Source organism: Mycolicibacterium cosmeticum (genome assembly GCF_000613185.1).
Classification (GTDB): Bacteria; Actinomycetota; Actinomycetes; order Mycobacteriales; family Mycobacteriaceae; genus Mycobacterium; species Mycobacterium cosmeticum.
In genome coordinates this window covers 1-913,489 of record NZ_CCBB010000001.1, presented here as the reverse complement: position 1 = coordinate 913,489, position 913,489 = coordinate 1, and the positions used below count along the sequence as shown (strand labels likewise).

Genomic DNA, 913,489 nt, shown 5'->3' with positions numbered 1-913,489 from the left:
TCGCTGGAGCAGTTGCTGGTGTTGTTGCCGCCCTACGTCTCGCAAATCCAGACCTACGCCCCGACCAACAATCCGACGGGCCTGCCTGCCGGTGATTTCTCACTGGGGCTGGGTGATCCGCCGTCGTGCACCGTCGGGTTCCTGCCGCCGTCGGCGTGGCGATCGCCGGCCGACACCACGGTCATCGACACACCGGACAACATCTACTGCAAGCTGCCGCAAGACTCGCCGATCGCGGTTCGCGGCGCGCGGAACTATCCGTGTATGGCGCATCCCGGCAAGCGGGCCCCCACGGTCGAACTCTGCGACGACCCGAACGGCTACCAGCCGCTGGCCCAACGTCAGCATGCGCTGGGTCCGTATCCACTGGATCCCAACCTGATCTCGCAAGGGGTGCCGCCGGACTCCCGGGTGTTGCCCGATGCCAACATCTTCGGGCCGCTGCAGGGCACACCGCTGCCGCCCGGTGTGGACGCGCCGCCGCCGGCGGCGGCACCGGAACCCCAACCACCTGCCAGTTTCCCCGGTATGCCGCCGGGCCCGTTGCTGCCGGGGCAGCCGCTGTACACGACCCCGCCCGTGGTCGGCCAGTTGCCGCCCCCGGAGCCCGATCCGGCTGCGGTGCCGCTGCCGCCCGCCGATCTGCCGCAGTCGACCGAGATCCCACATCTACCCGATACCGGGTTGACCGGACCGTCCGATGGTGCCGCGCCGGCCGCGCCGAGTGCCTTCCACGACGGGCCGGCGCCCGGTCCGTCGGTGGCGATCGCGAAGTACGATCCGCGCACCGGGCAGTACATGGGTCCGGACGGGCACCTCTACCAGCAGACCGATCTGGCCAAGACTGCCACGTCCTGGCAGGAGCTGATGCCGACATGACCCGGGTCAACCGCCGCTCGACGGCCGATCATGGAGGGGGAGAATGAGAGTCGCGCGTGCGGCCGCCGTGATCGGTGCGGTCCTGGTGTCGACGTCGGTCACCGTCGCTCCGCCTGCGGCCGCGATGTTCTTGGGTAACTACGCGCTGACCATCCCGGACCGGAGGGACTTCCACACCTGGATCTGGTCGGCCCTGACGCCCTGCCAGAATCCCCAGGGCGATCGCATCCCGGATTGCGTCAACATCGTCACGCTGCCGCAGCCGGTCGCCAAGGCGGTGTACACCCATGCCGACGCCTATCTGGTCGACGGCCGCTACACGATGACGATCGATGATCCCTTCGGGTTGCGGTGCGGAGACATCTATTACGGACCGACGGTGCCCACCCACGACGTCTACTCCTGGGACGCAACGACATTGGCCGGTGAGATGGTGTCGACCTTCGACGCCGGCTGTGACGGTGCTCCCGGGGGAACGCTGACCTATCCGTTCAACCTGACGAGGATGTGACGATGCGCCCCGTCCCGACCGCCGCGATATCCACCGCGGCCGCGCTGCTGCTGACCCTCGGCATCGCGGATGCCACACCGGCGGTGGCCGACGACGATCCGCCGCCGCCATTGCATCACGTGCAGTACACCGTCACCGCGAATGCGCCCTTCTACGTGCACATCTATTACCGGGACACCGACCCGCCGACGTGGTCGGACTACAGCCACAACCCGTATGAGTTCAGCCCACGCGTGGAAGCCGATGTGGCACCGGACAAGCCGTGGGTTTTCGACGCGATGCTGACCGATCCCCAGTTGTGGGCCATGGTCGCGGTGCAGAGCGGCGAGTCACCGAATCTGCCGGTGCCGACCATCAATTGCACGTTGGCCGTCGATGGCGCGGTGCTCAAGTCGAACAGCGGAGCCAAGGGCGCGCTGTGCTCGTTGCGGAACTGGTAGGCGCGACGTGTCAGGCGTCGCCGCGCCGCCAGCGGGTGTCCCCGTTCATGCTCACGCAGCTGAGGAACAGTCCGTCGGGGGCTTGCGCGACGGAGTCGTTCTCGTTGATGCACAGGCTGTTCTCCTCGCGGATGCCGACCATCGGGGGAGAGCGGAACCAGCGCGGCTCGTAACGTCGCGGCGAACCGCAGAAAAGCAGCCTGCCCCAACCGTTGCGGGCGTCGACGCCGAAGACGTAGTACGAGGTGTTGTCGCACGGCGCGCCGAGGATCGCGTTCGGATTGATCCCCGGTACGCAGTACGGATCGTTGCACGTCTGCGGACCGGCATTCGCCGTCGGAGCCACCGCTACGCCGGCGGCGATCAGGGCAGTGGTTGCCAGCACCGTCACTCGCACACCGTCTACTTTCGCACAAACGGAAACGAAACTCTCTCCTTTGGAGAAGAATGTTCCGAGGACATGTGCGGTCCGGACCAGAGGAGCTCGATCGATGTTGGGCAGTAAAGTCGCCGCGGTCGCCGTGATGTGGGCATGCGTGACAGGCACTGCGCTCGCCGGCGCGGTGCCTGCCGGGGCGGCGCCGGAGTGGGGCATCAACGGAACCTTCGCGACGTCGTCCAATGGTGAATGGGCGCAGGTGAATCAGCGTTACGAAGATCAGCCGTCGGTACGCAGCACCTGGACCGTCTCGACGCAGTGCACGTCGCCCACCGACTGTGTCGGAACGGTCACCAGCGACGCCGGCTGGACCGCCCCGATCTACACCACCAATGGGTTGTGGTACGTCAAGCGGGCGGTGCCCAACTGGCGATTCTGCGCCGACGGCGTTCCGGTGGAAGGACTGCAGATCTACAAGATCTACCCGGTGGGCGCCGACGGGCATGTGGACGTCGGAGCCCAGGAGTACACCGGCCAGGACAAGACCGTCGGCCCGAGCGGTTCGTGCGGCCGCAACCAGTGGCCGGTCGTCGAGATGCCCTTCTACATGAAGCGGATCTGACTGTCGGCGGCCAACGCCTTGCGTACCGGCAGCAGAAAGCGCCGGGCGTACCCCTCGGGTCCACCGGTGGTGTCCAGGGCCAGCACCCCGCCGGGGATGAGGATGAACGAATGAATGGTTCGCGCAACATGTTCGGCGAACTGGGCGCGCAGCTCGTCGGGTAGGTCACCGGGCCGGATCACCGAGTACACGAAGCCGCGGGCCAGATCCATCGCCCGCGAATTCTCGGCGATCAGGTAGGGCGTGAGCAGTTCGGGGTTGACGCGCAGCACCGTGGTGAACGCGGGGTGGTCGCGCAGCAGCCGGTACGCCGCGGCGAATCCGTGCACCAGGCGGTCGTCGGCGTCCTGGTAGCCGTCGATCACGGACTGGATCCCGGCGAAATAGCGCGCCAACTCGGTTTCGACCAGCGCGGCGATCAGCGCGTCCTTGCCGTTGAAGTACAGGTACAGCGTGGCCCGGCCGATTTTGGCGGTCCGCGCGATCTGCTCCATGGAGTACTTGCGCAGCCCGGTGGTGGAGGCCAGCTCGAGCGCGGCGTCCAGGATCCGGCGCCGGGTTGCGCCGGATTCGGCGCCGGGGGACGTCACGGCGTCCATTATCCCCCGGGGGATGAGCTCCGATCGGCCGGTGGCGAGCCGGGCTATCCGGCCGGGGTGAAGGTGATGTTCAGTTCCGTCAGGCCGCGCAGCACGAAGGTCGGCTCGTAGCTGAAAGTCCGGCCGCCGACCGGACCGTGCGCGTCGGTGTCGACGGCGATATCGGCCATCCGGTCCAGGATCCGCTCCAGCGAGACGCGGCCTTCCACCCGGGCCAGCGGCCCGCCCGGGCAGGAGTGCACGCCGCGGCCGAACGCCATGTGCTCGCGGACGTTCTTGCGGTCCAGGCGGAATTCGTGCGGGTGGTCGAATCGCCGCGGGTCCCGGTTGACCGCCCCGGGCAGCACCATGACCATGCCGCCGGCCGGGATCTGCACGTCACCGATCCGGGTCGTGCGCCGGGCGAGCCGGAAGTCGCATTTGACCGGGCTTTCCAGGCGCAGCGATTCCTCCACGAAGGTCGGGATGAGGGTCCGGTCCTTGCGCAGTTTGTCGGCCACCTCGGGGTGCTCGGCCAGCACCCGCATGGCGGCGCTGAGCAGTTTGGTGGTGGTCTCCTGCCCGGCGGCGAACAGGAACGTCGCCGAGCGGACGACGTCGATCACCTCGGGCACCGAGCCATCGGGATAGAGCGCGGTGGCCAGCGACGTGAGCACGTCATCGCGCGGTGCCGCGCGCCGCTCCTGCAGATAGGCGACGAACTTGTCGTCGAGGAACTGCAGCGGGTTCTCGGCGACGACCTCGCCTTCCAGGGAGCCCACGCGTGCACCGGGCCGGTCGGCGCCGAGCACGGTGCGGAACTCCCGGTGGTCCTCTTCGGGCACGCCGAGCAGGTCGGCGATCACCAACAGCGAGAACGGTTTTGCGTATTCGGCGAGGAACTCACAACGGCCGTTGGACAGGAACTCGTCGAGCTGGTTGTCGGCAAGTCGCCACATGAAGTCCTCGTTCTCCTTCAACCGGCTCGGGGTGAGCAGTCGGTTGAGCAGGGAGCGGGCCTTGGTGTGGTCGGGCGGGTCCATGGTGACCATGTGCTCGAACATCGGCAGCAGATGCCGATGCGCCTCCAGCTGTTCGGAGATGTCGTCGCCTTCCGGGGTGAACGGTAACGGCGGGAAGGGGCCGCCGACGGCGATCGCGTTGGAGAAGTTTTCGGTGTCCTTGTAGACGGCGACGGCCTCCTCGTACCCGGTGACGGCGATGACGCCCCACGGCGGTACCTCCAGCACCGGATTGCGCTCCCGGAGGTAGTCGAAGTACGGGTATGGGTCCGGGACCAGCGACTGATCGGTGAGGAAATCCAGCGTGGCGTAATCGGTCGTCATCTTCGGTGCTCCCGGGGCTGGGTGGGATTGGCCAAACGCGTTACCGCAAAGTGCTGTGCACCTGCTTAGCATGGGCATAGAGTCGTGGTCAAGATCACCGCGTGCACGGGTCGCTACCATCGGGGCACGCGAGCACACACTGGGGAGAGCATGACGACATCGCGCAGGATCGGGGCGCCGGACGCCAAGAATCGCGGCGTCCTGCTCGATGCTGCCGAGGTGCTGATGCTCGAAGACGGCTACGCCGCTGTCACCTCGCGCCGCGTCGCCGACAAGGCCGGTCTCAAACCGCAGTTGGTGCACTACTACTTCCGCACCATGGACGACTTGTTCCTGGCGGTGTTCCGCCGCCGCGCCGAGGAGGGGCTCGCGGTGCAGGCCGCCGCCCTGCAGTCCGCGCAACCACTGTGGGCGCTGTGGCGATTCGGCACCGACCCGGCGGCCACCCGGCTGACGATGGAGTTCATGGGCCTGGCCAACCATCGCAAGGCGCTGCGCGCCGAGATCGGTTATTTCGCCGAACGTTTCCGCGAGGATCAGCGCATCGCGGTGACGGCGGCGCTGGATCGCTACGGGGTGGACACCTCCGAGGTGCCGCCGGTGGTGTGGACGGTGTTCGCCACCAGCCTGTCCCGGGTGCTGGTGATGGAGCAGGAGCTGGGCATGTCGGCGGGGCACGCCGAGACGCTGGACTTCGTGGAGCGCTGGCTGCGCTGGCTCGAAGGTGAGCCGCAGCCGCTGGAGATTCCGCTGCCCGACGGCCGGCTGTTGCGGATCCAGGACGGGGTGTCCGAGGTGGTCGCGACCGCGCCGTAGCGGCGCGGCTACGCGGCGGCGAAATAGACTCCCAGCAACGAGGCGAAGAGCCCGACCAGCCAACCGACCATGGTGGCGCGCAGCCAAGTGGGGGCGTGGCGCACCTCCATGAAATGCCAGATCACCAGAAAAGCCTTCACCATTGCCATGGTCAGCACGATCACCGTGATCGGCGCATTCAGCCGATGCGCCGCGCCACCGTCGCGAGCGGTGAGCCAGGACGCCAGGGTGACGGCGGTGAGCACCGCCCACACCGTCGTCAGCGGGTTGCGCAGGTAGGACAGCACGGTCACCTCATCAGATAGAGCAAGGCGAACAGGATCAACCACAGCACGTCGACCATGTGCCAGTAGGTGGCACCGGTCTCCACGAACGAAAGCCTCGGTTGTGCAAGCAGATTGCGGATGACGAAGCCCAGGATCACCAGGCCCAACAGCACGTGGCACAGGTGCAGGCCCGTCATCACGAAATAGAACATGAAGAACGCGTTCGTTCCCGGTGTCAGGCCGGCGGTGATCTCCGGCACGTACTCCAACAGCTTCAGCAGGGGAAAGGCGGCGCCGAACGCCCACCCCACGCCGAGCAGTCGGGCCGCGTCCCGCGCCCGGCCGGTGCGGGCGGCCGCGACACCCAGCGCCACGAACAGTGAACTGGTCAGCAACATGATCGTGTTCACCGCGCCCACAACCACATTCAGCCGGGCCTGAGCGGCCAAGAACACGGCGTGCTCCTGGGCGCGGAAATACATGTAGCCCACGAAATAGCCGCCGAAGATGAGCAGGTCACCGATGACGAAGAACCACATGCTCCCTTCGCCGGGGAGGTGACCGGCCGCCTGTGACCTACGTGAATCGGCGGCGACGGCACGGGTCATGTGTTCGCCGTCCTGCGGAGTTGGGGCAGCGGTTCCGACGTTGCCCGCCAGGCATTTTCGAGCTCGTCGTCCGGTTGTGCCCGGATGGAGCGGTAGATGCACACATAGACGACGATTTGCCAGGGCACGTAGACGACCATCGCGAACCAGAACGTCATCAGACCGTTCCAGGCGAACGGGCCCGATTTGGCGATCCAGACGGGTGCGGCCATCAGTTCGGAGACATACTGCCAAACGGTGTAGTAGCCAAGCCATTTCGGCAGAATGCTGTTCTCGTCCAGGATGATCGCCAGGCCGAAGGCCATCCACATGACACAGAAGCAGCCCAACGAACCGATGAACGCCAGATAGCCGAAGTCGTAGAGCATGGCCAGGACCGACGGGTCGTAGCCGGCGCGGAACGCCCCCAGTCCGAAACAGAACATCGGGAACAACATGCCGACGATCACCCCGGTCATGGAGCCGACCATGAGCGTGTACCGGAACACCGGGCTGACCGACATCCGCTTGATCTGGATCAGGTACATCGCGTTGGACACCGGCGCCAAACCGAAGCAGAGCGTCAGGATCACACATGCGGTCAGCAGCGTGTGGGACTGCATGAACTGGATGATCTGTGGGGCGGAACTGCTGGGGGAGCGCGGCGGCATCATCCAGCTGAGCGGGACGAACACGATGCCGAAGAGGGTGAAGAAGGCGGGCACGCTCCAGAAGGCGATCCACTGGTCGAGCTTCTTGGGTGCTGTCATGCCAGCGCCGCCAGTTCACTGCCCTGGCGACCCACGGTGCGCAGCAAGACCAGGAACATCACCACGATATAGACGGCAAAAACGGTGAGCCGCAAGGTGAATGACATGAATCCGTCCCAGGCCAGCGGACCCGACGTGGTCAGGATCGAGAAGGCGCTCGGGAGCACGAGCACCGCGACGGCGATGTTGAAATGTGCCACCCAGCGCGGAAAGACCGGGTCGGGGCGGCGGTCGAGGTAGATGCTCAGGGCCAGACAGATGTTCTGCACGGCGATGGTGCCGACCGGGACGATGAAGAAGAACCAGGCCATGTCGTTGAGCAGACTGATCAGTTGGGGGTCACGGTCGGGCCGGAACGCGGCCATGCCCCAGCAGTAGTCGGCGAGGATGAACGCCGTCGTACCCACGCCGACGCAGATGACGTAGGCGTAGGTGAACACGCTGCTGGAGGTGGTGGTGCGCGACATCTGCACGGCCGTGACGGCGAACAGCGGAACCAGCGACCCCGCGATCAGATTGCACAGGATCACGACGCCGAGGATGCCGGTGTTGTTGTCCCGGAAGAACGCCGCCACCTGCTCCGGCGTCAGTGCCGGTGACAGCGGCGGCGTGAACGGCGGGAACAGCAGGTAGGCGAGGACGAACAGCGCCGCGGCCGGCGGTGCCGTCCACAACAGGATGCGTTGGCCCCTCGTATGACCAGGCCCTGTACTGGTGGACGCATTCATCGGCACGTGCCTCCAAGGTGATAGCCGTTCGGCTACCATGCTCGGACACTAGCCGATCGGCTACTTCGTCACAAGGGTGCGGCTACCTGCCCTTGTCGAACACCTTGTCCGCGGCCGCCCAATGTTCGTCGGACACCCACAGTTTCGCGAAGGCCGCGACCGCATCGGTGGTCGTCGTCCCGTTGATCACCCGCTTGATCTCGCCGCCGGGCCGGCGGGCCAACAGCTGGGCCGTGGTCCGCCAGTGCGCGGCGAACTCGGTGCGCGGCACCACCTCGTCGATCAGCCCGATCCGGTGGGCATCGTCGGCACGCAGCACCCGGCCGGTGCCGGCCAACAGCAGAGCGCGGCCGCGGCCGACCAGTGCGCCGAGGCGTTCGGCCCCACCCCAGGCCGGCATGATCGCCAGCGACACCTGGTTGAACCCGATCTTGATGTCGTCGGCGGCGATCCGGATATCGGCGGCCACCGCGAACTCGGCACCCCCGCCGAGCGCGTGACCGTTGAGTGCGGCCACCACCGGTCCCGGGAAGCCGGCGATCCGATCGCAGATGGTGCGCATGCGCCAGGCCATTGCGGCGGCCTCCGACTCCGTGCGCAGCGCGGCCAGTTCCTTGAGGTCGCCGCCCGAGACGAAGGCCTTGTCGCCCGCGCCGGTGATCACCAGCGCCCGCGCACCCTCGGCTCCGTCGAGTGCCTTGCCGAGTTCGTCCATCGTGTCCAGCGATATGGCATTGCGTGCGTGCGGGCGGTCGATGGTGACGACCGCCAATCCGTCCTCGATCTCGAGGTCGACCATCAAGCATTCTCCAGATTCGATATTGGCATTCTCGGGAGGTGAGAATAGCATCACCAGGGTGCGTGCCATCCCCGGTGACCTGACCAAACGGTACGTGGCGGAAGGCTGGTGGCGGCCCGAAACCCTCGGCCGGATGCTGGCCGACGGCCTGGCGGCCGGCCCCGATGTCGGCTTCTGTGTGCACTCGGAGATCCGGCCGTACGCGGGCACCTTCGGCGATGTCGAACAGCGGGCCAGGCGGTTGGCGGCCGGTTTGCGCGATCGCGGGGTGGGTCCCGGTGACGTGGTGGTGCTGCAGTTGCCGAACTGGATGGAGGCCGCGGTCGCGTTCTGGGCGTCGGCGTTCCTCGGTGCGGTGACCGTGCCGGTGGTGCATTTCTACGGTCGCAGGGAGCTGGGGCACATCATCGCCACGGTCAAGCCGAAGGTCTACCTGTCCACCGCACAGTTCGGCCGGATGTCATTCCAGCCCGACCTGTGCCGCGGCATCCCGATCGTCGGTCTGGTGGGGGCCGATGAACGCTTGCGTGAAGAGCATGGGCTCAGCGGCTTCGACGACCTGCTCGCCGAGGCGCCGCTGGCCGAGACGCTGCCCACCGACCCCGCCGCCCCGGCCCTGATCGCCTTCACCTCGGGAACCACGAAGGAGCCCAAGGGAGTGGTGCACAGCCATCAGACACTGGGCTTCGAGACGCGGCAGCTACTGGACAACTACCCGCCCGACCGGGGCCGTCAGCTGACCGCGACGCCGGTCGGTCACTTCATCGGGATGCTCGGCGCCTTCCTCATCCCCGTGCTGGAGGGCGCGCCGATCGACCTGTGCGACGTGTGGGATCCGGGGAAGGTGCTGGACCTGATCGAGCGCGAGGGCCTGTCCATCGGCGGCGGCCCGCCGTATTTCGTCACCAGTTTGATGGACCATCCGCGGTTCACGAAGGAGCATCTGGCGAGGTTCACGTCGGTGGGCCTCGGCGGCTCGACGGTACCCGCCGCCGTCACCCGGCGGCTGGCCGATCACGGACTGTTCGTCTACCGGTCCTACGGGAGCACCGAGCACCCGTCCATCACCGGCTCGGGCGTCACCGCGCCCGAGGACAAGAGGCTGTACACCGACGGCAATGTCCGTCCCGGCGTGGAGATCCGGCTCGGACCCGACGGCGAGATCTTCAGCAGGGGACCCGATCTGTGCCTGGGTTACACCGACGATGCGCTGACCGCGAAGTGCTTCGACGACGACGGCTGGTACCGCACCGGCGATATCGGTGTGCTCGACGAAGACGGCTACCTGACGATCACCGACCGGACGGCCGACCTGATCATCCGCGGCGGCGAGAACATCAGCGCTCTGGAAGTGGAAGAGGTGCTGCTGGGCATGCCGCAGATCGCCGAGGCGGCGGTGGTCGCCGCCCCCGACACGCGGCTGGGCGAGCGGGTGGCCGCCGTGCTGAGACTGCGCAGCGGCCACGCGATGCCCACCCTCGACGAGGTCAGGACCCATTTCGGACGGGCCGGGGTGGCGCGGCAGAAGTGGCCGGAGGAGCTGCACGAGGTGCCCGAGGGTGAGGACTATCCGCGCACCGCCAGCGGCAAGGTGCAGAAGTTCCGCATCCGGCAGGCGGTCCGGCAGGCGGCTGTCACCTCGTCCTGAGGGCATTGCGGCATCCGGTTCGTGAGAATATGATTCTCACGAACCGAAAAGGAGCATCTCATGGGACAACTGTCGCATCGGGTCGACATTCCGTTTCCGCTGTTCGATGCGGACAACCATCTCTACGAGCCGCCGGAGGCGATGACCAAGTTCCTGCCGAAGGATTACGCGGACGTCGTCCAGTACGTCGAGGTGAACGGCCGGACCAAGATCGCGCTGCGCGGGGTGATTAGCAATTACATCCCCAATCCCACGTTCTCGGTGGTCGCCAAGCCGGGTGCCTGGGAGGAGTACTTCAAGTTCGGCAACCCCGACGGCAAGAGCAAGCGCGAACTGTTCGGCGAACCGATGAAGGCCATTCCGGCGTTCTTCGAGCCGGAGCCGCGCATCAAGGTGATGGACGAACTCGGCGTCGACCGCAGCCTGATGTTCCCGACCTTGGCCAGTCTCATCGAGGAGCGGCTGTCCGACGATCCGGTCGCCATCCACGTCCTCATCCACTCGCTGAACCAGTGGCTCGATGAGGTGTGGGGCTTCAACTACCAGAACCGCATCTTCACGACGCCGGTCATCACGCTGCCGATCGTCGAGAAGGCGATCGAGGAACTGGAGTGGTGCGTCAAGCGCGGCGCCCGCGCCATCCTGATCCGGCCCGCCCCGGTGCCCGGCTTCCGCGGTCCGCGTTCGTTCGCGCTGCCCGAATTCGACCCGTTCTGGGAGCGCGTCGTGTACCACGACGTGTTCGTCGGCATGCACTCCTCGGACAGCGGCTACTCGCGTTACACCTCCGAGTGGGACGGCCAGGCGCAGGAGATGCTGCCGTTCCAGACCAACGCGATGTCGATCCTCAACGAGTGGCGTCCCATCCAGGATGCGGTCGCCTCCTGGGTGATCCACGGCGCGCTGTTCCGGCACCCGAAGCTCAAGGTCGGCATCGTCGAGGCCGGCTCGAAATGGATGTTCCCCCTGCTGGATTCGATGGCCGAGGTGTACAAGAAGGCCCCGGAGGCCTTCCTGGGCAACCCGATCGAGGAGATCAAGAACCGCATCTACGTCAGCCCCTTCTACGAAGAGGGCATCGACGACCTGATCAACCTGATCGGGGTGGACCAGGTGCTCTACGGGTCGGACTGGCCGCACCCCGAGGGGCTCGCCGAGCCGACGCACTATGTCACCGCCCTCGAGCATCTCTCGGTCGAGGATCAGGCCAAGATCATGGGTGGCAACCTCGGGCGTCTCGTCACCACCTAGATGAGCTGGCAGACCATCCCCGAGATGGTCCTGGGCGCTGCGGACCGATTCGGCGACGCCGAAGCCGTCGTCTACGGTCCGCAGCGCTTGTCCTTCGCCGACCTGGCGGACCGCATCCGCCTGGCGTCGGGTGCATTCCACGAATTCGGTATCGCCCGAGGGGACCGGGTGGCGGTGTGGGCGCCCAACTCCGCCGAGTGGATCATCGCGGCCTTCGGCATCATGACCGCCGGTGGCGTGCTGGTTCCCGTCAACACCCGATTCAAGGCCGACGAAGCCGCCGACGTGGTGGCCCGCAGCGGCGCCAAAGCGGTGCTCGTCCAAAAGGGGTTCCTGGGGCAGGATTTCGAGTTGCCCGGGGTACCGCACATCGATCTGCGATCGGACTTCCTCGGCAGTGGTGCGCCCTTCGAACACCCTGGGTTGTCGGGCGACGACGTGTGCGATGTCATCTACACCTCCGGCACCACCGGACGGCCCAAGGGCGCCATGATGTGCCACCGCCAGACGCTGCGGATGTACGAGGAATGGGCGACCCTGGCCGACCTGCGCCGCGGTGATCGCTATCTGATGATCAATCCGTACTTCCACACCTTCGGCCTCAAGGCCGGTCTGGTCGCCGCCTTCCTGCGCGGTGCCACCATGGTGCCCGTCGCGGTATTCGACATCGACGCGGTGGTGGAACTCGTTGAGCGCGAACGCATCACCATGCTCCCAGGGCCGCCCACGCTGTATCACTCGCTGCTGGGCGTTGCCGACAAATCCCGGTTGGCGACGTTGCGGGCCGCCGTCACGGGGGCCGCGGACATCCCGGTGGAACTGGTCCGGCGTATCCGCGACGAGCTGCCGTTCCGGAGCCTGATGACCGGGTACGGGCTGACCGAGGCCGGCAACGTCACGCTGTCGCGGCCGGGCGACAGCCCCGAAGAGGTCGCCACCACCGCCGGGGTGCCGTGCCGGGACGTCGAGGTGCGCGTCGCCGCCGACGGCGAGGTGCTGGTGCGCGGCTACGGCGTGATGCGCGGGTATCTCGACGATCCTGCCGCCACCGCGGAGGCGATCGACGCCGACGGGTGGCTGCACACCGGCGATCTGGGCGAGTTCACCGAGTCGGGCCGGCTGCGCATCGTCGGGCGCAAGAAGGACATGTTCATCGTCGGCGGCTTCAACGCCTATCCGGCCGAGATCGAGGGCTTCCTGATGGAACACCCCGCCGTGGCGCAGGTGGCGGTCGTCGGCGTGCCCGACGAGCGGATGGGTCAGGTGGGCAAGGCGTTCGTGGTGCGTCATGGCGCCGGGGTCGCTGCCACTGAATTGATCGACTGGAGCCGGGAACGGATGGCCGGGTATAAGGTGCCGCGGTACGTAGAGTTCTTGGAGGAATTGCCGCTGAACGCCACCGGGAAGGTGATGAAGGACCGACTTCCGGGCGTGTGAGAGCGCCACCAAGCTGAGCGGCCGCACAGCATGTAAATAGCGTTTCCGCTGGAAAAGGCTTATTTTCCGGGCCTCTGCAATGAGGTATCGTCGGGTCAATAGTCGAAATTGATAATGCCATTCTCACTGGCGCAGGAGGACATGATGGCCATCCGTAAGCGCCGGGCAGCGTTGCCCGACGCGGAGCCGGAACGCGGCGCGCAGGACGCGCTCGCGCTATCCGCCGAGGAAGCCGAGGCCGAAGCCGCCGAAGCCGAAGCGGTTGCCGCCGCCGCGCGGGCCCGGGCCAAGGCGATCAGACTGCGCCGCGAGGCCGAGGCCGAAGCGCAGGCGCGCAAGGCGGCCGACACATCGGAGACTCCGGAGGAGTCGACCACTCCTGCGGCGACCGGGGAAGCCGAGTCGGCCGCCGCCGAACCGCAGGCGCCGGAGGGCGCCGGCCGCCGCCGACTCGCCGCGATCGTCAAGCCGGCGGCGGCGGTCCTGGCCATCGTCGTCATCGTCGGGCTCGCCGGCACCAGCGGGTGGATGGTCTGGAAACACCGGGACGCGCAGCACCAGCGGCAGCTCACCGCCGATTTCACGGCGGCCGCCCGGCAAGGCGTGGTCTCGTTGATGTCGCTCGATTTCAACAGCGCCAAGGCGGACGTGCAGCGCATCCTGGACAACTCCACCGGGCAGTTCCGGCAGGACTTCGAGAGTCAGGCCGGCGAGTTCGCCAAGGTGGCCGAATCGTCCAAGGTGGTCACGCAGGCCAACGTCTCCGCGGCCGCGGTCAAGACGATGACCGAGGACGCGGCCGACGTATTGGTGGTGGCCAATTCGACGATCACCAATGCCCAAGGCGCCAAACAGAATCCACGGAACTGGCGACTGATCGTGAGCATGGCTCGGGACGGGGGCCAGATCAAGATGGCGAAAGTCGAGTTCGCGCCGTGACCGTCAAACATGACGAGGCCCTTGTCGAATCGCACGTCGAACTCGACGATGCGAACGTGGTCGAACTCGAGGACACCGCCGCCGACGGGGCCGACGCCGTCCCGTTCGACGCACCGGAGGCAGCCGGCCCCACACGCCCGGCCGGCCCGGTGCGCCGAGTCCTGCGGGCGCTGGGCCGGCACTGGTTCGCGCTGGCGCTGGCCGTGGCGCTGGTGGCGTCGGCCGGCGCCACGGCATGGATCTATGTCAACCAGTACCGGCCCGATCGGCAGACCGACGCCGAGGCGGCCGCGTCGGCCATCAAGGCGGCCTCCGATGGCACGGTCGCGTTGCTGTCCTATGCACCGGACACGCTCGACAAGGATTTCTCCACTGCCAAGACGCATCTGACCGGCGACTTCCTGAACTACTACACCCAGTTCACCGAGCAGATCGTCACCCCCGCGGCCAAGAAGAAGTCGGTGAAGACCTCGGCGGCAATCGTCAATTCGGCGGTCATGGAGCTGCATCCCGGCTCGGCGGTCGTCCTGCTGTTCCTGAACCAGACCACCACCAGTGCCGAGAATCCGGACGGTTCGTTCTCCACCAGCAGCGTGAAGGTCGGACTGACCAAGGTGGACGGCAACTGGTTGATCGCATCGTTCGATCCGGTCTAGGCCCCGGTCCGAGCCGCCGCGGTATCGTCTCCGATGTGCCGTCCCTGTCCGCCGACCTGGTGCTCTCCGGCGGGGGTGTCAAGGGTGTCGGACTCGTCGGTGCCGTGGTGGCCCTGCTGGATGCCGGCTACGCCGTGCAGCGGGTGTCCGGAACATCGGCCGGATCGATAGTCGGAGCCATCGTCGCGGCGGGCTCCCGGCCGGGCTCCGCACTCACCGGCGCCGAGGTCAAAGACCTTGCGCTGCAACTGGATTACCACAAATTCCGTGACCCGGTGCCGGCGCAGCGGCTGCCGTTGGTCGGCAGCTCGGTGGCGGTGCTCCTGGGCGACGGCATGTACAAGGGTGACTACGCCCGCGACTGGGTGCGCAGGCAGCTGCGCGACCTGGGTGTCGAGACCTTCGGTGACCTGACCATCGACGATGACGAGCTGCCACCCGAACAGCGCTACAAGCTCGTCGTGACCGTCGCCGATGTCACCACCGGGCAGCTGGTGCGGCTGCCCTGGGACTACCGGCGGGTGTACGGCCTGGACCCCGACGAGCAGAGCGTGGCCGACGCGGTGCGCGCCTCGATGTCCATCCCGTTCTATTTCCGACCGGTGAAGCTGACCGGTGCCGCCGGACGCACCTCGACGCTGCTCGACGGCGGCCTGCTGTCCAACTTTCCGGTCGATTCGCTGGACCGCACCGACGGCAGGGCGCCGCGCTGGCCGAGCTTCGGCATCACACTGCTGCCCAACCTGCCCGACGGCATCGACAAGGTGCTGCCGGACTGGGGTTTGTTGCGCCGGCTCGGGCCGCCCCGGCTGCTCGACGATGTGATCACGACGGTGCTGGTCGGCCGCGATCAGGCCTACCTCAACCAGCCGTGGGTGAGTGCGCGGACCATCCGGGTCGATTCGACCGAGGTCGGTTTCCTCGACTTCGACATCACCGATGCGCAGGTCGAGGCGCTGTATGCCGAAGGGTACGGCGCGGCGCGGGCGTTTCTCGCCGACTGGGACTGGGATGACTACCTGCGCCGGTTCCGCGCTGTCAATCCCCTAGGGTGACGGGGACGGGCGTCGGGCCCATGGCGGTGCGCGGGGCACGAAGGACGACGAAAGGACGGTGTCGTGAGCGGGACGGCACATCGGCTGCGGGTGATGGCGGGGCGTGACCCCCATGAACAGCATCGCGTCGCCACCCCGCTGGAACTGCTCTTCGACCTCACCTTCGTCGTCGGCTTCGGCACCGCTGCTTCGCAATTCGCGCACGCGCTGACGGCCGACCACGTGTTTCCCGGTCTGATCTCGTTCCTGTTCGCGACGTTCGCGATCTGCTGGGCCTGGATCAACTTCACCTGGTTCGCCTCGGCCTATGACACCGACGACTGGATGTACCGGGTCACCACCATGGTGCAGATGGTCGGCGTGGTGATCCTGACGCTGGGCATCCCCGACGTGTTCGCGTCGATCGAGCACGGCGAGCACGTCGACAACGCGGTGCTGGTGGCCGGTTACGTGGTCATGCGGGTCGGCCTGATCGCGCAATGGTTACGCGCGGCGGCCCAGGATGCTCCCCGGCGGAGGGCCTGCCTGACCTACGCGACCTTGCTGGGTGTGGTCCAAATCGGTTGGATCGCACAAATTTTCACCCACACGTCGCTGCCGGTGACGGCGGCGTGGGTCGGTCTGATGTTGGTGCTGGAGATGGCGGTGCCGGTGGTGGCCGAACGCTGGGGCGGGGGCACGCCGTGGCATGCCCACCACATCTCCGAGCGCTATGGGCTGATGGCGATCATCGCGCTCGGCGAGGGGGTGGTCGGCACCGTTGCCACGCTATCGGCGGTGGTTCAGGAACAGGGCTGGAGTGTCGACGCCATCCTGGTCACGGTCGCCGGAATCGGCCTGACGTTCGGCATGTGGTGGGTGTTCTTCACGGTGCCGACGGGGGACCTGCTGCACGCGCACCGTGAGCAGTCCTTCTGGTTCGGCTATCTGCCCATCTTCCTGTTCGGGTCGATCGTGGCCACCGGCGCCGGGCTTCATGTCGCCGCCTACTACTTGGAGGGGAACTCGAAACTGGGATCGGTGGGAACGGTGTTCTCGGTGGTGATCCCGGTCGGGCTGTTCGTGTGCCTGGTGTTCCTCATCTACTCGATCCTGGTGCGGCAGATCGACTGGTTCCACCTGCTGTTGCTCGTGCTCACCGCGGCGGTGTTGGTGGGATCGGTCCTGCTGGCACTGGGCGGGGTGTCGATGGCGCTGTGCCTGCTGGTCGCCACCGCCGCTCCGATGGTCTCGGTGGTCGGCTACGAACTGGTCGGTCACCGGCACATGGCCGACGCGATGGAGCGCCGCCTGGTGGCTTAACGCGAGGCGGGGTGCGCGTCGAACGTCTCCAGGAGTGAGCGCTCCTGCTCTTCGCGCATCAGCCTGCGCGCCTTCTTGCGGGTGATGAGGATGCCGATGACGGCCAGCACCCACACGGCGTACTGCAGCGTCCACGCCAGGTGGAACGAGTCGAAGGAATAACCGCCGGCGGCGTCGAGGATCCAGCCCATGGCCTGCATGAGCATCAGCGAGGCCAGGAAACCGCCCATGTTCACCATGCCCTGCGCGGTGCCCAGCGTGGCGCTCGGATTGAAGGTGCGGGCGAAATCGAAGCCCACCATGGAACCCGGTCCACCGACCGAGATGATCACGATGAGCACCACCAGCAGCCACAACGGCGCGGGTCCGGGCAGCGCCAGCACGACGGTCCAGATGGCGGCATTGCTGCCGATGATGCCGAGCACCATCCAGGAACGACGGTGTGGATAGCGGCCGGTGAAGATGCCCAGCACGACGCCCGCGCTGATGGCGGTGACGACGGAGATGGTCAACAGGGTGCCGGCGACCGCGCGGGACTGGTGTTGCGCCACCGTCACATACGGCACCCCCCACATCAGGGCGAAGACGGTCACCGAGAACTGGGTGCCCATGTGGGTGAAGAACCCGAGCCTGGTGCCGGGACGCATCCACACCGTGCGCACGCTGATCAGCGTGTCGCGCACGCTCATGGTCTCCGTGGTGGCCACTGGGCCGTTCGGGGTGTTCTGCACGATGACCACCGTGAGCACCAACGCCAGCACGCTGAGGGCGGTCACCGACAGATAGGCCGATGTCCAACCGGCCACACCGAGCAGCGAGAGGAACGGCACCGCCGAGAGCACCTGGCCGAGCTGCCCGGATATGCCGGTGAGTTGGGTGAGCAACGGGATCTGCCGGGCCGGGAACCAGTGCGGCACCAGGCGCAGCACCGAGATGAAGGTGATGGCATCTCCGAGGCCCACCACCGCACGGGCCGCCAACGCCAGCGGCAGCGAATCGGTGACCGCGATGGCCAGTTGGCCCGCGGCCATCACCGTCGCACCGGAGGCGATCAGGACCTTCGAGCCGAACCGATCCAGCAGCACACCGGCCGGAACCTGGGCGCCCGCGTAGACGATGACCTGCAGGACGACGAAGGCGGACAGCACGCTGGGCGTGGCGTGGAAACGATCGGCCGCCTCCAACCCGGACACCCCGAGGGTGGTGCGGTTGAGCACCGCGACGATATAGGCGAGTAACCCGGTGGCCCAGACGATCCAGGGACGCACGTGGGCAGCCTCTCTTCGCAGAACGGGAAATGATTTGTCCTGTCATATTCTCGCAAATTGATAGGACGAATCGCCAGCGAATATTTGCGTGAATTTGCTCACCGCCGCATGTTTGCCTTTGCTGCACGCTGGCTGAGTTCGGTTGAATTGTCCCGTAGGCAACATTTGCAATCGGATATGTGCAGTTGAACTATGCGATACGGACATACTGCCGGTGTGGCGAGGTGGCGCCGGGGAATTCGCTCGCAACCGCAAAACCCGCGCTAAAGTGTGGCCATGAACGGTTGCACCAGTGAGCGGGTGCACGACGTTGCCTGACTACCGTTTGGGTGAGCTCGCCCGCATCTCCGGAGTGACCACCCGCAACATCCGCGCCTACCGCGAGCGTGGGTTGCTCGACGCGCCGCGGCGGGACGGCCGGGCTGCCATCTACGACGATCATCACCTGCGGCAGTTACAGACGATCAACCAACTGCTGCGGCGGGGCTTCACCTCCGCGCACATCGCCGAGTTCTTCGAGGTGGTGCGCGCCGGTGGTGACCTCGCCGGGTTCCTCGGCCTGCGGCACCAGACCGTCATCGGCGATCTGGCCGCCGACGATGCCGCGGCACTGGTGCGCGTGGGGCTGCTGCGCGGGTCCGCAGGCGAGCTGGTGTGGGTGAATCCGGTGATCGGCGCCATCGTCGCGCGCGCCGGGGACCGCAGCGGGCAGGTGCGGTTCATGGTCCGGTTGATCGACGCGGTCGACGACGACCTGCGGCACGCGGCCGCCGAGGCGGCGACCCTGGTCGACGAGGTGGAGAGCAGCGGCGGCCGCGACGAGGATCGCCGGCGGCTGGGCCGGCTGGCGGTCACCGGCCGGCTCGACGACATCGTCGGGCAGCGCATCGGCCCCTGACGTCACAGCCTGGTGTTGGCGGGGTCGCCGCCGAACCGCTGCGACAGCCATACCGGCAGGATCGCCAGCACCGTCAGCGCCGCCGCGACCACGTTGATCACCGGCGCCTGGTTGGGCCGGAACAGATTCGCGAAGATCCAGATCGGCAGCGTCTGCACGGCGGGGCCTGCGGTGAAGGTGGTCACCACGATCTCGTCGAAGCTCAGCGCGAACGCCAGGATGGCGCCGGCCACCAGCGCGCCCCGCATCATCGGCAAGGTGACGTACCGGAACGTCTGCCATGACGAGGCACCCAGATCCGCCGATGCGTCCTCGAGGTGGGTGCCCAGTCGCCGCAACCGCGCCTGGGTGTTGTTGAAGACGATGACGATGCAGAAGGTGGCATGCCCGATGATCACCGTCGCCATGCCGAGGGTGATGCCGAGCGCCGAGGTGAAGGTGGCGTTCAGCGCGATGCCGGTGACGATCCCGGGCAGCGTGATGGGCAGCACGACAAGGAAACTCACCGCCTGCCTGCCGAAGAACCGGTAGCGCTGCACGGCGAATGCGGCCATGGTGCCCAGCAGCAGCGCGATGGCGGTGGCCGCCAGCCCGACCACCACCGAGTTGGCCAGCGCCTGCCACATGCCGGCACTGTTGGCGGCATCGGCCCACCAGCGCAGGGTGAAACCGGTGGGCGGGAAGGCGAAGGTGCGTGATGCGTTGAAGGCGTTGACCACCACCAGGAGCAGTGGCGCGTAGAGGAAGATCAGGACCACCGCCGCCCAGCACCGCAGCACCCACCGGGTCCGTTGTGAGCGCACTAGACGTTCTCCAATGCGCCGGTGCGCCGCATCGCCAGCAGATAGGCCACGATGGCGGCGAGGGGGATGAGCGACAGTGCCGCGGCCAGCGGCTGATTGTTCGCGGTGACCAGCTGCCCGTAGATCAGGTTGCCCAGCATCTGTGTCTTGCCGCCGACGATCGTCACCGCGATGTAGTCACCCAGCGACAGCGAGAAGGTGAAGATCGAGCCCGCGGCGATGCCGGGAAACACCAACGGCGCCATCACCGTCCGCAGCGTGGTCGCATCGGAGGCGCCCAGATCAGCGCTCGCGTCGACCAGCGCGTCGGGCACCCGCTCGAACGCCGCGAACACTGGAATCACCATGTAGGGCAACCACAGATAACTCAGCGTGATCACCGTGGCGATCAACCCGTAGCCCGGGGTGCCGCCGGCCACCCAGGCCAGCGGCCCCTCCGGGGACAGCAGCATGCGCCAGGCGTAGGCCTTGACCAGATAGCTGGCCCACAGCGGCGTCGTCACCGCGACCAGCAGCGCCAGCCGGACCCGGGGCGAGGCGACTTTCGCCATGAACAACGCCAGCGGCACCGCCAACACGATGCAGATCACCGTCACCGCGAGGGCGATGCCCAGCGTGCGCACGGTGACCACTCGGAACACCGCATCGGTGAACACCCGCACCAGATTGTCGGTGGTGACCGTTCGGGTGACCGCCCCGGTGAAACTGTCCGTGCTCCACAGCGCCGAGACCAGCAGCACCGCAAGCGATCCCAGGTAGGCGATGACCAGCCAGGCCAGTGGCGGGATGAGCAGCAGCGCGAGACCTAGCCCCCGTCGCTTCGCTCGCCCCGGTCCCAATCCCCGTCGGGTGGTGCCTGTGCGCGGCGCCATCACCCCTTGATCTGCTGCCACTTGTCGACCCACTGATCGTAGGTCGTGCAGTTGTCCCCGCTGCCGTCGACGCACTTCTTCTGCGGTGTCGTCCAATAGTGGATCTGGTCGGCGTATTTCGCGTCGGTGGCGTGGAAGATGCTGCAGAAGTCGCGCTGCGTCGTGTGTTCACACGCCTTGGTCTGCGCCGGTGCCTCGCCGAAGTACTCGGCGACCTGAGCGTTGACCTCCGGCGAGGTGATCCAGTTCATCCACTTGTACATACAGTTCGGATGCGCGGCCTTGGCCGACACCATCCAGGTGTCCGACCAGCCGGTGGCACCCTCCTTGGGCAGGATGGTGTTCACCTGCACCTTGTTGTCGGCGCCGATGGTGTTCGCGATGACCTGCCAGGTGGTGCCGATCACCGAGGTGCCGGACTCGAAGGCCTGCACCTCCTTGGTGTAATCCGACCAGTACTCGCCGATGTTCTCGCGCTGGGCCTTCAGCAGATCCGTTGCGGCATCCAGCTGTTCGGCGGTCAGCGCGTAGGGGTTCTTGATGCCCAGTTCGGGTTTCGTCTTCGACAGGTACAGCGCCGCGTCGGCGATGTAGATGGGGGAGTCGTAGGCCGTCACCCGGCCCTTGTACTTGGCGCTGTCGGTGAACACCGCGCCCCAGGAGTCCGGCGCGTCCTTGACGACGGCGATGTTGTACATCAACAGGTTGGCGCCCCAACCGTGCGGGATGCCATACATCTTGCCGTCCACCGAATTCCACGGCTTGTCCTTGAGGAACGGCGAGATGGTCGCGTAGTTGGGCACCAGCTCCGTGTTGACCGGCGCCACGTCACCGCCGTAGATCAGGCGCAGCGACGCGTCCCCGGACGCCGACACACCGTCGTACTGGCCGGTGCGCATCAGCTGCACCATCTCGTCGGAGGTGTTGCCCACCTTCACGTTGGTCTTACAGCCGGTCTCCTTCTCGAACGGGGTGACCCAGTCCACCGCCTTGTCGTTGGAGCCGTTCTCGGCGTAACCGGCCCAGGCGATCAGGTTGAGCTGACCTTCCCCGTCGCCGACGGCCGTCGGCGCCTCGATCTTCGGCGGTGCCTGCCCGGTGGGACCGCCCCCGGAACCACTCGAGCAGCCGGCGATCAGCGCGACGGTTGCGGCGAGCACCAACCCGGTGCGGATGACGGTGCGTGACATCTTCGGTCTCCTCAGGAGTTCAGGTGGTGGACGGCGGAATCCGGGAAGGACAGCACGACGGGCGAGCCGTGGGCCAAGCCGGCGGGGAGGGAGCTCGCGGCGGTGAGCACCGTCGCGGTGATGGCCACCCCCTGGGCGGCGGTGGAGGTCACCCTGGTCAGCGGGCCGGCGTAGATGATCTCGGCCACGGTGGCCTCGACGATCCGGCTCGGGGCGGCGGGCGCCTCACCCGAGGCGTGCACCGCGATGCGCTCGGGTCGCACGGCAAACGTGCCGGTGCGGCCGAGCAGCGCCTGCGCCGCGTCGCCGTCGAACACGTTGGCGGTGCCGACGAAATCGGCGACGAACCGGTTGGCCGGGGTCTCGTACACCTCACGGGCGGCACCGACCTGTTCGATCCGGCCGGCGTTGAACACCGCCAACCGATCGCAGAGGGTGAGGGCTTCGTCCTGGTCATGGGTGACGATGACGAACGTAATCCCGACGTCGCGCTGGATGGCCTTCAGTTCGACCTGCATCTGCTCACGCAGCTTGAGGTCCAGTGCCCCCAGCGGCTCGTCGAGCAACAGCACGCGGGGGCGACCGACGAGGGCACGCGCCAGCGCGACGCGCTGGCGTTGACCGCCGGACAGCTGCGCGGGCCGGCGCGCCGCGTGCTCGGCCAGCCGCACCATGTCCAGGGCGTCGGCCGTGCGCCGGCGCCGCTGTGCCTTCTCGACACCACGCACCTTCAGCCCGTACTCGACGTTCTGCGCGACCGTCATGTGCGGAAACAGGGCATAGTCCTGGAACACCGTGTTGACGTCCCGGCGCTGGGCGGGGACGCCGGTGACATCGGTGCCGCCCAGCTTGATGTGGCCCGCCGTCGGTTGTTCGAAGCCGGCGATCATCCGCAGGACGGTGGTCTTGCCCGATCCGGACGGTCCGAGGATGGCGAACAGCTCGCCGTCGGCGACCGCGAGATCGGCGCCCTCGACGGCGACGACGTCGTGCTGGCGGCCCGGGAACACCTTGCGCACGCCGATCAGCTCGATGCGTGGCTCGCCCGCGCTACTGATCCCGGCGTGCTCGGCGAGTCCGGATAACGGTGCGGGCATGGTCGCGATCGTATGGATTCGCCGGTCTAAGCGCAGCGTAAGTGCGGATTTCGTGCCAGGACCGGCCCGTGGGCACGGTTTTCACCGGCCGGGGGAACTGATGCCGGTGTGGCCGGTGGCGTTGACGAGGTTGCCGAGACTGCTGTCATATTGTGAGGTCCGTGCCACTTTGCCGCCGGGATCTGCTCAGATGCGCGGCCGCGGCGCCCGCCGTTCTCGGGATGGCGGCCACTGGCGTCACTGCCGCACCGCCGGCCGCCGCCGCGCCGCTGGGCGTGCTGCTGGACTACGCGGCCGGGGTGATCCCGGCCGACGACATCCGGGCATCCGGGGCGATCGGCGCCATCCGCTACGTCTCGGATCGGCGCCCCGGCGGCCAGTGGATGTTGGGCAAGCCGATCCAGCTGGCCGAGGCCCGCGATCTGTACCGGGCCGGGCTGAAGATCGTGTCCTGTTATCAGTACGGCAAAGCGGACACCGCGGACTGGCTGGGTGGCCGGAGTGCCGGTGTCGCGCATGCCAGACGCGGCTGGGAACTGCACACCGCTGCCGGCGGGCCGGTCGGCGCGCCGGTGTACGCGTCGATCGACGACGACCCCAGCTACGAGCAGTACAAGCAGCAGGTCGCCCCGTATCTGCGCGGCTGGGAGGCGTTGCTGGGGCACCAGCGCACCGGCGTCTACGCGAATTCCAAGACCATCGAGTGGGCGGTCCAGGACGGCTTGGGCTCCTATTTCTGGCAGCACAATTGGGGCTCGCCGGGCCGGGTGGCGCACCCCGCGGCGCATCTGCATCAGGTGGAGATCGACGCGCGTTCGGTGGGCGGCGTCGGGGTCGACGTCAACCACGCCCTGAAGCCGTCGTTCGGGCAGTGGGACTAAAACCTTACCGATCAGTAATAAAAGCCAGCAAACTTTTTTCGTTCGCGAGCGGTCCTTGTTGGACACTTTTGGTCAAACTGTCGATGTCGCCCACGGACGTGCGAGTCGCCCGAAATCTACATAACGATTTGATAACAATGCTGCCTTGATCTGGGAAGTTATGGCTACTCGACCGTAACCACCTGCCAACAGGACATTTGTCCCGCAAGACTTTGGCGACCACGCGGAGCGGCGTTATCGCAACCGTTGTTACCCGAGCGTAGAACTCGCTAGTAACCATTTGAGGGCGGAAAATCACCCTAGCTCTTATGACACTCTTAGTACGGCTGGACTGCACTGCTGGACCGTGCCCGGGGGTCGCACCACGGTGATTCGTCACCGGGGCGTGACCCCGCACGATGCCAGCGGAACGGCACCGGCCGGAGAGCTTGTGGAGATTCAGTGCCGAATCGCCGGGCCCGCAGCCCGCGGGCACATCCGGATCCGCCGCGACGGCGCGGCGTCACCGGCACCATCAGCCAGACGCGTGAACACATCAGTACCGAGGGAGATGGCAAGACGTGACGATCAACGAACACGACAGGGTGGCGGCCAACGGTAAGAGTGGCCTCGGGGGAGCTCCACTGTCGGGTGCGCACGCGCTCGTCGACCTGCTGAACGCCGGCGAGCCCTATGCCGTCGCATTCGGCGGCCAGGGCGCTTCCTGGCTGGAGAGCCTGGAAGAACTGGTCAGCTCGGCCGGCATCGAATCGGAACTGAGCGAGCTGGTCACCGAGGCGGCCATGATGTTGGAGCCGGTGGCCCGCGAACTCGTCGTGGTCCGCCCGATCGGTTTCGAGCCGCTGCAGTGGGTGCGCGCGCTGGCCGCCGAGGAGCCGCTGCCCGCCGCCAAACAGCTCACCACCGCCGCCATCTCCGGGCCGGGCATCCTGCTCACCCAGATCGCCGCCATCCGCGCGCTGACCCGGCAGGGCCTCGACCTCTACGGCACCCCGCCGGTCGCCATGGCCGGCCACTCCCAGGGCATCCTCGGCGTCGAATCGCTGAAGGCCAAGGGCGCCCGCGATGCCGAACTGCTGGCGCTGCTGCAGCTGATCGGTGCCGCCGGCTCGCTGATGTCGCGCCGCCGCGGCATGGTGGGCCGCGGCGACAAGTCGCCGATGGTGTCGGTGACCAACGTCGACCCCGACCGCATCGCCGAACTGCTCGAAGAGTTCTCCCAGGACGTGCGCACCGTGCTGCCGCCGGTCCTGTCCATCCGCAACGGCCGCCGCGCCGTCGTCATCACCGGCACCCCCGAACAGCTGGGCCGGTTCGAGCTGTACTGCTCCAAGATCACCGAGAAGGAAGAGGCCGAGCGCAAGAACAAGCTGCGCGGCGGTGCGGTGTTCTCACCCGTCTTCAACCCGGTGCAGGTCGAGGTGGGCTTCCACACGCCGCGGTTGGCCGACGGCGTCGCGCTCGTCGACAGCTGGGCGGCCAAGGTCGGCATCGACGCCGAGCTCGCCCACGAGATGACCGAATCCATCTTCGTCAAGCCCATCGACTGGGTCAGCGACGTCGAGGGCCTGGCGCGGGCCGGCGCCCGCTGGATCATCGACCTCGGCCCGGCCGACACCGTCACCCGCCTGACCGCTCCCGTGATCCGCGGTCTGGGCATCGGCATCGTCCCGGCCGCCACCCGCGCCGGGCAGCGCAGCCTGTTCACCGTCGGTGCGGTGCCCGAGGTTCCGGCCCCGTGGACCAGCTACGCCCCGTCGACCGTCACGCTGCCCGACGGCTCGGTGAAGCTGTCCACCAAGTTCACCCGCCTCACCGGCCGCTCGCCGATCCTGCTGGCCGGGATGACCCCGACCACGGTCGACGCCAAGATCGTCGCCGCGGCGGCCAACGCCGGCCACTGGGCCGAGCTGGCCGGCGGTGGTCAGGTCACCGAGGAGATCTTCGAGAACCGGATCGCCGAGCTGACCCAGCTGCTGGAGCCCGGCCGCGCCATCCAGTTCAACTCGCTGTTCCTGGATCCCTATTTGTGGAAGCTGCAGCTGGGCGGTCGCCGCCTGGTGCAGCGCGCCCGCCAGGCCGGCGCGCCGATCGACGGTGTGATCGTCACCGCCGGCATCCCGGAACTGGACGAGGCCGTCGCGCTGATCGACGAACTCAACGGCATCGGGATCACCCACGTGGTGTTCAAGCCCGGCACCGTCGACCAGATCAAGTCGGTCATCAAGATCGCCGCCGAGGTGCCCGGCAAGGACGTCATCGCCCATATCGAGGGCGGCCGCGCCGGCGGTCACCACTCGTGGGAGGACCTCGACGACCTGCTGCTGGCGACCTACGCCGATCTGCGCAAGCTGTCCAACATCACCATCTGCGTCGGTGGCGGTATCGGCACCCCGGAGCGGGCGGCGGAGTACCTGTCCGGCCGGTGGTCGCAGGAGTACGGCTTCCCGCTGATGCCGGTGGACGGCATCCTGGTGGGTACCGCCGCGATGGCCACGCTGGAGGCCACCACCTCCCCGCAGGTCAAGCAGCTGCTGGTGGACACCAACGGCACCGATATCTGGGTGGGTGCCGGAAAAGCCCAGGGCGGCATGGCTTCCGGGCGCAGCCAGCTGGGCGCCGACATCCACGAGATCGACAACACCGCCTCCCGCTGCGGCCGGTTGCTCGACGAGGTCGCCGGTGACGCCGACGCGGTCGCCGAGCGGCGCGACGAGATCATCGCCGCGATGGCCGACACCGCCAAGCCCTACTTCGGCGATGTGTCGGACATGACGTATCTGCAGTGGCTGGACCGCTACGTCGAATTGGCCATCGGTGACGGCAATTCCACCGCCGACACCAAGCGCGACGATTCGCCGTGGCTGGACATCACCTGGCGCGACCGCTTCGAAGGCATGCTCAAGCGCGCCGAGGCCCGCCTGCACCCGCAGGACTCCGGCCCGATCGAGACCCTGTTCGACTCGGGCTCCGAAGGTGCCGCCCTGCTGGAGGATCCGGCCGCCGCGCGCGCTGCGCTGCTGTCGCGCTACCCCGACGCCGAGACCATCAAGCTGCACCCGGCCGACGTGCCGTTCTTCATCACGCTGTGCAAGACGCCGGGCAAGCCGGTCAACTTCGTGCCCGTCATCGACAAGGATGTGCGGCGCTGGTGGCGCAGCGACTCCCTGTGGCAGGCCCACGACGCCCGCTACAGCGCCGACCAGGTCTGCATCATCCCGGGCACCCAGGCCGTCGCCGGGATCACCCGGGTGGACGAGCCGGTCGGTGAGCTGCTGGATCGCTTCGAGCAGGCCGCCATCGACGAGGTGCTCGCCTCCGGTGCCGACTCGGTGCCCGTGGTGTCGCGCCGGCAGGCCCGCGCCGACGTCACCGGTCCGATCGCGGTGGTGCTGGATTCGCCCGACGTACTGTGGGCCGGGCGCACCGCCATCAACCCGGTGCACCGGATCGGCGCCCCGAGCGAATGGCAGGTCAACGAGAACCGTTCCGCGGTGCACCCGTCCACCGGCTCGCGCCTGGAGCTCACCGAGGAGGGCGTCACGCTGAGCGTGCCGCTCTCGGACATCTGGATCGAGATCAAGCTGACGCTGCCGGCCGCCACGGTCAACGGCGGCATGCCGGTGGTCACCACCGAGGACGCCGCGGCCGCCATGCGGGCCGTGCTGGCCATCGCCGCCGGCGTGGACGGCGCGGAATCGCTTCCGCCGGTGAGTGACAACACGGCCACGCTGACCGTCGACTGGGATCCCGAAGAGGTCGCCGACCACACCGGTGTGACCGCCACCTTCGGCGCCCCGCTGGCCCCCGGCCTGACCCTGGTGCCCGACGCCCTGGTCGGCCACACCTGGCCGGCGGTGTTCGCCACCATCGGATCGGCCCTCACCGCCGAGGGATTCCCCGTCGTCGAGGGTCTGCTCAGCCTGGTGCACCTGGACCACGCCGCGCACCTGCTGGCCCCGATGCCCAAGACAGCGGCCGAATTGACCGTCACCGCAACGGCTTCGCCGGCCAGTGACACCGAGTACGGCCGCGTCGTGCCGGTATCGGTCACCATCGCCGATGCCGACGGCACCGTACTGGCCACCCTCGAGGAGCGGTTCGCCATCCGCGGGCGCAACGGTTCGGCCGAGCTGGCCGACCCGCCGCGCGCCGGCGGTGCGATCACAGACAACGCCACCGACACCCCGCGTCGCCGTCGGCGCGATGTCACCGTCACCGCGCCGACCGACATGAGCGCGTTCGCGGTGGTCTCCGGTGACCACAACCCGATCCACACCGACCGGGCCGCCGCCCTGCTGGCCGGGCTGAAAGGCCCGATCGTGCACGGCATGTGGCTCTCGGCCGCCGCGCAGCACGTGGTCACCGCCACCGACGGCCGGGCCACCCCGCCGGCCCGGCTGGTCGGCTGGACCTCGCGCTTCCTGGGCATGGTGTTGCCGGGCGACGAGATCGACTTCCGCGTCGACCGCGTCGGCATCGACCGCGGCGCCGAGATCATCGAGGTCACCGCGAAGGTCGCCGGCGACCTGGTGATGTCGGCGACCGCGCAGCTGGCCGCCCCGAAGACGGTGTACGCCTTCCCCGGTCAGGGCATCCAGCACAAGGGCATGGGCATGGAGGTGCGCGCCCGGTCCAAGGCCGCCCGCAAGATCTGGGATTCCGCGGACAAGTTCACCCGCGACACCCTGGGCTTCTCGGTGCTGCACGTGGTGCGGGACAACCCGACCAGCCTGATCGCCTCCGGCGTGCACTACCACCACCCCGAGGGCGTGCTCTACCTGACGCAGTTCACCCAGGTCGCCATGGCCACGGTGGCCGCGGCCCAGGTCGCCGAGATGCGTGAGCAGGGTGCGTTCGTCGAGGGCGCCATCGCCTGCGGCCACTCCGTCGGCGAATACACCGCGCTGGCCTGTGTTTCCGGTGTCTACAAGCTGGAGGCGCTGCTGGAGGTGGTGTTCCACCGTGGCAGCAAGATGCACGACATCGTGCCGCGCGACGAGAAGGGCCGGTCCAACTACCGGCTGGCCGCCATCCGGCCCTCGCAGATCGACCTCGATGACAACGACGTCACCGACTTCGTCGCTCAAATCGCGGCGAATACCGGTGAGTTCTTACAGATCGTGAACTTCAACCTGCGCGGTTCGCAGTACGCGATCGCCGGTACCGTGCGCGGTCTGGAGGCGCTGGAGGAGGAGATCGAGCGGCGCCGCGAGATCAGCGGCGGCAAGCGCTCGTTCATCCTGGTGCCCGGCATCGACGTGCCGTTCCACTCCGAGGTGCTGCGGGTCGGTGTCGCCGACTTCCGTCGCGCGCTGGAGCGGGTCATGCCCGAGGGCCAGGATCCGGCGCTGATCGTCGGCCGCTACATCCCCAACCTGGTGCCGCGGCCGTTCACCCTGGACCGCGACTTCATCCAGGAGATCCGCGATCTGGTGCCCGCCGAGCCGCTCGACGAGGTGCTCGCCGACTACGACACCTGGCGCAACGAGAAGCCGGAAGCCTTGTGCCGCAAGATCGTCATCGAGTTGCTGGCCTGGCAGTTCGCCAGCCCGGTGCGCTGGATCGAGACCCAGGACCTGCTGTTCATCGAAGAAGCAGCGGGAGGCCTCGGCGTCGAGCGGTTCGTCGAGATCGGCGTGAAGACCGCACCGACGGTCGCCGGCCTGGCCACCAACACGCTGAAGCTGCCGGAGTACTCGCACAACACCACCGAGGTGCTCAACGCCGAGCGCGACGCCGCGGTGCTGTTCGCGACGGACACCGATCCGGAGCCCGAGCCCGAGGTCGAAGAGGCTCCCGCCGCGCCGTCGGCCGAAGCCGCTCCGGCCGCCGCCCCCGCCGCTCCGGCTCCGGCCGCCGCGCCGTCCGGTGGCCCGCGCCCCGACGACATCGCCTACGACGCCGCGGATGCGACCCTGTCGCTGATCGCGCTGTCGGCGAAGATGCGGGTGGACCAGATCGAGCCGCTGGACTCCATCGAGTCGATCACCGACGGTGCGTCCTCGCGGCGTAACCAGCTGTTGGTGGACCTCGGCTCCGAGCTGAACCTGGGTGCCATCGACGGTGCCGCCGAGGCGGACCTGTCCGGGCTGAAGTCTCAGGTGACCAAGCTGGCCCGCACCTACAAGCCGTTCGGCCCGGTGCTCTCGGATGCCATCAACGATCAGCTGCGCACCGTGTTCGGCCCGTCGGGCAAGCGCCCGGCTTACATCACCGAACGCGTCACCAAGACATGGGAACTCGGACCCGGCTGGGCCAAGCACGTCACCGCCGAGGTGGCGCTGGGCACCCGTGAGGGCTCCAGTGTCCGCGGTGGCAGCCTGGGTGGCCTGCACGACGGCGCGCTGTCGGACGCCGCCTCGGTGGACAGGGTGATCGACGCCGCGGTCGCGGCAGTCGGTGCACGCAAGGGCATTTCGGTGTCGATGCCGTCCTCCGGTGCCGCCGGTGGCGGTGTGGTGGACTCCGCCGCGCTGACCGAGTTCGCCGAGCAGGTGACCGGACCCAACGGTGTGCTGGCCTCGGCCGCCCGGCTGGTGCTCTCCGAACTGGGCCTCGACAGCCCCGCACCCCAGGAGACGGTCAGCGATTCCGAGCTGATCGACCTGGTGACCGCCGAACTCGGTTCGGATTGGCCGCGTCTGGTGGCGCCGGTGTTCGACGCCCGCAAGGCCGTGGTGTTCGACGACCGGTGGGCCAGCGCCCGCGAGGATCTGGCCAAGCTGTGGCTGCTCGACGAGAGTGAGATCGACGAGGACTGGGAGCGGCTGTCGCAGCGCTTCGAGGGTGCCGGCAATGTGGTGGGTACGCAGGCCACCTGGTGGCAGGGTAAGGCCCTGGCCGCCGGCCGCAACATCCACGCCGCGCTGTACGGGCGGGCCGCCGCCGGTGCCGAGAATCCCGAGAAGGGTGGCTACGCCAACGAAGTCGCGGTGGTGACCGGTGCCTCGAAGGGCTCCATCGCCGCCTCGGTGGTGGCGCAGCTGCTCGAAGGCGGGGCGACGGTCGTCGCGACGACGTCCAAGCTCGACGACGACCGGCTGGCGTTCTACCGCACGCTGTACCGCGACCATGCCCGCTTCGGCGCCACCTTGTGGGTCGTCCCGGCGAACATGGCCTCCTACAGCGATATCGACGCCCTCGTCGAGTGGGTCGGTAACGAGCAGACCGAGAACCTCGGCCCCAAGGCGATCCACCTCAAGGACGCGCAGACCCCGACGCTGCTGTTCCCGTTCGCCGCGCCGCGCGTGGCCGGGGACCTGTCGGAGGCCGGTGCGCGCTCCGAGATGGAGATGAAGGTGCTGCTGTGGGCCGTGCAGCGGCTCATCGGTGGGCTCTCGCACCTGGGCGCCGAGCGGGACATCGCCTCGCGCCTGCACGTGGTGCTTCCGGGCTCGCCCAACCGCGGCATGTTCGGCGGTGACGGCGCCTACGGCGAGTCGAAGTCCGCGCTGGACGCCGTCGTCGCCCGCTGGAAGGCCGAATCGTCGTGGTCGCAACGGGTTTCGTTGGCACACGCGCTGATCGGCTGGACCAAGGGCACCGGGCTGATGGGCCACAACGACGCCATCGTCGGGGCGGTCGAGGAAGCCGGTGTCACCACCTACACCACCGCCGAGATGGCGTCGATGCTGCTGGCGCTGTGCGATGTCGAGTCCAAGGTGGCCGCGGCGCGTGAGCCGATCAAGGTCGACCTGACCGGTGGGCTGGGCGACGTCCAGCTGGACATGGCCGAGCTGGCCGCCAAGGCCCGCGAGGAGATGCTGTCGGAGTCCGCTTCCGACGATGACGGTGACGACGCAGACGGCACCGGCACCATCGCCGCGCTGCCGTCGCCGCCGCGCGGTTACCAGGCGGCCCCGCCGCCGGAGTGGGCCGACCTCGACATCGACCCCGCCGACATGGTGGTCATCGTCGGTGGCGCCGAGCTCGGGCCGTACGGTTCCTCGCGCACCCGTTTCGAGATGGAGGTCTCCGGGCAGCTGTCCGCCGCGGGCGTGCTGGAGCTGGCCTGGACCACCGGCCTGGTGAAGTGGGAGGACGACCCGAAGCCGGGTTGGTACGACACCGCCACCGGTGACCTGGTCGACGAGGGCGAACTGGTCGAGCGCTACCACGACGCGGTGGTGGAGCGGGTCGGCATCCGCGAGTGGGTGGACGACGGCGCGATCGACCCCGATCACGCGTCGCCGCTGCTGGTTTCGGTGTTCCTGGACAAGGACTTCACCTTCGTGGTGTCGTCGGAGGCCGATGCCCGGGCGTTCGTCGAGTTCGATCCCGAGCACACCGTCATCGCGCCGGTGCCCGACAGCTCCGACTGGCAGGTCACCCGCAAGGCCGGCACCGAGATCCGGGTGCCGCGCAAGGTGAAGCTGTCCCGGACCGTCGGCGCGCAGATCCCGACCGGATTCGATCCGCAGGTCTACGGCGTCTCGCCGGACATGGCCAGCTCCATCGACCGGTTGGCGCTGTGGAACCTGGTGACCACCGTCGACGCGTTCCTGTCGGCCGGCTTCAGCCCGGCCGAGCTGATGCGCTGGGTGCATCCCAGCCAGGTGGCCAGCACGCAGGGCACCGGCATGGGCGGCATGACCTCGATGCAGACGATGTACCACGGCAACCTGCTGGGCAGGAGCAAGCCGAACGACATCCTGCAGGAGGTGCTGCCGAACGTCTTCGCCGGCCACGTCGTGCAGAGCTACATCGGTAGCTACGGCTCGATGATCCACCCGGTCGCCGCCTGCGCGACGGCCGCGGTGTCGGTCGAGGAGGGCGTCGACAAGATCAAGCTCGGCAAGGCTGATTTCGTGGTCGCCGGTGGTTACGACGACCTGACGCTGGAGGCCATCATCGGCTTCGGTGACATGTCGGCCACCGCGGACACCGAGATGATGCGGGCCAAGGGCATCAGCGATTCGAAGTTCTCCCGGGCCAACGACCGTCGACGGCTGGGCTTCGTCGAATCACAGGGCGGCGGAACGATTCTGCTGACCCGCGGTGATCTCGCGGTCCAGATGGGTCTGCCGGTGCTGGCCGTCGTCGCCTACGCGTCGTCGTTCGGTGACGGGGTGCACACCTCGATCCCGGCCCCCGGTCTGGGCGCGCTGAGCGCCGGCCGTGGCGGGCGCGAGTCGCGGCTGGCCCGCGAGCTGGGCAAGCTCGGCGTCGGACCCGACGACATCGCGGTGGTGTCCAAGCACGACACCTCCACGCTGGCCAACGATCCCAACGAGACCGAGCTGCACGAGCGGCTCGCCGCCTCGATGGGCCGGTCCAAGGGTGCGCCGCTGTTCGTGGTCAGCCAGAAGAGCCTGACCGGGCACAGCAAGGGCGGTGCGGCGGCCTTCCAGTTGATGGGGTTGTGCCAGATCCTGCGCGACGGCGTCATCCCGCCGAACCGCAGCCTGGATTGCGTCGACGACGAACTGGACCACGCCCAGCACTTCGTCTGGGTCCGGGAAGCCCTGCACTTCGGGGACAAGTTCCCGCTCAAGGCCGGTCTGGTGACCAGCCTCGGGTTCGGGCACGTGTCCGGTCTGGTGGCGCTGGTGCATCCGCAGGCACTGATCGCGGCCCTGCCCGCCGATCAGCGCGCCGACTACCAGGAGCGGGCCAACGCCCGGGTGCTGGCCGGTCAGCGCAAGCTGGCCTCGGCGATCGCCGGTGGTCCCGCGCTGTACGAGAAGCCGGCCGACCGCCGGTTCGGTGGTGACACCGCGGAGAAGCCTCAGGAAGCGGCGATGCTGCTGGATCCCGCGGCCCGCCTCGGCGTGGACGGCCACTACTCGAAATGAGCGAAAGCGAGTCGGATAGCGTGCCGGGTATGGGCATCGTTGGGGTAGGTATCGACCTGGTTTCCATTCCGGATTTTGCGGAGCAGGTCGACCAGCCGGGCACTGTGTTCGCCGAAACCTTCACGCCGGGGGAACGGCGCGACGCCGCGGACAAGAGTTCGTCGGCGGCGCGCCACCTCGCGGCGCGGTGGGCGGCCAAGGAAGCCGTGATCAAGGCCTGGTCGGGATCACGGTTCTCCAAGCGGCCGATGCTGCCGGAGGGTATTCACCGTGATATCGAGGTCATCACGGATATGTGGGGTCGGCCGAAGGTCCGGCTGACCGGCGCCATCGCCGAGCATCTCAAGGATGTGACCATCCACTTGTCGCTCACCCACGAGGCCGACACCGCCGCGGCGGTCGCGGTGTTGGAGGCCTGATTCACCTTCCGCGAGCGGCCGTGTCTGCACAAGACACGCCGCTCGCGGTTGGCATTTCGGGGGCGCTCAGTCCTTGCGGCCGGTGACGGCGAGGCTGACGCCTAGGCCGACCATCGCCAGCCCACCGGCACCGCCGATGGCGGCGATCCGGCGTGGGGACTGCGCGAACCAGTCCCGGGCCAGCCCGGCGGCCAGCGCCCAGACGCTGTCGGAGATCACCGCGATGGCCAGGAACACCACCCCCAGCACGAGCATCTGGCTGGCTACGTGTCCGGCGGCGCGGTCGACCACCTGCGGTAGCGCCGCGACGAAGAACACGATCGTCTTGGGGTTGGTCATCCCGACGACGAAGCCGTCGGCCAGCACCCGGCAAGGCCCCAGCGTCGCCGCACCGCCGGCGAGCACTTCACCGAGGGCGTGTCGATGCCGGAAGGCTTGGACGCCAAGGTAGATCAGGTAGGCCACGCCGACGAATTTGATGATGCTGAACGCCAGCGATGACGCGTAGATGAGCGCACCGGCGCCCAGGGCCACGGCGAGGATCTGGACGTAGGCGCCCATCGCGTTACCAGCCACCGTCAACAGCGCCTGGCGTCGGCCGACCGTCAGCGCCCGCCCGACGGTGAACAGCACGCTCGGCCCGGGCACCACGATCACCAGGAATGAGATCAACCCGAACGCCAGCAGGTGACCAATCGACGGCATGCGGTGACGATACGCCGGGTGATCTGTCGGCGCACTACGCTCGACGCCATGGCTGACCTTGTCGAACGTGTACGTGACCTGCTCCCGTCGGTGCGCCGCGATTTGGAAGAGTTGGTGCGCATCGAATCGGTGTGGGCCGACCCGGCCCGCCGCGACCAGGTGCACCGCAGTGCGGACCTGACGGCGAAACTGTTGTCGGAGGCGGGTTTCGGCGATGTCCGGATCGTAGCGGCCGGGGGAGCGCCCGCCGTCATCGCGCGGCATCCCGCACCCGAGGGCGCGCCGACGGTGCTGTTGTACGCCCATCACGACGTGCAGCCCGAAGGTGACGCCGCGCAGTGGGCGTCGGCGCCGTTCGAACCCACCGAGCGCGACGGCCGGCTGTACGGGCGCGGCACCGCTGACGACAAGGCAGGGATCGCAACGCATTTGGCCGCATTCCGGGCGCACGGCGGCAACCCGCCGGTCGGTGTGACCGTGTTCGTCGAGGGCGAGGAGGAGTCCGGCTCGCCGTCGCTGGGTGCACTGCTGGACGCGCATCGTGACCTGCTGGCCGCAGACGTCATCATCATCGCCGACTCGGACAACTGGAGCACCGACATCCCGGCGCTGACGGTGTCGCTGCGGGGCCTGGCCGACTGTGTGGTCGAGGTGGCCACCCTGGACCATGGCCTGCACTCGGGGTTGTGGGGTGGCGTGGTGCCCGACGCACTGTCGGTCCTGGTGCGGCTGCTGGCCAGCCTGCACGACGACGACGGCAACGTGGCCGTCGCCGGCCTGCACGAGGCCACCGCCGCCGAGGTCGAGTTCTCCGACGAGCGGGTACGCGCCGACTCCGGTCTGCTCGACGGCGTGTCACAGATCGGCTCGGGTGCTGTGGTGCAACGACTTTGGGCCAAACCGGCGATCACCGTCATCGGCATCGACACCACGCCGATCGACAAGTCGTCGAACACCCTGATCCCGCGGGCGCGGGCCAAGGTCAGCATGCGGGTCGCGCCCGGCGGCGACGCGCGAGCGCACCTGCAGGCGCTCACTCGCCACCTCGAGGAGCACGCACCGTGGGGCGCCAAGGTGACCGTCACGCCGGGTGACGTGGGCCAGCCCTACGCCATCGATGCCACCGGCCCGGTGTACGACGCGGCCCGCGCGGCGTTCACGACGGCGTGGGGCCGTGAGCCCGTCGACATGGGCATGGGTGGGTCCATCCCGTTCATCGCCGAGTTCGCGAACGCGTTCCCGAACGCCAAGATCCTGGTGACCGGTGTGGAGGACCCCGGCACACAGGCGCACAGCATCAACGAGAGCCTGCACCTGGGCGTGCTGGAGCGGGCGGCCACGGCCGAGGCGCTGTTGCTCGGCGCGCTGGGTACGCCTTAGGCGCGTTTCCGACGTTCTGGTCGCCGTGTTGCGGGTGTGGCGACCAGAATGTCGGAAACGGGGCTATACCGAGATGTCGCGACGCAGCTTGGCGACGTGCCCGGTGGCCTTGACGTTGTATTGGGCGACCTCGATATTGCCCTTCTCGTCGACGACGAACGTCGACCGGATGACGCCCTGCACGGTCTTGCCGTACATCGTCTTCTCGCCGTAGGCGCCGTAGGCGGTGAGCACTTTGCGTTCGGGGTCGGACAGCAGCGGGAAGGTCAGTCCCTCGTTGTCGCGGAACTTGGCCAGTTTCTCCGGCTTGTCGGGGGAGATGCCGACGACATCCAGGCCTGCCTCGTTGAGTTGGGCCAGGCTGTCCCGGAAATCGCAGGCCTGCTTGGTGCAGCCCGGCGTGGATGCGGCCGGGTAGAAGTACACGATGACCTTGCGGCCCTTGAAGTCGGAGAGCTGCACCGTCTTGCCGTCGGCATCGGGGAGGCTGAACGCGGGGGCTTTGTCGCCGACGGCGAGGCGCGGGGTCTGGGGCATACCTGTTACACGTCTTTCTGATCGACCGGTGCAGCGCGGTGGGCTGCGGCTGCTCTAGGGTAAGTCGGCAAGGTTGTGAGATGAAGGCGCACATGGAGGGGCACAGTGGCCGACCGGGATCCTGACAGCATCAAGCGCGATATCGACCAGGCGCGCGATCAGCTTGCGTCGACGGTCGATCTGCTGGCCGAGCGGGCGAACCCGCAGCGTCTGGCCGACGATGCCAAGGCTCGCGTGCTGGCATTCGTGACGAAGCCCGCGGTGGTGGGTTCGGTGGTCGGCACCGTGGTGCTGGTGCTGGTGATTCGCCGCGTGCGGCGTCGCTGAGCCGGCAATTCAGCACGCCGGCTGAGCCGGCAATTCAACGCCGCCGGCTGAGCCGGCAATTCAACGCCGCCGGCGGGGGCGGAACCAGTCGACGAGGGTGAGGCGGGGCGGATTGGCGGTCATGCCGATGCGGCTACAGCTGATGACGGCCACCGTGCCGTTGCTGGGCGCGGCGTCACCGTCACCGATGGCACCCGATGCCGGCGATGCACTTCCGCTTCGCATCAGCTAATCCCTACCTTCGTCCCCCGTCGATTTGCCTCGGCGAATGAGCCTTGGCGTACAGCTAACTTCAGCGTAGCACGGCCCGAGATCCCTTGGCATGCGGTCTGAGAGCCTCTTACCTGCAATTTCGAGTCGTATGGCTAATCGGACAAGCAAGTTATGGGTGGATCCAGCACATTCTGGTGGATCGTGCGCAGATAAACCCTTGATATTGACGTCAGCGTCGACCGCAACGGTAACACCGCGCCGCCGGCCCGGCACGCCTTCCGGCTAATCGCCGATCGCGCAGTTCGAGCGCCACCCACTTTGCCGTCGGTGGGTTCGCCGGGCGGATGGGCGAAGTGAAGTGACGACATCTGCGGCGGCCTGAGGTCAGGTCAGACCCGTCCCGGCGTGGTAGCCGAAGTCGCCGATCCCGGTCAGCACGGCCACCATCACCTCGTCGGTCACCAGATTCGTCGAAAGCGGTGGTCCGGGGGCCGGCGGGGGAGGCGGCGCGGCGGGTGCCGGAGGAGCGGGATTGGGCCGGCCGACCGGCGCCGGCAGGTTGATGTTCAGCTGCGGTCCGGCGTCGAGGGGGAATGCGCAATCCGGGCCGTAGAACGCTTTGCTGAGAATGGTCCCGCTATACGCAGATGCCACCATGGTGCGCATTTGCTCGATCGTCAGGACGCAGGGCGCCGACGCGCCGGGCGGGGGAGCCACGAGCGCCGCCGGCGGCGCGGGTGGTGGTGGTGGTGGTGCGGGCGGCAATGGTGGCGGCGGTGGCGCGGGTGCCGGCGGTGGCGGCGGGGGTGGCGCCGCGGGCCGGGGCGGTGCGGAACGCGGGGCGTTCGCCGGCAATGGCGGGGCGGGCGTGGCGACCGGCGGCGCTGCACGTGTCCCGCGTGGTGGCGGGGCTGCGACCGGCGCGGCCGCCGCGACGACGGCCGGAGACGCCGGCGGGGCGGGGGCGATGCGCGTGGTGATCGGCGGCGTGGGGGCGGCCGCGACGGGCGTCGGTGCCGGCGGGCTTTCGAGGGGTTCTTGGCCGCGGATGACGACGACGGCGGCGCCCACCAACACGAGGGGGACGACGCCGCGGGACCAACGCACGCCGGGGTGTGTCACAGTGCGTCCCTCCCAGTTGGCCTGCGTTGTCGCACCCGACTCCCCGTTGACAGGGCGAATAATTGTAGCTAACGTCAATTAGTTCGCTGCTGCACGAGACATCATGGCAGACCCGCCGACGCTGCGTGGGTTTTGTCGAATTTTTGGTGCCGCGGTACCGATCCGGCCGGCAAACTCCCGTGCGCCGGGGTTTTTGATACAGAAATTTCTGTACTCTCATAGGGGTGGAAACCCTGACCCACTGCGATGCCTTGGCGCGCTTCGGGCATGCCCTGGCGGACTCCACCCGCACCCGCATCCTGCTCAGCCTCAACCGTGCGCCGAGTTATCCGTCGGACCTCGCCGACCAGATCGGTGTGACTCGGCAGATCCTGTCCAACCATCTGGCCTGCCTGCGCGGGTGCGGCCTGGTGGTGGCGGTGCCCGAGGGCAGGCGTATGCGCTACGAACTGGCCGACCCACGCATCGGGCACGCGCTGAACGACCTCATGGGACTGGTGCTGGCCGTCGACCCGGATTGCACCTGCGTGGGGTCCGACGGCCGGGAATGCGGTTGCGGGTGACCGATTCACCCACGCGGGACCGTCGCACGCTGCTGGCCCGTCGCATCCGGATCCTGGTGGCCGCGACCATCTCTTACAACGTTCTGGAGGCCGTCGTGGCGATCACCGAGGGTGCCCGCGCGTCGTCGACGGCGCTCATCGGCTTCGGGTTGGACTCGGTCGTCGAAGTCGCGTCGGCGGCAGCGGTGGCATGGCAGTTCGCCGCCCCTGATCCCGAGACGCGCGAGAGGTCCGCGTTGCGCATCATCGCGCTGTCGTTCTTCGGGTTGGCCGCCTACGTGACGGTCGACGCCGTCCAAGCCTTGCGGGGTGTGGGCCGACCCGAGCATTCCGTCGTCGGGATCGTCTTGGCGGCAACCAGTTTGGTGATCATGCCGGTGCTCTCGTATGCGCAACGCCGGGCCGGCCGCGAATTGGGCTCACGATCGGCGGTCGCCGATTCCAAGCAGACCCTGCTGTGCACCTACCTGTCGGGCGTGGTGCTCGCCGGGTTGGTGCTCAACAGCCTGCTGGGCTGGTTCTGGGCCGACCCGATCGCGGGCCTGGCGATCGCGGCGGTGGCGGTCAAGGAGGGCCGCGACGCCTGGCGCGGGGACACCTGCTGCCCGTAACGACAAAAGCCCTGCCGAAGCAGGGCTTTTGCGTGTGGTGCGCCGTCAGGGTTTCGAACCCCGGACCCGCTGATTAAGAGTCAGCTGCTCTACCAACTGAGCTAACGGCGCGCGTGTGGAACAATAACAGGCCCCACCGCGCGAGGTGAAATCCGCATGAAGGACGGGGTGCGCACGCCGTCTGAGCGCCGGTCTCAGCGGGTGCGCCGACGGCTCCCAATTCCCCTAGAATGCTGGCAAGTTGCTGCGAATGTGTGGCGGTGATGGGTGGAGTGAGGTAATGGTGCAGGTCACACCGTGGGGCGGGAAACGTCGGGGCGGAGCCCTGGCCGCCGTGTTGGTCGTGGCTGCCGCTGTCGTGCTGGCGGCCTGTTCCACCAACCAACCGGCGCCGGCACCGCAGACCATCACCGACAAGGGCACGCCGTTCGGCGACCTTCTGGTGCCCAAGCTCAACGCATCGGTGACCGACGGCGCGGTCGGGGTGACCGTCGACGCCCCGGTGACCGTCAGCGCCGAGGGCGGCGTGTTGGGCGCGGTCAGCATGGTCGACTCGTCGGGCACGGCGGTGGCGGGCAAGTTCACCCCCGACGGCTTGACGTGGGCGACGACGGACCCGCTCGACTACAACACCCGCTACACGCTGACCGCGCGCTCCCTGGGGCTCGGTGGGGAGACGAGTCGGGAGATGACCTTCGAGACGCATTCGCCCGAGAACCTCACCATGCCGTATGTGCTGCCCAACGACGGCGAGGTCGTCGGGATCGGGCAGCCGGTGGCCGTCCGGTTCGACGAGAACATCCCCGACCGCCTCGCGGCGCAGAAGGCCATCAAAGTCACCACCAAACCGCATGTCGAGGGCGCCTTTTACTGGCTGAGCAATCGCGAAGTTCGTTGGCGCCCAGCCGAATACTGGAAGCCTGGTACCGATGTCAAGGTCGAGGTGAACACCTACGGGGTGGACCTGGGCGACGGGCTGATGGGTCAGGAGAACGTGTCCACCCACTTCACCATCGGTGATCAGGTCATCGCGACCGCCGACGACGCCACCAAGACATTGACGGTGCGACGCAACGGTGACGTGGTCAAGACCATGCCGATCTCGATGGGCAAGAACAGCACACCCACCAACAACGGCACCTACATCATCGGGGACCGGTACTCCCACCTGATCATGGATTCGTCGACCTACGGCGTTCCGGTCAACTCGCCCAACGGTTATCGCACCGAGGTGGATTACGCCACGCAGATGTCCTACAGCGGCATCTACGTGCACGCCGCGCCGTGGTCGGTGGGCAGCCAGGGGTACAGCAACGTCAGCCACGGCTGCCTCAACGTCAGCACCAGCAATGCCCAGTGGTTCTACGAGAACACCAAGCGCGGCGACATCGTGGAGGTCGTCGGCACGGTCGGGTCGCCGCTGCCGGGTACCGACGGTCTGGGTGACTGGAACATCCCGTGGCCGCAGTGGAAGGCCGGCAACGCCAACGTCTGAGCGGTTACCTCCCGGGTAATCGACAATGCGCGGCCGTGCGGTGAATCTGGTTGTGTCCAGCTTCATTCCACGACAGAAAGCGCCGACCATGACCGATATCGTCTCCGCCTACCTCGACACCTGGAACGCCACCGATGCGCCGACGCGTAAGGCCCTGCTGGACCAACACTGGGCGACGGACGCCACCTATGTCGATCCGCTCGCCGAAGTCGGCGGTCACGACGGCATCTTCGCCGCGATCGACGCGGTGCACGACCAGTTCCCGGGATTCGTCTTCACCTTGGTCAGCGGCCCGGACAGTCACCACCGGCACGCCCGGTTCCAATGGGGTCTGGGACCCCGCGACGCCGAACCGGTGATCGTCGGGTTCGACGTGCTCTCCACCGACGAGGACGGTCGCATCCGGGCCGTGGTCGGCTTCCTGGACAAGGTGCCGGGCTAGACCTTGGTGAGCGAACGCTCCAGGGTGGCAAGCGATTCGCCGATGAACTCGACTCCGAATGGCGGCATCCCGCCGATCGCATCGGCGAACTCCTGCGGGGTGGCCGTCCAGTCGTAGGTCAGCGTGACGTCGGTGCCGTCGCCGTTGGGGGCCAGGTCATAGCGCCACCACCAGCCGCCCGGCACTACCTCGCCGGACTCGTCGAGTTGACCGGGCTTCCAACCGATGGTGCGGTCCGGCACGAACTCGTCGACCACGTTGTGCATGACGTAGTGGCCGCCGGCCTGTTCCAGGAACATGTTGATCACGAACACCTGCCCGGCGCCGGTGATCGGTTTCGGGTCGACGGCGTCGCGCACCCAGTCCCCGGGCTCGGTGTCGCGATGTCGGGCCGGATCGCTGAGCAAGGCGAACACCTCGCTCGGCGGTGCCGGGATGGTCCGGGTGACGACATAGCGCTGGTCGGTCATGCGAGTTCCTCTCCGTACATGCGAGCGATGTCCGGGCTGTCCAGCCAGCCCGAGTAGGTGGGCCGGGACGGCCAGCCGTCCGGCGAGTCCAGCCATTCCTCCTGGCGGCCGTAGGGCAGCAGGTCGATGAGTGCGAAGCTGTGGCTGAGTTGTTCGGTGCCGCGGCCGTTGGTGTGCCAGGTCCGGTACACCGTTTCACCGTCCCGCAGAAAGACATTCACCGCGAAGCCACCACCGGGAGGCGCGTCGACGTCGGCGCCGAAGTCCGAGCCCGCCGACGAGTACCAGGTCATCTTGTTGCCCACCTTCTTCCGGTAGGCCAGCGCCTCGTCGATGGGCCCGTTGGTCACCACGACGAAACGGGCGTCGTAGTTGTCCAGGAAGTCCAGTCTGGTGAACTGCGACGTGAAACCCGTGCAGCCGCCGCATTGCCACTCCGCGCCGTCGGTCCACATGTGGTGATAGGTGATCAACTGGGAGCGGCCGCCGAACACCTCGGCCAGGCACACCGGCCCGTCCTCCCCGGTGAGCACGTACTTGGGCATCTCGACCATCGGCAGCCGCCGACGGGCGGCCGCGATGGCATCGAGTTCGCGGGTGGCCGCCTTTTCCCGGGCGCGCAGATCGTCCAGGGCGGCACGCCAGGCTTGGTGGTCGACCACCGGAGGTTTGGCTGAAGTCGTCATGAGGGTGTTGACCCCGGTCGTCCCCGAAAGTCATCGCGCCGTGACGAAGGCGTCGACGGCCAACTGAGGCTGTCGTCCGGAGTAAGCATCACTTATGCATATAAGTGATGCTAAGCTCACCGTGTGTCATCAGTTGGTGCGCCCGTCCCGCCGGTTTCGTATGAGATGCTGCGCTGGGCGGTGAACCCGGAAGCACCCGACTTGGGCGCGGTGCGTAAACAGTCCGGGCGCTACCGGGCCGCCGTCACTCCCGCCATTGCTGACCTGGACCTCACCGTGGAATCCGGTGTGTTGGCCGACGCTGACGACGCCAGCCGCGAAATCACCCGCTTCGACGCCGAATTGGGTGAGGAGATCGCACCGTTCGCGGCGCTGCTGCTCCGTTCCGAGTCGGCGGCAAGTTCCCGTATCGAGAACCTCACCGCCTCCGCGCGCGCCATCGCAGAGGCCGAGTTGCCGGGCGCAGGATCGGGCAAGCGCAACGCGGCCGAGGTGGTCGCCAACACCCGCGCGATGACGGCGGCGATCAACCTTGCCGGGAACATCGACGCGGACGCCATCCTGGCCATGCACGGGGCGCTGATGGGCGACCATGCGCCCGCGATGGCGGGGAGATGGCGTGCCGATCAGGTGTGGATCGGCGGCGGCAACTACGGGCCGGTCGGTGCACTGTTCATCCCGCCGCGGCACGAAGCCGTACCCGCCGCGATCGATGACCTGATCGCGTTCGCCGGCCGCGATGACACCCCCGCCTTGATCCAGATCGCCATTGCGCACGCTCAATTCGAGACAATCCATCCGTTCCCGGACGGAAATGGTCGAACGGGCCGTGCCTTGGTGCAGGCCATGCTTCGCCACAGAGGGTTGACCCGCAAGGTGACGGTGCCGGTGTCGGCGGGCCTCCTCGTCGACACCGGCCGCTATTTCGATGCACTGACCGCCTACCGGGACGGCGACGCGGCACCGATCATCGAGCGAATGTCGGAAGCGTCGATCTTGGCGGTCATCAATGGTCGGCAACTGGTGGCCGACCTACGAAATGTCCGAGCCAGCTGGGAAGAACGGATCACGGCCCGCCGGGACTCCGCGGTGTGGCGCATCGCCGACCTGCTCATGCGGCGTCCGGTGGTCAATTCTGCGGTGCTGAGTGCGGAACTGGGCATCCTGGTTGGCAACGTGCCGCGGTATCTGGAGTCCCTCATCGACGCCGGTGTGCTCAAGGAATTCACCGATCGCGCACGGAACCGTGCCTGGCGGGCTCCCGAGGTACTCGCCGTCTTGGATGACTTCGCCGAGCGGGCGGGTCGGCGTGGGCGCTGAAGGGGCCGCGCCGCGAGAGCGGCGGGCGTGCCAAGGCCTCAGCGTCCCCGCGCCGCCTCCCCACGCAGCGTCATCACCGCACTGGTGACGCTGGCGGCCACCTTGCCGTCGGCGCGGACGATATCGCACGCGTAGTGGGTGATGGTCCGTCCCGCATGGGTGGGCCGGGCCGTCGCGGTCAAGGTGTCGCACCAGACGGGCCGCAGGAAGGTGGCACGAATGTCGATGCTGGTGAAGGATTCTCCGTCGCCGACGACGGTGGAGTGCGCGGTCCCGATCGCCGCGTCGGCAAGCTCGACCAGAAACCCGCCATGAACGGTGCCTTGTTGGTTGCCATGAGTCTGCGGGTCGACTTTCACTGTGATCGTTGCCGAACCGTGTTGCACTGCAGTTATTTCGAAGCCCAACAAGGTGGAGATCGCTGTCGGATAGCGCAACGGGCTGCGTTGTCCCGGCTGCAGCGTTCCCGCGACGTGGCGTTGCAGATAGTCGAGTACGGGCAGCACGGATTCACTCATGGCCGCCACGTTAGGAACACTAAGGTAGTGCAATCAAGAAATTGTCCTACACACAAGTGTCCGACCGGCTCGCCGACCAGATCCGCTCGGGCCGCCTGCCGGCCGGTACCCGGCTGCCCACGCACCGTGCCCTGGCCGCCGAGTACGGCATCGCCGTGGCCACCGCGACCAAGGTGTACCGCGCGCTGACCGATGCCGGCCTGGTGGTCGGCGAGCCGGGGCGGGGCACCTTCGTGCGTGACCTCAGCGGATACGCCGGTCTGGAGCCGCGCCGGCACAGCACCGTGGCCCGCATCGCGGATCTATCGTTCAACCAGCCGCTGGAGCCAGTCCAGGCCGACCATCTACGGCGTGCACTGCGGGACATGGCCGCCGAGGGCGACCTGCTCAGCCTGCTGCGGCAGGAACCACCGGGCGGGCGCACCCGGGAGCAGGCCACCGTCGCCACCTATCTGCTCGGGCACGGTATCGACGTGGCACCGCGCAGTGTGGTGTTGACGGCCGGCGGCCAGCAGGGCCTGGACGCCGTGCTCGGTGCGGTGGCCCCGCCCGGTTCGGTCGTGGCGGTCGACGCGCTGACCTATCCCGGACTCAAGCTGCTGGCGGCGGCCCGGCGGATCGAGCTGGCGCCCGTCCCGGTGGACACCGACGGCCCCGATCTCGACGCGCTGGCGCGGTTGTGCGCGAGTCGTCGCGTCGCGGCCATCTTCACCATGCCGACCCTGCACAACCCGCTCGGACTCGTGCTGAAAATCGCTGAGCGGCAACGGATCGCCGAGCTGGCACGTCGGCGTGACGCCGTCGTCATCGAGGACGCCACCTACGCTTTCCTCGATCCCGCTGCCCCGCAACCCATTCAGGCCCTGGCCCCGGAGCGCACGTTCTACGTCGGCGGCATGTCGAAGAGCCTGGCGCCGGGCCTGCGTTTCGGCTTCGTCGTCACCCCGGATGCCCATCGCGATGCGGTGATCCGGTCGCTGCGCGCGGCCAGCTGGGGGACCTCCACCGTCGCCGCCCGATTGGCCGCCCGCTGGATCGCCGACGGCACCATCGATGCCGTCGAGAAGCTACGCCGCGACGACGCCCGGGAGCGGCAGGCACTCGCCCGCGCCGAACTGGAGGGCCTGGATTATCACGCCCATCCCGCGTCCTACATTGGGTGGCTGCGACTGCCCGAAGAGGCCCGGATGGACGTCATCGCGCACCAACTGGCCGAGCGTGGGGTGCTGGTGTCCACCGCCGACGCCTTCTCCACCGCCAAGGCCACCCCGAACGCCCTGCGGCTGGCCTTGGCGACGCCGGGTCGTGCCGAGCTGGCGGTGGCGTTGCGGGAGGTCCGGGAGCTGGTGGCATGGTGACGAAAAAGGTCAGGGGCCCTGAAGAGGGCCCCTGACCTATCGGGGTGGCTGACGGGACTCGAACCCGCGACAGCCAGGATCACAACCTGGTGCTCTACCAACTGAACTACAGCCACCATTGCCGCGCGAGCGGCGTTGTAGATACTAGCGGTTCACTGCTCCACAACCGAATCGGTTTCTCCAGTGTCCGCCTGCGGCGGACCCAGCTCGGCCGCCACCGCGGCGATCTCGCTGGTAGACGGGCCGGGGGCGGGCACGAAGGCGGTGCTGCGGTAGTACTTCAGCTCGCGGATCGACTCGTGGATGTCAGCGAGCGCGCGGTGCGCCAGGCCCTTGGCCGGCTGCCCGAAATAGATCCGCGGGTACCAGCGGCGGCACAGTTCCTTGATGGAGCTGACGTCGATCATCCGGTAGTGCAGGTACTCGTCGAGCAGCGGCATGTCGCGTGCGATGAAGCCGCGGTCGGTGGCGATCGAGTTGCCGCACAGCGGCGCCGTTTTGGCTTGTTTGACGTGGCTGCGGATGTAGTCGAGCACCATTTTCTCGGCGGTCGCGAGATCGATGTCCGACGCCAGCACCTCTTTGTCGAGGCCGGAGCTGGCGTGCATCCGGGCGACCACGTCGACCATGCCGGACAGGGCATCCTCGTCGGCATGGATCACCACGTCGATGCCGTCGCCGAGGATGTTCAAGTCGGCGTCGGTGACCAGGGCCGCAATCTCGATGAGCCGGTCGGACTTGAGGTCCAGCCCGGTCATCTCGCAGTCGATCCAGACCAGTTCTTCACGCACAGCGATCCACAGTATTCGCACCCTCGCCAATCAGCTGCCCGCACCCACCCAAATGGGGCGCCGTTCAGTAGGGTCTGGCCATGACCTCAGAATCGACCGCAACCCCCGCACAGCAGATCGCCGCAGGTTACGCCGTTGAGGGACAAGCCCTGGAGCTGGGCACCGTGGTGGTCGACGGGGTCGCGGATCCCGCCGCTCAGGTCCGCATCCCGCTGGCCACCGTCAACCGGCACGGTCTGATCGCGGGCGCCACCGGCACCGGCAAGACGAAGTCACTGCAGGTGATGGCCGAGCAACTGTCGGCGGCCGGCGTGCCCGTGCTGATGGCCGACGTGAAGGGCGACCTGTCCGGTCTGTCGCGGCCCGGGGAGGCGGGGGACAAGACCGCCCAGCGCGCCAAGGACACCGGTGACGACGGGACACCGACGGCGTTCCCGGTGGAGTTCCTGTCGCTGGGTACCGAGGGCATCGGGGTGCCGGTGCGGGCCACCATCACCAGTTTCGGGCCCATTCTGTTGTCGAAAGTCTTGGGACTCAACGCCACCCAGGAATCCACCCTCGGGCTCATCTTTCACTGGGCCGACCAGAAGGGGCTGTCGCTGCTGGACCTGAAGGACCTGCGGGCCGTCATCCAGTACCTGACCAGCGACGAGGGCAAGCCCGAACTCAAGAACCTCGGCGCGGTGTCGCCGACCACCGCCGGGGTGATCCTGCGGGCCCTGGTGAACCTGGAGGCGGAGGGGGCCGACACCTTCTTCGGTGAACCCGAGCTGGAACCCAAGGACCTGATCCGCTTCGACGCGCAGGGGCGCGGCGTCATCTCACTGCTGGAACTGGGTGCCCAGGCGGCGCGGCCGGTGATGTTCTCCACCTTCCTGATGTGGGTGCTGGCCGACCTGTTCACTACGTTGCCCGAGGTCGGCGACGTCGACAAGCCCAAGTTGGTGTTCTTCTTCGACGAGGCGCACCTGCTGTTCGCCGACGCGTCCAAGGCGTTCCTGGAGCAGGTGGAGCAGACGGTCAAGCTGATCCGCTCCAAGGGTGTCGGCGTGTTTTTCTGCACCCAGCTGCCCACCGATGTGCCCAACGACGTGTTGTCGCAGCTGGGCGCGCGGGTGCAGCACGCCTTGCGCGCATTCACCCCCGACGACCAGAAGGCGCTGACCAAGACGGTGCGGACGTACCCGAAGACGACGGTGTACGACCTGGAGTCGGCGTTGACGTCACTCGGTATCGGCGAGGCCATCGTCACGGTGCTGTCCGAGCGCGGCGCCCCGACGCCGGTCGCCTGGACCCGGATGCGGGCGCCACGGTCGCTGATGGACACCATCGGCCCGGACGCGATCAAGGCGGCCGCCGCGGCCAGTCCGCTGCAGGCCACCTACGGGCAGACCATCGACCGCGAATCGGCCTACGAGAAGCTCAACGCCAAGCTCGCTCCACCCCCAGCCGCACCGGCCCCGGCCGATCAGCTGCCGCCGCCGGTGAGCACCGGTGGCGCCGACATCGAGGGCACCGCGACCGCCCGCAACGCCGCCGAGCCCGGCTTCTTCGAGAAGATGGTGGAGAGCCCGGCGTTCAAGAGCGCGATGCGCTCGGCCGGCACAGTGATCGGCCGCGAGATCACCCGCAGCATCTTCGGGACGGGCCGCCGGCGCCGGTAGGCGGGCCGAATGTCCACTCAGGACACGCGTGCGGTCGAACACCGTGTCCCAAGTGGACAATCGGGGCCGATCTAGTCGCCGCCGAGCTTCTTGTACACCGCGCCGACGATCGGCGTGACGATGGCGCGCGGCGCGTACCCGCTGGCCACCGACATCGCCTTGGACGTCAGCCCGGGCACGATCCGCATCTTGTTGTGCTCCAAGCCGTCCAGCGACAGCTTGGCGGTGTACTCGGTGTTGATCCACAGGAAGTCGGGGATCAGCTTCTCCACCAACGAGCGCTCGTCCGCATCCGGCAGCTCGGTGCGCACCGGACCGGGGGCCAGCAGCGTGACGTGCACGCCGGTGCCCTTGAGCTCCCCGCGCAGCGACTCGCTGAAGGTGTTCGCGAAGGCCTTGGTGGCCGCGTAGGTGGCGTTGTTCGGGATCGGCGAGTTACCCGCCGCCGAGCCGGAGATCAGGATGCCGCCGGCCTTGCGCTCGATCATCCCGGGCAGCACCGCCAGGCAAAGATCATGCACCGCAATGGCATTGAGCTGAACCTGGGCTTTCTCGCCGGCCGGGTCCAGCTTGGCCACCGGACCGAAGGTGGCGGTGCCGGCATTGGCGCACAGGATCGAGATGTTGCGGCCGGCCAGTTCCTCGCACAGCACGTCGCGGGCGGCCGGGTCGGCCAGGTCGACGGCGCGCACCTCGACGGTGACGCCGTACTTCTCGGTGAGCCGGGTGGCGAGCTCGGCCAGCACCTCGCCGCGGCGGGCGGTGATGATCAGGTGGTGGCCCCGGGAGGCCAGGTCCGCGGCGAGGGCTTCACCGATGCCCTGGGAGGCGCCGGTGACAACCGCGCGGGCGTCGGGGTGGGGTGCGGGTACAGGCATGCCGAAATCGTAAGGACTTATAGGGTGGCGGCCATGGGCAGCCCCGTGTCGGAGTCGCGCGGGGCGCGGCGTTCGCAAGTGTTGTCGTGGGTTCTGTACGACTGCGGGGCCACCGGCGTCAACGCGATCGTCGTGACCTTCGTGTTCTCCGTCTACCTGACCAGTGCCGTCGGGAAGGACCTGCCGGGGGACACCACGCCGGCGAGCTGGCTGGGCCGGGCCCTGACCATCGCCGGCGTCATCGTCGCGGTGCTGGCACCGGTCACCGGCATCTGGGTGGACGCCGCGCACCGGCGCCGCCGGGCGTTGGTCACGCTCACCGTGGCCGCGGCGGCGCTGGTCGCGTCGATGTCGCTGATCCGCTCCGACTACCACTTCCTGTGGGCCGGGCTGGCCCTGCTGGCGATGACCGCGGCGTGCAACGACCTGGCGACCGTGCCGTACAACGCGATGCTGGCGCAGCTGACGACGCCGAAGAACTCCGGCCGGGTGTCCGGTGCGGGCCTGGCCGTCGGGTACGGCGGCAGCGTGGCGTTGCTGCTCATCGTCTACCTCGGTTTCATCGCCGGTGACGGCGGGCTGCTGGGCCTGCCGACCGACGACGGCCAGAATGTCCGGGCCGCGATGGTGCTGACGGCGGTGTGGCTGCTGGTGTTCGCGCTGCCGCTGCTGCTCTCCGCGCCGGCGCCGCCCGCCGATCCCGCGCACCGCCCGGTCCGCATCGTGGCGGCCTACCGCACGCTGTGGGCAGAGGTGAAAGGGGAGTGGCGGCGGGACCGCAACGTCGTCTACTACCTGATCGCCAGCGCCGTCTTCCGCGACGGGCTCACCGGGGTGTTCACCTTCGGCGCCGTGCTCGGCGTCAACGTGTACGGCATCTCGTCGGCGACGGTGCTGCTGTTCGGCGTGGCGGCGTGCCTGGTGGCCGCCGCGGGCGCGGTGGCCGGCGGCTGGCTGGACGATCGCATCGGCGCGAAGCCGGTGATCATCGGGGCGCTGAGCCTGATGATCGTGGTGGCGCTGACGCTGATGGCGCTGTCGGGTCCGCTGGCGTTCTGGGTGTGTGGGCTGCTGCTGTGCCTGTTCGTGGGGCCGACCCTGTCGGCGGCCCGCACGCAGATGCTGCGCATCTCCAACGAGGGCAAGGAAGGCGTGGCGTTCGGTCTGTACACCATGACCGGGCGGGCGGCGACCTTCCTGGCACCCGCGTTGTTCGCGTTGTTCATCGACGTGTTCCACAGCGACCGCGCCGGCATGGGCGGGTTGTGTGTGGTGTTGATCCTCGGTCTGCTGCTGATGCTGGGGGTGCAGACCCCGCGCGGGTCAGCCGATCGGGCTGCAGATCGTCAGGCCTGATCCACTGCGCTGCTGCACCTGGGCGCCGTCGATGGTGATCGAGCAGCTGACCTGGCGCCCGACATTGATGATGCTGACGCTGGCCGAACCCTTGGCGGGTTTGGTCAGATCGACCTGCTTGCTCCACGGCAGCAGCACGTTGAACTCCGTCTGCAGCACGCCGCCGGTGTCGACGTAGGTGATGTTGATGGCGCGGCCGGACCCCGAGACGTCGTAGACGACGGTCTCGGTGGCGCCGGGGTCGGCGCCCGGTATGCCCGGTGTGGTGGACGTGGTGGGCGACGAGGACGGCGCCGGCGCCGGGACGGTGGAGGTGGTCGGCCGGCGTGTGGTGGTCGGCGCGGTGGTGGTGGTCGGTTCGGCCAGCGAGGGCACGGGGGCGACCACGGTGTCCTGCTGGGAGCTGTTCACGATCACCAGCGCGATGACCAGGCCGAGCACCACCACGATGGCGATGGCCGCCAAAAACCACAGCCAGCGGGGCGGGCGCGGGCCGTCCGGGGGCACCGGGTCGCCGGGGACCGGCGGCTGCTGGGGCGGCGCCCCGTAGGGGCCGGTCGCATACGCCGGGTCATAAGCCGGATAGGCGGGCAGCGGTTCGGTGGGCCGTGTGCCGTACGGGCCCTGACCGGCGTACGCGGGATCGGAGTAACCCGGATAACCGGGATAGCCGGGATAAGCGTCGCCGTAGCGGCCGTCAAGGCGCCGGGTCGGCTCATCGCCGCGTGGTGAATTGGTCATGCCCACCTCATGGCTGCAGGGTACCCGCGCGGCCCGGCGACGCGTCGCCGTGCGGTCACACCGCGTTGCGCACGGCAGCTACGGCGTGGCGGCCAGCGCGGCGACGGTCATCGCCCGCAAAACCGCCCGCGAGCTGTGGGTCAGCGTGGGTGCCTTGACGCTGTGCGGGGTCGAGTTGAGCAATCCGAACACGGCCTGCGATTTGAGCCGCGCGTCGGCCTCGTCGAGGGTGTCGTCGAGCCGGCGCAGCGTGTCCACCCAGATCTCCACGTACTGCCGCTGCGCCTTGCGGACCTGGCGTTTGGCCTGCGCGGGCAGGTGCGCGAGATCGCGGTCCTGGATGCGGATGAGGTCGGATTCGCCGAGCGCGAAGTCGAGGTGGAAGTCGATGAGCCCGTCGAGTGCCTGGTGGGCGTCGGCGGCCACCGCGACGACCTCGGTGGCGCCGTTGAGCAACCGGGTGCTGATCCCGACCAGGAGTTCGGTCAGCAACGCTTCCTTGTTGGGGAAGTGCCGGTAGATGGCGGGACCGCTGACACCCGCGGCGGACCCGATGTCCTCGAGCCGCACCGCCAGGTAGCCGTGCTCGGCGATGAGGCGTTCGGCGGCGGCGATCAGTTGATCGCGGCGGTCGGATTTGGCCTTGCTGCGCGGGGTTTGCGTCGTCATGCGCGGCCTCCGTCCGGTTGTAGACATTTCGGTTAGTCGTGATTAACATACCACGAGTTAGTCGTCATTAACTCAACTGAAATGGGTTCAGCGATGGCACATCGCGACGCGCACGTCGCCCTGGTGGACGAGCTGCGCACCAAATTGGCCGAGGCCGCTCTCGGCGGACCGGAGAAGTCCAGGGATCGCCATGTCAGCCGGGGCAAGCTGCTTCCCCGGGACCGCGTCGACGGCCTGCTCGACACCGGCAGTCCTTTCCTGGACATCGCGCCGCTGGCCGCGGACGGCATGTACGACGGGGACTGCCCGGGCGCGGGACTGATCGCCGGTATCGGCCGGGTGTCCGGACGCGAATGCATGATCGTGGCCAACGACGCCACGGTCAAAGGCGGCACCTACTACCCGATCACGGTCAAGAAACACCTACGCGCGCAAGAGATTGCCGCGCAGAACCGGCTGCCCTGCATCTATCTGGTGGACTCCGGCGGCGCCTTCCTGCCGCGTCAGGACGAGGTGTTCCCCGACCGCGAGCACTTCGGCCGGATCTTCTACAACCAGGCCACCATGAGCGCGCAGGGCATCCCGCAGATCGCCGCGGTGCTCGGCTCGTGCACCGCGGGCGGCGCGTACGTGCCCGCCATGAGCGACGAGGCCGTCATCGTGCGCAACCAGGGCACCATCTTCCTGGGCGGACCACCGCTGGTGAAGGCCGCCACCGGCGAGATCGTCACCGCCGAGGAACTGGGCGGCGGCGACCTGCATTCCAAGATCTCCGGTGTGACCGACCATCTGGCCCACGACGACCGCGACGCGCTGCGCATCGTGCGGCGCATCGTGTCCACCCTTGGCCCGCGCCGCGACCCACCGTGGGAGGTGGTCCCGACCGTGGACCCGGTGGCCGACCAGACCGAGCTCTATGACGTCGTACCGACCGATGCCCGGGTGCCCTATGACGTGCACGAGGTGATCACCCGCATCGTGGACGGCGGTCAGTTCGCGGAGTTCAAGGCCGACTACGGCACCACCCTGGTCACCGGTTTTGCGCGCATCCACGGTCACCCGGTGGGCATCATCGCCAACAACGGTGTGCTGTTCGGTGAATCCGCGGTCAAGGGCGCGCATTTCATCGAGCTGTGCGACAAACGCAACACCCCGCTGTTGTTCCTGCAGAACATCTCCGGGTTCATGGTGGGCCGTGCCTACGAGGCCGGCGGCATCGCCAAACACGGCGCCAAGATGGTGACCGCGGTGGCCTGCGCGCGGGTGCCCAAGCTGACCGTGGTGATCGGCGGCTCCTACGGCGCCGGAAACTACTCGATGTGCGGGCGCGCGTATTCACCACGGTTCCTGTGGATGTGGCCCAACGCCCGGATCTCGGTGATGGGCGGTGAGCAGGCCGCCTCGGTGCTGGCCACCGTGCGCGGCGAGATGACGCCGGAGGAAGAAGAGGCGTTCAAGGCGCCGATCCGGGCCCAGTACGAGGACCAGGGCAATCCGTACTACTCGACCGCACGCCTCTGGGATGATGGCGTCATCGACCCGGCCGACACCAGAACGGTTGTCGGTCTGGCACTTTCGGTTGTCGCACAGGCTCCGCTAGAGCCGGTGTCCTACGGCGTTTTCAGGATGTGATCAGATGACCGTCCAACTCTTCGATACCGTCCTGGTCGCCAACCGCGGCGAGATCGCCGTCCGGGTGATCCGCACGCTCCGCGCCATGGGGATCCGCTCGGTTGCCGTGTACAGCGACGCCGACACCGGCGCCCGGCACGTCGCCGAGGCCGACACCGCGGTCCGCATCGGCCCGGCCGCCGCCCGGCAGAGCTACCTCGACATCAACGCCATCGTCGGGGCGGCCGCCCGCACCGGCGCCCAGGCCGTGCATCCCGGCTACGGGTTCCTGGCCGAGAACGCCGATTTCGCGGCCGCGCTGCATGCGGCCGGCATCGTGTTCATCGGCCCGCCGGTGGCCGCCATCGGCACCATGGGCGACAAGATCGCCGCCAAGGCCGCGGTATCGGCGTTCGGGGTGCCGGTGGTTCCCGGCATCTCCCGGCCCGGCCTCACCGACGACGACCTGATCGCCGGTGCCCCCGAGGTGGGCTTCCCCGTGCTGGTCAAGCCGTCGGCCGGCGGCGGCGGCAAGGGCATGCGGGTGGTGCACTCGGCCGACGAACTGCCGGCCGCGCTGGTCAGCGCCCGGCGCGAGGCGGCCTCGGCGTTCGGGGACGACACCCTGTTCCTGGAGCGATTCGTGTTGCGGCCCAGGCATATCGAGGTGCAGGTGCTCGCCGACGGGCACGGCAACATCATCCACCTGGGTGAGCGGGAATGCAGCCTGCAGCGGCGGCACCAGAAGGTCATCGAGGAGGCCCCGTCGCCGCTGCTGGACGCGGCCACCCGGGCCCGCATCGGTGAGGCGGCCTGCAACACCGCCCGCAGCGTGGACTACACCGGCGCCGGCACCGTCGAGTTCATCGTCTCGGCCGACAAGCCCGACGAGTTCTTCTTCATGGAGATGAACACGCGTCTGCAGGTGGAACATCCGGTCACCGAACTGGTCACCGGCGTCGATCTGGTCGAGTTACAGGTGCGCATCGCCGCGGGTGAACAACTGCCGCTGCGGCAGGACGACGTCGCGCTCAGCGGGCACGCCATCGAGGCCCGGGTGTACGCCGAGGATCCGGCCAACGGCTTCCTGCCGACCGGCGGCACCGTTCTGGACGTGGTGGAACCTGAACGGGGGCGCGTCGATTCGGGCATCTACGCGGGCACCGTCGTCGGCAGCGACTACGACCCGATGCTCGCCAAGATCATCACGCACGCCGACGACCGGTCGGCCGCGCTGCGCGGTCTGGACCGGGCCCTGGCCCAGACCGCCGTACTGGGCGTCACCACGAACATCGACTTCCTGCGATTCCTGCTGGACGATCCGGAAGTCGTTGCCGGGCAACTAGATACCGGCCTGTTGGATCGCCGGCTGCCCGATTACACCACCACCCCGGCCACCGACGAAGAGCTCATCGCCGCCGCCGCCTACCGGTGGCTGCGGCAGTGGGCCGCCGCCGACGACAACCTGTGGTCGGTGCCGTCCGGTTGGCGCACCGGGCAGCGGGCACCGAGTGTGTTCCGGCTGCAGGCCGGTGAGCGTGTCGACCACGTGCGGATCACCGGCAGCCCCGACGCCGGTGTCGCGGCCGTCGAGGACGGCGGAACATATCCGCTGACAGCCCGATTGGACGGCCGCGAGCTCACCGTCGCCGTGGACGGCCTGCGCACCGACTACATCGTCGCGGCCGACGGTCCGCACGTCTGGCTGGCCGGGCCGCACCGCACCGTCGTGGTACACGAGGTGCGCGAGGCGGCGGTGCGCCCCGATGACGAGCACTCCGGGGACGCCGAACTGGTCAGCCCCATGCCCGGGGCGGTGGTCGCCGTCGGCGTCACCGACGGGGCCGCCGTCGCATCCGGTGCCGTCGTCGTCACCGTCGAGGCCATGAAGATGGAACACGCGCTGTCCTCGCCGGTCGACGGCGTGGTCGAACTTCTCGTCGCCGTCGGCGACCAGGTCAAGGTGGGTCAGCCGCTGGCCCGAATCACCGCCGCAACCAAGGAGACCCAACAATGAGTGATTTCCTGTCCACGGGCGGACTGCCCGACGATTACGCCCAGCTGGCCAAGACCGTCCGCGACTTCGCGCAGAGCGTCGTCGCGCCGGTGGCCGCCAAACACGATGAGGAGCACTCGTTCCCGTACGAGGTCGTCTCCGGGATGGCCGACATGGGCCTGTTCGGCCTGCCGTTCCCCGAGGAGTACGGCGGCATGGGCGGCGACTACTTCGCGCTGTGCCTGGCCCTGGAGGAACTCGGCAAGGTCGACCAGAGCGTCGCGATCACCCTGGAGGCCGGGGTGTCCCTGGGCGCGATGCCGGTGTACCGGTTCGGCAACGAGGCACAGAAGCAGGAATGGTTGCCCCTGCTGGCCAGCGGCAAGGCGCTGGGCGCCTTCGGACTGACCGAGGCCGGTGGCGGCAGCGACGCCGGGGCCACCAAGACAACGGCGAAGTTGGACGGGGCGAGCTGGATCATCAACGGCTCCAAGCAGTTCATCACCAACTCCGGCACCGATATCACCAAGCTGGTCACCGTCACCGCGGTGACGGGCGAGGGCCCCGACGGCAGGAAGGAGATCTCCTCGATCCTGGTGCCGGTGCCGACCCCGGGGTTCACCGCCGAACCCGCCTACAACAAGGTCGGCTGGAACGCCTCGGACACCCATCCGCTCAGTTTCGACGACGTCCGGGTGCCCGCCGAGAACCTGCTCGGCGACCGCGGCCGTGGCTACGCCAACTTCCTGCGCATCCTGGACGAGGGCCGCATCGCCATCGCGGCGCTGTCGGTCGGTGCGGCGCAGGGCTGCGTCGACGAGTGTGTGAAGTACGCCAAGGAGCGGGAAGCGTTCGGCGCCAAGATCGGGACGTATCAGGCCATCGCCTTCAAGATCGCCCGGATGGAGGCCCGCGCGCATGCCGCACGCACCGCCTACTACGACGCCGCGGCGTTGATGTTGTCCGGCAAGCCGTTCAAGAAGGCGGCCTCGGTGGCCAAACTGGTGTCCAGCGAGGCCGCGATGGACAATGCCCGGGACGCCACCCAGATCTTCGGTGGGTACGGCTTCATGAACGAGTATCCGGTGTCCCGGCATTACCGGGACAGCAAGATCCTCGAAATCGGTGAGGGCACAACCGAAGTGCAGCTGATGCTGATCGGGCGGGAATTGGGCTTGTGAGCAAGCGAACCGTGGAACAGCGCGGGCTGTGGTACGAGGAGTTCGAGACCGGTGTGCTGTATCTGCACCGGCCCGGGCGCACCATCACCGAGGCCGACAACGTCCTGTTCACCACCCTGACGATGAACACGCAAGCCCTGCACCTGGACGCGGCGTTCTCCGACGCGCTGCCGCCGTTCCACCAGCGGCTGGTGAACTCGATGTTCACCCTGTCCACGCTGGTCGGGTTGTCGGTCGCCCAGCTCACCCAGGGCACCATCGTGGGCAACCTCGGATTCTCCGAAATCGCCTTCCCCAAGCCGCTGTTCCACGGCGACACGCTGTACGCCGAATCCGAGGTCATCGACAAACGCGAATCCAAGAGCCGGCCGGGGGAGGGGATCGTCACCTTCGCGCACACCGGTCGCAACCAGCACGGCGACGTCGTGGCGACCGCCACGCGCCAGACCATGGTGCGCAAGAAACCGCAGGAGGCCTAGTGTCGCTCGCCAATGCCGGCCCGGGCTGGCTGTTCTGTCCGGCCGACCGTCCAGAGCGGTTCGGAAAGGCCGCTGCGGCAGCCGATATCGTCATCCTGGACCTGGAGGACGGGGTGGCCGCCCATGACCGCGCAGCCGCGCGGGAGGCGTTGATCGGCACCCCGCTGGACCCCACCCGCACGGTGGTGCGCGTCAACCCGGCGGGCACCCCCGACCACGAGCTCGATCTGGCGGCGCTGGCGCGCACCGAGTACTCGACGGTCATGCTCGCCAAGACCGAACACGCCGACCAGGTGCGGGCGCTGGCACCGCTGCAGGTGGTGGTCCTGATCGAAACCCCGCTGGGCGCGCTCAACGTCGTCGAGCTGGTGCGGCCCGAGAACACGCTGGCCGTGATGTGGGGCGCGGAGGATCTGTTCGCGGTGCTCGGCGGCACCGCCAACCGCCGGCCGGACGGCAGCTACCGTGACGTCGCCCATCACGTCCGGTCGCAGACGCTGCTGGCCGCCAAGGCCTACGGGCGGATGGCGCTGGATTCGGTGTACCTGGACATCAAGAATCTCGACGGGCTGCGGGCGGAGTGCGACGACGCCGTCGCCGTCGGCTTCGACGCGAAGGTCGCCATCCATCCCACCCAGGTGGCCGTGATCCGCGACGCCTACGCGCCGAGCGACGACGAGGTGCGGTGGGCGCGGGCGGTGCTCGACGAAGCCGGCAGGCAGCGCGGCGTGTTCCAGTACGAGGGTCTGATGGTGGACGCGCCGGTGCTGCGGCGCGCGGAACGCATCGTCGCGCTGGCACCCCGCTGAGCCGGTGCGCCCGGTCAAGACCGCCTGATCGGCGACACGCAGCCAACTCGTGACCGCCGTTCACCGTGGCCACGCCCGATCCGAGGGCATACTGGGAAGTGCCCCAGTACTGCGACGGGCAGCACGGATCGTCGCGCTGGCTCCACACCCGGGTAGCCAGCCGGCACCCCCGCACCAGGGGGATCGGGCCCACCGTCACGGCGCTGAGCACCTCGCGGACTGACGGCCGAACATGCCGTCACCTGAAGGAGGCGGTATGGCTGAGGTTTTCGAGCCCGTGCGGCTGGTGGCTGCCGACGGCTCACCCACTCCCGAGACCCGTTACCGGCGTGACCTGCCGCCGGAGACGCTGGCCTGGCTCTACGAACTGATGGTGCTGACCCGCGAGCTCGATATCGAGTTCGTGAACCTGCAGCGCCAGGGCGAGCTGGCCCTCTACGCGTCGTGCCGAGGCCAGGAGGCCGCCCAGGTGGGAGCCGCGGCCTGCCTGCGGAAGACCGATTGGCTGTTCCCGCAGTACCGCGAGCTGGGCGCGTTCCTCACCCGCGGTATCGGCCCCGCCCAGATGGGTGCGGTGTGGCGGGGATCGTGGCACGGCGGCCTGTCGTTCACCGAGAAATGCTGTGCGCCGATCTCCATCCAGATCGGCACCCACGGACTGCACGCCGTCGGTGCGGCGATGGCCGCGCAGCGCCTCGGGGAGGACTCGGTGACCATCGCCTTCATGGGTGACGGTGCCACTTCCGAGGGTGACGCCCACGAGGCGCTCAACCTGGCGGCGGTGTTCGCGGTCCCGACCATCTTCTTCATCCAGAACAACCAGTTCGCCATCTCCACTCCGGTCAGCCATCAGCACGCCGCGTCGTCGCTGGCCGAGCGGGCCGCCGGGTACGGCATGCCGGCCGTGCGGGTGGACGGCAACGACGTGTTGGCCTGTTTCGCGGTGGTGGCCGAGGCCGCACAGCGGGCGCGCAGCGGTGGCGGTCCGACGTTCGTCGAGGCGATCACCTACCGGATGGGCCCGCACACCACCTCCGACGACCCCACCCGGTATCGCACCGCGGCGGACGTCGAACAGTGGGCGGCACGCGATCCCATCACCCGCTACACGGCATACCTGCAATCGACCGGGGTGCTCACCGAACGCGTGACCGAGCGGGTCGCGGCCAAGGCGGCGCGGTTGCGCGCGGAGTTGCGCGAGGCCGTCGTCGACGCACCCGACCCCGGTATCGCGGAGGTGTTCGACGCCGTCTATCACGACATCACCCCCGAACTCGCCCGGCAACGTGACGAATTGCTCGTCGAACTGGGAAAGGAGGCCTGACATGACGCAGATCATCGAACGCCCACCCATGGGCGATTTCCCGGAGCCGCGGCCCTCGTTGCTCACCATGACGATGGCGCAGGCCATCAACCAGGGACTGCACGACGCGATGGCGGCCGACGACCGGGTGCTGGTGTTCGGCGAGGACGTCGCCACCTTGGGTGGCGTGTTCCGGGTGACCGACGGCCTGGCCGAGACCTTCGGTGCGCTGCGGTGTTTCGACACCCCGCTGGCCGAGTCGGCGATCATCGGCATCGCCATCGGGATGGCGGTGCGCGGGTTGGTGCCGGTTCCGGAGATCCAGTTCGACGGATTTTCCGCGCCGGCATTCGACCAGATGGTCAGCCATCTGGCCAAGTACCGCACCCGTACCCATGGGGATATCGACATGCCGGTCACCGTCCGCATCCCGTCGTTCGGCGGTATCGGTGCGGTGGAGCACCATTCGGAGTCCACCGAGAGCTATTGGTTGCACACCGCGGGTTTGAAGGTGGTGGTGCCGTCCACCCCGGCGGATGCGTACTGGCTGCTGCGGCAGTCCATCACCTGCCTTGACCCGGTGATCTACCTGGAGCCCAAGCGTCGGTACTGGACCCGCGGCACCGTCGACACCGAGACCCCGGTGCTGCCGTTCGGGCGGGCGGCGGTGCGTCGCAACGGTACCGACGTCACGGTGCTCACCTACGGCGGACTGGTCGACACCGCGTGCAACGCCGCCGGCATCGCCGCGGATCAGGGCGTCAGCGTCGAGGTGGTCGACCTGCGCACGCTGAATCCACTGGACTTCGAGACGGTGGCCGAGTCGGTGCGGCGCACCGGCCGCTGTGTGGTGATGCACGAGGGTCCGCGGACGCTCGGATTCGGAGCCGAACTGGCCGCCCGGATCTCCGAGGATCTGTTCTACGACCTGGAGGCACCCGTTTTGCGGGCCACCGGTTTCGACACGCCGTACCCACCGGCCCGGCTGGAGAAGTTGTGGCTGCCCGGGGTGGACCGGCTGCTGGACTGCATCGAGAAAGCGATGGCGCAGTGACGGATTCACAGCTGTTCGAGTTCCGGGTGCCCGATCTCGGGGAGGGGTTGGAGGACGCGACCATCACGGGCTGGTCGGTCGATGTGGGTGACACGGTGGAACTCAACCAGGTGCTGTGCACGCTGGAGACGAACAAGGCGGAGGTGGAGATCCCCAGCCCGTATGCGGGGCGGATCACCGAACTCGGCGGAGCGGTGGGCCAGACGCTCGCGGTCGGGGCGGTGCTGGTGCGGGTCGAGGGATCGGGCACCGGCGAGCGGAGCGACGGGAAAATAGGCACCGGCGAGCGGAGCGACGGGAGAATAGGCACCGGCGAGCGGAGCGACGGGAAATCGGGCACCGGCGAGCGGAGCGACGGGAAATCGGGCACCGGCGAGCGGAGCGACACCGGCTCGGGTCCAGTGCTGGTGGGGTACGGTGCCGACGAGCGGATGGACGGATCGCGGCGCGCCAGGGCCAAGCCGTCGACCCGGAAGTTGGCCCGCGACACCGGGGTGGACCTGACCGCGCTGACGCCGACGGGGCCGGACGGAATCGTCACCCGCGATGACGTGCTGGCCGTTTCGGCGACGTCGGAGCTGATGCCGCTCACCGGCGTGCAGGCCGAGATGGCAAAGCGAATGACCATGTCGCGCAGTAGGATTCCTGATGCCCATGCCTCGGTGGTCGCGGACGGGACGCACCTGCAGGCGCTGGCGCAGCGCTTGCGGATCACGCCGTTCGTGCTGACCCTGCGTCTGTTGACGCTGGCCCTGCAGCATCACCCACTGTTGAACTCGACTTGGGTGGACACCCCGGAAGGCCCACGGATACATCGCCATTCGTCGATTCATCTCGGCATCGGGGTGGCGACGTCGCGTGGATTGCTGGTGCCGGTGGTTGTCGATGCGCACGCCCGCACCACGCGCGCGTTGGCGGAGGAGGTCGCGCGGCTGGTCGAGGGTGCCCGCGGTGGCGGCTTGCGTCCGGCCGAACTGATGGGCTCGACGTTCACGGTGTCGAACTTCGGTGCACTCGGGCTGGACGAGGGGGTGCCGGTGATCAACTATCCGGAGGCCGCCATCCTCGGGATGGGATCGTTGAAACCGCGCGCGGTGGTGGTCGACGGTGCCGTGGTGGTCGCGCGCCCGACGATGTCGTTGACCTGCGCCTTCGACCACCGCATCGCCGATGGTGCCCAGGCGGCCGAGTTTCTCTGTGAACTACGCGATCTGATCGAGACGCCGGAGCTGGCGTTGGCCGATCTGTAGTCACCTGTTCTTCGCTGCGGCGAGCCGGCTCTGGAACTCGGGTGACTCGATGGAGCGGGCCTGCGGGGTGATCTCGATGTCGACCGCGAGCGCGTGCTGTTCGTTGTCCAGGAAGCCGGGATTTGCGGTGGCGCGCATCGATTTCTTGGTGGCCAGCACCACGTCTCGCGGTGCGCCCGCCGGTCCGGCCGCCAGCTCGCGTGCGGCGGCCACCGGGTCATCGGCCACGTCGAGTGCCAGGCCGTAGCGCACGGCCTCGTGGGCGTCGAAGCGCTTGCCGAAAAGCAATGCGGCACGAGCAATTTGGGGTCCGACGCCGCGCTGCAGCATCCACGTGGCGCCCCCGCCGGGGTGGATGCCGAGTTTCTGGAAGCGCGGGTCGAACAGCGCCGCCGGTCCGGCGATGCGGACGTCGGCTGCCAGCGCAAGATTCAGCCCGGCACCGACCGCCGCGCCGTTGACGGCGGCGATGGTCGGCAGGGTGCAGTTCGCGACCGCCAGGAAGCCGTCGTAGATCACCCGCAGACCGTCCTCGGCGGCTTCGCCCAGGGCGGTCAGGTCCGCGCCCGCGCAGAAGGCCTTGCCGGCACCGGTGACGATCACCGCATGCACTCCCGGGTCGGCCTCGACGGCCTCGACGGCGGCGCGCAGGGCCCGGGAAATGTCGGCGGTCACCGCGTTGCGGCGGTCCGGGTCGTTCACGGTGATGGTGGCGACGCGGTCGGCGATGTCGACGAGCACGAGATCGGTCATGGGCTCAGGCTACGACCGGGCTGAGCGGCGGTTTCTGTGGGGTTTCGGCAGTACTTGCCCAGCTCTGTCACAGCGTCGGCTCGCCTTCGTATCGGATCGATAACCGTCGAATCTGTCGAACGCGGAAATTACACAGATGGGACTTACCTTCAACCCTGACTCGGGCGTCAATAAGCACATGGGGAGAACATGCGTAGTAAGTCGAATCGGCTGGCCGTCAGCATCGTCGCGACGGCCGCGTTGTGCTCGCCCGCACTGGCGCTCAGCGCGTCCGCGGAGGCGCAGCCGGCGTTCAAGGCCAGCCCCGGCGTGCCCTGTGTCGGCATGGTGCAGCAGGCGGCCGCCGCGCCGCCGGCCGGCGGGCAGGGCGGCGGCGGATTGGCCGCGCCGTTCACCGGCGCCGCTGCGCAACCCGTCGTGATCCCGCCGGCCGGCGCCGCCAACGGCGTGGCGAGCACCGCGCCGGCCGCCGGCGCTGCGGGCGGTGGTGGCGGTGCTGCCGGCGGTGCAGGTGCCGCCGGCGGTGGTGGTGCCGCAGGTGGCGGCGCGGGTGCCGGTGGTGCCGGTGGTGGAGCGGTCGGCGGTGCGGGTGCTCCGGTGGGGTTGGCCGCGGGCGCGCCCGCGGCAGGTGGCGCTCCCGTCGGCGCGCCGATCATCGATGCCGCGGGAGTGCCGGTGGGTGCCCCGATCGCCGATGCCGCGGGAGTGCCGGCGGGTGCCCCGATCGCCGATGCCGCGGGAGTGCCGGCGGGAGCCCCGATCGCTGACGCCGCAGGAGTGCCGGCGGGTGCGCCGTTCGGCGGTGCCGAAGGTGCCGGTGACGCGGCCGCGGGTGCGCTGAACGGCGAGGTTTTGGAGGCGGCGGCGATTGCCGGTGCTGATCCGGTCGGCGCGCCGATCGCCGATGCTGCCGCGGTGGCGCCCCCGGCCGGCGCGGCGGGCGCGCCCGTGGCCGAGGCGATGGTGCCTGCGGCTGTTGGAGGCGATGCCGCCGCGCCGGCGGCGGCCGTCGTCGGCGGTGAGGGTGCCGGTGCCGGTGGTGGCGCCGCACCCGTGGCCGCGGTCGGGGGCGGTGAGGGTGCCGGTGGCGGTGGTGGCGCGGCCGGTGGCGGCGGCGGTGGTGCTGGTGCCGGCGGTGGTGCCGCCGGAACCGGTGGTGGTGGCGCGGCTGCCGGAGGTGCAGGTGGCGGTGGTGCCGGTGCCGGCGGAGGTGCCGGTGGTGGTGCTGCGGTGCCTGCGGCCGCTGTCGTCGAAGGCGGTGGCGGCGGTGGTGGCGGTGCCGCCGGTGGCGGTGCGGCCGGTGGTGGGGCCGCCGGTGGCGGGACCGCGGGAGCCGTTGCGGTGCCGGCCGAGGTCGCGGTGGCGGCCCCGCCCGTGGAGGTTGCGCTCCCACCGGTGGAGGTCGCGGCCCCGCCGGTCGAGGTGGCCGCTCCTGCGGTCGAGGTCGGCGGCGGTGCGCCGGGCGCCGCGGCTGCAGCCGTTCCGGCTGCTGTCGCCGCGGCCGTGCCGGGCGCCATTGCCGGCGGTGCCGCGGGTGGTGCGGTCGGGGCTGCCGGTGGTGCGGTGGCCGGTGGCGCTGCCGGCGCGGGCACCGGGGCGGCCATCGCGGCGGCTCCGTTGGCTGCGGCGGCGGCCGGTGCCGCCGGCGCGGGGGCTCCTGCGGTTGCGGTCGGTGGGGAGAGCGTGGCGGCGCCGGCGGTGGTCGGCGCACCGATCGAAGCCGCTGCGGGGGTTCCCGCGGTCGGTGGCGGCGGTGCAGCAGGCGGCGGTGCCGGTGGCGGCGGTGGTGGAGCTGCCGGTGGCGGCGGGGCAGCCGGTGGTGGTGGCGCCGGAGCGGGCGCTGAGGGCGCGGCCGCGGGCGGCGGTGGTGGTGCAGGCGGTGCCGGTGGTGCCGGTGCCGCGGGTGCCGAAGGCGCGGGCGGTGCGGGTCCTGGTGGCGCCGGCGGAGGAGGTGCCGGCGGTGCGGGCGCCGGTGGTGCGGGTGCCGGCGGAGCGGGCGGCGCTGGCGGAGCCGGTGGCGCCGGAGGTGCCGGTGGCGCGGGTGCTGGCGGCGCCGGCGCGGGCGGCGCCGGTGGTGCTGGTGCCCCGATCGTGGGTGAGATGCCGGCTGGGGCGGCCGCTCCGGCAGAGGCAGGCGCTCCGGTGCTGTTGGACTCCGGGTCGGTCGGCCCGCTGATGGCCACGACCGGACTCAACTCGGCGGTGGCTCCGGAAGCCGCGGTCGGCGCGCCGGGCGCTGGTGCGGGTACGCCGGGCGCGGGTGGCCCCGCCGCGGGTGTCGTCGACGGGGCGGCAGCGGTGACGGATGCCGCCGGTGCGGGCGGGCCGGCTGCGGCAGCGGTACAGGATGCTGCCGCGGTGGCGATTCCCGGTGGAGCGCCCGTAGTCGGCGGCGGCGAAGCAGCTGTACCCGCGGCCGCGATCGTCGGCGGTGAAGGTGCCGGCGGGGGCGGCGGGGCCGGAGGCGGCGGTGCCGGTGGCGGTGGCGCCGGCGGTGGTGCCGGCGGTGGCGGTGGTGCGGGCGCCGGTGGCGGTGGAGCTGCCGGTGGTGCCGAGGCAGGTGGTGCCGGAGGCGGCGGTGCCGGTGGCGCCGGAGCCGGTGGAGCGGGCGGCGGTGGAGCCGCCGGAGGTGCCGGCGGCGGGGCAGCCGGTGGTGGCGGTGGCGCCGCGGGCGGCGCTGGTGGTGGCGGTGCTGCCGCGGGTGGTGCCGGCGGCGGCGGTGGTGCGGCGTCGGGCGGTCTGACCACCGGCGCGGTGGGCCCCCTGATGGCCAGCACCGGAGCCCTCGGTGCCGTGCAGACGATCACGGCGCCCGCCGTCAATGCGGGCGCGGTGGGTGGCGGTGCTCCGGCCGGTGCCCTGGCGGCGCTGCCGGGAGCGATGATCGCCGGCGCGGTGCCCGGAGCCGTCGCCGGCGCCGTTCCCGGTGCGGTGGCGGGTGCGATTCCCGGCGCGATCGCGGGAGCGGTGCCCGGACTGCTGATGGCTCCCATGGCGGGGGCCGCCGGCTTGGCAGCCGATTTTGTCCCGCAGCCGTCCCTGGCTCCGCCGACCGGAACCGGTGGCCTGACGGGTTTCCTGCCGACGCCGCAGCTGACCATGCCGGCCCTCAGCGGTTTCGGAGTTCCGGTGCCGACACAGGTTTCCATGCCGACCGACCTGGTGTGCGAGGGCCTCGGCTGGTCGGCCTCGACGCCGGGGACGACCGGCAACACCGGCTTGAGCCTGATGCCCGACGCGGCCGGGATCATCCGGCACGACCGGTGGTGAGCACCGGTCAGACGTTGCGCCAGCGCAGCAGGTAGCGGTAGTACAGGCCGCGGCGGATGGACACGCCCGGCAGGATCTGCGTGGCGGTACGCCGGATCTCGCGTAACGATTCGCGGGGTTCGGCGACCACCACGCCGATGTTCCGGGTCTCGCCGTGCAGCACGCCGGCGACCCGGGCGAACGGCACCCGCAGTCCGTCGACGATCCAGTCACCGACGCTGCCGTTGGCAGCCACACCGACAACGGCGAGGGTGCCGCCCGGTGCCAACAGATCCCGTGCCTTCGTCAGCGACGCGCGCAGGTCCATGTGGTGCAGCGCGGCGACAAAGGTGATGAGCCCGAATCGTTGCGGGCCCGGATCGAACGATGCGAACGACGTTTCGGTGACGGTGACATTCGGCAGCGATGCGACGCGGGCCCGGGCTCGCCGGACCGCGGCGGCGTCGGGATCGATCGCGGTCACGGTCCGGGATACGCGCGCCAGCCGCTGGGCCAGCAGGCCCTCACCGCAGCCGACGTCGAGCACCTCCCCGGCGTGTTCGGCCGCGATCTTGACCAGCCGGCCGTGGTATGCGGCGTTGTGGTTCCAGTAATCCCTTTCAGGCACGCGCCAACCGATCCGGCGGCACCGCCGCCAGCAAGTCCCGGGTGTACTCGTGTTCGGGAGCGGCGAACAGGTCCCCGGCGGGACGGTATTCGACCGACTCACCCGCACGCAGCACCAGTACATCGTGGCTCAACCGCTCGATGATCGCCAGATCGTGTGCGATGAACAGGTAGGTCAACCCGAGGTCGCGCTGCAGGTCCCGCAACAGGTCGAGCACCTTGGCCTGCACCGACACATCCAACGACGCGGTGGCCTCGTCCAGGATCAGCAGGTCGGGCTGCACGGCCAGCGCCCGCGCGATGTTCACCCGCTGGCGTTGTCCACCGGAGAGCTCATGCGGGTAGCGGGACGCGAACGACGCCGACAACCCGACCGCGTCGAGCAGCTCCCCGACGCGGGCGGCCCGCGCCCGGCGATCGACCAGGCGATGCACCGCCAACGGCTCGGTGATCGAGACCCCCACCGGCATCCGCGGGTTCAGCGCGGCGAACGGATCCTGCATCACCAGGCTGATCCTTCGCCGCACCGCCCGCTGCCGGTCGCGCCGCACATGCAGCACATCGGTGCCGTCGAGGCGTGCACCACCGGAGTCGGGCGCCAGCTGGCCCGTGAGCGCCGCGGCCACCGTGGATTTTCCCGAACCCGATTCGCCCACCAGGCCCAGGGTGGTGCCGCGCCGGATCCGGAACGACAGATCCTTGACGGCATGCACCACCGACCTGCCGACGGGTGTGCTCACCGGAAACCGGACGTCGAGGCCGTCGACCTCCAACAGCACCTCCGCGTCGGCGGGCGCCGGTGGGGGACCGCCGCCCCCCAATACCGGTCGGGCGCTGAGCAATTCGCGGGTGTACGGCTCGCGCGGGTCGGTGAAGATGCCGTCGACGCTCGCCCGCTCGACCACCGCCCCGTCTCGCAGCACGGTGACCGTGTCCGCCACCTCACCGATGACGCCGAGGTCATGGCTGATCCACACCACCGCGGTACCGAAATCCCGCTGCAAATCCCGGACCAGCGCGATGATCTGGGCTTGTGTCGTGACATCCAGTGCGGTGGTGGGCTCGTCGGCGATCAGCAGTTCGGGATCGCAAGCCAGCGCGATGGCGATCATCACGCGCTGACGCTGCCCGCCGGAAAGCTGGTGCGGGTAGCTGCGCAACCGGTTCTGCGGTTCGGGCAGGCCGACCGCCTCGAGGAGTTCGAGCGCCCGGGCCCGGGCATGGCGGCGGGTGTGACGTTTGTGGGTCTGCACCGTCTCGATGATCTGCTGCTCCACGGTCAGCAGCGGGTTCAGCGACGTCCCGGGGTCCTGGAAGACGAAACCGATCCGGCCGCCGTGCACCTGCCGCAGCGTCCGGGCTGACGCCCCGACCAGTTCCTGTTGCCCCGCAAGCACGCTGGAGCCACTGACCACCGCCCCTGGCGCGTCGAGCAGTCCGGTGGCCGCCAGCACGGTCATCGATTTGCCCGAGCCGGACTCACCGACGATGCCGAGGGTCTGCTCGCGCGCCACCTCGAAGGACACCTGACGCACGATCTCCCGGCGGCCGATCCGGACGGCCAGGTCGTCCACGGCCAGCACTGGATCGGTCATTGTCGCCTCCTGGCCTCGATCATGGTGCGCTGTTTGGGATCCAGCACGTCGCGCAGGCCGTCGCCGAACAGGTTGAACGCCAACACGATCACGAAGATGGCCGCGCCGGGGAACACGGCCATCCACCACGCCAGCGTGACGAAGCCTTGTGAGTCGAAGATCATCCGGCCCAGTGACGGCTGCGGCGGCTGCAGGCCGAGCCCGAGGAAGGACAGGGCCGCCTCGGACAGGATCGCGAAGGCCAGCGACAAGGAGGTCTGCACGATGAGCGGGCCGGTGATGTTCGGCAGGACGTGCCGGGCCAGGATATAGCCCGAACCGGTGCCCATGGTGCGCGATACCGCGACGTAGGGTTCCACCCGCACCGACAGTGTGCTGGCCCGGGCCACCCGCGCGAAGATCGGCGTGTACACCACGCCGATCGCCAGAATCGTTGTGCCCGAACCCGGCCCGAGGATGGCGACAATGGCCAGCGCCAGGAGTAACACCGGGAACGCGAACAGCACGTCGACCACGCGCATCACCGCGGTGTCCAGCCACCCACCGCGATACCCGGCCAGCACCCCCAACGTCACCCCGACGACCGCGGCGAAGGCGACGCTGACCACCGCCACCTTCATCGAGGCCTGGACGGCAACCAGCACCCGGGACAACACATCCCGGCCCAATTCGTCGGTGCCCAGCCAGTGCGCGCCGCTGGGTGGGCGCAGCGCCTGTGGCACGTTCACGTCGTTGACGCCGTACGGCGTGATCCACGCCGCCGTCAGGGCGATGACGACGACGCCGGCCAGCACGGCGGCGCTGAGCACGGTGACGGGGTTGCCCGCCAGCAGACGCCAGGCCTTGACCCGTTGGTCGCTCATGACAGCCTGATTCGCGGATCGGCGATCGCATAGAGCAGATCGACCAGCAGGTTGACCGCCAGAAAGAGCACCGCGATCAGCAGGACGGCGCCCTGGATGACCGGGTAGTCGCGGGCCGCCACCGAGTTGTACACCAGCCGGCCCAGCCCCGGCCAGGCGAACACCACCTCCACGACGATGACCCCACCCAGGATGGTGGCCAACTGGATCCCGGTGATGGTGAGGATCGGCACCAGCGCGTTGCGGACGGTGTGACGCAGCGTCACCACCCGCGGCGGAAGGCCTTTCGAGCGCGCCGTGCGGACATAACCCATCGCCGAGACCTCCAGCACCGCCGACCGGACATAGCGGGTCATGATCGCCGCGGCCACCAGTCCGACGGTGAGTCCCGGCAGGATGACATGACGCAACCAACCACCCGGGTCGTCGAACAGTGGCCGGTACCCCGACGTCGGCAACCAGCCCAGCACCGACGAGAACAGCGAGATGAGCAGGATGCCCAGCCAGAAGTCGGGCACCGAAACCCCGAATTGACTTGTGGCCCGGACAATCGCGTCGCTGATCCGCCCCTCCCGTAACGCCGCGTAGATGCCGGCGGGCAGCGCGATCACCAGGGCCAGCACGATTCCGACGACGGCCAAGGACACCGTGGCCGGCAACCGCTCCAGCAAGACCTGCGTCACCGGGTCGCCGTTGCGGAAGCTGACGCCGAGGTTTCCGGTGGCGGCATGGCCGAGGTAACTGGCGAACTGGGCGGCCAGCGGCCGGTCCAAGCCGCTGGCCTGGCGCAGCGCCTGGTAGGCCTCCGGGGTGTAGCGGGTACCGAGCGCGATCCGGACCGGGTCTCCGGGCACCAGGTGCACCAGCGCGAACACCACGATCAGCACACCGACCAGCACCACCAGCGAGTAGGCCAACCTGCGGACCAGGAATTTGAGTACCGTCACCGATTCTCACCGCCGGCCTGCAGTACGGCGTCGCGGAACCGGATCGCCTTGTCGCGGCGCGCCTCGTAGCCACCGAGGCTGGGTGACCAGGCCTGGATGACCGCCGGGTTGTAGAGGTAGATGTAGCTCACCTCGTCGGCGATCAGGGTGGCCGCGCGCGCGTAATCGTCCTTGCGCGCTTGCCGATCGGTCTGCGTGCGGCCGGCGTCGAGCAGCGCGTCGACGCGCGGGTCGGAGAACTTCTGGGCATTGCTGGCGCCGCCGGTGTGATGCTGTGCGTAGTAGAAGTCGTCGGGGTCGATATTGCCCAGCCAGCCCATCATCAGCATGTCGAAGTGTCCACTGTTCTGTTCGTCGAGCCAGGTGGCGAAGTCCACCGTGCGGATGTTGGCGGTGATGCCCAGCGGCGCAAGGTTGTCGGCGATCACCTGGGCGGCGGTGACGGTCTGCGGGTACTCGGTGGTGACCAGCACGTCCATGGTCTTCGGCGCCGCACCGGCCTGTTGCAGCAGCCGGCGTGATTTCTCGATATCGCGGCGGTAGCGGTCGTACGGCACGAACCACGGATTCCCTTCCGGGATGGCCAGCTGGTTGGCCTGCGCCGTACCGTAACTGGTGGCCTGCACGATCGAGGGCCGGTCGATGGCGTAGGCGACCGCCTGGCGTACCCGCACGTCGTTCCACGGTGCGCGGGCCTGGTTGAGGGCGAGATACCAATAGTCGTTACTCGGCGTGACCGCGAGGTGCAGGGAGTCGTCGTTGCGCAACTGGCCGACGCGCTGAGCGGGAACCGCATCGGTCCAATCGATCTCACCGGCCTGCAACGCCGACAACGCCGTCGACGGTTCACTGATGAACCGGAACGTCACCCCGGGGATTTTCGGCGCACCGGCCCAATATCTGGCGTTGGCGCGCAACGTGATCGAATCGCCGCTCTTGCGTGCGACGAAGGCGAACGGGCCGGTGCCGACGGGGTGGGTGGCGATCTGACCGTCCTCGACGTTGCGACGCTGCACGATCGCCATGCCTTTGAAACCGCCGAGATTGGTCAGCAGGTTCGGCGTGGGGTGCGCGACGGTGATCCGCACGGTGTGCTCGTCGGGGGCGCCGATATCGGTGACGGCGCTGAGTTTGTCGGCATTGGCCAGCTTTTCGTCGATGACGCGGCGGTAGGAGTACACGACGTCGGCGGCCGTCAGCGGGCTGCCGTCATGGAATGTGACGCCGCGACGTAACCGGAACGTCCACACCAGCTGGTCCGGCGAGGTCTCCCAGGATTGGGCCAGCGCGGGACGCATGGTGAGGTCGGCGTCCGGTTCGACGAGGGTGTCGAACACGTTCTCCAGCACCTCGAACGAGAAGTACGCGCTGGTCTTCTGCGGGTCGAGTTGGTCGGGTTCACCGGCGATGGCGGCGATCAGATTACCTGCGTCCGACCCGAGGTCGACGCGTTCACCGGGCGAGCAGGCCGTCGAAGCCAGGACGATCACGGCGGTGAGCACGGCCGCAACCAGGCGCATATCCATCACTTTCCGGCAGGGCCGCGGCCCGGGCGGCCGTCGGCAGACGGGTCACTGACCTGTACCCGCATCTGCGCGCGGTTACACCTGCGGATCGATTCGGCCAGATCGCAGGTCTGTCAACCTGGTGCGAAGATGCTGTGCGACCGGTGACGCCGGTGCCGGCGGCACTAATCTGCAGGGGATGAGCACGCACGCCGACCCGGTGGACATGCGGCGTCGGCTCGAGGAGCGCTACCGGCGCCTGGCGGAGCTGCGCCAACTACGTCTCGTGGCCGCGGTCATCGCCCGGTTCACCGAGATCGACGGCGGCACTCTCGGGGCGGTCGTGTCGGTCCAGCTGTTCACCACCGTCATCCCGTTGATGATTCTGGGCTTCAGCTACCTGACCGGATTCGCCGACAACGCCAGCCCGGGCACCGTCGTCAGCCGCCAGCTCGGCCTGGTGTCCCCGATGACCGAGCATGTGCGCGCCGTGTTCGGCCGCGCCTCGGGGTTGCGGTCCAGCTGGACGTTCCTGGGCGTCGCGGGCTTTTTGGTGTGGGGCATCCCGATGTCGATGACCATCGCCGGCATCTTCGCGAAGGCTTGGCGCCGTGAGCAATTGGGGTGGCTGGCCAAGCTGGGCCGCGGCGTTCTGTGGTTCGCGCTGTATCTGGCGGTGATCATCGTCCGGGAACGGATCGCCTTCGGCGGTCACCATCACATGGGTTTGCGCACGCTGCGGTTCCTCGCGTCGCTGGTGCCGGTGTGGATCTTCTGGACCGCCACTCCCGCGCTGCTGGTGCGCGACGGCGGCCGGGGCCGCAAGTATCTGATCCTGGCCGGTATGGCCGGTGTGGTGATTGACGGCACGGTGGTGCCGCTGGCAGCGCGAATGTTCTTCCCGCCCTTGCTGGATGGCTGGGACGAGTTCGGTCCGATCGGGGTGGCGATGGCGCTGCTCACCTGGTGCGGGGTGATCGGCACCGGGTGGGTGCTGACGGCGTGCGTCGGTGCTGTGCTGTGGGAGCGCAACGCCCCGCCGGAGACGGTCCTCGCATCGGAGACCGAGGAACCCGCCGCCGCGCCCTGAGCCGGATCACTTGCCGTGTGCGCCGTGGCCGTCCTTGGCGGCGCCGTCCTGATGCGGCGGCTTCGGTGTGAGGTTCTTGACCAGGTTGTGCACGGCGTTGCGCAGGTTCGACGCGGCGTCACGCACCGGGTTGGGTGGTGCGGTCTTGGGTGTCGCGGACGGCGTGTTCGTCGACGGCGCGCTCGTGGAGACAGTAGTGGTGTCGGGCTTGTCGGTGTCGGCCTTGGTGGTGGTGCCGCGTTTGGCGGCGGGCCCGTCGTCGCGTTGAGCCGTGGCGGGTGCGAGCGCTTTGGGCGTCGTGACCGCCACCGTCTTCGGCGCCAGGGCCGTGGCGGCCGTTGTGGATGGCGTCGTCGATGGTGGTGTGGCAGCGGATTCGGGCTTCGGTATTGCCCGGCCGGTGGTGACGGGCTGCGCGGCGGCGGCCCGGACGTCGTCGACCGCGGTCACCACGGCCTGGGCGACCACCTTGGCTGCGGCGACCACCACCCCGGCGGCGGTCCTGATCCCCGCGGCCAGCGCACGGACCGGGTTGCCGGAGGCGGCGAGTTCCTGCGCCACCGTATCGGGCACCTGGAAGACGCCGGCCAGGAAGTCGTTGAAGGCCGGGAAGATCACGGCCGCAGCCACATTGATGGCGCCCACCACCGCCACCTGCAACACGCCGCGCGGCATCACCGTCGGGGTGGGGTTGGGGACGAACGGCAGATTGAGCGCGTCGAAGGTGTCCTGGCGGGCCTTCTGCAGCGCCGTGGCGATTCCGGGCAGGCCGTCCTGGACGGCGGGTAACACATTCAGCAAGCCCACAACGCCGACTTCGAACGCGTTGAGCGCCCGCTGGGCCGGGATCGCGGCGTCGGCGTCGATGGCCTTCTGCGCGGCGGCCTCGGTCGGTCCGGTGACCGAAGCGGCCGCCGCCCCGATGGCCTTGAGTACATCACCGGCCGACAGCGCGGCGAGGAAGGTTCCCGGCGCCTGCAGGGCAGTGGTCACCGCCGTCACACCGGTCTGCGCGATCAGGGGACAGATGATCGAGCAGTAGACCGTTTGGTTGTGCAGGAAGCTGGTGATCAGCCCACCGGGTGGCACGGCGGCGGCCAGTCGGACCTCGCGCACCACCGTCGGTGGTATGGACGCCACCGTGACCGGGGTGAGCGGTGCGGCCACCACCGCGGCGGCGGTGACGGCGGCCATCCCGGCCGCAGCGAAATCGGTACGCAGGCTGATGGATCGCTGCATGGGTCTGCCCCCTACTGTGTCGCGTGGATGTAGGGGACACGGTGCGCGGTGCCGATCGGTTCAATCGGCCGCGCGCATCAGTTGCAGGGTTGGCCGGCGGGTGTGTAGTACGGCACTCCATCGGGCGTGTAGCAGGGCGGCAATCCCGCGGCGACCTGGGCCGCCACGTCGTCATCGGTGGCCAGCACGGCCCCGGCCGCCACATCGCCGGCGATGTGGGTGCAACCGCCGACGCTGACGTGCCGGCCACCGACGTCGCCGCACACCTCTGCGTGTCCGGGGGCAGCGGTGACGATCGGCGCGGCCAGTAGCGCCGACGCCGCGGTCAGGCCGAGCAGATGACGTTTCACGGGACCTCTTTTCGTCAGGAGTGCGGACACGTCACGGCACCGGCGTGACGGGCGGAACCTTCCAGGTGCCGTCGATGATCGACGGTGGCGTCTCCTGCGGCCAGTACATCCGCAGCATCAAGACGAAATCACCCTTGGGGGCCGGCAGCCAGTTGGCGGTCTTGTCCGGTGCCGGCGGGTCGGCCTGGATCAGCAGGTCGACCGACCCGTCCGGGTTGGTGGTCAGATTGTCACGCTGGCTGAGGGTGTATCGGTTGAGTGGATTGTCGACGAAGAAGTAGTCCGCGTCGTACATCGTCAGCGACCAGAAACCCTTCACCGGCGGTAGCTGTCCCTTGTCGAAATGCAGCAGGTACCGGGTGGCGCCGGTGTATTTGACGCCCTGCGACGGCCCTTCGGAGGTCGGGTACACCGCGTCCTGCGGCAGGTTGGCACCCAAACCGATGGCGGTGATGTACGCGCGTTGCAGATAGTTGGTGCCGTACGACCCGGTCTTGACGGTGAACAACCAGCCGTTCGCGAAGGTGTTGTCGCCCGCCGCGACACCATCTGTGGCCCACCCCATGATGGTTTTCTGCGCGGCTTTCGGCGCCGCCGCGAGGGCCGAGGCCACCGCGGGCTCCAGCTTGGCTGCGTCGAAATCCTGGCCGGGCACGATGCCCAGCTTCGCCAGCGTCTGCACCATCGGGGCGTCCGCGGTGGCCGGGGGATTGGCCTTGAGCAAGTTGGCGAAAACGCTGAAGAAGCCGGGTCCGTCGAGCGCGTTGACCTGTTCGCGGACAGCGGTTTTGGTGTCCACGGCCGGATTCACCACGCCGGGTGTCGGCGTGTAGGACTTGCCGTACGCCGACAGCGGCACGGCGTTGATCTGGTCCTGCAGCGCGTGCACCGCCGCGTAGTCCTGCGGGGTGCCGGTGCAGTAGATGCGCCCGAGCAGCCAGACCAGTGCGGTCGGGGACTTGTATTCGGTGACTCCGGGCGGCAGCGTGCCGGTCCAGCCGGGACCGGTGATGGCGAAGGTCTGCGCCTTGCCGCCGGTGGTCCGCTTACCAGGCGCCGCGAACACGTCGGTCCAACCGTCGAGCATCGGGAGCAGGAAGTACCGGTCACCCATATCGGGGACGCTGACGATCCACGGCTCCTTGGCGACGTCGAACCAGGCTTGGGTGTAGAGGGTGTCGGCATTGGGCGCGGTGACGGCCCGGAACTGTGCGTTCGGGTATTCACGCATCCGGACGAACTGGCCCATGGGTGCCGAAGTTCCCTGCGGAGCAACGGCGTTCGTCAACGAACGACGAGTGTACTCCATGGTGACCAGGGGATAGGCGTAGGTGTACGCGTCCCGCGCCGCGGCGGCCAGGTCGGTGTCACCGGCTGCTGCGCTTGTGCTGGAAGGTGCGGAGTTGTCCTTTTGTGCGCTGCATGCTCCCACCATGGCGATGACCGCCACCAGCGCCGCGAGTCCCATCAGTTTGTTCACCGGCCCACTATGCCCGCCGGTCGGGCGCGTCGCCTTGACTTCGGCGGACAATTTTTTGATCTTTGGCGACATGGAGTTGGTCATGGCGTCGTCGCTCACCGGTTACCGGGAACTCGTCGGCGAACTCGGTGCCGATGCCGATGCGCTGTTGCGGGAGAGCGGCATCCGCCCGGAGGATGCCGGCCACACCGACGTGTTCGTGTCGCTGCGCAGTGCCGTCGACGCCGTGGAACGGGCCGCGGCGGTCACGGGCGCCGCCGATTTCGGGCGCCGGCTGGCACTCCGTCAGACCATCGACATCCTGGGCCCGGTCGGGGTGGCCGCCCGTACCGCGGCGACGGTGGCGGAGGTGTTCCTGATCTTCGACAAGTTCGTCGCCGCCTACAGTCCGGGTATCGCGATCGACGTGCGCCCCGGGTTCGTCGACTGGAAGCTGCGTCTGGATCCGCTCCCGGCGCACCCGCACACCATCGAACTGTCCCTCGGCATCATTGTCGGGGTGCTGCGCAGCTTCCTCGGCGCGGACTACGCGCCACTGGAAGTGCACATCCCGCATCGACGCCTGACGTCGCCCGCCGGCTACCGGAGCTACTTCGGCTGCCCGGTGCGCGACGAGGCGTCGGCCTCCGGATTCCGGATGGACACCGCCGATCTGGCCCGGCCGCTGGATCGAGATGCGCAGACCCATCGGTACATCACCGGATACCTCGGCGACGCCCTGGGGGAGCGCACCACGTCGGTGGCGCGCTCGGTGGCTGACCTTGCCGGGCCGATGCTGCCGTCCGGGGCGGTCACCGTCGAGTTCGTCGCACGGCAATTCGGGCTGCATCCCAAGGCATTACAACGGCGTTTGAGCGCCGAGGGAACCACGTTCGCCGCGGTGCTCGACAGCGTGCGCCGCGAGATCACGGTGCGCTACCTGCGGGACACGGAGATGAGTCTGCTGCAGTTGAGCCGCCAACTCGGCTACGCCGAGCAAGCGGTGCTGACCCGCGCGTGCCAGCGGTGGTTCGGCGCGACGCCGTTGGCCTACCGCCGCAAGCTGCGCGACCAGACGTGAACTCAGACGTCGCTGGTGAGATACCGGGTCTTGACCGGCGGGGCGGCGACCAGGTTCGGCACCTCGGTCAACTTGCCTTCGCCGGCGCGGAAGGCGCGGTAGGCCTCGTCGGCCTCCACCGACTCCCACAGTTCGTAGATCACCCAGTGGCCTTCGTCGGCCTCGTCGATCAGCACATCGGTGCGGATGTTGCCGGGGAAGGCCCGGGTGTCCTTGAGCGCGCGGCCGAACACCTCCCGCGCGGTTGCCACGGACTCGGGCTTGAACTGCAATTCGAGGATCACGGTGACCGACATGGACGTCAACATACTCGCGTCGCGTCCCGTTGGTCATGGCCGGTGCACGGTGATGACGGTGACGTCGTCCTCGGTCTCGTGCGGAGCCACCGCGGTCGAAATCCGCAACGCCGAGAGCAACGCGGCACCGCTCAGCGCCTGGGCGAGCCGGTTCACACCGTCGTCGATGGTCGCACCGCGGCGCTCGACCAAGCCGTCGGAGTACATCACCAGGCCGCGGCCGTGGTCGATGGTGAAGGTGCTCGCCGTGTAGACGGCATTGCGCACACCGATCGGTGGCGACAGTCGGATCGGGGCAAGACCGATCACCGGGCCGGTGTGAAACGGCATCAGGTGCCCGGCCGAGGCCGCCTCGACCCGGCCCGAGTCGAGTTCGATCCGGGCCACGATCACCGTGGCGAAGGCGCGCGGCATCAAGTGCACACTGAAGGCATTGAGCCGGCTCAATGCCTCGGCCGGGGGTGCACCGCCGAACAGCTGCGAGCGCAAGGCGTTTCGCAATTGGGCCATCGCGCCGGCCGCGCTCAGGCCGTGCCCCGCCACGTCCCCGACCAGCACCACCAGCCGCCCGTCCGGCAGCTGGAACGCGTCGTACCAATCACCACCCACCCGGCCGCCGGCGGCGGGCCGATAGTCGGCGGACAACTCCCAGCCCGCGACGGTCGGGATCGACGCCGGAAGCAGGCTGCGCTGCATCACCTCGGCCAGATGTAACGCGCCGCGCGTGCGTCGGTACAACTCTTCCACCAGATGGCGGCGCAGCGCCTCGGCGGACTCGATCTGGATCGGTGTCCACGGTTCGCTGCACTTGTCCACGATCTCGCGCCAGCGGTCGAACGATTTGCGCGGGCTGAGCCGAATTCCGTCACCCTGCCGCACGGCGATCGCCTTGTTGTGTGGATCGCCGCCCCAGTCCACCGACCGCACCGCCTCGTGCCGGAACCAGATGACGTGCTGACCGTCGGGCAGGTTCAGGACCAGCGCGCCGGCCGCCACCGCCGGATCCAGTTCCAGCGTGGGAAGTTCACGGGACAGGCAGTCGGTGGTGACCACCTCCCCGGCGCCGCCACGCGCCCACGCGGCCACCGCACTCACCGTCTCGGGTGGCGGAACCGTCCCGAGCACGCGGTATTTGCCACCGACGCGGACGGCCGCACCGGCGGCCGGTACCAGGTCGAGCAGGCTGGGTGAGCCGAGCAGGGCGGCCGCCACGGGTTCGTCGTCGCTGCGCGATGCGTTGGTCAACGCCGCGAGCGTCGACTGCGTCGCCAACCGCTCCCGCAGTTGGTCCTCGTCGAAGCGATCCACCAGGCGCAGCGAGAGGGTGGATCCCAGGAACTCGGCCGCCGCGCGAGCGCCGTACGGGGGCAGATGCGGGCCCGCGTAGTGGTGACACGCGATCAGGCCCCACAACTTGCCTTGTCGCAGAAGCGAAATCGACATCGACGCCTGTACACCCATGTTCTGCAGGTATTCGATGTGAATCGGTGAGACGCTGCGCAGCGTGGCGTGCGTGAGATCGACCGGGGTGCCGCTGTCGGGGTCCAACGCCGGTACGAGCGGAGCCGGCGTGTAGCCGACATCCGAAATCAGGCGCAGCCAGTTCTTCTCGTACATCGCCCTGGCCTGCGCGGGAATGTCGCTGGCCGGATAGTGCAGGCCGAGAAACGAGTTCAAGTCGTCGCGTTTGCATTCGGCGACCACCTCGCCGTTGTAGTCCTGATCGTAGCGGTAGACCATCACCCGGTCGAAGCCGGTGAGGTCACGGACCGCGCGGGCGGCGGCGTCGTACAGTTCGGCGATCGAATGGGTCCGGTTGAGTTCTTCGACCGAGTTGCGCACCGCCTGGTACGTGTTGGGGAAGGAGAACGGCCTTGCGCCGTAAGCGATTTCGAGTTCGACGAGCAACACCCCGCCCGGCTCGCGGTGCAGCAACGCGTCGAAGGCGCGTGGCCGGCCCGCCACCTCGATCTCGAGCTCCAGGGGATTGCGCTGGCGCAGGTCACCGAACACCGCGGCGGCCTGTTGGATCTGGGCCGCCTGGTCGACGCCGATCAGGGCGGCCAGGTGGTGGCCAAGCACCTCGGGCACCGGCCTGCCGAGCACGTCGGCGACGTTGGCGCTGACCTGACGGATCTCGAAGCTGGGCTCGCGGACCACCGCCAGCACCCCGCGCGGCTGGATGCTCCCGGGGATGTGGATGGGCTCGCGGGCACAGTTGTCCAGGTCGATCGGTGTCCCGACGGGCACGAGGCCGTCGGTGGCGGTGCTGCCGGTGTCGGGATGCGAGATGAGAACCCCCAGGTGGTGTGGCGTGCGATGAGCTCGAGACTGCCAGGCTCCGGCTCGCCGATCGCATCGGGCACGGAAGTTACGTTAGGCTCTCAGAGAGTCGGCGTTCTAGCTTGTTCGGTTCAGACACCAGCCCGCGAGACATTGCGCCCCGAACCAATGCTTGGCGAGGTTTTCGATGCCCGACCTTACTTCCGACCACTTCGAACGCAGCCCGTCCCCGTTCATGTGTGCCCAGACCTGGCACGACACGACGGTGGTGATCGGCTGTTCCGGTGTCGTCGACATGCTGACGGCGCCCGACTTCACCCAGGTCATCGCGACGGCCCTGGAGAAGCAGCCGACCGCGATGATCATCGACCTGACCGAGATCAGCTTCTTCGCCTCGTGCGGGATGGCCACCTTGGTGGACACGCAGAATCAGGTGCCGCCGGACGTTCCGCTCATCGTCGTCGCCGACGGACCGGTGACCCGCCGTCCGCTGGAGCTCGTCGGCCTGGCGGCCGTGCTGACGATCCGCCCGACTCTGGACGACGCGTTCGAACAGCTGCCGGCCGGTCAGGCCTGACCGCCGCGCACCAGGTTCACCAGTCGCTGGGCCGGTAATCCTTCAGGAAGCAGCCGTACAGGTCTTCGCCGGCCTCGCCGCGCACGATCGGGTCGTAGACCCGGGCCGCACCGTCGACCAGATCCAGCGGCGCGTGGAAACCCTCGTCGGCCAGCCGCAGCTTGGTGGGATGCGGACGTTCGTCGGTGATCCAGCCGGTGTCGACGGCGGTCATCAGGATGCCGTCCTGCTCCAGCATCTCCTTGGCGCTGGTGCGGGTGAGCATGTTCAGCGCGGCCTTGGCCATGTTGGTGTGCGGGTGACCCGGCCCCTTGTACTTGCGGCCGAACTGCCCTTCCATCGCCGACACGTTCACGACGTACTTGCGCCGGGCAGGGGAGGCGGCCATCGCCGGACGCAGCCGGCTCACCAGGATGAACGGGGCGGTCTGGTTGCACAGCTGCACCTCGAGCAGCTCCATCGCGTCGACCTCGTGCACGCGTTGGGTCCAGCTGTTGACCGATGCCGTGTCCGGCAACAGGCCCCCGGCATCGATCGCGACGCCGGCCGCGATGCGTTCCGGTGACGCGCTGCGCGCGGTCAGCGCCAGCTCTGCCAGCGCGTGCGGGGTCTGGTGTTCGGCCAGGCTGCCGGCCAGGGCCGCCGGGTGGGCGTCGCTGACCCGGTCGAAGCTGACCACGTCGACCTGGGCCAGTTCGGCCGGCGGGGTGCGTTCGGCCTCGACCAGCGCCGAGTACGAGCCCGGGGCCCGGCGCACCGTCTGCGCCGCGTTGTTGATCAGGATGTCCAGCGGACCCTGCGCGGCGACCGTGTCGGCCAGCGCCACCACCTGCGCCGGGTCGCGCAGGTCGATGCCGATGATCCGCAGCCGGTGCAACCAGTCGGCGCTGTCGGGCATCGCGGCGAAACGCCGCACCGCGTCGTTCGGGAAGCGCGTGGTGATGGTGGTGTGCGCGCCGTCGCGCAGCAGCCGCAGCGCGATGTACATGCCGATCTTGGCGCGGCCGCCGGTCAGCAGCGCGGTCCGGCCGGTGAGGTCGGCGCGGGCGTCGCGTTTGGCATGGCTGAACGCCGCGCATTCGGGGCAGAGCTGGTGGTAGAAGGCGTCGACGACGGTGTGGTGCTTCTTACAGATGTAGCAGGCGCGCGACCGGATCAGGGTGCCCGCGGTCGCGCCGGTGGCCGCCGAGACCAGCGGCAGACCGGCGGTCTCGTCGTCGATCCGGCCCGGGGCGCCGGTGGCGGTCGCGGCGATCACGGCCTTGTCGGCGGCGGCGACGGCCTCGCGTGCGGCGGTGCGCCGCGCCTTGCGTACCGCCTTGAAGATGCCCGCCGTCGCGCGCCGCACGGCAACCGCGTCGGGGTGCTCGGGCGGCAACGATTCGACCTCGGCCAGCACCTGCAGGCAGGTGCTCAGCTTCTCCGGATCGATCGCGGTCACCGTGAAAGGGTGCCAGCTGGCCCGAATGCGCGGCAAATCGGCGTCGAGGGCCTTCCTCACACCCGCGCGGCGACGAAACCGGCAGCTTGACCGGGGTAGGGCGGTGCCTCGTAATTGCTGTGGGCGGCGCGGTCCCTGGCACCGGCGGAGCAGATCGGGTCGCCGGCGCTGCACAGGTCGATCGTGCGGCCCGCAAACTGCCCGCTGCTGGACAGCGGAGTGCCGAACCGCGCGCCCGGATTGCCGAAGACCGCGACCGCCGCCACGTTGCCGGCCAGCCCGGGATCGAGGGCGGGCGCCGAACCGATGCTGCCGATCCGGTCACCGACCGGCGGGACACCGGCGAGCATCGACACCGCCGAGGCGCCCTGCGAGAAGCCGCCGAGCACGATTCGGGTGCCGGGGCATTGGTCGGCCATCCAGGCAATGTGGCCGCGGGCGTCGTCGGCGCCCACGCCGGTGGTCAGAAAGTTGTAGCTGGCAGGGTAATTCACCGCGTATGCGCCCAGGGTGCGGCCGCCCAGCATCGGCTGCAGCGCGGCGAACAGCGCGTCGCCGACCCGGCCCATTCCCGGCGGCTCGGCGGTGCCGCGCGCGAAGACGAGCTCGACATCGGGGCAGACGTCGGCGGCCGCCACTCCGGTGGGGCCCGCCGCGAGCACGGCGGCAGAAAGGGCTGCAGCGACGACCAGCTGAGCCGCCATGGCACGGGCATTCACGAAGTCAGGGTGACATAACCGGGATGGCCGTCTGTGCCGAAACGGATTTGTCGGACCCTCGAGCTATGTTGCGGTCACTGGGAAACGGCACCGCCATTGAACGAGATTGGTACCCCCGACAGGATTCGAACCTGCAACCTACCGGGTAGAAGCCGGCTGCGCTATCCGTTGCGCCACGGGGGCAAAGCACGGACGCACCGTAATTTACACGCCGCGGACGCCGTATCTCACCACCTGCCGCCCGCTTTGCCGGGGTGCGCCGAATCCGACGGAAAGACGTGGATGGCTCGACACCACACCAAAGACAAAGGCGACCTCGGCGTCGCCAAAGCGCACGCCGACCTCGTCGCCAAGGGGTTCGACGTGCTGTTCCCCGCCACGGAGCATGCGCCGTTCGACCTCGTCGCGCACTCGGACGGGATCTTTCACCGCATCCAGGTGAAATACCGGTCGGCGCCGTCGGGTGTCGTGAGCGTCAACCTCCGGTCCACCTGGTCCGACCGCCACGGGGTGCACAGCACACCGATCGACAAGAACTCCGTCGACACGATCTGTATCTACTGCCCGGAGACCGACCAGTGCTACTACCTCCGGCCGGCCGACCACAACGCATCCGTGACACTCCGGATCACGCCGGTCAAGAATGGTCAGCAGAAACGGATCCTCAATGCCGCCGATCACCGCGAGCTGCCCGGGACCGCCCAACATCGGGCCTCGGCCTGACGCCGGTGCGGTGCCCCAGTTACAGCTACGAAAGCCCCGTCGCGCCACCGCGGCGCGGACTAGCGTGGACGCTGCATGGCGGCCGACGGAGAGCGCCATGCAGGAGGAGTGCGCGCGATGAGCAACGTGCCGTTGGATGCGGCGGGGCTGCCCCAGAAACTGAACGGCGTCGACACACTGCTGCACCGCGGCGAGGCCAACCCACGAACCCGCTCGGGGATCATGGGCGTCGAACTGCTCGACCTCACCCCCGACTGGGAGCAGTTCCGCGCGGTGTTCGAGCAGGCTTCGCGCAAGGTGCTGCGGCTACGCCAGAAAGTGGTGATGCCGACCCTGCCGACGGCGTCCCCGCGCTGGGTGGTGGACCCCGACTTCAACCTGGACTTCCACGTGCGTCGGGTCCGCGCGCCCGAGCCCGGCACGCTCCGCCAGGTGCTCGACCTGGCCGAGGTGGCGCTGCAGACGCCGATGGACATCACTCGCCCGCTGTGGACGGCCACCCTCGTCGAGGGCCTCGCCGACGGCCGGGCCGCCACCATCCTGCACCTCAGTCACGCCGTCGCCGACGGCGTCGGCAGCGTCGAGATGTTCGCCAACATCTACACCCTGGAACGGGACACCCCGATCGGTGAGCTTGCGCCCCTGCCGATTCCGCAGGATCTGTCGTCCAACGACCTGATGAAAATGGGTATCAACCGGCTACCCATGAAGATCACCAACAGCGTGCTGGGGCTGCTCGGGGGTGCGGTGCACGCGGTCACCAATGTCGTGCGTGACCCGGCCGCCACGGTCAGCGGTGTCGTCGACTATGCGCTGTCGACCGCCCGGGTGTCCCGGCCGGTGGCCGACCATTCACCGTTGTTGCGGCGGCGCAGCCTGTCCTCCCGCAGCGAGGCCATCGACATGGTGTTCTCCGACTTCCATCGGGCGGCCAAGACTGCCGGCGGTTCCATCAACGACGCGTACCTGGCCGGTTTGTGCGGTGCGCTGCGGCACTACCACGAGGCCAAGGGCATCCCGATCGAGACGCTGCCGATGGCGGTCCCGGTGAATCTGCGCGCCGAAGACGATCCGGCCGGCGGGAACCGTTTTGCCGGAATCAATCTCGCGGCGCCGGTCGGTATCGCCGACCCCGAGCGGCGGATCAAGGCGATCCGTTCGCAGATGACCGACAAACGCGAGGAACGCGCCATGGACATGGTCGGCACCCTGGCGCCGTTCGTCAGTTTCCTGCCCGACGCGGTCCTCGAGTCGGCGGCCGGCTCGGTGGTCAACTCCGACGTGCAGGCCAGCAACGTGCCGGTGTATCCCGGCGACACCTTCATCGCGGGCGCAAAGGTGTTGCGGCACTACGGGCTCGGTCCGCTACCCGGCGTGGCGATGATGACCGTGCTGGTGTCGCGCGGCGGTTACATCACGGTCACCACCCGCTATGACCGGGCCGCCTTCGTCGACGACGAATTGTGGGCCGACTGCCTGCTGCTGGGTTTCGACGAGATCCTGGCTCTCGGTGGGGAGGGGCGCGCCGTGGCGGCATCCTTCACCGCACCGGAAACTGTGTCGCCGAACGGAAGCGCCGATAAATGACTGAGGCACGCCTGCCCGGGACCGTCGCCGAGATCGAGGCCAGCCCGCCCGGGCCCGAGGTCGGCGCGTTCTTCGATCTGGACGGCACCCTGGTGGCCGGGTTCACCGGCGTACTGATGACCCAGGACCGGCTGCGCCGCGGGCAGATGAGCGTTGGTGAGTTCATCGGCATGGTGCAGGCCGGGCTCAACCATCAGCTGGGCCGCTCGGAGTTCGAGGACCTGATCGGCAAGGGCGCGCGGATGTTGCGCGGCAACTCGTTGTCGGATCTGGACGAACTGGGGGAGCGGCTGTTCGTCCAGCACGTGCGTAACCGCATCTACCCCGAGATGCGGTCGATCATCAGGGCACACATGGCGCGTGGGCACACCGTGGTGCTGAGCTCCTCGGCGCTGACCGTGCAAGTGGAACCCGTCGCTCGCTTCCTCGGTATCGACAACGTGCTGTGCAACGAGTTCGAGGTGGACGACGACGGTCTGATCACCGGCGAGGTGAAGCAGCCGATCATCTGGGGTCCGGGTAAAGCGCATGCGGTGCAGCGCTTTTCGGCAGCCAACGGAGTGGACCTGACCAAGAGCTATTTCTACGCCGACGGCGACGAGGACGTCGCGCTGATGTACGTGGTCGGCAATCCGCGGCCCACCAACCCCGGCGGCAAACTGGCCGCCGTCGCCCTCAAGCGCGGCTGGCCGATCCTGCGATTCCGCAGCCGCAGTGGCAGCAGCCCGGTTGCGCAATTGCGCACACTGGCCGGCCTGGCCACCATCCCGACGGTGGCGGCCGGCGCGGTCGGGCTGGGATTGCTCACCCGCAACAAACGCGTGGGGGTCAATTTCTTCACCTCGAACTGGAGCAAGCTGCTGATGCTGACCACCGGCATCGAGCTCAACGTGCTGGGCGAGGAGAACCTCACCGCACAACGGCCGGCGGTGTTCATCTTCAACCACCGCAACCAGGCCGACCCCTTCATTGCCGGCAGGTTGGTCCGGGACAACTTCACCAGCGTCGGAAAAAAGGAGCTCGAGCGCAACCCGCTGATGGGTCCACTGGGCAAGGTAATGGACGCCGCGTTCATCGACCGCGACGACACCCAGGCCGCGATCGAAGGCTTGCACAAGGTCGAAGAGCTTGCGCGTAAAGGAATTTCGATCATGATCGCCCCGGAGGGCACCCGGCTGGACACCACCGAGGTCGGCCCGTTCAAGAAGGGTCCGTTCCGCATCGCGATGGCGGCGGGCATCCCGATCGTGCCGATCGTGATCCGCAATGCGGAGGTCATCGCGGCGCGGGATTCCAACACCTTCAACGCCGGCAACGTCGACGTCGCGGTGTTCCCGCCCATCTCCACCGACGACTGGACCCCGGAGAACCTGACCGAGCGAATCGCCGAGGTCCGCCAGCTCTATCTCGACACCTTGTCGGCCTGGCCGCGTGATCAGCTGCCGGAGGTTCCGCTGTACAAGCGCGCAGCCGATGCCCAGGAAGATCATTCATGACAAGGCTTTCCACCCACATCGAGGGCTTCAGCCCGACGGGTGACACGTTGGTGCTCGCCTCGGTCGGTTCGCCGGCCGAGCAGGAACTGCTCAGGGACTGGCTGGCGCAGCAGCGCCGGGAACGCCCCGAGGCCCGCGTCGAGGTGTTACACCTGCCGGACTCCGACGAACCGCCACCGACCGTGCTGGCTCAGCTGGTCGAGAAGCTGTCCGCCGACCCGGACCGGTCGGTGGTGCCGGTGCGGGTGTTCTGGGTGCCGGGCGGGCTGCCCACCCGGTCCAAGGTGGTGGCGCTCATCTCCGGCCGGGATACCTACCGCCCGCCGGAACTACTGCAGCGCCGCATCCTGCGCAAAGACGCGTCACGGGCCCGGGTGGTCGCCGGTGAGCCGGCCAAGGTGTCCGAGCTGCGTCAACAGTGGAACGACACCACCACCGCCGAGAACCCGCGTGAGTTCGCCCGCTTCGTGCTCCGGCGCGCCATCCTGGCCATCGAACGGGTGGAGCTGCGACTGCTGGGCCCGGAGTACAAATCGCCGCGCCTGGTCAAACCGGAGATGTTGGCATCGGCCCGTTTTCGGGAAGGGCTGGACAAGATTCCCGGGGCGACGGTGGAGAAGGCCGGCGAGATGCTCGACGAACTGTCCACCGGGTGGAGCCGCTTCTCGGTGGACCTCATCCCCACCTTGGGCCGGGCCATCTTCAGCCGGGGCTTCGACCCGAACATCGACTACGACCGCGACGAGATCGAGACGATGCGCCGCGCCCTTGAGATCCATCCGGCGGTCCTGCTGTTCTCGCATCGCTCCTATCTGGACGGGGTGATCGTCCCGGTCGCCATGCAGGAGAACCGGTTACCGCCGGTGCACACCTTCGCCGGGATCAACCTGTCGTTCGGGGTGATGGGCCCGCTGATGCGGCACTCGGGCGTGATCTTCCTGCGCCGCAAGCTCGACGACCCGTTGTACAAGTACGTGCTGCGGCAGTACGTCGGTTATATCGTGGAGAAACGATTCAACCTGAACTGGTCCATCGAGGGCACCCGCTCGCGGACCGGAAAGATGTTGCCGCCCAAGCTCGGTCTGCTGTCCTATGTCGCCGATGCCTACCTGGACGGCCGCAGTGAGGACATCTTGCTGCAACCGGTGTCCATCAGTTTCGACCAGCTGCACGAGACCCAGGAGTATGCGGCGTACGCCCGCGGCGGTGAGAAGACGCCGGAAGGGCTGAGCTGGCTGTACAACTTCGTCAAGGCCCAGGGCGAGCGCAATTACGGCAAGATCTATGTGCGCTTCCCCGAGGCCGTCTCGATGCGCCAGTACCTGGGGGAGCCGGGCGGCCCGATGAACGGTCGGGGCGAGCGAAGCGACGGGATGAACGGTCGGGGCGAGCGAAGCGACGGGATGAACGGCACCCCGGACGCCAAACGCCTGGCGATGCAGAAGATGGCGTTCGAGGTCGCCTGGCGCATCCAGCAGGTCACCCCGGTCAACGCCACCGGGCTGGTATCGGCGCTGCTGCTCACCACCCGCGGTGTCGCGCTGACCCTGGGGCAGCTGCACCGCACCTTCGGTGACTCGCTGGATTACCTGGAGCGCAAGGGCATTCCGATGACCAACAGTGCCCTGCGGTTGCGCACGGTCGACGGGGTGCGGGCCGCCGTGGACGCGTTGTCCGGCGGGCATCCGGTGACCCGGATCGACGGCGGCCGCGAGCCGGTGTGGCGGATCGCGCCGGAGAACGAACACGAGGCGGCCTTCTACCGCAACACCCTCATCGCGTCCTTCCTGGAAACGTCGATCATCGAATTGGCGCTGGCGCACGCAGCCCGTGCCGAATCCGATCACCTGGAGGTGTTCTGGGCGCAGACCGCGCGGTTGCGGGATCTGCTGAAGTTCGAGTTCTACTTCGCCGATTCGGCGACGTTCCGCGACAACCTGACCAAGGAGATGTCGTGGACGCAGGACTGGGAAGAGCAGATCGCCTCGGGCCGCGAGGGTATCGAGGCGCTGCTGCGGGCCAAGCGCCCGCTGCTCGGTTCGGCCATGTTGCGTCCGTTCGTGGAGGCCTACGAGATCGTCGCCGATGTGCTGCGCGACGCCCCGGCGGACATCTCCGAGAAGGAGTTGACGAAGTTGGCGCTCGGCGTCGGCCGTCAGCAGGTGGCCCAGGGCAGGGTGCGAAGCAACGAGTCGGTGTCGGCGTTGCTGTTCGCGACCGCTCGTCAGGTGGTGGCCGACCAGAACCTGCTAGGGCGGGCACCCGACCTGTCGCAGCGGCGAGCCGACTTCCTGCAGGAGCTACGGGACATCCTGACCGATATGGACACCGTGGAGGCCGGCTCCCGGGCCCAGTTCGTCGAACGCGAGAAAGCGGCCCGGCACGCCGCTGAGGCCTGAAGGCCACCCCATACGCTGGAGGGCATGACTGCCCAGCGAGGAGCCGACGGCGGACCCCGCGTGACCGCGCCACACGGTGCCGTATGGCCCGTTCTGTTCGGTGTCGCGGTGCTGGCCGGCGCCGTCGCGGCCGGGCTGGGCGGGTTGTCGCTGGCCGATGCCCTGACGGCCACCGGCCTGCCCGATCCGGGTCCGGTCACCACCTATGGCCTGCCGTTCGTCCGGGCGGCGGGGGAGATCGCCGCCGCCGTCGCCGTCGGTTCGTTCCTGCTGGCCGCGTTCCTGGTGCCGCCGCAGGCCAGCGGGGTGCTCGACGTCGCGGGGTACCGCGCCCTGCGGGCGGGCACCCTGGCGTCGGGCGTCTGGACGGTGTGCGCGGTGCTGCTGGTGCCCCTGACGGTGTCCGATATCACCGGCCAGCCGCTGCTCAGCAAGCTTGGTTTGGCCGATATCTGGTCGGTGGCCGGCCTGGTCGAGACCGCGGGGACCTGGCGGTGGACCGCCCTGTTCGCCGCGGTGGTCACCGTGGTGAGCATCCCGGTGCTGCGGTGGTCGTGGACGCCGGTGCTGTGCGCCGGGGCCGTGTTCACCCTGGTGCCGCTGGCGTTGTCCGGGCATTCCTCGGCCGGCGGCTCGCATGACCTGGCCACCAACAGCCTGTTCATCCACCTGGTCGCCGGGGTGGTGTGGGCCGGCGGGCTGTTGGCGCTGTGGGCGTTGGCGGTCCGCGGTGGCGCGCACACCGATCTGGCCGCGCGACGGTTTTCGGCGGTCGCCCTGTGGTGTTTCGTGGCGATGGGATTCTCCGGCGTCATCAACGCCTTCGTCCGGGTGCGTCCCGGCGACCTGCTACACAGCAGCTACGGCTGGCTGATCATCGGCAAGGTGGCCGCCCTGCTGGTGCTCGGGGGGCTCGGATACTGGCAACGGCGCAGTGCGGTCCGCGCGCTGGCCGTCGACCCGCAGGACCGGCGACCGTTGATCAGGCTGGCACTGGTCGAGTCGCTGGTGTTCGGTGTCACCTTCGGGATCGCCGTCGCGCTGGGCCGCACGCCGCCGCCACCGCCGCCGGTGGCCAACCCGTCGGTCACCGCGGTGGAGATCGGCTACGACCTGGCCGGCCCACCGACGGTGGCGCGCATCCTGTTCGACTGGCGGTTCGACCTGATCTTCGGCACCGCAGCCATCCTGTTCGCCGCCGTCTATGTGGCCGGGGTGATCCGGCTACGCCGACGCGGCGACGCGTGGCCCGCCGGCCGGACCATCGCCTGGCTGTGCGGCTGCGCGGTGCTGCTGTTCGCGACGTCGTCGGGGTTGGGCCGGTACATGCCGGCGATGTTCAGCATGCACATGGGCGCGCACATGCTGCTGTCGATGCTCTCGCCCGTGCTCCTGGTGCTCGGGGCTCCGGTGACGCTGGCGCTGCGCGCGCTGCCGACCGCCGGCCGTGGCGCCCCGCCGGGCATGCGGGAATGGCTGCTGGCCGCACTGCACAGCCGGGTGTCGCAGGTGCTCACCAATCCGTTCGTGGCCACGGCCTTGTTCGTCGGCGGCTTCTACGGCCTGTATTTCGGCGGCATCTTCGACGCGGTGGCCGGGATCCACGCCGCACACGTGGCGATGAACCTGCACTTCCTGCTGTCCGGCTACCTGTTCTACTGGGTCGTCATCGGGATCGATCCGACCCCGCGGCCCCTACCGGCGCTGGGCAAGCTGGGCATGGTGTTCGGCTCGCTGCCGCTGCACGCCTTCTTCGGCGTGGTGCTGATGGGCACCCAGACCGTGATGGCCGAGGGCTTCTACAAATCACTGCAGCTGGGATGGCACACCGACCTGCTCGGCGACCAGCGTCTCGGCGGCGGGATCGCCTGGTCGGCCGGTGAGGTGCCGCTGGTGCTGGTCATGCTCGCGCTGCTGATCCAGTGGCGGCGCAGCGACGACCGCACCGCCAAGCGGCTGGACCGGGCCGCCGACCGGGACGAGGACGCCGACCTGGCCGCCTACAACGCGATGCTGGCCAAGCTGGCCGAGCAGGAGTCCGGTCGAAGCTAGCCGGGCAGGCCCTGCTCCTCGGTGGGCAGCGGTGCGGGACCGGTGATCTGCGGTGCCGCGCTCATCATCGGCGGACGCACCTCGGCCGGCGCGCCGGGGGTGTTCGTGACGGTCACACCGGTTTCCATGCCCGCCGCCGAGTGCATATCCGGCGACGACAGCGTGGCGGTGCCGGCCAGAGCGGCCAGTGCCACCGCGCTGGCGGCCGCACCGATCAAGGACGCGAGAGTCAGACCCTTCATATTCGTTCCCCTATGTACTTTTGCGTCAATTTGTGTGGGCCGGGGCGGTCGGTGCCGCCTCGCGCAGGCCCTTTCTTATACAAGAAGTTATATAGGTTAACGAACGGAAAGTCCAACAACCTGCTGGGAGTTTCCGTGGTCGATCCAAAAGCCAGTGGCGCAGTGGCTTTCGATAATCCGGCGGTGGCGACTTTTTGTATGCGCAGGCCTATGTAAAAGTGGCCGAGATCACGGCGCCGGCCTCAGGAGCCGTAATTCACCGTGATGGTGCCGTCGCGGTTCACCGGAACGTGGGGCGCCGGATCCTGTTGCACGATCTTGGCGCGTTTGTCATTGCCGGCGTTGATATCCGGGCCTTTGAGGAACAACCCCGTGAAGCCCAGAGATTGCAGCAGCTGTTGCGCATCCCCGTAGAACAGATTCGTCAGATCGGGCGTCTCGATTTGGTTCGCGCGGGACACCTTGAGCGTGATCGGTGTGTCCGAGGCCACCGAGGCGCCCGCGGGCGGATCGGTGCTCGCCACCTGTCCGATGGGCAAGTTGCTGTCGGCATCGGTTCGCAAAATGGTCGTGAACCCTGCCGTGCCGAGGTTCTGCCTGGCCTGGTCCTCGGTCTGACCGGTCACATCCGGCACCTGACGCGTCGCGGGACCGGCACCGACCACGATGATGATCTCGTTGCTGGTGGCCGAATCCTGCTGCGCCGCAGGGATGGTCTCGACGACGCGGTCCTTTTCCTCGGCCTTGGACGGCTGCGACATGCGCCGGATGTTGTCGAACCCGGCGTCGTGCAGGGTGCGCACCGCCTCGTCGTACGTCAGCGACGAGACGTCGGGGATACGGCGCTGTTCGGGTCCGGTCGACACGTTCAGGGTGATATCGCTGCCCGAGGCCACCGAGGCGTCGGCGGCCGGATCGGTGTCGATCACCCGGCCGGCTTCCACCGACCCGTCCGGTTTGGTGTCCACCTGTGGGCTCAGGCCGCGGTCCTGTAGCCGGCTCACCGCCTCCTGGCGGGTCAGCCCGTGCACGTCGGGCACCCGCACCCGATTCATGGTGCCCACGACGTACACACCGGCCAGCACCAGCAGCGTCACCGCCGCGAGCGCACCGGCGATCAGCCAGCTCCGCGATGGGCCGCGGCGGTCCTGGGCCGGCAGCTGCAACGTGTGCGGGTGCGGATCGCGTACCGCGGGTGTCTCGTCGGTGTCGGGCGGCGGCTGCACCGACGCCTCCGGCGCGTCCCCGCTGCCGACCCGCAGCAGGTCGGCGTGCAGTTCGGCGGCGCTCTGGTAGCGCTTGTCGGGTTTCTTGGCCAGCGCCTTGAGCACCACGGCGTCGAGTTCGGGGGAGATGCCCGCGCGCCGTTGTGACGGCGGCACCGGCCGCTCCCGGACATGTTGGTAAGCCACCGCCAACGGTGTGTCACCGGTGAAAAGGGCTTGCCCGGTGAGCATTTCGTACAGCACGCAGCCCAGTGAGTAGACGTCGGTGCGAGCGTCGACCTCCTGGCCGCGGGCCTGCTCGGGGGAGAAGTACTGGGCGGTGCCGACGACGGCCGACGTCGCGGTCAGCCGGTCGCCGGTGGTGGCGTTCATGGCGTGCGCGATCCCGAAGTCCATCACCTTCACCGCTCCGGTCGGGGTGATCATGATGTTCGCCGGCTTGATGTCGCGGTGCACGATCCCGCGGCTGTGGCTGAACTCCAGCGCCGTGCAGACCTCGCCGATGATCGCGATCGCCCGGTGCGGGGCCATCGCGCCGTGCCGCTGGATCAGCTTGCCGACCGTCTGGCCCTCGACATACTCCATCACCAGGAACGGCAGCTTGCCGTTGGGTGTCTGCGCCTCACCGGTGTCATACACCGCCACGATCGACGGGTGGTTCAGCGCCGCGGTGTGCTTGGCCTCCCGGCGGAAGCGCTGGTAGAAGCTCGGATCGCGGACCAGGTCGGCGCGCAGGATCTTGATCGCGACGTCACGGTGCAGCCGGACGTCGCGGGCGCGGTGCACCTCGGACATCCCGCCGAAACCCAGGATCTCGCCGAGCTCGTAACGATCGGTCAGCTGCTGAGGCACCGTCATCGCGCCACCTCGTTCCCGCCGACACTGTCATAACCCACGCCATCGATCATCGCTCAACAGGCAAGCGGCGGGTCCGACACCCCGGTCAGACCCGCCGCGACCTCGTGCATCAGCCCTGCGCGGGCAGCGTCTCGGTGTCGGCCTCACTGGAGCGCCGCTTCGGCACGTACGGCACGAACTGGTAGTCACCGCGCGGATAGACCACCTGGGGCCACCAGAACCAGCGGCCCAGCATGGTGGCGATGGACGGCATCAGCAGTGACCGCACGATGAACGTGTCGATCAGCAGGCCGATCGCGATGGTCGAGCCCATCTGGGCCAGCACGATCAGCTTGCTGGCCATCATCCCGGCCATGGTGGCCGCGAACACCAGACCCGCCGACGTGACCACGCCACCGGTACCGGCCATCGACCGGATGATGCCCGTCTTGAGTCCGGCGTGGATCTCGTCTTTGAACCGGGAGACCAGCAGCAGGTTGTAGTCCGAGCCGACCGCCAACAGGATGATCACCGACATCAGCATGACCAGCCATTGCACCTGGATGCCGAACAGGTCCTGCCACAGCAGCACCGAGATGCCGAACGACGCGGCGATGGAGCTGCCGGCGGTGCCGACGATCACGAGTGCGGCCACCGCACTGCGGGTGAGGATGAGCATGATCATGAAAATCAGCGTCAGCGACGACACCACGGCGATCATCAGGTCATAGCGTGCCCCGTCGGCCATGTCCTTGTAGGTCGCCGCGACCCCGCCGAGATAGATCTTGGCGTCCGACAGCGACGACATCTTCAGGGCATCTTGGGCGGCCTTACGCTCGGAATCCACCCGGGCGATGCCCTCCACCGTGGCGGGATCGGTCTGGTGGGTGATGAACATGCGCGCCGACTTCCCGTCCGGTGACAGGAACATCTTCAGACCGCGTTCGAAATCGGGGTTCTGGAAGGCCTCCGGTGGCAGGTAGAACAGGTCGTCGTTCTTGGCGCCGTCGAAGGCCGCGCCCATGGACAGCGCGGTGTCGTTCATCGCCTGCATCTGGTCGATCAGTGCCTTCTGCGAGTTGTACGACGCCAGCGACAGGTCCCGGCTGGTCTCCATCGACGCGATCGTCTGGGGAAGCAGAGCCGTCAGCTTCGGCGCGAGGTCGGCCAGTTTGTCGGTGTTGACCTGAACCTCGCCCGTCTTGTCGGTCAGTTCGTCGATCCCGTCGAGGGCGTCGAACACCGACCGGGCAGCGGCGCACATCGGGATGTCGAAGCAGTGCGGTTCCCAGTAGAAGTAGTTCCGCAGCGGCCGGAACTGGTCGTCGAAATTGGCGATGTTGTCGCGTACCTGCTCGGTGACCTTGAGCAGTTCCTCGGATTTGGCGGCCGAGGCCTGGGTGAGCTGGGTCTGCTCGACCGACAGTGCGTACTGCTTCTTCAGGATGTCGATCGAGACGTTGGTCGCGTCGATCATCCTCAGCTGGTCTTCCAGCTGCTTGCGCTGGAACGGCAGGTTCAGGTTACTGGTCTGCCCCGAGATGCTGGTCTGGAACGGAATCGAGCTGTGCTGGATGGGGATTCCCAGCGGCCGGGTGATGTTCTGCACCATCGCGATGCCTTCGGAGTGCATCACGTTGCTGGAAATCTTGTTCAGCACCAGCATGTCCGCGGGATTGCGCATATCGTGGTCGGACTCGACCATCAGGATGTCCGGGTTCATCCTGGCTTGCGAGAAGTGCCGGTCGGCGGCCGCGAAGCCGATGTTCACCGGGGCGTCCTTGGGTAGGTAGTACTGGTCGTTGTACGCCGGCTTGTAGCCCGGGATGGCCACGATGCCGATCAGCACCACGAACAGGCTGGCGACGAAAATCGGTGCGGGCCAACGCACCACGGCGGTACCGATCTTGCGCCAGAACGTGCTCTGTGGCGGTCGTTTGGACTCGTACAGCCCGACGCGGCTGCCGAGGTAGAGCACCGCGGGACCCAGCGTCGCCGCGATCACGACCACCACCACCATGCCGATCGCCACCGGGGCGCCCATGGTGGAGAAGTACGGCAGGCGACAGAAGCTCAGGCAGTACGTCGCTCCCGCGATGGTCAGCCCGGAACCGACGATCACCGGCGCCACGGATTTGAAGGTGGCGTAGTAGGAGTCGTCGCGGTCCAGGCCCAGGCCACGGTCCTCGCGGTACCGGCCGAAGATGAAGATGCCGTAGTCGGTGGCCGCGGCGATCGCCAGCATGGTCAGGATGTTGCCCGCGAAGGTGGTCAGCCCGAACACGTTGTGGGTGGCCAACACCGACACCACACCACGCGCGGTGAGCAGGGCCAGGAAGGTCAGGAACAGCTGGATCAGCGTGGTCCTGATCGAGCGGTAGACCACCAGCAGCATGGCAGCGATCGCGACGAGGGTGATCAGCGTGATCTCGGCCAGGCTCGCGTTGCCGATGACGTGCAGGTCGTCGGTCAGGGCGGCCGGGCCGGCGACGTACGCCTGGACTCCGGGTGGGGCCTTGGTCTCCTCGATGACCTTGCGGACCGCGTCGACGCCCTCGTTGGCCAGCGTCATGCCCTGCTCGCCGGCAAGATTGATCATCACGTAAGACGCCTTGCCGTCGGCACTTTGGGCGCCGGCCGCCGTCAGCGTGTCACCCCAGAAGTCCTGGATGTGCTGGATGTGTTCGGGATCCTGCGACAACTTGTGGATGATCTCGTCGTAGTACTTGTGCGCATCAGGTCCCAGCGGCTGCTGGCCTTCGACGACGACCATGATGGTGCTGTTGGAGTTGAACTCCTTGAAGTTGCCACCCATCAGCTTCATCGCCTGCATGGATGGCGCGTCCTCGGGAGCCATCGGTGCGGCGTGCAACTCGCCGACCACCTCGAGCTGGGGTGCGATCACGTTCACCACGACGGCGATCACGATCCAGGCCAGCACGATCGGCCAGGCAAGGATGCGGATCAGGCGGGGGAAGGCGGGCCGTTTCGGCGTGCCGGTGGATTCGGTTGTGGTCGTGGTCATGCGGACTTCACCAAGCAGTAGGTCTGGGCGTTGACACCATCGGCGCTCTGCTCCTCACGGACGATGCCGTTGACGGTGACGCGGCAACCGATCGCATCGCCGCTCGATTCGCTGTCGCTGCGCGCCATCAGGTTGGCGCTGACCGTCGGCAGCGTGGTGGACAGGGTGACCGACCAGGGCAGCGGCGCACTCACCGAGTGCACGTTGGCGTCCGGGTCGAAATAGCTGATCTCGGCCGAGCTTCCCGGTGGCCCGTACACCTCGTACACCAGCACCTTCGGGTTGAACTGGACGATTTCGATACCCGCGCCGGCGTTGGCGTTCAGGTCCTGAGACCCGAACATCTTGTGCAACCGCGAGACCACCAGGCCCGAGACCGCCAGCACGATGATCAGGACCACCGGGATCCACGCCTTCTTCAGCGCGCGACCGAATGGAACTTTTTTCACCCCAACCTCTTTCACCGTTCAATCAGTCGTGTCGACGGCACCGTGTCAGCCGGATCCGGCGTGGTCCGGACTTGTTGCCGGGTCGTCGGCGGTCAGCCGGGTCAGGATGGGGCCCGCGACGCTGGCGGCCAGCGCCAGCGCGCGTTCCTCTTCCGGTGACAGGCTCGCCAGGAACTGCTGCAGGCGCTCGCGGCGCGTGCGCCGGCGATTGTCCAGCAGCGCCTGCCCCTGCTCGGTGATGGCGATCAGGCACGCGCGACCGTCGTCCGGATCGGGAACGCGTGCCACCAGGTCGGCCCGTTCCAGGCGTTGCATCAGTTGTGTCATCGACGGCTGGCTCACGCCTTCCTTGGCGGCCAGCACGGTCAGCCGGATCGGTCCCTCCCGGGACACCCGGTGCATGGCGTAGGCCGCCGAGGCGCTCAGTTCGGCGCGATCCGAGAGAAATCGCGCGGTCAGGTCCGTGGCATCGTCGAGCAACTGGCCGATGCACTCCCGTGCATGGTCGTCGGACCGGGGCGATTCCACACCGTATCTATATCACGAAGCTTATCTAATCGATAGCTGAGTCACAGGACTGAGCTGTGCATCTGCTGTCAACGGCGTGATGCACGGAGAGGATTGATGCGATGCGTGATGTAGTCGGGCGCCGGCTCAGCGCACGAGTCGCTCGGCGATATCCGCGTAGAGTTCGCCGAGCTTGACCGCGTCGTGGTGTTTCTTGGACGGGAACCAGCGGCACACGTCCACGCACAGCGACGAGATCGCCATCACGATCTCGTCGACACTGTCGACGCCGAATTCGCCGGCGCGGATGCCGCCGGCGATGATCTCGGTCAGCACCGCGGTCGCTTCGTGCCGCAGTGGCGCGATCTTGCGGTAGTGGGCGGCGGTCAGGCCGTGTAATTCGTACTGGACGACGCGGGCCTGCTTGTGATTCTCCGCGTGCCAGCGCGCGAAGGCGGCGACGACCGCGCGGAGTCGCTCGCCGAAGGCCGGGGTCGACGGATCCGCCTGTTTGAGGGCGGCCAGCAGGCTGCTGTGGCCCTCCAGTGCGATCGCGAAGAGCAACTCCTCTTTCGACCGGTAGTGCGGGTACATGGCCGTCGCGCTCATGTTGAGGCGTTTGGCGATCTGGCGGGTAGAGCTGCCGCCGTATCCCGACTCGGCGAACGCTTCGATGGCAGCCCGCCGCATGCGTTCTGCCGCAGCTGAATCCGAAGATCGGTCGATGGCCATGACGATAGGTGATCTTACACACAATTGACACCGGCGGCACCGAGGGCGCAATATTAGCGAGCGCTCATCAAATGAGCGATCGCTAATTTCTGTCGACCCGAAAGGCGCGACCATGGCCGACTTTCTCTCACGGCGCGATATCGACTTCCTGCTCCACGAGTGGCTGGATGTCACCGCGCTGACCAAGCGTGATCATTTCGCCGAACACTCCAGGGACACGTTCGACGCCGTGCTCGACCTTTCGGCCGACATCGCCGCCAAACTCTTTGCACCACACAACAAGAAGGGCGACCAGACCCAGCCCGTGGTGCGGTCCGACGGTTCGGTCGTGCTGATCGACGAGATCAAGGAAGCGCTGGATGCGTTCAGTGCCGCGGGGTTGATGGCGGGTCCGTTCGACGAGGCGATCGGTGGGATGCAGTTGCCGACGGTGGTGTCGCAGGCGGCGTTGGCCTTTGCGCGTGCGGCCAACCCGAGCACCACGGCCTATGCCTTCCTGACGATGGGCAACGCCAACCTGCTGGCCGAGTACGGTTCCCAGGAGCAGATCGACACCTGGGTGCGCCCCATGCTGGAGGGTCGCTACTTCGGCACGATGTGCCTGTCGGAACCCGAAGCCGGATCCTCCCTCGCCGACATCACCACCAGAGCGGTCCGCACACCCGACGGCACCTACCGGGTGACGGGCACCAAGATGTGGATCACCGGTGGGGACCACGAGTTGACCGAGAACATCGTGCATCTCGTGCTCGCGAAGGCGCCTGGCGGTGGTCCGGGTGTCAAAGGCATCTCCCTGTTCATCGTGCCGAAGTTCCTTCCGGACGGCACCCGCAACGACGTGGCGCTGGTGAGCCTGAACCACAAGATGGGCAACCACGCGACGACGAATGCGCTGCTGAACTTCGGCGACGGAACCCACCCGGTGGCCGGCGGCGAGGGGGCCGTCGGTTACTTGGTCGGCGAGGAGCACAAGGGTCTGGCGTACATGTTCCACATGATGAACGAGGCCCGGATGGCGGTCGGATTGCAGGCCAGCGCAACCGGTTACGCCGGATATCTGGCATCACTGGAGTACGCCAAGCAGCGCACCCAGGGCCGCCCGGTCGGGAACAAGGATGCGTCCGTGCGACCGGTGCCACTGATCGAGCACGCCGATGTCAAGCGAATGCTGCTGGCGCAGAAGTCTTATGTGGAAGGCGGGTTGGCGCTGGGACTGTACTGCGCGAACCTGGTCGACGAAGCCCGCACCGGCGCCGACGGCGAGCGTGACAGCGCGCATCTGCTTCTGGAGGTCCTGACCCCCATCGCCAAGAGTTGGCCGTCGCAGTGGTGCCTGGAGGCCAACAGCCTGGCGATCCAGGTTCATGGTGGCTATGGCTACACAACGGAATTCGACGTCGAGCAGTACTACCGGGACAACCGCCTGAACGCCATTCACGAAGGCACCCACGGCATCCACGGCCTGGACCTGCTGGGCCGAAAGGTCGTCATGCAGGACGGGGCGGGCCTGGCCCTGCTCGTCGCACGCATCGGCGAGACCATCGACAGGGCCGCGGCCACCGACTACGCCGCCACGCAGGCCGGCGCACTCCGGCGGGCCGTCCAACGCCTCCAGGAGGTCACCGCGATCCTCTGGTCGGCCGATGAGCTCGCCACCACCCTCGCCAACGCGTCGGTGTACCTGGAAGCGGTCGGTCACGTCGTGGTGGCCTGGCTGTGGTTGGAGCAGCTGCTCGTGGTGAGCGACAACCAGGGGAGTTTCTACGATGGGAAGCGTGCCGCGGCACAGTATTTCTTCACCTACGAGCTGCCCAAGGTGGGTCCGCAGTTCGATCTGCTGGCATCGCTGGACCGCGTGACCGTCGAAGCCCGGCCCGACTGGTTCTGAGTCCGCTACACCGCTCCGGCCGCGATGGCCGTGTCAGATCGCTCCGGCCGCGATGGCCGCTGGCCAACTGCCATAGGAGCTGATATCGGGCCCGGTCGCCGCCGAGGCGTCGGCGGCGAACGCGGTGCGCCAACTGCCGTCGGCGAACTCGACCTTGCCCAGCTGCATCGGCGCCGGCAGCGCGGCCAGGAACCGGCCCAGCGCCGCGGGGGACAGCAGCCAGCGGTGGCCCAGCAGCGCCGCGCCCTCGTCACCCTCGGCGACGCGGGTGACGGCGGGTTTGGCCGGCGTGGTCGGCAGCACCGTCATCCGGTACCGCGGCGCCGTCGTCAGCTCGCCGTCCCAGCGGGCGCCCAGATCCGTCAGCTGCGACACCAAGGCGCCACCGCGCAGGTGCGCGCCGAACACCACCAGCTCGGTGTGGTCGGCGACCGACAACGGCCAAACCTGCTGCGGCGCTTCGACACCCGTGGCCATCGCGGCGATATCCACCGCGACGGCGTCGTCGAACGCGCGGGCCAGCACCGTGACACCGAACTGTGCGTCCCCCGCGGTTCCGGCGGGCACCGCGACGCCGCACATGTCGAACAGATTGCAGAAATTGGTGTAGGTGCCCATCGCCGAGTTCACCCCGATCGGGTCGGCGGCCACCTGCTCCAGGCTGGGATGGAGCGGCGCGGTCGGCACCAACAACGCGTCGACCCCGTCCAGCGACCGCAGCGCCACCGTGCGCAGCCGGGCCACCTCACGGCGGTCGGTGACCAGGAGGTGCGCCGGGATGTCGCGGGCCTTGGTGATGATGTGGCGGACCGTCGGATCGAGGTCCGCGTCCGGGTGGCCGTCGATGAACTCGCCCACCGCGGCGTATCTTTCGGCCACCAGCGCACCGTCGTAGAGCAGCCGGGCCGCGGCCAGGAACGGGTCGATGTCGACGTGGACGATGCGGGCGCCGGCCTGCTCCAAGGTCTGCACCGCGGCCGCGAACGCGGCCTGCCAGGTGTCGTCGAGCGCAGGAAGCGATGATGGCACGGCCACAACGGGATTCGGCGGTGCCGCCAGCCGGGTGTCGGCGGGCCACGGCCGGTCCCCGGCCGCGGCCATCGCCGCCATCGCGGTATTCGCCAGCTCCAGGTCCCCGGCGAAAATCGTGACACAGTCATAGGATTCGCAGGCCGGCACGACACCGACGGTGCTCACCACACCGAGCGTCGGTTTGATCCCGACGATGCCCTGCAGGCCCGCCGGCACCCGGCCGGACCCCGCGGTGTCGGTGCCGATCGCGATATCGGCCTGCCCCGAGGCCACCGCGGCCGCGGAGCCCGAGCTCGAACCGCCACTGATGTAGTCGGGCCTGCGGGTGTCCGATACCGCGCCGTACGGCGAGCGCGTCCCGACCAGCCCGGTGGCGAACTGGTCCAGGTTCGTCTTGCCGACCACGACGGCACCCGCCGCGCGCAGCGCCGCGACCGCCGGGGCGTCCGCCGCGGGCCGGTAGCCGAACTGTGGGCAGGCCGCGGTGGTGGGCAGGCCGGCCGCGTCGACGTTGTCCTTGACGGCCAGTCGCAGCCCGGCCAGTGTCCCGCCGGCCGCACGGCTGGCGGCCAGGTCGGCGTCGATATCGGCATCGGGGCGTCGGCTGATCCACACGGTCATGGGCCAAACCCTAGAGCCCGGTTATCCACAGTGCCCGATTGATCCACAGGTGGCGGGGTGCCCCGGCCTCGTGACGCGGTGTCTGTCGGTGCCGGGCGGGTCAATGGGTGCACAGGCCCGCAGCGCGAGCGTCCGGTGCGGGCACCGAGGAAATGACTGAAAGGAAATGCCATGTTCGAGACACCGTTTTCCGTGGTCGGCACCGTCATCACCGATGTGGTGCCGCGCCGCGTCGGCGACCAGGAGTTCATCCGGTTCCGGGTGGCCAGCAACTCCCGCCGGCGCACCCCGGAGGGCACCTGGGAGCCCGGCAACTCGCTCTACCTCACCGTCAACTGCTGGGGCCGGGTCGCCGACGGTGTGGCCGGCGTGCTGTTCAAGGGTGATCCGGTGGTCGTCGTCGGACACATCTACACCAATGAATACGAGGACAAGGAGGGCAACCGCCGGTCCACCATCGAGGTGCGCGCCACCGCGGTCGGCCCGGACCTGACCCGGTGCCGGGTCAGGATCGACCCCGCGCGGCGGGCCGCCGAGCAGGCCGAGCAGGCCGGCCCGGATGGTGGTGACGGCACCGAAGCCGCCGACGAGGGCGTCGAGCAGCCGGGGGAGCTGCCGATCTCGGCGTAACCGCGATTTTCGCTCTTGCCTAGGATGGTCTGCGAGTTTCATCGAGACCCGCAGCCGGACGAAAGGCAAGACGACGGCAATGGCCGAATTCATCTACACGATGCGGAAGGTCCGCAAGGCGCACGGCGACAAGGTCATCCTCGACGACGTCACCTTGAACTTCCTTCCGGGCGCGAAGATCGGCGTCGTCGGTCCCAACGGGGCCGGTAAGTCGAGCGTTCTGAAGATCATGGCCGGTATCGACCAGCCCAACAACGGCGACGCCTTCCTGGCGCCGGGCGCGACGGTCGGCATCCTCATGCAGGAGCCGCATCTCGACGAGACCAAGACCGTCCGGGAGAACGTCGAAGAAGGCGTCGCCGTCAAGGCCAAGCTCAACCGGTACAACGAGGTGGCCGAGCTGATGGCCACCGACTACACCGATGAGCTCATGGAAGAGATGGGCCAGCTGCAGGAGGAACTGGACGCCGCCGACGCGTGGGATATCGACTCCCAGCTGGAGCAGGCCATGGATGCGCTGCGCTGCCCGCCGCCGGACGAGCCGGTCACCCACCTCTCCGGCGGTGAGAAGCGTCGCGTCGCGCTGTGCAAACTGCTGCTGTCCAAGCCCGACCTGCTGCTGCTCGACGAGCCCACCAACCACCTCGACGCCGAGAGCGTGCTGTGGCTCGAACAGCACCTGGCCGCCTACAAGGGCGCCATCCTGGCCGTCACCCACGACCGGTACTTCCTGGACAACGTGGCCGAGTGGATCCTCGAACTCGACCGCGGCCGCGCCTACCCGTACGAGGGCAACTACTCCACCTACCTGGAGAAGAAGGCCGAACGCCTGGAGGTGCAGGGCAAGAAGGACCAGAAGTTGCAGAAGCGGCTGAAGGAAGAGCTGGCCTGGGTCCGTTCCGGCGCCAAGGCCCGGCAGGCCAAGAACAAGGCCCGGCTCGGCCGCTACGAGGAGATGGCCGCCGAGGCGGAGAAGACCCGCAAGCTCGACTTCGAGGAAATCCAGATCCCGACCCCACCGCGACTGGGCAACCTGGTGGTCGAGGTCGAACACCTGGACAAGGGCTTCGAGGGGCGCACCCTGATCAAGGACCTGTCCTTCACCCTGCCGCGTAACGGCATCGTCGGCGTGATCGGCCCCAACGGTGTCGGTAAGACCACCCTGTTCAAGACCATCGTCGGGCTGGAGGCGCCGGACAGCGGCACCGTCAAGATCGGCGAGACGGTCAAGCTCAGCTACGTCGACCAGACCCGCGCCGGCATCGACCCGAAGAAGACGGTGTGGCAGGTCGTTTCCGACGGCCTCGACTACATCGAGGTCGGCCAGAACGAGATCCCGTCCCGCGCCTACGTGTCGGCGTTCGGGTTCAAGGGCCCCGACCAGCAGAAGCCGGCGGGCGTGCTGTCCGGTGGCGAGCGCAACCGGCTCAACCTGGCGCTCACCCTCAAGGAGGGCGGCAACCTGATCCTGCTCGACGAGCCGACCAACGACCTCGACGTCGAAACGCTGAGCTCGCTGGAGAACGCCCTCGAGCAGTTCCCGGGCTGCGCCGTGGTCATCTCTCACGACCGGTGGTTCCTGGACCGCACCTGCACGCACATCCTGGCGTGGGAGGGTGACGACGACAACGAGGCCAAGTGGTTCTGGTTCGAAGGCAACTTCGGCGCGTACGAGGAGAACAAGGTCCAGCGGCTGGGAGCCGACGCGGCGCGGCCGCACCGCGTCACGCACCGCAGGCTCACCCGCGACTGATCCGGCGGGCACGGGCTACCGGGCCGGTCGGGGAGACTAGTGTCGCTCGTGCGCGCCGCCAACGAGGGTGGCACGCCGGTGTGAGTGAGGAGCCTTCGGCATGACGGTGAATCCGGCAGCCCCACAGCAGTTGCGTCTCAGCGAGGACGCCGTGGGGCGCCTGGCGGCGGCGTATCTGGCCACCCATCACGGCCCGCACGGCGACGCGCCGTCCAGTGACGTCGCCGTCACCGTGCCGGTGGATCGGGCGATCACCGGCAAGGTGATGTCGCCGGAGTTGCTGGCCGCCCACGTCGCACTGGGCCGACGCCGGGCGCCGGGGGAGACTCTGGTGGCGGTGTACCCGTCCCAGGCGCCGGGCGAGACCTCACCCGGGTTCGCGCCGGCGCTGCAGGTGGTCACCGACCCCAGCCCGATGATGATGGACTCGGTCACGGTGATGCTGCACCGGCTCGGCGTCAACTACGTGTCGATCATGAATCCGGTGCTGCGGGTGCACCGCGGACCCGGTGGGGAGCTGCTCGACGTCGCCCCGTCCGCCGGTCCCGACGCGCCGGCCGACGGCATCGACGAGACGTGGATCCACGTCCGGCTCGCGCCGACCGCCGACCCCGCCGCGGTCGACGAGGCGGCCCGGCTGCTGCCGAGCGTCCTCGCCGACGCCCGGCAGGTCGCCGCCGACTCCTCGGCACTCAACGCCACCCTCGTCGGCCTGGCCAACGCGCTCGACGCCGACCACGCCGGCCATTTCGCCGGACCCGACCGCCGCGACGTCGCATCACTGCTGCGTTGGCTGGCCGACGGGCATTTCGTGCTGCTGGGCTATCAGCGCTGCGCCGTGCAGGGCGGCGCGGCCACCGTCGACCCGGCCAGCCGGCTCGGCGTGCTGCGCTCGCGCACCGACGTCTTCCCCGAGCTGACCGCACCCGGCGACCTGGTGGTGCTGGCGCAGGCCACCATGCCCAGCTTCCTGCGCTACGGCGCCTACCCGTACATGGTGGTCATCCGGGAGACCCCGGGCGGGGTGGTGTCCAGCCAGGCCGTCGAGCACCGGTTCGTCGGGTTGTTCACGGTGGCCGCGATGAACGCCAACGTGCTGGAGATTCCGCTGATCGCCCGCCGCGTCGACGAGGTGCTGGCCCGCACCCAGAGCGATCCCAGCCATCCCGCCCAGCTGATGCTCGACATCATCCAGACCATCCCGCGCTCGGAATTGTTCGCGCTGACCAGTGGGGAACTGCTGGACACCGCCCGGGCAGTGGTCGACCTCGGTTCGCTGCGGCGTGCGCTGCTGTTCCTGCGGGCCGACCAGCTGGGGCACTTCGTGTCCGCGCTGGTGTACCTCCCGCGGGACCGCTACACCACCGCGGTGCGGCTGGCCATCCAGGACATCCTGGTCCGCGAACTCGGCGGTGTCAGCATCGAGTACGCCGCCCGGGTCAGCGAATCACCCTGGGCGGTGGTGCATTTCACGGTCAAAATGCCCGAGGGTGGGCGACGCGCCGATATCGACACCTCGCCGCAGAACGAAACCCGGATTCAGCAGCTGCTCACCGAGGCCTCCCGGACCTGGGCGGACCGGCTGATCGGATCGGTGAAGTCCGGCGCGATCGGCCAGGGTCTGGCCGAGCACTACGCCGCGGCGTTCCCGGAGGTGTACAAGCAGGCGTTCACGCCCGCCGAAGCCATCGCCGATATTGCGATCATCGAAGAGCTGCAAGACAATTCGGTGAAGCTGGTGTTCGCCGAAGGGACCGGTGAGGACCGGGTCGCCAAGCTGACGTGGTACCTGGGCGGCCGTTCGGCCTCACTGTCGGAGCTGCTGCCCATGCTGCAGAGCATGGGCGTGGTGGTGCTCGAAGAGCGGCCCTTCACCGTCACCCGCGCCGACGGCCTGCCGGTGTGGATCTACCAGTTCAAGGTGTCCCCGCACCGGTCCATCCCGGTCGACGAGGATCCCGACACCACCGCGACGCTGTTCGCCGACGCCGTCACCGCCATCTGGCAGGGCCGGGCCGAGATCGACCGGTTCAACGAGCTGGTGTTGCGTGCCGGCCTGACCTGGCAGCAGGTCACCATCCTGCGTGGCTACGCGAAATACCTGCGCCAGGCCGGATTCCCGTACAGCCAGTCCCATATCGAGACGGTGCTCAACGACAACGCCGGCACCGCGCGTTCCCTGGTGGAACTGTTCGAAGCTCTCTTCGATCCGGCGGCCGAGCCGCCGCGCGACGCCCAGGCCGCGGCCGCCGCCGTCGCCGCCGATATCGACGCGTTGACCAGCCTGGACACCGACCGGGTGCTGCGGGCGTTCGCCAGCCTGGTGCAGGCCACCCTGCGGACCAACTACTTCGTCACCGACCCGAACTCGGCGCGCGCCCAGGACGTGGTGTCCTTCAAGCTCAATCCGGGTCTGATCTCCGAACTTCCGTTGCCGCGCCCGCGGTTCGAGATCTTCGTCTACTCGCCCCGGGTCGAGGGCGTGCACCTGCGGTTCGGTTTCGTCGCCCGCGGCGGCCTGCGGTGGTCGGATCGCCGGGAGGACTTCCGGACCGAGATCCTGGGCCTGGTCAAGGCGCAGGCCGTGAAGAACGCCGTCATCGTGCCCGTCGGCGCCAAGGGCGGATTCGTCGTCAAGCAGCCGCCCGTGCCCACCGGTGACGCCGCCACCGACCGGGACGCCCAGCGCGCCGAGGGGGTGGCCTGCTACCGGCTGTTCATCTCCGGCCTGCTCGACCTCACCGACAACGTCGAGAAGTCGACCGGAAACGTCATCACCCCAACGGGTGTGGTGCGCCGCGACGGTGACGACGCCTACCTGGTGGTCGCCGCCGACAAGGGCACCGCGACGTTCTCCGATATCGCCAACGACGTCGCCAAGTCCTACGGGTTCTGGCTGGGCGATGCGTTCGCCTCCGGCGGCTCGGTGGGTTATGACCACAAGGCGATGGGCATCACCGCCAAGGGCGCCTGGGAATCGGTCAAGCGGCACTTCCGCGAACTGGGTGTCGACACCCAGACCCAGGATTTCACCGTGGTCGGCGTCGGCGATATGAGCGGCGACGTGTTCGGCAACGGGATGTTGCTGTCCAAGCACATTCGGCTGGTCGCCGCCTTCGACCACCGGCACATCTTCCTGGACCCCAACCCCGATCCGGCCACCTCGTGGGCGGAGCGCGAGCGGATGTTCGCGCTGCCGCGGTCCAGTTGGGACGACTACGACCGCTCGTTGATCAGCGAAGGCGGCGGCGTCTACAGCCGTGAGCAGAAGTCCATCGCGATCAGCCCGCAGGTGCGCGCCGTGCTCGGTCTGGCCGACGACGTCACCGAGATGACGCCGCCCGCCCTGATGAAGGCGGTGCTGCTGGCACCGGTCGACCTGTTCTGGAACGGCGGCATCGGCACCTATGTGAAGGCCGAGACCGAATCCGACGCCGCGGTGGGCGACCGTGCCAACGACGCGGTGCGCGTCAACGGAAACCAGTTGCGGGTCAAAGTGGTCGGTGAAGGCGGCAACCTCGGCGTGACGCAGCGCGGCCGCATCGAATTCGACCTGGGTGGCGGCCGGATCAACACCGACGCCATGGACAACTCGGCCGGGGTGGACTGCTCCGACCATGAGGTGAACATCAAGATCCTGGTCGACTCGCTGGTCACCACGGGCAAGGTCAGCGCCGACGAGCGCACCGAGCTGCTGATGTCGATGACCGACGAGGTGGGCCGGCTGGTGCTGGCCGACAACAAGGACCAGAACGACCTGATGGGAACGAGCCGGGCGAACGCACCGAGCCTGCTGTCGGTGCACGCCCGGCAGATCAAGGAGCTGGTCGACGAGCGCGAGCTCAACCGTGAGCTGGAGGCGCTGCCCAACGAGAAGGAGATCCACCGCCGCGCCGAGCTCGGATTGGGTTTGACCTCACCGGAATTGGCCACCCTGATGGCGCATGTGAAGCTGGCGCTCAAGGATCAGCTGCTGGCCAGCGACCTGCCCGACCAGGAGGTGTTCGCCTCCCGGCTGCCGTCCTACTTCCCGGCCCAGCTGCGGGACCGGTTCGGTGCCGACATCCGCAATCACCAGCTGCGCCGGGAGATCGTGACCACCATGCTGGTCAACGACCTCGTCGACACCAGCGGCATCACCTACGCCTACCGGATCAGTGAGGACGTCGGCGTCGGCCCCGTCGACGCGGTGCGCAGCTACGTCGCCACCGACGCGATCTTCAAGGTCGGCGAGGTGTGGCACGCGATCCGCGCCGCCGGCGATGCCGGGGTGCCGGTCACGGTGACCGACCGGATGACACTGGATCTGCGCCGGCTCATCGACCGGGCCGGTCGCTGGCTGCTGAACTACCGCCCGCAGCCGCTGGCCGTCGGTGCGGAGATCAACCGCTTCGCCGAGAAGGTGGCCACCCTGACCCCGCGGATGTCGGAGTGGCTGCGCGGTGACGACAAGGCCATCGTGGAGAAGGACGCCGGCGAGTTCATCGCGCAGGGCGTGCCGGAGCACCTGGCCTACATGGTGGCCACCGGCCTCTACCAGTTCAGCCTGCTCGACGTCATCGACATCAGCGACATCCTGGAGCGCGACGCCGCCGAGGTGGCCGACACCTACTTCGCATTGATGGACCGTCTCGGTGCCGACGGGCTGCTCACCGCGATCTCCCGGCTACCCCGCGACGACCGCTGGCATTCGTTGGCGCGGTTGGCCATTCGCGATGACATCTACGGGTCGCTGCGCGCCCTGTGCTTCGACGTGATGGCCGTCGGTGAACCGGACGAGACCGGCGAGCAGAAGATCGAGGAGTGGGAGGTCACCAACACCTCCCGGGTGGCCCGGGCGCGCCGCACCCTCGACGAGATCTACGCCGAAGGGGAGCGGGACCTGGCCACCCTGTCGGTGGCCGCACGCCAGATCCGGAGCATGACGCGCACGAGTGGAACGGGAACCAGTGGCTAACGGGTTCGTCACGCCGGTGCCGGTGCGCTGGTCGGATATCGACATGTACCAGCACGTCAATCACGCCACCATGGTCACCATCCTGGAGGAGGCCCGCGTCCCGTTCCTCAGTGAGCCGTTCGCCGGTGACGTCCACAGCACGGGGTTGCTCATCGCCGAGGTCAAGGTGTCCTACAAAGGCCAAGTGCGCCTGACGGATTCGCCTCTGCAGGTGACCATCTGGGTGAACCGGCTGCGGGCGGTGGACTTCACCCTCGGCTACGAGGTGCGCTCAGTGCACGCCGACCCGGACTCCAAACCGGCCGTCATCGCCGAGACCCAGCTGGCGGCCTTCAGCATCGAAGAGCAGAAGCTGGTGCGCCTGGCGCCGCATCATCGCGAATACCTCGAGCGCTACCTGCGGCCAACGGCGTGACCGCCGCAGAGCGTGGCGTCTGGCTGGACGGCCCGGCACACCGCGACGACCTGGGCACCTTCGCCGAACGCACCCTGCGCCTCGACGAGGCCGCGGTGATCCGGCTGCGGCAACGGGCCGACGACCACCTCGTCGCCTGGGTGTCAACGGGTTTCGATGTGCTGGCCAGCCGGGTGGTGAGCGGCCGGGTGAATCCTGCCGACCTGTGCGTGGGCGCCGATCACCTGGTGGCCGCGTTACCCGCGATGGATGCCGCCGGCTTCGTCGAGCCGGGCTTCGCGATGGACTCGGCCTGGCGGGGGGCGCTGCCGCCGGACAGCGGGTTCGCGCACCTCGACGACGTACCGGCCCGCGCCGTGCTGGACCTGGCCGACCGCGGCGCCGAGTTGGCCAAGGAGCACGGCAGCGCGCACGGGCCGCCGGCGTCCCTGCTGGACCAGGAGGTGCTGGCCGTCAGTTCCGGGGCCACCGCCGTGGGCATTCCGATGCGTTGCGTCTTCGCCTTGACCGCAATGGGTTTCCTGCCGCCGACCGGCGGTGAGGTCAGTGCCGAGGAGATCGTGCGGGTGCGGGTGCACCCGGCTTGGCTGCGGATCGACGCCCGGTTCGGCTCGGTGTACCGCCGCATCGGCGACCCCGCGCTCGTCTTGCGCTGATCAGCGATTTGTGGAGTCGCACCCGTAATCATTACGGGTGCGGCTCCACAAATCACACCAGCCAGGCGGCCGTGTCGGGCGGCAGCAGGCCACCGGTCAGCGGTCCGCTGGCCAGCAACACCTCACCGGCCGGCAAGGTCACCGGCGCCGCACCGGTGTTGAGCACACAGCGCAACCCGCCGTCGCGAGTGAACGCGCCGTCGCGCACCCAGTGCACGCCGCCGTCGAACTCCGGTCGCCGCGAACGTAATTCGATGGCACGACGGTAGAAGTTCAGCGTCGACGACGGATCGGCGTCCTGGCGCTGCACCGTCAAACCGGCCCAGTCCGCGGGCATCGGCAGCCAGGTGTCCGGGTTGGCCGAGAACCCGAACGGCGGCGCGTCACCGGACCACGGCAGCGGCACCCGGCACCCGTCACGGCCGCGCTCGGTGCGCCCGGAGCGTTCCCACACCGGATCCTGGAGCACCTCGTCGGGCAGGTCCACCTGCGGCAGGCCGAGCTCCTCACCGTTGTAGACGAACACCGCGCCGGGCAGCGCCAGCATCACCAGCGCCATCGCCCGGGCCCGGGCCAGCCCCCGCGCGCCACCGCCGTAGCGGGTGACCTCGCGCTCCACATCGTGGTTGGACAGCGTCCAGGTCGGCACGGCACCGGCGAGATCGGCCGCGGACATCGCGTTGTCGATCGCCGCCCGCACCTCGGCGGCATCGAAATCGGCTTGCACCAACCGGAAATTGAAGCCGAGGTGCAGTTCGTCGGGCCGCAGGTATCTGGCGAACCGCTCGTTGCCGTGCACCCACACCTCCCCGACGGCCACCGACTCGGGGTAGTCGTCGAGCACCCGCCGGATGAAGCGGTGGATCTCGTGCACGCTCTCGTTGTCGAAGCGCGGATCGTCCTCTTTGTTGCGCAGCAGCGCGTTGTCGGTCAGCGACATGTCCGGCAGCCCGGGCGGCTTGGCCATCCCGTGCGCCACGTCGATGCGGAATCCGTCGACGCCGCGGTCCAGCCAGAACCGCAGCGTCTTCTCCACGTCCTCGAAGACCTCGGGGTGCTCCCAGTTGAGGTCGGGCTGGGCGCTGTCGAACAGGTGCAGGTACCACTGTCCGTCGGGCACCCGGGTCCAGGCCGGGCCGCCGAACACCGACACCCAATTGTTGGGCGGCGCGTCACCGATGCCGTCGCGGAAGATGAACCGATCCCGCCGCGACGGATCGGCCAGCGCCTCGAGGAACCAGGGGTGCGCGGAGCTGACGTGGTTGGGCACCAGATCCATGGTCACCCGGATGCCGCGGGCGTGCGCCGCGGCCAGCAGCCGGTCCAGCGCGGTCAGGTCACCGAACAGCGGGTCGATATCGCGGGGGTCGGCGACGTCATAACCGTGGTCGGCCATGGGGGAGACCATCACGGGGTTGAGCCACAGGGCGTTCACCCCGAGCGCGGACAGGTAGTCCAGCCGCTCGGTGACGCCGTCCAGGTCGCCCACGCCGTCGCCATTGCTGTCGCGGAACGACCGGGGGTAGAGCTGATAGAAGACGGCGTCGGCCCACCATTCCCGGCGAGCGAAGTGACGGATCATCAGAACGCCGAGTTGACCATCGAGTCGGCGGCCATGGTCAGGTAGTTCAGCAGCATCTGGCGGTGCGCGTCGTCCAGCGTCTGCGCGTCGATCGACGCCACCGCCGTGTGCATGCAGCGCAGCCAGGCGTCACGCTCCAGGAAGCCGATCCGGAACGGCGCATGCCGCATCCGCAGCCGCGGATGCCCGCGTTGGTCGGAGTAGGTGCGCGGCCCGCCCCAGTACTGCTCCAGGAACATCCGCAGGCGTTCCTCGGCCCCGTCGATATCGTCCTCGGGGTACAGCGGGAGCAGGATCTCGTCCTCGCGCACCAGCTCGTAGAACCGCGACACGATCTTGTCGAAGGTGTCGTGGCCGCCGATTTCGTCGTAGAACGAGCGCTCCGGTTGAGTCACGGTGACCATTGTCCAGGATCAGCCGAGGTGTGCTGCCGATAGCCGGGCTAAGCGATCCGTCACCCGATGTTCATCGGACTGACCAGCGAACACCCGCCAAATTACCGTGCGATCGCCGCCGATCCATGGTGGACTGTGCAGCGGAGGACGAATGTCGCAGCGCAAGAAAAGCCCTGCTCGACGAGCGGGCTACCGGTACCCCACGGCCGCGGTCACTCCTGTCGCTGCCCACTCACCGCAGTTCGCCGACGTCCCGCCGGCCGTTCACCCCGCCCCGGTCTGGGGCCGGCGCCGGGTGTTGCTGCTGAACTCCACCTATGAACCGTTGACGGCGCTGCCGATGCGGCGCGCGGTGATCATGCTGATGTGCGGCAAGGCCGACGTCGTGCACGACGACCCGTCCGGGCCGGTCATCCACTCCGCGACCCGGACCATCGTGGTGCCCTCGGTGATCCGGCTGCGCACCTTCGTGCGGGTGCCCTACCGGGCGCGTATCCCGATGACCCGGGCCGCGCTGATGCACCGGGACCGCTTCCGCTGCGCCTACTGCGGGCAGAAGGCCGACACCGTCGACCACGTCATCCCGCGCAGCCGCGGCGGCGAGCACTCCTGGGAGAACTGCGTCGCGGCCTGCTCGTCGTGCAACCACCGCAAGGCCGACCATTTGCTCAGCGAGCTGGGCTGGACGCTGCGGGCGGCCCCGATGCCACCCAAGGGCCAGCACTGGCGACTGCTGTCCACGGTGAAGGAACTCGACCCGGCCTGGGTCAGATACTTGGGTGAGGGCGCGGCGTGAAACGCCCTGCGATACGGTTTGCGTCGTGAGCATTGCACTGACCCATTCCCTGCTCGGCGGGGTCCCGCTGGTGGTGTTCCTGCTGCTGGCCGTCGTGACCCTGTCCCGCAAGGGCCCGCACCCGGCGACCTACAAATTGTCCGAGAAGTGGACGCACGACCCCATCCTGTGGGCGTCGGACGAGCCCGCCGATCATGGCCACGGTGGCCATGGCGGCCACGGATCGCATGTGAACGTGGGAGGTTCCGCAAGTGGCAAGTGGTGATCTGGCGACGACGGACGTGGCGGCCAAGACCGACGTCGAGCTGCCCTACGGCTACGCGCTGACCTCCAGCGGCCGGATCTCGGGTGTCACCGAGCCGGGCGAACTGTCGGTGCACTACCCGTTCCCCACCAAGGACCTCGTGGTCCTCGATGACGCGCTGAAGTACGGCGCACGGGCGGCCAAGGCCCGCTTCGCGGTGTACCTGGGGCCCCTGGGTGAGGACACCGCCGCCACCGCGCGCGAGATCCTGGGCCGGGTGCCGACCCCGGACAACGCCGTGCTGCTGGCCGTCTCGCCGGACCAGCATGTCGTCGAGGTGGTCTACGGCGCCGACCTGAAGGGCCGCGGTATCGAGACCGCCGCCCCGCTGGGGGTGTCTGCCGCCATCGCGTCGTTCAAGCAGGGCAACCTCATCGACGGCCTCATCAGCGCCGTCCGGGTCATCTCCGCCGGCGTTTCCCCGGCCTGAATTTCCTTCCGCGAGCGGCCGCGTTTGCACGCCGACACGCCGTCATGGCTGTGCAAACGGGGCCGCTCGCGTGTTCTTACCCCAGGCCCGCGGTCCTGATCGCGACGTAGCGCTCCAGGAATGCGCGCTCGTCCAGGCGTTTGCGCCGCATCCAGCTGGTCACCTCGTCATTGCACTTGCTGGCATTGCAGGCCGCGCACGCGGGCACCACATTGTCGACGGTGTAGCGACCGCCGCGGGAGATCGCCATGACGCAGTCCCGTTGCAGCGGCTTGCCCGTCGCGCCGCAATAGGCGCAGCCGTTCCATGCCGCCTTCAGCGCGGCCCACTGCTCTTCGGTGAGGTCGTTGACCGCCGCCTTGACCCGGCGGGCTCGCCGGCGCGCCGCGCGAGCTCTCCGACTGTTGGGGGCGGCCATGGCCAGAGCGTAAACACCCCCGGCGAGCGGCCCCGTTTGCACGCGATCTACGGCGTGTCGGCGTGCAAACGCGGCCGCTCGCGGAAGGGAGCTAGCTGATGTCGAAGCTCCGGGCCCGCAGCGCCCGCTCGACACCGGCCCGGCCTTCCAGCACCAGGCGGCGCAGGGCCGGCGGCAACTCGGGGTCGGCCAGGTAGGCATCGGCGGCGTCCAGTCCACCCTGGCTGACATCCCATGACGGGTACAGCCCGATCACCACCGTCTGGGCCACCTCGCTGGAACGCCGCTCCCACACCCCGCCGATGGCGGCGAAGTAGAGGTCCCGGAACGGGGTCAGCAGCTCGGTCTGGCCCGGCTGCACGATGCCGCCGACGATGGCCCGGGTGGTGATGTTGGGCAGCGTGTCGTCCTCGATGACCTGTTGCCAGGCGGCCTCTTTGACCGCCTTCTGCGGACGGGCGGCGGTCGCCGCGGCGGCGTTGCGCCTGCCGGCGGCGGTCGGGTCGCCCGCCGCCTCGGCGTCGATGAACGGCGTGGCGGTCCCGTCGGCGTCGATCGCCCCGGCCGCGGCCAGCGCGGTGACGATGCGCCAGCGCAGGTCGGTGTCGACGACCAGCCCGGCCAGGTTCACCGCGGCCGGCTCGTTGTCCAGCAGGGTGGACAGCACCGCGATGTGGTTCGGTGCGAGCACCGAGGTGCACAACGCGTTGACGAAGGCCAGCTGATGGTCCGAGCCCGGCGCGGATTCCCGCGCCCTGTCCAGCAGTGCGTCACCGAACGCGGGCCAGCCGATCTCCTTGGCCCATACCGGATCCGCATAGGCGTTCAGCGCGGTTTGGGCCTGCAGCAGAAGCCGTTGCGCGACACCGACCTCGGTCTCGGCGTGGATGCCGCTGATGACCAGCGCGACGAAGTCGCGGGCCTTCATCTCGGCCTCGCGGGTCATCTCCCAGGCCGCCGACCAGGCCAGGGTGCGGGGCAGCGGGTCGGCGAAGTCGGCGATCCGGCTCAGCACCGTGTGCAACGAGTCCGGGTCCAGCCGCACCGCGCAATAGGTCAGGTCCTCGTCGTTGACCAGGATGAACTTGCCGCGGGCGGCCCCGACCAGTTCGGCCACCTCGGTGCGCTCACCCTCGACGTCCAACTCGATCCGGTTCACCCGCACCAGCTTCCCGGTGGCGTCGTCGTCGTAGATGCCGACGGCCAGCCGGTGCACCCGGGTCTCACCGGCACCCGGCGCGGCACCGGACTGGGTGATCGCGAACCGGGTGAACCTGCCGTCGGCGTCGACGTCGAAATCCGGACGCAGCGTGTTCAGCCCGGTGGTCTTGAGCCACTGGCGGCCCCACTGTGACAGGTCGCGGCCCGACGACTTCTCCAGGGCGCCAAGCAGATCGCCGAAGGTGGCGTTGCCGAACGCATGATCGCGGAAGTAGTCGCGCAGCCCGGCGAGAAAGGCTTCCAGGCCGACATAGGCCACCAGCTGCTTGAGCACGCTGGCGCCCTTGGCGTAGGTGATGCCGTCGAAGTTGACCTCCACCGCGTGCAGGTCCGGGATGTCGGCGGCGACGGGGTGGGTGGAGGGCAGCTGGTCCTGCCGGTACGCCCAGGACTTCTCGACGTTGGCGAACGTCGTCCAGGCCTGCTTGTACTCGGTGGCCTCGGCCTGGCACAGCACCGAGGCGAAGGTCGCGAAGGACTCGTTGAGCCACAGGTCATCCCACCACTGCATGGTGACCAGGTCGCCGAACCACATGTGCGCCATCTCGTGCAGCACCGTCTCGGCGCGGCGCTCGTAGCTGTAGCGGGTCACCTTGGACCGGAAGACGTAGTCCTCCAGGAAGGTCACCGCGCCGGCGTTCTCCATGGCACCCGCATTGAACTCCGGCACGAACAGCTGGTCGTATTTGCCGAAGGCATAAGGGATTCCGAAGTTGCGGTGGTAGAAGCCGAAGCCCTGCTTGGTCTCGGTGAACAACCGCTCGGCGTCCATGTACTCGGCCAGCGAGGCTCGGCAGAAGATGCCCAGCGGGATCTCGCCGTGCTCGTCGGTGTAGACGTCGTCCCAGCGGGCGTACGGTCCGGCGATCAGGGCCACCAGGTAGGTGCTCATCTTCGGGGTGGTGGCGAAGGTGTGCACGCCGTTCTCCGACGCCACCGTCGCGCCGTTGGAGATCACCTGCCAGTGCGCGGGCGCCGTCACGGTGACGTCGAACGTCGCCTTGAGGTCGGGTTGGTCGAAGCAGGCGAACATGCGCTTGGCGTCGGCGGTCTCGAACTGGGAGTACAGGTAGACCTCGTTGTCGACGGGGTCGACGAACCGGTGCAGGCCCTCGCCGGTGTTGGAGTACCGGCAGTCGGCCTCGACCACCAGGACGTTGGTGGCCTGCACGCCGGTCAGTGCGATGCCGGTGGACTCGTCGTACCCGGACACGTCCAGGGCGACGCCGTTGAGGGTGGCGCTGTGCACCGCGTCGGCGGCGATGTCGATGAACGTCTCGGCCCCGGGCAGCGCGTCGAACGTCACCGTGGTGACGGACCGGAACGTCTTGGTCCCGACCGTCAAGTCCAGATCGATGCGGTAGTTGTCAACGGTGACCAGCGCGGCGCGCTCGGCGGCCTGGTCGCGTGTCAGATTGGGAAGTGCCACTAGATCAACCTAGTCGGAACGGCGACGCCCTGGGGACCGAAGTCCGCCCCGGGAACATCGGTCGCACGCCCGAAGTTGTGTTGGGTGGATTGTCATGCCCACGTCGAGAGGACTCATTCCCATGGCGCAAAAAGATGTCGCAGATTTCTGGTTCGATCCGCTGTGCCCGTGGGCCTGGATCACCTCCCGCTGGATCCTGGAGGTCCAGAAGGTGCGCGATATCGACATCAATTTCCACGTGATGAGCCTGGCGGTGCTCAACGAAGGGCGCGACCTGCCCGAGGAGTACCTGGAGATGATGAAGAAGGCGTGGGGGCCGGTCCGCGTCGCCATCGCGGCCGAGCAGGCCAAGGGGTCGGACATCCTGGCCCCGCTCTACACGGCGTTCGGTACCCGGATCCACAACCAGGGCATCAAGGATTTCGAGGTGGTCATCCGCGAATCGCTGGAGGAACTGGGCCTGCCCGCCGAACTGGCGGAGGCGGCCACCAGCGACAAGTTCGACGAGGCGCTGCGCAAGAGCCACCACGAGGGCATGGACCCGGTCGGGCCGGATGTCGGCACCCCGACCATCCACGTCAACAACACCGCGTTCTTCGGTCCGGTGCTGTCCCGGATCCCGCGCGGCGAAGAGGCCGGCAAGCTGTGGGACGCCTCGGTGATCTTCGCCGGCTACCCGCACTTTTGGGAGCTCAAGCGCACCCGGACCGAGTCACCCGAATTCGACTAGGCGCTGCCCGCCGTCCCACACCTTGTTCGACCGGACGGTGTCGAGCCGGTAATCGGTGACGCGGCTGTCGTAGAGCCGGGCCGCCAGGTCATGGGCTTGGCGGACCGGGTCGCTGGGGTCGTGCACGATTTCGCCTCGGCTGTTGGCGTTGCCCACGACCACGCCGACCAGATCCTGGTTCAGATACCGGGTGAGTTCCTGGAACTGTGCGATCACGCCCTGGGTCGCCCCGAGATAGCTTTCCTCGCAGGAGATCAGGACGCCGACCCGTTTGCCCATGATGCCGTCGACCACCTGTTCCTGTTGCGGTGCGCTGTTGGCGGTATAGCAGAACAGCCGGTCGAAGACCGTCTTGAGCCGGCCGGGCATGCCGTAGAAGTACAGCGGCATCGCGAAGATGATGCCGTCGGCCGGCAGCATCTTCTCCAGCAGCAACTCCTCGTACCGATCGTCCAGTGAGCAGGTGCGGTCCTCCGGGCGGCGGCACTGCCGGCAGTTGCCGAGCAGGCGTTCGACGTAGTCCTGCAGGAAGACGTGCTCGACGTCGTGACCGGTGGAGCGGGTGCCCTCGACCGCGGCGCGCGCCAGCACGTGGGAGTTTCCGTCCTCGCGCGGGCTGGCGCTGATCACCAGGGTCTGCATCATGCGGTCTCCGTCCTGTACAGGTTCTCTACCGTCGGTCAACGCCGGTGACGGCATATCTGTTTCGCCCCGTGTGCGGCGCCGCGGTGTCTTCGGATGTTCATCCGCGGTTCCCTCCGCATGCCTGGCTGTGAACTCTTTGTTCGAACTGCGCACTCCGGGCGGGGATGAGAAAGTACCTCTCATGACAGCGGCCGAACCCACCACCGACGGGTCCTATCGAGACAAGATCGCAGCAGTCGAACCCGGCGGGAACGAGTTCATCGCGGAGGCCGACCGGCACGGTAAACCCAGTCAGTTATTCTGGACGTGGACCTCGCCGAACCTCGAATTCGCCACCATCTTCGTCGGCGTGCTCGCGGTGGCCTACTACGGCATGACGTTCTGGCAGGCCGTCGCCGGCATCGTGGTGGGCACCGGGCTGGGCGCCATCGCGCACTACTTCCTGTCGGCGCGCGGACCGCTGCACGGGGTACCGCAGATGGTGTTGGGCCGGTTGCCCTTCGGGTTCAAGGGCAATGCGGTTCCCGCGGTGCTGATGTCGGTGACCGCCGGCGTCGGTTGGTTCGCCACCAACAGTGTCAGTGGTGCCTTCGCGCTGTCGACCCTGTTCCATATCGGTCCGCTGCTGGCCTTGGTGATCATCGTGGTGGTGCAGACCGCGCTGGCCTTCTTCGGGCACAACCTGGTGCAGGCGTTTGAGCGGTGGGCGTTCCCGGTGCTCGCGGTCATCTTCGTGGTCACCTCGGTGGCCATTCTGGCCAAGTCCCATCCGGGTGCGCCGGCCGTGGAAGGCGGCGTAGGCGGACTTGGTGGCTTCCTCTTGACGGTCGGTACCACGTTCGGTTACGCCGCGGGGTGGACGCCGTACGCCGCTGACTACACCCGCTACCTGCCTTCCCGGGTGAACACCAAGAGCACCGGATGGTTCGCCGCTGCAGGTCTTTTCGTGTCGTGCGTGGTGTTGGAGGTGGTCGGCGCCGCATCGGTGACCATCGGTCCGGCGCTGTCGGAGAATCCCACCGAGGCGTTCACCTCCGAGCTGAGCTCCTGGCTGGCCAAGCTCACGCTGCTGGCCATCGCGATCGGCGCGGTGGCAGCCAATGCGATCAATGTGTACTCGGGGGCCATGGCTTTCGTCACCATCGGGATCAAGCTGCCGCACCACGTGGCCCGCGCACTGGTCACGGTGTTCTTCGGGGTGGCCGGTTTCCTCATCGCCTGGTGGGCGCTGGCCGACGCCGCGGCCAGCTACGAGGCGTTCCTGTTGATCATCGCGTACTGGATCGGGCCCTGGCTGGGCGTGGTGTTCGCCGACCAGTACCTGCGCCGTGGGCAGTCGGTCGCCGGATTCCTGTACGACCGTTCGTATGCGAACTGGCCAGGGCTGTCGGCATTCCTGCTCGGACTGGTGGTGTCGGTGGTGCTGTTCTCCAACCAGGAGAAGTTCGTCGGCTTCATCGCCAAGGCGGCCCCTCAGTTGGGTGATATCACCTTCTTCGTCGGCTTCCTGATCGCCGGTGCGAGCTATCTGGTGCTGTGCCGGTCCAAGGTGGCCGCGGAGCGTGCCCTGGTATGACCCCGGAGCAGATGCTCGACGTCGCGGTCGAGGAGGCTCGAAAAGGCTTGGCCGAGGGCGGTATCCCGATCGGTGCCGCGCTGTTCAGCTCGGACGGGGCGTTGCTGGGCGCCGGGCACAACCGGCGGGTACAGAACGACGATCCGTCGGTGCATGCCGAGACCGATGCGTTCCGGGCGGCGGGCCGCCAGCGCGGCTACCGGTCCACCGTCATGGTCACCACCCTGTCACCGTGCTGGTACTGCAGCGGGCTGGTGCGGCAGTTCAACATCGGCGCGGTGGTGATCGGGGAAGCCCGTACCTTTCACGGCGGCCACGACTGGCTGGCCGAGCACGGGGTGGCGGTTACGCTGCTGGACGACGAACGATGCGTGGCGATGATGGAGGAGTTCATCACCGCCAAGCCGGAACTGTGGGCGGAGGATATCGGCGAATGAGTGCCATTGCGACGGTGGACATTTCCCGTTGGTACGCGGGCGGCCCCGACGCCGACGCGCTGGCGGCCGAGGTGGACGAGGGCCTGCAGCGGGCCGGGTTCATCGTGATCACCGGGCACGGGGTGGACCCGGCGCTGGCCGCCGGTGTCCGGGCCGCGGCCCGGGAGTTCTTCGCCCTGCCCACCGAGGTGAAGCAGCGGTATTCGGTGCCGGTCGGCGGGCACGGCTGGATCGGCCCGGGTGCGGAGGCCAACGGCTATGCCGAGGGCACCGAGACCCCGCCGGACCTGAAGGAGAGCTACAGCCTGGGCGCGGAGACCGCGACCGGTGATCCCGAGGTGGACCGGATCTGGTTCGCGCCCAATGTGTGGCCGGCCGAGGTGCCGCACCTGCAGGGCCTGGTGGCCGAGTACACCGCGCAGATGCGCAAGGTGTCCGACGACCTGTTGGCCCTGTTCGCCTACGCGCTCGGGCTGCCGGCGAATCCCTTTGCCACGCTGGCCGACCGGCCGACGTGGACGATGAACATCAACCACTACCCGCCGGTGAGCGTGGTGGGCGAGCCCGAGCCGGGGCAATTCCGGATCGGGCCGCACACCGATTTCGGCACCGTGACGGTGTTGGACCGCGAGCCGGGCGCCGGGGGACTGCAGGTGTACTCCGAGGCCGAGGGCTGGGAGGACGCCCCGTGGCAGCCCGGCGCGCTCACGGTGAACATCGGTGACCTGCTGGAGTATTGGAGCGGGCGGCGGTGGCCGTCGGGCCGGCACCGCGTGCTGCCGCCGCAACCACATGCGCCGGAAGAGGATCTGGTGTCGCTGATCTACTTCTACGAGGCCAACCACGACGCTCTGGTCACGCCGTTGAAGCCGCCGGTCGGGAAGGTCGCTGGGCTGGATCCCGTGACGTCATCGGCCTTCATCAAGGAACGCCTCGACGCCATCACCATCGGGTAGCGCGGCCTCCACGGCGTCCAGTGCCGCCAATTGTTCGGTGCTGAACTCGATTTCGCCGGCGGCCAGGTTCTGCTCCAGGTGCGCCACCGACGACGTCCCGGCGATCAGCAGGATGTTCGGGGCGTGCGCCAGCAGCCAGGCCAGCCCCACCTGGGTGCCCGTGGCGCCGATCTCGCTCGCGATCCGTTGCACCACAACGTTGTCCGCGACCTTGGGGAAGCCGGGGAACGCCGAGCCCAGCGGAAAGAACGGCACCCAGGCGATGCCCTGTTCGGCGCACAGCGCCAGTTCGTCCTCGTGCGTGCGGTTGATCAGGTTGTAGGCGTTCTGTACGCACACGATCCCTGCGGGCAGTGCGCGGCGCAGCGTGGCCAGGTCGACGTTGCTGATCCCGATGGCGCCGATCTTGCCCTCGTCGCGCAGCGTGACCAGTTCGGCCAGTTGGTCGTCCAGGTCGACGATCTGGTCGCCCTCGGCGATCAGGCCCGGCCCCAGGTCAGCCCGGCGCAGATTCACCACGGGGATCTGTTCCACCCCCAGGCCGGCCAGGTCCAGTTCGACGGCGGCGCGCAGGTCGGCCGGATGCTGGGCCAACGCCAGCGGGAGCGGTCCGGAGGTGGCGGACCGGGCGCCGACCTTGCTGACGATCACCAGGTCGTCGGCGTACGGGGACAGCGCATCCCGGATGCGCCGGTTCACCACGCCGTCGTCGTAGAAGGAGGCCGTGTCGATGTGGTTGACGCCCAGCGCGACGGCCCGGCGCAGCACCGCCACGGCGTCGTCGCGGGGGAGTTCGGGCCCGAGCCCCATGGCGCCGTACCCGATTCGCGCGACGGCGTGCCCGCCGAGGGTGCCGGTACCGCCGGGGTGTGAAGTGGTCATGCTGAGCTCCTGGAATGTCATACTGACAGCGATGCGGAGGAACCTCCGCTTTTACCGTAACAAAACGGAGGTGCCTCCGCTATGGCGGAACGGGTCGATGCCCGGCGCAACCGGGCCCGGCTGCTGACGGCCGCGGCCGCGGCCTTCGCCGCGTCCGACGGGCCGGTCTCGCTGGAGGCGATCGCCCGCGACGCCGGCGTCGGCATCGGCACGCTGTATCGGCACTTCCCGACCCGGGAGGCGCTGATCGAGGCGGTGTACTCCACCGAGCTCGCCGAGGTCGCGGCGTCGGCCGACGACCTGTTGCGGCGGCACCGCCCGGCGCCCGCGCTGCGGCAGTGGATGGACCGGTATGCCACCTTCGTCGCGGCCAAGCGCGGGATGGCCGAATCGCTGCAGGCGATGTTCGCCTCCGGTGTCGTGCAACCCAGCCAGACCAGGGACGCCATCGTCGGGGCGGTGTCGGCCCTGCTCGGTGCGGGCGCGCGGGACGGCAGCCTGCGCGACGACGTCGACCCCGACGACGTCGTCACCAGCATGTTGGGCGTCGTGCTGGCCAGCCGATCCACCCAGCAGGCGGCCCGCCTGCTCGACCTCCTGGTCGACGGTCTGGTGGTGAAACGCTGACAGGTTAGGGTTACCGCCATGCGCGTCTACCTCGGTGCCGACCACGCCGGATTCGAATTCAAGAAAACGATCATCGACCACCTGCTCAAGAGCGGCCACGAGCCGATCGACTGCGGCGCCTACGCCTACGACGCCGACGACGACTACCCGGCGTTCTGCATCGCCGCCGCCGTCAAGACCGTCGCGGACCCGGAGAGCCTCGGCATCGTGCTCGGCGGCTCGGGCAACGGCGAACAGATCGCTGCCAACAAGGTCCCCGGCGCGCGGTGTGCCCTGGCCTGGAGTGTCGAGACCGCGCAGCTGGCCCGCCAGCACAACAACGCCCAGCTGATCGGCATCGGTGGCCGCATGCACACCACCGAGGAGGCGCTGGCCATCGTCGACGCCTTCCTGTCCACCCCGTGGTCGGAAGCCGAGCGGCACCAGCGCCGGATCGACATCCTGGCCCAGTACGAGAAGGACCACATCGCGCCGCCGGTCCCCGGCGCCCCCGCCTGACCCATGGCCTGATCGATGCCAGAGGGGCACACCCTGCACCGGCTGGCCCGGCTGCACCAGAAGCGATTCGGGCGCGCACCGGTGACGGTGTCCAGCCCGCAGGGCAAGTTCGCCGACGCCGCCGCCGTGAACGGACAGGTGCTGCGCAAGGCCGACGCCTGGGGTAAACACCTGTTCCACCACTACGCCGGCGGTGCGGTGGTGCACGTGCACCTCGGGCTGTACGGCAGCTTCACCGAGTGGCCGCTGCCCCCGGAAAGGACCCAGCCGCTGCCGGTGGGCCAGGTCCGGATGCGGATGGTGGGCGCCGAGTACGGCACGGACCTGCGCGGGCCCACCGTCTGCGAGCTGATCGACGAGCCCAGCGTGGACGACGTGGTGGCCCGGCTGGGCCCGGACCCGCTGCGGTCCGATGCCGACCCAGATCTGGCATGGAAGCGAATCGCCAAGTCCCGCAGGACCATCGGCGGACTGCTGATGGACCAGACGGTGCTGGCCGGGGTCGGCAACGTGTATCGCAGCGAACTGCTGTTCCGGCATCGGATCGACCCGTACCGCCCCGGCACCCAGCTCGACGCAACCGAGTTCGGTGACATGTGGACCGATCTGGTGGCGCTGATGAAGGTCGGGGTGCGGCGCGGGAAGATCGTCGTCGTGCGCCCGGAGGACGATCACGGTGCGCCGTCGTACCGGGAGGGCCGCCCGCGCACCTACGTGTACCGCAGGGCCGGTGATCCGTGCCGGGTGTGCGGCACCACCATCCGCACCGCCGAGCTGGAGGCGCGCAACGTCTTCTGGTGCCCGAACTGCCAGTCCTGACCACCGGTCGGGCACGTCGGGGACTTTGACGGGACAATCAGTGCGTGGAACTGATCCTCGTCGTCGTCGGCGCCATCCTGGTCACCGCCATCGCCCACCGCCGCGGCTTCGAACCCGCACTGATGATCGTGGTCGTCGGCATCGCCGTATCGTTCCTGCCGGGATTCGAAGCCCCCGAACTCGATTCACACATCCTGTTGACGGTGGTGCTCCCGCCGCTGCTGTATTCGGCCGCGCTGGACTTCTCGTTCCCGACGTTCCTGCGCAACATCCGCCCGATCCTGGGTCTGGGTGTCGGCCTGGTCGTGATCAGCGCGTTCACCGTCGCCGCGGTGTCCTCCTGGTTGGCCTTGGTGCCGTTGACCTTCGGCACGGCGCTGGTGCTCGGTGCCATCGTGGCGCCGCCGGACGCCGTCACCGCCGTCGCGGTGGGCCGCAAGCTCGGCCTGCCCAAACGCGTGATGGCCATCCTCACCGGTGAGAGTCTGATCAACGACGCCGCCGCGCTGGCGTTGTTCTCGGTGGCCGTCGCGCAGGTGGCCGGCAGCCACACCTTCATCGAAAACCCGTTCCTGCTCTTCGGGTACAGCGCGGTGGTCGGGCCGCTGGTCGGCGCGGCGCTCGGCTACGTGACGCTGTGGATCCGCCGCCGGCTGGCCAACCCGGGGCTGGAGACCGTGCAGGGCCTGGTGGTGCCGTTCGCGGCCTTCATCACCGCCGAGGAACTGCACGCCTCCGGGGTGCTGGCCGTCGTGGTCGCCGGTTTCGTGGTGGGCAACGGGACCCTCGACGCGGGGTATCAGACCCGGCTGCAGGAGCGCTACGTGTGGAACTCCGTCGATGTCCTGCTGGAGGCGTTCGTCTTCGCCTATATCGGTCTGCATCTGCGGTTCGTGCTGGAGGATCTGCGCGAAGCCCACGAGTCACTGGTCGAGGTGGCGATCGCGTCCGCGATCGTGCTGGCGATCGTGCTCGCGATCCGGCCATTGTCGGTGTTCGCGATGTTCGGCCGCAACAAGCTGTTCCGGCACGTGGAGACCCGGCTCAGTGTGCCCGCACCCGAACGCGGCCGCGGCGCGCTGGGTACCCGGCGCAAGCCGCCGGGCAAATGGCGATCACGCATCGACCGCCGCACGCTGTCCTGGCAGGAGAACGTCGTGGTGTCGTGGACCGGGATGCGCGGCGTGGTCACCCTCGCCGCGGCGGCCGCGATCCCCGCGACGACCATCGAAGGTGACCCGTTTCCGGAGCGCGCCACCATCCAGGCCATCGCCTTCGTGGTGAGTGTGGGGACCCTGCTGATCCAGGGCTGGTCGCTGCCGTGGCTGATCCGGCGGCTGCAGCTGTCCCGGTTCAACGACGATCACGCCGCCGACCGGGAAGAGGAGGTCAAGGCCGAACGCGTGGTGCATGCCGCGGCCGACCGGGTGCTCGCGGAGTTCCGCGACAACCCGCCCGAGGGGATGGACCCGCAGGTGCTCGCCGAGATCCGCACGGCGATCGCCAGGCACTCGGAGGATGTCGAGGAGATGCCCGATCCCGAGGCGCCGACCAAACGCGCGAAGGTGTTCTCGGCGCTCTACCGCGACGTGCTCTCGGCGCAACGGGCGGCGCTCATCGCCGAGCGTGACGAAGGCCGGATCGAGGACGAAGCCGTGCGGGCCATGCTGGAGCGGCTGGATCTGCAGGAGGCCGGGGTGTCGTCCCGCCTGGAGAGCCGGCTCTAGCTGCCGCCGCAGCCGCCTCCGCAACCCCCGCCACCACAACTGGACCCGCTGCAACTGGACCCACTGCAGCCGGAATTGCCGCCGTCCCAGCTGCCGCTGCCGGTGTCCCAGACGCCGTCGGAGCCGTTGCCCTGGTCGAAGCCCTGCTGAAAACCCTGATCGAACCCGGCGCCGTAGCCGTTCTCGAAACCCTGTGCGCCGTAATCGACGCCGTGCATGCCGTCGAACAATGCGTCGAACAGCAGTACCGAGCCCACACCCCAGGCGCCGGCCACCAGGGCCGGTTTCCACCAGGGTTCGGAGTACCAGCCGGCGGGCACCGGGCGACCGGCGACGCGGCCGCCGGGGTAGTAGTTGGGGGTGCGCGGCGACGGCGCGGGCGAGGCCTCGATCTGCCTGCCCTCCACCGTGACGCGCCGGTCCTCGGTGACCGCACCGGCCGCCCGCTGACCGCTCAGCGATTCCAGTTCCGGTCCGGGGTCCAGGCCCATGGCAGCCCGGGCGGCGCGGACGTAATAGAGGCCTTCGATGGCGCTCTCCTTGGCCAGTGCGGCTTGGCGGGCCGTGGTGGCCTGGTCGATCTGGGACGAGGCGGCGGTGTAGCGCTCGGAGGCGTCCGCCAGGGCCTGTTTGGAGGCTTGGTCGGTGCCGGTCAGGTTGAACACCTGGCCGCCCAGGCGCTCGATGACCCGGCGGGCATCGGCCTTGGCATCGGCCAGTGTCGCGGCGCTGCGCGTTCCCGCCGCCTTCGAGGAGGTGTACACCAGTAAGCCGATGCCGGCGATGACGAACAGGATGAGGATCAGCAGGATGCCGTTCATGGCGATCAGCGTAAGCGGATCAGAAGTCGAATCCGCCGAAGTCGCCGCCGCCATCGAATCCGCCGAAGTCGCCGCCGCCATCGAATCCGCCGAAGTCGCCACCGCCATCGAAACCGCCGTCGCCGCCCCAGCTGTCGCCGCCCCAGCCGCCGTCGGCGCCCATGTCCTGGCCACCCTGGTCGAGCCCGGCCTGCTCGCCCTGTTCGAAGCCCTGCTGGAAGCCGTCACCGTAGCCGTTCTCGAAACCCTGTGCGCCGTAATCGACTCCGTGCATCCCGGAGAACAGCGCGTCGAACAGCAGCACCGAGCCCACACCCCAGGCGCCGGCGATCAGGGCCGGTTTCCACCAGGGTTCGGAGTACCAGCCGGCGGGCACCGGGCGACCGGCGACGCGGCCACCGGGGTAGTAGTTGGGGGTGCGCTGTGACGGGGTGGGGGAGGCCTCGATCTCCTTGCCGTCGAACTGGATCCGGCGATCCTCGGTGACCGCACCGGCCGAGCGTTGGCCGGTGAGCGTCTCGAGCTCGGGACCCGGATCCATGCCCATCGCGGTGCGTGCGGCCCGCACGTAGTAGAGGCCTTCGATGGCGCTCTCCTTGGCCAGCAGCGCTTGCTTGGCGGTGGTGGCCTGGTCGATCTGCGACGAGGCGGCGGTGTAGCGCTCGGACGCATCGGCCAATGCCTGCTTGGACGCGTCGTCGGAGCCGGTCAGGTTGAACACCTGGCCGCCCAGGCGCTCGATGACCCGGCGGGCATCGGCCTTGGCATCGGCCAGCGAGGCGGCGCTGCGCTGCCCGGACGCCTTCTGCGAGAAGTACACCGCAACGCCGATGGCGCCGATGACCAGGACGATGAGCACGAGAAGGACGCCGTTCATGGCTTTCAGCGTACCGACAGAAATCGCCTGGTCTCCGGCCTCGGAGCGGGTTTGCTGAGAGCGAATCTAAGGTCGGCCGGCCGGGTCGTCCACCCACCGATCGTTACGCGTCGGCGCCCGGACGTAAATGGATATCGAGCGACATCTGCGGCGGGCACAAATTCTGGCAAATTTCCGTGCGAGAGGCGCGCGATATTGTCCACAGCGAATGACTGAACGGCGCGGACGGTCGAGAACATTCACTTCGCCACCTTGATTTTGCTTGTGTCCCGGCAAGCGGACATGCGCCATATCGCAGTCGGCGCGGGCGACATTTATTTGCTCGTGAATTAATTAGCGGCAAACCGGCTGTTCAAGACCATTTGATAAGCCCGTCAAAGATATTTCGAATTCGGCGAAGTTTGCCGTCATTGGATTGGAGTGCCCAAAGGCGGGGTAACGAACATTGCACGGCGCTGTGACGAAAGACACGACAAGTAATGGGTTGGGGAGAGGGTTGGAGCAAGTGCCATGTTTGGTTCGTGGAAGTGTGTAGCAAAACCAATAGCGATAGGAGCCGCGCCGCTGTTGGCGGCCACCCTGATGGGGGCGGCGGCGCCGACCGCCCCGACGCCGACCGCGCTGCGTCAGGCGTCCTACGACGTCGCGCTCGCCGCGGCGATCGACACCTCGGCCGATGCGGTCGGTATCGCCGAGTCCCAGCTGTATTTCATGACGCCGGAGGAGGTGAACACCGCACTGGACACCATGCAGTCACTCGGTGTCACGCAGTTCCGGATGTTCGTGCCCTGGCGCGCGGTGGAACCGGCGCCGGGGGTCTATGACTGGACCAACGTGGACAAGGTGATCGACGCTGCCGAGGCTCGCGGCATGGCTGTCCTTGCCGCGGTCACCAGCACGCCGACGTGGGCATCCGACAACCAGACCTCGGCCTATGGGGCGCCGAACGATCCCGCGGACTTCGGCACCTTCATGGGCGCCCTGGCCACCCGCTACGGCGCGGGCACGGGCGACCCGGAGACCGCGCGCATCTCGGCGTACGAGATCTGGAACGAACCGCAGAGCTACGTGTTCTGGAATCCGAAGCCGGACCCCGCCGCGTACACCGAGTTGCTCAAGGCGGCGTACACGGCGATCAAGGCGGTCGACCCCAGCGGCACCGTCGTGGGTGGCGTGGTGACGGCCGGGCGGACGATCGGGGACATCAACATCAGCCCCGTCGAATTCGTCCAGGACATGTATGCCGCCGGTGCGGCCGGGTACTTCGACGCGCTGTCGTATCACCCGTACAACTACGACTGGAAGTTCGGCGACGGGGTCGGCAACCCGATTTCGGCGGAAGGTCAGTTGCAGGCCATGCGCGACCTGATGGACCAGAACGGTGACGCGGACAAGCTCATCTGGACGAGTGAGTACGGCCTCCCCACCTCGTACGTCTCGGAGGCGCAGCAGGCCGACTTCATCGACGACTTCATGGACACCTGGTCGACGCTGGACGGCGTGGGGCCGATGTTCATCTACTCGTTGGTGGACCAGAACTCGGCCTCGACCGAGGTGGAGGACACCTGGGGCCTGTTCCGTGATGACTGGACGCCCAAGCAGGCCGCCGCCGTGGTGCGGAACTGGATCGCCGAGCATGGTGGGCAGATTCCGGATCTGCAGCCGACCGATCCGGTGGTGGCGCCGGTGACGGCGCCGGTGACCGAGACGGCGACGACGACCGATCCGGCGCAGAGTTGGGCCGATTCCGTGGCCGCCGCCTGGGCCAGCTGGACGGCGTCGGTGCAGCAGGCCCTGAACCCGGACGCCGCTGCGGCGCCCACCGCTCCGGTTGCGTCGACGGCCACGGCCGACACGGCGGCGACCTCGCCCGCGGCCACGGCCACGGCCACGACGCTGTCGACGTTCAGTGCCCCGGCCGAGAGCGCCCCGGCGGATACCACCGCGACGCTGCGGATGGCGCCCGCCGAAGCAAGCCCGGCGGCTCCTGAAACCTCTACCGCAACCTCCACCGCCACAACGGAACCGACCACGGCAGCTGCCGATGTCAGCCCGGCCACCGCGGATTCGTTGCGGGCGCCACTGATCGCGGCCACCGAGGCGGAGCCCGATCAAGTTGCCACAGAGCGAGATTCGGAGACCGCGACGACGCCGCAGGCCGAGCCCACCCGAGCGACACCCGCCACTGCCGCAACCCCGGCCACCCCGGCGCAGCCCGCCACGTCGACCGGCCCGGCCACGCCGGCGACCCCGGCGACACCGGCCACCCCGGCGAGCGACGCGCGGGACGCTGCTGCGAGCCAGACGGCCACCCGGACGCAGCAGCGGGACTCGGGCACGGCGAACCGTCGCGCCGAGCACCGGGACCGCGCTGGCGCGGACCGGTCGGCCGGAACGGACGCGGGGGATCGTGCCCCGCAGCGCAGCCGGACCGCGGCTCAGCCCTGATCGCCCCGAACCTGCGGCCGCGCGATGCGTTTCGCATCGCGCGGCCGCAGCGCGGTCAGGCTGATGTCACCGCCGTAGACCTCCAGTACCCGCGGATCCATCACCCGCCGCCACAGCGGCGGACACAGCGACAGCACGAGCATCGCGACGTAGCCGCCGGGCAGCTGCGGCGCCTGTTCAGTGTCGCGCACCGCCTGGAAGCGGCGCAGCGGATGCAGATGGTGATCGGAATGCCGCTGCAGATGCAGCAGAAAGACATTCGTCATCACGGCGGTGCTGTTCCAGCAGTGCGCCGGGCGCAGTGGCTCGTATCGTCCGGACGCCAGCCGCCGCCGGCGTAAACCGTAGTGCGACACGAAGTTCATCGCCTCCAGCAGGAAAATCCCCACCACGGCTTGACCGGCCAGCCAGGGTAGATCCACCGCGCCGAACCAGACCGTCAGCCCCACCAGCATCGCGGCACTCAACAACCAGGCGTTGAGCACGTCGTTGCGCACCGACCACCTCGAGTGGCCTTTGCGGGCAAGGCGTTTGGCTTCCAGCCGCCACGCCGAACGGGTGCTGCCCGTCACCGACCGCACCGCGAACCCGTACACGTTCTCCCGGAACCGGGCACTGGCCGGATCCTCGGCGGTGGCCACCCGGACGTGGTGGCCGCGGTTGTGCTCCACGTAGAACTGCCCGTAGCAGGTCTGCGCCAGGGCCACCTTGCTGAGCCAGCGCTCGGCCCGGCCGCGCTTGTGGCCGAGTTCGTGGGCGGCATTGTTGGCGACGCCGCCCACCACGCCGGTGGCCACCATCAGGCCGAGCTTGCCGACGGGGGCGATGTGCAGCCAACCTCCGCCCGCCCACAACCAGCAGGCGAAGATCAGCGACAGGTATTGGGCGGGCAGGTACAGGTGGGTGGCCGCCCGGTAGTACCGGTCGCCCTCCAGCGCCGCCAGCGCCTCGTCCGGTGCGCGGTGCCGGGTATCGCGGCCGAGCACGTGGTCGACGATCGGCATGACCACGAAGGTCAAGACGGCGCCCGTCCACCAAAACGGTGTCCAGCCCGTCGTCCACACCAGGAGCCAGGACAGCGCGACCATGCCCGGGGTTGCCGGTACCAGCAGCCATAGATATCGCTTCGGGTCCCGCCAGTTCACGTCAGCAATCTTTTTGGGAACATCAATTCCGGGCTGCACGTGTTCCGTTGTGGGCAGCGGATGCACGGTCATCGGATACTTATATCGTGCCGTAGTTGCGTTCGCAATCGTTGCTGAAGCTGGCTGTGAAGATGCGAAATCGGTGGGACCTAGCTGCTCAAACGCCGTGTGCGCCGAGCACACAATATTCGCTCCGCGGCCGCAAAAGCCATTGTCCCCACAGTCAATAAACAGGATGGTGCCAGAATGGCGAATCTGATGCGGTGGTGGTGCACATCGCGATCGTCCTGGCACTCGGCAAACTCGATGAATGGTTCGGCCGGCGGTTGATACGGGCAGGAGACCAGAGAACCGGCCGCGTGGGCCGGTTCTCGTGGAGCGGGCGACGGGAATCGAACCCGCGTAGCTAGTTTGGAAGACTAGGGCTCTACCATTGAGCTACGCCCGCATGATCGTGCAACGCAAGACTGTACCGGCGAGGGCGCGGACAAAGCCAATTGACGGCCCAGCGTGTTGAACCCGTAGTATTCCGACCGCAGCGAAACACGGGGTGTAGCGCAGCTTGGTAGCGCATCCGCTTTGGGAGCGGAAGGCCGCAGGTTCAAATCCTGTCACCCCGACTCAGCCGATTCAGAGATCCAGCACCAGCCGATCGCCGGCCTGCTCGGCCCGGGACACGCACACCAGCATCTGGCCCAGTTCCCGCTGCTCGGCGGTGAGCAGCCGGTCGCGATGATCCACCGCTCCGGAAACCACGCGTTGCACGCAGGTACCGCAGTACCCCTGCTGGCACGAATAGGCCACGCTCGGAACGGCATTGCGCAGCGCCGCCAGTGCGCTCTGCTCCGCGCCCACGCCGACCACCGCGCCACTGCGGGCCAGTTCCAGCTCGAAGGGTGCGCCGTCGACCACCGGCGCGGCGCTGAAGCGCTCACTGTGCACCTCCACGCCCGAGTCCACCGGAATGGCCCGCAGGACGGCGTCGATCATCGGGGGTGGCCCGCACACGTACACCGCAGTGCTCGGGTCGACGTCGTCCACCAGCGCCTCCGCGGTGGGCAGCCCGTGCACGTCGTCGGTGCGCAGCTGCACCTTGTCGCCGTAGGGCAGCAGTTCGTCCAGGAACGCCAGCGCGGCCCGGCTGCGGCCCGTGTAGCACAACGTCCACGGTGTCCCTCGGCGTTCGGCCAGCCGCACCATCGGCAGGATCGGGGTGATGCCGATCCCGCCTGCGATGAAACGCAGCCGCGTCGTGCGCGACGCCGATCCGGGCACGGGCATCATGAAGGCGTTGCGCGGATCGCTCACCTCGATGTGGGCGCCGACCGTCAGGCCGTGCACTTCGATCGACCCGCCGCCGCCTTCTGGGCTGTGCCGCACGGCAATTCGGTACTCGTCGCGCCGTTGCGGGTCACCGCACAACGAGTACTGCCGGGTGAGGCCGGAGGGCAGGTGTACGTCGATGTGGGCGCCCGGATTCCAGCGTGGCAACGGGTGCTCGTCCAACGGTGTGAGCGTCAGCGCGACCACCTGGCCGTCGGCCGCGACGGTTCGCCGGTCGGCGATCCGCATCGTCGTGCGGTTCACCGCGGCCGGCAGTTCCGGGAGTTCGGCATCACCGCCGAGGCGCGTCACCACCGACAGGAAATGCGGCACGGCGGCCCCCGCGATGCGAATCAACAAATCCGGAGCCTTGGTGCGATACAGCCCGGCTGGCGGATCCCCGACGTAGGGCTTGAGCAGTGCGCGCAGCGACAGCCGGGTCATTCGGCCATGGCGCGGGCGGCGGGGGAGGCGGACAGGTAGGCGACCGCCTGCGCGGTGCTGCCCTCGTCGACCGGCGAGTAATCCCGGCGCAGCAGCTTCAGCCCCGACCGCACCAGATACGGCACCGTCGGGATCGACCCGCGCTTGCCGGACGCCCGCAGCTTCCACGCCAGCCGCAGATAGCCGAGGTTGGGCAGGGACGGATCCTCGTGCACCAGGAACTTGATGCCGCGCAGGCTCAGCCCGAAGAACACCGCGCTGACCATGATGCCCGCCGCCGCCTGCGCGAAGTAGTCCATGCCGAAGTACTTGGCGACGTTGTAGGACACGTGCCGGTGTTCCACCTCTTCGGCGCCGTGCCAGCGCAGCAGGTCGGCCATGGTGGGGTCCACCCCGAGGCTGTCCCACGAATTGTTCAGTGACCAGTGGCCGAGCACGCCGGTGAAGTGCTCGGCGGCGCTGAGCGCGTGGGTGCCCGAGGTCAGCGCCTTGCGCCGGCCCGGACCGGTGACCCGTTCCATCCGCTTGTCGTACTGACCGGCCACCCAGTCCAGCTGCTTGAGGAACGGTGTCGGATCGATGCCGTGCCGGCGGACGAACTGCACCAGCACGTCGTCATGGGTGCGGGCGTGGATCGCCTCCTGGCCGATGAAGCCGATGATCTGCTCGCGCAGCCGTTCGTCGCGCACGTACTCCAGCGCGTCGGTCAGCAACTTCGCGAACCAGCGCTCGGCCACCGGCAGGAACAGATTCAGCGTGGTCGCCGCGTGCGAGCCGTACGGGTCGCCCGGCATCCAGTGCAGGGGCGTGTTCTCCCAGGTGAACCTGGCGTCCCTGGGGCGCAGCGCCACTTCTTCGGGGGCGAATTCGTCTATCGGGCTCGGGTCGACGAGCCGCTGGTGAGTCACGACTGACCTCCTTGGGGGGTGACTGTGGCACACGGTTCCCGGCGTCGGGGGCGTTTGAACATTCCGCTGGCTATTCGGTGCGCATTCGGGCACGGATTGGTCGTATTACGGATCGCCGGGCCGTTTGCAGCCCTGCTCGGGGACGCCAAGTGTCGGGTGGCCGAGCGGGTCAACTACCCTGTTCGCGAAGCGCGCGGGCCACCGGAGACGACTTGTTTCGTCCTGGCGTGCCGTGCTGCCACCGAAGACGCAAACAGGAGTAACGCAGTGAAAAGCACGGTCGAGAAGCTGAGCCCCACCCGGGTTCGGATCAACGTCGAGGTTCCCTTCGCCGAGCTGGAGCCGGACTTCGACCGGGCCTTCAAGCAGCTGGCCCAGCAGATCCGGCTGCCCGGGTTCCGGCCCGGCAAGGCGCCGCGCAAGCTCCTGGAGGCCCGCATCGGCCGCGGTGCGGTGCTGGAGCAGGTGGTCAACGATGCGCTGCCGAGCCGCTACAGCGAGGCGGTCACCAGTGCCGAGGTGCAGCCCCTCGGGCAGCCCGAGATCGAGGTGACCAAGCTCGAGGACAACGCGGAGCTGGTGTTCACCGCCGAGGTGGACGTCCGCCCGGAGATCGAGCTGCCCGACCTCGGGGCGCTCACCTTCACCGTCGACCCGATCGAGGTCGGCGACGACGAGGTCGACACCGAACTGCAGAACCTGCGGGCCCGCTTCGGCACCCTGACCGGTGTCGACCGCCCCGCGGCCGAGGGGGACTTCGTCTCCATCGATCTGTCGGCCACCGTCGACGGCGAGGACGTGCCCGAGGCCAAGACCGAAGGGCTGTCCCACGAGATCGGCTCGGGTCAGCTCATCGAGGGCCTGGACGAGGCGATCATCGGTCTGAAGGCCGATGAGAGCAAGGTCTTCACCACCACCCTGGTCGCCGGCCCGCATGCCGGTCAGGAGGCCGAGGTGACGGTCAAGGTGAACTCCGTCAAGCAGCGCGAGCTGCCCGAGGCTGACGACGAATTCGCCCAGCTGGCAAGCGAATTCGACACCATCGACGAGCTCAAGGAAAACCTCGTCGAGCAGGTCCGCCGCGCCAAGCGCATCCAGCAGGCCGAGCAGATCCGCGACAAGGCGCTGGAGACCCTGCTCGCCGAGGTCGAGGTGCCGCTGCCCGAGGCGATCGTGCAGGCCCAGATCGACGACACCCTGCACAACGCCATCCACGGGCTGGACCACGATGAGAGCAAGTTCGAGGAGTCGCTGACCGAGCAGGGCAGCAGCCGCGAGGAGTTCGACGCCGACAACCGCAGCAACGCCGAGAAGGCCGTCAAGACGCAGTTGCTCATGGACGCCATCGCCGACAAGCTCGACATCCAGGTCGGACAGGCCGACCTGACCGAGCGGCTGGTGCTCATGTCGCGCCAGTACGGGCTGGAGCCGCAGCAGCTGCTGGGCTTCCTGCAGCAGAACAACCAGCTGCCGGCCATGTTCGCCGACGTGCGGCGCGGCCTGACCATCGCCGCGGTGGTGCACGGGGCCACGGTCACCGACACCGACGGAAACGTCATCGACACCGCCGAGTTCTTCGGACCGTCCGGCGGTGCCGAGGGTGCCGACGCCGAGGGTGAGCCGGCCGCGGACGACGCGGTGGCCGCCGACGACGCCGAGAAGGCCGAGAAGAAGGCGGCCAAGAAGGCCGAGAAGCAGGCTGACGACAAGGCTGAAGCCAAGGATGACGACAAGGCTGAAGCCAAGGATGACGACAAGGGCGACGACGCCGACGAGTGACGCTGTGAGCGAACGCGCGCCCTCTCGGGCGTGCGGTTCGCCGCGCGTTGGTTAATGTCGGTGAACGAGTACGACAACTCGAGAAAGCAGGTATCCAGCCGTGACTGACATGCGTTCTGGCGCGTCGGGGCTCAACCTCATCGACTCGGTGTATGAGCGGTTGCTCGCCGAGCGCATCATCTTCCTGGGCACCCAGGTCGATGACGACATCGCCAATCGGCTGTGCGCGCAGATTCTGCTGCTGGCCGCCGAGGACCCCACCAAGGACATCCACCTCTACATCAACTCGCCGGGTGGATCGGTGACCGCGGGGATGGCCATCTACGACACCATGGTGCTGGCGCCGTGCGATGTGGCGACCTACGCCATGGGCCTGGCCGCCTCGATGGGCGAGTTCCTGCTCGCCGCGGGCACCAAGGGCAAGCGGTACGCCCTGCCGCACGCGCGGATCATGATGCACCAGCCGTCCGCCGGCATCGGCGGTAGCGCGGCCGACATCGCGATCCAGGCCGAGCAGTTCGCGTTGACGAAGAAGGAGATGAACCGGCTCAACGCCGAGTTCACCGGCCAGACGTTGGAGCGGGTGGAAGCTGACGCCGACCGCGACCGCTGGTTCACCGCCAAGGAGGCCCTGGAGTACGGCTTCGTCGACCACATCATCACCAGCGTCAGCGTCAACGGCGACGGACCAGGAGCAGGTATCAAATGAACCCGATGCAATCGCGCTACATCCTGCCGTCGTTCATCGAGCACAGCAGTTTCGGCGTCAAAGAGTCCAACCCGTACAACAAGCTGTTCGAGGAACGCATCATCTTCCTCGGCGTGCAGGTGGACGACGCCTCGGCCAACGACATCATGGCCCAGCTGCTGGTGCTCGAGTCGCTGGATCCCGATCGCGACATCACCATGTACATCAACTCGCCCGGTGGTTCGTTCACCTCGCTGATGGCGATCTACGACACCATGCAGTACGTCCGGGCCGACATCCAGACCGTCTGCCTCGGGCAGGCCGCGTCGGCCGCGGCGGTGCTGTTGGCCGCCGGCACCCCGGGCAAGCGGCTGGCGCTGCCCAACGCCCGGGTGCTCATCCACCAGCCCGCCGTCGGCGGGGCGATCCAGGGGCAGGTGTCCGATCTGGAGATTCAGGCCGCCGAGATCGAGCGCATGCGCAGCCTGATGGACAGCACGCTGGCCCGGCACACCGGCAAGGATCCGGCCGTCATCCGCAAGGACACCGACCGCGACAAGATCCTCACCGCCGAGGAAGCCAAGGAGTACGGCATCATCGACACCGTGCTCGCCTACCGGAAGCTGTCGGCGCAGAACGCCTAGCTCACCACGAGATTGCCGTTACGGCGCGACTGTTCGAGAGAACGCGCCGTAGCGGCAATTTCGCGTTTCAGCCCGCCGCGGCGTCCGGCGACGAGCCGTCATCACCGGACGCCGGCGCCGCCCCGGCCGGCGCGGTGACCTCGCTCGTCTTCGGGCCCTTCTTGGGGCCGCCGCCATCGGATCTCGACGCGTGCTGGGCCGGGCGCTCCGGGCTTCCCAGCGACGGCCGGACCTTGGGCCGGGTCTTGACCGGCGCGGCCGGCTTCGGTTCGTCCGACGGCGCCGCGGTCTCCGGTTCGGCGTCCGTTGCCGCGGACTGCCGCGCGGCGGGCGGCTGCGGTGTTGCCGAGGGCCCCGCGTCGTCGTCCGTTGCGTCGGTGTCCACGAGCGTGACGGTGCCGGGTGTGTCCGGTTCGGCCTTGTGGCGCCGAGGCGCGACGACGGCGTCCGTGGCGGTGACGGCGTCGGGTACGTCGGCGACTGTGGCGGTGGCGGTCGGTGCCAACGGAGCCGGTGCGGCGCCGGCAGCGGTGATCGCCAGGGGCGCGGTCAGTCCGAAGATCTGGCCCAGGACGGCACCGATGGACGCCAAGGCGCCGCCCACGGCGTTCTCGATCCCGACGATCACCGAGTAGATGGTGCCCACCGCCAGCCCCGCCAGGATGCCGCCGAACAACACGGCGGGCCCGACGATCGGAGCCAGCACGGGATTGTTCATCGCGGGTGCCACCAGCGTCAGCACACCCTGGACGACGGCGTTGACAATCTGGGTGAAGGCATACGAGATGGGTCCGGACGTGGCGGTGGCCAGGGGCGTTGCCGCCGCAATCGGCGTGGTGGATGTCGTTGTCTGAATGTCGCCGGGTACCAGGGGGTCGACGAGCGCGGTGAACGCGCTCACGCGGTCGACGAGTTCGGGCACCGTGGTCGTGAACGGTTGGGGTAGGGCTGCCAGGGCAACCGCGGGCGGTGCCGAGCGAGGTGGGCTGGGCACATCCGTCACCAGCACCATGCTGGCGGCGAGCACGCACGTGCAGGCGGTGGCACCGCCGGCACCGGCAAGGGGTCTTCTCATCGTCGTTCCTTCCCTGTGGCCATGCTCTGTGACCGAAAATTGTCGGTCACGTCGATTTTTGCGGCCCAGGGACGGCGACACCGGGTTTTCAGCAATAGACGCGTCAATAACTGAACGTGGTGGCTCCATCGCCGATCCACTCCCACAACTGCACGGTGCCGCCCGCTTCGGCCCCGGCGATGAAGCTGCTCGCATCCAGGTGCTTGGACTGGATGCAGATCGGGCAGACCAGGTAGCGACCGCCGGCCTTCCGGTAGCGCTCCAGCAGGTCCGGCAGCGGCGGGCAGCCGTCACACGCGGTGCCGACGGCTACCCCGGGGACGACCAGGCGCACGGCCTCCTTGGTCAGGAACATCATGGTCGGTCGGCCCGATTCGGCGGCCCCGACGGCGACCAGGAAGGCCACCGTCACCCGCTCCGCATCCTCCAGGCCGGTGGTGAGACTGATGGCGGCTTTGTTCGTGGTGTTTGTCATGACCTGATCGTGGCCCACCCGCGGCCCGCGCACATGGGGCTTTCGCCCCATTCATCCGGGAGTCGCCAGCCCGTGCCGCAGCGCGTACATGCTGGCGCCGACGCGGTTGGACACCCCGATCTTGGCGTAGGTGCGTTCGACGTGGTTGCGCGCCGTCTTCTCGCTGATCACCAGCGCCGCGGCGATCTCCTTGTTCGACGCGCCGCGGGCGACCAGACCGAGCACGTCCACCTCGCGCGGGGTCAGCCCGTCCGGACGGACTACGGGCCGCTCGGTGCTGTGCCCGGCTGCGTGCAGCACCGCCTCGACCGCGACGGTGTCCAGCGCCCCGGCCCGGACCCGTTCGCGCAGCCGACGCGCCGCCGATGCCGCCGTCATCGCCTCGCGGTAGGGCCGCGGCTCGCAGCCCGAGCGGTAGGCGACCGCCGCGGCCAGGACCCGGTCGGGCAGCCCCAGTGCGGCGGCCGGCAGGCCGCGCGGATAGCCGGAGCCGTCCAGGCACTCGTGGTGGTTACCGGCCAGCTGGGCGACCCGGCTCAGACCACGCACCTGACTGAGGATGCGCACCGTCAGGTACGGATGCAGCCGCACCCGCTCGACTTCACCGGCCGTCAGCGGGCCGGCTTTGGACCACACCTGATTCGAGACACCGATGCGGCCGAGATCGTGCACATGGGCGGCCCGGCGGGTCAGGGCCACGGCCGCCGCGTCCAGGCCGGCCGCCGCGGCCGCGTCACCGGCCAGTTGCGCCACCGCCCGGGAATGCCCGAGGGTGAACGGACACTTGAGGTCGACAAAATCGCCCAGGGCCATCAACAGCGCGTCCAGCCCGGCGTCGTCGAGGCGTTCGTGGCGGTCGGGTGCCTGCTGCAGCACGGCCTGCCAGGCGTCGCCGGTCGCCGGGCCGGCCAGGATCGCCTCGGCGTCCGCGGTGAAAGCGTCCACCACCGCCGGATCGAACTGGCCGCCACGGCGAGCGGTGGCCATCGCGACAGCGCCGGCGACGCCGCCGATCCGGTGGTGCACCTCGGCCAGATCGGCGAGCTGCGCGACCCGCATCTGGATCGGGATGCCGTCAGCGGCCGCGCCCGCCGGCATCCCACCGCCGTCGAACCGCTCGAAGGCGTAGCCCAGCGCGGCCTGCACATCGGGTCCCAGGCCGAGCCGGTCGGCCAGCAGGGCGGCGGAGGTGCAGTGGGAGTGGATCATCCGGGACAGCTGCCCGCGGGCGTCGACGAAGAGGGTGGTCAGCACGTGCAGCCGGTGCAGCAGCGGTTCGCCGCGGGCGATGTTGCCGACCAGGAAACGCATCAGGGGCAGCCCGGCGTTGTCCACCAGGTAGCTGTCGTGGCGCACCGCGATGTCGTCGCCGAACCAGCGCGCGTATTCGTGGGAGTCGGCGTGACAGCCGATCCACATGATCAGCGTCGTGTAGTAGACGCCGTCGCGCTGGGCGCGGTCGAGGCCCAACCGGTCGGCCAGCCGGGTCGCGATCAGTGCGGAGCGCAGCATGTGTTCGCCGGGCTGTCCGAGTCCCAGGTCGACCGCGACCGACAGGGCGGCGAGCAGCTCGGCGCGGCTCGGGGACTCGGCCGGCGCAGCCATGCGCCGATTATGCCGGGTGGCGTGTGCTCGTGGGGCCACGGTGGACGATGGGAAAGCTGCTGCACATGAGGCTTCGACGGCGCCAGGCAGGGCCGTTATCTCCGCCTTTGCCGGTGATGGCGCACGGTATCGTGGAACGCGGCGAAGACACCTTCGATGACTGCGTTTCCGTTACACCGGCGACACGCCAGGGACACGGTCCGCGCGCCGACGGGTGCCGAGCCGCGAGGAGGGATATGTTCTCCTCCACGCGAACAAATACCACCCACGCGATTCGGTGTTATCGGTCGCAACGGGATGGATCGAACGGGTAGCGTCGGGTGAACACCCGGGGCAGCCCACCAAGCGGTGTTGCAACCGAAGGCCAACAGGAAGTAGGACCCACCCACATGGCGCGCATTGGAGACGGCGGTGACCTGCTGAAGTGCTCGTTCTGTGGAAAGAGCCAGAAGCAAGTCAAGAAGCTCATCGCGGGTCCCGGCGTGTACATCTGCGATGAGTGCATCGACCTGTGTAACGAGATCATCGAAGAGGAGCTTGCCGACGCCGACGACGTCAAACTCGACGAGCTGCCCAAGCCCGCCGAGATCCGTGAGTTCCTCGAGGGCTACGTCATCGGCCAGGACACCGCCAAGAAGACCCTGGCCGTGGCGGTCTACAACCACTACAAGCGCATCCAGGCTCAGGAGAAGTCGCGCGATTCCCGCGCCGAGCCGGTCGAGCTGGCGAAATCCAACATCCTGATGCTCGGGCCCACCGGTTGCGGCAAGACCTACCTGGCGCAGACCCTGGCCAAGATGCTCAATGTGCCGTTCGCGATTGCGGATGCGACGGCGCTCACGGAAGCCGGCTATGTCGGTGAGGACGTGGAGAACATCCTGCTCAAGCTGATCCAGGCTGCCGATTACGACGTCAAGCGCGCCGAGACCGGCATCATCTACATCGACGAGGTCGACAAGATCGCCCGCAAGAGCGAGAACCCGTCGATCACCCGCGACGTCTCCGGTGAGGGCGTGCAGCAGGCCTTGCTCAAGATCCTGGAAGGTACCCAGGCGTCGGTGCCCCCGCAGGGCGGCCGCAAGCATCCGCACCAGGAGTTCATCCAGATCGACACCACCAACGTGCTGTTCATCGTCGCGGGCGCGTTCGCCGGACTGGAGAAGATCGTCTCCGACCGCGTCGGCAAGCGCGGGCTGGGCTTCGGCGCCGAGGTGCACTCCAAGGCCGAGATCGACACCCAGGACCACTTCGCCGAGGTCATGCCCGAGGACCTGATCAAGTTCGGCCTGATCCCCGAGTTCATCGGCCGCCTGCCGGTGGTCGCCTCGGTGACCAACCTGGACAAGGAATCGCTGGTGCAGATCCTGTCCAAGCCGAAGAACGCGCTCGTCAAGCAGTACACCCGGCTGTTCGAGATGGACGGGGTCGAGCTGGAGATGACGCCGGAGGCGCTGGAGGCCATCGCCGATCAGGCTATCCACCGCGGCACCGGGGCCCGTGGCCTGCGCGCCATCATGGAAGAGGTCTTGCAGCCGGCGATGTACGACATCCCCAGCCGCGACGACGTCGCCAAGGTGGTCGTCACCAAGGAGACCGTGCTGGACAACGTCCTGCCGACCATCGTGCCGCGCAAGCCGTCGCGGGCCGAGCGCCGGGACAAGACCGCCTGACGCCGATCTAGCTCTTCGAACCCGACGAAATGGCTGTGTTCCACACCGGAACGCAGCCATTTCGTCGTTGTGGCCCCCGGTGCTCGACGATCACCTCGTCCACCAGTGCGGCGATCTCGGCCACCCCGTCCCGCTGGGCGAAGGCCACCTCAAGCTTGCGGGCCCGGCGCAGATAGCGGTCGTCGGCCAGGACCTCCCGGACCGCCGCGCCGACGGCGTCGGCCGACGGTGTGCCGGTGCGCAGGTTGATGCCCGCCCCCGCCCATTCGACCCGGGCGGCTACCTCGGGCTTGTCCTCGGTGTTGCCCGCGACCACCAGCGGCACGCCCGCCGCCAGCGCGCGCTGCACCGCCCCGTAGCCGCCGTTGGTCACCATCACATCGACCTTCGGAAGCAGCACGTCGTGCGGAACATATTCGGTGACAACGGTATTGGCCGGTAAGGCGATCCCGATCTGCTCCACCGGGCGACCGCCGGTGCTCACCACCACCGTGACATCCGCGTCGGCCAGTGCGGTGATGGCCGGCTCGATCAGCCGGGACAGATCGGCGTTGTCCACGGTGCCCTGGGTGACGTGCACCACCGGACGTTCCCGGTCCAAGCGATCCCACCAGGCCGGCGGCCGGAACTCGGTCGCCGGCATCGGCGTGACGGCGCCGACGAAGCGGACATTGCCGGGCAGGTCGGAGCGGGGATACTCGAACTCGGGCACGGTCGGAACGATCAGCCGGTCGGCCAGGACGCCGGAGTCGAGCACGAAGGCCGCAGGCTCGGGCAGACCCAGGACGTCGAGCATCGCGGTGAGCGAACGGTGCGCCGGCCGCAGCAGGACGCGCTGCGCCAGCAGGTTGAGGATGCGGTTGCGGGCCCGGCCGGACAACCCCGATCCCGGGAGCAGGCCCATGCCACCTGGGGCGGTATCGCGACTGCTGAGAAGCAGAGGCGTCGTCGAGTAGGCCAGCACCGGCGGCCGCTCCCGGCGGTCACCGAGCAGCATCGGCAGCACGCCGAGGAAGAAGGCGTCGGTGAGCACCGCGTCGAACGGGGTGGCGGCCAGGGCATCTGCCAATGCCGCGGCCTGGTAGGGCAGCGGCCGCACGAAGACATGCTTGATGTCGAAGTTCACCCGTTCGATCCCCGAGGTCTCGGCGCGGCCGGGCAGGTCGGCGTCCAGTGCGCTGTCGTCGAAGTCGGCGGCGGTGGGCAGTGGCAGCGGCTCGGCGCCGGTGGCCCGGATGGCGTCGGCGTGCCGGGCGGAGGTCAGCACCGTGACGCGGTCACCGCGCAGCACCAGGCCGCGGGCGACGTTGAGCAGCGGGCCGATGTGGCCGATCGGTGGGCAGGAGGCGATGAGGATCGTTGGCATGCCCTCGATGCTCGCCGCCAGCGGTACCCGGCTGCTTGGAGATTGGGTGGAGAACGGGGGGAGATTGTGTCCTGGTGGGTTATCGGACCCGGTCGGGCCGGGTGTAGACGTTCATCGACGCACCGCGCAGGAACGCCACCAGGGTCAGTCCGGCCTGTGCGGCCAGATCCACGGCCAGCGACGACGGCGCCGAGACGGCGGCCAGGATGGGGATGCCGGCCATCACCGCCTTCTGGGTCAGCTCGAAGGAGGCTCGCCCGCTGACCAGGAGTACGGTGCCCGACAACGGGATTCGACGGCTCTCCAGGGCCCAGCCGATGGCCTTGTCGACGGCGTTGTGCCGGCCGATGTCCTCGCGGACCACCAGCTCGGTGCCGTCGGTGTCGTACAGCGCGGCCCCGTGCAGGCCCCCGGTGGTGGCGAACACCTTCTGCGCCTTGCGCAGCTTGGTGGGCAGCGCGCTGAGCACCTCCGGTGCGACGGTGGTGGGATCGTCCCCGGGGGAGTGCCTGCTGATCAGCCGTACCGCGTCCAGAGACGCCTTACCGCACACCCCGCACGACGAGGTCGCGTAGAAGTTGCGGGTCAGGTCCACGTCGGGGGTCGGGACGCCGGGGGTCAGGGTCACGTCCAGCACGTTGTAGGTGTTGACGCCGTCCTCGGTCGCGCCTTGGCAGTACCGCACCGTGGCGATGTCGTCGCGGCTGGTGACGATGCCTTCGGTGAGCAGAAAGCCTTGGGCCAGTTCGATATCCGATCCCGGGGTGCGCATGGTCACCGTCAGCGGGGCGCCGTTGACCCGGATCTCCAGCGGCTCTTCGACGACGAGGGTATCCGGCCTGGTCACCACCCCGTCGGCGGTGCGGTGGCTGATCGGCCGGCGTGTCGTCACCCGACCCATGATTCCAGCCTGACGACGACAGCCTTGGACACCGGCGTGTTGGATCTGACGGCCGTATGATCCAGTGGCACCAGGGGATTGGTCTCCGGGTAGTACGCGGCGGCGTTGCCGGCCGGGGTGGAGTACGCCACGATGCGGAAGTCCTCGGCCCGCCGCTCCCGGCCTTCGAACTCCGAGATGAGGTTCACCCGGTCCCCGTCATGGAAACCGAGCGCCGCGATATCGGCCGGGTTGACGAACACCACCCGCCGGCCGCCCTTCACGCCGCGGTACCGGTCGTCCAGACCGTAGATGGTGGTGTTGTACTGGTCGTGGCTGCGCAGCGTCTGCAACACCAGCCGGCCCGGGGGCACCGGGACCCACTCCAACGGGTACACCGAGAAGTTCGCTTTGCCGGTGTGGGTGGGGAATTCGCGGGCATCGCGCGGCGGATGCGGGAGCTGGAATCCGTCCGGCTGACGCACCCGGGTGTTGTAGTCGGCGCAGCCGGGCACCACGTCGGCGATGGCGTCGCGGATCAGGTCGTAGTCGTCGTTGAACGCCTCCCACGGCACCGGGTGATCGGGGCCCAGCAGGGTGCGGGCCAGCTGGCAGACGATGGCCACCTCGCTGCGCACCTGATCGCTGGGAGGGTGCAGGTTACCGCGCGACAGATGCACCATCGACATCGAATCCTCCACCGACACCAGCTGTTTGCCGGCCCGTTGGAAGTCCTTGTCGGTGCGGCCCAGCGTCGGCAGGATCACCGCGGTGCGGCCGTGCACCAGGTGGCTGCGGTTCAACTTCGTCGAGATCTGCACCGTCAGAGCGCAATTGCGCAGCGCTGCCTCGGTGACGGCGGTGTCGGGAGTGGCGGAGACGAAGTTGCCGCCCATCCCGATGAACGTCTTGGCGCGGCCGTCGCGCATGGCCCGGATACCGTCGACGGTGTCGTGGCCGTGCTTGCGCGGGCTGGTGATGCCGAACCGGGCGTCCAGCGCGGCCAGGAACGCCTCGGGCATCTTCTCCCAGATGCCCATGGTCCGGTCGCCCTGCACGTTGGAATGCCCCCGCACCGGGCACACACCGGCGCCCGGCTTGCCGATCATGCCGCGCATCAGCAGCAGGTTGGTGGCTTCGCCGATCGTCGCGACCGCGTGCCGATGCTGGGTCAATCCCATCGCCCAGCAGATCACCGTGCGCTGCGATTGGGCGAACATCGCTGCCACCCGGCGCAATTGGGTGTCGTCGACGCCGGTGGCCTCGGCCACCACGTCCAGGTCGACGGCGCGGGTCTGGCGTTCGTAGGCGTCGAAGCCGGCACAGTGCGCGTCGACGAACGCGCGGTCCACGATGGTTCCCGGCGCGGCGTCCTCGGCCTCCAGCAGCAGCCGGCCCAGCCCCGCGAACAGCGCCATGTCCCCGCCGATGCGGATCTGGACGAACTCGTCGGCGATCGCGATGCCGTGCCCCACGACACCGCGCACCTTCTGCGGGTCCTTGAACCGCATCAACCCGGCCTCCGGCAACGGATTGACGGCAATGATCTTGGCGCCGTTGCCTTTCGCCTTCTCCAGCACGGACAACATGCGCGGATGGTTGGTGCCGGGGTTCTGCCCGGCGATGACGATCAGATCGGCATGCTCGACATCGTCGACGGTGACCGAACCCTTGCCGATGCCGATCGAGTCGACCAGCGCGGTACCCGACGACTCGTGGCACATGTTCGAACAGTCCGGCAGGTTGTTGGTGCCGAAGCTGCGCACCAGCAGTTGGTACAGGAAGGCTGCCTCATTGCTGGTACGGCCCGAGGTGTAGAACAGCGCCTCGTCGGGGGAGTCCAGGGCGGTCAGCTCGTCGGCGATCAGCCGGTAGGCCGCGTCCCAGTCGATCGGCTCGTAGTGGGTGGCGCCCGGCCGCAACACCATCGGCTCGGTCAACCGGCCCTGCTGCGACAGCCAGTACTCGGGCTTGTCGGCCAGTTCGGCCACCGAATGACGGGCGAAGAAGTCCGCCGTGACGCGTCGCTTGGTGGCTTCCTCGGCGACGGCCTTGGCGCCGTTCTCGCAGAACTCGGCCAGCTTGCGTCCGCCGTGCTCTTCGGGCCATGCGCAGCCGGGACAGTCGAAACCGTGTCGCTGATTGAGCCGGGACAGTGCGGCCAGCGTGCGGGCCGGACCCATCTGCTCCAGGCCGCGCCGCATGCTGACCATCACGGCCTTCACCCCGGCGGCCTCGTGCTTGGCGCCGGTGACCGAGACGTCGCGTTCGTCGTAGCTTGCGTCGACGTCTTCGGTACTGGTCATGCCTTCCAATCTAATCCTGTGAACCGACCGCTGGCCGACGATGCAGGCGGTCGGTATTCGGTATTTGACATGCAGTGATAGACGGCGTCTATCGTCAGACGATGGCCGGCGACGTGTTGCTGCAGCACCTGGACTACCTGCTGGCGCTGGCCGCCGAGCGGCACTTCGGCCGGGCCGCCGCGCGCTGCCACATCAGCCAGCCGACGCTGTCGGTGGCGATCCGCCGGCTGGAGCGCGATCTGGGCATCGTGATCGTGCAGCGCGGCCGTCGCTTCGAGGGTTTCACCGAGGAGGGGCAGCGGGTCGTCGCCTGGGCGCAGCGGATCATCGCCGAGCGCGACGAGATGCTCGCCGACCTCGAGCGGATGCAGGGCCGGTTGACCGTCACCGCGCGGCTCGGCGCGATTCCGACGGCGGTTCCGGCCAGTCCGTTCATCACCGCCGAGTTCCTGCACCGCAATCCGGCCGCGTCGGTGCGCATCGAGGCGCTGTCCTCGCGTGAGATCGCCCGGCGGCTGGCCGATTTCGAGATCGACGCCGGGTTGACCTACCTCGATGACGAAGCGCCGCCGGGGACCCGGTCGGTCGAGCTGTACCGGGAGCAGTACGTCCTGATCGCGTCGGTGGACCATCCGCTGGTCGGCCGGCCGGAGGTGAGCTGGGCCGACGCGGCCGGTTTGGAGCTGTGCGTGCTGACCACCACGATGCGTAATCGCCGCATCCTGGACGCGAACATGGCCGCCGAGGGTGTGCACTACCGTCCGGTCGTGGAGGCGGATTCGGTGGATGCGCTGTACGCGCACCTGACGCACGCCCGGCGGGCCACCATCGCGTCGACCGCCTGGCTGCCGCGGTTGGGTGTGCCTGCGGGTTTCGCGGCGCGGCCGATGGTCAAACACGGCCCGAGTCCGGCGATCGGGTTGGTGGTGCTCGACCGGGCCCCGGCATCCATCGTGGCGACGGCCCTCGTCGCCGTGGCCGAGGGCATCGACCTCGGCGCACGCATCGACACCGCGACCCACTTGCTCTGAGTCACGGCCCGGGGGCCGGGCGGGCCGGCATTCACGGGCCGCGCATTCCCGTACCGCCGTGGGCGTGGTCGGTGCCGGTGCCGTCGACCGGCCTCAGGAGCAGCTCGGGCCGGTGCAGATAATTGATCCGCTGTTGGCCATGGTCAAGCCAGGGCGGCGGCTGCCATTCGACCTCGCCGCGACCGTTGATCGTGGTGGTGTAGCCGCCGTCGCGGTGCACCATGCGATTGTCGGGCCCGCACGCCAACGCCATCTCGTCCACATTGGTGTTGCCGCCGTGTGCCCAATCCGCCGCCGCATGATGCACTTCGCTGCCGTAGGCACCGACGGTGCAACCCGGTTTGGTGCAGCCGCCCTCGCGCGCGATGAGCATGATCCGTTGTGCCCGTGACGCGGTACGGCGCGCCCGGAACAGGGCGAGGGCCGACCCGGTGGCCTTGTCGAACACGGCCAGATGATGGTTGGCATGGGCCGCCATCCGGATGACGTCCCTGATGGGCACCTTGGTGCCGCCGCCGGTGACGCCGATCCCGGCGCGGGATTCCAGATCCTGCAAGGTGGTCCGGATGATCACCGAGACGGGTAATCCGTTGAGCTGACCGAGTTCACCGCTCATCAGAGCGATCCGGCCGATGGCGATCAACGCGTCGTGCCGGCGCTGGGCCGGGGTTCGGTGGTCGTTGTCGATCTGCGCCTGGGTCGGGGTGCCGGAGATGCACGGTTCGTCGTCCGCCGGGTTGCACATCCCCGGCGCCGCGAACTTGGCGAAGAGCACCTCGAAGACCGCCGTCGCCTCCGGGGTCAAGTTCGCGCTGGCCGGCGTCATCGCATCGCGGCCCTGCTTGCCGATCGTGACCCCGCGCTTGCGTTCGCGCTCGGCGTCCTCGGGTACGGGTCCGTCCTGATCGAGCAGGAACAAGCGCAGCTCGGCCGTGTCCTTGAGTTCTTTGGGTCCCACGCCGGTGGCGATGCGCACCAGGTCGATCTCGAACTGCTCCCGGGTGGTGGTGTCGACGAATCCCGGCAGGCGGTCGATGACATCCCGCAGGACGTCGACGTGGCCGCCGTTGATGAGCCCGGCGGCTTGCGCGGCGGCGACGGCGGCCAGGGCCGGCTGCAGTGGCTCACCCGTCAACGACCGGCGCGGCCCCAGATCGGCGGTCTCCGCCAGACGGCGGCCGGCCTCGGCGGTGGACAGCCGCCAACGAATGCGCAGCAGCGCGTTCCAGGACTTCGCACCCAGCTCCTGCGGGGTGCCGTCGGCCTGCAGTTGCACCAGCATCCGGTGCGACTGGGCGGGCAGGCGGCAGGTGAGGACCTCGAACTCGTCCATCACGGCCAGCAACTCGGCCCGTGTCAGCGGCTGGAAGTCGCACGCCGCCAAGGCCTCGGAGGCGGCGCGTAAGGCCGCCAACGCCTGGGACGCGGTTGTCGACATGATTCGAACATACGTTCGACCACCGACAGATTCCGCGGGCGTGGGACGGGTGAAACGCAAGTGACGCCAAAGGGCAGCGTCTTTGCCAAAGTAAGGATCGCGCGGGCCTGTTACAAGCGAATCGCGTCCTTGACGCGTACGTAACAGATTTGCCATCGAAGGTTCCTACCGTGGGTCGGTCAAGCACGCGCAGCGATAGGAACTCCATTGAGTGGTAATGCCGTCCGCCTCCAGGCGATCACCAACGTCGAGGGCTACGTGCCGCCGGCCATCAGCTTCGACCCGACCGAAGCCCCGGGCGAGATCTTCGGGTCCAACGTCTTCACCAAGGCCGAGATGCAGTCCCGGCTGCCGAAATCCATCTACAAGTCCGTCGTCGCGACCATCGAGAAGGGCGCGAAGCTGGATCCGGCGATCGCCGATGCCGTCGCCGCGGCGATGAAGGACTGGGCGCTGGAGAAGGGCGCCACCCACTACGCGCACGTGTTCTACCCGATGACCGGATTGACCGCCGAGAAGCACGACAGCTTCCTGGAGCCGGTCTCCGATGGCCAGACGCTGGCCGAGTTCGCGGGCAAGACCCTGATTCAGGGTGAGCCCGACGCCTCCAGCTTCCCGTCCGGCGGCCTGCGCTCGACCTTCGAGGCCCGCGGCTACACCGGTTGGGACGTCACCAGCCCGGCCTACATCCTGGAGAACCCGAACGGCAACACGCTGTGCATCCCCACGGTGTTCGTGTCGATGACCGGTGAGGCGCTGGACTACAAGACCCCGCTGCTGCGCAGCCAGCAGGCGATGGGCACGCACGCCGAACGGATCCTGAAGCTGTTCGGGCACAAGGACTTCGACCACATCGTGTCGTTCTGCGGTCCCGAGCAGGAGTACTTCCTGGTGGACCGGCACTTCTTCCTGGCCCGTCCGGACCTGATCAACGCCGGCCGCACGCTGTTCGGTGCCAAGCCGCCCAAGGGTCAAGAGTTCGACGACCACTACTTCGGCGCCGTCCCCGAGCGCGTGCTCGGCTTCATGATGGACACCGAGCGCGAGCTGTTCAAGCTCGGCATCCCGGCCAAGACCCGGCACAACGAGGTCGCGCCCGGCCAGTTCGAGATCGCGCCGATGTTCGAGCGGGCCAACATCGCCGCCGACCACCAGCAGCTGCTGATGACCATCTTCCGCAACATCGCCAAGAAGCACGGCATGGAATGCCTGTTCCACGAGAAGCCGTTCGCCGGAGTCAACGGCTCGGGTAAGCACGTCAACTTCTCCGTGGGCAACGCGCAGTTCGGCAGCCTGCTGGTGCCGGGTGACACGCCGCACGAGAACGCCCAGTTCCTGGTTTTCTGCGCCGCCGTCATCCGCGCCGTGCACAAGTACGCAGGGCTGCTGCGGGTGTCGGTCGCCTCGGCCACCAACGACCACCGCCTCGGAGCCAACGAGGCCCCGCCCGCGATCATCTCGATCTTCCTCGGTGCCCAGCTGGCCGATGTGTTCGAGCAGATCGCCAAGGGCGCTGCTACCTCGTCGAAGGGCAAGGGCAGCATGATCATCGGCGTCGACACCCTGCCGGAACTGCCGACCGACCCGGGCGACCGCAACCGCACCAGCCCGTTCGCGTTCACCGGCAACCGGTTCGAGTTCCGGGCGCCGGGTTCGGGGCAGACCATCAACGTCCCGATGATCATCCTGAACACGATCATGGCCGATTCGCTGGACTACATGGCCACGGTGCTGGAGAAGGCCGTCGCCGACGGCACCGACTTCGACGCCGCGGTGCAGCAGCTGCTCACCGACATCATCACCGAGCACGGCGCGGTCGTGTTCAACGGTGACGGCTACTCCGACAACTGGCAGATCGAGGCCGCCGAGCGTGGCCTACCGAATCTCAAGACCACGCTGGATGCCATCCCCGAGCTGATCAAGCCCGAGGCGATCGCGGTGTTCGAGAAGTACGGCGTGTTCAACGAGCGGGAGCTGCACAGCCGCTACGAGGTGCGCTTGGAGCAGTACGCGCTGACCATCGGTGTGGAGGCCAAACTCGCCCTGGAACTGGGGACGACCGTCATCCTGCCCGCCGCGATCCGCTACCAGACCGAGCTGGCGCAGAACGTGGCGACGCTCAAGGCCGCCGGCGTCGAGCCGGATCTCACCCTGCTGGAAGGGGTTTCGAAGCCGATCGCCGAGTTGTCGGCGGGGCTGGCGACCTTGAAGGCGGCGCTGGCCGACCACTCCGCGGAGTCCGCGCTGGACGAGGCCAAGCATGCCCAGTCGGCACTGCTGCCCGCGATGGAGGCGGTGCGTGCCGCGGCCGACGCGCTGGAAGGCGTGGTGGCCGATGACCTGTGGCCGCTGCCGACGTACCAGGAGATGCTCTACATCCTGTAGGCGATTGCCGGTTTGTGCGGTTTCATCCGCGGCGCGCCGACGTCCGCGGATGGAACCGCACAAACGCGTGCACCGACTTTGTCTTAACGTATGGACATCACTACACCGGGGTGGCTACCCTTCGGACGATGAGCAGCAGCACGCCCGTCGGCATCATCGGCTTCGGATGGATGGGCCGCGTCCACGCCCAGGCCTATGCCAGGGTCCGGCACCACTACCCACTGCTGGAGCGATTCCCGGAACTGGTGGCCATCGCCGACGAGGTTCCTGGTCGTGCCGACGAGGCAGCCCGGCAGTTCGGTGCCCGGAAAGCCGAAACCGCTTGGGCCGCTGTGGTCGCCGATCCGGTGATCGAGGCCGTCAGCGTCACCGCGCCGAACTTCCTGCACCGCGAGATCGGCACCGCGGTTGTCTCGGCCGGTAAGCACCTGTGGATCGAGAAGCCGGTGGGGCTGACCAGCGCCGACGCGCTGGCGGTCGCGCAGGCCGCCGATGCCGCCGGTGTGCGCACCGCGGTCGGCTTCAACTACCGCAACGCGCCTGCGGTCGAGGCCGCCCGCGAGCTGATCGCTGCCGGTGAGCTCGGCGCGATCACGCACGCCCGCTTCTACTTCCTGTCGGACTACGCCGCCCATCCCGACGGCGCGCTCAGCTGGCGCTTCCAACGCGACCACGGCGGCAACGGGGTGTTGGGCGATCTGGCCTCGCATGCCGTGGATCTGGTGCACTACCTGCTGGGCGGCGTCGAGTCGGTGATGGGCGATACCGCCATCTTCATCCCGGACCGTCCGGTGCCCACCGGTGCGACCAGTGGGCATCAGCTGGCCTCCGGCGGGGTGCGGGACAGGGTGGAGAACGAGGACTACGTCTTCGCGCAGCTGCGGCTGAAGTCGGGCGCCCGTTGCTCGGTCGAGGCCAGTCGGGTGGCCGTCGGTGAGCAGAACGCATACGGATTCGAGATTCACGGCACGGCGGGTGTTGTCGGCTGGGACTTCCGCCGCATCGGTGAGTTGCGGGTGGGTGCCGGCTCGGTGTACCAGGATCAGCCGGTCACCACTCGCCATGTCGGACCGGGTGATGGCGAGTACGCGGCCTTCCAGCCCGGTGCGGCGATGGCCATGGGCTATGACGAACTCAAGGTCGTTGAGGCGCAACGCTTCCTGCAGTCCGTACAGGCCGGCAAGCCCGTCGGTGCGACCATCTGGGACGCGGTGGCAGCGGCACGGGTGATCGAGGCGATCACCGAGTCGGCGCGCGCTGGTTCGTGGGTGAATCCCAGCCCGCTCACCCCGTAGCGCGCAGCTGCCTGCGGATCTCGTCGGCGACCTCCAGCGTGGCGATCGCGTACCGCAGCGGGTGGATTTCGGATTCGGTGCGGCCCTGGGCGATCAGCCTGGCTGCCTCCACGGCGGCGTAGTGCAGGCCGTCGGTTTGCACGCCCGGCTTCTCGTCGTACCGCAGTACGCGGCCCGGAGCGCTCGGGTGTCCCTTGTGTCGGGTGAGCGTGAACGGGCCCGGCATGAAGAACGGTCCGTCGATGTGCAGCGTTGCCTCGCGCCCGGCGATGACGGCCGCGGTGGGGGTGTCCGACAACATGGTGGTATGCAGGACGGCCAGGTTGCCCGCCGCATCGGACAGGGTGGCGGCGATCTGGCCGTTGAGACCGGGTGCGGCATCCTGGCCGTGGGCGCGCACCGAGGTGAAGCCCGCGGAGACGAACTGGGCGAACGCGATCGGATAGGTGCCGAGGTCGAGCAGTGGGCCGCCGGCCAGGGTGGGGTCGTAGATGCGGTGCTCGGGTGTGAAGAACTCACCGTGATCGGCGAGCACGGTGCGGATCTCCCCGAGGGCGCCATCGTCGAGGAGTTGACGGATGACATCGAATTTGGGCAGGAACTTTGTCCACATTGCCTCGCCGGCAAAACGATTCGCGCGTTCGGCGGCCGCTGCGATGTCCCGCGCCCCGTCGGCGTCCACCGCGATCGGCTTCTCGACGAGCACGTGCTTGCCGGCCTCGAGTGCGGCGATGGCGTTGTCGCGATGGCTCGGGTGCGTCGTCGCGACGTAGACGATGTCGACGTCGGGATCGCCGAACAGCGCCTCGTACGTACCGTGTGCCTTCGGCACGGACCATTGCGCGGCGAAGGCTTCCGCGCGGTCGGCGCCGCGGGAGCCCACCGCCACGATGCGCTGGGTGGTGTACGACAGCAGCGACTCGGCGAAGCGGTGGGCGATCCAGCCGGGTCCCAGGATGCCCCAGCGCAGGCTGGGCGCCTCGCGTGGATCGGGGGTCCGGGGGAGCGGCAGGGCGGTTGTCATGCCTGTCAGCGTAAACGGGCAAAACGCTTTTTGTTAAGACATTAAGATGTAATACTCGGACCATGACTGTACGCGTAGGTGTGATCGGGGTCGGCGTCATGGGCGCCGACCATGCCCGCAAGCTCGCCCGGGTGATTTCCGGCTCGGACCTGGTTGCGGTCACCGATTTCAACAGCGAGGTCGCAGGCGCGGTGGCCACCGAGCTCGGTGCCCGGGTGCAGCCGGACGGGCAGGCGTTGATCGCCGACGCCGACGTGGACGCCGTGGTCATCGCGACCCGCGACGACACCCACGCCGATCTGGTGCGGGCCGCGCTGCGCGCCGGGAAACCCGTGATGTGCGAAAAGCCGTTGGCGCCAACGGCTGCGGAATGCCGCGAACTCGTCGCGGCCCAGCGCGAACTGGCGCCACCGGTCGACCTGGTGACGGTCGGTTTCATGCGCCGATTCGACCCGCCATACGTGGCGCTGCGGGAACGCGTGCGCGACGGTGCCCTTGGCGCGCCCATGATGGTGCACGGCATCAGCCGCAATGTGTCCAGCGCTCCCGGTGGCGACTCGGCGGCGTCGATCACCAACTCGGCGATCCACGAACTCGACATCATGCCGTGGCTGCTGGATTCCCCGATCGTGGAGGTCAGTTATCAGCACGGCCGCTCCTCCGAGCACTCGGGCGCCCGCCAGGACCCGCAGTTCTATCTGCTGCGCACGGCATCCGGCGTACTGGTGACCGTCGAACTCTTCCTCAATGCGCGCTACGGATATGAAACCCGCTGCGAGGTCGTGATGGAGACCGGCACCGCCGCCCTGGCGTTGCCCGCGCACATCGTCACCGACGCGGAAAGTCGTCGGGCGGTGGATTATCCGGTTGACTGGATCCCGCGGTACAGCGACGCCTATCGCATCGAATTGCAGGAGTGGGTGGACTCCGTCGTGGCCGGCCGGCCGTCGGCGTTGGCCACCGCCGAGGACGGCCTGCGCGCGGCGCTGGTTGCCGACGCCCTCATCGAGTCGATGAAGTCCGGCGGCCGGTGGGTCGAGGTCGCGGACTGAGCGCGGTCACGCGAGCGCGAGAAACAGCTTCTCCAGTTCGGCTTCGGTCATCGGGTCCGAACCGTCGGCCGTCTCACCGGCGATGCACTCCCGCAGGCCGGTCGCGACGATCTTGAAACCGGCGCGGTCCAACGCCCGCGATACCGCGGCCAACTGGGTCACCACGTCTTTGCAGTCGCGGCCCTGCTCGATCATCGAGATCACCCCGGCGAGCTGACCCTGCGCGCGGCGCAGTCGGTTCAGCACCGCAGTGATATTTTCCTGGTCACCGGTCATGGTCCACGTCCTCCACTCTCGCTCCACCGCAACAGCGTACCCGCGGGGGTATATTCCCGGCGGACGGTGCGCCGCATGTCAGATGACAGCACCGGGCGTGCCGTCGTCACGGATGACGTGCAGCCCGGCATGCTGCCAGGCCGTCATGCCACCGTGGACGTTGTAGACCGGCACGCCGACGGCCGCGAGCTGGGCCGCCGCGGCGCCGGATCTGCGGCCCGACTTACACACGGCGACGACCGGAACCGTGCTGTCGAAGGTGCCGACAGCCAGATCGCCCAGCCGAACGTGTACCGCACCCGGTGCATGGCCGGCGGCCCACTCGTCGTCCTCGCGAACGTCGAGCAGGATGGCGCCGGACTGGGCCACGACGGCGGTCGCCGCCACCGGGTCGATATCGATGACGTTCACCCCGTGTCCTGAGTTGTCGGATCGAATCATGTCGAAACCTCCTGGTGTCGTTGATTGTTTTCGTCTGAGCCCGATGCCGGGAGTGGTGTATCCCGGACCGCGGGGCGCCAGCGGACTTTGATTGGCCACCAGAACCAGGGGCCCAGGAGCGCCGCGATGGACGGGGTCATCAGCGAGCGCACGATCAGGGTGTCGAGCAGCAGCCCGATGCCGATGGTCGTGCCGCCCTGTCCCACGTTCAGCAGGTCGCCGGACGCCATGGCGCCCATGGTGAACGCGAAGACGAGTCCGGCGGCGGTCACGACGCTGCCGGTGCTGCCCATCGATCGGATGATGCCGGTCTTGATCCCGGCGCCGATCTCTTCCTTGAATCGTGAAACGAGGAGCAGGTTGTAGTCGCTGCCGACGGCCATCAGGATGATGACGGCGAATGCGAGGACGATCCAGTTCAGTTCGATCCCGATCACGCGTTCCCAGACCAGCACGGAGAGGCCGAAGGCTGCCCCGAGCGACAACACGACGGTGCCGACGATCACCAGTGACGCGACCAGCGCCCGGGTGATCACGATCATCACCAGGAAGATCAGGGTCAGCGCCGCGAACGCGGCGATCATGGTGTCGTACTTGGCGCCGGACTGGATGTCCCGATAGGTCGCGGCGGTCCCGGTGAGGGTGATCTCCGAATCGGCCAGCGACGTGCCCTTCACCGCTTCGTGTGCGGCGACGAGTTCGTCATCGACGGTCGAGATCCCTTCTTCGGTGGCCGGATCGACGTCGTGAGTGATGATCAGACGTGCGGCCTTGCCGTCGGGGGACAGGAACAGGGCAAGTCCCTTCTGGAAGTCCGGATTGGCGAAGACCTCGGGCGGGAGATAGAAGTAGTCGTCACTCTTGGAGGCGTCGAACGCCTCGCCCATCGCCGTGGCGGTGTCGGTCATCTGCTGCATTTGCTCGATCAGCCCGGCGAAGCTGCTGTGGATGGTCTGCAGCGTCTGTTGCATCGACGTTGCCGTCGAGATGATCGGCGGGAGTTGGTTGACCAGCTGCGGCACCAGCGCGTCGACATCGCCCATCCCGTTCGTCATGGCGTCCATGTCCTTCAGCAGCACGCTCATGTTGTCACTGAGGGTGGCTACGCCGTCCATGGCGTCGAACGCCGACCGCACGCCCCGGCACGCGGGGATGTTGAAGCAGTTGGGTTCCCAGTAGAAGTAATTGCGGATCGGCCGGACTTCGTCGTCGAAATCGGCAAGGTGGTCGCGCATCGTGTCGACCGACGCCTTGAGGACGTTCGCGTCCTCGACCGTGCTGTCGGCCGAGGCCGTGGTGCGATGCATGGCCTCGGAGAACTTGACCATCACATTCTGTATCCGGGTCATCGCGTCGATCATCGTGCCCAGGTTGACCGACATCAAGTCGAGGTCGCTCACTCGTTGTTTCAGGAACTGCAGATTCTGGGTGATCGGTACCGATTGCATGCTGAGCTGATAGGGAATGGAGCTGTGCGCGATCGGCGAGCCCAGCGGCCGGGTGATGCTCTGGACCATGGCAATGCCACGAACCCTGAACAGCGCCTTGGCGATTCGATCCAGGACGATCATGTCGGTGGGATTGCGCATATCGTGGTCGGATTCGACCATGAGGATGTCGGGGTTCAACCGTGCTGCGCTGAAGTGCTTCTCGGCTGCCGCGTAGCCGATGTTGGCCGGCACGTCGGCGGGAATATAGTGCCGGTCGTTGTAGCTTGTCCGGTACCCGATGACGGCGAGGACGCCGAGAATGGTGATGGCGGTCGCCACGACGAGAATCGGTTTGGGCCAGCGGACGGTAGCGGTGCCGATTCGGCGCCATCCTTTGGTCTTCATCTTTCGCTTCGGATCCAGCAAGCCGAATCTGCTTGCCAGGACCAGGATGGCAGGGGCCACGGTGAGTGCCGCCGCGACGGCGACGATCAGTGCGATTGCCGACGGATACGCCAGCGATTTGAAGTAGGCCAGGCGGGTCAGGCGTAGGCACAACATCGCGCCCGCGATGGTCAGGCCCGATCCGAGAATCACGTGTGCGACGCCGTGGAAGGCGGTGTAATAGGCCGATTCCGGGTCTTCGTCATTCTGGCGGGCCTCTTGGTAGCGGCCCATCAGAAAGATGGCGTAGTCGGTTCCGGCCGCGATGGCCAAGGCCGTCAGCAGTGGGACGGAGAAGGTCGAGAAGTCGATCACCCGGAAGTGGCCCAGCAGGGCGACGGCCCCTCGCGCGGCGCCCATCTCGATGCCGACGATGGCGAGGATGAGCAGCACCGTGCTGATCGAACGGTAGACCAGCAGCAGCATGATCGTGATCACGACCATGGTGACCACGGTCATCTTGACCATGCTCTTGTCGCCGGTCTCCAATGAGTCGGTGGTCAATGGGGCGGGACCGGTGACATAGACGTGCAATCCGGCCGGCGCCGGGGTGCGGTCGACAATGTCGCGTACGGCCTCGACCGATTCGTTGCCCAGGGTGCTGCCCTGGTCGCCGGCGAGGCTCAGCTGGACGTAAGCGGCCTTTCCGTCGGCGCTCTGCACGCCGGCCGCCGTGATCAGATCACCCCAGAAGTTCTGCACGTGCTCGACATGCTTGGTGTCGCCTTCGAGGCCGGCGATCAGTTGGTCGTAGTAGCGGTGTGCCGTCTCACCGAGCGGTTCGTCACCGGTGAGCACCACCATGGCAATGCTGTCGGAGGTGGATTCGGCGAACTTCGCGCCCATTTTCTTGGCCGCGATGACCGAGGGGGCGTCCTGTGGGGACATCGATACCGCATTGTGCTTGCTGACCGATTCGACCTGGGGGAGAAGAAGGTTCAGCCCCGCGGTGATCGCGACCCATACCAGGATCATGGGGACGGCGCCGGCGCGGATGGTGCGGGCGACGAACGGGCGTGCGGCGTGGTCGCTCATGCGGCCTTGTCCAGACAGAACGCCTGGGCATCGCGGCCGGTGGCATGGCGCTCGGCGACCACCTTGTCATTGACAAGGATGCGGCAGCCCAGCGAGGTGCTGTCGCTCTGGGCGACCACGTTCGCCAAGATCCCGGGAGCTGTGGTGACGACGTCGACCGACCAGGGCAGTGCGGTGAAGGTCGCTTCCCTGGTCTTTCCGTTGGCGTCGAGGAAGCTCACCTGGCCGCTCGTCGCCGGAGGGCCGATGACCTCATAGGTGACGCGCTTGGTGTTGAACGGCACGATGGCGTCGACACGCTCGGAGCCGGCGACGAATGGCAGATCCGAGTCGAAGAACGTGCGCAGCCGGCTCACCACAGCCGCGGCGGCCAGGAGGGTCAGCACGACCACCGCGAGCACCCAAAACCGTTGTAAGCAGCCGAACAACGGCGGCATCTTCATCAGTGGAGCCCTACCTCTCAGATGTGTGCACCGGCCCCCGGTCGATGGCGGGCTCGGGCGTGGCAAATACCCCAGGCGGTATTTCGCTGCCCACGGCAGCTTAACGCGAACCACCGATATATACCATAGGGGGTATGGTATGTTGACATAGTCACGGGATCGCGCCTGCTTCGCGAACATGGTTCGGGAGGCCGTCCGGACGCCCTCACTGCCGAAGGGCTGGAGAAGCTCTTCTCGGGCCTGGTCTGAGATGTCCTCGTCGGGGAAAGGAGTATTGCAATGTGTCGTGCTGTCACATGCCGGGTATGCGGAAAGACCACGTGGGCCGGTTGCGGGATGCACGTCGACGCGGTGCGGCGTGGGGTGCCGGCCGGTCAGTGGTGCGCCGGGCACTCGTCGGATGGACCTGCGCCGGTCCGGCGGGGTTGGTTCGGTCGACGCAAGGCTGCGAAGGGCAAAGCTTAGCCCGGATCTCGCGGCGGTTACCGGCCGTAAGGTGACCAAAGCCTCTAGTGGAAAATACGGCAGGGGGTATCGTTCGACAACTGAGCGATACCCCCTCTTGCTTGCTCCAGACCTCGGAATAAATTACCCCAGTGGGTATCTTGTATATACCCGTAGGGGTATTAACACCACCACGAGAGAGAAGGTCGCAATGATCCTCCAGCAGTACTACCTGGATTGCCTGTCCCACGCGTCATACCTGATCGGCGACGAAACCACCGGTCGCGCGGTCGTCGTCGACCCGCAGCGCGATGTGGCCGAATATGTGGCCGATGCCAGAGAACAGGGACTGACCATCGAGATGGTCATCGAGACCCACTTCCACGCCGACTTCCTGTCCGGCCACCTCGAGCTCGCCAAGGCCACCGGCGCGAAGATCGTCTACTCCTCGGTCGCCGAGACCGAATTCGAGTCCATCGGCGTCCGCGACGGTGAACGTCACTCACTCGGTGACGTCACGCTGGAGTTCCGGCACACCCCCGGACACACGCCCGAGTCGATGAGCGTGGTCGTCTACGAGCACGCCGATGATCAGGTGCCCTACGGGGTGATGACCGGCGACACGTTGTTCATCGGTGACGTGGGCCGCCCCGACCTGCTGGCCTCGATCGGCTTCACCCGCGAGGAATTGGCGGACAAGCTCTACGACTCGCTGCACAACAAGTTGATGACCTTGCCCGATTCGACGCGGGTGTACCCGGCGCACGGTGCGGGTTCGGCCTGCGGCAAAAATCTGTCGACGGACCTGTGGTCGACGATCGGCGATCAGAAAGCCACCAACTACGCGCTGCGGGCCCCCGATAAGGCGACCTTCATGAAGCTCGTCACCGAAGGACAGCCGCCAGCGCCCGGATACTTCGTCTACGACGCCATCCTCAATCGCAAGGACCGGGAACTGCTGGACGAGACCAAGATGCCCGCCGCGATGACCTATGAGCAAGCCCGTCAAGCGATCGATCGAGGAGCCGTCCTGGTCGACGGGCGCACGCCTGAGGAATTCGCGCAGGGCCACCTGCGCCAGGCGATCAATATCGGGCTCGAAGGCCGCTACGCCGAGTTCGCCGGTTCGGTACTGCGATCCGATGTCGACATCGTTCTGTTCACCGAACCCGGCCAGGAACTTGAGGGCAAGAACCGGTTGGGCCGGATCGGCTTCGACCGGGTCGTCGGTTACCTGGCCGACCCGTACCGGACGATGTTCACCCATCAGGACGATGTGGTCGTCGCGTCGCGTCTGACGGCAAAGGCATTCAACGAGCGCGCGGCCCGTATCAAGGATCTGCAGATCGTCGACGTCCGCAATCCGGGCGAGGTCGAGGGCGGGGCCATTCCGAACGCGATCCCGATTCCGGTGGGCCAGTTGCCCGCGCGGCTGGGCGAGTTGGATCCCGCCAAGCCGACGGTCGTGTACTGCGCGGGTGGCTACCGGTCGTCGGTCGCCGCCAGCCTGTTGCGGCACAACGGATTCACCGATGTGAGTGACATCCTGGGCGGGTACGGCGCCTGGGAAGAAACCGTCCAGAACGCTTGAGAACGAGGACACGCCATGACCATCTCAGCCAAACATCAGGTCGTGATTGTCGGCGGCGGAACCGCAGGCATCACCGTCGCGGCGCGGTTGCTGCGCAAGGGTTTCGCCGATGTAGCGGTCATCGAGCCGTCGGACAAGCACTACTACCAACCGCTGTGGACACTCGTCGGCGGTGGTCAGGCAAAGGCCTCGACGACCGAACGCGCCGAATCGTCGGTCATGCCCAAGGCTGCCACCTGGATCAAAAAGGCCGCAGGCGCCATCGATCCCGACGCCAACACGGTGACCTGCGTGGACGGCGCCACCTATGAATACGAGGTGCTGGTCGTCTGCCCTGGTATCCAACTCGATTGGAACCGCACCGACGGCTTGGAGGAAACCCTTGGATGCAACGGGGTCTCGTCGAACTACCGGTTCGATCTCGCGCCCCGCACCTGGGACCTGATCCGCGGCCTCCGCTCCGGAACCGCCGTGTTCACCGTGCCTTCGGGCGCCATCAAATGTGCCGGCGCTCCGCAGAAGATCGCGTACTTGGCGGCCGACCACTGGCGCTCGGAAGGTGTTCTCAAGGACATCGACATCCATCTGGTCATGCCCGGTGCCCGGCCGTTCGGGATCCCGGCGATCGCGGACAGCCTCGACAAGGTGATCGCCGACTATGGAATCACCTTGCACACCAACTCGGAAGTAACCTCGGTCGACGGCGCGGCGCAAAAGGTCGGCATCAGCAGCGTGGGGCCGGGCGGCACCGACACCATGCTGCCGTACGACATCGTGCACGCTGTGCCGCGGCAATCCGCACCCGACTGGGTGAAGCACAGTCCGCTGTCCACCGGCGACGCCATGGGTTACGTCGAGATCGACAAACACACCATGCAGCATGTGCGGTATCCGAACGTGTTCAGCCTGGGCGACGCCGGTTCGTCGCCGAATTCCAAGACCGGCGCTGCCATCCGGAAGCAGGCGCCGGTGGTGGTCGACAATATCGACGCGTATCTGAACGGACGGCCGCTGCTGGCCTCCTACGACGGCTACTCCTCGTGCCCGATCGTCACCTCGTCGCACTCGATGCTGCTCGCCGAGTTCGACTACGACCTCAACCTGGAACCCACCTTCCCGCTGCTCAACCCCACCACGCCGCACCGCGCGTACTGGTACCTCAAGAAGTACGGGCTGCCGTTCATGTACTGGAACCTGATGTTGCGGGGCGTGGCCTAGGAAAGCCGCTGGGTCACAAGGAGAGACTGCTTCATGACCATCGCCCTCGCCCTCGCCCTCGGTGCCGTCATCGGTGCGCTGTTGGGCCTGCTCGGCGGCGGAGGCTCCATCCTTGCCGTGCCGGCTTTGGTGTACGTGTTGGGACTCGATGTCCAACAGGCGATCCCGATGTCGCTGATCGTGGTCGGCACGGCCTCGGCGGTCGGGGTGTTGCCGAGGGTTCGGGCCGGCCAGGTGCAATGGCGGCTGGCCACGGTGTTCGCGCTCGCGGGCATTCCCGCCACCTTCATCGGCACCGCGATCGGCAGGCACTTGCCTCAGTCGGTGCTGATGATCGGTTTCGCCACGGTGATGGTCGTGGCCGGCATTCGCATGCTGCAGGAGAATGCCGGAACCGGCACGGCATGCCGAGTGGGCGACGGGGGCATCAACTGGCGCCGCTGCGCGCCCCGCTCGATACCGGCAGGATTCCTGGTCGGACTTCTCACCGGACTCTTCGGCGTCGGTGGGGGATTCCTGATCATCCCCGCGCTGGTGTTGATGCTCGGGGTGGAGATGTCCATCGCCGTCGGCACCTCGCTGTTGATCATCGTGGCCAATTCCGCGGCGGGCGTCCTGTCGCATCTGAGCGGCGCCGATATCGACTGGGCGATCGCGGCAGCGTTCGTCGGCACCGCGATCGCCGGGTCGTTGATCGCCGGACAGTTCGGAGCCCGACTCGACACCCGGCGCCTCCAGCGTTGGTTCGCCTACCTGGTATTCGCGGTCGCGGTGTACGTGCTGGTCGATACGCTGTTCGTGCGCTGACGGCCGATCAGAGCACCGAGTACGCCGAGTCCGCGGCGAGCTTGAGCGCCTCCCGAACCGGGAGGGCGCGGAACGACTCGGACAGGATCTCCACCCCCCACGGTCCGTCGAACCCGAGATCGCGCAACAATGCCACCAGGCCGTGCAGGTCGAAACTCCCTTCACCGCACAGCAATCGGTTGTTGACGGTGTCCTCGAACAGCGATCCCGACCACACGGCGGAAGCATCGTCCAGCTCCACCCCGAAGATCATCTCGGGCGTCAACGCCGCCCGTAGCTGATCCAGCGAGGTGCCGGCCCGGAACACATGCCACGCATCGACCAACAGCCCGACGGCGGGATGGCCCGCTGCCGCGACGATCTCCGCCCCCAGCGGGACCGTCGAGACGATGGAGAACGGCATCGTCTCCATCGCGATACGGGTGCCGTGTTCGGCCGCCTGGTCACCGAGCTCTCGTAGCGGTGCCGCCAGAGCCTCCGGGCGGCCGGTGCGCGGACCCAGCTCCGAACCGATCCTGATGAACGCCGGCTGCAGCACATCCGCGGCCTCGAACAGCAGCGCACGCACATCGTAGGAGTTGCCCAACGCGGTGCGCGGCAACCACCACCGTTCCAGCAGTTCGATCTCGATGTGCGTCAGCCCGGCCGAGTAGATCAGATCACGCAGACCGGCGAAGCCCAGTGAATCACGAACCGCGAGCAGATCATCGGTGATCAGGCCGAGCCCCACATAGCCGGAATCGGCAATGGCGGCAACCCGTTCGGCGATCGGTACCAGGCTCGTCGCGGGCATCCGCATCGGCGAGGTGTCACCGGCGCTGGTCCACGCCGTCGCGACCAACCGGGGATCGGTCATCAGCCGTTCTGCGGGAAGCCGAGGTTGATGCCGCCGTGGGAGGGGTCGAGCCAGCGGCTGGTGATGGCTTTGGCGCGGGTGAAGAAGTTGACGCCTTCGGTGCCGTGGGCGTGGCTGTCACCGAACAGGGAGGCTTTCCAGCCGCCGAAGCTGTAGTAGGCCATGGGGACGGGGATGGGGACGTTGATGCCGACCATGCCGACCTCGACTTCGTTTTGGAAGCGTCGGGCCGCGCCGCCGTCGTTGGTGAAGATGGCGGTGCCGTTGCCGTAGGGGTTGGTGTTGATCAGTTCCAGGGCTTGGTCGTAGGTCTCGACCCGCAGCACCGAGAGGACGGGGCCGAAGATTTCGTCGGTGTAGACGCTCATGTCGGGGGTGACGTTGTCCAGCAGGGTGGGGCCCAGCCAGAAACCTTCAGCACCACCGTCGGCTTGGACGGTGCGGCCGTCGACGACGACTTTGGCGCCGTCGTTTTCGCCGGCGTCGATGTAGGAGGCGACCTTGTCGCGGTGGGCTTTGGTGACCAGGGGGCCCATGTCGGAGTCTTTGGTGCCGTCCCCGATCTTCAACCCGGTGGTGCGCTCGGCGATCTTGGCGACCAGGTCGTCGGCGATGGGGCCGACGGCCACGGCGGCCGAGATGGCCATGCAGCGTTCCCCGGCGGAGCCGAATCCGGCGTTGACCATGGCGTCGGCGGCCAGGTCCAGGTCGGCGTCGGGCAGGATGACCGCGTGGTTCTTGGCCCCGCCCAGGGCCTGGACGCGCTTGCCCGCGGCGGTACCGGTGGCGTACACGTACTGGGCGATCGGGGTGGACCCGACGAAGGACACGGACTTGATCTTGGGGTTGGTGAGCAGTTCGTCGACGGCGGTCTTGTCGCCTTGGAGGACGTTGAACACGCCGTCGGGCAGTCCGGCCTCGGCCCACAGTTGGGCCAGCCACAGCGAAGCCGACGGGTCTTTTTCCGAGGGTTTGAGTACGACGGTGTTGCCGGTGGCAATCGCGATGGGGAAGAACCACATCGGGACCATGGCGGGGAAGTTGAACGGCGAGATGATCGCGACCGGGCCCAGGGGCTGGCGGATGGAGTAGACGTCGACCTTGGTGGAGGCGTTTTCGGTGAATCCGCCTTTGAGCAGGTGGGGGATGCCGCAGGCGAATTCGACGACCTCCAGGCCGCGGGACACTTCGCCGAGGGCGTCGGAGACGACCTTGCCGTGTTCGCTGGTGATGATCTCGGCCAGTTCGCCCTTGCGGGCGTTGAGCAGCTCCCTGAAATTGAAGAGCACCTGGGTGCGTTTGGCCAGCGAGGTGTCCCGCCACTCGGGGAAGGCGGCGGCGGCGTCGTCGATGACGGCGCGGGCGTCTTCGACGCTGGCCAGGGCCACCTGCCCGGTGACCTGACCGGTCGCCGGATTCGTCACCGGCGCCGTCGCACCCGAGGTGCCCTCGAAGATTCCGTTGTCGACCCAGTGAAAAATGGTGTTGGACATGGTGATTCTCGCTTCGTTGTCGAAGATGTGGGAAAAGGACGTCAGCCGTTGGTCGGCTTGATGAGCGGGCGCTGCACGCGCTTCCACTCGGCGTAGCGCTGATATGCCTGTTGTGTCGACTCCAGCGTCGACTCCTGGCTGACCGGGACGTCCCACCAGGAATGGCTGTCCGGTGCGTAGACCCGTGGATCGGTCTCGACGTAGATCACGGTGATGCGGTCGGCGGCCTTGGCCACCTTGACCGCGTCCGCGAATTCCGCTGCGGTGCCGGCCTTGATCACGTCGGCGCCCAGGCTGGCCGCGTTGGCGGCCAGGTCGACGGGCAGTGTGGCGCCGTCGAGGCGGCCACCCTCGCCGCGGTACCGGTATGCGGTGCCGAAGCGCTGCGAGCCGACCGACTCGGAAAGCCCGCCGATGGAGGCGAATCCGTGATTCTGCACCAGCACCGGGATGACCTTCACGCCTTCCTGCACGGCGGTGACGATCTCGGTGGCCATCATCAGGTAGGACCCGTCGCCCACCATGACGAACACGTCGCGTTCGGGCGCGGCCATCCGCACCCCGATACCACCGGCGATCTCATAGCCCATGCAGGAGAACCCGTACTCGACGTGGTACCCCTTGCGATCGCGCATCCGCCAGAGCTTGTGCAGGTCACCCGGCATCGACCCGGCCGCACACACCACGATGTCGTGCGGGTCGGACAGCGTGTTCACCAGGCCGATCACCTGGTTCTGGTTCAGTGCGACACCGTCTTCGGTGGCGTACGCGGCAGACACCGTGTCGTCCCATTCGGCGACCAGCTCGGCAATGCGCGCCCGGTACTCGGCACCGACCGAGTAGCCGTCGAGTGCCTGGGCCAGTCCTTCGATGGCCTCCCGCGCATCCGACACCACGCTCAGACCGCCCTGCTTCACCGAATCCAGTGATGCCACATTGATGTTGACGAACCGGACATCGGGGTTGTTGAACGCGGTGCGCGATGCCGAGGTGAAATCGCTGTAGCGGGTCCCGATGCCGATCACCACGTCGGCTTCGGACGCCAGCGCGTTGGCGGCCGTGGTGCCGGTCGAGCCGATGGCGCCGACGCTCTGTTCATGCTCGTGCAGCAGCGCACCCTTACCGGCCTGGCTCTCGCCGACCGGGATACCGGTCTGCGCACAGAACGCGGCCAGCGCATCGGAGGCGCCCGAGTAGATGACCCCACCGCCGGCGACGATCAACGGTTTCTCGGCTGACCGGATGATCTCGGCCGCGCGGGCCAGTACCGAGCGCTCTGGCAGCGGGCGGGCAACATGCCAGGTACGTTCGGCGAACAGCGATTCCGGCCAGTCGTGCGCCTCGGCCTGCACGTCCTGCGGGATCGCGATGGTGGCCGCCCCGGTTTCCACCGGGTCGGTCAGCACCCGCATCGCGCCGAGCAGGGCCGCGGGCAGCTGCTCGGGCCGCCACGCCCGGTCGAAATACCGCGACAGCGGCTTGAAGGCGTCGTTGACGGTCACATCGCCCGAGGACGGGAGCTCCAGTTCTTGCAGCACGGGGGCGCTGACCCGGGTGGCGAACGTGTCGGCGGGCAGCAGCAGCACAGGCAGCCGGTTGATGGTGGCCAGGGCGGCGCCGGTGAGCATGTTCGTCGAGCCGGGGCCCACGCTGGCGGTGACCGCCCAGGCCTGCAGCCGGTCCTTCTGCCGGGCATACGCCACGGCGCTGTGCACCATGGCCTGCTCGTTGCGGCCCAGCACGTACTTCAGGCCGGGTTCCCGCCCGGCTTCCAACGACTCGACCTCGTCCTGCAGCAGCGCCTGGCCCAAGCCCGCCACGTTGCCGTGCCCGAAGATGCCGAAGCACCCGGCGAAGAACTTGGTCCGCTCACCGTCGCGTTCCACGTACTGGTTGGCCAGGAATCGAACGGTGGCCTGTGCCACCGTGAGTCGGACCGTCGGCTCGGTATCGGCGAACTTCGCGGTGGATTTCGGTGCGGTGGAAACCATGGCTCAGGCTCCTCGTGAGGCGGTGGTGAACGGCAGCCGCGGGTCGACCGCCTGGTGTTCCCAGCTGCCACGCAGCCAGGTGTGATTGGGGTCGTCGCAGATCAGCCAGGCCCGGTCGGGACCTGATCCGGCCATCACGTTCAGGTAGTACATATGGTGGCCCGGCGCGGCGATCGACGGTCCGTGGTACCCGTGCGGAACCAGCACCACATCACCGGTGCGCACTTCCTCCAGCACCTCGATGGGGCGTTCCGGTGTGCCGTACACCCGGTGGTAGCCGAATCCCGGTGTACCGGCCGGGCTGTCGTCGATCTCGAAGTAATAGATCTCCTCCAGCTGGGTCTCGACGTCGGAGTTCTCGTCGTGTTTGTGCGCGGGATAGCTGGACCAGTTGCCACCCGGGGTGATCACCTCGCAGGCGATCAGCGAATCGGCCTCGAAGGCGGTGGCGGTGCCGAAGTTGTGCACCTGCCTGCTGCAGTTGCCCGCGCCCCGCAGCTCGACCGCGACGTCGGCGGCCGCCACCCGGCGGTTCGGGAACGACCGGCCGGCGCGTGCCCCGCAGATCGCGATCCGGCCGGAACCGGTGATCGTGTACGCCTGTTCGATGCCCACGTAGACCATGTCGGCCGGGCCGTCGAACACCGAACCGCGTGGCGACAACTCGAAGGTCTCGCCGCCGGTCTCGACCGAGCCGCCACCGGACAACGGCAGGATCATCACCTCGGTGCCACCGGTGTTCAGGGCGACCGTGCCGCCGGTGCCGAGATCGACCACATGCAAGGACGACTCGGCCCAGCCGGCGTCCTCGGGCGTGATCGCGACGGTGAACGGCGCCGCCGCGCTGTTGGCGGGGACATACAGTTCGGAGTTCATCGGACCAACTTCACTGCCGTCGAAACAGCCGCGCTGACATCGTCATCGGCAGGGTAGAGCAGGGTCCGGCCCACGATCAGGCCGCGCACCGCGGGCAGGGACAGTGCCTTCTCCCAGGACGCGAACGCCTCGTCGGGATCGGTGGGATCACCACCGAGCAGCAGCGTCGGCATGGTCGTCGATTCCATGACGCGATCCATCTCCGGCACCACCGGCAGTTTCATCCAGGTGTAGGCCGAGGTCGAACCAAGGCCCTGACTGATGTGCACCGACTTGATCACCGCGTCGGGCGACAGGTCGTTGCGGACCTTGCCGTCGACCCGGGTGGACATGAACGGTTCCAGCATGGCGATCAGCCCGCGGGCGGCCAGTTCGTCGACGGCCTGGGCGCACGACGCCAAGGTGGCGACGGTGCCCGGATCGTTGAGGTCGATGCGGCACAACATCTTTCCGCCGTTCATCTTCGCGGCGGCGGTGGACGCCGCGGTCGCGCCCGTCATCCGGTCGTCGAGCTCGAACGAGGATCCGGCCAGCCCGCCGCGGTTGAACGAGGAGAACACCACCTTGTCCCCTAACGCGCCGAGCAGCAGCAGGTCGTCGAGGATGTCGGCGGTGGCCAGCACGCCGTCCACACCCGGGTCGGCCAGGGCGGTGCGCAGCCGGTCCAGCAGATCGATCCGGTTGTTCATGGCGGTCGGGCGGGAGCCGACGGCCAAGGCGCCGCGGGCCGGGTGGTCGGCGGCGACGATCATCAGCCGGCCGTCGCCGCGGACCGTCGGCCGGGTGGTGCGCTGCTGCCAGGCCTTGGCCACCGCACCCGGATCGGCGGCGCGCAGCTCCGTGACGGCGGCGTAATCGGTGCAGACTCCAACGGTCGAAACATCAGACATTGACGGCCTCCACGGCGGTCTTCTCGGCGAGGTCGGACACCTCGGCGGCGGTGGGCATCGCGGTCGAGCATTCCAGCCGGGACGCCACGATGGCACCGGCGGCGTTGGCGTAACGCAGGGTCTTCTCCAAGGGCCAGCCGTGCAGCAGGCCGTGGATCAGGCTGCCGCCGAAGGCATCTCCGGCGCCGAGGCCGTTGACCACGTCGACCTCGTTCGGCGGCACGGTGACCGAGCTGTTGCGGGTCTTACCCAGCACACCGCGTGGTCCCTGCTTCACGATGGCCAGCTCCACGCCGAGGTCCAGCAGCGCGTCGGCGGCCTTGTGCGGGTTGGTCTCACCGACGGCGATCTCACACTCCTCGCGGTTGCCGACGGCGACCGTCACGTGTTGCAGGGCCCGCTGCACCTGCTCGGTGGCCGCGGCGGGGGAAGCCCAGAACATCGGCCGGTAGTCCAGGTCCAGCACCGTCAGCGGGCCGTGTGCGCGTGCCTCCCAGGCCGCGAAATGCGCACTGCGGCTCGGCTCTTCGGACAGCCCGGTAACCGTCGACCAGTACAGCCGCGCATCGCGGATGGCGTCCAGGTCCAGCTCGGCCGGCTGGATCTGCAGGTCGGGCGCCGACGGCTTGCGATAGAAGTACAGCGGGAAGTCGTCGGGCGGGAAGATCTCGCAGAAGGTCACCGGGGTGGGGTACTCGCCGTGGGTGGTGACGAACCGGTTGTCGACGCCGAGGCGAGCGAGTTCCTTACGGACATAGCGGCCGAACGGATCGTTGCCGACGCCGGAGATCAGGGCCGTGCGATTGCCGAGGCGGGCCGCGGCCACCGTGACGTTGGCGGCGCTGCCCCCGAGGAACTTGCCGAACGAGGTGACGTCCTCCAGCCCGAGTCCGACTTGCAGTGGGTAGACGTCGACGCCGCTGCGGCCGATGGCGATGGCGTCGAAAGCCTGGTTGACGGTAGCGGTCACAACTGACTCCCGGATGCGATGTGCGTATTGACCCCCCGGTGGCGCGAGTGCGCCCGGTGTTGACATCGACTCTGCGCTCTGGCGCCACGTCGTGTCAATACTTTGTCCGGACATTCTTACTTACAATCATTTTGCGGGTACTCTTGGCAATCACTTCCGGCAACCCCGGCCCGAACCCACGTCGATCGGAGTGAGAGTGACCCCGACATTGGCTGTCGAGCTCGATCGGTCGAGTCCGATACCGCTGTATTTCCAGGTCGCCCAGGTCTTCGAGAAAGCCATCCTCAGTGGGGAACTCAAGCCCGGAGACCGGTTCGAGAACGAACTGGCACTGGCCAGCCGGCTCAGTCTGTCCCGCCCGACCACCCGTCGAGCTATCCAGGAGCTGGTGGACAAGGGGCTGTTGGTGCGCAAGCGGGGCGTCGGCACCCAGGTGGTGCAGACCCCGGTGCACCGGCCCGTCGAGCTGACGAGTCTGTTCGACGATCTCGCGCGGGCCGGTCAGGAGCCGGCCACCAAGGTGCTCGATTATGCGGTCGGTCCGGCGTCCTCGGAGATTGCCTCCCATCTCAACCTCGAGCCGGGTGCCGAGGTGGTGATGATGCGCCGGCTGCGGACATCCGGGGGCCAGCCGCTGGCGCTGATGACCAATCATCTGCCCTCGCCGTTGGCGCCCGACCGTGAGGAACTCGAACGGGTCGGGCTGTATCAGTCCCTGCGGTCACGCGGGGTGCACATCCGGCTGGCCCGCCAGCGCATCGGCGCCAAGGCGGCCGACCGCGACGAGGCCCGGCTGCTCGACGAGAAGGCCAAGGCGCCACTGCTGGTGATGGAACGCACCGCGTTCGACGATTCGGGCCGCATTGTCGAGTACGGCAGCCATGCCTACCGGGCGTCCCGGTACTACTTCGACACCACCCTGGTGGATCGGTAACCGCCTCGCCGACAAGGGCTTCGGCTCGCCTCGCGGCTGTGACGTGCCTTCCGCACGAATGCGCAGGCGCGTATCTGGCATTTGATATGCAGTCCTAATGTCCGAACAAAGTCTTGACTTTCGGATGTGAGCGGTATTACATCATCACCGAGGCCGTGTCGCTTGCCACTGGAGTCCGGGTGGGACGAGCGCCCGCGGTGAGGTCGATAGCAAGGAGAAACGATGAGGTTCAGTCGGCTGATGGCGGTGGCCGGGGCGAGCGTGCTCGTCCTGGGGGCCAGCGCGTGTTCCAGCACCGGCGGCAAGCCCGACAGCAACGGCGGCGGCGGGATGGGGGCCGGCTCGGCCGACACGCCGCGGGCCACCATCGCGATGATCACGCACGAAGTGCCGGGCGACTCGTTCTGGGACCTGGTTCGCAAGGGCGCCGAGACGGCGGCCAAGAAGGACAACATCGAACTGCGCTACTCCAATGACCCGGAGGCCCCGAACCAGGCCAACCTGGTGCAGACCGCCGTGGACAGCGGGGTGCAGGGCATCGCGATCACCCTGGCCAAGCCGGACGCCATGAAGAGCGTCGTCGAGGCCGCCACGGCCAAGGGCATCCCGGTCGTCGCGTTCAACGCCGGTGCCGACGCCTGGCAGGCGATGGGCGTCAAGGAGTTCTTCGGGCAGGACGAGTACATCGCCGGGCAAGGCGCGGGCAAGCGGCTGGCCGCCGAGGGCGCCAAGAAGGCCATCTGTGTCATCCAGGAGCAGGGCCACGTCGGGCTCGAATCCCGCTGCGCCGGGGTGAAGAACGCCTTCCCGGCCACCGAGGTGCTCAACGTCAACGGTAAGGACATGCCTTCGGTCGAATCGACCATCACCGCCAAACTGCAGCAGGACCCCGGCGTCGACTACATCGTCACCCTCGGCGCACCGTTCGCGATGACGGCCGTGCAGTCGGTGAAGAACGCGGGCAGCAAGGCCAAGGTCGGCACCTTCGACACCAACGCCGCGCTGGTGAACGCCATCAAGGGCGGTGACGTCCAGTGGGCCGTCGACCAGCAGCCCTTCCTGCAGGGTTACCTCGCCGTCGACTCGCTGTGGCTCTACCTGAACAACGGCAACGTCCTCGGCGGCGGCCAGCCGACGCTCACCGGTCCGTCGTTCATCGACAAGACCAACATCGACGCGGTCGCCAAGTACGCCGAAGCAGGGACTCGATAACGATGACGACCCAGGCAGACCTCAACCTGGAAACCCACACCGTCGTCCGCGACGAACGGGTCAAGGAACAGAACCGGTTGCAGCGCTTGCTGATCCGCCCCGAGATGGGGGCGTTCGTCGGCGCGGTCGGTATCTTCGTCCTCTTCCTCATCGTGGCCCCGCCGTTCCGCACCCCGGAAGCGCTGGCCACCGTGCTCTACGCCAGCTCGACGATCGGCATCATGGCCGTCGGGGTCGGTGTGCTGATGATCGGCGGCGAGTTCGACCTGTCCTCGGGCGTCGCGGTCACCACCACCTCGCTGGCCGCGTCCATGCTGTCCTACAACCTGCACCTGAATCTGTGGGTGGGAGCGGCACTCTCGCTGGTCATCGCGCTCGCCGTCGGCTTCTTCAACGGCTACATGGTGATGCGGACCAAGATTCCGTCCTTCCTCATCACCTTGAGCTCGTTCTTCATGCTGACCGGTATCAACCTGGCGGTCACCAAGCTGCTGTCCGGCCAGGTCGCCACCCCCAGCGTGTCGGACATGCAGGGCTTCGACTCCGGCAAGACGGTTTTCGCGTCGTCGTTCACCATTCTCGGGGTGTCGGTGCGGGTCACCGTCCTGTGGTGGATCCTGTTCACCGCCATCGCCACCTACGTGCTGTTCCGCACCCGGGTGGGCAACTGGATCTTCGCCGTCGGCGGTAACCAGGACAGCGCCCGCGCGGTCGGTGTGCCGGTGACCAAGGTGAAGATCGGCCTGTTCATGGTCGTCAGCTTCTGCGCCTGGTTCGTCGGCATGCATCTGCTGTTCGCCTTCAACACCGTGCAATCCGGGCAGGGCATCGGCAACGAGTTCTTCTACATCATCGCCGCGGTGGTCGGTGGCTGCCTGCTCACCGGTGGGTACGGCACCGCCATCGGCACGCTGATCGGCGCGTTCATCTTCGGTATGACGAACCAGGGCATCGTGTATGCGGGCTGGAACCCGGACTGGTTCAAGTTCTTCCTGGGCGCCATGCTGTTGTTCGCGGTGATCGCCAACAACGTCGTCCGCAACTACGCAGCGAAGCGTTAGGAGATCCTCGTGACTACAGCTGCCGAGACCCCCATCGCCGAGACCCCGGCCGACGGCGGGGTGCCGCTGGTCGAACTCAAGCACGTCGGCAAGAGCTACGGAAACATCATCGCGCTCAAGGACATCAACCTGCGGGTGGGTGCCGGTGAGGTGACCGGCGTGCTCGGTGACAACGGTGCGGGCAAGTCCACGTTGATCAAGATCATCGCGGGGCTGCACAAGCCGACCGAGGGTGAACTGCTCATCGACGGCAAGCCCACCACGTTCGAATCACCCAAGGACTCGTTGAACGCCGGCATCGCGACGGTGTACCAGGATCTGGCCGTGGTCGCCCTGATGCCGGTGTGGCGCAACTTCTTCCTGGGCAATGAGCTGCGCAAGAAGGGCATCCTCAAATCGCTGGACATCTCCGCGATGCGGGCGACGACCATCTCCGAACTGCACAAGATGGGCATCGACCTGCCCGACGTGGACGCCCCGATCGGTTCGCTCTCGGGTGGCCAGCGGCAGTGTGTGGCCATCGCCCGCGCCATCTTCTTCGGCGCTCGGGTGCTGATCCTCGACGAGCCCACCGCCGCGCTGGGTGTCAAGCAATCGGGCATGGTGCTGCGCTACATCACCGCGGCCAAGGAGCAGGGTTTCGGGGTCATCTTCATCACCCACAACCCGCACCACGCGCACATGGTGGGCGATCATTTCGTGTTGCTCAACCGCGGTAGGCAGAAGCTGGACTGCACGTACGACGAGATCACGCTGGAGCATCTCACCCAGGAGATGGCCGGTGGCAACGAGCTCGAAGCGCTCAGCCACGAACTGGGCCGCCGCTGACCCCCAGCGGCTCGCCGAGGCTACGCTTTCTGGCCGGAATCACCGGGTTTTCGGTCAGAAAGCGTAGTTTCGGCGTTCCGGAACGTCCTCCCGGAGCCGAACCGCGTCCTGACCGGGTGGCACGCCGAACAGTCGGCGGTATTCGCGGTTGAACTGCGAGGGGCTGTCGTAGCCCACCCGGTGGCCCACACCGGCGATGTCACCAGGCCGGGTGACGAGCAGCGATCGGGCCTGCTGCAGCCGGATCCGCTTCTGGAACTGCACCGGGCTCATCGCCGTGACGGCCCGGAAGTGGCGGTGGAACGCCGAAGCGCTCATGCCCGCCATCCGGGCCAGATCCTCGACGCGCACCGGTTCGGCGTAGTTGTCCCGCATCCAGACGATCGCCTTGTTGACGTGGGTGAGCGTGCTGTCGGCGACACCGATCTGGCGGGCGATCGCGCCCTGCGGGCCGGTGAGCAGCCGCCACAGGATCTCCTGTTCGACGAGCGGGGCCAGCACGGCGGCGTCGGCGGGGGTATCCAGCAGCGCGACCAGCCGGGTGACCGCATCCAGCAGACCAGGATCGGCGTCGCCGGTGCCGAGCGCCGGGACGTCCGCCGAGCCCCGCGTCCACGGCCGCGGCGGTGCGTGTAACAACAGCGCCGACAGTGCCTCCGGACGCAGCACCAGCCCCATCGCCAGCGCGGGATGGCCGGGACGGGTATCGAGATAGTGACCGGTGACCGGCAGGCTCGCCGCGACCACGAGGCACTGTCCGGCGCGGTATTCGAACACCTCGTCCCCGAGCAGCAGTCGCTTGCCGCCCTGGGCCATCACGACGAGCAGCGGATCGGTCAGCGAGTAATCGGGGCTGCCGGCTCCGGCGACCTTCGACAGCAGCAGCCCGTCGATCCGCGTGTGCAGGTCGGGGCGCGCGTGTACGTCGATCAGCCGGCGGAGTTCGGATAGGGAATCCGTTGCGGGGCGCATGACTGGTAGCGAACCACGCCGATGACATGATTCGCGCGTCATCGGCAGGATTGTGCAACGACGTAAGCCGATCGGTCTACCCGCCGAGCACTTCCCCGGATGGAATGAAGAGGTCCAATTCCCGTTCAGGAGGAGAAGTTCCATGTCACTCGACCACTACGTCACCCTCGGCCGGTCCGGTCTGCGTGTCAGCCCGTTCGCGCTGGGAGCGATGACCTTTGGAGAGGATCCCGGTGCGGCGGGAACCAGCGTCGAGGAGTCCGAGCAGATCCTGTCGGCATATCTGGACCGGGGCGGCAACTTCGTCGATACGGCGAACTTCTACACCAACGGGCACTCGGAGAAGATTCTGGGTGACTTCTTCGCCCGCAGCCCCGGGCGTCGCCATCGCGTGGTGCTGGCGTCCAAGTTCTTCGCCAACCTGTACCCGGGGGATCCCAACGGCGGCGGTGCGGGCCGATCGTCGATCATCGCGCAGCTGCACGAAACCCTGCGCCGGCTCCAGACGGACTATCTCGACGTCTATTGGCTGCACAACTGGGATCGGCACACGCCCATCGAGGAGACCATGCGGACCCTCGACGACCTGGTGCGTGCCGGGACGATCCGCTACATCGGCTTCTCGAACACGCCGGCCTGGGTCACCGCGCAGGCTCAGACCATGGCCGTGCTGCGGGGCTGGACACCGTTGATCGCCCTGCAGGTGGAGTATTCGCTGTTGGCCCGCACCGTGGAGGGGGAGTTGGCACCGCTGGCGGCCGATCAGGGCATGGCGCTGGTGCCGTGGAGCCCGTTGAAGAACGGCTTCCTCTCGGGTAAGTACCGGCGTGGCAGCGAGGTGTCGGACTCGGCGCGCTCGGCGTATGTCGGCGGCCCGACTGACGACGAGTTCACCGTCATCGAGACGGTCGACGCCATCGCCGCCGAACTCGAAACAAGCGCTGCGGCAGTGGCATTGGCATGGTTACGAGCCCGCCAGGGCACCGTCGTGCCCATCATCGGGGCCCGGCGACTGGCGCATCTGGAGGCCAACCTGGCCGGTTTGGAGGTCGCTCTCACGGCGGATCAGTGCGGCCGTCTGGATCGGGTGTCCGCGCCCGCGTTGAACTATCCGGCCGACCTCAACGGGACGATGCGGGCCACCCTGCAGTTCGCCGGCACCACCGTCGACGGCCAGGATTCCGGGGTCTACCCGCCGCTGCTGGCCAGTGCGGTGCGGTACTGAGCGGGCCGGCTCAGAGGTCGAAGATCAGCAGTGAGCTGGATGCCGTCGCCACCACCGCGCCGGCGGCATCGGCTACGACGCCCTCGGCGAAGCTGACGCGGGCACCCGCCTTGACCAGGGTGCCGGTCGCCGTCAACTCGCCGATGCCGGCGCGAACCGCCTTGAGGTAGTTCACCTTGATCTCGATCGAGGTGTACCCCTTGCCCTGCGGTAGCGCGCTGTGCGCGGCGCAGCCGGTCACCGAATCGAGCAGGGTGCACACGAGCCCGCCGTGCACGGAGCCGATCGGGTTGTAGGCGGATTCGTCCGGTGTGCAGGTGAACACCACCCGTCCCGGCTCGGCGGAGACCATGGTGAAGTCCATCAGTCCGGCGATCGGCGGCGGTGACAGGGTGCCGTCGATCACCGCGTTCAGGTAGTCGACCCCGGCCATCGACAGGCCGATCGCGGTGGCCGGGGCGGGGTCGTGCCAGCTGACGGTCTTGGTGCGGCGCCGGCCCCAGCCGTCGGTGCCGGGGTCGCGGGTGGGCTCGGCGGTCATCGTTCCTCCATTCACGAGTCTGGGTTGACAAAACTATACTCAGCGAGTGAGGGTGATCTGGCAACGCGGCACACCGGCACCCGGAGGGCACCATGACTTTGCTCGACGACATCGTGAATGCCGCCGGCGGACTGGACCGTTGGCGGGCAGGCCGACAGGTGACGGGCACGCTGGAGAGCGGCGGCTCGTTGTTCGAGATGAAGAACATGCCCGGCCGGTCGAAGCGGGAGTTCGCCGTCGCCATGCGCGACGTCTGGGCGGCGGTGTGGCCGGCCGGTGACACGTCGCATGTCGAATTCACCGCGGACGGCACCGCGCTGGTTGCCGAGGACGGCACGGAGCTCGCGCGGCGGCACAACGTGCGGGATACCTTCGTCGGGCACGTCCTGGAAAGCCCGTGGAATCCGTTGCAGCGGGCGTACTTCAGCGGTTACGCGCTCTGGAACTACCTGAATCTGCCGTTCCTGCTGACGCTACCCGGGGTGCACACACACGCCATCGAGCCGATCGGCACCGGCGACCAGCGCCTCGTCGGCCTTGGCGCCACCATGCCCGCCGGGCTGCCCAGCCATTGCCGCCACCAGCAGTTCTACTTCGGCCAGGATCTGCTGCTGGCCCGGCACGGTTACCACCTCGACATCGCGGGCGGTGTCCCCGTGATCCAGTACGTCGAGGACCACGTCGACGTGAATGGACTGAAGATCCCGACGACGCGGCGTGCCTACCTGCGCGACGACCGGTGGCAACCACGGTCACAGCTGCCGCTGGTGTCGCTGCGGTTCACCGAACTACGCGTGGTTCGCCGACCTGCGCCGGATGTCCCGTGATCCCGTGATCGCGATGCCAAATCCCTGACAACCCGCTGCCTCTAGTCGCAGGAGAGCCCCATGCAGCATCTGGTACTGACCGAATTCGGAGATCCCCAGGAGTGCGTTGCGCTGGTCGACGACGCAGAGCCGGCCCCGGGGCCGGGCGACGTGGTGGTGCGGATGGAAGCCGCGGCCATCAATCCCTCGGATCTGCTGTTGATCGAGGGACGCTACCTGGCGCGCCCCGCCCTACCCGCGACCGTCGGCGCCGAGGGTGTCGGCATCGTCGAAGCGACGGGGCCGGGTGTGGACGACGCGCTCGTCGGCCGGCGGGTCATCGTCCTGCCCACCTTCAAGTACGGCACGTGGTCACAGAAAGTGGTTGCGGCCCAGAACGATGTCGTCGTGGTGCCGGGCGAGGATCCCGTGCAGTTGGCGATGTTGTCGATCAACCCGGTGACCGCCCACCTGCTCCTGGAGAGGATCACCACCGTGGGCATCGGCGACTGGGCGGGGCAGACCGCCGCCAACTCCGCGGTCGGGCTGCACGTGATCACGCTGGCCAAACGCCGTGGCATCAAGACGCTCAACGTCGTTCGGCGCGCCGACGCCGTCGACGACGTCCGCCGCGCCGGTGGAGATGTCGTATTGGTCAGCGGACCGGACCTCGCGGCAGAGATCACCGGCACACTGGGCGAGGACAAACTGCGCCTGGTGCTCGACCCGCTGGGCGGTCCGGCCTCGGCCCCGCTGACCTCCGCGCTGGAATTCGGCGGGTCCCTCGTCAGCTACGGCACCCTGACCGGTCCGCCGCAGGCTTTGACGTCGGCCGACCTGTTCCGGCGCGAAGTCCGCCACACCGGGTTCTGGCTCGGCAATTGGTACTTCCGGGCACCGGCCCGCGAAATCCGGGCCGTGTTGGGCCATTTGGCCACCCTGATGGCCGACGGCCTGCTCCGCGTCCCCGTCGAAGCGACCTACCGACTGAACGACCACCGCAAGGCCTTTCAGCACGCTCAGGCGACACAACGCGGCGGCAAGGTCCTGTTCACGTTCGACTGAGGCAGCACTGAGACAGCACCCCCACGAGAGGAACACATCTTGACCAACCCGATCCTCATCACCGGCGCCACCGGACGTCACGGTAACACCGGGGAATACCTGGTACGCCGGCTTCGCGAGGCGGGTCACCCGGTACGGATCCTGACCCGCCGGCGCAGCGAGCGGACCGAGGAACTCGCGGCGCTGGGTGCCGAGATCGCGGTGGGTGATCTGCACGATCGCCGCACCCTGGTCCCGGCCCTCGCGGATGTCGACCTGGCCTACTTCACCTATCCGATCGACGACGGCGTCGTGACGGCGGCGGCCAATTACGCTGCCGCCGTGCGAGAAGTGGGTCGCTCACCGCGCACCGTGGTGATGTCGATGGGACCCGCACGGCCGGACAGTCCGTCGAATCTGGGGCGTGCCCAATGGTTGGCCGAGCAAGTCCTGGACTGGGCCGGTCTCGATCTGCTGATTCTGCGGGTCGCGGCCTTGTTCCACGAGAACCTGCTGGTCCTGCACAGCCACTCGGTGCGCGAGCACGCAGTGATCCGCAACTCGTTCGGCACGGGGAAGATCGCGTGGATCGGCGCCGGTGACGCCGCGGAACTGGCGCTGGCCGCCCTGCTGCACCCCGAACGGTTCCCCGACACCGTGTACTTCGCCAAGGGTTCCGAGGAGTACAGCCACCTCGAGATCGCCGAGCTGCTCACCGAATCCACGGCGGGCACGGTCCATTTCGAGCCGATCAGCCGGGATCAGTGGCGCGACGATCTGCTGGCATTGTCCCGCACCCCGGGCGCCGACGCGGTCAACGCCGCGATGGCGCAGCACATTTCGGCGGTGGGCCAGATGGTGGCCGAGAGTGGCCGAGCGCTGCCGGCCGACCCGGACACCCTGAGGGAACTCACCGGTCGAGAACCGGTGACCGTGCGGGAGTTCCTGCTGGCGAACCGGGAGGCGTTTACGACGGCGTCCTAGCGCAGCGTCAACCCCGCAGCCCGGTACACCGCGTCGACCAGCGCCATGTTGGCCACCGCGTCGTCGGTGCCGAACGGCAGTGGTGTGCCGTGCGCGACGTGCGCGGTGAACGCCTCCAGCTGGTAGCTGTAGCTCGGCCGGGTGCCCAGATGCTTCACGGTGGCGCCGGCGGCCGTAGTCAGGGTGAGCCGGTCGTCCTCGGCGGGATGGATGAAGTCGTGCACGAACGCGTCGCCCTCGGTGCCGGTGATGCGCAGCGTGAATGAATAGTCCTCGGCCACCATCGAATTCGTCGACAGACCGTGGGCGCCACCCGGGAACGCGAACTCGGCGTCGCAGCGGGAGTCCACGCCGGGGGCGCGCTGCTCGGCGTGCGCCCGAACCACCGACGGCGCGCCCGCCACGCCGGGCACGTCGAGGCGGCCCAGCGTCCGCATGATGTGCACGGCATAGCAGCCCAGATCCATGACCGCCCCACCGGCCAGCTCCAGGGACCAACGCGGGTCGTCGGGACCCGGTGCCGGCATCGCCATCCGTACCTCCACGGAACGGATCTCTCCGAGCGTGCCGTCGGCGGCCAGGCCGAACGCGGTCCGCGTCACCGGGTGGAACGCGTAGTGGAAACCCTCCAGCACGGGCACACCCGTGGCTTGGGCCGCGTCGGCGACGCGCCGCGCCTCGGCGTGGTTGCGGGCGAACGGCTTTTCGCTGAGCACCGGCTTGCCCGCAGCGATGGCGGCCAGGTTCCACCGCGCGTGCAGCGCGTTGGCCAGCGGGTTGTAGACCATGTCGACTTCTGCGTCATCGATCACGTCCTGGTACGAGTCGAGGACCCGCTCCACGCCGTACTTGCCGGCGAAGGACTCGGCGCGGCCGCGGTCCCGGGCCGCCACGGCCACCAGCCGGTGACCGAGTTCGGCCGCGGGACCCACGATCGCCAACTCGGCGATCCGGGAAGCACCCAGAACGCCGATCCTCACGCGGTGACGCTGTTCAGGAATGCGACACTGGCACGGACGTCGGCAACGGGCCCGTCACCGGCAGGGGCGCCGTCCAGGATGGTGTCCTGCTCCATCACGAACCAGCCGTCGAAACCGTTGTCCCGCAACACCGAGACGATGCCCGCGATATCGACGTCTCCGGTGCCCAAAGGTGTGTACATGCCCGCCTTGACGGCGTCGGTGTAGCTGAGCTCGCCGGACTGCACCTTGGCGGCCAGCGCCGCGTCGACATCCTTGAGATGCGTGTGTGCGATCCGGCCGGGCACGGCCTTGGCCAGCTCCAGCGGGTCGGTGCCGCCGATCAGCAGATGTCCGGTGTCCAGGCAGAGCGGGATCGTCGAGCCCGCCAACACCCGGTCGACGTCCGCACGGGTCTCGACCATGGTGCCCACATGGGGATGCAACACCGCGAGCAGCCCGCGCGCCGAGACGATTTCGGCCAACCGGTCGAGATTGGACAGCAGCAACGACCACTGCGCGTCGTCCAGCACCGGCCGCGAGTCGTATCCGTCGGATCCGGTGGCCGCGGCCAGCACCACCACCCCGGCACCGGCGGCGACCAGTGAATCCAGCGGTCCGGCAAGGTCTTCGGCGGGATCGTGATCGGCATCGTGCAGGACGACGGGGACGAATCCGCCGACACAGGCCAGCCCGTGCCGGGCCAGCACCGATTGAAGTTCGGCGGTGTCGGTGGGCAGGAAGCCCTCCGGGCCGAGTTCGGTGGCGGTCAGGCCGGTGTCCCGCATCTCGGTGAGCACGCGTTCCGGGTCGAGTTGATACCCCCAGCCGGGTACCTCACAGACACCCCAGGAGATCGGCGCCCCCGCGATTTTGATCAGTGTGCTCATGCGTTGCTTACCTTCTTTTTGACCGACTCAAGGGTTACCGGGGTGCCCCGGCGCAGCGACTCGGTGGCGGCCTCGGCCAGCCACGCCACCTCGACGGCGTCTTCGACGGTGGCGCCCGCGACCGGTGCGCCCTTGACCACCTCAAGGAATCCGGCCAGCTCGGTGCGGAAGGCCTCGGTGAACCGGTCCATGAAGAAGTGGTGCGAAGGTCCGGTGGGGAACGTGTTGTCGGGGTCCACGTTTCGCAGCGGGGCGCCCTGGTCCCAGCCGGCGGCCACGCTGTCGTCGAAGCCGTGCACCTCCAGGCGGCAGTCGTACCCGCGGGCGTTGTAGCGGGCGTTGGACACCACGCCCAGCGCGCCGCCGTCGAAGCGCACCACCACCGCTGCGGTGTCCACGTCGCCGTACTCGGTGAACAGCGGATCACCCTGGACCGATCCGGTGGCGTAGACCTCGACCGCGTTCTGGCCGGTGATCCAGCGGATCACGTCGAAATCGTGCACGGCGCAATCCCGGAAGATGCCGCCGGAGCCCTTGATGTAGTCCAGCGGCGGGGGAGCCGGATCCATGGTGGTGCTGCGCACCGTGTGGATCGCGCCGAGCGATCCGTCGTCGACGGCCCGCTTGGCCGCCGCGAAGGCCGCGTCGAAGCGCCGCTGGTAACCCACCTGCACCGGTACCCCGGAACGCGCGATGGCGGCGGCCACCCGTGCGCTCTCGGCCGCGGTGGAGGCGATCGGCTTCTCGCAGAAGGTCGGGATGCCCCGCTCCACCGCGGCCAGGGTCAGCTCGGCGTGGGCCGGTGTCGCGGCAGCCACCACGACACCGTCCACGCCGGAGGCCAGCAGTTCCTCGACCGTGTCGACGGCCTTGGCGCCGTGCTTGGCGGCGACCGCGGCGGCCACGTCGGTGCGCTCGTCGGTGATCACCAACCCGTCCAAACCGTCGAGGGCAGAAAGGGTTTCGGTGTGGAACGCGCCGATGCGGCCCAACCCGATAACACCGAGGGTGGTCATGGAATTCTCCGTTCTTGCTGTTGGGTGAGGATGGTGTCGAGGTCTTGGGGACTCAGGTCGTCGGCCAGCGCGGCCAGCACGGTGTCGACCTGACTGGGTGGCGCCAGGCTGCCGATGGGCTGGTCGCTGTCCAGGTTGGTGGGGAAGGCATAACCCTCCGCGGTGGCATTGACCGCATTGCTCAGGTCCCGCGCCGGCCGCCCGGCATGCTTCATGGCCAGCAGTGCCGGGTACACGGCGCGCACCATGGCGGTGCGGTCCAGCGATTCCATGGCACGCCCGAACGGTGAGGAGATCTGCAGCAGGTTGGCCATCCGGTTGATATCTGCCGAAACATTGCTGCCGGCACCGTGATACAGGGCGGGGTTGAAGAACACCGCGTCACCCTTGCGCAGCGGCAGCTGGACGTGGTGCTCGGCGAAGAAGTCGATGAACTCCGGGCGGTAGAAGGCGATGTAGCCGGCCTCGAAGCGTTGGGAATAGGGCAGCAGCATGGTCGGCCCGCTGGCCACCGGCATATCGCAGTGGGCGACGGCGCCCTGCAGCGTCAGCGCGGGGGACAGCCGGTGCAGATGCGCCGGGTAGTCGGCCAGATGGTCGGCGTCGACGAACCCGAGGTGATAGTCGCGGTGCGGAACTTGCGCGGCGCCACCGGGATTGACGACATTGACCTGCGACGTGACCTGATAGCGCGGCCCCAGCCAGGCTTGTGACACCAGCGCCAGGGTATCCGCGGCGTAATACTGCGCGAACACGTCGGGGGCGTGCAGCGCCAGCTTCTGCGCGGCGTTCCAGATGCGGTCGTTGGCGCCGGCCTTGCCGAAGTGGTCACCGGCCGCACCGCCCGCCGCGCGTTGGGCGCTGATCAGTTCCCCGAACGCGGCGGTTGCGCGGTCCACCACGTCGTGTCCGAAGGCGCCCTCGAACACCACCACGCCGGGGCCGTCGCTCAGCACGCGGATCAGCTCGGTCTGCAGCGCGCGGCGGTCGGCGCCGGCGATCGCGTCGGCCGAATAGATCGGCACATTGCGCCGGACGTCGGCGGCGTGCGGGTACTCGGCGGGATCGGTGTCGCGCAGCACCTGGGCCCGGAAATCCGCCAAGGAGCAGTCGGATTCGGTGATCCACGCCGATGTGGTGAGTGGTGCAACCATGCCCGCCAGTCTTGCTGTGCGCTGTGCCATAATCAACGGCAAAAAGCCATCAAAAAACCATCATCACAAAGGCCGTCATGCACCGGTACAAGGTCCGTGAGATCGCTCAGCAGAGCGGGCTGAGCGAAGCGACGGTGGATCGCGTGCTCAACGACCGGCCCGGGGTGCGGGAGAACACCCGGGCCGAGGTCCTGCAGGCCATCGCCGACCTGGACAAGCAGCGGGCGCAATTGCGGCTCAACGGCCGTCGATTTCTCATCGATGTGGTGATGCAGACACCGCAGCGGTTCTCCGACGCGTTCCGGGCGGCCGTCGAGGCCGAACTGCCTGCCTTCGCCCCGGCGATGCTGCGCGCCCGCTTCCATCTGTGGGAGTCCGGCTCCACCGCCCAGATGGTCGAGGAGCTCGGCCGCATCAAGGGTAGCCACGGGGTCGTGCTCAAGGCACAGGACGAGCCCGCGGTGGCCGAGGCGGTCGACCGCCTGGTGGCCGCGGGTGTCCCGGTGGTGACCTACACGACCGACATCCCCACCAGTGCGCGCTGCGCCTACGTCGGCATCGACAATCACGGGGCGGGCGTCACCGCCGCGTACCTGATGGACCAATGGCTCGGTGCGTCCCCCTCCGGTGTGCTGATCACCCTGAGCCGGACCGTCTTTCGCGGCGAAGGGGAGCGCGAGGTGGGGTTCCGGTCCGGATTGCGCGGCACCGGCAGGGAGATCATCGAGGTGAGCGACAGTGACGGCATCGATGCCACCAACGAGCGGTTGGTGCTCGACGCGCTGGAGCGGCATCCCGCGATCGAGGCGGTGTACTCGCCCGGCGGCGGCAACACCGCGACGGTCGCGGCCTTCGACACCCTCGGCCGTCGGTGCAAGGTGTTCATCGGCCATGATCTGGACGCGGACAACCGGCGGCTGCTGCGGGACGGACGCATCTCGGTGGTGCTGCACAATGACCTGCGGGCCGACGCGCGGCAGGCCATGCGGGTGATCCTGGCCCAGCACGGCGCCCTGCCCGCCGAACCGGTCCGCCCGACGCCCATCCACGTCATCACGCCGTACAACCTGCCTGCATAAGTGGCCTGCTCAGCCACCCGCTCGGCCGTGGAATCTGATTCCGCGGCCATCACGACTACGATTCCGCGAGAAAGTAAAGACATAAGGAGAACCGTTCGATGACGCCAGAGTTGGTCCCCGGCGTGACCGTGCTGGGCAACCTGGCGATCGACATCATCGACGGGGCCCCGCCCAGTCCCGGCGGATGCGCCTCCTTCGCCGGGGTGGCGCTGGAAGCCGTCGAGGTCCTCGGGCACATCGTGGCGATGGGCGCCCCGGACGACCACGAGTTGTTCGACGAGGTCCTGGACCGGTTCGGCGATATCGTGCGGTTCCTGCCGTCGGACCGCACCAGCGGTTTCCGCCTCGACTACGACGACACCGACCACCGCCGGATGTCGGTCGATGCGATCGGCCCGGTCTGGACGGCCGCCGATATCGACACCGACGATCCCCGCACCACCTGGATCCACCTCGCCCCGCTGATGCGCACCGACTTCCCGGCCGGCACGCTGGCCCATCTGGCCGCGCGCGGGCACCGCATCGCCTATGACGGCCAGGGCCTGGTGCGGGCCGACCGGCTCGGCCCGCTCACGCTGGATCGCAACTTCTCGCCCGATCTGCTCCAGCACCTCGACATCCTCAAACTCGCCGAGGACGAGGCGGTCATCGTCGCCGACGGTGATTTCGACGCCTCGACCGCCGAGTGGCTGGGTGTCCCCGAGATCGTGGTGACCTACGGCTCGGAGGGGTGTGACATCTACAAGGACGGCACCGTGGTCCGGGTGCCCGCGGCGTGGCGCGTGCTGGGCGTGCAGACCACCGGTGCCGGCGACATGTTCACCGCCTGTTACGTCGCCAATCGGGCCGACGGCGCGGACCCGCACCGGGCCGCCGAACTGGCCAGTGAACTGGTGGCCAGGGAGTTGCAGAAGCGCGTCGAGGTCGGGTCGCCCGACCGGGTCTGAACCCGGGTGACGCCTGCTAGAGTTGACGGGTGTCAACTTCGGGTCCGGCGCGCCGGCGCCCGGCTACCGGCGGGTAGCGATGTTCTTAGAGAATGCCGTTCTCCTCGACGTGATGAACGCCACAAATCCGGCGATTGGTGCCGCTCTTCACGTCTGTGAACTGCATGTTTTTCCGCAGGTTACCCGCGTGTCGCCTGTTCGTGCTGGCAAAGCCACCCTAAGAGAAGTGCAATAATGGTTACCGGTAGTGACACCAAAAATCTTCGACGCAACGCCTCTCCTCGAAGCAGCCAGAGTTGATGGGGCGTGAAAGGCAGGGAGTCGTGGGCCAGAACGGCAACGGGGCCGCCCCGCGGCAGAAGCTGGAGAAGGTCGTCATCCGCTTTGCGGGCGACTCCGGCGACGGCATGCAGCTCACCGGTGACCGGTTCACCTCGGAAGCGGCGCTGTTCGGCAATGACCTTGCCACCCAGCCGAATTACCCCGCGGAGATCCGCGCACCACAGGGCACCCTGCCCGGTGTCTCGTCGTTCCAGATCCAGATCGCCGACTACGACATCCTCACCGCCGGTGACCGTCCCGACGTGTTGGTGGCGATGAATCCCGCCGCGCTGAAAGCCAATGTCGGTGACCTGCCGCGGGGTGGCCTGATCATCGCCAACTCCGACGAATTCACCAAGCGGAACCTGGCCAAGGTCGGCTACGAGGCAAACCCGCTGGAGACCGACGAGCTGTCCGACTACGTCGTCACCCCGGTGGCGATGACGACCCTGACCCTGGGTGCGGTCGAGGCCATCGGCGCCTCCAAGAAGGATGGCCAGCGCGCCAAGAACATGTTCGCCCTCGGCCTGCTGTCCTGGATGTACGGCCGGGAGCTGGCCCACAGCGAGGCCTTCATCCGGGAGAAGTTCTCCCGTAAGCCCGATGTCGCCGAGGCCAACGTGCTGGCGCTGAAGGCGGGCTGGAACTACGGCGAGACCACCGAGGCGTTCGGGACCACCTACGAGGTCTCCCCGGCCAAGCTCAAGACCGGCGAGTACCGCCAGATCTCCGGCAACACCGCGCTGGCGTACGGCATCGTGGCCGCCGGCCATCTCAGCGATCTGCAGGTGGTGCTCGGCACCTACCCGATCACCCCGGCGTCGGACATCCTGCACGAGCTGTCCAAGCACAAGAACTTCAATGTGCTGACCTTCCAGGCCGAGGACGAGATCGCCGGTATCGGCGCGGCGATCGGCGCGTCCTACGGCGGTGCGCTCGGCGTCACCAGCACGTCGGGGCCCGGTGTGTCACTCAAGTCGGAGGCCATGGGGCTGGCGGTGATGACCGAGCTGCCGCTGATCGTGATCGACGTGCAGCGCGGCGGCCCGTCCACCGGCCTGCCCACCAAGACCGAGCAGGCCGACCTGCTACAGGCCCTCTTCGGCCGCAACGGCGAATCACCGCTGGCGGTGCTGGCCCCGGCCACCCCGTCGGACTGCTTCGATATCGCCGTGGAGGCCGCCCGCATCGCGGTGCACTACCACACCCCGGTCATCATCCTGTCCGACGGCGCGATCGCCAACGGCTCGGAGCCGTGGCGCATCCCCGACATCGCCGGCTACCCGCCGATCAAGCACACCTTCGCCGAGGCCGGCCAGCCGTTCCAGCCCTACGCCCGTGACCCGGAGACGCTGGCCAGGCAGTTCGCCATCCCCGGCACTCCCGGCCTCGAACACCGCATCGGCGGCTTGGAGTCGGCCAACGGCTCCGGGGCCATCTCGTACGAGCCCAAGAACCACGACCTGATGGTCCGGCTGCGCCAGGCCAAGATCGACGGCATCGAGGTTCCCGACCTCGAGGTCGACGATCCGACCGGCGACGCCGAGCTGCTGATGCTCGGCTGGGGCAGCAGCTACGGGCCGATCGGCGAGGCGTGCCGGCGGGCGCGGCGCAACGGCGTCAAGGTGGCCCACGCTCAACTGCGCTACCTCAACCCGTTCCCGGCCAACCTCGAAGAGGTGCTGCGGCGCTATCCGAAGGTCGTCGTTCCGGAGATGAACCTCGGCCAGCTGGCGCTGCTGCTGCGCGGCCGGTTCCTGGTCGACGTGCAATCGGTCACCAAGGTCGAGGGCATGGCGTTCTTGGCCGACGAAGTCGAGGGCATCATCGGCGCGGCGCTGGACGGCACGTTGCGACAGAAGGAAACTGACAAGGCGAAGTTCGCACGGTTGGCGGCGGCCACCGTGGAATCTGTGGGAGCTGGAGCATGACCGACCTGATTGGCGCCGACCTGGGCCTGACCGAAGCCCTCAGCAAGACGGCCCTGGTTCCGACCACGGATCAGCCGCAGAAGGGCAAGGACTTCACCAGCGACCAGGAGGTGCGTTGGTGCCCGGGGTGCGGTGACTACGTCATCCTCAACACCATCCGCAACTTCCTGCCCGAGCTCGGTCTGCGGCGCGAGAACATCGCATTCATCAGTGGCATCGGCTGCTCCAGCCGGTTCCCGTACTACCTGGAGACCTACGGTTTCCACTCGATTCACGGTCGCGCCCCGACCATCGCCACCGGGCTGGCGCTGGCCCGCCCGGACCTGTCGGTGTGGGTGGTGACCGGCGACGGTGACTCGCTGTCGATCGGCGGCAACCACCTGATCCACGCGCTGCGCCGCAACATCAACATCACGATCCTGCTGTTCAACAACCGCATCTACGGCCTGACCAAGGGGCAGTACTCGCCGACCTCCGAGGTCGGCAAGATCACCAAGTCCACCCCGATGGGCTCGCTGGACTACCCGTTCAACCCGGTGTCGCTCGCGCTGGGCGCCGAGGCCACCTTCGTGGGCCGGGCGCTGGACTCCGATCGCGCCGGCCTGACCGAGGTGCTGCGCGCCGCCGCCAGCCACCGCGGTGCCGCGTTGGTCGAGATCATGCAGGACTGCCCGATCTTCAACGACGGATCCTTCGATGTGCTGCGCAAGGAGGGCTCCGAGGACCGGCTGATCAACCTGCATCACGGTGAGCCGATCACATTCGGTGCCGATGCCCAGTACTGCGTGGTGAAGTCGGGGTATGGCCTGGAGGTCGCCAAGACCGCCGATGTGGATGCCGACCAGATCGTGGTACACAACGCCACGATCGACGACCCGGCGTACGCGTTCGCGCTGTCGCGGCTGTCCGAGCAGAACCTCGAGCACATGGTCACGGGCATCTTCCGTCAGGTCAGCAAGCCGACCTACGACGACGCGGCCCGTCAGCAGGTTGCCGACGCGCGCGCCGCCAAGCCGGGCGACACCGCCGCGCTGCAGGCACTGCTTCGCGGCAAAGACACCTGGTCCGTCGACTAGTCACGCTAACGTCACCTAGGTGACGTCATCTCCGCCACTGGCAGCAGTTGTGTTGGCAGGCGGGGCATCCCGCCGCATGGGTCGGGACAAGGCGACGCTGGTGCTCGACGGGCGGACCTTCGTGGAACGCGTCGTCGCGGCGGTATCCCAGCGGTGCACGCCGGTGTTCGTGATCGCCGCACCCGGTCAGGCCCTTCCCGAGCTGTCGGCCGAGATCCTGCGTGACGAGGTGCGCGGTGTCGGCCCCTTGCTGGCCACCGCGCGGGGCCTGCGGGCGGCCGCGGACGCCGGAGCGGAGCGGGCGTTCGTCTGTGCCGTGGACATGCCCCATCTGTCGGCCGAGTTGATCGACATCCTGGTTGCCGAGCCGTCGGTGGCCGATGTGGTCTTGCCGTGGGATGGCCGCGACCACTACCTGGCCGGGCTGTACCGGACCCGGCTGGCCGACACGGCCGCACAACTGGTGGCGGCGGGGGAGCGCAGCATGCGCGCCCTGGTCGACGGGACCGCCGGGGTCGACACGCAACGCGTCGTGCTGGACGAGCAACGTGCGCTGGCCAACGTCAACACCGCGGCCGACCTGCCATGAACCTCGGTGAATTGCCGTCCCGCGAGGCAGCAAATTGTGAATTTGAACGCCTCCCGGCGCGAATTCGAACCGGTACGACGTTATTGGCTTTTATCTCCGATCGATAACAGAACAGATTGTTTTCTGACTGTTCACCGTCGGCTGGTGCCGTCTGCGGGTGCGATTCCGCGGGCGTGTCGAAACATGTTGCACAACAACGGAATCGGATCTCGCCATCGGTGCTGTAACTCGTGTGATTGGCCGAAAGGCTCAGCGACACAAGGCGCTAAGCTGCACTAACTTCTGTCCGCGGTTGTCGACTGGTCCATGCCACTGGCCGGCGCGGCGGCCCACCCGCCGGGCGGCTTGGAATCAGGCGCTCGCAGCACCTGAATTGCCTGCAGCGCAACATGTTCGAACGCCGCCCTGCGGCACGGGCCACTTACCGCGGCGCAACCGCGATTTGGCCGGTATCGACTCGAAAGCGTTGCAGCAAGCCATGTTTGGGGAAGTAGAGCACTGAACTGGTTCGCCGTACCGGCCAGCGAACCGCGCCCGGGTAAAACCGCAGGTCAAGCCTCATCGGCAGCTCGCGCGGCGAAAATGCCGGGACGGGCCGGCCGATCGCGTGGCCCAGCTCACAAAAACGTGGTGATATGAGTCACGAAATGGTTGAGCGCGTCGGTTTCGGGCACTCGCGTCGATCTTCCGGCTGACCTGCACAGTTGATACATAGTGAGCGTCGTGATCTTCTCGTGATCTTCTCGCGACACGTTCTAGATGTGATGTGACTTCGTCTGGATGGTTTTGTACGTTTTCCTCAACTCCCCGACCGGAGCAAATAATTTCACATCAAAACCTGCGTGTGTGCGGGGCTTCTGCGGCAAGGCCGCGGAAGCGGCCGGGGCCGATTTTCCCCGGCGAGGCGATCTCGTGCCTCCCGCTGTCGTGCCCGACCGAGAAGGCACGGCCCAAATTCCCGTCTGGGTGATCCAGGCATTCCACGCCCGCTTGTGCGCGGGCGTTCTTTTGGCGCGCGCTTGGCGAGAGGATCGAAGTTGAAGAACATCCGCACGACGTTCGGTATGGCCGCCATCGCCGGGGCGCTCGCAGTCGCGCCCGTGGCCCTGGGGGCGGGTACCGCCAATGCGGACAACGGTGTGAACTGGGATGCCGTCGCGGCCTGCGAATCGGGCGGCAACTGGGCCATCAACACCGGAAACGGCTACTACGGGGGCCTGCAGTTCACCATGGGCACCTGGCGGGCCAACGGCGGCAGCGGCTCGCCCCACCTGGCCAGCCGGGAGGAGCAGATCCGGGTCGCCAACAACGTGCTGCACTCGCAGGGCATCGGCGCATGGCCGGTGTGCGGCCGTCGCGGCTGACGCGCACGTCATATACCAAACACACGACAATGGCGCCGGGCTTTCGAGCCCGGCGCCATTGTTTTCTCACGAATACCGCCAATATCCATAGGTCACATAAGAAACCCCTAAAACTTCGGCATCGTCAGTAACAGACGATTTCCCCCACCCGAAACACGGGTAACCGCAGTGTCAGAAAGCACTTCAAACACATGCGGAACTCGTGTCACCGGTCGGGGAAGGACCGCAATGAAGAACATCGGCGTCGCTCTGCAGAAGACTTTCACCCGCATGCTGTGGGTCGTGGCCGCGACCGGTGCCTTCGCCGCCGCACCGCTGACCCTGGCGGCGACCGCCAGCGCCGACAGCGGCGTCAACTGGGACGCCATCGCCCAATGCGAGTCGGGCGGCAACTGGTCGATCAACACCGGCAACGGCGCTTCCGGGGGACTCCAGTTCAAGCAAGCCACCTGGACCGCCAACGGGGGCGTCGGCGCACCGCACCAGGCCAGTCGCGCCGAGCAGATCCGCGTCGCCGAGAACGTGCTGCGCACCCAGGGCCTCGGAGCCTGGCCGAGCTGCGGTGCCAAGGGCGCCACCCCCGCCGTCTGGACCACCCCGGCCCCCGGCGGCCAGAACCCGGCCGCCGCCGGCTGCCAAGCCATCCGGCCCGGTGCCATCCTCGGCATCTTCGACATCCGCAAGATGTGCACCGCGCTCGCCGCCTTCGGGCAGCCCCGCTGATACCCCGCCCAGGTTGGGATCGGTAGCCGCTTCTCTCACCCACGCTGTCGGAGCCATCGCATCAGCGCGTTGGCCCCCGACCAGAGGAGAGAGAAACGATGACCGCCCTACCCCTTCGATTCGGCCTGGCCGCAGCCGCCCTGATCATCTCCGCGCTGAGCGGCTGCTCGACGGTCGCCGACGTCCGCAAGATCACCGATGCGGCCACGTCGGCGGTCGAGCAGATCCAGGAGGGGACCGGGGCGCTGACCGAATCGACCGGCAGTGTGCTCACCGTGGACGGGTTGAACAAGGCGTTCGCGGCCATCTCGGCGAAGGTGGGGGCGGACCCCATGCAGGTGGTCGAGGTGACCCTGGTCCCGACGACGGTCACGGTGCAGGCCGTCGATCCGAACGCGCCCACCGAACTGAACCAGTGGACCTACACCGCCGGGCATGTCGGCGCCTCCCGGCCGGTGGACTATGACGACGATGCAGAGGCCCTGCGGCAGAACCTCTTTGCCATCACCGAGGTGCCCGCCACGGCCATCATCGCGGCGGTCGACGGCGCCGTGGCCGCCAGCGGGATCGCCGACGGCAAGGTGCAGTCGGTGATCGTCGACCGCAACCTGCCGTTCGACGACAGCTTGCGCATCCTCATCAACGTGGCGGGCGAGCGGAGCACCAAGCAGGTCCGTGCCGACAGCGCGGGGCAGATCACCGACGTCGTCTGATCCGGTTAGCGTGGCGGGATGACGCCTCGCCACGCCTTCGGTGACCTCGACCGCTTTCTCGAACTGTCCAGGGTTGCCGGCCTGGCCGTCTCGCCCGACGGCTCCCGGCTGGTCACCACGATCACCGAGATCAACGACGAACACACCGAATTCGTCACGGCGATCTGGGAGCTGGATCCGGCCGGGCACCACCCCGCCCGGCGGCTGACGCGCGGCGCCAAGGGGGAAACGGCGCCTGCCTTCACCGCCGACGGCGACCTGCTGTTCATCGCGGCACGCCCGACGCCCCGTGACGACAAGCCGCCGGCGGCGCTGTGGCGGCTGCCCGCGTCCGGCGGTGAGGCCGTCGAACTGCTGACGCTGCCCGGCGGGATCGGTGCCGTGCACACCGCGATGTCGGCCGACCGGGTCATCGTCACCGCGCCGCTGCTTCCGTCGGCGGCCACCGTGGCCGACGACGCCCGACTGCGCAAGCTACGCAAGGACAACCAGGTTTCGGCCATTCTGCACACCCGCTACCCGGTGCGGTACTGGGATCACGACCTCGGACCCGATCACCCGCACCTGCTCGATGCGGCCGACTCCCGTGACCTCACCCCGTCACCGGGTGCGGCACTGCGTGAGGCCGGGGTCGCCGTCAGCGCCGACGGCAGCTTCGTGGTGACGTCCTGGCACGCGCCAGGGCCGGGCGCCTCGATCCGCGTCTGTCTGGTCCGCGTCGATACCGCCACCGGCGCGCGGCAGGTGATCGCCGAGGACCCGGACGCCGATCTGGGTCATCCCGCCATCTCCCCGGACGGCAGCCGGCTGGCGTTCCTGCGCGAGACGGTGTCCACCCCCGATCGCGCGCCACGGATCACGTTGTGCGTCATGACGTTCGGCGAGCCGTGGGTACAGGTGGGTCAGGACTGGGATCGCTGGCCCGCCTCGGTCGGCTGGACGACCGACGGAACCGGCCTCGTCGTCACCGCCGACGACAACGGCCGATGCCCGATCTTCGCGGTGGACCCGGACGGTGGTGCCGTCACCAGACTGACCGACGACGACTACAGCTACGCCGAGGTGCACACCGCGCCCGGCGGAGTCGTCTACGCGCTGCGCCATTCGTATACCGCACCGCCCCATCCGGTGCGCATCGACGCCGACGGGCAGGTCGTGGTGTTGCCCTGCGTCGACATCCCGGAACTGCCGGGCGACGTGGAAGAGATCACCGCGACGGCACCCGATGGCGTGCGGGTACGGTCCTGGCTGGTGCTGCCGGAGACGACCGAACCGGCGCCCCTGCTGCTGTGGGTGCACGGTGGGCCGTTGGGCAGCTGGAACGCTTGGCACTGGCGGTGGAATCCGTGGCTGCTGGCCGCCGCGGGCTATGCCGTGCTGCTACCCGACCCGGCGCTGTCGACGGGGTACGGACAGGACTTCGTCCAGCGTGGCTGGGGCGCCTGGGGTGCGGCGCCCTACACGGATCTGATGGCGGCCACCGACGCGGCCTGTGCCCACCCGCGGGTGGATGCCGGACGGACGGCCGCCATGGGCGGATCCTTCGGCGGTTACATGGCCAATTGGATCGCCGGACACACCGACCGGTTCGACGCGATCGTCACGCATGCCAGCCTGTGGGCGCTGGACCAGTTCGGGCATACCACCGATGGGGCGTACTGGTGGGTGCGTGAGATGACCGAGCAGATGACGCAACACAATTCACCGCACCGGCATGTCGCCCGGATCAGCACCCCGATGCTGGTGATCCACGGCGACAAGGACTATCGAGTCCCGGTCGGTGAGGCGTTGCGGCTGTGGTACGAACTGCTCACCGAGTCGGCGCTGCCGGCCGACGACGACGGTGACAGCCCGCACCGGTTCCTGTATTTCCCCTCCGAAGGGCACTGGGTCGCCGCGCCGCAGCACACCAAGATCTGGTACCAGGTGATCCTGGCTTTCCTGGCCCGTCACGTTCTGGGTGAGGACGGACCCCTGCCGGAGACGCTCGGGTAGCTTCGGGCTCATGACCACGCAGCGGGAATTCGACCTCGTCCTCTATGGCGCCACCGGGTTCGCCGGCAAACTCACCGCGGAATACCTGGCCACGGCCGGTGCGTCGGCCCGGATCGCCCTGGCCGGCCGGTCGGCGGAAAAGGTGCGGGCGGTGCGTGACAGCCTCGGCGAGCCCGCGCATGCCTGGCCCGTCATCGAGGCCGACACGAGCGCTCCGGCCTCGCTGGCGGCGATGGCCGCGCGCACCCAGGTGGTGGTGACCACGGTCGGGCCCTACACCCGCTACGGGCTGCCGCTGGTGGCGGCCTGCGTGGAAGCCGGAACCGATTACGCCGACCTGACCGGGGAGACACCCTTCATCCGCGACAGCGCCGACCAGTTCCACAAGCAGGCCGCCGACACCGGTGCCCGCATCGTGCACTCCTGCGGATTCGACTCGATCCCTTCCGATCTCACCGTCTATGCGCTCTATCACCGCTCGCGCGAGGACGGCTCGGGCGAGCTCACCGACACCGACCTGGTGTTGCGCCGGTTCGCCGGCGGGGTCTCCGGCGGCACCGTCGCGTCGATGGTGGAGTTCTTCCGCACTGCCGCAAGCGATCCCGACATCCGGCGCGCGATGCTCGATCCCTACACGCTGAGCACCGACCGCGCCGCCGAACCCGAGCTCGGCCACCAATCGGACACACCCTGGCGCCGCGGTGTCCAGATCGCCCCGGAACTGGCGGGCATCTGGACCGGTGCGTTCGCCATGGCGGCACCCAACTCGCGAATCGTGCGCCGCAGCAACGCACTTCTCGACTGGGCGTACGGCCGGAAATTCCGGTACGCCGAGCACATGAGCACCGGCTCGTCGGTCCTGGCGCCGGTCGCGTCCGCGGTGGACACGGCGGTCAACGCCGCGGCGTTCGGCCTCGGGATGAAGTACCTCGACAAGGTGCCGTCGACGGTGCTGGAGCGGATCACCCCCAAACCGGGCAGCGGGCCCAGTGAACGGACCCGGGACAAGGGGCACTACCGCATCGAGACCTACACCACCACCAGCAGCGGTGCCCGGTACCGCGCCGTCATCGCCCAGCAGGGCGACCCCGGCTACAAGGCCACCGCGGTGCTGCTCGGCGAGAGCGGCCTGGCACTGGCGCTCGACCGGGACCGGCTCTCGGACCTGCGCGGCGTGCTCACCCCGGCCGCGGCGATGGGTGACGCGCTGCTCACCCGGTTGCCCGCCGCCGGCGTGACGTTGCAGACCACCCGGCTGAATTGAAACCGGTGAGCGCCGAACACCTGTGGGCGAGGGCCGAATACGGCTAGGGTCGACCGCGGGTGGAACTTCAACCAGCGATAAAGGTGGGGACGACATGGCCGGTCTTGATGATCTTTACGCGCAGATTCCGGTACAGGACATTGCCTCGCGGCTCGGCGCCGATGAAGGCGAGGTGAACAACGCCATCCGGACCCTGGTGCCGGCCCTGGTCGGCGGCCTGCAGCACAACGTGCAGTCCGCTGACATCGACTCGAGCCAGTTGGAGTCCGCCGTCTCCGCGCAGGGTGCCAGCGGCCTGCTCGACGGTGGGGTCAGCGTCGACCAGGTGGACCAGGCCGAGGGCGACAACATCGTGGCCAACATCTTCGGCGGTAACGACAGTGGCCAGGTCGCGGCCGCGCTGGCGGGCGGCGGCGCCGGGGGGAGCAACCTGATCAAGCAGTTGCTGCCGATCCTGGCCCCCATCGTGCTGGCCTATATCGGCAAGCAGTTCGCCCAGAAGAGCGGCCAGGGGCAGCCCGAGGCCGCGTCCTCCGGCGGTGGGCTGGGTGACGTGCTGGGCAGCATCCTCGGCGGCGCCGGCGGCGGTGGCGGCAACAACCCCCTGGGCAGCATCCTGGGCAGCGTGCTCGGCGGCGGCTCCGGCGGGCAGGGCGGCAATCAGGGGAACGTCATCGGCGACATCCTGGGTGGGCTGCTCGGCGGCAAGAAGTGATTTGTGGAGCCGCACCCGTAATGGTTACGGGTACGGCTCCACAGATCGCCGGGAACGGGGGCTTGTTCGGCCACTCGTCCGGTTTCCTTAGAATCGAGCGGTGACTGCCAGCCCTTCCTCGCGCGCCGATGCCCTGCCCAAGTCCTGGGAGCCGGGTGCGGTAGAGAGCGAGCTGTATCAGGGTTGGGTCGACGCCGGCTACTTCACCGCCGACCCGTCGAGCACCAAGCCGCCGTACTCGATCGTGCTGCCGCCCCCCAACGTGACGGGCAGCCTGCACATGGGCCACGCCCTGGACCACACCCTGATGGACGCGCTGACCCGGCGCAAGCGCATGCAGGGGTACGAGGTGCTGTGGCTGCCCGGCATGGACCACGCCGGCATCGCCACGCAGTCGGTGGTGGAAAAGCAGCTCGCCGTCGACGGCAAGACCAAAGAGGACTTCGGTCGCGAGCTGTTCATCGAGAAGGTGTGGGACTGGAAGCGTGAATCCGGCGGCACCATCGGCGGGCAGATGCGCCGGCTCGGCGACGGGGTGGACTGGAGCCGCGACCGCTTCACCATGGACGAGGGCCTGTCCCGCGCCGTCCGCACCATCTTCAAGCGGCTCTACGACGCCGGGCTGATCTACCAGGCCGAGCGGCTGGTGAACTGGTCACCGGTGCTGCGGACCGCGATCAGCGATCTCGAGGTCAAGTACGAGGACGTCGAGGGCGAGCTGGTCTCCTTCCGGTACGGCTCCATGGACGACACGCAGCCGCATATCGTGGTGGCCACCACCCGGCTGGAGACCATGCTCGGTGACACCGCCATCGCGGTGCATCCCGACGACGAGCGCTACCGCGCCCTGGTCGGCAAGACCCTGCCGCACCCCTTCCTCGATCGCGATATCGTCATCGTCGCCGACGAGCACGTCGACCCCGAATTCGGTACCGGCGCAGTCAAAGTCACGCCCGCGCACGACCCGAACGACTTCGAGATCGGCGTCCGGCACAACCTGCCGATGCCGTCGATCCTCGACATCACGGGTGCGATCACCGGCACCGGAACGCAATTCGACGGCATGGACCGGTTCGAGGCCCGGGTGGCGGTGCGCGAGGCGCTGGCCGCGCAGGGCCGCATCGTCGCCGAGAAGCGGCCCTACCTGCACAGCGTCGGGCATTCCGAGCGCAGCGGCGAACCGATCGAGCCGCGGCTGAGTCTGCAGTGGTGGGTCAAGGTCGAATCGCTGGCCAAGGCTGCCGGTGACGCGGTGCGTGGTGGTGACACCGTGATCCACCCGGCCAGCCTGGAACCGCGCTGGTTCGCCTGGGTGGACAACATGCACGACTGGTGCATCTCGCGCCAGCTGTGGTGGGGGCATCGCATCCCGATCTGGCACGGCCCCGACGGCCAGCAGGTGTGCCTGGGGCCCGACGAGACCCCGCCCGAGGGTTGGGTGCAGGACCCCGACGTGCTCGACACCTGGTTCTCCTCGGCGCTGTGGCCGTTCTCCACGATGGGCTGGCCCGAGCGCACCCCGGAGCTGGAGAAGTTCTATCCGACCAGCGTGCTGGTCACCGGCTACGACATCCTGTTCTTCTGGGTGGCCCGGATGATGATGTTCGGCACCTTCGTCGCCGGCGACGACGCGATCGGCGCCGGTTCCGTTCCGTTCCGGAATGTGTTCCTGCACGGCCTGATTCGCGACGAATTCGGTCGCAAGATGAGCAAGTCCAAGGGCAACGGCATCGACCCGCTGGACTGGGTGGAGAAGTTCGGTGCCGACGCGCTGCGCTTCACCCTTGCCCGTGGGGCCAGTCCCGGCGGTGACCTGTCCATCGGTGAGGACCACGCGCGCGCGTCCCGCAATTTCGCCACCAAGCTGTTCAACGCCACCAAGTTCGCGCTGATGAACGGCGCGGCACCGGCACCGTTGCCGGCGGCCGGTGAATTGACCGACGCCGACCGCTGGATCCTGGGCCGGCTCGACGAGGTGCGCGCCGAGGCGGACGCGGCATTCGAGAGCTACGAGTTCAGCCGTGCCTGCGAGGCGCTGTACCACTTCGCCTGGGACGAGTTCTGCGACTGGTATGTCGAGCTGGCGAAAGTCCAGATCTCACAGGGTCTTTCGCACACCACAGCAGTGCTCGCCGCGGTGCTGGACACGCTGCTCAAACTGCTGCACCCGGTGATGCCGTTCGTTACCGAGACGCTGTGGAAGACGCTCACCGGTGGTGAGTCGATCGTCGTCGCCGACTGGCCCGAGCCATCGGGCTTCGCGCCGGATGCGGTCGCCACCCGGCGCATCACCGACATGCAGAAGCTGGTCACCGAGGTGCGCCGGTTCCGCAGCGACCAGGGCCTGGCCGACCGGCAGCGGGTGCCGGCCCGGCTCAGCGGCCTGGACGCCGCCGACGTGGAATCGCAGCTGCCCGCGGTCACCGCGCTGGCCTGGCTCACCGAACCGGCCGACGGTTTCACCGCCTCGGCATCGGTCGAGGTGCGCCTGACCGAGGGCACCGTGGTGGTCGAGGTGGACACCTCCGGCACCGTCGACGTCGCCGCCGAACGGCGCCGTCTGGAAAAGGACCTGGCCGCGGCGGAGAAGGAATTGGCGCAAACCACGGGCAAACTCGGCAACGCCGAGTTCCTGGCCAAGGCGCCCGAGGCCGTCGTCGACAAGATCAAGGCCCGTCGTCAGCTGGCGCAGGAAGAGGTCGAGCGGATCACGGCGCGGCTCGCCGGGTTGCGATGAGCAATCCGGAGCCCACCCCGGACGAGATTGCGGCGCTGCTGCAGGTCGAGCACCTGCTCGACCAGCGGTGGCCGGAAACCAAGATCGAGCCGAGCACCGCGCGTGTCGAGGCGCTGCTGGAACTGCTCGGTTCGCCGCAGCGCAGCTATCCGTCGATCCACATCGCCGGCACCAACGGCAAGACGTCGGTCGCGCGGATGGTCGATGCCCTGCTGACCGCGCTGCACCGGCGCACCGGGCGGACCACCAGCCCGCACCTGCAGTCGGCCGTCGAACGCATCTCGATCGACGGAAAGCCCATCAGCCCAGCGCAATACGTCGCCACCTACCGTGAGATCGAACCGTTCGTCGAGCTCGTCGACGCGCAATCCGAAGCGGCCGGCGGGCCGAAAATGAGCAAGTTCGAGGTGCTCACCGTGATGGCATTCGCGGCCTTCGCCGATGCGCCCGTCGACGTCGCGGTGGTCGAAACCGGCCTCGGCGGCCGGTGGGATGCCACCAACGTGGTCAACGCGCCGGTCGCGGTCATCACCCCGATCGGCATGGACCACACCGAGTTCCTGGGCGACACCATCGCCCAGATCGCGGGAGAGAAGGCCGGCATCATCACCAAGCAGGCCGATGACCTGGTGCCCACCGACACGGTCGCGGTGATCGGCCGCCAGCCGGCAGAGGCGATGGAAGTGCTGCTGGCCCAAGCCGTGACGGCCGACGCCGCGGTGGCCCGGGAGGATTCGGAGTTCGCGGTGCTCGGCCGCCAGATCGCCATCGGCGGCCAGGTGCTGTCCCTGCAGGGGCTGGGCGGGACGTACGACGACATCTTCCTGCCGTTGCACGGTGAGCATCAGGCGCACAACGCCGTTCTCGCGCTGGCCGCCGTCGAGGCGTTCTTCGGAGCGGGCGCGCAACGCCAACTCGACATCGACGCCGTCCGCGCGGGATTCGCCGCCGCGGCCAGTCCCGGCCGGCTGGAGCGGGTGCGCAACGCGCCCACGGTCTTCCTGGACGCCGCGCACAATCCGGCCGGTGCCACCGCGCTGACCGCCGCGCTGGCCGAGGAGTTCGACTTCCGCTATCTCGTCGGCGTGGTGTCGGTGATGGGGGACAAGGACGTCGACGGCATCCTGACCGCACTGGAACCCGCGTTCGACCAGATCGTCGTCACGCACAACGGTTCGCCGCGCGCCATGAGCGTCGAGGAGCTCGCGCTGCGCGCGGAGGAACGGTTCGGCCCGGAGCGCGTCATCACGGCCGCGACCCTGCCCGACGCGATCGAGACGGCCATCGCGGCGGTGGAGGAGTCCAGCGGCGGCGAAGGGCTGTCCGGCAGCGGCATCGTCATCACCGGTTCGGTGGTGACGGCGGGCGCCGCGCGGACCTTGTTCGGGCGGGATCCCGCATGAGCGCCCCCGATCCGTGGAAGAGCTTCCGCGGCGTGATGGCCGGCACGCTGATCCTGGAGGCGATCGTCGTGCTGCTGGCGCTGCCGGTGGTGTCGTTCGGTACCGGCGGCCTGACGTGGGTGTCCGGCGGGTTCCTGATCGGCATGACGGTGCTGTTGGTGCTGCTGTCGGGGATCCAGGGCCGGCCGGGCGCCATCTGGATCAATTTCGGCGTGCAGCTGGTGCTCGTCGGCGGGGCGTTCATCCACTGGGGCATCGGCTTCATCGGGGTGGTGTTCGCGTTGGTCTGGGCGTTGTTGATCTTCTTGCGTGGTGAGGTCAAGCGCCGCCAGGAACGCGGCCTTTTGCCTGGTCAACGCCCCCGCGACGAGGGTGCCGCGGACTGATTTCCCGGATCGATTACCGACCGGTACGCTGTCCGCCGTGACTGAGCGCACCCTTGTTCTGATCAAGCCCGACGGCGTCCAGCGGCACCTGATCGGTGAGATTGTCAGCCGGATCGAGCGCAAGGGCCTGACGTTCGCGGCTCTGGAACTGAAGGTCGTCAGCGACGAGCTGGCTCGCCAGCATTACGCCGAGCACGACGGTAAGCCGTTCTTCGGCTCGTTGCTGGAGTTCATCACCTCCGGGCCCGTGGTGGCGGCCGTGGTCGAGGGACCGCGGGCGATCGCCGCGTTCCGCCAGATCGCCGGCGGCACCGATCCGGTGGAGAAGGCCACGCCAGGCACCATCCGTGGCGACCTGGCCCTGGTCACCCAGGACAACCTGGTCCACGGCTCGGATTCGCCGGAGTCGGCGGCCCGGGAAATCGCCCTCTGGTTCCCGGGCTTGGCAGGCGCTTAGCTCGCCGTTCGGCCGCTTCGTCAGATTCCGGCCCGCGGTATGGGATACTGGCCGTGGGAGACCGGCGCCACAACGGGGCCGGCCTCCCGGATGAAGACTTCGACGAGCGCGACCATCGCCACAAGCGGTGCGGCGCCGACCGTCCAGCCATCATTCAGCCAGGCACCGAGTGGGTTCATCCCGAACCGCTCGGGGCGAGACCATGACAAGTCCGGGGGAAGTGTCCCGGATCCATAGCGGAAGCCCTCGCGTGGCCGCGTCGAACTGACGCGCCCGGGGGCTTGAGGAGAATACGTGGCCGAAGATGCCCATACCCAAGACCTTTCCCAACCAGCGCAGCAAGAGGAACTGCCGGCGAAGCTGAGAGTCCACTCGCTGGCCCGCGTGCTGGGCACCACCAGCAAGCGCATCGTCGATGTGCTCGCCGAGCTGGACGGTCGGGCGCGCAGCCCCCACTCCACGGTCGACAAGGCCGAGGCCGAGCGCGTCCGTGACCTGCTGACCGCCGCCGAGGCTGCCGAATCCGAGCCACCGGTTCCCACCGGGTCGGTCGAGCCGGCCGAGGTGGCCGAAGCGGTCGACGTGGTGACCGCCGAGGCGGTCGAGGCCAGCGCAGCCGCAGATTCCCAGCCCGACGAGCCGCCGGTTCCCACCGGGTCGGTCGAGCCGGCCGAGGTGGCCGAGGCCGTCGAAGTGGTGACCGCCGAGCCCGAATCCCGCCTGTTGTTGGAAACCCCGCACGCGTTCGAACTCGAGGTCGCCAGCGAGCTCAGCCCGCGCGCCGAGGTCGAGCCGGCGCCCTACCTGCCGCTGTTCGTCGCACCGCAGCCGGTCGAGTTCCAGCCGCGGGTGGCCGCCGCCGACGAGAGCGACGACACCGATGAGGGCGACGACGTCGACGATGCCGACGCCGAGGCCGACGGCGAGGAAGGGCAGGCCGATCGACCGGCGGCCCGCCGGCGCCGGCGCGGACGCCGTGGCCGTGGCCGTGGCCGCGGTGAGCAGAACGCCGATGACGCCGGTGAGGACGCCGATGCCGAGGGCGGTGCGGACACCGGCGAGCAGGCCGAGGGTGACGACACCGACGACGCCGAGGACACCGACGACGAGAACGGTGACGAGGCGGGCAGCGCCGAGGGTGGCAGCCGCCGGCGGCGCCGTCGGCGCCGGCGCAAGACCGGCAACGGCGACAACGGCGATTCCGACGAGGGTTCGCCGGACGATCCGCCGAACACCGTGGTGCACGAGCGGGCGCCGCGGGAACGGTCCGGCAAGTCCGGCAAGGACCCCGACGAGATCCAGGGCATCAGCGGATCGACGCGGCTGGAGGCCAAACGGCAGCGCCGCCGGGATGGCCGTGACGCCGGTCGCCGCCGTCCGCCCATCCTGAGCGAGGCCGAGTTCCTGGCCCGTCGGGAGGCGGTCGAGCGCACGATGATCGTGCGGGACAAGATCCGTACCGAGCCGCCGCACGAGGGTGCCCGCTACACCCAGATCGCGGTGCTCGAAGACGGGGTCGTGGTCGAGCATTTCGTGACCTCGGCGGCGTCGGCATCGCTCGTCGGCAACATCTACCTGGGCATCGTGCAGAACGTGCTGCCGTCGATGGAGGCCGCGTTCGTCGACATCGGGCGGGGCCGCAACGGTGTGCTCTACGCCGGTGAGGTCAACTGGGAGGCCGCCGGCCTCGGGGGGAACAACCGAAAGATCGAGCAGGCGCTCAAACCCGGCGACTACGTCGTCGTGCAGGTCAGCAAGGACCCGGTCGGGCACAAGGGCGCCCGGCTCACCACGCAGATCTCGCTGGCCGGGCGGTACCTGGTGTACGTGCCGGGCGCGTCGTCGACCGGGATCAGCCGCAAGCTGCCCGACACCGAGCGGCAGCGGCTCAAGGAGATCCTGCGGGAGGTGGTGCCCGCCGGTGCCGGCGTGATCATCCGCACGGCATCCGAGGGCGTCAAGGAAGAGGACATCCGCGCCGACGTCGAGCGGCTGCAGAAGCGCTGGACCGAGATCGAGGCCAAGGCCACCGAGACCACCGCGAAGAAGGCCGGCGCCGCGATCGCGCTCTACGAAGAGCCCGACGTGCTGGTCAAGGTGATCCGCGACCTGTTCAACGAGGACTTCTCCGGTTTGATCGTGTCCGGCGACGAAGCCTGGAACACCATCAACGGGTACGTGAACTCGGTCGCCCCCGAACTCGTGTCGCGGATGACCAAGTACGAGCCCAACACGCCCGACGGGCCGGACGTTTTCGCGGTGCACCGCATCGACGAGCAGCTGGCCAAGGCGCTGGACCGCAAGGTGTGGCTGCCGTCGGGCGGCACCTTGGTGATCGACCGCACCGAAGCGATGACGGTCGTGGACGTCAACACCGGGAAGTTCACCGGGGCCGGCGGCAACCTGGAGCAGACGGTCACCAAGAACAACCTCGAGGCGGCCGAGGAGATCGTGCGCCAGCTGCGGCTGCGCGATATCGGCGGCATCGTGGTCATCGACTTCATCGACATGGTGCTGGAGTCCAACCGGGATCTGGTGCTGCGGCGGCTCACCGAGGCGCTGGCCCGTGACCGCACCCGGCATCAGGTGTCGGAGGTGACCTCGCTGGGCCTGGTCCAGCTGACGCGCAAGCGCTTGGGCACGGGGCTCGTCGAGGCCTTCTCGACCACGTGCACGCACTGCGCGGGCCGGGGCATCGTCTTGCATGTCGATCCGGTGGACACCGCGCAGGCGGTCGCCCGTAAGGCCGAATCCGGCGGAGGCGCCGGCGGCGGTGGCGGACGGCGCGGCAAGCGCGGCAAGAAGGGCGCCAAGCCCGAAGAGGTGCAGGTGGCGAAGGTGCCCGCGCACGCCGCCGGTGAGCACCCGATGTTCAAGGCGATGGCCGCGGCCAACGGCAAGCACGAGGATGACGAGGACGTCGAGGCCCTTCAGGTCGAGGCCGGCGAGGACGAGACCCAGACCGTCACCGAGGCCGACGACGACCTGACGGCGGCCGATGGCACCGAGGACGCCAACGGCATCGACGACGACGACGTCGAAGACGAGTTCGACGAATCCGACGAATCCGACGAGGACGAAGCCGACGTCATCGACGTCATCGATGATGACGACGACGAGGACGAAGACGACGACGAGTTCGACGAGGACTCCGATGACGAAGACTCGGATGACGAGGACTCGGACGACGAGGACTCCGACGACGAGTTCGATGACGAGGATTCCGACGACTCGGATTACGACGACGAGGACGACTCGGACGACGACACCGAGGACTCGGACGACTCCGAGGATGACGACTCGGACGACGGCACCCCGGCTGACCAGGGCATCGTCGCGCACCAGCCGGCGGCCGAGGCGGCCACCCCGGCCGGCAGGCGACCCCGTCGCCGCGCCGCGGCCCGGCCGGCAGGCCCCCCGGGCGGCGCGGTTTGACCCTGTCCACGCTGCTCACGTACCCTTGACCAGTTGTCGCGAGGCTTGCAGCCGCGAAAGCTGGCTCAGTTCGCAAACAAGACCTGCACGTGCACCTTCACCGATTGCGCGCGCCCAGAAGAACGAAGTAGAGGAAGACTAACGATGGCAGCCGATAACGCCACGTACGCAATCGTCAAGACCGGCGGCAAGCAGTACAAGGTCGCCGTCGGTGACGTGGTCAAGGTCGAGAAGATCGAGTCCGAGCCGGGTTCGTCCGTCTCGCTGCCCGTCGCCCTCGTCGTCAACGGCGCGAAGGTCACCACCTCGGCCGACGAGTTGGCCAAGGTCGCGGTCACCGGTGAGGTGCTCGAGCACACCAAGGGTCCCAAGATCCGCATCCATAAGTTCAAGAACAAGACCGGCTACCACAAGCGGCAGGGCCACCGTCAGCAGCTGACGGTCCTCAAGGTCACCGGAATCAAGTAGTAGGAGGCGAACGACATGGCACATAAGAAGGGCGCTTCCAGCTCGCGCAACGGTCGCGACTCCGCCGCCCAGCGACTCGGCGTCAAGCGGTTCGGTGGCCAGGTGGTCAAGGCCGGCGAGATCTTGGTGCGGCAGCGCGGCACCCACTTCCACCCCGGCGTGAACGTCGGCCGTGGCGGCGACGACACCCTGTTCGCCACCGCTCCCGGTGTTGTGGAGTTCGGCGCCAAGCGTGGCCGCCGCACCGTCAACATCGTGCGACCGTCGGTCCAGGAAGCCTAGTTTTTCGAGGACTTTCCGCGAAGGTGAAGCTGCTGCGAGTTCTCCAGACAGGACTCTCGGCAGCTTCACTTTTTTAGGAAGGACCTGATATGCCCCGGTTCGTCGACCGTGTGGTCATCCATGCGCAGGCCGGTAACGGCGGCAACGGCTGCGCTTCGGTGCACCGCGAGAAGTTCAAACCCCTCGGTGGGCCCGACGGTGGAAACGGGGGCCGGGGCGGCAGCATCGTCCTGGTCGTCGACCCCCAGGTCCACACGCTGCTGGACTTCCATTTCCATCCGCACGTCAGCGCGCCCTCGGGTAAGCAGGGCGCCGGCAGCAACCGCGACGGCGCGGCCGGAGACGATCTCGAGGTGCGGGTGCCCGACGGCACCGTCGTGCTCGACGAGCAGGGCCGGCTGCTGGCCGACTTGGTCGGCGCCGGAACGCGTTTCGAAGCGGCCGCCGGTGGCCGCGGCGGACTCGGCAACGCCGCGTTGGCATCCCGGGCCCGGAAGGCGCCCGGCTTCGCCCTGCTGGGGGAGAAGGGCCAGACCCGCGACCTGACGCTGGAACTCAAGACGGTGGCCGATGTCGGCCTGGTCGGGTTCCCGTCGGCCGGCAAATCCTCACTGGTGTCCGTGATTTCGGCGGCCAAGCCCAAGATCGCCGACTATCCGTTCACGACGCTGGCGCCCAATCTGGGCGTGGTGTCGGCCGGGGACCATTCCTACACCGTGGCCGATGTGCCCGGTTTGATTCCGGGCGCATCACAGGGCCGCGGCCTCGGCCTGGACTTCCTGCGCCACATCGAACGGTGCGCGGTATTGGTGCACGTGGTCGATTGCGCCACCATGGAGCCGGGTCGCGATCCCATCTCCGATATCGACGCGCTGGAAGCCGAACTGGCGGCGTATCGGCCGACGTTGCAAGGTGATACCACCCTCGGCGATCTCGCCGAGCGTCCCCGGGCCGTGGTGCTGAACAAGATCGACGTACCCGACGCCAAGGAGCTGGCCGACTTCGTCCGCGAGGAAGTGGCCCAGAAGTACGGCTGGCCGGTCTACGAGATCTCGACGGTGAGCCGGGAGGGCTTGCGCCAGTTGACGTTTGCATTGTGGGAACTGGTTGCCGCGTACCGGGCGGCGCAGCCGGAGGTGGCGCCGCGGCGCCCGATCATCCGGCCCATCCCCGTCGACGAGACCGGATTCACCGTGTCGCCGGACGGTCAGGGCGGGTTCGTCGTGCGGGGCACCCGGCCGGAGCGCTGGATCGCCCAGACCAACTTCGACAACGACGAGGCCGTCGGCTATCTGGGCGACCGGCTGGCCCGCCTCGGCGTGGAGGACGAGTTGCTCAAGCAGGGCGCGACGCCGGGGTGCGCGGTCACCATCGGTGATGTGACCTTCGACTGGGAGCCGCAGACCCCGGCCGGCGTCGACACGCACCTGTCGGGGCGGGGTACCGACATCCGCCTCGAACAGACCGAGCGGGTGGGTGCCGACGAGCGTAAGGCGGCACGGAAGGCGCGCCGGGAGAGCGGCGAATGAGCGACGCTCGCGGCGCGAATCATGACGCGGGCGACGCTCGCGGCGCGAATCATGACCGGAGCGCGTACCGCGATGCGATCCGCACCGCACGCAGCGTCGTCGTCAAGATCGGCACCACCGCGCTCACCACGCCGTCCGGGGTGTTCGACGCTTCCCGGCTGGCCAATCTCGCCGATGCCATCGAGGGCCGGATGAAGGCGGGCTCGGATGTGGTGATCGTGTCGTCGGGTGCCATCGCCGCCGGTATCGAACCGCTCGGTCTGACCAAGCGGCCGAAAGACCTGGCCACCAAGCAGGCCGCCGCCAGCGTCGGTCAGGTCGCCCTGGTCAATTCCTGGAGTGCCGCCTTCGGCCGCTACCACCGCACCGTCGGTCAGGTGCTGCTCACCGCGCACGACATCTCGATGCGGGTGCAGCACACCAACGCCCAGCGCACGCTGGACCGGCTGCGTGCCCTGCATGCGGTGGCGATCGTCAACGAGAACGACACGGTGGCCACCAACGAGATCCGGTTCGGCGACAATGACCGGCTCTCGGCGCTGGTGGCGCATCTGGTCGGGGCGGACGCGCTGATCCTGCTCTCCGATATCGACGGCCTCTACGATTCCGACCCACGCAAGGGGAATGCCCGCTTCATCCCGGAGGTCGCCGCACAAGGGGACCTCGACGGCGTGGTGGCCGGTGCCGGCAGCAGCCTGGGCACCGGGGGAATGGCGTCCAAGCTGTCTTCGGCGCTGCTGGCCGCCGATGCCGGGGTGCCGGTGCTGTTGGCCGCCGCGTCCGACGCAGCCGCCGCTCTCGACGACGCCTCGGTCGGTACGGTGTTCGCGCCGCGCCCGGAGCGGATGTCGGCCCGCAGGTTCTGGGTGCGGTATGCAGCCGAGTCGGCGGGTGCGCTGGCCCTCGACGCCGGCGCGGTGCGCGCGGTGGTCAAGCAGCGGCGGTCATTGCTGCCTGCCGGTATCACGGCGGTAACCGGCAAATTTCACGGCGGCGATGTGGTCGAGCTGCGTGGGCCGGATGCGCAAACCGTCGGCCGTGGAGTGGTGGCCTACGACGCGGCGGAATTGACCACGATGATCGGTCGATCCACCCATGATCTGCCCGCCGAACTGCGTCGGCCCGCGGTGCACGCCGATGACCTGGTGGCCACCTGACGGGTCACGATGGTGTGACTTTCGCAAATTTTTCGAGCCCCTCGTTCGGGTGTCTGCGCAGTTCGCGGGCCTGTGCTGGGTGAGGCAGACCTATCACAGCCGCGAGCTAATGTGCACGGATCGCGGAGATTAAGGTTATGCTGCCTGAAATCCAGGGTTCAGCAAAGTGAAGGCCAGGGGGCATGACGCGGCGATCGGTACTTGCAGTGGGGGCCCATCCCGACGACATCGAGCTCGGGTGCGGCGGGGCGCTGGCAAAACATGTGGCAGCGGGTGACCACGTCACGATGCTGGTCGTGACGCGCGGCGAGGTCGGACCCGGCGACACCGCGCAACGGGTGGCCGAGCAGCATCGCGCCGCCGAGGTACTGGGCGTCGACGAGTTGTTGTGGGGCGAGGGGTTCGCCGACTGCCGGGTGTCGCTGCAGGAATTCGAACTCGTGCACCTCATCGAGGACGCGATCGAAAAGGTGTCGGCCAACGTCGTGTACACGCACATGGCCAACGACAGTCACCAGGATCACCGGGTGGTGTCCCGGTGCACCATGGGTGCGGCGCGGTGGGTTTCGACGATCATGGCTTACGGCGGCCCGTCTGCGGTGGGCTTCAACCCGACCGTCTTCATGGACATCTCGGATTCACTGGACAAGAAGGTGCAGGCGCTGATGTGCCATGTATCGCAGGCCGAGGCCAGCGAGAAGGTCAGCGCGTCCTGGGTGCGCAGCACCGCCGAGCACTATGGCTTCCTGTGCCGTCGGCCGTTCGCGGAGGGTTTCGAGCCGGTCCGCCAAGTCCTCGATTTCTGAGGCGTGCCCACCTTTCTCGTCATAGGCGCCGGTACCACCGGGATCGGCGCCGCGGTACGGCTCACCGAGCTGGGCATCGACCATCTGGTGGTCGACGCAAGCGACCGCATCGGCGGGATGTCCGCCTCGGTCACCGATGACCAGGGCTTCACCTGGGATCTCGGCGGTCACGTATTGCACAGTCATTTCGCCGAATTCGATCAGGCGGTGCGGGCCAGCGGCGTCGGCATCAACCAGGTGGCCCGCAACGGGTGGGTGTGGCTCACCGGCGACGGACCGCAGAGCCTGGTGCCCACCCCGATCCAGCAGCAGCTCACCGAGCTACCCACCGACCTTCGCCCGGACGCGCCGGTGCGCGATCTCGCCGACTACTACCGCAATCACTTCGGAAGCTGGCTCTACGAGCGGTTTTTCGAGCCGTACAACCGCAAGATGTGGACGGCGCCGCTCGACCAGGTCGACCACACCTGGACGTCGTTGCGCAGTGGCAGCCACACCCCGAACGTGCCGCGGCTGGCGTTGGCGGGCAGTACCGCACCGGCACCCGCCGAGACGTTTCCCTATCCGCGGGGCGGCACGGGTGCGCTGTGGCGGGCCGTGCAGGACACCTTGATGAAGCCGGGATCGCTGCGGCTGAACACGGCGGTGGTCGGCGTGGACGGCGCCAGCCGGGTGGCGACCCTGGACGACGGTTCGGCGGTGCGCTACGACCACTGCGTGAGCACGGCGCCGATCACGACGGCGTTGAACTGGGTGGGTCAGGGCAAGCGCGCGGCCGGGCTAAGGGCCAGCCGGGTGCACGCGATCGGCCTGGGCTATCGCGGCGATCCGCCGCCCGCGCTGGCCGACAAGACGTGGCTGTACTGCCCCGACGAGCGGGTGCCGTGGTACCGCGCGACGATGCTGAGCAACTACGACCCTGGCAATGCCGGGCCGGGACGCTGGAACGTGTTGTGCGAGGTGCCGTCCTTCCCCGGTCGGGCGGACTCCGCTCAGGCTTCGATCGAGGCGGTGCAGACCTCGCTGGCCGCACTGGGAGCCGATCCCGAGTCGGTGGTCAGCCGGTTCGCGCACACCATCCCGTTCGGCTATCCGGTGCCCACGCTCGGCCGCGATGACGTGCTGCGGGCCGCCGATGCGACGCTGCGTGCCGCCGGCATCCACAGCCGCGGCCGATTCGGCGGCTGGCGTTACGAATCCTCGAATCAGGATTACGGGTACTTGCAGGGGCGCCAGGCCGTCGACAACGCGCTGACCGGCGCGGCCGAGGACGTGTACTGGCACCCCGAGCGGTTCTCCTGATTCACTCGGTCGGATCCAGGTACAGTGCACCCCAAACGATTTCGGTGAGCGCGGTGGCGAGTGCGGCGTCATAGGTCGGTGGCTGTGACGGCAGGTTCTGATGGCAGCTGCGCTCCACCATCCAGGTCAACGAGCTGGCCGTGGCCGCCACCGGCAGTGCGCGGCGGATGGAGCCGTCGGCCTGGCCCTCGGTGATGACGCGGGCCACCTGGTCGGTGATGCCGGCCAGCAGTTCGCCGTAGGTGTCCCGAACGGCCGCGTCGTAACCGGCCATCTCGTTGAGCGCGACCAGGACGGGCTGGTGGCGACGGTAGCTGGCGATGATGCCCGACATCGCGGCATGCACATCCGAGGGATCACGCCGATCCGCCACCTGCCACCACCGGCCGGCCGCCTCGGCGAGCTCGCCGAACACCTGGGTGGCCAGCCGGCGCAGCAGATGGCCCTTGTCCTCGAAATAGATGTAGAAACTGGCGCGCGAGATGCCGGCCTCGGTGGCCAGCCGGTCGACGCTCAGTTCGGTGAAGCTTGCACCGTCGGCCATCAGCCGGTCGGTGGCGTCCAACAGGTCGCGTTCGATCTGCTGGCGCCGCTCCTGGCGTTTGGCCTGCGGTTTCCGTGTCACCGACGGCATGCCCGACAGGATATCGGCTCTACGCACGCCTTGACTAGACACTGTGTCTAGATTTATCGTCACGGCCATGACTGTGTCACCGATCACACCGCCCGCGGCCGACCGCCCGTACGACCCGATCGACCTGTCCTCGCGCGCCTTCTGGGCCACCACCGCGGCCGACCGGGAGGCGTCCTTCGCGCAGCTGCGGGCGCACCGTCCGGTCAGCTGGCATCCCCCGGTCGAGGACGCGTTGATGGAAGACCCGAACGACAAGGGCTTCTGGGCGGTCACCCGGCATGCCGACATCGTCACCGTCAGCCGTGACAGCGACACCTTCCTGTCCGGCAAGGGCGTGCTGTTCGAGACGGTGCCAGAAGAACTGCTCGAGGCCTCACAGTCCTTCCTGGCCATGGATGCGCCACGGCACACGCTGATCCGCAAGGTGGTGCATTCGGCCTTCACGCCTCGGCAGGTGGCGCGGATCGAGTCCTCGATCAAACACAACGCCAAGGTCATCGTCGAGGAACTCGCGGCCGCGGGCAGCGGGGTGGACTTCGTCACGTACTGCGCCAAACAGCTGCCAGTGCGCACCCTCTCCGACATGGTCGGCATCCCCGAATCCGAACGCGACCGGGTGGCCAACGCGGCGGACGCCCTGGTGTCCTGGGCGGACCCGGTGTATCTGGCCGGCCGCAACCCGCTCGAAGTGCTATTGGAAAACCAGATGTATCTGCATCAGGTGGCCGGGGCGCTGGCGGCCGAGCGGCGCGCCAACCCGGGCAACGACCTGATCAGCGCACTGGTGCACGCCGAGGTCGACGGTGACCGGCTCACCGACTTCGAGGTGTCAGCGTTTTTCGTCCTGCTCGCCGTGGCCGGCAACGACACGACCCGCCAGACCGCCAGCCACGCGATCAAGGCGCTCACCGACTTCCCCCAGCAACGTGCCTGGCTGTTGGACGACTTCGACGACCGGATCGGCACGGCCGTCGAGGAGTTCGTGCGGTGGGCCAGTCCGGTGATGACGTTCCGGCGCACCGCCGCCGCCGACGTCGAACTGGGCGGACAGCGCATCGCCGCGGGGGAGAAGGTGGTGATGTTCTACGCGTCCGGCAACTGGGACGCCGAGGTGTTCGACCGGCCGGAGGCCCTCGACCTGGGCCGTAAGCCCAACCAGCACTTGGGTTTCGGTGGCGGAGGTCGGCATTTCTGCCTGGGCGCGCACGTCGCTCGCACCCAACTGCGGGCCCTGTTTGCCGAACTGCTCACCCAATTGCCCGATATCGCCGCCGGTGAACCCACCTACCTGGCGGGCAATTTCGTGCACGCGATCCGGGCGATGCCGTGCTCGTTCTAGGGCGCCGCGACCACCGTCGGCAGCTCGCCGGCCAATAGCGTCAGCAGCTCCGAGCAGCCGCCCTCGACCTTCACCGTTGCCTGCGCGTCACCGCGGGTGGGCCCACGGTTGACGATCGCGATCGGCATGCCCGCCGCGGCGGCGTGCCGCACGAACCGGTAGCCGGAGAACACCGTCAGCGAAGACCCGGCGACCAGCAGCGCGTCGGCCGCGTCGACCAACGAATAAGCCTCGGCCACGCGATCTTTCGGAACGCTCTCGCCGAAGTAGACGATATCGGGTTTGAGCATGCCGGCACAGCGCGGACAGTCCAGATAACGAAAACTCGAGGTATCGGCGACCACGGCGTCGGCGTCCGGTGCCACCGCGATGCCGCCCACCCGCTCGGCGCGTTCGATGAAGCCCGGATTGAGCCCTTCCAGCTCGTCGGCCAACGCGGCCCGCGACATCGTGTATCCGCACGACAGGCACACCACCTGGGCGTAGGTGCCGTGCAGGTTCACCACGCGGCGACTACCGGCCTTGGTGTGCAGCAGATCGACGTTCTGGGTGATCAGCCCCATCACCACGCCCGCCTCCTCGAGGCGGGCCAACGCGCGGTGGCCGGCATTGGGCCGGGTGTCGTCCATGTGACGCCAGCCGACGTGGTTGCGTGCCCAGTACCGCTGGCGAAAGACCGGGTCGGAGGTGAACTGGGCGATGGTCATCGGATTGCTCGGCGGCGAGTCCGGCCCGCGGTAGTCGGGGATGCCCGAATCGGTCGACATTCCCGCGCCCGTCAACACCGCCAACCGCAGTCCGGTGAGCGCAGAGACGAGTTCGGGGGCTTCCACTCCATCCAGGATAGGGATAATGGCCGGGTGGACTTCTACTCCGCCTACCGGCACGGGTACGTCCGGGTCGCCGCGTGCACGCACCACACCACCCTGGCCGACCCCGCCGCCAACGCCGACTCGGTGCTGCGGCTGGCCCGCGAATGTCACGACGACGGCGTCGGGCTGGCGGTGTTCCCGGAGCTGACCCTGTGCGGGTACTCCATCGAGGACATCCTGCTGCAGGACACGCTGCTGGACGCGGTCGAAGAGGCCGTCGCCCAGCTGGTGGCCGGCTCGGCCGAACTGCTGCCCGTACTGGTGATCGGGGCGCCGCTGCGGCACCGCAACCGCGTCTACAACACCGCGGTGGTGATCCACCGCGGCGCGATCCTCGGGGTGGTGCCCAAGTCCTATCTGCCCACCTACCGGGAGTTCTACGAGCGCCGCCAGATCGCCCCCGGTGACGACGTCACCGGAACCATCCGATTGGCGGGCCGTGATCTGCCGTTCGGGCCGGATCTGCTCTTCGCCGCGGCCGACCTGCCGGATTTCGTGTTGCACGTGGAAATCTGCGAGGACATGTGGGTGCCGGTGCCGCCCAGCGCGCACGCGGCCCTGGCCGGGGCCACGGTGCTGGCGAACCTGTCCGGCAGCCCGATCACCATCGGCCGCGCCGAGGACCGCAAGCTGATGGCGCGCTCGGCGTCGTCGCGCTGCCTGGCCGCCTACGTGTACGCCGCCGCCGGGGAAGGTGAGTCCACCACCGACCTGGCCTGGGACGGGCAGACCATGATCTACGAGAACGGGGTGCTGCTGGCCGAATCCGACCGGTTCCCCCACGGTGAGCGACGCAGCGTGGCCGATGTCGACGTCGCGTTGCTGCGCGCCGAGCGGATCCGGATGGGCACCTTCGACGACAATGCCCGCCATCATCGCGCCGCGGAGACGACGCGCCGGATCGAGTTCACCCTGGATCCGCCCACCGGTGATATCGGCTTGCGGCGCGAGGTGGAGCGGTTCCCGTTCGTTCCCTCGGATCCGCAACGCCTGCAACAGGATTGCTATGAGGCCTACAACATCCAGGTATCCGGGCTGGAGCAGCGGCTGCGTGCGCTGAACTACCCCAAGGTGGTCATCGGGGTGTCGGGGGGGCTGGATTCCACCCACGCGCTGATCGTCGCGGCCAAGGCGATGGACCGGGAGGACCGGCCGCGCAGCGACATCCTGGCTTTCACGCTGCCCGGCTATGCCACCGGCGACCGCACCAAGAGCAACGCGATCGCGCTGTCCCGCGCGTTGGGTGTGACGTTCGCCGAGATCGACATCCGCGGTGCCGCCGACGTGATGCTGGCCGAGATGGGTCACCCGTTCGCGCGCGGCGAGAAGGTGTACGACGTCACGTTCGAGAACGTGCAGGCCGGTCTGCGCACCGACTACCTGTTCCGGCTGGCCAATCAGCGCGGCGGCATCGTGCTCGGCACCGGCGACCTGTCCGAACTGGCGCTGGGCTGGTCCACCTACGGCGTCGGCGACCAGATGTCGCACTACAACGTCAACGGTGGCGTCCCGAAAACGCTGATCCAGCACCTGATCCGGTGGGTGATCTCCTCCGATCAATTCGGCGGCGAGGTCAACGAGATCCTCCAGTCGGTGCTCGACACCGAGATCACCCCGGAACTGGTGCCCACGGGCGAGGACGAGGAGATCCAGAGCAGCGAGGCCAAGGTCGGACCGTATGTCCTGCAGGACTTCTCACTGTTCCAAGCCCTGCGCTACGGCTTCGGCCCGGCCAAGATCGCCTTCCTGGCCTGGCACGCGTGGAGCGATGCCGGCCGCGGTGACTGGCCGGCCGGCATCGCGCCGCACAAACGGCCGGAGTACTCGCTCAAGGAGATCCGGCACTGGCTGACCGTGTTCTCCCAGCGCTTCTACTCGTTCAGCCAGTTCAAGCGCTCCGCATTGCCCAACGGTCCCAAGGTGTCGGCCGGCGGCGCGTTGTCCCCGCGCGGTGACTGGCGTGCCCCGTCGGACATGTCCGCCCGGATCTGGCTCGAGGAGATCGAACGGGCCGTCCCGACGGACTAGAGCCGGCCCTCGGTGCGCAGCTCCGGATGTACCCACTCCGGGGAGCGGCGCTCCTTGAAGGCGAGGAAGCCCTGGCGCGCTTCGGCGCCGCGGTAACTGGCCTTCATCCCGATCCGGTCGAACAGCCCCAGATAGTTGTCCAGGCTGGATTTCACCACCGACCGGGCGCCGGGCGCGGTCCGGCAGACCTGGGCCAGCACCTCGCGCGCCTCGTCGAGCAGGCTGTCGTGCGGGACCACCCGCGACACCATGCCCCACTCCAGCGCCTCGCCGGCGGTGAGCACGCGCCCGGTGAACATCAGGTCGCGGGTGCGCACCGGGCCGATCAAGCGGGCCAGCATCTGGCTGTAATAGGTGTCGGCGATACCGCGGAACAGCTCGGGCACCCGAAAGGTGGCGCGCTCGCTGACCACCGCCATATCGCTGCACAGCGCGATCTGCATGCCACCGCCCTGCGCCAGGCCGTTGACCGCCGACACCACCGGCTTGACCGATTGGCGCAGCGTCTCGAACGGGGTGACATCCATCGACAGCGCCGAGCCCCACGTCATCCAATCGTCGCTGCCGTCGCCACCGCCCAGGTCACCGCCCGGGGCGAACACGTCACCGGTGCCGGTGATGAGCAACCCCGCCAGCTCCGGGTCGTTCTCCACATGGCTGACGGCGTACCGGATCCCGAAATACATCGCCGGGGTCATTGCGTTGCGCGCCTCGGGCCGGTCCAGCCGCACCACCGCGAACGGGCCTTGCCGCTCGAATTTCAGGTAGGGGGTGCCGAGCCAGTCGCCTTCGGGCGGTCGCGCTGTCATGGCTGCCGACTATAACGCCAACTGTTGGCTGTTCAGTTGAGGGTCGTTTCAGCCGAGTGCGTCCTCGATGGCCTCGTCGGTCGGGGCGCAGTCACCGGCGCCCGGGACCAGGGTGGCCAGCGCCCCGGCCGCGCACGCCCTGCGCAGCGCATGCGCCGGGCCGGTGGGCCAGCCGGCGGCGAGCACACCGGCGAACACGTCCCCGGCGCCGGTGGTGTCAACCGGCTCGACCTCGGGCGCAGACACGGGTGTCTCACCGTCGGCGCTGCGATGGCTGGCGCCGCGTGACCCCAGCGTGGTCACCAGATGTGGCACTTGCCAATGCCATTGCGCTGCTTCGGTTTCGTTGACGATCACCACATCGGTGACCTCGGCCAACTCCGCCAGTGCGGCCGGGTCGGCGCCGGCGGGTGACGCGTTGAGCATGACCGTCGCACCGGCGGCGCGCGCCACCCTGGCCGCCGCCACCGCGGTGTCGATCGGAATCTCCAGCTGCAGCAGCACCACCTCGCCGGCGGTGATGATGTCGCGCAGCCGCGCCGAGTTCAGGCTCAGGTGGGCGTTCGCGCCGGGCGCCACCACGATGACGTTCTCGGCGTGCGCGTCGACGACGATGCCGGCCGTCCCGCTGGGGACCGGCAGGGTGATCACACCGGCCACGTCCACCCCGTTGCCGGCCAGGTGCGAGCGCAGCGCTTCGCCTGCCGCGTCATCGCCCACCGCCGCGATCGCGCTGACCTCGGCCCCCGCGCGCGCGGCGGCGATCGCCTGATTGCCGCCCTTGCCGCCGGGGCATTGGGTGACCGACGACGCCAACACCGTCGCACCGGGACGGGGCAGTGTCTCCACCGCGAAGATGACGTCCATGTTCACGCTGCCCACCACACACACCCGCGTCACGGCCTCACCGTAGCGCGGTGACCGACCCCACCAAGCCCGACCCGTGCATGCCCGTTACCCTGGCTAAATGAGCGTAAAAGCGTCACCGCAGGGCAGGAGCGCATCGGCCGGGGAGTCGATCGAAGTCGATCTGCGCCGGCAGGTGCATGACGCCGCGGCCGCCGCGCGCACCGCTTCCCGCGCCCTGGCGGCGCTGAGCACCGAAACCAAGAACCGGGCCCTGCATCAGGCGGCGGACACCGTGCTGGAGCACACCCACGACATCTTGGCCGCCAACGCCGCCGACCTCGAAATCGCGCGCGCCGCAGGCACTGCCGAGGCCATGCTGGATCGGCTCGCGCTCAGCCCGCAGCGCATCGACGGCATCGCCGCGGGTCTGCGCCAGGTTGCCGGCCTGCCCGACCCGATCGGCGAGGTGCTGCGCGGTTCGACGTTGCCCAATGGTTTGCAGCTGCGTCAGCAGCGCGTCCCGCTCGGTGTGGTCGGCATCGTCTACGAGGGTCGGCCCAACGTCACCGTCGACGCGTTCGGATTGACCCTGAAATCCGGTAACGCGGTGCTGCTGCGCGGCAGCTCGTCGGCCGCGCAGTCCAACACCGCCCTCGTCATGGCCCTGCGTGAGGCGCTGTACGAGTCGGGACTGCCGATGGACGCGGTGCAGCTGCTGCCCAGCGCCGACCGCGCGACCGTCACACATCTGATCCAGGCCCGTGGGCTGGTCGACGTCGTCATCCCGCGCGGTGGTGCCGGACTGATCGACGCGGTGGTACGCGACGCCACCGTGCCGACCATCGAAACCGGGGTCGGCAATTGCCACGTCTACGTCGACAAGGCCGCCGACGTCGACACGGCCGAGCGGATCCTGCTGAACTCCAAGACCCGCCGGCCCAGCGTGTGCAACTCGGCGGAGTCGCTGTTGGTGGACCGGGCGGTGGCCGACAGCGTCCTGCCCCGCCTGGTGACGGTGCTGCAGGACGCCGGTGTCACCGTCCATCTGGATCCCACCGAGGAGGAGCTGCGCGCCGAGTTCCTGTCGCTGGACATGGCGGTGGCCGTGGTCGACGGTGTGGAGGGCGCCGTGGCCCACATCAACGAGTACGGCACCGGGCACACCGAGGCCATCGTGACCACCGACCTGGCCGCCGCGCAGCGCTTCACCGAAGGGGTGGACGCCGCCGCGGTGATGGTCAACGCGTCGACCGCCTTCACCGACGGTGAGCAGTTCGGCTTCGGCGCCGAGATCGGCATCTCCACCCAGAAGTTGCACGCCCGCGGCCCGATGGGGCTGCCCGAACTGACCTCCACCAAATGGATCGTGTGGGGTGACGGTCAGACCCGTCCCGCCTGACCCCCGTCTGCCTAGGAGCAACGTGAGCGTTCCTGCCCGCCCGGCCTCGCTGTTCACCGATATCGACGACGTGGCCACCCGGCTCGCCGAGACCGGCTATCTCGCCGACAAGGCCACCGCGACGGCGGTGTTTCTCGCCGACCGGCTCGGCAAGCCACTTCTGGTGGAGGGCCCGGCCGGTGTCGGCAAGACCGAACTGGCCCGCGCCGTCGCGCAGACCACCGGCAGCGACCTCGTGCGGCTGCAGTGCTACGAGGGCGTCGACGAGGCGCGCGCGTTGTACGAGTGGAACCACGCCAAGCAGATCCTGCGCATCCAGGCCGGCCAGAACACGGCGGGCGGCGACTGGGACCAGACCAAGACCGACGTGTTCACCGAGGAATTCCTGCTGAGCCGTCCGCTGCTCACCGCGATCCGGCGCACCGATCCGACCGTGCTGCTGATCGACGAGACCGACAAGGCCGATATCGAGATCGAGGGTCTGCTGCTGGAGGTGCTGTCCGATTTCGCGGTGACGGTGCCCGAACTCGGCACCATCAAGGCCGAACGGGCACCGTTCGTGCTGCTCACCTCCAACGCCACCAGGGAGCTGTCCGAGGCGCTGAAGCGGCGCTGCCTGTTCCTGCACATCGATTTCCCCGACGCCGATCTGGAGCGGCGCATCTTGCTGTCCCGGGTGCCCGAACTGCCCGAGCGCATCGCCGCCGAACTGGTGCGCATCATCGGGGTGCTGCGCGCCATGCAGCTCAAGAAGGTGCCGTCGGTCGCCGAGACCATCGACTGGGGCCGCACGGTGCTCGCGCTGGGCATGGACACCATCGACGACGAACTCATCGCCGCGACGCTCGGTGTGGTGCTCAAGCACCAATCCGATCAGATCAAGGCGGCCGGAGAGCTGAAGCTGAACTGAGAGGCTCGACGCGATGACATCCCGACGCACCCGCCCGCCGCAGCCCTTGGCGCCGCACGGCATCCCGGGCCACCTGGTGGAGTTCGTCGAGGCGCTGCGCCGCGCGGGCATCTCGGTGGGGCCGTCGGAGACGGTGGACGCCGGCCGGGTGCTGGCCGAGCTGGGTTTGGGTGACCGGGGCGCGCTGCGGGAGGGGCTGGCGTGCGCGGTGCTGCGCCGCGCCGATCACCGCGACACCTACGACGCGATGTTCGACCTGTGGTGGCCCGCGGCGCTGGGTGACCGCACCGTTCTCGACGACGACGACGATGCCGCCGGCGGTGAGCCGCAGGGCCTGCCGCCCGAGGACATCGAGGCGATGCGCCAGGCGCTGCTCGACCTGCTGGGCCCGGACGCCGATCTGGAGAACCTGGACGACCGGTTGGCGGGGCTGGTCGCGCGCATCGTGGAGGCCTACGGCCGGTACAACTCCAGCCGGGGCCCGTCGTACTCGTCGTATCAGGCGCTCAAGGCGATGGCGCTGGACGAGCTGGAGGGCCGGCTGCTGGCCGGGTTGCTGGCGCCGTACGGCGAGGAGCCCACGCCGACACAGGAACAGATCGCCAAAGCGATTGCCCAGCAACGGATGTCGCAGCTGCGCAAGATGGTCGAATCCGAGACCAAGCGGCGCACCGCCGAGCAGCTGGGCCGCGAGCACGTGCAGATGTACGGTGTGCCGCAGCTGGCCGAGAACGTCGAGTTCCTGCGCGCCTCCGGTGAGCAGCTGCGCCAGATGCGCAAGACCGTGCAGCCGCTGGCCCGCACCCTGGCCACCCGGCTGGCGGCCAAGCGGCGCCGATCCCGGGCCGGGGAGATCGACCTGCGCAAGACGCTGCGCAAGTCGATGTCCACCGGCGGGGTGCCCATCGAGGTGGTGCTCAAGAAGCCGCATCCGGCCCGGCCCGAACTGGTGGTGCTCTGCGACGTGTCCGGTTCGGTGGCCGGCTTCAGCCACTTCACGCTGATGCTGGTCGCCGCGCTGCGCCAGCAGTTCTCCCGGGTTCGTGTCTTCGCCTTCATCGACACCACCGACGAGGTCACCGAGATGTTCGGCCCGGAGGCCGACCTGGCGGTCGCGGTGCAGCGCATCACCCGCGAGGCCGGCGTGTATACCCGCGACGGGCATTCCGACTACGGGCACGCGTTCGTGTCGTTCCTGGACGGTTTCCCCAACGTGTTGTCACCGCGCTCGTCGCTGCTGATCCTGGGCGACGGCCGGAACAACTACCGCAACCCGCAGACCGATCTGCTGGCCCGGATGGTCGGCGCGAGCCGGCACGCACATTGGCTCAACCCGGAGCCCAGGCACCTGTGGGGCAGCGGGGACTCGGCGGTGCCCCGTTACCAGGACCTCATCCCCATGCACGAGTGCCGGTCGGCCAAGCAGCTCGCGTCGGTGATCGACGGCCTCCTGCCCGTCTAATCTTCGCCCAAATGCGCATTTGGGTGGATTTGCGCGAGAGCATCCCGGCGAAACGTCGATCTCGGCGCCCGCGGACCATCGCGAACCCCTCCCGTAAGCTGGCTCTTCGTGACCAGACGCAGGCTCGGGGTGATGGGCGGGACGTTCGATCCCATCCACCACGGCCACCTGGTCGCGGCCAGCGAGGTCGCCGACCTGTTCCATCTCGACGAGGTGCTCTTCGTCCCCACCGGGCAGCCCTGGCAGAAGCGGGACCGGCACGTCACCGCGGCCGAGGACCGCTACCTGATGACGGTCATCGCGACGGCCGCCAACCCGCGGTTCTCGGTGAGCCGGGTAGACATCGACCGCGGCGGCCCCACCTACACCAAGGACACCCTGCGGGACCTGGCCGCGCTCAACCCGGACGCCGACCTGTACTTCATCACCGGCGCCGACGCGCTGGCCTCGATCCTGTCCTGGCAGAACTGGGAAGAGCTGTTCTCGCTAGCCCGCTTCGTCGGGGTCAGCCGGCCCGGTTACGAACTGGACGGCGAGCACATCGCCGCCGCGATGAAGGAACTCCCCGACGACGCGCTGAGCCTGGTGGAGGTGCCCGCCCTGGCGATCTCGTCGAGTGATTGCCGGCTGCGTGCCCGGCAGTCGCGGCCGATTTGGTACCTGGTGCCCGACGGCGTGGTGCAGTACGTATCCAAACGAGGGCTATATACAGAGGAGGCCCGCGCATGAGCGCCACTACCGAAGCGGTGGCCGCGGCCACCGTCGCCGCGCGGGCGGCCGCGGCCAAGCTCGCCGAGAACATCGTCGTCATCGACGTGTCCGGGCAACTGGTCATCACCGATCTCTTCGTCATCGCCTCGGCGTCCAATGAGCGCCAGGTGAACGCGATCGTCGACGAGGTCGAGGAGAAGATGCGGCTGGCCGGATACAAGCCGGCCCGCCGCGAGGGCACCCGCGAGGGCCGCTGGACGCTGCTCGACTACGTCGACATCGTGGTGCACATCCAGCACAGCGAGGAGCGGGAGTTCTACTCCCTGGACCGGCTGTGGCGGGATTGCCCGCAGGTGCCCGTCGATCTCGACGCCGCCGATGATGCGGAGAGTTCGCAGTGACCATCCGCCGGCTGGTCCTGCTGCGGCACGGCCAGACGGAGTGGAATGCCGGCAGCCGCATGCAGGGTCAGCTCGACACCGACCTCAGTGAACTCGGGCGTGAGCAGGCCGTCGCCGCGGCCGAGGTGCTGGCCAAGCGGCAACCGCTGATCATCGTGTCCTCGGATCTGCGTCGCGCGCTGGACACCGCCACCACGCTGGGGGACCGGTCCGGGCTGCCGGTGCACATCGACCAGCGGCTGCGCGAGACCCACTTGGGCGACTGGCAGGGCCTGACGCATCTGGAGGTGGACGCCGTGGCGCCGGGGGCCCGGGTGGCGTGGCGGGACAATGCCCGGTGGGCGCCGCACGGCGGCGAGAGCCGGGTGGACGTCGCCCAGCGCAGCCTGCCCGTGGTCGCCGAACTGCTTGAGTCCCAGCCGGAATGGGGCGCGGACGGGTCGGACCGCCCGGTCGTCCTGGTGGCGCACGGCGGGCTGATCGCGGCCCTGGCCGCCGCCCTGCTCGGCCTGCCGGTCGACAATTGGCCCGTGCTCGGCGGGATGGGCAATGCCAGCTGGGTGCAGCTGTCCGGGCATATCGTCAACGACACCATCAAGTGGCGCCTCGATGTGTGGAACGCTTCGGCGCAGGTGGCCAACGATGTCCTCTGATCCGCCCAGGCAGACACTGCTGGTGTTCTGCGACTCGCTGTCCTATTACGGACCGACGGGTGGTCTGCCCGCCGACGATCCCCGCATCTGGCCCAATATCGTTGCCGAACAACTCGGTTGGGACGTGGAGCTGATCGGCCGGATCGGCTGGACGTGCCGTGACGTGTGGTGGGCGGCCACGCAGGATCCGCGGTCGTGGGCGGCGCTGCCGCGGGCCGGGGCGGTGATCTTCGCGACCTGCGGCATGGATTCGCTGCCGTCCCCGCTGCCGACGGCCCTTCGCGAGCTCATCCGCTACGTGCGCCCGCCGTGGCTGCGGCGCTGGGCGCGGGACGGGTACGGCTGGCTGCAGCCGCGACTGTCACCGGTGGCGCGCCCGGCGCTGCCACCGCACCTGTCCGTCGAGTATCTCGAACAGACTAGGGCAGCACTGGATTTCAACCGGCCGGGGATTCCGGTGGTGGCGACGGTGCCGTCGGTGCACATCGCCGACACCTACGGGCGGTCGCACCGATGGCGTGACGCGACGGTGGCGGCGATCACCGAATGGGGTGAATCCAAGGGTGTCCCGATCGTCGACCTCAAGGCCGCCGTGGGTGAGTACGTGCTGCGCGGGCAGGGCAATCCCGACGGGATCCATTGGAACTTCGAGGCGCACGCCGCCGTCGCCGAGCTGATGCTCAAGGGACTTGCCGAAGCCGGTGCCTACCAACCTGGGGCGAGCGAAGCGACGGGGACATCGCCGGATCCGCCCGCTCGCTCATGACCGTGCAGGTGGTGACCGATTCGTCGGCCCGGCTGAGCGCAGAAGACCTGGAGCGCTGGTCGATCCGCCAGGTGCCGCTGCACGTGCTGGTCGGTGACACCGACCTGCGCGACGGGATCGACCCGATGCCCAACGATCTGCACGAGCGCAGCCAGGTGACGACGTCGGGCGCGTCACCGGCCGACCTGGCCGATGCCTACCGTCAGGCGCTGGTGGACAGCGAAGGTGACGGGGTGGTCGGGGTGCACATCTCGGCCGCCCTGTCGGGCACCTTCAGCACGGCTGCCGGTGTGGTCAGGGAGTTCGGTTCGGCGGTGCGGGTGGTGAATTCGCGCTCGGCGGCGATGGGAATCGGGTTCGTGGCGCTGGCCGCCGCGCGCGCCGCGGCCGCCGGGGCCGAATTGGACGCGGTGGAGGCCGCGGCCCGGGCCGCGGTCGCGCGCGGGCACGTGTTCATCGTCGTGCACCGGTTGGACAACCTGCGCCGCAGCGGCCGGATCGGTACCGCGGTGTCCTGGCTGGGCACCGCGTTGTCGTTGAAACCGCTGCTGCACCTCGACGTCGACGGCAGGCTGGTGCTCGCGCAGCGGATCCGCACCGTGTCGAAAGCCCATGCGGCGATGGTGGATTCGATCGCCGAGATCGTGGGGGAGCGGGGCGCGTCGATCGCCGTGCACCATGTGGACAACTACGACGACGCGGCCGAGCTCGGTGCGGCGCTGACCGCGCGGCTGCCCCAGATCGAGTCGCTCACCGTCTCCGATATGGGGCCGGTGCTGGCGGTGCACGTCGGCGGCGGTGCCGTGGGGGCCTGTGTCAGCCTCGCCGAGTGATCAACCGGCGAACCGTCCGGTGATCGGGGGCAGGTCTTTGAGCGTGGCGATGCCCGGTGCGGCGGCCACCACGGCCGGTACCGCGTTGGTCACCGGCAGCGCGGTGTAGATCATGCCCAGTCCCATGAACCCCGGTTCGGTCCAGTCCCGCGGCGGCAGGCAGTGCAGCACGGTGCGCATGTTGGGCAACCCGAAGACCTGGATGACATGGCCGTGCTCAAGGGGTTTGGGCGGGGTGACGTGGTTGCCCATGGTCCAGTTGAACCCGACGCTGACGACGTTGCGGTCACCGACCCAGCCGCGGTGGTAGCCGTACACGCTGCCCACGGTGCCCTTTGGGATCTGCATGAAGCCCAGGTCGGTGTCGTCGGTGGCCGCGGTGAAGGTGACGTCGAATGTCATCCGGTCCAGTTGCGCGCCGATGGCGTCGGCCATCATGGCGGCCGATTCGGCGAACACCTCACTCTCCACCCGCACGCTCTCGGCCAGGCCCGGGGTGTCGGGATCCTGCCCGAAGCCCATCGCCGATTGCGTGCCGGCCGACTCGTAGGTGGAGCAGTCCACCGATTCGGTGATCCGGATCTCGTCCACCCGTTCGCACGAGCCGGAGAGCACCATGCCGACCATATTCGTCATGCCGGGGTGGGCGCCGCTCCCGAAGATGGTGGAATTTCCTGTCGTGCAAGCCTTCTTGATGCGGTCGAGGTCTTCGGGGGACTGCTTACCGCCGGTGATCCAGGCCGCACTCGAGCAAACGTTGATGCCCGATTCCAGCAGCCGGACCAGTTCGTCGATATCGGGCCAGAGCGGGTTGTAACAACACGCGTCGGGCCGCAGGGCGATCAGCGCGTCGATGTCGTTGGTGGCCGTCACGCCCGTCGGCTCCGGCCAGCCGGCAAGGTCCGCGGCGTCCACGCCCACCTTGTCGGCGCCGTGCGCGTACACCCCGACCAGTTCCATGTCCGGCCTGCCGATGATGGCGTGCAACGAGCGTTTCCCGATGTTGCCGGTGGTCCACTGGATGACGCGTAACGGGCTCATGGGTGAACACTATTGCCGAAGTGTTCATGGTTGTCACGGGTTGGCGAAGTGCGATTGATCGGTGGAGGCCGTGGAGGCCGGTGTGCGATTGTTGGTGCGCTGGCGTTGACGGGAACTCGTGGACCCCGTTGAGTCCGACTTGTCAGCAGTGACGTTCTGACTACTCGCGGCAGATGTCTTGTCGCGTCGTGGGTGCGCGGTTCTTGTGCCGGTTTCAGTTGCGTTGTCGGTCTTGGTCGTCGACTTGCCCCCGGCGGTCTGATTCGCGGCCGTGGTGGCGCTTGCGGTGGTCGGGGCGGTATCCGCGCCGGTGGCCTGCGCTTTTCCGGTGCCGGTATCAGCTGACGGGGTCGTGCCCTGGGCGGCACCGGATTTAGTGCTGGTTGCAGTATCGGTACCGGTACCGGCATCGGACTTAGTGCTGGTTGCAGTAGTGGTGTCGGCATCGGATGTAGTGCTGGTCGCAGTACCGGTACCGGTACCGGAGTCGGCGGCGGTACCGGTACCGGTACCGGTACCGGTACCGGTACCGGAGTCGGCGGCTGTGGGGGCGCTGGTGCTCTCGGCATCGGTGATGGTGTCAGTGGTGGCCGACTCGTCTTCTGCGGTCGTCGATTTTGCTGTAGCTGCGGTGGTGCTTGTTGTTGCCAGGAGGCTGGTTTTGGTGCTCACCGCTGTCGCGGTGGCCTCGGCCGTGAGTGTGGTGGCTTCGGTGGAGTCTGTGGTCACGGCCGTCTCGGTTGTGGTTGCGGACGTGGTGCCGGCCTTCTGCAGGGAGCTGGCGAGGTTCTTCAATGCGGTCGCAATGGTTGTGGTGAGTGTTTTGAACCCGGTGGTGAGGCTGGCCACGCCGGCAGTCAGCTGGGTTCGGATGGAGACGGCCGCGGTGCTCAGGGCGGTGGTGATACTGGTGAGGCCCTTAGCCAGTTGGGTGAACGGGGCAGTGACGGTGGCGACGATGTTGCGGACCAGTTGGGTCAACAGCGCTTGCAAGGTAGGCGTGGAGGTGTCGGTGGCCCAGTCGGGGACGGTCTGGTTGGCGATCCATTGTTCGAGGACTTCGACCGCCAGTTTGGGGGTCCAGTCGGAGGTGAAGAGTCCGAAGTTGTCCTGGTCGACGCCGTCGCCGGTGGCGAGGTCGACCAACGAGTAGATGAAGGTCGGTCCAACGCCCTCGAGGGAGGCCCAAGCGGTGAGGAAGTCGGCGATATAGGCGGCTTGTTGGGATTGCGTGACGAGTGAGGTCGGGATGCCGTACTCGGTGGCCCAGACGAGTTTGTCGGTGTCACCGTTGGCGTCCATCAGCGCACGTAGCGCCTGTAACTCCTGATAGGGGCTGTTGGTGGTGGATGCACCGTCGGTGAAGTCACTGCTGTAGTTGTAGGGATGAAACGACAGTGCGTCGAAATATCCTTCGGCTCCGGCGGCGTACATTTCTTCGAGGAAGGTGACGGGGTTGACTGTCGACGTGCCGGAAGTGACGCCGGCCCCCAGCACTCCGCCAACGACGGTGGCGTCGGGGTCAACGGCTTTGATGGCGGTGTAGGCCGCCTTGAGCAGTTCGGTGTAGGCGGTGGCGTCCGGTGTCGGCGCCCATCCGGTCGACCCGTTGGGCTCGTTCCAGATCTCGTAGGCGGCGATCTTGGCGTCACCGTTGTTGGCGGTGGTTCCATATCGTTCGGCGAGTTCGGTGACGAAGCTGGCGTAATCGCTGGTCGATGTGGGCGCGCCGTAGGCAGAGCTGGTATCCGACGACGCCCAGGTGGGCGTGCTGGTGATCGCGGCGTCCACGGCGATCCCGGCGTCCGACAGTGCATTGAGCAGAGCGTCTGCCTGAGTCCAGTTGTACGTGTCGTCCGCAGTTTCGATGGCCGCCCAGGGCAGGAATACTCGAACCTGGGTGACGCCCATGGCTTTTAGTTCGGAGATCGCTGTGGACAGTTCTGCGGAGTCCATGAAATACAGCTGCGAGTCAGCCACCCCCGTCGTTGTCGAGGAGGTATCGATGGACGACATCAGTGCAATGTTGTAGGAGACAGTGCGGATGTGGGCCCGCGACCGGTCCGGCTGCGCCATCGCAACCACCCCGCTCGCCGGTCGCGGCACAGACGGATGCACTACCGCGAGCTCGACCACTGCGGCCAGCGTGACCGCGAGGGCAGCGGTCATCCATCGCATACCAGGCGCCCACTTTCTGGCCATAACTTTCCCCTCACGCATTCGGTCGGACCTGCAAGGCGGGTTCGGAAAGAACTGTAAACGCACTTATTGCTTTTCGAGACATAACCGACTGGTAAATCCCGGCAACAGGGTTATGGAGACGCAATCGGTAATGGACCAGAGTCGGGTAAATGCGCAGAAATATCGCCGCAATAGCAAAACAAAGGTTACCTAATTTAAAATTAGCTAGTATTCGTGACTAAGGGTGGAGCTATGCTCGAGTTGGGGTAAGAGTGCAGTTCATACCCATTAAGAGGGTTCATTCGCGTGTATGTGGAAATGTTTGCTTTCTGGCGCGAACTGTGGGAGTTGGCTACAGGCAGCAGCGCTGGGCGGCACAATCATAGCTTATCCTGCGAAGTTCTCATCTGACTCAAATGCCAAGCCCATGCTTGATATTTTGGCAAATGTTAGGAGGTATGGATTGGGGGGATTATGAGCGGTTTACCGCAGCGAAACAGATTGGGGCAATGCTATGTAGGGAGATATCGATAGCTCGTTTATCGACGAAAAATTCACCTCATACACGGGGGCGCGTTGCTGCTAGTCCTGATGGATCTGCCGCCACGCGCTCCGGCCGCGCCGACCACCACGCTGACGAGTTCGATGCGCAGCACCCGCCGGCGAGGTATCCGCCCGGAATTTCCTGGCGGCCCCATGTCGCGGTAGAGGCGTCTGTTGCCTTTGGATGTGATGACCCTGTGGTGTGCGCGTGCGTCAGGTGGCGCAAACTGAGCAACAGCCGGCCAGATATCACGTGGCCTAGCCATATGCTCGACCGCCTTGCCCTTATCGGTGTGACGCCTTGCTGCAGTCAGCCTGTCGTCGACGTAGCGACGATAGCGAATATGTTGCAGCGCTTGGCCCGTTCATCGGCCACCCAACATCGTCGAATGGATGCGTCGTGAGGACGCTGCAATGGGCGCAGGTCACCGAGGCGCCGGTGGATACGAAGTGTGAGAAGCCGTACTCGCACCACCGGCGCCGAAGTGCAGGACCGCCGTTACAGGGTCTGCGCCAACTGGCGCAGCCGGGCGTGCGTGCCGTGATAGGCGGTGGCGGCCGGCAACAACCCCTTGTCGATCTTGGTGACCGCGCTGTAGTTCACGTCGACGACATTGGCCAAGGGCGACCGGCAGAGTTGGCTACACAGTTGGTACGCATCGAGTTGGCCCAGGTGGTAGAGCTCCTGCAGCCATCGCACCATCTCGACCTGCGAGCATCGCCAGGCATCCTCGAGCGGTCGGGCGGACCCCACGGTGAGCAGGGCGTCGTCGTGTTCGAACCGCGGCCAGGCCGGTGCGCCGCCCTTGATCAGGTCGACGATCAGGCGGACGTTCATCGCGCCTTCGAGTGCGGTGCCGCAGGTTTCACCTTCCCCCTGCCGGTAATGGCCGTCGCCGACCGAGAACAGCGCGCCTTCGACGTTGACACCGAGGTACACCGTCGTGCCGGCGCGCAACTCCGGGGTGTCCATGTTCCCGCCGAAGTAGTCGGGTACCAGCGTGGTGCGGACCTCACGCAGCGCCGGCGCGACGCCGACGGTCCCCAGCATCGGCGCCAGCGGCAGCGTCATCGTGAAATCGGTTTCGTGGGCGACGAAGGTCGCCAGCGCGGCGGCCCGGTCGACCTCGTAGATCCAGGTGAGTTCGGTTAGGGGACTTTGTAATCCGGCGGTTCGGTCAGTGCCGGTGAGGGCGCCGAACAGTGGGATCGTTGTCGAGGCGGCCCAGTCCCGGGCCGGCTCCAGCGAGACGATGTGGATGGCGAGGGTGTCTCCGGGTTCGGCGCCGGTGACGTAGAAGGGGCCGGTCTGGGGGTTGAGTTCCTTGGGGTTGAGCACTTGACTCGGTTTGTCTGTTCGTGACGTGACCCGACCGGCGAACGCGTCTTCTGTCCAGAGCTGCAGTGCCGTGCCCGGTGCCACTTCGAGTGCCGGTTCGGCCCCGCCGAAGGTCCAGACGTACTGGTCCGGTGTGGGGGTGAATTCAACGATGTCCATGCAGTACCTTCGTCACGTTGGGGATGGGGGCGTCGGAGTGGTGGCGTCGGCCGGGGAGTAGCAGCGCGAATCCGGTTCCGATCACCGCCCACATGATCGCCTGGCCGACGAGTGATCCGATCCGGAAGTCGCTCAACACTTCTGCGGGAAAGCCGCCGAACACGAGCTCGCCTGTGGGTGCGGTGAGTGCGAGCGGCACCTCGTGGAAGGAGGGCAGTGCCGCCGCGATGGCGCACATCGCCAGCGCATATCCGACGAAGCTCAGCGTGGCCGAGAGCGCCGCGCCGAACTTTGCCGTGAGCCGGACCCCGATCACCACCGCGACCACGGCCAACGCCACGGAGGCGAGCACGATCACCAGGTAGGCGGTGGTCCGATCGCCGATGGTCTCCTCCAGACCGACACCGGGTGGATTGGGTGGGTAGGCCAGCGACGGCACGAGGGTGATCGAAACGAAGGCGGCGAGCGCCGACCATCCGGCGACGCCTCGCTCACTGACCGCGACGCGACGTTGCAGCAACCGCACCGCCACGGTGAAAGCCACCGCGAACAGCGCACCCATCACGATGCAGAACAGAATCGTGCCGGCGCCGGCGCCGACGTTCTGCTGGAATGCCCGGCTGAAGATCTCGTGCTCGTGCGAATGTGCGCCGCTGAGTGCCGCTTCGGCGTGCGACCGGTCCGCCTCGTAACGGATCGCCGTGTCGATGAGCGGGGTGATCATCGTTCGCGCATACCCGAATGACACCACGCCGGCCACCAGCCCCGACCCCAAGCCGATCGCTGTGTACTTCTTTTCCATGTCGAGGGGCTCTCAGTGGCAGGGGAAGCCCAGCATGTGCCGAGCGTCGTGGAAGAGCTCGTGGACATGTGTGTCGGCGCCGAAGACCGACACGGCTCCCTGGTCGTACCCGAGGAAGTAGTAGGCGATCAGAGCCAGGGTGACGGTGGTGGTCAGCCACAGGGCGGTTGCGACGACCGTGCTGTCGGGTGTCTCGACGGCGACCGATCGGGTGCCGGCGGAGGTGTGTGATGCGGTCATTGTTCGATCCTTCCGGAGCTGATTACTTCCATTGCGCAACTATTGGTTGCCACCTGGATTCTGTTGGCCTGTCGATGGTCGCGTCAACACAAGACTGGTGTTTGGCCTGTTTGGAAACCAAGTCGTAACAGCGGAAGGGGCGCTGCGTAAAAGCTGTGTTACGGCGAGCCGTTCCGATTGCGATACCCGGCCGGCTGCGATTATTTGTATTTCGGAAGTATTTGACCGACGAACCAAAGATCGGAGACCTAGCTATGCATGGCCCACACGACGTGGGGGGACGCGACGGGCTCGGGCCCATCGCCGCTGAGTTCCTCGAGCCGGGTATCCCGGACTGGCGTTACCCTTTCGAAGGCCGGATGCACGCCGTCACGGCGATGGCGATCGCCAAGGGCGCATTCAACCTCGACGAGCAGCGCCACGGTATCGAGTTGATGCGCTGGAGCGACTACACCGACTCGACCTACTATGCGCACTGGCTGTTCTCGGTGGAGAAACTGCTCAACGACAAGGGCTACATCACCCACGACGAGATCGACGCGCGGATGGCCGAGCTGGGAGCTCCCAACATGACGCCGCACCCCGCCAAGCCGGACACGCTGTCGCCCTTCGCCGAGCAGATGATCGACGTGCTGTGGAAAGGCACCCCGCACGATCTGCCGGCGGACGCCCCTCCGGCTTACGAGGTCGGTGCCTCCGTGCGCGTGCGCAATCTCCACGAGACCACGCACAATCGGCTGCCGGGGTACCTCAATCGGGCCGTCGGTGTGATCGCCAAACAGTATGGGGCCTACCACGATCCGGCTGCCAGCGCACACCGGCAGACCGACGAGCCGCACCAGCTGTACATGGTGCGTTTCACATCCACCGAGCTGTGGGGTGAGCACACCCCCGAACAGTTCGAGTTGTACGCCGATCTGTTCGAGAACTACCTCGAACCCGTTACCGACTGACCGAACCCCGAAGAGCACAAGGAGATTGACGAAAATGGACTGGTTGTCGCTATCCGATGTCGAAGCGCGGGTCAACGCGCTGGAGTCGCTGATGGTGGAGAAGGGGCTGGCTGAATCCGAGGCCGTCGATGCGGTGGTGGCGTCGTTCGAGAACGACATGGGTCCGGTCAACGGCGCCAAGGTGGTGGCGCGGGCCTGGACGGATCCGGACTACAAGGAGTGGTTGCTGCGCGATGCCACCGCCGCCATCGCGGACATGGGCTTCACCGGTTTGCAGACCGAACACATGGTGGCGGTGGAGAACACCGCGGAAAAGCACAACATCGTCGTGTGCACGTTGTGTTCGTGTTACCCGTGGACGCTGCTGGGCATCCCGCCCGCGTGGTTCAAATACCCCCAGTACCGGGCCCGAGTGGTCAAAGAACCGCGCAGCGTTCTCGCCGAGTTCGGTGTGACCCTGCCCGACGACGTCAGCATCGACGTTTGGGACAGCAGCGCCGAAATCCGTTATCTGGTGGTACCTCAGCGCCCAGCGGGCACCGAGGGCCTTTCGGTGGAAGAGCTGATTCCGTTGATCAGCAGGGACTCGATGGTAGGTACCGCACTGGTCGGCGCCGGGCCGGGGGCTTAGATGTCGACGACCCTCGATTTCACCGAATTCGACATCGAAGGCGCCGCACTGGCGTTGCCCCGGTCCAACGGCGAATTGGTCTTCGATGCCCCGTGGCAAGGCCGATTGTTCGGTTTGGTGGTGCACTTGTGTAAGACCGGCGCGTTCGAATGGGACGAGTTCAAGACCCATCTGATCGCGGTGATCGACGAGTCCGGGCTCGTCGATGTCTGTGACCCGGCCGTCTACTACCGGCAGTTCGGCGAAGCGTTCTGCCGGCTGGCGGCGCAGAAGCACTTCTTCGATGCCGATGCATTGGAGCAGCGGACGCGGGTCGAGCTCGAGCACTTGACCCACGATGACCACGGCCACGATCACGACCATGACCATCATCATTAGGAGTGTGGCGTGTCCAAGGTGACTGCATTGTCGATCAGCGTCGGTTTCTTCGGCGCGGTGTCGACATGGTTGACGGCAACGGTGTGGCCGCTGCCGGTGTGGGTGCTGTTCCTGGCCTGGGCCTCGTTCTTCTTCGTCGGATCGGGTTGGTCAGGGTTCGTGAAATCGGTGGCATGCAATTGGGCGGGTATTGTGATCGCGACACTGACGCTGTTGTCGGTGCAGTTCACCGGCAGTGCCGTGGTGCTCGCCATCGCTGTGGGAATCGGGAGTCTGGCCATGGTGCAGGCATCGCGTCTGCGCTGGATCTCCGCGGCGCCGGCCGTGGTTTTCGGGTTCGCCATGACGGTCGGCACCATCGCGGCCACGGGCAACGGGATCACCTCCGCAGGGTTGTCCAACCCGGCGCTTGTCGCGGCGACAACCGCTTTGGTGGGGGCGACGTTCGGGATCGCTTCCGAATGGGGCGCTGCGGTGGTGGCGCGGCTGATGCGATTGCCCGACGGTGGCGAGACCGCTGCGCCTGCATGATCGGTACGGCTGTCCACATGGCGGGGATATGCTGCACCCCAACGAGTATCCGATGATCAACAGCTTCAGGCAGGAGACGAAGTGCCTTCCACGACGAGCTTGGAGAGCCTTTCCGAAGTAATGTTCGGAGTCGAGCGGTGGTGGAACGGCACACTGTCGAACGCTCTTCTCGACGCGGACGTCACGAATCTGGACGGGTGGCGTGTGCTCGGGGCGCTTCGTTCCGGTGACGGACTGACCATGAGCGAGTTGTCCGCCGGGATGGCGATCGCCCCTCCCACGCTCACCAGGATCGTCGACAAGCTCGTCGACGGGGGATTCGTCTTGCGGCGCGTCGATGCGATGGACCGCCGGCGAGTTCTGGTCTATCTCTCGGCGCGCGGTAAGACCAAGGTACGCAAGCTGATTCGGCACGAGGGATGGGTCAAATCCACCTTGATCGAGGAGTTCGGCGAAGAGGCCGCGGTGGCGCTGGTGCGGGGGCTGTCCCGATTGGCGCAGCTGTCCGTGCCGGCCACGCGGTAGACGAATCCTTCTAGAAGGCAACTTTTCCTTACCAGAACCGTTGTGAAACGTCGAGGTAACATCTGCGGTCGAGCATGTATCCCGAATGGCGAACATTCGTTGGAGGTGTGGTGATGATCGAGTTCCCGCCACCGGTGCGCCGGGACACCATCGATGTCGCGTTGGTCATCCCGTTCAATGGCTCGGCGGGCATCTACGGCCCGTCGTGCATGGCGTGTGCCGAACTGGCGATCGCCGATGTCAACGACGGCTCCGGGGTGCTCGGTCGCCCGATCCGACTGATCCCGGTCGACGGCAGCAGGCCGCCCGCCCAGGTTGCGGCCGACATCTCGGCGCTGCTGAGCGTGGGCGCGATCGATGCGGTCACCGGCTGGCATATCTCGCCGGTTCGACAGGCCGTGGCTCGCGTCACCGCCGATCGGGTGCCCTACGTCTACGGTCCGCTCTACGAGGGGGGAGAGCGGACGCCAGGGCTGTTCCTGACCGGTGAGACCCCGTCCCGGCAGCTGCTACCCGCCATGGATTGGATGAAGACCGAGTACGGCATCGACAGATGGATTCTGATAGGCAACGACTACATCTGGCCGCGACAAACCGGCTTCGCCGCGCGGTTACACACACGTGCCCAGGGCAGCCCGCTGATCGACGAGATCTACCTGCCGCTGGGTACCGGTGACTTCACCGAGGCCATCCGGCAGGTGGACAGCAGCGGCGCGGCGGGTGTGCTGCTGCTCCTGGTGGGTGGTGACGGCGTGGCATTCAACCGGCAGTTCGCCTCGGCCGGTCTTGCCGCCTCGGTGCCGCGGCTGAGCCCGCATGTCGAAGAGAACATGTTGATGGCCAGTGGTAGTGAGAGCAACGGTGGATTGTTCGCCGCGGCAGGGTATTTCGAGGCCCTCAACACCACCGCAGGCGCCGAGTTCAGTAGCCGGTACTACGCGCACTTCGGTGCCGCGGCGCCCGCTCTGAACAGCATCGGTGAGTCCTGCTTCGAGGCCATCACCCTGTTGATCGCCCTCGCGGCGAGGGCGGGCTCGTTGCGCATCCCCGACATGATGGCGGCCGCTCAGGGCATGACCTATATCAGTCCCCGGGGCGAGGTCACCTTGCGCGGGAATCAGTTGGCACAAGATGTGTACGTCGCCGAAGCGATAGGCCTCGAATTCGAGATCCGCGATCGTATCTTCGCCGCCTGACGGCCCGGCGGCGAACTCTGGCGCTCAGCGCTCCGCGCGGTCGGCGTTGGCATGAATCGCGGCGCGGCAGTAAGCGGCAAAGCCCGGTAGCCCGAACGATTCGTCGTACCTGGCGACGTACCTGGGGTCACTGACGTACATGTCGCCCAGCTTGCGGTGGAACGCCGGCGGGCAGTCGTAGAACCAGCGATTCACGTGCAGGCGATGCCGCTCGGCGGCGTCCATCGCCTCGACCGAATCGGCGGGCAGTCCGGCCCGGAAGGCGTCGGCCAGCGCTTTCTCGAGGGCCTCTCCCTCGCTCTTGATCTGGATCCAGTCTTCCTTGCCGTACTGCTGCTTTCGGCGCTGGGATTCCTTCCATTCCGCGGTTTCGCCCCACTTCTGTTCGGCCTCGGCCTGATAGTCGTCGAAGCCCGCACCGAACAGCTCGCGCATGTCGTCGTCGGTCATGGGGGTGTTGGTCATCGCTTTCTCCAATGCCTGATCGATTGCCTCGACGAGGTCTTTCATCTCGTCGAGCCGTGCCATGACGCGTTCGCGCTGGCGAATCAGGTGGCTGACCGTGTCGCCCTCGTTCAGCAGGTTCGCGATCTCGTCGAGCGGAAACTCCAGTCGGCGATACACGATGATCTGTGACAAGCGCGTCAGGTCGGTCGGCGTGTACACCCGGTAGCCCGCGGCGGTGCGCCGGCCGGGGGTCAACAACCCGATCTCGTCGTAGTGGTGAAGCGTGCGGACCGTGATGCCGAAGCGCTGCGCGACCTCGCCCACGGTCAGCTCGTCCACCTGCGTCTCCCACGTCATGTCGATCAGATTGGTCCCTCACGTGGCGTGAGGGTCAAGTCATGGACTGGAGTCGATTATCTCGTCTGTTTCGTGGTGAGCCGATCGGTGCTCTGGAGTTTCCGGCGGGTTGGTTGGAGTCTCGCAGACCAGATAGATCAACGGCCGGCCGCGTTCATCGACGGTCTCGTGATGGCGGTGGAAACCGATCTTGTCCAAGACACGCAGTGACTGCTTGTTCCAGGCGCCGACTGTCGACCAAATGCGGGTTCGGCCCGTGGCGAACGCCGCGGCCATGACCGCGCGGGCAGCTTCCGTCGCATAGCCCTGTCCGTGAAACCGCTGAAGCAGTTCGTAGGCGATCTCGGGCTCATCCAGGGTGCAGCGCCCGACGATGAGCCCGCAGTAGCCCAGAGGTTCGTCGTCAGAGCGCCTGCGGATCGTCGCGAGTCCGATTCCGTTTTCGCGGGCCATCTCTCGTTGCTTGGCCATCCGACGGCGGACGCTCTCCAAGGATTCGGTCGTCCCGCCGTCACGCTCACCGAGAAGTTCGTGATTCCACTCGGCGTCGCTCGCCTCGCGCTGGTGTAGACGCAATCGTGGCGTGAGGATCGACAGCTGCATCGCGGCATAACGCATCGTCGGGGCTCCTGGCATAGCGAATGATGCCACCGTACCCACCGGCACTGCCGGGATGAGCAGAACCCTCAAGCTGGTGCGAACACCTCCACGAGGTCCCGCTTCCGACCGCGGAGGTCACCGGCGGCGATCGCCTGGTCGATGGTCAGCAGTCCGGCCGCGAGTCCCAGCACCACCATGGGCTCGGCACGAAACACCGTGTCCGGCCGCGAATCCTGGTCGAACGGTGTGACGTGTGGGCCGGCGCCGTCGACGTGCACGGTGAACGCGGTGTCGTCCACCTCGATGCCGACGGTCGGCGTCCGGACCTTCCGCCGGTGCAGCAGCGATTCGAGCGCCACGATCATCCAATGGCCCCGGAAGTTGTCGCCTCGGGGCCCGGAGATCATCAGCGGCTTGCTCCAGTTGACCAGCTCCGCGACGGCACCGCGCAGTTCACGTCCCCAGGGTGTCAACGCGTACTTGACGCCGTTGCTGTCGGAGTCGAGCCGGCGTTCGACCACACCGGCCTCTTCCAATTCACGCAGGCGTTCGGCCAGCAAGTTGGTGGCGATGCCGGGAAGGCCGGCCTGGAGCTGGCCATAGCGGGCCGGTCCGACGAGCAGCTCACGCACGATCAGCAGACTCCACCGGCTGCCGACGACGTCCAGTGCCCTGGCCAGTCCGCAGTACTGGCCGTACGAGCGGGTGCTCATCGTTCTCCGATCCGTCATAGCAATCGCTTGATTTTCGCACAGTTACTTGCAAAACTAAAGCACCGCTCGGGAGGAGTCCGATATGACGGCCGTGCAACCGGTGGGCCAACGCCCGCCATGGGTGGACGACGAGCTGTTCCCCTTCGAGAGCCACTTCGTCGACGTGGCCGGCAGCGCCGTCCATTACGTCGACGAGGGGTCGGGTCCGATATTGCTGATGTTGCACGGCAACCCGGTCTGGTCCTTCGTGTATCGCGACGTGATCGCGCGGTTACGCGGCCGCTTCCGGTGCATCGCGGTGGACTTTCCCGGGTTCGGATTATCCACCGGCGCAACCGGATACCGGTACCTGGCACGCGATCATGCCGAGTTCCTGGTGTCTTTCGTGGATCGCCTGGGCTTGTCGCACGTGACGCTGGTGGGCCACAACTGGGGCGGTCCGCTCGGTCTCTACGCCGGTCTGCGACGACCCGACCTGTTCGACCGGCTCATCCTGAGCAATACCTGGGCTTGGCCGCTCAACGGCGATCTCAGCAGCGAGGTGTTCTCCCGCGGCATGGGCGGGGCGGTGGGACGTACGCTGATCAAGCAGTTCAACCTCATGGTCGACTACTTCATCCCCATCGCCCACAAACGGCGCAAACTCACCGATGCCGAGATGGCGCAGTACCGCCACGCCACGCCCACGCCGCAGCGACGGCACGCCTGCGCGGTGCTGCCCGGTGAACTCGTCGGCGCGCGTGCGTTTTTCGCCGAGCTCGCCGACGGTCTGGGCCCGCTGCAGGAACTTCCGACGCTCATTGTGTGGGCCGACGCCGATCCCATCTTCACGGGCAAGTATCTGACCCGACTGGAGGCGACGTTCCCCAACCACACCACGACGGTGCTGGCCGGGGTCGGCCACTTCGGGCAATCGGATGCGCCAACCGAATTCAGTCATGCCATCCAGACCTGGTGGACACAAGTGGCCACCGGGACCGCCTGACGGCCAAGGAATCGCGATGCCTTTTTCCGATGCCGAAGAGCCGGCCGCACCGGGCCTACTGGCGGCCGTCACCGCCCTGCGAGCGGCCGCTCAGCGCGCCGACGCTGACGCCGTCGCCGGGCTACTGGCCACCGATGTGGTGTTCCACTCTCCGATGACCTCGCGTATCCGTTTCGAGGGCACGGAGGAAGTCACCGCGCTGCACCGCGACATCTTCGCGGCTATCGAAGGTCTGTCGACATCGGATCCGCTGACTCGTGATGACACGGCGGCATTCACGTTCACCGGCTCTGTGCGTGGGCTGCAGCTGGAGGCGATGAATGTGGTCCGGGTCGACCAACAGGGCAAGATCGTAGAGTTCACGATCTATGCCCGCCCGCTGCCCGCCCTGGCGGCACTGTTCGCGACGCTGCCGCCGCGGGTGACCACGCGTCGGCGCGGACGCGCCAGGGGTGTACTGGTGGCCACCGTGGCCACTCCGCTGAGTTTGGCGTTCCGGGTCGCCGATGTCTTTGTGCCCAAGCTCATTTAGCGGATGCTGGAGATGACCGACCTGCTGCAGGAAGTGCTCGCCGCGCACGGCGGTCTGGACCGATGGCGCTCTGTCACCGCCCTCACCGTCCACGGGACCTTCGGCGGCCTGCTGCAATCACGCTTCCCCGGCAACCGGATGACCGAGGTGACGGCACGAGTGTGCATGTCCGAGCAGCACGTGGTGTTCGAGGGCTTCCCGGACGACGGCCGCCGAGCGGTGTTCGACCGGGGTGATGTGCGTGTCGAAACCGCTGGGGGAGAGGTGATCACCGCTCGCGCGCAGGCGCGCAACGCCTTTCGCGGAGCCGGAGCTGTGCGCCGCACCGTGCGCTGGGACGCATTGGATGCCACCTACTTCGCCGGCTATGCCTGGTGGAACTACCTGACCCTGCCACTGCTGCTGACTCGCCCCGACCTCGTCGTCACCGACGTCGGACCAAAGCGAGGAGCGCACCGCCGTCGCCTCGCGGTCACCTTTCCGGCACACCTGCACACGCACTGCGCACGGCAGGTCTTCCACGTCGACGGTGCCGGCCTGATCCGTCGCCACGACTACACCGCCGAACCGGTCGGAAAGTGGGCGCGGGCGGCCCATCACTGCGACCGGCACCGCGAGTTCGGCGGACTGGTGTTCCCGACCCGCCGGCGTGTACGCCCGCGAGGCCCCGGCGGTCACTCACTGGCCGGCCCGATGCTCGTCGCGCTCGATATCGACCACGTCGAGATCGAGACGTAGACCGCGCACAGCGGCTTTGCGCACCGGCCGGTCGGTTACGATGCGCATTCGGCTGAACCCAGCGAGGCGCCGCACTCATCCGGGGAGAAGAACATGACATCGCCTTCTTCTGACGCTCATGACGAGCTCGATGAGATCGACCGGGTACTGGTCACGGCGCTTCAGAAGGACGGCCGCATCGGCTACGCGGAACTGGGCGAACTGGTCGGCCTGACCGCCGGCGGCGCACGCAAGCGATTCATGCGACTGCAAGAACGCGGGATTCTCAAGGTCGTCGGCGTCACCGATCCGCTCCGGCTCGGGTATCACAGCATGGCGATGGTGGGCATCGTCGCCGACGGCGATATCGAGGCCATCGCCACGGCGCTCAACGAGATCGACGACGTGATCTACGTGGTGCTCGCGGCCGGCCGGTACGACCTGCTGGTCGAGGTCATCGCGACCGACCAGGCAGGGCTCTTCGAAGTGATCAACCAGAAGGTGCGGGCCACCCCAGGGGTCGCCCGCGCCGAGACGTTCACCTACTACGGGATTCGGACACATCGCTTCGAGTGGGGGGTGCGCTGATCCCATTCTGGTGTTGATAAGTCATGGAAGAACCACAATCAGTGACGTATAGTGACTGAAGATCACGAGATGGTTCGAATTGATGAGTCAGGTGGGAATAGCGTGACCAGCGATCGGTGGCGCCTCGCGCGTCCCAGCGTCGAAGCCGACGAAGCCGCGCAACTGGTGGCCGAGCACTTCGGCATCCACGGCGCCGTCGTCGAACTGGGCAGCCAGCAGGACCGGAACTACCGCGTCGATCCCAGCTCCGGGGACGGGTTGCTGTTCAAGATCAACCATCCCTCGGTGCCGGCCGAGGTATTGGAGCTGCAAGCCGTGGTCTCCGACCGGCTGCGCGGGTCGGGGATCGCGACGCCGGCGGTGTTGTCCACCGTGCACGGGCAGCGATCGATCGAGGTCCATACCGCCGACGGCGCCGTGGCCCGAGCCTGCGCGTTCGAACTGGTCGCCGGGGAGGCGGTCGCCGAACCCGGGCCCATGACGGGGGTGCTCGCGGAGCAGTTGGGCGCTCTGGCCGGGCGCATCGTCGCCGCGCTCGCGAGTGTCGAGCACGCCGCCTCGCACCGAGAGCTCCAGTGGGAGCTCGGCCGCAGCCTCGACGTCGTCGAGACGCTGTCCGGTGACCTTCCGGCCGATCGCCGTGACGTCTGCCTGCGCGCGGCGCGGGACGCCGCCGCGCAGCTGGATGCATTGGCAGCGGCACTGCCGAGACAGATCATCCACGGCGACCTCACCAGTGACAACGTGCTTCGAGACCGCCAGGGCGCGCTCTGGGTGGTGGATCTCGGCGATGTCATCACATCCTGGCGCGTCGCCGAACTCGCCGTACTCGCCGCCGACGTTCTCGGGCGCACCGACAGTCTGGCCATGGCCGGCCGGGCGGTTCGTGGGTTCGTCGGCGCGGTGCCGTTGAGCGATGACGAACTCGCCGCCATCTGGCCGATGATGATCCTGCGCGGCGCGGTCTTGGCGGTGAGCGGATGGTCGCAGCTGCGCATCGACCCGGACAACGAGTACGCCCGCGAGCGTCTCGAGCACGAATGGCAGGTGTTCGAGCGGACCGTCGAATGCGATGCCGCGCAGGCGATTCCGCAACTGCGGCTGGCGGCCGGCCGGGCCCACGTTCCCGGCCACGAATATGCCGACGTCATCCCTGGACTGCGTCGAGCCACCGTGCTGGACCTGGGTGTCCGTAGCGAAGCGCTCGACCGGGGACGCTGGATCGCGCCCGGCGTGGAGCGCGAGCTGGTTCGGGAGGCGCTCTCCGGCTGCCGCGTCGCGGCGATGCGGTTCGGCGAGACCCGGCTCAGCCGTGTCTGTTTGGATGTGGGGCAATCCGCACCGGCGCGTGCCCGCTGCGTGGAACTGTGGACCCGCCCGGGAACGATTGTCAGCGCACCCTTTTCGGGAATGCTGCGGCCGGATGAATCCGGCTTGGAGCTCACCGACGACGGGGTGGTGCTGCGGATCGAGGGTGTCACGAGTCTTGCCGCCGACGGCGACGTCCGCGCCGGCCAGCCGATCGGCCGGGTAGGCCCGGACCCGGAAGGCCTCGGCCGGATCGTCCTCACCCGTCGGGTGCGCGACGCGTCCGCGGACCCGGTGTTCGCCGGGCCGGATGACGAGTACGAAACAGACGGTGCGGCAGACCCTTCGCCGGTTCTCGGAATCGCCTCCGTGCCCGACCCGCTCCTGGAGCTGCACGGAGCGCGGGAGCGCCGCGACCGCGCCATGGGCGGCGCCGCCGAGCGCTACTACACCGAGCCGCCTCAGATCGAACGCGGCTGGGGCACCAGGCTCGTCGACACCCAAGGCCGGGCCTACCTCGACATGGTCAACAACGTCACGGCCATCGGGCACTGCCACCCCCGGCTCGCGGACGCCGTCGGCAGGCAACTCCACCTGCTCAACACCAACTCGCGGTTCCTGTATCAAGCCTACGCCGACTTCTCGGAGCGGCTGGCCGCCCAATCGCCGGATCCGGCGCTGGACACCGTGATTCCGGTGAACAGCGGCTCCGAAGCGGTCGACCTCGCCCTGCGGCTCGCCCAGGTCGCCACCGGACGACGTGACGTCATCGCGGTGCGCGAGGGTTACCACGGCTGGACGATGGCGTCCGACTCGGTGAGCACATCCGCCTTCGACAACCCCAGTGCCCTGTCCTCACGACCCGACTGGGTGCACCTTGTCGACGCGCCCAACGAGTACCGCGGGCCCTTCCGCGGACAGGATGCGGGAACGCGCTACGCGGCCCAGGTTTCCGACGTCGCGTCCGAACTCGTCGCCCAGAACCGCGCCCCGGCGGCCTTCATCTGTGAACCCGTGCTCGGTAACGCCGGTGGCGTGATCCCGCCCGAGGGCTATCTGGCCGGGGCGTATGCCGCGGTGCGTCGACACGGTGGTCTGGCCATCGCCGACGAGGTGCAGGTCGGGTACGGGCGGCTCGGAAAGGCGTTCTGGGGCTCCCAATTCCAGGGCGTCATCCCCGACATCATCGCCGTCGCCAAAGCCGCGGGCAACGCCTACCCGATCGGTGCGGTCATCACCCGGCGAGAGATCGCGGACGCACTGCGCGCGGAGGGCATGTTCTTCTCGTCCGCCGCCGGGGCGCCCGCCAGCGCGGTGGCAGGCTCGACGGTGCTCGACGTGATCCGCGATGAAGGATTGCAGGCCAACGCGGATCTGGTCGGGGAGCACCTGCGGCGGCGGCTCTGCCGGCTCGCCGATCGGCACCCGCTCATCGGGACGGTGCACGGGGCGGGCCTGTACCTCGGTGTGGAACTGGTCACCGACCGCGAATCACGCACCCCCGCAACGGATGAAACCGAGTGGCTGTGTGAGCGGATCCTGGCCTACGGCATCATCTTGCAGGCCACGTCCGAACGCCAGAACGTGCTCAAGATCAAACCACCGCTCACGCTCACCCTCGACGAGGCGGACGCTTTCGTGGATGCTCTGGATCGGGTGCTGACCGAACTCCGCGACCGATGATCACAGAACCGAAAAGGACGTCGATGGACGCATTCGATACCGTCGTGGTGGGCGCCGGCGTGGCGGGCCTCACCGCGGCCAGGTTGCTCAGCCTGGCCGGCCAGCGGGTGGTGGTGCTCGAGGCGCGGGATCGGGTCGGCGGACGGTTGTGGACCGATCGCTCCGCGGGATTCTGCGTGGATCTGGGTGCGTCGTGGATTCACGGTATCGAGGGCAACCCGTTGACCGATCTGGCCGAGGCGTTCGGCATGGATGCCGTCGAGTTCACGGTGGGCGCGTTTCAACCCGACAGCCGGCCGATCGCCAACTACGACCCGGCTTTCCGGCTGCTGGATCCTGCGGCGGCACGGCGCTGGGCTGACGACGTGCACGCCGCGGACGCCGAACTCGAGCGGATTGTTGCGGTGTCGAGTGCCGAACAGAGTTATGCCGACGTGGCTGCGCAGGCGCTCGCGGCGCAGGGTTGGGATACCGAACGCGGCCAACGCGTCTGGGAGTTCTACCGTCACCGCACCGAAGAACAGTGCGGCGCGCACATCAGCGACGTCGCGGCGCACGGCCTGGACGAGGATGCGATCGTCGGGGATGAGGTGATCTTCCCGGGTGGTTATGACCAGCTGGCGATGAATCTCGCTCGCGGACTGGACATTCGGCTCGAACACCTGGTTCGGGCGGTCACCTGGTCGGAGGCCGGCGTGCGAGTCGAGACCGATTCGGCCACCTTCGAGGCGCGCACCGCGGTCATCACCGTCCCGCTCGGGGTGCTCAAGGCCGGTGCGATCGAGTTCGTGCCTGCCCTGCCGGATGTGGTTGCCGGCCCGATCGAGCGGTTGGGCATGGGCGTCTTCGTCAAGGTGTTCGTTCAGTTCCCCCGCCGATTCTGGCCCGACGGTGTGTATGCGATCCGTCAACAGGGCGCTGCCGGTGATACCTGGCATTCCTGGTATGACGTGTCCGCGGTCAGCGGGCAGCCCATGTTGTTGACCTTCGCCGGTGGACCACGCGGCAGGGAGGTGGAGGCGATGAGCGATGAACAGGTCGTCGCTTCGGTGGTGAGTTCCCTGCGGCACATCTACGGTGACAGCGTTGACGAGCCGGTCGGTTCGTGGGTGACCGGGTGGGGTAGCGATCCGCTGTCCCGCGGTTCGTATTCCTATGTGGCGGTGGGTGCCTCGCACGACGACCACGATGCGCTGGCCACCCCGGTGGCTGGGGCGGTGCATCTGGCCGGTGAGGCAACGTGGAGCACCGATCCCGCGACGGTGAACGGGGCGTTGCTGTCGGGGCATCGCGCCGCCGAACGCATCCTGGGCCGGCCGATCCCACTCGCTACGCTGCAGAATCGTTGAGGCGGATCGGTTCTCGGCGTCGAATCCTGAGCCACCTCAGATGTCGTGACTGCTGGGCCCGCCGGATCTCGGACCGTACCGCTGCTCGTAGGCCCGGTGGATGTGTGCGTTGCGCTCGCGCGAGAGCTTGTCGACGAGGGCGGGGTTCAAGCCGTGTTTGGCCAGCATATGGCGCCGCCACACCTTGTTGAGCGCGTGTGAGAAGAACACGAACGGGATGAAGATGGGCAGCGTCATGCTCACGTGCAGGTAGAGCGACATCGGGATGAACCAGATGGGTGCCAGGACCAGGACGGCCGGCACGGCCACCCTGGCCATCATGCGGACGGTCGCGCCCGGTCCCGCAAGGTCCTGAGCGACCCACTGACGCATGGAATCCGGCAGTCGCTTGCCGTAGCAGTACGCGATGTACTGCAGCGCCCCTGGCCTCGATGGGGGCACGTGTTCGCTCGACATGGTCGGATCATAACTGGCGGTATGATGGATTGCGAATTATCTCAATCCACTATCTGAAGGGCCGAGCGACGTGGCGGACAGCTTCCTGGGCGGGCCTGAGCGACCGTTGTACGAGATCAAGGCCAACCTGTTCAAGGCGCTGGCGCATCCGGCGCGCATCCGCGTGCTGGAGATCCTGTCCACGAACAGCGCCCCGACGCCGGTCAGCACGATCCTGGCCGAGAGCGACCTCGAACCGACCCTGCTCTCACAACACCTGGCCGTGCTCAAACGCCACCACGTGGTCAGCGGGCAACGCGTCGGCAATGCCGTCTACTACCAGCTCGCCCATCCGAAAGTCGCCGAGCTGTTGGTGATCGCCCGCACCTTTCTGGTGGACACCCTTGCCGCACAGCGCGATCGGCTGGACGCGGTGGGGTCCTTGCCGCCCATCGGCTCGTCGACATGATGGGCCAGCACGTTCGGCGCGCCGTCCGGATGCTGCCGCGTACCGCCGACTACGCGGGCCTGCGCACCACCTGGACGCGCGACCTCATCGCCGGGTTGACCGTCGGGGTGGTGGCACTGCCGCTGGCGTTGGCGTTCGGGATCAGTTCGGGTGTCGGCGCGGCGGCCGGCCTGGTGACGGCGGTTGTCGCCGGCGTGGTGGCCGCGGTGTTCGGCGGGTCACACGTCCAGGTGTCGGGTCCGACGGGGGCAATGGCGGTGGTGTTGGCGCCGATCGTCGCGCACTACGGGGTGGGCAGTGTCGCACTGGTCACCGTGCTGGCCGGCGTGATCGTCGTCGTCGCCGGCATGACCGGGCTGGGGCGCGCCGTGACCTTCATCCCGTGGCCGGTGATGGAGGGATTCACCCTCGGCATCGCGGTGATCATCTTCCTGCAGCAGGTGCCGGCCGCCCTCGGCCAACCGGTCCCGCAGGGCAGGCCACCACTGGCGGCCGCGGCACAGGTGGTAGCGGCGGTCGATCCCGACACTGCCGGCCCCGCACTGGTGGTGGTGCTCGTGACGGCCGCGCTCATGGTCGGGCTACCCCGGCTGCACGCGGCGCTTCCGGCCTCACTGCTGGCGGTGATCGCCGCGACCGTGCTGGCGGCGGGCTTGAGCCTGACGGTCACGCGCATCGGCGTTTTACCAGACCAGCTGCCGACTCCACACTGGCCGCACACGGACCTTGCCGCGCTGAAGACACTCGCCGGTGCGGCGCTGGCCATCGCCGCCCTGGCGGCCATCGAGTCACTGCTCTCGGCGCGGGTGGCCGCGGCGATGTCCGCGACCGGACCCTATGACCCCGATCGCGAGCTCGTGGGTCAGGGCTTGGCCTCGGTCGCCTCCGGCGTGTTCGGCGGGATGCCGGCAACCGGTGCGATCGCGCGCACCGCGGTGAACGTCCGCTCGGGTGCTCGAACCCGGGTCGCCGCCATCACACATTCGGTGCTGCTGCTGGCCGTGGTGTACCTCGCCAGCGGCCCGGTGGGCGAAATCCCCCTGGCGGCACTGGCCGCGGTGCTGATGGTGACCGCCTTGCGGATGGTCCCGTATCGCAGCGTCGTCCGGATCGTGCGGGCCAGTCGATCGAGCGCGGTCACCTTCGCGCTGACCGCTGTCGTCACGGTGTGCTTCGACCTCATCCAGGCGGTCGAGATCGGCATCGCGGTCACCGCGGTGTTCGCCCTGCGAGCCCTGGCTCGTCGCAGCAGCGTCGCGCGCGAAGAGCTCCCCGGGCCCGCCGAGCCGGGGGACGAGCGGATCGCGTTGCTCCGGCTCGACGGCGCCATGTTCTTCGGTGCGGCCGAGCGTATTTCGGCCGCGATCAGCGACGCGCGTCATCCCGAGGTCAGCGTGGTCATCATCCGGCTGTCCCAACTCGGGTTGCTCGACGCCACCGGCGCACACACCCTGGCCCAGATCACCAGGGACCTGGAAGCCCAGGGCATCACCGTGATCATCAAAGGTGTCCAACCCGAACATGAGTCGCTGTTGCGAAACGTCGGCGTCTTCGACGGTCTGCGCCACGACAACCATCTGGTCGACACGCTTGACGAGGCGATCGCCCATGCCCGCAGGCATGTGGCGGCCGAGACGCCGGGGCCGGCGTCAGGGCTCGACGAACGCCCCGCGCAGCTGCGGATCGAACACGGTCCTGGCCCGAACTGATGCGGCTGCGGCCGACACGACAAGCGCGGCGTCGGACTCGTGTCCCCTGGGGAAGGTGATCTCCGCGCTGTCGGGATCCTCGCGGTGCGCCATCAACCAGTCGTACAGCAACCAGTCCAGCGCGCACGCAACGGTGAACGGGTCGGCATCCGCGGATGCCGAGGCGGCGACGCATCTTTCGACAATCTCCCGATGCTCCCGCCGAGCGGCTTCCTTGTTCACGCCCGAGCTGTCGAACAACATCGTCGACAATGTCAACGGATACCGTTGTCCCGTCTCGGCTTTGAGCACCCACCTGCCGCCCGCCCAGGGGCGCTCGGGGTCGACCTGCTCCAGGTGGCCGTATCCGGAGATCACCCCGATCGGCGCCTCGTCGAGCTCACCGTCGAGTGGCGCGGGACCCAGCAGGTCCAGGGGGAAGCGCGCACGAATCGAGAACAGTGCGGCGGTTCCGATGATCTTGCCGGCGCGCAGATCCGGCATGACACCGGCCGCAGCGGCGGCCTGCGCATAGTCCAGGACCAGGCGGTCCAGGCATTGGTACAGGAAGGTCAGATCGAATCGATCCTGGTGCTCGGGCCGCTTGCCACCGCCGAGCAACTCGCCGAATCGGGCCGCGGCGATGATCAGCGCATCGTCGAGGGCCTCCAGATGGGTGGCGATGAGACGTTCGGGTTCGTCGTCATCGACCACCAGGTCGACCAGTGCGATCGGGGCCGCGTCGGTCGGACCGGCCCAGTAGAAACCGATCTGCCCTTCGGATTGCACGATCCGCGGTCTCATCGCGGTGCACCGGCCAGTCGACGGTTGGTGCACCTCAGCTGCCGCAGCGTGGCGGTTTCGAGTTCGCGTGCCTGGCCGGGGGTCAGCCGGTCACACACCCGTCCCCAGTGCACCGCCACCAGGTCGCCGGCGGTGACCGGTCGGTCGGCCGGAGCCTCCTCACCGATCTCCACCCGGCCGGTCGATTCTGCCCCCAGCGACAGGGCCGTTCCGTCCCACTGTAGGGCGCGCGACGCGACGATCGCGGTGGTCTCGTGTGCCGACAGCACCGTGCCCCAACTGATCCGGCAGTTGTCGAGCACCATGAGCGGATGCTCGTCCATCCCCGTACCGAGCAGCCGCGTCCACGGGTAGACGCCGAACACGTGGAACCCGTGGTCCGGTGCGGCCTCTGCGGCCAGCTCCATGTCGAGGTGGGACCAGTAATGGCCGGCCTGTGGACCGATCACCTCCAGCAGCGCACCGCAGAACGTGTGCGGCTCCACCGCGGCGCCGATCCCGCCACCCAACCAGTAGCTTTCCACCACCCGGTGATCCAACGGATCGGTGATGCCGGCCATCGTGGACAGCACCACGAGGTAGGGCCACGCACCGGTGAACTGCCGTGCCGCTCTTTCGATCTCAGCCCGTCCCGCAGTCGCCGGCGGCACCGTTCCGGGCGGGCCGCAGTAACCGAGCCGGTTGGGTGCGAAGGCATACCGCGCGAACATCTGCGCGCCGTCGGTGACCGTGGCACCGTCGGTGATCACGTCGGCGCGCCCTGCCCGATCAGCGTTGCGGCGTCCCGGTGCAGTCGGCCGAAGTTGTAGTAGGCCGCGCACGCGCCCTCCGGGGAGACCATGCAGGTGCCGATCGGTGTCTCGGGCGTGCACGCGGTGCCGAACACCTTGCACTCCCAGGGCTTGAGCACCCCCTTGAGGACCTCACCGCACTGGCACGACTTCGGGTCGGCGACGCGGATCCCCGGCAGCGCGAACCGCTGCTCGGCATCGAAGTCGGCGTAACCGTCGCTCAGGCGCAATGCACTCTGCGAGATGAAACCCAGTCCGCGCCATTCGAAATGCGGCCGCAGTGCGAAAACGTCGGCCATCAGTGCCAAGGCGGCCGGATTGCCCTCCTCGTTGACCACCCGCGAATACTGGTTCTCCACCTCGCAACGACCCTCGCGGATCTGCCGCAGCAACATCGCAATCGAAGCGAGGATGTCCAGCGGCTCGAACCCCGCCACCACCAGGGGCTTTTGGTACACGGCGGGCACGAACCGGTATGGCCGGTTACCGACGACGGTGGAGACGTGCCCGGGGCCGAGGAAGCCGGACAGGCGTAAATCCGGTGATTCCAGGATGGCCTTGATGGGCGGCACGATCGTCACGTGGTTGCAGAAGATGCTGAAGTTGGGCACTCCGAGCTCGCGCGCACGCACCGCCGTCACCGCGGTCGACGGTGCGGTGGTCTCGAAGCCGATGGCGAAGAACACGACTTCTTTGTCGGGGTTGTCGACGGCGATCTTGAGCGCGTCCAACGGTGAGTACACGAACCGGACGTCGGCGCCGTTGGCCTTGGCGTCCAACAGACTGCCATCCGAACCGGGAACACGCATCATGTCTCCGAAGCAGGTGAAGATCACCCCGGGCCGCTTGGCCAGCCAGATCGCATCGTCCACCCGGCCCATCGGAATGACACACACCGGGCAGCCGGGCCCGTGCACCAGCTCCACGTTGTCCGGCAGCAAATGCTCGATACCGTGCCGGTAGATGGTGTGGGTGTGCCCGCCGCACACCTCCATGAACTTGAAATGTTCGTCGGGGTCGGCACTTTGGGCCAGGGCCGCGATGGCGGTGAGCAGCCGGCGGGCCGCCGCGGGGTCGCGGAATTCGTCAACGAATCGCATGGTCTCTCCAGCTCAGATGATCGCGGAAGTGTCGAAGGCTTGCACTTCGTCGGAATAGGCATCGCCGAGTTTCTTGACGGCCGCCAGGGTGAGCAGCGCCTCGGTTTCGTCGATCTTGGCCATGGCGAATCCGACGTGCACCAGCACCCAGTCGTCGGGCTCGGGCAGGTCGGCTTCCAGCAGCCGCACGCTGATCACCCGACGGACACCGCTGACTTCGACTTTCGCCAGACAGTTGGCCACATCGGTGATCTCGATGATTCTCCCGGGTATCCCGAGGCACATGGTGGGTCCTTCCTCAGCAGATTCGGGGTAGGGGGTCACCGACGAGCATGTCGACGATGCGGGTGCCACCGAACCCCGTGCGCACCACGACGGTGCCGGCCGGTTCGTCGGCGATGCGGCCGATTTCCACCGCGTCGCCGCCGTTCGGTTCGCGGCGTAGAGCCGCCAGCGCGGCGTCGACCTCGTCGGGGGCGACGACGGCCAGGAACTTGCCCTCGTTGGCGACGTAGAGCGGATCGATGCCGAGCATCTCACAGGCGCCGTTGACCTCTGGACGGACCGGCAGCTGCTCTTCCTCCAACACGACCGCCAGGTCGGTCGCCTGGGCCAACTCGTTGCAGACGGTGCCCACCCCACCGCGGGTGGGGTCGCGCAGCCACCGCGTCGACGGAGCGGCCTCCAACAGCCGCTCCACCAAGCCCGACACGGCGGCGGTGTCGGAGTTGATATCGGCCTCGATGGCCAGGTCGCCGCGGGCCAGCATGACCGCCATGCCGTGGTCCCCGATGGTGCCGGAGATCAGAACCCGGTCACCGGGGCGCACCTTGTGCGGGGTCAGATCGCGGCCGGCGGGTACCAGTCCGACTCCCGCGGTGGTGATGTACAGGCCGTCGGCTGCTCCCTTGGGCACCACCTTGGTGTCCCCGGTGATGATCTGGACGTACGCATCGGCTGCGGCAGCGGCCATATCCGCGACGATGCCGCGCAACTCGGCGATGGGAAAGCCCTCTTCGATGACGAAGGCAGCACTGAGCCAGGACGGCACCGCGCCGACCATCGCCAGGTCGTTGAGGGTGCCGTGCACGGCCAGTTGCCCTATCGATCCACCCGGAAAGCGCAGCGGCTGGACCACGAACGAGTCGGTACAGAAGGCCATCCGTTGGCCGCCAGGCAGATCGATCACCGCGCCGTCGCCGAGATTGTCCAACAGGGGGTTACGGAACGCCTCGACGAACACGGCGTCGATCAGCGCCGCCGACGCCTTGCCGCCCGCACCGTGGGCAAGGGTGACGACGGTGTCGCGCAGGCGCGGCCGCCGCTTACGGAACGTCTCGATGCGTTCGATGACCTCACCTTCACCGAATGACGGTCCCGAGGACAGGTATTCGGCCACATGGTCACTCATCGTTGAATCCCCTCTTGAACGGCGGCCCACAGCTGAAATCCGAGATAGGCCTGCGCTTCCTGGATTCGGTGCACACTCTGCGATTCGACGACGAAGCACACGTCCACATCGGGATTGTCGGCGAACGCTCCGCCGTCATATCCGGCGAACCCCACGGTGTACAAGCCCCGGCCGTGCGCCTCCCGAAGGGCGAGCAACAGATCCGCGGAGTTGCCGCTGGTGGACATGGCCACCGCGATATCGCCTTCGGACGCTCGGGCGATCAACTGGCGAGCGAACACCAAGTCGAAGCCGACGTCGTTGCCCAGGGCGGTGAGTACCGCCTCGTCGGTGGCCAGCGACCACGCCGGCAACGGGCGGCCCGACGGCGGCAACGAGTACAAGGCGGCCATGGTGGCGGCATCGGTCGAACTACCGCCGTTGCCGAACGTGAACATCCGTCCACCGGCGGCGAACCGGCGGGAGATCTCGCGGGCGGCTTCGGCGATCAGCGTGGCGCCGGCCCGCACGGTCGACTGCCGTAACGCGGCACTGTCGGCGGCCTTGGCCAGAGCCGACTTGGTCAGGTCGACCATCAGCGCCTCGGCATCGGATTCGTGCGCGTCGATGAACGGGTACAGGAAGTTGGTCGCCTCGTCCAGTGGGTTGACGTCGAACGGTGAAGGGTTCATCGGTCTACTCCTCGGCTACCTTGCTGATCGCCGTTCCGGCGTGCAACACCACCAGATCGCCCGCCGACAGCGGTCCGGCCAGCAGCGCCGCCACGGTTTCGGTGCCGCGTGCGGTGCGCACGGTGGCCGTGCCGTCACCGGCGACGGTGATCACCTCGGCGAGGCGTCCTTCATCGCTGCAGGTGATGCAGACATCCTCGGTGCACTCCTGGCGGGGATCGGCCAGCAGCCCCGGGTGCTCGAAGCACACATGCGTGAGCTCCCACAAGAGGTGGTACATCAGGACGAATTCACCGGTGACGGGCAGTCGTGGATCAGGATCGCCGAGCCACAACACGTGATCGGCGGCGCCGTGCGCCGGACGGTCACCGTTGCCGATCCAGATCGAGGTGGCGCCCCACGCTTCGCAGCGGCGCATCACCGACGCCACCACGGGATCGGATGCGGAGGCGACGGCGATCACCACATCGCCGGGGCGTACCGACACCCGTACCTGAGCGAGCAGGTCGGTTCCGGTCAGGGCGACGGCGGGAAGTGCCCGCTTGCCCACGATGACGGGATGCACGAACTCCACGGCGATGTGATGCGCGTGCGGGGGAAATGCCGGGGCGATGCACCAGGCGGTGGCTCCTGCCGAGAACCGCTGCGCCAGAGTCAGTGCGGCTCGGGACAGATCGGCGGCCACCTCGGCCGACAGGGCCGGGGCGGCGGGGGCGGTCATGACACCTCCCGCTCGTCGAACACACCGTATTCGCGCATGGTCGCCAGGGTGAGCTGAGCCGACTCCTCGTCGATGCGGGTCAGGGCGAAGCCGGCGTGCAGGATGGTGTAGTCGCCGACCTGCAGATCGGGAAGGTACGCCAACGATGCGGTTTTGACCGCGTCATGGAACTGGACGTGAGCGAACCGGCCGCCTTCCGGGGCATCCCAGATTTCGGTGATCTTGCCAGGGATCCCTAAACACATCGCGGTATCCTCTCACTATTTTCGGCTGTCTCGCAGCATGTTTCGTCGGACGCGGCGAGAATCGAGACCGCCGCTTGACCGAGCGCAAGGCCGCCGTCGTTGGGCGGCACGATGCGGTGGGTCAGCACCGTGTAACCGGCTTGCTCCAGCAGCTGCCGACAGGTCCGCAGCAGCAGAACGTTCTGGAACACCCCGCCGGTCAATCCGACCGTGCGGATCGGGCCGGCGACCACGTCGACGGTGTCGACGACGGCCATGGCGACGGCGCGATGGAAGCCCGACGCCAACGCGTGCGGCTCAGAGCCGGCCCGCAGCGCCGCGACGAGCGCGGTGATCACCGGCGCCGGGTCCAGGACGCCATCGGACCCGACGGCGAACCGTAACGGTACGTCTCCGGGTGACGCGATCCCGCCTCGCCCGGCATCGGCCAGCACCTCCAGCTCGATGGCGGCCTGGCCCTCGTAGCCGATCTGTTGGCGCACCCCCAACAGTGCCGCGACGGCGTCGAACAACCGGCCCATACTGGTGGTGGGCACGCAGCCGCGCCCGGTGGCGAACTGGGTACGTAGCAAACGTAGTTCCGCGGTCGAGGCGGCCCGAACCGGCTCCAGATCCGGATCCCAGCCCAGACGGGCATGCCACAGGTGCGCCAATGCCATCCGCCACGGGTTGCGCACCGCCGCGTCACCACCGGCCATGGGGACCGCCGCCAGATGCCCGGCCCGGGCGAACCGATGCGAATCGCGGCCCAGCCGCAAGATCTCGCCACCCCAGACGGTGCCGTCGAGCCCGTAGCCGGTCCCGTCGAACGCGACACCGATGATGGGTTCACCCAACGCGCCGTGTTCGGCGAGCAACGACACCACGTGCGCATGGTGGTGCTGGACCAAGTCGAGTGGCCGGTCACCGGCGTTGTGCTCGGCCCAGTTTCGGGTGGTGTAGCGCGGATGCAGGTCGGCGGCCAGCCGGCCGGGCTGTTGTCGTATCTCGCCGAGTTGACGGACCGAGCGGGTGAATGCCTTGAGGGTCGCCACACTACCCATATCGCCGATATGCGCCGAGCAGAACGCACGGCGCCCGTCGGTGAGGCAGAAGGTGTTCTTCAGTTCACCACCGACGGCGAGCACCGCCGGTCCGTCGCGACCGAGATCGACCGGCAACGGCGCGTAGCCGCGGGATCGCCGGATCGGCAGTTCATGCCCGTCGACGACCCGCACCACCGAGTCGTCGCACGGCACGTGGATGGGCCGATCGTGATCGAGTACGGCGTCGGCGAGGGCGCTCAGCCGGGTGACCGCGTCCTCGGCGGTGTGGCAGATCGGTTCCCCGGATCGATTGGCGCTGGTGAACACGAGGGCATCGACTGGGTCGGTGCCCGCCCCGGGCACCGCGCGCAGCAGCAGGTGATGGATCGGTGCATAGGGCAACAGGAGTCCCAGCAACGGACTGCCGGGCGCGACCGCGGTGGCGGCCGGCGCATCGTCGGCGCGCCGCAGCAAGACGATGGGGCGCGCCGGGGTGGCCATCACGTCCGCCTCGGCGGCGGTGATGTGTGCGTAGCGCCGGGCGGTGTCGAGGTCGCGCACCAGAAGGGCGAAAGGTTTTCCGCTGCGGGCTTTTCGCTCGCGCAATGTCGTCACGGCGGCATCGTTGTCCGGCACGCAGGCCAGGTGATATCCGCCGATTCCCTTGATCGCCACCACGGCGCCGGCCGCCAGGGCACGCTGCGCTGCGGCGAGGGCGGCATCGGTGCCGTCGACCCGGCCGTGTGGACCGGTGAACCACAGCGACGGGCCGCAGTCCGGGCAGGCGATGGGCTGAGCGTGGAACCGCCGGGCGGTGGGATCGTGATATTCCCGCGCGCACTGGGCGCACATCGGGAAGTCGGCCATGGTGGTGGCCGGCCGGTCGTAGGGGAGACCCCGGATGATGGTGAATCGGGGGCCGCAATCGGTGCACGTGATGAACGGGTGGCGGTACCGCCGGTCGGACCGATCGAACAGTTCGGCCTCACATGCCGTGCACAACGCGACATCGGGGGGAATCGCGGTGGCGGCCGACGCGGCCCGCCGGCTGGCGATGATCCGGAACTCCCCGGCGCGGTCGGATCCGACGGGTATTTCCGTACTGGACGCGGCGTCGATGACGGCCAGCGGCGGCGCCTCGCTGCGCAGCCGGCGTTCGAACTCGGCGATCACCTCGGCGGCGCCTTGCACCTCGATGAACACTGCGGCGGAATCGTTTCCGACGAATCCCGCCAACCCGAGTTCGGTGGCGAGGCGATGCACGAAGGGCCGGAACCCGACGCCCTGCACGACACCGGTCACGGTCACCCGAACCCGGGTGACCGAGGGAATGGCAGCGCGTGTCATCGTCGCCGCCAGATGACGACCCGATTGTTGCCGGAGTCGGCGACGGCAAGCCGGTCACCGCTCAGCCATACCCCGTACGGCCAGCACAGGGTGTCATGTGTGACGGCACTCCAACGGTTCTCGCCATTGGCGGCGAAGCTGGGCTGAGCCAGGACGTGGTCGGCCGGCCGGCCGTCGCCGGGCATGCCGTCCCACAAGAGGATCCGGTTGTTCGCGGTGTCGGCGACCGCCAACCGGCCGCCCGGGATGGCGCTGCTGTCCAGGCATGCCGCGTAGGGGAAGCGCAGCCGGTCACCGCGTTGCGGTCCATACGGCCATTCCTGTGCCGTGGTGAAATCGGGCTGACCCAAGACCAGATCGGCCGGCAGGTCACCGTCGGGCAGCGGCGTCCAGCCCAGCACCCGATGGTCGCCGGCATCGGCGACCAACAACAGGTCGTCCGTGCCGGTCATACTGTGCGGCCAGCGGAATCCGTCACGGTCGACGGTGGTCCCGCGGTTCTCCTCCCGTTGGCAGCCGTCGGGCTGGCCCAGGATGGTATCGGCGGGCACGCCGGGTTCCGGTATCCCGGACGACCAGCCCAGCACCCGCCGGTTTCCGGTGTCGGCGACCCAGAACACCGATCCGATGACGGCGACCCCGAACGGCCAGTACAGCGACGACGCCGTACAGCCACCGCCGGCATTCGGGTCCACCGCTGCGGCGTCGGGCTGGCCTAGGATGACATCAGGTGGCGTGCCATCGATTTCGGGAACGCTGTTCCATACCAGGATGCGGTGGTGCCAGGCATCCGCGACCACCAACCGGCCTCGATGGATCAGTACGCCGGTGGGCAGGTTCATGCCGTTCTCCGGTCCACGGCCGCCGGCGGCACGGCCCTCCGTCTCCGCGTCCGGCTGGCCGAGCACCACATCGGCCGGTTGTTCGTCGCTGTCCGGTTTGCCGTGCCAGATCAACACCCGGTGATTACCCGAATCGGCCGCGACCAGGTGGTCGTCGTCGAAGAACACACACCGCGGGGAGTACATCCAGGCCCGGGTGGGGTTGGCGGCCGGCAGCGCCAGCCCACCGGTCGCGGGTGCGCCCAGCCATACCTCCGGGAACCACCCGCCGGTCAGTTTCCCGTCGAGCGGGGCGTCGGCGCGCGGTGCGGGTGGCGACAGGCTGGTCCGCACCGTCAGTTTGGTCGTCATGTCCCGACCCGGATCCACACCGTCCCGTTGCTCACCCGTAACGGCAGCTGCTCGAGCTGAGCTTCCGGCGCGGTCAGGCACTCGCCGGAGAGCGCGTCATAACAGAAGCCGTGCCACGGGCACATCAACGTCCCGTTCTCGGAGTCGAGCACCGCATTGTCCAAAGGCAGTGCCTCGTGCGCGCATTCGTTGACATAGCCCGACAGACGACCGTCGTGGCTCACGATGAGCACCGGGATCTCGCGTCCGGAATCCGGTGCGGTGAGCCGCATGGTCGTCAACCCGTCAGCGGTGATCGCGGCGGCGGAGCCGGCGCGGGCCCAACCATCCTCGCGCAACCGCGGGGAGTCGAACAGTGCTTCGGCAGCGATGACCGTGGTCTGGGGTTCGTTCGGCAGGACCTCCACCGCGGTGATCGACGTCGTGCCTTCCAGCAGTGCCTTCTCCACCAGATTGCGCAGGGTGACCGAGGACATCGAGCATCCGTTGCACGCCCCGGAGAGCCGTACGTACGCGGTGCCGTCGTCGATCCGCACCAGCGTGACGTCGCCGCCATGACCCTGGAGCTGCGGCCGCACTTCCTGTAACGCCTTGGCGGCCTGCGTCATCGGGTCCGGACGGACGATGTGGTGCAGGGACAACAACAGGTGGACGACGGGGTCGTCCACGAGCTCGTACAGCGCGGCCCGGGTGGCCTCGTCGGCGCGCAGCCGCCGGACGATCGTCACCAGCGCCGCACGGTGGATCTCTTCGATGGCCGCCTTGAGTTCCTCGGCGACGGCGCGGGCGGGTGCATCCAGTTGCGCCAGTCCCTTGACCGCCTCGTCGACCCGCGCGGCGAGTGCCTCGTAGCCGGATTCCAGCTGCGGTTCGGGGTGACGGGTGTGAGCCGCGGTGTCGCTGACGGTCATCATGAGCTCCCGGTCTCGGTGCTGGAAAGGACGCCTTGGCGGGCGATTTCGTCGAGAATGCCGCGTACCGTGCGCACCGAGTCGTTGTCGCCGAGTTCTTCGAACAGGAACCTGGCTTCATAGAGTTTGGCCTTGGCGTCGTCGAACATGCCGAGGTGGGCCAGCACGTTGCCCTGGTTGGCCAGAACCCGGGCCCTGCCGAGCGGGTCGGTGGCCCGATCCCGGGTTTGTAGAACGGATTCGTAGATTTCGACCGCCTCGACGAGGTTGTCCCGCTGGTGTTTGGACGGCGTGTACACCAGCGAGTTGGCGAGATTGAGCTGCACGCTGGCCCACTCCCGCAGATGGGTGTCTCGGGTGTAGACGGTCAACGCGGCGCGCAGGGATTGGGCGGCGACTCCCAACCGCAGCTGGCCGGACGCCTCGGTCATCGGCATGGTCAGGTAGGCGGTGGCAAGCCCCGAATGGGCGGCTGCCCAGATGGTCGGTGCGTCTTCACGTTTGATGAGCTGGAGCGCCGAGTGATAGTGCGGCACCGCGGCGGTCAGCAGTTCCGGCCGGTCATCGGCCTGTTCGTGTAGCGCGCCGGCCAGGTAGAGGTGCAGTTCGGCGCGTTCCACGCGCAGCCCGTCGGCAGCGTCGAGATCGGCCAGTGCCTCGGTGAGATGTGCGACGCAGCTGTCGTCGCCCTGATCGCGGTAGACGGCTGCGACGGCACCGCGGAGCAGTCCGGTCAGCGCCGGCGACACCGAACCGGCCAGACTGATGGCCTGGTTGAGCAGGGTGATCGCCCGCTCGGGTTCGTTGCGGGCCAGTGCGTGACCGGCCTGCGTCGACAGCACGGCCACCGCCAGTTCGCCGTCGGCCCCGTCGGTCGGCGGAGGCGTGTCGGTACGCCCGATGACGAATTGGATGACGTCGACCAGCGCGGCGAATTCGCCGAGAAGGCCCCGCAATTCGTCGGCGTCGACGGTGTCGGGCGCCAGGACGAAACGGTTGTACAACGCCACCGGGTCGGGTGAGTCCGCCGGGGACACCGTCAGCGCCTCGATGGCCGCGTCCCGTTGTCCGGCCGCGACGAGTTGGTGCGCACGCAACGCCGGTGGCCAGTCGGCGGGTAGCCGGCCGGCGAGCAGCGCCGTGCGGGCGTCCTCGGTGTCGGGTCCGGCAGGTATCAACAGGTAACCCAGCGGAAGTGGGAAGGCGCCGAGCGGTTGGGGACGGATCGCGATCGGACTCGCCTCGACGGGGTCGAGATGTGCGGCCTCGACGGGGTCGAGATGTGCGGCCTCGACGGGGTCGAGATGTGCTGCAGCAGTGGCATCAACCATTGAGTGGTCCTCGTATGTCGCGTTCGGCGGCCCGTTTGATCAGCCGGGCGGACAGCTCGGCGCGGACCTTGGTGGGGTGGGTGTCGATTCTTTTCCTGACGATGCCGTCGGCGAAGACCACGATGATGTCGACCGCCCATCTGCCCTTGTCCCGCACCACCACGGTCTCGACCGCCAGTGCCTCTTCGGCCGAACTGGTCTCGCGCGGCCTGGTGCGTCGCTCCTCCGGAATTTCCTCGCCGGTGTCGGGTTCGTCGACCATGCTCAGCACTTTCGCTGCTCCAGTGAGATGCGCAGTGCGCCATGGGAAGCATCCCACACCGCGGTGCGGATTCCCTGCGGAATCTCGTCGTGCAGCAGTTCGCGGACGAGGACGGCACGGTCGCCGGCCGCGGTCCGTTGCTTGAGCAGCAGGCCGCCGCTGCGCGGCCCACGCAGCGGTAGCAACCACAGCTGGCCGTCGCGCACGGTACCCGCCGCGACGTGGGCCGGAAACCGTGAGGCGGCCAGGTCCGCGGAGATCCGCAGGTAGCCGTCGGCGGTGAATTCCACCGTGACCTCGCCGTCGGATCCGGCGGGTCGCAGCGGTGCGATGAAGTCGGTCTCGATGAGCCCCAGCACCTGCCGCATGGATTCTTCGACCGGGGGTGAGAGGTCGACGCCCATCGCGACATTGGCGGCCTCGATGAGGAACACGGTGATGTCGGCCGGGCACGCGTCACCCAGCGCCCAACGGGCGAAGGCGATGGCGTGATCCCAGCGGAACGAGTGGGTGTGCAGCCCTTGCAGAGGTGGGAGTTCCTCCAATTCTGCGCCGGGAACCCGGAAGACGGTTCCCGGCGCAGAGCCGGTGGCCGAGGCGTCCACGATGACGACCCGTTGTGCGCCACGCATCTGGAAGGCGACGTCCATCCCCGCGGTTCCGCCGTCGACCAGCCGCACGCCGTCGGGCATGCCCTGTTCCCACAGATGCCGGATGAGGATGGGACCCACGCCGTCGTCGCCGCGGAGCAGGTTGCCGCAGCCCACGACGAGCACCGCACAACCCGGCGGGTCGAGGTGGGGGTCCGACGTGCCGGGTTGTGCGGCGTGATCAGGGGTGGCCGACGTCGGACTCACACCATTCCGTTGATCACGAACTTGGACAGTTCGCGACCGGTCTTTCCGTCGTAGGCGTGCACGGTGCACACCAGGCAGGAGTCGAAGCTGCGCGCGACGTGGCCCAGTTCCACCGGATCGTCCACGTCGACGATCGGCGATCCGACGAGCGCCTGCTCGATCGGTCCGAGCACCGACGCGCCGTCGCGCGGTCCGATGTTCCACGCCGTCGGGGTGACCACCTGATAGTTCTTGATCTTGTTGTCCTCGATCACGATCCAGTCCGACAGGGAGCCGCGGGCGGCCTCGGTGGAACCGAAACCCTTGCCCGACGCGTGCTCGGTGGGTTTGCTGTAGAAGCTCTCCTTGAGGTCGAGCTGGTTGAGCCATTCCCTGGTCCACTTGTAGTACTTCGGCGCCTCGTGCATGCGGGCCAACTGCCGCACGAACACACTCGGGCCCATCTTGTTGTACAGGTCGACGAACAGGGGGTCATTGTCCTGATGGGCCGCGGCGTTGGGCCCGCCCGCGGCGAGCCTCCGGGCCAGCGGGCCGGCCTCCAGCGGGATCGTCCCCAGGCCCGCGACGTCATAACGAGGGGACTTCGCCCAGCTGTACTTGCCCTGCTTGCGGGCGTCCTCCGGATCCAGTGGGATGGTCTCACCGTCGAACGGGTGCAGTGGCCGATCGCCTTGGTAGAACGAGTGTGTGACGTCCTCGCGCACACGGGCTTGGTCGAATTCACTCCACTGACCGCCGGCGAAGATCCCCGACCTGCCGATCAACGCGGCATTGCGCCCTTCGATGGTGGGATTCTCATACAGGGCGGGATCGAAGTAGGTGCCGGTGGCGATGTAGTTGCCGACACCCCGGCCGTACTTGTCCAGGCCGACATCCAGACAGAACCGGATGAAGAACCCGCAGTCGCTGTTGTGCTGCTCCTCGTTCTCGTCGACCCACTCCAGGATGTCTTCCCAGGTCTTGTTCTCCAGCCAACGATCGACCGAACATCCCAGCCATTGCTTCTCCAGCCAGTTGTCCTTCCAGTGCTCCAGGATGGCGATCGACCTGGTGACGTCGGACAAGGTCGGCGCGCACATCACACCGCCCGGCACCATGAAGCTGGAGTGCGGCCACTGTCCACCGAAAATGGCGTACACCTCAACGGGTTTGGCGGAGAGCACCACGCCGGGCTGATAGCTGGTCCCGACGTACGGGGCGAACCGGCGCACCGACTCGGCGTACAACTTCGACTTCGCGTAATTCTTGTTGGTGAGGTCGATGGCGAACAGCGCGTAGAAGTAACGCGGGATGGACTGCAGCGTCTCGGCCGCCTGGCAGATGTTGCGCACCAGCGTCGCGTTCGGCGGCATATGGGTATGCCATGCGGTGTCCAGGGCGTACGCGGACTTGTAGAGGTGGCTGCCTCCGCATATTCCGCAGATGCGCGGGCAAACGACGAGACCGGCCTGCGGGTCCTTGCCGCGCAGGATGATCTCGAAGCCACGGAACATCGCGGCTTCGGTCCATGCCGATGTCACCACCCCGTCCTCTATGGTCACGCGCACATCGAGGTCACCCTCGACACGCCCGAGGGGGCTGACGAACAAATCGAGCGCAGTCATGGCGTCCTTTCGAGACTTCGGTTCGGGGTTGGGGCTGTCAGACGACGAACATGTCTTCTTTCGACCATTGCGGTGCGGCGATGCGCGCCGCTGCGGCGTGCGCCATGTAGGTCAGGTGATCACTGCCCTCGGGCACTTCCTTGGGGATCATGCCGCTGACCTTCTGGGTCTTGAAAACGGTGCCCGGTGCGAGGTCGAAATGCGGGAACTCTGGTTCGGTGCAACCCAGGCACGGCATGCCGGCGCGGGTTTTCGACGACTGCCGGTTCCACAGGATGCGGTTGCAGGGTGAGTGCGTCATGGGGCCGCGGCAGCCGAACTCATAGAACAGGCAGCCCGTGCGCGTTCCCTCGCCGAAGGACAGCGTGGATTGCTTGTACTCGAAGAATTGCACGCGGGTGCAACCGGTTTGGGTGAAGGTCTTGAAGAACGTCTCGGGGCGGTGCAGCTCGTCGAGGCTGATGTCACCGGCCCTCCCGGTGGCCAGCGCGACGATGATCTGGGTGATCCAATCCGGGTGCGCGGGGCAGCCGGGCACGTTGATGACCGGCAAACCCATCTTGGAGGTGAAGTCCGGCCCCAGGAAGCCGCCCTTCTGGCGCTTGTGGAACTGCAGGCCGGTGGATGCCGAAGGGTTGGGCTCCATCGCCGGAATGCCGCCCCAGCAAGCACAATCACCGATGGCCACGACGATCTGAGCGGCGTTGCACAGGTCGGTGACCCAGTCCTTCATCGGGCGGTCGGCGAACATGTCCATGCGCCCGGTGCCGTTGGGTGCCTCGATGACGGTGCCCTCGAACACGAAGATGTCCAGGGGTCGCTCACCGCGGGCGCAGTCCCAGAACACTTTCTGTGCGTTGGCGCCGAGCTCGAGACCCAGCGACGGATGCCAGAGGAGGTCGAGGCCGAAGTCGACGATCAGATCGACGACATTCGGTTCCTCGGCATTGAGGAACGACATGGTGTTGCCACTGCACGCGCCTCCCTGGAACCAGAGCACGGACGCCATGGGGACTCCTCTCGAAAAAGCCTGTAGTTGACGGAGATTGAGGGCTGGGTATCGGTTCGGGATGTCGGGATCAGGCCGTCAAGATCAGGCCATCAAGATCAGGCCCTCGAGATCAGGCCGTGAGATCAAGCCGTGGAATGGCGCGCGACGGTGGGTTCTTGGGCCTTGGGGTCGAGCCGTTTGCCGAAGGCTCGGGCCACCTGGATCATGAAGCCCAGTCCGCGGGAGACGTCGGGATCCTTGGCCACCCGCATCAGCGCGAACACGCCTTTCGGGCCCCGCGGATCCGATTCCGCGGCCTGCTTGCCCTCCAGGAGCGCGTCACCGGCGAGGGCCAGGAAGTCTGCCGTCTGCGGATCGATCAGTGCGGAGTGCAGCAGTCGATCCAGTGCCGGCGTCGCGTCCACCGCGGCCGAGGTCAACCGGGTGACGGTGTCGCTGAGAGCGGCGACGTCGATCTTCGGGAGTGGCCGGTTCTGGGTGTTGGCCGCCGCCACCTGACGGACCTCGGCGAAGCTGGAGGCCACCGAATCGCCGATCACATCGGCCCGCCGGAGGAGCCCGTCGATGGCCACCACGGCCATTGCCAGCAAATCCGCATGATCGAGGATCAGCGACAGCGACGTCGCGACCTGGGGGTCGTCGAGGCGCTGGACCAATTTGTCTCCGGCCGATTCGCCGAGGAACTCCACGTCATCGATACCGATCGCCGGGGCTGCATGCACGGCCACTCGTTCCTCCTGATGCCGGTGTGTCAGTGATCACACGGTAGACCTCCGTGGGGTTGCGGCCTATCGCTTTCACGCAGCAACTATCAGAATTGCGCAGACATGTGTGCGGTGATGCGCTCAATAGCTCGCGGAAGCTTGAATGATCACCGCAGACTCTTCACAGATCTGTGTTTTTGTCTACCGTGGTTTTGTTAGGTTGCGCTGATGTCGAGGCTTGCCAGGCTGGGCTACATCGATTCGCGCCGGACCGGCGATCCGGTTCGGCGGAAGGTTCGCTCGCGCGGTGTGCCGCCCGCTCTGGCAAACTCTGAGATCTTCTACACCGAGAACGTCCGGCAGGCGGCGGCACTTCTCGGGCAGGCACTGGCGCCGGGCCGGATCACCGTGGAACCCGGAGTGTCGGGGTTTGCCGCGAGCATGCACGGGGTGCGGCTGCGCAACATCAGCATGCTGTATGTGGACCTGCACGTTCGCGCCACCGTGGAGATCCCGGTGCTGGGGGCGTACTACGGCGTGCACATGCCGATGAACGGTCGCGCCGTCTGCACGCACAACGGTCATCGGTTCGAGGCGAACACGATTCGTGCGCTGGTGACCAATCCCGGCGCACCGCTGACGATGGAACTCGACGACGACTCCCCGCAATTGCTGTTCAGGATCGAAGAGCCCGCCATGCGGGAATACCTCACCCGGTTGCGCGGCCGACGACTGTCCCACCAATTGTCGTTCGAGCCGGCGTTCGATCTGACCAGCGAAGTGGCGGTGCGGTGGCACGCCGCCGTGCAGTTGTTGCACACCGAGGTGTACCACGAGGGCTCGCTTGTGCAGCACGGCCATGGCATCAGCGGTATCGAGGAGCTCCTGATGAACAGCCTGCTCCATATCCAGCCGTCCACCTACCATGACGAATTCGTCCGCCCGGCAAAGCATGCCGTGCGGCCGGTGGTCGCCGACGCGATGAGCTATATCGACGCGCACCTGGCCGAATCGATCACGATGGAATCGATCGCACGCAGCGTGCACATGAGCGTCCGGTCGATACAGCAGGGTTTCCGTGAGGAGCTCGGTGTCTCGCCGATGACGTATGTGCGGGAGCGCCGTCTCGAGCGCGTTCATCATGAACTCGCCGACGCCCTGCCCGGTGACGGGGTCACGGTGACCGGTGTGGCAACGCGGTGGGGATTCAACCACCTGGGCAGTTTCGCCGTCGAGTACCGCAAACGGTGGGGGGTGTCCCCATCGGAAACGTTGCGCGCCTGAGGCGTGCCGCGGTGTATGGTCTGCTGAGCCCGAGGAGGCCCGATGCATGAACTCTCGATCTGCAACTCGATGGTCGGGATCGTGCGCAGGTACGCCGAGGGGCGCAGCGTCCGCACCGTGCGTGTCCGGATCGGCGCGATGCGCCAGATCGTTCCCGAAACCCTGGTCTACTGTTGGTCTCTGGTGACCGAGGCGTCCGAGCTGGCCGGCGTCGAACTGCTGGTGGAGCGGGTGCCGGCGAAGATCCGGTGTGCGGGCTGCGGCCGGGAACAAACCCTCAACGAGCCCGTGCTGCGTTGTGAGACCTGTCCGGATGCCACGCTCGATCTGGTGCAGGGCGACGAATTCTTGATCACTTCACTCGATCTGGCGGAGGTGTGAGGTCATGGGGCGATTCCATCGACACGACGACGGTACCGAGCACGAGCACGCGCACGGCGATCACCACCATCACCATCACGATGACCGCGGTTCGGCGCTGAGCCCGCACGGTGACCATTCGGGGTACGCGACCGGTGCGGAGCGGGTCATGGTGCTGGAGAACGTCTTTGCCGAGAATGACCGCGCCGCGGCCGACAACCGGCGCGATTTCACGGCGGCAGGGCTCACCGCGGTGAACGTGATGTCCTCGCCGGGGGCGGGCAAGACCACCCTGCTGGCCGAGACGTTGCGCCGGTTGCGGGGCCGGTTGCGTATCGGCGTGATCGAGGGCGACATCGAGACGAGTATCGATGCCGATCGCCTCACCGGTTTCGGTGCTTCGATCGCGCTGATCAACACCGCCGACGGATTCGGCGGTGAATGTCATCTCGACGCACCCATGGTGCGGTCGGCCATGCCCAGGCTGCCGCTTGCCGAGCTCGACCTTGTCGTCATCGAGAATGTCGGAAACCTGGTTTGCCCTGCCGAATTCGACGTGGGCTGCCATGCCGGGGTGATGGTCTACTCCGTCACCGAAGGCGAGGAGAAGCCGCTGAAGTATCCGGTGATGTTCCGGTCGGTGGAACTGGTCATCGTGAACAAGACCGACCTGCTACCACATCTCGACTACGACCTCGCCGCTTTCTACGCCAATCTCAATGCGGTGAACCCCGGTGTCGCGGTCCTGGAGACCAGCGCGCGGACCGGCGCCGGTATCGAGGCCTGGTGTGATTGGCTGCTCGCCCTGCACCAGCGGGCGTGCAGCGCAACACCGCCGGGATACTGAGGCCGGGACAGCGGCGCGACGGCTCGGCCACCCCGCGCACCACCCAGATTGGGGATGGCCGAACGGGCTCGGGGGGACATCCTCAACGACATGCTGACCGAACGCACCACGCTGGTGCAGTTTCTGATCGAAGAGCGCCGACGGCACCCCGGTGCGTCCGGCGAACTCAACCGGCTGGTGCTCGACGTTGCCCTGGCGTGCAAGGCCATCGCCAATCGCGTTGCCGTCGGTGCGCTGGGTGGAGTGCTCGGTTCGGTGGACAACGTGAACGTCCAGGGCGAGACGCAGCAGAAGCTGGATGTCCTGGCCAACGATTACTTCCTGCGGGCCACCGAGTGGAGTGGCTACGTTGCCGGCATGGTGTCCGAGGAACTCGAGCAGCCCTACCGGCTACCGGAGTGCCATCCGCGCGGGAAATACCTGTTGGTGTTCGATCCGCTGGACGGGTCGTCGAATATCGACGTCAACGTGTCGGTGGGCAGCATCTTCTCGATCCTGCGGGCACCCAACCCCGGCGTCGACCCGACCGCGGAGGACTTCCTGCAGCAGGGCAGTCGGCAGGTGTGTGCCGGCTACGCCATCTACGGACCCTCGACCATGATCGTGCTCACCGTCGGCACCGGGGTGCACGCATTCACGCTCGACCCGAGCGTGGGGGAGTTCTTCCTCACCAGGGAATCGATCAAGATTCCCTCGACGGCCAAGGAATTCGCGATCAACGCATCGAACCAGCGTTTCTGGGAACCCGCCGTGCAACGGTACGTGTCCGAGTGCCTGGCCGGCCGGTCCGGACCACGAGGCCGGGACTTCAACATGCGCTGGGTGGCGTCCCTGGTCGCCGAGACACACCGAATCCTGAGTCGGGGCGGCGTCTTCCTCTATCCGCGCGACTCCAAACAGCCGGCCAAGGCGGGTCGACTCCGGCTGCTCTACGAGGCCAACCCGATGGCGTTTCTCATCGAACAGGCCGGTGGCGTTGCGACGACTGGTCGGGAGCGGATTCTGGATGTGGTGCCCAGCGATATCCACCAACGGATCTCGCTGATCTTCGGCGCCCGCGACGAGGTCGAGCGCATCGCCGAGTATCACTGTCAGCCCTATGACCCGCCGACCACGCTTCCGCTCTACGGCACGCGGGGCCTGTTCCGGGAAGCGATCGGCTGACCACCATGTCGCGAATCCACCCCATCGTCTCCGTCACCGGCTCCTCGGGGGCCGGCACCACCTCGGTGATGCGAACCTTCCAGCAGATATTCCGGCGTGAACAGGTCGATGTCGCCTACGTGGAGGGGGACAGCTTCCACCGCTTCGACCGTGTGCAGATGAAGGCCGAGATCGCCGATGCGCACGCGCGTGGCGATCACACGTTCAGTCATTTCGGTCCCCAGTCCAACCTCTTCGAGGAACTCGAGGAGTTGTTCCGCACCTATGGCGAAACCGGGACGGGGAAGTTCCGCAGATACCTTCACGATGACGGGGAGGCGGCGCCCTACGGTCAGGAGCCGGGCACGTTCACCGCATGGGAGGAAATCCCGGAGGGTACCGACGTGCTGTTCTACGAGGGCCTGCACGGTGCGGTCGTCACCGACACCGTCAACGTCGCACGATATGCCGACCTGCGCATCGGCGTGGTGCCGGTGATCAATCTGGAGTGGATCCAGAAGCTGCACCGCGACAGGGTGGTACGGGGATACACCTCCGAGGCCGTCACCGACACCATTCTGCGTCGGATGCCCGATTATGTGAACTACATCTGCCCACAGTTCTCCCATACCGACGTCAACTTCCAACGGGTACCGGTGGTGGACACCTCGAACCCGTTCATCGCCAGGAGCATTCCCACCGCCGATGAATCGATGTTGATCATCAGGTTCCGCGACCCGCACGGTATCGACTTCCCGTACCTGCTCGACATGTTGCATGATTCGTTCATGTCGCGGCCCAACACCATCGTCTGCCCCGGCGGCAAGATGGACCTGGCCATGCAGCTGATCTTCACGCCGATGATCCTGCGGATCGTCGAGCGCCGCAAAGCGGAACTGGTCGCGCGCTAGCCCGGGGCACCGTCCCGGCGTCCGACGGTGACCAGTGGGTGAAATGCCCAGGCGCTCAAGCTAAAAAGTGCATCTGTCCATCTGTACACATGATCAGGGGAGCGTTACGCTCACCAGGCGTGGCAAGAAAGTGGTCGCCACGGATCCAACCCGATGCCCCAACCCGTTACGCGGGTTGACCATGCCAAAGTGATCGGACGGGCCGCAATGGTGAACTCCGCAGACCACCCGGTGGCCGCCGGCAGGACCGCTCGGTTCCGCGGCAACACGTCACCGGGTGACAAGGCAGCCCTGGCCGGCATGTACACGTTCATCGCGCTGCTGCATCTGGTCGGATTCGCGGTGTTGCTGGTACTGGTCGTGCCGAACAACTACCGACTCGGCGGTGACCACCCGGTGTTCACCGCCGGCGTCGGCATCCTTGCCTACACGCTCGGGTTGCGGCACGCCTTCGATGCCGACCACATCGCGGCCGTCGACAACACCACCCGAAAACTGATGGCCGACAATATCGAACGGGGCGCCGATCGCAGGCCGCTGTCGGTCGGATTCTGGTTCTCGCTCGGGCACTCGAGCATCGTCTTCACCCTGTCGCTCTTCCTCGCGCTGGGTGTGCGGGCAGTGGTCGGCCCCATCCGAGACGACGACTCGACCCTGCACACCCTCACGGCGCTGATCGGTCCTTCGGTGTCCGGCATCTTCCTCTGGGTGATCGGGATCGTGAACTTGTTCTCGCTGCTGGGCATCGTCAAGGTCTTCCGGGAACTCCGGCAGGGCCGTTACGACGAGGCCGCACTCGAACGCCGCCTCGACTCGCGGGGCTTCATGAATCGTTTTCTCGGCGGCCTGACCAAGTCGGTGACCAAACCCTGGCATATCTATCCGATCGGGGCGCTGTTCGGCCTCGGCTTCGACACTGCCACCGAGGTCGGGCTTCTCGTGCTCGCCGGCGGTGCGGCCGCGTTCAGTCTGCCGGTCTCGGCCGTCCTGGTGCTGCCGATCCTGTTCGCTGCCGGCATGTGTCTGATGGACACCACTGATGGCGTGTTCATGAACTATGCCTACGGCTGGGCGTTCGCCAAGCCGGTGCGCAAGATCTTCTACAACTTCACCGTCACCTCGATGTCGGTTGCCGTCGCGTTGATCATCGGAACGATCGAATTGGTCGGTGTGCTCGCCGATCGGCTGCGCATCGATTCCGGGCCGCTCGCGGCGATCGCGGGCATCAACCTGGACCACATCGGTTATGTCATCGTCGGTGTCTTCATCGTGACCTGGCTGCTCGCCCTGATGGTGTGGCGATTGGGCAGGATCGAACAACGCTGGCCGCAGAGTCTGGAGAGTTGACCACCGGCCCGTCAGATCAGCTGGTGAGGCTGCGCAACACGATCTCGGTGCTCAGTTGGGAGGTGAAGTGCCGCGAGCCCCGGCAACCCGCCAGTTCGGTGATGCGGAAGTCGCCACGCACGTGCCGGCGGCTGGCCCGGGCGACGGAATGGTGGCTCGCGGTACTCACGAGGGTGGTGGTGTTCGCCAGCACCAGTGGGCAGCTTCTGTCGCGCACGGTTCCGGTGATGTCGGCGGCGCGGGGGTGCCCACGGTCGATGACGACGAGGCCGGTCACGCGCTGCGGGTGGTGGGCCGCGGTCTGCCAGGCCATGTCGGCGCCGGCGCGATCACCCACGACCACCGCAGAGCGCACGTCGAACGCGTCGAACAGCCCGATGACCGCCTTGGCCGAGAGTGGCCGGTTCGCCGAAATCTGGACGGACTGGATGCGCGCCACCCGCAGCCGCTCCTGAATATCCTGGTATGAGCCGATATCCCAGGGCAACTGGCTCAACAGGACGACCGACCTGCCATCCCTTGGTCCGAGAAGGCTCACCTGAACCGGGAGTCCGTCGATCGTGTACAACCGATCGACGGACCCCGGTTCGACCACTGCGTCGGTCACGGCGAGACGTATCGTCGACCGTGCGGTTTTTGGGCGGCGTACGCGACGGTGCTGTACCCGATTCTGCGGTCGGATCCTTCGGCCCGGTCCAACCGGAAACCGGGCTCCTCGGCGGGCCGCTGCACGATGAACGAGAACGCCGTCGTCTGCCGGCCGAGGCGGGCATCGTAGGCATTCAGCCGGACGTAGTGGTTCGGGTGTGCACTGCGGCAACTGTTGACCTCGAGCAGCACGCCGGCGGCGTCCTTGAGGTCGAACATCGGTAGGCCCCACATCTCCCAGTAGACGTTCCGCGGATGCGGGTCGTCGGTGAATTCGACCGACAGCGGCCAGTTGTTCTCCAGCGCATAGTCGATCTGGGCGGTGATCTCTTCGTCGGTGAAGTCGGGCAGGTACGAGAAGGTGCCCTGGGTGATCCGCATGGTGCGCTCCGCTCTGGTTCAGGACGTCGTCGCCGTGGCGACGACATCCGGGGTATCGGTGGATTCGTAATTGAAGGTGATGTCACCCCAGGTGGCGAGTGCCATGTCGAGTGCCCGGTTGCGGGATGCGGCCTTCTTGAGGATCTCTGGACCTTCGGCGTAGTAATCGCGCCCTTCGTTGCGCGCCTTGATCATTGCTTCGAGAGCGACGCGGTTGGCCTCGGCTCCGGCCGCGATACCCATCGGATGGCCGATCGTGCCGCCACCGAACTGAAGCACCACGTCCTCGCCCAGGTAATGGATCAACTGGTGCATCTGGCCGGCGTGGATGCCGCCGGAGGCGACCGGCATGACACCGGGCATCGAGGCCCATTCCTGGTCGAAGTACAGGCCCTTGACCGGATCGGCCTTGATGGAGTCCATCCGCAGGGTGTCATAGAACCCCGCAGTCGTGTTGGGATCGCCCTCCAGCTTGCCGACGACGGTGCCGGCATGGATGTGGTCGACACCGGCCAGCCGCATCCACTTCGAGATCACCCGGAAACTCACGCCGTGGGCCTTCTGCCGGGTGTAGGTGCCGTGTCCGGCCCGGTGCAGATGGAGCAGAACACCGTTGGCGCGGGCCCATTTGGCCATCGACTGAATCGCGGTGTAACCGATGGTGAGATCGATCATCACCACCACGGAGCCGAGCTCCTTGGCGAAGTCGGCGCGTTCGTACATCTCCTCCATGGTGCCGGCGGTGATGTTGAGGTAGTGGCCCTTGATCTCACCGGTGGCAGCCTGGGCGCGGTTGACGGCCTCCATACAGAACAGGAAGCGGTCCCGCCACCGCATGAACGGCTGCGAATTGATGTTCTCGTCGTCCTTGGTGAAATCCAGCCCGCCGCGCAGCGCCTCGTACACCACCCGACCGTAGTTGCGGGCCGACAACCCGAGCTTCGGTTTGGTGGTGGCGCCCAACAGGGGACGGCCGAACTTGTTGAGGTGCTCGCGCTCCATCACGATGCCATGCGCGGGACCCTGGAATGTCTTGACGTAGTGGGTCGGAATGCGCATGTCCTCCAGCCGGAGCGCCTTCAGGGGCTTGAACCCGAACACGTTGCCGATGATCGAGCTGGTGAGATTGGCGATCGATCCCTCTTCGAAGAGGTCCAGATCGTAAGCGATCCAGGCGATCCACTGGTCCGGCTGGTTCGGGACGGCATCGACCCGATAGCACTTGGCCTGGTAGTGCTCGAAGGTGGTGAGTCTGTCGGTCCACACCACCGTCCATGTCGCGGTGCTCGATTCGCCCGCGACGGCCGCCCCGGCTTCCTCCGGCGGCACACCCTGCTGCGGTGTGATCCGGAAGGCGCACAGTACGTCCGTGTCCTTGGGAACGTAATCCGGTTGCCAATAACCCATTTCGGCGTAGGGGATGACCCCTGCATTCCATCTATCTGTCATACGGGGAATGCTGCCAGCACATCGGTGAACACGTCCATGGAGAATTGCCGTTCCATGCTCAAGTGATCGGTTGACGAACTCACCCCCGGTATCCACCTTCTTGGTGAGGCCACCGGTGAAGGCCGCACGTTACCGTGCGTGCTTCGACCAACTCACAGAAGGACACGCCAAATGACCAGCTGCCCAGAGATCGCGGCGACGATGATGGCGCCAGGAAAAGGGATTCTGGCCGCGGACGAGAGTGTGGCCACCATGTCGAAACGGCTACAGGAGAACGGCGTCGAGCCGACCGCCGAGAATCGGCGAATCTACCGCGAGTTATTGGCTTCCGCTCCCGGACTGTCGGACAGCGTGTCCGGCATCATCTTCTGCGACGAGACGCTGCGCCAAACATTCGGTGACGGAACACCTTTCCCCCTGGCCGTATCGGCGCTCGGAATCCTGCCGGGTATCAAGGTGGACACCGGCGCCAAACCCTGCCCTGGTCTGGACGGTGAGACCATCACCGAAGGGCTGGACGGACTGCCCCAGCGGCTGGCCGAATACGCGGCCATGGGTGCTGCATTCGCGAAATGGCGCGCCGTGTTCGTCATCGGGGAACACACCCCGAGCCGGGGCGCGATCCGGGCCAACGCGAACGCGCTGGCCCGTTACGCCGCAGCCTGTCAACAGGCCGGCATCGTGCCAATCGTCGAGCCGGAGGTGTTGATGGACGGCGCCCACAATCGCGGTGTCTGTCGAGACGTGACGAACGAGATCCACGCCGCGGTGCGTGCCGAGTTGGCCCTGTTGAATGTCGATCTGGCGGGCATCGTGCTCAAACCGAACATGGTCGTCGAGGGTGACCGCTATATCCGGCCGTCCACACCGGAGGAGGTCGCCGAACTGACCGTGGCGGTGCTGCGGACGTGGCCCGACCACTTGGCCGGCGTGGCATTCCTGTCCGGCGGTCAGGAACCCGAGCGGGCGACGGCAAATCTGGAAGCGATGCAGGCGCACCAGACACCGTGGCCGTTGACGTTCTCGTTCGGCCGGGCGTTGGTGTCGCCGGCGTTGTCGGCATGGCACGGGGATCCGGACCTGATCGGTGCGGGCCAGGAGGCGCTGTTGCGGCACGTCCGGGCAAACGGTGCAGCGGTGCGGATGCGGGTTGCGGTGCAGGTGAATTGACGCTGTGTCAGCGCGGGCGGTGATCATCTCGATCACCGCCCGCGCTTCGTCGTGCCGTCGATATCGGGGGCGGGCGCAGCCCGCTCACAGCTGGCGCAGACCCCACACCACCAACCCGACGAATCCCGTGACGAGTGCGATGTCGAGCCCCCGCATCAGAATCCACAGCAGCGCCCACTGCGTGGTGTTCTGCGTCCTGCGCAGTGTGGAAGATGTCGTGCCGTGGGTGATCTCGGACGTCATCGCAGCACCCACAATGGCCGTCGGGTGGGATCGATCATCTCGCGCGCCCCGTCGTCGTATCGGATGAAGACGTGACCCGGCGAGGTGGACGAGACCCGGCCCAGGCGTCCGAAGACACCGTGCGCCACCCGTACCCGGTCGCCGGCGATGAGCAACGAAGCGCAGCTGACAGGTGCGAGAGTCATGGCCTTCTCCGAATCGTCGGTGCAGAACGGGCTACCAACCATGGTGGTCCGTCCGGCGGGGCCGCGCCGCCCCCGCACAGGGGATTCGGCGGGGTATCCGCCCGGCGCCCCTAGCCCGGACTCAATCCGTCAATGCAGGAAATCTGCGGCGTTGCTCGCCAGTGACAGCAGCGGCTGTGGTGCGACACCTATCAGCACCGTCGCCGCCGCGGCCACCCACACGCCCACGACGGTGGCCGGGGTGGCTCGGGCAAGCTCCGGCGTCTGCCCTCCGGCCGGAGCGAAGAAGATCGTCAATATCACCCGGGCATAGGCGTACGCGGCGATGGCGCTGCAGGCGACGGCCACCAGTACCAGGACCCCGTTGCCCGCCGCAAGCGAAGCGGAGAAGACACCGAACTTGGCGACGAATCCACTCGTCAGTGGTACTCCCGCCGCTGCCAGGAGAAACAGTGCCAGCGCGGCGGCCGGAAGCGGTGAACGCCGGCCGAAGCCGGCCCAGTGCTCGATATCGTTGTCTTCCAGCCCATCACCACCGCGAATGAGTCCTATCACGGTGAACGCACCCACCGTACTGACGCCGTAGACGAGAACGTAGAACATGGTGGGTGCCACTCCGGTGTTCGGCGCGGTCACACCGAGCAGCACGAACCCGACGGTGGAGATCGACGAATAGGCCAGCATGCGTTTGACATCCGTCTGGGACACCATCACCACGCTGCCGAACACCATGGTCAGCACCGCCACCGCACCCAGCAGCGGGCGCCACTGGTCCATCAACCCCGGCAGGGCGACATAGAACAGCCGCAGCAGCGCCCCGAAGCCCGCGAGTTTCGTACCGGCGGCCATCAGCCCGGTGATCGGAGTCGGGGCACCCTGGTAGACATCGGGTACCCATGCGTGGAATGGCACGGCGCCGACCTTGAACAACACCCCCACGGCGACAAGGGCGGTGCCCGCCGAGGCAAGCGCGGGATCGGCGTGGCCGGCGCTGATGGCCGCGGCGATACCGGTGAGGTCGAAGGTGCCGGAACAGCCGTACAGCAGGGCGGTGCCGTACAGGAAGAATGCCGACGAGAAGGCGCCCAACAGAAAGTATTTCAGCGACGACTCCTGAGCCAGCACCCGGCGCCGGCGAGTCAGCCCACACAGCACGTACAGCGGTAGGGACAGCACCTCCAACGATACGAACATGGTCAGCAGGTCCGCGGCCGCCGGAAGCAGGAGCATCCCACTGACGGTGAACATCACCAGCGGAAAGACCTCCGTCTGCTGTATGCCGAGCGAGGTGGCGGAACGTTCCGCGGCCGAAGCGGGCGTGAGAGCGGCCGCAGGGGCGAAGGCATCCAATCGATGCCGGGCGATGGGGGCCAGCGCCAGGAGGCCGGTGATCAGGACGGCGGCTTGCAGGAACAGGGTGGGACCGTCGACGGCGACCGACCCCATGGCGGCACCGGCGCGATGTCCGGAGAGGGCGAGCACCGCGATCAGAGCGGCGGCGAGGCCGGCGGTGGCGAGCGTGCGCTGGGCGACGTAGCGGAGGTGGCGCGGCAGCAGCGCTTCGACGAAGACGCCCGCCACCGCGGCCCCGAGGACGATGAGCATCGGCGACAACGCGCCGTATTCGACGCTGGGGGACACCACGATCACCGATGCGCTCCTTCAGCCGCCGCAGAACCGCGGATCCCGGTCGGGTCCAGCGTGTGCACCACCACCGGATCGATCACCCTCAGAACGGGTTTCGGGTAGCAGCCGAGCACCAGAAGCGACGCCAACAGCGGCGCAATCACCGCGATCTCGCGAGGACGCAGATCGCGGGCTCGTGCGGCATCGGCACTCACCGGTCCGGTCATCATCCGTTGATAGGCCCACAGGATGTAGATCGCGGACAACACCAGAGCGGACGCGGCGAAGATCGCCGACACCGGGTATCGGTCGTACGACCCGATGAGGACCAGGAATTCGCTGACGAAGGGTGCCAGCCCGGGCAACGCCAAGCTGGCCAGACCGGCGAGCAGGAAGCACACTGCCAGCACCGGGGCGACGCGCCGCACTCCACCGTGGGCGGCGATGAGTTTCGTCCCGGTGCGCGACACCAGGAACCCCGCCGTGAGTACCAGCGCGGCGGTGCTGATGCCATGGTTGACCATGTACAGCGTGGCGCCGGTCTGGCCCTGGCTGGTCATCACGAAGATGCCCAGGGTGATGAAGCCGAAATGCGACAGGGACGCATAGGCGATCATCCGCATGATGTCGGTCTGGCCGATGGCCACCACTGCGCCGTACACGATCGCGACGACCGAGAGTGCGACGAGGACCGGCCGGAAATATGCTGCGGCGTCGGGGAAGAGCTGCAGGCAGTACCGCAACATCCCGAACGTTCCGACCTTGTCCACGATGGCCATCATGAGCACCGCGGTGGCGGGTTTGGCGGATGTCGCCACGTCGGGCAACCACGTGTGCAGCGGCCACATCGGTGCCTTGATCGCGAAGGCGAGCATGAATCCACAGAACAGTATTCGCTCGACGCCATGGTCACCCGCGCCGGCGGCCACCAGCTCGCGCAGATCGAAAGTGCCGTGGCCGTTTTTGGTACCGGCCGCGTACAGCCAGATCACGGCGACCAGCATGGCCAAGCCGCCGGCGAGGTTGTAGACCAGGAATCTGATCGCCGCGGCGGGCCCGCCGGTTCCCCCGAACCGGCCGACGAGGAAGTACATGGGGATCAACATCGCTTCGAAGAACACGTAGAAGAGCAGGACGTCCAGCGCGATGAAGGTGAGCACCACCATCGCCTCCACCAGGAGAACGAGTGCGACATGACCGTGCACCGACCGCCCCTGGCCATCACCGTCGTGCCACCCCGCGATCAGCAGGATCGGGATGAGACCTGTCGTGAGCACCACCATGCACAAGCCGATACCGTCCAGGCCGACGGTGTACCCGGCGCCGAAGGTCGCCATCCAGGGCTCGCCCTCGACGAACTGGTAATGTCCGCCGCCGGCATCGAAGGCGGCGACGAGCACCATGCTGACGATCAGGGTGAGCAGGGACGCACCCAAGCCCACCCAGCGGGCCGGCGTCTGGCGATCCGAGGGCACCGCCAGCACGGCGACGGCGCCGGCCACGGGTACCAGCCACAGTACGGTCAACCACGGAATGCCAGTCACCACAGCCGTACTCCCAGGATGGTGGCCAATGCCAGTGCCGCACCGCTGAACAAAACCAGCGCATAGGACCGCGCGAAGCCGTTCTGCGACAACCGCAGACGCTCGGCACACACGTGGATCAGCCCGCCGATTCGAACGGTCGCCGCCGCGGTCCCCGTCTCGACGCCGTCGGCGAGCATGGCCACCAGGCGCTGCCCGGGCCGCATGAACACGGCTTCGTTGAGCGCGTCGGCATAGAGGTCACGGCGCGCGGCCGTGGCCAGAACACCGCCGGTGCGCGCGGTATCGGCTATCGGGCGGTTCCCGTAGCGGCGATATGCGACCAGGATCCCAGCGGCTACGACCGCCAGGGTCACCGCGGTCAGTGCCCCGTCGTGGGTTCCGGGTTCGTGGGCCTGGGGCCCCAAGACCGGTGCCAGCCACCGCTGCAGGGCGCCGCCCACCACCAACAGCGCGCCCGAGGCGACCGAGCCGACGGCCAGCAGCACCATCGGCCACCACATCATCGCGGGCGCCTCGTGCGGGGAAGTACCCGGCGTCCAACGTCTTTCGCCGAAGAAGGTCATCAGCATCACCCGCGTCATGTAGAACGCGGTCAGGCCGGCGCCGAGTAGGGTGGCGCCGCCGAGGATCATGCCCCGCGCGCCACCGGCAGCGAAGGCCGCCTCGATGATCGCGTCCTTGGAGAAGAACCCGGCCAGCGGCGGAATGCCGATGATGGCAAGGTAACCCAGCCCGAAGGTGACGAAGGTGATGGGCAGAGCCCGGCGCAGGCCGCCGAACCGGCGCATGTCAACCTCGTCGTCCATGGCGTGCATCACCGACCCGGCGCCCAGGAACAGCCCGGCCTTGAAGAAGCCGTGGGTGATCAGGTGCAGGATCGCCACCGGGTAGCCGGCCGGCCCGAGACCCGCGGCAAGGACCATGTACCCGATCTGGCTCATGGTGGATGCGGCCAGCGCCTTCTTGATGTCGTCCTTCGCGCATCCGATGACCGCCCCCAGCAACAGGGTGATGGCGCCGACACAGGTGACGGCTGTCTGGGCGACGGGCGCCAGTTCGAACACGGGCCCGGACCGGATGATCAGGTACACCCCCGCGGTGACCATGGTGGCGGCGTGGATGAGCGCCGAGACGGGGGTGGGTCCTTCCATGGCGTCACCCAGCCAGGACTGCAACGGTACCTGGGCCGACTTACCGCAGGCCGCGAACAGCAGCAGCACGGCGACGACGGTCACGGTGTTGCCGCCGAGCCCGTCGGCGCCGGCGAACACGCCGTCGAAGGCGACCGTGCCGAGTTCGCCGAACATGACCAGCATCGCCAGCGCCAGCCCGACGTCACCCACCCGATTCACCACGAAGGCCTTCCTGGCGGCGGTGGCGGCGGCGGGACGGTCATCCCAGAAACCGATCAGCAGGTACGACGCCAGCCCGACCCCTTCCCAGCCGGCATACAAGACCAGGTAGTTGTCGGCGAGCACCAGCAGCAGCATCGCCGCGACGAACAGATTGAGGTAGCCGAAGAAGCGTCGCCGCCCCGGATCGCCGGCCATATAACCCACCGAATAGACGTGGATCAGCGCGCCGACCCCGGTGATCAGCAGCGCGAAGCACATCGACAACTGATCCAGCCGCAACCCCGCATCGACGTGCAAACCGTCGACCGGTAGCCACGTGTAGAGCACGTGGTGCACAGCGCGGTGGTCGGCGGGCCGTCCCGTCATGGCGAGGAACTGCCAGCCTGCCGCACCGAATGCGGTGATCGCGGTGGCGCAGCCCATGAGGTGGCCCCAGCGGTCCGCGTGCCTGCCCGTCAACAGCAGGACTGCCGCACCGGCGGCGGGCAGGGCGATCATCAACCAGATGGGATCGGCCGTCATCTCAGCCCCTGAACAGACTGGCGTCGTCGACATCGGTCGACCTGCGGGTGCGGAAGATCGACATGATGATGGCCAGCCCGACCACCACTTCACAGGCGGCCACCACCATGGTGAAGAAGGCCAGCAGCTGACCGTCCAGATTGTGGTGGATCCGGGAGAACGAGACGAGGCACAGGTTTGTGGCGTTGAGCATCAACTCCACACACATGAACACCACGACGACGTTGCGGCGCACCAGAACACCGAGAGCGCCGATGGTGAACAGCGCCGCGGACAGGTAGACGTAGTACAGCGGATTCATCGACCATCACCGTCCAGGGGGCCACCACCGTTGGGTACTCGACCGTTGCGGGGGACGCCGCCGGTGGCTGCCCATCGATCGACCCAGGCGGTGTCCCGCTGGGACATCGAGGTCACCAGGCGCAGCGGTGGTTTCGGGGCGGGTGTATCGGCTTCGTGCGGCGGGATGTTGCGTGGAGGCGTGGCGCCGGCGACGGAGCCCGCGGCCGCCGACCCGTCGGGCAGCCGGGCGGGCATGTCGACGGCATTGTGCTGCGCGTAGACGCCGGGACTGGGCAGTGGCGTTGGACGGCCGCCAGTCCTGAACCGCTCGATGGCCATCTCCCGCTGCGTTTTTCGTGTCTCGAATCGTTCGCGGTGCACCAGCACCATCGCGGCCAGCGCCGCCGTGATCATCAACGCGCCGGTCAACTCGAAAACCCAGAAGTAGCGGGTGAAGATCATCGTGGCCAAGCCGTGCAGGTTTCCGTCGGAGGCGGATCGGTCGGATTCCGTTGGCGCGGTCGGCTGTGCATGGCCGATGCTCACGACGAGGAGCAGCGTGAAGCCGGTGGCCGCCAGCAGCGACAGTGGTCGGTGTCTGCGGATGGTCTCGCGGAGAGATTCGTGACGGTCGACGCCGACCAGCATGAGGACGAACAGGAACAACATCATGACGGCGCCGGTGTACACGACCACCTGAACCACCCCGAGGAACGCCGCGTCCAACGCCACATACAGCACCGCGAGGACGAGCATCGTCATGCCGAGCAGCATTGCCGAATACACGGCGCGAGTGGCCATTACGGTACCCACCGCGCCGATGACCGCGACCGGTGCCAGAATCCAGAACATCGCTGTCTCACCGGTGGAGGTTGCGGCGAGCGCCGGGGCTGCAAGCAGGGTCATCGTGGCTCCGTTCGAGCTGCCGCAGCGCCGTCGGACTCGGACAGGTAGTAATCCCGAGCGGTGGTTTCGGGTGTCATGGGGTGTGGTGGCGCCGTCATTCCGGGTTGCAACGGTGCCAGCAGGCTGTCCTTGTCGTAGACCAGGTCGGCGCGGTTGTCATCGGCCAGTTCGAACTCACCGGTCATGGTGAGGGCCCGGGTGGGGCACGCCTCGATGCACAGGCCGCAACCGATGCAGCGCAGGTAGTTGATCTGGTAGACGCGGCCGTAACGCTCACCCGGTGAGAACCGTTGGTCCTCGGTGTTGTCGGCACCTTCCACATAGATGGCATCGGCGGGGCAGGCCCACGCACACAACTCGCAGCCGACGCATTTCTCCAGCCCGTCGGGATACCGGTTGAGCTGATGGCGACCGTGATAGCGTGCAGCGGTCGGGGGTCTTTCCTCCGGGTACTGCTCGGTCACCGGTTTCTTGAACATCGCACCGAAGGTGATCGCGAATCCGGCGACGGGATCGAATCTAGACATCGGCGTAGTCCTCGGCGGCGGTGATGTTGCGTTCCACCCGTGGGTGTTCGGCCGGCGGCTGGACGCTGCCGGCCCGGCGACGCGCCCTGCGGCTACGCCAGGTGATGATTCCGGTGACCAGGGCCAGGACCGCTACGCCTGCCGCGGCGGCCGGTGCGGGGGATTGATCCGGCCCGCCGAAGGTGGCGAGCGTGGCGACCACCAGCATCCAGAGCAGCGACGCCGGGATGAGTAGCTTCCAGCCCAACGCCATGAACTGGTCGTAGCGCAGCCGGGGAAGGGCTGCCCGCAACCAGATGAACAGGAACAGGAATCCCCAGACCTTCGCGCTGAACCACACCAGCGGGAGCCAGCCGCTGTTGGCGCCGTCGAGCATGGACATCGGCCACGGGGCCTGCCAGCCGCCCAGGAAAAGGGTGGTCGCCAATGCCGACACGGTGGTCATGTTCACGTATTCGGCGAGCATGAACATGGCGAACTTCAGCGACGAGTACTCGGTGTGGAACCCGCCGACCAATTCACCTTCGGCCTCCGGGAGATCGAAAGGGGCCCGGTTGGTTTCACCGACCATCGCCGTGACGTAGACGAGGAAGGACGGTGCCAGCAACACGGCGAACCACACCTTGTGCTGGGCGGCGACAATGCCCGACGTCGACATCGTGCCGGCCGTCACGAACACCGCCGCGAAGGACAGCGCCATGGCGATCTCGTAGGAGACCACTTGGGCGGACGATCGCAATCCGCCCAGCAGCGGATAGGTCGAGCCCGATGCCCAGCCGCCCAGGACGATGCCGTACACGCCCACCGAGGTGGTGGCCAGCACGTAGAGCACCGCCACCGGTATGTCGGTGAGCTGAAGGGGCGTGGCGTGCCCGAGAATCGACACCGTCGGGCCCATCGGGATGACGGCGAAGGCCAAGATCGCCGGGACGACAGCGATCACCGGGGCGATCAGGTAGACCGGCTTGTCCGCGCCGGCCGGCACGATGCCCTCTTTGAGCGCCAATTTGATGCCGTCCGAGAGCGACTGCAGCAGCCCGCGGGGACCCACCCGGTTCGGGCCGATACGCATCTGCATCCGCGCCAGGACCTTGCGCTCGGCCAGGATGGCCGCCAAGACGGTCAACAACAGGAAGGCGAAGACCGCGACGGCTTTCGCCGCGATGAGCCACCACGGGTCATGACCGAAGGCCGACAAGTCACCCCGCATCAGTCGGCCCGCCCGATCGTCACGGTGGCGCCGCTGGTGACGCCGAGCTGGGTGTGCACCGCGCAGCCGCGGGAGTTGGTCGGCAGCCACACCACCCGATCGGTCATCTCGGTGATGTGCACCGGCGCGGTGATCGCGCCTTTGACCGTACTGATCGACACGTGTTCTCCCTCACCGACACCGATTTCGCGGGCGGTGGTCGATGAAAGCCTGGCGATGGCCGTCCTGGCGGTACCCGCCAGATGCGGTTCGCCGTCCTGGAGCCGCCCGGCATCCAGCAGCAGCCGCCAGGTGGACAGCGTCGCCTGCCCTGCTGCCGGCGGCTGCGCATTTGCCGGGGGAGACGGCGCACGGACCGATCGATCCGACGGTGAGCTGCCCAGCAGGTCCAGTTCGAAACGGGCGGCACCATCGTCGGGAAGGTTGAGTGCAGAACCCATTTCGGTGGCGAGCGCATCCAGGACGCGAACATCGGACATCGCCCCGGAAGCGGTCATCGCGGCGGGGAAACTGCGGCGACGACCCTCCCAGTTGACGAACGTACCCGACTTCTCCTGCACCGCCGCCACCGGCAGCACCACGTCGGCTCGCTCGGTGACGGCGCTGCTGCGCAGCTCCAGGCTGACGACGAACGGCACTGCCCGCAGAGCCCGGCTCGCCGCCTCGGGATCGGGCAGATCGGCGATCTCCACCCCGGCCACGACGAGTGCGCCGAGATCACCCTTCGCCGCGCCGTCCAGGATCGCCGCCGTATCGCGCCCCGGAACGTCGGCCGGCCGGCCACCGGGCAACAACGTGGGGAACGCTCCGGCTTCCAGGGCGCCGCGTTCACCCGCCCGCCGGGGCACCCAAGCCAGTCGCGCGCCGGTGCCCTCGGCCAGGCGCACGGCGGCGGTGAGGGCGCCGGGGCTGATGCCCGCGCGTTCGCCCACCATGATGACCGCTCCCGGTTGACGCAGCAGGTCGCCGACCGGTCCGTGGTGCAGGCCGTCGAGGACCGTGGCCTCTGCTCCCGGAACGGCAGGCAGAAGCCGTCCGGAAACCTTCGCCAGGCCCGGAGAGGTGAACGGTGCGATGGAGTATACGGGTATCCCGTTGGAGCGCAACGCCTTACGCAACCGCAGCTGCAGAATCGGCGACTCGTCCTCGGGTTCGAGACCGACCAGCAGCACCACGGGCGCGGTGGACAGGTCCGCGTAGGACACCGCCATCGGCCGCCCGGCGACGTGATGGGTCAAAAACCACGTCTCCTCGGCCGAGTGGGCCCGAGCCCGGAAGTCGATGTCATTGGTGCGCAGCACCGTTCGGGCGAACTTCGCATAGGCGTAGGCATCTTCGAGCGTCAGCCGGCCACCCACCAGCAGGCCGGTCCGGCCACGCGCCCCGAGTAGGCCGGCGGCGGCGGTGGCCAGTGCCTGCGTCCACGACGTGGTGGCCAGCTCGCCGCCGGAGTCTCGGATCATCGGCTCCGTGATCCGGTCCGGGCTATCGGCGTAGGTGAACGCCCACCGCCCCTTGTCACAGTTCCATTCGTCGTTCACCGCGGGATCGTTCATCGCCACCCGGCGCAGCACCGTTCCCCTGCGGTGGTCGGTGCGTTGCGCGCAGCCGGCCGCGCAGTGCTCGCAGACACTCGGCGCCGACTGCAGATCGAACGGTCGGGCACGGAATCGGTACGAGGCCGCAGTCAGCGCGCCGACCGGGCAGACCTGCACCGTGTTGCCGGAGAAGTACGAATCGAAAGACTCTCCGTCGGCGACACCGACCTGCTGCGACGCTCCTCGTTCCATCAGGTCGATGAACTGGTCACCGGCGATCTGGTCGGCGAACCGGGTGCACCGAGCGCATTGCACGCAGCGTTCGCGGTCGAGCAGGATCTGGCTGGACAGCGCAACCGGTTTCGGGAAGGTGCGTTTGGTCTCGGTGAATCGCGACTCGGTACGGCCGGTGGACATGGCCTGGTTCTGCAGCGGGCACTCACCGCCCTTGTCGCACACCGGGCAATCCAGCGGATGATTGATCAGCAGCAGCTCCATGACGGAGCGTTGCGCCTGGGCGGCCTGTTCCGAGGTGAACTGGGTGCGCACCACCATGCCGGCGGCGACGGGGGTGGTGCACGACGTGACCAGCTTGCGTTGGCCTTCCACCTCGACGAGGCACTGCCGGCAGGCACCGGCGGGGGCCAGCAGCGGATGGTCGCAGAACCGCGGGACGCGGCGGCCGGCCATTTCGGCGGCCCTGATCACCAACGTGCCTGGCGTGACGGCGATCTCTGATCCGTCGACGGTCAGTCGCACCATATCGCCGGTGTGCGCATCTGCCGCGCGGGTGGGCTCGGTGACCGTCACCTGACCTCCTGTGGATGAGCCGCCATCGCCATCGACGCCGCGGGATCGAACGGGCATGCGCCCAAGATGACGTGCAGCCGATACTCTTCGGCAAAATGGCGCAGCGATGACAGGATCGGGCTGGTGGCCCCGTCACCGAGGGCGCAGAAGGACCGACCGTTGATGCCATTGGCGATGTCTTCGAGCGTGCCGAGGTCCGCGGATGTGGCCGTTCCGGTTTCGAGTCGCTCGTAGGTCTTCGTGAGCCAGTAGGTGCCCTCCCGGCACGGGGTGCACTTGCCACAGGACTCGTGCGCGTAGAACTGTGTCCAGCGGCGCACCGCCCGCACCACGCAGGTGGTGTCGTCGAAGAGCTGAATTGCTTTGGTACCCAACATCGATCCGGCCGAGACGACGCTCTCGTAGTCGAGTGGCACGTCGAGATGCTCGGCGGTCAACAGCGGGGTCGACGACCCGCCCGGCGTCCAGAACTTGAGGGTGTGCCCGGTGCGCATACCGCCGGCATGGCGGAGCAGCTCGCGCAGCGTGATGCCAAGGGGGGCCTCGTACTGCCCCGGTCTGGTGACGTGTCCCGACAACGAGTACAGGGTGAAACCCGGCGACTTCTCGGTGCCCATCGAGCGGAACCACTCAGCCCCATTGAGGATGATGGACGGAACCGACGCGATGGATTCGACGTTGTTCACTACCGTGGGGCAGCCGTAGAGGCCGGCCTCGGCGGGAAACGGTGGCCGCAGGCGCGGTTGGCCGCGCCGGCCCTCGAGCGAATCCAACAGCGCGGTTTCCTCCCCGCAGATGTAGGCGCCCGCACCGGCATGCACCGTCAATTCCAGGTCGAACCCGCTGCCGTGGATGTCGGATCCGAGATGGCCGGATTCGTAGGCTTCCGCGACGGCGCGCTGCAGCCGCCGGATGGCCGCAACCACCTCCCCGCGAACGTAGATGAACGCATGCCGGGCGCGGATCGCGTAGGCGGCGATGATGGCACCTTCGATCAGCAGATGAGGGGTGGCCATCATGAGGGGGACGTCCTTGCACGTTCCCGGTTCGGACTCATCGGCGTTGACCACCAGGTAATTCGGGACGGCCGAATCGTGTTTGATGAATGACCATTTGACACCGGTGGGGAATCCCGCACCGCCGCGGCCACGCAGCCCGGAACGTTTCACCGTTTCGGTGACCGCTTCCGGCCCCATCCGCAATGCTTGCTCCAGCGCCCGGTAACCGTCGTGTTCCAGGTGGGTGGGCATGGTCCACGACAAGGGATGGCCCCAATACCGGCTCAACACCGGGGTGAGCGCGGTCATCGCGGAATGTTCGGGTCGGGGCCGGGGCGGGCCGCCCGCAGGCCGGCCAGTGTCGGCTCCCCGGCCGGATGGACATCGCCGCTGTGCCGGCCGATTCCGGCCAGGGTGCGTGAGGTTTGGCGGAACGTGCACAGCGGCGCGCCCCTGGTCGGCGTGACCTGACGGCCCTCGCGCAGCGCATCGACGAGAGCCACTGCAGAGTCTGCGGATTGGTTGTCGAAGAACTCCCAGTTGACCATCACCACCGGCGCGTAATCGCAGGCCGCGTTGCACTCGACACGCTCGAGCGTGACCCGCTCGTCGGGCGTGGTCGTTCCGGCGGTCACGCCCAGGTGCTGTTGCAGCGCTTCGAGGATGGCGTCGCCGCCGAGAACGGCGCACAGGGTATTGGTGCACACACCGACGAGGTAGTCGCCGGTGGGAGAGCGCCGATACATCGAGTAGAAGGTGGCGACGGCGGTGACGTCGGCCCGGGTCAGCCCGAGCTGCTCGGCGCAGAAGCCGATACCGGCGGGGGTCAGGCAGGAATCCTCGGCCTGGACCAGGTGTAGCAACGGCAACAGCGCCGACCGTGGGTGCGGATACTTCGCGATGATCGTCGCCGCGTCGGATTCCAGCTGTGCCAACACCTCCGGCGGGTAGGCGTGCCTGCCCGGCAGGGGTTCGTCGGTGGCGGAACCGAGTTGGATGAAGGTGCTCATCTGTCGACACCGCCCATGACGGGATCGAGGCCGGCGACGGCCGCGATGACGTCGGCGATCATGCCGCCTTCACACATCGCCGCGACGGCCTGCAGGTTGGTGAACGATGGGTCGCGGAAGTGAACCCGGTAGGGGCGGGTGCCGCCGTCGCTGATGACGTGTGCGCCGAGTTCCCCGCGGGGTGACTCGATGGCGGTGTACACCTGACCGGCCGGCACCCGGATTCCCTCGGTGACCAGTTTGAAGTGGTGGATGAGGCCCTCCATGGATCCGCCCATGATGTCGGCGACATGCGTCGGCGAGGTGCCCAGTCCGTCCCCGCCCAGTGTGAGATCCGCCGGCCAGGCCAGTTTCTTGTCCGCGATCATCACCGGTCCGGGCCGGAGCCGGTCCAGGCACTGCTCGACGATCTTGAGCGACTGGTACATCTCGTCGACCCGGATCAGATACCGGGCGTAGGAGTCGCAGGCGTCGCGGGTGCAGACGTCGAACTCGTAGGTGTCGTACCCGCAGTACGGCTGTGCCCGGCGGAGGTCATGGGGCAGGCCGGTGGAGCGCAGGACCGGACCGGTCACCCCGAGGGCCAGGCAGCCGGCCATGTCCAGGTAGCCGATATCGCGGGTTCTGGCCTTCCAGATATAGCTCTCGGTGAGCAGGCCCTCCAGATCCCGGAATCCCCGTGCCAGGGTGGGCAGCAGGTCCCGAATCTGGGGGACAGCGTCATCGGGCAGGTCCATCGCGACACCGCCGGGCCGGACGTAACCGTGATTCATCCGTAGACCGGTGATGGTCTCGAACACCGCCAAGATGCGCTCGCGTTCGCGGAATCCGAAGAACATCGGCGCCATGGCACCGAGTTCCATGCCGCCGGTGGCCAGCGCCACCAGGTGCGACGAGATCCGGTTCAGCTCCATCAGCAGCACCCGGATGACGGTGGCCCGGTCCGGGATGTCGTCGGTGATCCCGAGCAGCCGTTCGACGCCCAGACAGTAGACGGTCTCGTTGAAAAACGGTGAGAGATAATCCATCCGGGTGACGTAGGTGACGCCCTGCACCCACGTGCGGTACTCCAGGTTCTTCTCGATCCCGGTGTGCAGATAGCCGATACCGCATCGGGCTTCGGTCACCATCTCACCGTCGAGGGTGAGGATGAGTCGCAGGACCCCGTGGGTGGACGGATGCTGCGGGCCCATGTTGACGACGATCTGTTCACCGGCGGCCGCGTCATCGGCCGCGGCCAGCACTTCGTCCCAGTCCTGTCCGGAAACGGTGACCACGGTGGGCGGACGGGATCTGTCGTCGGCCCGCCGGCCGGGTGCTGCGGAGCGCAGACTCATGGGCAGCACGCCCCGCGTTGGTCGGGTGGGGCGATCCGGGCACCGTGGTACTCCACGGCGATGCCGCCCAGCGGATAATCCTTGCGCTGGGGATGGCCGACCCAATCGTCGGGCATCTCGATACGGGTGAGCGCGGGATGTCCGTCGAACACGATGCCGAAGAAGTCATAGGCTTCGCGTTCATGCCAGTCACAGGTCGGGTAGACCTCGCACAGCGAGGGGATATGCGGATCGCTCTCTGGGGCAGTCACTTCGATGCAGACCCGGCGATTGTGGTGGATCGACATCAGTTGATACAGGGCACGCAACTCCTGTCCCGGCAGCTGCGGGTAATGCACTCCGGTGACCCCGGCGCAGAACTCGAAACGTAGGGCCGGATCATCGCGCATCGCCGTGGCCACGGCTATGAGGTGCCGGCGCGCCACCCGCAGGGTCAGCTGCGCGTGGTCCGTGCTGACGGATTCGACGGCCCGGGCGAACTCGGCTGAGCCGACGGCATGGGTGAGATCGGTGACCACGTCGTCGAAGTAACCCCCGTACGGGCGCTCGGCCTTGCCCCGGTTCATCGCGACACCTCCTGGCGCAGCGAGCCGGTTCCCGCCAGCGCCGCCACTTCGGCGGCGTGCACCGCCTCGGCGCGGTTCACCCCGAGGGGCATCTGCGCGATCTTCTCGTGCAGCTTGAGGATGGCGTGCAGCAGCATCTCGGGACGCGGGGGGCAGCCCGGCAGGTAGATGTCAACGGGCACCACGTGGTCGACACCCTGGACGATGGCGTAGTTGTTGAACATGCCGCCCGATGACGCGCACACGCCCATGGCGAGCACCCATTTCGGCTCGGCCATCTGGTCGTACACCTGGCGCAGCACCGGGGCCATCTTCTGGCTGACCCGGCCGGCCACGATCATCAGATCGGCCTGCCGGGGCGTGGCCGAGAACCGCTCCATGCCGAACCGCGAGATGTCCACCCGTGGCGATGCCGTGGCCATCATCTCGATGGCGCAGCAGGCCAACCCGAACGTCGCCGGCCACAGCGACCCTTTGCGGACATAGCCGGCGACCTTCTCGACGGTGGACAGCAGGATGCCGCCGGGCAGCTTCTCTTCTAGTCCCAATTCAGGCCTCCCCGCCGCCACACGTAGGCGTACGCCGCGGCCACGGTCACGGTGAACAGCGCGATCTCGGCGAACGCGAACCCGCCAAGATCGTGGAACGCCACGGCCCACGGGTACAGGAACACGATCTCGATGTCGAACACGATGAACAACATCGCCGTGAGGTAGTACCTGATCGGGAATCGTCCCGACGAACCGGTGCCGACCGGATGCACCGACTCGATACCGCACTCATAGGCGGCATTCTTGGCGCGGTTGTAGCGTTGTGGCCCGACGAATCTCGAGACGGCCAGCGATCCCAGCGCGAACGCCGCGGCGACCGCGGCCAGCACCGCCACCGGTGTGTAGAGGTTCATCGTCCTCGCTTCCCCTCGGATGTGTTGTGTCGATGGTGGTGCAGGGTGGGGATGGACAATCACCCCGAACTGGGGGAGGGACAAGGGGATTCACGCAGCATCGGTGGACCGCTACCATGCGCAGGATGACGGACCACGCGGCCAGGCTCGACTACTACACGCCGATACAGATCGCGGTGTTCAGCTCGCACCTGGACACTCGGGGGCAGGTGAGACGTGCCCTCGGCAGGTTGCCCGACGATCGACTCGGCCGCACGGCGATCCGGGAGTTCGCCACCGGTGCCGCCGTGCTCGACGAACTACGCACGACCGCGGTCGATCTGGTGGTCCTCGACGCGGAATCCGCTCCAGAAGGTGGGATCGGAATCGCCAAGCAACTCAAGGACGAACTGTTGCAATGCCCGCCCATCGTGCTCGCCATCGCGCGACCCGATGACCGGTGGCTGGCCCGGTGGTCGGGTGCGGACGCGGTGGTGCGCAGGCCGATCGACCCACTGCAACTGACCGACGTCGTTCTCCCGTTGCTGCGCCGCACGCTGCGCAACTGAACGGCCGAGGCGGGGTCAGGTGTTCGGGAAGGACCTGGCATGCGGGAAAGAGGTGGCATGTTCCCGGTGCCAGAGTGACTCGATGCGCAGGATCCTGCGGTGCTCGATCACGAGCCAGGCCGCACCGCCCGCGATGGCCAGCACGCCGACGATGCCGGCCGTGGCAATCCACTGGGTCCGCTGGTAGGCGGCTGCGGCGACCCCGGCGACCAGGGACATCACTCCCAACAGGATGGAACAGTAACCGGGCCAACTGTAGACGTCGATGAAATGCTCGCCGGTGTGCGGCAGAGTGGTGCGGAAATGGTCAGTGGGATCCTTGTAACTCGCCATGATTGCCTCCCTTGTTCTGGCTCCTCAGTCAGAGCTAGTCCGTCGGGAAACGTGGGGCATCCCCCTCATCGGTGAGGATGCGGGTTAGCCGGCCGGCACCCACCCCAGTCCACGGTGCGCGAGCAGATGCGCGATCAGCAACTCGGTCGATCCCGTCGAAGGGGACTGGGTGACGATGTGCCACGGGCGTTCCAGCGGTGCACCGGGCAGGCGGAGTTCGACCAACGTGCCGGCGTCGAGGTCGCGCTGCACCGCTTGCCGGGACACCAGTGTGACGCCGAGACCGGCGATGGCCGCCGCGACGACGGCACCTTGCGACCCGAGCACCATCTGAGGCGGCGCGATGTCGAGTTCCTCGAAGAGTGCCACGGTGGTGGCTCTGGTTCCCGAACCGGATTCGCGCAGTAGCCATGTGGTCGTCGCCGCTGCGAATCGGTGTTGCACACGCGGGTTTCCGACGACGATCAGGGTGTTGGGGCTGACGGCCCGGATCCTGACCTGGCGCAGGTCCGCCGGAGGGCGGCCGGCGACCACCATATCGACCTCGTGGCGGGCCAGCATGGGCCACAATCCCGTCCGTGATGCGACGTGCAGTTTGCATTCGACGTCGGGGTACCGGCCGGTGAAAGAGGCCAGCAGGGCGGGAATCAGCAGCTCGCCGGCCGTGGTCACCGCGGCGATCCTGATCGACCCGTGTTCTGGGTCTGCCTCCCCATGAGCCGCGCGCACGGCCTCGTCGTGGAGCCCGAGGATGGTGCGTGCGTAGTCGGCATAGCGTTTCCCGGCCGGGGTCAGCCGTACCCCGCGGCCATGTCGATCGAGAAGGGGGACACCGACTTCGGTGCTCAGGCTGCCGACCGCGGAGGAGATCGCGGATTCGGTGACGACCAGCCGTAGTGCGGCGCCGCGCACGGAGCCGGTGTTGGCCAGCTCCACGAAAGCCCGCAGCCGGGCGTTGGTCGTCACGTCGGCTCCGACGGGTTCCCGGCGGCGTCGAACACCCTGCTGGCCAACAGGTCCGGCGCTTCGATCGTGGTCAGCGCCGCGAGGTCCACCTGCTCGTAGGCACCGCCGAGCAGCCGTCTGGCGTGGCGCAGTCGCGCGCGTTCCATCGCGTTGCGGATGCTGCGCGCGTTGGCGAACCATGGTTGGTCGATACGCAAGCTCACGTACCTCTGCAGCGCTTCTCGGCCACCGGGCGAGAATCGGTAGCCGAGTTGCTCCGTCATCAGGTGGGCGATCTGTTCGAGTTCTGCGGGGGTGTAGTCCGGGAACTCGATGTGATGTGCCACCCGGCTCTGCATCCCGGGATTGGCGGAGAAGAACTGCGCCATCTTGTCGGCGTAGCCGGCCAGGATCACCACGAGATCCTCGCGGTGGTTCTCCATCACCTGTAGCAGGATTTCGATCGACTCCGCACCGTAATCCCGTTCGTTCTCGGCCTTGTACAGGTAGTACGCCTCGTCGATGAACAACACCCCGCCCATGGCACGCTTGATCACTTCCTTGGTTTTCGGCGCGGTGTGGCCGATGTACTCACCGACCAGGTCGTCGCGTGTCACGCAGACCAGGTGCCCTTTGCGCAGGTATCCGAGTTTGTGCAGCAGATCGGCCATCCGCAGGGCCACCGTCGTCTTGCCGGTCCCCGGGTTCCCGGTGAAGCACATGTGCAGTGTCGGCTGGGGTGCCGCAAGTCCGAACCGCGCCCGCATGCGGTCGACCAGCAGCAGGGCGGCGATCTCGGCGATGCGCGTCTTGACCGGTGCCAGACCGACGAGTTCGGTGTCCAGGCGCTCGAGTACCTCGTCGACGCCGGCGTCACGACGTGCCGCGGCGACGTCGATGACGGCATCGTCGCGCAAGAGCGCGGTTTCGGGTTCACCGCTCTGCGGGTCGGCCTCCTGTCGGGAGGCCGGCCGGTCGGTGAATGCGAAGCCACGACGCGGCTTTTCGGTGGTCGACTCAGTCATGTACGGCCGTGCTCGTCGTGTTGGTGTGCCATGACGGGATAGTGTCATGGCCATCCTGAACGTGTCTATTGCGAAATACCCTGTGATAGTTGACCGATGCGTTGATCGTCATAGCGGTATGGTCGCCGTGACGGTGGTGCCGGAACCGGAGCGCGATCGGATGCTCAGCCGGCCGCCGACCAGCTCGGCTCGTTCGCGCATGGACAGCAGCCCGTAACCGCTCGCCTCGCAATGACCGAGCTGGTGCTCGGCAACCTCGAAACCCCGTCCGTCATCCGATATTTCGAGTGTGGCAAGGCCGCCGTCGACCAGGAAGCTGAGCCGGGCGATCGCCGCCTTGGCATGTTTGACGACGTTCTGCAGGCCCTCCTGCGCGATCCGGTAGAGGGCGACCTCGATGTGCTCGGGAAGACGCCGGTCGCACACCTGCACTTCGATGTCCAGCTGCGGGATCGAGCGCGCCAGGCTCGACAGTCCACCGGCCAGCCCGAGGTCGTCGAGGACGGGCGGCCGCAGACCACCGATCGCGGCGCGCGCCTCCTCCAACGTCAGTCCGACGAGTTCCCTTGCCGCCTCCAACTGTTGGGACGCCTCGGCGACGTCGCCGTGCATCACCCGGGCGGCCGCATCCAGGCGATAGGACAGCGTGACGAGGCGCTGGGAGATTCCGTCGTGAATATCACCGGCCAGGCGCCGGCGTTCGGTCTCCTGCGCCTCGATGACCTGTTCGACGAAGTTCTCGTGGGCGCGCTCGCGCGCGACCAACTGCCGGTGCAGACGGGCCTGATGCAGCGCGCCGCCGATCAGCCTGCCGATCACCCGCAGCAGTTCGACGTCCCGGGGGGTGAATTCGCGGCGCTGGAACGTGTGCACCGACAACTCACCCACCAGCCCACCGGGCGCGGTCTCCATCGGCACCGAGATCATCGACGTGAACGGCGCGTCGTGCAGCACGGTGGTCGCCAGGTAACGGGGGTCCGACTCCTTGTCCTCGGTGATCACCACGGGTTGCCGATGGCTGGCCACCCAACCCGAAATGCCGAATCCCAGTGGTAGCCGGACCCTTCCGACCTCGCTGTCGTACGGGGGTGTGGCACCGGCAAGCGAAAGCGACCGGTCACCGTCGTCGAGCACATGCACCAGGCACGCATCGGTGCCGGTGGCATCGACGATGATCCGGGCGGCGGCCGCCGCGAGGGGCTCCACGCCGGGGCCCTGCGCGGTGGCCTCGATCAGTTCACGCAGCAGCGCCAACTCGCGGTCGGCGTCGACGAACTCTCGAACCGCTGTCGAGCCGGTCGCGGCATGCCCGGCGGACAACGTGCTCAACGGAAGATGCCCTCGCGCAACGCGGCCGCCACGGCACTGGTTCGATCGCCCACGCCGAGCTTGCGGTACATCGAACGCAGATGACTCTTCACCGTTTCATCGCCGATGACGAGTTTGGTGGCGATGGCCCGATTGGACAGCCCGCTGACCATGAAGGACAGAATCTCGCTCTCCCGTTGCGTCAGGCCGTGGCCTGCGCCGGGCCAGAACTCGTCACGCTGCAGGCGCGCGGCCGTGTCGACGGCGCGGGCGGCCAGCCCGGGGTCGATGGCCGTCTCACCGTTTCGCACCAACTCCAGTTGGTGCACCAACTCGTCGCTGCTGATGCTCTTCAACAGATAGCCGGACGCCCCGACGCGCATGGCTTGGAAGAGGTACTGCTCGTCGTCGTACACCGACAGCATCACGATCTTGCGTGCGGGATTACGTTGGCGCAGCGCAAGGCAAAGGTCCAGTCCGCTCGAGCCCTGCATCCGGACATCACAGAGCACCACATCGGGATCCAGGCTTTCGACGACCTGAACGGCTTGGTCGACACCGACCGCCTGACCGACCACACGTACCTTGCCCTGGAACGAGGTGAGCATGGCCTTGAGGCCTTCGATCACCATCTGGTGATCGTCGACCAGAACCACGCGGACCGGTCCCGCGCCCGCAACAATCGCCGTCGTCATGCGAACACGATAGGGACCGCCAGAGCGATCCGTCTGTCAGGTTTGCGCAAAACCGGGAAATCTAACCCGCCGAACCCCCCGACTCGGGGACACGCAGGTCAAGCGCCGATTCCTATGGTTGCCTCGACTCAAGGAGGTTGGATGGACAGGCGATCGCCCACCGTCGTCGCTTCGGTTCTGCCCGCGGATTTCTCAGATCTCGGCGAGGAGCTCCGCAACGTGGAGAAGGCCGGTGTCGACCGCGTCCAGTGGGACGTGATGGACGGCCGGTTCGTGCCGAATCTGACCTTCGGCCCCGACGTGATCGCCGCCAACCGGCCCCATGTCGCCATGGGTTTCGAGGCGCACCTCATGGTCGACGATCCCGACCCGATGTTGAACCGCTGGGTGCAGGCCGGGTGCGAGATCGTCATCGTGCACGCCGAAGCGACCCGCCATCTGCACCGAACGTTGTGCGCCATCGCGGACGCCGGGGCACGGGCCGGCGTGGCACTGAATCCTTCCACGCCGCTGGAAGCGGTGACCAATGTCGTGGACCTGATGGATCTGCTGTTGGTCATGACGGTGAGCCCCGGTTTCGGCGGTCAGCGGTACATCGCCTCGATGGAGACCAAGATCGCCGCGGCCCGCGAACTGATCGACCGCAGCGGGCGCGATATCGAACTGGAGGTGGACGGCGGGATCGGCGTATCGACCATCGGCCGGGCCGCGGCGGCTGGGGCCGACGTGTTCTGTGCCGGCTCCGCGTTGTTCACCGGGCCGGACACGATGGCCGATCGGGTCACCGCCCTGCGTGACGCCGCCCTGGGCCAGGAGCAGAACCGATGACCGGCGCCGCCACCACTCGCGACACGACCGCCATCACCGAGATCGACCAGATGGCCGTCACCACGCTCCGGTTTCTGGCGGCCGACGCGGTGCAGGCCGCCAACAGCGGACACCCCGGGCTGCCGCTGGGCACCGCCCCACTGGCCTGGACACTGTGGTCCCGCCACCTGCGCCACGATCCCGCCGACCCGGCGTGGCCCGACCGTGACCGGTTCGTCCTGTCGGCCGGACACGGTTCGGCGCTGCTGTACGCGCTGCTGCACGTCTTCGGTTACGGGGTCACGGCCACCGATCTCGCGCAGTTCCGCCAACTCGACTCTCGCACCCCCGGCCATCCCGAACACGGCCAGACACCGGGGGTGGAGACCACGACCGGCCCGCTGGGGCAGGGCATGGCCAACGCGGTCGGCATGGCGCTCGCCGAGCGGATGCTGGCGGCGCGCTGCAATATCGACGGGCACCGGGTGGTCGACCACCGCACCTGGGTGCTCGCCGGTGACGGTGACCTGATGGAGGGCATCAGCCACGAGGCCGCATCCCTTGCCGGGCGGTTGGGGCTCGGCCGGCTGACCGTCCTCTTCGACGACAACAACGTGACCATCGACGGCGCTGCCGACCTCAGCTGCGCCGACGACGCCATGGCGCGTTTCGCCGCCTACGGCTGGCACACGCTCGCGGTCGACGACGGTAACGACATCGCGGCGATCGACCGGGCGCTCACGGCGGCGCGCGACGAGGAATCCGCACCCACCTTCATCCGGGTGCGCACCACGATCGGGTTCGGGGCCCCCGGCGTCGAGGGAACGTCGAAGGCGCACGGCAGCCCCCTCGGCGTGGAGACGATCGCCGCCATGCGCTCGCGCTGGGAATGGCCGGCAACCGCATTCCATGTTCCCGACGAGGTGGCCGACCTGGTCACGGATCTCGCGGGGGCCGCTGCCGCCGTGCGCGACGAGTGGGTTCGCGATCACGACGCCTGGGCCGGCGCGCATCCGCAGCTGGCGCAGGACCATCGGCTGGGCACCATACCGGCGCCTCCGCCGGGTGCGCTCGACATGCGCACGCTGCCGGACCAGCCCGTCGCCACCCGGCAGGCATCGGGTGCCGCCCTGGTCGACCTGGCGGCCCGATACCCCGCACTGGTCGGTGGATCGGCAGACCTGGCCGCCTCGACCAACACCGCGATCCCGGGCGGTTCGGTCAGCAGCCTCGATTATGCCGGCCGGACAGTGCATTTCGGCATCCGGGAGCATGCCATGGCGGCGGCCATGAACGGCATCTCCTTGCACGGCGGGCTGCGACCGTTCGGCAGTACCTTCCTGGTGTTCGCCGACTACCTGCGGCCCGCGCTGCGGCTGTCGGCACTGATGCGCCAGCCGGTGATCTACATCTTCACCCATGACTCGGTGTACGTCGGTGAGGACGGGCCCACCCATCAGCCGGTCGAGCAGGTCGAATCGCTGCGGTTGATCCCCGGACTGACGGTGTTGCGCCCGGCGGATGCCGCCGAGACGGTGGTCGCCTGGGATATCGCCGCCCGGAACCTGTCGGGACCGACCGCCTTGATCCTGACCCGGCAGAATCTCCCGCAGCTGGGCGGCGATCTGGACGAGACGCGCAGCATCGGGGCGCGCACCGTGCGCTCGGCCGACCGACCGGACGTCGTCCTGGCCGCCAGTGGGTCAGAGGTGGTCCTGGCGCTGGACGCGGCGGAATTGCTCGGCACGCGGGGGATCGCGGCCGCGGTGATATCGGTGCTGTGGCGTGAACGATTCGCCGACGCGATGGCCGCCGACCGGTCGGTGCGGCCCGATGTGCCCGTGGTGTGGATCGAGGCCGGGGTGCCGACGGGATGGCTGGCGCTGGCCGAGGACCGCGACGATGTGGTGGGAATCGATCGGTTCGGGGAGAGCGGCCCCGGTGCGCAGGTGGCCGCGCACCTCGGCCTCACCTCGGATGCGGTGGCTGCCGCCGCGGTCGGCGCGGTCGAGCGGGCATCGGTCACCGGCTGAGGACATCGGTTGCCCGACAAGAGATTCAGAATGGTCCGCGCATCAACCGGCCGGCACCGCCCGGTGATGCTGGCGGTTGCCGGCGACAGCGCCGCCGGCAAGCGGACGCTGACCGCCGGCCTGGTGGCGGCATTGGGGCCGGACCGTTGCGCGTCCTTCTCCGCGGATGACTATCAGCGCTTCGATCGTGCCGAACGACGCGGTCTGACGGTGACGTCGGTCCATCCGGACAGCAACTACGTCGACGTGCTCGAACAGCACCTGCAGTTGCTGGCGACCGGACAACCGGTGCTCAAACCCGTGTACGACCATTCCGTCGGCCGGCGCAGCCGCCCGGAGTTGTTCGAGCCCAGGGAGTTCGTCATCGTGCACGGCGTCTTGCCGTTGTACACCAGGCTGTCGCGAGCCTGCTTCGATGTCGCGGTGTACCTGGATCCCGCGGAGGACGTTCGGCGAAGCTGGAAGGTCCGGCGCGACATCGCGGTTCGTGGATACACCGCCGAACAGGTGGACGCCGCATGGGAAGCCGACGAGGGTACGTCCGCTCAGGTGATCCGCCCGCAGCGGTCGCACGCCGATATCGTGGTGCGCTTCGCGACGATCACCGGGCGCGACGACCCGCCCGGCACCCAGCTGTCGGCCGAGGTGCTGCTGCGGCCGACCGTGAGCCAACCCGACTTGACTCAGGTTCTGCAGCCGGCCGTCACCGGCACCGCTCACCTGCGCCTCACCCGGGACACCGACGGCAGGCCGGTGGACAGCTTGCACGTACACGGGTACGCGAGTCGGGAAGAGAACGCGATTGCCGAAAAGCTGCTCTGGGAGGCACTCGGTGATCCGAATGTGCAGGTGCCGGATGCGCTGGGGGACACGGGGTGCGGGACGCGCAGCACCCCGCTGGCGATCACCCAGATGATCCTGTTGCATCACCTGTTGCGCGGTTCGCGATAGTGGGCGCATCGTGACGCCACCGCTGCGCGCGGTGATCTTCGACGTCGACGGAACGCTGGCCGACACCGAAAAGGACGGCCATCGACCGGCATTCAACCAGGCCTTCGCCGCGCACGGCCTGGAGATCGTCTGGGATGTCGAGGAGTACGGGAAGCTGTTGCACATCACCGGCGGCGACCACCGGATCGAAGCCCACCTGAAAGCCCTGGGGTACGGCGATACCCGTCGACTGGCCGACGCGGTGCATGCGACCAAGACCCGGTTGGTCCGGGAGCGGATCCTGGCCGGCGCGATCACGGCCCGCCCCGGGCTGAACGATCTGATCAGCGGATTGGTGGCCGCCGGTATCAGGATCGCGGTCGCCACGACCGGCCGCCGCGCCTGGGTCGAACCCCTGCTGGGCCAGGTGCTGCGGGACCATCCGGCCGAGGTCGTCGTGACGGGTGACGACGTGACGCACCTGAAACCGCATCCCGAGGTATACCGCACCGCGCTGCAGCGACTCGGTATGAGGCCGGAGGAGGCCTTGGCGGTCGAGGATTCGGCCGTCGGTCTGCGTGCCGCCGCGGCGGCCGGTATCGCCACGGCGGTGGTGACCAACGGTTACACGGCCGGTCAGGACTTCACCGCCGCCGCGTGCGTGCGCCCCGAGTTCGATGGTCTCGAACCGCTGTCGAGCGCGGCGTGCGTGCGCGTGCATCACGACTGGTGGTCGGCCAGGCAGAATCGCGAAGCGGTTCACCGGTGATCGATGCAGACACCCCACTGGCCGACGAGCACGATTGTCTGCTAGTGGATCTCGACGGTACCGTGCACCGCGGCGCCGAACCGGTCGAGGCGGCGGTGTCCACCCTGGCCGAGGTCACCACGCCGACGTTCTTCGTCACAAACAACGCTTCCCGCGCACCGGACGAGGTTGCCGCACGGCTGCGCGGGATGGGTTTCGCACCGACCGCGCGGCAGATCGTGACCAGCGCGCAGTGCGCGGCACGGTTGTTGGCCGCCCGTCTGGGGCCCGGCGCCCGCGTGTTCGTCGTCGGAACGCAGGCGCTGGCGGCCGAAATACGATCGGTGGGCCTTACGCCGGTAGGTGCCGGGGACGATGACGAGGGCATCGTCGCGGTGGTCCAAGGACATTCACCGCATACCGGCTGGTCCGATCTCGCCCGGGCGGCGGTGTTGATCCGTGCCGGTGCCCATTGGGTCGCCACCAATGCCGACGTGACTCTGCCGACCGAACGAGGGCTGGTGCCCGGCAACGGATCGATGGTCGCCGCCCTGCGGGCGGCCACCGATCGCGAGCCGGTGGTGGCGGGTAAGCCGCGGCCGGCGATCGTGGAACATGTGTTGGCGCGCGGCGATTTCCGGGCGCCATTGTTGATCGGCGACCGACTGGATACCGACATCGCCTGCGCCAACGCCGCCGGGGTGCCGAGCGTGCTGGTGTGCACGGGTGTGAGCCGCCCGGCCGATCTGCTCGAGGTGCCACCGCAACGACGACCCACCCATCTGGCCGCGGATCTGCGGTGCCTGACCCGGCCGGGCGCGGCCACCCGGATCGCGAGCCAGCCGTCGTGGCGGGTCGCCATCCGGGACGATGTGGTGACGGTCGCCTCGGAAGGGATTTGGCCGCGCGACGACGGACTGGTCGTCGTGCGGGCCCTGGCCTGGGCGCTGTGGCAGGCCGGCGGTGCGGGCCGCCGACCGACGATCGTCGCCGGTGACGATCGGGCCCGGCAGGCGTTGCTCGCGGCGGGTCTGTCGCCCTAGAGACGCGCCCGGGCGTGATCGGCGGTGGCGCTGTCCAGCCAGCCTCGTGTGGTCAGTGCCTGCAGGAAGTCGGCATAGCGCTCACGCAGGACGGATCCCCTGGTGGAGTTCGGCGCGACGACGGTGCGGGTGCGGACCATCGCGGCGGCAACGTCTTTCGCGCACCGGCCACCAGATGTCGCGGCAAGGATCGCCATGCCCAGCGCCGGTTCGCTCTGCTCGGGGATCTGGATGTGCCTGCCGAGCAGGTCGGCACGCAGCTGCGTCCAGTACTCGTTGCGGGTGGCCCCGCCGGTGAACGTCAGATTCTCGATCGACGGCGCACCCAGCAGGTGGATCCGGTCGTAGCACAGCCGTTCCAGGCAGGCGACGCCGAGCAGCAGTGCGGCGAACATACCCGCGTCGTCGGCAGGGGTGCCGAGGACGAACGTCTCGGCGGCGGCCGCCCGGAACGGGAACCGCTCCCCGCGGGCGAGCAGCGGGTACGCCAACGGCCCGATGGGGACGTCGGCCGCCCTGCCGGTGAGTTCACCGAGGTCGGCGCCCCCGAACCAGACCGGGATCGCACCCGCCCCGCAGTTCGAGGCGCCCCCGGGAAGCCAGGTGCCGTCGGGCCCGCGATGTGAGTACAGCGCTCCGGCCGGATCGGTGATGAGATCGTCGGAGACACCTTTGAGGACCAGCGTGGTGCCGAGAACCGAATTCCACGAGCCGGTTTCGAGGCATCCCGCACCGAGTTGCGCGGCACACCCGTCCGTCATGCCCGCCACCACCGGTGTTCCGGCGCCGACTCCGGTGGCTGCGGCGGCTTCGACGCTCACCCGGCCGAGCACGGTTCCCGGTCTGACCACCGGCGGTAGGAGCGATGGCGGAATGCCGAGGCGCGTGAAAACCTCGTGCGGCCATCGGTCCTCGCCGACGTGATAGCCGGACTTGAGCGCATTGCCGGCGTCGGTGGGCACCGGGTGACCGACGAACCGGGCGGTGATCAGGTCGGCTTGATGGCACAGTCGCGGTGCGCGGTCCGCCAATGCCGGGTTGGTCTGCAGGAGCCAGAGTAGCTTCGGCAGCGCCCACGTCGGCTGCATGTGTGTATACCCGAGCGCCCACCAGACCGGTGCGCCGACATCGTCGACGATGCGGGCCTGCTCGACCGCGCGGGCGTCGTCGTACATCAGCGCCGCGGTGCATGGGCGCCCGGCGCGGTCGACGAGCAGGATGGTCCCCGACGTGGCGGCGACGGCCAGCGCCGCCACCGATCCCGCACGCACCCCGGACATCGCGGTCCTGGTCGCGTCGGCCACGGCGGTCCACCACTGCTCGGGATCCTGTTCGTGGTGCGAGAAGCTGCGGGTGCTCGTCAGCGGTGCGGAGCCCGCGCCGGCAACGGTGCCGTCGTCGTCGACGACCAGCGCGCGCACCTGTTGGGTGCCGACGTCTATCCCGAGCCAGAGCGGTTCTCGCGCCGTTGTCGGGTCGGGTCCGGGTGCCGACGGTGGGCCGATCCTGCGTGTAGCGATGGCCGTCCCGTCGTGAGCGGTCTCCGGATGTACACCGTCGACACCGAATGATTCCGGCCGACAGTACAAATCGACGACCTCGGGCGCATCCCCCAGGTGGGGGTGTGCTCCGGTGGGTCCGCGTCATCCGGTCAGGCGATGCCGAACTCCTTGATCTTCCGGTAGATGGTGGCGCGCGACATCCCGAGCGCCTCGGCGGCGATCGCCTTACTGCCGCAGTTCTCCTGCAGGCTGCGCACGATGGCGTCGCGTTCCAGGGCCTCCATCCGGGTGAGCCGGCGCCGGGCCAGCGAGCGGCACTCCGCGGGCAGCTTGTCGATGCCGATGGTGCCGGACCGCTGCAGGGCCACCGTCTCGGCAAGAACCTTGCGCAGCTGGGCGACGTTGCCGGGCCACGGTAGCTTCGCGAGTTGGCGCATGGCCTCGGGCGCCAACTGCACGTCGGCGCCCCGGGTCAGTTCCCGTAGCAGCGCCGGGACGAGTTGCTCGAGATCCTCGATCCGGTGCCGCAGTGCGGGCACGGTGACCGTGTGGGTGAAGAACGGCAGCAGCAGCGCGTCCACCATCGGGGAGCGCTGTTCGGTGCCCATGGTCGCGGCCAGCCAACCCCGGCCCGCGCGGGTCTGCAGCACCGCCGCCAGCGGGTCCAGCGAATCATCGGGCAGCGCATCGACATTGGCGATGATCACCGCGAAATCGTCGCCGTCGGTCTCGGCTTCCACCTCGGCGATGACATCGTCGGTGGTGGGGAAGTCCTCGGCGCGCAACACCCGCACCGTGCGTGACGGATTGACATGCTGGGCGACCGCCTGACCGAGCCGTGCCCGTCCGGAGCCGCGCTCGCCTTCGATCACCACCCAATCCCGGTCGCGGCAACAGCGGTCGACCTGCTGACAACTGCGCAGCCACGAGCTGCTGCGCCCGGCGAGACGGGGGATCGCCTCCGCGGAACCCCGCCCGGCAATCGCGAAGTGGTTGTTCAAGTGAACGTGGAACACCGCGCTGCGCTGTGCATTGCGCGCCGTGATCGTCTCCGCAACAGTCATTTTCACGCTGACGCCGGTCGGCAGTGCGATGATGGCCGTCGACTGATCGCCACCGTGTGCCATCTCGGCGGCATGGTCGAGCAGCGTGCTCTGGTCGCCGGCGTCGAGCGTCCGGCGCAGATAGGGGTTCATCAGCACGACGTCGCCGCCGATGGCCAGCACGCCACCGGGATACCGGCGGGTGTGCTTGAGATACGCCTCCAAGAGTGCGGTTTCGCTCTCGTTGCGTAACGCGGTCAGCCGGTCCTCGATCTGGCTGCCGGCACTCTTGGCCAGGACGAACAACAGCGGGTCGGACTGGCGGGCCCAGCAGGTCAGGTCGACGACACCCAGCACCCGTCCGGTCACCGGATCGCGGATGGGCGACCCGGCGCAGGCCAACTGGTCCAGCGTTTCGACGTAGTGCTCACTGCCGCGGATGAAGGTGGGTGTGCCGGTTTCCAGCGTGGTGCCGATGCCATTGGTGCCCGCGAACTCCTCGGCGTAGCTGTAGCCGCGTACCAGCCGGACCTCGTCGAGCGCGCGCAGTATCGCCGGGTCGGACACCACCCGGTCGAGCACCACACCGTCGGCCGAGGTGAGGATCACGCTCACCGCCTGGGCGGCCAGATCGCTGGCGACTCGTCGCAGCACCGGCGTGGCCGCCGCCAGCAACGGTGTCTCGGGATCCGGCTCCCGCACGAAGGGCAACTCCACCCGGTCGGGATGCACGTCCAGTGCTTGCGATCGGCGCCACGAACTCAGCACATCGGGTGTGACCAGGCCGGTGTGGGCGGCGCCGCCGGCCAGGAACTCCTCCCGGGCCCGGCGCAAATCACCGGCGGTGCCGATGTTGTCGGCCATCTGCGGTACCTCGACGTCGAAGTGGGTGCCCTAGGAGAATAGACCCCGGCGCTGTGACGCGCGTCTCAAAATGAGACGCCCTGACCGTGCGCCGTCAGTGTGACCCACATCTCATAGTGAGACGGCTATGGGCGTTGTCCCGGGGTTGCATCTGTGTGCATCACCACCGCAGCCCAGCGGTGGCCCGCACACAGGAGGCGCACTTTGAGTAGGCAAAGCCTGACCAAGGCCCATGCAAAGATCACCGAGCTCTCGTGGGAACCGACGTTCGCCACACCGGCCACCCGATTCGGCACGGACTACACCTTCGAGAAAGCTCCCAAGAAGGACCCCCTCAAGCAGATCATGCGGTCCTACTTCCCGATGGAAGAGGAGAAGGACAACCGCGTGTACGGCGCCATGGACGGTGCCATCCGCGGCAACATGTTCCGGCAGGTTCAGCAGCGCTGGCTGGAATGGCAGAAGTTGTTCCTGTCGATCATCCCGTTCCCGGAGATCTCCGCGGCCCGCGCGATGCCGATGGCCATCGACGCGGTGCCCAATCCGGAGATCCACAACGGCCTGGCCGTACAGATGATCGACGAGGTTCGGCACTCCACCATCCAGATGAACCTCAAAAAGCTGTACATGAACAACTACATCGACCCCGCCGGCTTCGACATCACCGAGAAGGCGTTCGCCAACAACTACGCCGGCACCATCGGGCGCCAGTTCGGCGAGGGCTTCATCACCGGCGATGCCATCACGGCCGCCAACATCTACCTGACGGTGGTCGCCGAAACCGCCTTCACCAACACCCTTTTCGTCGCCATGCCGGACGAGGCCGCGGCCAACGGCGACTATCTGCTGCCCACCGTCTTCCACTCCGTGCAGTCCGACGAGTCGCGGCACATCTCCAACGGATACTCGATCCTGCTGATGGCGCTGGCCGACGAGCGCAACCGCCCGCTGCTGGAACGCGATCTGCGTTACGCGTGGTGGAACAACCATTGCGTGGTGGACGCTGCGATCGGCACCTTCATCGAGTACGGCACCAAGGACCGGCGCAAGGACCGGGAGAGCTACGCCGAGATGTGGCGGCGCTGGATCTACGACGACTACTACCGCAGTTACCTGCTGCCGCTGGAGAAGTACGGCCTGTCCATCCCGCACGACCTGGTCGAGGAATCGTGGAAGCGCATCGTCGACAAGCACTACGTGCACGAGGTGGCCCGGTTCTTCGCCACCGGCTGGCCGGTCAACTACTGGCGCATCGACACCATGACCGACACCGACTTCGAGTGGTTCGAGGAGAAGTACCCCGGCTGGTACGCCAAGTTCGGCCGCTGGTGGGAGGCGTACAACCGGCTGGCCTACCCGGGCCGGAACAAGCCCATCGCCTTCGAAGAGGTCGGCTACCAGTACCCGCACCGCTGCTGGACGTGCATGGTGCCGGCACTGATCCGGGAGGACATGGTCGTCGACAAGGTGGACGGCCAATGGCGGACCTACTGCTCGGAAACCTGCCACTGGACCGACGCGGTGGCGTTCCGGGGTGAGTACGAGGGGCGACCGACGCCGAATATGGGCCGGCTCACCGGGTTCCGGGAATGGGAGACCCTGCACCACGGCAAGGATCTCGCCGATATCGTCTCCGATCTCGGTTACGTCCGCGACGACGGCAAGACCTTGATCGGCCAACCGCACCTGGATCTGGACCCGAGCAAGATGTGGACGCTCGACGACGTCCGAGGCAACACCTTCAACAGCCCGAACGTGCTGCTCAACGAGATGAGCGACGACGAGCGGCAGGCGCATATCGCCGCCTACCGCGCCGGTGCTGTCACCGCCTGATCACCCCGTACTCCGGTGGGTGGCGCTCCGCCTGGTCCTGCGCCGCCCACCGGATCCCACCCGAGAACGCCAACGCCTGTGAGGAGGCACGGTGGCTGACACCCATCGCATCAGTTTCGAACCGGTGGACATCGAGATGGATGTCGCCGAGGACGAGAACATCCTGGACGCCGCGTTTCGGCAGGGCATTCACCTGATGCACGGCTGCCGCGAGGGCCGCTGCTCGGCCTGCAAGTCCTATCTGCTCGACGGCGATGTCCAGATGGACAACTATTCGACGTTCGCCTGCAACGACGCCGAGGTCGAAGAGGGCTATGTGCTGCTGTGCCGGTCGCACGCCTTCAGCGATTGCACGATCGAATTGCTGAACTTCGACGAGGACGAGCTCCTGGGCGGTGTGCCGATCCAGGATGTCCGCACGCACGTCACCGCGATCGAGCCGGTGACCCGCGACATCGTGTCGCTGCGGCTGTTGGCCGTCGAACCGGCCACCTTCGAGTTCCGAGCCGGCCAGTACGCCGACATCCACATCCCGGGCACCGATGAACACCGGTCCTTCTCCATGGCGAGCACCGCGGCCACGCCGGGACAGGTGGAGTTCCTGATCAAGAAGTACCCCGGCGGCAAGTTCTCCGGATTGCTGGACGACGGGATCAGCGTCGGTGACGAACTGACCATCACCGGGCCGTACGGGACCTCCACACTCAAGGACGGTCACATCCTGCCGGTCATCTGCATCGCCGGCGGCGCCGGGATGGCGCCGGTGCTGGCCCTGCTGCGGCACATGAGTGAGACCGCGAGCCCGCGCGCCGTGCGGTTCTACTACGGCGCCCGGACCGCGGCCGACCTCTTCTACCTCGACGAAATCGCCGAGGTAGGGGCGGGTTTGGTGGATTTCACCTTCACCGCCTGCCTGTCCGAGTCGATGGCCGGTGCGCTCCCCGACACGGTGACCGTCGAACACGGCAACGTCACCGACGTCGTCGCCCGGCACGAAGGCGATATCGCCCGATCGGAGATCTATCTGTGCGGGCCGCCTCCGATGGTCGATGCCGCCCTCGAGTTGCTCGACACCCACGCCGTGCCCAAAGACCAGGTGTTCTACGACAAGTTCACCAGCCCGATCTTCGACTGACCGGTTGCAGCCCCACAGAGAGAGAAAACCATGTCCACAGCCCCCACGCCCACCACGACGAAGCAACGCAGCTTCCCCAAGATCGAGTTCACCGACTCGGAGGCGGGGGCACTGGAGTTCCCCAGTTCGCGAAGCCGGAAGTTCACCTACTATCAGCCCGCCAAACTGCGCTCCACGATGTACGAGGACGTCACCGTCGACGTCCAGCCCGACCCGGAACGGCACCTGTCCCAGGGGTGGATCTACGGATTCGGCAACGGTCCCGGCGGTTACCCGCAGGATTGGACCGTCGCCAAATCCGCCAACTGGCATGCGTTCCTGGACCCCAACGAGGAATGGGACCAGACCATCTACCGGAACAACACCGCGGTGGTCAAGCAGGTGGAACTGTGCCTCAAGAACGCCAAGCGGGCCAAGGTGTACGACGGGTGGAACGGTGCCTGGCTGACCTTCCTGGAGCGCAACGTCGGAGCCTGGATGCACGCCGAGAACGGGTTGGCACTGCACGTCTTCACCTCCATCCAACGGTCGGCCCCGACCAACATGATCAACACCGCGGTGGCGGTCAACGCCGCCCACAAGATGCGCTTCGCGCAGGATCTGGCGCTGTTCAATCTCGACTTGTCCGAAGAGGCACCGGGTTTCGACGGCCAGGCGCACCGACAGGTCTGGCAGTCCGCCTCCGAATGGCAGCCCACCCGCGAGGTGGTCGAGCGGCTGACCGCCGTCGCGGACTGGTGCGAACTGCTGTTCGCCACCAACATCGTGTTCGAACAGCTCGTCGGCTCGCTGTTCCGCAGTGAACTGGTGATGCAGATCGCCGCGCGCAACGGCGACTACATCACCCCCACCATCGTCGGTACCGGTGAGCACGACTACGACCGCGACCTGGCCTACACCCGAAACCTCTTCCGGTTACTGGTCCGTGACGAGGAGTACGGCGAGTCCAACAAGAAGCTGTTCTCGTCCTGGCTGTCCACGTGGGTGCCGCGCTGCCTGGCGGCCGCCCGTGCGCTGCAGCCGCTGTGGTCGCAGCCGGCCGAAAAGACGATCACGTTCGCGGCCAGCCTCGGCGCCGCCGAGGAGAAGTTCACATCCCTGCTCGAGGCAATCGAGCTCGATACCCCTGAGGAGTTGGTCAAGTGAGCATGCAGTTCGGATCGGCCACCGAGTTCTCCAACAAATGCGGTGTGACACTGATGAATACGCCGATCGGCCGGGTCGTCGCCGACGTGATGGGCGCCAAGGAGGGGGTGGAGCTCACCGAGTATCCCTCCATGATCCGGGTCGACGGCGAACGGTTGCTCGACTTCGACTATGCGGAGCTCACCGATGCCCTCGGTGAGGAGTTCGACGGCTCGATCTTCGAAGAGATCAGCTCCACCCATTACGGGCGCATGGTGCACCTGGACGACAAGACGCTGCTGTTCGCCAGCCCAGAAGACGCCGCCGAGTACATCGGCTTCGACCTCACCGCGAAATAACCCCACCACCAAGGAGCCTCGATGTACACCAAGGACGGCAACTCCTACTTCATCGTCGACGGGCACGTCCACATCTGGGACGGCCGCGCGTCGAACCACAAGAACGTGCACGGAAAGCAGTTCATCGACTGCTTCTACGACTACCACCGCAACCTGTCACCGGCGGACGCGCTGTGGGACTACGACACCTACACCTATTACGGCGGTGAACGGTTGATGCGCGACCTGTTCGTCGACGGCTACGTGGACCACGCCATCTTCCAGGCCACCCTGCTCAGCGACTTCTACGTCAACGGATTCGGCCAGACCGAGGAGGCGTTCGGCCTGGCCCGCCGCCACCCCGACAAGCTGACCTACAACCACGCCTACGACCCACGGCACGGTGAGGCGGGCCTGGAGCAGCTGCGTCGCGATGCCGAGCGCATGGGCCTGCAGGGCGTCAAGCTCTACACGGCGGAATGGCACGGCGATTCCCGCGGCTACAAGCTCGACGATCCCTGGTCGCGGCGCTACCTCGAAGAGTGCATCGCGCTCGGTATCCGAAACATCCACGTACACAAGGGTCCGACGATCCGGCCCTTGGACCGGGATTCCTTCGACGTCGCGGATGTCGACAAGGTGGCCACCGACTATCTCGAGCTCAACTTCATCGTCGAGCATGTCGGACTGCCCCGGTTGGAGGACTTCTGCTGGATCGCGACCCAGGAATCGAACGTCTACGGCGGGCTGGCCGTCGCGCTCCCGTTCATCCACACCCGGCCGCGCTACTTCGCCCAGATCATCGGGGAGCTGCTCTACTGGCTGGGCGAGGACCGGATCCTGTTCGGCAGCGATTACGCCCTGTGGACCCCCAAGTGGCTGGTGGAGACGTTCGTCGACTTCGACATCCCGGAGGACATGCGGTCGGAGTATCCGTCGATCACCGTGGCGCAGAAACAGAAGATCCTCGGCTTGAACGCCGCCGCCCTCTACGGCCTGGACGTCCCCGCCCAGTTCCGCGAACAGGACAGCGCCGCCGCCATCGCCGAGGCGGTCCCGCTGTGACCGCGATGCTGGCCGCGGTCGATGCCCTGGTGTGGGCGGCACTGGACACGGTGCTCGATCCGGAACTGGACCAACCGATCACCGAGCTCGGCTTCGTCAGATCGGTGGCGATCGACGACACCGGTGTCACCGTGCACCTGCGGCTGCCCACGGCATTCTGCTCGCCGAACTTCGCCTATCTGATGGCATCGGACGCCGTGGACGCCCTGCGGCTGGTCGAGGGCATCGGGGAGGTGCGGGTGCTGCTCGACGATCACCACGACAGCGACAAGATCAATGCCGGACTGGCCGCCGATGCGGGCTACCTCGGCACGTTCGGGTCCGAGGCGGTCGAGAGCCTCGACGAGCTGCGGAAGACCTTCCAGCGCAAGGCCCACACGGCGGCCATGGAACGCTGCGTGGTCGGCGCCATCCGCGCCGGCCGCTGCACACCCGAGGACATGCACCGGTTGACGCTGCGGGACCTCCCGGACGGCGACCAGAAATCGGCGCTGCTGCGGCGGCGGTTCACCATCGGATTGAGCACCTGTGCCAACAGCCGGGTGCTGGTGGACGAGGACGGCCGGCCGCTGCGCCCCGAGCAGGCGCCGATGCGGCTGCGGTTCGCGCGGTCGGTGCGGATCTCGATCGAGGGAAACGCGCATTTCTGCCGGGGTCTGCTGGCCACCCGTTACGGCGAGAAGGACACGTCGGCAACACAATTCACCAATACCAGAACCAGGAGTCCGCGATGAAGGCAGTCCAGGTGGTCGGGTACCACACCAAACTGCAGATGACCGACGTGCCGGCCCCGACCGTCGAAGGGCCACTGGATGTGGTGGTCCGCATCGGCGGTGCGGGTGTCTGCCGCACCGACCTGCACATCCTGGAAGGCCAATGGGCCGAGAAATCGGGTGTCACGCTGCCCTACACCATCGGTCACGAGAACGCCGGGTGGGTGCACGACGTGGGTGACGCGGTGACCAACGTGGCCCCGGGGGACAAGGTGATCCTGCATCCCCTGATCACCTGCGGGCTGTGCCGGGCGTGCCGCTTCGGCAATGACGTCCACTGCGAGAACAACAAGTTCCCCGGCATCGACACCAACGGTGGGTACGCCGAGTACCTGCGCACCACCGCCCGCAGCGTGGTGCGGATCGACGAATCGCTGGAGCCTGCCGACGTGGCGGCCCTCGCCGATGCCGGCCTGACCGCCTACCACGCCGTCGCCAAGGTGGCGCGGACCACCCGGCCCGGTGATGTGTGCGTGGTGATCGGCGCCGGCGGTCTCGGGCACATCGGCATCCAAGTGCTGAAGGCGATCTCGGGTACCACCGTCGTCGTGGTCGATCGCAACCCGGCCGCGGTGGCGCTGGCCGTCGAGATCGGCGCCGACCGGGGCATCGTCGCCGACGGCACACACGTCGAGCAGATCCGTGATCTCACCGGCGGACACGGTGCCGAGGCCGTCCTGGACTTCGTCGGTGAGGGTGGCGCAACCAAGGAAGGCGTCGCCATGTTGCGCCGCGCCGGCAACTACTTCGTGGTCGGCTACGGCGAGAACATCGATGTCCCGACCATCGACATCATCTCGACCGAGATCAATTTCATCGGCAATCTGGTGGGTTCCTACAACGATCTGCAGGAGCTGATGACGCTGGCCGCCCAGGGCAAGGTCACGTTGCACACCAGCAAGTACGCGCTCGACGACTTCCAAACCGCGCTCGACGATCTCGATGCCGGCCGGGTGCGCGGCCGCGCGATTCTCGTGCCGTAACCCGGATCCGAAAGACCGACAGAAAGGAACAGGCCATGGCCAAGGAACTGCGGTACAACACCGATGCCCGTGCCCGGCTGGAGTTCGGCGTCAACGCGCTGGCCGACGCGGTCAAGGTCACGCTCGGCCCGAAAGGGCGAAATGCGGTGCTGGAGAAGCTGACCGGTCCGCCCACCATCACCAACGACGGTGTCACCATCGCCCGGGAGATCCAACTGGCCGACCCGTTCGCCAACATGGGCGCCCAGTTGGTCAAGGAGGTCGCGATGAAGACCAACGGTGTCGTCGGTGACGGCACCACCACCGCCACCGTGCTCGCCCAGGCGATGGTCCGGGAAGGGTTGCGGGCCGTCGACGCGGGAGCCAACCCCATGCGGCTGCGCAAGGGTATCGAACGCACCGTTCCGGTGGTGCTGCAGGCGCTCACCGAACAGTCCGTCCCGGTGGGCGGCGGTGACCTGCTGCGCATCGCCACCCTGGCGGCCAGCGACGACGAGACCATCGGCGAAGCGATCTTCCGGGCGGTCGAACACGTCGGTGAGGCCGGGGTGATCACCACCGAGGAGGGCGATGAGCTCGGGCTGACGGTCGACGTGGTGGACGGCATCGAGTTCGACCACGGCTACATCTCGGCGTACATGGTCACCGATCCCGAACGGATGGAAGCCGTCCTGGAGCATCCACTGATCCTGCTGACCAACCGCAAGATCACCGCGGTGCAGGACATCATGCCGGCCGTCGAAGCGGCCAAGCGCGCCGACCGCCCGCTGCTCGTGCTCGCCGAGGACGTCGACGGACCGGCCCTGCAGCTGTTGGTCGGCGGCAACATGCACCGCACCATGCAATCGGTGGTGGTCCGGGCGCCGGGTTTCGGGCATCGCCGGGTGGCCGAACTCGAGGACCTGGCCGTGGCGCTGGGCGGTCACGTCATCGCCAAGGACACCGGTATCGAATTGTCCGAAGTGCTCGGCGAACATCTCGGATCGTGTGAACGCGTCACCGTCACCGAGGAACAGACCACGATCGTCGGGGCACATGGCGCCCAGCGGTTGGTGGACGCCCGCGTCAGCCAGCTGGAAGCTCAGCGCGACCGCGCCAGGATCGACGCCGATCGCGACAACCTTGAGCTGCGGATCGCCCGGTTGACGGGGCGCGTGGCCGTGATCCGGGTCGGCGGTGCGACCAGCGTGGAGCTCAAGGAACGGATGTTGCGTGTCGAGGATGCGTTGGCGGCCACCAGAGCGGCGATGCAGGCCGGCATCGTGTCCGGCGGGGGGACGGCGCTGGCCCAGGCCCACCGTGCGCTGGCGGGGTTGCAGCTGCCCGGCGACGAAGCGGTCGGGACCCAGGTGGTCAGCCGGGCCCTGGCCGAGCCGCTGCGCTGGATCGCGCACAACGCCGGTTTCGAGGGTGACGACGTCGTCCAGATCGTGCAGGATCTTCCGCTCGGCCACGGATTCGACGCGCTGACAGGCGAATACGGCGACATGTTCGAGGCAGGGGTGATCGACCCGCTGAAGGTGACCCGTGCCGCGTTGGAGAGCGCCGCGTCCATCGCCGCCCTGCTGATCACCACCGAGACCGCGGTGGTCGAGCAGGTGATCGGTAATCCGGGAGCCATCATCGCACCCGGTTTCGGTGACCTGGCCGAGGGCATGGTCCGTCCCTCGAACATCTACTGAAAGCCGGATCCGACGTGAAAGCGCTTGTGTACCACGGCTCAGGGCAATCATCCTGGGAGTCCGCGCCGGACCCCGGGATCCGGGAACCCACCGATGCGGTGGTGCGGGTGGATGCGGTCACGATCTGCGGCACCGACCTGCACATCCTCAAGGGTGACGTGCCCGAGGTGACCCCGGGACGGATATTGGGCCACGAGGCGGTCGGCACTGTCGTCGACATCGGGCGATCGGTGACGCGGGTACGGGTCGGTGATCGGGTGCTGGTGTCGTGTGTCAGCGCCTGCGGGTCGTGCCGGTATTGCCGGGCCGCCGCGTTCGGCCAGTGCCTGGGCGGCGGCGGGTGGATCCTGGGCCACCTGATCGACGGCACGCAGGCGGAATACGTCCGGGTTCCGTTCGCGGACAACTCCACCTTCACGATTCCCGACGGAGTCGGCGACGAGCAGATGATCCTGCTGGCCGACATCCTGCCGACGGCATACGAGGTGGGCGTCCTCAACGGTCGGGTCCGGCCCGCCGATGTGGTCGCCGTCGTCGGTGCCGGGCCGATCGGTCTCGCGGCAATCCTGACCGCAAAACTGTTCAGCCCCAGGCATATCGTCGCGATCGACCGCGCCGAGAGCAGGTTCGATGCGGCGCGCAAGATCGGTGCCGACACGGTGGTCAACAATGCGATCGACGACCCCGCAGTGGTCATCGCCGAATTGACCGAGGGACTGGGCGCCGATGTGACCATGGAGGCGGTGGGCATTCCGGCCACCTTCGAACTGGCAACCGAACTGGTCAGACCCGGTGGACACGTCGCCAACATCGGGGTGCACGGTAGCTCGGTGACCCTGCATCTGGAGACGCTGTGGAGCCGGAACCTGACGATGACCACCGGTCTGGTGGATACCTACTCGACACCGACTCTGATCGAGTTGATCGCGGCCGGTCAGCTGGATACGTCGACGCTGATCACTCACCGTTTCGGACTCGACGAGTTCGAGACGGCCTATGACGTGTTCGCCCGCGCCGGGGACACCGGCGCGCTCAAGGTACTCCTGGAAGGAACACACCGGTGATCTTCATCGTGGTCAAGTTCGACGTGGCGCCGCAGCGGCGGGACGAATGGCTGTCGACCACTGCCGATTTCACCGCCGCGACCCGAGCCGAACCGGGCAACCTGTGGTTCGAATGGTCGCGCAGCGTCGCCGACGATGCGGAATACGTCCTGGTGGAGGCCTTCCGCGATCAGCAGTCCGGCATCGAGCACGTGCGATCCCAACATTTCCGCGACGGACTCGCGGCCATGCGTCCACTACTGGCCCGCACACCGCGGATCATCAACGTCGAGGTCGACGGTGACGATTGGTCGGAGATGGGCGAACTGCGGATCGAGTGAGGCGCCGGAGCCCGCCGGCGGCGTCCAGATTTGAGGGATTCCTGGCCGAAAGCGGGCAGCGCCGGGGCTATGTCGCGTCCCAGTATGGATGTCGGAGAGAGTCCGACAACCACACGACGAAGGCGCGACCATGTCAGAGATCATCGGCGGCATCGAGGTTCCCGACACCGCGGCGGTTGCCGAAGCCACCCGCATCCTGTGGGACAGCACCAGCCCACTCATCTACCATCACTCGCGCCGCGTCTTCTTCTTCGGCCAGATCCACGCGCGCCGACTGGGCATCGCACCCGATCCCGAATTGCTCTACCTGGCCGCCATGTTCCACGACACCGGTCTGGTCACCCCGTTCTCCGACGCCGAGCAGCGATTCGAGGTCGACGGGGCCGACCACGGGCGCGCATTCCTGCTCGAACGCGGTTTCTCCGCCACCGCGGCCGACACCGTATGGACCGCGATCGCGTTGCACACCACGCCGGGGATACCGGGGCGGATGGGCCCGGAGATCGCGGCAACACATCTGGGCGTGCTGACCGACGTGGTCGGTGTCGGCCTGGACGCGCTGCCCGACGGCCAGGTGGACGAGATTCTCGCCGTCCACCCGCGGGGTGATTTCAAGAACGCTTTCCTCAACGCCTACTTCGACGGTCTCAAGAACCGCCCGGAGACCACGATCGGCACCGTCAACGCCGACGTCGTCGAACATTTCATGCCCGATTTCCGGCGGGTGACCACCGTCGAGCGCATGCTGGGTTCACCCTGGCCGAGCTGACCGCGCGCCCGTCGCACCCGCGAAAACCGTTGAGAGGAAACCATATGCAGGCCATCACCATCCGCGACCGGGACGCCGGCATCGAGGGACTCACCCGCACCGAGGTGCCCTACCCGCACGCTGCCGAGAACGACGTCATCGTCCGTGTCCACGCCGCCGGCTTCACCCCGGGGGAACTCGACTGGCCGGCAACCTGGACCGACCGAGCCGGCCGGGACCGCACGCCCACGGTCCCCGGCCACGAACTGTCCGGGGTCGTCGCCCAACTCGGATACGGCACCACCGGGCTGACGGTCGGGCAGCGGGTGTTCGGCCTCGTCGACTGGTGCCGCGACGGCTCGCTGGCCGAATACACCGCCGTCGAAGCCCGCAACCTCGCACCGCTGGCCGCCGACATCGACCACACCGTGGCCGCGGCGCTGCCGATCTCGGGCCTGACGGCCTGGCAGGGGCTGTTCGTGCACGGCGGGCTGCGCACCGGCCAGACGGTCATCGTGCACGGCGCGGCCGGTGGTGTGGGATCGGTCGCCGTCCAACTGGCCCTGGAGGTGGGCGCCCGGGTCATCGGCACCGGCCGCGCCGACGACCGTGAGGTGGTGCTCGGCCTCGGTGCGCACGCCTTCGTGGATCCGGGTGCGGCCCCGTTGACCGACCTCGGCGCCGTCGACATGGTGTTCGACGTCATCGGCGGTGACATCCTGGCGCAGTCGGCGGCGCTGGTGCGCCCCGGCGGCACCGTGGTGAGTGTCGCCGAGCCACCTGCCGTCCGGCCCGAAGACGGCCGGGCGGTCTTCTTCGTCGTCGAACCGGACCGGGCACAGTTGCTCGAGCTGGCGCAGCGCGTCCGGACCGGGCGCCTGAGGCCCGTGATCGGCGCGGTGCGCCCACTCGCCGAAGCCGTCGACGCGTTCGCCCGCCGCACCCGCACGCCCGGGAAAACGATCATCCGGGTGGCCGACACCGAGGGAGAGCGGTCATGATCCGCGTGAGTCCCGCTCAGGGCGCGCTGACCGCGGTCGCCGCGTTGGTGGTCGGGTGTGCTGCTTCCGCCGCCCAACCGGCGTCGGCGTCGCCGCCGTCGGAAACGTTGGCACCCCTGCTGGAACAGGTGCTGCCCAATGTTCCCGGAAAGACCTTCACTTCGGCGACGGTGACCTTTTCACCCGCCGCCCGCGCGGTGCCGCATCGCCATGGTGACGCCTTCGTCTACGCCTATGTGCTCGAAGGAACGGTGCGCAGCCAGCTCGAAGGCCAACCGGACCGGGTGTTCCATCAAGGGGAGAGCTGGTCCGAAGCCCCAGGGGCACATCACCTTTCGACAGCGAATACCAGCTCGACCGAGCCGGCGAAACTCCTGGTCGTCTTCGTCGCCGACACCGGTCAGCCGCTCAAGGTCGACGACCCGCCCGGGTGAGGCGGTTCGCCACCGCGTGCCGTGCCGAACCGGCGGCGGTAGGCAGCGGGGCTCATCGACATACGTTTTGCGAACACCCGGCGCATGCTTTCGTAGCTGGGAAACCCGGCCCGCGTGGCCGCGTGTGTGGCGGTGTGCCCCTGGTCGAGCAGCGCCCTGGCCATGTCGAACCGGATGTTCTCCACGTACTTGGCCGGTGTGATGGAGAGTTCTTCGCGGAACAGGCGGGTCAGGTGGCGGGTGCTCACGTCGAGGTGCTTGGCGAGTTCGCCGATCGAGTGGTCGCCCTGCGGATCCGCGGTCACCAGATCGGCGATCCTGCGCAGCGCCGGCGTCCGCGGCGGCGGCCCCTGCAGGGGCGCGGAGAACTGTGACTGCCCGCCGGACCGTTGCAGATACACCACCAGGGTGCGTGCCACGTCGCGGGTGAGGTCCGCTCCATGGTCCTCCTCGACCAACGCCAGTGCCAGGTCGATGCCGGCGGTCACCCCGGCCGAGGTGTAGGTGTTGCCGTCGCGGACATAGATGGCATCGGGTTCGACATGGCACGTCGAGCACCGGCGCGAGAGTTGACCGGTGACCCGCCAGTGCGTGGTCGCCCGCTTACCGTCCAGCAGGCCGGCCGCCGCGAGGATGAAGGCGCCGGTGCAGATCGACGCGACGCGGCGGGCGCCGGGTGCCGGCAGCCGCGCGGCCGCCGCGAGTGACCGAGGCACCGGCGTCCGCGGGTAGAGATCGGAGCCGGGAACCAGGTACGTGTCGGGTGCGAGATCGACCGACACCACCCCGTCGACGGTGATGCCGAAACCCAGGTTCGACCGCACGGTGTCACCCGTCGGGGACATCAGCACGATTCGGTAGTCGGCACCGAACCGGTTGGCCTCCTTGAACACTTCGGCCGGACCCGCGACGTCGAGCAAGGTCACACCGTCATAGACGAGAATCGCGATCAGGCGTTGCGCGGGCACGGCCATGGGCACGATTATCGGCGAATCCGAACCGGTGCATCGACGGAACGGGTTTTGCCGGCAGCCGGCCGGCGCGAATACTGTCCGCATGCCGGGCACAGTCACCGTCGGGATCGCACAATGGCAGCCCCGCTGCGGCGAACCGGACCGCAACCTGCGGGATGCACTGGATTTCATCGCCACGCTGGCCGCCCGCGGATGCGCGTTGGTCGTCCTTCCCGAGCTGTGGCCGTGCGGCTATGACCCGGCGACGGTCGCGACCGACGCACCGGCAGCGGCCGAACCGCTCGATGGCGCGCGGGGGCAGGCGCTTGCCGCCGCGGCCCGCGAGCACCGGATGTGGCTGTTCGCCGGCACGGTGCCCGAGGGCGACGGCACGGACCTGTATAACACCGCGGTGGTGTACGCGCCGGACGGCCGGCTGGCGGCGGCCCACCGCAAGGTCTACCTGTACACACCGCTCGGCGAGGATCGGGTGTTCACGGCGGGGGACCGGGCCACGGTCGTGGACGTCGACGGCATCGGCGTGGTCGGTGTCAGCATCTGTTTCGACGGTGACCATCCCGACTATGCCCGCCTGCTGCACGACCGCGGCGCGCGCGTCGTGGTGGCACCGTGCGCCTACGAGACGGCAACCGAAAGCTGGTGGGACATCTTGTATCCCGCCAATGCGCTGGCCAATGGGCAATGGTGGGTGATGGCGAACCAATGCGGCGGCGCCCTGTTGGGCAAGAGCCGGATCATCGCCCCGGACGGCACGATCGTGGCGCAGGCCAGCCGAGTCGGTCCCGGCGCAGCTCCCGAACTCCTGGTCGCCACCGTCGATCTGGCCGCCGGCGTCCGCGCCGCCGAATCGGCCGCCGGCGCGCTCTGGGCGCAACCGGCACCTCCGCTGAAGCAATAGTTGCGCTTCGGCGCAGAATTTCGTACGGCTGGCCGTGGGCCGGTACGGTACCTGGGAAAGGTGCCGAGCGGAGGGGTGGGTCGTCATGGCGCGGGTGCGTAACCAGGATGCGCGACGCCACCAGCTCGTGTCGGCCGCCATCGAGGTCATCGCCCTGCGCGGAGTCGGCGGAATGCGGGCCAAGGACATCGCCGACGCGGCCGAGATCTCGCCGCGGCTGGTGGCCTACTACTACCCGGAGATCGAAGACCTCATCGACGACGTCTATCGCAGCGCGGTGGACCGGTACTACTGGCAACGGCTGGAAGCCATCAACAAACTCGACGACCCCCGCGACCGGTTGGCCAATCTCATCGAATCTGGCCTGCCGGCGGGCGCGGATGACATGCTCAACCGGGCGCTCTACGAATTGGCCGTCAATGCGGGTCGCGATCCCTCCCATGGGACACTGCTGACCCTGTTGTTCGACCGCGAGGTGTCGCTCTACGTCGCGGTGCTCGAAGCCGGCCACGCGTCGGGTCACTTCGCGCTCACCGAGCCTGTGCTGGCCATCGCCCGGAACTTCGTCGCTCTCGAGGACGCCTACGGCATGCACCTCAACGGGGGGAATTCGTCGTTGGACGTCCCCACCGCCGTCGGGCTGTTGCGGTCCTACGCACGCTCGGTCACCGGCGCCCACCTCTAGGATCCGCGCGTCCGGTCCCGCGATCGCTTGCTCGCATGCCGGCCACGGCTTGACTGCGTCGCCGCGGCCGTGCATTCTTTGCGTTCAAGCGCAGAGAATTCGTGAGAGGCGACAGGCGTGCGGGAATGTGGCGGCGGGCGGACCGGCTTCTATCACGACGAACTGTGCCTATGGCACAGCACCGGCGAAGCGGTTCTGTTCCTCCCGGTCGGTGGCTGGCTACAACCGCTGGCGGGCGCCGGACATCCCGAATCCCCGGAGTCCAAGCGCCGCCTGAAGTCGCTACTCGACGTCTCAGGGTTGACCGCCAGGCTGGCGGTCAGCAGCGCCGACCCCGCCACCGTCGACGATCTGCAGCGGGTGCACACCGACGAGTACATCCGGCGGTTCCAGGCGCTCAGTGCCGGCCGCGGCGGCGAGATCGGCCCCGAAGCGCTGTTCTCCCGAGGGGGTTTCGACATCGCTTCGCTGTCTGCGGGACTGGCCAAACAAGCCGTCCTGGACGTGCTCGACGGCAAGCACCCCAACGCCTTCGCGCTGTCGCGGCCACCGGGACATCACTGCCTGCCCGATACCGGCATGGGATTTTGCCTTTTGGCCAACATCCCCATCGCGATCGAGGCCGCCAAGGCGAGCCGCGGGCTGGGCAAGGTCGCTGTCATCGACTGGGATGTGCACCACGGCAACGGCACCCAGCACATCTACTATGAGCGTGCCGACGTGCTGACCATATCGCTGCACCAAGAGAACTGCTTTCCCGTCGACTCCGGCGCCGTGACCGAGCGCGGTGACGGTCCGGGCCGGGGCTTCAACATCAACGTTCCGCTGCCGCCGGGCTCCGGGCATGACACCTACCTGCACGCCATGCGCGCCATCGTCATCCCGGCGCTGGAGCGGTTCCGTCCCGAGCTCATCGTCGTGGCAAGCGGTTTGGATGCCAACGCCGTCGACCCTCTGGCACGACAGCTGTTGCACGCCGGGTCCTTTCGCGAGATGACACGCCTGGTTCGCCAGGCCGCCGACGGCTTGTGCGGCGGGCGACTGGTCGTGGTGCACGAGGGCGGATACGCCGAATCGACCGTACCGTTCTGCGGCCTTGCCGTCGTCGAAACGCTGTCGGGCATCCGCACCGACGTCGTCGATCCGTTCGAGCAGACGTTCATCGCCCAGCAGCCGACGGCACGGGTGCTCGAGTACCAGCGCGCCATCGTCGACGACATCGCCCGCGCACTCCACGCACCGCTCACCGCCACCAACCGAGAGGACGGCATCCACCCATGACCGACATCATCGAGGCCCAGCAGGCTCCGGCTCCCGACCCGGAGGCGAGCGACCTTGGCCGGCTGGCCCAGCGCCACCTCGTCATGAGCTTCACCCCTAAAACCGCGTACACGGACGCCCCGCCACCGGTGATGGTGCGCGGCGAGGGCAGCCACCTGTGGGACGCACACGGCCGTGAGTACGTCGACGCATTGGCCGGATTGTTCTGTGTGAATGTCGGATACAGCTTCGGGGCCGAGATCGGTGATGCGGTCCGCAACCAGATGGCCGATCTGCCGTACTACACCAATTGGGGGGTGGCTCACCCGCCGGCGGTGAAGCTGGCCGCCAAGATCGCCGAACTCGCGCCGCCCGGGTTGGATCGGGTGTACTTCACCTCCGGTGGTGGCGAATCCAACGAGGCGGCCATCAAGCTGATCAGGCAGTACCACCAGGCGCGTGGCGAATACACCAGGATCAAATTCCTGTCGCGCCGGGCCGCCTACCACGGCACGTCGATGGGCGCCCTGTCGCTCAACGGGATGACGAACCTGCGCAAGCAGTTCGAGCCGTTGATGTACGGTTCGCGGCACATCACCAACTGCAAGCGCTACAAGCGGCCCGCCGGTGAGACCGAACGGCAGTTCACCGCGTCGCTGTTGCGCGAGATCGACACCTTGATCGTCCAAGAAGGACCCGATACGGTGGCCGGGATCTTCCTCGAGCCGCTGCAGAATGCCGGTGGGTCGCTGGTTCCGCCCGCCGGATTCCACGCCGGCGTGCGCGAGCTCTGCGACCGGTACGGCATCGTGCTGGTGGCCGACGAGGTGATCTGTGGCTTCGGCCGATTGGGGGAGTGGTTCGGTTCGAGCCGGTTCGACGTCCAACCGGACATCATCACGTTCGCCAAGGGGGTGTCCTCGGCGCACGCACCGCTCGGCGGCATGATCACCAAGAGCGAGATCCTCGACGCCGTCAACGACGGGCCGGACGGAATGTATCTGCACGGCTTGACCTTCGGCGGCCATCCCGCCGCCTGTGCGGCGGGACTGGCGAATATCGCGGTGATGGAGCGCGAGGACGTGCTGGGCAACGTCAGGCGTAACGAGGCGTACTTCCGCACTGCGCTGGATGGTCTGCTCGACACGCGACTTGTCGGTGACGTCCGCGGCATCGGCTATCACTACTCGCTGGAACTGGTCACCGACAAGGACCGGTGTGCGTGGAGGGCGGCGACGAGTGCCGACGACTTCGTCTACACCATGCTGCAGCCGGCCCTGCTCGACGCCGGAATCCTCTGTCGCGCAGCGGTCGACCACGAAGGTACCCCGCTGGTCCAGTTCTCGCCGCCGTTGGTGTTCACCCGGTCGGATATCGATGATCTGGTGACCCGGATGCGCCGACTGCTCGAGGAACTTGCGGATCGGGTGTTGTGACGCGTTGACGGTTCGCCCGCACCCCACGGGATGCGGGCGAATTGTCGTGCTTACCAACAGATTTTGATAGTGCGGCGAAAGTGCTTGTATCACAACAGGCATCGGAAGAATCGATCTTCTGTGCAGGAAAAGAGTTCTTTACAGATTGCTGCGGCGGCCGCAGTGTCATACCTCACAGGGGCGGTACTGCCCGCCCGTCACATTCCGAACGAAGGTGCGATACATGGCCTCAGACAAGCCGATCGAAGTGTCGGCGGACCAGCAGACCGCTCGGGCCGCCAGCGAGACCAAACATCTGCAGAAGTCGCTGGGCCGCCTGGACATCATCTTCCTCATCGTCGCGGCGGTGGTGTCCATCGAGGTGCTCGGGCAGGTTTCCAGTTTCGGCGGGCAGACGTTCACCTGGGCGCTGGTGCTCGCGGTCTTCTTCCTGGTGCCGTACGGCCTGATCTTCGCCGAGATCGGCAGCACCTTCACCGACGAGGGCGGGGTGTACGTCTGGGTGCGCCGCGCCTTCGGCCGCCCGATGGCGGCGATCGCGTCGCTGCTGACCTGGATCACCCAACCGGTGTGGGTGGGCGGCTCGTGCACCTTCATCGCCGCCGAGGTGTGGAGCCAGTACGTCATGCCCTTCGATCACGGTTCGCTGACCGATTACCTCTTCAAGACGGTGTTCATCTGGATCACCGTGCTGGCGGCGGTGGTCAGCCTGCGCCACGGCAAGTGGATCCCCAACGCCGGAGCCATCCTGAAGATCCTGTTCCTCGCCGGTTTCCTCGTCACCGCGGCTATCTACGCCGCTCGCAACGGTCTTGCCGGCCTGGCGGCCGGTGACTTCTCCCCGACGCTGGCCGGCCTGCTCGGGGTGACACCGCTGCTGCTGTTCTCCTACCTCGGTTTCGAATCCGGCAACAGCGCCGCCGAGGAGATGAAGAAACCGGCACGGGACGTGCCGATCGCCATCGCACGGTCCTCCGCCATCGCCGCGGCCGCCTACCTGCTGCCCATCGCCGCCATCCTGCTGGTGGTGCCCGCCGACAAGATCACCGGAATCGGCGGTTTGATGGAGGCTGTCGCCACCGTCTACAGCGTCTACGGTTCGGCGGCCCCGGTCATGCTGACCCTCACCGGAATCGTCTTCACCCTGGTCCTGATGACCCAGGGTTCGGCGTGGATGATCATCAGCGACCGGATGCAGGCCATGGCCGCCGCCGACGGGGCGTTCTTCCGCGGTTTCTTCGGGCGCTTCCACCCGAAGCTGGGCACCCCGGTTCGGGTCAACCTGCTCTCCGGCGTGGTGGGCACCGTCTTCATGGTGTCCGCGATGGCGGTCAGCGGCTCCGCGGCCGCGGTGTTCGCCGTGGTGCTGTCGATCGCGGTCTCGACGTTCCTGCTCAGCTACCTGATCTCGATCCCCGCGGCGGTCCGGCTGCGCACGGCGTTCCCCGACATCGCGCGGCCGTTCAAGGTGCCGGTGTCCGACAACGGCTTCCGGGCCCTGGGTGCGCTGTGCTTCGCGTGGGTGGTGCTCGGCAGCTGGGTTGCCGTGTTTCCCGGCACCCTGGATCGCCTCTTCGGCCTGGAGTACGACTTCGAGGCAACCTGGGGTGTCAGCGCGGTCGTCTTCGAACTGTTCACCCTCGGCACGCTGGCCGCGCTGGCTGCCCTCGGGATCGTGGGCTATGTGACCGCCAAGCCGCTGCGCATGGAGGCCGCACGCAGTGAACGTCCGGCCGGGGCGGGCCGGCCCGCCGAACAGCCCCGGTAGCCTGCCGGCCTGCTGTATCGCCAAAATCGATGCAGTTGCGCGATTCTTTGTGATTTACCTGTCCTAGCCGCTCGCCAATACTCAGGTGATCGAGGACGCCACCGCGGAAACGCCGTTTGTCGAAAGTCGGTATCGCATGACTGCAGCCACGCCCACGCCCGAATCGGTCGAGCGCCGGACGATCGAACACATCCCGATCGACGAGCGGCACGGCCGCGCTCGCGACCTGTTCACGGTGTGGTTCGGCTCCAACATCATGTTGCTGACCATCATCACCGGCGCCCTGGCCACCACCGTCTTCGGCTTGCCGCTGTGGGCCGGCGCGCTCTCGGTGGTGCTGGGCAACGTCGTCGGCGCCGTGGTGATGGCGCTGCACGCCGCCCAAGGGCCGCAGATGGGGGTGCCGCAGATGCTGCAGACCCGCGCGCAGTTCGGCTCCTACGGCAGCCTGCTGGTCGTCGTCCTCGTCGTGTTCATGTATCTGGGCTTCTTCGCCTCCAACGCGGTGCTCGGCGGCCAAGCGCTGGCGAAGGTGACCGGGCTGCCGACCAGTTGGGCCATCATCGTCATCTGTGCGATCAGCGTGGTCGCGACCATGGTGGGCTACCGGCTGATCCACCGGGTGACCGCGATCCTTTCGGTCGTCGCCGGTGGCGCGCTCGTCGTCGCGTTCGTGTGGATCATCGGGGTCAACGGTGTCCCGGACGGCACGTGGCACACCGACGGTTTCTCGTGGGCCGGCTTCATGGCCACCCTGTCGGTGGCCGCGCTCTGGCAAATCGCCTATGCCCCTTATGTTTCGGACTACACCCGCTATATGCCTCGCGATACCGGTCAGCGCGCCGCGTTCTGGGGCACCTACTCCGGCTGCGTGCTGGGGTCGGTGCTGCCCATGCTGCTCGGTGTGCTGGTGGGTGCCGCACTGCCGGACGACGACACGATGGAGGGGCTGTCCACGCTGACGCACGGGGTCAGCACCGGCGTGTTCGCCATCTTCGCGATCGGCATCACGGCGACCAACGCGATGAACCTGTACTGCGGCACGTTGTCCACCATCACGGTGGGGCAGAACATCTTCCCGACGTGGAGCCCGCGGGCCGGCAGCCGCGCGGCGGTGTCGGTGGTGTTGTGCATCATCGCCCTCGTCCCGGCTCTGGTCAGTGCCGACGACTTCCTGGCCAACTACGCCAACTTCCTGGCGCTGCTGCTGTGCGTGCTCATCCCGTGGACGGCGGTCAACCTGGTCGACTATTACCTGCTGCGGCATGGCCACTACGACATAGACGCGCTGTTCGAACGCGACGGTGGCCGCTACGGCCGGTTCAACTGGGTGGCCATCGGGTGTTACTTCGCCGGCATCCTGGTGCAGATCCCGTTCCTGTCCACCACGCTGTTCACCGGTTTCGTCGCCGAAGCGATCGGGCATGTCGACATCTCGTGGATCGTCGGCCTGGTCGTCATCTGCCCCCTGTACTACGTGTTGATGTCGCCGCGGATGCGCAGCGTGGACGCCGCCGATGCCGTGCACGGGGTGGAGAGCGCCGCGTGAGCCATCCGGACTATCTGATCGTCGGCGGCGGCACGGCCGGTTGCATCGTCGCCGCCCGGCTGTCGGAGGATCCGGGCGTCACGGTGACCGTGGTGGAGCCGGGTCCGAGCGATGTCGACGAGCCGCGCGCACGCGACATCCGCCGGTGGGCCGAAATGCTGGAGGGTGAGTACGATTTCGACTACCGCAGCATCGCCCAGGAGCGCGGCAACCCGAACATCCGGCAGGCCCGCATGCATATCCTGGGCGGCTGCTCGACCGCGAACACGATGATCACCTGGCGCCCGCTCGCCGCCGATCTCGACGAATGGGTGGCACTGGGGGCCGACGGGTGGGACTCCGCGACGCTCGATCCGTACTACGACAGGATCGCCGCCCCGATCACGCCGGTCGCGGCCAAGGACCAGAACCCCTATGTCGCCGACGTCGTCGCCTCGGCGCGGCGCGCACTCGACCTGCCGGCACGGACCGCCTGGAACAGTGACCCCGATTTCGCCAGAACCGGCCGGGGCGCAGGCTTTTTCGAGATCGGTTACACGCCCGAGACGCATCTTCGTTCGTCGAGCTCGGTGCACTATCTGCACGAGGCCATCCGCACCCGGCCCAACCTGCGCGTGCTGCACGGGCTGACGGCCGTCAGGGTGCTCGTCGAGGACGGTGCGGCGGTCGGCGTGCTGGTGCGCGACGGCGGCGGAACCACCTCTGAACTGCGCGCGACGCGGGAAACGGTGCTGTGCTGCGGCGCGATCGACACCCCGAAGTTGTTGCAGCTGTCGGGGATCGGCCCCGCGCGGGTGCTCGCCGACGCCGGCGTCGAGGTGCTCGTCGACAGTCCGGGCGTGGGCGAGAACCTGATGGACCACGCCGAGGGACTGATCGTGTGGGAGGCCCGCGGGGACGTCCCGGACACCTGCGCCACCGGCTGGGACGCGGGTGCGGCCGTGCGCCTGCACGACGAGGGGCCGGCCCGGCCGGACATCCTGATGCACTTCCCGGTAGAGGCCGTCGCCGAGCACGCCGTGACCTACGGCACCGAACTCCCGGATCGCATCGTGTCGATCGCCCCGAACGTCGCCAAGCCCAAGAGCAGGGGCCGGATATGGATCACCACCGACGACCCGTCGGCGGCACCCAACATCGACTACCGCTATTTCACCGATCCCGACGGCGCCGACGAAGCCAACCTGATCGCCGGCATCCGGCTGGCGCGTCGCATCGCGGCGCAGGCGCCGATGGCGGACTGGATCGGGCGCGAGGTGTTTCCCGGTGCCGAGTTGACCACCGACGACGAACTGTCGGCACCGCTGCGGGCCACCCATCAGACCGTGTACCACGTGTCGGGCACCTGCCGCATGGGTGCGGCGAACGACCCGATGGCCGTGCTGGATTCGCGGCTGCGGGTCCGCGGTGTCGACCGGCTGCGCGTCGTCGACGCCTCGGTGTTCCCGACCATCCCGTCGGTGAACCCGGTGGGGACCATCATGACCGTCGCCGAGCGGGCCAGTGACCTCATCGCCGAGGACGCGGGCTCGGCCGACCGTCCGGTTGCGGCAGGCCGGTTGGTGTCGCGCTGATCGCGCGACACCAACCGGCCTCCGTCACAAGGCGATCCAGGTGGTCTTGAGACCGGTGTACTTGTCCAGGGCGTGCAGTGACAGGTCGCGGCCGAAGCCGGATTGCTTGAACCCGCCGAACGGTGTCTGGGCGCTGAGCGCGTCGACCGTGTTGACCGATACCGTGCCGGCCCGCAGCGCGGCCGAGACGGTGTGCGCTCGGCGCAGGTCGGTGGTCCAGACCGAGGCGGCCAGCCCGTACACGGTGTCGTTGGCCATCCGGACGGCCTCGTCCTGATCGTCGAACGTCTGCACGGCGAGCACCGGGCCGAACACCTCGTCGGTGACCAGTTCGGCGGCCGGGCCGAGGCCGGTGACGACGGTCGGGGTGATGAAACAGCCGCCGTCGACCCGCTGCCCGCCGATCCGCACCTGCCCCTCGGCGCGTGCCCGCTCGACGAACCCGAGCACGTGCTCGGTGTGGGCCTCGTCCACGATGGCGCCCTGCGCCGCCGCCGGATCCAGCGGATTGCCCGGCTGCATCTCGGCGGCGCGCGCGACCAGTTCCGAGACGAACCGGTCGGCAATCGAGTTCTGCACCAGCAGACGCGAATTCGACGAGCACACCGCGCCCTGGTTGTAGAACGCGCCGAAGAGCGCCTTGTCGACCGCCTGCTCGAGATCGGCGTCCTCGAACACCAGGTTCGGGCTCTTGCCGCCGCACTCCAGCCAGACCTGCTTGAGGTTGGAATCGGCGGCGTAGCGCAGGAATTGCTTGCCGGTGGCGGTGGACCCGGTGAAGGCCAGCACATCGACGTCGGGATGCCGACCCAGCGCGGCACCCGCGGTCTGGCCGAAGCCGGGCACCACGTTGAACACCCCGCGGGGCAGGCCGGCCTGGACGGCCAGCTCGGCCAGTCGCAGCGACGACAGTGGGGCGCGTTCGGACGGTTTGAGTACCACCGAATTCCCGGCGGCCAGGGCCGGGGCCACTTTCCACACCGCCAGGTCGAGGGGGAAGTTCCACGGTGTCACCGCGGCCACCACGCCGAGCGGCTCACGGGTGACCAGGGCCAGGTTGCCTGGCTCGGTGGGCGCGATCTCGCCGTTGATCTTGTCGATCACCTCGCCGTAGTAGGCGAAAAGCCCTGCGGCCGAAGGGACGTCGACGGTGAAGGCCTCGACGACCAGCTTGCCCATGTCCATCGAGTCCAGCAGCGCCAGTTCGACACTGTGCTCCTCGATCAGCTGCGCCAGTCGCAGCAGCACCCGTTTGCGTTCGGTGATCGAGCTGCGCGACCACTCGCCGTCCTCGAAGGCCCGACGGGCGCTGGACACGGCGCGGTCGACATCGGCATCCTGCGCCGACGCCACCGCGGCGATGACGTCCCCCGTCGCCGGGTTGATCGAGTCGAAGGTGGCGCCGGACTGCGCGGGCCAGAACTCGCCGTCGATGAAGATGCCGCCGCGCGGGCGCAACTCGGTGGCATGGCGGGTCCAGTCCGCCAGCGTCGCGGGGTGAGCATCGGCAATGGTCGTCACGTGTTCTCCTTGAGCAGACCGAACGGTGGACACAGGTGTCGAGTCCACCCTGCAACGCCGCCATGCATCTGTACAGCCGGGGTTTCCGAACCTTAGTATCGATTTTCCAGATGCGAGAGGTTTGCGATGTCCGACTACACCTTGCGCCAGCTCGAGTACTTCGTCGCCGTGGCCGAGGCCGGTAGCGTCACGCGCGCCGCGGCATCGGTACACCTGTCCCAGTCGGCGATGTCGGCCGCCCTGGCCGACCTCGAAAACGCGCTGTCGGTACAGCTTCTCGTGCGCCACCACGCGCGCGGCATCAGCCTGACGCCGGCGGGCAAGGAACTGCTGGTCGCCAGCCGCCAGCTCCTGGCGTCGGCGGCCGACCTACGCGCCGTGGCGCAGGGTCTGGGCACCTCACTCAGTGGCACCCTGTCCATCGGGTGCTTCCAAGTCGTCGCCCCGTATCTGCTGCCCGAGCTGCTCGCCGCGGTGGCCGAGAAGCTGCCGCGGCTGCATCTGCACACCACCGAAGTCGATCTCGCCGATCTCGCCGAGGGCGTCGCCAACGGCACCTTCGAACTCGGCATCGGATATGACCTGGTGGACGATCCGCGGTTGAAACGCTGGCCGTTGTTCACCCTGCCGCCCTACGTACTGCTGTCCGGGGAGCATCGCCTGGCGACCAGGGACAGCATCGATCTCGCCGAACTGGCCGACGAACCCATGGTGCTGCTGGACCTGCCGCACAGCCGCGACTACTTCCAGAGCGTGTTCGCCGCCGCCGGTGTCACACCGAACATCCGGTTCCGCTCCACCACGGTGGAGACGTGCCGGGCGCTGGTCGGCCGCGGCCTGGCCTACTGCGTGCTCAACCTGCGCGCGGCGGTGCCGACGGCCCTCGACGGTCATCCCGTCGCCGCGGTCCCGATCAGCGGTGACCCGCCCAGCCTCACCGTCATCCTGCTGGACGCCGTCGCCGCCCGGCCCACCCGGCGCGCCGGCGTCGTCGCCGAGTTGTGCCGCACCTTGTTCGCCAATCCGCCGGGAGTCTGACGCCTCCGACGTGCGAGAATCGTTTTCTCCGATGCCATACATCGGATCTATGCGCTGTACAGATGCAGTCGCCGGGCTGAACCATGGAAGACGCGTGCAAGGTAGTCGATTCCGTGGAGGTCAAGTTGTCGAGCCAAGAGGTCGAGGTTCTCGTCGTCGGGGCGGGTCAGGCGGGGATCGCGATGAGCGAACACCTCGGGGCTCATGGCGTGCCACACCTGGTCGTCGAACGCGACCGCATCGCCGAACGTTGGCGGTCGTGGCGCTGGGATTCGTTGGTGGCCAACGGCCCCGCCTGGCATGACCGCTTCCCGGGGCTCGAGTTCGACGTCCCGCCGGACGCGTTCGCGGGCAAGGAACAGGTCGCCGACTACCTGGTCGCCTACGCCGACAAGATCGACGCACCGATCCGTACCGGCGTGCAGGTGCACTCGGTCCGAAAAGTGGACGGGCGTCCCGGTTTTGATGTCGACACCTCCGACGGCAGCATCCACGCCCAATTCGTGGTGGCCGCCACCGGCGCCTTCCAGAAACCGGTCATCCCACCCGTCGTGCCCGAAACCGCCGGCGTGCACCAGATCCACTCCAGCGGCTACCACAACCCGCAGCAGCTGCCCGACGGTGCGGTCCTGGTGATCGGGGCCGGGTCGTCCGGGGTGCAGATCGCCGACGAGCTCCGGCAGTCCGGCCGCCAGGTCTACCTCGCGGTCGGCCCGCACGACCGGCCGCCCCGCCGGTACCGCGGTCGCGACTTCTGTTGGTGGCTCGGCGTTCTGGGCAAATGGGACATGTCCGCCCCGCCGCGCGGCGCCGAGCACGTGACCATCGCCGTCAGCGGCGCGCACGGCGGACACACCGTCGACTTCCGCGACCTCGCCGCCACCGGCATCACCCTGCTGGGTATGGCGGGCCCGTACCGCGACGGCGTGATGACCTTCGCCGCGGACCTGCGCGAGAACATCGAACGCGGTGACGCCAACTATCTCTCGATGCTCGACGAGGCGGACGCCTATATCGCCCGCAACGGGCTCGACCTGCCCGAGGAACCCGAAGCCAGGATTTTCGGCCCGGACCCGGAGTGCATGACCGACCCGATCGGTTCCCTGGACCTCGCGGCCGCCGGGATCACGTCCATCGTCTGGGCCGTCGGGTTCGCCTTCGACTACGGCTGGCTGCACGTCGACGCCTTCGACGAGCACGGCCGGCCACGCCACCAGCGCGGGGTGTCCACCGAACCCGGCATCTACTTCCTGGGTCTGCCATGGCAGTCACGGCGCGGATCGAGCTTCATCTGGGGTGTCTGGCACGACGCCAAATACCTCGCCGACCAGATCATGATCCAGCGCAGCTATTTGGCCTACCAGGCGCCGGCACTCGCCGATCGCTGACGGCCCAACGTGATCGAGAAAGGACTCCCGTCGATGACCGAGGCCACCCCGGCCGGGGCGACCCACCGCAGAATCCGGCCGTTCAACACCAAGGACACCTACCCGGAGCAGAACCTGGACAACGACCTGTGCCAAGCCGTGGTCGCGGGTGGAGTGGTCTATCTGCGGGGGCAGATCGGACAAGATCTGGACACCCGCGAGTCCGTGGGCATCGGCGATGTCGAGGCGCAGACCGAGAAGGCGATGGCCAATATCGCCATGCTGCTCGACGAGGCCGGCAGCAGCCTCGCCGACATCGTGAAGGTCACCGTTTATCTGGTCGACATCCGGTACCGGGAGACGGTGTACCGCGTGATGGGCCGCTGGCTCAAGGGCGTCTATCCGGTGTCGACCGGACTTGTCGTCGACGCGCTGGCCCGGCCCGAATGGCTGGTGGAGATCGACGCCACCGCCGTGCTCAGCCAGGACCGGTCATGACCTTCTCACTGGTGGTCCGCGACGGATCGGCATTCGGCATGGTGGTGTGTTCCTCCAGCCCCGCCGTCGCGTCGCGCTGCGTGCACCTGCGCGCCGGCGTGGGTGCGGTGGCGAGTCAGAACGTCACCAACCCGCGACTGGGCACCGCGGCGCTGGACGCTTTGGCGGGTGGGGCGGATGCCCGCGCGGCGCTGGACGCGACCATCGCGGCCGAGCCGCACGCCGACTACCGCCAACTCGTCGTCGTCGACGGCGCCGGCCGCACCGCAATCCACACCGGCGCCAAGGCACTGGGCATCCGGCACGAGGTCGCAACCGACAACGCCGCCGCCGCAGGCAACATGCTGGCCGATGCGGCCGTCGTCACCGCGCTCATCGAGCGGTACCAGACCTCGACCGCCCCCAGCACCGAAGGGCGCCTGCTCGACGGGTTGGCGGCCGCGCTGGCCGCCGGTGGTGAGGCCGGGCCGGTGCACTCGGCCGGCCTTCAGGTGGTCGACGACGTGCCGTGGCCGGTAACGGATTTGCGCGTCGACTGGCACGATGACCCGATCGGCGAACTGCACCGGTTGTGGGCCGTGTGGGAACCGCAGAAAGCCGACTACCGCACCCGCGGCCTGGATCCCACGGCCGCGCCGTCCTACGGAGTGCCGGGCGATTTATGACCACCGCCTTGGAGGATGCCGTCGGCTCCGCGGGCGAGCGGACACACGACCGGATGCTGGCGCTGTCCCATGACCTGCACGCCCATCCCGAAATCGCCTGGGAGGAGGTGCGTTCCTGCGCTCGGGTGGCCGGCGAACTGGCCGACGCCGGCTTCGATGTGCAGCCCCGCTTCACCGGCTTGGACACCGCCTTCCTGGCCCGCCGCGGCAGCGGGCCGCTGCACCTGGCCCTGTGCGCGGAATACGACGCGCTGCCCGGCCTGGGGCATGCCTGCGGGCACAACATCATCGCCGCCATCTCGACCGGTGCCGCGCTGGCGCTGGCGCCGTACGTCGACGACCTCGGCATCACCTTGTCGGTGCTGGGCACCCCGGCCGAGGAAGGCGGTGGCGGCAAGATCGAGATGCTCGATCGCGGCGGTTTCGCCGGAATCCACGCCGCGGCGATGGTGCATCCGGGCCCGGTGGATGTCGCGCGCGCCGAACCGTACGCCGTGTCGCACAGCCATATCCGCTACGACGGCAAATCCGCACACGCCGCGGCCTACCCGGACCGGGGCATCAACGCCGCCGACGCGTTCACCCTTGCCCAGGTCGCCATCGGGTTGCTGCGCCAACAGTTGCCGAACGACGTGCGGGTGCACGGCGTCATGACCAACGGGGGAGAAGCGCCCAACGCCATTCCGCAACGCACCGAGGGCCGCTGGTATGTCCGGGCCGGATCACTGGCCGAACTGGCGGACCTCGAGCGGCGCGTCATCCGGTGCTTCGAGGCCGGTGCCCTGGCCACCGGTTGTGAGCTGACCGTGACCCCGGAGAGCAAGCCGTATGCGGAGTTCCGCACCGATGAGGCGCTGCTGGACCGCTATGCGCGCCGTGCCGAGCAACTCGGCCGGCGGTTCAGCTCGGGCTCGGACTCGCTGATGAACCGGGCGTCGACCGATATGGGCAATGTCTCCCAACATATCTCGGCCATCCACCCGTACATCGGCATCGACTCGCTGCCGGCGGTCAACCATCAGCCCGAGTTCGCGGCCGCCGCGATCACCCCGGCCGCCGACCGTGCCGTCATCGACGGTGCCCGCGCGCTGGCGCTCACCCTGCTCGACGCGGCGTCGGATGAGGGGATCCGGCAACGGTTGCTCGCCGCGGCCGACGGAGGCCGACCGTGACGACCGGTGATCTGCGTGTCGAGCATGACCTGCTCGGCGACTATGACGTCCCCGACGCCGCCTATTACGGCGTGCACACCGCCCGCGCGCTGGAGAACTTTCCCATCACCGGAACGCCGATCTCGCGGTATCCGGAGCTCATCGTCGCGCTGGCATGCGTGAAACTGGCTGCCGCCCGGGCCAATCACCGGCTCGGGTTGCTCGGCGCCGAGGCGGCCGACGCCATCGTCGCCGCATGTGCCGAGATCAAATCCGGCAAGCTGCACGACCAGTTCGTCGTCGACGTCATCCAGGGCGGGGCAGGCACGTCGACCAACATGAACGCCAACGAGGTGATCGCCAACCGGGCGCTGGAACTGCTGGGCCACCGGCGCGGTGACTACCGGCACCTGCACCCGCTGGAGCATGTCAATCTCGGTCAGAGCACCAACGACGTGTACCCGACCGCACTCAAGGTCGCCCTCCAATTCGCCGTGCACCGGCTACAACTGGCGATGGCCGAGCTGGTGTCGGCGTTCGCCGACAAGGCCGTCGAATTCGGCGGCCACCTCAAGATGGGCCGCACCCAGCTGCAGGACGCGGTGCCGATGACGCTGGGCCAGGAGTTCGGCAGCTACGCCGTCATGGTCGGCGAGGATGGTGACCGGCTGGGCGAGGCCGTCCGGCTGATCTCGGAGATCAATCTCGGCGGCACCGCGATCGGCACCGGCCTCAACGCGCACCCCGGCTACGCCGAGGCGGTGTGCGAAGAACTATGTGCCATCACCGAACTACCGCTGGTGACGGCATCGAATCTGGTCGAGGCCACGCAGGATGTCGGTTCCTTCGTCCAGCTGTCGGGTGTGCTGAAGCGCACCGCGGTCAAACTGTCCAAGATCTGCAACGACTTACGGCTGCTGTCGTCGGGCCCGAGGGCCGGGCTCGGCGAGATCAACCTGCCGCCGGTACAGGCCGGCTCGAGCATCATGCCGGGCAAGGTCAACCCGGTGATACCGGAGGTGGTCAATCAGGTCGCGTTCGAGGTGATCGGCAACGACATCGCGGTCAGCATGGCCGCGGAGGGGGGCCAGTTGCAGCTCAACGCCTTCGAACCGATCATCGCGCACAGCCTGTTCGAATCGCTGGCCCATCTGACCGCCGCGTGTGACACCCTGCGGAGCCGGTGCGTGGTGGGCATCACGGCCAATGCCGCCCGGATGCGCGCCACGGTCGACCATTCCATCGGACTGGTCACGGCGCTCAACCCGTATATCGGGTACGAGGCGGCGACCCGGCTGGCGGCCGACGCCTTGAACTCCGACTCCGATATCGCGTCGCTGGTGCTGGACCGCGGGTTGCTCACGGCGTCGCAACTGGAGACCATCCTGGAGCCGGCCAACCTGACCCGGCCCTGGCAGGTGGCGGGTTCGGGCTAGCTCCCGTACAGGTGCAGGGCGCGGCCCGCCAACGTCGCGACGTCCCCGCTGAGCCGCACGATCGGCGGGCCACCGCGTTGGTGGATGACGTTGGCGAGTACCGCGACATAGGTGTCCGACCCCGGGTCGATCCACAGTGACACCCCGGTGAAACCGGTGTGCCCGAAACTGCCGATGGGGAAGACCAGGCCCCGTGGCTTGGACAGTTCGGTGTCGATATCCCACCCGAACCCGCGCAGATCCTGTCCCGCGATGGCAGGGTAGTTCGGCGCGAGCAGGGGATCGGTTCGCTCGGGCGACTTTTCGAGAGCTTGCCGCTCGGCGGCGCGGGCCGCGTCGAGTTGGCCGGGGGAACGGCCGGGCTGTTGCGGCGAGGTCATCAGTTCCAGTGTGGCCCGGCTGAGCGGGAAGGTGCTCGGCCGGCCGGCCAGCCGGTCGAGCAGGGCCTGGGCGTACGTACCGATGTCGGCGGCCGTCGAGAACACGCCGGCACTGCCGGCCACACCGCCCATGCGCCGTGCCGTCGGGTCGTGCACGGTCCCGCGCAGCAGGTGATCGAAGTCGGGGTTGAGGCCGGGGGTGTCGTCGTCGTGCGCGGTGGGAGCGACGCGGGCCAGCAGGTCGGTGCGCCACGCGCCGGGCGGGCACGGGCCCGCGGGATTCGCCGCCGCGTCGAAAACGATTGCCGTTCCCCGGATCCGATGCGGGCCGCAGGCTTTGGCCGCCGGGAGGTAGCGGGTGTCGGCCAACCCCAACGGCGCGAACACGTGGTCCTGGACATAGGTGTCCAGCGGTTCGCCGGTGAGCTTCTCCACGAGCGCACCGATGATCAGGAAGTTGATGTCGGAATAGTGGAATCCTTCACCGGGGCCGAACTCCAACGGTGCCGTCAGGGCCCGGCGAAGACCCTCGGCCTGGTCCGGGCCCGTCAACCCCCACGGACCCTGCCGGCTGAGATCACCGCCCGTGCCCGAGGTGTGGGTGAGCAGCATGCGCAGCGTCACCCGCGCGCGGCGGGGATCGTTGTCGGCGTTGAACGCCGGCAGATACGCCTGCACCGGATCGTCGATGCGCACCAAGCCCTTTTCGTAGAGCTGAAGCAGCGCAATGGTGGTCGACAGCGGTTTCGTCAGTGAGGCCAGGTCGAAGATCGTGTCCGCGGTCATCGGTTCGCCGGGCGCCGGGGTGCCGTCGAGTCCGGGTTCGTCGGGCAGCCTGCGCCAGCCGAAGGCTTGCCGGAAGACGACCGTGCCGGCGTGCCCGATCTGCAGTACCGCACCCGGCATCCGGTGTGCGGTGACCGCGTCGTTGACCACCCGGATGACGGGTGCGAACGGGCCGGCGGGTACCACGGTCGGCGCCGCGGGAGCCGGGACCGGCGGATCCGGCCGTTGCCGGGGCTGGCCGCACGAGGCGACCGTGACTGCGAGCGCGATGGTGGCGCAGAGGCGGGCGGCGCGGCCGGTCACTGTCTGCGCAGTCCGTCCAGGATCAGGCCGAGCATGGGTTGGGACCGGTCCGTGGGCCCGGATGCGGCCCGCCACAGGGCGCCGGTCAGTTGCAGGTAGTCGCCGGGGTCGGCGTCCGGGCGGATCGAACCGTCGCTCTTGCCGGCCTCCAGTAGCGTCGTGATGGCGCTGATGACCGGACCGTAGGACTGCTCGGCCATCGATCGATGCGCGCCGGCGCTCAGGGCATCGCCGAGCCCGTGTTTGCGCCGCATCGCTTCGACGAGGTCAATGGTCCAGTGCCGCAACGCTTCCAATGGGGTGAACCGGTCCAGCAGGGCGGGCACCGAATCGACGAGGCGTTCCACCTCGGCCTGGTAGACGGCCAGCACGAGCACTTCGCGGGTGGCGAAATTACGGTACAGCGTGCCGGGGCCGACACCGGCCCGCTGGGCGATCTGGTTCATCGAGACATCCCCGTTCTCGGCGAAGGCCGCGCTGGCGGCCTGCATGATCCGCTCCCGGTTTTCGCGCGCATCAGACCGCACCATCGACACCACCCCTTGCCATCCGGAGAACTCTCCACTACGTTATGTGGAGATCTCTCCGGAAAACTGTAGAGGAGCATCATGCGCTACATCAAGCTCGGCACCACGGGACTGGACGTGTCACCCATCGCGATCGGGGCGATGACCTACGGCGAACCCGATCGTGGGCACCCCGTCTGGTCGCTCGACGAGGCCGCCAGCCGGCCGCTCATCAAGCACGCCCTCGAGGCCGGCATCAACTTCTTCGACACCGCCAACATGTACTCCTACGGCTCCAGCGAGGAGATCCTGGGCCGCGCGCTCAAGGACTTCGCCGACCGCGACGACATCGTCATCGCCACCAAGCTCCGGCACCCCATGCGGCCGGGGCCAAACGGAAAAGGGTTGTCGCGCAAGGCGATCATGACCGAGGTCGAGCACAGCCTGCGTCGGCTGGGCACCGACTACATCGACCTGTACCAAATCCACCGCAACGACCACGACACGCCGCTGGAGGAAACCCTGGAGGCGCTGCACGATCTCGTCAAGGCCGGCAAGGTGCGCTACCTCGGCGCGTCCTCGATGCCGGCCTGGGAGTTCGCCAAGGCCCTGCACACCCAGGCACGCCACGGGTGGGCCCGGTTCGTGACCATGCAGCACCACTACAACCTGCTTGCGCGGGAGGAGGAGCGGGAGATGATCCCGCTGTGCCGCGACGAGGGCGTCGGCACGATCATCTGGAGCCCGTTGGCGCGCGGCAGACTGGCCCGCGATTGGGCGGGCGCGAAGTCGACCGCGCGCGCCGAGACCGACGGGGTGTTCGCCGATCTGCTCTACACCCCCGTGGAGGAGGCGGCGAATCGCGCGATCGTCGACGCCGTCGGTGCGATCGCGGCCGACCGGGGCATCAGTCGGGCGCAGGTCGCGCTGGCCTGGCTGCGCAGCAATCCCGTCGTCACCGCACCGCTGGTCGGGGCCAACACCACCGCGCAGATCGATGACGCGGTCGCCTCGCTGGACGTCGAGCTGACCGGCGCCGAGATCCATGCCCTGCAGCAGCCCTACACGCCGCGCTACGACTTCCAAGGCGTCTCAGACGAATCCGCGGCACAGAAGATCAGGGAGCTGGTGCCCGGGTACGCCAACACCTGATACCGGCGACGCTCCACCTAGTCTTCAGATATGTCATCAGCCGAGACCGCCGAATTGGTGACGTCCTACGCCGGACCCTTCAACGCGGCGATCCTGCGCGGGCACGCGGTCACGTCACCGCTGGGTCTGTGGTTGCTGCTGGCGCTGGCGGGACCGGCCTCCTCGGGCGCCGCCCGCAGCGAAGTGGAGGCCGTTCTGGGCACTTCGGTCGAGGATGCTGCGGCACGCGCCGCCGAACTGCTCGGCGAACCACATCCCGCGGTGACGGCGCTGGCGGCGGTCTGGGACCGCAACCTGGGTCAGGCGTTCGACGCCTGGGCGCGCACCCTGCCCGACGTCGTTGCGCGCGGCCCGATACCCAGCCAGGCTGAGGCCAACGAGTGGGCGCAGACGCATTCGCGCGGCCTGATCGACGAATTCCCGCTTCGCATAGAACGTTTGACCAGAATGCTGCTGGCGTCAGCGCTCGCCACCGATATCTCATGGCGAACGCCGCTGGACACCACCGAAGAGCTGGGCGGCGAATTCGGCGCGCTCATCAGCCGCGGCTTGACGATCCGGCACGGTACGCAGGCGGTCGTGGAAACCGATGCGGCGGGTCTGGTCGCCGTCGCCGCCCCGCACACCAGGTCGGCGCTGGAAGTACTCAGCGTCATCGCGGCCCCCGCCGTGGCGCCGGCGGACGTGCACGCCGCCGCTCATCAGGTGGCGGCGCTGCTACGCGGCGACGACCGGGCGGCACGCCGGATACCCGACGAAGACCTCGTCGCCGGTCACGCCTGGACGGTGACCGAACACCGCGAACCGCGCACCGGCGGTCCGTCGGTGCAGACCGAATGGCGAAGCCACGTGCCCGCGTGGTCGGCGAGCAGCACCCACGACCTCAAGGACGCCCCGGGTGTGGCGCCGATCGTCAGCACGCTGACCGGTTTTCTCGCCGAAGGCGACCTGCCCGCGACGTTCGGTGCGGCGCAGACCGCCGTCGCCTCCTACACGATCTCGGGATTCAAGGCCGCCGCGGTGACGGCCATCGGCCTGGTGGCCGCCGGGATGCCGACGTCGCACGAGGTGCTGGTGAAGCGAATCGAGATGCGGTTCAACCGTCCGTACGCAGTGCTGGCCTGCGCCGCGCGCGACGAGGGGCCACCCGCTTGGCGTGGGGTGCCGGTGTTCAGCGCATGGGTGGAGCGACCCGAGGAGACGGCGGCGACGGCCGTCGGAGCGCCGCGACCCGTTCCCGTCCGGACGAGCTGACCGGGTCAGCCGAAAACACCGCAGATTTGCAGAATCAGCAGAACGGCCGCCGCGACGGCCAGCAGCACGAAAACCGCGAGCGGAATCATCGACGTGATCGCGGTGACCGACACCCGCGACGGGGGAGCCGGGTGCGGGTTGTTCGACTGGGTTTCCTGACCCGCATCCGGCGGGGTGTCGCCAGGGTCCGTGCCGCCGCCGGGCAACAGGCCTGGTGTCGACGACGGTTCGGGGTCGGGCGGCAGGCCCGCCTTCGGTTGTCTGTCGGTGGCCATGGGGCCCGGTTACCCGCGTGCCGGCCCGCCAAACGGCGGGCCCCGAACTCGCACTGCAGCGGCCCCGACGCGCTGGCATGATCGCCGGATGTATCACGTCCTGCCGGCCACCCCGACCACGGTGCACTGGGGGTATTTCGACCCCGCGCTGGATCCGGTGCTCACGGTCGACTCGGGTGATCTGGTGGCCGTGGAGGCGCTCACCCACCACGCCGGTGACGCCCCGGACCTGTTGATGGACAACCAAATCCGCGCCGTCTTCGAGCAGGTCACCGATCGTGGGCCCGGCCCGCACCTGTTGACCGGCCCGATCGCGGTCACCGGGGCCCGCCCGGGTGACGTGCTGCAGGTCGACATCCTGGAGGCCACCCCGCGCCTGGCCTACGGCTCGAATCTTGCCGCGCACTGGGGTTATCTCTACGACCTCACCGCCGCCGAGCGCGTCACGATCTACGAACTGGATGCCGCCGCGCTCCGCGGACGGGCGCTGTTCGGCTACGACTGGACCACCACGCCGCTGGCCGACCAACCGGGGACCGTCGTCGAACCGGGAAGTGTCCCGCGGCAACCCGCGCTGCCCGGTGTCACCGTCCCGCTGCGCCCACACTTCGGCACCATGGGAGTGGCGCCGGCCGCCGCCGGGCGGGTGTCCTCGGTGCCGCCCGGCGATCACGGCGGAAACATCGACAATTGGCGGATCGGCGCGGGCGGCCGGATGTATTACCCCGTCCACACCGCCGGTGCCCTACTGTCGATCGGTGACCCACATGTGTCCCAAGGCGACGGCGAGATCAGCGGTACGGCGCTGGAGGCGTCGTTGAACGGGCTGCTGCGCCTGACCCTGCGCCGCGATCTGCCGTTCGCGGTCCCGGTGCTGGAGACGGCGACCGAACTGTTGATCCACGGTTTCGGCGACAACCTGGACGGCGCGATGCGGGCCGCGGCGGTCCGCGCCCTGGACATCCTGCAGCGGCTCTACGGGCTGTCCCGCGCCGACGCCTACTCGTTCATGTCGGTGGCGGTGGACTTCACCGTCACCCAGGTCGTCGATCAGCGTCAGGGTGTGCACGCCCGGATCGACAAGCGCTGCTTTCCCGGCGAATGGGGGACCGCGGCGTGAGCGCGGCGGGCGGCATCCGGCCCTTCACCTTCACCCCGGCCGACGGGGTGCCGCCGTCGGTGGCCCCGTTCGTGCATGCCACCGCCGCCGGCGAGACGCTGCACGTGACCGGGCAGATGCCCACCGATACCAGTGGATCGGTGGTGAGCCAGGACATCGCGGCCCAGACCGATCAGGTGCTGACCAATCTGCTGCGGGTCACCGAGCTGTGCGGCGGCGGGCTGGCCGACGTGGTCTCGGTGCGCGCCTATCTCACCGACTGGTCCGAGTACGACGCCTTCAACACCGCGTATGCCGCGTGGTTTCCCGACCGGCTGCCCTCGAGGACCTGCGTCGGCGTGACGGGCTTGGCGGTGGGCGCCCGCGTCGAGATCGACTGGGTGTGTTGGCGAAGCGGCGGCTGGGGCTCGCCCTAGTATTCGGGGCATGGCACTGGACTCCGCCGCGGTAGGCCGCTGGTTCGACGACTACCTGGAGGTTTTCGCCGCGGCCGTGCGCGGGGAGCGGGAGATGTCGGAGCTGCTGCGCCGGTACGCGGTGCCCCTGCTGATCACCACCGACGACGGGGTGGTGACCCTGACCTCGGCCGACGAGGTGGCCTCGGTGATCCAGGGGCAGGTCGACGGTCTGCGCGCGCAGCGGTACCACCACACCTCGCTGCTCAACGCCGAAGTGACGCTGCTCAACGCGTCCTCCGCGCTGTATCGCGGGGCCTTCGTGCGGCATGACGTCACGGGTGCCGAACTGGGCCGCGTGGCGGTGACCTATCTGGTAGCAGACGGTTCCGACGAAGTGCAGATCGCGGTACTCGCCTCGCACGGCGACTGACGCCGTTATCCACAGTGCCGGATTCATCCACAGGTGCGGCGCCTGCGGTGCCGTGACACCGAAAACTGTTGGCGGCGTTGCCTACCGTCGGCACATGGACACCGAATCACCGGCGCAGCGGCTGACCCGGCGCATCGGCGCGGCGCCCGACGTTGACCCGGCCTCCGCGCCCGAAGAAGAGGCCGACACCTCGCTGTCGCGGTGGCTGCCCGACCACCCGCCCGGCTCGGGCGACTGGATCGCCGCGCTGCGGGCCGACCCCGGCCGGGCCGGGGTCATCGCCCTGGTCGCGGTCGGCGTGCTGGCGGTGCTGGTCACGGTGTTCACCCTGCTGCGCGACCGCACGCCGCCCGTCGCCTCGGCGAATCTACCGGCGGTCCAGATGGTTTCCTCGACAAGCCCGACACCGTCGGCAACCGAGGGGCCGGTGGTGGTCAGCGTGGTCGGCCTGGTGCACAAGCCGGGATTGGTCACCCTGACCGCCGGCGCCCGGATCGCCGATGCCCTTGAGGCCGCCGGCGGCCCACTGGACGGAGCCGATCTGGTCGGATTGAACATGGCCCGCCGGATCGCCGACGGCGAACAGATCATCGTCGGCATCACCGGCCCGCCGGGCGCGCCGTCGCCGATGGGCAGTTCCGTCAGCTCGAATACCGTTGCGGCACCGGCCCAGCCGGATACCGCGCCGGCCGGGACGGCCGTCGACCTCAACACCGCGACCGCCGAGGACCTCGACGCGCTGCCGGGCGTGGGGCCGGTGACCGCCGCGGCCATCATCGCGTGGCGGGAGGCCAACGGCCGCTTCGGCAGTGTCGACCAACTGGGTGAGGTCGACGGTATCGGGCCGGCGCGCCTGGAGAAGCTGCGCAACCTGGTCCATGTGTGAGCGCCGAACGGTCACCGCTGGACCTGCGGCTGGTACCGGCCGCCCTGACCAGCTGGGCGGTCACCGCTGCCGGGATCGTCTGGCCGGTCGGAGGGGGAGCGGCGGCCGCCGCGGCGATCGTGCTGGCGCTCCTGCTGCGCCGATTCACTCGCCGGATGGCCGCACGCGAACCGGGGCGACCGCTCTTCGGGGCCGACGGAGTGGTGGCCGTGGCGATGGTCGCGGCGGCTTTCGCCCTGTCGATCGGTCTGCGGTCCCACGACGTCCGCCACCACCCGATCACCGCTCGCACCGGGACGACGGTGACGGTCACCGTGACACCCGCGGAGACGCCGCGCGTGCTGGCCGGCGGTCGGCTGCTGTTCCGGGCCGCGCTGCGGGAGCTGGCCGGCGCCCCGGCCGACGGCGCGGTGACGGTCTTCGCGCCCGCCTGGCGCGGCGGCGAGGCGACCGCGGGCCGCCCCACCACCTTCCGGGCCCGGGTGGGTCGGCCCACTCGCTCGGATCTGACTGTCGCGGTGCTCACCGCAGTGGGTGAGCCGACCGTTGGCCGTACACCCACCGTGCCGCGGCTGGCCGGTCACATCCGGTCGGCGTTCGCCGCGACCGCGCGGCTGGTGTTGCCTGTCGACCAGGCGGCGATGCTGCCCGCGCTCGTGCTGGGGGACACCTCGATGGTGCCCGCGTCGGTCGCCTCCGATTTCCGCACGGCCGGGCTGACCCATCTCACCGCGGTATCGGGCGCCAACGTGACGATCGTGTGCGGGACCGCCCTGCTCAGCGCGGCGTTGATCGGCCCGAGGTTGGCCGCGGCGCTGGCGTTCGTGGTGCTCGTCGCGTTCGTCATCGTCGTGGAGCCCTCGGCCAGCGTGCTGCGCGCGGCGGTGATGGGCGGTATCGGCTTGCTGGCCATGGTGTCGCATCGGCGCAGGCAGGCCATCCCGGTGTTGGCGTGCAGCGTCATCGCACTGATGGTCGGCGCGCCGCAACTCGCCGTCGACGTCGGGTTCGCGCTCTCGGTGGTGGCCACCGCCGCGCTGGTGTTGATCGCTCCGGTGTGGTCGCAGCGACTCACCGACCGGGGCTGGCCCCGGCCGCTGGCCGCGGCGGTCAGTGTGGCGGTGGCGGCCCAGTTGGTGACCGCCCCCTTGGTCGCCGGCATCACCGGCCGGTTCAGCGTGCTGTCGGTGCTGGCCAACCTGGCGGTCGCCGCCGTCATCCCGCCGATCACCGTCATCGGGACCGCCGCGGCGGTGCTGGCGGCCTGGTGGCCGACGGGTGCCGGGCTGCTCATCCGGTTCACCGGGCCCGAACTGTGGTGGCTGCTGCAGGTGGCCCATCGGGTCGCCGCGGTGCCGGGCGCCACCGTGCCGGTGCCCTCCGGACCGCTCGGCGTGGTGGTGGTCGCCGCCGCGGGGCTCGGCCTGGTGCTGGGCTGGCGCGTGCGCTGGGTGCGGCTGCTGGTGGCCCTCGGTGGGGTCGGACTGTTGGCATGGACCGTTTCCGGTGTTGTCGGGTCGGCGTGAAACGATCGTGGGGTGAGCGACGGACTGCACCTGGTACTCGGTGACGAGGAACTGCTCGTGGAGCGCGCCGTCGCGGAGGTGTTGCGCGGCGCCCGGAAACGCGCCGGCAGCACCGACGTGCCGGTGGACCGCCTGCGCGCCGGTGAGGTGAGCACCAGTGAGCTGGCCGAGTTGCTCAGCCCGTCGTTGTTCGCCGAGGAGCGGGTGGTGGTGTTGGAAGCGGCCGCCGAAGCCGGCAAGGATGCGGTGACGCTCATCGTTACGGCGGCGGCAGATCTCCCGCCCGGCACCATGCTGGTGGTGGTGCACTCCGGCGGCGGGCGTGCCAAGGCCATGGCCGACCAGCTCAAAAAGCTTGGTGCCCACGTGCACCCGTGCGCCAAGATCACCAAGGCCGCCGAGCGCGTCGATTTCGTCCGGCACGAATTCCGGGCGCTGAAAGCCAAGGTCGACGACGACACGGTGGCAGCGATCATCGACGCGATCGGATCGGACCTGCGTGAGCTGTCGGCGGCCTGCTCACAACTGGTGGCCGATACCGACGGCCAGATCAACGTGGCCGCGGTGCGCCGCTACCACAGCGGCAAGGCGGAGGTGAAGGGCTTCGACATCGCCGACAAGGCGGTGCTGGGCGACGTGTCCGGCGCGGCCGAGGCGCTGCGCTGGGCCATGCTCAGCGGCGAACCGCACGTCGTGTTGGCCGACGCCCTGGCCGAGGCGGTGCACACCATCGCGCGGGTCGGGCCGTTGTCCGGTGACCCGTACCGGCTCGCCGGCGAACTGGGCATGCCGCCGTGGCGGGTGCAGAAGGCGCAGAAGCAGTCGCGGCGCTGGTCGCGTGACCGCGTGGCGCAGGCGATGCGGGTGGTGGCGGCGCTCAACGCCGACGTCAAGGGCGCCGCGGCGGACGCGGACTACGCGCTGGAGCGTGCGGTGCGCCGGGTCGCCGAACTGGCGTCCGACCGGTAGAGCTGGAGACGACGAAACGCGCGCGGGCCGGTGGCCACACGCGCGTGTCGGTCGAGTTCGAGAAGAACCGTCAGATCTTGTTGACGGCCAGCGCCAGGGCGGACTTCTTGTTCGCGGCCTGGTTCTTGTGGATCACGCCCTTGCTGGCGGCCTTGTCCAGCTTGCGGTTGGTGGCGGCGAGCAGCTCGCCGGCCTTGTCCTTGTCGCCGGACTCGATGGCCTCGCGCAGCCCGCGGACAGCCGTGCGCAGCGACGACTTGACGGACTGGTTGCGCAGACGACGGCGCTCGTTGGTCTTGATGCGCTTTTCCTGCGACTTGATGTTGGCCACGCGTGTAAATCCTTCTTCAACGTCGGTTGGGTTACGAAGTCTGAGTGCCCGGCGCAGCGTTATGGCTGGGCAGCGGTTGTCCAGGTTACCAGCGGATGGCCGGATCTCCCAAAGCGAGACCGTCTGGCCTGCCGAAACTGCACATCTGGTGCAGCATTGACAACCGTGAGCCTACGAACACTGCCCAACGAATCGGTGCGGACGTCGCGCAATTCTTCCGGCGCGTCGAAACGCCAGGTCGGGATCTTCGACGGCTACAACGGCCGGGGCGGCTACGCCGAGGCCTTCGACGAGATGTTCGACGCGCAGGGCAATGTGCGCGGCCCGTACAAGGGCATCTTCGCCGAGCTGTCGCCGTCGGACGCCTCCGAATTGGAGGCGCGCACCGAGGCGCTCGGCCGGGCGTTCGTCGACCAGGGCATCACCTTCTCGCTGTCGGGTCAGGAGCGGCCCTTCCCGCTGGACCTGGTGCCGCGGGTCATCTCGGCGGCCGAGTGGACGCGGCTGGAGAAGGGCATCACCCAGCGGGTCAAGGCGCTGGAGATGTACCTCGACGACATCTACGGCGACCAGGAGATCCTGCGCGACGGGGTGATCCCACGCCGGCTCATCACCTCCTGCGAGCACTTCCACCGCGAGGCGGTCGGCATCAACCCGCCCAACGGGGTGCGCATCCACGTGGCCGGGATCGACCTGGTGCGCGACGGGCAGGGCACCTTCCGGGTGCTCGAGGACAACCTGCGCTCCCCGTCGGGGGTGTCCTACGTCATGGAGAACCGCCGCACCATGGCGCGGGTCTTCCCCAATCTGTTCGCCACCCACCGGGTGCGCGCCGTCGGTGACTACTCGTCGCATCTGCTGCGGGCCCTGCGCAAGGCCGCCGCCTCCAACGAGGCCGACCCGACGGTGGTGGTGCTCACCCCCGGCGTGTACAACTCCGCCTACTTCGAGCATTCGCTGCTGGCCCGGCAGATGGGCGTCGAACTGGTCGAGGGCCGCGATCTGTTCTGCCGTGACAACACCGTCTACATGCGCACCACCGAGGGCGAGCGGCAGGTCGACGTCATCTACCGCCGCATCGACGACGACTTCCTGGACCCCATGCAGTTCAAGCCGGACTCGGTGCTCGGTGTCGCCGGCATCCTCAACGCCGCCCGGGCCGGCAACGTCGTGATTTCCAGCGCCGTCGGCAACGGGGTCGGCGACGACAAACTGGTCTACACCTACGTGCCGACCATCATCGAGTACTACCTGGGTGAGAAGCCGCTGGTGGCCAACGTCGACACCTTCCGGTGCTGGCTGGACGAAGAGCGCGAGGAGGTGCTCGACCGGGTCGACGAGTTGGTGATCAAACCGGTCGAGGGTTCCGGCGGGTACGGCATCGTGTTCGGCCCGGACGCCTCGGCCAAGGAACTGGCCGCGATCTCCAAGAAGATCCGCGCCGACCCGCGCGGCTGGATCGCCCAGCCGGTGGTGCAGTTGTCCACCGTGCCGACCCGCATCGGGGACAAGCTGGTGCCCCGCCACGTCGACCTGCGCCCGTTCGCCGTCAACGACGGCGACGGCGTGTGGGTGCTGCCCGGCGGACTGACCCGGGTGGCGCTGCCGGAGGGCTCGCTGGTGGTGAACTCCAGCCAGGGCGGTGGCTCCAAGGACACCTGGGTGCTGGCGTCGCGCACCTCGGCCGCCGATCGGGAACTGGCCGCCGCCGAACTGGTGAAGGCGCCGCCACCGAAAACCGGCAGGGCCGCCAAGACGGCGAAACCGGACCGGGCGCCCGAGCCGAACTCACAACAGCAGCAGCAACAGAATCAGGCGGTGATGCGCTGATGCTGGCCCGCAACGCCGAGTCGCTGTACTGGATCGGCCGTTACGTCGAGCGCGCCGACGACACCGCCCGCATTCTCGACGTCACCGTGCACCAGCTGCTGGAGGATTCCAGCGTCGACCCCGACCAGGAGTCCCGAACCCTGTTGCGGGTGTTGGGAATCGAGCCACCCAAGCATGCGCTGGACGTGTGGTCGTTGACCGATCTGGTGGCGTTCAGCCGGGACACCCAGGGCGGCTGTTCGATCGTCGACTCGATCTCGGCGGCCCGGGAGAACGCCCGCGGAGCCCGCGAGGTCACCTCGACCGAGATGTGGGAGTGCCTCAACACCACCTATAACGCGCTGGCCGAACGGGAACGCGCCGCCAAACGTCTCGGTCCGCACGAATTCCTCGCCTACGTCGAGGCCCGCGCCGCGATGTTCGCCGGTCTGGCCGATTCGACGCTGTCGCGAGACGACGGCTACCGGTTCCTGTTGCTGGGCCGGGCCGTCGAACGCGTCGACATGACCGTGCGGCTGCTGCTCTCCCGGGTCGGGGACAGCGCGTCGTCGCCGGCCTGGGTGACGGTGCTGCGTTCGGCCGGCGCCCACGACACCTATCTGCGCACCTACCGCGGTGTGCTGGACGCCGGCCGGGTGGTCGAGTTCATGCTGCTGGATCGGCTGTTCCCGCGGTCGGTGTTCTATTCGTTGCGGCTGGCCGAACACAGCCTCGACGAGCTGCTCAACCGCCCGCACAACCGGGTCGGTTCGACCGTCGAGGCCCAGCGCCTGCTGGGCCGGGCCCGCAGTGAATTGGAATTCCTGCGGCCGGGCGTCCTGCTCGAATCGCTGGAGGAGCATCTGGCCGGTCTGCAGAAGACGTGCGGTGAGGTGGGTGAGGCGCTGGCGTTGCAGTTCTTCCACTCCGCGCCGTGGGTGGCGTGGACCGACGCGGGGCGCAACGGCGCCGTGGTGATCGAAGAGGGGGAAGTCTAGCGATGGGCTCGTTGCGCGGCGATGAGCCCCGAGGCGAAGAGCAGATGATGAAGAGGAGTATGTGATGTGGCGGATGCGGGTGGTGCACGCGACGGGTTATGCCTACAAGTCGCCCGTCACCGCCTCGTTCAACGAGGCCCGGTTGACGCCACGGTCGGATTCCCGGCAGAACGTCATCCTCAACCGGGTCGAGACCACCCCGGCCACCCGCTCGTATCGGTACGTCGACTACTGGGGCACCGCGGTCACCGCGTTCGATCTGCATGCACCGCACACCGAACTCGAGGTCGTCTCCTCGTCGGTGGTCGAGACCGAACCCGATGAACTGCCCGCCGAGAAGGTCACCTGGGACGAACTGGCGACCGAAGCGGTGATCGACCGATTCGACGAGGTGCTCAGCCCCACCGGGTACACCCCGGCCAGCAAGCGGGTGCATCGGGTCGGTCAGCGCATCGCCAAGGAGTACGAGCCGCAGGACGCGGTAATCGCCGCGGCGAATTGGGCGCACAGCGAATTGGATTACGTGGCGGGCACCACCGGTGTGCACTCGTCGGGCCTGGACGCGCTGCGCGAAGGCAAGGGCGTGTGCCAGGATTTCGCCCACCTGACGCTGATCCTGCTGCGCAGCATGGGCATTCCGGCGCGCTATGTGTCCGGGTATCTGCATCCCAAGCGCAAGGCCGTGGTGGGGGACACCATCGACGGCCAGAGCCACGCTTGGATCCAGGCGTGGACCGGCGGCTGGTGGAACTACGACCCCACCAACGACAACTCCATCAACGAGCAGTACGTCACGGTCGGGGTGGGCCGCGATTACGCCGACGTGACGCCGCTGAAGGGCATCTACTCCGGTGAGGGCTCGACCGACCTCGACGTGGTCGTGGAGATCACCCGGCTGGCGTGATCCCCGAGGCGCACACACCGGGATGCACCTCGACCCGGTGCAGGTCATCACCCAGTTCGATCTGGCGGCCGAAATGGGCTGCCGCCCTTGATCTCCAGTCCTCTTCCTGGCCGTGGACCAGGGCCGGGACGTAGTGGGTGAGGATCAGGATGCCCACTCCGGCGCGGGCGGCGGTGTCGGCCGCCTGCTCGACCGAGGAGTGGTAGTCGCAGATGTCACGGATGCGTTGCACCGGCATCTGTGCCACCAGGTCGGTGCGGATGACGGTGTGCACCAGCGCGCCGGCGCCGGCCGCCAAGGCGTCCAGGCCGGCGCATGGCACGGTGTCGCCGGCCAGCACCACCGACGCGCCGTCGTGCTCGACCCGGAATCCGATGGTCGGTGTCACCGGCCGGTGATCGGTGGGACCCACCAGGATTCGCACCCCGTCGTGCTCCCACACCTGGCCCTCGGTGTGCTCGTGTACCTGCACCGCGGGCGGTCCGGTGATGTCGGCGTGGTGGGCGATCCGGTAGCCGATGTCGTGCGCGAACGCCTTCAGCGTGGCCTCCACCACCTCGGCGGTGCCCGGCGGCCCGATGATCTGCAGCGGCGCCGGGTCGGGGCTGAACGTGCCGATCCAGCGGGTGATGATGACGTCGCCGAGGTCGGCGATGTGATCGCTGTGCAGGTGGGTGAGCAGCAGAGCGCTCAGCGCGGCGGCACTCGATCCCGCGGCGGTCAGCCGTTGTAGGACACCGCGGCCGCAGTCCACCAGAAAGGTCTGGGTGCCGGCCCGCACCAATGTCGATGGGCCGGCGCGGTCGGCGTCGGGAATCGGGCTGCCGGTGCCCAGCAGGGTGACCTCGATCATGGCCTCTACCTAACTCCACATCCGCCGGTTGGGGGACCGGAATCGCGAGATGCGGCAGCCTGACGCCAGGTTTCAATAACCTATTGGGAGATTGGGCTGAGATCGGGCTTTGAAGTGGTGATTCATGGCAGCTCGCGATCAGAATGTTTCTATGAGTCATTTACTGCTCCGAAACAGGGCGGCAACAGAACCTGCCTACCTTGAGATGGTCACGACGACTGTGGCGACCCAACTGCCTTCCGAATCACAGGAATTCACATGGCAACATTCATCGAACAACGGACCATCGGCGCCATCCCCGAAGAAGAACGGCACGGGCGAGCGTGGCACCTGCTCCCATTGTGGTTCTCCCTGAACGCGACGGTGATGGCCGCCACCACCGGCGCCATCGGCATCTCCGTCGGCGCCGGACTGGTGCCGACACTGATCGCGATCGTCGTCGGCAACCTCATCGGGTCGGTCTTCATGGCCTATCACTCGGCGCAGGGCCCGCAACTCGGCCTGCCCCAGATGATCCAGAGCCGAGCCCAATTCGGGTTCTTCGGCGCGGCCCTGCCCAACCTGCTGGCCATCATCATGTACATCGGCTACTTCTCCGGAGCCGGTGTCATCGGCGGCCAGGCCATCGCCAGCATCTTCGGCATGCCGACCTCCACCGGCATCATCATCTGCAACGCGCTCACCTGGTTCATCGCCTTCGCGGGGTACCGCGTCATCCACGCCTTCGACCGCGCCATGGCCGTGGTCTCGGTCATCGTGCTGGTGCTGCTCTTCGTCGCCGCGATCGGGCACTTCGGCTCGGCACCGCCGGCCGAGAGCCATCCCGGCTTCGCGAACTTCTTCCTCATCCTGTCGATCGCCGCCAGCTGGCAGATCACCTTCGCGCCCTACGTCTCGGACTACTCGCGGTACCTGCCCACCAGCCAGGGTGGGGCAAAGACCTTCTGGTACACCCTCATCGGCAGCTGCGTGGGCGCGATCACGTTCATGGCGCTGGGTGCCATCGTCGGTGTCTACGCGCTGGACAGCCTCAGCGCCGACTCGATCGTCTACCTGTCGAGCCTCTCCCCGGTCGGCGCCCCCGTCATCGCGATCATCCTGGTCCTGGGCATGATCGGGGCGAACTGCGACAACCTGTACGGGCCCTACATGGCGGGACTGTCCACCGTCACCCAGGCTGGCGGCCCGCCGCACGTCTCCCGGCTGGTGCGGGCCACGGTCACCGGCGGGTTCGCGCTGTTGGGCACCGCCATCGGCATCTTCTTGTCCGGTGACTTCCTGACCAATCTGCAGAACCTCATCATGCTGCTGCTCTACATGCTGGTGCCGTGGACGGCGATCAACCTGGTCGACTTCTACCTCATCCACCGCGGCCGCTACGACGTCGCGGAGATCGTCTCGATGCGGGGCCGCTACGGGCTGGTCAACTGGAAGGCCATCGCCACCTACGCGGTCGCCGTCCTGGCCCAGGTGCCCTTCATGAGCTGCGCCCTGTTCGTCGGGCCGGCGGCCAACGCGCTCGGCGGCGTCGACATTGCCTGGGTCGTCGGGTTGATCGTCGCCGGTGGTCTGCACTACGTGCTGAACCGCTCGGCTGCCGCCCGCGACGCCGACATCCCCGTTGCTCCGATCACCGCGGCCACCGCCGTCACCGCCTGACCCGCAGAAGGAAATCCCATGTCTTTCGACTATTCCCGGCTCGCCGCCACCTGTGCGGTGGAATCACCGGAGAACGCCATCACCCTGCCGCCGGAGGCCTACGGCAGCGACGAACTGTATGCCGCCGAGGTGGATCGCATCTTCAAGCGGGGCTGGATCCCGTTGTGCCGCATCGAGCAACTGCCGGCGCCGGGCAGTTACTACAGCATCGACATCCTCGGCACCCCGCTGGTGGTCACGCGCGACCGCAAGGACGACATCCGGGTGATGTCGCGAAACTGCACCCATCGCTGGATGGAGGTGTGCAGCGGCGCCGGTGAGGCCGGCGTGCTGCAATGCCCGTACCACCTGTGGTCCTTCGGGCTGGACGGACATCTGGCAGGTGCACCGGAGATGAAACAGTCCGCCGGCTTCGATCGGAAGGACCACGGGCTCAAGCAGTTCCGGCACGAGATCTGGAAGGGGTTCGTCTTCGTCAACTTCGACGGGCAAGCCGCACCGGTCGCCGAGCAGCTGGCCGGCCTGGCAGCGATGGTCGACCCGTACGACTTCGAGAACTACCAGATCGTCGAGCACACCGATTGGGGGGTGTGCGACTGGGACTGGAAGATCATGGTGGACAACTTCATGGAGTGTTACCACCACATGGGGCCGCACCGCGGAACCCTGGAGGACGAGTTTCCGGCCAAGCTCAGCGCCAACTTCCACGGCGGAGCCTATTTCAGCACCATGGTGTCCAAGCAAGCCGATGGTTACCCCGCCAGCGAACCCTTCCTGGCGCCGGGCGCGCCGACCCTGGCCCCCGAACAGAGCCACCAGATCCTGATCTTCATCGCTTACCCGCTGCTGCAGATCTCGCTCGGTCCCGGCTTCATGTACTGGCTCAAGACATTGCCCGTCGGTGCGGGGAAGGTCGAGATCCACCTCGACATCGCGATGTCACCGGCCGCGCTCGCCGCCCCCGACCTCGACGCCCGGCGCAGCCAGCTGGTGAAGTCCATCTGCGACATCCACCGGGAGGACCTCGACGTGTGCGCGGCCGTGCAGAAGTCGGTCCGCGCGGGGGTGACGTCCACCGGACGCCTGTCGCACCTGGAACAACCACTGTGGGAGTTCTACCGCTACCTCGGACGCGAACTCGGAATCGTCTCCCAAACCGCCGATCTGGCCTCCGCCGGCTGAAAGGACCAGAAATGACCAGCACACTCAACGGGCACGTCCAGCACACTCCCGCCACGGAGGTCGCCGAACGCCTCGGCGCCGCGGGGGTCAAGTACGCGGCCATCAGCTTCGTGGACATGCACGGCAAGCCGAAGGCCAAGATGGTTCCGCTCAACCATCTCGGGCAGGCCGCCCGCGGCTCGGAGATGTTCACCGGAGCGGCACTGGACGGCGTCCCGCAGGATGTCAATGACGACGAGGTGGCCCCCCACCCCGACCTGGGCGCAGCGATCATCGCCCCCTTCAACAAGGAGGTGGCCTGGTTCCCGGGCGATCTGTGGATCGGTGACACCCCCTTCGAAGCCTGCAGCAGGCAGATCCTCAAACGGGTCACCGCCGACGCCGCGACCCTGGGCTACACCTTCAACCTCGGCATCGAGACCGAGTTCTTCCTGCTCACCGACGACCGGGCCGGCACCCCGGCGCCGGCCAGCCTGGATGACAACCTCGACAAGCCGTGCTACGACCTGCGCGGCCTGCTGCACAACTATCCCGTCGTCGACGAGATCGTCACGGCCATGAACGAACTCGGCTGGGATGTCTATTCATTCGACCACGAGGACGGCAACGGCCAGTTCGAGACGGACTTCACCTACACCGACGCGGTGACGATGTCCGACCGGCTGGTGTTCTTCCGGATGATGGTCGGTGAGATCGCCCGCAAGCACGGCCTGTTCGCCTCGTGGATGCCCAAACCGTTCGCCGACCGCACCGGAAGTGGCGCGCACTACAACATGTCCCTGGCCGGGCTCGACGGAACCAACCTGTTCGAATCTGCCGACGATCCGCGCGGCTGCGGGCTCTCGGAACTGGGCTACCGATTCACCGCCGGAATCCTGCGGCACGCGTCGGCGATCTGCGCGGTGATCGCCCCGACCGTCAACAGCTACAAGCGACTGGTCAAGCAGGGCAGCATGTCCGGGCTGACCTGGGCACCCGTCTTCGCGTGCTACGGCGACAACAATCGCACCAACATGATGCGCATCCCCAAAGGCGGGGGACGGGTGGAGTGCCGGGCGGCCGACAGCGCCAACAACCCGTACCTCGGTGCGGCGCTGATGCTGGCGGCCGGCCTGGAGGGCATCCGGGAGGGCCTGGATCCCGGTGAGCCCAACCGGGACAACCTCTACAACGTCTCCGAACTGGAACTGGCCGCCCGCGGTATCGGGTGGCTGCCCCGCTCCCTGGGGGAGGCCATCGATGCGCTGGAGTCGGATCCGTTGGTGCGCAGGGTCTTCGGTGACACCATGTTCGAATCGTTCGTGGCCGAGAAACGTGCGGAATGGGACTCCTTCAACGCGCATGTCTCGTCCTGGGAGACCGATCGCTACCTGCGGTTCTGGTGATCATGCGGTGGGATGAACTGACGTCGACGCAACTGGCGGCGGCCGTCGCCGCCGACCCGGCCCTGGTGGCGCTCGTCCCCGTCGGCGCCACCGAGCAGCACGGGCCGCACCTGCCGGTCGGCACCGATACCGTCATCGCCACCGCGGTCGCCGAGGCGGCCGCCGGCGGTGACGGACCGTCGGTCGTCGTGCTGCCGGCGATTTCCTACGGCGCCAGCCAGTTCCACGGAACCGACTTGGCGGGCACGGTGGCGTTCTCCGGTGCCGACACCGCCGACCGGGCGTACCAGGTGGCGCGCGCCTGCCTGGATTCCGGGGTGCGCCGCATCCTGTTCGTCAACGGGCACGTCGGGAACACGGCACCGCTGTGGCTGGCCTGCGATCGCTTCCGGCGTGCTCACCCGGACGGGCGGATCGGTGTCATGCAGTGGTGGGAGCTGACACCCGAGATCGCGGCCACGGCCACCGCCGACGCCGTCGACTGGCATGCCAACGCCGCCGAGACCTCGATCATGCTGGCGCTGCGGCCCGAACTCGTCGACACCGACCGATTCGCCGAGGCCGACGATCCCGATCGCACCGACGGGCTCGTCTTCCGCTACTCGGTGGCCCAGGTGTCGACCAACGGCGTGACCGGCCATCCGTCGCGGGCTTCCAAGGAGCTCGGCCTGGCGCTGTGGCGCGATATCGTCACCGCGGCCCGGGATGTCGTCGCACGGGCCCGGGCCGAGCAACCGCCGCTGCCGTAGCGATCGGTTCTAGAATGCGTCTCGTGCCCCCTCCCGAGCGCAAGGCGCAGGTACGTGCCATCGGACGCCCGCGCGTGGGAGGGGCCTCCGAGGCCGGTGACGGCCCGCCCGCGTCGCCGCGCACGGGCATCGTGAATGCGGCGACAAAGCTGTTCTCCGAGCGGGGATATGCCCAGACCACGATGAGCGATATCGCCCGCGCCGCCGGGCTGCAGCAGTCCTCGCTGTACTACTGGTTCCGCAACAAGGAGCAGCTGCTGCAGGAGACGCTGTTGGTCAACCGGGCACCGCTGAAGTTCATCGCCGAAGTGGGTGCGGGGTCGGGGTCGCCGGCGGTCAAGCTGTACCGGCTGCTGCGCTTCGACACGATGCAACTGGCCATGTCGCCCATCGACTTCAACGAGATCCAGCGGATCGCCTACGAGCAGCGCGACGAGTTCCACCAGTTCTGGACCGATTACGAGCGGCTGCGGCAGTGGGTGGTCGACCTGATCGGTGCGGCGGTCGGCGAGGGCAAGTTCATCGACTGCGACCGCGAGGAGACCGCGGGCCTGCTGCTGAACTTCGATGAGGGCGCACAGAAGCGCACCCGGCTGCATCCGGACCGCGGCGACCGCGCCGAGGAGGCGATCCGGGTCGGGGAGCAGGTGGCGACCATCGCGGTGCGCGGCCTGCTGAAACGGCCCAGCGAAATCGGCCGCATCACGGCCCAGGCCGCGCAGTTCGATGATGCCGCCATCGCCCTGCGGGTCGGCCTGGACGCGACCGACTGAGGGCACCGGGGCTTTCGTCCTGCGGCGAACCGACCTACTCTGGTGTGATCCACATCACCAGGGGAGGTCCGGTGCGCATCTCCGACGTGCTCAAGAGCAAGGGCGCCACGGTGGCGACCATCGCCCCGGACACCGCCGTCGCGGATCTGCTGGCGGGCCTGGTCGGCCGCAATATCGGCGCCATGGTGGTGGTCGGCCCGGACGGTCCGGTCGGCATCGTGTCCGAACGCGACGTGGTGCACAAACTCCATGAGCTGGGCGCCGACCTGCTGCAGCGACCGGTCTCCGACATCATGACCAAGCATCTGGTCTACTGCTCGCCCACCGATTCGGTGGACAGCCTGAGTGCGGTGATGACCCACAACCGGGTGCGGCACATCCCGGTGCTCGACGGCGGGCGGCTGGCCGGGATCGTCAGCATCGGTGACGTCGTCAAGACGCGGATGCAGGAACTGGAATCCCAACAGGAGCAACTGCAGGCCTACATCACGCAGGGCTGAATAGGCTGGGCGGTGTGAGTGACATCGACGTCCGTCCCGCCGTCCGCGCCGATATCGGTGAGCTGTCGAGGGTGCTGGGGCGCGCCTTCTACGACGATCCGGTGATGGCCTGGATGCTGCCCGATCCGGTGGCCCGGCGGCGCAAACTGCACCGCGTTTTCGCGGCGTTGACCCGGCATCATCACCTGTCGCGCGGCGGGGTGGAGGTGGCGTCGGCGGGATCGACGAGCGGGGCGGCGTCGGCGGTGCCGACAATCGGGGCTTGCGCGCTGTGGGACCCGCCGGGTCGCTGGCAGCACACCACCGCCGAGGAGTTGCGGGCCGCACCCGGCCTGCTGCTGACCTTCGGGCGAACCCTGCGTCGGGGGCAGCAGGTCACCGAACTGATGAAGCGTCATCACCCGGAGGAACCGCACTGGTATCTCGCGGTGATCGGCAGCGATCCCACGGTCCGCGGTAGCGGTCAGGGGCAGGCGCTGATGCGCTCGCGGTTGGACCGGTGCGATGCCGAGCACGCCCCGGCGTATCTGGAATCGAGCAACCCGGCCAATATCGGCTATTACCAACGGTTCGGCTTCGAGGTGACCGGGGAGATCAATCTGCCCGACGGCGGGCCCTCGCTGTGGCCCATGTGGCGCGAGCCACGATAGGGCAGACGTGGCGGCAGCCACGATAGGGCAGATGTGGCGGCAGCCACGATAGCTCGGCGGGGTCCGGTAGAGTGCGCTTGCCGACCAGCAGGGGAATCCGGTGAGAATCCGGAGCTGACGCGCAGCGGTGTGAGGCGGTAAGCCTCGAGTCCGAATGCCTGCGGCCGGTACCGACCGTTGACGGCCCCGCGACCGGGCCCCGCATCGAAGGAAGCCGCCGTGCGCATCATCGCCGTGCTCCTGTCCCTTTCCCTTTCCCTTGCCTCCCTTGTCCTTGGCGCCTGCACCACGGTGACATCGGCGGAATCCCCGCCGGCACCGGCGGGCTCCGGCGGTCACACCAGCTACCCGCTGACGCTGGAGAACTGTGGTGTCCGTGTCACTTTCGACGGACCACCCCGCCGCGCCGTGTCGCTGTATCAGGCGTCCACCGAAATCTTGCTGTCCCTCGGGCTGGCCGATCGAATGGTGGGGACCTCGACTTGGTTCGACCCGGTGCTGCCCGGGCTGGCCGCGGACAACGCCCGGGTGCCCCGGCTCGCGGACAACGACCCGTCGTTGGAGACGGTGCTGGCCACCGAACCGGATCTGGTCACGTCGGCCAGTGCGCACACCTTCACCCCGGCCGTGGTTGCCGAACGCGCCCGCTTCGCCCAACTCGGCATCCCGACGTATCAGTCGCCGTCGGTGTGCGACGGCACCAGTGTCGACGGTGAGACCGTCACCCGCACCGAACCGCTCGGCATGGACACCCTCTTCCGTGAGATCACCGAGCTGGCAGCCATCTTCGATGTGCGGGATCGCGGTGCCCAGTTGGTGTCCCGGCTGAAGCAGCGGTTGGCCGCGGCGCCGACGGCGACCGGATTCCATCGCACGGTGGCCTTCTGGTTCTCCGGGCTGCGGACGCCGTATCTGGCGGGTTGCTGTTCGGCGCCCGGACTGTACGCACGCGAACTCGGCGTCACCAACGTGTTCGCCGACGCCCGCGAGGACTGGCCGGAGATCAGTTGGGAGGCGCTGGCCGACCGTGATCCCGACGTGCTGGTACTGGCCGACCTGAACCGGCGCCGCGTGGACGGTGACGCGCTGGAGACCAAAATCCGTTTCCTGGAATCGGATCCGGTGACCAGAAACCTGAAGGCGGTGCGCGAGAAGCACTATGTCGTGCTCACCGGATCCGAACTCGATCCCGGGATTCGGCAGGTTGACGCCGTCGAGAAACTCGCCGCCGGGTTAGCCGCGATCGGGCCGGCGCGATGATCCGCCGCGTCGCGGCGGCCCTCTGTTCGGCGCTGCTGCTGGCCGGGTGTGGACAGTCGGCGGCACCGGCGCAGCGATCGGCCGACGCCGCGGGTTATCCGCTGACCGTGCCGAACTGTGGCCGCGACGTCGTGGTCGACGCACCGCCGGCACGGGCGGTGTCGCTCAACCAGGGCTCCACCGAGATCCTGCTGTCGCTGGGACTGGCCGAGCGCATGGTGGGCACCGCGACGTGGACCGACCCGATCCGGCCGGACCTGGCCGCCGCCAATGCCCGGGTCCCGCGGTTGGCAGTGAACAAGCCGGCGCTGGAGACGGTGCTCGACACCGAACCGGATTTCGTCACCGCGTCGTTCGCCGGCACCCTCGGTCCGGGCGGTGTCGCCGACCGTGACGAGTTCGACAAACTCGGCGTTCCCACCTACCTGGCGCCGAGTGACTGTGTCGGCAAGGCGGCCGGCAGCGCGGACGGCACCCGCACCGCGCCGCTGACCATGGAACCCGTCTACGACGAAATCCGCGACCTGGCAACGATCTTCGACGTGTCTGACCGTGGGGCAGAATTGACCGCCCAACTGCGTCGGCGGATGACGGAAGCCCGCACCGTCGCCGATGTCGACATCGCCTTCTGGTTCTCCGATATCCGCGCGCCCTACATGGCCGGCTGTTGCGGAGCGCCCGGCATCATCGCGGCCACGGTCGGTGCCCGAAACGTCTTCGCCGACACCACCGACGAGTGGCCCCAGGTCAGTTGGGAGGCGGTCGCCGCCCGCGATCCCGATGTCCTGGTGCTCGCCGACCTGAGCCGGCGCACCATCGAGGGTGACTCGCTGGCCACCAAATTCCAATTCCTGGAATCGAATCCGGTGACCGCCCGGCTGACCGCCGTTCGGGAGAAGCGCTACATCGTCGTCAACGGAGCCGACCTGAACCCGTCCATCCGCACGGTCGACGGTGCCGAGAAGGTGGCGCAGCGGCTGCGTGAACTCGGATTCGCGACGGGCACGTGAGCATGCGTACGTCGGCGTTGGTCGCGCTGTGGGCCGCCGGCCTTGTGCTACTGCTGGTTTCGGCTGCCCTGGCCATCACGATCGGCCCGGCGTCGTTGTCGGTGCTCGACGTGTACCGCATCGTCGCCGAACATCTGGGCGCCGGCCCGTCCGGCGCGACCCGGCTGCAGGACGGCATCGTCTGGCAGTTGCGCCTGCCGCGGGTGGCGCTGGCCGCGATCTGCGGGGCCGGTCTGGCGTTGTGCGGGGCCATCATGCAGTCGCTGCTGCGCAACCCGCTGGCCGACCCGTTCGTGCTCGGCGTCTCCTCGGGCGCGTCCACCGGTGCGGTGCTGATCGTGGTGCTCGGCGCCGGTGCGGGTGCGGTGTCACTGTCCGCGGGAGCGTTCGCCGGCGCCCTGCTGGCCTTCGCGGTGGTGCTGGCCCTGGCCTACGCCGCCGGCGGCAGTACCGATCGGGTGGTGCTGGCCGGTGTCGCGGCCACCCAGTTGTTCTCGGCGCTCACCTCGTTCATCGTGCTGTCCTCGGCCGACGCCGAGCAGACCCGCGGCGTGTTGTTCTGGCTGCTCGGGTCGCTGGCCGGGGTGGGCTGGGCCGATGTGCTGACCTGCGGGCTGGTGGTGGCGGCCGGTTTGGTGTGCTGCCTTTCGTTCGGGCGCACGCTGGACGCCTTCGCCTTCGGCGAGGATGCCGCCGCGACCCTGGGCGTCGCCGTGCGCCGCGCCCAGACCGTGCTGTTGGTGGTGACGGCGTTGGTCACCGCGGCGCTTGTCAGTGCCGCCGGCGCGATCGGTTTCGTCGGTCTGGTGTTGCCGCACGCCGCGCGCTTCTTCGTCGGGCCGGGGCATCTGCGGCTGCTGCCGACGGTGGCCCTGTTCGGCGCGATCTTCATGGTGTGGGTGGACGCGCTGGCCCGCACCGTCTTCGCGCCGCAGGAGCTGCCCACCGGAGTGGTCACCGCGCTGCTGGGGGTGCCGGCCTTCGCGGTGATCCTGCTGCGCCGCAAGGGGGTACACCGATGAGCCTGCGGGCGCTGGAGGTGACGTGGAGCCGCTCGGGGCATGTGGTGCTCGACGGTGTCACGGTGGACCCCGAACCGGGCAGCACGCTGGGTCTGCTGGGCCCGAACGGGTCGGGGAAGTCGTCGCTGTTACGGCTGCTGGCCGGCGTGGACCGGCCGGACTCCGGTGCGGTCACCCTCGACGGCGCGGTGCTGCACCGGCTGTCGCGCCGGGCCGTGGCGCGGCGGGTGGCGATGGTCGGTCAGCATGCCGATACCGATCTGCACATCACGGTGCGCGAGGTGGTGCGGCTGGGCCGCATCCCACACGCCGGGCCGGTCGGGGGTGACCGGGACACCGACCACGCGGTGCGGGCGGCCCTGGCGGCGACCGGACTGACGGACATGGCCGGCCGGCACTGGCACACCCTGTCCGGCGGGGAGCGTCAGCGGGTGCAGATCGCCCGTGCGCTCGCGCAGCAACCCGGCGAACTCTTGCTCGACGAGCCGACCAATCACCTGGACATCGCCCATCAACTCGACATCCTCGCCTTGGTACGGGCCCTCGATGTCACGACGGTGGTCGCCCTGCACGACCTCAACCTGGCCGCGATGTTCTGCGATCACCTGGTGGTGTTATCCGATGGGCGGGTGGTGGCCGCGGGCACGCCACTGCAGGTGCTCACCGAACGGCTGGTCGCCGAGGTCTACCGGGTCGCGTGCGACATCACCGTCGTCGATGGACGCCCGTGTGTTCGGTACACCGCCCCGAGTCGGTGAGCGTGCGCCGAGATCGACGTTTGGCCGGATCGCACTCGCACAACTGCGCCCATGTGATCAAACGGGCGGATCAGGACCAGGAGAAGTCGGCGCGGAGCCGGGCGGCGACCAGCTCGAACCGGTCGCGGTCCAGGATTGCGCCCTCGCGGCGGATACCGTCCTCGGGCACGTCGAGCACCCGGTCCAGGCGCACCCAGCTGGGCCGGCCGTCGTAATCCCAGGTGCCGGTGCCGATGGCGACCCAGTCCTTGTCGTCGGCGTGGTAGTCCTGGCTGGACAGCATCAGCCCGAGCAGCACATTGCGGTCGCGGCCGACCACCAGAACGGGCCGGTCCTTGCCCCGGGTCGGGTCGTCCTCGTAGACCACCCAGGTCCACACGATCTCGCCGGGATCGGCCTGACCGTCGAGGTCGGGGGAGTAGATGATGCGCCGCGCGCGCTGCGCGGTGGGCACGCTCGCGTTGGTGACGGGTCGGCCAGCGGTGATCGCGGGGGTCTGTTGGGCCGGTGACCCGGCCAGCACGTCCAAGCCGATCTTGATGCCCTGCTGCAGCACCCGCTCCGGTGAGGGCAATTGGCGGATGAGTTTCGGCGCTTCGTTGAAGACGAGGTGTCCCGCGAGGCGCTGGAAGGTTTTCCACTGCGACGCCATGGAAACGAGGATAGGTCCTCCGATTGTGTCGGGACGGCTCACGCTCGATACGCTGGAGCCACATATCGCGCCTCGACCAGGAGAAATCCAATCAGCAATTTCGCCGACCAGACGTTCACCGCGCCGGCGCAGATACGGAACTTCTGCATCATCGCCCACATCGACCACGGCAAATCGACGCTGGCCGACCGGATGTTGCAGCTCACCGGCGTCGTCGACGACCGCTCCATGCGGGCCCAGTACCTGGACCGGATGGATATCGAGCGTGAGCGCGGCATCACCATCAAGGCCCAGAACGTGCGGCTGCCCTGGAAGGTCGGGGATGAGCAATTCGTGCTGCATCTGATCGACACCCCCGGCCACGTCGACTTCACCTATGAGGTGTCCCGGGCGTTGGAGGCCTGCGAGGGCGCGGTGCTGCTGGTCGACGCCGCCCAAGGCATCGAGGCGCAGACCCTGGCCAACCTGTACCTGGCGCTGGACCGCGACCTGACCATCATCCCGGTGCTCAACAAGATCGACCTGCCGGCCGCCGACCCGGACCGCTACGCCGGCGAGATCGCCCACATCATCGGCTGCGAACCCTCCGACGTGCTGCGGGTGTCCGGCAAGACCGGCGCCGGGGTGGCCGAGCTGCTCGACGCCGTGGTCGCGCAGGTGCCGGCCCCGACCGGCGATCCGGACGCGCCCACCCGAGCGATGATCTTCGACTCGGTGTACGACATCTACCGCGGCGTGGTCACCTACGTCCGCGTCGTGGACGGCAAGATCACCCCGCGCGAGAAGATCGCGATGATGTCCACCGGCGCCACCCACGAACTGCTCGAGGTCGGCATCGTCTCACCCGAACCCAAGGCCAGCGCCGGTCTGGGCGTCGGCGAGGTGGGCTACCTGATCACCGGGGTGAAGGACGTCCGCCAATCCAAGGTCGGGGACACCGTCACCACGGCCCGCAACGGCGCCAAGGAGGCGCTGACTGGTTACCGCGAACCCAAGCCGATGGTCTACTCGGGCCTGTACCCGGTGGACGGGTCGGATTACCCCAACCTGCGCGAAGCCCTGGACAAGCTGCAGCTCAACGACGCCGCGCTGACCTACGAGCCGGAGACCTCGGTGGCCCTGGGCTTCGGTTTCCGGTGCGGCTTCCTCGGGCTGCTGCACATGGAGATCACCCGGGAGCGGCTGGAACGCGAGTTCAATCTGGACCTGATCTCCACCTCGCCGAACGTCGTGTACCGGGTGATCAAGGAAGACAATTCCGAGCTGATCGTCACCAACCCGTCGGACTGGCCCGAGGGCAAGGTCCGCACCGTCTACGAGCCGGTGGTCAAGACGACGGTCATCGCACCGAGCGAGTTCATCGGCACCATCATGGAGCTGTGCCAGTCTCGCCGCGGTGAGTTGCAGGGCATGGACTATCTGTCCCCGGAACGCGTCGAACTGCGCTACACCATGCCGCTCGGTGAGATCATCTTCGACTTCTTCGACTCGCTGAAGTCGCGCACCCGCGGCTACGCCAGCCTGGACTACGAGGAGGCCGGCGAGCAGGAGGCCGACCTGGTCAAGGTCGACATCCTGTTGCAGGGTGAGGCCGTCGACGCATTCAGCGCCATCGTCCACAAGGACGGCGCGTCGGCCTACGGCAACAAGATGACCACCAAGCTCAAGGAGCTGATCCCGCGCCAGCAGTTCGAGGTGCCGGTGCAGGCGGCCATCGGGTCGAGAATCATTGCTCGCGAGAACATCCGGGCCATCCGTAAGGACGTGCTGTCCAAGTGCTACGGCGGTGACATCACCCGCAAGCGCAAGCTGCTGGAGAAGCAGAAGGAAGGCAAGAAGCGGATGAAGACCATCGGGCGGGTGGACGTGCCGCAGGAGGCCTTCGTCGCCGCGCTGTCCACCGACGCGAGCGCGGACAAGCCAAAGAAGTGACTCCAGCCGCACCATCGGTCACAATGACGCGGTGAACAGCGCCGCAAAACCATGCCGTAGCCTGCTGGCCCTGTCGGGCATGGCCGCCGCGGCCCTCCTGCTGACCGGATGTGTCAGCACGGTGACCGGTGTTGCGGTCCGCGACCGCAATGCGGCCCCCGCCGATGTGCCGCCGCTCAAAGAGTCCCAGCTGGATCGGGTGCTGTTGTCGGTGCGCGAGATCAACACGGTCATGGGCGCCAGCGACATGGAGATCACCAGCGAGCTGGATCAGATGACCGATCATTCCCGGGACATCTCGGATCCGGACTGTCTGGGTGCCATCTACGGCGCCGAACAACCGGTGTACGACGGCAGCGGGTGGACCTCGGTGCGCGACCAGGTGGCGCGCGAGCCGGAAGAGGACAACCAGCACTGGGCCGAACAGACGGTGGTGCTGTATCCCAGCGCGGACAAGGCACAGCGGTTCTGGGAGAAATCCGAGTCGACGTGGAAGCAGTGCGGTGGTTCGGCGGTATCGGTGGATGACGGGCAGTCCAGCTACACCTGGCAGCTCGACGATCTGGAGGTCAAAGACCAGATCATCACGCAGCGCACCATGCAGGAGGACGCCGGCGGCTGGGAATGCCAGCACGCCATGTCGTATGTCTCCAATGTGACCGTCGAGGCGTGGGCGTGCTCGTACGGAATCAACGACGAAGCGGCCGGCATCGTGCAGAAGATGATCGACAACGCCGGCAAGAAGAAGTAGGTCTGCGGCCGCACTGCCGGTGCGGGCATCAAAGGCGCTGCGCCGGGCAATATTCCGATAGCTTCTCGCTGAGCGCAACCCTGAGAGATCGCCGGGAGCGGTCGTAGCCTCACCGGGTGTCGAAAGAACTCCATCTGCTTGCCTTCGGGAACACCCGGTCCGCCGGGCCCTGGCGTCATCCCGACGCCGACAACAGCACCGCCGGGGTGCGGCGCCGACTCATCGAGCACGCGCAGACCGCCGAGGCCGGCACGTTCGACGCGCTGTTCTTCGCCGACGGGCTGAACTATGGGCCGCCGGCCACCTGGGCGTACAAGATCCCGGAGGACTTCGAGCCCCTGACGGCGACCGCCGCGCTGTCCTCGGTGACCGAACGGATCGGGTTGGTGGTCACCGGGTCGGCCACCCTGCAGGCGCCCTATCACCTTGCCCGCCAACTGCTCTCACTGGATCACCTGAGCGGGGGCCGGGCCGGCTGGAACCTGGTCACCAGTTTCGCGCGGGCCGCGGCGGACAACTTCAGCGCCCGCGGTGTGGTGGACCACGACGAACGGTACGCCGTCGCCGAAGAAGCGCTCCAGGTGGTGCGCGCGCTGTGGGACGGCTGGGGTGAAGACACCATCGTCGAAGACCGCGCCGCCGGGATCTTCCACGATGTCAACAAGATCCGGGTGACCGACCACCACGGCGCCTACTTCGACGTCAAAGGTCCGCTCGGCGCCTCCCGCTCGGTGCAGGGTCAGCCCGTCCTGTTCCAGGCCGGATCGTCGCCCACCGGAAGATCTTTCGCCGCCAAGCATGCCGAAGTGATCTTCACCAGCCACGGCAACCGAGCCCGGGCTCAGGAGTTCTACCGGCAGATCCACGCGCAGGCACGGGCGTTCGGGCGCAACCGGCCGCCGCTGATCACCCCGTCCTTCCGTTATGTCATCGGCTCCACCGAGGACGAGGCGCGGCGCGCACAGCAAGACGAATACACCTACTTCAGCCCCGAATACCAGGCCGGCTGGCTGCTGGAGGTGGAGGTCGACGTCACCGGGGCCGACCTGGACGGGCCGGTGCCGGCCTCGGCCTTCCCGGATTCGACCGAGACGCACCAGACCGCGCTGGCCGGTTACCGGGCGCTGGCCGCCGAGAGCCCGACGGTGCGGGAATTCCTGTACCGCACCGTGAACGGGTGGGGTGCGGGCGTGGTGGGGACGCCGGAACGGATCGCCGACGAGATCGAGGAATGGTTCACCGAGGGCGCCGCGGACGGTTTCGTGCTGCGCGACTCCGGGCTGCCGGGGCAGACCGAACTGTTCGTCGAGCAGGTGGTGCCGGTGTTGCGTAAACGCGGCCTGTTCCGCCACGAATACTCCGGCACCACGTTGCGGTCGCACCTCGGCCTGGAAGTGCCGGTTCGGTCGTGACCGAGCCCTTCGTCCTCGCCGGCTTCACCATGTCGACGGTGTCGCACGGCAACTTCGGGCTGTGGCGCCACCCGCAGGACCAGACGTCGCGCTACACCGAGCTGAGGTACTGGGTGGAATTGGCCCAGCTGCTCGACACCGGCGGATTCGACGCCCTGTTCATCGCCGACGCGGTCGGTCAACTGGATGTGTTCGGCGGCAATGCCGATGCCGCGCTGACGCGTGCGGTGCAGACGCCGGTCACCGATCCGCTGCTGGCCGTATCGGCCATGGCGGCGGCCACCGAACACCTCGGCTTCGGCATCACGGTGTCCACCACCTACGAGAGCCCGTACCTGCTGGCCCGGAAGTTCAGCACGCTGGACCACCTCACCGGTGGCCGCATCGGCTGGAATGTGGTGACCTCGCTGCTGGACAGCGCGGCGCGCAACATCATCGGCCGGGACCGGCAGATCCCGCACGACGAGCGCTACGCCATCGCCCAGGAATTCCTCGAAGTCACCTACAAGCTGTGGGAGGGCTCGTGGGAGCCGGGTGCGGTGCGCCGTGATCGTGACCGCGGCGTGTACACCGATGCCACCAAGGTGCACCAGATCGGGCACGAGGGCACGTACTTCAGCGTTCCCGGTGCCCACCTGGTCGAGCCCTCCCCGCAACGCACCCCGGTGCTGTTCCAGGCCGGAACTTCCCCGGCGGGACGCGAATTCGCCGCGCGCAATGCCGAGTTGGTGTTCGCCAGCGACCCCAGGCCCGACGTGTTGCGCACCAATATCGACGACATCCGACGCCGCGCCGTGGCTCACGGCAGGCGGCCGGACGCGATCAAGTTCCTCACCTCGGTCGAGATCGTGGTGGACAGCACCGATGCGGCGGCCCAGGCCAAGGTGGCCGATCTGGCACGCTTCCACGACCTGGAGGCCGGTCTGGTGCTGCTGTCGGCTCTGTCGGGTGTCGACTGGTCCGAGTACGGCGTGGACCGGCCGATCGAGCAGTTCGACACCGACGCCAGCCGATCGATCCTGGCCGCTGTGGCCGATCCGGAGGCGCGCCACCGGATCACCCTGCGCGACTACGTCGGCGGGCTGGGCGGGTTCGGCGGTGAGCTGTTCGTCGGGTCCGCCTCGACGGTGGCCGACGCACTGGAGGGTTACGCGCAACACACCGGTGTCGACGGTTTCAACATCGTCTACCACGTCACCCCGGGCAGTTTCGCCGATGTCGCCGAACATCTGATCCCGGAGCTACGGCGGCGCGGCCGGGCGCGCGAGGCGGGCGGCGCCACGACGTTGCGGCAGCGGATCTTCGGCACGGAATCCGCGTACCTGCCCGCCGATCACCCGGGCACCGCCTTCCGGCGGCAAAAAATCCCGTCGATTTGATCACTGACGTCGCGGACCACCCTGCGGCATCGTGACATTCACATCAACTCTCTGTTAACGACCTGTGCGCCAAGCGATTACGTGGCGCACAGGATGGAAGGCGGCATCATGTCGGCACCGACTCGGGTGGAGCTGGGCGGTCGCGCCCTGTCGACCGCGGAAGGGCACGGTCTGGAGCGCGGTGCGCTGGGGTTCTGGGGTGTGTTCGCCCAAGGACTGGCCGCGGCGGCGCCCAGCGTCGCGGTGGCCACCGTGCCCTTCTCACTGTTCCTCGCCGCCGGCAACGGTTCGTCGTGGGCCGTCATCGTCGGCCTGGTCATCACGGTCCTGATCGCCGCCACCATCAGTTTCCAGGCCAAACGCACCGTGTCCTCCGGCTCGCTGGGCACCTACGCCGGCAACGGGCTGGGCCCCGGCTTCGCCTACGCCGCCGGGTTCAGCCTGCTGGTCGGTTACATCGGCTTCGCGACCACCGGAACCCTGGGCGGGGTCGTCTACCTCGACGCATTCCTGGAATCCATCGGATTGGGTTCACAGGCAGCCTGGTTCCGGCTGCTGCTGGTGGTGGTCATCGTCGGGCTGGGTATCTACCTGCCGTACCGCGGCGCTGCCATCGCCGCCAGGTACGAGCTGGTCTTCGAACTTGTCGCGATCGCGTCGATCCTGGTGATCATCGTCGGGTCGTACCTCGCGTACGGGGCCCGGATCGACTGGGAGCAGTGGAATCCGGCGCACCTGGGGCACAGCACCACCTACGTCGCCGCCGTGGTGGCGGTCGGCTCCTACGCCGGCTTCGAGAGCGTCGCCTCGCTCGGCGCGGAAGCCAAGGACGCGCATCGCACCATCGGCCGCTCGCTGCTGCGGGTGGTGCTGCTGCTGGGCGTGCTGTACATCGTCGCGACCTACCCGCAGATCCTGTTCTTCGATTCCGTCGACGGGGACAAGGCGATCCTGCCGCAGCTCGCCGAGTCGGCCGGGGTCCCGTGGGTCAACCAGCTTGTCAGCGGCACCGTCGCCGTCGCCTTCATCGTCTTCGTCACCGCGGTCACCACCGCCGCCGCCCGGTCCCTGTTCACCTTCGCGCACGAGGGCGCCCTGCCGGCAGCGTTGGCCAGGGTGCACCCGAAATACAAGACGCCGTGGGTGGGCATCGTCTTCATCGGTGCGCTGGCGTTCGTCTTCTCCACGGTGGCGACGTTCAGCTCGTCCGGTCGCGTGGTGTTCGAGGTATACGGCGGCTACGTCGCCACCTGGGGCTTTTTGACCAGCTACCTGCTGGTGGTCATCGCCACGCCGATCTGGCTGTACAAGATCAGGGCGCTGACCCCGCTGCGGTTGGTGGTGTCGGTGGCCGCCACGCTGGCCCTCGGGTACGTCTTCTTCAGCAACTTCTATCCGGTCCCCGACTTCCCGTTCAACATCCTGCCGCTGATCTTCGCCGGGATCCTGCTGGCCGGTCTGGCCTGGTACTGGTACCTCAAGCGCACCAACCCCGAGGTGGCCCGCCGCGTCGGCACCATCCAGACCCTGTCGGAGGCCGAACAGCAGCGCCTGATCGACGAGGGCTTGCTCGGCGCGCCCGACGACGGTGCCACCGAGCGCGGCGATGTGAAAGAGGCTGCAACACCGTGACCCTCGTGCATGAAAGCGGTGTCGGCAGCTGGTCGACCACGGCCGTGACACCGCTGGACTTCCCGCACATCGCCGACTTCCTGGCCACCACACCGGGCATCGCCGGACGCAAGTTCGCCGCCGACTCCCGCGATGTCGCCGAGCAACTCGGCGGCGCCTTCCCCGGCGCCGTGACCGCGGTACGCGACGAGACGGGACGGGTCCGCGGGTACGCGGCGCTGCACCAGCCCCACGGTTTGCAGCCGGAACTGCTGGCCGACTTCGTCTTCGACCCGGCCACGCCCGTGCCGGTCGTCGACGGCACCGTCGGATCGGTGGTCGCCCGATTCCGCCGGGAGGCCGCCGACATCCCAGATGCGTTCCTGCGCAGCTTCATCGGCACCGACCAGCCGGCGGCCCGCACCACCCTGATCCGGCACGGCGCCACCGAGGAAGGCCGCTTCATCCGGACGCGGAAACCGCTCGACGGTGCGGACGTCGACGAGCTGGCGGCGCTGACCCTGCCCGGGTTGACCTACCTCAGCTGGCCGGAGGTGCTCGACCGAGGCCTGGCCGAACAGGTACGCCGGCTGCAGTACGAGACCTTCCTCGAGCATTTCGGCAACATGTCCAAGACGCCGGAGATCTTCGCCCAGCACATCGCCAGCCGGTCGTTCACACCGGATTTCAGCAATGCGGTGATCAACACCGACGGCGACGTGGTGGGGTACGTGCTGGGCAGCACGTACACGCACCTCGCCGGGGCCGTCGAGGAACGCAGCGCCCACACCGACTACATCGGCGTGCGCCGCGACCAGCGCCGGGCCGGCATCGGCGAATTCCTGTTGCGCAAGGTGTGGCTGGCGGCGCTGCGCCGTGGCGTCGGCATCGCCTCGCTGGGTACCGACATCAACAACGCCAGTAAGGCGCATCTGCTCTACGAGCGGCTGGGGTACGTCGCCGTCGAGCGCCAGGCCGCCTACCGCATCGACTTCCACCACATCGACCGCGAAGGGCCCACCACATGAGTTCCCCCGCACGCTATCTGCAGGCGCCGACCGCCGATCTCGACGACCTGCGGGCGCGGTTCGCGCCGGCGTTTCAGAAGATCGCCGAGGCGAACCTGGAACGTGAGCGGGAGCGCACCTTCCCGCACGAGCAGGTGCGGCTGCTCAACGATGCCGGATTCGGCACCCTGCGTATCCCGGTGCAGCACGGCGGATTCGGCGCGTCGCTGCGGCAGGTGTTCCTGCTGCTGGCCGATCTGGGGGAGGCCGACGCGAACGTCGCGCACATCTGGCGCAACCACCTGGCATTCGTGGAAGACCGGTTGAACGCACCGGTGTCGGAGACCAACGACACCTGGATCGAGCGGTTCCGGGCCGGCCAGTTCGTCGGCGGCGGCTGGACCGAGGCCAACAACGTCACGCTGACCAACCTGGTCACCACGGTGTCCGCCGAGGATGACCACTACCGGGTGACGGGTGCGAAGTTCTACGCCACGGGCAGCCTGTACGCCGACTGGCTCGACGTACTGGGCCGCGGTGACGACGGTGAGCTACTGACCGCGCTGGTACGCGCCGATGATCCCGGGGTGACGTTGGTCGACGACTGGGATGGCTTCGGTCAGCGCACCACCGCCAGCGGCACCGCGCGTTATGACGGGGTGCGGGCCGAGCGCGGCGATGTGTTCCCGGCCGCCGAACGGTTCGCCTATCAGGGCCACTTCTACCAGACGGCCATGCTGTCGGTGCTGACCGGAATCACCAGGGCGGCACTGCGGGACGGGTCGACGGCGCTGCTCGGCCGTCGACGCAACTACCCGCAGGGGCTCACCGAGGTGCCGTCCGACGATGCGCAACTGTTGGCCGTCATCGGTGAGGTGTCCGCCGACGCGTTCGCCGCCGAGGCCGCGCTGGCCAGGGCGGGGGAGGCGCTGGACCGCATCGATGCGTCCGCCGAGGACGCCAAGCGACGCCTGATCGACGCCGAGGTGGCGGTGACCCAGGCGCAGCTGGTCATCATCGCCGCCGCCCTGCGCGCCACCACCACCGTCTTCGACGCGCTCGGTGCGTCCGGGGTGTCCGAACAGCGTGGGCTGGACCGGCATTGGCGCAACGCGCGGACCCTGGCGTCGCACAATCCGCGGGTGTACAAGGCGCGCATCCTCGGCGACTATCTGATCAACGGCAAGGATCCGGTGTCCAACCTGGCCGCGCTGGGCCGCGGCGGTCAGGGCAACTAGACCACGCGCAGCACGGCCTTGCCGGCGACCTGCCGGTCCAGCAGGGCCTGGGTCGCGGCGCCGACGTTGTCCCACGAATCGCGCAGGCCGATCTGCGGGTCCAGTTCGCCGTCGGCGAGCAGGGTCAGCAGGTAGCGCAGGTCGGCTTGGAAGGGCGCCCGAACCGTGAACGGCTCCAAGCGTTTCCGGTTGCCCAGCCGGCGATGCGCCTCGAAGTCGATGGTGGTGGGCTCGTTGGACGCCATCCCGATGGACTGCACCGAGCCGCCGTCGGACACCAGGGCGAAGGCCTGCGCCAGCAGTGGGCCGCCGACATTGTCCAGCACACCGAACACCGGCTCCGTCACGCCGTCCAGACCGACGACCACCTCGGCGGCGCCCAGTTCGGTCAGGCCGTCGCCCCGGCCCGGGCTGCCCACGGCGGCCACAACATGGGCACCGGCCCGAGCGGCCAACTGGACCGCGAACCGGCCGACCCCACCCGAGGCCCCGGTGATGAGCACCCGTTGCCCGACCACCGGCCCGAGCGCCCGCAGTGCCTGCAGGGCGGTGACACCGGCGACGGGAAGGGCGGCCGCCTCCTCGAACTCCACGAATTCGGGCAGCTCGGCCACATTCGCGGTGTCCACCGCGCGCCGTTCCGCCCAACCGCCCTCACCGCCGAAGGCCACCACCCGGGTGCCGACCGGCGGTCCCGAGCCGTCGGCCGCGGCCCGGGCCACCACACCGGCGGTGTCCCAACCGGGTACCTCGCCGGGCCGGCGCATGTGGTCGATGAAATGCACCTCTCCGAAGTTCAGCGCGATGGCGTGCACGTCGATCACGGCCTGGCCGGCGGTCGGTGCGGGCTCGCCGACCTCCCCGAACCGCAGGTTGGCCGGCGCGTGCGGGTCGTAGACGATGGCTCGCATGCTGTCGCCCAACAATGCCGCCGGCGGTCGTATTCCCGCCCTCCCGCGCCGCCGAACGTTGATTGCCGCTCCAAGCAGCGGCCGGAAAATCGAGCGGTACGCAACGTTCGCGGAGATAGGTTGTCGCGGTGAGCCTGGGCGACCGTGAGCGTTGGGACGCGGCCTACCGCGACCGCGAGGTGGGCACGCCCGCTCTACCGGCCGTCTTCGCCGCGTACGAAGCGGTGTTCCCGACCGCGGGCACGGCGCTGGACGTCGCGTGCGGGCAGGGCGCGGCGGCGGTCTGGTTGGCGCGTCGTGGACTCGACGTGCTGGGCGTCGACGCCTCGGTCATCGCGATCGAGCAGGCGCGCGCCCTGGCCGCCGGGACGACGGCACGCTTTGCGGTGGCGGACCTCGACGACGGCCTGCCGCCCGGCGCGCCCGTGGATGTGCTGCTGTGTCACCGGTTTCGCGATCCCCGGCTGTACCCGGTGTTCGTCGACCGGCTGAAACCCGGAGGGCTGCTGGCGGTCTGCGTGCTCAGCGAGGTGGGTGGGTCACCCGGGACGTTCCGCGCCGCTGCCGGGGAACTGGGCCGGGCGTTCGCCGAGCTGCAGCCCATCGCGGCGGGGGAGGGTGACGGACAAGCCTGGCTGCTCGGCCGCCGCGGACCTTCGTGCTGATCTCAGCCTCGGGCAGGGACGACGCCGGTGAGGACCCGTACGACGACTTCGTCGGAGAATCGGTAGGGCTGGCCGGTGATGATGGCACCGAGACGCCTCCTCAGGCGTGAGATCTCCGACCGAACCGCAACCGTGTGCTCGGCGTTGCCGTACAACGCGACGCTGAGGTCGGTCGCGTTGACGCCGTGCCGGGGGTGCTGGGCAAGCATCCGCAGAATCTGGGCGTGACGGGGGGAAAGGGCGCGCGTCCAGGTGACATCGCCACGAACGGTGGCTCGAGGTGAGTCACCGAGGTCGAGCTCGAGTTCTATCTGCGCGTCGGCCCGGTGCGGACGCATGATCCAGCCCTGACCGAGCGGTTCCGGGACGGTCAGGCCGAGGCCGGGAACGAACGCGGCGGTGCCGGGTTCCGGCGCCGCGATGCGCCGGGGGTTATCCAAACCTCGTGCACAGGCGACCCAGCCGTGTTCGTCGACCACCAGGGCGGGGGCTGTGCCGGCGAGCAGGGCGGCGCTCTCCTCGCACAGGCGGTCGAGACTTTCGCGATGCAGCCGCCACAACGTGGCTTCGGCGAGCCGCGCCGCCGAGTGTGCCAGGCCCGCCGTCGACGGGTGCAGCGTCATCGCGGGCCCGCTGATGTCGATCACGCCGAGGACATCCCCGGAGCGCGGATCGTGGACAGGTTCGCCGATGCAATACCAGCTGTGCTGGCGGCGGGCGTAATGCTCGGCGGAGAACAGCGTCAGACCGGTGTTCTCGATGAGGGCGGTGCCGATCGCGTTGGTGCCGACGTGGTCTTCTGCCCAGCTGGCGCCCTCCACGAAGCCGAGTTGATCGGCGGTGCGGCGGATGGCTTGCGCCCCGTCGCGCCAGAGCACGACACCGTCGTCGTCGGCGATGACCACGACGAAGTCGGCGCCGGCGGCCGCCGATCCCAGGACCGCCCGCAGGTCGGGCAACACCTTGCGCAAGTCGCTTCGGCTGCGCCGGTTCTCGACCTCGGACAGGCTCACCGAGGTCGACCGCACACAGTCGTCGGGCGAAATGCCGTGTGTGCACAGCCGTTCCCAGGACCGGGCCACCAGCGGGCGCGGCTGCCGGGGTGGCCGTCGGCCGGACAGCACCGCCTCCCGGATTTCACTCAGCAGTCGAGCGTGCCGGACCAGATCGACGGATGCTCCTGTCTTGGCAGGGCGGGTCATGGTGTTCACAGTAGTGAGAACTTCCAGCAGCCTTCGACGTCAGCTGTTCAGCGGTTTGCCGAGGGCCGCCAGCACGGATTCGTGCATGGCTTCCGACAGTGTCGGATGCGCGAAGATCACGTCCGCGAGGTCGTCAGCGGTGGCTTCGAGCGACGCGGTGATCCCGAAACCCTGGATCAGCTCGGTCACGTCGGGGCCCACCAGGTGGGCACCGAGCAGGGCTCCGCTGTCGGCGTCGACGATGGTCTTCACGAAACCGTCGGCTTCCGCGATGGCCAGGGCCTTACCCGACGCCTGCAAGTCGAAGGTGCCGACCTGCAGGCGGCGCCCGGTTGCCCGCGCCTGTTCCTCCGTCATCCCGATGCTCGCCACCTGCGGGCGGGCGTACGTGCAGGCGGGCACCAGGGTGGTGTCCAGTGGCCTGGTGTGCGCAACACCTGCGATGTGCTCGACGCACAGCACCGCTTCGTGGCCGGCCTTGTGTGCCAGGCACGGGCCGCCGGCGACGTCGCCGATCGCGTAGGTGCCGAATGCCGTTGTGCGACACCATTCATCGGTGACGATCGTGCCGTTGGACACTTCGACGCCGATATCTTCGAGTCCCAGTTCTTCGATGTTGCCCTGAATTCCGGCCGCCACGAGGACCCGCTCGGCAGTCACGTTCTCCGGGCCGCCGGGGGTGTCGATGGTGAGATCGACCCCGGAGTCGTGGACCGTCGCGGCCGTCACGCGCGAGGCTGTGTGGACACCGATTCCGCGTTTCTCGAAGCGCCGCCTGACGAACTCGGATACGGCCGCATCCTCTGCGGGCATGATCCGCGGTGCCATCTCCACGATTCTGACGTCGGTGCCGAGGTCTCGGTAGAGGCTGGCGAACTCGACGCCGATGGCACCGGAGCCGACCACGACGAGCGAACGCGGCAACGCGGCCGGCTGCAACGCTTCGAAGTACGTCCAGATCCGTTCACCGTCGGGGATGAGTCCGGGAACGGTGCGCGGCCTGGCTCCGGTTGCCAGGATCACGTGATCGGCGCGGTAACGTCGGACGTCGTCCTCGGAGCTGACGTCGACGACACCCTTGCCGGCCAGCCTGGCGGTACCGGTGATGACGGTGACGGCGTTCTTGCGCATCAGATACTCGACGCCGCCGGACAGTCGTGCCGAGACGCCGCGGCTGAACTGCACGAGTTTCGCGATGTCGAATTCGACTGCCCCGACGGTGAATCCCACCTCGTGGGCGTTGGCCAGCGTATGGGCGACGTCGGCGCCGTGCAACAGCGCCTTGGTGGGAATGCAGCCCCAGTTCAGACAGATGCCGCCGAGACGGTCACGTTCGACAAGGGCGGTGTTCAGGCCGAGCTGTGCGGCCCGGATGGCGGCCACATACCCGCCGGGGCCGCCGCCGATCACCAGGACGTCGAAGTTGTCGGTCATCTGCACCTCCTAAACCAACATCAGGGCGGGGGATTCGACGTAGGCCCGCAACTGCTGCAGGAACCTCGCTCCCGTGGCGCCGTCGATGACCCGGTGATCGCACGACAAGGTCACGGTCATGACGGTCGTCGAAACGAGTTCACCGGCCACGATCGCCGGCCGCTCGGCTGCGGTTCCGACGGCCAGGATCGCACCCTGGGGCGGGTTGATGATCGCGTCGAACTCCCTGACGCCGAACATGCCCAGGTTCGACACGGTGAAGGTGCCCCCTTGGAAGTCGTCGGGCTGCAGTGTGCCGGCTTTCGCCTTCGTCACCAATGTGGCGATCTCGGAAGATATTCCGGCGAGTGATCGACCGTCGGCGCCGCGCACGATCGGTGTGATCAGGCCGGCGGGAAGGGCGACCGCGACGGAGACGTCCGCGGATGTGTAGCGCAGCACCGCCTGCGCCTGCTCGTCGTACTGGATGTTGACGTCGGGCACCTTGACCAGCGCCATGGCACAGGCTTTGACGATGAAGTCGTTGACCGACAGCTTCACCCCCGCGACGGTCGCGTTGATCTCGTCGCGCAGCCGCAGCAGGTCGTCGATCGCGAGGTCCACGGTCAGCCGGAAATGGGGTGCGTTGCGTTTCGACTCCTGCAAGCGCGACGCTATCGCGCGCCGCATGGTAGACAGTGGAATCGTCTCGTGGCCGGCGGCAGTGGCCGACGGCGCATTCGGGGCAGCAACGGATTCCGGGTTGAATCGACGTGCAGCGTCCCGCACGTCTGCTTCGCAGACCCGGCCGCGCGAACCCGTTGCGCGGCAGTCGTACAAGTTGATCCCGAGGGCCGCGGCCAGCCGGCGCGCGACGGGGGTGGCGGCGACTGCACTGTCGTCGCGGGTCGATCGTCCGGGGACGCCGGTGCGCACCGCCGGGGCCTTGGCGGCGACCGATCCACCCGCGTCGAGGATGGCGTGTTCGACGTCGGTGACCGAGATACGGCCGCCCCGCCCGGTGGGAGTGACGCGGGCCAGGTCGATCGACAGCTCGTCGGCCAGGCGCAGGGCGTGCCGGGTGGCGAACACGTCACCGTCGGTCTTGCCGCGCAGCACGTCGGGGACGACGGTGGCGCCGCCGTTGCGCGAGGCCGGCGCGGCACCGGCAGGTGTGACCGGGCTCGACTGCACGACAGGAGATGTCGCGGTTGGTGTGGCCGCGGGGAGCGGTGGCGCAGACGACGCCGGGATCGCCGTCGCGGCCAGGTCGGCCGCCAAGCGGTCGACCTCGGCATCGCTGACCGACGTGGGTGCACAGATCGCGATGGGCGCGCTGACCGGGAGGGTCTCACCGGGTTTGGCGAGGATCCTTCTCAGCAAGCCGTCGAACGGGGCTTCGAGTTGATTGGTGATCTTGCTGGTCTCGATCTCGCACAGCAGGTCGCCCTTGTCGAAGGCGGTGCCCTCGGTGACGAGCCACTCCACGAGGGTGCCTTCTTCCATCGAGAGGCCCCATTTCGGGATCTCGATAACGGCCACGTCACTCATGCCGACATCACCCGGCGGATGGCATCCTCGACGCGGCCGACCGATGGCAGCCACTCCTTCTCCAGCGCCGGTGAGAACGGCACAGGCGTGTGCGGTGGTGTGACGAGTTCGATCGGCGCCTTGAGCGACCAGAACGCCTTCGTCGTGATGAGGGCGGCGACATCGTGCCCGAACCCGCAGCGCGCGGCCGACTCGTCGACGATGACCACCCGACCGGTCGACGCCACCGACTCCAGGATGCTCTCCTCGTCGAGCGGGGACACCGTGCGGGGGTCGACCACCTCGACGGAGATACCCTCGGCGGCAAGGGCATCGGCAGCGTCGTTGGCCACGTTCACCATCGCCGACAGCGCGATCACGGTGACGTCGCTGCCCTCGCGGGTGTAGTTGGCGACACCGAGGGGGATGGTGTAGGACTCCTGCGGCACTTCGCCTTTCATGTCGTAGAGTGTCTTGTGTTCGCAGAAGACGACGGGATCGTCGTCGCGGATCGACTGGATCAACAGGCCCTTGGCGTCGTACGGATTCGACGGCGCCACCACTTTGAGGCCCGGCACGGCGGCGAAGACGTTGTAGGGCGACTGGGAGTGCTGGGCGGCCGCGGAGAAACCGGCACCGATCATGCCCCGCACCACCAGCGGCGTACGGGCCTTGCCGCCGAACATGTAGCGGAACTTCGCGGCCTGGTTGTAGAGCGCGTCGTAACAGACGCCGAAGAAGTCCATGAACATCAGTTCGGCGACCGGACGCAGTCCCGTCAACGCCGCACCCGCGGCCATGCCGATGATGGCCGATTCGGTGATCGGGGTGTCGATGACGCGTTCCGAACCGAACTCGGTCCACAGACCCTTGGTGACACCGAGAACCCCGCCGAACGCTTCGACCTTGTCGGTGGCCAGCGCCGGATTGCTGCCGCCCTGGCCACCGCGCAGATCCTCGCCGATCTGGACGATCGTCGGGTCTCGTCGCATCTCCAGCGCCAGCGCGTCCTTGACCGCCTCGCGGTAGGTGATCTTCGAAAGGCTCATCGTGTTTCTCCCTCAGTACGCGACGTAGACGTCGGTGAGCAGGCTGGATACCGGCGGATAGGCGGCGGCGCGGGCCTCGGCCACGGCGGTGTCGACGAGCTCACGAGCTGCTCGGTCGATCTCGTCGAGTTCGTCGGCGCCCAGCGTCTTCGCCACGGATGCGCGGAACTTCTGCAGTGGGTCGTTGGTGGCGCGCAGCTCGGCCACTTGTTCGGACGTCCGGTACAGCTGGGCGTCGCCTTCGAAATGGCCGTGGAATCGGTGCGCGACGGCCTCGATCGTGGAGGGGCCGCCGCCGCTGCGGGCGCGCTGCACCGCCTCTCGGGTGGCGTCGTACACGGCGAAGAAGTCGGTCCCGTCCACGGTGGTGGCGGGCATGCCGAAGGACGCGGACCGCTGGGCGATGCTGGTCGTCCCGACGGCGTAGTCGCGCCCGGTGGCCTCACCGTAGCCGTTGTTCTCGATCACGAAGACGATCGGCAAGTCGAGGACGACGGCCATGTTCATGGCCTCGAACACCGTTCCCTGATTCGAGCCGCCGTCACCGGTGAAACTGGCGGCCACGCCGCCGTTTCCGAGTGTCTTGGCGGTCAGCGCGGCACCGATCGCCAGTGAGGGGGCACCGCCGACGATCGCGTTGGCGCCCAGCATGCCCACCGACAGGTCGGCGATGTGCATCGAGCCGCCCTTACCGTGGCACAACCCGTCGTCTTTGCCGAAGATCTCGGCCATCATCGCCCGGATGTCGCAGCCCTTGGCAATACAGTGCCCGTGCCCGCGGTGCGTCGAGCCGATGTAGTCACGGTCACCGAGGTTCTCGCATACCCCGACCGCGATCGCCTCTTGACCCGAGTACAGGTGGATGAACCCCGGGATGTCGCCCGTGGCGTTCTCCTCGTGCAGGCGGTCTTCGAAGGCCCGGATCTCGGCCATCTTGCGGTACGCGTGTAGCAACTCCGGCTTGGTCAACGCCATGCTTCTCCTTCGCCATTTGGCCAGAGCTGCTCTGGCCGGTGCCTCGATGCCGACGCCGGGTGGTTGGTTCTCGGAGGCGTCGGTCGCGGTCACAGATGCTATGGAGATGAGAGCGCGGTCACTACCGTTGCAAGGGATTGCAACAGCGGCCCCGGCCCTGTTATCGCTGACCCGGCCGGGTACTAGGTGGCCATCGACGCGATGTGGTCGATCACCGTGCCAAGGGCGGTCTCCAGCGGATCGGCGGCGCGAAGTGTCTTGCACAGCAGCAACCCGCCCTGGAGTGTGGTGAGCAGAGTGGTGGCCAGCGCCTCCGGGTCGGCCTGCTCACCGAGATCACCGCGGTCCTTCATCGCAAGGAGTCCGTCCCTGATCACCCGGTGCCACCGCAGGTACCCGGCGGCGAGGTCCTCGCGCGCCGTGTCGTCGTGTTCGGCCAGCTCGCCGGCCAGTGAACCCAGCGGGCAGCCACCGCGAAAGTCCCTTGCCCGCTGGACATTTGCGATCGCTTCTGCCCAGGCGCGCAGCGCGCCGATGTCGTCGAGGCTGGCGAGCAGGGGACTCTGGAAGCCGAGAATCTCCTCGGTTTGGAACTCGATCACGGCACGGGTGAGGGAGCGCTTGTCACGGAAGTAGTGGTAGATCTGCGATGCGCTCACGGCGGCCGCCGCGCGGACGTCCTCGGTGCTGGTGCCGGCGACGCCGCGTTGGTGCATCAGTCGAGCCGCCTCGGCCACGATCCGCTCGCGGGTGGCTTGGCCCTTCCGTGTGATCACCACCCGAACATACCGATTTTGGAGTTGACATTCCAGAAATCGCGATGTTCTCTGGAATGGACAATCCAATCTATGGCGAAAGGGCAAGTGCTTGACCGAGACTGCTGTGACCGATGCGCCGCCACGTACTCTCGGCATGAGGCTGCAACGTGCCGGACACCTGGTGAGCCGCTACGGCCTGGTCATCGTGCTGGCGTGGATCGGCTTCGGGAAGTTCGTGAAGATGGAAGCCCGAGTGCTCATCGAGCACAGCCCGCTGATGAGTTGGATCTACGACTACCTCAGCGTCGGGACGGTCGCTCACGCGTTGGGCGCACTGGAAATTCTTGCCGCCCTTTTGATTGCGCTGTACCCGGTGTGGCCGCGGGTCTCGGCGATCGGAAGTGCACTCGCTGTCGTGCTGTTCATCGGCACGCTCAGCTTCCTGTTCACCACGCCTGGAGTTGTCGCCGCCCACGCATGGGGCGTTCCGGTCCTGTCGGCGCAACCCGGTCAGTTCCTGCTCAAGGACGCCGTCCTGCTCGGTGTGGCGATCTGGACGCTCGGCGCGTCCCTGACCCGTATCGATTCACAGCAGGCATTTTCCCGCAACTAGGGTGACCCCTCGGCGATCCGGCGCACGGCCCGCAGGAATACGTCGATCTCGTCGAAGGTGTTGTAGAACGCGAACGACGGTCGCACGGTGGCCTCCAGGCCCAACCGGCGCAGGATCGGTTGCGCACAGTGATGCCCCGCCCGCACCGCGATGCCCTCGGAGTTGAGCGCCTTACCCACCTCGAGCGGTTCGTGACCGGCCAGCACGAAGGACAGCACGCTGGCCTTCTCCTGCGCGGTGCCGACCAGGCGCACACCGGGGATGTCGGCCAGTCGCGGGGTGGCGTACTCCAGCAGCGCGTGCTCATAGGCGGCGATGCGTTCGATACCGACCCGCTCCACGTACCGCAGCGCCTCGCCCAGCCCGACCGCGTCGGCGATGTTGCCGGTGCCCGCCTCGTACTTGTTGGGCGGCCCTTGATACAGCGAGCGCTCAAGGGTCACATCGGCGATCATGTTGCCGCCGCCCTGCCACGGTGGGGTTTCGGCCAGCACGTCCTCGCGGCCGTAGAGCACCCCGATTCCGGTGGGACCGAAGATCTTGTGGCCGGAGAAGACGAAGAAATCGGCCCCGGTCTCGGACACGTCGATCGGGATGTGCGGGATGGACTGCGCGCCGTCGATCAGCACCCGGGCACCGTACCGGTGGCCGAGTTCGACGATCGTCTTGACTGGCGTCACCGTGCCCAGTGCGTTGGACACCTGGGTGGCGGCCACCAGCTTGGTCCGGGGTCCCAGCAGATCCTCGAACTCGCTGAGCAGTAGGTTGCCGGCATCGTCCACCGGGGCGACCTTGAGCACCGCGCCGGTCTTCTGCGAGATCAGCTGCCACGGAACGATATTCGCGTGGTGCTCAAGATGGGTGATGACGATCTCGTCACCCGGGCCCAGGTGCTTGCCGCCCCACGCGTAGGCCACCAGATTGATCGCCTCGGTGGTGCCGCGGACGAAGACGATCTCCTCGGTCTTGGCCGCGCCGATGAACCGGCGGACCGCTTCCCGGGCGTCCTCGTAGGCGTCGGTGGCGCGCGCCGCCAGCTCGTGTGCCGCCCGGTGGATGTTGGAGTTCTCGTGGGCGTAGAAGTAGGCCAGCCGGTCGATCACCGACTGCGGCTTCTGCGTGGTGGCGGCGTTGTCGAACCAGATCAGCGGTTTGCCGTTGACGGTTTCACGCAGGATCGGGAAGTCCGCGCGGATCGCGTGGACGTCGAAGATCTCGTGGTCATCGCGGATGGCCGGAACCGGTTCGGGCGCAGGCGGTTTCAGGAAGTAGTAACCGTCACCATCCTGCGAGGCCGGCGCCGCACCGGTCCACCCGAGATCCGGCACCTGCGGCACCGCACCCGGCCACACCGGCGCCGACCCGCGCGAGGGCGTCGGAGGTGCCGACGGCACCAGACCCGTCAGGGGCGAGCGAAGCGACGGGGACAGATCCGGCACCGTGAACGGCTCGAATCCGCTGAACGGAACGATCGGGCTCACTGCTGTCCCTCGGGGCGCGACCGGCGCGTCGCCCGGTGGAATACCCTCGGGCCCAGGCGATGTCGGGGCCGGAATGTTCACCTCCGGCACCGACACGAACTCCGCGGGAGTGCCCGGATGCGCGACACCCGCGGCCGTCGAACCCGCCGAACTCGCCGTCGTCACATCCGGTGCCACCCCGCGCGGAGCCACCTGGGTGGTCGCGGGCGGGCTGTCCGGCCCGGGCCGGAAGCTGGTCGCGAACAACTGCGACGCCAGCGCCGAGAGTTCGGCCTCGCTTATCGGCAGGTCACCTTCCGCGTCGAAAGATTTGTACTCACTTGTACTCATGGAAGTGGTCCACTGCGACGTCGTCCAGTACCGCCAGCGCATCGTCGGTCAGTACCGCCAGCGACGAGTACAAGGTGACCAGATACGACGCGATCGCCGACCGGTTGATCCCGGTGAACCGCACCGACAGCCCCGGCGCCTGCTCGCCGACCAGCCCGGGCTGGAAAAGGCCGACCACACCTTGGCGCTCCTCACCAGTGCGGACCAGGATGAACTTGGTCTTGGAATCCTCGACCGGCACCTTGTCGCTGGGCACGATCGGGATGCCCCGCCACGTGATGAACTGGGCGCCGAACAGGCTGACCACTGGCGGCGGAACCCCGCGCCGGGTGGCTTCCCGGCCGAACGCGGCCACCCCGAGCGGATTGGTGAGGAAGAACGCCGGCGTCTTCCACACCTTCGTGATCAACGAGTCCAGGTCGTCGGGGGTGGGGGTGCCACGCCGGGTGGAGATGGTCTGCTCCGGGGTGACCTGGGAGAGCAGGCCGTACTCCGGGTTGTTGACCAGCTCGTACTCCTGGCGCTCCTTGATGGTCTCGATGGTCAGGCGCAGCTGCTGGGCGACCTGGTCGTGCGGGCTGGAGTACAGGTCCGACACCCGGGTGTGCACGTCGAGCAGCGTCGAGATGGACCGCAGCGTGTACTCGCGCGGGCTGGTCTCGTAGTCGACATAGGTCTCCGGTAGCGGTTCCTCGGTGCCCGTGCCCTCGTCGGCATGGATCGCCACCCGGTCCGGGTTGATCACCCGATTGACCCGGTAGATACCGGCCTCGACGGGCACCCAGGACAGCAGATGCAGCAGGAAGCGCGGGGTGATGGTCGACAGCTGCGGGACTGTCTTGGTGGCGTTGGCAAGCTGCCTGGCGGCGAGATCGCCGAGGGCCTGCGATTCGTTCTGGGCAGACGTCATGGTGCTACCTCCGACGGGGTTCTGTTGTGTATGCGGCGGCCACGATACGGCCAAATTGCTGTGGCCACATGATTAGCGCGCAACGGGAGGGAAACCTCCCCGGCACCCGGCAGGGTGGCGTTCTGCGCGTATTGCCGTATGGTAGGGACCGTGACCCACGACGTCCGGATGCAGCGCGCGACCGCGCGCCCCGTCGTCGTGCTGTGTTGTTGTTGTTGATTTTCTGACGCCGGCCCCTGCGTTTCTGCCCGCCCATCTCCGGCGGTGTGTGGATTCGCGTTGTCATCGCCACCAGAAAGCCAACGCTCGATGTCTGTCCTGCCCCTGCTCGCTGCCCCTCGGTCCGCCGTCTCGGTGCGCCGTGCCGTCCGCCCCGATGCCGATCTGCCCCCGATGACCCGCTATCGCGGCGGGACTTACTCGCCGACCGTCGACACCATCGTGTTCGCCGACGGAACCACCGCGCGCACCGACCTGATCAGGCTGAACCCGAACATCGACGCCTACTCGCTGGACTTCCTCGGGGTGGCACCCACCCGCCCGTCGCGGTACCGGCCGGCCAACTGGTCCGCGGTGCCCAACGTCGCCGCCCGCGCTTTCGAGGCCGAGGTCGATTGGATCATCCGCAACTCGTTTCCCACCCTGGGCACCGTCGAGCTGAGCCGCCGAGTGCGCGCCGCCGGTTACCCGCTGGGGGGTTCTCACCTTGCCGAGCATGAGGCCATCGCCGCGACGCAGGCCGCGATCTGGCATTTCACCAACGGGCTGCGGCTGGACAACCGGCCGCTCAACGTCCCGGTCGACGTGCGCCACGAACCCGGCGCGATGACCTTCGAGTTCGATGGCGAGCCCCAATTGGGAAGCTACACAGTCGAACTCAGCGCGGCCACGTCGTCGTCGCTGATCCTGCAGAAGTCGCAGGATGGCCGGCAGTGGCGTGATGTCGCCGGTTCCGAGCTCAACGTGGCACCCGGCTCGGGACGCCACCGCACCACCCTCGGTGTCGGTGCCACCACGTCGCAGACCAGGCCCGGCCGTCGCCATCGCGGCTTCCGCCACTATCGGTTGCAGGTGCTGGCCGGCGCCGTCGACATCGACGCGGTGACGTTCGCGCTGCACGGGTCGGGCACCTACCGCAACGCCGACCGCGTCGTCGCCCTCTACGACTACCTGCTGGCCGGCGCCGACGCCGCCCGCCGGCTGACCGTGGTGCCGCGCCTGGTCGCCGACCGCGCGGTGCTCGACGCCGACGGCGTGCTCGGCCCGTTCCGGTTCGAGGCCACCGACACCGCGGCTCTGTCGGTGACCGGCGGCACCCTGGTCGGTCGCGACGGCACCCCGATCGTGGGCCCGGTCCAGCCGGGCCACGAGATCTACCTGCGGCCCGCCGACCACTCCGGCCGGATCGTGGTGACCGCGAGCGTTCCGGCGGCCTCCAACGGCTTCGGCGGCCGGGTCATCACCGGCGTCGCCTACGACGACGACCGGCTGACGCCCGTCGCGCTGGCCGTCCCGACGCCGACGGTGATCGACTTCGCCATCAGCTACTGAAATCGCTGCTACATGGGGGCGTTGGCGGGCTGGAAGACGCCCGTGCTGTCGGCCTCCTCTTCGGCGCGGATGACGTGCACGACGGCGTTGATCAGCGCCAGGTGCGTGAAAGCCTGAGGGAAGTTGCCCAGATGCCGCCCGGTGCGCGGTTCGATCTCCTCGGCGTACAGATGCAGCGGGCTGGCGAAGGACAGCAACCGCTCGCACAGATGCTTGGCCCGGCTCACCTCACCGATCTCGACCAGCGCCGACACCAGCCAGAACGAGCAGATGGTGAAGGTGCCCTCCTCGCCGGACAATCCGTCGTCGGTCTCCTCGACCCGGTAGCGCAGCACCAGGCCCTCGTCGGTCAACTCGTCGGCGATCGCCAGCACGGTGGCGCGGATCCGCGGGTCGTCCGAGGGCAGGAACCGGGTCAGCACGGCCAGCAACAGGGAGGCGTCCAGCGCATCGTCGCCGTAGCGCTGGGTCAGCACCCCGCGCGAGTCCACGCCGTGGGCCAGGATGTCGGCCTTGATCTCCTCGGCGACCGCCCGCCACTGCTGGGCGTAGGACTTCTCGCCCTGCAGCTCGGCCAGTTTGGAGCCGCGGTCCAGTGCCACCCAGCACATGATCTTGCTGGACGTGAAGTGCTGTGGCTCGCCGCGGACTTCCCAGATCCCGCGGTCGGGTTCGCGCCAGTGCTTGATCGCCTCCTCGACCTGGTTCTTCAGCACCGGCCAGAGCATCTCGGGGATCTGCTCGCGGGATTTGGCGTGCAGGTACACCGAATCCAGCATGGTGCCCCAGATGTCGTGCTGCATCTGGTTGTACGCGCCGTTGCCGATCCGGACGGGCCGGGCGTTGTCATACCCGGACAGGTGGTGCAGTTCGTCCTCGACCAGGCTGCGTTCCCCGCCGACGCCGTACATCACCTGCAGCGGATGGCGTTCGCCGTTGTTGGCGCCGGACACGTCGGCGATGAAGCTGAAGAAGTCGTCGGCCTCGCGGTCCAGGCCCAGCGTGTACAGACCCCACAACGCGAACGTGGAGTCCCGAATCCAGGAGTAGCGGTAATCCCAGTTGCGTTCGCCGTGCGGGGTTTCCGGCAGCGACGTGGTGGGTGCGGCCAGCAGCGCGCCGGTCGGCGAATAGGTCAACCCCTTCAGCGTCAGCGCCGACCGCTGCAGGTACGACCGCCACGGGTGGTCCGGGAAATCACCGATGTTGATCCACTGGCGCCACGACTCGCTGGTCTTCCACATCTTGTCCGAGGCTTCCTCGAACGTCTGCGGCGCCGGGTGCTTGGACCACGACAGCGCGACGAACACGTTGTCGCCCTCGGTGAGCCGGGTCCGGGCCCGGGCTTCGTGGCCTTCCAGACCGATCCGCAGATTGGTGGTCAGGCGCAGCGTGGGATGGGCTTCCGGGTCCTTGTGCGAACGGGCGATGGCCTCGCCGTAGGCGGCCGCGGAGTACTCCCAGGTGGCGGGCTGGCGGCCGTAATCGAAGGAGGGTTCGCAGTTCATCACCAGTTCGACGACGCCGGACACGCAGCGCACCGTGCGCAGCAGGATGTGTTCGGCATCCCAGTCCATCGGGGTGCGCCGGTGGGTGCGGGACCGGGTCTCGATGTCATGCCAGGGCCCCATCACCAGGGCGTCGCGCACGATCATCCAGCCGGTGTGGGTCTGCCAGGTGGTCTCCATGATCAGCGACCCGGGCAGGTAGCGACGGGCCGAGGGCACGGTCACGCCATAGGGGGCGAGCCGGAAGTGCCCGGCGCCGCGGTCCAGGATGGCGCCGAACACGCTGGGGGAGTCGGGGCGCGGGACGCACAGCCACTCCACCGACCCGGCCGCCGAGATCAGGCAGGTGTTCTCGCAGTCGGAGAGGAACGCGTAGTCGGCGATCGGCGGAAACGGGTTCCGCAACGACGGCCCCGTCGTCGCGTACGGGACGGGTGCCGTGACGGACAGCGGCGTGTCGGGGTCGGTGTGTTCCAGGACCATGCCGGACATCATCGACCGCCGGGCGGCCTGTCGTCCACCGGGGACCGAAACCCGGCGTTTTGCCGGTTCAGCGCCTGGCGAATGCCGGGACGTGTTCGGGCAGCGGTCCGATCGCCACCCCGTAGCCGGCGATGCTGCGCAGCAACGGGATTCGGGCCACCATCCGGACAGCGGCCGGTGCGGTCCCAGGATTGTCGGCACCGCCGACGGCTCGCGCGATCACCGTGGCGTGGATCGCCCGCTGCACCCCCTGGATCAGGGCCGTCGGCACCCAGCGCCTGGCCTGCACCCGGGCCAACTCCCGCGTCGTCACCCGGCCGGCCCGCAACGGATCGGCCAGCATCCGCCCGGCCGCCACCGCGTCGGCCACCGCCAGGTTGATCCCGACGCCGCCGACCGGTGACATCGCATGCGCGGCATCGCCGATCAGCAGCAGCCCGTCGGCGTACCAGCGGCGCAACCGGTTGAGCTGGACGTCGAGCAGTTTCACGTCGGCGAAGTCGGTGAGGGTGCCGATCCGGTCGCCGAGCCAGGGCACCAGTTCCACCACGCCGCGATGCAGCGCGTCGATGCCTTCGGCGCGCAGCCGGGCGTCGCTGCCCTTGGGGATGACGTAGGCGCATTGGTAGTAGTCGCCCCGGTCGATGACGATCATCGCGTGTCCCGTCCCCAGCACCCCGGCCAGGCCGTGCGGGTCGCCCTCGGCTCGCGGCAGCCGGAACCACCAGACATCCATCGGTGCCCCGAAAGCCTTGGGTACCAACCCCATTCCATCCCGCAGCGTCGACCCGCGGCCGTCGCAGGCGACGGTGAGGTCGGCACGCAGCTCATGCTCACCCCGCGCGTCGCGGTAACGCACTCCCTTTACCGCGCCGCCGGAGCGCAGCGGCCCGAGCACCTCGGTGCTGCGCAACAACGTGAACGACGGCTCGGCCTCGGCCGCCGTCGCCAGCAGTTCCAGGAAGTCCCACTGCGGCACCAGCGCGATGTGCTGGTGCCGGCCAGGCAGATGCCGCAGGTCGACATTCACCGGCGTGCCCTGCACCGACATGCTGATGGTGTCGATCAACCGGTGCGGGACGGCCGCGAACGCCGGACCCAGACCCAGCTCGTCCAGGTCGCGCAGCGTGCTGGCATGCACCGTGTCACCACGAAAATCCCGCAGGAAATCGGCGTGCTTCTCCATGACGGTGACGTCCACCCCGGCCCGAGCCAGCAGCAGGCCCAGCATCATGCCGGCGGGGCCGCCGCCGGCGATCAGGCATCCGGTGCGATCCGGCGATGTCGGCATGGACACATGGTGGCATTACTGTGGTCCGCATGGGCGGGATCCTGAGCTGGTGGGACGGTGTCGAGCTGTGGCTCTCGGGTCTGGGTTTCGTCGCCCAGACTGCGGTGGTGATGCCGGTCGTGCTCGCGCTGGCGTACGGCATGGCGGTCCTGCTCGACGGTGCCCTGGGCAACGGCATCAAGCTGCTGAGCCGCGCCCGCCACGAGGACGGGGATCCGCGGTGAACCAGATGCCGCGGTCCCGGGTCACGCTGATCCTGCTCATCCTCGTCGCTCTGGTCGTCGTGACCTGGTACTTCACCCGCTGACGCGGTCGGGGACCCACTCGCATAGCGAACCGAGGCGATTCTGTTAGGCTTCGCGCCATGCACGCAGCGCCCGGCAGCACGCAGAGCCATGTCCTGGCTCACGCTGTCGTCGATCTTTGCGCTGTCGTCGATGTGCACTGTTGTCGCTGACCCCAACCCGTCCCGCGGTTTGGTGTCGGTTGTGGCTGCATCCCAGTCATAGTTCCCCGGCCAATTTCTCCGTCGTGACGGGCCAAGTTCTGCCCCATCCCGTCACAGATGAAGAAAGGCCTTAGATGTCCAAGACGATCAAGTCGCGCTGGAGCGCGGCTGCAGCGCTGGCCGTGTCGGCGACCCTGCTCGCCGCGTGCGGTGGTGGGGGATCCAGCGACGTGGCCGGCGACACCGGCGGCGCCAAGGCCGACACCACGCTGACGCTGGTGGCCTACGCGGTCCCCGAGCCGGGCTGGAGCAAGATCATCCCGGCGTTTGCTGCCACCCCCGAGGGCAAAGGCGTCGCGGTGACGACGTCCTACGGTGCCTCCGGTGACCAGTCCCGCGGTGTCGTCGACGGCAAGCCCGCCGATATCGTCAACTTCTCCGTCGAACCCGACGTCACCCGCCTGGTCAAGGCCGACAAGGTGGCCAAGGACTGGAACTCCGACGCCACCAAGGGAATCCCGTTCGGATCGGTCGTCTCGCTGGTGGTGCGCAAGGGCAATCCCAAGGGCATCAAGGACTGGGACGACCTGCTCAAGCCGGGCATCGAGGTGGTCACGCCCAGCCCGCTGAGTTCGGGTTCGGCCAAGTGGAACCTGCTGGCCCCGTACGCCGCCAAGAGCAACGGCGGCAAGGACTCGGCAGCCGGCCTGGACTTCGTCAACAAGCTGGTCACCGAGCACGTCAAGACCCGGCCCGGCTCCGGCCGGGAAGCCACCGACGTGTTCCTGCAGGGCACCGGTGACGTGCTGATCAGCTACGAGAACGAGGCCATCAACGTCGAGCGGCAGGGCAAGGATGTCGAGCACGTCAACCCGCCGCAGACCTTCAAGATCGAGAACCCGGTCGCCGTCGTGAGCACCAGCGCGCACCTGCAGCAGGCCACCGCGCTGAAGAACTTCCTCTACACCGCGGAGGGCCAGAAGCTGTGGGCCGAGGCCGGCTTCCGCCCCGTCGACCCGGCCGTGGCCGCTGACTTCGCCAAGGACTTTCCGACGCCGGAGAAGCTGTGGACCATCGCCGACCTGGGCGGCTGGAAGGACGTCGACCCGGCGCTGTTCGACAAGGACAACGGCAGCATCACCAAGATCTACAAGCAGGCCACCGGATGACGGTCTCTCCGGAGACCGCGGTGAGCCCCGCCCCGGGAGCCTCGGCTCCCGGGGCGGGGCGTCGCCATCGTCTCGGTACGACCTCGCTGCGGGTGGGCGCCGCATCGATCTGGCTCTCGGTGATCGTGTTGCTGCCGCTCGCGGCGATCCTGTGGCAATCCGCCGGGGGCGGCTGGACCGCCTTCTGGCAGGCCGTCGCCTCCAACGCGGCGCTGGAGTCGTTCAAGGTCACGGTCACCATCTCGATCGGCGTCACGCTGGTGAACCTGGTGTTCGGGCTGCTGGTGGCCTGGACGCTGACCCGCGACGAGTTCCCCGGCAAGCGGCTGGTGGACGCCGTGATCGATCTGCCCTTCGCGCTGCCCACCATCGTCGCCAGCCTGGTGATGCTGGCGCTCTACGGCCCCAACAGCCCGGTGGACCTGCACCTGCAACACACCAAATGGGGTGTCGGCGTCGCCTTGCTGTTCGTCACGTTGCCGTTCGTGGTCCGCTCGGTGCAGCCCGTGTTGCTCGAGCTCGACCGCGACGTCGAAGAGGCGGCGGCCTCGCTGGGCGCCAATAGCTTCACCATCCTGACCAAGATCATCCTGCCGGCGCTGCTGCCGTCCCTGCTGTCCGGTGCCGGGCTGGCGTTCTCCCGGGCGATCGGCGAGTTCGGCTCCGTCGTGCTGATCGGTGGTGCCGTTCCCGGCGAGACCGAAGTGTCCTCCCAGTGGATCCGCACCCTGATCGAGAACGACGACCGCACCGGTGCCGCAGCCATCTCGATTGTGCTGCTGCTGGTTTCGTTCGTCGTGTTGTTCATCTTGCGCGCGGTCGGTTCCCGCGCGGCCAAGCGTGAGGAACTGTCGAGATGACGCTCTCGCCGGTGGTTCGGTACCTCATCCGATTCTTGGCGCTGGCCTACGTCACCATCCTGGTGATCGTGCCGGTCGGCCTGATCCTGTGGCGCACCTTCGAGCCGGGCATCGGCACCTTCTTCGCCTCGATCACCACCCCGGCGGCCATCTCGGCGCTGCAGTTGTCGCTGTTGGTGGTGGCCATCGTGGTGCCGCTCAACGTGCTCTTCGGGGTGCCCACCGCGCTGGTGTTGGCGCGCAACCGGTTCCGCGGGAAGAGCGCGCTGCAGGCCGTCATCGACCTGCCGTTCGCGGTGTCCCCGGTGGTGGTCGGTGTGGCGCTGATCCTGCTCTGGGGCAGTGCCGGACTGCTCGGGTTCGTGGAGAACAACCTGGGCTTCAAGATCATCTTCGGGTTGCCGGGCATCGTGCTGGCCAGCATCTTCGTCACCGTCCCGTTCGTCATCCGCGAGGTCGAACCCGTCCTGCATGAGCTGGGCACCGACCAGGAAGAGGCCGCCTCCACCCTGGGCTCGCAGTGGTGGCAGACGTTCTGGCGGATCACGCTGCCCTCGATCCGGTGGGGGCTGACCTACGGCATCGTGTTGACCGTCGCCCGCACCCTCGGCGAGTTCGGTGCGGTGATCATGGTCTCGTCGAATCTGCCCGGCACCTCGCAGACCCTCACCCTGCTGGTGTCCGATCGCTACAGCCGGGGCCAGGAGTACGGCGCCTACGCGGTCTCGACGTTGTTGATGACGGTCGCGGTCATCGTGCTCGTCGTTCAGGTGATTCTCGACGCCCGGCGTGTCCGGGCGGCAAAATAGGCCGCAAGGAGACTGTGCAATGACCAACGCCATCACCGTGAAGGGCGCCAACAAGCGCTACGGCGATTTCGTGGCCCTGGACAACATCGACTTCGTGGTTCCGGACGGGTCGCTGACCGCGCTGTTGGGACCCAGCGGTTCGGGCAAGTCCACCTTGTTGCGGGCGATCGCCGGCCTGGACACCCCGGACACCGGCGAGATCACCATCAAGGGCCGGGATGTCACCGGGGTGCCGCCGCAGCGGCGTGGTATCGGCTTCGTGTTCCAGCACTACGCCGCGTTCAAGCACCTGACGGTGCGCGACAACGTGGCGTTCGGCCTGAAGATCCGTAAGCGGCCGAAGGCCGAGATCAAGGAGAAGGTCGACAACCTGCTGGAGGTGGTGGGGCTGGCCGGTTTCCAGACCCGTTACCCCAATCAGCTCTCCGGCGGGCAGCGCCAACGCATGGCGCTGGCCCGTGCGCTCGCGGTGGATCCGCAGGTGCTGCTGCTCGACGAGCCGTTCGGCGCGCTGGACGCAAAGGTGCGCGAGGATCTGCGCGCATGGCTGCGGCGCCTGCACGACGAGGTCCACGTCACCACGGTGCTGGTGACCCACGACCAGGCCGAAGCCCTGGATGTCGCCGACCGGATCGCGGTGCTCAACAAGGGCCGCATCGAGCAGGTCGGCTCGCCCACCGAGGTGTACGACGAGCCGGCCAACCCGTTCGTGATGTCCTTCCTCGGCGCGGTGTCCTCGGTCAACGGAACGCTGGTGCGCCCGCACGACATCCGGGTGGGCCGCAATCCGGAGATGGCCATCGCCAGCGCCGATCCCAATGTCGCCGCCACCGGCGTGATCCGGGCCGTCATCGACCGGATCGTGGTGCTGGGCTTCGAGGTTCGCGTCGAACTGACCAGCGCCACCGACAATGTGCCGTTCACTGCCCAGATCACCCGCGGCGACGCCGAAGCGCTGGGGTTGAAGCACGGCGACACCGTTTACGTGCGGGCCACCCGGGTGCCCAATCTGGCCCGGAACCCGCAGGAGGAAGCGGCACTGACGGGCGTGTAGTCAGGCCACGACGGGTTGCGCGGGCTGCTCGTCGTCGACGGGCCGTTTCTCCGTCCACCCCGGCGGGCCCACGAGGTAGCCGATGCGGCCCCGCCACGTGCCGGCCCGCCAGATGTCGCGCACCATGGCGGCGAACTCGTGGAAGTTCACCTTGATGGGGTTGTGGGTGTCGATGTTCTTGGTCAATCCGTAACGCACCGTTTCGGTTTCGTCGGCGTAGCTGTTGAACCACCGGTCCCAGACGATCAGGATGCCGCCGTAGTTCTTGTCGAGGTACGGGTTGTTGGCGCCGTGGTGCACCCGGTGGTGCGACGGGGTGTTGAAGACGTATTCGACTGCGCGAGGCAGCTTTCCGATGAGCTCGGTGTGCAGCGGGTACTGGTACAGCAGGACGATCGCCTGGCTCAGGAAGATCAGCCACACCGGAACGCCCGTCAGGGCCAGCGGGATGTACACCACCGACGACAGGAACCGACCCGGGATCAGCCACGGGAGCCGCACCGCGGTCGACATGTTGAAGTGCTGACTGGAGTGGTGCACGCTGTGCGCCGCCCAGAACATCCGAACCCGGTGGTGCATGCGGTGTTCGGCGTAGTAGGCCAGGTCGGCCCCGACGATCGCCAGCACCCACACCCACCACTCCGATGCCGACAGGGCGACCGGAGCCAGCGTCGCCGCCAGCAGCACGATGGGCACCGAGATGAAATGCTCGCCCACCTTGGCGATCCGGCCCAGCCCGTACACCGACAGGCTGGCCAGGGTGTCGCGCAGCCCGAAGCCGACCCGTCGGCGCGCCGGCGTTTTCGCGTCGGCTCGCCTGCGCTCCAGACGGTCGGCGACGAATTCGATGCCGAGCAGCAGCAGGAACGCCGGGATCGCGTAGAGCCCGATATTGCCGATCCATTCCACGGGAGGCTACTTTCGTCCGGAGTTCTTGGGCATGCCGGCGATCTGCCACCGCATCGCCTGGCCGAACATGTCGTCGGACACCCGCTTCGGGTCGATGCGGCGCTGCCGGATCAAGCCGCTGAACAGGGCGAGCGTGATGGTGGCGAAATCGTCGACGGATACCGCGGTCTGGTCGACATCGTTGCGGTCCAGCACGCCGGCCAGGATGCCGCGGACCGCGGCCAGGGTGCGCGCCGAAGCATCGGCCTCGATGCGCATCAGCTCGGGATTGCGCACGGCGTGCAGCCAGAACTCCGTCTTCAGCACGGCGACGTGCAGGTCCTTGTCGGCGATGGCGATGAGCATCCGGCCCAGCGCCTGCAGCGGATCCTGCGACAGGGCGTCGGCGGAGTCGAAGATGTCGGCCACCTCGTCCATGTGGTTGACGGCCCGGTCGGTCATCAGCGCGGCGAACAACTCGTCCTTGTTGGCGAAGTTGGAGTACACCGCACCGACCGAGAAACCCGCCGACTCGGCGACCTCCTCGACCGAGGCCGCGGCGTAGCCGCGTCGGGCGAAGACTTCCGCGGCGGCATCCAGCAGCTGCCGGCGGGTGCGTTCTCTGCTTTCCGCCCGGGTCAACCGGCGCGGCTTCTCGGCATCGTCCATACTTGGATAGTAACCACTATTTGAATAATGGCCACTATCTGAGTTTGGAGCCTACGCTGCGACCTCGATGCTGCAGGCGGCGTCGAAGCGGTCCAGCACCGTCTCCGCGACCAGACGGTGCGGTCCGAGCGGTTGCGCCATCGGGATGCCGTGCGCGGTGGCGAAGCCCGCTACCCGGTCGGTGATGCGGCCGTGCGCCAGGAACCACGGCGCGATGACCAGCCGGTCGGCGCCGCGATCCCGGAGTTCGTCGGCGACCTGCGCCAGGTTCGGGTGCGGTCCGGCGGCGAAGGCGGTGGCCGCCGTCCAGTTGGTGTGCGCCACCAGTTGTTCGGCCACCGTGGCGGTGCGCGAATTTGCTTGTGCGCGGGAGGATCCCACCGCCGTCACCATGACGCCGACGCGGTCGAGCCGGGACACGCCGGCCTCGGCGATGCGGCGGCGCAGCACGGCCACCAGTTGGTCGTCCTCGCCGAGCACCTCGGTTTGGCGGGCCTGTGCCCCGGACTCGGCGATCATCGCCGGGATGTCCACGCGGGCGTGGTAGGCATCGGCCAGCAGTAGCGGCGTCACCACCGCGCGGTCGCCCACCGAACGCAGCACGTCGACCAGATTCGGCGAGTTCTGTTCGCAGAACGCCGGAATGACCTCAAGCCCCGGGCGCATCCGGCGGATGGTGGCCGCGACGGCGTGCGTGTTGGCGGCGGCGCGCGGATCTGCGCTGCCGTGGGCGGTCAGGACGAGGGCGCTCGCGCTGCTCACGTCCGCGGCCTGCTCACGAGGCGTGCAGCCCGCATTCCGTCTTGGCCTGCCCGGCCCAGCGGCCGCTGCGCGGATCCGCGCCGTCGATCGGCTTGCTGGTGCAGGGAGCGCAGCCGATGGACGGATAACCTTCGTAGACAAGGGGATTGACCAAGATTCCCTGGTCGTCGATGTAGTTCTGCATCTCCTCGTCGGTCCACGCCGCGAGCGGGTTGATCTTCACCAGACCGAAGGCTTCGTCGAAGCTGATCAGCGGCGCGTTGGCGCGCGTCGGCGCCTCCACCCGGCGGATCCCGGTGACCCACGCCGAATAGCCCTTGAGCGCCTTGCTCAGCGGCTCGACCTTGCGCAGCCGGCAGCATTCCGCGGCGTCGCGGGCGAACAGGTCCTTGCCCAGCAGCGCGTCCTGCTCGGCCACCGTGCGTTCGGGGGTGACGTTGTGCACCTTCACGTCGTAGACCGCCTCCACGGCATCGCGGGTGCCGATGGTCTCCACGAAGTGGTAGCCGGTGTCGAGGAACATCACATCGACGCCGGGGCGGACCTTGGCGGCCAGTGCGACCAGCACCGCGTCCTGCATGTTGGACGCCACGATGTAGTTGCCGCGGAAGTTGCGATCGGTCCAGCGCAGCAGGTCCATCGCGCCGGCGCCCTCGAGTTCTCGGGCGCCCCGCTCGGCGATGCCTCGCAGGTTTTCTTCCGTCATCAGTGCTTGGTCGCTCATCATCTGCCCCTGCCTTTGCTCTTCGCGCGAGCGCTCATCGAAGGTCAGCTTCGTCGGCGCGTACCGCCCATTGGGCGAAACGCTCCCCGGGCTCGCGTTGTTTCACGAAGTTGCGGGTGACACGTTCGATGTACTCGCCCAGCTCGCTGGAGAGCACCTTGTGCTGACGCAGCTTGCGGCCGAAGCCACTGTCCAGACCCAGGCTGCCGCCCAAGTGCACCTGGAAACCCTCTTCGGGCCCGTTGCCGTCGTCCACCATCTGACCCTTGAAGCCGATATCGGCGACCTGGATCCGGGCGCACGAGTTCGGGCAGCCGTTGATGTTCACCGTGATGGGCACATCGAGTTGAGCGTTGATGTCCTCCAGCCGCTGCTCCAGCTCGGGCACCAGCACCTGCGAACGGCTGCGCGTCTCGGCGAAGCTCAGCTTGCAGAACTCGATGCCGGTGCAGGCCATCAGGTTGCGCCGCCAGTGCGACGGGGTGGACGGCAGGCCGAGGGCGTCGAGCCCGGCGCGCAGCTCGTCCAGCTTCTCATCGGGGACGTCCAGGATGATCAGCTTCTGGTACGGGGTGAAGCTGACCCGGTTGGATCCCGCCGCCTCGGCGAGGTCGGCCACCTTGGTGAGGATGGTGCCCGACACCCGGCCGGCGATCGGCGCGACACCGACGGCGTTGAGCCCGTTCTTCAGCCGCTGCACACCGACGTGGTCGATGGGCCGGGTCAGCGGCTCCGGCGCCGGGCCGTCGATCAGCGGGCGCTTGAGGTACTCGGTCTCCAGCACCTCGCGGAACTTCTGCACGCCCCAGTCCTTGATCAGGAACTTCAGCCGGGCCTTGGACCGCAGCCGGCGGTAGCCGTAGTCGCGGAAGACGCTGACCACGCCCTCCCACACGTCGGGCACCTCGTCCAGCGGCACCCAGGCGCCGACCCGCTGGGCCAGCATCGGGTTGGTGGACAGGCCGCCGCCGACCCACAGGTCGAAGCCGGGCCCGTGCTCGGGGTGGTTGACGCCGACGAACGCGACGTCGTTGACCTCGTGGACGACGTCCTGCAGGCCGGAGATGGCGGTCTTGAACTTGCGCGGCAGGTTCGAGTACTCGGGCTTGCCGATGTAGCGCTTGACGATCTCGTCGATCGCGGGGGTGCCGTCGATGACCTCGTCGAGCGACTCGCCGGCCAGCGGCGACCCGAGCACCACGCGCGGGCAGTCGCCGCAGGCTTCGGTGGTCTGCAGGCCGACGGCGTCCAGCCGCCGCCAGATCTCGGGCACGTTCTCGACCTGGATCCAGTGGTACTGGATGTTCTCCCGGTCGGAGATGTCGGCGGTATCCCTCGCGAACTCTGTCGAGATGCCGCCGAGGGTGCGCAGCGCGGCCACGCTGAGCGCGCCGCCGTCGCAGCGCACCCGCATCATGAAGTACTCGTCCTCGAGCATGTCGGTGTTCTCGTCACCGGTCCAGGTGCCGTCGTAGCCGGGCTTGCGCTGGGTGTAGAGACCCCACCAGCGGAATCGGCCGCGCAGGTCGCTCTTGTCGATGCTCTCGAACCCGCCGGGGGCATAGATGTTCTCGATCCGGGCCCGCACGTTGAGCGGATTGTCGTCCTTCTTGGACTGCTCATTGGCGTTGAGCGGCTCGCGGTAGCCGAGGGCCCACTGGCCTTCGCCGCGTGGTCGCTTGGCCGGTTTTGGCGGCGATCCTGCAGATGTACCCGGTGCGGTCGTCATTGAACTGGCTCCTTAGTGGAGGAGCAGGCGGAGGGATCGCGCAGGCCACCGGTGGCTGTCCGGCGGCGCAGATCCGTCGGCCAGCTGAGATTTCGGGGTGGGCTGGGTCCTAGGTCAACGCAGTCGTCAAGGAAGACAGCAACAGCTACAGACGCGCTTGAAGTCGACATGCCGCCGTGCCACCAGTGCAATACCAGTGGTGCTGTTACGGGCGGAGGTCACGTCCGACATTGTGCCACGACCGGCGCCATCAGCCCTAACCGGGCCAGATTTGCGATCACGGTGAGCAAAATCGGTTCTGGGAGACTGGACCCATGAGCGTGCCGCCGGGACCATTCGGGATCTACATCCACGTGCCGTTCTGCGCGACCCGCTGCGGATATTGCGATTTCAACACCTACACGCCCGCCGAACTCGGGGGCGCGAACCCTGCGGGCTGGCTGGCGGCGGTCCGGCTCGAGCTGGCGCTGGCCGCCGCGCAGGTCGGTCCGCGCCCTGTCGACACCGTCTTCGTTGGCGGTGGCACCCCCACCATGCTGGGCGGCGACGGGCTGGCCGCGGTGCTCGACGCGGTCCGCGACCATTTCACCCTGGCGCCGGACGCCGAGGTGACCACCGAGGCCAACCCGGAATCCAGCTCGCCCGCCCTGTTCGCGCGGCTGCGCGCGGCCGGTTACACCCGCATCTCGCTGGGCATGCAGTCGGCGGCGCCGCACGTGCTGGCGGTGCTGGACCGGGTGCATTCGGCCGGTCGGGCACCCGCGGCCGCGCTGGAGGCCCGGGCCGAAGGGTTCGAGCACGTCAACCTGGACCTGATCTATGGCACGCCGGGGGAGACCGACGACGACCTGCGCCGCTCGGTGGAGGTCGCGGTGTCGGCCGGCGTCGACCACGTCTCGGCGTACGCGCTGGTGGTCGAGGACGGCACGGCCTTGGCCCGCCGGGTGCGCCGCGGCGAGGTGCCCGCGCCGGACAACGACGTGCTCGCCGAGCGCTACGAACTGCTCGACGCGCAGCTGTCGGCGGCCGGGCTGCAGTGGTACGAGGTGTCCAATTGGAGCCGCCCGGGCGGGGAGTGCCGGCACAATCTGGGCTATTGGGACGGCGGCGAGTGGTGGGGCGCCGGCCCTGGCGCGCACGGTTTCGTCGGTTCGACGCGCTGGTGGAATATCAAGCACCCCAACGCTTATGCCCAAGCACTGGCCGAGGGCAGGTTGCCGATCGCCGATTCGGAGACGCTGGACGACATCGCCCGGCACACCGAGGACGTGATGTTGCGGTTGCGGTTGCGCAGCGGCCTGCCGGTGGCGGTGCTGTCCGCCGACGAACGCAGCCGCGCCGAGGTGGCCATCGGCGACGGGCTGGTGACCCGGGCCGCCGATCGGCTGGTGCTCACCGATCCCGGCCGGCTGCTGGCCGATGCCGTGGTGCGCACGCTGCTGGCCTGATCAGCGTCGAGATGGCGTCCATGGCGGGAAAGTGCGAGTGGGCGGCGCCGTGAGCGCCAAGTGAACGGGGAGAGCACGCTAGGGTGTTAGGCAACCCTTACCTATGGAGCGTGGATGACCACAGTTCAGGCGCCACCCCGGGCGACCGCGAGATACAACCAGCTGGCCGCGCGCCAGGCCGCCCGCGCCGACGCGGCGGCGCTGAAGGCGTTGCTTGCCCCGGTGGCCGGGCGGTCCCGGGTCGCGCAGCTGCTCACCCTGGTCGCCTCTGCCGCCACCATCGTGCCGTTCATCGGGATCGTGGAGATCGGGCGCATCCTGTTGACCGCCGGCGCGGCCGACCCGGCCCGGATCTGGACCATCGTCGCCGTCGTCATCGCCGCCCTGCTGATCCGGACCTGGGCCAACGGCACCGCGCTGACGCTGACCCACCTGGCCGACGGTGACCTGCAGCGCTCCCTGCGCCGGCGCATCGTCGACACCCTGGGCCGGCTGCCGCTCGGCTGGTTCAGCGGCACATCCTCGGGCGAGGTGCGCAAGGCCGTGCAGCAGGACGTTGGCGAACTGCACTTCCTGGTCGCCCACTCGGCGGTGGAGAACACCGGCGCGCTGGCCACTCCCGTCTTCGGGCTGGCCTACTGTTTCGCGCTGGACTGGCGGCTGGGCCTGCTGGCCATCGGCACCGCCCCGGTCTACCTCGGGGTCTACATGTGGCTGGGCCGCGACGTCCGGGTGCAGATGGAACGGATGAACGCCGGCATCGCGCGGATCAGCGCCACCATCGTCGAGTTCATCGCCGGGGTGGCGGTGGTCAAGACATTCGGCGAGACCGGCCGCGCGCACAAGCGGTTCGCCGAGGCCGCCGAGGAGTTCAACGACGGCTTCGCCGCCTGGATGGGCCCGATGGTGCGGGTCAAGGCGGCCTCGTCCATCTTCATCGAGGCGCCGACGGTGCTGCTGGTCAACCTGGCTGGCGGCTACTGGTTCGTGCGCAGCGGCTGGGTGGCGCCGATCGACGTGCTGGGTTCCACGCTGGTGGCGATGACCATTCCCGCCGCCGTGCTCGCCGTCGGATATTCGGCCGGTGTGCGCAAGCAAGCGCAGGCCGCGGCGGGCCGGCTGGTGCGCCTGCTCGACCAGCCCAAGCTCAAAGTCAGCTCTGATCCACAAGTGCCGCAAGGCAATTCGGTCGACTTCGAGGGCGTCGGCTTCAGCTACGACGGTGTCAACACCGTGCTGCACGGGGTGGACCTGCACCTGGCGCCGGGAACCATCACCGCACTGGTCGGCCCGTCCGGCAGCGGCAAGTCGACCCTGGCCACGCTGGTGCCGCGTTTCCACGACGCGACGACGGGTGTGGTCCGGGTCGGCGGGGTCGACGTGCGCGACGTCGACCCGGAGGTGCTGTACCGGCACGTCGGTTTCGTGCTGCAGGACGTGCAACTGCTCGGCATCAGCGTGGCCGAGAACATCCGGTTGGGCCGCCCGGACGCCACCGCCGAGGAGGTCTACCAGGCCGCCGAAGCCGCGCACATCCACGACCGGATCCTGGAACTACCACGGGGATACGACTCCGTGGTGGGGGAGGACGCGCACTTCTCCGGCGGCGAGGCCCAGCGGGTCAGCATCGCCCGCGCCCTGCTGGCCGACACCCCGGTACTCGTCCTGGACGAGGCCACCGCGTCGGCGGACCCGGACTCCGAGGCGCAGATCCAGGCCGCGCTGTCGCGGCTGATCGCCGGCCGCACGGTGCTGGTGATCGCCCACCGGCTGGGGTCGATCGTCGGTGCGGACAACATCGTGGTGCTCGCCGACGGCCATGTCGTGGAACAGGGCCGCCACGACGAGTTGCTCGCCCGCGACGGCCGATACGCCGATATGTGGCAGGTGTACAGCGCGGGCAGCGATCTGAAGGAGGCCGCACGATGATCCGGGGCTTTCTGCGCATCCTCGGTCCGCAGCGCGGGCTGATGTTCGGCTACCTGGCCTGGGTCAGCGCTTACGGCCTGTTGCACGGCATCGCGATGGTGCTGCTGGTGCCCATCTCGCAGGCCCTGTTCGACGGCCGGTACGGTGACGCGGCGCGCTGGCTGGGCGTGCTCGCCGTGGTGGTGCTCGCCGCGGCGATCGCCCAGTACATCCAGTCCTCGCGGGCGATGCGGATGGCGCTGGCCACCATGCGGCTGCTGCACCGCAGGCTCGGTGACCACATGGTCACCCTGCCGCTGGGCTGGTTCACCCGCGACACCGTCGGCTCGGTCTCCCAGATCGCGGTCAAGGGCACCACTTTCGTCGGCACCAGCGGCGCGCACCTGATCACCCCGATCGTGCTCAACATCGTCAGCGCCGCCACCGTGGTCGCCGGCCTGGCCCTGTTCGACTGGCGCATCGCCGTCGTCGCCCTCGTCGGTGGCCTGGTGTTGGTGGGCTGCGGCCGGCTGGCGTCGCGGTTGATCGCCGAGGCCGAAGTGCTCAACCACGCCGCCGAGGTCGAGGTGAACACCCGCGTCGTGGAATTTGCGCGGTGTCAGCCCGTGTTGCGGGCGTTCGGCCGGACCGGGGCGGATTTCGCGCCGCTGCGCGCGGCGCTGGACGCCCAGCACACCGTGGGGCGGCGGGCCCTGTGGCGTTCGGTGGCCGGCCTGATGATCAACGGCGTCGCGGTGCAGGCGGTTTTCTCGGTGCTGATCGCCGTCGGTGCCTGGCTGGCTCTCGGTGGATCGTTGAACCCGATCACCGCGGTGGCGATCCTGGGGCTGGCGGCCCGGTTCGCCTCACCGCTGGCCGCGCTGGCCGAATACGGCTCGGCCATGCGGATGGCCCGCACCGAGCTGGATCGCATCACCGCGATCCTGGGCACCCCCGCCCTTGCCGAACCCGATGCAGCCCAGCCGGTTTCGACGCCGGGCCGGGTCGAGTTGGAACGCGTCGCGTTCAGCTATCCGGGCCGGGTGGTGGCCACCGACATCAGTTTCGTGGCCGAACCGGGCACCATGACGGCTCTGGTGGGCCCGTCGGGCTCCGGCAAGACGACGCTGACCCGGCTGATCGCCCGGTTCTACGACACCGACGCCGGGGTGGTGCGCGTCGGCGGCGTCGACGTCCGGGATCAGCGCACCGCCGACCTCATGGCGCAGCTGTCGCTGGTGTTCCAGGACGTCTACCTGTTCGACGACACGCTGTGGGAGAACGTGCGGATCGGCCGGCCGGGCGCGACGGACGCCGAGATCATCGCCGCGGCGCAGACCGCCGGGCTGACCACCGTGCTGGACCGGCTGCCCGACGGCTGGCAGACCAGGGTGGGTGAGGGTGGATCTGCGCTGTCCGGTGGTGAGCGGCAACGGGTTTCGATTGCCCGCGCCCTCCTCAAGGACGCCCCGATCGTGCTCTTCGACGAGGCCACCAGCGCGCTCGATCCGGAGAACGAGCGCCATGTCGCCGAGGCGATCCGCACCTTGGCGCAGCGCAGCACCGTCGTCGTCATCGCGCACAAGCTGTCCACCGTCACCGCCGCGGACCAGATCGTGGTGCTCTCCGGCGAGGGGACCGTCGCCGATTGCGGAACGCACACCGAGCTGATGGCCCGCGGCGGGCAGTACGCGGACTTCTGGGCGCAGCGGATCTCGGCGTCCGGGTGGTCGATGGCCGAGAAGGTCGGCTAACTCACATCGACGTAGGACGCCAACAATAAGCTAGGTTAGGCTAAATTTACCTGGTGCTTACGTCGACTCTCAAGGTGAGGCAAAGGTGACCGTGGAGACCAGAGCGGAAAACGTTGTGGTACTTCCGCTGGCGCTGCCGCCGGGTATCACCCCCGCCGATGTGGTGGCCGAACTGGCCAGGATGGCCGAGGGTGACGGCCACGAGTACCTCGTCTACGAACACCGCGGCCAGTGGATCCTGGCAAGCGATGTCCGGGTGGCCATCGAACTGGACTCCGACGAACTGCGGTTGATCACCGACGGCGTGGTGACCCGGCAGTCCTGGACCGGGCGTCCCGAGGTGGTGCTCGGTGAGGCGGTCGACCGGCTGCTGCTGGAGGGCCAGCGGGTGTTCGGTTGGGTGGCTTTCGAATTCGGTGCCTATCGATTCGGCCTGCAGGAGCAGCTGCCGCCGGGGACACCGCTGGCCCGGCTGTTCCTGCCCGGCAGCCAGGTGATCGTCACCGAGACCCAGGCCACCGTCGTCGACGGCGACGCGACCTACCCGGCGGCCATCGACCGGTTGATCGCCAAGGGCGTGGCGCCGACACCGGCCCCGCGGCCACTCGACGTCAGCGCCGACACCGCGGCGTACCGAACCAGGGTCGCCACCGCGATCGACGAGATCCGCACCGGCCGGTACCAGAAGGTGATCCTGTCCCGGCGCTTCGACGTCCCGTTCGCCCTGGACTTCCCGGCGACGTATCGGGTGGGCCGCCGCAACAACACGCCGGTGCGTTCTTTCCTGTTGCGATTCGGCGGAATTCGCGCGCTGGGTTACAGCCCCGAACTCGTCGCCGCCGTGCACGAGGACGGCACCGTGCTCACCGAACCGCTGGCCGGCACCCGAGCACTCGGGCGTGGCGCCGACCAGGACCGCGCCGCCCGCGACGAGCTGGAATCCGACTCCAAGGAGATCGTCGAGCACGCCATCAGCGTGCGCACCTCCATGCAGGAGATCTCCGAGGTCGCCGAACCCGGCACCGCCATGGTCTACGACTTCATGACCATCCGCGAGCGGGGCAGCGTGCAGCATCTGGGGTCCACCGTCGGCGGCCAGCTGAGCTCGTCGCTCGACCGGATGGATGCGCTGGCGGCGTTGTTCCCGGCCGTCACGGCCTCGGGGATCCCCAAGGCCGAGAGCGTCGATGCCATCCTGCGGCTGGACCAGACCCCGCGCGGGCTGTACTCCGGCGCGGTGGTGATGTTCACCGCCGGCGGCGAGATGGATGCGGCGCTGACCCTGCGCGCGGTCTACGAGCAGGACGGCGCGACCTGGTTGCGGGCCGGTGCCGGCATCATCGCGGCGTCCAACCCGGACCGCGAGTTCGAGGAAACCTGCGAGAAACTCACCACGCTGGCACCGCATCTGGTGCCGCGCAGCTGACCCGCTTCAGCCGCTGTGCGGCTGATCAGCTTCAGCGGGTCAGCTGCCTCAGAATGGCCTTCTTGTCGGTCTTGCCGACCGCGGTGGTCGGCAGGGACGGCATCGCGACCAGGGTGTCGGGCCGCGAGTGTGCGGCCACCCCGCGGCTGTCCAGGTAGGCGTTCAGGTCGGCCAGGCTGACCGGGGCCCCGCTGAAAACCACCACCGCGCAGATCTTCTCGCCGAGGAACTCGTCGGGCAGCGGTACGGCGGCGGCCGACCAGATGCCCGGGTGTGTGATCAGGTGTTCCTCCAGGTCCAGCGCCGACACCGTCTCCCCGCCACGGGTGATGACATCTTTGACCCGGCCGGTCACCTCCAGATAGCCATCGGCGAACCGTCGGACCCGGTCCCCGCTGCGGTAGAAACCGTCGGGGCTGAAGGAGCGGGCGTTGTCCTGCGGGGCATTGAAATAGCCGTTGATGGTGTAGGGCCCGCGCACCAGCAGTTCACCCTCGACGCCGGGAGCCACCTCCTGGCCGGCCTCGTCGACCACGCGCAACTCGTCGAGCTCCGACAGCGGGCGGCCCTGGGTGTGGTCCAGTAGCTCGGGGGAGTCACCGAGCCGGGTGTAGTTCAGCAGGCCCTCGGCCATCCCGAACACCTGCTGCAACCCGGGCGTCAGCGCGGCGCGCACGGTGGCCGCGTCGTCGGCGCCCAGTTTCGCGCCGCCAACCTGAAGCAGCCGTAGCCCCTTGGGGGCCAACGGCTCCCAGTCGCAGGCCGCCGACCACAGTTTGGCCAGCGCGGGCACCAGCGCGGTGACGGTCACCCCGTGCCGGTCGATCACGGCGAAGGCGGCCTCCGGTGACGGGTCGGTGGTGAACACCGTGGTGGCGCCGACACTCAGGGCGCCGAGCAGGCCGGGGCAGGCCAGCGGGAAATTGTGCGCGGCGGGCAGCACCACCAGGTACACGTCGTCGGATGTCAGCGCGCACAGTCGGGCACTGGCGGTGAAGTTGTAGACGTAGTCGTCGTGGGTGCGGGGGATGAGCTTCGGTGCGCCGGTGGTGCCGCCGGACACCAGCAGCAGCGCCGGAGTGTCGGTGGCCGGCGCGACGACGGGTGGCTCGGCATCACTTTCCAGCGCGGACCACGGCAGGAACGGACCCGGCTCGCCGTCGACGATGACGTGGCGCACCGCCGGACGGGCCGCGACGAGCTCCTCGGCCATCGCCCGGTAGTCGAATCCCGCTGCGCTGTCGGCGATGACCAGGGCGACCGCGTCGCTGACCGCCGCGAAATGGGTCAGTTCGGCCAGCCGGTGCCCGGGCAGGCACATCACCGGCACCGCGCCGGCGCGCAGCAACCCGAACAGCGCGACGGCGAAGCGCGCCGAATTCGGTAGCTGGAGCAGGACGCGGTCACCCGGCGCGATGCCCAGCGCCGCGAAGCCGGCCGCCGCGCGGTCGGCCAGCTCATCCAGTTCGGCGAAGGTGTGCGCGGACGCGGCGTCGGCCACGGCGATATTGCCCGGCCAGGTAGCTGCCGCCGTGCGCAGGATCTCGTCGATGGTCCGGCCGGTCCAGTGGCCGGCGGCCCGGTAGTGCGCCGCGCGGTCGGCCGGGAACGGCCGGAACCCGGCCGCCAGGGTGGTCTGTGCTGCGGATTCCGCCGGTTGCGGCGTGGTCAGGGTCACGAGGCTGCCCTTCGGGGTAGGCGTGTTCGGTAGTCCGAATATAGGGTAGCCTTCTCGAAATTAGGGCAGCCTTTGCTAAGCGATTGGACGGCGTTGGGAGGCGTGATGAGTGTTGCTGTGAATGCCTCGGAGATTTCAGAGACCATCCGGCAAGAGATCGCCGATCTGCTCGGCATCACCGCCGCCGACATCGACCCCGAGGTGGACCTCGTCAGCCAGGGGCTGGACTCCATCCGGATGATGTCGCTGGCCGGGAAATGGCGGAAAAAGGGTATCGACATCGACTTCGCATCACTCGCGGCGCAACCGTCGGTGCGCGCATGGTCGGAACTGATCGGCGGGGATGACGTCCACGCCGCCGCCGAAGCCGTTGACATCGAAGAGGATTCGAATTCCGGCGAGCCGTTTCCGCTCGCGCCGATGCAGCACGCCATGTGGATCGGCCGGGAAGGCGATCAGCAGCTCGGCGGGGTCGCCGGCCACCTGTACGTCGAATTCGACGGCGACACCGTCGATTACGACCGGCTCAGCCGGGCCGCGACCAAACTCGCCGAACGGCATCCGATGTTGCGGGTCGAATTCCTGCCCGACGGCACGCAGCGCATCGGCGCGGTGCCGCAACCATTCCCGGTGCAACTGGTCGATCTGCGCGAATCCGGTGACGTCGAAGCAGCACTGGCGCAGATCCGTCGTGCCAAGTCGCACCAGCAGCTCGAGCACGGGGTGTTCGAGCTGGCACTGACCCTGCTGCCCGGCGGCCGCTCCCGGCTGCACGTCGACCTGGATATGCAGGCCGCCGACGCGATGAGCTACCGCACGCTGATGTCGGACCTGACGCGGCTGTACAACGGCGCCGACCTGGCCCCGCTCGGATACACCTACCGGCAGTACCGGCTCGCCGCGACCCAGCAACCCACCGACGGGTCGGCCGACGCCGATCGGCAGTGGTGGGCCGAACGCATCCCCGAACTGCCGGACCCGCCGCGGTTGCCGGTGGTGCCCCAGGCCGAGCAGGCCGACCCGCGCCACACCACCCGCCGTCATCATTGGTTGGACCCGCAGACCCGCGACGCCCTGTTCGATGCCGCCCGCCGGCGCGGCGTCACACCCGCGATGGCCCTGGCTGCCTCGTTCTCCGATGCACTGGCCGGGTGGTCGGCCGAACCACGCTTCCTGCTCAACGTGCCGATGTTCGGCCGCGAACAGCACCACCCCGACGTCGACGCGCTGGTCGGTGATTTCACCTCGTCGTTGCTGCTCGACATCGACCTGCGCACCGCCGACACGGCCGCCGCCCGTTCCCGCGCCGTGCAGCAGGTGTTCCGCAGCGCGGCCGCGCACGCCGCCTATCCCGGCCTGTCGGTGCTGCGCGACCTCAGCCGCCACCGCGGCACCCAGGTGCTGGCACCGGTGGTCTACACCAGCGCGCTCGGCCTCGGCGAACTGTTCGCCGCCGAGGTCACCGACACCTTCGGTAAGCCGGTGTGGATCAACTCGCAAGGCCCGCAGGTGCTGTTGGACGCCCAGGTCACCGAATTCGACGGCGGCATCCTGGTGAACTGGGACGTCCGCGAGGACGCGTTCCCCGCCGGGCTGATCGACGCCATGTTCGACCGGCACATCGGCGAACTGCTCCGGCTGGCCGCCGACGACACCGCCTGGGAGACCACCCGCGCCCCGCTGATCAGCGCCGAGCAGCGCGCCGTTCGGGAGCGGCTCAACGGCACGACCGCCGACACCGGTGGGCAACCGCTGCACGCCGGGTTCTTCACCTCGGCCGCCGCCAACCCGGACGCCACCGCGGTCATCGGCTCCGCCGGCACCCTGACCTACGCCGAACTGCGCGAGCAGGTGCTGGCCGTCGCCGCCGCCCTGCACACCGCGGGCATCAAACCCGGTGACACCGTGGCGGTGCTCGGCCCCAAGGGCGCCGACCAGATCACCGCGCTGCTCGGCATCCTGTCCGCCGGCGCGATCTACCTACCGATCGGCGTCGATCAACCGACTGAACGGGCCGAGCGCATCCTGCACACCGGCGGCGTGCGGATGGCATTGGTGTGCGGTGACCAGGAACCCAGTTGGCTGCCCGCCTTGACCATCCCGGAGGCACTGCGGGTGGGGCGACGCGCGGTGGCCAACGACCCCGGGTTCGCGCCCGTGCTCGCCGACCCGCAGGAACTGGCCTACGTGTTGTTCACCTCCGGGTCGACCGGTGAACCCAAGGGCGTGGAGGTCAACCATGCCGCGGCGATGAACACCGCCGAATTCCTCTACGGACACTTCGGGATCGGGCCGGATGATCGGTGCCTGGCGCTGATGACCCTGGAATGCGACCTGTCCGTGCTCGACGTATTCGCCACCCTGGCCACCGGTGGCGCGATCGTCGCCGTCGACGAGGCGGACCGCCGTAACCCCGACACCTGGGCCCGGTTGATCCACGAGCACCGGGTCACCGTGCTCAACTTCCTGCCCGGCAGCCTGGAGATGCTCGTCGAAACCGGAACGGCTGACCTGCTTTCTGCACTGCGGGTGGTCCTCACCGGTGGGGACTGGGTGCGCACCGCCATGGTGCGCCGGTTGCAAACCCAGGCGCCCGGGGTCCGGGTCGCCGGACTCGGCGGTGCCACCGAAACCGCGATCCACGCCACCATCCACGAAGCCGGCACCGACATGCCGGCGGCCTGGACCGCGGTGCCCTACGGCGTGCCGTTCCCGAACAACGCTGCACGCGTGGTCAACTCGTTCGGCGCCGACTGCCCGGACTGGGTGCCCGGGGAACTGTGGATCGGCGGGCGCGGTATCGCGTCCGGTTACCGCGGCAAGCCGGAGCTGACCGCCGAACGTTTCGTCGAGCACGACGGCCGGCGTTGGTACCGCACCGGCGACCTGGCCCGGTACTGGCCCGACGGCACCCTGGAGTTCATCGGCCGCGCCGATCACCGGGTGAAGATCAGCGGGTACCGCATCGAACTCGGTGACGTCGAGGCGGCGCTGCAGCGCATTCCCGGTGTGCGCGCCGCGGTCGCCGGCATCGTGCCCGCGGCCGGCGCCCGGCGCGCCGACGTGCTGGCCGCACTCGTCAGCCTCGACGATCCCGGGCTGGATATCCCGAGGATCACCGCGTCCATCGCCGAACTCGTTCCGCCGCACATGATTCCGCGGCACATCGAGCTGGTCGACCGCATCCCGTTCACCCTCGCCGGCAAGACCGACCGCCGTGCCGCCGCCCGGATCCTGGCCGAGGTGGTCGGCGACGGACCGGACGCCGACCGCAGGATGCCGGTCACCCCGGTGCAGCGGGCGCTGGCGGCCATCATCGGCGAGCTGCTCGGCACGTCGAGCATCGGTGTCGACGACGACTTCTTCGCGCTCGGCGGGGATTCGGTGCTGGCCACCACCGCGGTGGCGCGGATCCGGGAATGGCTGGACACCCCGACGGTGATGGTGCCCGACATCTTCGCCACCCGCACCGTCGAGGCCCTCGCCGCGCGCCTGACGGCGCGGGAAGCCGGCAGCGACCGGCTCGACCAGGTCGCCGAGCTGTATCTGGAGGTCGCCCAGATGGACGACGCGGACGTGGTGCACGCCCTCGACGCCGCCGCGGCCTCGTGACCGCCGCGGATCTCACGTTCGCGCCCTGGGTCAAGCGGTACTCCCGGGGGCAGGAGCGAAGCGACCGGGGGATCGGTTCAGCCGGCGCGCCGACCCTGGTGTTCCCGCACGCCGGTGGCGCCGCACTGGCCTACCGATCGCTGGGCACCGCCCTGGCGGCGGCCGGTGCCGACGCCTACGTCATGCAGTACCCGCAGCGCGGTGACCGGCTGACCCACCCGGCGCCGGCCACCGTCACCGAACTGGCCGCCGACCTGTTCGACGCCGGCAGTTGGGATCGGCTCGGGCCGCTGCGGCTGTTCGGGCATTGCATGGGCGCGGTGGTGGCCTTCGAATTCGCCAGGGTGGCCCAGCAGCGCGGCGTCGAGGTGGCGGCCCTGTGGGTATCGGCCAGCGAAGCGCCCGCCGCGGTGGCCGCGTCACCCGCGCTGCCGATGGCGCAGGACGAGATCATCGCCGAGATGGTCGATCTCGGCGGCACCGACCCGCAGCTGCTGGAGGACGAGGATTTCGTGGAGCTGCTGCTGATGGCGGTCCGCGCCGACTACGCCGCGTTCAACCGGTACAGCTGCGCCGACGACGTGCGCATCGACGCCGACATCCACACCCTGGGCGGGGACCGCGATCACCGGATCAGCGAAACCATGCTGCGCCGCTGGGCATCCCACACCGCTGGTGCCTTCACCTGTTCCATCTTCGACGGCGGGCACTTCTACATCAACGACCACACCGCGGACGTGGCGGAGCTGATCAATGAGCTCTGATTCGCCGCGATACGACGACGATCCGGTGGTGATCGTCGGGATGGCGGTCGAGGCGCCGGGCGGTGTCGACACCGCCGACGCGTTCTGGGACCTGCTCGCCGAGCAGCGCGAAGCGCTGGGGCATTTCCCCACCGACCGCGGCTGGGCGATCGCCGAGCTGCTGGACGGGTCCCTGCGCGACGGCTTCAAACAGATCCACGACCTCGGTGGATTCTTGGACAGCGCAGGCGATTTCGACCCGGCCTTCTTCGGCATCTCACCCCGCGAGGCGGTCGCGATGGACCCGCAGCAGCGGGTCGCGCTGCGGCTGGCCTGGCGCGCCATCGAAAATGCCGGCATCAATCCCGACGATCTCGCCGGCCACGACGTGGGCTGCTATGTCGGCGCCTCGGCACTCGAATACGGGCCGCTGCTGTCGGAATTCTCCTCGCACAGTGGTCATCTCATCACCGGGACCTCGCTCGGGGTGATCTCCGGGCGGATCGCCTACACCCTGGACCTGGCCGGACCCGCACTGACCGTCGACACCTCCTGCTCCTCGGCGCTGGCCGCATTGCACACCGCCGTCTGGGCCCTGCGCGCCGGTGATTGCGATATGGCGCTGGCCGGCGGCGTCTGCGTGATGGGCAGCCCGGGTTACTTCGTCGAGTTCTCCAAACAGCACGCCCTCTCCGATGACGGGCACTGCCGTCCCTACAGCGCCCACGCCAGCGGCACGGTGTGGGCCGAAGGAGCGGGAATGTTCCTGTTGCAGCGCAAGTCCGCCGCGATCCGCGACGGCAGGCCGGTGCTGGCCGAGGTACGGGCCACCGCCGTCAACTCCGACGGCCGCACCGTCGGTCTCACCGCACCCAGCGGCACCGCGCAGGAACGGCTGTTCGGCCGGGCCATCGCCGCGGCCGGCCTGACCCCCGAGGACGTCGGCATGATCGAGGGCCACGGCACCGCCACCCGGCTCGGTGACCGCACCGAACTGCGCGCCCTGGCCCGCACCTACGGTGCCACCGCGCCGGGCGCCGGCGCCCTGCTGGGCTCGGTCAAATCCAACATCGGGCACACCCAGGCCGCGGCCGGGGCGCTCGGGCTGGCCAAGGTGATCGTCTCGGCGCAGCACGGCTCGGTGCCGGCCAGCCTGCACACCGACGAAGCCAGCCGCGAAATCGACTGGGAGAGCCAAGGTCTGCGCCTGGCCACCAAGCTGACACCGTGGCCGGCCACCGACGGCGTGCGGATCGGTGCGGTCTCCGCGTTCGGGATGAGCGGCACCAACACCCATGTCGTGGTGGCGATACCGGATGCGGGGGACGGCCGGTGACCGCACTGCCCGACGGACGCGTGCCGGTACTGCTGAGCGCGCACGCCGAGGACCTCATCGCCCAGGACGCCGCCGCCATCGTGCGATACCTGCAGCGGCGGCCCACCGACGTCGCCGCCGTGGCGGCAACCGTGCTGCGCACCCGCCGGATCCGCAAGCACCGCACGGTGATCCGCGCCGCCGATATCGGTGAGCTGACGGACGCCCTGCACGCGGTGGCGACCGGCGGTGACCACCCGCTGGTGGCGCGGTCCGCGCAGCCGGCGCACAACCTCGCCTTCGTGTTCCCCGGCCAAGGCAGCCAGTGGCCGTCGATGGGCGTCGAGGCCTACGACCGGCTGCCCGAATACCGGGCCGAGGCCGACCGCTGCGCGGCCGCGTTCGCGGCCGCCGGGCACGCATCGCCACTGGATTACCTGCTGGCCGAGCCCGGCGCGGCGACCAACGATTTCACCCAGGTGCAGATCCAGGGCGCCCAATTCGTGCACGGGGTTGCCCTGGCCCGGGTGTGGCGGTCCTGCGGCGTGCTGCCCGATATCACGGTGGGGCACAGCCTCGGTGAGATCGGCGCCGCCCATGTCGCGGGCACCATCACCCTGGAGGCGGCGGTCGGCGTCGTCGCCGCACGCGCCACCTTGCTCGACGGACTGACCGGGCCCTACCGCGTTGCGGTCCTCGGACTGCCGCCGGAGGCGGCGGAGCAGGCCGTCGCCGGCACCGACGGCTGGGCCGAGATGTCGGTGGTCAACTCGAAGTCCTCCGTGGCGGTGTCGGGCGACACCGCGACCATCGCATCGCTGGTGCGCGATGTCACCGACCGCGGGTTCTTCGCCCGTGAGATCGAGATGTGGTTCCCGGCGCACACCAGCAAATTGGACCCGCTGCGGTCCGAGCTCGATGCGCTGCTGCCTGCCGGCGAATTCGCCGAGGCCCCGGTCCGGTTCATCGGTTCGGCCACCGGTGCCGTGGTGGCGGCGGGCACCGATTTCGCCGACTACTGGTACACCAACCTGCGCAGCACCGTGCGGTTCGACCGTGCCGTCGCCGCGGCCGTCGACGGCGGTGCGCGCACCTTCGTCGAGCTGTCCGCGCACCCGGCGCTGCTGTACGCGCTCGGCGACGTGGTCGACGACCTGGAGGTCGCCGACGTGCTCGCCGTAGGCTCCGGCCGGCGCGACGAACCGGTCACCGACCGGCTGGCGGCCAATATCGCCGCGGTCGCCGTCAACGATCCGGGCTACCGCTGGGCCGACCACGTCACCGGGTCCACCGCGAGCACCGGGGCCATCGCGCCGCTGCCGAACTTCCCGTTCGCCCCGATGCGCTCCGAACACCTCTGGGCCACCCCACTTCCCCTGCCACCGGTCGCGGGCATCAGTGTGGCCGTCGAACAGTGGCAACCGCATGTCCCGGCCAGGTCCGCCGCCCGGCGGGCCGCGGTCATCGGCGCGGACAGCAACCTCGGCGCCGCGCTGACCCACCGCCTGGCCACCGCGGAGCCCGCGGACGCCGATCTGCTCATCGTGGTGGCCCCCGCGCTGGACGGCACCGACACCGTCACGGCCGCCGGAGCACTCGCCGGCCGGATCGAATCCGGGCTGCTCGACTACGCCGACACGCTGAGCGGTACCGACCGCGACGTATGGCTCGTCACCGTCAACGGGGAACAGGTCCGCCCCGGCGACCCGGCGCCGCTGCCCGCACAGGCCGCGTTGGGGGCCATGCACCGCAGCCTGGGGCTGGAATTCCCGGACCACCGCTTCGGCCACCTGGACCTGCCGGACAGCACGCTGGACGAGGCCGCGGTGGACATCTTGCTGGGCCCGGCCGGTGAGTTCGCCATCCGGGACGGCATCGCCTACCGGCGGTCCACCCGCGACGAACAGATCAGCACCCCCGCGTGGACACCGGACTCCGGCGTGCTGGACGAGGTGGTGATCACCGGCGGCACCGGTGTCGTCGGCCTGCACCTGGCCCGCTACCTCGCCGAGCAGGGTGCGCGCCGCATCGTGCTGCTCAGCCGCGACGGTGTCGACGGGACGGAGCTCGCCGAACTGAGCGCCGACATCGTCGCCCCCCGCTGCGATATCACCGACCCGGCCGCGTTGGCCGCCGCCATCGCCGAAACAGGTTCCGCCGCAGCGTCTTTGGTCATCCACGCCGCGGGTGCGGCCACCATCACCGAGCACCGACAGCTCACCGCGGCGGCGTTCGCACAGACCGTGGCGGCCAAGGTCACCGGATTCGACCGGTTCGCGGCCGCCTGGCCGCTGCGCACCGACGCCCGAATCCTGTTGTGCTCGTCGGTATCCGGACTCTGGGGTGGGCGAGGTCATATCGCCTACGCCGCCGCCAACCGGTTACTCGACGTGCAGGCCGCCCAGCACCGGGCCGCGGGCCGCCACTGCACGGCGGTGCGCTGGGGCCTGTGGCCGGGCACCGGCATCATCGACGCGGACGAGATCACCAAGGTGCAGCGCTCCGGCCTGGTGGCCATGGTCCCGGACCGGGCCGCGCATGTCTGCCTGCGGGACTGGGCGGCCGACCCCCTGGTGTTCTCCGCCGACCCGGGCCGGTTGCACACCTTCCTCGGTGGCGCGCACGACGGTGCCGCCGTCCCCGAACCGGCCCTCGCGGCCACGGTCGGCAGCGATCCGGCCGGCGCCGTGCGGACCGCACTCGGGGCGGTGTTGAAGGTGACCGATACCGGCGCGCTGGACCTGGCCGAATCGTTACTCGACCTGGGCGTCGATTCGTTGTTGGCCCTCGATCTCCGCAAGAAACTCATGCAGGCCACCGGGCACAAGGTTCCGCTGGCCACGATCCTCGGCGGCGTCACCGGTACCGAGCTGATCGAGCATCTGGCAAAGACTGATCTCCACAAGACCGATAAGGAAAGCACTGTCGCGTGACTGATATCGCAGATGCCACCACCACCACCGGGCAGGACGCCCGGCTCGAGCTGATGCGGCGCAAACTCGCCGAGCGCGGGTTGTCCGCCGCGCAGGCCACCGAACCGGATCCCGCCGCACTGTCCGACGGCCAGCGTCGGATGTGGTTCGTGCAGAGCGCCGATCCCACCGGGGTGTTGCTCAACGTCTGCGTCTCCTACCGGCTCACCGGACCGGTGGTCCCCGCGCAACTGCATGCGGCGGTCGACGCCGTCGGACGCAGGCACCCGATCCTGCGCACCACCTACGCCACCGACGAGACCGGCGAACCGGCGCCCACCGTGCACGACGCTCTGCGTCCGGGCTGGGCCTACCACGACGTGTCGGACAAGTCCGAACGGGCGCGCGCGCTGCGGCTGGAGGTGCTGGCGCAGCGGGAATTCGGCACCCCGTTCGACCTGCGCACCGACTCGCCGCTGCGGATCACGCTGGTGCGCACCGGCACCGACGAACACGTGATGCTGCTGGTGGCACACCACATCGCCTGGGACGACGGATCCTGGCGGGTGTTCTTCGCCGACCTCACCCGGGCCTACGAAGGTGCGGACCTCGGCCCCACCCCGCGCCCGCCGGCGCCCGTCGCTGACACCACCGACGAGGACCTGGCGCACTGGCGCACCGTGCTGGCCGACCCGCCCGAGCCGCTGGAACTGCCCGGCCCGTCCGGGTCGGCCGTGCCGACCGGATTCCGTTCGCAGCTGAGCACGTTGGCGCTTCCGGCGGGCACGGTGGACAAGGTCGCCGCGCTGGCCCGCGACACCGGCGCCACGCCGTACATGGTGCTGCTGGCCGCATTCGGGGCGCTGATCCACCGCTACACCCACACCGACGACTTCCTGGTCGCCAGTCCCGTGGTCAACCGCGGTACCGACGAGGCGATCGGGTACTACGGCAACACCGTGGCGATGCGGTTGCGGCCCAGGGGCACCCAGAGTTTCCGCGATCTGGTCACCGCGGCGCGCGACACCGCCCTCGCGGCGTTCGCGCACCAGCGCGTCAACCTGGACCGGGTGGTGGCCGAACTGAACCCGGACCGGCGGCACGGCGCCGAGCGGATGACCCGCGTCAGCTTCGGGTTCCGCGAACCTGACGGCGGTGGCTTCCGGCCTGCGGGCATCGCGTGCACGCGTGCCGAGCTGCGCAGTCACGTCACCCAGCTGCCGCTGGGTTTCATGGTGGAGTGGAACGCCGACGGGGCCACCGTCGAGGCCGAGCACCTCACCGAGATCGTCGACGCCGAGCTGGCCTCGAACATGTTGGCGCACTTCGCCGTTCTGCTGGACAACGCCCTGGCGCAACCCGACACCCCGGTGCAGCGTCTCGGGCTGTTCACCGCCGAGGACGAGGCCTGGCTGCGGGCCGTGTCCCAGGGCGAGCGCTTCGACACGCCGCCGACCACGTTGACCGCACTGGTGCAGGACCAGGCGGCCCGCACCCCGGACGCCGTCGCCGTGGTGTACGAGGGCAGGCAGTACAGCTACCGTGAGCTGAACGAGGAAGCCAACCGGGTGGCGCACTGGCTGATCGGCCAGGGGGTCGGCACCGAGGACCGGGTGGCGGTGCTGCTGGAGAAATCGCCGGAACTGGTGATCACCGCGCTCGGCATCGTGAAGGCCGGCGGGGTGTACCTCCCCGTCGACCCGGGCTACCCCGAGGACCGGCTGAGCTACATCCTGTCCGATTCGGACCCGAAAGTCGTGATCCGGGAACCCGTCCCGGATCTGGAGAGCTTCAGCACGCTTGATCCCACCGACGCCGACCGGGTCCGGCCGTTGCTGCCCGGCAACACCGCCTACCTGATCTACACCTCCGGCTCGACCGGTCTGCCCAAAGGCGTTCCGGTGCCGCACCGACCCATCGCCGAGTACTTCGTCTGGTTCGGGGACGAGTACCAGGTATCCCAGGACGACCGGCTGCTGCAGGTGGCCTCCCAGGGTTTCGACGTGTCGATCGGCGAGCTGTTCGGCATGCTGGCCGCCGGGGCGCGGCTGGTCATCCCCAAGCCCGGTGGTCTCGGTGACATCGGCTACTTGACTGCGTTGCTGCGTGACGAGGGCATCACCTCCATGCACTTCGTGCCGTCGCTGCTCGGCCTGTTCCTGTCCCTGCCCGGCGTCAGCGAATGGCGCAGCCTGCAACGCGTCCCGATCGGCGGGGAGGCGCTGCCCGGTGAGGTGGCCGACAAATTCCACGCCACCTTCGACGCGCTGCTGCACAACTTCTACGGCCCCACCGAGACGGTGCTCAACTGCACCCGGTTCAAGGTCGAGGGCAAGCAGGGTGCCCGGATCGTGCCGATCGGCACGCCCAAGATCAACACCACCATCCACCTGCTCGACGACGCGCTGCAGCCGGTGCCGGTCGGTGTGATCGGCGAGATCTACATCGGCGGAACCCATGTCGCGCACGGCTACCACCGCAGGCATGGCCTGACCGCCGAACGCTTCGTCGCCGACCCGTTCAATCCCGGCGGCCGGATGTACCGCTCCGGTGACCTGGCCCGCCGCAACGCCGATGGCGATATCGAATTCGTCGGCCGGGCCGACGAACAGGTCAAGATCCGCGGCTTCCGCATCGAACTCGGCGAGATCGCCGCCGCGATCTCGGTGGACCCGTCGGTCGGGCAGGCCGTCGTGGTGGTCAGCGACCTCCCGACCCTGGGTCGCAGTCTGGTCGCGTACGTGACGCCGGCCGCCGACGGCGACGCCGTGCAGGTCGACCGGATTCGCGCCCGGGTGGCCGCGGCGTTGCCGGAGTACATGATCCCGGCCGCCTATGTGGAGATCGGCGAGATCCCGATCACCGCACACGGCAAGATCGACCGCAACGCGCTGCCCGAACCGGAGATCTCCGCGGGCACCGAATACCGTGAACCCGGCACCGACACCGAACGGGTCATCGCCGGGTTGTTCGCCGAGCTGCTGGGCCGCGTGCGGGTCGGCGCCGACGACTCGTTCTTCGATCTGGGCGGCCATTCGCTGCTGGCCACCAAACTCGTTGCCGCGGTGCGGGCGCGGTGCCGCGTCGACATCGGTGTGCAGCAGGTCTTCGAGCTGGCCACCGTGGCGGCGCTGGCCGCACATATCGATACCGCACGCGCCACCGGTGGTGGCAGCGACCGGCCCGACATGACTCGCGTAGACCGCACGGGGCCGCTGCAGATGTCCGCGGCGCAGTTGCGGCAGTGGTTCCAGTTCCGCATCGACGGACCGAACCCGGTCAACAACATCCCGTTCGCGGCGCGGCTCACCGGACCCAGTGATGTCGAGGCGTTCGTCGCCGCGATCACCGACGTGGTGGACCGGCACGAGATCCTGCGCACCACCTACCGCGAAATCGACGGCGCACCTTACCAGATCGTCAACCCGAGTGAACCGGTGCCGGTGCGCCGCGCCCGCGGGAACGACGACGCCTGGCTGCAGCGTGAACTCGACGCCGAACGCCGCCACTGCTTCGACCTGGAACACGACCGGCCCATCCGCGCGGCCGTGCTGAGCACGCCCGACCATCACGTGCTGTCCCTGGTGGTGCACCACATCGCCGCCGATCACTGGTCGGCCGGTGTGCTGTTCACCGATGTGCTCACCGCCTACCGCGCCCGCCGCGCCGGCGCAGCGCCGGAATTCGAACCGCTGCCGGTGCAGTACGCCGATTACGCGGCGTGGCAGGCCGAACTGCTCGCCGGAGATGCGCTTGCCGCGCAACGCGACTACTGGACCGACCGGTTGTCCGGGCTGCCCGAGGAGAACGGGCTGCGGCCGGACTTCCCTCGCCCGCCGGTACCGACGGGCGAGGGTGAGGCGCTGAGCTTCACCATCGACGCCGACACCCGGGCCCGGTTGGCCGAGTTGACCCGCGAACTCGGCATCACCGAGTTCATGCTGCTGCAGGCCGCCGTCGCCGTGGCGCTGCACAAGGCCGGTGAGGGCACCGACATCCCACTGGGCACGCCGGTGGCCGGCCGGACCGAACCGGAGCTGGATCAGCTCATCGGGTTCTTCATCAACATCGTCGTGCTGCGCAACGACCTGTCCGGTAACCCGACGGTGCGGGAGGTGCTCCGGCGTGCCCGCGAGATGGCGCTGGCGGCGTATGCCCACCAGGACCTGCCGTTCGACCGGGTGGTGGATGCGGTCAGCCCGGTCCGGTCGCTGTCGCGCAACCCGCTGTTCGGGGTCGTCGTGCATGTGCGTGAGGAGCTACCGGCCGACCGGGTCATCGACTCCTCCACGGACGGCGAGACCCGGTTCACCGCACTGGAACCCACATTCGACGTGGCGCACGCCGACCTGTCGCTGAACTTCTTCGCCACCGCCGCGGCGGGTTACCAGGGCACCGTCATCTACCGCACCGAGCTGTACCAGCGGGCCACCGCACAACGCCTGGTGGACTGGCTGCTGCGGGTCGTGGACGCCTTCGCCCACCACCCCGACCACACCCTGCGCGATATCGCGATCGGCGGTGCCGAGCAGGTGGCACAGTGGAGCGCCGCCGCTGCCCCCGAGCCGGGGTTGCCGCAGACCGCAGGGGCGAACCGGGTGTACCTGCTCGACGAATGGCTGTCCCCGGTCGGGGCGGGAGTGATCGGCGACGTGTACTACGTCGGCGGCGCCATCGACGAGGCGTACCAGAACTCCTCGGCCGCGGCAGGATTCCGGTATCCGGCCAACCCGTTCCTGCCCGGCACCCGGCTGTACCGGACCGGTGACCGCGCCCGCTGGAGCGACACCGGGGCACTGGAGTACGTGGCGCACGGTGACCACCGGGCGCAGGCTGCCCTGGAAGCGGTGGCCGGGGTGGCGGCCGCGCTCACCCGGTATTGGGACACCCGCACCGGCGCGGTGCTGGCCGGCTACGTGGTGCCGGCCGACCCGCAGGTTGACGTCGCCGCATTCGCCGACACCGTGCGCGCCGCACTACCCGAAGAGTTTGCGGCGCTCCGTATCACGGTGCTCGACAGTCTCGACGGGGTGGTGCTGCCGCGTCCGGTGCTGGCCTCGTCGGGCCCGTTCGAACCGGCCGCGACCGACACCGAACGCACGCTGGCCGCGATGCTCACCACGCTGCTCGGGGTCGAGGAGTTCGGTAGGCACGACGACTTCTTCACCCTCGGCGGGGACAGCATCCTGGCCGTGCAACTGGCCGCCCGCGCCCGTGACAACGGGGTGCCGCTGACGGCACGGATGGTATTCGAGCATCCGGTGCTGGCCGAACTGGCGGCCGCGCTGGACGCCAAGGCCGGGCAGGCGCAGGCCGCCGACACCCGGCACGCCCCGATGTCGGCCTCCGGGTTGTCCGCCGATGAGCTGGCCGAGCTGACGGCTGGGTGGCAAACACCATGACCGATGCCCCGGCCATCCTCGATGTGATGGCCCTCAGCCCGCTGCAGCAGGGGCTGTACTCGCTGGCCGGCCTCACCGACGGCGGCGCCGATCCGTACTTCATCGCGATGGCCGCCGACGTCGAGGGCAGCCTGGACGCGGCGCTGCTACGGTCCTGCGCCGAGGCGATGCTCGAGCGCCACCCCAATGTCCGGGTGAGCTTCTTCCAGGGCAAGCTCAGCCGTCCGGTCGCGGTGGTGCCCGCGACTTTCGACCTACCCTGGCAGCATGTCGTCGTCGACACCGAGGCGGAAGCGGCCGCCTTGGAGGACGAGGCGCGCCGCCGCCCGTTCGATCTGGTGCGCGGCCCGGCGATCCGCTTCCTGTTGGCCGAGATGCCGCATTCCCGGTGGCGTTTGGTGGTCGTCGCGCATCACATCGTCATCGACGGATGGTCGCTGCCGGTGTTCGTCGGTGAACTGCTCGGGCTGTATCGCGCCGGGGGTGACCTGACGGCGCTGCCGCCGCAACCCCGGCCGTATCGCGACTACATCGGGTGGCTGGCCGCCCGAGACCCGGAGGTCAGCCGGCAGCGCTGGCGCGCCCACCTCGCCGGCCTGGACGGCCCGACCATGCTGGCCCCCGCGCTCTCGGGCCGGGAGGCCGCGCCCGGGCTGCCGCGGCGCACCGAGGTGACCCTCGACGAGGCCGGCACCACCGACCTGCTCGACGCCGCCCGCGCCCGCGGCGTCACCGTCAGCACGCTGTTCCAGATGGCCTGGGCCACAATCCTGTCCGCGTGCACCGACCGATCCGATGTGGTGTTCGGGGTGACGGTGTCGGGCCGGCCCGACGACCTGGCCGGGGTCGAATCGATGGTCGGTCTGTTCATCAACACCGTGCCGCTGCGCGTCCGTCTCGACCCGGCGGGCCGCGTCGGCGCGCAATGCCTTGCCCTGCAACGGGAGGCCGCCGAACTGCGCGACCACGGCTACCTCAGCCACACCGAGCTGCGGTCGGCCGGCGGGATCGGCGAGTTGTACGACACCCTGTTGGTGTACGAGAACTTCCCGCCGGGCGGTCTGGTCGGCAGCGGCGACTTCGATCTCGGCGGTGCGGTGATCCGGCCGTCCGCGCTGGAAAGCCTGTCGCATTTCCCCATCACCATCGCCGCGCATCCCACGCACGGCCGGCTCACCGTGCTGGTCGAAACCCTGGACGGTGCACTGGGTCTGGTGGACCCGCAGACCCTCGGGCACCGGGTGCTGGCGGTGGTGCGCGGTCTGCTGGCGCACTGGGACCGCCCGCTGCGCGAGGTCACCGTCACCGTCGGCGACGAGGCCGCGGTGGTGCCCGCCAAGGACACCCACACCTACCCGGGCGGATTCCACACCGCCTTCACCGAGGCCGCCGCCGACCGGTTGGGCGCGGTCGCGCTGAGCTGGGCCGGCGGGGAACTCACCTACCGGCAACTCGACGAGGCCGCCGACCGGCTGGCCGCCGAACTGGTCCGCCGTGGGGTGTCCACCGAGACCCCGGTGCCGATCCTGCTGCGCCGCGGGCCCGACTACGTCGTCGCCATGCTGGCCGTACTCAAGGCCGGCGGCATGATCGTGCCGTTGGATCCCGGCATGCCTGCCGCCCGCATCGACGAGATCATCGGACAGACCGGTGCCGCGGTCATCGTCGATGACACCGTCCTCGCCGCGGTCGCCGATGCGCCGATACCCGAATTCACCCCCGCACCGGTGCGGCCGGGGCAGGGCGCCTACATCGTGTTCACGTCCGGTACCACCGGAAAACCCAAGGGCGTCATCGGGACCCACCAGGCCCTGTTGGCCTACGCCGCCGACCATGCGCGCAACGTGCTGCGGCCGGCCGGACGGCGGCTACGCATCGCGCACGCCTGGTCGTTCACCTTCGACGCCGCCTGGCAACCGCTGGTGGCGCTGCTGGACGGGCACTGCGTCCACATCGTCGGCGACGCCGTGCAACGCGACGCCGAGGCGCTGGTCGCCGAGATCGCCCGGTTCCGCCTGGACATGATCGACACCACCCCGTCGATGTTCGGCCAGCTGCGGGCCGCCGGGCTGCTGAGCACCGTCCCGCTGGCGGTGCTGGCCCTGGGCGGTGAGGCCATCGACACCGCGGCCTGGCAGGCCATCCAGGCCGAATGCGCCCGCACCGGGGTGCGCGCCCACAACTGCTACGGCCCCACCGAAACCACCGTGGAGGCCGTCGTCGCCAGGATCGCCGACCACCGGCAGCCGTGCATCGGGCATCCCACCGACCCCACCAGCGCGCGGGTGCTGGACGGCTGGCTGCGGCCGGTGCCCGACGGGGTGGCCGGCGAGCTGTATCTGACCGGTGGTCAGCTGACCCGGGGATATCTGGGCCGGATGGGGGAGACCGCGGGCCGGTTCGTCGCCGACCCGTTCGTTCCCGGTGCCCGGATGTACCGCACCGGTGACGTGGTGCGCCGTGGGCCGGACGGCGCGTGGGAGTTCATCGGCCGCAGCGACGATCAGGTGAAGATCCGCGGCTTCCGGGTCGAACCCGGTGAGGTGGCCGCGGCCCTGCACCGCCATCCCGACGTGAGCCATGCACATGTGGCGGTGCGCCGGCACCGCAACGGTCCGCGGTTGACGGCCTATGTCGTCATCAGGGCGAGCGAAGCGACGGGGAAAGGTGGCGGGGCGAGCGAAGCGACGGGGAAAGGTGGCGGGGCGAGCGAAGCGACGGGGAAGCGCACCGCCGGGCTGCGTGGGCATCTGGCCACTACGTTGCCCAGATACCTTGTCCCGCATCACATCATCGAGGTGGACCAGATCCCGTTGACCGCCCACGGGAAGGTCGACGACGCCGCATTGGCCGCGCTGGACGCCCGGCACGACGGCGACGAGGTGACCGGCCCGGCCACCGCCACCGAGACGGTGCTCGCCGAGGTGCTCGGCGACCTGCTCGACGTGCAGCGGGTGGACGTCACCGCGGATTTCCTCGACCTCGGCCTGGACAGCATCGTGGCGCTGTCGGTGGTGCAGGCGGTGCGCCGCCGCGGTATCCCGGTGCGGGCCCGGCTGATGCTGGAATGCGCCAGCATCCGTGAACTCGCGCAGGCCCTGGATGCCGACGCCGCGGAAGCGGCCGAAGCGCAGGCCGATCCGGAGGACACCGGCCCGATCCCGTTGCTGCCCGCCGGGCATTGGCTGCTGGCGCACGGCGATTCGCGCCGGCTGGCCCAGACGGAGGCGATCCGGCTGCCACCCGGAGTGACACGGGATCGGCTGGACACGGTGTTGCGCGCCGTGATCGACGGTCACGAGGCGCTGCGTAGCAGGCTGGACCCCGCCACCATGACCCTCGTCGCGCATCCGGTCGGCGAGGTGCTGACCGAGGCTTCGGTCTCCGGTGACCTGGTGACGGCCGTCGCCCAGCACACCGAGCACTCGCTGGCGCGCCTGGACCCGGCGGCGGGGGAGATGCTGCGCGCGGTGCTGCTGCACCACGACAGTGGTGCCGACGTGCTGCTGCTGACCGCGCACGTCCTGGCCATGGACCCGGCGTCGTGGCGGATCGTCCTCGGTGAGCTGGAAACCGCTTGGCATGCGGTGGCTTCCGGTCACCCGCCGCCCCCCGTGCGGGAACACACGTCGTTGCGGCGGTGGTCCAACATCCTGGCCGAGCGCGCCCTGAAGCTGGACACCTGTGACTTCTGGGAGGCCCAACTCGTCGGTGACGATCCGGAACTGGGCAGCCGCCGGGTCTGCCCGGCCACCGACCGGGTCGGCGATGTGGTGGTCAGCATGTCGTTCACCGATCCGGAGGTGACGGCCCGGGTGACGGCCGGTGTGGTGCCCGACCTGCTGGCGGCGGCGACCGCCCGGATGATCACCGCCTGGCGACGGGCCCGCGGACAGGCGACACCGGCGCCGCTGCTGGCATTGGAAACCCACGGCCGCGCGGATGCCGTCGTGGCGGCGGGGCTGGCCGACGACTCCGGCCGGATCGACACCGGTGACACCGTCGGCCTGCTGAGCGCGATCTACCCGCTGCGGGTCGCCGACGACACCGTGGCGCCGATCCCCGGCGACGGTATCGACTATCCGCTGCTGCGGTACCTGCGCACCGACACCGCGGAACGGCTTGGGGCGCAACGTGATCCGCAAGTCCTGCTGAACTATCTGGGCCGCATCCACCACGCGGGTGGATCCGACGCCCTGCTGCCCGACCGGGACCTGCTGGCCAAGTTGTCCCCGACCCCGGAGCCCGGTCTGGCGGTCCGCCACGAGCTCACGCTCAACGTGGCGCTGCTCGAACGCGACGGGGTGCCCGTACTGGGTAGCCAGTGGCGCACCCTGCCCGACATCCTGTCCGCCACCGACGTCGCCGCCTTGCAGGCGATGTGGCAGGACGCCTTACGAGAGGTGATCGCAACATGACACAGAAGCTGGCCATCATCGGTGCCGGCGCCAAGGCCGTGGCCGTCGCGGCCAAGGCGGCCGAACTGCGCGCCATGGGGGTGGACGCCCCGGAGGTGATCGCGGTGGAACGCACCGCGATCGCGGCCAATTGGCAGGCCGCCGGCGGCTGGACCGACGGAGCGCACCGGCTGGGCACCGGCCCGGAGAAGGATGTCGGCTTCCCGTACCAGTCGGCCCTGGTGCCGCGGCGCAACGCCGAACTGGACGAGCGGATGATGCGGCACAGCTGGCAGTCCTATCTGATCAGCACGGGGCAGTTCGCCGAATGGGTGGACCGCGGCCGGCCCGCACCCGCCCACCGGCGGTGGAGCCAGTACCTGCAGTGGGTGGCCGACCGGGTGGGAATGTCGGTGACGCTGGGGGAGGTCACCGGGATCGGCTTGCAGCACGGCGATCCCGGGTCGGGCTGGGAGCTCACGACGCGGGAGCAGACTGTGCGTGCCGACGCGTTGATGATCACCGGCCCAGGGCAGGCGGAGCGCTCGCTGCTACCCGGTAACCCGCGGGTGCTGTCCATCGCGCAGTTCTGGCATCGGGCCGCCGCGCAGGAATTGATCGCCGCGGACCGGGTGGCGGTCATCGGCGGCGGTGAGACCGCCGGCACCATGCTCGACGAACTGTTCCGGCACCGGGTTTCGACCATCACCGTGATCTCGCCGCAGGTGACGTTGTTCACCCGCGGCGAGGGTTTCTTCGAGAACACGCTGTATTCGGACCCCACCCACTGGGACGGGCTGACCCTGGCGGAGAAGCGGGACGCGATGAACCGAACCGACCGCGGGGTGTTCTCGGTGCGCGTGCAGGAGGCGTTGCTCGCCGACGACCGGATCCGGCACCTGCGCGGCCGGGTGGCCCATGCGGTGGCCCGCGACGAGCGCATCCGGCTCACCCTGGAGACCGAGCGGGGCAGCGAGCGGTTGGAGACGGTGCACGGTTTCGATCTGGTGATCGACGGGTCCGGCGCCAACGCGATGTGGTTCCAGCCGCTGCTGCGCCAGGAGGCCCTCGATGTGCTCGAGCTCGGGCTCGGCGGCCCGTTGACCGGCGACCGCCTCCAGGAGGCGATCGGCCACGACCTGGCCGTCGAGGATGTCGAGCCGAAACTGTTCCTGCCCGGGCTCGCCGGGCTCACCCAGGGGCCGGGCTTCCCGAATCTCAGTTGCCTGGGCCGGTTGTCCGACCGGGTCCTCGGCTCGCCCGCGTTCACCACCGTTGCCAAGAGGAGCAGCCATGAGCACCAATCCGTTCGATGACGAGAACGGCACCTTCTACGTCCTGCTCAACGACGAGGAGCAGTACAGCCTGTGGCCGGCGTTCGTCGACGTGCCCGCCGGCTGGCGGGTGGTCTTCGGCGAGAGCACCCGGGCCGACTGCGTGGCCTACGTCGAGGAGAGCTGGACCGATCTGAGGCCCAAGAGCCTGCGCGACGCGATGTCCTGAACGTCAGGCGGGGCCCTCGGCTTGCTGCCAGGCCCGCGCGGCGACGAGTTCGGGGATCAGCGTCTCGGTGAGCAGCCGGACATCGTCGTCCTCGTCACCGGGATAACGCAGCGTCGCAGTGGCGCAGGGCACCGCGCCGCCCACCCCGACAATCGCGGTGTTCCGCGGGCCGGCCCACTCGGCCATCTGGTCCTCCCACGGCGACCCCGCGAAGACCAGCAGCCGCAGGTCGGTGTTCTTGGTGCGGTACACGTCGACATGGCTCCACTCGCCGGTCTCGCTGCCGGTGGCCGCGCGCCGCGGGCCCTCCCGGAACATCAGCGCGCCCTGCTGCGCCGACGAAAGTCGGTGCGCCGGTGCGCACATGTGGGTTTCGTCGGGGCCGAGCAGCAGGTCCGAGATCTCGGGGCGCCAGTCCTGCTCCGTCGACAACAGCCATTCGCTCGCGCCGGCCGCCGCCCGCACGGTGTCCACCAGCGCCGCCGTCGATGTCCCCGTCAGGTGACACTCCAGGGCCAGGAACAGGGCCAGCGTGTGCTGGAAACTGCGGCACGCCACCCCACCGGCCTCGGGTTCGGCCAGCAGGTCCACGGTGCGGCCGCAGATGTCGGTGATCGGCGAGCCGGGCGTGTTGGTCACCGCCACCAGTGTCGCGTCGCGGTCGATACGGTGCAGCGCGTCAAGGGTTTCCACCGACCCACCGGATGCGGAGGTCACCACGACGACGGTCCCCGGACCCCACGCCGGCAACAGCCGGGTCGAGGCGAGATCGGAGACCGCGTACACCCCGCGGGCACGCAGGCGGGCGGCGGCGACGCCTGCGGCGTAAGCGGAGGATCCCATCCCGAGGAACACCACGCGGTCGACGGTGTCCGGCAGGGCCTCGGCCCACGGATTGGCGGTGGTCAGTGCGTCGGCCAGCCCGGCCAGGACTTCCGGTTTGCGGGCCAGGTCGCGAGCGAACTCCAGGGGCTTCACGGTTTCACACCTTCCAGCAGGGCGGGCAGCGCGGCGTCGGGGACGTACATCCACCGCGGCAGATGGCGTCCGGCGTAGACGATTTCGCGCAGAATTTGTTGTAGCCGGAACGCGGGCACCGCCTCGGCCGAGAACAGCTGCCGCCGGCCGGATGCGGTGAGCGCGGTGGTGTACGCATCGAGAAATGCCGCCTGCGCCGCCGCGTCGATCCGGCGTAGACCGTCCGGGTCGACATCGTGGTGTCTGGCCACCACGATCGCGACGTGCGACAGGGACTGCAGCATGCCCGCCACGTCGAGCGCCGCGGGCACCGGCAGCACCCGCTGCCACGGCGGCAGCACCGGGTTGCCGTCGAAATCGGTGATCACGAACCGGTGCTCGCTGCGCAGCACCTGCCCGACATGCAGGTCGCCGTGCGCGTCCAGGATGGGTACCCCGTCCAGGCCGCCGAGGCTGTCCAGCACCCGGATCACCTCGGTGTCGCGGTCAGCCAACAGTTGTGCGGTCCCGTTGCCGGCCAACGTCTTTGCCGTCTCCAGGGTGTCCATGGCGCCGTCACGCCAACGCCGGGCGTCCTGCGCGGTGGCGGTGGTCGCGGTGGCGGCCTGTGCGGCGTGCAGGTCGGCCACGGCGGTTCCCACGGCCGCGCACGCCGCGACGACGGCCGACGGGTCGCCGGCATGTGTTGCGGCGGCGAACAAGTCGACCGCCCAGGTCCAGCCGTCGACCGCGCCCGGCAGGTATCCGGTGACGGTCGCCACCAAGGTCTCGGCGCCGTCGTCCGGGCGCCAGGTGACCAGGCCCCACGGTGTCGGCATCGCCGTGAAGCCGGCCGCGGTCAGGCCGGCCAGCCGCTGCGGGGCCGGATGCGGGCCCGGCTCCAGATGGGTGGCCCATTTGACGACGGCGACCTCGCCCACGATGACCGATTCGTTGGTCTGGTCGACGGTGATCGGGCGTTCGCCCCGCGCCGCGCGACGCCCGGCCCAGGAGGTCACGGTGAAGCGACCGTGCTCGGACCGTCCGGGGCCGGCGGTGAGCAGCCGGATGAGGGCTTCGGCCACCCCGTCACCGGCGGCCGCGCGTCGCCAGCGACCGTCATCGGCCCGCACGGGTATTGCCGAGGCGCCGCCGTCGTGGGTGATCACGGCCAGCGCGTGCCCGGCCCCGAGGTCGAGCAGATCGGTGGGGTCTGAGTTCATCGACGAAATGGTGACAGGCAACGGGGCCAAGCTGTCGGTCCTTTCGCCGAGGCGCGACGCGGTGACGGTGCGGGCCGCCTCCGGGTGATGGGGCCCACTCTGGCAGAGATCCCGAGACTTCGCTCAGTTTTACTGAATTTTAAATCAATTTAGCCATGCTGAGTGCTACTGAAGTGCACTTATTTCGTATTGCCAAACCTGAATATCGATGCAACTATCACTTCCTGTCGCCGTGCGGTCCCGCGCGGAGACCGATCTCCTCGATGCGGAAGTCCACGATGAAAACCCCGACGATCACCCGATCCGCCTCCCTGCCAGACATGGCCGGTGCCGCGAGCGGGGTGCTCGCATGAGGCCGGAACTGGCCGATGCCGAGCCGCGGCCGGTGTGGTGGGGCAACTTGCCGACCGGTCCCCGATCGGACGGGCTGATCGGTGCCGTCGGCGCCGACCTGGTGATCGTCGGCGGCGGCTACACCGGTCTGTGGGCGGCGATCGAGGCGCTCACCGAGGATCCGTCGCTGGACGTCGCGGTGCTCGAGCAGCAGTGGGTGGGTTCCGGTGCGTCGGGCCGCAACGGCGGGTTCGTCTCCGAATCGCTGACCCACGGCATCGCCCACGGTGCGGCCCTGTGGCCCGACGAACTGGACGAGCTGCAACGGCTGGGACGCGACAACGTCTCGCAGATCGCCGATTTCGTCGCTGCGCATGAGATCGACGCCGACCTGCGCCTGGTGGGCAAGACCACGCTGGCGCGCACCGAGCACGAGGTGGCCGCCCTGCGTGCGGCGGCCGACGCCCATGCGCGCCGTGGGGAGAAGGTCGAATTCCTGGAGCGTGAGGAGGTGCGCGCCGATATCGCATCACCGGCCTTCCTGGCCGGGATGCGTTCCCACTCAGGGGGTCTGGTCGACCCGCTGGCACTCGTACAGGGACTGCGCCGGGTGGCCGAGAGCCTCGGCGCCCGGATCTTCGAACAGACCGCGGCCACCGGCATCAGCCGCCACGGTGACATGCTGACCGTCCGAACCGACCGCGGCGAGGTCCACACCGGCGGTCACATCCTGCTCGCCTCGAACGCCTATCCGCCGTTGCTGCGCCGGTTGAAGGCCTGGGTGCTCCCGGTTTACGACTACGTGCTGGCAACGGCGCCGCTGACCGCCGACCAACTCGCCTCGGTCGGATGGGAGCAGAACCAGGGACTCACCGACGCCGGGAACCAGTTCCATTACTTCCGGCGCACCCGCGACGACCGGATCCTCTGGGGCGGGTACGACGCCATCTACCACTTCGGGAATCGGGTCGCCCCGGAACTGGAACAGCGCGATGCCTCACATCGGCTGCTGGCGCGGCATTTTCGCGAGACCTTTCCGCAGCTGGCCGATGTACCGTTCACGCACCGCTGGGGCGGCGTGATCGACACCACCACGCGCTTCACCCCGATCTTCGGTACCGGCTATGGCGGCCGGGTCGCCTACGCCGTCGGCTTCACCGGTCTCGGTGTGGCCTCGACCCGGTTCGGGGCGCGGGTGGCGCTGGATCTGCTGGCCAAGCGGGACACCGAACGCACGCGGCTCAAGGCGATCACCGGGATGGCCGTCCCGTTCCCACCCGAGCCGTTGCGCTGGCCCGCCGTCGAGCTGACCCGCGCGGCCCTGGCCCGGGAAGACGAAACAGGCCGTAGGGGAACGCTTCTGCGCGTGCTCGATCATTTCGGTGTCGGCTTCAACAGTTAGAGGAGTGTGCATGGGCGCAGGACGATTCCACCGTGGCCGGCGCGTCGAAGGGCGCGGGGGTGACCGGACATTGGTCGACCCGGCCACCGGCCGGCCGACCGGCGAGATCTCGGAGGCGTCCGTCGACGACGCGGCGGACGCCGTCGCGGCGGCGGCCGAGGCGTTCGCTGCATGGTCGCGACGCACCGCGGGGGAGCGGGCCCGCCTGATCCTGCGCTGGGCGGATCTGATCGACGCGCACGCCGATCAGCTGACCGCGCTGGAGGTGGCCGAATCGGGCAAACCCGTCGCGGTGTTCCGCGACGGTGAACTGCCCTTCGGCACCGACAATCTGCGCTTCTTCGCCGGGGCGGCACGGTCTTTGGAGGGCAGTGGCGCCGGCGTGTTGAGCGAGGGTTACACCTCGATGATCGTGCGCAGGCCCGTCGGTCCGGTGGTGGGCATCGCACCGTGGAACTTCCCGATGATCATGGCGTTGTGGAAGATCGGCCCGGCCATCGCCGCCGGCAACACCATCGTGGTCAAGCCGGCACCGACCACGCCGAGCAGCACCTTGCTCATCGCCGAACTCGCGGTGCAGGCCGGTATCCCGGCCGGTGTGCTGGAGGTGGTCACCGGCGATCGGGAGGTGGGCGAGGCGCTGGTCGGCGACGAACGGGTACAACTGGTCTCGATCACCGGGTCGACCCGTGCGGGCCGGCACGTGATGGCGACGGCCGCCGCGCGCGGCGCCCGGGTGCATCTGGAACTCGGCGGCAAGGCGCCGTGCCTGGTGTTCGACGACGCCGACTTGGACGCCACCGCCGCCGGTATCGCGATGGGCGCGACGTACAACTCCGGTCAGGACTGCACGGCCGCCACCCGCGTGTACGCCCATGAAGCCATCTTCGATGCACTGGTGGATCGAATAGCGGAGCAGTTCAACACCATTCGGGTGGGTGATCCGCATGATCCGGCAACCGATATCGGCCCGCTGATCAGCGTCGAGCACCGCGCACGCGTGCACGGATTCGTCGAACGGGCGGTGGCCGCGGGTGCGACGGTGCGTGCCGGTGGCACGCTGCCCGACGGGCCGGGAGCCTACTACCGGCCGACGTTGATCACCGATGTCCGGCAGGCCGCCGAGATCGTGCAGGAAGAGGTGTTCGGGCCCGTGCTGGTGGCCCTGCCGTTCCAGGACGAGCAGCAGGCGATCGCGCTGGCCAACGATTCTCGCTATGGCCTTGCATCGTCGGTGTGGACCACCGACGGGGCTCGCGGATTGCGCGTCGCGCACGCGATGGACGCCGGCGTCACCTGGATCAACGATCATCTGCCGATCGCCTCCGAAGCGCCGCACGGGGGAGTAAAGGCCAGTGGTTTCGGGAAGGACATGAGCCACGCGGCGGTCGCGGAGTACACCGTGGCCCGGCACGTCATGGTCAAGCACGCACCGCGTTCGCCGAACGACTCCTTCAGGCCGGCATGATCCGATCCCGCTGAACCGCAACCGAACCGGAGCGCCGAGACACCGGACCGGCGTGCCGTTGGCGTGCGCTGCCACGGTGGGTCACCTCCGTTAGCTGAACGAAAGCTGTTGAAATGCTGGATATTTCGCCGGTTCGCCGGTACCGTGCGTAGTCTGCGTCACCGCCGCGGCGAACAGCGATCCACGCCACGGTTCTGCTCGCACCCCGTCGGTCTCGCCGTTGCGCCGTCGGGATCCCACCACCCGCCCGTCGCCGCTGGCCAAGCATCGGAGGTCTGAGTTCCATGACCACAAAAGACAATTCGCTCACCGAACCGCTGACCGGGGAGGCGAAGTTACCGCGCAAGATGCGCTGGTTCGACGGATTCGCCATGGCCATGACGATGCCCGCCGCGCTGGTGGCCACCCTCGGAGCGTCGATCGCCGGCCTCGGCGGCTGGGGTGCGGCCGTGCTGTGGGCCGTCTCGATGATCATCTCGCTCGGGGTCAACTGGATCTACATCGAATTGGCGGCCATGTTCCCCGAGGCGTCCGGCGGTATCGCCGGCTACGCCGCCGAAGCGTGGAAGAACCGGGTGCCCTGGCTGGCACCGCTGGCCGGGGTCGGCTACTGGCTGCCCTGGGGATCGAACCTGGCCACCTACGGCGCATTCACCGGTCTGCTCGTGCAGTCCCAATGGTTCCCCGACCAACAATGGTCCTTCGATGCCGGGCCACTGCACCTGAACTTCCCGATCCTGGTGGGGCTGGCGGTGATCTTCATCCTCTACGGCATCAACATCATCGGGGTCCGCGTCACCATGGCGTTCGTCTACGTGACGGCAGCCATCCTGATGATCCCGCTCGCTGTCTTCATCGTCTTCCCGCTGTTCAACTCCGGCTGGGCGCCCATGGATCTGACCTGGAAGCTGCACGGCCTGGAAGGTCTGCACACCGCGATCGTCTGGCTGTACGTGATGGCGTGGACCACCCTGGGTGTCGAGGTGTGCGCCACCTTCGCCTCCGAATACCGGGACCCGGTCAAGGACACGTCGCGGGCGATCCGGGCCTCCGCCCTGTTCTGCTTGGGGGTGTTCTTCCTCGTTCCGCTCACCCTCGGCGGGTTCGCCGGCGAATCGGCGATCGAAGCCGACCCGGCCACCTTCTTCGTCTCCAGCTTCTCCGAACTGACCGGGGCCGGCGCCGGGGTGATGGTGCTGTGCCTGATCGCCTCCCTGGTGCTGGTCATGCTGACCTCGGTCGCCGACGCGTCGCGCGTGCTGTTCAACATGGGCAAGGAAGGCGTCACCGTCCGGGCGGTGGGCACGCTGAACCGCCGCGGGGTGCCGGTGCGCGCCCTCAACGTCATGCTGGTGCTCAACGTCGTCCTGCTCGTGGTGCTGCAGCAGCCGCTGGCCATCATCGTCACCGGAAATCTGGGCTACATCCTGGCCCACGTGCTGGCGGTGGCCGGGTTCGCGGTGCTGCGCAAGGACCGCCCGGATGCGGTCCGGCCCATCCGGTTGCCGCGGGTTTTCGTGCCGCTGTCGATCGGGCTGGCGGTGCTGCTCGCCGTGATGCTGGTGGTCGGCGCGACCGGATTCTCGATCACCGGCTACGGCGGCGTGCTCGAACTGGGCATCGCCGTCTCGATCCTGGCCGCCGGTGTGCTGCTGTGGTGGTTCGTCCAGCGCCGGGACCGGGCCGCCGGCCTGACCACCGGAGCGGGCGACGCGACGTAACGCCGGCTACTCGGCGCAGCTTGTGAACGTCGACTACTCGGCGCCGGCGTCCATGTCGTAGACCCTGGCGTGCAGCACCGTGCGGTTCCGCAGCGCCGCGCGCACCGCACGGTGCAGCCCGTCCTCCAGATAGATCACGCCCTGCCAGCGCACCGCATGCGGGAACAGGTCACCGTAGAACGTCGAGTCCTCGGACAGCAGCCGGTCCAGCGCCAGCACGGTGGTGGTGGTGACCAGCTCGTCCAGCCGGATCTGCCGGGGCGGGATCTGGGACCACTGCCGATACGACAGGCCGTGTTCGGGATAGGGTTTGCCGTCGCGGACTCCTTTGAAGATCACCGGCGGGCTCCCATGCGACGAGGTTAATCCCACGAGGCGCGCGGTGTCCTTGCCAACGTGAATACCTGCTGCTGGTGCCCGTAAAATGGGCTGAAGACAGACAGCAAAGGACAGGTGAACAGGGTTGGTGCAACATGGGTAGTGCCGACGACCGTCGCTTCGAGGTGCTGCGTGCCATCGTCGCCGATTTCGTGACGACCAAGGAGCCCATCGGGTCCAAGTCACTCGTCGAACGTCACAATCTCGGGGTGTCCAGCGCCACCGTCCGCAACGACATGGCGGTGCTGGAGGCCGAGGGATACATCGCGCAGCCCCACACCAGTTCCGGACGTGTCCCCACCGAGAAGGGCTACCGCGAATTCGTCGACCGCCTCGACGACGTCAAACCGCTCTCGAGCAGTGAACGGCGCGCGATCCTGCAATTCCTGGAGTCCGGCGTGGACTTGGACGACGTGCTGCGCCGCGCCGTCAAGCTCCTCGCGCAGCTCACCCGGCAGGTCGCCATCGTCCAGTACCCGATGCTGTCCACCTCCACGGTGCGCCATCTCGAGGTGGTGGCCCTCACCCCGGCCAAGCTGCTGCTGGTGGTCATCACCGACACCGGGCGGGTGGATCAGCGAGTGGTCGAACTCGGCGACGCCATCTCCGACCACGAGCTGTCCCAACTGCGTGAGCGGCTCGGCGCCGCGCTGGACGGCAAGCCACTGGCCACCGCGTCGGTGGCGGTGGCCGACCTGGCCAGCGCCTTCGACGGCCACGGCGGTCTCGGCGACGCCATCGGCCGGGCGGCCACGGTGCTGGTCGAGACCCTGGTGGAGCACACCGAGGAACGACTGCTGCTCGGCGGGACGGCCAACCTGACCCGTAACACCGCCGACTTCGGTGGGTCGCTGCGCTCGGTGCTCGAGGCGCTGGAGGAGCAGGTGGTGGTGCTGCGGTTGCTGGCCGCCCAGCAGGAGGCCGGTAAGGTCACCGTGCGTATCGGGCACGAGACCGAGGCCGAGCAGATGGTGGGGACGTCGGTGGTGAGCACCGCGTACGGCAGCTCGGGCAAGGTGTACGGCGGCATGGGTGTGGTCGGTCCGACTCGGATGGACTATCCGGGAACCATCGCCAATGTCGCCGCAGTTGCTCTCTACATTGGCGAGGTTTTGGGCACCCGGTAGGGGACGGCCGCTGCGGCGGCATGAAAGAGGTTGTACGTGGCACGCGATTATTACGGTCTGCTCGGCGTGAGCAAGGGCGCCAGCGATTCGGAGCTGAAGCGCGCGTACCGCAGGTTGGCGCGCGAACTGCATCCCGACGTCAATCCCGACGAGGAGGCGCAGGCCCGGTTCAAGGAGATCAGCCTCGCCTACGAGGTGCTCTCGGACCCGGAGAAGCGTCGCATCGTCGACCTCGGCGGCGACCCGATGGAGAACGGTGCCGCCGGTGCGGGCGCCGGCGGGTTCGGTGGTTTCGGCGGCCTCGGCGACGTTTTCGAGGCCTTCTTCGGCGGGGGCGGCGGCTCGCGCGGCCCGATCGGCCGGGTGCGGCCGGGGTCGGATTCGCTGCTGCGGATGCGGCTGGATCTGTCCGAATGCGCCACCGGTGTCACCAAGCAGGTCACCGTCGACACCGCCGTGCTGTGCGACCTGTGCCACGGCAAGGGCACCAACGGCACGTCCAGCCCGGTCACCTGCGACACCTGCCACGGCCACGGAGAGGTGCAGACGGTGCAGCGCTCGCTGCTCGGTCAGGTGATGACCTCCCGGCCCTGCCCGGTGTGCGGCGGCGTCGGCGAGGTCATCCCCGATCCCTGCCACCGCTGCGGTGGCGACGGCCGGGTCCAGGCCCGCCGTGAGGTCAGCGTGAAGATCCCGGCCGGTGTCGGCGACGGGATGCGGGTGCGGCTGGCGGCCCAGGGTGAGGTGGGCCCGGGCGGCGGACCGGCCGGCGACCTCTACGTCGAGGTGCACGAACAACCCCACGACGTCTTCGTGCGCGACGGCGACGATCTGCACTGCACGGTGTCGGTGCCGATGTTCGACGCGGCGCTGGGCACCACGGTCACCGTCGAGGACATCCTGGACGGCAGCACCGAGATCACCATCCCGGCGGGCACACAGCCCGGTTCGGTGACGACGCTGCGCGGGCACGGCATGCCGCACCTGCGATCCGGTGTGCGCGGGAATCTGCACGCTCACATCGAGGTGCTCGTCCCGACCCGGCTGGACGCCACCGACACCGATCTGCTGCGCAAACTGAAGGCGCACCGCTCCCGCGACGTGGCCGAGGTCCGGTCCGCGCACGGTTCCTCCTCGACGAACGGCGGGCTGTTCAGCCGCCTGCGGGAAACGTTCTCCGGGCGTTAGATAAAGCGAGAAGCGCGGGATGAGTAGGGCGCTGTTCTACGTCGACGCTCTGCCCGGGCCGGGCGCGGTCGCCGTCGTCGACGGTGAGGAGGGCCACCACGCGGCGACGGTGCGCCGCTTCCGGGTGGGTGAGGAACTCGATCTGGGTGACGGTGCCGGTACGGTCGCGCACTGCGTCGTCGAGGAAGCCACCAAGGGCCGGCTGGCCGCGCGGGTACTGTCCAGCGCCACGTCGGCGGCGCCGGTGCCGCCGGTCACCGTCGTACAGGCGCTCCCGAAATCCGAGCGCTCCGAACTGGCGATCGAACTGGCCACCGAGGCGGGCGCGGACGCGTTCGTGGCCTGGCAGGCCCAGCGGTGCGTGGCGCGCTGGGAATCGGCGGCCAAGGTGGACAAGGGTCTGCGCCGGTGGGGTGCGGTGGCCCGCTCGGCGGCCCGGCAGTCGCGGCGCGCGTACATCCCGACCGTCGACGGGCTACGCAGCACCGCCGAACTGGCCGGCCGGATCGACGGCCTGACCGTGGTGTTGCACGAGTCGGCCACCGTTGCGCTCGCCGATCTCGATGTGGCCCAAGCCGATTCGGTGACGTTGATCATCGGGCCGGAGGGCGGCATCACCGATGAGGAGATCGCCACCCTGACCGGCGCCGGCGCGGTGGCGGTACGGCTCGGGCCGACGGTGCTGCGCACCTCCAGCGCGGCGGCGGTAGCGCTCGGCGCGCTCGGCGTGCTGACCGGCCGCTGGGATCTGTAGAAGATATATTCCGGCCGTTTCCTGCGGGAAACAATCGGCACACAGCCCGGTGACGGGGACTTCATAGCGTCGCGGCATGAGTACCGTGATCGAGCCCCCGCACAGCGAGATGGTCCGGCTGGCCAACAAGCCGCCCTGGTACACGTCGCTGTTCGTCCAGTTGTTGGTGGCGATCGTCGCGGGCATCCTGGTCGGCTGGCTGTGGCCCGAGGTGGGTGGCGCCCTCAAACCGCTGGCGGACGGATTCATCAAGCTCATCAAGATGCTCATCGCGCCGATCATCTTCTGCACGGTGGTGCTCGGCATCGCGCATGTGGGCGACCTGAAATCGGTGGGCCGCATCGGGGTGAAGGCACTCGTCTACTTCGAGGCGGTGACCACCTTCGCGCTCATCTTCGGGCTCGTGGTCGGCAACCTGGTCAAGCCCGGTGCCGGATTCTCTATCGATGCGCAGACGTTGGCCACCGGGGCCGAGGCCGTGGCCAAGAAGACCAGCAACGGCGAACTTCCGCACACCGTCGAGTTCCTGCTCAACATCATCCCGACCTCGGTGGTGTCGGCGTTCGCGGAGAACGCCCTGTTGCAGGTGCTGTTCTTCGCCGTGCTGTTCGGGCTGGCGCTGGCCAAGTTCGGGGAATCCGGGCCGCCGGTGATCCTGGAGTTCGTCGACCACCTCAGCCACATCTTCTTCACCGTCATCGGCTGGGTGATGCGCCTGGCACCGCTGGGCGCGTTCGGTGCGATGGCCTACATCATCGGGCAGTACGGCATCGGGTCACTGGCCAGCTACGGCAAGCTCATCGCCGCCTGCTATCTGGCCGCGGTGCTGTTCATCCTCATCCTCGCGCTGATCGTCAAGGTGTTCGCCGGGGTGAACCTGTGGAAGTTCGTGGTGTACATCAAGGACGAGCTGTTCCTGGCGCTCGGCACGGCATCCACCGAGGTGGTGTTGCCGCGCATCATGGCCAAGCTGGCCAACGCCGGATGCTCGCGCACCACCACGGGTTTGGTTGTGCCGACCGGGTATTCGTTCAACCTGGACGGTGCCACCCTGTACCTGTCGATCTGCGTGCTGTTCCTGGCCCAGGCGCTCGGGGTGGATCTGAGCCTGGGCGAGCAGATCACCGCGGTGCTGGTGCTGATGCTCACCTCGAAGGGGATGGCCGGCGTGCCCGGCTCGTCGTTCCTGGCGCTGTCGGCGACGGTGGCGGCCATCGGGCACGGCGCGATCCCGGTGGCCGCGGTGGCGCTGCTGCTGGGCGCCGACCGGATCATGGACTCGATGCGGGTGTCGGTGAACCTGCTCGGCAATTGCGTGGCCACCTTCGTCGTCGCCAACTGGGAGGGCCAGCTGGACAAGGACCGGATGCGCAAGGTGCTCGCCGGTGAGGACGTCGAACCGCTGGACGACGCGCCCGAGCAGGACGCGGTGACCGTCGGGCCGCGCGACTGACTACCGGTCGACCGCGAACCGGGCCAGGTGCGTCATCACCGGCCGCAGACCGCGCCGCTCGTAGAACCGCTGGGCGTCGGCATTGCCGGTCAGGACCGCGATGAAGACGTCCCCGATGCCCAATTCGGCCAGCCGGGCATCGACGGCGTCGAGCAGCCGGGTGCCGATGCCGTGGCCGCGTTCGGCGGGTGCGACCGCCAACGTCTGCACGTCGGCCATCCGCCGGCCCGTCACCCAGGTGTCGTCCGGGCCCGGCAGGATCTCGACCATGGCGTAGCCGACGGGCGTGCCGTCCCGCTCGGCCAGCACGATGAAGGAGTCGTCCTCGGCCAGCCACCGTCGGTAGGCCGCGCGCCGCGCCGCCCACGACGTCGCGTCGTCCTGGAACACCGCCGCGGTGGCGACCTGGGTGTGGTGGTGATGCAATGTCAGCCAGAGCGGTTCGAGGGCATCCAGCGCCTCGGCACCTGTGAAGCGGAGCTCAATTTCGGGCACCGGTGAATCATGTCACTCCTGGTCAAATGGGGCGGTTAACCGGAATGAAACATCCCATCTTTCCCGTTCTTCATGTCAGACCGGCGCGGCAAACGCCGGGACACGAAGAGGAAAGAAGCGGGTAAGCAAGATGAAGAAGTTCGGATTCGTCAGCATGATCGCGGCCGGCATGGCCGCCGCCCTCCTGGGTCTGGCCGGCCCGGCTCAGGCCGATGTTGCACACAACCAGTGGGTGCACGACAACGGCCAGAGCGTCAACGTGCCGCAGGTCGACACCTCGGTGCACCAGAGCCACTGACAAGCCAGCCAACTGTCGTTGAGGGCCACCCCGTGATCGGGGTGGCCCTCAACCGTTGGGTCAGGTCGGTGACCAGCGCTAAACTGAGAGCACCTACTCCAGAGCACAGAAAGCAGGCACGAAACACCACGTGACGCCCCGCGAGACGACCGCTGACTCGCCCTCCCGCCAGGTGCGCAGCAGCATCACAGTTCCGCCCGACGCTGTCGTGGGCCTGCTCGGTTCGGCCGACGAGAACCTGCGCACCCTCGAGGCCCTGCTCGCCGCCGACATCCACGTCCGCGGCAATGCCGTCACGCTGTCCGGTGATCCGGCCGAGGTGGCGCTGGCCGAACGGGTCATCGGTGAGTTGGTCGCCGTGCTGGCGGCCGGGCAGCCGTTGAATCCCGACGCCATCCGGCGCAGCGTTTCCATGATGACCGGGGAAGCCGACGCCTCCCCGGCCGAGGTGCTGACCCTGGACATCCTGACGCGGCGCGGCAAGACCATCCGGCCCAAGACGGTGAACCAGAAGCGCTATGTCGACGCGATCGACGATCACACCATCGTATTCGGGATCGGCCCGGCGGGCACCGGCAAGACCTATCTGGCAATGGCCAAGGCGGTCGCCGCGCTGCTGTCCAAGCAGGTCAACCGGATCATCCTGACCCGGCCGGCGGTGGAAGCCGGTGAGCGCCTTGGCTTCCTGCCCGGCACCCTGACCGAGAAGATCGACCCCTACCTGCGGCCGCTGTACGACGCGCTGCACGACATGATGGACCCTGAGGTCATCACCAACTTCCTGGCGTCCGGCGTGATCGAGGTGGCGCCGTTGGCCTTCATGCGCGGCCGAACCCTCAACGACGCCTTCATCATCCTCGACGAGGCGCAGAACACCACCGCCGAGCAGATGAAGATGTTCCTGACCCGGCTCGGTTTCAACTCGAAAATCGTTGTCACGGGCGATATCACCCAGGTCGACCTGCCCGGCGGCCAGGCCTCGGGCCTGCGCGCCGCGATGAACGTCCTGGACGGTATCGACGATATCCACTTCGCCGAGCTCACCAGCGCCGATGTGGTGCGGCACCGGCTGGTCTCCGAGATCGTGGATGCCTATGCCCGCCAAGATGATTCGGCCCTGCTGAACCGTGCCCAGCGCCGTTCGTCGAACGGGCGGCCACGCCGATGAGTGAAGCTTGCGGCGAGGGCACCGCATGAGCATCGAGGTCTCCAACGAATCCGGATACGACGTATCCGAGGAAGAGCTCATCAGCGTCGCCAAGTTCGTCATCGGCCAGATGGATGTGAACCCGGCCGCCGAACTGTCGATGGTGCTGCTGGACACGGCGGCCATGGCCGACCTGCACATGCGCTGGATGGACCTGCCGGGGCCCACCGACGTGATGAGTTTCCCGATGGACGAATTGGAGCCCGGCGGGCGCCCCGACGCCGCCGAACCCGGTCCGTCCATGCTCGGCGACATCGTGCTCTGCCCGGAGTTCGCGGCCAAACAGGCCGAACAAGCCGGGCATTCGCTCGGTCAGGAGCTGGCGTTGTTGACGGTGCACGGGGTGCTGCACCTGCTCGGCTACGACCACGCCGAACCTGACGAGGAAAAAGAGATGTTCGCCCTGCAGCGGCGCCTGCTCGAGGAGTGGGTGGCCGACCAGGTGCAGACCTATCGCCAGGATCGGCAGACCGAGAAGGATCGACGGCTGCTCGACAAGTCGCGATACTTCGACGCACCGTGACGGGGCTGGCCGCGCTGATGGGCGCGATCTTCCTGGTGGGGCTGGGCGGGTTGTTCGCCGCGGTGGATGCCGCCATCGGCACGGCGTCGATCGCCAGGGTCGACGAGATGGTGCGCGAGGAACGGCCGGGCGCGACGCGGCTGGCCCAGGTGATGGTGGACCGGCCCCGCTACATCAACCTGGTGGTGCTGTTGCGCATCGCCTGCGAGGTGAGCGCGACGGTCCTGCTGGTCTCCTATCTGGACGGTTATCTCGGTGTCGGGTGGGGGCTGGTGGCCGCCGCCGCGATCATGGTGGTGGTCAGCTTCGTGGCCATCGGGGTGGGTCCGCGCACCGTCGGGCGGCAGAACGCCTACAGCATCGCGTTGGCCGCTGCCCTTCCGCTGCAGGCGATTTCGGTGCTGCTCACACCGATCAGCCGGCTGCTGGTGCTGATCGGTAACGCGCTGACACCCGGCCGCGGCTTCCGCAACGGCCCGTTCGCCTCCGAGATCGAGCTGCGGGAGGTCGTCGACCTGGCGCAGCAGCGCGGCGTGGTGGCCGACGACGAGCGCAAGATGATCCAGTCCGTGTTCGAACTCGGCGACACCCCCGCCCGTGAGGTGATGGTGCCCCGCACCGAGATGGTGTGGATCGAAGGGGACAAGACCGCGACCCAGGCCACCTCGCTGGCGGTGCGCAGCGGGCACTCCCGGCTGCCGGTGATCGGTGAGAACGTCGACGACGTGGTGGGCGTGGTCTACCTGAAAGACCTGGTGCAGCACTCGTATTCGGCGGGTGGTCGGTTCGACACCCGGGTGGGCGAGCTGATGCGGCCCGCGGTTTTCGTGCCCGATTCCAAACCGTTGGACGCCCTGCTGCGCGAGATGCAGCGCGATCGTAACCACATGGCGCTGCTGGTCGACGAGTACGGCGCGATCGCCGGACTGGTCACCATCGAGGACGTCCTGGAGGAAATCGTCGGCGAGATCAACGACGAATACGACGCCGGTGAGGTGGCGCCCTGGGAAGAACTGGGCGACGGGCAGTTCCGGGTGTCGGCTCGGTTGCCGATCGAGGATCTCGGTGAGCTGTACGAGGAGCTGGAGGTCGGCGAGGACCTGGAGGTCGACACCGTCGGCGGGCTGCTCGCCCACGAACTGGGGCGGGTGCCGTTGCCCGGCGCCGAGGTCACCTGGGACGGCTTGCGGTTGCGCGCCGAGGGCGGACCGGATCACCGCGGCCGGGTGCGGATCGGCACGGTACTGATCAGCCCCGTCAAGACGGAAGAAGAGGAAGCGCAATGAGTCTGTCCGAGGAGGACGCCAAGCTGGTGGTGCTGGCCCGCGGCGCCATGGGCCGGGCCGAGGCCACCGAAGGTGCCGCGGTGCGCGATCAGGACGGCCGCACCTACGCCGGCGCCCCGGTCACCCTGTCGGCCCTGACGCTGACCGCGCTGCAGGCCGCGGTGGCCGCGGCGGTGTCGAGCGGAGCCGTCGGGCTGGAAGCCGCGGTGCTGCTGGGTGGTTCGGCCGAGGACGCCGGTCTCGCCGCGGTCCGGGAGCTGTCACCGGAGGCGGCCGTCATCGTCACCGACCGCGCGGGTAACCCCGCATGACAGACGAATTCCGCTCCGGCTTCGTCTGTTTCGTCGGCCGGCCCAACACCGGCAAGTCGACGCTGACCAACGCACTGGTGGGCCAGAAGGTCGCCATCACCTCCAACCGGCCGCAGACCACCCGGCACACCATCCGTGGCATCGTGCACCGGGAGAACTTCCAGATCATCCTGGTGGACACGCCCGGGTTGCACCGGCCGCGCACGCTGCTCGGGCAGCGGCTCAACGACCTGGTCAAGGACACCTACTCCGAGGTCGACGTGATCGGCCTGTGCATTCCGGCCGACGAGAAGATCGGCCCCGGCGACCGCTGGATCTACCAGCAGATCCGCGCCGTCGCCCCCAAGACGACACTGATCGCCATCGTCACCAAGATCGACAAGGTCGCCAAGGACCGGGTGGCCGAGCAACTGCTGGCGGTCAGCGAATTGGTCCGCGGACGCGAGGAGCAATCGGGCCACAGTCCGGACGTCGAGATCGTGCCGGTGTCGGCGACCGCGGGTGAGCAACTCGATGTGCTCACCGACGTGCTGGTGTCGAAATTGCCGCCCGGCCCGGCGTACTACCCGGACGGTGAACTCACCGACGAGCCCGAAGAAGTCCTGATGGCCGAGCTGATCCGCGAGGCCGCGCTGGAGGGTGTGCGCGACGAACTGCCGCACTCGCTGGCCGTGGTGATCGAGGAAGTGGAGCAGCGCGAGGACCGCGACGACCTGATCGACGTGCACGCCGTGCTCTATGTCGAACGCGACAGCCAGAAGGGCATCGTGATCGGTAAGGGCGGCGCGCGGCTGCGTGAGGTCGGGACCGCGGCGCGTACCCAGATCGAGAAGCTGCTGGGCACCAAGGTGTACCTGGAGCTGCGGGTCAAGATCGCCAAGAACTGGCAGCGCGACCCGAAACAGCTTGGGCGGCTGGGCTTCTAGGGGCTCGGCTGAGCCCTGGTCAGCCCGGGATGCCGTAGACCGCGACGACGACGCTGCGATCCAGGCTGTTGAGTGACCAGACGCCCATCTGGGTGTTGGCGCAGTTGCTCATGATCGCCATGTAGTCCGGGCGGTAGTACCACTGGTTCATGATCTCGACGCCGTTGATGGCCAGCGCCGGGTTGATCGCGACGGTTTGCGACACCGTGCCCTTGTAGCCGGCCGCGTTGGCCCGCGATTGCGGGGTGGAGCCGTCCGATCCCAGGTCCCCGTCCAGCGCCCGATTGTTCAGCACGTCGTTCGCATGCCATTCGGCGGCCAGCTGCAGCTGCAGGTTCTTGGTCACGTCGTTGGTGCAGCCGGCCTGATGCTGGATGGTGTAGACGTTGGCGATCACGCTGTTGTTCAGCCGGATGTTGTCGGCATGGGCGGCCGGCGCCGCGACGACCGCGCCGGCGACGACGGCGAGCACGGGCACGGCACGGCGGATCGCGAACATGGTCTGCAGAGATTACTGCAGCTCGGCAGCCAGCCACCACGGTTCGGGTTGCTTGGTCATCCAGCCGCTGATGGCTTCCAACTCGGCCGCCAGTGAGATCAGCATCGGCTCGCTGCCCTCCGGCCCCATCAGCTGCACCCCGATCGGCAGGCCGTCGGAGGTGAATCCGGCGGGCACGTTGATCGACGGCCAGCCCAGCAGATTCCACGGCCAGGTCACCGGGCAGGCACGGATCATGGCCCGGTCGGTGGCCAGGCTGCCGCGGTGGTCGTAGTCGTGCAGCCGCGGCGGTGGCAGTGCGGTGGTGGGGGCGAGCACCACGTCGGCGATGTTGAAGATCCAGCCCACCCGTCGTTGCGCCTCGGCCTCGGCGGCCCTGGCCTTGCGCAGCACGTGTTCGGACAGCAACCGGCCGGTGCGCATATTGCTCAGCGTGCGCTTATCCCACTGGATTCCGAGCCCCAGCCGGTCCGCCCAGTCCAGCAGCCCCGACGTGGACCGGGACAGGAAGTTCCACGACATCTTCACCCCGTAGTCCGGGTCGGCCTCCGCGATGGTGTGCCCGAGCTGTTCCAGGTGGGCGGCCGTGTCCCGCAGTGCGGCCTCGATCTCCGGGTGCAGTCGGGCCCGGAACACGGTGAACGGAAACTTCGTCGAGACCGCGATGCGCAGCGCACCCGGGGCCTGACCGACCCAGTCCGACGCCCTGATGGGGTCGGGTTTGTGCAGGTCGCCGTCCGCGTTGCCGGAGGCGGCGTCGAGCACGATGGCGGCGTCGATGACGGTGCGCGCCAGCACCCCGTTGACGGTGATGCCGTTGAACGCCTCGGGCAGCGGCCAGGTCGAGATGCGACCGCGTTGCGGTTTGATGCCGACCAGGTGGGTCCACGCCGCGGGGATCCGCACGCTGCCCGCGCCGTCGGAGCCGATGGCCGCAGGCACCAGACCGGCGGCGACGGCGGCGGCGCTGCCACCGGAGGAACCGCCCGGGCTGTGCTCGCGGGACCAGGGATTGCGGGTGTGCCCGAACCCGGGCCCGCTGGTGAACGGCCACTGGCCGAGTTCGCAGGTGTTGGTCTTGCCGACGATCACCGCGCCGGCCGCGCGTAGCCGCCGCACCACCTCGGCATCGGCGGTCGCCGGGGGGACCTCGGCGCGGGTGCCGAAGCGGGTCGGGACACCGGCGACGTCGACGTCGTCCTTGACGGCGATGGGGATGCCCAGAAGTGGAAGGTGTTGGCCCGCAGCGCGTTTGCGGTCGGCTTCGGCGGCGTCGGCGATCGCGCTGTCGGCCAGGACCACCCGGAACGCGTTGAGCGTGGGCTGGCTGGCCTCGATCGCATCGAGCGACTGGCGGACCAGCTCTTGCGATGTGGTGGCGCCGCTGGCGAGCCGGTACAGCTGCTGGGTGAGGGTGGGAAGGGTACCGCTGGACAGCTTCTGGGTGGGTGGTTCTGGGTTGGGAGCCATGCTGAATTTGAGGATATCCGGCGTTGCGGCGCGGCCGGTGTCGGCACGCGATGGGAGACTGGCCCGATGCGGTTGTACCGGGATCGAGCGGTGGTGCTGCGCCAGCACAAGCTCGGCGAGGCCGACCGGATCGTGACGCTGCTCACCCGCGAGCACGGCGTGGTCCGTGCCGTCGCCAAGGGGGTGCGGCGCACCCGCAGCAAGTTCGGGGCCCGGCTGGAGCCGTTCGCGCACATCGACGTTCAACTGCACCCCGGCCGCAATCTGGACATCGTCACCCAGGTGCAGTCCATCGACGCGTTCGCCGCCGACATCGTCAACGACTACGGCCGCTACACGTGCGCGTGCGCCATGCTGGAGACTGCCGAACGGCTGGCCGGTGAGGAGCACGCCCCGGTGCCGGAGCTGCACAGCCTGACGGTGGCGGCACTGCGGGCCGTCGCGGCCGGTCGGCGGCCGCGGGAGCTGGTGCTGGACTCCTATCTGCTGCGGGCGATGGGGATCGCGGGCTGGGCTCCGGCGCTGTCCGAATGCGCCCGGTGCGCCGCGCCGGGACCGCACCGGGCCTTCCACATCGCCGCGGGTGGCAGCGTCTGCGTGCACTGCCGGCCGTCGGGTTCGGCGACGCCCGCGCAGGCCGTGCTGGATCTGATGGTCGCCCTGCACGACGGGGACTGGGAGTTCGCCGAGACTTCCACGTCGTCGCACCGCAGCCAGGCCAGCGGGCTTGTCGCGGCCCACCTGCAGTGGCATCTGGAACGTCAACTGCGGACATTGCCACTGGTCGAGCGGGGTGATGACCGGGTGCGCGACGAGCAGATCGCCCGTTTCCGGGTCGATACCGTGGGCCTCGAACGCCGCGCGAGGGTGTTCGGGCAGGATATGGCGCATGGCAACCAAACGGGGCAAGACGGGCAAGTCCACGTACCCACAGCTGCCCCCGGCGCCTGACGACTATCCGGTTTTCCCCGACACGTCGACCTGGCCGGTGGTGTTCCCGGAGCTCCCGGCCCGCACCAACGGCCGGTTCTCCCGCCCGCCCCAGCATCCGTCCAAGGCGGCCGCCCCGCAGATCCCCGCCGACCAGGTGCCCAACCATGTCGCGGTGGTGATGGACGGCAACGGCCGTTGGGCCACCCAGCGCGGCCTGGGCCGGACCGAGGGGCACAAGATGGGCGAGGCGGTGCTCATCGACATCACGTGCGGTGCCATCGAGCTCGGCATCAAGCACCTGTCGGTGTATGCCTTCTCCACCGAGAACTGGAAACGCTCCACCGAGGAGGTGCGTTTCCTGATGGGCTTCAACCGGGAGGTGGTGCGCCGCCGCCGGGAGAATCTGGATGCCATGGGCGTCAACATGCGCTGGGTCGGGTCGCGGCCGCGGATGTGGAGCAGTGTCATCAAGGAGTTCGACATCGCCGAGCAGATGACGGTCGGCAACGACGTCATCACGGTCAATTACTGCGTGAACTACGGCGGGCGCACCGAGATCGTCGAGGCGGCGCGGGCACTGGCCGAGGAGGCCGCAGAGGGCAAGTTGAACCCGTCGCGCATCTCCGAGGCCGCCTTCGCCAAGCATCTGCACCGCCCGGACATCCCCGATGTCGACCTGTTCATCCGGACGTCGGGGGAGCAGCGTGCCAGCAACTTCATGCTGTGGCAGGCCGCGTATGCGGAGTACGTCTTCCAGGACAAGCTGTGGCCGGACTACGACCGGCGCGACCTGTGGGCGGCGTGCGAGGAGTACGTCAACCGCAACCGGCGTTTCGGCAGAGCCTGACCATGTCGTTGCAGCAGCGGTTGGCCGCCGTCGCCGAGGCGATCCTGTCCACCACCCACGAGGACGACGGGTCGCTCACCGTGCAACATGACGGCACCTTCTCGTCGCTGCGGGTGGTGACCATCGCCGAGGGCCTGGACATGGTGGCCCTGACGCAGATGCTGGCCTGGGATCTGCCCCTGGACGCGAAACTGCGGGCCGCGGTCGGCGACCACGCGCACAACACCCTGTTGGGGACCGTGTCATTGACGGAGAAGGGCGCCGGCGCAGGCGGCAACTCCCGCAAGCAGGCTTCAAAGACGGCAGATGTGTTGCTGCGCTACAACTTTCCGGCCGCCGGGCTGACCGACGAGGCGCTGGGCACGCTGCTGCTGATGGTGTTGTCCACCGGGGCCGATGTGCGACGGGCGCTGCTGGCGTGACGGGTCCGGTCATCCGCATCGTGGCGGCCGTCGTGCTCGACGACCGCAACCATGTGCTGGTGGTGCGCAAGCGCGGCACGACGGCGTTCATGCAACCCGGCGGAAAACTGGAGCCCGGCGAGACGCCTGTGCAGGCCCTGCACCGCGAGATCCGGGAGGAGCTGGGTGTCGGCGTCGTCGAGGCCTCGGTCATCCCGCTGGGCCATCACGATGCGGCGGCCGCCAATGAACCGGGGCACCGGGTGGCCGCGGACCTGTTCCGGGTGCGCCTCGACGGCCCGCCGCGGCCGGCCGCGGAGATCGCCGAGATGGCGTGGGTGGACCCGCACGCGCCGGGGGATATCGAACTGGCGCCGCTGACGCTGGATCCCGTGCTGGAGTTCGCGCGCGTCAGTTGACGGCGCAGGAACCGCACACTCCGAAGATCTCGATGGTGTGGCTTGACCCCTTGGTGACCGTCAGCTGGCGCAAGATCCGCACACTCCGAAAATTTCGATGGTGTGGCTGACATCCGTGAAACCGTGTTCGGCGGCGACGCTTTCGGCCCAGGCCTCGGCCGCGCCGCCCTCGACCTCCACGGTCGACCCACAGGCTCGGCACACCAGGTGGTGATGGTGATGTTCGGAGCAGCGCCGGTACACCGATTCGCCGGTGTCGGTGCGCAGGGTGTCGACGAGTCCCGAGGTCGCCATCGACTGCAGCGTCCGGTACACCGTGGTGAGTCCGATGTTCTCGCCGCGCTGCCGGAGTTCGTCGTGCAGTTCCTGAGCCGAGCGGAAGTCGGCGATGTTCTCCAGCAGCGCAGAGATGGCGGCCCGCTGGCGGGTGGCCCGCACAGGTGTACTCATGCGTCCTCCCCGGCGTGGGTGACCGCGGCCAGCACGATCTCGGCCAGGTGTTCGTCGACCAGGCGGTACATCACCTCCCGGCCGCTGCGCTCACCGGCGACCACCCCGGCGGCCTTGAGGATGCGCAGGTGCTGGCTGACCAGGGGCTGAGGCACCTGCAGCGCGTCGACGAGTTCGTGCACGCAGCGCGCGGATTCGCGTAGCTGCAACACCAGCGCGATGCGCACCGGCGCGGCCAGCGCGCGCAGTAGGTCGCCCGCGGTGTCCAGGATCTCGCGGTCGGGCAGGTCGGCCGACGGTGCGCTGACATGGTCGTGCTCGTCGGCAGTAGTGGAAACGATTTTCATTATGGAGTCAGATTACATGCGCGTCCGTGCATGTCAAGGGTGATCGCCACTGGTCCCGTTTTCGGTTTAGGGCGGGCCGATCGCTACGCTGTCAACCCGTGGCTTCCATCATCGACACCGTTGCGAACCTGGCGAAACGCCGTGGCCTGGTCTACCAATCGGGTGAGATCTACGGCGGCACCAAGTCGGCGTGGGACTACGGGCCACTGGGTGTCGAGCTGAAGGAGAACATCAAGCGGCAGTGGTGGCGGTCGGTGGTCACCGGTCGCGACGACGTCGTCGGCCTGGACAGCGCGATCATCCTGCCCCGCCAGGTGTGGGTGGCGTCGGGCCACGTGGCCGTCTTCAACGACCCGCTGGTGGAATGCCTGAACTGCCACAAGCGGCACCGGCAGGACCACATGCAGGAGGCCTACGCGGCCAAGAAGGGTCTGGACGACCCCGATGCCGTCCCGATGACCGAGATCGTCTGCCCCGACTGTGGCACCAAGGGGCAGTGGACCGAGCCGCGCGACTTCAACATGATGCTCAAGACCTATCTGGGCCCGATCGAGTCCGAGGAGGGTCTGCACTATCTGCGACCCGAGACCGCGCAAGGCATCTTCGTCAACTTCGCCAACGTGGTGACCACCGCGCGCAAGAAGCCGCCGTTCGGTATCGGTCAGATCGGCAAGAGCTTCCGCAACGAGATCACCCCGGGCAACTTCATCTTCCGCACTCGCGAGTTCGAGCAGATGGAGATGGAGTTCTTCGTCGAGCCGTCCACGGCGCCCGAGTGGCACAAGTACTGGATCGACACGCGGCTGCAGTGGTACATCGATCTCGGCATCAACCCCGAGAACCTGCGCCTCTACGAGCACCCGCTGGAGAAGCTCTCGCACTACAGCGCGGGCACCACCGATATCGAGTACAAGTTCGGATTCGCCGGCAACCCGTGGGGTGAGCTGGAGGGCATCGCCAACCGCACGAACTACGATTTGTCCACGCACGCAGAGCATTCCGGTGTCGACCTGTCGTTCTACGACCAGGGCACCGACACCCGTTACGTGCCGTACGTGATCGAGCCGGCGGCCGGCCTGACCCGCTCGCTGATGGCGTTCCTGGTGGACGCCTACCACGAGGACGAGGCGCCCAACGCCAAGGGCGGTGTGGACAAGCGCACCGTGCTGCGGCTGGATCCTCGGCTGGCCCCGGTCAAGGCGGCTGTACTTCCGTTGTCGCGCAACGCCGATCTGTCGCCGAAAGCGCGTGACCTGGCCACCGAACTGCGCAAGTCGTGGAATATCGAATTCGACGACGCCGGCGCGATCGGCCGGCGCTACCGGCGCCAGGACGAGATCGGCACACCGTTCTGCATCACGGTGGACTTCGACTCGCTGGAGGACCAGGCGGTCACCATCCGCGAGCGCGACGCGATGACCCAGGAGCGGGTGGCCATCTCCGAGGTGTCGAACTACCTGGCGGTCCGGCTCAAGGGCGCCTGACTTTCCCCCGCGAGCAGACGCAAAGGGCCGCAGTTCCGGGTGGAATTGGGGCCCTTTGCGTCTGCTCGCTCGTGGTTGGGGGCCGATCGCCGCGATATTGCCGCTCCTGAGGTGTCGGGGGCTCGCATAGGATTCGAGTCACGGGACCGAAGGGGGCGGTGATCAGCGTTTTGACGGCATTCCTCGCCACGTGGGACAACGCCCGCGCGACCCTGGGCACCGGGACACCGGTCGACGGGTCTCGGTTCGACATGGGGGGTCGGCTCGAGCAGTTCCGCGACACGGTGCTCGGCACGGCACCGGGGGAGCAGTGGACCGGTTCGGCCGCCGAGGCCTACACCGATCGCAACCAACGGTTGGCCGGGACCATCGGCCGGCTCGCCGAATTGGACCGCCGCCTCGGTGCCGAGGTCGGCCGACGTCGTGACGGCGGGCCGGCGCGACCTCGATGCGGTCAAACAGTGGGTGCTGTCTGCCGCGGCCACCGTGCCGCCGAACGCGGCGGGTGAGCGAGCCCTGATGACCGTGGTGTCCAAAGGCGTCGCCGACATCGCTGAGATCGTGCACCGGTCGAACAGCGATATGACCGGAATTGCCAATCGGATTCGTGATATCGGTGCGGGGTATCAGGCGCTCGCAGAGTCGCCCACCACCTGAACCCGCGGGCCCTACCGCAGCTCCGCGGGAACCTCCCCGCCGAGCAGATCGATGAGCGCGGCCAGCAGCCCGTCGAGCTCGACACCCACCGCTGTGATCGCCGGATTCCCGTAGCTGCCGAACAGCAGGCTGGGCTGATCGACGGCCAGCACGGGTCCCTGCCCGCCGTCGTAGAGCAGGGTGCGCAGCGGCGCGTGCAGCATGACGGCCGGGTCGTGGCGGTACATCCGCTCGGCGATGGTGTGGTTGCCCATCAGGTACTCGGTGGCCGGCCAGCTCGATCCGGAACCCGTCATCGCCGGGACCACGTCGGTCTGGAAGTACCGCAGGAAGCCGTGCGGGGCTTGGGCTTTAACCTCGGCCAACATCTCATCCCAATTACCGGCCGTGGCGAACCGGGTCATGTCCACCACGGGAACCAGTGCCTCGTACCGACTGCGTGCCGTTGCGTAGTCGTCGGGCAGCGCCACCAGCAGCCGGCGATTGAGATGCTCGACCGCGGTCACGACTGCTCTCCCGCGATCTCCAGGACCACCCGGAACCTGGCCTTACCGGACATCATCCGTTCGTAGGCCTGCGGAGCATCCTCGAACGGCATCACCTCGATCATCGGCGCGATGCCGTTGGCGAGGCTGAACGCCAGGTTGTCCTCGTTCTCGATCGAGGAACCGGTGAGGCTGCCGACGACGCTGCGGGCGCCGAAGATGAGATCGGTGGTGTTCAGGGCGATCGGGTCGAACGCGGCGCCGACCACCACCAGCTGGCCGCGCGGGCGCAGGCCGGCCACCAGCGGGCCCATCGATGCACCACTGGCGGCGGTGGCCACGACGGCCGCCGCCCCGCCGAGCGCGGTCAACGCCGCGCCCGGATCCTCGGCGGCGCTGTCGATGTAGAACTCGGCGCCCAATTGTTTGGCCAGGTCGGCTTTTTCGGGACCGCGGGCGATCGCCGCGACCCGGAAGCCCAGTGCCTTGGCGTACTGCACGCCGAGATGCCCGAGCCCGCCGAGGCCTTGGATGCCCACCAGGGAGCCCGGGGTGGCCGGCGCGTTGCGCAGTGCGTTGAAGGTCGTGACACCCGCGCACAGCAGGGGAGCGGCGAGATTGGGTGCCAGCCCGTCGGGCACCCGCACCAGCCCGGTCGCCCGGGCATAGACGACTTCGGCATAGCCGCCGTCGGTACTGGTGCCGGGGGTGGGCTGGTCGAGGCAGTTGACGAAGTCGCCGCGGCGACAGAACTCGCATTCGTTGCACTGTCCGCCGAGGAAGCCGATCCCGACCCGGTCGCCGGGCGCCCAGGCGTGAACGCCGTCACCCACGGCGTCCACGACGCCGACGATCTCGTGGCCGGGCACCACCGGCTGCTGCGGATCGGGTCGCTGGCCCTCGACGGCCAGCACGTCGCTGTGGCAGACGCCGCAGCTGTGTACCCGCACCCGCACCTGGCCGGGTGGCGGTGGCACGACGTCGCGTTCGACGAGGGCGAACTGCCGCTGGCCGGTGACCTGAAAAGCCTTGTAGGTAGCCATGTTCGGATGCTCCTAGGCGACCGGGTGCAGGGGAGCGTGCACCTGGCGGGTGAGGTCGTCGGCCAGGACTTCCGGTGTGCCGGCGATGATCCCGTCCACGATCTGGCGGGCGACATCGGCCGGATCGTTCTTGGGCACATCGAAATCGGCTGCCATATCGGTGTCGGTGTAGCCGAGGTAGGCGCCGATGACCTGGGTGCCTTGCTGTTCCAGTTCCAGGCGCAGCGAATTGGTGGCCGACCACAGCGCGGCCTTGGAGACGCCATAGGACCCGAATCCGGGCAACCAGGACAGCACCGATGCAACGTTGACGATGGTGCCGCCGCGGCCGGCCAGCAGGGGCGCGAACGCCCGGGTGACCCGCAGTGGCCCGTAGAGATTGGTTTCCAGTACGGATCGGACGTCGTCGAGGTCGTCGGTCAGCAGCGACTGGCCGCCAAGTGTGCCCGCGTTGTTCACCACGATGGTGGCGTCACCGGCCGCCTTGGCCAGTTCGGCCACCGATGCATCGTCGGTGACATCGGCTTGGATCACCACCACCCGCGGATCGACCGGGGTACCCGGCCGGCGGCTGGTCGAGTACACCTTGGCGGCGCCGGCGTCGAGCAACGCGGCGACGATTGCCTTGCCGAGACCTTGCTGTCCGCCGGTTACCAGGACCGTCGCGCCGGCCACCTGAGTTCCTGTCATTGGTCTTCTCCTTTTCGGGTTCTGCTCGCGTCAACGTAGCAGTGCTGAGTTTGCATTTCCAACCTAGGTAGAATGTGACCATGCGCACCGCTTCATGGCTCGACGATCCCTGCCCCATCGCCCGCACGATGTCCGTCCTGGGGCAGCGGTGGGCGGTGCTGATCATCCGTGAGGCGCTGCTGGGCCGCACCCGGTTCTCGGAGTTCAAGCAGCGCCTCGGCGTGGCCTCCGACGTGCTCAGTGCACGGCTCTCGGAGCTGGTCGCCGCCGGAATCCTGGAGGTGGTCGATTACCAGGAGCCCGGTGACCGCACCCGCAGTCGATATGTGCTTACCGAGGCCGGCCACGATCTGGTGCCGGTGTTGGCGGCCATCGGTCAGTGGGGCCACACCCACCTGGCCCGGCCGGACAGCAGCGCCTACCGGTTCGTGGAGGCCGACACCGGGGAGGCGGTGGGCATCGGCTTCCGCCGGCGCGACGGCAGCACGGTGCCCGCGCCGCGGGTCGCCCTGGTGGCGCCGACCGACTAGAAGCGCCCGCCGCCCCCACCGAACGAACCGCCGGAGCTGCCCGAGCCGCCGAACGAGGTGGGGCTCCAGCCGCCGCCGACACTGCCGCCCAGCCCGCCGCGCAGCGCGCCGGACAAGATGTTGCCGATGATGATGCCGCCCAGCACGGCGCCCGCATTCGAACCGCCGCCGCCGTACCCGCCGCCGTACCCGCCGTAGTGGCGCTGCGCGGCGGCCACATCCTCGTTGGCCAATGACTGCGCCTGGGCGGCCAGGGCCGCCGCCCCGTTGGCGTACTGGATCGCCTCGCCGAGATTGCCGGCCTGCCGGTCCTGGGCGGCCTGCAATTGGCGCACCGCCTCGGCCAGCTTGGTGCGCGCCTCCGGGCCGACGCTGCCCCTGCGGGTGTCGATGAAATCCGAGACACCGCGTATCCGGGTCTGGGCGCTGAACAACGCCTGACCGTACGCGCGGCGTAACCGTTCGGTGGTCTCGCGCTCCTCGGTGACCGCGGCCAGCAGCCGGTCCAGGTCGGCGTCGGCGGCGCTCAAACTGGTGAAGGCGCCCAGCGGGTCGGTGCCGCCGGCGCCCTTCGCGGCGGACACCGCCTGCACGGCGGCGTCGCGCGCGGCGGTCAGGGCGGCGGCCTGGGTGAGATTGCCCTGCGCCAGTTGGGCACCCGCGGCATCGATGCCGTTCTGGATGTCGGCGATCGCGGCGGGCAGCGCCGCGATGGCGCGGTTGATGTCGGTGGCGGCGCTGTCCACGGCATCCAGCAGGGTGCGCGCTTGGCCCAGGGCGGATTCGGCGGCGCGCACCGAATCGACCAGGCCCGCTTGGCTGCCGACCGGGCGGGCGACCAGGTTGCGGGCGTTGGTGATGTTCTGGTCGGCGAAAGCCAAACGCTGCTTGGCGGTTTCGACATTGCCCGCGACGGAGGTCAAGGCGGCATCGGCGAACTGTTGGTGCAGCCCGGCCAGGGTCTGCTCGGACGGTCCGATCCGCGCGCTGAGGTCGACCATCTGCTGGGTCAAGGTGTCCAGCCGGGCGGGCGCGTTGATCACCAGATCGCGCAGCGCAGCGAACGCACCGCGCTGGGCCTCGAGTTCACGGTCGGCCTTGGCGGCGGCGACCACCACCCGGGTCAGCAGGTCGCGGCGCTGCGCGGGGGTCTCGGGCACGGTGTCGTCGAGGATCTGGCGCACGTTGAACGCCTGCCCCAGCGTCGTTTTGGCGGCGTCGACCGCGGCAACGAACGGGGCGGTGTCCTTCTCGCCGAACTCCTCGACGGCCAGCGCCAGCTCGTTGTCACTGGTGCGTACCGCGTTGTCGACGTCGACGACGATCGAGCGGGACAGGTCGTCCAACGTGTCGAGCGGCATCGCGGCCAGTGCATTGGGATCGGTCGGGTCGGCACGCTGGGCGGCCGCGAAGTCCGCGGCGCGGCGCTTACGGCGACGCCGGCGCTGCCACAGCACCAGGACCACCACGGCCAGCACGATCACCGCGAGGATGGCCAGCAAGCCGACCCAGTTCATCTCGGCCCCCGACGATGTAGAAGGCCCCGTCGTCGAGGAGGCGTTGGCGGCCAGGCCCTCGGCGGCGGCGATGGCGGCCTGCGCCCAATTGTCGTCGTGCAGCGCCGGCTCGATGTCGTTGCGGCGCAGGGTGTTCGCTTCGGCGTTGCTGGCGGCCACCCCGCCGGCCAGGAACGCGTACGCCCGGTCGGTGGTGGCCACGGCCAGCAACGCGTCGTAGGGGCCCAGGTCGCTGGCCTCGAGGGTGGCCCGGGCCCACGGTTCGGCGTCCTGGCCGGAGAAGGTGTCCACGTACACCACCCACAGCCGGACATGCCGGTCGGCGTAGAGCTTGTCGATGGCCTGGGTGACGCGGTTGAAGTCCTGGCCGCTGAGCGCGTTTGCACCGTCGACTATTTGGCTGGGCAACCGGAACGGCGGCTTGGCTTGCCCCGCGGGTGCCAGCAGCAGGCCGACGGACAGCATCGCGAGGATCATGCCGAGCAGGCGGGCGAGGCGCATGACCGCAAATCTAGCTGGCAGACTGTCCGCCAGTGGGCACCGTGACCGATCTCTATACCGACCTCGACAGGCAGCGCCTGGTGACCGAGGCGCCCAAAGGTGCCGCGCTGCCCGGAACCGGGACCGAGCACCGCACCGATTTCGCCAGGGACCGGGCCCGGGTGTTGCACTGTGCGGCGCTGCGCCGGCTGGCCGATAAGACCCAGGTGGTCGGTCCCCGGCAGGGCGACACCCCACGCACCCGGCTCACCCACTCGCTGGAGGTGGCCCAGATCGGCCGCGGGATGGCCGTCGGGCTGGGCTGCGATCCCGACCTGGTGGACCTGGCCGGGCTGGCCCATGACATCGGCCACCCGCCGTACGGGCATAACGGCGAACGCGCGCTCAACGAGATCGCCAAGCCGTTCGGCGGGTTCGAGGGCAATGCCCAGAATTTCCGCATCCTGACCCGGCTGGAGCCGAAAATACTTGACCCCGACGGTCGTTCCGCGGGGCTGAATCTCACCCGCGCGGCGCTGGACGCGGTGACGAAGTACCCCTGGTATCGCGAGGGGGTGCGCAAGAAGTTCGGTTTCTACGACGACGACGCCGAGGCGGCGGCGTGGATGCGGGCCGGTGCGCCCGCAGAGCGGACCTGCCTGGAAGCGCAGGTGATGGACTGGGCCGACGATGTCGCCTACTCGGTGCACGACGTCGAGGACGGGGTGATCTCCGGACGCATCGACCTGCGGGTGCTCGCCGATGCCGACGCCGCCGACGCGCTGGCCCGGCTGGGGGCCGAGGCGTTCCCGACGGTCAGCCACGACGAACTGGTGGCGGCCGCGCAGCGGCTGTCGGAGGTGCCGGTGGTGGCCGCGGTCGGCAAGTTCGACGGCACCTTGGCGGCGTCGGTCGGGCTGAAGAACATGACCAGTGAACTGGTGGGCCGGTTCGCCAACGCGGCCATCACCGCGACACAGGCGCAAGCCGGGACCGGACCGCTGCGCCGCTACGACACCGAACTGGCCGTGCCGGCCCTGGTGCGGGCCGAGGTGGCGGTGCTCAAGATGCTGGCCCTGCAGTTCATCATGTCCGACCACCGGCACCTGCAGGTGCAGGCCGATCAGCGCACCCTCGTCGAGGAGGTCGCGCTGGTGTTGTGGGCACAGGCGCCGGGCAGCCTGGACCCGCAGTTCGCCGCCGAGTTCGAGGCCGCCGCCGACGACGGGGCGCGGCTGCGGGTGGTGGTCGACCAGATCGCGTCCTACACCGAGAGCCGGTTGGAACGGGTCTACGAGGCGCGTTCGCGCAAGCCCTTGTGACCGGCCTCTAGACTGATCCGATGGCTTCGGGGCGTATTGCGGATCGCGATATCGCGGCCATCCGTGAACGTGTCCGCATCGAGGAAGTCGTCGGCGATTACGTCCAGCTGCGCCGGGCCGGGGTGGACTCGCTCAAGGGTCTGTGCCCGTTCCACGACGAGAAGTCCCCGTCGTTCCACGTGCGGCCCAACCACGGCCACTTCCACTGCTTCGGCTGCGGTGAAGGCGGTGATGTCTATGCCTTCCTACAGAAGATCGAACACGTCAGCTTCGTCGAGGCGGTGGAGCTGCTGGCCGACAAGGTGGGCTACACCGTCACCTACACCGGCGGCACCACCGCCAACGTGCAACGCGACCGGGGTAGCCGCAGCCGACTGATCGCGGCCAACGCCGCCGCCCAGGAGTTCTACGCCGAGGCGTTGCAATCCGAGGATGCCGCCCCGGCCCGGCAGTACCTGATCGACCGGAACTTCGACGCCGAGGCCGCCAAGCGGTTCGGCTGCGGGTTCGCGCCCGCAGGCTGGGACACCCTGACAAAGCACCTGCTGCGCAAGGGTTTCGAGTTCAAGGAGCTGGAGGCCGCCGGCCTGTCCCGGCAGGGCCAGCGGGGCCCGATCGACCGGTTCCACCGGCGGTTGTTGTGGCCCATCCGCGCGTCGTCGGGGGAGACCATCGGCTTCGGGGCGCGCCGGTTGTTCGACGACGACCGCATCGAGGCGAAGTACGTCAACACCTCGGAGACGGTGCTGTACAAGAAGTCCCAGGTGCTGTTCGGGTTGGATCTGGCCAAACGCGACATCGCCAAGGGGCATCAGGCCGTCGTCGTCGAGGGCTACACCGACGTGATGGCCATGCACATGGCCGGGGTGACCACCGCCGTCGCCGCATGCGGCACCGCCTTCGGTGACGACCACCTGGCCATGCTGCGCCGACTCATGATGGACGACAACTTCTTTCGCGGCGAGCTGATCTACGTCTTCGACGGTGACGCGGCGGGGCGGGCCGCTGCGGTGAAGGCGTTCGAGGGGGAGCAGAACCTGGCCGGGCAGTCGTTCGTGGCGGTGGCCGCCGACGGCATGGATCCCTGCGATCTGCGTCTGCGCGACGGCGACGGCGCGCTGCGCGACCTGGTGGCCCGGCGTGCCCCGCTGTTCGAGTTCGCCATCCGTACCGCGCTGACCGATCACAACCTGGACAGCGCCGAGGGCCGGGTGGCCGCGCTGCGCCGGTGCGTGCCGATGGTCGCCGGGATCAAGGACCCGACACTGCGCGACGAATACGCTCGCCAGTTGGCCGGCTGGGTGGGCTGGGACAACGTGGCCCAGGTGTTGGCCCGGGTGCGGGAGGAAGCCGCGCGCAAGGGACCCAAGGGCGGCGCCCGGCGCGACAACCGGTCCGAGGCGCCCGCCCGTCCGGCGCGGCCCGCCGTCACCCGTCCCGATCCGCGCGATCCGACGCTGCGCCCGCAACGCGAAGCCCTCAAGGCGGCGCTGCAGTACCCGGGGCTGGCCGGTCCGGTCTTCGATTCGCTGACCGTCGAGAGCTTCACCCATCCCGGCTACGCCGCCGTGCGGGCGGCCATCGCCGCCGCGGGCGGGACCTCGGCCGGGCTGTCCGGTGCCCAGTGGATCGAGGCGGTGCGCGACCTGCAGGAGACGCCCGAAGGAGCGAACCTCGTCAACGAACTCGGTGTGGAGGCCATCCGGATCGAGGACGACGAGAAGCTGGTCCGGTATGTCACCGGGGTGCTGGCCCGGCTGCAGGAGGTGTCGGTGGGCCGGCAGATCGCCGAGGTGAAATCCAAGCTGCAGCGGATGTCGCCGGTGGACAACAGCGACGAGTACCACGCGCTGTTCGGTGATCTGGTGGCCATGGAAACCTATCGCCGCAGCCTGCTGGAGCAGGCCAGCGGTGACGACATGACTGCGTGATCTGTCCTCGCACGCTATGGTGAGTCGTCCGACGAAGCCATCAGAAAGGCATCCCGGTGAACATTTCAGCTCGGCGTCTGGTCCTGGTGGGCGCGTTCGCGGTCGCGACGGCCGCGGCACCGGTGGTGGCCTTGTCGGCCGCCGGCTCCCAGAGCTCGGTGCAGGCTCAGCCGCCGTGCCTGGCGTGGTTCGGTAACAAAGAGGACGGCAAGTGCCTGTCCTACTCGAACTCCGGTGGCGGCGGTGGTGCCGGATTCAGCAGCCCCGGTATCTCGGTGGGTAGCAACGGCGTCAACTCGGGCCCGTTGTTCCCCGGCCAGACCTGGAACGTCCCCGTCGGTTAACGCTTCTCCGCGGTCTCGTCCAGCGGTTCGAGCACTGTCGTCTCGGCGTCGATCGCCGTCAATCGGACCATCGCCGGATCGGGGGACACCCGGTCGGCAAGCTTGCGGCGCCCGGCATCCAGTACGGCCTTGGTGGCCGGATTCTCGGTGACGGCGCGGTACGTGCCGGCGATCTGTTCGTACCGCCGGCGGCCGGCCTTGGCGCCGAGCACGTAGCCGACCCCCAGCACGAAGACGAACCGGAACACGTGTACTCCCTCCCCGGATCACTGCAGAACGTTGTCCATCCTGCCTCACGTAGCTGTGGACGGGTCATCCTGCCTTCCGAAAGTGGCGCTGACGTGCCGATTCGAGTCGTGCCGCCCCCATAGGCTAGAGTCTGTTTTCGGTTCAATCCCCTGTAGCTCAATTGGCAGAGCTTCCGACTGTTAATCGGACGGTTGATGGTTCGAGTCCATCCGGGGGAGCCAGAACGCACAGGCCAGAGGCGGTTTCGCCCCTGGCCTGTTGTCGTCTCAGGGGCCAGATCCAGTATCTGACCCGTAGATTCGTATCGAGTCGTGCTGGTTACCGGCACTTCTTGTAACGTGGCGCCGGCGTCTGGGCGTACCGTCCACTGCTCATCGGCTTTCCGCGCTTTCGGCCGACGGATCGCCAGGAGCTCGCCAGGTGTTTCCGGTGTGGGGGGTGGTGACGTGCCGCGCTCACGCGCACGCCGGGTGCTTACGGCTCCGCTTTTACGGCTGGCGGATCCGGCATCCCGTCCACATGGAGTACCGCACGCAACCGATCTGTCACCATCGTCAACTGCCAGATCAGTTCCTGCGCTCGTGTTTCTCCGGATTGCGCCTCACGCGCGATCAATCCAAGCAGCTGCTCACGCGCAACCGTCGACACCGGCAGCTCACGTTGCGCCGCGATCTGCTCCAGGGCATCGAACTCCTCCGGGTTGAGTCGCACTTGTAGCACCTTGCTGCGGGCCCGACCCGGCCGGGAAACCGTCACGTGGTCAGGCAGCGGACCCTCCCATTCCTGGCCCTGCGCAGCTTCGGTCGCCGCGGTCTCCTGGTCGATGAGATCCCGCAATTTCTCAGGCATCCTGTTGCTGTCCTTCGGCATGTCAGTAGCCTCCTTCGATGTAATGGCCCCGGTCACGCTTGTCGGCACGGAAGGCGGTCAGGCCGTACACGTCGCCCTCGAACTGGACTGTGAATACGGCCAGTACGTCGCCGAAGCTGCTGGAGAACCCGATGGTGCGGATGCTGCGGCCGGACTTGCTCTTGTAGTCGGGGATGAAGACGACGCGGTCGGGGTCGGCCAGTGCCTCCTCGGCCTGGGCGATGGTGACGCCGTGGCGAGCGAGGTGTTCGTCTCGGTCGGTGTCCCAGATCATCGCCATGCAAAAGTGTATTGCAAATGTAATACACATGCAACTGCGTGTCTTAGCTGGTCATCTGCTGGACGACGTGTCTATGGAGGTCGGTGCCGAGTGTTGGCAGGTTGAGTACGAGGGCAGGGGTTCACCCTGGCGGGGGCGAACGGTGTTACTGGATGTAGTACTGCGGTTGCCCGATCGGCACAACGGGCCACGGCTCGGCAGGGTTGACGTCATAGCAGTTGCCCATCGCTGGAACCGTCCCGAAGCCGTTCTGATAGCCGCCGGCCCCGAATGTGGGATAGAACTGCTGGCCGGTGGCCCAACATCGCTGCCAAGTCCCGTCTGGCCGCGGGGGTGCATCACAGTACTGGGCTCCGAGCATATTGACCATGCACCCGGCCGACGCCGGGGCTGCAAGCGGAACGCTGGCTCCGATCGAGAGCAAAGCGAAACCCGCCGCCGACAGGCCGAGAACGGCATACCTTATGGTTTCGTCACCTTGACAATGATCACGTCGCCCGCTTGAACCACACTTCCCGGTGCCGGCTCGATCGACACGAGTGTCCAGTTCTTCGGCACGAACACGTTGCTGTAGTCGGGGTTTGCCGAAGCCAACTCGACGTTGGTCAAGCCAAGCGCTTCAAGTTTGCTTTGCGCTATCGCAGCGTTGGTACCGGCTGCGATATCTGGGATGGTGATGCCCGCCGACACTGGAGCTTCCGCTGGTGTAGCCACGACTGGCGCCGCGATGGACGGAGCTTGGGCTTGCGGCGGCGCAGCCACCGTCACCGTGTTCGACTTGGTGACGGTCAACGGTGTGGGCGACGGCGACTCTCCAGCACAACCGACCAGTCCAATCGACAAAGCCGCGCCTAGCAAAGCGATCGACACCTTCATCAGCGCAATGTAGCGGCCTCGTCAGGTTGGGCGCAGGTGGTTCACAGGGACGTCAGCCGTACGGCGGACAATCCGTGCCGTCGCTACAGCCGGCCCGCCGCCGCCGATGCGGCCGCGGCGGCGAGTCCGTTGAAGGGGTAGAGCACGTGGGCCAGCGGCGAGAGCGCCGAGGCTTGCGAACCGTCGCAGATGGCGTCGCCGGGCGCGCAGAGATCCAGCGACTTGCCCGCGTACTGCGAGCCGATATTCGCCGCCGGCGCGCCGTAGTGGTCCAGCAGCGGCGCGCTCGGTTTACCGAACAGCACCAGCCCGGCGATGTGGTCGGACACCCCGGCCGGCAGGTCGCCGGTGGCGTAGGCGGCCACCGCGGCGCCCTGGGAGAAGCCGCCGACGATCATCTTGGTGTTCGGGCAGTTGGTTGCCGTCGCCTGGATGTGAGCGCTGGCATCGTGGACACCGTCGAACATGGTGCCCGGGAACACGGCCTTGTTGTCGAAATCGCCGGTGGCCGGATAGTTCACGGCGTACACGCCGATGGACTTGCCCGCGGCCTGCGTGCGCAGGGCGTCGATGAACGCCTGGCCGGTCACACCGACGCCGGGCGGCTCGTCGCTGCCGCGGGCGAACACGACCTCGGCGTCGGGGCACGGTTGCGCGGCGGCGGCCGGCGTGGCGACGGTTGCCAGTGTGGACGCGGCCAGCGCGCCGGCAACCATGAATCGACCAGTCAACCGGCGCAGACGGCGAGAACCCATGGGCGCGATGCTACCGGCAGGGTTCGCTGTGTGTACCGCTCCGCAGTTTTCGCCGGGCACCGTCCGTAAGCTCGCACCCATGCGGCTCTCGCGGACCCTTCCGCTTCTCGCGTCGGTCACCCTCGTCGCCGCGTCCTGCGGCTGGAGCCCGCCCAATGCGGGACCGTCCACGTCAACCGGGTGTAAGACCGAGGACACCCCGAGCGCCGACACGGTCGCCACGGCGGTCCAGGGACTGGGCAGCGGCTGGCGTCAGACCGCCAGCGGGCATACCGGCGACTGCCGGCTGCACTGGGTGGTGGTGGGCACCGGCGACACCGCGCTGGACGCCCCGGTGCAGGTGTTGTTCTTCGACCGCAACTCGCCGCTGGGTCCGCCGACCCCGAGGCCGCGGCCCTACACCACCGTCGTGCCGCTGGGCGACAAGATCGCGACGGTGCAGTACCAGTGGCGCCAGGGCGCCGACAAGCCGTGCTGCCCAACCGGAATCGCCCAGGTGCGCTTCCAGATCGGTGACGACGGCAAGCTCAAGGCGCTGGATCCGATCCCGAACCCGTAGCGGGAGCCTTCAGCCGGAACAGTTCCACCAGCCCGGCCTCGACCCGGCGCAGCGGTTCGTCGGATTTGGTGGCCTGGCACATCACGATGGCGCCCTCGACGGCGGCGACTGTCATGGTGGCCAGTTCCGCGGCGTCGGCCGGCGACAGCCGTGCGGCTTCCAGGTGACCGGTGAGGCGGCGCTCCCAGTCGCTGAAGACCGCGCCGGCGGTGTCAGCAGCCGCGGCGGCCTCGGAGCGTCCGAGCGCCGCGGCCACGATGGGACAGCCGGCGGTGAAATCGGACGCCCGCAGCGCCTCCGCCCAGCCGGCGACGAAGCGGCGGATCACGGTCGCCGGGTCGCCTTCGCCGGCCAGCCGGTCGATCGCCGCGGCGGTGACCTTGCCGGCCGTGGCGGTGGCATCGGCGATCAGTTCGGCCTTGCCGCCGGGGAAATTCAGGTAGAGCGACCGCCGTGCGGTGCCGCTCACCTCCAGCAGCAACGCGAGCCCGGTACCAGCGACGCCGTTGCGCCGGATCAGGTCGACGGCGCTGGCGATCAGCCGGTCACGGGCCTGCATGCGAGATTTCCTACCTGGGGATGATTGCGGTGTACCGATCAGTCTACTAACGTCTCACGCCACGCGTAGACCATTTGGTCTACAAGGGGGCGTGAGGGGGACGTATGGCGCACGGGGAAAGCAGGGCGTTCGGCCGGTTCAGCCGATGGTGTGCCCGGCACGCATGGTGGGTCATCGGGTTCTGGGTGGTGCTCGTCGGCGCGCTCAACCTGGCCATCCCGCAGCTGGAGCGCACCGTCGCCGAGCATTCGGCCCCGTTCATCCCGGGCAATATCGAAGCCGCGCAAACACTTCGGCACATGTCGCAGCAGTTCGGGGTGCCGTCGTCGTCGGCCATCGGCAGCGTGCTGCTGGTGAACGAGAACGGGATCGGCGCCGCCGACGTACAGACCTACCACCAACTGGTCGCCCAGTTGCGGGCCGACACCGACGACGTCGCGTACGTCCTGGACACCTACAGCAACGAGACGCTGCGCAGCATCGCGCTCAGCCCCGACGGCAAGGCGATCAACCTCGTGGTCGCGGCCACCGGCGACGTCGGCTCCACCAAGGCGCACCAGAACACCGTCAACATCCGCCAGGTCATCGACACCCTGGCCAGACCCGACGGCCTGCAGATGTATTACACCGGCCCGTCACCCACCCTGGCCGATCTGTTCAGCGCCATGGACTTCTCGCTGCTGATCATCACCGGTGTCTCGGTGCTGCTGATCACCGCCGTGCTGCTGGTGGTGTACCGGTCGGTGGTCACCGCGCTCATCCCGCTGCTCACCATCGGTGTCGGGCTCGGGGTGGCCCGGCCGCTGGTGTCGCTGCTGGGCGAGCACGGTGTGATGACCGTTTCCAACATGACCATCGCGTTGATGACCGCGATGTTGCTCGGCGCGGCAACCGATTACGCGATCTTCATCCTGGCCGGCTACCACGAGGGCCGGCGCAGCGGCCTACCGGTGCCCGACGCGCTGGCCCGGGCCGGGCAGAAGGTGTCCGGCATCCTGATCGCCTCCATGCTCACCATCGCCGCGGCCGCCACCGCGATGGGCTTCACCCAGCTCGGCATGTTCCGGGCCGCCGGCCCGCCGATCGCCGTCGCGATCGTGCTCGCCCTGGCCGTCTCGATGACGCTGCCCTACGCACTGCTGGCGATCCTGGGCGCTCGCGGATATGCCGAGCCGCGCCCGCTGAACGAACGACGCTGGCGCCGCATCGGTACCACGATGATCCGGCGATCGGGCGCCCTGGCGACCGCCTCGCTGGTGGTGCTGCTGGCCGCGGCCTCGGTGCTGCTGACGTTCCGGGTCAACTTCGACGAGAACGCCATGCAACTGGACCGTACCGAGAGCGCGGCCGGTTACGAGAAAGCCTATGCGCATTGGGGATTCAACGAGGTCGCGCCGGAATACCTGATCGTCTCGGCCGACCACGACATGCGCAACACCAATGACCTGGCCGCCTTGGACCGGATCGCGGCCCGCATCGCCGGGCGGCCGGACGTCGCGTACGTGCGCGCGCTGACGCGGCCGACGGGCAGCCAACTGGAGCAGACCACCGTCGGCTACCAGGCCGGCATCGTCGCCGGCCGGCTCGGCGAGGCCAGGGACCGGATCGGCACCGCGACACCGGACCTGCAGCGGCTGGCGTCGGGCACCGCCACCCTGCGTGACGGTGCCGCCACCGCCGATGCCCAACTGCCGCAACTGGTCTCGGGTATCAAGACGGTGACGGCGCTGGCCCACCAGGTGCTCGGCGGTTACCGGGAGGCCAGCAGCGCGCTGCGCACGGTCACCGACGGCGAGCTCGACGTACCCGCCGTCCTGGCCGATCTCGACGCCTCGGTCGGCCTGCTCGACGTGGCCCTGCAGGCCATGTCGGACAACGCCCAGATTGCCGACGGTGGCCGACTGGTCAGCTCGGCGCTCGGTTCCGCGCTCACCGCGGCGCCCGGGCCGGACTGCGTCCTCAACCCGGTGTGCATGAAGGCCCGCTCCGAGCTCGCCGATCTGGACGCGCTGTCCGACGGTGCGGTGACCCGCACCCTGCGCCAGGTGCAGGGGCTGACGGCGCTGCCGCAGGTGACCATCGACAAGGTGCGGGCCGCCCAGCCCGCCGTCCGCAATGCCGTCGCCCGGTTGCAGACGCTGGCCGCCATGGTGCCCGGCGGGTCGCCGGCGCAGGCCGACACCCAGCTCGCCGAACTGGTCCGCGGCGCGGATCGCCTCGACGAGGGCATGAGTCGGCTGGCCGCCGGCCTGGCCCAGGTCAAGGGCGGGGTCGATCAGGTGGTCGGGCTCACCGGCCAGCTCACCGACGGGCTCACCCAGGCCTCGGACTACCTGGCCACCTTGAGCGCCCACACCTCGGCGGGTGCCGGCGCCGGCTTCTACCTGCCCGCCCAAGGCTTCTCCGACAAGACGTTCCAGGAAGGGCAGAAGCTGCTGTTCGCACCGGACGGCAAGACCGCTCGGATGCTGGTGGTGTGGCGCATCAACCCGTACAGCGACGCGGCGCTGAGCGCCACCCGCGAGCTGGGTCCGGCCGCGGCCGAGGCCGCCCACGGAACGTCGCTGCAGGGGGCGCATTTCGGCACCACCGGCCTGGCCTCGCTGTCGGCGGACATGCGCGACCAGGTGTGGCGGGACTTCGCCGTCTACGGCGTCGTCGCCATCCTGGGCGTGCTGCTGGTGCTCATGGTGCTGCTGCGCAGCATCGCCGCACCGGCCTTCATGGTGGCCGTCGTCGTGCTGTCCTTCGGCGCCGCTTCGGGCATCAGCGTGCTGGTGTGGCAGCACCTGATCGGCGTGGACGTCGACTGGTCGGTGTTCCCGGTGTCGTTCATGGCACTGATCGCGGTCGGCGCCGACTACAGCATGCTGTTCGCCGCCCGGATCCGGGAGGAGTCGGCCGACGGCATGGTGCGGGGCATCATCCGCAGCTTCGGCAGCACCGGCAGCGTCATCACCACGGCCGGAGTCGTCTTCGCGCTCACCATGTTCGCGTTGATGAGCGGCCGGGTGATCAACCTGCTGCAGATCGGGTTCACCGTCGGCGTCGGGTTGCTCATCGACATCACCCTGGTGCGCACCATCCTGGTGCCGGCCGCCATGGCACTGATCGGCGACCGGATCTGGTGGCCCAGTCGGCGCGGGCGGGGATAGCTACGTCGGCTCGACGGTGCCGGAGCTGATGGCGTCCTTCTCCTGATGCTCGTCGGCGTCGGGGATGTGCTCGGGGTGCAGCATCTCGGCGTAGCGCAACTTCTCGGGGATCCCGAACCCGTCCACCAGCAGCTCGGCGTGCGGGCGCAGCTTGCGGCAGCGGTCGTTGATGGCGCGGGTGACGGCCTTGGCGCGTTCGGTGGACAGGAAGCGGTGCTCCACGAACCACGCCTTGTCCTCCTCGATGATGCTCAGCGCGTACAGGTCACAGACCAGATCGAGGATCTCGCGGGCGGTCGGGTCCTCGCAGGTGTCTATGCCGGCCACGAACGCCTCCAACACGATCCGGTCGATGTGCGCGGTGGCGGCGTGTAGCACGTGATCCTGCACGGCGTTGAACGCGTCGAAGGCGCTCACCTCCTTGGCCTTGCCCTGCAACCGGCGCGCCACCGTGGACAGTAGGTACTGCTCGCGGTCCTCGAACATCTGGACCTGGGTGCCGCGGTTGAACAGGCTGCCTTCCTCCTCGTTGTCCTGGCGGGTGTCGAGGATGGTCTGCATGATCGTCTCGGCGGCGGTGCGCTTCATCACCCGCTCGCCGGCGAAGTTCGCCGCGAACCGCACCCACTCCACCGGGCTCATGCCCTTGATGTCGTCGGCGTACGCGGTCAGCAGTTCCTTGGCCACCAGCTGGGTCAGCACATGGTTGTCACCTTCGAAGGTGGTGAACACGTCGATGTCCCCGCGCAGTGCGATCAGCCGGTTTTCGGCCAGATAGCCGGCGCCGCCGCAGGCCTCGCGGGCCTCGGAGATGGCCCGGCTGGCATGCCAGGTGTTGGCGGCCTTGAGCCCGGCCGCCCGCGCCTCCAGCTCGCGCTGCTCCTCGGCGTCGGGGAAATCGGAGGACTGCAGCTCGTGCAGCTTGGCCACCAGTTCGTTCTGCGCGAACTGCAGTGCGTAGGACTTGGCGATCAGCGGGAACAGCCGGCGCTGGTGCACCAGGTAATCCATGATGAGCACCTCACCCTCGTCACCGGGGGCGCTGAACTGCTTGCGCTGCAACGCATACCGCGTCGCGATGTCCAGCGCCACCCGCGCCGCGGCGGCCGCGCTGCCGCCCACGGTGACCCGGCCGCGGATCAGGGTGCCCAGCATGGTGAAGAACCGCCGGCCGGCGTTCTCGATGGGCGAGGAGTAGGTGCCGTCCTCGGCGACGTCGGCGTATTTGTTGAGCAGGTTCTCCCGCGGGATGCGGACCTGGTCGAACTGGATACGGCCGTTGTCCACGCCGGGCAGGCCACCCTTGTAGTGGCAGTCCGAGGTGGTGACACCGGGCAGGTCGTTGCCCTGCTCGTCGCGGATCGGCACCACGAAACAGTGCACGCCGTGGCCCTCACCCTGGGTGATCAGCTGCGCGAAAACCGCTGCCACCCGCGCCGTTTCGGCCGCACCACCGATGTAGTCCTTGCGGGCGGTGGGGGTGGGGGAGTCGATGACGAACTCTTTGGTGGCGGGATCGTAGGTGGCGGTGGTCTCCAACGCCTGCACATCGCTGCCGTGGCCGGTCTCGGTCATCGCGAAACAGCCGAGCAGGTCCAGGTCGATGATCTTGCGGACGTAGGCCTTGTGATGCCGCTCGGTGCCCAGGTTCTCGATCGCCCCACCGAACAGGCCCCACTGCACACCGGCCTTGACCATCAGCGACAGGTCGCTCATGGCGAGCATCTCGATGCGGGTGACCGCCGCGCCGACGTCCCCGGTGCCGCCATGCTCCTTGCGGAAGCCGTCCTCGGCGGCGCCCGCGGCGGCCATGATCTTCAGCTGCTCGCCCACCTTGGTGCGGGCGATGACGGTGTTCGGGGTGTAGTGCGGCCGGAAGATCTCGTTGGACAGTTCGGTGCGCACCGTGTTCTTCACGTCGCGCCAGCGTCCGTCGAGGGTGTTGCGCAGATGTTCCGCGGTGGTGGTCATACCCGAACTTAGCCCGTCGACGCGTCCCACAAACGTGACTCTGGCAACGCAGGCGTACCTGAGTTCCGGGGCGTCACCTCCGGCGCGTTCAATAACAGCCATGGCCGAGGTCGAGCTGCCCCACGACAGCGATCACACGCACTCCGATGTGAGCGGCGGCTGGCTGCGCGCGGCAACGTTCGGTGCGATGGACGGCTTGGTCTCCAACACCGCGTTGATCGCCGGCGTGGCGGCCGGCGCCAGCACGCACGCCGTGGTGCTGTCCGGGGTGGCCGGACTGCTGGCCGGGGCGTTCTCGATGGCGCTGGGCGAGTACACGTCGGTCACCACGGCCAACGAGCAGATCGACTCCGAGGTCAACGTCGAACGCCGCTCCTTCGCGCTGAACCCGCGGGCGGAGCGGGCCGAGCTGATCGGGATGTTCGAGAACATGGGACTGTCCAGGGACACCGCCGAGCGCGCCACCGAGGAACTGCACGGTGACGAGTGCAAGGCCATCAACTTCCACCTGATCCAGGAGCTGGGCGTCGACCCGTCGGAGAAGCCCTCCCCGCGGGTGGCGGCCGTCTCGTCGTTCCTGATGTTCGCGATCGGCGCGATCATCCCGCTGATCCCGTACCTGCTGGGCTTCGAGTCGTTGCCGGCCGGCCTGATCTGCGGCGGCATCGGCCTGCTGGTCGCCGGCGGGCTGGCGGCGTTCGTCACCAAACAGCGGGTGTGGTTCGGATCGTTGCGCCAGTTGTTGTTTGGGTCCATCGCGATCGGCGCCACCTATGTCGTCGGGTCGGCAATCGGTACCGTCATCGGGTGACCGATCGCAAGCCTTTCGCCCTGCTCCTGTCGGCGGTGCTGGTACTGGCCGGGTGTGCCGGCGCGCCCGCCCGGGCCTCGCAACTGGCGTTCCTGGGCAAGATCGAGTTGGCGCACGGCCTGCTGTTCGCCGACACGACGGTCGGCGGGCTCTCGGGCATCACCTACGACGCCGGCCGCGACCGGTACTACGTGATCAGCGATGACCGGTCGGAGAAGAACCCGGCCCGGTTCTACACCATGAGCATCGCGCTGTCGGAGGGCAATCTGGCGCGGGTGGACCTGCTCGGGTCCACCTCGTTGCTGAATACCGACGGTAAGCCGTTCGCCCGGCGGTCGGCCACCACCGTGCCGCCGGATCCCGAGGGCATCGCCTTCGACGGCCGGCGCCAGCAGCTGTACTGGTCCAGCGAGGGGGAGCGGATCGTCAAGCCGGACACCGCACCGGTGCTGCTCGATCCGTGGGTGCGCATCGCCGGCCTGGACGGCGCCTTCCACGGCGAATTCACCCTTCCGCCGGAATTGCATGTGTCGACCGCCGACGCCGGTCCGCGGAAGAACCAGGCCTTGGAAGGGCTCACGCTGGCGCCCGACGGGACTGCGCTGTGGGCCGCGATGGAGGCGCCCGGCTTCGACGACGGACCGGTGCCCACCGCCGAACACGGCGCGCTGACCAGGATCACCCGGCTCGATCCGGTGACCCGGCAGCCGACGGCGCAGTATGCCTATCCGCTGGACGCGGTCAGCTCCGGCGACGGCGGCGACAACGGGCTGTCGGATTTGGTGGCGCTGGACGCCGAGGACTTCCTGGTGGTCGAGCGCGGCCACGGCACCCGGACGTCGGTGCGGATCTTCCGGGCCAGCGTCGCGGGCGCCGAGGACATCCTGGGCCGGCCGTCCTCGACTGGTGCGGTTCCGATGCGCAAGACCCTGCTCGATGATCTCTCGGCGACGGTGCACTCGGTCGACAACGTGGAGGGAATCACGTTGGGTCCCAAACTGTCCGACGGTCGTCAGTCGGTGGTCATGGTGACCGACGACAATTTCTCGCCCGATCAGGTGACCCAGCTGCTGGCCTTCGCGCTGTGAGCGTCAGCTGTCCGAGCCGACGGTGATGGCCTCGGCCTGATCGAGTTCGCTCTCCGGTGCGTCGACCCCGGTGAGGTGACCACGCGTCGTGAACATGACCACGGCCGCGGCCACGACAGCCGCCGCGCCCACCCAGAACGGCAGGTGCACGCTGACCTGTTCGCCGAGCACCCCGGCCAGCCAGGGCGCCACCGCGGCACCGCCGAACCGCAGGAAGCTGTAGGCCGCCGACGCCACGCCTCGCTCCACCGGTGCGGCTTTCATGACCGTCTCGGTGATCAGGGTGTTGTTGATGCCGATGAACAGACCGGCCACCACCACGCCCGCGGCCAGCACCGCCTTGTGATCGGTCCACACCGCCATCGCGACCAGCACCACGCTGAACGCCAACAGGTTGAGCACCAGCACCCGCACCGTGCCGAAACGGTGCTGCAGCCGCGGGGCCAACACCACCGACGTGAACGCCAGCGCCAGACCCCAGCCGAAGAAGATCAAGCCGATCTCGTGGGCGCCCATGTCCAGGGGGAACGGGGTGAAGGCCAACAGGGTGAAGAAGCCGAAGTTGTACAGCAGCGCGGTGACGGCCACGCCGAGCAGGCCACGGTGGCGCAGGGCACGGAACGGGTCGGCCAGCGAGGTCGAACGGGCCGGGCGCGGGGTGGCCGGCAGCAGGAACACCGTCACCACCAGGGCGACCGCCATCAGCGCCGACACCCCGAAGAACGGCCCACGCCAGGAGATGCCGCCGAGCACGCCACCCACCAGTGGGCCCACCGCGATACCCAGGCCGAGCGCCGCTTCGTAGAGGATGATCGCTTGTGCCACCGAGCCTTTCGCGGAACTGACGATGGTGGCCAGTGCGGTCGCGATGAACAGCGCGTTACCCAGTCCCCACAGCGCCCGCCAGCCGACGATGCCCATCACCGTGTCGCTCATCCCGGCCAGGCCGGCGCCGGCGATGATGATCACCAGCCCCACCAGCAGGGTGCGTTTCGGCCCGATCCGGCTCGACACCACGCCGGTGATCAGCATGGCCACGCCCATCACCGCCATGTAGCTGGTGAACAGCAACGACACTTGCGACGGTGAGGCGTTCAGGTTGTCGGCGATCGGCTTGAGGATGGGGTCGACCAGGCCGATGCCCATGAACGCCACGACGGACGCGAAGGCGACGGCCCACACTGCTTTCGGTTGACGCCACATGGCGGGGAGAACTCCTATTCGTCGGGGGACTGACGCGCGACCGCCAGCAGTTCGCGCAGCACGACGACGGCGTCGGCCAACGTCTGCCGTTGGCGGTCGTCGAGGCGGTCCAGATACGGGTCCACGGCCGCGCCGCGGTCGGCGCGCACCCGGGCCAAGGTGGCCCTGCCCTCGTCGGTGATGCTGATCAGCACGGCCCGGGCATCGCCGGGATCGCCGACCCGCGACACCATCCCGGCGTCCTCCAAGCGGCGCACCTGGGTGGTCATGGTGGGCTGCGAACAGTGGTCGATGGCGGCCAGATCGGAGATCCGGGCGGCGCCCTGGTCCTCGATCGTCGACAGCAACCGGGCCTGTGCGAACGGCAGCGGTATCCGGACCCGCTGGTTGGCCAGCCGGTTCAGCCGCGCCACCACCGACAGCAGGTCGGCACCCAACGCGGTGGTTGTTTCCTGGCGAGTCACCCCTCCATGGTTACATAGAATTTCTATGTAGATGGCAGCGCCGGTGGTGGGGACCGTCACAGTGCGACGACGGGATGCGCCCGTGCCGCCTGGCAGAATCGTGAAATGCCCGCTACCGGCCCGACCCGCAGCCCTCGGCGGGCCGGATCGTTGAAACCGAACGAGCTGGCCCAGGCCGCGGTGATGGCGGCCCTGTGCGCGGCCATCGCAATCATCGCGGTGGCCGTCCCGTTCGCTGCGGGCCTGTCCGTGCTCGGCACCGTGCCGATGGGCCTGCTCGCCTACCGGTATCGCTTCAAGGTGCTCATCGCCGCCGCCATCGCCGGAGCCACCATCGCCTTCCTCATCGCCGGGATGGGTGGCCTGATGACGGTGCTCAACTGCGCCTACATCGGCGGACTGACCGGCGCGGTGAAGCGGCGCGGCCGCGGGCTTACCACCGCGATGCTCGTATCGGTGGTCGCCGGTGCCGTCTTCGCCGTGCTCGTGGTGGGCGCGCTGGCCGTCGCGTCGCGGCTGCGCCAGCTGGTGTTCGACGCGATGACCGCCAACGTCGAGGGCACGGCCCGGATCCTGGGCCGCATCCCCGGTATGGAGGACATCGCACCCCGGCTGACCGATCTGTTCGCCACCGCGCTGCGGTACTGGCCGCTGCTGATCGGCGGCTACGGCGTCTTCATCATCATGACCGTCAGCCTGATCGGCTGGTGGGCGCTGTCCCGGGTGCTGACCCGGCTGGCCGGCGTGCCCGACGTGCACAAGCTGGACGTGCCCGCCGAGACAGGAGCCGTCGCACCGGTGCCGCTGCGGCTGCACGACGTGGTGTTCCGCTATCCGGGGACCGAGCGCGATGCGCTGGGACCGGTATCGCTGACGGTGCAGTTGGGCGAACACGTGGCGATCACCGGTGCCAACGGCTCGGGCAAGACGACGCTGATGCTGGTACTGGCCGGCCGGGAGCCGACCGCCGGCACCGTCGACCGGCCCGGTGCGGTCGGGCTCGGCGCGCCGGGCGGCACCGCGGTGATCATGCAGCACCCGGAGAGCCAGGTGCTGGGCACCCGGGTCGCCGACGACGTGGTGTGGGGTCTGCCCGCCGGCACCGAGATCGACGTGCCCCGGCTGCTGGCCGAGGTCGGCCTGGACGGTCTGGCCGAACGGGACACCGGTGGCCTGTCCGGTGGTGAACTACAGCGCCTGGCCGTCGCCGCGGCACTGGCCAGGGAGCCGGCGCTGATGATCGCCGACGAGATCACCAGCATGGTGGATCAACGCGGGCGCGACGGCCTGATGGCGGTGCTGTCCGGGCTGACCCGCAACCACCAGATGTCATTGGTGCACATCACCCACTACAACGAGGAAGCCGAGGCCGCCGACCGGGCCGTCAACCTGGCCGGCGGTTCGGAGATGGTGCAGGCGGCGACGGTGCCCAGGGGTGCCGCGGCCACCCACGGCGACACCCCGGTACTGGAGCTGCGTGGGGTGGCCCACCGGTATGCCGCCGGCACCCCGTGGGAGACCAGCGCGTTGCGCGATATCGACCTGGTGGTCAACGAGGGCGACGGGGTGCTGATCCACGGTCTCAACGGATCCGGCAAATCGACGTTGGCCTGGATCATGGCCGGGCTGACGGTACCGACCACCGGCAGCTGCCTGCTGGACGGCCGCCCGGTGTCCGATCAGGTCGGCGCCGTGGCGCTGTCCTTCCAGGCCGCCCGGCTGCAGCTCATGCGCGGCCGCGTCGACCGTGAGATCGCCTCGGCAGCAGGGTTTTCGGCGCGCGACCGAGCCAGGGTCGAAGCGGCCCTGGCCGCGGTGGGTCTGGAGCCGAGCCTGGCCTCGCGGCGGATCGACCAGCTCTCGGGCGGGCAGATGCGCCGGGTGGTGCTGGCCGGGCTGCTGGCGCGGTCCCCGCGGGCGATCATCCTCGACGAACCGCTGGCCGGTCTGGATGCCGCCAGCGCCCGCGGGTTGCTGCGCCTGCTCGAGCAGCTGCGTCGCGACGGCCTGACCGTCGTGGTGATCTCACACGATTTCGACGGGCTCGAGGAGCTGTGCCCGCGGACGCTGCATCTGCGTGACGGGCAACTGGTCCCCGCCGCGTCGAGCGCCTCGGGAGGTGCGGCGTGAGCGCGCCCCGCCGGCCGGTGGTGCTGCTGCGGCCGGTGCCCGGCGATTCCGTCATCCACCGGCTGTGGGCCGGAACGAAACTCATCGCGGTGGCCGCGCTCGGCGTGCTGTTGACCTTCTATCCCGGCTGGGTGCCGATCGCGTTCGTCGCGGGGGTGGTCCTGGTGACCGCGGTGCTGGCGCGCATCCCGCGGGGCGCGGTGCCGTCCATTCCGGCCTGGCTGTGGCTGATCGTCGCGCTCGGCGGGGTGACGGCGGCCTTCGCGGCCGGCGAGCCGTATCTCACCGTCGCCGGAACGGAATTCGGCCTGGGCGGGCTGCTGAACTTCCTGCGCATCACCGCGGTGGCGCTGGTGTTGCTCGGGCTCGGCGCGTTGGTGTCGTGGACCACCAACGTCGCCGAGGTTGCCCCCGCGGTCTCGACGCTGGGCCGGCCGCTGCGACTGTTCCGGCTGCCCGTGGACGACTGGGCGGTCACCCTGGCGTTGGCGCTGCGGGCTTTCCCCATGTTGATCGACGAGTTCAGTGTGCTCTACGCGGCCCGCCGGCTGCGGCCGCGGGAGCGGCCCGAGTCGCGGCGGGCCCGGCGTAAGCAGTGGGCCGCCGAACTGGTCGACTTGCTGGCCGCCGCGGTCACCGTGTCGCTGCGCCGCGCCGACGAGATGGGCGATGCCATCACCGCGCGCGGTGGGGCGGGCCAGATCTCGGCCTATCCGTCGCGGCCGCACGCCGCCGACTATGTCGCCCTGGCGGTCATCGCGGTGGTGTGCGGGCTGGCCGGCTACGTGGAGGCGTTCACGTTCCTGGCCACCAGTTAGCGCGTGGCGGCGGTGTTCGCCGCCCGCTGCGCCTGCGCCAGCGCATCCGGCACGGCGAGCCGGCCCAGGAACATCTCGTCGAAATAAGGCTGCAGCGCCTGGTAACCCGCGGCGAACCCGGCACCGCCGGGGGCATCGATCCGCGTTCCGTGCAGCACCGCGAAGAACGGTCCGACGTCGACGCCGCGGCGCCGCCAATAATCGAAGTACACCGGTTGTGCGCTGAGCACGGCCGGGATCGCGGCCCCGTCGGCACCCAGGAAGGCGTTGCCGTCGCGGCTGCCCAGCCAGGCCAGCACCTCGCGCACCGCCGCGGGATGCCGGGTGGCCGAGTTCGCGGCCGCCGCAATCCCGTTGGTCACGCTGACCCGCCCGGCCGGCCCGCTGGGCAACATTGCCACACCCCACCGGAACGGTGCCTGCGCCGCGACGGCAGCCAGGTTGTAGGTGCCCGACTGGAACAGCGCCATCCGCCCAGCCAGGAACTGGTTGCGGGAGAAGTCGCCGTTGCCGTTGGTGTCGGCGGCCGACGGCGCGACGTGGTCGGTGTTGATCAGCCGCACCAGGTATTCGAACGCCCGGGCGGCCGGGTCGTTGGCGAAGGTGAACCGGTCTCCGTCGGCGAAGCTGCCGCCGGCGGACCCGATGAAGTTGAGGTAGATGCCCTGCATGTCGTTGGCGGCGTTGTACCCCCATTGCCGTGTCCGGCGCGCGTCGAATGCCGCGGTGTCGGCCCGGTTCCCGGACTGGTCGACGGTGAGCCGGGCCAGCAACGGCCGCAGCGTGTCGTCCGCTCCGGGAGACCAACGCAGGTTGTCCAGGGCGGCGGGATCGACCCCGGCGGCGCGCAGCAGGTCGGCGTTGTAATACACCGCGATCCCGGCGTCGGTGAGTTGCGGTACCGCCCAGAGCGTTCCGGTGCGGGTGAATTGCGCGACGGTGGAGGCGTCCCAGTCGGGCGAGGGCGCGATCGGCGCCAGCTTGCCGTTGTCCGCGTAGCCGGCGAAATAGGCATTGGACAACCAGAAGATGTCGTCGGCCCCGCCGCCGGCGACATCGGTGCGCAGGTTGGTGAAGTAGTTCGCGTAGGCGACCACGTTGACCCGCACCTCGATATCCGGGTGGCGACGGGAGAATTCGGCGAACGACTGCCGGTAGGCCGCCGCCACCTGCTCGTCCCACAACCGCACGGTGATCACCGTCTTCCCGGAGCCGGCGGTCCGGCCCAGCAGCAGACCGGCGACCAGCAGCAGCACCCCGGCGACGACGACGCCGGCGGCCACCCAGGTGGAAAACCGCACCCTCATTTCAGCCCCGTCACCACGATCGAGCGCACCAGGTGCCGGCCCAACACCACGAACAGCACCAGCAGCGGCACGATCGCCACCGTCGTCGCCGCCATCACCACCGTCCACTGCGCGTCGTAGCGGGACTGCAGACCGGCCGTCGCGACCGTCAGCACCTGCCAGCGCGGCCCACTGGTGATCACCAGCGGCCACATGAAGTTGTTCCACTGCGACACCACCGTGATCATGGCCAGCGTCGCCAGGATCGGCCGGCTGGCCGGGACGACGACATGCACCAGCACGTCCAGGGTGGTGGCGCCGTCCAGCCGGGCCGCGTTGATCAAGTCGGCGGGGATGGTGCGGAAGTGCTCCCGCAACAGGAAGATCGCGTACGGGGAACCGAACAGGAACGGGAGCACCAACGCCCAGAAGGTGTTTCGCAGTCCAGCCTCGGCCATCATCAGATACAGCGGGACCACCGTCACGGTCGCCGGCACCATCAGCGTCGCCAGGTACACCCAGAACAGCGCGTCGCGGCCCGGGAAGCTCAGCCGCGCAAACGCGTAGGCGGCCAGCACCGAGAACGTCAACTGGCCCAGCAGTACGGTCGCGGTCACCAGCGCCGTGACCACCAGGGCGCGGCCGAAGCCGGCATCCCCGAGCGCGGCGTAGTTGGCCAGGGTCGGCGGCGCCGGGAACGACAGGGGTGCACCGGTGTTGAACTGCCGCGCCGAGGTGAACGACGTCATCAGCCCGAGCAGGAACGGCACCAGCGTGATCAACGCTCCCAGCGCCAGCCCGGCGTAGAGCAGGGCATTACGTGAGGTCATAGCTCACCCGGCGGCGGAAGTAGAGGTGCTGTGCCAGCGTCACACCGACCAGCAGCACGAACAGGATGGCCGCCATCACCGCGGCCCGCCCCACGCTGGCCGCGCCGAAGGCCTCGGCGTAGATGCGGTGCGCGACAAGGTCGGTGCGGCCCTGTGGCCCACCGTCGGTCAGCGCGTACACGGTGTCGAACACCTGCGCCGCGCTCACCACACCCGTCACCGACACGAAATACAGGGTGGGCTGCAGCATGGGCAGCGTGATGTACCGGAACCGCTGCCAGTCGGTGGCGCCGTCGGTGCGGGCGGCGGCGTGCACATCCCGCGGGATGGCCAGGATGCCGGCCAGGAAGAACAACGACACATAACCGACGTTGGTCCACACCGTCACCGCCGACACCACCGGCAACGCCAGGCCCGGATCGGTGAGCCACTCGATGTGGCGGCCGGTGACGGTGCTCAAGGCGCCGTCGGTGGGGGACAGGATCCAGCGCCACAACACCGCGATGGCCAGCGGCGCGCAGATCCAGGGCAGCACGTAGAGCGTGCGCAGGAATCCGGTGCCGGGCAACCCGCGGGCCAGCATGGCGCCGGCGGCCAGGCCCAGCAGCGTCTGCGTGGGCACCACCATCGCGATGAACGCCACCGTCACCAACAGCGACGTGCCGAACGTCGGATCGGTCAGCACCGACTGCCAATTGTCCAGCCCCACAAAGCGAATGGGGCCCAGCAGGTCCCAGCGGTACAGGCTCAGCCAGGCGACCACCAGCATCGGCAACAACAGGAAGGTCAGCACGCCGAACAGGCTGGGCCCCACCAGGGCATACCCCAGCACGGTGGAGCGTCGCGGCCGCCGCGCCGGAGTCCTGCTCATGGCGTCAGCCTAAGCTGCGGTCGTGATCACCTTGGATCGCCTGGTCAACGTGGTGGGCGGATACGGTGTCGCGGCCCGGCTGTGCGGCGTGCCGCGCTCGACCGAGCTGCGCAGCGTGGTGGTGCCCGAGCGTGTGACCGGTGACGTGCTGCTCGCCCTGGGGGCCACCTCGGTGTCCGAGGCGCTGGACTGGGCCGGCCAGGCCAAGGCGGCCGTGGTGCTGGCGCGTGCCGATCAACCGGACGCCCAGGCCGAACTGCCCGACGGGATCGCGGTGCTGCTGGTGGACCCCGCGTTGCCGTGGAGTGAGCTGGCCGCCGTGGTGTACGGACTGGTGCTGGAAGGCCGCGAGACCGAATCCGGCCGCGGCCCAACGGATCTGTTCGCGCTGGCGGACAGCCTGGCCGCGGCCATCGGCGGAGCCGTGGTGATCGAGGACCGGCACGCGCAGTGCCTGGCGTACTCGCGCATGCAGCAGGACGCCGACGACGCCCGGGCGCAGACCATTCTGCGCAGGCAACAACCTGCCGAGCTGCAGGCCGCCCTGACCCGTCGCGGCGTGTTCGCGCACCTCGCCGAATCCGACGAGCCGCTGTTCATCGCGCCCGATCCCGACCACGGCATGACGGGGCGCATGGTGGTGGCGGCCCGGGTCGGACGCGAGCTGCTGGGGGCGGTGTGGGTGAGCTGCCCGGCCGAGCTGGACGGGGCGGCGCGCGCGGCATTGGTCGACGGCTCCCGGGTGGTCGCGCTGCACCTGCTGCGCTCGCGAGCCAGCGCCGACCTGGAACGCCAGGTCGAGTCCGACTCGGTGCTGCGACTGCTCGACGGCAGCGCCGAGGCGACGACGGTGGCCAGCCGGGTCGGCCTGCCACCGGGACCGTTGCGGGTCATTGCGCTGCGCGCCCGGCTGGAGCCGGACCGGCACACCGCCCTGCTGGTCGCCTTCGAGCAGGCGACCGCCGGCTTCGGCTGGTCGCGGCCCGGCCGCAGCGCGCTGGCGGACAACACGGTGTACACCGTGTTGCCTGGCGAGACGGTCGACGTGGCACGGCAATGGCTGGCCGCGCTGCGGGCCGCGTTACCGGAGCGCAGCACGGTGCTGGCCGGCATCAGCGGGCCCGCGGACGCCACCGACCTGGCGGCGGCCAGATCGGAGGCCGACGAGTGCCTGGCCCTGCACGAGGCCGGTGCCGCCGGCGCGCCACCGCCCGCCTACGACGAATCGTGGGACGCCCTGGTGCTGCGGCGGTTACGGGCGGCGGCCGCAGCCGGACGTGGCCCGCGGCGCGGCCCCGTCGCCGAACTGATCGACCATGACGCGGTGCACGGCACTCCGTACGTGGCCACATTGCGGGTCTGGCTGGCGGCCCAGGGTGACCCGGTGCGGGCCGGGGCCGAGCTGGGCGTGCACGAGAACACGATCCGCTATCGGCTGCGCAAGATGGCCGAGGTGACCACCGTCGACCTCGACGACCCCGACAAGCGGTTGGCGATGATGATCGAACTCGCCGCCGCCGATCACGACTGATTGTGCTAACCCGACAAACCCTCCGCCGAGATTTGTCGGATACCGCAGCACCGGCCCTGCATCGGCGTTCGATGATGGCCCTATGACCCCGGGGGGCCCACTTATCCCCGTCGTCAGGGGCGGAGAGCACTGACCCGCCCCTGACGACAAACACCGATGCAGGAGGAGATATCCGATGACCGCCGCCACGCCGGTATGGCTCACCCCCGAAGCCCACGAACGGCTGCTGCACGAGTTGGCGGTGCTGCGGGGGTGGAGCACCGTCGACGCCCTCGACGACGACAGCGACGCCCCCGACAGCAATGCCGTCGCGGTGCGGCGCGCCCAGCAGGGCCGCATCCAGCAGATCCACGACATGCTCTCCAACGCCGTCGTCGGGGTGGATCCGCCCGACGACGGCGTCGCCGAATTGGGCATGGTGCTCACCGTGCGGTTCGAGGACAACGGCGACACCGAGACGTTCCTGCTCGGTGTCCGGGGCGCGTACTACGGAGACATAGAGGTCTACTCCGCGAAATCACCTCTGGGAGCGGCGATCAGCGGTGCCCGGCCCGGTGAACGACGGGAATACCAGCTGCCCACCGGGCACACCCAGGTCGTGACACTGCTGGCGGCGGTGCCGTACGGGCTGCACATGAGCTGACAACCCTGCCGCTACGGTAGGAAACCGTGACAGCTCGAAGTGTCGATCCGGACTTCCTGGCGTTGCCCCGGCAGGCGCTCGCCGATGCCGCCCTGACGGCGGCCCGCGCGGCCGGTGCCAGTTACGCCGACCTGCGCATCCACCGCATCACCACCGAGGCGATCGCGCTACGCGACGGGGAACTGGAATCCTCGGTGGTGCAGCGCGACGTCGGGCTGGCGGTGCGGGTGATCGTGGACGGCACCTGGGGGTTTGCCTCACATGCCGAACTCGACGCGCGCACCGCGGCCGACACCGCGCGCCGGGCGGTCGCGGTGGCGACCACACTGGCACCGCTGAACGCCGAACGCATCGAGCTGGCCGCCGAGCCGGTCTACACCGACCTGCACTGGGTGTCCGACTACGTGATCGACCCGTTTGCGGTGTCGGCGTCGGACAAGATCGCCCGGCTGGCCGACTACTCCCAGCGGCTGCTCGCCGCCGATGGGGTCGACCATGTCTCGGCGCATCTGGAGGCGGTCAAGGAGCAGAGCTTCTACGCCGACACCTTCGGCACCTCGACCACCCAGCAGCGGGTCCGGGTGCAACCGCAACTGGAGGCCGTCACCGTGGACACCGCGGCCGGCACCTTCGAGACCATGCGGACCCTGGCCCCGCCGACGGCGCGCGGCTGGGAGGCGGTGGTCGACGACGCCGTGTGGGACTGGACCACCGAGCTGGCCGAACTGCCCGCGCTGCTGGCCGAGAAGGTCAAGGCGCCCAGCGTGATCGCCGGTCCGACCGACCTGGTGATCGACCCGTCCAACCTGTGGCTCACCATCCACGAATCGATCGGGCACGCCACCGAATACGACAGGGCGATCGGATACGAGGCCGCGTACGCGGGCACGTCGTTCGCCACCCCGGACAAACTGGGCACCATGACCTACGGCTCCCCGGTGATGAACGTGACGGCCGACCGCACGGTCGAATACGGTTTGGCCACCATCGGTTTCGATGACGAGGGGGTGCGCGCGCAGAGCTGGGATCTGGTGCGCGACGGCATCTTCGTCGGCTACCAGCTGGACCGGGTGTTCGCGCCGCGCTTGGGGGTACAGCGTTCCAATGGGTGCTCGTACGCGGATTCGCCACACCATGTACCCATCCAGCGGATGGCCAACGTGTCGCTGCAACCGGGCTCCGAAGACCTGAGCACCGCCGATCTGATCGCCCGGGTGCGCGACGGCATCTACATCGTCGGCGACAAATCGTGGTCGATCGACATGCAGCGCTACAACTTCCAGTTCACCGGTCAGCGGTTCTTCAAGATCACCGACGGCCGGCTGGACGGGCAGCTGCGCGATGTCGCCTACCAGGCCACCACCACCGAGTTCTGGGGTTCGATGGAGGCGGTGGGCGGGCCGTCGACCTGGCGGCTGGGCGGGGCGTTCAACTGCGGCAAGGCGCAGCCGGGTCAGGTGGCCGCGGTCAGCCACGGCTGCCCGTCGGCCCTGTTCCGTGGAGTGAATGTGCTGAACACCCAAGCAGAAGGCGGCCGCGCATGATCAGCCCCCAGCACGTCGTCGATGCCGTGTTGGTCGAAGCGGCGCGGCGCGGCAAGGCCGACGAGACCACCGTCATCGTCACCGACCGATCCGACGCATCGCTGCGGTGGGCCGGCAACTCCATGACCACCAATGGAGAATCCCGTGGACGGACCACCACGGTGATCTCGGTGGTGCGCCGCGGTAACGACGCCCACGTCGGGTCGGTGACCTCCGCGGAGGTCGATCCGTCCGCGATCGACGGTCTGGTGTCGGCCTCCCAGGACGCGGCCCTGGCGGCGCCGGCGGCCAGCGACCCCGCGTCCGCACTGCCCGCCGGTGACGCTCCCGCCGACTGGGACGCTCCCGTTCCGGTCACCGGGGCCGACGTGTTCGCCGATGTGGCAACGAGTTTGGGTCGCGGCTTCCGGGGGCCGGACACGTTGTACGGGTATGCGCGGCACGTGCTGGAGACGACGTTCGTCGCGACGTCGTCCGGTCTGCGGCGCCGCTACACCCAGCCGACCGGTTCGGTGGAGATCAATGCCAAACGCGGCACCGCGAGCGCGTGGGCCGGGGTGGGCACCGCCGACTACATCGACGTGCCCACCGACGCTCTGCTGGAAGAGCTTTCGCTGCGGCTGGGGTGGGCGGCCAAGACGGTAGAACTGCCCGCCGGGCGGTACGAGACGCTGATGCCGCCGTCGACGGTGGCCGACATGCTGATCTACCTGGGTTGGAGCATGGACGGTCGCGGCGCACAGGAGGGCCGCACCGCACTGTCGGCGCCCGGCGGCACCCGGGTGGGGGAGAAGCTGACCGATCTGCCGCTGACGCTGTACTCCGATCCGCGGGCCCCCGGCCAGGAATGCCTGCCCTTCGTCGCGGTGCCGAGTTCCTCGGAGCGGGTGTCCATCTTCGACAACGGGCTGGACATCGGCCGGGTGGACTGGCTGCGCGACGGGGTGATCAACGCGTTGGCCTACCCCCGCTCGGCCGCGGCCGAATTCGGTGTGCCGGTGACGGTTCCGGCGGAGAACCTGCTGATGACCGGCGGCTCGGCGACGCTGGCCGACATGATCGCCGCGACCGAGCGCGGCCTGCTGCTGACCACGTTGTGGTACATCCGCACCGTCGACCCGGCGGTGCTGCTGCTCACCGGCCTGACCCGGGACGGGGTGTACCTGATCGAGGACGGCGAGGTGACCGCCGCCGTCAACAACTTCCGGTTCAACGAAAGCCCGCTGGACCTGTTGCGCCGGGCCACCGAGGCGGGGGTCAGCGAGCCGACCCTGCCACGCGAGTGGGGTGATTGGGCCACCCGGGCCACCATGCCGTCGTTGCGGATCCCGGATTTCCACATGTCCTCGGTCAGCCAAGCGCAATGATGCCCCACACCCGGATCTGCCGGTGGTCTAGGGTGGATCGGTGGTGAGAAAGTCGCGACCGGGCGCGGTCGCCGTCGTGCTCGCCGCAGGCAGCGGCACCCGGATGGGCGCCGACCGCAACAAGGCGTATCTGCCCTTGGCGGGCCGACGGATGCTGTCGTGGTCGTTGAGTTCGATCGCCGAGGTTCCCGAACTGGTGCGCACCATCCTGGTGATCCGGGCCGACGATCGTGCCCGGGCCACCAGCACCCTCGACCGTGAGGTGCCGGATCTGCCGGTCGAGATCATCGACGGCGGGTCGTCGCGGCACCAATCCGAGTACCGCGCTTTGCAATACCTCGCCGCCGATATCGAATCGGGGGCGGTCGACATCGTGCTCATCCACGACGCCGCCCGCCCGCTGGCCGGTCCGGGCATGATGCGTTCGGCGATCACCGTGGCCCGTCAGTTCGGTGGTGCGGTGCCCGGGGTGGAGGTCCGCGACCTGGTCACCATGGACGAGGCCGGGAATCTCGGTGACCTGCGTCCCGAGGACCGCCATGTCCGTGTGCAGACACCCCAGGCGTTCCAGGCGCTGCCGCTGTTGCACGCCTATCGTGCCGCCGACGCCGAACAGTTCGAGGGCACCGACACCTCCTCGAGCGTGGAGAAGTTCTCCGATATCGAAGTGCGTTCCTTCCAGGGTGACCCGAGGAACATGAAGGTGACCTTTTCCCAGGATCTGTTTCTGGCCGAGCGGCTGCTCGCCGGCGCCCATCACCGGCTCAAGTGACGAGTTGAAAGGCCACCGATGGAGGGACGTGAGTTAGCGCAATTACGGTGCAGCGAGTGCGGTTTGGAAACCGAGCACACCTTGCGGTACGCGGGCCGGCTGCTGGTGTCCACCGAATGCGGCAACTGTGGCGCGCAGCGGCACCATCCCGAACACGACCTGCGGCACGCCTATATCCACGATCTGGAACTGCGCGTGTTGTCGAAACCGGGCCGGTGGGTGAATCGGCTGCGCCGGCACCCCGTGCAGACATTGGTGGCGCTGCCCGGGGCCGTGCTGAGCCAGCCGGTGAAGATCCTGCGGGAGATCGTCACCGTATTGCGGGGCTGAATCGCTCAGCGTTGCTGGGCCAGCCGGCAGCCCAAGATCGCGTCGGCGAGCTCGATATCGCGAGGGATATCGAGGATGAACGCGTCGGGATCCCCGTCGATGACGGCGGGTGCCACCCCGGCGCGGCGGGCCAGGGTGAGTTCGTCGAAATCGTCGGCCGCCTCGACGCCGGCCAGCATCGCGGTCAGATGCCGACGATGGAAACCGCGGGGATACTGCGCCGAACGCAGCCGCGAGCGGTCCACCGTTTCGGTCACCGCGCCGGCCGCGTCCACCGTTTTGACGCTGTCGACCATCGCCAGGGCGGGAACGACGACATCGTTGCCGTCGCGCAACCCATCCAGTACCCGGTCGGCCAGGTCGGTGGAGGCCAGCGGCCGCCGAATATCGTGTACCAGCACGTATTCCACGGCGTCGTCGACCTGCGCCAGGGCCGCCGACAGGCAATCCTCCCGGGTCGCCGTGCCGGGCACCGAGGTCACCTTGACCCGCACGTCATGGGCGGCCAGCACGGCCTTGACGTCGGCATGCAGCGCCTCGGCGACGGCGATGACGGCGTCGGCGTCGGGACGTCCGGCCACGATCCGGCTCTGCAGGCACTGCACCAGCGGCACGGTATCGCCGAAGCGGGTGAACAGCAGCTCCCGGTTGGTGGTCAGCGAGGCCGGGATCGGCACGATGAGCGCCCAGTCCGGTCGCTCGCGGCCGTGGCTACGGGTCGCGGTGGTGCTGTGCCACCGGGGCAGCCGCGCATGGGGCAGCGGGACGTTGCCGAATTTCTGATTCGCCACCGCCCACCTCCTCCCGCTCGCTCCGGTCACAGCATGCTAGCGGAACGTGCGGGCGGTGCCCGGTCAGGCGTCGAGGTCGCGAGCCACCAGGTCGGCGATCAGGGCGACGGTGTCGTCGTCATCGGCGGTCACCGTGACCGGGGTGCCGTGGCCGGCGCCCAACGTCATGATCATCAGGGCCGAGCCCGCGTCGACCGGGTCACCCCCGTCCCGGGCCAGGGTCACCGTGCCTCCGGCCTTGGCGGCCGCCTCGGCGATGATGGCGGCGGGGCGGGCGTGCAGCCCGACCGATGAGCCGACGGTGACGGTCTTGTTCGGCATGGGATCCCTTTCAGGTGTGGTGATCAGCTGTGGGTGTGCAGCGGTTTGCCCGCCAACGCGAGATGCGCTTCCCCGACGGCTTCCGACAGGGTGGGGTGGGCGTGGATGTGTTGGGCCACTTCGTCGGGGCGGGCATCCCAGTTGACGATCAGCTGGGCTTCGGAGATCAGTTCGCCGACGCGTTTGCCGACCATGTGCACGCCGAGGACGGGACCGCCCTTGGCGGCCACGACTTTCACGATGCCCGACGACCCGAGGATCCGGGCCTTACCGTTGCCGGCCAGGTCGTAGACGACGTCCTCGACCTGGTAGCCACGCTCGGTGGCCATCTTCGTGGTCATCCCCACCGAGGCCACTTCGGGATGCGAGTAGGTGACTCGCGGAATACCCGGATAGTCGATCGGCGCCGGGTCCAGACCGGCGAGGGTCTCGGCCACCATGATCCCCTCGGCGAACCCCACATGGGCCAGCTGCAAGGTGGGAATAACATCGCCGACGGCGAAGATGGACGGTACCGACGTGCGGCAGTGCTCGTCGACCTTGAGGTAGCCACGGTCGGTTTCGAGACCGACCGTGTCCAGGCCGATACCCTCGGTGACGGGTGCCCGGCCGATCGCCACCAGCACCAGGTCGGCGGACAGGGTGGATCCGTCGTCCAGGGTCACGGTGACACCCTCGGCCGATGGCGTCGCATCGGTGACCTTGGCTCCCAGCCGCAGCGAAATGCCTTGGCGGGTGAACGCTTTCTCCAGCGACGCGCTGGCGGCCTCCTCTTCGGTCGGCACCAGATGCGGGAGGGCTTCGATGATCGTCACGTCCGCGCCGAACGAGTGCCACACCGTGGCGAATTCGCAACCGATGGCTCCGCCGCCGAGCACGATGGCGCTGCGCGGGACGGCGTCGAGGTTCAGTGCCTCGTCGCTGGTGATGATCCGTCGGCCGTCGGCGGTGATACCGGGGATGTGGCGGGGCACCGACCCGGTGGCGATGACGATGTGGGCACCCGAGACGCTGCGTTCGGCGCCGTCGGGCAGTGTGACCGTCACCGTGGTCGGTGAAACCAGCCGACCCGTGCCGGCGATCAGTTCGATGCCGCGGCCGGCCACCAGCCCGGACAGGCCGCGGAACAATGCGTTGACCACGCCGTCCCGGTACCTGCCCACCCCGTCGGGGTCGATGTGGTCCAGGCTGGCCCGTATGCCGAAACGGGCGGATTCCCGCACGGTTTCGGCGACCTCGGCCGACTGCAACAGGGCCTTGGTGGGTATGCAACCGCGGTGCAGGCAGGTGCCGCCGAGCTTGTCCTTCTCGATGACCGCGACGCGCATGCCGAGTTCGGCGGCCCGTAACGCCGCGGCGTAGCCGCCGCTGCCCCCGCCGAGCACGATCAGATCGACGTCGGACGTGTCGTCCCTGCCGGACATGGTGGTTCTCCTTGTGAGCGATATGCCGGACGAAGGGTCAGAGCAGCAGTCGGCGCACGTCACCGAGTAGGTGACCCAGATGGCTGGTGAACCGCGCCGCCAGAGCGCCGTCGATGATGCGGTGGTCGTAGGACAGGCTCAACGGCAGCATCAGCCGCGGAACGAATTGCTCGCCGTCCCATACCGGTTCGGTCCGGCTCTTCGACACCCCGAGGATTGCGGCTTCGGGGCTGTTGACGATCGGCGTGAACGCCGTGCCACCGATTCCGCCCAGGCTGGACACGGTGAACGTGGCGCCGCGGACATCGTCACCGGACAGCTTTCCGTCGCGGGCCCGTGCCGACACGTCCGCCAGATCCCGGCTCAGCTCGGTGATGCCCTTGCGGTCGACGTCCCGGATCACCGGCACCACCAGTCCGTGCGCGGTGTCCACGGCCACACCGAGGTGGTAATAGTGCTTGAGCACCAACGCATCCTGCGTTGCCGCCAGTGAGCTGTTCACCCGCGGGTGAGCCTTGAGTGCGGACACCACCGCCTTGAGCAGGAATGCCAGCAGGGTGACCCGGGTGCCCTCCAACTTGGCCGCCGCGTCGAGTTCGCGCCGGTAGGCGTCGAGTTCGGTGATGTCGGCGGTGTCGTGCTGGGTGACGTGCGGAATGGTCGTCCAGGACCGGGTGAGTGCGGCGGCCGAGACCTTGTTGATCCGGCTGAGGCTCTGCGTTGTCGTCTCGCCGAAGGCATCCTGGTCGCCGTTGTCGGCGGTCGCCGTCGGTACGGCGGGCGCTGGTGTGGGGGTGACCGCGTCGCTGGTGGTCTTGGGTGCGGCCTTCTCGACGTCGCCGACGGTGATCAGCCCGTCGGGCCCGGAGCCGACGATCGTGTTGATGTCCACCCGCAGTTCGCTTGCCCTGCGCCGGGCGAACGGTACGGCCGGCCGCGGCCCCCGTCGCGACGGGGGAGTGGCCGCCGGCACTGCCTGCGCCGCGGCGTGGGCGGTCACGAGGGCTGGCTCCGGCTCGGGCGCCGAGCCGCTGTCGAACAGCCCGTCGAGCAGATCGTCGGCGTCGCTGGTGATGTAGGCCAGTGGCTCACCGACACCCAACACCTGGTCGGGTTGGGCGAGCAAGCGTGACAGCGTGCCTTCGACCGGTGATTCGACCTCCATGTCGACCTTGTCGCTGGCCACCTCACACACCACATCGCCGGCTTTGACGGCCTCGCCGGGTTCCCGACGCCACACCAGGAAGGTGCCCTCCGTCATCGTCATCGACATCTTGGGCATCACCAGGGGAATCTCCCGCATCAGCTGGTCCTCACGAGCTCTCGTGCGGCGGTGATGATGTCGTCGACCTGCGGCACGCTGGCCTTCTCCAGCTCCGGTGCGTAGGGGATCGGCGCGTCCAGGCCGCACAACCGCTTGATCGGGGCCAGCAGGCTGTAGATGGCATCGGAGCCGGCGATCCGGGCCGCGATCTCGCCGACGAACCCGCCGGTCATGGGCGCCTCCTGCACCAGCAGCACGCGGCCGGTGGCCCGCACCGCATCCAGCACCGTGTCTTCGTCGAACGGCACCAGGGTGCGGGGGTCCACCACCGTCACCCCGATTCCTTCGGCAGCCAGCGTCTGGGCGGCGGCCACCGACTTGCCGACCATCACCCCGGTGGCCACGATCGTCAGGTCGTCACCCTCGTGCCGAATGGCCGCCTTGCCCAACGGAACCCGCTCGTTTCCGGCGGGCACCGGTCCGCTGGTGCGATAGAGCAGCTTGTGTTCGAGCACGATCACCGGATTGGGATCGTCGATCGCCGACAGCAGCAAGCCCTTGGCGTCGGCGGCGGTGGCCGGCAGCGCCACCTTCAGACCGGGAACATGGGCGAACCAGGCTTCGAGTGACTGTGAATGTTGGGCCGCCGCGCCGGTTCCGGAGCCGGACGGGGCGCGCAGCACCATGGGCACGCTGGCGGCGCCGCCGAGCATGAAGTGAATCTTGGCGGCCTGGTTGACGATCTGGTCCATCGCCTGGTTGGTGAAGTCGGAGAACTGGATCTCGACCACCGGACGCATGCCGCACATCGCCGCGCCCACCGCCGCGCCGACGATGCCGAGCTCGGAGATCGGGGTGTCGCGGATGCGGTCGGCGCCGAACTTCTCCAGCAGTCCCTTGGTGACGCCGAACGCCCCGCCGTAGATGCCGATGTCCTCGCCCAGCACGAAAACGCGTTCGTCCTCGGTCATGGCGACAGTCAGCGCTTCGCGTACCGCGTCGGAGTAGGACATCTCGGTGACACCCTCGGAGCGGGTGGCGTCGAGTTCGACAGTGGTGGAAGTGCTCACGCTGACTCCTGTACGGGTGCGTACACGCCGGAGAGCAGCTCGTCGGCGCGGGATGGGGCGGCCTCGTTACCGGCTTTGATCGCCGCGCGGATCGCATCACGGGCCGCGGCGCGCACCGCCTCGATATCGGCCTGGGTCAACGCGCCGTGCTCGAGGGCGGCGGCCTCGAACCGGCCGATCGGGTCCTTGGCCCGCCACGCGTCGATCTCCTCGCGGGTGCGGTAGAGGTTCTGGTCGCTCTTGGAATGCCCCTTGTACCGGTAGGTGACCGCCTCGACCAGGGTGGGCCCGTGCCCGGCGCGCGCCCGCGCGACGGCCTCGCTGACGGCGTCGAAGACCTCCTGGACGTCGTTGCCGTCGACCGTGACCCCGGGCATCCCGTAGGCAGCGGCGCGGTCGCTGACCCGCGGCACGGCCATCGACAGTGCGCTCGACATGGACATGCCGTAACCGTTGTTCTCGCAGACGAACACCGCGGGCAGCGCCCACACCGCGGCCAGGTTGAGGCCTTCGTGGAAGGCGCCCTCGTTGGTGGCGCCGTCACCGAAGAAACTCACCGCGACGTTGGTGGTGTTGCGGAGTTTCTGGGCCAGCGCCGCGCCCGCGGCGATGGGGATTCCGCCGCCGACGATGCCGTTGGCGCCCAGGTTGCCGGTGTCGACGTCGGCGATGTGCATCGAGCCGCCCCGGCCCCGGCAGTAACCGGTTTCCTTGGCCAGCAGCTCGGCCATCATCCGGTCGAGCTTGGCGCCCTTGGCGATGCAGTGGCCGTGCCCACGATGGGTCGAGGTGATCAGATCCTCGCGGGTCAGCGCCAGGCAGGCGCCGGTGGCGACGGCTTCCTGGCCGATCGACAGGTGCATGGTGCCGTGCATCAGGCCGCGGGCGAACAGGTCGTCGACCGCCTCCTCGAACCGACGGATCTCCCACATGGTGGTCAGCACCCGCCGCGACAGTGCGGTATCGGCGACCAGTCGCGGTGGCGCAGTAGTTGATTCGGTTGTCATGGTGTCGCCTTTCACGTCGAGGGTCGAGGTGTCAGGCGACATGCGCGCCACCGGCGATCGCGATCGGCAGCGGAACACCGGCCAGGAGCTTGTCCTGCAGCTGGCGCAGCGCGGCGATGGTGGTGCCGGGGCGCAGCTCGACGTCGTCGGCGGTGATCACCGCATCGGCGGGGACGTCGCGCAGCATCGTGGCGCCTTCGAGCAGGCCGAGCGGCACCAACCCCTGATCCTTTGTCGCCTGGGCCGATTCGATGACGCCGTACACGGTGGTGCCGCCGATCCCGTCGATCGTGTCACCGGCCTTCAGGTCGCGTTTGGCGCCGGCGACCACTTCGGCGTTCCAATGGGACGGCGCGAGGCTGGCCTTGCGGTCCAGGACGGCCTCGGCGATGGTGAGGGGCGCCTCGATGCTGGCCAGGTGGTAGGGGCGGTACAGCGTGAAATACGGCCCCGGTCCCATCTTGAGGTAGGTCATCTCGTCGGCGACGATGTCGTCCTGGGTCCGCACTATCGCGAACACGCCTGGGGCGACGTCGCCGGTGCAGTAGTCCACGACACCGGCCCGGTCCAGGACGCCACCGTCGTCGGTGGTGCGGAAGGTGGTGGACAGTTCCTCGATGCTCGACGGCGGTCCGTACATCCCGCGGGTGCTGACCTCCAGGCCGGTGGCGTTGGCCAGCGCGGCCATCTCGATCATCGCCTTGGACCCGTCGACGAAGCTGCACAGCATCTTCGGGTTCATGTGCTTGCTGTTGGCCTCCGCGGTCAATTCCTGCGGCGTGGCATGCGGATTCAACGGATTGTTCTTACCCTTGCCGGCGCAGACCACCTCGAAGGCCAGATCGCGGGCGAAGTCGACCAGGCGCTTCGCTTCGGCAGGTTCGTCGCCGCGGCACACGCTGTAGATGCGTCCGGTCTGCTTGGCGATCGAGGACAGCAGGTAGCCGATGGTGACGTCGCATTCGACATTGAGCAGGGCGATGTCCTTGCCGGCGAGCAGGCCGCTGAACGCCACTTGCGCTCCGACCTCGGGGACACCGGACGCGTCGACCACGACGTCGACCGGCAGTGCGGTCAGCAGCGCGGCGTCCTCGACGGCGACGGTGCCGCCGGCTTCGATGGCCTGTGCGAGTTCTGCTATCTCGCTACCGGTTTGGGGGTCGGCGCCGGCTTTGCGCAGCGCGTCGGCGGCCCGGCCGGGCACGACGTCCGCAACGGCGGCGATCTGCATACCGGCGATACGGCCCACCTGGGCGATGAAACCCAGACCCATCTGCCCGGCGCCGACCAGGCCGACGCGGATGGGCCGGCCCAGTTCGTTCTGGCGGGCGATGAGACGTTCGGTGTAACTCACGGGAACTCCTTAATGGGGTGGTCTAGGCGGTGGGTGTTCGGGTCACCACACGGAATGTGCTGCCGGGCACCAATCTCGGCGGGGTGAGGTTCGGTAGGCAGACGTCGCCGCCCAACGGTGGCGACGTCTCACCGTTGAACTTCAGGTCGATGTGACCGAGGTTGACCAGATTCTGGTTGGCGACATGGCCGACGGCCAGGATCGGGAACTCCTGGTCGTCGAGGACGATGACGTCGCCGACGACGAGCCCGCCGTCGGCGACCTCGGGCCGGTGCAGGACGCTCATATCGTGCAGTTCGACCGGGGCGTTCTCGCCGAAGAAGACCAGCATGCCCTGCTCGGCGAAATCCCGTACCAGGGAACCGACCTGGGTCACGGTGGTGGAGTAGCGCACGACCTGCGCCTGCACGTCGGTCACTGGTCGATCGCCTCGATCTCGCCGGTGCCCACGTGCGAGACGAAGTTGGTCTCCTTGATGAAGTTGGCCAGCGGCCCAGACGGGGTGGCGGCGTTGATGTCGATGGTCAGGACGTTCTTCATCGGGTAGACCCCGATGCGGGCGGTCCCGCCGCAGTCGATCACGGCGACGGCCACCTTGTCGAAGGGCGCCGAGCTGCGGAATCCGTCGAAGGCTTCCCCGCCGGTGAGGTCGGCGATGCGTTGCGCCACCGGATGGATGCCGCCGCCGGTCACCGAGTAGATCAGTGGACGATCGTCGGTGGGTTTGATGACCAGCGGGCCTCCCCACCCGTTGCGGCCTTTGCTGACCTTTACTGCTTTGTAATCGGCCATGGGTCGTTTCCTTTCTGGCGGTGGGGGTTACGCGTACAGGCCGAAGCTGGCGAAGTACGCGATGACGACTGCGGCGGGGCCGGTGATCATGCGGGAGAACAGCACGGCCGGCACCCCGATCTCGACGGTTTCGGGTTCGGCCTCGCCGAGGGAGAGGCCGACCGGGATGAAGTCGCAGCCCACCTGGCCGTCGATGGCGAAGAGCGCGGGCAGCGCGTACTGCGGCGGGATGTTGCCCAGGCCGATCTGGACGCCCAGCAGGGTGCCGATCACCTGCGCGATGACCGCGCCGGGGCCGAGCACCGGTGACAGGAAGGGCAGGCAGACGATGACGGAGATCAGCAGCAGGCCAGGAAGGCCCGACGCCAGCGGCGCCAAATGCTCGGCGATGAAGTCACCGATCCCGGTGGCTTGGATGAAGCCGATCAGGAACGCGATGAAGGCGATGAACGGCAACACGTTCTTGATGACGGTGTCGATCGTCTCGCGGCCGGACTGGTAGAAGACGTTGACGACGTTGCCGACCGCGCGGCCCAGCCCGGTCAGGCCCCCGGCGATCTTGTCGAAGGCTCCCCGGGTCTTGGCAGAGGCCGAAACTTTGCCCTGATCTGTGGCGTCAGCGGTGATTTCGCTCATGGTCGTTGGTCCTTATGCCGGGGAAGGGGCGGCGGTGGTCGGGGAGCCTTGTTGGCGTTCCTTACGTCGGGTCAGGATGCCGACCATGAGGTCGGTCACGATGCCGCGCAGGAAGATGACGATCAGGCCGACGTAGAAGTAGCGGACCGCGAGATCGGCCACCGGCAGGTTCAATTTGGTGATGCCCGCGGCGATGCCGGCATACACGAAATACTCGCCGGCGTTGGCGTGCGGGAAGATCGCGGTGATCGGATGGCAGAAGCTCACCGCGGCGTCGTAGAACGCGGCTTTGCGGCGCTCCGGCAGGAACCGGCCCATCGTGTAGGCCATCGGGTTGGTCAGGAAGAACATCGACAGCACGGGCAGCACCAGATAGCGCAACGGAAGGTACTGGATTCCTGGCCGTCCGGCGATGACACCCACTTTCTCGATCCGTTCGGTGCCGATCAGCCGGATGAGGGCGTTGACGGCGGTGAGCAGGACGATCAGCAGCGGGATGATGCCGGTGACCAGGCCGACGAAGGTCTCGGCTCCGGCCTTGAAGATGCCGATGAATGCTTCGGCCCAACCCGCCAGCACTCCGTTGAAACCACTGGGCGGCGCCGGTGCCTCCTCTGCGAGCAGAGTCAGCCCTAGGGCAATGGACATGTCGTTCCTGTCTGAGAGTGATGGGTAGGGGGATTCGAAGGGTGGTAAGCCTCAGGCCGCCGCGACTTTCCGCTTTCGGGCGTTGTGCTCGACGTACAGCGTGGCCGCGTGCGTCACGGCCTGGGCGGTGCGGTGATCGAGCCCGCCGACGGGTCCCTCGGTCAGCTGGCCGACCGGCAGCCCGGTCAACGCGGGGCATGCCTTGGCGCGAGAGAACACGGTGTAGCCGTTGAGGATTCGCGAGTCGGTTACCACACCGTCGCGCAGCGCGAGGGCGGCGTAGGCGCGCAGCCCGCGCCGCTTGCCGCGGCCGATGAACACCACTCCGTGGCTGCGGAGGGCGGCGATGTCGGCGAGGAATCGCTTGGATTGCCACCAGCTCATCAGCATCTGGGTGGCCCAGAGGCCGGCGAAGACCAAGGTGAAAGTCATCATTGAGGTCACATTCCTTCCGTACCGAGTCGAGGGGTGGCGGCGTCGAGGGCCAGCGCCGCGCGGGCGGCGGCCTCGTCGCAGATCAAGACGTCGAGGTGGCCGCCGCGCAACGCACCGACCAGGCCGGGGGCCTTCACCCGGCCCGACGTCACGCCCACCACCATCGGCACGCGGCGCAGGTCGTCGAGGTCGACGGCGATGACGTGGTCGTGGACCGCGCGCGAGGCGACCGGCGCACCGTTGATGTCGTAGTAACGCGCGCAGATGTCGCCGGCGGGGGACATGGCGTCCAGTTCGGCGCGGTCGGCCGGGCTGAGCGCCATCGCGTCGATGATCGCCGCCGACGAGCTGTCGCCGTAGGTGCCGACGCCGACGAAGGCGATATCGGCGGACTTTGCGGCGTCCAGGGCGCTGGACACGGAACGTTCGCTGAGGAATGCCTCGACCGCGGTGAGGTTGGCGACCAGTGCCGGAGCGTGCAGGTAGCGATACCGGGCACCGAGCCGAGTTGCCAATTCCCGTACCAGTTCCTGGCCGGTGACTCCCGCGTCGACCGCGGACAGGCCGCCGACGAGTTGGACCACCTCCACGTCGTACTGCCGACTGGCGGTGACCGCCCACACCATGGCTTGCAGTGCGGTGCCCCACGACAGTGCCAGGCGCTGGCCGTCTTGGATGTTGTCCAGGAGCCATTGCGAGGACAGCTTCGAAACCGTTTGGGCGGGTGTGGAACCGGGGGTGTGGGCCGCCACCTGGCAGTCGTGCAGACCGAAGCGCTGTTTGAGTTCGGCCTCCAGGGTGTCGCGGCGCTCGGTGCCGTCGATGATGCGGATCTCGACGATGCCCTGTTCCCGAGCGGCGGCCAGCATCCGTGACACGTTGGACCGGCTGGTCCCCAGCACCGAGGCGATTTCCTGCTGTGAGGCGCCGTCGAGGAAGTACATCCGAGCCGCTTTCACGAGGTCCTCGCGGACCCGCTCTGCAACCATCGTCACATCCGTTCCGTCACTGTCACATCTGACAGAGACGGTTGTATCATGTGATCCACACCATAAACAAGGGCGAATGTGAACTGGATCTTTGCGTGAGTGGCATCAATCAGGGCACAGGCGTGCACAAACGTTCACGTTTGACAGTGCGCGTGGCACCGCGGGAGAGGTCGGCCGGGTTTGCCCAGTTCGGTGCTGTGGGTGCAGCGAAATCGCGCTGCACGTGGCTCAAGCTCTGCCGTTGATCACCCAACGGCAAACCGCATCAGCGGTCGCGGTTAGCCCAACCGCCGTCGCTGGTGCTGACCCGCAGCCATTCGTGCTCCCAGGCGGCGAGGCGGCGACGGTCGAGGAGATGTCGCACCAGTAGGTAGAGCGCGGCGCAGACGGCGATGATCGACACCCAGATCGCGATGCCATAGGCGACGGCCTGGCTCGCCGCATCGCTGTGCGACAACGGTGCAGCCGTGGGATCGCCGTTCTGGTCGAGCCAGATGCGCAGGTGATCACCGGGCCGTGCGATCGCCCGGGTACGCACATCGGCCGTTCGGTCCGCAAAGGCGGCCTTCCACTGCACGCGCACGGTGCGTGAGGCACTCGGCATGCGGGACGGCGAGGCGGTCGTCGTCGGCGGCAGCACCACGGCATCGACGGGCTGCAGGGTGCGAAGCTGCGCCTCGGTGCGGCTGAGCATCGCGGCTTGATGGGCGCGGGCGGGGACGACGCACATGGGGATCGCGAAGATGGCCACGACGATGGCGAGCGCCAGCGCGCGCGCCTGGACGCGGTCGCTGCGGCGCAATAGCGGGTGGCTGCCGGCGAGGCATCGCAGCCATGCCGACAAGCGGCTGTGTCGTGTGGTCACTGCTCAGGACCATTCCCATGTAACGGCCATGTAAACCAGTCTGGCACCGCGGCACTGGGACAGTGGCATCAGAATCGGCCGCTGCGGGCAATCTCACATCCCGGTTCCGGTGACGTCACGGCCGCAGAATGGTCAGTGAGTTGTCGATCTTCTTGAAACCGTCGAAGGTCTTGGCGTCCACGCCGAACACCGCGCCCAGAACGCGGGCGGGCAGCTTGGTCAACGCGGCACCGATGCCGATGTCGTCCTTGCCTTCGGCGGTACTGGCGTTGAACACGATCACCACCTGCAGATCCTCCGAACCTCGGTTTTCGAAGTAGTGCAACGACCCTTGCGGCGCGAACACCAGATCCCCGGTGCGCGCCTCGAAGTCCTGGGTGTTGCCCTGTGGATCGAGCACCGTCCACGTCGCGGTGCCGGCGGTGACGACGTTGATCTCCCAGGCGCTGGGATGCCAATGCGGTTCCCGGATGGCGCCCGGCTGCAAGGTGACCAGCGCGGCGCTGGCCTGCTGACCGGCCAGGATCGGGAAGTTGTCCTCGCTGGCTTGGCGCAGGTTGCCACCGTCGAAGGTCAGCGGCGCCATGGCGCCGAGATGAAAGAGATGCGACTGGTTGGTGATCGTTTCGGCGGGGATGCGCGGATCGCCGAAACGGTTGTCGCTCATGGTCATCGAAGGGTCCTCCGTGGTCGTCTCGGGAGACAGCGCTCGGTTCAGCCCGAGCCCGCCCGCGGCTGCGGCGCCGACAGCCCCCGCGCCACCGAGGAAGAGTCGCCGGTTGAATGTCATGACACGATGAAACAACCCGACGGAGCCCGCCGCGTCCCGGCTAGTGGCCAAATCGGCTACCGGCTAGCGGGAACCGATGGAGGTCACGGACAACTGGGGTAGATCGACATGACCGTCGACACGAACACGTCCGCGACGGTCGCGTCGCCCTGGATCACCTGGGCGTAGTCGCGCTTCGCCTGCTCGACCGATTGCCCGTTCTGCAGCCGTGCGCACAGCAGGTGCGCGTCGCGCGCCGTCATACGCGGATTCTCGATCGAGAGGCCCTTGGATCGCAGCGTGGTGATCAGTCGCTGGTCGTATTCGGCCAGCTGGGCGGGGGAGAGCTCGCCGGACGGTGTCGCTGCTGTCGTGGTGGGCGCTGCCGGCGCGACGGTGGGACGATCCTGGATCCGACGCACGCCGAGCACCACCGCCGCGGCAATCACCGCCAGGCCCACGGCGACGATCACTGCGATGACTCGTTTGCGGGACGGCTTGTCACCGCGGGGCGCGCTCATGAGCCGCAGTGTATGCGGGAAATCAATTGGTGTCGTTGACCCTTCGCTTCCGGGCTATCGCTGGCGAGCCGTCCCGGCGTCGCGCCGGTGACCATCTAGGATGACCGCATGGCGCTGAAGATCGATCCGCAGGTTCTCGACGGCCTCAGCCGATTCGCCAGCGCAGACGCGGTGACGCCCCCGGTGGGCGATGTCGCCACCCGCCGCGCCAACAGCGCCGAACTGTTCGAGCGGCTCGCCGCAACCCGAACGCCGACGCCGGGGATCGAACGCACCGACTACACCGCCACCGCCTATGACGGTGCCGAGATCGGCTTGGCGTGGTTCGCCGGCGCGTCGCCCTCCGGTGCCGCCGTGGTGTACCTGCACGGGGGCGGCATGATCCTGCCGATGCAGCGCCTGTACGACGGCGCGATGCGGGCGTACGCGGCGGCCAGCGGTGCGTCGATGCTGCTCGTCGATTACCGGGTAGCTCCGGAACATCCGCACCCCACACCGGTCGAGGACTGCTACACCGGCTTGGTGTGGCTGGCCGAGCACAGCGAGGAACTGGGCATCGACCCGACGCGTATCGCGGTGATGGGGGACAGTGCCGGCGGTGGTCTGGCCGCCGGGGTCGCCCTGCTGGCTCGCGATCGGGGCGGACCCGCACTGGCCCAGCAGATCCTGATCTACCCGATGCTCGACGACCGGACAGTAGAGCCGGATCCGCAACTGCCGCCGGAGTATCTGGTGTGGAACTACGAAGACAACCGCACTGGGTGGGGTGCCCTGCTCGGTGATGCGGCGGGTGGTCCTGACGTGTCGCCGTACGCGGCGCCGGCGCGGGCGACCGATTTGGCCGGGTTGCCGGACACCTACATCGATGTCGGCGATCTCGACATCTTCCGCAATGAGAACATCGACTACGCGCGCCGCCTGATCGACGCCGGTGTCCCCACCGAGCTGCGGGTGCTGCCGGGCTGCCCGCACGCATTCGAGGCGTTCGCCGAACAGGCGGCGGTATCGCAGCGGGTGATCGCCGACCGGCTGCACAGGTTGAGCAGTCTCTGACGTCATAGTGGTGGTGCCGCGGCGGGGGAGCGTGGCATAGTTGACGAACCGGGTTGATGCCGTCGCATCCCCGGCCTTCGGGTGGTTCATGTTCACCCATTCCCTGGACGTCAAAACACCAACTGGCAGAAGGAAATTCGGCATGTCCGCATACGGATTTACCAGTGGCGCCGAGCGCGCCGTGATCGAGTGCATGCTCGACCGCAACCGGCAAGCCCTCATCGAAACCGTGCGCGGGTTGTCCGACGGCGAGGCCCGCAGACGCCTGGTGCCGTCGTTGACGACACCGATTTCGTTGATCAAGCATGCCGCCGCGGCGGAACGGATCTGGTTTCAGCGGTTCTGGGCGGGGCTCGATGCGTCCGACTGCGACGGCTACTCCGAACGCGACGAAGGCACCTTCGCCGTGGCCGACGGCGAATCGCTGTCCGATGTCATCGCCGAATTCGAACGTGCCAGCCGGCGATCGCGGGAGATCGCCTCGCGTTTCGGGCTCGATGACACCAAGGACAACCCGCGCGAGGGCACGGTGAGTATGCGATGGACGTTGCTGGCGATGATCGAGGAGTTCGCGCGGCACGCCGGTCACGGTGACATCCTGCGCGAACAACTGGATGCCGCAAGCACTTCGGGTTCAGTGTGATGCTGACCGAATCAATCGGTGCATGATGCGCAGCGCGCATTGCAGCTCGCACTTGACGACCGATTCCGGCATCCCGAGGTCGGCGGCGATCTCGTGGGTGGTGCGGCCGCCGAAATAGGCTCGGCGGATCAGGTCACGGTGCAGGGGTGGCAGTGACCTCAAGGCGGCGACGACCGTGGCCCGGTCCGGCCGCGACGCGGCATTGTCGGCGGGCACGCCAACGACGTGAATGGTGATCACCGACTAGCTCGGGCGGCCACGGCCGGTCGCTGGTTCGCTGCCGTCACCGTTGGCGGCGCCCTGCATTTCGAGCATGTACGTCAGGATGAAGTCGTGTGACGAGGCGAGGTGGTCGCGCGTCAGCTGCCCTGCCGCCACGGCGTCACCCCGTTCCACGGCGTGCAGGATGCTCAGGTGCTCGGCATCGAGGTGCTCGGTCTGACCGATGACCTCCAGGTGGACGTACATGTACCGGTCGGTGAGGCGCCGCAGTTGTTCGACGAGTTCGATCATGCGGGGACGGTTGGCCCGTCGATAGACGGCCGCGTGGAAGGCGGCATTGGCCGCCAACCACCGGCGGGCGTCGGTCTGTGTGCGCATGATGTCGAGCTCGCGTTGCATCGAAAGAACGTCTGCCCGGCCGACATTCGGCACTGCGAGCTGGGTGGCCAGAGGTTCGATCGCCTGGCGCAACTCGTAGAGCTCCTGCAGCTCCGCGATCGACATTCCGGTCACGACGGCGGTGGCGTTGGTGCTGGGCCGGACGAGTCCCTCCCCGGCCAGGATGGCGAGGGCGTCGCGTACCGGGATCCGGCTGACGCCGAATCGTTCGGCCGTGCCCTGCTGGGACAGTCGCGCGCCCGGCGCAACGTCCCCCTGCAGAATTTCGGCCCGCAGCACTGACGCCACGCGGCCTGCGGCGTTCTCATTTCCCATAGCTGCTCCCTGGATACGATCTATAAAAATTGTATACAGCGAGCGCGTGGGCAAGCATCGGAGTGCTTGCTGTCCAAGGCGCTCAGACGCAGTGAGCAGGCATATTGGGAATGTGCTGTATTCGCCACGATGGAGCGGATCGCGCCTCGGACGGCGCGACGGCCGGAACCGGAGGCAGTCGCGGTGCCGACCGATCCCATGCGCGCGCAACCCGCCCATCGCTGTCGGCCTCGGCGCGTGCGAAGATGCCTGTCGCGCCGATGCGCGACAGGGGCGGTAGCTCAGTTGGTTAGAGCCGGGGACTCATAATCCCTTGGTCGCGGGTTCGAGCCCCGCCCGCCCCACCGTGACGGTACATGAAGTCGGGTGATGGACGACAGGATTCATCGGTGGGTCGGCTGATGCTTTACACCTGTGTCGGTTGATCCTTGACACTCCCTGAATGAGAGCGATCGTGCGTTAGGCGCCAAATCGGCAACTCCGATGCAGGCGCTCGCAGCTAACGTTGCAACGATGGGTGGTGGAGCCGGTATCGGCGGCGGTGGCGATGAACTGTCGGATCCGGTGCGCGCGACCTACGACGCCGTGGCACGCGAATACGACAGGCAGCTTGGCGGCGAGCTGGCTGGTAAGCCGGTGGACCGTGCGCTGCTGCGAGCATTGGTGGAGCTGGTGGTCAGTGGAACGATCGCCGATGTGGGTTGTGGGCCGGGGCACGTGACACGCTTCCTGGCAGAGCTCCACACCGATGTCATCGGCGTGGACCTATCGCCTGCGATGATCGCAATCGCTCAGGAGCGTGCCCCGGCGGTGAGGTTCCGCGTGGGATCGATGCTGCGGCTTGCCGAGGCCGATGGTGCTTGGCAGGGCGCGGTTTCGCTGTACTCGATCATCCACCTGACTCCCGCCGAAAGGCTCACGGCATTTCGAGAATTCGCCAGGGTGATTCGGCCGGGTGGCTTCTTACTGCTCGCATTTCATGTAGACAGCCCGGACTTCGCGGTCGGACAGGTAAACCACATCACTGAATGGTTCGGACACCACGTCGAACTCGACGGGTACTTCCTCGATCCCGAGGAAATCGCTACCCAGGTGACCGCCGCGGGGTTCTCGCTGATCGCTCGAACAGACCGGGCGCCCACGCCCGGTGTCGAGTATCCGAGCCGACGCTGCTACCTGCTGCTGCAGCGCCGAAACTGAGCGCCTGGGTCGGTGACGAGTGCCGCTCTGATGGGGACGCCCACGACATCGCGCACCTAATGGCTGCCAGTTGCGAGTCTGTCGATCCACGGGTGACCCGGATGCACGAGGGAAAGCCACCCGGCCAGCCGATCCCTTCGAGACTCACCCAGCGCCGGTACGACGTTGTCGAAATCGAGCTGGTCCTTCTGACGCGAGTGCTTGGCTTTGAACAATAGCGCCACCTCGGGGATGACGTATGGAATGCCGTCGTCGGTGTGACGGATAAGTTCGTTGTAGGGCAGTCTGATTCGTCCGTCGCGCCGGCATACCCATTGATTGTCGGCGCTCGGTTCGCGGAACACGTCGAGACGGTAGATGCCCGTGGTGGGTTCGCGCAGCCAGGTTTGAAAGTGGTTGGCGTGCTCGACGGGGAATGGCCAGATTCGTCCATCCCCGACAACGTCCCATTCAAATCCAGGCAAGGCATCCATGACGTCGTCGAATCGTTGGGCCGGCACGGCGATTTCGATGTCGTCGTGATCGCGGGCAGCAGCATCGGTGAACAGGTGCAAGGCCCAGCCGGCGGTCACGCACCATGGGGCGGCAACCCCGTCGAGACGTTCTGCAACCTGCGCTGGCGTCCACGTACGCCATCGCTGGCTGATCTCGCGGTCGGAGATGGGCTGACCTGCCATCGTCACGCCCTCACCCCCTGATGCAACCACGGCGCATCGGTGCGCCCATGATCGAACGATTGGAGCTTAGCGTTTTCCAGTTTGACGAACGGTGCCCAGCTGCCGGTCAGGGTCGAACGGGTAGGAGGTCAGAGCGTGACCTCTTCGAGCCGGCCGGTCGCCACGTCGAAGATGAACCCACGCAACGACTCGTGCTTGGTGACGAAGGGACTGACCTCGATCCGGCGCAGGGACTGGCGTACGTCCTCGGCCAGATCGCTGAAAGCCTCGGCGCCCCAGGCGGGTTTGAGGCCGGTCTCGTCCTGGATGCCACGCTTGAAGTCGTCGTCGGTGAACGTCAGCATGCCGCAGTCGGTATGGTGGATCAGGATGATCTCCTTGGTGCCCAGCAGACGCTGGCTGATCGCCAGGGACCGGATCTCGTCATCGGTGACCACCCCGCCGGCATTGCGGATGACGTGCGCCTCGCCGTCACCGAGGCCGAGAATGCGGTAGGCGTCCATGCAGGCGAGCACTGCGACATGCTTGCTCGGCGGCAGCGGTAGCGGGCCCTGGAAGGTCTTGGCGTACTCCGCGTTGTTGGCCAACAGCTCATCGGTGACAGACATGTGCCGGACGCTAACAACGAGCGGCGCCGCGGACACGGGTCGGAATCAGCGTGAATCTTGCGACGGCCATCGAACGGTGTGACGTACGTCCGGAGCCGGGCACCGGAACTCCCTCACCGTTATGTTGTCACCGGACAACTCTTGTACTGCCGTACCACTGTGAAAGGTGGCGCCGTGGTGGCCACGCGCATCAGCGCCCTGGGTTTCGTCGCGATGTTCTCACTCACGTTCGGTGTCGTACCCGCCCGGGCAGCCGACACGCCTCCCGACGTGGTCGGGTTCTACCTGCAGGGCACCTGCCTGTGCAATACGGTCCCGACGGCACAGGAAGCGCTCGGCCTCGCCGACGGCTATCTCGAGGGCGCCGGACCGATCACCGGCGTGGGTTATCCCGCCGGACTGCTGTTCGCGCTCGACTCGGCGATCGGCGCCAGCGGGGTGAAGTCGCATCTGGACGCCGTGCCCGACGGCACCAAGATCACCCTGGCCGGGGTGAGTCAGGGCGCGATCGTGCTCAACTACGTCAAACAGTCACTCGCGCTGCAGATTACCCCGGCACGGCCAGCTGCCGATCTGTCGTTCGTGACCTTCGGTGATCCGATGAACACCACCGGCGGGATCGTGGCCAAGAACCCGCCGCTGTGGTTGTCGGTGCCGCCGGGGATCTTGCCGACCCGTTATGCGACCACCGAGATCGTCCGCGAGTACGACGGCCTGTCGGACTGGCCGGACCGCCCCACCGCATTGTCCGTGCTCAATGCGGTGATGGGCGTCGCCTACGTGCATCCCTTCTACGGTGAGGACGCCGATCCGGACAAACCGGGCACCTTGAAGACAGTCAACGTCAATGCCGCCGGCGGTACCACCACCCACTACGTGGTGCCGACGGCGGGCCTGCCGATCACCCAGCCGCTGCGGAACGTAGGCATCAACACCACCGCCGTCGACCGCTGGCTACGCCCCCAGATCGATCGTTCCTACAAGCACCGCCCCACCGTCGTCACCGCTGACACCGACACGTCGCAAACCGAACCGTCGCCCGCCGCCGCGGGAACTTCGGCGCGCCTTGCCGCCGCGACGCCGACAACGTCGCGCGCGCAGGCCGCGTCGAACAGCGTCGTGCCCCAGCCAGGCAAGGATGACGCCGACCTCGGCAGGCCGGTACGGCCGAAGCCCCGCCTGCCGAAGTTGTCACTCAAGGCACCGAGGTTCGCCCTGCCTTCACTGACTCGTCCTCATCGCTCCTCGAACGACGAATGACTCCGCCGACGATCGCGCCTTACGCGATGTCATGCAACTCGGCATACATCGGGTACTCGTCGTCCGGCATCACCACCACATCGCGCTGGAGCCAGTAGTCGGCCGGGTCCACTTCCATCGGGAGCGGGAAAGTGCCGGCGCCGTAGTCGAAGTCGTCATCGATCACCGGCGTCGCCTGCTCGGCGACGTCGGCGGGTTCCGCGTCGAGCGGCAGTGTCGTCACCATGGCTGTCTCCTTGCTGTCGAATGTGTTACCCGACCGGGGGCACCGAACATGGCAGACGCCCGCCCCGCTGACATTGACGGTCCGGGGGGCGGGTCGAGCTGCTATCGCTATGGGTCGTGCTCTGATATGCCTCCTTTCCTGTTCTCTTGATCCACACCACCCGCTCGACGCGGGGGAGACCCGGCCGGGCACCTGGGCCCGATGCGCAGCCAGATACCCGGGGTGCCGACATGCCCGGCGGCGTGCGGGCTCCGTGTTACGGGCCTGGCGCACAACGAATGGGATGAGGGTCTGTGCCGCCGGAAGGTCGGCCGTTCAGGTTCGGGGAGACCGTCCGGTGGCACCAGCGATATCGCCGTAGGAGAGGGATTGCTGCGTCATGGTCACCTCCACGATGGTTCCGAAGAGCTGATAACCGCGTGTCGACGATCTATGTCATCTGAGACAAGTTCTATATAGCACGCCCCGCGGCGGCGGGCAAGGACGTACGCGCCCTCCGTTCCGAAACCGAGAGTCGCCGGCCCTGAGGTCGAGTGTGCAGTGTCGCAACGTGTTTGGCTTGCGAGCTCGTTCCGATCGCCATTAAATTGGCACTCGTCGGTTAAGAGTGCTAACGCTTGCTGGTGACGCGGAAGGAGAGAACTTACGTGAGCGGCTCCGACTTGGTCAGGGACAACACCGTGATCGACCCCCTGCGCATCGCGATGATTGCGCCTCCGTATTTCGACATCCCCCCGAAGGCCTACGGCGGCACCGAGGCCGTGGTCGCCGAGCTGGCCGACGCCCTCACATCCAGGGGGCACCACGTCACCGTGATCGGCGCCGGCGACGGTAACGGCACGTCTGCCGACTTCGTTCCGGTGTGGGACAGGACGATCCCCGAGCGGCTGGGGCAGCCCTACCCGGAGGTGATGCACGCGCTGAAGGTGCGCGACGCGGTGCTGAAGCTGGCGGTGAACGAAGGGGTCGACATCGTCCACGACCACACCATGGCCGGCCCACTCAACGCGTGGCTGTATGGGGCACTGGGCTTACCGACGGTGGTCACCGTACACGGGCCGCTCGATGACGACCTGCTGCCGTTCTACCGGCACTTGAAGAAGGACGCCGGGTTGATCGCCATCAGCGACCGCCAGCGGGAACTCGCACCGGACCTCAATTGGGTTGGTCGCGTGCACAACTCGCTGCGTGTCGAGGACTGGCCGTTCCAGCAGGAGAAGCAGGACTATGCGTTGTTCCTCGGGCGGTACGCCCCGTACAAGGGCGCGCACCTGGCCGTGGAAGCCGCCCACCGGGCGGGCATCCCCCTGGTGCTGGCCGGCAAGTGCGACGAACCGGCCGAGAAGGCCTACTTCGAGGAACAGGTCGCTCCGCTGTTGCGCGAGACCGACACCGTCTTCGGCGAGGCAGACGCCGTCAGCAAGCGCCGACTGCTGGCGAACGCCCGGTGCGTGCTGTTCCCGGTCCAATGGGAAGAGCCCTTCGGCATGGTGATGATCGAGGCGATGGCCTGCGGCACACCGGTGGTCGCGCTGCGGGGTGGCGCGGTGCCCGAGGTCATCGCCGATGGTGTCACGGGCATCATCTGCGACCATCCAGACGAACTTGCCCCGGCCATCGATGCGGCCCAGGCGCTGGACCCGGCGGCGTGCCGGCGACACGTTGCCTCCCATTTCACCGTCTCGCAGTTCGGTGCGGGGTACGAGGACATCTACTACCAGGTCAGTGGCCGGCGCCGCACCCGGCGGTCGGTGCCGCGCTGGCGGCGCCGCCGGCTGGTCCCCGAAGCCCCGCGGCGGCTGGACGCCGTGGTGCGATCGCGGGTGCGCGCATGACACCCGGTGTCCTCAACGCGGGCCAACCCGCCCACGCCATCGGTGGCGACACGGTGACGCTGGTCGAAGGCGGCACCTTCTGTTTGTCGGATCGGCACGGTGACATCACCCCCGGACGGTCACACGGGCTGTTCTTCCGTGACGCCCGCATCTTGTCGCGGTGGGAGTTGCGCCTCGACGGAGCCACCCCGGAACCGCTCGCGGCGCAGACGGCGGAAGCCTTTACCGGACAGTTCATCTCGCGTCGAGCGCCGCACGCCGGCCGGGCCGACAGCACCCTGTTGCTCACCCGTGAGCGACTGGTTGCCGACGGCATGCGCGAGACGATCACCGTGCACAACCTCGACCGGGAACCGACCGTCGTCACGCTGGTGCTGCACGCCGACGGCGACTTCGCCGACCTGTTCGCCGTCAAGGAAGGCCGGCCCGCTTCCGGCGGTGCCGACCTGTCGGTCGTCGACGGCGAGTTGATCCTGCGTGAGCGTGGCGAATATGTGCGCGGAGTCAGCATCAGCGCCACCGGTGACCCGATCCTGGCGCCGGGATCGCTGACCTGGCGCGTGGTGATCGGTCCCGGCGAGCGGTGGCAGAGCGAGATCGTCGCCCAGCCGACGTGGGGAAACCAGAAGCTGAGCACCCGCTTTCAGCGCGGTCAGCGAGTCGAGCGCAGTGGTCCCGGGCGCAAGATCGAGAATTGGCGTAACAGTGCCACCACCATCGAGACCGACAACCCGGCGTTGAGCGCGATCCTGCAACAGACCGAGAGCGATCTGGGTGCGCTGCTCATGCGCGCCGATGGTTCGAGCCGATCGTTCGTCGCCGCGGGTGCGCCATGGTTCATGACGCTGTTCGGCCGGGACAGCCTGCTCACCGCGTGGATGGCCCTGCCGCTGGATGTCACGTTGTCGCTGGGCACCCTGCAGCAGCTGGCGGCCACCCAGGGCCGCCGGGTCGACCCGATCACCGAGGAAGAACCGGGCCGCATCATGCACGAGGTGCGCCGCGGCCCGGACAATGCCGACATCCTCGGCGGCAGCATCTACTACGGTTCGATCGACGCCACGCTGCTGTTCGTCATGCTGCTGGCCGAGGCGTGGCGCTGGGGTGCCGACGAGGACACCGTGCGCGCCCTGCTGCCGGCCGCCGACGCGGCGCTGCGCTGGGCCCGTGACTACGGCGACCGCGACGGTGACGGCTTCATCGAGTACCAGCGCGCCACCGACCGCGGCCTGATCAACCAAGGCTGGAAGGACAGCTTCGACGGCATCAACGATGCGGCCGGCCGTCTCGCCGATCCACCCCTGGCCTTGTGCGAAGTCCAGGGTTATCACTATGCGGCGCTGCTGGCCCGAGCGGAGCTCGCCCGACACTTCGGCGACCAGGTCCACGCCGAGCGGTTGACCGGCGAAGCCGAGGCGCTGCGAACGAGATTCGCCGAACGCTTCTGGCTGCCCGATCGCGGCTGGCTCGCCGTGGCGCTCGACCGGGACAAGCGGCCGGTGGACGCGTTGACCAGCAATGTGGGCCACTGCCTGTGGACCGGCATCGTCGACGACCACCATGCGGCAGTGCTCATCGAGCGCTTGGCGGACGCCTCGATGGACAGCGGATTCGGGTTACGCACCCTGGCCGACGCGATGGGCGCGTTCAATCCCATGAGCTACCACAACGGTTCGATCTGGCCGCACGACACCGCCATCGCGGTGGCCGGCCTGCTGCGCTACCGGCACCTGCCCGGCGCGGTAGATCTGGCCGAGCGGCTGGCATCCGGAATCATCGACGCCGCCGTGGCTTTCGGTGGCCGGCTGCCGGAACTGTACTGCGGCTTTCCCCGTGCACAGTTCGACGTTCCCGTCCCGTATCCCACCTCGTGCTCACCGCAGGCCTGGGCCAGCGCCGCGCCGCTGCTGCTGGTCCGCAGCTTCTTGGGGTTGCAGGTCGACGCGCCGCGGCGCCGGCTCACGGTGTCACCGCGGCTGCCCGCGGGTTGGGGCCGGGTCACGCTGACGGATCTGACCGTCGGTGATGTCACCGTGTGCGTGGAAGCTGAGGGGGAGACCGCCAAGGTGACCGGCCTGCCGCAGGACTGGTCCGACGCGGCGGGGTGAGCAGGATCAAAGGAATTGGGGTCCACCGACTCCCAGCTGTGAGCGGGCCGCCAGTCGCACCCCGGCGTCCGCGATGTCGGCCAGGTGCACCGTTCGTTGTGCCGCCCACGCGTCGAGGCGGCGCAGCGGCAACGGCTCGCCGCGCCGCCACCCGGTGAGCGCATGGGCCAGCCCCGCGGCGTCGCCGAATGCCTTTGACGTGCCGGACGCAGTGTGTGGGCGCACCGTGCCGGCCGCGTCACCGATGAGCACGGTGTGTTCGCCCACCCTCGGCGCGGGCGGCAGATCGAACACCGGTTGCAGGAAGATCGGGGTCAGCCGCACCAGTTCGGCGAACGGCTGGGGGAGGGCGGCCTCGGTCAGCGCCAGGACGGATTCGAGGGCAGCGCCTGCGAGTTCGCCGGGCGGGAGGAAGAACTCGAACCGGCGTCCGGAGCGGCCGGTGAGCAGGTGGGGGAGCACGGCCTCGGCGGTGTTGACGTACCAGACCCAGTTGACCCGGCGCCCGCCCTCGGCGCGCGCGCCATCGGGTCCCGGAACCAGATAGCACAGCATCTGCATACCGGGCACGGCGAACAGAGTGAACCGGTTCGTCAGCAGGTCATGCAGCGGTCCGGGCAGCGAGTGTTCCGGGAGCAGGCCCCGGAACGCGACGTATCCGGCGTAGCGCAGTTGGTTGTCGCCGGTGAGCAGTTCTCTTGTGGCCGAGCCGATTCCGTCGGCACCCACCAGCAGGTCGGCGGTGGTGGTGTACCCGTCGCCGAACTCGGCACTCACCTGGCCGCCTGCGGTGGACAAGCCGGTCAGCCGGCTGTCCAGGCGCAGACAGATATCCGAGAGCGGGGCACGCAATGCGCCGTACAAGGTGTCCCAGGCCGACATCCATTGCGGCGCAGGGTAACGGTCGGGTACGCCGTGGCGGTGCAGCTGTTGGCGTTCGGCCAACTGGACGCTGACAGAAGGCACCGACCGGCCGACCTGGGCAAGCAACGACGCCACCTCGGGCTGCATGACGATGCCGGCGCCGCGGGCTTCGGTGCGGCCCACCGACCGCTCGTACACCGCCACCTCGGCGCCGATCGACCGCAGTTCGTGTGCGGCCGCCAGGCCGCCGAGGGATCCACCGATGATCGCGGCCCGGAACGTTGTCGTTGCGGCATCGGCGATTACGTGCGGACGCGTCATGGACGGATCTCCTGAGTGTTCGGGCTCAGCCGGCTCGGCTGCCGGCGTTGTCGTCGACTCTCGCGCACATCGCCGTCGCCGTCATGGACGGTGGCGCCCGTTCGTCCTACCCGCTACCCGGTAGCGGCCCTGACGGGAGCGGCATCCTCGATCGTCACGGGATAGACGGTGTGCCTGCCCTGCAAGCCCTTCAGCTCCACGTCGCGGGGCGGCCCGAACCCGATGCCGGGCAGACCCTGTACGGCTTGGTGCACGGGTTCACTGATCAGCACCTCGCCGCCGGCGGCCAGTCCTGCCACGCGTGCCGCCATCGCGACGTTGCGGCCGAACAGATCGTCACCGCGGCGCACCGATGTCCCCATGTGGACACCCATCCGCACTCGGATGTCGTCCCAGCGGTCGGGGGCGGCGCGCAGCGCGCGCTGGACGTCGAGGCTGCAGCGGACCGCCTCGTCGGCGGCGGCGAAGGCGATCATGAATCCGTCGCCCTGGGTCTTGACCACGTGTCCGCCGTGCTTCTCGACCTGCTTGTAGAACAGCTTGTTGTGCCGCTCAAGGAGTTTCACCCATTCGCGGTCACCCAGTGTGTCGTTGCGTTCGGTGGAACCCTCGATGTCGGAGAAGACGATCACCACCTGACCGTCGGCGGTGAGCCGGGCCAGATCGGGCCGCTCCACCTGGGCCCATCCGGCCAGATCCTCGATCGAGTTGCGCACGGTGGCCCGCACACCCTTGTTGATCAAGGAGTCCGCCGTCTCCCACACCGTCTTGATGGCCATGGGGGCGAGGCCGCGGGGCCGTCGCCGTCGCGGTTGCTCACGGCGCAGCCGCTCCAGTTCTTGCCGGGTGCCGGCCAGTTGGCGTCGCGCCACGACGAACAGCACGGTCATGGTGATCAGCCCGGCCACCGCCACCGCGACGATGACCCACGGGATGATGGTCGCGGCTGTCGTCACCCGACCAGTATGGTCGGCGCCGTCAGGACAGCACCACGATGCCCAGCGCCACGACGAACGCCACAGTCACCACCAGTGCCACCCACAGCCGCGCCACCGGAGGTTGGCGCGCGCCGGGCGGGTACCTCCGCTCCGGGAAAATCGACGGCTCACGCATACGATCGCGTACCCGGATTGCCGGACGGCTACACCCCGCCGTGCCCGGACTGGGCAGGTAGACCGGCCGCCTGCCGGGCGGCGCGCACGAAGGCGGGTTTGGCGTACTCGATGCCGTCGAGGTAGCCACCAACCAGCGCCGCGTCGCGCAGCAGCGCGAGTGAGGCCGCGATCTCCGGGGCATGGGCGTGCCCGGCCGCGGCCTGTTCCAGAGCGGCCCGAAACCAGCGGCGATGCTCGGTGATGAGCCGGCGGATGCGACTGTCCGGGTCGGGATACTCGGCGGCCGCGTTGATGAACGGGCACCCGCGGGTGTGGTAGCGCGCGACGTCCTCGGCGATGCCGTCGATGACGAGCTCGAGCAGGTCGGTATCGGGTCCGGCGGCGGCCTCCGCGGCGGCGAAGTAGCCGCGGATGGTCTCGTCCTCGACGGCCAGATACGCCTCGACCAGGTCTTCCTTGCCCTTGAAGTGCCGGTACATGGTCGCGCGGGTGACGCCGGCCTCGGCCAGGATGCGGTCGACGCCGACGGCGTGGATGCCCTCGCGATAGAAGAGGTCGGTGGCGGTGCGCAGCAGCCGTTCGCGGGGTGTCGATGCCGGCGCGGTGGTTGCCATGACCACGACGATACCGCTGGCCAGAACGTTCGTTCTGCCGTTCGGGAACAGATCGGGGAGGAATCCGGTTAGAGCGGGAGAACGACCGTTCTTTCTATCGGAGGAGTAGACAATGAGCACCATCACCGCACGCGAACAAGCCGAGATCGACGCGGCCAACCGCTCAGGCGCCCAACCCGTCGTCTTCGTCCACGGGCTGTGGCTGCTGCCGGACAGCTGGGACAACTGGCGCAGTTTGTTCGAGGAGAACGGCTTCGTGACCCTGGCGCCGGGCTGGCCCGACGACCCCTCCGGCACCGCTGAGGCCCGCCGTGACCCGTCGGTGTTCGCCGGAAAGGGCGTCGCCGCCATCACCGAGCACTACGCCGACGTCATTCGGGCACTGCATCGCAAGCCGATCATCGTCGGGCACTCGTTCGGCGGCCTCATCACCCAGAAACTCGCCGGATTGGGCCTGGCTAAGGTCGCTGTCGCGATCGATCCGGCACCGTTCCGTGGCGTGCTGCCGCTTCCGTTGCCCGCGCTGCGGTCGTCGTTCCCGGTGCTCGGCAACCCGCTGAACTACGGACGGTCGATCGCGTTGACGCCCAAGCAGTTCCGCTACGCGTTCGGCAACGCGGTATCCGAGGACGAGGCGAGCCGGCTGTACGACCGGTACTCGGTGGCCGGGGCGGGCAAGCCGCTGTTCCAGGCGGCCGTCGCCAACTTCAATCCGGCGTCCGAGACGAAGGTCAACACCAAGAACCCCGAACGTGGTCCGCTGCTGATCATCTCCGGCGAATTCGACCACACCGTCCCGTGGGCGATCGCCAACGCCACGTACAAGCTGTACAAGAAGAACCCCAACGTCACCGAGATCGTCGAGATCCCCGGGCGCGGGCACTCGTTGACCATCGACAGTGGTTGGCGGGAGGTCGCGGACACTGCACTGAAGTTCATCGCCCGGTTCTGAAGGAGTTTGGCCGCTGATAGCAGGGGTATGCGGGCCGGACATATCCCTGCTCAGCCCAAGGAGCCTCATGTTCGTGCACAACAAAGACCTGCAGTTCGACGTCCGGGTGAGCGCCCCGGACCCGAGGTTCGCCACGATCCTGCAGGAGCAGTTCGGCGGGGCGAACGGCGAGTTGAAGGCCGCCATGCAGTACTTCACCCAGGCCTTCGTGCTGCGTCAGAAGAACCCCAAGATGTACGACCTGTTCATGGATATCGCCACCGAGGAACTGAGCCATCTGGAGATGGTCGGCTCGATGATCACCATGCTGCTCGACGGCCTCAACGACGACCTCAAGTTGGCCAATGAGCGGTGTGACTGGATGCCGGCCGTGGCGAGCGCCGACGGCAGGGAGCAGGCCATCCACCAAGTGGCGGTCAACCCGTTGTACTTCGCGTTGACCGGCGGCGGACCGGATGTGAGCAACTCCGCGGGGGTGCCGTGGTCGGGCTCCTACGTCAACTCCAACGGTGACCCGTCGGTGGACCTACGCAGCAACCTGGCCGCCGAGTCACGGGCCAAGATCGTCTACGAGTACCTCAAGCAGTTCACCGACGATCCCGGCGTCCAGGACACCCTGACCTTCCTGATGACCCGGGAGGTCGCGCACTACCAACAGTTCACCGCGGCGCTCAACGAGCTTCCGGTGAACTTCCCGCCGGGAACGCTGGCCGGTGACGACCGCTTCCAGAACGTGGCGTTCAACATGTCCAACGGTGACGGCGATGTGCGCGGTCCCTGGAACCAGGGGCAGGGCCCGTGGCCCGAGGGCATGAAGTGGAAGTACATCAAGTCGCCCGCCGACGAATGGCTCGGAACCTCCGCCCGGGAGAACAAGGGCGAGGAGCTCAACCCGGACGGTGGGCCGGCGGTGAACAGCGAGAAGCCCTTCACGCATGAGCAGCACACCGCCATGACGTGACGATCTCCGACACGACAATGGGGCCGGCCGTGTGGCCGGCCCCATTGTCGTACGTTGTCGTGTCGGGGGCTTAGTGCGGCGCCGGGTCCGGCGGGTTCTTCGCGTCGCGGCCGCTGAACGCGTCCCGGACGTGGTCGACGACGGCGGCGGCCGTTCCCATGGTCTTCTGGGTGGCCGCGTCCGACGGCGTATCGGGGTGCGGACGGGTGGGCGCCACCTTCTTCGCGGCCTCCAGTCGTTCGCCCAGCTTGACCAGTTCGGCATCATCGACCGCGGCCGAGAACCGCGGCCACACCACGTCCTGCTCGTACTGGATATGTTCGCGGGCGGCCTTGACGAATTCGTCCAGCGCGTCTTGGTAGTCGGCCTCACCGGGCGAGCCGTCCTCCAGGCGCTGCAACAGATGCTTGGCTGCCGCCTCCTGCTGGACGGCGTGCTCGGCCAACGCGTCGCCGTCGTCCAGCGCCTTGCGGACGGCCGGCCAGAACAGCTGCTCCTCGATGGCCTCATGCTGCGATTCGGCGATGATCAGATTCGTCACCATGGTGTCCAAACCGCTCTCGGTGGCGCCGTCGCCGCGGGGCGCGCCGTCGAGTACCTCGAGCATGCCCAGCACGCTCTTGTGCTCGGCACGAAGGAAAGTCAACGCATCCATAGGTCCTCCTTGTCAGGTCGGACTCGGCATACCCGCGACGAATGCGTCGAAACGACGGTCAGTTCACGACGCGTGCCGGCCGCGCCGGCTGCGCGCATACGCCTGCGCACGCAGACCGCTCAACCACCCGGGTGCCAGGGTGACCTCGGGTGCGGTGTGCAGGACGGGGTCGAACGCCACGTCATGCGCCGGCGTGATGACGCCGCGCAGTGAGAGCCGGGCGAGCGGCGTGAACGGCGCCGTGCCACACGCCTGATCGATGTCGAATTCCAGCGGGCCGGTGCGCAGCCGGCGGCGCACCGCGTCGGTAGATACCCCGAAACCGTCGATGCGCGTGCACATTCGGGCCCGTAACCACCAGTTGTCGTTGTGGTACCTCAGCGGCATCAACGTGGTCATGGTGGATCCGGTCCAGCCCGTCACCGGACGTAGCCCGGCGATCCGGGTCAGCGGTCCCGAGCCGGCCGAGGCCAGCAGGATGTCCCACGGCGTCGGTGCGAACGGCTCCGGCGGCAGCCGCAAGGCGAGGCCGATGACGTCCGGAATCGGGCCCGGCGTGCCGATGCCCTTGGACAGCCTGGCCTTGACATTGTCGGAGTCGGTGACCGGCAGCCCATCGCCGGGTGCGGCGACCCGCTCGATGATGCCGTGCGCCAGCACCCCGACGGGGTGGAAAACCCGGGCGTGCCGTAGCGCGGATGCCGCCTGGAACGGTGCGGCGGCCAAGTCGGATGCAGTCACAGTCGGGCGGGTTCCCGCCGGGTGGCCACCACAAACACCCTCATCGCCGAGACGGGGAGGTGTGGCCGGTCACCAAGGCCGGAGCGCACGACGACCGCGTCGATTCACAGGGCACCGGGCGTACCGGCGGGGCGGCGGTCGGATCGACCTGTGCGAGGTGGGCCAGCATGATGCCTTCCCGCAGCGCCCACGGGCTCAGCTCGGCCTCCTCGATGCGCAGTCGGCGCATCGTTTCCAGGGCCACCACGGCCCCGCCGAGGATCTGCCGGGCGCGACTGTCGGAGACGCCGGGGATGTCGGCGCGGTCTCGGGCCGGAATGCCGGACAGCCGGTCCACGCAGCGTGCCAGGTCGGTGCTGGTCAGTACCCGCCGGGCGAAGGGCCCCTGGCGTTGTTTCGGTGCGCCGCACATCCTGGCGAGTTGTTTGAAGGTTTTCGACGTCACCACCACGCGGCGGGGCCGGCCTTCCCAGCTGACCCGGTCGGCGAAATTACCGATCTGCTGGCGAACATGCTTGCGCAGCGCCTTCACCCGATCACCGGTGGGAATGGTCGACGCGCCGAGGTACGTGCGGCTCACCCGTCCCGCGCCCAGTGGCAGCGAGATGACGATATCGGGGATGGCGTCGCGGCCGAGTGCCAATTCCATTGAGCCGCCGCCGATATCGATGTTGAGCAGGCGGCCGGCTTGCCAGCCCAGCCATGCCGGACCGCCAGGTAGGTCAACCGCCCTTCCTGTTCGCCGGTCAGCAACTGCAAGCGCAACCCCGTCTCGTGTTCGACGGCGTCCAGAATCTGATCCCGGTTGGCGGCGTCGCGAATGGCCGCGGTGGCAAACGGATAGAGCTGGGCGACGTTCATCTCCCGGGCGGTATCCAGAGTCCGGGAAACCGCGTTGACCACCCGCGCGGCCCCCGCGTTGTTGATGACACCGCTCGCGCCGATGTTCCCGCCCAGCTTCGTCGATGCCTTGAGCGCATAGATCGGCAGCGGCGGTGCGCCGGCCTCGACGTCGACGACATCGAGGTGCGCGGAGTTCGAACCCACGTCGAGGACACCGATTCTCATGTCCATCACCGCCCTGCATTGGTGTGCGCCAGGGAATACCACCGTGGCGCCGCGCTAAACGGCGGACCGGAAATTCGGTTGAAACGCTCGATGCGGGTCGGCTTTACTTGCAGCCGATGTTCCTTGCCGCCGAGTGGTGCTCGTTGCACGACGAACTCGCGCTGGCCGACGCCCTGTACGGACCGCGCGGACCGGCGATGGTGCAGCGTTGGTTCGCCCACCAGGTGGACCGCACCAGCGATATGGGCTTCGCGCGGGAGTTCGCCGACCACATCGATCTGCCCGGGGTGCGGACCGCAGACTATCTGCACCGTCGCATCCGTTGCCCCGCCGGGAAACTGCTCGGCGGAATTCGCTTCTACGGGCGCGATATCGGCCGGCCGTTCGTGGAGATCGTGGCGCACGACTTCGCGGACCTGAATGCCTTACGGGCCTGTGTGCGTCGCGAGTGGGCGATGTTCGCTCCGCCGTTTCTGCGCATCCGGGCGGCACCGGGACGGGTCGCGGGCGCCGGTGTGCTGCTCGACGAAAGTGTCTTCGCCGCCCGCTACCGCGATATCCGACCAGCGGGCACCGGCGTCTGGCTGCGACGCTTCGACCGGGTCGAGGATGCCGAACTCGTGGTGGCACGCCGGTATGAGCGCCTCGGCGTCGACGATCCTGCGCTGGCCCGCAACATCTCGCCCGCGAGTGCGGCCGAGCTTCGGGAATGGCATGCGCTGGGGCAACTGCGTGCCCTGCACACCGCCCACGGGATGGTCGGCCTACTGGCGGTGGCGCCCGGGCAGATCGATTGGATCACCGGGGATGTCATCAACGAAGAAGTGGTGTGCGCGGCGCACCGCGGTCACGGATTCGCCGCCGCCGGGCAGGCCGCCTGGGCGGCCGAACCCGGTCGTGACCCCGGTCAGTGGTTGATCGGCACCATCGACCGGTTGAATACCGCGTCGCGGAAGACGGCGGCGGCCGCCGGCCGGCGACGCGTGCTCGATGCGTTCTTCGTCAGCACGGATCTCCCGGCGGGGTGAAATACGGCACCCCTTCGACCGTGTAACACGGCACCTCGCCGGGGACGTAGGGGACATGCGCCGCCGCGATGGCCGCGCCGGTCGCGACATCACCCGCGATATCGGTGCAGCCGCCCGCGGCGAAGTGCCGGCCGTCGGCACCGGCGCACACGTCGGCACCGGCGGCGGGGGCGCTGATCAGGGGAAACAGTGCTGCGGCGGTGGCGAACCCCGTCGCAAGCAATACCGAGGTGGTACGTGCACTCATGACGATCTCCTTCTCGGGCATCCCCGCCTGCACGTGTGTTGGTAGTGACGATTGTGGGACGCGACGGCGTTCGCCGCTCGGTTTTGACGACAACGTCACGTCTCGGGTAATTGTGTCGTTCGTCGCCGCATCCGCAGCCGATGACGCACAGTGAACGAATGACACGGCGTATCTTCACGGCAGTCGTGGCCGCGGCGCTGCCGCTGGTCGGTGCCGGTGGCGCTCAGGCCACCCCGGCCGAGGGCGATGTCGTCCGCACCGATCTGGCCAAAGGCACCACGGACGTGCCGGTTTCGATCGTCACCACCGACGGGGTGGCGTCGGCGCTGCTGGTGCAGAGCCTGCTGATCAAGCCCGGCGCCAGCAGCGGCTGGCACACCCATCCTGGCACCGAATTCTCGGCCATCAAGGCCGGCAGCGTGGCGGTGCAGACCGGGCCGGGCTGCGATATCACCGAATATGTTGCCGGACAAGCGGTGTTCATCCCTGCCGGGATGCCACATCGGGTCGACAACGACAGCGCTCATGACGCCGAGGTGATTGTGACGTACACCGTGCCGGCCGACGCGCCGGTCCGCGGAGATGCGCCGGACGTCTGCGCACCCGCCTGACGACCGGCAACCGGGCGCTCAGACCCGGGTGCTCTCCGCGGCGGGGCGAGTCTTCCACGTCGGCAGGCTGCGGGCCGGGCGCTGCCGGATCACCTGCGGCCACCAGAACCACTTGCCCATCAGTGCCGCGATGGACGGTGTCATGAACGACCGGATCACCAGCGTGTCGAACAGCAGGCCCAAGCCGATCGTCGAACCGACCTGCGCCACCACGGTCATCTCGCTGGCCACCATCGACATCATGGTGAACGCGAACACCAACCCGGCCGCGGTGACCACCGAACCGCTGCCGCCCATCGCCCGGATGATCCCGGTCTTGATACCGCCGTGCAGTTCCTCTTTCATGCGCGCCACCAACAACAGGTTGTAGTCCGCGCCGACGGCCAGCAGCACGATCACCGTCATCGCCATCACCATGAAATGCAGTTCGATGCCGAGAATGTGCTGCCACAACAGGATTGACAACCCGAACGACGTGCCCAGCGACACCACGACCGTCCCGACGATCACCGCGGCCGCGATCAGGCTGCGGGTGATGATCAGCATGATGACGAAGATCAGCGTCAGCGCGGCGATACCGGCGATCATCAGGTCGTAGTTGTTGCCCTCCTGCATGTCCTTGAAGGCCGCGGCGATACCACCGACATAGATCCTGGAACCCTCCAGCGGGGTGCCCTTCACGGCTTCCTTGGCCGCCGCCTTGATGTCGTCGATGAGCTTGATGCCGTCCGCGGTCAGCGGGTCGCCATCGTGGGAGATGATGAACCGCACCGATTTCCCGTCGGGGGAGATGAAGTTCTTCATGCCCCGCTTGAAGTCGGCGTTGTTGAAGGTGTCCGGCGGCAGGTAGAACGTGTCGTCGTTCTTGGAGTTGTTGAAGGCGTCGCCCATCGCGGACTGGTTCGCCTGCATCTCGTTGGTCTGGTCCTGAATGCCCTTCTGCGTCTGGTACATCCGCAGCATCATGTCCCGGGAGGACTCCATGGTGGAGATTTGCGCCGGCAGGGTGGCCAGCATCTGCGGCATCAACTCGTCGAGCCGGTGCAGATCGGGCAGCAGGTTCTGGAACTGATCGGTGGTGGTGTCGATGCCGTCCAGCGCGTCGAACACCGAGCGCATGGAAAAACACACCGGGATGTCGTAGCAGTGCGGTTCCCAGTACAGATAGTTGCGGATCGGGCGCAGGAAGTCGTCGAAATCGGCGATGTGGTCCCGCAATTCGGCGATGTCGACGGCCATCTCGGAGCTCTTGCCGACCATGCTGTGCGTCGTCGCGCTCATCTGCGTCATCAGCTCGATCATCCGGTTCATCGTGCCGATGGTGGTGTCCATGTCGCCGGCCTGCTTGAGCATGGTGGCGAACATGTCTTCCATGTACTTCTCGTTCATCTGCTGAGCCGTCCCGCCCATGCTCATCTGAGCCGGGATGGTGCTGAACTTCAGCGGCTTCCCGTCCGGGCGGGTGATGGCCTGCACGCTGCCGATCCCGGGGACGCGGAAGACCGCCTTGGCGATCTTGTCGATCACCAGGAAGTCCGCCGAATTGCGCAGGTCGTGATCGGACTCGATGAGCAGCAGCTCCGGGTTCATCCGGGCCACCGAGAAGTGCCGTTCGGCCGCGGCGTAGCCCTCGTTGGCGGGCAGATCGGCGGGCAGGTAGTTGCGGTCGTTGTAGTTGGTGCGGTAGCCGGGCAGCGTGAGCAGACCGACCAGCGACAGCGCGACCGTCCCCAGCAGCACCGGGCCGGGCCAGCGCACGATCAGCGCCCCGATCTTGCGCCAGCCGCGAATACGCATGGCGCGGCGGGGTTCCAGCAGCCTGCGGAACCGGCTGGCCACGGTGATCACCGCGGGCCCGAGGGTCAGCGCCGCGAAGACGGCCACCATCATGCCGACCGCCATCGGGATACCCAGCGTCTGGAAGTACGGCAGTTTGGTGAAGTGCAGGCACAGCATGGCCCCGGCGATGGTCATGCCCGAGGCCAGCACCACATGCGCGGTGCCGTGGAACATCGTGTAGTAGGCCGTCTCCTTGTCCTCGCCGAGGGTCCGGGCTTCCTGATACCGGCCGATGAGGAAGATGGCGTAGTCGGTGGAGGCGGCGATCGCCAGCGTGACCAGCAGCTGGGTCGCGAAGGTCGAGAGGCCGATCAGGTCGTGGTAGCCGAGGAAAGCCACCACGCCCCGGGCCGCCGACAGCTCCAGCACGACCATGAGCAGCACGATGAGCACCGTGGCGATGGAGCGGTACACCAACAGCAGCATGGTGATGATCACGACGAAGGTGACCATCTCGATCATCCGGACGCTGCGGTCACCGGCGATCTGTTGATCGGCGGCCAGCGCCGAGGGCCCGGTGACGAACACCTTGACCCCGGGTGGCGGCGGCACCGCCTCGACCAGCTTCTTGGCCGCTTCCACCGATTCGTTGGCCAGCGCCTCGCCCATGTTGCCGGCGAGATAGACCTGCACGTAGGCCGCTTTACCGTCGGGGCTTTGCGCCCCGGCTTCGGTGAGCGGGTCGCCCCAGAAGTCCTGCACGTGTTCGACGTGCTTGGTGTCGGCCTCCAGCCGATCGACCATGGCGTTGTAGAAGTGGTGCGCCTCGGGTCCGAGCTTGTTCTGGCCCTCCAGCACGATCATCACCGAACTGTCGGATTTGAACTCGTCGAAGACCTGACCCACGCGCTTCATCGCGATCACCGACGGTGCGGTCTGCGCGCTCATCGACACCGAGCGCATCTGCCCGACCACCTCCAGCGGCGGCACCGTCACGCTGAGCACGGCGACCAGCGCGATCCAGCCGATGATGACCGGGATGGCGAAGGTCCGGATCCATTTCGGGATACCGGTGCGCTTGTGCTGGGGCGGGGACGTGTCCGTCACCGGGGTTGGGGCGGGCACGTGCTGGCACTCTCCTGATTGCGTAGAGGTCGCCTCTTTCGTACCAGATGACGTGAGGCGATGGTGCGCTACGACCGAGGTGCCGGGTGGTCGTCGCTTACGCCGGCCGATCGCCGAAGAGTTCGTTGACCCGTTTTCCCCACTCCGGGTACTTCGCGGCCTTGGCGGCCGCCATCTGGTTGACCTGGTCGGCGACGGGCTCGGTGGCGAAGCGCAGCGCCGAAGCGCCGGCCAGGTTCGGCAGGATGAGCTCGTCCCCGCGGAGGTGGATCGGATCGTGCAGGTAACGCTCCAGTGCGCCGGTGTCGGCCAGCCCGACGACGTAGCCGATGGTGCGCCCCGTCGGATCCGCGAAATCCTCGCCCACCGAGGAGAAGGAGACCGACTCCACTGAGGCGGTCCGGCGCAGGGCCGCCAGCACCTCGGCCCGGACCTCGTCGGTGATGTCCTCGCGCAGGGTCAGCCGCAGGACGTTGACGATCATGCGAACGCATCCCGGTTCGCGGCCAGCAGTTCGGTGGTGCGGGCCTGGGTGGCGGCGTCACCGAACGGGAAGGCGGTGAACTCGGTGACGCCGATGTCGGCGAACCGGCGCAGGTGTGCCAGCACCTGTTCCTCGGTGCCCACGATGCTGATGTCGGCGGCACTCTGCGCACCGTCGAGGTCCAGGACGGCCCGGTAGGCCGGTGCCTCACCGGCCATCGCGAAGGTCTGCGCCAGCTGCTCCCGCGTGCCGTCGACATCGGAGGTCACGCTCACCGGTAGTCCCGCGATCACCTGGGGGGCCGGCCGGCCGGCCGCTCGGGCCGCCTGGGTGATGGTCGGAATGATGTGTTCGGCAAGGCCTTTGGGGCCGGTCCAGGTGGTCACCGTGCCGTCGGTGAGTTCGCCTGCCAGGCGCAGCATCCGGGGCCCGAGCGCGGCCGCGATGATCGGGGGAGCGCCGGTCTTGACCGGCGTGAGCTGTCCGACCGCGGTGATCCGCGTGCCGTGATGGTCCACCGCCTCACCGGCCAGCGCCGGGATCAACACCTGCAGGTATTCGCGCAGATAGGCGGCGGGGGCGGAGAAGTCGTAGCCGAAGATGTCGCTGATCACCCAGCGGTGACTGACGCCGATACCGAGGATGAGCCGGCCGCCGGTCGCTGCCGCGGTGGTCAGCGCCTGGCGGGCGAGGACGAAGGGATGTTGGGTCTGGGCCACCACCACGCCGGTGGCCAGTTCGATGCCGGGGGTGCGGGCGCCGGCGACGGCCAGCGCGGTCAACGCGTCCCAGGCTGCCAGTCCGGGCACCGGGGGCAGCTGCGGCAGCCAGAACCGGCCGAATCCCGCGCGCGCCGCGGCATCCACGGATTCCAGGAGGTTGTCGAACCCGGCCGGGTCGGCCGGATCGGGAACGGTCATGACGGTGGTCTGCACGGCGCCGCCTCGGGGTAGAATTCGGAGACTGTCTCCGATCAATATATGGAGGGATTCTCCGGTTGTCTACGGGAACGTCACGACCGTTGCGCGCCGACGCCGCGCGCAACCGCCGGCTGCTGCTCGACGCGGCCCGAGCGGCATTCGAGCAGCAGGGCGTCACCGCCTCCCTCGATGACGTCGCCCGCGCTGCCGGCGTCGGCCCGGGCACGCTGTACCGGCATTTCCCGACCCGAGACCATCTGGTGCTCGCGGTCATCGACGAGGGGTTGAGTTCGATTGCCGCACTCGGACGGTCGCTGCTCGACGACGCCGACCCGGTGGGCGCACTCACCCGCTGGTTGACCGCCTTCATCGAACAGGGCAGCACCTTCCGGGGCCTGGCCGCCACCTTGGTGGCTCCCGCCGACTCCGGCGAGGAGAGCGCCAGCGTCTGCCTGCAGAGCAGGCTCAGTGGCCATGCGCTGGTCCGGCGTGCGATCGACGCCGGGCTGCTGCGCGACGACATCGACGCCGGTGACGTGATCGACATGGCCGGGGCCATTGCCTGGGTCGGCGAACAACCCGAACGTGATGCGGCGCAACGGGACCGGCTGCTGCGCATCCTCGTCGACGGGCTGCGGCGCCCTCGTCAACCCGCCCAGACGTCCTCGACGTAGCGGTCCGATTCGACCAGGCCGATCAGCCAGTCGCGGGCCTGATCCTCGTCGGCCCCGGTCCGGGCGCAATAGATGTCGAGGAACGCCTGCCGCACCGACGGGGCCATCCTGGCACCGTCACCGCAGACGTACACGTGGGTGTCCTTGGCCGGGTCGCCGAGCAGCGCCCACACGTCGTCGGCGTCCGCGGTGATCCGGTCCTGCACGTAGCGGACCCCGTTCTGCGGCGCCCTGGAGAAGGCCGGCCGCATCCGGACGATCCCCAGATCCTCGGCGAGGTCGAACTGGTCACGGAAGATGTAGTCGACATCGGGGTCGCGAACACCGAAGAAACACAACGCCGGTGCGTACGGGGCGCCGGCCTGCCGAGCCGCGAGCCGGTCACCGAGAAAGCCGCGGAACGGTGCGACACCGGTGCCCGCGCTCACCAGGATGACGTTCTTCGCCGGATCGGCACCGGCCCGGAACGCCTGCCGGGCCTGGTCGACCCTGGCGCGGATCTGCGCTCCCGGGCCCAGCGCGGCCAGATGGTTCGACGCCACGCCCTTGAACAGCCCGCGCCCGGACCGGGCCGGCGCGTCGAGCACACTGACCACCAGGGCGACGACCTTCGGGGACAGCAGCGAGGACGAGGCGATGGAGTAGTGCCGCGGCGTCATCGGCTCCAGCAGCTCCAGCAGATCCGCTCCGGTGACGGCGCACGCCGGGAATTCCAGCAGGCATTCGATGGGGCTGAGCGCACACGGCTCGGCCGACTCGGCCAACGCTTCCAGGCGTTGCCGCTCGGGGGCGCACGGGTTCACCGCGGCAAGCTTGCGCAGCTGGCTGCGGGTGGCGGGCTTGCGCAGTTCGACGAAATGGGTCAGTAGCTCCCGCACGCTGACCTCGCGGTCGAGCGCGATGAGCCGTCGTGACGTGCGGCGAGGGTTGATCGACAGCCGCAGGGCGGGATCGATGCCGAGTTGTTCGAGCACCATGTCGACCAGCTCGGGCGGATTGTCGGCCAGGACGGTCAGGTGGTCTCCGGTGTGGTACTCGACGTCGTCGGGCAGGGCGATGCGGACGAAGTGTTTCGCCTGCCCCAGCGCATTCTGATCGCTGACCAGTTCGGTGTTCTCCAGCACCGTCATCGGTGCCACGGCGAACCGGCCGTCGATGGCGGCGGTGACGGGGCCGACGATGAGGTGCAGATCGTAGAGCGGCTCCTCGGTATCGGTCACCGCGACCGCGTCCGGGTCACCGAACCGCTGGGACAACGCCGACCACAGTGCCGCAGAGAACTCTTCCAGCGTTCCGGTCAGGTCGCCGGAGGTGTCGGCCGCGGCGAGTGGAACCAGCCGGGTGGCGCCCAATGCGGCCAGGCGTTCGTCGATCCGCTTCGGCACCGCTTGATAGGTGTCCGCCCAATTGTGGTCACCGACGCCGAGCACCGCGAACAACGGGCTCCCGCCCAGGGTGGCATCCGGATCGGTGAGCCAGGACAGGAATTCGCGCGCGTCATCGGTGGGCTGCCCGTTGTAGGACGACGCCACGATCACCACCGCATCGGCCTTCGGCAGACCGCCGGTGGCGTCGTCGAGCGGGCCGACGGTTGCCGCGCAGCCGATATCGCCGGCCTCCTCGGCCAGCTGCTTGGCCAGGGCCCGGCAGGTGCCCAGATTCGAGCCGTGCAGGACGGCCAAGGTGGTGCCGGCCTTCAGGGCGCGCACCGGGGCGGCCGGTGTCTGGTTGGCGCTGACCGGATTCGGTGTGGTGATCTGACGGTCGGCGGGGGTGCGGCGCAGGAGATCCAGGCGGAAGCCGGCCGGGCGGCGGCTCAGCGGTCCGTCCCAGCGCAATACGTAATGCTCGGTGTCGAGAAGCCGGTAGCGGTGCACGATCCGGGCGATGGCCATCGTCGCCTCGTGCAGCGCGAACTGCCGGCCGATACACGACCGCGCGCCGGTGCCGAATGGCTTGAACAACGCCGTCGAGCGTGCGGCCGCGGTGTCCGTCTCGAACCGGTCCGGATCGAACATCTCGACGTTGTCACCCCACGCCGGATGCCGGTGCAGAGCCCCGGTCAACACCGTGACCGCCTCGCCCCGCTTGACCGGGTAAGTACCACCGATGACGGTGTCCGCCAACGCCATCCGGTCGAAGCTGAGAACCGGCGGGGACAACCGCAACGTCTCGTTGATGACCTGCCGCAGGAAGCTGAACTTACCGATGTCGTCGTAGCCGGGCAGGTGGTCGTCGTCCGCGCCGAAGACGCTGTCGGCCTCGGCGCGTACCCGGGCCAGCACCGCGGGGTGGTGCACCAGGTTGTAGAGGGTGTTGGGCATCAGCTCGGATGTGGTCAGCTGACCGGCGATCAGGAACGTCATGATCTGGTTGCGGATGTTCGGCTCGTCCAGCCCCGGATCGCCGAGCATCAGATACAGCAGGTCGTCGGCACCGTCGCCGCGGCCCGCGCGATGCCCGGCGATCAGCTCGTCGAAGTACGCCATCAGCGTGGCCCGCTCGGCCTCGAATCGCGGTGTCGTAGCGCCCTTTCCGAGTTCGCCGAGGGCATCGGTGAAACTCTGCGGGATGGGTGCCAGGCCCTCGTGGTCGTACGACTCGAACCGGGCCCCGAAGCCGGCCAGCGCGACGGTGTCCATGGCCAGCTTCTGCAGATCACCCGAGACGTCCACGGGTTGACGGCCGGCTCGGGCATCCCAGCGCTCGATCATCCGGGAGTTGATATCGAGCATCGCCGAGTGGTAGTTGCGCAGTCCGGCATAGCTGAAGCCCGGCAGGAGAACATCGTGTGCCTTCTGCCAATTCGGCTCGCCATGGAACGCGGTGAACAATCCGTCACCGGCCAACGGCCGCACTCTGGCCAGCGACGGGGTCAGATTCTTGGCGAACCGCGCCTCGTCGCACAGCTCCTCGACCAACTCCGGCGAGCACACGTAGAGCTTGCGGAAACCGCTGTAGTCGGCGTAGAAAATCGGCCCGTGCAGTTCGCCGAGGATGTCCACCGGCAATGCGTAGGGCCGTCCGGCAAGGTCGGCCGGGCCGGGCAGCGCCCCGTCGGCGGACGGCACGTCCGCCAGCTCGGGGGCCAGGGACGGTGCGAAGTCGGGCATGCCGGGCAGCATAGGCGCGAAAAGCCATCGGCGGAGCGGATCTTCGACGCCGGCGGGCCCCCTGCTGGCGCTACTATCGTCGGCATGACGGCGTCGTTGCGTGCGCACAGAATCGCCGGCAAAGCATGAGCGTCGGAGCGCCCGCGGTAGTGCAGCTCTTCACGCACTCGTGGACGCAATTACGTGCTGCCGTCAGCGAACTCGGTCCGGAGGACTTCGAGCGACGATCCGGCTGCACCGGCTGGCTGGTCCGTGACCTGGTGTGCCACCTGATCATCGACGCCCAAGACGTCCTGATCACCCTGGCCACGCCGACCGATCAGGCACCGACCCGGGATGCGGTAACGTACTGGACCGCCGCCGAGACGCCACCGGACGGCGACGATCCGCTCGACGCGCTGACCGTCCGGCTTGCTGCGGCCTACCAGGACCACCGGCTGCTGACCTTTCACCTCGACGACGTGGGGGCCGCCGCGGGGCGGGCCGCCGGGCTCGCCGATCCCGCCGGCCGGGTGCAGACCCGCGGAGAGGTGCTCACCGTTGCGGACTATCTGTCCGCCTACGTCTTCGAGTGGACGGTGCATCACCTGGATCTGGGGGCGCGGCTGGATACGGTGAGCGGCCCGTCGCCGGCGGCGCTGCGGCACTCGCGGCGCATCTTCGAGGAGCTGACCGGCACCGTGCTGCCCTCGGCGCTCGGTGACGCCTCAGCCCTGTTGGTCGGCACCGGCCGGCGCGCCCCGACGGCGGAGGAGGCCGCGCGGCTCGGCGCCCTGACCGGGCGGTTACCGCGCTCGATCGGGTGATCCCGGCGGCAGGGATGAATTCGGTGCGCCGCCGGGGTCTATACACCCGTGTTGGCCACCACGTTGGGCGTCACCGGGCGGCGGACCTGCGCGACGTTGGCGCTGGGTTCGGCGGTGGTGCACGGTTTGTCGGTAGGCGCTGCGCCGAGCGTCCTGACGGTGCTGATGATCGGCGGCTGCGCGTCCTGCGCCTGGGAGCTGTGGCGGCACGACACGATCCGGATCTGGCTGACCGTCGCCCTGATGAACCTGGCAATGATCGCCGTGCACCTCCCGATGGGTCACCATCATGGTGGCGGCGTCGGCACGCCGTCACCGGCCCCGATGGGCTGGGCCACGGCACTGGCCATGGCGGAGGTCGCCGCGGCGACGGTGGGCCTGTACCTCAAGACCCGGTCGTCAGACCCCGATCAGCGTGTCGATCCAGCCGCGGGCGAAGTACAGCAGGAAGCCGGCAGCCACGATCCACAACAGCGGGCTGATTTCGCGGCCCTTACCGGCCGCGGTCCGCACCACCGCCCACGAGATGAATCCGACGCCGATGCCGTTGGCGATCGAATAGCTCAGCGGCATGACCGCGACGGTGAGCACCACCGGCAGCGCGATCGAGAAATCGGCCAGGTCGATCTCGCGCAGGTGCGAGGCCATCATGGCGCCGACGATCACCAGTGCGGCGGCCGCGACCTCTGACGGCACGATGGCCGCCAGCGGCGTGAGAAACATTGCGGCGAGGAACAACCCGCCGGTGACCAGGCTGGCCAGCCCCGTGCGGGCGCCTTCCCCGATGCCGGTGCCGGATTCGATGAAGACGGTGTTGGACGAGGCCGAGACCGCGCCGCCGACCACCGCGCCGGCGCCCTCGACGACCAACGCGGACTGCAGCCGCGGGAAGTTGCCTTGGGCATCGGCGACCCCGGCCTGCCGGGACAGCCCGGTGAAGGTGCCCATCGCGTCGAAGAAGTTGGTGAACACCAGCGTGAACACCAGCATGACGGCGGCCAGGATGCCGATCCGGCCGAAACTGTCCAGGCTGAACGCGCCGACCAGGGACAGATCCGGAAGCGAGAACGGTGCCCCCTGCAGGGTGGGCACGGACAGCCCCCAGCCGCCGGCCTTCTCCTGGGCCGACCCCAGATGCCAGATGGCCTCGATGACGACGGCGACCACCGTGCCGATGATCAGTCCGATGAGAATGCCGCCGCGCACCTTGCGGGCCACCAGGATGCCGGTGACCAGCAGCGTGAAGGCGAACACCACGGTCGGGATGCTGGTGATGGAGCCGGCACCATGCCCGCCCAGCCCCACCGGCGGCGACGGCCCGCCGGTGGACGCCACGAACCCGGCGTCGACCAGGCCGATGAACAGGATGAACAAGCCGATCCCGGCGGTGATCGCCAGTTTCAAGGGCATCGGCACGGCGTCGAAGATCAGCCTGCGCAGCCCGGTGACCGCGAGTAGCACGATGATCAGGCCGTTGATCACCACCAGGCCCATCGCCTCGGGCCAGGTGAGCGAACCCACCACCGACGACGCCAGGAACGAGTTGATGCCCAGGCCGGCCGCGAATGCGAACGGCAACCGGGCGATCACCCCGAACAGGATGGTCATCACCCCGGCGGCCAGCGACGTCACCGCCGACACCTGGGTGAAGCCCAGTTTGGTGCCGGTGACGTCGGCGCCGCCGGACAGGATGATCGGGTTCAGCACGATGATGTAGGCCATCGCGATGAAGGTGACGACGCCACCACGCAGTTCGGCGGCGACGCTCGAGCCACGGGCACTGATATCGAAGAAGCGGTCCAGCCGGTTCACGGTACGACCTTAAAGGCACCCGGCCCGCGCCGCGGGCAGGCGGGCACCTGTAACGCATCCGGCGCTCAGGCCTCTGTAACGCCTCCGGCGTTGTGGCCCCTGTAACGCCTCCGGCGTTGTGGCGATGAACCATGCGAGACAGCTGCTGGCCCGGGGCCAGTGTCGGGGGAGATGGCTGCAACTTGGCAGCAGTGGCTGGATGCCACGCTCCTTGGACCTTCAAAGGAGTGGATGCACGGTGCGTGCAACGCGTGAACTGTTCCCCCGGCGAAACGTTGTCGCCGGTGTGGCGTCGAGCCTGGTCATCTCGTTGACCGCGCTGATCTCGGGGCTGGCGCCCGCAGCGGCGTCACCCAACACCAAAGCCGATCCGGCGGCCCCGACGACGACCGTGGTCGAGGCGCCGGAAGCGGCGGCCCCGCAGCAGCAGGCCCCGAAATCCGAGGAGGGCGGCCGCGAGGCGCAATTGCCCACGGCCGCACCGCAACCGGAACCCAAGGCGGCGCCGCTCCCCGAAGTGGTGACTCCGACCCAGGCCCCGGCGGTGCAACCCAAGCCCGCCGCGACACCGACGGCCACGCCGACCGTCGAAGTGCAAACTCCGCCGGCGCCGCAGACCACCGCCACGCCGACCACCAAGGCACCACAGGCCGCGACGACCACCCCGGCGCCGCCGACCACCCACACGCCAACCACCGACACGACGACCACCACCAAGGTCGCCGAACCGACGACGGCCGCGCCGACGTCGACGCCGAAGGCCACCCCGACCGAAACACCGGCCGATCCCAGCCCGCAACCCCGCAGCAGCACCGGGGACCGGCCGGTCGATCGGGTGCCCGAGACACCGGCGGTGGACCCGAGCGTTCCCTCCAGTTCGGTCAGCGCGTCCCCCGCCGAGGCGCCGGCCACCCCGAGCACGCCGGCGGCCCCGAGCACCGCGACCGCGGAGGCGGCGGCCACCCCCACCGTAACCGGTGTGCCGTCCGAGACCGAGACCTCGTCGACGGCCACGAAGGCGGCCCGGCCCATCGAGACCGTGCGGCCGCAGACACTCGAGGCGCCCGAGGCGGATGTCGAACTGGCCCGCAACGCCAAGCCGATCGAGCAGAAGCCCGAGCCGGCGCCGCAGCAGGACATCGCCGCACTCGCGGTGTCGCTCAACGTGACTCATCGTGATGACGACCGGGACCGGGACTGGGACCGGCCTGACTGGAACCGGCCGGACTTCGGGCGCGAGCGCAGCGACGGCCTGGACTGGGACCGCAAGGTGCGGCAGTGGCGGCCGGAGTGGGTGCAGTACGACGAGTACTACCGCCCGATCATCTTCAACCCCTACCGGGACCCCGTCCGCGTCGTGTACGTGTACCAGAATTCGCCGCGGATCGTGACCATCAACCCGCTGCAGCGCGTGGTGCTGTATGCCGCGGAGCTGGCCGCCTACAGCTTCACCGCGGTGGTGGTCAACGCGCTGAACACGGCCGTCAACGTCGCTGTCGGCAGCTTCTTCGGCGGTGGATTCATCCCCGCGGTCGGGGTGCCGCTGCCGCCGCCCCCGCCGCCGGTGTGGCGCTATGACAACGTGCCCGTCCAGGTGCGGTATTCGCGGGCGGTGTACGAACCGTTCCGCGTGCAGCGCATCGTCGACGTCGGCGACGACACCCGCTACGGCGAGCGCAAGGTCCTGCTCGACGGCGTCACCCCGGCCTGGGGTGTCTGGACGCAAACCGCCGCGGGCGAAAGGCAATTCGAGGTACACCGCACCCAGCAGTTCCCCGGCCTCGACGAACCGCGCGAGGCGCCGCTGCCCGGCGACTACCGGATGCAGCTCGTGTCCGGCAACACCACCGAGGCGTCGAATGGCTTGGACCGCAACCAGGTCTACCTGATCGCGGCGGCGGTGGCCTGCTCGGTGCTCAGCCTCGGCGCGGTGGGCCTGGTGGTGCTGATGGGCCGCCGGCGCGGGATGTAGGAATCAGGCGTGCACGTCGCGCAGGCCGACGGCACCGCGCAGACCCGAACAGTTGACGCAGCCGACGCAGCCCACGCAGTCGGTGCACGCCACGCAGGCGACGCAGGCCCGGCATTTCTGGCAGGCCACGCACGCCACGCAGCACGCGCAGCCGACCAGGGCCGCACACAGGATGGTGAAGGCGCTGCCGAACACGGCGATACTGCCTGCCACCCCGGCGCTGGCACCGGTGGCGATGGAGCCGGCCACGCCCGCGCTGTTCGCCGTGGCAATGGAGCCGGCGACCGCGGCGCTGCCGACGGTGGCGATCGAACCGGCGACCGCCGCGCTGCCGACGGTGGCCAGCGACTCCTCGACGGCCACGCTGCCCACCGTGCCGATCGAACCGTCCTCGCGCGCAATGGTTTCCACTAGTCCGCACCCTTCCCGTTGTCGACGCGGTACACCGCGCCGTGGATGGCCGCCGCGTCCGCACTGGCCAGGAACGCGATGGTCTTGGCGACGTCGACGGGATCCATGAAACCCCGCGGGGCGGCGATCCGCATGATCAGCTCCCAATCCGCGTCGTCCGGGGCGGCGAAGTCGGTCACCTGCGGGGTGAGCATCCCGCCCGGGCACACCGCGTTGATGCGCACCTTCTCCTTGGTGAACTCCACGGCCAGCGCCCGGGTCAACCCGACCAGGCCGTGTTTGGCGGCGCAGTAGCCCGCCGAATAGACCTCACCCTCGACACCGGCCACGGACGCGACGTTGACGATATTGCCGCCGGTCTCCAGCAGGTGCGGCAGCGCGGCCCGGCACAGGAAGAACGGTCCGTTCAGGTTGACGGCCAGATCGTGCTCCCATTCGGCGTCGGTCAGCGTGATGGTGCGGCGCATCTGATGGAAGCCGGCCACATTCGCCAACACGTCCAGGCGCCCGAACGCGGCCACGCAGTCGGCGACGGCCTGGCGGCACGCCGCGGCCGAACCGATATCCACCGAGGCGTACCGCCCGCCGGGCACCTCGGCGAACACCTCGGCCAGCCGGTCGGTATCGCGGGCGATGCCGAACACCGTCGCCCCCCGCTCGGCGAACACCTTCGCCGTCGCCGCCCCCAATCCCGAGGACGCCCCGGTCACCAACGCCACTTTGCCGTCGAGTGCAGTCATGCGGCTGACTCTCTCACGGCACAAACCCGGGACGTGTCCGAAGCGCCCTGTAATACTGCGACGGTGAGGAAGCACTTTTCCGCATTGGTCGGTGCGCTGCTGACGGGCGCGGCGCTGGTGGCATTTGCCGGGCCGGCGCGCGCGGACCAGCAGGTGATGCAGGGCGTCTACACCTTCCACCAGGAGGGCCTGCCGGACGCGACGTGGTCCATCTGGCCGTCGTGCGTGCCGGTGGTGGGCGACCTGCGCGCCGAGATCCACGACCCGGTGGCGTGCCGCCTGCACGTCAGCTCGACCCCGAACGCGGTCGCCAAGGGCGGAGACGCGGTGCTGACCGACGGCCTGTGGGCGTACAACATCAGCTCGGTGGACGGTCTGACCTGCCCGGACGGCAGCACCGAGGCGCTGATGGAAACCTTCCGCTTCGACAGCAACACATTGAGCGGTACCCGCATCATCTCGCACAACCAGGTGTGCGGGTTGCCCGCGACGCTGGACAAGAGACCGTTCACGCTGTCCTATCAGGGCCCGCTGCCGATCCCGGTGGAGCAGTACCCGCTGATCTGTGAGCCCGGCGGGCTGCGCCGCTGCTTCTGATCCGCGGCGGGGCTATCCTCACCGCTTGATGAGCGATCAAACCCGGCTGCAGCGGTTCGAGCAACGGACCGAGTGGCTGCTGGCCGCCGTCGCATTGCTGTTCCTGGCCTGCTATTCGATCCGGGTGCTGGCCCAGCCGCGCGGATTTGGTGACGCCGTCCTGCACGTCGTCATGGTGGCGCTGTACCTGGTGTTCGTCACGGACTATCTGGTGCGCTTCTACCTCGCCGAGCCGCGGGGCCGGTGGTTCGTGCGCAACCTGCTCGACCTGGCCATCGTCGCGTTGCCGATGCTGCGCCCGCTGCGCCTGCTCAGCCTGGCGGTGGTGCTGGAGGTGCTGCAGCGCGTCATCGGGCACAGCATCCGGGGCCGGGTCGCCACCTACACCGCGGGCGGCGTGGTGACCATCGTCTACGCCGCCTCGCTGGCGGTGCTCGACGTCGAACGCGACGCACCCCATGCCCAGATCACGTCATTCGGCGACGCGTTGTGGTGGGCCATCAGTACCGTGACCACCGTCGGCTACGGCGACCTCGCCCCGGTGACCTTCGGCGGCCGACTGATCGCGGTGGCGCTGATGATCGCCGGGATCAGTCTGCTGGGCGTCGTCACCGCCACGCTCGCGTCGTGGATCGTCGAACGGGTTGCCGAGGAGGACGACGCCAACCGGGCCGCCACGGCCCGGCAGATCGAGGAACTGCGCGACGAGATCCGCGGGCTGCAGCGCAGCCGAGAAAGGGACAGCACGACATGAAGCGAATAGTGGTGTGGGGTACCGGATTCGTCGGCACCATGGTGATCGCCGAGATCGTCAAACACCCACTGTTCGAACTCGTCGGGGTGGGCGTCAGCAACCCCGAGAAGGTGGGCCGCGACGTCGGCGAGATCTGTGGCCTGGACGCTCCCATCGGACTGGCCGCCACCGACGACGTCGACGCCCTGATCGCGCTGAAACCCGACGCCCTGGTGCACTACGGGCCGACGGCCGCGCAGGCCGACGCCAACATCGACCTCATCACCCGCTTCCTGCGGGCCGGCATCGATGTCTGCTCGACGGCGATGACACCGTGGGTGTGGCCGCACATGTCGCTCAACCCGCCGTCCTGGACCACCCCGATCGACGAGGCCTGCGCCGCCGGGGGAGCATCGTGTTTCACCACCGGGATCGACCCCGGATTCGCCAACGACCTGTTCCCGATGACCCTGATGGGTCTGTGCTCGGAGGTGCGCCGGGTGCGGGCCTCGGAGCTGCTCGACTACACCAACTACACCGGTGACTACGAGTTCGAGATGGGGATCGGCAAGCCGCCGGAGTACCGGCCGCTGCTGGAGCACCGCGACATCCTGGTGATGTCCTGGGGTGCCACCGTGCCGATGATCGCGCACGCGGCCGGGATCACCCTCGACGAGATCACCACCACCTGGGAGAAGTGGGTGACACCGGAGGACCGCAAGTCCGCCAAAGGGGTCATCCCGGCCGGCCATGTGGCGGCGGTCCGGTTCACCATCAACGGTCGGTACCTCGACGAGACCCGCATCCAGCTGGAACACGTCAATCGGATCGGGCTGGACGCGGCGCCGGACTGGCCGACCGGCAACGACAACGACGTGTACCGGGTGGACATCGACGGCACCCCCAGCATCTCCCAGGAGACCGCCTTCCGGTTCACCGACGGCTCGGGCCGCGACGCGGCGGCGGCGGGCTGCCTGGCAACCGGGTTGCGGGCCCTCAACGCCGTGCCCGCGGTCAACGATCTCCCATCGGGTTGGGTCACCGCGCTGGACCTTCCGCTGATCCCGGGCGCCGGCACCATCCGCTAGTAACGTCCGCCCGGCAAATTCAGATGGATAACCCGATAGGGTTGCTGAAGGCGGGTGTGATGACAGAGTCGGTAGGGCTGTCGATTGGTGCCACCAATCTGGCGGCCGTGACGGTGGGCCGGGCCGCGGTGACGCGGCCGGCGGTGCTGACGCGGGAAACGGGTCCGGTGTTCACCGACTTCGTGGATCGCGTCGGTGATCCGGTCGGCCTGATCGCCGCCGACGGCAGCACCCACCGGCCCGAGGCGCTGCTCACCGAAGCGCTGCGGGCACTGCGCCGCACCGTTCCACCCGGCGCACACACCGGCATCGGTCACCCCGCGCACTGGCATCCCCGGCAGGTGGCGGCCGCGCGCACCGCGCTGGCCGCCGACCCGGAACTCCGAACGGCACCATTGTTTTCCGACGCGGTGACCGCGCTGGCGGCGCTGAGCGACAACCCGGGGTTGCCGGCCCGCGGCATCGTCGTGCTGTGTGACTTCGGCGGCACCGGCACCAGCATCACGGTCGCCGACGCGGCCAACGGCTACCAACCCATCGCCCCCACGGTGCGCTACACCGAACTGTCGGGCGCGCTGATCGACCAGGCGCTGCTGACCCATGTGCTCGCCGGTGTTCCCGGCGCGGCCGATGCCGCCGGCACCTCCGCGATCGGATCGCTGACCAGGTTGCGGGCCGAGTGCCGGACCGCCAAGGAGCGGCTCTCCGGTGCCGCGGCGGCCGCGGTGCCGGTGGACCTGCCCGGCCATCGCACCGAGGTGCGGGTCACCCGCGACGAGCTCGACGCGATGCTGCGCGGCCCGCTCGGCGAGTTTCTCGCCGTGCTGCGGGACACGTTGCAGCGCAGCGGAATCCGGGCCGCCGACCTGGCGGCGGTGGCCTCCGTGGGTGGTGGGGCCCGCATCCCGGCGGTGACCGCGGCACTGTCCGAGCAGTTCCGGGTGCCGGTCGTGACATTGCCGCAGCCGGAACTCGCCGCGGCGATCGGGGCGGGCATCAGGGCAGCCCGGCCCGCCGCCGAGGAGGGGGTCACCACGGTCGCGCCGGTCCCACCCGTCGTGCCCGCGCCGGACCCGGCCGCCCTGCCCGCGCCGGACCCGGCGATGTCGAGCACCTTCCGCGCGCTGGCCTGGTCACAGGACACCGATGAGGTGCCCGGCGCCGAACCGTTCGTGGTGGACCACCCGATCGATCGCGATCCCTCCCATAGCTTCACCGGCCTCGATGCCCGGCCGCAGGTCCAGTTCACCGATCACGAAGAGCCGGAGCCCGAGCCGATTCCCTGGTACCGGCGGCCCGCCCTGCTGATCGGGGCGGGTGCCGCCGTCGTGTTGGCGGTGTGTGTGGTCGCGGCCGTGGTGGTGATGCGCACCGACCAGGCTCAGACGCCCACCTCGCAGACCACCACGGCGACGGCGACGGCCAATCCGGCCACCCCGTCCGCCGTCCCGCAACAGCCCTCACCAGCGGAGGCACCCGCGCCGGCGACCGAGGCGCCACCGCAGACCAGGACGGTCACCCGGCAGGCACCCGTCACGCAGGCCCCGCCGCCACCGGCGACCGAAACCCCCGCCCCGACCAGTGAGGCCCCGCCACCATCACCGTCACCGGAGCCGTCGCCGTCCCCGGAGCCCACCACCGAGGCGCCGACGACCCCGCCGCCGCTGATCCCGACGATCCCGGCCATCCCGCCGATCCCCACCATTCCCGGCTTGCCGCCGTTCATCCCACAACCGGGGCAACAGCTTCCGCACTAGGGTGGGTCCGATGAGCACCGGTGCCGATGTGGTGATCGGCCGATTACTGGCCGGCGGAGTCGATGTCTGTTTCGCCAATCCGGGCACATCCGAGATGCATTTCGTGGCCGCCCTGGACCACACTCCGGCGATGCGCGCGGTGCTGTGCCTGTTCGAAGGGGTGGCCACCGGTGCCGCCGACGGCTACGCCCGCATCGCGGGCACACCCGCGGCCACCCTGCTGCACCTGGGTCCCGGTCTGGCCAACGGTCTGGCCAACCTGCACAACGCGCGGCGCGCGCACAGCCCCGTCGTCAACGTCGTCGGCGACCACGCCACCTACCACGCGGCGTTCGACGCGCCGCTGCAATCCGATATCGAGGCCCTCGCCGGCTGGCCGGACGGGGTGGTCGTGCGGCCCGCGACCGCGTCGGCACTGGCCAACGCGGTGGACGAGGCGATCGCCGCCGCGGTCGGTCCGCCCGGCCGGGTCGCCACCGTGATCCTGCCCGCCGACTACTCCTGGAGCACCGCGGAGGACACCGCCGCCGCGGTGCCCGCGCCGTCGGCCACGGGTGCGGAAGCTGGCGCCGACATCGCGCCCGTCGCCGAGCTGCTGCGTACCCACGGCGCCGATACCGTCCTGCTGCTCGGGGGAGCGGCCACCGATGCGGCGGGACTCACTGCGGCCGCCCGGATTTCGGCAGCGGTCGGCGCCAGGGCGCTGGTGGAGACCTTCCCCGCCCGGCTGTCCCGCGGGGCCGGTGTCCCGCCCATCGAACGGCTGGCCTACCTCGGTGAACAGGCCGAGCAGCAGCTGGCAGGCATCTCGCATCTGGTGCTGGTCGGGGCCCGGTCGCCGGTCGCCTTCTTCGCCTACCCGGGAAAGCCGAGCGGGTTGGTGCCCCGGGGCACGCAGATCCACACCGTGGAGCCGGCCGACCTGGACCGGCTCGTCGAGGCGCTGGCCGCCCCCGCGTTGTCGCCCGCCCCCGCGGCGCCGCCCACGCTGCCCACCGGGCCGCTGACCGTGGCCAACTGGGTGGAGGTGATCGGGGCGCTGCTGCCCGAGCGTGCGGTGATCGTGGACGAGGCCAATACCAGCGGGCTGCTGTTACCGGCCGCCACGGCGGCCTCCCCGCGGCACGAGGTGCTGACGCTGACCGGCGGTGCGATCGGTCAGGGGTTACCCGTGGCGGTGGGTGCCGCGGTCGCGGCCCCGGACCGGCCGATCATCGCACTGCAGGCGGATGGCAGTGCGCTGTACACCATTTCGGCGCTGTGGACGATGGCCCGCGAACAGCTCGACATCACCGTGGTGATCCTGAACAACCACGCCTACGCCATTCTGCAGCTGGAGCTGGCGCGGGTGGGCTCGGCCGCGACCGGCCCGCAGTCCCGCTCGCTGCTGGATCTGGGCAACCCGGACATCGACTTCGTCGCCATCGCAACGGGTTTCGGCGTGCCCGCCAGCCGCGCGACGACGGCCGAGGACCTCGCCGAGCAGTTCCGGGCCGCGCTGGGTCAACCCGGCCCGCACCTCATCGACGCGGCGATTCCGGCCTGGGGCTAGAACGCTTTCGGCCGCTTGTGCAGCACGACCAGTGCCAGCGGGATCCGCATCTGCTCCGGTTCGGCGGCCAGCCGGGCCGCCACGCCGGCCTCGAGCGCATCGCAGAAGGCGGTGCGCCGGTCGGTCGGTAACACCGCCGCGAGTGTCGGGAACACCGCCGCGCGGACGAACGCCGCCCATTCCGAACCGAAATGCGCTGCGTCCCGGTCTGATCGGTAGCGCTGCCAGAAGCGGTCCTCGGCGTCGAACACCTCGAGATGCTCGACGCTGAGTTGTTCCAGCCGGCCGGACGGCGCGAACGGTGCGAGGAAGTCACCCGCGCGCCGCCCGACGATCGGCAGGTTCATCCGGACCAGTTCGGCTTCGGTGATCACGCCACGGGCCACCAGCTCGGTGAGTTCGGCCATCACCGCCTGCAGCACCGGCCGATAGCCGAACTCGCCGTCATCGGAGACGGCCATGGTGATCACCACGGCGCGTCCGCCCGGGCACAGTTCGCGGCCACGGAACGCCACGAATTCGTGCCAGTCGAACGCCGCCTGCTTGTCGTGGGCGGCGCGCACGGCGGCGTCGGCGCTGAATGAGGCGTGGATGTGGTCGGGCACCGGGCCGGGCACCCGGCCCAGCCACAGCACCGCCCAGGCCGACCAGCCCAGGTTCACACTGTTGGACGGGATGATCTGGGTGTAGAACGACCGGCCGACCGCCGAGGCATAGGTGGCATGATCCTTCTTCAGGTAGCTGTCCGGGTCCTCGTCGAGCACCCGGAACAGCGCGCTGAAGTCATTGTCCGGAACGTCGGTGTGGGTCACCAGGATCGAGTGCTCGGGGCGGGTCCGCTTGCGCAGCACCGCGATGGCCGCCGAGATCGGCAGCAGCGAGTTGTGCCCGTTGGCCGCGCCGTAGTCGGCGATCACGATCGGCCGGGGTGCGGACGGGATGGGCACCGCCTGCGCGGTCTGTTCGAAGAGCGCGATGGCGCGTTTCAGGCCGGCCGCCTGCAGCCGGGATCCGGCGGTATAGAACCCACTCCCCGGCGGGATCGGTCGCACCACCACACTGGATTCGCGGCTGGCACCTGGCCTCGAACTGGACACGGTGAAAACGGTAGTCCACGTCGCCGTCCGTCGAGATGTGAGTGTGCCGGGGCGATCGCTACCGCGTGTCTCCCATATGGCTGGTCCAGGTGATACAGGCGCTGAGTACGACGCCCCGTTCCGCCGCCACCAGCGCGGCGCGGCGGCAGGCTACTGGCCGCCCTTTGATCCGGCCGACGGAAGTGGCCGAGGCGCGGAGGGTGGCCGCCGATGGCATGTCCCAGGACTGGGCGTGGGACTCCACATCGTCGCTCATCGCCACCGATGATCGGTCCACCAGCACTCGCACGATGTCGTCCACACTGGGCTTCTTCAGACGAGCCAACTCCGCCGCAACGACGGTCGTTGGTCAACCGCCCCAGGGATTGTCGCCGGCGTCCCATCGACTCTGAAGCTCCGGATACAGAGTCTGCAGATGCGTCGGAATCGTCCGCTTGGCCGCACGGGTGTGGTCGTCGGTGAGGACCTCGGGTTGCCCGGCCTGTACGGCATCAAGCGTTTGTGCAGCCACCTCTGCCGGATCGATCTTGGGCTCGCTGACCGTTGCGGTCATATCGGTGTCGATGAACCCAGGATGCACACCGACCACCAGTGTGCCTGCTGCATGCATTTCGAGCCGGAGGGCATTGGTCAGCGACCACTCGGCAGCTTTCGATGCACAGTAGGACGCATTGAAGGGCAAGGAGTAGAAGCTCGCCACCGAGAGAACGTTGACCAGCGCTCCGCCGCCGTTGGCCGCCAGCACCGGTGCAAACGCACGCGCCATCGCCAGGGTGCCGAAGTAGTTGGTGTCCATCTCTTTGCGCGCCGCCTCCAGATCCGTTGCAGACAGGAACGCTGATTGGAGCATTGCCCCGGCGTTGTTGATGAGCACCGTCGCGTCGGCGGCCAACGTCGTGGCGGCCGAGACAGCGCTGGCATCGGTGATGTCAAGGGACACGGCGGTGACCCGGTCGTCGTCGATCTCGACCGACTCGCGATGGCGGGCGCCGGCGTACACCCGGGCGGCACCGCGCTCGAGTAATGCCTTCACGTAGGCGCGCCCAAGGCCGCGGTTGGCTCCGGTGACCACTGCGACCGCACCTTCGATCGGCACGCCGGCGTCGTGTGGTTTGGGGCTCATGTCAAACTCCTTTCTCGGTGCTTTGCATAGTGCAGTTGTGAAAAGGGTTGTTGGGAAAAGAATCAAGCGCCGCCGATCGATCCGCCACCATCGGCACGCAGGACCTGCCCGGTGACGAAGGCTGCGTCATCGGACAGCAGGAACGCCACCGCCGTTGCGATTTCCCGGGGGGTGGCGAAGCGGCGCATCGGCACCATGTCCAGATACCGTGCCTCGCCCTCGGATCCAGGTGCGTTGTTGGTGCGGAACAGCGCGGTTTCGGTGGGCCCAGGCGCCACCGCGTTCACGGTCACACCGCTCTCTGCGAGTTCATAAGCCCATGCCCGAGTGCAGAATTCGAGCGCGGCTTTGGCGGAACCGTAGGCGGTGCGTTGCGGCATGCCGACGGTGACCAGGCTGGTGATGTTGACGATCCGTCCCCACCCCTTGGCCAGCATCCCGGGCAGGACGGCCTGCGCCGCCTGAACGGCGACCCTTACGTTGACGTCGAAGACGGTGGTGAGGTCGTCGAGGTCGACGTCACCCAACTTCGCTGGGCGGACCAGGCCGACATTGTTCACCAGGGCATCGACAGGTCCGACGTCGAGGATTTCGGTGAGCGCTGCCGCGGTCCGCTGACGGTCGCTCAGGTCGGCGACGACGAACGTGCCCGGGAATGCTTGCGGTGCGGTGCGGGCGATACCGATCGGATGGTGTCCGGCATCGGCAACCAGCTTCGATAAGGCCAAGCCGATTCCCTTGGAAGCACCCGTGATGACGACGCGTCGGCCGCGGCTGTCGCTCATTGACGGTAGGCGAGGTCAGCGGCGGTCAACCCTTCGAGCGCCATCCCGAAGGGCACACCTTCGACGATGCGGCGCAACAGGTGTTGGTTGAGCGTCTGCTTCTGCAAAGACCGGTATGCCGCCGGCTTGGCCGCCAGGACGCGAGCGATTTCCAGGCCACGGACGTAAGCCCTTTCGTGCTCGACGATTTCGTTGACCACCCCCCACCGTTCGGCGGTGACGGCGTCGATCGTTTCACCAGACCAGAGCAGCCACTTCGCCCGGGCGGTACCTGCGATTTCCTCCCACACCACCTGCAGACCGTCACCGGCGGTGATACCGAACGCGGGATGGGGAAAGTCGCCGTATGTCGCGCGGTCAGAGGCAATGTGGATGTCGGACAGCAACAGATATTCCGAGTGCACGGTGGCGGGACCGTTGGCCACGCCGATCACCGGGATCGGCAAGTTCAGGAGGCGTTGCAGGACGGCCAGACCCTCGCGACGGATCTTCTCCCAGACGAGGGGTTTGAAGATCTCGCCGAGGCTGTCTCCGTCGATGCTGTCCATGAACGCATCGCCTGTGCCCGTGAGGACCATCGCCCGGTTGTCGGTGTCCAGTGCGATGTCCTCGAGGGCCTTGGGGAGGTCCTCGTGGGTCTGTCCGGTGAAGGTGACCGGACCACCGTTGGTGTGGAAGCGCATCGTCAGCACACCGTCATCGGTGCGATCGAAGGCGAGGTTCTCATAACGGGTGAAGTACGTGGGGGAGGACATCGGTGGTTGCCTTTCGTTGGACTCCCCAGACTCAACGCGTCCCGGCGGTGCAATTCCCCCACCGACCCATTCCGATCCCGAAGGTCGACATAGGACGCGGTTATGGCTGCAGGTGGTGTGATGGATCGGTGGAACTTCGAGAGATGCGGATGTTCGTCGCCGTGGTGGAGGAAGGCAGCGTGACCGCAGCGGCGCGTCGGCTACACATCAGTCAGCCGGCGCTCTCGCAGGCAATGGTGGGTCTCGAACGTCGACTCGGCTTGGACCTCCTCGTTCGGCACCGCACCGGCATTGCGCTCACCGACGCCGGAACCACGCTGCTGGCCGAATCGCGGGCGGTACTCGCCCGATACGACCAAGCCCTGGCCGCGCTGTCCCGTCACGAGGCCCCTGACAATGTCCTCCGGCTGGGGATACCGCTGGAGTTGCCGCCCGATCTGTTGCCAGGAGCATTGGCCACACTGGGTGCCGCCTATCCCGAGACCCGTGTCCAGGCGCGACACGCGACGACTGCACAGCAACTCGACGCGCTGCGCGCCGCCGAGTTGGATGTCGGGTTGGTCCGAGAGCGACCCGCGGGGACCGATCTGGACGCGACGCTGGTGTGCGAGGAACGGTTGGGGGTCTTGTTGGCCCGCAGCCGGGCCGACACTCTGGCCACCGCCCGCGGCGTGCGACTGGACGCCCTGACAGGGCTGGACTGGGTGGGGTTTCCGCGTTCTGGCAGCCCGGCCTGGTTCGACGAACTCACCGCGATCCTGCGCAGCCACGGTGTCAGCCCGGGTGACGATGTCCGGGCGGAAGATCCACTGATCCCGGAGGTGAAGATGGCGGCGGTCACCACTGGTCACGCCTTCGCCTTGGCGCCACCGCACTGGTCTCAACCCATGCCCGACGAGGTGAGCTGGTACCCGCTGATCGGCGGTCCACTGGTCCGGCGCACGTGGGCCGCGTGGCGGGCCGACTCCCGGCGGCGCGATGTCGCGCTTTTCGTCGACGCCCTCGAACCCGATGATTGACGGAGGCGCTATCGACCTCGAGTTCGCTACTCAGACGCGGGACCAACTCGTCGCCGCGCAATTCTTCCCGGCCAACCACATCGGCGCTGGCGCAACTTGGACGATCCGAGGTTCGAACGTCGATGCCCGATCGCCTGGCACGTCGAGTTCGACCGCACCGGTGGTCTCGGTCAGCACTGTCTTCGTGCGGGTGCCGTTGCGGATATTGCCCGTCCCCGCCTCGGGCGGGTCGTTTTTCGATAACCGAGGTGTTCGGTCATCTCGGCGCTCTCGATATCTCATATTGCCGTAGGGCTGGAATCCCGCATCGGGTTGAACGTTTCGCGCGCGACGGTGGTCGTGGCAGGCATCTTCATTGTTACTTTCGTTGTCCTAGCTGAGCGTGGTCACCGCCAACGGCACCTTGGTGTCGGCCACCCGGATGTCGACCGTGCGGATGTTCGCGGCCGGAATGGCGGTGGCGGCGGCCAGGTTCGACGCCTCATTGCCCGACGGGCTCCAGGATGCGATGGTCGATTCCCGGCCGTCCTTGGTGGTGACGACGAGGTCGTATCTGGCCACGGTGGTGGCCCAGTCCTTGGTGTACTGGCATTGCCAATCCAGCCGCGTCCCCCATGATTCGGCCGATACCGCCAGCGCCGCGGTCACACCCGCACGCTGCCCGGCACCCATGGCCTGCAGCGCGGGCCCCGCCGGCTCCTGCGGGGCCAGGATCAGATGACCGACGAAGCCGCCGATGATGAGACATGCGGCGGCAGAGGCGATACCGGTGGCCACCCGGAGCCGCTGGGCCCGGAGCCGCCGTTTCCGGGCGGCCGCGGCCAGCGACACCAGGTCGGGTGCCTGTTCGGCATCCTCGCCGAGCAGCGCCAGCGCCTCCTCCCGGGGCAGGGCGTCCATGATGGCGGGCAGGCCCGCCAACGAGTCCAGCCCGGTCCCCTGATCGGGGTGGTCGGCCAGGTAGCGCTCGTATGCGACGGTCTCTTCCGGGGTGAGGGCGCCCAGCAGGTAGGCGGCGTCCCACTCGGACGGGTCGTGATCGGCGGCGCTCATTGCACCACCCCCCTTTCTTCCAGGGCGACGCGCAGCGCACGGACCGCGTAGTGCAGCCGGGATTTGACCGTCCCGGCCGGGATGTTCTCGTGGCGGCCGATTTCGACCGCGGTCTCGCCGAGGTAGTGCGCCCGCACCAGCACGGTGCGGTGCTCCCGGCTCAGGGACCGCAAGGCGTCGGCGACGACCCAGGAGTCGACGGCCGGTCCCAGGGTGTCGGGGGCGCGCTGCTCGGGAACCGTGTCCGTGCGCAGTTCCCGTTTGAAACGGTGGCTGCGGCGATCGTCGATGACGAGGTTGCGGGCCACGGTGTACAGCCACGCCCGCACCGAGTCGGTGGAACCCGTGGTCAGGATGTCGGGCTTCTGCCACAGCCGCAGCAGCGATTCCTGCACCACGTCCTCGGCGAACTCGCGGTCGCCGCGGGTGAGGCGCAGGACATAGCGCTGCAGTGCGGGGCCATGCTCGTCGTGAATACCGCGCAGCAAGTCGGCGGCACCATCGTGCGGCCCGGAAGGACCGGAGTCTGTCATGACGGGCGGTTTCCTCGGTTGGTTGGCGTGCGACCGGTCCGGCGCGTCCTCGTCATGTCTCGATTCTGGCGCACCGGGCCGGGATGCGGCGCCGGACATGGCTACCTGGGCGGGCCGGTCAGGTGACGGCGCGCCTGCCGCGGGCGATAACGCGTGGTCCAGCGCGCCGCGGTCCGCATGCCCGGCGTGGCGGCGGAGCCGCAGAACACCAGGTGACCGGTTCCCGGCAATTCCGCGCGCACCGGGCTCACCGGGGGCTGTTCCGCCTCGGCCAGCAGGACGCCGACGAACTGGTAACCGCGGCCGCGCACCGTCCGGATGTAGCGTTGCGTCTCACCGTCGTCACCGAGCGCGCGCCGGGCGGCCTTGATGCGGCTCGTCAGTGCGGCCTCCCCGACGAACCTGCCGCCCCACACCGAGTCGAACAGTTCGTTCTTGGTGACCACGCGCTGGTGGTGGCTGACCAATTGGATCAACACGTCGAAAACCTGGGGCTCCATCGGGATGGCGACGTCGTTGCGGCGCAGTTCGAATCGCGGCAGATCCAGCACGAAGTCGTCGAACCGCCATACCTGCGGCTCAGTGGTTTTCGCGGCCGCGGGAAGCATCGAGGGCAAGGTCACGGTCGTTCCCTTCTTTCAGCGCCGTGTGGCGCGGTCAGCAGGAACGACGGGCGAGTCCCGCCAAGGGTTCAGTCCTCGTGAAAATTTTCCCGCCGATGCGTTCCACCAGGTGTTTCCCTGCGCCCGGCATGACAGACTGCGCGGTGTGAGCCGCTCGACAGCACCCAGAATCCTCACCGTCATCGCGGTGCTGACCATGATCGTCTCGGGTGTCGGGTTCGTCGCCGCACTGATGCTCAACGCGTTCGTGTTCGACGAGTACGACGCCTACGGCGAGGTGCCGATCCCGGGACGCGGCACGGTACACCTGCCGGCCGGTGAGGTGAACGTCAGCTTCCACACACAGATCATCGGCAGCACGAACGGGGGCGGGTTGCCGATCCCGAACCTGCGGTGGCGCGCCGACCCGCCGGCCGGTGTTGCCGAGCCTGAGGTCACCGAAGCCATCGGCAGCACCACCACCGTCAACAACGATGCGCGGGTTCGGGTGTGGGTTGCCCGCATCGCCGAGGAAGGCGACTACCGCATCAGCACCGAGGGCAATGTCAGCGCCTTCATCAGCCCGCGGCTGGCCTTCGGGCACGGCAGCCCGGTGCCCGACCTGCCGTGGTGGCTCGCCGCGGTGTTCGGCGTCGCGGTCGTCGACCTGATCATCGCGCGGGTGTGGGCGGCCAAGGTACGCCGCCGACCGACGCCGGTGGGGCTGATGCCCGGCTTCACCATCGATGCCGGGCCGAGCTTCACCCCCACGGACGACGGAATCCGCATCCAGCAACTGAAAACCCTTGCCGCGCTGCGGGACTCCGGTGCGCTCACGCAGGCCGAATTCGACGCCGAGAAGCGCCGCCTGCTGGGGTCCTAGTCAGACCGCGGCACCGCTTCGCAGGGTGGACCGCGCGAACGTCCCCGCCGGTACGAACCGGCCCAGCAGATCGTCGGCAGGCTCGCCCGCGAATTCGGTGATCAGCGCCTTGGCCGCCGCCTCCGATGTCACGGCCTCGAACGGCCGCGGATCGTCCAGCAGCGCGAGCAGTTTGGACGCGAACCGCGCGCTGCCACTGGCCGCCGCGAAGAACAACCCGCCGTAGGCGGCGAAGTCGGGATCGCCGAGGAACAGTCGGGTCACCCGCTGCGCGGCGCGGGCGCGGTGGTCGTAGAAGTCTTCGAAAGCCGCTGTGAGCCAAGCGGTGTCGAACGGCCCGTCGTGCGCACCGGCCTTGTGCACCAGCCTGGCCGCCTGGATCAGGCCGCCTTGGGCGCCCTGGCCGGCGATGGGATCGTAGGCCACCGCGGTGTCGCCGAGCGCCGCCACCGGATGCCCGCCGGCGGTGTGCCCGACACCGGCGCGCACCACCTGGGTGACCGCACCGGTCAGCCACGAATGCGGGTCCTCCTCGATGACCCGGAGTTCCAGCACTTCGGGGAGGTCCCAGTCGAGGTAATCGCGGTGCAGTTCGACGGCCACGGCCAGCGCCGACTCGGCGCTGGTGACGGTGGCGAACCGGCGTTCCCAGTCGCTGCCCGGCTTGGCCCATCCGAGGAAGGCCCATGTCGGGCCGGCGTCCTTGTGCAGATACGGGCCCCAGAACACCTCGCCCTGATCGGCCACCACCGACAGCGTGTTGTGCGCACCGCCGGCCGGGCCGCGGTGGGCGAACACCTCGGGACCGTGCGACAGGCCGGTCGCGGTAAAAGCCAGCAGTCGGCGCTGTGGCTTGTCGTACGCCGTGCGGGCGGCGTCGACGGGGAACAGGGCGGACAATCCGCCGCGCCCGGTCGCCACCAGGGTCAGGTTGGCCTTGGCGGCGATGCCGTCCAGCCCCTCGGCATCCACCGGCTGCACCACGAACCGGCCGCCGCGCTGCTGGAACAACGTCAGGCGATCATCGGCCTTGAGGCGGGTGTCCACGGCGATCCCGCGGAACCCGTCGAACCAGCCGTCGAAGGCGATCGCCTCGGTGCCACCGTCGACGACCCGCACACTCTCGCCCGTCGACAGCGGCGCCGTCGCCAGATACGTGTTCAGCCCCAGGCTCTCCTCGGCGCGCTGCGCCTCGCCGAGGATCAGCGCCGTACCCGTCGCCGGGACGCCGTCACGCAGCCGGGCCTGCTCCAGATCGCTGTAGATGGTGACATCAAAACCCTTGTCCAGCAATCCCAGTGCCGCGCTGACGCCGGTCTGGCCGGCGCCGATGATCGCCGCGGTTCGTCCACTCGATGTCGTCATGGCACGACTATCGATGCGGCCACACCCCGGCGCCAGGTACTGGCTCAGCGTGATCGCAACCTAGTGGCCGCGCGCCACCCACTCGTCGTAGTGCACCAGTTCGCCGCCGATGGTGGTGGTGTCGCCGTGGCCGGTGTAGACGACGGTTTCGTCGGGCAGGGTGCCCAGTTTGGTGGAGATGGATTCCAGGATGGTGGGGAAGCTGGAGTAGGAGCGGCCGGTGGCGCCGGGTCCGCCTTGGAACAGGGTGTCTCCGGAGATGACGGCGTTCAGTGCGGGGGCCGACCAGCACACCGAGCCCGGGGAGTGCCCGGGGGTGTGCAGGGCGTGTACCTCGATGCCGCCGGCGGTGAGCACCAGTCCGTCCTCGACGCTTCGGAAGTCGGTGTCGGGGTGGATTTCTCGCCAGAGCATGTCGTCGGCGGGGTGCAGGAACACCGGGGCGTCCAGGGTGGTGGCCAGTTCGGGGGCGACGGTGATGTGGTCGTTGTGGCCGTGGGTGCAGATGACGGCGACGACGTTGCGTCCGGCGACGGCCTCGATGATGGGGGCGGCGGTGTGGGCGGCGTCGAAGACGATGACATCTGAGTCGTCGCCGACGAGCCAGATGTTGTTGTCGACGTCCCAGGTGCCGCCGTCGAGGGAGAAGGTGCCGCTGGTGACGACCCGGGTGATGGCACCCATCAGAGGATGACCACGGAGCGCAGGACCTCGCCGGCGTGCATTTTGTGGAAGGCGTCTTCGATCTGGTCGAGGCCGATGCGTTCGGAGACGAATTTCTCCAGGGGCAGCCGGCCCTGGCGATAGAGACTGATGAGGGTGGGGAAGTCGCGTTCGGGTAGGCAGTCGCCGTACCAGGACGACTTGAGTGCTCCGCCGCGGGAGAAGAAGTCCACCAACGGCATTTCTAGGGTCATGTCCGGGGTCGGGACGCCGACGAGCACGACGGTGCCGGCCAGGTCGCGGGCGTAGAAGGCCTGCTTCCAGGTTTCGGGGCGCCCGACGGCGTCGATGACCACGTCGGCGCCGAACCCGTCGGTCAGATCCTGGATGGTCTCCACGGGGTCGAGTTCTTTGGCGTTGATGGTGTGGGTGGCCCCGAACCCGCGGGCCCAGTCCAGTTTCCGGTTGTCGGTGTCCACGGCGATGATCGTCTTGGCCCCGACCAGGGCCGCCCCGGCGATGGCGGCATCACCCACCCCGCCGCAGCCGATGACCGCGACGGTGTCGTTGCGGCCCACGTTGCCGGTGTTGATGGCCGCGCCGATGCCGGCCATCACCCCGCAGCCGAGCAGACCGGCCACGGCCGGGTCGGCTTCGGGATCGACCTTGGTGCACTGGCCCTGATGCACGAGGGTTTTGTCGGCGAACGCCCCGATCCCGAGGGCGGGGGTCAGTTCGGTGCCGTCGGTCAGGGTCATTTTCTGGGTGGCGTTGAAGGTGTCGAAACACAGGTTCGGGCGGCCGCGTTTGCAGGCCCGGCATTCGCCGCACACCGCGCGCCAGTTCAGGATCACGAAATCGCCGGGGGCGACATGGGTGACACCGTCGCCGATGGACTCGACGGTGCCGGCGGCCTCATGCCCGAGCAGGAACGGGTACTCGTCGTTGATGCCGCCCTCGCGGTAGGTCAGGTCGGTGTGGCATACCCCGCACGCGATGATGTCGACCACCACCTCACCCGGACCGGGATCGGGGATCACGATGTCGACCAACTCGACGGGCTGCTTCTTCGACCGGGAAATCACACCGCGCACTGTCTGACTTGTCATACGGTTCTCCTGTCTTGTCGGGGATGGCCTTGGCGGGTCGCCGGTGCCGCCAACGCGCGCGCCCGTCGCAGCAGCTGCCGCTGATCGAAATCGAGCGGTGCGTCGCTTGAAACGAGCGCTCGAACGATTTCTGCGAACCTAGCCTTGAGGCGTTCGGAGTTCATCCCGAACCTCGGCACGGTCTCCTCGTCATGTGGTCCTCCGTAGGGCGCCCAAGAGACGACGAAACGCAGCATTTCCCAATCGAATTGATTCGTCACGAGCTGGTCGGCCACTCAGGTCATCGGAAAAAGGGTCTACGAGGCGGTGTTGAAGAAGACGTTCTTGACTTCCGTGTAGGCCTCCAGCGCGTCGGGGCCGAGTTCGCGCCCGAGTCCGGACTGCTTGAAACCGCCGAACGGTGTCGTGATCCGCACCGAGGTGTACGAGTTCACCGCCAACGCACCCGCCGCGACGCCACGGGCCACCCGCATCGAACGTGCCGCATTCGATGTCCAGATTGAGCCGGCCAGACCGTAGATGGTGTCGTTGGCCCGGGCAACCGCTTCATCCTCGCTGTCGAAGGCGAGGACCGACACGACCGGTCCGAAGATTTCCTCACGCGCCGAACGATGATTGTCGGCGATGGGGTGCAGCACGGTGGGGGCAAACCAGAAGCCGGGGCCGGTCGGCGCCGATCCACGGAAGAGCACCGGTGCGTCGTCGACGTAGCTCTGGACGGTCGCCGCGTGTGCTGCCGAGATCAGTGGACCCATCTGGGTGTTCTCCGAAAGTGGGTCACCTACGACGATATTGGCGACGACCTTCTCCAGTTTCTCCAAGAACATGTCGAGGACAGAGCGTTCGACGAACACCCGCGACCTGGCGCAGCAATCCTGGCCCGAGTTCCCGAACACGGCACCCGTGAGGCCCTCGGCCGCCGCGTCCAGGTCGGCGTCGGCGAAGACGAGGGCCGCCGACTTGCCGCCCAGTTCCAGCGTGACGCGTTTGATCCCGTCGGCCGCGCGTCGCGCGATGTCCTGGCCGACGCTCGTCGATCCGGTGAACGCTATCTTCCCGACGCCGGGATGTTCGACCAGCCGGCTGCCGATCGTCCGTCCGGGGCCGACGACGACGTTGAACAGGTCGGCGGGCAGCCCGGCACCGACGGCGAGCTGTCCCAGCCGCAGCGAGGTCAAGGGCGTGAGCTCAGCGGGTTTGAGCACCACCGCGTTGCCGGCCGCCAACGCCGGCGCCACCTTCCAGGCGGCGATGGTCAGCGGATAGTTCCACGGGGTGATCAGTCCGACTACCCCGATGGGTTCGCGGAATGTCATGTCCACGCCCCCGGCCACCGGGATGGTGTGGCCGAGAAGGCGTTCCGGTGCGGCTGCGTAGTAGCGGAAGGTCGCCGCCACGCCGGCGATTGCACCGCGCGCATCGCTGATGGGCATGCCGACGTTGCGCGCTTCCAGCTGGGCGAGGGCTTCGCGGTTGTCGTCGACCGCTGCTGCGATGGACAGCAAGACCTCGGCACGGAACTGGGGTGGCTGGGCGGCCCATTGCCGCTGTGCGGTGGTGGCGCGGGCGACCACGTCATCCAATCCCGCGGGGGTGATCTGTTCGAGCGATTCGATGACCTGTTCGGTCGAGGGTTCGATGACGTCGATGACGGCCATGTCAGTGTTGTCCTCCGAGTGCGTGTGCGGCGCTGTTGACGAAATCGGTGAGAGCGTGCTGAAGTTCGGCGGCTTCCGGATGCCATTGCACGCCGAGCGCGTAACGTTGACCGGGCCACTCGATGGCTTCGGGCAGCTGGTCGGGTAGTGATCGGGCGGTGACCACCGCGCCGTTGCCGAGCCGGTCCACACCTTGATGGTGGTGGGAGTTGACGATCTGGACACCGCTGCCGCACAACATCGCCGCATGGGTGCCGTAGTCCACCTCGACTTCGTGGAAGGTTTCGTGGTCGAGCCGGCCGGGGCTGGGGCGGTGTTCAACGTAGCCTGCGTCGAGCAAATGCTGGTGCAGCGTCCCCCCGGCCGCCACGTTGAGAACCTGCATGCCACGGCATACTCCGAGTACCGGAATGTCTCGTCGCATTGCTTCCCGCGCCAGAACCAACTCGAACTCGTCGCGTAGCGGTTCGGTGGCTTCAGTACGGCCGTTGTCGGTGGCGCCGTACGATGCAGGCTCGACATCGACGCCGCCGATCAACAGCAATCCGTCGATGCGGTCGATGAGCAGTCCCGCACTCTCGACCACACGCGTGTCGGGTATCAATCCCACCGGGACTCCGCCTGCGGCATGAATTTTCGCGAGATAAGTGGCCGGCACGATGGCGGCCTGCTGATTCCAGAAGCCCCAGCTGGCCTTCTCGAACGCGGCGCAGACGCCGATCACGGGTGCGGTCATGTCGGATCAGCCGATCTCGGCCGCGAACTTCGCCTCTGCCTCGGTGAGGCAGCGGTCGACGATCTCGATGGCGCGCTCGGCCTCGCTGTGGGTCAGCACGAACGGCGGCGCGAGGTGCAAAACGTCCCACACCCGGGTGACCAGGCCCTCTTCCTGCGTGCGCAGGGCGAGCTGCTTGATGAACGGATGCGATGTTCCCCACGCCTCACGGGTTTCCTTGCTCTTGACGAAATCGATGGCGCACAAGAGGCCTTTACCGCCGCGGACATCACCGACGGTGGGATGGCTGCGCAATTCTTGGGCCAACTCGAAGAGGTAGGTGCCCATCTCGGCCGAGCGTTCGACCAAATTCTCGCGTTCGAGGATCTCGATGTTCTTCAACGCAGCGGCAGCTGCCACCGCGTGGCCGCCGAAGGTGATCAGGTGGCCCAGTGCGCGGCCATCGGGGCGGAAATCATCGAAGATCGACGACCGAACGGCCACGGCCGCCACCGGTGCGTAGCCACTCGAAAGACCTTTGGCCATGGTCATGATGTCGGGAACCACCCCGTAGTGCTCGGCGGCGAACACCTTGCCAGTCCGTCCCCAGCCGGTGATGACCTCGTCCATGATCAGAAGAACGCCGTACTTGTCGCAAATATCGCGCAGCATCTGCCAGTACACCGGGCTGGGCAGATGAGTGCCGTTGGCGACCGAGATCGGTTCGCCGATCACCGCCGCGACGTGTTCCGGGCCCTGGTTGAGGATCTCCTGCTCGACGTAGCGGGCGCACATGATGTCACCGGCTTCACCCTCAAGCCCGAAATCGTTGCGATAGTGGTTGGGGTTCGGCACCTTGCTCACGCCGGCCATGAACGGTCCGAAGTACTTCTCGCTCGCGCTGCCGGTGAGGCTGGCGGCGCCGAACGTGGTGCCGTGGTAAGAGCCCCGGCGAGCAATGATCTTGTAGCGCTTGCCAAATCCACGCATGACCTGGACCTGCTTGGCAATCTTCATTGCGCTCTCCACCGCCTCGGATCCGCCCGAGCACAGGAAGATCCGGTCGAGGTCGCCCGGGGTGAGGGAGGCGATCTTGGCGGCCAGCTTGATCGCCGCGGGGTTGGCGGCGTTGGACGCGGCGGTGTAGGCGATCTTGCCGGCCTGTTCGGCCATGGCCTCGCCGATCTCGGCGCGGCCGTGGCCTGCCGCGACCACGAACAGTCCGGCCAGGCCGTCGATGTATTCCTTGCCGTTCACGTCGATCAACGTCGAGCCGCGGCCTTCCACGAAGACCCGCAACCCACCCTCGATGAGTTCGTTCCATTCCAGGTCGTTGCTGTGCAACCACAGGTGGTCCAGCGCCTGCGCTTCCAACGCGTGCCGGTTCGGCAGAGAGGTCATGATCTGTTCCCTTTCTTTATGGTTTGTCTTCTCACCAGCCGCGTTGGGCTAGCCTGTGCGGGACCGGGATGTCGTCGACGTTGATGCCGACCATCGCCTCACCGAGGCCGCGGGAGACCTTGGCCAGCACATCGGGATCGTCGTAGAAGGTGGTGGCCTTCACGATCGCCGCCGCGCGGGCGGCCGGGTCACCGGACTTGAAGATGCCCGAGCCCACGAACACGCCCTCGGCGCCCAGCTGCATCATCATCGCCGCGTCCGCCGGCGTCGCGATGCCACCGGCGGTGAACATCGTGACCGGCAGCTTGCCGGCCCGGGCCACCTCGACCACCAGGTCATACGGGGCCTGTAGGTCCTTGGCCGCCACGAACAACTCGTCCTCGCTCAACGAGGTCAGCCGGCGGATCTCGGCGCCGATGGTCCGCATATGAGTGGTGGCATTGGAGACGTCCCCGGTACCGGCCTCCCCCTTGGACCGGATCATCGCCGCGCCCTCGGTGATCCGGCGCAGCGCCTCACCCAAGTTGGTGGCGCCACAGACGAACGGCACGGTGAAGCGCCACTTGTCGATGTGGTTGGCATAGTCGGCCGGAGTCAGCACCTCGGACTCGTCGATGTAGTCCACACCGAGGCTCTGCAGGATCTGCGCCTCGACGAAATGCCCGATCCGGGCCTTGGCCATCACCGGGATGGTGACCGCGTCGATGATGCCCTCGATCATGTCCGGATCGCTCATCCGCGACACCCCGCCCTGGGCGCGGATATCGGCGGGCACCCGCTCCAGGGCCATCACCGCCACCGCACCGGCGGCCTCGGCGATCCGGGCCTGCTCCGGGGTGACCACATCCATGATGACGCCGCCCTTGAGCATCTCGGCCATGCCGCGCTTCACCCGGGCGGTGCCAACGCCGGGCGAGGGCGTGACCGATGGTTGATTGGATTGCGACACGATCCATTGTCTACCGTGATGCATCGGGTTTCGTCAAGGCGTGAGCGGGTGTGAGGTTCGGTGCGGCCCGGGAAAACGCTCCGGCGCTGTCCCGTAATACACCGGTTACAAACGACTTTCGCGCATCGGCTAGCGGCCTCGCGGCCGACCGCATGCAATGGCGGAGCCTGGCCGGCCCATTCGGCATGTGGGTGTTGCCAAGGCTTCTGGCGTCTGATAAAAAGGCATTCACCGAACTCCATTTAAGGATGTCCGATGCCGATTCATACCGTCCTTGGTCCCATCGACCCTGCAGAGCTGGGTCAGACCAGCATGCACGAACACTTGCTGATCGACGGACGCGTCTGGTTCGAACCCGCGCGTGAACCCGTCCCCGAACCGGCCGCCGTCTCCCTCGAGAACCTGGGTTTCGTGCACTGGAACCTGGTCAGCCTCGAAGACAACTTGTTGATAGACGACGTCGACGTGGCTGTGCGCGAACTCGAATACTTCTCCGGCGTGCCGAACGCCGGGCTGGTGGACCTCACCAACATCGGCCTCGGCCGTCGGATCGAAGACCTGGCCGTGATATCCAAACGCAGTGGTGTGCATGTGATGAGCGGGTGCGGTTTCTACATCCACGATTCCCACCCCGACTACGTCGAGCAATGGAGCGTCGACCGGCTCGCCGAGCTATTGGTGGCGGAGCTGCAAGAAGGGATCGACGGGACCGCAATCAAGCCGGCGCTCATCGGGGAAATCGGCACCAGTTCACCGGTCACCGAACGGGAGAAGAAGGTGATCGCGGCGGCGGGTACGGCCGCGGTGGTGACCCAGGCCTCGGTGAGCATCCACCTTGAGCCACGCGGTGCGGAAGCACTGAACGTGCTGGATATTCTGGTTGCGCAGGGAATGTCACCCGACCGGGTGATCATGGGCCACCTCGACGAGCACCTCGACAAGGCCTACCACGCCGATGTCGCTCAGTCCGGTGTGGCGATGGCGTTCGACACGTTCGGTTCGGATTTTTATTTCAGCGGGCTGTTCAAGGACCCCACCGACCTCGAGCGGATCGACCACCTGCTGCCGCTGTTGCACGACGGCCACGCCGGACAGCTAGTGCTGGCCTGTGACGTCTGGACCAAGGCGAACCTCAAGAGCTACGGCGGTTTCGGCTACGAGCATCTGCATCGCCGAATCCTGCCGTTGCTGCGTGACCAACACGGGGTCGGCGACGACGTGGTCACGCAGATGATGGTCGAAAACCCACGCCGACTGCTCGATCGGCCTTGACTCCATGGATCTAGGGGAAGAACAGTTGTCCACAATGTATGCCGATGCGGCGCCCGTCGATGTCGTGAACGGGCTGCCACCGGATGCCCACTCGATAGCCCTGCTCTTCCCCGACATTCATGGAAATCTCCGGGGAAAGCTGGTCGATCCCAGGGTGATCGGGTCGGATCAGGCCCTCAGCGAGGGGGTCCCGAGCACCGATCTGCTGCTCGCCGTCGACCCGACCGACGAGCCGATCACGACATTGTCGAACATGGGGCTCAAGGGCGGTGCCAAGGATCTGCTGCTGCGGCCTGATCTCGCGACGCTGCGCCCAATGCCGTGGTTCCCGGCCGCTTACCTGCTCGTCGGTGATCTCCACGAAACGAGCGGAGCACCCTGCGCGGTGAGTCCACGTCAGGTGCTACGTCGAGCACTCGACGCGCTCGCCGGTCACGGCATCCGGATGAAGGCCGCCTTCGAATTCGAGTTCCGTCTGTTTCGTGAGGGCACATGGGAGCCGGCGATGTCGGGGCTCAGCTACAGCCCGATGACGCTGTCGCATGTCACCGACTTCATCGGCACCCTGCGGCGATACGCCGACGAACTACGTCTGGGTTTGTCGGTCGTGCACAGCGAGGGAGCGCCGGGGCTCATCGAGGTGAACGTCGATCCGCAAGACGGTCTGGCGGCCGCGGACACCGCGGCGCTGTTGCGGCTGGTCGCGGTCGAGGCCGCCCGCCGTCATGGCTTGACGGCAAACTTCATGGCCAAACCCATTGCCCACCAGGAGGGTTCGAGCGCCCACGTGCACTTCTCCATGTGGGACCAGTACGGGGAGAACGCTCTGCGCTCAGCGGCGGGCGATCCGGACGACGAGTTCTATCGACGGGTCGCCTGGGGCATGCTCACCCATCTGCCCGCCCTGAGCCTCATCTACAACCCGACGATCAACTCCTACAAGCGGTTGGTGCCTGGTTTCTTCGCCCCGGTCAGTGCGGCGTGCGGGCCCGACGACCGCTCATATGCCCTGCGGGCGCTGCTGAAGGGCTCGGCGGCCAGCCGATTCGAATTGCGCCGGCCGGGCGCCGACTGCAATCCCTACCTGACGTTGGCCGCGATAGCGGCTTCGGTGCACCTCGGCCTGAAGGAGCGCACCGTGCCCGACCGGAAATGGATCGACGGCCACGACGGAGCGTTGCCGACGAGCTTGGAGGGCGCGATCACCAAATTCCGGAGTCGTGACAGGGCTTTGGACGAGGTCCTGGGTGATGAGTTCTGTACGCACTACTTGCAGACCAGGGAATGGGAACTGCACGCCTGGCAGAACGCGGTCAGTGAGTGGGAACGGCAACGCTATGCCTGACCGCATATCTGACGGGACCGGTAGCGATGTGGCAGAACCGGCGCGTTACGACCAGGAGCTGAGCCGAAGCCTCGGGTTGTGGGGCAATGTGGCGTTGTGTGTCGCCGCCATCACGCCCGCGGTGGGGGTATTTGCCATCGCCCCCATTCTGCTCAACATGGCGGGCACCGGTGCAGTGTGGGCGCTGGTCATCGCCGGCCTCCTCGGGCTGTCGATGGCCGCCTGCTACGGCGAACTGGGCAGTGCGTATCCCATTGCCGGAGGCGATTATTCGGTGGTCATGCGGACCCTCGGAAAGTCGGCCGGATTCGTATCGCTGGTGTTCACCGGACCGGTTTGTGCATTCCTCATCCCCGCGGTGGTCGCCCTGACAATAGCCACCTACCTCAACGTCATCGTGCCACTGGACGCCCGCTGGGTGGGGGCCGTGGTGATCGCGATCGGGACTGTCATCGCGATCCTCGGTGTCCGGTTGAGTGCTCGCCTGGTCGGTCTGCTGCTCGCGGTCGAGCTCTTGGTCGTCGTGTTCGTGACGATCCTCGGCTTCGCCCAGACCCAGCATTCGCTGACGGAGGTGCTCACCCCCACCGTGTTCGGGTCCGACGGACCGCAGGCCCTGGCGGTTGGCACGCTGCTGGCCGCGGTCGCGGTAGCGGCGTTCACCTACAACGGCTTTCAAGGCGCCTTGCTGTTCTCGGAGGAGACCGCGGGCGGTGGCCGCAACATCGCTCGTTCGGTGTTCATCTCACTAGGCGTCGCAGTGTCGTTCGGCGTCATACCGGTGCTGGGCGGGTTGTTGGGAGCTCGATCGCTGTCGGAGTTCACGACGTCGGCCACGCCGTGGCAGCAGTTCCTCACCGAGACCGGCGGCGAGGCGTTCAATACCGTCGTCAGCCTCGGGATCGCATTGGCCGTGGTGAACGGCGTGATGGCCCTGACCCCTTACTTCGCCCGAGTGATCTACAGCTCCGGTCGCGATATGGTGTGGCCGGCCCCGGTCAGTAAGGCGCTGGCAAAGGTGCATCCCCGTTTCGAGACACCATGGGTCGCCACGCTCGTCATCGGGGCGGCCGGCATCATCCTGATACTGACGATGGATGTCGAGGCCATGGCGACCGTGATCGGCACGGTCATCGCATTGGAGATGATCCTGGTTGCGCTCTCGGCCATCGTCAGTCGGGTGCGCTTCCCCGACCTCGTGCGTCCGTACCGCATGCCGTTGTGGCCGGCGGCTCCGCTGGCGGCGATCGCGCTGTGCCTCGTGGTGCTGTTCGAACAGACCCGCCAGGACCAGATTACCGCGATCGTGATCGTGGCGACGTCACTGGCCTACTACGTCTGCTATGTGCGGCCCCGGTCATCGACGCATATGAAGATGCTCGACCCCGCGGAGTCGGACTGAGGAGCCAGTTGGTCATGTCGAGCAACATCGACTGGTTAGCATTGTCCGATGACCAGGAAACCGGGCCGGTCGAGAGAATGAGTGCCCTGATCAGCGGGATATCGTCGGGGACCGTCGCACTGCCGCCCTCCCACGTCGATATCAACCGCTATGTGGCCGACCTGGTTCGTCGCGAGATCCGGCTGGGCCTGCTGCCGCCAGGTTCGGCGTTGCCCTCCGAACGCGAATTCGCCGACATGCTGGGGGTCGGCCGCACGCCGGTTCAGTTGGCGTTCAGGCAGTTACAGGCCGAAGGCCTGATCGAGCGGCGCCGCGGCCGCAACGGTGGCGCGTTCGTTCGCGGTGCGGGGGAGGACGAGTCCCGCTTCCGTGATGTCATCGTGGAAGCTATCGAGAACCGTGATGAGATCCGCCTCGCCATGGAGTATCGGTGCCTGGTGGAACCTGCGGTGTCCCGGCTGGCCAGTGAGCGACGCACCGCCACCGAACTCAACGACCTCGAGGCCGCGCATGCGTTGTTGCAAGAGGCCTCCGACGATGCCTCGTTCATGCGCAGTGACGCCGTCTTCCATCTGACCCTCGCGCACATCACCGCGAATCCGTTCCTGATCCGCGGCATCGAGGAGACCCGGCAGTGTTGTCACCCGGCACTGGCATTGCTGCCCGAAGGCGGGACCTTCCACGAAGCCACCATCGCCGAGCATCAGGAGGTCTTGGCGGCGGTACGGGCCCGTAAGCCCGACGAGGCCGAGCGGGCGATGAGCGCTCACGTTCAGCGCAGCATGTGGAGCGTGCAGAAGTTGCTGGCCACGCTCAAAGACCGCCACGTCACATCGCCTGCGGGGTGAGGATGTGGTCTGCGTGTCACTCGCCGGAGTAACCGGCGAAGTAGTCGGCGAGCATGCGGCGTGCTTCGGCGATGGTGGCGGGGTCGCCGTCCGGGTCATCGGTGAAGGCCAACTGGAACAGGCGCTCCACCGCGTGCATGGCGACCCGGCACTGCAGCTCGGTGAGCGAGTCGAACAGTGGTGCGTGCCTGCGGAATTCGGTCAGCACAACATTCGCAAAGTCATTGATGGCCAGGTGGTCGAGCTGTCGGACTCGATGCGTCAGATTCTGGCGGACCCACAGTTCGCGGATCAACGGGATTCGGTGCTCGGCCGTGTAGAAGTCGATCACCGTGTTGACGATCTCGATCCATCGGTCACCGCGCCGCGAGTGCAGTGCCTCCGCGAAGGCGACCGCCGATTGCTGGATGCGCTGATATGAGAGTTCGTCGAGCACCCGCTCGGGTGTTTCGAAGAAGGCGTAGAACGACCCCCGGCTGACACCCGATTTGTCGAGCAGCAGGTTCGGTGACCCGACGACCGCTTCGTAACCGACCTCTTCGACCAGCGCGGCCGCCGTGTCGAGGATGCGCTGGATCATGGCGCGGGACCGTTCCTGAAGCGGTCGCTTGCGCAGACCGCCGGCGAGTTCGTGATGCCAGGCGGTGCTGACCGTCGGACTCACGGACTGTGTCACCAATACCCCCTTGGTTCGACGCCCACCGTTCCAGCAGGTGCAGGCAACGTGAGTGTAACCGTGTCGCGATCCCAGTCGGGTTTTGGGTCGGCTCGGAAGCGGCCGGCTCGGTTTCCTGGACGTAACCGCCTCGTAAATGGCGCTTTCGCCTATGGACATGCGGAGTCGCCGCAACTATATTTTCAAATACGCGACTCCAGTCGCGTCTCTAGTCTAAGTTCAGAGTCGATGCCTCATTCGGCCACTCTTTCGAGGTGAACCAATGTACGACGCCACCCTCGTCGCGGCACCCAAAAATGCAGGTGAATCCGTTGGCAAGACTCCCGGCGCGCCAGTCTCCGATGGCGTGACGGGCGGCTCGCTGCCGACGATCGCCATCGTCGGCAGCGGTCCGTCCGGCTGCTACGCGGGACAATTTCTGGCCAAGAGATGGCCGGGGGCCGACATCACGATCTTCGAAGCGCTGCCGGCGCCCTACGGCCTCATCCGCTACGGGGTCGCGGCCGACCACCAAGGCGCGAAAGGCGTGATACGGCAGTTCGACCGGATGTTCACGACGGGCGGCGTGCGGTTCGTCGGCAACGTGTCGGTGGGCCGGGATATCGGCTTCGACGAGTTGGCTGCCGGCTTCGACATCGTCGTGCTGGCCACCGGCCTGCCCGAAGACCGGTCGTTGGACATCCCGCAAGAACCGGGCAGCCGCGTGATCGGCGCTGGAGCACTTCTGCGGACGCTCAACGGTTTCCCCGCCCGACGCCTGCCGTGCGACGAGACGGGCGCTCACACGCCGCTGGGGCAGAGCATTGCGGTCGTCGGCATGGGCAATGTCGCCGTCGATGTGGTGCGCCTGCTGTCCAAGGGCGCCGACGGGTTCATCGGATCCGATATCGACGACGACATACTGGGACAGCTGCGCCCGACGGCACCGATGACAATCGACGTCATCGGCCGGTCAGTGGCAGCCGAGGCCAAATGCGACGCGGCGATGCTGCGGGAAGTGGTCTCGCTGGACAACGTCGAGATCGAGGTCACCGGCCTGACGGACAGCGACCAGGGGCCGATCGCAGACCTGTTGCGCCCGCACGCATCACGGGTCGATGTGGCCGGCGCGGTGAGTACTGGATCGACGCTGCGGCGCACCAGGGTAAGCCTGCACTTCGGCGTGACTCCTGAGGCGATCGAGCGCGGTGACGGCCACACTCTGCTCAGGGCCCGACGCGGCCACGGCGAGCGGATGGACTTTGCCGTCGACTCCGTCATCACCGCCGTCGGATTCACCTGCGGGGGTACCGACGATCGGTCGTGCCCGTCGCCGGCCTGGACCGGTCCGCAAGTCTACCGCGTGGGATGGCTGCGTCGCGGCCCGAAAGGGACGATTCCGGAGAACCGCAAGGATGCGCAGCAGGTTGTCGACGCGATCGTCAGCGACGTGTCTTCCGGCCGACTAGCCTTGGGCAGAGCAGGGTTTGAGGCCATCGGGCCGCAGCTGGGCAGCCAGGTCGTCACCTTCGCCGGCTGGCAGCGCATCGAGCTGCACGAGCGGCAGTCGGCGCACCCGGACCGCTGCCGTCGCAAGATCGTCGACGTCGACACCATGCTCGCGATCGCGACTTCCGGCGAGAAGCTCACCAGCGCAACGTAAATCAAGTCAATTCACAGACATTCAGCAGAAAGGCTGGCACGTGGACACAGTGACGATCCTCTACGGTACGGAATCGGGCAACTCCGAAATGGTCGCCGAAGACATCTGTACCGCCCTGGAGCGCAACGGCATCAAGAGCGAGGTCTTCGACATGGAGCACTACGATGTCGCCGATCTCGGCGCGCAGAAGCTGGTCATCGTCGTATCCTCGACCTACGGCGAAGGCGAGCTGCCTCAAACGGCGTTGCCCTTCTTCGATGCGCTCAACGAGGTCCGCCCCGACCTCTCATCGACACGGTTCGCCGCGTTCGGATTGGGCGACAGCACCTACGAGACCTACAACCGCGGCATCGCGCGGTTGGCCGCCGCATTCACCGATCTCGGTGCCACCCAGATGGGGGAGACCGGGCACCACGATGCCGACAGCGGACTCGATGCTTCCGAGGTCGCTGTTTCCTGGGTCGACGACCTCTTCACCGCTGCAACCATCTAGAACCACCGCCCACCGCCCACCGCCCACCGCCCACACCAACCCAAGGACCCCACATGTCATCAGACGCCGCCGAGGCCAACCCGCGAGCCACAACCCTACAACCCGGATCCGACACCGAACTGTCCGGCCGCATGGGAGTCAGCTCCCTCATGCTTACGGTCCTGGCGTTCTCGGCACCGATTGCTGCCGTCGCCGGGTTCATCCCGTTCTGCATCCAATTCGGTGGTCCGGGAGCAAGTTTGATCTTCGCTGTTGCGACGGTCAGCCTCCTGCTGTTCGCCGTCGGCTATGTCACCATGACAAAACACCTTCCCAGACCAGGCTCCTTCTATGCATTCATCAGCGCCGGCCTGGGCAAGGTGACCGGCCTGGGCTCTGCCTTCCTTGCGGTCGTCTCCTATCTGCTCATGCTCGGTGGTTGCTTTCCCTTCATCGGCATGACCCTGACCGAGCTGATCACCAGCATGGGCGGACCGGAGACACCGTGGTGGTTGTGGACGATCATCGCCTGGGCACTAGTCAGTGTCCTCTGTTACTTCCACATCGAGGTCTCGGCGAAAATCCTCAGTGTCGCCATGGTTTTGGAGGTCGCCATCGTCGTGATCTTCAATGTCGCTGTTCTTCTGCACGGTGGCGGCCCGGATGGGTTCACTGCCGCGCCGTTCAACCCCGCCTCCTTGTCGCAGGGCGACATCGGCGTCGGGCTGCTGTTCGCCATCATGATATTCCTCGGCTTCGAGGCCACCGCTGTATTCCGCGATGAAGTACGCGACCCGGGCACAACCATTCCGCGTGCCACCTACGGCGCCGTCGCGTTCGTCGGTGTCCTCTACACCGTGTCCTGCTACCTGCTTACCACCGCATACGGATCAAACGCAGTGCAGGCCGCCACCGACGATCCGAAGATGATGTTCCCCAGCGCTATCGGCCATCTCGCGGCGGGGTTCTTCACACAACTGACTTTCATGATGATCATCACGTCCGAGTTGGCTGCGGCCATCTCCGTGCACAACGTGGCATCACGCTACTTCTACAACCTCGGGCATGACAAAGCGCTGCCGTCGTTCTTCGCCAAAGTCCACCCGCGACATCACTCGCCGGCCCGTGCCTCGGTCGCCGTCGCGATTGTCGTGGCCGCGCTTCTCATCCCCTTGAGTATCGCAAACCCCGAAGGTGAAGGGCTCGATGCACAGTTGTTCGGCCTCGGCACCGTCGGCATCCTCACCCTGATGGCGCTCGTCAGCTTCGCCGTGATCGTGTGGTTCAGCCGCAGGGGAATTCCCGCCGACGCCAACATCTTCAAGTGCTACATCGCCCCCGCGCTGGCCATCCTCACTCTGGGCGCCACTGTGATCCTCAGCGTGCTGCACTTCGACCTCGTCGTCGGCGGTGAACCCGGCCAGAATCTCGGGCTGCTCATCGTGCTCGCCGCCTCATTGGTGATCGGAGCCGGTGTGGCGTTGTACTTCCGGTCCGCAAGACCGCATATCTTCGCCCGCCTTGGCCGGGCGGACACCGGTCAGCCCGAATCAGCCGATGCCGTCACGCCGACTCGTATGTGACGAACCGGCGCCCACCCGAGATCAGAAAGGAAAACGTCCATGACCACCAGCCACACAATCGCAGTGTCAACGGATCCCGGTTGCCCGGCAACCCGCGACTACCTTCCCTGGAAGGATGCCAAGCTTCGCGAGGATCCGTATCCGTTCTATGCGCGCGCCCTCGCCGAGGCACCGATCACCATCGACGATGACGGCACCTTCGTGCTGACCCGCTATGAGGACCTGATGCACTACGGCCGACTGCCGTCGGTTGTCATCGGGCCTGAGTGGGAGAAGGCCGGCGGCTGGAAAATCCTCGAACACATGGCGCTGGGCAAGGACGAGCCCGAGCACACCCGACTGCGCCGGCTGACCAGCAAGTGGCTGACGCCCAAACAGGTCAAACACTGGATTACCATCACCGCGGCCGTCACCGACGAAATCCTCGACCGCGTCGGCGACGACGGGCTCATCGACGGTTTCGACATCGCAGTGGAAGCCACCCACCGCACCGTATGCCGGCTGCTGGAGGTGCCTGACGATCAGATCGACGAAGTTCGCACACAAATGCGCAAAGCCATGCCCGTTCTCAGTGCCGTCCCCACTCCCGAGGACTTCCAAGCATGCGAGGAAGCGCACGTCTATCTGCGGAGCCGAGCGGCCGAACTCATCGAGATGAAGCGCGACCAGCCTGGCACGGGCCTTCTCGACCACCTACTCGCACTCGAGGATAGCGGTGAGATGACTGCGGCCGAAGTGCATGCAACCACCTTGTTCTTCTACTTCGTCGGTCATATGGATGCCAGCTACCTGATCTGCTCGGGACTGCACATGTTTACCCGACGGCCCGACATCTTCGAGGTGTTCCGGCACCGGCCCGAGGTGCGAGAAGCCATCGTCACCGAACTGGTGCGTTTCGACGCTCCCGAACCTGTCGTCACGCGCACCACGACTGAGCCCCTGGTCATCCGCGGCGTTACGGTACCGGCCGGGAGCACGCTGCGGCTCATGCTGGGAGCGGCGAACCATGATCCGGAGGTCTTCGACAATCCCGACGACTTCGACTACAACCGGCCACCCGAGCAGACGCGAAACTTGACCTTCAGCCTCGGGACTCACGCCTGCCAGGGGCGCCTGCTCGCCGAAGCTGAGGTCCGCGTGATCTGGGAGCGGATCGCCGCACGGTACTCACGCATCGAACTCGCGGCGCCACCCGTCATCAAGAACACCGACGCCTCGCGCCACTATCACTCACTGCCGCTTCGGCTCATCCCGTAATCGGCCGCACGCGCTCGATGCGGCGCCTGGCAGAACCCCAGCTCCCCGGATAGCAACAGAGTAAGACAATGAAAGGATACGCATGACTACAAGCACTTCCACCTCGACTGCGGTAATTTCAGATGCACGCGCAATCGAATTGGAGGATTGGGGCCCCCTGCCGGAGGCGACCGCCGAACCCATGGCCACCGCCGGCAAGAAACTCTGGACCGGTGACGGTGTCCTCGAAGTGGGACTGTGGAAATGCGCGCCTGGCCCCTCTCGCTGGGTGTTCGAGACCAACGAGTCCATCACCGTGTTGGAGGGTCGGATGACAGTCAGCGAAGAAGGTGGTCAGACTTATGACATCAACGCCGGCGACAGCGCGGTCTTCGCCAAGGGCTGGACGGGCACCTGGGATATCCACGAGACGATCCTGAAGGTATACACCGTCTTTTGAGGCTAGCTATGCTGCGGCGGGTCAGGCGTTCTGCGCCTGACCCGCCGTGGTCGTTGACGCGCCACCAATGAACCGCCGGCGTACACGGCCGCGCGGCCCGGTAACAATCTCATAGTGAATGGTGTCGAGCGTCTCGGCCCAATCCTGCGCACGGGATTCGCCATGCCGACCGTTGCCGAACAACACAGCGACATCGCCTTCCCGCACACCGCTGTGCTGACCCACGTCGACGACGACCTGATCCATGCAGATGCGACCAACGCTCGGGTACCGCTTGTGGCCAATCAGGACGCTGAACTTCCCGCTCAGGGCCCTGGGTAGCCCATCGGCATAGCCAATCGGGAGAAGCGCAATCGTGGTGTCGTGCAATGCCGTCCACATGTGACCGTAGGACACCCCCTCGCCGGCCGCGATGTCCTTGACCAACACCACGCGCGCCTGCAACGTCATCGCCGGAACCAACTGCGCGGCGGTGGCCACCGGGCTGAGTCCATAAAGCGCGATGCCCGCGCGCACCATCTGAAAGTGGAGATCCGGCCGGGTGAGTGCCGCGGCGGAATTGGCGATATGGGTGACTTCAGGAGTGATGCCATGGGCCGAAGCCGTCTCGAGGGCGTTCAGAAAGCGGCTCCGCTGGGTTTCGGTGATCGAACAATTCGGATCATCGGCGCAGGCCAGATGGGAGAAGATGCCCCGAACCCGAATGAGGCCGGCATCTTTCACACAGCGGATCCTGGTCAGGAGTGCACGATAGTCTCTGGGGCAGAAACCATTTCGGTTGAGGCCGGTGTCGACCTTGATCGAGATCGTTGCTGGCCTTCCCGCCGACCTGGCGGCCGCACAGACGGCATCGAGATGGCGCTCCGAGGTCACCGCGATCTCACAATCTCGGGCGATGGCCGCAGCGAAGTCATCGCCGGGTCCGCTCAGCCAGAACATGATTGGTGCTTCGATCCCGCTGTCCCGGAGTTCCAGCGCTTCGCTCAAGGTGGCGACGCCGATCTCTCGTGCACCCGCGGCGACGGCGGTGGCGGCGATACGCGTGGCCCCGTGGTTGTATCCATCCGCCTTGACCACGGCCATCACCGCGGCATCACCGGCCACCCGGCACAGAGTGCGGACGTTGCGGTCTATCGCATCCAGATCGATGACCATTTCGGCGTTCGCCTGTCCGATAGGGACGGATTCCATTGGGGTGTAGGCCTTCCAGCATTCAGAACGCGGCCGGGCCTGGTGAACCTCCGCCGCAATATGTTACAAATGGAGTTGAAAAAACTCCATTTGGATAGGTTAGCGCACTGCCTGTGTCGCTGCCACGGTATGGCCGGGCCGAACAACTCCTCGACTTTCAACGCCGGTCCCCGGTCTTGCACCGTCAGCGCCGAACGCCCATGTGAAAGAAACGGACATGCACCCGATCACGGCTGCTCGGTCGGCTCTCGCAAACGACTGGCGAGAGTCGGCACGCTGTCGCGGCACTGACCCCAACCTGTTTTTTCATCCCGACAACGAGCGGTCGACGGCACGGAGGGAGCGGTTCGAACGAGCGAAGAAGATCTGCGACGGCTGCACGGTCAAATGGCGGTGCGCCGAGTTCGCCATCGAAAGCGGTGAGGACTACGGCACGTGGGGCGGGATGTCCGAGGATGACCGTGCAGTGCTACTCGCGATGCGCGAAGGCGGATTGCGGTGAGCTGAAATGTCACTCGCTCAACAGGACTGGCCGGACGCAAGTACCCACACCGCGGCGAAAAGCGTACTGATCCAGCAGAGCATTGGGCGGCCGGAGAGGTGGACAGCGGACTCGAACTGCGCGGCCCGACGTACGGGCTACCCGGGGATACCGTGTCCGTCCGGTGCGCCAGGCAGCGACTCAGCGTCTGAACTTGATCCGTCGCAGGGCACTCTCCAGATTTGTACAACCGTACGGTCATGGGATCCGCCATCGAAAGTGGAATTCGGCGTCCGCCATCTTGGCCGGATATTCGGACAGCGCGCGCCTGCGGTGTGTATCGACGCTGGCAGAGTTCACCGTCCGATTTGACGTTCCCGAGCGGATGCCGCGCTGGTCGCTCTCCGAGCGCTCGTATCAGTCATGAGGGAATTCGATGCCGTCTCACAACCTGCGTCAAACACTGCACGGCTGCAATGACTTCGAACAACGGATGCACGACGACCTACGGCGCGATATGTGGCGGGAATCCGAAGGCCTAGAACCTGATTCCGCGCGTCGCTGACATGTTGCTGACAGAAACTCAAGGGCACCGGGTCGACCTTGGCCCAGCGGGCCCGCATCGTGGGTCCGGGATTGGGGTAGACCGCCCGGTGGTGGCAGGCCGATTCGATCAATAGTCGCCGGACGCGGGCGTTGCCTGCTTTGGTGATCGAACCCTGCACGCATGAGGTCCCCGAGGAATCCTTGGTGGGCGACACTCGTACCGTTGAAACTCACCGGAGGCCTCCTGATCTGCAACTGTGGCTCTACCGATGCGAGTGTTCACCCGCTATCGCCAACCCACGTCCGATTGCGGCCCGAGGCCTTCGGCCTCGCGTCAGCCTCCATGCCGTCTAGACATCGCCGAGCACAGTTCGTAGCCTGTCCCGGGACATCGACAGCCGGGGCCAGGCCGCACCATGACCGAAGGATCGTGACAAATCCGCATGACCGGGATTCGCGACCGCTTTCGACGGAGGATGTGCGGCGCCGGATCGGCGCTCCTGGTGACGGCCGCGGCGATGGGCGCCGCGCATGCCGAACCCGCGGACGACGCGTTGGCCAAGCTCGACGAGCTTTCTGCGCAGGCGGTGCGCAGCCGGGAGGCCGTCACCACGGCTCAGCGCGACGCCGACGCTGCCCACGCTCGACAGGCCGTAGCTGAGGACCGCCAGCGCGCCGACCTGACGGCATTGGAGGCAGCGGACACCCAGTTGGCACCGCACCAGAGGGCCGTCGATCGCCTCGCCGCGATGACCTACATGGGCGGTGGTCACAGCCAAATGACCGCAGCCCTCACGGCGTCATCGCCGCAACGTCTCATCGACGGGCTCTCGCTGCAACACACGATGGAAGCCACGGCCACCGACCAGCTGAGGGCTTACCGCGAAACGCGCGAGCGTGCCGCTGCCGCTGCCTTGGCCTCGGAGCGCTCGGCCGCAGACGCGCGCGTCTCGGCGGAGCGAGCTGCCGCAGTACGCGCGGACCTGCAAACCGCACTGCAGGATCTGCTGCGCCGTATCGCCGCAGCGGAAGCACAGTACGCCCTGTTGACTCCGCAGCAGCAAGCGGTGATCGAGAGCGCTGTTGCACCGCCACTGCCGCCGGAAACGCCGCCTGCGCAGGATCCCGCGATCGTCGCGATGCCAAACCTGCCGGCGGGCGACCTAGCTCCGCCGCCCCAGATTGCGATCACAGACGATCCCGCCGCACTGCCCGTGGGTGTCGCGAATGAGATTGGCCTACAACCCAATACTGTCCTTGCTGCCCGAATGATCAGCGCGCAATTCCCCCAGATCGCGACCATCGACGGAGTACGGCCGGACTCGAAGCCGTGGCATCCGCGCGGTCTCGCGATCGACATCATGATTCCCCACCCCGAGAGCCCGGAAGGTATCGCGCTCGGCGACCAGATCCGCGCGTTCGCGCTGGCCAACGGGCCCTCGTTCGGGTTACAGGACGTGATCTGGCGGGGTGTCTATTCCACGCCGGCCGGGCCTCAGGCGACGGGATACGGTCACTTCGACCACGTACACATCACCACGACACCGCGCGGCTGAACGATCGTCGGACCGAGCCCCAGCACATATGTCGGAGGGTGCGCGCATGCTGGCGGCATCCACAACGAAAGGGGGCCACGATGTGCTGGAAATGCGACAACCCGGACGGCACCGCGGAGGAGTACCTGGACCACCTGCGCGCGATGATTCAGGACCACGGGTGGGCTGTTCAATACGTCGAGAGTGACAAGCGACCGTTGGCGTACACGGTCGGGCTGCACAGCCGCAATCTTCCAGAACTGTTGATGACCGGGCTGTCCGCCAACGTCTCCTGTCGAGTGCTCAACTCGATCGCGCACATGATGGTCGACGACGGCGTCGAGCTTGCGCCGGCAATGCACATCGATTACGAAGATCGGTTTCTCATCGAGGTGGCTCAGGTGGAGCACCCGGATGTCCATATGAGATTCGCGGTCGAGCTCTTTGGTCGCAATTTCCCTGCCTTGCAATTGGTATGGGCTGACGAACGGGGACGTTTCCCGTGGGCCCCGGGGTGGGGCCATGGACGTCGTCGGCAACCCGTCCTGGGACGACGTGCCAACTGGCCGAACTCAGCCGCCTGAACCACGGCTCACGACAACGATGCCGACCAGCGCTGAATAGGGGCGGCTCTTGGTTGGGCCGTGACAGGATGCTTCAGCGTGACACGTCCCAACTTTCTGGTCATCGTGGCCGACGACCTCGGGTTCTCCGACATCGGCGCCTTCGGCGGCGAAATCAACACCCCGAACCTGGACCGCCTGGCCCACGCGGGCATCAGGTTCACCGATTTCCATTCCGCGCCGGCCTGCTCGCCGACGCGGGCGATGCTGCTGACCGGAACCGATCACCACGTCGCCGGAATCGGGACCATGCTCGAGATGGCCGCGCCGGATTTCCAGGGCGCTCCCGGCTACGAGGGGTATCTGAACGACCGCGTGGTGGCGCTGCCGGAACTGCTGCGCGACGCCGGTTACCAGACGCTGATGGCTGGCAAGTGGCATCTGGGCGACACGATCGAAAAGTCGCCATGGGCGCGCGGATTCGACCGCTCCTTCGCCCTACTACCGGCCGGCGCCAGCCACTACGGCACCCGCGGTGGCGGCGGGCACTCTTCCGTGCCCACGATCTTCACCGAAGACGATCAGTTCGTCACGGTCGGCGAGGACTTCTATTCATCGGATGCGTACACCGACACGCTGCTCCTGTATCTCCGCGAACGCCCCCAGGACACTGAGCGCCAACCCTTCTTCGCCTATCTGCCCTTCCAGGCGCCCCACTGGCCGCTGCACGCGCCGCAGGAGACCATCGCCAACTACCACGGCCGCTACGACGCCGGACCCGACGCACTGCGCGAGGAGCGGCTGGCGGCGCTCACCCGGCTGGGCTTGTGCCCACCCGACGTCGAGCCGCACCCGGTGGTCGCCGACGGCGCCCCCGAATGGGCGGACATGACCGACGAGGAGTGCGCCGTTTCCGCCCGCAAGATGGAGGTCTACGCCGCCATGGTGGACAGGATGGACTGGAACATCGGCCGGGTGATCGACTACCTCGACAGCACCGGCGAGCTCGACAACACGGTCGTCGTCTTTCTGTCGGACAACGGTGCGGAGGGGACGATCGTCGAGGCCATGCCGCTGCGCGGCCCAGAAATCGAAGCATTCGTCGCCAAGCATTGTGACAACAGCGTGGACAACCTTGGCGGTCCCACCTCCTACGCCTGGTACGGCCCGCGCTGGGCCCAGGCCGCCACCGCGCCGTCGCGGCTGCACAAGGCCTTCACCACCGAGGGAGGAATCCGGGTGGTGGGCTTTGTCACCTGGCCGGGCTTTGCTCGGCAGGGGGAGATCGGCACCGCGTTCACCACCGTCATGGACATCGCCCCGACCGTGCTGGAGCTCGCCGGTGCCGCGCACCCCGGCACCGCGTACCGGGGCAGGGAGGTCGAGCCGATGCGCGGCCGATCGATGGTGGCCTACCTGTCCGGACAGACGGATACGGTGCATGATGCCGACACTGGCACCGGGTGGGAGTTGTTCGGGCGCCGCGCGATTCGCCAGGGGGACTGGAAGGCGCTGCATCTGCCCGCACCGTACGGTCCGGGCACCTGGGAGCTCTATGACCTCTCGCGCGATCCTGGCGAGGTCCACGACCTGGCCGCTGCCCGGCCCGACAAACTGGCCGACTTGATCGAGCTGTGGGATCGCTACGTCGAGGAGAACGGCGTGATCCTCGGGCCTGTGTCGCTCTTCGATATCGACTTTGAGGTGCACTGACGGAGCAGAAAGGTCGGCTGGGTGATCACCTGCCCTGGAGCTCTTGAGCGCCAGCGCTATTCGGAGGTAGCCGGACCTCATCGGAGCACGGATAGATCCAGGCGGCACCCCTGAGGCGGGCGCGGCTACGCCTGTCCCAAACTCGGGCGGTAATCAGCGGCCTCCGCCTCGGCCGCAAGCAATGCACCCAGTTCGCCCTCCTGCTGGGCAACGAACACACCGACCACCTGCCGGCATACCTCCGGCACGCTCACCCCACGCATATCCGCAATCCGTTTCAGCCCGAGCAGCATTGACGTAGAGACGTGAAACTGCACAGCGAACTGACCGCATGAACCGTCCTCAGGCGGCAACCCCGGACCCACCACCACGGGTTCATCCACCTCGTACTCGCTCACCTGAGCACCCCGAGCATGCTCAACAGCCCCACCGCTAGCGCCGCCACCAACGCCGTCGGCCGGGGCCCGGAACTCCTCATGACTGAACAAACCCATCCCGCCCACGCTAGACCTCCCAGGATTCCCGCGCGAGATCGAGACGCCAGCTGGCGTTGTCGGCGATGGTGCTCGGCGCGGAGATCGGCAGCGTCTCGGCGACATTTCCGGCAGCCGGCGGCGATGATGGAGGTAACGGGTATCACCAGTAGTCGTCACGCCCGTACACGCGCCCCGCCCCGGTGGGGAGATCATCCCAGTCTGCGTGGCCCGCGCGGGCGCGTTGGATCTGGTGGCGCAGTAATGCCCGTTCTGCGCGCCGTTCATTTCGGCTCCATGAGCTCGGTTTGGAACCGATCCGAAATCCGTCGAGACGGTACGACGGATCGGCCTTCATGCAGCGGCAGTTCCAGCCGCAGTGTCGCCACGTAGGCGGAAGGTGGCAGCCGCAGGGGCAGCGCGCTTCATGCCAGCGAGGGAAGTCTCTGGCGCTGGGATGATCCTTGTCTGTGTGGGCCATCGGTAGCCCTCCTTCCATGTCAGCTACGACATGGGAACCACCTCCTCGAGATTTGCGAGAGCCGGCCAGGATAACGCGATCGCTGGTGCGTTGTCAGCTGTCTGACGTGGATGCCGTAAGCCTCAGGTCTGTGCTGACAGTCACCCTGTAACACCACCGCACACCCCGCCGACTAACCCCTTAGTAGCGCTAACGTCAAATAGGGGGACTTGCGGTGATGCGGAGCCGGATCGCGGTGCTGGTATTGGTGTTCGCGGCGCTGTGGGGTCCGCTCGCCCCGGCCGCACACGCGGCACCCGGCCCGGTGGGCAAGGACTTCTCCAAACCCGCGATCGTCATCCTCGGCTACGGTCTGCGGCCCGACGGCAGCATGCGCCCTGTCCTGCAGCGCCGCGTACTCGCCGGGCTGGCGGTGGCCCAGTTCTTCCCGCAATCACCGGTCATCGTCACCGGCGGCAACCCGAAGAACGGCAGGACCGAGGCCGGTGAGATGCGAAACATGCTGATGCTGCTCGGTTTCCCGGCTAACCGGATCGTCGTCGAGGACCGCGCCAACAGCACGGTGCAGAACGCGAGATTCTCCGTGCCGATGGCCAAGGAGGCCGGCACGTCGGGCATCATCCTGGTGACCTCGTCAACCCACCAGGACCGGGCCGACGGCAACTTCGCCGACGCGGGCGGTAACGTGCTGGCGACGGTCAGCTTCCCGGACGGGTCGCCGGGCACCAACATCGTGCAATTCGTCCGCGACGTGATGAGTCCGTTCGTCCCGATCGGCTGATCACACGGTGACCGACGCGCCGCGGGCCAGCTCGACCACCCGATCGGCCAGCCCCCGGCGTTGCATCGTCCCCAGGAAGTCTCGCAGCGGCGAGGCGAAGACGCCGTAATCGTCGAAGTGCACCGGAATGACCCGCGGCAGATCCAGAAGGTCCACCAGACCCGCACCCTGTTGCCCGTCCATGGTGACGGTGAGGCCGAACGGCGCATGCCGCCCGAACGGCAGGCGGGTGCCACCGAGATGCAGCACCCCGGCGTCGATATCGGGGAACCGGCGGGGGATCTCGTCGAGCTCCTCGACCAGCAGGGTGTCCCCGGAGACGTACACGCGCCGCGCCGGACCACCGGCCCCCGCGAACTCGATCATCGACCCCATCACCGGCGGCAGGAACCTGTCCACCGGGGTGGGAGCGTGCCGGCCCGGTAGGGCCGTCACGGTGACGCTCGCATCACCGCGGGTATTGCGCTGACACTGCCAGGTCCGCAGGCCGACCGCCGCGCCGAAACCACGGCGGCGCAGCCGTTTTGCCGCGTGCGGCGTCGTCCACACCGGCAGCGACCGGTCGAGCCGGGACTGCGTGACGCGGTCCCAGTGGTCGCCGTGCATATGGGACAGCACCACGGCGTCCAACGGCGGCAGCGCGTCGATGTCCAGGGCAGGATCGTGCAGGCGCTTGGAGACCAGGCCGTAGCCGAGATAGGCGTGCTGCCCGCGATGCAGGAAGTTCGGGTCGGTCAGCACGGTCAAGCCGCGGCTGCTGATCAGCGTGGTGGCGTTCCCGATGAAGGTGACCGTGATGTCCATGGCTGCGGGCTACCCCGCCGACGCCCGATCATGCCTGAATCGAGCTCGAATCGGGCCCAAACCGGTTCCCGAACCGCCCGCGCTAGGGAAGGGTTGGGTCCATGCGCGAATACCTCAGCTTCTATATCGACGGTCAGTGGGTCGCCCCGGTGCATCCCGCCACGATCGATGTCGACGACCCGCGAACCGAGCACATATCGGGCCGCATCGCCAACGGCTCGGCCGACGACGTCGACGTCGCGGTGCGGGCCGCGCGGCGTGCCTTCGGGTCCTGGTCGCAGACCGGCAAGGAGGACCGGTTGGCGGTGCTGGGCGCGATCCTCGCCGAATACCGGAACCGGGCCGGCGACCTGGCCGACGCGGTGAGCGAAGAGATGGGCGCCCCACCTGGACTGGCGGCCGGGCCGCAGGTCAACCTCGGCCTGGGACATCTGGCCACGGCGATCGACGTGCTCACCGGATTCGAGTTCGACGAGCAACGCGGCTCCACCCTGCTGATCAAGGAACCCGTCGGCGTCTGCGGACTGATCACCCCGTGGAACTGGCCGCTCAACCAGATCGCCGTCAAGGTCTTCCCGGCCCTGGCCACCGGTTGCACCATGGTGCTCAAGCCCTCGGAGGTGGCGCCGTACTCCGCCCAGATCTTCGCCGAGATCCTCGATGCCGCGGGCGTACCGGCCGGCGTCTTCAACATGGTGTTCGGCGACGGACAGGGTGTGGGTGCGGCGATCGCCGGCCACCCCGACATCGACATGGTGTCCTTCACCGGGTCGACCCGCGCCGGCATCGAGGTCGCCCGCAACGCCGCGCCCACCGTGAAGCGGGTCAGCCAGGAACTCGGCGGCAAGAGCCCCAACATCGTGCTGGACGACGCCGAGTTCGCCAAGGGGGTCGCGGCCGGGGTCAAGGTGATGATGCTGAACAGCGGGCAGAGCTGTAATGCGCCGTCGCGCATGCTCGTTCCGAACGCGCGGATGGACGAGGCCATCGCGATCGCGCGGCAGGTCGCCTCCAGTGTCGCCGTCGGTGATCCCGACGACAAGTCTGCCATCGGGCCGGTCGCGTCCAGGGCCCAGTACGACAAGATCCAGGGCCTGATCAACAAGGGCATCGACGAGGGCGCGACGCTGGTGGCCGGCGGCCCGGGCCGCCCCGACGGGCTCGATGCCGGCTATTTCGTCAAACCGACCGTGTTCGCCGACGTCACCAATGACATGGTGATCGCGCGGGAGGAGATCTTCGGCCCGGTGCTGTGCATCCTCGGCTACGACGACCTGGACCAGGCGGTCCAGATCGCCAACGACACCGATTATGGTCTGGCGGGCTATGTTTCGGCCGCCGACCTGGATGCGGCCCGCGCGGTCGCCCGCCGGATCCGGGCCGGTTCGGTGGCCATCAACCACGCGTTCGACATCGCCGCGCCATTCGGCGGGTACAAACGCAGCGGCAACGGCCGGGAATGGGGCGACGCGGGCTTCGACGAGTATCTGGAGGTCAAGGCGGCGGTCGGCTACGCGCCGTAGCGAATCCGCGGCGTCAGTCGCGCCGGAATGCCGTGTCCACCACCTCCCGGACGGCGGAGCCGGGATCGCCGGTGAAATCCAGCACGACCTCGTCGAAGGTGCCGCCGGTGAACGGGAACGGCGAGGTGAACGCCGCCGATACGGAATAGGTCACGGCCCGGCCCGCCGACACGGTCTGCATGATGTCCAGTCCCGCCATGCGGAACCCGGCGGCCGACCCCACCACCTCATCGTCGACCGCCAGCGCGACGTCGCCGACCATGTCCAGGGTGCCCTCCACCGCGCCGGTGCGGGTGTAGCGCACCTCGAAGGTGTGCCGCCCCAACGGAATCGCCGCCGCCGAGGTGACGGTCTGTTCGCGCCCCGCCGCATTGCACACATAGTGCAGGTGGCCACCGGCCAGGAACAGCGCCTGGCCGCCCGTCCGGCTGCCCGCGGAGAACAGCACGCCCCCGGCGCCGGCACGCTCCAGCGACACCGTCGTCCGCAAGCGGAACGACCGGCCGCGCACCAGGCCCCGGAACGCGGTGTGCCCGGCCGGGGCGCCCGGATAGAACACCGCCCGTGCCACCGGTTCGCCGATCCTGGCGGCGGCCCGTTGCACGATCTCCTGCACGCTCAGATCGGCCAGGGGATAGGCCTGGTATTTCTGCGCGTGCTCGTGCCACAGCGCCTGCAGGGTGGCCAGCTTGTCCGGGTGTTCGGCGGAGAGGTCGTGGATCTGGCTGCGGTCGGCCTCGATGTGGAACAGCTCCCAGCGATCCCGGTCGAACGCGGCCCAGCCACGCGGACCGACCGCCGTCGGCGGATGCACCGTATTGGCGAACCAGCCCTCATGCCAGATCCCGCGGGTGCCCAGCATCGAGTAGAACTGGGTGTGCTTCGGTGCGGGGCCGGCCGGGTCGGCAAGTGCGGCAGCGAAACTCGTGCCCTCCAGGGGTCGCTGGGCGATACCGTTGACCGTCGTGATGTCGCCGATGCCGAGCAGCTCGTACACCGTCGGGGTGACGTCGCTGACGTGCGCGTAATGATCACGGACGGCGCCGCGGCCGGGCAGTCCGGCCGGCCAGGAGATGATGCACGGGTCGGCGATCCCGCCCTCGTGCGAGGCGTATCGCTTGAACAGCTTGTACGGCGTGTTGAACGCCATGGCCCAGCCGTTCGGATAATTCATCGCCGTGCCGGGGCCCCCGAGTTCACCGAACAGGCGCAGACCGTCCTCGGTGGTGTCGAGCCCGCCCAGCATCGGGACCGATTCGTCCAGGGTGCCGTTGGGTCCGCCCTCGCCGCTGGCCCCGTTGTCGGACATCACGACCACGATGGTGTTGTCGAGTTGCCCGGTTTCCTCCAGATGGTCGAGGATCCGGCCGATCTGGGCATCGGTGTAGGACAGGAATCCGGCGAACACCTCGGCCATCCGGCACGACACGCGTTTCTCGTCATCGGACAACGAATCCCAGGGCCGGACATTCTCGTTGGCCGGCCACGGGATCCCGTCCGGGCTGGTGGCGTCGGCGTACGGGTTCATCGGGGACAGCTCGGTTTCCGGCGGCAGCAGGCCGAGCGCCTTCTGGTTGGCCAGCGCCGTCTCGCGGTAGCGCTCGTAACCCATGTCGAACGCGCCCTGGTACCGGTCCGCCCATTCCGTGGCCACCTGGTGCGGGGAGTGCCCGGCTCCGGGGCACAGGTACATGAACCACGGCTTGTCCGGTGCCGCCGCACGGTGATCCCGCAAGAATCCGATCGCGTTGTCGGCCAGGTCTTTCGACAGATGGTAGCCCTGCTCGGGGCTGGCCGGTGGATCGATCGGGTCGTTGTCCCGGACCAGGGTCGGATACCACTGGTCGGTCATCCCGTCGAGGAAGCCGTAGAACCTGTCGAAGCCGCGGCGCAGCGGCCAGTACCGTCGCGACCCGGCCGCCTGGCAGTCCTCGATCGGCGCCAGATGCCATTTGCCGACGGCGTAGGTGGACCACCCGCGTTCGGAGAGCACCTCCGAGAGCAGGGCGGTCTCGGCGGGGATCCGGCCGTGATGACCCGGGAAACCCTCGGCCAGGTTCAGCACCGACGCCACCCCGACACTGGTCGGATTGCGGCCGGTCAACAACGCGGCCCGGGTGGGGGAACACAGTGCGGTGGTGTGGAATTGGGTCAACCGGAGTCCGCGGTCGGCAATCCTGGCGATATTGGGCATCCGCACCAGGCCGCCGTAGCAGTCCCAGGTGGCAATGCCGATGTCGTCCCACAACAGGTACAGCACATTGGGTGCGCCCGGTGGCGCCGTCGCCTCGCGGTACGCCGCCCAGTCCGGGGTGGACTCCCTGATATCGGTTGCCACCACTCCGTCGAAAGACACGCTCAGATCCCCGCGCCCGGGTTGAGGATGCCGGCCGGATCCAGTGCGGCCTTGATCCGCCGGTTCAATTCCAAAGCTTCCGGCCCGATCTGGCCGGCCAGCCAGGGCCGCTTGAGCCGGCCCACCCCGTGCTCACCGGTGATGGTGCCGCCCAGCGCCACCGCCAGATCCATGATTTCGCCGAACGCGACATCGGCGCGCCGCGCCATGTCGACGTCGGCGGGATCGAACACGATCAGCGGATGGGTGTTGCCGTCACCGGCGTGCGCGATCACCGAGATCATCACCTCGCGCTGTGCCGCGATCTTCTCGATGCCCGCCACCAGATCGGCCAGCGCCGGCAGCGGCACCCCGACATCCTCCAACAGCAGGGTGCCCTTGGCCTCGACCGCCGGGATCGCATAACGGCGGGCCGCCACGAACGCCTCACCCTCGTCCGGGTCGGACGTCGAAAACACTTCGGTGGCACCGTGGTCGGTGAACACCTGCGCCATGAACGCGGCGTCGTCGGCGCCCGCGGGCCCGCGTTCGTCCGAGGCGGCCACCATCATCGCCGCGGCGTTGCGGTCCAACCCCATCTTCAGCTTGTCCTCGACGGCGTTGATGGCCACCGCGTCCATGAACTCCAGCATCGACGGGCGGATCTTGCCGGTGATCGTCACCACCGCGTCGGCCGCGGCAGCCACGGAGTCGAAGGAGGCCACCACGGTGCACGGACCATGCTGGGCGGGAAGCAGTTTCAGCGTCACCTCGGTGACGACGCCCAGCGTGCCCTCACTGCCCACGAACAGTTTGGTCAGGCTCAGCCCGGCGACATCCTTCAGTCGCGGACCACCGAGGCGCACGGCGGTACCGTCGGCCAGCACCACCTGCAAGCCCAGCACGTAGTCGGTGGTCACGCCGTACTTCACGCAACACAGCCCGCCGGCGTTGGTGGCGATGTTGCCGCCGATGCTGCAGATCTCGAACGACGACGGGTCCGGCGGATACCACAATCCGTGCGCGGCGACGGCCTTCTTGACCTCCGCGTTGAGCAGTCCGGGCTGCACGACGGCGGTGCGGGTGGCCGTGTCGACGGTGATATCGCGCATCCGCTCGGTGGACAGCACGATGCCGCCGTCGACGGCGGTGGCGCCGCCGGACAGGCCCGTCCCGGCGCCGCGGGGCACCACCGCCACACCGTGCCCACTGGCCCAGCGCAACACGGCCTGCACCTCTTCGGTGCGCGTGGGCCGGACCACCGCCAGCGCGGTCCCGGCATGGGGATCGGCGGCGCGGTCCTGCCGGTAGGAGGCGACGATATCGGGATCAGTGACCACGGTGCCCTCGGGCAAGGCCGCGATCAGGCTGTCCAGCGGGGAACTCACCGGGCCAGTGTATGGCCGCCGTCACCGACCGAAGATCTATTGCGGGCGCCGCCTGCGCCGCCGCCAGAGCTCGGCCAGTTCCTCGCGGCTGGAGGTTCCGGTCTTGTGCATGGCGCGGTAGACGTGTCCCTCGACCGTGCGGGCGGACAGGTGCAGCCGCTCGGCGATCTCCTTGTTGAGCAGCTCGGCCGCGATGAGGGCGACCACCTCGCACTCGCGCTCGGTCAGCGGCAACGGCTCGGCGGCCTGCTCGAGCGCCGGGGTGATGACCCCGGTGTGTTCGGCCAGCGCCTCGGCGCGCACCGAGCAGTTCAGCGCCGACCCGCGGCGGCCCCGGCCGCGGTGACAGATGGCGGCGTGCGCGGCGGCGTCCATGGCCGCGGCCAGGTCGCCCATCGCCTCGAAAGCCTCTGATACGGCCGCCAGTTCCTGGGCGTCCTCGTCGCGCAGCGCGGCCGCGAACCGGGCCGCCAGCCCGGACCGCGGGCCTTCGGTCAGGCCGGCCAGCTCGGCCAGCCGATCGGCGTGCTCGTGGCTGCCGAACTGGGTGGCCACCTGCAGGCACATCACCTCGGCGGCGAATTGGCCGTTGGCGGCCGCCGTCTCGGCGGCCACCGCGAGGATGCCGACCGCCTCGCTCACCACGCCCTGACCGGCCGCCACCCAGGCCCGTCCGATACTGCGTTCGTAGGACAACGACCGGAACGGCCGCGCCAGCGCGTCGATCTCGTCCAGGATGGCGGCGGCTTCGGTGACCTGGCCGTGCATGGCCAGTGCGGTGGCTCGGACGACGTTGTAGCGGTAACCCCAGCCGGTGGAGTGATGGGCGGCGAACGCCACGGCCGCCTGGTCGAGCAGCCCGCAGGCGTCATGCAGCCGGCCCGTGCCCAGCGCCGCCCGGCCGGCGATCGCCGCACCGAGCGCGTGCGCGGCGCCCGGGAGTTCGGCGGACTGCGCGCGCACGCGCTCGGCCAGCGGCTCGACGTCGGCCAGACGTCCCGCCAACAGCAGCGCACCCAGCTCGGCGTCGGCGATGTTGAAGCGCATGTGCGGGGCGTCGTGGCCGCGCATCGCGGCGGCATAGCCGGTCTCGGCGGTCTTCAGGGCGTCCGATGTCCGGCCGGCATCCGCGGTGACCACCGTGAGCGCGAACGCCGTTTCGGCGCCCACCACGCCGGGCAGGTCGGGCAGATTGATGGCCTTCGCGGCCTCCAGCGCGGCGGCCGGCCGGTCCGTGGCGAACCAGTAGATGACCAGGAATGCGTCGATCCAGCTGCGGCCGTCGGGGCCGACCGACACCGCGTCGACGAGGGCCTTGGCCTCGTCCGGCCGGGACAGCGCCCACAACAGGTTGGTGGCCCGCAGGTAGGTGAATCGGGCGCGGTCGAGGTCGTCCCACGGCCGCGTGATCAGCTCGGCCAGCGCGCGTTCGGCCTCCGCGCCGCGGAAGGACCACGACAACGCGTGGGCGTGCAGGAAGTGCGCGTCCGCCCCGGCGCCGCCGGCGATGGCGGCCTCGGCCAGCCGGCCGGCCAGCTGCAGGTCGGCCAGCCAGATCGCGCCCCTGGCCGCGTGCACCAGCAGGTCGGCGTCGGGCGGCAGGTCGGAGTCCAGGCTGAGACTGGCCCGGCGCACCACCACGCGCAATTCGTCGCGATCGGGGCCGGCGGCCAGTTCGGTGGCCACCAGGCCGCGCAGCCTGCGCAGCGTCGTCGACGGGGCCCGCACCCGGCGGATCTCGCCGTAGAGCGGATGGGCGACCCGCGCCTGCATGCCGGAATCGCAGGGGTCCACGGTGATCAGGCCGCGAATATTGGCTTCCTCGACCGACTCTCGGTCGGTGATGCGCTGCAGGGTGGCCAGTTCGATGGGTTCGCCGACGGCGAGCACGTCGACGACCGTGGCGACGGCGGGCGGCAGGTCGCCGAATCGGGAGTCGATGAGTTCCACCAGGCTGCTGGGCAGCACCGGCTCGCCGACCCATTGCCAGCATCCGGCGTGCTGCTGCAGGCGGCCGTCGGCCAGTTCCTGCTCGACGATGTTGCGCAGGTACAGCACGTTGCCGCGGGTGAGCGTCCAGAGCCGGGCCGCGGCGTCGGGATCGACCGGGCCGTTCAGCGCCGCGGCGAGCAGGTCCGCGGACTCCTGCCGGGCCAGCGGCTGTAGGTCGAGGCGGGCGAAGGCCCGATTGTCCTTGTCCTTCCAGAGCTCACGGACACTCTCGGGGATTCCCGACCCGTCACTGCCGTCACGCACCGTGAGCACCACTTTGGCCGCACCCCACTGCACGATCTGGTGCAGCACGAAGACCGACAGGTCGTCGAGCAGATGGGCGTCGTCGACGGCGACGATCACGCCGCGCCCGGGCGGGGCCGCGGTCACCGCGTCGATCACGCTGTGCACCAACCTCAGCCGGTCGTCGTCGGCCGACCTGGTCCACGCCGTGAAGGCGCCCAGCGGGATGTCGCGGGCCGACGTGGTGCCGACGATCCAGCGGCACTCGCTGCCCTGCAGCGCGTCACGGACCAGGCGGCTCTTGCCGACACCGGCCGGGCCACAGACCACCACCCCGGCGGTGTCGCGGGCCGACACCCCGGCGCGGACGGCCCCGATCTCCGCGGAGCGGCCCGTCAACGGCCAGGTCAAACGCACCTATGCAGCCTAAGAGCGAGCTGTGCAGAATGCCTAGCGTTAGGCGGATTCCGCCGCGTCATGCGGGCCGGTCGAGTTCGCGCAGGGACGGCAGCGCGACGGCGATCACGCCGATCGCCAGCATCGGCAGGGACAGCGCCAGGAAGGTGGCGTGCAATCCGGCCGAGTCGGCCAGCGGGCCGGCCAGCAACAGGCCCAGCGGGCCCGCGGCGTACGCGAGCGATCCCATCACGCCCACCACCCGGCCGCGCAGGTGCTGCGGGGCCCGGGTCTGCATGACGTAGTTGTAGATCGGGGCGATCGGGCCGTACACGAAACCGACGACGGCGCACAGCACCAGGATCACCGGCAGCGGGGGCAGGAAGGCCACGATCGTCATGGCCACCCCGAGGGTGATCACCGCGATGAGCATCGTGGTGCGCCGCTTCAGGAATCTGGACATCACCGCGTATCCCAGTGCGCCGACCAGCCCGCCCACCGACAGCGCCATGAGCACCCAACCCAACTGCGCCGGCTCGTTGCGGTCGGTGAAGTACTTGGGGAACAGCACGCTCTCCATCGGCATGTACAGCCCGGTGGCGGTCAGGTCGATGATCGCCAGGGTGCGCAACACCTTGGTGTTCCACACGAACGACAGGCCTTCGACGACACCCGAGAGCACCCCGTCGGGCAACGCGTCGCGGTCCGGCTTGCCCGCGCCCTCCAGGCGCAGGGCCCCGATGGCCAGGATGGACAACCCGAACATCGCCGCGGTGACCCACATGGTGTTCACCCGGCCGAGCGTGGTGATGAGCAGGCCGCCGATGCCGGGCCCGACGATATAGGCGAGGTTGAACACCGCCTCGTACACGCTGTTGGCGTGGTCGAGCGTCCACCCGGCGCGGTTGGCGGCCTCGGGCAGCATCGATTCGCGCGCGGTCATGCCTGCCGGGTCGAATGCGGCGCCCAGGGCGGCCAGACCGGCCAGCACGGCGACGTTGACCACCTGCGCGCCGAAGATCAGGGCGAGCACCGGCACGGCGATGACCGACAGGGCCGACAGCCCGTCGGCGATCATCGACACCCGGCGCCGGCCGATGTAGTCGACCGCGGTACCGGCGATCACGGTGGAGGCCAGCAGCGGCAGGGTCCCGGCCATTGCCACCACCGAGGCGTCGAGCGCAGATCCGTTGCGTTGCAGCACAAGCCACGGGAACGCGATCATCGATATGCCGTTACCCGAACCCGCGGCCAGCGCTGCGAAAAGGATCAGCAGCGCGGGGCCGCGGTGACGTATGTTCATGGCGTATCGCCGCAGAATCTAACAGCGCCCTACGATCCCCGACCACCGAATTTCAGACAGGATGGATGCGTGACCGGCAGGCTTCCCCATCCGCGTACCGGCCGGTTGTTCCCGTCGCCGGTGCCGCCGGGGACGGGTTGGCCGGGGGACCGGGCGAAACCCGGCACACCCGTGGCTGTCGACGCCGAGACCGTGTCCGCGCTGGCCGCCGGGATCGGCACCGTCACCGAACTCGACGCGGCGGTCACGGTCTGCAAGGCGTGTCCGCGGCTGGTCGCCTGGCGGGAGGAGGTTGCGGCCACCAAGCGCCGGGCCTTCGCCGACGAGCCGTACTGGGGCCGGCCGGTGGCCGGCTGGGGGGCGGCCCGGCCCCGCGTGCTGGTGGTCGGACTGGCGCCCGCGGCCAACGGCGCCAACCGCACCGGCCGGGTGTTCACCGGCGACCGGTCCGGTGACCAGCTGTTCGCGGCGATGCACCGGGCCGGGCTGGTGAGTTCGGGCTACAGCGTCGACGCCGCCGACGGGATGCGGGCCAACGGGGTGCGGATCGTGGCACCGGTGCGCTGCGCCCCGCCCGCCAACAAACCGACACCGCAGGAGCGGACGACCTGCGCGCCGTGGCTGCACGCCGAATGGCGGCTGGTGGCGCCGTACGTACGGGTGGTGGTGGCGCTGGGCACCTTCGCCTGGCAGACCGCCTTGACGCTGCTGGCCGACGAAGTGGACGGGCCACCAAAGCCGGTGTTCGGTCATGGCGCGGCGGTACCGCTGGCAACGGGGCGGGTGCTCTTGGGCTGCTACCACCCGAGCCAGCAGAACATGTTCACCGGCCGGTTGACCCCGGCCATGCTCGACGACGTTTTCCTGGCGGCGCGGGAACGATCCGGCATCGCGCCGCGTTGACGCCCACGTGCGGCTTTCTGTTCTCGATCTCGTTCCCGTCCGCTCCGACCAGTCGACAGCCGACGCCCTGGCGGCCACCGCGGCGCTGGCCAAGACCGCCGACCGGCTGGGTTTCACCAGGTACTGGGTGGCCGAGCACCACAACATGGCGGCCGTGGCGGCCACCAGCCCACCGGTGCTGATCGCCTACCTGGCCGCCCAGACGGCCACGATCCGGTTGGGTTCGGGCGGGGTGATGCTGCCCAACCACGCACCCCTGGCGGTGGCCGAGCAGTTCGCCCTGCTGGAGGCGGCCGCCCCGGGACGGATCGACCTGGGCATCGGCCGCGCGCCCGGCTCCGACCCGGTGACCTCGGTGGCATTGCGTGGCGCGGCCGGGCGTGACGATTCGGATATCGAACGCTTCCCGCAGTACCTCGACGATGTCGCCGCCCTGATGGGTGCCCGCGGCGTCCGCGTCGAACTGACCAGGGGCGGACTGCTGCAGCAGCAGGACTACGTGCTCAAGGCCACCCCCAACGCGGCCAGCGAGCCGCGGTTGTGGCTGCTGGGCTCGTCGATGTACTCGGCGCACCTGGCCGCGGCCAAGGGATTGCCCTATGTCTTCGCCAACCACTTCAGCGGTCAGGGCACGGCGGAGGCACTGGCCGCCTACCGCGCCGAGTTCCGGCCCAGCGCAGAACTTTCCGAACCGCTGACATTCCTCACCGTGAATGCATCGGTGGCACCGACGCGGACCGAGGCGGAGGACCTGCTGCTGCCCAACCTGCAGATGATGGGCCGCCTGCGCACCGGGCGGCCGCTGGGACCGCTGGATCTGGTGGAAGACGCCCTGGCGGCGACCATCTCGGCGCAGGAGCAGCTGATCGTGGATTCCGGCCGGGCCCGCACCGTGGTGGGCGAACCGGCCGAGGCCGCTGATCAGATCCGCGCCCTGGCAGAGCAATTCGACGTGGACGAGGTGATGATCAGCCCCGTCGGCTCGGCGTACCGCGGCACCGCGCCTGCGACGGCACCGGCCCGGGAGACCACGCTCGAGCTGCTGGCCAAAGAACTGCTCTGACGTCCGGTCCCGCGGCGGCCGAGGTTTCAACCGGCGCCGCAGCGGCAAGTCCTGGACGGGGCCGGCCGACAGGAGGCGTGGATGCAGACCTTCTTGCCGTGCCCGGATTTCGTCAGGAGTGCCGAAGTGCTGGACCTCCGCCGGCTCGGCAAACAGCGGGTGGAAGCCATTCAGGTGCTGCGCGCGCTGACGGTTCCCGGATACGGCTGGCGTCATCATCCGGCGGCCGCAATGTGGGCCGGCTACGAAGAGGCGCTGGTGCGCTACGGCATGGACGTCTGCGGTGTGTGGTGCGCGGCGGGCCGCGCCGACACCTGCAGCACCACCTTGCTGGCCGACCTCACCTCGGGCACCGGAGTGCGCACGGTGCGCACCCAGCCGCAGCTGGAACGCGCCGGCGAGTTGCCGCCCTGGCTCGGTGAGCCCGCCTTCCACCGCAGCCACCAGTCCGCGCTGCTGCGCAAGGACCCGGTCCACTACGGACCGCTGTTCCCCGGCATCCCGGATGACCTGCCCTACGTGTGGCCGGCCTCGGACCGGGAGCGGCGGGTCGCGCGCTGACCTCAGGCCCGCGGCGTCAGCGCGACGATCGGGATCGGCCGGGTGGTTTTCTTCTGGTACGCCTCATAGCGGTTGGCATTGTTGCGGTTGACCAGTTGCCACAACCGCGCATAGTCCGGGTCGTCCGGCAGGATGGGCCGCGCGGTGACCTCCAAACGCGTTGTCCCGACGTTGATTTCGACGTCCGGGTGGGCCTTGAGATTGTGATACCAGCCCGGCGAGCGTGGCGCACCGCCCATCGACGCCACCACCAGGTAGTCCTTGCCGTCGCGGGCGTAGCTCAGGGTGTTGATGCGTGGTTGCCCGGTCTTGGCCCCGACCGTGTGCAACAGCAGGCTGTTCGGCATCCCGGGGATGCGATGCCCGATCAGCCCGTTGGTCTTCTGATACAGCAGGTCGTGCAGGTGCAGGACCCGCAGCCCGACCTGCTCGATCGGCGACAGATGTGTCATGGCCTCAATCCTGCGCGGTTTCGTCCAGGTTCGCCAATGCCGCACGTAACAGCCGCGCCGACGCCGCTCGATCCGGATCGCGGCGCAGCACCAGGCCTTTCGCGAACGACAATTTGTCACCGGTGCGCCGCGGCACCACATGCAGGTGCAGGTGGAACACCGTCTGGAAGGCGGCCTTGCCGTCGTTGATCGCGATGTTGTTGCCGTCGGCGTGCAGGCCGGACAGCCGCGCGGCCTTGGCGATGCGCTGCCCGAGCACCGCCAGGCCGGCGACGGTGTCCGGTGGCGTGTCGGTCAGGTCCACGGTGTGCCGCTTCGGGATCACCAGGGTGTGCCCGCGGGTGAACGGCCGGATGTCGAGGAAGGCGAGAAATTCGTCGTCCTCGTGGATCCGCAGCGCGGGGGCCTCCCCGGCGACGATCGAACAGAACACGCAGGCCATTCCGCCACGTTAGCCGCCTGTCGTCAGGCGTTGGCGGACGCCCATTCGGCCAGCCGGCGCTCCTGCTCTTCTGGCGTGATGTCCTCGACCCGGGTCATCACGGTCCAGCGCCAGCCGAACGGGTCGATGATCGAGGCGAACCGGTCGCCGGTGACGAAGGTCTGCAGTGGTTCACGGACGGTGGCGCCGGCGTCGACGGCCCGCGCCACGACCGTGTCGGCGTCGGCGCAGTACAGGCCGATCGACTCGGTGGCGAAGGCACCGCGGTCGGGGGCGGCCAGCTGGTAGGCGTCCTGCGGATCGCCGAGTTGCAGCCGGCCCGCGCCGAAGTCCAGTTCGGCGTGTGCGACGGTCCCGTTCGGCCCGTCCATCCGGCTGACCAGCGTGGCGCCGAAAACAGCGACATAGAAGTCGATCGCCGCGGCGGCACCGTCGACGCAGAGGAACGGGGTCAGGCTGGTGTATCCGTGGGGGATCGGTGTGTTGCTCATACCGCCAGTTTCGTAGCCTTGCGGCCATGGCGGCTTGGAAAAACACGCCAGCCCCGGTGCGCGGGGTGGTGGGCCGGGCGGGCAGTGTGTCGGCCTTCGAACTGCGGCGCTGGCCGCCCTCGGAGGCGGCGGGCCGGTTCGTCGAGCACTTCTGGTCGGTGCGGTGGGACCGGCGCCGCGAGGGTCCCTTCGACAGCACGGTGATCACTTTTCCGGCGCTGCACCTGACCCGGGAATGGGGCGAAGACGGTGTCCGGCACGGCTTCCCGCTGCCGGTCACCCTGGTGCACGGTGTGGTGCCGAAGGTTTTCCGCACCACCATCCGCGCATGCGGCACGGTGGTGGGAGCCCGGTTCCTGCCGGGCGGCTTCACCGCCCGGTTCGGCAGGGACGCGGCGCAGCTCACCGGTCTTGTCCGGCCGGTTGACGACGAACTCTTCGGTGCGGCAATCGAGTTCGACGATGACGTCGACGCGGTGCGGACCCGGCTGGACGCGGCGATCGGTGCCTTCGGGGGGACGCCGGACCCGGTGTACGTCCGGCTGACCGAGTTGGTGGCGCGGATGCAGGCCGATCCCGGCCTGCACAAGGTGTCGCAGGTGATGGCGCTGTCACCGTGGAGTGTGCGGACCACGCAGCGGATCTTTGCCCACTACGTCGGCGTCCCGGTGAAATGGGTGCTGTGCCGCTACCGGTTGCAGCAGGCGGCCCTGGAGATCGAGAGCACGCCCGACGTCGACTTCGCCGACCTGGCCACCCGGCTCGGCTGGTATGACCAGGCGCATTTCGGCAACGACTTCCGGGTCATGCTGGGCTGCACACCCGGCGAGTACGCCACCACGCACGGACCCGGGGCGCTAGCGTTGCGCCAATGAGTGATATCGCGTTCGCCGGCGCGGCCGAACACGCCCGCATGCTGGCCGCCGGGACGGTCACCGCGCCGGACCTGCTGGAGCTCTTCCTGGGCCGGATAGCGCAAATCGATCCCGAAATTCGTTCCTATCGCGTGGTTCTCACCGAATCGGCGCGGGCCGAAGCGGCCGCGGCACAGGCCCGGCTGGCCGCGGGCGAGCGGCTGCCGCTGCTCGGGGTGCCCGTCGCGATCAAGGACGACACCGATATCGCCGGCCAGGTGACCACCTACGGCAGCAGCGCGCACGGCCCCGCGGTGGCCGCCGATGCCGAGGTGGTGCGTCGGCTGCGCGCGGCGGGTGCGGTGATCCTGGGCAAGACGGCGGTGCCGGAGATGATGATCTGGCCGTTCACCGAGACACTCACCTACGGCGCGACGCGCAACCCGTGGAATCGCGACTTCGCCCCCGGCGGCAGCAGCGGCGGCAGCGGTGCGGCCGTCGCCGCGGGCCTCGCGTCGATCGCGCTGGGGTCCGACGGGATGGGGTCGATCCGGATACCGTCCACGTGGTGTGGACTGTTCGGGATCAAGCCGCAACGGGATCGGGTGCCGACGGCGCCGCACGAGAATTCGTGGTGCGGACTGGTGGCGAACGGGCCGCTCGCACGCACGGTCGAGGATGCCGCACTGTTCCTCGATGTCACCGCGCCCGGACATGATTTCGTGGCCGCGGCGACGCGGCCGCCGGGCCGGTTGCGGATCGCGGTGAGCCGCAAGGTGCCGCCGCTGGTGACCGCGCGGGTGGGTGCCCCGCAGCAGGCGGCGGTGACCGACGCCGCCGCCGTGCTGCGGGAATTGGGGCATCACGTCGTCGAGCGGGACCCGGATTATCCGCTCGGTTCGGTGTACGGACACGCGTTGCCGCGGTACTTCCGTGGCGTGTACGACGACGTTCGCGCGCTGCCGCACCCGGACCGGCTCGATTCCCGGACAAGGGCTTTCGCCCGTATCGGTGGGCTGATCCCGCAGCGTCGGATGGAGTCCGTCCTGGCGGCCGAACCGGCCATCGCAGCGCGCGTGCTGTCCATTTTCGACGAGGTCGACGTCGTCATCACGCCGGGGGCGGCCACCGGGCCGTCCCGCATCGGTGCCTACCAGCGCCGGGGCGCGATCTCCACGCTGGCCCGGGTGGCCGGCCGGGTGCCGTTCCAGGCCATGTGCAATGTCACCGGACAACCCGCCGCGGTGGTGCCGTGGGGCCTGGACGGGGATGGGATCCCGATGTCGATCCAGTTGATGGGCCGGCCGTTCGACGAGGCGACCCTGTTGTCGTTGAGCGCGCAACTCGAGACGGCGCGGCCCTGGGCGAATCGGCGGCCGCCGGTGCACACTGTGCCCCATGGGTCTATTCGGTAGCGCGGGTGCGGACGATGTCCAGCGGCGGGTCGAGGAACTCGAACGCCGGGTGGCCGCACTGGAACGGGCGATGGGTGCCGCGGTGCCGCCGTCGCGACCGGTGGGGGAGCCCAACGAAACCTGGGCCAGCGTGACGGTGCGCAATCTGGTGTTGCAGGGCAAGAAGATCGAAGCCATCAAGGTGTTCCGGGACGAGACCGGGTTGAGCCTGCGGGAGGCGAAGGACATCGTGGAGCGGCTGGGCTGAGGTGCGGGCGGTGGTGCGCGCCTGAACAGCTGAACGCGGTGCCGCACCATATGCCCGATGCCCGCCTCCGAGCGACTTTTCAGCGACAACCGAAACCTGTTGCAGGCGTGCGGTTGTGGATAAATCCGTGATTGTGGATAACCCCGGCAGATGTCGGTGGTTCGTACTAGTGTTCGATGCATGGAGGTCGTGGTCGATCTGATCGCGGTGGTCGACACACTGTCGGGCGCCTCCTTCGACGACGCCTCGATCACCGAGCTGCTGGACATCCAGACCGCGTTGGAACAGCTGTACCGCCGGATTCCGGCGGTACAGCATCGGGTGATGGCCGCGCTCAAAGCCCAAGCGGGCCCGGCTGAGCTGGGGGCGCGCAGCTGGGCCGATGCGTTGGGTATCCGGCTGCGCCTGTCGAACAAGGAAGCCCACCGGCGGCTGACCGAAGGGGAGCTGCTCGCCCCGCGCCGCACCGTGACCGGGGAACCACTGGATCCGGTGTATCCGGCAACCTCGGCCGCCCAAGCCCGGGGTGACATCACGGCTGAACACATCCGGATCATCACGAAGACTCTGAAGAAACTCCCGGCAGGGGTGGACGAGCCGACCCGCGCCGACGCGGAGGCGCAGCTGGCCGCCTACGCCACGGCCCACGACCCCGACACCCTGCGTCGGCTGGCCAAACACCTGCTGGAGGTCGTCGACCCCGACGGTCCCGAACCCAACGACGATGACGCCGCCGCACGCCGCGAGGATCGTCGCAGCTTCGTGCTGGGCCCCCAAGACGAGGATGGCAACAGCGATTTCCACGGCACCATCACCCCGGAAGGCCGGGCCTACCTGGAACCGATGCTGGGCAAGCTGGCCGGTCCGGGGATGTGCAATCCCGAGGACGAGATCCCGTGTACAAAGGGCACCCCGTCGCAGGAGGCGATCGATGCCGACACCCGGACGCTGGGGCAGCGTCAGCATGACGCGCTGGTCACCGTGGCGCGCAACGCGCTGGCATCGGGGGAGTTGGGGCAGCACAACGGGTTGCCGGTGACGGTGGTGCTCGGAGCCAAGATGGCCGAATTCGAGGAGGTCACCGGGCAGGCGGTCACCGCGGGTGGGTCTCGGGTGCCGATGCGCGATGTCCTTCGGATGGCCGCCCACGCGTGGTGGTGTTTGGCGGTGTTCGACGACGTGACCGGGCAGCCATTGCATTTCGGGCGGACCCGGCGCTGCGCCAGCCCGGACCAGCGTCTGGTGTTGACCTATCGGCAGCGCGGGTGCACGTTCCCGGGCTGCCGGGTGCCCGCCTACGGCTGCCAGGCCCACCACGCGAAGAGCGACTTCGCCCGCGACGGGCAGACCGACATCGAGGAACTCGTGCTGGCCTGCGGCCCGCACAACCGACTCGTCGGCGATGGTGGCTGGACCACCGTCATCGGCGACGACGGTTCCGTCGAATGGATCCCGCCCCCGGCCCTGGACACCGGCCAGGCCCGCACCAACACCTACCACCACCCCGAAGTCATCATGGGCGACAAGAACCCCGGCCGGACGCCCAGACCGGACGCACCGCCGGGAACGGCCGCGTGATCGGCCCGCCTCGACCTCAGCCTTGATCCGGTTGAGGATGGCGGTGACCCGAAGCCGGCATCGGCGCGATCCTAATCGGCCAGGGCTGTTCGCCAAGCGGCCAATTTGTCGGCGTAGCGCATGGTCTGGGCCGGGCTGGTGGACGGCAGTCGCTGCGCGGGGATGTCCGGAGTGCCGACCAGGCGCCGGTAATTCGTCTCGGCGGCCGCCCCGTTGAACACCATCCGTTCGATCGTCGGGTGGCGGTCGAGGAACGTGGCGAAGTCGTTGGGCACCATGCTCTCGGGTCGCACCGCGGAGTCGAGACTGCCCTGGCGCACACACGACCGCAGCACATCCCACACCGCGATGCCGTGGTCCAGCAGCGCCGCGACCCGTGCTGGGTAGGCCGCCGCCACGTCGAAGCCGACGACCTCCGCGGTGATCCGCCAGAACGCGTTGCGCGGGTTGCCGTAATACTCGCCGGAGGCCAGTGACATCACGCTGGGCATGTTGCCGCAGATCAGCAGCCGGGCGCCGGGCCCGATCAACGGCGGGAGCCCGAGCAGCACGTCGGTCATTCCACTGACTGTCGCATACCGCTACCTTGGCGTCGTGGACTCCCCAGATTTCGCCGACCTGCTCGACGGCCTCGAGGGCGAGGCGCGCGCGGAGCGGGCCGAGTTGATCCCCTGGCTGTTGGAGCGGGGCATCACCGTCGAACAGATCCGGGATTCGTACGCGCCGCTGCTGTTGGTGTCCCGTCGCGCGCTCGGCGACGACGGCAGGCTGGTCTCGGCACGGCAGATCAGCCAGACGTACGGCGTGGATCCGGATCTGGTCGGCCACATCCAACGGGCCATCGGGGTGCCGCAGTCCGACGACCCGGACGCACCCGTGCATCCCGCCGTCGACGCCGAGATGTTCACCTACGTCAAGCAGTTCGTCGACCTGGGCTTCGACGAGGAACGGATCGTCGCGGTGGTCCGGGTGATCGCCGACGGGTTGGCCAAAACCGCTGAGGCGCTGCGGTTCACGGCCCTGTCGGCGATGATCTCCGCGGGCGGCACCACCGAACTCGACATCGCGAAATCCTCGGAGGCGCTGCTGCTGTCCGCCCAGCCGCTGCTCGGCCCGATGATCCAGGACATGCTGCGGCTGCAGCTGCGGCACACCATGGAGACCGAGGCCGTCACCGCGGGGGAGCGCGCCGCCGGCCTCCCGTTGCCCGGGGCCCGGCCGGTGGCGGTCGCCTTCGCCGACCTGGTCGGCTTCACTCGGCTCGGTGAGGCGGTGCCCCCGGAGGAGTTGGAGGACCTCGCTCGCCGGCTGGTCGACCTGACCCGCGATGTCGTGGTCCCGCCGGTGCGATTCATCAAATCCATCGGCGACGCCGTGATGCTGGTCAGCCCCGATCCCGCACCGCTGCTGACCACCATGTTGGCACTCGTCGACGCCACCGAGGCCGGTGACGACTTCCTGCGACTGCGCGCCGGTGTGGCCACCGGCTTGGCCGTCAACCGCAGCGGGGACTGGTTCGGCAGCCCGGTCAACCTGGCCAGCCGGATCACCGGGGTGGCCAGGCCGGGTTCGGTGCTGGTGTCCGAGGCCGTCCGCGACGCGATCGGCGACGGCTCCGGGTTCGAGTGGTCCTTCGCCGGCGCGCGCCGCCTCAAGGGCATCAAGGACGACACCAAACTGTTCCGGGCCCGGTTAGCGCACCGGTGAAAAGCGGCGCAGTCGAAGGCTGTTCGTCACCACGAACACCGAGCTGAACGCCATCGCGGCCCCCGCTATCAGCGGGTTCAGCAGCCCCAGCGCGGCCAGCGGCAACGCGGCGACGTTGTAGGCGAACGCCCAGAACAGATTGCCTTTGATGGTGCGCAGGGTGGCCCGGGACAACCGGATCGCGTCGGCGGCCGCCCGCAGGTCACCGCGCACCAGGGTCAGGTCCGACGCCTCGATCGCGACATCGGTGCCGGTGCCCATCGCCAAGCCCAGGTCGGCCTGCGCCAGCGCGGCGGCGTCGTTCACGCCATCACCGACCATCGCCACCACCGCGCCGTCGGCCTGCAGCCGCTTCACCTCGGCCACCTTGTCCGCGGGCAGCACCTCGGCCACCACCTGCTCGATACCCAGTTGCGCCGCAACGGCTTCCGCGGCACCGCGGTTGTCGCCGGTCAGCAGCACCGGGGTCAGACCGAGGGCGCGGAACTGGTCGATCGCCTCGGCCGCGGTGTCCTTGATGGTGTCCGAGACGATGATCACCGCGCGGATGCGCCCGTCGGCGGCGAACCAGACCGGTGTCCGGCCCTCGGCCTCGGCGGCCTCGGCCGCGGCGCTCAGCCCGGCGGGAACCGGCAGCTCCAGCCAGGAGGCCCGGCCCGCGGCGGCGGCCCGGCCCTCGACCACGCCGGTCACCCCGCGGCCACCGTGATTCTCGAACCCGGTCACCGGCGGCAACCCACCGCCGGCATACTCGGCGATCGCCCTGGCGATCGGGTGCTCCGAGGCGTGCTCCAAAGCGCCTGCCAGCCGGACGATCTCGGCCTCGGATTCCCCGTCGGCGACGTGCACGCCGACCACCGACATCCGACCGGTGGTCACCGTTCCGGTCTTGTCCAGCACCACGGTGTCCACCCGACGGGTCGACTCCAACACCTGCGGCCCCTTGATCAGGATGCCGAGCTGGGCGCCCCGGCCCGTGCCCACCAGCAGCGCGGTCGGCGTGGCCAGACCCAGCGCGCACGGGCACGCGATGATCAGCACCGCGACGGCGGCGGTGAACGCCGCGGCCACCGAGTTTCCGGTGAGCAGCCACCCGGCCAGCGTCAGCAGGGCCAACCCGAAGACGATCGGTACGAAGATCGCCGAGACCCGATCGGCCAGCCGCTGGACCTCGGCCTTACCGCTCTGGGCCTCACTGACCAGGCGAGCCATCTGGGCCAGCTGGGTGTCGGCGCCGACATGCGTCGCCCGCACCTCGAGGCGGCCACCGACGTTGACGGTGGCGCCGACCGCGGTGTCGCCGGGCCCGACCTCGACCGGCACCGGCTCTCCGGTCAGCATCGAGGCGTCGACGGCCGATGTGCCGGTCGTGACGGTGCCGTCCGTGGCGATCTTCTCCCCGGGCCGCACCACGAAGACGTCACCGACGGCCAGCTGGGCGATGGGGATCCGCACCTCGCCATGGGTGCGCAGTACCGCGACGTCCTTGGCGCCCATATCCAGCAGCGCGCGCAGGGCGGCACCGGACTTGCGCTTGGCCCGCGCCTCGAAATACCGCCCGGTGAGCAGAAACGTGGTGACGGCCGCGGCGACCTCCAGGTACAGGTGCGGCGCGCCACCCCGAGACACCCACTCGAAGGGCATCTTCATGCCCGGCATCCCGGCATGCGTGAAGAACAGCGCCCACACCGACCACAGATAGGCCGCGGTCACGCCCACCGAGATCAGCGTGTCCATGGTCGCGGCGCCGTGCCGCAGGTTGGTCCAGGCGGCCCGGTGGAAGGGCCACGCGCCCCACACCACCACCGGCGAGGCCAGCGTGAAGGCCAGCCACTGCCAATTGGTGAACTGCAACGCCGGGATCATCGACAGCGCGACCACCGGCACGCTCAGCGCTGCGCTGACCAGGACCCGTTGCCGCCACCCGTCGGCGTCATCGCGCTCGGGCTCGGGCGACGCTGTGGGCTCGGGGGCGGGCTCCGGGGTGGGCAGCGTCGCGGTGTACCCCGTCGCGGCCACCGCGGCGACCAGGTCGTCGGGGCTGACGGTGTCCGGGAAGTCGACCCGGGCCTGCTCGGTGGCGAAGTTGACGGTGGCGTGCACCCCGTCGATCCGGTTGAGCCGCTTCTCGATTCGCGCCGCGCAGGAAGCGCACGTCATGCCGCCGACGTCGAGCGTCAGGGTGCTCATGCCGCACTCGCGACGTCGTACCCGCAGTCCTCGATGGCCGCGGCGACGGTGTCGGGGTCGGGGGTGCCGGCCACCGTGACGGTGCCGGCCGCGAGGTCGACGGCGACGGAGGCGACGCCGGGCAGCGGCTGCACCGCGGCGGTGATCGCCGAGACGCAGTGGCCGCAACTCATACCCTCGACACGGAGAACGATGTTCATGAGCCCATGATATACCGGTAGGGGGTATGGGTAAATGATCCGATCCAGATGTGAGGAGAGACATGGTGAAGGCAACGGCAGCGATCGCGGCGGCGGTCGCCGTTCTGGTGGTGGGCTGTAGTAATGGGAGTAACGGATCCGGCCCGACCGAGGACGCCGGCCACAGCGGACATCAGAGCAGCGCGCCGGCTGCCGGGTCGGCGACCGCCGACGCCGCGGCGCACAACGATGCCGACGTGATGTTCGCCCAGATGATGATTCCGCACCACAGCCAGGCCGTGGAGATGAGCGACATCCTGCTGGCCAAGCAGGGCGTCGACCCCCGCGTCGTTCAGCTGGCCACCGAGATCAAGGCCGCGCAGGCACCCGAGATCGCCCAGATGCAGGGCTGGCTGACATCGTGGGGCAGTCCCGCCACGGCGCCGATGGACCACGGGATGCAAGGCATGGTGTCCGCCCAGGACATCGACAAGCTGCGTAACGCCCCTGGCCCGGAGGCCGCCAAGCTGTACGTCACCCAGATGATCGCCCATCACGAGGGCGCGATCGCGATGGCTCAGGACGAGATCGCCAACGGGCAATACGGCCCGGCGATCGAGTTGTCCCACGCCATCGTCGATACCCAGCAGAGAGAGATCGACACCATGAAGTCGATGCTCGGGACGTTGTGACGCCCGGTCACTGCGTGGGGACGGGGATGCCCTCCGACGGCTGGACGATGACGAAGCCCTGACCCGCGAAGGCCACCTGCAGCGCCTCGCCGGAGCCGCGCCCGATCAGCGCGCCGGCCTTGAAGCTGGTCTTCAGCGAGGTCTGCAGGTTGGCCGACCAGGCCACCACCGCATTGGTGTCGGCGAAGGTCGGCGCCTCGGCGGCGTCAAGCACGACCGGTGGCCCGTCGGTGGTCAGCGCCACCCACCCGCTGCCGCGCAGCGTGGTGTTGAACAGGCCGCCGGTGGCGATGCTGCCGCCCTTGACCCGCTCGATGTTCCAGTCCAGGTTCGATGAGAAGGCCAGCACGTTCTTGCCGCTGATGGACAGCCCGGCATTGCTCAGGTGCAGCAGGTGCACGTCGAAGGACTGCTCGGCGAGGAACACATCGCCCTGGCCGGACACCCGCATCAGCGGCAGTCCCTCGCCCGTCAGCGCCTTCTTGAGGAACTTGCCGGCACCGCCGCCCTCGAAGGCGAAGTCGACGTTGCCCTGGTAGGCCACCATCGAACCCTGCCGGGCCAGGAACGGTTCGCCGACGCGCACCCGCAGCAGCTTCCTGTTCTGATTGGCGACGGCCGCGGACTCCTTCTCGCTGAACCGGCCGTCGACCAGATCGCCGGTGATACCGGTGAAGCCGTCACCGGCCTGCACCGGCTGCTGAGGTTGCGGCGGCTGCTGCTGCGCGGGCGGCGCGCCGAGTGGCGCGGTGCGCACCTGACCCTGATGGGACACCTGGTCGGTCCACCTCTGCCCGTCCCACCACCGGTACTCGAACCGGCCTTCGGGATCCCTCAGCCACTGACCACTCACCGCGTCTCCTCGGGTCTCAAGAGTTTGGTACGTGCTAGAGCCACCTTAGGCTGGCATGCTTTTTCGTATGGCAGGTGACGAGCTCGATCGGATGCGGGCCAAGAGTGCCCTGGCAGTCGTCAGGCAACACCCGGGCATGGTGCTGTTCCTTCTCTCGCCGGCGATCATCGCCGTCGCCGCGGTGTGGTGGCTGGTCGGTGCGGGATGGGCGGCGCTGCTGTTGGTCGCGTTGGTGCTGGGCGGCGGTGCGGCGGCGCTGCTCAAGCGGTAGCCACCGGCAATACCCGTTCGCCGTGGGTGAAGTGCGTTCTATTACAGCTGTAATGGTGTAATCATGTAATCATGAAGACACATCATCATGCGCGGCGCGCCACCCACGACGCCGCCGAAGCCGCCGACTGGTTCGCCGGCCGGCTCCCCGACGGCTGGTTCGCCGGTGACCCCGAAGTCACCGTCGACCGCGAAGAAATCACGGTGATCGGCCGGTTGCCCGACGCCGACACCGAGGAGAGTGCCTCCCGCGCGTCCGGCCGGGCCGCCAAGTTCCGGGAGGAAACCCGCGGGGAGCGGATGCGGATCGCCGACGAGGCGCAGGATCGCTTCGCCCGCAAGGTCTCCTGGGGCATCCAGGCCGGCGAGGAACGAATCCTGTTCACCCACTTGGCCGTACCGGTGATGACCCGGCTGCGGCAGCCCGAACGTCAGGTGCTGGACACGCTGGTCGACGCCGGTGTGGCGCGCTCCCGGTCCGACGCGCTGGCCTGGTCGGTGCGGCTGGTCGGTGAGCACACCGACGAGTGGCTGGCCAAGCTGCGGGCGGCCATGACGGCGGTGGACGATCTGCGGGCCGAGGGGCCGCAGGTCTGACCCGGACGGCCTCAGGGTCGGGCCATCGCCCAGTACTCGCCGCCGCGCGCCAGCAGCTCGGCGTGGGTGCCCTGCTCGACGATCCGGCCATGCTCCAGCACCACGATCAGATCGGCGTCACGGATGGTGGACAGCCGATGCGCGATGATGAAACTGGTCCGGTCCCTTCGTAATTCGGCCATGGCCTGCTGTATCAGCAACTCGGTGCGGGTGTCCACCGAGCTGGTCGCCTCGTCCAGGATCAGCAGCTGCGGTCTGGCCAGCACCGCACGGGCAATGGTGACCAACTGGCGCTCGCCGGCGCTGAGCCGTCCGCCGTCCTCGCCGATCTTGGTCTGGTAGCCGTCGGGCAGGGTGGCCACGAACCGGTCGACGTACGCGGCGCGCGCCGCGTCGTGCACCTCGTCGGGTGTCGCGTCCGGCCGGCCATAGGCGATATTGTCGTAGATGCTGCCGCCGAACAGCCAGGTGTCCTGCAGCACCATGCCGATGCGCGACCGCAGCGCATCCCGCGGCATCGCCGTGATATCCGTGCCGTCCAGCAGGATTCGGCCCGAGTCGACCTCGTAGAACCGCATGAGCAGGTTCACCAGCGTGGTCTTGCCCGCCCCGGTCGGCCCGACGATCGCCACCGTCATTCCCGGTTCGGCGACCAACGACACGTCCTGCAGCACCGGGGTGTCCGGCCGGTACCCGAAGCCGACCCGGTCGAACTCCACCCGGCCTACGATGGATATCGTGACCGTGCGAGGTGGGTCGGGCGGCTCCTCCGGCGCGTCCAGCACGTCGAAGATCCGCTCGGCACTGGCGATCCCGGACTGCAGCGTGTTGAACATCGCCGCCACCTGGGTCAGTGGCTGATTGAACTGGCGGACGTACTGGATGAACGCCTGGATGCTGCCCAGGGTGATCTGCCCCGTCGCCACCTGCACCCCGCCCACCACCGCGACGGCCACGTAACTGAGATTGCCGACGAACGTGGTGGCGGGCCCGACCAGACCGGACAGGAACTGCGCACCCGTGCTGGACCGGTACACGTCGGCATTGAATTCGGCGAACTGCGCCGACGCGTGCTCGCGATGCCCGTAGGTCTTGACGATGGTGAAACCGCTGTAGGTCTCCTCGATATGCGCATTGAGCCGGCCGGTGTTGGTCCATTGCGCGACGAACAGTTTCTGCGAGCGGCGGGTGATGGCGCGGGTCACCAGCAGCGACAGCGGCACCGTCAGTACGGTCAGCAGCGCCAGCAGCGGCGAGATGGTGAGCATCGCCACCAGAACCGCCAGCACCGTCAGCACCGCGGTGAGCAGCTGACTGATCGACATCGCCAGCGACGATTGCACGTTGTCGACGTCATTGGTCACCCGGCTGAGCAACTCGCCGCGCTGCCGGGCGTCCACATAGGACAGCGGCAGCCGGTGCACCTTGTCCTGGATCTCCGCGCGCAGTGCGGCGATGGTGCGCTGCACGACGACGTTGAGGATGCGCGCCTGGATCCAGATCGCCAGCGCACCAATGAGATACAGGCCCAGGGCGAGCAGCAGGGTGCGGCCCACCGCGCCGAAGTCCACGCCGTGGCCGGGCACCACGTTCATGCCGGACAGCAGGTCGGCGAACGCGGTGTCACCGCGGGCGCGGGCCGCCTCGATCGCCTGGTCCTTGCTGATCCCGGCCGGGAGGCCGCGGCCCACCACCCCGTTGAACAGCAGGTCGGTGGCGTGGCCGAGGATGCGCGGACCGATCACGCCGATCGCGATGCCCACCACGCCCAGCGCGATCACCGCCAGCGTGAGACCGCGTTGCGGGGTCAGCCTCTTCACCAACCGGATCGCCGAGCCGCGGAAATCCCGGGATCGAGCCGCCGGCGGTTGCGGCATCCCGCGCATCGGTCTGGTCACGCTGTCACCGTCTGCGAGTCGACGAACTCCGCGTACGTCGGGCAATCCCGCAGCAGCGACTCGTGGGTGCCCGCGCCCACCACCCGGCCGGCGTCCACGACGATCACCTGGTCGGCGGCCGTCACCGTCGAGATCCGCTGCGACACGATGATCACCGTCGCGGTGTCCGACACCGCCCGCAGCGCGGCCCGCACCCGGGCGTCGGTGCGGACGTCCAACGCGGAGAACGCGTCGTCGAACAGATACACCGCGGGCCTGCGGATCACGGCCCTGGCGATCGCCAGCCGCTGCCGCTGCCCGCCGGAGAAGTTGATCCCGCCCTGGGCCACCCGCATCTGCAGCCCGTCGGCGTCGGCGCGGACGAACTCCTCGGCGTCGGCCACCCGCAACGCCGCCCACATGTCGTCCTCGGTGGCGTCACTGCGCCCGTACCGCAGGTTCTCGGCGACCGTGCCGGAGAACAGGTAGCCGCGCTGGGGTACCAATCCGAGTGCCGACCACAGGGTTTCGGTGCCGTAGGTGCGGATGTTGCGGCCGTCGACCAGCACCGCGCCCGCGGTGACGTCGTACTGCCTGCAGATCAGCGACACCAGCGTCGACTTGCCCGACCCGGTGCTACCGACGATCGCGGTCACCGTGCCCGGCCGCGCGGTCAGCGAAACATCCTGCACCACCGGGCGATCCGCGCCCGGATAGCTGAACGTCGCGCCGCGCAGCTCGATCTCGCCGCGCAGTGTCTCGACGGGCACCGGATCGGCCGGGTCGGTGATCTGCGGTGCGGTGCCGAGCACCTCGGTGATCCGCTCGGCGCACGCCGACGCCCGCGGCAACAGCACCAGCAGCAGCGTGGCCAGCAGCACGGCCATCAGGATTTGCATGAAATAGGCCAGGAACGCGATCAGCGAACCGACCTGCATCTGCCCGGCGTCGATGCGCATGCCCCCGAACCAGATCAACGCCACGCTGGAGACGTTGATGACCAGTGTCGTCACCGGCAGCATGATCGCCTGCCAGCGCCCGGCGGTGATCGCGGTGTCGGTCAGGGCCCGGTTCGCCTCCTCGAACCGGCCGCGTTCCAGCGCTTCCCTGGCGAAGGCGCGCACCACCCGGATGCCGGAGAGCTGCTCGCGCAGCACCCGGTTGATCCCGTCGATGAGCCGTTGCATGGACCGGAAGATCGGCAGCAGCTTGCGGATCACCAGATAGTTGGCCACGGCCAGCACCGGCACGCTGATCAACAGCAGCCAGGACAGGCCGGCGTCCTGGTGCACCGCCATGGCGATCCCGCCGACGCCCATGATCGGTGCGGTGATGAGCATCGTCGACGTCATCTGCACCAGCAACTGGATCTGCTGGACGTCGTTGGTGGTGCGGGTCAGCAGCGTCGGCGCCCCGAAGCGGGCCGTCTCGGTGGCCGAGAAACCGAGCACATGGTGAAAGATCGCCGACCGCAGATCCCGGCCGAACCCGACGCTGGCGCGGGACCCGAAGAACACCGCGCCCACCGCGCACAACACCTGCAGGGCGGTCACCCCGAGCATCACGGCCCCCAGCCGCACGATCGCGCCGGTGTCGCCCTTGGCCACGCCGTCGTCGATGATGTCGGCGTTGATCGTCGGCAGATACAACGACGCCAGCGTGCTGATCACCTGCAGCACGGCCACCACGGTGAGCAGCCCGCGGTAGGGCCGCACGTACCGCCGCAGCAACGCCCAGAGCATCTGGCTACTGTCGCACACCACCCTGTGCCCGCCCGTCATTGGCGCCGGACACGAAAGGGCAGGTCAATGTGCATGACAGCGGTTCGCGCCCGGCTGCCGCTACAGTGCATGTCGTGACCCCCAGACGAGGCCACCGCCGATTCAGCGGTCCCGCGAAGACGTTGGTCCTGGCGACCGCAGCCGTCGCCGCGCTCGCGGCCTGCTCCGACTCGGACGCCCCGAGCTCACCGCAGGTGCCGTCCAGCACGGCGTCGGCGCCCGCGGCCAAGCACGGCCCGATCTTTCCCGAGTGCGGCGGCATCAGCGACCAGACCGTCGCGCAGCTGACCAAGGTGACCGGCCTGGTCAACACCGCCCGCAACTCGGTGGGCTGCCAGTGGCTGGCCGGTGGCGGCATCGTCGGCCCGCACTTCTCGTTCACCAGTTTCCGCGGCAGCCCGATCGGCCGTGAGCGCAAGACCGAGGAACTGTCCCGGGCCAGCGTCGACGACATCACCATCGAGGGGCGCAACGGATTCATCGCGGTCGGGGAGGACCCGGTGCTCGGTAAGAGCCTGTGTGAGATCGGCATCCAGTTCGACGACGACTTCATCGAGTGGTCCATCAGCTTCGCCGAGAAGCCCTATCCGGACCCGTGCGACATCGCCAAGGAACTGACCCGCCAATCGATTGTGAACGCCAAATGAGCCGCCGCCTCCTCCGCGTGCTGGCCGCCACGGCCGCGGCAACCGCGCTGCTGGCCGGCTGCTCGTCGACCGTGGACGGCACCGCCGTCAAGGCCGGCGCCGGCGACGTGCCGCGCAACGACGACTCGCAGAAGACCTACCCGAACCTGCTCAAGGAATGCGAGGTCCTCACCGAGGACATCCTGGCCAAGACGGTCGGCGCCGACCCGCTGGACATCCAGAGCACCTTCGTCGGCGCGGTCTGCCGCTGGCAGGCCGCCAACCCGGCCGGCCTGATCGACATCACCCGGTTCTGGTTCGAGCAGGGCAGCCTGGACAACGAGAAGCAGGTCGCCGACAAGCTGAAGTACCAGGTGGAGAACCGCGCGGTGGCCGGGGTGCCGTCCATCGTGATGAAGAACCCGGCGGCCAACGGGGCGTGCGGGGTGGCCAGCGACGCCAGCGGCGTCGTCGGCTGGTGGGTCAACCCGCAGACCCCCGGCATCGACGCCTGCGCGATGGCGCTCAAGCTGATGGAGCTGACGCTGGCCACCAGTTCGTGACGCGCCGCCGCTAACGCGGCACGTGGAAGGCGACCAGCGCGGCACCGTCCAGTTCCAGCGCATGCCACGGTTTTTCGGTGCGCAGCACGGCGATCGCCGATGTCGGGTACTTGTGCCCGACGGCCTCCAGCGCCTCGGGTGCGCTGCCGTCCCCGGCCAGGCCCAGCGCCAGCGACGACATCACCGGCTCGTGCCCCACCACCAGAAGGGTCCCCACCTCGGCCGGAACCTTGTTGATCTCGGCCAGGACGATCCCCGGCGTGGCGTCGTAGAGCCGGTCGACGTATTGCACCGGCGCCTCGATCTCCGTGCGGGCCAGGGTCTGCCGCGTCCGCGTCGCGCTGGAACACAGCACCGCGTCGACGGCGGGCACGTGTTTGCGCAGCCAGTCCCCGGCCAGCGCGCCCTCCCGGATGCCCCGTGGCGCCAGCGGGCGGTCGTGGTCGAGCACCCCGGCCGGGTAGTCCGACTTGGCGTGCCGCAGCAGGATCAGGGTTCGCACCGGTTCACAGTAGCCATGCCGATGCGCATCCCGGGACTTGTCGGCGGTCGAACTTAGACTCCCCGTCATGCGCTTCATCCACACCGCCGACTGGCAACTCGGTATGACCCGGCACTTCCTCAATGCCGGCGGCGCCGACGCCCAGCACCGCTATTCCGCGGCGCGCCGGGAGGCCGTGGCCGGTCTCGGTGCGCTGGCCGCGGAGACGGGGGCGGAGTTCGTGGTGGTCGCCGGTGACGTGTTCGAGCACAACCAGCTCGCCCCCGCCGAGGTCAGCAAATCGCTGGAGGCCATGCGGGCCATCGGGGTTCCGGTCTACCTGCTGCCCGGCAACCACGACCCGCTGGACGCCGGATCCGTCTACACCAGCGAACTGTTCCTGGCCGAACGGCCGGACAACGTCACGGTGCTCGACCGCGACGGCGTGTTCGAGGTCCGGCCCGGTCTCGAAATCGTCGCGGCCCCATGGCGTTCCAAGGCGCCCACCACCGACCTGGCGGGCGCGGTGCTGCAGTCCCTGCCGGCCGACGGCACGCTGCGGGTGCTCGTCGCACACGGCGGGGTCGACGTGCTGGATCCCGATCCGGCCAAACCGTCGCTGATCCGGCTGGCCGCGCTGCACGACGCGCTGGACCGCGGTGCGGTGCACTATGTCGCGTTGGGGGACAAGCATTCCCGCACCCGCGTGGGGGACACCGGCCGGGTCTGGTATTCGGGGTCACCGGAGGTCACCAACTACGACGACGTCGAAGCCGACCCGGGCCATGTGCTGGTGGTCGACCTCGACGGTGACGAAGCCGGCGTGCAGGCCCGGCGGGTCGGGCGGTGGCGCTTCATCACGCTGCGGCACCAGGTGGACGACGACCGCGATATCGCCGGCCTGGACATCAACCTGGACCAGCTGCCCGACAAGGACCGCACCGTCGTGCGGATGGTGCTCACCGGGTCGCTCACCGTCACCGACAAGGCCAAGCTGGACGCCTGCCTGGACCGCTACGCCCGGCTGTTCGCCTCCCTGCGACTGTGGGAGCGGCACACCGACATCGCGGTGATCCCGGCCGACGGCGAGTTCGACGATCTGTCCATCGGCGGGTTCGCCGCGGGCGCGGTGCAGGAACTGATGGCCACCGCACGCACCGACGGTGCCGACGCCGACGACGCCCGCTCGGCGCTGGCCCTGCTGCTGCGCCTGGCCGGCCCCGGCGGGCAGGGGAGCGCGGCATGAAGCTGCACCGGCTGACACTCGTCAACTACCGCGGGGTGGCGCACCGCGAGATCGAGTTCCCCGACCGGGGCGTCGTGGTGATCAGCGGCGCCAACGAGATCGGCAAGTCGTCGATGATCGAGGCGCTGGACCTGCTGCTGATGGCCAAGGACCGGTCGGCCAAGAAAGAGGTCAAGGCCGTCAAGCCCACGCACGCCGACGTGGGTTCCGAGGTGATCGCCGAGATCTCCACCGGTCCATATCGTTTCGTCTACCGCAAACGCTTCCACAAGCGCGCCGAGACGGAGCTCACCGTGCTGGCCCCACGCCGTGAGCAGCTCACCGGTGACGAGGCGCACGAGCGGGTGCTGGCCATGCTGGACGAGACCGTGGACACCGCGTTGTGGCAGGCGCAGCGGGTGCTGCAGGCGACCGCGACCGCACCGGTGGATCTGTCCGGCTGCGACGCGCTGTCCCGGGCGCTGGATGTGGCGGCCGGTGCCGGCGACGACGCCGGGCCCGCCGGGGATGCCGATCCGCTGCTCGTCGACCGCATCGATGCCGAATACCTGGCCTACTTCACCCAGACCGGCCGCCCGACCGGGGAGTGGGCGGCGGCCATCGCCCGCCTGCACCAGGCCGACGAGGCGGTGGCCAGCTGCGCCGCGGCGGTGGCCGAGGTCGACGACGCCGTCGCCCGGCACGAGGCGCTCACCGCCACGGTGGCCGAACGGACGACGCAGGTCGAGGTCGCGGAGACCAGACTGGCGCAGGCGCGGGAGGCCGCGGCGGCCGTGCAGCGGCTCACCGCGGCACGGGACAAGGCGGCGCTGATCGCCGACGCCGCCAAGGCGACGTCCGGGATGTCGACCGCCGCCGTCGCCGAGCGCGACCGGCTGCGCGCCGAGATCGACGAAAGGTCCGTCGCGGCAGCCGAATTGATCTCGGTGGCCGCCGAGTCGGCCCGTGCGCAGGCCGCGCTGCGAGATGAGCACGCGGCAGCCGAGCAGGCCGCGATCACGGCCGAGGCCGAAGCCGAGACCAGCCGGGCAAGGGTGGAGGCGGCCCGAGGTGTCGTGGCGGCGCTCGCCGCGCGTGACGAGGCGGCGCGGCTGGCTATCCGGCTGGCGCGTCTGGACGCCGCCGCGGCCGAACTGCAGACGATCGGCACCGAACTGGCGCCGATCGTCATCACCGACGCCCTGCTGCGTGAGGTCGAGGCCGCCGAACGGGCCGTCGAGCGCGCGGCCGACCGCGCCGAACTCGCTTCGGCCCATGTCGAACTCGTCGCGCTGGCCGACCTCGAGGTGCGCACCGGCCAGCAGAGCATGGTGCTGGTCGCCGGCCAGCAATGGTCGGCGGGCATCGCCGCGCCGACCGAGATCGACGTCGCCGGGGTGTTGTCGGCGCGGGTGATCCCGGGTGCCGACGCGGTGGACACCGCCGCCGCGCTGGAGGCGGCGCGCGGGGCGCTGGCCGAGGTGCTGCGCCGCTGCGATGCCGCCGACGCCGCGGCCGCCCGCGCACTGCACGCCCGGCGCGCCGAGCTCACCGCCGCGCGGGACCGGTTGCGCGCCACCGTGGATGCGCTCACCGGCGATGAGACGCCGGAGCAGTTGCGGGCCCGGCACCGGGCGCTCTGTGCCGGCGAACCGCATCCCGAGGGCGATATCGACGCGGCCCGAACCGAACTCGACGCCGCGGTGGCGGCCGCCGCGAATGCCGGTCGCACGGCCCAGGAACTGCGCGGGCTGGCGGCCGCTCTGGGTACCCGCCTGCACGACGCGACGGTCGCGGCCAGCGTGTTGCGCGAGAAGCTGGCCACCGCACAGGCCGAACTGTCCGCCGCGACCGAACGCCTGGCCGGCGAGCGGGTGCTGGCCGCCGACGACGTGCTGCGCCAGCGGGCCGAGGCGGATGCAGACCACGCCAGGACGGCGGCGGCCGCGGTGGCCACCCTGGACGCCGAACTCGCTGCGGCCCAACCGGATGCGGTGACCACGGCACTGGCCGAAGCCACCGCCGCGGCGCAGGCCGCCCAGCGGGACCGGGCGGCCGCGGCCGCGGAACTGGCCGACGTCGCCACCGCACTGCGACTGTACGGCACGCAGGGCCGCAAGGGCGCGCTCGACGCCGCCGAGTCCGAGCGGGCCTATGCGCACTCGGAGTACCAGCGCATCGAGCGCCGGGCCCGGGCCGCCGAACTGCTGCGCTCGGTCATGACACGGCATCGGGAGTCGGCGCGGCTGCGCTATATCGAGCCATTCCGTGGTGAGATCGAGCGGCTGGGCCGCATGGTGTTCGGGGCCGACTTCGAGGTCGACATCGACAGCTCGCTGCGGATCTGCAGCCGCACCGTCGGTGGCCGGACCGTCGGCTACGAATCGCTGTCCGGCGGCGCCAAGGAGCAGATCGGGATCGTGGCCCGGCTGGCGTGCGCGTCGCTGGTGGCCAAGGAGGACACCGTGCCGGTGGTCATCGACGACGCGTTGGGCTTCAGCGATCCCGACCGGCTGACCAAGATGGCGGCGGTGTTCGACTCGGTGGCCGGCGATGGTCAGGTGATCGTGTTGACCTGTGACCCGGACCGGTACGCCGGCATCGCCGACTCGCACCTGATCGAACTGACCGCCTGACGTCCCCGCGTGGTTACGCGACCGCGTGCGCCACGCGCTCGGTGGTCGAACTGAGCCCGAGGTGATCGCGCAGCGTGTCGCCCTGGTACTCGGTGCGGAACAGGCCACGGCGCTGTAGTTCGGGCACCACGTAGTCGACGAAATCGTTGAAGGTGCCCGGGCTCTGGGCCGCCGACACCATGCACCCGTCGGCCTCACCGGCGCGGAACGACTCCTCGATCTGATCGGCGACCTGGGCAGCCGTGCCGACGTACTGCGGCAGCAGTACACCCTGGGCGTACCACTTGCCGATATCACGCAACGTCAGGTTGTCCCGGTTCGCGACGCGGCGGGCGGTGTCGAACAGGCCCTGCGTGCCGGTCACCTGCACGTCCTCCACCGGTGCGTCCAGGTCGTACTGGGAGAAGTCGTGATCGGTGTGCACGCTCAAGGTGATCAGCCCGGAGATCGGGTCGGCCAACTCGTTGTGGAAGGCCTGCTTCTCCCTGGCGATCGACTCGGTCTCGCCGATGAACGGGATGAAGGCCGGGAAGATCAACACACCGTCCGGATTGCGGCCGAAATTGCTTGCCCGCGACTTGATGTCGTCGTAGTAGGCGCGCCGGCCCTCCGGCGTCGGGTCGATCTCGAAGATGGCCTCGGCCCACCGGGCGGCGAAATCGCGGCCCGTGTTGGACGCCCCGGCCTGGATCAGCACCGGCCGGCCCTGCGGTGAGTGCGGCACGTTGAGCGGGCCGCGGCTCTTGAAGAACCTGCCGTCGTGCTCCACCCGCCGGACCCGGTCCGGATCGGCGAACACGCCGGTGGCCTTGTCCAGCACCAGCGCGTCGGGGTCCCAGCTGGACCACAGTTCCAGCGCGGTGCGCACGAACTCGTCGGCCCGCTCGTAACGGAACTCGTGGTCCAGATGGTCGTCGTGGCCGAAGTTCTGCGCCTCGCTCTGGGTCAGCGAGGTGACGATGTTCCATGCCACCCGGCCGCGGGTGATGTGGTCCAGGCTGGCGAAGATGCGGGCCAGTTCGTAGGGGTGAAAGTAGGTGGCGGACTTGGTGATCGCCACGCCCAGCTTGCTGGTGACGGCGCCGATGCTGGCCGCCACGATGGACGGGTCCAGGGTGGCGGTGGCCTGGGTTCCGCGGCGCAGCGGCTCGGTGATGTCCGCCCCGAAACGCACCGGTGCGGCCAGCAGGTCGGCGAAGAACACGAAGTCGAACTTGCCGCGCTCCAGGATCCGCCCGATCCGGTGGTAGTACTCCGGGGTGGTGAAGCCGGTGTCGCTGCCGGGGTGCCGCCAGGCGGCGTGGCTGTGGGTGACCTGCGAGGCGATCTGGAAGCCGCCGAGGTGTAGTTGCCGGGTCATGCTGGGGTCCTTTCCCCGCGATTTGTGGAGCCGCAGCCGTACTCATTACGGCCACGGCTCCACAAATCGCTCTCAGAAGTAGGCGTTGGCCGGGACGGGGGTGCCGTGCAGCAGGTGCTGGCCGATGGCGCGGGCCTTGAGGCCCACCGGGTTGTGCAGGGTGATGGTGCGGATGTTGCGCCAGTGCCGGTCGAGGTTGCGAGCCCGGCTGGACGCGCTGGCCCCGCCGAGCTCCAGCAGCCGGGTCGCCGCCTCGGGGGCGACGTCGTCCAGGTGCACCTTGACCTTGGCCGCCTTGAGCTGGGCCTCGGCGGCCAGATCGGCGTCGGGCACGCCGTCGACCTCGGAGGCGTTGGCCGCGGCGATGGCGGCGGCCGCGTCCAGCACCGCGGTCCGCGCGATGTACGCCGTGCTGGCCAGCTCACCGAGCTGCCGCTGCAACAGCGGATCCTCGGTCGGCTTCTCGGTCACCGCATGGCTGAAACTACGCGCCCGCGACCGCAGCAGCGCCACACCGTCGTCCACCACGGCCTGCAGGATGCCGGCAACGATGGCGTGGATGTACAGCTGCAGCGACGCGTACTGCACCGTCGGTGTCGGCTGCGCGTCGTAGGGGGTGTCGCTGAGCACCTCGTCCGCGGCGATCGCGACACCGCTGAACGTGGTGGTGCCGGTACCGGTGCGGCGCTGGCCGAACCCGTCCCAGTCGTCGATCAGCTTGACGCCGGGACGGTCGGCGGGCAGCACCACGGTGGCCACCGAATCGTGGTCGGTGGTCGCGGTGACGGTCAGATAGTCGGAGAACAGGGAGCCGGTGCTGTAGTACTTCTCGCCGTCCAGGCGGTACCCGCCGTCGGCGGCGGGCAGCAGCCGGGTGTTGAACACCAGGCTGCCCACCGCCAGGCTGCCCTTCTCGCTGAATGCGTTGCCGAACGTCTTGCCGTCGGCCACCAGGTCCAGCCAGCGCCGGTCGTCGGAACGCAGCCGCTCCTCGACGAACCAGAAATGCGCCCGGAAGATGTGGGCGACAATGGGATCCGCTCGGGCGACGTCGATGACGGCGGAGAATAGCTGCGGCACAGTCAGTCCGGCGCCACCGAGCTCGGCGGGCAGGCGCAGGGTGCCGAAACCGGCCCGCTTCAGCGCGGCGACTTGGTCAAAAGGGTTCTCGTCGTTCAGGTCTCGGTCTTTGGCCCCGGAACCGATGCGGGTGAGCAGCTCGGTCCATTCGGGTGATCCGGGCAGGATCCGGGAGGTGTTTTCCACGGTGGTCATGCCGACAAGTAGTACCGAGTGGACCGGCCGCGGCGCACTGCTTGCGATCACCGCGAACCTAAGAATGACGGCAGGGCACAATAAGGCACGATGACCATGACCGCCAAACGCCGCCGGGCCCACGACAAGCTCGCCGGGCTGCCCGGCGTGCGCCCCGTCCGCCGGCCGATCGCGCCCGGGCGCTCCGGCGAGTTCGACCTGTACTACGTGCGCACCGGCCTGAAGTCGGCGCATCCGCTGCTGGTCATCCCCGGTGGGCCGGGCATGGCGTCGGTGGCGCCGTACCGGGGGCTGCGCCGGCACGCCGCGGCCGCCGGCCTGGACGTGATCATGGTCGAGCACCGCGGGGTGGGGTTGTCCCGGCACGACGATGCCGGTGCCGACCTGCCGCCGGAGGCGATCACCGTCGAGCAGGTGATCGACGATATCGCTGCCGTGCTCGACGACGCCGGCGTCGGTTCGGCGCTGGTCTACGGCACCTCCTACGGCACCTACCTGGCGGCCGGACTCGGCGTCCGCCATCCACACCGGGTGGCGCAGATGGTGCTCGATTCGCCGGTGTTGTCGGCGCACGACATCGAGTACATGCGGGCCGCCATCCGGGCCCTGCTGCTCGACGGCATCGATCCGGAGACGGCGGACCTGGCACCCAAGGTGCGCAAGCTGCTCGACGAGCGCATCTTGCGCGACGCCGACGGGCAGGTGGCCGGCGCGCTGTACGGCTACGGCGGCGCCGGGTTGTTGGGCCGCCAGATCGACCTGCTGCTGAGCGGGCGGACCTGGGTGTGGTCCGCGCTCAAGCTGGCGCGGCGGATGACGCACCACACCGCGCCGTTCCACAGCGAAGACGACCTGGTGAACCGGATCGCGTTCCGGGAACTGGACTTCGCCGGGGTGCCCGACGGTCTCCCGCTGGACCCCTCGGCCAGCCTGGCCAAGGCCAACACGGACCGCCTGCACTTCGAGGGCGAACCCTTCGACCTGACCGCCGAGATGCCGCGCTTCAGCTGGCCGACGGTGGTCGTGTCCGGCGGGCACGATCTGGTCACCCCGCCCGCGCTGGCCCGGCGGGTGGCCGGGCTGATCCCGGGCGCGGTGCTGGTGGAGCTGCCCAACGCCGGGCACAGTGTGTTGGACACCCGCGAGCGGGCCGCCCTGGCGGTGATCGCCGACGTGCGGGCCGGCGTCGCGGCGGCACTGCCCGGCCGCGCCGCCGAACTCGACGCCCTGCCGGCGAAAGCGCTTGTGCGTCTGGTGATCTCGGCGCTGGCCGCGGCCACCGCCGCCGAATCGGCGCTACCGGGGCGGGTCAGGGCTTCATGAAACCGATCGCGGTGTAGTCCAGGTCGCCCAGGCCGGCCGCGCCGAAGTTCGCCAGATTGCTGCGCACCGCGACGTTGCCCGGCGTCTGGAACAGCGGCAGGCTGAAGCCCTCCGCCCAGATCAGCTTGTCCGCCTCGTTGGCCAGATCCCGCGCCTTGGCCTGGTCCAGCTCGTCGAGCACCTGATTCACCTTGGCGTCGAGTTCGGGTGTGCTGATCTTGCCGAAATTGCTCTCGGCGCCGGTGGTGTAGATCTGGCTCAGGCAGCACAGCGTGAACGCCTCGCCCACCCAGGCGAACTGGGCGATGTCGAAGTTGCCCACGGTGATGTAGTCGGTGAAGAACCGGTCGCCCGGCTTGCCCTCCAGCTGCAGGTTGACCCCGATCTGGGCCAGGCTGTTCTGCGCCAGCTGGGCGATCTGCCGGGTGGTCTTGGAGTCGTAGAAGACATCCCGGATGACCAGCTGGCGGCCGTCCTTCTCGCGGAACTGGCCGTTGAGCTTCCAGCCCAGCGAATCCAGTTCGGCCTTGGCCTTCTCCGGGTCGAACGCCACCACCGCGCTGTTGTCCTGGTAACCCTGCTGGCCGGCCACGAAGATGTGATTGTTCAGCGGGACGGGATTGTCCACCAGCCCGCGCTGGGTGACGTTGGCGATGGCTTGCCGGTCGATGCCCTTGGCGACCGCCACCCGCAGCGCGGGGTCGGCCAGGATCGAGCCCGGCGCGCCGTTGAAGGTGAAGTGATACCACTGCGGGGCCGGCGCCCGCCGGATCGAGATGCCGGGGGTGCTGCGCACGGTCTGCAGCTCGTCGAGCGAGCTGATCCCCGTGGCGTCGATGGTGTTGTTCTGCAGTGCCGGAACCCGGGCCGCGTCGTCGAGCACCAGATAGGTGATGCTGTCCAGCCGGGGCGGGGTGCCCCACCATTTCGGGTTGCGCACCAGCGTGATGCGCTGCGCGGTGCGGTCGACGTTGGACACCATGAACGGCCCCGCCGACGGTCCGGGACCGTTGAGCTGGCCCTTGTTGAAGACGTCCGGGTTCTCCGTCATCTTCTTGGGTTGCAGCGTGGTGTTGCCCGCGAACATGCCCTTCCAGTCGGTGTAGTGCTGACCGAAGGTGACGACGGCCTGCCGGTCGTCGACACCGCGGGTCACCGACGCCACCCGGTCCTGGCCGGCCGAACTCGGGATGAGGTAGCGCTTGTCCTTACCGCTGGTGGCGTAGATCTGCGAGGCGATGTCCTCCCAGGTGATCGGGGTGCCGTCGGTCCACACCGCCTTGGGGTTGATGGTGTAGGTGACCACCTGCGGGTTCTCGCTAGTGAGTTCGACGCTGGTGAAATAGTCGTGGTTCACCGTCACCGAACCGTCGGGGGCGACGAAGAAGGCGCGCGGCAGCGTGGCGCGCAGCATGGCCGCCCCGGTGCCCTCGCTGTCGATGTTGAGCGGGTTGAAGTTCGCCGGCATGGCGGGCAGCGCCAGGCGCAGATTGCCGCCCTGCTGCAGGGTGTTGGGGTCCTGCGGATTGATGTCGTTGGTGGAGCCCAGCGTGGCGTCACCGCCGATCGGCGGGATGGTCTGCTCGCCGCTGGAACAGCCGGACAGCACCAGGGCCGTGGTGAACAGGACGGAAGCCAGCCCGTAAGTCAGGCTACGGATCTTCATGGCGATCGACTTTATCCTCCGGTTGCGGAACCGCGGCCAGTAACCGCCGGGTGTACTCGTGTTGCGGCGCGGTCAGCACCGTGTCGGCGGGGCCCTGTTCGACGACGACGCCGCGGTGCATCACCACCACGTCGTGGGCCAGATGCTTGACCACCGACAGGTCGTGCGAGACGAACAGATACGACAAACCGAAGCGCTGCTGCAGGTCCAGCAGCAGGTTGATGATGCCCGCCTGGATGGAGACGTCCAGCGCCGACACCGGCTCGTCCAGCGCCAGGATCTTCGGCTGCAGCGCCAGCGCCCTGGCGATGCCGATGCGCTGCTTCTGCCCGCCGGAGAACTCGGCCGGATAGCGACTGGCGTCCTCCGGCCGTAGCCCGACCGTGGTGAGCAGCTCGGCGGTGCGGGTGGCGATGGTGGACTTGTCGAAACCGTTGGCCGACAACGGTTCCGCGAGCACGTCGGACACCGGCAGGCGCGGATCGAGCGAGGCCACCGGATCCTGGAACACCACCTGCAGGTCGGTGCGCAGCTGCCGTCGGGCACCGCGATCGAGCGCGGCGACATCGCGGCCCAGCACCTCGATGGAACCCGACTGTGGCGCCTTGAGTTCCAGGATCTGGTGCAGAGTCGTCGTTTTGCCGGAACCCGATTCGCCGACGATGCCCAGCGTGCGGCCCTCGCGCAGGGCGAAGCTGATGCCGTCGACGGCGCGCACCTCGCCGACCTGGCGGCGCAGCAGCATCCCCTTGGTCAGCGGGTAGGTCTTCACCAGATCGTTGACCCGCAGCACAACCGGCGAGTCGGTGCCGTCGCCGGGATCGTTCGGTTCGGTTCGTACACCGTAGATCTCGGCCGCGGTATGCCCGATCACCCCGTCGGTGTGGATGCAGGCCGCGCCGTGCGCGGGCCCGATCGGCAGCAGCGCCGGTTCGGCCGCCAGGCAGTCCTCGGCGGCCAGCGGGCAGCGCGGCGCGAACGGGCAGCCCGGTGGCAGCGCGGCCATCGACGGCGGCGCGCCGGGGATCGGCACCAGTCGCCGCCCACGTGGGGCGTCCAGCCGGGGCACCGAGCCCAGCAGCCCGGCGGTGTAGGGCATCGCCCGGTTGCGGTAAAGCTCTGACACCGAGGAGTTTTCGACGACGGCGCCGGCGTACATCACCAGCGCCCGGTCGGCGAACTCGGCGACCACACCCAGGTCGTGGGTGATGATCAGGACGCCGGCTCCGGTGACATCGCGGGCGGTGCGCAGCAGGTCCAGGATCTGGGCCTGCACCGTGACATCCAGCGCGGTGGTGGGCTCATCACAGATGATCAGATCCGGGTCGTTGGCTATCGCGATGGCGATCACCACCCGCTGCCGTTCGCCACCGGACAATTCGTGCGGGAACGCCCGCGCACGCTGGTCCGGGTTGTTGATACCGACCAGGTCGAGCAATTCGATCGCCCGACTCGTGGCGCGGCGCCGATCGAGACCCGGCTGGTGGATCCGCAGCGCCTCGGCGATCTGGTCACCGACCGTATAGACCGGCGTCAGTGCCGACATCGGGTCCTGGAACACCGTGCCGATGGAACGGCCACGGATGCGCGACATCTCGTCGTCGCCGAGGCCGAGCAGTTCGGTGCCGTGCAGCCGCACCGAACCGCCGACCTCGGCATACTCGGGCAGCAGGCCGATGACGGCCATCGCGCTGGCCGACTTGCCGGCACCGGATTCGCCCACCAAGGCCACCACCTCGCGCGGCGCAATCTCGAACGAGATGCCGCGCACGGCCGGCACCCGCTCGGTATCGGTGGGGAACGCGACGGTCAGATCACGGACTTCGAGCAGGCTCATTTCGCCCGCCTCCGCAGCCGGCGCGAGCCCGGATCGACGGCGTCACGCAACGCGTCCCCGACCAGGTTGGCGCACATCACGATCAGGATCAGCACGCCGGCCGGGAACAGGAACACCCACGGGAAGGTGGTGGCCGACGGGGTGCCGTCGGCGATCAGGGTGCCCAGCGACACGTCCGGTGCCTTCACGCCGAAACCGAGGAAGCTCAAGCCGGTTTCGGCCAGGATCGCGACACCGACGTTCAGGGTGGTGTCGATGATCAGGATGGACGCCACGTTGGGCAACACGTGCCTGGCGATGATCCGGGCATCGCTGACCCCCATATAGCGGGCGGCCGTGACGAATTCACGCTCACGCAGGCTCATGGTGAGTCCGCGCACCATCCGCGAACTGATCATCCAGGAGAACGACGCGAGCAGCACGATGAGCACCAGCAGCGCCCCCGAACCCTGGGTGCCCCTTGTCGCGATGGCGATCAGCAGGAAACTGGGCACCACCAACAGCAGGTCGACCACCCACATCAGCGCGCGGTCGCGCCAGCCGCCGAAATAGCCGGCCACCGCGCCGACGACGGCGGCGATGAACGTGGAGATCAGCGCCACGCACAGACCGATCAGCACCGACTTCTGCATGCCGCGCAGGGTCAGCGCGAGCAGATCCTGGCCGAGGGCGTTGGTGCCGAACCAGTGCTTCGGGCTCGGTGGGGTCTGCAAGGAGTAGTAGTCCAGATCGGTGTAGCTGTAGGGCAGCAGTGGCGGCAGTGCGTAGCACCCCACGAACAGGACGGCCAGGATGACCAGCGCCACCACGGCCGGCCGGTTGCGCAGGAAGCGCCGCCAGACCAGGGTGCGCCGGGAGGCGAACGTCTGGACGTCGACACCGGACTTCGCGGTCGTCGAACTCGGATCACTCATTGGGCCACCCGAACGCGCGGATCCAGCGCCGCCAAGATCAGATCCGACAGCACCCCGGCCAGCAGCACCGTCGCGCCCGAGAAGACCGTCATCGCCACGATGATGTTGGTGTCCTGGGTGGCCAGGCCCTGGACGAACCACTCACCCATCCCGTGCCAGCCGAAGATCTTCTCGACGAACACCGCGCCGGTGACCAGGCCGCCCACCCCGTACGCGAACAGCGTCGCCATCGGGATCAGGGCGGTGCGCAGACCGTGTTTGACCAGGGCCTGCCGCCGGGTCAGGCCCTTCGCGCGGGCGGTACGGATGAAATCCTGGCCGAGCACGTCGAGCATCGCGTTGCGCTGATACCGGCTGAAGCCGGCGATCGAGCCGAGCGCCAGCGTCAGGGTGGGCAGCACCAGATGCTGGATCCGGTCGACGAAGATGTTCCACGTCCCGCCGATCGCATCGGGTGAGGTCTCGCCGGTGTACTCGAAGATCCGCACTCCCAACACCGAATTCACCCGCAGCGCAACCAGAATCAGCAGGCTGGCGATCACGAAGGTGGGGGTGCTCAGGATCAGCAGGGACAGGGCCGTGATCACCCGGTCGGAGAACCGGTACTGCCGGATGGCGCCCCACGCGCCGACCACCACGCCGAGGACGGCCCCGGCGACCGAACCGATGACCACCAGGCGCAGGCTGACCCCGACCCGGCGCCACAACTCGTCGCTCACCGGCTGGCCGGCCACCGTGGTGCCGAAGTCGCCGCGGACGGTGTCGGACAGCCAGGTGGCGTAGCGCTGGGGGATCGGCTGGTCCAGATTCAGCTCGGCGGCCTTGGCGTCGATCACGGCCTGCGGCGGGCGGGGGTTGCGCTGCTCCAGGCTCTCCAGCGGGCGGAAGGTCAGCGACGCCAACGTGAACGCCAGGAAGGACGCCAGCAACAGCAGCACGATGTAGTTGAACAGTCGTCGCGCCAAAAACCGCGTCATCGAACCACCCGCATGACGCACAGGGTAGGAGATGACCGTGCCGCAAGCCCGTTACCGGCCAATTGACACCCGCGCGTCAGCTTCTTCACAGGGTGATGCATTTCACTCTCACAGCATGAACTCATCAGCCACAAAGACCCGACACAGGTGGACCGCCGCGATCGGCGCCGCCGCCTTCCTGGCCATCGGCCTGCTCAGCGCGGTGTTCACCTCGGACAACACCGCCGCGCCGATGGCGGACAACAAGACGATGCAGATCGGCGTCACCACGACGCTGGAACCGACACCCCCGACGGTGCCCGACGTGGCCCGGGCCGTGCCCGCCATCCGCGGGCCCGCCAAGTAAAGCCTGCTCAGCGGCGGCACAGCGCGCTCATATCGAGGTAGTTCATACCGGCCGTCGAGCCGGTTTCCAGCGCGGCGGCGTTCGCTGGAGACATGAAAATCATCCTCATGTTGATCGGTTGTCTTGCCACAACCGCGTTGCTCATCGGGGCGGTCATGGTTGCCACTACCGGGCCGGCGGACCTGGCATCCGGGCCGTCGGGCGGCGTGGCCACCACCACCTCCCTCGTGCCGACCGTCGAGGCCACCACCATGGCCGTTCCGGCGATCCGCGGCAAGGTCCCGCTGTATCCGGGGGAGGCGCCCAACGCCGATCCACAGGGCTGAACGTCCGCACACCCTGGCTCCCAGGTTTCGCGGAGCGGGTTCACGGCTACCCGTCGGGTACGGGCTTGGTGCCCGCACCGAACAGAAACGTGCACGAGCAGGGGTTCAGCCGTGAATGTATCGAAACTGAAGTTGTTGTCGGCCGGGGTCGGCGGGGGCGCCGTCGTCGCGATGGGCTTGCTCGCCGTCGGCGGCGGCGAAGTGAGTCGTGCCGACCCGCTGCCACCCGGCCCGGTGACCACGACGCCGGTCACCATCGGTGAAACCGTCACGGAGACAACGGCGGTGGAGTCACCGGAACCGACGGTGTACGAGCCGCCGGTCACGTTCACCACACCGTCCGGCTTCGCCGTGCCGCACTAGTGGCCGTCCTACGACGCCCCGATCGTCGTCACGGTCTGGGTGGCGCCGGTGCGGGTGGCGCGGATGCTCACCTTCGCGTTCACTCCGAACGGCACGGCGCTGCCCGCCGCGGTCGGCGGGATCACATAGGTCGCGGTGTAGCCGTCGTCGCTGCGGGCGGTGATCGACGTGGGCGAGACCGCGGTGACCGTGCCGACCTGGACGATGTCGGTCTGGAACCCGCCGTTCCCATCGGGGACCACGAACTCGCCGTGCACGGTGGCCGGGTCGACGGAGCCGTGACCCGATCCGGCACGGATCTGACCCGCGAATGGCCCACCGCCCGGGGGCGGGCCGAAATCGCCAGGACCGAAACCGGGTCCGAAGCCGCCGCCACGGCCGCCTCCGTCGGTGGCGGCGTACACCGCGCCACCGCCGAGGCCGCCGATCAGTGCGGCGACCCCGACCGCCGCGAGGGTCACCCGCTTGCCCCAAGGCCGATGTTGCGTCATGGCGCCCACTGTGACCGAGTTGGCTATGCGCATGCTGTGAATCAGCTCGGCCGTGCCCCGACCCCGCAACATTCATAGCTTGCGCATAGGAACGCCACAGTGCCTCCCTATTCGTTGTTTGAATACTGAACGATGTGACGACGGTGACGAATGGGCTGGCAAACGGGATGACCAACGACTCAGACCCGGCACGCGTGGTGATGCGCAGGGCCGACGGCAAGCCGATCAACGTCCTGGTCGTCGACGACGAGCCGGTGCTCGCCGAATTGGTGTCGATGGCCCTGCGCTACGAGGGCTGGGATATCGAGACCGCCGGGGACGGCGCCAGCGCCATCGAGCTCGCCAAGGAGAACCCGCCCGACGTGGTGGTGCTCGACGTCATGCTGCCGGACATGAGCGGCCTGGACGTCTTGCGCAAACTGCGCGACCAGCAGCCCGGTCTGCCGCTGCTGCTGCTCACGGCCAAGGATTCGGTCGAGGACCGGATCGCCGGCCTGACCGCCGGCGGCGACGACTACGTCACCAAACCGTTCAGCCTGGAAGAGGTGGTGTTGCGGCTGCGGGCACTGCTGCGCCGCACCGGCGTGGCCAACGAGGCCGGCGGTGCCCAGATCGTGGTGGGCGACCTGGTGCTCGACGAGGACAGCCACGAGGTCACCCGGGGCGGCGACCCGATCACCCTGACCGCGACCGAATTCGAGCTGCTGCGCTTCATGATGCGCAATGCCAAGCGGGTGCTGAGCAAGGCGCAGATCCTGGACCGGGTGTGGAGCTACGACTTCGGCGGCCGGTCCAATATCGTCGAACTCTATGTGTCCTACCTGCGCAAGAAAATCGACAGCGGCCGCGAACCGATGATCCACACCCTGCGCGGCGCGGGGTACGTGCTGCGGCCGCCGCGCTGAGGTGAGAAGCCGCGTCCTGGCACCCCGGACCTGGTCGCTGCGGATGCGGCTGCTGGTCACCCAGGTCACGCTGCTGGCGCTGCTGTGCATCGGCATCGGCGCGGCGACCGAGTTCGCACTGCAGCGATTCCTGGTGCACCAACTGGACAGCCAGCTGCTGGAGGCGGGCCGCCGGTCGGCGGCCATCTCGGACCTGCCACCGCCACCACCGGTCCCACCGCCGCCGCCGCCGGACGGCCCACCCCAAGTCGGTGGCCCCGTCGTCTTCCGGTTCGACCCGGAGGCCGGCCCCGGTCCGGGGTTCCTCAACGCGCCGGGCCAGGCGATCCGCACGGTGGGCATGATCATCGGGCACGACGGATCCCTGGACGCCGGGGTGATCACCTCCGAGGGCGCCACCGCCGACATCAGCTCCACCGCCGCGGCGCAGTTGGCGTCGGTGCCCCCGACGCACACCGCCGTCGGCATGCATCTGGACGGTCTCGGTTCCTACCGGGTGCTGGCGCTGCACGCCCATCGCAGCGGCCGGGTCGTGGTGGTCGGCCTGCCGACCACCGTCGTCGACGACACCCTGCTGTGGGTGCTGGCGATGCTGTGCGTCGTGGCCGCCATCGCCCTGGCGGGCGCGATCGTCGCCTGCATCTGGATCATCCGCCGCCAATTGGCGCCGCTGTCAAGGCTTTCCGCCGCCGCCAGGGACGTCGCCGACTTGGAGCTGGATCGGGGCGAGGTCAACCTGCCGACCAACATCGTGGCCGTCGACGCCGACACCGTGCACACCGAGGTGGGCCAGCTCGGCTCCGCGCTGAACCGCATGCTGGATCGCATTGCCGGGGCGCTGTCGGCCCGGCACGCCAGTGAAACCCGGGTGCGCCAGTTCGTCTCGGACGCCAGCCACGAGTTGCGGACACCGCTCGCGGCGATCAGGGGCTATACCGAGCTGGCCCAACGCAAGCGGGACGAACTGCCTGCCGACGTCGCGCACGCGGTGAGCCGGGTCGAATCCGAAGCACAGCGGATGACCACCCTGGTCGAGGACATGCTGCTGCTGGCCCGCCTCGACGAGGGCCGCCCACTGGAACGCACCCAGGTCGACCTGTCCCAACTGGTGGTCGACGCGGTCAGCGACGCGCACGCCACCGGGCCGGGGCACGACTGGTCGCTGGACCTGCCCGAGGAGCCGGTGCTCATCACCGGCGATCACGCCCGGTTGCACCAGGTGCTGGCCAACCTGCTGGCCAACGCGCGCACCCACACCCCGGCCGGAACCTCGGTGGTCACCTCGCTGAGCGTGCTGCCCGGCGGTGACGTGCAGTTGACCGTCGCCGACGACGGTCCCGGCATTCCCGCCAAACTGCAGCCGGAGGTGTTCGAGCGGTTCGCCCGCGGTGACTCGTCGCGGTCGCGCCGGATGGGTAGCACCGGCCTGGGCCTGGCGATCGTGGCGGCCGTGATCCGGGCGCACGGCGGACGGATCGACCTGCACAGCGTTCCCGGCGACACCAAGTTCGTCGTCACCCTCCCCCGAGGAGAGTCACAGCCAACGCACAGCGCCGACAAAACCGCCTCGTAGCGGCCGTTGCCAGGATGGACGCAGTGACCGCCGTACTTCCCGAGCTATCCGCAGCCCCGCCCGCGCCGCCCGCCCGCCGTATCGCGGCGCGCGAGCGGATCGGGCTGGCCGTGCTGCTCGCCGGCACGGCCGTGCTGTACCTGTGGAACCTGTCCATCAGCGGCTGGGCCAACAGCTTCTATTCGGCGGCCGTGCAGGCCGGGGCCGCCGACTGGACCGCGATGCTGTTCGGGTCCAGCGACGCCGCCAACGCCATCACCGTCGACAAGACCCCCGCGGCACTGTGGCTGATGGATATCTCGGTGCGGCTCTTCGGTTTCCACCCGTGGAGCGTGCTGCTGCCACAGGCCCTGGAGGGCATCGCGGCGGTGGGCGTCCTGTACGCCGCGGTGCGCCGGGTCAGCGGCCCGGGGGCGGCGCTGCTGGCCGGGGCCGTCCTGGCGCTGACGCCGGCCGCCGCGCTGATCTTCCGGTTCAACAATCCGGACGCACTGCTGGTGCTGCTGCTGGTGATCGGCGCCTATGGCGTGCAGCGGGCCTGCGAGCCGGGCAGCAGCCGGTGGTGGATGGTGGCCGTCGGCGTGGCCGTCGGATTCGGATTCCTGGCCAAGATGTTGCAGGCGTTCCTGGTGCTGCCCGCCTTCGCCGCGACCTATCTGATCTGCGCCGCGGTACCGCTGCGCGCCCGGCTGTTGCGGCTGGGCGCAGCGACGCTGGCGATGGTGGCCTCCGGCGGGTGGTATCTGCTGTTGGTGGAGCTGTGGCCGGCGGCGTCGCGGCCGTATATCGGTGGGTCGCAACACAACAGCATCGTCGAACTGGCGCTGGGGTACAACGGCCTGGGCCGGCTGACCGGTGACGAGGTCGGCGGCCTGGGCAACATGAACCACGACGTGGGCTGGGGCCGGCTGCTGGGCGCTCAGATGGGCACCCACATCGCGTGGCTGCTGCCCGCCGCACTGATCGCTCTGGTCGCCGGTGTGGTGCTGACCCGGCGCGCCCCGCGTACCGACGCCACCCGCGCCGCCCTGATCCTGTGGGGCGGATGGCTGGTGGTGACGGCCGTGGTGTTCAGCTATGCCAACGGCATCCTGCACCCGTACTACACCGTCGCCCTTGCGCCGGCCATCGGCGCGTGTCTGGCCATCGGGGTAAACCTGTTGTGGCGCAACCGGTCCGATGTTCGGTGTGCGACGGCGCTGGCCGGCATGGTCGCGGTCACCGCCGTGCTGGCCGCGGTGCTGCTCGGCAGGCAGGCCGGGTGGATGCCGTGGCTGCGTGCGGCGGTGCCGGTCGTCGGGATCGGCGCGGCGGTCCTGCTGCTGGCGGCCGGCCGCTTACCGCGGGTCGTGACGGCCGTTGCGGCGCTGCTGGCAACCGCGGCGTGCCTGGCCGGACCGGGTGCCTACGCCGTGGCCACCGCGGCCAATCCGCACAGCGGGGCCATCCCGTCGGTGGGACCGGGACGCGGGTTCTCCGGCGGCCCGTTCGATGCGCCCACCCCGAAGCCCGCCCTGACAGCGTTGTTGAGCGCCAACGCCGCCGACTACACCTGGGTGGCCGCGACGGTCGGCTCCACCAACGCCGCGGGTTATCAGCTGGCCACCGGCGCACCCGTGCTGGCGGTCGGCGGATTCAACGGCACCGACCCGGCGCCGACCCTGGCGGAGTTCCAGAATATGGTGGCGCAGAAACAGATTCACTACTTCATCCACGCCGCGCTGATGGGCAACTGGCGGGGCCAGAACAGCGGCAGCCGGGAGGCCGCCGATATCGCGTCCTGGGTGCAGGGTCACTTCGCCGCGGTGCCGGTGACCGGGGTGACGGTGTACGACCTGACCCGCCCCCTGGATTCATAGGTTTCACATAGCGTGCGCCAACGACCGACACACCGCGGCAGCCAACCATGGATCTCATGACAGACATCGCCTCCGCCGCACGGCCCAACGCCGTACAGACCGCCCGCTCCCACGCCGTGCCGGTGGTCGACGTGGTGGTGCCGGTGTACAACGAACAGGCCGCGCTGGCCAACTCGGTGCACCGGCTGCACCGGCACCTGCGGGAGAACTTCCCGTTCCCGGTGCGCATCACCATCGCCGACAACGCCAGCATCGACGACACGCCGCGGATCGCCGCCGAGCTGGCCGCCGAACTCGACGACGTGCGGGTGGTGCGACTAGAGCAGAAGGGCCGCGGCCGGGCCCTGCACCACGTGTGGTCGTGCTCGGATGCGCCGGTGCTGGCCTACATGGACGTCGACCTGTCCACCGATCTGGCCGCGCTGGCACCGCTGGTGGCCCCGCTCATCTCCGGGCACTCCGACCTCGCGATCGGCACCCGGCTGTCGCGCAACTCCCGGGTGGTGCGCGGCCCCAAGCGCGAGATCATCTCCCGCTGCTACAACCTCATCCTGAAATCCACGCTGGCGGCCGGCTTCTCGGACGCCCAGTGCGGATTCAAGGCCATCCGCGCCGACGTGGCCCGCGAGCTGCTGCCGTACGTCGAGGACACCGGCTGGTTCTTCGACACCGAGCTGCTGGTGCTGGCCGAGCGGACCGGTCTGCGCATCCACGAGGTCCCGGTGGACTGGGTCGACGACCCGGACAGCCGGGTGGACATCATCGCCACCGCCACCGCCGACCTGAAAGGGGTGGGCCGGCTGTTGCGTGGCTTCGCCAACGGTTCCATCCCGATCAACACCATTGCCGCCCAACTGGGTTCGCGGCGGGCGGCGGCACCGCGGTCGTTGCTGCGCCAGGTGGTGCGATTCGGCACCATCGGGGTGGCCTCGACGATCGCCTACCTGCTGCTGTTCATGGCGTTGCACGCGTCCATCGGCGCACAGGCCGCGAACCTGGTGGCGCTGCTGGTGACCGCCGTGGCCAATACCGCCGCCAACCGCCGGTTCACCTTCGGCGTGCGCGGTGGGGCAGGCGCGGCCCGGCATCAGTTCGAGGGCCTGATCGTCTTCGGCATCGCGCTGGCCATCACCAGCGGATCGCTGGCCGGGTTGCATACCTTCGTCCCGCAGCCGCACAAGCTGGTCGAATTGACCGTCCTGGTGCTGGCCAATCTGGTGGCCACCGCCGTCCGCTTCGTCCTGCTGCGCGGCTGGGTGTTCCATCCGCGCCGCGCCGCCTAGACCACTCTGCTATCAAGAGGATTGACATGACTGTGACCGATACCCGGCCGGCCGCCCGGCTGCTGCTGGGCGAGCCCACCCAGGCCCGCTGGGAGCGGCCGGGCCTGCTGGCCCTGCTGGCCGGCACCGCGGTGCTCTACCTGTGGGGCCTGGGCTCGAACGGGTGGGCCAACAGCTACTACGCCGCCGCCGCGCAGGCCGGCACCCAGTCGTGGAAGGCGTTGTTCTTCGGGTCTTTCGACGCCGGCAACGCCATCACCGTCGACAAGCCGCCCGCGGCGATGTGGGTGATGGGCCTGTCGGGCCGGCTGTTCGGCTTCAGCGAATTCACCATGCTGCTGCCCCAAGCCCTGATGGGGGTGGCCGCGGTGGCCGTGCTGTACGCCACGGTGCGGCGGTGCAGCGGGCCGGGCGCCGGGCTGATTGCCGGCGCCGCCCTGGCGCTGACCCCGGTGGCGACGTCGATGTTCCGCTACAACAACCCCGACGCGCTGCTGGTGCTGCTGCTGGTGATCGCCGCGTACTGCACGGTGCGGGCCATCGGCACCGCGTCGGTGGCCAACATGACGAAATGGATGGCGCTGACCGGCGGTGCGGTCGGCTTCGCGTTCCTGACGAAGATGCTGCAGGCGTTCCTGGTGTTGCCCGGCCTCGGGCTGGCATTCCTGATCGCCGGCGGCGCGACGCTGGGCAGGCGAGTGGGTGCGGTCGCCGTCGGTGTGGTGGCGATGGTGTTCTCGGCCGGCTGGTACATCGCCCTGGTAGGGCTGTGGCCCGCCGACGCCCGGCCCTATATCGCCGGCTCCACCGACAACAGCTTGTTACAGCTTGCCCTGGGTTACAACGGCATTCAGCGCATCACCGGTAACAACCAGCCCGGCGGCGGTGGTGGGCACTTCCCGGGCGGTGGTCCCGGCGGGCGGAACGTGTTCTTCGGCGGGGAACCCGGGCTCGGGCGGTTGTTCAACGACTTCATGGGTACCGAGGTGTCCTGGCTGCTGCCTGCCGCGCTGATCGGTCTGGTCGCCACGGTGTGGTTCACCCGGCGCAGCCCGCGCACCGGCAAGGTGCGTGCGCAGCTGATCCTGTGGGCGGGCTGGCTCGTCGTCACCGGTGCGGTGTTCTGCTTCATGGACGGCACCGTGCACCCGTATTACGCGGTGGCCCTGGCTCCCGCGGTGGCTGCGCTGCTGGGCATTTCGGTGGCCGAGCTGTGGGAGGGCCGTCAGTTCCCGGTGCCCCGGCTGGTGCTGGCCGTCATGCTGGCCGGCACCGGGGTGTGGACGTTCGTGCTGCTCGATCGGACCCCGGACTGGTGGCCGGCGGTGCGCTGGATCGTGCTGGTCGGGTCGGTGCTGGTGGCCGTGGTGCTCGCGGTGCGGGTGCACAAGCTGGGCCGGGCCACCGCGGCGGTGGCCACCGCGGCCCTGCTGTTCGGCTTCGCGGGCAGCACCGTGTACTCGATCTCCACGGTGGCCAACGGTCATTCCGGTGGTCCGATGCCGGTTTCGGGTCCGGCCCGCGCCGGCGGCGGCGATTTCGGCCCGCCCGGCGGCTGGGGCAAGGAAAAGGATGAGACCGCATTGCGGGCGCTCATCACCGGGCTCGACAACCGTTGGGCCGCAGCGACGATCGGCTCGATGCAGGCCAGCGGTCTGGAGCTGGCGACCGGTGCCTCGATCATGTCGATCGGTGGTTTCGCCGGCGGCGACAACGCGCCCACCCTGGAGCAGTTCCAGCATTACGTGACCGACGGGCAGGTGCGGTACTTCATCGCCGCCGACCGCGGCCCGGGCGGGCACGGCGGACCCGGGTCGGACAAGGACAGTGCCGGCAGCCAGATCTCGGCATGGGTGGCGCAGCATTACGCCAAGCTCGACGTGGGCGGCACCACGGTCTACGACCTGAGCAAACCCCTCACCTAACCGGCGATTTGTGGAGCGGCACCCGTAATCATTACGGGTGCCGCTCCACAAATCGCAGATTCACGCGCGGGCCAGGGCGGTGAGCGCGGCGGCCGTCCGGTCGCAGAACGCCTCGCGGTCGGCCAGGCCGCGGGTCATGGCCCGGACCACGGTGGTGGCGACCAGGAAGTCGAACACGGTGTCGGCGCGTTCGGCGTCGCCGCCGAGCAGCTCCGCCATCAGGGCGCGGACATCGGCCTCGGCGCGCAGCACCAGCCGTTTGTAGATCGACTCGTCGCGGTGGTACGCGGTCAGCAGGCCGGGCAGTGCGGCGCGGGTGACGGGGTTGGCCAGCCAGTCCAGGAACAGCGCCACCCAGGTGCGCAGATCGGTGTACACGTCACCGGTGGCGGCGGGTAGGGGCGCCGGGCTGGGGTGGCCGAATGCGGCATCCTCGACCAGCGCCTCCTTGGTGGGCCAGCGGCGGTACAGCGTCGGGGCACCGACGCCGGCCCGTTTGGCGATGGCCACCATGGTGGTGCCCTGGTAGCCGGCTTCGACCAGGAGTTCGCGGGTGGCCCGCAGCACGGCGGCATCCTTGGCCGGGTCGCGTGGGCGGCCCGCTGTGCTCGTCATGTCCAAAACCTAGCCGTTTCCCGGTTCATCTATTACGTTATGGCCAATAACGTAATTAGGCCCGGGAGGGACCACCGATGCTCACCCCGCACGACGAACTGCTCTGCCATCAACTGCCCACGACGTTCGACCACGTCTCGCAATCGGACCTGCGCTGGACCGAGCGCATCGTCATGTACGGGTTCGACCGCTCGGGCGAAATCAACGTGATGACCGGCCTGGCGCGCTATCCCAACCGCAACGTCACCGACGCCTACGCCATGATCACCCGCCGCGACGGGCAGGCCCGGGTGGTCCGGATGTCCACCGAACTGAATCCCCAAACCGGCGCTCTGGGAACGTATTCCGTCGGGCCATTCACCTATTCGGTGCAGGAGCCGCTGCGCACGGTGCGCGCCCAACTGGCCCCGAACGAGCAGGGCGTCGCCCTGGACCTGCGGTTGCGCGGACGGTTCCCGGCCTATGAGCAGACCGCCGCGTTCCATCGCAGCCGCGGCCGGGTCAGCGAGGACGCCCGGCGCTTCTACCAGAACGGTGAGCTGGAGGGCTGGATCGAGATCGACGGCGAGCGCATCGAGATCGACCCGCGGCGGTGGTGGTTCGGCCGCGACCACTCCTGGGGCATCCGCAACGGACCCGGCGGCGGCAGCCTGTCCGAAGGTGCGCATCTACAACCGCAGGAGGTCCCGGACGGCACCCTCTACTACATGGGAATCTTCGAATTCGAGGACGAGTTGGTGCATTTCGCGCAGCGGGAGACCAGCACGGGGCAGCGGTGGCAATTCGAGGGAGAGATCCTGCACCCTCTGCACACCGAGCGTCCGGCCGCAGCCATCATCGACGTCGAACATGATCTGAAGTTCCGCGACGACCTACGGGTGATCAGCGGTGGCACCTTCACCGTGCATCGCGGCGACCGGACCACCAGCACCATCGAGGTCAGCCCGATCACCGACTTCTGGCCCGGGCTGGCCGGCTATATGGAGGTCGGGGGATACGCGTCCGGGCACTGGCGCGGAAAGGAATTCCTGGACGGCTTCACCGCCGACACCACCGATCTCGACGTCGTCAGGCCGGTGAGCTTCCTGTCCGAGACGCTGTGCGAGGTCCGGATGGCCGGCGAAGGCGAGGCCCCGAAAATCGGACATGGACTGGTCGAGATGGTGTTCGTCGGAGCCTACCCGCGGTACGGATACACCGGATGGTGAGAACACCCGCCGGCGAGCTGCCCGCGGCACTCGAAGCCATTGTCCGTCAACGTATCCCGGGCGCCGGTTCAGCGCGCGTCGTCAACTGGGCGCCCAGCTCCACCGGATTCTCCACCGAGACTTTCCTTTTCGACATCACCGGGCTCGACGACGGCGGCACCCTCGGCCTGGTGTTCCGACGGCCGCCGGAATTCCCGATCCTGCCCGACTACGACCTGCGCCGCCAGTACCTGGTCATGCAGCGGCTGGTGTCCTCGCCGGTGCCGGTCCCGTCGGTGCGCTGGATCGATCCCGGCGGCGACGCCCTGGGCACGCCGTACCTGGTGATGGACCGCATCGACGGCGTGGTCGGTGTCAGTGACGTGCCGGCCTATCACGGCGCGGGCATCTTCGCCGACACCGACGACCGCGGCCGTGCCGCCTTGTGGAACGGCTGCGTCGACATGATCGCGGCCGTGCACCGCGTCGACCCACACGCCCACCGACTCGACTTCCTCGGCCCGTCCACACCCGAGGCGCTGACCACGTTCCTGCGCTCCGCCCTGAAATGGGCCTACGGCGGCGCCGCGCTGCACCCGACGTTCGTCCGCGCGCTGAGCTGGCTGGAGGCACACCGCTACGAGCCGGAGCGGGTGGGGTTGTGCTGGGGTGACGCCCGCATGTCGAATGTGCTGTACCGGCCCGATTTCACGCCCAGGGCCGTACTGGACTGGGAGATCGCCCATCTCGGTGATCAGGCCGCCGACATCAGTTGGTTACTGATGACAGATTGGGTCAGCAGCCCGCTGCCCGGCCACGCGCCGGCGCCGGGCACGCCCAGCCGGGAGGAGACGATCGACCGCTACGAGCGGGCGGTCGGGCACCGGGTCGGCAACCTCGCCTTCACCGATGTGACGGCGCCGCTGCTGCTGGCGGTCCCACTGGTCCGGCTGAACGCGCGCATCCCGGGAGTGGACCTGGCCGACGTCTGCGCGCAGCGAATCGACTTGGTCATGAACAGCTGAACTCACTACCTTTCCGGTGTGGCCGCACCCGAGAATCCGCCGTTTCCCCGGAATGTGGCGCTGTTGGTGGCCGGCGCGTTCTTCATGGAGATCCTGGACGCCAGCATCCTGACCCCGGCGATCCCCGCCATCGCCGGGCAGTTCGGTGTCGAGGCCGTGGACGTCAACGTGGCGATCACGGCGTATCTGGTGACCGTGGCGGTGCTGATCCCCGCCAGTGGCTGGATGGCCGACCGGTTCGGCATCCGGCGCGTGTTCATCGCCGCCATCGCGGTGTTCACCCTGGCCTCGGTGGGATGTGCGCTGAGCGTGTCGTTGCCCATGCTGGTCGGAATGCGGATCGCCCAGGGGATCGGCGGCGCCATGATGGTGCCCGTCGGGAGGTTGGCGGTGTTGCGCTTCAGCGGCAAGGCCGATCTGGTGCGGGCGATCGCCGTGCTGACCTGGCCGGCACTCGCGGCGCCGGTGCTGGCTCCGGTGCTCGGCGGCGCCATCGCGACCGTCGGCAGCTGGCGCTGGATCTTCCTGGTCAACATTCCGCTGGGCATCATCGGTTTCCTGCTGGCGCTCAAGCTGATTCGGGGCGGACCGGCGCAAGAGCGGACACCGCTGGACTGGCCCGGCATCGTTGCGCTGGGCGGTGGCATCGCCGCCGCACTGATCGCGCTGGAACACATCCGGGTCACGGGCACCGACTGGCTGTTGGTCGGCGCCTGCGGGGCCGGCGCGGTGGTGTTGCTGGCGGCGGCGCTCTGGCATCTGCTGCGTACCGCAACGCCATTGGTCAAGCTGCGGGTGCTACGGGTGCGCACGCTGCGCATCACGGTGTCGGCCGGCTCGCTGTACCGCCTGGTGATCACCGCCGTGCCGTTTCTGTTGCCGCTGCAGTTCCAGCTGCAGTTCGGCTGGACACCGTTCGCGGCGGGGCTCATGGTCGCCGCCCTGTTCGCCGGCAACCTCACCATCAAACCGATCACCACACCGCTGATGCGCCGATTCGGGATCCGCACCGTGCTGCTGGTCAACGGGGTGGCCTCGGTGGCGTGTTTCGGTCTGCTGGCCGCGCTGCGGCCCGGGGTGCCGGTGGCACTGATCGCCGTGGTGCTCTATCTGAGTGGGGCGCTGCGCTCCATCGGATTCACCGCCTACAACAGCCTGGCGTTCTCCGATGTGGACGGCGACGAGCTCACCCACGCCAACACCCTCAACGCCTCGGTGCAGGAACTGGCCGCGGGTCTGGGTATCGCGCTGGCCGCGTTGTTGTTGAGCCTGCTGTCGTCGTACCCGCCGGTGTTCCTGGTGCTGGGCGCGCTGATGGCGGTGACGCTGGTGGAGACGCTGCGTCTGCCAGGGGACGCCGGGGCGCAGGTCAGCGGCGCCGGCACGCGAGGTCGGTGATCAGCGCGCCCGCGCGGTCGCGGCCACACCGGTGACCAGTCGCGCGTGGCGCACGAGTAGGTCGTAGACCTGCTCGGCGCCGGCCTCGTTCGAGAGCACCTCGATGCCGTAGCCGTCCTCGAGGGCGACGAAGCCGCGGGCGAGGAATGCGGCGTCGTCGACCAGATCGAACTCGCCGCTCGCGGCGCCGTCCGCCAGGATCTGCCGATACAGCTCCGCCTGGTCGGCGACGAACCGGCGCTGCCGCTGGTTCGCGCTCTCGTTGCGGAACGTCACGGGCAGCAGCTCGTAGAGCAGTCGGCTGGTCATCTCGGCATCGCCGGGAAACGGCACCCCCGACCGGATGCAGGCCTGCAGCCGGGCCCAGGCACCATGTGCCGCGTCGACGCTCTCGCGGCGGTGCTCGATGTAGGTCCGGGTGCCGCGCTCGAACACGGCGGCCAGGAGTTCGCCCAGATCCGGGTAGTAGTACAGCACCGAGGCGGGGGTCAGGCCGGCCTCGGCGGCGACGTCCCGCAGCCGCGCATGGGCCGCGCCCCGACTGATCACCGCCTGCGCCGCCGCCTCGACGAGCTGGGCGCGCCGCGCGGCCTGGTCGCGAGGTCGGGGCATGGCTCCATCGTGGCATGCGCCCAGCGTCCCCTCGTTGACCGTCGGCCCATTTGTTATCTAAAGTTTGTTTAACGAATACCGTGACCGGCACCACGAAAGGGTCTCGCATGGCAGCACCGCTTCCCATAGCGCTCGTGCAGGCGCCCGCCCTGCCCACGCGCGACCTCGACAGGTTTGCCGCCGAGGTACGCGCGCTCATCGCGCAGCGGCCCGGCCTGCGCCTGGTCGTCTTCCCCGAGCTGCACCTCGACACCCCGGCCGTCGAGCCCGGTGCCCCGGCCGTGGACCCGCGCGTGCTGGCCGAGCCGATCGACGGCCCGCGCGGCGCCGCGCTGGCGGCCCTGGCCGGCGAGCTCGGGATCTGGCTGGTCCCCGGCAGCGTCTATGAGCTCGGCGACGACGGCCTCGTCTACAACACGGCGCCGGTGTACTCGCCGGCGGGCGAGCGCGTCGCGGCGTACCGAAAGATCGCCCCGTGGCGGCCGTATGAGACGGTGACGCCGGGGGCCGACTTCGTGGTCTTCGACATCCCCGAGCACGGCCGCGTCGGGCTGACCATCTGCTACGACGCCTGGTTCCCCGAGATTGCCCGCCAGCTCGCCTGGCTCGGCGCCGACCTGATCCTCAACGTGGTGCAGACGCCGACCGTGGACCGTGAGCAGGAGGTGGTGCTGGCCCGGGCCAACGCGATCGTCAACCAGGTCTTCGTCGCCAGCGTCAACGCGGCCGGCCCGACCGGCATCGGTCGCAGCCTTCTCGTCGATCCCGAAGGCCGTGTCCGCAACCAGGTGCCCGGCGCCGAGATGGCCGTGCTGACCGACGTCCTCGACCTGGCCGAGGCCGCCCGCGTGCGCCGGTACGGCACCGCCGGCCTCAACCGGCTGTGGGAGCAGTTCCGGCCCGGCGACAGCCCGGTCGAGCTGCCGCTCTACGGAGGAAAGATCGACCCGCAGACCTGGGGTGCGGGCCGGGGCACCGTCGCGCCACAGTATTGACACTGTTGCGCACCGGCGATTAGATTCCCGGTCATGTCTGCAATCTTGGTCATCTCTACCAACTTTATGGAGATGCGATGAGTGCCCCGGCCGAGCTGGACCCGGCCGCCGCGCGCTACGAGCTGAGCCACCTGCGCGCCCTGGAGGCCGAGGCCATCCACATCATCCGCGAGGTGGCCGCCGAGTTCGAACGGCCCGTGCTGCTGTTCTCCGGTGGCAAGGACTCGATCGTCATGCTGCATCTGGCCATCAAGGCCTTTGCCCCGGGCCGGCTGCCGTTCCCGGTCATGCACGTCGACACCGGGCACAACTTCGACGAGGTGTTGCAGGCGCGCGACGAACTGGTCGCCGAGCACGGGGTGCGCCTGGTAGTCGCCAAGGTGCAGGACGATATCGACGCCGGGCGGGTGGTGGAGACCATCCCGTCGCGCAACCCGATGCAGACGTTCACCCTGTTGCGCGCCATCCGGGAGAACAAGTTCGACGCCGCCTTCGGGGGCGCCCGCCGGGACGAGGAGAAGGCCCGCGCCAAGGAGCGGGTGTTCAGCTTCCGTGACGAGTTCGGCCAGTGGGACCCGAAGAACCAGCGTCCGGAACTGTGGAACCTGTACAACGGCCGGCACCGCAAGGGCGAGCACATCCGGGTTTTCCCGCTGTCGAACTGGACCGAATTCGACATCTGGTCCTATATCGGCGCCGAGAAGATCAAGCTGCCGTCCATCTACTACGCGCATCAGCGTCAGGTGTTCGAGCGCGACGGCATGCTGCTGGCCGTGCACAAGTACATGCAGCCGCGTAAGGACGAACCGGTCATCGAGAAGACCGTCCGGTTCCGCACCGTCGGCGACGTCACGTGCACCGGCTGCGTGGAATCGTTGGCGGGCACCGTCTCCGAGGTGATCGCCGAGACCGCGGTGTCGCGGCTCACCGAGCGCGGTGCGACCCGCGCCGACGACCGGATCTCCGAGGCCGGTATGGAAGACCGCAAGCGGGAAGGGTACTTCTGATGAGCGCTCGCGCGAAGAAAAGAGAGCACAGCTGATGGCAACGCTGCTTCGCATCGCCACTGCCGGCTCCGTCGACGACGGCAAGTCCACGCTCATCGGACGGCTGCTGTATGACAGCAAGGCCGTCATGGAGGACCAGCTGGCCGCCGTCGAGCGCACCTCCAAGGAACGCGGAAACGACTACACCGACCTGGCATTGGTCACCGACGGGCTGCGCGCCGAGCGCGAGCAGGGCATCACCATCGACGTGGCCTACCGCTATTTCGCCACGGCCAAGCGGAAATTCATCATCGCCGACACCCCGGGGCATGTGCAGTACACCCGCAACATGGTGACCGGCACCTCCACCGCGCAGCTGGCGATCGTGCTCGTCGACGCCCGGCACGGTCTGCTGGAGCAGTCCCGCCGGCACGCCTTCCTGGCCTCGCTGCTGGGCATCCAGCACATCGTGCTGGCCATCAACAAGATGGACCTGGTGGACTGGGACCAGAAGCGTTTCGAGGCGATCCGCGACGAATTCCACGAATTCGCCGCACGTCTGGACGTGCACGACGTCACCACCATCCCGCTGTCGGCGCTCAACGGCGACAACGTCGTCACCAAATCGGCCGTCTCGCCGTGGTACGAGGGCCCCGCGCTGCTGAGTCACCTGGAAGAGGTGTACATCGCCGGCGACCGCAACCTGGTCGACGTGCGCTTCCCGGTGCAGTACGTGATCCGGCCGCAGACCCGCGAGCACGCCGATCACCGCAGCTATGCGGGCACCGTGGCCAGCGGGGTGATGCGACCGGGCGACGAGGTGGTGGTCCTGCCGGCCGGCAAGACCAGCGCGATCACCGCGATCGACGGCCCGAACGGCCCTGTCACCGAGGCGTTTCCGCCGATGGCCGTGTCCATCAGCCTGGCCGACGACATCGACATCTCGCGCGGTGACATGATCGCCCGGGCCAACAACCAGCCGCACACCACCAGCGAGTTCGACGCCACGGTGTGCTGGATGGCCGACGGCTCGGCCCTCGAACCGGGCCGGGACTACCTGATCAAGCACACCACCCGGACCACCCGTGCGCGGGTGACGGCGTTGGACTACCGGCTCGACGTCAACACCCTGCACCGCGACAAGAGCGCGACGGCACTCAAGCTCAACGAACTCGGCCGGGTCACGCTGCGCACGCAAACCCCGCTGTTGCTCGACGAGTACACCCGCAACTCGGCGACCGGGTCGTTCATCCTCATCGACCCGGACACCAACGGCACCGTCGCCGCCGGCATGGTGCGCGACACCGAGCCCGCCGCGACTCGCACGGCCAGCCCGAACGCGGTACGTCACCAGAATCTGGTGACCGCCGCCGACCGGCTGTCGAAGGGCTCCACGGTGTGGTTCACCGGGCTGTCCGGTTCCGGAAAGTCTTCGGTGGCAATGCTTGTCGAGCAGAAGTTGCTGGCCGCCGGTCGGCCCGCCTATGTGCTCGACGGTGACAACCTGCGCCACGGCCTGAACGCCGATCTCGGCTTCTCGATGGACGACCGGGCGGAGAACCTGCGCCGGCTGGCCCATATCGCGACGCTGCTGGCCGACTCCGGGCAGATCGTGCTGGTGCCCGCCATCAGCCCGCTGGAGGAACACCGCGAGCTGGCGCGCCGGGTGCACGCCGATCGCGGGTTCGATTTCTTCGAGGTGTTCTGCGATACCCCGCTAGAGGATTGCGAACGCCGCGACCCGAAGGGGCTCTACGCTAAAGCTCGCCGTGGTGAAATCACCCACTTCACCGGTATCGACAGCCCCTACCAGCGGCCGAAGAACCCGGATCTGCGGCTGACGCCCGATCAGTCCGCCGACGAACTGGCGCAACGGGTGATCGACCTGTTAGGTACTCGGGAATGAGTGATCACGAGTTGGCGGCCCGGCTGGCCACCGAGGCCGGTGAGCTGCTGCTCGGTGTGCGCGACGAATTGGCCGATGCCGACGCGGCGGCGCGGAAAGCCGCGGGGGACAAGCGGTCCCACGACTTCCTGATGGCCGCCCTGGCCCAGCACCGGCCCGCCGATGCGGTCCTGTCCGAGGAAGGTGCCGACGATAAGGTGCGGCTGCGCGCCGACCGGGTCTGGATCGTCGACCCGCTGGACGGGACCCGCGAGTTCTCCGAACTCGGCCGTGCCGACTGGGCCGTGCATGTCGCACTGTGGCAGGCGGGGGAGTTGGTCGCCGGTGCGGTGGCGCTGCCCGCCCAGGGCGTCACACTGGCCACGCCCACGGTGCCCGCCCCGCCCGCCGCCCCCGCGACCCCGCGGATCGTGGTGTCGCGCACCCGCCCGCCCGCGGTGGCGCTGGCGGTGCGTGACGCCCTCGGTGGCACGCTGGTCGAAATGGGTTCGGCCGGAGCCAAAGTCGCATCGGTGGTGCAGGGCGTCTCGGACGTGTACGTGCACGCGGGCGGGCAGTACGAGTGGGATTCCGCGGCACCGGTCGCGGTGGCCCGCGCCGCCGGGTTGCACACCTCGCGGATCGACGGTTCGCCACTGGTCTACAACCAGGACAACGTGTTGTTGCCCGACTTGGTGGTGTGTCGCCCGGAACTGGCGCAGGCGGTGCTGGCCGTCACCGCCGCCTGACGTCGCCGCTCTGAGCGACCTGCTGGGGTCACTTGCCAAACGCGATATCACCGGTGATATCGCATTATTGACGTGATCCACGGGTCCCTAGTCCATCCCGTTGGCCAGCGTGATCGATTCTCCGGAACGGCATTTCACCCGGTCGGTCACCAGGTAGAGGACGGTGTCGGCCACGTCCTGCGGATCGAGCAGACCCGGGCGCGGTCGGCCCTTGGCGAACACCTCTTCGGCGTCGGCCCGGCCGGGATTGTCCAGGTCGGGCCGGATCATCCGGTAGATCTCGTCGTGCTGGATCATCTGCGTGTCCACCCCGGCGGGCAGCACGGCGTTGACCACGATGCCGTGCTGGGCCACCTCGTAGGCCAGTGATTTCACCAGGGCCACCACTCCCGCCTTGGCGGCGGCGTAGTGGCCGGCGTTGCGTGCGCCGGTCGTCGCGACGATCGACGACGTGGCCACCAGATGGCCCGTGCCGCGGTCGACGAGATGTCCCACCGTGGCCCGGAACGTGTTGAACACACCGGTCAGGTTGACGTCGATCATCGTGCGCCACCGCTGTTCGGACATGGTGGCGACCGGGTCGCCGGTGGCGATGCCGGCGTTGGCGATCACCACGTCGAGCCGGCCGAACACCTCGACCGCCCGGTCGGCCAGATTCTGCAACGCGGCAAGGTCTCGCACGTCTGCCGTTGCGGTCAGGCACCTGCGCCCGAGCCGCTCGACCGCCGCCGTCGTCGCCGCTAGATCGTCCGGAGTCGCGGCCGGATAGGCGACGTCCTCGACAGGCGCCGCGATATCGCACAGCACGATATCGGCACCCGCCGCGGCCAGGGTGGTGGCGTGCGCGCGGCCCTGTCCGCGCGCGCCGCCGGTGATCAACGCGACCTTGCCGTCGAGTGGTTCCATGTCCGAACAGACTGCCAGGACCGGCGGAACTCATCGACCTCTGACTAGGCTGCATGGGGTGACTCGACCCACCCTGCGTGAACTCGCCAGCCTGCCCGCGACCCCGGCTCCGCTCACGGAGTCCACCCTGGTCCTGATCGACTGCCAGAACACCTATACCCAGGGTGTGATGGAGCTTGACGGAGTGCAGGCCGCGCTGGACGAAACGGCGCTGCTGCTGGAGCGCGCGAGGACGGCGGGCATTCCGGTGATCCACATCCAGCACGATGACGGACCCGGGTCGCTGTACGACATCACCGGCGAGTCGGGCGCCATCGCAGCTCAGGTCGCCCCGCGCGGTGGTGAACCGGTGATCGTGAAGAACTATCCGAATTCCTTCGTGGAGACCGATTTGGAGGCCGAACTGAAGACCGTCGGCGCCTCGAACCTCATCCTGGCCGGGTTCATGACGCACATGTGTGTGAACTCCACTGCGCGTGGCGCGTTCAATCTCGCGTTCGCGCCGACGGTGGTGGCCGCAGCCACCGCGACCCGGGCGCTGCCGGGTCCCGACGGGCCGGTGGCCGCGGCGACGGTCCAGGCCGCCAGCCTGGCCGCGCTGTCGGACCTGTTCGCCGTGGTGGTGCCGGGGGCGGCTGATATCCCATGACGGAATCGGTCAGGCCCTCGACCAGCGTCACCCGCTTGCGGGAAAAGCAGGACACCTCCCGCGAGGTGCTGGACCAATTGCTGGACAGCACCCCGCTGGCCACCGTGGCGCTGGTGCGCGACGGGCATCCGGTGGCGTTCCCGATCGGATTCGCCAGGCTGGCAGACGAATTGGTGATCCACGGGTCGACCGGATCACCCTGGCTGCGGGCCTTGTCGGAGGGTGCCCCGGCCGCGGTGTCGGTGACCACGCTGGACGGGGTGGTGGTGGCGCGCAGCAGTTTCGAGTCGTCGTTCCGCTACCGCTCGGCGGTGCTGTTCGGCAGCTTCGAGCCGGTTCCCGAGGACCGCAAGGCCGCCTACCTGAACGCGCTCACCGACACCTTCATCCCCGGCCGGGTCGCCGAACTGCGGCCCAGCACCCGCAAGGAACTGGTGGCCAGCATGGCGCTGCGGATGCCGATCGGCGCGGACAACTGGTCGCTCAAGGTGAGCGCCGGCTGGCCCGAGGACGCCGAATCGGACATCGAGGCGGGTGGCTGGGCCGGCGTGGTTCCGATGGTGCTCAGCTATGGGACGCCGCAGCCGGCACCCGATTGCGACCCCGCCATCCCGGTGCCCGACTCGGTGCGGGGGATGACCGGGACGGTGCGCAACGTGGCGCCGCCCGTGAGCTGAGCGGCGGGCCTGGCAGAATCCGCGGTATGCGCATGTCGGCGAAGGCGGAGTACGCCGTCCGCGCCATGGTGCAATTGGCCACCGTCGGCGACGGGGAGTTGGTGAAGACCGACGACCTGGCCAAGGCCCAGGGCATCCCGGCGCAGTTCCTCGTGGATATCCTCTCCGACCTGCGCACCGACCGGTTGGTGCGCAGCCACCGCGGTCGGGAGGGCGGCTACGAACTGGCCCGCCCGGCGTCGGCGATCAGCGTCGCGGACGTGCTGCGCTGCATCGACGGACCGCTGGCCAGCGTGCGCGATATCGGCCTGGGCGACCTGCCGTACTCCGGTCCGACCGCGGCGCTCACCGACGTCTGGCGCGCCCTGCGGGCCAGCATGCGCTCGGTGCTGGAACAGACCAGCCTCGCCGACGTGGCCGCGGGCGAGTTGCCCGCTCACGTGGCAACCCTGGCGCGCGACTACCTCGGCCAGGAGAGCGAACGCGGTCACGCCTGAGCGTCGCCACCCGAGCCGTACGGCCGGGTGAGAATCTCCAGGTAATGCCCGCCGGGATCCTGGAAGTACACGCCACGACCACCGTCATTGTGGTTGATCTCGCCGGAGTGCCGGCCGCGCGGATCGGCCCAGTGCTGCAGCCCGCGCTCACGGATCCGCCCGTAGATGGCGTCGAAGTCGTCCTCGGACACCAGGAACGCGTAATGCTGCGGCGGGAAATCGGCGTTGCGCGCCGTGGCGAAGTCCAGGCTGACGCCATTGCTCACTTCGACGGCCAGGAACGGGCCGAACTCCTTGGCGGGCGGCAGGCCGAAGATCTCGGTGAAGAACCTCGCCGACTCCTCACGGTCGGCGGCCGCCACGATGGTGTGGTTGAACGCGATAGCCATCTCGCCCAGTCAACCACCGCCGGCGGGATATGCCCAGGATGGGATGATCACCGTGTCCGGCGATGTTCTCCACGGTGCAACGGATGAAGGTGGTGTGCGATGGGTGAGTTCACTCTGCGAGATCTGACGGCCCCGATCCTGGTGGCGCCGATGGCAGGCGGTCCGTCCACCCCGGAACTGGCGGCGGCCGGCTCGGAGGCCGGTGGCCTCGGGTTCGTCGCGGCGGGGTACCTGTCGGCCGACGTCTTCGCCCAACGGCTGACCGCCACCCGCAAGCTCACTACCCGACCGATCGGCGCGAATCTCTTTGCACCCCAACCCAGTGCGGTGCAGCCCGGCGATATCGACCGCTACCGCGCGGCACTGTCCGGCGAGGTGCAGCGTTACGGGGTGGACCTCGGCGAGCCGAAGTTCAACGACGACGACTGGGCGGCCAAGCTCGAGGTCGTGCTCGATCTACGGCCCGAGGTGGTGTCCTTCACCTTCGGGGCGCCCAGCGCCGCGGAGACTGCCCGGCTGAAAGCCGCCGGCATCACGACGGTGGCCACCGTGACCACGCTGGCGGAAGCACGTGAAGCCGTCGGCCGCGGTTTCGACGCCCTGGCCGTGCAGGGACCCGCTGCCGGTGGTCATCGCGGCACCTACGACCCCGCCGTCCGGCCGGCCACCCAACCCCTCGATGAGCTGCTGGCCGACGTGCTGGCGGCCACCGAGGTCCCGGTGGTGGCCGCCGGCGGCCTGATGACCGCCGAGGATGTCGGGCGCGTGCGCGACGCCGGCGCGGCCGCCGCGCAGCTGGGTACCGCGTTCCTGCTGGCCGACGAAGCCGGCAGCAGCCCGGTGCACCGCGCCGCCCTGCGCGACCCGGCGTTCACCGAAACCGTTGTGACCAAAGCGTTCTCGGGTCGTTACGCGCGGGGGTTGCGCAACCGCTTCATCGACGAGCACGACGCGCAGGCCCCGCTGGGCTATCCGGAGGTGCACTACCTGACCAGTCCCGTGCGCGCCGCGTCGGTGCGGGCCGGGGATCCGCAGGCCACCAACATCTGGGCCGGCACCGGATTCCGCCAGATCACCTCCGGCCCGGCCGCCGACATCATCGCCGCGCTCACCTGAGCGTGTCGATGGTGACGTTCCCGTCGTCGGAGCGGGCGGTGATCTGCCCGGCGGCGCGGGCGGCGTCGCTGGTCTCGGGTACCCGAACCGTGGCGGCCCCGCCGGACTGGGCGTGCACCAGGTAGGGGCCGGGCGCCGGTAGGGACAGCGAGATATCGCCGTCGCGGGTCACGGCCTGCACCTGCCGCGGTGCCACGTCGGCGAAATTCACCGAGATGTCGCCCTGGGTGGTGGCCGCGTCGAACGACTCGGCCACCGAGATGGGTTCGCGTGCGGTGATTTCGCCGTCCTGGGCGCGGACCTCCACCCGGCGGACCGCGCCGCGCAGCACGACCGCACCGTCCGAGGTGCTCGCGGTCAGCTGATCCAGGTCGGCTTGGGCCAGCAACACACCGGTGTTCTGGCGCACCGTCAGCGCGAGCCGGCGCCCGGTCTCCGGCGGCAGGGTGACGGTGACCTCGCCCGGATCGCCGAAGTCGAAGAGCCCGTCCGCGGCCCCGGCGACGATGACATGAGTGCCGTCGGCGTCGTTGGTCACCCGCAAATGCTGGTCGCTGTTGCGAGTGGAGGCCACCATGCGCAGATCGATACGCGGTTCGGTGGCGTCGCGGTCGGCGGTGATACGCACGGCCACCGGCGAATCGGCGGTGTCCAGGGTGAGCGACCGGATGGCGGTGGGCAGCGTCTGATGGTCGGTGACGACCCGGAATGCGCTGAGCCCCCAGGCCAGCGCTCCGAGGCCGGCGACCGCGCCGACGATGACGACGACGGCGACGGCGACCAGCAGCACGCGGATGACGCCGCGGCCGCCACCGGACAGGTGCGGCGGGTCGGTCGGTGCGGGCGGGGTGAGCGTGCCGGGAGGGGTGATGGTCACGTGGAGAGCCCTTTCAGGATTCGAGGTAGCGCAGGACGGCCAGCACGCGGCGGTTCTCGCTGTCATCGGGGGTGAGCGCCAATTTGGTGAAGATCGACGCGATGTGCTTCTCGGCCGAGCCCACCGAGATGTGCAGCGCCGCGCTGATCGCCGAGTTCGACTTGCCTTCGGCCATGAGCTGCAAGACATCCCGTTCCCGCGGCGTCAGCTCGTCGAGGACCGCCCCGCGCCTGGACCGGACCAGGATCTGCGAGACGACCTCCGGGTCGAGCACGGTGCCGCCGGTGCCCACCACCTCGACCGCGTCGAGGAAGGCCGGTACATCGGCCACCCGGTCCTTGAGCAGGTAGCCGAATCCCTTGGTGTCCGAGGCGATCAGGTCGGCCGCGTAGCGCTCCTCGACATAATGCGAGAGCACCAGCACGGGGGATTCCGGGTTCTGCGAGCGCAGCAGCGCCGCCGCGCGAATCCCCTCGTCGGTGAACGTCGGCGGCATCCGGACGTCCACGATGGCCAGATCCGGGTGATGCTCGTTGACCAGGTTCAGCAGCCCGGTGGCGTCGGGAACACCGGCCACCACCTCGTGGCCCGCATCGGCGAGGATGCGCTCGATCCCCGCCCGCAGCAGCGCCGAATCCTCGGCGATCACGATGCGCATGGCAGCACCGCCGTCACGATGGTGGGGCCGGTGACGGGGCTGGACACCGTGAACGTGCCGCCGGCCGCGCGCACCCGCTCGGTCAGCCCGCGCAATCCGGTGGCGTCCTCGTCGGTGCCGATCTCGGCTCCGCCGCGCCCGTCGTCGTACACCGACACGTGCAGCACCCGGCCCACCTCGTCATAACGCACCGTCACCACGGCCTGCCCGGCCTGGGCGTGTTTGGCCACATTCGTCAGCGCCTCGGCCACCACGAAGTAGGCGACCGATTCGACTTCGTCCGGTAGCCGCGTGGGCAGGTGCACGTCCAGGGTGGTCGGCACGCCGGAGATCTGGGTGCGCTGCACCACCGCCGACAGCGCCGCGTCCAGGCCGCGGTCGGTGAGGATGGTCGGCGCGATCCCGCGCACCACGTTGCGCAGCTCGGCCAGGGCGCTCATCGCGTCGGCGTGCGCCTCGCCGATGAGCTGCTTGGCCGCGGCCGGGTCGGTGTCGAGTTTGGTCTGCGCCAGCCCGATGGTCATGGCCAGCGATACCAGCCGGGGCTGCACGCTGTCGTGCAGATCGCGTTCGATGCGGTGACGTTCGGTCTGGGCCGAGGACACCGCGCCTTGGCGCGCCTGGGCCAGGGCGCTGACCTGGTACTGCAGCGCCGCGGTGGGGGAGGCGGCCAGCAGCCAGCGATCGATCTTCGCATCGACGGCCGGGCCGAACACCAGCAACGCGACCGCGGCGGCCAGCGCGATGACGGCCAGCAGCCAGGCCAGCGGCGGGGAGATGAAGGTCAGTCCGGAGTCCGGGTCACTACGCCGGATGGCCGAGGCGAAGGCGGGCGCCAGGATGGCGAACGCCAGCAGGCCCAGCGCGATCCCGCACACCATGAGGTCATACAGCATCCGCAGGTAATGCTGGCCGGTGGCCTTCCAGAACCGGCTGCTGCTGATGTCCAGCCACAGTTGGTGCGCCCAGCGCTGGAAACCCGTGTACGGGGACAGGTGGCGCGGCGGTACCGGGATCTGCTGGCCGAACACCGCCTCGCTGCGCAGCCGCTCGATCCATTCCACCCCGCGCATCAGGTAGGCGAACACCACCGCGGACACCACGAAGCCGATCACCGAGGGGATGGACGAGATGCCGATCACCAAGATGGACAACGGAATCCAGAACCACACCGTGCCGAACGCCGCACCGGCGACCATCGAGGCGGTGGGCACCACCCCGATCGTCCGGTGGTGGGGAACCACCGTCGGGGCGGTGTCGGTGGACTCGACGGTGTCTGCGGGGGTACTGGACGTGATTGCGACCATGAGAACAACCTATGGATCCGCAGCTCCCCGCGACACCGCGTTTTCCGCCGAACCGTGCGGGGGATAACCCCCGCTCACTTGGGCGCGGTGAGCTCCAGTGCGATGTTGTCCGGGTCGCGGAACTCCAGCACGTACAGCGGGCCGACGTCCTTGACGGGCTCGTGGACGACGCCGAGGGCGTCCAGATGCTCGACCGCCGCTTCCAGCTCGGCCTTGTCCGTCAGCCGGAAGGCCAGATGGTCAAGGCCGGTGCGGTCCTCGTCGAACCGGTCCGCGCCGACCGGGCGCAACCCGATCAGCGCGCCGCCCAGGTCGTAGATCACCCCTCCGTAGAGGAATGCCAACGCTTCCCTGGTCGCGGCGTCGGCACCGGGGGGCAACTCGACCAGCACGGGCCAGCCGAACACGCCCTCGTAGAACTGCCGGGAACGTTCGATATCGGTGACGGTGAGCCGCACGTGCGAGATCGATGTGGTCGAGATCGTCATGACGCCATCTTGGCAGCGGGGGTGCATGCCAGAATCCGGGAGGTGCAGGTGGGAATGACGATGCCGGTGATGGAACCGGATCTGGACGCGGCGGTGCTCAAGCGGTGGGCGACGATCATCGACGACGGACCGTTCTCGTCGCTGTGCTGGGGTGAACGTATCGCGTTCGACAATCCCGACGCTCTGACCCTGCTGGGAGCGCTGTCGGCGTGGACCGACCGGGTGCGGCTGGTGACCACCGTGCTGGTGCCGCAGCTGCACGACCCGGTGCTGCTGGCCAAGGGGCTCGCCACCGGTGATGTGCTCAGTGGTGGCCGGCTGACGGTGGGGCTCGGCGTCGGCGGACGCCGGGAGGATTACCTCGCGGCCGGTGCCGACCCGGCCACCCAGACCATGCGGCAGATGGCCGACCGGGTCGCGGTGATGCGGCGGGTGTGGAACGCGGAAAAGGTGACCGACTCGGTGCTGCCGGTCGGTCCGGCGCCGGTGCAACCCGGCGGTCCGGAACTGTGGGTCGGCACCCTCGGGCCGAAAACCGTGCGCAGCGCCGCCACTTGGGCGGCCGGATTGGCCGGCACCACACTGGATCTGGACGTGGCCAAACAGAACGAGCTGTTCGAGGTGGCCAGGACCGCCTGGGCACAGGCGGGCCGGCCCGCACCGCATCTGGCCACGTCGTTCTGGTTCGCGCTCGGGGATCAGGACACCGCGCGCCACCAGATTCACCGTCATCTGCGTCGCTACATGAATTGGATCCCCGCCGAGTACGTCGATGCCATGGCGCCGCACACCGGCTGGGCCGGCACCGAGGACGACCTGGCCGGCGTGCTGGACCGCTTCGCCGAGATCGGCACCGACGAGGTGCATCTCATCCCGACGTCCTCGGATATCGGGCAGGTGCGGGCGGTCGCCGAGGTCGTTCAGACCAGGGCCGGTGCCAGTCCGAAGGTCACCGAATAGTTGGCGTTGCTGGCCGGCGTGGTGACGGTGTGGGTCTGCGCCCCGCCGTCACCCCAGCCGATGAAGATCAGTTCACCGGCCGCGGTGTGCTGCGTCGACGGCGCGCCCAGCACGCGCTGCACCCCGACGACGCCCTGCTCGCTGAACGACCCGGTGTGCGGAACCCCGTCCACGGTGAAGGTGGCGTTCGGGTTACTCGCGGTGACGGTGAAGTCCACCAGATTCGGGAACACGTCCTTGTAGGTCGTCGTCTTGAGTCCGCTGCTGTCGGTGACGGTCAGCTCGATCCGGTACCACGTGCTGGCCAGCTGATCGGCGGTGGTCGGGATGGTGACGCTGCCGTCGGTGCCGACGATGCTGTCGACGAACGGGTGGGTGTGGGTGTTGTGGTGGAACACCACCTTCCATTCGAAGGCACTGGGTGGCAGCGGACCGTCTTCGGCGTCACCGGCCGAAGCGCTGAAGGTGATGGTGTCACCCGCGTTGTAGTTGTTCACGATGTTGCCGAGCTCGATGGTCGGCGGGACGCTGCCCACCACGATGCGCTGGGTGGCCGTGTTGGTCTTGCCGCCCTCATCGGTGACCGTCAGCGTCACGGTGTAGGCGGTGTAGTTCGCGCCGGTGTTGGTGAAGGTGACGGTCGGCGTCGCCGAGGTCGAGGTCTGGCCGTTGCCGAAGTTCCACTGGTAGGTCAGGTTCGGGCCGTCGGGGTCGGAGGAACCGGTGCCGTCGAAATCGACTGTCAGTGAATCGTTTCCGGAGTAGGTCGCCGAGGCGTCGATCTCGGCGACGGGAGCCTTGTTGCCGCCCGAAGCGGTGATGATGCTCAGCGTGCCGGGATAGATGCTGAGCTGGTAGATGTTGCCGTCGATGCCCTGTTTGAGCTGTACGGTCGCCCCGGCGGAGGTGTCCAGGGTCTTCTCGTCGATGACGCTCTCGAACTGGTCGTCCAGGGTGAGCATCTTGATCCAGCCCACCGAGTAGTCGGCGACGAACACCTTGTTGCGGTATGCCTCGGGCAGGGTGGTGCCGTCGTAGTACAGCACTGAGGTGATCGAACCGACGTTGGCCGGCGGAAGAGTGTGGTGGTACGCCCACAGCGGGGGCAGGGTGTCACCGCAACCGTTGCTGTTGCACGGCCCTTCCTGCTGCGGCCAGCCGTAGTCGCCGCCCGCCACGACGACGTTGAGCTCCTCCCAGGAGGCCTCGCCGACGTCACCGGAGAGCAGGGTGCCGTCCGGGGCGAAGCCGAACCGGAACGGATTGCGGAACCCGATGGCGTAGATCTGCTTCACCACGTCCGGGTCGGGGTCGTTGTAGAACGGGTTGTCCTCGGGTGCCGACCCGTCCCGATTCATCCGCAGGATCTTGCCGTGGATCGTGGTCAGGTCGTGGGAGTTCTCGTTGACGACGTTGTTGCCGACCGCCCAGTACAGATAGGTGCCCGTCGGGTCGAACTCGAGTTCGCCACCGTGGTGGAAGTCGTTGCCCAGCTGGTCGGAGCGCAGCAGCTCCTCCTCGCCGAGCACCGTCGTCAGGTTGGCGTCGACGGTGAGCTTGGAGAGCTGGTCGTAGTTCTGCGCGTTGGTGTAGGCCACGTAGATCTTGTGGTAACCGGCCGAGGTCGGGTCGTTGAAGAACGGGTCGACTTCGACGCCGACCAGACCACGTTCGCCATTGGCGTTGGTGGTGGGCAGCGATGTCAGCGTCGAGAGGGTGCCCTCTTCGGTGTCGTAGATCTTGATGGCACCGGACTTCTCGATGATGACGATCGCGTGGATGTGTTCCTGGCCGTCGTCGCCGACGTGCGTGATGAAGTCGAAATCGGTCGGTTCGTTCAGCCCGCCCACCAGCGTCAGCCGATCCAGATCATCGGGCAGCGACACGGTGCCGTTGCACTCCTGGAGGAATCGGGTCAGGCGGGACGAGATCGTATAGCCCAGTGGCGAATTGACAATTCCGCTGATGGTTTCTTGGATCTGTGTGGTGATCCGCGTGGTCACGTCGTGCACGAATTCGCCCAGCGGGGATCGATTGAAGGCGGTGACCGCGCCTTCGATCTGACGGCGCACCCACGCCACCATGGTCCACAGGATCGGCGTCTGAGCCGGGTCGCCGGTACCCCCGCCGGCTCCGGATGCCATCAGGTTCGAGATGGTCTGCGACAGTCCGTTGACCAGCTTGAGTGTCTGGTTGATCAGGGTGCACGCACAGGCTGTCACGAACGACCTGACTTGCTGGAACACCTCATTGGGCGTGGGCAACTGCTTGATGAACGATGCGATCGGATTGGCGGTGGCGACCGCGGCTGCGGTGGGGCCGGTCGCCTGGTTGGGTGCCGTGTTGACCGTTGCCGCGGCGCTGAGCAGTTGTGCTCCTGGGGATCCGGTGAGCGCCGGGGTGCTCGAGTTTGCGCTGGGCTGGGCCGTCTTGTGCGTCGCCGGTTGCGGGTCGGCGTTGCCACCGCTCGAGTTGGTCGTGGTCGGTGGGGTGTGGTCGGGAGCCGTGGTGGGGGCACCGCCGGCCGTCCCGGACGGGTCGTCGACGCCGGGGTCAGTGCCGTCCTCGGGGGTACCGGTGCCGGTCTGTTCGGTGGGGTCGATCGTCTCGGTCTCGCCCGTGTCCTCGCCCTCGTCCTCGGTTTCGCTTTCGGTTTCGCTGTGAGAGGGGTCCGACTCGGCGGCGTTCGAGGTGCTGCCACCGGAGGAGCGGATGATCACGCCCCCGCCCAGATCCGTCTCGGTCTGCGACCCGCTGTGCGTGGTGGTGCTCGTCGTCCCGGTGCTGCCTGTCGTGCCGGTGGTGGTGCCCGTATCGGATCCGGTGCTGGTGCCGGTAGGCGGCGTGGCGTCGGTTGCGGGCGAGTCGGCGGTTGGCGAGGTGTCGGCGTCGGCCCCCGACGACGACGAAGACGACGAAGACGACGAAGACGACGACTGCGACGACGTGTCGTCGGCCCGGGCGATACCGGGCGTGGTGGCGACGGCGCCGGTGACTCCCAGCGCAACGGCGAGTGCGCCCACGCGTCCGACGTATCGGGCGTATCCGGTGGGGCTGGTCGTGGTGGTCGACGGTGCCTGCCGATGACTGATGATCACAACGTCCCCCAAGGATTTCAGAAGCTCGCACACAGCTTTGCGGGCAACTATCGCACCGGGATTGGATGATCGCGCGGGGAATGTGTAAACAGCGGAAAACGCGCGCCGCGTGAGTGGCCGCAACCCACTCGCATCGTTATGTGCTGAACCGCAGGATCACTTCGTCGAAGACGCAGGTGGGCGTGCGTCCGGCGGTCGGACGAGGCATTGCTGGTGAACGATTTCGCTGTGCTGACGCGACTTTTCGCGAAGCGGCCGGAATGTTTCGGGTTGCAAGGATTTCAGCGCTGCGGCGGGGCATCCCGGCGGTTGTTGTGGTTCAACGGCTTTCGGGTACGGCGGCAGGCGGGCGAGCCGCCGTCACCTCGCGCAGCAGCCAGGCCAACGGCACCGTGAGCGCCAGCGTCACCACGGCGAGCACGATCGTCGATCCGGTGAACAGCGGCCAGCCGAGAACGAGGTGCATGGTGATTGCCATCATCGCCACATGGAGCAGAAAGATCTCGTAGGAGATGCCACCGAGCCACACCATGGGCCGGCTGCCGAGGAACCGCGTCCACGCGCCTGAGTCGCCCAGTGCGAGCGGGGCCAAAACGGCCATGGCGATGCCCGCGTACAGCACCGCCCGCATGCACGGGTTGTCGCCGACCGCGGTGGCCACCGTCAGGTAGCCGAGCGTCGCGACCGGGAGTGCCACCCCGGCCCGGACCCGGAACCCGGTCTGCTGCAGCACGGCCAGCGCCATTCCGCCGGCAAACGCGGCCAGATGGGCGGGGAGCCACATCCCGGCCGAATTCGGCAACCAATCGGTGTGCACTACCACCGCCAGCCACACCGGCGCGACAGCGGCGAGGGCGGCCAGGCCGGTCAACAGCGCGGCGGGTCGCCGGCCCCGGCCCAGCAACAGGTACGCCAGCAGCGGCAGGGCGGCGTAGAACGATGCCTCCACCGCCAGGCTCCACATCTGCGACAACCCCGGGTGCAGATAGGTCACCAGGTAGTTGTCGGTGTAGATCTGCGTCAGGGTGAGATGCCGCAGCAAGCCCTGCCAGGTCTGGCCGGGGTTCGGTCCCGGGGTGAAGTAGAGGTAGACGACGTAGGTGAACAACACCGCCGCGACATACCCCGGCATGATCCGGCGGATCCTGGCCTGCGCATAACGGGGCAGCCGCGGCGCCGCGGTACCCCGGCGCGCCGCGTCCACCCAGGGTCGGAACAGCAGGAAACCCGACAGCGCGAAGAAGATCGGCACGCCGATGTCCAGATGGCCCAGCAGGGAGCCGAGGTAACCGAGGCTCAGCGCCCCGGAGGCGAAGGAGGCATGTGTGCCGACCACCATGAGCGCGGCCAGGGCGCGCAGCCCGGTGAGGGAGGCCTGACGCGATGCCGAGTCGCGGGCCGGCGCGTTGGCGGGTCCGCGCAGCTGTGTCGACGGGCCCGCAGTCATTTCTTCGAGTGTAGCTAACTTTTTCGGCGGGTACTCCGGACGTTATGCCGCTGCCTTACGCCGATCCACACAAGAAGCACGGCCCGCTGTTCGCCCTCGCCGAGGCGTTCGGGCGCTCGGCACCCGGTCAAGCCTTCGCCCGGCACGTCGCACGCCACATCGACCCCTGGTTCTTCCGGCTCACCGGCCGCAGCTACACATCGCTGGCGGGCGCGGTGGAGCAGGCGCCCCTGAGATCGATCGGCGCCAAGTCGGGGCGGCCGCGGGTGCACCAGCTGGCCTACTTCCACGACGACGGCCACCCGATCCTGGTCGCCTCGAATTTCGGCGGCCGGCGCAACCCGCAGTGGTACCACAATCTCAAGGCCCACCCCGAGTGTGAGTTCGGCGACGAGAAATTCATTGCCCGCGAGATCACCGACCCCGACGAGTATGAGCGGGTGTACGCCCTGGCCGAGAAGGCGTACGCCGGCTATGCGGACTACCGGGCCAAGACCATGCGGTCGGGCCGTCACATCCCGGTGTTCCGGCTGACGCCGCGCCCGGGATAGCCCGTGGATTCCAGGTGCGCAGCAAATAATTTCCGAACTCCCTCGCGGCGGTGGCGCGCGCCGCATACACTCCCGTCAATTACTGCCGTTCCGCACAGTTAAACCGAAGCTCGCGCTCAGCAGTAGATCACTGATGGGTGAGGGGGACGCCATGCCACTGCGGTCCGCAAAGTACGTCGGCCGGGTCGGTGCGCTGGCCGTGGCGCTCGGCATCGGTTCGGCGGTCGCCGCACCGGCCGGCCTGGTCTGGGCGACGCCGGAGGACACCGGCACCGCCACGTCGACGGGCACGTCCACCGGCACCTCGACCGGCGCCGAAACGCATACCGGGACCGCGCCGGACACCACCGGTGGCATGAAACCCGACATCGACACGCCCCCGACCACCGGCCCCGACACCGCCGCACCGGAGCCCACAAAAACAACCTCAGGCGAAACCCCTTCGGGGTCCGACCAATCCGAGGCACCCAAGCCCAAGAAGAAGAAACCGACGGCCAAGCCCAAGGCCCGCGTCACCGAGGCCGCTCAGACTCAGACCACCGACCCCGCGCCGCACGCGCGCACCCAGTCCACGACCGCCGCTGCCGCCGTCGATGCCGATCCGGCTCCCAAGGCCACCGCATCGGTCGCGGTGACGCAATGGTCCACCACGACGGTTCCGCTGGCGGTCACTCCGCCATCGCCGAAACCGGCCGTCACCAATCCGGTCCAGACGATCGGCAAGCTGCTCACCGCTGCCATCCGCCCGGTGCTGTCGTCGTTCCTGTCCATGCTGTCCGGAGGGTCGGCGCAGTCACCGCTGTCCTGGGTGATGTTGGCCGCGGCCCGCCGCCAGATCGGGCAGACCAGTCAAGTCGGCGCCCAAGCCCTGGCCGCGCCCGTGGTCAATGAGCAACCGGTCGCGACCGTCAGCTGGGGCCGACCCGATGCCACCACGGGTGTGGTGGTGGGCAAGCTGACCGCCACCGACCCCGAAGGCAAGAAGGTGGCGGTCGGACTGGCGAGCCCGCCGGCCGACGGCGCCCTGGTGTACAACGCCAAGACCGCGACGCTCACCTACACGCCCACCACGGCGCAGCGGTTCAGCGCATCGCTGACGCCCACCGACGACACCATCAGGATGACGCTCACCGTGACCGACGGGGTCAACACCGTCCCGGTGCCGGTGGACATCCCGGTCAGCCCGTCCCCGTTCTTCAGCGCGGCCGCCCTCGGCGGTATCACCGATCCCAGTGCGGTGGTCACCTCGGGTAGCCGGGCCTACGTCACCGACCGCACCACCGGTACGGTCACCGTCTTCGACACCACCAAGAACGCCGTCGTCGCCGTCTACCAGGCCGGTACCGCGCCCGACGGCATCGCGATCAAACGCGACGGATCCCGGCTGTACGTCTCGAGCTCGACCGGCAACACCGTGACGGTGCTCGACGCCAAGACCGGTGTGTTGAAAGCCACGGTGGCCGTGGCCAATCCGACCGCGATCACGGTGAACCCCAGCGGCAGCACGGTCTACGTCGGCAACGGTACCGCCGCAACGGTCACCAAGATCAGCACCTCGACCAACAAGGTGGCCGGCACGGTGAAGCTCGCCGACGGCATGGTGCCCACCCAGTTCGCGGTGCGCCCCGACGGGAAGCTGATCTTCGTGGTCAGCGCGACATCCGCTGGCGGTGGGAACATCTCGTACTTCTCTTCCGGTGCGTCCGCCGCCTCCAGCATCGTCGACATCGCAGGCAAACCCGTCGGACTCGCGGTCGACCCGACCTTCCAGAAGCTCTACGTCGCCGACAACGCCGGTGGAGTCACCCTCCTCGACCTCACGCAGGGCATCGCCGGAACGCTGAATTTCGGGCAGCCGCTGTCCGGTATCGCCCTGACCAAGGACAACAGCGCAATCATGCTCACCTCCAGCACCGGGCTGGTGGTGGCGTTGCGCACCACCGACGGCTCGGTGTTGGGCGTCACGAGCGTCGGCGCCGACGCGACCGCACCGCAATCCGGTGTCGCGCTCAGCGCCGACGGCACCCAGATGTGGGTGACCGACCCGACCAACGGGGTCGTCCGCGTGGTGTCGCTGGTACCGCCGAACACCGCCCCGTTCTCCAGCGATCCGGTTGCGGTGGTGAGCAATCCGGCCACAGGTGCGCTCAGCGGCAAGGTCGGCGTGGTGGACTTCGACGGCGACCCGCTGACCTATGTCGTGAACACCAAGCCGACCAAGGGCACGTTGGTGCTCAAGCCCGACGGGACCTACACCTACACCCCGACCGCCGCCGCCCGGCATGCCGCGGCCGTGCCCGGCGCCACGGTCACCGACTCGTTCACCGTCACGGTGTCCGACGGCCGGTACGGCACGGTGACCACCACGATCCCGCTGACGATCGACCCGCTCAACGCGGTCCCGACCGTGAAGACGAGCATCGGGAATCCGAGCACCACCACCGGTGTCGTCAAGGGCAGCGTCACCGCCTCCGACGCCAACAACGACAAGCGCACCTACACGGTGAGCAGCGGGCCCACCAAGGGAACGGTCACGATGACCTCGGCCGGCGCGTTCACCTACACACCGACGGCCGACGCGCGGGCGGCCGCGCTCACCCCAGGCGCCAGCCACGACGCCAGGATGGACACGTTCACCGTCACCGTCGACGACGGTCACGGCGGCGTTGTGCCCGTCACGGTGAACGTGCGGATCGGGGCCGCCAACATCAAACCCACTGGAGCCAAAGCGACTGTGACGAGTACCGACCCCCGGTCGGGGGTGGTCGCCGGTTCCGTCACCGCGACGGACGCCGACGGGGACACGCTGACCTACACGGCGGGCAAGACGACCAAGGGCTCGATCGTCATCAACCCCGACGGCTCGTTCACCTACACCCCGACCGCGGCGGCCCGGCTGGCGGCGTCCAAGCCCGCCGCCACCTCGGCCACCAAGACCGAAACCGTGACCATCACGGTGAGCGACGGATTCGGCGGCAGCACAACCACTCCGGTCAAGGTGACCATCGCCCCGAACCCGACCACCAACGCCGCACCGGTCGACGGCCACGGCACCACCACGGACACGTCGACCGCTATCGGCACGGTCACCGGCATCGTCAGTGCCGACGACCCCGACGACGACACCCTGACCTACAGCCTGGCCACCGGGCCGGCCTACGGACAGGTCAAGGTGACCTCCACCGGACGGTTCACCTACACCCCCGACGTGGACGCGCGTTACCGCGCACTGGTGACCGAGAACGAGGACACCGACAGCTTCACCGTCAACATCAGTGACGCCTTCGGCGGAACCACCACGGCCACCGTGGAAGTCACCATCGTGCCGCCGTCGGCCGCGGCGATCGACCAACACGCCACCACGGTGGCCGTCACCACCCAGCAGATGTACTTCTACTCCCAGACCGACACCGACAAGGCCATGGAGCTGTTGAAGAGCGCCGGTGTCGGCACCATCCGGATCATGCTGCCCTGGGGCGGTGTCGAACCGGCGGACAACCAATTCGACTGGGACGCCGTGGACCGGATGATCACCAGCGCCAACGCCCATGACATCAAGGTGCTCGCGGCGATCAACTCCACCCCGCAATGGGCGGCGGTACCCGGGCAGCCCGACTATGCCGGCGAGCCGGCGGACCTGGTGGCCTTCGGCGACTTCGTCACCGCGGTCGCGCAGCATTACGAGGGCCAGATCACCGACTACGAGGTGTGGAACGAGCCCAACTACAACGGGTTCTGGGCACCCACCCCGAACGCGGCGCGCTACACCGCGCTGCTCAAGGTGGCCTACACCGCCATCAAGAAGGCCGACCCGAACGCCGTCGTGGTCGCCGGCTCGGTGGCCGCGGTGATGGAAACCCCTGGCGGGCCGGCGATCAACCCGGTGACGTTCCTGTCCCAGATGTACGCCGCGGGCGCGGCCGGGTACTTCGACGCGCTGGCGTATCACCCCTATCTGTACTCGGTGCTGTTCTCGGCCGGCGACGGCCACGCGGGTGTGCCGTTCACCCAGGCTCAGCAGTTGCACGCGGTGATGGCCGCCAACGGTGACGGCAACAAGAAGATCTGGGCCACCGAGTACGGCGAGCCGACGTCGGATGTGTCCGAGGAGGTGCAGGCCGCCTACATCGGCGACTTCCTGCGCACCTGGCGCACCCTGGACTTCGCCGGCCCGGCGTTCATCCACACCTTCGCCGACTACGAGTCCGGCGATCCGGTGCAGGACACGTTCGGGTTGTTGCGTGAGGATTGGACGCCCAAGCCGGCCTGGGACGTGGTGGCCGCCGTGATTGCGGAGAACGCGGTTGGCGCGGATCCGCTGTTGTAGCCCTCATTCGTCAGAATGCGCTGGTCTGGTCCTGGGGCAACTGGGCACGCCACAAGATTTGGCGGGAGCGCTGATCCGAGCGCCACGTCCATCGATGAAACCGGAATCGTGAATCCCCCATCATGTCCTAGCATCAGGCACCATTTAAAAGTTGTGGTACACCGCGCTTCAACCACGTGAGCAGTTTGTTCGGCGGAGTGTCTCGGTCGACTGGCGGAAGCTCGCTGGCGTCAACACGTGCCGATAGCGGGAGCGCGAACGGCACCGACGGCCATTGCGTGCGATCCGGGTCGTGCGTCACCTCCTCGAGGTCTGCGCCATCCAGCTTTGCACGGTGCATGCACGTCCTTCTTAAGTCTGCTCCGCAGAGGTTTGCGCTTGTGAGATCGGCTCCTTCTAAGTCTGCGTTGTACAGATTCGCGCCGAACAGCACAGCGCGGTGCAGGTCGACATGCTGCCACACGACGTCACGGAGGTCTGCGTTCCGCAGGTCGATCTGAATTCCCCGCCGCGCCCACAATCCTTTTCGTTCCGGGGGTGGATTGTCAGCTGCGGCACCATTCAATTCAAAATGCGCGGCGATCTGGGTGATTATCGCTTCGTTTACGATGATCTCCTCGCATTTCTCGACTTTGTTGAGCTTCTTGTTAAGGTGTCGATTACTGCGAAGGTATGCGCCGAGAATCTCGATAATCGTTTCGCATTCATCTGTGACGCAGTGTCGTTGTGGGCCATCTGCCTTAATGAGTTTTAAACGTTCGTTGTGACGGATCCAATCGTCGCCCAAACCTGCGAGTGAATAGACTCCTGCGGCACGAACTGCGTAGTGCTCGTTGGCCAGTTGTTCTGAAGCTTTGTCGAATCTTGCCCAGAGCAGTCGCTCGGCGTCCTCGAAACGATATCGCGCAGCAATTGCACTTTGAGCCATCAGTGTTCGGGCCGCGCCTGCTGAGGCAATCGCGGCCGCCAGCGTTACGCCAAGAGGCACGAGTACACCACCTGTTCTCGCGGATATCCAGTCCCAGTGCAGTGTGGAAACTACTAGTGTCACCAACGAGATGCCTGTTATCGCTGCGACAGAACAGGAAAGGACGTACCACGCTCGGAGTCCTTCGCCTTTGTGCGAGTCATCGTGGGCTTTCGGTATCGGTTGCTGGTCATCGAGGACTGTTGCGTTCGCCATTGAGAGTAATGCCGCGAACAGGAGGAGAACTGCGAAAGATACCGCTCTCGGTGCGCCCCAGACCGGCGTCAATCCCCAGAGGCTGACACCCGCTGCCGCCACGAGGACGGTGCCGATAATTCGTGGCGAAGTTGACCTTCTCATTTGCAAATGGTAAACCGGCATAAGTTCGAATGTATCGAATATCTGGGATCGGTCGTTATCCTGGCAATCGTCGTGCACCGCTCAACAATTATAGTGTTTGGTCCCGGTTACTGCCTTGATTTCGGCTGCAATGGCCCTCATTGCGGACTAATCCGACCGATGACCAGGACCAGTGGAGGCAAGGTGGTGCAGCGCAGCCGACGTGGACGCGTCCGAAATCGCCGTCCATGGATTTTCCCGCCCGCGAGACCTATATAAGCGTGGTCGCGGGGCGTTAGAGCGCGCGCGTACCTCGGTCGCCCGGTGAAGCCTGCTGGCCGCCGAAGGGATCTGTTCACATCGACGCGACGCGCCGGCGCGTGGCTCGGCGGCGCTGGAGGTCGGATCGCGGGGCGACTGCCGAACCTTGAGCAGCACGCGGTGTCTGGTAGGCCGCACTGCGCCAGCCCGACTCGTGAACCGCCGTCGGCGTCGCACACGACGTGCTGGTGCACGCCGCAGGCGCTCGCGTCACCATCGACACGCCGCCGGGCGCGTCGCTGCATGCACCGGGCGACCGGCGATCCCCGCCGTCGGTGGAGGCCGGGTGCTCCTGATGAGCAACCCGTGGGCGCGTAGCGTGGCCCTGGCGCTAGTCCGGCGCGACACACGGCGCTGTGACGGACAAATGTCGGTGAACTTCGATATCGTCGCAGCGTGGAGCCTCGCCGCACATACCAAGACACCCACCCTTTCCTTACCTTCAAAGCGCCGACGACCTACTGCACGCTGAGCTACAAGGTGGGTGAGGCGTTCTCCAAGTGCCAGCACCTGGTTGGTACTCCGCTGCCCCCCATGCTGGCGGCCAGCCTCGGCCGCATGTACCTGATCAAGGGAGCCCAGGCCACGGCGGCAATCGAGGGCAACACGCTCACCGAGAGCCAGGTGCAGGACATTGCCGACAAGCGCAGTGACATACCGCGATCACAGGCGTACATGAAGCAGGAGATCGAAAACATCCTGTCTCTGCTGGATGTCATCTACGACGAGGTGGGCACCGAAAAGCCTTGGCGATTAACACCCGAATGGCTGCGGGCGGTCAATTACCAACTACTGGAAGGCATCGAGTGCGAAGACCACGTTGAGCCCGGCGAGTTCACCACCACTCAGCTAACGGTCGGCGATGGCACTTATCGACCCGTAAACCCAGCCGACGTTGAGCATTGCCTACAGAAGCTGTGTGACTGGCTGAACGAGATGATCGTGTTCGCGCAGTCCGACGCACGCGACGACGACCGTTTCATGCAGGCATTCTTCGCTGCCACGTTGGCCCATCTCTACATCGCCTGGATACACCCGTTCGGCGATGGCAACGGCCGCACGGCGCGCGCGCTGGAGGCCGCCATTCTGGCACACACCCAACTCGCGCCATGGGTTTCGTGCGCATTGCTGTCCGACCATTACAACCGAACTCGCTCCCGCTACTACCAACGTCTCGACCAGGCGAGGCGGTCTGAGGAGAACGTGACCAAGTTCCTCTTTTACGCCGCCGAGGGCTTCGTGGACCTGCTACGCGAGCAGATCACTGACGTGCAGCGCCTACAGCGACACACGGCGTGGATCAACTACGTCCATGAGGTTTTCCAGCGGGAGACGCAGGGCGACACCAGCAAGCGGCGGCGGTCGCTGGTGCTGGCGCTGCGCGAGGATCAACAAACCAAGCGCTCGGACATCCGCCGTCTGACAACGGAACTGGTCGAGATGTACGTCGGCAAGGGTGACCGGACGCTGTCCCACGACCTCAACAAGCTCATCGAGCTGAACCTGGTGGAAGGCAACCCCAAGGTCGGGTACCGCTCTCGGATCGAGACCATGGACGCGTTCCTGCCCAAGCTCGACGGCTCGTTCCGCTTCCTGATGGAGCCCGAGACAACCGCCGAGGCCTCTTGAGCCCGGTGTCGCGGTGGTGTCGGCGGGCGGTGCCCGTCACACCGGCGCGGCGGCGTATGTGCGGCAGTAGCAAGCACAGCGCCGCGGGTCGCAGATGAGCGCGTCGCCCGGCCGTGATTCGGGTGTCGCCGTGGACCGTGGACCGTGGACCGTGGACCGTGGACCGTGGCACCGTCTAGCACTGGAGCATCGCGCTTTGTTGCCATCGCCGGCGTCTTCTCGGCGTGGGCCGCGTGGATTGCTGCGCGTCAGCTGCGACACGACCAGGACGCCCCAGAAGTCGGGCGATCAACTTCGACGTATCCGCCTGCGAGCAGGCTGCATTCAGGCCAAGCGATACGCGAACCACACCCTCCGCCTGGAGTTGTTCGGCCCCGGCCGGAGGTACGGCCGAACTGTCTTTGCCGACGGAGCGGTTACATAGTCCTATCGATTGGCGCCCCACCGATAACTGATCCGGCACCACCCGCTGAGCCGCAGTCAGAACGCTCAGGTAGCGACACTAACCGAGAACATGGCGCGTCTAGGTCACAAGACCGTCGACGCCGCTTTGCGCTATCAGCACAGCCAAGACGGTTCGGGCGTTGTCGTTGCCGCGAACCTAAGCGCGAATGCTCAGGCTGAGCCCGCTGCTGCGGCCGAGAAGGCCCGGCCGGAACCCGCTGCAAGGGGAGTATCGCTTAGCTCTAGTCGTTTGGCGAGGAATCAGGCCAGCCCTGTTCGTCGATCTTCTTGATTGCCGACTGAAGCCTGTTGAGGAACGATCCAGCTTCCTGGGCGCGTTCCCGATATTCGCTGACACCCTTGTGGCCAAAGGCCTGGTCGTCTGACTGCAGAGTTCGATCAACCTTGTCCTTATCCCATGCGAGGTAACTGCGTAACCAGGTGTGTGTCATGTCCATACTTACTGGGGGCCTGTGTCCAAAACCGTTATGAACGTGTGAGAAATCGGACAGCGGACTTTCCGATGTCGATAGCGTTGATACAAGCAACGAGTTTTCGTCATCGCTGAACCACGGCAGGCCAAACTCAAGTCTGCGAGAGCGTACATACACATTTACAACAGACCACGTCGAGAGTACACGTGACCACAACTTCAGCAATTCATCGATGTTGCCGACTTTTCTTGTGACGGAGTCGATTGCGTTCCTGAATTTGGGCTCTTTGTCTTTCAGAAACGCGATGAGCGCGTCGTATTCTTCTTGAGTTTGAGGCGCAAACGGCTTGTCGCCACGGTATGCCTTGAGTCTGTTGAAGATTTCCTCATAGAGCGGGTAAACGTCGGTCGGAGCTTCGTTGAGTAGCGCATTCCGTCTGGTCGAAGACGCGTATTCGAGTGCTGCACTACGAAACTCAGTCCAAGCGGCTGCCGATACCCGCTTGGCTTTAGCTAGCTCGACGTTGTCCTCTCGCCGTCCGATGATGCTTTGAAGTACCACCAGCGCAACCGGTACTCCGACTAAGAATCCCGTGAATCCGGCGAGGATGTTAGGAACGTAGGCGTGATCGCGCAGCCACTGCCCGTTGTAGCGGGTGATGAAGTACGGTTCTGAAAAGCCGATTCCTACGTCCGTGAGCCAAAGTGATACGCAGAGAACGACTCCTGCGACGAACATTAGGCCGAGTACGACCAGTGTCCAGCGATTGAAGCCAAGTGCAGCCTCGATCTCGCTCCAGCGCCGCTTAATTCTGCCCACATTCAAATGCTAACGAACCACGCGTGCGGATAGTTAGCGCGTAGGTAGCCGGCCAAGGTCAAGACACGTCTATACTGGTAATATATCGGAGAACCGCAGATTTAGGATCTGCCGTCTACGGTCGCGGTACCGCTTTCGGGGAGACGAAGGGCTCGTGGCTCAGGCAGGGCTCCAATGGCCCGGTTCGCGGCATTGGCGGCAGCAATGGCGTCCTCTCCTGTGACGTGAACCGTGGGCCATCTGACGGGACGGGGCCGCACCTGGCCACCGCGCTGCTCTGCCCGCCTGCGTGGGCCTGGAGTCGTGTGCCGCGTGGCCCTGGTTGTCAGGCTCGCGCGGGTAGGTGGTCGGATCGACATACTGCCGCCGGGGCTGTTGGTTTTGTGGTTAGGTACTTCCTGTTTGCAGCGTGACCCGTTGGCTCTGGCCAAGGTTCGAGCGGGTCACGTTTCTTTATCTCGGCCACTAGTTGAGTTTGTAGCCGGCAAGCCATGCCTCAACACCGCCGTGGGCGTAATAGATGCGTTCGTCGATCTTTGTGCGTTTCTGGGGCTTGGCGCCGGAGTAACCCGCCGTGATTACCGAGTTCTCAGTGATGGGTCTCAGGTCGCGCTCGTGGGCTAGTTTCACTACTTCGGCGAGGTCGTAGAGCTGTTCAGTGGGTGCAGTCATTTCCTTTCTCCGCTTAAGTCCCGCGACCCGGGCTGAAACTCCGCTGACCTGCGGCAACATCGACCATAGCGGACTAACCTACGCCGCGCCGCAATGTGGTATCGCCAAATAGGCTGCCTGCCAACGTAACTGAGGAGTAACTGCCATAATCCGTTGAATTTCGGCCGCTACCGGCGCAGCGACTCAATACGATGAGCCTGCCGCGACGATCCATTGCCGGGTTTATCAAGGGCTCGCTCGGTTCTGGACGAACGGAATGTCAGCCACGGATGAGACGATGGGCGGTATGAACCCATTCGGCGCAGTCGAACTAGCGGGAAAGGCAGGGCTGGCTTACCTGCGTCGCTCGCGTGTGGCAGTAACTGTCAACGAGGACTACGACACGTTTAGTGCCAATGTGGACGAAAGCGGGGTGAGGAGTTTCTTCTTCCCCGTGGACACGCCGGAACAGCTGACACAGCTTTCTGGCAACCCAGACAGGCTGATCTACACCAAGCCGCACCGGTGGGTCGTCAAGAACAATGGCTACGTACTCGGCTCGACCGCTTTCGAGTTTGCAGTTCAATCGCTAAATGCGACAGTCGCGCTGATCGGCGGCAAGCCGGTTGTGTACGAAGGCATCGAGGAAACGCGCGGCATTGCCGTCGTTCCGCCACCTGCTGGCGGGCCGACCACGGGCAGCTTTCTCAGCGTGTCGCTAGACGAAGAAAGCATCGACTGTCGCGGCGGCGACAATCCTGGCGCTCCATCCATCCCATTTCGCTACGAGATCCGTCAAGGCGAGACGGCGATCTTCCGTGTGATTGCCCACTCGACTCATCCGCGAGCCTGGTTTCTCAGACTCGTCTTCGTTGTCAACGGCAAGAAGGTGCAATACGACGTGCGCCGAGAGAATGATGAGGACTTCGTAACGCTGCCGGTTTACTACGACGGCATCACCGCATCGTATCGGTGGGAACGTGACCACTGGGAGCAAGTCGAAACCTACCGCCGTCATCGACCCTGAGCCGACCGTCTCCACCCCTACCAACGGGACACCGAGGCCCAAACCCGCCCTGCAACCAAAGCATCCGGCGGAACTCTTCTAACCAGTCACTGATGAACTGGCGCAGCCAGCGAGTCGGCTAGGAACGGTTCGGCATCGCAAGTTCGGCCGCAGCCTTCCCCACGGCCCCGCTTCGGAGCGTGCGGGGATCTGCTGCGTGAATAGGTCACCTATTTGCGCAGCAGACCCAGATGTCCCGCCGTGGGTGGGAGTCGATTGGGTTGAACACCCGGCATCGCGTTTGGCGGTGGGTTTGGCGACGCGCGCCGAAGTGTCCTGCACTTTGTCAGCCTCTCATGGGACGCTAATCGGTTGCGCACCCAGCTCAGGTGGCCAGCTACATCCGATAAGACCGCGAAACGGGGAGTGAAGACAGGCACATGAACGGCGAAGGCAACAACGATGCTGAGATTCTTAGGCTCTGGCTAGCTCGGCTCACAGATTTCATCTCCACGCTGAATGACATCGAAGGTGACGACCCGTTCGACTTTCTTGAGAACGCTATGGAGGCATATCGAAGCGGAGTATCGCCGGATACCGCCCCATCTCCGACAAGTCCGGCGATGCTAATCATCGTCGAAACTTTTCGAACCCTCGCACAGGCGATGAGCTCCGCGACAGGGGATTACTACGAGACTCCCGACGCCAGAGACCGTGTAACGCGTGCTGTCGCGCAGCGATCTTTGCGTGGAGCTCTCGAAGGCATTCGGCAGGAGGGCGAGCGGTGGCTCACCGAAGTGATGCCCACCGCCGAACAAGTCAGGCAGCGTAGCGCGCTGATAGGGGCGACTTTTACCGCAGCATTAGACGCCGCTGCACACCGGATGGCTGAAATGGACGCGGAAGATGCCGCCGCGGCGGCAGACCCGTACGGAGCCATCCTCGGCTACCGCGACCCCAGTCATCCTGATGTCGGGATCATCTTTACGAAGGTGTGTTCGTTCACCGAGGACGAGAACAAGCGCTACTCGGATGCTTACAAAGCTCTGGACAAAATGCTGGAAGACAGTCTTTACGTACATATTTCGGATGAATGCGACCGGCTGTGCGACGTGCTAGCCGGTACGCTGACTGATCTTCAGAATCGCCAGCTGTCACTGACTGACTGGAATGCGATGGATGAGCGCAGGCGTCTCTTGCGGTCAGCCCTGATTTCGTTCACCAACGCTCTGCATATACAGGAGGTACAAACGGTCAGAAGGGCCGTGCGGACGTTTGGGCGGTTCGCTGGGCAAACGCGGTCGATCCGAAAGTTGTTTAAAGATCTGAAAAACACGTCCTCCGACTACCGGTGGCTACGAGTGCAGGGTGCGGTGTTCCAGCACGTGAGTATCAACGCATTCAAGTACAGTTTCACGGCCCGCCTACACGGTGAGCCGGAGGTCACCCTCGATGTGGCGCGCGAGGATCTGCTCGAATTCACTAAGAGATCTTGGACGAAGCCGTGGCTCAAACGCGATGAGTTGCAAGCCATGGACTCCGATCCCAGCATCATCACGATGCTTCAGAACATCCAGCCGCTCATGCGGGATTTGCGACGCAAGATCGCCAAGATTCTCAACCCCAAAGTCGCCCAGGACGTTGAGGTGGTAAAGGAACTGATCGGTCGGTTCGAGGGCAGGGAAGGCATGTACGCCATGCAAACTGGTCCCGGTTTCACGCAACGTCTTAGGTTGCCGCCTTTCAGTCCACTAATGAGTCATGTCCTGTCGTTCGCGGACGAATATCAGCCTTCTGACGCGTCATGAGTTGTCAACGGTGACGATTAATGCCTCTAGGACTTTGGCGTCGATCTTGATCAAGCGGCCGACCTTGGTGCACCGCACCTTGCCGTCGGCAATGTTCTGGCGGATCGTGCCGGGGGACGCGTCCAGGTAGTCGGCCGCTTTGGTCGTGGAGATGAGGTGCCGCTCCCGCAACACAGAGCTGGCTTGCGTCGGGGAATGGGGGGAATCCTCTACAGCGCGTGGGAAGGTGCTGCATCTCGCGGAAAGAGTCAGCCAATCTTCAGCGATGCCTACGCAACCCGATTGAGGGCTTGCCCACGCCACTCTGTGGCGGGCGACTGAGGCCAGGTTCCCGGGCTGGGCGGGTGAGCGAAGTGCCCCGAAGCGCCGCAACGCTCTGACCTGCCGAAACGTCCGACAGCTTCGTGTACGGTGCTCTCCTTGGTGCTGCCCGACAATGCAAAACACCGAGGAATAGGGCCTCTAACGGTGTTTGCCGGGTGCGCTGGACCAGCAATCGAAAGGCGGCCCGCCTGCGGCGATGGGATAGGTGGCGGATAAGTATATAACCCGATTTCGGACGTTTCCGCTGGTAGAGAGGGTGCCCCCGGCAGGATTCGAACCTGCGGCCTTCTGCTCCGGAGGCAGACGCTCTATCCCCTGAGCTACGGGGGCGCGTGAAACTTGCGCCGTTAGGGCTTTGTCAGACTAGCGGAGCAAGAATAGCGCATGGGGAACGGGGCCCGGAATCGGAAACGATTCGGGGGCTGACCACCCCAGACCATAGGATGGACCCCTGTGACACCCGCCGACCTGGCTGCCCTGCTCAAGACCACCGCCGCCGCGGTCCTGACCGAACACGGCCTGGACACCGCCGCGCTGCCCGACACGGTGACCGTCGAGCGCCCGCGCAACCCCGAACACGGCGACTACGCCACCAACATCGCACTTCAGCTGGGCAAGAAGGTCGGCGCCAATCCCCGCGAGCTGGCCGGCTGGCTGGCCGAGGCGCTGACCGCCGCCGACGGCATCGCCGCCGCCGAGGTGGCCGGTCCGGGCTTCGTCAACCTGCGCATCGAGACCGGCGCCCAGGGCGTCGTCGTCACCAACGTGCTGAGTGCGGGGGCCACCTACGGGCACTCCACCGACCTGGCGCTCAAGATCAACCTGGAGTTCGTCTCGGCGAACCCCACCGGGCCCATCCACATCGGCGGCACCCGCTGGGCCGCGGTCGGCGACGCTCTGGGCCGGCTGCTGACCACCCAGGGCGCCGACGTCACCCGGGAGTACTACTTCAACGACCACGGCGCGCAGATCGACCGGTTCGCCCGCTCGCTGGTCGCCGCCGCCAAGGGCGAGCCCGCGCCGGAGGATGGGTACGCCGGCACCTACATCAACGACATCGCCGCAGCGGTGCTGGCCAAGGCGCCCGACGCGATGAGCCTGCCCGCCGACGAGCAGCAGGAGACCTTCCGGGCGATCGGTGTCGACCTGATGTTCACCCACATCAAGAAGTCGCTGCACGAATTCGGCACCGACTTCGACGTCTACACCCACGAAGACTCGATGCACACGTCGGGCCGGGTGGACCAGGCCATCGCAAAGCTGCGCGACAACGGCGCCATCTACGAAAAAGACGGCGCAACGTGGTTGCGCACCACCGAATTCGGTGACGACAAGGACCGTGTCGTCATCAAGAGCGACGGCAACCCGGCCTATGTCGCCGGCGACCTGGCCTACTACCTGGACAAGCGGCAGCGCGGTTTCGACCTGTGCATCTACATGCTGGGCGCCGACCATCACGGCTACATCGCCCGGCTCAAGGCCGCCGCCGCCGCGCTCGGCGACAATCCGGACACCGTCGAGGTGCTGATCGGGCAGATGGTCAACCTGGTCCGCGACGGCCAGCCGGTCCGGATGAGCAAGCGCGCCGGCACCGTCATCACCCTCGACGACCTGGTCGATGCCATCGGCGTGGACGCCGCCCGGTACGTGCTGATCCGGTCCTCGGTGAACAGCCCCATCGATATCGACCTGGGGCTGTGGGCGAGCGCGTCCAACGAAAACCCGGTCTACTACGTGCAATACGCGCACGCCCGGCTGTCGGCGCTGGCCCGTAACGCCGCCGAGCTCGGCCTGAGCGCCGACACCGCGCACCTGGAGCTGCTCAGCCACGACCGCGAGGCCACGCTGATGCGCAGCATCGGGGAGTTCGGCCGGGTGCTCAAGACCGCCGCCGATCTGCGTGAGCCGCACCGGGTGTGCCGCTACCTGGAGGACCTGGCCGGCGACTACCACCGGTTCTACGACTCCTGTCGGGTGCTGCCGCAGGGCGACGAGGACGCGACCGACATCAACGCGGCCCGGCTGGCGCTGTGTGAGGCCACCCGCCAGGTGATCGCCAACGGTCTGGCCATCCTCGGGGTCAGCGCACCGGAGCGGATGTGAGCACCCAGACCGCGGCCACCGCAGTGCCGGCCCAACCGCAGACACCCGACGAGATCCTGCTCCTTGCCCCGAATGTGTGGCCGCGCAACCTGATTCGCGGCGACGACGGGGTGGTGTCGATCGCCGGGGTTTCGGTCACCGAGCTGGCCGCCCAGTTCGGCACCCCGCTGTTCGTCATCGACGAGGACGATTTCAGGTCGCGCTGCCGCGATATCGCCGCGGCGTTCGGCGGCGGTCAGTACGTGCACTACGCGTCCAAGGCGTTCCTGTGCACCGAGATCGCCCGCTGGGTCAACGCCGAGGGACTGTCGCTGGACGTGGCCACCGGCGGCGAACTGGCCGTGGCCCTGCACGCCGACTTCCCGCCCGAGCGAATCACTGTGCACGGCAACAACAAGTCGGTCGACGAACTCACCACGGCGGTGCAGGCCGGCGTCGGGCACATCGTGCTGGACTCCGAGATCGAGATCGAACGCCTGGACGCCATCGCCGGCGCGGCCGGCATCGTCCAGGACGTCCTGGTGCGGGTCACCCCCGGCGTGGAGGCGCACACCCACGAGTTCATCTCCACCGCCCACGAGGACCAGAAATTCGGGCTGTCGCTGGCCAGCGGCGCCGCCATGGACGCGGTGCGCAAGGTCTTCGCCACCGACAACCTGCGCCTGGTCGGCCTGCACTGTCACGTCGGTTCGCAGATATTCGACGTCGCCGGTTTCGAGGTGGCCGCCCGTCGTGTCATCGGCCTGCTACGCGACGTGGTGGCCGAGTTCGGTGTCGACAAGACCGCCCAGATCTCGATCATCGACCTCGGTGGGGGACTGGGCATTTCGTACGTCCCGGCCGACGATCCGCCGCCGATGCAGGAACTGGCCGACAAACTCAAGGCCATCGTGCGCAACGAATCGGCCGCCGTCGGTCTGCCCACACCCAAGCTCGTGGTGGAACCGGGCCGCGCCATCGCCGGTCCGGGCACCATCACCCTCTACGAGGTCGGCACCGTCAAGGACGTGGCGATCAGCGCGACCGCGCAGCGCCGCTACGTCAGCGTGGATGGCGGTATGAGCGACAACATCCGCCCGGCGCTCTACGACGCCGAATACGACGCCCGGCTGGTGTCGCGGGTCAGCGATGCCCCGGCCACCCTGGCCCGTATCGTCGGAAAGCACTGCGAGAGCGGCGATATCATCGTGCGCGACACCTGGGTGTCCGATGATCTGAGCCCCGGCGACCTGCTGGCAGTCGCCGCCACCGGCGCCTACTGCTATTCGATGTCGAGCCGGTACAACCTGCTGACGCGGCCTGCCGTGGTCGCCGTCCGGGACGGCAAGGCCCGGCTGATTCTTCGACGAGAGAACGTCGACGACCTACTGAGTTTGGAGGTGAGCGGCCAATGAGCAAGAAAGACAAGCCCATCGGCGTAGCGGTGTTGGGGTTGGGCAATGTGGGCACCGAGGTGGTGCGCATCATCAACGACAGCGCCGCCGACCTGGCCGCCCGCATCGGCGCCCCGCTGGAACTGCGCGGCGTCGGGGTGCGCAAGGTCTCGGCCGACCGCGGTGTCCCCGTCGAGTTGCTCACCGACGACGTCGACGCCCTGGTTTCCCGCGATGACGTCGACATCGTGGTGGAGCTGATGGGCCCGGTGAAACCGGCTCGCAAGGCCATCCTGAAGGCGCTGGAAACCGGCAAGTCCGTTGTCACCGCGAACAAGGCGCTGATGGCCCAGTCCACCGGCGAGCTCGCCCAGGCTGCCGAAAAGGCCCGCGTCGACCTGTATTTCGAAGCGGCGGTGGCCGGGGCCATTCCGGTGATCCGCCCGTTGACCCAGTCGCTGGCCGGTGACACGGTGTGCCGGGTGGCCGGCATCGTCAACGGCACCACGAACTACATCCTGTCGGCCATGAACGACACCGGCGCCGACTACGCCAGCGCGCTGGCCGACGCCAGCGCACTCGGCTACGCCGAGGCCGACCCGACCGCCGACGTCGAGGGCTACGACGCCGCCGCCAAGGCCGCCATCCTGGCCTCGATCGCCTTCCACACCCGGGTGACCGCCGACGACGTGTACCGCGAGGGCATCACCACGGTCAGCGCCGCCGACTTCGAGTCGGCCAAGGCGCTCGGCTGCAATATCAAGCTGCTGGCCATCTGCGAACGGCTGACCAACGACGAAGGCCAACAGCGAGTTTCGGCGCGGGTGTATCCCGCGCTGGTGCCGCTGGAGCATCCGCTGGCCACCGTCAACGGCGCGTTCAACGCCGTGGTCGTCGAGGCCGAGGCGGCCGGCCGGCTGATGTTCTACGGCCAGGGCGCGGGCGGCGCACCGACCGCCTCGGCGGTGATGGGTGATGTCGTGATGGCTGCGCGCAACCGGGTGCAGGGCGGGCGCGGCCCGCGCGAATCGAAGTACGCACAGCTGCCCATCGCGCCCATCGGCTTCATCCCGACCCGCTACTACGTCAGCATGAACGTCGCCGACAAGCCCGGTGTGCTGTCCTCGGTGGCCGCCGAGTTCGGCAAGCGCGAGGTCAGCATCGCCGAGGTGCGCCAGGAGGGCACCATCGATGAAGAAGGGCAGCGCGCCGGGGCCCGCATCGTCGTCGTCACGCACAAGGCCACCGACGCCGCGCTGTCGGAAACCGTTGCGGCCCTGGCCGATCACGAGGCTGTCGAGAGCATCAACAGCGTGCTGCGCCTGGAAGGAACCGCAGAATAATGTCACCCGTGCATACCCCGTGGCCCGGCCTGATCGCCGCCTACCGGGATCGGCTGCCGGTCACCGACGAGTGGACGCCGGTCACCCTGCTGGAGGGTGGCACCCCGCTGATCCACGCCAAGCGGCTGTCCGAGCAGACCGGCTGCACCGTGCACCTGAAGGTCGAAGGCCTGAACCCGACCGGTTCCTTCAAGGACCGCGGCATGACCATGGCCGTCAGCGATGCGTTGGCCCGTGGACAGAAGGCGGTGCTGTGCGCGTCGACGGGTAACACCTCGGCCTCGGCCGCCGCCTATGCCGCGCGCGCCGGTATCACCTGCGCGGTGCTGGTGCCCGAGGGCAAGATCGCCATGGGCAAGCTGGCCCAGGCAGTCATGCACGGCGCCAAGATCATTCAGGTCGACGGCAACTTCGACGACTGCCTGGAACTGGCCCGCAAGCTGACCGCGGACTTCCCGACCATCGCCCTGGTGAACTCGGTCAACCCGGTGCGCATCGAGGGCCAGAAGACCGCCGCCTTCGAAATCGTCGACGCGCTGGGCACCGCACCCGACGTGCACTCCCTGCCCGTCGGCAACGCCGGCAACATCACCGCCTACTGGCGCGGCTACTCCGAGTACCACCGCGACGGCGTCAGCGACCGGCTGCCGCGGATGCTGGGCACCCAGGCCGCCGGCGCCGCGCCGCTGGTGACCGGCCAGCCGGTCAGCCACCCCGAGACGATCGCCACCGCCATCCGGATCGGCTCGCCCGCATCGTGGCATTCGGCCGTGGAAGCCCAACAGCAGTCCGGCGGCCGCTTCCTGGCGGCCACCGACGAGGAGATCCTGGCGGCGTATCACCTGGTGGCCCGCGCCGAGGGGGTGTTCGTCGAACCGGCGTCGGCGGCCAGCATCGCCGGCCTGCTCAAGTCGATCGAGGACGGTTGGGTCAAGCGCGGGTCCACCGTGGTGTGCACGGTCACCGGCAACGGCCTCAAGGACCCCGACACCGCGCTCAAGGGCATGCCGCCGGTCACCCCGGTGCCGGTCGACCCGATCGCCGTCGTCGAGAAGCTCGGCCTGGGCTGACGAGCGGATAATCTCAGGTGACCCATATCCTCCCGGCCGGGTTGACGGCTTCGGCCACCGTGGCGGCCTCCAGCGCCAACCTCGGCCCCGGCTTCGACAGCCTCGGCCTCGCGCTCGGCATGTATGACGAAATCGTCGTCGAGACAACGCAATCCGGGCTCACCATCGACGTCGAAGGACAGGGTGCCGGCCAGGTGCCGCTCGACGAGTCGCATCTGGTGGTGCAGGCCATCAAACGCGGTCTGGAAGCCGCCGGTCTGCAGGCCGGTGGATTGAAGGTCAAGTCACGCAACGTGATTCCGCATTCGCGTGGTCTAGGGTCATCGGCCGCGGCCGTTGTCGGCGGACTGGCAGTCGTCAACGGCCTTGCCGCCCAAGTCGATTCGAAGGAGTTGGATCGCGATCAGCTGGTCCAGCTGTCCTCGGAGTTCGAGGGTCATCCGGACAACGCTGCGGCCGCGGTGCTGGGCGGGGCAGTGGTGTCATGGACCGTGACGAAGGGCGGGGCAGACGCCGGCCCGGCCCGCTACGGCGCCGTGCAACTGGACCTGCATCCCGATATCCGGTTCTTCCCCGCGATTCCGGAGATCCGGTCCTCGACCGCCGAGACCCGGGTGCTGCTGCCCGAGCAGGTGCCGCACACCGACGCCCGCTTCAACCTCAGCCGCGCGGCGATGCTTGTGGTGGCGCTCACGAAACGGCCGGATCTGCTCGTGGAGGCCACCGAGGACCGGCTGCATCAACCGCAGCGCGCGCCCGCGATGCCGGCATCGGCGGAATATCTCGCCGCACTGCGACGTTTGAGCATCGCAGCGGTGCTGTCAGGCGCCGGACCAGCAGTGATAGCTCTGACCAACGGAGTGGATCTGCCGGCGGAGGCTCTGGAGATCGGCGCCGCGAACGGATTTGCCGTCACCGAGATGTCGGTGGGTGCGGGCGTTCGCTGGTCGGCAGGTACCGCCTGAGACGGTGCCCCGGACTAACACGCGAAACATGGTGTTCCTTGCTTCCCGCAGTGATGCGAGTTATTCTCGCAGTCGTCCAGCAATCGCAGCGTCTCTACCTGCGCCGACACTAGGACGACTACCTCATCTTCTCGTGCTTCACTCTTGGGCTGACGGTTCTCCGCATGACGGCGAATCCCGGCGATCACCGTTGCACTGGCACCGGCGACGCTGTGGAAGACAACGCAATCGGCTATTCGGCTGACTGCACATGACCTTCGGGGACCCCTCGCGCCGGATGGACTGCGAGGACAGAAAGGAAATCCGTGACTGATACGGACCTCTTCACGACGAGCGACAGCGACGTGACCGTCGCACCGCCCGTAGTCGTGGAAACCACCGATGCGCCCAGCACGGGCGCCACACGCGGTGGCCGTGGCGGCTCGCTCACGTCGATGCTGCTCCCGGATCTGCGCGCACTGGCCAGCGAGGTCGGTGTCAAGGGCACGTCCGGCATGCGCAAGAGCGAACTCATCTCTGCCATCAAGGAAGTACGTGCCCAGGCCGGCGGTGGTGACGCGCCCGTCGCGCAGCCGAAGGCCACCCAGGCCACCGAGGTCTCAGCGGCCCCCGCGGCGGGCGACGCCCCTGCGCAGGCCGAACGGCCCCGGCGTGAGCGCCGCGGCGCCTCCCGCGGCACCGGCGCGCCGGCGGGTGTGACCCAGGACGCGGCGCAGGACGGCGCCGCGCCCCAGGCCGACGCCCAGCCCGAAGCCAAGGCCGAATCCAAGACCGAATCCAAGGTCGAGGCCAAGCAGGACGCCCCGGCCAGGGACGCCAAGGACAACAAGCCGCGCGAAGATGCGAAGTCCGGTGGTCAGGACAGGCAGGAGAAGCCGGACAACGCCGGCGACACCGGCGGTGACCAGCAGCAGGGCGGCCAGCAGAACCGCAACAGCAATCGCGACAACAGCAACCGCGAGAACAACCGCGACAACAGCGGTGGCGACGATGACGACAGCCGTCAGGGCCGCCGCGGTCGCCGGTTCCGGGATCGCAGGCGCCGCGGCGAACGCACCGGCGGCGGTGAGGGCGGCGGTAACGAGACCGAGCTGCGCGAGGACGATGTCGTGCAGCCGGTCGCCGGCATCCTCGACGTCCTGGACAACTATGCCTTCGTCCGCACCTCGGGCTACCTGGCCGGGCCGAACGACGTCTACGTCTCGATGAACATGGTCCGCAAGAACGGGCTGCGCCGCGGCGACGCGGTGACCGGTGCCGTGCGGGTTCCGCGCGACGGCGACGGCGGCGGCAACAACCCGCGGCAGAAGTTCAACCCGCTGGTGCGCCTGGACACCGTCAACGGCGGCCCGGTCGATGCGGCCAAGAACCGTCCGGAGTTCGGCAAGCTCACCCCGCTGTACCCGAACCAGCGGCTGCGTCTGGAGACCGCTCCGGAGAAGCTGACCACCCGCGTCATCGACCTGATCATGCCGATCGGCAAGGGTCAGCGTGCGCTGATCGTGTCCCCGCCCAAGGCCGGTAAGACCACGATCATGCAGGACATCGCGAACGCGATCACCAAGAACAACCCGGAATGCCACCTCATGGTCGTGCTCGTCGACGAGCGCCCCGAAGAGGTCACCGACATGCAGCGCTCGGTCAAGGGTGAGGTCATCGCCTCGACCTTCGACCGGCCGCCGTCAGACCACACCCAGGCCGCCGAACTGGCCATCGAGCGCGCCAAGCGCCTGGTGGAACAGGGCAAGGACGTGGTGGTGCTGCTCGACTCGATCACCCGACTGGGCCGCGCCTACAACAACGCCTCGCCGGCGTCGGGCCGCATCCTGTCCGGTGGTGTCGACTCGACCGCGTTGTACCCGCCCAAGCGTTTCCTCGGCGCCGCCCGCAATATCGAGCACGGCGGTTCGCTGACCATCATCGCCACCGCGATGGTCGAGACCGGTTCCACCGGTGACACCGTGATCTTCGAGGAGTTCAAGGGCACCGGTAACGCCGAGCTCAAGCTGGATCGCAAGATCGCCGAGCGCCGGGTGTTCCCGGCCGTCGACGTCAACCCGTCCGGCACCCGTAAGGACGAGCTGCTGCTGGGTCCCGACGAGTTCGCGATCGTGCACAAGCTGCGCCGGGTGCTCTCGGGTCTGGACAGCCACCAGGCCATCGACCTGCTGATGAGCCAGCTGCGCAAGACCAAGACCAACTACGAGTTCCTGGTCCAGGTCTCCAAGACCGCGCCGGGCAGCAACGGCGACGACTGATCGCGTGGTTTCGGCGCGCTGAACCCCGCTGACCCGGGGGTCAGCGCGCCGAACTCGTTGTGGGGTCGTTGGTCAGTCCCGGCATGACGTAGCGGCGCACATGCGTCAGCACCGCGTCGTAATCACCGGGATCCAGATGCTCGCCGGGCATGGTGGCCAGCGACAGCAGCGCCCGCGCCACCCATTCCGCGGCCTCGGGCACGTCGAGGTTTGCGTGGATCTCGCCGGTCTCCTTGGCATGGACCAGGTATCGGCTCCAGAACGCGGCCAGGTCGGGCACCAGCCCCTGCACCCCGGCCCCCGCGCAGGCGGCGAACTCCTCGGGTTCGTCCATGCGCAGCTTCATCAAGATCGCGCCGGGGTCCTCATAGGCGGTATGGCCGTGCCGGATGCCCGCCGCGATCCGACGGTCCAGGCTGTCGATCTGCTCGAGCATCGCGTGCGCCTCCGACCAGTACGCCTCGTTGAGCCGCACGATCGCCGCGCCCAGCAGTGTCACCTTGTCCGGGAAATGCCGGTACAGCCAACCGCGGGACACCCCGGCGACCTCGGCGACCTCCGAGACCGTGGTGGCCCTGATGCCCTTGGCGCGCAGACACACTTCGGCGGCGTCGATCAGCCGGTCGCGAACGCTACGGGGGGTGGTGGTGCTGGACGTGCTCGTCAAAGGTGCCGGCTTCCTGATCGACGTGCGGGGTGGGCAGCACTGATTGTGCCAATGGCGCCGCCCCTGTGGTGCACGGCCACCGCCATGGTAGACACTTTCTCAATACTGTTCACCGGCGTTCAGGGAGTCAGCGGTGGCCGACACACTCCAGCAGTTGCTGCGCGAACGCGCTGACCAGGACACCGCCGCAATCAAGTACGGCGACCGCACCTGGACGTGGCGAGCCCACATCGGCGACGCCGCACGGCAGGCCGCGGTCCTCATCGGCCTGGCCGATCCGGCCCGGCCGCTGCACGTCGGCGTGCTGATGGGCAACACCCCCGACATGCTCACCGCCCTGGCCGCCGCCGCCCTCGGCGGATACGTGCTGTGCGGCATCAACACCACCCGCCGCGGACCGGCACTCGCCCGCGATATCGCCAAGGTGGACGCCCAGTTCCTGCTCACCGATACCGCACAACGCCCCCTGCTCGACGGTGTCGACCTGCCCGGTGTCACGGTGTTCGACGTCGGTGATCCGGAGTGGACACGGCTGCTCGATCGCGCGCCGGAGCTGACCCCACACACCGAGGCCGCCGGCGACGACACCTTCATGATGATCTTCACCTCCGGCACCAGCGGTGAACCCAAGGCCGTGCAGGTGCCGCATTCGACGGTGCTGTTCGCCGGCAGCGCGCTGGTGCAGCGTTATGGACTCGGTCCGGACGACACCTGCTACCTGGCCATGCCCCTGTTCCATTCGAACGCCGTCTACGCCGGATGGAGCGTGGCGCTGGGCGCCGGGGCCGCGATGGCGCCCGCGACATTCTCCGCGTCCGGCTTCCTGGCCGACATCCGCCGCTACCGCGCGACGTACATGAACTACGTCGGCAAGCCGCTGGCCTACATCCTGGCCACCCCGGAACGTCCCGACGACGCCGACAACCCGCTGCGGGTCGCCTTCGGCAACGAGGCCGCCGACCGCGATATCGACGCGTTCGGCCGCCGATTCGGCTGCACGGTGTGGGACGGGTTCGGCTCCACCGAGACCGCCGTGATCATCACCCGCACCGAGGACTGCCCGCCCGGCTCGATCGGCAAGGGCTTCCCGGGGGTGGCGATCTTCGACCCGGACACCGGGCGGGAATGCGCGATCGCCCGCTTCGACGACACCGGCGCACTGCTCAACGCCGACGAGGCGACCGGAGAGTTGGTCAACACCGCCGGCAGCGGCCTGTTCCGCGGCTATTACAACGACACCACGGCCACCCAAGAGCGGATGCGCGGCGGCATCTACTGGTCCGGCGACCTGGCCTACCGGGATGCCGAAGGCTGGATCTACCTGGCCGGCCGCACCGCGGACTGGATACGGGTGGACGGGGAGAACCTGACCAGCGCTCCCATTGAACGAATCCTGTTGCGCCTGCCCGCGATCAACCGGGTGGCCGTCTACCCGGTGCCCGACGAGTTCGTCGGTGACCAGGTGATGGCGGCCATCGTGCTCAACGACGGCGGGCAGCTGACCACCGAGGAGTTCACCGGCTTCCTCGCCGCTCAGCGCGACCTCTCACCGAAGGCCTGGCCGCGCTACGTGTGGCTGGCCGACGACCTACCCAGCACCGCCACCAACAAGATCCTCAAGCGCGAACTCGTCGCGATGGGCGCCGACCCGGCCGGCCGGATCATCTGGCGCCGGGACGGCACCGGCTACACCGATCAGCCGTAGGTGACCGACGGCAACGTCGGTCCCGGCGGGGGCGGCGGGGGCAGCTGGTCCGCCGGCGGTGGCGGGGGAGGCGGGCACGCCGCGGAGACACCGGCCCCGAGCGCCGCGATCGCGACCCCGGCGGCCACCGCACCCTGGCTCATCTTCTTCATCACATCCATCGGGCTCTCCTCTCGCATTCGCTGTCGAGACGGACGATGGGCTTCTCTCTAGGGCTTCTCTTCCGGCTACCCCGACACCTCACCGCTGACACCCGCACGGCGGGGGAATACCGGCCCGTCCCGGGACGTTTTCGCGGTTGGCGGCTGACCTGGCATAATGGACCGCTGACCCTCGGTTCCGGTTCACGTCCGTACATCCCCAGGTCAGGGGCGGACGACCCGGCGACCAACGATTGCAGAGGAAAACCATGAAATCGGGTATCCACCCCACCTACGTCGAGACCAACGTGGTCTGCGGCTGCGGTAACACCTTCACCACGCGCAGCACCAAGGACAGCGGCCACATCGTGGTCGAGGTCTGCTCGCAGTGCCACCCCTTCTACACCGGTAAGCAGAAGATCCTCGACAGCGGCGGCCGCGTGGCCCGCTTCGAGAAGCGGTACGGCAAGCGCAACACCAAGGCTGCTGCCGACAACTAGCTGTCCCTTCGGCGCCCGTTCCTGTCGCATGCGACAGGCCGGGCGCCGAACTGCGTTCCGGGTCCGTTCAGGTCCGTTCAGAGGGAGGTCACTCATGACCGCATCACCGATCGAGGCGTTGCTGACCGAGCATGCCGACCTCGAACGCCAGCTCTCCGACCCGGCGCTGCACGCCGACCCCGTCGCCGCCAAGCGGGTGGGACGCCGATTCGCGCAGCTGTCCCCGATCGTGTCGACCCACCGCAAGCTGGAGGCCGCCCGCGGCGATCTCGAAGCCGCCCGCGAACTGGCCGGTGAGGACGAGGCGTTCGCCGCCGAGGTGCCCGAACTCGAAGCCCAGGTGGCCGAACTCGACGCCCGCCTGGTCGACCTGCTCGCGCCGCGCGACCCGCACGACGCCGACGATGTCGTGCTCGAGGTGAAATCGGGCGAGGGCGGCGAGGAGTCGGCGCTGTTCGCCGCCGATCTCGCGCGCATGTACATCCGCTACGCCGAGCGGCATGGCTGGACCGTCACGGTGCTCGACGAGACGTGGTCGGATCTCGGCGGCTACAAGGACGCCACCATCACCATCGCCAGCAAGGGCGACTCCGCCGACGGCGTGTGGTCGCGGATGAAGTTCGAAGGCGGCGTGCACCGCGTGCAGCGGGTGCCGGTCACCGAATCCCAGGGCCGGGTGCACACCTCGGCGGCGGGCGTTCTGGTGTACCCCGAACCGGAAGACGTCGAGCAGGTGCAGATCGACGAATCCGATCTGCGCATCGACGTGTACCGGTCATCCGGCAAGGGCGGCCAGGGCGTCAACACCACCGACTCGGCCGTGCGGATCACCCACCTGCCCACCGGCATCGTCGTCACCTGCCAGAACGAGCGTTCCCAGCTGCAGAACAAGGCCCGCGCGATGGTGGTGCTCGCCGCCCGGTTGCAGGCCCTGGCCGAAGAGCAAGCCTCGGCCGAGGCGTCGGCGGACCGGGCCAGCCAGATCCGCACCGTCGACCGCAGCGAACGGATCCGGACCTACAACTTCCCGGAGAACCGGATCGCCGACCACCGCATCAACTTCAAGGCGCACAACCTCGATCAGGTGCTCGACGGCGATATGGACGACCTGCTCGACGCCCTGGCCGCGGCCGACAAGCAGGCGCGGCTGCAGCAGGCATGACCGGTCAGCGAGAAGCCGGCGGCGGATCGCACATCGATACCGACCTGCGGCAGGCCATCGCCGACGCGACCGCCGAACTGTCGGCCGCCGGAATCCATTCGGCACGCGTCGACGCCGAACTGCTGGCCGCGCACGCCGCGGGTGTGGACCGCGGCCGGCTCACCGTAGTCGAACCGGACGCCGCATTCGTCGACCGCTACGGTGCGCTCGTCGCGCGCCGCGCGCAGCGAATCCCGTTGCAGCACATCGTCGGAAGCGCCGCGTTCGGGCCGTTGATGCTGCAGGTCGGGCCCGGCGTGTTCATCCCCAGGCCGGAGACCGAGGCGCTGCTGGAATGGGCCCAGGCCCAGCCGTTGCCGCCCGATGCACTGATCGTTGACCTGTGCACCGGGTCGGGCGCCCTGGCCGCCGCGTTGGCGCACCACCGACCCACGGCCCGCGTCGTCGCGGTCGACGATTCCGCCGAGGCGCTGCGCTATGCCGAGATGAACTGCCGCGCCACGTCGGTGCGGTTGCTGCAGGCCGATGTCACCGACCCGGACCTGCTGACCGAACTGAACGGCACCGTCGACCTGATCGTCAGCAACCCGCCCTACATCCCGCTCGGCGCCGATCTGGATCCCGAAGTGGCCCAACATGATCCGGCCCATGCGCTGTTCGGCGGAGCGGACGGCATGTCGGTGATCGGGCCGATCGTCGCCGCCGCGGCCCGGCTGCTGCGGCCCGGCGGGCGGATCGGTGTCGAACACGACGACGCCACCTCCGCCGCGACCGCCGACCTGTTCGCCCGGGCGGCGGCGTTCACCGACATCACCGCCCGCCGTGATCTCACCGGGCGGCCGCGCTTCGTGACGGCTACCAGGATCGAGTGAGAGGCTGACGGGTATGTCCGAGATGTTCGATTGCGCCGACCCCGATCAGCGGGCGGCCGGGCTGGCCTCGGCGGTCAGCGCCGCCAAGGGCGGCCGGTTGGTCGTGCTGCCCACCGACACCGTGTACGGGATCGGCGCCGACGCTTTCGACAACGACGCGGTGAGCGCGCTGCTGGCCGCCAAGGGCCGGGGCCGGGACATGCCCGTCGGGGTGCTGGTCGGATCCTGGCACACGATCGACGGACTGGTCTACGCCGTGCCGCCGGCGGCACGTGAACTCATCCAGGCGTTCTGGCCCGGCGCGCTGAGCCTGGTGGTGCGGCATGCGCCGTCGCTGCAGTGGGACCTGGGCAACTCGGCAGGGACCGTGATGCTGCGGATGCCGCTGCACCCGGTGGCCATCGAGCTGCTGCGCGAGGTCGGCCCGATGGCGGTGTCCAGCGCGAACATCTCCGGCAACCCCGCGGCGGTGACCGCCCAGGACGCCCGCACCCAGCTGGGGGAGCGGGTCGAGGTCTACCTCGACGCCGGTCCGTCACCGCGGGGCGCGGCGTCGACGATCGTCGACCTCACCGGCGCGAGCCCCCGCGTGCTGCGCGAGGGTCCGGTCGGCGTCGACGAGATCGCCAAGGTGCTCGGCGTCGAAGCCGAAACACTCGGCTGACGCCGGACGCCCACGCTCAGCTTCGTCGCGTACGGTTCTCCGAGTGGTGAGCGAAGTGGTGCCGGTACTGACCTCCCAGGTCGCTGCGCACCTGCCCGCCCAAACGCTGGCGCTGTCCGACCGCGGTGCCGGCGTCCCGCTGCGCGAGCTCGCACTGGTCGGTCTGACGGCCGCGATCATCACCTACTTCGCCACCGGCTGGTGCCGCGTGCTGGCCACCCGCGTCGGCGCGGTCGCCTACCCCCGCGAGCGCGATGTGCACCTGCAACCGACCCCGCGGATGGGCGGGCTGGCCATGTACGTCGGGGTGGCCTTCGCGATCCTGCTGGCCTCCCAGCTGCCGGCGCTCAACCGCGGTTTCGTGTACTCGACGGGGATGCCTGCCGTCGTGGTGGCGGGCGGACTCATCATGTTCGTCGGGCTGATCGACGATCGGTGGGGCCTGGACGCCTTGACCAAATTCGCCGGCCAGATCACCGCCGCCAGCGTGCTGGTGACGATGGGGGTGGCGTGGAGCGTGCTCTACATCCCCATCGGCGGGGTGGGCACGCTGGTGCTCGACCAGGTCACCTCGATCCTGCTCACGCTCGCGCTGACGGTGTCGATCGTCAACGCGATGAACTTCATCGACGGCCTCGACGGGCTGGCGGCCGGGCTGGGCCTGATCACCGCCCTGGCCATCTGCATCTTCTCCATCGGACTGCTGCGCGACCACGGTGGCGATGTGCTGTTCTACCCGCCGGCGATGATCTCGGTGGTGTTGGCCGGCGCCTGCCTGGGCTTCCTGCCGCACAACTTCCACCGCGCCAAGATCTTCATGGGTGACTCCGGTTCGATGCTGATCGGGTTGATGCTGGCCGCCGCCTCGACCACCGCGGCGGGACCGATCTCGCAGAACGCGTACGGGGCCCGCGACGTGTTCGCCCTGCTGTCGCCCTTCCTGCTGGTGGTCGCGGTGATGTTCGTTCCGGCGCTGGACACCCTGCTGGCGATCGTGCGCCGGACCCGGAAAGGGTTGAGTCCGTTCAGTCCGGACAAGATGCACCTCCACCACCGTTTGCTGCAGATCGGTCACTCGCATCGACGGGTGGTTTTGCTGATCTACCTGTGGGTCGGCATCGTCGCGTTCGGCGCGGCCAGCACGACGTTCTTCGACCCGCGGTACACCGGCGTGGTCATGCTGGCGGCCATCGTGGTCGCCGGAATCGTCACCTTGATACCGCTGCTCCGGCGACGGGAACAGTCCGCCGACTGACCATCCGGAGAGGTGGTACGACGGACTTACGACAAAAAGTAGTAGGCCTGTTTTTGGGCCTCCTACCTTGTGGTACGGTTCTGCGCATAACCCGAAAAACCTCACGGGTTGCCGGCCCGGCCCATCGGTCGCAAGACCGCTCGGCGCCGATACACGACCGACTGTATGACCGAAAACAGGGAGCTACCCCTTGGGTGATTCCAGCGCGCCCGTCGCCCTCCGATACGCTCGGCGGGCACGCACAGGAGTTTTGCAGGACCGATGAGTAACGCCCTCGACGACGCGGGATTGAGGTGAACCAGGTGACGACGCCAGCGCAGGATGCGCCGTTGGTGTTTCCCTCCGTGGCTTTCCGTCCGTTGCGTCTGTTCGTCGTCTGCGTCGTGCTCACGGCTCTCGCCATTCTCGCCGCCGGATTCACCGGCCACATCTTCTTCGGCGTTTTCTTCGGCGTCGGTCTCGGTCTGGGTTTGCTCAACGCGCTGCTGGTGCGCCGCGCGGTCGAGTCGATCACGGCAGAGGACCACCCACTCAAGAAGAAAATGGCCATAAACTCCGCGACGCGGCTGTTGGTGATCACCGCCGTCGCGCTGGCAATCGCAATCGTCTTCAAGGCACATGGCGGGATTGCCGTCCTGTTCGGCTTGGCGATCTTCCAGGCACTGCTGGTGCTGTCCACCAGCCTTCCGGTGCTGAAGAAGATCCGTAAAGACGGGCTCGACGTGCAAGCCACCGCCGGCACTCCTGGCACGGAACCGAAGGATTGAGCAGACACAGATGACTGAGATCGTTCTCGCCGCAGAGGGCGCCGAAGGAGGCGGCGGCGCCGCCATCCACGTCGGGCATCACACCATGGTGTTCGAGTGGCTGGGCATGACGTTCAACGGCGACACCATCCTGGCGACCGCCATCACGGCCGTCATCATCATCGGGCTGGCCTTCTTCCTGAAGTCCAAGGTCACCTCGACCGACGTGCCCGGTGGTGTGCAGCTGTTCTGGGAGGCGCTGACCATCCAGATGCGCCAGCAGATCGAGGGCTCGATCGGCATGAAGATCGCCCCCTTCGTGCTGCCGCTGTCCATCGCGCTGTTCGCCTTCATCCTGATCTCGAACTGGCTGGCGGTGCTGCCGCTGCAGTACGGCGGTCCGGACGGTGCGGCCGCCGAGTGGTACAAGCCGCCGGCCTCCGACATCAACTTCGTGCTGGCGCTCGCGCTGTTCGTGTTCGTCTGCTACCACGCCGCCGGCTTCTGGCGGCGCGGCCTGGTCGGCCACCCGATCAAGGTGCTCAAGGGCCACGTCAGCATCCTGGCGCCGATCAACATCGTCGAGGAACTGGCCAAGCCGATCTCGCTGGCACTGCGACTCTTCGGCAACATCTTCGCCGGCGGCATCCTGGTGGCACTGATCGCGATGTTCCCCTGGTACATCCAGTGGGCACCCAACGCCATCTGGAAAACCTTCGACCTCTTCGTCGGCCTCATCCAGGCCTTCATCTTCGCGCTGCTGACGATCCTGTACTTCAGCCAGTCGATGGAGCTGGACCACGATGACGAGAACGCTCACCACTAATTAACCCGTACGACCAGCAGTCCTGGTGGCACCGCCACCAGCTATCAAGGAGGAAATAGGAATGGATGCAAACGCCCTCATCACGGCGGGTGCGCTGATCGGCGGCGGCCTGATCATGGGTGGCGGCGCGATCGGCGCCGGTATCGGTGACGGTATCGCCGGTAACGCGCTGATCTCCGGCATCGCCCGGCAGCCCGAGGCCCAGGGCCGGCTGTTCACCCCGTTCTTCATCACCGTCGGTCTGGTCGAAGCCGCGTACTTCATCAACCTGGCCTTCATGGCGCTGTTCGTCTTCGCCACCCCGGCGTACTCGGGCTAGTAATCCGCAAGCATGGGTGCACTCGATACGACCGTCCTGACGGACGGCATCACCATCCTGGCGTCCAGCCAGGCAGCCGAAGAAGGCGGCGGCGGGGGCAACAACTTCCTGCTCCCCAACGGCACCTTCTTCGCCGTGCTGATCATCTTCCTGATCGTGCTGGGCGTGATCTGGAAATGGGTTGTGCCGCCGGTCAGCAAGGTCCTCGCCGAGCGGGAAGCCATGCTGGCCAAGACGGCCGCGGACAGCCGTAAGTCGGCCGAACAGGTTGCGGCCGCGCAAGCCGAATACGACCAGGCGATGGCCAACGCCCGTACCGAAGCCTCCGCGATCCGCGACGAGGCCAGGACGGCAGGCCGACAGGTCGTGGACGCCAAGCGGGCCGAAGCCAGCGGTGAGGTGGCCGAGACCGTACGCCAGGCCAATGACGAACTGGCTCAACAGGGTTCGGCCACCCAGGGGCAGCTGGCTTCCTCGGTCGACGCGCTGTCGGCCACCCTCGCCAGCCGCATCCTCGGCGTCGACGTGAATTCGGGACGGAACAAGTAGATGTCGATTTTCATCGGACAGCTGATCGGCTTCGCCGTGATCGCCTACATCCTGTGGCGCTATGTGGTGCCGCCGGTGAAGACGCTCATGGCAAAGCAGCAGGAAGCCGTTCGCACCGCTCTGGCTGAGAGTGCGGAGGCAGCGCGCAGGCTCGCCGACGCCGACGCCATGCATGCCAAGGCGCTGGCCGATGCCCGCGCGGAGTCCTCCAAGGTCACCGAGGAGGCCCGGCAGGACTCCGTGCGGATCACCGCGTCGCTCACCGAGCAGGCGGGTGTCGACGCGGAGCGGATCAAGGCCCAGGGTGCACAGCAGATCCAGCTGGCTCGTCAGCAGCTGGTCCGCCAGCTGCGGCACGGTCTCGGAGACGAAGCCGTGCAGAAGGCCGCCGAGCTGGTGCGCGCCCACGTCGCCGATCCGGCGGCACAGGCTTCCACCGTGGACCGCTTCCTGGCCGACCTCAGCGCCATGGCGCCGTCCACCGCCGTGATCGACACCGCGGCAACGGGCAGCCTGCGGGCGGCGAGCCGGGCGGCCGTCGCGACGCTGACCGATGAATTCGACACGGTGGCAGCGGGTCTGGACGCCGATGGTCTCACCACCCTGGCCGCCGATCTGGCGTCGGTGGCCCGCCTGCTGGTCGCCCAGAACACGCTCAACAAACATCTGGCCGAGCCGACCGACTCGGCCGAGCCGAAGGTCCGGCTGGTCGAGCGGCTGCTCGGCGGCAAGATCGGTGAGCCGGCCCTCGGGCTGGTCCGCACCGCCGTGTCGCAGCGGTGGTCGGCCGAGGCCGACCTGGTGAACGGCATCGAGTACACGGCGCGGCTGGCGCTGCTGCAGCGCGCGCAGGTGGCCGGCGAGGTCGACGACGTCGAGGACCAGCTGTTCCGGTTCGGCCGCGTCCTGGATTCGCAGCCGCGACTGAGCGCCCTGCTCAGCGACTACACCACCCCGGCCGAGGGTCGAATCGCCCTGTTGGACAAGGTGCTTCCCGGCGCGAACCAGACGGCCAAGGCCCTGCTGGCGCAGACCGTCGGACTGCTGCGCGGCGAACGTGCCGACGAGGCCGTCCTCGATCTGGCCGAGCTCGCCGTCGCCCGCCGCGGCGAGATCGTCGCCCACGTGTCGGCCGCCGCGGAGCTGACCGCGGCCCAGCACGCGCGGCTGACCGAGGTGCTCACCCGCATCTACGGCCACCCGGTCGCCATCCAGCTGCACGTCGACCCGACCCTGCTCGGCGGTCTGACCATCGCCGTCGGCGACGAGGTGATCGACGGCTCCATCGCATCACGACTGGCTGCCGCCGAAACCGGCCTGCCGGATTGACGAGCGCTTGCGCACCCCACGAACCACCCCGAAGAACTAGGTAGGAAGACGAAAAACCATGGCAGAGTTGACAATCTCGGCTGCTGATATCGAAGGTGCCATCGAGGACTACGTATCCTCGTTTTCCGCCGACACCGAGCGCGAAGAGATCGGCACCGTCGTCGACGCCGGTGACGGCATCGCCCACGTCGAGGGTCTGCCCTCGGTCATGACCCAGGAACTGCTCGAGTTCCCGGGCGGTGTGCTCGGCGTGGCCCTGAACCTCGACGAGCACAGCGTCGGTGCCGTCATCCTCGGCGAGTTCGAGAAGATCGAAGAAGGCCAGCAGGTCAAGCGGACCGGCGAGGTGCTCTCGGTGCCCGTCGGTGACGCCTTCCTGGGCCGCGTCGTCAACCCGCTCGGTCAGCCCATCGACGGCCAGGGCGACATCACCGCCGACACCCGCCGCGCCCTCGAGCTGCAGGCCCCGTCCGTGGTGCAGCGCCAGGGCGTCGGCGAGCCGCTGCAGACCGGTATCAAGGCCATCGACGCCATGACCCCGATCGGCCGCGGCCAGCGCCAGCTGATCATCGGTGACCGCAAGACCGGCAAGACCGCCGTCTGCGTCGACACCATCCTCAACCAGCGTGAGGCCTGGGAGACCGGAGACCCCAAGCAGCAGGTGCGTTGCGTGTACGTCGCCGTCGGCCAGAAGGGCACCACCATCGCCAGCGTGAAGCGCGCGCTGGAAGAGGGTGGCGCGATGGAGTACACCACCATCGTCGCGGCCCCCGCCTCCGATCCGGCCGGCTTCAAATGGCTTGCGCCCTACACCGGCTCGGCCATCGGCCAGCACTGGATGTACGACGGCAAGCACGTGCTGATCGTCTTCGACGACCTCACCAAGCAGGCCGAGGCCTACCGCGCCATCTCGCTGCTGCTGCGCCGCCCGCCGGGTCGCGAGGCCTACCCGGGTGACGTCTTCTACCTGCACTCCCGTCTGCTGGAGCGTTGCGCGAAGCTGTCCGACGAGCTCGGCGGTGGCTCGATGACCGGTCTGCCGATCATCGAGACCAAGGCCAACGACATCTCGGCCTACATCCCGACCAACGTCATCTCGATCACCGACGGCCAGTGCTTCCTGGAGTCCGACCTGTTCAACCAGGGTGTGCGGCCGGCCGTCAACGTCGGTGTGTCGGTGTCCCGCGTCGGTGGCGCCGCCCAGATCAAGGCCATGAAAGAGGTGGCCGGCTCGCTGCGTCTGGATCTGTCGCAGTACCGCGAGCTGGAGGCGTTCGCCGCTTTCGCCTCCGATCTGGACGCCGCTTCCAAGGCGCAGCTGGACCGCGGTGTCCGCCTCGTCGAGCTGCTCAAGCAGCCCCAGTACAGCCCGCTGTCGGTCGAGGACCAGGTGGTGTCGATCTTCCTGGGTACCCAGGGCCACCTGGATTCGGTTCCCGCCGAAGACGTCTCGCGTTTCGTCGACGAGCTGCTGGAGCACGTGAAGGCCAGCCACTCCGACATCCTGACCGGGATCAAGGACACCAAGAAGCTCTCCGAGGAGAACGAGGAGAAGCTGGTCTCGGTGATCAACGAGTTCAAGAAGGGCTTCTCCGCTTCCGACGGCAGCTCCGTGGTGGTCAAGGAAGCCGACGCGGAAGCACTGGACCCCGAGGACCTGGAGAAGGAATCGGTCAAGGTCCGCAAGCCTGCTCCCAAGAAGGCCTAGGTAACACATGGCAGCCACACTGCGCGAGCTACGCGGACGTATCCGCTCCGCCGGGTCGATCAAGAAGATCACCAAGGCCCAGGAGCTGATCGCCACGTCGCGAATCGCCAAGGCGCAGGCCCGGGTCGAAGCGGCCCGGCCCTACGCCACCGAGATCACCAACATGCTCACCGAGCTTGCCGGGGCCAGCGCGCTGGACCACCCGCTGCTCGTCGAGCGGGAGAGCCCCAAGCGGGCCGGTGTCCTGGTGGTGTCCTCGGACCGCGGACTGTGCGGTGGCTACAACGCCAACGTGCTGCGCCGGGCCGAGGAGCTGTTCTCGCTGCTGCGCGACGAGGGCAAGAATCCGGTGCTGTACGTCGTCGGCCGAAAGGCGCTGGGCTACTACAGCTTCCGTCAGCGCGCCGTGACCGAGTCGTGGACCGGTTTCTCCGAGCGGCCCACCTACGAGAATGCCAAGGAGATCGCCGACACCCTGGTGGAGGCGTTCCTGTCCGGTGCCGACGACGACGGTGACGATCCGGGCGCCGACGGCATCCTCGGCGTCGACGAACTGCACATCGTGTCCACCGAGTTCCGTTCCATGCTGGCGCAGACCGCCGTGGCCCTGCGGATCGCACCGATGGTGGTCGAGTACGTCGGCGAGGCCGAGACCGGTCCGCACACGCTGTACTCGTTCGAGCCGAACGCCGAGACACTGTTCGACGCGTTGCTGCCCCGCTACATCGCCACCCGCGTGTACGCGGCGCTGCTGGAGGCGGCGGCTTCGGAGTCGGCTTCGCGTCGGCGCGCCATGAAGTCGGCCACCGACAACGCCGACGATCTGATCAAGGCGCTCACGCTGGCGGCCAACCGCGAGCGCCAGGCCCAGATCACTCAGGAAATCAGCGAAATCGTCGGCGGCGCCAACGCGCTGGCCGACGCGCGCTAGCCGGATCAACTACAGAAGCCCCGTAGGAAGCGAAGAAGAGAAATGACTGCTACCGCAGAGAAGACCACGACGGGTCGGGTCGTTCGCATCACCGGTCCGGTGGTGGACATCGAGTTCCCGCGTGGCGCCGTGCCCGAACTGTTCAACGCGCTGCACGCCGACATCAGCTACGGCGCCCTGGCCAAGACCCTGACGCTCGAAGTGGCGCAGCACCTCGGTGACAACCTGGTGCGCACCATCTCGATGCAGCCCACCGACGGTCTGGTGCGCGGCACCGAGGTCACCGACACCGGTGCCTCGATCTCCGTGCCGGTCGGTGACGGCGTCAAGGGCCACGTGTTCAACGCCCTGGGTGACTGCCTGGACGAGCCCGGCTACGGCAAGGACTTCCAGCACTGGTCCATCCACCGCAAGCCGCCGGCCTTCGCCGACCTGGAGCCCCGCACCGAGATGCTGGAGACCGGTCTGAAGGTCGTCGACCTGCTCACCCCGTACGTGCGTGGTGGCAAGATCGCCCTGTTCGGTGGTGCCGGCGTCGGCAAGACCGTGCTGATCCAGGAGATGATCAACCGCATCGCCCGCAACTTCGGTGGCACCTCGGTGTTCGCCGGCGTCGGGGAGCGCACCCGTGAGGGTAACGACCTGTGGGTCGAGCTCGCGGATGCCAACGTGCTCAAGGACACCGCCCTGGTGTTCGGTCAGATGGACGAGCCGCCGGGCACCCGTATGCGCGTGGCCCTGTCGGCGCTGACCATGGCGGAGTACTTCCGCGATGAGCAGAACCAGGACGTGCTGTTGTTCATCGACAACATCTTCCGGTTCACCCAGGCCGGTTCGGAGGTGTCGACGCTGCTCGGCCGTATGCCGTCCGCCGTGGGTTACCAGCCGACGCTGGCCGACGAGATGGGTGAGCTGCAGGAGCGCATCACCTCGACCCGTGGTCGCTCGATCACCTCGATGCAGGCCGTGTACGTGCCCGCCGACGACTACACCGACCCGGCTCCGGCGACCACCTTCGCCCACCTGGATGCCACCACCGAGCTCTCTCGTGCGGTGTTCTCCAAGGGCATCTTCCCCGCGGTGGATCCGCTGGCCTCGTCCTCGACGATCCTGCACCCCAGCGTGGTCGGCGACGAGCACTACCGCGTCGCCCAGGAAGTCATCCGGATCCTGCAGCGCTACAAGGACCTTCAGGACATCATCGCGATCCTCGGTATCGACGAGCTCTCCGAAGAGGACAAGGTCCTGGTGTACCGCGCCCGCAAGATCGAGCGCTTCCTGAGCCAGAACATGATGGCCGCCGAGCAGTTCACCGGTCAGCCGGGTTCGACCGTGCCGCTCAAGGAGACCATCGAGGCCTTCGACAAGCTGGCCAAGGGCGAGTTCGACCACCTGCCCGAGCAGGCGTTCTTCCTCATCGGTGGTCTCGACGACCTGGCGAAGAAGGCCGAAAGCCTCGGCGCCAAGCTGTGATTGCCCGACTGACTACACGAAAGGTGGTGTGGCATGGCTGAATTGGACGTCGAGATCGTCGCAGTCGAGCGCGCACTGTGGTCGGGTAAGGCGACGTTCGTGTTCACCCGCACCACCGCGGGCGAGATCGGCATCCTGCCGCGGCACATCCCGCTGGTGGCACAGTTGGTCGACGACGCGATGGTCCGGGTGGAGCGCGAGGGCGAGGACGATCTGCGGATCGCGATCGACGGCGGCTTCCTGTCGGTGACGGAGAACGGCGTCAGCATCCTGGTCGAGAACGCCCAGTTCGAGTCGGAAGTCGATGCCGACGCCGCCAAGCGGGATTCGGAATCCGATGATCCCGCGAAGGCCGCATGGGGGCGCGCCCGCCTTCGCGCCGTCGGACAACTCGACTAGAGGTTCCCTGTCGATGAGCGCGGTCATGTGGATCATGGTCGCGCTCATCGGCGTCTTGGCGGTGGCCGTCGTCGCGCTGGTGTACCGGTTGTGGAAGCTGCGTCAGGTCGGCGGCACCGCGGCGATCCTGCGTGACTACCCCGCGGCCGGCGGCCAGGGTTGGCGGCACGGTGTGATGCGTTATCGGGGCGGCGAAGCCGGTTTCTACCGGCTCTCGAGCATCCGCTGGTGGCCCGACCGGCGGTTGAGCCGGCTGGCGCTGGAGGTGGTGGGCCGTCGTTCACCCCGCGGGGACGAGTTCGACATCATGACCCGCGAGATCGTGATCTTGGAACTGCGCGATTCCGGCCACGGCTACGAGGTGGCCCTCGACCGGGGTGCGCTGACCGCGTTCACCTCGTGGGTGGAGTCTCGCCCGTCGCGCCGTTCGCGGCGGCGCACCGGCTGATCAGGCGCCGGCGTCGTCCTTCTTCCCACCACCGGGCTGCCACAGCACGTCACCGTCCGGATTGGCCACCCGCGACAGGATGAACAGCAGATCCGAGAGCCGGTTGAGGTATTTCGCCGGCAGCACGCTCACCAGGTCGCCGTACTGATCGACCGCCGCCCAGGCCGACCGCTCGGCGCGCCGCGTCACCGTGCGGGCGACGTGCAGCAGGGCCGAGAGCGCGGTCCCGCCCGGCAGGATGAACGAATTCAGCGGTGCCAGGCTTTCGTTGAACTGATCGCACCACGTTTCCAGGCGATCGATGTAGTCCTGCGAGATGCGCAGCGGCGGGTACTGCGGATTCTCGGCAACCGGCGTGGACAGATCGGCGCCGGCGTCGAAGAGATCGTTCTGGATCTGGCGGAGAACCCCGCCGAGCGCGGGGTCCGGGTTGCCGAGCGCGATGGCCACGCCGATGGCGGCATTGGCCTCGTCGCAGTCGGCGTAGGCCTGCAATCGCGCGTCGTTCTTGGAGACGCGACTGAAATCACTCAGTCCGGTGCTCCCGTCGTCACCGGTCCGGGTATAAATGCGGGTCAGGTGCACGGCCATAGTTGAACGGTACCGGTCACAGCGGCATTGCAACCTGGCCAGGCGTTCTGAATCTGGCCCGCCGTCTGCTTACACTGACCCGCGTGAGCGAGCGTTTCGTGGTGACCGGTGGAAACCGGTTATCAGGCGAAGTCGCGGTCGGGGGAGCCAAGAACAGCGTCCTCAAGTTGATGGCAGCCGCGCTGCTGGCCGAGGGCACCAGCACCATCACGAACTGTCCGGACATCCTGGATGTGCCGTTGATGGCGGAGGTGCTCCGAGGGCTGGGAGCGACGGTCGAACTGGACGGTTCCACCGTCCGGATCACGTCTCCGGACGAGCCGAAATACGACGCCGATTTCGCCGCAGTCAGACAGTTCCGTGCCTCGGTATGTGTGCTCGGTCCGTTGGTGGGGCGCGGTAAGCGGGCGAAGGTGGCGTTGCCCGGTGGCGACGCGATCGGTTCCCGGCCGCTGGACATGCACCAGTCGGGGCTGCGCCAACTCGGTGCGCGCTGCAATATCGAGCACGGCTGCGTGGTGGCCGAGGCGGACCATCTGCGGGGCGCCGAGATCCAGCTGGAGTTCCCGTCCGTCGGCGCCACCGAGAACATCCTGATGGCCGCGGTGCTGGCCGAGGGTGTGACGACGATCCACAACGTCGCGCGTGAGCCCGATGTGGTGGATCTGTGCGACATGCTCAACCAGATGGGTGCTCAGGTGCAGGGCGCCGGCTCGTCCACTTTGACCATCACCGGCGTCGACCGGCTCTATCCGACCGAACACCGGGTCATCGGTGACCGCATCGTCGCCGCGACCTGGGGGATCGCCGCGGCGATGACGCGCGGTGACATCTCGGTGACCGGCGTGGATCCCGCGCATCTGCAGTTGGTGCTGCACAAGCTGCACGACGCGGGTGCGACGGTCACCCAGCACGACAACGGCTTCCGGGTGGTGCAGTACGAGCGGCCCAAGGCGGTCAACGTCGCGACCCTGCCGTTCCCGGGTTTCCCGACGGACCTGCAGCCGATGGCGATCGGGCTGGCGTGCGTGGCGGACGGGACCTCGATGATCACCGAGAACGTGTTCGAGGCGCGGTTCCGCTTCGTGGAGGAGATGATCCGGCTGGGGGCGGACGCGCGGACCGACGGGCACCACGCCGTGGTGCGTGGATTGCCGCAGTTGTCGAGCGCGCCGGTCTGGGCGTCCGATATCCGGGCCGGGGCGGGCCTGGTGCTCGCCGGCCTCGTCGCCGACGGCGACACCGAGGTGCACGACGTCTACCACATCGACCGGGGCTACCCGTTGTTCGTCGAGAACCTGGCCAGCCTGGGCGCGGAGATCGAGCGGGTAAGCTGATCTGAGACGGGCGTACCACCGTCAAAAGCCTCTGACCAGGGGATTTGACTTCGCAAGCGCCGTCGTCCTAATCTAGTCGAGTTGCTCCGGCAAGCCGGAGAGACAAAATCTTGACTCGCTGCCGCAGATAGTTTAAGCTGGCAGGGTTGCCCTGAAACGGGGAACAAGAGGCAAAGCAAGTCTGTTGTTTGAGAACTCAATAGTGTGTTTGGTGGTTTTTGTTTGTTGTTTTTTGCCATCTTGGTGGGGGACTCCCCGTCTTCCTGCCACATGAGATGGTTTGTTTTTTTGATGCCAGTTTTTGGTGTCTTTTGTTTGTGATCGGATTTTTCTGATTCGAATTCTGCCCTGGCCTGTGGGTTGGGGGGTTTTTGTTTGGAGAGTTTGATCCTGGCTCAGGACGAACGCTGGCGGCGTGCTTAACACATGCAAGTCGAACGGAAAGGCCCTTCGGGGTGCTCGAGTGGCGAACGGGTGAGTAACACGTGGGTGATCTGCCCTGCACTTTGGGATAAGCCTGGGAAACTGGGTCTAATACCGAATAGGACTCCGGCCTTCATGGGTTGGGGTGGAAAGCTTTTGCGGTGTGGGATGGGCCCGCGGCCTATCAGCTTGTTGGTGGGGTAATGGCCTACCAAGGCGACGACGGGTAGCCGGCCTGAGAGGGTGACCGGCCACACTGGGACTGAGATACGGCCCAGACTCCTACGGGAGGCAGCAGTGGGGAATATTGCACAATGGGCGCAAGCCTGATGCAGCGACGCCGCGTGAGGGATGACGGCCTTCGGGTTGTAAACCTCTTTCAGCACAGACGAAGCGCAAGTGACGGTATGTGCAGAAGAAGGACCGGCCAACTACGTGCCAGCAGCCGCGGTAATACGTAGGGTCCGAGCGTTGTCCGGAATTACTGGGCGTAAAGAGCTCGTAGGTGGTTTGTCGCGTTGTTCGTGAAAACTCACAGCTTAACTGTGGGCGTGCGGGCGATACGGGCAGACTGGAGTACTGCAGGGGAGACTGGAATTCCTGGTGTAGCGGTGGAATGCGCAGATATCAGGAGGAACACCGGTGGCGAAGGCGGGTCTCTGGGCAGTAACTGACGCTGAGGAGCGAAAGCGTGGGGAGCGAACAGGATTAGATACCCTGGTAGTCCACGCCGTAAACGGTGGGTACTAGGTGTGGGTTTCCTTCCTTGGGATCCGTGCCGTAGCTAACGCATTAAGTACCCCGCCTGGGGAGTACGGCCGCAAGGCTAAAACTCAAAGGAATTGACGGGGGCCCGCACAAGCGGCGGAGCATGTGGATTAATTCGATGCAACGCGAAGAACCTTACCTGGGTTTGACATGCACAGGACGCTGGTAGAGATATCAGTTCCCTTGTGGCCTGTGTGCAGGTGGTGCATGGCTGTCGTCAGCTCGTGTCGTGAGATGTTGGGTTAAGTCCCGCAACGAGCGCAACCCTTGTCCTATGTTGCCAGCGGGTTATGCCGGGGACTCGTAGGAGACTGCCGGGGTCAACTCGGAGGAAGGTGGGGATGACGTCAAGTCATCATGCCCCTTATGTCCAGGGCTTCACACATGCTACAATGGCCGGTACAAAGGGCTGCGATGCCGTGAGGTGGAGCGAATCCTTGTAAAGCCGGTCTCAGTTCGGATCGGGGTCTGCAACTCGACCCCGTGAAGTCGGAGTCGCTAGTAATCGCAGATCAGCAACGCTGCGGTGAATACGTTCCCGGGCCTTGTACACACCGCCCGTCACGTCATGAAAGTCGGTAACACCCGAAGCCGGTGGCCTAACCCCTTGTGGGAGGGAGCCGTCGAAGGTGGGATCGGCGATTGGGACGAAGTCGTAACAAGGTAGCCGTACCGGAAGGTGCGGCTGGATCACCTCCTTTCTAAGGAGCACCACGAGACCTGCGTCGGCCCCGTAAATTGCGGGATCAGCTGAGCGTCAGGCGATTCGTTGGATGGCTCGACCTCTGTAGTGGAGGCGGGTCTGGTGCAGCAACAAACTTTGATGAAACCGCCAGGCACACTATTGGGCTTTGAGACAACAGGCCCAGCGGGACCCTCGCTCTACGGAGATTGGGGTTGCCGGCCGTGCGTGTCCCGTTGGGGGCCAGGCGGTTGCTGTTGTCGCCCTGCTTTGGTGGTGGGGTGTGGTGTTTGATTTGTGGATAGTGGTTGCGAGCATCTCGCATACAGGAAGACTCCGGTCTCGTGAGAGGTTGGGGTGTTGTTGTGTGTGTTTGATGTGCAATTTCTTTTTTTCTTTTTCTGGTTTTTTGTGTTGTAAGTGTTTAAGGGCGCATGGTGGATGCCTTGGCATTAGGAGCCGATGAAGGACGTGGGAGGCTGCGATATGCCTCGGGGAGCTGCCAACCGAGCGTGGATCCGAGGATGTCCGAATGGGGAAACCCAGCACGAGTGATGTCGTGTTACCCAACGCTGAATATATAGGCGTTGGGGGGGAACGCGGGGAAGTGAAACATCTCAGTACCCGTAGGAAGAGAAAACAATTGTGATTCCGTGAGTAGTGGCGAGCGAAAGCGGAGGATGGCTAAACCGTATGCATGTGATACCCGGCGGGGGTTGTGTGTGCGGGGTTGTGGGGCGTTTCTTCTCAGCACCGCCGTGCTGGGCAGCAGTGATAAAGGTGTGTGTTAGTCGAAGTGGTCTTGGGATGGCCTGCCGTAGAGGGTGAGAGCCCCGTAGGTGAAAACATGCACTCTGTTGTGGAACTGTCCCCGAGTAGCAGCGGGCCCGTGAAATCTGCTGTGAATCTGCCGGGACCACCCGGTAAGCCTGAATACTTCCTGATGACCGATAGCGGATTAGTACCGTGAGGGAATGGTGAAAAGTACCCCGGGAGGGGAGTGAAATAGTACCTGAAACCGTGTGCCTACAATCCGTCAGAGCCCTCCTTTGTGGTGGGGTGATGGCGTGCCTTTTGAAGAATGAGCCTGCGAGTCAGGGACATGTCGCGAGGTTAACCCGGGTGGGGTAGCCGTAGCGAAAGCGAGTCTGAATAGGGCGTATCCAGTCAGTTGTGGCTGGTGTAGTGGTGTGTTCTGGACCCGAAGCGGAGTGATCTACCCATGGCCAGGGTGAAGCGCGGGTAAGACCGCGTGGAGGCCCGAACCCACTTAGGTTGAAGACTGAGGGGATGAGTTGTGGGTAGGGGTGAAAGGCCAATCAAACTCCGTGATAGCTGGTTCTCCCCGAAATGCATTTAGGTGCAGCGTTGCGTGTTTCTTGCCGGAGGTAGAGCTACTGGATGGCCGATGGGCCCTACTAGGTTACTGACGTCAGCCAAACTCCGAATGCCGGTAAGGGTAAGCGTGGCAGTGAGACGGCGGGGGATAAGCTCCGTGCGTCGAGAGGGAAACAGCCCAGATCGCCGGCTAAGGCCCCTAAGCGTGTGCTAAGTGGAAAAGGATGTGCAGTCGCGAAGACAACCAGGAGGTTGGCTTAGAAGCAGCCACCCTTGAAAGAGTGCGTAATAGCTCACTGGTCAAGTGATTGTGCGCCGATAATGTAGCGGGGCTCAAGCACACCGCCGAAGCCGCGGCAATACGTAAGTATTGGGTAGGGGAGCGTCCTGCACCCAGTGAAGCAGCCTGGTAATGGAGCTGTGGAGGGTGTGGGAGTGAGAATGCAGGCATGAGTAGCGATAAGGCAAGTGAGAACCTTGCCCGCCGAAAGACCAAGGGTTCCTGGGGCAGGCCAGTCCGCCCAGGGTGAGTCGGGACCTAAGGCGAGGCCGACAGGCGTAGTCGATGGACAACGGGTTGATATTCCCGTACCCGTGTGTGCGCGCCCATGATGAATCAGAGGTACTAACCACCCAAATGGTGGCCTATCCAATCCTTCGGGAGCGGAAAGTCGCCGGCTGCGTGGGACCTTCTCTGGTAGTAGTCAAGCGATGGGGTGACGCAGGAAGGTAGCCATACCAGTCAGTGGTAATACTGGGGCAAGCCTGTAGGGAGTTGGATAGGTAAATCCGTCCAACACGTATCCTGAGAGGTGATGCATAGCCGAGTGAGGCGAATTTGGTGATCCTATGCTGCCGAGAAAAGCCTCTAGCGAGCTCACACACGGCCCGTACCCCAAACCAACACAGGTGGTCAGGTAGAGAATACTAAGGCGTACGAGTGAACTATGGTTAAGGAACTCGGCAAAATGCCCCCGTAACTTCGGGAGAAGGGGGACCTCCTACTGTCAACACCCTTGCGGTGGGTAGCGGTGGGGGGTGGCACAAACCAGTGAGAAGCGACTGTTTACTAAAAACACAGGTCCGTGCGAAGTCGCAAGACGATGTATACGGACTGACGCCTGCCCGGTGCTGGAAGGTTAAGAGGACCCGTTAACCCTTCGGGGTGAAGCGGAGAATTTAAGCCCCAGTAAACGGCGGTGGTAACTATAACCATCCTAAGGTAGCGAAATTCCTTGTCGGGTAAGTTCCGACCTGCACGAATGGCGTAACGACTTCTCAACTGTCTCAACCATAGACTCGGCGAAATTGCACTACGAGTAAAGATGCTCGTTACGCGCGGCAGGACGAAAAGACCCCGGGACCTTCACTACAACTTGGTATTGGTGCTCGGTTCGGTTTGTGTAGGATAGGTGGGAGACTGTGAAGCGGCCACGCCAGTGGTTGTGGAGTCGTTGTTGAAATACCACTCTGACCGTATTGGGCCTCTAACCTCGAACCGTCTATCCGGTTCAGGAACAGTGCCTGGTGGGTAGTTTAACTGGGGCGGTTGCCTCCTAAAATGTAACGGAGGCGCCCAAAGGTTCCCTCAACCTGGATGGCAATCAGGTGTTGAGTGTAAGTGCACAAGGGAGCTTGACTGCGAGACGGACATGTCGAGCAGGGACGAAAGTCGGGACTAGTGATCCGGCACCTCTGAGTGGAAGGGGTGTCGCTCAACGGATAAAAGGTACCCCGGGGATAACAGGCTGATCTTCCCCAAGAGTCCATATCGACGGGATGGTTTGGCACCTCGATGTCGGCTCGTCGCATCCTGGGGCTGGAGCAGGTCCCAAGGGTTGGGCTGTTCGCCCATTAAAGCGGCACGCGAGCTGGGTTTAGAACGTCGTGAGACAGTTCGGTCTCTATCCGCCGCGCGCGTCAGAAGCTTGAGGAAACCTGTCCCTAGTACGAGAGGACCGGGACGGACGAACCTCTGGTTTACCAGTTGTCCCACCAGGGGCACGGCTGGATAGCCACGTTCGGACAGGATAACCGCTGAAAGCATCTAAGCGGGAAACCTCTTCCAAGACCAGGCTTCTCACCCTCTAGGAGGGATAAGGCCCCCCGCAGACCACGGGATTGATAGACCAGACCTACACACCTAGTAATAGGTTCAGGGAACTGGCACTAACCGGCCGAAAACTTACACACACCCACCCACGGGCGGGTAACAAAAAATGTGTAAGAAAACAAAGAAATGACGCACACCGCGCTCGCAACCACATCCACATGTTTGGACACGTGAAACCAGCAATGGTTTCCCGCACCCCACCACCAAAACACCAAAGATTTCCCCCCACCAAAACACTGGGGGTCACTGAAAAAGTGAATAGAGTTACGGCGGCCATAGCGGCAGGGAAACGCCCGGTCCCATCCCGAACCCGGAAGCTAAGCCTACCAGCGCCGATGATACTACCCACACGGGTGGAAAAGTAGGACACCGCCGAACACACATTAGAATTACCCCCCACGATTATGTGGGGGGTAATTCTATATCCGGACCCATTTGCGAGTCGCTGCGAATTCGGGCGACTGTCGCGATTCGCCGGCACCCGGCTATCCTTTTCCGGGACAGGTGATCGACCAGGAAGGCCAGCGTGGCGCAGGACAGGCAGGGTGGCAGCGGTGAACGGCGTCCGCGTCGTACCGACGGCGGGCCACGACGGAACTTCCGGGACCGTCCCAACGCACCGCAGGACTCTTCCGACAGTGACGCCCGGCGATCCTCCGGCCCGCCGATCCCGAAAGAGATCGAGGCCAAACAGTTGTCGCCGGAGATCCGCAGTGAGCTGATCACGCTGGACAAGTCGACCGCCGACGTGGTGGCGCGGCATCTGGTCGCGGCCGGTGAACTGCTCGAGGACGATCCCGAGGCGGCACTGGCCCATGCCCGCGCTGCCCGCGCCCGGTCCGGACGCATCGCCGCCGTCCGAGAGGCCGTCGGCATCGCCGCCTACTACTGCGGCGACTGGGCGCAGGCCCTGGCCGAGTTGCGCGCCGCCCGCCGGATGGGCAGCAAGTCCTCGCTGTTGCCGCTGATCGCCGACTGCGAACGCGGTGTCGGCCGGCCCGAGCGCGCCATCGAACTGGCCCGCACCCCCGAAGCCGAAAAGCTCACCGGTGACGATGCCGACGAGCTGCGCATCGTGGTGGCCGGCGCCCGCTCCGACCTGGGACAGCACGAACAAGCCCTGGCCGTGCTGGCCAGCCCGCCGCTGGATCCGACCAGAATCGGGCAGACCAGTGCCCGGCTGTACTACGCGTACGCCGAGACGCTGCTGGCGCTGGGCCGGACCGAGGACGCGGTGCAGGCATTCATCAACGCGGCAGCCGCCGACGTCGACGGCGTCACCGACGCCGAAGAGCGCCTCACCGAGCTGACCTGAGATGGCCACGCTCGTACAGGAGCATGACTGCCTGCTCCTGGATTTGGACGGCACCGTCTTCCGCGGTCACGAACCCACCACCGGAGCGGTCGAAAGCCTGGCCGAGGTGCGGCCGCGGGCACTGTTCGTCACCAACAACGCCTCCCGTTCGGCGGCCGAGGTCGCTGCCCATCTGCGCGAATTGGGCTTCGCCGCCGGAGCCGACGACGTGGTCACCAGCGCCCAGAGCGCGGCGCGGCTACTGGCCGCCCAATTGCCGGCCGGGGCTGCCGTCCTGATCGTCGGGACCGACTCGCTGGCCGCCGAGATCGCGGGCGTGGGCCTGCGCCCGGTCCGCACGGTGGCCGAGAACCCCGTCGCGGTGGTCCAGGGGCATTCCCCGTCCACCGGATGGAGCGATCTGGCCGAGGCCGCGCTGGCCATCCGCGCCGGCGCCATCTGGGTGGCCGCCAACGTCGACCGCACGCTACCGTCCGAGCGGGGACTGCTGCCGGGCAACGGCTCCATGGTCGCGGCGCTGCGATCGGCCACCGACCAGGAACCCCAGGTCGCCGGCAAGCCGGCCCCCACCCTGCTCAACGACGCACTGGCACGCGGCACCTTCGGTGCGCCGCTGGTGATCGGGGATCGCCTCGACACCGATATCGAAGGCGCCAATGCCGCCGGCCTGCCCAGCCTGATGGTGCTCACCGGCGTGAACACCGCCGCGGACATGGTGCATGCCGTCCCGGCGCAGCGCCCGGTGTTCGTGGCCCCGGACCTGCGGTCACTGCACACCGACGGCCAGGCGCTGCGGATCGCACCGCATCCGGCCTGGCGGGTCGACGGTGACGGGCCCAGGCTCACGGTCCGGGCGACCGGCGCGCAGGCCACCGATGAGCTGAGCGTGGTGCGCGCCCTGGCGCACGCCGCGTGGGCCGCCGGTGGCGCCAACGGCCGGTTGGAGATCGCGCCAGGTGACGACACGGCCCGTGCCGCACTACAACGCTGGGCGCTGCTGAGCTGACCGGATCGGCTAGCGTGATCTCCTGACATGAGTACCGATCCCGAGCAGATCCGCTCCGATATCGAGGAGCTGCTGGCCGGCCTGCCCGACACCACAGCGGGCGATGTCGAGCCGGCCGATATCGAGGCCGTCGCCGTGCGCCTCGAGCAGGCGCACGACCTGCTGGTGCGCGCCCTGGAATCGGTGGAAGGCTCCGGCATACTGCAGGGCGACGCGATCGCGGAGAATTGAACCGATGACACGGCGGGCACGGGTGGACGCCGAGCTGGTGCGACGCGGACTGGCCCGATCGCGCCAGCAGGCGGCCGAGCTGATCGACGCCGGCTTGGTGCGCATCGACGGGATGCCTGCCGTCAAGCCGGCCACCGCGGTGTCGGTCGATGCCGCGCTTACCGTCACCGCCGTCGAACGGACCTGGGTGTCCCGCGGGGCGCACAAGTTGATCGGCGCACTCGATGCCTTCGGGGTTCCCGTCCAAGGCCGGCGCTGTCTGGACGCCGGGGCGTCAACCGGTGGTTTCACCGAGGTGCTGCTGGACCGCGGCGCAGCACACGTCGTCGCCGCCGATGTCGGTTACGGCCAGTTGGCCTGGTCGGTGCGCTCCGACGACCGGGTGGCCGTGCTGGAACGCACCAATGTGCGGGAGCTGACGCCCGAAGCCATCGGCGGTGTCGTCGACCTGGTGGTCGCCGATCTGTCCTTCATCTCACTGACGACCGTGCTGCCCGCGCTGACCGCCTGCGCGTCGGCCGACGCGGATATCGTGCCGATGGTGAAACCGCAATTCGAGGTCGGCAAGGACCGGGTGGGCGCCGGCGGGGTGGTGTCCGATCCCGCGCTGCGCGCCGACGCCGTGCTCGGAGTTGCCCAGCGGGCCGGCGAATTGCATTGGCATACCGTCGATGTCACGGCCAGCCCACTGCCGGGCCCGTCGGGTAACGTCGAGTTCTTCCTCTGGTTGCGCGCAACCACCGACCACCCGCTGCAGGGTGACGCACTCCAGCGCGCGATAGCCCGCGCCATCGACGAAGGACCGCAATGACCAGCGAACGCACCGTCCTGGTGGTCGTGCACACCGGCCGCGACGAAGCCACCGACACCGCCCGCCGCGTCGAGAAGGTGCTCGGCGACCACGGCATCGGGCTGCGGGTGCTGACGGCCGAAGCCGTCGACCGGGGTGCGCTGCACCTCGATCCCGACGACATGCGCGCCCTCGGGATCGACATCGAGGTCGTCGATCCCGACGAGCGCGCCGCCGAAGGCTGCGAGGTGGTGCTCGCCCTGGGTGGCGACGGCACGTTCCTGCGGGCGGCCGAGCTCGCGCGCAACGTCGAGATCCCGGTGCTGGGAATCAATCTGGGCCGCATCGGGTTCCTGGCCGAAGCCGAGACCGAGGTGCTCGACAGTGTTCTGGAGAACGTCATCAACCGCAATTACCGCGTCGAGAATCGGATGACGCTGGACGTGGTGGTCCGCGAGGGCGGCAAGATCCGGGACCGCGGTTGGGCGCTGAACGAGGCCAGCTTGGAGAAGGGGCCGCGGTTGGGCGTCCTGGGCGTCGTGCTCGAGGTCGACGGCCGGCCGGTGTCCTCCTTCGGCTGCGACGGGGTGCTGGTCGCGACGCCCACCGGGTCGACGGCATACGCCTTCTCGGCCGGCGGCCCGATCCTGTGGCCGGACCTGGAGGCGATCCTGGTGGTGCCCAACAATGCGCACGCGTTGTTCGCCCGGCCGATGGTCACCAGCCCGGACGCGGCGATCGCCATCGAAGTGGAGGGCGGGGGACACGACGCGATGGTGTTCTGCGACGGACGCCGCGAGATGGTGGTGCCCGCCGGTGCACGCCTGGAGGTGACCCGCTGCGGCACCTCACTGAAGTGGATCCGGCTGGACAGCGCGCCCTTCACCGATCGACTGGTGCGCAAGTTCCGCCTGCCCGTCACGGGATGGCGTGGCCAGTAGTGCTCTCCGAGATCCGCATCGAGTCGCTGGGTGCGATCAGCACCGCGACCGCCGAGTTCGACCGGGGCCTGACCGTGCTCACCGGGGAGACCGGCGCCGGTAAGACCATGGTGGTCACCGGACTGCACCTGCTCGGCGGCGCCCGCGCCGACGCCAACCGGGTCCGCACCGGCGCCGAACGGGCCGTGGTCGAAGGGCGCTTCATCACCACCGATGTGCAGTCCGAGGTGATCGGCCGGATCGACGAGATCCTCGATTCGTCCGGGGCCGAACGCGATGACGACGACAGCGTCATCGCGGCCCGGTCGGTCAGCCGGGACGGGCCGTCACGGGCGTACCTGGGCGGCCGCAGCGTGCCCGCGAAATCGCTGAGCTCGTTCACCAACGAACTGCTGGCCCTGCACGGCCAGAACGATCAGCTGCGGCTGATGCGCCCCGACGAGCAGCGGGCGGCGCTGGACCGGTTCGCCGACGTGAGCACGCCGCTGGCCAAATATCGTGCGGTGCGCGAGGAGTGGCTGTCCGCCCGCCGGGACCTGATCGACCGCACGCAGCGGGCGCGCGAACTTGCCCTGGAATCGGACCGGTTGACCTTCGGGCTCAACGAGATCGACGAGGTGGCCCCGGAACCCGGTGAGGACGACGCGCTGGTCGCCGAGATCCGCCGGCTCTCGGAACTCGACGCGCTGCGCGAGGCGGCGGCCGGCGCGCGCGCCGCGCTGGCCGGCGCGCCCGACGACGACGCCGGTGAATCGGTGTCGGCGGCCGCCGCGGTGGCCCAGGCCAAGGCGGCGCTGCAGGGCACCGACGATTCGGCGTTGCGCACCCTGGGCGACCGGCTGGCCGAAGCGGTGGCGGTGATCGGTGACGTCTCCACCGAACTCGGTGACTATCTTGCCGAATTGCCCAGTGACGCAAGCACCTTGGAAGGCAAGCTGGCGCGCCAGGCCGAACTGCGGGGGCTGACCCGCAAGTATGCCGCCGATATCGACGGTGTGCTGGCCTGGGCGAAGGAATCCCGGGAACGGTTGGCCCAGCTCGACGTCTCGGAGGAGGCGCTGGCCGGGTTGCGCGCCAGGGTCGACGAGCTGCAGGCCAAGCTGGTCACGGTGGCCGCCGACCTCACCAAGGCCAGGACCAAGGCCGCCAAGGGCCTGGCCAAGGCGGTTACCGCCGAGCTTGCCGGGCTCGCCATGAGCGGGGCCGATTTCGGGATCAATGTGTCGCCGCTGCCGGCCCGCGCCGACGACTCCGCACCGTTGACGCTGCCGAACGGCACCGTCGTGCACGCCGGTCACGACGGAGCCGACGCCGTCGAGTTCGGTTTCGCCGCGCACCGCGGCACCGACCTGCTCCCGTTGGCCAAGAGCGCTTCCGGCGGCGAGCTGTCGAGGGTGATGTTGGCTCTGGAGGTGGTCCTCGCGGCGTCGGCGGCCGGCACCACGATGGTGTTCGACGAGGTCGACGCCGGTGTCGGTGGCCGTGCCGCGGTGCAGATCGGGCGGCGGCTGGCCCGGCTGGCCCGTACCCACCAGGTCATCGTCGTCACCCACCTGCCGCAGGTGGCCGCCTACGCCGACACCCACCTGGTGGTCGAGAGCGGGCCGAAGTCCAGCCGGGTGGTGCGGCTGGAAGAGGATGACCGGGTGGCCGAATTGGCCCGGATGCTCGCCGGTCTCGGCGACACCGACACCGGTCGGGCGCACGCACGTGAGCTGTTGGACGCCGCGCAACAGGAGCGCAGTAGCCCTTAACCGGACCCGCTCAGCTCGACGACCGCGGTGACCGTGAGGTCGATCCAGCACTGGGCCGCGGCATCCTCGGTGTGATCCCAGTCGATCCGGGCGGTGCCGGTCAGCTGGATGGTCGAGCCGGTCTGCCAATTCGGGATCAGCAGTCCGCAGTGCGGATTGACGGCGATATTGCCCAGCGTCATGAACATCGAGTTGCCGCGGTAGTCGGGCCAGCGCAGCCGGGTCGGCGACATGACGTGCAGGAAACCCGGATCGCCGCCGCGGTGTGAGGCGTCGGCATTGCCGTCGGTGTCCGCCGACCCGACGAAGAACGTGTCGGCGGCGCCGAGGACGTCGCGGGTGTGCGCGTCGATCTCCGCCGCCCACCGCGCACCCGTCGGGCCCGAGCGCAGGCCCGGCACGGTTCTGGGCGTGATGTACTTCGGGCAGTTCGAATACACCTGATCGGTGTGGATGCGCAGGCCGTCCGCGGTCGGTACGGCCGTGCCGTTGACCCGCATCCGGCGTCGGGTTTGCGGTTCGATGGCGATCATCCCGATCCGCTGTGGACGCGTCAGGATCTCGGCCAGGGGATCGCCGGGTGCGGGGGACGCCGCGATCACGATGGTCCGCGGATCGGCTGCGTGCACGAAGCCGGGCGGACCGGTGATCACGCCGGTCCACACCCGGCCTTCGCCGTCCACCGCGCTGACCACGGCCATCGGCTGCTGGACCAGGAAATCAGCTGCTGCCGTGGGTATTTCGGCGCGGACCATCCGGCCGACCCGATCGGCGATCTGCTGTTGTCCCATGCGGCGCTGTACGGCGATCTCACCAGCGTGGTACACGGCCATGGCGGCGACTCAGAAGAATCCGCACGTGGGCGCGGAACCACTCGGGGCCGGTTCGGCCTCCACCCCGCTGAGGGTGTACACCTCCAGCCGGATGCCGTCGGGGTCGGTGAAGAAGATGCCGCCGGAGGCCGCGCCTTCGCGATGGGCCACCACACCGTCGTGGGCGAACGCCGCCCCCAGCTCCTTGAGTGCGGCTTCCACCGTCCTGACCTCGTCGATGTTGTCGACCTGGAACGAAAGATGGTGCAAGCCGGGTGTTTTTGTGGAAAACGCGCCGTCGCTCTGCTGCCACAGGGTCAGTCGCAGGGTTCCGTCATAACCCAGGAACGCGTACCGGTGCTCCCCGTCGGTGCTGATGCCCAGCTGCTCGAAACCCAAGGCTCGCCGGTAGAACTCGACCGAGCGCTCCAGGTCGGTGACGTTGAGCCCGACGTGTCCGGGGGTGGTGGCAGTGGTCATGCTGGACCTCCAAGATGTAACCGTTGACGTTTCATTTGTAGGTTAGGCAGACTCGGCCCCCGCCGTCAACCATCTAAATCAATTTAGATGGTTAGTGCGATACTCTGGGGTATGCGCGATCCGCGTCCGCACGTCGGCGAGCCCCTTGCGCTGGATCTGTTGAACACCCGCTGGATGTCACCCGAGGGCCCGCGGGATCTGTTGGCCGATACGGCCGGGCTGCGGTGCTGGCTGCAGACCAACGACCTGGCCGACCGTTGCAGCGCCGATGAGCGCACCCGCACGGCGTTGGTGCGCACCCGCGAGGCGGTCCTGCGTGCGGTCCAGGGTGGGGCGCCCGATGATCTGAACGAGGTGCTCGAGCGCGGGCGCATCAAGCGCCGGCTGACCGACACGGGACCGCACGACGAACCCGACGTGCCGCAATCGCAGTGGCTGGCCGGCTGGCTGGCCGCCGACAACCTGTTGCGGTTGCTCGCCGAGTCGCCGCAGCGGATCAAGCAGTGTGACCACCCGCACTGCATCCTCTGGTTCTACGACACGTCGAAGAACGGCACCCGGCGCTGGCATTCGATGACCACCTGCGGCAACCGTGCCAAGGCAGCGCGGCATTACGCGGCGAGACGCGATTGAGACGCTCTGGCTGTTGCAGATGTGACAAAAGAAAACTTGTGGGGCTGGTGTTACGGCGCGCCTCCACCTCAACTTGAGGGTTGGCCGACAGAATCGCCCCATGAAGATGTCAGCGCTGCTATCCCGTAATGCCAGCTCAAAGCCGGGCGTCATCGGTACCGCCCGCGTTGATCGCGACATCGACCGACTTCTGCGCCGCGTCGGGCCCGGGGACGTCGTCGTCCTCGACGCCCTCGATCTGGACCGGATCACCGCCGACGCGCTCGTGGAGGCGGGAGTGTCCGCGGTGGTCAACGCGTCCCCGTCCATCTCGGGCCGCTACCCCAACCTGGGCCCGGAGGTGTTGGTGGCCAACGGCATCGTGCTGATCGACGAAGCGGGGCCCGAGGTCTTCAAGAAGGTCAAGGACGGCGCCCGGGTCCGGGTCAACAACGGCGGCGTCTACTCCGGTGACCGCAGGATCGCGCACGGGACCGAACGCAACGACCTGGAAATCCACGAGCTCATGGTGGAAGCCAAGAGCGGGCTGGTGGCTCATCTGGAAGCCTTCGCGGGCAACACCATCGAGTTCATCCGCAGCGAAAGCCCGCTGCTGATCGACGGGATGGGCATCCCCGACATCGACGTCGACATGGACCGCAGGCACGTGGTCGTCGTGGCCGAGGGCCCGTCGGCCGCCGACGACCTCAAGGCGCTCAAGCCGTTCATCAAGGAGTACCAGCCGGTGCTGGTCGGTGTGGGCACCGGCGCCGACATCCTGCGCAAGGCCGGCTACCGGCCGGCGCTCATCGTCGGGGATCCCGGGATCATCAGCAGCGACGCGCTGCGGTGCGGCGCCCAGGTGGTGCTGCCGGCCGACGCCGACGGTCACGCCCCCGGCCTGGAACGGATCCAGGACCTCGGCGTCGGCGCGATGACCTTCCCGGCCGCCGGGTCGGCCGCCGACCTGGCGCTGCTGCTGTGCCACCACCACGGCGCCGCGCTCATCGTCACCGCGGGGCACAGTGCCACCATCGAGGAGTTCTTCGACCGCTCCCGGCAGCAGAGCAACCCGTCGACGTTCCTCACCCGGCTCAAGGTGGGGGAGAAGCTGGTCGACGCCAAGGCCGTGGCCACCCTGTACCGCAGCCGCATCTCCGGGGGTGCCGTCGCCCTGCTGGTGCTGGCCATGCTGATCGCGGTGATCGTCGCGCTGTGGGTGTCGCGCACCGACGCCGTGGTGCTCGACTGGGTGGTCGACTACTGGAACCGCTTCCTGCTCTGGGTTCAGGGCTTGGTGACCTAATAGTGCCGGCAAGGGGTGCTGCATGATTTCACTTCGCTCACATGCGATTTCGCTGGCGGCGGTGTTCTTGGCCTTGGCCGTCGGTGTGGTGCTGGGATCCGGGCTGCTCTCGGACACCGTGCTGTCCGGGCTGCGCAAGGACAAGGCCGACCTGCACCAGCAGATCAACACGCTGACCGACGACAAGAACGCACTCAACGAAAAGCTGGCAGCTGCAGGCGAATTCGACAGCCTGATGGCACCCAGAATCCTGCGCGACACCCTCGGCGGCAAGTCGGTAATCATCTTCCGCACCCCGGATGCCGCCGACGACGACGTCGACTCGGTCACCCGGCTGGCCACCCAGGGCGGGGCGACGGTCACCGGCACCATCGCGCTGACCCCGCAGTTCGTCGACGCCAACTCCTCGGAAAAGCTGTTGTCCGTGGTGAACTCGCCCATCCTGCCGGCCGGCCGCCAGCTGTCCACCAAATCGGTCGACCAGGGTTCGCAGGCCGGTGATCTGCTCGGCATCGCACTGCTGGCCGGCAGGGAGCCGGCGGTGGCCGACGATCAGCGCGACACCGTGCTGGCCGCGCTGCGCGAGACGGGTTTCATCTCCTACGACGCCCAGCGCATCGGCGCGGCCAACACCGCGCTCATCGTGACCGGCGGCAACCTCGGCGACGACGCGGGCAACCGCGGTTCGACGGTGGCCCGCTTCGCCGCCGCCTTGGCGCCGCACGGCACGGGCACCGTGCTGGCCGGGCGTGACGGTTCGGCGACCGGCACCGCCGCGGTGGCGGTGACCCGTTCCGACGCCGCGCTGTCCTCCGCGGTGACCACCGTCGACGACGTCGACGCACAGTCCGGCCGGATCACCAGCGTGCTGGCGCTGGCCGACCTGGTGCGCGGCGGCAAGCCGGGGCAGTTCGGCATCGGGCAGGGCGCCTCCTCGGTGACCGTGCCGCAGTGACGCGACGCCGGTAATCGCCCTCCACCGGCGCGCCAGCGACAGCTTGTCGGAGTCGGTGTTAAGGTGAGATTCCGTGGGTCGGCAGGCCCCAGGTAGCAGTCAGCTACCTTGCCCCATCGCCACGGAGGTTGCCCTTGCCCGGCCAAGCGAAACCGTTACGCAAGCACCCGCACACCGCGACGAAGCATCTTTTCGTCAGTGGTGGCGTTGCTTCTTCGCTCGGTAAAGGCCTGACGGCCAGTAGTCTCGGGCAGCTGCTCACCGCTCGCGGTTTGCAGGTGACCATGCAGAAGCTCGACCCGTATCTCAACGTCGACCCGGGCACCATGAATCCGTTCCAGCACGGTGAGGTGTTCGTCACCGAGGACGGTGCCGAGACCGATCTCGACGTCGGGCACTACGAGCGGTTCCTGGACCGCGACCTGTCCGGGTCGGCGAATGTGACCACCGGCCAGGTGTATTCGTCGGTGATCGCCAAGGAACGCCGCGGCGAGTACCTCGGCGACACCGTGCAGGTCATCCCGCACATCACCGACGAGATCAAGCACCGCATCCTGGCGATGGCCGAAGCCGACGCCAAGGGCAACCGCCCCGATGTGGTCATCACCGAGATCGGCGGCACCGTCGGCGATATCGAATCGCTGCCGTTCCTGGAGGCCGCCCGGCAGGTCCGCCACGAGGTCGGCCGGGACAACTGCTTCTTCCTGCACGTGTCGCTGGTGCCGTTCCTCAAGCCCTCCGGCGAGCTCAAGACCAAGCCCACCCAGCACTCGGTGGCCGCGCTGCGCAGCATCGGCATCTCCCCGGACGCGCTCATCCTGCGCTGCGACCGTGAGGTGCCCGAGCCGCTGAAGAACAAGATCGCGCTGATGTGCGACGTCGACATCGACGGCGTGATCTCCACCCCCGACGCCCCGTCGATCTACGACATCCCCAAGGTGCTGCACCGCGAGGAACTCGACGCCTATGTGGTGCGCCGGCTCAACCTGCCGTTCCGTGATGTCGACTGGACGCAGTGGAACGATCTGCTGCAGCGGGTGCACGAGCCGCGGGAGACGGTCCGAATCGCCCTGGTGGGCAAGTACATCGACCTCTCCGATGCCTACCTGTCGGTGGCCGAGGCACTGCGCGCCGGTGGCTTCGCCCACTACGCCAAGGTCGAGATCCGGTGGGTGCCCTCCGACGACTGCGAGACCGACCCCGGTGCGGCCGCCGCGCTCGACGACGTGCACGGCGTGCTGATCCCCGGCGGCTTCGGCATCCGCGGTATCGAAGGCAAGCTCGGCGCCATCGGCTACGCTCGCCGGCGTGGGGTGCCCGTGCTGGGCCTGTGCCTGGGCCTGCAGTGCATCGTGATCGAGGCCGCCCGCTCGGTGGGCTTGACCGAGGCCAGCTCCTCGGAGTTCGACCCCGACACCCCGGACCCGGTGATCTCCACCATGGCCGACCAGCTGGACGCCGTCTCCGGCGAGGCCGATCTCGGCGGCACCATGCGCCTCGGCGCGTATCCGGCCGTGCTGGAGTCGGGTTCGATCGTCGCGCAGGCCTACGGCGCCACCGAGGTGTCCGAGCGGCACCGGCACCGCTACGAGGTGAACAACGCCTACCGGGACCGCATCGCCGAGAGCGGATTGAAGTTCTCCGGCACCTCCCCGGACGGGCACCTGGTGGAGTTCGTGGAGTACGACCGCGAGGTGCACCCGTTCCTGGTCGGCACCCAGGCCCACCCCGAGCTCAAGAGCCGGCCCACCCGGCCGCACCCGCTGTTCTCCGCGTTCATCGGCGCGGCGCTGCAGTACAAGGCGGGGGAGCGGCTTCCCTTGGGCGAACTGGTGGCCGAACACGCCGAACCCGCACACCGTGGCTGAGCACGACTTCGACACGCTCGAATCCGAAACCGTCTACGTCGGCAAGATTCTCGCCCTGCGCGCCGACGAGGTGCGGATGCCCGGCGGGGGCAGTGCGCGCCGTGAGGTGGTGGAGCACTACGGCGCGGTGGCCGTCGTCGCCCTCGACGACGACGACAACATCGCGCTGGTGTACCAGTACCGCCATCCCATCGGTCGCCGGCTCTGGGAACTGCCCGCCGGCCTGCTCGACCTCGGCGGTGAGCCGCCGGCGCTCACCGCGGCCCGTGAGCTGGAAGAGGAGGCCGGGCTGGCCGCCAGGCACTGGGCCGTGCTGGTCGACGTGGACTCCTCGCCCGGATTCAGCGACGAGAGCGTGCGCGTGTTCCTGGCCACCGGGCTGACCGAGGTGGACCGGCCGCAGGCGCACGACGAGGAGGCCGACCTGCGCCTGGAATGGGTGCCGCTGGCCGACGCCGTGCAGCGGGTGCTCGACGGCGAGATCGTCAATTCCATTGCAGTGGGCGGAATTCTGGCCGCGCACACCGTCTCGGATCGGTCCCGGCTGCGTCCCGTGGACACGCCGTGGCCGGACCGGCCACGTGCCTTCGCCGCCCGCCAAGGCCACCCGTGACCACGGCTGTCGGCACGGTCGAACACCAGGTGCGGGGTTATCTCGATCACCTGGTCATCGAGCGGGGAGTGGCAGCCAACACCATCAGTTCCTATCGGCGTGACCTGCGCCGCTACACCGAACACCTCACCGAGCGCGGGATCACCGATCTGCGTGACGCCTCGGAGTCCGACGTCAGCGACTTCCTCGTCGCGCTGCGCCAGGGCGACCCGGACACCGGCGCGGCGGCGCTGTCGGCGGTGTCGGCCGCCCGCGCGCTGGTCGCCGTGCGTGGCCTGCACAAGTTCCTGACCGCCGAGGGCATCGTCGACGTCGACGTCGCCCGCGAGGTCAAACCGGCCACCCCGTCACGCCGGCTGCCCAAGAGCCTGACCGTCGACGAGGTGGTGGCGTTGTTGGAGGCCGTCGGCGGCGACCGCGACTCCGACGGGCCGCTGAGCCTGCGCAACCGGGCACTGCTTGAGGTGCTGTACTCGACCGGCGCCCGGATCTCCGAGGCCGTCGGGCTGGACATCGACGACGTCGACACCACATCGCGGTCGGTGCTGCTGCGGGGTAAGGGCGGCAAGCAGCGGCTAGTCCCGATCGGGCGGCCCGCCGTCGCGGCCCTGGACACCTACCTGGTGCGGGGGCGTCCCGACCTGGCCCGGCGCGGTAAGGGTACCCCGGCCATTTTCCTCAACGCCCGCGGCGGCCGGCTGTCCCGGCAGAGCGCCTGGCAGGTGTTGCAGGATGCCGCCGAGCACGCCGGGATCACCGCCGCGGTGTCACCGCACACCATGCGGCACTCGTTCGCCACCCATCTGCTCGAGGGCGGGGCGGACGTGCGCGTCGTGCAGGAACTGCTGGGGCACTCCTCGGTGACCACCACGCAGATCTACACGCTGGTGACGGTCAACGCGTTACGTGAGGTGTGGGCGGGCGCGCACCCGCGCGCTCTTTAGCCGGCCGCACCGAGGTACCGGGACTCCAGCACCAGGTCGGGCAGCAGGGTCTGGTACTCGGCGTGGGTGTGGTGCTCCACGGTGTCCCACAACGAGCCTTGCTGCTCCTTCATGTACGCCCGGTACTTCGGCGCACCGGGCAGCTTGACGTTGTCGGCGACGACGATCGAACCGGAATGCAGCCAGCCGCGATCGAGGATGCTCTGCAGGTCGGTGAGGTAGGCGGCCTTGGCGTGGTCGATGAAGACGAAGTCGAGGGAGCCCGGCGCGAAGCCCAGGGTGTCCAGGGTGGTGCCGCCGTCGCCGAGGGTGCCCACCACGCAGGTCAGGCGATCACCGACGCCGGCGTGCGCCCAGATCCGGCGGGCGATGTCGGCATTGGCCGCGGACAGCTCCACGGAGAACACCCGCGCGGCCGGGGCGGCGCGGGCGATGCGCAGGGCGCTGTACCCGCAGTAGGTGCCCAATTCGAGCGCGACCGCCGGGTTGGCGCGCTGGACTGCGGCGTCGAGCAGCAGGCCCTTCTCATCGCCGACGTTGATGAGGAACGACTGCTCGTAGGCGAACCGGTCGATGGCGGCCAGCACGTCGTCGACGTCCCCGCGACGCGACTCGCGCAACACGTATTCGGCGGCCGCTGCCTCCCGCCCATCGCCGATCTGACCGGTTTTGCTGATGTTGCGGGAGCCCCAGGCCATCCGCACGAACGACCAGCGCAGGAAAGGGGCACGCCGTGTGAGACCCATATCGCGACCTTACCCAGCGGGTCTGCCGTGTCAGGCCCATCTCCACGGCTAGACTCTGCTGCGATGTTCGCCGAGGAGGAAGGGGCCGCATGAGCGACGACGGCAGCCTCCACCTCGGAATCGAACCCCAGCCCGAGGTGGGCCTCACCGGCCGGCCGCCCCGCGACATCCCCGAACCGGCCCCGCGCACCAGCCACGGCCCCGCCAAGGTGATCGCGATGTGCAACCAGAAGGGCGGCGTCGGCAAGACCACCTCGACCATCAACCTGGGTGCCAGCCTGGCCGAGTACGGCCGGCGGGTGCTGCTGGTGGACCTGGACCCGCAGGGCGCCCTGTCGGCCGGACTCGGGGTGCCGCATTACGAGCTGGAACACACCGTGCACAACCTGCTGGTCGAGCCGCGGGTGTCGATCGACCAGGTGCTCATCAAGACCCGGGTCAGCGGGCTGGACCTGGTGCCCAGCAATATCGACCTGTCGGCGGCGGAGATCCAGCTGGTCAACGAGGTGGGTCGGGAGCAGTCGCTGGCCCGCGCGCTCTACCCGGTGCTCGACCGCTACGACTATGTGCTGATCGACTGCCAGCCCTCGCTCGGCCTGCTCACGGTCAACGGCCTGGCCTGCGCCGACGGGGTGATCATCCCGACCGAATGCGAGTTCTTCTCGCTGCGGGGGCTGGCACTGCTCACCGACACCGTCGACAAGGTGCGCGACCGGCTGAACCCGAAACTCGACATCAGCGGCATCCTGGTGACCCGGTATGACCCCCGCACCGTGAACGCGCGCGAGGTGATGGCGCGGGTGGTGGAACGGTTCGGGGACCTGGTGTTCGACACCGTCATCACCCGCACGGTGCGCTTCCCGGAGACCAGCGTCGCGGGCGAGCCCATCACCTCGTGGGCGCCGAAATCCGGTGGCGCCCAAGCGTATCGGTCGTTGGCTCGCGAGGTCATCCACCGGTTCGGTTCGTGAGCGCCGAACCCGAGCCGGCCACCGCGCAGACGGGTTTCCAGGTCCGGCTCAGCAATTTCGAGGGTCCCTTCGACCTGCTGCTGCAGTTGATCTTCGCCCATCGCATGGATGTCACCGAGGTTGCCCTGCACCGGGTGACCGACGACTTCATCGCCTACACGAAGGAGATCGGCCGCCAGCTGGAGCTGGACGAGACGACGGCGTTCCTGGTGATTGCCGCCACATTGCTGGACCTGAAAGCGGCGCGACTGCTGCCGGCCGGTGAGGTGCAGGACGAGGAGGACCTGGCCCTGCTGGAGGTGCGCGACCTGCTGTTCGCGCGGCTGCTGCAGTACCGGGCGTTCAAGCACGTGGCCGAGATGTTCGCCGAGCTGGAGGCCGCCGCCCTGCGCAGCTATCCCCGCTCGGTGGCCTTGGAACCCCGCTTCGAGGAACTGTTACCCGAGGTCACCCTGGGTGTGGACGCGTTGCGGTTCGCCGAGATCGCCGCGTCCGCGTTCACCCCGCGGCCGGTGCCGACGGTGCGGCTGGACCACCTGCACGTCCAGCCGGTGTCGGTGCCCGAGCAGGCGATGCGGCTGATGGGGCTGCTGGAGCAGCGCGGGGTCGGCGGGTGGTCGTCCTTCGGTGAGCTGGTCGCGGGGTGTGACGTGATGCAGATCGTGGGCAGCTTCCTGGCGCTATTGGAGCTCTACCGGGCCAGGGCGGTAACATTCGAGCAACCAGAACCGCTTGGTGTGCTCCAGGTTTCGTGGACCGGGGATCGGCCTACCAACGAACACCTCGCCGCCGCAGTGGAAGAAGACCAATGACCGACGACATGACCGACACCGAAACGCGTGTCGATCTGGGCACCGAGGTCGCCGAACCGTCCGAACTCGACAGCGACGTCACCCTCGACGACCTCGCGACCGACGCAGACCTCGCGCTCGACGATGCCGAACTGCTCGCGGTGCTGGAGGCCCTGCTGCTGGTGGTGGACGCCCCGGCGTCGGTGGATGCGCTGGCCGCGGCGGTGGATCAGTCCGCCGAACGGGTCGAGGCCACGCTGCGGCAGCTGGCCGCCGACCTGACCGCCCGCGACAGCGGGATCGACCTCCGCGAGGCCGGTGGTGGCTGGCGGATGTACACCCGCGCCCGGTACGCCCCGTATGTGGAACGGTTGCTGCTCGACGGCGCCCGCTCCAAGCTGACCAGGGCGGCGCTGGAGACTTTGGCGGTGGTGGCCTATCGCCAGCCGGTGACCCGGGCCCGGGTCAGTGCGGTGCGCGGCGTCAACGTCGATGCCGTGATGCGCACGCTGCTGGCACGCGGCCTGATCATCGAGGCCGGCACCGATGCCGACAGCGGGGCAGTGACTTTCGCGACCACCGAGCTGTTCCTGGAGCGGCTCGGGTTGTCCTCGCTCGCCGATCTGCCCGATATCGCGCCGCTGCTGCCCGATGTCGATGTGATCGACGATCTCAGCGAAAACCTCAGCGACGAGCCGAGATTCGCGAAGCTGGACGCGACCGGTAATGCGCCTGAGGCGCCGCCGGCGATCGATGTGGACAAGGACTGATATGACCGAGCCAGAAGGCGTGCGACTGCAGAAGGTGCTGTCGCAGGCCGGGGTTGCCTCGCGCCGCGTCGCCGAGCGGATGATCACCGACGGCCGGGTGGAGGTGGACGGCCGGATCGTCACCGAGCTGGGCACCCGGGTCGACCCGGAGAACGCCGAGATCCGGGTGGACGGCACCCGCATCCAACTGAACGACGACCTGATGTACCTGGCGATCAACAAGGAACGCGGAATGCACTCCACCATGTCCGACGACAGGGGCCGACCCTGCGTCGGCGACCTGGTGGAGCACCGGGTGCGGGGCAACAAGCACCTGTTCCACGTCGGCCGGCTGGACGCCGACACCGAGGGACTGCTGATCCTCACCAATGACGGTGAGCTGGCGCACCGGCTGATGCACCCCTCCTACGAGGTGCCCAAGACCTACGTCGCGACCGTGCTGGGCAGCGTCCCGCGCGGACTGGGCCGCAAGCTCAAGGACGGGGTGGAACTCGACGACGGCCCGGCCCATGTGGACGACTTCGCGGTGGTCGACACCCTGCCCGGCAAGACGCTGGTGCGGGTGACCCTGCATGAAGGACGCAAGCGGATCGTGCGCCGACTGCTGGCGGCGGTCGGTTTCCCGGTGCAGGCGTTGGTGCGCACCGATATCGGATCGGTGAATCTGGGGGAGATGCGGCCGGGCAGTATCCGGGTGTTGACCCGCAAGGAGATCGGTGAGTTGTACAAGGCGGTGGGGATGTGAGTGAGGCGCTGACGGTGGCCCTGGACGGGCCCGCGGGTACCGGAAAGTCTTCGGTGTCAAGGGGTTTGGCGCACGCGCTGAATGCCCGCTACCTGAACACCGGGGCCATGTACCGGATTGTCACCCTGGCGGTGCTGCGCGCCGGAGTCGACCTCGCCGACGCCGACGCGGTGGCCGAGGTGGCCGACGAGGCCGAGCTGGCCGTGGGGTACGACCCCGACTACGACACGGCTTTCCTTGCCGGCGAAGACGTTTCGGCCGAGATCCGTGGCGACGAGGTGACCGCGGCGGTGTCGGCGGTCTCGGCGATTCCGGCGGTGCGGGCGCGGCTGGTGCAGTTGCAGCGCGAGCTGGCCGCCGGTGAGGGGGCCGTGGTGGTCGAGGGCCGCGATATCGGCACGGTGGTGCTGCCCGACGCCGACGTGAAGATCTTCTTGACGGCCTCCGCGCAGGAGCGGGCCCGCCGGCGCAACGCGCAGAACGTCGCCAACGGCCTGCCCGACGACTACGACGCGGTGCTCGCCGACGTGCAGCGGCGCGACCACCTGGACTCCACCCGCGCGGTGTCGCCGCTGCGGGCCGCCGACGACGCGCTGGTCGTCGACACCAGCGCGATGACCGAGTCCGAGGTGGTCACCCATCTGGCCGATCTGGTGGTGCAGCGGGCCGGGGCCTACAAATGACCGACATCGAATCCGGTTCGCCATCGGATGGCACCTGGTCCGACGAGAGTGACTGGGACATCGGCTTCGCCGACGACGAGACCGGTGCAGCCGAGGCCGCCGCGCCGCCCCCGGTGATCGCCGTCGTCGGCCGGCCCAACGTCGGCAAATCGACACTGGTGAACCGCATCCTGGGCCGGCGCGAGGCTGTCGTGCAGGACGTTCCGGGGGTCACCCGGGACCGAGTGTCCTATGACGCCAACTGGCTGGGCCGGCGCTTCGTGGTGCAGGACACCGGAGGCTGGGAACCCGACGCCAAGGGGCTGCAGCAGAAGGTGGCCGAACAGGCGTCGGTGGCGATGCAGACCGCGGACGCGATCATCATGGTCGTCGATGCCGTGGTCGGGGCGACCACGGCCGACGAGGCGGCGGCCAAACGGCTGCAGCGCTCCGGCAAACCGGTATACCTGGCGGCGAACAAGGTCGACAACGACCGCACCGAGGCCGAGGCGGCCGCGCTGTGGTCACTCGGGTTGGGGGAGCCGCACCCGATCAGCGCCATGCACGGGCGGGGGGTGGCCGACCTGCTGGATCTGGTGACCGCCGACCTGCCCGAGATCTCGGAGGTGCGCGGTGGGCCCGGCGGTCCGCGCCGCGTCGCGCTGGTCGGCAAACCCAACGTCGGCAAGAGTTCGCTGCTGAACCGGCTGGCCGGTGACGAGCGCTCGGTGGTGCACGACCAGGCGGGTACCACCGTCGACCCGGTGGACTCGTTGATCGAATTGGACGGCAAGCCTTGGCGTTTCGTCGACACCGCGGGCCTACGGCGCAAGGTCGGCCAGGCCAGCGGGCACGAGTTCTACGCCTCGGTGCGCACTCACAGCGCCATCGACGCCGCCGAGGTGGTCATGGTGCTCATCGACGGATCGCAGCCCATCACCGAACAGGACCTGCGGGTGCTGTCGATGGTGATCGAGGCGGGCCGGGCGCTGGTGCTGGTGTTCAACAAGTGGGACCTGGTCGACGAGGATCGCCGGTATCTGCTGGACCGGGAGATCGACCGCGAGCTGGTGCAGGTGCAGTGGGCACCGCGGGTGAACATCTCGGCCACCACGGGCCGTGCGGTGCAGAAACTGGTTCCGGCCCTGGAGAAGTCGCTGGCCTCGTGGGACACCCGCATTCCGACCGGCCGGCTCAACACCTTCATCAAGGAGATCGTGGCGGCCACGCCGCCGCCGGTGCGCGGCGGTAAGCAGCCGCGGATCCTGTTCGCGACCCAGGCGGCCACCCGCCCGCCGACGTTCGTGTTGTTCACCACCGGCTTCCTGGAGGCCGGGTATCGCCGGTTCCTGGAGCGCAAGCTGCGCGAGACGTTCGGCTTCGAGGGCAGCCCGGTGCGGATCAACGTGCGGGTCCGGGAGAAACGCGGTCCGGTCAAACGTCGCTGACGGCGCCCTGGGTAGGGTTGCCCGAGTGTCTGTTACGCACATGGTGCTCATCGCGCTGGCCGGGGTGGGTGCCGGTGCGATCAACGCGGTCGTCGGTTCCGGAACGCTGATCACCTTCCCGACGTTGGTCGCGCTGGGCTATCCGCCGGTCACCTCGACGATGTCGAACGCCGTCGGGCTGGTGGCCGGCGGGGTGTCGGGGACCTGGGGGTACCGCCGCGAGCTGCGCGGGCAATGGGACCGGCTGCGCTGGCAGATCCCGGCCTCGCTGGTCGGTGCCGGGTTGGGGGCGTGGCTGCTGCTGCATCTGCCGGAGAAGGTGTTCACCCAGATCGTGCCGGTGCTGCTGATCGGCGCGCTGATCCTGGTGGTGATCGGTCCGCGCATCCAGTCCTGGGCGCGCCGCCGGGCCGAGGAGACCGGCCAGTCGGCCGAGCACATCTCCGCACGGCGGATGGCCGCGCTGGTGCTGGCCACCTTCGCCGTCGGGATCTACGGCGGGTACTTCACGGCCGCGCAGGGCATTCTGCTGGTCGGTGCGATGGGTGCGCTGCTGCCCGAGTCGATGCAGCGGATGAACGCGGCCAAGAACCTGCTCTCGCTGCTGGTCAATGTGGTTGCGGCAGTGGCCTACACGCTGGTGGCGTTCGATCGGATCAGCTGGGCGGCCGCCGGACTGATCGCGGTCGGGTCGCTACTGGGTGGCTTCCTGGGCGCCCACTACGGGCGGCGGCTGTCGCCCAATGCGCTGCGCGCGGTGATCGTGGTGGTGGGACTGATCGGGCTGTACCGATTGTTGTCGGTGTAATCTGGCCGACGGCTTGTTAGTAGGAGGACACCGATGGCTCAGCACGCACTTGCGGCGTCGCCGTCCGAGCTGTCCGCCCTGGAGCCGTTCTGGCCGTCGCGGCGGTTGATGGCTTTCGACGAGTGGTGTTGTCCGCGTCCCTGACGCCGCCCACTTTGTCCCTTGCGGTCGCCTTGCGCTGACCGCATCTTCCGAAAGCAGCCATGCGTTCGCTCCTGATCTTCACGCTTGTCGGTGTCGGCGCCCAGCTCGTCGACGGTGCCCTCGGCATGGCGTTCGGCGTCACCGCCTCGACCCTGCTGGTGCTGTCCGGGGTGGGGGCGGCCCAGGCCAGTGCGGCGGTGCACCTCGCCGAGGTGGGCACCACCTTCGCGTCCGGGCTGTCGCACTGGAAGTTCAAGAACATCGACTGGGCCCTGGTGGCCAAGCTCGGCGGGCCCGGTGCGTTCGGGGCGTTCGTCGGCGCGACCGTGTTGTCGTCGTTGTCCACCGAGCAGGCCGCCCCGCTGATGGCGGCCATCCTGCTGGGCATCGGCCTCTATGTGCTGTTGCGGTTCTCGATGCGCACACCGCTGACCTTCGGGGCGCGCGGCACCAGCCACAGTGCCAAGTTCCTGGCCCCGCTCGGCTTGTTCGGCGGGTTCATCGACGCCTCGGGCGGCGGCGGATGGGGCCCGGTGACCACGAGCACGCTGCTGTCGCAGGGCAAGACCGCGCCGCGCACCGTGATCGGTTCGGTGAGCGCCTCGGAGTTCCTGGTGTCGGTGTCGGCGTCGCTGGGCTTCCTGGTGGGTCTGAAGCAGGATTTCCTGGACAACTGGCCGGTGGTGGTCGGCTTGATGGTCGGCGGTGTGATCGCCGCCCCGGTGGCCGCCTGGCTGGTGAGCCGGGTCAGCCCGGCGCTGCTGGGCACCGGCGTCGGCGGGGTGATCGTGTTGACCAACAGCCAGAAGCTGCTCGCGTACTTCGGGGTGCACGCGCCGGCGTCGACGGTCGTGTACGCCGTCATCGTGGTGGCGTGGGCGGCGCTGGTGGGCTACGCGTGGCGGGTTTCGCGGGCGCCGCAGCCCGCCGCGCCGGTAGCGGTCGAGGACGCGGCCGACACCGATGGGGCGATTGTGGTTGGGCGGCCCGGCTGAGGTAGAGTTTCGTCCGCTGCCGGCGATCCCGGCGGCACCGCGGGCTGTGGCGCAGCTTGGTAGCGCACTTGACTGGGGGTCAAGTGGTCGCAGGTTCAAATCCTGTCAGCCCGACAGATGAAGTAGCAGGTCAGAGGCGGCTTTCCCGGATCGGGAGGGCCGCCTTTTTCATACCCGCCGGGGGTATGTACGACAACGGATACGACGACACGGTGAAAATTGCATCAGAACGTGAGCGCATCGCTAAGTGCCTCCACCGCGGACCGGGCGGTGTCGTCGCTGGTGTGTCCGTAGATATCGCCCGTGATGCTGATTGACGAGTGGCCGAGCAGATCCGCCACGGCCTTGATATGCACGCCACGCTCCAACCAGGCCACGGCGGCGCTGTGGCGCAGGGAGTGGACGCCGACGTTCTCGACACCCGCCGACTTGGCGGCGACCTCGACGACGCGCAGCAGGTTCCGCGGATCCACGGGCGTGCCGCGATCGGTGGTGAACACCAATCCGCCATCATCGCCCCATGCACCAGCGGCGGCCTGCCGCTCTGCGCTCTGTGTCGCCTTGTGGTCGCGGAGCAGCGCCACCACGCTGGGGGATAGTGGCACCTGGCGGCGCGATCGGTCCGTCTTCGGCTCACTGATCACCAGCTCGCCGTCCACGCGCCCGATGGTCGCTGCGACGCGCAGCACGCCGGTGTTGAGGTCAACCTTGTCCCACCGGAGCGCGAGTGCCTCACCTCGCCGCAACCCGGTCGCCGCGATCAACGCTAACGCCGGGTAGTACCGCGACGACTGCGCGGCTCGCAGAATGGCGTTGATGGAGTCAGGCTCCATGTGTGTGGCTTCCTGTCGGGCGATGCCCGGGCGTTTCACCGCGGTAGCTGGGTTCTTCGCGATCAGGCCGTCACGCACTGCACCGTCCAACGCTGAGCGAAGCACGGCGTAAGTGCTGCGGATCGTGGAATCGCTGAGCGCACGCACCGGAGCGCCGGCGTTGCCCTCAGAATCTGTCGGGCCGGCCTTCATCTTGCGCCGCATATCGAGGATGAGTTTCTCGATATCGGACGGCTTGAGGCGGTCCAGTCGCAGCGCGCCGAACGGCTCTGCTTCCAGATGCTTGCGGGACAAGTTGGCGTAGAGCGATTTGGTGGCCCGGCTGCGGTCGCTGGCTTCCAAGGTCGTGGTGCGCCATTGGTGCAGCCAGCTCGATACGGCGGTGGCTGCGTCGCGTACCGGTGCGCCGTCGTCGACTCGCTGCCGTGCTTTCTTCATCTTGTCGCGGCACTCAGCCGCGGTGCGGGCGTAGACGGTGTGGCGGCGGGTGATGCCATCGGCATCCTCGTAGGTGATTTTGCCTTCGTAGCGGAACACCTTGCCGTCGCGCATTCGCTTGTAGACATTGCCCTCACCGTTGCCACGCTTCGCCATTTTCGCATCGCTCCCGGGTGTGTTAAGTGGTCGCTAGGTAGTGAGCGTACAGGCCCGATGGTGGTGGGCCTGTCGCCGCAGCGGAGACCACGAAAGCCTGCGAAGGTCAGAGTTTGTGCACAAAACCGAGCGAAGGTGCAAGTTTGCACGGATGGGGGGTTATGCTGGCCGCCCCGGCGATAACGAGCAGGGGAACAACCACAATTTCATATGGAGCACAAGTGAATACAGGTCAAGATGGCGGGTCACTGATCGTGTCAATGGCGAGCGCCGAGAAAGTCCTCGGTATCGGTACAACCCTGCTTTATGCCCTCGTGAATCGAGGGGAGCTGACCAGGGTGAAGATCGGACGCCGATCGTTCATCACACGGAAGTCACTCGACGATTACCTCGACCGTCTGATCGCCCCCGCGAGCGCGGCCGAATGAGCAAGAAGACTCAGTGGACAACAACGTCCATCACACCGATTGCAGGCGGCGGCCTAATGGTCGTCCGCAGCGCGCACGACGGAAGCCTGAGCACGTCGCCGGCCTACGCCTACCTCCACCAGCAAGGCCCGGGTGGCAAGTCGCGAGTAGTGCTCGGGGTGATCGATGGGGTTGAGCTGGTCGCAGCCGACTCCCTTGACGGCACGCTCGGCATTCTCGGCTCAGATACACGGCTGACGCTACTTCAGTCGAGGCATAAGGATGAGGCCCCGAAAGAGGCCGTGGAGCGCTTCGTCTCGGCGGTGGAGCGGTTCGTCATGGACGAATGCGAGCTGACGCCTGGCTCGTTGACGGGCTCGACCCCTACCGAGGTATTCGACGCGTATCGGGCATGGGCCACCCCCCGGGGGGAGGTCGTCATGTCGCAGAACAAGTTTTCTCGCGAATTGACCGCGCGCCTCGGAGTCAAGTCTCGAACGGCGGCCGGCCGCCGCATGTATGCGGGGCTGGCACTGAAGGGTGCGGGGCCAGCAAACGAATTGCATCTGTGCTGAAAATCGGTCTATCAGCACAGATAGCACAGATGGGCACAGATGATTTTGATCGAAGTGTGCTGACATCTCCGCAGTTCAAAGGATTAAAATGTCAATGGGCACAGATAGCACAGATATTTTCAGGTTGGCGCTACGTGGAGCATATATCGACCCTTTCCCCTGGTGGGGTCTCGCCGAGGGGCTGTGTGGAGCTCATATAGAAATATCTGTGCTATCTGTGCCCGCATACCTTCAGCAAACACTACAGATTCACGACGGGCAGCCCGGCGCGAACTACAGATACGACAGATCGCTACAGATGCAAAGTTGCAATCTGTAGCAAGGTTTCCGCAGGTAGGAGGGCACAAAACACGCCTGAACTACAGATACTACAGATGTTTACGGGTTGACCTCACGTGGAATTTCTCGCGCCGTTTCTGCAGGTCGCATGATCCGGCGGGGCGTTTGTGGGCCTCATATGCAGAAACCTGTCGTATCTGTAGTGGCCGACTCCATAGCAAATAAGGAAGGAACAACTGAATATGCGAAAACAACCAGGTCCACCGCCGGTTCTGCGGGTTGACGACCTAGTCATGACGCCGGCCGTCATCCGCGGTCTGCCGCGAGTGAAAATCTCGCAGCTCGTCGAGATCATCGGACGGGTCCAAAGGACCAGCCGCCGGCGGGGCGTCCCCAAGGTGCTCGGTCGACTGAGCGACCATCGCCTCGCGGTGGCCGCCTACCTGCCCATCGCGGGATGGCGGGAGGAACCCGACGGCGAATGGTCCCACGCCAAGCTCCCCCGGCCGGTAACCGCTGAGATCCATAGCGCACACGTCTGGGCGTGTGGTGCGCCGGTACTGAACTGGGTCCAGCAGTGAGCGCCCGCGAGCTATGGCGCCCCGTCGACGGCTGGGCGGGCTTCTACGAGGTGAGCAACCACGGCCGGGTGCGCAGCGTCGCCCGTGTCGTGACGACCGCCAGCGGACACCGGAGGGTGCCGGGCCGAATCTTGCGCCTGGTCACCAACGATGGTCGTGCGCCGCGCTGCACACTCGCCCGTCCCGGTCAACGGCAGACCTACTACCCCAATGCCATCGGCCCCAACCAGAAGAGGACGCAATCGTGAGCATGGACGACGGATTGACCGACGACGAGCGCTTTCCGCTGCGGGCGGCGTTCGAGGATTACCGGCCGGCACCGCGCGAATTGCCCATCGCACGTCCACATGCCGGGCACAGCGTCGATGATCTGCGGCGGCTCGCCGACGGATCCGAGCAGGTGCAGATGTCGCACTACGAGATGACAGAGCAGGGCGTCACCAAACACACCGAGTGGGTCGGCATCACCCGGCCGCTGATAAAGGAGGAATATCGTTGACCGACAACAACATTGACGTCGCGTCTGTTGAGGACCCAACAGCCGAGGCGGTGAATGTGGAACCAGTTGACGTTCAGACCGACACCGCGGGGGAAGCAGAAGACACGGCCACCGCGCACGACGATCGAGAGACGGGCGGGAACCGGGAAGCCGCCAAGTATCGGCGCCAGCTCCGCGAGGCAGAGGCTCAGCGCGACGCGTTGGCCGAACGTCTCGGCGTCATCCAGCGCAATGAGGCTGAGCGGGTGGCGCGCAAACACCTGGCTGACCCTGCGGATCTGTGGCGCGACGGCCTTGAGATGGCCGCGCTACTCGACGAGAACGGCAACCTCGACCCGGCCAAGGTCGAAGAAGCCAGCCAAGCTGTGCTGGCTGCGCACCGGCATTGGGGGCGCAATGTGTCTGCCCAAGATCGTATGAATAGGGCACTCAATGGCCGGTTCGCGAGTGGAGCGAGCAGTGACGAATACACCCCGCCGGTTTCGTGGGCAAGCGTCATCAACAAGCGCCATCGGGACGACTGAGCAATGAAGTGACGACCCGCCGAAATTGCACGATCGGTACTGCATGATGGTCGGTGCGGTGGCTTGCAGGTCTGTGGCCGCAACCGCCGCACCGATCGCCCCAGGCTGGGCAACACGCAACGCAGGGCAGCGCCCGCGACGCGGCTCTCGTCTCAGTTGACTCAATTTGCCTGGGAGGCAAACACTTATGGCTCTTAACACCTCCGTGTCTGGCGGTACGCATGCCCTGCTCAAGGAGCAGCTCGGCGCCCTCGTCACCCAGCCGGTCCGCGAAAGCTCCGTAGCGCTCAACGTCGCCGGCGTGGTCACCACGCTCGAAACGGAATACCGAGTGCCTATCGTCAAGAGCGACGCTGCGGCAGCCTGGGTTGCAGAAGGTGGCGAGATCGCGGCGACGGACGCCGATTTCGACGAGATCGTCGTCCGCCCTGCGAAAGTTGCCGGCCTGTCGATCATCTCGCGCGAGCTGGCCGAGGACTCCACACCGTCTGCTCAGCAGCAGGTTGGTGAAGGTCTGGCTCAGTCCATAGCGACGGGAGTCGATAGGGCATTCTTCGGCAACACCGTCGCCGACGGGCCGAGTGGCTTGCTGTCGGTCACGGGCGTGCAGACCATCGACACCGGCGGGACTATCGCCAACACCGACCCGTTCGCCGAGGCGCTGAGCCTGGCCGAGACTGTCGGCGCGCAGGTTACGAGCTTCGTTGCGCACCCCACCACCGTGCTGCAACTGTCCAAGGTCAAGAAGCAGACCGGCAGTAATGAGCCGCTGCTCGGGTATGACGCCAGCCAGCCCACGCAGCGGCAGGTGCTCGGTATCCGGCTGATCTCGTCGCCAGCGGTGGCCGTCGGCGACGTATGGGCGATCCCGCAAGCCAAGGTGCTGGTCGTGCTGCGCGACGACGTGCGGCTCGACGTCGACCGCTCGCGCTACTTCGAGACCGATCGCGTGGGCATCAAGGCCACCATGCGCGTCGGCTTCGCATTCCCGCATCCGGCCGCGATCGTTCGCCTGTACGACGCACCGTAACTCTGACTTGTGGTGGTGTGGCTGTCGCGCCCTCCTCTGTAGCGGGGTGAAGCGCCGCCGGTCGTAGCGGAAATGCTGCAGCCGCAACGCCATCCATGAGCGCCCAGCGCGCGTGTTGTTGCGACCTCCACGCGCTGGGCTGCTCGCCCCGCCGAGGGGTGGGGGAGTACCCCTTGCCTCCGATCGGCGCCTCTCAGATGGCATAGGCGTCATCTCTCCCCAGCATTTTTTTCCAAGAGCGGAGCCCAAAAGTGGCTGCTACGTACTATCTGACCGTCTTGCCCGAGACGAGCAAGCTCGTTTCTGGCATCAAGCAAGCGGTGACCGGTGTCGAGCGCAATCTGACGGTTGCGCCCCGGTTCGACACGCGCGACGCGCGTCGTGCCGGCGTGCAGGCGGGCCGCGACGTAAAGGCCGGCCTCGACTCGTCCGCCGGCGGTGGCCTCGGCCGATTCCTGCGCGGTGACGGTGCTCGGAGCGCCGGCCTGTCGCTTGGTCGCGAAGTCAACGCCGGCCTTGAGTCAGCCAACGTCGGTTCGGGCGTTGGCAGCTCGCTGTCGCGCAACCTGCTCACCGGCGCCGAATCGCTCGGCCGCAACCTCGGTGGCGCGATCGCGACGGGGCTCAAGGCCACCGCCGCGGTGGGTGGCACTCTGGCAGCGGCCGGCATCGCCGGCGCACTCCACGCCGGCATGTCCCGCCTGACGGCGATCGACGACGCCAAGTTCAAGCTGCAGGGCCTCGGCAACGACGCCCAAAAAGTCCAGGCCATCATGGACAACGCGCTGGCCGCCGTGAAGGGGACAGCGTTCGGGCTCGACGAGGCTGCGACCACCGCCGCGTCCGCGGTGGCCGCCGGCATCGCGCCCGGCGAGCAGCTCACCAAGTACCTCAAACTGACCGGCGACACCGCCGCGATCGCCGGCACCTCGCTGGCCGACATGGGCGCCATCTTCAACAAGGTGCAAACGTCCGGTAAGGCGTTCACCGGCGACCTCAACATGCTGTCCGATCGCGGCCTGCCGATCTTCCAATGGCTGCAGGACGAGTACGGCGTGACCGGCGAAGCGCTCGCCAAGATGGTTTCCGACGGCAAGGTCGACGCCGCCACCTTCCAGAAGGTCATTGAGCAGAACATCGGCGGCGCCGCGCAGAACATGGGCGGCAGCATCCGCGGTCAGCTCTCCAACCTCAAGGCCGCATACTCGCGATTCGGCGCCGAGCTGGCCGGCCCGATCTTCTCCGCGGTATCACCGCTTACCCTCGCGTTCACCGGCGCATTCGACAAGATCACGACGGCGATCAAGCCGTACACCGCGCAGCTCACCGGAATCATCGGGCCGTGGGCGAACGACCTCGGCAACAAACTCACCGCATGGCTCGATAACGGCGGCGTGCAGAAGGTCATCGACTGGATGGGGCGCCTCGTCGACCGCGTCCAGGCGCTGCGCACCGGCGAGGGGCGCAGCGACGCGTTGACGTCGATCACCTCGTCGGTGCAGAAGCTTGGCCCGGCACTACAGCAGGCCGGCCCGGCGTTGCAGTCGGCCGGACAGGCGGCCGGCGCGTTCGGCCAGGCGATCGTTGCCATTGGCCCGCAGACACTTTCGTCTGTCCTCGTGCCGGCACTGAACCTGTTGGGCGGCGCGCTGCGGTTCGTCGCCGACAATGCATCGTGGGCGGTCCCTTTGATCGGCGGCCTGGTGGCCGCATTCGCTGGGTTCCGCATGCTCGAACAGACCGTTGCCCCGATCGTGTCCGCGCTCAACGGCGCGTTCAAGATCATCAACGCGCCGATCATGCTCGCGCAGACTGCCGCGATCCGGCAGCAGGCCGCAGCGATGACGCAGCTCACCGCGGCGCTCGCCGGCAACACGGTGGCGCAGGGCGCCAACTCTGCTGCGCAGACCGCCAACGCGGCCACCACGGCGCGCGGACGTGTCGCGGCTATGGCTTCGGCTGTCGCGTCTCGTGCGGCGGCTGCGGCGCAATGGCTTTGGAATGCGGCTCTCGCTGCCAATCCGATCACGTTGATTGTGGCCGCTGTCGTGGCCGCCGGCGTGGCACTCTGGGCGTTCTTCACCAAGACCGAAACCGGCCGCAAGCTCTGGGACAAGATTTGGACCGGCATTAAGGCAGTTGCGGTCCCGGTGTGGGAGTGGATCAAGAGCACGCTGGGTAAGGCGTGGGAAGCGATTCAGCCCGGGTTGCAGAAGCTCGGCGCCATTGCCCGCGAGGCATTCTCGACGCTCGGCAATGCGGTCAAGCAGGTGTGGACATTCATTCAGCCGGCCGTCGAGTGGATCGGCCGGCTGGCGCTGTCCGTCGGCAAGATCCAGTTCACCGTAGCTATCGCAGCGTTTCAGGCGCTCGGTTCCGTGATCGGCTGGCTGTGGCAGAACGTTGTCGTGCCGGCATTCAACGGCATCGTGGCGACCCTGAGCACCTGGTGGAACGTCACCAAGGTCATCTGGGATGCGGCTACCACCGCTATCGGGTGGGTTGGCGACAAGATCAGTTGGCTGTGGAAGAACGTCGCGGTGCCCGGCTTCGATGCCATCCGGGGTGCAATCTCGACGTTCTGGACCGGCGCAAAAGTGGTGTGGGACAGCTTCACCGGGGTGCTCGACACGATCGGCACCAAGATCAGCGCGTTCAAGGATGGCCTGGTCGGCGCGTTCAACACGGTGCGCGACACCGTCTTGCGGGTGTGGGACAAAATCGGCGGCGTCTTCGACAAGATCGCTGGCGGTGCGGCGGCCGTCGGCAGCTTCTTGGGCCTCGGCGGCGGTAACACCGGCGGGATGGTCCTCGGTGGCCGCGTCCTTCCCGGCTACCGCGACGGCGGCCAGATCAGCGGCCCGGGCACAGGGACGAGCGACAGCATCCTCGGTTTCCCGGCAATGGTGCGTGTCGCGAACGGTGAGTGGATCACCAACGCGCGCGCGACCGAGGGCAACCTGCCGCTGCTCAAGGCGATCAACTCCGGTGTGCCCGTGTGGGACATGCTCAAGGCAGCGCTACCTCGGTTCGCCGAGGGCGGCCTCGTTGGCGCCGACAGCCTGGTCAACTTCGCGCGCGGGGTCGAAGGTGCCAAGTATGTCCGCGGCGGTGTCAACTGGGGCGACTGCTCTGGTGCGGTTTCGGCCATCGCGAACTATGCGACCGGACGTGACCCGTTTGGTTCCCGGTTCGCGACCGCCACCGAAGGCGAGGAGCTGGCTAAGCGTGGTTTCAAGCCGGGTCTGGGCCCGTCTGGGTCGCTGCGCGTCGGGTGGTACAACGGCGGGCCGGCCGGCGGGCACACCGCGGCGACGCTGCCCGACGGTACTCACTTCGAGATGGGCGGCGCCCGCGGTAACGGCCAGTTCGGCGGGTCCGCGGCCGGTGCCGAAGATTCGATGTTCACCAACCGCATGCACCTGCCGCCGGAAGCGATGGGCGGCCTCGACGGTGGGGCTTCCACGATCGGCGCTGCCTACAGTTCGTCGGGCGGCGGCAGCGGCGGTGGCGGGTCATACCGGTCGGCCACTTCGGCCGAGTTGTCCAGCTCGTCGAGCAAGGTCGACAGCGCCAACACGACGGCGCGCAACGCCGACCAGGCGGTCGATGACGCCACCTACCGGCAGAAGCGCGCACACGAGCGCCTGGAAGCCGCCAAGGCCAAGGGTAAGGGCGTCGAGGACGCGCAGCATTCCGCTGACGTCGCCGACCGTGAGCTCGAAGACGCAAAAGAGGCGCAGACCCGGGCGCACCAGAAGGCGGCCGACGCGATCAACGCCGACACCGAGCTGCGCACCAAGGGCAAGCTCGACAAATCCCGCAGCAGCTCGTCGAGCGGCGGCGGTGGCTTCAACGGCAGCGACCTCGGTAAGACGTTCGTGTCTGGCGTGTTGGAGTCGATCGGCCTCGACGGGTCGCTGTTCTCCAACCCGCTGGAATGGCCGACAGTCAAGTCGCTCATGGCCGGCGTGAACTTCGCCGGCGGTCTGCTCGCCAACGGTGTGGGCGGCCAAGGCGCCGCCGCGGGGGATAGTCCGCTGGGAGGCTTCGCGAACGGTGTGGCCGACAGTGTCGGTCTGGGCGACATGCTGACGTCGATCGGCGGGCAGCAGGGCGACAATTGGACGGCCGAGTCTGGCAGCCCGAAGCTGTCACCCGGCGATTTCAACCCGGCGCTGTCCGCGGGCGGTGGCCCGTCTCTGGCTGACTCGGCGGTCAATGCGCTGTCAGCGTTCGCGCCGAGCGCACCGCAGGGCGAGCAGCGGGCGGCCGGCGACGTCGACAACTCAATCGTTCTGAGCGGCAATTTCGGTTACAGCAAGGACGAGATGATGGGCGACTGGAAGCGCGAGCAGAACGCCCGCACGCGGTCGACCGTCAAGCGATAGTCAGCATGTCACGCGGCAGATGATGCGCAACCGTCCTGTAAGTCAGCTGCCGCGAGCAGGGCGGCGGCCAGCTCGCGTGCGTCGGCGCTCGTTAGGTTGCCCAGCGCATCGATCCCGGCTTCAAGGGTGATTACATGCCGCTCGGTCCCGTCCGCAAACTGCTCACCCTCGACGCCGACCTCAAGCGTGTGACCCGCCTCGGTCTCGACGGCTGCCGAGCTGACCGCGAAGCGCCGAAACTCGTCGCCCTCGCCTCCGTCCTGCATCCATTCGCCGACAGCGGTAGCGCCAGCAGGGTGGGGAATCGCAGAAGCCTCGGAGGGCGCAAGTTGCATGCGCGTGAGAGTAATTCAGCCGTTAACGTTGAGTCAAGGCACTACTCTCCGAATGTGTTGATCTATCAACAGCTTTCGCGAAATCGGCCCACCAATCAGGCGCGGCTCTGTCGTACGACAACCGGTACGACAACTAGGTCACTTTCGCCCACTTTCGTGGGTTCTCGCTGAGCTTCGCCGATCCTCATTAAATGCCTGTTTACCTGCAAAAATGAAAGTCAGCAAAGCTCTGCGAAAGTCACTCCGCATAGCTGGGGGTCAAGTGGTCGCAGGTTCAAATCCTGTCAGCCCGACCACGAAAAACCCGCTCTGACCAGCGTCGGAGCGGGTTTTCTGGTTTCCGGACCCCGGAGAAATCTGAGCCGGCGGGCCAGGAGTTTGCCAAGCCACTTTTGGTGTGTTCACCTCATCGCGTGCACGGCGTGAGGGCCGTCCCGACACGTATCGAGGTTGGCGAGTCTCTTCCGGAGATTCGTTGCGCTATTCGCACGCTGCGTCGCTATGGGTCACCGGTCCACCGCTTGGGCTACCTTCATCTCAAAGGACAATCGGAGATCTTCGGACACAAGCCGAATGCATCAATAGGTCGGCAAGCCACCCAGTCGGAGCCGGGGAAGTGGCGGAGGAAGGAACAACCGTGACCGACCTCGACACAGTAGAGAATGCGATTCGACGACGGTCGTTCGGCACCCTGTCGACGCTCGATCGAGACGGCAACCCCCACGCGACCGCCGTCACGTATGCAGCCGCCGGTGAAGGCACAGACCTGACGTTGTACATCACGACCCGGACAACGAACGTCAAGGTGGGAAACATCCGACGACGACCGCCGGTCGCCCTCGTCATTCCCATACCGCACCGCTTTCTCCCCATGATGCCGCCGGCAGCCGTCCAGTTTGTGGGCTCGGCCGAGATACTGGATCACCAAAACGCTGACGCGCGAAGGGCATTCCATGCGTCGTGGTTTCTCCGTCGCATTCTCGCCGCAGAGGAGCGCATCGTCTCTCAGGGTGCTGAGCTGTGTTTCATCGCGGTCCGGCCGAGGCGATGGTTATCCACCTACGGCATCGGAATGTCGGCCCTCGACATCGTGCGTCATCCGGGCGAGGCTATCGGCCGCGTAGACCTGACGGGCGGAAACTAGCAGCTCCAGACGGTGGATCGACCACGCAGGCCGCAGGTCAATGCACATGGTCGTGGTCTTGGTGGTCGTCTAGCGGTGTCGCTGCCGGAAGCGGTTCGCTGATCGGCACGGGCGTAGCCTGCTCAGACGCACCGCCAGAGCCAGGGGCGGGCGCAGGAGCTTCGACCGGGCGGACGGCAGGCCGGGGAGACGCCGGCTCCGGATCATGACCGTGGTGGTTGCCGCTCTGCTCTGAACCGGTTTCGTGGTGATGAGCCCCTGCTTCAGCACCGGCTGGGGCGTGGTTGCCGTGCCGCAGACCGGAGGCAGCGCCCACTGTGGACGCCAGGGTGACGACCCCGATGGCGCCAAGGAGCACCATGGCGCTGCCGAAGGCGGACACCGGTTGTCCTTGAAGGCCGCGGTGCCAGACCCAGCCAGCGCCCATGACGACATAGATTTGGAGCAGCAGCGCGCATAGGTCCGCGGCTTGGATCAGTTCGGCTTGACCGGCGTGGGGACCCAGCGGCGCTCCGGCGGTTCTCGACACGGACCAAAGCGCAATGACGGCAAGATTGACGATGATGCCAAGGGCCAGCACCGGGGTGGTGGTCCGGGTCAGTACCAGCCGCGCCCACACGAGTTGGAACAGCGCGATGGATGCGAAAAACAGGCCCGCTGGGATCCATTCCTGCCAGTGCGCGGGAACGACGGCGAAATGGATGACAGAAGCGCCCAGCGAGGCAAGCGCGGCAAGCCGAGCCGCCAAACGGCTGTCGGTCTTCTTCGCTGTCCTAGGCGCCACCGAACCAGGATGACAGCGACGCCCTCGACAGTGGCTGCATGACGCGACATCTCAACCCGACCGAGACTCATTTGTCATCAACTACTGCCGTACTACGTAGATGGATCGATGCGACGTCTCGCCTTCGCGTTGACTTGCCGACGCCAGCTTGGCTCAACCACACCGAGCCTGTTCGATACTCACAGTGTTCTCGTTAGTGCCGTGTGGCCACGGTGATTTGGAATCGAAGAGCAGACGGGCGCGCCGATGCCGTCAGCGTTCAGTCAATACCGACGGCAATCGCTGCGAGACGTTGGAGCAAAGGCTCGGTCGGCCGCCGCATGCGCGTCTGTGCGATGTCGACATGACTGTCCACCGTCGAGCCCGGGTGTGGGATGCGCGTGCAGCAGAACTCATGGCCGATGACATCGGCTTGGACCGACTTCTGTCGATCGCGCGTTGTGCTGACCGCACAGGGTTTCGCCTTTTACCTCGCCTTGGCGTATCGATATCGGTCTCTACCGAACTAATTCGGGATTGGATGATCATCGATCTTCATGCGGAAGTCGACCTTCTGTCCATCGATTTTAGTGACGATCAATGTCATGCCGATTTTCTCACCGCCAGCCGTCTCGATGCAACGTTGTGTAGCACCTACCGTCGCTTGAAGAGGCCCGTCACATACAAGCGACTCCACTTCGACGCGATACTGCTGCTCTATCCGTTCTTTACCGATGGCTTCGATTTGTTCTCGCGAAAGAGCCTTTACCGGTGGTGTCGACTGCGGCCCCGCTTGCTCCGGTCCTGCATGCCAGGTTGACGTGACGGAGCAGCCTGCCCCGAGGCTGGTCGCGCATATGGCGATGGTAGACACGAGAAATCTGTGAAACATTTCGCTGACTATCCGCTTTCTTGGACGACGACACTCTTGACAAACACCGCAAAATCCCGCGCACAGTCTTCGAATATCAACTCTGGCGCTGTCAGGAGAAAAATCAGGATCTGCTTAGAGCTTCTCATCAAGTCGAACAGTATTTCACTGTGCATTACCGCGACTCGTTCGCCGGGAGAGACTTCGGTTTCGAATCGGATCACCTGGCCGTACACCGCGGGGTCACGTCTAGAGATGAACTCACCGCGTCGAAGCTGAGCACCGCTGTCGGCTGCATACACGATCTGTCGACGCCGCCGGGCGTGGGTTTCCAGAGATATGCTCGGATCAACGGTTTCCAGGACCGAGAGGGTCATCCTGGGTACGAATCGCTGTTCAGGTTCGCTGTCTAGAGTGAAGTCAATATGCGTGTCGCGACTCCGATCTGCCGTCGGGCACAACCTCCAGCCAGCCGGCGCTCGCCCGGTAATCTCAAGTTCGAGAGGCGTCATCTCAGCTTTCTCGGCTCCTTCGCAATTCAAAATCTGACCCTACCCCTTTCCCGTCAGAAGTGACGGGATACCACCGACCACCCACTCGCTAGCGAGCCCGAGTCCTGACTCGATATCACGGAGCACGCGAGGCACATCAACGACTCCAGCGATTGCGCCGCTGAGTTCGACGTATTGCAACGGTGAAACACTCAGCGGCAAATTGACATAGTACCGGCCACTCCCCAGATCGTTGAATATTGCGTCGCTGCCGACGGGTGTACCGGTATCGGGGCCGAATCCCTTGCTGATACCAAGTTTTAGCGCAGTGTCGACGGTTAGGTCAGCAGCCGGGCCAGATATGACAGTCGTATTCTTCAGGTTGTAACCAGCGAATGCGCCTGCGCTGACGCTTGCACTTTGCGTAGCCGGGTTTGATTGCGGATCAACAATTCCGGACAAGCTTAACTCGCCACCGGCTTGTTGCTGGATCGAGCTGTTTACATCGTAATCCCCGGCATTCGTTTCAACGATGGGGATAGGGGTTCGATTGTGCAGGCCATATCGGCCATCAACTCCAATTTTTTCGCCGCCGCCCGGGAATTCCGTGTGCGTGGTGCCGAATTCGCCGGTGAGTTGCCACGGCTGCTCCTGGGCAGTAGCGGGGTCGAGTTCCCAGGTCCTCTGGGTGCTGGTAGCTGAAGTGTTGGACGCGCCGAGCAGGGTGGCGAGAGTCGTCGGGGAGGTGTGTGATCCCGGCACGGATCCCGGGCTAGTGATCGCGGCGGCGAGGGTATCTGGGGTGACCTCATGGGGCTCGGGTGGGATCGGTGCTTGGGGAGACTGCTTGAGATCCCAGCCCGGTCCTTGGAGTCCGGGGCCGTGGTCCCAGTTGTCGCGGGGGTTGGTCGAAGTGGTTGACGAGCTTGTGCTGCTGCGCCTTCGGGACGCAGCGGCCGCAGCGGCACCGATCGCCAGGGCGGTGGCCGGGCCGAGGGGATTGCTCGGGTTGTTCGGCGTGGGCGGGGGCGCGGCAGTCACCGTCGCGGTGCTCTGCTGGCCACCGAACAGGCTCGGTGGCGTCGATGGCGGCATTTGCTGTTGGCTGGCTGGCGTCTGGGACGGTGCGGTGTCCTGCGGCGGTGTCGCCGGCTGGGTGCTGCTCTGCGCGCCCTGCGTGGGATTTTCATCGATGACTTGAGTGGGTGCCTGCACCGGCTGTGGCGGTTGGGCCTGGCTGGCGATCCGGGTGTTCACACTGCGGTTGGCTCCGTCAGCGGTCCAGCGGTTGTTGGCGTTGGTCTGCTCGGTGAAACTCGATCCGGCACGCCGGTGTGCGTCGGAATCGCTGCTGGATCCGCGGGCCGACGGCCCGTTATGACTGCTGCAGTTGTTCGACTTTTTGTTGTCGGATTTCTTCTTTTTCTTGTTGTCGCCCGGCTTGGAATGATTTCCGCCCGGGGATCCCGGTTTTGGGGTCGCTGAGGCTTGGGCCACGAGGGCCGGATCACTCATGACCAGCGGGACTGCCAGGCCCGCGACCGGGACCAGCAGCGCGGTCAAACCCGCCGCCACACCCAAGCGCAGCCCTCGACCGCGGTCACCACTTGAGCGCGCGAGTATGGCGCGGTGGCGGCCGGCGTCCACCGCTGTCGGGGCCGGTGCGACGAGCACCGACGGCCAGCGCTGCGAGGTATTGGAGCAAAGGGGTGTTCGGTCGCCGCGACCCGCCGCTTGTGCGCCGGTGCGATGTCGGCCACCTCGTAAAGATCCGATCATGACTACCCCCGTAGTTTGTGCGTTTTCCCAATTCGCCAGGTGGCGCTGGGTTCTGCAGGGTGTAGTCGTGCCACGGCCACTGAACCGAACTTCTAGCAACGGTGATCTAGCACACAGCGCCATTCGTGCTGGGCGGCGCTACGCTGCGATCACAGCAACATCCGGGGATGGGGCGCTCGTAGAGAGCGCCCATGCCAAGCCAACAATCTTGTGATCGGGGGATCATGCACACCATCAGTGAACGTACCCAGTTCGGATTCAAGGACCTTGCAGCGCTGCTGGCCGGTCTGGCGATGCTCGTCATCGGGTTTGCGGCCATCACCGCTCTGCCCGATTGGGTGGCCCGCTGGGGCACTGTCGCGGTCTATCTGACCTATTTCCTGTACATGTCGATCGCCGGACGCTTGTTCTGGAAAGGCGCCGATACCGCCTGGGGCGCGGTCAAAGGCGCTGCAGCGCAGCGCGCCACAGCGCGATCGCCGATGTGAGTGGCCTTCTCGTTCAGCTGCAGCAGCGTCGCTTGATGCGACCGTGAGCGAATCAATACGTGCGGCTCCCGGTTTCGATGATGGGCCCGCCGAAGGGTGGGTCGGCCCCTTTGGAACGTCGCCAAAGGCAACGCGAGCATCGATCCCATCGGTCTTGATCTGGATCAGGGACCGGTGGCGACCAGGAGCAAGTTTGTGCTGGTCTTTCTTGTTCTTGGTCAATCGCACGACAAGCACCTCATAGGCGCGGCCGGCCTCGACCTTCGGGGAACCCCCGATCACCCCGTCGCGTAGGTTCTTGGAGAATCAAGACGAAACCTACGCAGCATTGAACAAGGGCGATCATGTCTCAGGATCAGAACACAGACGTTCCACCGAACCACCTCTCCATCGATCCGCGTAGCGCCTTCTACAACGAAGAGGCGCTCCGCCGCGACGTGGGTATTCGCTTCAATGGCGTGGAGAAAATCAATGTGCACGAATACAACGTTGCGGAGGGGTGGGTGCGGGTGGAAGTGCCGACCGCCAAGGACCGCCGCGGAAATCCGATGGTCGTCAAACTCAGCGGCACCGTGGAACCCTATTTCCGCCAACCCGAGTAGCCGACGCCCTTGAGGGCCCGCCCTGCCATTGCACTCGTCGAATCTGGCGATCCTGTCAGACGTTGTCACAATTCGGCGGCTCGGTAAGCCCCTGAAACGGTTTCTCCATGGACAGTGGCCGTTCAGATGCATTGTGTGACGGCCAAGCTCTGACTGGGTGTCAAGCGGTGGCAGGGTTCATATCTGTCAGCGCGACTAATGTGATGTCTCAGGACATCGGCGACAGCCGGACCTACGTTTGTAGGTTCGGCTGTTTGTCGTTTGGGGGCGTCGGGTGGGCCTTTTGGGTGCGCCGGTGGCTGGGAGTCGCGAGTGGTGTCCGCCGCGGGCGGTGATCGTGGTGCTGTCAATCAGCCTTGGTCTCTTCCGAGGCGCTGCTCCGCAGGTGGACCGCGAAAATCCGTGTGGCGGCTGACTTTCCTTTCAATACATGCGTTCCCCGGTCGGCCAGCCCTGGCGGGTTAGAAGTCAGTCCTTCAAGGGTCTGTTCCGTGAGCAGGATCATGTCACCCGTCGCCTTGGTCAACTGTTCGACGCGGGCGGCGACGTTCGTGGTGTCGCCGATCAGGGTGTACTCGAGGTGGTTCCCTCCGCCGATGGTCCCGGCGATGACCACGCCGGTGTTGATTCCGATGCCGATCTGAAGCTCCCCGTTGAATCGCTCGGCGACCAGACGCTGAATGAGCACAGCGGCGTTCAGCGCGGCGTCAGCATGATCCGCGAGATCATTTGGTGCACCGAATACCGCCAGAGCACCGTCGCCGAGGAACTTGTTGACATGCCCGCCGGCGTCGAGGACAGCGGGCACCACGATGTCGAACAGGGTGTTCAGCCGGGCAACGGCGTGCTCGGCCGTGTTGGCCTCCGCGAACGGGGTGAAGTCGCGGACATCGACGAACATCACCGTCACCTTGCGGCGCTCGCCGGAGAATACGTCGTCGGGCTGCTTCAACAGCCGGGCCGCCAGAACCGGGTCGACATAGGTACCAAAGGCAGTTTGAAGTCGTTGCCGCTCGGCCAATCCTGCTTGCATCCGGTTGAATGTCGCGGCCAGGGCGCCGAGGTCGTCGTCTTGCACCACCGGTAGGCGCTGCGTGTAGTCGCCCTCGGCGACACGTTCGGCCCCTTCGGCGAGGTCGTGAATCGGGCGCAGGGATGAGGAGAACCCGATGCCGACGGATATCGGGACGGCAAAGGTCAGAGTGATCGCACAGCCAATAACGACCCAGAAGATGGGCAGTTCAGGCGGTGGCCGCAGCGCGGAAGTCAGCATGGCGCCGCCAATGGCAAACGCAAGTGCCACAGCCACTACTGACCTGTTAGACCGTGTGGCGAAGGTGGGGCGCGACCTCGGCAGTGAATCACCGATCCCGCTGTCACCGGCCAAGGCCACTCTCGGTGGGCGCAGCACTGCCTCGGCAATGCTGTGATACGCGATCAGCTGCACAGTGGTTCCGACAAATGCACCCACGATCCCGTATTGGACGAGCCGCCACCAAGGCGCGCCAGCGATTCCACCGACCCCGGACGCCAACAAGGCGGCCCATACACCAGTTCCCCACACCACTCTGGGGACTGCCTTGCGGGCCCAGATGTACGTGCCTTCAAGGGCGGCCCGGCGATCGACTTCGCCGCCCGCCGCAAACTGCTCCACGGGGCGGGCCCACCGACGGTAGGGCAGAACCATGATGCATACCAACACCGCCACAGCGACAACGGTGAAGCCTGCCACCTCGACGTAGCGACGGGACTTCTCGTGGACAACGATGGGAAACGATACGAAGGTGGAGTAGACGGGCAGTGAAATCAGAAAAGCGGCGAGCCAGAGCGCCCGGATGTAGCTCCCGCCGTACCGGTCCCAGACCCGCTGCCAGATGCGATCCATGCCGGGAGACTAGGCGCTCCTTGTGGGCGATCCCCCGCAAACGGCCGCCAGGGATGTTGCCAGACAGTACTTCCCGCAGAGAATTGCCGCTTTATTCCCTCGACGACGGGGACTACTGCGCATGAGCCCAGACACTCAGAAGCCCGGACGTCAGGCGATCATCGGGTCGATCTGCGACCGCGGCACCAGCACGTGCAGCGGCCCGGCCGAGGCGGGCAACAGCACGCCCTGATCGAAGAAGAAGATCACGCCGTCGTTGACGATCGCGAAATTCTGGTAGTTGGCCGGGTTGTACAGCGCGGCTTGCGAGAACGGCAACGGCGCCGGCGGTGGGGGCGGCGTGGTGGTCGTGCTGGTGGTTGTCGTCGTGGGTGCGGTGGTCGTCGTGGCCGGGGTCGGCGGTGCGGCCGGCGGCGGGGCCAGCTGCTGCTGCAGTTCGGACTGGACGATCGGGGCGACGGTCTTCAGCGGATCGTCCACCCGCCACAACGGGGTGTTCTGCTTGTCGTCGGGTGCGGCGGTGTAGGTGATCGCCTTGCGGAAGCTCTGGTCCCAGTTGAACGCCTTGTACGTGCGCTGCGGCCCGCTGCCGACGTCCTGGGTCACCGAGAACACCACGGCCTGCGTGCCGCGCGGCGGCACCGAGGAGCTGTACTTCTCCGGTTTGATGCTCAACACGTACGGCGTCGTGCGGGCTGCGCCGGATTTGGCCGAGTTGAGGAACGCGTCGCGGGTCTGGGAGATGTAGTCGGCGACCGACTTCTGGTCGGGGTAGTCCAGCGGGATGCTGATGTCGACGCTGTACCCGGGGTCGGAAAGCTGGATCTCGCACGTGCTACCGGTGTTGCCGCCCTTGAGATCGGCGCAGTAATCCTTCGGTGCGGCCACGGCCACACCGGCGGAACCGAACATCGCGGCAACCGTGACAACCACGGCCACGCTGAGAGAACGCATGGGTAATACCTCCAACCAAGTGCGGCAAGTGCCGAGTCCCCAGATTAACGTGCGGGGCGTCAGCAAAGCCGACAGGGTCGCAAGGCTCAGGCCCGGCGGCCCACCGCACTGGTGTCGGACTGCGGGCGGACCAGCTCGACACCGTCCCCGACGTTGACGGTGACGACGGCCGTCGCCTGGAACAGCCCGTAGAAGTCGTCGGTCCTGGCGAACGTGTGCGCGCGGGCGAACAGCGGCTGCACGTCGAACACCCGCACCCGCAGCTTCTCCCGGCTGAGCCGGCCGAGCTCGCGGCCGGACTCCGGGTCGGTGATCACCTGATCCGGCTCGCCGTGCACGGCAAAGATCATCCCGGGCGTCACGCCGGCCTGCGCGCCGCGATTGATCACCAGGGTGTAGTCGTCCTCGATGAAGGCGACCTGACCGTTCACGACGCCGCCAGCGTGGAGCCGGCGCGAATGCGCGGCCGGGTGCTCTGCTGGTCGATCGACAGCAGCGCGTCGATCTGGCTCGCCGGTTCCTGCTCGGTGCCCAGCGTGAGATCGACCGCCGTCTTGGCCTGGAACAACGCGATCATGGCGTGCTGGTGGCGTTCGGCGCCGAACGCGTTGAGCGCGAACGTGAGTTTCTGGTCGACGTACTCGACCGAACGGTGCAGGTCGGACGTCGCGGGTTCGGCCGGTGCGCCGTACCAGCGATGCGCCAGGGCGCCCAGGCTGAAGGCGCACACCGGCACCACCACGACGATGCAGGCCACCGCCACCGCGCGGGGCAGGGCGATCGCGCCGACGATGCCGAGCAACATTGCGACGGTCACGAACGTGATCAGCCGCAGTTTCGGCGGCACACCCTCGACGGCACGGGCCAGCTGCCGGGCCGCGCTCGCGCCGGCCTGGGCGGCGCGCGTACCGGCCTGGGCGGCCAGGCGGCCCGCCTCGTCGACGTGTTTGCGGGTCACCGGCGAGGTGGGCATCGACCAGACCCGACGTGCCGGGCCGGCCTGCGGGGCACCGGCCGACTCGGGGGCCGGCACGCTGTCTGTCACATTCGCATCATCAGCCACATCCGTATCATTCCGCGTTTGCCGCCCATAACCCGGTTCGGCACGCCGACAAACGAGGCCGGAGGTACGCGCGTAGACTCGCAAACCAGAACCTCCGGTCAACGGGCATAGCAGGCATACAGTGCGCCAAAGGTGCGTAGCGGTTCGTCATCGAACAACACTCGCCACCGAAAGGGCATGCCGTGCAACGTTTTTCTCTCCGATCGGCCCACCATGGCTGACCGTCGCCTGAAAGGCAGCCGCCTCGGGGCCGTCAGCTACGAAACGGACCGCAACATCGGCTTGCCGGCGCACCAGGTGGCGCGCTATCGCACCGCCAACGGCAGCGAATTCGACGTACCGTTCGCCGACGACGCCGATGTCCCGGGCACCTGGTCATGCCGCAACGGCATGGAGGGCATCCTGGTCAACGGTGTGGCGCCGGAGCCGAAAACGGTCAAGGCCGTGCGCACCCATTGGGACATGGTGCGCGAACGTCGGTCCATGGAGGATCTGGAAGCGTTGTTCAACGAACGCCTGAAGATCATCGAGTCGGTGCGCCGGGGCACATAGCGCTCACTCCCGGGCCACCTCGGTCAGCGCTCGGTCCAGATTGTTCAGCGCGCGCACCGCACCGCGCACCGGTCCGGGCGGGATGTCGGAGGAGCCCATCACCTCCATGATCATCGCCGTCGTCGGCGTCTCCGGCGCGGCGGCACCGTCGCCGGCCACCAAGAGCTTGACCTCGGCGACCGTCGCGCACACCTGGTCGGCGGCCTTGCGCAGTGCCACGGCCGTCGCCTCGGGCGGCGCGGTGTCTGCGTCCGCCCGGGCGGCGTTGACCCCGGCGCGGGCCAGGGCATGTGCAGACCGGTTGCCGGCCTGCAGGCCGCGCACCAGCCGCTGCACACCGCGACGGCTGCGCACGGCGGGCCCCATCTGCAACGGCTTACCCGCCTTCACCACCTCTTGCAGCGCGTTGTCCAGGCTGCGGGTCTCGGCCACCAGATCGGTCTCGCCGCCCGGCGCCAACACCGACGCGATGCCCGCGTCGATCACCTCGGTCAGTCGGTCGAAGTACTCACCGGTCTTCTCGATGAACGTCGCGCGGGTGCCCGTCGTGAACACGAAGAACGCAGACGCGATGCCGACCAGACCGCCGACCGCGGTTTCGGCGACGCGCAGCTCGAGCACCTCAACACTGAAGTTGCCCAACAGCCCGTACAACATGGCCAGCACGACGGTGACGAAGAACGTCAGCCAGGCGTAGGCGACGGTGACCAGATAGAACGCGCAGAACACGCAGACGACCAAGACGATGATCTGCATCGGCGGGTTCTGCCCGATCAGCGTGGCCAGCAGCACCCCGGCGGCCACCCCGGCGACCGTTCCCACGATGCGATGCCCTGCGCGCGTGAGGATTTCGCCGCGGGTCGAGACCCCGGTGAACACCAGGAACGCGGTGAGCACCGCCCAGTACCAGCGATCCGGCGAGATCAGCTCGCCCAGGACGGTGGCGGCCGACGTCGCGACGGCCACCTGGATGGCGGCCTTGGTGTGCGTATCCAGACCCGTCTGCGAGTCGTCGTCGGGGGACTCGCGATCCGGCGCTGCGGCATCGCTCGTGCCCAGCGCGTTGGTGGTGATGTGGTGGATGGCGAGGTGCGCCTGCAGCGCACGGTAGGCCACCACCGTGGCGATCCCTTCCGGGGTGGACGTGTCGGCACGGTCGGCCGCCGCGGCCGCGGACTTGCGGGCAGCGCGAAGTTGGTCTTCGGAAGGGTTGTGCTGCAAGCACACTCGCAATGCGGCAACGGCGTCGAGCAATCCGTCCGGCCAGCTGCGCTCGGAATTCAGGCTCCAGAGCAGACTGGCCAGTTGTTCCACCGAGATCTGGGCGTCGAACACCCGCAGCGCCAGGTCGTTACTGGTGACGCTCAACGTCCGGGCCGCGTCGTGGCGGTCGAGCCAGTCGTCGATCATCAGACCGGTGTCGCCGAGCCGGTCCAACCGACGGCGCAGCACCAACGCGGCCTGGTCGGTCCGTTCGGTGCCGATCGCATCCAGCACCGAGATCGACACCCCACGCAGCGCGCGCACCAGGTGACGCACCTCGGCGCGCGGGCGGTCGGGGAAGACCAGCGTGCGCACCACCAGCGTCGCGCCGATCCCGACGCCGACGGCGGCGGCCAGAATCGGGATCTGAGCGGGCGTGGCGTGGATGAACAACGCGAAGAAGTACGACATGAACGCGACCATCCCCAGCGCGTTGCCGCGCGGGCCGAACCGGCGCACCCAGACCGCGGCGAACAGCACCGCGATGAACCCGATATCGGCCACCCATCCGAACGGGGACAGCACGGCGGCCAGCGCCACGGCACCGACCGCCGGAAAGGGCAGCAGCACAGTGGTGATGACCCGGTGATGTTGTTGCTTGTCCTTCACCGCGGCCGAGGACTGCATGGCCACGATGGCGCCCAACATCGCCACGGTGACCGGCTGATGGGTCACCCGGGTGAACGTCAGCAGCGCGATGATCGCCAGCACCAGCGACAAGGTCGTCGCACCCGCGCTGCGCAGCCGCAGTCTGCCCGGATCGGAATCGACGATGAAGCGTGCAGCGCGGTCGCGAAGCGCTGACGGATGCATCGCTCGATTGTCCGCCACCGCGCCACGCGCGCCGTGACCGGCCGATCGGCGTGCCCCGCACCGGTCGGGTTCGGTCACGGGAGGACGTCACGATCGCCGGAACACAGCGCGCATCCGGGACCGGCGACGGCACCGCTTTTCGTATCGCGGATATCGGGTACCCCCGACGAGGAGGTTCTTGGTGCCGGCAGTGCTCGTGGATACCGACGACCTCGGCGTCGCCGAGGCCGCGCTGACCGCGCACTACGCCAAAATCCGGATGTCGGCGGTGGCGGCACCGTCCGCCCGAACCCGCATCACCTCGGCCGAGATCGGCAAGGTGGCGGCACAGCGGATCGAATTCGGGTTCAGTTTCCGGTACGACATCGACCCCCTGGAGAAGCTCGCCATCTGCCTGGTGGAAGCCGGCGCCGTGGAACAACGCCTGCCGGGCCGATCTCCGGAAACCGGTGGACCGGGGGACGTCGTGGCCTGCGGTGTGCACGACGATCTGCCGTTCAGCGGTTCGGTGCGGGCCGGCCGGTTCAGCCAGCTGTTCCTCGATCGCACCTTGTTCGACGAGGTGGCGGCGGCCGCACCGCGCGACGACGGCGCCCCCATCCGGTTGACCGCCCTGCAGCCGGTATCGGCTCAGGCCAACGCGCACCTGGCCGGTCTCATCGCCTATGTCCGCGACAACGTCGCCACCGACCCGTTCGTCGCCGAGCATCCGATGGTGACCAGCGCCGTGCAACGCTACGTGGCGGCCAGCGTGCTGTCCGCGTTCCCCAACACCGCGCTGCTGGACCCCACCGCCGCCGACCGCCGCGACAGCACCCCGGTGCTGCTCCAGCGTGCCATCTCGTTCATCGACGACAACGCCGAGCGGGACATCTCACTGACCGACATCGCCCAAGCCGTCTACGTGACACCCCGTGCGCTGCAATACATGTTCCGTAAACACCGCGACTGCACACCCACCGAATACCTTCGGCGGGTGCGCCTGCACCACGCCCATCTCGACCTGATCACCGGGAACCGCGCCTCCACCACGGTGGCCCAGATCGCCCGCAAATGGGGGTTCCTGCACACCAGCCGCTTCTCCGTGTACTACCGCCAGGCCTACGGGCAGAGCCCGCATGTCACCCTGCGCGGTGAATCCGGCTAGGACTGCATCGAACTCAGGTAATACGTCTCGTGCCCGGTGGGGTAGCCGCCGCCGTCGGTGGCGATGTGGACATGGTCGAAGTGGTTGGCGGTCTCGTTGCCGTAGTCCGCGGTCCAGCTGGGGGCACCGATACCGGGATAGAACCCCTGCCGCCAGATCACGTGCAGCACACCCCAGCGTTCGGCGTTGGCCAGGGCGTAGCCGGCGATCTGGTTTCCGAGGTCGATGCCCGCATCGGAGTGATAGTTCGGGATCATCACGTCGATCGCCAGCCCGTTGGGGTGCCACTTCAACGGATCCTGTCGAAAGCCACCGATGGTCTTGATCTCCGGGAACATCATCGCGATGGCGCGCGCCACCCAGATGGTCTTGACCTGCAGTCCGTTCTCGGGCGCCACGCCCTTGTCGAGCGGGAAGTCGAACACCCTGGCCTCGTCGGGCGGCGCGCTGGCGGCCAGCAATTCGGCCTTGGTGGCCGTCACGGCCGGCGCCGGCGCGGCCGACGGCGTGTCCCGAGCGGTGGTCATGCCGGCATCGGGCGCGGGCGTGGTGTTCTGCGCGTAGACGACGGCCGCCGAGACCGCCAGCGACGCCGCGAGCGCCAGCCAGCGCATCGCCGGTCGGGCCCGGCGATCGGCCGACTGCGTTGCGCCCACGACTAGGCACTGTAATCAGGCCGGCGGGAGCCCACCTGCGTTTTATGCTGCCAGCCCAGCCATGCCCATCGATCGTGCCGCGCTCGTCGCCGGCGGCATCCGGCTCGCTTCCGGCGTCTCCTTCCTGGTCGATCCGCTGCGCGCCAACCGCTTGTGGGGTGAACCCAACGACCCGGGACCGTCGGCCCGTCTGCTGCTGCGCTCCATGGGATATCGCGACGCGTTGATCGGCGGGCTGCTGCTGAGCGCCGGGTTGCGCGGCCGGGACACCCGCGGATGGTTCCTGGCCTCCGGCGGCGCCGACGCGGCCGACCTGCTGGGCGGGGTCAGCGTGCACCACGACCTGACCCGAGGGCAGCGGATCATCGGTCTCGGCGGTGCGGTCGTCGGGATCGGCGTCGGACTGTGGGGCGCCACCCGGCGACACACCGAGCCGCCCACCGATTGAGGACTTTGGTCCCTCCAACTTGAGGACTTTGGTCGGATGGACCGGGTGCCTTCGGCAGCTGATTGCGACGCCGGCGCTTCGTAGCGTGTCCGGTATGACCTACGTGATCGGAACCGCCTGTGTGGACGTCATGCACAAGTCATGCGTCGCCGAATGCCCCGTCGACTGCATCTACGAGGGCGCCCGCACGATGTACATCAACCCCGGCGAATGCGTCGACTGCGGCGCCTGCCGGATCGCCTGCGAGGCCGATGCCATCTACTACGAAACCGATCTACCCGAGGACCAGCTGGCGCACCTGGTGGACAACGCGGCCTTCTTCGACGAGGTGCTGCCCGGCCGGGACGAGCCGCTCGGCGCACCCGGCGGAGCGGCCGGACTCGGACGGGTTGGGGCGGACACCCCGTTGGTCGCCGCCCTGCCCTGAATCTCTCATTCCCGTCGCTTCGCTCGCCCAGGGAATTTCGCCGCGTCGCTTCGCTCGCCGAGGGCAACATCGCGTAGTCCTACTCATCCCCTGGAGCACGTCTTCGGGCAGGCTGGTCCCATGGCGCTCACCGAACCCGTGACTCCGCTCTCCGACGCCGCCACCCCGGGCCGCGACCGGGCCATCGACGTGGCCCGGCTCGCCGCCCTGGTGGTGGTGATGTTCGGCCACAGCGCGTTGCTGCTGGCCACCATCGACGACAGCGGGCTGCGGATCGGCAACATCCTGGGCGAGCTGCCGGCGCTGGCGCCCATCACCTGGGTGGTGCAGGTGATGCCGTTGTTCTTTCTGGCCGGCGGTGCTGCCGGTGCGTACGGCTGGCATCCCGGCCGAACCTCTTGGGGCACATGGCTGTTCACCAGGGCGCAGCGGCTGTGCCGCCCGGTGTTCTGGTACCTGGCGTTCTGGACGGCGGCCCTGGTGATCGCCCGTGCCGTGCTCGGCGCGGAGTCTGCGGCCGGACTCGGCCGCGAATGCGTGGCCCTGCTGTGGTTCCTCGGGGTCTACCTGGTGGTGCTGGCGTTCGTGCCGGCGCTGACCCGGCTGCGCGGGCTGGGGTCCACCACGGCGGTGGTGCTCGGCCTGATCCTGGTCGCCGCGGCGTTCGACACCCTGCGCCTGGCGCTGGACAACCCGGAAGCCGGGCTGGCCAACTTCGTCGTCGTATGGCTCATCCCGATGGTCATCGGCGTCGGATACGCCCGCGGGTTGATGCGTCCGCTCGTCGCGCTGGCGGGCGCGGCCGTCGCTCTGGCGGCCCAGGTGCTGCTGGCCGTGACCGGACCTTACGACGTGTCCCTGGTGGTGACCGGAACCGAGCGGATGTCCAACGTGTCACCCCCGACCACGCTGCTGGCCCTGCACTGCACTTGGATGTCACTGCTGTTCGTGGCCGCGGCCGGGCCGATCCGGCGGTGGGCGCAGCGACCCCGGGTGTGGGCCGTCGTCGCGACCGGCAACGCCGGCGCCATGACGCTCTACCTGTGGCACATCCCGGCCATCGCGGTGGCCACCTTCGGCCTGCACGCGGGCGGCTTGGACGCCTACGACGTGCACGCCGCGGGCTTCTGGGGGCTGCTGGCGCTGCGGGCGGTGGTGTTCGCCGTGGTGATGACCGGGCTGTTCCTGCTGCTGTCACCGCTGGAGCACCGCCGGCTGCCCTGGTGGGACCGACCGGCTGCCGCCACCGGTGCCCGTTCGGTGGCCGCGGGCGCGCTGGTCTGCGCGGCCGGGGTGGCGTTGCTGCTGATGGCGAAGTTCGGGCTGAGCGGGGCCGCCGGCTACGGCGCGCTGGGCGTGTTCCTGGTGGCGGTCGCCACGGCCCGGCTCGCAGCGGTGTTGCCTCGACCTGTCGCCGTCATTCGGTAGGGTCACCGCGTGAGTCAGAGCGCAGTGCACCCCGTCAAGTCTGTAAACACCCGTCTCGCTGAGGAACTGGGCGTCGCGGAAGGCCAGGTCGCCGCCGCGGTCGCGCTGCTCGACGAGGGGGCCACGGTGCCGTTCATCGCGCGGTACCGCAAAGAGGTCACCGGAAGCCTGGACGACGGTCAGCTGCGCACGCTGGAGGAACGCCTGCAGTATCTGCGCGAGCTGGACCAGCGCCGCGACGCCGTGCTGGCCTCCATCGAGGAGCAGGGCAAGCTGACCGACGAGTTGAAGGCCGCGTTGCTGGCCGCCGACACCAAGGCCCGCATCGAGGACATCTATCTGCCGTACAAACCGAAGCGGCGTACCAAGGCGCAGATCGCCAGGGAAGCGGGACTGGAGCCGCTGGCCGACCGGCTGCTCGCCGACCCGTCGGTGGTGCCCGAGGAGGCGGCCGCGGAGTTCCTGACCGAGGAGGTCGCCGACGCGGCCGCGGCCCTCGACGGTGCCCGGCACATCCTGATCGAGCGGGCCGCCGAGGACGCCGAGTTGGTGGGGGAGGTGCGCGCCAAGTTCTGGTCCGACGGCACGCTGCGCACCCGGGCATGGTCCGACGAGGCCGCGAAAAGCCCTGCCGCGCAGAAGTTCCGCGACTATTTCGAGTTCGCCGAGCCGCTGGAGAACATGCCGTCACACCGGGTGCTGGCCGTGCTGCGCGGCGAGAAGGAGGAGGCGCTCGCGCTGACCTTCGACGGCGGTGACGACGAGGTGTATCAGGCCAGGATCGCGCAGTCGCTCGGGATCGACATGGCGGCGACGGGCCCGGCGACGCCGTGGCTGGCGGCCACCGTGCGCCTGGCATGGCGCACCAAACTGATGATCTCGGCGTCCGTGGACGCCCGGATCAAGTTGCGGCAGCGGGCCGAAGAACAGGCCGTGGCGGTGTTCGCGCGCAATCTCAAGGACCTGCTGCTGGCCGCGCCCGCCGGTACCCGCACCACGCTGGGCCTGGACCCGGGCTTCCGGACCGGGGTCAAGGTCGCGGTGGTCGACCGCATCGGCAAGGTGGTCGACCACTGCGCCATCTACCCGCACCAGCCGCAGAAACAGTGGGACACCGCCAAGGCCACGCTGGCGGCCCTGGTGGCCCGCCACGGGGTTGAGCTGATCGCGATCGGCAACGGCACCGCCTCCCGCGAAACCGACGCGCTGGCAACCGAACTCATCGCCGATATCCGGGCGGCCGGGGCGCAGCCGCCCACCAAGGCCATGGTCAGCGAGGCCGGCGCGTCGGTGTATTCGGCGTCGGCGTACGCCGCGCACGAACTGCCCGAGCTGGATGTCACCATCCGCGGTGCGGTCTCCATCGCCCGCCGGCTGCAGGACCCGCTGGCCGAATTGGTCAAGATCGACCCGAAGTCCATCGGTGTCGGGCAGTACCAGCACGACATCACCCCGGGCACCCTGGCCCGCAGCCTGGACGCGGTCGTCGAGGATGCGGTGAACGCGGTCGGTGTCGACCTGAACACGGCGTCGGTGCCGCTGCTGTCGCGGGTGTCCGGGGTGACGGAGTCGCTGGCCGAATCCATCGTCGCGCACCGGGAGAAGACCGGCGCCTTCCCCAGCCGCAAAGCCCTGCTGGACGTTCCCCGGCTGGGCCCCAAGGCCTTCGAACAGTGCGCCGGCTTCCTGCGCATCACCGGCGGCGAGGACCCGTTGGACGCCTCCGGTGTGCACCCGGAGTCCTATCCGGTGGTGCGGCGCATCCTGGACCGCGCCGGTGTCACCCTCGGTGAGCTGATCGGCGACGCGCGGACGCTGCGGTCGCTCAAGCCGGGGGAGTTCGCTGACGACCGCTTCGGCATCCCCACGGTCACCGACATCCTGGCCGAGCTGGAGAAGCCCGGCCGTGACCCGCGGCCGGCCTTCTCGACCGCCACCTTCGCCGCCGGGGTGGAGAAGGTCGCCGACCTGAAGGTCGGCATGGTGCTGGAAGGGGTGGTCACCAACGTCGCGGCGTTCGGCGCCTTCGTCGACGTCGGGGTGCATCAGGACGGCCTGGTGCACGTGTCGGCGATGTCGGACCGGTTCGTGTCCGATCCGCATGAGGTGGTCAAGTCCGGTCAGGTGGTTCGGGTCAAGGTCGTCGACGTCGACGTCGAACGGCAGCGCATCGGACTGACCTTGCGGCTCAACGACAACCCGCAGGCCCGGCCCGCCAAGCGGCCCGAGCGGCAGGGTCGGCCCGGCGGCGAGCGGCGCAACCAGAACCGGGGCGGCAGCGGGGCCCGCCAGGACGCCAAGCCGGCGTCGGGGTCGATGGCCGACGCCTTGCGCAAGGCGGGATTCGGGCGTTGAGGTGAGCAGTCGACCCGCCCCATGGGTGCCGGAGCTGCCGGACGACGTGTCACATGGGGCGGGCTGGCTGGACCACGGTTTCCACATCGCCGCGCACGCGCACGCCGACGGTCAGCTGGTGTACGCCGCGTCCGGCGTCGTCGCCACCACCACCGAGCGCGGCACCTGGCTGGCGCCGGCCAACAGGGCGACGTGGACACCACCGGAATTCGTGCACTCCCACCGCTTCTACGGCAAAACCGATATTCGGCTCATGGTGCTGCCCCGCGACTTGTGCGGCGCACTGCCCGCGCGGCCCGTGGTGTTCACCGTCAGTCCGTTGCTGCGAGAAGCGCTGCTGGCGTTGACCTCTCGGCATGATCCACACGCGGCCTCCTACCAACGGCTGCGCGCGGTGGTGATCGACGAATTGGCCGAGGCCGGCGATCAGTCCCTGCACCTGCCGGAGCCCCGCGATGACAGACTGCGCGCCGTCACCGACCTGTTGCGGGCAGACCCGGCCCAGGCGACCACCCTCGATCAGCTGGGGCGCGCGGTCGGCGCGAGCGCCCGCACCCTGAGCCGGCTGTTCGACGAGGAACTGGGCATGGGATTCCAGCGGTGGCGCACGATACTGCGCATTCACCAGGCGCTGCGCTACCTCACCGAAGGCCGGTCGGTGACCGACACCGCCATCGCCTGCGGCTGGGCCAACCCCACCAGCTTCATCGAGGCCTTCAGCGCCCTGGTCGGCCAGACCCCGGGCCGCTACCAGGCGGATCTGGCGACTTAGCGGTATCGGCTGTCCGCTCGGCGGTGGGCCGGATGACCTCGCTGCGGTGACAGTGGTGATCGGCAGAACGCCGGACATCACGAGGAGCAGCACCATGCACAACACTTCAGACCGCACCACCGTCGCGGTGATCGGCGCCGGGGTCGCCGGACTGGCGCTGGGAAACTTCCTGTTACGCAAAGGGATCGGTTGCGTCATCGTCGAACGGCACAGCCGGGATCATGTCGAGGGACGGCAGCGCGCCGGTTCCCTGGACGGCCAGGGGGTGCGGATTCTCGGCGACTGGGACCTGCACGAGGTGGTGGGCGACGCCGTCAGCCACTCCGCCGAACCGGCGGTCATGCCGTTGTACATCGACGGCCGGCCGCAGCCTTGGGCGTTCGGCGACGACGAGCCCGGGGTGTTCTGTCCACAACAGGTGTTGGTGCGAAACCTCATCGGGACGTTCTTGCGAAACGGCGGCGATCTGCGCTTCGGCGCGGACGACGTCGCCATCGACGGGATCGACGGCGCCCGGCCATCGGTGCACTACCGCGACGCCGACGGGGTGTCCCGCCGGATCGGGTGCGAGTACGTGGCCGGCTGCGACGGTGACCGCGGGGTGAGCCGGACGGCCATCCCGGCGGGTGTGCTCACCCGGTATGCGCACGAGCACGGGTTCGCCTGGCTGGCCGTGCTCGCCGACGTTCCCGCCGACCCACCCGCGGTGATGGCGGTGCACCGTCGCGGCTTCGCCGCGCACATCACCCGGGGCGCCGGTCAGAGCCGGTTCTATCTCCAGTGCCCGCTGACCGACACCCTCGAGCACTGGCCGGACACCCGGATCTGGAGCGAACTGGAAGCGCGGTTCGGCAGGCCGGTGCCGGCCGGGCCCATCACCGATCGGCAACTGGTGCCCTTGCGTGGTGTCGTCTACAGCCCGATGAGCTTCGGCAGGCTGTTCCTGCTGGGCGACGCGGCGCACATCGTGTCGCCGATGAGCGCCAAAGGTATGAGCCTGGCCCTGCACGACGCCGATCTGTTCGCCCGAGCGCTGAGCAGCACGATCAACGACGGCGATCCCGAGCCGCTGGCGAGCTACTCCGACACCTGCCTGCGACACACCTGGGACGCCCAGACGGGCGCGGTGTGGATCACCGACGTCATGCACGACGCCGGTGACGCCGCACACGCCGGGGCGTTCCGTCAACAGCTCGCCCGCGCCGAACTGCGGCGCATGCTCGCCTCGGCGGGGGCAGGCAATCCGTTCTGACGGCCCCGACGGCGACCGCGACGCCCCGGTGGCCGGGCGGTGAACATCTGGTGCCCGGCGCGCGATGCTTGCCCGCCGGCGTGGCAGGGTAACCCGCAGGTAACGCGGTGTGGCCGACGGCCGATGGTTCCAGTACGACATCAATTCGGGCCTTTCCTCCGAGATGCCGTGCGGAAGCGAGCAAACTATGCTCGGCGCGGTCGACGGTGCGCCGGAGTGAACAACGTGACAGGAGTTGGGCCAGGGGTGAAGACGGTACTGGGGCTGTCGGTGACTTCGGCCGGTGTCGGCTGGGTTCTCGTCGACGGCGCGGCACCCGAATCGGTCACCCTCGACGACGACTCTTTCGCCGTCGAAACGGCTGATGAGCTGCAGGTACGCGCGCTGGCCGCGGTCCGGGGCGCGGAGTCCATCGCGACGGCCAGCGGCCATGATGTTGAGTCGATCGGCGTCACGTGGAGCGAGGACGTGGCCGCGCAGGCCGCGCAGCTGATCGCGACGCTCAAGGAAGCCGGCTACGCCGACGTCCGTTCGGTGCGGTTGCCGAACGCGACCCCGGCACCGTCGGACAGCGCCGCTCACACCGCGGCCGCGCGGGCGGTCACCTTGACCGAGGCCGATCTGACGGTGCTGCTCGACGTCGATGTGGAGCCGATCGAGTCCGATCCCGGCCCGAGCGACGCGGCGACGGTGGCGGTGCCGCTGCCTCCCGAACTTCCCACCACGCGGTTCACCCCGGCCTACGACGCGGCCAAGGCGGTGGCGACCAATGCCGTGCCCGCGAGCTCGGCCGGCGGTGCGGTGCACCGGCTGCGCGGCTGGATCACGGATGCGCCGCCCGCCCGGCTCGCGTCGATGGCCGGTGCCGCGGCGATTGCCGCGGTGGTCGGACTGCTGGCGGTCGGCTCGCAGTTCGGCGGCCCCGACGGGCCCGCGCCGCTGTCGACGGGGCATCAGCCGGTCAGTCCGGCGGCGGGCACCTCGCAGATCATCAGCTCGGTGCCCGTTCCCGCACCGCCCGCGCAGGAGATGGCCGTACCGGAGCAGGTGGATCCCGAACCCGCCGAGGCGCCGGCGCCCGTGTACTCCGAGCCGATCATGCCGCTGAACGCGGGCCAGCCCGCCGAGATCCCGGTCATTCCCGTGGAGATTCCGCAGCAGCCGGTGCCCGAACAGGTGCCGCCCGCGCCGGTGCCCGCGGTGACACCGTCGGCTCCGCTGCCGCTCGAGCAGGGCACCGGGCCGCTGCCCGGCCCGGCACCCGCCGCGGTTGCCCCGGCACCCGCCGCGATCCAACCCGCACCCGCACCCGCTGCCGTTGCTCCCGCGCCCGCCGCGGTTGCCCCGGCACCCGAGGCGCCGCAGGCCACGCCGGTTCCGCCGGTCGCCGAGCCGGTCCCCGCTCCCGCCCCGGCGCCGGTGGATCCGATTCAGGCCGCCATCAACTCGCTCTTCCCGCCGCCGGCACCGGCGCCCTGATCCATAGGCCGTTACGCCGAGATCGACGAAATACCGCAATTCACTTGCACTTTTCCGCCCAATTGCACGTTTGGGCGAGAAGGGGGCTAGCGCATCGTCGCGAGGTTGTGCCAGAAGTTCTTGAGGCTGTCGGTGCCGCCGAACAGCGTGGTGAAATGCGTCGAGTCGACCAGCACGATGTCGCCGGCGCGGTCCGTGGCCGGCGGCATCCAGATCAGCGCGTTGAATTCGGTGTTGCCCGCGTCGACGAAGGGGTGCGGACGGCCGGTATCGACGGGCTGCGAGCCGAGTAGCCGCAGGTCGGCACTCTCCGGGGCGGTCAACGCGTAGTGCGGCAGATGCGGGTGGAAATTGAAGGTGGTGACGTTGCGCAGCAGGCCCACGTCGTCCAGGTCGAGTCGTGCGTTCAGCGGCGCGATCTCGCGCGTACCGGGGACCACCGCCGGTCGCAGGCCCCAGTTGTTGAACACCGGCACGTCCAGGGCTTTCATCAGCGACCGGGTGTACTGACCGAATCGCTGCTGGCGGGGAACCAGCGGATCGCCGTGGTGCTGGTACTCCACCTGGCGGCGGGGGTAGTCGTCGGTATTGCCGACGTCGTGGTGCGGAGCGAGCAGCAGGCAGGTGCCTTCGCGGCGCAGCCACTGCCGGATCGCCGCGATCTCGTCGGCCGACGCCTGCTGTTGCGACAACAGGTGATCCAACCCGAAAACCATCAGGGTGTCGCAGTCATCGAGAACGCGCTCGTCGATGGGCAATTGGTAGCCGGCCTGGTCGATGCGTTGGAACACTGCCGGCGGGTGCCCGGTGGCCGCCAGCGCCACCTCCTGGAAGGCCAGCGTGGACCGGTGGAAGAGTTCCAGTGTTCCCGCGATGCCCTGCAGAAAGTGCGCGGCGTCGTACTCGGGGGTCTCGTAGGCCGGCCACAGCGCGTTGCGCACCTCGGTGATGGTGGAGAAGCGGTTCTCCATCGCCGCCGGATCGCGTTGTGCCTCCCAGGGATAGCTCCACGTCCAATAGATGCTGATCCTGCGCCGGCCGTTGTGCGGGCGGTGCAGATGGGTCTGGTTGTAGGTGCGTGCGCCTGTCATCTCTGGTCCTCACCGTCGAGTGCTGCCAGGTAGCGCAGGGCGGCGATGCCGGGCAGGAAGAAGTAGGCGCCGCCTCTGAGGGTGGTGAACGCGGGAATGCCCTTGTGCACCTTCCTGATCGGGCGTTTGGGAACGGTGAAGTCCAACGTGCCGTCCTGGCTGCCGCAGATCGGGTCGTGTTCGTTGCCGAGCTCGTGGAAGGTCTTGTCGTTGATCCAGACGTTCTGGGCGAACTCGAACTGGCGTACCAGATCGGCACAGATGATGAACGCCGCGATCCCGCGGTCGACGCCGTCGTCCGGGGCACCTTCGGGAAGTGCCGGACCGTAGGTGGCGCCGCGGCGGATCATCCGGCGCCGGTTCATGTAGTGCGCGGTGTCGCGCGGATTGAGCCTGCGAGCATGCGAACCCAGCGGACAGGCGTAGCCGAACGGGTCCATCTCCTTGTAGCCGAAGTCGTTGTTGCGCATCGGGTCGGCGCCCAGTTCGGGATCGTCCCGGTCCGGCGCCAACACCAGCGGTGCACCGCTGCGCCACCGGCCCATGAACTTGGCGGCCAGCAGGTCCTCGGCCTCGGGCGTCGCGGCGTTCTCCCGCAGGTAGTCGCGGAACACCGCGACGTGCTCTTCGAGGCGCCGGTAGGCCATGTAACTTCCGTTGCGCGACAACACCTCCGGCTGAGGGAGCCGGGTGACGGGCCCGGCTTCGTCGGGATAGCCGAGGATGAACTCGCCCGGTTCGAGAGGATCACCGGAACCGGGAGTCGGCTCTTCGCCGGAGCCTTTCATCACCGGCTGGGACAGGCGGTCCCGGAAGCCGAAATGGTCGTGGGCGTAGTTGAACGGCGGCGTCGCATTCAAATCGAGGTGCGACAGACTGCGCACCCCGTCGGTACGCGCCAACAGCTTGTCGTGTTCCGCGATCGATCGGCGGCATTGTTCTTCGGTGCGGGAGAACAAGATCGCGATCGCATGCAGATCAGCACCGGCCAGTCCGCCCACCCAGTGCTCGGGTGCGCTGGTGCCGGTGTCCCCGAGGATGCCGGCGCGTGATGCCATGCCCTCCCGGAACTCGGCGGGAAAGGTGCCCAGCGAGTCGGCCGGCACACCCAGGGCGCGCAGACCGGACCAGGTGAAGGCGAGCGTCACCCACCGGTCGGATTCGTCCATCGTGGCCGCGGCGTCGGCGGCGGACTGGGTCTTGTCCACCAACTCCGACAGCCAGGCGCGGCCGCCGGCCGGCGTGTCGAAGGTCAGGAATTCGTACCGGCCGGTGAGGGCCGGCGTGCGGGTGAGCAGGATGTGCTGGATATCGTCGAGTTCGAGCACTGCTTCCTCCGGGTACTCGGTCAGCTGGGCGCGCCCTTGGCCCACGCCCAGGCGGCCACCCGCCATCCTTCGGCGACCTTGCGCAGGGCCAGGGTGAACATCGAACCGGTCTGGGTCCTGCTCGCGCCCTTGAGGTCGAATGTCATGGTGGCTGGTGCGACGATGTAGGCGCTGTCACCCTTTTCGTCGTTGTGCAGGGGTTCGCCGAGTGTCACGTGATAGTTCGACGCGCCGAGATGTGCGCTTTCTGCCATCACGTCGCGGTACCAGTCGGCCACCGCGGTGGGTCCAATCCACAGGTGCGGGGCCATGCCGTCGAGGATGGACCCGTCGGAGACGAAGGCGGCCGTCATCGCGTCGACATCGCCGGCGTTGAACGCCGAGAGGTACGCCTGGACGGCCGCGAGCGGGGTGTCACTCACTGCATCTGGTCCAGCATGGTGGAAAAGGCGGCTTTGAGGCGCAACGCCTTCTTGATCTCGTCGGCGGTCACGTACGGATACTCGCCGTATTCCAGGAAACTGGGCACCTGGTGGTCGCGGACGAACTTGATGAAGGCGTCCGGGTTTTCCTTCCAGTCCTCGGGAAAGCCCTCGAGATTGGTGAACACGGTGGTGATGCCGGTCGCGCTGAACAGCTGGACCGCGTCCTCGGTGTACTTGTCGAAGTCGGTGTCGAAGATGCCCATGTATTGGAAGTGCAGCCCGGAACCGACGTCGAAGAGGTTCCACCGCAAGTAGTGCAGCCGCAGCGGGGCCAGCGCATCCGGGCTAGCCGCGATGGTCTCTTCGATCGTCTTGCCGTAGGCGCGGACGGCCTCTTCGCGGCCCTCCTTGACCTTGGCGATGATGGAGAAGCCGTGACAGGCCGGCGTTCGCGGGAAGACGGGGCCGTAGCGCCCGCGTTCCTCGACCAGATAGCCCTCCGGTGGGAGCGCCATGGCGGCCGGTTTGGTCCAATCACGCTCGTCTGCCGCCATCTCGACCTCCGGGCTCGGGCCTGCGATCTGCGAACGCTAGCACCCGGGGTGGTGGCGTACAGGGGGATTCGCGCCCGTCCTCACTCCGACAATAAGCGTAGTGTGTCTAACTATGGCACGCACTGACAATGACACCTGGGATCTGGCCTCCAGCGTCGGCGCCACCGCGACGGTGGTGGCCATGCAGCGGGCGGTGGCCACGCGCGGTCCCCGACCCCTGATCTACGACCCCTATGCCGAACCGCTGGTCTCCGCCGTTGGCGTGGATGCCTTCACCCGGTGCGCCCGCGGGGAGATCGGCATCGCGGCGGGCACCCCGTTCGACGTGCAGCGGATGTCGGACGGTATCGCCGCGCGCACCAAGTACTTCGACGATTTCTTCGCCGATGCCGCTGCGGCCGGTATCCGGCAGGTGGTGATCCTGGCATCCGGCCTGGACGCCCGGGCTTACCGGCTGCGGTGGCCAGCGGACACGGTCGTCTACGAACTGGACCAACCGCAGGTCATCGCGTTCAAGACCGGCGTGCTCGCCGACCAAGGTGCCGTGCCCGCCGTCGAACACCGGCCCATCGGCATCGACCTGCGTGACGACTGGCCGTCCGCCCTGCGCGCCGCGGGTTTCGATCCCACCCGGCCGACCGCATGGATCGCTGAGGGGCTACTGGTCTACCTGCCGCCGGAGGCCCAGGACCGGCTGTTGGACAACATCACTGCCCTCAGTGCCGCGGGCAGCCGAATCGCCGCCGAGAACACCGGGACCATCACGCCCGAGGAACTGCAGAAGATGGCCGATCAGATGAGCGCGGCGCAGCAACAGTGGCAGGACAACGGAATCGACGGTTTCGACGCGGTCGGCCAGATCGACGTCACCGAGCTGTTCTACGCCGGTGAGCGCACCGAGACCGCCGCGTTTCTCGCCGACAGCGGCTGGGATGTCCGGCTGCACAAGAATTCTGAGCTGTACGCGATGTACGGCCTGGGGGAACCGACCGACGGCCTGTCGCCGTTCGGTGACATCACCTACCTGACCGCCGTGCTGGGGTGACGCGCGGCGCTGGACGGTGCGGTCGCGGCTAGGAACGCGTCGCGACGGCGCCGGTGGCCACCGTTTTGGCCCAGCGGTAGTCCGCCTTGCCCGCGGGGGAGCGCACGATCTTGGGCTCGCGAAGGAACGCCTTCGGGATCTTGTATCTGGCCACGGTGCGTCCGCACACCTCGGCCAGGTCCTCGTCGGAGGCCGAGGCGCCCTCGGCGAGCTGGACGATGGCCACCACCTCGCTGCCCCAGCGCTCGGACGGCCGGCCCACGACCACGACGTCGTACACGGCGGGGTGGGCGAGGATGGCCCGTTCGACTTCTTCGACGAAGATCTTCTCGCCGCCGGAGTTGATGGTCACCGAGTCACGGCCGAGGAGCTCGATCCGGCCGTCGGGCAACACGTTTGCCCGGTCGCCGGGCACCGACCAGCGCACGCCGTCGATGGTGGGGAAGGTGCGCGCGGTCTTCTCGGCGTCGCCGAGATAGCCCAGCGGGATCAGGTCGCGGCGGGCCAGCCAGCCCGAGCCCTCACCGGGCGACAACACTCGGCTGAAATCCGCTGCGACGACGGCGGTATCGGGTTGCGGGGTGAATACCGCGGCGAGCCGCGCACCGGGTCCTGCTTCGGGGGTCGATTCACCGGCCGTCGTATACGTGCTCATCTGCGCGCCCGATTCCGAGGCGCCCACCGCGTCGAGCAGCATGATGTGCGGCAGGGCCTTGAGGAGGCGTGCGCGCACGGTGGGGGACAGTGCCGCACCACCATTGGAGACGGTGAACAGGCCGGACAGGTCGTAGTCGCCCTGTTCGATCTCGTCGACGAGGGGCCGGGCCACGGCGTCGCCCACCACCGGAATGCTCAGCACGCGTTCACGTTCGGCCAGCCGCAGGACGTCGGCGGGGCGCAGCCTCTCGACGTCGTCGGGAATGACGATCTTGCCGCCCATCGTGATGGCGTTGTAGGCCGCCCACTGCGCCGCGCCGTGCATGAACGGCGGAATCATCAGCATCGACATCGCACCACCGGCCGAGCGTGCCTTCTCGGCGAGTTCCTCGTAGGACGCCAAGGCCTTGTCGCTGCCGAATGGGCGGCCCCCCATGGACGACAGGAAGATGTCGTGCTGGCGCCACAACACGCCCTTGGGCATGCCGGTGGTGCCACCGGTGTAGAGGATGTAAAGGTCGTCGCCCGACACATCGGGCCGCCCGCCGGGTGGTGTGGGCGTGGCGATGGCCGCTTCGTAGTCCACCGCGCCCGGCAGCAGGGCATGGCCGGAATCGTCGGCGACCTGGATGAGGATCTGCAGGTGTGGCGCGCGGTCGCGGATGGCGGCCACCCGGGGGGCGAATTCGGTGTTGTAGACCAGGGCGCGCGCCTTCGAGTCGTTGAGCAGGTAGATCAGCTCGTCCTCGACGTACCGGAAGCTGACGTTGTACGGGGCCACCCGGGCGCGATAGCCGCCGATCATCGACTCGAGATACTCGTTGCCGTTACGCAGGTAGATGCCGAGATGGTCCTGGCCGGACTGGTGGCCGGCCAGCGTGTCCCGCTCGGCGTGCACCCCGAGGCCCGCGCTCACCAGGAAGTTCGCGAAGCCGTCGACGCGCCGGTCGAACTCGGCATAGCTGAACCGGCGGTCGCGCCAGACCAGGAAGGTCTGGTCCGGAACCGCGGCGGCGACGGTGCCGAAAACGGAGGACAGATTGAAGCTCACGCCGGTCATGGGTGCAGACCATACACCGAAGTCATGACTGTATGGCCGAGATCGGCCGGCTCAGCCCAGCGGATCGCCGTCGACGACATCGGTGATGGTCACGTCGATGGGTCCGGCCGGTGTGCGGCCGCTGTCGTCCAGATCGTCGAGGATCAGCCGGACCGTGTCGAGCACGGTCCGCCGGATGTCGTCGCCGAGTTCGCGCAATTGGGTGCCGTAACTGCCGGTCACGTCGATGTCGATGGCGCGCAGCACCGCACCGTCGAGGGTGAACGCGATACGGGTCGGTTGGCAGACGAACTTGCGGCGCAACTCCCTGGCCAGCAGGTTGCGCAGGGCCTGATCGCTGATGTAGACGACACCGCCGGCGGCGTCCCGGGACGCCCTGATGGGCCAGCCGACCCGCGACGCGGCGTGTACCGCCGCGTGCACCGTCGCGCTGATGGCATCCCAACCGGGCTCGGGCACCGACCGCAGATACGAGGCCGCGCGGTGCAGGAAAGGATCGAACTCCGTCACTGCCACCTCCTCAACAGAACTCGTAATGTCTTGGTAGCCCGCAGATGATGGCCGCGCACGGCATCGGGGCTGAGCTGGAGCACTTCACCGATCTCTGGGAACGTCATCAACTCGATCTCCCGCATCATCCACACCGCACGCTGACGCACCGGCAATTCACCGAGCGCCAATTCCAGGGCATCCAGGAACGCGGCGTTGGAGGCCGCCGTGAACGGGTCGGCCGCGGTGTCCGGTCCGGCCAACGGTTCCAATACCCAGTCTTCGACCGGCTTAGCCCGCTTGAGCCGGTGTGTGTCGGCGATCTTGCGGTAGCAGATCGCGAAAAGCCAAGTGCGCAAAGACGATGCGCCGCGGAAGGTGCCGATCTGCCGCCACGCGGCCACGAAGGTGTCCTGGACGACGTCGGCGACATCGGCTTCGGCGGCGAGCATCCGGCGGGCATACCGATACAGCACCGGGCCGTATCGATTGACGATGGCGTCGAAAGCCTCCCGGTCGCCGAGCGTGGCGGCGACCCGTAAGGCCTCGTCATCGGCGTCGCGTAGGTCGCCTTCGGTTGGCGCTATCACCACACTCCGCTCTCCGGTCACGCTTGGCCGTCCTCGCCCGGCCGTTCTCAACATATATCTCGGGGCCGCGCTGGGCGGAGTCCGGTATGTGTCGCGCATCACGCAATCGGCACGTTCGGTTTGGGACCATTGCTCCGACTACCCCTATGTTGCAGTCGGAAGGAGAGCGATGATGACCAGCGCACAGACCGATATCGAGACCTCGGGCAAGGAAGTCAGTCCGTACCAGGGATCACCCCTGGTGAGTTCGCAGGGCAAGACGACGATCGCCGACGTCGTGGTGTCCAAGATCGCCGGAATTGCCACCCGCGAGGTCAGCGGCGTGTACGACCTCGGCGGCGGCGCGTCTCGGATGGTCGGCGCCCTGCGGGAACGGATCCCCGGCGCCAGCGTCAACCAGAGTCAGGGTGTCTCGGTCGAGATCGGGGAGAAGCAGGCGGCCGTCGACATCGACATCGTCGCCGAATACGGGGTGGCCATCGCGGATCTGGCGGCCGGGATCCGGCGCAATGTGATCGCCGCGATCGAACGGATGACCGGACTCGAGGTGACCGAGGTGAACATCACCGTGCACGACGTGCACATCGACGGCGACGGGGCCGACGACGAGGCGACACCCGCCCGTGTCCAGTGACGACGCGGAACTCATCGCCGAGGCGGTGACCGCCGTCGACGGGGTGGCCGCCCTGCATGCCGGCATGTTCGGCGAAGTGGCCACCTACCTGCCCGGGCGCCGGGTGCCGGGCATCCGCATCGGGCCCGACCGCGTCGACGTCCATGTGAGCCTGACGCTGGATGCGCCGGTTCGGGCCACCGCGTCGGCCATCCAGGCCGCCGTCGGCGCCCTCACCGATCTACCCGTCGACGTCACCGTCGAAGATCTCGTGCCCGTGACACCGGCGTCACGCCGCGACCTTCGATAGTGCGTCGGGGTGGCGGCGCGGCGAGGGGCGCGCCGCCACCCCATCTATCGTGAATTCATCTGTGCCAGTACTACTTTGTCCTGCGGAAGGGGCACGTCATGACCTCATCGACTCTGGGGTTGGTTGCCGGACTGCTGCTCGGCGTCGCGGCGGCGGCCGGCGGGCTGTGGGGTTTTCTCATCGCGCTGCTGCTCGGAGCGGCGGGGTACCTGCTCGGCGCCCACCGCGACGGCGAACTCGATCTGAGCGCGCTGCTGCGGGGCCGTGGCCGTGACTGACGTCGTGCCCGACGCGACGGCCGAGCCCGACGCAGGCGACCCCGACGACGACGGCGCCGGTCGCGGCACCCTGACGGTGCGGGAGAAGGTCGCCCAACGACTGGCCGCCCGGGCCGCCCTCGACACGCCCGACGTGCTGCCGCTCACGCCGGGGCTGAGCAAGATCGCCGGCCGCTCGCTGCCGCAGGCGCAGCTCACCGTCACCGGAAACCGGGTCACCGCCCACCTGAAGGTCGCCGTCGCCTGGCCGGCCCCGGCCGTCGAGGTCGCGTCCGCGGTACAGCGCAATGTCGCGCAGACCCTGTCCACCATGGCCGGACTGCACGTCGACCGCGTCGACGTCACGGTCGAGCAGCTCAGCACCACCACCACCGATGTGAAGAGGGTCCAATGACCACCGCCGATGCCGTTCCGTTGCCCGCAGCCGGCCGGGTTCCCGTCGCCACCGCCACCGCCCGGTACATCGGGGTGGTCCTGGCTGTGGTGTTGCTCGCCGCGGGTGTTCTCGCGGTGCGCGAAGCCGGTGTCACCCTGGGCTGGATCACCGGCACCTCCTGGATCGGCACCGCCCTCACCGCCGTCGACGGGCTGCGCAGCCAATGGTGGATGGTGCCGGCCGGAGCCGTCGCCCTGGCCGCTGGGGCATGGCTGGTGTTCTCGGCTCTGCGGCCCCGGCGCAAGACGGCGATCGCCGTCGACGCATCGGCGGCGGTGTGGATGCGGCCGCGCGATGTGGCCCGGCTGGCCTCCCACGCCGCCGCGGCCGTGCCCGGCGTCGAGGTGCTGCGCGCGGAGGCCACCCGCCGCAAGGTGACCCTGTACGTCGGCCTCACCGGGGCCGAATCCGGCGATGCGGCCGGGGCTGGCTCTGGTGCCGCGGCCAAGGGCGCCATCACCGCGGCGGTCGGCAGCGCCACCGAGATTCTGCTGCCGCCACCGCGGATCGCGGTGCGGATCGGCACGAGTAGGTCGGTGTGAGCATGCGCCCGACCGATCTGCTGGACCGGGCCGCCACACTCGTCGCGGGCCTGGCGTTGGCCGCGATCGGGGCGGTGGCCGTGCTGTGGCCCACGCATGCGGTCCGCGGCATCCCCGACGAGATCAGCACGGGCCCGATGGTGCGTGCCACCACCTCGACGTGGTGGCCGTGGGAGCTGGCCGGCGCGGGAGTGCTGCTGGTGCTGATCGGACTGGTCTGGCTGGTGTCACACGTGCCGAGCCGCAAGGCGCCGGTGCTGCGGGTGCCCGGCACCGCCGACCCGGGCGTCATCACGGTGAACCTCGACGGGGTGGCGTCGGCGGCGGCCGCCGCCCTGGAACGGGAACCGGATGTGCAGTCCGCCAAGGGCAAAGCCGTCACCGATCGCGGCATCGCGACCGTCGAACTGACCGTCACGGTCGGGCACCCGGCCGGGCTGTCCGGGGTCATCACCGCGGTGGACACCACGTGTGCCCACATCGCCCGCGCCACAGGCACTTCCGCGGTGGCGGCCCGCACCGTGCTGCAGGTGGCGAAGGCCGGCGGCTCGTCCCGGAAGTCGCGAAACCTCGAATGACACGGTTGACCACCGATGCCGCCATCGCCGCGCTGTTCGCGGGCGCGGTCATGCTGGGCGTCCTCCTGCGCGGACTCGGCCGGCTGGTCGATCGACCGAAGAACCCACCCCCTGACAAGGAGTCTCATGCCCGGTAGCGATGACCACGGCGAGCAGCTGTTCGCCTGGGCCGTTCTGGCGCCGGTGCTGATCCAGCACTACTCGATCGTCGTACCCAGCGACCTGAAGGTGTCGGTGTGCGCGTGTTCGCCGGGCGTGCGCCGCAGCATCGACGACTGGGCGCGGCACGTCAGCGATCAGGTCGCCGCCAGCATCGGATGAGCCGATCAGGCAGGGAAGAAACCGTCACCGGTGAAGAAGCCGGGCTGCCAGCCCTGCGCGCCCAGGCACAGCATCGGCTTGCCGTCGGGGGACTGGGCGGCGGCCTGCGGTCCGGGGCACGGCGCGCCGGTCTGCTGCACCCCGTAGAGCGGATATGACGGCATCCAGAAACCGGTGTACACCGGCGGCCACTGGTTGGGCACCCAACGGCACATCATGGCCTGGCCGCCGGGACCGCGTCCGAACGTGAACAGTTGATAGTTGTCGCACGGGGCGCCCGATGAAGCGTCGTAGTTCATGCCCGGCACGTCGCTGGGATACCGGCCGGGGTCGTCGTCGGCGAGCGCCGGCGCGGCCGTCCCGAGCGCGGCGCACGCGATGGTGGCCGCCACGGTCAGTTCACGAATCATCCGGCAAAGCTTAATCGGAAGGGCAAACGTGCACGGGTTATTCGGGAGCGTCGAGGACGCTCACCGCGATGCCGTACGGCAGGAACCGCACCCGTCGGGCCGGGTCGGTGTTGTTCTTGTTGGCCCGCAGCGCCTCGAGTTCGCTGGGGTACACCTCCTCGATATGGGCTCCGCCCTTGTCGTCGACGGTGTAGATGGCCCACACACCGTCACCGGTGTCGCCGGTGGTCTCCGGCCGGGCCGGGCGCGACTGGGCGGTGAACTGGTCGATCAGCGTCGACCAGCCGGCGCGTTTGCCGAACCGGTCGAGCGCGTCGCGCAGCCCCTCGCCCGCCTCGCGGGCCAGGCGGTCGAAGTCTTCGGGGTCTATGCCGAACGGCCCGTTCTGGCTCATTGCCGTCCTCCTTCACACAGCGGTGGTAAACGAAAGGATATGTCGACAACACGACTGGCGGTCCTGACGACGGTCGAACGGTCCCCGGCCGCGGCCGCCGCACATGACCGCGCCGGCTGGGTCGGCCTGTTCACCGCCGATGGACGGGTGGAGGATCCGGTCGGCTCGCGCCCCCACATCGGCCGCGACCGGCTGCGGCGGTTTTACGACACCTTCATCGGTCCGCGCACCATCACCTTCCACCGCGACGCCGACATCGTCGTGGGCAACACGGTGCTGCGGGATCTGGTCCTCGAGGTCGCGATGGGTCCTGCGGTCACCATGCACATCCCGGCGATCCTGCGGTATGACGTGCGGGAGCAGGACGGCGAGTTGCGGATCGCCGCGCTGCGCGCCTATTGGGAACTGCCGGCGATGGCGCTGCAGTTCGCCCGCAGCGGGGTGCCCGCGGTACCGGCCGGGCTGCGGCTGACGGCTGCGCTGCTGCGCAACCAGGGCCCGGCCGGCGCCCTGGGATTCGCCGCGGGGCTGCCGGGTGCCGGCGCGCGCGGCAAACGGCTGCTGTCCGACTTCCTGGCCGACGCCGCCGCCGGCGACGAGGTCGCGCTGAAACGGCGCATCGGCGCCGGGCTGCAGGTGACCGCGGGCGACGGCGCCCCGCTGCCGCAGGCCGAACTGGTCGGGCTGCTCGCCGGTGCGCGGACCCACACCCTGCTGGCCGCGGGACGCAGCGTGGCCGCCCGTGTGCGCGGGGAGCGCGACGTCGTGCTGATCGGACAGTTCGGCAGCCGGCCGACCGCCCTGCACCGGCTGCGGGTGTTCGCCGAATAGGGCGGGCATGAGACGGTAGGTCCACCATGTCTGAGATTGAGTACCCGGTCGGGTACATGACCTATGAAGAGTTCGGTCGCAAGTTTTTCGAAGTCGCCGTCAGCGAGCAGCGGGTCGGCGACGCGATCGGTTCGATCGCCGGCGACGAGTTCCAGATGGGACCCATCGGGCAAGGGCCCGGCGGGATCGCCAAGGTCACGGCCAAGGTCCGCATCCAGACGCCGCGGGTCACCCGGTATGCCGGGCCGAACTTCAGGTTCGACATCCGGATTCCGCTGGAGATCAACATGGTCATCGACCTCAAGATCGACCGGCCCCAGTTCATCGTGTTCGGCGAGATCGCGCTGCAGGCCGTGGCGCGGGCCGCCGAGCCGCTGGCCCTCATGCTGGACGTCCAGAAACCGCAGTCCAGGGACATCACCATTCACGTCACGTCGAAAACGCTGCGTGCCGAGGTGCTGCGGGTGATGGCCGGGATCGACGCCGAGATCAAGCGGTTCATCGCGGCCCACGTCAGCGGGGAGATCGACAACCCGGCGGCCCAGCAGGCCAAGGTGATCAACATCGCCGAGATGATCGAATCCACCTGGACCGGGATCTGAACTCCGCCCGCTACCGAGCGTCCGACCGCGCCGTCACCGGCGCCAGCTGCGGGTGCCTGGGCCCGCCGCCGATGCTCGCCGAGCGGCCGCGCAGGTGCCGCCAGATCCACGGCATCAGCATGTTGCGCGTCCACATGGCTTGCGAATACCACCGCGACAGCGCCGACTGCTCGGTGACGGACGCTGCCGCATGAGCCCAATCATGATTGCTGCCAGGTAATCCCAGCGCTTCGGCGGCCGCGGCGGCGAACAGTTGATGACCCTTGGTGCTGCCGTGCACGCGGTCGGCACTCCAGGTGTCGGGATCGGTCATCGAATCCGCGGTGTACAGGTCGATCAGCCGGAAGCCGTGCCGGTCGGCGGCCGCGCGGATGGCGTCGTTGATCCGCAACACGCGCGGCACCAGGACCCGGCCGGCCGGCAACACCCTGGCCAGATCGGGGAAGGTGGTGGTGACCACCGTCGCGCCGGTGTCGGCCAGCCGGTCGTGCAGGGTGTCCAGATCCAGCAGCGCCTGGTCGAACTTGCGGCCCGGCCGCGTCACGTCGTTCATGCCGACGCACACGGTGACCAGGTCCGGCTGCATGGCCAGCGCCGCCGGAAGCTGCGCGTCCAGCACGTCGCGGATACGTTTGCCGCGCACAGCGAGATTGGCGTATTCGACACCGGGGCAATGCGTGTCGAGCCGCAGGGCCAGCCGGTCGGCGAAGCCGATGAGAGCGCCGCCGGCGTCGGTATCCCAAAGGCCCTCGGTCTGGCTGTCGCCAAGGGCGACATACCGGGTGTAGTGGTGGGTGTCGGCCACGGTGGTGACTGTAGTGGCCGCCCGGGCGGTGCCTACAGTGGGGCGATGCCTCGCCAGAGCGCCGGTCTGCTGCTGTACCGCACCACCCGCGGTGTCCTCGAGGTGCTGCTGGGGCATCCCGGTGGACCGTTCTGGGCTCGCAAGGACGACGGGGCGTGGTCCATCCCGAAAGGGGAGTACGTCGAGGGCGAGCAACCGTGGGCCGCGGCGCGCCGCGAGTTCGCCGAAGAGACCGGCGTCCTGCTGCCCGACGGGCCGCATATCGCCTTCCCGCCGCTGAAACAACCCGGCGGCAAGATCGTCGCCGCTTACGCCGTCGAAGGTGACCTCGACGTCGCCGCGGCGGTCAGCAACACCTTCCTGCTGGAATGGCCGCGCGGTTCCGGGAAGTTCACCGAGTATCCGGAGCTGGACCGGGTCGGCTGGTTCGACGTGCCGTCGGCGCGGTCGAAGATTCTGAAAGGTCAACAGCCGCTGTTGGATTGGTTGATTCAGGCCCTGCATGAGCGCGATGGGCGCGGAGCCGGCGGGCCTGGCGGGTCTCGAGCGCGTTGATGGTGAGCGCCCGGCCGTGGATGCGCCAACCCGCCGGGGTGCGCAGGTATTCGTCGTCGTAGCGCAGGTGCCACACCACATCGTCGATCTCGGCGCCGCGGTGGCTCCAATGATGGGCAATACAGGTGATCCGGCCCAGCGCGTATCCGGGTTGCGGGCCGGGCGCATAGACCTCACCGACGATGGCGTGCTCGGTGCGGTCGACCGCGGCGAGGGCGGTCATGGCAGTGCGAACACCCGAATGGCCATGTTCGGTCCGCGCGGGCGTCAACTGGTGCGGAGGTGACGGAAGCCGGAATTCGGCTGTGTCGGTGAACAATTCGACGACATCGTCGAACCGGCGATCGTCGACACCGGCGGCGTACAGGTGGACCAGGTCGGACAGCGCCAACCGGTCCGCCGGATCGAGGCCCACCGTCAGGCTCAGGCCCCCGGAATCGTCATTCCGGGCTGCGGGCCGACCGGGGTCGGGGTGACCGTGGTGACGCCGTTGGAGCCGACGGTCGGGCCGCCGGGCACGGCGGCGACGCCGCCGCCGGAGGACGGGGTGCTGGCCTGGGCGTCGTCGTACGCCTTCTTGGTGCAGTCCAGGTTGAGGATCATCTTCCCGGCGGAGGTGGCCTTCTGGCCGCTCACGATGCACTGTGCCTGGGGCAGGTCGCTGCCCACCGAGCCGCCGAAGCTGGACCGCACACCCTGGCTGCGCAGGATGGCCACCGCCTTGCCGTACGGCTCGCCGAGCACGCTGTACGGGTTGGCCCCGCCGGCCGGATCCGAACTCGCGATACCGGCGCTGACCAGGGCCGCGGAGCCCCCTGAAGCAAGCACGGCGAACCCACCGATGCCGAGCACAACAAACTTCTTCACGTGACCTCCGGGTTATCGCGGTGCGCTGCGAAGATATCGCAGATACACACCCTGAGAAACTCCAGTCACGGGTTCATCGCCCGCACCTGCGCATTCATTACATCCGCCAGCGCGGCGGCGCGGGGATCGGTGAACACGTCCTCCAGCAGCAGGCGCCGACCGTCGGGGCCGGTCAGCGGGACGCGCCAGTTGGGATACTCGTCGGTCGTACCGGGCTGATTCTGGGTGCGCAGATCTCCGACGGCGTCCGGCAGCGCCAGCGCCAGCAGCCGTGAGGGTGTGCGGCCGAGATAGGCATAGAGCCCGCGGATGATCTCCTCGGTGTCGGCATCGGCACCGACCAGCCCCAGCCGCTGCAGCTCGGCGAGCCAGGCGGCCTGCTCGGCGCGGTCGTCGGCCAGTTCCTCGTCCACGGGCCGGGTCAGCAGCCCCAGCTCGGCACGCAGCCGGACGTGCTCGCCGGCCAGGTAGCCGGCCGTCGGCGGTAGGTCGTGGGTGGTCACCGAGGCCAGGCAGTACTCCCGCCAGCGTTCGGCGGGCAACGGCGGGTGGTGGGCGTCTTCGCGGTCCAGTTCGAACCACAGGATCGAGGTCCCGAACAGCCCGCGCTCGCGGAGATAGTCGCGCACCCACGGTTCCACCGTGCCCAAATCCTCACCGACCACCACCGCGCCGGCCCGCTGGGCCTCCAGCGCCACGATGCCGATCATCGCCTCGTGGTCGTAGCGGACATAGGTGCCCTCGGTCGGGGCGGCCCCCTCCGGGATCCACCACAACCGGAACAGCCCGATGATGTGGTCGATGCGCACGCCGCCGGCGTGCCGCAGCACGGCGTGCACCAGGGCCCGGAACGGTGCATAACCCGCCCGCTCCAGCTGGTCGGGCCGCCACGGCGGCTGCGACCAGTCCTGGCCCAGCTGGTTGAACTCGTCCGGCGGCGCGCCGGCGCTGACACCGAGGGCCAGCACATCCTGCAACGCCCAGGCGTCGGCACCGTTGGGATCGACGCCGACGGCCAGGTCGTGCATGATGCCCAGCGCCATCCCGGCTTGCTCGGCGGTGGCCTGCGCGCCGGTCAGCTGCTCGTCGAGCAGCCATTGCAGCCAGCGGTGGAAATCGATATCGGCGGCGTGCGCGGCGGCGAACTCGGCAACGGCCGCGTTGCCGGGGTGCTGCAGCGGTGCCGGCCAGTGGTGCCAGTCGGGGCCGTACTCCTGCGCCAGCACGCACCAGGTGGCGAAATCGTCGAGGCTGCGGCCCTCCCTGGCGAGATAGGCCGCATACGTCAGTTCGCGCCCCGCTGACCGCTTGACCCGGTAAACCTGTTGGAGCGCAGCACGTTTGGTCTTCCACACCGCGTCCCGGTCGATGCGCTTCTTCCGGTGGGCTCTGGCGGCCAGTTCCGCGCGTGCCTTGCCCAGCGGTGCCCGCTTGCGTAGGAACGCGTACTCCGGGATCGCCTCGATGCGCAGGTAGATGGGATTGACGAAGCGCCGCGAGGTGGGCAGATACGGCGAGGGCTCCATCGGCGCCACCGGTGCGGCCGCGTGCAACGGGTTCACCAGGACGAACCCGGCGCCGTGCCGGGCCGCCGACCACACCGCGAGATCGGTGAGATCGGTCAGATCGCCGATGCCCCAGGAATGTTCCGACGTGACGCTGTAGAGCTGGGTGGCCAGACCCCAGTGCCGTCCCGGCGGCGGGCTGAGCGTGGCGGGGGAGACGATGAGCAGGGTGCTGCTGTCGGTGCCGCCGGCTTGGGCGTGCAACCGGTGATATCCGGGCGGCAGGTCGGCGGGCACCTCGAATGTCGCCTCGCCGACCAGCCGGCCGTCCAGATCGTATGGCGGCCGGTTGTTCTCGAGTTGGCGCAGACCGGTGCGTACCGAACCGTCCTCCAGGCGCAGCCACAACCCGACCGGGTCGCCGTGCGTGACGTGCACCCAGAACGACGCCGCGCTGCCGGCCCGTGCGACCACCGTCGGCGGCAGTGGCCGCTCCCAGTACTCGCGTTCGTGGGCTGCCAGCGCGGCCCGGCGCTCGTCCTGCGTGGCGGCCGGCACGCCGAGGGCGCCCAGCACCGACACCAGCGTCGCCTCGGGCACCGGCACCCGCCGTCCGGTCCAGTCCTGGAATTCCGTCGACACCTTGTAGCGCGCTGCCAGGTCGGCAAGCTCAGTCATGTCCGCAATCTTGCCGGAAGCCGGCCCCGGCGGCGCGGCCCGCATGACCGCAAGCCCCGCAAGCCCCCGCAAGCCCCGGACGTCGGCGCGACGGCAGCCCAGTATCGTCGGCGTCCGTGGGGTCGGCACGGCAGGTTCAGCGCGCCAGGGTCGCGGTGGCCGCCCTGTTCCTGGTCAACGGCGCCACCTTCGCCAACCTGTTGCCACGCTTCCCGGAGATCAAGGCCGATCTGGCGCTGAGCAATTCGGCCTACGGCGTGATGGTGGCGGCATTCCCGGCCGGTGCGCTGGTGGCCGGGCTGGCCGCCGGGGCGGCGATCCGCCGGCTCGGCTCGGCCCGGGTGGCGGTGCTGGCCTCGGCGGCGCTGGCGATCCTGGTGGGCCTGGTCGGACCGGCGCACAGCGCCATCCTGGTGTCGGTGGTGCTCTTCGCCGGCGGTTGTTGTGACGCGATGGCCGATGTGGGGCAGAACGCGCACGGGCTGCGGGTGCAGCGCCGCTACGGCCGGTCGATCATCAACTCACTGCACGCGGTGTGGGCGGCCGGCGCGGTGCTCGGTGGGTTGCTCGGCGCGGGATCGCTGGCCGTCGGGATGAGCCGGAGTCTGCATCTGGGGCTGTCGGCCGTGCTGTTCGCGGCGGTGGCGCTGATCGCGTGGCCGTTCCTGCTGCCGGGTGCCGAGCACGACGACCATGCCGCGGCCCGCGCCGCCGGTGGTGCCCGGGCCGGCGTCGCGGTGTACGCCGTCCTGGCAGCCCTGGTGGCGATGATCATCGCCGGGGCGGTGGTCGAGGACGCGGGAAGTTCTTGGGCGGCACTGTATCTGCGCAGCCTCGGAGCCACCGGCGCGATCGCGGTGACCGGCTATATCGCGCTGGCCGGCGCGCTGTTCGTCGGCAGGCTGGCTGGTGACCGCCTGGTGGACCGATTCGGCGAACGGGCCGTGGTGCGCGGCGGCGGCGTGATCGTGTCCGTCGGGATGGGCGCGGCGCTGGCCTACCCGTCCGTCGCCTCGGGCATCGCCGGGTTCGCCGCCGCCGGCCTCGGGATGGCCACCGCGGTGCCGGCGGCCATGCACGCCGCCGATCGGCTGCCCGGGCTGCGGCCCGGCACCGGGCTGACGGTGGTGGCATGGCTGATGCGGATCGGGTTCGTCACCGCGCCGCCGGTGGTCGGGCTGATCTCCGATGCCGCCGGTTTGCGGGCGGGTCTGCTGTTGGTGCCGGCGGCCGGGTTGGTCGCCGCCCTCACCGCCGGCGTGCTCAGTGCGGGGCGGCACCCAGCTCGATCGTCAGCACCCCCGCCATGATGAGCCCGATGCCCAGCATCATCCGCCACGTCAACGGATCACCGAAGACCGCCCGGGCCACCACCGCCACCAGTGCCACCCCGCACGCCGTCCACACGCCGTAGGCGATACCCACCGGCATGCCCAGGGACAGCGTCAGCCACAGCAGGGTGAACGACAGGATGTAACCGGCGGCCACCGGCACCAGCCACGCCTTGCGCCGGAATCCGTCGGAGGCGCGCAGCGCGAGGGTGGCCAGCACCTCGACCCCGATGGCGCCGGCCAGCGCCCACCACATCATGTGGAAGACCCGGCATGTGAACCGAATTCGACGAGCAGCACGCCGGCGATGATGAGCCCGATCCCGAGCACGACGGGCCAGGTGAACGGCTCACCGAAGAGCACCGCGGCGACGGTGGCGGTCACCGCGGTGCCCACCGCACCCCAGATGCCGTACGCCACCCCCACGGGCATGCCCGTGCGCAGCACGGCGGCCATCAACGCGAACGCCCCGGTGTACCCGGCGACCACCACCACGAGCCAGGCGGCGTGCTCCTGGGATGCCCGCAACGACAACGTCGCCGCAACCTCGACCGCTATCGCGCCGCCCAGCAGTAGCCACTTCCGCACGTCGACAACGTAGCGGGCCGCGCCGACGCTCAGAGCGCGAGGCCCAGCCGCGGTGGCCGGGTGCCGTGCAGGGTGTGGTTGCCCAGGTGCACGTACTTCCACCGGGCCGGGTCGTGCAGGGAATGGGTGCGTACGTTGCGCCAATGCCGGTCCAGGTTGGCGGCGCCGTCGGTGCCCGAGGTGCCGGTGAGCTCGAAGATGCCGCCGGCGATCTCGACGGCGAACTCCTGCGCCAGGGCCTTGGCCGCGGCGACCTTGAGCGACGCCGCGGCCGCGGTGTCCCGGGACAGCTCCTGTTGCGCCTGGCCCACATCGACCAGGGCGGCACCGGCGGCCAGCAGGGCCTCCAGCGCGTACAACCGTGCGGTCAACTCACCGAACCGGCGCACGATGTGCGGTTCTCGGTCGGCCCGCTCGAAACCCGCGTCCAGCGCCTCCTTCCACGGCCGGGACCTGGTGCGCACGAACTCCGCGCCGTCCTCCAGCGCGGCGCGGGCGATCCCGATGTCGATGGCGGCGTGCAGCGCCTGGTCATAGGCGCCGAGCACGGTCGGCGGGCCGTCGACCGGGTGCGGCGGGGCGCCCTCCTCGATCACCAGTTCGGCGTCGACGACGACGCCGTCCAATCGGATCTCACCGCTGAGGGTGCCGCGCTGGCCGAACGCCGACCACTTCTGCAGATTCAGCGTCACGCCGTCTTGATCGGGCCGGATGAACACCGTTGCGGTCTCCCCGTCGGTGCCGGCGATACCGGCGGCCACCGCGATCCACGCCGCGCCGAGCGCGCCGGTCGCGTAGTACTTCGTGCCGTCGAGTTCCCATCTGCCGTCATCGCGACGCCGCACGGTGGTGTTGCGGTGCAGCGGTGACGCGGTCCCGCGTTCGGCGGTGGCGTTGCCGAGCTGAGCGCCGGCCAGGATGTCGCGGTAGATCCGCGCCGCCTGCGGCGCGTCGGGCGGCAGCGCCGAAATCGCCTGCGACACCACGAAATGGGCCAGCAGCAACTGCCCCAGCGCCGCGTCGCCGCGGGACAGCCTGCGCAGCACCTCGATCTGGACCGAGGCCGGGAAGCCGGGACCGCCGTGCTCGGCGGGCACCGGCACGGCGAGCAGACCGGCCGTGGCGACCGCCCGTAACTGCGGCAGCAGCGACGCCCCGGACCGCTCCCGTTCGGCGCTGTCCGCCTGGACCTGGGTGGCCACCGCGTCGGCGGCCGCCAGTGCGGCCTCGGCGGATTCCAGTAGCGGGACGGCGGAGGTCTTCTCGGTGATGTCTACGGCCATGAGCGGCGAGGTTAGGGCGCGTGTGACGGCTCCGACAGGGTTGCGTCCATGGCGAATGAATCTCTCTGCGGGCCACCGGGGGACCATCGCCGCTACCGTGGTGTGGTTGGGCATCGAACCGATGGGAGGCAGCTGTGATCCCCGATACCGACACCATCACCGGGTACGGCCCCGTCCGCGGAACCGATGACGGCATCGTCCGGCAGTGGCTGGGCATCCGCTATGCCGCGCCGCCGGTGGGCGACCTGCGCTGGCGGGCACCCGTGCCGCCGCAACGCTGGACCGAACCGGCCGACGCCACCCGGTTCGGACCGGTGTGCCCGCAGCAGACCGACCCGCACATCCCGCTGGACCTGGGCGCGCCGCAGGGCGGTGACTGCCTGACGCTGAACGTGTGGGCGCCGTCGACATCCGGCGGCGCCAAGCCCGTCATGGTGTGGGTGCACGGCGGTGCCTACGCGCTCGGATCGTCGGCCCAGCCGCTGTACCGCGGCCGCGAACTCGCCGTCGGCGGGGATGTCGTGGTGGTGACCATGAACTACCGGCTCGGGGCGCTGGGCTTCCTGGACCTGTCTTCCTTCGGCTCCGGATTCGACACCAATATCGGTGTGCGCGACGTCCTTTCGGCCCTGCAGTGGGTGCAGGACAATATCGCCGCGTTCGGCGGCGACCCGGACAATGTCACGTTGTTCGGTGAATCCGCCGGGGCGGGCATCCTCACCACGTTGATGGCCAGTCCCGCTGCCGCCGGGTTGTTCCACCGCGCCATCGCGCAGAGTGCGCCCGTCACCTCCGTCTACGACCGGGACCGTTCCCGCCGGATCGCCGAGCAGTTCCTCGACCGCCTCGGCGTGCGGCCAGGCGAGACCGACCGACTGCGCGACATCCCCGTGGAACGGGTCATCGCCGCATCGAAGCGGCTCTACAACGACGTGCCCCGGCGGTTCCCCGGGACCCTGGCGTTCGTCCCGATCGTCGACGGCGACCTGGTCCCGGATTACCCCGCACAGGCCGCCCGCGCCGGCCGCACCCACCCGGTGCCGCTGATCATCGGGACCAACCGGCACGAGGCCGCCCTGTTCCGTTGGATGCGCTCGCCGTTGATGCCGATCGCCCCGCACACGCTGCGCGACATGTTCGCCGCGATCGCCACCGAACAGCCCGGTGTGCAGATCCCCACCGAGGAGGAGATCACCGCCGTCTACCGCGGTCGGGGCCGCAAACCCGCGCTGGGGGTGGCTCGTGACGTCGGCTTCCGGATGCCGTCCATCTGGTTCGCCGAAGGGCACAGCGCCGTCGCGCCGGTGTACATGTACCGGTTCGACTGGGCCACCCCGATGCTCAAGCTGCTGCGGCTGGATGCCGCCCATGCCACCGAATTGCCTTATGTGTGGGGCAATCTGGTGATGGGGCCGAAGGACCCGACCTTCAAACTCGGCGGCCTGGCGGCCGGTGCTGCGGTGTCGGAGCGCATGCGGGCACGGTGGACCCGGTTTGCCTCGGGTGCCGGGCCTGATGCCGGCCCGCAACATCCGGCCTGGCCGGAGTACCGGCCCGACGAGCGCGCCACCCTGATCATCGGCCGCGAGGACGAGGTGGTCGCCGACCCGGACCGGGCCCAACGGGTGACCTGGGGTGCCGAGGTGTTGAGTTTCCGGTGAGCCGCCTAGGCTGACCGTCATGGACGGGGTCCGCACGTTGCTGGACGCGCTGCCGGCGCCGATGCGCGACCCGGTGCTGTTCGCCATCCCGTTCTTCCTGCTGTTGCTGGTGCTGGAGTGGACGGCGGCGCGGAAGCTGGAGTCCCTTGCCGGTGCCAGTGCCGGCGACCGGCCGGCCGCCGGCGCCTACCAGCGTCGCGACGCGTGGGCCAGCCTGTCGATGGGACTGGTCTCGGTGGCCACCACCGCCGCCTGGAAAAGCGCTGCGCTGCTGGGCTATTCGGCCATCTACGCCTACCTCGCGCCCTGGCACCTGTCGGCCACCCGGTGGTACACCTGGGTGATCGCGCTGGTCGGCGTCGACCTGTTGTTCTACACCTATCACCGCATCGCACACCGGGTGCGGCTGATCTGGGCCACCCATCAGGCCCATCACTCCAGCCAGTACTTCAACTTCGCCACCGCACTGCGCCAGAAGTGGAACAACAGCGGCGAGATCCTGATGTGGATCCCGTTGCCGCTGTTGGGTGTTCCGCCGTGGATGGTGTTCGCCAGCTTCTCGGTGAACCTGATCTATCAGTTCTGGGTGCACACCGAACGCATCGACAAACTGTGGCGGCCCATCGAGTTCGTGTTCAACACGCCGTCGCACCACCGGGTGCACCACGGCATGGACCAGCTGTACCTGGACCGCAACTACGGCGGCATCTTCATCCTGTGGGACCGGCTGTTCGGCACCTTCCAGGCCGAGGAGTTCCGGCCGCACTACGGGCTGACCAAACAGGTCGACACCTACAACATCTGGACGCTGCAGACCCACGAATATCTGGCGATCGCGCGCGACGTCCGGTCGGCGCACCGGTGGCGCGACCGGCTCGGTTACGCGTTCGGGCCGCCCGGCTGGGTGCCGCGCGAAGCCGCGGTTTCACCGAAGTAGCGGCGGGCACAGCCGCATTCGGCCAGGATGGGCGCATGGATGTCAAGGAAGTCCTGCTTCCCGGCGTCGGGCTGCGGTTCGAATTCGACACCCGCACCGGGGACCGCATCGGGGTGGTGGCCCGGCGCACCGGCGAATTCGAGTTGGTGGTGTATCCCAAGGAGGACCCGGACCAGGCCAGGGAGGTGTTTCGGCTCACCGACGAGGAAGCCGAGGCGCTGGCCCAGATCCTGGGTGCGCCGCGGATCGCCGAACGGTTCGCCGATCTGACCCGCGAGGTGCCCGGGCTGGACGCCGGTCAGGTGCACATCCGGGAGGGCAGCCCGTTCGTCGGCCGGCCCCTGGGTGACACTCGGGCTCGGACCCGCACCGGTGCGTCGATCGTCGCCATCGTGCGCGATGAAGAGGTGCTGGCCTCGCCGGGCCCGGCCGAGCCGCTGCGCGCCGGTGACGTGTTGGTGGTGATCGGCACCGAGGACGGTATTTCCGGCGTCGGCAACATCGTCGTCGACGGCTGAGCCGGGGCTGATCCGTGCAGGTGTCGGCGGCGCTGCTCCTCGAGCTCGGCATCATCCTGGCCGTGCTCACCGTCCTCGGCACCGCCGCGCGCCGGTTCGCCTTGTCGCCGATCCCGCTGTACCTGGCCGCCGGGCTGGCGCTCGGGGAGGGCGGGGTGGCACACATCCCGGCCGCCGACGAGTTCGTCACCACCGGGGCGACGATCGGCGTGGTGCTGCTGCTGCTCACCCTGGGTCTGGAGTTCTCCATCGGCGAGTTCGCCGCCAGCCTGCGCCGCCATCTGCCCTCGGCGTGGGTGGATCTGATCCTCAACGCCACTCCCGGCGCGATCGCCGGTTGGCTGCTGGGTGTCGGCGGCGTCGGCATCCTGGCCCTGGCCGGGGTCACCTACATCTCCTCGTCGGGGGTGATCGCCCGGCTGCTCGATGACCTACGCCGGCTCGGTAACCGGGAGACACCCGCGGTGCTGTCCATCCTGGTGCTCGAGGATTTCGCGATGGCGGCCTACCTGCCGCTGCTGGCGGTGCTCGCGGCCGGTGGCAGCTGGGGGCACGCCGTGTTCGGGATGGGCATCGCGGTGTCGGCACTGGTGCTGGCTTTCGTGGCCTCCTACCGGTGGGGTCACCTGGTGGGCCGGCTGGTCGCACACCCGGACAACGAACAACTGCTGCTGCGGATCATGGGATTGACGCTGATCGTCGCCGCGCTTGCCGAACTGATCCACGCCTCGGCGGCCGTCGGCGCCTTCCTGGTGGGGTTGACCCTGACCGGTGAGGCGGCGCACCGGGCCCGCACGGTGCTCGGCCCGCTGCGGGACCTGTTCGCCGCCATCTTCTTCCTGGCGATCGGGCTGTCGGTGAACCCGGCCGACCTGATTCCGATGCTGCCGGCCGCGCTGGCGCTGGCCGCCGTCACCGCGGGCACCAAGGTGGCGACGGGGATGTTCGCCGCCCGCCGCGACGACGTGGCCCGCCCCGGCCAGCTGCGCGCCGGGACGGCCTTGATCGTGCGCGGCGAGTTCTCGCTCGTCATCATCGGCCTGGTCGGCGCCACCCTGCCCGCGGTCGAGGCGGTCGCCACCCCGTACGTGTTCGTGCTGGCCATCGTCGGGCCGGTGCTGACGAGGTTCGTCGGGGCGCCCCGTAGTGTGGCGGGGTGAAAACCGCCTTCGACGCTCACGTCGACCCCGCGTTGATCGCGCGGTCGTTGGACGCCAGCGCTTTCGGGTCGATGTGGCTCGACATTCCCCGCCCGCATCACGCGGCGCTGTCCGGCGCCATCGCGTGCGACCTGTTGGTCGTCGGCGGTGGCTACACCGGGTTGTGGACGGCGGTCCAGGCCGCCCGGCGCAACCCCGGGCAGCGCATCGTGCTGATCGAGGGGGAGCGGATCGGCTGGGCGGCCTCGGGGCGCAACGGCGGATTCGTCGAGGCCAGCCTGACGCACGGCCATGACAACGGAAAGTCGCGCTGGCCGGGCGAGATCGACGTGCTCGAGGCGATGGGCATGGAGAACCTGGACGGGATGGCGGCCGACATCGAGCGGCTGGGCCTGGACGTGGAGTGGGAGCGCACCGGCATGCTGACGGTGGCCACCGAACCGCACCAGGTGAGCGAGTTGGCCACCGCCGACACGGGGACGTTCCTGGATCAGGCGCAGGTGCGCGCGGAAGTGGCGTCGCCGACGTATCTGGCCGGTCTGTTCGAGGCCGACAGCGTGGCGATCGTGCATCCGGCCAAGCTGGCATTGGAATTGGCCCGTGCCGCTGCCGAGGCCGGGGTGCAGATCCACGAGCACACCCGGGCGTTGTCGCTGCAGGCGACGGCAGCGGGGGCACGGGTGGACACCGGGGCGGGCATGATCACGGCCCAGCGGGTGGTGTTGGCCACCAATGTGTTTCGCAGCCTGCTGCGCCGGAACCGGTGGTACACCGTGCCGGTCTACGATTACGTGCTGGCCACCGAGCCGCTGTCCGATGCCCAGCTCGACCGGATCGGCTGGCGAAACCGGCAGGGAATCGGCGACTGCGCCAACCAATTTCACTACTATCGCCGGACGGCGGACAACCGCATCGTGTGGGGTGGCTACGACGCCGTCTACCATTTCGGTCGCCGCGTCGATCCGGCCTATGAGGACCGTCCGCAGACCTACCGCAGGCTGGCCGCGCACTTCTTCCTCACCTTCCCCCAGCTCGATGATGTCCGGTTCACCCATCGTTGGGCCGGCGCCATCGACACCAACACCCGGTTCTGCGCCCATTGGGGCACCGCGCACGGCGGCCGGGTAGCCTACGTCAACGGATTCACCGGCCTCGGGGTGGGTGCGACCCGATTCGCGGCCGACGTATGTCTGGACCTGCTGGACGGGAAACCCACGCCCCGAACCGAATTGGAGATGGTTCGGCGTAAGCCGCTGCCGTTCCCGCCGGAACCGCTGGCCAGTGCCGGCATCCAGGCCACGCGTTGGTCGCTGGACCGGGCCGACCACTCGGCGGGACGGCGCAACCTGCTGTTGCGCACCCTGGACCGGCTGGGTCTGGGATTCGATTCCTGACCGCACACAAAGTTCGCCAAGTGTTCGGCTTGTGCCGAGCGCAACCGGCCCCGCGGCCGCTTTTTCTCAGTAGGCTCAGGCCCCGTCAACCGTCGAGACAAAGGGGAGAGCGACATGGGAGACAGGCTGCACAACGGGGAGAAGCTGGAGCGGGGGCAGTCGCTGACGTCCGAGAACGGCGCCTACCGGGCGACGTTGCAGGATGACGGCAATTTCGTGCTGTACAGCGGTGACACCGCCGTCTGGTCCACCGAGACCGACGGCCAGAACGTGGTGCGTGCCGAGGTGCAGGAGGACGGCAACTTCGTCCTGTACACCCCGGACAAGCCGGTGTGGCACAGCGACACCAAGGGCGCCAAGGATGTGCGGCTGATCCTGCAGAACGACCGCAATCTCGTGCTGTACGGATTCGACGGGGTGGCCTGGGCGTCGGGGACGAACACCGACGAGGCCCCGCCCGCGCCGGCTGCCGATGAGGCCGCGCCTGTCGCCGAGGCCGCACCGGCCGAACCCGAGGTCCAGCCGGCCGCCCAGGAGGTGCCGGCCGAACCCGCCCCCGTGCCGGAACCGCCCGCACCCGCGCCCGCGGCGCCGCCGGCGCCGCGCACCTACACCGTCGTGGCGGGCGACACGGTGTGGGCCATCGCCGAACGGTTCTACGGTGACGGCAACCAGTACCAGCGGATCGCCGATGCGAGCGGGGTACCGAACCCCGATCTGATCCACCCGGGCCAGGTTCTGACCATCCCGTAATTTCCCTCGCGACACGCCGGCCCGGATTCTTGCTGTCCGGGCCGGCGTTGTTGTAACGGGATCGGTCCGTTACCCGATCTACACCTCAGCATCCCGGTAGCGTCGGACTCACCGCGGGTGAAGGGATCGGAGGGATTCGTGCGCGCACGTCTGTTGAGCATCCTCGTCGCCGTTCTCGCGGCCGGCGCGCCGGTGGCCGCCACCCCGGCGGCGGCCAGTCCGGCGGTCACTCCCGGGCCCACCGTGTATCCCGGCATGGAGATCCGGCAGGGCACCACCATGTGCACCCTCGGTTACGTCGACATGGCGTCGCGCTCGGCGCTGACGGCGGGCCACTGCCGCGGCGACGGACCGGTCACCGACCGGGACGGCAATGTCATCGGCGCGGTGACCCTGTCCAGGGACAACACCCCCGACGGCGCGACCATCACCGCCGATTACCAGATCACCGACTGGGAGGCCATCGCGCTGGCCCCCGACGTGCAGCTGGTCGATGTGCTGCCGGGTGGCCGCGCGCTGGTGTCCGATCCGGAGCTGGCGGTGCAGAAGCCGGGCCAGCCGGTGTGCCACTTCGGCATCGTCACCGGCGAGACCTGCGGCACCATCAACGCCGTGAACAACGGCTGGTTCACCATGACCAACGGCGTGGTCAGCCAGAAGGGCGATTCGGGTGGCCCGGTGTACGTGCCGACGGCCGACGGCCGCGCGGTGATCATCGGGCTGTTCAACAGCACCTGGGGCCAACTGCCCGCCGCCGTCTCGTTCGAGTCCACCGGTCAGCAGATCATCGAGGCCACCGCGATTCAGCCGACCAATTCGAACACCGGGATCGAGACCGTCTTCACCCGCAGCTCGGCGTCGGTGGCACCCGGCGTCAAGCCGCCGATGTGACCCTTGACCTCCCAGAACCAGCGGTCGAGGTAGCGCTTCACCAATTCCGGTTTGGCGGCGTCGGGCACTTCGACGGCCCGGACCTGCCGGCGGTGCCACCACGGTCCCACCTGGACCGAACCCGCGGCCCGCGCGTTACGGGCCCACTGGGTGTTGCCGCGCGGTGAGACCAGGTAGTCGCGGCCGTCCACGGTGAGAACGTTGACCACCACGGCCTGCCACTGCCCGGTGCGCCGGCCGCGGACGCGCAGCGCCCGGGTGCCCGCGATGCTGATGCCGGCCTCGGCGAGCCAGCGGATCAGTCGATTGCCCGCCTTGGCGGTCCGGCTCGGTTCGTCGTAACGCAGGGTCATGAGATTCCTCCACTTTGTTTCGAGAGCGATGCTCTTGTTTTGAGCGTGCCACGCGGCGCTCGACAAATCAAGAGCAGTGTTCTCGTTTCGTGGCAGACTGGGCGCATGGGGAAACGACAGGACGCGCGCGACCGGATCGAGGCGCAGATCATCGAGGTCGGCCGGCGACACCTGGTCACCGACGGTGCCGCCGGCCTGTCGCTGCGCGCCGTTGCCAGGGAGCTCGGGATGGTGTCCTCGGCGGTGTACCGCTATGTGGCCAGTCGGGACGACCTGCTGACGCTGCTGCTGGTGGACGCGTACGGGGAACTCGCGGACGCGGTCGACGCCGCCGGAGGCGGCAATCCAGGTACCGCCGCCGGTGCTACCGCCGGAGGCGGTTCCTGGGCCGAGCGGGTGGTCGCGATGGCCCATGCCGCGAGGGCGTGGGCGGTCGACCAGCCGGCGCGGTGGGCCCTGCTCTACGGCAGCCCGGTGCCCGGCTACCGCGCGCCCGCCGAGATCACCGTCGAGCCGGGCACCAGGGTGATCGCGGCGCTGATCGCCGCCATCGCCGACGGCATTGCCGCCGGCGATATACCGGATCCGAAAGATCCGCTGCCCCAACCCCTGTCGCGTGATTTCCAGGCGGTGCGCGGCGAGTACGGATTCCCCGGCGGTGATCGCGCGCTGCTCAAGTGCTTCATGCTGTGGGCCACCCTGGTGGGGGCGATCAGCCTGGAGGTCTTCGGTCAGTACGGTCCCGACACCCTGACCGACGCCCGGCCGGTTTTCGACGGCCAGATCCGGCTCGCGATCAACGCCCTGAAAGGAAACTAGAACACGTTCTAGCCACGGTGGGTGGGGCGGGATATCCTCAGATCGATGCTGAGCCAGACACCTGTCCAGATAGCCTGGGTGACGCGCGACCTGGACGCCACCGAAGCGACCCTGTCGGCGCTGCTCGGTGCCCGTCGCTGGGTGCGCATGCCGGCGGTGCACTTCGGGCCCGACGGCTGCACCTACCGCGGTGCGCCCGCGGATTTCACCGCCGACATCTCGCTCAGCTACGCCGGGGACACCCAGCTGGAACTGATCGCCCCGGTGCAGGGGGCCAGCATCTACACCGAATTCCTCGACTCCAACGGCCCCGGTCTGCACCACATCTGCGTGGCGGCCCCGGATGCCGACGCCTTCGAAGCCGCCCTCGATGAGGCGCACGCCCGGGGTGCCCCGGTGGTCCAGCGCGGCGTCATGCCCGGCGGCATGCGGTTCGGCTATGTCAGCGCCGCCGATGCCGGCGTCCCGTACCTCGAATATGCCTACATCCCGCCCGAGATCCAGGCCTTCTTCGACCATGTGAAACAGGAGAGCAGCACGTGAGCATCACCACCCCCGACACCGTCGATGCCAAGGATGTCACCGACTGGTCCGGCGAATTCGACGTCGTCGTCGTCGGATTCGGTATCGCCGGCGGCAGTGCCGCCGTCAGTGCCGCGGCGGCCGGTGCCCGGGTGCTGGTGCTGGAACGCGCCGCGGCCGCGGGTGGCACCACCTCCATGGCGGGCGGACATTTCTACCTCGGCGGCGGCACCGCGGTGCAGCAGGCCACCGGCCATGAGGATTCCGCCGAGGAGATGTACAAATATCTGGTCGCGGTGTCCAAGGACCCGGAACTGGACAAGATCCGTGCCTACTGCGAAGGCAGCGTCGAGCACTTCAATTGGCTTGAGGGCCTCGGTTTCCAGTTCGAGCGCAGCTTCTACCCCGGCAAGGTGGTGGTGCCGCCGGGCACCGAGGGGCTGAGCTACACCGGCAACGAAAAGGTGTGGCCGTTCTGCGAGCAGGCCAAGCCGGCACCGCGCGGGCACTCGGTTCCGGTGCCAGGCGAGCTGGGCGGCGCCGATATGGTGATCCAGTTGCTGCTGAAGCGGGCTGCCGAACTCGGCGTCGAAATCCGTTACGAGACAGGTGCCACCAACCTGGTGGTCGACGACGGTGCCGTGGTCGGGGTGAGCTGGAAGAACTTCGGCAATACCGGTGCGGTCAAGGCAAAAGCCGTCGTCATCGCCGCGGGAGGGTTCGCGATGAACCCCGAGATGGTCGCCGAATACACACCGGCGCTGGGCAAGAAGCGCAAGACCAAGCATCACGGCGAAGTCGAGCCCTACATCCTGGGAAACCCCCACGATGACGGCCTCGGCATCCGGCTCGGGGTGTCGGCCGGTGGCGTGGCCAAGAACCTCGACGGGCTGTTCATCACCGCGGCTGCCTACCCGCCGGAGATCCTGCTGACCGGCGTGATCGTCAACAACCAGGGCCGGCGTTTCGTGGCCGAGGATTCCTACCACTCGCGCACGTCGGCGTTCGTGCTGCGCCAACCCGATCAGCAGGCGTACCTGATCGTCGACGAGGCACACATGCAGATGCCCGAGATGCCGCTGATCAAGTTCATCGACGGATACGAGACCATCGCCGAAATCGAAGCGGCCCTGGGCATTCCGGCCGGTAATCTGGCCGCCACCCTGGAGCGCTACAACGCGGCCGCGGCCAACGGCGAGGACCCGGACTTCCACAAGCAGCCCGACTACATCGCCGCGCAGGACACCGGACCGTACGCGGCGTTCGACCTGTCCCTCGGGGTGGCCATGTATTCGGGATTCACCATGGGTGGGCTGGCCGTGTCACTGGACGGGGAGGTGCTGCGCGAGGACGGCAGCGCGGTGCCGGGGTTGTACGCCGCCGGCGCGTGTGCGTCGAACATCGCCCAGGACGGCGAGGGCTACGCCAGTGGAACGCAATTGGGTGAAGGCTCGTTCTTCGGGCGGCGGGCGGGCGAGCATGCGGCGCGGCGGGCCGGAGCTCACGCGGCGCAGCCCGCCTGACCACGCCGCTATACCGGCGCCAGCCGCCACCGTCCCGCACCGAGCAGTTCCAGCCGCTGGCGGTGGTGGCGGTCGACACTGTCGCGGTGGCTGACGCTGACCACGATGGTGTCGGGCAACGCCTCACGCAAGGTGCGGTACATCGCGAATTCCTGCCCCGGGTCCAGCGCCGAGGTCGCCTCGTCCAGGAACACCGCCGCCGGCCGGGCCAGCAGCACCCTGGCGAACGCGATGCGCTGCTGCTCACCGGGTGAAAGCTGTTTGCCCCAGTCGGTTTCCTCGTCCAGCCGGGCGGTCAGATGCCCCAGTGTGACGGCGTCCAGCGCGGCGCGGATGGCATCGTCGGGGTAGGTGCCGGGCGGGGCCGGGTAGCCGACGACGGCGCGCAGGTCACCGAGCGGGGCGTAGGGCAGCTGGGACAGGAACATCGCGTCGGCCGGGTGGCTCGCCGAACCCGATGCGTAGGGCCACATTTGGGCCACACTGCGCAGCAGGGTCGTCTTGCCGGTGCCCGACGGGCCGGTGATCACCAAGGTGTCGCCGGGGCCCAGCCGCACGTCCAGCGCGTTGACGAGTTGCTCGCCCAGCGGCGAGCACACCCGCACATCGGCGATCGTGACCCCGCCGTCGTCGCTGTCCGTCGCGGTCAATCGTGGTAGCGCCCTGGCCTGTTCATTGGCGGTGACCAAGCCGTCCAGCCGGATGATGGCAGCGCGGTAGCCGGCGAACGCGTCGTACACGGCGCGGAAGAAGCTCAACGAGCTCTGCACCGAACCGAACGCCCCGGCCGACTGCATGACGTCACCGAACTTGAGCTCACCGGCGAACAGGCGGGGCGCCTGCACCACCAGCGGCAGGGGCGAGATGACCTGGCTGATGGACCGGTTCCAGCCCAGGAACGCCACCCCGCGCAGCACCAGTCGGCGGTAGTTGGCGATGATCGCCGCGAACCGGCCGCCCAGGGCGCGCCGCTCGGCGTCCTCGCCGCGGTACAGGCTGACCGCCTCGGCGGCATCCCGGATACGCACCAGCGCATAGCGGAACGCCGCATTGGTCCGTTCGTTGCGGAAGGTCAGCCCGATGATCGGGCGGCCGATCCAGAACGCGACCACCGTCGTCACCGCCACCCAGAGCAGAGCCAACCAGAACAGCGCCTTGGGAATCGTCACCCCCAGGATGGTCAGCGGCCCGGCCAGGTTCCACAGGATCGGCGTGAACGCGACGACGGACAGCACCGCGTTGACGGTGCCGAACGCCAGCGTCTGCGCCGTTCCCACCGTCGGGGTGTTGGTCTCGGGCCCGGTGCCGGTGGTGAACACGTCGATGTCCTGCTGGATGCGCTGGTCGGGGTTGTCGACCGGTTCGCCGCCGAACGCGCCGAGGAACCGCCCGCGGTAGTAGGCCCGGTCCTCGAGCCAGTCACCGGTGAGGTGGTCGGTCAGCCAAACCCGCCACCGGATGATGAAGTACTGCATGAGGTACAGGTCCACCAGGGTGCGGGTGATATCGGCGGCGACCAGCGCCACGAAGATCAGGATCGACTTCCAGAACCCGTCGATCCCGGAGTCGCGCACCGCCGCGTTGCCGGAGCTGGCGCCCTCGAAGGCGACCTGCAGAGCGGTGGACTGGTCGTTGGCGTAGTAGCTGAACAGCACGTCCATCCGGACCGAGACCATCACCGACAGCAGCAGCACGCCCAGCAGTGTCCACACCGGAATGCTCTGGCGCCCAACGAAATACCCGCCGGTGACATGCCAGAACTGCCGGCCCCAGCCGGTGCACCTGGCGAGGAACGCGGTGACCGCCACCATGACGACCGCACTGATCGTCCATGCCTTGGCGATCCACCACAGCGACGCGAGGATCTCGTTTCCCCAGTCCAGCGACTGGCTGAACATCTCCATGCCGGGAAGCTACCCGGCGCAGGCGCTCACACGGGGGTGACTTGGTCCTCGACTTCGCGGCCCACGTCGCCGATCGACCAGCGCCCGGCGCCGTGCAGGTGCAGATGCTTCTCGTGGTGCTGGCCCACGGTGCTGCGGTGGGTGACGCTGACCAGGATGGTTTCCGGCAGCTCCTCCCGGATCAACGCGTACATGGTGTACTCCAGGCCCTCGTCGAGCGCGGAGGTGGCCTCGTCCATGAACACCGCCCGCGGTCGCGTCAGCAGCACCCGCGCGAACGCGATGCGCTGCTGCTCGCCGGGGGAGAGCACCTTGGCCCAGTCGGCCACCTCGGCCAACCGCTTGGAGCATTGCGGCAGGGACACCTTCTGCAGTGCCCAGTGCAGCCGCTCGTCGGGGATGCTGCCCGGCTCCTGCGGATAGGACACCACCGCCCGTAGATCGCCCAGCGGCACATACGGCATCTGCGACAGGAACATCGTCTCGTTCTCGGCCTGCGGGTAACGGAAGGTCCCCGAGGTGAACGGCCACAACTGCGCCAGGCTGCGCAGCAGGGTCGTCTTGCCCGCCCCCGACCGGCCGGTGACGATCAGGGTGTCACCGCTTTCCAGCTGCAGGTTCAGATCCTCGATCAGCGGTTCCCCCAACGGGGTGCGCACCTCGACACCGTCGAGTTCGACCAGGCAGTTCCGGCTGGGTTCGCAGGTCAGCTCGGGCAGCGCCCGGCCCTTCTCGTTGGCGACCACCAGGCCGTGCAGACGGATGATGGACGCCCGCCAGCCGGCGAACTGGTCGTAGGTGTTGCGGAAGTACGACAGTCCGCCCTGGATCTGGCTGAACGCCGACGACGTCTGTGAGATGTCACCGAGCTTGATCTGCCCGGCGAACATCCGCGGCGCCTGGATCACCCACGGCAACGGAACAATGATCTGGCTGATCGAAAGGTTCCAGCCGTAGAACTTCACGGACCGGTTGATGAAGCGTTTGTAGTTGTCGACGACCGGGGCGAAGCGTTCCCGCAGCTGCACCCGCTCGGCTCGTTCACCGCGGTAGAAGGCCACCGCTTCGGCGGCGTCCCGCAAACGCACCAGGGCGTACCGGAAGGCGGCGTTGAACTTCTCGTTCCGGAAGCTCAATTCGATGATCGGGCGGCCGATCCAGAACGCGATGATGGTGGCCACCACGACGTAGACGATGCCGATCCAGAACATCGCCCTGGGCAGCGTGGCCCCGAACAAGGAGAGGTCACCGGACAGGTTCCACAGGATGACGGCGAACGAGCCGACGCTCACGATCGCCTCGATCGCGCCGAACAGCAGCATGTTGGCGCTCAGCGTGTTGGGGTTGGCCGGCAGCGGGCCCGCTCCATTGGTGAAGACGTCGATATCGGACTGGATGCGCTGGTCCGGGTTGTCGATGGTGTCGTCGATGAACCGGGCGCGATAGTAGGCCTTGCCGTCCAGCCAGTCACCGGTCAGATGACCGGTGAGCCACGCGCGCCAGCGAATCAGGAACCGCTGCGTGACGAAGAGGTCCAACATGACACGGGCGACGTGCACCGTCGCCAGGACCGCGAAATGCGCCCACGCCCACCAGAAGCCACTGACACCGGAGTCCTTGAGGGCCTGGTTGTCGCTGCCGATGCCCTCGAAGGCGGTCTGGGCCGCGGTCATCATGTCGTTGCCCTGGTAACTCAGCAACACGTCGAGGCGGACCCCGATGATCACCGACAGCAGGATGCCCGCCAGCCACAACCACACCACGATGCTGTCGCGGCCCGTGAAGTAGCCACCGGTGATCCGCCAGAACTGCCGCCCCCAGGTGGTGAACCGCGCGAGCAGGGTGAGGATGACCAGGGTCGGTATCGCCGTATAGAGCCAGACCGTGGCGATCCACCACAGCGATTTCGGTAGCTCGGCGCCCCAATCCAGCGTGGGGGTGAACATATCCATCACGGCAAGGTACCGCTCCAACCCGGCAAGGGCGGCTTATGGGTGGTCAGCCCGTCCGTGCCGGCCCGGCCGCCGCGTACCGTATGACTGTGGCTGTGAGTTCCAAACCCTCGAAGACCCCCAAGGCGGCCAAGCAGGGCCGCTTGAGCAATCGGTTCTGGAAGCTGCTCGGCGCCAGCACCGACAAGGACCAGGCCAAGTCGATGACGCTGGTCCGCGACTCGGAGAACTTCGACGCGAAGGCCGCGGATCTCGACGACGAGCAGCTGCGCAAGGCCGCCGGGCTGCTGAACCTGGACGAGCTGGCCGAGTCCGCCGACATCCCGCAGTTCCTGGCCATCGCCAGGGAGGCTGCCGACCGCGCCATCACGCTGCGCCCGTTCGACGTGCAGTTGCTCGGGGCCCTGCGGATGCTGGCCGGCGACGTGGTGGAGATGGCCACCGGTGAGGGCAAGACGCTGGCCGGCGCGATCGCCGCCGCCGGCTACGCCATCGGCGGCCGCAAGGTGCACGTCATCTCGGTCAACGACTACCTGGCCCGCCGCGACGCCGAATGGATGGGTCCGCTGCTGGCGGCGATGGGCCTGACGGTCGGCTGGATCACCGCCGACTCCACCCCGGCGCAACGCCGCGACGCCTACGCCTGCGACGTCGTCTACGGCTCGGTCAACGAGATCGGCTTCGACGTGCTGCGCGATCAGCTGGTCACCTCCGTCGACGATCTGGTGTCGCCCAGGCCCGACGTGGCCCTCATCGACGAAGCCGACTCCGTGCTGGTCGACGAGGCGTTGGTGCCGCTGGTGCTGGCCGGCACCTCGCACCGGGAGAGTCCGCGGCTGGAGATCATCCGGCTGGTCGGCGAGCTGCAGCCGGGAACCGACTACGAAACCGACGCCGAACGGCGCAACGTTCAACTCACCGACACCGGCGCCCGCAAGCTGGAGAAGGCGCTCGGCGGCATCGACATCTACTCCGAGGAGAACGTCAGCACCACGCTGACCGAGGTGAACGTGGCGCTGCACGCGCATGTGCTGCTCGAGCGCGACGTGCACTACATCGTGCGCGACGACGCCGTGCACCTGATCAACGCCTCCCGCGGGCGGATCGCCTCCCTGCAGCGCTGGCCCGACGGCCTGCAGGCAGCGGTGGAGGCCAAGGAGGGCATCGACATCACCGAGACCGGCGAGGTGCTGGACACCATCACGGTGCAGGCGCTGATCAACCGGTATCCGACGGTGTGCGGGATGACCGGTACCGCACTGGCGGCCGGCGAGCAGTTGCGCCAGTTCTACAAGCTGGGGGTGTCGCCCATTCCGCCGAACACCCCGAACGTCCGCGAGGACGAGCCGGACCGGGTGTACATCACCGCCGCCGCCAAGAACGCCGCCATCGTGGAGCACATCGCCGAGGTGCACCGCACCGGACAGCCCATCCTGGTCGGCACCCGCGACGTCGCCGAATCCGAGGAGCTGCACGAGCGGCTGCTCAAGGCCGGCATTCCCGCCGTCGTGCTGAACGCCAAGAACGACGCCGAGGAGGCGGCCGTGATCGCCGAGGCGGGCACCCTGAACCGGGTGACCGTGTCGACCCAGATGGCCGGTCGTGGTACGGATATCCGGCTGGGTGGATCGGACGAATCTGATCATGATGCCGTGGCCGAGCTGGGTGGGCTGCATGTCATCGGCACCGGACGGCACTTCACCGAGCGGCTGGACAACCAGCTGCGCGGCCGGGCCGGGCGTCAGGGCGACCCGGGGTCCTCGGTGTTCTTCTCCAGCTGGGAGGACGACGTGGTGGTCGCCCATCTGGAACCCAACAAGCTGCCCCTGCAGGTCGACGAGGACGGCCGGATCACCAGCCCCAAGGCCGCCGCCCTGCTCGACCACGCGCAACGGGTGGCCGAGGGCAAACTGCTTGACCTGCATGCCAATACGTGGCGGTACAACCAGTTGACGGCGCAGCAACGGGCTATCCTGGTGGACCGGCGCAACACGCTGCTGACCACCGACGCGGCCCGCGAGGAACTGGCCGAGCGTTCGCCCAAGCGTTACGAGCAGATCGCCGAGCAGGTTTCGGAGGAGCGGCTGACCGAGATCGCCCGGCTGATCATGCTGTACCACCTGGACCGCGGCTGGGCCGACCACCTGGCCTACCTGGCCGACATCCGGGAGAGCATCAGCCTGCGGGCACTGGGCAGGCAGAACCCGCTCGACGAGTTCCACCGGATGGCCGTGGATGCGTTCGCCTCGCTGGCCGCCGACGCCATCGAGGCCGCGCAGCAGACCTTCGAGACGGCCAATATCGTCGATGGTGAAGTGGGATTGGACCTTTCCCGGCTGGCCCGGCCGACCTCGACGTGGACCTACATGATCCACGACGATCCGATGGCCGACGATTCCATGTCGGCGCTGAGCCTGCCGGGCGTGTTCCGCTAGGTTAAGCCCGTGGGGACCGGGGCGAGCGGAGCGACGGGAGAACAACCCCGGGCGAGCGGAGCGACGGGAAATGGGCCCGGGGCGTGCGGAGCGACGGGAAATGAGCCTGCCGACCGGGTGCTGACCATCCCCAACGCCCTGAGCGTGCTGCGCCTGGCGCTGGTGCCGGTGTTCCTCTACCTGCTTCTGGTGCTGCACGCCAAGGGATTCGCCGTCGCGGTACTGATGTTCAGCGGGTTCTCCGACTGGGCCGACGGCAAGATCGCCCGGCTCGTCGACAACCAGTCGTCGCGGCTGGGGGAGCTGCTCGACCCGGCGGTGGACCGCATCTACATGGTGGTGATCCCGCTGGCCCTGGCGGCCGCTGGGGTGGTGCCCTGGTGGTTCGTCGCGGTGCTCATCGCGCGCGACCTGCTGCTGGCCGCCACCCTGCCGGTACTGCGCCGATACGGGCTGACCGCGCTACCGGTCACCTATATCGGCAAGGCCGCCACGTTCGCGCTGATGTCCGGTTTCCCGCTGGTGCTGCTCGGCCAGTTCGACGCGTTGTGGAGCCGGGTGGTGCTGGCCATCGGCTGGGCCTTCCTGATCTGGGGGATCGTGCTGTACCTGTGGTCGGCCGTGCTGTACCTGGTGCAGGTCGGGCTGGTGATCCGGCGTGGTTGACCCGTCGCGCTCGCTGGGCGGGTTCGAGCCTCACGTCGGGCTCAACGCGCACGAAGCGGGTGCGCCGCAACGCATTCCGGTGCCGTCGCTGCTGCGGTCGCTGCTCACCGACCACCTCGACCCCGGCTACGCCGCCGCGGCCCGGGCCCGCGCCGAGGGGCGGCCCCGGCGGCTGGGCTGGGTGTGGCATCTGGTCGCCGGACTGAGCGTGGCGACGGTGTTCGCCGCCGCGGTGTCCCAGGCGCAGTCGGTGGCGCCGGCCAACCGGGAGTCCCAGCAGGTGCTCTCCGGCAGCGTTCGCGCCGCCGAAGCCCGCACCGACGCGTTGACCGCGAGCCGGAACGCGCTGAGCACCCGGGTGGAGGGCGAGCGGCGCGGCCGGCTGGCCGGTGACGAGCGCGGGCGGGCGCTGCTGGCCGACCTCGACCGGGCGGCGTTCGCGGCAGCCGCCACCCCGGTGATCGGGCCCGGGCTGACGGTGGTGATCACCGATCCGGGCGTATCGCGCGATCTCACCGATGTGTCCAAGCAGCGCGTCGCCGGCAGCCGGCAGGTGATCCTGGATCGCGATCTGCAACTGGTCGTCAACTCACTGTGGGTCAGCGGCGCCGAGGCGATCGCCGTGGGCGGCGTGCGCATCGGGCCCAACGTCACCATCCGGCAGGCCGGCGGCGGCATCCTGGTCGATAATCAGCCCATCAGCAGCCCCTACGCCGTCACCGTCATCGGGCCTCCGCATGCCATGCGGGAGGCCTTCGGTCACAGTGCCGGCCGGCAGCGGCTGGCCCTGCTGGAGAAGTCCTACGGCGTCGGCGTCACGGTCAGCACCGGAGACGCCCTCACCGTGCCGGCCAGTTCGGTACGAGACCTCCGCTTCGCCAAGCAGATTGGGCCCTAGAAAGCTGTGAGACAGTCATGATCGGAATCGCTGCACTGGTCGTCGGCATCGTGTTGGGCCTGGTGTTCCACCCCAGCGTGCCCGAGGCCATCCAGCCGTACCTGCCGATCGCGGTGGTGGCCGCACTCGACGCGGTGTTCGGCGGGTTGCGGGCCTACCTGGAGCGGATCTTCGACGCCAAGGTGTTCGTGGTGTCCTTCGTCTTCAACGTGCTGGTGGCCGCGCTCATCGTCTACGTGGGCGACCAGCTCGGCGTCGGCACCCAACTGTCCACCGCGATCATCGTCGTGCTCGGTATCCGCATCTTCGGCAACGCGGCCGCGCTGCGGCGCCGGTTGTTCGGGGCTTGACCGTGTCCGACGAGCACGCCGCACCGCAACACGCCGAAGAGCCGCACCACGGCCGCCACGAACGTGAGCCCGGCAGCGAGCCGGTGAAACGTCGCACCCGCTCGCAGCGGGTGTTCGGGGCGCTGGCCGCGGTGCTGATCCTGTTGCTCGGTGTGGCGATCGTCACCCAGGTGCGCCAGACCGAGTCCGGCGACTCACTGGAGACGGCCCGCCCGGCGGACCTGCTGGTGCTGCTGGACTCCCTGCAACAACGCGAGGCCGCGCTGAACACCGAGGTGGCCGAGCTGCAGCGGACGCTGTCGTCGCTGCAGGCCTCCGGCAGCAGCGATCAGGCGGCCATCGAGAACGCCCAAGCCCGGCTGGCCGCGCTGTCCATCCTGATCGGCACGGTCGCCGCGACCGGGCCCGGGGTGAGCATCGCGATCGACGACGCGGCCCGCGGCGTGTCCCCGGAAACCCTGCTGGACGTGATCAACGAACTGCGGGCGGCCGGGGCCGAGGCCATGCAGGTCGGTGACGTCCGGGTCGGGGTGGACACCTGGGTGGTCGGGGCCCCCGGCGCGCTGACCATCGACGGCAAAACCCTGGGCCCGCCGTATTCGGTTCTGGCCATTGGTGATCCACCGACACTGGCGGCGGCGATGAACATTCCCGGCGGCGCGATCGACAGCGTCGAGCGGGTCGGCGGCGGCATGACCGTCACCCAGTCCGAACGCATCGAGGTGACCGCCTTGCGGCAACCGAAACCTCGCCAATACGCTCAGCCAGTCAAATGAGCAGTGCCCGCCCCCAGTTCGCAGCCAAAGGAGCGCCGTGAGCGAAATCCCAGCCGACCTGCAGTACACCTCCGAGCACGAGTGGGTGCAGCGCACGGGTGACACCACCGTGCGGGTCGGGATCACCGACTACGCCCAAGCGGCACTCGGCGATGTCGTGTTCGTGCAGCTGCCCGACGTCGGCGCCGAGGTGACCGCGGGGGAGTCTTTCGGTGAGGTGGAGTCGACCAAATCGCTGTCGGACCTCTACGCCCCGCTGACCGCGAAAGTCGTTGCGGTGAACGGCGAGCTGGAGGGCAGCCCGGAGCTGGTCAACTCCGATCCGTACGGCGACGGCTGGCTGATCGAACTCGAGCTGGATGCCGCGGCCCTGGCCAGCGGTTTGGCCGAATTGCTCGACGCGGACGCCTACCGAGGCGTGGTATCCGAGTAACGAGTTGTTAGGGTTTTGCCCATCGGTTCAGATGACCGACGGGCGTGACCGGATCCGGCCGTGGTGGACCCAACGGGACCCACGGCGCGGTACGGTCGATATCGACGTATGACGGCTGGGAGTTCGATGCCCGGCCACCGGGCAACACGCCACAGCAGCCAGCAGAGGAGCAGCGGGTGACGGAGAACAGCAACACCGGGGCCGACCAGACGTCCGACGAAGTCACCGTGGAGACGACATCGGTATTCCGCGCTGATTTCCTCAACGAACTGGACGCCCCGGCCGCGACGAGCAGCGACACCTCGGTGTCGGGGGTCGAGGGCCTGCCGGCCGGCTCGGCGCTGCTGGTCGTCAAGCGCGGCCCGAACGCGGGTTCGCGCTTCCTGCTCGACCAGCCCACCACCTCGGCGGGCCGGCATCCCGACAGCGACATCTTTCTCGACGACGTGACCGTCAGCCGGCGGCACGCCGAGTTCCGGCTGGAAACCGGCGAATTCCAGGTTGTCGACGTCGGCAGCCTCAACGGCACCTACGTCAACCGTGAGCCCGTCGACTCGGCGGTGCTGGCCAACGGTGACGAGGTGCAGATCGGTAAGTTCCGGCTGGTGTTCCTCACCGGGCCCAAGTCCGACGACGCCTGACGCGATCCCGGGATGACCCAACCGGACCCGGGATTCACCGGGATGTCGATCGGAGCGGTGCTGGATCTGCTGCGCCCCGACTTCCCCGACGTGACCATCTCGAAGATCCGGTTCCTGGAGGCCGAGGGGCTGGTCACGCCGGAACGCTCGGCGGCCGGGTACCGGCGGTTCACCGCGTACGACTGCGCACGCCTGCGGTTCATCCTGACCGCGCAGCGCGACCAGTATCTGCCGCTGAAGGTGATCAAGGCGCAATTGGACGCCCTGCCCGACGGTGAGCTGCCGGCCGGCGGAAGCGCTTATGCGGTACCGCGTTTGGTGCCGGTGACGCCGACGGCCGCCGACCAGCACGAGGCGGCCGCCGCCGTCGCCCCGGCGCAGGTCCGGCTGAGCAGGGAGGACCTGCTGGAACGGTCCGGGGTCGACGCCGCGCTGCTGGCCGCGCTGGTCACCGCGGGCATCATCCGGCCCGGGCCAGCGGGTTTCTTCGACGAGCATTCGGTGCTGATCGCCCAGTGCGCGCGGGCGCTGGCCGATTACGGGGTCGAGCCGCGGCATCTGCGCGCCTTCCGGTCCGCCGCCGACCGGCAGTCCGATCTGATCGCCCAGATCGCCGGTCCGGTGGCCGCCGCGGGTAATGCGGGCGCCCGGGACCGGGCCGATGACCTGGCCCGCGAGGTGGCCGCGCTGGCGATCACGTTGCACACGTCGCTGATCAAATCGGCCGTGCGCGACGTTCTGGATCGCTGAGGACTAGACTTTTCGGTGACGGCATCGTCATGGAGGGCAGACGCAGATGGGTGAGGTTCGGGTAGTCGGTATTCGCGTTGAGCAGCCTCAGAATCAGCCTGTGCTGCTGCTGCGTGAGTCCGATGGCGACCGCTACCTGCCGATCTGGATCGGCCAGTCGGAGGCCGCCGCCATCGCCCTGGAACAGCAGGGCGTCGAGCCGTCGCGGCCGTTGACCCATGATCTGATCCGGGATCTGATTGCTGCGCTTGGGCATTCGCTGAAAGAGGTGCGGATCGTCGATCTGCAGGAAGGCACTTTCTACGCCGACCTGATCTTCGATCGCGATATCAAGGTGTCGGCTCGGCCCTCGGATTCGGTGGCCATCGCGCTGCGCGTCGGTGTGCCGATCTACGTCGAGGAGGCGGTGCTGGCCGAGGCCGGACTGCTGATCCCGGACGAGACCGACGACGAGCCCTCGGGCCCGGTGCGCGAGGACGAGGTCGAGAAGTTCAAGGAGTTCCTCGACAGCGTGTCACCGGACGATTTCAAGGCCACCTAGCTTCCCCCGGGGCGGGGCCACCCGCATCGCTCCGCGATGGAGGTCACGGATACGTCTCGTGACTCCGACACGCGGGCCGTGTGTGGGATGACTGTGAAACGGGCAGCCATACTTTTCAACGACGACGAGCAGTAACCGGACAGTGTTGGGCGTATGCTCGACACATTCGAAACTGGGCAGATCGGGCGTGGGAGCAGGCCGCCGCGCAGGTCATGCAGCCGGAATCGATCGGCGGAGAGGATGGATTGTGGGCGACATGCCACGCACGCCACATCAGGGGGAGTTGGATCTGTCCACCACCAGCGGCCCCGCGGCCGGTCAAGTACCCGTGGTGAACGGCAGCGTCGGCGAGCCCGTGCAGGCAGGCCTGTTCCCCGACGACTCGGTGCCCGACGAGCTGGTCGGCTACCGCGGACCGAGCGCCTGCCAGATCGCCGGCATCACCTACCGTCAGCTCGACTACTGGGCGCGCACCTCGCTGGTGGTGCCCTCCATCCGCGGTGCGGCCGGTTCCGGCAGCCAGCGGCTGTACTCCTTCAAGGACATCCTGGTCCTCAAGATCGTCAAGCGTTTGCTGGACACCGGCATCTCGCTGCACAACATCCGCGTCGCGGTCGATCACCTGCGCCAGCGCGGGGTGCAGGACCTGGCGAACATCACCCTGTTCTCCGACGGCACCACCGTCTACGAGTGCACCTCGGCCGAAGAGGTCGTCGACCTGTTGCAGGGCGGCCAGGGCGTGTTCGGCATCGCCGTCTCCGGCGCCATGCGCGAACTCACCGGCGCGATCGCCGACTTCCCGGGTGAGCGGGCCGACGGTGGCGAGTCGATCCCCGCGCCCGAGGACGAGCTGGCCTCTCGCCGCAAGAGCCGCGACCGCAAGATCGGCTGACCCACCGCCGCGCACCTGGTGCAACCGGTCGGTAGACTGACTTCCGCATCGCCCTTGCGCGGGAGAGTTCCGTGACGGCCAGTCACGGGCGCCGAAGGAGCAACACCTCTCCGTCAACCTCTCAGGCACCCCGGACCGCGCACGGCCCCGATGCCTCTGGAAAGTGACGCGTTCCGCGCGTCCGCCCATGGGGAAAGGTCTTCGGGCCGAATCTCTCAGGCGCCCCGACAGAGGGAGAGGACGCGTTCTTTCGCGCGCGTCCCGCGCCGCAGGGGAGAGGTTCTCGTGTCTGTCCATTCCGGTTTCGCCGATCGCCACATCGGTCCCGACGCCGCCGCGATCACCAGGATGCTCGAGGTCATCGGCGTCGACTCGCTCGACGAACTGGCCGAGAAGGCGCTGCCCGCGGGCATCCTCGACGCCGCCTCCGGTGCCGGCCTGGCGCCCGGGCTCGATCTCCTGCCCCCGCCGGCCACCGAGGAGGAGTCGCTCGCCGAGCTGCGCGCGCTGGCCGACTCCAACACCGTCGCCGTCTCGATGATCGGGCAGGGTTACTACGACACGCTGACCCCGCCGGTGTTGCGCCGCAACATCCTGGAGAACCCCGCCTGGTACACCGCCTACACCCCATATCAGCCGGAGATCAGCCAGGGCCGGCTGGAGGCGCTGCTCAACTTCCAGACCATGGTCAGCGATCTGACCGGGCTCGACGTGGCGAACGCCTCCATGCTCGACGAGGGCACCGCCGCCGCGGAGGCGATGACGCTGATGCACCGCGCGGTGAAGGGTCCGTCGAACCGGCTGGCCGTCGACGCCGACGTGTACGCGCAGACCGCGGCGGTGCTGGCCACTCGGGCCGAACCGCTGGGCATCGAGATCGTCACCGCCGACCTGCGCGCCGGCCTGCCCGACGGTGATTTCTTCGGTGTCGTGGTGCAGCAGCCCGGGGCCAGCGGCGCGTTGGTCGACTGGACCGACCTGATCGGGCAGGCGCACGACCGCGGAGCCCTGGTGGCCATCGGTGCCGACCTGTTGGCGCTCACGCTGGTGTCCCCGCCCGGGGATATCGGCGCCGACGTCGCCTTCGGCACCACCCAACGGTTCGGCGTGCCGATGGGCTTCGGCGGCCCGCACGCCGGCTACCTGGCGGTGCACACCAAGCATGCCCGGCAGCTGCCCGGCCGGCTGGTCGGCGTGTCCCAGGATGCCGATGGCAACCCCGCCTACCGGTTGAGCCTGCAGACCCGCGAACAGCACATCCGCCGGGACAAGGCGACCAGCAACATCTGCACCGCCCAGGTGCTGCTCGCGGTTATGGCCGCGATGTATGCCAGCTACCACGGCGCCGACGGGCTGACCGCCATCGCGCGCCGGGTGCACGGCCGCGCCGCCGCGATCGCCGCCGCACTCGGTGACGCGGTGGTGCACGATCGGTTCTTCGACACCGTGCTGGCCCGGGTGCCCGGCCGCGCCGACGAGATCGTGGGGGCGGCCCAGGCCCGCGGTATCAACCTGTGGCGGGTGGACGCCGACCACGTGTCGGTGGCCTGCGACGAGGCCACCACCGAGGCGCACGTCGCCGCGGTGCTGGAGTCGTTCGGGGTGGCGGCTGCCGAACCGACGGACGTCGATATCGCCGACCGCGCCAGCGCGTTCCTCACCCACCCCGCCTTCACCCGCTACCGCACCGAGACCGCCATGATGCGGTACCTGCGTGCGCTGGCGGACAAGGATCTGGCCCTGGACCGGACGATGATCCCGTTGGGGTCGTGCACCATGAAGCTGAACGCGGCCGCGGAGATGGAGCCGATCACCTGGCCCGAGTTCGCCCGCCAGCACCCGTTCGCGCCGGCGTCGGACACCCCGGGACTGCGCAAGCTGATCGCCGACCTGCAGGACTGGCTGACGGCGGTCACCGGTTATGACCGGATCTCGTTGCAGCCCAACGCCGGATCGCAGGGCGAGTACGCCGGGCTGCTGGCCATCCAGGCCTACCACGCCGACCGCGGCCAGGGGCAGCGCGATGTCTGCCTGATCCCGTCCAGCGCGCACGGCACCAACGCCGCGTCGGCCGCCCTGGCCGGGATGCGCGTCGTGGTGGTGGCCTGCCGTCCCAACGGCGACGTCGACCTCGACGACCTGCGGGCCAAGATCGCCCAGCACGCGGAAAACCTTGCCGCGCTGATGATCACGTACCCGTCCACGCACGGGGTGTACGAGCACGACGTCGCCGAGATCTGCGCCGCGGTCCATGACGCCGGCGGCCAGGTGTACATCGACGGGGCCAACCTCAACGCGCTGGTCGGGCTGGCCCGGCCGGGCCGGTTCGGCGGCGACGTCAGCCACCTGAACCTGCACAAGACGTTCTGCATCCCGCACGGCGGTGGCGGTCCCGGGGTGGGCCCGGTGGCGGTGCGCTCGCACCTGGCCCCGTACCTGCCCGGGCATCCGCTGGCCGAGGAACTCGGGGATGCGCTGACCGTGTCGGCGGCGCCGTACGGCTCGGCGTCCATCCTGCCGATCACCTGGGCCTACATCCGGATGATGGGTGGGGTCGGTCTGCGCAGGGCCTCGCTCACCGCGATCGCGTCGGCCAATTATGTGGCCCGCCGGCTCGACGAGTACTACCCGGTGCTCTACACCGGGGAGAACGGCATGGTGGCCCACGAGTGCATCCTGGACCTGACCACGATCACCAAGACCACCGGCGTCACCGTCGACGATGTGGCGAAACGATTGGCGGACTTCGGCTTCCACGCCCCGACGATGAGCTTCCCGGTGGCCGGCACGCTGATGGTGGAACCCACCGAGAGCGAGAACCTGGACGAGGTGGACGCGTTCTGCGACGCCATGATCGCCATCCGCGCCGAGATCGACAAGGTCGGTTCCGGGGCGTGGCCGGCGGACGACAACCCGCTGCGCGGCGCCCCGCACACCGCCGAGAGCCTGCTGGTCGACGACTGGTCGCATCCGTACACCCGTGAGCAGGCCGCCTACCCGCTGGGCAAGGACTTCCGGCCCAAGGTGTGGCCGCCGGTGCGGCGGATCGACGCCGCCTACGGCGACCGCAACCTGGTCTGCTCCTGCCCGCCCGTGGAGGCCTTCGCCTAACCCTCCTCCCGCGAACGTTGATTACCGCTCGATTTTTCGCGGGCGCTTTCATAGCGCGGTAATCAACGTTCGCGGGCTGGGGTCGGGTGACCGCCTAACCCAGTAGTGCGGCCAGCGCGGCCGCCAGCTCCGGGCCGGCCGAGTTGGCCACGTTCTGGTACTGGCCGCCGCTGGTCTGCGCGACCGACTCCCAGGTGGCCCGGTCGGGGTCGGCGCCGAAATCGATGACATTGACCGCCACCGGCTTGGCCGGGTTCGCCGCGCCCTTGATGTAATCCACCAGCCCCGGTCCGTCCAGGCTCTGGTCGGTGTGCGGGCCCGCGGTGATCACCAGTACCGAATTGGTCTGTCCGTCACGGAAAGCCGTCAACGCGTCGCCGTAGACCAGCCGCAGCGTGGTGAACGACACCGCGCCGCCGCCGGACGCGGACTGGGCGTCCAGGCTGGACTTGAGCACCGCCGATCGGGGCTGCCCGGCCACGGGATCGCCGAGCGGCCCGGTGCTGACCTCCGACCGGCCCGCCACCCCGTCGAACGTCCACAGGCCCACCGCCGCCGTCGGCGGAAGCGCCTGCAGCCGGGCGTTGAGGGCGGTGACGACGTTGGCCAGTCGGCTCTTGCCGCCCTCGTCGGTGGTCATCGACTGGTCCAGCATGATGGTGACGGTCTGGCCCTGCGCCGGTGCGGTCAGCCCGGCCGCCATGGTGGCCCTGGTCTCGTTGTCGCCCACCGACAGCGGTTGCCCCAGCGGTGCGAAGTCGGTCACCGGGCTCTGCGGCGCCGGCGCGCCGTCGGCGCGGAAACCGGCCTTGGCGAATTCGGCCAGCTGCTCGGGTTTGCGCATGAACCGGTCGAACTCGCTGGCGGCGCCGACCTGTTCCTGCGACAACCAGTCACCGCTGAGCAGCACGGCCGGATAGTCGGCGATGGCCACCGGGCCCGGCGGAGTCCACGAGGTCAGCTTCTGCGCGGCATCGGCCAGGTCGGCGCCGCGCTTGAACAGCTGCTGTTCGGTGGTCACCACGGCGTGCACCGGGGCGGCCGCCGGATCGCCGGCGTTGACGAGCGCGTCCAGGGCCGTGGCGGCATTGGTGTCGGCGAGTTTGGGCTGACCGGCCAACAGCGATTGCACCGCGTTGACCCCGGCGGTGGCCGGGGCACCCTGCGGGGCGGACGCGGCCGCCACCGCTTCGGCGGCCAGATAGGTCGCATCCGCGTTACCGCCCAGCGGCAGGGACAGTTTCAGCGAGCCCCAGCCCGGCAGGTTCAGCTCGTCCAGTCCGGCCGGGTTGTTCTGCAGCGTGGGCAGAGTCGACCAGTTCTGCTGGGACAGCGCCGCTTTCAACTCGGGGCGGATGGCCAGCAACACCGGGGAGGTGACCAGCGGCCGGCTGTTGCTCACCGTCTTGGCGCCTGCCGCGCTTTCCAGCCGGGCCTCGGAGACGGTGCTGGCCGGGATCCACAATGCCGGCCGGTCGCCCAGCTCGCCAGGCCACTGCCCGACGAATCCGTTCACCACGGCATCCGAATCGGCGGGGCGCACAGCCACTTTCACGCACTTGTCTCCGACGGGGGCGGCGGTCTTGCTGTAGCTGTCGGCCAGCGTGCGGACCTGGTCGGCGATGCTCGGGTCGGCCAGGACGGCGACGGTGACCTCACCCTCGACGCAGCGGGCCGCGGCCTCGTGGCTGCGGCTGGACAGGGCGTCGCCGAAGAAGCGCCACAGGATGAACGCCCCGACCACCACGACGACGGTGACCAGGGCGGCGATCACCGCCGGGCTGACCTTGCGCCGGCCCGGTGTGATCGCCCGGTGGCTACCGGTCCACTCGCCGGAATCCCAGGTGCGCTGGGATCCCGTGGTCGGCAACGCGCGGGTGGGCGGCTCGTCGTCGGCCGGTTCCTCGGCTTCGGGGGGCTCGGCCCCGTACCCGAAACGACGCAGTGCATCGTCGTCGGCGGGATCGTCCGGTCCGGGAATGCTGTGCCTGCCCATCCCTCACCTTCGTGGTCGTCGTGTCGGTCGGCCCCGCCGGATCAGGTTACTGGGCGGCGGCGCGGGCTTTGAACTCCCGGCGGCGCCGGTGCAGGATCGGCTCGGTGTAGCCGTTGGGCTGCTGGCCGCCGGACAGGATGAGTTCCTGCGCGGCCTGGAAAGCGATGCTGGCCTCCGGGTCCGGAGCCATCGGCAGGTAGTCGGGGTCGCCGGCGTTCTGCGCGTCGACCACGGCGGCCATCCGCCGCAGGCTGGCCTTCACGTCCTCCTCGGTGATCACCGCGTGCCGCAACCAGTTGGCCAGCAGCTGGCTGGAGATGCGCAGCGTGGCGCGGTCCTCCATCAAGGCGACGTTGTGGATGTCGGGCACCTTCGAGCAGCCCACGCCGGCGTCGATCCAGCGCACCACGTAGCCGAGGATGGACTGGCAGTTGTTGTCCACCTCCTCGCGGATCTCCTCCGGAGCCCAGGCCAACTCGCCGGACAGCGGGATGGTGAGCAGCTCGTCGACGGTGGCGCGGGTCTTGCCCTGCAGCTCGGCCTGCACGGCGTACACGTCCACCTGGTGGTAGTGCATGGCGTGCAGCGTGGCCGCGGTCGGCGACGGCACCCACGCGGTGGTGGCGCCCGCCTTGGGCTGGCCGATCTTCTGCTCGACCATGTCGGCCATCAGATCGGTCATCGCCCACATGCCCTTGCCGATCTGGGCGCGGCCGGACAGCCCGGTCGCCAGGCCGACGTCGACGTTGTTGTCCTCGTAGGCCTTGATCCACGGCTGCGACTTCATCGCACCCTTGCGGATCATCGGCCCGGCCTCCATCGACGTGTGGATCTCGTCGCCGGTGCGGTCCAGGAAGCCGGTGTTGATGAACACCACCCGGTCGGCGGCGGCCTTGATGCACGCCTTGAGGTTCAGCGTGGTGCGCCGCTCCTCGTCCATGATGCCGACCTTGAGGGTGGCCTCCGGCAGGCCGAGCACGTCCTCGACGCGGCTGAACAGCTCACAGGTGAACGCCACCTCCTCGGGACCGTGCATCTTGGGCTTGACGATGTACACCGAACCGGTGCGGCTGTTCTGGTACGGGCCGTTCTCGTCACCGGTCTTCAAGCCGTGCATGGCGATCAGGCTGGTGAACAACGCGTCCTGGATACCCTCAGGGATCTCTTTGCCTTCGGCGTCCACGATGGCGTCGTTGGTCATCAGGTGCCCGACGTTGCGGACGAACAGCAGGCTGCGACCGGGCAGGGTGAGCTCACCCTCGCCGTCCGGGGTGGTGAAGACGCGGTCGGGGTTGAGCACCCGGGTGAAGGACTTGCCGCCCTTGCTGACCTCTTCGGCCAGGTCGCCCCTGTTCAGGCCGAGCCAGTTGCGGTAGCCGAGCACCTTGTCCTCGGCGTCGACGGCTGCCACGGAATCCTCGAAATCCATGATGGTGGTGATCGCCGACTCCAGCACGACATCCTTGATGCCGGCCTTGTCGGTGGCGCCGACGGGGGACTGCGGGTCGACGAGGATCTCGATGTGCAGCCCGTGGTTGACCAGCAGCACCGACCAGGAGGGGGAGCCGAGTTCGCCGGTGTAGCCGACGAACTGGTCGGCGTCGGCCAGCCCGGCCTCGAGCCCGTCGCCCAACGTGGCCACCAGCCGGTGCTCGTCGTCGATGCGCAGACCGGTGATCTCCGACCAGGACCCTGACGCCAGCGGTGCGGCCTCGTCGAGGAAGTTGCGGGCGTAGGCGATCACCTTGTCACCGCGCACCCGATTGTAACCAGTGCCTTTCTCGGCGCCGTCGTCCTCGCTGATCACATCGGTGCCGTACAGCGCGTCGTACAGCGAGCCCCAGCGGGCGTTGGCGGCGTTGAGCGCGAAGCGCGCGTTGAGGATCGGCACCACCAGCTGCGGGCCCGCGGTGCTGGTGATCTCGGCGTCCACCCCCGAGGTGGTGATGGTGAACTCCGCGGGTTCGGGCTGCAGATAACCGATTTCGGTGAGGAAGGCCTTGTATCCGGCGGCGTCGAATTCGCCGATCACCCGGGCCCGGTGCCACTTGTCGATCTGGGCCTGCAGATCGTCGCGGCGGGCCAGCAGGTCCTCATTCTGCGGGGCCAGGTCGGTGACGACCTTGTCCACACCCGCCCAGAAGCTGTCGGCGTCTACGCCGGTACCGGGCAGCGCCTCGTTGGTGATGAAGTCGTGCAGCACCTTGGCGACCCGAAGATTCCCGACGGTCACGCGCTCGGTCATATTTCCTCCCTTGAACGTCGACCGAGTTTACCCGTGGGTAACTGCACTCAGATCGGTGGTGTCACGCTGTCGCACCGGGCAGCGGAACGGCGGGCGCCTGCGGCGTCCCCAACCGTCCGGCCAGCCACGGCAACGCCTCGGCGAATACCCGCGCCGCGGTGGCGAATCCGTGATCGCCGTTGTCCGGGACGACGGCGCACTCGATGCCGTAACCGCTGGCCATCGCGCACAGGTGCTGGGCCACCGCGCCGTGTTCGGGGTCCAGCGAGTCGGGGTCGACCGCGACCGGTGGTGTGTCGGTGGGGTCGGGGGCACGGTAGGTCGGCTGGCCGGGTCCCGATACCGCGAACCAGGCGGCGACGCCGTCGTAGCGGCCGTGCCTGGCCATCACGGTCTGGGGATCGAAGGCCAGGTAGGCGTCCATGTCGCCGCCGAACAACCGCGCCACGGTCTGGTTCTTGGAGCCCGCGTTGGGCCCGATCTGCCCGTCGATATCGAGGAACGTGGTGAACAGTTCGGGGTGCATCAGCGTCGTGGTGAGCGCGCAGGTGCCGCCGGCCGACCAGCCGGCGAAACCCCACTGTGCGGGTTGGGCGCCGGCACCGAAATGAGTGATGACATACGGCACGACGTCCTTGGTGATGTGGTCGGCCGCGTTACCGCGCGGACCGTTGACGCATTCGGTGTCGTTGGTGAAATCACCGCTGGTGTCGATGAATACCAGAATGGGGGCGTTACCACCGTGCGCCGCGGCGAACGTGTCGGCGGTGGCGCGGGCGTTGCCGGTGCTGGGCCAGTCGCGCGGGGTGCCGAACTCGCCACCGGCCATCACCACCGCCGGTAGCGGCGGGGGCGGGTCGCTGGCGAACCAGGCCGGCGGCAGATAGATCAGTTCGTCGCGATGCCGGAACCCGGACCCACCCGGTCCGTCGCCAGGGATGGTGACCGACACCACGACGCCGTGCGCCGGCCGTTCGCCGCGGTGCACCATGTCACGCAGCGTGGCCTCGTCGACCTGATGTTCCAGCTCGGCGCCGGTCACCCGGTCCGACACCGCGCCCACCGTCGGCAGGTAGTCGGTCCAGGCGTTGACGGTGATCACCACGCACAGCACGCTCAGTGGGACGGCGGCCAGTGCGGCGCCGCGCCGGGCCCAGCCCGACGCGCGCCAGCCGGCGATCGCCAAGACCACCGTCAGCCCGGAGGCGGTGATCCACAGCCACAACGCCGGCCCCGCCGGTTCGTCGGCAAGGGCCTGGAATTCGATGTACCAGTACGCCAGTCCGGCCGCCAGGGCGCCACAGGCCAGCCCCAGCGGGACCCAGCGCAACCAGAACCGGCTCGATGCCCGGCACAGCACGACGATGATGACCGCCACCGTGATCGCCTGGATGGCGATCGGTAGCCAGCCATGCGTCAACGCCCACCCGGTCACGTTCCCAACATAGCCTGCACTCTCGGCGGCTCCGGACTACCGCGGGCAATCGTTGTGGGCGGCAATCGAATTGAATCGGTCGGTGATCCAGCCAACGGCCTTGTCAGGGTTGCCTTCGGCCTGTGTGCCGAACGCCACAATGTCGCCGAGGCCACATGCCCTCGCCACCGCGCGGTCGGTCCACACCTGGGGTATCAGCCCGCCCGGGCGGTCGGCGGTCACCAGCATCGGCGCCGCGGTGGGACCCTGCGGCAAGGCGGTCTTCTTGAGGTAGCCGCGCAGCGTGTCGGCCGCTTCGGGGGTCGACGGCCGCAGATCCGCGGGTGTCATCTCGGCCAGCACCGCGGTACGCTCCGCCGAGGACCCGCCGATGCAGCCGCTCAGCGCGTCCCAGTTGGCCTTCACCACTCCATGCCGGTAGTCGTCGATCCGGAAATCGGTGTACTCGTTGGCCAGCGCGGACAGGTACTGATGCAGGGTCAGCATCTGCTCGTCGGTCAGGGTGCCGGTGGCCGCGGCGTCGGCCAGCCCTTCGACGGCGGCGGTCGGCGCGGCCGCCACCACACCGGCCGGCTGCGTGGTGCCGCCGTAGTCGGCCGCCAGTTCGTTGGCCGCCCACACCGCCTGGCCGCCCTGCCCGGTGCCGTAGCCGGCCCACCGGCCGGCCAGGCCGGGCACCAGTTTCCCGGTGGCGCGCACCGCGTCCAGCACGTTGTAGCCGGCGGTGGTGGAATCCAGGAACGGATGCGGGGCGTCGTCGAGCCCCAGGCCCTGGTAGTCGGGGACGGCGACGACGTACCCGGCGTCGAGGAAGGTCTCGACCGTCGGCGCCAGCCCGCGCAGGGTGGGGGACAGCGAAGGCGCGCAAGGTGTTTCGCTGCCGGTGTTGGGGTGCCCCAGCACGACCAGCAGCCAGCCGCCCGGGGGTGGGTTCCCCTTGGGGACGAAGACGGTGCCGCTGACCTTGACCTGGGTGTCGCTGATACCCGACGTCGACAGGTAGACGACGCGGGCGGCGACGGACGTCTTGCCCGCCAGGCCGGGATCGAGGTGCTCCAGGGCGTTGGCCGATACCAAGGTGCCCGGCCCGGATCCGCCGAAATCACCGGGCAGCGCGGGGCCGAAGGTCGGTGGTGCCGGGGTGGCCGCGGGCCGGTCGGCGCAGCCCCCCAGTAGCCCGGCCACCGAGGCCAGCACGGCCACCGCGGCGAGTGTGCGTCTCACCGAACCGCCTTCGCGGCCAGCAGCTGCCGGCAGTGCTCGCGCAGCGCCGACCTGAGCTCGCTCGCACGCCGCGCCACCTCCTGCTGCTGCCGGACGTAGGTGGTGCGCCCGGGCGCGGTCTCGACCTCGATGGGCGCGATGCCGAACTCGCTCAGGTCGTACGGACTGGCCTGCATGTCCAGCAGTCGGGCGGTCAGGGCCAGGTCGAGACAGTCCATCAGCAGTTCGGAGGCCACCAGCGGGCCGAGCTTGTAGCACCACTTGTACAGATCCATGTTGGCGTGCACGCAGCCGGGCTGCTCGTGGCGTACCTGGGCGTCCCGGCTCAACGCCTCGGCGTTGCGCCCGACGGCGGCATCGGTGAAGAACCGATAGGCGTCGAAATGGCTGCAGCGCAGCGGCATCGACTCCAGCACCGCGTCGGTGCCGGCCGGGCCCAGGCGCAGTGGCACGCCGCGGTGGCGTATCTCGCGGGCCCGGTACACCATGGCCCATTCGTGCATGCCGAAGCAGTTCAGCCGGGCGGGCCGGGCAGCGGTGGCCGACAGCAGCTCGGCGATGAAACCGACGGTGTCCAGCCGCGACGCCAGATGGTCCGGGTCCACCGTGACGGCCGGCCCGCGGCGCCGGTAACCGGTGCGCCGCAGGAACTTCTCGGCCGCCGCGCCCTCCAGCGCTACCCCGAACCCCGGGTGCCACTGGGCCAGCTGGCGCGGCTTGAAGCTGTAGTAGGTGAACAGGAAGTCCCACACCGGATGTGTCTGGCCGGCCTGCGCCCGGACCCGGTGCGGGCCGAGCACCCGCTCGACCCGTTCGGTGTGCCGGCGCTCCCGTTCGGACCACTGCGCCTCGGCCAGGACGGCAACCTCAGACACGGTGCGTTCCGTCGCGCACGGTACCGACGAGGTCCTCGACCAGATCCTCCAGCGCGACCATCGCCGTGATCTTGTCGTCGGTGGTGACCAGGGCCAGGTGGCTGTTGTTGCGGCGCATCCGGGACAGCGCGTCGGGCACCGGCAGCGCGGCGGGCACCTTGATCAGCGGGCGCACCATGGTGGCGTTGAGCACCGCGTCCGGGTCGTCGACCAGGGCCAGCACATCCTTGATGTGCAGGTAACCCAGCATGGCGCCGTCGGGATCGGTGACCGGGAAGCGCGAATAACCCGTCTCGGCCAGCGCGCTCTGCACGGCGCCGACGGTCGGCCCGGCACCGGGCTGGGCCACGGGTATCGCGTGGATCCGGCTGAGCGGGATGGCGACATCGGCAACGACGCGGTCCCGGATCTGCAGGGCGCGGGTCAGCCGGGTGTGCTCCTCGTGGTCGAGCAGGCCCTCGGAGCGGGATTCGGCGATCATCTCCGACAGTTCGACGGTCGACACCGCGACGTCGAGCTCGTCCTTGGGCTCCACCCGCAGCATGCGCAGGGTGGTGTTGGCCGCCCAGTTGTAGAACGCGATGAACGGCTTGGCTAGCCGGATGTAGGCCAGGTATGGCGGCACCAACAGCATGGCCGCGGTCTCGGGGCCGGCGATCGCGATGTTCTTCGGCACCATCTCGCCGAGCAGCACGTGCAGGGTCACCACCACCGCCAGCGCCACCACGAACGAGACGGTGTGCAGCACCGCCTCGTCGACACCGAGCAGCGCGAACGGCTTCTCCAGCAAGTGCGCGACGGCGGGCTCACCCACCCGGCCCAGCAGGATCGAGCAGATCGTGATGCCCAGCTGGGCACCGGCCAGCATCAGCGACAGGTTCTCCGCCGCGTGCATCACCGTGACGGCGCGCTTCTTGCCCTGTTCGGCGAGCGCTTCCAGACGGTCCCGGCGCGCCGAGATGAGCGCGAACTCGGCACCGACGAAGAACGCGTTGGCGCCCAGCAGCAGCACGGTGAGCGCGACGGCGAGCAGATCACCCATCGTGGCGCTCCTGGTCGTGGCTCAGCTCGGTCAGCTCCAGCAAGTCGATACGCCGGCCGTCCATCCGCAGCACGGTGGCCTGCCAGCGCACCGGGTCGTCGACGCTGTCGGGGTCGAAGGCGCGCAGCTCCACCGTCTCGCCGACCTCGGGGATGTGGCCGAGCTCCTGCAGCACCAGGCCGCCGATGGTCTCGTAATCACCGTCGGGGGCGCGGAACGGCGTCTCGGAGTCGACCTCGTCGATGCGCAGCAGCCCGGAGACCTGCCAGCCGGTGCGGACATGCACCACATCGGGGGTGGCGTCATCGTGTTCGTCGCGGACGTCGCCGACGATCTCCTCGATGAGGTCCTCCACGGTGACCATTCCCGCGGTGCCACCGTATTCGTCGACGACCATCGCGGTCTGCAGGCCGTTGGCGCGGATCTGCGTCATCACGGAGTCCCCGTCCAGGGTGGACGGCACCTTCGGGACCGGCAGCGCCAGCGTGGCCAGCCTCGTGCGGGACCGTTCGGCGGGCGGCACCTCGAACACCTGCTTGACATGCACCATGCCGATGGTCTCGTCGAGGTCGCCCTCGACGATCGGGAAGCGGGAGTGCCCGCTGCGCATGGCCGCCTCGATCAGGTCGGCCACGGTGTCGTCGGCCTCCAGCGTCTCGATCAGGGACCGCGGCGTCATCAACTCCTCGGCCGAGCGTTCGCCGAACTGCAGGGACCGGTCGACCAGCACCGCGGTGGCCTGGTCCAGCGACCCGCTGCGCGCGGAATTGCGCACCAGGGACACCAGTTCCTGCGGGGAGCGCGCCGAGCGCAACTCCTCGGCCGGTTCGATGCCCAGCCGGCGCAGGATCCAGTTGGCGGTGCCGTTGGTCGCGTTGATGACCGGGGTGAGCAGCTTGGCGAAGTACCACTGCGGGGCCGCGGCCACCCGGGCGGTGGGCAGCGGCTTGGCGACGGCGAGGTTCTTGGGCACCAGCTCGCCGAAGATCATCGACACCGACGTGGCGATCAGCAGGGCCAGCACCAGCGCGATGCCGTCGATCATGGTCGCCGGGACGCGGATCGCGGCCAGCGGGGCGTGCAGCAGCCGGGCCACCACCGGTTCGGCCAGGTAACCGGTGGCCAGGGTGGTGATCGAGATGCCGAGCTGGGCACCGGAGAGCTGGAACGACAGGGTTCGGTGCGCCTTGCGGATGAACTCGTCGCGTTTGCCGCCGGTGCGGGCGTTGGCCTCGACGGTGCTGCGCTCCAGCGCCGTCAGCGAGAATTCGGCCGCCACGAACAGGGCGGTACCGGCGGTCAGCGCGACAAACGCCAGCAGGCTCAAAAGTGTCATGGTGAGGCTCATCGCGCACTCACCACATGGATGCCGGGCCGCGAGCCCGGCCGACTAGTGGAGGGGTCGGCGTCGCCGGACTCACCGTGGTTTTCCACGGGTGCCTGTGGCACGGGATCCCTTTCGCTAGATCGGCGTTGCACGGTGCAGGACGCCGGGAAGCCTCAATGGTAGCTTGCGCCGCCGGGCGGGTGGCCTCACCAACCGCTGGGCAGCGGATGCCCCTCGGCGAACCCGGCGGCCGACTGGACCCCGAGGATCACCTTCTCGTGCAGCTCGGGCAGGGTGGTCGCGCCCACGTAGGTGCAGGTGCTGCGCACCCCGGAGGTGATGTGGTCGAGCAGGTCCTCGACACCGCCGCGGGCCGGGTCGAGCGCCATCCGTGATGTCGAGATGCCCTCCTCGAACAGCGCTTTGCGGGCCCGGTCGAAGGCGCTGTCGGCGGCGGTGCGGGCCGCCACTGCGCGCTTGGAGGCCATGCCGTAGCTCTCCTTGTAGGGCAGGCCGTCGCGGTCGCGCAGCAGGTCACCCGGCGACTCGTAGGTGCCGGCGAACCAGGACCCGATCATCACGTTCGACGCGCCGGCGGCCAGGGCGAGCGCCACGTCGCGGGGGTGTCGCACCCCGCCGTCGGCCCACACGTGCGCCCCGAGTTCCTTTGCCGCCGCGGCACATTCGACCACGGCCGAGAACTGCGGGCGGCCGACGCCGGTCATCATCCGGGTGGTGCACATGGCGCCGGGGCCGACTCCCACCTTGACGATGGTGGCCCCGGCGGCGATCAGATCCCGGGTGCCCGCCGCGGACACCACGTTGCCCGCCGCGATCGGCACGCCCAGCTCGAGGGCGGCCACCGTGGCGATCGCGTCGAGCATCTTGGCCTGGTGCCCGTGGGCGGTGTCGATGACCAGCAGGTCGGCGCCGGCCTCGACCAGCCCGCGGGCCTTGGCGCCGACGTCCCCGTTGATGCCGACGGCGGCGGCGATGCGCAACCGCCCCTGGGCGTCGACCGCGGGGGTGTAGAGCCCGGCCCGGATGCTGCCGGTGCGGGTCAGCACCCCGGCCAGCTCACCGTCGGGCCCGGTGAGCACCGCGACACCGACGGGAGCGTGCTCGAGCAGGTCGAACACCTTGCGCGGGTCGGTGCCGGCCGGGGCGGTGACGAAATCGGTGAGCGCGACGTCGCGCACCCTGGCGAACCGGTCCACCCCGGCGCAGGCGGCCTCGGTGATGATCCCGACGGGACGACCCTCGCGAGTGATGACCGCCGCACCGTGCGCGCGCTTGTTGATCAGCGCCAGAGCATCGGAGACGGCGCTGTCGGGCGCCAGCGTCACGGGGGTGTCGGCGACCAGGTCACGGCTCTTGACGAAGTCGACGGTCTCGGCGACCGCGGTCAGCGGCAGGTCCTGCGGGAGCACCACGATGCCGCCGCGGCGGGCCACCGTCTCGGCCATCCGGCGCCCGGCCACCGCCGTCATGTTGGCCACCACCACCGGGATGGTGGTGCCCGAGCCGTCCACCGTGGACAGGTCGACGTCGAACCGGGACGCCACCTCCGAACGGCCGGGCACCACGAAGACGTCGTTGTAGGTCAAGTCATAGGGCGGGGTGTGCCCGTCAAGAAACCTCACAACGTCAGTCTAGGTTTCCCCGCGGTCAGGCCGGCACCTCGCTGCGGTCCCCGCTCCACAGGGTGTGGAACTTCTTGCCCTCGGGGGCGTCGGTGCGACCGTAGGTGTGGGCGCCGAAGAAGTCGCGCAGGCCCTGGGTGAGGGCGGCCGGGAGCCGTTCGGTGCGCAGCGCGTCGTAGTACGACAGCGCCGAGGAGAACCCGGGAATCGGGATGCCCAGCTGGGTGGCGGTGACCACCACGCGGCGCCAGCTGTCGATGCCCGATTCGATCGCGTCGCGGAAGTACGGTGCCGCGATCAGCGTCGGCAGGTCCGGGTTCTCGTCGAAGGCTTCGGTGATCCGGTTGAGGAACTTGGCCCGGATGATGCAGCCGCCGCGCCAGATCCGCGCCATGTCGCCCGGCGCGATGCCCCAGTTGTACTCGGCGCTGCCCGCCTGGATCTGGTTGAAACCCTGGGCGTAGGCGATGATCTTCGACGCGTACAGCGCCTTGGCGACGTCGTCGATGAATTGCGTTGCGTCACTAGGCTTGTCGCCAAGATCGCCGGAAGCCAGGCCCGTGGTCGCTTTGCGCTGGGCCACCGATCCGGACAGGGCGCGGGCGAAGACGGCCTCGGCGATACCGGTCACCGGGACGCCGAGGTCGAGCGCGGACTTCACCGTCCAGCGGCCGGTGCCCTTCTGCTCGGCCTCGTCGACGATCACGTCGACCAACGGCTTGCCGGTGGTGGCGTCGGTCTGGCGCAGCACCTCGGCGGTGATCTCGATCAGGAAGCTGTCCAGGTCGCCCTTGTTCCATTCGGCGAACACGTCGGCGATCTCGGGGGCGGTCTTGCCCAGCCCGTCGCGCAGCAGCTGGTAGGCCTCGCCGATGAGCTGCATGTCGGAGTACTCGATACCGTTGTGCACCATCTTGACGAAGTGGCCGGCACCGTCGGGGCCGACGTGGGTGCAGCAGGGCACCCCGTCGACGTGCGCCGAGATCTCTTCGAGCAGGGGACCGAGGCTCTTGTAGGACTCGGCCGGGCCGCCGGGCATGATCGACGGGCCGTTGAGTGCGCCCTCCTCGCCGCCGGAGATGCCGGCGCCGACGAAGTGCAGGCCGCGTTCGCGGATCGCCTTCTCGCGCCGGATGGTGTCGGTGTAGAGCGCGTTGCCGCCGTCGATGATGATGTCGCCCGGCTCCATGGCGTCGGCCAGCTCGTTGATGACGGCGTCGGTCGGGTCACCGGCCTTCACCATGATGATCACCCGGCGTGGCTTCTCCAGTGCGTCAAGGAATTCCGCGATCGTCTCGCTGCGCACGAACTTGCCCTCGGAACCGTGCTCGGCCAGCAGCGCATCGGTCTTGGCGATCGACCGGTTGTGCAGGGCCACGGTGTACCCGTGCCTGGCGAAGTTACGGGCGAGATTGGAGCCCATCACGGCGAGGCCGGTGACTCCGATCTGGGCGGTGCCGGTTTCGGTCATGCAGACGCCTTTCGTTGTTTTGTTGTCGGTCGCCTTGTACAGCGCCGTGCGTGCCAGATTTCATGCCTAGTTGGCGAACAACCGGTGCAACTCGGTGAGCCATGGGATGGCCAACGCGAGTGTGGGCAGCACCAGGATGGCCGCGGCCGTCAGGTACGCGCCCACCGCGAGGACCAGACTATTGCCCTCACCGCCGAGGCGCCGCACGCGCAGCACCGTGGTCGGGCCGCCGGCGGCCAGCGCACCCGACGGGGGACGGCCGGCCGCGCACGCCACCAGCGCACGGGCCAGGGGAGTAGGGCCGGTGACGCGGACGGCGGCGTCGTCGGCGAGCAGCTCGATCAACAGCCGGACCGCGTCCAGGGCGCTGCCGCTGCGGACGAACCGCGGGAACGCGGCGTGCACCGCCGTGAACATCTCCAGAACCAGGTCATGGCGGGCACGCAGGTGGGCGCGTTCGTGGCTGAGGATCGCCTCGATCTCGGGGGCGGAAAGGGTGGTCAGGGTGCCCTCGCTGACGACGACGCGGCTGCGCACGCCCGGCAGGCAGTACGCCATCGGCTGGGCGATATCGAGCACCCGCAGGCCGTTGCGCCGGCGCGCCGGGGCGGGCACCGCGTCGCGCGACATGCCCAGCAGGTCGACCAGCATGCGGTGATGGGCGCGCCGGCGCCGGGTGGCAACGGCCACCGCCAGGACCGACACGATGAGCCGGCCGCCGATCATCAGGGTCACGGCGAACACGCAGACGTAGAGCAGCCACAGGGGCCAGCCCAGTACGCCGATCTCACTGGTCAGGGTCGCGGTGGGTTTCCCGTCCGGGCCGGGCACCAGCAACCTGCTGGCGATCGCGATCCCGGCGGAGAACGCCGACAACACGGCCGCCAGTGCGATGGCCTGCCAGAGCACGATGGCGGCGCGGGGGGCGCGCTGCGGCCAGGTCGCACGCGCGAGCAGCGCCGGCACGGGGCCGACGAGCAGCAACGCGACGATGGAGAAGGCCAGCGCGGACACGCCGCTAGTGTCTCTCAGCTGGTGGCCGAATTACCAGCGGGCGGCGCGATCTGGTGCTTGGCCTCCAACTCGGCCAGCGCGCGGCGCAGCGCGGCGGCCTCGTCGGCGCCGACGCGCTCGACGAAGTGCACCAGCGCGGCCTCCCGGCTACCGGAGTCGGCGGCCTGGTCCAAGGCGTCGACCATGAGGCCGGCCACCAGCTCGTCGCGACCGTGGGTGGGCGCATAGCGGTGCGCCCGGTCGTCGCGGTGCTGAACCACCAGATTTTTCTTCGCGAGCCGTTGCAGCACGGTCATGATCGTCGTGTAGGCGAGATCCCGGCGTGCCGCCAATGCCTCGTGTACCTGCCGCACCGTCTGCGGCTCACGCGAGGTCCAGAGGTGATCCATCACCTCACGCTCGAGTTCCCCGAGCCGCGTCAACTTGGCCATATCCCGTTCATCTCCTGAGCGATAAATAGAGCGTACACGGGCTTACTACCGTGCGTCGTATCGAATTTCCGTGACCGGTCCAACGCGCGAGTGCGCACCCTTCGTTCCCGGTCAACGCGCCTTTCTGGATTGTCTGTGAGTCGAGTCACAGGTTTTGGCCGCCGTGGCCCCTGTGACTATAGTAAGGCTAACCTAACTGATCGAGGAGGTGCGGATGACGGTCGTGATCGACGACCCGCTGATTGCTCGGATGTCGATTCGGCGGGCCCTGCCGCTGCATGAGTCGAGCCGGCGGCTGCGCGAGTTGTATCCCGAATGTCCGCGCGTGTACGGCGTCGCGGTGATGGGTGATCTGTCCCGGCGGCGCTGGTGGCCGCTGGCCGAGGTGCTCACCACCGACCGGCTGCGCACCATGTTCGACATCGCGATCGCCGAAACCGACAGTCACGCCGCCGTGGCCCAGCAATTGGCCGCCACGCTGGCGCACGTCGTGGTCGGCCGGGTGGTGCCGCTGATCGTGCTGGAAGGCCGGGCCTGGGACACCGGGCTGGAAAACCTCTGGGTGCACGTCGATTCCGAGGGCGCCATCGACTGGGTCGGCGTGGTGGATCCGACGCTGCGGGCGCTGCCCGACGATCCGCACCTGGCCACCCGCACCAGCGTGGGCACCGTGCGCACCACCCGCGACGGGATCGTCGCGCTGCCGAGTGAGGCGGCGCTGACGACGTGGGTGGCCCATCGCAGTCATCGCGCATTGGCCCCGTTGTTCGCCAAACTCTTCGAGGTCACCGACGGCGTGATGTCGGTCGCCGCGATGTGGAACGTGGTGGGGGCGGCCGTGGTCGGCGCCGCCACACAGGTGCCGCTGCTGGCCGGCTCCAGCGAGCTGACGAGCATGCGCCGCAGCCAGGCGATCCTCGATGCGCTGGTGGGATTCGGGCTGCCGGTTCGCGGTACGGGCCGGCTCCCGATGGGGAAGGTCTTGCTAAATTAGGCAAGGCTTGCCTATTCTCTAGGTGCGAGGCTAACGGACCGAGCCGGAGTCCTGAGGGCTGCAGAGACCCCCGGTCCACTCGAAGGGCGGGTCCCGCGCAACAGCGCGGGGCCCGCCCGCTTTTTTGGGTGAACCCGCGTGCAAACATCAGTGCCGTGACCGCACCTGAACTCGCCGATATCGGCAAGGGCTTCGACGCCGAACTGGGACTGAAGTATCTGGACGTCACGCCGGACGGCGGACGGGCCCAGCTGACCATCACCGACAAGGTGTTGCAGCCTTGGGGGATCGTGCACGGCGGGGTGTACTGCGCCATCGTGGAGAGCCTGGCCAGTGTGTCCGGCCACGTCTGGCTCAGCGAGCACGGCGGCGGCACCGTCGTCGGGGTGAACAACAACACCGACTTCCTGCGGGCCATCAAGAGCGGCACGGTGACGGCCGTCTCCGAACCGATCCACCGCGGCCGCCGTCAGCAGCTGTGGCTCATCACCATCACCGACGAGGACGGTCGGCTCGTCGCGCGCGGCCAGGTCCGGTTGCAGAACATCGAAAGCTAGAAACGGCGAAGGCTCGACACGGCGGGCAGACGTACGCGCTGCCTAATGCAGCGGGCCGTGGCAATATCGCGCACTATGCGTTTAACGCCGCATGAACAAGAGCGGTTGCTGGTCTCCTATGCCGCGGACCTTGCTCGCCGCCGCCAGGCCCGCGGGTTGAAACTCAACCATCCCGAGGCCGTCGCGCTCATCACCGATCACATCCTGGAGGGCGCCCGTGACGGGCGCTCGGTCGCCGAGCTGATGGTCAGCGGTCGCGATGTGCTGACCCGCGACCAGGTGATGGCCGGTGTGCCCGAGATGCTGCACGACGTCCAGGTCGAGGCCACCTTCCCGGACGGCACCAAGCTCGTCACCGTCCACCACCCGATCCCGTGAGGGCCGATGAGCGCTTGCGCGAAGAGCAGAGGGCTTGAGATGAGCGCTTGCGCGAAGAGCAGAGGGCTGACCCGTGATCCCTGGTGAAATCCACTACGGCGAGGGCGAGATCGCGCTCAACGCCGGTGCCCCGCGCCTGGTGTTGGATGTGGTGAACACCGGCGACCGTCCGGTGCAGGTGGGTAGTCACGTGCACCTGCCGCAGGCCAACGCCGCGCTCGACTTCGACCGCGCCGCCGCGCACGGGCATCGCCTCGACATCCCGGCGGGCACCGCCGTGCGCTTCGAACCCGGTATCGCCCAGCGGGTCTCACTGGTCCCGCTGAGCGGCACCCGTGAGGTCCACGGGTTGTCGCTGAATCCGCCCGGCAGATTGGACCCGCCCCAGTGACCTCCCTGTCCCGTGACCGCTACGCGGCGCTGTTCGGCCCCACCACCGGCGACCGCATCCGGTTGGCCGACACCGACCTGCTCGTCGAGATCACCGAGGATCGCAGCGGCGGGCCGGGCCTGGCCGGTAACGAGGCCGTCTTCGGTGGCGGCAAGGTGCTGCGCGAATCGATGGGGCAATCCCGGGCCACCAGGGCCGACGGCGCCCCCGACACCGTCATCACCGGCGCCGTCATCCTCGACTACTGGGGAATCATCAAGGCCGACATCGGCATCCGCGACGGGCGCATCGTCGCGATCGGCAAGGCCGGCAATCCCGACATCATGTCCGGGGTGCATCCCGACCTCGTCGTCGGCCCGTCCACCGAGATCATCGCCGGGAACGGCCGCATCGTCACCGCCGGTGCCATCGACTGCCACGTGCACCTGATCTGCCCGCAGATCATGGAAGAAGCCCTCGGTGGAGGCATCACCACCATCGTCGCCGGCGGCACCGGACCGGCGGAGGGCAGCAAGGCCACCACCGTGACCCCCGGCTCCTGGCATCTGGCCCGCATGCTGGAGTCGCTGGACTCCTGGCCGCTCAACGTCGCCCTGCTCGGTAAGGGTAATACCGTCAGCGCCGAGGCCATGTGGGAGCAATTACGGGGAGGCGCAGCGGGATTCAAACTGCACGAGGACTGGGGAACCACCCCGGCGGCCATCGACGCGTGCCTGACGGTGTCCGAGGCCGCCGGCGTGCAGGCCAACATCCACACCGACACGCTCAACGAGGCCGGATTCGTCGAGGACACGCTGGCCGCCATCAAGGGCCGCGGTATCCACGCCTATCACACCGAAGGCGCCGGCGGCGGCCACGCACCCGACATCATCACCGTCGCCTCGCACCCGAACGTGCTGCCCAGTTCCACCAATCCGACCCGCCCGCACACGGTCAACACGCTCGACGAGCACCTCGACATGCTCATGGTGTGCCACCACCTGAATCCGAGCATTCCCGAGGATCTGGCCTTCGCCGAGAGCCGCATTCGCCCGTCGACGATCGCCGCCGAGGACCTGCTGCACGATATCGGCGCGATCTCGATGATCGGCAGCGATGCGCAGGCGATGGGCCGGATCGGCGAGGTGGTGCTGCGTACCTGGCAGACCGCGCACGTGATGAAGAAACGCCGCGGATTCTTGCCGGGTGACACCGGCGCCGACAACAACCGCGCCCAGCGCTATGTCGCCAAATACACGATCTGCCCCGCGGTCGCCCACGGTCTCGACCACGAGATCGGCTCGGTCGAGGTCGGCAAGCTGGCCGACCTGGTGTTGTGGGAGCCGGCGTTCTTCGGGGTGCGCCCGCACGCGGTGCTCAAGGGCGGCATGATCGCCTGGGCGGCGATGGGTGATGCCAACGCCTCGATCCCCACCCCGCAGCCGGTGCTGCCGCGCCCGATGTTCGGTGCCACCCCGGCGGCCGCCGCGGCTACCTCCGTTCACTTCGTGGCGCCGGCGGCGCTGGAGGACGGGTTGGCCGACCGCCTGGACATCCGGCGCAAACTGGTGGCGGTCAAGAACGTTCGTCAGATCGGCAAAGCGGATATGCCTCTCAATGACGCGCTGCCGCGCATCGAAGTGGATCCCGACACCTTCACCGTGCGCATCGACGGCGAGGTCTGGGCCGAGCAACCCGCAGCCGAACTCCCGATGGCGCAGCGCTACTTCCTGTTCTGATGAGCTCACTTACCACGCTGCTGGCCCTCGCGGATTCGCGGCTCCCGACCGGCGGGCACGTGCACTCCGGTGGCATGGAGGAGGCGATCACCGCCGGGCTGGTGACCGACCTGGCGACCCTGCGGGCCTTCTTGCGCCGCCGGATCCGAACTCAGGGCCTGGTGACCGCGTCGCTGGCGGCCGCGGCGCACACCGGCACACTTTCGGTCGCGGTGGCCGACGCCGAGACCGACGCCCGCACCCCGGCGCCGGCCGCCAGGGCGGCCTCGCGGGCTCAGGGCCGCGGACTCCTCCGGCTGGCCAAACGGGTCTGGCCAGAACACGATTGGGCTCCGCTCGGCCTCAAACCGCATCTCGCGGTGGCCGCCGGCGCGGTCGGGGTCGCCAGCGCGGTGGCGCCCGAGCACACCGCGCTGTCGATGGTGTACACCACGATGACCGGTTCGGCCACGGCCGCGCAGCGGCTGCTGGCGCTGGATCCCGCCGACGTCGCGGCCCTCACCTTCGAGCTGTCCCCGCTGTGCGAGCAGACCGCTGCGGCGGCGGTCAAGGAACTCGCCGACCTGTCCGACCCGTTGCTCGACGTACTGGCCCAACAGCACGTCGCGCGTGAGCGGCCGCTGTTTGTCTCCTGATGTACCAGAGTTGATAAGGACCACCATGCCACCACATTTCATCGACGGTCAGCCGCACACCCACACCGACCGGCCCAAGCGGGTCCGGCGGCCGGGGGAGCCGCTGCGCATCGGTATCGGCGGGCCGGTCGGGTCGGGCAAGACCGCACTGACCGCCGCGCTGTGCCGGCAGCTCCGTGACGAACTGTCGCTGGCCGTGCTGACCAACGACATCTACACCACCGAGGACGCCGACTTCCTGCGCCGGCACGCGGTGCTGCCCGACGAACGGATCGCCGCGGTGCAGACCGGCGGCTGCCCGCACACCGCCATCCGCGATGACATCACCGCCAACCTCGATGCGATCGACGATCTGATCGAAGCCAATCCGGGTCTCGATCTGATCCTGGTGGAGTCCGGCGGTGACAACCTGACCGCCACCTTCTCGTCCGGGCTGATCGACGTGCAGATCTTCGTCGTCGACGTGGCCGGTGGCGACAAGGTGCCGCGCAAGGGTGGGCCCGGGGTGACGTTCTCGGATCTGTTGGTGATCAACAAGACCGACCTGGCCCCGCTGGTCGGTGCCGACCTGGACGTCATGCGTCGCGACTCGGCCAAGGTGCGCGACGATCGGCCGTTCGTGCTCATCTCGCTGACCGAGGATCCGACGGCGGGGCCGGTGCTGCAGTGGGTGCACGAGCAGCTGCGGGTGCCGGTCTCGGGCTGACATCGTGCGTTCCGACGTCCTGCTGGTGGCATCGCCCGGCCGCGGCCCCCGCATCGAATGCAGCGGGGGACTGGCGGCCCGGCGCACCCGGCCCGACACCGTGCACCTGATCTCGGCGGCGGCCACCCCGCTCGGCGGGGATGCCATCGCCATCCGGATCGTGGTCGAGGCCGGGGCCCGGCTGCGGGTGCGCTCGGCGGCGGCCACCGTGGTGCTGCCCGGTGCGACCACCACGCAATCGCACAGTTCCTGGGACCTGGAGGTCGACGGCGAACTGGACCTGGACGTCGAACCGACCGTGGTCGCCGGCGGCTCCCACCACGTGGCGGGCACCCGGCTGCGGTTGGGCCGCGACGGCCGGGCCAGGGTGCGGGAAAGCGTGCAGATCGGCCGAACGGGCGAGTCGCAGGGCTACTGGTCGGGCACCCTGCACGCCGATGTCGGTGGCACACCGTTGCTGCGGCACCGCGTCGAACTCGGCGGCGGGACGGTGGCCGACGACGAACTCGGCAGCCCGCGCGCCTGCATCAGCGAATTGCGGTACCCGCAGACGAGTTTCGAGGCCCCGGGCGCGGTCCTCGAACTCGCCGCGGGTGGCTGTCTGGCGACGTGGCAGGGCGAGCGACTCTGACGAGTCGGCTAACTCGCCCGCTCCTCCTGCACCGCCGCGGCGATCTCCTGGAGTTCCTCGATCCTGGTCCTGGCGTAGGCCTGCTGTTCGGTGATGGTCAGCTGGCCGCGCTGCCGGCTCAGGAACGTCACCGCCCAGGACAGCAGCGTGGCCACCTTGGTCTTGAAGCCGACCAGGTAGATCAGGTGCAGCCCCAGCCACGCCAGCCAGGCGAAGAACCCGCCGAACTCGAACTTGGTCTTCTCGCCGAGCGGGATCTGGGCCACGGCGTTCCACTTGGACACCGTCGCCATCGAACCCTTGTCGAAGTACTTGAACGGCTCCCGCGGCTTCGGCTTGGTGCCGTGCTGGCGCGCCTTGTCCTCGTTCTTGATGATCGCGGCGACGTACTTGCCGCCCTGGATCGCGCCCTGCGCCATGCCCGGCACGCCGGGAACGAAGGCCATGTCACCGATCACGAACACGTTGGGGTGTCCGGGGATCGACAGGTCGGGGTTGACGATCACGCGGCCGGCGCGGTCGATCTCGGTGTCCGATTGCGCGGCGAGGTCCTTGCCGAGCGGGCTGGCCTGCACCCCGGCCGACCACACCTTGCACGACGACTCGATGCGGCGGATGCTGCCGTCCTTGTCCTTCACCGTGATGCCGTTGCGGTCGACATCGGTGACCATGGCGTTGAGCTGGATCTCGACGCCCATCTTCTCCAGCCGCTCCTTGGCCTTGAGGCCGAGCTTCTCACCCATCGGCGGCAGCACCGCCGGCGCGGCGTCGAGCAGGATGACGTGCGCCTCGGTCGGATCGATGTGCCGGAAGCTGCCCTTGAGGGTCTGGTCGGAGAGCTCCTGGATCTGGCCGGCCATCTCGACACCGGTGGGCCCGGCGCCGACGACGACGAAGGTGAGCAGCTTCTTGCGGCGCTCGGGATCGCTGGACCGCTCGGCCTGCTCGAAAGCACCCAGGATGCGGCCGCGCAGTTCCAGGGCGTCGTCGATGGTCTTCATGCCCGGTGCCCACTCGGCGAAGTGGTCGTTGCCGAAGTAGGACTGCCCGGCGCCGGCCGCGAGGATCAGCGTGTCGTACGGCGTGCGGTAGGTGTGGCCGAGCAGCACCGAGTCCACGGTCTGGGTTTCCAGGTCGACATGGGTGACATCGCCGAGCAGCACCTGGGCGTTGTGCTGCTTGCGCAGGATCAGCCGGGTGGGCGGGGCGATCTCGCCCTCGGAGATGATGCCGGTGGCCACCTGATACAGCAGCGGCTGGAAAAGGTGATGCGTCGTACGTGCGATCAGCTTGATGTCGACATCGGCGTGCTTGAGCGCCTGGGCGGCGTTCAATCCGCCGAAGCCCGAACCGATGATGACGACCTTATGCCGATCCGTTGCCGTAGCTCCGGGGTGGCTCATTGCTGCTCCTAGCGGACGTACTTTGTCAATACAACCTCTAGGGTAGTCGGTGGCCATCTCACCAGTGCGGTGAGATGGCGCACCTCACCGATTGTTTACCCGGCGATCAGCGGCCGGAGGGCCTCACCCACCGCGGCCACGCCGCCCGGGGTGTACCCGCCGATGGTGAACGCGCTGAGGATGACACCGTCGACGCCGGCGTCGTAGACCTTCTCCTTGAGCTGCTCGGCGATCTGCTGCGGCGAGCCGTACACGGCCTGCTGCTTGAAGTCGTCGGGAATGGCGTCCGCGGTGTACTGCTCGCCGATGAGCGCGATGGCCAGCACGCTGGTCTCCAGCGTGGCCGGGTCGCGGTCGATCTTCTCGCAGTTCTCCTTGACCACGGCCACCTTGCGGGCCAGCTCGTCGAAGCCGGCGATGATGTTGAGGTGGTCGAAGTGCCGGGCCGCCAGCGGGATGGTCTTCTTCTCGCCGCTGCCGCCGATCATCAGTGGAATGTGGTCGCGGAAGCGGGGATTGGCGAAGGCTTCCTTGGTGCGGTAGTACTCGCCGTCGAAGGTGACCCGGTCGCCCTTGAGCATCGGCAGGATGATCTCGAGCGCCTCGTCGAGCTTCTTGAATCGCTCGGTGAAGGTGCCGAACTCGTAGCCGAGGCTGTCGTGCTCGAGTTCGAACCAGCCGGTGCCGATGCCCAGGATGGCGCGGCCCTGGCTGATCACGTCCAGGGTGGTGATCTCCTTGGCCAGCAGGGTGGGGTTGCGGTAGGTGTTGCCGGTGACCAGGGTGCCCAGTTGCACCTTCTCGGTCGCGGCGGCCAGCGCGCCCAGCGCGGTGTACGCCTCCAGCATCGGTTCCTCGGGCGCACCGAGGCCGGGGAGTTGGTAGAGGTGGTCCATCACGAAGACGGAGTCGAATCCCGCCTGTTCGGCCTCGCGCGCCTGCGCGATGACGGTCGGGAAGAGTTCGGAAACGCTTGTGCCGTAGGAGAAGTTGGGGATCTGGAGTCCGAGTCGAATTGTCACGGGACTCACGTAACCACACCGAAACGGAGTATGCACCCCGTTTAGCTTCGAGCGAACGCGGGAATATCAGCCGAAGTCGGCGAGCGCACCCTGACTGACGTGCAGGGTCTGGCCGGTGATGTGCCGCGCGGACTGGGTGGTGAGGAACAACGCCAGCCGGGTGATCTCGTCGGCCACCGAGGGGGCAGGGTTGGCCGCGCCCGCGTAGCCGGGTTCGGCGCCCTTGCCGGTGGCGATCGCGTTCACGGTGATGCCCCGGATGCCGAAGTGGGTGGCCTGGCCCGCCGTCCAGTTGGACAGGGCGGCCTTGATGGCGGCGTCGACGCTGCCCTCGGCCGGGTGGCCGGGAACGACGTTGATGATGGCGCCGCCGGAACTCAACTGGTCACCCAGGATCTGCACGGTCAGCACCGCCGACAGCAGCGTAGTGTCCAGCGCCTGGCGCCAGGCGTCGGCGTGATCGGCGAGCGTGAAGGTGCGCGGATCGCGTGCCTGCGCCCGGGGGGCGGGCACGTTGACGATCGCGTCGAGGTGCGACGGCAGCGAGGCGCGGGCGGCTTCGAGGCCGGCGGCGTCGGTGTTGTCGACGACGACGTAGTCGACGTCGAGCTCCTTGGCGATCACTTCGAGGTCGTCGCGGCGGGCGCCCGCGAGCACCACGGTGTGGCCCTCGTCGCGGAAACCGGTGGCGACCACACGGCCCAGCTCGGTATCGCCGCCGGTGAGCAGCACCTCCATGTGATTACCTCCTTGTTCAGCACTGAACACGGCCGATCGCGACACAGCCGATCGAAATCATGTTACTGGACGGTAGCTACGCGGTGAAATCAGGCGCGCCGCGGTGACCGGGCCGTTGCGGGCCGATTCGGGTGGCCGTCGGTGTTCTAGGGTTTCGCCATGCGGCTGCCCCGCTGGATCTACCTGCCCGCGGCACTGGGAACCCTGTTCGTGGTCCTGCCGCTGCTGGCCATGGCGGTCAGGGTCGACTGGATGCGGTTCGGGTCGTTGATCACCAGTCCTGCCGCGCTGACCGCGCTGGGACTGAGCCTGCGCACCTCGGTCGCGAGCACCGTGTTGTGCATCGCCCTCGGGGTACCCATGGCGCTGGTGCTGGCCCGCAGCCGGTCGCGCGTGATCGCGGCGCTGCGCCCGCTGATCCTGCTGCCGCTGGTGCTGCCACCGGTGGTGGGCGGCATCGCCCTGCTGTACGCGTTCGGCAGGCTCGGGTTGCTCGGGCGCTATCTGGAGGGCGCCGGTATCCAGATCGCGTTCACCACCGTGGCCGTGGTGCTGGCGCAGACCTTCGTCTCCTTGCCGTTCCTGGTGATCGCTTTGGAGGGGGCGGTGCGCACCGCGGGCGCCGACCACGAGGTGGTGGCGGCGACGCTGGGGGCCCGCCCGACCACCGTGTGGCGCCGGGTGACGCTGCCGCTGCTGGCGCCCGGGCTGGTGTCGGGCGCGGTGCTGGCCTTCGCGCGGTCGCTGGGGGAGTTCGGCGCGACGCTGACCTTCGCGGGCTCCCGGGAAGGCGTCACCCGCACCCTGCCCCTGGAGATCTATCTGCAGCGCGAAAGCGATGCCGACGCCGCGGTCGCCCTGTCGATCCTGTTGGTGATCGTCGCCGCGGTCGTGGTGCTCGGGCTGGGCGCGCGGCGGCTGCGGACCGCATCCTGGCAGGCGGCGTGACCGGGCTGCGGATCGGCGTCGAGGTGGCCGAGCGGGAGGTGCACGTCGACCTCGAGCTGGCCCCCGGTCAGGTGCTCGCCGTCCTGGGCCCCAACGGCGCCGGAAAATCGACGCTCTTGCACGTGCTGGCCGGCACCGTCCGCCCCGACCGGGGAAGGGTGCGGGTGGGCGACCGCACGGTGGCCGACGCGGAGGCAGGCCTGCACATCGCCACCCACGACCGCCGGGTGGGCCTGCTGATGCAAGAGCCGTTGCTGTTCCCGCACCTGAACGTGCTGGACAACGTGGCGTTCGGCCCGCGCAGTGGAAAACGCTTGAGCCGCAAGGGCTCCCGCGATATTGCGCGGCGCTGGCTGGCCGAGGTGGACGCGGCCGAACTGGCCGACCGGACGCCCGCCCAGCTCTCCGGTGGGCAGGCGCAGCGGGTGGCGCTGGCCCGCGCGCTGGCCGCCGACCCCGATGTGCTGCTGCTCGACGAGCCGATGACCGGTCTGGATGTGGCGGTCGCGACCGCGATGCGGGCCCTGCTGCGGCGGGTGCTCACCCGTGACGGGCGCGCGGCGATCCTGGTCACCCATGACCTGCTCGATGTGGTGACCCTGGCCGACCGGGTGGCGGTGCTCGAGTCGGGGCGCGTCGTGGAAAGCGGCCCGGCGGCGCAGATCCTGGCCGCGCCGCGCAGTCGGTTCGGCGCCCGATTCGCCGGCGTGAATCTGGTCGGCGGCCGGTTGGGCGCCGACGGCGCGCTGCACACCGACTGGGGAACTGTGTGGCATGCCGGTTCGGTGGCGGGTGTCGCCGTCGGCGATCCGGCGGTGGCGGTGTTCGCGCCGGCGGCGGTGGCGGTGTACCGGGACGCGCCCCACGGCAGTCCGCGCAATGCGGTCGAGGTGACGGTGGCCGAGTTGGACAGCCGCGGGCCGGCCATCCGGGTGCGCGCCGAACCGCAACCCGACGGCGCGCCGGGCCTGGCCGCCGACATCACCGCCGAGGCGGCCGCCGATCTGCGCCTGGCGCCGGGGGAACGGGTCTTCTTCACCGTGAAGGCGCAGGAACTCACCATCTCGCCGGCGTCGTAACACGCGGTGCGGCGCAGGCGAAATACCGGATGACAGCCACCCCGGGCCGCGGGGTGGGCGCCGTCGTGGGCCCGCGCGGTCAGCAATGCGCTCGCAGGTGCCTATACACGAATTTCGTTGTGTGCAGCTACTTCCCAGCTGAGCACTTTATGAGCAACTCACACTTGCGTCACGGCCGTAACACGGTATTTTCTTCCCCATGGATCAGCCGGACGTGCGCCCGCCGCACCGCAAGCGCCTCTCCACCGCAATGGCGATTGCGGCTGCGGCCGCCCTGACGCTCCCGATCGCGGTTTCTCATGCCGACCCGGTTCCGGCGCCCCCGGCTCCCGCGCCGGCCCCGGCACCCGCGCCGCCGGCTCCCGTCGATCCCAATGCGCCGCCACCGGATCCGAACGCGCCGCCGGCCGATCCGAACGCGCCGGCGCCCCCGCCACCGCCGGCACCCGAGCCCGGCCGGGTGGACAACGCGGCCGGCGGGTTCAGCTATGTGGTGCCCGCCGGCTGGAAGGTCGCCGACGCCACCCAGCTGTCCTACGGCCAGGCGCTGCTGACCAAGATCCAGCCCGGCGCGTCCGCCGAGCCGACCCCGGCGCCAGGCACCACCGCCCAGCAGCCGCCCAATGACACCAGTGTGTTGCTCGGCCGGCTGGACCTGAAGCTGTTCGCCGGAGCCGAGTCCGACAACGCCAAGGCGGCCGCTCGGCTCGCCTCGGACATGGGTGAGTTCTTCATGCCCTTCCCGGGCACCCGCGTCGGCCAGGAGACCACGCCGCTGGCCGCCGGCGACCTGACCGGCTCCGCGTCGTACTACGAGGTGAAGTTCACCGACACCACCAAGCCCACCGGCCAGATCTGGGCCGGGGTGATCGGAGCGCCGACGCCGGCCGGTGTGCCCCGCGGCCAGCGGGCGCCGTCGCGTTGGTTCGTGGTGTGGCTGGGCACTGCCAACCACCCGGTGGACAAGGCGGCCGCCGTCACCTTGGCGCAGTCGATCCGCCCGTGGAGCCCGCCCCCGCCGCCGGCGCCGGACCCCAACGCCCCGCCCCCGCCGCCGGCGGACCCGAATGCCCCGCCGGCCCGCCCGGGTGTCGGTGTGCCCGTGCCGGTGACCGACGCACCGCCGGAAATGATGCCGCAAGGCTGATATCTGTGGCCGTTTCGCGGGTCCGATCGTTATCTGCGGCGGGTACACCGGAGGGGTGACCCGGCAATCGGGCCGGGTCTACCGGTGGTAGGCAGGAGGCCTGCGCATGGACGTCGTTGCTGCGACTGAGTTTCTGGCCCGTTCGACCACGCTGACCAGCGTGGGATGGATCGGCTACATCATCATCGGGGCGATTGCCGGCTGGATTGCCGGCAAGCTCGTCAAGGGTGGTGGTTCCGGGATCCTGATGAACATCGTGATCGGGATCGTCGGCGCCCTGATCGGCGGATTCCTGTTGAGTTTCTTCCTCGACACGGCCGCCGGCGGTTGGTGGTTCACCCTCTTCACCGCGGTTCTCGGTTCGGTGATCCTGCTGTGGATCGTGGGACTGGTCCGCCGGGACTAGCCCCTTCTCACAGCGCGGCCAGCACGCCGCGCAGCGCGGCGGTCAGCGTGCCGGGGCCCGGCCGGTAGAGCGGCCCGCTGCCGTCGGCGAGCAGGATGCGCAGCCGGGCCATCCCACGGGCCGCGACGGCAGACGGCCCGCTCAGCCGGGCGATCAGTTCGTCGATCCACTCGGCGGCGCCGCAGACGGCCGCCGCGTGCACCGGGACCTGGAACACCACCGTGCCCGACGGCGCGCACCGGGTGACCCGCAGCGCGCCGGCCAGCTTCTCGCGTTCGGCGCGGGAGGTGATCCGCTGGACGTGCGCCGCGAGCGCGGGGGTCACGACGGCGCACGTGCCGGCCTCGATCTGCCGGTCCAGGCGGGCGGCCAACATCCTGACCCGGATCCGGGCTCCTACGGACTGATGTCTGCGTGGCGTCATCGACAGCGCCATGGTCACCACCCCTTCATTCGTGACCTATCAAAAGCCTATACCGGTCACGAGTGACCAGTCAATGGATTTCACCGGTCATCGCCGGTAGGGTCGTCGCCATGCCGGATTACGGAGACGACGAGGCGAAACCGGCGCCCGAGCCGCTACGTCGGGTGCAGGCATTCATCAACACGCTGGACCGGGAGAGCGCGCGGGACCGGCTGGCCGATGCGGCAGGCAACGCCCAGTGGTTGGCCCGGCACGGCCTGCTGCCCGCGGGCGCGGTGCTGACCGACGCCGACCTCGACACCCTGGTCGCCGTGCGAGAAGGCTTGCGGGCGTTGGTGATCCACAACAGTGGCGGGCCCGCGCCGGATGCCCGCGCGCTGGAACCGCTGCACCGGCTGACGGCCAGCGCGCCGGCCAGGGTTGAGGTCGGCGGCGCCGGCGACGTCCGGGTGGCCCCCGTCGGAAGTTCGGTGTCGGACCGGCTGCTGGGCCTGCTTCTCGCCGTCAAGGACGCCCAGTGCGACGGCAGCTGGGCGCATCTGAAGGCGTGCGCCAACGAGGACTGCCGCTGGGTGTTCTATGACCGGTCTCGCAACCACGGCGGCACCTGGTGCGACATGGCCACCTGCGGGAACAAGCTGAAGAACCGGGACTTCCGGGCCCGGCGCCGGAGTTAGAACGTCGCGTGCCAGACCAGGGCCGCGGCCAGCGCGCCCATCCCGTTCAGCGACCAGTGCAGGGCGATGGGCGCGAGCAGACTGCCGCTGCGGCGTCGTAACCAGGTGAACACGAAACCCGCCGCCGTCGTGGCCAGCACCGCCCCGACCACGCCCGCGACCATGCCGAACACGCCACCGCCCAGAATGTGGGTGAAACCGGCGTTACCGCTTGTGAGTCCGAGCGAGCTGGCGATGTGCCACAGTCCGAACAACAGTGAGCCGGCCGCGGCGACCCCCCGAAAGCCCCAGGCCCGGTCCAGCGCACCGTGCAGCACCCCGCGGAACGCCAGCTCTTCGGGGATGACGGTCTGCAGCGGGATGATGATCATCGAGGCGATCAGCGCACCCGACAAGGTGGCGTAGTGGTTGTTCATGAACAGTGGGCGCGTCCAGGGCAACAACACCCCGACGGCGATCACGGCCAACACGATGCCGACGGCCGCGGCGGCGTACCCGGCGCCGGAGCGCCAATGCTCGCGGCCCAGCCCCAGTTCGGACCAGCCCAGCCCGCGGGCACGGACGAGCGCGACCAATCCGATGGCCGCGGCGGGCACCGTCGCGATATTGGCCCACGGGGTGGTGAAGTGGGCGATGAGGTTGGTGGCGACCAGCACCACGACGACGATCGCGACATCGGCGTAGACGCGGAAGTGGTGCAGCGCCGCGAGGGTGCCCACCAGCGGATGGGCTGGCGGGGACTCCGGTACGGCCACCGCGGCGAGGTCAGACATCGCCCCTCAGTGTACGTGCCGGGGTTGTCTATCTAAGTTATAGAACTATGTCCCTTGATCCACGCACTCCGGTCCTCGTCGGTTACGGCCAGATCAACCAGCGCGAGGAGAGCGCCACCACCGAACCGGTCGACCTGATGGAGCGGGCGGCCCGGGTCGCGGCCGACCCTGGCGTCCTGGCAGCGGTCGACGCGGTGCGCATCGTCAACCTGCTGTCCTGGCGCTACCGCGACCCCGGGCTCCTGTTGGCGCAGCGGATCGGCGCGCCCGGCGCGCTCACCCGGTATACCGCCATCGGCGGCAATGTCCCGCAGTCACTGGTGAACCAGGCCTGTATGGACATCCAGCAGGGCCGCAACGACGTGGTGCTCATCGCCGGCGGCGAAACCTGGCGCAGCCGTACCAGGTTGCGGGCGCGAGGCGAAAAATTGGTCGGCACGGTCCAGGACGAGTCGGTGCCGCCACCCCCGGGCGCCGACGACGAGTTCCTGATGGCCGGGCCCACCGAGATCCGGATCAAGTTGGACCGCCCGGCCTACGTCTATCCGATGTTCGAACAGGCGTTGCGCATCGCGTCGGGGGAGCCGGCGCTGGAGCATCGCCGCCGGATCGGGCAGCTGTGGGCCCGGTTCAGCGAGGTGGCCCGCGACAATCCGCACGCCTGGAGCCGCACGGCCTGCACCGCCGAGCAGATCTGGCAGCCCGGACCGGACAACCGGATGATCAGCTGGCCGTACACCAAGTTGATGAACTCCAACAACATGGTCGACCAAGGCGCTGCCCTGATCCTCACCTCGGCGGAAAAGGCTGCTGCCCTTGGTATTCCGCGCGAGCGCTGGGTGTTCCCGTACGCGGGCACCGACGCGCACGACACGTATCTGATCGGGGAGCGGGCCCGCTTCGACGGCTCACCGGCCATCCGGCTGGCCGGACGGCGGGTGCTGGAACTGGCCGGCCGCGGGATCGACGACGTCGATCTGGTCGACCTGTACTCCTGTTTCCCGTGCGCGGTACAGGTCGCGGCCGACGAACTCGGGCTGCCCACCGACGACGCCCGCCGTCCGCTGACGGTCACCGGCGGGCTGACGTTCGCCGGCGGACCGTGGAACAACTACGTCTCCCACTCGATTGCCACCATGGCCGAACGGCTCACCGCGCAGCCCGGCGCCGTCGGGCTGGTCAGCGCCAACGGTGGTTACCTGACCAAGCACAGCTTCGGTGTGTACGGCACCGAGCCGCCAACCGGCGGATTCCGTTGGGAGGATGTGCAGTCGGCCGTCGACGCGGAACCGACCGTGGTGGCCGAGGACGGGTGGGCCGGGGTCGGCACGGTGGAAACCTGGACCACGCCGTTCACGCGTGAGGGCACCGCGGAAAAGACGTTCCTGGCGGTGCGCACGCCCACGGGTAGCCGGGCGCTGGCCGTGATCACCGACCCCAGCCAAGCCGCGGCGACCGTCACCGAGGACATCGCGGGCGCCAAGGCGACGGTCGGCGCGGACGGCGTCGCGGTCTTGGAGTGACTAACCTGCGTCGCCGAGCGGTTGCCGGCCGCGCACCATCGCCTTGATGTCGTCCAGGCCCTCCCAGATGTTGACGTTCATGCCGGCCAGCACGCGGTCGTCGTCGTCCACCCAGAATGCGGTGAACTCGCGGCCGGCGACGTCGCCGCGGAACACCACCTTGGCGTCCGGCGGTGCGTGGCCGACATATTCCATGCCCAGGTCGTACTGGTCGGTGAAGAAGTAGGGCAACTCGTCGTAGCTGCCGGGGGCGTCGAGCATGCCGGCGACCGCGACGGCGGGCTGTTTGAGCGCGTTGGCCCAGTGCTCGGTCCGGATCCGGGTGTGCAGCAGCGGATGTTCGGCCGCGGCGATATCGCCCACGGCGAAGATGTCGGGATCGCTGGTGCGCAACGCGGCGTCGACGGCCACGCCGCCGTCGGCCAGCGCCAGACCCGCTGCCTCGGCCAGTTCGATCCGGGGTCGGGCGCCCACGGCGACGAGCACCAGGTCGGCGTCCACGCCGGACCCGTCGGCCAGCCGCACTCCGGTCGCGCGGCCGCCCTCGGTGCTGATCCGCTCGACCTGCGCGCCCAGTCGCAGGTCGACGCCGTGCTCGCGATGCAGGTCGGCGAACACCTGCGCGATATCGCGCCCCAACGCGGCGAGCGGCAGATCCGCGGACTCCACCACGGTCACCTCGGCCCCGGCTTGGCGTGCCCCTGCGGCGACCTCCAAGCCGATCCACCCCGCGCCGATGATGGCCAGCCGGGTGCCGTCGGTGAGCCGGGATCGCAGCGCCGCGGCGTCCTCGACGGTCCGTAGCACGTGCACCCCGTCGGCGTCGGATCCCGGGATGGGCGGCCGGCGCGCCGACGATCCGGTGGCCAGCAGCAGTTTGTCGTAATGCTCGTGTTTGCCCTCGGAATGGCCGACGGCATGGGCGGAGCGGTCGATGGTTGCGACGGTGGTGTTCAGCCGCAGGTCGACATCGTGTTCCCGGTACCAGCTTTCCGGCTGCACCGTGAACTCGTCGAGTTCCTTTTTGCCGGCCAGGTACTCCTTGGACAACGGTGGTCGCTCGTAGGGCAGCCGCGGCTCGGTGCCGAACAGGATGATCTGACCACCGAAGTCGTTGCCACGCAAGGCTTCTGCCGCCTTGGCGCCGGCCAGTCCGGCGCCGATGATGACGAATGTGGGAAGGGTGGCCATGGTGTTCTCCTTATCCGTGTGGAGGATACGTGCGAACGGGCTAGGCGCTGACCCGTTCCCGCAGATCGTCGTCGAGTGCGACGCGGACCAGCGCGGCGGCCAATCGGGCGGGGTGCCCGTCGGACAACTCCAGCAGTCGTGCCGGATCGGTGGGCAGGCCGACCTGCTGCGCGCCGGCGACCGCTCGGTCGTCGAAATAGGGCTGCGCCCAAGGCCATACGTCCTGCGCTTCACGCAGGTAGATGTCGGCGCCGGTGGGACCGATGCCGTCGAACTCCTGTAATGCCCGCGCGGCCCTCCCGGCATCACCCTCGGATTCCTCGGCCAGCATGCGCAGATCACCCCCGTAGCGCTCGCGCACCCGGGTGGCCAACGCAGTGAGTCGCGTCGCCGAACTCTCGTCGTAGCGGGCATAGCCGGCCCGGCCGAACGCGTCGATCATCGTGGCGCGGTCGGCCCGGCGCACCGCCTCGGGCGTGCGCAGCCCGGCGCGGAACACCTCGGCGGCGGCGGACATCGCGACCTCGGCGCCGATGGGCTTACTGGCCAGCATGGCCAGCGTCAGCAACTGGAACAGCGGTTTGGGTTTGTCACGCAGCGTGATACCCGCTTCATCGGCGAAGGTGGTACCGGCTTGCCGGAGCAGCCGCGCTGCCAGGTCGGTGACACCGGACATGAGGCAGGCATACCCGTTCTCGCCGCCCGGCTAACGGCGCTTCTTGGCGGGCAGCCCGGCCGCGTAATCCAGCCCGCGGACCACCCATGGCCGGAGCTGGCGCCGGGTGCGGACACCATCCGCGCCGACGCGCAGCCACCCGCGGGTTTCGCGGCCGGCCATCACCATGGGCTCGACATGCTCGCGGGTCAGCAATGCCGCGGTGTCCTCGGGTGGCACCCGCACCATCAGGCCGCCCTGGCCGCTGACGGCCACCGCCATGTTTCCCCGCACCAGGAACGCCAGGCCGCCGAACATCCGCTTCTCGTCGACATCGCCGGTACCGGCCAGGATCTCGCGGACCCGGTTGGCCAGATCTTCGTCGTGGGCCATCTCAGTCCAGATCGATGCGGATGGTGAGCAGGTCGCTGCCCATCACGCGGACGACCGCGCTGTTGAGTGCGGGAAGCTGTGCCAGCCGCGCGGCGGCGTCGTCGTCGGGCAGCAGGTGCGCCGTGCCGGAGCGCCAGCGCCCGTTGAGCCGGATGCGGACCGCCGGATTCGCCTTGATGTTCTTCACGTAGTCCGACTGCGTGCCGTGCTCGGAGACCAACCAGAACGCGTTGTCGACCAGGCGGCCACCGACGGCGGTGTGCCGGGGTTGTCCGGAGGCGCGACCGGTGGTCTCCAGCATGGTGACCGGGAGTTTGCGGCCCACGGGGTTCACCAGGTAGCGCTGGGCGGTGTGCACGATGCGGCGTTTGAGGGTGTTGGCCACCATGCGGTCGAGTTTAAGGGCGGCCCTACCCGCCGACCAGCCGTTTGAGCGTACGGGCGTTGTACACCGCGTTGCCCTCGCCGTCGTTGTTGAAATACACCACGACATCGCGGCCGTCCCGGCGCCAGTCCTCGATCCGTTCTGCCCACCACTGCAAGGCATCGTCGGAATACGAACCCACATAGAGTTTTTCGTCGTCGGGGCCGTGCATGCGCAGATACACCAGTCGACTGGTCGCGCGCGGGACGCAGGGCAGTCCGGCGCCGCTGGTCACCACGTAGGCGCCGCCGTGGCGCTCCAGCAGGGTGTATACCTCGTCGGCGTCCCAGGAAGCGTGGCGGAACTCGACGGCCAGCGGGATCCAGTCCGGCATCACCGTCAGGAAATGATCGAGTAACGCGTCGTCGCGGGACAATTCGGGATGCAACTGGACCAGCAACACTTCGCGGCGCGCCCCGAGCGCGCGCCAGCACCGCTCGAAGCGTTCCACCCACGGCTCCGGGTTGCGCAGCCGGCGGAAGTGGGTCAAGCCGCGATGCGCCTTGACGGTCATGGTGAAACCGGGCGGCAGGCGGCGCTGCCAGCCCTCGAAGACGGCGTCGCGGGGCCAGCGGTAGAAGCTGGCGTTGAGTTCGACGGTGTCGAACTCCTCGACGTAGTAGGCCAACCGCTTGGCCACCGGGGTGCCCGGCGGATACAGCACCGAGGTCCAGTGGTCATAGGACCAACCGGAGGTGCCGATCCGCACGGTCATGCCGTATGTGGTTCCCAGCCCAGCCGTGGTCCTAACCTCTGGGCCATGTCCTCGATGATCTGGGCGTAGTCCTCGGGGGCGAAGGTGAACGGCAAGGCGAACGTCACCTCGTCGGCGCGGACGAACCCGGCGTGGGCGGACAACTGGTCGGCGAGTTCGTCGGAGGTGCCGACGTAGTCGGGGGAGAACAGCATCTCTCGGGGGCCCTGCGGGGTCTTGGTGCGCTCGAACCGGCTTGCGGCGTACTCACGGTAGCGGCGGATCTGGTCGTCGGTGGCCGAGTCGGTGGGAATGACCACCAAGCCCTGCGATACTCGCGCGTTCCCGGGTTCGGGATGGTGGGCGCGGTAGGCGTCGATGTGCTCGGCCTGGATGGTGGCGAAGTCGCGTGACTCCGTTCCCTCGGTGCTGACCACCGAGCTGGTCAGGAAGTTGATGCCCTGCAGCCCGGCCCAGATCGCCGACTCACGGCCGCCGCCGTACCAGACCCGGCCGGCCAAGCCGGGGGAGTGCGGCTGCACCTCGCGGACGAACTGCTCGATCCCGGCCGTGCCCGCGAAGTCGCTGACCGGCTCGCCGCGCAGGGCGCGCAGCAGGCGCAGCACCCGTTCCTTCGAGAAATCCTGCAGCGCATGCGATTCCGGGTAGAGGGCGGTCTTGAAGTGGTCGTAGTTCATCGGGGTGCCCACCGAAACGCCGGGGTTGATCCGGCCGCCGGACAGGATGTCGACAGTGGCCAGGTCCTCGGCGAGCCGCACCGGGTTCTCCAGTCCCAGCGGGATGACGGCGGTGCCCAGCTCGATCCGCGAGGTGCGCTGGGTCGCGGCGGCCAGGATCGCCACCGGGGAGGAGATGCCGGGCTGGAAGTGCCTGCAGCGCAACCACACGCTGTCGAACCCGAGCGCCTCGGCGCGCTCGATGATCTGCAGGGTCTCTTCGATACCCGGGCCGGGGTCGGCCACGTCGAACCGGCCGATGGTCAGGAACCCGAGCTTGCGCAGGCGTTGCCGGTGTCGTGTCATGGCTGCTTTCTCCGCATCGGCGGCAGCGGGTCGGACTCCCTGCGATCCAGTATGGCCGTGGCGATTTCGTTGTCGGTCACCAGCGATGACACCAGCCCGGATCGGAGCACGGCGCGGGTCGCGTCGATCTTGTCCGGGCCGCAGGACACCGCGATCACCGTCGGGATGGCGCGCAGCGTCGTTTCGGCGACGCCCATCCGCCGGTCGTCGAGTCCCGGGATGCGGTGCCCGTCGGCGTCCAGCAGCAGCGCACAGGTCTCGGCGCACACCCCGGCGGCGCGCAGGTGCTCGGTCTCTTCGGCGGTCAGCGCTTCGAACACCTGGGACTGGCCGTCGACCCATGCGCCGACGGAGACGACGGCGCAGCTGACCTTGCGCTGCTGCTCGAGAGTGGCCTGGACGTGCCGGTTGCCGGTGAGGCTGGCTGCGGTGCGCGCGTCGGGCACCACCAGGGGAACATACAGCGGCCAGGAGGGCCCCCCGGTCAGTTCGCTCAGCCGTCGCACCAGGTCGGCGCCGTTGGAGGTGATGGCGCCGGCCATGCCGGTGAGCTGGACCACCTCGCACCGCGGCAGTGTCGAAAGGTGACCCGCGATCCGGGACAGGGTGCGCCCGGAGTCGACGCCGATGATGTCGCCCTCGCGCAGGATCGAGGTCATCAGTTCCGAGGTGGCCCGGGCGACCGCCTCCACCCGGTCGGCGAGCTCGGTGCTGCCCGTCATCACCACATAGACGTGTTCCAGGCCGTAGCGATCCCTGAGCGCCGACGACAGTTCGACGTTCAGCGAACCGGGATCGTGGATGGTGATTTCCACCATTCCAGAGGTCAGCGCCTCGTCGAGCATGCGGGCGACCTTGAACCGGGAGATGCCGAGTTCCTCGGCGATCTGAATCCGCGTTCGACCGTCGAGGAAATAGCGGCGCGCGACCAGCGCCCGCTGGAACAGCTCGTCGGGTCCCACTCTCCACCTCCGGGGTGCTCATATGTGCAGGGCCGTTGACATCTGAGAAACATCATCGCATGATCCACATCACCACGGGAGCAGATGAGCGGATGCACTCTCAGATGAGCAGAGCCGTCACGGACTGCCGTGCATCTCGGTTCACGCCGACCCGCCCGAAGTGAGAGGAATCCATGACGACGACCGTCGACCCCACCGCGAGTCCGACCATGCGCGCCAGCGTGCTGGCCGAGGTCGGGATCCTGCGCATCGAGGACCGGCCGGTGCCCGTGCCGGCTGCCCGCCAGGTGCTGGTCGAGGTCGCCGCGGTCGGCGTCTGCGGCTCCGACGTGCACTACTACCGGCACGGCCGCATCGGCGATTTCGTGGTCGAAGACCCGATGATCCTGGGCCACGAGCTCTCCGGGCGGATCACCGCCGTCGGCGACGGTGTCGACCCGGCCCGCATCGGGCAGCGGGTCGCGGTGGAGCCGCAGTTCCCGTGTCGGCGCTGCCGGCAGTGCCGGGCCGGCCGGTACAACCTGTGCCCCGAGATGAGGTTCTACGCCACCCCGCCAGTGGACGGCGCGTTCTGCCGCTACGTCACCATCGACGCCGACATGGCCCACCCCGTCCCGGATTCGGTCTCCGACGAGGCCGCCGCATTACTGGAGCCGCTGTCGGTCGCGGTGGCCACGATGCGCAAGGCCCACGTCGCACCGGGCACGTCGATCCTGATCGCCGGCGCCGGACCCATCGGCATCATCTGCGCGCAGACGGCACGGGCGTTCGGCGCGGCGCGGATCGTGGTGACCGACCCGGTCGCGTCGCGGCGGGAGAGTGCGCTGCGATTCGGCGCCACCGAGGTGCTCGATCCGACCGCCGTGGACATCGCCGCGCTGGACCCCCAGGTGGACGCATTCGTCGACGCGAGCGGAGCCGCGCCCGCGGTGGTCAGCGGTATCCGTGCCGTCGGGCCGGCCGGCCACGTAGTGCTGGTCGGGATGGGCTCGGGCGATGTCGCGTTGCCCATCGGTCACATCCAGAACATGGAAATCAATGTCACCGGGGTGTTCCGCTACACCGATACCTGGCCCGCCGCAATCCATTTGGTGGCCTCCGGCGCCGTCGACCTGGACGCGATGGTCACCGGGCGCTTCGATCTCGAGCATGTCGGCGAGGCGCTGGACAGCGATACCGACCCGGCCAGCCTCAAGTCCATCGTCATCCCATCGTGATGACCACCGTGGCGACAGTCGTGGCGAAGGACCGGCCGTGAGTACCGCGATTCTGGAATGCACGGGTATCGCAAAGGGATTCGGCGGGGTTCCGGTGCTCAAAGGGGTGGGATTGCGCCTGCAGCCCGGCACCGTGACCGCGTTGGCGGGTGAGAACGGCGCAGGCAAGTCCACCCTGATGAAGATCATCAGCGGCCAGTACAGCGCCGATGAGGGTGTGGTGGCGGTGCGTGGTGAGCAGTTGGCACCGGGCAACACCCGCGAGGCGGTCAAGCGTGGCGTCGCCATCGTCCCGCAGGAACTCGCCTCCATCGAGGACATGACCGTCTACGAAAACCTCTTCGTCGGGCGCGAACTGACCCGCGGGCCGTTCCTCAACCGGCGGGCGATGATCAACGAGGCCCGGGAGACGTTGGCGGTGTTCGACGTCGGAATCTCACCGACGGCGCGGATGGGTGATCTGCCGGTCGGCCTGCGCCAGATCGTCGAGATCGTCAAGGCGGCCAGGGCGGGGGCCCAGGTCGTCATGCTCGACGAGCCCACCTCGGCGATCTCCGAGCGGGAGGTGGAGGGCCTCTACAAGATCGTGCGGCGGTTGCGTGACCAGGGCGTGGCCATGGTGTACACCACCCACAAGATGGCCGAGATCCGGGCGATCGCCGACCGCGTCGTGGTGCTGCGCGACGGCAACCTCATCGTGGATTCGCCGATCGGAGAGATCACCGACGACGAGATCGTGACCGCGATGATCGGTCGCGAACTCGACGCGCTGTTCCCGGACCGTCCGCAGCCCGCGGAGAGGACCGTCCTTGAGGTTCGCGGCCTCCAGGTCGCCGGGGCCGGGGAGCCCGTCTCGTTCACCGTCAAGGCCGGCGAAATCCTCGGCCTGGCCGGACTGGTCGGCGCCGGACGGACCGAACTGCTGGAGGCGCTCTTCGGTGCGCGCCAGTCCACCGCCGGTGAGATCCGGGTCGGCGGTGCACCGGTCAAGCGCAACAGCCCGGCGGCCGCCATTGCCGGCGGGATGGCGATGGTGCCCGAGGACCGCAAGCTCAACGGTGTCGTGCTGTCGATGAGTGTGCTCGACAACGGCTCACTGCCGCGGCTGTCGTCGTTCAGCCTGGCCGGTTGGCTGCGCTCGAAAACACGGCAGAAGGCGGTCTCCGACGTGATGTCATCGGTCCGGCTGCGCAGCCGTGGCCTTGGGCAGGAGGTCGGCACCCTGTCCGGTGGCAACCAGCAGAAGGTGGTGTTGGCCCGCTGGCTCACCGGTGAGGTCAACGTCCTGCTGCTCGACGAACCCACCCGTGGTGTCGACGTCGGGGCGCGCTCGGAGATCTACCGGATCATCACCGAGTTCGCCGCGCAGGGGATGGCGGTGGTGATGGCGTCCTCCGACATGCCCGAGATCGTCGGATTGTCGCACCGCGCCTTCGTGATGCGTGGCGGCGCCGTCGTCGGCGAGCTGGACCGCGCGGCCCTCGACCACCCCGCGGTCCAGGAATCGGTGTTCCGGATGGCCGCGGCCATGGACCAATCCACACCTGTCGGGACCTTCGAAGAATCAGGGGCATCGTCATGACCACCCAACTCAGCCCGGACAACGCGACCGAGCCCACCACCGTGGAACCGGCACGTCGGCTGTCGAGCAGCTGGCTCGGCGCGGTCGCGCTGCGGTACTCGATGGTCATCGTCATGCTGCTGGTGATCGCCTACTTCAGTTACCGCAGTGCACGATTCGCCACACCCGAGAATCTGGCCACCATCCTGGTCGCCGCCGCGCCGTTCGCGCTGATCGCGCTGGGGCAGACCCTGGTGATCCTCACCGGCGGTATCGACCTGTCCGTGGGCAGCGTCATCGCGGTCACCGCGATGGCCTCGGCGGCGACGGCCAAGGCCCATCCCGGTCAGGTGTGGCTCACCGTGCTGGTTGCGATACTGGTCGGGCTGGTGGTGGGAGCCATCAACGGAATTCTGGTGTCGCGCATCAACGTTCCGCCTTTCATCGCGACCCTGGGCACGCTGACGGCCGGGTCCGGGCTGGCTTACGTCGTCGGTCACGGCGCCCCGATCAACGGCCTGCCCGCGGAGTTCGGCTCCATCGCCAACACCAAGGTGCTCGGGCTGCAGATCCCGGTGCTGCTGATGATCGTGGGCATCATCGCCCTGGCCGTCATCATGAAACGCACCACCTACGGGATGCGGGTGTACGCCGTCGGTGGCAATCGCGCGGCCGCCGAGATCGCCGGGATCAACACCCGCAACGTGCTTTTCAGCGTGTACGCCCTGTCCGGTCTGCTGGCCGGGCTGTCCGGGGTGATGCTGGCATCCCGTGTCATCTCCGGGCCACCGAACCTCGGGCAGGGTTACGAGCTCGACGCCATCGCGGCGGTCGTGATCGGCGGAGCCAGCCTGATGGGTGGGCGCGGGACCATCTGGGGCACCGCGCTCGGGCTGCTGATGATCATGACGCTGAACAACGGTCTGGACATCCTCGTCGTCCCGGCCTACTGGCAGGACGTGATCAAGGGTGTCCTCATCGTCGCGGCCGTCGCCGTCGACGTATGGTCCTCGCGCCGCCGGACCTGACCGGGTCCGCAGTCCACCGATTCACCTTCATCCGAATCACCGCTTCACACCGAGAGAAATGAGAGAACAGTCATGCGATTCCTCACCAAGATCGCGGCCGTCACCGCAGCCGGCGCGCTCGGGCTGGGCTTGTCGGCCTGCGGTGCCGGGGACACCTCTGCGAACAAGGGCGCCAAACGCGTCGGTGTCACCGTCTACGACATGAGTTCGTTCATCACCGCCGGCAAGGAGGGTATGGAGGCCTACGCCAAGGCCAACAACATCGAGTTGCTGTGGAACTCGGCCAACAACGACGTCTCGACGCAGGCCAGCCAGGTCGATTCGTTGATCAACCAGGGCGTCGACGCGATCATCGTGGTTCCGGTGCAGGCCGATTCGCTCGGGCCGCAGGTGGCCTCGGCCAAGTCGAAGAACATCCCGCTGCTGGCGGTCAACGCCGCCCTCGACAGCAAGGACCTGGCCGGCAACGTGCAGCCCGACGATGTCGCGGCCGGCGCGCAGGAGATGCAGATGATGGCCGACAAGCTCGGCGGCAAGGGCAACATCGTCGTGCTGCAGGGTCCGCTCGGGGGTTCGGGGGAGATCAACCGCGGCAAGGGAATCGATCAGATACTGGCGAAGTACCCCGGTATCAGGGTGCTGGCCAAGGACACCGCGAACTGGAAACGCGATGAGGCCGTGAACAAGATGAAGAACTGGATCTCCAGTTTCGGAACCCAGATCGACGGCGTGGTCGCACAGAACGACGATATGGGCCTGGGTGCCCTGCAGGCGCTCAAGGAGTCCGGCCGCACCGGTGTCCCGGTCGTCGGCATCGACGGTATCGAGGACGGCCTCAACGCGGTCAAGAGCGGTGAGTTCATCGGCACGTCCCTGCAGAACGGCTCGGTGGAACTGGCCACCGGCCTGGCCGTGGCCAACAAGCTGGCCAAGGGTGAGCACACCGAGACCAACCTCGTCTACACCATGCCGGCCATCACCGCACAGAACGTCGAGGTGGCCATCGAGCACGTGGTGACCCAACGGCAGAAGTTCCTGGACGGGCTGGGCGACCTGATCAACAAGAATCTGGAGACCGGCGATATCGCCTTCGAGGGCATCCCGGGCCAGAAGCAGCCGTGACCTTCCCGACGCCCGCCCCCGGTTCGGGGGCGGGCGTCGGGCCGGACTCAGGCGGCGGCGCCGACCTCGGCGGCCGGGACGCCGGCGGGCTCCAGGGCCTGCGCGACGATCTCGGCCACGTCGACCATCGGCTTGACCTCCAGCGCCGCCAGCACCTCGGCCGGGACGTCGTCCAGGTCGGGCTCGTTGCGCTGCGGGATGAAGACGGTCTTCAGCCCGGCCCGTTGCGCCGCAAGCAGTTTCTGCTTGACGCCGCCGATGGGCAGCACCCGGCCGTTCAGCGTCACCTCACCGGTCATACCGACATCACCGCGCACCTGGCGCCCGGTGGCCATCGACACCAGTGCGGTCACCATCGTGACGCCGGCCGACGGGCCGTCCTTGGGCACCGCGCCGGCGGGCACGTGCACGTGGATCTGCCGGTCCAGCGCCTTCGGGTCGACACCCAGCTGCTCGGCGTGGGCCCGCACGTAGGACAGCGCGATCTGCGCCGACTCCTTCATGACATCGCCCAGCTGACCGGTCAGCTTCAGCCCCGGTTCGGCGTCGACCGATCCGGCCTCGATGTAGAGCACATCACCACCCAGCCCGGTCACGGCCAGCCCGGTGGCCACACCCGGCACCGCGGTGCGCTCGTCGGACTCCGGGGTGAACCGCGGACGACCCAGGTAGTCGACGAGATCCGGCTCGTCGATCACGATCGGGGCGTCGGTGGCATCCAGCTTGGTGGTGACCTTGCGTAACGCCTTGGCCAACAGCCGCTCGAATTGCCGCACGCCCGGTTCGCGGGTGTAATCCGCGGCGATCTTGCGCAGCGCCGCGTCGCTGAGCGTGACGTCGTCGGACGTCAGCGCCGCCCGCTCGGCCTGCCGGGGCAGCAGGTAATCCCGGGCGATGGCCACCTTGTCGTCCTCGGTGTAGCCGTCGATCTGGATCAACTCCATCCGGTCCAGCAGCGCCGACGGGATGTTTTCGATGACGTTGGCGGTCGCCAGGAACACGACATCGCTCAGGTCCAGATCCAGCTCCAGATAGTGGTCGCGGAACGTGTGGTTCTGCGCCGGATCCAGCACCTCGAGCAGCGCCGAAGACGGGTCGCCGCGGTAGTCCGAGCCCACCTTGTCGATCTCGTCGAGCAGCACGACGGGATTCATCGACCCCGCCTCGCCGATGGCCCGCACGATGCGGCCCGGCAGCGCGCCGACGTAGGTGCGCCGGTGCCCGCGGATCTCGGCCTCGTCGCGCACGCCGCCCAGGGCGACACGAACGAACTTGCGGCCCAACGCCCGGGCCACGGATTCGCCCAGCGAGGTCTTACCCACCCCGGGCGGGCCGGCCAGCACCAGGACGGCGCCGGAGCCGCGACCGCCCACGACGGCCATGCCGCGTTGGGCGCGCCGGGCGCGCACCGCCAGGTACTCCACGATGCGGTCCTTGATGTCCTCCAGACCGTGGTGGTCGGCATCCAGGATCTCGCGAGCCGACTTCAGGTCGGTCGAGTCCTCGGTGGTGACATTCCAGGGCAGGTCCAGGACGGTGTCCAGCCAGGTGCGGATCCAGCCGCCCTCCGGGCTCTGGTCACTGGCGCGTTCCAGCTTGCCGACCTCGCGCAGCGCCGCCTCGCGGACCTTTTCGGGCAGGTCCGCCGCTTGGACGCGGGCTCGGTAGTCGGCTTCACCCTCCTGGCCGTCGGGACCCAACTCGCCCAGCTCCTTGCGGATGGCGGCCAGTTGTTGACGCAGCAGGAATTCCTTCTGCTGCTTGTCCATTCCGGCGCGGACGTCCTCGGCTATCTTGTCGTTGACCTCGACCTCGGCCAGGTGTTCCCCGGTCAGTTCGATCAGCAGCCGCAGCCGGGCCGCGACGTCCTCGGTCTCCAACAACTCGCGCTTCTGCACGTCGGTCAGGTACGACGCGTACCCGGCGGTGTCGGCCAGCTGCGACGGATCGGTGATCTTGTTGACCACGTCGACGATCTGCCACGCCTCGCGGCGCTGCAGCATCGCCAGCAGCAGCTTCTTGTATTCGGCCGCAAGTGTTTTCGTCTCGTCGGTGGTGTCGGTGGCGGTCACCTCGGTGACCTCGACCCACAGGGCCGCGCCGGGTCCGGTGGTGCCGGAACCGATGTGGGCACGGTGCTCACCGCGCACGACGGCGGCGGCGCCGCCACCGGGGACCCGGCCGACCTGCACGATGGACGCGATCACCCCGTACGTGGGGTAGCGATCGTCCAACCGTGGCGCGATGAGCAGTTTCCCGGATTCGCTTGCTTGGGCGGCGTCGACAGCGGCGCGGGCGGCCTCGTCGAGCTCGATGGGCACGACCATGCCGGGCAGCACGATCGGCTCGCTGACAAACAACACCGGGACTGCGATGGCTTCAGGCATCAATCCTCCAGAAAGTTGAACCTGATGGGCTCAACTCTGGGTGGTGCTCCTTTGTTCCCACCGTGCTCGCGCCCGCTTCGCGACGACGATCGTCACCAGGATCAGCACCCCGGTCACGGCCAGGGACACGGCGGTGTTCACACCCTTCCCGACGTCGACGGAGAAGGAGAAGATGATGCCCAGACTGACGAACATGCCGATCAGCAGACCGACTCCCCATATCGCCGAGAGCAGAACATGCACCCGGTGCTTGAACGCCGCCTCGCCCGGTTCGGGCGAGCCGTCGGTGCCGGTCGGCTCCTCGCGCGAGCGCTCGTCAGAACCCTGCACGCGTTCGGCGACCACCTGGGTCAGCGGTTTCCCGATCACACAGCTGCCCAGGAACACCAGCGCGCCGATGCCGCCGACCAGGGTGTCGCCCACCATCAGCATTCGGGCGTCGTGGGTCGCCAACCCGACCGCGAGGCTCAGTCCGAAATTCAGCATCAGATAGCCGGCGAAGGGGTCCAGCCGGCGCGCCCTGATCGCGTCGTAGCCCACCTTGATACCGGCCTGCACCGTCGCGGTCAGCAGGGCGAGGTATTCGGAGACGCCGAGGGCGCGCAATCCGTAATAGCCGACCAGCGGCGGGGCGATGTCCAACAGCATGCCGCGTAGAACCGGGGTCACGGGCCGACGGTAGGTCGGGAAACTGGGAGGTTGCTGTCAGGACTTGTCCCGCGCCGCGCGGCCGGAATACCTGCGCGGCTCACCTCGTCGTAACCCTCATGGCCAAAGCAGTGCAATTCGACCGGTACGGGGACATCGACGTGCTGGAGGTACGCGACGTGCCGCGGCCCGTCCCGGCGCCGGGGGAGGTGCTCGTCGAGGTGAAGGCGGCCGGCATCAACCCCGGTGAGGCGATGATCCGCCAAGGGTTCCTGCACGACCGCTGGCCGGCGACGTTCCCGTCCGGCGAGGGCAGTGACCTGGCCGGTGTCGTCGTCGCATTGGGTGAGACCAGTGCCGCCGACTTCGCGGTCGGTGACGAGGTGCTCGGCTTCTCGCTCGCCCGCTCCAGTCATGCCGAGTTCGTGGCGGTACCCGCCGACCAGCTCGCGACCAAACCCGCCGGCGTGTCCTGGGAGGTGGCCGGATCGCTCTACATCGCCGGTTCCACCGCATACGCGGCCGTGCGGTCGGTCGGGCTCAAAACCGGTGACACCGTGGCGATCGCGGGAGCGGCCGGTGGCGTGGGCTCCATCGCCGTACAGCTGGCGGCCCGGACGGGCGCGACGGTGCTGGGCATTGCCGGGCCGGGAAACGACGCATGGTTGCGTGAACACGGGGCGGTCCCGGTGAACCACGGTGACGGGCTGGCCGGCCGGCTGAAGGCGGCAGCGCCGGGCGGCGCCGTCGACGCGTTCCTGGACTTCTTCGGCGGCGGGTACGTCGCCCTCGCGGTCGACGAATTGGGGGTCGCCGCCGAACGGGTCGACACCGTTATCGATTTCGCCGCGATCGAGCAGTACGGGGTTCTGGGTGTGGGCAGCGCCGAGGCCAGCACCGCGGCGGTCGTGGCCGAACTGGCCGGCTTGGTCGCGGCCGGCGAACTGGAGGTCCCCATCGCGAAGGTGTACCCCCTGGACCAGGTGCGCGCGGCGTACCGAGATCTGGAGCAGCGGCACACCCGCGGCAAGCTGGTGCTGCGGCCATGACGGATCCGTTGGCAGGCAAAGTGGTCGCGATCACCGGTGCCAGCAGCGGGATCGGCGCGGCGACCGCCCGGCTGCTCGCGCACCGCGGCGCACGGGTGGTGTTGGGCGCTCGGCGCGCCGATCGGCTGGTGCAACTGGGGGATTCGCTGCGCGCCGGCGGGGCGGAGGTGGCCCACGCGGTCATCGACATCACCCGGCCCGAGGACGCGCAGCGGTTGGTGGCAACGGCGGTCGACACGTATGGCGGGCTGGACGTCTTGGTCGGCAACGCCGGTATCGCCACACTCGGGCCGCTGGCCGACGGCGCCCTGGCCGAGTGGAGCGACATGATCGACGTCAACCTGCGTGGGGTGCTCAACGGGATCGCCGCCGCGATGCCGGTGTTCCTACGTCAGGGGCACGGCGACTTCGTCACCACGGTGTCGACCGCGGGTCTGAAGATCGTGCCGAACATGGGCGTGTACGCGGCCACCAAGAATGCGGTCCGCACGGTCATGGAGGCGTTGCGGCAGGAGTCCACCGACGGGGTGATCCGCACCACCAGTATTTCCCCGGGCTATGTGCGCACCGAACTCGGTGGTTCGGCCGAGACCCGTTCCACGATGGACGCCATCGCCATCGCCCCGGACGCGGTGGCGCGTGCGGTGGCCTTCGCCATCGAGCAGCCCCGCGACGTCGAGATCGGCGACCTGACCATCCGCCCCACCGTGCAGGGCTGAGCGGCTACTGCGCCGGCGTGGCGACCAGCAGTGCGGTGAGCAACCGCTCCAGATCGGCGACCGTGATACCGCCCGGCTGTAGGATCTCCTCCATCGCGATGCCGGTGGTCATCGCCACGAAAAGCTTTGCCAGCCCGGCCAGTTGGTGTTCGGACAGGGTGGGGTCGGCCTGCGCGACGACCTGCACGGCTTGTTCGGCGGCCGCCCGGCTGCGTTCGACCAGCTGGTCGCGCAGTTGCGGGTCGCGCACCGCGCGCAGCCAGTACTCGAAATACACCAGGTGATACGCCCGCTGGGCGTGGATCGAGTCGAGCATCGACCGACTCACCGCCTGGGTGGTCGCGGCCAGATCGCCGCCGCCGCTGCCGAAGGCACCGGCGATCACCGCGCCGCGTTGCTCGAACTGCCGATCCAGTAGGGCCAGGAACAGTTCGTCCTTGGACCCGAAGTTGGAGTACACCGCGCCCTTGGTGAAGCCGGCGGCCTGGCCGATCGCGTCGATGGTCGCCCCGGCGAACCCGGCCGCGGCGAACACCTCCAGCGCGGCGTCCAGGATGCGGTCCCGAACGTCTTCACGTCGGGGCCGAACGCGTCGTTTGACAGCCCTCATGAGCAACAGCATACTCGTCAGTATCCAATGGATACTCATGAGTATCGAAAGAGACGGTCTTGAGCGACACCCTTTCCGACACCACGCCGGCCGACGGGCCGGCCCCCGATACCGACGGCACGCCCGTCATCACCGCACACGGGCTGGGAGTGGACGGCGAACACGGTCCGCTGTTCGCCGGGATCGACCTTTCCCTGGGCGCGGGATTCCACGCGATCCAGATGCCGGGCGGTCACCCGCAGAGCGCGCTGCTGCTGACACTGGCCGGGCGGCTGGCCCCGAGCGCCGGCGCGGTGTCGGTGTGTGGCGACACCACCGCGCCCCGCATCCGGCGGCACTGCGCCATCGCCGCGTTCGGCGATATCGACGAACTCGAGGACGCCGTCACGGTCGCGACGGTGCTGGCCGAGCAGCGACGCTGGCTGTCCCCGTGGTACCGCAAGGTCGGCGCGGGCGCCGGATACGACCTCCTGGTCGAAGTGTCCGGTGACCTCACCGCACCAGCGCTGGACGCCTATATCGGCGACCTGACCGATCTCGAGCTGTTCCTGTTGCGCGTCACCCTGGCCCTGATGAGCGATCGCGAGGTGCTGATCGTCGGCGATCTGGAACAGGTGCGCGACCAGGGGCAGCGTGCCCTGGCCGTCGACCGGCTCGCCGCGCTCGCCGCGCGGCGCACCGTGGTCGTCGGCGTCACCAATCCGCTGGGCGGCACCGCTGCCGACCCGCTGGGCAGCACCGCTGCCGACCCGCTGGGCAGCACCGCTGCCGACCCGCTGGGCAGCACCGCTGCCGCGCACCAACTGCACGATGTTCGCGCTTCGATGGGAGGCCTGTGATGGCGGCCGTGTTCGCCTTCGGTTCGGAAGCCAAACGATTCGGCCGCAGCCGCCTGGGGCGCATCGGCATCGCGGTGTTGATGCTCATGCCCCTGGTGTACGGCGCGCTGTACCTGTGGGCGTACTGGGACCCCTTCGGACATGTCGACAAGATGCCGGTGGCACTGGTCAATTCCGATCGGGGAACCGAAGTCTCGGGGCAGCACATCGACGCGGGCGCGCAGGTCGCCAAGAGTCTGCTGGACGATGGTGGATTGGATTGGCACGTGGTCGATCCCGACGAGGCGCGCAGCGGGGTGGAACACGGCAAGTACTACTTCATGCTGGAATTGCCGCCCGACTTCAGCGAGGCGGTCGCCTCGCCGGTGACCGGGAACCCGAAGAAGGCCGATCTGATCGCGGTCTACAACGACGCCAACAACTACATCTCGGGCAGCATCGGGCACACCGCGATCGAACAGGTGCTCAACGCCGTGTCCTCGCGGATCGCCGGGCAGTCGGTGAACCAGGTGCTCTCGGTGGTGGTTTCCTCCGGCTCGGGCATCAAGGAGGCGGCGCACGGCGCCCAGCAGCTCGCCGACGGAACCGTGCGGGCCGACGACGGCGCCGGTCAACTCGCCACCGGCCTGGACAGTGCCAAGACCGGTTCGGCCGAGCTGGCCACCGGGGCCCGTCAGCTGTCCGCGGCGATCAACAAGGCGACCGACCCGATGATCACGGTCAGCAAGGCCCTGTCGCAGTTGGGCGGCAGCGACGAGCAGTTGCGCACCGGGGTGACCGCCCTGCGGCAGGCCACCGATCAACTCGACACGATCGCCGACGCGCAGGACCGGGCGGCCAGGGGCCTGGGCCCGGTCATCGACCAGCTCTCCGCCAGCGCGGATCCGCTGGCCGCCGGCGCGGCGAACTCGTTGCGCGACATCCAGAACCAGCTGCAGGCACATCAGTTCAGCCCGCAGATCCGCCAACAGCTGTCCAGTGCCGAGGATTCCGCGATCGCCATGACATCGGTGCTGCGGGCGCCGGACAGCGCCCTGAGCCGCTCACTCGACGACCTGGGCCGCGACGGCCGGGATCTGACCGACAAGCTCACCCAGTTGCGGGACGGCGCCGACCGCGTCGCGACCGGCAGCGCCGAACTGAACCGCGGCATCACCCGGTTGGACGACGGTGCGCACCAACTGAAGTCGGGCACCGCGCAACTGCGCGACGGTACCTCGGAATTGGCCGGCAAGCTGGCCGAGGGGGCCCAGCAGGTGCCGCAGTGGACCGATCAGCAGAAGGACGCCATCGCCGACACCATCGGCGGGCCGGTCCACCTGCAGGCCTCCCACGAGAACGGCGCGCCGAACTTCGGCACCGGCATGGCCCCGTTCTTCCTTACGCTGGCCCTGTTCTTCGGCGCGTTGATGCTGTGGATGGTTTTGCGGCCGTTGCAGTCCCGTGCGGTCGCGGCGGAGGTGCACCCGCTGCGGGTGGCGCTGGCGAGTTATCTGCCCGCCGCCGCGATCGGGGCGTGCCAGGCCGTCATCCTGTATGCGGTGGTGCGCTTCGCCCTCGGCATGCACGCCGAGCACCCGGTCGCGATGCTGGGGTTCATGGTGCTGATCGCCTGTGCCTTCGTGGCCGCCGCCCAGGCGGTCAACGCACTGGTCGGCCCCACCCTGGGCCGGGTCCTGCTGATGGCGCTGCTGATGGTGCAGCTGGTGAGCGCGGGCGGGCTGTATCCGGTGGAGACGACGTCCAAACCGTTCCAGTTCATCCACCGCTACGATCCGATGACCTTCGGCGTCAACGGGTTACGCCAGCTGGTGCTGGGCGGGGTGGACGGCAGGCTGTGGCAGGCCGTCGTGGTCCTGGTGGTCATCGGCGCGCTCGGCCTGCTGGTGTCGTCGTTGTCCGCGCGGCGCAACCGGCTGTGGACCATCTCCACCCTGATGCCTGCCGTCAAACCGTGAAAAGCAGGGAGCCTGCCGCTCGGGGGGTTGCGGCAGGCTCCCTGTGGTCATTGCGGGTTAGGCGGCGGCTTGCGCTCCCAGCACCCGCTGGATGTCCGGCTTCATCATCTGCAGCTGCTGTCCCCAGTAGCCCCAGCTGTGCGTGCCGTTCGGCGGGAAGTTGAACACGCCGTTGTTGCCACCGGCCGCGATGTAACGATCACGGAAGGTGATGTTGGTGCGCAGCGTGAACCCTTCCAGGAACTGGGCCGCCATCAGGTTGCCGCCGCCTCCGGAGGTGTCCAGTTCGGACGGCGTGCCGGTGCCGCAGTAGATCCAGATGCGGGTGTTGTTGGCCACCAGCTGGTTGATGTTGACCATCGGGTCGTTACGCCGCCACGCCGGGTCCGAGGAAGGGCCCCACATGCTTTCGGCGTTGAAGCCACCCGCGTCGTTCATGGCCAGCCCGATCAGCATCGGCCACCAGCCCTCGGAGGGGTTCAGGAAGCCCGACAGGGTGCCCGCGTAGATGAACTGGTCCGGGTGGTAGATCGCGTAGGTCAAAGCGGCGCTGCCCGCCATCGACAGACCGACCACGGCGTTGCCGGTGCGCGACACGCCCTTGTTGGCTTCCAGCCAGGCCGGCAGCTCCTGGGTCAGGAACGTCTCCCACTTGTAGGTGTAGTTCTGCCCGTTGCCCTTGGACGGCTGGTACCAGTCGGTGTAGAAGCTGGACTGACCGCCGACCGGCATGATCGTGGACAGGCCGGACTGGTAGTACCACTCGAACGCCGGGGTGTTGATATCCCAGCCGTTGTAGTCGTCCTGGGCGCGCAGACCGTCGAGCAGGTACAGCGCGTGCGGGCCGCCGCCCTGGAATTGGATGCGGATGTCGCGGCCCATCGACGCCGAGGGCACATCCAGGTATTCCACGGGCAGGCCCGGCCGCGAGAACGCCCCTGCGGTCGCCGAACCCCCCGCGAAGCCGATCAGCCCGGGCAGTGCGGCGACGGTCGCGGCGACCACCGCCGCCCGACGGAGCCACTGACCACGAATCTTCCTGATGAACTTCATAACGGCAACCAACCCACCTTTCGTAAGAGATCCAAGCAATTGCCGTTGCTCTTTCTTCGCCGAAAGTGAATCACGCGCCCCAAATGCCACACGTGTAACACGGCCGTGCGGTGCAGTCGCGGTTGGGCAACGATTGGGACTCGTCGCGGAGACCCACACGTGACCGCGTCGTGACCCGGCGGCGCCGACGTCAGGGTTCAGCGGGGATCGGCCGGGGACTAGCCGGCCAGCGCCTCACGCACCGCGCTGCGGCGTTCCTCGATGGCGCGCCCGATCTCCTGCAGGAGCAACGGCTTTCGCGCCACCAGCTCCTCGACGTGGGTGCGGCCGATCTGGAGCACCGTGACCTCGTCCAGGGCGTGTGCGCCGGCGGACACCGGTTCGCGGGTCAGGGCGGTCTGGCCCAGGAAATCCCCGGGCTCGGCGGTCCGGACGGTGACGATCGAGCCGTCCGGGCGCACCGCCGTCAGCCGCACCAGGCCCTTGACGATGAACGTCATCCGATCCGGAACCTGGCCGGAGAACTGCAGGGTTTCCTCGGCCCCGTACCGGGCCAACCGCAGATACGGCAGCAGGTCACCGAACTCGGCTTCGGTGAGGCGCAGGGTGGAGGCCACGACGTGCAACGAACCGGCGATCCGGTCCGGCGTGGCGAAATCGTCCTCGGCCTCGTCCAGGTGCAGATCCGCACGCCGGGCGGCATACCAGATCCAACGCAGGAACGTCGCCCTGGCCGAGCCGTCGTCGGCCGGGGTGCGCAGCGGGATCGTCGTCTTGTACTGCAAACCGCCCATGGCAACGGCTTTCGGCCGCGCGCCGGGCCGCAGTTGGGGCAGGTTGGCCGCCACCCGGGTCAGCATCGCGCAGACCTCGTCGGGAGCGTCCTCCAGGGCGAACACGCTCACCACAGAGATCGAGTGGTCACCGGCCGGGCGGCTCTGGTTGGTGAACGACGCCCCGGCCAACACCGAGTTCGGCATGATCTGCATGCCACTACCGGTGTCGATATGTGTTGCGCGCCAGTTCACTTCGACCACCCGGCCGCGGGCCGACGGGGTGTCCAGCCAGTCGCCCAGCTGGAACGGCTGCTCGAACAGCAGCAGCAGACCGGAGACGATCTGGCCCACCGAGTTCTGCAGTGCCAAACCCAGCACGATCGAGGTGATGCCCAGCGCGGTGAACAGACCGCCGACGTTGGCGCCCCACACGTAGGAGAAGATCAGCGCCAGCCCCACCGCGATCACCGCGAAGCGCGCGACGTCGAGGAAGATCGACGGAATCCGCTTGCGCCAGCTGCCTTCCGGGGCGCCCTGGAACAGCGTGGCGTTGAAACCCGACAGCAGCAGGATCAGGATGACGAAGCCGAAGACGGTCGCGATGATGCGCACCGGCGTGGCGTCCGCGTCGACCTCGTTGGCCTTCGTCAGCAGCAGCAGCAAGGCGCCGAGCGGCAGGATGTAATTCCTCAGCAGGCTCACCGCACGGGTGAGCGCGCTGCCGCGGCGGGCCAGGGCGTTGCGCACCTCGGTCAGGATGACCAGGGTGACCGGTAATCCGACGGACACGCCGACGGCCCAGAAGAACCACGGCGCGTCGAGCAGATCGGTCACGGCCGGCGCTCCGTGAGCCGCCACACCGGCTCCGCCCCGTCAGGGACCGCGATCTCACCTGCGGGCACGAACAGGTTCGGCTCGCTCACCGCATCCCGCACTCGTGCCGTCACGTAGACGCCCGGCTGCGCCGAGCCGCTCTGCACCTGGTTGGCCAGATCGACCGTGGCGCCCCACATGTCGTAGGCCAGGCTGGACCGGCCGACCAGGCCGCTGGTGACGGTCCCGGTGTCGATGCCGGCCCGCAGCTGCAGGTTGTTGCCCGTCTCGCCGTTGTAGCGGTCCACGATGCGCTGCATTTCCAAGGCGAAATCGACTGTGCGGCGCACATTGTCGAGGCGGGGAACGTTGAGTCCGCAGCTGGCCAGGTAACCGTTGTGCAGGGTGCGCACCCGTTCCACGCCCAGGCTCTCGGCCGCCGCGTCGAACTGGCGCACCAGACGGTTGACGATGGCCAGTGCCGCGTCCGAGCTCATCTGCGCCGACAACTCGTCGAGTCCGGCGATATCGGCGAAGATCACCGTGACATCCTGGTGATCCTGGGCGATGGTCTCCTCGCCCTCCCGGTAGCGGGCCGCCACCGGCTCGGGCATCAGCGACAGCAACAGCCGGTCGTTCTCCCTGCGCTGCTCGTTGAGCAGGTCCTCCTTGATCGCCAGGTTCCGGCTCATCCCGTTGAAAGCCACTGTCAGATCGCCGAACTCGTCCTTGGACTGCACCGGCACGGTCACCCCGTAGTCACCGGAGCTGATCTGCTGGGCGCCGGCCTCCAAGCGCCTGATCGGCCGGATGAAGAACCGGGCGAGCAGCATCGCCGCGATGGACACCACGAAGATGATCCCGGCCGTGGACAGCACGAGATTGCGGGTGAACGCGGACACCGGGGCGAAGGCCTCGGCGGTGTCGATCTTGGCGATCATCGCCCAGTGCAGGCCCTCGACGTCGACGGGAGCATAGGCCTGCAGGGTCTCCTTGCCGAGATAGTCACGGGCGATGAGGGTGCCGCGTTGGCCGCGCTGCGCCAACTTGGTGGCTTCACTGCCCACCGGTTGCACCAGCGTGGTGCCGCCCTGGCGGATGGAGTTCTGCGCGACGTCGGGCGGGGTGCCGGCGTCGATCACCTCGCGCTTGAATTTCTCCGGATCCTCGACGAACAGCCGGGAATCCGAGCGCATCAGATCGTCCGGCCCGACGATGTAGGTTTCGCCGGTCTTGCCCATGCCGGATTCTTCCCAGCGCTTGTCCATCGTCATCAGCCGGTTGATCTTGGAGATCGGGAACTGCAGGGCCAGCACGCCCGCTACGTGTCCGAGGTCACCGACGGGGGAGACCAGCCATGCGGTGGGTGACGGTGCCGGTTGGTAGTCACCGAAATCGGTGACGGTGACGTAGTCGACGGCGTTGGACGCCATGGCCTTGAGGTAGGCCTCGGTGAGATTGCCGGTGCGGTACGGGCCGTTGAGGATGTTGGTGCCCAGGTCGACGCCTTTGTACGCCGAATACACGACGTTGCCCCGGGTGTCCAGCAGCAGGGCGTCCTCGAACTCGAACCGGGTGACGATCTCGCGGAAGAAGTCGTTGTACCTGGCGTTTGCCGCCGACCAGGGGCTGCCGTCGCGGGCATCGTCGAATCGGATCGACTTGTCCCAATCCGTGAATGGTGTCGTGTAATTGGCCTGCAGGTATTTCTGCGCGTTCGATGTCGGCAGCAGCGCCGACACGTCGACCTCGTCGCCGGTCTGGTTGTCCTCCACCCTGGCGAATTGGTTGTTGTAGTAATTCGTGATCGCCTGCTGCTGTTGCGGGGTGATGGTCGCATCGGCCAGCTGGTCGAATCCCGCGGTGAACGCCTGCAAGGCCTGCGTGGTGGTCGCCCCGCGGGTGTAGATGACCAGTGAATTCTTCAGATCGGAAATCTGGGTGCTCAGTTGCCTGCTCTGCGATTGCCGGATTTCGGTCAACCGGTCGAATACCGAATTGCGCAGCGATTCCCGGCCGGACTGATAACCGATGGCCCCGACCACGGCCGCCGACAGGATGCTCGTGGCCAGCAGCATCACCAGAAGTTTGGATTGGATGCTCACGCGGGAAAGGAAACGGCGGCTCAACTTCGGCGGTGCCGCTGCATCACCCGAATCGGAATCCGTCGGGCTTTCCATTGTCGTGGTCATCGGTTCGAGAGCTTAAGCGCTCGACCATTCCATTGTTGTTGTTGCCCGATATTCACCCGTGCCGTTCAGCGGGACGCGACGATCACCCAGCCGTGTGGCGGCACCACGACGTCGGAAACGTGATCCGGCGGCGGCGCACCCGACCCGGCGACGATCTGTCCCGGCCGGGGCAGGGTGGCCCGCAACGGCTCGGCGCCGACGTTGAGCGCGACGGTCAGCTCGCCACCGTCGGCGGCGGTGCGGTACACGTAACCGGTGTTGCTGACCGCGATGGCTTCCGTGCGGGCGGTGTGCAACCACGGGTGCCGGCGCCGCAAGCCGATGAGGTATTGGTGCAACTGCAAGGTGTCGCTGTGATCCGTTGGGCGCGGGCCGAATTCGGGGCGGATGGCGTCGTCGCCGCCGGCTCGCTCCTCTTTGACGGCCTGCCACCCCCATTCGTCGCCGGCGTAGATGCTGGGCGTGCCGCCGGTGGTGAGCAACAGCACCAGGGCGTGTTCCAGGTGGCGCGGGTCGTCGAGACGGCTGGCGATCCGCGTGACGTCGTGGTTGCCGACGAAGGTGAGCGGAACGAAGGTGTCCAGGAATTCGTCGTGGCGGCGCAACGCCCAGTCCAGTTCGTGGAAGTTGCCGTCGTTGAGGCTGCTCCAGACGGCCTTCCACAGTTCGTATTGCGTCACCGAGTCGAAGCCCGCCGCCTGCACCTGCGCCGGGTAGTCACCGTGGATCACCTCGCCGACGAACCAGGCCCGCGGATGGCGTTCCCGGACGGCCGGGAGCACGGCGGCCCAGAACCGTTCCGGTACCGCATATGCCGCGTCCAGCCGCCAGCCGTCGGCGCCCCGGTCCAGCCAGTGCGTCATCACGTCGACGGTGTAGTCCACCACCTCGGGATTGCCGTGGTTGAGCGCGATCAGCTCACCGTGGCCCTCGAAGGTGGCGAACCCGTCCCGCGATCGGCGGAACCACCGGGTGTCACCGCCCTCTGGTTGGTCCAGGGCCTGGCGGTAGCGCGGGAAGTCGGTGCCGACGTGGTTGAAGACACCGTCGAGCAGGATCCGCAGACCACGCCGGCGGGCTTCGTCGACGAGCCGGTCGAAGTCCGCGTCGTCGCCGAGGCGGGGGTCGATCCGGTAGTGGTCGGTGGTGTCGTACCCGTGCGTGCGCGAGGCGAAGATCGGTCCGAGCGCGATTCCCGAGCAGCCGAGCTGTACGGCGTGGTCCAGCCAGTCCGCGATGCGCAACAGCCGGTGCTCATCCGGGCGCGGCGGTGGATCGGCCGGGAAGGCGCCGACGAACCCGAGCGGATAGATCTGCCACCAGATGGCGTGGGCCACCCAATCCGGATCCGTCATGGCCGGAACTTCGCTTCGTACAGGGCGCGCATCCGCTCGGTGAGTTCGTCGGCCGGACCGTCGGTGTGGATGCCGGGCGCGACGGTGCCGATGGGCAGCGGTGCCACGGGCGCCGGCGGGGTACCCCACTCGGTGCACCACCGGCTCAGTTGCGCCGAGGACGCCGCGTACACGATGCGCCCGAGCCCCACCCAGGCGTGGGCCGCCGCGCACATCGGGCAGTGCTCGCCCGAGGTGTACACCGTGGCCGCGCGCCGCTCCTCGGGCGTCAGGTGCTCGACGGCCCACCGGGCGATGGCGAATTCGGGGTGCCGGGTGGCATCGCCGCCGGCCACCCTGTTGCGGTCCTCGAAGCGGGTCCGACCGGTCGCGTCGACCAGCAGGGAACCGAACGGCTCGTCGCCGTCGTCGAGTGCCGACCCGGCCAGTTCGACGCAGCGGCGCAGATATTCGAGGTCTTGCGCACTGATGGACACCCTGGCGAGCCTACTCACCGCCGGCGAGGGCACCCGCTAGGTCTGATGGCATACCTGGGGGACGGTCTCGAATGCCGACGCCGAACCCCAACACCACGCCGCGTAGGCGGCGGCGACCGCCACCCGATCGATGTCGAGCTGGTTCCCGCCGGCCGACCGGACCGACTCCGCGACCGCGAACTTGATGATGTCGACGAGCGCCGACAACGGTGCGTCCGGTCGGTGCGTAGTGGACATGGTCACTGTTCCCCCAACGGCAGGGGCCCTCGCGTGTCGCCCCGTTGCGAGACGCGAAACCGCTGCCTGCCCAACACCTTAGTCCTTGTGCCCGGTGTTCGCGCGGCAGGCGCGCCTTCAGTGACAGCAGCCTTTCGCGGTCGTGACCACATCGAGACGGCACGCGCACGATGCCAGCACCGGTACGTCGGCGCGGGCGGTGGCCAGGGTGAGTTGCTGACCGATGATCGCCGCCTCGGCGTCGCGGCCCAGGCGCTGCAGGCACTCGTGGTAGCCGTGCAGGCTCCACACGTTGCCGGGATGCTGGCAGGACCGGCGCAGCGTGCCGTCCAGGCCCAGGTCGGCGGCGTACACCGCGGCGGCCTCCTCGACGTGGCCCTGCTCCAGCAGCAGCGCCCCGTAGGCGTGCCGGGTGGGCTGCATCCAGCCCCACGGCTCGTCGTAGGGCAGCGCGTCGTCGAGCGCGATGGCCGCCCGCAGATGGGTGAACGCGTCGTCGAAACGTTGTTCGCGGTAGGCGATTTCACCGTCCAGCATGGCCACCGCGATCGCCAGGATGTCGCGGCTGGTGTTGTTGAACAGGTACCGGGTGTCCGGGATGCGGTCGTAGGCGGCCGCCAGCGCGGCCCGCTCGGCATGGGCTTGGGGGAGTTGCGCCTTGGCGGCGTGCGCGACACCCCGGCCGTAGTGGACGGTGGCGGTGGTGGTGCAGTACAGCTGCTGGTCATCCGGCAGCGGGGTGGCGATCAGTTCGTCCCAGCGCCCGAACCGCACCAGCACGTGCACCCGCAGCGGCACGAACGCCTCCAGCCAGTCGGCCATCGGCGGGGATTCGATCGCCAGCAGCTCGGGGGTCAGCTGAGCGGACAACTCGTCGGCGGCGTCGAGTGCCACCCGCGACCGCCCCTCGAACATCGCCGAATACACCACGAAGTGCAGATCGTGCGCCCGGTACAGCGAATAGAAGTTCAGCGGGCCCTCGCGCCGCACGAATCGGCGGTCGGCGTGCACCGCGGCCTGGTTGGCCAGGATCGAGGACCGGTAGTCGCCGCACAGCACGTCGATATGGCTGGGCATGTGCTGCAGGTGGCCGGCATCGGGCACCAGGCCGCGCAGCAGATCGGCCGCCGGCAGCGCGTCCTCGGGGTGCGCCGACATTTCCAGCGCGTGCAGATACAGATGCAGCACACCCGGATGCGCGCGCCCGGTTTCGGTGCCCAGCGCGTCGTCCAGGATGCGCACGGCCGCCAGCACCCGGGAACCGGGGGCGGGCGCGCCGGTCGCGCTGTCCCACAGTGCCCACGCGGTGACGTTGAGCAGCGCGTCGGCCGCCAGCGCGGCGACGTCGACATCGCCGGGGTGCTCCGCGGCAACCCGGGCCATCGCGTCGGCGTAGGCGCCGTGCCCGGCCTCCAGCGCCGCCGCGTCACCGGGATCGTCGGTCGGGAAGCGGACGGTGAGCGCGTCGATCAGTTCCCGCTCCACCACCGAGGCGCGCCCGGTCGCCGCCAGGGCCAGTTCGGTGCGGGCCCGGGCCAGGGACGCGGCCAGGTCCACCGGATCGAACGCCTCCCAGGCCTTGTTGTAGTTCGGGCCGACCGCGTACGCGATGCCCCAGCGGGCGATGGCCAGATCGGGATCGAGGGCGAGCGCACGCTCGAAACAGTGCACCGCTTCTTCGTGATTGAAGGCGTACGCCCAGACCATGCCCCGGTCGAACCACACCTGGGCCTGCGGCTCGGGTGTCTCGACGGGCCGGTGGTAGGAACCCAAATCGTAGTAGGGCTCGGTTGCTGTGCTCACCGCACGCACGTTAATTCAGCGGCGGCCGCGGCGAGAAGCGTTGTGCAGATGCGTGAGCCGAACGACGGGCCGGCGACTACCGTGAGCGCCATGATCCGATGTGTGCGGTTGTGGACCGGTGCTGACGGTGGCTCGCATGTGGACGTGGGCACGCTGGACATGACACCCGGCCGCAACGCGGATCTGGTGTCGGCGGCGATGGCGGCCGCCCATGTCACGGTGGAGGAGACCGCGGGCGGCGGATCGCTGGCCTGGCACACCGCGCCGGTGCGTCAGCTGGTGGTGACCCTGGCCGGCACGCTGCGGTTCTGCACCCGCGACGAGGAGACGTTCCTGCTGCACCCCGGTGACGTGCTGTTGGCCGAGGACACCACCGGGACGGGCCACCAATGGGAACTCGTCGGCGCCGACCCGTGGCGCCGGATGTACGTCGTGCTCGCGCCCGGCGCCGAGGTCCCGTTCGTCCCTGTGTGATTTGTGCACGTTCGGTAACGGTCAGCGTGACCGAACGTGCACAAATCGCTAATGGCCGGCGACGATATCGGACTCGTCGACGGTGACCGGGTCCTTCGAGCCCGGCAGCAGCGAGTAGGCCGCACAGATGATCCCGAAGAACAGATAGCCCAGGGCGACTTGCGGATTGGCGGCCCAGGCCACCTCGGGGGCGTGGATCAGGCCGATGAAGGACAGGGCCGCACCGACCACCGAGGCGAGTGCCGCATAGAGAAACTTCTTCTCCAGGATGAACGTCACCATGGTGCCCAGGATCAGGCCGACCAGCACCGCGCCCTCGCCCAGGGTCTGCAGGCCCTCGTAGACCACGCCGGCGCCGTTGAGTTTGTCCAGTCCGACCGCCGAGGCCGAGGTCCCGGCCGCGTTCAGCGCGTTGTCGACCAGCCCGCTGGCCCACTGCGCCAGGTTGGGCAGCAGGGCGGCGACGACGGCGACGGCGTGCAGCCGCGGCACCGCCTGGAACGCCTGCGCCCCGATCAGCAGACCGATGTAGAGCAGGATCGGCACGATCGCGGGCACCGGCAACAGCGCATCCAACACGCCGAACAGGCCGAGGAAGCAGAAGATGCCGATGACCACACCACTGGCCAGCGAGTAGCCGGCCCGGCCGCCGGCGTCCTTCCAGCCGGGGTGGCCGATGTACACCGCGGGTGGGAACGGCGAGCCGAACGCCGAACCGATCACCGCGCCGGCACCGTCGGCCAGCAGCACACTGCGCAGGTTGTAGTTGTCACCCGCGGCGGCCGCGCTCTCCACGTTGCTCATCGCCTCGGTGAAGTTGTAGACGCCCAGCGGTATCGCGGTGCCCAACAGCGGGGCCAGATGCGACAGTCCGGAGAACAGCATGTCCACCCGCAGGTCGGGGATGCCGATCGCGATATCCGAAACGGCCTGTCCCACATCGGGTGCCGACATGAACCCGCCGATCCACCCGATGGCCGTGCCGACCAGCAGGGCGGCCAGCCCGACCGGGATGCCGAACGGCAGCTTCATATCGGTGAAGAACCCGATCAAGATGATCGCGAGCACCGGCAGGCCGATCCAGGCGGCCTCCCACATCTGGGCGGCCGGCCGCATGGAGATGAAGGTGATCGAGATGCCGGCCAGAGTGCCCAGCATCGCCGCACGCGGGGTCAGTTTGCGAATATACGGTCCGACGAAGGCGCCGATCATCACGATGACGCCGATCATGAACGCCCAGGCCAGCCCGGCCTGCCAGGCCGCCATCGCGTCCTTGGTGTTCAGGTACACCGGCAGCATGACGACGAACACCACGATGAACATGTGCGGCACGCTCGGGCCGTACGGCAAAGCCGTGACGTCTGTGCGGTTCTCGCGCCGGGCCAGCCGGCGGGCCAGGAACGTGTAGTACAGATTGCCGAGGATCAGCGCCACGCCAAGCGCGGGCAGGATGGTGCCCAGTACGTCACCCGGTGGCACGTTGACCACGCCGATCATCAACCCGGTCAAGGTGAGGACGTTGACCAGGATGTTGAAGCCGAGTCCGAAGAACGCGTTGGTGTCGCCTCGGGTCCACCAGGGAATGGACAACCCCGGTGCGGCCTTCTCGGCCGGGGGATCGGAGCTGGCGGGGGGATCGGTGACGTCGGTGGACATGGCTGGATCCTTTCGGGCGGACGCTCAGGCGGCGTTCGTGGTGAGTTGTTGCAACGCGGGAATGACCGCCGCGGTGTCGGCGACCCACCCGAAAATGCCCCCCTGGGCCTTGATCATCTCCAGCCCCACCCGCTGGAACTCCGGGAAATACGAACCGACGCAGTCGGATACGACCAGGCATTCGTAGCCGCGATCGTTGGCCTCCCGCGTCGTGGTGTGCACGCACACCTCCGTGGTGACGCCGGTGACGAGCAGCTGGGTGATGCCCGCACCGGTCAGCACGTCCTGCAGTTCGGTGGCGTAGAACGCGCCCTTGCCGGGCTTGTCGATGACCACCTCCCCGTCGATCGGGGCGAGTTCGTCGACGATGTCGTGACCGTACTCGCCGCGGATCAGGATGCGCCCGTACTTGCCCGGGTCGCCGATCCGCTTCGACGGGGCACCGCGATGGAGTTTGGCGGGCGGGCAGTCCGAGAGGTCGGCGACGTGACCTTCTCTGGTGTGGACGACCAGGATTCCGGCCTCGCGGGCGGCGGCGATCAGCGCCGCCAGCGGCGGGACCACCTTGAGCAATTGGTCCACGTCGTTGCCCAGGCTCTCGCCGAAACCCCCGGGCAGCAGGAAATCGCGCTGCATGTCGATGACGATCAACGCCGTCCGGCCCGGCTCCAGCGTGAACGCCGACGGTTCGGCGGGGACGGACACAGACATGGGCGATCCGCCTTCGGCTGCGCGCTGGGCTGTCATATCTGCTCCTTGACGGTCGATTCGGTGGCGGCTCCGGCTGCCACGGTGGCGGTCCGGGGTTCGTCGAGGATCTGCGCGGCCAGCGTCAGCACCGTGTCGTCGGAGAGCGCATCGCCCAGCAGCATCGCGCTGTAGGGCCGCCCGTCGCTGGTCACCCCGAGCGGCACCGCGACGCCGAGCAGGTCGAGCAGATTGCCGAAATGCGTGTAGTGGCCCAGCATCGTGTTGCAGTCGATGGGCCGCGCGAGCACCTGCTCGACGGTGAAGGTGGTGCCGATGGTGGGCACCACCAACACGTCCATGGACTGCCACAGCCGGCCGACCTCGGCCTTGAGATCCTGCAGCTTCTGCAGGGCGGCGAACGCGTCCACCGCGGTGTAGTTCAGGCCGCTGCGAAAGATGTCGCGGACCACCGGATGGATCGAATCCGGGTGTTCGGCAAGGAAATCGCCGAACTCGACCAGGCGTTCGGCCACCCACGGCCCTTGATAGAGCAGCGTCCCCGCGGCCAGGAACGGTGCCAGCGACACCTCGACGGTGACGGCCTGCCGTTCCAGGTGTTCTCGGAATCCGAGGTGGGCGGCGCGCATCGCGTCGTCACCGAAGAACTCGAGTTCGGCGACCGGGGGCAGCCCGACCCGGATCGGCGCCCCGTCGTACCGTGGGCCGCGATCCCGCGACCACGGGTCGCCGTCGTCGCGCCCGGCCAGGACGTCGAAAACCCGGTCGACATCGTCGATGCAGCCGGCCATCACGCTGAGGCAGTCCAGCGACTTGCAGGCCGGCACCAACCCGACGGTGCTGATCAGTCCGCGGGAGGGCTTGAAACCGACCACCCCGTTGAGGGCCGCCGGGACGCGCCCGGATCCCGCGGTGTCGGTGGCGACGGCGAACGGCACCTGGCCCAGTGCCACCGCCAGGGCCGAGCCGGAGCTGGACCCACCGGAGATGAGTTCGGCACCGAACACGCTGCGCGGCACCGTGTACGGGGTGCGCGTGCCGTTGAGTCCGGTGGCGAACTGGTCGAGGTTGGTCTTGCCGACGTAGAGCGCGCCCGCGTCCAGCAGTCGCTGCACCGCCGGTGCGGTGTGCTCGGCGATGTAGGCGTAGTCGGGACAGGACAGCGTGGTGGGGACGCCGGCGACGTCGATACTGTCCTTGACCCCGAACGGCACACCGTACAACGGCAAAGTCCGTGCCCCGGGGCGGTTCTCGATCTCGGTGGCGGCGGCCAGCAATTCGTCACGGCGAACGGTGGACAACCAGGTCCCGTCGTCACCCCGGGCGGCGATGGCGTCGGCGACCCGGGCCGCGGTCTTGACCGGCGAGCCGGTGCCGCCGGCGTGCGAGTCGAGGATCTCGGCGATCGACGGTCCGATCGACGGCCCGTTGGTGGCTGTTCCCATGTCTGTCGATTGTCGACAGATTCATGGCGATCGCGGTACGACTGTGTGTCGATCGTGTTAGCGCGTGCCCCGGGTGGTCAGGTCCAGATACCGCAGGTGGCCGTGCTGTTCCAGCGCCGCGATGACCGTGTCGGCGTCATTGGACTCCAGCGCGGTCAGGATCGCCCGGTGCCGCTCGACGCCGTCGCTGGCGTGGTGATGGCGTGCTTCTTCGCGCAGGTTCATCGCCATCGGCAGCTGCAGTTTGAGCAGGATCGGTTCCAGCACCAGATCCAGCTGGCGGTTGCCGGCCAGGCCGACCACCGCGGCGTGGAAGCGGCGGTGCGCGTCGTCGCGGTCCAGAGCGTCTGTCGCACAGGCCATGTCATCGAGCGCCAACCGGACCGGTGCCAGCGCGGAGTCCGGGTCGAGCAGCGGCATCGCGAGTTCGACGGCATGCCGCTCCAGGACCTGCCGGAGGTCGAACAGCTGCAGGATGTCCGACGGGGACCAGTCGGTGACCCGTGACCCGCGCCGGGGGAGATGCTCCACCAGACCCTGCTGCGTCAGCAGCCGCAAGGCCTCGCGCAGCGGTGCCCGGCTGATGCCGAGATCCGCGCACAGTTGTTCCTCGACGATCTTCTCGCCGGGGCTCAACGCCCCACTCAGGATCGCGTCGCGTACCCGGTTTCCGGCGACGTCGACGAGCGTCGCGGGTAGTTCTTGCCGCGAGCCGTCTGTCCGTGGTGCCGCCATGCCACGCCATCGTAGGAACTTTTGCGGCCGCGTGCCGTTTGCGGGGCTCGACACGCCACTTGGAACATGTTCTAGTTCTTGCATGCTGGACTTCACCCTCGAGGACCTCAGCGCCGAGGACGTCGAGCGCTTGCGCACCGTCTACCGGCCGCTGACCGAGTCGGTGCGCGCGCTGATCGATGCCACCATCCGCTCGGAGGCCGGCGCCGACGCGGTGGCCACGGCCAAGGCGCACATCGACGCGGCGACGACGATCCTGCGCCGGCAACAGCTCGACGGCCCGTTCGGTGTCCGGTTCACCGCCGAGGGGGACCGGATGCCGTGGGGCAACGCGGTGATCGGGCTGCGCAACCCGATCGCGCCGCCACTGGCCGTGCAGCGCAACGCCGACGGATCGGTGTTCGCCGATTTCGTACTCGGTGCGGCGTACGAGGGCCCGCCGGGACATGTGCACGGCGGCGTGGCCGCACTGCTGCTGGATCACGTGCTCGGTGAATCGGCCAGCCCGGCCACCAGTCCCAGGCTCACCGGCACCATCAGCGTCCGCTATCTGCGGCCGACCCCACTGGGCGCGTTGCACATCGAGGCGGCGGTCGTGCGCACCGAAGGGGTCAAGACGTTCGCGGCCGGGCTGATCGCCGATGCGGACGGTCCCACGGTGCAGGCCGAGGGGGTGTTCATCCGGCCGAAGTGGGCCAGGGGCTAACCGGCGGCCGGGGTTGCCGGGCTGGTGTTGGCGACCTCGACGAGCACCCGGGTGATGGTGGCGAGCTCGCCGACGAGCACCCGGGCCGGGCCGTCGTCGGGGCCCAGCAACGGCGCGGCGTCGCGGACCGCGACCGAGGCGGCGTTGAGTTGCTCGGTGTCCACCCGCCACGGGGCGGCGGGGGTGGCCGGATTGCCCATCAGTGCCTTGACGTAACCGTCGATGGCGCTGGTGAATTCGCGGTTCAAGGTGGGCGACGGGTGCGCGGGCAAGGTGGACTCCAGCGTGGCGCAACTGGTGGTGACGGCGTTCAGTGAGGCGCGGTAGGGGCGCAACCACCGGCGTATCGCGGGATTCTCGGTTCGGGTGGCCCCGACCGCCGCCTCGAATGCGGTCCGCGCGCTGGCCGCTCGCTGCCAGGCGGTCGACAGCGTTTCGGCGGGATGGTCGACATCGTGCACGAAGGCCTTGATCACCGTCGCGGCGTAGTCGATCTCGGTCTTCAGCAGTTCGCCGGCCCGTTGCCGCAGCCGCACCAGGGCATTGTCGGGAAGTCCGACGTGCACGATCACCGCCAGGGCCCCGCCGATGATGGTGGCCAGCCAGCGTTGTTCCACGGTGGCGGCGTCGACGGACCCGCCCACGTCCAGCAAGAAGATGATCGCGGCCGCCAACGCCGCGCTCACCGCGAAATACCCGAATTCGGCTCCGAGATAGGCGATTCCCAGGCACGCCACGGCCAGTGCCGCCGAGACGAGGCCACCCGGGTGCAGCAGTGCGGTGACGGTGGACGCCACGACCACACCGATCGCATTGCCGGTGATCCGCCCGACGCACCGGGTGTAGGTGTGTGCCGTCTCGGGGCGCAGCACCATGAGAACCGTCACCGCGATCCAGTACGCGTGCTCGGCTCCGCTGGCGCGGGCCATCGCCACCCCGACGGTCACCGCGATCACCAATCGGACGGCATGCCGCAGGATCGGTGACCGCCAATGCAGTTGCGCGCGCATCAGATCGACGGCCGCCGCCCAGGAATGCGGTAGTCCCGGTCGCCGCAACTGGGCTACCTGTTCTGGCTCGAACTGCCCGAACCGCAACTCGACCGCCTCGGACAGCTGATCGTACAGCCGCTGGGCCACCACACCGGTGGTGCCGCCGGTGGCGTCCGCCGCCGCGTCCAGGCGGGCCAGCGCCGGACCGACCTCGCGGCGATGCGCGCGCCGGGCGATCAGCTCGAGCAGGTCCCCGGTGGCGCGCAGGGTGTCCGCGGCGGCCGGGTCCCGCGGGCCTTCGCGGCCCAGCGCGGTCAGTGTCACCGCGATCCGTTCCGGCAGTCCGTACCAACCGCGGTAGGCCGGTGGCCGCCGCCGCGCCTGAGCTTCGCTGAGGGTGAAGGCCTCACGCAGCCGGATCAGCGGCATCCGGTCGATCTGCGCGCCGGGCTCGGTCGCGAGCCGGTGGGCATCCGCGCCGAGGGCGCGGTAGGCCTGGGTGAGGGCCTCGCTCTGGTCGCGCCAGCGGTGTTGTGGCCACACCGCGATCAGCACCGCCTGCGTCAGCCCGCCCAGCAACGCCAGACCGGCCGACGTCAGCGCCGCGGTGCCGCTGCCCGCCGTCGGTGAGGCGGTGACCAGCAGCACCGCCGCACCGGAGGCCAGCATGCCGGCGTTGGCGCTCAGCGCCCACTGCATCCCGGCCAGGAAACACCACGCCGCCACCGCGACCAGGAACAGGGGAGTCCACCCGCCGGTGAGCCCGCCGACGGCGACTGCCACTGCCATCTCGACCGAAACCGTGACGACGACGGGGATCCGGCTGCGCGGGCTGTCCTGCAGGGCGGTGGCACCGGCCAGGGCGGCGGCGCCGCCGGCGGCGACGGCCGCGCCGGGCGTCCCGAGGTACAGCGCGATCGCCGCGACCGCCAGCACACCGAGCAGGCTGCGCGCCACCGCACCGAATTCGTACAGCGTCAACCCGAGGGCTCTGGCTCTGCTCACCCTGCGGCCTCACTCACCTCTTCATTGTGGTCCTCTTCGCGTTCTGCTCGGCGTTACCGAGCCGCCCGGGTGAACGTGTCCGGTGTTGTTATTTTCGGTGGATGGAAAAGGTGATGGTGGTGCTGCGCCGCGCCGAGGCGGACGAGCAGTGGTGCCGGCGGTTGCGCACCCCGGTCGCGTCGGCGTTGGCCGAGTTGGGCCTGCCCGGCCTGACGGTCAACGTGCGCGACGACGCGGTGCGCGCCTCGCTGATGACGCTGACCACCCTGGACCCGCCGGCGGTCGCGGTGATCAGCATCTGGACCCAGCAGTACTACGGGACGGCCGTGACGGCGGCGCTCGACCTGCTGTCGGCCGAATGTGATTGTTTGGCGGCGTATCTGGTCACCGAGTCGGTGCCGATGCCGGCCCCGGACGGGCCGCCGGGCGCCCGCACCCCTGGCTTGGCCAATGTGGCGCTGCTGCGCCGACCGGCCGACCTGGACCAGGCCACCTGGCTGAGCCGCTGGCATCTGGACCACACGCCGGTGGCGATCGACACCCAGGCCACGTTCGGGTACACCCAGAACACGGTGGTGCGGGCGCTCACCGACGGGGCGCCGCGCATCGACGCCATCGTCGAAGAGCTCTTCCCGATCGAGGCCGTCTCGGATCTGTACGCGTTCTTCGGGGCGGCCGACGAGGCGGATCTGGCCGACCGGATGGGCCGGATGGCCGCCAGTGTGGCGAGGTTCGGCGCGGACCGCGACATCGACACGGTGCCGACCAGTCGGTACCCGTTGTGGAGCCCGGCGCATACGCTAGCGCCGTGACACTTCTGATCGCGGATGACAACCGCGTACGCACCCTCACCCTGAACCGTCCCGAGGCGCTGAACGCCTTCAGCGAGGCGCTGTACGACGCGACCACCGAGGCGCTGCTGGCCGCCGCCGACGACCCCGAGGTGTCCGTCGTGCTGCTCACCGGCGCCGGCCGCGCGTTCAGCGCGGGCAATGATCTGGTGGAGATGCAGAAGCTGGTCACGGACCCCGACTACCAACCGGGCAAGCACGGTTTCCGCGGCATGATCGAGGCGCTGGCCGCGTTCCCCAAACCGTTCATCTGCGCGGTCAACGGGGTGGGCCTGGGGATCGGGGCGACCATCTTGGGCTATGCCGACCTGGCCTTCATGTCCAGCACGGCGCGGCTGAAATGTCCGTTCACCAGTCTGGGTGTGCCGCCGGAGGCCGCGTCGTCCTATCTGTTACCGCGGTTGATCGGCCGGCAGAACGCCGCCTGGCTGCTGATGTCCTCGGAGTGGATCGACGCCGCCGAGGCGCTGCGGATGGGTCTGGTGTTCAAGGTGTGTGAGCCCGAGGACCTGCTGGCCGAGGCTCGCCGGCATGCCGATGTGCTCGCCTCCCGCCCGCTGAACAGCCTGCTGGCAGTGAAGAAGACGATGCTCGAACCGGTGCGGCCGGGGATCGCCGCGGCCAGCGAACGGGAGAACGCGTTGTTCGCCGAACTGCTGGGCCAGGCCGCCAACGTCGACGCGCTGGCGTCGTTCGTCGAGAAGAGGACCTAACCGGCGGCATGCACCGGGCATTCGCGCGATGCCGCCAGGATGGCGCGCAAGGTGCGGCGGCACCGGCCGCAGTCGGAGCCGGCCCCGCAGGCCTCGGCGATCTGCTTGGACGTGGTGGCGCCCGCCGCGACGGCCTCGCTGACGGCCTGGGTGGTGGCACCGGTGCACAGGCAGACGAACACGGCTCAGCCCCCCACCGTCATCAGGTGGGCGAACTTGCCGACGAACAGGGACGGGTAGGCGCCGAACCCGGCCTGCGCCATCCACTCGGCCGCGGCGTCGGGGTGGTCGATCCAGCGCCGGGCGCGGGCCTCGTTCTCGATCTCCTGCAGGATCAGCACCTCGTGTCCGTCGTCGAACGCGTGGTAGACCCAGATCTTGCGGACGCCGGACTGCCGGAACCGGTCCAGCGCCCCGTGCACCTTCACCATCAGGTCGTCGACGCTGTCGACGGTGGCGACCACGCCGACGATCACCCCGGCGACGGCGTTCTCGGCGGGGCCGGGGGCGCTGTCGTAGAGATCGATCTTCTCCACGACCTCGCCGGCGAAGATCGCCGGGATGTCCTCGACACCGGAAATATCGAAAAGGTCGAAGATGGCCGGCGACCGCAGCACTTCACGCACGGAATTCGGATGTGAAATGCCGATCGTCACCAGAATTCGCCCCGGTTCCCAGATCGACGTGTAAAGCACGACGTGATGGGCATCGATATTCGCCAGGGAGTCCTGGCGGGCTTTCAGCGCATTCCACATCGATTCCGGATTGTCGACGCGATAATCGGCGGCCAGGATGAGCGAATGTAAATGGTATTCGCCCACTGGCCATCACCTCCGTCGCCGCCGGACCGCGGCGCCGGCGGCACCGCCTCTCAAGGTAAGGGAAGTGTAACCTTAGTTAGGGCAGGCAGTCCATCTCAGCCCCGCTGACTGGGGTTAGCATCACCTATGGAGTGTGTGGACGCGCCACCGCGCGGAGCCGAATCGCCGCCGAAGCGCTCGCCGCCGGGTCCGGCCTGGACTAGATTCAGACGTGCACGGCAAGAGCAACACTTGACCAGCCCTCAAGGTGCTTAGGAGCGAAATGCAAGGCGATCCGGAAGTTCTGAAGCTGCTCAACGAGCAGTTGACCAGTGAACTCACGGCGATCAACCAATATTTCCTGCATTCGAAGATGCAAGACAATTGGGGATTCACCGAATTGGCGCAACACACGCGCGAGGAATCCATCGAGGAAATGCATCACGCGGAATGGATCACCGACCGCATCCTGCTGCTCGACGGGCTGCCGAACTATCAGCGGCTGTTCTCCTTGCGGGTCGGCCAGACGCTGCGCGAGCAGTTCGAGGCCGACCTGGCGATCGAATACGAGGTGGTGGCCCGGCTCAAGCCCGGCATCATCATGTGCCGCGAGAAGCAGGATGCCGTGTCGGCGAACCTGTTCGAGCAGATCCTCGGTGACGAGGAGAAGCACATCGACTACCTGGAGACGCAGCTGGAGCTGATGGACAAGCTCGGCGAGGCGCTGTACTCCGCGCAGTGCGTTTCGCGTCCGCCCAAGTAGCCCGTCTCGACACGCCGCCCGCCGGCCGCCGACCACATCCGTCGGCGGTCGGCGGTCGCGTATATTGGTAGCCAAGCTAATAATCGCGCGGTCGGGGTGAACAGGGGAGGACGCCATGACCGAGGCACCCGCACGGCCGGACACCGACGCCGCCGGGGCAATCGGATCGCAACGACGCAACATCGTCTTCGTCGCCGTGCTGCTGGGCATGCTGCTGGCGGCCCTCGACCAGACCATCGTCGCCACCGCGCTGCCCACCGTGGTGGCCGACCTGGGCGGCGCCGGCCACCAATCCTGGGTGGTGACAAGCTATCTGCTCGCCTCCACCATCGCCACGGCCATCGTCGGCAAGCTCGGCGACCTGTTCGGCCGCAAAACCGTCTTCCAGGTCTCGATCGTGTTCTTCCTGGCCGGATCGGTGCTCTGCGGGCTCGCGCAATCGATGACGATGTTGGTCGCGGCGCGGGCGCTGCAGGGCATCGGCGGTGGCGCCATCATGGTCACCGCGACCGCCGTCATCGGCGAGGTGATCCCGCTGCGCGATCGAGGGCGATACCAGGGAGCGCTCGGGGCCGTGTTCGGCGTGACGACCGTGATCGGACCGCTGTTGGGTGGCTTCTTCACCGACCATCTGTCCTGGCGCTGGGCGTTCTGGATCAACGTGCCGGTGGCCGTCGTCGTGTTCGCGGTGGCCGCCGTGGCCATCCCGGCGCTGGCCGGCCGCACCAAGCCGGTGATCGACTATCTGGGCATCGTCCTGGTGGGCCTCGGGGCGGCCGGCCTGACCCTGGCCACCAGCTGGGGCGGCGCCGAGTATGCGTGGTCGTCGCCGGTCATCATCGGGCTGTTCGCCGGGGCGGCGGTCATCCTGGCCGCCTTCGTTTGGGCGGAAATCCGTGCGGCCGAACCGATCCTGCCGATCAGGTTGTTCGCCAGCCCGGTCTTCGCGGTGTGCTGCGTGCTGGCCTTCATCGTGGGCTTCGCGATGCTGGGCGCGATGACCTTCCTGCCCACCTTCATGCAGTTCGTCGACGGCGTATCGGCAACGACCTCGGGTCTGCGCACGCTGCCGATGGTGGCGGGCATGCTGCTCACCTCGATCGGCAGCGGTGCGCTGGTCGGCCGCACCGGCCGGTACAAGATGTTCCCGGTCGCCGGCACGGCCGTCATGGCGGTCGCCTTCGTCCTGCTGTCCCGGATGGACGCCGCGACGTCGGTCTGGCTGCAATCGGCCTACCTGTTCCTGCTCGGCACCGGTATCGGCCTGTGCATGCAGGTGCTGGTGCTGGTGGTGCAGAACACGGCACGGTTCGACGATCTCGGCGTCGCCACCTCGGGGGTGACCTTCTTCCGGACCATCGGCAGCTCGTTCGGGGCGGCCATCTTCGGCTCGCTGTTCACCAATTTCCTGTCCGGCCGGCTCGCCCAGGCTCTGGCGGCCGGCGGGCTGCCCGCGACCGCGGCGCAGTCACCGAAAGCCTTGCACGAGTTGCCCGCCGAGGTGGCCGCGCCGATCGTCGACGCGTACGCCGACGCGCTCGGTCTGGTCTTCCTCTGCGCGGCGCCCGTCGCGGTGGTCGGGTTCGTGGTGGCCCTGTTCCTCAAGGAGATCCCGCTGCGCGAGATCGAGGCGGTCTCGGCGGGTGACCTCGGTGACGGCTTCGGGATGCCCGGCACGGAATCCCCGGACGACATCCTGGAACGGGCGGTGGCCCGGATGTTCCGGGATTCACCGGAGATCCGGCTGCGCAACCTGGCCGGCAGCCAGGGCTGCGACCTCGACGTCGCCCGGTTGTGGGCGCTGGTCCAGATCTACCGGCACAGCCAGTCTTTCGGCTCGGCAACCCTGCCGGAGATCGCCGAACGCCGGCGGGTGCCGCCCGAGGTGCTGGAGCCGGTCTTCGACCGGCTGGTCGACACCGGCTACGCACTGCGCACCGGGGATCGGCTCTGGCTGACCCAGCCGGGCGCCGCCCAGGTCAACGCGGTGACCGCCGCACTGGTCGGCCGGATCGTCGACAAGCTGGCGGTGTCGGCCGACTATCAGGGCCGCCCGGACCGGCTGCAGGTCGAAGCCGCGCTGGAGCGCATCGCACACCGCATGCTGGTGCAGCGCGAATGGATCGACGACCGGCCGGCCCTGGCGGCCGCCCGGTGAAAAACTAGAACGCGTTCCAATTCGCGGCCATCGGGCGTACTCTTCGCAGCATGAGCCGAATCGGAGATTTCCCCGACGATGACGCCGCCGCCTGGGTGCTCAAGTCACCCGATATCGGGGTCGCCATGGCCGGTTTCACCAATGCGGTCTACACCAAGAACCGGCTGCCGATGCGGGTCCGGGAGTTGGCCCGGATGGTGATCGCCCTGGACAACGAATGCGTGGTGTGCCAGAACACCCGGGATTCGGACGGGATCGCCGCCGGCGTCGACGAAGACCTCTACGACCATGCCCACGAGTGGCGGACCTGGCCCGGCTACAGCGCGCAGGAGCGGGTGGCAGCGGAATTCGCCGAGCGATTCGCCCGCGACCACACCGGGCTGCGCGACGACGAAGAATTCTGGGCGCGGTGCTCGGCCGAGTTCGACGACGAACTCCTGACCGACCTCGCGTTGTCCTGTGCCATGTGGCTGGGCATGGGGCGGATGCTGCGCACCCTGGACATCGGCCAGAGCTGCAAGATCACCCTCTGACATCCCCTGGGCAATGTCATGGGTGCTGCCGCCGCGACCGCGGTTGCCGCGAATTTCGTCTGGCTCGGCATGGTGCTGGCCATCTCGTTCATCGAGGCGCCGCTGAAATTCCGCGCACCCGGTGTCACGCTGCCGATCGGTCTGGGCATCGGACGGCTGGTGTTCCGCGCGCTGAACGGCGTCGAAGCGGTGCTGGCGATCGTCCTGCTCACTTCCGTTGTGTGGGCGCGGTTCCCGACGCTGGCGATTGCCGCGGCCACCACGGCGGTCGGCGCACTGGTCGTGCAGTTGCTGGCGGTGCGCCCCGGGCTCACCCGCCGCTCCGACGCGGTGCTGGCCGGCTCGGACGCCCCGCGATCGCGCGCCCATTACGCCTACGTCGGGCTCGAGGTGGTCAAGGTCGGCGCCCTGATCGTCGCCGGTGTCGCACTGCTGTCGCGGTGAGCCCACAGAGGGCGATCAGCGCCACCAGCCAGGGCAGCGCGCCGTGCTGGTGCACCCACCCGGCAAGGGCCGCCTGCAGGTGGCCGGCGGCGGTGATCACCGGGTCGACCACCCCCGCGTCGCCGCTGAACAACCGGATCTCGTAGACGCCGTAATAGGTCACGTACGCGCCGACCAGAACCAGCAGCAGCCCGCCGATCCTGTTGACGTAGGGCAGGATTCGGCGCAACCGGTCGAGCAGCGCGGAGCTCGCGACGGCCACCGAGACCGCCAGCGTCCCGACGATCAGCGCGAAGCCCGCGGCGTAGGCCAGGTACACCCCGACGGCGTCGCGCAGCGTGCCCGCCCGGGCCGCCCCGGCCGTCACCGCGAGAAAAGGCCCCACCGTGCAGGACAGCGACGCCAACGCGAAACCGGCGCCGTACCCCAACATCGAGCCCAGCCGGGCGGTGGGCGCCCAGCGCGCGCCGGCCGACAGCGGTACCCCCACCCGCCGTCCGGCCAGCAGCCACCCGCCGAGCACCACCAGCAGCACGCCGATGCCCACCGTCACGTACGGCAGATAGCGCTGAATGGTGGAGGCCACCGAGACCGCCAGCGTGCCGAACCCGGCGAACACCGCCATGACGCCGACCGTCATCGCGGCTGTGGCCGCCAGGGCCCGGCCCAGTGCGCGGGCGGGCCGGCCGTCCCGCTGCACCACCAGCGCCAGATACGCCGGCAGCATGGCGAACCCACACGGATTCAGCGCGGCGACCAGTCCGGCACTGAACGCCAATCCGACCAGCTCGGTGGCCACCTCAGGCCAGGGCAGCCACGCGGTCGGACAATTCCTGTTCGGACATCGCGGAGGTGGGGTTGTTCACGAACGACGAGGTGCCGTCGCGCTTCACGAACAGATAGGCCGGCTGCCACGGGACGTTGAACCGTGCCCAGATGGAGCCGTCGGCGTCGTTGAGGTTGGTGAAACCCAGGTTGTATCTGGACACGAAGCCCTGCATGGCGGCCACGTCCGAACGGGCGGCCACGCCGACGAACGTGACACCGGGGTTGGCCGCGGCGACATGGCTGACGCTGGGCGCTTCCTGGTTGCAGAACGGACACCACGGCGTCCAGAACCACAGCACGGCGGGCCGGCCCTGCAGAGTGGCGCCGTTGAACGGGGCGCCCGAGAGGGTGGTGCCGGTGAATTGCAGGCGGTCGTCGGCCAGGGCCGTGGGGGCGGTGAGGCCGAGCAGGACCAAGGCCGTCACGGCGACGACGCAGAGGCGGCGGATTCGAGTGTTCATAACCCGTGCACGTACCCGACTGCCGTCCGGTTCAGTCTCAGATCTGCCCGGTGGCGTCGTAGATCCAGGACATGTCGGAGCGGGCCAGGTCGTCCATCCACGTCGACGGCGCGAAGTTCACCAACGCCCCCATGTCCCAGTAGTCCTTCCACAACGTGATCCGGTCGTCGCGGACCTCGTGCACGCTGACGAAGCGCAGCACGGCCGTCTCCCCGGAGCGCCACTCCCATGTCTCGGAATGCTCGTACATGACGGTGTCCCCGTCGGCGACCAGCGTTCCGTCGTGGTTCACGTAGGAGGCCAGCGGTTCCAGCCCGATCTTGAGCCGTTTGACGATGTCCTCGGGCCCGCGCGCGGACGCCGCCGGCCCGACCGGCATATCGGCGTAGATGCAGTCGTCGGCCAGTTCGGCCTTGACCGCCTCCCAGTTCCGGTCCGACAGCGCCTTCCACATCCGCCGTACCGTATCTTCAGCTGACACTGGACAGTTCACCTCTTGCTTCGTCGCGGTCGATGGGCAGCGCGGGCGCCCGGTGCGCCGCGCGCAGGAAGCGGCCGGTGCGCCGTCGGCCGACCAGGTCGGTGGGGGAGCCCGCGGCGAACACCAGCCGGCCGCCGACCAGCACGGCGCACACGGCGTCGTCGTTGCGGTTGACCATCCGTGACAAGCCGCCGTACTGGTCGACGGGCTCTTCGGCGTAGGTCTCCAACGTGGCGTCGAGCCGGGCCGGGTCGACGATCACCACGTCGGCGCGGTCCCCGATCCGCAGGTGGCCGGCGTCCAGGCGGTACCAGTCGGCCAGTTCACCGGTGAGCCGGTGCACGGCGTGCTCGACCGACATGAACGGCCGGCCGGCCTTCTCGGCGTCGTACACGTGCCGCAGCAACCGCAGGCCCATGTTGTAGAAGGCCATGTTGCGCAGGTGTGCACCGGCGTCGGAGAAGCCCATCTGGATTCCGGGTTCGCGGGCCAGCTTTTTCAGTACGGCGGGGCGGTGATTGGAGATGGTGGTACGCCAGCGCAGTGCCCGGCCGTGCTCGCACACCAGGTCCAGGAACGCGTCGACGGGATGTATTCCGCGGTGCAGCGCCACCTGACCGAACGACCGGCCGATCACCGAGGGGTCCGGGCAGTCGACGATATCGGCGTCGAAGAAGTCCCGCTGCCACACCCGCACCCCGAACTTGTTCTCGTAGTCCTTGCGGAACTGCTTGCGGTACTGCGGGTCTCGCAACAGCTCGTTGCGTTCCACCTCGTCGCGCAGGTGCAGGGCCGCGGCGCCGGTACCGAATTCCTCGAACACCACCAGGTCGATGCCGTCGGCGTACACCTCGAACGGCACCGGCAGGTGCTGCCAGCGGAAGTTGCCGCCGAGCGCGTTCACCAGCCGGGCCAGTGGGCCCAGGATCTTGACCGCGTGGGGATTGGACTTCACGTCGGCGGCCGAGAGCAGGCTGGTCTTGAGTGGGTTGCGGAACACGCCGAGTGACTGCGCCAGCTGCGACAGCAGGTTCAGCGGGTTGGCGATGTCCGGACCGGACTGCAGCACCCGCCCGGTGCGGCGCAGCTGGGCCTTGAGCCTGCGCAGTTCACGCGGTTTGGCATAGGTGGACGGCAGTGTGCGCGACCGGCACACCTCGCCGTCGATCTTGTCGAAAAGCAATTGCTGCGAGGACAACCCGACAAAGCCGGCCTCCAGCGCCGCCGCCAGCATGCGCTCCATCTCGGCCTGTTCGCCGCGGGTCGGACGCTGCGAGCCGCGGGTGGCCCGGTCCAGACCCATGACCGCCGTGCGGATGTCGGAGTGGCCGATGAAGGCCGCCACGTTCGGGCCCAGCGGCAATTTCTCCAGCGCGTCGACGTAGCCGTCGGCGCTGTCCCAGCTCTTGTGGCGGTCGACCGCGGCGATGACGTGTTCGCGCGGGATGGCCTCGACCCGGCCGAACAGGTCACCGGCGTCCTCGCCGCCGACGTGCACCGTCGACAGCGAGCACGAGCCGAGCAGCACGGTCGTCACGCCATGGCGCAGTGACTCGGCGAGTGCGGGGCCGCCGAGGATCTCGACGTCGTAGTGGGTGTGGATGTCCAGCATGCCGGGCAGCACCCATTTCCCGGCGGCGTCGATCACCTGCGGGCATCCGGTGGTGTCCAGCTCGCCGGTGCTGACGGCGACGACGTGACCCGCGCGGATGCCCAGATCGCGCACCGCCGAGGGGGCGCCGGTGCCGTCGAACCAGCGGCCGCGGCGGATGACGGTGTCAAAAGTGCTGTGGGTCACGTTCGCGCTCACCCCGTCATCAGAACAGCGCGGCCGGACGGGTGTCAACGAAAATTGTGAACAGATTTCGGAAGTTGTCTACACCCAGCCGTCGGGCCGGCGCCCGTCGATATCGGTGAAGCCGTATTCGGCGGCCAATGCGGCCGAGGTGACCGATCGCTGATTCCAGCGCTGCCGGTCCGGGTCCGCGGCGATCGCCGCCACCCCGCGCCCCACATAGCGGGGTGACTCGGACTGGGCGAAACCCGGCGGGGCGCACGGATAGCCGTCGTCGCGGTCGATGTCCAGCGCGCGGTGCCAGTCGGCCTCGCAGACGCCGTAGGCGTCGAGCATCATCTCCGAACGCAGCCACCCCGGGGTGACGGCCACCGCGGTGGCGCCCACGGTTTTCAGCTCGTGGCCCTGGCTGAAGGCGAGCCGGTTCACGGCCACCTTGGCCAAGTCGTAGAACACCGAGAGCCGATAATTGGCTGCGTTGTATTCGGTTGTGCCGTCCGTGATTTCGACGACGATCCCGCCGGGGCGTCGCACCAGCAGCGGAAGCAGGCAGTGCGAGGTGATCAGATGGGTGTCGATGCCCAACCGCAGGATGCGCAAGCCGTCGTCCAGGTCGTGATCCCACATCGGCCGGCCCCACGTCGACGGCGGCCCCTTGAGCACCTCGGCGCCCCAGATGTCGTTGACCAGGATGTCGATGGTCCCGAACTCGTCGTCGATGCGGCGTGCCAGCCGTTGCACCTGGGCCGGGTCGAGATGGTCCACCCGAATGGCCACCCCCGTGCCGCCCAGGCTGGTCACCAGGTCGGCGGTCTCCTCGATGGTCTCGGGCCGGTCATAGTCGGAACCGCCGTTGCCGGCCACGCTGCTGCGGCCGGTGCAGATCACGGTGGCCCCCGCCTCGCCGAGCCCGGCCGCGATGCCGCGGCCGGCGCCACGGGTCGCACCCGCGACGACCGCAATCCGGCCACGCAACGACCCAGCGGTCATCGTCTGAGTATCGCGCGTCCAGAAATACGGCAGGGAGCTTTCATCGATCCAGGGCATACTCGCGAACGTGACTCCCATGCAGCGCTATATCGCCGAAGAGATCGCCACCGACCACGTCGACGGGTTGCTGTCCCGCCGCGAGGCGCTGCGCCGGCTGGCGTTGCTGGGGATCGGTGCCGGCGCGGCCAGTGCGCTCATCGCCGCGTGCAGCGACAAGAAGGCCGCCGCGCCGGGCGCGGGCACCGGCACCACGGCCGCGCCCTCGGGTACGGCCCCGGTGGTCGCCCCGCCGCCGGGCTCCGAGCACACCCTGCCCACCGCGCCGGTGAACTGGGCGGGGCCGCAGGGGGAACTCGAAGCGGCTTACAGTCAGGCGGTCGCCCCGTTGGGTGCCGTGCTGATCGTGCACGAGAACAAGGGGCTCAACGACTGGGTCCGCTCGGTCGCCGGCCGGTTCGCCGGCAGCGGGTATTCGGCGCTGGCGATCGACCTGCTCTCGCCGCAAGGCGGGACCGGCAGCTTCACCGACCCGGCCGCGGCCACCGCGGCACTGGCCAAGATCCCGGCCGCCGACCTGGTGGCCAACCTGAAATCGGGTGTCGACGAACTGGGCCGGCTGGCACCGGGGCAGAAATTGGCGGCGGTGGGCTTCTGCATGGGCGGCGGCCTGGTGTGGCAGTTGCTGGCCGCCGGCGAACCGCGGCTGGCCGCTGCGGTGCCGTTCTACGGTCCGGCACCCGAGAATGCCGACTTCGCTGGATCGAAAGGTGTTGCGGTGCTTGGCTTCTACGGGGCGCTCGACGATCGGGTGAACGCCACCGAGCCGGTGGCCAAGGCGGCGCTGGAGAAGGCGGGGTTGGTGCACGAGCTGGTCACCGAACCCGATGCCAATCACGCGTTCTTCAACGACACCGGTGAGCGCTACCACGCGGCGGCGGCCGCCGACGCGTGGCAGCGGGTGCAGGACTGGTTCGGCAAGTACCTGTCCTGACCGTGTGAGTTCACGGTCCGTTCAGGGACGCGTCGACCGTTGGTGTTCGTCAGCACACGGGGTGCCGATCTGATGGTGGCATGCGCGTTGTCCAGGTCGCGAACTTCTACGGTCCACGGTCGGGTGGCCTGCGGACCGCGGTGGACCGGCTCGGCGCGGAGTACTGCGCGGCCGGTCACGAGGTGTTCCTGGTGGTCCCCGGCCCGCATCGGAACCGCCAGTTGTTGCCGTCGGGGGTGGTGCGGCTGGAGTTGCCCGCCGCCCTCATCCCGGGCACCGGCGGATACCGTGCGGTGCTGCCCGGCCCGGTGACCGCGCTGTTGGAACGCCTGGAGCCCGACGCGCTGGAGGTGTCCGACCGGCTCACCCTGCGTTCACTCGGGCAGTGGGGCCGCAGGCACGGGGCGGCGACGGTGATGATCTCGCACGAGCGGCTGGATCGCCTTGTCGGACAGGTTCTTCCGTGGCGGATGGCGCGTGGGGTGGCCGATTTCGCCAATCGGCGCACGGCGTCGAACTACGACGCGGTGGTGTGTACCACCGCGTTCGCGCGGGCGGAGTTCGACCGGATCGGTGCCCGCAACGTGCAGACCGTCCCGCTCGGCGTCGACCTCGAGCAGTTCCATCCGAGCCGGCGCAGCGCTGAGGTGCGGGGCCGGTGGGCGGCGCCGGAGCAGACCTTGTTGGTGCACTGCGGCCGGCTGTCCGTGGAGAAGCACGCCCACCGCAGCATCGACACCGTTGCCGCCCTGCGCGATTCGGGGTTGGACGCCCGCTTGGTGGTGGTCGGGGAGGGCCCCATGCGAGCCCGGCTGGAACGCCAGGCCGCCGGGCTGCCGGTCGACTTCACCGGGTACATCGGCTGCCGCGACACGGTGGCGGCCATCCTGGCATCGGCCGATGTCGCGTTGGCGCCCGGGCCGCACGAGACGTTCGGCCTGGCCGCACTGGAGGCGTTGGCATGTGGGACGCCGGCGGTGGTCTCGCGCACCTCGGCATTGGCCGAGATCCTCACCGAGGACAGCGGTGCCACGGCCGACAACGATCCGCATGCCATCGCCGACGCGGTCACCGGCGTCATCGGCCGGCCCGAGTCGCTGCGCCGGCGCAGCGCCCGGCGTCGCGCCGAACAGTTCACCTGGCCGCGTTCGGCGGCGGGCATGCTCGACGCGCTGGGAGCGGCCGCCGGGTAGTTTGACGGCATGTCCGTAGCGGCCGGCGGGGTCGATGACACCGCGCGCACCCGCACCCTGTGGTTCGCGTTGCTGCTCACGATCACCAACGGATTCCTGGACGCGCACACCTACTACACCCGCGGCCACGTCTTCGCCAATGTGCAGACCGGCAACGTCATCTTCTTCGCGCTGGACATCTCAGAGCGCGAGGTCGCCGCGGCCCTGGCCCACGTGTGGCCGATCCTGGCGTTCATCGCCGGTGTCTCGCTGGCCTCGCACATCAAATCCGGCCGGGTCGAACGCCACCTGCGCCACCCGCTGCGCTGGACCATGGGCATCCAGGTGATCGCGCTGGCGGTCATCGGTTTCGTGCCGTCCTCGGTCCCGCACAGTTATGTGACGGTGCCCATCTCGTTCCTCGCGGCGGTGCAGATCGGGTTGTTCCGCAACATCGGTGATCTGGCGTATCTGCCGGTGGCCACCACCGGCAACCTGATGCGCTTCGTCGAGGCGGGCTACGACGGTGTGGTGGACCGCAAGCCCGGCGCGCTGCGCGCATGGGGTGTGTACGCCACCCTCATCGGCGCGTTCGCCGCCGGTGCGGTGCTGGGGGCGGTGCTCAGCCGGGCCTGGGATGTGCACGCCATCTGGGTGGCCGCCGGGATCCTGGCCGTCACGCTGGTGCTGTTCATCGTCGATCCCGGCGCGGGGCCGTGAACTACCATCCGACTATGAGACGTCGCGTCGCCGTGCTGTTGCCGGTGCTAGTGGGCGCCGGCCTGGCCGGCGCGGGCTCGTTGTTCGCCGGTGCGGCCATCGCCGCACCCGACCAACCGGGCTGCGCCTATACGCTGTCGGCGCCGGTGGTGACCCAGGTGTCGGGAACTCCGATGGTGACCACCACCGTGACCACCGCGGCGTGCAACCGGTCCAATTCGATGCTGCAGGTGGCCTGTCTGGAGATACAGGGCGCCGGCGCCGCCCCGCTGTGCGTGTCGAAGGAGGGCCCGACCGCCGCGCAGGTGTTCTTCGCGCCGTACCGGCCGGGCGCGACCTACGTCGCCAGCGGACGGGGATGCGCCGTGGCCGGCAGCCCGACCGTGTCGGTGTGCCACTCGGTGGGACCGGTCACCGTCACGTTGTGACGGCCCGGTTCGGGCAGATCCGCCGGGTCCCACCGGTATCCGGATCCCCGGACGGTCCGCAACGCGTGCGCGTAGCCGCCCAGTTTCGCGCGCAGCCGCCGCACGTGGGTGTCCACCGTGCGCGGCGACACCGCCGGGTCCCGCCACACCTGTGCCATGAGCTGGGTCCGCGACACCGGCCGCCCGTGCCGCTCGGCAAGGTGTCGCAGCAGGTCGAATTCGCGGCGGGTCAGGCGCAGCGCGGTGCCGTCCACCCAGGCGTCGTTGCGCCCGATGACCAGGCCGGGGGCCGGCGGGGCGGGGCGCGGGCGCGCGGGCCGGGCCGTGTCGATCTCGACGGGGCGCACCCGCACCCCCGGCACCGATCGCGCGATGATCTGGCCGTACTCTTCCGCCAATTGCGCCGTCCGCGAAGGTAGTTCGACGAATCCGGCGGGTACCTCGAAGGTCAGCAGCACCCGGACCGTGCCGGTGCGCTCGGCCGGCGGTGGGGAGGCGGCCTGGTACATCCCGCCAATGTGACCGTTGCGGAGGCGATCCTGCCAGGGTTTGCCTCACCCTGTTCGCAACTCAGAACGCCGCGACCACCTGTCCGGCGTAGGCGGTGGCGATGAATTCCCGGGTGGCCGGGCCGTTCAGGGCCGCGGCCAGCAGCCGGATGTCCGGATGGTCGGCACCGCCGGCGGCCGCCACCAGGTATTCGGCATAGGCGGGATTGGCCCGGTCGCAGTGCAGCGCCGTCGTGGTGTCGACATCGGCCTCCATCGCCTGATTGCCGAACAGGAACACCACGTCGAAATCGTCGCGTGCCGAGGGCAGCATCCAGCTGGTCAGCTCCTTGAACACCAGCCGCCGCGGGTTGGCGCGCACGTCACCGACGCGGGCCAGCGTTCCCGGCTCGGCGGCGCACTCGATCAGCCCCAGCCCGTCCAGCATCCGCAGCGACCGGTCGGCGTTCACCGGATCGGCGGGCAGCGCGACCTCGGCATACTCGCTCACCTCGGCGAGCCGGTCGAATCGTGTCGAATACAAGCCGAACGGTTCGATGTGCACCGGCACCACCGGTTCCAGCGCGTTGCCGGTGCGCCGGTTGAACTCCGACAGGAACGGCAGGTATTGAAAGTAGTTGGCGTGCAACCGTCCGGCCGCGAGCCAGTCGTTGGGTTCGTCGAACGAGTCGAACACGGTGATCTGCAGGTCGATGCCGTGTCCGGCGAGCGGGCCGCGCACGTTCTCCAGGATCTCGGCGTGTGGCACCGGGGTGGCACCCACCCGCAGCGGCCGCAGACCCCTGGTGGCGAACGCCCGCACCGAACTGGTCGACATGTCGGGCAACACTACTGCCGCCGCCCGGATCGGCAACGCGGCACCCGGGCGGGCGTTTGTGTCGGATTGTTACGGCCTTTGACGCACGCTGACCGCAGCCGTGGCCGCGGTGCCCGCGGACCCTTACGGTCTCGCGCATGTCCGAAATCACTGCGGTACCCGACGATCTCACCGCGCCCGGCGAGCGGAAACTGCGCGGCAACCTCGGGGTGGCCGCCATCGTGTTCATGGTGGTGGCCGCGGCCGCGCCACTCGGTGTCGTCGGCGGTGTCTTCCCGCTGGGCATCGCCAACGGCAACGGCGCGGGCTTCCCGGCGACCTTCATCGTCTCCACGGTCATCCTGCTGCTGTTCGCGGTCGGCTTCACCGCCCTGACCCCGTTCGTCGAGGAGGCGGGCGCCTTCTTCTCGTATGTCCGCCACTCCCTTGGTTTCTCGGTGGGTATCGGATTCGGCTTCGTCGCGCTCGTCAGCTACGTCGCGCTGGAGGCGGGGGTGTACGGCCTGCTCGGGCCCGCCGGGGTCGGCGTCGTCACCCTGTTCGGCGGGCCCGCGCTGCCCTGGTGGGTGATCGCGGCCATCGCCTTCGCGGTGACGACGTTCCTGGGTTATCGCAACATCGAGTTGTCCAGCCGGGTGCTGGGCATCCTGCTCACCGCCGAGATCGCGGTGATTCTGATCCTGGATCTGGTCATCGTGGTGCGCGGCGGAGGCGAGCACGGGTTGTCCACCGGCGTCGTCACCCCCGCCACGGTGTTCTCCGGGTCCCTGGGCATCGGACTGCTGTTCGCCATGCTGAGCTACATCGGTTTCGAGGCCACGGCCATCTTCCGCGACGAGGCCAAGGACCCCGAACGCACCATCCCGCGCGCCACCTACGCCGCGCTGATCCTCATCGGAGCGTTCTACGCGGTCACCAGTTGGGCGCTGATCTCGGCCTGGGGGGATGACCGGGCCGTCGCCAAGGCGACGGAGTCCGGTGGCACGTTCCTGTCTGACATCGCGCAGAACTACATCCGCACCGCGGGCAACGACATCATCACGGTGCTGTACTTCACCAGCTTGTTCGCCTGCATCCTGGCGTTCCACAACGTGGCGTCGCGCTACGTGTTCGCGCTGTCCCAGCACCGCGTGGTGCCGGAGTCCCTTGGTGTCGCGCACGCCGCTCACGGGTCGCCGCACAAGGCGTCGCTGTGGATCTCGGGCGTGGTGGCGATCAGCATCGCGGCCGCCGTGCTGTTCCGACTCGATCCCGTCGCGCAGTTCTACACGTGGTTCGCGGCGGCCACCACGGTCGGTTTCGTGGTGCTGCTGATCGCGACCAGCGTGGCGGTGCTGGTGTTCTTCGCCAGGGACCGTCGTGGCTACTCGCAGTGGCGGGTGCGTATCGCACCGGCGCTCGGCCTGGTCGGACTGGGGTTCACCCTGGTGCTGATCCTGACCAATCTGGAGGGGCTGGCCACCTCGAACGCCCTGGGCTGGGGCATCGTCGGGCTGCTGGTGGTGTCGTTCATCGTGGGCGCGGTGATCGGTTACCGCGTCGGAGACGCGTCGTCGAGGCACCGCGTCGGAGACGCGAGGGGGGCCCGGCCGTCGTGACCGTCGCCACCGTGGACACGCCCGCGGCGCGCGAACTGCCGCGCCGACTTCGCCGCGATCGCGCACAGCGAGTGGCTGGCCTATTCACAGCAGGTCAGCGACTGGGATCGGTCTCGGTATCTGGCCTCGTCGTGACCCGGCCGTAACGCGGCCGGTGCGACGGTCGATACTTCAGGTAGGAATGGCGGCCGACCGGCAGTTCTGAGGTATCGACGACCTCGTCCGCCTTCGTACTGCCTGTCGCCGCGTTCTTCCTGAAGAGAACGCACGCAACATGGTGGGGAGAACACGATGAAGCCGGCCAAGATCGTGGCGAGCGCCATGATCGTCAGCAGTCTGGGATTCGGTGGCGCAACCCTCGGCGGCGCGGTGGCGTCAGCGGACCCGGGGAACGGCCACGGGAACGGGCACGGGCGGGGCAACGACTGCCGGCCGTGGTGCCCGGGCCCCGGCGGCCCGGGTGGACCCGGGTTCGACAAGCACTGGGACAAGGGCGTGTGGTGGGCCAACAACCGCCACGACTGGTGGGATGACCGCCAGGGTCCGCCGCCGTGGGGCTGGGGCCCGCCGCCCCCGTTCCAGTGGACCGGCGGCCCGCTGCCACCGTCGATCAACTATTGGGGCTACAACGCGAACCCGGTGTGGGACGACGGGTTCCGGCAGTGGGGCATCTGGCTGTTCGGGCTGTGGATTCCCATCTTCGGCGTCGGCGTCAACTGAGCGGGCCTGACCTTCAGGCCCCGGCCGCCTCCGGTTCCGGCAGGTCGTGACGGACGACGCGGACATGGCCGTGCGGCAGGCATGCGGCATAGCCGTGGTACTTGCCGTACAGCTCCCATGACGTGTGCTGATCGTCGCTGGGCACGTCGATAGCCTGACCGCCGGAGAAGCGCAGATGCAGGCTGCCGTCGGCATCCCAGTCGGCGTGCGTGCAGGTGGCCCCGGCAAAGTCGAACAGCGGCTTCTGTTCTCGGCGCACGGCCAGCGGATCGATCGTGAACACCTCGCCGGTTGCGCCGGCGATCGGCGGCACCGTCAGCTCCAATGGGGCGGAGATGACGAGCTCGTTGTAATCATCCAGGTTGAGCACCAGACCGTCGCGGAACATGATCCGCTGCAGGACGTGCCCCCTGATCCATTGTTCGGTCATCTCTTCACTGTGAGCGCCCGGCAGGCCGCACACAAGAGGCGAGCGCGGCGCGGAACGGGTCCGGGATCGCACGTTTGGCCCAGTCGGCGGTGGACACCACGACGTAGGTGTTGCGGCCCCGCACGGCAATCTGCTCGCCGTCGCCTGCTCCGGTGCGCAGCACGGTGAACGCCACGGTGAAACTGGTGGTCCCGATCTGCTCGCAGACCACCGCGACGCGGACGGCGTCGCGCCACCGCACTGACGCCAGATAGTCGATCTCGCTGTGCACGACCTTGAAATCGAAGCCCAGATCGATCAGTCCCGCATAATCCACCGTCAACCGGTCCAGGAACGCGGTGCACGCCTCGTCGAACCAGGTCAGGTAGTGGCCGTTGAACACCACTCCCTGCTGGTCGATCTCGGCGTAGCGCGGCACGATCGGGAACGAGAACGGTTGGTCGGTCGGTGCGCTCACCGAAGTCACCTTGCCCGACGGGGCGCCGCCATGAAAGCGTGGGCGCCGATGACCACCGCTTCCCTCGTGACGCTCGACGACATCCGCGCGGCGGCGCACCGGCTGCGCGGCGCCGTCGTACGCACCCCGCTGATCCCCGCCGAGTGGTCGGATCCCGCTCGGCCACTGTGGATCAAACCGGAGAGCCTGCAGGTGATCGGCGCGTTCAAGGTCCGCGGTGCGCTCAACGCCGTGGGCCGCATCGACCCGGCGGTCCGGTCCCGCGGCGTGGTGGCCTACTCCAGCGGCAACCACGCGCAGGCCGTCGCCTATGCCGCAGCCACTTTCGGTATCGACGCGCATATCGTGATGCCGCAGGAGACGCCGGACATCAAGGTGCGCAAGACCCGCGCGCACGGAGCCCGGGTGGTGTTGTGCGGCGCCGGACAGCGCGAGGCGGTGGCCGCCGAGCTCGTCGAGCAGACCGGTGCCACACTGGTCCCGCCGTTCGACCATCCCGATGTCATCGCCGGGCAGGGCACGGCCGGCCTGGAGATCGCCGAGGACATGCCCGAGGTGGCCAATGTGCTGATCCCGGTCAGCGGGGGAGGGCTGGCGTCCGGCATCGGCACGGCCGTCAAGGCGTTGTGCCCGCAGGCTCAGATCTTCGGTGTCGAGCCCGAACTGGCCGCCGACACCGCCGCCGGGCTGCGCGCCGGGCATCGGGTGCCCATGCCGGTCGCCGAGCGCAACCGCACCATCGCCGACGGGCTGCGGTCCGAACCGTCGGCGTTGACGTTCGCGCATCTGCAGCGGGTGCTGACCGACGTCCTCACCGTCTCCGAGGACGAGATCCGGGCTGCGGTGCGCGAATTGGCTTTCAAGGCGCATCTGGTCAGCGAGCCCAGCGGCGCCGTGGCATTGGCCGCGTATCGGCGGCACGCGTTACCGCCCGGCCCCACCGTGATGATCCTCTCCGGCGGGAACGTGGAACCGGAGTTGTTGCGCGAGATCCTGGCCGGCCCGTCAGCCGGCGCGGAACACCAGGGGCACTGACACCTCGCAGCGCTGCTGGATGCAGTGCGTCCAGGCGTCTTGTGCCGCAACGGCTCTCAATCGGCGACGGGGGCCGTGCCAGCCACAGGTACAGCTGGCGGTGGAGTGCCCGATCCCGCGGCTGTAGACCGAGGCCAGTCCGTGCGCCGCGCAATCGGCGGTCAGGTCATCGAGTATCGGGGCGCTCATGGGCACTCCTTCGCCGGGGTCCTGACCTCGATTCTCCCGCACCGCGCAGCCGATTCCGGGCGGCGCGAGGTCACGACTTCGCACAGATCGGGTGGAGCGCCCATAACCGTCGGGGCCCGGTCAGTGCACCCCCTCCATCTGCCGGCTGATCCACGGCGACACCACGAACACCACGATGCCGACGAGCACCGCGACCGCGCCCAGGATGCCGAAGTAGGCCACCTCCCGGGACGGTTCGTAATACTTGGCCAGTACGCCCGACATCGACGTGCCCAGGCCCACCGAGAAGAAGTACAGCGCCATCATCTGGGCGCGGAACGCTTCCGGGGCGAGCTTGGTGGTGACCGACAGCCCGATCGGCGAGAGCAGCAGTTCCGACACCGCGAACACCGCGAGGATGACCGCGATGAGCAACGCCGGCACCGCTTCGACACGGGCCAGCGGTACGAAGCAGAGGAACGCCAGACCCATGCCGATGACGCCGTAGCTGAACTTGCGTGGGGTGGTGGGAGCTCGGTTGCCCAATCTGGTCCACAGCACCGCGAACAGTGGTGACAGCACGATGATCCACACCGGCTCGATCGAGCCGATCCAGTTCGACGGGGCCGTCCAGCCGAAGATCGACCAGTTCATCCGCTCGTCGGAGTACACCGCGAGCACCGTGAAGATCTGCTGGAACAGCGACCAGAACACCGCGTTGGCGATGAACAGCGGGATGAACGACCGGACCCGCACCTTCTCGGGATCGGTCACCTTGGCGCTGCCCAGCATGACGGCGAAATACGCGATCGACGCCACGACGATGACACCGGTGGTGACCTGTGACAGGTTGCTCAGCGTCACCAGCTTCAGCGCGACGGCCACCGCGATGACCACGACGACGGCCACAAAGACCCCGGCCGTCTTGCCGATCGCAGTGCGGGGCAACGGATTCGGGACATGTCGGCCGTGGTCCCCGAGATTACGGCGGAAGGCCACGTACTGCGCGAGCCCCAGCGCCATGCCGATCGCGGCGGCACCGAACCCGTAATGGAAGCCGACCCGGGTCTGCAGCAGACCGGTGATGAGTGGCCCGATGAAGGCGCCGAGGTTGATACCGAGGTAGAACAACGTGAACCCGCCGTCGGCGCGGGCGTCGCCCTTGGCGTACAGCGTGCCCAGCAGCGAAGAGGCGTTCGCCTTGAGCGCCCCGGAGCCCAGCGCGACCAGCACCAGGCCCGCGCCGACACCCGACAGGCCGGGCAGCACCGCCAGCGCGATATGCCCCAGCATCACCACGACACCGCCGTAGAAGACGGTGCGCTCCATGCCGAGCAGCCGGTCGGCGATCCAGCCGCCCAGCACCGTCGACAGATAGACCAGACCGCCGTATGCGCCGACGATGCCGGTGGCGGTGGCCTTCGACAACTCCAGGCCGCCGTCGGTCGCCGAATAGTAGAGGTAATAACCGAGGATGGTGAGCATCCCGTAGAAGGAGAAGCGCTCCCACAACTCGACGCCGAAAAGGTTCGTCAGGCCGATCGGATGCCCGAAGATGGTTCGCGTCGCATCCCCCTGCGACTCCTGCGGCAGGTGTGACTCCTGCGGCCCCCGTAACTCGCTCATGCCGGTTACCCTGCCACGACAGCCGGGGGCGGCATCGCCGTTCCCGCGGTGTGTTGGCCGTGGTTTTCGGTGCGGTTCGGGCCGAGGGCACCGGCGGACTGGGCCGAAGGGGACCCGCCCCGGTAGTCTCAGGCCGATAACGAGGCGGTGACGGTATCGCCTCGACGCGGTCGCGCTTCCACTGTGGCCGGCGTGGTCCGAAGGGGTACATGTGGACGCGGTGCTCGGATTGTCGATGACACCCACGTCGCTCGGCCTGGTGGTGGTGGGCGGTGCCGACGAGGCCGACGGTGATTCCGCCGGTGACGCCTTTGCGCTGCCGGTGGACGACGGCACGGATGTCAGGGCAGCCGCCCAGCAGGTCACCGCGGCGGTCGAGGCGATCTCGGCGGCCCGCCGGCTCAAATCGATCGGCGTGACCTGGAGCGAGGATGCCGGCGCCGAGGCGGCGATGCTGATGGACTCGCTGAGCGCGTCCGGGTTCGGCAATGTCGTGCCGATCCGGCTGCCGGAGGCGACCGAGGCGCTGGCCCGCGGGATGGCCGACGTGATCGGCTATCGCGCCACGGCCGTCTGCGTGATCGAACCCGATACCGTGATCGCCCTGATCGTGCATCGCGGCTACGGCGGTGTGCAGACCGCGATCAACCACGGCATCGACAGCGACGAGAGCCTGATCGGCTGGCTGAGCACAGTCTTCACCAGGGCCGACTGGCAGCCGGAGGCGTTGGTCGTGGTGGGTTCGGCCGGCGATTTCGGCGCGGTGCTGCCCCGGCTGGAGGACGCGCTGTCGGTGCCGGTGTTCGCCCCCGACGAGGCACCCCTGGCGCTGGCCCGCGGCGCGGCGCTGGCCTCCACACACAGCCTCGACATGCCGTTCGACGAGACCGCGTTGATGTCGGCCGGGGCCGGACGCCATGCCGCCGCCCGCCGGGTGTCGCCGGCCGGGGCGCTGACCGGCGTGCTGGCCGCCGGGGTGGTCACCTTCGTGGTCTCCGCATCGGCGGCCGTTGCGGTGGCGCTCTCGCCGGAACAGGCGGTCGCGGCACCCCGCCCGGTTGCCGCATCGGCGGCGCTCCCCGAGGTGGCCGTCCCCGAGGCGGCGCCGGTGATCGCACCGCCGCCGGCCGCGCCACCGGCACCCGAGGCCGTCCCGGCCGTCGACGTGCCGCAGGCACCGGTCGAGGCGGCCACCGAGCCGCCCGCCGCGGCACCCACGGACATCGCCGACACGGCACCGCCCGCCGAGGCGTCTCCCGAGCTCCCGGCGGCCCCGGTCGACACCACGCCGCCGCCGCTGAGCTTCGACGGGGGCGTCGCGGCCGCCGTTCCGCCGCCGGCGATCGTGCCGCAGGCCCTGCCGCCGGTCGCCCCGCCGGTCAAGAAATCGCTGCTGGACCGGATCCGCGACCGGTTGCACCCGGGCGCGGACGACGACTATCCGACCCCGGTGCTGCCCGCGCCGCAGGGCTGACCCGCGGCTCTGGCTAACAATCATCGCGCCGCGGACGAACTACCATGTAGTTCACCACCGCCGTCTGGGTGTCCCAGAGAGGATTGAAAGCTTGCGCAGAGCATTTCGGTATGTGCTTGTCATCGCTGGGATCGCCATGCTGGCCACGACGTCGGCCGGCGTCGCCGGCGCCGCGCTGACCGGCACACCCACCGCGGTGGTGTCCGTGTCGCCCAAAGCCGGCGAAGTCGTCGGGGTGGCCTATCCCGTGACGGTCGGTTTCGCCGGTCCGGTCTCCGACCGGGCGGCGGCCGAACACGACTTCGAGTTCTCGGTGTCCGGTCATCGTGTTGCCGACGCCAAGGCGCCCGGGGGAACCTTTGTCTGGCTTGATGATTCGACGGTGCGGTTCACGCCCAGCGGTTACTGGCCCGCGCATTCGACCATCGCGTTGTCGGTGGGCGGATTCAAGACGACGTTCGAGACCGGCTCCCAGGTGGTCGGTGTCGCCGATATCGACGCGCACACGTTCACGGTCAGCATCGACGGCCAGGTGGTCCGTGAGATGCCGGCGTCGATGGGTAAGCCCAAGCACCCGACCCCGATCGGTTCGTTCACCGCACTGGAGAAGCAGAACCCGGTCATCATGGATTCTCGGACCATCGGCATCCCGCTCAGCGATCCGGAAGGCTACAAGCTGACGGTGAACTACGCGGTGCGCGTCACCTGGGGCGGTGTGTACGTGCATTCCGCGCCGTGGTCGGTGGGCTCGCAGGGCTACGCGAATGTCAGCCACGGCTGCATCAACCTCAGCCCGGACAACGCCCAGTGGTACTACAACAACGTCAGCATCGGCGACCCGATCATCATCCAGGCCTGACCCCGGCCTAACCCGCGGCGCCGTGCAGGTTCTTGGCGGTGGGTGAGGTGGCCACGGTGGCCGGGTCGGGATAGGTGCCCAGTACCCGGTCGGCCGTGCCGCTGCTGGTGACCGTGAACCAGTAGTGCTCGTTCTTGAAGTGATGCTGCCGGTGGTTGCGCCAGATCGACCGGTACAGAGCGGTTTTCGGCTTGTAGTCGGTGTGCACCAGGTAATGGCACCATTCGTAGCCCAGGCCGAGCACCGACAGCCACGCCAGGAAGGTGAGACCCCGGCCGAGGCCGGCGCCGGTGGCAGGGAACAGCAGCACGCCGATCGCCACCGCCAGCGGCAGCACCCACACTAGGGACTGCCAGGGGATGAAAACCAATGGGATATCGCGTGGTTCGACGTGATGCTCGCGGTGCTTGCGGGCCAGTAGCGGATCGACGGTGACTCCGGCGATCCGGCGCGGCCGCCAGTGCAGGATGACCACGTGGATGGTCCATTCCAGGAACGGGAACACCGCCAGCATCGCCAGCGCAACGATCGCGTCCCCGATTTCCCAGTGGCCGTGCAGAATTCGCGCTGACAGCGCGGCCACCAGGGTTGCACCGATCAGCCATGGCGAGGGATGCCTGATGAACTCGCGGGCGGCCGCGGTGAGCGTGAGCCCGCGCCGGGTGGGGGAGACGGTCATGCTCGGTCCTCCTGTGCTTGCAGGGCCGCCAGCGCCTCCAGCAGTGCGGTGGTGGCCGGTTCGAGAAGGGCGCGGGCGGCCGCTGCCGCGGCGGCGGGATCGCCGGCGGTGACGGCGTCGGCCACCGCGCGGTAGGCCTGCGGCCTGCCGACCTCGGCGGCCATCAGGGTGGCCAGTGCCGGTAGGGCGGGCTCGTAGGTGGCGCGCAACGTGTTGTACATCAGCCGCAGCGCGATCGAGTCCGCGCCGTCGACGAGGTGGTCCCAGAACGCCAGCGCGTGCCGCTGCTGCGCGACCGGATCGGACTCCGTGGTCAGCGCCGTGATGGCCTGCTCGAGCAGGCCGCCCAACTCCGGCCGGCGCCGCTGCGCCGCGAGTTCGGCGACCTTGGGCCCGTTGTGCAGCCGGGTCTCCAGGATGGACCGCACCACTGCCGGGTCGAGCTCGCCGTCGCGCATCAGCAGTCGGGGCAGCAGGTCCAGCCCGGCGTGCCTGCGGAAATCGCGCACGGTGGTGGCATCACCCTGGCGGATCTCGACCAGCCCGGCCGCCGTCAGCTGTTTGAGCGCCTCCCGCACGGCCGGCCGGGACACGCCAAGCACCTCGGCCAGCCGACGTTCGCTGGGGAGCGGATCACCCGGCTGCATCTCACCGCTGAGGACGTCGGCCACGATCTGGTCGAACACATCCTCGGAGACCGACCGGCGGTTGATGGGTTGAAGCGCCATGCCCCGAGCATCACATGGCACTGGCTAGAGGTCAAGTGGTAAGACCAGTCAGTTCCGGAGTGCCTCGGCGGTGGCCTCGTCGGCCGGCAGAAACGCTTCCAGGCTCAGCTCGGCGGCCGTCAGGTCCAGCGCGGTGCCGAAGGTGGTGACGGTGCTCAGGAACCGCAGCACCGTGTCGTCACCGCCGTCGATCTCCAGCGGCACCACCACGCCGCCGAGTTCGGCGGTATCGGACTGCCCGCCGGGATAGGACTCGATCTCGGCCAGCAGCGCCGCCGATTCCGGCGATCCGCTCACGGCCGCCTCCCGGCGCAACCGTCCGATGACGTGGTGGCGCCATTGCGCCAGATTGCGGATGCGCGGCGCCAGACCGTCGGGATGCAACGAGATGCGCAGGGCGTTGGGGTGTTCCATCAGATGAGGGGCCACGCCGTCGAGTAACACCGCCGTTCCGGCGTTGACCTGCAACACATTCCAGCCACGGTCCACCGCGAGGCAGGGGAAGGGATCGTAGGCGGCAAGAACCCGATCGATGCCCGCCCGCACCGCCGCCATGCCCGGATCGTCGAGGGCGCGCTCGCCGTACATCGGTGCCAGCCCGGCCGCGAGCAGCAGCTGATTCTGTTCCCGCGCCGGTACGTCCAGCGCCGCCGCCAGTTTGAGCACCATGGACCGGCTGGGCGCCGACCGGCCGGTCTCGATGAAACTCACATGCCGGGCCGACACCTCGGCCTCCAGGGCCAGGTCGAGCTGGCTGAGCCGGCGCCGCTGCCGCCAGGTGCGCATCAGCGCGCCGAAGGTCGAATTCTGGGTGTCCACGGTCGTCACGTCAGCCAGTGTCGGATACCGGTGGACCCGGCGCCATTACCTCGGTGGTAATTGCCTTGCCTACCCGGACGGCCGACCCTGGGGGCATGACCCAGACCGACATCCCCCGATGGCTCCGGTTCGTCCTGCGGTGCGACCGGGCCGGATCGTCCTGGTACATCGGTACCGGATTCTTCTTCGCTCCGGTGCTGGCGCTGCTGTCGCCGTGGCCCACGCTGACCACCGTGCTGTGGGCCGTCATCGCGCTGGCCGGCCTGTGGCTCGGGCTGCTCGGTATCGCGATGGCGGTCGGGCTGTCGGTGGTGCTGCGGTCCAATACCGAGATCGGTGAGGACTACTGGCGTTCGATCATCGACTACCCGCGGGTTCCGCCCGCTTCGCCGAGCCCACATAGTCGACGTGCCAGTGTTTGATGCCGTTGAGCCACCCCGAGCGCAAGCGTTCGGGTGCGGCCAGCGGCGTCAGGTCGGGCATGGCGTCGGCGATCGCGTTGAACATCAGGTCGATGGTCATCCGCGCCAGGTTGGCGCCGATGCAGTAGTGCGCGCCGGTGCCGCCGAAGCCGACGTGCGGGTTGGGGTCGCGCAGGATGTCGAACCGGAACGGATCCTCGAAGACCTCCTCGTCGAAATTGGCCGAGCGGTAGAACATCACGACGCGCTGCCCCTTCTTGATCGACACGCCGCCCAGTTCGGTATCGGCCAGGGCCGTGCGCTGGAACGAGGTGACCGGGGTTGCCCAGCGCACGATCTCGTCGGCGGCGGTGCCGGGACGTTCCCGCTTGAACAGTTCCCATTGATCCGGGAAATCGGTGAACGCCATCATGCCCTGGGTGATCGAGTTGCGGGTGGTCTCGTTGCCCGCCACGGCGAGCAGGATGACGAAGAACCCGAACTCGTCGTCGGAGAGCTTGTGGCCCTCGACGTCGGCCTGTACCAGTTTGGTGACCAGATCATCGGTGGGGTTGGCGGACTTCTCGGCCGCCATCTGCATGCCGTAGGTGATGAGTTCCACCGACGCGCTGATCGCGTCGTTGTTCGCGAATTCCGGATCCATGTCGCCGACCATCTGATTGGACCAGTGGAACAACTTCATCCGATCCTCCTGCGGTACCCCCATCAACCCGGCGATGGCCTGTAGCGGTAGCTCACAGGACACCTGCTCGACGAAGTCGCCCCGGCCTTCGGCCGCTGCGGCGGCGACGATCTGGCGGGCCCGCTCGGCGAGGTCGGCACGCAGTTGTTCGACCGCGCGCGGGGTGAACGCCCGGGAGACGATCTTGCGCAGGTGGGTGTGATGCGGCGCGTCCATGTTCAGCAGGACGAACTTGCCGGTCTCGATCTGCGCGGGAACGGTGCCGTCCTTATAGCGCGGCAGCGCCGTCTTGGCCAGGCTGGAGAACACGTCGCTGCGCCGCGACACCTCTTTGACGTCGCGGTGCTTGGTCACCACCCAGAATCCGCCGTCGTCGAAACCTCCGACGCCCTCGGGTTGTTCGTTCCACCAGATCGGTGCCACCTTGCGCATCTCGGCGAGTTCCTCGATGGGCAGCCGTTGGGCGTAGATATCGGGATCGGTGAAGTCGAAACCGGGCGGAAGGTTCGGGGTCGGCATCGTTGCACTCCCAAGACGACGGTGTGTAATTGGTCCCTCTGGGCATTGCTACACCACTGCACGCACTCGCGTCCCGAAGTCGGGGAAGGTGGCCGAACCTGACAGATACCGATTCGCGTGCGTCCCACCGGGCTCAGGTGTAACAATTTCCGGGCCCGAGTTGAACTACCTGTAGACCGCGTTTAGACGGTGGGAAGGGGATCTGTCCATGGCGATCGACGTCACGTCGAAAGTACTGCTGGCGCTGGCCGGCGGGGTGACGGCACTGGCACTGGCCGCACCCGCCGCGGCCGATCCCACGGATGCCCCGCCGCCGCCGGTGCTGCCGGTCGCCGCCGACCCCGCTGCCGTCGCCGCGCCGCCGGACGGGGTGCCCCATCTGTCCAGCCCGGACGCGCCGCCGCCGGGATCGACGATGGATCCCACCGTGATGGCGGGCGCCGAATCGCCGCGGGTCAGCTATCTGCGGGACCTGTGGAACGCGGTGCAGAACCGTGAGATCAGCGGTAAGGAGGCCCTGGTGCTGGGCCTCGCGCAGCGCGGCATGGACACCCCCAATCCGGCACCCCTGGCACCGCCGGCACCCTTGGCGCCGCCGGCAGCCCCGGCGCCGGTCGTGCCGCCGGCTATACCGTGACCGGTGCGACGGCGCTGATCCGGGCCGGCACGTGTTTGTGCCACGGAGTGCCCGCGTAGGCGTCGCGCCAGTCGGCCGACGTCAATGCGTTCGGCGCGACCCCCGGCACCGTCGAGATGCCGTCGGCGCCGACGAAATCCAGACCGAAGCCGTTGGGCAGGGCCGCATGCCCGGGCAGCATCGCCGCGCTGATCTCGACGGTCGCCTCCGCGCTGCCGGCGGCCGTGCTGATCCTGGCCCGGCCGCCGTCCACCAGGCCCAGCGCCTGCGCATCCTGCACGCTGACGCGCAGCGCACCGTCGGCATCGCGCTTGCGCCAGGCGGGGTCGCGGAAGATGTCGTTGGCGGTGAAGGCCCGGCGCTCCCCGGCCGAGAGCACGATGGGGAACTCGGCGCTGGTCAGTTGCGCCGGACCGGCGGCCAGCGCGCCGAGATCGGCGAGCAGCTCCGGGATGGCCAGCGCGATCTTGCCGTCGGCGTGGCTGATCAGCCCCCAGTCGTCGGCGTATTCGTGCTCGGTGAACGTCACCCCGGACGGGCTCGACAGGATCGCGGTGAACAGCGCGTTGCCGTCGGCATGGCCGGCCCGGCGCACTGCGTCGGGGTAGGTCATGGCGGCCTTCTGGGCCAGGCCCCACAACGCGGCGGCGCCGGCCAAACCCTGCGGCAGCACCGGGCCGAGCGTCTCGTACAGGACATACGGCAGCACGCGGCCCAGGGCGGGGTTCGCGCCGACCGCGGCAAAGAACGCCTGCGCGTAGGCATCCAGTCCGTCGGCCGCCGCCCGGCGCAGTGGTTGCAGTTCGGCATCGTCGACCACACCGAGGGCGCGCACCAGCCGGGCCCAGATCTCGGGTTCGGGCAGCGTGCCCGGCGCCGGGTCCATCAGCGGGTGTCGCAGGTGAAAGGTGTTGTGCGGGAACTCCAGATTGAAGAAGGTGGCCTCGGCCTTCTCGAACTGACTGGCCGCCGGTAGCACGTAGTGCGCCAGACGTGCGGTCTCGGTCATCGCGACGTCGACGACGACGAGCAGCTCGAGGGCGGCGAGCGCCTCGCGCACCGCGGCCGAGTCGGCGAGCGAATGCGCGGGGTTGCTGCTCTCCACGATCATCGCGCGGAACCGGTCGGGGTGATCGGTGTTGATCTCCTCGGCCACCACGTTCGACGGCACCAGTCCGGCGATGACAGGCGCTCCGGTGACCGGGGTGCGGCCCACCCCGCCGGCGCCGAACAGCGGCGCGAACGACGAATGCAGATGCTGCCCACCACGTTTGGCGAAATTGCCGGTGAGGATCCACAGCATCTTGTTGAGATAGGAGCTCAGCGTGCTGTTGGGCGCCTGCTGGATGCCGAGGTCCTCGAACACCGAGACGCTGGACGCGGCGGCGATCCGGCGTGCCGCCGCGCGCAGCAGGTCGGCGTCGACACCGCAGCGCGCGGCGTAGCCGTCGACGTTCACCGCCGCCAGGGCATCGCGCACGGGCTCGGCGCCGGTGACGTGCTCGGCCAGAAACGCTTCGTCGCAGAGGTTTTCCTGCACCAGGACGGCGGCCATGGCGGCCAGGCACCACGCGTCGGTGCCGGGGCGCACCCGCAGGTGGAAATCGGCGAGCTTGGCGGTGTCGGTGATCACCGGGTCGATGACGATCATCGAGCGGTGCGGATCCTTGGCGATGTCCTGCAACACCGTGCGGGCCCGCGGGAAGCTCTGCGACATCCACGGGTTCTTCCCGACGAACACCGACACCTCGGCGTGCTCGAACTCGCCGCGGGTGTGGCCGCCGTAGAGTTGGCTATCCACCCAGAACTCGCCGGTCTTCTCCTGCGCCAAGGCATTCGAGCGGTAGCGGGCCCCGAGCGCCTTGAGGAATGCCCCGCTGTAGGCGCCGCCGACGTGATTGCCCTGGCCGCCCCCGCCGTAGTAGAAGATCTTGTCCCCGCCGTAGCTGTCGCGGATGCGGGTGAACCCCTCGGCGATCTCGGCGATCGCGGTGTCCCAGTCGATCTCGTCGTAGCCGCCGTCGGGCCGGCGGCGCATCGGTGCTGTCAGCCGAGTCGGGTTGTTCTGATAATGGTCCAGGCGCAGCGCCTTGTTGCAGGTGTACCCCTGCGACGCGGGATGGTCCTTGTCGCCCCGGATCTTGGCCAGACTGCGGCCGTCCAGTTGCACCACGATGCCGCAGTTGCACTCGCAGAGGATGCAGGCGGTGGGCTGCCACGGTGCGGATGGTGTTGTCATATCACGCCTTTCGTTCCCCGGTTTCGGCAGCCACGAGGGCGCGCAGCTGCCGGTGGACGAGAGTCAGCGCGGTGTCGTCACCGGCGGTGCGCGCCACCAGGACCGCGCCCTCGATCGACGTGGTGGCCAGCATCGCCAGTTCGGCGGCCCGGCCCGGAGCGATGCCGTCGGCGCGCATCAGGTCTTCGATCTGCGTGATCCACCGGGTGAACGCGGCGGCGGCGCGCGCCATCACCTCGGTGTTGTCTGCTTCGACGGCCACCGCCACCACCGGGCAACCGGCCCGGAATCCGCTGTCGGACAGCTGATTGCGGAAGTGCTCGACGATGACGTCCAGCGCGTCGAGTGCCGACGCCGCCGAGGAGATCCGGCGGGCGACGTAATCACCGGCGAAATCGATCGCCTCGCACAGGAGCTGGGTGCGACCACCGGGGAAGTGATGGTAGGCCGAGCCGCGCGGCGCGCCGCTGTGTTCGAGCACATCGGAGATCGCGGTCGCGTGTGCGCCGCGCTCCCGGATCAACAATGCCGCCGAGACGATCATGCGGTCACGTGGGCTGGCCATGACGCCGGTGTCCTTTCGGCCGACCGATTATGTAGAGCATCATACATAGCCTCCGGTCCGCCGAGAAGAGATGCGTGAAAGCGGCCGTGAATACACGAATCCCGCCGGTCCGGGAGAACGGAGGCCGACGGGATTCGCGGTCTGGGGGCTACCTCGTCACACCGAGGCGGCCTCGTTGATCTGATTCAGCGTGCTGGTCGCCTCGAGATATTCCTGCACCCAGCGTTCGATGACGGCGGAGGTCTTCTCGACCTTGGTGAACTGGCCCACCACCTGGCCGATGGGGTTGAAGGCTACGTCGATGGTCTGGTCGGGGTACTTGTGCGTGGCGGCCACGGCCATGCCCGACACCATGTACTGCAGGGGCATGCCGAGCGGCTCGGGGTTGCCGGCGGTCTGCCAGGCATCGGTCCAATCGTTGCGCAGCATCCGGCACGGCTTGCCGGTGAACGAGCGGCTGCGCACGGTGTCGCGGCTCGTCGCCTTGGCGTACGTCGCCTGTTGCACGGGGGTGTTCTCGGCTTCTTCGACCATCAGCCACTGCGATCCGGTCCAGGCGCCCTGCGCGCCCATGGCCAGTGCCGCCGCGATCTGGTAGCCGCTGCCGATACCGCCGGCCGCCAGCACCGGGCGCGGCGCGACCTCCTTGACCACCTGCGGCCACAACACGATCGAGCCGACCTCGCCGCAGTGTCCGCCGCCCTCGCCGCCCTGGGCGATGATGATGTCGACGTCGGCCTCGGCGTGCTTACGGGCCTGGGCGGGCGAGCCGCACAGCGCCGCGACCTTACGCCCGGATTCGTGGATGTGCTTGATCATGTCGGCCGGCGGGGTCCCCAGCGCGTTGGCGATCAAGGTGACCTTCGGGTGTTGCAGAGCGATCTCCACCTGAGGGGTGGCCGTCGCCTCGGTCCAGCCGAGCAGCTGCAGCGCGTTGTCGTCGAGGTCTCCGGTGGGGACGCCGTGGTCGGCGAGCAGCTTCTTGGCGAAGTCGAGATGCTCCTGGGGGACCAGCGCGTTCAGCGTCGACTTCAGCTCGTCGGCCGACATGTTGGCGTCCATGCCCTCGTACTTGTTCGGGATCACGATGTCCACGCCGTAGGGGTGATCACCGATGTGTTCGTCGATCCAGTTGAGCTCGATCTCGAGCTGTTCGGGGGTGAACCCGACGGCGCCCAGCACGCCGAAGCCGCCGGCCCTGCTGACCGCGACGACCACGTCTCGGCAGTGCGTGAAGGCGAAGATCGGCACGTCGATGCCGAGTTGGTCACAGAGGGCGGTATGCATGCCTTCTCCTTGAGGAACGAGCGCGGGCAGACGACTGAAACGTGTTCTAGTTTAGGGGATGCCCCCGGGTGTCAGGCAATGCCCCACGTCATCCGGAATCGGCTCGGGCCTCGACAGATGCCAAGAATGACATTACCGTTTTCGGGAAGTGGCATTAACAGCTCGCGAAGTCTGGGGGTGCTCCCGGCCATGACGGACTGGCTCACCGGCTCGCTGGTGCTGGTGACCGATTACCGGGTCCCCGACCCGGCGCAGGTGTGGCCGCTGCTACAGCGCCGCGTGGATGCGCTGCGGGATCTGGGCGCCCATCACGTACTGATCTACACCTCGACGACCGATCCGGACCGGGTTCTGGTCATCCTCGTCATCGACGCCCAAGAACCGGTGCTCGAGCTGCTCCGGTCCCGAGTGTTCTTCGAATGGTTCGACGCGGTGGGCGTCGAAGATCTGCCCGCGGTGTTCGCCGGGGGACTGTTCGACCGCATCGACCTGGAGGGGACACCACCGGCGGGTACGCCCGCGGTCATCGTGGCGATGGTGACGCCGGAGGCCGACGTGTCGGCGTTGAGCGCGCGGGTACGGGCATCGGCAGCGGCGTTCCGGGCCGCCGGCGTGCGCCGCCTCTGGAGTTTCAAGGCCTTCGACGACCCGCACGAGGTGCTCATCCTGCAGCAAGTCGACGACGAATCCGAGGCGCGCCGCTGGCTGCACGACTCCGACGCCGCAGCCGACTGGCTGACCGAGGCGGGCGTCGGCGCCTACCCGCCGGTGTTCATCGGGACGTTCGCACACATGATGCGGATCTGATGTTCGTCTGTCTGTGCAACGGCATCACCAGCCATGCGGTGGCCGACGCGGTGGATGCCGGCGCGTCGACCACCAACGAGGTGGCGGCGGCGTGCGGTGCGGGTGCCGACTGCGGCCGCTGCCGGCGCACGGTGCGCGCCATCATCGAGTCGCGCCGCGGCGCCGCAGCGCGGCCCAGCGGCGGCCCTCGTCGGAACTGACCCGCAGGATCGGCCAGCCGCGTTGCGCGGCGGCGGTGGCCAGGCCTGCCCGGGGATTGACCGCGTGCGGATGGCCGACGGCCTCCAGAACGGGCAGATCCTCGGTGCCGTCGGAATAGCCGAAACTCCGGCTCAGGTCGATGTCGTGCGCGGCGCTGAACGCCAGCACCGCGCGAGCCTTGTTGCGGCCCCAGATGATCGGCCGCACGATCTGTCCGGTCAGCCGCCCGTCGTCGTCGGTGGCGAAGTGATTGCACAGCACATCGGTGATGCCCAGGTGCCGGGCCACCGGCTCGGCGTGCATGGTCAGCGCCGACGAACTCATCACCACGGTGTGACCGCGTTCCTGATGGGCCGCGACCACCTCGCGCATGACCGGGAACAAGCGCGCGACGGTGTGCCGCTGGAACAGCTCCTCGCCGAGTTCCTCGAGCTCGGTCAACGAGTCACCCATCAGATAACCCGCGGCGCGCTGCAGCAGGCGCTCGAACTCCATCCGGCCCAGCTTGTAGCGCACCGAGGCCTCGATGATGCCGGTCAGCTCGCCGAACTTGGCCTGCCGGTTGCGGAACCGGTGCCCGGCATGCACGGTCGCGGTGAAGCCGCGGACCAGGGTGCCGTCCAGATCGAAGAAGGCGCCGACCGACGGTCCTGCCGGTGTGCTGCGAATCTGGGCAATCGGGTCGGCGGGCACGCCTCCTATTGTGCGGGTTGGGGCGTGTGGTGCCCGTAGAGCAAGCCCCGGCCCGTGCCCAGTGGCAGGTCGAGTGTGGTGCGGATGCCCGGTGGCGCGGCCACCACCTCGGGGATGGCGTTGACGATCCGGCCGGCCGCGGCGAGGATCGCCGCGTAGTTGTGGTCGCCGCGGCTGCTGGTCGGGCAGATGTCGACGACATAGGACGGTTCCCCGGTGATCTCCACCCGATAGGACCCACCCGGCTGCGCGGGCTGGGCCCAGTCCGGCCGCAGGTCCTCGCGGACCCGGGTGACATGTTCGACGACGATCACCGGCCGGCCGCCGACCATGCCGTTGATCTGGAATCGCATCGCCGCCACCGTGCCTGCGGCGATCACGCCGGTGGCAACCTCGATATCCTCGGGTGCCGGAGCCAACTCGTAGCTCTCGGTGATCTCGTCGACCTGCACGCCCAGGCCCGCGGCCAGCATGGTGATCGCGGTGCCCCACGCGGCGCTCAGGATGCCGGGGTAGAACAGCAAGCCGGGCTGATCCATCGGATTGCCGAAGCCCATGACCACCGACATCACCTCGGCACCGTCGTAGGTGGCGTAGTCGGCGATCTCCATCGTCTTGATCTGGTCGATGCGCTGGCAGGTGCTGGCAATGGCGAACGGCACCAGATCGGTGGCGAAACCGGGGTCCACCCCGGTGATGAAGACGCTCGCATTACCTTGCCGGGCGGCCTCTTCCACCCGGGCGATGGCCTTCTCCGGCATGGCGCCCCACGGGTATTGCAGCCCGCCGGGCGCCGAGCCGACCACGTTGACACCGGCCGACAGCGCGCGGGTGACATCGCGGGTGGCCTCGACCGGACGGGTATCGCCCATGGCGCAGTAGACCAGGCAATCCGGCCGCGATGCGAGCACGGCGTCGAGCCCTTCGGTCGCGGTGATGCCGGTGGCCACGTCCAGACCGGCCAATTCGCCGGCATCCCTGCCCACCTTGTCCGCGCTCGACGTGCCGATCGCGACCAGTTCGAACCGGGGATCCTCGATGAGCTGGAGGAGGGCGAGCCTGCCGCAGTTTCCGGTGCCGACGAGTGCCACGCGAATGGCCATCCAAATCTCCTCAAGATGTGTGGTCTGATCGCAGTATGAGCGGTCCGCGCGCAAATTGGAACAGGTTCTAATTCCGGCCCGAAGTGGGGTAGCCTCACGCCCCATGGGACGCGTGGACGGCAAGGTTGTACTGATCAGCGGCGGTGCCCAGGGCATGGGCGCCGCCCACGCCAGGGCGCTGGTGGCCGAGGGCGGCAAGGTGGTCATCGGCGACATCCTCGACGAGCCGGGACAGGCGCTGGCCGAAGAACTCGGTGCCGCCGCGCGTTACGTGCACCTCGACGTCACCCAGGCCGACCATTGGGACGCCGCCGTCGGCGCGGCCAACGAGGCCTTCGGCGGGCTGACCGGGTTGGTGAACAACGCCGGCATCGTCGCGCTGGGCAAGATCGGCAAATTCGACATGACGCAGTGGCAGAAGGTCATCGACGTCAACCTCACGGGTACCTTCCTGGGCATGCAGGCCGCCGTCGGCTCGATGAAGGCGGCAGGCAGCGGTTCGATCATCAACGTGTCCTCGGTCGAGGGATTACGCGGTGCGCCGATGGTCCATCCCTATGTGGCGTCCAAGTGGGCGGTCCGCGGGCTGGCCAAGTCCGCCGCGCTGGAACTCGGCAGGCACAACATCCGGGTCAACTCCGTGCATCCCGGCTTCATCCGCACGCCCATGACCGAACACTTCCCCGAGGACATGGTGACCGCGCCGCTGGGCCGCCCGGGCCAGTCCGAGGAAGTTGCCGCCTTCGTGGTGTTCCTGATCAGCGACGAGTCGTCGTTCGCCACCGGGGCCGAGTTCGTGGTCGACGGCGGACTGGTCACCGACGTGAACCACAAGGACAACGTCTTCTGACGCGCTGAGGGTCGCTCCCCGGGCCGCCCGCTGACCCGGCCGCCAGGCACAATGTGGTGTCGGCCGATCGGCCGGCGCCACATCAAGCACCGAAGGGAGCGGCACCATCGGGGCTTTGAAGCGTCGTACCGCCCTGTTCAGCGTCGCCCTTCTGTTGCTCGTGCTGCTGCTCGGTGCCGCCGATTTCGCCTCCTTCGCGCGGCCCGAGCCGGCCGCCACCACCACCGAACTGGCCCAGGGCTGGAAACTGGTGTCGGCCCGCGGCCTACCCGCCGACGGCCGCGCCATCTCGACACCCGGCTACCGGGATGACGGCTGGCACACCGTGGCGCACATGCCGGCCACCGTGCTCGACGCGCTGCAACGGGACGGCACCTATCCGGACCTGTACTACGGGACCAACCTGGCCGACGAGGTCCCGCAGGATCTCTACCAGCAGGACTGGTGGTACCGCACCACGTTCGACGCCCCGGCCGGCCACAGCAACTATCAGCTGCAGTTCCTCGGGATCAACTACCGGGCCGAGATCTGGCTCAACGGCCACCTGATCGCCGACAGCAGCCAGATCGTGGGTATGTACACCGCACACCAGCTCGACGTCACCCGGTGGATCCGCAGCGGCCCGAATGTCCTTGCGGTGAAAGTGATCCCGGAACGCGCGCTGCAGGACGTCGACGGTGTAGAGCTGGCCGACAGCTGGTACGACTGGATCAACTGGCGCTACCTGGGTTACCAGGGCCCGGGCAAGAACCCCGCCAACGGCAATTCGTTCGTCCCGGATCGCAATGCGGGCATCTTCAAACCCGTCTACCTGCGCACCGCGGGTGCCGTGGAGATCGGTGATGCCACGGTCAACACCGAACTCCCGCTGCCGAGAACGGATTCCGCGCGGCTGACGGTGTACGCCAACGTGCACAACTCGTCGGACCGGCGGGTCAACGGCGTGCTGCGGGCCACCATCAGCCGGCCCGGCAAGCCGTCGGTGGCCGTCGAGCAGCCGGTCACCCTGTCTCCCGGGGAACGTCGCGAACTGACCTTCAGCCCGGCCCGCTTCACCGAGCTGACCGTCGAACATCCCGACCTGTGGTGGCCCTACACCATGGGCGATCCCAGTCTCTACGACCTGAAACTGGACTTCCGCCAATACAACCGGGTGATCGACACCAGCACCCAGCGGTTCGGCATCCGCACCATCACCCAGCATCGCGACACCGACGAGCAGTTCCCCGAACTGGGCTCCGGCGGCAGTTTCTACCTCACCGTCAACGGCAGGGACTACCTGATCCGCGGCGCGGTGTACACCCCGGACCTGCTGTTCGACGACGACCCGGACCGGGAGGACGCGATCCTGCGGTACGCCAAGGATCTGGGCCTGAACATGCTTCGGCTGGAGTCCAAGATCCCGGGGGAGCGGCTGGTGGAACGTGCCGACGAGCTGGGCATCCCGCTGATGGTCGGGTGGATGTGCTGCAACCAGTGGGAGAAGTGGGAACAGTGGGATGACGAGGACCGCGCGGTGGCGCTGGACAGCCTGCGCTCACAGATCCTGATGCTGCGCTCGCACGCGTCGGTCGCGATCTGGGCCAACGGCAGCGACGGGCTGCCACCGGAACCGTTGCGCGGCCAGTACCACGCGGTGCTGCGTGACCTGCACTGGCAGAACGCGGTCGTCGACACCGTCTCGTCGTTCGGGCACGACGACGATCAGGGCCAACCGCAGTGGGACGGTATCCACATGGCCGGGCCGTACAGCTGGCGCCCGCCGAGCTACTGGTTCAGCGGCCGGTACGGCGCCACCCGCGGCGCCAACGCCGAGCAAGGCGACAACGAACACATCCCGCCGCTGGCCAGCCTCAAGGAGTTCATCCCGCCCGACAAGCTGTGGCCCATCAACGACACCTGGTCCTTCCACGCCGGATCGAACCCCGGCAACGCGTCGCTGACCAGCATCCAGCGCGCCATCAACCGTCGCTACGGTCCGTCCTCGGGCGCCGAAGAGTTCACCCGCAAAGCCCAACTGGCCCATTACGAATCGACCCGCGCGCAGTTCGAGGCGTTCGCGGCCAACGGGTGGGCCAACCACAAGATGACCATCTACTGGATGCTCAACAGTCACTGGCCGTCGTTCTTCGGCAACATCTTCGACTACTACCTGCGCCCGGGCGGGGCCTATTACGGGGCCAAGGCCGGACTGCGCCCGCTGTCGCTGGTGTTCGATGCCTACGCCGGCGGCAACCACGGCACGGCCGAGATCAAGGTGGTCAACCAGACCCCGCGCGACGTGTCGGGCCTGCGGGCCCGGGTGCGGGTTTACGACCTGGCCGGCCGGGTGCGCGACGACCGCACCGTCGACGATGTCGCCGTGAGCTCCGGCGGGGCGCACACCGTGCTCACGCTCCCGCGCGAGGCCCGTGACTCCCGGGTGTTCTTCGTCAGGGCCGAATTGCTCGACGGCGCAGGCAAAGTGGTGTCCCAGAACGTGTACTGGCAGTCCCAGCAACCCGATGATGTGGGGGACCCGGCCAACGACACGGCCTTCGAACTCAGGCAGGTCAGCTGGGCCGATATGACACCGCTGAACTATCTGGCCAAGGCGCCGCTGCAGGTGAGCGCCAAACGGACCGGCGACCGCGAGGTCGCCATCAGGCTGCACAACCCCGGCAAGCAGATCGCGTTCTTCGAACGCGCCGAGATCACCGGCGCCCCGGACGGGGACGAGACCCTGCCGGTGCAGTACACCGACAACTACGTGACGGTGTTCCCCGGTGAGACCGTGGACCTGAGCGGCACCGTGCTCGCACCCGGTGAGCGGGGCAATTATGTGCGGGTCAGCGGGTACAACACCGCTGCGGTGGTGGTGCCGGTCGGCTGAGCCGGGCGGGTGGGGCAGGATTGACGGCAGCACGCAGGAAGAGGAGATCAATACATGTCTGAGGTCAACACCGACGGTAACCAGCGCGAGCAACTCGCCGAGCTGACCGCGCAGCACGGGTGGTCGCGGCACGTGGCCGACCGGGTCGACGTGTACATCCGCGGCGCGACGAGGATCCGGGTGATCTGGGCCGGCGATGATCTCACCGGCGGATCGCGCTACCAGGACGACCTCATGGAGCAGTACTCGCGCGAGGCCGCCACGGTCCAGGGCTGGCTCACCCGGTGAGCGTGCGCGCCGGCATCGTCGTCACCGGCACCGAGGTGCTGACCGGGCGGATCCAGGATCTCAACGGCCCGTGGCTGGCCGACCGGCTGCTGGAGCTCGGGGTCGAACTGGCGCACATCACCATCTGCGGCGACCGCGCCGACGACGTCGAGGCCCAGCTGCGCTTCCTGGCGGCCGAGGGCGTCGACCTGATCATCACCACCGGCGGCCTGGGGCCGACCGCCGACGACCTGACGGTCGCCACCGTGGCCCGGTTCTGCGGTGTCGAGCTGGTGCTCGACACCGAGCTGGAGGCCCGGATCGCGGCGATCCTGCGCACGCTGATGTCCCGGCGTCCCGTCGCGGACGAGGACTTCGACGCGGTGCTGGCCGCCAATCGCAAGCAGGCGCTGGTGCCGGCGGGAGCCGAGATCCTGGAACCGGAGGGCACCGCACCCGGTGTCGTGGTGGACGGGCCCGCCGACGGCACACCCGTCGTCATTGTGCTGCCCGGTCCGCCGCGCGAATTGCAGCCCATGTGGTCGCGCGCCATCGCGACCGCGGCCGCCCAGCGCGCCATCGCCGGGCGCACCGAATACCGGCAGGCCACCGTGCGGATGTTCGGCCTGGCCGAGTCCGGCCTCGCCGACGCCTTGCGGGACGCCCAGACCCGCATCGCCGGATTCGACGCGCTGGAGATCACGACCTGCCTGCGCCGCGGTGAGCTGGAGATCGTCACCCGCTACGAGCCCGAGGACGACGACACCTACCGCGCCCTGGTCGATTTCCTGGCCGAGCGATACCCGCAGGAGCTGTTCTCCGCCGACGGCTCCCTGATCGACGAGCAGATCGCGACGCTGCTGACCGGGCGCACCATCGCCACCGCGGAATCGTGCACGGCGGGGATGCTGGCCGCGCGGCTGGCCGACCGGGCCGGCTCGTCGGCGTATCTGGCCGGGGGCGTGGTGTCCTACTCCAACGAGGCCAAGGTCGAGATGCTCGGGGTGGATGCAACGCTCATCGCCACGCACGGCGCGGTGTCCGAACCGGTGGCGATCGCGATGGCGCGCGGTGCGCTGCAGCGGTTCGAGGCCGATACCGCGGTGGGCATCACCGGTATCGCCGGGCCCGGTGGCGGATCCGCCGAGAAACCGGTCGGCACGGTGTGTTTCAGCGTGGCGTTGGCCGGGCGCGAACCGTTGGTCCGCACGCTGCGGCTGCCCGGCAACCGCAGCGACGTCCGGGAACGCGCCACCACCGTGGCGATGCACCTGCTGCGCCGGGAACTGCTGGCGTGCTCCGCTACCGCGTGACCTCGCCGATCACCTGTGTGGCCAGCAATTCCAGCGTGCGGTCGGCGGCGCGGTCGTGGGTGAACAGCACCACCTGCCCGAAACCCAGCCGCTGCCAGTGCCGCAACCGTTCCACGATCATCGGCGCGGTCCCGATCAACCCACCTTCGTGCAGGCCGAAACCCGGTCCGCCGAACCGTTTCTCGGCGATCCGGCGGACCTCGGGCAGGGACGCCTCGTCGGGTGCCAGCGCCAGCACGGCCTCCACCGACATCACGATCGTCGCCGGGTCCCGGCCGATGTCGGCACACAGATCGCGCAGTACCGCCATCTTGTGCTCGAGCTCGCCGAGGGCATAGGTCGGCACGTTCCAGACGTCGGCGTACCGGGCGACCAGCGGCAGCGTGTACTTCTCGCCGACACCGCCGACCACGATGGGCGGCCGTGGTAGCTGCACCGGCCCCGGCCTGATCGGCATGTCCCGCACCCGGTAGTGCTCCCCGGCGAAGTCCACCCGGCCGGTCCCGAAGGCCTGGGTGAGGATCTCCAGTGCCTCGCCGAGCCGCCGCGAGCGGTGCGCGAAGGTTTCCCAGTCCAGCCCGGTGCGGACGTGCTCGTCCTCGATCGAGCCGCTGCCCAGCCCCAGCTGCAGCCGGCCGGCCGAGATCTGGTCCAGCGTCGTCGCCATCTTGGCGAGCACCGCGGGATGACGAAACTGATTGCACAGCACCAGGTGTCCCACGCGGAGCCGCTCGGTGCGGCTCAGCAGCGCGGTGGCCAGGGTCCAGGCCTCCAGCGAGTCGATCTCGGGCATCCCGGGCCCGTACAGATGGTCATAGAGCCACAGCGACCCGATGCCGAGTTCCTCACACCGCTGCGCGCGGTGCAGCACATCGGAATAGGACATGCCCATCTGTGGGACATAGACCCCGATGTCCAGGGCGGTCATCCGCGGATCGCGGCCGCCAGCCGGCGCCACTGCTCCCGCGGGAACGCGCTCGGGTCGGCGTCGAGCAGCTGCAGGCAGACGTGGTCGGCGCCCGCGTCGCGGTGCTCGGCCACCCGGGCCAGCACCTTCTCCTCGTCGCCCCACACGATGATCGCGTCGAACAGCCGGTCGCTGACCTGAGCGAGGTCGTCCTCGGTGAAGCCGGACCGGCGCAGGTTGTTCGCGTAGTTCGGCATCGCGAGATAGGACCGCAACCAGTCGGTGCCGATCCGGCGCGCCTCGTCGCGGTCCTCGGTGAGGATCGCGGTCTGCTCGGGCAGCAGCAGTGGACCGGCCCCCAGCGTGGCGCGGGCGCTCGCGGTGTGGTCCGGTGTCACCAGGTAGGGGTGCGCGCCACGGGACCGGGTGGCGGCCAGCTCGAGCATCTTGGGACCCAACGCCGCCAGCGCTCGCTGCCCGACGGGTACCGGCTGCTCCGCGGTGTCCAGCGCGTCCAGGAAGGCCGCGGTGGCGGCCAGTGGTTTACGGTACGTCCCAGGCTTTTTCGAGTCGATCAGGGGTGCGTGACTGACGCCGATCCCGAGCAGCAGCCGTGGTCCGTACTCGGCCGTCAACCGGGCGTGCGCGGCGGCGACATCGGCCGGTTCGTGCATCCACAGGTTGAGGATGCCGGTCGCGATGACGGCGTTCTCGGTCGCGGCCAGCAGATTGGTCACCGAGTCGAACAACGCGCCGCCCACGTCGGGGATCCACAGCGCCGGGTAGCCCAGCTCGTCGAGCTCGGCGGCGGCGTCGGCGGCCTGTGCCGGGTCGCTGTAACGCAGTTGGGCGCTCCAGATACCGATCCCCGAAAGTTCCATCGGCGCAATCCCTTCGATCAGCGATGACCGTCGCGGTCCCAGATCTCCAGCATCGTACGCAGTATCTCCTCGGCGCGGCCGAGGCCACCCAGGTGGCTTTCGCCGGGCAGCACGGTCATGGTGGCATCGGGCAGCAGGCTCACCGCGTGCCGGCCGTGGTCGAACGGCACGATGTGGTCCTTGTCGCCGTGCCACCAGCGCACCGGGACCTTCACCTCGTCGAGTCGGAACCCCCAGTCCCGGACGAACGCGATGACGTCGGCGAACGGTGCGGCGAGTTGCTTGCGGCTGCCGTTGAGCAGGTCGTCGAGGAACATCGCCTTGAATTCCGGGCGGCTGAGCAGCCGTCGGTCGCCTTCCGGGGAGAGCCGCGCGTAGATCTCGAGTGCGGGGGAGGCCACCGGGCCGAGGAATTTGATCAGGGTGCCGGCCACCAACCGAATGGGCAGCCCGGCCACTTCGAGCACCGGCGCCACCCGGGACCCCAGATCCATCAGCCCGCTGCCGATCGCGTCCGGGCCCACGTACGGTGCCACGCCACCCAGCACACCGGCGGCCACCACCCGCTCGGGCATCGCCGCCGCGGTCGCCAGGGTGTAGGGGCCGCCGCCGGACAGCCCGATGACCGCGAAATGGTCGATCCCCAGGGTGTCGGCGATGACGCGCAGGTCCGCGGCGAACGCGAGGACGTTGGGGTACTGGTGCGGCGTGGACGAGCCGATGCCCGGCCGGTCCACGCCGATCAGCCTGATTCGTTCCAGTTCGGCGTAGGCGCGGGCCTCGGCGGGAATCTGCCTGCGCGCCCCGGGTGTGCCGTGCAGCCAGAAGACGGCGCGGCCTTGGGGATCGCCGAATTCGGCAAACCCGATCTGACGGTCGGCGCTGACCGCGATGTTGCCCTCGAGTTTCGGGCGCGCAATGGGAGGAACCATCCGCCGAGTGTGTCATGCGTCATCCGCCGCACCCAAAGCCCTTCGCCGTCACCGCTGGCGAGGCCCGGTGCGGGAGGGCGCGTGGTGGCGGTGCGACAGGTCAACCCGACGCGCCACCAGGTGCCCATCCCGTTACCGAATCGGTGGCCCAACCGTTTTATACGTGGGACATACCGGCGGCACAGCAAAAAACAATGTGCCGCTTCGACACTCGTTTCCCGGGCGTCCCGACGGCGGGCCGCCCCGAACAGGAGCGAGCAGGAGTGACGATGAATCTCAAACGAATCGCCGGCGCCTCGGCGTTGACCGTGGGTGTCGGACTGACCGGATTGCTGGGGCTGGGCCTGGGCACCGCCGCGGCCGATCCCGGTCCCGGGCCGTGCGGCCCACAGCCGGCCGCGTGCGACAACCACGACGATCGCGGACCCGGCGGCGCGCCGCAGGACGACTGGGGGCACCGCGGTATCGATCAGGGCAGGCAGGACCACCAGCCGTTCAACTGGAACGGTCAGCGGGTGAACCCGGTGTGGGACGACAACCACCACGGTTGGGGTTTCTGGTTCCTCGGCATGTGGATCCCGCTGTGACCCGGGGCGGCGGTCACTGACCGGCCCACACCGGTGGACGGCGGCCGGCCCACGGGGCGGCCGTCTCGAGCTGGGCGGCCAGCTGGAGCAGGACGGTCTCGTCGGGCGCCATCAGCTGGACGCCGATCGGCAGGCCGGCCGAGGTGGTGGCCAGGGGGAGCGACAGCGCGGCCCAGCCGGTCACGTTGGCCAGTGCCGTCCAGCCGGTGGTGGCGAATTCGACGTCGAAGAATGCCCGTGTCGTGCCGCGCGGCTGGTCCAGCAGGCCGTACGGCGGCGGTCCGGTCAGCAGCGTCGGGACCAACAGCACGTCGTGATCGCCCAGGCCCGCCACGAACCGGCGGGTCTGGGCGTGCACGGTGGCGATCGCGCCCGCGTAGTCCACCCCGGTGGTGGTGAAGCCTTCCCGGACCATCACCCAGGTGCTCGGCTCGAACTCGTCCTCGCGCGGGGCGCGGCCCAGATGCGCGCTGGCCAGCGCGTGCAGTTGCGCGTTGCTGACCGTGTGCAGCACCGCGATGGCATCCGCCACGGCGTCGGAATCGATGGTGGGCGAACCCGATTCGACGCGGTGCCCCAGGCCGGCCAGTTCGGCCGCGGCGGACTGGACCGCCGCGACGACCTCCGGATCGGTCTGCGGTCCCGGAAACGGCGACGCGGTGGCGACCATGATGCGCTGCGGTGCCGGCGGCTGGGCGATGGCCTGCAGGTAGGGCTGCGCCGGGGGCGGGGCGGCGTAGGGATCCCCCGGCGCCCCGCCGGCCACCACGTCCAGTAGCGCGGCGCTGTCCCGGACGGTACGGGTCAGCGCATGCTCGTTGACCAGGCCCTCCAACCCGTGCCCGGCCGCCGGCGCGAACGAGGTTCGGCCGCGCCGCGGTTTCAACCCCACCAGACCGCAGCAGGCGGCCGGCACCCGGATGGACCCGGTGCCGTCACCGCCGGATGCCGCGGGGACCACCCCGGCGGCCACCGCGGCCGCCGATCCGCCGCTCGATCCGCCCGGCGTGACATCCGGCGCCCATGGATTGGCGGTGCGCCCGAACAGCGACGGTTCGGTGGTGCAGTGGTTCCCCCACTCGGGTGTGTTGGTCTTGCCGAACACCACCAGCCCGGCCGCCAGGTAGCGCTGCACGATCCACGCCGATTCCGCGGCGACGTGCGTGCGCAGGGCGCGTGAGCCCATCGCCTCCGGCGCACCGGCCAGCGACGCGCCGAGATCCTTGAGCAGGAACGGAACTCCCGCCACGGGACCGGCGTCGCCGCCGCGGAGCACCCCGGCGGCGTCCAGTGCCGCGGCCTGGCTGCGGCCCCGCTCGAACAGGTCGGCGATCACGGCGTTCAGTTCGCGGACCGACTCCAGCCGCAGGATCGCCGCGTCGAGCAGGTCGGTGGCCGACAGCTCACCGGCCGCGACGAGCGCCGCCTGACCGACGGCGTCGATCGCGGCCAGTTCCCGCGCGGTGTGTGCATCCATGGCCGTCCATCCTGAGGCGCCGATTACCGGGCGGCAACCCGACCGTGGGATAGGTTCGACCCATCACGTCCAAGGAGAGGACCTCATGGCCGAGCCCATCGATGCGCGTGCCGTCGCTCTGGCGTTCTCCACGCACCGGTTCGAGGACGCGCTCGGTCATCTGGCCGCCGATGTGCGCTGGACGATCGTCGGGTATCTGGTGCTCGACGGCGCGGATGCCGTCATCCGCACCTGTCGCGAAACGCGGGAAGGACTGGCCGACACCGTCACCGAGGTCGACCGGTGTGTGGTGGCCGGTCAGGGTGACGTGGTGGCGGTGGACATGCTGTCGCGCTACCGCGGGCCCGACGGGGTGACCGCCGTGGCGGGCTGTGACGTCTTCGAGTTCACCGGCAACCAGATCTCGGCCATCACGTCGTACGCGGTGCAGGTCGACCCCGACACCGCCGGCGTGCCGGTGCAGTCCTAGAAGGGGATGACGCTCTCACTGTTGAGGGCCCGCCAGGACCGCCGGCACATGCCGATGGCCCGCGTGCGCAGCCGCCATTGCGCCGACTTGATGTGGTGCCCGGCCGCCTGGTCGCCCATGTGGTGGACGAACTCGGAATCGAGCAGGGCGTAGCCGCCGTCGATGCGCTCCCAGAGGCCGGCCAGCCACAGTTCGATCGCGGCCTCGGTCGCGTCGGGCGCGATGCGTTCCAGCGCGATATCGGCGATGAATTCCGGATGCCGGGTGTGCACGCTGTGCGCCACCGCCAGCACGTGCAGGCGCAGGGCCGCGCGGGTGATGTGGGCGCCGTCCGGGCGGGCGCGCAAGGTCTCGACTTCGGCGCAGACCACTTTGTCTCGCATGCCCTGACTTTAGCGTTTACCTGCCTGAAACATGAATGGCGCGCCCGGACGACCGTTACAGGGGGACGCCGGCCACCCGGCGCCGGTAGGCCGACGGGGTCTCCCCGCAGAACTGGGTGAAGCTGCGGGTGAAGGAACTCAGGTTGTCGAACCCGACCGCGCTCGAGGTCGCCTGGACGGACTGTCCGGGGGCGGCCAGCAACGCCATCGCGCGCAGCATCCGGGCGTGTAGCAGATACGTTCGCCAGGACATCCCCAGGGTGTCGGCGAACAGCCGGCGCAGCGTCCGCTCCGACACCGCCACGGTCCGACTGACGTCCTCGACCGTCACCGAGTCCAGGTGTTCCTTGGTGTAGGCCAGGGCGGCGGCGACGATCGGATGCTCCGATGTCGGCAGGCTCAACGGCGCCTCGTGGTCCAGCGCGTCGACGACCAGGTTGGCCAGCGTGGCGAAGAAGCCGTCCGATACCCGGTCACCGTGACTGCGCTCGATCGGCCAGCGCAGCGCGTAGATCATCATCTCCCGGATCAGCGGGGACACCGCGATGATCCGGGCGCGGTCACCGGGTTCGGTGATCATCGCCGGATCGAACATCACCGCAACGGTTTTCACGTCCGGGTTCATCACGGCCTGATGCTCCAGACCGGCCGGGATCCAGGCCGCCTGCTGCGGCGGCAGCAGATAGTGCGCCGTGTCGGTCTCCACTTCGACCACCCCGGCCACCGCGTACTCGATCTGGTGCACCTCGTGGGAGTGCCATCCGGTGATCAGGCCCTGGCCCTCGTAGAGATAGCTGCCCGCCGGCGCCCGCCCGCCCCGGCGCAACTCGATGACGGGACGCCGGGCGGCGGGATGCGCGGCAGGTTTGGCCGAACGGGTCAAACCTCTGTCCGATAGCGCAGAGCCGGTCACGAAAATCGAGGGTACTAGTTTTCCTATGCAGACCGACGACCTGATCCTGGTGAGCATCGACGACCACGTCGTGGAACCGCCCGACATGTTCCTGCGGCACGTCCCGGCCAAGTACAAGGACGAGGCACCGATCGTGGTGACCGACGACAAGGGTGTCGACCAGTGGATGTATCAGGGGCGCCCGCAGGGCGTCAGCGGGCTCAACGCCGTGGTGTCCTGGCCTGCCGAGGAATGGGGGCGCGATCCCGCGGGCTTCGCCGAGATGCGCCCCGGCGTCTACGACGTGCACGAGCGGGTGCGGGACATGAACCGCAACGGCATCCTCGCCTCGATGTGCTTCCCGACCTTCACCGGTTTCTCCGCCCGGCACCTCAACATGCACCGGGAAGAGGCGACCCTGGTGATGGTGTCGGCGTACAACGACTGGCATATCGACGAATGGGCGGGTTCGTATCCGGACCGGTTCATCCCGATCGCGATCCTGCCGACCTGGAATCCCGAGGCGATGTGCAAGGAGATCCGCCGGGTCGCGGCCAAGGGATGCCGGGCGGTGACCATGCCGGAGCTGCCGCACCTGGAAGGCCTGCCCAGTTACCACGACAACGACTACTGGGGTCCGGTGTTCCGCACGCTCTCCGAGCAGAACGTGGTGATGTGCCTGCACATCGGCACCGGCTTCGGGGCGATCAGCATGGCGCCCAACGCCCCGATCGACAACCTGATCATCCTGGCCACCCAGGTCTCGGCGATGTGCGCCCAGGACCTGCTGTGGGGTCCGGCGATGCGCGACTACCCGGACCTGAAATTCGCCTTCTCCGAGGGCGGTATCGGTTGGATTCCGTTCTACCTGGACCGCAGCGACCGGCACTACACCAACCAGAAGTGGTTGCGCCGCGACTTCGGCGACAAGCTGCCCAGCGACGTGTTCCGCGAGCACTCGCTGGCCTGCTACGTCACCGACAAGACCTCCCTGAAGCTGCGCCACGAGATCGGGATCGACATCATCGCGTGGGAGTGCGACTACCCGCATTCGGACTGCTTCTGGCCCGACGCGCCCGAACAGGTGCTCGCCGAACTGAATGCCGCGGGGGCGTCCGACTCCGATATCGACAAGATCACCTGGCAGAACTCCTGCCGGTTCTTCGGCTGGGATCCGTTCGAGCTCACGCCCCGCGAGCAGGCGACCGCGGGGGCGCTGCGGGCCAAGGCCACCGACGTCGACGTCTCGATCCGGCCCCGCGCGGAGTGGGCGCGGCTGTACGAGCAGAAGCAGCCAGCCAAGGCGTGATGCTGGACTAGGCTTGCCGGCATGACCGATATGGATCGAGCCGCAGCCCGTCGTGACATCGCCGATGCCCTGGTGAAGGCGCTCGATCGCCGGCACGAGGTGCTCGACATCATCGTCGACGCCGAGAACCGCGACGCCGCGGTCGACGCCATCGCCGCCCTGCTGGGCACCACCCACGCCGGTGGTGAGGCCGTGATCGGGTTGTCCTTCGACCAGGTCACCAAGGAGTCCCGCCGGATCATCGCCGAGGAACTCGACGACCTCAACAGCCAACTCACCTTCACCCTCAAGGAGCGCCCGGCGTCGTCGGCGGAAACCCTGTCGCTGCGCGCCTTTTCGGGTAGCGACGACCGGGACATCTTCGCAGCACGGCTGCAGGATCAGGGCGCGGCCGGTGACGGTTCCGGCGCGCCGGCGGGCAACCTCGACGACGAGATCGCCGCGGCGCTGGGCCGGGTGGATGCCGAGGACGCCGCGTGGTTCGTCGCGATCGAGGGTGAGCAGAAGGTCGGCCTGGTGTTCGGCGAGCTCAAGGGGCACGAGGTCGAGGTGCGGATCTGGATCCATCCCGAGCATCGCAAGAAGGGTTACGGCACTGCGGCCCTTCGCAAGTCGCGATCGGAGATGGCGATCTACTTCCCGGCGGTTCCCGTCGTGGTCCGCGCCCCGGGGGCCTGACGCTCAGCCGTCTTCGGGTCGGCCGTCATCCCACCCCGCGCGAACCGGGGTGACCTTGTGGCGGGTGCCGTCGGCGCCCGCCGACCACGCCGTGCCCGCACACACCAGATCGTGCGGCAACGCCAATTCGGTCGGCAAGACCGGCAGGCCGGGCACCGACGGTATCGCGATCGGCGGTGGCGGGGTTGCCGCCACCATCGCCGGCGCCGACGCCAGCATGGGAATCACGCTGCTGGCGGCGTCGATTGGCAGCCCGACGGCGACCGGCGGTGCCACGCCCGCCGGCACCGCGACGGCGGCATCCACAGCTTCCACGGGCGCCGGCGCAAGTGCTTCGGCCGGCGCTGCGGGCGCTGCGGCCTCCACCGCCTCCACGGGTGCGGCGACCGGGGCCTCCAGCGGCGCCGGTGGCGGAGCGGCCGGCGGGGCCGGTTCGACGGGAGCCGACACCATCGGCGCGGCTTCCACGGGCGGCGCCGGGGGAGCGGCGTCGGCGACCGGTGGCGCCGGGGTCACCGCCGCGACGTTGGCCACCGGGAGCGCTTCGGCGGTCGGGACCGCATCGAGGGTCGGCGCGACCGGGACCGCGTCGGCGACCGGGGCGGCCGCCTCGACCAGTGGTGCGGACATCGGAACAGACTGTGCCGCAAGCGGTAACGGTACGCCGAGGGGAACGGGCGGTACGGCTGCCGGTATCGCGGGCGCTGCGACCGGGGCCGCCACGGGCCCCGCGGCGGGTGCGGCCGCGGCGGCCACCGGAGCCGCCTCGACGGCGATCACATCGGCGGCCGGGACGACGGCAGGCGCGGCTTCGGCCGGTGCCGTGATCGCGGCCGCTTCGATCGGTGCGGCCGCGACCGGCCCGACCTCCGGGGCCGGGGCCGCCGCGGCAACCGCGCTTTCCGTTGTCATCGAAGCGGTTTCGATGGCCGGTTCGATCACCGGCGCAGGCGGTGTGACCGGTGCCGGCGGCGGCAGCGGGACCGCCTCCGGCGGCGGGGCCGTGGCGCCCAACGCCTCGGGGATGATCTCGGGCGAGGCCGCCAGTTGTTGCACCATATCCAGGCACGGAACGCCGGGGCTGGGTTCCACATCGGCGATCGCGGCCGGGCTACCGATCAGCACCGCCCAGTACAGACCGGCCGTCGCCACCGCGGTCAACGCAATGCGATTCGTGGCGTGCGTCATGGACTCCCGGTTCTCCTTGAGACGGCGACAAGGGAGAACCTATCGTGAAACCGAATTTGCACAAGCGGCCAATTTGGCGGATACCGATCCGATATGCAGCAGTGTCAAACTTGTGATGCGGCAATCGGTTCCACCGGCCTCGTCGGGGCGCCCCCGGTCCGGTCGGCCGGGTATACGCTGCGGGGATGGACGTGGAGGTGCGTCATCTGCGGGCCATGGTCGCGCTCGCCGACCATGGCACCCACACCGCCGCCGCGGCCGCTCTGGGCGTCACCCAGCCCACGTTGTCCAGGACCGTGCGGCAACTGGAATACCGCTACGGCCGGCGCTTGGTCCTCGGCGGCAGCTCCGAATTCACCGATGACGGGCTGGCCGTCGTCGAGCGGGCGCGGCGCATCCTGGCCGAGTTGGCCGCGCTGGACCGCGATCTCACTTCCCACGGTTCGGTGCAACTGGGTTTCGCCTGGTTGTTGCCCGACGAGTGGTTCCGCCGGGTGCGCAACGCGATGGGCGACCGCGACGTCAGCGTGCAGATCCGCCGGCTCGACGACCCGCTGGCTGCCGTGGTCAACGGCGACGTCGACGCCGCGCTGCACCGCAACGTCCTGCGCAAGCCACCCAGCGGCGTCAGCACCAGGGTGATCGCGCACGAACGCCGGGTGCTGGCGGTCAGCCGGCTCGATCCCGAACTGGCCAAACGGCGTTCGGTGCACTGGGCCAAGATCCCGGACCGGCCGGTGGTGGTGAACACGATGTCCGGTTCCACCACCGCGGACTCGCTGCCACGCTCGGATACCCGGCGTGCCGTGGTGGAATGCCGCAACTTCGACGAGTGGCTCGAACTGGTAGCCGCCGGATCGGGCATCGGCATCGTGCCCGAGATCTGTATGCACCGGGTGGTGCACCCCGAGATCCGCTACATCCCGATCCCCGATGCGCCGGCCACGCAGGTGGGGCTGGCGTGGCGCTCGACCCCGCCGCCGTCGCGCGTCACCCGCGCCTTCCTGGACACGGCCATCGCGCTCGGCCGTGCCGCTATGGGGTAGCGCGATCCTCCCGGGCCAGGCGCACCCGTTCGCGGATGGACTCCTCGCCGTACTTCACCGGGATGTTCCTGCGGCAGTTGATGTCCACCGCCTCGACGGCGACGACGATGCGCCGTTGCACGTGCTCGTCGTCGATGCGGGCGCGGCCGAAAACCTTGGCCCTGGTGCGGGTCGGGTAGTCGATGAAGAACAACGCGATCCTGGGATTGGCATCGAGGTTGCCGAGCGTGACGTACTGCTGGTTGCCCGGGTAGTCGGGAAAGACGATGGTGGACGGGTCGGGGACACGGACGAATCCCGCCGGCCCACCGCGGTGTTGCAGGTACGGCCATCCATCCGGGGGGACCGTGGCGACGAAGAACGAATCCGTGGCTTCGATCAGCCGGGTGAGCCGTCCGCTCAGGGTGTCGGGGTCGCCGTCGTCACCGGGCGGCGGACGCAGCCGGCCGTAATCGGTGATGCTGCCCGCGGCCCGCTGGCGGGCGGCGACGCCGGGGGAGAAGGCGATCGCGCCGTACCGGGTGCCCGCCATGTCAGCGGGCGGCCGACGGGATGGCGAGTTCCCCGGTCAGATATTGGGCCTTGCCGAAGCCGAACGACCAGTCCTGCGGCCCGTTCTCGGTGATCCCGACGAAGATGTCGCGCCCGTCGACACCGGCCCCCGCGAGGCGCTCGGCGATCCGGGCGAACAGTTCCTGTTTGGTGGTGTCCGAGCGGCCCGCCTGCGTGAAGATGTGGACCATCACCACATCGGCCGAGCGGTCGAAGCCCAGACCGGCGTCCAGGGCCACGATCTCGCCGGGCCGGTGGGCGGTGATGATCTGGAAGCGGTCCCGCTCCGGAATGCCGAGCACGTCCACGATGGCTTGATGAACGCGGTCGGCGATGGCGCGGATCTGTTCGGGGCTGTGGTGGTCGGCGAGGTCGATGCGAACCAAGGGCATGGTGTACTCCTTCAGCAGGCGGTCACGGCGGCGGTGCCGGCCGGACTCAAGATGGTGGTCGCCGTGCTCACCATGTCGTCCATGATGTCGGCGGCCGAACGGATTTCGGTGATCTGACCGATCGCCTCACCGGCGATCGCATTGGCCACGGTGTAGTCCTGCGCCAGCACGGCGGCGTCGAACAGGTCGGCCTGAGCGGCGATATCGGTGCGCAGCTCGGGCTCGCGCCCGTGCCAGCGCGTGACGAACGCATTGCGCAGCACACGGCCGGTGTAGGGAGTGGGCCAGGACTTTCCGCGGACGATGTCGAAGGCGGATTGGCGCACGGTGGCGTCCCCGTTCGCGCGCAGGCCCTGCAGCTGGGCGGTGTGCGGCACGGCCGCCTCCGTCGCGGCCCAGAACCGGGTGCCGACCAGTGCCCCGTCCGCGCCCAGTGCCAGCGCGGCCGCCAGACCGCGACCGTCGACGACGCCGCCGGCGGCCAGCAGCAGAACCTCGGGGGCCGTCGACCGCAGCAGGTCGGCGATCTCCGGCACCAGGGTGAACGTCGACCGCGCCGCGGTGCCGTGGCCGCCGGCCTCGCCGCCCTGTGCGGCGATCACATCGGCTCCGGCCGCAATCGCCCTGCGGGCCTGCGCAATATCGTGGACCTGGCAGATCAGCGGAATCCCCGCGGCGTGAATCGCCGGGGCGTGCGGCGCCGGATCACCGAACGACAGGAAGATCGCCCTCGGCCGGTGCGCGATCGCCGCGTCGAGCAGTCCGGGTTGAGCGGCCATGGACCAGGTGATGAATCCGACGCCTACCCGTCGGGCCGGTAGGTGCCGGAATTGTTCGTCGAGCCAAGCCTTGTCGCCGTAACCGGCACCGAGCAGGCCCAGCCCGCCGGCATCCGCGACGGCGGCGGCGAGCCGCCAGTCTGCGACCTCGTCCATCGGGGCGAGCACCACCGGATGGGCGATGCCGAACATGTCGGTCAATCGAGTGTGCAGTGTCATATCGCCCACGCTAGGCACCACGCGCTGGCCTGTAAAAGTGCAATTGTGCATGGCATATACGTGCCACGTATGGCCGCGGCGGGTGCGCCCCGGTGCTACCCGCCGACGGCCTTCTCCAGCGCGGCCAGCGAGTCCTCCAGGTGGCCCAGCAGACGCTGCAGATGCGGCACGCTGCGCCGGCAACCCACCAGGCCGAAGTCGAGATTGTCCGCATTGTTGGTCAGCGTGATGTTCAGCGCCTGGCCGTCCAGGGCGATCGACAACGGGTAGTTGCCGTCCAGCCGGGCGCCCTGCCAATACATGGGCTCGCGGGCACCGGGCACATTCGAGATGACGATGTTGAACGGGGGCGGTGTCGAGGACACCAAGCCCGGAACGACGCTCAGCGCCATCCCGGACATCAGGAATCCGGACAGTGCCAGCGCCTGCAGCCGCGGCAACTCGGCGAACACCTTCTTGTTGTCGCGTGTCGACGCGCTGATGGTCTCCAGGCGGGTGATCGGGTCGGCGACGTCGGTCGCCAGGTTGCACAGGATGGTGCCCACCATGTTTCCGCCGGCGTCTTGTTCGTGCTCGCCGCGCAGGCTCACCGGAACCATTGCCACCAATGGGTTTTCGGGTAATGCCTGCTGCTCCAGCAGGTAGGCGCGCAAGGCCCCGGCCGACATCGCCAGCACGACGTCGTTGACGGTGGCACCGTCGAGGGCGGCCTTGACGGCCCTGATCCGCTCCAGCGGCCAGGACTGGGCTGCGCATCGGCGCGCTCCGCCGATCGGAACGTTGAACATCGTCTTCGGGGCTCCGAACGGCAGGGTGAGTTGCTGTTCGATGAGGGCGGCCTTGGCCAGCGACACCACCGACGGCGCGATGCCGGCGACCGCGCCCGCGGTGCCGGTCACCGTGCGCAGCAAGGCCGATGCCGGGTTCGGAGCCGTGCCGGTCCGCTGGCGCGGCGGCAGCGCCCAGGGCACCCGGACCTCCCGGTCGTCGGGATCGGCCGACAGGGTGCGGATCATCAGCCGCTGGGCCGAAACCCCGTCCAGCAGGGAGTGATGGATCTTGGTGTACACGCCGAAGCGCCCGTCGTGCAGGCCTTCGACGAGGTAGGCCTCCCACAGCGGACGGTGCCGGTCCAGCAGCGTGCCGTGCAGGCGCGAGGTCAGTTCCAGCAGCTCACGCACCCGGCCCGGGCGCGGTAGTGCCGACCGGCGCAGGTGGTAGTCGATATCCACTTCGTCGTCGAAAGCCCAACTGACATTGGAGATTCCGCCGAGCACGCTGGCGGGGTGCTTGCGGAAGGTGGGCTGGAATTCGTCGCATTTGGCGATCGATTCGTAGAGGTCGGTGACGAACTCCGGTCCCGCGCCCTCCGGTGGCCGGTACAACTGCAGCCCGGCGACATGCATCGGATGCTCACGCGACTCGCCCAGCAGGAACATCGCATCGGTCGGCGAGATGAGCTTCATACCGGTAGACGCTACCCATCCGGGCCCGGGGTCCGACGCGGTTTGCTCAGGCGGCCGGGACGGCGCCCAACACCCGCTGCAGATCGGGTTTCATGGCCTGCAGTTGCGCGCCCCAGTACCCCCAGCTGTGGGTTCCGTCGGCGGGAAAGTTGAACACCCCGTTGCGGCCGCCGGCGGCGACATAGCGTTTCTGGAACTCCTTGTTGGTGCTCAAGGTGATGTTCTCCAGGAACTGCGCGCTGTACAGGCCGCCGAAATCGGAGCCGGTGTCGAGGTCCGACGGGGCGCCGTTACCGCAGTACACCCACACGGCGGTGCCGTTGGCCGCCAGGGTGGCGACGTTGACCATCGGGTCGTTGCGCCGCCAGGCCGGATCGGTGCTCTGGCCCCACATGTCGGTGGCGCGGTACCCACCGGCGTCGCGCATGGCGACGCCGATCAGCGTGGGCCACAGTCCCAGTGAGGGATTGACGAAGCCGGACAGCGAGCCGGCGAAGATGAACTGGGCGGGATGCCAGATCGCCAGCGTCAGCGCCGAACCGCCCGACATGGACAACCCGACCACCGCGTTGCCGACGGGGCTGATACCGCGGTTGGCGGCCAGCCAGGTGGGCAACTCCTGGGTCAGGAACGTCTCCCACTTGTAGGTGGTGGTGCCGGCGCTGCCCTTGGCGGGCTGATACCAGTCGGTGTAGAAACTCGACTGCCCGCCGACCGGAACCACGAGCGACAGTCCCGAACGGTTGAACCAGTCGAACACCGGCGTGTTGATGTCCCAGCCGCTGAAGTCGTCCTGGGCCCGCAGACCGTCGAGCAGGTACACCGCGTGCGGGCCGCCGCCCTGGAAACCCACCGGAATGTTGCGGCCCATGGACGGTGACGGGACCTGGAGCAGCTCGACGGGACCGCCACCGCTGGAGAATGCGGCGGCGTTCGGCGCGCCGACGGTGACGAATCCAGCCAGCAGCACTGCGGTGGCCAGCAGTCCCAGGACGCGGCGGAGCACGGGCATGTACCGCAAGCTAGCAGCCGAGCGGCGCGCGGCGCCGTACCCACACGGGCCGTGATCACGTTGTGATGTAACGGTTTAACTCAGGCCGTAACCACGATGGTGAGATCGTCACCCGAGCGTTCCACCTGCATGCCGGCCCGGCGGGCGATGGCCGCGACCTTGCCGGCGTCGTCGGGTTCGGCCCGGCTGGAGACCAGGGCCCGGGCCAGCCTGCCCTTGTGCGCCTTGTTGAAGTGGCTCACCACGGTGCGCTTGCCCGCAGCGTTCTCCGACACCACGTCGACGGTGACCGCGCCGGGCAGCCGGCCCAGCGCGGCATACGATCCGGAGCGTAGGTCGACCACGAGTTCGCCGGCGGCGATGCGCGCCAACACCGGTTCCAGCACCGGGCGCCAGCGGGCGGCCAGGGTGGGCCGGCCGGGCAGTTTGGAACCGGCGGACAGCCGGTAGGCGGGTATCGGGTCGTCGGCGCGCAGCAGGCCGAACAGGGCCGATCCCACCGCCAGGCGCGCGGTGGCCCGCGCCGCTGCCGTCCCGCGGAGTGAGCCGACGTCCAGTGCGTCATACAGCACACCGGTGTAGCGGTGGATGGCCGGAAGCGTCGCCGATGTCAAAAGTGCTGCGTTGCGGTCGATCTCGCCGTCCTGGGCGGCGGTGATCCCGAGCGCCCGGCGGCAGGCCGCCCGATCGGCCGAGGACAGGGCGACGAGTTCGTCGACCAGGTCACCGCGCAGCGGATTCAATTCGGGGGAGTGCAGTGCCTCCAGCTTCAGCGGCGGGCCGTCGCCACCGGCGCGTTTGGTCTCCGACGGCGGCAACAGCACGATCACCGCACAGAGGGTAGCCGAGCCGACCATCGGTTCTGCATCGTGATCCGGCGCCATCGGCGACGTCCGCGACATGCTCGACGCGGTGCTGGCTGACCCGCCATGCCGACGCCGGCGACGGGCATCCGCTGCACGAGGATCGGTAACTGTCATCATTGCGCGGACGCGAGCACGCATTTGATAAACATTTGCAAGCACCGAAATGGTTAGCCGCGCTCTGCTTCTGAGTGCATTTTCAAACATCTCCGCGGCCCACTTTTCGCTTTTGCTGTGCGGCCGCCGCCGTCACGATTCGGGATCTCGTTCGGATTTCCGGGTGCCGCCACACCATGGAATGTGACGGTCGCAACCGAGGTTGACACCAACCGGTCGGATGTCCAAAGATCGACGTGGGGGACGGGTTTCGATCAGGTCGAGGGGCTTGATCGAGGCCCGCAGGAGTCAGGTGTCGGCGGGTGGACCGGGCGTCGGGTGGAATCGGAGGAATCGGCGGTGTGCATCGGGTACCGGTCGGGGGATGTCGAGGGATAAGGTATTTCAATCGTTAACTGCTGCGCATACCGGTGGGGAGCATCGCAACACCGCAATATCCGATTCGGGGAAAGGCACACAGACCCGCGGCTGACATTGATCAACCGCCAGGAATGACAGGTGAACTCTGGTGACCGCTCAGGAAATCGTGGATGCCGACACCGGCGGCGACGACAACGACCGTGACGGGGGACTCGCCGTCAACGTGCGGGTGCTGGTCCATCCGGACACCGCTGAGGAGGCCCGCGGCGTCGTCGTCGACGACTTCGGCGATGCGGCCGGTTACGCGGTATCCGTCGGCGACAATCACATCGCCGATCCGGCCCGCCGCTGGGCGGTCCAACTGGACAGCGGTTGGCTGACGTTCGTCGACAGCGCCGATCTGCGCCCCGAATAACCGATCAGGCGCGGTCGGGCAGCTCGCCCAGCAGCTCGTCCAGGAACCCGCCGGCCTCCCGGCCGGCACGGTCGACATCCCGCGCGTCGATCGCTTCGACCAGGCCCCGGTGTCTGATGTGCGCGGCCGTCGCGGTCTCATGGGTGGCGGTGGCCACGCTGGCCAGCACCACCTCGGTCAGGCCGCGATAGAGCTCGGTCAGCACCGTGTTGTGGGAACTGCGTACCACCGCGAAATGCAGCTCGGCATCGGCGCGCGCGAAATCCTCCCGGTCATGCTCGAGTTGGAGTTCGTCGCGGCGCCGCAACAACTGCCAGAGCTCGGCGAGATCGGCGTCGGTGCGGGCGGTGGCGGCGAGTCGTGCACCCTCGACCTCCAGGCACCGGCGGACCTGCAGCACCTCGCGTAGTTCGGATCCGCAGAGCCGGCGCACCGCCCCGGACACCTCGCTGGTGGCGCGGACATAGGTGCCGTCGCCCTGCCTGACCTCCAAGATGCCGCCGTGCGCCAGGGCGCGGACCGCTTCCCGCACCGTGTTGCGGCCGACGCCCAGCGTCTCGGCCAGGGCCGGCTCGGTGGGGATCTTCGTGCCGATCGGGTACTCCCCGGCCGTCACCGACGCGCGGAGCTGGTCGATGACCTGATCGACGAGTCCGGTTCGACGTGTCGTGGCTAAAGGCACACGAGACCCCTTTCATCCAATCATGGGATGTATGGCATGCTAACTCCGGTGACCGACTCTCGCCACAGCAACACCATCGACCTTCCGCCCGTCGCGGGCACCCTTGCGGCGCGACCGGCGGCCGGCGGCCTGTTGTTGACGGTGGCTGTCGTACTCACTGCCCTCAATCTTCGCCCGGCGATCACCAGTGTGGGCCCGTTGTTGGGCGATATGCGCGATTCGATGGGCGCCTCCGCCATCTGGGCCGGGGTGTTGACGACGTTGCCCGGCCTGTGTTTCGCCGCGGCCGGCCTGGCCGCACCGCGGCTGGCGGCCAGGGTCGGCGTCGACCGCGCCATCACGGTGGCCCTCGTCGTGCTCAGCGTCGGGCTGGTGCTGCGCGTGGTCGACGGGCCGTTGGTCGTCATCGGCGGCACGCTCGTCGCGACCGCCGGGATCGCATTGATCAACGTGCTCATCCCCGTCGTCATCAAGCGGTCGTTCCCGGCCCGGATCGGCGTGATGACGGGCGTGTACACCGCGGCCTTGCAGGGCGGCGGTGCCCTCGGCTCGGCCCTGACACCGGCGATCGACGCGCTCTCCGGGTGGCGCACCGCGCTCGGTGCGTGGGCGGCGCTGGCCGCACTCGCCCTGGCGGCCTGGCTGGCGGCGACCGGCCGCCGCGGGGCGACCTCGGTGGCCCGACCCGAGGTCGACAGCGATGCCGTGCCACCGCGTCGATCCATGCTGCGCAATCCGCTGGCGTGGACCATCACCCTGTTCTTCGGCTGCCAGGCGTTTCTCGCTTATGTGGCGATGGGCTGGCTGCCCGTGGTGTTCATCGACGGCGGCATGAGCAAGGGTGCCGCCGGGCTGCTGCTCGGGCTGGTTTCCGTGCTGGCCGTGCCGGTGAGCATCGTGATCGCGCCGGCGGCCGCCCGCAGGCCCAGTCAGAGTGGCTGGATCGTCGGCCTCGGGGTGCTCGGCGTCGCCGGGGTGATCGGCCTGGCCGTGGCACCCGACGCCGCTCCCTTGGTGTGGAGCGTCTTGCTCGGCCTCGGGATGAGCGTGTTCTCGCTGGCCCTCACGGTCATCGCGCTGCGCTCGCGCGACGCCGCCGACACCGCGCGGCTGTCGGGCATGGTCCAGGGCATCGGCTACCTGCTGGCCGGGGTCGGACCGTTCCTGTTCGGTCTGTTGCACGAGGCCACGGGTGGCTGGAGGGTGTCCTGGGGCCTGGTTCTGGCGGTCTATGCGATCCAGATGGTGACCGGCGCGCTGGCCGGCCGCAACCGTTACGTGTAACCGGTCAGACGGCCACGTCAGCCGGGGGCGGGGGCACGTCGGCGACCGGCGGCGGCATGTCGGCAGGCGGCGGGGGTACGTCGGCCGGGGCCGGCGGAACGAAGTCCACGGGGACGGGCGCCGGTACGTCGGCGGGCGCCGGGGGCAGGAACTCGACGGGAGCCGCCGGCGGAGCATCGACGGGAGCGTTGGGATCCGGCGCGTCGGTGGGTATCGGCAGGTACATGTGATGGGTGAACTGCGGCTGATACGCGCCACCGCCGCCGACGCGGACGCCACCGCCCTCGCCCGAGGAGACGGCCGTGCCGTCGGGCAGTGTCACCGCGGTATGGCCGCGGTTCCAGCCGATCACCAGGGCGTTCGGCGCGGTGCCGTACTTGAAGCCGCGGGCCAGCAGTGCCCGCTCCTCGTTTCCGGTGTGGAAGCGGTCACCGAACACGGGCCGGTTGGTCGCGGCGTTGCTGACCCAGGATGCCAGGCCCGAGCAGTCCGTCCCCGCCGGAGAGTCTCCACCCGGGATGTACGGCGTGCCCGAAACCTGGTTGACGAGCGCCAAGAGCGACGCAAGAGCAAACATGCGGACGGACAGTAACAGAGCGTTTTGTGGGCGAGCAAAATTCTGTGATTCCCTTCACAATTCATGAATTCAATTGCTGGACTCGCAAAAGCGCAGGTGAAGGGTGTTGATGCAGGCCGTAATTCGATGTTTGTGGGCGGCTTGGTGATGTTCTTGCAAAGGTGTTGCAGGGCAGTGATTCAACGCTTGATCACGCGGACGTAGCCGACGATGATCGTGAAACATGTTGCTGCTGAGCTCACTACGAGAATCATATGAAATGATCTGTCGCCCAACCTAATTCATGATTCGCGTCCGGGTTCGCCGATTCTGGCAACGACTGGCTTGGAAGGTCGCGCCAGTGCGCCGGCCAGGCCGCGCATGGCCGGCGTCGCGGTGAGCAGCGTGGCAACGGATTCGGGTGGCAATACCGCGAGCACTTCGGCGATGCCGTCGGCCAGCGCGTCATCGATGGCGCGTTTGTCGTTGCGGGCCTTGCGGGTTGGGTGCAATACCGATACCCGGCGGTCATCTTCTCGTGGTGTCTTCGAGACCAACCCCCGCTCGACGAGGGCCCGGATGGCGGCGCTCACGTTGCTCGACTGCATCGCCACCACCGCCGCGACATCCGACACGCTCAGTCCCGGCTCGTCCACGATGGCGCGCAGCACCGCGAGTTCGGATGCGGGGAGGGGGTCGAGGCCGGCGCGGGCGGGGCCCAACCGCGTCAGGCGCCAGGACAGCTCATGTAGGGCGAGCGCCAACTCGCGGATCGCTGTGTCGACCGTCGGTGTGGTGTCCATCACCACAGATTACCTATCGGCAGATACATATGCTCAAATATATATGAATCCATAATCAACTGAGGCGAGGTACCCACGTGACCACACCGACCCGCAACGCGGTGCCGGCGACGCTGATCGCCGTCCTGGCCCTGCTGTCCGCGGTGACGCCACTGTCCATCGACATGTACCTGTCGGCGTTTCCCGAGATGGCCGCCGAGTTCGGGACGTCGGCGCCGATGATCCAACTGACACTGACCGCACTGTTGATCGGGCTCGCCGCCGGTCAACTGGTGATCGGGCCGTTGTCCGACCGCTACGGCCGGCGCACGCCATTGCTCATCGGCACCCTGGTGTGCCTGCTGGCCAGCCTGTTGTGCATCGTCAGCCCCTCGGTCCAGATCCTGATCGCATTGCGCTTCGCGCAGGGTTTCGCCGGGGCGGCCGGAGTGGTGATCTCCCGCGCCATCGTGACCGACCGCACCGCCGGGGCCGAGGCCGCCCGGTTGTTCGGCGTGCTGATGGTCATCGGGGCATTGGCCCCGGTCCTCGCGCCGGTGCTGGGCGGGTTCATCGTCGCCGACTTCGGGTGGCGGGTCGTGTTCGTCGCGCTGGCCGCCCTGAACGCCTTGATGTTGCTCGGCGTCGTGTTCTTCACCCCGGAGTCGTTACCCCGCGACCGGCGCAGGCCCGGGGGACTGGCGGCGCTGCGGTCGAGCAGCGCCACCGTGCTGTCCAATCGCCGGTTTGTCGGTTACGCGCTGGCACTGGCCTTTGTGTTCACCGCTCTGTTCTCCTATATCTCTGCCTCACCGTTCGTCCTGCAGAACATCGTCGGCTTGTCGCCGCAGGCGTACTCGTTGACGTTCGGCGGCTGCGCGGTGGTGATGGCCGCGATGAGCGCGCTGTCAGCCCGGCTGGTGGTGCGGATCGCGCCGCGCCGGCTGATGCTGGTCGGCATCACGGCAATGGTGGTGGTGACCGGCTTGCTGCTGCTCACCGTCACCGCCGGTGGTGTCGCACCGGTGTCGACGATCGCGCTGATGGCCGGCTTCATGGCCAGCATGGGCTTCGTCGTGGCCAACGCCATGGCGCTGGCCACCGCCGAGGTGCGCCATGCGGCCGGCACCGGGTCCGCGGTGCTGGGTTTCCTGCAATACGCGCTCGGCGCCGGTGCCTCACCCCTGGTCGGGCTCGCCGGCGAGCACAGCGCGGTGCCCATGGGCATTGCCATGTTCGCCGCCGCGGTGCTGGCCGCCCTGGCCCTGGTCGTCTTCACCCGCGGTCGCCGGTCCGAGGCGGCCGGGACGATCGAACCGGCCGAGCCCTCGGTGACCGCCGCCGCGCACTGAGCGGCGGGTGAGGTGGCCTAGTGCCAGTCCCAGACCGACATGTCATTGGGCGGGTAGTTCTGGCAGATGTCGGTGGTGTGGGCGGCCACACCTTTGTTGTTGAAGAACAGTTTTGCCCAGTTGGGCCAGCGCCAGGACATTTGTTCGTAGAAGGCGTTGGTGGCGGTGTCTTCGGAGTATTGGCGTCGGCCGGCGTAGTCCAGGGAGAAGAACCAGTGGATGCGGTCTTGGGCGCCTTGTTGGTCGGCGGCGGGTTTGTTGTTGTAGTCGATCATGTAGCGCTCGTAGTAGACGGGTTCGACGTCGCGGGCGGCGGCCATGATCTGTTCGGCGGTGCAGGGGGTTTTGAGGATGCGGTTGGGGATGGGGTAGTCATCGGTGGCGTCGGCTGACGCGATACCCGAGGTGGTCAGGGCGCCGGCCAGGGCCAGTCCTGCGATGCCGAAGCGGATTGCGGTGGATGCCATGGTGTTTCTCCGGTTCAGTGCTGGGCGGCGGCGGCCTGGTCGAGGATGACGCGTTTTTCCGGGCAGTAGTAGTTCAGGGCGGCGCCGAGGAACTGCCAGTTCTGTTGGGTGGTGTTGTGCCGGTCGAGGTTGTCGCCGATGAACTTGGCCGAGGCGAACGCGTCGTGGTCGACGTTGTTGTAGAGCCGTTTGCAGACCAGTTTGCCGATCCAGGCGTTGTAGTCCTTTTGCCCGTAGATGCCGTAGGTGTGCAACTCGTGGGCGAAGTTGGTGTCCGGATCCCG

At 68.2% G+C, this 913,489-nt stretch carries 870 protein-coding genes, 9 tRNA genes, 3 rRNA genes, 5 pseudogenes and 2 riboswitches (1 of these 889 cut by a window edge); of the genes and pseudogenes, 486 read left to right on the top strand and 401 right to left on the bottom strand.

What is annotated here, in order from left to right:
* The 3 genes in view from BN977_RS04360 to BN977_RS04350 are tightly spaced (at most 43 nt apart) and all read left to right on the top strand, a layout consistent with a single transcriptional unit that may run on beyond the window.
* A protein-coding gene (locus tag BN977_RS04360) for an MCE family protein (protein WP_036396488.1) crosses the window boundary here: on the top strand, positions 1-879 show its 3' portion. Its footprint begins 846 nt before the window's first position; the window shows 879 of its 1,725 coding nt (coding positions 847-1,725); the start codon falls outside the window, past its left edge; its stop codon occupies positions 877-879.
* A gap of 43 nt (positions 880-922) precedes the next feature.
* Entirely contained in the window at positions 923-1,390 is a 468-nt protein-coding gene (locus BN977_RS04355; RefSeq protein ID WP_024455312.1) for a hypothetical protein, read from the top strand.
* Positions 1,391-1,392: 2 nt separating this feature from the next.
* Positions 1,393-1,830 (top strand): Rv2576c family protein, encoded by a 438-nt coding sequence (locus tag BN977_RS04350; protein ID WP_024455311.1) that lies wholly within the window; start codon positions 1,393-1,395, stop codon positions 1,828-1,830.
* Between the two features lie 10 nt (positions 1,831-1,840).
* Here the strand turns inward: BN977_RS04350 and BN977_RS04345 are convergent, their stop codons facing one another.
* Entirely contained in the window at positions 1,841-2,227 is a 387-nt protein-coding gene (locus BN977_RS04345) for a hypothetical protein (protein WP_191262720.1), read from the bottom strand.
* Positions 2,228-2,321: 94 nt separating this feature from the next.
* On the opposite strand from BN977_RS04345, the gene BN977_RS04340 reads away from it, so the two are divergent.
* Positions 2,322-2,831: an Rv2253/PknI dimerization domain-containing protein gene (locus tag BN977_RS04340; protein WP_051561048.1), complete on the top strand. Its 510-nt coding sequence runs from the start codon at positions 2,322-2,324 to the stop codon at positions 2,829-2,831.
* Here the strand turns inward: BN977_RS04340 and BN977_RS31330 are convergent.
* The gene (locus tag BN977_RS31330) at positions 2,813-3,421 is read right to left on the bottom strand and encodes a TetR/AcrR family transcriptional regulator (RefSeq protein WP_165576287.1); all 609 of its coding nucleotides are present in this window, start codon (positions 3,419-3,421) and stop codon (positions 2,813-2,815) included. The genes BN977_RS04340 and BN977_RS31330 overlap by 19 nt on opposite strands.
* Before the next feature lie 53 nt (positions 3,422-3,474).
* A complete protein-coding gene (locus BN977_RS04330) occupies positions 3,475-4,755 on the bottom strand; it encodes a cytochrome P450 (RefSeq protein ID WP_024455307.1) in 1,281 nt (426 codons plus the stop codon).
* Positions 4,756-4,905: 150 nt separating this feature from the next.
* Here BN977_RS04330 and BN977_RS04325 point away from each other — a divergent pair, with 150 nt between their 5' ends.
* Complete coding sequence (locus BN977_RS04325; protein WP_051561044.1) at positions 4,906-5,571, top strand: TetR/AcrR family transcriptional regulator; 666 nt, start codon at positions 4,906-4,908, stop codon at positions 5,569-5,571.
* A gap of 8 nt (positions 5,572-5,579) precedes the next feature.
* On the opposite strand, the gene BN977_RS04320 is transcribed toward BN977_RS04325, so the two are convergent.
* The 5 genes from BN977_RS04320 to BN977_RS04300 form a co-directional block, all read right to left on the bottom strand.
* Positions 5,580-5,864, bottom strand: coding sequence for a cytochrome C oxidase subunit IV family protein (locus tag BN977_RS04320; RefSeq protein ID WP_306372228.1), 285 nt, complete (start codon positions 5,862-5,864; stop codon positions 5,580-5,582).
* Positions 5,861-6,445 carry a cytochrome c oxidase subunit 3 gene (locus BN977_RS04315; RefSeq protein ID WP_036396486.1) on the bottom strand — a complete coding sequence of 195 codons (585 nt, stop codon included), beginning with the start codon at positions 6,443-6,445 and terminating at the stop codon, positions 5,861-5,863. Before BN977_RS04315 ends, BN977_RS04320 begins: the two co-directional genes overlap by 4 nt.
* Positions 6,442-7,194 carry a hypothetical protein gene (locus tag BN977_RS04310; protein ID WP_036396485.1) on the bottom strand — a complete coding sequence of 251 codons (753 nt, stop codon included), beginning with the start codon at positions 7,192-7,194 and terminating at the stop codon, positions 6,442-6,444. Before BN977_RS04310 ends, BN977_RS04315 begins: the two co-directional genes overlap by 4 nt.
* Positions 7,191-7,922, bottom strand: a complete 732-nt coding sequence (locus tag BN977_RS04305; RefSeq protein ID WP_036396484.1) for a hypothetical protein — start codon at positions 7,920-7,922, stop codon at positions 7,191-7,193. Before BN977_RS04305 ends, BN977_RS04310 begins: the two co-directional genes overlap by 4 nt.
* 82 nt (positions 7,923-8,004) lie before the next feature.
* Positions 8,005-8,721: an enoyl-CoA hydratase/isomerase family protein gene (locus BN977_RS04300; RefSeq protein ID WP_024455301.1), complete on the bottom strand. Its 717-nt coding sequence runs from the start codon at positions 8,719-8,721 to the stop codon at positions 8,005-8,007.
* A gap of 58 nt (positions 8,722-8,779) precedes the next feature.
* Between BN977_RS04300 and BN977_RS04295 the strand changes: the two genes are divergently transcribed.
* The 7 genes from BN977_RS04295 (at position 8,780) to BN977_RS04265 (ending at position 17,009) form a co-directional block, all read left to right on the top strand.
* The gene (locus BN977_RS04295; RefSeq protein WP_036396483.1) at positions 8,780-10,369 is read left to right on the top strand and encodes an AMP-binding protein; all 1,590 of its coding nucleotides are present in this window, start codon (positions 8,780-8,782) and stop codon (positions 10,367-10,369) included.
* Between the two features lie 60 nt (positions 10,370-10,429).
* A complete protein-coding gene (locus BN977_RS04290) occupies positions 10,430-11,620 on the top strand; it encodes an amidohydrolase family protein (RefSeq protein ID WP_024455299.1) in 1,191 nt (396 codons plus the stop codon).
* The gene (locus BN977_RS04285) at positions 11,621-13,057 is read left to right on the top strand and encodes a FadD3 family acyl-CoA ligase (protein WP_024455298.1); all 1,437 of its coding nucleotides are present in this window, start codon (positions 11,621-11,623) and stop codon (positions 13,055-13,057) included.
* A gap of 114 nt (positions 13,058-13,171) precedes the next feature.
* Positions 13,172-13,996 (top strand): Rv1363c family protein, encoded by an 825-nt coding sequence (locus tag BN977_RS04280; RefSeq protein ID WP_227456380.1) that lies wholly within the window; start codon positions 13,172-13,174, stop codon positions 13,994-13,996.
* Positions 13,993-14,652: a hypothetical protein gene (locus BN977_RS04275; RefSeq protein WP_036396482.1), complete on the top strand. Its 660-nt coding sequence runs from the start codon at positions 13,993-13,995 to the stop codon at positions 14,650-14,652. Before BN977_RS04280 ends, BN977_RS04275 begins: the two co-directional genes overlap by 4 nt.
* Positions 14,653-14,687: 35 nt before the next feature.
* Complete coding sequence (locus tag BN977_RS04270) at positions 14,688-15,707, top strand: patatin-like phospholipase family protein (RefSeq protein ID WP_036396481.1); 1,020 nt, start codon at positions 14,688-14,690, stop codon at positions 15,705-15,707.
* A gap of 93 nt (positions 15,708-15,800) precedes the next feature.
* Positions 15,801-17,009, top strand: coding sequence for a low temperature requirement protein A (locus BN977_RS04265; protein ID WP_051561042.1), 1,209 nt, complete (start codon positions 15,801-15,803; stop codon positions 17,007-17,009).
* Here the strand turns inward: BN977_RS04265 and BN977_RS04260 are convergent.
* Positions 17,006-18,277 (bottom strand): MFS transporter, encoded by a 1,272-nt coding sequence (locus BN977_RS04260; RefSeq protein ID WP_036396479.1) that lies wholly within the window; start codon positions 18,275-18,277, stop codon positions 17,006-17,008. The two genes, BN977_RS04265 and BN977_RS04260, sit on opposite strands and share 4 nt — an antisense overlap.
* Before the next feature lie 310 nt (positions 18,278-18,587).
* Here BN977_RS04260 and BN977_RS33050 point away from each other — a divergent pair, with 310 nt between their 5' ends.
* Entirely contained in the window at positions 18,588-19,175 is a 588-nt protein-coding gene (locus BN977_RS33050; protein ID WP_084172400.1) for a MerR family transcriptional regulator, read from the top strand.
* 2 nt (positions 19,176-19,177) lie between these two features.
* Here the strand turns inward: BN977_RS33050 and BN977_RS04250 are convergent, their stop codons facing one another.
* From BN977_RS04250 to BN977_RS04235, 4 genes are read right to left on the bottom strand one after another with little or no spacing between them, the layout of a single operon-like run.
* Positions 19,178-19,978: an ABC transporter permease gene (locus BN977_RS04250; protein ID WP_036396478.1), complete on the bottom strand. Its 801-nt coding sequence runs from the start codon at positions 19,976-19,978 to the stop codon at positions 19,178-19,180.
* Positions 19,978-20,871, bottom strand: coding sequence for an ABC transporter permease (locus BN977_RS04245; protein WP_407661168.1), 894 nt, complete (start codon positions 20,869-20,871; stop codon positions 19,978-19,980). The genes BN977_RS04250 and BN977_RS04245 overlap by 1 nt, the downstream gene beginning before the upstream one ends.
* Complete coding sequence (locus tag BN977_RS04240; protein ID WP_036396477.1) at positions 20,850-22,040, bottom strand: ABC transporter substrate-binding protein; 1,191 nt, start codon at positions 22,038-22,040, stop codon at positions 20,850-20,852. Before BN977_RS04240 ends, BN977_RS04245 begins: the two co-directional genes overlap by 22 nt.
* Positions 22,041-22,051: 11 nt before the next feature.
* The gene (locus BN977_RS04235) at positions 22,052-23,137 is read right to left on the bottom strand and encodes an ABC transporter ATP-binding protein (protein WP_036396476.1); all 1,086 of its coding nucleotides are present in this window, start codon (positions 23,135-23,137) and stop codon (positions 22,052-22,054) included.
* A gap of 161 nt (positions 23,138-23,298) precedes the next feature.
* Here BN977_RS04235 and BN977_RS04230 point away from each other — a divergent pair, with 161 nt between their 5' ends.
* From BN977_RS04230 to acpS, 3 genes are all read left to right on the top strand, one after another.
* Positions 23,299-24,018, top strand: a complete 720-nt coding sequence (locus BN977_RS04230; RefSeq protein ID WP_191262722.1) for a DUF1906 domain-containing protein — start codon at positions 23,299-23,301, stop codon at positions 24,016-24,018.
* A 560-nt stretch (positions 24,019-24,578) separates the two neighbouring features.
* On the top strand, positions 24,579-33,815 hold the full coding sequence (locus tag BN977_RS04225) for a type I polyketide synthase (RefSeq protein WP_036396474.1): 9,237 nt from the start codon (positions 24,579-24,581) through the stop codon (positions 33,813-33,815).
* Positions 33,816-33,844: 29 nt separating this feature from the next.
* Entirely contained in the window at positions 33,845-34,234 is a 390-nt protein-coding gene (acpS, locus tag BN977_RS04220) for a holo-ACP synthase AcpS (protein WP_024451064.1), read from the top strand.
* A gap of 66 nt (positions 34,235-34,300) precedes the next feature.
* Here acpS and BN977_RS04215 read toward each other — a convergent pair whose 3' ends face one another.
* A complete protein-coding gene (locus BN977_RS04215) occupies positions 34,301-34,939 on the bottom strand; it encodes a LysE family translocator (protein ID WP_036396473.1) in 639 nt (212 codons plus the stop codon).
* 48 nt (positions 34,940-34,987) lie between these two features.
* On the opposite strand from BN977_RS04215, the gene BN977_RS04210 reads away from it, so the two are divergent.
* A complete protein-coding gene (locus BN977_RS04210) occupies positions 34,988-36,319 on the top strand; it encodes a dipeptidase (protein WP_036396472.1) in 1,332 nt (443 codons plus the stop codon).
* Between the two features lie 63 nt (positions 36,320-36,382).
* Here the strand turns inward: BN977_RS04210 and bcp are convergent, their stop codons facing one another.
* Complete coding sequence (gene bcp / locus BN977_RS04205; protein WP_024451067.1) at positions 36,383-36,856, bottom strand: thioredoxin-dependent thiol peroxidase; 474 nt, start codon at positions 36,854-36,856, stop codon at positions 36,383-36,385.
* A gap of 105 nt (positions 36,857-36,961) precedes the next feature.
* On the opposite strand from bcp, the gene BN977_RS04200 reads away from it, so the two are divergent.
* The gene (locus tag BN977_RS04200) at positions 36,962-37,183 is read left to right on the top strand and encodes a DUF3618 domain-containing protein (protein ID WP_024451068.1); all 222 of its coding nucleotides are present in this window, start codon (positions 36,962-36,964) and stop codon (positions 37,181-37,183) included.
* 60 nt (positions 37,184-37,243) lie between these two features.
* On the opposite strand, the gene BN977_RS32790 is transcribed toward BN977_RS04200, so the two are convergent.
* Both BN977_RS32790 and BN977_RS32785 read right to left on the bottom strand, forming a co-directional pair.
* On the bottom strand, positions 37,244-37,408 hold the full coding sequence (locus BN977_RS32790; RefSeq protein ID WP_165576286.1) for a hypothetical protein: 165 nt from the start codon (positions 37,406-37,408) through the stop codon (positions 37,244-37,246).
* 372 nt (positions 37,409-37,780) lie between these two features.
* Positions 37,781-38,518, bottom strand: coding sequence for a hypothetical protein (locus BN977_RS32785; protein ID WP_165576272.1), 738 nt, complete (start codon positions 38,516-38,518; stop codon positions 37,781-37,783).
* A 224-nt stretch (positions 38,519-38,742) separates the two neighbouring features.
* On the opposite strand from BN977_RS32785, the gene BN977_RS04190 reads away from it, so the two are divergent.
* Both BN977_RS04190 and BN977_RS04185 read left to right on the top strand, forming a co-directional pair.
* Complete coding sequence (locus BN977_RS04190; RefSeq protein ID WP_036396471.1) at positions 38,743-39,081, top strand: ArsR/SmtB family transcription factor; 339 nt, start codon at positions 38,743-38,745, stop codon at positions 39,079-39,081.
* Positions 39,066-39,692: a cation efflux transmembrane domain-containing protein gene (locus BN977_RS04185; protein ID WP_036396470.1), complete on the top strand. Its 627-nt coding sequence runs from the start codon at positions 39,066-39,068 to the stop codon at positions 39,690-39,692. The genes BN977_RS04190 and BN977_RS04185 overlap by 16 nt, the downstream gene beginning before the upstream one ends.
* 35 nt (positions 39,693-39,727) lie before the next feature.
* Here BN977_RS04185 and BN977_RS04180 read toward each other — a convergent pair.
* Positions 39,728-39,803, bottom strand: a tRNA-Lys gene (locus BN977_RS04180).
* Positions 39,804-39,972: 169 nt separating this feature from the next.
* Between BN977_RS04180 and BN977_RS04175 the strand changes: the two genes are divergently transcribed.
* Both BN977_RS04175 and BN977_RS04170 read left to right on the top strand, forming a co-directional pair.
* Complete coding sequence (locus BN977_RS04175) at positions 39,973-41,187, top strand: L,D-transpeptidase (RefSeq protein WP_036396469.1); 1,215 nt, start codon at positions 39,973-39,975, stop codon at positions 41,185-41,187.
* 88 nt (positions 41,188-41,275) lie between these two features.
* Positions 41,276-41,629, top strand: a complete 354-nt coding sequence (locus tag BN977_RS04170) for a nuclear transport factor 2 family protein (RefSeq protein WP_024455636.1) — start codon at positions 41,276-41,278, stop codon at positions 41,627-41,629.
* Here the strand turns inward: BN977_RS04170 and BN977_RS04165 are convergent.
* Both BN977_RS04165 and BN977_RS04160 read right to left on the bottom strand, forming a co-directional pair.
* Positions 41,626-42,099, bottom strand: coding sequence for an SRPBCC family protein (locus tag BN977_RS04165; protein WP_024455637.1), 474 nt, complete (start codon positions 42,097-42,099; stop codon positions 41,626-41,628). The genes BN977_RS04170 and BN977_RS04165 overlap by 4 nt on opposite strands.
* Positions 42,096-42,785: a DUF899 domain-containing protein gene (locus BN977_RS04160; RefSeq protein WP_024455638.1), complete on the bottom strand. Its 690-nt coding sequence runs from the start codon at positions 42,783-42,785 to the stop codon at positions 42,096-42,098. Before BN977_RS04160 ends, BN977_RS04165 begins: the two co-directional genes overlap by 4 nt.
* A gap of 123 nt (positions 42,786-42,908) precedes the next feature.
* Between BN977_RS04160 and BN977_RS04155 the strand changes: the two genes are divergently transcribed.
* Positions 42,909-44,105, top strand: coding sequence for a Fic family protein (locus BN977_RS04155; protein WP_036396468.1), 1,197 nt, complete (start codon positions 42,909-42,911; stop codon positions 44,103-44,105).
* A gap of 38 nt (positions 44,106-44,143) precedes the next feature.
* Here BN977_RS04155 and BN977_RS04150 read toward each other — a convergent pair whose 3' ends face one another.
* Positions 44,144-44,542 carry a PaaI family thioesterase gene (locus tag BN977_RS04150; RefSeq protein WP_036398408.1) on the bottom strand — a complete coding sequence of 133 codons (399 nt, stop codon included), beginning with the start codon at positions 44,540-44,542 and terminating at the stop codon, positions 44,144-44,146.
* A 113-nt stretch (positions 44,543-44,655) separates the two neighbouring features.
* Here BN977_RS04150 and BN977_RS04145 point away from each other — a divergent pair, with 113 nt between their 5' ends.
* Positions 44,656-45,981, top strand: a complete 1,326-nt coding sequence (locus BN977_RS04145) for an aminotransferase-like domain-containing protein (RefSeq protein ID WP_036396467.1) — start codon at positions 44,656-44,658, stop codon at positions 45,979-45,981.
* Between the two features lie 43 nt (positions 45,982-46,024).
* On the opposite strand, the gene BN977_RS04140 is transcribed toward BN977_RS04145, so the two are convergent.
* Positions 46,025-46,097 (bottom strand) — tRNA-His (locus BN977_RS04140).
* A gap of 36 nt (positions 46,098-46,133) precedes the next feature.
* A complete protein-coding gene (gene orn / locus BN977_RS04135) occupies positions 46,134-46,772 on the bottom strand; it encodes an oligoribonuclease (protein ID WP_024453470.1) in 639 nt (212 codons plus the stop codon).
* An 80-nt stretch (positions 46,773-46,852) separates the two neighbouring features.
* Between orn and BN977_RS04130 the strand changes: the two genes are divergently transcribed.
* Positions 46,853-48,436 carry a helicase HerA-like domain-containing protein gene (locus BN977_RS04130; RefSeq protein ID WP_036396466.1) on the top strand — a complete coding sequence of 528 codons (1,584 nt, stop codon included), beginning with the start codon at positions 46,853-46,855 and terminating at the stop codon, positions 48,434-48,436.
* A gap of 71 nt (positions 48,437-48,507) precedes the next feature.
* On the opposite strand, the gene cmrA is transcribed toward BN977_RS04130, so the two are convergent.
* On the bottom strand, positions 48,508-49,314 hold the full coding sequence (gene cmrA / locus BN977_RS04125; protein WP_036396465.1) for a mycolate reductase: 807 nt from the start codon (positions 49,312-49,314) through the stop codon (positions 48,508-48,510).
* 33 nt (positions 49,315-49,347) lie between these two features.
* Between cmrA and BN977_RS04120 the strand changes: the two genes are divergently transcribed.
* Positions 49,348-50,670 (top strand): MFS transporter, encoded by a 1,323-nt coding sequence (locus BN977_RS04120; protein ID WP_036396463.1) that lies wholly within the window; start codon positions 49,348-49,350, stop codon positions 50,668-50,670.
* Here the strand turns inward: BN977_RS04120 and BN977_RS04115 are convergent.
* Both BN977_RS04115 and BN977_RS04110 read right to left on the bottom strand, forming a co-directional pair.
* Positions 50,638-51,411 (bottom strand): MmpS family transport accessory protein, encoded by a 774-nt coding sequence (locus BN977_RS04115; RefSeq protein WP_024453466.1) that lies wholly within the window; start codon positions 51,409-51,411, stop codon positions 50,638-50,640. The two genes, BN977_RS04120 and BN977_RS04115, sit on opposite strands and share 33 nt — an antisense overlap.
* Before the next feature lie 78 nt (positions 51,412-51,489).
* Positions 51,490-52,107 (bottom strand): SACE_7040 family transcriptional regulator, encoded by a 618-nt coding sequence (locus BN977_RS04110; RefSeq protein WP_051561037.1) that lies wholly within the window; start codon positions 52,105-52,107, stop codon positions 51,490-51,492.
* Between the two features lie 66 nt (positions 52,108-52,173).
* Here BN977_RS04110 and BN977_RS04105 point away from each other — a divergent pair, with 66 nt between their 5' ends.
* From BN977_RS04105 to BN977_RS04070, 8 genes are all read left to right on the top strand, one after another.
* Complete coding sequence (locus tag BN977_RS04105) at positions 52,174-53,712, top strand: carboxyl transferase domain-containing protein (RefSeq protein WP_407661167.1); 1,539 nt, start codon at positions 52,174-52,176, stop codon at positions 53,710-53,712.
* A gap of 4 nt (positions 53,713-53,716) precedes the next feature.
* Positions 53,717-55,708 carry an ATP-binding protein gene (locus BN977_RS04100; protein WP_036396457.1) on the top strand — a complete coding sequence of 664 codons (1,992 nt, stop codon included), beginning with the start codon at positions 53,717-53,719 and terminating at the stop codon, positions 55,706-55,708.
* The gene (locus tag BN977_RS04095; protein ID WP_036396456.1) at positions 55,705-56,868 is read left to right on the top strand and encodes an acyl-CoA dehydrogenase family protein; all 1,164 of its coding nucleotides are present in this window, start codon (positions 55,705-55,707) and stop codon (positions 56,866-56,868) included. Before BN977_RS04100 ends, BN977_RS04095 begins: the two co-directional genes overlap by 4 nt.
* Positions 56,865-57,347, top strand: a complete 483-nt coding sequence (locus tag BN977_RS04090) for a MaoC family dehydratase (RefSeq protein ID WP_051561035.1) — start codon at positions 56,865-56,867, stop codon at positions 57,345-57,347. Before BN977_RS04095 ends, BN977_RS04090 begins: the two co-directional genes overlap by 4 nt.
* Positions 57,347-58,156, top strand: a complete 810-nt coding sequence (locus BN977_RS04085; RefSeq protein ID WP_036396453.1) for an HpcH/HpaI aldolase/citrate lyase family protein — start codon at positions 57,347-57,349, stop codon at positions 58,154-58,156. The genes BN977_RS04090 and BN977_RS04085 overlap by 1 nt, the downstream gene beginning before the upstream one ends.
* 256 nt (positions 58,157-58,412) lie before the next feature.
* Positions 58,413-59,480, top strand: a complete 1,068-nt coding sequence (gene pdhA / locus BN977_RS04080; RefSeq protein WP_036396451.1) for a pyruvate dehydrogenase (acetyl-transferring) E1 component subunit alpha — start codon at positions 58,413-58,415, stop codon at positions 59,478-59,480.
* Position 59,481: 1 nt separating this feature from the next.
* Positions 59,482-60,513 carry an alpha-ketoacid dehydrogenase subunit beta gene (locus tag BN977_RS04075; RefSeq protein WP_036396450.1) on the top strand — a complete coding sequence of 344 codons (1,032 nt, stop codon included), beginning with the start codon at positions 59,482-59,484 and terminating at the stop codon, positions 60,511-60,513.
* Positions 60,510-61,763, top strand: a complete 1,254-nt coding sequence (locus BN977_RS04070; RefSeq protein WP_036396448.1) for a dihydrolipoamide acetyltransferase family protein — start codon at positions 60,510-60,512, stop codon at positions 61,761-61,763. Before BN977_RS04075 ends, BN977_RS04070 begins: the two co-directional genes overlap by 4 nt.
* Here BN977_RS04070 and BN977_RS04065 read toward each other — a convergent pair whose 3' ends face one another.
* A complete protein-coding gene (locus BN977_RS04065; protein WP_036396447.1) occupies positions 61,764-62,516 on the bottom strand; it encodes an enoyl-CoA hydratase in 753 nt (250 codons plus the stop codon).
* A gap of 189 nt (positions 62,517-62,705) precedes the next feature.
* Between BN977_RS04065 and BN977_RS31690 the strand changes: the two genes are divergently transcribed.
* Positions 62,706-65,786, top strand: a complete 3,081-nt coding sequence (locus tag BN977_RS31690; RefSeq protein ID WP_084172396.1) for a hypothetical protein — start codon at positions 62,706-62,708, stop codon at positions 65,784-65,786.
* A 7-nt stretch (positions 65,787-65,793) separates the two neighbouring features.
* On the opposite strand, the gene BN977_RS04045 is transcribed toward BN977_RS31690, so the two are convergent.
* Genes BN977_RS04045 through BN977_RS04025 form a run of 5 tightly spaced genes read right to left on the bottom strand, consistent with a single transcriptional unit; the run spans position 65,794 to position 71,317 of the window.
* Positions 65,794-66,393, bottom strand: a complete 600-nt coding sequence (locus BN977_RS04045) for a class I SAM-dependent methyltransferase (RefSeq protein ID WP_036396445.1) — start codon at positions 66,391-66,393, stop codon at positions 65,794-65,796.
* The gene (locus BN977_RS04040; protein ID WP_036396444.1) at positions 66,386-67,987 is read right to left on the bottom strand and encodes a dipeptide ABC transporter ATP-binding protein; all 1,602 of its coding nucleotides are present in this window, start codon (positions 67,985-67,987) and stop codon (positions 66,386-66,388) included. Before BN977_RS04040 ends, BN977_RS04045 begins: the two co-directional genes overlap by 8 nt.
* Positions 67,984-68,850, bottom strand: a complete 867-nt coding sequence (locus tag BN977_RS04035) for an ABC transporter permease (RefSeq protein ID WP_036396443.1) — start codon at positions 68,848-68,850, stop codon at positions 67,984-67,986. Before BN977_RS04035 ends, BN977_RS04040 begins: the two co-directional genes overlap by 4 nt.
* Entirely contained in the window at positions 68,847-69,797 is a 951-nt protein-coding gene (locus BN977_RS04030) for an ABC transporter permease (protein ID WP_036396442.1), read from the bottom strand. Before BN977_RS04030 ends, BN977_RS04035 begins: the two co-directional genes overlap by 4 nt.
* Complete coding sequence (locus BN977_RS04025) at positions 69,794-71,317, bottom strand: ABC transporter substrate-binding protein (RefSeq protein ID WP_109790159.1); 1,524 nt, start codon at positions 71,315-71,317, stop codon at positions 69,794-69,796. The genes BN977_RS04030 and BN977_RS04025 overlap by 4 nt, the downstream gene beginning before the upstream one ends.
* Positions 71,318-71,501: 184 nt before the next feature.
* Here BN977_RS04025 and BN977_RS04020 point away from each other — a divergent pair, with 184 nt between their 5' ends.
* Positions 71,502-72,392: a hypothetical protein gene (locus BN977_RS04020; protein WP_024452349.1), complete on the top strand. Its 891-nt coding sequence runs from the start codon at positions 71,502-71,504 to the stop codon at positions 72,390-72,392.
* Between the two features lie 6 nt (positions 72,393-72,398).
* Here BN977_RS04020 and BN977_RS31320 read toward each other — a convergent pair whose 3' ends face one another.
* From BN977_RS31320 to BN977_RS04005, 3 genes are all read right to left on the bottom strand, one after another.
* On the bottom strand, positions 72,399-73,631 hold the full coding sequence (locus tag BN977_RS31320) for a hypothetical protein (RefSeq protein WP_131590015.1): 1,233 nt from the start codon (positions 73,629-73,631) through the stop codon (positions 72,399-72,401).
* A gap of 77 nt (positions 73,632-73,708) precedes the next feature.
* Positions 73,709-73,981, bottom strand: coding sequence for a hypothetical protein (locus BN977_RS04010; protein WP_036396439.1), 273 nt, complete (start codon positions 73,979-73,981; stop codon positions 73,709-73,711).
* 31 nt (positions 73,982-74,012) lie between these two features.
* Positions 74,013-75,449: a DUF1254 domain-containing protein gene (locus BN977_RS04005; RefSeq protein ID WP_036398401.1), complete on the bottom strand. Its 1,437-nt coding sequence runs from the start codon at positions 75,447-75,449 to the stop codon at positions 74,013-74,015.
* Between the two features lie 94 nt (positions 75,450-75,543).
* Here BN977_RS04005 and BN977_RS04000 point away from each other — a divergent pair, with 94 nt between their 5' ends.
* The gene (locus BN977_RS04000; RefSeq protein WP_306372227.1) at positions 75,544-76,521 is read left to right on the top strand and encodes an AraC family transcriptional regulator; all 978 of its coding nucleotides are present in this window, start codon (positions 75,544-75,546) and stop codon (positions 76,519-76,521) included.
* Between the two features lie 2 nt (positions 76,522-76,523).
* Here the strand turns inward: BN977_RS04000 and BN977_RS03995 are convergent, their stop codons facing one another.
* Together BN977_RS03995 and BN977_RS03990 are read right to left on the bottom strand one after the other, a co-directional pair.
* Positions 76,524-76,817 carry a putative quinol monooxygenase gene (locus BN977_RS03995; RefSeq protein WP_024452344.1) on the bottom strand — a complete coding sequence of 98 codons (294 nt, stop codon included), beginning with the start codon at positions 76,815-76,817 and terminating at the stop codon, positions 76,524-76,526.
* A 33-nt stretch (positions 76,818-76,850) separates the two neighbouring features.
* A complete protein-coding gene (locus BN977_RS03990; protein ID WP_234709496.1) occupies positions 76,851-79,067 on the bottom strand; it encodes a SpoIIE family protein phosphatase in 2,217 nt (738 codons plus the stop codon).
* A 220-nt stretch (positions 79,068-79,287) separates the two neighbouring features.
* Here BN977_RS03990 and BN977_RS03985 point away from each other — a divergent pair, with 220 nt between their 5' ends.
* The gene (locus BN977_RS03985) at positions 79,288-79,677 is read left to right on the top strand and encodes an STAS domain-containing protein (RefSeq protein WP_051561028.1); all 390 of its coding nucleotides are present in this window, start codon (positions 79,288-79,290) and stop codon (positions 79,675-79,677) included.
* Between the two features lie 16 nt (positions 79,678-79,693).
* Here BN977_RS03985 and BN977_RS03980 read toward each other — a convergent pair whose 3' ends face one another.
* The 3 genes from BN977_RS03980 to BN977_RS03970 form a co-directional block, all read right to left on the bottom strand.
* Positions 79,694-81,118: an SDR family NAD(P)-dependent oxidoreductase gene (locus tag BN977_RS03980; protein ID WP_036398399.1), complete on the bottom strand. Its 1,425-nt coding sequence runs from the start codon at positions 81,116-81,118 to the stop codon at positions 79,694-79,696.
* A gap of 56 nt (positions 81,119-81,174) precedes the next feature.
* Entirely contained in the window at positions 81,175-81,822 is a 648-nt protein-coding gene (locus BN977_RS03975; RefSeq protein WP_036396435.1) for a cutinase family protein, read from the bottom strand.
* A 122-nt stretch (positions 81,823-81,944) separates the two neighbouring features.
* A tRNA-Arg gene (locus tag BN977_RS03970) sits at positions 81,945-82,020 on the bottom strand.
* A gap of 99 nt (positions 82,021-82,119) precedes the next feature.
* Here BN977_RS03970 and BN977_RS03965 point away from each other — a divergent pair.
* From BN977_RS03965 to BN977_RS03945, 5 genes are all read left to right on the top strand, one after another.
* Complete coding sequence (locus tag BN977_RS03965; protein WP_036396434.1) at positions 82,120-82,560, top strand: group I intron-associated PD-(D/E)XK endonuclease; 441 nt, start codon at positions 82,120-82,122, stop codon at positions 82,558-82,560.
* A 117-nt stretch (positions 82,561-82,677) separates the two neighbouring features.
* Positions 82,678-84,147 carry a wax ester/triacylglycerol synthase family O-acyltransferase gene (locus BN977_RS03960; RefSeq protein ID WP_036396431.1) on the top strand — a complete coding sequence of 490 codons (1,470 nt, stop codon included), beginning with the start codon at positions 82,678-82,680 and terminating at the stop codon, positions 84,145-84,147.
* The gene (locus tag BN977_RS03955) at positions 84,144-85,643 is read left to right on the top strand and encodes an HAD-IB family hydrolase/lysophospholipid acyltransferase family protein (RefSeq protein ID WP_024452337.1); all 1,500 of its coding nucleotides are present in this window, start codon (positions 84,144-84,146) and stop codon (positions 85,641-85,643) included. The genes BN977_RS03960 and BN977_RS03955 overlap by 4 nt, the downstream gene beginning before the upstream one ends.
* Positions 85,640-88,042 carry a glycerol-3-phosphate 1-O-acyltransferase gene (locus tag BN977_RS03950; RefSeq protein ID WP_036396430.1) on the top strand — a complete coding sequence of 801 codons (2,403 nt, stop codon included), beginning with the start codon at positions 85,640-85,642 and terminating at the stop codon, positions 88,040-88,042. Before BN977_RS03955 ends, BN977_RS03950 begins: the two co-directional genes overlap by 4 nt.
* Before the next feature lie 24 nt (positions 88,043-88,066).
* The gene (locus tag BN977_RS03945; protein WP_051561026.1) at positions 88,067-90,094 is read left to right on the top strand and encodes a bifunctional copper resistance protein CopD/cytochrome c oxidase assembly protein; all 2,028 of its coding nucleotides are present in this window, start codon (positions 88,067-88,069) and stop codon (positions 90,092-90,094) included.
* On the opposite strand, the gene BN977_RS03940 is transcribed toward BN977_RS03945, so the two are convergent.
* The 6 genes from BN977_RS03940 to BN977_RS03915 form a co-directional block, all read right to left on the bottom strand.
* A complete protein-coding gene (locus BN977_RS03940; protein WP_024452334.1) occupies positions 90,091-90,336 on the bottom strand; it encodes a hypothetical protein in 246 nt (81 codons plus the stop codon). The genes BN977_RS03945 and BN977_RS03940 overlap by 4 nt on opposite strands.
* Before the next feature lie 242 nt (positions 90,337-90,578).
* The gene (gene pknB, locus BN977_RS03935) at positions 90,579-92,420 is read right to left on the bottom strand and encodes a Stk1 family PASTA domain-containing Ser/Thr kinase (RefSeq protein ID WP_036396428.1); all 1,842 of its coding nucleotides are present in this window, start codon (positions 92,418-92,420) and stop codon (positions 90,579-90,581) included.
* Positions 92,421-92,529: 109 nt separating this feature from the next.
* Positions 92,530-95,424: an MMPL/RND family transporter gene (locus BN977_RS03930; RefSeq protein ID WP_036396426.1), complete on the bottom strand. Its 2,895-nt coding sequence runs from the start codon at positions 95,422-95,424 to the stop codon at positions 92,530-92,532.
* The gene (locus BN977_RS03925) at positions 95,421-95,873 is read right to left on the bottom strand and encodes an MmpS family transport accessory protein (protein WP_024452331.1); all 453 of its coding nucleotides are present in this window, start codon (positions 95,871-95,873) and stop codon (positions 95,421-95,423) included. Before BN977_RS03925 ends, BN977_RS03930 begins: the two co-directional genes overlap by 4 nt.
* 45 nt (positions 95,874-95,918) lie before the next feature.
* On the bottom strand, positions 95,919-96,401 hold the full coding sequence (locus BN977_RS03920; RefSeq protein ID WP_036396424.1) for a MarR family winged helix-turn-helix transcriptional regulator: 483 nt from the start codon (positions 96,399-96,401) through the stop codon (positions 95,919-95,921).
* A gap of 126 nt (positions 96,402-96,527) precedes the next feature.
* Complete coding sequence (locus BN977_RS03915) at positions 96,528-97,112, bottom strand: TetR/AcrR family transcriptional regulator (RefSeq protein WP_036396423.1); 585 nt, start codon at positions 97,110-97,112, stop codon at positions 96,528-96,530.
* A gap of 112 nt (positions 97,113-97,224) precedes the next feature.
* Between BN977_RS03915 and BN977_RS03910 the strand changes: the two genes are divergently transcribed.
* Positions 97,225-99,000, top strand: coding sequence for an acyl-CoA dehydrogenase (locus BN977_RS03910; RefSeq protein WP_036396422.1), 1,776 nt, complete (start codon positions 97,225-97,227; stop codon positions 98,998-99,000).
* 33 nt (positions 99,001-99,033) lie between these two features.
* Here BN977_RS03910 and atzF read toward each other — a convergent pair whose 3' ends face one another.
* On the bottom strand, positions 99,034-100,653 hold the full coding sequence (atzF, locus tag BN977_RS03905; RefSeq protein WP_036396420.1) for an allophanate hydrolase: 1,620 nt from the start codon (positions 100,651-100,653) through the stop codon (positions 99,034-99,036).
* Positions 100,654-100,824: 171 nt separating this feature from the next.
* Between atzF and BN977_RS03900 the strand changes: the two genes are divergently transcribed.
* The 5 genes from BN977_RS03900 to BN977_RS03880 all read left to right on the top strand — a co-directional run bounded on the left by BN977_RS03900 (position 100,825) and on the right by BN977_RS03880 (position 109,064).
* Positions 100,825-101,283, top strand: coding sequence for a single-stranded DNA-binding protein (locus tag BN977_RS03900; protein ID WP_036396418.1), 459 nt, complete (start codon positions 100,825-100,827; stop codon positions 101,281-101,283).
* A 79-nt stretch (positions 101,284-101,362) separates the two neighbouring features.
* Positions 101,363-103,036 carry an energy-dependent translational throttle protein EttA gene (gene ettA, locus BN977_RS03895; protein ID WP_024452325.1) on the top strand — a complete coding sequence of 558 codons (1,674 nt, stop codon included), beginning with the start codon at positions 101,363-101,365 and terminating at the stop codon, positions 103,034-103,036.
* A 100-nt stretch (positions 103,037-103,136) separates the two neighbouring features.
* A complete protein-coding gene (locus tag BN977_RS03890; protein WP_036396416.1) occupies positions 103,137-107,993 on the top strand; it encodes an NAD-glutamate dehydrogenase in 4,857 nt (1,618 codons plus the stop codon).
* The gene (locus BN977_RS03885) at positions 107,986-108,408 is read left to right on the top strand and encodes an acyl-CoA thioesterase (protein ID WP_024452323.1); all 423 of its coding nucleotides are present in this window, start codon (positions 107,986-107,988) and stop codon (positions 108,406-108,408) included. The genes BN977_RS03890 and BN977_RS03885 overlap by 8 nt, the downstream gene beginning before the upstream one ends.
* Entirely contained in the window at positions 108,405-109,064 is a 660-nt protein-coding gene (locus tag BN977_RS03880; RefSeq protein ID WP_024452322.1) for a DUF8010 domain-containing protein, read from the top strand. Before BN977_RS03885 ends, BN977_RS03880 begins: the two co-directional genes overlap by 4 nt.
* A gap of 52 nt (positions 109,065-109,116) precedes the next feature.
* Here the strand turns inward: BN977_RS03880 and BN977_RS03875 are convergent, their stop codons facing one another.
* Positions 109,117-110,646 carry a glycoside hydrolase family 13 protein gene (locus BN977_RS03875; RefSeq protein WP_036396415.1) on the bottom strand — a complete coding sequence of 510 codons (1,530 nt, stop codon included), beginning with the start codon at positions 110,644-110,646 and terminating at the stop codon, positions 109,117-109,119.
* On the bottom strand, positions 110,646-111,050 hold the full coding sequence (locus BN977_RS03870; RefSeq protein ID WP_036396414.1) for a globin: 405 nt from the start codon (positions 111,048-111,050) through the stop codon (positions 110,646-110,648). The genes BN977_RS03875 and BN977_RS03870 overlap by 1 nt, the downstream gene beginning before the upstream one ends.
* Before the next feature lie 142 nt (positions 111,051-111,192).
* Between BN977_RS03870 and BN977_RS03865 the strand changes: the two genes are divergently transcribed.
* Genes BN977_RS03865 through BN977_RS03855 form a run of 3 tightly spaced genes read left to right on the top strand, consistent with a single transcriptional unit; the run spans position 111,193 to position 112,571 of the window.
* Positions 111,193-111,837: an HNH endonuclease gene (locus BN977_RS03865; protein WP_024452319.1), complete on the top strand. Its 645-nt coding sequence runs from the start codon at positions 111,193-111,195 to the stop codon at positions 111,835-111,837.
* 25 nt (positions 111,838-111,862) lie between these two features.
* Positions 111,863-112,102 carry an aa3-type cytochrome oxidase subunit CtaJ gene (gene ctaJ, locus BN977_RS03860; RefSeq protein ID WP_024452318.1) on the top strand — a complete coding sequence of 80 codons (240 nt, stop codon included), beginning with the start codon at positions 111,863-111,865 and terminating at the stop codon, positions 112,100-112,102.
* Entirely contained in the window at positions 112,089-112,571 is a 483-nt protein-coding gene (locus BN977_RS03855) for a DUF5130 domain-containing protein (RefSeq protein ID WP_024452317.1), read from the top strand. The genes ctaJ and BN977_RS03855 overlap by 14 nt, the downstream gene beginning before the upstream one ends.
* Before the next feature lie 76 nt (positions 112,572-112,647).
* Here the strand turns inward: BN977_RS03855 and BN977_RS03850 are convergent, their stop codons facing one another.
* Positions 112,648-112,989, bottom strand: a complete 342-nt coding sequence (locus BN977_RS03850; RefSeq protein WP_024452316.1) for an HNH endonuclease — start codon at positions 112,987-112,989, stop codon at positions 112,648-112,650.
* Positions 112,990-113,080: 91 nt separating this feature from the next.
* The gene (gene pepN / locus BN977_RS03845) at positions 113,081-115,639 is read right to left on the bottom strand and encodes an aminopeptidase N (protein WP_036396413.1); all 2,559 of its coding nucleotides are present in this window, start codon (positions 115,637-115,639) and stop codon (positions 113,081-113,083) included.
* 121 nt (positions 115,640-115,760) lie between these two features.
* Between pepN and BN977_RS03840 the strand changes: the two genes are divergently transcribed.
* Positions 115,761-116,369, top strand: coding sequence for a mycothiol-dependent nitroreductase Rv2466c family protein (locus BN977_RS03840; RefSeq protein WP_024452314.1), 609 nt, complete (start codon positions 115,761-115,763; stop codon positions 116,367-116,369).
* On the opposite strand, the gene BN977_RS03835 is transcribed toward BN977_RS03840, so the two are convergent.
* On the bottom strand, positions 116,352-117,014 hold the full coding sequence (locus BN977_RS03835; RefSeq protein ID WP_234709495.1) for a flavodoxin family protein: 663 nt from the start codon (positions 117,012-117,014) through the stop codon (positions 116,352-116,354). The genes BN977_RS03840 and BN977_RS03835 overlap by 18 nt on opposite strands.
* A gap of 181 nt (positions 117,015-117,195) precedes the next feature.
* On the opposite strand from BN977_RS03835, the gene BN977_RS03830 reads away from it, so the two are divergent.
* From BN977_RS03830 to BN977_RS03820, 3 genes are read left to right on the top strand one after another with little or no spacing between them, the layout of a single operon-like run.
* On the top strand, positions 117,196-118,590 hold the full coding sequence (locus BN977_RS03830) for a purine-cytosine permease family protein (protein ID WP_036396412.1): 1,395 nt from the start codon (positions 117,196-117,198) through the stop codon (positions 118,588-118,590).
* Positions 118,587-119,027 carry a nucleoside deaminase gene (locus BN977_RS03825; RefSeq protein ID WP_024452311.1) on the top strand — a complete coding sequence of 147 codons (441 nt, stop codon included), beginning with the start codon at positions 118,587-118,589 and terminating at the stop codon, positions 119,025-119,027. Before BN977_RS03830 ends, BN977_RS03825 begins: the two co-directional genes overlap by 4 nt.
* Positions 119,024-119,983 carry an isopenicillin N synthase family dioxygenase gene (locus BN977_RS03820; protein ID WP_036396411.1) on the top strand — a complete coding sequence of 320 codons (960 nt, stop codon included), beginning with the start codon at positions 119,024-119,026 and terminating at the stop codon, positions 119,981-119,983. The genes BN977_RS03825 and BN977_RS03820 overlap by 4 nt, the downstream gene beginning before the upstream one ends.
* On the opposite strand, the gene BN977_RS03815 is transcribed toward BN977_RS03820, so the two are convergent.
* Entirely contained in the window at positions 119,936-120,865 is a 930-nt protein-coding gene (locus BN977_RS03815; RefSeq protein ID WP_036398393.1) for an aldo/keto reductase, read from the bottom strand. The two genes, BN977_RS03820 and BN977_RS03815, sit on opposite strands and share 48 nt — an antisense overlap.
* 81 nt (positions 120,866-120,946) lie before the next feature.
* On the opposite strand from BN977_RS03815, the gene BN977_RS03810 reads away from it, so the two are divergent.
* From BN977_RS03810 to BN977_RS03795, 4 genes are read left to right on the top strand one after another with little or no spacing between them, the layout of a single operon-like run.
* Positions 120,947-121,492 carry a TetR/AcrR family transcriptional regulator gene (locus tag BN977_RS03810; RefSeq protein ID WP_036396410.1) on the top strand — a complete coding sequence of 182 codons (546 nt, stop codon included), beginning with the start codon at positions 120,947-120,949 and terminating at the stop codon, positions 121,490-121,492.
* A gap of 18 nt (positions 121,493-121,510) precedes the next feature.
* Positions 121,511-121,990 (top strand): ribose-5-phosphate isomerase, encoded by a 480-nt coding sequence (locus tag BN977_RS03805; RefSeq protein ID WP_036396409.1) that lies wholly within the window; start codon positions 121,511-121,513, stop codon positions 121,988-121,990.
* A 15-nt stretch (positions 121,991-122,005) separates the two neighbouring features.
* Positions 122,006-122,809 (top strand): Fpg/Nei family DNA glycosylase, encoded by an 804-nt coding sequence (locus BN977_RS03800; RefSeq protein WP_036396408.1) that lies wholly within the window; start codon positions 122,006-122,008, stop codon positions 122,807-122,809.
* A 44-nt stretch (positions 122,810-122,853) separates the two neighbouring features.
* Positions 122,854-124,536, top strand: a complete 1,683-nt coding sequence (locus BN977_RS03795; protein WP_036396407.1) for a cation:proton antiporter — start codon at positions 122,854-122,856, stop codon at positions 124,534-124,536.
* Here BN977_RS03795 and BN977_RS03790 read toward each other — a convergent pair.
* Both BN977_RS03790 and BN977_RS03785 read right to left on the bottom strand, forming a co-directional pair.
* Positions 124,533-125,357, bottom strand: a complete 825-nt coding sequence (locus BN977_RS03790) for a hypothetical protein (RefSeq protein WP_024452304.1) — start codon at positions 125,355-125,357, stop codon at positions 124,533-124,535. The genes BN977_RS03795 and BN977_RS03790 overlap by 4 nt on opposite strands.
* Before the next feature lie 19 nt (positions 125,358-125,376).
* Positions 125,377-126,234: a hypothetical protein gene (locus BN977_RS03785; RefSeq protein ID WP_036396406.1), complete on the bottom strand. Its 858-nt coding sequence runs from the start codon at positions 126,232-126,234 to the stop codon at positions 125,377-125,379.
* 567 nt (positions 126,235-126,801) lie between these two features.
* Here BN977_RS03785 and BN977_RS31315 point away from each other — a divergent pair.
* Positions 126,802-128,682: a cellulase family glycosylhydrolase gene (locus BN977_RS31315; RefSeq protein WP_165576285.1), complete on the top strand. Its 1,881-nt coding sequence runs from the start codon at positions 126,802-126,804 to the stop codon at positions 128,680-128,682.
* Here the strand turns inward: BN977_RS31315 and BN977_RS03775 are convergent.
* Both BN977_RS03775 and BN977_RS03770 read right to left on the bottom strand, forming a co-directional pair.
* A complete protein-coding gene (locus tag BN977_RS03775) occupies positions 128,673-129,827 on the bottom strand; it encodes an alkane 1-monooxygenase (protein ID WP_234709494.1) in 1,155 nt (384 codons plus the stop codon). The genes BN977_RS31315 and BN977_RS03775 overlap by 10 nt on opposite strands.
* 374 nt (positions 129,828-130,201) lie before the next feature.
* A tRNA-Gly gene (locus tag BN977_RS03770) sits at positions 130,202-130,275 on the bottom strand.
* A 98-nt stretch (positions 130,276-130,373) separates the two neighbouring features.
* Here BN977_RS03770 and BN977_RS03765 point away from each other — a divergent pair.
* Positions 130,374-130,447, top strand: a tRNA-Pro gene (locus BN977_RS03765).
* 10 nt (positions 130,448-130,457) lie between these two features.
* Here BN977_RS03765 and BN977_RS03760 read toward each other — a convergent pair.
* Complete coding sequence (locus tag BN977_RS03760) at positions 130,458-131,594, bottom strand: PDR/VanB family oxidoreductase (protein ID WP_051561022.1); 1,137 nt, start codon at positions 131,592-131,594, stop codon at positions 130,458-130,460.
* A complete protein-coding gene (locus BN977_RS03755; RefSeq protein ID WP_051561020.1) occupies positions 131,591-132,502 on the bottom strand; it encodes a metal-dependent hydrolase in 912 nt (303 codons plus the stop codon). Before BN977_RS03755 ends, BN977_RS03760 begins: the two co-directional genes overlap by 4 nt.
* A gap of 267 nt (positions 132,503-132,769) precedes the next feature.
* Here BN977_RS03755 and tig point away from each other — a divergent pair, with 267 nt between their 5' ends.
* From tig to BN977_RS03740, 3 genes are all read left to right on the top strand, one after another.
* A complete protein-coding gene (gene tig, locus BN977_RS03750; protein ID WP_036396405.1) occupies positions 132,770-134,281 on the top strand; it encodes a trigger factor in 1,512 nt (503 codons plus the stop codon).
* A gap of 109 nt (positions 134,282-134,390) precedes the next feature.
* On the top strand, positions 134,391-134,990 hold the full coding sequence (locus tag BN977_RS03745; protein ID WP_024452297.1) for an ATP-dependent Clp protease proteolytic subunit: 600 nt from the start codon (positions 134,391-134,393) through the stop codon (positions 134,988-134,990).
* Entirely contained in the window at positions 134,987-135,613 is a 627-nt protein-coding gene (locus BN977_RS03740) for an ATP-dependent Clp protease proteolytic subunit (RefSeq protein WP_024452296.1), read from the top strand. Before BN977_RS03745 ends, BN977_RS03740 begins: the two co-directional genes overlap by 4 nt.
* A gap of 67 nt (positions 135,614-135,680) precedes the next feature.
* On the opposite strand, the gene BN977_RS31310 is transcribed toward BN977_RS03740, so the two are convergent.
* The 3 genes from BN977_RS31310 to BN977_RS03725 form a co-directional block, all read right to left on the bottom strand.
* Entirely contained in the window at positions 135,681-136,688 is a 1,008-nt protein-coding gene (locus tag BN977_RS31310; RefSeq protein ID WP_131590013.1) for a hypothetical protein, read from the bottom strand.
* Between the two features lie 103 nt (positions 136,689-136,791).
* On the bottom strand, positions 136,792-137,163 hold the full coding sequence (locus tag BN977_RS03730; protein WP_024452294.1) for a DsrE family protein: 372 nt from the start codon (positions 137,161-137,163) through the stop codon (positions 136,792-136,794).
* 51 nt (positions 137,164-137,214) lie between these two features.
* Complete coding sequence (locus BN977_RS03725; RefSeq protein ID WP_036396403.1) at positions 137,215-138,768, bottom strand: HD domain-containing phosphohydrolase; 1,554 nt, start codon at positions 138,766-138,768, stop codon at positions 137,215-137,217.
* Between the two features lie 389 nt (positions 138,769-139,157).
* Between BN977_RS03725 and clpX the strand changes: the two genes are divergently transcribed.
* Complete coding sequence (gene clpX, locus BN977_RS03720; RefSeq protein WP_024452292.1) at positions 139,158-140,438, top strand: ATP-dependent Clp protease ATP-binding subunit ClpX; 1,281 nt, start codon at positions 139,158-139,160, stop codon at positions 140,436-140,438.
* A 7-nt stretch (positions 140,439-140,445) separates the two neighbouring features.
* Here clpX and BN977_RS03715 read toward each other — a convergent pair whose 3' ends face one another.
* The 3 genes from BN977_RS03715 to BN977_RS03705 all read right to left on the bottom strand — a co-directional run bounded on the left by BN977_RS03715 (position 140,446) and on the right by BN977_RS03705 (position 144,990).
* Complete coding sequence (locus BN977_RS03715; RefSeq protein ID WP_084172391.1) at positions 140,446-141,804, bottom strand: nucleotide disphospho-sugar-binding domain-containing protein; 1,359 nt, start codon at positions 141,802-141,804, stop codon at positions 140,446-140,448.
* 79 nt (positions 141,805-141,883) lie between these two features.
* Positions 141,884-142,705 carry a formate dehydrogenase accessory sulfurtransferase FdhD gene (fdhD, locus tag BN977_RS03710; RefSeq protein ID WP_036396401.1) on the bottom strand — a complete coding sequence of 274 codons (822 nt, stop codon included), beginning with the start codon at positions 142,703-142,705 and terminating at the stop codon, positions 141,884-141,886.
* Positions 142,693-144,990: an FdhF/YdeP family oxidoreductase gene (locus BN977_RS03705; protein WP_024452289.1), complete on the bottom strand. Its 2,298-nt coding sequence runs from the start codon at positions 144,988-144,990 to the stop codon at positions 142,693-142,695. The genes fdhD and BN977_RS03705 overlap by 13 nt, the downstream gene beginning before the upstream one ends.
* Positions 144,991-145,091: 101 nt before the next feature.
* On the opposite strand from BN977_RS03705, the gene BN977_RS03700 reads away from it, so the two are divergent.
* Positions 145,092-146,021, top strand: a complete 930-nt coding sequence (locus tag BN977_RS03700; RefSeq protein WP_024452288.1) for a LysR family transcriptional regulator — start codon at positions 145,092-145,094, stop codon at positions 146,019-146,021.
* 31 nt (positions 146,022-146,052) lie between these two features.
* On the opposite strand, the gene BN977_RS03695 is transcribed toward BN977_RS03700, so the two are convergent.
* Positions 146,053-147,459 (bottom strand): HNH endonuclease signature motif containing protein, encoded by a 1,407-nt coding sequence (locus tag BN977_RS03695; protein WP_051561015.1) that lies wholly within the window; start codon positions 147,457-147,459, stop codon positions 146,053-146,055.
* A gap of 207 nt (positions 147,460-147,666) precedes the next feature.
* Here BN977_RS03695 and BN977_RS03690 point away from each other — a divergent pair, with 207 nt between their 5' ends.
* Positions 147,667-149,844 carry a glutamine synthetase III family protein gene (locus BN977_RS03690; RefSeq protein ID WP_024452286.1) on the top strand — a complete coding sequence of 726 codons (2,178 nt, stop codon included), beginning with the start codon at positions 147,667-147,669 and terminating at the stop codon, positions 149,842-149,844.
* Between the two features lie 128 nt (positions 149,845-149,972).
* Entirely contained in the window at positions 149,973-151,139 is a 1,167-nt protein-coding gene (locus BN977_RS03685) for a Gfo/Idh/MocA family protein (RefSeq protein ID WP_036396400.1), read from the top strand.
* Here the strand turns inward: BN977_RS03685 and BN977_RS03680 are convergent.
* Positions 151,129-152,163, bottom strand: a complete 1,035-nt coding sequence (locus tag BN977_RS03680; protein ID WP_036396399.1) for a Gfo/Idh/MocA family protein — start codon at positions 152,161-152,163, stop codon at positions 151,129-151,131. The two genes, BN977_RS03685 and BN977_RS03680, sit on opposite strands and share 11 nt — an antisense overlap.
* A 62-nt stretch (positions 152,164-152,225) precedes the next feature.
* Between BN977_RS03680 and BN977_RS03675 the strand changes: the two genes are divergently transcribed.
* Positions 152,226-153,215: a Gfo/Idh/MocA family oxidoreductase gene (locus tag BN977_RS03675; RefSeq protein WP_024452283.1), complete on the top strand. Its 990-nt coding sequence runs from the start codon at positions 152,226-152,228 to the stop codon at positions 153,213-153,215.
* Positions 153,216-153,221: 6 nt separating this feature from the next.
* Here the strand turns inward: BN977_RS03675 and BN977_RS03670 are convergent, their stop codons facing one another.
* The 4 genes from BN977_RS03670 to BN977_RS03655 form a co-directional block, all read right to left on the bottom strand.
* Positions 153,222-153,491: a metal-sensitive transcriptional regulator gene (locus BN977_RS03670; protein WP_024452282.1), complete on the bottom strand. Its 270-nt coding sequence runs from the start codon at positions 153,489-153,491 to the stop codon at positions 153,222-153,224.
* Positions 153,492-153,569: 78 nt separating this feature from the next.
* Positions 153,570-153,932, bottom strand: a complete 363-nt coding sequence (locus BN977_RS03665) for a rhodanese-like domain-containing protein (protein ID WP_051561012.1) — start codon at positions 153,930-153,932, stop codon at positions 153,570-153,572.
* On the bottom strand, positions 153,929-156,841 hold the full coding sequence (locus BN977_RS03660) for an MMPL/RND family transporter (RefSeq protein WP_051561010.1): 2,913 nt from the start codon (positions 156,839-156,841) through the stop codon (positions 153,929-153,931). Before BN977_RS03660 ends, BN977_RS03665 begins: the two co-directional genes overlap by 4 nt.
* Positions 156,838-157,284 (bottom strand): MmpS family transport accessory protein, encoded by a 447-nt coding sequence (locus BN977_RS03655; RefSeq protein WP_051561008.1) that lies wholly within the window; start codon positions 157,282-157,284, stop codon positions 156,838-156,840. Before BN977_RS03655 ends, BN977_RS03660 begins: the two co-directional genes overlap by 4 nt.
* Before the next feature lie 655 nt (positions 157,285-157,939).
* Here BN977_RS03655 and BN977_RS03650 point away from each other — a divergent pair.
* From BN977_RS03650 to BN977_RS03640, 3 genes are read left to right on the top strand one after another with little or no spacing between them, the layout of a single operon-like run.
* Positions 157,940-159,319, top strand: coding sequence for an MBL fold metallo-hydrolase (locus BN977_RS03650; protein WP_036396397.1), 1,380 nt, complete (start codon positions 157,940-157,942; stop codon positions 159,317-159,319).
* Between the two features lie 15 nt (positions 159,320-159,334).
* A complete protein-coding gene (locus tag BN977_RS03645; RefSeq protein WP_036396396.1) occupies positions 159,335-160,537 on the top strand; it encodes an NAD(P)/FAD-dependent oxidoreductase in 1,203 nt (400 codons plus the stop codon).
* Positions 160,538-160,570: 33 nt separating this feature from the next.
* Positions 160,571-161,344, top strand: coding sequence for a sulfite exporter TauE/SafE family protein (locus BN977_RS03640; RefSeq protein WP_036396395.1), 774 nt, complete (start codon positions 160,571-160,573; stop codon positions 161,342-161,344).
* A 7-nt stretch (positions 161,345-161,351) separates the two neighbouring features.
* Here BN977_RS03640 and BN977_RS03635 read toward each other — a convergent pair whose 3' ends face one another.
* From BN977_RS03635 to iolC, 6 genes are read right to left on the bottom strand one after another with little or no spacing between them, the layout of a single operon-like run.
* A complete protein-coding gene (locus BN977_RS03635) occupies positions 161,352-162,200 on the bottom strand; it encodes a sugar phosphate isomerase/epimerase family protein (RefSeq protein WP_084172389.1) in 849 nt (282 codons plus the stop codon).
* On the bottom strand, positions 162,200-163,693 hold the full coding sequence (locus BN977_RS03630; RefSeq protein ID WP_036396393.1) for a CoA-acylating methylmalonate-semialdehyde dehydrogenase: 1,494 nt from the start codon (positions 163,691-163,693) through the stop codon (positions 162,200-162,202). The genes BN977_RS03635 and BN977_RS03630 overlap by 1 nt, the downstream gene beginning before the upstream one ends.
* 41 nt (positions 163,694-163,734) lie before the next feature.
* Complete coding sequence (gene iolD, locus BN977_RS03625; RefSeq protein WP_036396392.1) at positions 163,735-165,684, bottom strand: 3D-(3,5/4)-trihydroxycyclohexane-1,2-dione acylhydrolase (decyclizing); 1,950 nt, start codon at positions 165,682-165,684, stop codon at positions 163,735-163,737.
* 3 nt (positions 165,685-165,687) lie between these two features.
* Entirely contained in the window at positions 165,688-166,560 is an 873-nt protein-coding gene (gene iolB, locus BN977_RS03620; RefSeq protein ID WP_036396388.1) for a 5-deoxy-glucuronate isomerase, read from the bottom strand.
* Positions 166,557-167,450 carry a Cgl0159 family (beta/alpha)8-fold protein gene (locus tag BN977_RS03615; protein ID WP_036396385.1) on the bottom strand — a complete coding sequence of 298 codons (894 nt, stop codon included), beginning with the start codon at positions 167,448-167,450 and terminating at the stop codon, positions 166,557-166,559. The genes iolB and BN977_RS03615 overlap by 4 nt, the downstream gene beginning before the upstream one ends.
* Positions 167,443-168,420 carry a 5-dehydro-2-deoxygluconokinase gene (gene iolC / locus BN977_RS03610; protein ID WP_036396384.1) on the bottom strand — a complete coding sequence of 326 codons (978 nt, stop codon included), beginning with the start codon at positions 168,418-168,420 and terminating at the stop codon, positions 167,443-167,445. The genes BN977_RS03615 and iolC overlap by 8 nt, the downstream gene beginning before the upstream one ends.
* 196 nt (positions 168,421-168,616) lie before the next feature.
* Between iolC and BN977_RS03605 the strand changes: the two genes are divergently transcribed.
* The 4 genes from BN977_RS03605 (at position 168,617) to BN977_RS03590 (ending at position 172,455) form a co-directional block, all read left to right on the top strand.
* The gene (locus tag BN977_RS03605) at positions 168,617-169,354 is read left to right on the top strand and encodes a GntR family transcriptional regulator (protein WP_036396383.1); all 738 of its coding nucleotides are present in this window, start codon (positions 168,617-168,619) and stop codon (positions 169,352-169,354) included.
* A 222-nt stretch (positions 169,355-169,576) separates the two neighbouring features.
* Complete coding sequence (locus tag BN977_RS03600) at positions 169,577-170,566, top strand: sugar ABC transporter substrate-binding protein (protein ID WP_024452922.1); 990 nt, start codon at positions 169,577-169,579, stop codon at positions 170,564-170,566.
* Between the two features lie 2 nt (positions 170,567-170,568).
* Entirely contained in the window at positions 170,569-171,627 is a 1,059-nt protein-coding gene (locus BN977_RS03595) for an ABC transporter permease (RefSeq protein WP_024452923.1), read from the top strand.
* Positions 171,628-171,636: 9 nt separating this feature from the next.
* Entirely contained in the window at positions 171,637-172,455 is an 819-nt protein-coding gene (locus BN977_RS03590) for an ATP-binding cassette domain-containing protein (protein WP_024452924.1), read from the top strand.
* Positions 172,456-172,509: 54 nt separating this feature from the next.
* On the opposite strand, the gene BN977_RS03585 is transcribed toward BN977_RS03590, so the two are convergent.
* A complete protein-coding gene (locus BN977_RS03585) occupies positions 172,510-173,427 on the bottom strand; it encodes an AraC family transcriptional regulator (protein WP_036396382.1) in 918 nt (305 codons plus the stop codon).
* 142 nt (positions 173,428-173,569) lie between these two features.
* On the opposite strand from BN977_RS03585, the gene BN977_RS03580 reads away from it, so the two are divergent.
* Positions 173,570-174,652: an aldo/keto reductase gene (locus BN977_RS03580; RefSeq protein ID WP_036396380.1), complete on the top strand. Its 1,083-nt coding sequence runs from the start codon at positions 173,570-173,572 to the stop codon at positions 174,650-174,652.
* A 10-nt stretch (positions 174,653-174,662) separates the two neighbouring features.
* On the opposite strand, the gene BN977_RS03575 is transcribed toward BN977_RS03580, so the two are convergent.
* Entirely contained in the window at positions 174,663-175,193 is a 531-nt protein-coding gene (locus tag BN977_RS03575) for a PaaI family thioesterase (RefSeq protein WP_024452927.1), read from the bottom strand.
* Positions 175,194-175,285: 92 nt separating this feature from the next.
* On the opposite strand from BN977_RS03575, the gene BN977_RS03570 reads away from it, so the two are divergent.
* From BN977_RS03570 to BN977_RS03560, 3 genes are read left to right on the top strand one after another with little or no spacing between them, the layout of a single operon-like run.
* Positions 175,286-176,020, top strand: coding sequence for a hypothetical protein (locus BN977_RS03570; protein ID WP_024452928.1), 735 nt, complete (start codon positions 175,286-175,288; stop codon positions 176,018-176,020).
* A gap of 60 nt (positions 176,021-176,080) precedes the next feature.
* Complete coding sequence (locus BN977_RS03565; protein ID WP_036396378.1) at positions 176,081-177,064, top strand: zinc-dependent alcohol dehydrogenase family protein; 984 nt, start codon at positions 176,081-176,083, stop codon at positions 177,062-177,064.
* 39 nt (positions 177,065-177,103) lie between these two features.
* Positions 177,104-178,027: an NmrA family NAD(P)-binding protein gene (locus BN977_RS03560; RefSeq protein ID WP_036396376.1), complete on the top strand. Its 924-nt coding sequence runs from the start codon at positions 177,104-177,106 to the stop codon at positions 178,025-178,027.
* Here BN977_RS03560 and BN977_RS03555 read toward each other — a convergent pair.
* From BN977_RS03555 to BN977_RS03540, 4 genes are read right to left on the bottom strand one after another with little or no spacing between them, the layout of a single operon-like run.
* Positions 178,024-179,007, bottom strand: coding sequence for a Gfo/Idh/MocA family protein (locus tag BN977_RS03555; protein ID WP_036396375.1), 984 nt, complete (start codon positions 179,005-179,007; stop codon positions 178,024-178,026). The genes BN977_RS03560 and BN977_RS03555 overlap by 4 nt on opposite strands.
* A complete protein-coding gene (locus tag BN977_RS03550; protein ID WP_036396373.1) occupies positions 179,004-179,876 on the bottom strand; it encodes a sugar phosphate isomerase/epimerase family protein in 873 nt (290 codons plus the stop codon). Before BN977_RS03550 ends, BN977_RS03555 begins: the two co-directional genes overlap by 4 nt.
* The gene (locus BN977_RS03545) at positions 179,873-180,892 is read right to left on the bottom strand and encodes a Gfo/Idh/MocA family protein (RefSeq protein ID WP_036396371.1); all 1,020 of its coding nucleotides are present in this window, start codon (positions 180,890-180,892) and stop codon (positions 179,873-179,875) included. Before BN977_RS03545 ends, BN977_RS03550 begins: the two co-directional genes overlap by 4 nt.
* Complete coding sequence (locus BN977_RS03540; RefSeq protein ID WP_051561003.1) at positions 180,889-182,046, bottom strand: phytanoyl-CoA dioxygenase family protein; 1,158 nt, start codon at positions 182,044-182,046, stop codon at positions 180,889-180,891. Before BN977_RS03540 ends, BN977_RS03545 begins: the two co-directional genes overlap by 4 nt.
* A gap of 77 nt (positions 182,047-182,123) precedes the next feature.
* Here BN977_RS03540 and BN977_RS03535 point away from each other — a divergent pair, with 77 nt between their 5' ends.
* From BN977_RS03535 to BN977_RS03430, 22 genes are all read left to right on the top strand, one after another.
* Complete coding sequence (locus BN977_RS03535) at positions 182,124-183,125, top strand: LacI family DNA-binding transcriptional regulator (protein ID WP_036396361.1); 1,002 nt, start codon at positions 182,124-182,126, stop codon at positions 183,123-183,125.
* A gap of 98 nt (positions 183,126-183,223) precedes the next feature.
* Positions 183,224-184,072 (top strand): PfkB family carbohydrate kinase, encoded by an 849-nt coding sequence (locus tag BN977_RS03530; protein WP_227456268.1) that lies wholly within the window; start codon positions 183,224-183,226, stop codon positions 184,070-184,072.
* Between the two features lie 323 nt (positions 184,073-184,395).
* Positions 184,396-186,324 (top strand): 2-oxoacid:acceptor oxidoreductase subunit alpha, encoded by a 1,929-nt coding sequence (locus tag BN977_RS03525; protein WP_024452937.1) that lies wholly within the window; start codon positions 184,396-184,398, stop codon positions 186,322-186,324.
* Positions 186,321-187,400: a 2-oxoacid:ferredoxin oxidoreductase subunit beta gene (locus BN977_RS03520; protein WP_024452938.1), complete on the top strand. Its 1,080-nt coding sequence runs from the start codon at positions 186,321-186,323 to the stop codon at positions 187,398-187,400. The genes BN977_RS03525 and BN977_RS03520 overlap by 4 nt, the downstream gene beginning before the upstream one ends.
* 19 nt (positions 187,401-187,419) lie before the next feature.
* A complete protein-coding gene (mobA, locus tag BN977_RS03515; protein WP_084172387.1) occupies positions 187,420-187,989 on the top strand; it encodes a molybdenum cofactor guanylyltransferase in 570 nt (189 codons plus the stop codon).
* Between the two features lie 1,037 nt (positions 187,990-189,026).
* Positions 189,027-189,353 (top strand): transglycosylase family protein, encoded by a 327-nt coding sequence (locus BN977_RS03510; protein WP_024452940.1) that lies wholly within the window; start codon positions 189,027-189,029, stop codon positions 189,351-189,353.
* 228 nt (positions 189,354-189,581) lie between these two features.
* The gene (locus BN977_RS03505) at positions 189,582-190,076 is read left to right on the top strand and encodes a transglycosylase family protein (protein ID WP_024452941.1); all 495 of its coding nucleotides are present in this window, start codon (positions 189,582-189,584) and stop codon (positions 190,074-190,076) included.
* A gap of 98 nt (positions 190,077-190,174) precedes the next feature.
* Complete coding sequence (locus tag BN977_RS03500) at positions 190,175-190,789, top strand: hypothetical protein (RefSeq protein WP_036396357.1); 615 nt, start codon at positions 190,175-190,177, stop codon at positions 190,787-190,789.
* 18 nt (positions 190,790-190,807) lie between these two features.
* Positions 190,808-192,784: a S9 family peptidase gene (locus BN977_RS03495; protein ID WP_036396356.1), complete on the top strand. Its 1,977-nt coding sequence runs from the start codon at positions 190,808-190,810 to the stop codon at positions 192,782-192,784.
* A gap of 10 nt (positions 192,785-192,794) precedes the next feature.
* Complete coding sequence (locus BN977_RS03490; protein WP_036396354.1) at positions 192,795-194,048, top strand: saccharopine dehydrogenase family protein; 1,254 nt, start codon at positions 192,795-192,797, stop codon at positions 194,046-194,048.
* 94 nt (positions 194,049-194,142) lie between these two features.
* On the top strand, positions 194,143-194,763 hold the full coding sequence (locus tag BN977_RS03485) for a DUF937 domain-containing protein (protein WP_024452945.1): 621 nt from the start codon (positions 194,143-194,145) through the stop codon (positions 194,761-194,763).
* 100 nt (positions 194,764-194,863) lie between these two features.
* The gene (locus tag BN977_RS03480) at positions 194,864-197,500 is read left to right on the top strand and encodes a valine--tRNA ligase (RefSeq protein WP_036396352.1); all 2,637 of its coding nucleotides are present in this window, start codon (positions 194,864-194,866) and stop codon (positions 197,498-197,500) included.
* A complete protein-coding gene (gene folC, locus BN977_RS03475; protein ID WP_024452947.1) occupies positions 197,497-198,903 on the top strand; it encodes a bifunctional tetrahydrofolate synthase/dihydrofolate synthase in 1,407 nt (468 codons plus the stop codon). Before BN977_RS03480 ends, folC begins: the two co-directional genes overlap by 4 nt.
* Complete coding sequence (locus BN977_RS03470; RefSeq protein ID WP_024452948.1) at positions 198,900-199,289, top strand: DUF4233 domain-containing protein; 390 nt, start codon at positions 198,900-198,902, stop codon at positions 199,287-199,289. Before folC ends, BN977_RS03470 begins: the two co-directional genes overlap by 4 nt.
* Positions 199,290-199,326: 37 nt before the next feature.
* Positions 199,327-199,746 carry a nucleoside-diphosphate kinase gene (gene ndk / locus BN977_RS03465; RefSeq protein WP_024452949.1) on the top strand — a complete coding sequence of 140 codons (420 nt, stop codon included), beginning with the start codon at positions 199,327-199,329 and terminating at the stop codon, positions 199,744-199,746.
* A 294-nt stretch (positions 199,747-200,040) separates the two neighbouring features.
* On the top strand, positions 200,041-203,181 hold the full coding sequence (locus tag BN977_RS03460; protein ID WP_036396349.1) for a ribonuclease E: 3,141 nt from the start codon (positions 200,041-200,043) through the stop codon (positions 203,179-203,181).
* Positions 203,182-203,325: 144 nt separating this feature from the next.
* On the top strand, positions 203,326-203,649 hold the full coding sequence (gene rplU / locus BN977_RS03455) for a 50S ribosomal protein L21 (RefSeq protein ID WP_024452951.1): 324 nt from the start codon (positions 203,326-203,328) through the stop codon (positions 203,647-203,649).
* 15 nt (positions 203,650-203,664) lie between these two features.
* Positions 203,665-203,931, top strand: coding sequence for a 50S ribosomal protein L27 (gene rpmA / locus BN977_RS03450; RefSeq protein WP_024452952.1), 267 nt, complete (start codon positions 203,665-203,667; stop codon positions 203,929-203,931).
* Positions 203,932-204,020: 89 nt separating this feature from the next.
* Positions 204,021-205,460: a GTPase ObgE gene (gene obgE, locus BN977_RS03445; RefSeq protein WP_036396346.1), complete on the top strand. Its 1,440-nt coding sequence runs from the start codon at positions 204,021-204,023 to the stop codon at positions 205,458-205,460.
* Positions 205,457-206,617 (top strand): glutamate 5-kinase, encoded by a 1,161-nt coding sequence (gene proB, locus BN977_RS03440; protein ID WP_024452954.1) that lies wholly within the window; start codon positions 205,457-205,459, stop codon positions 206,615-206,617. The genes obgE and proB overlap by 4 nt, the downstream gene beginning before the upstream one ends.
* Positions 206,618-206,799: 182 nt before the next feature.
* On the top strand, positions 206,800-207,423 hold the full coding sequence (locus tag BN977_RS03435) for a PIG-L deacetylase family protein (protein WP_024452955.1): 624 nt from the start codon (positions 206,800-206,802) through the stop codon (positions 207,421-207,423).
* A gap of 3 nt (positions 207,424-207,426) precedes the next feature.
* Entirely contained in the window at positions 207,427-208,725 is a 1,299-nt protein-coding gene (locus BN977_RS03430; protein ID WP_036396342.1) for a protoporphyrinogen/coproporphyrinogen oxidase, read from the top strand.
* A gap of 1 nt (position 208,726) precedes the next feature.
* On the opposite strand, the gene BN977_RS03425 is transcribed toward BN977_RS03430, so the two are convergent.
* Positions 208,727-209,359, bottom strand: a complete 633-nt coding sequence (locus BN977_RS03425) for a TetR/AcrR family transcriptional regulator (protein ID WP_036396341.1) — start codon at positions 209,357-209,359, stop codon at positions 208,727-208,729.
* Positions 209,360-209,426: 67 nt separating this feature from the next.
* Here BN977_RS03425 and BN977_RS03420 point away from each other — a divergent pair, with 67 nt between their 5' ends.
* The gene (locus tag BN977_RS03420; protein WP_036396339.1) at positions 209,427-210,698 is read left to right on the top strand and encodes a cytochrome P450; all 1,272 of its coding nucleotides are present in this window, start codon (positions 209,427-209,429) and stop codon (positions 210,696-210,698) included.
* On the opposite strand, the gene BN977_RS03415 is transcribed toward BN977_RS03420, so the two are convergent.
* Positions 210,695-211,531, bottom strand: a complete 837-nt coding sequence (locus tag BN977_RS03415; RefSeq protein WP_036396338.1) for an SIR2 family NAD-dependent protein deacylase — start codon at positions 211,529-211,531, stop codon at positions 210,695-210,697. The two genes, BN977_RS03420 and BN977_RS03415, sit on opposite strands and share 4 nt — an antisense overlap.
* 27 nt (positions 211,532-211,558) lie before the next feature.
* On the opposite strand from BN977_RS03415, the gene BN977_RS03410 reads away from it, so the two are divergent.
* Complete coding sequence (locus tag BN977_RS03410) at positions 211,559-213,598, top strand: NAD(+) synthase (RefSeq protein WP_036396336.1); 2,040 nt, start codon at positions 211,559-211,561, stop codon at positions 213,596-213,598.
* On the opposite strand, the gene BN977_RS03405 is transcribed toward BN977_RS03410, so the two are convergent.
* Both BN977_RS03405 and BN977_RS03400 read right to left on the bottom strand, forming a co-directional pair.
* The gene (locus BN977_RS03405; RefSeq protein ID WP_024452961.1) at positions 213,595-214,407 is read right to left on the bottom strand and encodes an enoyl-CoA hydratase/isomerase family protein; all 813 of its coding nucleotides are present in this window, start codon (positions 214,405-214,407) and stop codon (positions 213,595-213,597) included. The two genes, BN977_RS03410 and BN977_RS03405, sit on opposite strands and share 4 nt — an antisense overlap.
* 48 nt (positions 214,408-214,455) lie before the next feature.
* On the bottom strand, positions 214,456-215,307 hold the full coding sequence (locus BN977_RS03400; protein ID WP_036396334.1) for a ribokinase: 852 nt from the start codon (positions 215,305-215,307) through the stop codon (positions 214,456-214,458).
* 67 nt (positions 215,308-215,374) lie between these two features.
* Here BN977_RS03400 and BN977_RS03395 point away from each other — a divergent pair, with 67 nt between their 5' ends.
* The 8 genes from BN977_RS03395 (at position 215,375) to BN977_RS03360 (ending at position 222,391) form a co-directional block, all read left to right on the top strand.
* Positions 215,375-216,655, top strand: coding sequence for a glutamate-5-semialdehyde dehydrogenase (locus tag BN977_RS03395; RefSeq protein ID WP_036396333.1), 1,281 nt, complete (start codon positions 215,375-215,377; stop codon positions 216,653-216,655).
* A 22-nt stretch (positions 216,656-216,677) separates the two neighbouring features.
* Positions 216,678-217,565 carry an AAA family ATPase gene (locus BN977_RS03390; protein WP_036396331.1) on the top strand — a complete coding sequence of 296 codons (888 nt, stop codon included), beginning with the start codon at positions 216,678-216,680 and terminating at the stop codon, positions 217,563-217,565.
* Positions 217,566-217,578: 13 nt separating this feature from the next.
* Entirely contained in the window at positions 217,579-219,027 is a 1,449-nt protein-coding gene (locus BN977_RS03385; protein ID WP_036396328.1) for a vWA domain-containing protein, read from the top strand.
* A gap of 108 nt (positions 219,028-219,135) precedes the next feature.
* Positions 219,136-219,756: a nicotinate-nucleotide adenylyltransferase gene (gene nadD / locus BN977_RS03380; RefSeq protein WP_165576284.1), complete on the top strand. Its 621-nt coding sequence runs from the start codon at positions 219,136-219,138 to the stop codon at positions 219,754-219,756.
* On the top strand, positions 219,753-220,139 hold the full coding sequence (gene rsfS, locus BN977_RS03375; protein ID WP_024452967.1) for a ribosome silencing factor: 387 nt from the start codon (positions 219,753-219,755) through the stop codon (positions 220,137-220,139). Before nadD ends, rsfS begins: the two co-directional genes overlap by 4 nt.
* Positions 220,136-220,792 (top strand): glucosyl-3-phosphoglycerate phosphatase, encoded by a 657-nt coding sequence (gpgP, locus tag BN977_RS03370; RefSeq protein ID WP_036396325.1) that lies wholly within the window; start codon positions 220,136-220,138, stop codon positions 220,790-220,792. Before rsfS ends, gpgP begins: the two co-directional genes overlap by 4 nt.
* Positions 220,782-221,558, top strand: a complete 777-nt coding sequence (gene octT, locus BN977_RS03365; RefSeq protein ID WP_024452969.1) for a diglucosylglycerate octanoyltransferase — start codon at positions 220,782-220,784, stop codon at positions 221,556-221,558. Before gpgP ends, octT begins: the two co-directional genes overlap by 11 nt.
* Positions 221,555-222,391, top strand: coding sequence for a DegV family protein (locus tag BN977_RS03360; RefSeq protein WP_036396324.1), 837 nt, complete (start codon positions 221,555-221,557; stop codon positions 222,389-222,391). The genes octT and BN977_RS03360 overlap by 4 nt, the downstream gene beginning before the upstream one ends.
* On the opposite strand, the gene BN977_RS03355 is transcribed toward BN977_RS03360, so the two are convergent.
* From BN977_RS03355 to BN977_RS03335, 5 genes are all read right to left on the bottom strand, one after another.
* Positions 222,392-223,432 carry an NAD(P)H-dependent amine dehydrogenase family protein gene (locus tag BN977_RS03355; RefSeq protein ID WP_036396323.1) on the bottom strand — a complete coding sequence of 347 codons (1,041 nt, stop codon included), beginning with the start codon at positions 223,430-223,432 and terminating at the stop codon, positions 222,392-222,394. It lies immediately after the preceding gene.
* 33 nt (positions 223,433-223,465) lie between these two features.
* Positions 223,466-225,601: a cellulase family glycosylhydrolase gene (locus tag BN977_RS31305; RefSeq protein WP_165576283.1), complete on the bottom strand. Its 2,136-nt coding sequence runs from the start codon at positions 225,599-225,601 to the stop codon at positions 223,466-223,468.
* A gap of 1,054 nt (positions 225,602-226,655) precedes the next feature.
* Complete coding sequence (locus BN977_RS03345) at positions 226,656-227,654, bottom strand: acetamidase/formamidase family protein (protein WP_024452723.1); 999 nt, start codon at positions 227,652-227,654, stop codon at positions 226,656-226,658.
* Complete coding sequence (locus BN977_RS03340; RefSeq protein ID WP_036396322.1) at positions 227,641-228,456, bottom strand: CbtA family protein; 816 nt, start codon at positions 228,454-228,456, stop codon at positions 227,641-227,643. Before BN977_RS03340 ends, BN977_RS03345 begins: the two co-directional genes overlap by 14 nt.
* A 12-nt stretch (positions 228,457-228,468) precedes the next feature.
* Complete coding sequence (locus BN977_RS03335) at positions 228,469-228,696, bottom strand: CbtB domain-containing protein (RefSeq protein WP_024452721.1); 228 nt, start codon at positions 228,694-228,696, stop codon at positions 228,469-228,471.
* A gap of 254 nt (positions 228,697-228,950) precedes the next feature.
* On the opposite strand from BN977_RS03335, the gene nthB reads away from it, so the two are divergent.
* The 6 genes from nthB to BN977_RS03305 all read left to right on the top strand — a co-directional run bounded on the left by nthB (position 228,951) and on the right by BN977_RS03305 (position 232,910).
* Positions 228,951-229,649, top strand: a complete 699-nt coding sequence (gene nthB / locus BN977_RS03330; RefSeq protein WP_024452720.1) for a nitrile hydratase subunit beta — start codon at positions 228,951-228,953, stop codon at positions 229,647-229,649.
* 34 nt (positions 229,650-229,683) lie between these two features.
* Positions 229,684-230,280 carry a nitrile hydratase subunit alpha gene (gene nthA / locus BN977_RS03325; RefSeq protein ID WP_024452719.1) on the top strand — a complete coding sequence of 199 codons (597 nt, stop codon included), beginning with the start codon at positions 229,684-229,686 and terminating at the stop codon, positions 230,278-230,280.
* On the top strand, positions 230,281-230,658 hold the full coding sequence (locus BN977_RS03320; protein ID WP_036396318.1) for a nitrile hydratase accessory protein: 378 nt from the start codon (positions 230,281-230,283) through the stop codon (positions 230,656-230,658).
* A gap of 9 nt (positions 230,659-230,667) precedes the next feature.
* Positions 230,668-231,189, top strand: coding sequence for a DUF1097 domain-containing protein (locus BN977_RS03315; RefSeq protein ID WP_024452717.1), 522 nt, complete (start codon positions 230,668-230,670; stop codon positions 231,187-231,189).
* Positions 231,190-231,309: 120 nt separating this feature from the next.
* Complete coding sequence (locus BN977_RS03310) at positions 231,310-231,714, top strand: MarR family winged helix-turn-helix transcriptional regulator (protein ID WP_051560999.1); 405 nt, start codon at positions 231,310-231,312, stop codon at positions 231,712-231,714.
* A 113-nt stretch (positions 231,715-231,827) separates the two neighbouring features.
* Positions 231,828-232,910 (top strand): substrate-binding domain-containing protein, encoded by a 1,083-nt coding sequence (locus BN977_RS03305; protein WP_036398352.1) that lies wholly within the window; start codon positions 231,828-231,830, stop codon positions 232,908-232,910.
* Positions 232,911-232,934: 24 nt separating this feature from the next.
* Here the strand turns inward: BN977_RS03305 and BN977_RS03300 are convergent, their stop codons facing one another.
* From BN977_RS03300 to BN977_RS03290, 3 genes are all read right to left on the bottom strand, one after another.
* Positions 232,935-233,696, bottom strand: coding sequence for a MerR family transcriptional regulator (locus BN977_RS03300; protein WP_024452714.1), 762 nt, complete (start codon positions 233,694-233,696; stop codon positions 232,935-232,937).
* A 57-nt stretch (positions 233,697-233,753) separates the two neighbouring features.
* Positions 233,754-234,332 carry a GNAT family N-acetyltransferase gene (locus BN977_RS03295; protein ID WP_084172385.1) on the bottom strand — a complete coding sequence of 193 codons (579 nt, stop codon included), beginning with the start codon at positions 234,330-234,332 and terminating at the stop codon, positions 233,754-233,756.
* Positions 234,333-234,400: 68 nt separating this feature from the next.
* Positions 234,401-235,027, bottom strand: a complete 627-nt coding sequence (locus BN977_RS03290) for a winged helix-turn-helix transcriptional regulator (RefSeq protein WP_206666830.1) — start codon at positions 235,025-235,027, stop codon at positions 234,401-234,403.
* An 82-nt stretch (positions 235,028-235,109) separates the two neighbouring features.
* Between BN977_RS03290 and BN977_RS03285 the strand changes: the two genes are divergently transcribed.
* The 6 genes from BN977_RS03285 to BN977_RS03260 all read left to right on the top strand — a co-directional run bounded on the left by BN977_RS03285 (position 235,110) and on the right by BN977_RS03260 (position 242,189).
* On the top strand, positions 235,110-236,012 hold the full coding sequence (locus BN977_RS03285) for an alpha/beta fold hydrolase (RefSeq protein WP_024452712.1): 903 nt from the start codon (positions 235,110-235,112) through the stop codon (positions 236,010-236,012).
* A 16-nt stretch (positions 236,013-236,028) separates the two neighbouring features.
* On the top strand, positions 236,029-236,544 hold the full coding sequence (locus BN977_RS31300) for a nuclear transport factor 2 family protein (RefSeq protein ID WP_024452711.1): 516 nt from the start codon (positions 236,029-236,031) through the stop codon (positions 236,542-236,544).
* A 12-nt stretch (positions 236,545-236,556) separates the two neighbouring features.
* A complete protein-coding gene (locus BN977_RS03275) occupies positions 236,557-237,282 on the top strand; it encodes a hypothetical protein (RefSeq protein ID WP_036398345.1) in 726 nt (241 codons plus the stop codon).
* 93 nt (positions 237,283-237,375) lie between these two features.
* Entirely contained in the window at positions 237,376-237,849 is a 474-nt protein-coding gene (locus BN977_RS03270) for an Lrp/AsnC family transcriptional regulator (RefSeq protein ID WP_024452709.1), read from the top strand.
* 102 nt (positions 237,850-237,951) lie between these two features.
* Positions 237,952-240,840, top strand: coding sequence for an aminotransferase (locus tag BN977_RS03265; RefSeq protein ID WP_036396312.1), 2,889 nt, complete (start codon positions 237,952-237,954; stop codon positions 240,838-240,840).
* A gap of 23 nt (positions 240,841-240,863) precedes the next feature.
* Positions 240,864-242,189 carry a flavin monoamine oxidase family protein gene (locus tag BN977_RS03260; RefSeq protein WP_036396311.1) on the top strand — a complete coding sequence of 442 codons (1,326 nt, stop codon included), beginning with the start codon at positions 240,864-240,866 and terminating at the stop codon, positions 242,187-242,189.
* A 36-nt stretch (positions 242,190-242,225) separates the two neighbouring features.
* Here the strand turns inward: BN977_RS03260 and BN977_RS03255 are convergent, their stop codons facing one another.
* On the bottom strand, positions 242,226-242,645 hold the full coding sequence (locus tag BN977_RS03255; RefSeq protein WP_036396308.1) for a DUF5313 domain-containing protein: 420 nt from the start codon (positions 242,643-242,645) through the stop codon (positions 242,226-242,228).
* A gap of 70 nt (positions 242,646-242,715) precedes the next feature.
* On the opposite strand from BN977_RS03255, the gene BN977_RS03250 reads away from it, so the two are divergent.
* Together BN977_RS03250 and BN977_RS03245 are read left to right on the top strand one after the other, a co-directional pair.
* Positions 242,716-243,093, top strand: a complete 378-nt coding sequence (locus BN977_RS03250; protein ID WP_024452705.1) for an ArsR/SmtB family transcription factor — start codon at positions 242,716-242,718, stop codon at positions 243,091-243,093.
* Positions 243,090-244,802 (top strand): SulP family inorganic anion transporter, encoded by a 1,713-nt coding sequence (locus BN977_RS03245; RefSeq protein ID WP_084172384.1) that lies wholly within the window; start codon positions 243,090-243,092, stop codon positions 244,800-244,802. Before BN977_RS03250 ends, BN977_RS03245 begins: the two co-directional genes overlap by 4 nt.
* On the opposite strand, the gene BN977_RS03240 is transcribed toward BN977_RS03245, so the two are convergent.
* The 17 genes from BN977_RS03240 to BN977_RS03160 form a co-directional block, all read right to left on the bottom strand.
* Entirely contained in the window at positions 244,743-245,585 is an 843-nt protein-coding gene (locus tag BN977_RS03240) for a hypothetical protein (RefSeq protein ID WP_036396307.1), read from the bottom strand. The genes BN977_RS03245 and BN977_RS03240 overlap by 60 nt on opposite strands.
* Complete coding sequence (locus BN977_RS03235; protein WP_407661187.1) at positions 245,582-246,331, bottom strand: DUF6390 family protein; 750 nt, start codon at positions 246,329-246,331, stop codon at positions 245,582-245,584. Before BN977_RS03235 ends, BN977_RS03240 begins: the two co-directional genes overlap by 4 nt.
* Positions 246,331-247,476 carry a hydrogenase formation protein HypD gene (gene hypD / locus BN977_RS03230; RefSeq protein ID WP_036396306.1) on the bottom strand — a complete coding sequence of 382 codons (1,146 nt, stop codon included), beginning with the start codon at positions 247,474-247,476 and terminating at the stop codon, positions 246,331-246,333. The genes BN977_RS03235 and hypD overlap by 1 nt, the downstream gene beginning before the upstream one ends.
* Positions 247,477-247,488: 12 nt before the next feature.
* Positions 247,489-247,761: a HypC/HybG/HupF family hydrogenase formation chaperone gene (locus BN977_RS03225; RefSeq protein WP_024452700.1), complete on the bottom strand. Its 273-nt coding sequence runs from the start codon at positions 247,759-247,761 to the stop codon at positions 247,489-247,491.
* A 13-nt stretch (positions 247,762-247,774) separates the two neighbouring features.
* Positions 247,775-248,887 carry a hydrogenase expression/formation protein HypE gene (hypE, locus tag BN977_RS03220; protein ID WP_084172383.1) on the bottom strand — a complete coding sequence of 371 codons (1,113 nt, stop codon included), beginning with the start codon at positions 248,885-248,887 and terminating at the stop codon, positions 247,775-247,777.
* Positions 248,884-249,558, bottom strand: coding sequence for a D-sedoheptulose-7-phosphate isomerase (locus BN977_RS03215; RefSeq protein ID WP_036396304.1), 675 nt, complete (start codon positions 249,556-249,558; stop codon positions 248,884-248,886). The genes hypE and BN977_RS03215 overlap by 4 nt, the downstream gene beginning before the upstream one ends.
* A gap of 4 nt (positions 249,559-249,562) precedes the next feature.
* Positions 249,563-250,279: a hydrogenase assembly protein HupF gene (locus tag BN977_RS03210; RefSeq protein ID WP_036396302.1), complete on the bottom strand. Its 717-nt coding sequence runs from the start codon at positions 250,277-250,279 to the stop codon at positions 249,563-249,565.
* Positions 250,276-250,524 carry a HypC/HybG/HupF family hydrogenase formation chaperone gene (locus tag BN977_RS03205; protein WP_036396300.1) on the bottom strand — a complete coding sequence of 83 codons (249 nt, stop codon included), beginning with the start codon at positions 250,522-250,524 and terminating at the stop codon, positions 250,276-250,278. The genes BN977_RS03210 and BN977_RS03205 overlap by 4 nt, the downstream gene beginning before the upstream one ends.
* Positions 250,515-252,896: a carbamoyltransferase HypF gene (gene hypF, locus BN977_RS03200; protein WP_036396298.1), complete on the bottom strand. Its 2,382-nt coding sequence runs from the start codon at positions 252,894-252,896 to the stop codon at positions 250,515-250,517. The genes BN977_RS03205 and hypF overlap by 10 nt, the downstream gene beginning before the upstream one ends.
* A complete protein-coding gene (locus BN977_RS03195; protein WP_024452694.1) occupies positions 252,893-254,089 on the bottom strand; it encodes an NHL repeat-containing protein in 1,197 nt (398 codons plus the stop codon). The genes hypF and BN977_RS03195 overlap by 4 nt, the downstream gene beginning before the upstream one ends.
* A complete protein-coding gene (locus BN977_RS03190) occupies positions 254,086-255,000 on the bottom strand; it encodes a NifU family protein (protein WP_051560998.1) in 915 nt (304 codons plus the stop codon). Before BN977_RS03190 ends, BN977_RS03195 begins: the two co-directional genes overlap by 4 nt.
* Entirely contained in the window at positions 255,000-256,331 is a 1,332-nt protein-coding gene (locus BN977_RS03185; protein WP_234709492.1) for a hypothetical protein, read from the bottom strand. Before BN977_RS03185 ends, BN977_RS03190 begins: the two co-directional genes overlap by 1 nt.
* The gene (locus tag BN977_RS03180; RefSeq protein WP_227456254.1) at positions 256,324-256,593 is read right to left on the bottom strand and encodes a hypothetical protein; all 270 of its coding nucleotides are present in this window, start codon (positions 256,591-256,593) and stop codon (positions 256,324-256,326) included. Before BN977_RS03180 ends, BN977_RS03185 begins: the two co-directional genes overlap by 8 nt.
* A 2-nt stretch (positions 256,594-256,595) precedes the next feature.
* A complete protein-coding gene (locus BN977_RS03175; protein WP_024452690.1) occupies positions 256,596-257,450 on the bottom strand; it encodes a hydrogenase maturation protease in 855 nt (284 codons plus the stop codon).
* The gene (locus tag BN977_RS03170) at positions 257,447-259,054 is read right to left on the bottom strand and encodes a nickel-dependent hydrogenase large subunit (protein ID WP_024452689.1); all 1,608 of its coding nucleotides are present in this window, start codon (positions 259,052-259,054) and stop codon (positions 257,447-257,449) included. Before BN977_RS03170 ends, BN977_RS03175 begins: the two co-directional genes overlap by 4 nt.
* 37 nt (positions 259,055-259,091) lie before the next feature.
* Positions 259,092-260,063, bottom strand: a complete 972-nt coding sequence (locus tag BN977_RS03165) for an NADH-quinone oxidoreductase subunit B family protein (RefSeq protein ID WP_024452688.1) — start codon at positions 260,061-260,063, stop codon at positions 259,092-259,094.
* A gap of 125 nt (positions 260,064-260,188) precedes the next feature.
* A complete protein-coding gene (locus BN977_RS03160) occupies positions 260,189-260,794 on the bottom strand; it encodes a DUF1641 domain-containing protein (RefSeq protein ID WP_227456253.1) in 606 nt (201 codons plus the stop codon).
* Positions 260,795-260,998: 204 nt separating this feature from the next.
* Here BN977_RS03160 and BN977_RS03155 point away from each other — a divergent pair, with 204 nt between their 5' ends.
* From BN977_RS03155 to nicT, 6 genes are all read left to right on the top strand, one after another.
* Positions 260,999-262,054 (top strand): AraC family transcriptional regulator, encoded by a 1,056-nt coding sequence (locus BN977_RS03155; protein ID WP_024452686.1) that lies wholly within the window; start codon positions 260,999-261,001, stop codon positions 262,052-262,054.
* 42 nt (positions 262,055-262,096) lie between these two features.
* Positions 262,097-262,435, top strand: coding sequence for a hydrogenase maturation nickel metallochaperone HypA/HybF (locus BN977_RS03150; RefSeq protein ID WP_024452685.1), 339 nt, complete (start codon positions 262,097-262,099; stop codon positions 262,433-262,435).
* Between the two features lie 4 nt (positions 262,436-262,439).
* A complete protein-coding gene (gene hypB, locus BN977_RS03145; protein WP_024452684.1) occupies positions 262,440-263,261 on the top strand; it encodes a hydrogenase nickel incorporation protein HypB in 822 nt (273 codons plus the stop codon).
* Positions 263,262-263,315: 54 nt separating this feature from the next.
* On the top strand, positions 263,316-264,425 hold the full coding sequence (locus BN977_RS03140; RefSeq protein ID WP_227456252.1) for a class 1 fructose-bisphosphatase: 1,110 nt from the start codon (positions 263,316-263,318) through the stop codon (positions 264,423-264,425).
* A gap of 5 nt (positions 264,426-264,430) precedes the next feature.
* Entirely contained in the window at positions 264,431-265,315 is an 885-nt protein-coding gene (locus BN977_RS03135) for a phosphoribulokinase (RefSeq protein ID WP_024452682.1), read from the top strand.
* Positions 265,316-265,522: 207 nt separating this feature from the next.
* The gene (nicT, locus tag BN977_RS03130; protein ID WP_024452681.1) at positions 265,523-266,662 is read left to right on the top strand and encodes a Nickel transporter NicT; all 1,140 of its coding nucleotides are present in this window, start codon (positions 265,523-265,525) and stop codon (positions 266,660-266,662) included.
* Positions 266,663-266,678: 16 nt separating this feature from the next.
* Here nicT and BN977_RS03125 read toward each other — a convergent pair whose 3' ends face one another.
* The 3 genes from BN977_RS03125 to BN977_RS03115 all read right to left on the bottom strand — a co-directional run bounded on the left by BN977_RS03125 (position 266,679) and on the right by BN977_RS03115 (position 269,140).
* A complete protein-coding gene (locus BN977_RS03125; RefSeq protein ID WP_138251381.1) occupies positions 266,679-267,158 on the bottom strand; it encodes an alpha/beta fold hydrolase in 480 nt (159 codons plus the stop codon).
* 107 nt (positions 267,159-267,265) lie between these two features.
* Complete coding sequence (locus tag BN977_RS03120) at positions 267,266-267,691, bottom strand: ribulose bisphosphate carboxylase small subunit (protein ID WP_024452679.1); 426 nt, start codon at positions 267,689-267,691, stop codon at positions 267,266-267,268.
* A gap of 18 nt (positions 267,692-267,709) precedes the next feature.
* Entirely contained in the window at positions 267,710-269,140 is a 1,431-nt protein-coding gene (locus tag BN977_RS03115) for a form I ribulose bisphosphate carboxylase large subunit (protein ID WP_024452678.1), read from the bottom strand.
* Between the two features lie 171 nt (positions 269,141-269,311).
* Here BN977_RS03115 and BN977_RS03110 point away from each other — a divergent pair, with 171 nt between their 5' ends.
* A complete protein-coding gene (locus BN977_RS03110; protein ID WP_024452677.1) occupies positions 269,312-270,310 on the top strand; it encodes a class I fructose-bisphosphate aldolase in 999 nt (332 codons plus the stop codon).
* An 84-nt stretch (positions 270,311-270,394) separates the two neighbouring features.
* Here BN977_RS03110 and BN977_RS32780 read toward each other — a convergent pair whose 3' ends face one another.
* The 16 genes from BN977_RS32780 to BN977_RS03035 all read right to left on the bottom strand — a co-directional run bounded on the left by BN977_RS32780 (position 270,395) and on the right by BN977_RS03035 (position 285,876).
* Entirely contained in the window at positions 270,395-270,553 is a 159-nt protein-coding gene (locus BN977_RS32780; RefSeq protein ID WP_165576282.1) for a hypothetical protein, read from the bottom strand.
* Positions 270,550-270,738 (bottom strand): hypothetical protein, encoded by a 189-nt coding sequence (locus BN977_RS03105; protein WP_024452676.1) that lies wholly within the window; start codon positions 270,736-270,738, stop codon positions 270,550-270,552. Before BN977_RS03105 ends, BN977_RS32780 begins: the two co-directional genes overlap by 4 nt.
* 129 nt (positions 270,739-270,867) lie before the next feature.
* Positions 270,868-272,385, bottom strand: coding sequence for an NADH-quinone oxidoreductase subunit NuoN (gene nuoN / locus BN977_RS03100; protein WP_036398330.1), 1,518 nt, complete (start codon positions 272,383-272,385; stop codon positions 270,868-270,870).
* Entirely contained in the window at positions 272,385-273,911 is a 1,527-nt protein-coding gene (locus BN977_RS03095) for an NADH-quinone oxidoreductase subunit M (protein WP_051560995.1), read from the bottom strand. The genes nuoN and BN977_RS03095 overlap by 1 nt, the downstream gene beginning before the upstream one ends.
* Positions 273,905-275,788 carry an NADH-quinone oxidoreductase subunit L gene (gene nuoL / locus BN977_RS03090; RefSeq protein WP_036396295.1) on the bottom strand — a complete coding sequence of 628 codons (1,884 nt, stop codon included), beginning with the start codon at positions 275,786-275,788 and terminating at the stop codon, positions 273,905-273,907. Before nuoL ends, BN977_RS03095 begins: the two co-directional genes overlap by 7 nt.
* Before the next feature lies 1 nt (position 275,789).
* The gene (gene nuoK / locus BN977_RS03085; protein WP_024452672.1) at positions 275,790-276,089 is read right to left on the bottom strand and encodes an NADH-quinone oxidoreductase subunit NuoK; all 300 of its coding nucleotides are present in this window, start codon (positions 276,087-276,089) and stop codon (positions 275,790-275,792) included.
* Positions 276,086-276,976 (bottom strand): NADH-quinone oxidoreductase subunit J, encoded by an 891-nt coding sequence (locus BN977_RS03080; protein ID WP_024452671.1) that lies wholly within the window; start codon positions 276,974-276,976, stop codon positions 276,086-276,088. The genes nuoK and BN977_RS03080 overlap by 4 nt, the downstream gene beginning before the upstream one ends.
* On the bottom strand, positions 276,973-277,503 hold the full coding sequence (gene nuoI, locus BN977_RS03075) for an NADH-quinone oxidoreductase subunit NuoI (protein WP_036396293.1): 531 nt from the start codon (positions 277,501-277,503) through the stop codon (positions 276,973-276,975). Before nuoI ends, BN977_RS03080 begins: the two co-directional genes overlap by 4 nt.
* Positions 277,496-278,713: an NADH-quinone oxidoreductase subunit NuoH gene (nuoH, locus tag BN977_RS03070; protein ID WP_051560993.1), complete on the bottom strand. Its 1,218-nt coding sequence runs from the start codon at positions 278,711-278,713 to the stop codon at positions 277,496-277,498. The genes nuoI and nuoH overlap by 8 nt, the downstream gene beginning before the upstream one ends.
* Positions 278,713-281,061 carry an NADH-quinone oxidoreductase subunit G gene (locus BN977_RS03065; protein ID WP_036396291.1) on the bottom strand — a complete coding sequence of 783 codons (2,349 nt, stop codon included), beginning with the start codon at positions 281,059-281,061 and terminating at the stop codon, positions 278,713-278,715. Before BN977_RS03065 ends, nuoH begins: the two co-directional genes overlap by 1 nt.
* Positions 281,058-282,368, bottom strand: a complete 1,311-nt coding sequence (nuoF, locus tag BN977_RS03060) for an NADH-quinone oxidoreductase subunit NuoF (protein ID WP_036396290.1) — start codon at positions 282,366-282,368, stop codon at positions 281,058-281,060. Before nuoF ends, BN977_RS03065 begins: the two co-directional genes overlap by 4 nt.
* Complete coding sequence (gene nuoE, locus BN977_RS03055) at positions 282,365-283,069, bottom strand: NADH-quinone oxidoreductase subunit NuoE (protein WP_024452666.1); 705 nt, start codon at positions 283,067-283,069, stop codon at positions 282,365-282,367. Before nuoE ends, nuoF begins: the two co-directional genes overlap by 4 nt.
* The gene (locus BN977_RS03050) at positions 283,066-284,406 is read right to left on the bottom strand and encodes an NADH-quinone oxidoreductase subunit D (RefSeq protein WP_024452665.1); all 1,341 of its coding nucleotides are present in this window, start codon (positions 284,404-284,406) and stop codon (positions 283,066-283,068) included. Before BN977_RS03050 ends, nuoE begins: the two co-directional genes overlap by 4 nt.
* Positions 284,403-284,972 carry an NADH-quinone oxidoreductase subunit C gene (locus BN977_RS03045; protein WP_024452664.1) on the bottom strand — a complete coding sequence of 190 codons (570 nt, stop codon included), beginning with the start codon at positions 284,970-284,972 and terminating at the stop codon, positions 284,403-284,405. Before BN977_RS03045 ends, BN977_RS03050 begins: the two co-directional genes overlap by 4 nt.
* On the bottom strand, positions 284,969-285,520 hold the full coding sequence (locus tag BN977_RS03040) for a NuoB/complex I 20 kDa subunit family protein (RefSeq protein WP_024452663.1): 552 nt from the start codon (positions 285,518-285,520) through the stop codon (positions 284,969-284,971). Before BN977_RS03040 ends, BN977_RS03045 begins: the two co-directional genes overlap by 4 nt.
* On the bottom strand, positions 285,511-285,876 hold the full coding sequence (locus BN977_RS03035) for an NADH-quinone oxidoreductase subunit A (RefSeq protein WP_024452662.1): 366 nt from the start codon (positions 285,874-285,876) through the stop codon (positions 285,511-285,513). Before BN977_RS03035 ends, BN977_RS03040 begins: the two co-directional genes overlap by 10 nt.
* Positions 285,877-286,001: 125 nt before the next feature.
* Here BN977_RS03035 and BN977_RS03030 point away from each other — a divergent pair, with 125 nt between their 5' ends.
* A complete protein-coding gene (locus BN977_RS03030) occupies positions 286,002-286,424 on the top strand; it encodes a response regulator transcription factor (protein WP_024452661.1) in 423 nt (140 codons plus the stop codon).
* Positions 286,425-286,439: 15 nt separating this feature from the next.
* Here the strand turns inward: BN977_RS03030 and usfY are convergent, their stop codons facing one another.
* From usfY to BN977_RS03005, 5 genes are all read right to left on the bottom strand, one after another.
* A complete protein-coding gene (gene usfY / locus BN977_RS03025) occupies positions 286,440-286,757 on the bottom strand; it encodes a protein UsfY (RefSeq protein WP_024452660.1) in 318 nt (105 codons plus the stop codon).
* A gap of 84 nt (positions 286,758-286,841) precedes the next feature.
* On the bottom strand, positions 286,842-287,723 hold the full coding sequence (locus BN977_RS03020; RefSeq protein ID WP_024452659.1) for a LysR family transcriptional regulator: 882 nt from the start codon (positions 287,721-287,723) through the stop codon (positions 286,842-286,844).
* A complete protein-coding gene (cbbX, locus tag BN977_RS03015; protein WP_036396288.1) occupies positions 287,720-288,727 on the bottom strand; it encodes a CbbX protein in 1,008 nt (335 codons plus the stop codon). Before cbbX ends, BN977_RS03020 begins: the two co-directional genes overlap by 4 nt.
* 108 nt (positions 288,728-288,835) lie before the next feature.
* Complete coding sequence (locus BN977_RS03010; RefSeq protein ID WP_046872747.1) at positions 288,836-290,047, bottom strand: GAF domain-containing sensor histidine kinase; 1,212 nt, start codon at positions 290,045-290,047, stop codon at positions 288,836-288,838.
* A gap of 5 nt (positions 290,048-290,052) precedes the next feature.
* The gene (locus BN977_RS03005; RefSeq protein ID WP_036396286.1) at positions 290,053-290,730 is read right to left on the bottom strand and encodes a response regulator; all 678 of its coding nucleotides are present in this window, start codon (positions 290,728-290,730) and stop codon (positions 290,053-290,055) included.
* 141 nt (positions 290,731-290,871) lie between these two features.
* On the opposite strand from BN977_RS03005, the gene rpe reads away from it, so the two are divergent.
* Genes rpe through BN977_RS02980 form a run of 5 tightly spaced genes read left to right on the top strand, consistent with a single transcriptional unit; the run spans position 290,872 to position 296,291 of the window.
* Complete coding sequence (gene rpe, locus BN977_RS03000) at positions 290,872-291,558, top strand: ribulose-phosphate 3-epimerase (protein ID WP_036396285.1); 687 nt, start codon at positions 290,872-290,874, stop codon at positions 291,556-291,558.
* Complete coding sequence (gene tkt / locus BN977_RS02995) at positions 291,555-293,570, top strand: transketolase (protein WP_051560991.1); 2,016 nt, start codon at positions 291,555-291,557, stop codon at positions 293,568-293,570. The genes rpe and tkt overlap by 4 nt, the downstream gene beginning before the upstream one ends.
* A gap of 30 nt (positions 293,571-293,600) precedes the next feature.
* Positions 293,601-294,521 carry a phosphoribulokinase gene (locus BN977_RS02990; protein WP_046872748.1) on the top strand — a complete coding sequence of 307 codons (921 nt, stop codon included), beginning with the start codon at positions 293,601-293,603 and terminating at the stop codon, positions 294,519-294,521.
* 10 nt (positions 294,522-294,531) lie between these two features.
* Entirely contained in the window at positions 294,532-295,269 is a 738-nt protein-coding gene (locus BN977_RS02985; RefSeq protein WP_024452654.1) for an HAD-IA family hydrolase, read from the top strand.
* The gene (locus BN977_RS02980; RefSeq protein WP_234709491.1) at positions 295,266-296,291 is read left to right on the top strand and encodes an HAD-IIA family hydrolase; all 1,026 of its coding nucleotides are present in this window, start codon (positions 295,266-295,268) and stop codon (positions 296,289-296,291) included. The genes BN977_RS02985 and BN977_RS02980 overlap by 4 nt, the downstream gene beginning before the upstream one ends.
* Here the strand turns inward: BN977_RS02980 and BN977_RS02975 are convergent.
* Positions 296,288-297,733 (bottom strand): FGGY-family carbohydrate kinase, encoded by a 1,446-nt coding sequence (locus BN977_RS02975; protein WP_036398312.1) that lies wholly within the window; start codon positions 297,731-297,733, stop codon positions 296,288-296,290. The two genes, BN977_RS02980 and BN977_RS02975, sit on opposite strands and share 4 nt — an antisense overlap.
* A gap of 209 nt (positions 297,734-297,942) precedes the next feature.
* The gene (locus BN977_RS02970) at positions 297,943-299,700 is read right to left on the bottom strand and encodes a sigma-54-dependent Fis family transcriptional regulator (protein WP_036396284.1); all 1,758 of its coding nucleotides are present in this window, start codon (positions 299,698-299,700) and stop codon (positions 297,943-297,945) included.
* A gap of 204 nt (positions 299,701-299,904) precedes the next feature.
* Between BN977_RS02970 and BN977_RS02965 the strand changes: the two genes are divergently transcribed.
* From BN977_RS02965 to BN977_RS02905, 13 genes are all read left to right on the top strand, one after another.
* Positions 299,905-301,533, top strand: a complete 1,629-nt coding sequence (locus BN977_RS02965) for an aromatic/alkene/methane monooxygenase hydroxylase/oxygenase subunit alpha (protein ID WP_024452650.1) — start codon at positions 299,905-299,907, stop codon at positions 301,531-301,533.
* A gap of 91 nt (positions 301,534-301,624) precedes the next feature.
* Positions 301,625-302,668: a 2Fe-2S iron-sulfur cluster-binding protein gene (locus BN977_RS02960; RefSeq protein ID WP_036396280.1), complete on the top strand. Its 1,044-nt coding sequence runs from the start codon at positions 301,625-301,627 to the stop codon at positions 302,666-302,668.
* Positions 302,669-302,698: 30 nt separating this feature from the next.
* Positions 302,699-303,814: an aromatic/alkene monooxygenase hydroxylase subunit beta gene (locus BN977_RS02955; protein WP_036396277.1), complete on the top strand. Its 1,116-nt coding sequence runs from the start codon at positions 302,699-302,701 to the stop codon at positions 303,812-303,814.
* Positions 303,811-304,152, top strand: a complete 342-nt coding sequence (mimD, locus tag BN977_RS02950; protein WP_036396275.1) for a propane 2-monooxygenase effector subunit MimD — start codon at positions 303,811-303,813, stop codon at positions 304,150-304,152. Before BN977_RS02955 ends, mimD begins: the two co-directional genes overlap by 4 nt.
* 21 nt (positions 304,153-304,173) lie before the next feature.
* Complete coding sequence (locus BN977_RS02945) at positions 304,174-305,196, top strand: amidohydrolase family protein (protein ID WP_036396273.1); 1,023 nt, start codon at positions 304,174-304,176, stop codon at positions 305,194-305,196.
* Between the two features lie 5 nt (positions 305,197-305,201).
* Positions 305,202-305,930, top strand: coding sequence for an iron-sulfur cluster assembly protein (locus BN977_RS02940; RefSeq protein WP_051561438.1), 729 nt, complete (start codon positions 305,202-305,204; stop codon positions 305,928-305,930).
* A complete protein-coding gene (locus BN977_RS02935) occupies positions 305,927-306,952 on the top strand; it encodes an NAD(P)-dependent alcohol dehydrogenase (RefSeq protein WP_036396269.1) in 1,026 nt (341 codons plus the stop codon). Before BN977_RS02940 ends, BN977_RS02935 begins: the two co-directional genes overlap by 4 nt.
* 35 nt (positions 306,953-306,987) lie before the next feature.
* Positions 306,988-308,634 carry a chaperonin GroEL gene (groL, locus tag BN977_RS02930; RefSeq protein ID WP_024452643.1) on the top strand — a complete coding sequence of 549 codons (1,647 nt, stop codon included), beginning with the start codon at positions 306,988-306,990 and terminating at the stop codon, positions 308,632-308,634.
* Positions 308,635-308,648: 14 nt separating this feature from the next.
* Positions 308,649-309,698 (top strand): zinc-dependent alcohol dehydrogenase family protein, encoded by a 1,050-nt coding sequence (locus BN977_RS02925; RefSeq protein ID WP_036396268.1) that lies wholly within the window; start codon positions 308,649-308,651, stop codon positions 309,696-309,698.
* Positions 309,695-310,018 carry a putative quinol monooxygenase gene (locus BN977_RS02920; RefSeq protein WP_036396266.1) on the top strand — a complete coding sequence of 108 codons (324 nt, stop codon included), beginning with the start codon at positions 309,695-309,697 and terminating at the stop codon, positions 310,016-310,018. The genes BN977_RS02925 and BN977_RS02920 overlap by 4 nt, the downstream gene beginning before the upstream one ends.
* 130 nt (positions 310,019-310,148) lie before the next feature.
* The gene (locus BN977_RS02915) at positions 310,149-310,787 is read left to right on the top strand and encodes an HD domain-containing protein (RefSeq protein ID WP_036396264.1); all 639 of its coding nucleotides are present in this window, start codon (positions 310,149-310,151) and stop codon (positions 310,785-310,787) included.
* A 44-nt stretch (positions 310,788-310,831) separates the two neighbouring features.
* The gene (locus BN977_RS02910) at positions 310,832-311,767 is read left to right on the top strand and encodes an NADP-dependent oxidoreductase (protein WP_036396262.1); all 936 of its coding nucleotides are present in this window, start codon (positions 310,832-310,834) and stop codon (positions 311,765-311,767) included.
* A complete protein-coding gene (locus BN977_RS02905) occupies positions 311,764-312,201 on the top strand; it encodes a cupin domain-containing protein (protein WP_036396261.1) in 438 nt (145 codons plus the stop codon). Before BN977_RS02910 ends, BN977_RS02905 begins: the two co-directional genes overlap by 4 nt.
* Here the strand turns inward: BN977_RS02905 and BN977_RS02900 are convergent.
* Positions 312,168-313,175: a GlxA family transcriptional regulator gene (locus tag BN977_RS02900; protein WP_036396258.1), complete on the bottom strand. Its 1,008-nt coding sequence runs from the start codon at positions 313,173-313,175 to the stop codon at positions 312,168-312,170. The two genes, BN977_RS02905 and BN977_RS02900, sit on opposite strands and share 34 nt — an antisense overlap.
* Positions 313,176-313,257: 82 nt before the next feature.
* Here BN977_RS02900 and BN977_RS02895 point away from each other — a divergent pair, with 82 nt between their 5' ends.
* The 7 genes from BN977_RS02895 to BN977_RS02865 all read left to right on the top strand — a co-directional run bounded on the left by BN977_RS02895 (position 313,258) and on the right by BN977_RS02865 (position 322,345).
* Positions 313,258-314,073 carry a carbon-nitrogen hydrolase family protein gene (locus BN977_RS02895; RefSeq protein ID WP_051560989.1) on the top strand — a complete coding sequence of 272 codons (816 nt, stop codon included), beginning with the start codon at positions 313,258-313,260 and terminating at the stop codon, positions 314,071-314,073.
* 85 nt (positions 314,074-314,158) lie between these two features.
* Positions 314,159-314,758 carry a TetR/AcrR family transcriptional regulator gene (locus BN977_RS02890; RefSeq protein WP_036396255.1) on the top strand — a complete coding sequence of 200 codons (600 nt, stop codon included), beginning with the start codon at positions 314,159-314,161 and terminating at the stop codon, positions 314,756-314,758.
* Between the two features lie 117 nt (positions 314,759-314,875).
* Positions 314,876-316,039 (top strand): histone deacetylase-like amidohydrolase, encoded by a 1,164-nt coding sequence (locus BN977_RS02885; RefSeq protein WP_051560987.1) that lies wholly within the window; start codon positions 314,876-314,878, stop codon positions 316,037-316,039.
* Entirely contained in the window at positions 316,036-317,454 is a 1,419-nt protein-coding gene (locus tag BN977_RS02880; RefSeq protein WP_051560985.1) for an aspartate aminotransferase family protein, read from the top strand. The genes BN977_RS02885 and BN977_RS02880 overlap by 4 nt, the downstream gene beginning before the upstream one ends.
* A gap of 223 nt (positions 317,455-317,677) precedes the next feature.
* Complete coding sequence (locus tag BN977_RS02875; protein WP_227456250.1) at positions 317,678-319,222, top strand: APC family permease; 1,545 nt, start codon at positions 317,678-317,680, stop codon at positions 319,220-319,222.
* A 136-nt stretch (positions 319,223-319,358) separates the two neighbouring features.
* Entirely contained in the window at positions 319,359-320,771 is a 1,413-nt protein-coding gene (locus BN977_RS02870; RefSeq protein WP_024452631.1) for a purine-cytosine permease family protein, read from the top strand.
* On the top strand, positions 320,768-322,345 hold the full coding sequence (locus tag BN977_RS02865; RefSeq protein WP_036396252.1) for a GMC family oxidoreductase: 1,578 nt from the start codon (positions 320,768-320,770) through the stop codon (positions 322,343-322,345). Before BN977_RS02870 ends, BN977_RS02865 begins: the two co-directional genes overlap by 4 nt.
* 24 nt (positions 322,346-322,369) lie before the next feature.
* Here the strand turns inward: BN977_RS02865 and BN977_RS02860 are convergent, their stop codons facing one another.
* Entirely contained in the window at positions 322,370-323,857 is a 1,488-nt protein-coding gene (locus BN977_RS02860) for an aldehyde dehydrogenase (protein ID WP_036398304.1), read from the bottom strand.
* A gap of 135 nt (positions 323,858-323,992) precedes the next feature.
* Between BN977_RS02860 and BN977_RS02855 the strand changes: the two genes are divergently transcribed.
* The 6 genes from BN977_RS02855 to BN977_RS02830 all read left to right on the top strand — a co-directional run bounded on the left by BN977_RS02855 (position 323,993) and on the right by BN977_RS02830 (position 330,021).
* Positions 323,993-324,904: a LysR family transcriptional regulator gene (locus tag BN977_RS02855; protein ID WP_024453453.1), complete on the top strand. Its 912-nt coding sequence runs from the start codon at positions 323,993-323,995 to the stop codon at positions 324,902-324,904.
* 125 nt (positions 324,905-325,029) lie between these two features.
* Entirely contained in the window at positions 325,030-326,292 is a 1,263-nt protein-coding gene (locus BN977_RS02850; protein ID WP_024453452.1) for a flavin-containing monooxygenase, read from the top strand.
* A gap of 33 nt (positions 326,293-326,325) precedes the next feature.
* On the top strand, positions 326,326-326,769 hold the full coding sequence (locus BN977_RS02845) for a RidA family protein (protein ID WP_024453451.1): 444 nt from the start codon (positions 326,326-326,328) through the stop codon (positions 326,767-326,769).
* Positions 326,766-327,434, top strand: coding sequence for a DUF1028 domain-containing protein (locus tag BN977_RS02840; protein ID WP_024453450.1), 669 nt, complete (start codon positions 326,766-326,768; stop codon positions 327,432-327,434). The genes BN977_RS02845 and BN977_RS02840 overlap by 4 nt, the downstream gene beginning before the upstream one ends.
* Positions 327,431-328,606 (top strand): M20 family metallopeptidase, encoded by a 1,176-nt coding sequence (locus tag BN977_RS02835; protein WP_036396250.1) that lies wholly within the window; start codon positions 327,431-327,433, stop codon positions 328,604-328,606. Before BN977_RS02840 ends, BN977_RS02835 begins: the two co-directional genes overlap by 4 nt.
* Positions 328,603-330,021 carry an aspartate ammonia-lyase gene (locus tag BN977_RS02830; RefSeq protein WP_024453448.1) on the top strand — a complete coding sequence of 473 codons (1,419 nt, stop codon included), beginning with the start codon at positions 328,603-328,605 and terminating at the stop codon, positions 330,019-330,021. Before BN977_RS02835 ends, BN977_RS02830 begins: the two co-directional genes overlap by 4 nt.
* On the opposite strand, the gene BN977_RS02825 is transcribed toward BN977_RS02830, so the two are convergent.
* Both BN977_RS02825 and BN977_RS02820 read right to left on the bottom strand, forming a co-directional pair.
* On the bottom strand, positions 330,018-331,490 hold the full coding sequence (locus tag BN977_RS02825) for a serine hydrolase domain-containing protein (protein WP_084172380.1): 1,473 nt from the start codon (positions 331,488-331,490) through the stop codon (positions 330,018-330,020). The two genes, BN977_RS02830 and BN977_RS02825, sit on opposite strands and share 4 nt — an antisense overlap.
* Positions 331,487-332,020, bottom strand: coding sequence for a TetR/AcrR family transcriptional regulator (locus BN977_RS02820; RefSeq protein WP_036398300.1), 534 nt, complete (start codon positions 332,018-332,020; stop codon positions 331,487-331,489). Before BN977_RS02820 ends, BN977_RS02825 begins: the two co-directional genes overlap by 4 nt.
* Positions 332,021-332,098: 78 nt before the next feature.
* Between BN977_RS02820 and BN977_RS02815 the strand changes: the two genes are divergently transcribed.
* Both BN977_RS02815 and BN977_RS02810 read left to right on the top strand, forming a co-directional pair.
* The gene (locus tag BN977_RS02815; protein WP_036396248.1) at positions 332,099-333,148 is read left to right on the top strand and encodes an aldo/keto reductase; all 1,050 of its coding nucleotides are present in this window, start codon (positions 332,099-332,101) and stop codon (positions 333,146-333,148) included.
* A gap of 30 nt (positions 333,149-333,178) precedes the next feature.
* Complete coding sequence (locus BN977_RS02810) at positions 333,179-334,402, top strand: serpin family protein (RefSeq protein WP_051560981.1); 1,224 nt, start codon at positions 333,179-333,181, stop codon at positions 334,400-334,402.
* A gap of 5 nt (positions 334,403-334,407) precedes the next feature.
* Here BN977_RS02810 and BN977_RS02805 read toward each other — a convergent pair whose 3' ends face one another.
* Positions 334,408-334,677 carry a DUF6480 family protein gene (locus BN977_RS02805; protein WP_036396247.1) on the bottom strand — a complete coding sequence of 90 codons (270 nt, stop codon included), beginning with the start codon at positions 334,675-334,677 and terminating at the stop codon, positions 334,408-334,410.
* 88 nt (positions 334,678-334,765) lie between these two features.
* Here BN977_RS02805 and BN977_RS02800 point away from each other — a divergent pair, with 88 nt between their 5' ends.
* The 6 genes from BN977_RS02800 to holA all read left to right on the top strand — a co-directional run bounded on the left by BN977_RS02800 (position 334,766) and on the right by holA (position 340,006).
* Positions 334,766-335,797, top strand: a complete 1,032-nt coding sequence (locus BN977_RS02800; protein ID WP_036396245.1) for an acetamidase/formamidase family protein — start codon at positions 334,766-334,768, stop codon at positions 335,795-335,797.
* Positions 335,794-336,213, top strand: coding sequence for a RidA family protein (locus tag BN977_RS02795; protein ID WP_234709489.1), 420 nt, complete (start codon positions 335,794-335,796; stop codon positions 336,211-336,213). The genes BN977_RS02800 and BN977_RS02795 overlap by 4 nt, the downstream gene beginning before the upstream one ends.
* A 10-nt stretch (positions 336,214-336,223) precedes the next feature.
* Positions 336,224-336,625, top strand: a complete 402-nt coding sequence (locus BN977_RS02790) for a DUF6841 family protein (RefSeq protein WP_036396242.1) — start codon at positions 336,224-336,226, stop codon at positions 336,623-336,625.
* 94 nt (positions 336,626-336,719) lie between these two features.
* Positions 336,720-337,511 carry a ComEA family DNA-binding protein gene (locus BN977_RS02785; RefSeq protein ID WP_036396240.1) on the top strand — a complete coding sequence of 264 codons (792 nt, stop codon included), beginning with the start codon at positions 336,720-336,722 and terminating at the stop codon, positions 337,509-337,511.
* On the top strand, positions 337,508-339,037 hold the full coding sequence (locus tag BN977_RS02780) for a ComEC/Rec2 family competence protein (RefSeq protein ID WP_036396238.1): 1,530 nt from the start codon (positions 337,508-337,510) through the stop codon (positions 339,035-339,037). Before BN977_RS02785 ends, BN977_RS02780 begins: the two co-directional genes overlap by 4 nt.
* Before the next feature lie 12 nt (positions 339,038-339,049).
* Complete coding sequence (gene holA, locus BN977_RS02775) at positions 339,050-340,006, top strand: DNA polymerase III subunit delta (protein WP_036396237.1); 957 nt, start codon at positions 339,050-339,052, stop codon at positions 340,004-340,006.
* 70 nt (positions 340,007-340,076) lie between these two features.
* Here holA and rpsT read toward each other — a convergent pair whose 3' ends face one another.
* Positions 340,077-340,337 carry a 30S ribosomal protein S20 gene (rpsT, locus tag BN977_RS02770; protein ID WP_024453436.1) on the bottom strand — a complete coding sequence of 87 codons (261 nt, stop codon included), beginning with the start codon at positions 340,335-340,337 and terminating at the stop codon, positions 340,077-340,079.
* Positions 340,338-340,502: 165 nt separating this feature from the next.
* Between rpsT and BN977_RS02765 the strand changes: the two genes are divergently transcribed.
* From BN977_RS02765 to BN977_RS02755, 3 genes are all read left to right on the top strand, one after another.
* A complete protein-coding gene (locus tag BN977_RS02765) occupies positions 340,503-342,167 on the top strand; it encodes a circularly permuted type 2 ATP-grasp protein (protein ID WP_407661166.1) in 1,665 nt (554 codons plus the stop codon).
* Entirely contained in the window at positions 342,167-343,144 is a 978-nt protein-coding gene (locus tag BN977_RS02760; RefSeq protein WP_024453434.1) for an alpha-E domain-containing protein, read from the top strand. Before BN977_RS02765 ends, BN977_RS02760 begins: the two co-directional genes overlap by 1 nt.
* A gap of 64 nt (positions 343,145-343,208) precedes the next feature.
* On the top strand, positions 343,209-344,048 hold the full coding sequence (locus BN977_RS02755; RefSeq protein ID WP_024453433.1) for a transglutaminase family protein: 840 nt from the start codon (positions 343,209-343,211) through the stop codon (positions 344,046-344,048).
* Here the strand turns inward: BN977_RS02755 and BN977_RS02750 are convergent.
* The gene (locus tag BN977_RS02750; protein WP_036396235.1) at positions 344,032-344,901 is read right to left on the bottom strand and encodes a ribonuclease Z; all 870 of its coding nucleotides are present in this window, start codon (positions 344,899-344,901) and stop codon (positions 344,032-344,034) included. The genes BN977_RS02755 and BN977_RS02750 overlap by 17 nt on opposite strands.
* Before the next feature lie 258 nt (positions 344,902-345,159).
* Here BN977_RS02750 and BN977_RS02745 point away from each other — a divergent pair, with 258 nt between their 5' ends.
* From BN977_RS02745 to BN977_RS02695, 11 genes are all read left to right on the top strand, one after another.
* Positions 345,160-346,560, top strand: coding sequence for a purine-cytosine permease family protein (locus tag BN977_RS02745; RefSeq protein WP_024453431.1), 1,401 nt, complete (start codon positions 345,160-345,162; stop codon positions 346,558-346,560).
* Positions 346,561-346,578: 18 nt separating this feature from the next.
* Positions 346,579-347,742 carry an aromatic ring-hydroxylating oxygenase subunit alpha gene (locus BN977_RS02740; protein ID WP_024453430.1) on the top strand — a complete coding sequence of 388 codons (1,164 nt, stop codon included), beginning with the start codon at positions 346,579-346,581 and terminating at the stop codon, positions 347,740-347,742.
* 11 nt (positions 347,743-347,753) lie between these two features.
* Complete coding sequence (gene glnT, locus BN977_RS02735; protein WP_024453429.1) at positions 347,754-349,127, top strand: type III glutamate--ammonia ligase; 1,374 nt, start codon at positions 347,754-347,756, stop codon at positions 349,125-349,127.
* 2 nt (positions 349,128-349,129) lie between these two features.
* Positions 349,130-349,876, top strand: a complete 747-nt coding sequence (locus BN977_RS02730; RefSeq protein ID WP_036398292.1) for a creatininase family protein — start codon at positions 349,130-349,132, stop codon at positions 349,874-349,876.
* 14 nt (positions 349,877-349,890) lie between these two features.
* Positions 349,891-350,649, top strand: coding sequence for a TetR/AcrR family transcriptional regulator (locus BN977_RS02725; RefSeq protein ID WP_036396233.1), 759 nt, complete (start codon positions 349,891-349,893; stop codon positions 350,647-350,649).
* A gap of 71 nt (positions 350,650-350,720) precedes the next feature.
* A complete protein-coding gene (locus BN977_RS02720) occupies positions 350,721-351,149 on the top strand; it encodes a CBS domain-containing protein (protein ID WP_024453426.1) in 429 nt (142 codons plus the stop codon).
* 14 nt (positions 351,150-351,163) lie between these two features.
* Positions 351,164-351,799, top strand: coding sequence for a GNAT family N-acetyltransferase (locus BN977_RS02715; protein WP_036396231.1), 636 nt, complete (start codon positions 351,164-351,166; stop codon positions 351,797-351,799).
* Positions 351,800-351,855: 56 nt separating this feature from the next.
* Positions 351,856-351,979, top strand: a riboswitch (cobalamin riboswitch).
* Positions 351,980-352,018: 39 nt separating this feature from the next.
* Positions 352,019-353,059, top strand: coding sequence for an ABC transporter substrate-binding protein (locus BN977_RS02710; RefSeq protein ID WP_036396229.1), 1,041 nt, complete (start codon positions 352,019-352,021; stop codon positions 353,057-353,059).
* Positions 353,056-354,069, top strand: a complete 1,014-nt coding sequence (locus BN977_RS02705; RefSeq protein ID WP_036396226.1) for an ABC transporter substrate-binding protein — start codon at positions 353,056-353,058, stop codon at positions 354,067-354,069. The genes BN977_RS02710 and BN977_RS02705 overlap by 4 nt, the downstream gene beginning before the upstream one ends.
* A 2-nt stretch (positions 354,070-354,071) precedes the next feature.
* Entirely contained in the window at positions 354,072-355,091 is a 1,020-nt protein-coding gene (locus tag BN977_RS02700) for a FecCD family ABC transporter permease (RefSeq protein ID WP_036396224.1), read from the top strand.
* Positions 355,088-355,849 carry an ABC transporter ATP-binding protein gene (locus BN977_RS02695; RefSeq protein ID WP_036396223.1) on the top strand — a complete coding sequence of 254 codons (762 nt, stop codon included), beginning with the start codon at positions 355,088-355,090 and terminating at the stop codon, positions 355,847-355,849. The genes BN977_RS02700 and BN977_RS02695 overlap by 4 nt, the downstream gene beginning before the upstream one ends.
* A gap of 70 nt (positions 355,850-355,919) precedes the next feature.
* Here the strand turns inward: BN977_RS02695 and BN977_RS02690 are convergent, their stop codons facing one another.
* Complete coding sequence (locus BN977_RS02690) at positions 355,920-356,501, bottom strand: type II toxin-antitoxin system PemK/MazF family toxin (protein WP_191262604.1); 582 nt, start codon at positions 356,499-356,501, stop codon at positions 355,920-355,922.
* A 90-nt stretch (positions 356,502-356,591) separates the two neighbouring features.
* Here BN977_RS02690 and lepA point away from each other — a divergent pair, with 90 nt between their 5' ends.
* From lepA to BN977_RS02655, 7 genes are all read left to right on the top strand, one after another.
* Entirely contained in the window at positions 356,592-358,433 is a 1,842-nt protein-coding gene (gene lepA / locus BN977_RS02685) for a translation elongation factor 4 (protein ID WP_036398290.1), read from the top strand.
* A gap of 31 nt (positions 358,434-358,464) precedes the next feature.
* Positions 358,465-359,184, top strand: a complete 720-nt coding sequence (locus BN977_RS02680) for a sensor domain-containing protein (protein ID WP_306372226.1) — start codon at positions 358,465-358,467, stop codon at positions 359,182-359,184.
* Between the two features lie 116 nt (positions 359,185-359,300).
* Complete coding sequence (locus tag BN977_RS02675; RefSeq protein WP_036396222.1) at positions 359,301-360,596, top strand: NtaA/DmoA family FMN-dependent monooxygenase; 1,296 nt, start codon at positions 359,301-359,303, stop codon at positions 360,594-360,596.
* Complete coding sequence (locus BN977_RS02670; protein ID WP_036396221.1) at positions 360,593-361,975, top strand: LLM class flavin-dependent oxidoreductase; 1,383 nt, start codon at positions 360,593-360,595, stop codon at positions 361,973-361,975. Before BN977_RS02675 ends, BN977_RS02670 begins: the two co-directional genes overlap by 4 nt.
* Positions 361,976-362,083: 108 nt before the next feature.
* Positions 362,084-363,607, top strand: coding sequence for an APC family permease (locus BN977_RS02665; RefSeq protein WP_051561434.1), 1,524 nt, complete (start codon positions 362,084-362,086; stop codon positions 363,605-363,607).
* A complete protein-coding gene (locus BN977_RS02660; RefSeq protein ID WP_051560979.1) occupies positions 363,604-364,614 on the top strand; it encodes a GNAT family N-acetyltransferase in 1,011 nt (336 codons plus the stop codon). Before BN977_RS02665 ends, BN977_RS02660 begins: the two co-directional genes overlap by 4 nt.
* A complete protein-coding gene (locus BN977_RS02655) occupies positions 364,611-365,831 on the top strand; it encodes an acyl-CoA dehydrogenase family protein (protein WP_024453415.1) in 1,221 nt (406 codons plus the stop codon). The genes BN977_RS02660 and BN977_RS02655 overlap by 4 nt, the downstream gene beginning before the upstream one ends.
* On the opposite strand, the gene BN977_RS02650 is transcribed toward BN977_RS02655, so the two are convergent.
* On the bottom strand, positions 365,828-366,742 hold the full coding sequence (locus tag BN977_RS02650; protein ID WP_024453414.1) for a zinc-binding dehydrogenase: 915 nt from the start codon (positions 366,740-366,742) through the stop codon (positions 365,828-365,830). The two genes, BN977_RS02655 and BN977_RS02650, sit on opposite strands and share 4 nt — an antisense overlap.
* A gap of 128 nt (positions 366,743-366,870) precedes the next feature.
* Here BN977_RS02650 and BN977_RS02645 point away from each other — a divergent pair, with 128 nt between their 5' ends.
* Positions 366,871-367,407: a class I SAM-dependent methyltransferase gene (locus BN977_RS02645; protein WP_024453413.1), complete on the top strand. Its 537-nt coding sequence runs from the start codon at positions 366,871-366,873 to the stop codon at positions 367,405-367,407.
* A 2-nt stretch (positions 367,408-367,409) separates the two neighbouring features.
* Here BN977_RS02645 and BN977_RS02640 read toward each other — a convergent pair whose 3' ends face one another.
* The 6 genes from BN977_RS02640 to BN977_RS02615 all read right to left on the bottom strand — a co-directional run bounded on the left by BN977_RS02640 (position 367,410) and on the right by BN977_RS02615 (position 374,352).
* Positions 367,410-368,609, bottom strand: a complete 1,200-nt coding sequence (locus BN977_RS02640; protein ID WP_036398281.1) for a helix-turn-helix domain-containing protein — start codon at positions 368,607-368,609, stop codon at positions 367,410-367,412.
* Between the two features lie 39 nt (positions 368,610-368,648).
* Positions 368,649-370,043, bottom strand: coding sequence for a dihydrolipoyl dehydrogenase (lpdA, locus tag BN977_RS02635; RefSeq protein ID WP_036396219.1), 1,395 nt, complete (start codon positions 370,041-370,043; stop codon positions 368,649-368,651).
* Positions 370,044-370,052: 9 nt separating this feature from the next.
* A complete protein-coding gene (locus tag BN977_RS02630; protein ID WP_036396217.1) occupies positions 370,053-371,573 on the bottom strand; it encodes a dihydrolipoamide acetyltransferase family protein in 1,521 nt (506 codons plus the stop codon).
* Positions 371,570-372,601 carry an alpha-ketoacid dehydrogenase subunit beta gene (locus BN977_RS02625; protein ID WP_036396216.1) on the bottom strand — a complete coding sequence of 344 codons (1,032 nt, stop codon included), beginning with the start codon at positions 372,599-372,601 and terminating at the stop codon, positions 371,570-371,572. The genes BN977_RS02630 and BN977_RS02625 overlap by 4 nt, the downstream gene beginning before the upstream one ends.
* A gap of 12 nt (positions 372,602-372,613) precedes the next feature.
* Positions 372,614-373,576, bottom strand: coding sequence for a thiamine pyrophosphate-dependent dehydrogenase E1 component subunit alpha (locus BN977_RS02620; RefSeq protein WP_024453408.1), 963 nt, complete (start codon positions 373,574-373,576; stop codon positions 372,614-372,616).
* 182 nt (positions 373,577-373,758) lie between these two features.
* A complete protein-coding gene (locus tag BN977_RS02615; protein WP_206666831.1) occupies positions 373,759-374,352 on the bottom strand; it encodes a TetR/AcrR family transcriptional regulator in 594 nt (197 codons plus the stop codon).
* A gap of 136 nt (positions 374,353-374,488) precedes the next feature.
* Here BN977_RS02615 and BN977_RS02610 point away from each other — a divergent pair, with 136 nt between their 5' ends.
* A complete protein-coding gene (locus BN977_RS02610) occupies positions 374,489-374,947 on the top strand; it encodes a YkgB family protein (protein ID WP_024453406.1) in 459 nt (152 codons plus the stop codon).
* Here the strand turns inward: BN977_RS02610 and BN977_RS02605 are convergent.
* Positions 374,944-376,758 (bottom strand): family 2A encapsulin nanocompartment cargo protein cysteine desulfurase, encoded by a 1,815-nt coding sequence (locus tag BN977_RS02605; protein ID WP_036396215.1) that lies wholly within the window; start codon positions 376,756-376,758, stop codon positions 374,944-374,946. The two genes, BN977_RS02610 and BN977_RS02605, sit on opposite strands and share 4 nt — an antisense overlap.
* Entirely contained in the window at positions 376,745-377,668 is a 924-nt protein-coding gene (locus tag BN977_RS02600) for a family 2A encapsulin nanocompartment shell protein (protein WP_024453404.1), read from the bottom strand. The genes BN977_RS02605 and BN977_RS02600 overlap by 14 nt, the downstream gene beginning before the upstream one ends.
* Before the next feature lie 318 nt (positions 377,669-377,986).
* Between BN977_RS02600 and BN977_RS02595 the strand changes: the two genes are divergently transcribed.
* Positions 377,987-379,219 (top strand): thioester domain-containing protein, encoded by a 1,233-nt coding sequence (locus BN977_RS02595; RefSeq protein ID WP_407661186.1) that lies wholly within the window; start codon positions 377,987-377,989, stop codon positions 379,217-379,219.
* 8 nt (positions 379,220-379,227) lie between these two features.
* Here BN977_RS02595 and BN977_RS02590 read toward each other — a convergent pair whose 3' ends face one another.
* Positions 379,228-381,210: a glycoside hydrolase family 15 protein gene (locus tag BN977_RS02590; protein WP_109790154.1), complete on the bottom strand. Its 1,983-nt coding sequence runs from the start codon at positions 381,208-381,210 to the stop codon at positions 379,228-379,230.
* Positions 381,211-381,277: 67 nt separating this feature from the next.
* Complete coding sequence (locus BN977_RS02585) at positions 381,278-382,507, bottom strand: FAD-dependent oxidoreductase (RefSeq protein WP_407661165.1); 1,230 nt, start codon at positions 382,505-382,507, stop codon at positions 381,278-381,280.
* A gap of 23 nt (positions 382,508-382,530) precedes the next feature.
* Here BN977_RS02585 and BN977_RS02580 point away from each other — a divergent pair, with 23 nt between their 5' ends.
* The 5 genes from BN977_RS02580 to BN977_RS02560 all read left to right on the top strand — a co-directional run bounded on the left by BN977_RS02580 (position 382,531) and on the right by BN977_RS02560 (position 386,841).
* Positions 382,531-382,725 (top strand): hypothetical protein, encoded by a 195-nt coding sequence (locus BN977_RS02580; protein WP_024453400.1) that lies wholly within the window; start codon positions 382,531-382,533, stop codon positions 382,723-382,725.
* 358 nt (positions 382,726-383,083) lie between these two features.
* Complete coding sequence (locus BN977_RS02575; RefSeq protein ID WP_024453399.1) at positions 383,084-384,118, top strand: sulfate ABC transporter substrate-binding protein; 1,035 nt, start codon at positions 383,084-383,086, stop codon at positions 384,116-384,118.
* A complete protein-coding gene (gene cysT, locus BN977_RS02570) occupies positions 384,115-384,978 on the top strand; it encodes a sulfate ABC transporter permease subunit CysT (RefSeq protein ID WP_036396209.1) in 864 nt (287 codons plus the stop codon). The genes BN977_RS02575 and cysT overlap by 4 nt, the downstream gene beginning before the upstream one ends.
* Positions 384,975-385,787 (top strand): sulfate ABC transporter permease subunit CysW, encoded by an 813-nt coding sequence (gene cysW / locus BN977_RS02565; RefSeq protein WP_024453397.1) that lies wholly within the window; start codon positions 384,975-384,977, stop codon positions 385,785-385,787. The genes cysT and cysW overlap by 4 nt, the downstream gene beginning before the upstream one ends.
* 19 nt (positions 385,788-385,806) lie before the next feature.
* The gene (locus BN977_RS02560; RefSeq protein WP_036396208.1) at positions 385,807-386,841 is read left to right on the top strand and encodes a sulfate/molybdate ABC transporter ATP-binding protein; all 1,035 of its coding nucleotides are present in this window, start codon (positions 385,807-385,809) and stop codon (positions 386,839-386,841) included.
* On the opposite strand, the gene BN977_RS02555 is transcribed toward BN977_RS02560, so the two are convergent.
* From BN977_RS02555 to BN977_RS33610, 6 genes are all read right to left on the bottom strand, one after another.
* Positions 386,842-387,750, bottom strand: a complete 909-nt coding sequence (locus BN977_RS02555; protein ID WP_051560977.1) for a sterol desaturase family protein — start codon at positions 387,748-387,750, stop codon at positions 386,842-386,844. It abuts the gene before it with no gap.
* Positions 387,751-387,756: 6 nt separating this feature from the next.
* Positions 387,757-388,398 carry a TetR/AcrR family transcriptional regulator gene (locus BN977_RS02550; RefSeq protein WP_036396206.1) on the bottom strand — a complete coding sequence of 214 codons (642 nt, stop codon included), beginning with the start codon at positions 388,396-388,398 and terminating at the stop codon, positions 387,757-387,759.
* A gap of 51 nt (positions 388,399-388,449) precedes the next feature.
* Entirely contained in the window at positions 388,450-389,160 is a 711-nt protein-coding gene (locus tag BN977_RS02545; protein ID WP_036396204.1) for a sirohydrochlorin chelatase, read from the bottom strand.
* A 13-nt stretch (positions 389,161-389,173) separates the two neighbouring features.
* On the bottom strand, positions 389,174-389,884 hold the full coding sequence (locus tag BN977_RS02540) for a phosphoadenylyl-sulfate reductase (RefSeq protein WP_024453392.1): 711 nt from the start codon (positions 389,882-389,884) through the stop codon (positions 389,174-389,176).
* Between the two features lie 34 nt (positions 389,885-389,918).
* Positions 389,919-391,613, bottom strand: a complete 1,695-nt coding sequence (locus BN977_RS02535) for a nitrite/sulfite reductase (protein WP_036396202.1) — start codon at positions 391,611-391,613, stop codon at positions 389,919-389,921.
* A gap of 126 nt (positions 391,614-391,739) precedes the next feature.
* Complete coding sequence (locus BN977_RS33610; protein WP_407661164.1) at positions 391,740-391,844, bottom strand: Ms4527A family Cys-rich leader peptide; 105 nt, start codon at positions 391,842-391,844, stop codon at positions 391,740-391,742.
* 83 nt (positions 391,845-391,927) lie between these two features.
* Here BN977_RS33610 and hemW point away from each other — a divergent pair, with 83 nt between their 5' ends.
* The 4 genes from hemW (at position 391,928) to BN977_RS02515 (ending at position 398,149) form a co-directional block, all read left to right on the top strand.
* The gene (gene hemW, locus BN977_RS02530; RefSeq protein WP_036396199.1) at positions 391,928-393,061 is read left to right on the top strand and encodes a radical SAM family heme chaperone HemW; all 1,134 of its coding nucleotides are present in this window, start codon (positions 391,928-391,930) and stop codon (positions 393,059-393,061) included.
* A gap of 114 nt (positions 393,062-393,175) precedes the next feature.
* Positions 393,176-394,990 (top strand): ABC transporter ATP-binding protein, encoded by a 1,815-nt coding sequence (locus BN977_RS02525; RefSeq protein WP_036396198.1) that lies wholly within the window; start codon positions 393,176-393,178, stop codon positions 394,988-394,990.
* Positions 394,987-396,723 (top strand): ABC transporter ATP-binding protein, encoded by a 1,737-nt coding sequence (locus BN977_RS02520; RefSeq protein WP_036396197.1) that lies wholly within the window; start codon positions 394,987-394,989, stop codon positions 396,721-396,723. The genes BN977_RS02525 and BN977_RS02520 overlap by 4 nt, the downstream gene beginning before the upstream one ends.
* Positions 396,724-396,814: 91 nt before the next feature.
* Positions 396,815-398,149 (top strand): salicylate synthase, encoded by a 1,335-nt coding sequence (locus tag BN977_RS02515; protein ID WP_407661185.1) that lies wholly within the window; start codon positions 396,815-396,817, stop codon positions 398,147-398,149.
* Between the two features lie 31 nt (positions 398,150-398,180).
* On the opposite strand, the gene BN977_RS02510 is transcribed toward BN977_RS02515, so the two are convergent.
* On the bottom strand, positions 398,181-399,827 hold the full coding sequence (locus BN977_RS02510; protein ID WP_036396194.1) for a (2,3-dihydroxybenzoyl)adenylate synthase: 1,647 nt from the start codon (positions 399,825-399,827) through the stop codon (positions 398,181-398,183).
* 105 nt (positions 399,828-399,932) lie between these two features.
* Between BN977_RS02510 and BN977_RS02505 the strand changes: the two genes are divergently transcribed.
* From BN977_RS02505 to BN977_RS02470, 8 genes are read left to right on the top strand one after another with little or no spacing between them, the layout of a single operon-like run.
* Positions 399,933-403,439 (top strand): non-ribosomal peptide synthetase, encoded by a 3,507-nt coding sequence (locus BN977_RS02505; RefSeq protein ID WP_036396192.1) that lies wholly within the window; start codon positions 399,933-399,935, stop codon positions 403,437-403,439.
* Entirely contained in the window at positions 403,436-404,203 is a 768-nt protein-coding gene (locus BN977_RS02500) for a thioesterase II family protein (RefSeq protein ID WP_024453384.1), read from the top strand. Before BN977_RS02505 ends, BN977_RS02500 begins: the two co-directional genes overlap by 4 nt.
* Complete coding sequence (locus BN977_RS02495) at positions 404,193-405,518, top strand: beta-ketoacyl [acyl carrier protein] synthase domain-containing protein (protein WP_036396190.1); 1,326 nt, start codon at positions 404,193-404,195, stop codon at positions 405,516-405,518. Before BN977_RS02500 ends, BN977_RS02495 begins: the two co-directional genes overlap by 11 nt.
* A complete protein-coding gene (gene mbtD, locus BN977_RS02490; protein WP_036396188.1) occupies positions 405,515-408,430 on the top strand; it encodes a mycobactin polyketide synthase MbtD in 2,916 nt (971 codons plus the stop codon). The genes BN977_RS02495 and mbtD overlap by 4 nt, the downstream gene beginning before the upstream one ends.
* On the top strand, positions 408,427-413,811 hold the full coding sequence (locus BN977_RS02485) for a non-ribosomal peptide synthetase (RefSeq protein ID WP_036396186.1): 5,385 nt from the start codon (positions 408,427-408,429) through the stop codon (positions 413,809-413,811). Before mbtD ends, BN977_RS02485 begins: the two co-directional genes overlap by 4 nt.
* Positions 413,808-418,229, top strand: a complete 4,422-nt coding sequence (locus BN977_RS02480; protein ID WP_036396184.1) for a non-ribosomal peptide synthetase — start codon at positions 413,808-413,810, stop codon at positions 418,227-418,229. Before BN977_RS02485 ends, BN977_RS02480 begins: the two co-directional genes overlap by 4 nt.
* Positions 418,226-419,524 carry an NADPH-dependent L-lysine N(6)-monooxygenase MbtG gene (mbtG, locus tag BN977_RS02475; protein WP_036396182.1) on the top strand — a complete coding sequence of 433 codons (1,299 nt, stop codon included), beginning with the start codon at positions 418,226-418,228 and terminating at the stop codon, positions 419,522-419,524. Before BN977_RS02480 ends, mbtG begins: the two co-directional genes overlap by 4 nt.
* The gene (locus BN977_RS02470; protein WP_024453378.1) at positions 419,502-419,711 is read left to right on the top strand and encodes an MbtH family protein; all 210 of its coding nucleotides are present in this window, start codon (positions 419,502-419,504) and stop codon (positions 419,709-419,711) included. The genes mbtG and BN977_RS02470 overlap by 23 nt, the downstream gene beginning before the upstream one ends.
* Positions 419,712-419,714: 3 nt before the next feature.
* Here BN977_RS02470 and BN977_RS02465 read toward each other — a convergent pair whose 3' ends face one another.
* Both BN977_RS02465 and BN977_RS02460 read right to left on the bottom strand, forming a co-directional pair.
* Positions 419,715-420,689 carry an SIS domain-containing protein gene (locus BN977_RS02465; RefSeq protein WP_036396180.1) on the bottom strand — a complete coding sequence of 325 codons (975 nt, stop codon included), beginning with the start codon at positions 420,687-420,689 and terminating at the stop codon, positions 419,715-419,717.
* Positions 420,686-421,891, bottom strand: coding sequence for a glucosamine kinase (locus tag BN977_RS02460; RefSeq protein ID WP_036396177.1), 1,206 nt, complete (start codon positions 421,889-421,891; stop codon positions 420,686-420,688). Before BN977_RS02460 ends, BN977_RS02465 begins: the two co-directional genes overlap by 4 nt.
* Before the next feature lie 349 nt (positions 421,892-422,240).
* Between BN977_RS02460 and BN977_RS02455 the strand changes: the two genes are divergently transcribed.
* The 3 genes from BN977_RS02455 (at position 422,241) to BN977_RS02445 (ending at position 426,815) form a co-directional block, all read left to right on the top strand.
* The gene (locus tag BN977_RS02455; protein WP_036396175.1) at positions 422,241-423,626 is read left to right on the top strand and encodes an NAD(P)/FAD-dependent oxidoreductase; all 1,386 of its coding nucleotides are present in this window, start codon (positions 422,241-422,243) and stop codon (positions 423,624-423,626) included.
* Positions 423,627-423,636: 10 nt separating this feature from the next.
* Positions 423,637-425,094: an aminobutyraldehyde dehydrogenase gene (locus BN977_RS02450; protein WP_036396174.1), complete on the top strand. Its 1,458-nt coding sequence runs from the start codon at positions 423,637-423,639 to the stop codon at positions 425,092-425,094.
* A 284-nt stretch (positions 425,095-425,378) separates the two neighbouring features.
* A complete protein-coding gene (locus BN977_RS02445) occupies positions 425,379-426,815 on the top strand; it encodes an APC family permease (RefSeq protein WP_051560975.1) in 1,437 nt (478 codons plus the stop codon).
* Between the two features lie 23 nt (positions 426,816-426,838).
* On the opposite strand, the pseudogene BN977_RS02440 reads toward BN977_RS02445, so the two are convergent.
* Positions 426,839-427,154, bottom strand: a pseudogene (locus BN977_RS02440) (type II toxin-antitoxin system VapB family antitoxin); the annotation flags it as partial.
* 134 nt (positions 427,155-427,288) lie between these two features.
* Here BN977_RS02440 and hrcA point away from each other — a divergent pair.
* The 4 genes from hrcA (at position 427,289) to dctA (ending at position 431,715) form a co-directional block, all read left to right on the top strand.
* Positions 427,289-428,320 carry a heat-inducible transcriptional repressor HrcA gene (hrcA, locus tag BN977_RS02435; protein ID WP_036396170.1) on the top strand — a complete coding sequence of 344 codons (1,032 nt, stop codon included), beginning with the start codon at positions 427,289-427,291 and terminating at the stop codon, positions 428,318-428,320.
* A 36-nt stretch (positions 428,321-428,356) separates the two neighbouring features.
* Positions 428,357-429,508, top strand: coding sequence for a molecular chaperone DnaJ (dnaJ, locus tag BN977_RS02430; RefSeq protein ID WP_036396168.1), 1,152 nt, complete (start codon positions 428,357-428,359; stop codon positions 429,506-429,508).
* Positions 429,509-429,527: 19 nt separating this feature from the next.
* The gene (locus BN977_RS02425) at positions 429,528-430,262 is read left to right on the top strand and encodes a 16S rRNA (uracil(1498)-N(3))-methyltransferase (RefSeq protein WP_036396165.1); all 735 of its coding nucleotides are present in this window, start codon (positions 429,528-429,530) and stop codon (positions 430,260-430,262) included.
* Positions 430,263-430,338: 76 nt separating this feature from the next.
* Positions 430,339-431,715: a C4-dicarboxylate transporter DctA gene (gene dctA / locus BN977_RS02420; protein ID WP_024453365.1), complete on the top strand. Its 1,377-nt coding sequence runs from the start codon at positions 430,339-430,341 to the stop codon at positions 431,713-431,715.
* On the opposite strand, the gene BN977_RS02415 is transcribed toward dctA, so the two are convergent.
* Positions 431,716-432,210: a GNAT family N-acetyltransferase gene (locus tag BN977_RS02415; protein ID WP_024453364.1), complete on the bottom strand. Its 495-nt coding sequence runs from the start codon at positions 432,208-432,210 to the stop codon at positions 431,716-431,718.
* 130 nt (positions 432,211-432,340) lie between these two features.
* Here BN977_RS02415 and BN977_RS32775 point away from each other — a divergent pair, with 130 nt between their 5' ends.
* From BN977_RS32775 to era, 6 genes are all read left to right on the top strand, one after another.
* Positions 432,341-432,508 (top strand): hypothetical protein, encoded by a 168-nt coding sequence (locus tag BN977_RS32775; RefSeq protein WP_165576281.1) that lies wholly within the window; start codon positions 432,341-432,343, stop codon positions 432,506-432,508.
* Positions 432,509-432,638: 130 nt separating this feature from the next.
* Complete coding sequence (locus BN977_RS02410; RefSeq protein WP_036396163.1) at positions 432,639-433,676, top strand: PhoH family protein; 1,038 nt, start codon at positions 432,639-432,641, stop codon at positions 433,674-433,676.
* A gap of 25 nt (positions 433,677-433,701) precedes the next feature.
* Positions 433,702-434,238 (top strand): rRNA maturation RNase YbeY, encoded by a 537-nt coding sequence (ybeY, locus tag BN977_RS02405; RefSeq protein WP_024453362.1) that lies wholly within the window; start codon positions 433,702-433,704, stop codon positions 434,236-434,238.
* A complete protein-coding gene (locus BN977_RS02400; protein ID WP_036396161.1) occupies positions 434,235-435,524 on the top strand; it encodes a hemolysin family protein in 1,290 nt (429 codons plus the stop codon). The genes ybeY and BN977_RS02400 overlap by 4 nt, the downstream gene beginning before the upstream one ends.
* On the top strand, positions 435,521-435,835 hold the full coding sequence (locus BN977_RS02395) for a cytidine deaminase-like protein (RefSeq protein ID WP_036396160.1): 315 nt from the start codon (positions 435,521-435,523) through the stop codon (positions 435,833-435,835). The genes BN977_RS02400 and BN977_RS02395 overlap by 4 nt, the downstream gene beginning before the upstream one ends.
* Positions 435,832-436,761, top strand: a complete 930-nt coding sequence (era, locus tag BN977_RS02390; RefSeq protein WP_036396158.1) for a GTPase Era — start codon at positions 435,832-435,834, stop codon at positions 436,759-436,761. Before BN977_RS02395 ends, era begins: the two co-directional genes overlap by 4 nt.
* A gap of 19 nt (positions 436,762-436,780) precedes the next feature.
* On the opposite strand, the gene BN977_RS02385 is transcribed toward era, so the two are convergent.
* Together BN977_RS02385 and BN977_RS02380 are read right to left on the bottom strand one after the other, a co-directional pair.
* Positions 436,781-437,260, bottom strand: a complete 480-nt coding sequence (locus BN977_RS02385; RefSeq protein ID WP_036396155.1) for a CAP domain-containing protein — start codon at positions 437,258-437,260, stop codon at positions 436,781-436,783.
* A gap of 12 nt (positions 437,261-437,272) precedes the next feature.
* Positions 437,273-438,730, bottom strand: coding sequence for an amidase (locus BN977_RS02380; protein WP_051561432.1), 1,458 nt, complete (start codon positions 438,728-438,730; stop codon positions 437,273-437,275).
* Between the two features lie 66 nt (positions 438,731-438,796).
* On the opposite strand from BN977_RS02380, the gene recO reads away from it, so the two are divergent.
* The 4 genes from recO to BN977_RS02360 are packed head-to-tail and all read left to right on the top strand — an operon-like array spanning position 438,797 to position 441,330.
* Positions 438,797-439,681, top strand: coding sequence for a DNA repair protein RecO (gene recO / locus BN977_RS02375; protein ID WP_036396153.1), 885 nt, complete (start codon positions 438,797-438,799; stop codon positions 439,679-439,681).
* On the top strand, positions 439,620-440,510 hold the full coding sequence (locus tag BN977_RS02370; RefSeq protein WP_024453355.1) for a decaprenyl diphosphate synthase: 891 nt from the start codon (positions 439,620-439,622) through the stop codon (positions 440,508-440,510). Before recO ends, BN977_RS02370 begins: the two co-directional genes overlap by 62 nt.
* A gap of 2 nt (positions 440,511-440,512) precedes the next feature.
* Positions 440,513-440,932 (top strand): hypothetical protein, encoded by a 420-nt coding sequence (locus tag BN977_RS02365; protein ID WP_036396149.1) that lies wholly within the window; start codon positions 440,513-440,515, stop codon positions 440,930-440,932.
* The gene (locus tag BN977_RS02360; RefSeq protein WP_036396147.1) at positions 440,929-441,330 is read left to right on the top strand and encodes an NUDIX hydrolase; all 402 of its coding nucleotides are present in this window, start codon (positions 440,929-440,931) and stop codon (positions 441,328-441,330) included. Before BN977_RS02365 ends, BN977_RS02360 begins: the two co-directional genes overlap by 4 nt.
* Positions 441,331-441,390: 60 nt before the next feature.
* Here BN977_RS02360 and BN977_RS02355 read toward each other — a convergent pair whose 3' ends face one another.
* Together BN977_RS02355 and BN977_RS02350 are read right to left on the bottom strand one after the other, a co-directional pair.
* Positions 441,391-441,780: a Fur family transcriptional regulator gene (locus BN977_RS02355; protein WP_036396145.1), complete on the bottom strand. Its 390-nt coding sequence runs from the start codon at positions 441,778-441,780 to the stop codon at positions 441,391-441,393.
* Positions 441,777-442,127 carry an ArsR/SmtB family transcription factor gene (locus tag BN977_RS02350; protein WP_024453351.1) on the bottom strand — a complete coding sequence of 117 codons (351 nt, stop codon included), beginning with the start codon at positions 442,125-442,127 and terminating at the stop codon, positions 441,777-441,779. The genes BN977_RS02355 and BN977_RS02350 overlap by 4 nt, the downstream gene beginning before the upstream one ends.
* Before the next feature lie 98 nt (positions 442,128-442,225).
* Between BN977_RS02350 and BN977_RS02345 the strand changes: the two genes are divergently transcribed.
* The 3 genes from BN977_RS02345 to BN977_RS32770 all read left to right on the top strand — a co-directional run bounded on the left by BN977_RS02345 (position 442,226) and on the right by BN977_RS32770 (position 444,268).
* Entirely contained in the window at positions 442,226-443,611 is a 1,386-nt protein-coding gene (locus tag BN977_RS02345; RefSeq protein ID WP_036396143.1) for a glycine--tRNA ligase, read from the top strand.
* A 158-nt stretch (positions 443,612-443,769) separates the two neighbouring features.
* Positions 443,770-444,120, top strand: a complete 351-nt coding sequence (locus BN977_RS02340) for an EspA/EspE family type VII secretion system effector (RefSeq protein WP_051560974.1) — start codon at positions 443,770-443,772, stop codon at positions 444,118-444,120.
* 10 nt (positions 444,121-444,130) lie between these two features.
* Entirely contained in the window at positions 444,131-444,268 is a 138-nt protein-coding gene (locus BN977_RS32770) for a hypothetical protein (protein WP_165576280.1), read from the top strand.
* Between the two features lie 11 nt (positions 444,269-444,279).
* On the opposite strand, the gene BN977_RS02335 is transcribed toward BN977_RS32770, so the two are convergent.
* From BN977_RS02335 to BN977_RS02325, 3 genes are read right to left on the bottom strand one after another with little or no spacing between them, the layout of a single operon-like run.
* On the bottom strand, positions 444,280-444,774 hold the full coding sequence (locus BN977_RS02335; RefSeq protein ID WP_051560970.1) for a DUF302 domain-containing protein: 495 nt from the start codon (positions 444,772-444,774) through the stop codon (positions 444,280-444,282).
* On the bottom strand, positions 444,771-445,796 hold the full coding sequence (locus tag BN977_RS02330; protein ID WP_036396142.1) for an alcohol dehydrogenase catalytic domain-containing protein: 1,026 nt from the start codon (positions 445,794-445,796) through the stop codon (positions 444,771-444,773). The genes BN977_RS02335 and BN977_RS02330 overlap by 4 nt, the downstream gene beginning before the upstream one ends.
* Before the next feature lie 12 nt (positions 445,797-445,808).
* A complete protein-coding gene (locus BN977_RS02325) occupies positions 445,809-446,486 on the bottom strand; it encodes an SDR family oxidoreductase (RefSeq protein WP_036396140.1) in 678 nt (225 codons plus the stop codon).
* Between the two features lie 80 nt (positions 446,487-446,566).
* Here BN977_RS02325 and BN977_RS02320 point away from each other — a divergent pair, with 80 nt between their 5' ends.
* Positions 446,567-447,016: a winged helix-turn-helix transcriptional regulator gene (locus BN977_RS02320; protein WP_024453330.1), complete on the top strand. Its 450-nt coding sequence runs from the start codon at positions 446,567-446,569 to the stop codon at positions 447,014-447,016.
* Here the strand turns inward: BN977_RS02320 and BN977_RS02315 are convergent.
* Positions 447,013-449,034, bottom strand: a complete 2,022-nt coding sequence (locus tag BN977_RS02315; RefSeq protein ID WP_036396137.1) for a TPM domain-containing protein — start codon at positions 449,032-449,034, stop codon at positions 447,013-447,015. The genes BN977_RS02320 and BN977_RS02315 overlap by 4 nt on opposite strands.
* Before the next feature lie 32 nt (positions 449,035-449,066).
* Between BN977_RS02315 and BN977_RS02310 the strand changes: the two genes are divergently transcribed.
* Genes BN977_RS02310 through BN977_RS02300 form a run of 3 tightly spaced genes read left to right on the top strand, consistent with a single transcriptional unit; the run spans position 449,067 to position 452,610 of the window.
* On the top strand, positions 449,067-450,335 hold the full coding sequence (locus BN977_RS02310) for a deoxyguanosinetriphosphate triphosphohydrolase (protein WP_024453328.1): 1,269 nt from the start codon (positions 449,067-449,069) through the stop codon (positions 450,333-450,335).
* 20 nt (positions 450,336-450,355) lie between these two features.
* A complete protein-coding gene (gene dnaG / locus BN977_RS02305; RefSeq protein ID WP_024453327.1) occupies positions 450,356-452,266 on the top strand; it encodes a DNA primase in 1,911 nt (636 codons plus the stop codon).
* Between the two features lie 56 nt (positions 452,267-452,322).
* The gene (locus BN977_RS02300; protein ID WP_227456293.1) at positions 452,323-452,610 is read left to right on the top strand and encodes a DUF7155 family protein; all 288 of its coding nucleotides are present in this window, start codon (positions 452,323-452,325) and stop codon (positions 452,608-452,610) included.
* Here BN977_RS02300 and BN977_RS02295 read toward each other — a convergent pair.
* Complete coding sequence (locus BN977_RS02295; RefSeq protein WP_036396134.1) at positions 452,607-452,858, bottom strand: hypothetical protein; 252 nt, start codon at positions 452,856-452,858, stop codon at positions 452,607-452,609. The two genes, BN977_RS02300 and BN977_RS02295, sit on opposite strands and share 4 nt — an antisense overlap.
* 146 nt (positions 452,859-453,004) lie before the next feature.
* Here BN977_RS02295 and BN977_RS02290 point away from each other — a divergent pair.
* Positions 453,005-453,080: transfer RNA gene (locus BN977_RS02290), tRNA-Asn, on the top strand.
* A 253-nt stretch (positions 453,081-453,333) separates the two neighbouring features.
* On the opposite strand, the gene BN977_RS33200 is transcribed toward BN977_RS02290, so the two are convergent.
* The 5 genes from BN977_RS33200 to BN977_RS02275 form a co-directional block, all read right to left on the bottom strand.
* Positions 453,334-453,729 (bottom strand): hypothetical protein, encoded by a 396-nt coding sequence (locus tag BN977_RS33200; protein WP_227456399.1) that lies wholly within the window; start codon positions 453,727-453,729, stop codon positions 453,334-453,336.
* A gap of 1 nt (position 453,730) precedes the next feature.
* Positions 453,731-454,009, bottom strand: coding sequence for a hypothetical protein (locus tag BN977_RS02280; protein ID WP_036396132.1), 279 nt, complete (start codon positions 454,007-454,009; stop codon positions 453,731-453,733).
* Positions 454,010-454,154: 145 nt separating this feature from the next.
* Complete coding sequence (locus BN977_RS33720) at positions 454,155-454,379, bottom strand: CDGP domain-containing protein (protein WP_024455587.1); 225 nt, start codon at positions 454,377-454,379, stop codon at positions 454,155-454,157.
* 92 nt (positions 454,380-454,471) lie between these two features.
* Positions 454,472-454,885 carry a PASTA domain-containing protein gene (locus tag BN977_RS32230; protein ID WP_131590010.1) on the bottom strand — a complete coding sequence of 138 codons (414 nt, stop codon included), beginning with the start codon at positions 454,883-454,885 and terminating at the stop codon, positions 454,472-454,474.
* An 83-nt stretch (positions 454,886-454,968) separates the two neighbouring features.
* Positions 454,969-455,640, bottom strand: a complete 672-nt coding sequence (locus BN977_RS02275; RefSeq protein WP_036396131.1) for a cutinase family protein — start codon at positions 455,638-455,640, stop codon at positions 454,969-454,971.
* A gap of 79 nt (positions 455,641-455,719) precedes the next feature.
* Between BN977_RS02275 and BN977_RS02270 the strand changes: the two genes are divergently transcribed.
* The gene (locus BN977_RS02270; protein WP_036396130.1) at positions 455,720-456,199 is read left to right on the top strand and encodes an LppP/LprE family lipoprotein; all 480 of its coding nucleotides are present in this window, start codon (positions 455,720-455,722) and stop codon (positions 456,197-456,199) included.
* On the opposite strand, the gene BN977_RS02265 is transcribed toward BN977_RS02270, so the two are convergent.
* Positions 456,168-456,758 carry a TetR/AcrR family transcriptional regulator gene (locus tag BN977_RS02265; RefSeq protein ID WP_036396128.1) on the bottom strand — a complete coding sequence of 197 codons (591 nt, stop codon included), beginning with the start codon at positions 456,756-456,758 and terminating at the stop codon, positions 456,168-456,170. The genes BN977_RS02270 and BN977_RS02265 overlap by 32 nt on opposite strands.
* Before the next feature lie 104 nt (positions 456,759-456,862).
* On the opposite strand from BN977_RS02265, the gene BN977_RS02260 reads away from it, so the two are divergent.
* A complete protein-coding gene (locus BN977_RS02260) occupies positions 456,863-459,913 on the top strand; it encodes an MMPL family transporter (RefSeq protein WP_036396127.1) in 3,051 nt (1,016 codons plus the stop codon).
* On the opposite strand, the gene BN977_RS02255 is transcribed toward BN977_RS02260, so the two are convergent.
* Complete coding sequence (locus tag BN977_RS02255) at positions 459,914-461,884, bottom strand: acyl-CoA dehydrogenase family protein (protein WP_036396123.1); 1,971 nt, start codon at positions 461,882-461,884, stop codon at positions 459,914-459,916. It lies immediately after the preceding gene.
* A 100-nt stretch (positions 461,885-461,984) separates the two neighbouring features.
* Between BN977_RS02255 and BN977_RS02250 the strand changes: the two genes are divergently transcribed.
* Both BN977_RS02250 and BN977_RS02245 read left to right on the top strand, forming a co-directional pair.
* A complete protein-coding gene (locus tag BN977_RS02250; protein WP_036396121.1) occupies positions 461,985-462,695 on the top strand; it encodes a VIT1/CCC1 transporter family protein in 711 nt (236 codons plus the stop codon).
* Entirely contained in the window at positions 462,692-463,783 is a 1,092-nt protein-coding gene (locus BN977_RS02245) for an esterase-like activity of phytase family protein (protein ID WP_036396118.1), read from the top strand. Before BN977_RS02250 ends, BN977_RS02245 begins: the two co-directional genes overlap by 4 nt.
* Positions 463,784-463,786: 3 nt before the next feature.
* Here BN977_RS02245 and BN977_RS02240 read toward each other — a convergent pair whose 3' ends face one another.
* Complete coding sequence (locus BN977_RS02240) at positions 463,787-464,986, bottom strand: MFS transporter (RefSeq protein WP_036396115.1); 1,200 nt, start codon at positions 464,984-464,986, stop codon at positions 463,787-463,789.
* A gap of 14 nt (positions 464,987-465,000) precedes the next feature.
* Positions 465,001-465,450 carry a MarR family winged helix-turn-helix transcriptional regulator gene (locus tag BN977_RS02235; protein ID WP_036396113.1) on the bottom strand — a complete coding sequence of 150 codons (450 nt, stop codon included), beginning with the start codon at positions 465,448-465,450 and terminating at the stop codon, positions 465,001-465,003.
* Between the two features lie 105 nt (positions 465,451-465,555).
* Between BN977_RS02235 and BN977_RS02230 the strand changes: the two genes are divergently transcribed.
* Together BN977_RS02230 and BN977_RS02225 are read left to right on the top strand one after the other, a co-directional pair.
* A complete protein-coding gene (locus BN977_RS02230) occupies positions 465,556-467,580 on the top strand; it encodes an ABC transporter ATP-binding protein (protein WP_036396111.1) in 2,025 nt (674 codons plus the stop codon).
* On the top strand, positions 467,577-468,398 hold the full coding sequence (locus BN977_RS02225) for a CbiQ family ECF transporter T component (protein WP_036396109.1): 822 nt from the start codon (positions 467,577-467,579) through the stop codon (positions 468,396-468,398). The genes BN977_RS02230 and BN977_RS02225 overlap by 4 nt, the downstream gene beginning before the upstream one ends.
* On the opposite strand, the gene BN977_RS02220 is transcribed toward BN977_RS02225, so the two are convergent.
* The 3 genes from BN977_RS02220 to BN977_RS02210 are packed head-to-tail and all read right to left on the bottom strand — an operon-like array spanning position 468,395 to position 471,385.
* The gene (locus BN977_RS02220) at positions 468,395-469,705 is read right to left on the bottom strand and encodes an ABC transporter substrate-binding protein (protein WP_036396108.1); all 1,311 of its coding nucleotides are present in this window, start codon (positions 469,703-469,705) and stop codon (positions 468,395-468,397) included. The genes BN977_RS02225 and BN977_RS02220 overlap by 4 nt on opposite strands.
* The gene (locus tag BN977_RS02215; protein WP_036396105.1) at positions 469,702-470,514 is read right to left on the bottom strand and encodes a carbohydrate ABC transporter permease; all 813 of its coding nucleotides are present in this window, start codon (positions 470,512-470,514) and stop codon (positions 469,702-469,704) included. Before BN977_RS02215 ends, BN977_RS02220 begins: the two co-directional genes overlap by 4 nt.
* On the bottom strand, positions 470,501-471,385 hold the full coding sequence (locus BN977_RS02210; protein WP_036396104.1) for a carbohydrate ABC transporter permease: 885 nt from the start codon (positions 471,383-471,385) through the stop codon (positions 470,501-470,503). The genes BN977_RS02215 and BN977_RS02210 overlap by 14 nt, the downstream gene beginning before the upstream one ends.
* A gap of 22 nt (positions 471,386-471,407) precedes the next feature.
* Here BN977_RS02210 and BN977_RS02205 point away from each other — a divergent pair, with 22 nt between their 5' ends.
* The 6 genes from BN977_RS02205 (at position 471,408) to BN977_RS02180 (ending at position 477,572) form a co-directional block, all read left to right on the top strand.
* A complete protein-coding gene (locus BN977_RS02205) occupies positions 471,408-472,916 on the top strand; it encodes a PucR family transcriptional regulator (RefSeq protein ID WP_036396102.1) in 1,509 nt (502 codons plus the stop codon).
* Positions 472,917-473,091: 175 nt separating this feature from the next.
* Positions 473,092-473,559 carry a GreA/GreB family elongation factor gene (locus BN977_RS02200; protein WP_024455609.1) on the top strand — a complete coding sequence of 156 codons (468 nt, stop codon included), beginning with the start codon at positions 473,092-473,094 and terminating at the stop codon, positions 473,557-473,559.
* 26 nt (positions 473,560-473,585) lie between these two features.
* Positions 473,586-475,103 carry a TldD/PmbA family protein gene (locus BN977_RS02195; RefSeq protein ID WP_036396099.1) on the top strand — a complete coding sequence of 506 codons (1,518 nt, stop codon included), beginning with the start codon at positions 473,586-473,588 and terminating at the stop codon, positions 475,101-475,103.
* Positions 475,100-476,470 carry a TldD/PmbA family protein gene (locus BN977_RS02190; protein ID WP_036396096.1) on the top strand — a complete coding sequence of 457 codons (1,371 nt, stop codon included), beginning with the start codon at positions 475,100-475,102 and terminating at the stop codon, positions 476,468-476,470. Before BN977_RS02195 ends, BN977_RS02190 begins: the two co-directional genes overlap by 4 nt.
* Positions 476,471-476,513: 43 nt before the next feature.
* On the top strand, positions 476,514-477,242 hold the full coding sequence (locus tag BN977_RS02185; protein WP_036396093.1) for an IspD/TarI family cytidylyltransferase: 729 nt from the start codon (positions 476,514-476,516) through the stop codon (positions 477,240-477,242).
* 63 nt (positions 477,243-477,305) lie between these two features.
* Positions 477,306-477,572, top strand: a complete 267-nt coding sequence (locus tag BN977_RS02180) for a hypothetical protein (protein ID WP_051560969.1) — start codon at positions 477,306-477,308, stop codon at positions 477,570-477,572.
* A gap of 5 nt (positions 477,573-477,577) precedes the next feature.
* Here BN977_RS02180 and BN977_RS31290 read toward each other — a convergent pair whose 3' ends face one another.
* The 16 genes from BN977_RS31290 to BN977_RS02100 form a co-directional block, all read right to left on the bottom strand.
* Positions 477,578-478,363 carry an IspD/TarI family cytidylyltransferase gene (locus BN977_RS31290; protein WP_051560968.1) on the bottom strand — a complete coding sequence of 262 codons (786 nt, stop codon included), beginning with the start codon at positions 478,361-478,363 and terminating at the stop codon, positions 477,578-477,580.
* A 63-nt stretch (positions 478,364-478,426) separates the two neighbouring features.
* The gene (locus tag BN977_RS02170) at positions 478,427-478,684 is read right to left on the bottom strand and encodes an HPr family phosphocarrier protein (RefSeq protein ID WP_036396088.1); all 258 of its coding nucleotides are present in this window, start codon (positions 478,682-478,684) and stop codon (positions 478,427-478,429) included.
* 23 nt (positions 478,685-478,707) lie between these two features.
* The gene (lpdA, locus tag BN977_RS02165) at positions 478,708-480,108 is read right to left on the bottom strand and encodes a dihydrolipoyl dehydrogenase (RefSeq protein WP_036396085.1); all 1,401 of its coding nucleotides are present in this window, start codon (positions 480,106-480,108) and stop codon (positions 478,708-478,710) included.
* Positions 480,109-480,145: 37 nt separating this feature from the next.
* On the bottom strand, positions 480,146-481,411 hold the full coding sequence (locus BN977_RS02160) for a 2-oxo acid dehydrogenase subunit E2 (RefSeq protein ID WP_051560967.1): 1,266 nt from the start codon (positions 481,409-481,411) through the stop codon (positions 480,146-480,148).
* A complete protein-coding gene (locus BN977_RS02155) occupies positions 481,411-482,442 on the bottom strand; it encodes an alpha-ketoacid dehydrogenase subunit beta (RefSeq protein ID WP_036396083.1) in 1,032 nt (343 codons plus the stop codon). The genes BN977_RS02160 and BN977_RS02155 overlap by 1 nt, the downstream gene beginning before the upstream one ends.
* Positions 482,439-483,449, bottom strand: a complete 1,011-nt coding sequence (locus BN977_RS02150) for a thiamine pyrophosphate-dependent dehydrogenase E1 component subunit alpha (RefSeq protein WP_036398266.1) — start codon at positions 483,447-483,449, stop codon at positions 482,439-482,441. Before BN977_RS02150 ends, BN977_RS02155 begins: the two co-directional genes overlap by 4 nt.
* A 31-nt stretch (positions 483,450-483,480) precedes the next feature.
* Positions 483,481-484,803 carry an NAD(P)H-dependent oxidoreductase gene (locus tag BN977_RS02145; protein ID WP_036396082.1) on the bottom strand — a complete coding sequence of 441 codons (1,323 nt, stop codon included), beginning with the start codon at positions 484,801-484,803 and terminating at the stop codon, positions 483,481-483,483.
* 22 nt (positions 484,804-484,825) lie between these two features.
* On the bottom strand, positions 484,826-485,221 hold the full coding sequence (locus BN977_RS02140; protein ID WP_051560966.1) for a PTS glucitol/sorbitol transporter subunit IIA: 396 nt from the start codon (positions 485,219-485,221) through the stop codon (positions 484,826-484,828).
* Positions 485,218-485,595 carry a PTS glucitol/sorbitol transporter subunit IIB gene (locus BN977_RS02135; RefSeq protein ID WP_024455622.1) on the bottom strand — a complete coding sequence of 126 codons (378 nt, stop codon included), beginning with the start codon at positions 485,593-485,595 and terminating at the stop codon, positions 485,218-485,220. Before BN977_RS02135 ends, BN977_RS02140 begins: the two co-directional genes overlap by 4 nt.
* Positions 485,596-485,622: 27 nt before the next feature.
* Positions 485,623-486,231 (bottom strand): PTS glucitol/sorbitol transporter subunit IIB, encoded by a 609-nt coding sequence (locus BN977_RS02130; RefSeq protein WP_084172378.1) that lies wholly within the window; start codon positions 486,229-486,231, stop codon positions 485,623-485,625.
* A gap of 12 nt (positions 486,232-486,243) precedes the next feature.
* A complete protein-coding gene (srlA, locus tag BN977_RS02125; RefSeq protein ID WP_084172377.1) occupies positions 486,244-486,879 on the bottom strand; it encodes a PTS glucitol/sorbitol transporter subunit IIC in 636 nt (211 codons plus the stop codon).
* A 51-nt stretch (positions 486,880-486,930) separates the two neighbouring features.
* Positions 486,931-487,314: a transcriptional regulator GutM gene (locus BN977_RS02120; RefSeq protein WP_036396080.1), complete on the bottom strand. Its 384-nt coding sequence runs from the start codon at positions 487,312-487,314 to the stop codon at positions 486,931-486,933.
* 5 nt (positions 487,315-487,319) lie between these two features.
* Positions 487,320-488,303 carry a sugar-binding transcriptional regulator gene (locus BN977_RS02115; RefSeq protein WP_024455626.1) on the bottom strand — a complete coding sequence of 328 codons (984 nt, stop codon included), beginning with the start codon at positions 488,301-488,303 and terminating at the stop codon, positions 487,320-487,322.
* A gap of 265 nt (positions 488,304-488,568) precedes the next feature.
* On the bottom strand, positions 488,569-489,168 hold the full coding sequence (locus BN977_RS31285; protein ID WP_131590008.1) for an Rv1733c family protein: 600 nt from the start codon (positions 489,166-489,168) through the stop codon (positions 488,569-488,571).
* 115 nt (positions 489,169-489,283) lie between these two features.
* A complete protein-coding gene (locus tag BN977_RS02105; RefSeq protein ID WP_036396079.1) occupies positions 489,284-489,958 on the bottom strand; it encodes a cupin domain-containing protein in 675 nt (224 codons plus the stop codon).
* 83 nt (positions 489,959-490,041) lie between these two features.
* Positions 490,042-490,458 carry a DUF732 domain-containing protein gene (locus BN977_RS02100; protein WP_036396077.1) on the bottom strand — a complete coding sequence of 139 codons (417 nt, stop codon included), beginning with the start codon at positions 490,456-490,458 and terminating at the stop codon, positions 490,042-490,044.
* Positions 490,459-490,566: 108 nt separating this feature from the next.
* On the opposite strand from BN977_RS02100, the gene BN977_RS02095 reads away from it, so the two are divergent.
* Complete coding sequence (locus tag BN977_RS02095; RefSeq protein WP_036396075.1) at positions 490,567-491,511, top strand: alpha/beta hydrolase; 945 nt, start codon at positions 490,567-490,569, stop codon at positions 491,509-491,511.
* Positions 491,512-491,653: 142 nt separating this feature from the next.
* A complete protein-coding gene (locus BN977_RS02090) occupies positions 491,654-492,154 on the top strand; it encodes a DinB family protein (protein WP_036396072.1) in 501 nt (166 codons plus the stop codon).
* Here the strand turns inward: BN977_RS02090 and BN977_RS02085 are convergent.
* Together BN977_RS02085 and BN977_RS02080 are read right to left on the bottom strand one after the other, a co-directional pair.
* The gene (locus BN977_RS02085) at positions 492,146-492,370 is read right to left on the bottom strand and encodes a sigma factor-like helix-turn-helix DNA-binding protein (protein ID WP_165576279.1); all 225 of its coding nucleotides are present in this window, start codon (positions 492,368-492,370) and stop codon (positions 492,146-492,148) included. The genes BN977_RS02090 and BN977_RS02085 overlap by 9 nt on opposite strands.
* Before the next feature lie 27 nt (positions 492,371-492,397).
* A complete protein-coding gene (locus tag BN977_RS02080; RefSeq protein WP_084172376.1) occupies positions 492,398-493,090 on the bottom strand; it encodes a GntR family transcriptional regulator in 693 nt (230 codons plus the stop codon).
* 270 nt (positions 493,091-493,360) lie between these two features.
* Between BN977_RS02080 and BN977_RS02075 the strand changes: the two genes are divergently transcribed.
* Positions 493,361-493,434: transfer RNA gene (locus BN977_RS02075), tRNA-Ile, on the top strand.
* A 169-nt stretch (positions 493,435-493,603) separates the two neighbouring features.
* The gene (locus BN977_RS02070; protein WP_036396069.1) at positions 493,604-494,290 is read left to right on the top strand and encodes a class I SAM-dependent methyltransferase; all 687 of its coding nucleotides are present in this window, start codon (positions 493,604-493,606) and stop codon (positions 494,288-494,290) included.
* 56 nt (positions 494,291-494,346) lie between these two features.
* On the opposite strand, the gene BN977_RS02065 is transcribed toward BN977_RS02070, so the two are convergent.
* On the bottom strand, positions 494,347-494,967 hold the full coding sequence (locus BN977_RS02065) for a nucleotidyltransferase domain-containing protein (protein WP_036398253.1): 621 nt from the start codon (positions 494,965-494,967) through the stop codon (positions 494,347-494,349).
* A gap of 128 nt (positions 494,968-495,095) precedes the next feature.
* Entirely contained in the window at positions 495,096-495,575 is a 480-nt protein-coding gene (locus BN977_RS02060; RefSeq protein WP_036396067.1) for a beta-class carbonic anhydrase, read from the bottom strand.
* A gap of 174 nt (positions 495,576-495,749) precedes the next feature.
* Here BN977_RS02060 and BN977_RS31280 point away from each other — a divergent pair, with 174 nt between their 5' ends.
* Entirely contained in the window at positions 495,750-496,835 is a 1,086-nt protein-coding gene (locus tag BN977_RS31280) for a PE-PPE domain-containing protein (protein ID WP_131590006.1), read from the top strand.
* Positions 496,836-496,854: 19 nt separating this feature from the next.
* Here the strand turns inward: BN977_RS31280 and BN977_RS02050 are convergent, their stop codons facing one another.
* On the bottom strand, positions 496,855-497,061 hold the full coding sequence (locus BN977_RS02050) for a hypothetical protein (RefSeq protein ID WP_036396065.1): 207 nt from the start codon (positions 497,059-497,061) through the stop codon (positions 496,855-496,857).
* 704 nt (positions 497,062-497,765) lie between these two features.
* Between BN977_RS02050 and BN977_RS02045 the strand changes: the two genes are divergently transcribed.
* Both BN977_RS02045 and BN977_RS02040 read left to right on the top strand, forming a co-directional pair.
* Complete coding sequence (locus BN977_RS02045) at positions 497,766-498,896, top strand: glycosyltransferase family 4 protein (protein WP_109790152.1); 1,131 nt, start codon at positions 497,766-497,768, stop codon at positions 498,894-498,896.
* On the top strand, positions 498,893-501,004 hold the full coding sequence (locus BN977_RS02040) for an amylo-alpha-1,6-glucosidase (protein ID WP_036396063.1): 2,112 nt from the start codon (positions 498,893-498,895) through the stop codon (positions 501,002-501,004). The genes BN977_RS02045 and BN977_RS02040 overlap by 4 nt, the downstream gene beginning before the upstream one ends.
* A gap of 6 nt (positions 501,005-501,010) precedes the next feature.
* Here BN977_RS02040 and BN977_RS02035 read toward each other — a convergent pair whose 3' ends face one another.
* From BN977_RS02035 to BN977_RS02025, 4 genes are all read right to left on the bottom strand, one after another.
* Entirely contained in the window at positions 501,011-502,189 is a 1,179-nt protein-coding gene (locus BN977_RS02035) for an FAD binding domain-containing protein (protein WP_051560961.1), read from the bottom strand.
* Positions 502,190-502,302: 113 nt separating this feature from the next.
* Positions 502,303-503,145 carry an adenylate/guanylate cyclase domain-containing protein gene (locus BN977_RS02030; protein ID WP_407661163.1) on the bottom strand — a complete coding sequence of 281 codons (843 nt, stop codon included), beginning with the start codon at positions 503,143-503,145 and terminating at the stop codon, positions 502,303-502,305.
* 22 nt (positions 503,146-503,167) lie between these two features.
* A complete protein-coding gene (locus tag BN977_RS33430; protein ID WP_268817625.1) occupies positions 503,168-503,302 on the bottom strand; it encodes a hypothetical protein in 135 nt (44 codons plus the stop codon).
* A gap of 28 nt (positions 503,303-503,330) precedes the next feature.
* Positions 503,331-503,918, bottom strand: a complete 588-nt coding sequence (locus BN977_RS02025; protein WP_036398243.1) for a TetR/AcrR family transcriptional regulator — start codon at positions 503,916-503,918, stop codon at positions 503,331-503,333.
* A gap of 112 nt (positions 503,919-504,030) precedes the next feature.
* Between BN977_RS02025 and BN977_RS02020 the strand changes: the two genes are divergently transcribed.
* A complete protein-coding gene (locus BN977_RS02020; RefSeq protein ID WP_036396061.1) occupies positions 504,031-504,870 on the top strand; it encodes an alpha/beta hydrolase in 840 nt (279 codons plus the stop codon).
* A 67-nt stretch (positions 504,871-504,937) separates the two neighbouring features.
* Positions 504,938-505,831 (top strand): manganese catalase family protein, encoded by an 894-nt coding sequence (locus tag BN977_RS02015; RefSeq protein WP_024452600.1) that lies wholly within the window; start codon positions 504,938-504,940, stop codon positions 505,829-505,831.
* Between the two features lie 70 nt (positions 505,832-505,901).
* Here the strand turns inward: BN977_RS02015 and BN977_RS02010 are convergent, their stop codons facing one another.
* The 3 genes and pseudogenes from BN977_RS02010 to BN977_RS02000 all read right to left on the bottom strand — a co-directional run bounded on the left by BN977_RS02010 (position 505,902) and on the right by BN977_RS02000 (position 508,295).
* Positions 505,902-506,486: a hemerythrin domain-containing protein gene (locus tag BN977_RS02010; RefSeq protein ID WP_036396058.1), complete on the bottom strand. Its 585-nt coding sequence runs from the start codon at positions 506,484-506,486 to the stop codon at positions 505,902-505,904.
* Between the two features lie 63 nt (positions 506,487-506,549).
* Positions 506,550-507,227, bottom strand: coding sequence for a hypothetical protein (locus BN977_RS02005; RefSeq protein ID WP_036396055.1), 678 nt, complete (start codon positions 507,225-507,227; stop codon positions 506,550-506,552).
* Positions 507,228-507,267: 40 nt separating this feature from the next.
* Positions 507,268-508,295: pseudogene (locus BN977_RS02000) on the bottom strand (Ppx/GppA phosphatase family protein).
* Positions 508,296-508,411: 116 nt separating this feature from the next.
* Here BN977_RS02000 and BN977_RS01995 point away from each other — a divergent pair.
* Positions 508,412-509,323: a hypothetical protein gene (locus BN977_RS01995; protein WP_036396054.1), complete on the top strand. Its 912-nt coding sequence runs from the start codon at positions 508,412-508,414 to the stop codon at positions 509,321-509,323.
* Here BN977_RS01995 and BN977_RS01990 read toward each other — a convergent pair.
* Positions 509,298-509,570 (bottom strand): hypothetical protein, encoded by a 273-nt coding sequence (locus BN977_RS01990; protein ID WP_024455795.1) that lies wholly within the window; start codon positions 509,568-509,570, stop codon positions 509,298-509,300. The genes BN977_RS01995 and BN977_RS01990 overlap by 26 nt on opposite strands.
* Positions 509,571-509,728: 158 nt before the next feature.
* Between BN977_RS01990 and BN977_RS01985 the strand changes: the two genes are divergently transcribed.
* Complete coding sequence (locus BN977_RS01985) at positions 509,729-510,181, top strand: cupin domain-containing protein (protein WP_024455794.1); 453 nt, start codon at positions 509,729-509,731, stop codon at positions 510,179-510,181.
* Positions 510,182-510,199: 18 nt separating this feature from the next.
* Here the strand turns inward: BN977_RS01985 and BN977_RS01980 are convergent, their stop codons facing one another.
* The 3 genes from BN977_RS01980 to BN977_RS01970 form a co-directional block, all read right to left on the bottom strand.
* The gene (locus tag BN977_RS01980) at positions 510,200-513,085 is read right to left on the bottom strand and encodes an MMPL/RND family transporter (RefSeq protein ID WP_051560960.1); all 2,886 of its coding nucleotides are present in this window, start codon (positions 513,083-513,085) and stop codon (positions 510,200-510,202) included.
* A 97-nt stretch (positions 513,086-513,182) separates the two neighbouring features.
* Positions 513,183-513,569 (bottom strand): Dabb family protein, encoded by a 387-nt coding sequence (locus BN977_RS01975; protein ID WP_036396049.1) that lies wholly within the window; start codon positions 513,567-513,569, stop codon positions 513,183-513,185.
* On the bottom strand, positions 513,566-514,504 hold the full coding sequence (locus BN977_RS01970) for a TIGR03564 family F420-dependent LLM class oxidoreductase (protein WP_206666833.1): 939 nt from the start codon (positions 514,502-514,504) through the stop codon (positions 513,566-513,568). Before BN977_RS01970 ends, BN977_RS01975 begins: the two co-directional genes overlap by 4 nt.
* A gap of 62 nt (positions 514,505-514,566) precedes the next feature.
* Here BN977_RS01970 and BN977_RS01965 point away from each other — a divergent pair, with 62 nt between their 5' ends.
* Positions 514,567-515,163 carry a TetR/AcrR family transcriptional regulator gene (locus tag BN977_RS01965; RefSeq protein WP_165576278.1) on the top strand — a complete coding sequence of 199 codons (597 nt, stop codon included), beginning with the start codon at positions 514,567-514,569 and terminating at the stop codon, positions 515,161-515,163.
* Here BN977_RS01965 and BN977_RS01960 read toward each other — a convergent pair.
* Positions 515,136-518,276 (bottom strand): bifunctional cytochrome P450/NADPH--P450 reductase, encoded by a 3,141-nt coding sequence (locus BN977_RS01960; protein ID WP_036398239.1) that lies wholly within the window; start codon positions 518,274-518,276, stop codon positions 515,136-515,138. The two genes, BN977_RS01965 and BN977_RS01960, sit on opposite strands and share 28 nt — an antisense overlap.
* Positions 518,277-518,425: 149 nt before the next feature.
* On the opposite strand from BN977_RS01960, the gene BN977_RS01955 reads away from it, so the two are divergent.
* A complete protein-coding gene (locus BN977_RS01955; RefSeq protein ID WP_036396046.1) occupies positions 518,426-519,082 on the top strand; it encodes a maleylpyruvate isomerase N-terminal domain-containing protein in 657 nt (218 codons plus the stop codon).
* Positions 519,083-519,120: 38 nt separating this feature from the next.
* On the opposite strand, the gene BN977_RS33550 is transcribed toward BN977_RS01955, so the two are convergent.
* Complete coding sequence (locus BN977_RS33550; RefSeq protein WP_191262606.1) at positions 519,121-519,297, bottom strand: hypothetical protein; 177 nt, start codon at positions 519,295-519,297, stop codon at positions 519,121-519,123.
* Positions 519,298-519,481: 184 nt separating this feature from the next.
* Positions 519,482-520,894 carry an NCS2 family permease gene (locus BN977_RS01950; RefSeq protein ID WP_036396045.1) on the bottom strand — a complete coding sequence of 471 codons (1,413 nt, stop codon included), beginning with the start codon at positions 520,892-520,894 and terminating at the stop codon, positions 519,482-519,484.
* Between the two features lie 238 nt (positions 520,895-521,132).
* On the opposite strand from BN977_RS01950, the gene BN977_RS32605 reads away from it, so the two are divergent.
* On the top strand, positions 521,133-522,866 hold the full coding sequence (locus tag BN977_RS32605) for a hypothetical protein (protein WP_051560959.1): 1,734 nt from the start codon (positions 521,133-521,135) through the stop codon (positions 522,864-522,866).
* Positions 522,867-522,869: 3 nt separating this feature from the next.
* Here the strand turns inward: BN977_RS32605 and BN977_RS01940 are convergent, their stop codons facing one another.
* The gene (locus BN977_RS01940) at positions 522,870-523,277 is read right to left on the bottom strand and encodes a hypothetical protein (RefSeq protein WP_036396043.1); all 408 of its coding nucleotides are present in this window, start codon (positions 523,275-523,277) and stop codon (positions 522,870-522,872) included.
* Positions 523,277-524,017: an SDR family NAD(P)-dependent oxidoreductase gene (locus BN977_RS01935; RefSeq protein ID WP_024454178.1), complete on the bottom strand. Its 741-nt coding sequence runs from the start codon at positions 524,015-524,017 to the stop codon at positions 523,277-523,279. The genes BN977_RS01940 and BN977_RS01935 overlap by 1 nt, the downstream gene beginning before the upstream one ends.
* Before the next feature lie 63 nt (positions 524,018-524,080).
* On the opposite strand from BN977_RS01935, the gene BN977_RS01930 reads away from it, so the two are divergent.
* Genes BN977_RS01930 through BN977_RS01910 form a run of 5 tightly spaced genes read left to right on the top strand, consistent with a single transcriptional unit; the run spans position 524,081 to position 529,744 of the window.
* Positions 524,081-524,614, top strand: a complete 534-nt coding sequence (locus tag BN977_RS01930; RefSeq protein WP_024454179.1) for a hypothetical protein — start codon at positions 524,081-524,083, stop codon at positions 524,612-524,614.
* A 28-nt stretch (positions 524,615-524,642) separates the two neighbouring features.
* On the top strand, positions 524,643-525,368 hold the full coding sequence (locus tag BN977_RS01925) for a potassium channel family protein (RefSeq protein WP_024454180.1): 726 nt from the start codon (positions 524,643-524,645) through the stop codon (positions 525,366-525,368).
* Complete coding sequence (locus BN977_RS01920; RefSeq protein ID WP_036396041.1) at positions 525,365-526,435, top strand: NAD(P)H-dependent amine dehydrogenase family protein; 1,071 nt, start codon at positions 525,365-525,367, stop codon at positions 526,433-526,435. Before BN977_RS01925 ends, BN977_RS01920 begins: the two co-directional genes overlap by 4 nt.
* Positions 526,436-526,494: 59 nt before the next feature.
* Entirely contained in the window at positions 526,495-528,192 is a 1,698-nt protein-coding gene (locus tag BN977_RS01915) for an Hsp70 family protein (protein WP_036396040.1), read from the top strand.
* 10 nt (positions 528,193-528,202) lie between these two features.
* Positions 528,203-529,744 (top strand): acetolactate synthase large subunit, encoded by a 1,542-nt coding sequence (locus BN977_RS01910; protein WP_036398235.1) that lies wholly within the window; start codon positions 528,203-528,205, stop codon positions 529,742-529,744.
* On the opposite strand, the gene BN977_RS01905 is transcribed toward BN977_RS01910, so the two are convergent.
* The 5 genes from BN977_RS01905 to BN977_RS01885 all read right to left on the bottom strand — a co-directional run bounded on the left by BN977_RS01905 (position 529,741) and on the right by BN977_RS01885 (position 533,504).
* Positions 529,741-530,841, bottom strand: a complete 1,101-nt coding sequence (locus tag BN977_RS01905) for a class I SAM-dependent methyltransferase (RefSeq protein ID WP_036396039.1) — start codon at positions 530,839-530,841, stop codon at positions 529,741-529,743. The genes BN977_RS01910 and BN977_RS01905 overlap by 4 nt on opposite strands.
* A 58-nt stretch (positions 530,842-530,899) precedes the next feature.
* Entirely contained in the window at positions 530,900-531,142 is a 243-nt protein-coding gene (locus BN977_RS01900; protein ID WP_036396036.1) for a hypothetical protein, read from the bottom strand.
* A 48-nt stretch (positions 531,143-531,190) separates the two neighbouring features.
* On the bottom strand, positions 531,191-531,964 hold the full coding sequence (locus BN977_RS01895) for an SDR family oxidoreductase (RefSeq protein WP_206666836.1): 774 nt from the start codon (positions 531,962-531,964) through the stop codon (positions 531,191-531,193).
* Positions 531,965-532,026: 62 nt separating this feature from the next.
* Entirely contained in the window at positions 532,027-532,749 is a 723-nt protein-coding gene (locus BN977_RS01890) for an SDR family oxidoreductase (RefSeq protein ID WP_036396034.1), read from the bottom strand.
* Positions 532,746-533,504, bottom strand: a complete 759-nt coding sequence (locus BN977_RS01885) for an enoyl-CoA hydratase/isomerase family protein (protein WP_036396030.1) — start codon at positions 533,502-533,504, stop codon at positions 532,746-532,748. The genes BN977_RS01890 and BN977_RS01885 overlap by 4 nt, the downstream gene beginning before the upstream one ends.
* Positions 533,505-533,632: 128 nt before the next feature.
* Between BN977_RS01885 and BN977_RS01880 the strand changes: the two genes are divergently transcribed.
* Positions 533,633-534,523 (top strand): LysR family transcriptional regulator, encoded by an 891-nt coding sequence (locus BN977_RS01880; RefSeq protein ID WP_036396028.1) that lies wholly within the window; start codon positions 533,633-533,635, stop codon positions 534,521-534,523.
* A 96-nt stretch (positions 534,524-534,619) separates the two neighbouring features.
* Here the strand turns inward: BN977_RS01880 and BN977_RS32215 are convergent.
* The 4 genes and pseudogenes from BN977_RS32215 to BN977_RS01865 all read right to left on the bottom strand — a co-directional run.
* Positions 534,620-534,786 (bottom strand): annotated as a pseudogene (locus tag BN977_RS32215) (transposase); the annotation flags it as partial.
* A gap of 109 nt (positions 534,787-534,895) precedes the next feature.
* Positions 534,896-535,576, bottom strand: coding sequence for an anti-sigma factor (locus BN977_RS01875; RefSeq protein WP_036396026.1), 681 nt, complete (start codon positions 535,574-535,576; stop codon positions 534,896-534,898).
* Entirely contained in the window at positions 535,573-536,109 is a 537-nt protein-coding gene (locus BN977_RS01870; RefSeq protein WP_024454210.1) for a sigma-70 family RNA polymerase sigma factor, read from the bottom strand. Before BN977_RS01870 ends, BN977_RS01875 begins: the two co-directional genes overlap by 4 nt.
* Positions 536,110-536,276: 167 nt before the next feature.
* Positions 536,277-536,717, bottom strand: a pseudogene (locus BN977_RS01865) (winged helix-turn-helix domain-containing protein); the annotation flags it as partial.
* A 211-nt stretch (positions 536,718-536,928) separates the two neighbouring features.
* Between BN977_RS01865 and BN977_RS01860 the strand changes: the two are divergent.
* Complete coding sequence (locus tag BN977_RS01860) at positions 536,929-537,594, top strand: SHOCT domain-containing protein (protein ID WP_051561419.1); 666 nt, start codon at positions 536,929-536,931, stop codon at positions 537,592-537,594.
* On the opposite strand, the gene BN977_RS01855 is transcribed toward BN977_RS01860, so the two are convergent.
* From BN977_RS01855 to pdxS, 8 genes are read right to left on the bottom strand one after another with little or no spacing between them, the layout of a single operon-like run.
* A complete protein-coding gene (locus BN977_RS01855; RefSeq protein WP_036396022.1) occupies positions 537,595-538,959 on the bottom strand; it encodes a styrene monooxygenase/indole monooxygenase family protein in 1,365 nt (454 codons plus the stop codon).
* A gap of 60 nt (positions 538,960-539,019) precedes the next feature.
* Positions 539,020-539,643, bottom strand: coding sequence for an MBL fold metallo-hydrolase (locus tag BN977_RS01850; protein WP_036396020.1), 624 nt, complete (start codon positions 539,641-539,643; stop codon positions 539,020-539,022).
* Positions 539,643-540,731, bottom strand: coding sequence for an S-(hydroxymethyl)mycothiol dehydrogenase (locus BN977_RS01845; protein WP_036396018.1), 1,089 nt, complete (start codon positions 540,729-540,731; stop codon positions 539,643-539,645). Before BN977_RS01845 ends, BN977_RS01850 begins: the two co-directional genes overlap by 1 nt.
* Complete coding sequence (locus BN977_RS32600) at positions 540,728-541,006, bottom strand: hypothetical protein (protein ID WP_131590003.1); 279 nt, start codon at positions 541,004-541,006, stop codon at positions 540,728-540,730. The genes BN977_RS01845 and BN977_RS32600 overlap by 4 nt, the downstream gene beginning before the upstream one ends.
* Positions 541,007-541,027: 21 nt before the next feature.
* Positions 541,028-542,389, bottom strand: coding sequence for an aldehyde dehydrogenase family protein (locus tag BN977_RS01840; protein ID WP_036396016.1), 1,362 nt, complete (start codon positions 542,387-542,389; stop codon positions 541,028-541,030).
* Between the two features lies 1 nt (position 542,390).
* A complete protein-coding gene (locus tag BN977_RS01835; protein WP_036396014.1) occupies positions 542,391-543,125 on the bottom strand; it encodes a gamma-glutamyl-gamma-aminobutyrate hydrolase family protein in 735 nt (244 codons plus the stop codon).
* Between the two features lie 6 nt (positions 543,126-543,131).
* Positions 543,132-544,505: an aminotransferase family protein gene (locus BN977_RS01830; protein WP_036396012.1), complete on the bottom strand. Its 1,374-nt coding sequence runs from the start codon at positions 544,503-544,505 to the stop codon at positions 543,132-543,134.
* Positions 544,506-544,536: 31 nt separating this feature from the next.
* The gene (gene pdxS / locus BN977_RS01825) at positions 544,537-545,454 is read right to left on the bottom strand and encodes a pyridoxal 5'-phosphate synthase lyase subunit PdxS (protein ID WP_036398227.1); all 918 of its coding nucleotides are present in this window, start codon (positions 545,452-545,454) and stop codon (positions 544,537-544,539) included.
* A 255-nt stretch (positions 545,455-545,709) separates the two neighbouring features.
* Between pdxS and BN977_RS01820 the strand changes: the two genes are divergently transcribed.
* From BN977_RS01820 to BN977_RS31270, 4 genes are read left to right on the top strand one after another with little or no spacing between them, the layout of a single operon-like run.
* Entirely contained in the window at positions 545,710-546,726 is a 1,017-nt protein-coding gene (locus tag BN977_RS01820) for a phosphotriesterase family protein (RefSeq protein ID WP_084172373.1), read from the top strand.
* A gap of 34 nt (positions 546,727-546,760) precedes the next feature.
* Complete coding sequence (locus BN977_RS01815; protein ID WP_036396008.1) at positions 546,761-548,071, top strand: glutamine synthetase family protein; 1,311 nt, start codon at positions 546,761-546,763, stop codon at positions 548,069-548,071.
* A 28-nt stretch (positions 548,072-548,099) separates the two neighbouring features.
* Positions 548,100-549,473: an APC family permease gene (locus BN977_RS01810; RefSeq protein ID WP_036396006.1), complete on the top strand. Its 1,374-nt coding sequence runs from the start codon at positions 548,100-548,102 to the stop codon at positions 549,471-549,473.
* Between the two features lie 14 nt (positions 549,474-549,487).
* Positions 549,488-550,321, top strand: coding sequence for a FadR/GntR family transcriptional regulator (locus BN977_RS31270; protein WP_051560956.1), 834 nt, complete (start codon positions 549,488-549,490; stop codon positions 550,319-550,321).
* Between the two features lie 16 nt (positions 550,322-550,337).
* Here the strand turns inward: BN977_RS31270 and BN977_RS01800 are convergent, their stop codons facing one another.
* On the bottom strand, positions 550,338-550,997 hold the full coding sequence (locus BN977_RS01800) for a TetR/AcrR family transcriptional regulator (RefSeq protein ID WP_234709487.1): 660 nt from the start codon (positions 550,995-550,997) through the stop codon (positions 550,338-550,340).
* Between the two features lie 262 nt (positions 550,998-551,259).
* Here BN977_RS01800 and BN977_RS01795 point away from each other — a divergent pair, with 262 nt between their 5' ends.
* The 5 genes from BN977_RS01795 to BN977_RS01775 all read left to right on the top strand — a co-directional run bounded on the left by BN977_RS01795 (position 551,260) and on the right by BN977_RS01775 (position 556,390).
* Positions 551,260-552,639, top strand: coding sequence for an FAD-dependent oxidoreductase (locus tag BN977_RS01795; protein ID WP_051560955.1), 1,380 nt, complete (start codon positions 551,260-551,262; stop codon positions 552,637-552,639).
* A 40-nt stretch (positions 552,640-552,679) separates the two neighbouring features.
* Complete coding sequence (locus BN977_RS01790) at positions 552,680-553,132, top strand: flavodoxin domain-containing protein (RefSeq protein ID WP_036395998.1); 453 nt, start codon at positions 552,680-552,682, stop codon at positions 553,130-553,132.
* A gap of 53 nt (positions 553,133-553,185) precedes the next feature.
* The gene (locus BN977_RS01785) at positions 553,186-554,694 is read left to right on the top strand and encodes an APC family permease (RefSeq protein WP_036395995.1); all 1,509 of its coding nucleotides are present in this window, start codon (positions 553,186-553,188) and stop codon (positions 554,692-554,694) included.
* 39 nt (positions 554,695-554,733) lie between these two features.
* Positions 554,734-555,951, top strand: coding sequence for a cytochrome P450 (locus BN977_RS01780; RefSeq protein WP_036395992.1), 1,218 nt, complete (start codon positions 554,734-554,736; stop codon positions 555,949-555,951).
* A gap of 82 nt (positions 555,952-556,033) precedes the next feature.
* Positions 556,034-556,390: a cupin domain-containing protein gene (locus BN977_RS01775; protein WP_024455581.1), complete on the top strand. Its 357-nt coding sequence runs from the start codon at positions 556,034-556,036 to the stop codon at positions 556,388-556,390.
* 21 nt (positions 556,391-556,411) lie between these two features.
* On the opposite strand, the gene alr is transcribed toward BN977_RS01775, so the two are convergent.
* Positions 556,412-557,581: an alanine racemase gene (alr, locus tag BN977_RS01770; protein ID WP_051560954.1), complete on the bottom strand. Its 1,170-nt coding sequence runs from the start codon at positions 557,579-557,581 to the stop codon at positions 556,412-556,414.
* Positions 557,582-557,798: 217 nt separating this feature from the next.
* Between alr and BN977_RS01765 the strand changes: the two genes are divergently transcribed.
* Positions 557,799-558,083 carry a WhiB family transcriptional regulator gene (locus tag BN977_RS01765; RefSeq protein WP_051560953.1) on the top strand — a complete coding sequence of 95 codons (285 nt, stop codon included), beginning with the start codon at positions 557,799-557,801 and terminating at the stop codon, positions 558,081-558,083.
* A 335-nt stretch (positions 558,084-558,418) separates the two neighbouring features.
* On the opposite strand, the gene BN977_RS33190 is transcribed toward BN977_RS01765, so the two are convergent.
* Positions 558,419-558,823, bottom strand: a complete 405-nt coding sequence (locus tag BN977_RS33190) for a transposase (RefSeq protein WP_268817634.1) — start codon at positions 558,821-558,823, stop codon at positions 558,419-558,421.
* A 228-nt stretch (positions 558,824-559,051) separates the two neighbouring features.
* Between BN977_RS33190 and BN977_RS01760 the strand changes: the two genes are divergently transcribed.
* The 3 genes from BN977_RS01760 to BN977_RS01750 all read left to right on the top strand — a co-directional run bounded on the left by BN977_RS01760 (position 559,052) and on the right by BN977_RS01750 (position 562,419).
* A complete protein-coding gene (locus BN977_RS01760; protein ID WP_036395989.1) occupies positions 559,052-560,164 on the top strand; it encodes a coiled-coil domain-containing protein in 1,113 nt (370 codons plus the stop codon).
* An 80-nt stretch (positions 560,165-560,244) separates the two neighbouring features.
* Entirely contained in the window at positions 560,245-560,727 is a 483-nt protein-coding gene (locus BN977_RS01755; RefSeq protein WP_036395988.1) for a DUF4262 domain-containing protein, read from the top strand.
* A gap of 78 nt (positions 560,728-560,805) precedes the next feature.
* A complete protein-coding gene (locus BN977_RS01750; RefSeq protein WP_036395986.1) occupies positions 560,806-562,419 on the top strand; it encodes an arylsulfatase in 1,614 nt (537 codons plus the stop codon).
* Positions 562,420-562,544: 125 nt separating this feature from the next.
* Here BN977_RS01750 and BN977_RS01745 read toward each other — a convergent pair whose 3' ends face one another.
* Positions 562,545-562,817 (bottom strand): hypothetical protein, encoded by a 273-nt coding sequence (locus tag BN977_RS01745; protein ID WP_227456369.1) that lies wholly within the window; start codon positions 562,815-562,817, stop codon positions 562,545-562,547.
* Between the two features lie 773 nt (positions 562,818-563,590).
* Here BN977_RS01745 and BN977_RS01740 point away from each other — a divergent pair.
* Positions 563,591-564,154 (top strand): YdcF family protein, encoded by a 564-nt coding sequence (locus tag BN977_RS01740; protein WP_024454994.1) that lies wholly within the window; start codon positions 563,591-563,593, stop codon positions 564,152-564,154.
* Here BN977_RS01740 and BN977_RS01735 read toward each other — a convergent pair whose 3' ends face one another.
* A complete protein-coding gene (locus BN977_RS01735) occupies positions 564,155-564,958 on the bottom strand; it encodes an MBL fold metallo-hydrolase (protein ID WP_036395984.1) in 804 nt (267 codons plus the stop codon).
* A gap of 101 nt (positions 564,959-565,059) precedes the next feature.
* Between BN977_RS01735 and BN977_RS01730 the strand changes: the two genes are divergently transcribed.
* Positions 565,060-566,481, top strand: coding sequence for an aldehyde dehydrogenase family protein (locus BN977_RS01730; RefSeq protein ID WP_024454996.1), 1,422 nt, complete (start codon positions 565,060-565,062; stop codon positions 566,479-566,481).
* A 13-nt stretch (positions 566,482-566,494) separates the two neighbouring features.
* Here BN977_RS01730 and BN977_RS01725 read toward each other — a convergent pair whose 3' ends face one another.
* The 4 genes from BN977_RS01725 to BN977_RS01710 are packed head-to-tail and all read right to left on the bottom strand — an operon-like array spanning position 566,495 to position 574,138.
* Positions 566,495-568,843 carry an arylsulfatase gene (locus BN977_RS01725; RefSeq protein ID WP_036395982.1) on the bottom strand — a complete coding sequence of 783 codons (2,349 nt, stop codon included), beginning with the start codon at positions 568,841-568,843 and terminating at the stop codon, positions 566,495-566,497.
* The gene (locus BN977_RS01720) at positions 568,840-570,204 is read right to left on the bottom strand and encodes an FAD-binding oxidoreductase (protein ID WP_036395980.1); all 1,365 of its coding nucleotides are present in this window, start codon (positions 570,202-570,204) and stop codon (positions 568,840-568,842) included. Before BN977_RS01720 ends, BN977_RS01725 begins: the two co-directional genes overlap by 4 nt.
* A gap of 36 nt (positions 570,205-570,240) precedes the next feature.
* The gene (locus BN977_RS01715; protein ID WP_036395978.1) at positions 570,241-572,856 is read right to left on the bottom strand and encodes a LuxR C-terminal-related transcriptional regulator; all 2,616 of its coding nucleotides are present in this window, start codon (positions 572,854-572,856) and stop codon (positions 570,241-570,243) included.
* Between the two features lie 58 nt (positions 572,857-572,914).
* Positions 572,915-574,138, bottom strand: a complete 1,224-nt coding sequence (locus BN977_RS01710) for a multidrug efflux MFS transporter Tap (RefSeq protein ID WP_036395976.1) — start codon at positions 574,136-574,138, stop codon at positions 572,915-572,917.
* Positions 574,139-574,207: 69 nt separating this feature from the next.
* Between BN977_RS01710 and BN977_RS01705 the strand changes: the two genes are divergently transcribed.
* From BN977_RS01705 to BN977_RS01695, 3 genes are all read left to right on the top strand, one after another.
* Positions 574,208-575,041 carry a uracil-DNA glycosylase gene (locus tag BN977_RS01705; protein ID WP_036395974.1) on the top strand — a complete coding sequence of 278 codons (834 nt, stop codon included), beginning with the start codon at positions 574,208-574,210 and terminating at the stop codon, positions 575,039-575,041.
* Between the two features lie 7 nt (positions 575,042-575,048).
* Complete coding sequence (locus tag BN977_RS01700; RefSeq protein ID WP_024453666.1) at positions 575,049-576,104, top strand: LLM class flavin-dependent oxidoreductase; 1,056 nt, start codon at positions 575,049-575,051, stop codon at positions 576,102-576,104.
* An 81-nt stretch (positions 576,105-576,185) separates the two neighbouring features.
* Positions 576,186-576,665: an MSMEG_6728 family protein gene (locus BN977_RS01695; RefSeq protein ID WP_024453665.1), complete on the top strand. Its 480-nt coding sequence runs from the start codon at positions 576,186-576,188 to the stop codon at positions 576,663-576,665.
* A gap of 2 nt (positions 576,666-576,667) precedes the next feature.
* Here BN977_RS01695 and BN977_RS01690 read toward each other — a convergent pair whose 3' ends face one another.
* The 3 genes from BN977_RS01690 to BN977_RS01680 are packed head-to-tail and all read right to left on the bottom strand — an operon-like array spanning position 576,668 to position 578,050.
* A complete protein-coding gene (locus BN977_RS01690; RefSeq protein ID WP_036395972.1) occupies positions 576,668-577,117 on the bottom strand; it encodes a nitroreductase family deazaflavin-dependent oxidoreductase in 450 nt (149 codons plus the stop codon).
* A gap of 4 nt (positions 577,118-577,121) precedes the next feature.
* Positions 577,122-577,559, bottom strand: a complete 438-nt coding sequence (locus tag BN977_RS01685; protein ID WP_024453663.1) for an HIT family protein — start codon at positions 577,557-577,559, stop codon at positions 577,122-577,124.
* 23 nt (positions 577,560-577,582) lie between these two features.
* Complete coding sequence (locus BN977_RS01680) at positions 577,583-578,050, bottom strand: VOC family protein (RefSeq protein ID WP_036395971.1); 468 nt, start codon at positions 578,048-578,050, stop codon at positions 577,583-577,585.
* Positions 578,051-578,076: 26 nt separating this feature from the next.
* Between BN977_RS01680 and BN977_RS01675 the strand changes: the two genes are divergently transcribed.
* The 4 genes from BN977_RS01675 to BN977_RS01660 all read left to right on the top strand — a co-directional run bounded on the left by BN977_RS01675 (position 578,077) and on the right by BN977_RS01660 (position 582,144).
* The gene (locus tag BN977_RS01675; RefSeq protein WP_036395969.1) at positions 578,077-578,925 is read left to right on the top strand and encodes an AraC family transcriptional regulator; all 849 of its coding nucleotides are present in this window, start codon (positions 578,077-578,079) and stop codon (positions 578,923-578,925) included.
* Complete coding sequence (locus BN977_RS01670; protein ID WP_036395966.1) at positions 578,922-580,319, top strand: amidase; 1,398 nt, start codon at positions 578,922-578,924, stop codon at positions 580,317-580,319. The genes BN977_RS01675 and BN977_RS01670 overlap by 4 nt, the downstream gene beginning before the upstream one ends.
* Positions 580,303-580,566 carry a ribosomal protein L7/L12 gene (locus BN977_RS01665; RefSeq protein ID WP_024453659.1) on the top strand — a complete coding sequence of 88 codons (264 nt, stop codon included), beginning with the start codon at positions 580,303-580,305 and terminating at the stop codon, positions 580,564-580,566. Before BN977_RS01670 ends, BN977_RS01665 begins: the two co-directional genes overlap by 17 nt.
* Positions 580,567-580,746: 180 nt before the next feature.
* Entirely contained in the window at positions 580,747-582,144 is a 1,398-nt protein-coding gene (locus tag BN977_RS01660; protein ID WP_051560952.1) for an HNH endonuclease signature motif containing protein, read from the top strand.
* Positions 582,145-582,215: 71 nt separating this feature from the next.
* On the opposite strand, the gene BN977_RS01655 is transcribed toward BN977_RS01660, so the two are convergent.
* On the bottom strand, positions 582,216-582,704 hold the full coding sequence (locus BN977_RS01655; RefSeq protein WP_036395960.1) for a DNA-deoxyinosine glycosylase: 489 nt from the start codon (positions 582,702-582,704) through the stop codon (positions 582,216-582,218).
* 34 nt (positions 582,705-582,738) lie between these two features.
* On the opposite strand from BN977_RS01655, the gene BN977_RS01650 reads away from it, so the two are divergent.
* Positions 582,739-583,851, top strand: coding sequence for an adenylate/guanylate cyclase domain-containing protein (locus tag BN977_RS01650; RefSeq protein ID WP_036395958.1), 1,113 nt, complete (start codon positions 582,739-582,741; stop codon positions 583,849-583,851).
* Here the strand turns inward: BN977_RS01650 and BN977_RS01645 are convergent.
* Positions 583,837-586,041, bottom strand: coding sequence for a heavy metal translocating P-type ATPase (locus tag BN977_RS01645; RefSeq protein WP_036395955.1), 2,205 nt, complete (start codon positions 586,039-586,041; stop codon positions 583,837-583,839). The two genes, BN977_RS01650 and BN977_RS01645, sit on opposite strands and share 15 nt — an antisense overlap.
* The gene (locus BN977_RS01640) at positions 586,038-586,241 is read right to left on the bottom strand and encodes a cation transporter (protein ID WP_036395953.1); all 204 of its coding nucleotides are present in this window, start codon (positions 586,239-586,241) and stop codon (positions 586,038-586,040) included. Before BN977_RS01640 ends, BN977_RS01645 begins: the two co-directional genes overlap by 4 nt.
* A 62-nt stretch (positions 586,242-586,303) precedes the next feature.
* Here BN977_RS01640 and BN977_RS01635 point away from each other — a divergent pair, with 62 nt between their 5' ends.
* The gene (locus tag BN977_RS01635; protein ID WP_191262680.1) at positions 586,304-586,912 is read left to right on the top strand and encodes a DUF305 domain-containing protein; all 609 of its coding nucleotides are present in this window, start codon (positions 586,304-586,306) and stop codon (positions 586,910-586,912) included.
* 7 nt (positions 586,913-586,919) lie between these two features.
* Here BN977_RS01635 and BN977_RS01630 read toward each other — a convergent pair whose 3' ends face one another.
* Positions 586,920-587,765 (bottom strand): AIM24 family protein, encoded by an 846-nt coding sequence (locus BN977_RS01630; RefSeq protein ID WP_036395950.1) that lies wholly within the window; start codon positions 587,763-587,765, stop codon positions 586,920-586,922.
* A gap of 67 nt (positions 587,766-587,832) precedes the next feature.
* Here BN977_RS01630 and BN977_RS01625 point away from each other — a divergent pair, with 67 nt between their 5' ends.
* Positions 587,833-588,036, top strand: coding sequence for a hypothetical protein (locus BN977_RS01625; RefSeq protein ID WP_036395948.1), 204 nt, complete (start codon positions 587,833-587,835; stop codon positions 588,034-588,036).
* A 71-nt stretch (positions 588,037-588,107) separates the two neighbouring features.
* The gene (locus BN977_RS01620) at positions 588,108-588,632 is read left to right on the top strand and encodes an ATP-binding transcription factor AbmR (RefSeq protein WP_036395947.1); all 525 of its coding nucleotides are present in this window, start codon (positions 588,108-588,110) and stop codon (positions 588,630-588,632) included.
* 11 nt (positions 588,633-588,643) lie between these two features.
* Here the strand turns inward: BN977_RS01620 and BN977_RS01615 are convergent, their stop codons facing one another.
* Both BN977_RS01615 and BN977_RS01610 read right to left on the bottom strand, forming a co-directional pair.
* Complete coding sequence (locus BN977_RS01615; protein WP_191262684.1) at positions 588,644-590,518, bottom strand: ABC transporter ATP-binding protein; 1,875 nt, start codon at positions 590,516-590,518, stop codon at positions 588,644-588,646.
* Positions 590,519-590,526: 8 nt separating this feature from the next.
* Positions 590,527-592,251, bottom strand: a complete 1,725-nt coding sequence (locus tag BN977_RS01610; protein WP_036398215.1) for an ABC transporter ATP-binding protein — start codon at positions 592,249-592,251, stop codon at positions 590,527-590,529.
* A gap of 104 nt (positions 592,252-592,355) precedes the next feature.
* Here BN977_RS01610 and BN977_RS01605 point away from each other — a divergent pair, with 104 nt between their 5' ends.
* Together BN977_RS01605 and BN977_RS01600 are read left to right on the top strand one after the other, a co-directional pair.
* The gene (locus BN977_RS01605; protein ID WP_024453646.1) at positions 592,356-592,937 is read left to right on the top strand and encodes a DUF3558 domain-containing protein; all 582 of its coding nucleotides are present in this window, start codon (positions 592,356-592,358) and stop codon (positions 592,935-592,937) included.
* Entirely contained in the window at positions 592,934-593,479 is a 546-nt protein-coding gene (locus tag BN977_RS01600; RefSeq protein ID WP_024453645.1) for a DUF3558 domain-containing protein, read from the top strand. The genes BN977_RS01605 and BN977_RS01600 overlap by 4 nt, the downstream gene beginning before the upstream one ends.
* Before the next feature lie 10 nt (positions 593,480-593,489).
* Here BN977_RS01600 and BN977_RS01595 read toward each other — a convergent pair whose 3' ends face one another.
* A complete protein-coding gene (locus tag BN977_RS01595) occupies positions 593,490-593,981 on the bottom strand; it encodes a SixA phosphatase family protein (RefSeq protein ID WP_024453644.1) in 492 nt (163 codons plus the stop codon).
* Positions 593,982-594,048: 67 nt separating this feature from the next.
* Between BN977_RS01595 and BN977_RS01590 the strand changes: the two genes are divergently transcribed.
* Positions 594,049-595,206, top strand: coding sequence for a metallophosphoesterase family protein (locus BN977_RS01590; RefSeq protein WP_036395942.1), 1,158 nt, complete (start codon positions 594,049-594,051; stop codon positions 595,204-595,206).
* Positions 595,203-597,821, top strand: a complete 2,619-nt coding sequence (locus tag BN977_RS01585) for an AAA family ATPase (RefSeq protein WP_036395941.1) — start codon at positions 595,203-595,205, stop codon at positions 597,819-597,821. Before BN977_RS01590 ends, BN977_RS01585 begins: the two co-directional genes overlap by 4 nt.
* A 13-nt stretch (positions 597,822-597,834) precedes the next feature.
* Here BN977_RS01585 and BN977_RS01580 read toward each other — a convergent pair whose 3' ends face one another.
* Both BN977_RS01580 and BN977_RS01575 read right to left on the bottom strand, forming a co-directional pair.
* The gene (locus BN977_RS01580; RefSeq protein WP_036395939.1) at positions 597,835-599,181 is read right to left on the bottom strand and encodes an LLM class flavin-dependent oxidoreductase; all 1,347 of its coding nucleotides are present in this window, start codon (positions 599,179-599,181) and stop codon (positions 597,835-597,837) included.
* A gap of 72 nt (positions 599,182-599,253) precedes the next feature.
* Complete coding sequence (locus BN977_RS01575) at positions 599,254-600,456, bottom strand: acyl-CoA dehydrogenase family protein (RefSeq protein WP_024453640.1); 1,203 nt, start codon at positions 600,454-600,456, stop codon at positions 599,254-599,256.
* Positions 600,457-600,546: 90 nt separating this feature from the next.
* On the opposite strand from BN977_RS01575, the gene BN977_RS01570 reads away from it, so the two are divergent.
* Positions 600,547-601,779 (top strand): alpha/beta fold hydrolase, encoded by a 1,233-nt coding sequence (locus BN977_RS01570; protein ID WP_024453639.1) that lies wholly within the window; start codon positions 600,547-600,549, stop codon positions 601,777-601,779.
* Here the strand turns inward: BN977_RS01570 and BN977_RS01565 are convergent.
* Genes BN977_RS01565 through BN977_RS01550 form a run of 4 tightly spaced genes read right to left on the bottom strand, consistent with a single transcriptional unit; the run spans position 601,766 to position 607,173 of the window.
* Entirely contained in the window at positions 601,766-603,445 is a 1,680-nt protein-coding gene (locus BN977_RS01565) for an oligopeptide ABC transporter substrate-binding protein OppA (protein ID WP_036395936.1), read from the bottom strand. The genes BN977_RS01570 and BN977_RS01565 overlap by 14 nt on opposite strands.
* The gene (locus BN977_RS01560; RefSeq protein WP_036395933.1) at positions 603,432-605,282 is read right to left on the bottom strand and encodes an oligopeptide ABC transporter ATP-binding protein OppD; all 1,851 of its coding nucleotides are present in this window, start codon (positions 605,280-605,282) and stop codon (positions 603,432-603,434) included. Before BN977_RS01560 ends, BN977_RS01565 begins: the two co-directional genes overlap by 14 nt.
* On the bottom strand, positions 605,279-606,196 hold the full coding sequence (locus BN977_RS01555) for an oligopeptide ABC transporter permease OppC (protein ID WP_036395932.1): 918 nt from the start codon (positions 606,194-606,196) through the stop codon (positions 605,279-605,281). The genes BN977_RS01560 and BN977_RS01555 overlap by 4 nt, the downstream gene beginning before the upstream one ends.
* Entirely contained in the window at positions 606,193-607,173 is a 981-nt protein-coding gene (locus BN977_RS01550; RefSeq protein WP_024453635.1) for an oligopeptide ABC transporter permease OppB, read from the bottom strand. The genes BN977_RS01555 and BN977_RS01550 overlap by 4 nt, the downstream gene beginning before the upstream one ends.
* 115 nt (positions 607,174-607,288) lie before the next feature.
* On the opposite strand from BN977_RS01550, the gene BN977_RS01545 reads away from it, so the two are divergent.
* A complete protein-coding gene (locus BN977_RS01545; protein WP_024453634.1) occupies positions 607,289-607,519 on the top strand; it encodes a hypothetical protein in 231 nt (76 codons plus the stop codon).
* Between the two features lie 7 nt (positions 607,520-607,526).
* Here the strand turns inward: BN977_RS01545 and BN977_RS32765 are convergent, their stop codons facing one another.
* Positions 607,527-607,676, bottom strand: coding sequence for a hypothetical protein (locus tag BN977_RS32765; protein WP_165576277.1), 150 nt, complete (start codon positions 607,674-607,676; stop codon positions 607,527-607,529).
* Between BN977_RS32765 and BN977_RS32760 the strand changes: the two genes are divergently transcribed.
* Together BN977_RS32760 and BN977_RS01535 are read left to right on the top strand one after the other, a co-directional pair.
* On the top strand, positions 607,675-607,845 hold the full coding sequence (locus tag BN977_RS32760; protein WP_165576276.1) for a hypothetical protein: 171 nt from the start codon (positions 607,675-607,677) through the stop codon (positions 607,843-607,845). The two genes, BN977_RS32765 and BN977_RS32760, sit on opposite strands and share 2 nt — an antisense overlap.
* A 111-nt stretch (positions 607,846-607,956) precedes the next feature.
* Positions 607,957-608,208 carry a hypothetical protein gene (locus BN977_RS01535; RefSeq protein WP_036395925.1) on the top strand — a complete coding sequence of 84 codons (252 nt, stop codon included), beginning with the start codon at positions 607,957-607,959 and terminating at the stop codon, positions 608,206-608,208.
* 8 nt (positions 608,209-608,216) lie between these two features.
* Here the strand turns inward: BN977_RS01535 and BN977_RS01530 are convergent, their stop codons facing one another.
* Positions 608,217-608,699 carry a hypothetical protein gene (locus BN977_RS01530; protein ID WP_036395923.1) on the bottom strand — a complete coding sequence of 161 codons (483 nt, stop codon included), beginning with the start codon at positions 608,697-608,699 and terminating at the stop codon, positions 608,217-608,219.
* Between the two features lie 200 nt (positions 608,700-608,899).
* Here BN977_RS01530 and BN977_RS01525 point away from each other — a divergent pair, with 200 nt between their 5' ends.
* From BN977_RS01525 to BN977_RS01505, 5 genes are read left to right on the top strand one after another with little or no spacing between them, the layout of a single operon-like run.
* On the top strand, positions 608,900-609,604 hold the full coding sequence (locus BN977_RS01525) for a response regulator transcription factor (RefSeq protein ID WP_046872813.1): 705 nt from the start codon (positions 608,900-608,902) through the stop codon (positions 609,602-609,604).
* Positions 609,605-609,647: 43 nt separating this feature from the next.
* On the top strand, positions 609,648-611,177 hold the full coding sequence (locus BN977_RS01520; RefSeq protein ID WP_084172370.1) for a sensor histidine kinase: 1,530 nt from the start codon (positions 609,648-609,650) through the stop codon (positions 611,175-611,177).
* A 14-nt stretch (positions 611,178-611,191) separates the two neighbouring features.
* Complete coding sequence (locus tag BN977_RS01515; RefSeq protein WP_036395916.1) at positions 611,192-613,036, top strand: mannosyltransferase YkcB-related protein; 1,845 nt, start codon at positions 611,192-611,194, stop codon at positions 613,034-613,036.
* 56 nt (positions 613,037-613,092) lie between these two features.
* On the top strand, positions 613,093-614,319 hold the full coding sequence (locus BN977_RS01510) for a bifunctional glycosyltransferase family 2/GtrA family protein (RefSeq protein ID WP_191262682.1): 1,227 nt from the start codon (positions 613,093-613,095) through the stop codon (positions 614,317-614,319).
* Positions 614,320-614,345: 26 nt separating this feature from the next.
* On the top strand, positions 614,346-616,244 hold the full coding sequence (locus BN977_RS01505) for an ArnT family glycosyltransferase (protein WP_036395912.1): 1,899 nt from the start codon (positions 614,346-614,348) through the stop codon (positions 616,242-616,244).
* Between the two features lie 60 nt (positions 616,245-616,304).
* On the opposite strand, the gene BN977_RS01500 is transcribed toward BN977_RS01505, so the two are convergent.
* A complete protein-coding gene (locus BN977_RS01500) occupies positions 616,305-616,859 on the bottom strand; it encodes a TetR/AcrR family transcriptional regulator (protein WP_024450677.1) in 555 nt (184 codons plus the stop codon).
* Between the two features lie 77 nt (positions 616,860-616,936).
* Here BN977_RS01500 and BN977_RS01495 point away from each other — a divergent pair, with 77 nt between their 5' ends.
* From BN977_RS01495 to BN977_RS01485, 3 genes are read left to right on the top strand one after another with little or no spacing between them, the layout of a single operon-like run.
* On the top strand, positions 616,937-618,067 hold the full coding sequence (locus BN977_RS01495) for an Rv3169 family protein (RefSeq protein WP_036395910.1): 1,131 nt from the start codon (positions 616,937-616,939) through the stop codon (positions 618,065-618,067).
* On the top strand, positions 618,061-619,071 hold the full coding sequence (locus BN977_RS01490) for a phosphotransferase family protein (RefSeq protein WP_024450679.1): 1,011 nt from the start codon (positions 618,061-618,063) through the stop codon (positions 619,069-619,071). The genes BN977_RS01495 and BN977_RS01490 overlap by 7 nt, the downstream gene beginning before the upstream one ends.
* A gap of 54 nt (positions 619,072-619,125) precedes the next feature.
* Positions 619,126-620,469: an MFS transporter gene (locus tag BN977_RS01485; RefSeq protein WP_024450680.1), complete on the top strand. Its 1,344-nt coding sequence runs from the start codon at positions 619,126-619,128 to the stop codon at positions 620,467-620,469.
* Here BN977_RS01485 and BN977_RS01480 read toward each other — a convergent pair whose 3' ends face one another.
* Positions 620,470-621,081 carry a TetR/AcrR family transcriptional regulator gene (locus BN977_RS01480; RefSeq protein ID WP_036395907.1) on the bottom strand — a complete coding sequence of 204 codons (612 nt, stop codon included), beginning with the start codon at positions 621,079-621,081 and terminating at the stop codon, positions 620,470-620,472.
* 107 nt (positions 621,082-621,188) lie between these two features.
* Here BN977_RS01480 and BN977_RS01475 point away from each other — a divergent pair, with 107 nt between their 5' ends.
* The 4 genes from BN977_RS01475 (at position 621,189) to BN977_RS01460 (ending at position 625,696) form a co-directional block, all read left to right on the top strand.
* Entirely contained in the window at positions 621,189-622,076 is an 888-nt protein-coding gene (locus BN977_RS01475) for a carbon-nitrogen hydrolase family protein (protein WP_036395904.1), read from the top strand.
* 77 nt (positions 622,077-622,153) lie between these two features.
* The gene (gene cysD / locus BN977_RS01470) at positions 622,154-623,083 is read left to right on the top strand and encodes a sulfate adenylyltransferase subunit CysD (RefSeq protein ID WP_036395901.1); all 930 of its coding nucleotides are present in this window, start codon (positions 622,154-622,156) and stop codon (positions 623,081-623,083) included.
* Complete coding sequence (gene cysN, locus BN977_RS01465) at positions 623,013-624,968, top strand: sulfate adenylyltransferase subunit CysN (RefSeq protein WP_084172369.1); 1,956 nt, start codon at positions 623,013-623,015, stop codon at positions 624,966-624,968. Before cysD ends, cysN begins: the two co-directional genes overlap by 71 nt.
* Positions 624,965-625,696, top strand: a complete 732-nt coding sequence (locus tag BN977_RS01460; protein WP_024450685.1) for a 3'(2'),5'-bisphosphate nucleotidase CysQ — start codon at positions 624,965-624,967, stop codon at positions 625,694-625,696. The genes cysN and BN977_RS01460 overlap by 4 nt, the downstream gene beginning before the upstream one ends.
* A gap of 87 nt (positions 625,697-625,783) precedes the next feature.
* Here BN977_RS01460 and BN977_RS01455 read toward each other — a convergent pair whose 3' ends face one another.
* A complete protein-coding gene (locus BN977_RS01455; RefSeq protein ID WP_036395899.1) occupies positions 625,784-626,602 on the bottom strand; it encodes a mycofactocin-coupled SDR family oxidoreductase in 819 nt (272 codons plus the stop codon).
* 58 nt (positions 626,603-626,660) lie between these two features.
* Between BN977_RS01455 and BN977_RS01450 the strand changes: the two genes are divergently transcribed.
* From BN977_RS01450 to BN977_RS01440, 3 genes are read left to right on the top strand one after another with little or no spacing between them, the layout of a single operon-like run.
* Positions 626,661-627,251, top strand: coding sequence for a cysteine hydrolase family protein (locus BN977_RS01450; protein WP_036395897.1), 591 nt, complete (start codon positions 626,661-626,663; stop codon positions 627,249-627,251).
* Positions 627,248-627,928, top strand: coding sequence for a pyridoxamine 5'-phosphate oxidase family protein (locus BN977_RS01445; protein ID WP_036395895.1), 681 nt, complete (start codon positions 627,248-627,250; stop codon positions 627,926-627,928). Before BN977_RS01450 ends, BN977_RS01445 begins: the two co-directional genes overlap by 4 nt.
* Positions 627,929-627,954: 26 nt before the next feature.
* Positions 627,955-628,425 carry an Rrf2 family transcriptional regulator gene (locus BN977_RS01440; protein ID WP_024450689.1) on the top strand — a complete coding sequence of 157 codons (471 nt, stop codon included), beginning with the start codon at positions 627,955-627,957 and terminating at the stop codon, positions 628,423-628,425.
* On the opposite strand, the gene BN977_RS01435 is transcribed toward BN977_RS01440, so the two are convergent.
* Positions 628,416-628,814, bottom strand: coding sequence for a VOC family protein (locus tag BN977_RS01435; protein ID WP_036395892.1), 399 nt, complete (start codon positions 628,812-628,814; stop codon positions 628,416-628,418). The two genes, BN977_RS01440 and BN977_RS01435, sit on opposite strands and share 10 nt — an antisense overlap.
* 99 nt (positions 628,815-628,913) lie before the next feature.
* Between BN977_RS01435 and BN977_RS01430 the strand changes: the two genes are divergently transcribed.
* Positions 628,914-629,930: a nitronate monooxygenase gene (locus tag BN977_RS01430; protein WP_036395890.1), complete on the top strand. Its 1,017-nt coding sequence runs from the start codon at positions 628,914-628,916 to the stop codon at positions 629,928-629,930.
* Here BN977_RS01430 and BN977_RS01425 read toward each other — a convergent pair.
* The 4 genes from BN977_RS01425 to BN977_RS01410 form a co-directional block, all read right to left on the bottom strand.
* Entirely contained in the window at positions 629,923-630,807 is an 885-nt protein-coding gene (locus BN977_RS01425; RefSeq protein WP_036395888.1) for a DUF4097 family beta strand repeat-containing protein, read from the bottom strand. The two genes, BN977_RS01430 and BN977_RS01425, sit on opposite strands and share 8 nt — an antisense overlap.
* Positions 630,808-630,820: 13 nt before the next feature.
* Complete coding sequence (locus tag BN977_RS01420) at positions 630,821-631,465, bottom strand: response regulator transcription factor (RefSeq protein ID WP_036395886.1); 645 nt, start codon at positions 631,463-631,465, stop codon at positions 630,821-630,823.
* Positions 631,453-632,772: a sensor histidine kinase gene (locus tag BN977_RS01415; RefSeq protein WP_036395884.1), complete on the bottom strand. Its 1,320-nt coding sequence runs from the start codon at positions 632,770-632,772 to the stop codon at positions 631,453-631,455. Before BN977_RS01415 ends, BN977_RS01420 begins: the two co-directional genes overlap by 13 nt.
* 74 nt (positions 632,773-632,846) lie before the next feature.
* Complete coding sequence (locus BN977_RS01410) at positions 632,847-633,260, bottom strand: VOC family protein (protein ID WP_024450695.1); 414 nt, start codon at positions 633,258-633,260, stop codon at positions 632,847-632,849.
* A gap of 54 nt (positions 633,261-633,314) precedes the next feature.
* Here BN977_RS01410 and BN977_RS01405 point away from each other — a divergent pair, with 54 nt between their 5' ends.
* Entirely contained in the window at positions 633,315-634,220 is a 906-nt protein-coding gene (locus BN977_RS01405; RefSeq protein ID WP_036398213.1) for an LLM class flavin-dependent oxidoreductase, read from the top strand.
* On the opposite strand, the gene BN977_RS01400 is transcribed toward BN977_RS01405, so the two are convergent.
* On the bottom strand, positions 634,181-636,940 hold the full coding sequence (locus BN977_RS01400; protein WP_051560951.1) for a PQQ-dependent sugar dehydrogenase: 2,760 nt from the start codon (positions 636,938-636,940) through the stop codon (positions 634,181-634,183). The two genes, BN977_RS01405 and BN977_RS01400, sit on opposite strands and share 40 nt — an antisense overlap.
* Between BN977_RS01400 and BN977_RS01395 the strand changes: the two genes are divergently transcribed.
* The gene (locus BN977_RS01395) at positions 636,933-637,307 is read left to right on the top strand and encodes a hypothetical protein (protein WP_131590001.1); all 375 of its coding nucleotides are present in this window, start codon (positions 636,933-636,935) and stop codon (positions 637,305-637,307) included. The genes BN977_RS01400 and BN977_RS01395 overlap by 8 nt on opposite strands.
* Before the next feature lie 330 nt (positions 637,308-637,637).
* On the opposite strand, the gene BN977_RS01390 is transcribed toward BN977_RS01395, so the two are convergent.
* Positions 637,638-638,765, bottom strand: a complete 1,128-nt coding sequence (locus tag BN977_RS01390) for an acyltransferase family protein (protein WP_084172368.1) — start codon at positions 638,763-638,765, stop codon at positions 637,638-637,640.
* Positions 638,766-638,809: 44 nt separating this feature from the next.
* Here BN977_RS01390 and BN977_RS01385 point away from each other — a divergent pair, with 44 nt between their 5' ends.
* The gene (locus BN977_RS01385; protein ID WP_036395877.1) at positions 638,810-639,316 is read left to right on the top strand and encodes a nitroreductase/quinone reductase family protein; all 507 of its coding nucleotides are present in this window, start codon (positions 638,810-638,812) and stop codon (positions 639,314-639,316) included.
* Between the two features lie 151 nt (positions 639,317-639,467).
* Entirely contained in the window at positions 639,468-643,643 is a 4,176-nt protein-coding gene (locus BN977_RS31265) for a cadherin-like domain-containing protein (protein ID WP_131589999.1), read from the top strand.
* Positions 643,644-643,776: 133 nt separating this feature from the next.
* Here the strand turns inward: BN977_RS31265 and BN977_RS31670 are convergent, their stop codons facing one another.
* Entirely contained in the window at positions 643,777-644,631 is an 855-nt protein-coding gene (locus tag BN977_RS31670; protein WP_165576275.1) for a pentapeptide repeat-containing protein, read from the bottom strand.
* 1,035 nt (positions 644,632-645,666) lie between these two features.
* On the opposite strand from BN977_RS31670, the gene BN977_RS01370 reads away from it, so the two are divergent.
* A complete protein-coding gene (locus BN977_RS01370) occupies positions 645,667-646,899 on the top strand; it encodes a Fic family protein (protein WP_051560949.1) in 1,233 nt (410 codons plus the stop codon).
* A 686-nt stretch (positions 646,900-647,585) separates the two neighbouring features.
* On the opposite strand, the gene BN977_RS32595 is transcribed toward BN977_RS01370, so the two are convergent.
* Both BN977_RS32595 and BN977_RS01365 read right to left on the bottom strand, forming a co-directional pair.
* Positions 647,586-648,596 carry a hypothetical protein gene (locus BN977_RS32595; protein ID WP_131589995.1) on the bottom strand — a complete coding sequence of 337 codons (1,011 nt, stop codon included), beginning with the start codon at positions 648,594-648,596 and terminating at the stop codon, positions 647,586-647,588.
* 465 nt (positions 648,597-649,061) lie between these two features.
* Positions 649,062-649,268 carry a hypothetical protein gene (locus BN977_RS01365; RefSeq protein ID WP_036395874.1) on the bottom strand — a complete coding sequence of 69 codons (207 nt, stop codon included), beginning with the start codon at positions 649,266-649,268 and terminating at the stop codon, positions 649,062-649,064.
* A gap of 286 nt (positions 649,269-649,554) precedes the next feature.
* Between BN977_RS01365 and BN977_RS01360 the strand changes: the two genes are divergently transcribed.
* Together BN977_RS01360 and BN977_RS01355 are read left to right on the top strand one after the other, a co-directional pair.
* Positions 649,555-650,274, top strand: a complete 720-nt coding sequence (locus tag BN977_RS01360; RefSeq protein ID WP_131589993.1) for a hypothetical protein — start codon at positions 649,555-649,557, stop codon at positions 650,272-650,274.
* Positions 650,275-650,693: 419 nt separating this feature from the next.
* Positions 650,694-652,061 (top strand): hypothetical protein, encoded by a 1,368-nt coding sequence (locus BN977_RS01355; protein ID WP_036395869.1) that lies wholly within the window; start codon positions 650,694-650,696, stop codon positions 652,059-652,061.
* On the opposite strand, the gene BN977_RS01350 is transcribed toward BN977_RS01355, so the two are convergent.
* Entirely contained in the window at positions 652,056-652,235 is a 180-nt protein-coding gene (locus BN977_RS01350) for an excisionase family DNA-binding protein (RefSeq protein WP_036395867.1), read from the bottom strand. The two genes, BN977_RS01355 and BN977_RS01350, sit on opposite strands and share 6 nt — an antisense overlap.
* A gap of 407 nt (positions 652,236-652,642) precedes the next feature.
* Positions 652,643-652,715 (bottom strand) — tRNA-Arg (locus BN977_RS01345).
* Between the two features lie 123 nt (positions 652,716-652,838).
* Here BN977_RS01345 and argS point away from each other — a divergent pair.
* The 6 genes from argS to rho all read left to right on the top strand — a co-directional run bounded on the left by argS (position 652,839) and on the right by rho (position 661,497).
* A complete protein-coding gene (gene argS / locus BN977_RS01340; RefSeq protein WP_036395865.1) occupies positions 652,839-654,488 on the top strand; it encodes an arginine--tRNA ligase in 1,650 nt (549 codons plus the stop codon).
* Positions 654,485-655,882 carry a diaminopimelate decarboxylase gene (gene lysA / locus BN977_RS01335; RefSeq protein ID WP_036395864.1) on the top strand — a complete coding sequence of 466 codons (1,398 nt, stop codon included), beginning with the start codon at positions 654,485-654,487 and terminating at the stop codon, positions 655,880-655,882. The genes argS and lysA overlap by 4 nt, the downstream gene beginning before the upstream one ends.
* Entirely contained in the window at positions 655,879-657,204 is a 1,326-nt protein-coding gene (locus BN977_RS01330; RefSeq protein ID WP_036395863.1) for a homoserine dehydrogenase, read from the top strand. The genes lysA and BN977_RS01330 overlap by 4 nt, the downstream gene beginning before the upstream one ends.
* Positions 657,204-658,274, top strand: coding sequence for a threonine synthase (gene thrC / locus BN977_RS01325; RefSeq protein WP_036395861.1), 1,071 nt, complete (start codon positions 657,204-657,206; stop codon positions 658,272-658,274). Before BN977_RS01330 ends, thrC begins: the two co-directional genes overlap by 1 nt.
* Positions 658,275-658,291: 17 nt before the next feature.
* Positions 658,292-659,239, top strand: a complete 948-nt coding sequence (thrB, locus tag BN977_RS01320) for a homoserine kinase (protein ID WP_036395860.1) — start codon at positions 658,292-658,294, stop codon at positions 659,237-659,239.
* A 305-nt stretch (positions 659,240-659,544) separates the two neighbouring features.
* Entirely contained in the window at positions 659,545-661,497 is a 1,953-nt protein-coding gene (gene rho, locus BN977_RS01315; protein ID WP_036395859.1) for a transcription termination factor Rho, read from the top strand.
* Positions 661,498-661,537: 40 nt separating this feature from the next.
* Here the strand turns inward: rho and BN977_RS01310 are convergent, their stop codons facing one another.
* Entirely contained in the window at positions 661,538-662,164 is a 627-nt protein-coding gene (locus BN977_RS01310; protein ID WP_036395858.1) for a TetR/AcrR family transcriptional regulator, read from the bottom strand.
* 133 nt (positions 662,165-662,297) lie between these two features.
* On the opposite strand from BN977_RS01310, the gene fadD1 reads away from it, so the two are divergent.
* A complete protein-coding gene (gene fadD1 / locus BN977_RS01305) occupies positions 662,298-663,869 on the top strand; it encodes a fatty-acid--CoA ligase FadD1 (RefSeq protein ID WP_036395856.1) in 1,572 nt (523 codons plus the stop codon).
* Here the strand turns inward: fadD1 and BN977_RS32755 are convergent.
* Positions 663,860-664,030, bottom strand: coding sequence for a hypothetical protein (locus tag BN977_RS32755; RefSeq protein ID WP_165576271.1), 171 nt, complete (start codon positions 664,028-664,030; stop codon positions 663,860-663,862). The two genes, fadD1 and BN977_RS32755, sit on opposite strands and share 10 nt — an antisense overlap.
* A 248-nt stretch (positions 664,031-664,278) precedes the next feature.
* On the opposite strand from BN977_RS32755, the gene rpmE reads away from it, so the two are divergent.
* The 15 genes from rpmE to BN977_RS01230 all read left to right on the top strand — a co-directional run bounded on the left by rpmE (position 664,279) and on the right by BN977_RS01230 (position 677,190).
* Positions 664,279-664,509: a 50S ribosomal protein L31 gene (gene rpmE / locus BN977_RS01300; protein WP_036395854.1), complete on the top strand. Its 231-nt coding sequence runs from the start codon at positions 664,279-664,281 to the stop codon at positions 664,507-664,509.
* 94 nt (positions 664,510-664,603) lie between these two features.
* A complete protein-coding gene (gene prfA, locus BN977_RS01295; protein ID WP_036395852.1) occupies positions 664,604-665,671 on the top strand; it encodes a peptide chain release factor 1 in 1,068 nt (355 codons plus the stop codon).
* A complete protein-coding gene (gene prmC, locus BN977_RS01290) occupies positions 665,668-666,543 on the top strand; it encodes a peptide chain release factor N(5)-glutamine methyltransferase (RefSeq protein ID WP_051560948.1) in 876 nt (291 codons plus the stop codon). The genes prfA and prmC overlap by 4 nt, the downstream gene beginning before the upstream one ends.
* A gap of 13 nt (positions 666,544-666,556) precedes the next feature.
* Complete coding sequence (locus BN977_RS01285) at positions 666,557-667,207, top strand: L-threonylcarbamoyladenylate synthase (protein ID WP_036395850.1); 651 nt, start codon at positions 666,557-666,559, stop codon at positions 667,205-667,207.
* 55 nt (positions 667,208-667,262) lie between these two features.
* Positions 667,263-668,462: a glycosyltransferase family 4 protein gene (locus tag BN977_RS01280; RefSeq protein ID WP_109790149.1), complete on the top strand. Its 1,200-nt coding sequence runs from the start codon at positions 667,263-667,265 to the stop codon at positions 668,460-668,462.
* Positions 668,463-668,764: 302 nt separating this feature from the next.
* Entirely contained in the window at positions 668,765-669,229 is a 465-nt protein-coding gene (locus tag BN977_RS01275) for an ATP synthase subunit I (RefSeq protein ID WP_036398198.1), read from the top strand.
* Positions 669,230-669,239: 10 nt separating this feature from the next.
* Complete coding sequence (atpB, locus tag BN977_RS01270) at positions 669,240-670,034, top strand: F0F1 ATP synthase subunit A (protein WP_036395848.1); 795 nt, start codon at positions 669,240-669,242, stop codon at positions 670,032-670,034.
* A 61-nt stretch (positions 670,035-670,095) separates the two neighbouring features.
* Positions 670,096-670,353: a F0F1 ATP synthase subunit C gene (locus BN977_RS01265; RefSeq protein ID WP_036395845.1), complete on the top strand. Its 258-nt coding sequence runs from the start codon at positions 670,096-670,098 to the stop codon at positions 670,351-670,353.
* A gap of 12 nt (positions 670,354-670,365) precedes the next feature.
* Positions 670,366-670,902, top strand: coding sequence for a F0F1 ATP synthase subunit B (locus tag BN977_RS01260; RefSeq protein ID WP_046873035.1), 537 nt, complete (start codon positions 670,366-670,368; stop codon positions 670,900-670,902).
* On the top strand, positions 670,903-672,231 hold the full coding sequence (locus BN977_RS01255; RefSeq protein ID WP_036395843.1) for a F0F1 ATP synthase subunit B/delta: 1,329 nt from the start codon (positions 670,903-670,905) through the stop codon (positions 672,229-672,231).
* A 58-nt stretch (positions 672,232-672,289) separates the two neighbouring features.
* Positions 672,290-673,939: a F0F1 ATP synthase subunit alpha gene (gene atpA, locus BN977_RS01250; RefSeq protein WP_036395841.1), complete on the top strand. Its 1,650-nt coding sequence runs from the start codon at positions 672,290-672,292 to the stop codon at positions 673,937-673,939.
* Positions 673,940-673,946: 7 nt separating this feature from the next.
* Entirely contained in the window at positions 673,947-674,870 is a 924-nt protein-coding gene (locus BN977_RS01245; RefSeq protein WP_036395839.1) for a F0F1 ATP synthase subunit gamma, read from the top strand.
* A gap of 42 nt (positions 674,871-674,912) precedes the next feature.
* Entirely contained in the window at positions 674,913-676,343 is a 1,431-nt protein-coding gene (gene atpD / locus BN977_RS01240) for a F0F1 ATP synthase subunit beta (RefSeq protein ID WP_036395837.1), read from the top strand.
* A gap of 33 nt (positions 676,344-676,376) precedes the next feature.
* Positions 676,377-676,742 (top strand): F0F1 ATP synthase subunit epsilon, encoded by a 366-nt coding sequence (locus BN977_RS01235; protein ID WP_036395835.1) that lies wholly within the window; start codon positions 676,377-676,379, stop codon positions 676,740-676,742.
* 13 nt (positions 676,743-676,755) lie between these two features.
* Positions 676,756-677,190 carry a DUF2550 domain-containing protein gene (locus tag BN977_RS01230; RefSeq protein ID WP_036395833.1) on the top strand — a complete coding sequence of 145 codons (435 nt, stop codon included), beginning with the start codon at positions 676,756-676,758 and terminating at the stop codon, positions 677,188-677,190.
* Here the strand turns inward: BN977_RS01230 and BN977_RS01225 are convergent, their stop codons facing one another.
* On the bottom strand, positions 677,191-677,781 hold the full coding sequence (locus BN977_RS01225; RefSeq protein ID WP_036395831.1) for a cob(I)yrinic acid a,c-diamide adenosyltransferase: 591 nt from the start codon (positions 677,779-677,781) through the stop codon (positions 677,191-677,193).
* An 83-nt stretch (positions 677,782-677,864) separates the two neighbouring features.
* Between BN977_RS01225 and murA the strand changes: the two genes are divergently transcribed.
* From murA to recN, 10 genes are all read left to right on the top strand, one after another.
* Entirely contained in the window at positions 677,865-679,118 is a 1,254-nt protein-coding gene (murA, locus tag BN977_RS01220) for a UDP-N-acetylglucosamine 1-carboxyvinyltransferase (protein WP_036395829.1), read from the top strand.
* A gap of 372 nt (positions 679,119-679,490) precedes the next feature.
* Positions 679,491-681,010 (top strand): 16S ribosomal RNA (locus BN977_RS01215).
* A gap of 395 nt (positions 681,011-681,405) precedes the next feature.
* Positions 681,406-684,522 (top strand): 23S ribosomal RNA (locus BN977_RS01210).
* Positions 684,523-684,707: 185 nt separating this feature from the next.
* Positions 684,708-684,820, top strand: a 5S ribosomal RNA gene (rrf, locus tag BN977_RS01205).
* The 16S, 23S and 5S rRNA genes sit together here, the layout of an rRNA operon.
* A 148-nt stretch (positions 684,821-684,968) precedes the next feature.
* Complete coding sequence (locus tag BN977_RS01200) at positions 684,969-685,757, top strand: tetratricopeptide repeat protein (protein WP_084172366.1); 789 nt, start codon at positions 684,969-684,971, stop codon at positions 685,755-685,757.
* 1 nt (position 685,758) lies between these two features.
* Positions 685,759-686,763, top strand: a complete 1,005-nt coding sequence (locus BN977_RS01195; protein WP_036395827.1) for an HAD-IIA family hydrolase — start codon at positions 685,759-685,761, stop codon at positions 686,761-686,763.
* A gap of 27 nt (positions 686,764-686,790) precedes the next feature.
* Positions 686,791-686,994, top strand: coding sequence for a hypothetical protein (locus BN977_RS01190; protein ID WP_024449657.1), 204 nt, complete (start codon positions 686,791-686,793; stop codon positions 686,992-686,994).
* Positions 686,995-686,998: 4 nt separating this feature from the next.
* Complete coding sequence (locus BN977_RS01185; RefSeq protein WP_036395825.1) at positions 686,999-687,805, top strand: TlyA family RNA methyltransferase; 807 nt, start codon at positions 686,999-687,001, stop codon at positions 687,803-687,805.
* Entirely contained in the window at positions 687,802-688,725 is a 924-nt protein-coding gene (locus tag BN977_RS01180) for an NAD kinase (protein WP_024449659.1), read from the top strand. The genes BN977_RS01185 and BN977_RS01180 overlap by 4 nt, the downstream gene beginning before the upstream one ends.
* Entirely contained in the window at positions 688,725-690,479 is a 1,755-nt protein-coding gene (gene recN / locus BN977_RS01175) for a DNA repair protein RecN (RefSeq protein ID WP_036395823.1), read from the top strand. The genes BN977_RS01180 and recN overlap by 1 nt, the downstream gene beginning before the upstream one ends.
* On the opposite strand, the gene BN977_RS01170 is transcribed toward recN, so the two are convergent.
* Both BN977_RS01170 and BN977_RS01165 read right to left on the bottom strand, forming a co-directional pair.
* On the bottom strand, positions 690,476-691,312 hold the full coding sequence (locus BN977_RS01170) for a pyridoxamine 5'-phosphate oxidase family protein (protein WP_051560947.1): 837 nt from the start codon (positions 691,310-691,312) through the stop codon (positions 690,476-690,478). The two genes, recN and BN977_RS01170, sit on opposite strands and share 4 nt — an antisense overlap.
* Positions 691,313-691,321: 9 nt before the next feature.
* Positions 691,322-691,771 (bottom strand): VOC family protein, encoded by a 450-nt coding sequence (locus BN977_RS01165; RefSeq protein WP_024449662.1) that lies wholly within the window; start codon positions 691,769-691,771, stop codon positions 691,322-691,324.
* A 111-nt stretch (positions 691,772-691,882) separates the two neighbouring features.
* On the opposite strand from BN977_RS01165, the gene BN977_RS01160 reads away from it, so the two are divergent.
* From BN977_RS01160 to xerD, 6 genes are all read left to right on the top strand, one after another.
* Complete coding sequence (locus tag BN977_RS01160) at positions 691,883-692,404, top strand: CGNR zinc finger domain-containing protein (protein ID WP_024449663.1); 522 nt, start codon at positions 691,883-691,885, stop codon at positions 692,402-692,404.
* Between the two features lie 100 nt (positions 692,405-692,504).
* On the top strand, positions 692,505-693,689 hold the full coding sequence (gene steA, locus BN977_RS01155) for a putative cytokinetic ring protein SteA (protein WP_024449664.1): 1,185 nt from the start codon (positions 692,505-692,507) through the stop codon (positions 693,687-693,689).
* A gap of 22 nt (positions 693,690-693,711) precedes the next feature.
* Positions 693,712-694,644 carry a copper transporter gene (locus BN977_RS01150; protein WP_024449665.1) on the top strand — a complete coding sequence of 311 codons (933 nt, stop codon included), beginning with the start codon at positions 693,712-693,714 and terminating at the stop codon, positions 694,642-694,644.
* Between the two features lie 134 nt (positions 694,645-694,778).
* Positions 694,779-696,512, top strand: a complete 1,734-nt coding sequence (locus BN977_RS01145; protein WP_036395821.1) for a CTP synthase — start codon at positions 694,779-694,781, stop codon at positions 696,510-696,512.
* A complete protein-coding gene (locus tag BN977_RS01140; protein WP_024449667.1) occupies positions 696,505-697,125 on the top strand; it encodes an NUDIX domain-containing protein in 621 nt (206 codons plus the stop codon). Before BN977_RS01145 ends, BN977_RS01140 begins: the two co-directional genes overlap by 8 nt.
* Complete coding sequence (xerD, locus tag BN977_RS01135; RefSeq protein ID WP_036395817.1) at positions 697,122-698,069, top strand: site-specific tyrosine recombinase XerD; 948 nt, start codon at positions 697,122-697,124, stop codon at positions 698,067-698,069. The genes BN977_RS01140 and xerD overlap by 4 nt, the downstream gene beginning before the upstream one ends.
* Here the strand turns inward: xerD and BN977_RS01130 are convergent.
* Positions 698,066-698,815 carry an O-methyltransferase gene (locus tag BN977_RS01130; RefSeq protein WP_036395813.1) on the bottom strand — a complete coding sequence of 250 codons (750 nt, stop codon included), beginning with the start codon at positions 698,813-698,815 and terminating at the stop codon, positions 698,066-698,068. The genes xerD and BN977_RS01130 overlap by 4 nt on opposite strands.
* Before the next feature lie 89 nt (positions 698,816-698,904).
* Here BN977_RS01130 and BN977_RS01125 point away from each other — a divergent pair, with 89 nt between their 5' ends.
* The 9 genes from BN977_RS01125 to BN977_RS01085 all read left to right on the top strand — a co-directional run bounded on the left by BN977_RS01125 (position 698,905) and on the right by BN977_RS01085 (position 706,263).
* Positions 698,905-699,786, top strand: a complete 882-nt coding sequence (locus BN977_RS01125) for a ParA family protein (protein ID WP_024449670.1) — start codon at positions 698,905-698,907, stop codon at positions 699,784-699,786.
* Positions 699,783-700,598 carry a segregation/condensation protein A gene (locus BN977_RS01120; RefSeq protein ID WP_024449671.1) on the top strand — a complete coding sequence of 272 codons (816 nt, stop codon included), beginning with the start codon at positions 699,783-699,785 and terminating at the stop codon, positions 700,596-700,598. The genes BN977_RS01125 and BN977_RS01120 overlap by 4 nt, the downstream gene beginning before the upstream one ends.
* The gene (gene scpB / locus BN977_RS01115) at positions 700,595-701,347 is read left to right on the top strand and encodes an SMC-Scp complex subunit ScpB (RefSeq protein ID WP_024449672.1); all 753 of its coding nucleotides are present in this window, start codon (positions 700,595-700,597) and stop codon (positions 701,345-701,347) included. Before BN977_RS01120 ends, scpB begins: the two co-directional genes overlap by 4 nt.
* A 1-nt stretch (position 701,348) precedes the next feature.
* Complete coding sequence (locus BN977_RS01110) at positions 701,349-702,092, top strand: pseudouridine synthase (protein ID WP_024449673.1); 744 nt, start codon at positions 701,349-701,351, stop codon at positions 702,090-702,092.
* Entirely contained in the window at positions 702,089-702,775 is a 687-nt protein-coding gene (cmk, locus tag BN977_RS01105; RefSeq protein WP_024449674.1) for a (d)CMP kinase, read from the top strand. The genes BN977_RS01110 and cmk overlap by 4 nt, the downstream gene beginning before the upstream one ends.
* On the top strand, positions 702,772-704,202 hold the full coding sequence (der, locus tag BN977_RS01100) for a ribosome biogenesis GTPase Der (protein WP_036395809.1): 1,431 nt from the start codon (positions 702,772-702,774) through the stop codon (positions 704,200-704,202). Before cmk ends, der begins: the two co-directional genes overlap by 4 nt.
* A gap of 40 nt (positions 704,203-704,242) precedes the next feature.
* A complete protein-coding gene (locus tag BN977_RS01095; RefSeq protein ID WP_036395806.1) occupies positions 704,243-705,010 on the top strand; it encodes a sulfite exporter TauE/SafE family protein in 768 nt (255 codons plus the stop codon).
* A gap of 203 nt (positions 705,011-705,213) precedes the next feature.
* A complete protein-coding gene (locus BN977_RS01090; RefSeq protein ID WP_036395805.1) occupies positions 705,214-706,149 on the top strand; it encodes a sulfite exporter TauE/SafE family protein in 936 nt (311 codons plus the stop codon).
* Between the two features lie 40 nt (positions 706,150-706,189).
* A tRNA-Pro gene (locus tag BN977_RS01085) sits at positions 706,190-706,263 on the top strand.
* Between the two features lie 110 nt (positions 706,264-706,373).
* Here BN977_RS01085 and BN977_RS01080 read toward each other — a convergent pair.
* Positions 706,374-707,576: a tyrosine-type recombinase/integrase gene (locus BN977_RS01080; protein WP_036395803.1), complete on the bottom strand. Its 1,203-nt coding sequence runs from the start codon at positions 707,574-707,576 to the stop codon at positions 706,374-706,376.
* Between the two features lie 260 nt (positions 707,577-707,836).
* On the opposite strand from BN977_RS01080, the gene BN977_RS32750 reads away from it, so the two are divergent.
* From BN977_RS32750 to BN977_RS33185, 8 genes are all read left to right on the top strand, one after another.
* Positions 707,837-708,004, top strand: coding sequence for a helix-turn-helix domain-containing protein (locus BN977_RS32750; protein WP_165576274.1), 168 nt, complete (start codon positions 707,837-707,839; stop codon positions 708,002-708,004).
* Positions 708,001-708,558 (top strand): hypothetical protein, encoded by a 558-nt coding sequence (locus BN977_RS01070; RefSeq protein ID WP_131589991.1) that lies wholly within the window; start codon positions 708,001-708,003, stop codon positions 708,556-708,558. Before BN977_RS32750 ends, BN977_RS01070 begins: the two co-directional genes overlap by 4 nt.
* 572 nt (positions 708,559-709,130) lie before the next feature.
* Entirely contained in the window at positions 709,131-709,418 is a 288-nt protein-coding gene (locus BN977_RS32590; RefSeq protein WP_036395796.1) for a hypothetical protein, read from the top strand.
* Complete coding sequence (locus BN977_RS33605) at positions 709,382-709,666, top strand: NUMOD4 domain-containing protein (RefSeq protein ID WP_407661162.1); 285 nt, start codon at positions 709,382-709,384, stop codon at positions 709,664-709,666. Before BN977_RS32590 ends, BN977_RS33605 begins: the two co-directional genes overlap by 37 nt.
* A gap of 14 nt (positions 709,667-709,680) precedes the next feature.
* Positions 709,681-709,917, top strand: a complete 237-nt coding sequence (locus tag BN977_RS01055; protein WP_138251376.1) for a hypothetical protein — start codon at positions 709,681-709,683, stop codon at positions 709,915-709,917.
* Positions 709,914-710,441, top strand: a complete 528-nt coding sequence (locus tag BN977_RS31260; RefSeq protein ID WP_131589987.1) for a hypothetical protein — start codon at positions 709,914-709,916, stop codon at positions 710,439-710,441. The genes BN977_RS01055 and BN977_RS31260 overlap by 4 nt, the downstream gene beginning before the upstream one ends.
* Positions 710,442-710,628: 187 nt before the next feature.
* Positions 710,629-711,471, top strand: coding sequence for a phage major capsid protein (locus BN977_RS01045; RefSeq protein ID WP_036395789.1), 843 nt, complete (start codon positions 710,629-710,631; stop codon positions 711,469-711,471).
* Between the two features lie 278 nt (positions 711,472-711,749).
* Positions 711,750-715,862, top strand: coding sequence for a tape measure protein (locus BN977_RS33185; protein ID WP_234709484.1), 4,113 nt, complete (start codon positions 711,750-711,752; stop codon positions 715,860-715,862).
* A gap of 8 nt (positions 715,863-715,870) precedes the next feature.
* On the opposite strand, the gene BN977_RS01035 is transcribed toward BN977_RS33185, so the two are convergent.
* Positions 715,871-716,197: a hypothetical protein gene (locus BN977_RS01035; protein ID WP_131589985.1), complete on the bottom strand. Its 327-nt coding sequence runs from the start codon at positions 716,195-716,197 to the stop codon at positions 715,871-715,873.
* A 637-nt stretch (positions 716,198-716,834) separates the two neighbouring features.
* Here BN977_RS01035 and BN977_RS01030 point away from each other — a divergent pair.
* Entirely contained in the window at positions 716,835-717,341 is a 507-nt protein-coding gene (locus tag BN977_RS01030; protein ID WP_036395783.1) for a pyridoxamine 5'-phosphate oxidase family protein, read from the top strand.
* A gap of 37 nt (positions 717,342-717,378) precedes the next feature.
* Here the strand turns inward: BN977_RS01030 and BN977_RS01025 are convergent, their stop codons facing one another.
* The 4 genes from BN977_RS01025 to BN977_RS32580 all read right to left on the bottom strand — a co-directional run bounded on the left by BN977_RS01025 (position 717,379) and on the right by BN977_RS32580 (position 721,029).
* Entirely contained in the window at positions 717,379-718,125 is a 747-nt protein-coding gene (locus BN977_RS01025) for a hypothetical protein (RefSeq protein WP_036395780.1), read from the bottom strand.
* Between the two features lie 505 nt (positions 718,126-718,630).
* Positions 718,631-718,978, bottom strand: coding sequence for a DUF4333 domain-containing protein (locus BN977_RS31655; protein ID WP_234709483.1), 348 nt, complete (start codon positions 718,976-718,978; stop codon positions 718,631-718,633).
* Between the two features lie 26 nt (positions 718,979-719,004).
* Positions 719,005-719,487, bottom strand: coding sequence for a hypothetical protein (locus tag BN977_RS32585; protein WP_036395775.1), 483 nt, complete (start codon positions 719,485-719,487; stop codon positions 719,005-719,007).
* Between the two features lie 39 nt (positions 719,488-719,526).
* Positions 719,527-721,029, bottom strand: coding sequence for a hypothetical protein (locus BN977_RS32580; protein WP_131589983.1), 1,503 nt, complete (start codon positions 721,027-721,029; stop codon positions 719,527-719,529).
* A gap of 440 nt (positions 721,030-721,469) precedes the next feature.
* On the opposite strand from BN977_RS32580, the gene BN977_RS01000 reads away from it, so the two are divergent.
* Both BN977_RS01000 and BN977_RS00990 read left to right on the top strand, forming a co-directional pair.
* Positions 721,470-721,733 carry a hypothetical protein gene (locus tag BN977_RS01000; RefSeq protein WP_036395770.1) on the top strand — a complete coding sequence of 88 codons (264 nt, stop codon included), beginning with the start codon at positions 721,470-721,472 and terminating at the stop codon, positions 721,731-721,733.
* Positions 721,734-722,077: 344 nt separating this feature from the next.
* Entirely contained in the window at positions 722,078-722,335 is a 258-nt protein-coding gene (locus BN977_RS00990) for a DUF3297 family protein (protein ID WP_024449680.1), read from the top strand.
* 346 nt (positions 722,336-722,681) lie between these two features.
* Here the strand turns inward: BN977_RS00990 and BN977_RS00985 are convergent, their stop codons facing one another.
* The 4 genes from BN977_RS00985 to BN977_RS00970 all read right to left on the bottom strand — a co-directional run bounded on the left by BN977_RS00985 (position 722,682) and on the right by BN977_RS00970 (position 726,219).
* The gene (locus BN977_RS00985) at positions 722,682-724,220 is read right to left on the bottom strand and encodes an adenylate/guanylate cyclase domain-containing protein (RefSeq protein ID WP_036395765.1); all 1,539 of its coding nucleotides are present in this window, start codon (positions 724,218-724,220) and stop codon (positions 722,682-722,684) included.
* Between the two features lie 150 nt (positions 724,221-724,370).
* Complete coding sequence (locus BN977_RS00980; RefSeq protein ID WP_109790059.1) at positions 724,371-725,174, bottom strand: RsiV family protein; 804 nt, start codon at positions 725,172-725,174, stop codon at positions 724,371-724,373.
* Between the two features lie 86 nt (positions 725,175-725,260).
* Positions 725,261-725,605 carry a hypothetical protein gene (locus BN977_RS00975; RefSeq protein ID WP_036395763.1) on the bottom strand — a complete coding sequence of 115 codons (345 nt, stop codon included), beginning with the start codon at positions 725,603-725,605 and terminating at the stop codon, positions 725,261-725,263.
* Positions 725,602-726,219 (bottom strand): hypothetical protein, encoded by a 618-nt coding sequence (locus BN977_RS00970; protein WP_234709482.1) that lies wholly within the window; start codon positions 726,217-726,219, stop codon positions 725,602-725,604. The genes BN977_RS00975 and BN977_RS00970 overlap by 4 nt, the downstream gene beginning before the upstream one ends.
* Before the next feature lie 231 nt (positions 726,220-726,450).
* Between BN977_RS00970 and BN977_RS00965 the strand changes: the two genes are divergently transcribed.
* Entirely contained in the window at positions 726,451-726,789 is a 339-nt protein-coding gene (locus BN977_RS00965) for an RNA polymerase-binding protein RbpA (protein WP_024449685.1), read from the top strand.
* A 3-nt stretch (positions 726,790-726,792) separates the two neighbouring features.
* On the opposite strand, the gene BN977_RS00960 is transcribed toward BN977_RS00965, so the two are convergent.
* Positions 726,793-728,865, bottom strand: coding sequence for an FUSC family protein (locus tag BN977_RS00960; protein WP_024449686.1), 2,073 nt, complete (start codon positions 728,863-728,865; stop codon positions 726,793-726,795).
* 181 nt (positions 728,866-729,046) lie between these two features.
* Here BN977_RS00960 and BN977_RS00955 point away from each other — a divergent pair, with 181 nt between their 5' ends.
* Entirely contained in the window at positions 729,047-730,012 is a 966-nt protein-coding gene (locus BN977_RS00955; protein WP_036398186.1) for a helix-turn-helix transcriptional regulator, read from the top strand.
* Here the strand turns inward: BN977_RS00955 and BN977_RS00950 are convergent.
* Positions 730,009-730,626, bottom strand: a complete 618-nt coding sequence (locus BN977_RS00950; RefSeq protein ID WP_036395758.1) for a VldE C-terminal domain-containing protein — start codon at positions 730,624-730,626, stop codon at positions 730,009-730,011. The genes BN977_RS00955 and BN977_RS00950 overlap by 4 nt on opposite strands.
* Positions 730,627-730,729: 103 nt before the next feature.
* Here BN977_RS00950 and BN977_RS00945 point away from each other — a divergent pair, with 103 nt between their 5' ends.
* The 7 genes from BN977_RS00945 to BN977_RS00915 all read left to right on the top strand — a co-directional run bounded on the left by BN977_RS00945 (position 730,730) and on the right by BN977_RS00915 (position 738,829).
* Positions 730,730-731,116: a DUF4267 domain-containing protein gene (locus tag BN977_RS00945; RefSeq protein ID WP_036395757.1), complete on the top strand. Its 387-nt coding sequence runs from the start codon at positions 730,730-730,732 to the stop codon at positions 731,114-731,116.
* A gap of 94 nt (positions 731,117-731,210) precedes the next feature.
* A complete protein-coding gene (gene fdxA, locus BN977_RS00940) occupies positions 731,211-731,543 on the top strand; it encodes a ferredoxin (RefSeq protein ID WP_036395755.1) in 333 nt (110 codons plus the stop codon).
* Positions 731,544-731,663: 120 nt separating this feature from the next.
* A complete protein-coding gene (locus BN977_RS00935) occupies positions 731,664-732,971 on the top strand; it encodes an acyltransferase family protein (RefSeq protein ID WP_051560943.1) in 1,308 nt (435 codons plus the stop codon).
* A 9-nt stretch (positions 732,972-732,980) separates the two neighbouring features.
* On the top strand, positions 732,981-735,326 hold the full coding sequence (locus BN977_RS00930; RefSeq protein ID WP_036395754.1) for a Tex family protein: 2,346 nt from the start codon (positions 732,981-732,983) through the stop codon (positions 735,324-735,326).
* A 1-nt stretch (position 735,327) separates the two neighbouring features.
* The gene (locus BN977_RS00925; RefSeq protein ID WP_051560942.1) at positions 735,328-736,098 is read left to right on the top strand and encodes an AraC family transcriptional regulator; all 771 of its coding nucleotides are present in this window, start codon (positions 735,328-735,330) and stop codon (positions 736,096-736,098) included.
* Positions 736,099-736,192: 94 nt separating this feature from the next.
* On the top strand, positions 736,193-737,350 hold the full coding sequence (locus BN977_RS00920) for a 4-hydroxybenzoate 3-monooxygenase (RefSeq protein ID WP_036395749.1): 1,158 nt from the start codon (positions 736,193-736,195) through the stop codon (positions 737,348-737,350).
* A gap of 246 nt (positions 737,351-737,596) precedes the next feature.
* On the top strand, positions 737,597-738,829 hold the full coding sequence (locus BN977_RS00915; RefSeq protein WP_036395746.1) for a DUF7159 family protein: 1,233 nt from the start codon (positions 737,597-737,599) through the stop codon (positions 738,827-738,829).
* Between the two features lie 86 nt (positions 738,830-738,915).
* Here the strand turns inward: BN977_RS00915 and BN977_RS00910 are convergent, their stop codons facing one another.
* From BN977_RS00910 to BN977_RS00895, 4 genes are read right to left on the bottom strand one after another with little or no spacing between them, the layout of a single operon-like run.
* Positions 738,916-739,920 (bottom strand): hypothetical protein, encoded by a 1,005-nt coding sequence (locus BN977_RS00910; protein WP_036395744.1) that lies wholly within the window; start codon positions 739,918-739,920, stop codon positions 738,916-738,918.
* A complete protein-coding gene (locus tag BN977_RS00905; protein ID WP_036398182.1) occupies positions 739,917-741,248 on the bottom strand; it encodes a Dyp-type peroxidase in 1,332 nt (443 codons plus the stop codon). The genes BN977_RS00910 and BN977_RS00905 overlap by 4 nt, the downstream gene beginning before the upstream one ends.
* A 20-nt stretch (positions 741,249-741,268) precedes the next feature.
* Entirely contained in the window at positions 741,269-741,670 is a 402-nt protein-coding gene (locus BN977_RS00900) for a YybH family protein (protein WP_036395741.1), read from the bottom strand.
* Complete coding sequence (locus tag BN977_RS00895) at positions 741,667-742,227, bottom strand: hypothetical protein (protein ID WP_036395739.1); 561 nt, start codon at positions 742,225-742,227, stop codon at positions 741,667-741,669. The genes BN977_RS00900 and BN977_RS00895 overlap by 4 nt, the downstream gene beginning before the upstream one ends.
* 112 nt (positions 742,228-742,339) lie before the next feature.
* Between BN977_RS00895 and BN977_RS00890 the strand changes: the two genes are divergently transcribed.
* The gene (locus tag BN977_RS00890; protein ID WP_036395738.1) at positions 742,340-743,272 is read left to right on the top strand and encodes a class I SAM-dependent methyltransferase; all 933 of its coding nucleotides are present in this window, start codon (positions 742,340-742,342) and stop codon (positions 743,270-743,272) included.
* A 28-nt stretch (positions 743,273-743,300) separates the two neighbouring features.
* Here the strand turns inward: BN977_RS00890 and BN977_RS00885 are convergent, their stop codons facing one another.
* From BN977_RS00885 to BN977_RS00875, 3 genes are read right to left on the bottom strand one after another with little or no spacing between them, the layout of a single operon-like run.
* On the bottom strand, positions 743,301-744,989 hold the full coding sequence (locus BN977_RS00885; RefSeq protein WP_036395737.1) for an acyl-CoA synthetase: 1,689 nt from the start codon (positions 744,987-744,989) through the stop codon (positions 743,301-743,303).
* A 51-nt stretch (positions 744,990-745,040) separates the two neighbouring features.
* Positions 745,041-745,499: a hypothetical protein gene (locus tag BN977_RS00880; protein ID WP_051251839.1), complete on the bottom strand. Its 459-nt coding sequence runs from the start codon at positions 745,497-745,499 to the stop codon at positions 745,041-745,043.
* Positions 745,496-746,089 carry an RNA polymerase sigma factor gene (locus BN977_RS00875; protein WP_234709481.1) on the bottom strand — a complete coding sequence of 198 codons (594 nt, stop codon included), beginning with the start codon at positions 746,087-746,089 and terminating at the stop codon, positions 745,496-745,498. The genes BN977_RS00880 and BN977_RS00875 overlap by 4 nt, the downstream gene beginning before the upstream one ends.
* A gap of 148 nt (positions 746,090-746,237) precedes the next feature.
* Between BN977_RS00875 and BN977_RS00870 the strand changes: the two genes are divergently transcribed.
* From BN977_RS00870 to BN977_RS00840, 8 genes are all read left to right on the top strand, one after another.
* Complete coding sequence (locus BN977_RS00870) at positions 746,238-746,702, top strand: Asp23/Gls24 family envelope stress response protein (RefSeq protein WP_206666816.1); 465 nt, start codon at positions 746,238-746,240, stop codon at positions 746,700-746,702.
* Positions 746,692-746,991, top strand: coding sequence for an Asp23/Gls24 family envelope stress response protein (locus BN977_RS00865; RefSeq protein ID WP_036395735.1), 300 nt, complete (start codon positions 746,692-746,694; stop codon positions 746,989-746,991). Before BN977_RS00870 ends, BN977_RS00865 begins: the two co-directional genes overlap by 11 nt.
* Before the next feature lie 98 nt (positions 746,992-747,089).
* Positions 747,090-747,269, top strand: coding sequence for a hypothetical protein (locus BN977_RS00860; RefSeq protein WP_024449705.1), 180 nt, complete (start codon positions 747,090-747,092; stop codon positions 747,267-747,269).
* Positions 747,262-747,663 (top strand): Asp23/Gls24 family envelope stress response protein, encoded by a 402-nt coding sequence (locus tag BN977_RS00855; RefSeq protein ID WP_234709480.1) that lies wholly within the window; start codon positions 747,262-747,264, stop codon positions 747,661-747,663. Before BN977_RS00860 ends, BN977_RS00855 begins: the two co-directional genes overlap by 8 nt.
* A complete protein-coding gene (locus tag BN977_RS00850) occupies positions 747,660-748,247 on the top strand; it encodes a DUF6286 domain-containing protein (protein ID WP_051560941.1) in 588 nt (195 codons plus the stop codon). Before BN977_RS00855 ends, BN977_RS00850 begins: the two co-directional genes overlap by 4 nt.
* Positions 748,248-748,249: 2 nt before the next feature.
* Positions 748,250-748,825, top strand: a complete 576-nt coding sequence (locus BN977_RS00845; protein ID WP_036395733.1) for a hypothetical protein — start codon at positions 748,250-748,252, stop codon at positions 748,823-748,825.
* Positions 748,822-748,962 carry a hypothetical protein gene (locus tag BN977_RS32745; protein WP_165576273.1) on the top strand — a complete coding sequence of 47 codons (141 nt, stop codon included), beginning with the start codon at positions 748,822-748,824 and terminating at the stop codon, positions 748,960-748,962. The genes BN977_RS00845 and BN977_RS32745 overlap by 4 nt, the downstream gene beginning before the upstream one ends.
* The gene (locus tag BN977_RS00840) at positions 748,952-749,146 is read left to right on the top strand and encodes a hypothetical protein (RefSeq protein WP_024449709.1); all 195 of its coding nucleotides are present in this window, start codon (positions 748,952-748,954) and stop codon (positions 749,144-749,146) included. Before BN977_RS32745 ends, BN977_RS00840 begins: the two co-directional genes overlap by 11 nt.
* Positions 749,147-749,151: 5 nt before the next feature.
* Here the strand turns inward: BN977_RS00840 and BN977_RS00835 are convergent, their stop codons facing one another.
* Together BN977_RS00835 and BN977_RS00830 are read right to left on the bottom strand one after the other, a co-directional pair.
* A complete protein-coding gene (locus BN977_RS00835) occupies positions 749,152-749,556 on the bottom strand; it encodes a hypothetical protein (RefSeq protein ID WP_024449710.1) in 405 nt (134 codons plus the stop codon).
* A 37-nt stretch (positions 749,557-749,593) separates the two neighbouring features.
* The gene (locus BN977_RS00830; RefSeq protein WP_024449711.1) at positions 749,594-749,950 is read right to left on the bottom strand and encodes an Rv0313 family protein; all 357 of its coding nucleotides are present in this window, start codon (positions 749,948-749,950) and stop codon (positions 749,594-749,596) included.
* Positions 749,951-749,989: 39 nt separating this feature from the next.
* Between BN977_RS00830 and BN977_RS00825 the strand changes: the two genes are divergently transcribed.
* Together BN977_RS00825 and BN977_RS00820 are read left to right on the top strand one after the other, a co-directional pair.
* Positions 749,990-750,781 (top strand): nuclear transport factor 2 family protein, encoded by a 792-nt coding sequence (locus BN977_RS00825; RefSeq protein WP_036395731.1) that lies wholly within the window; start codon positions 749,990-749,992, stop codon positions 750,779-750,781.
* Between the two features lie 26 nt (positions 750,782-750,807).
* On the top strand, positions 750,808-751,383 hold the full coding sequence (locus tag BN977_RS00820) for a hypothetical protein (protein WP_024449713.1): 576 nt from the start codon (positions 750,808-750,810) through the stop codon (positions 751,381-751,383).
* A gap of 10 nt (positions 751,384-751,393) precedes the next feature.
* On the opposite strand, the gene BN977_RS00815 is transcribed toward BN977_RS00820, so the two are convergent.
* Positions 751,394-752,188: an SGNH/GDSL hydrolase family protein gene (locus BN977_RS00815; RefSeq protein ID WP_024449714.1), complete on the bottom strand. Its 795-nt coding sequence runs from the start codon at positions 752,186-752,188 to the stop codon at positions 751,394-751,396.
* A gap of 45 nt (positions 752,189-752,233) precedes the next feature.
* On the opposite strand from BN977_RS00815, the gene BN977_RS00810 reads away from it, so the two are divergent.
* Positions 752,234-752,743 (top strand): NUDIX hydrolase, encoded by a 510-nt coding sequence (locus BN977_RS00810; RefSeq protein WP_036395730.1) that lies wholly within the window; start codon positions 752,234-752,236, stop codon positions 752,741-752,743.
* A 70-nt stretch (positions 752,744-752,813) separates the two neighbouring features.
* On the opposite strand, the pseudogene BN977_RS33180 reads toward BN977_RS00810, so the two are convergent.
* From BN977_RS33180 to malQ, 3 genes and pseudogenes are all read right to left on the bottom strand, one after another.
* A pseudogene (locus BN977_RS33180) lies at positions 752,814-753,158 on the bottom strand (nuclear transport factor 2 family protein); the annotation flags it as partial.
* A gap of 8 nt (positions 753,159-753,166) precedes the next feature.
* Positions 753,167-753,610, bottom strand: coding sequence for a hypothetical protein (locus BN977_RS00800; protein WP_024449716.1), 444 nt, complete (start codon positions 753,608-753,610; stop codon positions 753,167-753,169).
* 65 nt (positions 753,611-753,675) lie between these two features.
* Entirely contained in the window at positions 753,676-755,793 is a 2,118-nt protein-coding gene (malQ, locus tag BN977_RS00795; RefSeq protein WP_036395728.1) for a 4-alpha-glucanotransferase, read from the bottom strand.
* A 116-nt stretch (positions 755,794-755,909) separates the two neighbouring features.
* Between malQ and BN977_RS00790 the strand changes: the two genes are divergently transcribed.
* Entirely contained in the window at positions 755,910-757,103 is a 1,194-nt protein-coding gene (locus BN977_RS00790; protein ID WP_024449718.1) for an MFS transporter, read from the top strand.
* On the opposite strand, the gene BN977_RS00785 is transcribed toward BN977_RS00790, so the two are convergent.
* Genes BN977_RS00785 through BN977_RS00775 form a run of 3 tightly spaced genes read right to left on the bottom strand, consistent with a single transcriptional unit; the run spans position 757,057 to position 758,995 of the window.
* Entirely contained in the window at positions 757,057-757,380 is a 324-nt protein-coding gene (locus BN977_RS00785; protein WP_024449719.1) for a DMT family transporter, read from the bottom strand. The genes BN977_RS00790 and BN977_RS00785 overlap by 47 nt on opposite strands.
* Complete coding sequence (locus BN977_RS00780; RefSeq protein WP_036395727.1) at positions 757,380-757,712, bottom strand: DMT family transporter; 333 nt, start codon at positions 757,710-757,712, stop codon at positions 757,380-757,382. Before BN977_RS00780 ends, BN977_RS00785 begins: the two co-directional genes overlap by 1 nt.
* 29 nt (positions 757,713-757,741) lie before the next feature.
* Positions 757,742-758,995: an acyl-CoA dehydrogenase family protein gene (locus tag BN977_RS00775; protein ID WP_024449721.1), complete on the bottom strand. Its 1,254-nt coding sequence runs from the start codon at positions 758,993-758,995 to the stop codon at positions 757,742-757,744.
* Positions 758,996-759,129: 134 nt separating this feature from the next.
* Here BN977_RS00775 and BN977_RS00770 point away from each other — a divergent pair, with 134 nt between their 5' ends.
* From BN977_RS00770 to BN977_RS00740, 7 genes are all read left to right on the top strand, one after another.
* The gene (locus BN977_RS00770; protein ID WP_024449722.1) at positions 759,130-760,656 is read left to right on the top strand and encodes a carboxylesterase/lipase family protein; all 1,527 of its coding nucleotides are present in this window, start codon (positions 759,130-759,132) and stop codon (positions 760,654-760,656) included.
* Between the two features lie 19 nt (positions 760,657-760,675).
* Positions 760,676-761,593: a sterol desaturase family protein gene (locus BN977_RS00765; RefSeq protein ID WP_036395724.1), complete on the top strand. Its 918-nt coding sequence runs from the start codon at positions 760,676-760,678 to the stop codon at positions 761,591-761,593.
* Positions 761,594-761,628: 35 nt separating this feature from the next.
* Positions 761,629-762,111 (top strand): cation:proton antiporter regulatory subunit, encoded by a 483-nt coding sequence (locus tag BN977_RS00760; RefSeq protein WP_036395721.1) that lies wholly within the window; start codon positions 761,629-761,631, stop codon positions 762,109-762,111.
* Positions 762,112-762,125: 14 nt separating this feature from the next.
* Positions 762,126-763,271: a cation:proton antiporter gene (locus BN977_RS00755; protein WP_036395718.1), complete on the top strand. Its 1,146-nt coding sequence runs from the start codon at positions 762,126-762,128 to the stop codon at positions 763,269-763,271.
* Positions 763,268-764,665 carry an NAD(P)/FAD-dependent oxidoreductase gene (locus BN977_RS00750; protein ID WP_036395716.1) on the top strand — a complete coding sequence of 466 codons (1,398 nt, stop codon included), beginning with the start codon at positions 763,268-763,270 and terminating at the stop codon, positions 764,663-764,665. The genes BN977_RS00755 and BN977_RS00750 overlap by 4 nt, the downstream gene beginning before the upstream one ends.
* Positions 764,666-764,779: 114 nt before the next feature.
* Entirely contained in the window at positions 764,780-765,418 is a 639-nt protein-coding gene (locus BN977_RS00745; RefSeq protein WP_036395714.1) for a LysM peptidoglycan-binding domain-containing protein, read from the top strand.
* 138 nt (positions 765,419-765,556) lie between these two features.
* Positions 765,557-766,309, top strand: a complete 753-nt coding sequence (locus BN977_RS00740) for an Rv1815 family serine proteinase (protein WP_024449728.1) — start codon at positions 765,557-765,559, stop codon at positions 766,307-766,309.
* Here the strand turns inward: BN977_RS00740 and BN977_RS00735 are convergent.
* Positions 766,222-766,662, bottom strand: a complete 441-nt coding sequence (locus BN977_RS00735) for a nitroreductase/quinone reductase family protein (protein ID WP_024449729.1) — start codon at positions 766,660-766,662, stop codon at positions 766,222-766,224. The two genes, BN977_RS00740 and BN977_RS00735, sit on opposite strands and share 88 nt — an antisense overlap.
* 105 nt (positions 766,663-766,767) lie before the next feature.
* Here BN977_RS00735 and BN977_RS00730 point away from each other — a divergent pair, with 105 nt between their 5' ends.
* The 3 genes from BN977_RS00730 to BN977_RS00720 are packed head-to-tail and all read left to right on the top strand — an operon-like array spanning position 766,768 to position 769,526.
* Complete coding sequence (locus tag BN977_RS00730) at positions 766,768-767,481, top strand: TetR/AcrR family transcriptional regulator (protein ID WP_036395710.1); 714 nt, start codon at positions 766,768-766,770, stop codon at positions 767,479-767,481.
* Positions 767,482-767,526: 45 nt separating this feature from the next.
* Positions 767,527-768,024, top strand: coding sequence for a VOC family protein (locus BN977_RS00725; RefSeq protein WP_036395708.1), 498 nt, complete (start codon positions 767,527-767,529; stop codon positions 768,022-768,024).
* A complete protein-coding gene (locus BN977_RS00720) occupies positions 768,021-769,526 on the top strand; it encodes an FAD-binding protein (protein WP_036395706.1) in 1,506 nt (501 codons plus the stop codon). The genes BN977_RS00725 and BN977_RS00720 overlap by 4 nt, the downstream gene beginning before the upstream one ends.
* Positions 769,527-769,534: 8 nt before the next feature.
* Here the strand turns inward: BN977_RS00720 and BN977_RS00715 are convergent, their stop codons facing one another.
* Positions 769,535-771,430, bottom strand: a complete 1,896-nt coding sequence (locus BN977_RS00715) for an ABC transporter ATP-binding protein/permease (RefSeq protein ID WP_036395704.1) — start codon at positions 771,428-771,430, stop codon at positions 769,535-769,537.
* A gap of 26 nt (positions 771,431-771,456) precedes the next feature.
* The gene (locus tag BN977_RS00710) at positions 771,457-773,382 is read right to left on the bottom strand and encodes an ABC transporter ATP-binding protein/permease (protein ID WP_036395702.1); all 1,926 of its coding nucleotides are present in this window, start codon (positions 773,380-773,382) and stop codon (positions 771,457-771,459) included.
* 95 nt (positions 773,383-773,477) lie between these two features.
* On the opposite strand from BN977_RS00710, the gene secA2 reads away from it, so the two are divergent.
* The 11 genes from secA2 (at position 773,478) to gcvP (ending at position 784,875) form a co-directional block, all read left to right on the top strand.
* On the top strand, positions 773,478-775,817 hold the full coding sequence (gene secA2, locus BN977_RS00705; protein ID WP_036398171.1) for an accessory Sec system translocase SecA2: 2,340 nt from the start codon (positions 773,478-773,480) through the stop codon (positions 775,815-775,817).
* Positions 775,818-775,934: 117 nt separating this feature from the next.
* The gene (locus tag BN977_RS00700; RefSeq protein WP_036395701.1) at positions 775,935-776,483 is read left to right on the top strand and encodes a CDP-alcohol phosphatidyltransferase family protein; all 549 of its coding nucleotides are present in this window, start codon (positions 775,935-775,937) and stop codon (positions 776,481-776,483) included.
* Positions 776,476-777,381, top strand: coding sequence for a DUF881 domain-containing protein (locus BN977_RS00695; RefSeq protein ID WP_024455739.1), 906 nt, complete (start codon positions 776,476-776,478; stop codon positions 777,379-777,381). Before BN977_RS00700 ends, BN977_RS00695 begins: the two co-directional genes overlap by 8 nt.
* 17 nt (positions 777,382-777,398) lie before the next feature.
* Positions 777,399-777,731 carry a small basic family protein gene (locus tag BN977_RS00690; protein ID WP_024455738.1) on the top strand — a complete coding sequence of 111 codons (333 nt, stop codon included), beginning with the start codon at positions 777,399-777,401 and terminating at the stop codon, positions 777,729-777,731.
* A gap of 2 nt (positions 777,732-777,733) precedes the next feature.
* Complete coding sequence (locus BN977_RS00685) at positions 777,734-778,507, top strand: DUF881 domain-containing protein (RefSeq protein WP_036395698.1); 774 nt, start codon at positions 777,734-777,736, stop codon at positions 778,505-778,507.
* 37 nt (positions 778,508-778,544) lie between these two features.
* Positions 778,545-778,940: a glycine cleavage system protein GcvH gene (gene gcvH, locus BN977_RS00680; protein WP_024455736.1), complete on the top strand. Its 396-nt coding sequence runs from the start codon at positions 778,545-778,547 to the stop codon at positions 778,938-778,940.
* Positions 778,941-779,116: 176 nt separating this feature from the next.
* The gene (gene garA, locus BN977_RS00675; protein ID WP_024455735.1) at positions 779,117-779,581 is read left to right on the top strand and encodes a glycogen accumulation regulator GarA; all 465 of its coding nucleotides are present in this window, start codon (positions 779,117-779,119) and stop codon (positions 779,579-779,581) included.
* A 12-nt stretch (positions 779,582-779,593) separates the two neighbouring features.
* Positions 779,594-780,331 carry a transcriptional regulator FtsR gene (gene ftsR / locus BN977_RS00670; RefSeq protein ID WP_024455734.1) on the top strand — a complete coding sequence of 246 codons (738 nt, stop codon included), beginning with the start codon at positions 779,594-779,596 and terminating at the stop codon, positions 780,329-780,331.
* Positions 780,332-780,377: 46 nt separating this feature from the next.
* On the top strand, positions 780,378-780,872 hold the full coding sequence (locus BN977_RS00665; RefSeq protein WP_024455733.1) for a bifunctional nuclease family protein: 495 nt from the start codon (positions 780,378-780,380) through the stop codon (positions 780,870-780,872).
* Between the two features lie 256 nt (positions 780,873-781,128).
* Positions 781,129-781,764 (top strand): MerR family transcriptional regulator, encoded by a 636-nt coding sequence (locus BN977_RS00660; RefSeq protein WP_024455732.1) that lies wholly within the window; start codon positions 781,129-781,131, stop codon positions 781,762-781,764.
* Positions 781,765-781,813: 49 nt separating this feature from the next.
* Positions 781,814-781,912, top strand: a riboswitch (glycine riboswitch).
* Positions 781,913-782,049: 137 nt separating this feature from the next.
* Positions 782,050-784,875 carry an aminomethyl-transferring glycine dehydrogenase gene (gene gcvP, locus BN977_RS00655; protein ID WP_036395694.1) on the top strand — a complete coding sequence of 942 codons (2,826 nt, stop codon included), beginning with the start codon at positions 782,050-782,052 and terminating at the stop codon, positions 784,873-784,875.
* Between the two features lie 94 nt (positions 784,876-784,969).
* On the opposite strand, the gene BN977_RS00650 is transcribed toward gcvP, so the two are convergent.
* The 11 genes from BN977_RS00650 to BN977_RS00600 form a co-directional block, all read right to left on the bottom strand.
* Positions 784,970-786,871 (bottom strand): vWA domain-containing protein, encoded by a 1,902-nt coding sequence (locus BN977_RS00650; RefSeq protein WP_036395691.1) that lies wholly within the window; start codon positions 786,869-786,871, stop codon positions 784,970-784,972.
* Between the two features lie 46 nt (positions 786,872-786,917).
* The gene (locus BN977_RS00645) at positions 786,918-789,116 is read right to left on the bottom strand and encodes a malate synthase G (protein WP_036395688.1); all 2,199 of its coding nucleotides are present in this window, start codon (positions 789,114-789,116) and stop codon (positions 786,918-786,920) included.
* Between the two features lie 61 nt (positions 789,117-789,177).
* Entirely contained in the window at positions 789,178-790,551 is a 1,374-nt protein-coding gene (locus tag BN977_RS00640; protein ID WP_084172358.1) for an alpha/beta hydrolase, read from the bottom strand.
* A gap of 36 nt (positions 790,552-790,587) precedes the next feature.
* Positions 790,588-791,775: a lipase family protein gene (locus BN977_RS00635; protein WP_036395686.1), complete on the bottom strand. Its 1,188-nt coding sequence runs from the start codon at positions 791,773-791,775 to the stop codon at positions 790,588-790,590.
* A complete protein-coding gene (locus BN977_RS00630; RefSeq protein ID WP_036395684.1) occupies positions 791,772-792,650 on the bottom strand; it encodes a hypothetical protein in 879 nt (292 codons plus the stop codon). Before BN977_RS00630 ends, BN977_RS00635 begins: the two co-directional genes overlap by 4 nt.
* Positions 792,643-793,692, bottom strand: a complete 1,050-nt coding sequence (locus BN977_RS00625; RefSeq protein WP_036395682.1) for a hemolysin family protein — start codon at positions 793,690-793,692, stop codon at positions 792,643-792,645. The genes BN977_RS00630 and BN977_RS00625 overlap by 8 nt, the downstream gene beginning before the upstream one ends.
* Positions 793,685-795,040 (bottom strand): hemolysin family protein, encoded by a 1,356-nt coding sequence (locus tag BN977_RS00620; RefSeq protein WP_036395680.1) that lies wholly within the window; start codon positions 795,038-795,040, stop codon positions 793,685-793,687. The genes BN977_RS00625 and BN977_RS00620 overlap by 8 nt, the downstream gene beginning before the upstream one ends.
* A 185-nt stretch (positions 795,041-795,225) precedes the next feature.
* On the bottom strand, positions 795,226-796,662 hold the full coding sequence (locus BN977_RS00615) for a GuaB1 family IMP dehydrogenase-related protein (protein ID WP_036395678.1): 1,437 nt from the start codon (positions 796,660-796,662) through the stop codon (positions 795,226-795,228).
* 25 nt (positions 796,663-796,687) lie between these two features.
* The gene (gene gndA, locus BN977_RS00610) at positions 796,688-798,133 is read right to left on the bottom strand and encodes an NADP-dependent phosphogluconate dehydrogenase (RefSeq protein ID WP_036395676.1); all 1,446 of its coding nucleotides are present in this window, start codon (positions 798,131-798,133) and stop codon (positions 796,688-796,690) included.
* Positions 798,134-798,199: 66 nt separating this feature from the next.
* Entirely contained in the window at positions 798,200-799,147 is a 948-nt protein-coding gene (locus tag BN977_RS00605; protein WP_024453680.1) for a M56 family metallopeptidase, read from the bottom strand.
* A 14-nt stretch (positions 799,148-799,161) separates the two neighbouring features.
* Positions 799,162-799,578, bottom strand: coding sequence for a BlaI/MecI/CopY family transcriptional regulator (locus tag BN977_RS00600; RefSeq protein ID WP_024453681.1), 417 nt, complete (start codon positions 799,576-799,578; stop codon positions 799,162-799,164).
* Positions 799,579-799,792: 214 nt separating this feature from the next.
* Here BN977_RS00600 and BN977_RS00595 point away from each other — a divergent pair, with 214 nt between their 5' ends.
* The 8 genes from BN977_RS00595 (at position 799,793) to BN977_RS00560 (ending at position 805,588) form a co-directional block, all read left to right on the top strand.
* Positions 799,793-800,572, top strand: a complete 780-nt coding sequence (locus tag BN977_RS00595; RefSeq protein WP_024453682.1) for a hypothetical protein — start codon at positions 799,793-799,795, stop codon at positions 800,570-800,572.
* A 155-nt stretch (positions 800,573-800,727) separates the two neighbouring features.
* Positions 800,728-801,129: a PaaI family thioesterase gene (locus BN977_RS00590; RefSeq protein WP_036395673.1), complete on the top strand. Its 402-nt coding sequence runs from the start codon at positions 800,728-800,730 to the stop codon at positions 801,127-801,129.
* 75 nt (positions 801,130-801,204) lie between these two features.
* Positions 801,205-801,507 (top strand): urease subunit gamma, encoded by a 303-nt coding sequence (locus BN977_RS00585; protein ID WP_036395671.1) that lies wholly within the window; start codon positions 801,205-801,207, stop codon positions 801,505-801,507.
* A 73-nt stretch (positions 801,508-801,580) separates the two neighbouring features.
* The gene (locus BN977_RS00580) at positions 801,581-801,898 is read left to right on the top strand and encodes an urease subunit beta (protein ID WP_024453685.1); all 318 of its coding nucleotides are present in this window, start codon (positions 801,581-801,583) and stop codon (positions 801,896-801,898) included.
* Positions 801,895-803,616, top strand: a complete 1,722-nt coding sequence (locus tag BN977_RS00575; RefSeq protein WP_036395669.1) for an urease subunit alpha — start codon at positions 801,895-801,897, stop codon at positions 803,614-803,616. Before BN977_RS00580 ends, BN977_RS00575 begins: the two co-directional genes overlap by 4 nt.
* Positions 803,616-804,251, top strand: a complete 636-nt coding sequence (locus tag BN977_RS00570; RefSeq protein WP_024453687.1) for an urease accessory protein UreF — start codon at positions 803,616-803,618, stop codon at positions 804,249-804,251. Before BN977_RS00575 ends, BN977_RS00570 begins: the two co-directional genes overlap by 1 nt.
* A 25-nt stretch (positions 804,252-804,276) precedes the next feature.
* Positions 804,277-804,957 carry an urease accessory protein UreG gene (ureG, locus tag BN977_RS00565; RefSeq protein ID WP_024453688.1) on the top strand — a complete coding sequence of 227 codons (681 nt, stop codon included), beginning with the start codon at positions 804,277-804,279 and terminating at the stop codon, positions 804,955-804,957.
* A gap of 4 nt (positions 804,958-804,961) precedes the next feature.
* Complete coding sequence (locus BN977_RS00560; protein WP_036395666.1) at positions 804,962-805,588, top strand: urease accessory protein UreD; 627 nt, start codon at positions 804,962-804,964, stop codon at positions 805,586-805,588.
* Between the two features lie 8 nt (positions 805,589-805,596).
* Here the strand turns inward: BN977_RS00560 and BN977_RS00555 are convergent, their stop codons facing one another.
* The 3 genes from BN977_RS00555 to BN977_RS00545 all read right to left on the bottom strand — a co-directional run bounded on the left by BN977_RS00555 (position 805,597) and on the right by BN977_RS00545 (position 808,751).
* Entirely contained in the window at positions 805,597-806,991 is a 1,395-nt protein-coding gene (locus BN977_RS00555; protein ID WP_024453690.1) for a type II NADH:quinone oxidoreductase Ndh, read from the bottom strand.
* Positions 806,992-807,086: 95 nt separating this feature from the next.
* Complete coding sequence (locus BN977_RS00550; protein ID WP_036395663.1) at positions 807,087-808,013, bottom strand: LLM class F420-dependent oxidoreductase; 927 nt, start codon at positions 808,011-808,013, stop codon at positions 807,087-807,089.
* Between the two features lie 66 nt (positions 808,014-808,079).
* The gene (locus tag BN977_RS00545; RefSeq protein WP_024453692.1) at positions 808,080-808,751 is read right to left on the bottom strand and encodes an SDR family oxidoreductase; all 672 of its coding nucleotides are present in this window, start codon (positions 808,749-808,751) and stop codon (positions 808,080-808,082) included.
* Between the two features lie 159 nt (positions 808,752-808,910).
* Here BN977_RS00545 and BN977_RS00540 point away from each other — a divergent pair, with 159 nt between their 5' ends.
* The 4 genes from BN977_RS00540 (at position 808,911) to BN977_RS00525 (ending at position 812,331) form a co-directional block, all read left to right on the top strand.
* Complete coding sequence (locus BN977_RS00540) at positions 808,911-809,699, top strand: ABC transporter permease (protein WP_024453693.1); 789 nt, start codon at positions 808,911-808,913, stop codon at positions 809,697-809,699.
* Positions 809,700-809,704: 5 nt separating this feature from the next.
* A complete protein-coding gene (locus BN977_RS00535) occupies positions 809,705-810,778 on the top strand; it encodes a sulfate/molybdate ABC transporter ATP-binding protein (protein ID WP_407661184.1) in 1,074 nt (357 codons plus the stop codon).
* Positions 810,779-810,977: 199 nt separating this feature from the next.
* On the top strand, positions 810,978-811,925 hold the full coding sequence (locus tag BN977_RS00530; protein WP_036395658.1) for an APA family fibronectin-binding glycoprotein: 948 nt from the start codon (positions 810,978-810,980) through the stop codon (positions 811,923-811,925).
* Positions 811,926-812,031: 106 nt separating this feature from the next.
* Positions 812,032-812,331, top strand: coding sequence for a GlsB/YeaQ/YmgE family stress response membrane protein (locus BN977_RS00525; RefSeq protein ID WP_024453696.1), 300 nt, complete (start codon positions 812,032-812,034; stop codon positions 812,329-812,331).
* A gap of 7 nt (positions 812,332-812,338) precedes the next feature.
* Here BN977_RS00525 and BN977_RS00520 read toward each other — a convergent pair whose 3' ends face one another.
* Positions 812,339-812,773 (bottom strand): hypothetical protein, encoded by a 435-nt coding sequence (locus BN977_RS00520; protein WP_131589981.1) that lies wholly within the window; start codon positions 812,771-812,773, stop codon positions 812,339-812,341.
* Positions 812,774-812,865: 92 nt separating this feature from the next.
* Here BN977_RS00520 and BN977_RS00515 point away from each other — a divergent pair, with 92 nt between their 5' ends.
* Entirely contained in the window at positions 812,866-813,432 is a 567-nt protein-coding gene (locus tag BN977_RS00515; RefSeq protein ID WP_036395656.1) for a CGNR zinc finger domain-containing protein, read from the top strand.
* On the opposite strand, the gene BN977_RS00510 is transcribed toward BN977_RS00515, so the two are convergent.
* Positions 813,429-814,205 carry a CPBP family intramembrane glutamic endopeptidase gene (locus tag BN977_RS00510; RefSeq protein WP_024453699.1) on the bottom strand — a complete coding sequence of 259 codons (777 nt, stop codon included), beginning with the start codon at positions 814,203-814,205 and terminating at the stop codon, positions 813,429-813,431. The two genes, BN977_RS00515 and BN977_RS00510, sit on opposite strands and share 4 nt — an antisense overlap.
* Before the next feature lie 47 nt (positions 814,206-814,252).
* Between BN977_RS00510 and BN977_RS00505 the strand changes: the two genes are divergently transcribed.
* Entirely contained in the window at positions 814,253-815,728 is a 1,476-nt protein-coding gene (locus BN977_RS00505; RefSeq protein WP_036395653.1) for an acetyl-CoA acetyltransferase, read from the top strand.
* Here BN977_RS00505 and BN977_RS00500 read toward each other — a convergent pair whose 3' ends face one another.
* From BN977_RS00500 to BN977_RS00470, 7 genes are read right to left on the bottom strand one after another with little or no spacing between them, the layout of a single operon-like run.
* The gene (locus tag BN977_RS00500) at positions 815,729-816,919 is read right to left on the bottom strand and encodes an NAD(P)/FAD-dependent oxidoreductase (protein WP_036395651.1); all 1,191 of its coding nucleotides are present in this window, start codon (positions 816,917-816,919) and stop codon (positions 815,729-815,731) included.
* 40 nt (positions 816,920-816,959) lie between these two features.
* Positions 816,960-817,595, bottom strand: coding sequence for an HhH-GDP family DNA glycosylase (locus BN977_RS00495; RefSeq protein WP_036395649.1), 636 nt, complete (start codon positions 817,593-817,595; stop codon positions 816,960-816,962).
* A gap of 30 nt (positions 817,596-817,625) precedes the next feature.
* Positions 817,626-817,967 (bottom strand): TfoX/Sxy family protein, encoded by a 342-nt coding sequence (locus BN977_RS00490; RefSeq protein ID WP_036395646.1) that lies wholly within the window; start codon positions 817,965-817,967, stop codon positions 817,626-817,628.
* Position 817,968: 1 nt separating this feature from the next.
* The gene (locus BN977_RS00485; RefSeq protein ID WP_036395643.1) at positions 817,969-818,355 is read right to left on the bottom strand and encodes a nitroreductase/quinone reductase family protein; all 387 of its coding nucleotides are present in this window, start codon (positions 818,353-818,355) and stop codon (positions 817,969-817,971) included.
* A gap of 22 nt (positions 818,356-818,377) precedes the next feature.
* Positions 818,378-819,106 carry a DUF72 domain-containing protein gene (locus BN977_RS00480; protein WP_036395641.1) on the bottom strand — a complete coding sequence of 243 codons (729 nt, stop codon included), beginning with the start codon at positions 819,104-819,106 and terminating at the stop codon, positions 818,378-818,380.
* Positions 819,103-820,128 carry an LLM class flavin-dependent oxidoreductase gene (locus BN977_RS00475; protein ID WP_036395639.1) on the bottom strand — a complete coding sequence of 342 codons (1,026 nt, stop codon included), beginning with the start codon at positions 820,126-820,128 and terminating at the stop codon, positions 819,103-819,105. The genes BN977_RS00480 and BN977_RS00475 overlap by 4 nt, the downstream gene beginning before the upstream one ends.
* On the bottom strand, positions 820,125-821,090 hold the full coding sequence (locus BN977_RS00470; RefSeq protein WP_036395637.1) for a sugar-binding transcriptional regulator: 966 nt from the start codon (positions 821,088-821,090) through the stop codon (positions 820,125-820,127). Before BN977_RS00470 ends, BN977_RS00475 begins: the two co-directional genes overlap by 4 nt.
* Before the next feature lie 173 nt (positions 821,091-821,263).
* On the opposite strand from BN977_RS00470, the gene BN977_RS00465 reads away from it, so the two are divergent.
* The 4 genes from BN977_RS00465 (at position 821,264) to BN977_RS00450 (ending at position 826,018) form a co-directional block, all read left to right on the top strand.
* A complete protein-coding gene (locus tag BN977_RS00465) occupies positions 821,264-822,307 on the top strand; it encodes an NAD(P)-dependent alcohol dehydrogenase (RefSeq protein WP_036395635.1) in 1,044 nt (347 codons plus the stop codon).
* A 37-nt stretch (positions 822,308-822,344) separates the two neighbouring features.
* Entirely contained in the window at positions 822,345-823,889 is a 1,545-nt protein-coding gene (locus tag BN977_RS00460) for a sugar ABC transporter ATP-binding protein (RefSeq protein WP_036395634.1), read from the top strand.
* Entirely contained in the window at positions 823,886-824,896 is a 1,011-nt protein-coding gene (locus BN977_RS00455) for an ABC transporter permease (RefSeq protein WP_036395632.1), read from the top strand. The genes BN977_RS00460 and BN977_RS00455 overlap by 4 nt, the downstream gene beginning before the upstream one ends.
* Before the next feature lie 72 nt (positions 824,897-824,968).
* The gene (locus tag BN977_RS00450; protein WP_036395630.1) at positions 824,969-826,018 is read left to right on the top strand and encodes a substrate-binding domain-containing protein; all 1,050 of its coding nucleotides are present in this window, start codon (positions 824,969-824,971) and stop codon (positions 826,016-826,018) included.
* 47 nt (positions 826,019-826,065) lie between these two features.
* Here BN977_RS00450 and lon read toward each other — a convergent pair whose 3' ends face one another.
* Together lon and BN977_RS00440 are read right to left on the bottom strand one after the other, a co-directional pair.
* Positions 826,066-828,405: an endopeptidase La gene (lon, locus tag BN977_RS00445; protein WP_036395628.1), complete on the bottom strand. Its 2,340-nt coding sequence runs from the start codon at positions 828,403-828,405 to the stop codon at positions 826,066-826,068.
* A gap of 30 nt (positions 828,406-828,435) precedes the next feature.
* Positions 828,436-829,074: a VC0807 family protein gene (locus BN977_RS00440; RefSeq protein WP_036395626.1), complete on the bottom strand. Its 639-nt coding sequence runs from the start codon at positions 829,072-829,074 to the stop codon at positions 828,436-828,438.
* Positions 829,075-829,172: 98 nt separating this feature from the next.
* On the opposite strand from BN977_RS00440, the gene BN977_RS00435 reads away from it, so the two are divergent.
* The gene (locus BN977_RS00435; protein ID WP_036395624.1) at positions 829,173-830,102 is read left to right on the top strand and encodes an NADP-dependent oxidoreductase; all 930 of its coding nucleotides are present in this window, start codon (positions 829,173-829,175) and stop codon (positions 830,100-830,102) included.
* Positions 830,099-830,821 (top strand): SDR family oxidoreductase, encoded by a 723-nt coding sequence (locus BN977_RS00430; RefSeq protein ID WP_036395622.1) that lies wholly within the window; start codon positions 830,099-830,101, stop codon positions 830,819-830,821. Before BN977_RS00435 ends, BN977_RS00430 begins: the two co-directional genes overlap by 4 nt.
* 4 nt (positions 830,822-830,825) lie before the next feature.
* On the opposite strand, the gene BN977_RS00425 is transcribed toward BN977_RS00430, so the two are convergent.
* Positions 830,826-831,443: a TetR/AcrR family transcriptional regulator gene (locus BN977_RS00425; protein ID WP_036395620.1), complete on the bottom strand. Its 618-nt coding sequence runs from the start codon at positions 831,441-831,443 to the stop codon at positions 830,826-830,828.
* A 47-nt stretch (positions 831,444-831,490) separates the two neighbouring features.
* On the opposite strand from BN977_RS00425, the gene BN977_RS00420 reads away from it, so the two are divergent.
* Positions 831,491-832,270, top strand: a complete 780-nt coding sequence (locus BN977_RS00420) for a hypothetical protein (protein WP_407661161.1) — start codon at positions 831,491-831,493, stop codon at positions 832,268-832,270.
* The gene (locus BN977_RS00415) at positions 832,270-834,228 is read left to right on the top strand and encodes a YhgE/Pip domain-containing protein (RefSeq protein WP_036395617.1); all 1,959 of its coding nucleotides are present in this window, start codon (positions 832,270-832,272) and stop codon (positions 834,226-834,228) included. The genes BN977_RS00420 and BN977_RS00415 overlap by 1 nt, the downstream gene beginning before the upstream one ends.
* 57 nt (positions 834,229-834,285) lie before the next feature.
* On the opposite strand, the gene BN977_RS00410 is transcribed toward BN977_RS00415, so the two are convergent.
* From BN977_RS00410 to BN977_RS00385, 7 genes are all read right to left on the bottom strand, one after another.
* Positions 834,286-835,281 carry an esterase family protein gene (locus BN977_RS00410; RefSeq protein ID WP_024455880.1) on the bottom strand — a complete coding sequence of 332 codons (996 nt, stop codon included), beginning with the start codon at positions 835,279-835,281 and terminating at the stop codon, positions 834,286-834,288.
* A 218-nt stretch (positions 835,282-835,499) separates the two neighbouring features.
* A complete protein-coding gene (locus BN977_RS00405; RefSeq protein WP_024455879.1) occupies positions 835,500-836,891 on the bottom strand; it encodes a mechanosensitive ion channel domain-containing protein in 1,392 nt (463 codons plus the stop codon).
* Positions 836,888-839,062, bottom strand: a complete 2,175-nt coding sequence (locus BN977_RS00400) for an adenylate/guanylate cyclase domain-containing protein (RefSeq protein WP_036395613.1) — start codon at positions 839,060-839,062, stop codon at positions 836,888-836,890. The genes BN977_RS00405 and BN977_RS00400 overlap by 4 nt, the downstream gene beginning before the upstream one ends.
* Before the next feature lie 65 nt (positions 839,063-839,127).
* Positions 839,128-840,417 (bottom strand): alpha-amylase family glycosyl hydrolase, encoded by a 1,290-nt coding sequence (locus tag BN977_RS00395; RefSeq protein WP_036395611.1) that lies wholly within the window; start codon positions 840,415-840,417, stop codon positions 839,128-839,130.
* A complete protein-coding gene (locus BN977_RS00390) occupies positions 840,414-840,893 on the bottom strand; it encodes a nucleoside deaminase (protein WP_036395609.1) in 480 nt (159 codons plus the stop codon). Before BN977_RS00390 ends, BN977_RS00395 begins: the two co-directional genes overlap by 4 nt.
* Positions 840,894-840,929: 36 nt before the next feature.
* Positions 840,930-841,130 (bottom strand): hypothetical protein, encoded by a 201-nt coding sequence (locus BN977_RS31645; protein ID WP_081664638.1) that lies wholly within the window; start codon positions 841,128-841,130, stop codon positions 840,930-840,932.
* A gap of 117 nt (positions 841,131-841,247) precedes the next feature.
* Positions 841,248-842,933, bottom strand: a complete 1,686-nt coding sequence (locus BN977_RS00385; RefSeq protein WP_051560938.1) for a tetratricopeptide repeat protein — start codon at positions 842,931-842,933, stop codon at positions 841,248-841,250.
* A gap of 90 nt (positions 842,934-843,023) precedes the next feature.
* On the opposite strand from BN977_RS00385, the gene BN977_RS00380 reads away from it, so the two are divergent.
* On the top strand, positions 843,024-843,407 hold the full coding sequence (locus BN977_RS00380; protein WP_036395605.1) for a cupin domain-containing protein: 384 nt from the start codon (positions 843,024-843,026) through the stop codon (positions 843,405-843,407).
* A 48-nt stretch (positions 843,408-843,455) separates the two neighbouring features.
* Here BN977_RS00380 and BN977_RS00375 read toward each other — a convergent pair whose 3' ends face one another.
* Genes BN977_RS00375 through BN977_RS00360 form a run of 4 tightly spaced genes read right to left on the bottom strand, consistent with a single transcriptional unit; the run spans position 843,456 to position 847,951 of the window.
* A complete protein-coding gene (locus BN977_RS00375; protein WP_036395603.1) occupies positions 843,456-845,063 on the bottom strand; it encodes a SulP family inorganic anion transporter in 1,608 nt (535 codons plus the stop codon).
* 24 nt (positions 845,064-845,087) lie between these two features.
* Positions 845,088-845,774 carry a cysteine hydrolase family protein gene (locus tag BN977_RS00370; protein ID WP_036398161.1) on the bottom strand — a complete coding sequence of 229 codons (687 nt, stop codon included), beginning with the start codon at positions 845,772-845,774 and terminating at the stop codon, positions 845,088-845,090.
* A gap of 32 nt (positions 845,775-845,806) precedes the next feature.
* Positions 845,807-847,216, bottom strand: coding sequence for an allophanate hydrolase (locus BN977_RS00365; RefSeq protein WP_036395601.1), 1,410 nt, complete (start codon positions 847,214-847,216; stop codon positions 845,807-845,809).
* A 57-nt stretch (positions 847,217-847,273) separates the two neighbouring features.
* Entirely contained in the window at positions 847,274-847,951 is a 678-nt protein-coding gene (locus BN977_RS00360; protein WP_036395599.1) for a GntR family transcriptional regulator, read from the bottom strand.
* An 82-nt stretch (positions 847,952-848,033) separates the two neighbouring features.
* Here BN977_RS00360 and BN977_RS00355 point away from each other — a divergent pair, with 82 nt between their 5' ends.
* Complete coding sequence (locus BN977_RS00355) at positions 848,034-848,657, top strand: PaaI family thioesterase (RefSeq protein ID WP_036395597.1); 624 nt, start codon at positions 848,034-848,036, stop codon at positions 848,655-848,657.
* On the opposite strand, the gene BN977_RS00350 is transcribed toward BN977_RS00355, so the two are convergent.
* A complete protein-coding gene (locus BN977_RS00350; RefSeq protein WP_036395594.1) occupies positions 848,654-850,654 on the bottom strand; it encodes an FUSC family protein in 2,001 nt (666 codons plus the stop codon). The genes BN977_RS00355 and BN977_RS00350 overlap by 4 nt on opposite strands.
* 101 nt (positions 850,655-850,755) lie before the next feature.
* Here BN977_RS00350 and BN977_RS00345 point away from each other — a divergent pair, with 101 nt between their 5' ends.
* Entirely contained in the window at positions 850,756-851,466 is a 711-nt protein-coding gene (locus BN977_RS00345) for an EthD domain-containing protein (protein ID WP_036395590.1), read from the top strand.
* Entirely contained in the window at positions 851,463-852,218 is a 756-nt protein-coding gene (locus BN977_RS00340) for an enoyl-CoA hydratase/isomerase family protein (protein WP_036395588.1), read from the top strand. The genes BN977_RS00345 and BN977_RS00340 overlap by 4 nt, the downstream gene beginning before the upstream one ends.
* Here BN977_RS00340 and BN977_RS00335 read toward each other — a convergent pair.
* The gene (locus tag BN977_RS00335; RefSeq protein WP_024451358.1) at positions 852,215-852,400 is read right to left on the bottom strand and encodes a (2Fe-2S)-binding protein; all 186 of its coding nucleotides are present in this window, start codon (positions 852,398-852,400) and stop codon (positions 852,215-852,217) included. The genes BN977_RS00340 and BN977_RS00335 overlap by 4 nt on opposite strands.
* A gap of 3 nt (positions 852,401-852,403) precedes the next feature.
* Positions 852,404-853,039 carry a hypothetical protein gene (locus tag BN977_RS00330; protein WP_036395586.1) on the bottom strand — a complete coding sequence of 212 codons (636 nt, stop codon included), beginning with the start codon at positions 853,037-853,039 and terminating at the stop codon, positions 852,404-852,406.
* A gap of 262 nt (positions 853,040-853,301) precedes the next feature.
* Between BN977_RS00330 and bfr the strand changes: the two genes are divergently transcribed.
* The 4 genes from bfr to BN977_RS00310 all read left to right on the top strand — a co-directional run bounded on the left by bfr (position 853,302) and on the right by BN977_RS00310 (position 856,916).
* The gene (bfr, locus tag BN977_RS00325) at positions 853,302-853,781 is read left to right on the top strand and encodes a bacterioferritin (protein ID WP_024451360.1); all 480 of its coding nucleotides are present in this window, start codon (positions 853,302-853,304) and stop codon (positions 853,779-853,781) included.
* A gap of 115 nt (positions 853,782-853,896) precedes the next feature.
* Positions 853,897-855,939, top strand: coding sequence for an MDR family MFS transporter (locus BN977_RS00320; protein WP_036395584.1), 2,043 nt, complete (start codon positions 853,897-853,899; stop codon positions 855,937-855,939).
* Between the two features lie 50 nt (positions 855,940-855,989).
* Complete coding sequence (locus tag BN977_RS00315) at positions 855,990-856,472, top strand: carboxymuconolactone decarboxylase family protein (protein WP_024451362.1); 483 nt, start codon at positions 855,990-855,992, stop codon at positions 856,470-856,472.
* Positions 856,473-856,490: 18 nt separating this feature from the next.
* On the top strand, positions 856,491-856,916 hold the full coding sequence (locus tag BN977_RS00310; protein ID WP_036395582.1) for a hypothetical protein: 426 nt from the start codon (positions 856,491-856,493) through the stop codon (positions 856,914-856,916).
* On the opposite strand, the gene BN977_RS00305 is transcribed toward BN977_RS00310, so the two are convergent.
* From BN977_RS00305 to BN977_RS00285, 5 genes are all read right to left on the bottom strand, one after another.
* Entirely contained in the window at positions 856,867-857,715 is an 849-nt protein-coding gene (locus BN977_RS00305) for a cytochrome c biogenesis CcdA family protein (RefSeq protein ID WP_036395580.1), read from the bottom strand. The two genes, BN977_RS00310 and BN977_RS00305, sit on opposite strands and share 50 nt — an antisense overlap.
* Position 857,716: 1 nt before the next feature.
* Positions 857,717-858,205, bottom strand: a complete 489-nt coding sequence (locus BN977_RS00300; RefSeq protein WP_036395578.1) for a disulfide bond-forming protein DsbE — start codon at positions 858,203-858,205, stop codon at positions 857,717-857,719.
* Between the two features lie 37 nt (positions 858,206-858,242).
* Positions 858,243-858,659 carry a nuclear transport factor 2 family protein gene (locus tag BN977_RS00295; protein WP_234709479.1) on the bottom strand — a complete coding sequence of 139 codons (417 nt, stop codon included), beginning with the start codon at positions 858,657-858,659 and terminating at the stop codon, positions 858,243-858,245.
* Positions 858,660-858,675: 16 nt separating this feature from the next.
* Positions 858,676-860,484: an N-acyl-D-amino-acid deacylase family protein gene (locus BN977_RS00290; RefSeq protein WP_036398159.1), complete on the bottom strand. Its 1,809-nt coding sequence runs from the start codon at positions 860,482-860,484 to the stop codon at positions 858,676-858,678.
* 78 nt (positions 860,485-860,562) lie between these two features.
* Entirely contained in the window at positions 860,563-861,471 is a 909-nt protein-coding gene (locus tag BN977_RS00285; protein ID WP_036398157.1) for an SDR family oxidoreductase, read from the bottom strand.
* 67 nt (positions 861,472-861,538) lie between these two features.
* On the opposite strand from BN977_RS00285, the gene BN977_RS00280 reads away from it, so the two are divergent.
* The 4 genes from BN977_RS00280 to BN977_RS32205 all read left to right on the top strand — a co-directional run bounded on the left by BN977_RS00280 (position 861,539) and on the right by BN977_RS32205 (position 864,782).
* The gene (locus tag BN977_RS00280; RefSeq protein ID WP_036395576.1) at positions 861,539-862,462 is read left to right on the top strand and encodes a dienelactone hydrolase family protein; all 924 of its coding nucleotides are present in this window, start codon (positions 861,539-861,541) and stop codon (positions 862,460-862,462) included.
* A gap of 80 nt (positions 862,463-862,542) precedes the next feature.
* Positions 862,543-863,655: a glycosyltransferase gene (locus BN977_RS00275; RefSeq protein WP_036395574.1), complete on the top strand. Its 1,113-nt coding sequence runs from the start codon at positions 862,543-862,545 to the stop codon at positions 863,653-863,655.
* A 9-nt stretch (positions 863,656-863,664) separates the two neighbouring features.
* Positions 863,665-864,354 carry a YoaK family protein gene (locus tag BN977_RS00270; protein ID WP_051560937.1) on the top strand — a complete coding sequence of 230 codons (690 nt, stop codon included), beginning with the start codon at positions 863,665-863,667 and terminating at the stop codon, positions 864,352-864,354.
* Between the two features lie 14 nt (positions 864,355-864,368).
* Positions 864,369-864,782, top strand: coding sequence for a hypothetical protein (locus tag BN977_RS32205; RefSeq protein ID WP_109790056.1), 414 nt, complete (start codon positions 864,369-864,371; stop codon positions 864,780-864,782).
* Here BN977_RS32205 and BN977_RS31250 read toward each other — a convergent pair.
* On the bottom strand, positions 864,692-865,291 hold the full coding sequence (locus BN977_RS31250; RefSeq protein WP_084172355.1) for a winged helix-turn-helix domain-containing protein: 600 nt from the start codon (positions 865,289-865,291) through the stop codon (positions 864,692-864,694). The genes BN977_RS32205 and BN977_RS31250 overlap by 91 nt on opposite strands.
* Positions 865,292-865,352: 61 nt before the next feature.
* Entirely contained in the window at positions 865,353-866,108 is a 756-nt protein-coding gene (locus BN977_RS00260; protein WP_036398151.1) for a MetQ/NlpA family ABC transporter substrate-binding protein, read from the bottom strand.
* A gap of 137 nt (positions 866,109-866,245) precedes the next feature.
* On the opposite strand from BN977_RS00260, the gene BN977_RS00255 reads away from it, so the two are divergent.
* A complete protein-coding gene (locus tag BN977_RS00255) occupies positions 866,246-867,706 on the top strand; it encodes an APC family permease (RefSeq protein ID WP_036395571.1) in 1,461 nt (486 codons plus the stop codon).
* A 291-nt stretch (positions 867,707-867,997) separates the two neighbouring features.
* A complete protein-coding gene (locus BN977_RS00250; protein ID WP_024451376.1) occupies positions 867,998-868,426 on the top strand; it encodes a hypothetical protein in 429 nt (142 codons plus the stop codon).
* Positions 868,427-868,439: 13 nt separating this feature from the next.
* On the opposite strand, the gene BN977_RS00245 is transcribed toward BN977_RS00250, so the two are convergent.
* On the bottom strand, positions 868,440-868,856 hold the full coding sequence (locus tag BN977_RS00245) for a DUF6188 family protein (protein WP_036395569.1): 417 nt from the start codon (positions 868,854-868,856) through the stop codon (positions 868,440-868,442).
* 4 nt (positions 868,857-868,860) lie between these two features.
* Complete coding sequence (locus tag BN977_RS00240) at positions 868,861-869,313, bottom strand: acyl-CoA thioesterase (RefSeq protein WP_036395567.1); 453 nt, start codon at positions 869,311-869,313, stop codon at positions 868,861-868,863.
* 48 nt (positions 869,314-869,361) lie between these two features.
* On the opposite strand from BN977_RS00240, the gene BN977_RS00235 reads away from it, so the two are divergent.
* Positions 869,362-870,348, top strand: a complete 987-nt coding sequence (locus tag BN977_RS00235; protein ID WP_036398149.1) for a threonine ammonia-lyase — start codon at positions 869,362-869,364, stop codon at positions 870,346-870,348.
* Here BN977_RS00235 and BN977_RS32575 read toward each other — a convergent pair.
* Together BN977_RS32575 and BN977_RS00230 are read right to left on the bottom strand one after the other, a co-directional pair.
* Positions 870,319-870,537 carry a hypothetical protein gene (locus BN977_RS32575; RefSeq protein ID WP_131589979.1) on the bottom strand — a complete coding sequence of 73 codons (219 nt, stop codon included), beginning with the start codon at positions 870,535-870,537 and terminating at the stop codon, positions 870,319-870,321. The two genes, BN977_RS00235 and BN977_RS32575, sit on opposite strands and share 30 nt — an antisense overlap.
* A 120-nt stretch (positions 870,538-870,657) precedes the next feature.
* Positions 870,658-872,142 (bottom strand): peptide MFS transporter, encoded by a 1,485-nt coding sequence (locus BN977_RS00230; RefSeq protein ID WP_051560936.1) that lies wholly within the window; start codon positions 872,140-872,142, stop codon positions 870,658-870,660.
* A 211-nt stretch (positions 872,143-872,353) separates the two neighbouring features.
* Between BN977_RS00230 and BN977_RS00225 the strand changes: the two genes are divergently transcribed.
* Positions 872,354-873,616 carry a DUF7159 family protein gene (locus tag BN977_RS00225; RefSeq protein WP_036395564.1) on the top strand — a complete coding sequence of 421 codons (1,263 nt, stop codon included), beginning with the start codon at positions 872,354-872,356 and terminating at the stop codon, positions 873,614-873,616.
* Between the two features lie 136 nt (positions 873,617-873,752).
* Positions 873,753-874,475 carry a L,D-transpeptidase gene (locus BN977_RS00220; RefSeq protein WP_084172521.1) on the top strand — a complete coding sequence of 241 codons (723 nt, stop codon included), beginning with the start codon at positions 873,753-873,755 and terminating at the stop codon, positions 874,473-874,475.
* A gap of 7 nt (positions 874,476-874,482) precedes the next feature.
* Here BN977_RS00220 and BN977_RS00215 read toward each other — a convergent pair whose 3' ends face one another.
* The 3 genes from BN977_RS00215 to BN977_RS00205 are packed head-to-tail and all read right to left on the bottom strand — an operon-like array spanning position 874,483 to position 876,710.
* Positions 874,483-875,154, bottom strand: a complete 672-nt coding sequence (locus BN977_RS00215; RefSeq protein ID WP_036395559.1) for a sterol desaturase family protein — start codon at positions 875,152-875,154, stop codon at positions 874,483-874,485.
* Positions 875,151-875,882 (bottom strand): FadR/GntR family transcriptional regulator, encoded by a 732-nt coding sequence (locus BN977_RS00210; protein WP_036395557.1) that lies wholly within the window; start codon positions 875,880-875,882, stop codon positions 875,151-875,153. Before BN977_RS00210 ends, BN977_RS00215 begins: the two co-directional genes overlap by 4 nt.
* Before the next feature lie 48 nt (positions 875,883-875,930).
* Positions 875,931-876,710 carry a helix-turn-helix domain-containing protein gene (locus tag BN977_RS00205; protein WP_036395556.1) on the bottom strand — a complete coding sequence of 260 codons (780 nt, stop codon included), beginning with the start codon at positions 876,708-876,710 and terminating at the stop codon, positions 875,931-875,933.
* Positions 876,711-876,796: 86 nt separating this feature from the next.
* On the opposite strand from BN977_RS00205, the gene BN977_RS00200 reads away from it, so the two are divergent.
* Entirely contained in the window at positions 876,797-877,123 is a 327-nt protein-coding gene (locus BN977_RS00200) for a hypothetical protein (RefSeq protein WP_036395554.1), read from the top strand.
* On the opposite strand, the gene BN977_RS00195 is transcribed toward BN977_RS00200, so the two are convergent.
* Positions 877,059-878,324, bottom strand: coding sequence for a cytochrome P450 (locus BN977_RS00195; protein WP_024451387.1), 1,266 nt, complete (start codon positions 878,322-878,324; stop codon positions 877,059-877,061). The genes BN977_RS00200 and BN977_RS00195 overlap by 65 nt on opposite strands.
* Before the next feature lie 208 nt (positions 878,325-878,532).
* Between BN977_RS00195 and BN977_RS00190 the strand changes: the two genes are divergently transcribed.
* Entirely contained in the window at positions 878,533-878,961 is a 429-nt protein-coding gene (locus tag BN977_RS00190; RefSeq protein ID WP_051560935.1) for a hypothetical protein, read from the top strand.
* Here the strand turns inward: BN977_RS00190 and BN977_RS00185 are convergent.
* From BN977_RS00185 to BN977_RS00175, 3 genes are all read right to left on the bottom strand, one after another.
* Entirely contained in the window at positions 878,951-881,200 is a 2,250-nt protein-coding gene (locus BN977_RS00185; RefSeq protein WP_036395551.1) for a molybdopterin-dependent oxidoreductase, read from the bottom strand. The two genes, BN977_RS00190 and BN977_RS00185, sit on opposite strands and share 11 nt — an antisense overlap.
* Before the next feature lies 1 nt (position 881,201).
* Entirely contained in the window at positions 881,202-881,765 is a 564-nt protein-coding gene (locus BN977_RS00180; protein WP_036395548.1) for a TetR/AcrR family transcriptional regulator, read from the bottom strand.
* Positions 881,766-881,921: 156 nt separating this feature from the next.
* Positions 881,922-883,052 (bottom strand): nitronate monooxygenase, encoded by a 1,131-nt coding sequence (locus BN977_RS00175; RefSeq protein ID WP_036395546.1) that lies wholly within the window; start codon positions 883,050-883,052, stop codon positions 881,922-881,924.
* 189 nt (positions 883,053-883,241) lie between these two features.
* Between BN977_RS00175 and BN977_RS00170 the strand changes: the two genes are divergently transcribed.
* The gene (locus BN977_RS00170; RefSeq protein ID WP_036395544.1) at positions 883,242-883,859 is read left to right on the top strand and encodes a hypothetical protein; all 618 of its coding nucleotides are present in this window, start codon (positions 883,242-883,244) and stop codon (positions 883,857-883,859) included.
* Positions 883,859-884,059: a (2Fe-2S)-binding protein gene (locus tag BN977_RS00165; protein ID WP_036395541.1), complete on the top strand. Its 201-nt coding sequence runs from the start codon at positions 883,859-883,861 to the stop codon at positions 884,057-884,059. Before BN977_RS00170 ends, BN977_RS00165 begins: the two co-directional genes overlap by 1 nt.
* Here BN977_RS00165 and BN977_RS00160 read toward each other — a convergent pair.
* Together BN977_RS00160 and BN977_RS00155 are read right to left on the bottom strand one after the other, a co-directional pair.
* Positions 884,001-884,753, bottom strand: coding sequence for an HAD family hydrolase (locus BN977_RS00160; protein WP_024451394.1), 753 nt, complete (start codon positions 884,751-884,753; stop codon positions 884,001-884,003). The two genes, BN977_RS00165 and BN977_RS00160, sit on opposite strands and share 59 nt — an antisense overlap.
* 5 nt (positions 884,754-884,758) lie before the next feature.
* Positions 884,759-885,856 carry an NAD(P)H-dependent amine dehydrogenase family protein gene (locus BN977_RS00155; protein WP_036395539.1) on the bottom strand — a complete coding sequence of 366 codons (1,098 nt, stop codon included), beginning with the start codon at positions 885,854-885,856 and terminating at the stop codon, positions 884,759-884,761.
* Positions 885,857-885,959: 103 nt separating this feature from the next.
* On the opposite strand from BN977_RS00155, the gene BN977_RS00150 reads away from it, so the two are divergent.
* From BN977_RS00150 to BN977_RS00135, 4 genes are all read left to right on the top strand, one after another.
* On the top strand, positions 885,960-886,706 hold the full coding sequence (locus BN977_RS00150; RefSeq protein WP_036395537.1) for a glucose 1-dehydrogenase: 747 nt from the start codon (positions 885,960-885,962) through the stop codon (positions 886,704-886,706).
* Positions 886,707-886,821: 115 nt separating this feature from the next.
* On the top strand, positions 886,822-889,578 hold the full coding sequence (locus tag BN977_RS00145; protein WP_306372223.1) for a glycosyl hydrolase 2 galactose-binding domain-containing protein: 2,757 nt from the start codon (positions 886,822-886,824) through the stop codon (positions 889,576-889,578).
* 54 nt (positions 889,579-889,632) lie between these two features.
* Positions 889,633-889,866 carry a hypothetical protein gene (locus BN977_RS00140; RefSeq protein WP_036395535.1) on the top strand — a complete coding sequence of 78 codons (234 nt, stop codon included), beginning with the start codon at positions 889,633-889,635 and terminating at the stop codon, positions 889,864-889,866.
* Positions 889,863-891,158, top strand: coding sequence for a competence/damage-inducible protein A (locus BN977_RS00135; RefSeq protein WP_036395533.1), 1,296 nt, complete (start codon positions 889,863-889,865; stop codon positions 891,156-891,158). Before BN977_RS00140 ends, BN977_RS00135 begins: the two co-directional genes overlap by 4 nt.
* Here BN977_RS00135 and BN977_RS00130 read toward each other — a convergent pair.
* From BN977_RS00130 to BN977_RS00120, 3 genes are read right to left on the bottom strand one after another with little or no spacing between them, the layout of a single operon-like run.
* Positions 891,148-892,086, bottom strand: coding sequence for an LLM class flavin-dependent oxidoreductase (locus BN977_RS00130; protein WP_024451400.1), 939 nt, complete (start codon positions 892,084-892,086; stop codon positions 891,148-891,150). The genes BN977_RS00135 and BN977_RS00130 overlap by 11 nt on opposite strands.
* Complete coding sequence (locus BN977_RS00125; RefSeq protein WP_036395531.1) at positions 892,083-892,946, bottom strand: LLM class F420-dependent oxidoreductase; 864 nt, start codon at positions 892,944-892,946, stop codon at positions 892,083-892,085. The genes BN977_RS00130 and BN977_RS00125 overlap by 4 nt, the downstream gene beginning before the upstream one ends.
* 17 nt (positions 892,947-892,963) lie before the next feature.
* The gene (locus tag BN977_RS00120) at positions 892,964-893,878 is read right to left on the bottom strand and encodes an alpha/beta fold hydrolase (RefSeq protein WP_024451402.1); all 915 of its coding nucleotides are present in this window, start codon (positions 893,876-893,878) and stop codon (positions 892,964-892,966) included.
* 269 nt (positions 893,879-894,147) lie between these two features.
* Here BN977_RS00120 and BN977_RS00115 point away from each other — a divergent pair, with 269 nt between their 5' ends.
* The gene (locus tag BN977_RS00115) at positions 894,148-894,465 is read left to right on the top strand and encodes a hypothetical protein (RefSeq protein WP_036395530.1); all 318 of its coding nucleotides are present in this window, start codon (positions 894,148-894,150) and stop codon (positions 894,463-894,465) included.
* A gap of 13 nt (positions 894,466-894,478) precedes the next feature.
* Here the strand turns inward: BN977_RS00115 and BN977_RS00110 are convergent, their stop codons facing one another.
* Positions 894,479-895,942: an amidase gene (locus BN977_RS00110; RefSeq protein WP_036395528.1), complete on the bottom strand. Its 1,464-nt coding sequence runs from the start codon at positions 895,940-895,942 to the stop codon at positions 894,479-894,481.
* 85 nt (positions 895,943-896,027) lie between these two features.
* Between BN977_RS00110 and BN977_RS00105 the strand changes: the two genes are divergently transcribed.
* Positions 896,028-896,411: a nuclear transport factor 2 family protein gene (locus tag BN977_RS00105; protein WP_024451405.1), complete on the top strand. Its 384-nt coding sequence runs from the start codon at positions 896,028-896,030 to the stop codon at positions 896,409-896,411.
* On the opposite strand, the gene BN977_RS00100 is transcribed toward BN977_RS00105, so the two are convergent.
* A complete protein-coding gene (locus tag BN977_RS00100) occupies positions 896,408-896,794 on the bottom strand; it encodes a hypothetical protein (RefSeq protein WP_051560934.1) in 387 nt (128 codons plus the stop codon). The genes BN977_RS00105 and BN977_RS00100 overlap by 4 nt on opposite strands.
* Before the next feature lie 55 nt (positions 896,795-896,849).
* Positions 896,850-897,707 carry an AraC family transcriptional regulator gene (locus tag BN977_RS00095; protein WP_024451407.1) on the bottom strand — a complete coding sequence of 286 codons (858 nt, stop codon included), beginning with the start codon at positions 897,705-897,707 and terminating at the stop codon, positions 896,850-896,852.
* 25 nt (positions 897,708-897,732) lie between these two features.
* Between BN977_RS00095 and BN977_RS00090 the strand changes: the two genes are divergently transcribed.
* Together BN977_RS00090 and BN977_RS00085 are read left to right on the top strand one after the other, a co-directional pair.
* Positions 897,733-898,995, top strand: coding sequence for an amidohydrolase family protein (locus BN977_RS00090; protein ID WP_036395525.1), 1,263 nt, complete (start codon positions 897,733-897,735; stop codon positions 898,993-898,995).
* 21 nt (positions 898,996-899,016) lie between these two features.
* On the top strand, positions 899,017-899,673 hold the full coding sequence (locus BN977_RS00085; protein ID WP_036395523.1) for a GNAT family N-acetyltransferase: 657 nt from the start codon (positions 899,017-899,019) through the stop codon (positions 899,671-899,673).
* Positions 899,674-899,676: 3 nt separating this feature from the next.
* Here BN977_RS00085 and BN977_RS00080 read toward each other — a convergent pair whose 3' ends face one another.
* Entirely contained in the window at positions 899,677-900,861 is a 1,185-nt protein-coding gene (locus BN977_RS00080; protein WP_051560933.1) for a hypothetical protein, read from the bottom strand.
* A 185-nt stretch (positions 900,862-901,046) separates the two neighbouring features.
* Between BN977_RS00080 and BN977_RS00075 the strand changes: the two genes are divergently transcribed.
* Positions 901,047-901,907, top strand: coding sequence for a LysR family transcriptional regulator (locus BN977_RS00075; RefSeq protein ID WP_024451409.1), 861 nt, complete (start codon positions 901,047-901,049; stop codon positions 901,905-901,907).
* Here BN977_RS00075 and BN977_RS00070 read toward each other — a convergent pair.
* The 6 genes from BN977_RS00070 to yaaA all read right to left on the bottom strand — a co-directional run bounded on the left by BN977_RS00070 (position 901,897) and on the right by yaaA (position 907,157).
* Positions 901,897-902,439, bottom strand: a complete 543-nt coding sequence (locus BN977_RS00070) for a pyridoxamine 5'-phosphate oxidase family protein (protein ID WP_051560932.1) — start codon at positions 902,437-902,439, stop codon at positions 901,897-901,899. The genes BN977_RS00075 and BN977_RS00070 overlap by 11 nt on opposite strands.
* Before the next feature lies 1 nt (position 902,440).
* Positions 902,441-902,851 carry a tautomerase family protein gene (locus BN977_RS00065; protein ID WP_036395520.1) on the bottom strand — a complete coding sequence of 137 codons (411 nt, stop codon included), beginning with the start codon at positions 902,849-902,851 and terminating at the stop codon, positions 902,441-902,443.
* A gap of 11 nt (positions 902,852-902,862) precedes the next feature.
* Complete coding sequence (locus tag BN977_RS00060) at positions 902,863-903,849, bottom strand: NAD(P)H-dependent flavin oxidoreductase (RefSeq protein WP_024451412.1); 987 nt, start codon at positions 903,847-903,849, stop codon at positions 902,863-902,865.
* A 95-nt stretch (positions 903,850-903,944) separates the two neighbouring features.
* Positions 903,945-905,315, bottom strand: coding sequence for a WS/DGAT/MGAT family O-acyltransferase (locus tag BN977_RS00055; protein ID WP_036395518.1), 1,371 nt, complete (start codon positions 905,313-905,315; stop codon positions 903,945-903,947).
* Positions 905,316-905,361: 46 nt separating this feature from the next.
* Entirely contained in the window at positions 905,362-906,327 is a 966-nt protein-coding gene (locus BN977_RS00050) for an esterase family protein (RefSeq protein WP_036395516.1), read from the bottom strand.
* 80 nt (positions 906,328-906,407) lie between these two features.
* Positions 906,408-907,157: a peroxide stress protein YaaA gene (gene yaaA, locus BN977_RS00045; protein WP_024451415.1), complete on the bottom strand. Its 750-nt coding sequence runs from the start codon at positions 907,155-907,157 to the stop codon at positions 906,408-906,410.
* A gap of 658 nt (positions 907,158-907,815) precedes the next feature.
* Here yaaA and BN977_RS00040 point away from each other — a divergent pair.
* The gene (locus tag BN977_RS00040) at positions 907,816-908,082 is read left to right on the top strand and encodes a hypothetical protein (protein WP_084172354.1); all 267 of its coding nucleotides are present in this window, start codon (positions 907,816-907,818) and stop codon (positions 908,080-908,082) included.
* A 4-nt stretch (positions 908,083-908,086) separates the two neighbouring features.
* On the opposite strand, the gene BN977_RS00035 is transcribed toward BN977_RS00040, so the two are convergent.
* The gene (locus BN977_RS00035) at positions 908,087-908,764 is read right to left on the bottom strand and encodes a FadR/GntR family transcriptional regulator (protein WP_036395515.1); all 678 of its coding nucleotides are present in this window, start codon (positions 908,762-908,764) and stop codon (positions 908,087-908,089) included.
* A 48-nt stretch (positions 908,765-908,812) separates the two neighbouring features.
* Between BN977_RS00035 and BN977_RS00030 the strand changes: the two genes are divergently transcribed.
* Complete coding sequence (locus BN977_RS00030; RefSeq protein WP_407661160.1) at positions 908,813-910,048, top strand: MFS transporter; 1,236 nt, start codon at positions 908,813-908,815, stop codon at positions 910,046-910,048.
* Between the two features lie 4 nt (positions 910,049-910,052).
* On the opposite strand, the gene BN977_RS00025 is transcribed toward BN977_RS00030, so the two are convergent.
* Together BN977_RS00025 and BN977_RS00020 are read right to left on the bottom strand one after the other, a co-directional pair.
* Positions 910,053-910,625: a glycoside hydrolase gene (locus BN977_RS00025; RefSeq protein ID WP_036395512.1), complete on the bottom strand. Its 573-nt coding sequence runs from the start codon at positions 910,623-910,625 to the stop codon at positions 910,053-910,055.
* Positions 910,626-910,906: 281 nt separating this feature from the next.
* Complete coding sequence (locus BN977_RS00020; RefSeq protein ID WP_051560931.1) at positions 910,907-911,407, bottom strand: MarR family winged helix-turn-helix transcriptional regulator; 501 nt, start codon at positions 911,405-911,407, stop codon at positions 910,907-910,909.
* A gap of 77 nt (positions 911,408-911,484) precedes the next feature.
* Here BN977_RS00020 and BN977_RS00015 point away from each other — a divergent pair, with 77 nt between their 5' ends.
* Positions 911,485-912,738: a multidrug effflux MFS transporter gene (locus tag BN977_RS00015; RefSeq protein WP_051560930.1), complete on the top strand. Its 1,254-nt coding sequence runs from the start codon at positions 911,485-911,487 to the stop codon at positions 912,736-912,738.
* A 17-nt stretch (positions 912,739-912,755) separates the two neighbouring features.
* On the opposite strand, the gene BN977_RS00010 is transcribed toward BN977_RS00015, so the two are convergent.
* Positions 912,756-913,205, bottom strand: a complete 450-nt coding sequence (locus BN977_RS00010; RefSeq protein ID WP_036395511.1) for a DUF5078 domain-containing protein — start codon at positions 913,203-913,205, stop codon at positions 912,756-912,758.
* A 14-nt stretch (positions 913,206-913,219) separates the two neighbouring features.
* Positions 913,220-913,489: DUF732 domain-containing protein (locus BN977_RS00005; RefSeq protein WP_036395509.1), on the bottom strand; the 270-nt coding region annotated here is incomplete at its 5' end.

Coding starts and splice junctions, on each gene's coding strand:
- BN977_RS04355 (WP_024455312.1), top strand. CDS start 923: ATGAGAGTCGCGCGTGCGGCCGCCGTGATCGGTGCGGTCCTGGTGTCG.
- BN977_RS04350 (WP_024455311.1), top strand. CDS start 1,393: ATGCGCCCCGTCCCGACCGCCGCGATATCCACCGCGGCCGCGCTGCTG.
- BN977_RS04340 (WP_051561048.1), top strand. CDS start 2,322: ATGTTGGGCAGTAAAGTCGCCGCGGTCGCCGTGATGTGGGCATGCGTG.
- BN977_RS04330 (WP_024455307.1), bottom strand. CDS start 4,755: ATGACGACCGATTACGCCACGCTGGATTTCCTCACCGATCAGTCGCTG.
- BN977_RS04325 (WP_051561044.1), top strand. CDS start 4,906: ATGACGACATCGCGCAGGATCGGGGCGCCGGACGCCAAGAATCGCGGC.
- BN977_RS04315 (WP_036396486.1), bottom strand. CDS start 6,445: ATGACCCGTGCCGTCGCCGCCGATTCACGTAGGTCACAGGCGGCCGGT.
- BN977_RS04310 (WP_036396485.1), bottom strand. CDS start 7,194: ATGACAGCACCCAAGAAGCTCGACCAGTGGATCGCCTTCTGGAGCGTG.
- BN977_RS04305 (WP_036396484.1), bottom strand. CDS start 7,922: ATGAATGCGTCCACCAGTACAGGGCCTGGTCATACGAGGGGCCAACGC.
- BN977_RS04300 (WP_024455301.1), bottom strand. CDS start 8,721: ATGGTCGACCTCGAGATCGAGGACGGATTGGCGGTCGTCACCATCGAC.
- BN977_RS04290 (WP_024455299.1), top strand. CDS start 10,430: ATGGGACAACTGTCGCATCGGGTCGACATTCCGTTTCCGCTGTTCGAT.
- BN977_RS04285 (WP_024455298.1), top strand. CDS start 11,621: ATGAGCTGGCAGACCATCCCCGAGATGGTCCTGGGCGCTGCGGACCGA.
- BN977_RS04280 (WP_227456380.1), top strand. CDS start 13,172: ATGCCATTCTCACTGGCGCAGGAGGACATGATGGCCATCCGTAAGCGC.
- BN977_RS04265 (WP_051561042.1), top strand. CDS start 15,801: ATGGCGGGGCGTGACCCCCATGAACAGCATCGCGTCGCCACCCCGCTG.
- BN977_RS04240 (WP_036396477.1), bottom strand. CDS start 22,040: ATGTCACGCACCGTCATCCGCACCGGGTTGGTGCTCGCCGCAACCGTC.
- BN977_RS04235 (WP_036396476.1), bottom strand. CDS start 23,137: ATGCCCGCACCGTTATCCGGACTCGCCGAGCACGCCGGGATCAGTAGC.
- acpS (WP_024451064.1), top strand. CDS start 33,845: ATGGGCATCGTTGGGGTAGGTATCGACCTGGTTTCCATTCCGGATTTT.
- BN977_RS04215 (WP_036396473.1), bottom strand. CDS start 34,939: ATGCCGTCGATTGGTCACCTGCTGGCGTTCGGGTTGATCTCATTCCTG.
- BN977_RS04210 (WP_036396472.1), top strand. CDS start 34,988: ATGGCTGACCTTGTCGAACGTGTACGTGACCTGCTCCCGTCGGTGCGC.
- bcp (WP_024451067.1), bottom strand. CDS start 36,856: ATGCCCCAGACCCCGCGCCTCGCCGTCGGCGACAAAGCCCCCGCGTTC.
- BN977_RS32790 (WP_165576286.1), bottom strand. CDS start 37,408: ATGCGAAGCGGAAGTGCATCGCCGGCATCGGGTGCCATCGGTGACGGT.
- BN977_RS04185 (WP_036396470.1), top strand. CDS start 39,066: ATGCGGTTGCGGGTGACCGATTCACCCACGCGGGACCGTCGCACGCTG.
- BN977_RS04175 (WP_036396469.1), top strand. CDS start 39,973: ATGGTGCAGGTCACACCGTGGGGCGGGAAACGTCGGGGCGGAGCCCTG.
- BN977_RS04170 (WP_024455636.1), top strand. CDS start 41,276: ATGACCGATATCGTCTCCGCCTACCTCGACACCTGGAACGCCACCGAT.
- BN977_RS04165 (WP_024455637.1), bottom strand. CDS start 42,099: ATGACCGACCAGCGCTATGTCGTCACCCGGACCATCCCGGCACCGCCG.
- BN977_RS04160 (WP_024455638.1), bottom strand. CDS start 42,785: ATGACGACTTCAGCCAAACCTCCGGTGGTCGACCACCAAGCCTGGCGT.
- BN977_RS04130 (WP_036396466.1), top strand. CDS start 46,853: ATGACCTCAGAATCGACCGCAACCCCCGCACAGCAGATCGCCGCAGGT.
- cmrA (WP_036396465.1), bottom strand. CDS start 49,314: ATGCCTGTACCCGCACCCCACCCCGACGCCCGCGCGGTTGTCACCGGC.
- BN977_RS04120 (WP_036396463.1), top strand. CDS start 49,348: ATGGGCAGCCCCGTGTCGGAGTCGCGCGGGGCGCGGCGTTCGCAAGTG.
- BN977_RS04115 (WP_024453466.1), bottom strand. CDS start 51,411: ATGACCAATTCACCACGCGGCGATGAGCCGACCCGGCGCCTTGACGGC.
- BN977_RS04110 (WP_051561037.1), bottom strand. CDS start 52,107: ATGTCTACAACCGGACGGAGGCCGCGCATGACGACGCAAACCCCGCGC.
- BN977_RS04105 (WP_407661167.1), top strand. CDS start 52,174: ATGGCACATCGCGACGCGCACGTCGCCCTGGTGGACGAGCTGCGCACC.
- BN977_RS04100 (WP_036396457.1), top strand. CDS start 53,717: ATGACCGTCCAACTCTTCGATACCGTCCTGGTCGCCAACCGCGGCGAG.
- BN977_RS04095 (WP_036396456.1), top strand. CDS start 55,705: ATGAGTGATTTCCTGTCCACGGGCGGACTGCCCGACGATTACGCCCAG.
- pdhA (WP_036396451.1), top strand. CDS start 58,413: ATGGCTGAGGTTTTCGAGCCCGTGCGGCTGGTGGCTGCCGACGGCTCA.
- BN977_RS04075 (WP_036396450.1), top strand. CDS start 59,482: ATGACGCAGATCATCGAACGCCCACCCATGGGCGATTTCCCGGAGCCG.
- BN977_RS04065 (WP_036396447.1), bottom strand. CDS start 62,516: ATGACCGATCTCGTGCTCGTCGACATCGCCGACCGCGTCGCCACCATC.
- BN977_RS31690 (WP_084172396.1), top strand. CDS start 62,706: ATGCGTAGTAAGTCGAATCGGCTGGCCGTCAGCATCGTCGCGACGGCC.
- BN977_RS04040 (WP_036396444.1), bottom strand. CDS start 67,987: ATGACCGATCCAGTGCTGGCCGTGGACGACCTGGCCGTCCGGATCGGC.
- BN977_RS04035 (WP_036396443.1), bottom strand. CDS start 68,850: ATGAGCGACCAACGGGTCAAGGCCTGGCGTCTGCTGGCGGGCAACCCC.
- BN977_RS04025 (WP_109790159.1), bottom strand. CDS start 71,317: ATGCGCCTGGTTGCGGCCGTGCTCACCGCCGTGATCGTCCTGGCTTCG.
- BN977_RS04020 (WP_024452349.1), top strand. CDS start 71,502: ATGAGCACGCACGCCGACCCGGTGGACATGCGGCGTCGGCTCGAGGAG.
- BN977_RS31320 (WP_131590015.1), bottom strand. CDS start 73,631: ATGCAGCGATCCATCAGCCTGCGTACCGATTTCGCTGCGGCCGGGATG.
- BN977_RS04005 (WP_036398401.1), bottom strand. CDS start 75,449: ATGGGACTCGCGGCGCTGGTGGCGGTCATCGCCATGGTGGGAGCATGC.
- BN977_RS04000 (WP_306372227.1), top strand. CDS start 75,544: ATGGCGTCGTCGCTCACCGGTTACCGGGAACTCGTCGGCGAACTCGGT.
- BN977_RS03995 (WP_024452344.1), bottom strand. CDS start 76,817: ATGTCGGTCACCGTGATCCTCGAATTGCAGTTCAAGCCCGAGTCCGTG.
- BN977_RS03985 (WP_051561028.1), top strand. CDS start 79,288: ATGCCCGACCTTACTTCCGACCACTTCGAACGCAGCCCGTCCCCGTTC.
- BN977_RS03975 (WP_036396435.1), bottom strand. CDS start 81,822: ATGGCGGCTCAGCTGGTCGTCGCTGCAGCCCTTTCTGCCGCCGTGCTC.
- BN977_RS03965 (WP_036396434.1), top strand. CDS start 82,120: ATGGCTCGACACCACACCAAAGACAAAGGCGACCTCGGCGTCGCCAAA.
- BN977_RS03960 (WP_036396431.1), top strand. CDS start 82,678: ATGAGCAACGTGCCGTTGGATGCGGCGGGGCTGCCCCAGAAACTGAAC.
- BN977_RS03955 (WP_024452337.1), top strand. CDS start 84,144: ATGACTGAGGCACGCCTGCCCGGGACCGTCGCCGAGATCGAGGCCAGC.
- BN977_RS03950 (WP_036396430.1), top strand. CDS start 85,640: ATGACAAGGCTTTCCACCCACATCGAGGGCTTCAGCCCGACGGGTGAC.
- BN977_RS03945 (WP_051561026.1), top strand. CDS start 88,067: ATGACTGCCCAGCGAGGAGCCGACGGCGGACCCCGCGTGACCGCGCCA.
- BN977_RS03940 (WP_024452334.1), bottom strand. CDS start 90,336: ATGAAGGGTCTGACTCTCGCGTCCTTGATCGGTGCGGCCGCCAGCGCG.
- pknB (WP_036396428.1), bottom strand. CDS start 92,420: ATGACGGTGCCTCAGCAGCTGACCGATCGTTACGAGCTCGGCGAGATC.
- BN977_RS03930 (WP_036396426.1), bottom strand. CDS start 95,424: ATGACCACGACCACAACCGAATCCACCGGCACGCCGAAACGGCCCGCC.
- BN977_RS03915 (WP_036396423.1), bottom strand. CDS start 97,112: ATGGCCATCGACCGATCTTCGGATTCAGCTGCGGCAGAACGCATGCGG.
- BN977_RS03910 (WP_036396422.1), top strand. CDS start 97,225: ATGGCCGACTTTCTCTCACGGCGCGATATCGACTTCCTGCTCCACGAG.
- atzF (WP_036396420.1), bottom strand. CDS start 100,653: ATGACCGTGTGGATCAGCCGACGCCCCGATGCCGATATCGACGCCGAC.
- BN977_RS03900 (WP_036396418.1), top strand. CDS start 100,825: ATGTTCGAGACACCGTTTTCCGTGGTCGGCACCGTCATCACCGATGTG.
- ettA (WP_024452325.1), top strand. CDS start 101,363: ATGGCCGAATTCATCTACACGATGCGGAAGGTCCGCAAGGCGCACGGC.
- BN977_RS03890 (WP_036396416.1), top strand. CDS start 103,137: ATGACGGTGAATCCGGCAGCCCCACAGCAGTTGCGTCTCAGCGAGGAC.
- BN977_RS03875 (WP_036396415.1), bottom strand. CDS start 110,646: ATGATCCGTCACTTCGCTCGCCGGGAATGGTGGGCCGACGCCGTCTTC.
- BN977_RS03870 (WP_036396414.1), bottom strand. CDS start 111,050: ATGGTCACCGTGACTCAACCGGAGCGCTCGTTCTACGACGAAATCGGC.
- BN977_RS03865 (WP_024452319.1), top strand. CDS start 111,193: ATGTCGCAGCGCAAGAAAAGCCCTGCTCGACGAGCGGGCTACCGGTAC.
- BN977_RS03850 (WP_024452316.1), bottom strand. CDS start 112,989: ATGGCCGCCCCCAACAGTCGGAGAGCTCGCGCGGCGCGCCGGCGAGCC.
- BN977_RS03840 (WP_024452314.1), top strand. CDS start 115,761: ATGGCGCAAAAAGATGTCGCAGATTTCTGGTTCGATCCGCTGTGCCCG.
- BN977_RS03835 (WP_234709495.1), bottom strand. CDS start 117,014: ATGATGCAGACCCTGGTGATCAGCGCCAGCCCGCGCGAGGACGGAAAC.
- BN977_RS03830 (WP_036396412.1), top strand. CDS start 117,196: ATGACAGCGGCCGAACCCACCACCGACGGGTCCTATCGAGACAAGATC.
- BN977_RS03825 (WP_024452311.1), top strand. CDS start 118,587: ATGACCCCGGAGCAGATGCTCGACGTCGCGGTCGAGGAGGCTCGAAAA.
- BN977_RS03820 (WP_036396411.1), top strand. CDS start 119,024: ATGAGTGCCATTGCGACGGTGGACATTTCCCGTTGGTACGCGGGCGGC.
- BN977_RS03815 (WP_036398393.1), bottom strand. CDS start 120,865: ATGACCACTTCACACCCCGGCGGTACCGGCACCCTCGGCGGGCACGCC.
- BN977_RS03810 (WP_036396410.1), top strand. CDS start 120,947: ATGGCGGAACGGGTCGATGCCCGGCGCAACCGGGCCCGGCTGCTGACG.
- BN977_RS03805 (WP_036396409.1), top strand. CDS start 121,511: ATGCGCGTCTACCTCGGTGCCGACCACGCCGGATTCGAATTCAAGAAA.
- BN977_RS03800 (WP_036396408.1), top strand. CDS start 122,006: ATGCCAGAGGGGCACACCCTGCACCGGCTGGCCCGGCTGCACCAGAAG.
- BN977_RS03790 (WP_024452304.1), bottom strand. CDS start 125,357: ATGAACGGCATCCTGCTGATCCTCATCCTGTTCGTCATCGCCGGCATC.
- BN977_RS03785 (WP_036396406.1), bottom strand. CDS start 126,234: ATGAACGGCGTCCTTCTCGTGCTCATCGTCCTGGTCATCGGCGCCATC.
- BN977_RS03760 (WP_051561022.1), bottom strand. CDS start 131,594: ATGACCCGGCTGTCGCTGCGCGCACTGCTCAAGCCCTACGTCGGGGAT.
- BN977_RS03745 (WP_024452297.1), top strand. CDS start 134,391: ATGCGTTCTGGCGCGTCGGGGCTCAACCTCATCGACTCGGTGTATGAG.
- BN977_RS03740 (WP_024452296.1), top strand. CDS start 134,987: ATGAACCCGATGCAATCGCGCTACATCCTGCCGTCGTTCATCGAGCAC.
- BN977_RS31310 (WP_131590013.1), bottom strand. CDS start 136,688: ATGAGAAGACCCCTTGCCGGTGCCGGCGGTGCCACCGCCTGCACGTGC.
- BN977_RS03730 (WP_024452294.1), bottom strand. CDS start 137,163: ATGACAAACACCACGAACAAAGCCGCCATCAGTCTCACCACCGGCCTG.
- BN977_RS03725 (WP_036396403.1), bottom strand. CDS start 138,768: ATGGCTGCGCCGGCCGAGTCCCCGAGCCGCGCCGAGCTGCTCGCCGCC.
- clpX (WP_024452292.1), top strand. CDS start 139,158: ATGGCGCGCATTGGAGACGGCGGTGACCTGCTGAAGTGCTCGTTCTGT.
- BN977_RS03715 (WP_084172391.1), bottom strand. CDS start 141,804: ATGCCAACGATCCTCATCGCCTCCTGCCCACCGATCGGCCACATCGGC.
- fdhD (WP_036396401.1), bottom strand. CDS start 142,705: ATGGGTCGGGTGACGACACGCCGGCCGATCAGCCACCGCACCGCCGAC.
- BN977_RS03705 (WP_024452289.1), bottom strand. CDS start 144,990: ATGACCAGTACCGAAGACGTCGACGCAAGCTACGACGAACGCGACGTC.
- BN977_RS03700 (WP_024452288.1), top strand. CDS start 145,092: ATGGCCGGCGACGTGTTGCTGCAGCACCTGGACTACCTGCTGGCGCTG.
- BN977_RS03695 (WP_051561015.1), bottom strand. CDS start 147,459: ATGTCGACAACCGCGTCCCAGGCGTTGGCGGCCTTACGCGCCGCCTCC.
- BN977_RS03685 (WP_036396400.1), top strand. CDS start 149,973: ATGAGCAGCAGCACGCCCGTCGGCATCATCGGCTTCGGATGGATGGGC.
- BN977_RS03680 (WP_036396399.1), bottom strand. CDS start 152,163: ATGACAACCGCCCTGCCGCTCCCCCGGACCCCCGATCCACGCGAGGCG.
- BN977_RS03675 (WP_024452283.1), top strand. CDS start 152,226: ATGACTGTACGCGTAGGTGTGATCGGGGTCGGCGTCATGGGCGCCGAC.
- BN977_RS03670 (WP_024452282.1), bottom strand. CDS start 153,491: ATGACCGGTGACCAGGAAAATATCACTGCGGTGCTGAACCGACTGCGC.
- BN977_RS03665 (WP_051561012.1), bottom strand. CDS start 153,932: ATGATTCGATCCGACAACTCAGGACACGGGGTGAACGTCATCGATATC.
- BN977_RS03660 (WP_051561010.1), bottom strand. CDS start 156,841: ATGAGCGACCACGCCGCACGCCCGTTCGTCGCCCGCACCATCCGCGCC.
- BN977_RS03655 (WP_051561008.1), bottom strand. CDS start 157,284: ATGAAGATGCCGCCGTTGTTCGGCTGCTTACAACGGTTTTGGGTGCTC.
- BN977_RS03650 (WP_036396397.1), top strand. CDS start 157,940: ATGATCCTCCAGCAGTACTACCTGGATTGCCTGTCCCACGCGTCATAC.
- BN977_RS03645 (WP_036396396.1), top strand. CDS start 159,335: ATGACCATCTCAGCCAAACATCAGGTCGTGATTGTCGGCGGCGGAACC.
- BN977_RS03640 (WP_036396395.1), top strand. CDS start 160,571: ATGACCATCGCCCTCGCCCTCGCCCTCGGTGCCGTCATCGGTGCGCTG.
- BN977_RS03635 (WP_084172389.1), bottom strand. CDS start 162,200: ATGACCGATCCCCGGTTGGTCGCGACGGCGTGGACCAGCGCCGGTGAC.
- BN977_RS03630 (WP_036396393.1), bottom strand. CDS start 163,693: ATGTCCAACACCATTTTTCACTGGGTCGACAACGGAATCTTCGAGGGC.
- iolD (WP_036396392.1), bottom strand. CDS start 165,684: ATGGTTTCCACCGCACCGAAATCCACCGCGAAGTTCGCCGATACCGAG.
- iolB (WP_036396388.1), bottom strand. CDS start 166,560: ATGAACTCCGAACTGTATGTCCCCGCCAACAGCGCGGCGGCGCCGTTC.
- BN977_RS03615 (WP_036396385.1), bottom strand. CDS start 167,450: ATGTCTGATGTTTCGACCGTTGGAGTCTGCACCGATTACGCCGCCGTC.
- BN977_RS03600 (WP_024452922.1), top strand. CDS start 169,577: ATGAGGTTCAGTCGGCTGATGGCGGTGGCCGGGGCGAGCGTGCTCGTC.
- BN977_RS03595 (WP_024452923.1), top strand. CDS start 170,569: ATGACGACCCAGGCAGACCTCAACCTGGAAACCCACACCGTCGTCCGC.
- BN977_RS03585 (WP_036396382.1), bottom strand. CDS start 173,427: ATGCGCCCCGCAACGGATTCCCTATCCGAACTCCGCCGGCTGATCGAC.
- BN977_RS03580 (WP_036396380.1), top strand. CDS start 173,570: ATGTCACTCGACCACTACGTCACCCTCGGCCGGTCCGGTCTGCGTGTC.
- BN977_RS03575 (WP_024452927.1), bottom strand. CDS start 175,193: ATGACCGCCGAGCCCACCCGCGACCCCGGCACCGACGGCTGGGGCCGG.
- BN977_RS03570 (WP_024452928.1), top strand. CDS start 175,286: ATGACTTTGCTCGACGACATCGTGAATGCCGCCGGCGGACTGGACCGT.
- BN977_RS03565 (WP_036396378.1), top strand. CDS start 176,081: ATGCAGCATCTGGTACTGACCGAATTCGGAGATCCCCAGGAGTGCGTT.
- BN977_RS03550 (WP_036396373.1), bottom strand. CDS start 179,876: ATGAGCACACTGATCAAAATCGCGGGGGCGCCGATCTCCTGGGGTGTC.
- BN977_RS03545 (WP_036396371.1), bottom strand. CDS start 180,892: ATGACCACCCTCGGTGTTATCGGGTTGGGCCGCATCGGCGCGTTCCAC.
- BN977_RS03540 (WP_051561003.1), bottom strand. CDS start 182,046: ATGGTTGCACCACTCACCACATCGGCGTGGATCACCGAATCCGACTGC.
- BN977_RS03535 (WP_036396361.1), top strand. CDS start 182,124: ATGCACCGGTACAAGGTCCGTGAGATCGCTCAGCAGAGCGGGCTGAGC.
- BN977_RS03530 (WP_227456268.1), top strand. CDS start 183,224: ATGACGCCAGAGTTGGTCCCCGGCGTGACCGTGCTGGGCAACCTGGCG.
- BN977_RS03520 (WP_024452938.1), top strand. CDS start 186,321: ATGACCGACCTGATTGGCGCCGACCTGGGCCTGACCGAAGCCCTCAGC.
- BN977_RS03505 (WP_024452941.1), top strand. CDS start 189,582: ATGAAGAACATCGGCGTCGCTCTGCAGAAGACTTTCACCCGCATGCTG.
- BN977_RS03500 (WP_036396357.1), top strand. CDS start 190,175: ATGACCGCCCTACCCCTTCGATTCGGCCTGGCCGCAGCCGCCCTGATC.
- BN977_RS03495 (WP_036396356.1), top strand. CDS start 190,808: ATGACGCCTCGCCACGCCTTCGGTGACCTCGACCGCTTTCTCGAACTG.
- BN977_RS03490 (WP_036396354.1), top strand. CDS start 192,795: ATGACCACGCAGCGGGAATTCGACCTCGTCCTCTATGGCGCCACCGGG.
- BN977_RS03485 (WP_024452945.1), top strand. CDS start 194,143: ATGGCCGGTCTTGATGATCTTTACGCGCAGATTCCGGTACAGGACATT.
- folC (WP_024452947.1), top strand. CDS start 197,497: ATGAGCAATCCGGAGCCCACCCCGGACGAGATTGCGGCGCTGCTGCAG.
- BN977_RS03470 (WP_024452948.1), top strand. CDS start 198,900: ATGAGCGCCCCCGATCCGTGGAAGAGCTTCCGCGGCGTGATGGCCGGC.
- rplU (WP_024452951.1), top strand. CDS start 203,326: ATGGCAGCCGATAACGCCACGTACGCAATCGTCAAGACCGGCGGCAAG.
- rpmA (WP_024452952.1), top strand. CDS start 203,665: ATGGCACATAAGAAGGGCGCTTCCAGCTCGCGCAACGGTCGCGACTCC.
- obgE (WP_036396346.1), top strand. CDS start 204,021: ATGCCCCGGTTCGTCGACCGTGTGGTCATCCATGCGCAGGCCGGTAAC.
- proB (WP_024452954.1), top strand. CDS start 205,457: ATGAGCGACGCTCGCGGCGCGAATCATGACGCGGGCGACGCTCGCGGC.
- BN977_RS03435 (WP_024452955.1), top strand. CDS start 206,800: ATGACGCGGCGATCGGTACTTGCAGTGGGGGCCCATCCCGACGACATC.
- BN977_RS03425 (WP_036396341.1), bottom strand. CDS start 209,359: ATGCCGTCGGTGACACGGAAACCGCAGGCCAAACGCCAGGAGCGGCGC.
- BN977_RS03420 (WP_036396339.1), top strand. CDS start 209,427: ATGACTGTGTCACCGATCACACCGCCCGCGGCCGACCGCCCGTACGAC.
- BN977_RS03405 (WP_024452961.1), bottom strand. CDS start 214,407: ATGACAGCGCGACCGCCCGAAGGCGACTGGCTCGGCACCCCCTACCTG.
- BN977_RS03395 (WP_036396333.1), top strand. CDS start 215,375: ATGAGCGTAAAAGCGTCACCGCAGGGCAGGAGCGCATCGGCCGGGGAG.
- BN977_RS03385 (WP_036396328.1), top strand. CDS start 217,579: ATGACATCCCGACGCACCCGCCCGCCGCAGCCCTTGGCGCCGCACGGC.
- rsfS (WP_024452967.1), top strand. CDS start 219,753: ATGAGCGCCACTACCGAAGCGGTGGCCGCGGCCACCGTCGCCGCGCGG.
- octT (WP_024452969.1), top strand. CDS start 220,782: ATGTCCTCTGATCCGCCCAGGCAGACACTGCTGGTGTTCTGCGACTCG.
- BN977_RS03360 (WP_036396324.1), top strand. CDS start 221,555: ATGACCGTGCAGGTGGTGACCGATTCGTCGGCCCGGCTGAGCGCAGAA.
- BN977_RS03355 (WP_036396323.1), bottom strand. CDS start 223,432: ATGAGCCCGTTACGCGTCATCCAGTGGACCACCGGCAACATCGGGAAA.
- BN977_RS31305 (WP_165576283.1), bottom strand. CDS start 225,601: ATGACCGCTGCCCTCGCGGTCACGCTGGCCGCAGTGGTCGAGCTCGCG.
- BN977_RS03345 (WP_024452723.1), bottom strand. CDS start 227,654: ATGGACATCGTTGAATTCACCCCCACACCGGACCAGTACGTCTGGACC.
- BN977_RS03340 (WP_036396322.1), bottom strand. CDS start 228,456: ATGGAAAAGAAGTACACAGCGATCGGCTTGGGGTCGGGGCTGGTGGCC.
- BN977_RS03335 (WP_024452721.1), bottom strand. CDS start 228,696: ATGACCGCATCACACACCTCCGCCGGCACCCGATCGGTCGCCGTCGAG.
- nthB (WP_024452720.1), top strand. CDS start 228,951: ATGCATGGCCCACACGACGTGGGGGGACGCGACGGGCTCGGGCCCATC.
- nthA (WP_024452719.1), top strand. CDS start 229,684: ATGGACTGGTTGTCGCTATCCGATGTCGAAGCGCGGGTCAACGCGCTG.
- BN977_RS03320 (WP_036396318.1), top strand. CDS start 230,281: ATGTCGACGACCCTCGATTTCACCGAATTCGACATCGAAGGCGCCGCA.
- BN977_RS03310 (WP_051560999.1), top strand. CDS start 231,310: ATGTTCGGAGTCGAGCGGTGGTGGAACGGCACACTGTCGAACGCTCTT.
- BN977_RS03305 (WP_036398352.1), top strand. CDS start 231,828: ATGATCGAGTTCCCGCCACCGGTGCGCCGGGACACCATCGATGTCGCG.
- BN977_RS03295 (WP_084172385.1), bottom strand. CDS start 234,332: ATGCGTTATGCCGCGATGCAGCTGTCGATCCTCACGCCACGATTGCGT.
- BN977_RS03290 (WP_206666830.1), bottom strand. CDS start 235,027: ATGAGCACCCGCTCGTACGGCCAGTACTGCGGACTGGCCAGGGCACTG.
- BN977_RS03285 (WP_024452712.1), top strand. CDS start 235,110: ATGACGGCCGTGCAACCGGTGGGCCAACGCCCGCCATGGGTGGACGAC.
- BN977_RS31300 (WP_024452711.1), top strand. CDS start 236,029: ATGCCTTTTTCCGATGCCGAAGAGCCGGCCGCACCGGGCCTACTGGCG.
- BN977_RS03275 (WP_036398345.1), top strand. CDS start 236,557: ATGACCGACCTGCTGCAGGAAGTGCTCGCCGCGCACGGCGGTCTGGAC.
- BN977_RS03270 (WP_024452709.1), top strand. CDS start 237,376: ATGACATCGCCTTCTTCTGACGCTCATGACGAGCTCGATGAGATCGAC.
- BN977_RS03260 (WP_036396311.1), top strand. CDS start 240,864: ATGGACGCATTCGATACCGTCGTGGTGGGCGCCGGCGTGGCGGGCCTC.
- BN977_RS03255 (WP_036396308.1), bottom strand. CDS start 242,645: ATGTCGAGCGAACACGTGCCCCCATCGAGGCCAGGGGCGCTGCAGTAC.
- BN977_RS03245 (WP_084172384.1), top strand. CDS start 243,090: ATGATGGGCCAGCACGTTCGGCGCGCCGTCCGGATGCTGCCGCGTACC.
- BN977_RS03240 (WP_036396307.1), bottom strand. CDS start 245,585: ATGAGACCGCGGATCGTGCAATCCGAAGGGCAGATCGGTTTCTACTGG.
- hypD (WP_036396306.1), bottom strand. CDS start 247,476: ATGCGATTCGTTGACGAATTCCGCGACCCCGCGGCGGCCCGCCGGCTG.
- BN977_RS03225 (WP_024452700.1), bottom strand. CDS start 247,761: ATGTGCCTCGGGATACCCGGGAGAATCATCGAGATCACCGATGTGGCC.
- hypE (WP_084172383.1), bottom strand. CDS start 248,887: ATGAGTGACCATGTGGCCGAATACCTGTCCTCGGGACCGTCATTCGGT.
- BN977_RS03215 (WP_036396304.1), bottom strand. CDS start 249,558: ATGAACCCTTCACCGTTCGACGTCAACCCACTGGACGAGGCGACCAAC.
- BN977_RS03210 (WP_036396302.1), bottom strand. CDS start 250,279: ATGACCGCCCCCGCCGCCCCGGCCCTGTCGGCCGAGGTGGCCGCCGAT.
- BN977_RS03205 (WP_036396300.1), bottom strand. CDS start 250,524: ATGTGTTTAGGGATCCCTGGCAAGATCACCGAAATCTGGGATGCCCCG.
- hypF (WP_036396298.1), bottom strand. CDS start 252,896: ATGACACGCGCTGCCATTCCCTCGGTCACCCGGGTTCGGGTGACCGTG.
- BN977_RS03195 (WP_024452694.1), bottom strand. CDS start 254,089: ATGACGACCAAACTGACGGTGCGGACCAGCCTGTCGCCACCCGCACCG.
- BN977_RS03190 (WP_051560998.1), bottom strand. CDS start 255,000: ATGACCGTCAGCGACACCGCGGCTCACACCCGTCACCCCGAACCGCAG.
- BN977_RS03185 (WP_234709492.1), bottom strand. CDS start 256,331: ATGGTTGATGCCACTGCTGCAGCACATCTCGACCCCGTCGAGGCCGCA.
- BN977_RS03180 (WP_227456254.1), bottom strand. CDS start 256,593: ATGGTCGACGAACCCGACACCGGCGAGGAAATTCCGGAGGAGCGACGC.
- BN977_RS03170 (WP_024452689.1), bottom strand. CDS start 259,054: ATGACTGCGCTCGATTTGTTCGTCAGCCCCCTCGGGCGTGTCGAGGGT.
- BN977_RS03165 (WP_024452688.1), bottom strand. CDS start 260,063: ATGGCGTCCGTGCTCTGGTTCCAGGGAGGCGCGTGCAGTGGCAACACC.
- BN977_RS03155 (WP_024452686.1), top strand. CDS start 260,999: ATGTCGAGGCTTGCCAGGCTGGGCTACATCGATTCGCGCCGGACCGGC.
- BN977_RS03150 (WP_024452685.1), top strand. CDS start 262,097: ATGCATGAACTCTCGATCTGCAACTCGATGGTCGGGATCGTGCGCAGG.
- hypB (WP_024452684.1), top strand. CDS start 262,440: ATGGGGCGATTCCATCGACACGACGACGGTACCGAGCACGAGCACGCG.
- BN977_RS03140 (WP_227456252.1), top strand. CDS start 263,316: ATGGCCGAACGGGCTCGGGGGGACATCCTCAACGACATGCTGACCGAA.
- BN977_RS03135 (WP_024452682.1), top strand. CDS start 264,431: ATGTCGCGAATCCACCCCATCGTCTCCGTCACCGGCTCCTCGGGGGCC.
- nicT (WP_024452681.1), top strand. CDS start 265,523: ATGGTGAACTCCGCAGACCACCCGGTGGCCGCCGGCAGGACCGCTCGG.
- BN977_RS03120 (WP_024452679.1), bottom strand. CDS start 267,691: ATGCGGATCACCCAGGGCACCTTCTCGTACCTGCCCGACTTCACCGAC.
- BN977_RS03115 (WP_024452678.1), bottom strand. CDS start 269,140: ATGACAGATAGATGGAATGCAGGGGTCATCCCCTACGCCGAAATGGGT.
- BN977_RS03110 (WP_024452677.1), top strand. CDS start 269,312: ATGACCAGCTGCCCAGAGATCGCGGCGACGATGATGGCGCCAGGAAAA.
- BN977_RS32780 (WP_165576282.1), bottom strand. CDS start 270,553: ATGACGTCCGAGATCACCCACGGCACGACATCTTCCACACTGCGCAGG.
- BN977_RS03105 (WP_024452676.1), bottom strand. CDS start 270,738: ATGACTCTCGCACCTGTCAGCTGCGCTTCGTTGCTCATCGCCGGCGAC.
- nuoL (WP_036396295.1), bottom strand. CDS start 275,788: ATGACGGCCGATCCCATCTGGTTGATGATCGCCCTGCCCGCCGCCGGT.
- nuoK (WP_024452672.1), bottom strand. CDS start 276,089: ATGAATCCGCTGTACTACGTCTACCTGTCCGCGGCGCTGTTCACCATC.
- BN977_RS03080 (WP_024452671.1), bottom strand. CDS start 276,976: ATGACCCTGCTTGCAGCCCCGGCGCTCGCCGCAACCTCCACCGGTGAG.
- nuoI (WP_036396293.1), bottom strand. CDS start 277,503: ATGTCTAGATTCGATCCCGTCGCCGGATTCGCGATCACCTTCGGTGCG.
- nuoH (WP_051560993.1), bottom strand. CDS start 278,713: ATGCGGGGTGACTTGTCGGCCTTCGGTCATGACCCGTGGTGGCTCATC.
- nuoF (WP_036396290.1), bottom strand. CDS start 282,368: ATGACCGCGCTCACCCCGGTGTTGAGCCGGTATTGGGGCCATCCCTTG.
- nuoE (WP_024452666.1), bottom strand. CDS start 283,069: ATGAGCACCTTCATCCAACTCGGTTCCGCCACCGACGAACCCCTGCCG.
- BN977_RS03050 (WP_024452665.1), bottom strand. CDS start 284,406: ATGAGTCTGCGCTCCGCAGCACCCGGCCGGCGGGCCGACGACAGATCC.
- BN977_RS03045 (WP_024452664.1), bottom strand. CDS start 284,972: ATGAACCGGGGCAAGGCCGAGCGCCCGTACGGGGGTTACTTCGACGAC.
- BN977_RS03035 (WP_024452662.1), bottom strand. CDS start 285,876: ATGAACCTCTACACACCGGTGGCGGTGCTGGCCGCGGTCGCCGCGGCG.
- BN977_RS03030 (WP_024452661.1), top strand. CDS start 286,002: ATGACGGACCACGCGGCCAGGCTCGACTACTACACGCCGATACAGATC.
- usfY (WP_024452660.1), bottom strand. CDS start 286,757: ATGGCGAGTTACAAGGATCCCACTGACCATTTCCGCACCACTCTGCCG.
- cbbX (WP_036396288.1), bottom strand. CDS start 288,727: ATGACTGAGTCGACCACCGAAAAGCCGCGTCGTGGCTTCGCATTCACC.
- BN977_RS03005 (WP_036396286.1), bottom strand. CDS start 290,730: ATGACGACGGCGATTGTTGCGGGCGCGGGACCGGTCCGCGTGGTTCTG.
- rpe (WP_036396285.1), top strand. CDS start 290,872: ATGGACAGGCGATCGCCCACCGTCGTCGCTTCGGTTCTGCCCGCGGAT.
- tkt (WP_051560991.1), top strand. CDS start 291,555: ATGACCGGCGCCGCCACCACTCGCGACACGACCGCCATCACCGAGATC.
- BN977_RS02990 (WP_046872748.1), top strand. CDS start 293,601: ATGGTCCGCGCATCAACCGGCCGGCACCGCCCGGTGATGCTGGCGGTT.
- BN977_RS02970 (WP_036396284.1), bottom strand. CDS start 299,700: ATGGCCGACAACATCGGCACCGCCGGTGATTTGCGCCGGGCCCGGGAG.
- BN977_RS02955 (WP_036396277.1), top strand. CDS start 302,699: ATGTCCACAGCCCCCACGCCCACCACGACGAAGCAACGCAGCTTCCCC.
- BN977_RS02945 (WP_036396273.1), top strand. CDS start 304,174: ATGTACACCAAGGACGGCAACTCCTACTTCATCGTCGACGGGCACGTC.
- BN977_RS02940 (WP_051561438.1), top strand. CDS start 305,202: ATGCTGGCCGCGGTCGATGCCCTGGTGTGGGCGGCACTGGACACGGTG.
- BN977_RS02935 (WP_036396269.1), top strand. CDS start 305,927: ATGAAGGCAGTCCAGGTGGTCGGGTACCACACCAAACTGCAGATGACC.
- groL (WP_024452643.1), top strand. CDS start 306,988: ATGGCCAAGGAACTGCGGTACAACACCGATGCCCGTGCCCGGCTGGAG.
- BN977_RS02915 (WP_036396264.1), top strand. CDS start 310,149: ATGTCAGAGATCATCGGCGGCATCGAGGTTCCCGACACCGCGGCGGTT.
- BN977_RS02910 (WP_036396262.1), top strand. CDS start 310,832: ATGCAGGCCATCACCATCCGCGACCGGGACGCCGGCATCGAGGGACTC.
- BN977_RS02905 (WP_036396261.1), top strand. CDS start 311,764: ATGATCCGCGTGAGTCCCGCTCAGGGCGCGCTGACCGCGGTCGCCGCG.
- BN977_RS02900 (WP_036396258.1), bottom strand. CDS start 313,175: ATGGCCGTGCCCGCGCAACGCCTGATCGCGATTCTCGTCTATGACGGT.
- BN977_RS02895 (WP_051560989.1), top strand. CDS start 313,258: ATGCCGGGCACAGTCACCGTCGGGATCGCACAATGGCAGCCCCGCTGC.
- BN977_RS02890 (WP_036396255.1), top strand. CDS start 314,159: ATGGCGCGGGTGCGTAACCAGGATGCGCGACGCCACCAGCTCGTGTCG.
- BN977_RS02880 (WP_051560985.1), top strand. CDS start 316,036: ATGACCGACATCATCGAGGCCCAGCAGGCTCCGGCTCCCGACCCGGAG.
- BN977_RS02875 (WP_227456250.1), top strand. CDS start 317,678: ATGGCCTCAGACAAGCCGATCGAAGTGTCGGCGGACCAGCAGACCGCT.
- BN977_RS02870 (WP_024452631.1), top strand. CDS start 319,359: ATGACTGCAGCCACGCCCACGCCCGAATCGGTCGAGCGCCGGACGATC.
- BN977_RS02855 (WP_024453453.1), top strand. CDS start 323,993: ATGTCCGACTACACCTTGCGCCAGCTCGAGTACTTCGTCGCCGTGGCC.
- BN977_RS02845 (WP_024453451.1), top strand. CDS start 326,326: ATGACCGAGGCCACCCCGGCCGGGGCGACCCACCGCAGAATCCGGCCG.
- BN977_RS02840 (WP_024453450.1), top strand. CDS start 326,766: ATGACCTTCTCACTGGTGGTCCGCGACGGATCGGCATTCGGCATGGTG.
- BN977_RS02835 (WP_036396250.1), top strand. CDS start 327,431: ATGACCACCGCCTTGGAGGATGCCGTCGGCTCCGCGGGCGAGCGGACA.
- BN977_RS02820 (WP_036398300.1), bottom strand. CDS start 332,020: ATGGTGCGGTCTGATGCGCGCGAAAACCGGGAGCGGATCATGCAGGCC.
- BN977_RS02815 (WP_036396248.1), top strand. CDS start 332,099: ATGCGCTACATCAAGCTCGGCACCACGGGACTGGACGTGTCACCCATC.
- BN977_RS02810 (WP_051560981.1), top strand. CDS start 333,179: ATGTCATCAGCCGAGACCGCCGAATTGGTGACGTCCTACGCCGGACCC.
- BN977_RS02805 (WP_036396247.1), bottom strand. CDS start 334,677: ATGGCCACCGACAGACAACCGAAGGCGGGCCTGCCGCCCGACCCCGAA.
- BN977_RS02800 (WP_036396245.1), top strand. CDS start 334,766: ATGTATCACGTCCTGCCGGCCACCCCGACCACGGTGCACTGGGGGTAT.
- BN977_RS02790 (WP_036396242.1), top strand. CDS start 336,224: ATGGCACTGGACTCCGCCGCGGTAGGCCGCTGGTTCGACGACTACCTG.
- BN977_RS02785 (WP_036396240.1), top strand. CDS start 336,720: ATGGACACCGAATCACCGGCGCAGCGGCTGACCCGGCGCATCGGCGCG.
- BN977_RS02760 (WP_024453434.1), top strand. CDS start 342,167: ATGCTGGCCCGCAACGCCGAGTCGCTGTACTGGATCGGCCGTTACGTC.
- BN977_RS02755 (WP_024453433.1), top strand. CDS start 343,209: ATGTGGCGGATGCGGGTGGTGCACGCGACGGGTTATGCCTACAAGTCG.
- BN977_RS02750 (WP_036396235.1), bottom strand. CDS start 344,901: ATGATCGAGGTCACCCTGCTGGGCACCGGCAGCCCGATTCCCGACGCC.
- BN977_RS02745 (WP_024453431.1), top strand. CDS start 345,160: ATGGCAACATTCATCGAACAACGGACCATCGGCGCCATCCCCGAAGAA.
- BN977_RS02740 (WP_024453430.1), top strand. CDS start 346,579: ATGTCTTTCGACTATTCCCGGCTCGCCGCCACCTGTGCGGTGGAATCA.
- glnT (WP_024453429.1), top strand. CDS start 347,754: ATGACCAGCACACTCAACGGGCACGTCCAGCACACTCCCGCCACGGAG.
- BN977_RS02730 (WP_036398292.1), top strand. CDS start 349,130: ATGCGGTGGGATGAACTGACGTCGACGCAACTGGCGGCGGCCGTCGCC.
- BN977_RS02725 (WP_036396233.1), top strand. CDS start 349,891: ATGCGTCTCGTGCCCCCTCCCGAGCGCAAGGCGCAGGTACGTGCCATC.
- BN977_RS02705 (WP_036396226.1), top strand. CDS start 353,056: ATGATCCGCCGCGTCGCGGCGGCCCTCTGTTCGGCGCTGCTGCTGGCC.
- BN977_RS02700 (WP_036396224.1), top strand. CDS start 354,072: ATGCGTACGTCGGCGTTGGTCGCGCTGTGGGCCGCCGGCCTTGTGCTA.
- BN977_RS02695 (WP_036396223.1), top strand. CDS start 355,088: ATGAGCCTGCGGGCGCTGGAGGTGACGTGGAGCCGCTCGGGGCATGTG.
- BN977_RS02690 (WP_191262604.1), bottom strand. CDS start 356,501: ATGGCGTCGCAGTGGAAAACCTTCCAGCGCCTCGCGGGACACCTCGTC.
- BN977_RS02665 (WP_051561434.1), top strand. CDS start 362,084: ATGTCGGCACCGACTCGGGTGGAGCTGGGCGGTCGCGCCCTGTCGACC.
- BN977_RS02655 (WP_024453415.1), top strand. CDS start 364,611: ATGAGTTCCCCCGCACGCTATCTGCAGGCGCCGACCGCCGATCTCGAC.
- BN977_RS02650 (WP_024453414.1), bottom strand. CDS start 366,742: ATGCGAGCCATCGTCTACGACCCGCACGCGCCGGCCAACCTGCGGTTC.
- BN977_RS02640 (WP_036398281.1), bottom strand. CDS start 368,609: ATGACCCGCCCTGCCAAGACAGGAGCATCCGTCGATCTGGTCCGGCAC.
- lpdA (WP_036396219.1), bottom strand. CDS start 370,043: ATGACCGACAACTTCGACGTCCTGGTGATCGGCGGCGGCCCCGGCGGG.
- BN977_RS02630 (WP_036396217.1), bottom strand. CDS start 371,573: ATGAGTGACGTGGCCGTTATCGAGATCCCGAAATGGGGCCTCTCGATG.
- BN977_RS02625 (WP_036396216.1), bottom strand. CDS start 372,601: ATGAGCCTTTCGAAGATCACCTACCGCGAGGCGGTCAAGGACGCGCTG.
- BN977_RS02620 (WP_024453408.1), bottom strand. CDS start 373,576: ATGGCGTTGACCAAGCCGGAGTTGCTACACGCGTACCGCAAGATGGCC.
- BN977_RS02610 (WP_024453406.1), top strand. CDS start 374,489: ATGAGGCTGCAACGTGCCGGACACCTGGTGAGCCGCTACGGCCTGGTC.
- BN977_RS02605 (WP_036396215.1), bottom strand. CDS start 376,758: ATGAGTACAAGTGAGTACAAATCTTTCGACGCGGAAGGTGACCTGCCG.
- BN977_RS02600 (WP_024453404.1), bottom strand. CDS start 377,668: ATGACGTCTGCCCAGAACGAATCGCAGGCCCTCGGCGATCTCGCCGCC.
- BN977_RS02590 (WP_109790154.1), bottom strand. CDS start 381,210: ATGGTCCTGGAACACACCGACCCCGACACGCCGCTGTCCGTCACGGCA.
- BN977_RS02580 (WP_024453400.1), top strand. CDS start 382,531: ATGGGCGGGATCCTGAGCTGGTGGGACGGTGTCGAGCTGTGGCTCTCG.
- BN977_RS02575 (WP_024453399.1), top strand. CDS start 383,084: ATGTCCAAGACGATCAAGTCGCGCTGGAGCGCGGCTGCAGCGCTGGCC.
- cysT (WP_036396209.1), top strand. CDS start 384,115: ATGACGGTCTCTCCGGAGACCGCGGTGAGCCCCGCCCCGGGAGCCTCG.
- cysW (WP_024453397.1), top strand. CDS start 384,975: ATGACGCTCTCGCCGGTGGTTCGGTACCTCATCCGATTCTTGGCGCTG.
- BN977_RS02560 (WP_036396208.1), top strand. CDS start 385,807: ATGACCAACGCCATCACCGTGAAGGGCGCCAACAAGCGCTACGGCGAT.
- BN977_RS02550 (WP_036396206.1), bottom strand. CDS start 388,398: ATGGACGATGCCGAGAAGCCGCGCCGGTTGACCCGGGCGGAAAGCAGA.
- BN977_RS02540 (WP_024453392.1), bottom strand. CDS start 389,884: ATGAGCGACCAAGCACTGATGACGGAAGAAAACCTGCGAGGCATCGCC.
- BN977_RS02535 (WP_036396202.1), bottom strand. CDS start 391,613: ATGACGACCGCACCGGGTACATCTGCAGGATCGCCGCCAAAACCGGCC.
- BN977_RS33610 (WP_407661164.1), bottom strand. CDS start 391,844: ATGTCGGACGTGACCTCCGCCCGTAACAGCACCACTGGTATTGCACTG.
- hemW (WP_036396199.1), top strand. CDS start 391,928: ATGAGCGTGCCGCCGGGACCATTCGGGATCTACATCCACGTGCCGTTC.
- BN977_RS02525 (WP_036396198.1), top strand. CDS start 393,176: ATGACCACAGTTCAGGCGCCACCCCGGGCGACCGCGAGATACAACCAG.
- BN977_RS02520 (WP_036396197.1), top strand. CDS start 394,987: ATGATCCGGGGCTTTCTGCGCATCCTCGGTCCGCAGCGCGGGCTGATG.
- BN977_RS02505 (WP_036396192.1), top strand. CDS start 399,933: ATGAGTGTTGCTGTGAATGCCTCGGAGATTTCAGAGACCATCCGGCAA.
- BN977_RS02495 (WP_036396190.1), top strand. CDS start 404,193: ATGAGCTCTGATTCGCCGCGATACGACGACGATCCGGTGGTGATCGTC.
- BN977_RS02480 (WP_036396184.1), top strand. CDS start 413,808: ATGACCGATGCCCCGGCCATCCTCGATGTGATGGCCCTCAGCCCGCTG.
- mbtG (WP_036396182.1), top strand. CDS start 418,226: ATGACACAGAAGCTGGCCATCATCGGTGCCGGCGCCAAGGCCGTGGCC.
- BN977_RS02470 (WP_024453378.1), top strand. CDS start 419,502: ATGAGCACCAATCCGTTCGATGACGAGAACGGCACCTTCTACGTCCTG.
- BN977_RS02460 (WP_036396177.1), bottom strand. CDS start 421,891: ATGAACTCAGACCCCACCGATCTGCTCGACCTCGGGGCCGGGCACGCG.
- BN977_RS02455 (WP_036396175.1), top strand. CDS start 422,241: ATGAGGCCGGAACTGGCCGATGCCGAGCCGCGGCCGGTGTGGTGGGGC.
- BN977_RS02450 (WP_036396174.1), top strand. CDS start 423,637: ATGGGCGCAGGACGATTCCACCGTGGCCGGCGCGTCGAAGGGCGCGGG.
- BN977_RS02445 (WP_051560975.1), top strand. CDS start 425,379: ATGACCACAAAAGACAATTCGCTCACCGAACCGCTGACCGGGGAGGCG.
- hrcA (WP_036396170.1), top strand. CDS start 427,289: ATGGGTAGTGCCGACGACCGTCGCTTCGAGGTGCTGCGTGCCATCGTC.
- BN977_RS02425 (WP_036396165.1), top strand. CDS start 429,528: ATGAGTAGGGCGCTGTTCTACGTCGACGCTCTGCCCGGGCCGGGCGCG.
- dctA (WP_024453365.1), top strand. CDS start 430,339: ATGAGTACCGTGATCGAGCCCCCGCACAGCGAGATGGTCCGGCTGGCC.
- BN977_RS32775 (WP_165576281.1), top strand. CDS start 432,341: ATGAAGAAGTTCGGATTCGTCAGCATGATCGCGGCCGGCATGGCCGCC.
- ybeY (WP_024453362.1), top strand. CDS start 433,702: ATGAGCATCGAGGTCTCCAACGAATCCGGATACGACGTATCCGAGGAA.
- BN977_RS02395 (WP_036396160.1), top strand. CDS start 435,521: ATGAGTCTGTCCGAGGAGGACGCCAAGCTGGTGGTGCTGGCCCGCGGC.
- era (WP_036396158.1), top strand. CDS start 435,832: ATGACAGACGAATTCCGCTCCGGCTTCGTCTGTTTCGTCGGCCGGCCC.
- BN977_RS02385 (WP_036396155.1), bottom strand. CDS start 437,260: ATGTTCGCGATCCGCCGTGCCGTGCCCGTGCTCGCCGTCGTCGCCGGC.
- BN977_RS02380 (WP_051561432.1), bottom strand. CDS start 438,730: ATGGCTCCCAACCCAGAACCACCCACCCAGAAGCTGTCCAGCGGTACC.
- recO (WP_036396153.1), top strand. CDS start 438,797: ATGCGGTTGTACCGGGATCGAGCGGTGGTGCTGCGCCAGCACAAGCTC.
- BN977_RS02370 (WP_024453355.1), top strand. CDS start 439,620: ATGGCAACCAAACGGGGCAAGACGGGCAAGTCCACGTACCCACAGCTG.
- BN977_RS02365 (WP_036396149.1), top strand. CDS start 440,513: ATGTCGTTGCAGCAGCGGTTGGCCGCCGTCGCCGAGGCGATCCTGTCC.
- BN977_RS02355 (WP_036396145.1), bottom strand. CDS start 441,780: ATGAGTACACCTGTGCGGGCCACCCGCCAGCGGGCCGCCATCTCTGCG.
- BN977_RS02350 (WP_024453351.1), bottom strand. CDS start 442,127: ATGAAAATCGTTTCCACTACTGCCGACGAGCACGACCATGTCAGCGCA.
- BN977_RS32770 (WP_165576280.1), top strand. CDS start 444,131: ATGACCGTGGTGTCCAAAGGCGTCGCCGACATCGCTGAGATCGTGCAC.
- BN977_RS02330 (WP_036396142.1), bottom strand. CDS start 445,796: ATGGCTACCTACAAGGCTTTTCAGGTCACCGGCCAGCGGCAGTTCGCC.
- BN977_RS02325 (WP_036396140.1), bottom strand. CDS start 446,486: ATGACAGGAACTCAGGTGGCCGGCGCGACGGTCCTGGTAACCGGCGGA.
- BN977_RS02320 (WP_024453330.1), top strand. CDS start 446,567: ATGCGCACCGCTTCATGGCTCGACGATCCCTGCCCCATCGCCCGCACG.
- BN977_RS02315 (WP_036396137.1), bottom strand. CDS start 449,034: ATGCGCCTCGCCCGCCTGCTCGGCATGATCCTCGCGATGCTGTCCGTC.
- dnaG (WP_024453327.1), top strand. CDS start 450,356: ATGGCTTCGGGGCGTATTGCGGATCGCGATATCGCGGCCATCCGTGAA.
- BN977_RS33200 (WP_227456399.1), bottom strand. CDS start 453,729: ATGCCGAAGGACAGCAACAGGATGCCTGAGAAATTGCGGGATCTCATC.
- BN977_RS02280 (WP_036396132.1), bottom strand. CDS start 454,009: ATGGCGATGATCTGGGACACCGACCGAGACGAACACCTCGCTCGCCAC.
- BN977_RS33720 (WP_024455587.1), bottom strand. CDS start 454,379: ATGGTCAATATGCTCGGAGCCCAGTACTGTGATGCACCCCCGCGGCCA.
- BN977_RS32230 (WP_131590010.1), bottom strand. CDS start 454,885: ATGAAGGTGTCGATCGCTTTGCTAGGCGCGGCTTTGTCGATTGGACTG.
- BN977_RS02275 (WP_036396131.1), bottom strand. CDS start 455,640: ATGGGTTCTCGCCGTCTGCGCCGGTTGACTGGTCGATTCATGGTTGCC.
- BN977_RS02270 (WP_036396130.1), top strand. CDS start 455,720: ATGCGGCTCTCGCGGACCCTTCCGCTTCTCGCGTCGGTCACCCTCGTC.
- BN977_RS02265 (WP_036396128.1), bottom strand. CDS start 456,758: ATGCAGGCCCGTGACCGGCTGATCGCCAGCGCCGTCGACCTGATCCGG.
- BN977_RS02260 (WP_036396127.1), top strand. CDS start 456,863: ATGGCGCACGGGGAAAGCAGGGCGTTCGGCCGGTTCAGCCGATGGTGT.
- BN977_RS02255 (WP_036396123.1), bottom strand. CDS start 461,884: ATGACCACCACCGCGGAACATCTGCGCAACACCCTCGACGGACGCTGG.
- BN977_RS02250 (WP_036396121.1), top strand. CDS start 461,985: ATGGCCGAGGTCGAGCTGCCCCACGACAGCGATCACACGCACTCCGAT.
- BN977_RS02240 (WP_036396115.1), bottom strand. CDS start 464,986: ATGTGGCGTCAACCGAAAGCAGTGTGGGCCGTCGCCTTCGCGTCCGTC.
- BN977_RS02230 (WP_036396111.1), top strand. CDS start 465,556: ATGCCCGCTACCGGCCCGACCCGCAGCCCTCGGCGGGCCGGATCGTTG.
- BN977_RS02220 (WP_036396108.1), bottom strand. CDS start 469,705: ATGAGGGTGCGGTTTTCCACCTGGGTGGCCGCCGGCGTCGTCGTCGCC.
- BN977_RS02215 (WP_036396105.1), bottom strand. CDS start 470,514: ATGACCTCACGTAATGCCCTGCTCTACGCCGGGCTGGCGCTGGGAGCG.
- BN977_RS02210 (WP_036396104.1), bottom strand. CDS start 471,385: ATGAGCAGGACTCCGGCGCGGCGGCCGCGACGCTCCACCGTGCTGGGG.
- BN977_RS02200 (WP_024455609.1), top strand. CDS start 473,092: ATGACCGCCGCCACGCCGGTATGGCTCACCCCCGAAGCCCACGAACGG.
- BN977_RS02190 (WP_036396096.1), top strand. CDS start 475,100: ATGATCAGCCCCCAGCACGTCGTCGATGCCGTGTTGGTCGAAGCGGCG.
- BN977_RS02170 (WP_036396088.1), bottom strand. CDS start 478,684: ATGCCGAACAAGACCGTCACCGTCGGCTCATCGGTCGGGCTGCACGCC.
- lpdA (WP_036396085.1), bottom strand. CDS start 480,108: ATGTCCGGCAGGGACGACACGTCCGACGTCGATCTGATCGTGCTCGGC.
- BN977_RS02160 (WP_051560967.1), bottom strand. CDS start 481,411: ATGCGGGAGATTCCCCTGGTGATGCCCAAGATGTCGATGACGATGACG.
- BN977_RS02150 (WP_036398266.1), bottom strand. CDS start 483,449: ATGACAACCGAATCAACTACTGCGCCACCGCGACTGGTCGCCGATACC.
- BN977_RS02135 (WP_024455622.1), bottom strand. CDS start 485,595: ATGGCCGATTACAAAGCAGTAAAGGTCAGCAAAGGCCGCAACGGGTGG.
- BN977_RS02130 (WP_084172378.1), bottom strand. CDS start 486,231: ATGAGCGAAATCACCGCTGACGCCACAGATCAGGGCAAAGTTTCGGCC.
- srlA (WP_084172377.1), bottom strand. CDS start 486,879: ATGTCCATTGCCCTAGGGCTGACTCTGCTCGCAGAGGAGGCACCGGCG.
- BN977_RS02120 (WP_036396080.1), bottom strand. CDS start 487,314: ATGATGACTTTCACCTTGGTCTTCGCCGGCCTCTGGGCCACCCAGATG.
- BN977_RS02115 (WP_024455626.1), bottom strand. CDS start 488,303: ATGGTTGCAGAGCGGGTCCGCGAGGACCTCGTGAAAGCGGCTCGGATG.
- BN977_RS02105 (WP_036396079.1), bottom strand. CDS start 489,958: ATGACATTCAACCGGCGACTCTTCCTCGGTGGCGCGGGGGCTGTCGGC.
- BN977_RS02100 (WP_036396077.1), bottom strand. CDS start 490,458: ATGAGCGCGCCCCGCGGTGACAAGCCGTCCCGCAAACGAGTCATCGCA.
- BN977_RS02095 (WP_036396075.1), top strand. CDS start 490,567: ATGGCGCTGAAGATCGATCCGCAGGTTCTCGACGGCCTCAGCCGATTC.
- BN977_RS02090 (WP_036396072.1), top strand. CDS start 491,654: ATGTCCGCATACGGATTTACCAGTGGCGCCGAGCGCGCCGTGATCGAG.
- BN977_RS02080 (WP_084172376.1), bottom strand. CDS start 493,090: ATGGGAAATGAGAACGCCGCAGGCCGCGTGGCGTCAGTGCTGCGGGCC.
- BN977_RS02070 (WP_036396069.1), top strand. CDS start 493,604: ATGGGTGGTGGAGCCGGTATCGGCGGCGGTGGCGATGAACTGTCGGAT.
- BN977_RS02065 (WP_036398253.1), bottom strand. CDS start 494,967: ATGGCAGGTCAGCCCATCTCCGACCGCGAGATCAGCCAGCGATGGCGT.
- BN977_RS02060 (WP_036396067.1), bottom strand. CDS start 495,575: ATGTCTGTCACCGATGAGCTGTTGGCCAACAACGCGGAGTACGCCAAG.
- BN977_RS02050 (WP_036396065.1), bottom strand. CDS start 497,061: ATGGTGACGACACTGCCGCTCGACGCGGAACCCGCCGACGTCGCCGAG.
- BN977_RS02045 (WP_109790152.1), top strand. CDS start 497,766: ATGATTGCGCCTCCGTATTTCGACATCCCCCCGAAGGCCTACGGCGGC.
- BN977_RS02040 (WP_036396063.1), top strand. CDS start 498,893: ATGACACCCGGTGTCCTCAACGCGGGCCAACCCGCCCACGCCATCGGT.
- BN977_RS02035 (WP_051560961.1), bottom strand. CDS start 502,189: ATGACGCGTCCGCACGTAATCGCCGATGCCGCAACGACAACGTTCCGG.
- BN977_RS33430 (WP_268817625.1), bottom strand. CDS start 503,302: ATGCGTGAGCCGTCGATTTTCCCGGAGCGGAGGTACCCGCCCGGCGCG.
- BN977_RS02025 (WP_036398243.1), bottom strand. CDS start 503,918: ATGGCAACCACCGCGCCGGCATCGACACCCCGCGAACGGCTGCTGCGC.
- BN977_RS02020 (WP_036396061.1), top strand. CDS start 504,031: ATGAGCACCATCACCGCACGCGAACAAGCCGAGATCGACGCGGCCAAC.
- BN977_RS02015 (WP_024452600.1), top strand. CDS start 504,938: ATGTTCGTGCACAACAAAGACCTGCAGTTCGACGTCCGGGTGAGCGCC.
- BN977_RS02010 (WP_036396058.1), bottom strand. CDS start 506,486: ATGGATGCGTTGACTTTCCTTCGTGCCGAGCACAAGAGCGTGCTGGGC.
- BN977_RS01995 (WP_036396054.1), top strand. CDS start 508,412: ATGTTCCTTGCCGCCGAGTGGTGCTCGTTGCACGACGAACTCGCGCTG.
- BN977_RS01990 (WP_024455795.1), bottom strand. CDS start 509,570: ATGAGTGCACGTACCACCTCGGTATTGCTTGCGACGGGGTTCGCCACC.
- BN977_RS01985 (WP_024455794.1), top strand. CDS start 509,729: ATGACACGGCGTATCTTCACGGCAGTCGTGGCCGCGGCGCTGCCGCTG.
- BN977_RS01975 (WP_036396049.1), bottom strand. CDS start 513,569: ATGATCGTCAACGTCCTGCGGCTGACCCTGCGCGAGGACATCACCGAC.
- BN977_RS01960 (WP_036398239.1), bottom strand. CDS start 518,276: ATGCCCGACTTCGCACCGTCCCTGGCCCCCGAGCTGGCGGACGTGCCG.
- BN977_RS01935 (WP_024454178.1), bottom strand. CDS start 524,017: ATGACTGCACTCGACGGCAAAGTGGCGTTGGTGACCGGGGCGTCCTCG.
- BN977_RS01925 (WP_024454180.1), top strand. CDS start 524,643: ATGAGCGATCAAACCCGGCTGCAGCGGTTCGAGCAACGGACCGAGTGG.
- BN977_RS01920 (WP_036396041.1), top strand. CDS start 525,365: ATGAAGCGAATAGTGGTGTGGGGTACCGGATTCGTCGGCACCATGGTG.
- BN977_RS01915 (WP_036396040.1), top strand. CDS start 526,495: ATGACAGAGTCGGTAGGGCTGTCGATTGGTGCCACCAATCTGGCGGCC.
- BN977_RS01910 (WP_036398235.1), top strand. CDS start 528,203: ATGAGCACCGGTGCCGATGTGGTGATCGGCCGATTACTGGCCGGCGGA.
- BN977_RS01895 (WP_206666836.1), bottom strand. CDS start 531,964: ATGAGCCCCAAACCACACGACGCCGGCGTGCCGATCGAAGGTGCGGTC.
- BN977_RS01890 (WP_036396034.1), bottom strand. CDS start 532,749: ATGAGCGACAGCCGCGGCCGACGCGTCGTCATCACGGGTGCTTCCAAG.
- BN977_RS01885 (WP_036396030.1), bottom strand. CDS start 533,504: ATGTCCTCCCCCACGTACTTCACCCGTTATGAGAACCTCGCCTTCGAT.
- BN977_RS01875 (WP_036396026.1), bottom strand. CDS start 535,576: ATGAGCGCCGCCGATCACGACCCGTCCGAGTGGGACGCCGCCTACCTG.
- BN977_RS01870 (WP_024454210.1), bottom strand. CDS start 536,109: ATGACAGACTCCGGTCCTTCCGGGCCGCACGATGGTGCCGCCGACTTG.
- BN977_RS01860 (WP_051561419.1), top strand. CDS start 536,929: ATGATCGTCTCGGGTGTCGGGTTCGTCGCCGCACTGATGCTCAACGCG.
- BN977_RS01855 (WP_036396022.1), bottom strand. CDS start 538,959: ATGACGACATCGAGTGGACGAACCGCGGCGATCATCGGCGCCGGCCAG.
- BN977_RS01850 (WP_036396020.1), bottom strand. CDS start 539,643: ATGGGTGCCATCACCCGGGTCGTCACCAGCGGCACCTTCTCCCTCGAC.
- BN977_RS01845 (WP_036396018.1), bottom strand. CDS start 540,731: ATGACAAGTCAGACAGTGCGCGGTGTGATTTCCCGGTCGAAGAAGCAG.
- BN977_RS01840 (WP_036396016.1), bottom strand. CDS start 542,389: ATGGCCGTCATCGACGTCATCGAACCCTCGACCGAACAGGTCATCGAA.
- BN977_RS01835 (WP_036396014.1), bottom strand. CDS start 543,125: ATGACCGCACCCGTGATCGGCGTCTGCGCCGCGTTCGAGAAGGCCAGC.
- BN977_RS01830 (WP_036396012.1), bottom strand. CDS start 544,505: ATGACCTCTCTGCCGAACCGGCACGCGTTGGAAGCGCAGGCGCTGGAC.
- BN977_RS01820 (WP_084172373.1), top strand. CDS start 545,710: ATGCCGATTCATACCGTCCTTGGTCCCATCGACCCTGCAGAGCTGGGT.
- BN977_RS01815 (WP_036396008.1), top strand. CDS start 546,761: ATGTATGCCGATGCGGCGCCCGTCGATGTCGTGAACGGGCTGCCACCG.
- BN977_RS31270 (WP_051560956.1), top strand. CDS start 549,488: ATGTCGAGCAACATCGACTGGTTAGCATTGTCCGATGACCAGGAAACC.
- BN977_RS01795 (WP_051560955.1), top strand. CDS start 551,260: ATGTACGACGCCACCCTCGTCGCGGCACCCAAAAATGCAGGTGAATCC.
- BN977_RS01785 (WP_036395995.1), top strand. CDS start 553,186: ATGTCATCAGACGCCGCCGAGGCCAACCCGCGAGCCACAACCCTACAA.
- BN977_RS01780 (WP_036395992.1), top strand. CDS start 554,734: ATGACCACCAGCCACACAATCGCAGTGTCAACGGATCCCGGTTGCCCG.
- BN977_RS01775 (WP_024455581.1), top strand. CDS start 556,034: ATGACTACAAGCACTTCCACCTCGACTGCGGTAATTTCAGATGCACGC.
- alr (WP_051560954.1), bottom strand. CDS start 557,581: ATGGAATCCGTCCCTATCGGACAGGCGAACGCCGAAATGGTCATCGAT.
- BN977_RS01765 (WP_051560953.1), top strand. CDS start 557,799: ATGCACCCGATCACGGCTGCTCGGTCGGCTCTCGCAAACGACTGGCGA.
- BN977_RS01760 (WP_036395989.1), top strand. CDS start 559,052: ATGACCGGGATTCGCGACCGCTTTCGACGGAGGATGTGCGGCGCCGGA.
- BN977_RS01755 (WP_036395988.1), top strand. CDS start 560,245: ATGTGCTGGAAATGCGACAACCCGGACGGCACCGCGGAGGAGTACCTG.
- BN977_RS01740 (WP_024454994.1), top strand. CDS start 563,591: ATGCGGAGCCGGATCGCGGTGCTGGTATTGGTGTTCGCGGCGCTGTGG.
- BN977_RS01735 (WP_036395984.1), bottom strand. CDS start 564,958: ATGGACATCACGGTCACCTTCATCGGGAACGCCACCACGCTGATCAGC.
- BN977_RS01730 (WP_024454996.1), top strand. CDS start 565,060: ATGCGCGAATACCTCAGCTTCTATATCGACGGTCAGTGGGTCGCCCCG.
- BN977_RS01710 (WP_036395976.1), bottom strand. CDS start 574,138: ATGAACATACGTCACCGCGGCCCCGCGCTGCTGATCCTTTTCGCAGCG.
- BN977_RS01695 (WP_024453665.1), top strand. CDS start 576,186: ATGCAGACCTTCTTGCCGTGCCCGGATTTCGTCAGGAGTGCCGAAGTG.
- BN977_RS01690 (WP_036395972.1), bottom strand. CDS start 577,117: ATGACACATCTGTCGCCGATCGAGCAGGTCGGGCTGCGGGTCCTGCAC.
- BN977_RS01685 (WP_024453663.1), bottom strand. CDS start 577,559: ATGGCCTGCGTGTTCTGTTCGATCGTCGCCGGGGAGGCCCCCGCGCTG.
- BN977_RS01680 (WP_036395971.1), bottom strand. CDS start 578,050: ATGAGCAACACACCGATCCCCCACGGATACACCAGCCTGACCCCGTTC.
- BN977_RS01675 (WP_036395969.1), top strand. CDS start 578,077: ATGGCGGCTTGGAAAAACACGCCAGCCCCGGTGCGCGGGGTGGTGGGC.
- BN977_RS01670 (WP_036395966.1), top strand. CDS start 578,922: ATGAGTGATATCGCGTTCGCCGGCGCGGCCGAACACGCCCGCATGCTG.
- BN977_RS01665 (WP_024453659.1), top strand. CDS start 580,303: ATGGGTCTATTCGGTAGCGCGGGTGCGGACGATGTCCAGCGGCGGGTC.
- BN977_RS01660 (WP_051560952.1), top strand. CDS start 580,747: ATGGAGGTCGTGGTCGATCTGATCGCGGTGGTCGACACACTGTCGGGC.
- BN977_RS01655 (WP_036395960.1), bottom strand. CDS start 582,704: ATGACCGACGTGCTGCTCGGGCTCCCGCCGTTGATCGGGCCCGGCGCC.
- BN977_RS01645 (WP_036395955.1), bottom strand. CDS start 586,041: ATGAGCACCCTGACGCTCGACGTCGGCGGCATGACGTGCGCTTCCTGC.
- BN977_RS01640 (WP_036395953.1), bottom strand. CDS start 586,241: ATGAACATCGTTCTCCGTGTCGAGGGTATGAGTTGCGGCCACTGCGTC.
- BN977_RS01635 (WP_191262680.1), top strand. CDS start 586,304: ATGGTGAAGGCAACGGCAGCGATCGCGGCGGCGGTCGCCGTTCTGGTG.
- BN977_RS01625 (WP_036395948.1), top strand. CDS start 587,833: ATGGCAGGTGACGAGCTCGATCGGATGCGGGCCAAGAGTGCCCTGGCA.
- BN977_RS01620 (WP_036395947.1), top strand. CDS start 588,108: ATGAAGACACATCATCATGCGCGGCGCGCCACCCACGACGCCGCCGAA.
- BN977_RS01615 (WP_191262684.1), bottom strand. CDS start 590,518: ATGCGCGGGATGCCGCAACCGCCGGCGGCTCGATCCCGGGATTTCCGC.
- BN977_RS01610 (WP_036398215.1), bottom strand. CDS start 592,251: ATGCTCTGGGCGTTGCTGCGGCGGTACGTGCGGCCCTACCGCGGGCTG.
- BN977_RS01600 (WP_024453645.1), top strand. CDS start 592,934: ATGAGCCGCCGCCTCCTCCGCGTGCTGGCCGCCACGGCCGCGGCAACC.
- BN977_RS01590 (WP_036395942.1), top strand. CDS start 594,049: ATGCGCTTCATCCACACCGCCGACTGGCAACTCGGTATGACCCGGCAC.
- BN977_RS01585 (WP_036395941.1), top strand. CDS start 595,203: ATGAAGCTGCACCGGCTGACACTCGTCAACTACCGCGGGGTGGCGCAC.
- BN977_RS01580 (WP_036395939.1), bottom strand. CDS start 599,181: ATGACCCGGCAACTACACCTCGGCGGCTTCCAGATCGCCTCGCAGGTC.
- BN977_RS01575 (WP_024453640.1), bottom strand. CDS start 600,456: ATGACCACCGTGGAAAACACCTCCCGGATCCTGCCCGGATCACCCGAA.
- BN977_RS01570 (WP_024453639.1), top strand. CDS start 600,547: ATGACCATGACCGCCAAACGCCGCCGGGCCCACGACAAGCTCGCCGGG.
- BN977_RS01565 (WP_036395936.1), bottom strand. CDS start 603,445: ATGAAGATCCGTAGCCTGACTTACGGGCTGGCTTCCGTCCTGTTCACC.
- BN977_RS01560 (WP_036395933.1), bottom strand. CDS start 605,282: ATGAGCCTGCTCGAAGTCCGTGATCTGACCGTCGCGTTCCCCACCGAT.
- BN977_RS01555 (WP_036395932.1), bottom strand. CDS start 606,196: ATGAGTGATCCGAGTTCGACGACCGCGAAGTCCGGTGTCGACGTCCAG.
- BN977_RS01550 (WP_024453635.1), bottom strand. CDS start 607,173: ATGACGCGGTTTTTGGCGCGACGACTGTTCAACTACATCGTGCTGCTG.
- BN977_RS01545 (WP_024453634.1), top strand. CDS start 607,289: ATGAACTCATCAGCCACAAAGACCCGACACAGGTGGACCGCCGCGATC.
- BN977_RS32760 (WP_165576276.1), top strand. CDS start 607,675: ATGGTTGCCACTACCGGGCCGGCGGACCTGGCATCCGGGCCGTCGGGC.
- BN977_RS32765 (WP_165576277.1), bottom strand. CDS start 607,676: ATGACCGCCCCGATGAGCAACGCGGTTGTGGCAAGACAACCGATCAAC.
- BN977_RS01530 (WP_036395923.1), bottom strand. CDS start 608,699: ATGACGCAACATCGGCCTTGGGGCAAGCGGGTGACCCTCGCGGCGGTC.
- BN977_RS01525 (WP_046872813.1), top strand. CDS start 608,900: ATGCGCAGGGCCGACGGCAAGCCGATCAACGTCCTGGTCGTCGACGAC.
- BN977_RS01520 (WP_084172370.1), top strand. CDS start 609,648: ATGCGGCTGCTGGTCACCCAGGTCACGCTGCTGGCGCTGCTGTGCATC.
- BN977_RS01515 (WP_036395916.1), top strand. CDS start 611,192: ATGGACGCAGTGACCGCCGTACTTCCCGAGCTATCCGCAGCCCCGCCC.
- BN977_RS01510 (WP_191262682.1), top strand. CDS start 613,093: ATGACAGACATCGCCTCCGCCGCACGGCCCAACGCCGTACAGACCGCC.
- BN977_RS01505 (WP_036395912.1), top strand. CDS start 614,346: ATGACTGTGACCGATACCCGGCCGGCCGCCCGGCTGCTGCTGGGCGAG.
- BN977_RS01500 (WP_024450677.1), bottom strand. CDS start 616,859: ATGACGAGCACAGCGGGCCGCCCACGCGACCCGGCCAAGGATGCCGCC.
- BN977_RS01495 (WP_036395910.1), top strand. CDS start 616,937: ATGCTCACCCCGCACGACGAACTGCTCTGCCATCAACTGCCCACGACG.
- BN977_RS01490 (WP_024450679.1), top strand. CDS start 618,061: ATGGTGAGAACACCCGCCGGCGAGCTGCCCGCGGCACTCGAAGCCATT.
- BN977_RS01480 (WP_036395907.1), bottom strand. CDS start 621,081: ATGCCCCGACCTCGCGACCAGGCCGCGCGGCGCGCCCAGCTCGTCGAG.
- BN977_RS01475 (WP_036395904.1), top strand. CDS start 621,189: ATGGCAGCACCGCTTCCCATAGCGCTCGTGCAGGCGCCCGCCCTGCCC.
- cysD (WP_036395901.1), top strand. CDS start 622,154: ATGAGTGCCCCGGCCGAGCTGGACCCGGCCGCCGCGCGCTACGAGCTG.
- BN977_RS01460 (WP_024450685.1), top strand. CDS start 624,965: ATGAGTGATCACGAGTTGGCGGCCCGGCTGGCCACCGAGGCCGGTGAG.
- BN977_RS01455 (WP_036395899.1), bottom strand. CDS start 626,602: ATGGAACCACTCGACGGCAAGGTCGCGTTGATCACCGGCGGCGCGCGC.
- BN977_RS01445 (WP_036395895.1), top strand. CDS start 627,248: ATGACGGAATCGGTCAGGCCCTCGACCAGCGTCACCCGCTTGCGGGAA.
- BN977_RS01440 (WP_024450689.1), top strand. CDS start 627,955: ATGCGCATGTCGGCGAAGGCGGAGTACGCCGTCCGCGCCATGGTGCAA.
- BN977_RS01435 (WP_036395892.1), bottom strand. CDS start 628,814: ATGGCTATCGCGTTCAACCACACCATCGTGGCGGCCGCCGACCGTGAG.
- BN977_RS01430 (WP_036395890.1), top strand. CDS start 628,914: ATGGGTGAGTTCACTCTGCGAGATCTGACGGCCCCGATCCTGGTGGCG.
- BN977_RS01420 (WP_036395886.1), bottom strand. CDS start 631,465: ATGCGCATCGTGATCGCCGAGGATTCGGCGCTGCTGCGGGCGGGGATC.
- BN977_RS01415 (WP_036395884.1), bottom strand. CDS start 632,772: ATGGTCGCAATCACGTCCAGTACCCCCGCAGACACCGTCGAGTCCACC.
- BN977_RS01410 (WP_024450695.1), bottom strand. CDS start 633,260: ATGACGATCTCGACCACATCGATCTCGCACGTGCGGCTCACCGTCACC.
- BN977_RS01405 (WP_036398213.1), top strand. CDS start 633,315: ATGACGATGCCGGTGATGGAACCGGATCTGGACGCGGCGGTGCTCAAG.
- BN977_RS01395 (WP_131590001.1), top strand. CDS start 636,933: ATGATCACGCCCCCGCCCAGATCCGTCTCGGTCTGCGACCCGCTGTGC.
- BN977_RS01390 (WP_084172368.1), bottom strand. CDS start 638,765: ATGACTGCGGGCCCGTCGACACAGCTGCGCGGACCCGCCAACGCGCCG.
- BN977_RS01385 (WP_036395877.1), top strand. CDS start 638,810: ATGCCGCTGCCTTACGCCGATCCACACAAGAAGCACGGCCCGCTGTTC.
- BN977_RS31265 (WP_131589999.1), top strand. CDS start 639,468: ATGCCACTGCGGTCCGCAAAGTACGTCGGCCGGGTCGGTGCGCTGGCC.
- BN977_RS01365 (WP_036395874.1), bottom strand. CDS start 649,268: ATGACTGCACCCACTGAACAGCTCTACGACCTCGCCGAAGTAGTGAAA.
- BN977_RS01360 (WP_131589993.1), top strand. CDS start 649,555: ATGAACCCATTCGGCGCAGTCGAACTAGCGGGAAAGGCAGGGCTGGCT.
- BN977_RS01355 (WP_036395869.1), top strand. CDS start 650,694: ATGAACGGCGAAGGCAACAACGATGCTGAGATTCTTAGGCTCTGGCTA.
- BN977_RS01330 (WP_036395863.1), top strand. CDS start 655,879: ATGAGCAAGAAAGACAAGCCCATCGGCGTAGCGGTGTTGGGGTTGGGC.
- thrC (WP_036395861.1), top strand. CDS start 657,204: ATGTCACCCGTGCATACCCCGTGGCCCGGCCTGATCGCCGCCTACCGG.
- BN977_RS32755 (WP_165576271.1), bottom strand. CDS start 664,030: ATGGATGTGATGAAGAAGATGAGCCAGGGTGCGGTGGCCGCCGGGGTC.
- rpmE (WP_036395854.1), top strand. CDS start 664,279: ATGAAATCGGGTATCCACCCCACCTACGTCGAGACCAACGTGGTCTGC.
- prfA (WP_036395852.1), top strand. CDS start 664,604: ATGACCGCATCACCGATCGAGGCGTTGCTGACCGAGCATGCCGACCTC.
- prmC (WP_051560948.1), top strand. CDS start 665,668: ATGACCGGTCAGCGAGAAGCCGGCGGCGGATCGCACATCGATACCGAC.
- BN977_RS01285 (WP_036395850.1), top strand. CDS start 666,557: ATGTCCGAGATGTTCGATTGCGCCGACCCCGATCAGCGGGCGGCCGGG.
- atpB (WP_036395848.1), top strand. CDS start 669,240: ATGACTGAGATCGTTCTCGCCGCAGAGGGCGCCGAAGGAGGCGGCGGC.
- BN977_RS01265 (WP_036395845.1), top strand. CDS start 670,096: ATGGATGCAAACGCCCTCATCACGGCGGGTGCGCTGATCGGCGGCGGC.
- BN977_RS01260 (WP_046873035.1), top strand. CDS start 670,366: ATGGGTGCACTCGATACGACCGTCCTGACGGACGGCATCACCATCCTG.
- BN977_RS01255 (WP_036395843.1), top strand. CDS start 670,903: ATGTCGATTTTCATCGGACAGCTGATCGGCTTCGCCGTGATCGCCTAC.
- atpA (WP_036395841.1), top strand. CDS start 672,290: ATGGCAGAGTTGACAATCTCGGCTGCTGATATCGAAGGTGCCATCGAG.
- BN977_RS01245 (WP_036395839.1), top strand. CDS start 673,947: ATGGCAGCCACACTGCGCGAGCTACGCGGACGTATCCGCTCCGCCGGG.
- atpD (WP_036395837.1), top strand. CDS start 674,913: ATGACTGCTACCGCAGAGAAGACCACGACGGGTCGGGTCGTTCGCATC.
- BN977_RS01235 (WP_036395835.1), top strand. CDS start 676,377: ATGGCTGAATTGGACGTCGAGATCGTCGCAGTCGAGCGCGCACTGTGG.
- BN977_RS01230 (WP_036395833.1), top strand. CDS start 676,756: ATGAGCGCGGTCATGTGGATCATGGTCGCGCTCATCGGCGTCTTGGCG.
- BN977_RS01225 (WP_036395831.1), bottom strand. CDS start 677,781: ATGGCCGTGCACCTGACCCGCATTTATACCCGGACCGGTGACGACGGG.
- BN977_RS01195 (WP_036395827.1), top strand. CDS start 685,759: ATGGCCACGCTCGTACAGGAGCATGACTGCCTGCTCCTGGATTTGGAC.
- BN977_RS01190 (WP_024449657.1), top strand. CDS start 686,791: ATGAGTACCGATCCCGAGCAGATCCGCTCCGATATCGAGGAGCTGCTG.
- BN977_RS01185 (WP_036395825.1), top strand. CDS start 686,999: ATGACACGGCGGGCACGGGTGGACGCCGAGCTGGTGCGACGCGGACTG.
- BN977_RS01180 (WP_024449659.1), top strand. CDS start 687,802: ATGACCAGCGAACGCACCGTCCTGGTGGTCGTGCACACCGGCCGCGAC.
- BN977_RS01170 (WP_051560947.1), bottom strand. CDS start 691,312: ATGGCCGTGTACCACGCTGGTGAGATCGCCGTACAGCGCCGCATGGGA.
- BN977_RS01165 (WP_024449662.1), bottom strand. CDS start 691,771: ATGACCACTGCCACCACCCCCGGACACGTCGGGCTCAACGTCACCGAC.
- BN977_RS01160 (WP_024449663.1), top strand. CDS start 691,883: ATGCGCGATCCGCGTCCGCACGTCGGCGAGCCCCTTGCGCTGGATCTG.
- steA (WP_024449664.1), top strand. CDS start 692,505: ATGAAGATGTCAGCGCTGCTATCCCGTAATGCCAGCTCAAAGCCGGGC.
- BN977_RS01150 (WP_024449665.1), top strand. CDS start 693,712: ATGATTTCACTTCGCTCACATGCGATTTCGCTGGCGGCGGTGTTCTTG.
- BN977_RS01130 (WP_036395813.1), bottom strand. CDS start 698,815: ATGGGTCTCACACGGCGTGCCCCTTTCCTGCGCTGGTCGTTCGTGCGG.
- BN977_RS01125 (WP_024449670.1), top strand. CDS start 698,905: ATGAGCGACGACGGCAGCCTCCACCTCGGAATCGAACCCCAGCCCGAG.
- scpB (WP_024449672.1), top strand. CDS start 700,595: ATGACCGACGACATGACCGACACCGAAACGCGTGTCGATCTGGGCACC.
- BN977_RS01110 (WP_024449673.1), top strand. CDS start 701,349: ATGACCGAGCCAGAAGGCGTGCGACTGCAGAAGGTGCTGTCGCAGGCC.
- der (WP_036395809.1), top strand. CDS start 702,772: ATGACCGACATCGAATCCGGTTCGCCATCGGATGGCACCTGGTCCGAC.
- BN977_RS01095 (WP_036395806.1), top strand. CDS start 704,243: ATGGTGCTCATCGCGCTGGCCGGGGTGGGTGCCGGTGCGATCAACGCG.
- BN977_RS01090 (WP_036395805.1), top strand. CDS start 705,214: ATGCGTTCGCTCCTGATCTTCACGCTTGTCGGTGTCGGCGCCCAGCTC.
- BN977_RS01080 (WP_036395803.1), bottom strand. CDS start 707,576: ATGGCGAAGCGTGGCAACGGTGAGGGCAATGTCTACAAGCGAATGCGC.
- BN977_RS32750 (WP_165576274.1), top strand. CDS start 707,837: ATGGCGAGCGCCGAGAAAGTCCTCGGTATCGGTACAACCCTGCTTTAT.
- BN977_RS01070 (WP_131589991.1), top strand. CDS start 708,001: ATGAGCAAGAAGACTCAGTGGACAACAACGTCCATCACACCGATTGCA.
- BN977_RS32590 (WP_036395796.1), top strand. CDS start 709,131: ATGACGCCGGCCGTCATCCGCGGTCTGCCGCGAGTGAAAATCTCGCAG.
- BN977_RS01045 (WP_036395789.1), top strand. CDS start 710,629: ATGGCTCTTAACACCTCCGTGTCTGGCGGTACGCATGCCCTGCTCAAG.
- BN977_RS01035 (WP_131589985.1), bottom strand. CDS start 716,197: ATGCAACTTGCGCCCTCCGAGGCTTCTGCGATTCCCCACCCTGCTGGC.
- BN977_RS32585 (WP_036395775.1), bottom strand. CDS start 719,487: ATGACGCCTCTCGAACTTGAGATTACCGGGCGAGCGCCGGCTGGCTGG.
- BN977_RS01000 (WP_036395770.1), top strand. CDS start 721,470: ATGCACACCATCAGTGAACGTACCCAGTTCGGATTCAAGGACCTTGCA.
- BN977_RS00990 (WP_024449680.1), top strand. CDS start 722,078: ATGTCTCAGGATCAGAACACAGACGTTCCACCGAACCACCTCTCCATC.
- BN977_RS00985 (WP_036395765.1), bottom strand. CDS start 724,220: ATGGATCGCATCTGGCAGCGGGTCTGGGACCGGTACGGCGGGAGCTAC.
- BN977_RS00980 (WP_109790059.1), bottom strand. CDS start 725,174: ATGCGTTCTCTCAGCGTGGCCGTGGTTGTCACGGTTGCCGCGATGTTC.
- BN977_RS00965 (WP_024449685.1), top strand. CDS start 726,451: ATGGCTGACCGTCGCCTGAAAGGCAGCCGCCTCGGGGCCGTCAGCTAC.
- BN977_RS00960 (WP_024449686.1), bottom strand. CDS start 728,865: ATGCATCCGTCAGCGCTTCGCGACCGCGCTGCACGCTTCATCGTCGAT.
- BN977_RS00950 (WP_036395758.1), bottom strand. CDS start 730,626: ATGCGCTGGCTGGCGCTCGCGGCGTCGCTGGCGGTCTCGGCGGCCGTC.
- BN977_RS00945 (WP_036395757.1), top strand. CDS start 730,730: ATGCCCATCGATCGTGCCGCGCTCGTCGCCGGCGGCATCCGGCTCGCT.
- fdxA (WP_036395755.1), top strand. CDS start 731,211: ATGACCTACGTGATCGGAACCGCCTGTGTGGACGTCATGCACAAGTCA.
- BN977_RS00935 (WP_051560943.1), top strand. CDS start 731,664: ATGGCGCTCACCGAACCCGTGACTCCGCTCTCCGACGCCGCCACCCCG.
- BN977_RS00920 (WP_036395749.1), top strand. CDS start 736,193: ATGCACAACACTTCAGACCGCACCACCGTCGCGGTGATCGGCGCCGGG.
- BN977_RS00910 (WP_036395744.1), bottom strand. CDS start 739,920: ATGACAGGCGCACGCACCTACAACCAGACCCATCTGCACCGCCCGCAC.
- BN977_RS00895 (WP_036395739.1), bottom strand. CDS start 742,227: ATGGCGGCAGACGAGCGTGATTGGACCAAACCGGCCGCCATGGCGCTC.
- BN977_RS00890 (WP_036395738.1), top strand. CDS start 742,340: ATGGCACGCACTGACAATGACACCTGGGATCTGGCCTCCAGCGTCGGC.
- BN977_RS00885 (WP_036395737.1), bottom strand. CDS start 744,989: ATGACCGGCGTGAGCTTCAATCTGTCCTCCGTTTTCGGCACCGTCGCC.
- BN977_RS00870 (WP_206666816.1), top strand. CDS start 746,238: ATGATGACCAGCGCACAGACCGATATCGAGACCTCGGGCAAGGAAGTC.
- BN977_RS00860 (WP_024449705.1), top strand. CDS start 747,090: ATGACCTCATCGACTCTGGGGTTGGTTGCCGGACTGCTGCTCGGCGTC.
- BN977_RS00850 (WP_051560941.1), top strand. CDS start 747,660: ATGACCACCGCCGATGCCGTTCCGTTGCCCGCAGCCGGCCGGGTTCCC.
- BN977_RS00845 (WP_036395733.1), top strand. CDS start 748,250: ATGCGCCCGACCGATCTGCTGGACCGGGCCGCCACACTCGTCGCGGGC.
- BN977_RS32745 (WP_165576273.1), top strand. CDS start 748,822: ATGACACGGTTGACCACCGATGCCGCCATCGCCGCGCTGTTCGCGGGC.
- BN977_RS00840 (WP_024449709.1), top strand. CDS start 748,952: ATGCCCGGTAGCGATGACCACGGCGAGCAGCTGTTCGCCTGGGCCGTT.
- BN977_RS00835 (WP_024449710.1), bottom strand. CDS start 749,556: ATGATTCGTGAACTGACCGTGGCGGCCACCATCGCGTGCGCCGCGCTC.
- BN977_RS00830 (WP_024449711.1), bottom strand. CDS start 749,950: ATGAGCCAGAACGGGCCGTTCGGCATAGACCCCGAAGACTTCGACCGC.
- BN977_RS00825 (WP_036395731.1), top strand. CDS start 749,990: ATGTCGACAACACGACTGGCGGTCCTGACGACGGTCGAACGGTCCCCG.
- BN977_RS00820 (WP_024449713.1), top strand. CDS start 750,808: ATGTCTGAGATTGAGTACCCGGTCGGGTACATGACCTATGAAGAGTTC.
- BN977_RS00810 (WP_036395730.1), top strand. CDS start 752,234: ATGCCTCGCCAGAGCGCCGGTCTGCTGCTGTACCGCACCACCCGCGGT.
- malQ (WP_036395728.1), bottom strand. CDS start 755,793: ATGACTGAGCTTGCCGACCTGGCAGCGCGCTACAAGGTGTCGACGGAA.
- BN977_RS00785 (WP_024449719.1), bottom strand. CDS start 757,380: ATGTGGTGGGCGCTGGCCGGCGCCATCGGGGTCGAGGTGCTGGCCACC.
- BN977_RS00775 (WP_024449721.1), bottom strand. CDS start 758,995: ATGGCCGTAGACATCACCGAGAAGACCTCCGCCGTCCCGCTACTGGAA.
- BN977_RS00765 (WP_036395724.1), top strand. CDS start 760,676: ATGGACGGGGTCCGCACGTTGCTGGACGCGCTGCCGGCGCCGATGCGC.
- BN977_RS00760 (WP_036395721.1), top strand. CDS start 761,629: ATGGATGTCAAGGAAGTCCTGCTTCCCGGCGTCGGGCTGCGGTTCGAA.
- BN977_RS00745 (WP_036395714.1), top strand. CDS start 764,780: ATGGGAGACAGGCTGCACAACGGGGAGAAGCTGGAGCGGGGGCAGTCG.
- BN977_RS00735 (WP_024449729.1), bottom strand. CDS start 766,662: ATGACCCTGCGTTACGACGAACCGAGCCGGACCGCCAAGGCGGGCAAT.
- BN977_RS00730 (WP_036395710.1), top strand. CDS start 766,768: ATGGGGAAACGACAGGACGCGCGCGACCGGATCGAGGCGCAGATCATC.
- BN977_RS00725 (WP_036395708.1), top strand. CDS start 767,527: ATGCTGAGCCAGACACCTGTCCAGATAGCCTGGGTGACGCGCGACCTG.
- BN977_RS00715 (WP_036395704.1), bottom strand. CDS start 771,430: ATGGAGATGTTCAGCCAGTCGCTGGACTGGGGAAACGAGATCCTCGCG.
- BN977_RS00710 (WP_036395702.1), bottom strand. CDS start 773,382: ATGGATATGTTCACCCCCACGCTGGATTGGGGCGCCGAGCTACCGAAA.
- BN977_RS00690 (WP_024455738.1), top strand. CDS start 777,399: ATGATCGGAATCGCTGCACTGGTCGTCGGCATCGTGTTGGGCCTGGTG.
- ftsR (WP_024455734.1), top strand. CDS start 779,594: ATGACCCAACCGGACCCGGGATTCACCGGGATGTCGATCGGAGCGGTG.
- BN977_RS00665 (WP_024455733.1), top strand. CDS start 780,378: ATGGGTGAGGTTCGGGTAGTCGGTATTCGCGTTGAGCAGCCTCAGAAT.
- BN977_RS00660 (WP_024455732.1), top strand. CDS start 781,129: ATGCCACGCACGCCACATCAGGGGGAGTTGGATCTGTCCACCACCAGC.
- BN977_RS00650 (WP_036395691.1), bottom strand. CDS start 786,871: ATGGGCAGGCACAGCATTCCCGGACCGGACGATCCCGCCGACGACGAT.
- BN977_RS00645 (WP_036395688.1), bottom strand. CDS start 789,116: ATGACCGAGCGCGTGACCGTCGGGAATCTTCGGGTCGCCAAGGTGCTG.
- BN977_RS00625 (WP_036395682.1), bottom strand. CDS start 793,692: ATGGGTGATCTGCTCGCCGTCGCGCTCACCGTGCTGCTGCTGGGCGCC.
- BN977_RS00620 (WP_036395680.1), bottom strand. CDS start 795,040: ATGAGCCTCACCATGACACTTTTGAGCCTGCTGGCGTTTGTCGCGCTG.
- gndA (WP_036395676.1), bottom strand. CDS start 798,133: ATGACCGAAACCGGCACCGCCCAGATCGGAGTCACCGGCCTCGCCGTG.
- BN977_RS00600 (WP_024453681.1), bottom strand. CDS start 799,578: ATGGCCAAGTTGACGCGGCTCGGGGAACTCGAGCGTGAGGTGATGGAT.
- BN977_RS00595 (WP_024453682.1), top strand. CDS start 799,793: ATGACGGTCGTGATCGACGACCCGCTGATTGCTCGGATGTCGATTCGG.
- BN977_RS00585 (WP_036395671.1), top strand. CDS start 801,205: ATGCGTTTAACGCCGCATGAACAAGAGCGGTTGCTGGTCTCCTATGCC.
- BN977_RS00570 (WP_024453687.1), top strand. CDS start 803,616: ATGAGCTCACTTACCACGCTGCTGGCCCTCGCGGATTCGCGGCTCCCG.
- ureG (WP_024453688.1), top strand. CDS start 804,277: ATGCCACCACATTTCATCGACGGTCAGCCGCACACCCACACCGACCGG.
- BN977_RS00555 (WP_024453690.1), bottom strand. CDS start 806,991: ATGAGCCACCCCGGAGCTACGGCAACGGATCGGCATAAGGTCGTCATC.
- BN977_RS00545 (WP_024453692.1), bottom strand. CDS start 808,751: ATGGAGGTGCTGCTCACCGGCGGCGATACCGAGCTGGGCCGTGTGGTC.
- BN977_RS00540 (WP_024453693.1), top strand. CDS start 808,911: ATGCGGCTGCCCCGCTGGATCTACCTGCCCGCGGCACTGGGAACCCTG.
- BN977_RS00530 (WP_036395658.1), top strand. CDS start 810,978: ATGGATCAGCCGGACGTGCGCCCGCCGCACCGCAAGCGCCTCTCCACC.
- BN977_RS00525 (WP_024453696.1), top strand. CDS start 812,032: ATGGACGTCGTTGCTGCGACTGAGTTTCTGGCCCGTTCGACCACGCTG.
- BN977_RS00515 (WP_036395656.1), top strand. CDS start 812,866: ATGCCGGATTACGGAGACGACGAGGCGAAACCGGCGCCCGAGCCGCTA.
- BN977_RS00510 (WP_024453699.1), bottom strand. CDS start 814,205: ATGTCTGACCTCGCCGCGGTGGCCGTACCGGAGTCCCCGCCAGCCCAT.
- BN977_RS00505 (WP_036395653.1), top strand. CDS start 814,253: ATGTCCCTTGATCCACGCACTCCGGTCCTCGTCGGTTACGGCCAGATC.
- BN977_RS00500 (WP_036395651.1), bottom strand. CDS start 816,919: ATGGCCACCCTTCCCACATTCGTCATCATCGGCGCCGGACTGGCCGGC.
- BN977_RS00495 (WP_036395649.1), bottom strand. CDS start 817,595: ATGTCCGGTGTCACCGACCTGGCAGCGCGGCTGCTCCGGCAAGCCGGT.
- BN977_RS00490 (WP_036395646.1), bottom strand. CDS start 817,967: ATGGCCCACGACGAAGATCTGGCCAACCGGGTCCGCGAGATCCTGGCC.
- BN977_RS00485 (WP_036395643.1), bottom strand. CDS start 818,355: ATGGTGGCCAACACCCTCAAACGCCGCATCGTGCACACCGCCCAGCGC.
- BN977_RS00480 (WP_036395641.1), bottom strand. CDS start 819,106: ATGACCGTGCGGATCGGCACCTCCGGTTGGTCCTATGACCACTGGACC.
- BN977_RS00475 (WP_036395639.1), bottom strand. CDS start 820,128: ATGACACGACACCGGCAACGCCTGCGCAAGCTCGGGTTCCTGACCATC.
- BN977_RS00465 (WP_036395635.1), top strand. CDS start 821,264: ATGACGACGACCGTCGACCCCACCGCGAGTCCGACCATGCGCGCCAGC.
- BN977_RS00455 (WP_036395632.1), top strand. CDS start 823,886: ATGACCACCCAACTCAGCCCGGACAACGCGACCGAGCCCACCACCGTG.
- BN977_RS00450 (WP_036395630.1), top strand. CDS start 824,969: ATGCGATTCCTCACCAAGATCGCGGCCGTCACCGCAGCCGGCGCGCTC.
- lon (WP_036395628.1), bottom strand. CDS start 828,405: ATGCCTGAAGCCATCGCAGTCCCGGTGTTGTTTGTCAGCGAGCCGATC.
- BN977_RS00435 (WP_036395624.1), top strand. CDS start 829,173: ATGGCCAAAGCAGTGCAATTCGACCGGTACGGGGACATCGACGTGCTG.
- BN977_RS00430 (WP_036395622.1), top strand. CDS start 830,099: ATGACGGATCCGTTGGCAGGCAAAGTGGTCGCGATCACCGGTGCCAGC.
- BN977_RS00425 (WP_036395620.1), bottom strand. CDS start 831,443: ATGCTGTTGCTCATGAGGGCTGTCAAACGACGCGTTCGGCCCCGACGT.
- BN977_RS00415 (WP_036395617.1), top strand. CDS start 832,270: ATGGCGGCCGTGTTCGCCTTCGGTTCGGAAGCCAAACGATTCGGCCGC.
- BN977_RS00410 (WP_024455880.1), bottom strand. CDS start 835,281: ATGAAGTTCATCAGGAAGATTCGTGGTCAGTGGCTCCGTCGGGCGGCG.
- BN977_RS00400 (WP_036395613.1), bottom strand. CDS start 839,062: ATGACCACGACAATGGAAAGCCCGACGGATTCCGATTCGGGTGATGCA.
- BN977_RS00395 (WP_036395611.1), bottom strand. CDS start 840,417: ATGACGGATCCGGATTGGGTGGCCCACGCCATCTGGTGGCAGATCTAT.
- BN977_RS31645 (WP_081664638.1), bottom strand. CDS start 841,130: ATGTCCACTACGCACCGACCGGACGCACCGTTGTCGGCGCTCGTCGAC.
- BN977_RS00380 (WP_036395605.1), top strand. CDS start 843,024: ATGATCCGATGTGTGCGGTTGTGGACCGGTGCTGACGGTGGCTCGCAT.
- BN977_RS00375 (WP_036395603.1), bottom strand. CDS start 845,063: ATGTCCACCGACGTCACCGATCCCCCCGCCAGCTCCGATCCCCCGGCC.
- BN977_RS00370 (WP_036398161.1), bottom strand. CDS start 845,774: ATGTCTGTGTCCGTCCCCGCCGAACCGTCGGCGTTCACGCTGGAGCCG.
- BN977_RS00365 (WP_036395601.1), bottom strand. CDS start 847,216: ATGGGAACAGCCACCAACGGGCCGTCGATCGGACCGTCGATCGCCGAG.
- BN977_RS00360 (WP_036395599.1), bottom strand. CDS start 847,951: ATGGCGGCACCACGGACAGACGGCTCGCGGCAAGAACTACCCGCGACG.
- BN977_RS00355 (WP_036395597.1), top strand. CDS start 848,034: ATGCTGGACTTCACCCTCGAGGACCTCAGCGCCGAGGACGTCGAGCGC.
- BN977_RS00345 (WP_036395590.1), top strand. CDS start 850,756: ATGGAAAAGGTGATGGTGGTGCTGCGCCGCGCCGAGGCGGACGAGCAG.
- bfr (WP_024451360.1), top strand. CDS start 853,302: ATGCAAGGCGATCCGGAAGTTCTGAAGCTGCTCAACGAGCAGTTGACC.
- BN977_RS00320 (WP_036395584.1), top strand. CDS start 853,897: ATGACCGAGGCACCCGCACGGCCGGACACCGACGCCGCCGGGGCAATC.
- BN977_RS00315 (WP_024451362.1), top strand. CDS start 855,990: ATGAGCCGAATCGGAGATTTCCCCGACGATGACGCCGCCGCCTGGGTG.
- BN977_RS00310 (WP_036395582.1), top strand. CDS start 856,491: ATGGGTGCTGCCGCCGCGACCGCGGTTGCCGCGAATTTCGTCTGGCTC.
- BN977_RS00300 (WP_036395578.1), bottom strand. CDS start 858,205: ATGAACACTCGAATCCGCCGCCTCTGCGTCGTCGCCGTGACGGCCTTG.
- BN977_RS00295 (WP_234709479.1), bottom strand. CDS start 858,659: ATGTGGAAGGCGCTGTCGGACCGGAACTGGGAGGCGGTCAAGGCCGAA.
- BN977_RS00285 (WP_036398157.1), bottom strand. CDS start 861,471: ATGACCGCTGGGTCGTTGCGTGGCCGGATTGCGGTCGTCGCGGGTGCG.
- BN977_RS00275 (WP_036395574.1), top strand. CDS start 862,543: ATGCGCGTTGTCCAGGTCGCGAACTTCTACGGTCCACGGTCGGGTGGC.
- BN977_RS00270 (WP_051560937.1), top strand. CDS start 863,665: ATGTCCGTAGCGGCCGGCGGGGTCGATGACACCGCGCGCACCCGCACC.
- BN977_RS32205 (WP_109790056.1), top strand. CDS start 864,369: ATGAGACGTCGCGTCGCCGTGCTGTTGCCGGTGCTAGTGGGCGCCGGC.
- BN977_RS31250 (WP_084172355.1), bottom strand. CDS start 865,291: ATGTACCAGGCCGCCTCCCCACCGCCGGCCGAGCGCACCGGCACGGTC.
- BN977_RS00260 (WP_036398151.1), bottom strand. CDS start 866,108: ATGTCGACCAGTTCGGTGCGGGCGTTCGCCACCAGGGGTCTGCGGCCG.
- BN977_RS00255 (WP_036395571.1), top strand. CDS start 866,246: ATGTCCGAAATCACTGCGGTACCCGACGATCTCACCGCGCCCGGCGAG.
- BN977_RS00250 (WP_024451376.1), top strand. CDS start 867,998: ATGAAGCCGGCCAAGATCGTGGCGAGCGCCATGATCGTCAGCAGTCTG.
- BN977_RS00245 (WP_036395569.1), bottom strand. CDS start 868,856: ATGACCGAACAATGGATCAGGGGGCACGTCCTGCAGCGGATCATGTTC.
- BN977_RS00235 (WP_036398149.1), top strand. CDS start 869,362: ATGACCACCGCTTCCCTCGTGACGCTCGACGACATCCGCGCGGCGGCG.
- BN977_RS32575 (WP_131589979.1), bottom strand. CDS start 870,537: ATGAGCGCCCCGATACTCGATGACCTGACCGCCGATTGCGCGGCGCAC.
- BN977_RS00230 (WP_051560936.1), bottom strand. CDS start 872,142: ATGAGCGAGTTACGGGGGCCGCAGGAGTCACACCTGCCGCAGGAGTCG.
- BN977_RS00220 (WP_084172521.1), top strand. CDS start 873,753: ATGCTGGCCACGACGTCGGCCGGCGTCGCCGGCGCCGCGCTGACCGGC.
- BN977_RS00215 (WP_036395559.1), bottom strand. CDS start 875,154: ATGACCGTCTCCCCCACCCGGCGCGGGCTCACGCTCACCGCGGCCGCC.
- BN977_RS00210 (WP_036395557.1), bottom strand. CDS start 875,882: ATGGCGCTTCAACCCATCAACCGCCGGTCGGTCTCCGAGGATGTGTTC.
- BN977_RS00200 (WP_036395554.1), top strand. CDS start 876,797: ATGACCCAGACCGACATCCCCCGATGGCTCCGGTTCGTCCTGCGGTGC.
- BN977_RS00195 (WP_024451387.1), bottom strand. CDS start 878,324: ATGCCGACCCCGAACCTTCCGCCCGGTTTCGACTTCACCGATCCCGAT.
- BN977_RS00190 (WP_051560935.1), top strand. CDS start 878,533: ATGGCGATCGACGTCACGTCGAAAGTACTGCTGGCGCTGGCCGGCGGG.
- BN977_RS00185 (WP_036395551.1), bottom strand. CDS start 881,200: ATGACAACACCATCCGCACCGTGGCAGCCCACCGCCTGCATCCTCTGC.
- BN977_RS00180 (WP_036395548.1), bottom strand. CDS start 881,765: ATGGCCAGCCCACGTGACCGCATGATCGTCTCGGCGGCATTGTTGATC.
- BN977_RS00175 (WP_036395546.1), bottom strand. CDS start 883,052: ATGCATACCGCCCTCTGTGACCAACTCGGCATCGACGTGCCGATCTTC.
- BN977_RS00170 (WP_036395544.1), top strand. CDS start 883,242: ATGACGGACTGGCTCACCGGCTCGCTGGTGCTGGTGACCGATTACCGG.
- BN977_RS00165 (WP_036395541.1), top strand. CDS start 883,859: ATGTTCGTCTGTCTGTGCAACGGCATCACCAGCCATGCGGTGGCCGAC.
- BN977_RS00155 (WP_036395539.1), bottom strand. CDS start 885,856: ATGGCCATTCGCGTGGCACTCGTCGGCACCGGAAACTGCGGCAGGCTC.
- BN977_RS00150 (WP_036395537.1), top strand. CDS start 885,960: ATGGGACGCGTGGACGGCAAGGTTGTACTGATCAGCGGCGGTGCCCAG.
- BN977_RS00140 (WP_036395535.1), top strand. CDS start 889,633: ATGTCTGAGGTCAACACCGACGGTAACCAGCGCGAGCAACTCGCCGAG.
- BN977_RS00130 (WP_024451400.1), bottom strand. CDS start 892,086: ATGACCGCCCTGGACATCGGGGTCTATGTCCCACAGATGGGCATGTCC.
- BN977_RS00125 (WP_036395531.1), bottom strand. CDS start 892,946: ATGGAACTTTCGGGGATCGGTATCTGGAGCGCCCAACTGCGTTACAGC.
- BN977_RS00120 (WP_024451402.1), bottom strand. CDS start 893,878: ATGGTTCCTCCCATTGCGCGCCCGAAACTCGAGGGCAACATCGCGGTC.
- BN977_RS00115 (WP_036395530.1), top strand. CDS start 894,148: ATGAATCTCAAACGAATCGCCGGCGCCTCGGCGTTGACCGTGGGTGTC.
- BN977_RS00110 (WP_036395528.1), bottom strand. CDS start 895,942: ATGGATGCACACACCGCGCGGGAACTGGCCGCGATCGACGCCGTCGGT.
- BN977_RS00105 (WP_024451405.1), top strand. CDS start 896,028: ATGGCCGAGCCCATCGATGCGCGTGCCGTCGCTCTGGCGTTCTCCACG.
- BN977_RS00100 (WP_051560934.1), bottom strand. CDS start 896,794: ATGCGAGACAAAGTGGTCTGCGCCGAAGTCGAGACCTTGCGCGCCCGC.
- BN977_RS00090 (WP_036395525.1), top strand. CDS start 897,733: ATGCAGACCGACGACCTGATCCTGGTGAGCATCGACGACCACGTCGTG.
- BN977_RS00085 (WP_036395523.1), top strand. CDS start 899,017: ATGACCGATATGGATCGAGCCGCAGCCCGTCGTGACATCGCCGATGCC.
- BN977_RS00080 (WP_051560933.1), bottom strand. CDS start 900,861: ATGACGCACGCCACGAATCGCATTGCGTTGACCGCGGTGGCGACGGCC.
- BN977_RS00075 (WP_024451409.1), top strand. CDS start 901,047: ATGGACGTGGAGGTGCGTCATCTGCGGGCCATGGTCGCGCTCGCCGAC.
- BN977_RS00070 (WP_051560932.1), bottom strand. CDS start 902,439: ATGGCGGGCACCCGGTACGGCGCGATCGCCTTCTCCCCCGGCGTCGCC.
- BN977_RS00065 (WP_036395520.1), bottom strand. CDS start 902,851: ATGCCCTTGGTTCGCATCGACCTCGCCGACCACCACAGCCCCGAACAG.
- BN977_RS00060 (WP_024451412.1), bottom strand. CDS start 903,849: ATGACACTGCACACTCGATTGACCGACATGTTCGGCATCGCCCATCCG.
- BN977_RS00055 (WP_036395518.1), bottom strand. CDS start 905,315: ATGAAGCTCATCTCGCCGACCGATGCGATGTTCCTGCTGGGCGAGTCG.
- BN977_RS00050 (WP_036395516.1), bottom strand. CDS start 906,327: ATGCCCGTGCTCCGCCGCGTCCTGGGACTGCTGGCCACCGCAGTGCTG.
- BN977_RS00025 (WP_036395512.1), bottom strand. CDS start 910,625: ATGTTTGCTCTTGCGTCGCTCTTGGCGCTCGTCAACCAGGTTTCGGGC.
- BN977_RS00020 (WP_051560931.1), bottom strand. CDS start 911,407: ATGGACACCACACCGACGGTCGACACAGCGATCCGCGAGTTGGCGCTC.
- BN977_RS00010 (WP_036395511.1), bottom strand. CDS start 913,205: ATGGCATCCACCGCAATCCGCTTCGGCATCGCAGGACTGGCCCTGGCC.